857 protein-coding genes, 17 tRNA genes, 1 other RNA gene, 10 pseudogenes, 1 riboswitch and 1 other annotated feature (2 of these 887 cut by a window edge) are annotated in these 909,218 nt (G+C 56.4%); of the genes and pseudogenes, 496 read left to right on the top strand and 389 right to left on the bottom strand.

Translation table 11 applies throughout. The annotated features are described in order from the left end of the window. The 4 genes from proY to DVA43_RS12875 form a co-directional block, all read left to right on the top strand. On the top strand, nt 1-349 hold the final stretch of the coding sequence (proY, locus tag DVA43_RS12890; RefSeq protein ID WP_114315780.1) for a proline-specific permease ProY. It extends 1,025 nt beyond the left edge of the window; the window shows 349 of its 1,374 coding nt (coding positions 1,026-1,374); its start codon lies beyond the left edge, outside the window; its stop codon occupies nt 347-349. 131 nt (nt 350-480) lie between these two features. Next, nucleotides 481-2,298 carry a maltodextrin glucosidase gene (malZ, locus tag DVA43_RS12885; protein ID WP_114315779.1) on the top strand — a complete coding sequence of 606 codons (1,818 nt, stop codon included), beginning with the start codon at nt 481-483 and terminating at the stop codon, nt 2,296-2,298. Nucleotides 2,299-2,389: 91 nt separating this feature from the next. Continuing rightward, the gene (locus DVA43_RS12880; RefSeq protein WP_114315778.1) at nt 2,390-5,011 is read left to right on the top strand and encodes a DUF2339 domain-containing protein; all 2,622 of its coding nucleotides are present in this window, start codon (nt 2,390-2,392) and stop codon (nt 5,009-5,011) included. Further along, a complete protein-coding gene (locus DVA43_RS12875) occupies nt 5,008-6,393 on the top strand; it encodes a DUF3999 domain-containing protein (protein WP_114315777.1) in 1,386 nt (461 codons plus the stop codon). The genes DVA43_RS12880 and DVA43_RS12875 overlap by 4 nt, the downstream gene beginning before the upstream one ends. A gap of 43 nt (nt 6,394-6,436) precedes the next feature. On the opposite strand, the gene DVA43_RS12870 is transcribed toward DVA43_RS12875, so the two are convergent. Both DVA43_RS12870 and acpH read right to left on the bottom strand, forming a co-directional pair. Beyond that, nucleotides 6,437-7,039, bottom strand: coding sequence for a peroxiredoxin (locus tag DVA43_RS12870; protein ID WP_114315776.1), 603 nt, complete (start codon nt 7,037-7,039; stop codon nt 6,437-6,439). 127 nt (nt 7,040-7,166) lie between these two features. Continuing rightward, nucleotides 7,167-7,748 (bottom strand): ACP phosphodiesterase, encoded by a 582-nt coding sequence (acpH, locus tag DVA43_RS12865; RefSeq protein ID WP_114315775.1) that lies wholly within the window; start codon nt 7,746-7,748, stop codon nt 7,167-7,169. Between the two features lie 92 nt (nt 7,749-7,840). Between acpH and queA the strand changes: the two genes are divergently transcribed. From queA to DVA43_RS24540, 6 genes are all read left to right on the top strand, one after another. After that, the gene (gene queA, locus DVA43_RS12860) at nt 7,841-8,911 is read left to right on the top strand and encodes a tRNA preQ1(34) S-adenosylmethionine ribosyltransferase-isomerase QueA (protein WP_103824019.1); all 1,071 of its coding nucleotides are present in this window, start codon (nt 7,841-7,843) and stop codon (nt 8,909-8,911) included. Between the two features lie 53 nt (nt 8,912-8,964). Continuing rightward, nucleotides 8,965-10,092, top strand: a complete 1,128-nt coding sequence (gene tgt, locus DVA43_RS12855; protein ID WP_114315774.1) for a tRNA guanosine(34) transglycosylase Tgt — start codon at nt 8,965-8,967, stop codon at nt 10,090-10,092. A gap of 22 nt (nt 10,093-10,114) precedes the next feature. Then, the gene (yajC, locus tag DVA43_RS12850) at nt 10,115-10,447 is read left to right on the top strand and encodes a preprotein translocase subunit YajC (RefSeq protein ID WP_032616800.1); all 333 of its coding nucleotides are present in this window, start codon (nt 10,115-10,117) and stop codon (nt 10,445-10,447) included. Nucleotides 10,448-10,472: 25 nt separating this feature from the next. Continuing rightward, the gene (gene secD / locus DVA43_RS12845) at nt 10,473-12,320 is read left to right on the top strand and encodes a protein translocase subunit SecD (RefSeq protein ID WP_114315773.1); all 1,848 of its coding nucleotides are present in this window, start codon (nt 10,473-10,475) and stop codon (nt 12,318-12,320) included. 10 nt (nt 12,321-12,330) lie between these two features. Continuing rightward, nucleotides 12,331-13,302 (top strand): protein translocase subunit SecF, encoded by a 972-nt coding sequence (gene secF, locus DVA43_RS12840; RefSeq protein WP_114315772.1) that lies wholly within the window; start codon nt 12,331-12,333, stop codon nt 13,300-13,302. Nucleotides 13,303-13,580: 278 nt separating this feature from the next. Then, nucleotides 13,581-14,792, top strand: a complete 1,212-nt coding sequence (locus DVA43_RS24540; RefSeq protein WP_147271030.1) for a hypothetical protein — start codon at nt 13,581-13,583, stop codon at nt 14,790-14,792. Between the two features lie 163 nt (nt 14,793-14,955). Here DVA43_RS24540 and DVA43_RS12830 read toward each other — a convergent pair whose 3' ends face one another. Further along, on the bottom strand, nt 14,956-15,840 hold the full coding sequence (locus tag DVA43_RS12830) for a nucleoside-specific channel-forming protein Tsx (RefSeq protein WP_103824024.1): 885 nt from the start codon (nt 15,838-15,840) through the stop codon (nt 14,956-14,958). A 261-nt stretch (nt 15,841-16,101) separates the two neighbouring features. After that, on the bottom strand, nt 16,102-16,641 hold the full coding sequence (locus DVA43_RS12825; RefSeq protein WP_114315770.1) for a DUF3251 domain-containing protein: 540 nt from the start codon (nt 16,639-16,641) through the stop codon (nt 16,102-16,104). A 153-nt stretch (nt 16,642-16,794) separates the two neighbouring features. Between DVA43_RS12825 and nrdR the strand changes: the two genes are divergently transcribed. The 5 genes from nrdR (at nt 16,795) to thiL (ending at nt 20,404) form a co-directional block, all read left to right on the top strand. Then, nucleotides 16,795-17,244 (top strand): transcriptional regulator NrdR, encoded by a 450-nt coding sequence (gene nrdR / locus DVA43_RS12815; protein ID WP_103178462.1) that lies wholly within the window; start codon nt 16,795-16,797, stop codon nt 17,242-17,244. A gap of 4 nt (nt 17,245-17,248) precedes the next feature. Then, nucleotides 17,249-18,352, top strand: a complete 1,104-nt coding sequence (gene ribD / locus DVA43_RS12810) for a bifunctional diaminohydroxyphosphoribosylaminopyrimidine deaminase/5-amino-6-(5-phosphoribosylamino)uracil reductase RibD (RefSeq protein ID WP_114315768.1) — start codon at nt 17,249-17,251, stop codon at nt 18,350-18,352. A 90-nt stretch (nt 18,353-18,442) separates the two neighbouring features. After that, on the top strand, nt 18,443-18,913 hold the full coding sequence (ribE, locus tag DVA43_RS12805; protein WP_039032362.1) for a 6,7-dimethyl-8-ribityllumazine synthase: 471 nt from the start codon (nt 18,443-18,445) through the stop codon (nt 18,911-18,913). 21 nt (nt 18,914-18,934) lie between these two features. Continuing rightward, nucleotides 18,935-19,354, top strand: a complete 420-nt coding sequence (nusB, locus tag DVA43_RS12800) for a transcription antitermination factor NusB (RefSeq protein WP_032616814.1) — start codon at nt 18,935-18,937, stop codon at nt 19,352-19,354. A gap of 78 nt (nt 19,355-19,432) precedes the next feature. Next, nucleotides 19,433-20,404, top strand: coding sequence for a thiamine-phosphate kinase (gene thiL / locus DVA43_RS12795; RefSeq protein WP_114315767.1), 972 nt, complete (start codon nt 19,433-19,435; stop codon nt 20,402-20,404). Between the two features lie 62 nt (nt 20,405-20,466). Here thiL and DVA43_RS12790 read toward each other — a convergent pair whose 3' ends face one another. From DVA43_RS12790 to xseB, 4 genes are all read right to left on the bottom strand, one after another. Next, the gene (locus tag DVA43_RS12790; RefSeq protein ID WP_114315766.1) at nt 20,467-21,441 is read right to left on the bottom strand and encodes an aldo/keto reductase; all 975 of its coding nucleotides are present in this window, start codon (nt 21,439-21,441) and stop codon (nt 20,467-20,469) included. Between the two features lie 65 nt (nt 21,442-21,506). Next, nucleotides 21,507-23,369, bottom strand: a complete 1,863-nt coding sequence (dxs, locus tag DVA43_RS12785) for a 1-deoxy-D-xylulose-5-phosphate synthase (RefSeq protein ID WP_114315765.1) — start codon at nt 23,367-23,369, stop codon at nt 21,507-21,509. Nucleotides 23,370-23,393: 24 nt separating this feature from the next. Next, on the bottom strand, nt 23,394-24,293 hold the full coding sequence (ispA, locus tag DVA43_RS12780) for a (2E,6E)-farnesyl diphosphate synthase (RefSeq protein ID WP_114315764.1): 900 nt from the start codon (nt 24,291-24,293) through the stop codon (nt 23,394-23,396). After that, on the bottom strand, nt 24,294-24,536 hold the full coding sequence (gene xseB, locus DVA43_RS12775) for an exodeoxyribonuclease VII small subunit (RefSeq protein ID WP_103824033.1): 243 nt from the start codon (nt 24,534-24,536) through the stop codon (nt 24,294-24,296). Nucleotides 24,537-24,729: 193 nt separating this feature from the next. On the opposite strand from xseB, the gene thiI reads away from it, so the two are divergent. Further along, nucleotides 24,730-26,178, top strand: coding sequence for a tRNA uracil 4-sulfurtransferase ThiI (gene thiI / locus DVA43_RS12770; protein WP_103824034.1), 1,449 nt, complete (start codon nt 24,730-24,732; stop codon nt 26,176-26,178). A gap of 83 nt (nt 26,179-26,261) precedes the next feature. Here the strand turns inward: thiI and yajL are convergent, their stop codons facing one another. Together yajL and panE are read right to left on the bottom strand one after the other, a co-directional pair. Next, a complete protein-coding gene (gene yajL / locus DVA43_RS12765; RefSeq protein ID WP_114315763.1) occupies nt 26,262-26,855 on the bottom strand; it encodes a protein deglycase YajL in 594 nt (197 codons plus the stop codon). Further along, nucleotides 26,818-27,729: a 2-dehydropantoate 2-reductase gene (panE, locus tag DVA43_RS12760; RefSeq protein ID WP_114315762.1), complete on the bottom strand. Its 912-nt coding sequence runs from the start codon at nt 27,727-27,729 to the stop codon at nt 26,818-26,820. The genes yajL and panE overlap by 38 nt, the downstream gene beginning before the upstream one ends. 129 nt (nt 27,730-27,858) lie before the next feature. Here panE and DVA43_RS12755 point away from each other — a divergent pair, with 129 nt between their 5' ends. Further along, on the top strand, nt 27,859-28,350 hold the full coding sequence (locus DVA43_RS12755) for a YajQ family cyclic di-GMP-binding protein (RefSeq protein WP_103178471.1): 492 nt from the start codon (nt 27,859-27,861) through the stop codon (nt 28,348-28,350). Between the two features lie 29 nt (nt 28,351-28,379). Here the strand turns inward: DVA43_RS12755 and DVA43_RS12750 are convergent, their stop codons facing one another. From DVA43_RS12750 to DVA43_RS12710, 9 genes are all read right to left on the bottom strand, one after another. After that, nucleotides 28,380-29,741: an MFS transporter gene (locus tag DVA43_RS12750; protein ID WP_114315761.1), complete on the bottom strand. Its 1,362-nt coding sequence runs from the start codon at nt 29,739-29,741 to the stop codon at nt 28,380-28,382. Nucleotides 29,742-30,011: 270 nt separating this feature from the next. Next, nucleotides 30,012-30,344, bottom strand: a complete 333-nt coding sequence (locus tag DVA43_RS12745; RefSeq protein ID WP_103824038.1) for a hypothetical protein — start codon at nt 30,342-30,344, stop codon at nt 30,012-30,014. A gap of 253 nt (nt 30,345-30,597) precedes the next feature. Beyond that, nucleotides 30,598-31,485: a heme o synthase gene (gene cyoE, locus DVA43_RS12740; RefSeq protein ID WP_114315760.1), complete on the bottom strand. Its 888-nt coding sequence runs from the start codon at nt 31,483-31,485 to the stop codon at nt 30,598-30,600. A gap of 11 nt (nt 31,486-31,496) precedes the next feature. Further along, a complete protein-coding gene (locus DVA43_RS12735) occupies nt 31,497-31,823 on the bottom strand; it encodes a cytochrome o ubiquinol oxidase subunit IV (RefSeq protein WP_103178475.1) in 327 nt (108 codons plus the stop codon). Further along, nucleotides 31,823-32,437, bottom strand: coding sequence for a cytochrome o ubiquinol oxidase subunit III (locus DVA43_RS12730; protein WP_114315759.1), 615 nt, complete (start codon nt 32,435-32,437; stop codon nt 31,823-31,825). Before DVA43_RS12730 ends, DVA43_RS12735 begins: the two co-directional genes overlap by 1 nt. Further along, nucleotides 32,427-34,418: a cytochrome o ubiquinol oxidase subunit I gene (cyoB, locus tag DVA43_RS12725; RefSeq protein ID WP_103824040.1), complete on the bottom strand. Its 1,992-nt coding sequence runs from the start codon at nt 34,416-34,418 to the stop codon at nt 32,427-32,429. Before cyoB ends, DVA43_RS12730 begins: the two co-directional genes overlap by 11 nt. 16 nt (nt 34,419-34,434) lie before the next feature. Further along, the gene (gene cyoA, locus DVA43_RS12720; protein ID WP_103824041.1) at nt 34,435-35,382 is read right to left on the bottom strand and encodes a cytochrome o ubiquinol oxidase subunit II; all 948 of its coding nucleotides are present in this window, start codon (nt 35,380-35,382) and stop codon (nt 34,435-34,437) included. Nucleotides 35,383-35,859: 477 nt separating this feature from the next. Continuing rightward, entirely contained in the window at nt 35,860-37,335 is a 1,476-nt protein-coding gene (ampG, locus tag DVA43_RS12715) for a muropeptide MFS transporter AmpG (protein WP_114315758.1), read from the bottom strand. A gap of 43 nt (nt 37,336-37,378) precedes the next feature. After that, a complete protein-coding gene (locus DVA43_RS12710) occupies nt 37,379-37,957 on the bottom strand; it encodes a lipoprotein (RefSeq protein ID WP_103178480.1) in 579 nt (192 codons plus the stop codon). Nucleotides 37,958-38,261: 304 nt separating this feature from the next. Here DVA43_RS12710 and bolA point away from each other — a divergent pair, with 304 nt between their 5' ends. The 9 genes from bolA (at nt 38,262) to DVA43_RS12665 (ending at nt 48,629) form a co-directional block, all read left to right on the top strand. After that, nucleotides 38,262-38,579 (top strand): transcriptional regulator BolA, encoded by a 318-nt coding sequence (bolA, locus tag DVA43_RS12705; RefSeq protein WP_039032378.1) that lies wholly within the window; start codon nt 38,262-38,264, stop codon nt 38,577-38,579. A gap of 331 nt (nt 38,580-38,910) precedes the next feature. Further along, the gene (gene tig / locus DVA43_RS12700; RefSeq protein ID WP_103824043.1) at nt 38,911-40,209 is read left to right on the top strand and encodes a trigger factor; all 1,299 of its coding nucleotides are present in this window, start codon (nt 38,911-38,913) and stop codon (nt 40,207-40,209) included. A 260-nt stretch (nt 40,210-40,469) separates the two neighbouring features. Further along, nucleotides 40,470-41,093 (top strand): ATP-dependent Clp endopeptidase proteolytic subunit ClpP, encoded by a 624-nt coding sequence (gene clpP, locus DVA43_RS12695; protein WP_032616835.1) that lies wholly within the window; start codon nt 40,470-40,472, stop codon nt 41,091-41,093. 127 nt (nt 41,094-41,220) lie between these two features. Then, nucleotides 41,221-42,495 carry an ATP-dependent protease ATP-binding subunit ClpX gene (clpX, locus tag DVA43_RS12690; RefSeq protein ID WP_103178482.1) on the top strand — a complete coding sequence of 425 codons (1,275 nt, stop codon included), beginning with the start codon at nt 41,221-41,223 and terminating at the stop codon, nt 42,493-42,495. Nucleotides 42,496-42,679: 184 nt separating this feature from the next. Beyond that, a complete protein-coding gene (gene lon, locus DVA43_RS12685; RefSeq protein WP_103824044.1) occupies nt 42,680-45,034 on the top strand; it encodes an endopeptidase La in 2,355 nt (784 codons plus the stop codon). Nucleotides 45,035-45,244: 210 nt separating this feature from the next. Continuing rightward, entirely contained in the window at nt 45,245-45,517 is a 273-nt protein-coding gene (hupB, locus tag DVA43_RS12680) for a nucleoid-associated protein HU-beta (protein ID WP_002444653.1), read from the top strand. Nucleotides 45,518-45,727: 210 nt separating this feature from the next. Then, nucleotides 45,728-47,599 carry a peptidylprolyl isomerase gene (ppiD, locus tag DVA43_RS12675; RefSeq protein ID WP_114315757.1) on the top strand — a complete coding sequence of 624 codons (1,872 nt, stop codon included), beginning with the start codon at nt 45,728-45,730 and terminating at the stop codon, nt 47,597-47,599. Between the two features lie 148 nt (nt 47,600-47,747). After that, on the top strand, nt 47,748-48,134 hold the full coding sequence (locus tag DVA43_RS12670; RefSeq protein ID WP_114315756.1) for a helix-hairpin-helix domain-containing protein: 387 nt from the start codon (nt 47,748-47,750) through the stop codon (nt 48,132-48,134). A gap of 96 nt (nt 48,135-48,230) precedes the next feature. Beyond that, nucleotides 48,231-48,629 (top strand): YbgC/FadM family acyl-CoA thioesterase, encoded by a 399-nt coding sequence (locus tag DVA43_RS12665; RefSeq protein WP_039032384.1) that lies wholly within the window; start codon nt 48,231-48,233, stop codon nt 48,627-48,629. 52 nt (nt 48,630-48,681) lie between these two features. Here the strand turns inward: DVA43_RS12665 and queC are convergent, their stop codons facing one another. After that, nucleotides 48,682-49,377 carry a 7-cyano-7-deazaguanine synthase QueC gene (queC, locus tag DVA43_RS12660; protein WP_103824048.1) on the bottom strand — a complete coding sequence of 232 codons (696 nt, stop codon included), beginning with the start codon at nt 49,375-49,377 and terminating at the stop codon, nt 48,682-48,684. A 66-nt stretch (nt 49,378-49,443) separates the two neighbouring features. After that, nucleotides 49,444-51,144, bottom strand: coding sequence for an SgrR family transcriptional regulator (locus DVA43_RS12655; RefSeq protein ID WP_114315755.1), 1,701 nt, complete (start codon nt 51,142-51,144; stop codon nt 49,444-49,446). Between the two features lie 100 nt (nt 51,145-51,244). Between DVA43_RS12655 and cof the strand changes: the two genes are divergently transcribed. Further along, nucleotides 51,245-52,063, top strand: a complete 819-nt coding sequence (gene cof / locus DVA43_RS12650) for an HMP-PP phosphatase (RefSeq protein WP_114315754.1) — start codon at nt 51,245-51,247, stop codon at nt 52,061-52,063. 41 nt (nt 52,064-52,104) lie between these two features. On the opposite strand, the gene DVA43_RS12645 is transcribed toward cof, so the two are convergent. After that, complete coding sequence (locus DVA43_RS12645; RefSeq protein ID WP_114315753.1) at nt 52,105-53,151, bottom strand: PLP-dependent cysteine synthase family protein; 1,047 nt, start codon at nt 53,149-53,151, stop codon at nt 52,105-52,107. 115 nt (nt 53,152-53,266) lie between these two features. Here DVA43_RS12645 and DVA43_RS12640 point away from each other — a divergent pair, with 115 nt between their 5' ends. The 5 genes from DVA43_RS12640 to amtB all read left to right on the top strand — a co-directional run bounded on the left by DVA43_RS12640 (nt 53,267) and on the right by amtB (nt 59,154). Then, on the top strand, nt 53,267-53,725 hold the full coding sequence (locus DVA43_RS12640; protein WP_168194496.1) for an Lrp/AsnC family transcriptional regulator: 459 nt from the start codon (nt 53,267-53,269) through the stop codon (nt 53,723-53,725). Between the two features lie 30 nt (nt 53,726-53,755). Continuing rightward, on the top strand, nt 53,756-55,528 hold the full coding sequence (locus tag DVA43_RS12635; protein WP_114315751.1) for a SmdA family multidrug ABC transporter permease/ATP-binding protein: 1,773 nt from the start codon (nt 53,756-53,758) through the stop codon (nt 55,526-55,528). Next, nucleotides 55,521-57,299 carry a SmdB family multidrug efflux ABC transporter permease/ATP-binding protein gene (locus tag DVA43_RS12630; RefSeq protein ID WP_114315750.1) on the top strand — a complete coding sequence of 593 codons (1,779 nt, stop codon included), beginning with the start codon at nt 55,521-55,523 and terminating at the stop codon, nt 57,297-57,299. The genes DVA43_RS12635 and DVA43_RS12630 overlap by 8 nt, the downstream gene beginning before the upstream one ends. A 196-nt stretch (nt 57,300-57,495) precedes the next feature. Then, a complete protein-coding gene (gene glnK / locus DVA43_RS12625) occupies nt 57,496-57,834 on the top strand; it encodes a P-II family nitrogen regulator (RefSeq protein ID WP_103178493.1) in 339 nt (112 codons plus the stop codon). Nucleotides 57,835-57,867: 33 nt separating this feature from the next. Continuing rightward, a complete protein-coding gene (amtB, locus tag DVA43_RS12620; protein ID WP_032616850.1) occupies nt 57,868-59,154 on the top strand; it encodes an ammonium transporter AmtB in 1,287 nt (428 codons plus the stop codon). Between the two features lie 96 nt (nt 59,155-59,250). Here amtB and tesB read toward each other — a convergent pair whose 3' ends face one another. Beyond that, complete coding sequence (gene tesB / locus DVA43_RS12615; protein ID WP_114315749.1) at nt 59,251-60,111, bottom strand: acyl-CoA thioesterase II; 861 nt, start codon at nt 60,109-60,111, stop codon at nt 59,251-59,253. Nucleotides 60,112-60,319: 208 nt separating this feature from the next. Here tesB and DVA43_RS12610 point away from each other — a divergent pair, with 208 nt between their 5' ends. Next, complete coding sequence (locus DVA43_RS12610) at nt 60,320-60,889, top strand: YbaY family lipoprotein (protein ID WP_103178495.1); 570 nt, start codon at nt 60,320-60,322, stop codon at nt 60,887-60,889. Nucleotides 60,890-60,922: 33 nt separating this feature from the next. Here the strand turns inward: DVA43_RS12610 and DVA43_RS12605 are convergent, their stop codons facing one another. Further along, nucleotides 60,923-61,258, bottom strand: a complete 336-nt coding sequence (locus DVA43_RS12605; protein WP_168194659.1) for an MGMT family protein — start codon at nt 61,256-61,258, stop codon at nt 60,923-60,925. A 154-nt stretch (nt 61,259-61,412) separates the two neighbouring features. Between DVA43_RS12605 and ffs the strand changes: the two genes are divergently transcribed. From ffs to DVA43_RS12590, 3 genes are all read left to right on the top strand, one after another. Then, an RNA gene (ffs, locus tag DVA43_RS12600) (signal recognition particle sRNA small type) lies at nt 61,413-61,509 on the top strand. A gap of 271 nt (nt 61,510-61,780) precedes the next feature. After that, nucleotides 61,781-62,032: a hypothetical protein gene (locus DVA43_RS12595; protein WP_039032396.1), complete on the top strand. Its 252-nt coding sequence runs from the start codon at nt 61,781-61,783 to the stop codon at nt 62,030-62,032. After that, a complete protein-coding gene (locus DVA43_RS12590; protein WP_032616855.1) occupies nt 62,029-62,247 on the top strand; it encodes a hypothetical protein in 219 nt (72 codons plus the stop codon). Before DVA43_RS12595 ends, DVA43_RS12590 begins: the two co-directional genes overlap by 4 nt. Before the next feature lie 141 nt (nt 62,248-62,388). Here DVA43_RS12590 and DVA43_RS12585 read toward each other — a convergent pair whose 3' ends face one another. After that, nucleotides 62,389-63,810: a PLP-dependent aminotransferase family protein gene (locus tag DVA43_RS12585; protein WP_114317141.1), complete on the bottom strand. Its 1,422-nt coding sequence runs from the start codon at nt 63,808-63,810 to the stop codon at nt 62,389-62,391. Nucleotides 63,811-63,894: 84 nt separating this feature from the next. Between DVA43_RS12585 and DVA43_RS12580 the strand changes: the two genes are divergently transcribed. From DVA43_RS12580 to DVA43_RS12565, 4 genes are all read left to right on the top strand, one after another. Further along, nucleotides 63,895-64,503 carry a YitT family protein gene (locus tag DVA43_RS12580; RefSeq protein WP_103824060.1) on the top strand — a complete coding sequence of 203 codons (609 nt, stop codon included), beginning with the start codon at nt 63,895-63,897 and terminating at the stop codon, nt 64,501-64,503. Nucleotides 64,504-64,579: 76 nt separating this feature from the next. Beyond that, nucleotides 64,580-65,653 (top strand): LacI family DNA-binding transcriptional regulator, encoded by a 1,074-nt coding sequence (locus DVA43_RS12575; protein WP_114315748.1) that lies wholly within the window; start codon nt 64,580-64,582, stop codon nt 65,651-65,653. Between the two features lie 104 nt (nt 65,654-65,757). Beyond that, nucleotides 65,758-68,844, top strand: a complete 3,087-nt coding sequence (locus tag DVA43_RS12570) for a beta-galactosidase (RefSeq protein ID WP_114315747.1) — start codon at nt 65,758-65,760, stop codon at nt 68,842-68,844. A gap of 59 nt (nt 68,845-68,903) precedes the next feature. Then, entirely contained in the window at nt 68,904-69,257 is a 354-nt protein-coding gene (locus DVA43_RS12565) for a DUF1428 domain-containing protein (protein ID WP_103824063.1), read from the top strand. Nucleotides 69,258-69,289: 32 nt separating this feature from the next. On the opposite strand, the gene DVA43_RS12560 is transcribed toward DVA43_RS12565, so the two are convergent. After that, nucleotides 69,290-70,858: an EAL domain-containing protein gene (locus DVA43_RS12560; RefSeq protein WP_114315746.1), complete on the bottom strand. Its 1,569-nt coding sequence runs from the start codon at nt 70,856-70,858 to the stop codon at nt 69,290-69,292. Between the two features lie 257 nt (nt 70,859-71,115). Between DVA43_RS12560 and ykgO the strand changes: the two genes are divergently transcribed. After that, nucleotides 71,116-71,256: a type B 50S ribosomal protein L36 gene (gene ykgO, locus DVA43_RS12555; RefSeq protein ID WP_003859006.1), complete on the top strand. Its 141-nt coding sequence runs from the start codon at nt 71,116-71,118 to the stop codon at nt 71,254-71,256. Nucleotides 71,257-71,306: 50 nt separating this feature from the next. Here the strand turns inward: ykgO and DVA43_RS12550 are convergent, their stop codons facing one another. From DVA43_RS12550 to acrA, 5 genes are all read right to left on the bottom strand, one after another. Further along, entirely contained in the window at nt 71,307-71,771 is a 465-nt protein-coding gene (locus tag DVA43_RS12550; protein WP_114315745.1) for a YlaC family protein, read from the bottom strand. Between the two features lie 265 nt (nt 71,772-72,036). After that, nucleotides 72,037-72,255 carry an HHA domain-containing protein gene (locus DVA43_RS12545; RefSeq protein WP_032616864.1) on the bottom strand — a complete coding sequence of 73 codons (219 nt, stop codon included), beginning with the start codon at nt 72,253-72,255 and terminating at the stop codon, nt 72,037-72,039. 8 nt (nt 72,256-72,263) lie between these two features. Beyond that, the gene (gene tomB, locus DVA43_RS12540) at nt 72,264-72,656 is read right to left on the bottom strand and encodes an Hha toxicity modulator TomB (protein WP_114315744.1); all 393 of its coding nucleotides are present in this window, start codon (nt 72,654-72,656) and stop codon (nt 72,264-72,266) included. Between the two features lie 490 nt (nt 72,657-73,146). After that, complete coding sequence (acrB, locus tag DVA43_RS12535; protein ID WP_103178504.1) at nt 73,147-76,287, bottom strand: multidrug efflux RND transporter permease subunit AcrB; 3,141 nt, start codon at nt 76,285-76,287, stop codon at nt 73,147-73,149. A 22-nt stretch (nt 76,288-76,309) separates the two neighbouring features. Beyond that, entirely contained in the window at nt 76,310-77,503 is a 1,194-nt protein-coding gene (gene acrA / locus DVA43_RS12530) for a multidrug efflux RND transporter periplasmic adaptor subunit AcrA (RefSeq protein WP_103824067.1), read from the bottom strand. A 142-nt stretch (nt 77,504-77,645) separates the two neighbouring features. On the opposite strand from acrA, the pseudogene acrR reads away from it, so the two are divergent. Continuing rightward, a pseudogene (gene acrR / locus DVA43_RS12525) lies at nt 77,646-78,298 on the top strand (multidrug efflux transporter transcriptional repressor AcrR). Between the two features lie 110 nt (nt 78,299-78,408). Further along, nucleotides 78,409-81,756, top strand: a complete 3,348-nt coding sequence (mscK, locus tag DVA43_RS12520) for a mechanosensitive channel MscK (RefSeq protein WP_114315742.1) — start codon at nt 78,409-78,411, stop codon at nt 81,754-81,756. Nucleotides 81,757-81,785: 29 nt separating this feature from the next. On the opposite strand, the gene rsmS is transcribed toward mscK, so the two are convergent. Together rsmS and priC are read right to left on the bottom strand one after the other, a co-directional pair. Next, a complete protein-coding gene (gene rsmS, locus DVA43_RS12515; RefSeq protein WP_103824070.1) occupies nt 81,786-81,944 on the bottom strand; it encodes a pleiotropic regulatory protein RsmS in 159 nt (52 codons plus the stop codon). A 12-nt stretch (nt 81,945-81,956) separates the two neighbouring features. After that, on the bottom strand, nt 81,957-82,484 hold the full coding sequence (gene priC, locus DVA43_RS12510) for a primosomal replication protein N'' (protein ID WP_103824071.1): 528 nt from the start codon (nt 82,482-82,484) through the stop codon (nt 81,957-81,959). Between the two features lie 50 nt (nt 82,485-82,534). Between priC and DVA43_RS12505 the strand changes: the two genes are divergently transcribed. From DVA43_RS12505 to gsk, 9 genes are all read left to right on the top strand, one after another. Next, nucleotides 82,535-82,912 (top strand): DUF454 family protein, encoded by a 378-nt coding sequence (locus DVA43_RS12505; protein WP_103824072.1) that lies wholly within the window; start codon nt 82,535-82,537, stop codon nt 82,910-82,912. Between the two features lie 152 nt (nt 82,913-83,064). Continuing rightward, nucleotides 83,065-83,616 carry an adenine phosphoribosyltransferase gene (apt, locus tag DVA43_RS12500; RefSeq protein ID WP_010428187.1) on the top strand — a complete coding sequence of 184 codons (552 nt, stop codon included), beginning with the start codon at nt 83,065-83,067 and terminating at the stop codon, nt 83,614-83,616. An 89-nt stretch (nt 83,617-83,705) separates the two neighbouring features. Then, entirely contained in the window at nt 83,706-85,634 is a 1,929-nt protein-coding gene (dnaX, locus tag DVA43_RS12495; protein ID WP_114315741.1) for a DNA polymerase III subunit gamma/tau, read from the top strand. After that, nucleotides 84,964-85,028, top strand: a sequence feature (DnaX frameshifting element). It overlaps the preceding gene by 65 nt. Before the next feature lie 53 nt (nt 85,635-85,687). Then, complete coding sequence (locus tag DVA43_RS12490; protein WP_014882811.1) at nt 85,688-86,020, top strand: YbaB/EbfC family nucleoid-associated protein; 333 nt, start codon at nt 85,688-85,690, stop codon at nt 86,018-86,020. Beyond that, nucleotides 86,020-86,625, top strand: coding sequence for a recombination mediator RecR (recR, locus tag DVA43_RS12485; RefSeq protein ID WP_103178512.1), 606 nt, complete (start codon nt 86,020-86,022; stop codon nt 86,623-86,625). Before DVA43_RS12490 ends, recR begins: the two co-directional genes overlap by 1 nt. Before the next feature lie 111 nt (nt 86,626-86,736). Continuing rightward, on the top strand, nt 86,737-88,611 hold the full coding sequence (gene htpG / locus DVA43_RS12480; protein ID WP_114315740.1) for a molecular chaperone HtpG: 1,875 nt from the start codon (nt 86,737-86,739) through the stop codon (nt 88,609-88,611). Nucleotides 88,612-88,790: 179 nt separating this feature from the next. Then, nucleotides 88,791-89,435: an adenylate kinase gene (gene adk / locus DVA43_RS12475; RefSeq protein WP_103824075.1), complete on the top strand. Its 645-nt coding sequence runs from the start codon at nt 88,791-88,793 to the stop codon at nt 89,433-89,435. 245 nt (nt 89,436-89,680) lie between these two features. Further along, the gene (gene hemH / locus DVA43_RS12470) at nt 89,681-90,643 is read left to right on the top strand and encodes a ferrochelatase (protein ID WP_114315739.1); all 963 of its coding nucleotides are present in this window, start codon (nt 89,681-89,683) and stop codon (nt 90,641-90,643) included. A 62-nt stretch (nt 90,644-90,705) separates the two neighbouring features. After that, nucleotides 90,706-92,010 carry an inosine/guanosine kinase gene (gene gsk, locus DVA43_RS12465; protein WP_114315738.1) on the top strand — a complete coding sequence of 435 codons (1,305 nt, stop codon included), beginning with the start codon at nt 90,706-90,708 and terminating at the stop codon, nt 92,008-92,010. Nucleotides 92,011-92,085: 75 nt separating this feature from the next. On the opposite strand, the gene ybaL is transcribed toward gsk, so the two are convergent. Both ybaL and DVA43_RS12455 read right to left on the bottom strand, forming a co-directional pair. Continuing rightward, on the bottom strand, nt 92,086-93,750 hold the full coding sequence (gene ybaL / locus DVA43_RS12460) for a YbaL family putative K(+) efflux transporter (protein ID WP_114317140.1): 1,665 nt from the start codon (nt 93,748-93,750) through the stop codon (nt 92,086-92,088). 233 nt (nt 93,751-93,983) lie between these two features. Then, complete coding sequence (locus DVA43_RS12455; RefSeq protein WP_114315737.1) at nt 93,984-95,189, bottom strand: MFS transporter; 1,206 nt, start codon at nt 95,187-95,189, stop codon at nt 93,984-93,986. A 163-nt stretch (nt 95,190-95,352) separates the two neighbouring features. Between DVA43_RS12455 and ushA the strand changes: the two genes are divergently transcribed. After that, nucleotides 95,353-97,005: a bifunctional UDP-sugar hydrolase/5'-nucleotidase UshA gene (ushA, locus tag DVA43_RS12450; protein ID WP_114315736.1), complete on the top strand. Its 1,653-nt coding sequence runs from the start codon at nt 95,353-95,355 to the stop codon at nt 97,003-97,005. Nucleotides 97,006-97,177: 172 nt separating this feature from the next. On the opposite strand, the gene ybaK is transcribed toward ushA, so the two are convergent. The 3 genes from ybaK to copA form a co-directional block, all read right to left on the bottom strand. After that, complete coding sequence (gene ybaK / locus DVA43_RS12445) at nt 97,178-97,657, bottom strand: Cys-tRNA(Pro)/Cys-tRNA(Cys) deacylase YbaK (RefSeq protein ID WP_103824081.1); 480 nt, start codon at nt 97,655-97,657, stop codon at nt 97,178-97,180. Between the two features lie 199 nt (nt 97,658-97,856). Next, a complete protein-coding gene (locus DVA43_RS12440; RefSeq protein WP_114315735.1) occupies nt 97,857-98,651 on the bottom strand; it encodes a TraB/GumN family protein in 795 nt (264 codons plus the stop codon). A 75-nt stretch (nt 98,652-98,726) separates the two neighbouring features. Next, the gene (gene copA, locus DVA43_RS12435; protein WP_114315734.1) at nt 98,727-101,225 is read right to left on the bottom strand and encodes a copper-exporting P-type ATPase CopA; all 2,499 of its coding nucleotides are present in this window, start codon (nt 101,223-101,225) and stop codon (nt 98,727-98,729) included. 106 nt (nt 101,226-101,331) lie between these two features. Between copA and cueR the strand changes: the two genes are divergently transcribed. Beyond that, the gene (cueR, locus tag DVA43_RS12430) at nt 101,332-101,742 is read left to right on the top strand and encodes a Cu(I)-responsive transcriptional regulator (protein ID WP_114315733.1); all 411 of its coding nucleotides are present in this window, start codon (nt 101,332-101,334) and stop codon (nt 101,740-101,742) included. Here the strand turns inward: cueR and DVA43_RS12425 are convergent. The 8 genes from DVA43_RS12425 to tesA form a co-directional block, all read right to left on the bottom strand. Continuing rightward, a complete protein-coding gene (locus DVA43_RS12425) occupies nt 101,739-102,455 on the bottom strand; it encodes a DUF3142 domain-containing protein (protein ID WP_114315732.1) in 717 nt (238 codons plus the stop codon). The genes cueR and DVA43_RS12425 overlap by 4 nt on opposite strands. After that, on the bottom strand, nt 102,425-104,569 hold the full coding sequence (locus DVA43_RS12420; protein ID WP_114317139.1) for a hypothetical protein: 2,145 nt from the start codon (nt 104,567-104,569) through the stop codon (nt 102,425-102,427). The genes DVA43_RS12425 and DVA43_RS12420 overlap by 31 nt, the downstream gene beginning before the upstream one ends. A gap of 16 nt (nt 104,570-104,585) precedes the next feature. Further along, a complete protein-coding gene (locus tag DVA43_RS12415; protein ID WP_103181037.1) occupies nt 104,586-105,044 on the bottom strand; it encodes an NfeD family protein in 459 nt (152 codons plus the stop codon). Next, on the bottom strand, nt 105,044-105,955 hold the full coding sequence (locus tag DVA43_RS12410) for an SPFH domain-containing protein (protein ID WP_103178526.1): 912 nt from the start codon (nt 105,953-105,955) through the stop codon (nt 105,044-105,046). The genes DVA43_RS12415 and DVA43_RS12410 overlap by 1 nt, the downstream gene beginning before the upstream one ends. Before the next feature lie 177 nt (nt 105,956-106,132). Further along, nucleotides 106,133-106,987, bottom strand: a complete 855-nt coding sequence (locus DVA43_RS12405) for a hypothetical protein (protein ID WP_114315731.1) — start codon at nt 106,985-106,987, stop codon at nt 106,133-106,135. 323 nt (nt 106,988-107,310) lie between these two features. Beyond that, nucleotides 107,311-108,165: a co-chaperone YbbN gene (locus DVA43_RS12400; RefSeq protein ID WP_103824087.1), complete on the bottom strand. Its 855-nt coding sequence runs from the start codon at nt 108,163-108,165 to the stop codon at nt 107,311-107,313. 57 nt (nt 108,166-108,222) lie between these two features. Beyond that, nucleotides 108,223-109,032, bottom strand: coding sequence for an SDR family oxidoreductase (locus DVA43_RS12395; RefSeq protein WP_114315730.1), 810 nt, complete (start codon nt 109,030-109,032; stop codon nt 108,223-108,225). Beyond that, nucleotides 109,022-109,645, bottom strand: coding sequence for a multifunctional acyl-CoA thioesterase I/protease I/lysophospholipase L1 (gene tesA / locus DVA43_RS12390; RefSeq protein WP_103178530.1), 624 nt, complete (start codon nt 109,643-109,645; stop codon nt 109,022-109,024). Before tesA ends, DVA43_RS12395 begins: the two co-directional genes overlap by 11 nt. Between tesA and ybbA the strand changes: the two genes are divergently transcribed. From ybbA to DVA43_RS12375, 3 genes are all read left to right on the top strand, one after another. Next, nucleotides 109,616-110,302, top strand: coding sequence for a putative ABC transporter ATP-binding protein YbbA (gene ybbA, locus DVA43_RS12385; RefSeq protein ID WP_103824089.1), 687 nt, complete (start codon nt 109,616-109,618; stop codon nt 110,300-110,302). The genes tesA and ybbA overlap by 30 nt on opposite strands. After that, the gene (ybbP, locus tag DVA43_RS12380) at nt 110,299-112,713 is read left to right on the top strand and encodes a putative ABC transporter permease subunit YbbP (RefSeq protein WP_114315729.1); all 2,415 of its coding nucleotides are present in this window, start codon (nt 110,299-110,301) and stop codon (nt 112,711-112,713) included. Before ybbA ends, ybbP begins: the two co-directional genes overlap by 4 nt. Before the next feature lie 182 nt (nt 112,714-112,895). Further along, nucleotides 112,896-114,041 (top strand): porin, encoded by a 1,146-nt coding sequence (locus DVA43_RS12375; RefSeq protein ID WP_114315728.1) that lies wholly within the window; start codon nt 112,896-112,898, stop codon nt 114,039-114,041. A 124-nt stretch (nt 114,042-114,165) separates the two neighbouring features. Here the strand turns inward: DVA43_RS12375 and mnmH are convergent, their stop codons facing one another. The 7 genes from mnmH to ppiB all read right to left on the bottom strand — a co-directional run bounded on the left by mnmH (nt 114,166) and on the right by ppiB (nt 118,888). Next, nucleotides 114,166-115,236, bottom strand: a complete 1,071-nt coding sequence (gene mnmH / locus DVA43_RS12370; RefSeq protein WP_114315727.1) for a tRNA 2-selenouridine(34) synthase MnmH — start codon at nt 115,234-115,236, stop codon at nt 114,166-114,168. Between the two features lie 74 nt (nt 115,237-115,310). Next, on the bottom strand, nt 115,311-116,378 hold the full coding sequence (gene purK, locus DVA43_RS12365; protein ID WP_114315726.1) for a 5-(carboxyamino)imidazole ribonucleotide synthase: 1,068 nt from the start codon (nt 116,376-116,378) through the stop codon (nt 115,311-115,313). After that, the gene (gene purE / locus DVA43_RS12360) at nt 116,375-116,884 is read right to left on the bottom strand and encodes a 5-(carboxyamino)imidazole ribonucleotide mutase (RefSeq protein ID WP_103824094.1); all 510 of its coding nucleotides are present in this window, start codon (nt 116,882-116,884) and stop codon (nt 116,375-116,377) included. The genes purK and purE overlap by 4 nt, the downstream gene beginning before the upstream one ends. A 171-nt stretch (nt 116,885-117,055) precedes the next feature. Continuing rightward, entirely contained in the window at nt 117,056-117,244 is a 189-nt protein-coding gene (locus DVA43_RS12350) for a hypothetical protein (RefSeq protein WP_114315725.1), read from the bottom strand. A gap of 70 nt (nt 117,245-117,314) precedes the next feature. Then, the gene (locus DVA43_RS12345) at nt 117,315-117,524 is read right to left on the bottom strand and encodes a YdgH/BhsA/McbA-like domain containing protein (protein WP_103178537.1); all 210 of its coding nucleotides are present in this window, start codon (nt 117,522-117,524) and stop codon (nt 117,315-117,317) included. A gap of 143 nt (nt 117,525-117,667) precedes the next feature. Beyond that, nucleotides 117,668-118,390: a UDP-2,3-diacylglucosamine diphosphatase gene (gene lpxH, locus DVA43_RS12340; RefSeq protein WP_114315724.1), complete on the bottom strand. Its 723-nt coding sequence runs from the start codon at nt 118,388-118,390 to the stop codon at nt 117,668-117,670. A gap of 3 nt (nt 118,391-118,393) precedes the next feature. Further along, nucleotides 118,394-118,888, bottom strand: coding sequence for a peptidylprolyl isomerase B (ppiB, locus tag DVA43_RS12335; RefSeq protein WP_020685026.1), 495 nt, complete (start codon nt 118,886-118,888; stop codon nt 118,394-118,396). A 172-nt stretch (nt 118,889-119,060) separates the two neighbouring features. On the opposite strand from ppiB, the gene cysS reads away from it, so the two are divergent. Then, entirely contained in the window at nt 119,061-120,446 is a 1,386-nt protein-coding gene (cysS, locus tag DVA43_RS12330; protein ID WP_114315723.1) for a cysteine--tRNA ligase, read from the top strand. A gap of 81 nt (nt 120,447-120,527) precedes the next feature. Here cysS and DVA43_RS12325 read toward each other — a convergent pair whose 3' ends face one another. The 5 genes from DVA43_RS12325 to folD form a co-directional block, all read right to left on the bottom strand. Further along, nucleotides 120,528-121,049, bottom strand: a complete 522-nt coding sequence (locus DVA43_RS12325; protein ID WP_103824098.1) for a metal-dependent hydrolase — start codon at nt 121,047-121,049, stop codon at nt 120,528-120,530. A 72-nt stretch (nt 121,050-121,121) separates the two neighbouring features. Further along, nucleotides 121,122-122,138 carry a Mal regulon transcriptional regulator MalI gene (gene malI / locus DVA43_RS12320; RefSeq protein WP_103824099.1) on the bottom strand — a complete coding sequence of 339 codons (1,017 nt, stop codon included), beginning with the start codon at nt 122,136-122,138 and terminating at the stop codon, nt 121,122-121,124. A gap of 74 nt (nt 122,139-122,212) precedes the next feature. After that, the gene (locus DVA43_RS12315) at nt 122,213-123,712 is read right to left on the bottom strand and encodes a PTS transporter subunit EIIC (RefSeq protein WP_103178542.1); all 1,500 of its coding nucleotides are present in this window, start codon (nt 123,710-123,712) and stop codon (nt 122,213-122,215) included. A gap of 270 nt (nt 123,713-123,982) precedes the next feature. Beyond that, nucleotides 123,983-124,195 carry a ribosome-associated protein YbcJ gene (gene ybcJ, locus DVA43_RS12310; RefSeq protein ID WP_114315722.1) on the bottom strand — a complete coding sequence of 71 codons (213 nt, stop codon included), beginning with the start codon at nt 124,193-124,195 and terminating at the stop codon, nt 123,983-123,985. A 1-nt stretch (nt 124,196) separates the two neighbouring features. Further along, the gene (gene folD, locus DVA43_RS12305) at nt 124,197-125,063 is read right to left on the bottom strand and encodes a bifunctional methylenetetrahydrofolate dehydrogenase/methenyltetrahydrofolate cyclohydrolase FolD (protein ID WP_103178543.1); all 867 of its coding nucleotides are present in this window, start codon (nt 125,061-125,063) and stop codon (nt 124,197-124,199) included. A 220-nt stretch (nt 125,064-125,283) separates the two neighbouring features. Here folD and DVA43_RS12300 point away from each other — a divergent pair. From DVA43_RS12300 to DVA43_RS12250, 11 genes are all read left to right on the top strand, one after another. Beyond that, a tRNA-Arg gene (locus tag DVA43_RS12300) sits at nt 125,284-125,360 on the top strand. Between the two features lie 361 nt (nt 125,361-125,721). Then, nucleotides 125,722-126,066 carry an HNH nuclease YajD gene (gene yajD, locus DVA43_RS12295; RefSeq protein WP_103178545.1) on the top strand — a complete coding sequence of 115 codons (345 nt, stop codon included), beginning with the start codon at nt 125,722-125,724 and terminating at the stop codon, nt 126,064-126,066. Nucleotides 126,067-126,144: 78 nt separating this feature from the next. Further along, nucleotides 126,145-126,990 (top strand): hypothetical protein, encoded by an 846-nt coding sequence (locus DVA43_RS12290; protein WP_147271028.1) that lies wholly within the window; start codon nt 126,145-126,147, stop codon nt 126,988-126,990. 267 nt (nt 126,991-127,257) lie between these two features. Next, nucleotides 127,258-128,340, top strand: a complete 1,083-nt coding sequence (locus DVA43_RS12285) for a YncE family protein (RefSeq protein ID WP_114315720.1) — start codon at nt 127,258-127,260, stop codon at nt 128,338-128,340. Between the two features lie 65 nt (nt 128,341-128,405). Then, nucleotides 128,406-130,592 carry a TonB-dependent siderophore receptor gene (locus tag DVA43_RS12280; RefSeq protein ID WP_114315719.1) on the top strand — a complete coding sequence of 729 codons (2,187 nt, stop codon included), beginning with the start codon at nt 128,406-128,408 and terminating at the stop codon, nt 130,590-130,592. A 119-nt stretch (nt 130,593-130,711) separates the two neighbouring features. Continuing rightward, nucleotides 130,712-132,685, top strand: coding sequence for a PhoX family phosphatase (locus DVA43_RS12275; RefSeq protein ID WP_114315718.1), 1,974 nt, complete (start codon nt 130,712-130,714; stop codon nt 132,683-132,685). A 103-nt stretch (nt 132,686-132,788) separates the two neighbouring features. Continuing rightward, nucleotides 132,789-134,177 (top strand): phenylalanine transporter, encoded by a 1,389-nt coding sequence (pheP, locus tag DVA43_RS12270; protein ID WP_114315717.1) that lies wholly within the window; start codon nt 132,789-132,791, stop codon nt 134,175-134,177. 215 nt (nt 134,178-134,392) lie between these two features. Continuing rightward, nucleotides 134,393-135,631, top strand: a complete 1,239-nt coding sequence (locus tag DVA43_RS12265; protein WP_103181038.1) for an MFS transporter — start codon at nt 134,393-134,395, stop codon at nt 135,629-135,631. Nucleotides 135,632-135,645: 14 nt separating this feature from the next. Beyond that, nucleotides 135,646-136,671, top strand: a complete 1,026-nt coding sequence (locus tag DVA43_RS12260; protein ID WP_114315716.1) for a sugar phosphate isomerase/epimerase — start codon at nt 135,646-135,648, stop codon at nt 136,669-136,671. Further along, nucleotides 136,664-137,806 (top strand): Gfo/Idh/MocA family protein, encoded by a 1,143-nt coding sequence (locus tag DVA43_RS12255; protein ID WP_114315715.1) that lies wholly within the window; start codon nt 136,664-136,666, stop codon nt 137,804-137,806. The genes DVA43_RS12260 and DVA43_RS12255 overlap by 8 nt, the downstream gene beginning before the upstream one ends. A 75-nt stretch (nt 137,807-137,881) precedes the next feature. After that, on the top strand, nt 137,882-138,856 hold the full coding sequence (locus DVA43_RS12250; protein WP_103178554.1) for a LacI family DNA-binding transcriptional regulator: 975 nt from the start codon (nt 137,882-137,884) through the stop codon (nt 138,854-138,856). 1 nt (nt 138,857) lies between these two features. On the opposite strand, the gene DVA43_RS12245 is transcribed toward DVA43_RS12250, so the two are convergent. Beyond that, nucleotides 138,858-140,102: a mechanosensitive ion channel family protein gene (locus DVA43_RS12245; protein ID WP_114315714.1), complete on the bottom strand. Its 1,245-nt coding sequence runs from the start codon at nt 140,100-140,102 to the stop codon at nt 138,858-138,860. Between the two features lie 66 nt (nt 140,103-140,168). After that, nucleotides 140,169-141,605, bottom strand: coding sequence for an MFS transporter (locus DVA43_RS12240; protein ID WP_114315713.1), 1,437 nt, complete (start codon nt 141,603-141,605; stop codon nt 140,169-140,171). A gap of 107 nt (nt 141,606-141,712) precedes the next feature. On the opposite strand from DVA43_RS12240, the gene DVA43_RS12235 reads away from it, so the two are divergent. From DVA43_RS12235 to DVA43_RS12225, 3 genes are all read left to right on the top strand, one after another. Beyond that, nucleotides 141,713-142,579 carry a helix-turn-helix transcriptional regulator gene (locus tag DVA43_RS12235; RefSeq protein ID WP_114315712.1) on the top strand — a complete coding sequence of 289 codons (867 nt, stop codon included), beginning with the start codon at nt 141,713-141,715 and terminating at the stop codon, nt 142,577-142,579. 137 nt (nt 142,580-142,716) lie between these two features. Next, nucleotides 142,717-143,046 carry a type II toxin-antitoxin system RelE/ParE family toxin gene (locus DVA43_RS12230; protein WP_114315711.1) on the top strand — a complete coding sequence of 110 codons (330 nt, stop codon included), beginning with the start codon at nt 142,717-142,719 and terminating at the stop codon, nt 143,044-143,046. Further along, nucleotides 143,027-143,314, top strand: a complete 288-nt coding sequence (locus DVA43_RS12225) for a helix-turn-helix transcriptional regulator (RefSeq protein ID WP_103178559.1) — start codon at nt 143,027-143,029, stop codon at nt 143,312-143,314. Before DVA43_RS12230 ends, DVA43_RS12225 begins: the two co-directional genes overlap by 20 nt. Before the next feature lie 36 nt (nt 143,315-143,350). On the opposite strand, the gene nfsB is transcribed toward DVA43_RS12225, so the two are convergent. From nfsB to DVA43_RS12210, 3 genes are all read right to left on the bottom strand, one after another. After that, the gene (nfsB, locus tag DVA43_RS12220) at nt 143,351-144,004 is read right to left on the bottom strand and encodes an oxygen-insensitive NAD(P)H nitroreductase (protein WP_114315710.1); all 654 of its coding nucleotides are present in this window, start codon (nt 144,002-144,004) and stop codon (nt 143,351-143,353) included. A gap of 76 nt (nt 144,005-144,080) precedes the next feature. After that, complete coding sequence (locus DVA43_RS12215; protein ID WP_114315709.1) at nt 144,081-144,452, bottom strand: MmcQ/YjbR family DNA-binding protein; 372 nt, start codon at nt 144,450-144,452, stop codon at nt 144,081-144,083. Next, nucleotides 144,442-145,032, bottom strand: a complete 591-nt coding sequence (locus DVA43_RS12210) for a TetR/AcrR family transcriptional regulator (protein ID WP_114315708.1) — start codon at nt 145,030-145,032, stop codon at nt 144,442-144,444. The genes DVA43_RS12215 and DVA43_RS12210 overlap by 11 nt, the downstream gene beginning before the upstream one ends. Nucleotides 145,033-145,222: 190 nt before the next feature. Between DVA43_RS12210 and DVA43_RS12205 the strand changes: the two genes are divergently transcribed. Both DVA43_RS12205 and DVA43_RS12200 read left to right on the top strand, forming a co-directional pair. Further along, a complete protein-coding gene (locus DVA43_RS12205) occupies nt 145,223-146,326 on the top strand; it encodes an MBL fold metallo-hydrolase (protein ID WP_114315707.1) in 1,104 nt (367 codons plus the stop codon). A gap of 32 nt (nt 146,327-146,358) precedes the next feature. Further along, nucleotides 146,359-146,700, top strand: coding sequence for a RamA family antibiotic efflux transcriptional regulator (locus DVA43_RS12200; protein WP_103178564.1), 342 nt, complete (start codon nt 146,359-146,361; stop codon nt 146,698-146,700). A gap of 8 nt (nt 146,701-146,708) precedes the next feature. Here DVA43_RS12200 and DVA43_RS12195 read toward each other — a convergent pair whose 3' ends face one another. Then, nucleotides 146,709-146,951: a DUF1158 domain-containing protein gene (locus DVA43_RS12195; RefSeq protein ID WP_103824118.1), complete on the bottom strand. Its 243-nt coding sequence runs from the start codon at nt 146,949-146,951 to the stop codon at nt 146,709-146,711. A gap of 492 nt (nt 146,952-147,443) precedes the next feature. Here DVA43_RS12195 and DVA43_RS12190 point away from each other — a divergent pair, with 492 nt between their 5' ends. After that, nucleotides 147,444-150,146, top strand: a complete 2,703-nt coding sequence (locus DVA43_RS12190) for a cation-transporting P-type ATPase (protein ID WP_371414036.1) — start codon at nt 147,444-147,446, stop codon at nt 150,144-150,146. 77 nt (nt 150,147-150,223) lie between these two features. On the opposite strand, the gene DVA43_RS12185 is transcribed toward DVA43_RS12190, so the two are convergent. Continuing rightward, entirely contained in the window at nt 150,224-151,345 is a 1,122-nt protein-coding gene (locus DVA43_RS12185) for a YbdK family carboxylate-amine ligase (RefSeq protein WP_103824120.1), read from the bottom strand. A gap of 147 nt (nt 151,346-151,492) precedes the next feature. Here DVA43_RS12185 and DVA43_RS12180 point away from each other — a divergent pair, with 147 nt between their 5' ends. The 7 genes from DVA43_RS12180 (at nt 151,493) to DVA43_RS12155 (ending at nt 155,916) form a co-directional block, all read left to right on the top strand. Then, nucleotides 151,493-151,987, top strand: a complete 495-nt coding sequence (locus tag DVA43_RS12180; protein ID WP_114315705.1) for a GNAT family N-acetyltransferase — start codon at nt 151,493-151,495, stop codon at nt 151,985-151,987. A gap of 44 nt (nt 151,988-152,031) precedes the next feature. Further along, entirely contained in the window at nt 152,032-152,277 is a 246-nt protein-coding gene (locus DVA43_RS12175) for a YmjA family protein (RefSeq protein WP_103178569.1), read from the top strand. A 95-nt stretch (nt 152,278-152,372) separates the two neighbouring features. Further along, the gene (locus DVA43_RS12170; RefSeq protein WP_103178570.1) at nt 152,373-152,861 is read left to right on the top strand and encodes a cold-shock protein; all 489 of its coding nucleotides are present in this window, start codon (nt 152,373-152,375) and stop codon (nt 152,859-152,861) included. 227 nt (nt 152,862-153,088) lie between these two features. Beyond that, entirely contained in the window at nt 153,089-153,802 is a 714-nt protein-coding gene (locus DVA43_RS12165) for a GNAT family N-acetyltransferase (RefSeq protein WP_114315704.1), read from the top strand. 358 nt (nt 153,803-154,160) lie between these two features. Next, nucleotides 154,161-154,568: a hypothetical protein gene (locus DVA43_RS12160; RefSeq protein ID WP_114315703.1), complete on the top strand. Its 408-nt coding sequence runs from the start codon at nt 154,161-154,163 to the stop codon at nt 154,566-154,568. 702 nt (nt 154,569-155,270) lie between these two features. After that, nucleotides 155,271-155,411 (top strand): hypothetical protein, encoded by a 141-nt coding sequence (locus DVA43_RS24720; RefSeq protein ID WP_197080127.1) that lies wholly within the window; start codon nt 155,271-155,273, stop codon nt 155,409-155,411. 352 nt (nt 155,412-155,763) lie between these two features. Beyond that, on the top strand, nt 155,764-155,916 hold the full coding sequence (locus tag DVA43_RS12155; protein ID WP_103824124.1) for a Hok/Gef family protein: 153 nt from the start codon (nt 155,764-155,766) through the stop codon (nt 155,914-155,916). A 96-nt stretch (nt 155,917-156,012) separates the two neighbouring features. On the opposite strand, the gene DVA43_RS12150 is transcribed toward DVA43_RS12155, so the two are convergent. From DVA43_RS12150 to DVA43_RS12135, 4 genes are read right to left on the bottom strand one after another with little or no spacing between them, the layout of a single operon-like run. Then, nucleotides 156,013-157,539 (bottom strand): FGGY family carbohydrate kinase, encoded by a 1,527-nt coding sequence (locus tag DVA43_RS12150; protein WP_114315702.1) that lies wholly within the window; start codon nt 157,537-157,539, stop codon nt 156,013-156,015. A gap of 14 nt (nt 157,540-157,553) precedes the next feature. Further along, nucleotides 157,554-158,972, bottom strand: coding sequence for an L-fucose/L-arabinose isomerase family protein (locus DVA43_RS12145; RefSeq protein WP_114315701.1), 1,419 nt, complete (start codon nt 158,970-158,972; stop codon nt 157,554-157,556). Nucleotides 158,973-159,006: 34 nt separating this feature from the next. Beyond that, the gene (locus DVA43_RS12140) at nt 159,007-159,957 is read right to left on the bottom strand and encodes a transketolase family protein (RefSeq protein WP_114315700.1); all 951 of its coding nucleotides are present in this window, start codon (nt 159,955-159,957) and stop codon (nt 159,007-159,009) included. After that, nucleotides 159,950-160,780, bottom strand: coding sequence for a transketolase (locus DVA43_RS12135; protein ID WP_114315699.1), 831 nt, complete (start codon nt 160,778-160,780; stop codon nt 159,950-159,952). Before DVA43_RS12135 ends, DVA43_RS12140 begins: the two co-directional genes overlap by 8 nt. 760 nt (nt 160,781-161,540) lie before the next feature. On the opposite strand from DVA43_RS12135, the gene DVA43_RS12130 reads away from it, so the two are divergent. Genes DVA43_RS12130 through DVA43_RS12125 form a run of 3 tightly spaced genes read left to right on the top strand, consistent with a single transcriptional unit; the run spans nt 161,541 to nt 162,936 of the window. Continuing rightward, nucleotides 161,541-162,083, top strand: a complete 543-nt coding sequence (locus tag DVA43_RS12130; RefSeq protein WP_103824129.1) for a type IV secretion protein Rhs — start codon at nt 161,541-161,543, stop codon at nt 162,081-162,083. Beyond that, nucleotides 162,080-162,424, top strand: coding sequence for a putative T6SS immunity periplasmic lipoprotein (locus DVA43_RS24530; RefSeq protein WP_138369655.1), 345 nt, complete (start codon nt 162,080-162,082; stop codon nt 162,422-162,424). The genes DVA43_RS12130 and DVA43_RS24530 overlap by 4 nt, the downstream gene beginning before the upstream one ends. Before the next feature lie 11 nt (nt 162,425-162,435). Then, nucleotides 162,436-162,936, top strand: a complete 501-nt coding sequence (locus tag DVA43_RS12125) for a type VI secretion system tube protein Hcp (protein WP_103824130.1) — start codon at nt 162,436-162,438, stop codon at nt 162,934-162,936. Here the strand turns inward: DVA43_RS12125 and DVA43_RS25350 are convergent. Next, a pseudogene (locus DVA43_RS25350) lies at nt 162,935-163,018 on the bottom strand (transketolase); the annotation flags it as partial. The gene DVA43_RS12125 and the pseudogene DVA43_RS25350 overlap by 2 nt on opposite strands. 73 nt (nt 163,019-163,091) lie before the next feature. Between DVA43_RS25350 and DVA43_RS12120 the strand changes: the two are divergent. Further along, a protein-coding gene (locus DVA43_RS12120; protein WP_087451024.1) for an IS3-like element ISSen4 family transposase occupies nt 163,092-164,212 on the top strand; the annotation gives its coding sequence in 2 pieces (ribosomal slippage) (nt 163,092-163,350 and nt 163,350-164,212; 1,122 coding nt in all). 220 nt (nt 164,213-164,432) lie between these two features. After that, nucleotides 164,433-165,386 carry a sugar-binding transcriptional regulator gene (locus tag DVA43_RS12115; protein WP_114315698.1) on the top strand — a complete coding sequence of 318 codons (954 nt, stop codon included), beginning with the start codon at nt 164,433-164,435 and terminating at the stop codon, nt 165,384-165,386. A 110-nt stretch (nt 165,387-165,496) separates the two neighbouring features. Here the strand turns inward: DVA43_RS12115 and DVA43_RS12110 are convergent, their stop codons facing one another. The 11 genes from DVA43_RS12110 to hypA form a co-directional block, all read right to left on the bottom strand. Beyond that, nucleotides 165,497-166,585, bottom strand: a complete 1,089-nt coding sequence (locus tag DVA43_RS12110) for an ABC transporter permease (protein ID WP_114315697.1) — start codon at nt 166,583-166,585, stop codon at nt 165,497-165,499. 1 nt (nt 166,586) lies between these two features. Further along, on the bottom strand, nt 166,587-168,113 hold the full coding sequence (locus DVA43_RS12105) for a sugar ABC transporter ATP-binding protein (protein ID WP_199182739.1): 1,527 nt from the start codon (nt 168,111-168,113) through the stop codon (nt 166,587-166,589). Then, a complete protein-coding gene (locus tag DVA43_RS12100) occupies nt 168,113-168,721 on the bottom strand; it encodes a DUF2291 family protein (RefSeq protein WP_114315696.1) in 609 nt (202 codons plus the stop codon). The genes DVA43_RS12105 and DVA43_RS12100 overlap by 1 nt, the downstream gene beginning before the upstream one ends. Before the next feature lie 11 nt (nt 168,722-168,732). Then, complete coding sequence (locus tag DVA43_RS12095) at nt 168,733-169,674, bottom strand: D-ribose ABC transporter substrate-binding protein (RefSeq protein ID WP_103824134.1); 942 nt, start codon at nt 169,672-169,674, stop codon at nt 168,733-168,735. 135 nt (nt 169,675-169,809) lie between these two features. After that, nucleotides 169,810-170,454, bottom strand: coding sequence for an enterobactin synthase subunit EntD (gene entD, locus DVA43_RS12090; protein ID WP_114315695.1), 645 nt, complete (start codon nt 170,452-170,454; stop codon nt 169,810-169,812). A 57-nt stretch (nt 170,455-170,511) separates the two neighbouring features. Continuing rightward, nucleotides 170,512-172,596, bottom strand: coding sequence for a formate hydrogenlyase transcriptional activator FlhA (gene flhA, locus DVA43_RS12085; RefSeq protein WP_114315694.1), 2,085 nt, complete (start codon nt 172,594-172,596; stop codon nt 170,512-170,514). Between the two features lie 51 nt (nt 172,597-172,647). Beyond that, nucleotides 172,648-173,658: a hydrogenase expression/formation protein HypE gene (gene hypE / locus DVA43_RS12080; protein WP_114315693.1), complete on the bottom strand. Its 1,011-nt coding sequence runs from the start codon at nt 173,656-173,658 to the stop codon at nt 172,648-172,650. Continuing rightward, nucleotides 173,655-174,776, bottom strand: a complete 1,122-nt coding sequence (gene hypD / locus DVA43_RS12075; RefSeq protein ID WP_114315692.1) for a hydrogenase formation protein HypD — start codon at nt 174,774-174,776, stop codon at nt 173,655-173,657. Before hypD ends, hypE begins: the two co-directional genes overlap by 4 nt. Then, a complete protein-coding gene (locus tag DVA43_RS12070; protein ID WP_114315691.1) occupies nt 174,776-175,054 on the bottom strand; it encodes a HypC/HybG/HupF family hydrogenase formation chaperone in 279 nt (92 codons plus the stop codon). The genes hypD and DVA43_RS12070 overlap by 1 nt, the downstream gene beginning before the upstream one ends. Beyond that, nucleotides 175,045-175,917, bottom strand: a complete 873-nt coding sequence (gene hypB / locus DVA43_RS12065) for a hydrogenase nickel incorporation protein HypB (protein WP_114315690.1) — start codon at nt 175,915-175,917, stop codon at nt 175,045-175,047. Before hypB ends, DVA43_RS12070 begins: the two co-directional genes overlap by 10 nt. 3 nt (nt 175,918-175,920) lie before the next feature. Beyond that, the gene (gene hypA / locus DVA43_RS12060; protein ID WP_114315689.1) at nt 175,921-176,271 is read right to left on the bottom strand and encodes a hydrogenase maturation nickel metallochaperone HypA; all 351 of its coding nucleotides are present in this window, start codon (nt 176,269-176,271) and stop codon (nt 175,921-175,923) included. Between the two features lie 232 nt (nt 176,272-176,503). On the opposite strand from hypA, the gene DVA43_RS12055 reads away from it, so the two are divergent. From DVA43_RS12055 to DVA43_RS11995, 13 genes are all read left to right on the top strand, one after another. After that, nucleotides 176,504-176,962: a transcriptional regulator gene (locus DVA43_RS12055; RefSeq protein WP_168194495.1), complete on the top strand. Its 459-nt coding sequence runs from the start codon at nt 176,504-176,506 to the stop codon at nt 176,960-176,962. A gap of 77 nt (nt 176,963-177,039) precedes the next feature. Then, complete coding sequence (locus DVA43_RS12050; protein WP_114315687.1) at nt 177,040-177,645, top strand: 4Fe-4S dicluster domain-containing protein; 606 nt, start codon at nt 177,040-177,042, stop codon at nt 177,643-177,645. After that, a complete protein-coding gene (gene hycC, locus DVA43_RS12045; protein ID WP_114315686.1) occupies nt 177,645-179,474 on the top strand; it encodes a formate hydrogenlyase subunit 3 in 1,830 nt (609 codons plus the stop codon). The genes DVA43_RS12050 and hycC overlap by 1 nt, the downstream gene beginning before the upstream one ends. 2 nt (nt 179,475-179,476) lie before the next feature. After that, entirely contained in the window at nt 179,477-180,400 is a 924-nt protein-coding gene (locus tag DVA43_RS12040; RefSeq protein ID WP_114315685.1) for a respiratory chain complex I subunit 1 family protein, read from the top strand. A gap of 15 nt (nt 180,401-180,415) precedes the next feature. After that, complete coding sequence (hycE, locus tag DVA43_RS12035) at nt 180,416-182,125, top strand: formate hydrogenlyase subunit HycE (protein ID WP_114315684.1); 1,710 nt, start codon at nt 180,416-180,418, stop codon at nt 182,123-182,125. Nucleotides 182,126-182,134: 9 nt separating this feature from the next. Continuing rightward, nucleotides 182,135-182,680 carry a formate hydrogenlyase complex iron-sulfur subunit gene (locus tag DVA43_RS12030; protein ID WP_114315683.1) on the top strand — a complete coding sequence of 182 codons (546 nt, stop codon included), beginning with the start codon at nt 182,135-182,137 and terminating at the stop codon, nt 182,678-182,680. Then, on the top strand, nt 182,677-183,441 hold the full coding sequence (nuoB, locus tag DVA43_RS12025) for an NADH-quinone oxidoreductase subunit B family protein (protein WP_103178602.1): 765 nt from the start codon (nt 182,677-182,679) through the stop codon (nt 183,439-183,441). Before DVA43_RS12030 ends, nuoB begins: the two co-directional genes overlap by 4 nt. Further along, on the top strand, nt 183,441-183,851 hold the full coding sequence (locus DVA43_RS12020; protein ID WP_114315682.1) for a formate hydrogenlyase maturation HycH family protein: 411 nt from the start codon (nt 183,441-183,443) through the stop codon (nt 183,849-183,851). The genes nuoB and DVA43_RS12020 overlap by 1 nt, the downstream gene beginning before the upstream one ends. Further along, the gene (hycI, locus tag DVA43_RS12015; protein WP_114315681.1) at nt 183,844-184,299 is read left to right on the top strand and encodes a hydrogenase maturation peptidase HycI; all 456 of its coding nucleotides are present in this window, start codon (nt 183,844-183,846) and stop codon (nt 184,297-184,299) included. The genes DVA43_RS12020 and hycI overlap by 8 nt, the downstream gene beginning before the upstream one ends. Nucleotides 184,300-184,487: 188 nt before the next feature. Next, the gene (locus DVA43_RS12010) at nt 184,488-184,970 is read left to right on the top strand and encodes a type VI secretion system tube protein TssD (RefSeq protein ID WP_114315680.1); all 483 of its coding nucleotides are present in this window, start codon (nt 184,488-184,490) and stop codon (nt 184,968-184,970) included. A gap of 12 nt (nt 184,971-184,982) precedes the next feature. After that, entirely contained in the window at nt 184,983-185,432 is a 450-nt protein-coding gene (locus DVA43_RS12005; protein ID WP_103824149.1) for an STM2901 family protein, read from the top strand. 9 nt (nt 185,433-185,441) lie between these two features. After that, nucleotides 185,442-185,774 carry a DUF1493 family protein gene (locus DVA43_RS12000; protein WP_114315679.1) on the top strand — a complete coding sequence of 111 codons (333 nt, stop codon included), beginning with the start codon at nt 185,442-185,444 and terminating at the stop codon, nt 185,772-185,774. 153 nt (nt 185,775-185,927) lie between these two features. Next, nucleotides 185,928-186,320, top strand: coding sequence for a cell envelope integrity TolA C-terminal domain-containing protein (locus DVA43_RS11995; protein ID WP_246842301.1), 393 nt, complete (start codon nt 185,928-185,930; stop codon nt 186,318-186,320). Between the two features lie 84 nt (nt 186,321-186,404). Here the strand turns inward: DVA43_RS11995 and DVA43_RS11990 are convergent, their stop codons facing one another. Beyond that, nucleotides 186,405-187,007 (bottom strand): LysE family translocator, encoded by a 603-nt coding sequence (locus tag DVA43_RS11990; protein WP_114315678.1) that lies wholly within the window; start codon nt 187,005-187,007, stop codon nt 186,405-186,407. Nucleotides 187,008-187,255: 248 nt separating this feature from the next. Between DVA43_RS11990 and DVA43_RS11985 the strand changes: the two genes are divergently transcribed. Beyond that, nucleotides 187,256-188,305 carry an AraC family transcriptional regulator gene (locus tag DVA43_RS11985; RefSeq protein WP_246842300.1) on the top strand — a complete coding sequence of 350 codons (1,050 nt, stop codon included), beginning with the start codon at nt 187,256-187,258 and terminating at the stop codon, nt 188,303-188,305. Here the strand turns inward: DVA43_RS11985 and DVA43_RS11980 are convergent. Then, nucleotides 188,211-189,296: a serine aminopeptidase domain-containing protein gene (locus DVA43_RS11980; RefSeq protein WP_114315677.1), complete on the bottom strand. Its 1,086-nt coding sequence runs from the start codon at nt 189,294-189,296 to the stop codon at nt 188,211-188,213. The two genes, DVA43_RS11985 and DVA43_RS11980, sit on opposite strands and share 95 nt — an antisense overlap. 312 nt (nt 189,297-189,608) lie before the next feature. Between DVA43_RS11980 and DVA43_RS11975 the strand changes: the two genes are divergently transcribed. Continuing rightward, nucleotides 189,609-189,965 (top strand): nuclear transport factor 2 family protein, encoded by a 357-nt coding sequence (locus DVA43_RS11975; protein ID WP_114315676.1) that lies wholly within the window; start codon nt 189,609-189,611, stop codon nt 189,963-189,965. Nucleotides 189,966-190,184: 219 nt separating this feature from the next. Here the strand turns inward: DVA43_RS11975 and DVA43_RS25345 are convergent, their stop codons facing one another. From DVA43_RS25345 to DVA43_RS11960, 3 genes and pseudogenes are all read right to left on the bottom strand, one after another. Beyond that, entirely contained in the window at nt 190,185-190,361 is a 177-nt protein-coding gene (locus tag DVA43_RS25345; RefSeq protein WP_327060710.1) for a hypothetical protein, read from the bottom strand. Between the two features lie 26 nt (nt 190,362-190,387). After that, complete coding sequence (locus DVA43_RS25340; protein WP_371414025.1) at nt 190,388-190,639, bottom strand: hypothetical protein; 252 nt, start codon at nt 190,637-190,639, stop codon at nt 190,388-190,390. A gap of 558 nt (nt 190,640-191,197) precedes the next feature. Further along, nucleotides 191,198-193,109 (bottom strand): annotated as a pseudogene (locus DVA43_RS11960) (tyrosine-protein phosphatase). A 624-nt stretch (nt 193,110-193,733) separates the two neighbouring features. On the opposite strand from DVA43_RS11960, the gene DVA43_RS11955 reads away from it, so the two are divergent. The 8 genes from DVA43_RS11955 to DVA43_RS24715 all read left to right on the top strand — a co-directional run bounded on the left by DVA43_RS11955 (nt 193,734) and on the right by DVA43_RS24715 (nt 204,215). Next, a complete protein-coding gene (locus DVA43_RS11955) occupies nt 193,734-194,423 on the top strand; it encodes a hypothetical protein (protein ID WP_114315674.1) in 690 nt (229 codons plus the stop codon). A gap of 216 nt (nt 194,424-194,639) precedes the next feature. Then, a complete protein-coding gene (locus tag DVA43_RS11950; RefSeq protein WP_114315673.1) occupies nt 194,640-195,119 on the top strand; it encodes a type VI secretion system tube protein TssD in 480 nt (159 codons plus the stop codon). A 158-nt stretch (nt 195,120-195,277) separates the two neighbouring features. Continuing rightward, nucleotides 195,278-195,823 carry an electron transport protein HydN gene (gene hydN / locus DVA43_RS11945; protein WP_114315672.1) on the top strand — a complete coding sequence of 182 codons (546 nt, stop codon included), beginning with the start codon at nt 195,278-195,280 and terminating at the stop codon, nt 195,821-195,823. 37 nt (nt 195,824-195,860) lie between these two features. Next, nucleotides 195,861-198,011 carry a formate dehydrogenase subunit alpha gene (gene fdhF / locus DVA43_RS11940; protein ID WP_114315671.1) on the top strand — a complete coding sequence of 717 codons (2,151 nt, stop codon included), beginning with the start codon at nt 195,861-195,863 and terminating at the stop codon, nt 198,009-198,011. Then, nucleotides 198,012-200,234: a carbamoyltransferase HypF gene (gene hypF / locus DVA43_RS11935; RefSeq protein ID WP_114315670.1), complete on the top strand. Its 2,223-nt coding sequence runs from the start codon at nt 198,012-198,014 to the stop codon at nt 200,232-200,234. A 20-nt stretch (nt 200,235-200,254) separates the two neighbouring features. Beyond that, nucleotides 200,255-201,268, top strand: coding sequence for a HoxN/HupN/NixA family nickel/cobalt transporter (locus DVA43_RS11930; protein WP_371414035.1), 1,014 nt, complete (start codon nt 200,255-200,257; stop codon nt 201,266-201,268). Between the two features lie 150 nt (nt 201,269-201,418). After that, nucleotides 201,419-203,566 carry a formate dehydrogenase subunit alpha gene (gene fdhF / locus DVA43_RS11925; protein ID WP_114315668.1) on the top strand — a complete coding sequence of 716 codons (2,148 nt, stop codon included), beginning with the start codon at nt 201,419-201,421 and terminating at the stop codon, nt 203,564-203,566. Nucleotides 203,567-203,930: 364 nt separating this feature from the next. Next, the gene (locus tag DVA43_RS24715; protein ID WP_114315667.1) at nt 203,931-204,215 is read left to right on the top strand and encodes a hypothetical protein; all 285 of its coding nucleotides are present in this window, start codon (nt 203,931-203,933) and stop codon (nt 204,213-204,215) included. Between the two features lie 299 nt (nt 204,216-204,514). On the opposite strand, the gene DVA43_RS11910 is transcribed toward DVA43_RS24715, so the two are convergent. After that, nucleotides 204,515-206,755, bottom strand: a complete 2,241-nt coding sequence (locus tag DVA43_RS11910) for a TonB-dependent siderophore receptor (protein ID WP_114315666.1) — start codon at nt 206,753-206,755, stop codon at nt 204,515-204,517. A gap of 254 nt (nt 206,756-207,009) precedes the next feature. Here DVA43_RS11910 and fes point away from each other — a divergent pair, with 254 nt between their 5' ends. From fes to entF, 3 genes are read left to right on the top strand one after another with little or no spacing between them, the layout of a single operon-like run. Continuing rightward, the gene (gene fes, locus DVA43_RS11905; RefSeq protein ID WP_114315665.1) at nt 207,010-208,212 is read left to right on the top strand and encodes an enterochelin esterase; all 1,203 of its coding nucleotides are present in this window, start codon (nt 207,010-207,012) and stop codon (nt 208,210-208,212) included. A 14-nt stretch (nt 208,213-208,226) separates the two neighbouring features. Then, nucleotides 208,227-208,439, top strand: coding sequence for an MbtH family NRPS accessory protein (locus tag DVA43_RS11900; RefSeq protein ID WP_114317136.1), 213 nt, complete (start codon nt 208,227-208,229; stop codon nt 208,437-208,439). Then, a complete protein-coding gene (gene entF, locus DVA43_RS11895; protein WP_114315664.1) occupies nt 208,436-212,302 on the top strand; it encodes an enterobactin non-ribosomal peptide synthetase EntF in 3,867 nt (1,288 codons plus the stop codon). Before DVA43_RS11900 ends, entF begins: the two co-directional genes overlap by 4 nt. Nucleotides 212,303-212,398: 96 nt before the next feature. Here entF and fepC read toward each other — a convergent pair whose 3' ends face one another. Genes fepC through fepD form a run of 3 tightly spaced genes read right to left on the bottom strand, consistent with a single transcriptional unit; the run spans nt 212,399 to nt 215,183 of the window. Beyond that, entirely contained in the window at nt 212,399-213,193 is a 795-nt protein-coding gene (gene fepC / locus DVA43_RS11890) for an iron-enterobactin ABC transporter ATP-binding protein (protein WP_114315663.1), read from the bottom strand. Then, nucleotides 213,190-214,182 (bottom strand): iron-enterobactin ABC transporter permease, encoded by a 993-nt coding sequence (fepG, locus tag DVA43_RS11885; protein WP_114315662.1) that lies wholly within the window; start codon nt 214,180-214,182, stop codon nt 213,190-213,192. The genes fepC and fepG overlap by 4 nt, the downstream gene beginning before the upstream one ends. After that, entirely contained in the window at nt 214,179-215,183 is a 1,005-nt protein-coding gene (gene fepD, locus DVA43_RS11880; protein ID WP_114315661.1) for a Fe(3+)-siderophore ABC transporter permease, read from the bottom strand. Before fepD ends, fepG begins: the two co-directional genes overlap by 4 nt. 111 nt (nt 215,184-215,294) lie before the next feature. Here fepD and entS point away from each other — a divergent pair, with 111 nt between their 5' ends. Next, the gene (gene entS / locus DVA43_RS11875) at nt 215,295-216,530 is read left to right on the top strand and encodes an enterobactin transporter EntS (protein ID WP_114315660.1); all 1,236 of its coding nucleotides are present in this window, start codon (nt 215,295-215,297) and stop codon (nt 216,528-216,530) included. Between the two features lie 180 nt (nt 216,531-216,710). Here the strand turns inward: entS and fepB are convergent, their stop codons facing one another. Then, a complete protein-coding gene (fepB, locus tag DVA43_RS11865) occupies nt 216,711-217,670 on the bottom strand; it encodes a Fe2+-enterobactin ABC transporter substrate-binding protein (RefSeq protein WP_114315658.1) in 960 nt (319 codons plus the stop codon). A 187-nt stretch (nt 217,671-217,857) separates the two neighbouring features. On the opposite strand from fepB, the gene entC reads away from it, so the two are divergent. The 9 genes from entC (at nt 217,858) to DVA43_RS11820 (ending at nt 226,276) form a co-directional block, all read left to right on the top strand. Continuing rightward, nucleotides 217,858-219,033 carry an isochorismate synthase EntC gene (gene entC / locus DVA43_RS11860; RefSeq protein ID WP_114315657.1) on the top strand — a complete coding sequence of 392 codons (1,176 nt, stop codon included), beginning with the start codon at nt 217,858-217,860 and terminating at the stop codon, nt 219,031-219,033. A gap of 9 nt (nt 219,034-219,042) precedes the next feature. Then, a complete protein-coding gene (gene entE, locus DVA43_RS11855; protein WP_114315656.1) occupies nt 219,043-220,641 on the top strand; it encodes a (2,3-dihydroxybenzoyl)adenylate synthase EntE in 1,599 nt (532 codons plus the stop codon). A gap of 11 nt (nt 220,642-220,652) precedes the next feature. Next, a complete protein-coding gene (locus DVA43_RS11850; RefSeq protein WP_114315655.1) occupies nt 220,653-221,507 on the top strand; it encodes an isochorismatase in 855 nt (284 codons plus the stop codon). Beyond that, nucleotides 221,504-222,256 (top strand): 2,3-dihydro-2,3-dihydroxybenzoate dehydrogenase EntA, encoded by a 753-nt coding sequence (gene entA, locus DVA43_RS11845; RefSeq protein WP_168194658.1) that lies wholly within the window; start codon nt 221,504-221,506, stop codon nt 222,254-222,256. Before DVA43_RS11850 ends, entA begins: the two co-directional genes overlap by 4 nt. Next, nucleotides 222,257-222,670 carry a proofreading thioesterase EntH gene (entH, locus tag DVA43_RS11840; protein WP_103824173.1) on the top strand — a complete coding sequence of 138 codons (414 nt, stop codon included), beginning with the start codon at nt 222,257-222,259 and terminating at the stop codon, nt 222,668-222,670. It abuts the gene before it with no gap. A 159-nt stretch (nt 222,671-222,829) separates the two neighbouring features. Then, nucleotides 222,830-223,348, top strand: a complete 519-nt coding sequence (locus DVA43_RS11835; RefSeq protein ID WP_246842299.1) for a hypothetical protein — start codon at nt 222,830-222,832, stop codon at nt 223,346-223,348. Continuing rightward, nucleotides 223,326-223,706, top strand: a complete 381-nt coding sequence (bamE, locus tag DVA43_RS11830) for an outer membrane protein assembly factor BamE (protein WP_231604225.1) — start codon at nt 223,326-223,328, stop codon at nt 223,704-223,706. Before DVA43_RS11835 ends, bamE begins: the two co-directional genes overlap by 23 nt. A gap of 207 nt (nt 223,707-223,913) precedes the next feature. Beyond that, nucleotides 223,914-226,019 (top strand): pyruvate/proton symporter CstA, encoded by a 2,106-nt coding sequence (gene cstA, locus DVA43_RS11825; protein WP_114315654.1) that lies wholly within the window; start codon nt 223,914-223,916, stop codon nt 226,017-226,019. 59 nt (nt 226,020-226,078) lie between these two features. Continuing rightward, nucleotides 226,079-226,276, top strand: coding sequence for a YbdD/YjiX family protein (locus DVA43_RS11820; RefSeq protein WP_014169079.1), 198 nt, complete (start codon nt 226,079-226,081; stop codon nt 226,274-226,276). On the opposite strand, the gene DVA43_RS11815 is transcribed toward DVA43_RS11820, so the two are convergent. From DVA43_RS11815 to DVA43_RS11800, 4 genes are all read right to left on the bottom strand, one after another. Continuing rightward, the gene (locus tag DVA43_RS11815) at nt 226,273-226,677 is read right to left on the bottom strand and encodes a helix-turn-helix domain-containing protein (protein ID WP_114315653.1); all 405 of its coding nucleotides are present in this window, start codon (nt 226,675-226,677) and stop codon (nt 226,273-226,275) included. The genes DVA43_RS11820 and DVA43_RS11815 overlap by 4 nt on opposite strands. Further along, on the bottom strand, nt 226,658-226,954 hold the full coding sequence (locus DVA43_RS11810) for a type II toxin-antitoxin system RelE/ParE family toxin (protein ID WP_114315652.1): 297 nt from the start codon (nt 226,952-226,954) through the stop codon (nt 226,658-226,660). The genes DVA43_RS11815 and DVA43_RS11810 overlap by 20 nt, the downstream gene beginning before the upstream one ends. 190 nt (nt 226,955-227,144) lie before the next feature. Then, the gene (locus DVA43_RS11805; protein WP_114315651.1) at nt 227,145-227,888 is read right to left on the bottom strand and encodes an SDR family NAD(P)-dependent oxidoreductase; all 744 of its coding nucleotides are present in this window, start codon (nt 227,886-227,888) and stop codon (nt 227,145-227,147) included. Between the two features lie 61 nt (nt 227,889-227,949). Then, a complete protein-coding gene (locus tag DVA43_RS11800) occupies nt 227,950-229,047 on the bottom strand; it encodes an oxidoreductase (protein ID WP_114315650.1) in 1,098 nt (365 codons plus the stop codon). A gap of 158 nt (nt 229,048-229,205) precedes the next feature. Between DVA43_RS11800 and DVA43_RS11795 the strand changes: the two genes are divergently transcribed. The 4 genes from DVA43_RS11795 to DVA43_RS11780 all read left to right on the top strand — a co-directional run bounded on the left by DVA43_RS11795 (nt 229,206) and on the right by DVA43_RS11780 (nt 234,112). Further along, nucleotides 229,206-230,708 carry a sugar ABC transporter ATP-binding protein gene (locus DVA43_RS11795; RefSeq protein ID WP_114315649.1) on the top strand — a complete coding sequence of 501 codons (1,503 nt, stop codon included), beginning with the start codon at nt 229,206-229,208 and terminating at the stop codon, nt 230,706-230,708. After that, complete coding sequence (locus tag DVA43_RS11790) at nt 230,705-231,700, top strand: ABC transporter permease (RefSeq protein WP_114315648.1); 996 nt, start codon at nt 230,705-230,707, stop codon at nt 231,698-231,700. Before DVA43_RS11795 ends, DVA43_RS11790 begins: the two co-directional genes overlap by 4 nt. 20 nt (nt 231,701-231,720) lie before the next feature. Further along, the gene (locus DVA43_RS11785; protein ID WP_114315647.1) at nt 231,721-232,785 is read left to right on the top strand and encodes a sugar ABC transporter substrate-binding protein; all 1,065 of its coding nucleotides are present in this window, start codon (nt 231,721-231,723) and stop codon (nt 232,783-232,785) included. Nucleotides 232,786-232,870: 85 nt separating this feature from the next. Beyond that, nucleotides 232,871-234,112: an LVIVD repeat-containing protein gene (locus tag DVA43_RS11780; RefSeq protein WP_210406701.1), complete on the top strand. Its 1,242-nt coding sequence runs from the start codon at nt 232,871-232,873 to the stop codon at nt 234,110-234,112. A gap of 57 nt (nt 234,113-234,169) precedes the next feature. Here DVA43_RS11780 and mtnK read toward each other — a convergent pair whose 3' ends face one another. Beyond that, entirely contained in the window at nt 234,170-235,369 is a 1,200-nt protein-coding gene (gene mtnK / locus DVA43_RS11775) for an S-methyl-5-thioribose kinase (protein ID WP_114315646.1), read from the bottom strand. Nucleotides 235,370-235,474: 105 nt separating this feature from the next. Between mtnK and mtnA the strand changes: the two genes are divergently transcribed. Then, nucleotides 235,475-236,503 (top strand): S-methyl-5-thioribose-1-phosphate isomerase, encoded by a 1,029-nt coding sequence (gene mtnA, locus DVA43_RS11770; protein ID WP_114315645.1) that lies wholly within the window; start codon nt 235,475-235,477, stop codon nt 236,501-236,503. A gap of 86 nt (nt 236,504-236,589) precedes the next feature. Here mtnA and DVA43_RS11765 read toward each other — a convergent pair whose 3' ends face one another. The 3 genes from DVA43_RS11765 to DVA43_RS11755 are packed head-to-tail and all read right to left on the bottom strand — an operon-like array spanning nt 236,590 to nt 238,429. After that, complete coding sequence (locus tag DVA43_RS11765) at nt 236,590-237,132, bottom strand: acireductone dioxygenase (protein WP_114315644.1); 543 nt, start codon at nt 237,130-237,132, stop codon at nt 236,590-236,592. Then, on the bottom strand, nt 237,129-237,818 hold the full coding sequence (gene mtnC, locus DVA43_RS11760) for an acireductone synthase (RefSeq protein WP_114315643.1): 690 nt from the start codon (nt 237,816-237,818) through the stop codon (nt 237,129-237,131). Before mtnC ends, DVA43_RS11765 begins: the two co-directional genes overlap by 4 nt. Then, nucleotides 237,815-238,429 carry a methylthioribulose 1-phosphate dehydratase gene (locus DVA43_RS11755; RefSeq protein ID WP_114315642.1) on the bottom strand — a complete coding sequence of 205 codons (615 nt, stop codon included), beginning with the start codon at nt 238,427-238,429 and terminating at the stop codon, nt 237,815-237,817. Before DVA43_RS11755 ends, mtnC begins: the two co-directional genes overlap by 4 nt. A gap of 120 nt (nt 238,430-238,549) precedes the next feature. Here DVA43_RS11755 and DVA43_RS11750 point away from each other — a divergent pair, with 120 nt between their 5' ends. Continuing rightward, nucleotides 238,550-239,710 carry a pyridoxal phosphate-dependent aminotransferase gene (locus DVA43_RS11750; protein ID WP_114315641.1) on the top strand — a complete coding sequence of 387 codons (1,161 nt, stop codon included), beginning with the start codon at nt 238,550-238,552 and terminating at the stop codon, nt 239,708-239,710. A gap of 84 nt (nt 239,711-239,794) precedes the next feature. On the opposite strand, the gene DVA43_RS11745 is transcribed toward DVA43_RS11750, so the two are convergent. Both DVA43_RS11745 and DVA43_RS11740 read right to left on the bottom strand, forming a co-directional pair. Next, nucleotides 239,795-240,709: a LysR family transcriptional regulator gene (locus tag DVA43_RS11745; protein ID WP_114315640.1), complete on the bottom strand. Its 915-nt coding sequence runs from the start codon at nt 240,707-240,709 to the stop codon at nt 239,795-239,797. Then, on the bottom strand, nt 240,702-241,055 hold the full coding sequence (locus DVA43_RS11740) for a hypothetical protein (RefSeq protein WP_114315639.1): 354 nt from the start codon (nt 241,053-241,055) through the stop codon (nt 240,702-240,704). Before DVA43_RS11740 ends, DVA43_RS11745 begins: the two co-directional genes overlap by 8 nt. 556 nt (nt 241,056-241,611) lie before the next feature. Here DVA43_RS11740 and ahpC point away from each other — a divergent pair. After that, nucleotides 241,612-242,175, top strand: a complete 564-nt coding sequence (gene ahpC, locus DVA43_RS11735; RefSeq protein ID WP_103178649.1) for an alkyl hydroperoxide reductase subunit C — start codon at nt 241,612-241,614, stop codon at nt 242,173-242,175. Nucleotides 242,176-242,490: 315 nt separating this feature from the next. After that, on the top strand, nt 242,491-244,056 hold the full coding sequence (gene ahpF, locus DVA43_RS11730; RefSeq protein ID WP_103824191.1) for an alkyl hydroperoxide reductase subunit F: 1,566 nt from the start codon (nt 242,491-242,493) through the stop codon (nt 244,054-244,056). 56 nt (nt 244,057-244,112) lie between these two features. On the opposite strand, the gene uspG is transcribed toward ahpF, so the two are convergent. Further along, the gene (gene uspG, locus DVA43_RS11725) at nt 244,113-244,541 is read right to left on the bottom strand and encodes a universal stress protein UspG (RefSeq protein WP_103824192.1); all 429 of its coding nucleotides are present in this window, start codon (nt 244,539-244,541) and stop codon (nt 244,113-244,115) included. Nucleotides 244,542-244,766: 225 nt separating this feature from the next. On the opposite strand from uspG, the gene DVA43_RS11720 reads away from it, so the two are divergent. Beyond that, complete coding sequence (locus DVA43_RS11720) at nt 244,767-246,005, top strand: zinc-dependent alcohol dehydrogenase (RefSeq protein WP_114315638.1); 1,239 nt, start codon at nt 244,767-244,769, stop codon at nt 246,003-246,005. A gap of 71 nt (nt 246,006-246,076) precedes the next feature. On the opposite strand, the gene rnk is transcribed toward DVA43_RS11720, so the two are convergent. Next, nucleotides 246,077-246,487 (bottom strand): nucleoside diphosphate kinase regulator, encoded by a 411-nt coding sequence (gene rnk, locus DVA43_RS11715; RefSeq protein ID WP_114315637.1) that lies wholly within the window; start codon nt 246,485-246,487, stop codon nt 246,077-246,079. 397 nt (nt 246,488-246,884) lie between these two features. Between rnk and DVA43_RS11710 the strand changes: the two genes are divergently transcribed. Further along, nucleotides 246,885-247,505, top strand: coding sequence for a flavin reductase family protein (locus tag DVA43_RS11710; RefSeq protein ID WP_114315636.1), 621 nt, complete (start codon nt 246,885-246,887; stop codon nt 247,503-247,505). A gap of 4 nt (nt 247,506-247,509) precedes the next feature. Here DVA43_RS11710 and rna read toward each other — a convergent pair whose 3' ends face one another. Together rna and dcuC are read right to left on the bottom strand one after the other, a co-directional pair. Continuing rightward, nucleotides 247,510-248,319, bottom strand: coding sequence for a ribonuclease I (gene rna, locus DVA43_RS11705; RefSeq protein WP_114315635.1), 810 nt, complete (start codon nt 248,317-248,319; stop codon nt 247,510-247,512). 88 nt (nt 248,320-248,407) lie between these two features. After that, the gene (gene dcuC / locus DVA43_RS11700; RefSeq protein WP_114315634.1) at nt 248,408-249,781 is read right to left on the bottom strand and encodes an anaerobic C4-dicarboxylate transporter DcuC; all 1,374 of its coding nucleotides are present in this window, start codon (nt 249,779-249,781) and stop codon (nt 248,408-248,410) included. 811 nt (nt 249,782-250,592) lie between these two features. On the opposite strand from dcuC, the gene pagP reads away from it, so the two are divergent. Continuing rightward, a complete protein-coding gene (gene pagP / locus DVA43_RS11695; protein ID WP_371414034.1) occupies nt 250,593-251,168 on the top strand; it encodes a lipid IV(A) palmitoyltransferase PagP in 576 nt (191 codons plus the stop codon). Between the two features lie 190 nt (nt 251,169-251,358). Next, nucleotides 251,359-251,568 carry a transcription antiterminator/RNA stability regulator CspE gene (gene cspE / locus DVA43_RS11690; protein ID WP_002439184.1) on the top strand — a complete coding sequence of 70 codons (210 nt, stop codon included), beginning with the start codon at nt 251,359-251,361 and terminating at the stop codon, nt 251,566-251,568. Between the two features lie 219 nt (nt 251,569-251,787). On the opposite strand, the gene crcB is transcribed toward cspE, so the two are convergent. Further along, on the bottom strand, nt 251,788-252,171 hold the full coding sequence (gene crcB / locus DVA43_RS11685; RefSeq protein ID WP_114315633.1) for a fluoride efflux transporter CrcB: 384 nt from the start codon (nt 252,169-252,171) through the stop codon (nt 251,788-251,790). Between the two features lie 66 nt (nt 252,172-252,237). Here crcB and DVA43_RS11680 point away from each other — a divergent pair, with 66 nt between their 5' ends. Both DVA43_RS11680 and tatE read left to right on the top strand, forming a co-directional pair. Beyond that, a complete protein-coding gene (locus DVA43_RS11680; protein ID WP_114315632.1) occupies nt 252,238-253,026 on the top strand; it encodes a deaminated glutathione amidase in 789 nt (262 codons plus the stop codon). A 125-nt stretch (nt 253,027-253,151) separates the two neighbouring features. Further along, nucleotides 253,152-253,355: a twin-arginine translocase subunit TatE gene (tatE, locus tag DVA43_RS11675; protein ID WP_103824199.1), complete on the top strand. Its 204-nt coding sequence runs from the start codon at nt 253,152-253,154 to the stop codon at nt 253,353-253,355. An 85-nt stretch (nt 253,356-253,440) separates the two neighbouring features. Here the strand turns inward: tatE and lipA are convergent, their stop codons facing one another. The 14 genes from lipA to leuS form a co-directional block, all read right to left on the bottom strand. Beyond that, a complete protein-coding gene (gene lipA / locus DVA43_RS11670; RefSeq protein WP_103824200.1) occupies nt 253,441-254,406 on the bottom strand; it encodes a lipoyl synthase in 966 nt (321 codons plus the stop codon). A gap of 206 nt (nt 254,407-254,612) precedes the next feature. Next, nucleotides 254,613-255,566: a YbeF family transcriptional regulator gene (locus DVA43_RS11665; protein WP_114315631.1), complete on the bottom strand. Its 954-nt coding sequence runs from the start codon at nt 255,564-255,566 to the stop codon at nt 254,613-254,615. A 305-nt stretch (nt 255,567-255,871) separates the two neighbouring features. Beyond that, nucleotides 255,872-256,513, bottom strand: coding sequence for a lipoyl(octanoyl) transferase LipB (lipB, locus tag DVA43_RS11660; RefSeq protein ID WP_114315630.1), 642 nt, complete (start codon nt 256,511-256,513; stop codon nt 255,872-255,874). A gap of 92 nt (nt 256,514-256,605) precedes the next feature. Continuing rightward, nucleotides 256,606-256,869 carry a DUF493 family protein YbeD gene (ybeD, locus tag DVA43_RS11655; RefSeq protein WP_003022706.1) on the bottom strand — a complete coding sequence of 88 codons (264 nt, stop codon included), beginning with the start codon at nt 256,867-256,869 and terminating at the stop codon, nt 256,606-256,608. 107 nt (nt 256,870-256,976) lie between these two features. Further along, entirely contained in the window at nt 256,977-258,188 is a 1,212-nt protein-coding gene (dacA, locus tag DVA43_RS11650) for a D-alanyl-D-alanine carboxypeptidase DacA (RefSeq protein WP_103823602.1), read from the bottom strand. A gap of 138 nt (nt 258,189-258,326) precedes the next feature. After that, the gene (gene rlpA / locus DVA43_RS11645) at nt 258,327-259,448 is read right to left on the bottom strand and encodes an endolytic peptidoglycan transglycosylase RlpA (protein WP_114315629.1); all 1,122 of its coding nucleotides are present in this window, start codon (nt 259,446-259,448) and stop codon (nt 258,327-258,329) included. A gap of 10 nt (nt 259,449-259,458) precedes the next feature. Then, the gene (gene mrdB, locus DVA43_RS11640) at nt 259,459-260,571 is read right to left on the bottom strand and encodes a peptidoglycan glycosyltransferase MrdB (RefSeq protein WP_114315628.1); all 1,113 of its coding nucleotides are present in this window, start codon (nt 260,569-260,571) and stop codon (nt 259,459-259,461) included. 2 nt (nt 260,572-260,573) lie between these two features. After that, entirely contained in the window at nt 260,574-262,475 is a 1,902-nt protein-coding gene (gene mrdA, locus DVA43_RS11635) for a peptidoglycan DD-transpeptidase MrdA (RefSeq protein ID WP_103823599.1), read from the bottom strand. A 30-nt stretch (nt 262,476-262,505) separates the two neighbouring features. Continuing rightward, nucleotides 262,506-262,973 (bottom strand): 23S rRNA (pseudouridine(1915)-N(3))-methyltransferase RlmH, encoded by a 468-nt coding sequence (rlmH, locus tag DVA43_RS11630; protein ID WP_103823598.1) that lies wholly within the window; start codon nt 262,971-262,973, stop codon nt 262,506-262,508. Between the two features lie 3 nt (nt 262,974-262,976). Then, nucleotides 262,977-263,294: a ribosome silencing factor gene (rsfS, locus tag DVA43_RS11625; RefSeq protein WP_103178668.1), complete on the bottom strand. Its 318-nt coding sequence runs from the start codon at nt 263,292-263,294 to the stop codon at nt 262,977-262,979. A 270-nt stretch (nt 263,295-263,564) separates the two neighbouring features. Next, entirely contained in the window at nt 263,565-264,218 is a 654-nt protein-coding gene (gene nadD, locus DVA43_RS11615; RefSeq protein WP_114315626.1) for a nicotinate-nucleotide adenylyltransferase, read from the bottom strand. Between the two features lie 3 nt (nt 264,219-264,221). Further along, on the bottom strand, nt 264,222-265,253 hold the full coding sequence (gene holA / locus DVA43_RS11610) for a DNA polymerase III subunit delta (RefSeq protein ID WP_114315625.1): 1,032 nt from the start codon (nt 265,251-265,253) through the stop codon (nt 264,222-264,224). Next, on the bottom strand, nt 265,253-265,831 hold the full coding sequence (gene lptE / locus DVA43_RS11605) for an LPS assembly lipoprotein LptE (protein WP_103823594.1): 579 nt from the start codon (nt 265,829-265,831) through the stop codon (nt 265,253-265,255). The genes holA and lptE overlap by 1 nt, the downstream gene beginning before the upstream one ends. Nucleotides 265,832-265,845: 14 nt before the next feature. Continuing rightward, the gene (gene leuS, locus DVA43_RS11600) at nt 265,846-268,428 is read right to left on the bottom strand and encodes a leucine--tRNA ligase (protein WP_147271027.1); all 2,583 of its coding nucleotides are present in this window, start codon (nt 268,426-268,428) and stop codon (nt 265,846-265,848) included. Nucleotides 268,429-268,643: 215 nt separating this feature from the next. Between leuS and DVA43_RS11595 the strand changes: the two genes are divergently transcribed. Beyond that, complete coding sequence (locus tag DVA43_RS11595; protein WP_103823619.1) at nt 268,644-269,126, top strand: zinc ribbon-containing protein; 483 nt, start codon at nt 268,644-268,646, stop codon at nt 269,124-269,126. Nucleotides 269,127-269,190: 64 nt separating this feature from the next. On the opposite strand, the gene rihA is transcribed toward DVA43_RS11595, so the two are convergent. The 10 genes from rihA to miaB form a co-directional block, all read right to left on the bottom strand. Further along, on the bottom strand, nt 269,191-270,126 hold the full coding sequence (gene rihA, locus DVA43_RS11590) for a pyrimidine-specific ribonucleoside hydrolase RihA (RefSeq protein ID WP_114315623.1): 936 nt from the start codon (nt 270,124-270,126) through the stop codon (nt 269,191-269,193). A gap of 122 nt (nt 270,127-270,248) precedes the next feature. Continuing rightward, complete coding sequence (locus DVA43_RS11585) at nt 270,249-270,974, bottom strand: amino acid ABC transporter ATP-binding protein (protein WP_103823591.1); 726 nt, start codon at nt 270,972-270,974, stop codon at nt 270,249-270,251. Further along, nucleotides 270,974-271,648: a glutamate/aspartate ABC transporter permease GltK gene (gene gltK, locus DVA43_RS11580; RefSeq protein ID WP_103823590.1), complete on the bottom strand. Its 675-nt coding sequence runs from the start codon at nt 271,646-271,648 to the stop codon at nt 270,974-270,976. The genes DVA43_RS11585 and gltK overlap by 1 nt, the downstream gene beginning before the upstream one ends. Next, on the bottom strand, nt 271,648-272,388 hold the full coding sequence (gene gltJ, locus DVA43_RS11575) for a glutamate/aspartate ABC transporter permease GltJ (RefSeq protein ID WP_103178679.1): 741 nt from the start codon (nt 272,386-272,388) through the stop codon (nt 271,648-271,650). The genes gltK and gltJ overlap by 1 nt, the downstream gene beginning before the upstream one ends. Before the next feature lie 158 nt (nt 272,389-272,546). Beyond that, nucleotides 272,547-273,455, bottom strand: a complete 909-nt coding sequence (locus DVA43_RS11570; protein WP_168192006.1) for an amino acid ABC transporter substrate-binding protein — start codon at nt 273,453-273,455, stop codon at nt 272,547-272,549. Nucleotides 273,456-273,850: 395 nt separating this feature from the next. Further along, a complete protein-coding gene (gene lnt, locus DVA43_RS11565; protein ID WP_114315622.1) occupies nt 273,851-275,389 on the bottom strand; it encodes an apolipoprotein N-acyltransferase in 1,539 nt (512 codons plus the stop codon). 5 nt (nt 275,390-275,394) lie between these two features. After that, entirely contained in the window at nt 275,395-276,273 is an 879-nt protein-coding gene (gene corC, locus DVA43_RS11560) for a CNNM family magnesium/cobalt transport protein CorC (protein WP_114315621.1), read from the bottom strand. Between the two features lie 104 nt (nt 276,274-276,377). Continuing rightward, nucleotides 276,378-276,845, bottom strand: a complete 468-nt coding sequence (gene ybeY / locus DVA43_RS11555; protein ID WP_103823586.1) for an rRNA maturation RNase YbeY — start codon at nt 276,843-276,845, stop codon at nt 276,378-276,380. After that, nucleotides 276,842-277,888, bottom strand: a complete 1,047-nt coding sequence (locus DVA43_RS11550; protein WP_103178684.1) for a PhoH family protein — start codon at nt 277,886-277,888, stop codon at nt 276,842-276,844. Before DVA43_RS11550 ends, ybeY begins: the two co-directional genes overlap by 4 nt. 151 nt (nt 277,889-278,039) lie before the next feature. Beyond that, the gene (gene miaB / locus DVA43_RS11545; protein ID WP_114317131.1) at nt 278,040-279,470 is read right to left on the bottom strand and encodes a tRNA (N6-isopentenyl adenosine(37)-C2)-methylthiotransferase MiaB; all 1,431 of its coding nucleotides are present in this window, start codon (nt 279,468-279,470) and stop codon (nt 278,040-278,042) included. 136 nt (nt 279,471-279,606) lie between these two features. Between miaB and ubiF the strand changes: the two genes are divergently transcribed. Continuing rightward, nucleotides 279,607-280,782 carry a 3-demethoxyubiquinol 3-hydroxylase gene (gene ubiF, locus DVA43_RS11540; protein WP_114315620.1) on the top strand — a complete coding sequence of 392 codons (1,176 nt, stop codon included), beginning with the start codon at nt 279,607-279,609 and terminating at the stop codon, nt 280,780-280,782. A 97-nt stretch (nt 280,783-280,879) separates the two neighbouring features. Here ubiF and DVA43_RS11535 read toward each other — a convergent pair. From DVA43_RS11535 to nagB, 12 genes are all read right to left on the bottom strand, one after another. Beyond that, nucleotides 280,880-280,954 (bottom strand) — tRNA-Gln (locus DVA43_RS11535). Nucleotides 280,955-280,990: 36 nt separating this feature from the next. Further along, nucleotides 280,991-281,065 (bottom strand) — tRNA-Gln (locus DVA43_RS11530). 43 nt (nt 281,066-281,108) lie between these two features. Continuing rightward, nucleotides 281,109-281,185 (bottom strand) — tRNA-Met (locus DVA43_RS11525). A 16-nt stretch (nt 281,186-281,201) separates the two neighbouring features. Beyond that, nucleotides 281,202-281,276: transfer RNA gene (locus DVA43_RS11520), tRNA-Gln, on the bottom strand. Nucleotides 281,277-281,309: 33 nt separating this feature from the next. Then, nucleotides 281,310-281,384 (bottom strand) — tRNA-Gln (locus tag DVA43_RS11515). A gap of 23 nt (nt 281,385-281,407) precedes the next feature. After that, nucleotides 281,408-281,492: transfer RNA gene (locus tag DVA43_RS11510), tRNA-Leu, on the bottom strand. Between the two features lie 8 nt (nt 281,493-281,500). Then, a tRNA-Met gene (locus DVA43_RS11505) sits at nt 281,501-281,577 on the bottom strand. A gap of 225 nt (nt 281,578-281,802) precedes the next feature. Further along, nucleotides 281,803-283,467, bottom strand: a complete 1,665-nt coding sequence (asnB, locus tag DVA43_RS11500; protein WP_114315619.1) for an asparagine synthase B — start codon at nt 283,465-283,467, stop codon at nt 281,803-281,805. Nucleotides 283,468-283,717: 250 nt separating this feature from the next. After that, nucleotides 283,718-284,470 carry an HAD-IIA family hydrolase gene (locus tag DVA43_RS11495; RefSeq protein WP_103181044.1) on the bottom strand — a complete coding sequence of 251 codons (753 nt, stop codon included), beginning with the start codon at nt 284,468-284,470 and terminating at the stop codon, nt 283,718-283,720. Between the two features lie 45 nt (nt 284,471-284,515). Continuing rightward, nucleotides 284,516-285,736: an N-acetylglucosamine repressor gene (locus DVA43_RS11490; protein ID WP_103823583.1), complete on the bottom strand. Its 1,221-nt coding sequence runs from the start codon at nt 285,734-285,736 to the stop codon at nt 284,516-284,518. Between the two features lie 8 nt (nt 285,737-285,744). After that, nucleotides 285,745-286,893, bottom strand: coding sequence for an N-acetylglucosamine-6-phosphate deacetylase (nagA, locus tag DVA43_RS11485; protein WP_114315618.1), 1,149 nt, complete (start codon nt 286,891-286,893; stop codon nt 285,745-285,747). A 56-nt stretch (nt 286,894-286,949) separates the two neighbouring features. Next, nucleotides 286,950-287,750, bottom strand: a complete 801-nt coding sequence (gene nagB, locus DVA43_RS11480; RefSeq protein ID WP_114315617.1) for a glucosamine-6-phosphate deaminase — start codon at nt 287,748-287,750, stop codon at nt 286,950-286,952. Nucleotides 287,751-288,075: 325 nt separating this feature from the next. On the opposite strand from nagB, the gene nagE reads away from it, so the two are divergent. From nagE to chiQ, 4 genes are all read left to right on the top strand, one after another. Continuing rightward, the gene (gene nagE / locus DVA43_RS11475; protein ID WP_114315616.1) at nt 288,076-290,097 is read left to right on the top strand and encodes an N-acetylglucosamine-specific PTS transporter subunit IIBC; all 2,022 of its coding nucleotides are present in this window, start codon (nt 288,076-288,078) and stop codon (nt 290,095-290,097) included. Between the two features lie 179 nt (nt 290,098-290,276). Further along, nucleotides 290,277-291,944, top strand: a complete 1,668-nt coding sequence (gene glnS / locus DVA43_RS11470; protein ID WP_114315615.1) for a glutamine--tRNA ligase — start codon at nt 290,277-290,279, stop codon at nt 291,942-291,944. Between the two features lie 434 nt (nt 291,945-292,378). Then, complete coding sequence (gene chiP, locus DVA43_RS11465) at nt 292,379-293,785, top strand: chitoporin (RefSeq protein WP_114315614.1); 1,407 nt, start codon at nt 292,379-292,381, stop codon at nt 293,783-293,785. Nucleotides 293,786-293,828: 43 nt separating this feature from the next. Continuing rightward, nucleotides 293,829-294,161: a ChiQ/YbfN family lipoprotein gene (chiQ, locus tag DVA43_RS11460; protein WP_197080134.1), complete on the top strand. Its 333-nt coding sequence runs from the start codon at nt 293,829-293,831 to the stop codon at nt 294,159-294,161. 146 nt (nt 294,162-294,307) lie between these two features. Here the strand turns inward: chiQ and fur are convergent, their stop codons facing one another. The 4 genes from fur to ybfF all read right to left on the bottom strand — a co-directional run bounded on the left by fur (nt 294,308) and on the right by ybfF (nt 296,919). After that, nucleotides 294,308-294,754 carry a ferric iron uptake transcriptional regulator gene (gene fur, locus DVA43_RS11455; protein WP_010428651.1) on the bottom strand — a complete coding sequence of 149 codons (447 nt, stop codon included), beginning with the start codon at nt 294,752-294,754 and terminating at the stop codon, nt 294,308-294,310. A gap of 289 nt (nt 294,755-295,043) precedes the next feature. Further along, nucleotides 295,044-295,574, bottom strand: coding sequence for a flavodoxin FldA (gene fldA / locus DVA43_RS11450; RefSeq protein ID WP_168192007.1), 531 nt, complete (start codon nt 295,572-295,574; stop codon nt 295,044-295,046). 155 nt (nt 295,575-295,729) lie between these two features. Beyond that, a complete protein-coding gene (gene ybfE, locus DVA43_RS11445; RefSeq protein WP_103823578.1) occupies nt 295,730-296,017 on the bottom strand; it encodes a LexA regulated protein in 288 nt (95 codons plus the stop codon). Between the two features lie 128 nt (nt 296,018-296,145). Next, a complete protein-coding gene (gene ybfF / locus DVA43_RS11440; RefSeq protein WP_114315613.1) occupies nt 296,146-296,919 on the bottom strand; it encodes an esterase in 774 nt (257 codons plus the stop codon). A gap of 183 nt (nt 296,920-297,102) precedes the next feature. Here ybfF and seqA point away from each other — a divergent pair, with 183 nt between their 5' ends. Continuing rightward, nucleotides 297,103-297,645, top strand: coding sequence for a replication initiation negative regulator SeqA (gene seqA / locus DVA43_RS11435; protein ID WP_103823576.1), 543 nt, complete (start codon nt 297,103-297,105; stop codon nt 297,643-297,645). Between the two features lie 24 nt (nt 297,646-297,669). Beyond that, nucleotides 297,670-299,310, top strand: a complete 1,641-nt coding sequence (gene pgm / locus DVA43_RS11430) for a phosphoglucomutase (alpha-D-glucose-1,6-bisphosphate-dependent) (RefSeq protein WP_114315612.1) — start codon at nt 297,670-297,672, stop codon at nt 299,308-299,310. 99 nt (nt 299,311-299,409) lie between these two features. Here pgm and kdpE read toward each other — a convergent pair whose 3' ends face one another. From kdpE to kdpF, 6 genes are read right to left on the bottom strand one after another with little or no spacing between them, the layout of a single operon-like run. Beyond that, nucleotides 299,410-300,087 carry a two-component system response regulator KdpE gene (kdpE, locus tag DVA43_RS11425; protein ID WP_114315611.1) on the bottom strand — a complete coding sequence of 226 codons (678 nt, stop codon included), beginning with the start codon at nt 300,085-300,087 and terminating at the stop codon, nt 299,410-299,412. Continuing rightward, the gene (gene kdpD / locus DVA43_RS11420; RefSeq protein ID WP_114315610.1) at nt 300,084-302,759 is read right to left on the bottom strand and encodes a two-component system sensor histidine kinase KdpD; all 2,676 of its coding nucleotides are present in this window, start codon (nt 302,757-302,759) and stop codon (nt 300,084-300,086) included. The genes kdpE and kdpD overlap by 4 nt, the downstream gene beginning before the upstream one ends. Then, complete coding sequence (kdpC, locus tag DVA43_RS11415; RefSeq protein ID WP_114315609.1) at nt 302,760-303,335, bottom strand: potassium-transporting ATPase subunit KdpC; 576 nt, start codon at nt 303,333-303,335, stop codon at nt 302,760-302,762. It abuts the gene before it with no gap. Nucleotides 303,336-303,347: 12 nt separating this feature from the next. Then, nucleotides 303,348-305,396, bottom strand: coding sequence for a potassium-transporting ATPase subunit KdpB (gene kdpB, locus DVA43_RS11410; RefSeq protein ID WP_114315608.1), 2,049 nt, complete (start codon nt 305,394-305,396; stop codon nt 303,348-303,350). 18 nt (nt 305,397-305,414) lie between these two features. After that, nucleotides 305,415-307,094 (bottom strand): potassium-transporting ATPase subunit KdpA, encoded by a 1,680-nt coding sequence (kdpA, locus tag DVA43_RS11405; RefSeq protein ID WP_114315607.1) that lies wholly within the window; start codon nt 307,092-307,094, stop codon nt 305,415-305,417. Next, nucleotides 307,094-307,183 (bottom strand): K(+)-transporting ATPase subunit F, encoded by a 90-nt coding sequence (gene kdpF / locus DVA43_RS11400; RefSeq protein ID WP_103823569.1) that lies wholly within the window; start codon nt 307,181-307,183, stop codon nt 307,094-307,096. Before kdpF ends, kdpA begins: the two co-directional genes overlap by 1 nt. A gap of 308 nt (nt 307,184-307,491) precedes the next feature. Here kdpF and DVA43_RS11395 point away from each other — a divergent pair, with 308 nt between their 5' ends. The 10 genes from DVA43_RS11395 to nei all read left to right on the top strand — a co-directional run bounded on the left by DVA43_RS11395 (nt 307,492) and on the right by nei (nt 315,560). Then, complete coding sequence (locus tag DVA43_RS11395) at nt 307,492-307,698, top strand: YbfA family protein (RefSeq protein ID WP_103181047.1); 207 nt, start codon at nt 307,492-307,494, stop codon at nt 307,696-307,698. Between the two features lie 180 nt (nt 307,699-307,878). Beyond that, the gene (phrB, locus tag DVA43_RS11390) at nt 307,879-309,291 is read left to right on the top strand and encodes a deoxyribodipyrimidine photo-lyase (RefSeq protein WP_114315606.1); all 1,413 of its coding nucleotides are present in this window, start codon (nt 307,879-307,881) and stop codon (nt 309,289-309,291) included. A 9-nt stretch (nt 309,292-309,300) separates the two neighbouring features. Then, the gene (locus tag DVA43_RS11385) at nt 309,301-310,044 is read left to right on the top strand and encodes a type 2 GTP cyclohydrolase I (protein ID WP_103823567.1); all 744 of its coding nucleotides are present in this window, start codon (nt 309,301-309,303) and stop codon (nt 310,042-310,044) included. Nucleotides 310,045-310,058: 14 nt separating this feature from the next. Further along, nucleotides 310,059-310,715: a 5-oxoprolinase subunit PxpB gene (gene pxpB, locus DVA43_RS11380; RefSeq protein ID WP_114315605.1), complete on the top strand. Its 657-nt coding sequence runs from the start codon at nt 310,059-310,061 to the stop codon at nt 310,713-310,715. Then, entirely contained in the window at nt 310,709-311,641 is a 933-nt protein-coding gene (gene pxpC / locus DVA43_RS11375; RefSeq protein WP_103823565.1) for a 5-oxoprolinase subunit PxpC, read from the top strand. The genes pxpB and pxpC overlap by 7 nt, the downstream gene beginning before the upstream one ends. Further along, on the top strand, nt 311,631-312,365 hold the full coding sequence (pxpA, locus tag DVA43_RS11370; RefSeq protein WP_114317129.1) for a 5-oxoprolinase subunit PxpA: 735 nt from the start codon (nt 311,631-311,633) through the stop codon (nt 312,363-312,365). The genes pxpC and pxpA overlap by 11 nt, the downstream gene beginning before the upstream one ends. Nucleotides 312,366-312,399: 34 nt before the next feature. After that, nucleotides 312,400-313,110 carry a DUF969 domain-containing protein gene (locus DVA43_RS11365; protein WP_114315604.1) on the top strand — a complete coding sequence of 237 codons (711 nt, stop codon included), beginning with the start codon at nt 312,400-312,402 and terminating at the stop codon, nt 313,108-313,110. Then, on the top strand, nt 313,107-314,102 hold the full coding sequence (locus DVA43_RS11360) for a DUF979 domain-containing protein (protein ID WP_114315603.1): 996 nt from the start codon (nt 313,107-313,109) through the stop codon (nt 314,100-314,102). Before DVA43_RS11365 ends, DVA43_RS11360 begins: the two co-directional genes overlap by 4 nt. A 9-nt stretch (nt 314,103-314,111) precedes the next feature. Continuing rightward, nucleotides 314,112-314,756, top strand: a complete 645-nt coding sequence (pcp, locus tag DVA43_RS11355; RefSeq protein ID WP_114315602.1) for a pyroglutamyl-peptidase I — start codon at nt 314,112-314,114, stop codon at nt 314,754-314,756. 12 nt (nt 314,757-314,768) lie between these two features. Continuing rightward, nucleotides 314,769-315,560: an endonuclease VIII gene (gene nei / locus DVA43_RS11350; protein ID WP_114315601.1), complete on the top strand. Its 792-nt coding sequence runs from the start codon at nt 314,769-314,771 to the stop codon at nt 315,558-315,560. A 73-nt stretch (nt 315,561-315,633) separates the two neighbouring features. Here the strand turns inward: nei and DVA43_RS11345 are convergent, their stop codons facing one another. After that, complete coding sequence (locus tag DVA43_RS11345; protein ID WP_103823560.1) at nt 315,634-316,920, bottom strand: citrate synthase; 1,287 nt, start codon at nt 316,918-316,920, stop codon at nt 315,634-315,636. A 640-nt stretch (nt 316,921-317,560) separates the two neighbouring features. Here DVA43_RS11345 and sdhC point away from each other — a divergent pair. From sdhC to pnuC, 26 genes are all read left to right on the top strand, one after another. After that, the gene (sdhC, locus tag DVA43_RS11335; protein ID WP_168194524.1) at nt 317,561-317,965 is read left to right on the top strand and encodes a succinate dehydrogenase cytochrome b556 subunit; all 405 of its coding nucleotides are present in this window, start codon (nt 317,561-317,563) and stop codon (nt 317,963-317,965) included. Beyond that, nucleotides 317,959-318,306, top strand: coding sequence for a succinate dehydrogenase membrane anchor subunit (gene sdhD, locus DVA43_RS11330; protein WP_103178717.1), 348 nt, complete (start codon nt 317,959-317,961; stop codon nt 318,304-318,306). Before sdhC ends, sdhD begins: the two co-directional genes overlap by 7 nt. Next, nucleotides 318,306-320,072: a succinate dehydrogenase flavoprotein subunit gene (gene sdhA / locus DVA43_RS11325; RefSeq protein WP_103178718.1), complete on the top strand. Its 1,767-nt coding sequence runs from the start codon at nt 318,306-318,308 to the stop codon at nt 320,070-320,072. The genes sdhD and sdhA overlap by 1 nt, the downstream gene beginning before the upstream one ends. A 15-nt stretch (nt 320,073-320,087) precedes the next feature. After that, nucleotides 320,088-320,804 (top strand): succinate dehydrogenase iron-sulfur subunit SdhB, encoded by a 717-nt coding sequence (sdhB, locus tag DVA43_RS11320; protein WP_103178719.1) that lies wholly within the window; start codon nt 320,088-320,090, stop codon nt 320,802-320,804. Between the two features lie 238 nt (nt 320,805-321,042). After that, nucleotides 321,043-323,850 carry a 2-oxoglutarate dehydrogenase E1 component gene (sucA, locus tag DVA43_RS11315; RefSeq protein ID WP_114315600.1) on the top strand — a complete coding sequence of 936 codons (2,808 nt, stop codon included), beginning with the start codon at nt 321,043-321,045 and terminating at the stop codon, nt 323,848-323,850. A gap of 14 nt (nt 323,851-323,864) precedes the next feature. Continuing rightward, nucleotides 323,865-325,091 (top strand): 2-oxoglutarate dehydrogenase complex dihydrolipoyllysine-residue succinyltransferase, encoded by a 1,227-nt coding sequence (gene odhB, locus DVA43_RS11310; RefSeq protein ID WP_103178721.1) that lies wholly within the window; start codon nt 323,865-323,867, stop codon nt 325,089-325,091. Between the two features lie 87 nt (nt 325,092-325,178). After that, nucleotides 325,179-326,345: an ADP-forming succinate--CoA ligase subunit beta gene (gene sucC, locus DVA43_RS11305; protein ID WP_032617084.1), complete on the top strand. Its 1,167-nt coding sequence runs from the start codon at nt 325,179-325,181 to the stop codon at nt 326,343-326,345. Then, the gene (gene sucD, locus DVA43_RS11300) at nt 326,345-327,214 is read left to right on the top strand and encodes a succinate--CoA ligase subunit alpha (RefSeq protein ID WP_032617085.1); all 870 of its coding nucleotides are present in this window, start codon (nt 326,345-326,347) and stop codon (nt 327,212-327,214) included. Before sucC ends, sucD begins: the two co-directional genes overlap by 1 nt. 811 nt (nt 327,215-328,025) lie before the next feature. Then, nucleotides 328,026-329,627, top strand: a complete 1,602-nt coding sequence (gene cydA, locus DVA43_RS11295) for a cytochrome ubiquinol oxidase subunit I (RefSeq protein ID WP_103823557.1) — start codon at nt 328,026-328,028, stop codon at nt 329,625-329,627. Nucleotides 329,628-329,642: 15 nt separating this feature from the next. Beyond that, a complete protein-coding gene (cydB, locus tag DVA43_RS11290) occupies nt 329,643-330,782 on the top strand; it encodes a cytochrome d ubiquinol oxidase subunit II (RefSeq protein ID WP_114315599.1) in 1,140 nt (379 codons plus the stop codon). A 14-nt stretch (nt 330,783-330,796) separates the two neighbouring features. Continuing rightward, nucleotides 330,797-330,910: a cytochrome bd-I oxidase subunit CydX gene (cydX, locus tag DVA43_RS11285; RefSeq protein ID WP_006177208.1), complete on the top strand. Its 114-nt coding sequence runs from the start codon at nt 330,797-330,799 to the stop codon at nt 330,908-330,910. Beyond that, on the top strand, nt 330,910-331,194 hold the full coding sequence (gene ybgE, locus DVA43_RS11280) for a cyd operon protein YbgE (protein ID WP_103178726.1): 285 nt from the start codon (nt 330,910-330,912) through the stop codon (nt 331,192-331,194). The genes cydX and ybgE overlap by 1 nt, the downstream gene beginning before the upstream one ends. Nucleotides 331,195-331,342: 148 nt before the next feature. Further along, nucleotides 331,343-331,747 carry a tol-pal system-associated acyl-CoA thioesterase gene (ybgC, locus tag DVA43_RS11275; protein ID WP_032617092.1) on the top strand — a complete coding sequence of 135 codons (405 nt, stop codon included), beginning with the start codon at nt 331,343-331,345 and terminating at the stop codon, nt 331,745-331,747. Next, complete coding sequence (gene tolQ, locus DVA43_RS11270) at nt 331,744-332,436, top strand: Tol-Pal system protein TolQ (protein ID WP_072036639.1); 693 nt, start codon at nt 331,744-331,746, stop codon at nt 332,434-332,436. The genes ybgC and tolQ overlap by 4 nt, the downstream gene beginning before the upstream one ends. 3 nt (nt 332,437-332,439) lie before the next feature. Continuing rightward, complete coding sequence (tolR, locus tag DVA43_RS11265; protein ID WP_039029343.1) at nt 332,440-332,868, top strand: colicin uptake protein TolR; 429 nt, start codon at nt 332,440-332,442, stop codon at nt 332,866-332,868. A 37-nt stretch (nt 332,869-332,905) separates the two neighbouring features. After that, complete coding sequence (gene tolA / locus DVA43_RS11260) at nt 332,906-334,255, top strand: cell envelope integrity protein TolA (RefSeq protein WP_114315598.1); 1,350 nt, start codon at nt 332,906-332,908, stop codon at nt 334,253-334,255. A 133-nt stretch (nt 334,256-334,388) separates the two neighbouring features. Continuing rightward, nucleotides 334,389-335,681: a Tol-Pal system beta propeller repeat protein TolB gene (gene tolB / locus DVA43_RS11255; RefSeq protein WP_114317128.1), complete on the top strand. Its 1,293-nt coding sequence runs from the start codon at nt 334,389-334,391 to the stop codon at nt 335,679-335,681. A gap of 34 nt (nt 335,682-335,715) precedes the next feature. After that, nucleotides 335,716-336,237, top strand: a complete 522-nt coding sequence (gene pal / locus DVA43_RS11250) for a peptidoglycan-associated lipoprotein Pal (protein ID WP_032617096.1) — start codon at nt 335,716-335,718, stop codon at nt 336,235-336,237. 9 nt (nt 336,238-336,246) lie between these two features. Next, nucleotides 336,247-337,029 (top strand): cell division protein CpoB, encoded by a 783-nt coding sequence (gene cpoB, locus DVA43_RS11245; protein ID WP_114315597.1) that lies wholly within the window; start codon nt 336,247-336,249, stop codon nt 337,027-337,029. 162 nt (nt 337,030-337,191) lie between these two features. Beyond that, nucleotides 337,192-337,267: transfer RNA gene (locus DVA43_RS11240), tRNA-Lys, on the top strand. Between the two features lie 35 nt (nt 337,268-337,302). Beyond that, nucleotides 337,303-337,378, top strand: a tRNA-Val gene (locus tag DVA43_RS11235). A gap of 3 nt (nt 337,379-337,381) precedes the next feature. Next, nucleotides 337,382-337,457, top strand: a tRNA-Lys gene (locus DVA43_RS11230). Nucleotides 337,458-337,503: 46 nt separating this feature from the next. Continuing rightward, nucleotides 337,504-337,579 (top strand) — tRNA-Lys (locus tag DVA43_RS11225). Between the two features lie 29 nt (nt 337,580-337,608). Further along, nucleotides 337,609-337,684 (top strand) — tRNA-Lys (locus DVA43_RS11220). Between the two features lie 343 nt (nt 337,685-338,027). Further along, a complete protein-coding gene (nadA, locus tag DVA43_RS11215) occupies nt 338,028-339,071 on the top strand; it encodes a quinolinate synthase NadA (RefSeq protein WP_114315596.1) in 1,044 nt (347 codons plus the stop codon). Between the two features lie 30 nt (nt 339,072-339,101). After that, nucleotides 339,102-339,821, top strand: a complete 720-nt coding sequence (pnuC, locus tag DVA43_RS11210; protein ID WP_103178732.1) for a nicotinamide riboside transporter PnuC — start codon at nt 339,102-339,104, stop codon at nt 339,819-339,821. On the opposite strand, the gene zitB is transcribed toward pnuC, so the two are convergent. Both zitB and DVA43_RS25335 read right to left on the bottom strand, forming a co-directional pair. Beyond that, entirely contained in the window at nt 339,818-340,753 is a 936-nt protein-coding gene (gene zitB, locus DVA43_RS11205) for a CDF family zinc transporter ZitB (protein WP_114315595.1), read from the bottom strand. The genes pnuC and zitB overlap by 4 nt on opposite strands. A gap of 108 nt (nt 340,754-340,861) precedes the next feature. Continuing rightward, nucleotides 340,862-341,392, bottom strand: coding sequence for a protein YbgS (locus DVA43_RS25335; protein ID WP_103823550.1), 531 nt, complete (start codon nt 341,390-341,392; stop codon nt 340,862-340,864). A 321-nt stretch (nt 341,393-341,713) separates the two neighbouring features. On the opposite strand from DVA43_RS25335, the gene aroG reads away from it, so the two are divergent. Further along, complete coding sequence (gene aroG, locus DVA43_RS11195) at nt 341,714-342,766, top strand: 3-deoxy-7-phosphoheptulonate synthase AroG (RefSeq protein ID WP_103178735.1); 1,053 nt, start codon at nt 341,714-341,716, stop codon at nt 342,764-342,766. Nucleotides 342,767-342,833: 67 nt separating this feature from the next. Here aroG and gpmA read toward each other — a convergent pair whose 3' ends face one another. The 7 genes from gpmA to modE form a co-directional block, all read right to left on the bottom strand. Beyond that, nucleotides 342,834-343,586, bottom strand: coding sequence for a 2,3-diphosphoglycerate-dependent phosphoglycerate mutase (gene gpmA / locus DVA43_RS11190; RefSeq protein ID WP_103823548.1), 753 nt, complete (start codon nt 343,584-343,586; stop codon nt 342,834-342,836). Nucleotides 343,587-343,797: 211 nt separating this feature from the next. Next, the gene (gene galM, locus DVA43_RS11180; protein ID WP_114315594.1) at nt 343,798-344,838 is read right to left on the bottom strand and encodes a galactose-1-epimerase; all 1,041 of its coding nucleotides are present in this window, start codon (nt 344,836-344,838) and stop codon (nt 343,798-343,800) included. After that, nucleotides 344,832-345,980, bottom strand: coding sequence for a galactokinase (gene galK / locus DVA43_RS11175; RefSeq protein ID WP_114315593.1), 1,149 nt, complete (start codon nt 345,978-345,980; stop codon nt 344,832-344,834). The genes galM and galK overlap by 7 nt, the downstream gene beginning before the upstream one ends. A gap of 2 nt (nt 345,981-345,982) precedes the next feature. Next, nucleotides 345,983-347,029, bottom strand: coding sequence for a galactose-1-phosphate uridylyltransferase (galT, locus tag DVA43_RS11170; RefSeq protein WP_114315592.1), 1,047 nt, complete (start codon nt 347,027-347,029; stop codon nt 345,983-345,985). A gap of 9 nt (nt 347,030-347,038) precedes the next feature. Then, complete coding sequence (gene galE / locus DVA43_RS11165; RefSeq protein WP_103823544.1) at nt 347,039-348,055, bottom strand: UDP-glucose 4-epimerase GalE; 1,017 nt, start codon at nt 348,053-348,055, stop codon at nt 347,039-347,041. 206 nt (nt 348,056-348,261) lie between these two features. Next, a complete protein-coding gene (modF, locus tag DVA43_RS11160; protein ID WP_114315591.1) occupies nt 348,262-349,746 on the bottom strand; it encodes a molybdate ABC transporter ATP-binding protein ModF in 1,485 nt (494 codons plus the stop codon). A gap of 68 nt (nt 349,747-349,814) precedes the next feature. Then, the gene (gene modE, locus DVA43_RS11155) at nt 349,815-350,603 is read right to left on the bottom strand and encodes a molybdenum-dependent transcriptional regulator (protein WP_114315590.1); all 789 of its coding nucleotides are present in this window, start codon (nt 350,601-350,603) and stop codon (nt 349,815-349,817) included. A gap of 128 nt (nt 350,604-350,731) precedes the next feature. Here modE and DVA43_RS11150 point away from each other — a divergent pair, with 128 nt between their 5' ends. From DVA43_RS11150 to modC, 4 genes are all read left to right on the top strand, one after another. Beyond that, nucleotides 350,732-350,881 carry an AcrZ family multidrug efflux pump-associated protein gene (locus tag DVA43_RS11150; protein WP_114315589.1) on the top strand — a complete coding sequence of 50 codons (150 nt, stop codon included), beginning with the start codon at nt 350,732-350,734 and terminating at the stop codon, nt 350,879-350,881. Nucleotides 350,882-351,059: 178 nt separating this feature from the next. Then, nucleotides 351,060-351,836: a molybdate ABC transporter substrate-binding protein gene (gene modA / locus DVA43_RS11145; RefSeq protein WP_114315588.1), complete on the top strand. Its 777-nt coding sequence runs from the start codon at nt 351,060-351,062 to the stop codon at nt 351,834-351,836. After that, nucleotides 351,833-352,522 (top strand): molybdate ABC transporter permease subunit, encoded by a 690-nt coding sequence (gene modB, locus DVA43_RS11140; protein WP_114315587.1) that lies wholly within the window; start codon nt 351,833-351,835, stop codon nt 352,520-352,522. Before modA ends, modB begins: the two co-directional genes overlap by 4 nt. A 2-nt stretch (nt 352,523-352,524) precedes the next feature. Continuing rightward, nucleotides 352,525-353,583 (top strand): molybdenum ABC transporter ATP-binding protein ModC, encoded by a 1,059-nt coding sequence (gene modC / locus DVA43_RS11135; protein ID WP_103823539.1) that lies wholly within the window; start codon nt 352,525-352,527, stop codon nt 353,581-353,583. On the opposite strand, the gene DVA43_RS11130 is transcribed toward modC, so the two are convergent. Next, the gene (locus tag DVA43_RS11130; protein ID WP_114315586.1) at nt 353,584-354,402 is read right to left on the bottom strand and encodes a pyridoxal phosphatase; all 819 of its coding nucleotides are present in this window, start codon (nt 354,400-354,402) and stop codon (nt 353,584-353,586) included. 153 nt (nt 354,403-354,555) lie between these two features. On the opposite strand from DVA43_RS11130, the gene pgl reads away from it, so the two are divergent. After that, nucleotides 354,556-355,551, top strand: coding sequence for a 6-phosphogluconolactonase (gene pgl / locus DVA43_RS11125; protein ID WP_114315585.1), 996 nt, complete (start codon nt 354,556-354,558; stop codon nt 355,549-355,551). Nucleotides 355,552-356,112: 561 nt separating this feature from the next. On the opposite strand, the gene DVA43_RS11115 is transcribed toward pgl, so the two are convergent. Continuing rightward, nucleotides 356,113-357,396 (bottom strand): putative acyl-CoA thioester hydrolase, encoded by a 1,284-nt coding sequence (locus DVA43_RS11115; protein WP_114315583.1) that lies wholly within the window; start codon nt 357,394-357,396, stop codon nt 356,113-356,115. Between the two features lie 223 nt (nt 357,397-357,619). Between DVA43_RS11115 and hutI the strand changes: the two genes are divergently transcribed. The 5 genes from hutI (at nt 357,620) to hutH (ending at nt 363,888) form a co-directional block, all read left to right on the top strand. Continuing rightward, nucleotides 357,620-358,843 carry an imidazolonepropionase gene (gene hutI, locus DVA43_RS11110; protein ID WP_114315582.1) on the top strand — a complete coding sequence of 408 codons (1,224 nt, stop codon included), beginning with the start codon at nt 357,620-357,622 and terminating at the stop codon, nt 358,841-358,843. Next, entirely contained in the window at nt 358,840-359,778 is a 939-nt protein-coding gene (gene hutG, locus DVA43_RS11105) for a formimidoylglutamase (RefSeq protein ID WP_114315581.1), read from the top strand. The genes hutI and hutG overlap by 4 nt, the downstream gene beginning before the upstream one ends. Nucleotides 359,779-359,822: 44 nt before the next feature. Further along, a complete protein-coding gene (locus DVA43_RS11100) occupies nt 359,823-360,557 on the top strand; it encodes a histidine utilization repressor (protein WP_103178753.1) in 735 nt (244 codons plus the stop codon). A 125-nt stretch (nt 360,558-360,682) separates the two neighbouring features. Then, nucleotides 360,683-362,368: a urocanate hydratase gene (gene hutU / locus DVA43_RS11095; RefSeq protein ID WP_114315580.1), complete on the top strand. Its 1,686-nt coding sequence runs from the start codon at nt 360,683-360,685 to the stop codon at nt 362,366-362,368. After that, the gene (hutH, locus tag DVA43_RS11090) at nt 362,368-363,888 is read left to right on the top strand and encodes a histidine ammonia-lyase (protein WP_114315579.1); all 1,521 of its coding nucleotides are present in this window, start codon (nt 362,368-362,370) and stop codon (nt 363,886-363,888) included. The genes hutU and hutH overlap by 1 nt, the downstream gene beginning before the upstream one ends. Before the next feature lie 141 nt (nt 363,889-364,029). Here hutH and DVA43_RS11085 read toward each other — a convergent pair whose 3' ends face one another. Next, on the bottom strand, nt 364,030-364,506 hold the full coding sequence (locus DVA43_RS11085) for a kinase inhibitor (RefSeq protein ID WP_114315578.1): 477 nt from the start codon (nt 364,504-364,506) through the stop codon (nt 364,030-364,032). Between the two features lie 44 nt (nt 364,507-364,550). After that, nucleotides 364,551-365,858: an adenosylmethionine--8-amino-7-oxononanoate transaminase gene (gene bioA, locus DVA43_RS11080; RefSeq protein ID WP_114317127.1), complete on the bottom strand. Its 1,308-nt coding sequence runs from the start codon at nt 365,856-365,858 to the stop codon at nt 364,551-364,553. Nucleotides 365,859-365,927: 69 nt separating this feature from the next. On the opposite strand from bioA, the gene bioB reads away from it, so the two are divergent. The 4 genes from bioB to bioD are packed head-to-tail and all read left to right on the top strand — an operon-like array spanning nt 365,928 to nt 369,558. Then, nucleotides 365,928-366,968, top strand: coding sequence for a biotin synthase BioB (bioB, locus tag DVA43_RS11075; protein ID WP_103823529.1), 1,041 nt, complete (start codon nt 365,928-365,930; stop codon nt 366,966-366,968). Further along, complete coding sequence (gene bioF / locus DVA43_RS11070) at nt 366,965-368,122, top strand: 8-amino-7-oxononanoate synthase (RefSeq protein ID WP_114315577.1); 1,158 nt, start codon at nt 366,965-366,967, stop codon at nt 368,120-368,122. The genes bioB and bioF overlap by 4 nt, the downstream gene beginning before the upstream one ends. After that, on the top strand, nt 368,106-368,861 hold the full coding sequence (bioC, locus tag DVA43_RS11065) for a malonyl-ACP O-methyltransferase BioC (RefSeq protein ID WP_114315576.1): 756 nt from the start codon (nt 368,106-368,108) through the stop codon (nt 368,859-368,861). The genes bioF and bioC overlap by 17 nt, the downstream gene beginning before the upstream one ends. Then, nucleotides 368,854-369,558 carry a dethiobiotin synthase gene (bioD, locus tag DVA43_RS11060; protein WP_168194657.1) on the top strand — a complete coding sequence of 235 codons (705 nt, stop codon included), beginning with the start codon at nt 368,854-368,856 and terminating at the stop codon, nt 369,556-369,558. The genes bioC and bioD overlap by 8 nt, the downstream gene beginning before the upstream one ends. Here the strand turns inward: bioD and DVA43_RS11055 are convergent. Further along, nucleotides 369,518-370,222, bottom strand: a complete 705-nt coding sequence (locus DVA43_RS11055) for an ABC transporter ATP-binding protein (RefSeq protein ID WP_103823525.1) — start codon at nt 370,220-370,222, stop codon at nt 369,518-369,520. The two genes, bioD and DVA43_RS11055, sit on opposite strands and share 41 nt — an antisense overlap. A gap of 747 nt (nt 370,223-370,969) precedes the next feature. Between DVA43_RS11055 and uvrB the strand changes: the two genes are divergently transcribed. Further along, entirely contained in the window at nt 370,970-372,985 is a 2,016-nt protein-coding gene (uvrB, locus tag DVA43_RS11050; RefSeq protein ID WP_103178762.1) for an excinuclease ABC subunit UvrB, read from the top strand. Between the two features lie 92 nt (nt 372,986-373,077). On the opposite strand, the gene yvcK is transcribed toward uvrB, so the two are convergent. Continuing rightward, nucleotides 373,078-373,986 carry a uridine diphosphate-N-acetylglucosamine-binding protein YvcK gene (gene yvcK / locus DVA43_RS11045; RefSeq protein WP_103178763.1) on the bottom strand — a complete coding sequence of 303 codons (909 nt, stop codon included), beginning with the start codon at nt 373,984-373,986 and terminating at the stop codon, nt 373,078-373,080. 225 nt (nt 373,987-374,211) lie between these two features. After that, nucleotides 374,212-374,346: riboswitch (molybdenum cofactor riboswitch) on the top strand. On the opposite strand from yvcK, the gene moaA reads away from it, so the two are divergent. The 6 genes from moaA (at nt 374,334) to DVA43_RS11010 (ending at nt 377,803) form a co-directional block, all read left to right on the top strand. Next, nucleotides 374,334-375,323 carry a GTP 3',8-cyclase MoaA gene (gene moaA, locus DVA43_RS11035; protein WP_114315574.1) on the top strand — a complete coding sequence of 330 codons (990 nt, stop codon included), beginning with the start codon at nt 374,334-374,336 and terminating at the stop codon, nt 375,321-375,323. (Overlaps the previous riboswitch by 13 nt.) A 20-nt stretch (nt 375,324-375,343) precedes the next feature. Beyond that, the gene (gene moaB, locus DVA43_RS11030; protein ID WP_103178765.1) at nt 375,344-375,856 is read left to right on the top strand and encodes a molybdenum cofactor biosynthesis protein B; all 513 of its coding nucleotides are present in this window, start codon (nt 375,344-375,346) and stop codon (nt 375,854-375,856) included. Between the two features lie 3 nt (nt 375,857-375,859). After that, nucleotides 375,860-376,345, top strand: coding sequence for a cyclic pyranopterin monophosphate synthase MoaC (gene moaC / locus DVA43_RS11025; RefSeq protein ID WP_114315573.1), 486 nt, complete (start codon nt 375,860-375,862; stop codon nt 376,343-376,345). Then, nucleotides 376,338-376,583 (top strand): molybdopterin synthase sulfur carrier subunit, encoded by a 246-nt coding sequence (moaD, locus tag DVA43_RS11020; protein ID WP_103178767.1) that lies wholly within the window; start codon nt 376,338-376,340, stop codon nt 376,581-376,583. The genes moaC and moaD overlap by 8 nt, the downstream gene beginning before the upstream one ends. A gap of 1 nt (nt 376,584) precedes the next feature. Then, on the top strand, nt 376,585-377,037 hold the full coding sequence (gene moaE, locus DVA43_RS11015; RefSeq protein WP_103823521.1) for a molybdopterin synthase catalytic subunit MoaE: 453 nt from the start codon (nt 376,585-376,587) through the stop codon (nt 377,035-377,037). Between the two features lie 58 nt (nt 377,038-377,095). Next, nucleotides 377,096-377,803 carry a Bax inhibitor-1/YccA family protein gene (locus tag DVA43_RS11010; RefSeq protein ID WP_103178769.1) on the top strand — a complete coding sequence of 236 codons (708 nt, stop codon included), beginning with the start codon at nt 377,096-377,098 and terminating at the stop codon, nt 377,801-377,803. Nucleotides 377,804-377,887: 84 nt separating this feature from the next. On the opposite strand, the gene DVA43_RS11005 is transcribed toward DVA43_RS11010, so the two are convergent. The 3 genes from DVA43_RS11005 to DVA43_RS10995 are packed head-to-tail and all read right to left on the bottom strand — an operon-like array spanning nt 377,888 to nt 380,849. Then, nucleotides 377,888-378,850 carry a YbhN family protein gene (locus DVA43_RS11005; RefSeq protein WP_103178770.1) on the bottom strand — a complete coding sequence of 321 codons (963 nt, stop codon included), beginning with the start codon at nt 378,848-378,850 and terminating at the stop codon, nt 377,888-377,890. Further along, nucleotides 378,850-380,091: a cardiolipin synthase ClsB gene (clsB, locus tag DVA43_RS11000; protein ID WP_103178771.1), complete on the bottom strand. Its 1,242-nt coding sequence runs from the start codon at nt 380,089-380,091 to the stop codon at nt 378,850-378,852. The genes DVA43_RS11005 and clsB overlap by 1 nt, the downstream gene beginning before the upstream one ends. Then, nucleotides 380,088-380,849 (bottom strand): endonuclease/exonuclease/phosphatase family protein, encoded by a 762-nt coding sequence (locus tag DVA43_RS10995; RefSeq protein WP_103823519.1) that lies wholly within the window; start codon nt 380,847-380,849, stop codon nt 380,088-380,090. Before DVA43_RS10995 ends, clsB begins: the two co-directional genes overlap by 4 nt. A 132-nt stretch (nt 380,850-380,981) precedes the next feature. Here DVA43_RS10995 and DVA43_RS10990 point away from each other — a divergent pair, with 132 nt between their 5' ends. After that, nucleotides 380,982-381,392, top strand: a complete 411-nt coding sequence (locus DVA43_RS10990) for a YbhQ family protein (protein WP_114315572.1) — start codon at nt 380,982-380,984, stop codon at nt 381,390-381,392. Here DVA43_RS10990 and DVA43_RS10985 read toward each other — a convergent pair. From DVA43_RS10985 to cecR, 5 genes are all read right to left on the bottom strand, one after another. Next, nucleotides 381,354-382,460: an ABC transporter permease gene (locus tag DVA43_RS10985; RefSeq protein ID WP_114315571.1), complete on the bottom strand. Its 1,107-nt coding sequence runs from the start codon at nt 382,458-382,460 to the stop codon at nt 381,354-381,356. The genes DVA43_RS10990 and DVA43_RS10985 overlap by 39 nt on opposite strands. Before the next feature lie 88 nt (nt 382,461-382,548). After that, entirely contained in the window at nt 382,549-383,682 is a 1,134-nt protein-coding gene (locus DVA43_RS10980) for an ABC transporter permease (protein WP_114315570.1), read from the bottom strand. After that, entirely contained in the window at nt 383,675-385,411 is a 1,737-nt protein-coding gene (locus DVA43_RS10975; protein WP_114317126.1) for an ATP-binding cassette domain-containing protein, read from the bottom strand. Before DVA43_RS10975 ends, DVA43_RS10980 begins: the two co-directional genes overlap by 8 nt. Further along, nucleotides 385,404-386,399, bottom strand: a complete 996-nt coding sequence (gene hlyD, locus DVA43_RS10970; RefSeq protein ID WP_103823515.1) for a secretion protein HlyD — start codon at nt 386,397-386,399, stop codon at nt 385,404-385,406. Before hlyD ends, DVA43_RS10975 begins: the two co-directional genes overlap by 8 nt. Then, the gene (gene cecR, locus DVA43_RS10965) at nt 386,396-387,073 is read right to left on the bottom strand and encodes a transcriptional regulator CecR (protein WP_114315569.1); all 678 of its coding nucleotides are present in this window, start codon (nt 387,071-387,073) and stop codon (nt 386,396-386,398) included. Before cecR ends, hlyD begins: the two co-directional genes overlap by 4 nt. A 245-nt stretch (nt 387,074-387,318) precedes the next feature. On the opposite strand from cecR, the gene rhlE reads away from it, so the two are divergent. Next, on the top strand, nt 387,319-388,680 hold the full coding sequence (rhlE, locus tag DVA43_RS10960; protein ID WP_114315568.1) for an ATP-dependent RNA helicase RhlE: 1,362 nt from the start codon (nt 387,319-387,321) through the stop codon (nt 388,678-388,680). Between the two features lie 95 nt (nt 388,681-388,775). Further along, nucleotides 388,776-390,953 (top strand): ATP-dependent DNA helicase DinG, encoded by a 2,178-nt coding sequence (gene dinG / locus DVA43_RS10955; protein WP_114315567.1) that lies wholly within the window; start codon nt 388,776-388,778, stop codon nt 390,951-390,953. Here dinG and DVA43_RS10950 read toward each other — a convergent pair. From DVA43_RS10950 to DVA43_RS10930, 5 genes are read right to left on the bottom strand one after another with little or no spacing between them, the layout of a single operon-like run. After that, entirely contained in the window at nt 390,940-391,440 is a 501-nt protein-coding gene (locus DVA43_RS10950; protein WP_114317125.1) for a fimbrial protein, read from the bottom strand. The genes dinG and DVA43_RS10950 overlap by 14 nt on opposite strands. A gap of 7 nt (nt 391,441-391,447) precedes the next feature. Next, nucleotides 391,448-392,437 carry a fimbrial protein gene (locus tag DVA43_RS10945; protein WP_114315566.1) on the bottom strand — a complete coding sequence of 330 codons (990 nt, stop codon included), beginning with the start codon at nt 392,435-392,437 and terminating at the stop codon, nt 391,448-391,450. 16 nt (nt 392,438-392,453) lie between these two features. Further along, nucleotides 392,454-395,000, bottom strand: a complete 2,547-nt coding sequence (locus tag DVA43_RS10940; RefSeq protein ID WP_114315565.1) for a fimbria/pilus outer membrane usher protein — start codon at nt 394,998-395,000, stop codon at nt 392,454-392,456. Nucleotides 395,001-395,013: 13 nt separating this feature from the next. Next, nucleotides 395,014-395,688 (bottom strand): molecular chaperone, encoded by a 675-nt coding sequence (locus DVA43_RS10935; protein WP_114315564.1) that lies wholly within the window; start codon nt 395,686-395,688, stop codon nt 395,014-395,016. A 57-nt stretch (nt 395,689-395,745) separates the two neighbouring features. After that, entirely contained in the window at nt 395,746-396,282 is a 537-nt protein-coding gene (locus DVA43_RS10930; protein ID WP_103823507.1) for a fimbrial protein, read from the bottom strand. 279 nt (nt 396,283-396,561) lie between these two features. Here DVA43_RS10930 and ybiB point away from each other — a divergent pair, with 279 nt between their 5' ends. Continuing rightward, nucleotides 396,562-397,524, top strand: coding sequence for a DNA-binding protein YbiB (ybiB, locus tag DVA43_RS10925; RefSeq protein ID WP_114315563.1), 963 nt, complete (start codon nt 396,562-396,564; stop codon nt 397,522-397,524). Between the two features lie 111 nt (nt 397,525-397,635). Here the strand turns inward: ybiB and ybiJ are convergent, their stop codons facing one another. From ybiJ to mcbA, 5 genes are all read right to left on the bottom strand, one after another. Beyond that, nucleotides 397,636-397,896, bottom strand: a complete 261-nt coding sequence (gene ybiJ, locus DVA43_RS10920; RefSeq protein WP_103178785.1) for a DUF1471 family protein YbiJ — start codon at nt 397,894-397,896, stop codon at nt 397,636-397,638. A gap of 285 nt (nt 397,897-398,181) precedes the next feature. Continuing rightward, nucleotides 398,182-398,448, bottom strand: coding sequence for a DksA/TraR family C4-type zinc finger protein (locus tag DVA43_RS10915; protein ID WP_039029401.1), 267 nt, complete (start codon nt 398,446-398,448; stop codon nt 398,182-398,184). Nucleotides 398,449-398,520: 72 nt separating this feature from the next. Further along, nucleotides 398,521-399,198, bottom strand: coding sequence for a PKHD-type hydroxylase YbiX (gene ybiX, locus DVA43_RS10910; RefSeq protein ID WP_114315562.1), 678 nt, complete (start codon nt 399,196-399,198; stop codon nt 398,521-398,523). An 82-nt stretch (nt 399,199-399,280) separates the two neighbouring features. Further along, nucleotides 399,281-401,566, bottom strand: coding sequence for a catecholate siderophore receptor Fiu (locus DVA43_RS10905; protein WP_114315561.1), 2,286 nt, complete (start codon nt 401,564-401,566; stop codon nt 399,281-399,283). A 276-nt stretch (nt 401,567-401,842) separates the two neighbouring features. Further along, nucleotides 401,843-402,103, bottom strand: coding sequence for a DUF1471 family periplasmic protein McbA (gene mcbA / locus DVA43_RS10900; protein WP_103178789.1), 261 nt, complete (start codon nt 402,101-402,103; stop codon nt 401,843-401,845). A 241-nt stretch (nt 402,104-402,344) separates the two neighbouring features. Between mcbA and rlmF the strand changes: the two genes are divergently transcribed. After that, nucleotides 402,345-403,259, top strand: coding sequence for a 23S rRNA (adenine(1618)-N(6))-methyltransferase RlmF (rlmF, locus tag DVA43_RS10890; protein WP_168194493.1), 915 nt, complete (start codon nt 402,345-402,347; stop codon nt 403,257-403,259). A 34-nt stretch (nt 403,260-403,293) separates the two neighbouring features. Here the strand turns inward: rlmF and ybiO are convergent, their stop codons facing one another. From ybiO to rhtA, 6 genes are all read right to left on the bottom strand, one after another. Continuing rightward, the gene (gene ybiO / locus DVA43_RS10885; RefSeq protein ID WP_114315559.1) at nt 403,294-405,507 is read right to left on the bottom strand and encodes a mechanosensitive channel protein; all 2,214 of its coding nucleotides are present in this window, start codon (nt 405,505-405,507) and stop codon (nt 403,294-403,296) included. A gap of 135 nt (nt 405,508-405,642) precedes the next feature. After that, complete coding sequence (gene glnQ / locus DVA43_RS10880; RefSeq protein WP_114315558.1) at nt 405,643-406,365, bottom strand: glutamine ABC transporter ATP-binding protein GlnQ; 723 nt, start codon at nt 406,363-406,365, stop codon at nt 405,643-405,645. Beyond that, nucleotides 406,362-407,021, bottom strand: coding sequence for a glutamine ABC transporter permease GlnP (gene glnP, locus DVA43_RS10875; protein WP_103823501.1), 660 nt, complete (start codon nt 407,019-407,021; stop codon nt 406,362-406,364). The genes glnQ and glnP overlap by 4 nt, the downstream gene beginning before the upstream one ends. Before the next feature lie 116 nt (nt 407,022-407,137). After that, on the bottom strand, nt 407,138-407,884 hold the full coding sequence (gene glnH / locus DVA43_RS10870) for a glutamine ABC transporter substrate-binding protein GlnH (RefSeq protein WP_103178793.1): 747 nt from the start codon (nt 407,882-407,884) through the stop codon (nt 407,138-407,140). A gap of 360 nt (nt 407,885-408,244) precedes the next feature. Beyond that, nucleotides 408,245-408,748 (bottom strand): DNA starvation/stationary phase protection protein Dps, encoded by a 504-nt coding sequence (gene dps / locus DVA43_RS10865; protein ID WP_103178794.1) that lies wholly within the window; start codon nt 408,746-408,748, stop codon nt 408,245-408,247. A gap of 279 nt (nt 408,749-409,027) precedes the next feature. After that, nucleotides 409,028-409,915: a threonine/homoserine exporter RhtA gene (gene rhtA / locus DVA43_RS10860; protein WP_114315557.1), complete on the bottom strand. Its 888-nt coding sequence runs from the start codon at nt 409,913-409,915 to the stop codon at nt 409,028-409,030. Between the two features lie 354 nt (nt 409,916-410,269). On the opposite strand from rhtA, the gene ompX reads away from it, so the two are divergent. Further along, nucleotides 410,270-410,788, top strand: a complete 519-nt coding sequence (gene ompX, locus DVA43_RS10855; protein ID WP_114315556.1) for an outer membrane protein OmpX — start codon at nt 410,270-410,272, stop codon at nt 410,786-410,788. Between the two features lie 450 nt (nt 410,789-411,238). Here ompX and DVA43_RS10850 read toward each other — a convergent pair whose 3' ends face one another. Together DVA43_RS10850 and mntS are read right to left on the bottom strand one after the other, a co-directional pair. Next, nucleotides 411,239-412,822, bottom strand: coding sequence for a phosphoethanolamine transferase (locus DVA43_RS10850; protein WP_114315555.1), 1,584 nt, complete (start codon nt 412,820-412,822; stop codon nt 411,239-411,241). A gap of 279 nt (nt 412,823-413,101) precedes the next feature. After that, nucleotides 413,102-413,227 carry a manganase accumulation protein MntS gene (gene mntS, locus DVA43_RS10845; protein ID WP_103178798.1) on the bottom strand — a complete coding sequence of 42 codons (126 nt, stop codon included), beginning with the start codon at nt 413,225-413,227 and terminating at the stop codon, nt 413,102-413,104. 183 nt (nt 413,228-413,410) lie between these two features. Between mntS and mntR the strand changes: the two genes are divergently transcribed. The 5 genes from mntR to DVA43_RS10820 all read left to right on the top strand — a co-directional run bounded on the left by mntR (nt 413,411) and on the right by DVA43_RS10820 (nt 419,282). Next, nucleotides 413,411-413,884: a manganese-binding transcriptional regulator MntR gene (gene mntR / locus DVA43_RS10840; protein ID WP_114315554.1), complete on the top strand. Its 474-nt coding sequence runs from the start codon at nt 413,411-413,413 to the stop codon at nt 413,882-413,884. Then, nucleotides 413,881-414,990 carry an anion transporter gene (locus tag DVA43_RS10835; protein ID WP_114315553.1) on the top strand — a complete coding sequence of 370 codons (1,110 nt, stop codon included), beginning with the start codon at nt 413,881-413,883 and terminating at the stop codon, nt 414,988-414,990. The genes mntR and DVA43_RS10835 overlap by 4 nt, the downstream gene beginning before the upstream one ends. 103 nt (nt 414,991-415,093) lie before the next feature. Continuing rightward, nucleotides 415,094-416,194 carry an HlyD family secretion protein gene (locus DVA43_RS10830; RefSeq protein WP_114315552.1) on the top strand — a complete coding sequence of 367 codons (1,101 nt, stop codon included), beginning with the start codon at nt 415,094-415,096 and terminating at the stop codon, nt 416,192-416,194. Next, nucleotides 416,191-417,762 carry a DHA2 family efflux MFS transporter permease subunit gene (locus DVA43_RS10825; RefSeq protein ID WP_114315551.1) on the top strand — a complete coding sequence of 524 codons (1,572 nt, stop codon included), beginning with the start codon at nt 416,191-416,193 and terminating at the stop codon, nt 417,760-417,762. The genes DVA43_RS10830 and DVA43_RS10825 overlap by 4 nt, the downstream gene beginning before the upstream one ends. After that, nucleotides 417,759-419,282, top strand: a complete 1,524-nt coding sequence (locus DVA43_RS10820; protein ID WP_210406708.1) for an efflux transporter outer membrane subunit — start codon at nt 417,759-417,761, stop codon at nt 419,280-419,282. Before DVA43_RS10825 ends, DVA43_RS10820 begins: the two co-directional genes overlap by 4 nt. Nucleotides 419,283-419,944: 662 nt before the next feature. Here DVA43_RS10820 and ldtB read toward each other — a convergent pair. After that, nucleotides 419,945-420,865, bottom strand: coding sequence for a L,D-transpeptidase (ldtB, locus tag DVA43_RS10810; protein ID WP_103823490.1), 921 nt, complete (start codon nt 420,863-420,865; stop codon nt 419,945-419,947). 220 nt (nt 420,866-421,085) lie between these two features. Between ldtB and DVA43_RS10805 the strand changes: the two genes are divergently transcribed. Continuing rightward, nucleotides 421,086-422,681 (top strand): ABC-F family ATPase, encoded by a 1,596-nt coding sequence (locus DVA43_RS10805; RefSeq protein ID WP_103823489.1) that lies wholly within the window; start codon nt 421,086-421,088, stop codon nt 422,679-422,681. A 407-nt stretch (nt 422,682-423,088) separates the two neighbouring features. Here the strand turns inward: DVA43_RS10805 and DVA43_RS10800 are convergent, their stop codons facing one another. From DVA43_RS10800 to DVA43_RS10785, 4 genes are all read right to left on the bottom strand, one after another. Beyond that, entirely contained in the window at nt 423,089-424,351 is a 1,263-nt protein-coding gene (locus DVA43_RS10800) for a DUF1479 domain-containing protein (protein WP_114315548.1), read from the bottom strand. A 150-nt stretch (nt 424,352-424,501) separates the two neighbouring features. Continuing rightward, a complete protein-coding gene (locus DVA43_RS10795; protein ID WP_114315547.1) occupies nt 424,502-425,317 on the bottom strand; it encodes a Cof-type HAD-IIB family hydrolase in 816 nt (271 codons plus the stop codon). Nucleotides 425,318-425,485: 168 nt separating this feature from the next. Continuing rightward, nucleotides 425,486-427,918, bottom strand: a complete 2,433-nt coding sequence (locus tag DVA43_RS10790) for a formate C-acetyltransferase/glycerol dehydratase family glycyl radical enzyme (protein WP_114315546.1) — start codon at nt 427,916-427,918, stop codon at nt 425,486-425,488. A 4-nt stretch (nt 427,919-427,922) separates the two neighbouring features. Continuing rightward, nucleotides 427,923-428,822: a glycyl-radical enzyme activating protein gene (locus DVA43_RS10785; RefSeq protein ID WP_114315545.1), complete on the bottom strand. Its 900-nt coding sequence runs from the start codon at nt 428,820-428,822 to the stop codon at nt 427,923-427,925. A gap of 127 nt (nt 428,823-428,949) precedes the next feature. Between DVA43_RS10785 and fsa the strand changes: the two genes are divergently transcribed. After that, the gene (gene fsa / locus DVA43_RS10780; RefSeq protein ID WP_114315544.1) at nt 428,950-429,612 is read left to right on the top strand and encodes a fructose-6-phosphate aldolase; all 663 of its coding nucleotides are present in this window, start codon (nt 428,950-428,952) and stop codon (nt 429,610-429,612) included. 88 nt (nt 429,613-429,700) lie between these two features. On the opposite strand, the gene moeB is transcribed toward fsa, so the two are convergent. Continuing rightward, the gene (gene moeB / locus DVA43_RS10775) at nt 429,701-430,453 is read right to left on the bottom strand and encodes a molybdopterin-synthase adenylyltransferase MoeB (RefSeq protein WP_114315543.1); all 753 of its coding nucleotides are present in this window, start codon (nt 430,451-430,453) and stop codon (nt 429,701-429,703) included. A 2-nt stretch (nt 430,454-430,455) separates the two neighbouring features. After that, a complete protein-coding gene (moeA, locus tag DVA43_RS10770) occupies nt 430,456-431,688 on the bottom strand; it encodes a molybdopterin molybdotransferase MoeA (RefSeq protein WP_114315542.1) in 1,233 nt (410 codons plus the stop codon). Nucleotides 431,689-431,877: 189 nt separating this feature from the next. Here moeA and iaaA point away from each other — a divergent pair, with 189 nt between their 5' ends. The 5 genes from iaaA to gsiD are packed head-to-tail and all read left to right on the top strand — an operon-like array spanning nt 431,878 to nt 438,151. Further along, entirely contained in the window at nt 431,878-432,816 is a 939-nt protein-coding gene (gene iaaA, locus DVA43_RS10765; protein WP_114315541.1) for a beta-aspartyl-peptidase, read from the top strand. An 11-nt stretch (nt 432,817-432,827) separates the two neighbouring features. Next, a complete protein-coding gene (gsiA, locus tag DVA43_RS10760) occupies nt 432,828-434,699 on the top strand; it encodes a glutathione ABC transporter ATP-binding protein GsiA (protein ID WP_114315540.1) in 1,872 nt (623 codons plus the stop codon). A gap of 32 nt (nt 434,700-434,731) precedes the next feature. Continuing rightward, nucleotides 434,732-436,270 carry a glutathione ABC transporter substrate-binding protein GsiB gene (gsiB, locus tag DVA43_RS10755; RefSeq protein ID WP_114315539.1) on the top strand — a complete coding sequence of 513 codons (1,539 nt, stop codon included), beginning with the start codon at nt 434,732-434,734 and terminating at the stop codon, nt 436,268-436,270. 47 nt (nt 436,271-436,317) lie between these two features. Next, nucleotides 436,318-437,238, top strand: a complete 921-nt coding sequence (gene gsiC / locus DVA43_RS10750; protein WP_114315538.1) for a glutathione ABC transporter permease GsiC — start codon at nt 436,318-436,320, stop codon at nt 437,236-437,238. Between the two features lies 1 nt (nt 437,239). Further along, complete coding sequence (gsiD, locus tag DVA43_RS10745) at nt 437,240-438,151, top strand: glutathione ABC transporter permease GsiD (RefSeq protein WP_103178818.1); 912 nt, start codon at nt 437,240-437,242, stop codon at nt 438,149-438,151. Between the two features lie 95 nt (nt 438,152-438,246). Here the strand turns inward: gsiD and DVA43_RS10740 are convergent, their stop codons facing one another. The 3 genes from DVA43_RS10740 to DVA43_RS10730 form a co-directional block, all read right to left on the bottom strand. Then, nucleotides 438,247-438,987, bottom strand: a complete 741-nt coding sequence (locus DVA43_RS10740; protein WP_114317123.1) for a nitroreductase family protein — start codon at nt 438,985-438,987, stop codon at nt 438,247-438,249. A 112-nt stretch (nt 438,988-439,099) separates the two neighbouring features. Continuing rightward, nucleotides 439,100-439,777 (bottom strand): type 1 glutamine amidotransferase domain-containing protein, encoded by a 678-nt coding sequence (locus DVA43_RS10735; RefSeq protein WP_114315537.1) that lies wholly within the window; start codon nt 439,775-439,777, stop codon nt 439,100-439,102. Between the two features lie 83 nt (nt 439,778-439,860). Then, nucleotides 439,861-442,290, bottom strand: coding sequence for a membrane-bound PQQ-dependent dehydrogenase, glucose/quinate/shikimate family (locus DVA43_RS10730; RefSeq protein WP_114315536.1), 2,430 nt, complete (start codon nt 442,288-442,290; stop codon nt 439,861-439,863). Between the two features lie 188 nt (nt 442,291-442,478). Between DVA43_RS10730 and DVA43_RS10725 the strand changes: the two genes are divergently transcribed. Beyond that, entirely contained in the window at nt 442,479-442,919 is a 441-nt protein-coding gene (locus DVA43_RS10725) for a GNAT family N-acetyltransferase (protein ID WP_114315535.1), read from the top strand. A gap of 33 nt (nt 442,920-442,952) precedes the next feature. Here DVA43_RS10725 and DVA43_RS10720 read toward each other — a convergent pair whose 3' ends face one another. Both DVA43_RS10720 and DVA43_RS10715 read right to left on the bottom strand, forming a co-directional pair. Next, complete coding sequence (locus tag DVA43_RS10720) at nt 442,953-443,882, bottom strand: NAD(P)-dependent oxidoreductase (protein ID WP_114315534.1); 930 nt, start codon at nt 443,880-443,882, stop codon at nt 442,953-442,955. Next, nucleotides 443,882-444,574, bottom strand: a complete 693-nt coding sequence (locus DVA43_RS10715) for an RraA family protein (protein ID WP_114315533.1) — start codon at nt 444,572-444,574, stop codon at nt 443,882-443,884. Before DVA43_RS10715 ends, DVA43_RS10720 begins: the two co-directional genes overlap by 1 nt. 170 nt (nt 444,575-444,744) lie before the next feature. Here DVA43_RS10715 and DVA43_RS10710 point away from each other — a divergent pair, with 170 nt between their 5' ends. Next, nucleotides 444,745-445,473 (top strand): IclR family transcriptional regulator, encoded by a 729-nt coding sequence (locus tag DVA43_RS10710; protein ID WP_114315532.1) that lies wholly within the window; start codon nt 444,745-444,747, stop codon nt 445,471-445,473. Between the two features lie 36 nt (nt 445,474-445,509). Here DVA43_RS10710 and DVA43_RS10705 read toward each other — a convergent pair whose 3' ends face one another. Beyond that, entirely contained in the window at nt 445,510-446,844 is a 1,335-nt protein-coding gene (locus DVA43_RS10705; RefSeq protein WP_114315531.1) for an MFS transporter, read from the bottom strand. A gap of 446 nt (nt 446,845-447,290) precedes the next feature. Here DVA43_RS10705 and DVA43_RS10700 point away from each other — a divergent pair, with 446 nt between their 5' ends. The 7 genes from DVA43_RS10700 to DVA43_RS10670 all read left to right on the top strand — a co-directional run bounded on the left by DVA43_RS10700 (nt 447,291) and on the right by DVA43_RS10670 (nt 454,784). Then, entirely contained in the window at nt 447,291-450,053 is a 2,763-nt protein-coding gene (locus DVA43_RS10700; protein WP_114315530.1) for a sigma 54-interacting transcriptional regulator, read from the top strand. A 105-nt stretch (nt 450,054-450,158) separates the two neighbouring features. Continuing rightward, entirely contained in the window at nt 450,159-450,581 is a 423-nt protein-coding gene (locus DVA43_RS10695) for a PTS sugar transporter subunit IIA (protein ID WP_103823471.1), read from the top strand. 15 nt (nt 450,582-450,596) lie between these two features. Further along, the gene (locus tag DVA43_RS10690) at nt 450,597-451,067 is read left to right on the top strand and encodes a PTS sugar transporter subunit IIB (RefSeq protein ID WP_103823470.1); all 471 of its coding nucleotides are present in this window, start codon (nt 450,597-450,599) and stop codon (nt 451,065-451,067) included. A gap of 16 nt (nt 451,068-451,083) precedes the next feature. Then, nucleotides 451,084-451,860: a PTS mannose/fructose/sorbose/N-acetylgalactosamine transporter subunit IIC gene (locus DVA43_RS10685; RefSeq protein ID WP_114315529.1), complete on the top strand. Its 777-nt coding sequence runs from the start codon at nt 451,084-451,086 to the stop codon at nt 451,858-451,860. Then, complete coding sequence (locus tag DVA43_RS10680; protein WP_114315528.1) at nt 451,841-452,686, top strand: PTS system mannose/fructose/sorbose family transporter subunit IID; 846 nt, start codon at nt 451,841-451,843, stop codon at nt 452,684-452,686. The genes DVA43_RS10685 and DVA43_RS10680 overlap by 20 nt, the downstream gene beginning before the upstream one ends. A gap of 12 nt (nt 452,687-452,698) precedes the next feature. Continuing rightward, nucleotides 452,699-453,760, top strand: a complete 1,062-nt coding sequence (locus tag DVA43_RS10675) for an SIS domain-containing protein (RefSeq protein WP_114315527.1) — start codon at nt 452,699-452,701, stop codon at nt 453,758-453,760. Nucleotides 453,761-453,773: 13 nt separating this feature from the next. Continuing rightward, a complete protein-coding gene (locus DVA43_RS10670; protein ID WP_114315526.1) occupies nt 453,774-454,784 on the top strand; it encodes an SIS domain-containing protein in 1,011 nt (336 codons plus the stop codon). A gap of 51 nt (nt 454,785-454,835) precedes the next feature. Here the strand turns inward: DVA43_RS10670 and rimO are convergent, their stop codons facing one another. Then, nucleotides 454,836-456,161, bottom strand: a complete 1,326-nt coding sequence (rimO, locus tag DVA43_RS10665) for a 30S ribosomal protein S12 methylthiotransferase RimO (RefSeq protein WP_114315525.1) — start codon at nt 456,159-456,161, stop codon at nt 454,836-454,838. A gap of 248 nt (nt 456,162-456,409) precedes the next feature. Between rimO and DVA43_RS10660 the strand changes: the two genes are divergently transcribed. Then, nucleotides 456,410-457,009, top strand: coding sequence for a hypothetical protein (locus tag DVA43_RS10660; RefSeq protein WP_114315524.1), 600 nt, complete (start codon nt 456,410-456,412; stop codon nt 457,007-457,009). A 50-nt stretch (nt 457,010-457,059) separates the two neighbouring features. Here DVA43_RS10660 and DVA43_RS10655 read toward each other — a convergent pair whose 3' ends face one another. From DVA43_RS10655 to DVA43_RS10635, 5 genes are read right to left on the bottom strand one after another with little or no spacing between them, the layout of a single operon-like run. Continuing rightward, entirely contained in the window at nt 457,060-459,168 is a 2,109-nt protein-coding gene (locus tag DVA43_RS10655; protein WP_114315523.1) for a dynamin family protein, read from the bottom strand. Further along, nucleotides 459,165-460,118, bottom strand: a complete 954-nt coding sequence (locus DVA43_RS10650; RefSeq protein WP_147271026.1) for a hypothetical protein — start codon at nt 460,116-460,118, stop codon at nt 459,165-459,167. Before DVA43_RS10650 ends, DVA43_RS10655 begins: the two co-directional genes overlap by 4 nt. A gap of 19 nt (nt 460,119-460,137) precedes the next feature. After that, the gene (locus DVA43_RS10645) at nt 460,138-460,977 is read right to left on the bottom strand and encodes a hypothetical protein (RefSeq protein ID WP_114315521.1); all 840 of its coding nucleotides are present in this window, start codon (nt 460,975-460,977) and stop codon (nt 460,138-460,140) included. Then, nucleotides 460,974-462,491, bottom strand: coding sequence for a dynamin family protein (locus DVA43_RS10640; protein ID WP_114315520.1), 1,518 nt, complete (start codon nt 462,489-462,491; stop codon nt 460,974-460,976). Before DVA43_RS10640 ends, DVA43_RS10645 begins: the two co-directional genes overlap by 4 nt. Continuing rightward, a complete protein-coding gene (locus tag DVA43_RS10635) occupies nt 462,484-464,145 on the bottom strand; it encodes a dynamin family protein (protein ID WP_114315519.1) in 1,662 nt (553 codons plus the stop codon). The genes DVA43_RS10640 and DVA43_RS10635 overlap by 8 nt, the downstream gene beginning before the upstream one ends. A gap of 310 nt (nt 464,146-464,455) precedes the next feature. Between DVA43_RS10635 and bssR the strand changes: the two genes are divergently transcribed. Next, nucleotides 464,456-464,839: a biofilm formation regulator BssR gene (gene bssR / locus DVA43_RS10630; RefSeq protein WP_103823464.1), complete on the top strand. Its 384-nt coding sequence runs from the start codon at nt 464,456-464,458 to the stop codon at nt 464,837-464,839. A gap of 104 nt (nt 464,840-464,943) precedes the next feature. After that, complete coding sequence (locus DVA43_RS10625) at nt 464,944-466,062, top strand: PQQ-dependent sugar dehydrogenase (RefSeq protein ID WP_114315518.1); 1,119 nt, start codon at nt 464,944-464,946, stop codon at nt 466,060-466,062. Nucleotide 466,063: 1 nt separating this feature from the next. Here the strand turns inward: DVA43_RS10625 and DVA43_RS10620 are convergent, their stop codons facing one another. Further along, nucleotides 466,064-466,690, bottom strand: a complete 627-nt coding sequence (locus DVA43_RS10620) for a glutathione S-transferase family protein (protein WP_114315517.1) — start codon at nt 466,688-466,690, stop codon at nt 466,064-466,066. A 257-nt stretch (nt 466,691-466,947) separates the two neighbouring features. On the opposite strand from DVA43_RS10620, the gene dacC reads away from it, so the two are divergent. Beyond that, entirely contained in the window at nt 466,948-468,153 is a 1,206-nt protein-coding gene (gene dacC / locus DVA43_RS10615) for a serine-type D-Ala-D-Ala carboxypeptidase (protein WP_114315516.1), read from the top strand. Nucleotides 468,154-468,260: 107 nt separating this feature from the next. Here dacC and deoR read toward each other — a convergent pair whose 3' ends face one another. The 3 genes from deoR to DVA43_RS10600 form a co-directional block, all read right to left on the bottom strand. Next, the gene (deoR, locus tag DVA43_RS10610) at nt 468,261-469,019 is read right to left on the bottom strand and encodes a DNA-binding transcriptional repressor DeoR (protein ID WP_103823460.1); all 759 of its coding nucleotides are present in this window, start codon (nt 469,017-469,019) and stop codon (nt 468,261-468,263) included. 67 nt (nt 469,020-469,086) lie between these two features. Then, the gene (gene ybjG / locus DVA43_RS10605) at nt 469,087-469,695 is read right to left on the bottom strand and encodes an undecaprenyl-diphosphate phosphatase (RefSeq protein ID WP_103823459.1); all 609 of its coding nucleotides are present in this window, start codon (nt 469,693-469,695) and stop codon (nt 469,087-469,089) included. Nucleotides 469,696-469,702: 7 nt separating this feature from the next. Continuing rightward, complete coding sequence (locus DVA43_RS10600; RefSeq protein WP_114317122.1) at nt 469,703-470,431, bottom strand: phosphatase PAP2 family protein; 729 nt, start codon at nt 470,429-470,431, stop codon at nt 469,703-469,705. A 167-nt stretch (nt 470,432-470,598) separates the two neighbouring features. On the opposite strand from DVA43_RS10600, the gene DVA43_RS10595 reads away from it, so the two are divergent. Beyond that, nucleotides 470,599-471,834 carry an MFS transporter gene (locus DVA43_RS10595; protein WP_114315515.1) on the top strand — a complete coding sequence of 412 codons (1,236 nt, stop codon included), beginning with the start codon at nt 470,599-470,601 and terminating at the stop codon, nt 471,832-471,834. A gap of 97 nt (nt 471,835-471,931) precedes the next feature. Here the strand turns inward: DVA43_RS10595 and DVA43_RS10590 are convergent, their stop codons facing one another. Continuing rightward, nucleotides 471,932-472,744 (bottom strand): Cof-type HAD-IIB family hydrolase, encoded by an 813-nt coding sequence (locus tag DVA43_RS10590; protein ID WP_114315514.1) that lies wholly within the window; start codon nt 472,742-472,744, stop codon nt 471,932-471,934. Continuing rightward, nucleotides 472,744-473,952 (bottom strand): MFS transporter, encoded by a 1,209-nt coding sequence (locus DVA43_RS10585; protein WP_114315513.1) that lies wholly within the window; start codon nt 473,950-473,952, stop codon nt 472,744-472,746. The genes DVA43_RS10590 and DVA43_RS10585 overlap by 1 nt, the downstream gene beginning before the upstream one ends. Nucleotides 473,953-474,021: 69 nt before the next feature. On the opposite strand from DVA43_RS10585, the gene DVA43_RS10580 reads away from it, so the two are divergent. The 7 genes from DVA43_RS10580 (at nt 474,022) to crtB (ending at nt 481,080) form a co-directional block, all read left to right on the top strand. Further along, complete coding sequence (locus DVA43_RS10580; RefSeq protein WP_114315512.1) at nt 474,022-474,570, top strand: TetR/AcrR family transcriptional regulator; 549 nt, start codon at nt 474,022-474,024, stop codon at nt 474,568-474,570. 211 nt (nt 474,571-474,781) lie between these two features. Continuing rightward, nucleotides 474,782-475,354 carry a DUF2239 family protein gene (locus DVA43_RS10575; protein ID WP_114315511.1) on the top strand — a complete coding sequence of 191 codons (573 nt, stop codon included), beginning with the start codon at nt 474,782-474,784 and terminating at the stop codon, nt 475,352-475,354. 211 nt (nt 475,355-475,565) lie between these two features. Next, nucleotides 475,566-476,486, top strand: coding sequence for a polyprenyl synthetase family protein (locus tag DVA43_RS10570; protein WP_114315510.1), 921 nt, complete (start codon nt 475,566-475,568; stop codon nt 476,484-476,486). Then, entirely contained in the window at nt 476,483-477,511 is a 1,029-nt protein-coding gene (gene fni, locus DVA43_RS10565) for a type 2 isopentenyl-diphosphate Delta-isomerase (protein ID WP_114315509.1), read from the top strand. Before DVA43_RS10570 ends, fni begins: the two co-directional genes overlap by 4 nt. Continuing rightward, nucleotides 477,511-478,686 carry a lycopene beta-cyclase CrtY gene (crtY, locus tag DVA43_RS10560; protein WP_114315508.1) on the top strand — a complete coding sequence of 392 codons (1,176 nt, stop codon included), beginning with the start codon at nt 477,511-477,513 and terminating at the stop codon, nt 478,684-478,686. Before fni ends, crtY begins: the two co-directional genes overlap by 1 nt. Continuing rightward, a complete protein-coding gene (locus DVA43_RS10555; RefSeq protein ID WP_114315507.1) occupies nt 478,679-480,157 on the top strand; it encodes a phytoene desaturase in 1,479 nt (492 codons plus the stop codon). Before crtY ends, DVA43_RS10555 begins: the two co-directional genes overlap by 8 nt. Next, the gene (gene crtB / locus DVA43_RS10550; protein ID WP_114315506.1) at nt 480,154-481,080 is read left to right on the top strand and encodes a 15-cis-phytoene synthase CrtB; all 927 of its coding nucleotides are present in this window, start codon (nt 480,154-480,156) and stop codon (nt 481,078-481,080) included. Before DVA43_RS10555 ends, crtB begins: the two co-directional genes overlap by 4 nt. Here the strand turns inward: crtB and DVA43_RS10545 are convergent. Beyond that, a complete protein-coding gene (locus tag DVA43_RS10545) occupies nt 481,019-481,555 on the bottom strand; it encodes a sterol desaturase family protein (protein ID WP_114315505.1) in 537 nt (178 codons plus the stop codon). The genes crtB and DVA43_RS10545 overlap by 62 nt on opposite strands. Nucleotides 481,556-481,789: 234 nt before the next feature. Next, complete coding sequence (locus tag DVA43_RS10540) at nt 481,790-482,407, bottom strand: hypothetical protein (RefSeq protein WP_114315504.1); 618 nt, start codon at nt 482,405-482,407, stop codon at nt 481,790-481,792. Between the two features lie 363 nt (nt 482,408-482,770). Here DVA43_RS10540 and DVA43_RS10535 point away from each other — a divergent pair. The 4 genes and pseudogenes from DVA43_RS10535 to DVA43_RS10515 form a co-directional block, all read left to right on the top strand. Beyond that, nucleotides 482,771-483,868 (top strand): annotated as a pseudogene (locus DVA43_RS10535) (replication endonuclease); the annotation flags it as partial. 641 nt (nt 483,869-484,509) lie between these two features. Beyond that, nucleotides 484,510-485,214 carry an AAA family ATPase gene (locus tag DVA43_RS10525; RefSeq protein ID WP_114315503.1) on the top strand — a complete coding sequence of 235 codons (705 nt, stop codon included), beginning with the start codon at nt 484,510-484,512 and terminating at the stop codon, nt 485,212-485,214. 23 nt (nt 485,215-485,237) lie between these two features. Continuing rightward, on the top strand, nt 485,238-485,708 hold the full coding sequence (locus tag DVA43_RS10520) for an AAA family ATPase (RefSeq protein ID WP_114315502.1): 471 nt from the start codon (nt 485,238-485,240) through the stop codon (nt 485,706-485,708). 1 nt (nt 485,709) lies between these two features. Next, on the top strand, nt 485,710-486,741 hold the full coding sequence (locus tag DVA43_RS10515; RefSeq protein ID WP_114315501.1) for a DUF4435 domain-containing protein: 1,032 nt from the start codon (nt 485,710-485,712) through the stop codon (nt 486,739-486,741). A 39-nt stretch (nt 486,742-486,780) separates the two neighbouring features. On the opposite strand, the gene DVA43_RS10510 is transcribed toward DVA43_RS10515, so the two are convergent. The 3 genes and pseudogenes from DVA43_RS10510 to DVA43_RS10495 all read right to left on the bottom strand — a co-directional run bounded on the left by DVA43_RS10510 (nt 486,781) and on the right by DVA43_RS10495 (nt 490,805). Next, the gene (locus DVA43_RS10510) at nt 486,781-487,665 is read right to left on the bottom strand and encodes a phage portal protein (RefSeq protein ID WP_114315500.1); all 885 of its coding nucleotides are present in this window, start codon (nt 487,663-487,665) and stop codon (nt 486,781-486,783) included. Beyond that, a pseudogene (locus DVA43_RS10505) lies at nt 487,665-488,708 on the bottom strand (terminase large subunit domain-containing protein); the annotation flags it as partial. The gene DVA43_RS10510 and the pseudogene DVA43_RS10505, both read right to left, overlap by 1 nt. Nucleotides 488,709-489,119: 411 nt before the next feature. Next, nucleotides 489,120-490,805: an aspartate:alanine antiporter gene (locus DVA43_RS10495; protein ID WP_114315499.1), complete on the bottom strand. Its 1,686-nt coding sequence runs from the start codon at nt 490,803-490,805 to the stop codon at nt 489,120-489,122. A 273-nt stretch (nt 490,806-491,078) separates the two neighbouring features. Between DVA43_RS10495 and DVA43_RS10490 the strand changes: the two genes are divergently transcribed. After that, complete coding sequence (locus DVA43_RS10490; protein ID WP_114315498.1) at nt 491,079-491,468, top strand: inner membrane protein YbjM; 390 nt, start codon at nt 491,079-491,081, stop codon at nt 491,466-491,468. Nucleotides 491,469-491,481: 13 nt separating this feature from the next. Here the strand turns inward: DVA43_RS10490 and DVA43_RS10485 are convergent, their stop codons facing one another. Next, nucleotides 491,482-491,751, bottom strand: coding sequence for a GrxA family glutaredoxin (locus DVA43_RS10485; protein WP_103823439.1), 270 nt, complete (start codon nt 491,749-491,751; stop codon nt 491,482-491,484). A gap of 181 nt (nt 491,752-491,932) precedes the next feature. Here DVA43_RS10485 and nfsA point away from each other — a divergent pair, with 181 nt between their 5' ends. From nfsA to DVA43_RS10430, 11 genes are all read left to right on the top strand, one after another. Continuing rightward, nucleotides 491,933-492,655: an oxygen-insensitive NADPH nitroreductase gene (gene nfsA, locus DVA43_RS10480; RefSeq protein WP_114315497.1), complete on the top strand. Its 723-nt coding sequence runs from the start codon at nt 491,933-491,935 to the stop codon at nt 492,653-492,655. A gap of 72 nt (nt 492,656-492,727) precedes the next feature. Continuing rightward, nucleotides 492,728-493,630, top strand: coding sequence for a 30S ribosomal protein S6--L-glutamate ligase (gene rimK / locus DVA43_RS10475; RefSeq protein ID WP_103823438.1), 903 nt, complete (start codon nt 492,728-492,730; stop codon nt 493,628-493,630). Nucleotides 493,631-493,691: 61 nt separating this feature from the next. Continuing rightward, nucleotides 493,692-494,168: a YbjN domain-containing protein gene (locus tag DVA43_RS10470; protein ID WP_103823437.1), complete on the top strand. Its 477-nt coding sequence runs from the start codon at nt 493,692-493,694 to the stop codon at nt 494,166-494,168. Nucleotides 494,169-494,517: 349 nt separating this feature from the next. Further along, complete coding sequence (potF, locus tag DVA43_RS10465; protein WP_114315496.1) at nt 494,518-495,630, top strand: spermidine/putrescine ABC transporter substrate-binding protein PotF; 1,113 nt, start codon at nt 494,518-494,520, stop codon at nt 495,628-495,630. A 96-nt stretch (nt 495,631-495,726) separates the two neighbouring features. Then, nucleotides 495,727-496,860 (top strand): putrescine ABC transporter ATP-binding subunit PotG, encoded by a 1,134-nt coding sequence (gene potG / locus DVA43_RS10460; RefSeq protein WP_114315495.1) that lies wholly within the window; start codon nt 495,727-495,729, stop codon nt 496,858-496,860. Between the two features lie 9 nt (nt 496,861-496,869). Beyond that, complete coding sequence (gene potH / locus DVA43_RS10455; RefSeq protein ID WP_114315494.1) at nt 496,870-497,820, top strand: putrescine ABC transporter permease PotH; 951 nt, start codon at nt 496,870-496,872, stop codon at nt 497,818-497,820. Beyond that, the gene (gene potI / locus DVA43_RS10450; protein ID WP_103178862.1) at nt 497,817-498,662 is read left to right on the top strand and encodes a putrescine ABC transporter permease PotI; all 846 of its coding nucleotides are present in this window, start codon (nt 497,817-497,819) and stop codon (nt 498,660-498,662) included. Before potH ends, potI begins: the two co-directional genes overlap by 4 nt. A 59-nt stretch (nt 498,663-498,721) precedes the next feature. Next, complete coding sequence (locus DVA43_RS10445; protein WP_103823434.1) at nt 498,722-499,210, top strand: YbjO family protein; 489 nt, start codon at nt 498,722-498,724, stop codon at nt 499,208-499,210. Between the two features lie 40 nt (nt 499,211-499,250). After that, nucleotides 499,251-500,378, top strand: a complete 1,128-nt coding sequence (gene rlmC / locus DVA43_RS10440) for a 23S rRNA (uracil(747)-C(5))-methyltransferase RlmC (protein WP_114315493.1) — start codon at nt 499,251-499,253, stop codon at nt 500,376-500,378. A 168-nt stretch (nt 500,379-500,546) separates the two neighbouring features. Next, nucleotides 500,547-501,239 carry a response regulator transcription factor gene (locus DVA43_RS10435; RefSeq protein WP_114315492.1) on the top strand — a complete coding sequence of 231 codons (693 nt, stop codon included), beginning with the start codon at nt 500,547-500,549 and terminating at the stop codon, nt 501,237-501,239. Continuing rightward, nucleotides 501,236-502,690, top strand: coding sequence for a sensor histidine kinase KdpD (locus tag DVA43_RS10430; protein ID WP_114315491.1), 1,455 nt, complete (start codon nt 501,236-501,238; stop codon nt 502,688-502,690). Before DVA43_RS10435 ends, DVA43_RS10430 begins: the two co-directional genes overlap by 4 nt. Before the next feature lie 145 nt (nt 502,691-502,835). Here DVA43_RS10430 and artJ read toward each other — a convergent pair whose 3' ends face one another. From artJ to DVA43_RS10400, 6 genes are all read right to left on the bottom strand, one after another. Continuing rightward, nucleotides 502,836-503,567, bottom strand: coding sequence for an arginine ABC transporter substrate-binding protein ArtJ (gene artJ / locus DVA43_RS10425; protein ID WP_103823610.1), 732 nt, complete (start codon nt 503,565-503,567; stop codon nt 502,836-502,838). 173 nt (nt 503,568-503,740) lie between these two features. Next, complete coding sequence (artM, locus tag DVA43_RS10420; protein WP_103823430.1) at nt 503,741-504,409, bottom strand: arginine ABC transporter permease ArtM; 669 nt, start codon at nt 504,407-504,409, stop codon at nt 503,741-503,743. Then, nucleotides 504,409-505,125: an arginine ABC transporter permease ArtQ gene (gene artQ / locus DVA43_RS10415; protein ID WP_103178868.1), complete on the bottom strand. Its 717-nt coding sequence runs from the start codon at nt 505,123-505,125 to the stop codon at nt 504,409-504,411. The genes artM and artQ overlap by 1 nt, the downstream gene beginning before the upstream one ends. Before the next feature lie 6 nt (nt 505,126-505,131). Next, a complete protein-coding gene (gene artI, locus DVA43_RS10410; protein WP_103178869.1) occupies nt 505,132-505,863 on the bottom strand; it encodes an arginine ABC transporter substrate-binding protein ArtI in 732 nt (243 codons plus the stop codon). Between the two features lie 19 nt (nt 505,864-505,882). Continuing rightward, complete coding sequence (gene artP / locus DVA43_RS10405; protein WP_039029538.1) at nt 505,883-506,611, bottom strand: arginine ABC transporter ATP-binding protein ArtP; 729 nt, start codon at nt 506,609-506,611, stop codon at nt 505,883-505,885. A 237-nt stretch (nt 506,612-506,848) separates the two neighbouring features. Further along, nucleotides 506,849-507,367, bottom strand: coding sequence for a lipoprotein (locus DVA43_RS10400; RefSeq protein ID WP_103823427.1), 519 nt, complete (start codon nt 507,365-507,367; stop codon nt 506,849-506,851). Nucleotides 507,368-507,483: 116 nt separating this feature from the next. Here DVA43_RS10400 and DVA43_RS10395 point away from each other — a divergent pair, with 116 nt between their 5' ends. From DVA43_RS10395 to DVA43_RS10385, 3 genes are all read left to right on the top strand, one after another. Continuing rightward, complete coding sequence (locus DVA43_RS10395; RefSeq protein ID WP_103178871.1) at nt 507,484-507,807, top strand: heavy metal-binding domain-containing protein; 324 nt, start codon at nt 507,484-507,486, stop codon at nt 507,805-507,807. Then, a complete protein-coding gene (locus DVA43_RS10390) occupies nt 507,804-508,634 on the top strand; it encodes an N-acetylmuramoyl-L-alanine amidase (RefSeq protein ID WP_114315490.1) in 831 nt (276 codons plus the stop codon). The genes DVA43_RS10395 and DVA43_RS10390 overlap by 4 nt, the downstream gene beginning before the upstream one ends. A 253-nt stretch (nt 508,635-508,887) precedes the next feature. After that, on the top strand, nt 508,888-509,511 hold the full coding sequence (locus DVA43_RS10385; RefSeq protein WP_114315489.1) for a helix-turn-helix domain-containing protein: 624 nt from the start codon (nt 508,888-508,890) through the stop codon (nt 509,509-509,511). Here the strand turns inward: DVA43_RS10385 and DVA43_RS10380 are convergent. Continuing rightward, entirely contained in the window at nt 509,505-510,023 is a 519-nt protein-coding gene (locus DVA43_RS10380; protein ID WP_371414024.1) for a hypothetical protein, read from the bottom strand. The two genes, DVA43_RS10385 and DVA43_RS10380, sit on opposite strands and share 7 nt — an antisense overlap. Nucleotides 510,024-510,154: 131 nt before the next feature. Continuing rightward, nucleotides 510,155-511,732 (bottom strand): ExeA family protein, encoded by a 1,578-nt coding sequence (locus DVA43_RS10375; protein ID WP_114315488.1) that lies wholly within the window; start codon nt 511,730-511,732, stop codon nt 510,155-510,157. Nucleotides 511,733-512,036: 304 nt separating this feature from the next. On the opposite strand from DVA43_RS10375, the gene gspC reads away from it, so the two are divergent. The 15 genes from gspC to DVA43_RS10300 all read left to right on the top strand — a co-directional run bounded on the left by gspC (nt 512,037) and on the right by DVA43_RS10300 (nt 528,270). Further along, nucleotides 512,037-512,768 (top strand): type II secretion system protein GspC, encoded by a 732-nt coding sequence (gene gspC, locus DVA43_RS10370; protein WP_114317120.1) that lies wholly within the window; start codon nt 512,037-512,039, stop codon nt 512,766-512,768. A gap of 13 nt (nt 512,769-512,781) precedes the next feature. Further along, nucleotides 512,782-514,692, top strand: a complete 1,911-nt coding sequence (gspD, locus tag DVA43_RS10365) for a type II secretion system secretin GspD (RefSeq protein ID WP_114315487.1) — start codon at nt 512,782-512,784, stop codon at nt 514,690-514,692. Between the two features lie 11 nt (nt 514,693-514,703). Next, nucleotides 514,704-516,182, top strand: coding sequence for a type II secretion system ATPase GspE (gene gspE, locus DVA43_RS10360; RefSeq protein WP_114315486.1), 1,479 nt, complete (start codon nt 514,704-514,706; stop codon nt 516,180-516,182). After that, on the top strand, nt 516,182-517,390 hold the full coding sequence (gene gspF, locus DVA43_RS10355) for a type II secretion system inner membrane protein GspF (RefSeq protein ID WP_114315485.1): 1,209 nt from the start codon (nt 516,182-516,184) through the stop codon (nt 517,388-517,390). The genes gspE and gspF overlap by 1 nt, the downstream gene beginning before the upstream one ends. 2 nt (nt 517,391-517,392) lie before the next feature. Next, entirely contained in the window at nt 517,393-517,836 is a 444-nt protein-coding gene (gspG, locus tag DVA43_RS10350) for a type II secretion system major pseudopilin GspG (protein WP_103823420.1), read from the top strand. Continuing rightward, nucleotides 517,836-518,321, top strand: coding sequence for a type II secretion system minor pseudopilin GspH (gene gspH / locus DVA43_RS10345; protein WP_114315484.1), 486 nt, complete (start codon nt 517,836-517,838; stop codon nt 518,319-518,321). Before gspG ends, gspH begins: the two co-directional genes overlap by 1 nt. Then, the gene (gspI, locus tag DVA43_RS10340) at nt 518,314-518,694 is read left to right on the top strand and encodes a type II secretion system minor pseudopilin GspI (RefSeq protein ID WP_114315483.1); all 381 of its coding nucleotides are present in this window, start codon (nt 518,314-518,316) and stop codon (nt 518,692-518,694) included. The genes gspH and gspI overlap by 8 nt, the downstream gene beginning before the upstream one ends. Beyond that, nucleotides 518,691-519,350: a type II secretion system minor pseudopilin GspJ gene (gspJ, locus tag DVA43_RS10335; protein ID WP_103823417.1), complete on the top strand. Its 660-nt coding sequence runs from the start codon at nt 518,691-518,693 to the stop codon at nt 519,348-519,350. The genes gspI and gspJ overlap by 4 nt, the downstream gene beginning before the upstream one ends. Further along, entirely contained in the window at nt 519,347-520,360 is a 1,014-nt protein-coding gene (gene gspK / locus DVA43_RS10330; RefSeq protein WP_114315482.1) for a type II secretion system minor pseudopilin GspK, read from the top strand. Before gspJ ends, gspK begins: the two co-directional genes overlap by 4 nt. Before the next feature lie 15 nt (nt 520,361-520,375). Further along, nucleotides 520,376-521,521 (top strand): type II secretion system protein GspL, encoded by a 1,146-nt coding sequence (gspL, locus tag DVA43_RS10325; RefSeq protein ID WP_114315481.1) that lies wholly within the window; start codon nt 520,376-520,378, stop codon nt 521,519-521,521. Beyond that, a complete protein-coding gene (gene gspM, locus DVA43_RS10320; protein WP_114315480.1) occupies nt 521,518-522,003 on the top strand; it encodes a type II secretion system protein GspM in 486 nt (161 codons plus the stop codon). The genes gspL and gspM overlap by 4 nt, the downstream gene beginning before the upstream one ends. Further along, nucleotides 522,000-522,797, top strand: coding sequence for an A24 family peptidase (locus DVA43_RS10315; RefSeq protein WP_114315479.1), 798 nt, complete (start codon nt 522,000-522,002; stop codon nt 522,795-522,797). The genes gspM and DVA43_RS10315 overlap by 4 nt, the downstream gene beginning before the upstream one ends. Nucleotides 522,798-523,043: 246 nt before the next feature. After that, the gene (locus DVA43_RS10310) at nt 523,044-525,752 is read left to right on the top strand and encodes a glycosyl hydrolase family 18 protein (protein WP_114317119.1); all 2,709 of its coding nucleotides are present in this window, start codon (nt 523,044-523,046) and stop codon (nt 525,750-525,752) included. A gap of 96 nt (nt 525,753-525,848) precedes the next feature. Further along, on the top strand, nt 525,849-526,292 hold the full coding sequence (gene iagB / locus DVA43_RS10305; protein WP_103823412.1) for a type III secretion system invasion protein IagB: 444 nt from the start codon (nt 525,849-525,851) through the stop codon (nt 526,290-526,292). Nucleotides 526,293-526,428: 136 nt separating this feature from the next. After that, a complete protein-coding gene (locus tag DVA43_RS10300; protein WP_114315478.1) occupies nt 526,429-528,270 on the top strand; it encodes a glycoside hydrolase family 19 protein in 1,842 nt (613 codons plus the stop codon). A gap of 57 nt (nt 528,271-528,327) precedes the next feature. On the opposite strand, the gene DVA43_RS10295 is transcribed toward DVA43_RS10300, so the two are convergent. From DVA43_RS10295 to poxB, 4 genes are all read right to left on the bottom strand, one after another. After that, entirely contained in the window at nt 528,328-529,341 is a 1,014-nt protein-coding gene (locus DVA43_RS10295; RefSeq protein WP_103178888.1) for an NAD(P)-dependent oxidoreductase, read from the bottom strand. Nucleotides 529,342-529,432: 91 nt separating this feature from the next. Next, nucleotides 529,433-530,869 (bottom strand): SDR family oxidoreductase, encoded by a 1,437-nt coding sequence (locus tag DVA43_RS10290; RefSeq protein WP_114315477.1) that lies wholly within the window; start codon nt 530,867-530,869, stop codon nt 529,433-529,435. 9 nt (nt 530,870-530,878) lie between these two features. Beyond that, nucleotides 530,879-531,880: a low-specificity L-threonine aldolase gene (gene ltaE, locus DVA43_RS10285; RefSeq protein WP_114315476.1), complete on the bottom strand. Its 1,002-nt coding sequence runs from the start codon at nt 531,878-531,880 to the stop codon at nt 530,879-530,881. A gap of 38 nt (nt 531,881-531,918) precedes the next feature. Continuing rightward, nucleotides 531,919-533,637, bottom strand: a complete 1,719-nt coding sequence (gene poxB / locus DVA43_RS10280; RefSeq protein WP_103823407.1) for a ubiquinone-dependent pyruvate dehydrogenase — start codon at nt 533,635-533,637, stop codon at nt 531,919-531,921. Between the two features lie 152 nt (nt 533,638-533,789). Here poxB and DVA43_RS10275 point away from each other — a divergent pair, with 152 nt between their 5' ends. Beyond that, on the top strand, nt 533,790-534,224 hold the full coding sequence (locus tag DVA43_RS10275) for a DoxX family protein (protein ID WP_114315475.1): 435 nt from the start codon (nt 533,790-533,792) through the stop codon (nt 534,222-534,224). Between the two features lie 146 nt (nt 534,225-534,370). Here DVA43_RS10275 and hcr read toward each other — a convergent pair whose 3' ends face one another. The 4 genes from hcr to aqpZ all read right to left on the bottom strand — a co-directional run bounded on the left by hcr (nt 534,371) and on the right by aqpZ (nt 538,908). Continuing rightward, nucleotides 534,371-535,339 (bottom strand): NADH oxidoreductase, encoded by a 969-nt coding sequence (hcr, locus tag DVA43_RS10270; RefSeq protein WP_114315474.1) that lies wholly within the window; start codon nt 535,337-535,339, stop codon nt 534,371-534,373. Nucleotides 535,340-535,350: 11 nt separating this feature from the next. Then, a complete protein-coding gene (gene hcp, locus DVA43_RS10265; protein ID WP_114315473.1) occupies nt 535,351-537,003 on the bottom strand; it encodes a hydroxylamine reductase in 1,653 nt (550 codons plus the stop codon). Nucleotides 537,004-537,146: 143 nt separating this feature from the next. Beyond that, on the bottom strand, nt 537,147-538,046 hold the full coding sequence (locus DVA43_RS10260; protein WP_114315472.1) for a lysine exporter LysO family protein: 900 nt from the start codon (nt 538,044-538,046) through the stop codon (nt 537,147-537,149). 166 nt (nt 538,047-538,212) lie between these two features. Further along, nucleotides 538,213-538,908, bottom strand: a complete 696-nt coding sequence (gene aqpZ / locus DVA43_RS10255; RefSeq protein WP_114315471.1) for an aquaporin Z — start codon at nt 538,906-538,908, stop codon at nt 538,213-538,215. A gap of 371 nt (nt 538,909-539,279) precedes the next feature. On the opposite strand from aqpZ, the gene DVA43_RS10250 reads away from it, so the two are divergent. After that, on the top strand, nt 539,280-540,938 hold the full coding sequence (locus tag DVA43_RS10250; RefSeq protein ID WP_114315470.1) for an ATP-dependent endonuclease: 1,659 nt from the start codon (nt 539,280-539,282) through the stop codon (nt 540,936-540,938). Here DVA43_RS10250 and DVA43_RS10245 read toward each other — a convergent pair. Next, nucleotides 540,935-541,891, bottom strand: a complete 957-nt coding sequence (locus DVA43_RS10245; RefSeq protein ID WP_114315469.1) for a VirK/YbjX family protein — start codon at nt 541,889-541,891, stop codon at nt 540,935-540,937. The genes DVA43_RS10250 and DVA43_RS10245 overlap by 4 nt on opposite strands. A 159-nt stretch (nt 541,892-542,050) precedes the next feature. Between DVA43_RS10245 and macA the strand changes: the two genes are divergently transcribed. Continuing rightward, nucleotides 542,051-543,166, top strand: coding sequence for a macrolide transporter subunit MacA (gene macA, locus DVA43_RS10240; RefSeq protein ID WP_114315468.1), 1,116 nt, complete (start codon nt 542,051-542,053; stop codon nt 543,164-543,166). Continuing rightward, nucleotides 543,163-545,103 carry a macrolide ABC transporter ATP-binding protein/permease MacB gene (macB, locus tag DVA43_RS10235; protein ID WP_114315467.1) on the top strand — a complete coding sequence of 647 codons (1,941 nt, stop codon included), beginning with the start codon at nt 543,163-543,165 and terminating at the stop codon, nt 545,101-545,103. The genes macA and macB overlap by 4 nt, the downstream gene beginning before the upstream one ends. 164 nt (nt 545,104-545,267) lie before the next feature. Here macB and cspD read toward each other — a convergent pair whose 3' ends face one another. Beyond that, the gene (gene cspD / locus DVA43_RS10230) at nt 545,268-545,489 is read right to left on the bottom strand and encodes a cold shock-like protein CspD (protein WP_032617324.1); all 222 of its coding nucleotides are present in this window, start codon (nt 545,487-545,489) and stop codon (nt 545,268-545,270) included. A 322-nt stretch (nt 545,490-545,811) separates the two neighbouring features. Between cspD and clpS the strand changes: the two genes are divergently transcribed. From clpS to DVA43_RS10215, 3 genes are all read left to right on the top strand, one after another. Beyond that, nucleotides 545,812-546,132 (top strand): ATP-dependent Clp protease adapter ClpS, encoded by a 321-nt coding sequence (clpS, locus tag DVA43_RS10225; RefSeq protein WP_114315466.1) that lies wholly within the window; start codon nt 545,812-545,814, stop codon nt 546,130-546,132. Nucleotides 546,133-546,162: 30 nt separating this feature from the next. Beyond that, nucleotides 546,163-548,439: an ATP-dependent Clp protease ATP-binding subunit ClpA gene (gene clpA / locus DVA43_RS10220; protein ID WP_114315465.1), complete on the top strand. Its 2,277-nt coding sequence runs from the start codon at nt 546,163-546,165 to the stop codon at nt 548,437-548,439. A gap of 600 nt (nt 548,440-549,039) precedes the next feature. Then, complete coding sequence (locus tag DVA43_RS10215) at nt 549,040-549,456, top strand: hypothetical protein (RefSeq protein WP_114315464.1); 417 nt, start codon at nt 549,040-549,042, stop codon at nt 549,454-549,456. Between the two features lie 77 nt (nt 549,457-549,533). Here DVA43_RS10215 and infA read toward each other — a convergent pair whose 3' ends face one another. From infA to trxB, 6 genes and pseudogenes are all read right to left on the bottom strand, one after another. Then, complete coding sequence (infA, locus tag DVA43_RS10210; RefSeq protein WP_001040187.1) at nt 549,534-549,752, bottom strand: translation initiation factor IF-1; 219 nt, start codon at nt 549,750-549,752, stop codon at nt 549,534-549,536. Further along, nucleotides 549,680-549,853, bottom strand: a pseudogene (locus DVA43_RS25330) (hypothetical protein); the annotation flags it as partial. The pseudogene DVA43_RS25330 and the gene infA, both read right to left, overlap by 73 nt. Nucleotides 549,854-550,039: 186 nt before the next feature. After that, nucleotides 550,040-550,747: a leucyl/phenylalanyl-tRNA--protein transferase gene (gene aat / locus DVA43_RS10205; protein ID WP_103178902.1), complete on the bottom strand. Its 708-nt coding sequence runs from the start codon at nt 550,745-550,747 to the stop codon at nt 550,040-550,042. A gap of 47 nt (nt 550,748-550,794) precedes the next feature. Next, nucleotides 550,795-552,516 carry a cysteine/glutathione ABC transporter ATP-binding protein/permease CydC gene (gene cydC, locus DVA43_RS10200; RefSeq protein ID WP_114315463.1) on the bottom strand — a complete coding sequence of 574 codons (1,722 nt, stop codon included), beginning with the start codon at nt 552,514-552,516 and terminating at the stop codon, nt 550,795-550,797. Then, nucleotides 552,516-554,282, bottom strand: coding sequence for a cysteine/glutathione ABC transporter permease/ATP-binding protein CydD (gene cydD / locus DVA43_RS10195; protein ID WP_114315462.1), 1,767 nt, complete (start codon nt 554,280-554,282; stop codon nt 552,516-552,518). The genes cydC and cydD overlap by 1 nt, the downstream gene beginning before the upstream one ends. A 113-nt stretch (nt 554,283-554,395) precedes the next feature. Next, nucleotides 554,396-555,364 carry a thioredoxin-disulfide reductase gene (gene trxB / locus DVA43_RS10190; RefSeq protein WP_103178905.1) on the bottom strand — a complete coding sequence of 323 codons (969 nt, stop codon included), beginning with the start codon at nt 555,362-555,364 and terminating at the stop codon, nt 554,396-554,398. Between the two features lie 549 nt (nt 555,365-555,913). Between trxB and lrp the strand changes: the two genes are divergently transcribed. The 10 genes from lrp (at nt 555,914) to DVA43_RS10135 (ending at nt 570,204) form a co-directional block, all read left to right on the top strand. After that, nucleotides 555,914-556,408 carry a leucine-responsive transcriptional regulator Lrp gene (lrp, locus tag DVA43_RS10180; RefSeq protein WP_114315461.1) on the top strand — a complete coding sequence of 165 codons (495 nt, stop codon included), beginning with the start codon at nt 555,914-555,916 and terminating at the stop codon, nt 556,406-556,408. Nucleotides 556,409-556,541: 133 nt separating this feature from the next. After that, nucleotides 556,542-560,513, top strand: a complete 3,972-nt coding sequence (gene ftsK / locus DVA43_RS10175) for a DNA translocase FtsK (RefSeq protein WP_114315460.1) — start codon at nt 556,542-556,544, stop codon at nt 560,511-560,513. 127 nt (nt 560,514-560,640) lie between these two features. Then, nucleotides 560,641-561,255 (top strand): outer membrane lipoprotein chaperone LolA, encoded by a 615-nt coding sequence (gene lolA / locus DVA43_RS10170; RefSeq protein WP_103823389.1) that lies wholly within the window; start codon nt 560,641-560,643, stop codon nt 561,253-561,255. Nucleotides 561,256-561,264: 9 nt separating this feature from the next. Then, nucleotides 561,265-562,608: a replication-associated recombination protein RarA gene (gene rarA / locus DVA43_RS10165; RefSeq protein WP_114315459.1), complete on the top strand. Its 1,344-nt coding sequence runs from the start codon at nt 561,265-561,267 to the stop codon at nt 562,606-562,608. A gap of 92 nt (nt 562,609-562,700) precedes the next feature. Continuing rightward, nucleotides 562,701-563,993, top strand: a complete 1,293-nt coding sequence (gene serS / locus DVA43_RS10160) for a serine--tRNA ligase (RefSeq protein WP_114315458.1) — start codon at nt 562,701-562,703, stop codon at nt 563,991-563,993. A gap of 207 nt (nt 563,994-564,200) precedes the next feature. Beyond that, a complete protein-coding gene (dmsA, locus tag DVA43_RS10155) occupies nt 564,201-566,645 on the top strand; it encodes a dimethylsulfoxide reductase subunit A (protein WP_114315457.1) in 2,445 nt (814 codons plus the stop codon). A 10-nt stretch (nt 566,646-566,655) separates the two neighbouring features. Beyond that, entirely contained in the window at nt 566,656-567,273 is a 618-nt protein-coding gene (locus DVA43_RS10150; protein ID WP_039029496.1) for a DMSO/selenate family reductase complex B subunit, read from the top strand. Nucleotide 567,274: 1 nt separating this feature from the next. Next, complete coding sequence (locus DVA43_RS10145) at nt 567,275-568,138, top strand: dimethyl sulfoxide reductase anchor subunit family protein (protein ID WP_114315456.1); 864 nt, start codon at nt 567,275-567,277, stop codon at nt 568,136-568,138. A gap of 275 nt (nt 568,139-568,413) precedes the next feature. Then, nucleotides 568,414-569,562, top strand: coding sequence for an MFS transporter (locus tag DVA43_RS10140; protein WP_103178912.1), 1,149 nt, complete (start codon nt 568,414-568,416; stop codon nt 569,560-569,562). Between the two features lie 123 nt (nt 569,563-569,685). After that, complete coding sequence (locus DVA43_RS10135) at nt 569,686-570,204, top strand: anti-virulence regulator CigR family protein (RefSeq protein WP_114315455.1); 519 nt, start codon at nt 569,686-569,688, stop codon at nt 570,202-570,204. Nucleotides 570,205-570,238: 34 nt separating this feature from the next. Here the strand turns inward: DVA43_RS10135 and pflA are convergent, their stop codons facing one another. The 4 genes from pflA to ycaO all read right to left on the bottom strand — a co-directional run bounded on the left by pflA (nt 570,239) and on the right by ycaO (nt 576,540). Then, complete coding sequence (pflA, locus tag DVA43_RS10130; RefSeq protein WP_114315454.1) at nt 570,239-570,979, bottom strand: pyruvate formate lyase 1-activating protein; 741 nt, start codon at nt 570,977-570,979, stop codon at nt 570,239-570,241. Between the two features lie 202 nt (nt 570,980-571,181). Then, nucleotides 571,182-573,464, bottom strand: coding sequence for a formate C-acetyltransferase (pflB, locus tag DVA43_RS10125; protein ID WP_114315453.1), 2,283 nt, complete (start codon nt 573,462-573,464; stop codon nt 571,182-571,184). Between the two features lie 51 nt (nt 573,465-573,515). Continuing rightward, entirely contained in the window at nt 573,516-574,373 is an 858-nt protein-coding gene (gene focA, locus DVA43_RS10120; RefSeq protein ID WP_139157106.1) for a formate transporter FocA, read from the bottom strand. Nucleotides 574,374-574,779: 406 nt separating this feature from the next. Then, nucleotides 574,780-576,540 carry a 30S ribosomal protein S12 methylthiotransferase accessory factor YcaO gene (gene ycaO / locus DVA43_RS10115; protein ID WP_114315451.1) on the bottom strand — a complete coding sequence of 587 codons (1,761 nt, stop codon included), beginning with the start codon at nt 576,538-576,540 and terminating at the stop codon, nt 574,780-574,782. 139 nt (nt 576,541-576,679) lie between these two features. Here ycaO and DVA43_RS10110 point away from each other — a divergent pair, with 139 nt between their 5' ends. The 13 genes from DVA43_RS10110 to DVA43_RS10050 all read left to right on the top strand — a co-directional run bounded on the left by DVA43_RS10110 (nt 576,680) and on the right by DVA43_RS10050 (nt 591,551). Further along, nucleotides 576,680-577,372 (top strand): DUF421 domain-containing protein, encoded by a 693-nt coding sequence (locus DVA43_RS10110; protein ID WP_114315450.1) that lies wholly within the window; start codon nt 576,680-576,682, stop codon nt 577,370-577,372. Nucleotides 577,373-577,535: 163 nt separating this feature from the next. Continuing rightward, nucleotides 577,536-578,624, top strand: a complete 1,089-nt coding sequence (gene serC / locus DVA43_RS10105) for a 3-phosphoserine/phosphohydroxythreonine transaminase (RefSeq protein WP_103823378.1) — start codon at nt 577,536-577,538, stop codon at nt 578,622-578,624. A 71-nt stretch (nt 578,625-578,695) separates the two neighbouring features. After that, nucleotides 578,696-579,979, top strand: coding sequence for a 3-phosphoshikimate 1-carboxyvinyltransferase (gene aroA / locus DVA43_RS10100; RefSeq protein WP_114315449.1), 1,284 nt, complete (start codon nt 578,696-578,698; stop codon nt 579,977-579,979). A gap of 183 nt (nt 579,980-580,162) precedes the next feature. Beyond that, entirely contained in the window at nt 580,163-580,846 is a 684-nt protein-coding gene (gene cmk, locus DVA43_RS10095; RefSeq protein WP_103178921.1) for a (d)CMP kinase, read from the top strand. Between the two features lie 111 nt (nt 580,847-580,957). Then, nucleotides 580,958-582,631: a 30S ribosomal protein S1 gene (gene rpsA, locus DVA43_RS10090; protein WP_032617357.1), complete on the top strand. Its 1,674-nt coding sequence runs from the start codon at nt 580,958-580,960 to the stop codon at nt 582,629-582,631. Nucleotides 582,632-582,751: 120 nt separating this feature from the next. After that, entirely contained in the window at nt 582,752-583,039 is a 288-nt protein-coding gene (ihfB, locus tag DVA43_RS10085) for an integration host factor subunit beta (RefSeq protein WP_039029484.1), read from the top strand. A 213-nt stretch (nt 583,040-583,252) separates the two neighbouring features. After that, the gene (locus DVA43_RS10080; RefSeq protein WP_114315448.1) at nt 583,253-585,517 is read left to right on the top strand and encodes a ComEC family protein; all 2,265 of its coding nucleotides are present in this window, start codon (nt 583,253-583,255) and stop codon (nt 585,515-585,517) included. A gap of 36 nt (nt 585,518-585,553) precedes the next feature. Beyond that, the gene (gene msbA / locus DVA43_RS10075; protein WP_103178923.1) at nt 585,554-587,302 is read left to right on the top strand and encodes a lipid A ABC transporter ATP-binding protein/permease MsbA; all 1,749 of its coding nucleotides are present in this window, start codon (nt 585,554-585,556) and stop codon (nt 587,300-587,302) included. Beyond that, nucleotides 587,299-588,303, top strand: coding sequence for a tetraacyldisaccharide 4'-kinase (gene lpxK, locus DVA43_RS10070; protein ID WP_114315447.1), 1,005 nt, complete (start codon nt 587,299-587,301; stop codon nt 588,301-588,303). Before msbA ends, lpxK begins: the two co-directional genes overlap by 4 nt. 15 nt (nt 588,304-588,318) lie before the next feature. Further along, the gene (locus DVA43_RS10065) at nt 588,319-589,548 is read left to right on the top strand and encodes a winged helix-turn-helix domain-containing protein (RefSeq protein WP_114315446.1); all 1,230 of its coding nucleotides are present in this window, start codon (nt 588,319-588,321) and stop codon (nt 589,546-589,548) included. A gap of 45 nt (nt 589,549-589,593) precedes the next feature. Further along, a complete protein-coding gene (gene ycaR, locus DVA43_RS10060; RefSeq protein ID WP_114315445.1) occupies nt 589,594-589,776 on the top strand; it encodes a protein YcaR in 183 nt (60 codons plus the stop codon). Beyond that, nucleotides 589,773-590,519 (top strand): 3-deoxy-manno-octulosonate cytidylyltransferase, encoded by a 747-nt coding sequence (kdsB, locus tag DVA43_RS10055; RefSeq protein ID WP_103823372.1) that lies wholly within the window; start codon nt 589,773-589,775, stop codon nt 590,517-590,519. The genes ycaR and kdsB overlap by 4 nt, the downstream gene beginning before the upstream one ends. Before the next feature lie 138 nt (nt 590,520-590,657). Continuing rightward, the gene (locus DVA43_RS10050) at nt 590,658-591,551 is read left to right on the top strand and encodes a YcbJ family phosphotransferase (RefSeq protein ID WP_114315444.1); all 894 of its coding nucleotides are present in this window, start codon (nt 590,658-590,660) and stop codon (nt 591,549-591,551) included. Here DVA43_RS10050 and elyC read toward each other — a convergent pair. Beyond that, the gene (elyC, locus tag DVA43_RS10045) at nt 591,528-592,307 is read right to left on the bottom strand and encodes an envelope biogenesis factor ElyC (protein ID WP_114315443.1); all 780 of its coding nucleotides are present in this window, start codon (nt 592,305-592,307) and stop codon (nt 591,528-591,530) included. The two genes, DVA43_RS10050 and elyC, sit on opposite strands and share 24 nt — an antisense overlap. A gap of 124 nt (nt 592,308-592,431) precedes the next feature. On the opposite strand from elyC, the gene cmoM reads away from it, so the two are divergent. From cmoM to DVA43_RS10005, 7 genes are all read left to right on the top strand, one after another. After that, entirely contained in the window at nt 592,432-593,217 is a 786-nt protein-coding gene (cmoM, locus tag DVA43_RS10040; protein WP_114315442.1) for a tRNA uridine 5-oxyacetic acid(34) methyltransferase CmoM, read from the top strand. Next, a complete protein-coding gene (gene mukF / locus DVA43_RS10035) occupies nt 593,214-594,536 on the top strand; it encodes a chromosome partition protein MukF (RefSeq protein ID WP_103823368.1) in 1,323 nt (440 codons plus the stop codon). Before cmoM ends, mukF begins: the two co-directional genes overlap by 4 nt. Further along, on the top strand, nt 594,517-595,221 hold the full coding sequence (mukE, locus tag DVA43_RS10030; protein WP_114315441.1) for a chromosome partition protein MukE: 705 nt from the start codon (nt 594,517-594,519) through the stop codon (nt 595,219-595,221). Before mukF ends, mukE begins: the two co-directional genes overlap by 20 nt. Beyond that, the gene (mukB, locus tag DVA43_RS10025) at nt 595,221-599,669 is read left to right on the top strand and encodes a chromosome partition protein MukB (protein WP_114315440.1); all 4,449 of its coding nucleotides are present in this window, start codon (nt 595,221-595,223) and stop codon (nt 599,667-599,669) included. The genes mukE and mukB overlap by 1 nt, the downstream gene beginning before the upstream one ends. A gap of 183 nt (nt 599,670-599,852) precedes the next feature. Further along, a complete protein-coding gene (ldtD, locus tag DVA43_RS10020) occupies nt 599,853-601,676 on the top strand; it encodes a L,D-transpeptidase (RefSeq protein ID WP_114315439.1) in 1,824 nt (607 codons plus the stop codon). 178 nt (nt 601,677-601,854) lie between these two features. Next, nucleotides 601,855-602,403, top strand: a complete 549-nt coding sequence (locus tag DVA43_RS10010) for a YcbK family protein (RefSeq protein WP_103823365.1) — start codon at nt 601,855-601,857, stop codon at nt 602,401-602,403. 18 nt (nt 602,404-602,421) lie between these two features. Then, nucleotides 602,422-603,069 (top strand): MBL fold metallo-hydrolase, encoded by a 648-nt coding sequence (locus DVA43_RS10005; protein ID WP_039029469.1) that lies wholly within the window; start codon nt 602,422-602,424, stop codon nt 603,067-603,069. A 111-nt stretch (nt 603,070-603,180) separates the two neighbouring features. On the opposite strand, the gene DVA43_RS10000 is transcribed toward DVA43_RS10005, so the two are convergent. The 4 genes from DVA43_RS10000 to DVA43_RS09980 all read right to left on the bottom strand — a co-directional run bounded on the left by DVA43_RS10000 (nt 603,181) and on the right by DVA43_RS09980 (nt 608,277). Beyond that, on the bottom strand, nt 603,181-604,371 hold the full coding sequence (locus DVA43_RS10000; RefSeq protein WP_103178937.1) for an amino acid aminotransferase: 1,191 nt from the start codon (nt 604,369-604,371) through the stop codon (nt 603,181-603,183). Between the two features lie 184 nt (nt 604,372-604,555). Then, nucleotides 604,556-605,635, bottom strand: coding sequence for a porin (locus tag DVA43_RS09995; protein WP_114315438.1), 1,080 nt, complete (start codon nt 605,633-605,635; stop codon nt 604,556-604,558). A gap of 604 nt (nt 605,636-606,239) precedes the next feature. Then, on the bottom strand, nt 606,240-607,640 hold the full coding sequence (gene asnS / locus DVA43_RS09985) for an asparagine--tRNA ligase (protein ID WP_103178939.1): 1,401 nt from the start codon (nt 607,638-607,640) through the stop codon (nt 606,240-606,242). A gap of 175 nt (nt 607,641-607,815) precedes the next feature. Further along, on the bottom strand, nt 607,816-608,277 hold the full coding sequence (locus DVA43_RS09980) for an Lrp/AsnC family transcriptional regulator (protein WP_114315437.1): 462 nt from the start codon (nt 608,275-608,277) through the stop codon (nt 607,816-607,818). A gap of 205 nt (nt 608,278-608,482) precedes the next feature. Between DVA43_RS09980 and dpaL the strand changes: the two genes are divergently transcribed. From dpaL to DVA43_RS09960, 4 genes are all read left to right on the top strand, one after another. After that, the gene (dpaL, locus tag DVA43_RS09975; RefSeq protein ID WP_114315436.1) at nt 608,483-609,697 is read left to right on the top strand and encodes a diaminopropionate ammonia-lyase; all 1,215 of its coding nucleotides are present in this window, start codon (nt 608,483-608,485) and stop codon (nt 609,695-609,697) included. A gap of 117 nt (nt 609,698-609,814) precedes the next feature. Beyond that, the gene (locus DVA43_RS09970) at nt 609,815-611,104 is read left to right on the top strand and encodes a septum formation initiator (protein WP_114315435.1); all 1,290 of its coding nucleotides are present in this window, start codon (nt 609,815-609,817) and stop codon (nt 611,102-611,104) included. Between the two features lie 23 nt (nt 611,105-611,127). After that, nucleotides 611,128-612,366 carry a Zn-dependent hydrolase gene (locus DVA43_RS09965; protein ID WP_114315434.1) on the top strand — a complete coding sequence of 413 codons (1,239 nt, stop codon included), beginning with the start codon at nt 611,128-611,130 and terminating at the stop codon, nt 612,364-612,366. Between the two features lie 18 nt (nt 612,367-612,384). Then, nucleotides 612,385-613,548, top strand: coding sequence for a M20 aminoacylase family protein (locus tag DVA43_RS09960; protein ID WP_114315433.1), 1,164 nt, complete (start codon nt 612,385-612,387; stop codon nt 613,546-613,548). A 56-nt stretch (nt 613,549-613,604) separates the two neighbouring features. Here the strand turns inward: DVA43_RS09960 and pncB are convergent, their stop codons facing one another. After that, nucleotides 613,605-614,807 (bottom strand): nicotinate phosphoribosyltransferase, encoded by a 1,203-nt coding sequence (gene pncB, locus DVA43_RS09955; RefSeq protein WP_114315432.1) that lies wholly within the window; start codon nt 614,805-614,807, stop codon nt 613,605-613,607. 264 nt (nt 614,808-615,071) lie between these two features. On the opposite strand from pncB, the gene pepN reads away from it, so the two are divergent. Continuing rightward, on the top strand, nt 615,072-617,684 hold the full coding sequence (gene pepN, locus DVA43_RS09950; protein WP_114315431.1) for an aminopeptidase N: 2,613 nt from the start codon (nt 615,072-615,074) through the stop codon (nt 617,682-617,684). 125 nt (nt 617,685-617,809) lie between these two features. Here the strand turns inward: pepN and ssuB are convergent, their stop codons facing one another. The 5 genes from ssuB to ssuE are packed head-to-tail and all read right to left on the bottom strand — an operon-like array spanning nt 617,810 to nt 622,050. After that, entirely contained in the window at nt 617,810-618,580 is a 771-nt protein-coding gene (gene ssuB, locus DVA43_RS09945) for an aliphatic sulfonates ABC transporter ATP-binding protein (RefSeq protein ID WP_114315430.1), read from the bottom strand. Then, entirely contained in the window at nt 618,577-619,368 is a 792-nt protein-coding gene (gene ssuC, locus DVA43_RS09940) for an aliphatic sulfonate ABC transporter permease SsuC (protein WP_114315429.1), read from the bottom strand. The genes ssuB and ssuC overlap by 4 nt, the downstream gene beginning before the upstream one ends. 9 nt (nt 619,369-619,377) lie before the next feature. Further along, a complete protein-coding gene (gene ssuD / locus DVA43_RS09935; protein ID WP_114315428.1) occupies nt 619,378-620,523 on the bottom strand; it encodes an FMNH2-dependent alkanesulfonate monooxygenase in 1,146 nt (381 codons plus the stop codon). Next, on the bottom strand, nt 620,520-621,482 hold the full coding sequence (locus tag DVA43_RS09930; RefSeq protein ID WP_114315427.1) for a sulfonate ABC transporter substrate-binding protein: 963 nt from the start codon (nt 621,480-621,482) through the stop codon (nt 620,520-620,522). Before DVA43_RS09930 ends, ssuD begins: the two co-directional genes overlap by 4 nt. Beyond that, on the bottom strand, nt 621,475-622,050 hold the full coding sequence (gene ssuE / locus DVA43_RS09925; RefSeq protein WP_103178946.1) for an NADPH-dependent FMN reductase: 576 nt from the start codon (nt 622,048-622,050) through the stop codon (nt 621,475-621,477). Before ssuE ends, DVA43_RS09930 begins: the two co-directional genes overlap by 8 nt. A gap of 248 nt (nt 622,051-622,298) precedes the next feature. Here ssuE and pyrD point away from each other — a divergent pair, with 248 nt between their 5' ends. After that, a complete protein-coding gene (gene pyrD, locus DVA43_RS09920; protein WP_114315426.1) occupies nt 622,299-623,309 on the top strand; it encodes a quinone-dependent dihydroorotate dehydrogenase in 1,011 nt (336 codons plus the stop codon). Nucleotides 623,310-623,476: 167 nt separating this feature from the next. Beyond that, nucleotides 623,477-624,013, top strand: coding sequence for a cell division protein ZapC (gene zapC / locus DVA43_RS09915; protein ID WP_103823355.1), 537 nt, complete (start codon nt 623,477-623,479; stop codon nt 624,011-624,013). On the opposite strand, the gene DVA43_RS09910 is transcribed toward zapC, so the two are convergent. Further along, complete coding sequence (locus tag DVA43_RS09910; RefSeq protein WP_114315425.1) at nt 624,010-625,119, bottom strand: YcbX family protein; 1,110 nt, start codon at nt 625,117-625,119, stop codon at nt 624,010-624,012. The two genes, zapC and DVA43_RS09910, sit on opposite strands and share 4 nt — an antisense overlap. A gap of 97 nt (nt 625,120-625,216) precedes the next feature. Here DVA43_RS09910 and rlmKL point away from each other — a divergent pair, with 97 nt between their 5' ends. The 6 genes from rlmKL to rmf all read left to right on the top strand — a co-directional run bounded on the left by rlmKL (nt 625,217) and on the right by rmf (nt 633,145). After that, a complete protein-coding gene (gene rlmKL, locus DVA43_RS09905; protein WP_103823353.1) occupies nt 625,217-627,325 on the top strand; it encodes a bifunctional 23S rRNA (guanine(2069)-N(7))-methyltransferase RlmK/23S rRNA (guanine(2445)-N(2))-methyltransferase RlmL in 2,109 nt (702 codons plus the stop codon). Between the two features lie 12 nt (nt 627,326-627,337). After that, a complete protein-coding gene (locus tag DVA43_RS09900; RefSeq protein WP_114315424.1) occupies nt 627,338-629,245 on the top strand; it encodes an ABC transporter ATP-binding protein in 1,908 nt (635 codons plus the stop codon). Between the two features lie 18 nt (nt 629,246-629,263). Next, nucleotides 629,264-630,517 (top strand): membrane integrity-associated transporter subunit PqiA, encoded by a 1,254-nt coding sequence (gene pqiA, locus DVA43_RS09895; RefSeq protein WP_114315423.1) that lies wholly within the window; start codon nt 629,264-629,266, stop codon nt 630,515-630,517. A 4-nt stretch (nt 630,518-630,521) separates the two neighbouring features. After that, nucleotides 630,522-632,159, top strand: a complete 1,638-nt coding sequence (pqiB, locus tag DVA43_RS09890) for an intermembrane transport protein PqiB (protein ID WP_114317118.1) — start codon at nt 630,522-630,524, stop codon at nt 632,157-632,159. Further along, complete coding sequence (pqiC, locus tag DVA43_RS09885; RefSeq protein ID WP_114315422.1) at nt 632,159-632,722, top strand: membrane integrity-associated transporter subunit PqiC; 564 nt, start codon at nt 632,159-632,161, stop codon at nt 632,720-632,722. The genes pqiB and pqiC overlap by 1 nt, the downstream gene beginning before the upstream one ends. 255 nt (nt 632,723-632,977) lie before the next feature. Further along, nucleotides 632,978-633,145, top strand: a complete 168-nt coding sequence (rmf, locus tag DVA43_RS09875; protein ID WP_010429337.1) for a ribosome modulation factor — start codon at nt 632,978-632,980, stop codon at nt 633,143-633,145. Between the two features lie 71 nt (nt 633,146-633,216). Here rmf and fabA read toward each other — a convergent pair whose 3' ends face one another. After that, complete coding sequence (fabA, locus tag DVA43_RS09870; protein WP_000227926.1) at nt 633,217-633,735, bottom strand: bifunctional 3-hydroxydecanoyl-ACP dehydratase/trans-2-decenoyl-ACP isomerase; 519 nt, start codon at nt 633,733-633,735, stop codon at nt 633,217-633,219. A gap of 68 nt (nt 633,736-633,803) precedes the next feature. Next, on the bottom strand, nt 633,804-635,564 hold the full coding sequence (locus DVA43_RS09865) for a Lon protease family protein (RefSeq protein ID WP_114315421.1): 1,761 nt from the start codon (nt 635,562-635,564) through the stop codon (nt 633,804-633,806). 186 nt (nt 635,565-635,750) lie between these two features. On the opposite strand from DVA43_RS09865, the gene matP reads away from it, so the two are divergent. Next, nucleotides 635,751-636,206, top strand: coding sequence for a macrodomain Ter protein MatP (gene matP, locus DVA43_RS09860; RefSeq protein WP_103178956.1), 456 nt, complete (start codon nt 635,751-635,753; stop codon nt 636,204-636,206). Between the two features lie 66 nt (nt 636,207-636,272). Here matP and ompA read toward each other — a convergent pair whose 3' ends face one another. Together ompA and sulA are read right to left on the bottom strand one after the other, a co-directional pair. Beyond that, complete coding sequence (gene ompA / locus DVA43_RS09855; protein ID WP_114317116.1) at nt 636,273-637,328, bottom strand: porin OmpA; 1,056 nt, start codon at nt 637,326-637,328, stop codon at nt 636,273-636,275. 355 nt (nt 637,329-637,683) lie between these two features. Then, complete coding sequence (gene sulA / locus DVA43_RS09850; RefSeq protein WP_103178957.1) at nt 637,684-638,193, bottom strand: SOS-induced cell division inhibitor SulA; 510 nt, start codon at nt 638,191-638,193, stop codon at nt 637,684-637,686. A gap of 217 nt (nt 638,194-638,410) precedes the next feature. Between sulA and DVA43_RS09845 the strand changes: the two genes are divergently transcribed. Continuing rightward, complete coding sequence (locus DVA43_RS09845) at nt 638,411-639,040, top strand: TfoX/Sxy family DNA transformation protein (protein ID WP_114315420.1); 630 nt, start codon at nt 638,411-638,413, stop codon at nt 639,038-639,040. Here the strand turns inward: DVA43_RS09845 and yccS are convergent. Continuing rightward, the gene (gene yccS, locus DVA43_RS09840) at nt 639,021-641,156 is read right to left on the bottom strand and encodes a YccS family putative transporter (RefSeq protein WP_114315419.1); all 2,136 of its coding nucleotides are present in this window, start codon (nt 641,154-641,156) and stop codon (nt 639,021-639,023) included. The genes DVA43_RS09845 and yccS overlap by 20 nt on opposite strands. A gap of 18 nt (nt 641,157-641,174) precedes the next feature. Beyond that, nucleotides 641,175-641,621 carry a YccF domain-containing protein gene (locus DVA43_RS09835; protein WP_103178960.1) on the bottom strand — a complete coding sequence of 149 codons (447 nt, stop codon included), beginning with the start codon at nt 641,619-641,621 and terminating at the stop codon, nt 641,175-641,177. A 123-nt stretch (nt 641,622-641,744) separates the two neighbouring features. Here DVA43_RS09835 and helD point away from each other — a divergent pair, with 123 nt between their 5' ends. Beyond that, nucleotides 641,745-643,799 carry a DNA helicase IV gene (gene helD, locus DVA43_RS09830; RefSeq protein ID WP_114315418.1) on the top strand — a complete coding sequence of 685 codons (2,055 nt, stop codon included), beginning with the start codon at nt 641,745-641,747 and terminating at the stop codon, nt 643,797-643,799. A gap of 37 nt (nt 643,800-643,836) precedes the next feature. On the opposite strand, the gene mgsA is transcribed toward helD, so the two are convergent. Together mgsA and DVA43_RS09820 are read right to left on the bottom strand one after the other, a co-directional pair. Continuing rightward, on the bottom strand, nt 643,837-644,295 hold the full coding sequence (gene mgsA / locus DVA43_RS09825; protein ID WP_103178962.1) for a methylglyoxal synthase: 459 nt from the start codon (nt 644,293-644,295) through the stop codon (nt 643,837-643,839). Between the two features lie 79 nt (nt 644,296-644,374). Continuing rightward, nucleotides 644,375-645,037, bottom strand: coding sequence for a DUF2057 family protein (locus DVA43_RS09820; RefSeq protein WP_103178963.1), 663 nt, complete (start codon nt 645,035-645,037; stop codon nt 644,375-644,377). Between the two features lie 170 nt (nt 645,038-645,207). Between DVA43_RS09820 and DVA43_RS09815 the strand changes: the two genes are divergently transcribed. Next, nucleotides 645,208-645,621 (top strand): CoA-binding protein, encoded by a 414-nt coding sequence (locus tag DVA43_RS09815; RefSeq protein WP_103178964.1) that lies wholly within the window; start codon nt 645,208-645,210, stop codon nt 645,619-645,621. Nucleotides 645,622-645,658: 37 nt separating this feature from the next. Here DVA43_RS09815 and hspQ read toward each other — a convergent pair whose 3' ends face one another. Continuing rightward, nucleotides 645,659-645,976, bottom strand: coding sequence for a heat shock protein HspQ (hspQ, locus tag DVA43_RS09810; protein ID WP_103823342.1), 318 nt, complete (start codon nt 645,974-645,976; stop codon nt 645,659-645,661). A gap of 60 nt (nt 645,977-646,036) precedes the next feature. Beyond that, nucleotides 646,037-647,227 carry a 23S rRNA (cytosine(1962)-C(5))-methyltransferase RlmI gene (gene rlmI, locus DVA43_RS09805; RefSeq protein ID WP_114315417.1) on the bottom strand — a complete coding sequence of 397 codons (1,191 nt, stop codon included), beginning with the start codon at nt 647,225-647,227 and terminating at the stop codon, nt 646,037-646,039. A 175-nt stretch (nt 647,228-647,402) separates the two neighbouring features. On the opposite strand from rlmI, the gene DVA43_RS09800 reads away from it, so the two are divergent. From DVA43_RS09800 to yccX, 3 genes are all read left to right on the top strand, one after another. Further along, the gene (locus DVA43_RS09800; RefSeq protein WP_114315416.1) at nt 647,403-647,960 is read left to right on the top strand and encodes a kinase inhibitor; all 558 of its coding nucleotides are present in this window, start codon (nt 647,403-647,405) and stop codon (nt 647,958-647,960) included. A gap of 71 nt (nt 647,961-648,031) precedes the next feature. Beyond that, nucleotides 648,032-648,760 (top strand): helix-turn-helix transcriptional regulator, encoded by a 729-nt coding sequence (locus tag DVA43_RS09795; RefSeq protein ID WP_371413869.1) that lies wholly within the window; start codon nt 648,032-648,034, stop codon nt 648,758-648,760. 61 nt (nt 648,761-648,821) lie between these two features. After that, nucleotides 648,822-649,103 carry an acylphosphatase gene (gene yccX, locus DVA43_RS09790; protein ID WP_103823338.1) on the top strand — a complete coding sequence of 94 codons (282 nt, stop codon included), beginning with the start codon at nt 648,822-648,824 and terminating at the stop codon, nt 649,101-649,103. On the opposite strand, the gene tusE is transcribed toward yccX, so the two are convergent. Both tusE and yccA read right to left on the bottom strand, forming a co-directional pair. Continuing rightward, nucleotides 649,100-649,429: a sulfurtransferase TusE gene (gene tusE / locus DVA43_RS09785; RefSeq protein WP_103823605.1), complete on the bottom strand. Its 330-nt coding sequence runs from the start codon at nt 649,427-649,429 to the stop codon at nt 649,100-649,102. The genes yccX and tusE overlap by 4 nt on opposite strands. 86 nt (nt 649,430-649,515) lie before the next feature. Then, entirely contained in the window at nt 649,516-650,175 is a 660-nt protein-coding gene (yccA, locus tag DVA43_RS09780; protein ID WP_103823337.1) for an FtsH protease modulator YccA, read from the bottom strand. Between the two features lie 267 nt (nt 650,176-650,442). Here yccA and DVA43_RS09775 point away from each other — a divergent pair, with 267 nt between their 5' ends. The 5 genes from DVA43_RS09775 to DVA43_RS09755 all read left to right on the top strand — a co-directional run bounded on the left by DVA43_RS09775 (nt 650,443) and on the right by DVA43_RS09755 (nt 657,238). After that, complete coding sequence (locus tag DVA43_RS09775) at nt 650,443-652,071, top strand: ABC transporter substrate-binding protein (protein ID WP_114315414.1); 1,629 nt, start codon at nt 650,443-650,445, stop codon at nt 652,069-652,071. A 145-nt stretch (nt 652,072-652,216) separates the two neighbouring features. Beyond that, nucleotides 652,217-652,304 (top strand) — tRNA-Ser (locus tag DVA43_RS09770). A 228-nt stretch (nt 652,305-652,532) separates the two neighbouring features. Further along, entirely contained in the window at nt 652,533-654,530 is a 1,998-nt protein-coding gene (locus DVA43_RS09765) for a choline BCCT transporter BetT (protein ID WP_114315413.1), read from the top strand. Nucleotides 654,531-654,763: 233 nt separating this feature from the next. Beyond that, entirely contained in the window at nt 654,764-655,129 is a 366-nt protein-coding gene (locus DVA43_RS09760; protein ID WP_114315412.1) for a hypothetical protein, read from the top strand. A 12-nt stretch (nt 655,130-655,141) separates the two neighbouring features. Next, complete coding sequence (locus DVA43_RS09755) at nt 655,142-657,238, top strand: pyrroloquinoline quinone-dependent dehydrogenase (RefSeq protein ID WP_114315411.1); 2,097 nt, start codon at nt 655,142-655,144, stop codon at nt 657,236-657,238. A 63-nt stretch (nt 657,239-657,301) separates the two neighbouring features. On the opposite strand, the pseudogene DVA43_RS09750 reads toward DVA43_RS09755, so the two are convergent. Continuing rightward, nucleotides 657,302-658,158 (bottom strand): annotated as a pseudogene (locus DVA43_RS09750) (alpha/beta fold hydrolase). A gap of 208 nt (nt 658,159-658,366) precedes the next feature. Between DVA43_RS09750 and DVA43_RS09745 the strand changes: the two are divergent. After that, nucleotides 658,367-658,454 (top strand) — tRNA-Ser (locus DVA43_RS09745). A 219-nt stretch (nt 658,455-658,673) separates the two neighbouring features. Next, on the top strand, nt 658,674-659,678 hold the full coding sequence (locus DVA43_RS09740; RefSeq protein ID WP_114315410.1) for a substrate-binding domain-containing protein: 1,005 nt from the start codon (nt 658,674-658,676) through the stop codon (nt 659,676-659,678). Here the strand turns inward: DVA43_RS09740 and DVA43_RS09735 are convergent. From DVA43_RS09735 to DVA43_RS09720, 4 genes are all read right to left on the bottom strand, one after another. Then, a complete protein-coding gene (locus DVA43_RS09735; protein WP_114315409.1) occupies nt 659,671-660,555 on the bottom strand; it encodes an NAD(P)-dependent oxidoreductase in 885 nt (294 codons plus the stop codon). The genes DVA43_RS09740 and DVA43_RS09735 overlap by 8 nt on opposite strands. Before the next feature lie 50 nt (nt 660,556-660,605). After that, entirely contained in the window at nt 660,606-661,961 is a 1,356-nt protein-coding gene (locus DVA43_RS09730; RefSeq protein ID WP_114315408.1) for an NAD(P)H-dependent oxidoreductase, read from the bottom strand. A gap of 25 nt (nt 661,962-661,986) precedes the next feature. Continuing rightward, nucleotides 661,987-663,345 (bottom strand): MFS transporter, encoded by a 1,359-nt coding sequence (locus tag DVA43_RS09725; protein ID WP_103823328.1) that lies wholly within the window; start codon nt 663,343-663,345, stop codon nt 661,987-661,989. Nucleotides 663,346-663,577: 232 nt separating this feature from the next. Further along, entirely contained in the window at nt 663,578-664,684 is a 1,107-nt protein-coding gene (locus tag DVA43_RS09720) for an NADH:flavin oxidoreductase/NADH oxidase (protein ID WP_114315407.1), read from the bottom strand. Nucleotides 664,685-664,946: 262 nt separating this feature from the next. Between DVA43_RS09720 and DVA43_RS25255 the strand changes: the two genes are divergently transcribed. The 6 genes from DVA43_RS25255 (at nt 664,947) to ampC (ending at nt 671,653) form a co-directional block, all read left to right on the top strand. Then, a complete protein-coding gene (locus DVA43_RS25255; RefSeq protein ID WP_256387106.1) occupies nt 664,947-665,081 on the top strand; it encodes a hypothetical protein in 135 nt (44 codons plus the stop codon). A gap of 465 nt (nt 665,082-665,546) precedes the next feature. Continuing rightward, entirely contained in the window at nt 665,547-666,107 is a 561-nt protein-coding gene (locus DVA43_RS09715) for a fimbrial protein (RefSeq protein WP_114315406.1), read from the top strand. A gap of 61 nt (nt 666,108-666,168) precedes the next feature. After that, a complete protein-coding gene (locus tag DVA43_RS09710; RefSeq protein ID WP_114315405.1) occupies nt 666,169-666,831 on the top strand; it encodes a molecular chaperone in 663 nt (220 codons plus the stop codon). Between the two features lie 78 nt (nt 666,832-666,909). Next, entirely contained in the window at nt 666,910-669,339 is a 2,430-nt protein-coding gene (locus tag DVA43_RS09705) for a fimbria/pilus outer membrane usher protein (RefSeq protein ID WP_114317115.1), read from the top strand. Nucleotides 669,340-669,350: 11 nt separating this feature from the next. After that, nucleotides 669,351-670,415: a fimbrial protein gene (locus tag DVA43_RS09700; protein WP_114315404.1), complete on the top strand. Its 1,065-nt coding sequence runs from the start codon at nt 669,351-669,353 to the stop codon at nt 670,413-670,415. A gap of 95 nt (nt 670,416-670,510) precedes the next feature. After that, nucleotides 670,511-671,653 carry a CMY2/MIR/ACT/EC family class C beta-lactamase gene (ampC, locus tag DVA43_RS09695; protein WP_114315403.1) on the top strand — a complete coding sequence of 381 codons (1,143 nt, stop codon included), beginning with the start codon at nt 670,511-670,513 and terminating at the stop codon, nt 671,651-671,653. A gap of 67 nt (nt 671,654-671,720) precedes the next feature. Here the strand turns inward: ampC and DVA43_RS09690 are convergent, their stop codons facing one another. The 4 genes from DVA43_RS09690 to DVA43_RS09675 all read right to left on the bottom strand — a co-directional run bounded on the left by DVA43_RS09690 (nt 671,721) and on the right by DVA43_RS09675 (nt 674,934). Then, complete coding sequence (locus DVA43_RS09690; protein WP_114315402.1) at nt 671,721-673,091, bottom strand: Xaa-Pro peptidase family protein; 1,371 nt, start codon at nt 673,089-673,091, stop codon at nt 671,721-671,723. 26 nt (nt 673,092-673,117) lie between these two features. Further along, entirely contained in the window at nt 673,118-673,354 is a 237-nt protein-coding gene (locus tag DVA43_RS09685; protein ID WP_114315401.1) for a DUF1272 domain-containing protein, read from the bottom strand. A gap of 94 nt (nt 673,355-673,448) precedes the next feature. Next, a complete protein-coding gene (locus DVA43_RS09680; RefSeq protein ID WP_114315400.1) occupies nt 673,449-674,015 on the bottom strand; it encodes an NTP transferase domain-containing protein in 567 nt (188 codons plus the stop codon). Nucleotides 674,016-674,139: 124 nt separating this feature from the next. Beyond that, entirely contained in the window at nt 674,140-674,934 is a 795-nt protein-coding gene (locus DVA43_RS09675; RefSeq protein WP_114315399.1) for an SDR family oxidoreductase, read from the bottom strand. Nucleotides 674,935-675,148: 214 nt separating this feature from the next. Here DVA43_RS09675 and DVA43_RS09670 point away from each other — a divergent pair, with 214 nt between their 5' ends. The 3 genes from DVA43_RS09670 to DVA43_RS09660 all read left to right on the top strand — a co-directional run bounded on the left by DVA43_RS09670 (nt 675,149) and on the right by DVA43_RS09660 (nt 678,780). Then, a complete protein-coding gene (locus DVA43_RS09670; RefSeq protein ID WP_114315398.1) occupies nt 675,149-676,009 on the top strand; it encodes a DMT family transporter in 861 nt (286 codons plus the stop codon). Nucleotides 676,010-676,336: 327 nt separating this feature from the next. Further along, on the top strand, nt 676,337-676,831 hold the full coding sequence (locus DVA43_RS09665) for a molybdopterin-dependent oxidoreductase (RefSeq protein ID WP_114315397.1): 495 nt from the start codon (nt 676,337-676,339) through the stop codon (nt 676,829-676,831). Between the two features lie 17 nt (nt 676,832-676,848). Next, complete coding sequence (locus tag DVA43_RS09660) at nt 676,849-678,780, top strand: bifunctional diguanylate cyclase/phosphodiesterase (protein WP_114315396.1); 1,932 nt, start codon at nt 676,849-676,851, stop codon at nt 678,778-678,780. Between the two features lie 180 nt (nt 678,781-678,960). On the opposite strand, the gene DVA43_RS09655 is transcribed toward DVA43_RS09660, so the two are convergent. From DVA43_RS09655 to DVA43_RS09615, 10 genes are all read right to left on the bottom strand, one after another. Next, the gene (locus DVA43_RS09655; protein ID WP_103823631.1) at nt 678,961-679,971 is read right to left on the bottom strand and encodes a hypothetical protein; all 1,011 of its coding nucleotides are present in this window, start codon (nt 679,969-679,971) and stop codon (nt 678,961-678,963) included. Nucleotides 679,972-680,258: 287 nt separating this feature from the next. Continuing rightward, nucleotides 680,259-681,143 (bottom strand): SDR family oxidoreductase, encoded by an 885-nt coding sequence (locus tag DVA43_RS09650; RefSeq protein WP_114315395.1) that lies wholly within the window; start codon nt 681,141-681,143, stop codon nt 680,259-680,261. Nucleotides 681,144-681,316: 173 nt separating this feature from the next. Continuing rightward, entirely contained in the window at nt 681,317-681,541 is a 225-nt protein-coding gene (locus tag DVA43_RS24510) for a hypothetical protein (protein ID WP_147271024.1), read from the bottom strand. Nucleotides 681,542-681,616: 75 nt separating this feature from the next. Beyond that, on the bottom strand, nt 681,617-681,835 hold the full coding sequence (locus DVA43_RS09645) for a YgdI/YgdR family lipoprotein (protein WP_103178994.1): 219 nt from the start codon (nt 681,833-681,835) through the stop codon (nt 681,617-681,619). Nucleotides 681,836-682,026: 191 nt separating this feature from the next. Further along, complete coding sequence (locus DVA43_RS09640) at nt 682,027-682,986, bottom strand: glycyl-radical enzyme activating protein (protein WP_114315394.1); 960 nt, start codon at nt 682,984-682,986, stop codon at nt 682,027-682,029. Next, nucleotides 682,949-685,330: a choline trimethylamine-lyase gene (gene cutC, locus DVA43_RS09635; protein ID WP_114315393.1), complete on the bottom strand. Its 2,382-nt coding sequence runs from the start codon at nt 685,328-685,330 to the stop codon at nt 682,949-682,951. The genes DVA43_RS09640 and cutC overlap by 38 nt, the downstream gene beginning before the upstream one ends. Nucleotides 685,331-685,342: 12 nt before the next feature. Next, nucleotides 685,343-685,666, bottom strand: a complete 324-nt coding sequence (locus DVA43_RS09630; protein WP_114315392.1) for a multidrug efflux SMR transporter — start codon at nt 685,664-685,666, stop codon at nt 685,343-685,345. 14 nt (nt 685,667-685,680) lie between these two features. Next, nucleotides 685,681-686,019 (bottom strand): multidrug efflux SMR transporter, encoded by a 339-nt coding sequence (locus DVA43_RS09625; protein ID WP_114315391.1) that lies wholly within the window; start codon nt 686,017-686,019, stop codon nt 685,681-685,683. Between the two features lie 121 nt (nt 686,020-686,140). After that, a complete protein-coding gene (locus tag DVA43_RS09620; protein WP_114315390.1) occupies nt 686,141-686,944 on the bottom strand; it encodes a PhzF family phenazine biosynthesis protein in 804 nt (267 codons plus the stop codon). Next, nucleotides 686,934-687,605, bottom strand: a complete 672-nt coding sequence (locus tag DVA43_RS09615) for a transcriptional regulator (protein ID WP_246842296.1) — start codon at nt 687,603-687,605, stop codon at nt 686,934-686,936. The genes DVA43_RS09620 and DVA43_RS09615 overlap by 11 nt, the downstream gene beginning before the upstream one ends. 214 nt (nt 687,606-687,819) lie before the next feature. Between DVA43_RS09615 and DVA43_RS09610 the strand changes: the two genes are divergently transcribed. The 3 genes from DVA43_RS09610 (at nt 687,820) to DVA43_RS09600 (ending at nt 689,643) form a co-directional block, all read left to right on the top strand. Continuing rightward, nucleotides 687,820-688,176: a hypothetical protein gene (locus tag DVA43_RS09610; protein WP_114315388.1), complete on the top strand. Its 357-nt coding sequence runs from the start codon at nt 687,820-687,822 to the stop codon at nt 688,174-688,176. An 81-nt stretch (nt 688,177-688,257) separates the two neighbouring features. Then, nucleotides 688,258-688,842: a YcxB family protein gene (locus DVA43_RS09605; protein ID WP_246842295.1), complete on the top strand. Its 585-nt coding sequence runs from the start codon at nt 688,258-688,260 to the stop codon at nt 688,840-688,842. Nucleotides 688,843-688,848: 6 nt separating this feature from the next. Further along, complete coding sequence (locus tag DVA43_RS09600; protein ID WP_103823641.1) at nt 688,849-689,643, top strand: helix-turn-helix domain-containing protein; 795 nt, start codon at nt 688,849-688,851, stop codon at nt 689,641-689,643. Here DVA43_RS09600 and leuA read toward each other — a convergent pair. After that, nucleotides 689,595-691,271, bottom strand: coding sequence for a 2-isopropylmalate synthase (gene leuA / locus DVA43_RS09595; protein ID WP_114315387.1), 1,677 nt, complete (start codon nt 691,269-691,271; stop codon nt 689,595-689,597). The genes DVA43_RS09600 and leuA overlap by 49 nt on opposite strands. Nucleotides 691,272-691,365: 94 nt before the next feature. Next, a complete protein-coding gene (locus DVA43_RS09590; RefSeq protein ID WP_114315386.1) occupies nt 691,366-692,247 on the bottom strand; it encodes a LysR substrate-binding domain-containing protein in 882 nt (293 codons plus the stop codon). A 100-nt stretch (nt 692,248-692,347) separates the two neighbouring features. Between DVA43_RS09590 and DVA43_RS09585 the strand changes: the two genes are divergently transcribed. From DVA43_RS09585 to DVA43_RS09565, 5 genes are all read left to right on the top strand, one after another. Beyond that, a complete protein-coding gene (locus DVA43_RS09585) occupies nt 692,348-692,650 on the top strand; it encodes a carboxymuconolactone decarboxylase family protein (protein ID WP_103179005.1) in 303 nt (100 codons plus the stop codon). A gap of 5 nt (nt 692,651-692,655) precedes the next feature. Continuing rightward, nucleotides 692,656-693,045 carry a tautomerase family protein gene (locus DVA43_RS09580; protein WP_103823645.1) on the top strand — a complete coding sequence of 130 codons (390 nt, stop codon included), beginning with the start codon at nt 692,656-692,658 and terminating at the stop codon, nt 693,043-693,045. After that, on the top strand, nt 693,042-693,548 hold the full coding sequence (locus tag DVA43_RS09575; protein ID WP_114315385.1) for a DUF4865 family protein: 507 nt from the start codon (nt 693,042-693,044) through the stop codon (nt 693,546-693,548). The genes DVA43_RS09580 and DVA43_RS09575 overlap by 4 nt, the downstream gene beginning before the upstream one ends. Nucleotides 693,549-693,671: 123 nt before the next feature. Then, the gene (locus tag DVA43_RS09570) at nt 693,672-694,238 is read left to right on the top strand and encodes a TetR/AcrR family transcriptional regulator (RefSeq protein WP_114315384.1); all 567 of its coding nucleotides are present in this window, start codon (nt 693,672-693,674) and stop codon (nt 694,236-694,238) included. Nucleotides 694,239-694,762: 524 nt separating this feature from the next. Further along, nucleotides 694,763-695,239 (top strand): DUF1348 family protein, encoded by a 477-nt coding sequence (locus DVA43_RS09565; protein ID WP_103179012.1) that lies wholly within the window; start codon nt 694,763-694,765, stop codon nt 695,237-695,239. A 65-nt stretch (nt 695,240-695,304) separates the two neighbouring features. Here DVA43_RS09565 and DVA43_RS09560 read toward each other — a convergent pair whose 3' ends face one another. Beyond that, a complete protein-coding gene (locus tag DVA43_RS09560) occupies nt 695,305-695,754 on the bottom strand; it encodes a helix-turn-helix domain-containing protein (RefSeq protein WP_103823651.1) in 450 nt (149 codons plus the stop codon). Between the two features lie 145 nt (nt 695,755-695,899). Between DVA43_RS09560 and agp the strand changes: the two genes are divergently transcribed. Further along, nucleotides 695,900-697,141: a bifunctional glucose-1-phosphatase/inositol phosphatase gene (gene agp / locus DVA43_RS09555; RefSeq protein WP_114315383.1), complete on the top strand. Its 1,242-nt coding sequence runs from the start codon at nt 695,900-695,902 to the stop codon at nt 697,139-697,141. Between the two features lie 144 nt (nt 697,142-697,285). On the opposite strand, the gene DVA43_RS09550 is transcribed toward agp, so the two are convergent. After that, nucleotides 697,286-697,513, bottom strand: coding sequence for a YccJ family protein (locus tag DVA43_RS09550; RefSeq protein ID WP_103179015.1), 228 nt, complete (start codon nt 697,511-697,513; stop codon nt 697,286-697,288). Nucleotides 697,514-697,533: 20 nt separating this feature from the next. Next, nucleotides 697,534-698,130 (bottom strand): NAD(P)H:quinone oxidoreductase, encoded by a 597-nt coding sequence (wrbA, locus tag DVA43_RS09545; protein ID WP_103823653.1) that lies wholly within the window; start codon nt 698,128-698,130, stop codon nt 697,534-697,536. A gap of 394 nt (nt 698,131-698,524) precedes the next feature. On the opposite strand from wrbA, the gene DVA43_RS09540 reads away from it, so the two are divergent. Together DVA43_RS09540 and DVA43_RS09535 are read left to right on the top strand one after the other, a co-directional pair. Next, nucleotides 698,525-698,701, top strand: coding sequence for a general stress protein (locus DVA43_RS09540; protein ID WP_032617468.1), 177 nt, complete (start codon nt 698,525-698,527; stop codon nt 698,699-698,701). A 140-nt stretch (nt 698,702-698,841) separates the two neighbouring features. Further along, complete coding sequence (locus DVA43_RS09535; protein ID WP_114315382.1) at nt 698,842-699,759, top strand: DMT family transporter; 918 nt, start codon at nt 698,842-698,844, stop codon at nt 699,757-699,759. Here the strand turns inward: DVA43_RS09535 and rutG are convergent. The 7 genes from rutG to rutA are packed head-to-tail and all read right to left on the bottom strand — an operon-like array spanning nt 699,750 to nt 705,185. Continuing rightward, a complete protein-coding gene (gene rutG / locus DVA43_RS09530) occupies nt 699,750-701,075 on the bottom strand; it encodes a pyrimidine utilization transport protein G (RefSeq protein ID WP_114315381.1) in 1,326 nt (441 codons plus the stop codon). The two genes, DVA43_RS09535 and rutG, sit on opposite strands and share 10 nt — an antisense overlap. Nucleotides 701,076-701,095: 20 nt before the next feature. Beyond that, nucleotides 701,096-701,587, bottom strand: coding sequence for an NADH-dependent FMN reductase RutF (rutF, locus tag DVA43_RS09525; RefSeq protein WP_103823656.1), 492 nt, complete (start codon nt 701,585-701,587; stop codon nt 701,096-701,098). A gap of 9 nt (nt 701,588-701,596) precedes the next feature. After that, nucleotides 701,597-702,187, bottom strand: a complete 591-nt coding sequence (locus DVA43_RS09520; protein ID WP_103823657.1) for a malonic semialdehyde reductase — start codon at nt 702,185-702,187, stop codon at nt 701,597-701,599. Beyond that, nucleotides 702,184-702,996, bottom strand: coding sequence for a pyrimidine utilization protein D (gene rutD, locus DVA43_RS09515; RefSeq protein ID WP_114315380.1), 813 nt, complete (start codon nt 702,994-702,996; stop codon nt 702,184-702,186). Before rutD ends, DVA43_RS09520 begins: the two co-directional genes overlap by 4 nt. A gap of 7 nt (nt 702,997-703,003) precedes the next feature. Then, nucleotides 703,004-703,390 carry a pyrimidine utilization protein C gene (gene rutC, locus DVA43_RS09510; protein ID WP_103823659.1) on the bottom strand — a complete coding sequence of 129 codons (387 nt, stop codon included), beginning with the start codon at nt 703,388-703,390 and terminating at the stop codon, nt 703,004-703,006. Between the two features lie 11 nt (nt 703,391-703,401). After that, nucleotides 703,402-704,094: a pyrimidine utilization protein B gene (rutB, locus tag DVA43_RS09505; RefSeq protein ID WP_114315379.1), complete on the bottom strand. Its 693-nt coding sequence runs from the start codon at nt 704,092-704,094 to the stop codon at nt 703,402-703,404. Beyond that, the gene (rutA, locus tag DVA43_RS09500; RefSeq protein ID WP_103179024.1) at nt 704,094-705,185 is read right to left on the bottom strand and encodes a pyrimidine utilization protein A; all 1,092 of its coding nucleotides are present in this window, start codon (nt 705,183-705,185) and stop codon (nt 704,094-704,096) included. Before rutA ends, rutB begins: the two co-directional genes overlap by 1 nt. A gap of 290 nt (nt 705,186-705,475) precedes the next feature. Here rutA and rutR point away from each other — a divergent pair, with 290 nt between their 5' ends. Beyond that, on the top strand, nt 705,476-706,114 hold the full coding sequence (gene rutR / locus DVA43_RS09495; RefSeq protein WP_114315378.1) for an HTH-type transcriptional regulator RutR: 639 nt from the start codon (nt 705,476-705,478) through the stop codon (nt 706,112-706,114). Here rutR and DVA43_RS09490 read toward each other — a convergent pair. Together DVA43_RS09490 and putA are read right to left on the bottom strand one after the other, a co-directional pair. Further along, on the bottom strand, nt 706,111-706,506 hold the full coding sequence (locus DVA43_RS09490) for a lysozyme inhibitor LprI family protein (protein ID WP_114315377.1): 396 nt from the start codon (nt 706,504-706,506) through the stop codon (nt 706,111-706,113). The two genes, rutR and DVA43_RS09490, sit on opposite strands and share 4 nt — an antisense overlap. Nucleotides 706,507-706,618: 112 nt before the next feature. After that, nucleotides 706,619-710,581: a trifunctional transcriptional regulator/proline dehydrogenase/L-glutamate gamma-semialdehyde dehydrogenase gene (gene putA / locus DVA43_RS09485; protein ID WP_114315376.1), complete on the bottom strand. Its 3,963-nt coding sequence runs from the start codon at nt 710,579-710,581 to the stop codon at nt 706,619-706,621. Nucleotides 710,582-711,001: 420 nt separating this feature from the next. Between putA and putP the strand changes: the two genes are divergently transcribed. Both putP and DVA43_RS09475 read left to right on the top strand, forming a co-directional pair. Then, a complete protein-coding gene (gene putP / locus DVA43_RS09480; RefSeq protein WP_103179028.1) occupies nt 711,002-712,510 on the top strand; it encodes a sodium/proline symporter PutP in 1,509 nt (502 codons plus the stop codon). Nucleotides 712,511-712,613: 103 nt separating this feature from the next. Next, nucleotides 712,614-713,033: a DUF3574 domain-containing protein gene (locus DVA43_RS09475; protein ID WP_114315375.1), complete on the top strand. Its 420-nt coding sequence runs from the start codon at nt 712,614-712,616 to the stop codon at nt 713,031-713,033. Between the two features lie 97 nt (nt 713,034-713,130). On the opposite strand, the gene DVA43_RS09470 is transcribed toward DVA43_RS09475, so the two are convergent. Further along, nucleotides 713,131-714,315, bottom strand: a complete 1,185-nt coding sequence (locus DVA43_RS09470) for a NupC/NupG family nucleoside CNT transporter (protein ID WP_114315374.1) — start codon at nt 714,313-714,315, stop codon at nt 713,131-713,133. Between the two features lie 250 nt (nt 714,316-714,565). On the opposite strand from DVA43_RS09470, the gene efeU reads away from it, so the two are divergent. The 5 genes from efeU (at nt 714,566) to DVA43_RS09440 (ending at nt 721,100) form a co-directional block, all read left to right on the top strand. Further along, on the top strand, nt 714,566-715,399 hold the full coding sequence (gene efeU, locus DVA43_RS09460) for an iron uptake transporter permease EfeU (RefSeq protein ID WP_103179032.1): 834 nt from the start codon (nt 714,566-714,568) through the stop codon (nt 715,397-715,399). A 48-nt stretch (nt 715,400-715,447) separates the two neighbouring features. Next, a complete protein-coding gene (gene efeO / locus DVA43_RS09455) occupies nt 715,448-716,575 on the top strand; it encodes an iron uptake system protein EfeO (protein ID WP_103823668.1) in 1,128 nt (375 codons plus the stop codon). A 4-nt stretch (nt 716,576-716,579) separates the two neighbouring features. Next, complete coding sequence (efeB, locus tag DVA43_RS09450; protein WP_114315372.1) at nt 716,580-717,863, top strand: iron uptake transporter deferrochelatase/peroxidase subunit; 1,284 nt, start codon at nt 716,580-716,582, stop codon at nt 717,861-717,863. A gap of 500 nt (nt 717,864-718,363) precedes the next feature. Further along, complete coding sequence (phoH, locus tag DVA43_RS09445; RefSeq protein WP_168192048.1) at nt 718,364-719,155, top strand: phosphate starvation-inducible protein PhoH; 792 nt, start codon at nt 718,364-718,366, stop codon at nt 719,153-719,155. A gap of 451 nt (nt 719,156-719,606) precedes the next feature. After that, on the top strand, nt 719,607-721,100 hold the full coding sequence (locus tag DVA43_RS09440) for a sodium:alanine symporter family protein (protein WP_114315371.1): 1,494 nt from the start codon (nt 719,607-719,609) through the stop codon (nt 721,098-721,100). Nucleotides 721,101-721,464: 364 nt separating this feature from the next. Here the strand turns inward: DVA43_RS09440 and DVA43_RS09435 are convergent. The 3 genes from DVA43_RS09435 to DVA43_RS09425 all read right to left on the bottom strand — a co-directional run bounded on the left by DVA43_RS09435 (nt 721,465) and on the right by DVA43_RS09425 (nt 723,256). Further along, nucleotides 721,465-721,551, bottom strand: a tRNA-Ser gene (locus tag DVA43_RS09435). A 146-nt stretch (nt 721,552-721,697) separates the two neighbouring features. After that, complete coding sequence (locus DVA43_RS09430) at nt 721,698-722,375, bottom strand: isochorismatase family protein (protein WP_114315370.1); 678 nt, start codon at nt 722,373-722,375, stop codon at nt 721,698-721,700. A 20-nt stretch (nt 722,376-722,395) separates the two neighbouring features. Further along, complete coding sequence (locus DVA43_RS09425; protein WP_114315369.1) at nt 722,396-723,256, bottom strand: pirin family protein; 861 nt, start codon at nt 723,254-723,256, stop codon at nt 722,396-722,398. A gap of 146 nt (nt 723,257-723,402) precedes the next feature. Here DVA43_RS09425 and DVA43_RS09420 point away from each other — a divergent pair, with 146 nt between their 5' ends. Next, nucleotides 723,403-724,272 carry a LysR family transcriptional regulator gene (locus DVA43_RS09420; protein ID WP_246842294.1) on the top strand — a complete coding sequence of 290 codons (870 nt, stop codon included), beginning with the start codon at nt 723,403-723,405 and terminating at the stop codon, nt 724,270-724,272. A gap of 457 nt (nt 724,273-724,729) precedes the next feature. Here DVA43_RS09420 and DVA43_RS09410 read toward each other — a convergent pair. After that, nucleotides 724,730-724,817 (bottom strand) — tRNA-Ser (locus DVA43_RS09410). Nucleotides 724,818-725,045: 228 nt separating this feature from the next. Here DVA43_RS09410 and ghrA point away from each other — a divergent pair. The 4 genes and pseudogenes from ghrA (at nt 725,046) to DVA43_RS09390 (ending at nt 727,959) form a co-directional block, all read left to right on the top strand. Then, nucleotides 725,046-725,984, top strand: coding sequence for a glyoxylate/hydroxypyruvate reductase GhrA (gene ghrA / locus DVA43_RS09405; RefSeq protein WP_114315368.1), 939 nt, complete (start codon nt 725,046-725,048; stop codon nt 725,982-725,984). A gap of 83 nt (nt 725,985-726,067) precedes the next feature. After that, nucleotides 726,068-726,805: a phosphatase gene (locus DVA43_RS09400; RefSeq protein ID WP_103823676.1), complete on the top strand. Its 738-nt coding sequence runs from the start codon at nt 726,068-726,070 to the stop codon at nt 726,803-726,805. Nucleotides 726,806-726,825: 20 nt separating this feature from the next. Then, nucleotides 726,826-727,380 (top strand): molecular chaperone, encoded by a 555-nt coding sequence (locus DVA43_RS09395; protein ID WP_103179043.1) that lies wholly within the window; start codon nt 726,826-726,828, stop codon nt 727,378-727,380. A 96-nt stretch (nt 727,381-727,476) separates the two neighbouring features. Next, nucleotides 727,477-727,959, top strand: a pseudogene (locus tag DVA43_RS09390) (DUF1097 domain-containing protein). 42 nt (nt 727,960-728,001) lie between these two features. Here DVA43_RS09390 and csgG read toward each other — a convergent pair. From csgG to csgD, 4 genes are read right to left on the bottom strand one after another with little or no spacing between them, the layout of a single operon-like run. After that, a complete protein-coding gene (csgG, locus tag DVA43_RS09385) occupies nt 728,002-728,835 on the bottom strand; it encodes a curli production assembly/transport protein CsgG (RefSeq protein WP_039032323.1) in 834 nt (277 codons plus the stop codon). A 26-nt stretch (nt 728,836-728,861) separates the two neighbouring features. Then, nucleotides 728,862-729,275, bottom strand: a complete 414-nt coding sequence (gene csgF / locus DVA43_RS09380) for a curli production assembly/transport protein CsgF (protein WP_114315367.1) — start codon at nt 729,273-729,275, stop codon at nt 728,862-728,864. Between the two features lie 13 nt (nt 729,276-729,288). Beyond that, nucleotides 729,289-729,678, bottom strand: a complete 390-nt coding sequence (gene csgE / locus DVA43_RS09375) for a curli production assembly/transport protein CsgE (RefSeq protein WP_103823678.1) — start codon at nt 729,676-729,678, stop codon at nt 729,289-729,291. A 4-nt stretch (nt 729,679-729,682) separates the two neighbouring features. Continuing rightward, nucleotides 729,683-730,333, bottom strand: coding sequence for a biofilm master transcriptional regulator CsgD (gene csgD / locus DVA43_RS09370; protein ID WP_103823679.1), 651 nt, complete (start codon nt 730,331-730,333; stop codon nt 729,683-729,685). Between the two features lie 486 nt (nt 730,334-730,819). On the opposite strand from csgD, the gene DVA43_RS09365 reads away from it, so the two are divergent. The 7 genes from DVA43_RS09365 to DVA43_RS09330 all read left to right on the top strand — a co-directional run bounded on the left by DVA43_RS09365 (nt 730,820) and on the right by DVA43_RS09330 (nt 735,690). Beyond that, nucleotides 730,820-731,517, top strand: a protein-coding gene (locus tag DVA43_RS09365; protein WP_225321516.1) for an IS1 family transposase whose coding sequence is annotated in 2 segments (ribosomal slippage) — nt 730,820-731,069 and nt 731,069-731,517 — 699 coding nt in all. Because the reading frame shifts where the segments join, the coding sequence is not laid out codon by codon here. Between the two features lie 339 nt (nt 731,518-731,856). Then, nucleotides 731,857-732,306 carry a curli minor subunit CsgB gene (gene csgB, locus DVA43_RS09355; RefSeq protein ID WP_103823680.1) on the top strand — a complete coding sequence of 150 codons (450 nt, stop codon included), beginning with the start codon at nt 731,857-731,859 and terminating at the stop codon, nt 732,304-732,306. Nucleotides 732,307-732,346: 40 nt separating this feature from the next. Next, the gene (csgA, locus tag DVA43_RS09350) at nt 732,347-732,796 is read left to right on the top strand and encodes a curli major subunit CsgA (protein ID WP_114315365.1); all 450 of its coding nucleotides are present in this window, start codon (nt 732,347-732,349) and stop codon (nt 732,794-732,796) included. A 61-nt stretch (nt 732,797-732,857) separates the two neighbouring features. After that, complete coding sequence (gene csgC / locus DVA43_RS09345; protein WP_103823682.1) at nt 732,858-733,184, top strand: curli assembly chaperone CsgC; 327 nt, start codon at nt 732,858-732,860, stop codon at nt 733,182-733,184. 158 nt (nt 733,185-733,342) lie between these two features. Continuing rightward, the gene (locus tag DVA43_RS09340; RefSeq protein ID WP_246842293.1) at nt 733,343-733,642 is read left to right on the top strand and encodes a type 1 fimbrial protein; all 300 of its coding nucleotides are present in this window, start codon (nt 733,343-733,345) and stop codon (nt 733,640-733,642) included. A gap of 85 nt (nt 733,643-733,727) precedes the next feature. Next, entirely contained in the window at nt 733,728-734,270 is a 543-nt protein-coding gene (ymdB, locus tag DVA43_RS09335) for an O-acetyl-ADP-ribose deacetylase (RefSeq protein ID WP_103823683.1), read from the top strand. Then, nucleotides 734,206-735,690, top strand: a complete 1,485-nt coding sequence (locus DVA43_RS09330; protein WP_168194689.1) for a phospholipase D family protein — start codon at nt 734,206-734,208, stop codon at nt 735,688-735,690. Before ymdB ends, DVA43_RS09330 begins: the two co-directional genes overlap by 65 nt. A 34-nt stretch (nt 735,691-735,724) precedes the next feature. Here DVA43_RS09330 and mdoC read toward each other — a convergent pair whose 3' ends face one another. Next, on the bottom strand, nt 735,725-736,885 hold the full coding sequence (mdoC, locus tag DVA43_RS09325) for a glucans biosynthesis protein MdoC (RefSeq protein WP_114315363.1): 1,161 nt from the start codon (nt 736,883-736,885) through the stop codon (nt 735,725-735,727). 273 nt (nt 736,886-737,158) lie between these two features. Between mdoC and mdoG the strand changes: the two genes are divergently transcribed. The 3 genes from mdoG (at nt 737,159) to DVA43_RS09305 (ending at nt 741,563) form a co-directional block, all read left to right on the top strand. Further along, nucleotides 737,159-738,694 carry a glucans biosynthesis protein MdoG gene (mdoG, locus tag DVA43_RS09315; RefSeq protein ID WP_147271023.1) on the top strand — a complete coding sequence of 512 codons (1,536 nt, stop codon included), beginning with the start codon at nt 737,159-737,161 and terminating at the stop codon, nt 738,692-738,694. Beyond that, on the top strand, nt 738,687-741,215 hold the full coding sequence (gene mdoH / locus DVA43_RS09310) for a glucans biosynthesis glucosyltransferase MdoH (RefSeq protein ID WP_103179055.1): 2,529 nt from the start codon (nt 738,687-738,689) through the stop codon (nt 741,213-741,215). Before mdoG ends, mdoH begins: the two co-directional genes overlap by 8 nt. 120 nt (nt 741,216-741,335) lie before the next feature. Then, nucleotides 741,336-741,563 (top strand): YceK/YidQ family lipoprotein, encoded by a 228-nt coding sequence (locus tag DVA43_RS09305; RefSeq protein WP_103823687.1) that lies wholly within the window; start codon nt 741,336-741,338, stop codon nt 741,561-741,563. Here DVA43_RS09305 and DVA43_RS09300 read toward each other — a convergent pair whose 3' ends face one another. From DVA43_RS09300 to DVA43_RS09290, 3 genes are all read right to left on the bottom strand, one after another. Continuing rightward, nucleotides 741,564-741,938, bottom strand: coding sequence for a MysB family protein (locus tag DVA43_RS09300; RefSeq protein WP_039032335.1), 375 nt, complete (start codon nt 741,936-741,938; stop codon nt 741,564-741,566). A 97-nt stretch (nt 741,939-742,035) separates the two neighbouring features. Beyond that, nucleotides 742,036-743,286, bottom strand: a complete 1,251-nt coding sequence (gene mdtG, locus DVA43_RS09295) for a multidrug efflux MFS transporter MdtG (RefSeq protein ID WP_114315360.1) — start codon at nt 743,284-743,286, stop codon at nt 742,036-742,038. 145 nt (nt 743,287-743,431) lie between these two features. Continuing rightward, nucleotides 743,432-744,358: a Kdo(2)-lipid IV(A) acyltransferase gene (locus DVA43_RS09290; protein WP_103823689.1), complete on the bottom strand. Its 927-nt coding sequence runs from the start codon at nt 744,356-744,358 to the stop codon at nt 743,432-743,434. A gap of 220 nt (nt 744,359-744,578) precedes the next feature. Between DVA43_RS09290 and DVA43_RS09280 the strand changes: the two genes are divergently transcribed. Then, the gene (locus tag DVA43_RS09280; RefSeq protein ID WP_103823690.1) at nt 744,579-745,628 is read left to right on the top strand and encodes a rhodanese-related sulfurtransferase; all 1,050 of its coding nucleotides are present in this window, start codon (nt 744,579-744,581) and stop codon (nt 745,626-745,628) included. 39 nt (nt 745,629-745,667) lie between these two features. Here the strand turns inward: DVA43_RS09280 and DVA43_RS09275 are convergent, their stop codons facing one another. The 9 genes from DVA43_RS09275 to mdtH form a co-directional block, all read right to left on the bottom strand. Next, nucleotides 745,668-746,243, bottom strand: coding sequence for a YceI family protein (locus DVA43_RS09275; protein ID WP_103179061.1), 576 nt, complete (start codon nt 746,241-746,243; stop codon nt 745,668-745,670). 1 nt (nt 746,244) lies between these two features. Beyond that, entirely contained in the window at nt 746,245-746,811 is a 567-nt protein-coding gene (locus tag DVA43_RS09270) for a cytochrome b (RefSeq protein ID WP_114315359.1), read from the bottom strand. A gap of 261 nt (nt 746,812-747,072) precedes the next feature. Further along, complete coding sequence (locus DVA43_RS09265) at nt 747,073-747,186, bottom strand: YceO family protein (protein WP_114317111.1); 114 nt, start codon at nt 747,184-747,186, stop codon at nt 747,073-747,075. A gap of 56 nt (nt 747,187-747,242) precedes the next feature. Then, the gene (gene solA / locus DVA43_RS09260) at nt 747,243-748,361 is read right to left on the bottom strand and encodes an N-methyl-L-tryptophan oxidase (RefSeq protein ID WP_114317110.1); all 1,119 of its coding nucleotides are present in this window, start codon (nt 748,359-748,361) and stop codon (nt 747,243-747,245) included. A gap of 116 nt (nt 748,362-748,477) precedes the next feature. Beyond that, nucleotides 748,478-748,732, bottom strand: coding sequence for a biofilm formation regulator BssS (gene bssS, locus DVA43_RS09255; protein WP_103179063.1), 255 nt, complete (start codon nt 748,730-748,732; stop codon nt 748,478-748,480). A gap of 273 nt (nt 748,733-749,005) precedes the next feature. Beyond that, nucleotides 749,006-749,251: a DNA damage-inducible protein I gene (dinI, locus tag DVA43_RS09250; protein ID WP_103823692.1), complete on the bottom strand. Its 246-nt coding sequence runs from the start codon at nt 749,249-749,251 to the stop codon at nt 749,006-749,008. 74 nt (nt 749,252-749,325) lie between these two features. Further along, nucleotides 749,326-750,372 (bottom strand): dihydroorotase, encoded by a 1,047-nt coding sequence (gene pyrC, locus DVA43_RS09245; RefSeq protein ID WP_114317109.1) that lies wholly within the window; start codon nt 750,370-750,372, stop codon nt 749,326-749,328. A gap of 109 nt (nt 750,373-750,481) precedes the next feature. Next, on the bottom strand, nt 750,482-751,042 hold the full coding sequence (locus DVA43_RS09235) for a lipoprotein (protein WP_114315358.1): 561 nt from the start codon (nt 751,040-751,042) through the stop codon (nt 750,482-750,484). Between the two features lie 119 nt (nt 751,043-751,161). Beyond that, a complete protein-coding gene (gene mdtH, locus DVA43_RS09230; RefSeq protein WP_114315357.1) occupies nt 751,162-752,370 on the bottom strand; it encodes a multidrug efflux MFS transporter MdtH in 1,209 nt (402 codons plus the stop codon). Between the two features lie 358 nt (nt 752,371-752,728). Between mdtH and rimJ the strand changes: the two genes are divergently transcribed. From rimJ to murJ, 4 genes are all read left to right on the top strand, one after another. After that, nucleotides 752,729-753,313 carry a ribosomal protein S5-alanine N-acetyltransferase gene (rimJ, locus tag DVA43_RS09225; RefSeq protein ID WP_103179068.1) on the top strand — a complete coding sequence of 195 codons (585 nt, stop codon included), beginning with the start codon at nt 752,729-752,731 and terminating at the stop codon, nt 753,311-753,313. Between the two features lie 9 nt (nt 753,314-753,322). Continuing rightward, nucleotides 753,323-753,973 (top strand): YceH family protein, encoded by a 651-nt coding sequence (locus DVA43_RS09220; RefSeq protein ID WP_114315356.1) that lies wholly within the window; start codon nt 753,323-753,325, stop codon nt 753,971-753,973. Between the two features lie 2 nt (nt 753,974-753,975). Further along, the gene (locus tag DVA43_RS09215) at nt 753,976-754,899 is read left to right on the top strand and encodes a Gfo/Idh/MocA family protein (protein WP_114315355.1); all 924 of its coding nucleotides are present in this window, start codon (nt 753,976-753,978) and stop codon (nt 754,897-754,899) included. Between the two features lie 150 nt (nt 754,900-755,049). Beyond that, nucleotides 755,050-756,585 (top strand): murein biosynthesis integral membrane protein MurJ, encoded by a 1,536-nt coding sequence (gene murJ / locus DVA43_RS09210; RefSeq protein WP_114315354.1) that lies wholly within the window; start codon nt 755,050-755,052, stop codon nt 756,583-756,585. A gap of 55 nt (nt 756,586-756,640) precedes the next feature. Here murJ and flgN read toward each other — a convergent pair whose 3' ends face one another. The 3 genes from flgN to flgA all read right to left on the bottom strand — a co-directional run bounded on the left by flgN (nt 756,641) and on the right by flgA (nt 758,109). Further along, on the bottom strand, nt 756,641-757,063 hold the full coding sequence (gene flgN, locus DVA43_RS09205) for a flagella biosynthesis chaperone FlgN (RefSeq protein WP_103179072.1): 423 nt from the start codon (nt 757,061-757,063) through the stop codon (nt 756,641-756,643). Nucleotides 757,064-757,070: 7 nt separating this feature from the next. Further along, nucleotides 757,071-757,358 carry a flagellar biosynthesis anti-sigma factor FlgM gene (flgM, locus tag DVA43_RS09200; RefSeq protein WP_103179073.1) on the bottom strand — a complete coding sequence of 96 codons (288 nt, stop codon included), beginning with the start codon at nt 757,356-757,358 and terminating at the stop codon, nt 757,071-757,073. 94 nt (nt 757,359-757,452) lie between these two features. Further along, complete coding sequence (flgA, locus tag DVA43_RS09195) at nt 757,453-758,109, bottom strand: flagellar basal body P-ring formation chaperone FlgA (RefSeq protein WP_114315353.1); 657 nt, start codon at nt 758,107-758,109, stop codon at nt 757,453-757,455. Nucleotides 758,110-758,269: 160 nt separating this feature from the next. Between flgA and flgB the strand changes: the two genes are divergently transcribed. The 11 genes from flgB (at nt 758,270) to flgL (ending at nt 768,177) form a co-directional block, all read left to right on the top strand. Next, the gene (gene flgB / locus DVA43_RS09190; RefSeq protein ID WP_103179075.1) at nt 758,270-758,689 is read left to right on the top strand and encodes a flagellar basal body rod protein FlgB; all 420 of its coding nucleotides are present in this window, start codon (nt 758,270-758,272) and stop codon (nt 758,687-758,689) included. Beyond that, on the top strand, nt 758,689-759,093 hold the full coding sequence (gene flgC, locus DVA43_RS09185) for a flagellar basal body rod protein FlgC (protein WP_103179076.1): 405 nt from the start codon (nt 758,689-758,691) through the stop codon (nt 759,091-759,093). The genes flgB and flgC overlap by 1 nt, the downstream gene beginning before the upstream one ends. Nucleotides 759,094-759,104: 11 nt before the next feature. Continuing rightward, on the top strand, nt 759,105-759,809 hold the full coding sequence (flgD, locus tag DVA43_RS09180) for a flagellar hook assembly protein FlgD (protein ID WP_103179077.1): 705 nt from the start codon (nt 759,105-759,107) through the stop codon (nt 759,807-759,809). A 26-nt stretch (nt 759,810-759,835) separates the two neighbouring features. Next, on the top strand, nt 759,836-761,098 hold the full coding sequence (gene flgE / locus DVA43_RS09175) for a flagellar hook protein FlgE (RefSeq protein ID WP_114315352.1): 1,263 nt from the start codon (nt 759,836-759,838) through the stop codon (nt 761,096-761,098). Nucleotides 761,099-761,118: 20 nt separating this feature from the next. Further along, the gene (locus DVA43_RS09170; protein WP_103179079.1) at nt 761,119-761,874 is read left to right on the top strand and encodes a flagellar basal body rod protein FlgF; all 756 of its coding nucleotides are present in this window, start codon (nt 761,119-761,121) and stop codon (nt 761,872-761,874) included. Nucleotides 761,875-761,885: 11 nt separating this feature from the next. After that, nucleotides 761,886-762,668, top strand: coding sequence for a flagellar basal-body rod protein FlgG (flgG, locus tag DVA43_RS09165; protein WP_032617536.1), 783 nt, complete (start codon nt 761,886-761,888; stop codon nt 762,666-762,668). 57 nt (nt 762,669-762,725) lie between these two features. Then, nucleotides 762,726-763,424, top strand: a complete 699-nt coding sequence (gene flgH / locus DVA43_RS09160) for a flagellar basal body L-ring protein FlgH (protein WP_039028917.1) — start codon at nt 762,726-762,728, stop codon at nt 763,422-763,424. Nucleotides 763,425-763,436: 12 nt separating this feature from the next. Next, nucleotides 763,437-764,534, top strand: a complete 1,098-nt coding sequence (locus tag DVA43_RS09155) for a flagellar basal body P-ring protein FlgI (protein ID WP_103179080.1) — start codon at nt 763,437-763,439, stop codon at nt 764,532-764,534. Then, nucleotides 764,534-765,487 carry a flagellar assembly peptidoglycan hydrolase FlgJ gene (gene flgJ, locus DVA43_RS09150; RefSeq protein ID WP_103823705.1) on the top strand — a complete coding sequence of 318 codons (954 nt, stop codon included), beginning with the start codon at nt 764,534-764,536 and terminating at the stop codon, nt 765,485-765,487. Before DVA43_RS09155 ends, flgJ begins: the two co-directional genes overlap by 1 nt. 75 nt (nt 765,488-765,562) lie before the next feature. Beyond that, nucleotides 765,563-767,209, top strand: a complete 1,647-nt coding sequence (gene flgK / locus DVA43_RS09145; protein ID WP_114315351.1) for a flagellar hook-associated protein FlgK — start codon at nt 765,563-765,565, stop codon at nt 767,207-767,209. 14 nt (nt 767,210-767,223) lie between these two features. Continuing rightward, nucleotides 767,224-768,177, top strand: coding sequence for a flagellar hook-associated protein FlgL (gene flgL / locus DVA43_RS09140; protein WP_103823707.1), 954 nt, complete (start codon nt 767,224-767,226; stop codon nt 768,175-768,177). A 78-nt stretch (nt 768,178-768,255) separates the two neighbouring features. Here the strand turns inward: flgL and DVA43_RS09135 are convergent, their stop codons facing one another. Then, nucleotides 768,256-769,470: an MFS transporter gene (locus DVA43_RS09135; RefSeq protein WP_114315350.1), complete on the bottom strand. Its 1,215-nt coding sequence runs from the start codon at nt 769,468-769,470 to the stop codon at nt 768,256-768,258. A 109-nt stretch (nt 769,471-769,579) separates the two neighbouring features. Between DVA43_RS09135 and DVA43_RS09130 the strand changes: the two genes are divergently transcribed. Continuing rightward, nucleotides 769,580-770,518, top strand: coding sequence for a LysR family transcriptional regulator (locus DVA43_RS09130; protein WP_114315349.1), 939 nt, complete (start codon nt 769,580-769,582; stop codon nt 770,516-770,518). Nucleotides 770,519-770,558: 40 nt separating this feature from the next. On the opposite strand, the gene rne is transcribed toward DVA43_RS09130, so the two are convergent. After that, a complete protein-coding gene (rne, locus tag DVA43_RS09125; protein WP_114315348.1) occupies nt 770,559-773,774 on the bottom strand; it encodes a ribonuclease E in 3,216 nt (1,071 codons plus the stop codon). Nucleotides 773,775-774,345: 571 nt separating this feature from the next. Between rne and rluC the strand changes: the two genes are divergently transcribed. Next, nucleotides 774,346-775,293 (top strand): 23S rRNA pseudouridine(955/2504/2580) synthase RluC, encoded by a 948-nt coding sequence (gene rluC / locus DVA43_RS09115; RefSeq protein ID WP_103823711.1) that lies wholly within the window; start codon nt 774,346-774,348, stop codon nt 775,291-775,293. A gap of 80 nt (nt 775,294-775,373) precedes the next feature. Here the strand turns inward: rluC and DVA43_RS09110 are convergent, their stop codons facing one another. Further along, nucleotides 775,374-775,958 carry a nucleoside triphosphate pyrophosphatase gene (locus DVA43_RS09110; RefSeq protein ID WP_114315347.1) on the bottom strand — a complete coding sequence of 195 codons (585 nt, stop codon included), beginning with the start codon at nt 775,956-775,958 and terminating at the stop codon, nt 775,374-775,376. Nucleotides 775,959-776,099: 141 nt separating this feature from the next. On the opposite strand from DVA43_RS09110, the gene yceD reads away from it, so the two are divergent. The 14 genes from yceD to ptsG all read left to right on the top strand — a co-directional run bounded on the left by yceD (nt 776,100) and on the right by ptsG (nt 788,428). Beyond that, nucleotides 776,100-776,621: a 23S rRNA accumulation protein YceD gene (yceD, locus tag DVA43_RS09105; RefSeq protein WP_103179089.1), complete on the top strand. Its 522-nt coding sequence runs from the start codon at nt 776,100-776,102 to the stop codon at nt 776,619-776,621. A gap of 16 nt (nt 776,622-776,637) precedes the next feature. Then, complete coding sequence (gene rpmF, locus DVA43_RS09100) at nt 776,638-776,811, top strand: 50S ribosomal protein L32 (RefSeq protein ID WP_003857964.1); 174 nt, start codon at nt 776,638-776,640, stop codon at nt 776,809-776,811. Between the two features lie 79 nt (nt 776,812-776,890). Further along, on the top strand, nt 776,891-777,925 hold the full coding sequence (gene plsX / locus DVA43_RS09095) for a phosphate acyltransferase PlsX (RefSeq protein ID WP_210405543.1): 1,035 nt from the start codon (nt 776,891-776,893) through the stop codon (nt 777,923-777,925). Between the two features lie 6 nt (nt 777,926-777,931). Next, nucleotides 777,932-778,885: a beta-ketoacyl-ACP synthase III gene (locus DVA43_RS09090; protein ID WP_103179091.1), complete on the top strand. Its 954-nt coding sequence runs from the start codon at nt 777,932-777,934 to the stop codon at nt 778,883-778,885. A gap of 14 nt (nt 778,886-778,899) precedes the next feature. Next, nucleotides 778,900-779,829, top strand: coding sequence for an ACP S-malonyltransferase (fabD, locus tag DVA43_RS09085; protein WP_103823714.1), 930 nt, complete (start codon nt 778,900-778,902; stop codon nt 779,827-779,829). Nucleotides 779,830-779,842: 13 nt separating this feature from the next. After that, the gene (gene fabG / locus DVA43_RS09080) at nt 779,843-780,577 is read left to right on the top strand and encodes a 3-oxoacyl-ACP reductase FabG (RefSeq protein ID WP_103179093.1); all 735 of its coding nucleotides are present in this window, start codon (nt 779,843-779,845) and stop codon (nt 780,575-780,577) included. Between the two features lie 154 nt (nt 780,578-780,731). Beyond that, nucleotides 780,732-780,968, top strand: a complete 237-nt coding sequence (acpP, locus tag DVA43_RS09075) for an acyl carrier protein (RefSeq protein WP_000103754.1) — start codon at nt 780,732-780,734, stop codon at nt 780,966-780,968. A gap of 92 nt (nt 780,969-781,060) precedes the next feature. Continuing rightward, nucleotides 781,061-782,302, top strand: coding sequence for a beta-ketoacyl-ACP synthase II (gene fabF, locus DVA43_RS09070; protein WP_103179094.1), 1,242 nt, complete (start codon nt 781,061-781,063; stop codon nt 782,300-782,302). 123 nt (nt 782,303-782,425) lie between these two features. Next, nucleotides 782,426-783,235 carry an aminodeoxychorismate lyase gene (pabC, locus tag DVA43_RS09065; protein ID WP_114315346.1) on the top strand — a complete coding sequence of 270 codons (810 nt, stop codon included), beginning with the start codon at nt 782,426-782,428 and terminating at the stop codon, nt 783,233-783,235. 2 nt (nt 783,236-783,237) lie between these two features. After that, nucleotides 783,238-784,260 (top strand): cell division protein YceG, encoded by a 1,023-nt coding sequence (yceG, locus tag DVA43_RS09060; RefSeq protein ID WP_114315345.1) that lies wholly within the window; start codon nt 783,238-783,240, stop codon nt 784,258-784,260. Then, nucleotides 784,250-784,891 (top strand): dTMP kinase, encoded by a 642-nt coding sequence (gene tmk, locus DVA43_RS09055; RefSeq protein WP_103823718.1) that lies wholly within the window; start codon nt 784,250-784,252, stop codon nt 784,889-784,891. Before yceG ends, tmk begins: the two co-directional genes overlap by 11 nt. Beyond that, nucleotides 784,888-785,892, top strand: coding sequence for a DNA polymerase III subunit delta' (holB, locus tag DVA43_RS09050; protein WP_114315344.1), 1,005 nt, complete (start codon nt 784,888-784,890; stop codon nt 785,890-785,892). Before tmk ends, holB begins: the two co-directional genes overlap by 4 nt. Nucleotides 785,893-785,902: 10 nt before the next feature. After that, nucleotides 785,903-786,697 carry a metal-dependent hydrolase gene (locus DVA43_RS09045; RefSeq protein WP_114315343.1) on the top strand — a complete coding sequence of 265 codons (795 nt, stop codon included), beginning with the start codon at nt 785,903-785,905 and terminating at the stop codon, nt 786,695-786,697. Nucleotides 786,698-786,994: 297 nt separating this feature from the next. Next, complete coding sequence (gene ptsG / locus DVA43_RS09040; RefSeq protein ID WP_103823721.1) at nt 786,995-788,428, top strand: PTS glucose transporter subunit IIBC; 1,434 nt, start codon at nt 786,995-786,997, stop codon at nt 788,426-788,428. A gap of 379 nt (nt 788,429-788,807) precedes the next feature. Here the strand turns inward: ptsG and fhuE are convergent, their stop codons facing one another. Next, on the bottom strand, nt 788,808-790,997 hold the full coding sequence (gene fhuE / locus DVA43_RS09035; protein WP_114315342.1) for a ferric-rhodotorulic acid/ferric-coprogen receptor FhuE: 2,190 nt from the start codon (nt 790,995-790,997) through the stop codon (nt 788,808-788,810). Nucleotides 790,998-791,348: 351 nt separating this feature from the next. Here fhuE and hinT point away from each other — a divergent pair, with 351 nt between their 5' ends. The 8 genes from hinT (at nt 791,349) to DVA43_RS08995 (ending at nt 797,432) form a co-directional block, all read left to right on the top strand. Further along, nucleotides 791,349-791,708, top strand: coding sequence for a purine nucleoside phosphoramidase (gene hinT / locus DVA43_RS09030; protein WP_139156331.1), 360 nt, complete (start codon nt 791,349-791,351; stop codon nt 791,706-791,708). Between the two features lies 1 nt (nt 791,709). Continuing rightward, on the top strand, nt 791,710-792,078 hold the full coding sequence (locus DVA43_RS09025) for a YcfL family protein (protein ID WP_103179104.1): 369 nt from the start codon (nt 791,710-791,712) through the stop codon (nt 792,076-792,078). Between the two features lie 10 nt (nt 792,079-792,088). Next, the gene (gene lpoB / locus DVA43_RS09020) at nt 792,089-792,739 is read left to right on the top strand and encodes a penicillin-binding protein activator LpoB (protein ID WP_103179105.1); all 651 of its coding nucleotides are present in this window, start codon (nt 792,089-792,091) and stop codon (nt 792,737-792,739) included. Further along, entirely contained in the window at nt 792,720-793,544 is an 825-nt protein-coding gene (gene thiK / locus DVA43_RS09015) for a thiamine kinase (RefSeq protein ID WP_114315341.1), read from the top strand. Before lpoB ends, thiK begins: the two co-directional genes overlap by 20 nt. An 11-nt stretch (nt 793,545-793,555) precedes the next feature. Further along, nucleotides 793,556-794,581, top strand: coding sequence for a beta-N-acetylhexosaminidase (gene nagZ, locus DVA43_RS09010; protein ID WP_114315340.1), 1,026 nt, complete (start codon nt 793,556-793,558; stop codon nt 794,579-794,581). A 34-nt stretch (nt 794,582-794,615) separates the two neighbouring features. Beyond that, nucleotides 794,616-795,158 carry an alpha/beta hydrolase YcfP gene (gene ycfP / locus DVA43_RS09005; RefSeq protein WP_032617568.1) on the top strand — a complete coding sequence of 181 codons (543 nt, stop codon included), beginning with the start codon at nt 794,616-794,618 and terminating at the stop codon, nt 795,156-795,158. Between the two features lie 233 nt (nt 795,159-795,391). Continuing rightward, nucleotides 795,392-796,696, top strand: a complete 1,305-nt coding sequence (locus DVA43_RS09000; protein WP_114315339.1) for an NAD(P)/FAD-dependent oxidoreductase — start codon at nt 795,392-795,394, stop codon at nt 796,694-796,696. Nucleotides 796,697-796,892: 196 nt separating this feature from the next. Beyond that, the gene (locus DVA43_RS08995; protein WP_103823727.1) at nt 796,893-797,432 is read left to right on the top strand and encodes a glycine zipper 2TM domain-containing protein; all 540 of its coding nucleotides are present in this window, start codon (nt 796,893-796,895) and stop codon (nt 797,430-797,432) included. Between the two features lie 490 nt (nt 797,433-797,922). On the opposite strand, the gene DVA43_RS08990 is transcribed toward DVA43_RS08995, so the two are convergent. Then, complete coding sequence (locus DVA43_RS08990) at nt 797,923-798,558, bottom strand: TetR/AcrR family transcriptional regulator (RefSeq protein ID WP_114315338.1); 636 nt, start codon at nt 798,556-798,558, stop codon at nt 797,923-797,925. A gap of 242 nt (nt 798,559-798,800) precedes the next feature. Here DVA43_RS08990 and bhsA point away from each other — a divergent pair, with 242 nt between their 5' ends. After that, nucleotides 798,801-799,058, top strand: a complete 258-nt coding sequence (bhsA, locus tag DVA43_RS08985; RefSeq protein WP_103179112.1) for a multiple stress resistance protein BhsA — start codon at nt 798,801-798,803, stop codon at nt 799,056-799,058. Between the two features lie 78 nt (nt 799,059-799,136). Here the strand turns inward: bhsA and DVA43_RS08980 are convergent, their stop codons facing one another. The 3 genes from DVA43_RS08980 to DVA43_RS08970 all read right to left on the bottom strand — a co-directional run bounded on the left by DVA43_RS08980 (nt 799,137) and on the right by DVA43_RS08970 (nt 804,885). Further along, on the bottom strand, nt 799,137-800,090 hold the full coding sequence (locus DVA43_RS08980) for a L,D-transpeptidase family protein (RefSeq protein ID WP_114315337.1): 954 nt from the start codon (nt 800,088-800,090) through the stop codon (nt 799,137-799,139). 155 nt (nt 800,091-800,245) lie between these two features. After that, nucleotides 800,246-803,692, bottom strand: a complete 3,447-nt coding sequence (gene mfd, locus DVA43_RS08975; RefSeq protein ID WP_114315336.1) for a transcription-repair coupling factor — start codon at nt 803,690-803,692, stop codon at nt 800,246-800,248. Between the two features lie 119 nt (nt 803,693-803,811). Next, complete coding sequence (locus DVA43_RS08970; protein WP_114315335.1) at nt 803,812-804,885, bottom strand: acyltransferase family protein; 1,074 nt, start codon at nt 804,883-804,885, stop codon at nt 803,812-803,814. 271 nt (nt 804,886-805,156) lie between these two features. On the opposite strand from DVA43_RS08970, the gene lolC reads away from it, so the two are divergent. From lolC to DVA43_RS08940, 6 genes are all read left to right on the top strand, one after another. Further along, entirely contained in the window at nt 805,157-806,356 is a 1,200-nt protein-coding gene (gene lolC / locus DVA43_RS08965) for a lipoprotein-releasing ABC transporter permease subunit LolC (protein ID WP_114315334.1), read from the top strand. Further along, nucleotides 806,349-807,050: a lipoprotein-releasing ABC transporter ATP-binding protein LolD gene (gene lolD, locus DVA43_RS08960; protein ID WP_114315333.1), complete on the top strand. Its 702-nt coding sequence runs from the start codon at nt 806,349-806,351 to the stop codon at nt 807,048-807,050. The genes lolC and lolD overlap by 8 nt, the downstream gene beginning before the upstream one ends. Further along, nucleotides 807,050-808,294: a lipoprotein-releasing ABC transporter permease subunit LolE gene (gene lolE / locus DVA43_RS08955; RefSeq protein WP_114315332.1), complete on the top strand. Its 1,245-nt coding sequence runs from the start codon at nt 807,050-807,052 to the stop codon at nt 808,292-808,294. Before lolD ends, lolE begins: the two co-directional genes overlap by 1 nt. Nucleotides 808,295-808,345: 51 nt before the next feature. Beyond that, nucleotides 808,346-809,257: an N-acetylglucosamine kinase gene (gene nagK / locus DVA43_RS08950; RefSeq protein WP_114315331.1), complete on the top strand. Its 912-nt coding sequence runs from the start codon at nt 808,346-808,348 to the stop codon at nt 809,255-809,257. Nucleotides 809,258-809,272: 15 nt separating this feature from the next. Beyond that, nucleotides 809,273-810,094 (top strand): Sir2 family NAD+-dependent deacetylase, encoded by an 822-nt coding sequence (cobB, locus tag DVA43_RS08945; protein WP_114315330.1) that lies wholly within the window; start codon nt 809,273-809,275, stop codon nt 810,092-810,094. A 65-nt stretch (nt 810,095-810,159) separates the two neighbouring features. Further along, nucleotides 810,160-810,465, top strand: a complete 306-nt coding sequence (locus DVA43_RS08940; protein WP_114317108.1) for a hypothetical protein — start codon at nt 810,160-810,162, stop codon at nt 810,463-810,465. 84 nt (nt 810,466-810,549) lie between these two features. On the opposite strand, the gene DVA43_RS08935 is transcribed toward DVA43_RS08940, so the two are convergent. From DVA43_RS08935 to potA, 5 genes are all read right to left on the bottom strand, one after another. Continuing rightward, on the bottom strand, nt 810,550-811,428 hold the full coding sequence (locus tag DVA43_RS08935; protein ID WP_114315329.1) for a DUF6708 domain-containing protein: 879 nt from the start codon (nt 811,426-811,428) through the stop codon (nt 810,550-810,552). Between the two features lie 198 nt (nt 811,429-811,626). Next, nucleotides 811,627-812,673, bottom strand: a complete 1,047-nt coding sequence (potD, locus tag DVA43_RS08930) for a spermidine/putrescine ABC transporter substrate-binding protein PotD (protein ID WP_114315328.1) — start codon at nt 812,671-812,673, stop codon at nt 811,627-811,629. Continuing rightward, entirely contained in the window at nt 812,673-813,461 is a 789-nt protein-coding gene (gene potC / locus DVA43_RS08925) for a spermidine/putrescine ABC transporter permease PotC (protein WP_103179124.1), read from the bottom strand. Before potC ends, potD begins: the two co-directional genes overlap by 1 nt. Further along, entirely contained in the window at nt 813,458-814,315 is an 858-nt protein-coding gene (gene potB, locus DVA43_RS08920; RefSeq protein WP_103823740.1) for a spermidine/putrescine ABC transporter permease PotB, read from the bottom strand. The genes potC and potB overlap by 4 nt, the downstream gene beginning before the upstream one ends. Further along, the gene (potA, locus tag DVA43_RS08915; protein WP_114315327.1) at nt 814,299-815,435 is read right to left on the bottom strand and encodes a spermidine/putrescine ABC transporter ATP-binding protein PotA; all 1,137 of its coding nucleotides are present in this window, start codon (nt 815,433-815,435) and stop codon (nt 814,299-814,301) included. Before potA ends, potB begins: the two co-directional genes overlap by 17 nt. A 248-nt stretch (nt 815,436-815,683) precedes the next feature. On the opposite strand from potA, the gene pepT reads away from it, so the two are divergent. Next, on the top strand, nt 815,684-816,907 hold the full coding sequence (pepT, locus tag DVA43_RS08910) for a peptidase T (protein ID WP_114315326.1): 1,224 nt from the start codon (nt 815,684-815,686) through the stop codon (nt 816,905-816,907). A gap of 95 nt (nt 816,908-817,002) precedes the next feature. Next, complete coding sequence (locus tag DVA43_RS08905) at nt 817,003-817,494, top strand: transposase (RefSeq protein ID WP_114315325.1); 492 nt, start codon at nt 817,003-817,005, stop codon at nt 817,492-817,494. 139 nt (nt 817,495-817,633) lie between these two features. Here DVA43_RS08905 and DVA43_RS08900 read toward each other — a convergent pair whose 3' ends face one another. The 8 genes from DVA43_RS08900 to rluE all read right to left on the bottom strand — a co-directional run bounded on the left by DVA43_RS08900 (nt 817,634) and on the right by rluE (nt 825,440). Next, on the bottom strand, nt 817,634-818,755 hold the full coding sequence (locus DVA43_RS08900) for a cupin domain-containing protein (RefSeq protein WP_114315324.1): 1,122 nt from the start codon (nt 818,753-818,755) through the stop codon (nt 817,634-817,636). Between the two features lie 89 nt (nt 818,756-818,844). After that, entirely contained in the window at nt 818,845-820,308 is a 1,464-nt protein-coding gene (gene phoQ, locus DVA43_RS08895; protein WP_114315323.1) for a two-component system sensor histidine kinase PhoQ, read from the bottom strand. Next, nucleotides 820,309-820,980: a two-component system response regulator PhoP gene (gene phoP, locus DVA43_RS08890; protein ID WP_039028964.1), complete on the bottom strand. Its 672-nt coding sequence runs from the start codon at nt 820,978-820,980 to the stop codon at nt 820,309-820,311. Between the two features lie 124 nt (nt 820,981-821,104). Beyond that, entirely contained in the window at nt 821,105-822,475 is a 1,371-nt protein-coding gene (purB, locus tag DVA43_RS08885; protein WP_114315322.1) for an adenylosuccinate lyase, read from the bottom strand. A 19-nt stretch (nt 822,476-822,494) separates the two neighbouring features. After that, nucleotides 822,495-823,124, bottom strand: a complete 630-nt coding sequence (gene hflD / locus DVA43_RS08880) for a high frequency lysogenization protein HflD (protein ID WP_103823746.1) — start codon at nt 823,122-823,124, stop codon at nt 822,495-822,497. A 27-nt stretch (nt 823,125-823,151) separates the two neighbouring features. Continuing rightward, nucleotides 823,152-824,261 carry a tRNA 2-thiouridine(34) synthase MnmA gene (gene mnmA, locus DVA43_RS08875; RefSeq protein ID WP_139157103.1) on the bottom strand — a complete coding sequence of 370 codons (1,110 nt, stop codon included), beginning with the start codon at nt 824,259-824,261 and terminating at the stop codon, nt 823,152-823,154. Between the two features lie 41 nt (nt 824,262-824,302). Then, complete coding sequence (locus DVA43_RS08870; RefSeq protein ID WP_114315321.1) at nt 824,303-824,776, bottom strand: NUDIX domain-containing protein; 474 nt, start codon at nt 824,774-824,776, stop codon at nt 824,303-824,305. Then, nucleotides 824,769-825,440: a 23S rRNA pseudouridine(2457) synthase RluE gene (gene rluE / locus DVA43_RS08865; RefSeq protein WP_114315320.1), complete on the bottom strand. Its 672-nt coding sequence runs from the start codon at nt 825,438-825,440 to the stop codon at nt 824,769-824,771. Before rluE ends, DVA43_RS08870 begins: the two co-directional genes overlap by 8 nt. 117 nt (nt 825,441-825,557) lie before the next feature. Here rluE and icd point away from each other — a divergent pair, with 117 nt between their 5' ends. Beyond that, the gene (icd, locus tag DVA43_RS08860; RefSeq protein ID WP_114315319.1) at nt 825,558-826,808 is read left to right on the top strand and encodes an NADP-dependent isocitrate dehydrogenase; all 1,251 of its coding nucleotides are present in this window, start codon (nt 825,558-825,560) and stop codon (nt 826,806-826,808) included. Between the two features lie 117 nt (nt 826,809-826,925). Here icd and DVA43_RS08855 read toward each other — a convergent pair whose 3' ends face one another. The 8 genes from DVA43_RS08855 to DVA43_RS08825 all read right to left on the bottom strand — a co-directional run bounded on the left by DVA43_RS08855 (nt 826,926) and on the right by DVA43_RS08825 (nt 832,943). Further along, entirely contained in the window at nt 826,926-828,053 is a 1,128-nt protein-coding gene (locus DVA43_RS08855; protein WP_114315318.1) for a site-specific integrase, read from the bottom strand. Beyond that, nucleotides 828,034-828,279, bottom strand: a complete 246-nt coding sequence (locus tag DVA43_RS08850) for an excisionase (protein ID WP_114315317.1) — start codon at nt 828,277-828,279, stop codon at nt 828,034-828,036. The genes DVA43_RS08855 and DVA43_RS08850 overlap by 20 nt, the downstream gene beginning before the upstream one ends. A 52-nt stretch (nt 828,280-828,331) precedes the next feature. Continuing rightward, nucleotides 828,332-830,986 (bottom strand): exonuclease, encoded by a 2,655-nt coding sequence (locus DVA43_RS08845; RefSeq protein ID WP_168194655.1) that lies wholly within the window; start codon nt 830,984-830,986, stop codon nt 828,332-828,334. A 137-nt stretch (nt 830,987-831,123) separates the two neighbouring features. Continuing rightward, nucleotides 831,124-831,465: an Rrf2 family transcriptional regulator gene (locus DVA43_RS08840; RefSeq protein ID WP_210406700.1), complete on the bottom strand. Its 342-nt coding sequence runs from the start codon at nt 831,463-831,465 to the stop codon at nt 831,124-831,126. A gap of 3 nt (nt 831,466-831,468) precedes the next feature. Continuing rightward, entirely contained in the window at nt 831,469-831,804 is a 336-nt protein-coding gene (locus DVA43_RS08835; RefSeq protein WP_114315316.1) for a hypothetical protein, read from the bottom strand. A 164-nt stretch (nt 831,805-831,968) separates the two neighbouring features. Next, the gene (locus tag DVA43_RS08830; protein WP_246842313.1) at nt 831,969-832,088 is read right to left on the bottom strand and encodes a DUF1482 family protein; all 120 of its coding nucleotides are present in this window, start codon (nt 832,086-832,088) and stop codon (nt 831,969-831,971) included. Nucleotides 832,089-832,147: 59 nt separating this feature from the next. Next, on the bottom strand, nt 832,148-832,342 hold the full coding sequence (locus DVA43_RS24505; protein ID WP_147271021.1) for a hypothetical protein: 195 nt from the start codon (nt 832,340-832,342) through the stop codon (nt 832,148-832,150). Nucleotides 832,343-832,562: 220 nt separating this feature from the next. After that, on the bottom strand, nt 832,563-832,943 hold the full coding sequence (locus tag DVA43_RS08825) for a helix-turn-helix domain-containing protein (protein WP_114315314.1): 381 nt from the start codon (nt 832,941-832,943) through the stop codon (nt 832,563-832,565). 106 nt (nt 832,944-833,049) lie between these two features. On the opposite strand from DVA43_RS08825, the gene DVA43_RS08820 reads away from it, so the two are divergent. The 16 genes and pseudogenes from DVA43_RS08820 (at nt 833,050) to DVA43_RS08745 (ending at nt 842,721) form a co-directional block, all read left to right on the top strand. Then, nucleotides 833,050-833,292 carry a helix-turn-helix transcriptional regulator gene (locus tag DVA43_RS08820; protein ID WP_114315313.1) on the top strand — a complete coding sequence of 81 codons (243 nt, stop codon included), beginning with the start codon at nt 833,050-833,052 and terminating at the stop codon, nt 833,290-833,292. Next, nucleotides 833,273-833,827, top strand: a complete 555-nt coding sequence (locus DVA43_RS08815) for a toxin YdaT family protein (RefSeq protein ID WP_114315312.1) — start codon at nt 833,273-833,275, stop codon at nt 833,825-833,827. The genes DVA43_RS08820 and DVA43_RS08815 overlap by 20 nt, the downstream gene beginning before the upstream one ends. 48 nt (nt 833,828-833,875) lie before the next feature. Next, nucleotides 833,876-834,982 carry a DnaT-like ssDNA-binding domain-containing protein gene (locus DVA43_RS25110; RefSeq protein ID WP_246842292.1) on the top strand — a complete coding sequence of 369 codons (1,107 nt, stop codon included), beginning with the start codon at nt 833,876-833,878 and terminating at the stop codon, nt 834,980-834,982. After that, nucleotides 834,894-835,439, top strand: a complete 546-nt coding sequence (locus DVA43_RS08810; protein ID WP_230431381.1) for a replication protein P — start codon at nt 834,894-834,896, stop codon at nt 835,437-835,439. The genes DVA43_RS25110 and DVA43_RS08810 overlap by 89 nt, the downstream gene beginning before the upstream one ends. A 15-nt stretch (nt 835,440-835,454) precedes the next feature. Beyond that, nucleotides 835,455-835,874, top strand: coding sequence for a PerC family transcriptional regulator (locus DVA43_RS08805; protein ID WP_114315311.1), 420 nt, complete (start codon nt 835,455-835,457; stop codon nt 835,872-835,874). Between the two features lie 3 nt (nt 835,875-835,877). Continuing rightward, a complete protein-coding gene (locus DVA43_RS08800; RefSeq protein ID WP_114315310.1) occupies nt 835,878-836,189 on the top strand; it encodes a hypothetical protein in 312 nt (103 codons plus the stop codon). Beyond that, the gene (locus DVA43_RS08795; protein WP_114315309.1) at nt 836,186-836,530 is read left to right on the top strand and encodes a hypothetical protein; all 345 of its coding nucleotides are present in this window, start codon (nt 836,186-836,188) and stop codon (nt 836,528-836,530) included. Before DVA43_RS08800 ends, DVA43_RS08795 begins: the two co-directional genes overlap by 4 nt. Further along, on the top strand, nt 836,527-836,883 hold the full coding sequence (locus tag DVA43_RS08790) for a hypothetical protein (protein ID WP_114315308.1): 357 nt from the start codon (nt 836,527-836,529) through the stop codon (nt 836,881-836,883). Before DVA43_RS08795 ends, DVA43_RS08790 begins: the two co-directional genes overlap by 4 nt. Further along, nucleotides 836,876-837,355 (top strand): annotated as a pseudogene (locus tag DVA43_RS25105) (class I SAM-dependent methyltransferase); the annotation flags it as partial. The gene DVA43_RS08790 and the pseudogene DVA43_RS25105, both read left to right, overlap by 8 nt. Nucleotides 837,356-837,618: 263 nt before the next feature. Then, nucleotides 837,619-839,502, top strand: a complete 1,884-nt coding sequence (locus DVA43_RS08780; RefSeq protein ID WP_114315306.1) for a DNA cytosine methyltransferase — start codon at nt 837,619-837,621, stop codon at nt 839,500-839,502. 145 nt (nt 839,503-839,647) lie between these two features. Beyond that, nucleotides 839,648-839,881 carry a DinI-like family protein gene (locus tag DVA43_RS08775; RefSeq protein ID WP_114317105.1) on the top strand — a complete coding sequence of 78 codons (234 nt, stop codon included), beginning with the start codon at nt 839,648-839,650 and terminating at the stop codon, nt 839,879-839,881. Between the two features lie 416 nt (nt 839,882-840,297). Continuing rightward, on the top strand, nt 840,298-840,504 hold the full coding sequence (locus DVA43_RS08765) for a hypothetical protein (protein WP_032617608.1): 207 nt from the start codon (nt 840,298-840,300) through the stop codon (nt 840,502-840,504). Continuing rightward, the gene (locus DVA43_RS24500) at nt 840,501-840,983 is read left to right on the top strand and encodes an AsnC family protein (protein WP_147271019.1); all 483 of its coding nucleotides are present in this window, start codon (nt 840,501-840,503) and stop codon (nt 840,981-840,983) included. The genes DVA43_RS08765 and DVA43_RS24500 overlap by 4 nt, the downstream gene beginning before the upstream one ends. Further along, complete coding sequence (locus tag DVA43_RS08755; RefSeq protein ID WP_114315303.1) at nt 840,974-841,333, top strand: RusA family crossover junction endodeoxyribonuclease; 360 nt, start codon at nt 840,974-840,976, stop codon at nt 841,331-841,333. Before DVA43_RS24500 ends, DVA43_RS08755 begins: the two co-directional genes overlap by 10 nt. Then, nucleotides 841,333-842,364, top strand: coding sequence for a DUF968 domain-containing protein (locus tag DVA43_RS08750; RefSeq protein ID WP_114315302.1), 1,032 nt, complete (start codon nt 841,333-841,335; stop codon nt 842,362-842,364). The genes DVA43_RS08755 and DVA43_RS08750 overlap by 1 nt, the downstream gene beginning before the upstream one ends. A gap of 9 nt (nt 842,365-842,373) precedes the next feature. Next, complete coding sequence (locus tag DVA43_RS08745) at nt 842,374-842,721, top strand: antiterminator Q family protein (protein WP_114315301.1); 348 nt, start codon at nt 842,374-842,376, stop codon at nt 842,719-842,721. 10 nt (nt 842,722-842,731) lie between these two features. Here the strand turns inward: DVA43_RS08745 and DVA43_RS08740 are convergent, their stop codons facing one another. Together DVA43_RS08740 and DVA43_RS08730 are read right to left on the bottom strand one after the other, a co-directional pair. Next, nucleotides 842,732-843,106 carry a hypothetical protein gene (locus DVA43_RS08740; protein ID WP_114315300.1) on the bottom strand — a complete coding sequence of 125 codons (375 nt, stop codon included), beginning with the start codon at nt 843,104-843,106 and terminating at the stop codon, nt 842,732-842,734. 249 nt (nt 843,107-843,355) lie between these two features. Further along, nucleotides 843,356-844,234, bottom strand: coding sequence for a hypothetical protein (locus DVA43_RS08730; protein ID WP_114315298.1), 879 nt, complete (start codon nt 844,232-844,234; stop codon nt 843,356-843,358). 293 nt (nt 844,235-844,527) lie between these two features. On the opposite strand from DVA43_RS08730, the gene DVA43_RS08725 reads away from it, so the two are divergent. From DVA43_RS08725 to DVA43_RS08605, 27 genes are all read left to right on the top strand, one after another. Continuing rightward, nucleotides 844,528-844,752 (top strand): class II holin family protein, encoded by a 225-nt coding sequence (locus DVA43_RS08725; RefSeq protein ID WP_114315297.1) that lies wholly within the window; start codon nt 844,528-844,530, stop codon nt 844,750-844,752. Next, nucleotides 844,730-845,293, top strand: a complete 564-nt coding sequence (locus tag DVA43_RS08720; RefSeq protein ID WP_114315296.1) for a lysozyme — start codon at nt 844,730-844,732, stop codon at nt 845,291-845,293. The genes DVA43_RS08725 and DVA43_RS08720 overlap by 23 nt, the downstream gene beginning before the upstream one ends. Beyond that, the gene (locus DVA43_RS08715) at nt 845,293-845,685 is read left to right on the top strand and encodes a DUF2570 domain-containing protein (RefSeq protein ID WP_114315295.1); all 393 of its coding nucleotides are present in this window, start codon (nt 845,293-845,295) and stop codon (nt 845,683-845,685) included. The genes DVA43_RS08720 and DVA43_RS08715 overlap by 1 nt, the downstream gene beginning before the upstream one ends. Continuing rightward, entirely contained in the window at nt 845,570-845,818 is a 249-nt protein-coding gene (locus DVA43_RS25100; RefSeq protein WP_147271018.1) for a peptidase, read from the top strand. Before DVA43_RS08715 ends, DVA43_RS25100 begins: the two co-directional genes overlap by 116 nt. Nucleotides 845,819-845,926: 108 nt before the next feature. After that, a complete protein-coding gene (locus DVA43_RS08710; protein WP_114315294.1) occupies nt 845,927-846,151 on the top strand; it encodes a hypothetical protein in 225 nt (74 codons plus the stop codon). Between the two features lie 134 nt (nt 846,152-846,285). Next, nucleotides 846,286-846,543, top strand: a complete 258-nt coding sequence (locus DVA43_RS08705) for a hypothetical protein (protein WP_114317103.1) — start codon at nt 846,286-846,288, stop codon at nt 846,541-846,543. A gap of 141 nt (nt 846,544-846,684) precedes the next feature. Then, nucleotides 846,685-847,026, top strand: a complete 342-nt coding sequence (locus DVA43_RS08700; RefSeq protein ID WP_114315293.1) for a DUF2190 family protein — start codon at nt 846,685-846,687, stop codon at nt 847,024-847,026. A 241-nt stretch (nt 847,027-847,267) separates the two neighbouring features. Then, nucleotides 847,268-847,756, top strand: coding sequence for a DUF1441 family protein (locus DVA43_RS08695; RefSeq protein WP_114315292.1), 489 nt, complete (start codon nt 847,268-847,270; stop codon nt 847,754-847,756). Next, nucleotides 847,756-849,858: a phage terminase large subunit family protein gene (locus DVA43_RS08690; RefSeq protein WP_114315291.1), complete on the top strand. Its 2,103-nt coding sequence runs from the start codon at nt 847,756-847,758 to the stop codon at nt 849,856-849,858. The genes DVA43_RS08695 and DVA43_RS08690 overlap by 1 nt, the downstream gene beginning before the upstream one ends. Continuing rightward, a complete protein-coding gene (locus DVA43_RS08685; RefSeq protein ID WP_114315290.1) occupies nt 849,855-850,076 on the top strand; it encodes a hypothetical protein in 222 nt (73 codons plus the stop codon). The genes DVA43_RS08690 and DVA43_RS08685 overlap by 4 nt, the downstream gene beginning before the upstream one ends. Continuing rightward, the gene (locus tag DVA43_RS08680) at nt 850,073-851,575 is read left to right on the top strand and encodes a phage portal protein (RefSeq protein ID WP_147271017.1); all 1,503 of its coding nucleotides are present in this window, start codon (nt 850,073-850,075) and stop codon (nt 851,573-851,575) included. The genes DVA43_RS08685 and DVA43_RS08680 overlap by 4 nt, the downstream gene beginning before the upstream one ends. A gap of 10 nt (nt 851,576-851,585) precedes the next feature. Further along, nucleotides 851,586-853,517 carry a ClpP-like prohead protease/major capsid protein fusion protein gene (locus tag DVA43_RS08675; protein WP_371414033.1) on the top strand — a complete coding sequence of 644 codons (1,932 nt, stop codon included), beginning with the start codon at nt 851,586-851,588 and terminating at the stop codon, nt 853,515-853,517. An 80-nt stretch (nt 853,518-853,597) separates the two neighbouring features. Continuing rightward, complete coding sequence (locus DVA43_RS08670) at nt 853,598-853,921, top strand: DUF2190 family protein (RefSeq protein WP_114315288.1); 324 nt, start codon at nt 853,598-853,600, stop codon at nt 853,919-853,921. Then, on the top strand, nt 853,914-854,189 hold the full coding sequence (locus DVA43_RS08665; protein ID WP_114315287.1) for an ATP-binding protein: 276 nt from the start codon (nt 853,914-853,916) through the stop codon (nt 854,187-854,189). Before DVA43_RS08670 ends, DVA43_RS08665 begins: the two co-directional genes overlap by 8 nt. A gap of 10 nt (nt 854,190-854,199) precedes the next feature. Then, nucleotides 854,200-854,754, top strand: a complete 555-nt coding sequence (locus DVA43_RS08660) for a phage tail protein (protein ID WP_114315286.1) — start codon at nt 854,200-854,202, stop codon at nt 854,752-854,754. Continuing rightward, the gene (gpU, locus tag DVA43_RS08655; protein WP_039028993.1) at nt 854,751-855,149 is read left to right on the top strand and encodes a phage tail terminator protein; all 399 of its coding nucleotides are present in this window, start codon (nt 854,751-854,753) and stop codon (nt 855,147-855,149) included. The genes DVA43_RS08660 and gpU overlap by 4 nt, the downstream gene beginning before the upstream one ends. A 7-nt stretch (nt 855,150-855,156) precedes the next feature. After that, nucleotides 855,157-855,894 (top strand): phage tail protein, encoded by a 738-nt coding sequence (locus DVA43_RS08650; protein ID WP_114315285.1) that lies wholly within the window; start codon nt 855,157-855,159, stop codon nt 855,892-855,894. A 40-nt stretch (nt 855,895-855,934) separates the two neighbouring features. Beyond that, complete coding sequence (gpG, locus tag DVA43_RS08645; protein WP_114315284.1) at nt 855,935-856,351, top strand: phage tail assembly chaperone G; 417 nt, start codon at nt 855,935-855,937, stop codon at nt 856,349-856,351. Between the two features lie 8 nt (nt 856,352-856,359). Beyond that, the gene (locus DVA43_RS08640; protein WP_114315283.1) at nt 856,360-856,668 is read left to right on the top strand and encodes a phage tail assembly protein T; all 309 of its coding nucleotides are present in this window, start codon (nt 856,360-856,362) and stop codon (nt 856,666-856,668) included. Beyond that, nucleotides 856,649-859,342 (top strand): phage tail length tape measure family protein, encoded by a 2,694-nt coding sequence (locus DVA43_RS08635; protein ID WP_114315282.1) that lies wholly within the window; start codon nt 856,649-856,651, stop codon nt 859,340-859,342. Before DVA43_RS08640 ends, DVA43_RS08635 begins: the two co-directional genes overlap by 20 nt. Beyond that, on the top strand, nt 859,342-859,803 hold the full coding sequence (locus tag DVA43_RS08630; RefSeq protein WP_114315281.1) for a hypothetical protein: 462 nt from the start codon (nt 859,342-859,344) through the stop codon (nt 859,801-859,803). Before DVA43_RS08635 ends, DVA43_RS08630 begins: the two co-directional genes overlap by 1 nt. Continuing rightward, nucleotides 859,800-860,288: a DUF1833 family protein gene (locus DVA43_RS08625; RefSeq protein ID WP_114315280.1), complete on the top strand. Its 489-nt coding sequence runs from the start codon at nt 859,800-859,802 to the stop codon at nt 860,286-860,288. Before DVA43_RS08630 ends, DVA43_RS08625 begins: the two co-directional genes overlap by 4 nt. A 55-nt stretch (nt 860,289-860,343) precedes the next feature. Beyond that, nucleotides 860,344-860,898, top strand: coding sequence for a hypothetical protein (locus DVA43_RS08620; protein WP_114315279.1), 555 nt, complete (start codon nt 860,344-860,346; stop codon nt 860,896-860,898). Nucleotides 860,899-860,901: 3 nt separating this feature from the next. Next, nucleotides 860,902-861,072: a hypothetical protein gene (locus tag DVA43_RS24705; RefSeq protein ID WP_158649781.1), complete on the top strand. Its 171-nt coding sequence runs from the start codon at nt 860,902-860,904 to the stop codon at nt 861,070-861,072. A 33-nt stretch (nt 861,073-861,105) separates the two neighbouring features. Then, nucleotides 861,106-861,486, top strand: coding sequence for a nitrite transporter (locus DVA43_RS08615; protein ID WP_114315278.1), 381 nt, complete (start codon nt 861,106-861,108; stop codon nt 861,484-861,486). Next, nucleotides 861,483-864,572, top strand: coding sequence for a host specificity factor TipJ family phage tail protein (locus tag DVA43_RS08610; RefSeq protein WP_114315277.1), 3,090 nt, complete (start codon nt 861,483-861,485; stop codon nt 864,570-864,572). Before DVA43_RS08615 ends, DVA43_RS08610 begins: the two co-directional genes overlap by 4 nt. A gap of 52 nt (nt 864,573-864,624) precedes the next feature. Further along, the gene (locus DVA43_RS08605) at nt 864,625-867,588 is read left to right on the top strand and encodes a tail fiber domain-containing protein (protein WP_114315276.1); all 2,964 of its coding nucleotides are present in this window, start codon (nt 864,625-864,627) and stop codon (nt 867,586-867,588) included. A 169-nt stretch (nt 867,589-867,757) separates the two neighbouring features. Here DVA43_RS08605 and DVA43_RS25095 read toward each other — a convergent pair whose 3' ends face one another. Beyond that, nucleotides 867,758-870,136, bottom strand: coding sequence for a glycosyltransferase family 2 protein (locus DVA43_RS25095; RefSeq protein ID WP_246842291.1), 2,379 nt, complete (start codon nt 870,134-870,136; stop codon nt 867,758-867,760). A 198-nt stretch (nt 870,137-870,334) separates the two neighbouring features. Continuing rightward, nucleotides 870,335-870,961, bottom strand: coding sequence for an NUDIX hydrolase (locus DVA43_RS08595; protein WP_114315275.1), 627 nt, complete (start codon nt 870,959-870,961; stop codon nt 870,335-870,337). A 233-nt stretch (nt 870,962-871,194) separates the two neighbouring features. Between DVA43_RS08595 and DVA43_RS08590 the strand changes: the two genes are divergently transcribed. The 3 genes and pseudogenes from DVA43_RS08590 to DVA43_RS08580 all read left to right on the top strand — a co-directional run bounded on the left by DVA43_RS08590 (nt 871,195) and on the right by DVA43_RS08580 (nt 873,398). Beyond that, a protein-coding gene (locus tag DVA43_RS08590) for an IS3-like element ISSen4 family transposase (protein ID WP_087451024.1) occupies nt 871,195-872,315 on the top strand; the annotation gives its coding sequence in 2 pieces (ribosomal slippage) (nt 871,195-871,453 and nt 871,453-872,315; 1,122 coding nt in all). Between the two features lie 235 nt (nt 872,316-872,550). Next, nucleotides 872,551-872,721: pseudogene (locus DVA43_RS08585) on the top strand (isocitrate/isopropylmalate family dehydrogenase); the annotation flags it as partial. Between the two features lie 227 nt (nt 872,722-872,948). After that, nucleotides 872,949-873,398 (top strand): carboxymuconolactone decarboxylase family protein, encoded by a 450-nt coding sequence (locus tag DVA43_RS08580; protein ID WP_103823797.1) that lies wholly within the window; start codon nt 872,949-872,951, stop codon nt 873,396-873,398. 110 nt (nt 873,399-873,508) lie between these two features. Here the strand turns inward: DVA43_RS08580 and DVA43_RS08575 are convergent, their stop codons facing one another. Further along, nucleotides 873,509-874,360 (bottom strand): nitroreductase family protein, encoded by an 852-nt coding sequence (locus DVA43_RS08575; protein WP_114315273.1) that lies wholly within the window; start codon nt 874,358-874,360, stop codon nt 873,509-873,511. A 129-nt stretch (nt 874,361-874,489) separates the two neighbouring features. Here DVA43_RS08575 and DVA43_RS08570 point away from each other — a divergent pair, with 129 nt between their 5' ends. Continuing rightward, nucleotides 874,490-875,392, top strand: coding sequence for a LysR family transcriptional regulator (locus DVA43_RS08570; RefSeq protein ID WP_114315272.1), 903 nt, complete (start codon nt 874,490-874,492; stop codon nt 875,390-875,392). Nucleotides 875,393-875,425: 33 nt separating this feature from the next. Beyond that, entirely contained in the window at nt 875,426-875,680 is a 255-nt protein-coding gene (locus DVA43_RS08565; protein WP_114315271.1) for a hypothetical protein, read from the top strand. A gap of 36 nt (nt 875,681-875,716) precedes the next feature. On the opposite strand, the gene yncL is transcribed toward DVA43_RS08565, so the two are convergent. Beyond that, nucleotides 875,717-875,809 carry a stress response membrane protein YncL gene (gene yncL, locus DVA43_RS25325; protein WP_071886459.1) on the bottom strand — a complete coding sequence of 31 codons (93 nt, stop codon included), beginning with the start codon at nt 875,807-875,809 and terminating at the stop codon, nt 875,717-875,719. A gap of 361 nt (nt 875,810-876,170) precedes the next feature. Here yncL and DVA43_RS08555 point away from each other — a divergent pair, with 361 nt between their 5' ends. Continuing rightward, the gene (locus DVA43_RS08555) at nt 876,171-876,419 is read left to right on the top strand and encodes a GlsB/YeaQ/YmgE family stress response membrane protein (protein ID WP_032617669.1); all 249 of its coding nucleotides are present in this window, start codon (nt 876,171-876,173) and stop codon (nt 876,417-876,419) included. 51 nt (nt 876,420-876,470) lie between these two features. Here DVA43_RS08555 and DVA43_RS25320 read toward each other — a convergent pair whose 3' ends face one another. From DVA43_RS25320 to DVA43_RS08540, 3 genes are read right to left on the bottom strand one after another with little or no spacing between them, the layout of a single operon-like run. Next, nucleotides 876,471-876,524 (bottom strand): hypothetical protein, encoded by a 54-nt coding sequence (locus tag DVA43_RS25320; RefSeq protein WP_369522040.1) that lies wholly within the window; start codon nt 876,522-876,524, stop codon nt 876,471-876,473. 21 nt (nt 876,525-876,545) lie between these two features. Continuing rightward, nucleotides 876,546-876,644: a YoaK family small membrane protein gene (locus DVA43_RS08545; RefSeq protein WP_103179242.1), complete on the bottom strand. Its 99-nt coding sequence runs from the start codon at nt 876,642-876,644 to the stop codon at nt 876,546-876,548. A 44-nt stretch (nt 876,645-876,688) separates the two neighbouring features. Continuing rightward, nucleotides 876,689-877,717 (bottom strand): sensor domain-containing diguanylate cyclase, encoded by a 1,029-nt coding sequence (locus DVA43_RS08540; protein ID WP_114315270.1) that lies wholly within the window; start codon nt 877,715-877,717, stop codon nt 876,689-876,691. A gap of 349 nt (nt 877,718-878,066) precedes the next feature. Here DVA43_RS08540 and DVA43_RS08535 point away from each other — a divergent pair, with 349 nt between their 5' ends. Continuing rightward, nucleotides 878,067-878,372, top strand: a complete 306-nt coding sequence (locus tag DVA43_RS08535) for a hypothetical protein (RefSeq protein ID WP_103179244.1) — start codon at nt 878,067-878,069, stop codon at nt 878,370-878,372. A gap of 1 nt (nt 878,373) precedes the next feature. On the opposite strand, the gene DVA43_RS08530 is transcribed toward DVA43_RS08535, so the two are convergent. After that, complete coding sequence (locus DVA43_RS08530) at nt 878,374-878,718, bottom strand: DUF488 domain-containing protein (RefSeq protein ID WP_114315269.1); 345 nt, start codon at nt 878,716-878,718, stop codon at nt 878,374-878,376. A gap of 173 nt (nt 878,719-878,891) precedes the next feature. On the opposite strand from DVA43_RS08530, the gene DVA43_RS08525 reads away from it, so the two are divergent. Next, nucleotides 878,892-879,602, top strand: a complete 711-nt coding sequence (locus DVA43_RS08525; RefSeq protein ID WP_114315268.1) for a CTP synthase — start codon at nt 878,892-878,894, stop codon at nt 879,600-879,602. Between the two features lie 10 nt (nt 879,603-879,612). Here the strand turns inward: DVA43_RS08525 and DVA43_RS08520 are convergent, their stop codons facing one another. After that, nucleotides 879,613-880,800 (bottom strand): CynX/NimT family MFS transporter, encoded by a 1,188-nt coding sequence (locus tag DVA43_RS08520; RefSeq protein WP_114315267.1) that lies wholly within the window; start codon nt 880,798-880,800, stop codon nt 879,613-879,615. A gap of 96 nt (nt 880,801-880,896) precedes the next feature. Here DVA43_RS08520 and DVA43_RS08515 point away from each other — a divergent pair, with 96 nt between their 5' ends. Continuing rightward, nucleotides 880,897-881,688 carry a helix-turn-helix transcriptional regulator gene (locus tag DVA43_RS08515; RefSeq protein WP_103179248.1) on the top strand — a complete coding sequence of 264 codons (792 nt, stop codon included), beginning with the start codon at nt 880,897-880,899 and terminating at the stop codon, nt 881,686-881,688. On the opposite strand, the gene DVA43_RS08510 is transcribed toward DVA43_RS08515, so the two are convergent. Next, nucleotides 881,672-882,118: a DUF441 domain-containing protein gene (locus DVA43_RS08510; RefSeq protein ID WP_103179249.1), complete on the bottom strand. Its 447-nt coding sequence runs from the start codon at nt 882,116-882,118 to the stop codon at nt 881,672-881,674. The genes DVA43_RS08515 and DVA43_RS08510 overlap by 17 nt on opposite strands. A gap of 395 nt (nt 882,119-882,513) precedes the next feature. Between DVA43_RS08510 and DVA43_RS08505 the strand changes: the two genes are divergently transcribed. Continuing rightward, nucleotides 882,514-884,553 carry a TonB-dependent copper receptor gene (locus DVA43_RS08505; RefSeq protein WP_114315266.1) on the top strand — a complete coding sequence of 680 codons (2,040 nt, stop codon included), beginning with the start codon at nt 882,514-882,516 and terminating at the stop codon, nt 884,551-884,553. 44 nt (nt 884,554-884,597) lie between these two features. Here the strand turns inward: DVA43_RS08505 and DVA43_RS08500 are convergent, their stop codons facing one another. Both DVA43_RS08500 and yeaG read right to left on the bottom strand, forming a co-directional pair. Next, nucleotides 884,598-885,881, bottom strand: a complete 1,284-nt coding sequence (locus tag DVA43_RS08500; RefSeq protein WP_103823926.1) for a YeaH/YhbH family protein — start codon at nt 885,879-885,881, stop codon at nt 884,598-884,600. A gap of 126 nt (nt 885,882-886,007) precedes the next feature. Beyond that, nucleotides 886,008-887,942 (bottom strand): protein kinase YeaG, encoded by a 1,935-nt coding sequence (gene yeaG, locus DVA43_RS08495; protein WP_103179251.1) that lies wholly within the window; start codon nt 887,940-887,942, stop codon nt 886,008-886,010. Nucleotides 887,943-888,376: 434 nt separating this feature from the next. On the opposite strand from yeaG, the gene DVA43_RS08490 reads away from it, so the two are divergent. Continuing rightward, nucleotides 888,377-889,123, top strand: a complete 747-nt coding sequence (locus DVA43_RS08490) for a MipA/OmpV family protein (RefSeq protein WP_114315265.1) — start codon at nt 888,377-888,379, stop codon at nt 889,121-889,123. A 90-nt stretch (nt 889,124-889,213) separates the two neighbouring features. Beyond that, a complete protein-coding gene (locus DVA43_RS08485) occupies nt 889,214-890,068 on the top strand; it encodes an aldo/keto reductase (RefSeq protein ID WP_114315264.1) in 855 nt (284 codons plus the stop codon). Nucleotides 890,069-890,114: 46 nt separating this feature from the next. Here the strand turns inward: DVA43_RS08485 and DVA43_RS08480 are convergent, their stop codons facing one another. Both DVA43_RS08480 and gapA read right to left on the bottom strand, forming a co-directional pair. Continuing rightward, nucleotides 890,115-890,999: a D-hexose-6-phosphate mutarotase gene (locus DVA43_RS08480; RefSeq protein WP_114315263.1), complete on the bottom strand. Its 885-nt coding sequence runs from the start codon at nt 890,997-890,999 to the stop codon at nt 890,115-890,117. A 74-nt stretch (nt 891,000-891,073) separates the two neighbouring features. After that, nucleotides 891,074-892,069: a glyceraldehyde-3-phosphate dehydrogenase gene (gene gapA, locus DVA43_RS08475; protein ID WP_061495017.1), complete on the bottom strand. Its 996-nt coding sequence runs from the start codon at nt 892,067-892,069 to the stop codon at nt 891,074-891,076. 341 nt (nt 892,070-892,410) lie between these two features. Between gapA and msrB the strand changes: the two genes are divergently transcribed. Together msrB and DVA43_RS08460 are read left to right on the top strand one after the other, a co-directional pair. Next, nucleotides 892,411-892,824: a peptide-methionine (R)-S-oxide reductase MsrB gene (gene msrB / locus DVA43_RS08465; RefSeq protein ID WP_103179256.1), complete on the top strand. Its 414-nt coding sequence runs from the start codon at nt 892,411-892,413 to the stop codon at nt 892,822-892,824. A gap of 42 nt (nt 892,825-892,866) precedes the next feature. Continuing rightward, complete coding sequence (locus DVA43_RS08460; protein ID WP_103179257.1) at nt 892,867-893,145, top strand: YeaC family protein; 279 nt, start codon at nt 892,867-892,869, stop codon at nt 893,143-893,145. A 47-nt stretch (nt 893,146-893,192) separates the two neighbouring features. Here DVA43_RS08460 and DVA43_RS08455 read toward each other — a convergent pair whose 3' ends face one another. The 4 genes from DVA43_RS08455 to sppA all read right to left on the bottom strand — a co-directional run bounded on the left by DVA43_RS08455 (nt 893,193) and on the right by sppA (nt 898,575). Next, complete coding sequence (locus DVA43_RS08455; protein WP_114315262.1) at nt 893,193-894,449, bottom strand: glycoside hydrolase family 18 protein; 1,257 nt, start codon at nt 894,447-894,449, stop codon at nt 893,193-893,195. 542 nt (nt 894,450-894,991) lie between these two features. After that, entirely contained in the window at nt 894,992-895,633 is a 642-nt protein-coding gene (pncA, locus tag DVA43_RS08450; protein ID WP_114315261.1) for a bifunctional nicotinamidase/pyrazinamidase, read from the bottom strand. A gap of 9 nt (nt 895,634-895,642) precedes the next feature. Beyond that, nucleotides 895,643-896,659 (bottom strand): asparaginase, encoded by a 1,017-nt coding sequence (ansA, locus tag DVA43_RS08445; RefSeq protein ID WP_103179260.1) that lies wholly within the window; start codon nt 896,657-896,659, stop codon nt 895,643-895,645. Between the two features lie 59 nt (nt 896,660-896,718). Further along, nucleotides 896,719-898,575, bottom strand: coding sequence for a signal peptide peptidase SppA (sppA, locus tag DVA43_RS08440; protein WP_114315260.1), 1,857 nt, complete (start codon nt 898,573-898,575; stop codon nt 896,719-896,721). A 166-nt stretch (nt 898,576-898,741) separates the two neighbouring features. Between sppA and DVA43_RS08435 the strand changes: the two genes are divergently transcribed. The 3 genes from DVA43_RS08435 (at nt 898,742) to DVA43_RS08425 (ending at nt 902,362) form a co-directional block, all read left to right on the top strand. Then, nucleotides 898,742-899,293: an NAD(P)H nitroreductase gene (locus DVA43_RS08435; RefSeq protein ID WP_114315259.1), complete on the top strand. Its 552-nt coding sequence runs from the start codon at nt 898,742-898,744 to the stop codon at nt 899,291-899,293. Nucleotides 899,294-899,409: 116 nt separating this feature from the next. Beyond that, nucleotides 899,410-900,453, top strand: a complete 1,044-nt coding sequence (selD, locus tag DVA43_RS08430) for a selenide, water dikinase SelD (protein WP_114315258.1) — start codon at nt 899,410-899,412, stop codon at nt 900,451-900,453. A 4-nt stretch (nt 900,454-900,457) separates the two neighbouring features. After that, nucleotides 900,458-902,362 (top strand): DNA topoisomerase III, encoded by a 1,905-nt coding sequence (locus DVA43_RS08425; protein ID WP_114315257.1) that lies wholly within the window; start codon nt 900,458-900,460, stop codon nt 902,360-902,362. A gap of 90 nt (nt 902,363-902,452) precedes the next feature. Here the strand turns inward: DVA43_RS08425 and gdhA are convergent, their stop codons facing one another. Then, nucleotides 902,453-903,796: an NADP-specific glutamate dehydrogenase gene (gene gdhA / locus DVA43_RS08420; protein ID WP_114315256.1), complete on the bottom strand. Its 1,344-nt coding sequence runs from the start codon at nt 903,794-903,796 to the stop codon at nt 902,453-902,455. Between the two features lie 238 nt (nt 903,797-904,034). Between gdhA and DVA43_RS08415 the strand changes: the two genes are divergently transcribed. Next, nucleotides 904,035-904,310, top strand: a complete 276-nt coding sequence (locus DVA43_RS08415) for a YnjH family protein (protein WP_114315255.1) — start codon at nt 904,035-904,037, stop codon at nt 904,308-904,310. On the opposite strand, the gene DVA43_RS08410 is transcribed toward DVA43_RS08415, so the two are convergent. Then, nucleotides 904,270-904,686, bottom strand: a complete 417-nt coding sequence (locus DVA43_RS08410) for a pyrimidine (deoxy)nucleoside triphosphate diphosphatase (RefSeq protein WP_114315254.1) — start codon at nt 904,684-904,686, stop codon at nt 904,270-904,272. The genes DVA43_RS08415 and DVA43_RS08410 overlap by 41 nt on opposite strands. 138 nt (nt 904,687-904,824) lie before the next feature. On the opposite strand from DVA43_RS08410, the gene DVA43_RS08405 reads away from it, so the two are divergent. Continuing rightward, nucleotides 904,825-905,325 carry a carboxymuconolactone decarboxylase family protein gene (locus DVA43_RS08405; RefSeq protein WP_114317100.1) on the top strand — a complete coding sequence of 167 codons (501 nt, stop codon included), beginning with the start codon at nt 904,825-904,827 and terminating at the stop codon, nt 905,323-905,325. Then, nucleotides 905,318-905,950, top strand: coding sequence for a CDP-alcohol phosphatidyltransferase family protein (locus DVA43_RS08400; protein WP_114315253.1), 633 nt, complete (start codon nt 905,318-905,320; stop codon nt 905,948-905,950). The genes DVA43_RS08405 and DVA43_RS08400 overlap by 8 nt, the downstream gene beginning before the upstream one ends. Here DVA43_RS08400 and DVA43_RS08395 read toward each other — a convergent pair. The 3 genes from DVA43_RS08395 to DVA43_RS08385 form a co-directional block, all read right to left on the bottom strand. Then, the gene (locus tag DVA43_RS08395) at nt 905,942-907,249 is read right to left on the bottom strand and encodes a sulfurtransferase (protein ID WP_114315252.1); all 1,308 of its coding nucleotides are present in this window, start codon (nt 907,247-907,249) and stop codon (nt 905,942-905,944) included. The two genes, DVA43_RS08400 and DVA43_RS08395, sit on opposite strands and share 9 nt — an antisense overlap. Before the next feature lie 87 nt (nt 907,250-907,336). Continuing rightward, nucleotides 907,337-907,969 carry an ATP-binding cassette domain-containing protein gene (locus DVA43_RS08390; protein ID WP_114315251.1) on the bottom strand — a complete coding sequence of 211 codons (633 nt, stop codon included), beginning with the start codon at nt 907,967-907,969 and terminating at the stop codon, nt 907,337-907,339. Then, nucleotides 907,969-909,218: the 3' portion of a thiamine ABC transporter permease gene (locus tag DVA43_RS08385; protein ID WP_114315250.1), read on the bottom strand. Its footprint extends 286 nt past the window's final position; the window shows 1,250 of its 1,536 coding nt (coding positions 287-1,536); its start codon lies off the right edge, out of view — the gene reads right to left on this strand; it ends in the stop codon at nt 907,969-907,971. The genes DVA43_RS08390 and DVA43_RS08385 overlap by 1 nt, the downstream gene beginning before the upstream one ends.

Below are 909,218 nucleotides of genomic sequence, written 5' to 3'. Positions count from 1 at the left end.
GCTGCTGTCGGTCTATCTCAACTACATCATGCCGGAGAATGTCTTCCTGGTGATCGCGTCGCTGGCGACCTTTGCCACCGTCTGGGTCTGGATGATGATTCTGATGTCGCAGATTGGCTTCCGTCGCCGTCTGTCGCCTGAAGAGGTAAAAGCGCTGAAGTTTAAAGTGCCGGGCGGCGTGGCAACTACCGTTGTTGGCCTGATCTTCCTGGTCTTTATTATCGGCCTGATTGGTTACCACCCGGAAACCCGCATCTCGTTGTATGTCGGCTTTGCGTGGATTGCGCTATTGCTGGTGGGGTGGGGCTTTAAACGCCGCCGCGAGCGCCAGTTAGCAGAAGCTCAGTAACCGAAATGCCCGGCAAACGCCGGGCATTTTTCTCCTCCCCCTTTCTCCTCCCCCAATAAATCTCTCCATGAGGAGGGAACATCAACTACCCTGTGGCAAGGTGGCCTCATTTCTGGGAAAGGGGATAAAAGATGTTGAATGCATGGCACCTGCCGGTTGCCCCATTTGTTAAACAAAACAACGACAAACTTGTCATCACCCTGTGGCTGACAGGGGAAAACCTGCCTGAGCGGGTGACGCTACGCGCTGAATTCGACAACGAAGAGACCTCGCTGCCGATGCATAAGCAGCGCAGCCAGCCGCAGCCGGGCGTGACGGCCTGGCGGGCAACCATTGACACGACGAAAGGGCAGCCGCGGCACCGCTACAGCTTTAAAATGCTCTGGCATAACCGCCAGCTGTGGTTCACCCCGCAGGGCTTCAGCCGCTTTCCTCCCGCCCGGCTGGAGCAGTTCGCCATTGATTACCCGGATGCCGGGCCGCAGTGGGTGGTCGAGCAGGTCTTTTATCAGATCTTCCCGGACCGCTTTGCCCGCAGCCAGCGGCGCAACCCTGAGCTGGACAAAACGTATTATCACCATGCCGCAGGCCATGAGACGATTTTCCGCGAGTGGGACGAACCGGTCACTGCCCAGGCGGGGGGCTCCACCTTTTACGGTGGGGATCTCGACGGCATCAGTGAAAAGCTGCCCTGGCTGAAAAAACTCGGCGTCACGGCACTCTATCTCAATCCGGTGTTTGTCGCCCCCAGCGTGCATAAATACGACACCGAAGATTACCGCCACGTGGATGAGCGGTTTGGCGGCGATGAGGCCCTGTTACGCCTGCGGGAGAATACCCAACGGGAGGGAATGCGCCTGATCCTGGACGGGGTGTTTAACCACAGCGGGGACTCCCACGCCTGGTTTGATCGCCACAACCGCGGAACCGGCGGCGCCTGCCATAACCCGGACTCGCCCCAGCGGGACTGGTACAGCTTTGATGACGAAGGCCGCGCCCTCGACTGGCTGGGCTACGCCAGCCTGCCGAAGCTGGATTATCAGTCGTCAGGGGTGGTGAACGAGATCTACGGCGGCGAGGAGAGTATTGTTCGTCACTGGCTGAAAGCGCCGTGGAATATGGATGGCTGGCGGCTGGATGTGGTGCATATGCTCGGAGAAGAGGGTGGGGCGCGCCATAATCTTCAGCATGTTACCGGGATCACCCGTTCGGCGAAGCAGGCCAATCCGGAGGCCTTCGTCTTTGGCGAGCACTTTGGCGACGCCCGTCAGTGGCTGCAGGCCGATGCAGAAGATTCAGCGATGAACTACCGCGGCTTCACCTTCCCGCTGTGGGGCTTCCTTGCCAATACCGATATCTCTTACGATCCGCAGCACATCGACGCTGAAACCTGCGTGAAATGGATGGATAACTACCGCGCCAGCCTGTCGCATCAGCAGCAGCTACGCATGTTTAACCAGCTCGACAGCCATGACACCGCCCGCTTTAAGTCGCTGCTCGGTAAGGATGTCGCCCGCCTGCCGCTGGCGGTCACCTGGCTGTTTACCTGGCCTGGCGTGCCCTGTATCTATTACGGGGACGAGGTGGGGCTCGATGGCAACAATGACCCGTTCTGCCGTAAGACCTTCCCGTGGGAGGCTGAAAAGCAGGACCAGACGCTACTGGCGCTCTATCAGCGGCTGATTAAGCTGCGCAAGCAGAGCCAGGCGCTGCGCTACGGCGGCTGTCAGGTGGTCTACGCCCACGACAACGTGGTGGTGTTTGTTCGCGTCTATAATCAGCAGCGCGTGCTGGTGGCGATTAACCGGGGCGAGGCTTGCGAAGTGGTGCTGGAAGATTCACCGCTGCTGGCGGGGAAAACGTGGAAGAGCAAAGAGGGTAAAGCGACGTTCCAGGACGGCGTGCTCACGCTTCAGGCAATCTCCGCTGCGGTCTGGTTCGGTAGTTAATATCGGGCGGAACGGCTACCACCTTTTAAGATGGCGTAAATGCAACGATTTGTGTCAATCTTAACGGATCGTTAACGGTGAAGGTGGAAACATGGACGAGCTTTACATCCTTGGCTGTCTGTTCCTGATTTTTGCGCTGGTGGTTGCGCCCGTGCTTGCGGTTATCGGATTTAATCGAAGCACGGCGGCGAAACAGGAGATCGCCCGGCTTCGCCAGCGCATTGAGGCTCTTGAGCAGCGCGGCGTGGCGGAGAAAGCACCGGAGCCTGAACAGGCCGCTGCGCCGGTGGCCGTGGCTGAGCCGGTGGTTGATGACGCGCCCGCGCCTGTCGACCCCTGGCGCCCGGATATTCCCGCTGCCGCGGCAGAACCCGCAACCGCTCCGGCTCCCGCGCCCGTGGCAAAACAGCCTTCTGCCTTTGGCGGCATACTGACGTCGCTGGTGCGCTGGTTCATGCAGGGCAATCCGCTGGCGAAGCTTGGGATCCTGCTGCTTTTTCTCGGTCTTTCATTCCTCCTGCGCTATACCGTCGAGCACGCCCTTTTCCCGCTTGAGCTTCGCCTGGCCGCGACGGCGCTGTTTGCCATGGTTCTGCTGGCCCTCGGGTGGCGGCTGCGGCACAGACAGCGCGTCTATTCGCTGATCCTCCAGGGTGGGGCGACAGGCATCCTCTATCTGACCGTCTTTGGTGCTTTCCGGCTCTGGCAGATGTTGCCGATGACGCTGGCCTTTGCGCTGCTGGTGGTCATTTGCGTGGCGAGCGTCGGGCTGGCGGTGCTGCAGAGGGCGCTGAGCCTCGCTATGCTGGCGAGTCTCGGCGGGTATCTTGCGCCGCTGCTGTTGTCTACCGGAGGCGGCAGCTTTGTGGCGCTGTTCTCTTTCTACCTCCTGCTTTCCATCGGCATTCTCGCGATCAGTATCTGGCAGCACTGGCGCGAGCTGAATCTGCTCGGGCTGCTGTTTACATTCGGCGTGGGTGGCCTGTGGGGGCTAAGCGACTACCGGCCTGAAGACTATGGGGTCTGCCAGCTGTTCCTGATTGCCAATACGCTGATATTCGGCGTGCTGAGCGTGGCGCTGTCGCTGCGGGCGCAGGAGAAAGGGAAGCAAATTATTGACGGCGTGCTGCTGTTTGCTCCGCCGCTGGTTGGTTTTGGAATGCAGTACGGCATGACTCAGCACTGGACCTACGGCCCGGCGCTCAGCGCGCTGGGGTACGGTGCCTTTTACCTCTCGCTGGCGTTCCTCGCCCTGCGGCGCTATCCCTCCCTCGGTCGGCCGCTGGTCATGGCGGCGCTGGCGATCGGCGGCGGGTTTGCCACGCTCGCCATTCCGCTGGCGCTGTCGGCGCGCTGGACGGCAATGGCCTGGGCGCTGGAGGGGCTGGGTATCCTCTGGCTGGGCGTGCAACAGCAGCAGCGGCGTATGAGCTATAGCGGGACGGCGCTACTGGTGCTGGCGCTGGGTAGCGCGCTGTGGGCGCAAACGAACGGTGTGACATCGCTGAGCCTGCTGCTTATCTTCGCCGTCCTCAGTCTTTGCTGGCTGGCTGCGGCCTGGCTGTGGCGGGAAATCGTTCTGCCCGTCAGTTGGGTACTGCTGGCCGGCGGGCTGCTGTTCTGGATAGTGGCGCTGCTGGGGGCGTCGCAGCTGATGCTGAAGCAGGAATTATCTGTTCTGGCAGGCGTGCTGGCGCTCTCGGCCGTCTCGGTCTGGGGCTGGCGGCAGGTGGCCGCTCGTCTGGCGTGGCGGGAGCTGGATGCCAGCAAATGGCTGCTCTGGCCGCTGATGCTGCTGATGGTGGGGTATCAGCTCTGGCATCAGCAGATCTTTGCCGCTGGCTGGTCAAATCTGGCCTGGTGCGTTGCGCTTCCTGCCGCACTGATGCTGCTGCGGCGCGACGGTAAAAGGCTCCTGCCGCGCATCGCGATGGGGCTGCATCTGTCGCTGTTCTGGATGATTTTACTGGCGCTGGCCGCTGAGCTTTACTGGTTTGCCCGGTCGCTGTCGTGGGGAATGGCGGCCTGGGGCAGTGGACTGGCGATGGCAGCAGGTGGCGGTTTGATTATGGCGCTCTCTGCGGCGGTACGGCGTCGCGGGTGGCCGTTCCGGGAGTGGCCTGCGCTATACGCCTGCCTGGCTCCGATCCCTGTTGTCGTGGCGCTGTTGGTGTTGTTGGTCGTCACCAATTTCCAGGACGGCGTGGTCTACCGACAGACCTGGCTGCCGCTGGTGAACCCGCTTGAGGAAGGTGCCGCGTTCGCGTTGCTGGGGCTGGTGGTCTTTTATCGGGCGGTGGATCGTTACTATCCCGCGCTGCTTTCGCAAGCCCGCCCGTGGCCTGCCGTCGCGCTTATGGCGTTTGGCTTCTGGTGGCTTAACGGGGCGCTAATGCGCGCGCTGGCCTGGTATGGCGACGTGGCCTGGAATATGGAATCGCTATGGGATTCCCGGCTTGTCCAGACCTGTTTTGCCCTGTTCTGGATGCTGAGCGCGCTGGTGGTCATGATCCATGCCACCCGTCGGGCTTCCCGGCAGGAGTGGCTCTGCGGCGCTGCGCTGCTGGGTGTCGTGATGGTTAAATTGATGCTGGTAGACAGCGCGGGCGGAGGCGGGCTGTCGCGCGCGGTGGCGTTTATCGGCGTGGCGATCCTGGTACTGATCGTAGGTTACTTCTCACCGCTGCCGCCCAAAACAGGAGATGAAAAATGAAATGGATGAAAGCGGCAGCGTGTAGCGTGCTGCTGGTGCTTTCCGGCCCGGCGTTTTGCGACGAGGGACAAACGGAATCGCCCCGGGACTATGCCTTTGGACGTTCACTGGATACGTCCGTCCCTTCCCAGTGGTATCGGGTGATGCTGCCGCTTGCCGTCTATGAGCAGAGCACGTCACCCGATCTGCATGATGTCCGCGTCTTTAATCAGTCGGGCGAGCCGGTTCCCTTCAGCCTGGTCACCGCGACGCGTCCGAAGGCGTCAGTGCAATCCACACCACTTCGCCTCTTTCCTCTGAACGCCTCGCCGCTTGCACCTGCGCGCGGGGATGAGGATAGCGATAAAATCCTGCTCCGCTCCCGAAACGGCGTAGAGATTGTGCTTGAGGAGCAAAAAGCCGCCGCAGCCGGGCAACATTATCTGCTGACCTTGCCGGAGCAGGCGACGGGCGAGATGGCCCTGTCACAGTTGCAGCTGCTCTGGAATAGTCCTCAGACGCCGTGGCAGGGATCGGCGTCGGTTTATTACAGCGAGGATCTTAAGCAGTGGTATACCCTGCGCGAGGATATGCCCCTGCTGGACGTGGTCAGCGGCCAGGATCGCCTGAAGCTCGATCGGATCGATACCGATACGGTTTTATCTCCCGATGCGAATCGCTATCTCATGGTGGTGCTGAATACGCAGAGCCAGGAGGTAACCCTGACCGGCGTAAACGCAATTAGCGCACCTGCGCAGGCGGCCCCGGAAGAGATCAGCCTGGAGGGGGAAGGAGAACAGTTATCGACAAGTGAAGTCCAGTGGCACTGGACGCGGCCGCAGCCGCTGAGTGCTGTCAGCATCTCCCTGAATGGCGATGGCGTCCTTCCCGTGGAGATAGCGTGGCGGAGTACCGAAAAAGAGGCATGGCACCCGCTGAAAAAAGTGGTTCTCTACCGTCTGGAGGGGAAAATGTCTCCACCGGTTTCGCTTAACGGGGGCCTGGTGCAGGCGGTGAAAATCACGACGCTGAATGCGCGTTTGCCAGAATACCTGCCGAGCGTCACGGGGCATCGCGACCGCTATGACCTGGTGTTCAACGCGCAGGGTAAAGCGCCGTATGTGCTCGCCTGGGGCAACGGGGCGGCAAAGCCTGCAAAGGTGGAGCCCGACATGCTGATCCCTGCCGATCTGCGCAAATCCTATGATATGGCAAACCTGCCGCAGGCTGACATTCAGGATAATGTCGCGTTAGGCGGCGAGGGGCGTCTGACCGCCACCTCCGCGGCCGAGCGGGAGAGCAAGATGAACACGCTGCTGGTGTGGGGCGTGCTGATTGCGGGCGTGATTTTGCTGGCCGGTATGGCCTGGCGCATCTGGCGGGAGACACAGCGTAAGGCATAACAAAAGGCCCGCATAAGCGGGCCTTTTTCGTAAACCGTGCCAATTACAGGCTGGATACGTTCTCAGACAGGTATTTAGCAACGCCGTCTGGAGACGCGTTCATACCTTCTTTCCCTTTTTCCCACTGAGCCGGGCACACTTCACCGTGCTCTTCGTGGAACTGGAGTGCGTCAACCATACGCAGCATTTCGTCGATGTTACGACCCAGCGGCAGATCGTTCACCACCTGGTGACGCACGATGCCGTTCGCGTCGATCAGGAAGGAGCCACGCAGGGCAACGCCCGCGTCCGGATGCTCGATACCGTAAGCCTGCTGGATTTCGCGTTTGATGTCCGCAACCATCGCGTATTTCACTGGACCGATGCCGCCGTTGTCGACAGGGGTGTTACGCCATGCGTTGTGTACAAACTCAGAGTCGAAGGAGACGCCAACCACTTCTACGCCACGCTTCTGGAACTCTTCGTAACGCTTGTCGAACGCGATCAGCTCAGACGGGCAAACGAAGGTGAAGTCCATCGGCCAGAAGAACAGAACGGTGGCTTTACCGTTGGTGTGCTGTTTGAAGTTGAAGTTCTCAACGATTTCACCATTGCCCAGAACGGCGGCAGCTGTAAAATCCGGAGCCGGACGAGTTACCAGAATCATATGATTCTCCTGTGATTACTAAGGTTATTTAGAACGCAACGCGGGCCAGTATAGAGAGTGTTCACCTGAAAGACAAAGAGGCGTTGACAATCGTTAACCCAGCTTTTACCTATCAATCACATTTATATTAAAGCTGCTTATGTTTCGCCTGTTCCATCATCCGCGGATAAAACTGCCAGAAACGGGTCTCCAGGGCGTCGTAATGGGCATCCAGATCCTGCCAGGAGTCGCGCAGGGCATCGAGACGCGGACGGCGGCTGGCCATGCCGTTAAGCACTCGCTGAATAAAATCCATCTCGCTATAGCGCTCCAGCCAGCGCTCCGACCACAGATAGCTATTCAGATTCACAAAACGCGGCGGTGAATCGGGCAAAATGATCGCCACCTGCGCATGGGCGGAGCGGACAAACTCCGGCAGCGGCATCTCCGGGGAGAGCTGTTCCCAGTGGCGGGAGACAAAGTGATCCCACATCACATCCAGCGTAATGGGCGCCACGCGCCGGGTCTCCGGGCGGAACCACTCTTTTGCCTCTTTGACCTCGGGCAGGTTGTCGGTAAGGACATCAATCCGGCGGTGCATGAAGATGCCTTCCACCACGTCGGCGGGATACGCCTCAGCGGGATTGCCGCGCACGAAGTCGGCCAGCAAGTTGCCGGAAAGGGAGCTGTCAGCGAGATGAGCGAGGTGCAGGTGAGCGAGAAAATTCATGCGATTCGTTATCCGAAGCGAGGCTAGTTGTTGCAGCAAAGAGGTGTGAGCACTAGACTAAGCCGCCTGTTTTTAAGTCACGAGTATATGCCATGCGCGTCGCCGATTTCTCTTTTGATTTACCCGAGTCCCTGATTGCCCACTATCCTATGCCGGAGCGCAGTAGCTGTCGCTTATTGTCGCTGGATGGGCCGACGGGTGCGCTGACGCACGGTACCTTCACCGATCTGCTCGACAAGCTCAACCCGGGCGACCTGCTAGTGTTCAACAACACCCGCGTGATCCCGGCCCGTCTGTTTGGCCGTAAAGCCAGCGGCGGCAAAATTGAAGTGCTGGTCGAAAGAATGCTCGATGATAAACGTATTCTGGCACATATTCGCGCTTCCAAGGCACCGAAGCCGGGCGCGGAGCTGCTGCTGGGGGATGACGAGAGCATCAATGCCACCATGGTGGCGCGCCACGATGCGCTCTTTGAAGTGCAGTTCAACGATGAGCGTCCGGTACTGGATATCCTCAACAGCATCGGCCACATGCCGCTGCCGCCGTACATTGAGCGTCCGGATGAAGAGGCCGACCGCGAGCTGTATCAGACCGTCTATAGCCAGAAGCCTGGCGCGGTAGCAGCGCCGACCGCGGGCCTGCACTTTGATGAACCGCTGCTGGAAAAACTGCGCGCAAAAGGCATTGAGATGGCGTTTGTGACCCTGCACGTCGGCGCGGGTACTTTCCAGCCGGTGCGTGTGGACAGCATTGAAGACCACATCATGCACTCCGAATATGCCGAAGTGCCGCAGGAGGTTGTGGATGCGGTACTGGCAGCGAAAGCGCGCGGTAACCGCGTCATTGCGGTTGGCACCACCTCGGTTCGCTCGCTGGAAAGCGCAGCCCAGGCCGCCAAAAACGATCTGATCGAACCCTTCTTTGGCGACACACAAATCTTCATCTATCCAGGTTATCAATATCAGGTGATCGACGCGCTGGTAACGAATTTCCATCTGCCGGAATCGACCCTGATCATGCTGGTATCGGCATTTGCGGGTTATCAAAACACCATGAATGCTTACAAGGCTGCGGTAGAACAAAAATATCGGTTTTTTAGCTACGGTGACGCGATGTTTATCACGTACAATCCGCAGGCTTTGAATGAACGTGTCGGGGAATAAGTCCGCGGCACTGGTTTAACGCGCCGGACTGTTTTTCTGGTGCAGGAGAAAAAATGAAATTTGAACTCGATACCACCGATGGTCGCGCTCGCCGTGGCCGCCTGGTGTTTGATCGTGGCGTAGTAGAAACGCCAGCTTTTATGCCTGTGGGCACTTACGGCACCGTAAAAGGGATGACGCCGGAAGAAGTTGAAGCCACTGGCGCGCAAATTATCCTCGGCAATACCTTCCACCTGTGGCTGCGTCCTGGTCAGGAGATCATGAAGCTGCACGGGGATCTGCATGACTTTATGCAGTGGAAAGGACCGATCCTGACCGACTCCGGCGGCTTCCAGGTTTTCAGCCTGGGTGATATCCGCAAGATCACCGAAAAGGGTGTGCATTTCCGCAACCCGATTAACGGCGACCCGATTTTCCTCGATCCTGAAAAATCAATGGAGATTCAGTACGATCTCGGCTCCGATATCGTGATGATCTTCGACGAATGTACGCCATACCCGGCGGACTGGGACTACGCCAAGCGCTCGATGGAGATGTCGCTGCGTTGGGCGAAGCGCAGCCGCGACCGTTTTGATAGCCTCGGCAATAAAAATGCGCTGTTTGGCATTATTCAGGGCAGCGTTTACGAAGATTTACGCGATATCTCTGTTAAAGGTCTGGTAGAGATAGGTTTTGATGGCTACGCTGTCGGCGGTCTGGCTGTAGGGGAGCCGAAGGAAGATATGCACCGTATTCTGGAGCATGTTTGCCCGCAAATTCCAACAGATAAACCTCGATACCTGATGGGCGTCGGTAAACCAGAAGATCTGGTTGAAGGCGTACGTCGCGGCATTGATATGTTCGACTGCGTTATGCCGACCCGCAACGCCCGTAATGGTCACCTGTTTGTGACCGATGGCGTGGTAAAAATCCGTAATGCGAAGCATAAAAGCGACACCAGCCCACTCGATGCCGAGTGCGATTGCTATACCTGTCGCAATTATTCTCGTGCCTATTTGCATCATCTTGATCGTTGTAATGAAATACTGGGCGCGCGTCTCAATACGATTCATAACCTTCGCTATTACCAGCGCTTAATGGCTGGTTTACGCAAGGCTATTGAAGAGGGTAAATTAGAGAGCTTCGTGACCGATTTTTACCAACGACAGGGTCGGGATGTTCCACCTTTGAACGTTGATTAATTTATTTAATGAGGGAAATTTAATGAGCTTTTTTATTTCTGATGCGGTAGCGGCAACAGGTGCACCGGCGCAGGGCAGCCCGATGTCTCTGATTCTGATGCTGGTGGTGTTCGGTCTGATCTTCTATTTCATGATCCTGCGTCCACAGCAGAAGCGCACCAAAGAGCACAAAAAGCTGATGGACTCCATCGCGAAAGGCGATGAAGTGCTGACTAACGGTGGTCTGGTAGGTCGTGTAAGCAAAGTCGCTGATAACGGCTATATCGTTATCGCACTGAACGATACCACTGAAGTGGTTATCAAACGTGACTTCGTTGCTGCCGTTCTGCCGAAAGGCACCATGAAGGCGCTGTAATTAACTTTTCCCAAAGGGAACTGCCGTGTTAAACCGTTATCCTTTGTGGAAGTACGTCATGCTGGTCGTCGTCATTGTCGTCGGCCTGCTGTATGCACTTCCCAACCTGTATGGTGAGGATCCGGCTGTTCAAATCACTGGCGCGCGCGGCGTCGCCGCCAGTGAGCAAACGCTGATCCAGGTCCAGAAAACTTTACAAGAAGAAAAAATTACCGCTAAGTCTGTGGCACTGGAAGAGGGCGCAATTCTTGCTCGCTTCGACTCCACCGACACGCAGCTCCGCGCTCGTGAAGCGCTGATGGGCGTGATGGGTGATAAATATGTCGTGGCGTTGAACCTTGCTCCTGCAACTCCGCGTTGGTTAGCTGCTATCAACGCTGAGCCGATGAAACTCGGTCTCGACCTGCGTGGCGGCGTTCACTTCCTGATGGAAGTGGATATGGAAACCGCACTCGGAAAACTTCAGGAACAAAACATTGATAGCCTGCGTAGCGATCTGCGCGATAAAGGCATCCCTTACACCACCGTGCGTAAGGAAGACAAATACGGGATGAGCATCACGTTTCGTGACAGCAATGCCCGCGACCAGGCGATAGATTATCTGACCCAGCGTCACCGCGATCTGGTGCTCTCTTCTCAGGGCAGCAACCAGTTGCGTGCGGTGATGACCGATGAGCGTCTGAAAGAAGCGCGTGAATACGCGGTTCAGCAGAACATCAACATCCTGCGTAACCGTGTAAACCAGCTCGGCGTTGCTGAACCGCTGGTACAGCGTCAGGGTGCTGACCGTATTGTGGTTGAACTGCCAGGTATCCAGGATACCGCGCGTGCCAAAGAGATTCTCGGCGCAACCGCGACCCTAGAATTCCGTCTGGTTAACACCAACGTCGATCAGTCTGCTGTCGCATCTGGCCGCGTTCCGGGCGACTCTGAAGTGAAACAGACCCGTGAAGGCCAGCCGGTTGTGATGTACAAGCGTGTGATCCTGACCGGTGACCACATCACTGACTCCACCTCCAGCCAGGATGAGTACAACCAGCCGCAGGTTAACATCTCGCTTGATAGCGCGGGTGGTAACATCATGTCTAACTTCACCAAGGACAATATCGGTAAACCGATGGCGACCCTGTTCGTGGAGTACAAAGACAGCGGTAAAAAAGATGCCAACGGTCGTGCGGTTCTGGTGAAAGAGGAAGAGGTGATTAACATCGCCAATATCCAGTCTCGCCTGGGTAACAGCTTCCGTATCACCGGTATCAACAACCCGAACGAAGCCCGTCAGCTGTCGCTGCTGCTGCGTGCCGGTGCGCTGATTGCGCCAATTCAGATTGTTGAAGAGCGTACCATCGGTCCAACGCTGGGTATGCAAAACATCACTCAGGGTCTGGAAGCGTGTCTGGCGGGTCTGGCGATCTCCATCATTTTCATGGTCTTCTTCTACAAGAAGTTTGGTCTGATTGCGACCTCTGCGCTGATTGCAAACCTGGTGCTGATTGTCGGCATTATGTCCCTGCTGCCGGGGGCAACGCTGACCATGCCAGGGATTGCGGGTATCGTTCTGACCCTTGCGGTGGCGGTCGACGCCAACGTACTGATAAACGAACGTATTAAAGAGGAACTGAGCAATGGTCGCTCAGTCCAACAGGCGATTGACGAAGGTTACCGTGGCGCTTTCAGCTCCATCTTTGATGCGAACGTAACCACACTGATTAAGGTTATTATCCTGTATGCAGTGGGTACCGGCGCGATCAAGGGCTTTGCTATCACCACCGGTATTGGTGTGGCAACGTCAATGTTTACCGCTATCGTCGGCACCCGTGCCATCGTGAACCTGCTGTACGGCGGCAAGCGCGTTAAAAAGCTGTCTATCTGAGGAGTGCGTTGTGGCACAGGAATATACTGTTGAACAATTGAACTACGGCCGTAAAGTCTGGGACTTTATGCGCTGGGACTACTGGGCCTTTGGCATATCAGGTTTTCTGCTGATTCTGTCCATCGCCATCATCGGCGTGAAGGGCTTTAACTGGGGTCTCGATTTTACCGGTGGTACGGTAATTGAGATCACCCTGGAAAAACCGGTCGATATGGACCAGATGCGCGAGTCGCTGCAAAAGGCGGGCTTTGAAGAGCCGCTGCTGCAGAACTTCGGCAGCAGCCGTGACATCATGGTGCGTATGCCGCCGGTGAAGGATGCCAACGGCAGCCAGGAGCTGGGCAGTAAGGTCGTGACCGTGATTAACGAAACGACCAGCCAGAATGCGACGGTAAAACGTATCGAATTCGTTGGCCCGAGCGTGGGTGCTGATCTGGCCCAGACCGGTGCGATGGCGCTGCTGGTGGCGCTGCTCTGTATCCTGACATATGTCGGTTTCCGCTTCGAGTGGCGTCTGGCTGCCGGGGTAGTTATCGCCCTGGCGCACGACGTGGTGATCACCATGGGCATTCTGTCGCTGTTCCATATCGAGATCGACCTGACCATTGTGGCCTCGTTGATGTCGGTTATCGGCTACTCGCTGAACGACAGTATCGTGGTATCGGACCGTATCCGTGAAAACTTCCGTAAGATCCGTCGCGGTACCCCGTACGAGATCTTTAACGTGTCGTTGACCCAGACGCTGCACCGTACCTTGATCACCTCAGGGACTACGCTGATGGTGATCCTGATGCTGTATCTCTTCGGCGGTCCGATTCTGGAAGGCTTCTCGCTGACCATGCTGATCGGTGTTTCCATCGGTACGGCCTCGTCCATCTACGTGGCGTCTGCATTGGCGCTGAAGCTGGGCATGAAGCGCGAGCATCTGCTCCAGCAGAAGGTCGAGAAAGAAGGGGCGGATCAGCCGTCTATTCTGCCGTAATCCGGCCTCTGCTTAAAAAAACCGTAGCCTCAGTGCTGCGGTTTTTTTTATCATTAATAAAACAGGGCTACGTGCAACGGGGTCTGCTCCAGCGTTTGATACACCTCTGGCTATTACTCCCCAAAATTCTACGCGGCTGGAAAGCGGCTATCGCGACAAAGCGTTAAAACAATTTTCTGTGGGCGATGCTGCGCCGGAGCCTGTTAGTGATGCGATAGCTTCGCCATACGGCTTAAAATCATGGATGCTTTTTGCACGTTTAACATGGATGTTAGTTAATGAAAAATACGCATTATTTCACTTTGCAGTTTCACGGTTTTACTGCGGGCAACAATCCCAAAAGCAGCTATCTGCGCCTGATAACACCTCAGCATACTTTTTATACTGATAAGTCTTTTTTTGATGAAAATGTCAACTTTGACCTGTTAAAGCCGGGCAGCCAGATCTTTATGGGAACCCATCGTTTAAACGATGGAAGTTACTGGATTGACTGGATTACAGACGGCACAGTAACGCTAAATACGGCGGGTGCACGCCCAGCCTTACCTCTTCCTCTTATCCGTCTACTTACCAGCGTCACAGTATTTTTTGTTTCCGCCTCGATGATGTTTACATCAGGTTATTTGATGATGCTGCTGTTTTTCGTTGTCACGATGATGTTGCTCACCTATGGTCTGGAGGATCTCCATGCCGTGTGTTTGAGAACTTCACCACGCGTTAGAGAACTACTGAAGAGGCTGGAACAGGCAAAACGCGGTGATACGGCATTTTGCAAAGATATTGGCTGTTCGTTGTTAACGCTGCCGTTTCCTGATGCGATGCCAAAAGGTTTCTCTGATTTTGGCCCGCAGTTGAGTGAGATAAAACATCAGGTCACTGCGGTCAGAGGGGGGGAGTGGACATCATACATTTCTGATAACTCCGGCATAGCGCTCGTTTATGTTTGTCAGGGAAGGCCGTTATCACTGAACTGGCGAATGGGCGATCCGACATGGCGTAGCCAGATGAATAAAATTTTGCCCTTTTTCTATAAAGTGCATGCGCCTTTTATCGGCGTTGGCGACCACCTGTTAACTATTTTTAACCACCACAGTAATCAAGCAGTCGGTATCTATAACTATACTGACGGCAGCTGTTATATCACTAACGGAAACTGGTATCGCAGCGATCAAAGCGTCGCGGCATTTTATCATTCTGTTCTGTTCATTTTCGCCCCTTGCATGCTGGTGATTGCATTGCTGTTTGGGGCTGGCTTTGCCTTGAGCGCAGGTGAATTCCACTGGAACTGGCATGTTATCGGCAGGGCGATTGAGACGCTGATTTCAGTCATCTTCATGTGCTGTGGCGCACTTCTCGGGGCAAGTGACCTGGCGATTCAACTTACCCGCTTGTGCTCAAAACGCGTGTCTTACTGGCTACGTCTGCGTAAGCAGCTTGAAAAATTACGCAAAGAACGACAGCGTTCCGGTTACGTGCAGGAGATCTGGTAATGTTCTCAACCTTCCCCCGACGCTGTCTGTGTGTGGCGATTTTACTGGCGATTAGCTATTGGCTCAGTCCATTTACTTTTTAGCAGACCGGTATTGTCATAAAAAAGCACCGAACGAGCATTTCGTCCGGTGCTTTGTTTTCAAGCTAGTCTTCTGGAACAGATCAGAAGTTGTAACCCACAACCAGGTAACCACCCCAGCCGGTAGAACGAACACTGAAGTCACCGTCGCCGAAGTTCAGGCTTGCGTCGTCGTTCCACTGACCACCGTTGTGCCAGTAACGGGCAACAACAGAGTAGTGCCAGTGATCGTAGTTCAGCGCCAGAATGTGGCTGGAGGCGATAGAGTCGTTGGTGCGCGCTTTCTTACCGTTCAGGTCACGGAAATCGTTGTCGCCCAGATCTGAACCCCAGTCAAAGTTGGTGAAGCCGATATAGCTCAGGTTACCGCCCCACAGCTGGGTGATTGGCACGAAGTATTTCACTTTGAAACGGTAGCCATCCCACTCGTTTTCATTCGCCGCGCCGTAGTTCTGCCACTGGTATTTCGCATAGACGTTCATGGACAGGCTCATCGGCAGACCGGTGTCGATGTCAGTACCCAGACCCATGTACCAGGTGCTCTGGCGACCGGACTTGTTGCGACCCATGTCGTAGATGTAGTTGTTCGCGAAGTACCACTCTTTGAACGGACCAAACGCCAGGCTGGTGCCGGTCAGCTTGTCGATAGAGAAGCGTGGTTCGATCTCCATGAACAGTGGGGAACCGTGGTTCCAGATACCTTTGGCGTCAGTGTTACCGCCGAAGAAGACTGGCGCATCCATGTAACCATAGAAATCAAACCAGTCTTTCTTGGCAAACGCTTCGTATTCCAGGTAGGTATCGTTGCGGATCTGCGGTCCAAAACGGGTGTGATAGCTGCCGACGACGTTAACGCTCTGGTGCCACCAGTCGGAGACGTACTCTGGTTTATCGTTTTCCGCTGCCTGCACAGAGAACGTAGAAGAGAGCGCCAGGACTGCACCGGCTGCGAGTAATGTTTTTTTCATAATAATGCCACTGATTTGAAATCCCTGACGGGAGTGAAAAAGGCGCGAATTGCGTTTCTAAATATTTCGTGTTTCTGGGAGCCTATTATAGGAATCCTTGCTCACAAAAATATGTGTTGTTTCACAGTTCTCTCACATACGTAATCGATTGCGTTCACGTTTGCGTATTTTTGACGGAGCGGATTGTAATAGCAAACATTTCTGTTGCCAATGTTTGTAACCAAAGAAGGGAGCGGAACGCGAACACGTTCCGCAGGGGGATTATTGCGCGACGGGCTGAATATCGTGGATGCGGATAAAGCCGAGCTGATCGGGCGTCATGCCGTTTAGCTGCAGTGGGATATCAATATCGCTGGGGGCCAGCACACTGGCCGGAGCATTAATGAGCTGGGTCTGAACGTTCAGCTCCTGGAAGCTGTCGGTCGTGCCCTGGATTTGGCCCCACTCTACGGTGGCGCTAAATGCTGGCAGCGGATCGTTGGATTCGCCCTGGATGCGCAGCGTGGCCCGAGTGCCATCAGCATTAGGCGCAACATTCATCAGCGACATACGCAGCGTGCCTATCTGGCTGTTCAGTCGGGCAGGGGTGTTTGACCCTGGCAGCAGATAGACGCCGCTGGTCGATTTAGCGTTCAGCGCATTCTGCTGGGTGATTTTGACGGTTTCCTGGTTGAGCTTGTTCATGGTCGTATTCAGCGAACTGATGCTCTGGTTCATCTGACGAACTTCGCTTTGCTGCGCGCAGGCGCTGAGGCTAAAGAGGCTTCCCACCAGCAGGATCCTCAGGTAACGTCTTGTCATGGCAATTATTTCCCTGAAATATCGGATTCTGCTAAGGGTAGTCAACGACGCAGACGTTCGTATAGATCCTTTATCTCAAAAACGCTCCTTCTTTGTTGTGAGGCCAGTTCGGGGTAAAATAGAGTTCAGTCAACCCGATAGTCAGGACACCGTATGCATTGCCCATTCTGTCTCGCCGTGGATACCAAAGTAATCGACTCCCGACTCGTGGGAGAGGGCTCGTCCGTGCGCCGCCGTCGGCAGTGCCTGGTGTGTAACGAACGTTTCACCACCTTTGAGGTGGCAGAGCTGGTGATGCCGCGTGTGGTGAAAAGTAACGACATCCGCGAACCGTTCAACGAAGAAAAACTGCGCAGCGGGATGCTTAAGGCACTGGAAAAACGGCCAGTGAGCGCAGATGACGTTGAAATGGCGCTTAATCACATCAAAACCCAGCTGCGCGCCACCGGCGAACGCGAAGTGCCGAGTAAAATGATCGGCAACCTGGTGATGGAGCAGCTCAAAAAGCTCGATAAAGTTGCCTATATCCGCTTTGCTTCCGTGTATCGCAGTTTCGAAGATATCAAAGAGTTCGGCGAAGAGATCGCCCGCCTACAGGATTAAGCCCATGCTGGATGAGATTTACATGGCGCGAGCGCTCAAGCTGGCGCAACGCGGGCGTTTTACCACCCATCCCAATCCAAATGTCGGCTGCGTCATTGTGAAGGATGGCGAGATCGTCGGGGAAGGTTTTCACTACCGTGCCGGTGAGCCGCATGCCGAAGTCCATGCCCTGCGCATGGCCGGCGAGAAGGCGCGGGGCGCAACCGCCTACGTCACGCTGGAGCCTTGTAGCCATCATGGCCGAACCCCGCCTTGCTGCGATGCCCTGATTGCCGCTGGCGTTTCACGGGTTGTGGCGGCGATGCAGGATCCTAATCCGCAGGTAGCCGGGCGCGGTCTGTACCGCCTTCAGGAGGCTGGGATCGAGGTCAGCCACGGCCTGATGATGAGTGAAGCCGAACGCCTGAATAAAGGTTTTCTCAAGCGGATGCGGACCGGTTTCCCTTACGTGCAGTTGAAACTTGGCGCGTCGCTGGATGGCCGCACGGCAATGGCCAGCGGTGAAAGCCAGTGGATCACCTCCCCACAGGCAAGGCGCGATGTGCAACGTCTGCGCGCGCAAAGCCATGCTATCCTCACCACGCATGCCACCGTGCTGGCCGACGATCCTGCGCTGACCGTGCGCTGGGATGAGCTAAACGCGGATACTCAGGCACTCTATCCGCAAGAGAATTTACGCCAGCCGCTGCGGATTGTGGTCGACCGACAGAATCTTGTTACCCCTGAGCACCGCATTGCGCAGCAGCCAGGCGAGACCTGGTTTGCCCGCACTCAGGAAGATGCGCGCAGCTGGCCGGAAGGCGTGCGCACCATTCTGGTGCCGGAGCATAAAGGACATCTCGATTTAGTGGTGCTGATGATGCTGCTGGGCAAACAGCAGATCAACAGCATCTGGGTCGAAGCTGGCCCGACGTTCGCCGGGGCGCTGTTGCAGGCGGGGCTGGTGGATGAGCTGATCGTCTATCTTGCGCCTAAACTGTTAGGCAGCGACGCGCGCGGCCTGTGCGCCTTGCCAGGGCTGGAAAAACTGGCGGATGCACCGGCATTTAGCTTCAGCGAAATACGTCCGGTTGGGCCGGATGTCTGTCTTCACCTGAACACCGCGTAAGGCTTGCCTAAATAGGGAAGCAGTGCGCAAAATATTATGATAAAATCCGCCCCCCTGCGGGGCCACCAAATGAACCCGTTAAGGAAGAGTATGAACATTATTGAAGCAGCCGTTGCTACCCCGGACGCTCGCGTCGCCATCACCATTGCGCGTTTCAACAACTTCATCAACGACAGCCTGCTGGATGGCGCGATTGACGCCCTGAAACGTATCGGCCAGGTGAAAGACGAAAACATTACCGTTGTCTGGGTTCCGGGTGCTTACGAACTGCCACTGGCAGCGGGCGCACTGGCGAAAACCGGCAAATACGATGCGGTAATCGCACTGGGTACGGTGATTCGTGGCGGTACCGCGCACTTTGAATATGTTGCGGGTGGAGCAAGCAACGGTCTGGCGCACGTGGCGCAGGATGCAGAAATTCCTGTCGCGTTCGGCGTACTCACCACTGAAAGTATTGAACAAGCCATCGAACGTGCTGGCACCAAAGCCGGTAACAAAGGTGCAGAAGCTGCACTGACCGCGCTTGAAATGATCAATGTATTGAAAGCCATCAAGGCCTGATTTTTTTGTAAGGGGAATTCCGTGAAACCTGCTGCTCGTCGCCGCGCCCGTGAATGTGCCGTTCAGGCACTTTACTCCTGGCAGTTGTCCCAGAACGACATCGCTGATGTTGAATACCAGTTCCTGGCGGAACAAGACGTCAAAGACGTTGACGTCGTGTACTTCCGTGAACTGCTGTCGGGAGTGGCGACTAATAGCGCGTATCTCGACGGTCTGATGAAGCCGTACCTCTCCCGTCTGCTCGAAGAGCTGGGCCAGGTTGAAAAAGCGGTGCTGCGTATCGCACTGTTTGAGTTGTCTAAACGTGACGATGTGCCTTACAAAGTGGCCATCAACGAAGCGATCGAACTGGCGAAAACCTTCGGTGCTGAAGACAGCCACAAATTTGTGAATGGCGTGCTGGATAAAGCTGCACCTGCGATCCGTCCCCGTAAAAAGTGATCCGCAAGCCGGAGTGTCGTACTGCCTTTGGGTGGTGCGGGCTCCGGTTTTTTTATTTTCTTTGCTGAGGCATAACGTATGGCATGTGGCGAATTTTCCCTGATTGCCCGTTATTTTGACCGAGTCAGAAGCTCGCGTCGCGATGTGGAAACCGGCATCGGCGACGACTGTGCACTTCTCAACATCCCCGAAAAACAGACGCTGGCGATTAGCACCGACACCCTGGTGTGCGGTAACCATTTCCTGCCGGATATTGATCCTGCCGATCTGGCGTACAAAGCGCTGGCGGTAAACGCGAGCGATCTGGCGGCAATGGGGGCCGATCCGGCGTGGTTAACCCTGGCGCTGACCCTGCCAGAGGTCGATGAAAGCTGGCTTGAGGCCTTCAGCGACGCGCTGTTTGAACAGCTTAACTACTACGATATGCAGCTGATCGGCGGCGACACGACCGCCGGGCCGCTGTCGATGACCCTGGCGATCCACGGTTACGTACCGGCAGGCCGCGCGCTGAAACGCGCTGGCGCGAAGCCGGGCGACTGGATTTATGTCACCGGTACGCCGGGTGACAGCGCGGCAGGGCTGGCGATTTTGCAGAAGCGCCTGATGGTAGAAAACGCCGATGACGCGGCCTATTTCGTGCAACGCCATCTGCGCCCGACGCCGCGTATTCTGCACGGTCAGGCGCTGCGCGATCGCGCCAGTTCAGCTATCGATCTCTCCGATGGCCTGATCTCCGATCTGGGCCATATCCTGAAAGCCAGCGGCGTGGGCGCGCGGATCGACCTCGATCTCTTCCCGCTCTCTGAGGCGATGCGCAGGCATGTGGAGCCAGAGCAGGCGCTGCGTTGGGCGCTCTCCGGCGGGGAAGATTATGAGCTGTGCTTTACCGTACCCGAGCTGAACCGCGGCACGCTGGATGTGGCGTTAGCCAATCTGGGGGCTGGGTTTACCTGTATCGGCCAGATTATGCCGGAGAGCGAAGGGCTGCAATTTGTGCAGAACGGCGAGCCGGTGACGCTCGACTGGAAAGGTTACGACCACTTCGCGTAACGTTGTGCGGCTTGTATTGCCGGGTGGCGCTGCGCTTACCCGGCCTACAAATGCGTTCACATCTATTTAAAACCCACCACCGGATGCTCCTTGTACGGTGTCTCCAGCTCGGCAATCTGCTCCGGCGTCAGAGTGATGTCCACGGCGTTGATCAGCTCATCCAGCTGCTCTTCCCGCGAGGCACCGATAATCGGTGCGGCTACGCCCCGTTTGCTCAGCACCCATGCCAACGCCACCTGGGCGCGCGTCACGCCAAGATCCTCGGCAACGCCCGTTAAGCGCTCAGCGATTTGCGCGTTGTTGGCCTCGGTTTCGTCATAGAGCGTTTTGCCAAATTCGTCGGACACCGAGCGGGCAGTGGTTTCGCCCCACGGACGGGTTAAACGCCCGCGCGCCAGCGGACTCCACGGGATCACCGCCACGCCATGCTGATAGCAGAGGGGCAGCATCTCACGCTCTTCTTCGCGGTAGATAAGATTGTAGTGATCCTGCATGGTGACGAACGGTGCCCAGCCGTGTTGTTCCTGTAATGCCAGCGCTTCGGCAAACTGCGCGGCATGCATCGACGAGGCACCGATATAGCGCGCCTTACCTGCTCTGACGACGTCATTCAGCGCTTCCAGTGTCTCTTCGATCGGGGTGTTGTAATCCCAGCGGTGGATTTGCAGCAGGTCGACGTAATCCATGTTCAGACGACGCAGGCTGTCATCAATGGAGCGCAGGATCTGCGCCCGGGAGAGGCCTTCCGGCAGATCGCCTACCTGATGGTAAACCTTGGTGGCAACCACCACCTCCTCGCGGCGGGCAAAATCGCGCAGCGCCCGGCCAACGATCTCTTCGCTGCTGCCGTCGGAGTAGCTGTTGGCGGTATCAAAGAAGTTAATGCCGCCTTCGAGGGCGTGTTTGATGATCGGACGGCTGCTCTCTTCCGGCAACGTCCAGGCGTGTTTACCCCGGTCCGGTTCACCAAAGGTCATGCAGCCCAGGCAAAGACGGGAAACCTTAAGATCCGTTTTTCCTAATGTATTGTATTGCATGGTTCCACTCCTGCTGTTTGCTTAAAACGTACCGTTAAGCATAGCAGGAGCGGAAAGGGGAGGGATTATGCCAGCCAGGCGGCGATGCGCGCTTCGATACCTGCGGCATCCAGGCCGATTTCGGCGCGTGCTTCGTCCTGGGTGCCCTGCGGAATAAAGTGATCCGGCAGGCCGAGGTTCAGAACAGGCACTGCTTTACGCTTCGCCATCAGCACTTCGTTCACGCCGCTGCCCGCGCCGCCCATAATCGCATTCTCTTCGAGTGTGATCAGTGCTTCGTGCGCAGATGCCATCTCCAGGATCAGCGCCTCATCGAGCGGTTTCACAAAGCGCATATCCACCAGCGTCGCGTTAAGGGATTCCGCCACTTTTGCCGCTTCTGGCATCAGCGTACCGAAGTTGAGGATCGCCAGCTTTTCACCGCGACGTTTGACGACGCCTTTACCAATCGGCAGTTTTGCCAGCGGCTCGAGAGTAACGCCAACCGCGTTACCGCGCGGATAACGCACGGCCGTTGGGCCATCCTGATAGTGATAGCCGGTGAACAGCATCTGACGACATTCGTTCTCGTCGCTCGGGGTCATCACCACCATATCCGGAATACAGCGCAAGAAGGAGAGATCGAACGCCCCCTGGTGCGTCTGGCCGTCGGCACCGACAATGCCCGCCCGGTCAATGGCGAACAGCACCGGCAGTTTCTGGATCGCGACGTCGTGGATCACCTGATCATAGGCGCGCTGCAGGAAGGTGGAGTAGATCGCCACGACCGGCTTATAACCGCCAATTGCCAGGCCCGCGGCAAAGGTCACCGCATGTTGCTCGGCAATGGCGACATCAAAATACTGGGTCGGGTATTTGCGGGAAAACTCGACCATGCCGGAGCCTTCGCGCATCGCCGGGGTCACAGCCATCAGCTTGCTGTCTTTGGCGGCGGTTTCGCACAGCCAGTCACCGAAGATTTTCGAATAGCTCGGCATGCCGCCGCTGCTTTTTGGCAGGCAGCCGCTGGTATGATCGAACTTAGGTACCGCGTGGAAAGTGATCGGATCTTTTTCCGCCGGTTCATAACCACGACCTTTTTTGGTCATGATATGCAGGAATTGCGGGCCTTTCAGGTCGCGCATGTTTTTCAGCGTGGAGACCAGCCCCAGTACGTCATGCCCGTCTACCGGGCCGATGTAGTTAAAGCCCAGCTCCTCAAACAGCGTGCCGGGAACCACCATCCCTTTGATGTGCTCTTCGGTGCGCTTCAGCAGCTCTTTAATGGGTGGCACGCCGGAGAGCACTTTTTTGCCGCCTTCACGCAGGGTGGAGTAGAGCTTGCCGGAGAGCAGATTCGCCAGGTGGTTGTTCAGCGCCCCGACATTTTCAGAAATCGACATCTCGTTGTCATTGAGGATAACCAGCATGTCTGGTTTGATATCACCCGCGTGGTTCATCGCCTCAAAGGCCATCCCGGCGGTGATCGCGCCATCGCCAATGACGCAGACGGTGCGGCGCTGTTTGCCCTCTTTAGCCGCCGCGACGGCTACCCCGATCCCGGCAGAAATCGAGGTGGAGGAGTGGCCGACGCTCAGCACGTCGTACTCGCTTTCGCCTCGCCAAGGGAACGGATGCAGGCCGCCTTTCTGGCGAATCGTGCCAATTTTATCGCGGCGGCCGGTAAGAATTTTGTGCGGATAAGCCTGATGGCCTACGTCCCAGATCAGCTGATCGAACGGGGTGTTGTAGACATAATGCAGCGCCACGGTGAGCTCCACCGTGCCAAGCCCGGAGGCGAAATGGCCGCTGGAGCGGCTTACGCTGTCGAGCAGATAGCGACGCAGCTCGTCGCACAGCTTCGGCAGGCTCTCTTTCGGCAACAGACGTAACTCCTGGGTGGAGTCAACCAACGCCAGTGTCGGGTATTTGGCAATATCAAAACTCATCAGAGACTCATCGTGGTTTTTTCGTTATTTATCACGCTGGATTATATAGTCCGCTAGCGCTTCCAGTGCCGAGGTATCCAGTGACTGCGCAGCCAGTTGCTCAAGCGACTGACGGGCATCCGCAATCAGGTCCCGGGCTTTTTGTCGGGCTTGCTCAAGGCCCAGAAGGGCGGGATAGGTACTTTTGCCAAGCTGCTGATCGGCACCCTGACGTTTACCCAATGTTGCAGTATCGCCCACGACATCCAGAATGTCATCCTGAACCTGGAATGCTAAACCGATACTTTCTGCGTAGCGATCCAGAATCGGCAAGGCTTCGCGTCCTCGCTCACCCGCGCTCAGCGCCCCCAGACGAACGGCGGCGCGAATCAGTGCCCCGGTCTTGTGACGATGAATGCGCTCCAGCTGTTCCAGATTAACCTGACGGCCTTCCGCCTCCAGATCCAACGCCTGACCGCCGCACATACCGGCAACACCGCTGGCCATCGCCAGCTCCGAAACCATCGCCAGACGGTCGCGATCCGCCACTTCCACCATCGGTGCATCGCTCAGGATCGAAAACGCCAGCGTTTGCAGGGCATCGCCTGCCAGAATGGCATTCGCTTCGCCAAACTTAATATGGCAGGTTGGTTGCCCGCGGCGCAGATCGTCATCGTCCATCGCCGGGAGATCGTCATGGATCAGCGAATAGGCATGAACACACTCTACCGCAGCGGCCGGGGCATCCAGCGTATCCAGACTGATATCGAACATTCTGCCGGTGGCATAGACCAGAAAAGGACGCAGGCGCTTACCGCCTAACAGTGCGCCATAATGCATGGCCTCAACCAGTGGAGTGTTCTGAAAAGGCTGTGGTTCTATAAAACGGCGCAGTGCGTCGTTAGCTCGCTCGACACACGCCTGAAGCTGGTTCGAAAAATCCATCTACTCGGCATCCGGGGTGAAGGGTGTGGTGGCAGCGTTTTCATTGTCGGAGAGCAGGATCTGCACGCGCTGTTCCGCCTGTTGCAGCTTTACCTGGCCCTGGCGCGCCAGCTGCACGCCGCGTTCGAATTCATTAAGCGCCTCTTCTAACGGCAGGTCGCCGCTTTCCAGACGGGTAACGATTTGCTCCAGTTCACTCAGCGCAGTTTCGAAACTGGCGGGTGCATCGTTTTTCTTCGGCATAGTGAATGTCTGACTCTCAGTTTTTTATCCCTGATATGGTATCGGACTCAGGGTAATTATCAAATAACGCGCAATGTGCACAGGAGGCGCCTGATGGTGGTATACTTGCGCGCCTGGAAGCAGCCTTCGGTTAAAGGGGCTGCTGTACTTTTCCATTTCAAGCTTAAATGCTTGCCAAAGAAACATTGCCGCCATGAAGTTTATCATTAAATTGTTCCCGGAAATCACCATCAAAAGCCAATCTGTGCGTTTGCGCTTTATTAAAATTTTAACCGGGAACATTCGTAACGTTCTGAAGCACTACGACGAGACCCTTGCCGTCGTGCGTCACTGGGATCATGTTGAAGTCCGCGCTAAAGATGAAAACAAGCGCCTGGACATTCGTGATGCCTTAACCCGCATCCCGGGGATCCACCATATTCTGGAAGTGGAAGATGTTCCATTCACTTCCCTGCACGACATCTTCGAAAAAGCGCTGGCGCAGTATCGCGATCAGATCGAAGGCAAAACTTTCTGCGTACGCGCCAAGCGTCGCGGTAAACATGAGTTTAGCTCGATTGAAGTAGAACGTTACGTAGGTGGCGGTCTGAATCAGCACGTTGAATCAGCGCGCGTACGTCTGACCAACCCGGAAGTGACCGTTCACCTTGAAATCGAAAACGACCGTCTGCTGCTGATTAAGGGGCGCTATGAAGGGATTGGCGGTTTCCCGATTGGTACTCAGGAAGATGTGCTGTCGCTGATCTCCGGCGGTTTCGACTCCGGCGTTTCCAGCTATATGCTGATGCGTCGCGGCTGCCGCGTACACTACTGCTTCTTTAACCTTGGCGGTGCTGCCCATGAAATTGGCGTGCGTCAGGTTGCGCACTATCTCTGGAACCGTTTCGGCAGCTCCCACCGCGTGCGTTTTGTCGCGATTAACTTTGAACCTGTGGTGGGTGAAATCCTCGAAAAAGTGGACGACGGCCAGATGGGCGTGGTGCTGAAGCGCATGATGGTGCGTGCGGCCTCGAAAGTCGCTGAACGCTATGGCGTACAGGCGCTGGTGACCGGCGAAGCGCTGGGTCAGGTCTCCAGCCAGACCCTGACCAACCTGCGTCTGATCGACAATGTGTCGGATACGCTGATCCTGCGTCCGCTGATCTCTCATGATAAAGAGCACATCATCGACCTGGCGCGTGAGATCGGTACCGAAGACTTTGCCCGCACCATGCCAGAATACTGCGGCGTGATCTCGAAGAGCCCAACCGTAAAAGCGGTGAAGGCGAAGATCGAAGCGGAGGAAGAGAACTTCGATTTCTCCATTCTTGATAAAGTGGTGGAGGAAGCCTCTAACATTGATATCCGCGAAATCGCCCAGCAGACCGAGCAGGAAGTCGTCGAAGTGGAGACCGTTAACGGTTTCGGCCCGGATGACGTGCTGCTGGATATCCGCTCCGTTGATGAACAGGATGCGAAGCCGTTTGAGCCGGAGGGAGTAGAAGTGGCCTCACTGCCGTTCTACAAGCTGAGCACCAAATTTGGCGATCTCGATAAGAGCAAAACCTATCTGCTGTGGTGTGAGCGCGGGGTGATGAGCCGTCTGCAGGCGCTCTATCTGCGCGAGCAGGGCTTTACCAATGTGAAGGTGTATCGCCCGTAGTGGTTGTGCCGGGTGGCGGCTACGCCTTACCCGGCCTACTCGTGCTTTGTAGGCCCGGCAAGCGTAGCGCCGCCGGGCAATTTCTACGCTTCGTAATAATTATAAATTCCCGCCGCCATCACCAGCGATGAGGCCACTTCATACGCTTTTTCACGCCCGACCAGCAGCTCAATAATCTTCAGCGCAAAATCAATCGAGGTACCTGGCCCCTGGCTGGTGAGCAGGTTGACGCGCGGATCCCAGACCATACGTTTGTCCACCCATTGCTCTTCGGGAATGCGATCTTTCAGCGTCGGGAAACCGGTCATATTGCCAAGCGGGAAGATATTGTGCGGAACCAGCACCGTAGCCGCCGCCGCGCAAATGGCCGCGACGATCCGCCCGGAATGGTGGAACTGCCTGACCGTCTCGACCAGCAGCGGGCTGTCGCGGAAACACTCGGCGCCCTTCAGGCCACCCGGCAGGACAATAACGTCGTAATCACCGTCGGCGACTTCCACCAGCGGGGCATCTGCCACAATCTTCACCCCACGAGAGCAGGTAATAACCAGGTTGCCATCGCTGGCGACGCTTGCCGTTGTGACGCTAATCCCGGCGCGAACCAGCAGATCGATGGTGGTGACCGCTTCGGTCTCTTCGCTACCAGGGGCGAGGCATACCAGTGCCGACGCGCTCATACTCACTCTCCTTACGTTTAACCTGTTCATACAGACGGACATTTTCCGGCACGCTGATACCGTGCGCCCGGGCGCGTTTTAACAGGTAACCGGTAATGTAGTCAATTTCAGTATGGCGCAGGGCGCGGATATCCTGCAGCATCGAGGAGATATTCTGTGCGGTACTCTCAATGACCTCTTCGACGTAATAGCGAATGTCCTCTTCCGAGGTGTGAATGCCTTCCCGCTCCACCACCGCGGCCACCTCGGCGCACAGGGTTGCCACTTCCTCAGGGTGATGTTTAAGCTCACCGTTCGGGCAATTCAGCAGGGCAGTCAGCGGATTGATCACGCAGTTTACCGCCAGCTTGCGCCACATCTGTGGGCGAATGTTATCGTGCCAGGCGACATCCGGCAGCACCTGCTGAAAGCGATCCGCCAGATAACTGTAGTCGCCCGCCTGGTCTCGGGCAGGGCCGATATGCGTCATGCCGCTGGCGACATGAACAATCACATTGCCATCCCGGCGGGCAGCATGGGTGGTGATTGCCATCAGCAGCGGCTGGTGAATGTGTCTGAGCTCTTCAATGGTGCCCATGCCGTTGTGTAGCAACATGATCGGGGAAGTGCGGGGGAGGGTGGTTGCCAGCGCCCGGACCGCATCGGAAACCTGCCAGGCTTTCAGGGTGACCAGCAGCAGATCGCTTTGCGCCAGAAAATCAGGATAGTTAGCGATAAGAGATTCGTTAAAGATACTCCCATCTTCTTCAATCACGTTTACACTGCAATAGGGCTGTGGCACGCGCAGCCAGCCCTGTACTTCATGCCCATGTTTGCAAAGTGCGGTGAGCCAAAGTTGTCCCAATGCCCCGCATCCGAGCACGGTAATTTTCATCGTTCCTCCTCACCTGCAACTGCGCCAGGTGTTACAGCATTTAGTATAGCGTCGACAACTAAGCTTCTGTTGAGTTATGCCTCGTAGCGGGTATTATGCAACGCAACAAAAGTGAAGGGAGAAGAAAAGATGCCATCTTTCGATATTGTTTCCGAAGTTGATATCCAGGAAGTACGTAACGGCGTGGACAACGCCAGCCGCGAGGTTGAGTCTCGCTTCGATTTTCGTGGTGTTGAGGCTTCATTTGAGCTGAATGATGCAAATAAGACGATTAAAGTGCTGAGTGAGTCTGATTTCCAGGTGAATCAGCTGCTGGATATCCTGCGTGCCAAGCTGCTGAAGCGCGGCATTGAGGGGACGTCTCTGGATGTACCGGAGGATTTTGTCCACAGCGGTAAAACCTGGTTTGTTGAAGCCAAACTGAAGCAGGGCATTGAAAGCGCGGTTCAGAAGAAGATCGTTAAGCTCATCAAAGACAGCAAGCTGAAGGTACAGGCGCAGATCCAGGGCGAAGAGATTCGTGTAACCGGGAAATCCCGCGACGATCTGCAGAGCGTGATGGCGCTGGTACGCGGCGGCGATCTCGGCCAGCCGTTCCAGTTCAAGAACTTCCGCGATTAAGAAAATGCCCGGCTTAGCCGGGCATTTTTTCAGGCTCTCAGTGCCTGTTCAACTTCGAAGCGGTTTGTCACTTTACTGTCGATTTTGACATACAAACTGCGCTCCTCAGGCACCAGTAATACCTCACTGACACCCTCTTTGGCTTCAAGTCGCTGTTTTAAGGCATCGCTGATATTCACATCAGACGGAATTTCCACCCGCAGGCTGCTGACATACTTCGGTTCTTTCATGGTGCTGGCGACCAGCAGCCAGAGTGTTGCCAGCAGCGCACCTGCAAGGAAAACGGTTTGCGAATCGAACATGCCATCGACCCAGCCCCCCAGAGAGCCGCCGATTGCCACACCGATAAACTGGCTGGTGGAGTAGATCCCCATTGCCGTGCCTTTATAGCCTGCCGGGGATTCTTTACTGATCAGGGACGGCAGCAGGGCTTCCATCAGGTTGAACGCAAGGAAGAACAGCTGCACACCTGCAACCAGCTCCCAGAAGTGCGGGCCTGAGCCCCACAACACAATTTCCGCAATCAACAACAGAGCGACGCAGGTGATAAAGACGCGCTTCATCCGGCGCTTCACTTCGGCATAAATAATAAACGGCACCACGGAGACAAACGAGATGAGCATGGTCACCAGGTAGATTTTCCAGTGCTCGGCTGCGGGGAAACCCGCTGCGGCAAGCTGGCCGGGGAGGGCGACGAAGGTGGACATCAGCAAAATGTGCAGGCACATAATGCCGAAGTTGAGCTTCAGCAGGCGCGGCTCAACCAGCACTTTGCTGAAGCAGCCCTTAACCATTCCCGATTCGCGGTTCAGCACATGGTTTTTGCTGTCCGGCACTACCCATATCGTCAGGGCGATACCCAGCGTCGCCAGGACGGCAATCATCCAGAACAAGGCATGTAGCCCAAGAGCATGAGTGATGATCGGGCCCAGCACCATGGCGATGGCAAAGGTCACGCCGAAGCTGACGCCGATAAAGGCCATCGCTTTGGTGCGGTTCTGTTCACGGGTCAGATCGGACAGGAGCGCCATCACGGCGGCGGCGATGGCACCGGAGCCCTGCAGCGCGCGACTGAGAATAATGCCCCAGATAGAGTGGGAGAGGGCGGCAATCACGCTACCGGCGACAAACACCAGCAGCCCGCCGACGATTAACGGTTTGCGGCCGACGCGATCGGAGAGCAGGCCAAAGGGGATCTGAAATATTGCCTGCGCAAGGCCGTAAATGCCGATGGCAAGGCCAATCAACGCCTCGCTTGCGCCCTGTAACGCCATGCCGTATGTCGTCAGGACTGGCAGAACCATAAACATGCCGAGCATGCGCAGTGAAAAAACCGTCCCCAAACCCCAGGTAGCGCGTAGCTCGCCCGGCGTCATTTTATAGTCGTTCATTACCACCTCTGTCTAAAAAGCGCGTCCAGTGTAGTCTGAGAGCGGGACGGGGTAAACAGAGCGATGATAAACAATTATTTCTGGAGTTAATGATTCCTGCGATTAAACCGGGGGCAGGGTGATTAATTTTTTTCTATCACGTTAATAGAGAGAGGAACGGTAGTTCACGACAAAAAGAGCAGTAATAATTATAAAAAAATAAAAGGGGATTTAATAAATTTAAAAGTCTAGAGTCAGGGGCAAAGCCCCTGACTCTATATTCATAGCGAATTACGCGTTGGCGCCATCCAGGAAGCTGTTCCAGCTAGAGGAAGCATTATCCTTAAATTCGGACCAGTTTTTACCGGCAGTGTCGGTAAATTTATTCCAGCTGTTAGCACCATTGGTAAGGAAACCATTCCAGTTTGAATCACCCTTCAGGAAATCACCAAACGCAGTGGCGCTTTCAGCGACGAAGTCAGCGAATGCTGCACCGGAGTTCAGGGCGAAGGTACCAAAGCTCTGAGACGCATTAGCCAGGAAGCTGTTGAAACCGCTTAACGCGCCGAACAGGTTAAAACCGCCGGATACGAACTGAATTTCTTGAACTGATAATTCTTTCATTTTGTATTTCCTTATGGAATGAAATTAATAGGTGGGCTAATTACCCACGGCGAAGATTACCATTGGTCCATATCGTTGGGTAGTTAATATTATTTGCAGCAGTTTATATGTTCTCTTTTTGGCTTGATCGATATTTTGTTTATATTTATATGCCGTGAATTATTTGTCTTTAATATAAAAATAGCCCGCGACCGTTAAGGTGGCGGGCTATTTTATGCTTACGTCTGGCGGGCAAACGTAAGGTTATTAAAACTTACCAGACGTAAGTCAGCAGGTTATGTGAATCCGGCACCATAAAATCTACAGACATCATGACGCTCAGTGCGGTAATGGCGATGATGGAGAAGCCGAACAGCTTACGCGCCCAGACTTTATCATCTTCCACTTTATAACCGCGCAGCGCCATGCCGAGCCACCAGACGCTTACCGCTGCAGCCACGACCAGATATTTATATCCGGCGTAACCGCCCAGGGAGAGCATCAGCGTAGCCACCGCAAAAGCGATGATATAGAGCGTGATATGGTTCTTGGCGACGGAGATGCCTTTCACCACCGGCAGAACCGGGATGTTCGCAGCCTGATAATCCTTAAAGCGGAAAATCGCAATGGCGTAGGAGTGCGGCATCTGCCACAGGCTAAAGATAGCCAGCAGGATGAGCGCACCGCTGTCGAACTCGTTGGTGACTGCGCAGTAGCCAATCACCGGCGGCGCAGCGCCGGAGAGAGAACCAATCAACGTGCCGTAGACGGAGTGACGCTTCATATACAGGCTATAGACGCCCACATAAACCACGAAACCCATCACCCCCAGCCAACAAGCCAGAGGATTGGCGCCGAACCACAGCAGCATAAAGCCAGCAATACCCAGCAAGGTGGCGTACACCAGCGAGACGGCAGGAGACATCAGGCCTTTTACCAGCACCCGATTTTTCGTCCTTTCCATCTTCCTGTCGATATCCATGTCGATGTAGTTGTTAAATACACAACCGGACGCAACCACCAGTGACACCCCAATCAGCGTGGAGATAAAGAGGGCGTAATCGATGCTGCCTTTAGAAGCCAGCAGGAACCCTCCGATCACCGAGATCAGGTTGCCAAAGATGATGCCTGGTTTTGTTACTTGCAGGTATTGCTTAAACATACTCGCCGCTCTTAGTGAACCATCATGTTGTAGTTGAGGTTCCACATAATCCAGATGGATCCGACTACCAGGATTGCGATGATAATCACGGTAAAGATGAATGCTGTCATATTCCAGCCTTCATCAGACTTGGTGTTCATGTGCAGGAAGCAAACCAGATGCACCAGAATCTGCACTACCGCGGTAACCAGGATAGTGCCCAGAATTGCCGCGTGAGAAGCAGTACCGCTCATCACCATCCAGAACGGAATGACCGTCAGGATGATCGACAGGATAAACCCTGTCATGTAGGTCTTTACGCTGCCGTGGGAAGCGCCATGATCGTTAGAATGACTCATTACATCGCCCCCATCAGATAGACTACAGAGAACACACAGATCCAAACCACATCCAGGAAGTGCCAGAACAGGCTCAGGCACATAATACGGGTGCGGTTAGTGCTGGTCAGGCCGCGACGGGAAATCTGGAACATCAGAACAGCCATCCAGATCAGACCGGAAGTCACGTGCAGACCGTGGGTACCGACCAGCGCGAAGAACGCTGACAGGAAGCCACTGCGATCCGGGCCGAAGCCTTCCATGATCAGGTGATGGAATTCATAGATTTCCATCCCGATGAAGCCAGCACCAAACAACCAGGTCAACGCCAGCCAGGAGACAACCTGGCTCTTGTTGTTTTTGTACATGGCGATAGCCGCCATGCCGTAGGCGATGGAGCTGAACAGCAGCAGGGCAGTTTCAACCAGAACGAACGGCAGCTCAAAAATGTCCTTACCGGTCGGGCCGCCCGCTGTGCCGTTCACCAGAACGGCATAGGTCGCGAACAGACAGCAGAACAGAATGCAGTCGCTCATCAGGTAGATCCAGAAGCCGAAAACTTTCGTCGGCCCTGTATCGTGGTGCGCGTGGTCATGCGCGTGGGCAGTTGAGTGCGTCAAAGTATCAGTTGCCATTTTTCAGCCCCGCTTTAGAAATCTCATCGAAATGCTGGTTTTCCAGTTTTTCGACTTCACGGACTGGTACGTAGTAGTCCACGTCCTCGTCAAAGCTCTTCACAATCCAGCTAATTACGACGCCGGCAAAGCCAACAATCGCCAACCACCAGATGTGCCAGATCATTGCGAAACCAAATACCGTAGTGAAGGCGGCGATGACAATGCCCGCACCGCTGTTTTTCGGCATGTGGATCTCTTCGTAATGCGTAGGTTGCTTGTACGCTTCGCCTTTTTCTTTCATTTCCCAGAATGCGTCACGCTCATGAATGTGCGGCACAACGGCAAAGTTATAGAACGGCGGTGGAGAAGAGGTCGCCCACTCCAGCGTACGGCCACCCCATGGGTCACCTGTCAGGTCGCGGTTCAGGTTACGGTCACGGATAGAGACGTAGTACTGAATCAGCTGACATGCGATACCGCAGGCAATCAGCGCCGCGCCGCCCGCTGCAATCAGCAGCATTGGGTGGAACTGCGGATCGATCTGCTGGCTCAGACGACGGGTCATACCCATGAAGCCCAGCACGTACAGCGGCATAAATGCCACGAAGAAGCCGATAATCCAGAACCAGAACGCGCGTTTACCCCAGGTTTCGTTCAGCGTGAAGCCGAACGCTTTTGGCCACCAGTAGGTTACGCCAGCGAAGCAGCCGAAGACGACGCCGCCGATAATAACGTTGTGGAAGTGCGCGATCAGGAACAGGCTGTTGTGCAGAACGAAGTCAGCACCTGGAACAGCCAGCAGTACACCGGTCATCCCACCGACGGAGAAGGTCACGATGAAGCCGATGGTCCACAGCATTGCTGAGTGGAACTGGATACGGCCCTGGTACATGGTGAACAGCCAGTTGAAGATCTTAACCCCGGTAGGGATTGCGATAATCATGGTTGTAATACCGAAGAAGGCGTTTACGTTGGCGCCCGCACCCATGGTGAAGAAGTGGTGCAGCCAAACGATGAACGACAGAACGGTAATACATACGGTTGCCCACACCAGCGAGGTGTAACCAAACAGACGTTTACGCGAGAAGGTCGCCGCGATTTCGGAGAAGACACCGAACACCGGCAGAACCAGGATGTACACTTCCGGGTGACCCCAGGCCCAAATCAGGTTGATGTACATCATCATGTTGCCACCCATATCGTTGGTAAAGAAATGGGTACCCAGATAGCGATCCAGGGTCAGCAGCGCGATGGTGACGGTCAGAATTGGGAAAGAGGCGATAATCAGGACGTTGGCGCACAGAGATGCCCAGGTAAATACCGGCATCTTGAACATCGTCATGCCTGGGGCACGCATCTTCAGAATGGTCACGAAGAAGTTAATACCGGTCAGGGTAGTACCGATACCGGAGAGCTGCAGCGCCCAAATCCAGTAGTCAACACCTACACCAGGACTGTATTCAATTCCTGATAGCGGCGGATAGGCCAGCCAACCGGTCTGCGCGAACTCACCGACGCCCAGAGAAAGGTTAACCAGAATCACACCGACAACCGTGAACCAGAAGCTCAGGTTGTTCAGGAAGGGGAACGCAACGTCACGCGCACCGATTTGCAGCGGCACGACCACGTTCATCAGACCGATAACCAGCGGCATCGCCACGAAGAAGATCATGATAACGCCGTGGGCGGTAAAGATCTGATCGTAGTGGTGCGGTGGCAGGAAGCCTGCTTCGCCTGCGGAGGCAAGCGCCTGCTGGCTACGCATCATGATCGCATCCGCAAAGCCACGAATTAACATGACGATACCGACGAGGCAGTACATGATGCCGAGTTTTTTGTGGTCGACCGAAGTCAGCCACTCATTCCACAGGTAGCTCCACTTACCGAAGTAAGTGATCAGGCCAACTAAGGCCGCGCCACCAATGATAATTGCAGCAATCGTAACCATGATAATAGGTTCATGGTACGGCACTGCATCCAGTGTCAATTTTCCGAACATTTTCTTCCTCGGCCCCTTAGTGAGCGGTTTCCGCGTGGCTCATGTCCATGCCTTCCATACCTTCGTGCGAGTTGTGCTCGCCTTCAGGCTGGGTCACGTCCATGCTCTTGCCATGTCCCATAAATTTGCCAATGACATCTTTGAACAAATTCGGTTTCACGTTAGAGAAGTACTCCACTTTGTTGTATTCGCTAGGCGTTGCCACTTTTTCGAACGTAGCCATGTCAGACATGGTGTTCGGGGACTGTTTCGCTTTAGCGACCCACTGGTCGAAAGCGGCACGGTCAGGTGTGGCAATGGCTTTGAACTTCATACCAGAGAAGCCCGGACCACTGTAGCTGGCGGAGATACCGTCATAGGTGCCTGCTTCGTTGGCAATCAGGTGCAGGTTAGTCTGCATACCGGCCATCGCATAAATCTGGCTGCCCAGACGCGGAATAAAGAAGGAGTTCATCACGGAGTTAGAGGTCACTTTGAACTCTACCGGAGTGTTCGCCGGGAAGGCGATTTCATTCACGGTAGCAATGCCCTGTTCCGGGTAGATGAAGAACCATTTCCAGTCCATGGAGACCACTTCGATGGTGATAGGTTTCTCATCGTGAACCAGCGGTTTGCTCGGCTCGAGCGAGTGAGTGGTTTTCCATGTCAGCACGGCAAGGAACAGGATGATCAGGATAGGCACCGTCCAGACCACAGCTTCCACTTTATTGGAGTGTGACCAGTTAGGGCTGTACTTCGCATCTTTGTTGCTCGCACGGTACTTCCAGGCGAAACCAATAGCCATCAAAATGGCAGGAATAACGACGATCATCATCAGGCCGAAAGCCGTCAGAATCAGGGAACGTTGTTCCAGTCCAATCTGTCCTTTGGGGTCCAGAAGCGCAGAATCACAGCCACTGAGTAATACAGTGCCTGCAATTAACGACAACCAGCCCAAACCTTTATTGTATTTCCTAAGTGTCATTTAACGACCTCAATTCCACGGGGACCTTGGTGGCGTTTAAAGTGTGGGGGCATTTTACGGGAAGGTTACATTACTGTAAACATCATTAGGACTGTGTCAGTAACGTGTTACCGGGTTCTGCCGGATAAGTCACACATGTTGCAAAGTATAGCCAATCCCGGACAGGAGTCCCGTCATACGCGGCTTATAACGAATCCAGTCCTGTCGGGAGGGGAAAGAGGGTAATTGGTATAACCATTGTGAAAAAGACACAAATAATTAACAAATAATTTGCAATAAAAAGACAATTAAAAAACGGAAAATTAATCTTTCGGTTGCTGAATCGGTTAAAGGAAAATAGGGTTTATTACCGCTTCCAATAATTTCCGGAATTCTAAGACGCACAAAACAACAAATATTATTTTGAACTGGACAGATTTATTTACCGTTATAATTTCACAAGGTGATTACAACGGCAAATAACCGTTTTTTATCATTTTACGTCGTTTGGGTTTTACGCATGGCCAGATAATCGAGAAGCGCACCGGTCACGATCCCGACCATCGTCAGCAGCGCACCCACATCAAGCAGCAGCAGGGTAAACGGCAGATCGAGCGTGGTCGTGGCATTCACAATCGCCACGACAAGCCACAGCGCCAGCATCACACAGCCCGCTAGCAAGATTCTTAAGGCGAAGCGATAGGCGGACGGGTAGAGCGTCCTTTCCATAAAGTGTTCGGTTTGCTGGGTATATTTCAGCGAACGGCGGCATATTAATAACAGGAGCAGCCCAGGAATGGCCGCAAACACAGAGAACAGATAGAACTCCGCCCAGCCGTGCGTTTCAACGAACCAGCCTGCGATAGGGCCAACGTAGACGCGACCTACCGCAGAGAGCGCCGAGAGCAGGGCGAACTGCGTGGCAGAGAACGATTTATTGCACAGAGTCATCAGCAGCGCGACAAACGCCGCTGTCCCCATCCCACCACACAAGTTTTCGAAGAACACCGCCGTTGCCATGCTGAGCATATGCTTATCGGTAATGGAGAGCAGCCAGTACCCGGCGTTCGAAATTCCCTGTAGGATGCCGAAAATTAGCAGGGCACGGAACAGGCTTAAGCGCTGCATCAGCACGCCGCCGTAGAGCGCGCCGATAATCGTGGCAATCAGCCCCAGCGTTTTGTTAACGACCCCCACTTCACCAGCATCGAAGCCCACTCCGCGTATCAGGAAGGTGGTGGTCAGGCTCATCGCAAACGCATCGCCAAGTTTGTACAACACAATCAACAGCAGAATGAGCCAGGCGTTGTTACGGCCAAAAAAGTCACGCAACGGTTCAGCCACAGCCTGCTCAAGGGAGCGGGGGACCGGGATCACATCGCTCGGTTCCGGGGCAAGAATTGTGGCGATCATGCAGGGAATAAGCAGGATGGCCATCAGCCAGTACATCCCCTGCCAGCCGAGGTATCTGTCCGCCAGCCACAGGGCCAGCCCGCCTGAGACCAGCATGCCCAGACGGTAACCCAGCACGCTGATGGCGGCCCCGGCGCCGCGCTCTTCAGCTGAAAGCACGTCCGTTTTCCAGGCATCAAAAACGATATCCTGCGACGCAGAGCAAAACGCGATCACCACCGCCAGCGCAGCCATCCAGCGCAGCTGTGACGCAGGCTCAAGGAAGCCCATGGCGGCAATCGCCAGCAGCAGCATCGCCTGGGTCATCAGCAACCAGCCACGACGCCTGCCGAGGAAAGGCGGCGTGTAGCGGTCCATCATTGGTGACCATAAAAATTTAAAGACATAGGCCTGACCGACCAGCGAGAAGAAGCCGATGGTTTTAAGATCGATATTTTCGACGGTCATCCACGCCTGGAGCGTGCCGGATGTCAGGGCAAGGGGTAAACCGGAGGCAAAACCGAGGATCAGCAAGATAGCTGATTTAGGCTGCTGGAAAATGCGTAAGTAATGACTGGACATGAGGTAAAACTGACCCGACCGGTGGCCGGGTCAGCAGGCAGACTTAACGTGCGTTCTGCTTGATGAATTCGTGAATGCTGGTGTCCTGCGCCATATCGGCGATGGTGTCGGTCAGCACGCTGTTAACCGCGTTAGCAATGTTCTGGTTAGAGGCCTGGAACGCACCTTCAACAGAGTAGCTTGCACGGTAGTTTTTGTTCATCTTGTTGCCGTTCTTCGCGGTAGCGATGATGGCGATATCGGCTTTGGTGGCGATGTTATAGCGCACGTTGCCCTGAGAGACGTCAGCGTACAGGTTGTTGACGATGATCTGCAGATCTACCGCGCCGCTTGGGCCAACCATATAACCGCGAGCGGTCATCTGCTTCTCAAGCACTTCCTGCAGCAGGAAACGCAGATCGCGGGAAGCGGTCAGGGTGACAACCTGGTTGTCGCGGGTGACTTTCGCCAGCGCCTGGTCGCGACGCTGGTCTGCGCCGTTAATGCTTACGGTCACGCCCATCAGGCTTGGATCCTGCTGTGGCAGGGTGATCTTTGGCGAAACATCAATGGTGGTTGGCGGGGTCGCGCAGCCAGCCAGCATAAACAGGGCGACTAAAGGGAAAAAGAGTTTTTTTAACATGTTCAGGCTCTCAACGAATCGTAAGCATATAGAGATAAAAATTGCCGCCATCATAACATCGCCAACGGCAAGGGGAAGTGGTCAACGCATGTAAATTCATCGCCTTGTCTGAAAACTGACCACCTGAAACGCTTTTCCGTTATTCGAACGACAAAACGACGCTTCCCTTATAGGACTTCATACGGTTGAATGAGAAAATCAGACGAAAGCTAAATTTTTGTTGTCTTGTTGTTATGCAAGCGGTAAAAGCGGCTAATATTTAAAGGGATGGGTGACATCTCAGCGTTGTCGGAGGAGTAATTTCATGATGATACGTGAACAGATTGAAGATAAGTTAAGGGCGGCGTTTGAACCTGTGTTCCTTGAAGTCGTCGACGAAAGCTATCGTCATAACGTACCGGCAGGCTCTGAGAGCCACTTTAAGGTGGTGCTGGTCAGTGACCGTTTCGCTGGCGAGCGTTTTCTCAACCGTCACCGTATGATTTACGGAACCTTGACGGAAGAGCTCTCGACCACGGTCCATGCGCTGGCGCTCCACACTTATACAATCAAAGAGTGGAAGGGGTTACAGGATACGATTTTCGCATCGCCACCGTGCCGGGGAGCCGGAACGATCGCGTAATAAATCCTGTTTGCAACAGCAGGAGCTTTTCCAGTATGTTGCATAAAGATTACGTCAAAGCGGCCTGCGGGCCGTTTTGTTTTGTCCGGGTTTTGAGCCGGTGGCGCGATTTTAAGGCTAAAAATAGCCTTAATTTGTGAAAAAAGCCGCAGCAACATACGCCAACCGTTCTCGACTCACTAAAGTGATGCCGCTATAATGCCGCGTCTTAATGAATGTCTTCGGGATGATTCTGGCGACAGGGAATGTGAATCTGCTACAAGAGAGCATCCCGGTATTGCGAGGCAAATTCAGAGTTGACCGAGCACTGTGATTTTTTTGAGGTAACAAGATGCAAGTTTCAGTTGAAACCACTCAAGGCCTTGGCCGCCGTGTAACGATTACAATCGCTGCTGACAGCATCGAAAACGCTGTAAAAAGCGAGCTGGTCAACGTAGCGAAGAAAGTCCGTATTGACGGCTTCCGTAAGGGCAAAGTACCGATGAATGTCGTTGCTCAGCGTTATGGCGCTTCTGTTCGCCAGGACGTGCTGGGTGACCTGATGAGCCGCAACTTTGTTGACGCGATCATCAAAGAAAAAATCAACCCAGCCGGTTCCCCGACCTATGTTCCGGGTGAATACAAACTGGGCGAAGACTTCACCTACGCGGTAGAGTTCGAAGTCTATCCAGAAGTTGAGCTGAAAGGCCTGGAAACGATTGAAGTTGAAAAACCTGTCGTTGAAGTGACTGAAGCTGACGTTGACGGCATGCTGGACACCCTGCGTAAGCAGCAGGCGACCTGGAAAGATAAAGACGGCGCTGCTGACGCAGAAGACCGTGTCACCATCGACTTCACCGGCTCTGTAGACGGCGAAGAGTTCGAAGGCGGTAAAGCATCTGACTTCGTACTGGCGATGGGCCAGGGTCGTATGATCCCAGGCTTCGAAGAAGGTATCAAAGGCCACAGCGCTGGCGAAGAGTTCACCATCGATGTGACCTTCCCGGAAGAGTACCACGCTGAAAACCTGAAAGGTAAAGCGGCTAAATTCGCCATTACCCTGAAGAAAGTTGAAGACCGCGAGCTGCCAGAACTGACTGAAGATTTCATCAAGCGTTTCGGCGTTGAAGATGGTTCTGTTGAAGGTCTGCGTGCAGAAGTGCGTAAAAATATGGAACGCGAGCTGAAAGGCGCCGTGCGTAACCGCGTGAAGTCTCAGGCTATCGAAGGTCTGGTTAAAGCTAACGAGATCGAGATCCCGTCTGCGCTGATCGACAGCGAAATCGACGTTCTGCGCCGTCAGGCTGCACAGCGTTTCGGTGGCAACGAGAAGCAAGCGCTGGAACTGCCACGCGAGCTGTTCGAAGAGCAGGCTAAACGCCGCGTTGTCGTTGGTCTGCTGCTGGGCGAAGTGATTCGTACCCACGAGCTGAAAGCTGACGAAGAGCGCGTTAAAGGTCTGATCGAAGAGATGGCTTCTGCCTATGAAGATCCGTCAGAAGTTGTTGCTTTCTACGGCAGCAACAAAGAGCTGATGGAAAACATGCGCAATGTCGCCCTGGAAGAGCAGGCTGTTGAAGCGGTTCTGGCCAAAGCGAAAGTGTCCGAAAAAGCCACTTCTTTCAACGAACTGATGAACCAGCAGGCGTAATTCTGCCCGCTTTGTTTAAAGTTTGAGCAAAAAACCCGTTGCCTTTCGGCGGCGGGTTTTTTTTATCACAGTTATAAATCACGAAGCGTGATAAAACGCCTTTTCAGTGTTAGCGTTACAACAAAAGATTGTTATGCTTGAAATAGGGCTGAGCCATCCCCATTAGTGGGAAAGTAGTATTAAAGAGACTGGCTGATAATCCGTCCGCAAGGTTACAATCAGTACAGCAGGTATTTTCATTTTTTATCCAGGAGACGGAAATGTCATACAGTGGCGAACGAGATAACTTTGCACCCCATATGGCGCTGGTGCCAATGGTTATTGAACAGACCTCTCGCGGTGAACGTTCTTTTGATATCTACTCCCGTCTGCTTAAAGAACGCGTTATCTTCATGACCGGCCAGGTGGAAGACCACATGGCGAACCTGATCGTGGCGCAAATGCTGTTTCTGGAAGCGGAAAACCCGGAAAAAGACATTTACCTGTACATTAACTCCCCGGGTGGCGTTATCACCGCCGGGATGTCCATTTACGATACCATGCAGTTCATCAAGCCTGATGTGAGCACCATTTGTATGGGCCAGGCGGCATCGATGGGCGCATTCCTGCTGACCGCAGGGGCGAAAGGCAAGCGTTTCTGCCTGCCTAACTCGCGCGTTATGATCCACCAGCCGCTGGGCGGATACCAGGGCCAGGCGACAGACATTGAGATTCACGCCCGTGAAATTCTGAAAGTTAAAGGGCGCATGAATGAACTTATGGCTCACCACACGGGTCAATCACTTGAGCAGATCGAGCGTGATACCGAGCGCGATCGCTTCCTGTCCGCACCAGAGGCAGTTGAGTACGGCTTAGTCGACTCCATTTTGACCCATCGTAATTGATGCCCACGACGCGGGTGTGCCGCTATACTATGGTAGGGCGGCACTTTGCTTACGAGCAGCTTGCGTCTGAGAATGGCATTTGCGTCGTCATGTGCGGCACAAAGAACTTAAAAAGAGGTTTTGACTCATGACAGATAAACGCAAAGATGGATCGGGCAAACTGCTTTACTGCTCTTTTTGCGGCAAAAGCCAGCATGAAGTGCGCAAACTGATTGCCGGGCCATCCGTGTATATCTGCGACGAATGTGTCGACTTATGTAACGACATCATCCGCGAAGAGATTAAAGAAGTCGCACCACACCGTGAGCGCAGCGCGTTACCGACCCCGCATGAGATTCGTCATCATCTTGATGATTATGTCATCGGTCAGGAACAGGCGAAAAAAGTGCTGGCAGTGGCGGTGTACAACCACTACAAACGTCTGCGTAACGGGGATAACAGCAACGGCGTTGAGCTGGGCAAAAGTAACATTTTGCTGATCGGCCCAACCGGTTCCGGTAAAACCCTGCTGGCAGAAACCCTGGCACGTCTGCTGGATGTTCCATTTACTATGGCCGATGCCACCACCCTGACCGAAGCCGGTTATGTGGGTGAAGATGTGGAAAACATCATCCAGAAACTGCTGCAGAAATGTGATTACGATGTGCAGAAGGCACAGCGCGGTATCGTGTATATCGATGAGATCGATAAAATCTCGCGTAAATCCGATAACCCATCGATCACCCGTGACGTGTCCGGTGAAGGTGTGCAGCAGGCATTGCTGAAACTGATCGAAGGGACGGTTGCCGCGGTTCCACCGCAGGGCGGTCGTAAGCATCCTCAGCAGGAGTTCCTGCAGGTTGATACCTCCAAGATCCTGTTTATCTGTGGCGGCGCGTTTGCCGGCCTGGATAAAGTCATCGCTAACCGTGTTGAAACCGGCTCGGGTATTGGCTTTGGCGCCACCGTAAAAGCGAAGTCTGAAAAAGCGAAAGAGGGCGAGCTGCTGATGCAGGTTGAGCCAGAAGATCTGATCAAGTTTGGTCTGATCCCTGAGTTCATCGGCCGTCTGCCGGTTGTCGCCACGCTGACAGAACTGAGCGAAGATGCGCTGATTCAAATTCTGAAAGAGCCGAAAAACGCCCTGACCAAGCAGTATCAGGCGTTGTTCAATCTTGAAGGCGTTGAACTGGAATTCCGCGACGAAGCGCTGGACGCAATTGCCAAGAAAGCGATGGCGCGTAAAACCGGTGCCCGTGGCCTGCGTTCAATTGTTGAAGCAGCCCTGCTCGATACCATGTACGACCTGCCTTCTCTGGAAGAGGTCGAGAAAGTGGTCATCGACGAGTCCGTGATTGCCGGTCAAAGCAAGCCGCTGCTGATTTACGGTACGCCGGAAGCGCAGCAGGCATCTGGCGAATAATTCACCAGAGCATACAAGTAGTTAATCAAAAAGGGGGGATTTAATCCCCCCTTTTATTTTTCCGTAAACATGGCGTTGAATGTGTGGGAAACATCCCCATATACTGGATTACATGTTAATGGTTATGTGAAGCACAGTCTCATGACCAGCTTACCAGGCGGACACTAAACTAAGAGAGAGCTCTATGAATCCTGAGCGTTCTGAACGCATTGAAATCCCCGTATTGCCGTTGCGCGATGTGGTGGTTTATCCGCACATGGTCATACCCTTATTTGTAGGGCGGGAAAAATCTATCCGTTGCCTTGAAGCCGCCATGGATCATGATAAAAAAATCATGCTGGTTGCGCAGAAAGAAGCATCAACGGATGAGCCGGGTGTAAACGATCTTTTCACCGTCGGGACCGTGGCCTCTATTTTACAAATGCTGAAGCTGCCTGATGGCACTGTCAAGGTGCTGGTCGAGGGGCTGCAGCGTGCGCGTATTACCACGCTATCTGATGATGGCGAACACTTCGCAGCAAAAGCCGAATACCTTGACTCACCTCAGCTGGACGAGCGTGAGCAGGAGGTGCTGGTTCGCACCGCGATCAGTCAGTTTGAAGGCTACATCAAGCTGAACAAAAAAATCCCACCAGAAGTGCTGACGTCGCTGAACAGCATCGACGATCCTGCACGTCTGGCTGACACCATCGCTGCGCACATGCCGCTGAAGCTGGCGGACAAACAGTCCGTGCTGGAGATGTCCGACGTCAACGAGCGTCTGGAATATCTGATGGCGATGATGGAGTCTGAAATCGATCTGCTGCAGGTTGAGAAACGCATTCGCAACCGCGTGAAGAAGCAGATGGAGAAATCGCAGCGCGAGTACTATCTGAACGAGCAGATGAAGGCTATTCAGAAAGAGCTCGGCGAGATGGACGACGCGCCGGACGAAAACGAAGCGCTGAAGCGTAAGATCGACGCGGCGAAAATGCCGAAAGAGGCGAAAGAGAAAGCGGAAGCAGAGCTGCAGAAGCTGAAAATGATGTCTCCGATGTCGGCTGAAGCGACCGTTGTACGCGGCTATATCGAGTGGATGGTTCAGGTTCCGTGGAACGCCCGCAGCAAGGTCAAAAAAGACCTGCGTCAGGCCCAGGAGATCCTGGATACCGACCACTACGGTCTTGAGCGTGTCAAAGATCGCATCCTTGAGTATCTTGCGGTTCAGAGCCGTGTGAATAAGCTCAAGGGGCCAATTCTCTGCCTGGTCGGGCCGCCGGGGGTGGGTAAAACCTCTCTGGGGCAGTCCATTGCCAAAGCCACCGGTCGTAAATACATCCGTATGGCGCTGGGCGGCGTGCGTGACGAGGCGGAAATCCGCGGTCACCGCCGGACCTATATCGGCTCAATGCCGGGCAAACTGATCCAGAAGATGGCGAAAGTGGGCGTTAAAAACCCGCTGTTCCTGCTGGATGAGATCGACAAAATGTCGTCCGATATGCGTGGCGATCCGGCTTCTGCCCTGCTTGAAGTGCTGGATCCAGAGCAGAACGTGGCGTTTAGCGATCACTACCTGGAAGTGGACTACGACCTGAGCGATGTGATGTTCGTGGCGACCTCTAACTCCATGAACATCCCGGCGCCGCTGCTGGATCGTATGGAAGTGATCCGTCTTTCTGGCTACACCGAAGACGAAAAGCTGAACATTGCCCGTCGTCACCTGCTGTCGAAGCAGATTGAACGTAACGCCCTGAAAGAGAGCGAACTGACCGTTGATGACAGCGCGATTATCGGCATCATTCGTTACTACACCCGTGAAGCGGGCGTGCGTAGCCTGGAGCGTGAAATCTCCAAGCTGTGTCGTAAAGCGGTTAAACAGCTGCTGCTCGATAAATCGCTGAAGCACATTGAAATCACTGGCGACAACCTGCACGAATACCTCGGTGTTCAGCGCTACGACTATGGCCGTGCGGACAGCGAAAACCGCGTCGGACAGGTAACGGGTCTGGCATGGACGGAAGTTGGCGGCGATCTGCTGACCATTGAAACCGCCTGCGTACCGGGTAAAGGTAAGCTGACCTACACCGGCTCGCTGGGTGAAGTGATGCAGGAGTCCATTCAGGCTGCGCTGACCGTGGTGCGCGCGCGTGCGGAAAAACTGGGTATTAATCCGGACTTCTACGAAAAACGCGATATTCACGTTCACGTGCCGGAAGGGGCAACGCCGAAAGATGGCCCAAGCGCAGGTATCGCTATGTGTACCGCGCTGGTTTCTTGCCTGACCGGTAACCCGGTTCGTGCCGATGTGGCAATGACCGGTGAAATCACCCTGCGTGGTCAGGTCCTGCCGATTGGCGGTTTGAAAGAGAAACTGCTGGCGGCACACCGCGGTGGCATTAAAACGGTCCTCATCCCGTATGAGAATAAGCGCGATCTGGAAGAGATTCCGGATAACGTTATCGCCGATCTGGAGATTCATCCGGTGAAACGTATTGAGGAAGTTCTGACACTTGCGTTGCAGAATGAGCCTTCAGGAATGCAGGTTGTGACCGCAAAATAGTGACCTCGCGCAAAGAGCGTCAATAAAAAAAAGGTTGGTGAGCTATTTCGGGCTTGCCAGCCTTTTTTTGTATAGCTAATTTAGATTGCTGATTGGGCTAGCCATCAACAACGGGTGTTGTAAGGTCATGGCAGGCCTGATATAACTGCTGCGCGGTCGCGTTGTGAAGGATTCAGACGCGATATAAATTATAAAGAGAGGAAGAGAAGAGTGAATAAATCTCAACTGATTGACAAAATTGCTGCGGGTGCTGACATCTCCAAAGCTGCGGCTGGACGTGCGTTAGATGCTTTGATTGCTTCTGTTACCGAATCTCTGCAGGCTGGGGACGACGTAGCGCTGGTAGGTTTTGGTACTTTTGCTGTTAAAGAGCGTGCTGCCCGTACTGGCCGCAACCCTCAGACCGGTAAAGAGATCACCATCGCTGCTGCTAAAGTGCCTGGCTTCCGTGCCGGCAAAGCGCTGAAAGACGCGGTAAACTGATCGCTTTCTTACTTCAGGGAAGTTGAAAAGTACAAGGGCGCATCATTTGATGTGCCTTTTTTGTTTGTCCAGACCTGATTTATGTGAGTTTATGCGAGTTGTGGGCTGACAATAGCCCCGGTTTCTTGTCACAATACGCCTTTACGCGCTGCGGTCAGGATTCCGCCAGCGTCAGGTCACCAGTCACCTACAGCGGAGTGTGGTTACACCATGATGGACAGCTTACGCACGGCTGCTAACAGTCTCGTGCTCAAGATTATTTTCGGTATCATTATCGTGTCGTTCATATTGACCGGCGTGAGCGGATACCTGATTGGCGGTAGTGCAAACTACGCCGCAAAAGTGAACGACCAGGAAATTAGCCGTGGGCAGTTTGAGAATGCATTTGCCGGTGAACGTAACCGCATGCAGCAACAGCTGGGCGATCGGTTCTCAGAACTGGCGGCGAACGAAGGGTACATGAAGAACCTGCGTCAGCAGACGCTGAACCGTCTTATCGATGAAGCGCTGCTGGATCAGTATGCCCGTGAACTGGGTCTGAGCATCAGCGATGACCAGGTGAAGAATGCGATTTTCGCGACCCCTGCTTTCCAGAATAACGGCAAATTCGATAACACCCGTTATACCGCCATCGTTAATCAGATGGGGATGACGCCGGATCAATACGCTCAGGCGCTGCGCAATCAGCTCACCACTCAGCAGCTTATTAACGCTGTTGTGGGCACCGACTTCATGCTTAAGGGCGAAGCGGACGAGCTGGCGACGCTGGTTGCTCAGCAGCGCGTCGTGCGCGAAGCCACTTTCGACGTTAACGCCCTGGCTGCGAAACAGCAGGCGAGCGACGAAGAGGTGAAAAGCTACTACGAGCAGAACAAAAACAACTTCACCGCCCCGGAACAGTTCCGCGTGAGCTACATCAAGCTGGATGCGGCTGCGATGCAGGAAAACGCCACCGATGCGGAGATCCAGTCTTACTACGATCAGCATCAGGATCAGTTCACTCAGCCACAGCGTAACCGTTACAGCGTGATCCAGACCAAAACGGAAGCTGACGCTAAAGCGGCGCTGGATGAGCTGAATAAAGGCACCGACTTTGCAACGGTCGCAAAAGAGAAGTCCACCGATATCATCTCTGCGAAAAACGGCGGTGACATGGGTTGGCTGGAAGAGGCGACCACCCCGGACGAGCTGAAAAATGCCGGCCTGAAAGAGAAAGGTCAACTTTCTGGCGTGATTAAATCTTCCGTCGGTTTCCTGGTGGCACGTCTGGATGATATCACCCCTGCGACAACCAAACCGCTGGCTGACGTCCATGATGAGATCGCGGCGAAAGTGAAGCAGGAGAAAGCGCTGGATGGCTTCTATGCGTTGCAGCAGAAAGTGAGCGATGCGGCCAGCAATGACAACGAATCCCTGGCGGGTGCTGAGCAGGCTGCGGGCGCGAAAGCGGTCACCACCGGTTGGTTTGATCGTGACAACCTGCCGGAAGAGCTGAACTTCAAGCCAGTGGCGGATGCCATCTTCAGTGGCGGTCTGGTGGGCGAAAACGGCACCCCGGGCAGCAACTCCGACATCATCACCGTGGACGGCGACCGCGCCTTTGTTCTGCGTGTGAGTGAGCACAAGCCGGAGGCTGTTAAGCCGCTGGACGAGGTGAAAGATCAGATTACTGCGCTGGTGAAGCATAACAAAGCCGTTCAACAGGCGAAGCTGGATGCTGAAAAGCTGCTGGCTGAGCTGAAAGCCGGTAAAGGTGATGAAGCGCTGAAAGCGGCTGGCCTGAGCTTTGGTGAGGCGAAGACCCTGAGCCGTACCGGTCAGGATCCGATCAGCCAGGCGGCATTTACCCTGAGCCAGCCTGCGAAAGACAAACCGAGCTTTGGTATCGCCAACGATATGCAGGGCAACGTGGTGATTCTGGCGCTGGATGAAGTCAAAGCGGGCACCATGCCGGAAGCGCAGAAGAAAGCGATGGTTCAGGGTATCACCCAGAACAACGCGCAAATCGCTTTCGAAGCGTTGATGAGCAACCTGCGTAAAGAAGCCAAAATTAAGCTGGGCGATATCATCACTCAGCAGTAATTACGGCGCTGCTCGCAAACTTAAGCAACATACTGCAATACCAAAAGGCCGCTTTCGCGGCCTTTTCCATTTCTGCAATCTGCTATTTGTTCCTGAAAAGCGGCCCGAATAAGGTAAGGGGGCTGTCAACAAACAAGGAGAAAACAGCATGAAACATGGAATCAAAGCCCTTTTTGTCACGCTTGCCATCGTAACGGCGGGGCTGAGCCAGAGCGCGCTGGCGGCATCCTCGGTCGCGAAAACGCAGGTCACACAAAGCAAATCTGAGCCGTCGGCCTCCGCCACGTCGTCACCGCAGTCGAAAGCCGTCGCGAGCAGCAATAATGGCGAAGAGGAAGGGGTGCGGGTCAGCATTAATTCTGCATCGGCAGAGGAGCTGGCAAAGGTGATGAATGGCGTAGGGATAAAGAAAGCCCAGGCGATCGTCAGTTACCGCGAAGAGTACGGTCCGTTTAAAACCCTGGACGATCTCCGGCAGGTTCCTGGTATGGGTGGGGCGCTGGTGGAGCGTAATCTTGCGCAGCTGATGCTGTAATAACTTGCACAGTGGCAAAAATTTGCCAGGATAAGGAGGTCATACCAGTTATGACCTCTGAATCTTATAAATAACAACTCTAAAGGCTATTGCGCTATGCAGACCCAAATCAAAGTACGCGGCTACCACCTGGATGTTTACCAACACGTTAATAACGCCCGTTATCTGGAGTTCCTCGAAGAGGCGCGCTGGGATGGACTGGAAAACAGCGACAGTTTTCAATGGATGACCGCACACCGTATCGCTTTTGTGGTGGCGAACATCAATATCAACTATCGCCGTCCCGCAGTGCTCAGCGATCTACTCACCGTGACCAGCCAGCTACAGCAGTTAAACGGGAAAAGTGGGGTACTGAGTCAGGTGATCACCCTAGAGCCGGAAGGACAGGTGGTGGCAGATGCGTTAATTACCTTTGTCTGCATCGATCTGAAAACGCAGAAAGCGCTGCCGCTGGAGGGGGAGTTACGTGAGAAGCTGGAGCTGTTAATCAAATAACCCCGCTTCTGATGCCGGGCGAAGCGTCTTTTCACCCGGCAGACCGCTCCGGTCAGTTAAGACCAGTTTTTTTCTTCAGAGCCGCCATCACCCCGGCTTTATCCGCCAGATAGTGATTCAGACCGTTGGCGCGCAGGTTACAGGCGGCGCACTGGCCGCAACCATCGCCCTGAATGCCGTTGTAGCAGGTGAGCGTTTCGTTACGCACCAGATCCAGCTTGCCCCAGTAGTCGGCCAGCGCCCAGGTTTCGGCTTTATCGAGCCACATTAGCGGCGTTTCGAAGCGGATATCTTTAGCCATGCCGAGGTTCACGGCGTGGTTGAGGGCTTTAACAAACTCGTCGCGGCAGTCCGGGTAGCCGGAAAAATCGGTTTCGCACACGCCGGTAATGATTGCCTCGGCTTTCACCTGGTAAGCATAGATGGCCGTCAGGGTCAGGAAGAGGATATTACGCCCCGGTACGAAGGTATTCGGGATCCCCTCGGCATCCGGTTCGTAGTCCGGCACCGGAATGCTGTCCCGGGTGAGGCTGCTCACCGCCAGTTCATTCAGCAGAGTGACATCCAGCACCTTATGCGCCCGTGCGCCGAGTTTCACCGCCAGTTTCTGCGCGACCTCAATCTCTTCGCTATGGCGCTGACCATAGTCAAAAGTCACACAATGGACTTCATCATATTGCTGCAGAGCCTGAACCAGACAGGTCGTGGAGTCCTGACCTCCACTGAACACGACAACGGCACGTTTCATTAATCTTCCCAACTTTGACGGTTAAAAAACTATGGTAACGTCTGGCCGTGGCGGCGACCAGCTTCTTCACGTTTTCGGCGCAGGCAGCCAGGCCTCGGTAAAGTCAAACCAGCCGCGCGGATTCAGGCGGATGCCATTTACCCCCGGCGGAGCGCTGATTTGATACTGATAGTTGAACAGCGGCGTCAGCACGCCACGCGCCATCAGGCGGGAGTAAACCTCTTTCAGCGCCAGATGGCGGGCAGATGGGTTGGGCTGGGTCTGAACGGCATCCAGGGTCGCCATCAGGTGCGCAAATTCCGGCGCGCTGAGCAGATAAGGCCACAGGGCATCGCAGCGCAACCACTGCTCCAGGGTGTACTCTGGCGCCTCGCCAATTAACCTGTCCCCCATCATGATATCCGCCTCCGCCAGGGCGGTGCAGCCATCCCAGGTTTTAGCGTCATGAAACATCACTCTAAGCTGACATCCTTCCTGCGCCAGATAGCGTTTCAGCTGTTCCGCCATGGTATGCAACTCCACCGGCAGGTGATAAAGCAGGGTGAGCGTATCCGGCAGAACGGCCTCCTGTTCCCGCGTCCACTGCGGGATTGACCAGCCTGGCAGCAACTCCTGGGTCGGCGTGATGAGGTTTTCGTCCAGCGGCAGGGTATGCAGCAGCGACGTGTGATGAATAATGTCGATCAGCCTGCGGGCCTGCGCCTCGCTTAAACGGTCGCTCTGTTTCAGCGTGAGGTAACAAAAACCGAGGCTGATGCTGTTACTGACCGGCCGCAGGCTGGCAAGCTCCTCCGGCTCACCGATGGCAATCTGCGCCGGATGGCGAAAGCTGGTGCCTGAATCCTGGTCAAAAAGCTGAGGCGTGATCCAGTATTCAATCGCTTTCAGTAGAGGATGTCCGAGATGGTACTGCTCGTGGCTTTCCAGCCGGACCAGATCCGCGTCGAAGATCGCCAGCCGAAACGGCCCGCTCCCCGTCAGAGGCTCTTCTGGGTGGGCGAGACGGCTGCAATAGCTTGCCAGCCGGTGCGCCAGCCAGTAGTCGGGTTGGTGTAATACAAAAGTCAGGCACTGAGGATGGGTAACCTCAATTTGCCCCACGCTGTTAAACAGCTTGCGCAGCGCGGGAAGGGTAAGCAGCTTCGCCAGCTGGCTCTGGAGCTGGGTTGCCTCGACTTTATCCCCGTTGTGCCAGTGCAGCGTGGAGCGAATGTAGAAATGCCAGCGCAGCCCGTCGGCCGAGATCTCCCAGTGATGCGCCAGATCGCCCACGGGTTCGCTGCGGGTATCGTCGAACCGGGTCAGTCCGGAAAAGATCTGTCCTACAAGATGCTGTTCAGCGCGGCCCGGCAGAAAACCAGGCTGGAGCGGATCGAGTGGACGGTAATAGGGAATGCGCAGCGTCGGGGTGTCATTCTGCCACTGCCCGCCGAGAAAAGGATGCAGCAGGGCACGCAGCGCCTGGGGTGCCAGTTGGGCCAGCGCCAGGGCATTCTGCTGATGCCCGCTTTTCAGCGCCTCTTCCATCATCGCGTTACGTAACGATTCCGGCGTGACGTAAAAACGTAGTTCGCCGCGCTTTCCGCGGCCGGACTGCGCATGCCAACTGAGCCAGCCCGCCTCTTGCGCCTGGCGCAGCAGGGTGCGGACGTGCCGTTCACTGCAAAAACAGCGGCTCGCCAGCTCTGCCACGCTGACCTGCTGGGGCGCACCGGCAGAGGGCTGCCACAGTCGCTGGTACTGATTAAGTCGATTAAGCTGGCGCATCGTAAACCCGGAACAATAATTTCCATCTATTCAGTATTACTTCCGTATATACCAGGCAATACTGTTGCACAAGTTACCCCTTCACATTTTTGGAGTTCCCATGGCGCGGCTGGCGGCATTTGATATGGACGGCACCTTGTTAATGCCGGATCACCGTTTAGGTGATAAGACGCTGAGCGTGCTTAAGCGGCTGCGTGAGCGCGATATCACGCTCACCTTCGCCACGGGCCGTCATGTGCTGGAGATGCGCCATTTAATGGGGGCGCTCTCCCTCGACGCCTTTTTGATTACCGGCAACGGCACGCGCATTCACTCTCTGGAGGGAGAGGTGCTTTATCGTCAGGATCTCGCCCCGGATGTAGCAGAACAGGTGCTGCACAGCACATGGGATACGCAGGCCAGCATTCACGTTTTTAACGATACCGGCTGGCTGACAGGCAAGGAAATCCCGGCGTTGCTGGAAGCGCATGTCTACAGCGGCTTCCAGTATCAGCTGACCGATCTGCGCCGTATCCCGGCCCATGCGGTGACGAAAATCTGTTTTTGTGGCGATCATGACGATCTGTGTCGCCTGCGCATTCAGCTCAACGAGGCGCTGGGCAGCCGCGCACATCTCACCTTCTCGGCCATCGATTGTCTGGAGGTGCTGCCGGTCGGGTGCAACAAAGGCTCCGCGCTGGCGGTGCTGAGCGAACATCTGGGCCTGAGCCTGGAGGAGTGTATGGCGTTTGGCGATGCGATGAACGATCGCGAGATGCTGGGCAGCGTGGGACGCGGCCTGATTATGGGCAATGCGATGCCACAGCTGATCGCCGAGCTCGCACATTTACCGGTTATTGGACACTGCCGCAACGAGGCCGTGTCCCACTTCTTAACCCATTGGCTGGATACACCTGATCTTCCTTATTCCCCCGAATAGTGAGACCCTTCCAGCAAGCCAGACGAACGTCTGGCTTTTTTTTATTTTACCAGCCGGGCAATCTCCGCCAGCCAGGGCGTTACATCGCCAATATTCGCTTTCACCCATTCGGCATTGTAATAGGTCTCCAGATAGCGCTCACCGCTGTCGCACAGCAGCGTCACGACCGAGCCGGTTTGCCCTGCCTCACGCATCCGCGCGGCCAGCTGTAACGCGCCCCACATATTGGTGCCGGTTGAGGCCCCCACCTTGCGGCCCAGCTGCGTTTCCAGCCAGAGGGCGGTGGCGACGCTGGCGGCATCCGGCACGCGGAGCATCTCGTCCACCACGTCCGGGATAAACGACGGTTCGACGCGCGGGCGGCCAATCCCTTCGATTTTGCTCCCGACCGGGCTGCGCAGGGCAGGATCGCGCTGCTGCCAGTAATCCAGGAATACGGAGTTCTGCGGATCCACGACCATAAGACGGGTATCGTAACCCTGGCAGCGAATATAGCGGCCAATAGTGGCCGAGGTGCCGCCGGTGCCCGCGCTCATCACGATATGGGCCGGTACCGGGTGGGGCTCATTCTGCATCTGGCGGAAGATACTGTCGGCAATGTTGTTATTGCCGCGCCAGTCGGTGGCCCGCTCTGCGAAGGTAAACTGGTCCATATAGTGGCCGTTCAGCTCCCGGGCCAGCATCTCTGAGGCGGCATAAATTTCACAGGCGCTTTCCACAAAGTGACAGCGGCCACCGTAAAATTCGATCTGTTCAATTTTACGTTTTGCCGTACACGACGGCATGACGGCGATAAACGGCAGGCCGAGCAGGCGAGCGAAATAGGCCTCGGAAACGGCGGTGGAACCGGAGGAGGATTCAATGATGGTGGTGCCTTCATTGATCCAGCCGTTACACAGCCCATACAGGAACAGCGAGCGCGCCAGACGGTGCTTCAGGCTGCCGGTGGGGTGGGTACTTTCGTCTTTCAGATAGAGCTGGATACCCGGAAAACCGGGCAGGGCAAGGCGAATAAGGTGAGTGTCCGCCGAGCGCTGATAATCAGCGTTAATTTCACTGATGGCGTTTTTAACCCAGGTGCTATTCATCGAAGTTATCCATTTGTCATTTTGTGCCCAGCATATCGAAAAGCACAGAAAAAATTGTTGCTATCTGGCCTTTAAAATAGAATGTAAGGAGAAAAATTTTCTCTGCGGGGTGGTTATGCTAGATAAAATTGACCGTAAGCTGCTCTCCTTACTACAAAGTGACTGCACCCTCTCTTTGCAGGCGCTGGCGGATGCCGTTAATCTGACCACCACGCCCTGCTGGAAACGCCTGAAACGGCTCGAAGACGAAGGCATATTGCTGGGGCGTGTGGCGCTGCTCGATCCCGAAAAACTGGGGCTTGGCCTGACGGCGTTTGTGCTGATAAAAACGCAGCACCACAGTAGCGACTGGTACTGTGGATTCGTCAGCGTGGTCTCACAGATGCCGGAAGTGCTGGGCTTCTGGCGCATGGCGGGCGAATATGACTACCTGATGCGCGTACAGGTAGCAGACATGAAGCGCTATGATGACTTCTATAAACGGCTGGTCAACAGCGTGCCGGGTCTGTCGGATGTCACCTCCAGCTTTGCGATGGAACAGATAAAATACACCACCGCCTTACCCATTGAATAACCCGGAATACAATCCTCAGGAAAAGACCGCGTGCGATTATTTGCTCAGTTAAGCTGGTACTTTCGCCGGGAGTGGCAACGCTATCTCGGTGCAGTCGCCCTGCTTATTATTATTGCCATTCTGCAGCTCATCCCGCCAAAAGTGGTGGGCTACGTTGTGGATGGCGTTACGGAACAGCATTACACCACCGCACGGGTGATGATGTGGATCGGCACGCTGGTCCTGACGGCGGTGGTGGTCTACCTGCTACGCTATGTCTGGCGCGTGCTGTTATTCGGTGCGTCATACCAGCTTGCCGTCGAGCTGCGGGAAGATTTTTACCGCCAGCTCAGCCGCCAGCATCCGGAGTTTTATCTGCGTCACCGCACCGGCGACCTGATTGCCCGCGCCACCAATGACGTGGATCGCGTGGTCTTTGCCGCCGGGGAAGGGGTATTGACCCTCGTGGACTCGCTGGTGATGGGCTGCGCGGTGCTGATCGTCATGTCGACCCAAATCAGCTGGCAGTTAACCCTGCTGGCGCTGCTGCCGATGCCGCTGATGGCCCTGGCGATCAAACGCTACGGCGACCAGCTTCACCAGCGCTTCAAGCTGGCGCAGGCGGCCTTCTCCTCTCTTAACGACCGTACTCAGGAGAGCCTGACCAGTATCCGGATGATCAAAGCCTTTGGCCTGGAAGATCGTCAGTCGGCGCTGTTTGCCGCCGACGCGGCGGATACCGGGGCTAAAAACCTGCGCGTCGCCCGGATTGACGCCCGTTTTGATCCCACGATTTATATCGCCATCGGCACCGCTAACCTGCTGGCCATTGGTGGCGGAAGCTGGATGGTAATTAACGGCTCGCTGACCCTCGGGCAGCTGACCAGCTTTGCCATGTATCTGGGGCTGATGATCTGGCCGATGCTGGCCCTGGCCTGGATGTTCAACATTGTCGAGCGCGGCAGTGCGGCCTACAGCCGGATCCGCGCCATGCTCGCCGAAGCGCCGGTGGTCAACGACGGTAGCGAGACAGTACCAAACGGACGCGGCGAGCTGAATGTCGCCGTGCGCGCCTTTAGCTATCCGCAGACGGAACAGGTGACGCTCGAAAACGTCCACTTTACGCTGCAACCGGGGCAGATGCTGGGCATCTGCGGCCCAACAGGCGCCGGAAAGAGCACTATTCTGTCGCTGATCCAGCGTCACTTCGATATCCCTCAGGGTGAGATCCGCTTCCACGATATTCCGCTGCCGCAGCTGCGGCTGGATAGCTGGCGCAGCCGCCTTGCGGTGGTGAGCCAGACGCCGTTCCTCTTCTCCGATACCGTCGCGAATAATATTGCGCTGGGTTGTCCGCACGCCACACGCGAGGAGATCGAGCACGTTGCGCGTCTCGCCAGCGTCCATGACGATATCCTGCGCCTGCCGCAGGGCTATGAAACCGAAGTGGGCGAACGCGGCGTAATGCTGTCGGGCGGGCAGAAGCAACGTATTTCCATCGCCCGTGCGCTGCTGCTGAATGCCGAAATCCTGATCCTCGACGATGCCCTTTCCGCCGTCGATGGCCGTACTGAACATCAGATCCTGCATAACCTGCGACAGTGGGGGGAGGGGCGCACGGTAATTATCAGCGCCCATCGTCTCTCGGCCCTGACCGAGGCGAGCGAAATTCTGGTGATGCAGCACGGGCACATTGCCCAGCGCGGGCAGCATGAACAGCTGGCGGAACAGCCGGGCTGGTATCGCGATATGTACCGTTATCAACAACTGGAAGCGGCGCTGGATGAGGTGCCGGAAACGGAAGAGGAGGCCGCCGATGCGTAGTTTTTCCCAGCTGTGGCCCACCCTTAAACGCCTGCTGGCATATGGCTCGCCGTGGCGCAAACCGCTGACGCTGGCGGTGGTGCTACTGTGGATTGCGGCGATAGCCGAAGTGACCGGGCCGCTGCTGATCAGCTATTTCATCGACAACATGGTGGCGAAAAACTATCTGCCGCTCGGTTTAGTCACCGGGCTGGCGGTGGCCTATGTCGGGCTACAGTTGCTGGCGGCGGGGCTGCACTATGCCCAGTCGCTGCTCTTTAACCAGGCTGCTGTCGGGGTGGTGCAGCAGTTGCGCACCGACGTGATGGACGCCGCGCTGCGCCAGCCGCTGAGCGCGTTCGATACCCAGCCTGTCGGGCAGATTATTTCCCGAGTGACTAACGATACGGAAGTGATCCGCGATCTCTATGTCACGGTGGTGGCGACGGTGCTGCGCAGCGCCGCTCTGGTCGGCGCCATGCTGGTGGCGATGTTCAGCCTGGAGTGGCGCATGGCGCTGGTGGCGATGGCGATTTTCCCGGCGGTGATGATTGTGATGATCATTTATCAGCGCTACAGCACACCGATTGTGCGCCGGGTGCGGACCTATCTGGCGGATATCAACGATGGCTTTAACGAGGTCATCAATGGCATGAGCGTGATTCAGCAGTTCCGTCAGCAGGCGCGCTTTGGCGAGCGGATGGGCGAGGCCAGCCGCTCACACTACATGGCCCGCATGCAGACCCTGCGTCTGGACGGTTTCCTGCTGCGCCCGCTGTTAAGCCTCTTTTCGGCGCTGGTGCTGTGTGGGTTGCTGATGCAGTTTGGCTTTGCCGCCCGTGGCACCATCGAAGTGGGGGTACTTTATGCCTTTATCAGCTATCTGGGCCGTCTTAATGAGCCGCTGATTGAACTTACTACCCAGCAGTCGATGTTGCAGCAGGCGGTTGTTGCCGGTGAGCGCGTTTTTGAGCTGATGGATCGCCCGCGCCAGGCCTATGGCGATGACGAGCGCGAACTGCAAAGCGGCGAGATTGAATTTGATCAGGTCTCCTTTGCCTATCGCGACGATCGTCTGGTATTGCAGGATATCAACCTGACGGTACCGTCCCGCAGCTTTGTCGCGCTGGTGGGGCATACCGGCAGCGGTAAAAGTACCCTCGCCAGCCTGCTGATGGGCTACTACCCGCTCACCGAAGGTGAAATTCGTCTGGATGGGCGCCCGCTCTCGACCCTGAGCCACGCCGTGTTGCGTAAAGGGGTGGCTATGGTGCAGCAGGATCCGGTGGTCCTGGCCGACACCTTCTATGCCAACGTGACGCTGGGGCGGCCCTTTAGCGAAGAGCAGGTGTGGGACGTGCTGGAGAAAGTACAGCTGGCGGAGCTGGCCCGCGGCCTGCACGACGGTATCCATACCCGGCTGGGCGAGCAGGGTAACAATCTGTCAGTCGGACAAAAGCAGCTATTAGCGCTGGCCCGGGTGTTGATCGATACACCGCAGGTGCTCATCCTCGATGAAGCCACCGCCAGCATCGATTCCGGCACCGAGCAGGCTATCCAGCAGGCGCTGGCGGCGGTACGCGAGCACACCACTCTGGTGGTGATTGCCCACCGTCTGTCGACCATAGTTGAGGCAGATACCATTCTGGTGCTTCACCGCGGCCAGGCGGTTGAGCGCGGCACCCATAAGCAACTGCTTGAGGCGAAAGGGCGTTACTGGCAAATGTATCAACTGCAGCTCGCTGGCGAAGAGCTGGCCGCCAGCGCGCGGGAGGAGTCCCTCAGCGCCTGATGCACTAAAATTAAGCAACCTGCCAGCCGCTGAATCGGTTGGTGCAAAAATGAAACGCACCCTGCACTGTCATGGTGCGTTTTTTTTCGCCATCTATCGCGATGCCTCGTATTCACGCCCTTTTCAATTTTGGCACACCCCTTGCAATACCTCCTTCGTTAGCTCGCCAAAACCGAATTCTGACTGGAGGGGATATATGAAGCTGGTTACCGTGGTAATCAAACCATTCAAGCTCGAAGACGTGCGTGAAGCACTCTCTTCAATGGGTATTCAAGGGCTGACCGTCACCGAGGTGAAAGGCTTTGGTCGACAGAAGGGGCATGCAGAGCTCTACCGTGGCGCGGAATACAGCGTCAACTTTCTGCCAAAGGTGAAGATTGACGTGGCGATTGCCGACGATCAGCTGGAAGAAGTCATCGACGTGATTAGCAAAGCAGCCTACACCGGCAAAATTGGCGACGGCAAAATTTTCGTTGCTGAGCTGCAACGCGTTATTCGCATTCGTACAGGCGAAGCCGACGAAGCGGCACTGTAAAACAGCAGGCACACAGTGATAGGGATCGAGAAAATGAACACAACAACACTTAAAGCAGGTCTGGGGTCTCTGGCGCTGTTGCCGGGGCTGGCAATGGCTGCACCCGCGGTAGCAGACAAAGCCGATAACGCCTTTATGATGATTTGCACCGCGCTGGTGCTGTTTATGACCATTCCGGGGATCGCGCTCTTCTACGGCGGCCTGATCCGCGGCAAAAACGTCCTCTCCATGCTCACCCAGGTGACGGTGACCTTTGCGCTGGTTTGTGTGCTGTGGGTGGTTTACGGCTACTCGCTGGCCTTCGGGGAGGGCAACGCCTTCTTCGGCAGCTTTAACTGGGCGATGCTGAAAAATATCGAGCTGACCGCGGTCATGGGCAGCTTCTATCAGTACATCCACGTGGCGTTCCAGGGCTCGTTCGCCTGTATCACCGTCGGGCTGATTGTCGGGGCGCTGGCGGAACGTATCCGCTTCTCCGCCGTGCTGATCTTCGTGGTGGTGTGGCTCACGCTCTCCTACGTGCCGGTGGCGCATATGGTCTGGGGTGGCGGCTTGCTGGCTTCTCATGGCGCACTGGACTTTGCGGGCGGTACCGTTGTGCATATCAACGCCGCGGTAGCGGGGCTGGTGGGGGCTTACCTGATTGGCAAACGCGTCGGTTTCGGCAAAGAGGCGTTCAAACCGCACAACCTGCCGATGGTCTTTACTGGCACCGCGATCCTCTACTTCGGCTGGTTTGGCTTTAACGCTGGCTCCGCAAGCGCAGCAAATGAAATCGCGGCGCTGGCCTTCGTGAATACCGTTGTGGCGACAGCGGGCGCTATCCTCTCCTGGATCTTTGGCGAGTGGGCGGTACGCGGCAAGCCTTCGCTGCTGGGTGCCTGTTCCGGTGCCATTGCTGGTCTGGTGGGCATCACCCCGGCCTGTGGCTTCGTCGGTGTCGGTGGCGCGCTGATCATCGGTATCGTGGCGGGTCTGGCCGGTCTGTGGGGCGTGACGGCGCTGAAACGTGTTCTGCGTGTGGACGACCCGTGTGATGTCTTTGGCGTGCATGGCGTGTGCGGCATCATCGGCTGCATCATGACCGGCTTCTTCGCCTCAACATCCCTTGGCGGCGTGGGTTATGCGGAAGGCGTGACCATGGGTCACCAGGTTCTGGTTCAGTTGGAAAGTATCGCCATCACGGTGGTCTGGTCGGGTGTGGTGGCCTTTATCGGCTACAAACTGGCGGACATGACGGTGGGGCTGCGCGTACCGGAAGAGCAGGAGCGCGAAGGTCTGGACGTCAACAGCCACGGCGAGAACGCATACAACGCGTAAAGTTAAAGTATTGCCCGGTGGCGCTTTGCTTACCGGGCCTACGGATTGTGCTTTTGTAAGCCGGGTAAGGCGAAGCCGCCACCCGGCTTTTTCTTATCAGCCGCGGTTGCGCATCACCCCTTCCTGCACCGTAGAAGCGACCAGCACGCCATCCTGGGTATAAAACTCACCACGAACAAACCCGCGGGCGCTCGACGCCGAGGTACTCTCCACGCTGTACAGCAGCCACTCATTCATATTAAACGGACGGTGGAACCACATCGAATGGTCGATGGTGGCAACCTGCATCCCTTTCTCAAGGAAGCCCACACCGTGCGGTTGCAGGGCAACCGGCAGGAAGTTGAAGTCGGAGGCATAACCGAGCAGATATTGATGCACGCGGAAATCTTCCGGCATCGCGCCGTTCGCGCGGATCCAGACCTGACGGGCAGGCTCGGCGATATGACCCTTCATTGGGTTATGGAACTCAACCGGGCGGATCTCCAGTGGTTTATCGCAAAGAAACTTCTCTTTAACCTGCGAGGGCAGGAGGTGCGCCAGCGCGCGGGCAATGTCCGTCTCGGAACGCAACGCGTCAGGCGCGGGGGCAGGGGGCATCGCTTTCTGATGCTCATAGCCCGGCTCCGGCGCCTGGAATGAGGCGGTCATGTAAAAGATTGGCTTGCCGTTTTGCACCGCCGCCACGCGGCGGGCGCTGAAACTGGTGCCGTCGCGCAGGACTTCAACGTCATACACGATCGGTTTCTGGCTGTCGCCAGGGCGCAGAAAATAGCTGTGAAAGGAGTGCACAAAGCGCTCCTGAGGTACGGTCTCTTTTGCAGCGTAGAGGGCTTGTCCCACAACCTGGCCGCCGAAAACCTGGCGTAATCCCAGATCTTCGCTTTGTCCCCGAAAGAGTCCTTCTTCAATTTTTTCCAGGTTTAATAATGTCAGCAGATTGCTTAGTGCCTGACTCATAGTCGTCCTCAATTAATACGCCGTGGCGAAAGATACGCAGAGTATAACGCAGAAATGCAAGTGGTCCGATGGGTGCAATAATCTGAATAACAGGGGGATTCCAGGCATAAATAATTGATCTGTGCCACACTTAGTCTCGTTATCTTTATGTTAACCACTCATCTGGCGGTATCGATCCCGCTGGTGCATTGATGATAAGGAGAACTCAATGAAACTCGTGCACATGTTAAGTGGTTTAGCGGTAGCGGTTGCTCTCTCTGCCTGCGCGGACAAAAGCGCAGACATTCAGACGCCAGCGCCGAACCCTAACACTGCTGGCGTAGCGACGCAGCCGACCATTCAGCAGCCAAATGTCTCAGGTACAATCTGGATCCGCCAGAAGGTGGCTTTACCGCCGGATGCAGTGTTAACCGTTACCCTGTCTGATGCTTCGCTGGCGGATTCGCCATCGAAAGTTCTGGCGCAGCGGGCGACGCGTACCGAGGGTAAACAGGCGCCATTTAAATTTGAACTGCCGTTTAACCCGGCGGATGTTCAGCCTAACGCCCGCATCCTGCTGAGCGCAGCTATCACTATCGACGATAAGGTTGTCCTGATGACTGATATCGTTAAACCGGTGATCAACCAGGGCGGTACCAAAGCCGATCTGGTCCTGGTGCCGGTACAGCAGACCTCGCTGCCGCTGCAGCCTGGCGGCGGTGCGCCGACAACGGTGCCGTCAACGTCACCAACCCAGGTTAGCCCCTCTACGGCTACCCCGGCCCCAACCCAGCTTTAATGTCCTATGCCCCTCTCGTCTGAGAGGGGCAGTTCAGTACCGCCAGCGATAACGCTGCATATCAATTTGCCCACTTCCCGACACCTGCACGCCTTCGCTGAGTAAGGCCTGACGCTGGCGCTGTAAATCTGGCCCGGTTAAGGAGATCGCCCCGTGGCGGTTGACCACCCGATGCCAGGGCAGGGTGCTACCTTCAGGCAGCCTTCTCAGCACGCCGCCTACCTGCCGCGCTGCACGGGGAGAACCCGCCAGCTGCGCCACCTCACCATAGGTGGTGACCGTGCCTTCGGGAATTGAGGCCACTATCTGCCATACCCGCTGGGGAAAAGAGTCGTGCTCGTCCATTTTGTGCTCCTGTGTTAAGGGCATGATAAAGATTTACGGACAAGACAGGAAGAAAGCGCCCACTCTGTAAACGCTTTGCGCAATAAAACATCACCCGGACGCGGTTAACTTGCAATTGCTATCCCGTACAGTGATAATGCGCCAGCGCGTTGGTTAACAACGCTCTCAATGGGGGCTCTGTTGGTTCTCCCGCAACGCTACTCTGTTCACCAGGTCAGGTCCGGAAGGAAGCAGCCAGGGCAGACGACGTGTGTGCCGGGATGTAGCTGGCAGGGCCCCCACCCATTTCTGCTCTCCTCAGCATCGCTTCAAATCCCATCAGCGCCATTATCCCCAATAACAGTACGCATATTATATATTTTTAAACTGACCTGTATATTTCGCAAATTGTCATCATACTGAAACATAGTTGTCATTATTCTGTCATAAATTTTCTGCAGGGTAAGTGTGACATTTTTATGATGTATAAGCAGAGAATATATATCTGGATAATAATGTTAACTTCGTGTATTAATTTAAGAAAAAATAGCCAGGGATGTAAAAACGATGACGACTGCAGTCCTGAACGTAAAAATTGACGAAGCGCTGAAAGAGAAACTTCGTCATTATGCCGAAGTGAATAATGAGAATCTCAGCGTTACCACTGAGAAGCTGCTGCAGATGGCATTTGCTGTAGCAGATGAGGCGGGAGTGACGGAGGAGGATATCGACAATCAGCATACGGAAGAAGAGAGTGTAGCTCCATTTACTCCTAAAGAAATCAAAGCACTAAGAAAAATTCTGAAGAAGAAAAAATGAAACAACATCAACAATCAACCGCCAGCAGCTACTCCGAAGCCTGCACGCTTCTGCGCTCTGGCTATGTCAAACATGTCCGCCTGGGCTGGGACGTTGGCAGTGATGAGTTCTTTCGAATTGCGTCTGACTGGTGTGATACCGGCGCAAAAATAAAGAAAGAAGGCGATAGTTTTGTTATTTCCCTGAAAGGTTTTCCTATTCCTGCTCAGCACTGACCTCCCATGCTGAAAATGTCTGACTGTAATAACTACAGTCAGACATTTTTAAATTGCCCGTTATGCGCGATTATTTGTGCGCCCGCTCACTTTTTCCGGTAATTAATATCAACGTTGCACTCGCCCACGGCGAAAAGGCGATTACACCAGGGTACGTTTTACGTTTTGCCCACCGTTAATCAGCGCCAGCCACAGCGGCTTGATCCGCACCAGGGCGTTTTCCAGCGCCATTGGCTCCAGAGAGAAGGGCATGCGCAGGTAGCGGTCAAACGCCCCGGAAAGCCCGAACCGCGTCCCCGTCCCCAGATGAATACCCGCCGCTTCGGCGCGGGTGGCCAGCTGGGTTGCCAGCATATCCGGCAGCTCCACCCAGTAGGATAAGCCCCCTTCCGGCATCTGGAAGCGCCAGTCGGGAAAATGCTCCCGCAGTAGCGCGGCACAGCCATCTCGTCGCTTACGCAGCATCTGCCGTCGGGCAGGTAAAAAGGTTTCGCCCTGCTCAATCAACCACAGGGTCGCCAGCTGTTCCAGCAGCGGCGAGCCGAGATCGAGCGTATCGCGCGTTTGCGCCAGCGTGGCGATGGTGCGCGCCGGAGCGCGAACCCAGCCCAGACGCAGGCCGCCCCAGAAACTTTTTCCCGCCGAGCCGAGGGTAATGACATTGCCGTTCGGGCAGAAGGCAGCCAGCGGCGGTGGGGGAGGCGCATCGAACCAGAGATCAACCATGGTTTCATCGACAACCAGCAGGGTACGGGCCCGGGCAGCCACCGCGGCGATAGCTTGCCGGCTCGTCGCATCCATGCAGCGGCCCGTGGGATTGTGGAAATCCGGCATCAGATAAGCCAGGCGCGGCGCGGTCTGGGCGAGGGTGGCGGCAAAGCCGTCAATATCCCAGCCGGTCTCCGGCAAAGACACCCCGACAGGGCGGCAGGATGCCCCCTGAATCGCCGCGATAGCCAGCGGGTAAGTGGGGTGATCCACCACTACCCGATCGCCTGGCCCGGTGAACATGCGCAGTACCAGCGCCAGCCCGCTGACGGCGCCGTTAACCACCATCACCTCTTCTGCCCGGGTCGGCAGGCCGCGCGCCGTATAGCGTGCGGCGATGGCTTCGCGCAGGGCGAGCAATCCCAGCTGGTCATAGCCGGTTTGCGTCAGATGCTGCGTCATGGCGGTCAGGGCGTGGGTATAGGCCTGATGGATCTCCGGCCCGGCGCCCAGTGCGGCGGTAGAGAGATCCAGCGCCGCGCTGGCGTTGGCACGGGTAGGAGGCGTGCGGCTGTCGGGCAGGATCACCCGCGATCCGCTACCGTGTCGGCTTTCGAGGTAGCCCTCATCTCGCAGATGGGCAAGGGCGTTGCTGACGGTGGTCCGGCTGACTTCCAGCGTTAAAGCCAGCTCCCGTTCTCCCGGCAGGCGTGTATCCAGCGCCAGCCTGCCGTCCAGAATCAGCAGGCGCAGGGCATCGGCCAGCTGACGCCACAGCGGGGTACGGGAAGGGCTCTCCTGCCAGTGACCCAGCAGACGCACTAATGACTGACTTCCAAATCGACGTGATGACACAGGCAGTCCACTTTTTGAAAACTGGTCATTAATCATAGGGCCATTTCAGGCAATGATAAAAGCAGAAACCACCGGAGAGCGATCATGTTACGTCGATTACTTCAGCTTTACGTCGGATTAAGCCTCTATGGCCTGTCAACGGCGATGTTTGTGCGCGCGGATCTGGGGGCCGATCCGTGGAATGTCTTCCACCTGGGGGTGGCAAAACTGCTGGGAATGGATATTGGCACCGTCATCATTCTGACCGGCGTGTTGGTGCTCCTGCTGTGGATCCCGCTGCGCCAGCGCCCGGGGCTCGGCACTATCAGTAACGTGATTGCCATTGGCCTGGCTGCCGATGTCGCGCTGGCGTTTATTCCTGCTATCGATTCGCTGATGGCCCGCTGCGTATTGCTGGTCAGCGCGGTCATCGTTAATGCGCTGGCGACCGGCATGTACATCGGGGCCGGATTTGGCGCCGGGCCGCGTGATGGCCTGATGACCGGCATTAACGCCCGCACCGGCTGGTCGGTTCGCAGCGTGCGTACGGCGATTGAGATTTCAGTTCTGCTGACTGGCTGTCTGCTGGGGGGCACTTTTGGTGTCGGTACCGTGCTCTATGCGTTAAGCATCGGCCCGCTGATCCAGATCTGTCTGCCGTGGTTTCGTCAGAGACCGCGCCCGCTAGCCCCGCAGCCTGAGCGCGTTGTCTGATTTTGCGAAGCGCTCACATGCTTTACGCCAGGCGTTATGACAGAATAGGTACCTCTGTCACTGCAACGCGAAGCGCATGAAAGCCATAACGCTCTACGATGTTGCCCGCCTCGCGGGCGTCTCTTATCAAACCGTCTCACGGGTCATTAATGATGCGGCCCACGTCTCGGCCCGGACCCGGGAGAAAGTGCTGCAGGCGATGGCCGAGCTGCACTATGTTCCCAATCGCGGCGCCCAGCAGTTGGCCGGTAAACGCACCCGTACCCTGGGGTTGATTACCACCGATCTGGCCCTGCATGCTCCTTCGCAAATTGCCTCGGCGGTGAAAACCCGGGCAGGCGAGCGCGGGGCGAGCGTGCTGATCTCGATGGTGGAAAATCCCCAGCAATGCATGGCGGCGCTGCAGGAGCTGCTGGCTCAGCGCGTGGAAGGGCTGCTGGTCAACGTGCCGCTTGAAGACGCGCAGGCAGAAAGCCTGCAGGCGCAGGCCCTTCCGGTGCCGGTACTGTTTCTGGATGTCTCCTCTGACGCCCGGGTACACAGCCTGGTGTTTGATGCCGGGCAAGGGGCCGCTCTGGGGGCGCAACATCTGCTGGGGCTGGGCCATCAGCGGATCGCCCTGCTTGGCGGGCCGCAAAGTTCCGTCTCTGCCCGGGCGCGTCTTGCTGGCTGGTTGTCTGCCTTAGGCGAGGCGGGGCTGGCACCGTGTGCGGTCGCGGAGGGGGACTGGAGCGCGGCTTCAGGTTATGAAAAAGGCCATCAGCTGCTGGCCGGGGCGACTCTCCCGCAGGGGATCCTGGTGGCGAACGATCAGATGGCCCTTGGCGTGATGCGCGCCTGTGCCGAAAAGGGCATTGCTGTGCCGGGCCAGATCTCGGTGGTCGGTTTTGACGATACCACCGACAGCGCGTGGTTTACCCCGCCGCTGACCACGGTTCGTCAGGCGTTTCGTGAGGCGGGGCTGCGCAGCGTGGAGTGGCTGCTGGCGCAACAGGGCACTACCGATGCGGCCCCGACGCAAACCCGCCTGCCGGTGACGCTTATCGAGCGCCACTCCACCGCCCGGGAAGGGATCCCGCAGGGAAGTGACGATCTGGCCCGTCAGCTTAAATCGCTGGCGCTGCTGGCCGAACAGCTGGCGCGTCGTTAACACTTTTGTGATCGCCATCGCTTCATGACGCTCTCCCGCTTTACCCTGTTACCCTGACAGGGCATTGTAGCCATAAATTGTGAGCGCTTCGCAAAGAGGTAACTATGTCCCATCCAGCTCCGCTGACCCTCAGCACACTTCTTGCCCGTCGTGACTGGGAAAATCCCGGTGTCACCCAATGGAACCGACTTCCTGCCCACGTGCCGCTGAGCGGCTGGCGTGACGAGCAGGCCGCGCGGGATGAGGAGCCAACCCCGGCCATCCGCTCGCTGAATGGTGACTGGCAGTTCAGCTTTTTTTCAGCGCCAGAGCAGGTTCCCGACAGCTGGACGCAGGAGGATTGCGCGGATGCGGTGGTGATGCCCGTTCCCTCCAACTGGCAGATGCAGGGCTTTGATACGCCGATCTACACCAACGTCACTTATCCTATTGCGGTGAATCCGCCCTTTGTCCCGGCCGAGAACCCGACCGGTTGTTACTCGCTCACATTCGATATGGACGCCAGCTGGCTGGAAAGTGGTCAGACGCGGCTGGTCTTTGACGGCGTTAATTCCGCCTTTCACCTCTGGTGCAACGGGCAGTGGGTGGGCTACTCCCAGGACAGCCGTCTGCCTGCGGAGTTTGACGTGTCTGCGTTTCTGCGGGCAGGCAGCAACCGGCTGGCGGTCATGGTGCTGCGCTGGTGCGACGGCAGCTATCTCGAAGATCAGGACATGTGGCGGATGAGCGGTATCTTCCGCGACGTTACCCTGCTGCATAAACCGGATACCCATATCGCCGACTATCACGTTGTGACGGAGCTGAACGCTGATTATGACCGCGCGCAGCTCCAACTGGGGCTGACCCTCGGCGGGAACGACTACGCAGGCTGCGAGGTGAGCGTTAACCTGTGGCGGGACGGAGAGCGTATCGCCAGCGCCATCGCCACACCGGGCTCTGCGGTTGTCGATGAACGCGGAAGTTGGCAGGAGAGAGTAAATGTTTCTCTGAAGGTGGAACATCCGGCGCTGTGGAGTGCGGAAATCCCTGCCCTTTACCGGCTGACCCTCGTGTTGCGTGACGCGCAGGGCCAGATCCTGGACGTTGAAGCCTGCGATGTGGGATTCCGTCGTGTCGAGATCGCAAACGGGCTGTTGAAGCTCAACGGCAAGCCGCTGCTGATCCGTGGCGTAAACCGTCACGAACATCACCCTGAGCGTGGGCAGGTAATGGACGAAGCCACCATGCGCCGCGACATTGAGCTGATGAAGCAGCACAACTTTAATGCCGTGCGCTGCTCGCATTACCCTAACCACCCGCTCTGGTATCGCCTGTGCGATCGCTATGGGCTCTATGTGGTGGATGAGGCCAACATCGAAACCCACGGCATGGTGCCGATGAGCCGCCTGGCTGACGATCCGCGCTGGCTGCCCGCCATGAGCGAACGCGTCACCCGCATGGTGCAGCGCGATCGCAACCACCCGTCGATCATCATCTGGTCTCTGGGCAACGAATCCGGTCATGGCGCCAACCATGACGCCCTTTACCGCTGGGTGAAAACCACCGATCCTGGCCGTCCGGTGCAGTATGAGGGCGGCGGGGCGAATACGGCGGCGACCGATATCGTCTGTCCGATGTATGCCCGCGTCGATCAGGACCAACCCTTCCCGGCGGTACCGAAATGGTCCCTTAAAAAGTGGATCGGTATGCCGGATGAGACGCGTCCGCTGATCCTCTGCGAATACGCGCACGCGATGGGCAATAGCTTTGGCGGGTTCGCTAAATACTGGGAAGCCTTCCGCAAACATCCTCGTCTGCAGGGCGGTTTCGTCTGGGACTGGGTGGATCAGGCGCTGACGAAGTATGACGAACAGGGCAACCCTTTCTGGGCCTATGGTGGCGATTTTGGTGATAAACCGAATGACAGACAGTTCTGTCTGAACGGTCTGGTCTTCCCGGATCGCACGCCGCATCCGGCCCTCTATGAGGCCCAGCGCGCGCAGCAGTTCTTCACCTTTACCCTGCAAAGCCATTCGCCGCTGGTGGTGGAGGTGCAGAGCGATTATCTCTTCCGCACCACGGACAACGAGCAGTTACGCTGGTCGGTGATGCGCGATGGCGACGTGCTGGCCACCGACGTTGTGGCGCTGGACATTCCGCCACAAGGGACGCAACGGCTGGAGATCGCGCTGCCGCAGTGGGCATCTGCGCCGGGCGAACTGTGGCTGAACGTTGAGGTTATTCAGCCTGCCGCCACGCCGTGGTCCGCTGAAAACCACCTTTGTGCCTGGGAGCAATGGCCCTTGCCAGCGCCGTTATGCATCGCGACGCCAAAGGCTGCCGGGCCCATTCCACAGCTTATCCGTGAGGATGACGCGTTGGTCATAACCCATCAGCAGCAGCGCTGGCAGTTTGATCGCACCAGCGGCAACCTGACGCAATGGTGGCGCGACGGCGTGCCGACGTTGCTTTCGCCGCTGACCGATAACTTTACCCGCGCTCCGCTGGATAACGATATCGGCGTCAGCGAAGTGACCCGCATCGATCCGAATGCCTGGGTGGAACGCTGGAAGGCGGCAGGGATGTACAGCCTGACGCCGCGTTTGCTGCAGTGCGAGGGGGAGCAGCTGGCGCAGGGGGTAACGATCGCCACGCTCCAGGCCTGGGAGCACAACAATCAGGTGCTGTTCCTGAGCCGTAAATGCTGGCGCATCGATAGCCAGGGCGTGCTGCACGGCGACGTTGAGGTGCAGGTGGCGAGTGATATACCAGAGCCTGCCCGAATCGGGCTGAGCTGTCAGCTGGCACAGACGCCGCAGACCGTAAGCTGGCAAGGTCTCGGGCCGCATGAGAACTACCCGGATCGCAAGCTCGCTGCCCGTCAGGGACGCTGGGAACTGCCGCTTGCTGAGCTGCACACTCCTTACATTTTTCCGACCGACAACGGCCTGCGCTGCGATACGCGTCAACTGAATGTAGGGCAGCATCAGCTGGAGGGTGATTTTCACTTCTCGGTAAGCCGCTACAGTCAGACGCAGCTGCGCGAGACCTCGCATCACCATCTGTTACGTGAGGAGCCCGGCTGCTGGCTGAACCTTGACGCGTTCCATATGGGCGTTGGGGGCGATGATTCCTGGAGCCCAAGCGTCTCTCCGGAGTTTATCCTGCAGGTGAAAAAGGTGCGTTACGCCTTTAGCTGGCAACAGAACTAAACTTAATCGCTGATGCGGCCACACCGCGTGGCCGCACATTCACTTCGGAGGTTTATCTGATGAAGTATGTCGATGGTTTTGTGGTTGCCGTTCCCGCGAATAATAAGGAGGCTTATCGCGAGCTGGCGGCGAAAGCCGCGCCGCTGTTTAAAGAGTTTGGCGCGCTGCGTATTGTAGAGTGTTGGGCAGATGACGTACCCGACGGCAAATTAACGGACTTTCGCCTGGCGGTGAAGGCGGAAGAAAACGAAGAAGTGGTCTTCAGCTGGATTGAATATCCTTCCAGAGAGGTGCGCGACGAAGCGAACCGGAAGATGATGAACGATCCCCGAATGAAAGAATTTGGCGAATCGATGCCATTCGACGGTAAGCGGATGATTTATGGCGGCTTCTCGCCGCTTCTGGACGAATAGGCGTGACGCCCGGCGGCGCTTCCCGCCGGGTGCTAAGCGTGGCTCTCGGGATCAAGATTCGTTTCCGCCCACTGGATAAACGCTTCTTTCGGCAGCGCCTTGCTGTAAAACCAGCCCTGACCGTACTGCACACCGTGGCGTCGAAGCCATGCCAGCTGGCCTTCGGTTTCAATACCTTCTGCCACCATGTCCAGATCGAGCGATTTGGCCATCTCTATGATGTGCGAGGTGACATTTTTATATTCCAGCGCATCCACAAACGACTTATCAATTTTTAGCGTATCGACATCCAGATCCTGCAGGTAACTGAGGCTGGAGTAACCCGTTCCGAAATCATCAATATAGACAGAGTGCCCGGCACGTCGGAATGCGGCAATGGCCGGGGCGCTGACCGCAGGATCGGCGAACCCGCGCTCGGTGAGCTCCAGCGCAATCTGCGAAGGGTGCAGTTGCCACTGATTCAGCAGGCGGCTCAGCAGCGGGAGCACGGTACCCGAGATCAAATCCTCCGGCGCCAGGTTTATCGAGATATGGTGGCCCGGATGCTGGCGTAACCATTCGCCCATATCCTCAAACACCTTTTCAATGATAAGTGTCGTCAGCTGATTGGTCAGGCCCGTCTGTTCCGCCAGGGAGACAAAAATATCGGGTGACAGATAGCTGCCGTCCGGTTGCGGCCAGCGCGCGAGGGCTTCCGCACCGGTGAGTCTGCCACTGTTCAGATTCACAATCGGCTGGAAATGAACCTGGAATTCCCGGGCATTAATCGCATCCATTAAACGATACCGGGGCGACTGCAGGCGGCGTAACACGCGCAATATAAACCAGGCTGTCAGCAGACTGATCAGGACACCAAAAGGCAGCCAGAAAATAAGCTGGTGGTGCCAGCTCTTTTGCAAAGGGGTCAGAGAGGACCACGCCACAATGGTGAAGCCCAGGTCAGAAACATCGTGCCGGTTGTACATCACGCCGTTATGCTGGAAATTCGTGCTGCCATTGCGCTGCATTTCCTGGAACACCTGCATATCCAGCTTGTTGCTGCTGGCAAAAACGATATTGCGGCGAAGCCCCACCAGGGCGACGTCGATCGGCCATGAGCCAAAGGGGATCACATCGATCAGCGAGGCCGGATCGATCATGACAATGTAGTGCTCTGTGCCAATCGCAGCCATATAGCGGTCGAGGCCCAGATCGTTATGTGAGGTGACCCAGGCCCGGTAGCCATCGGAGGTGATGCGCAATGCTGGCGGAAACGGGGCGGCATGGCTCACTTGTTCCAGCGACGAGCAGCGCGGTTTCAGATCCTCAACGTAAAGGACTTCCTGAATATAGCGCCAGGAAAAGGAGGCGCGGCGCATCGCCATCGCATGTTCGTAGGTACAGGGGGTTCCGTTAAAAGCGTGCATCTCTTTCAGCGCGGATTCCGCCTGGCTAATCACTCTGTCGGTACGTATCTGTACGCGCGAAGAGTAACTATTCAAATCATCGACAAACTTATCTTCTGCATTGCGGTGTGCCAGCCAGATGCTCAGGCAGACAGGAACAAGGACAGCAATGATGAGTACATAGGTAACCACACTGACCAGGTGTCGGGTTGTCATGCTCCTGTTTCCTTTTATAACGCCGGTATAGGGCGCCCAAGCCGATGACATTAAAACGAAAAAGCCGTTGAAGTGTAGTGTCATAGCACGCTGTTGAGAGTGAATTCATTCAGCAATTGAGACACTGAATTAAATACCATTTTAAGTGACTTTTTCACAGAGCGAAAACCCGACGATCGCTACAGGCGCAGGTTGTTTTTGCACCTCTACTCGGATATGCTAATTGTTATGTTATAACAAATCATATTGAGGTAGGTATGCAGGTTCTGAATTCATTGCGCAGCGCTAAACAACGCCATCCTGATTGTCAGATTGTGAAGCGTAAAGGGCGGCTATATGTCATTTGTAAATCTAATCCGCGCTTTAAGGCGGTGCAGGGGCGTAAGAAGAGACGTTAAGCGGGATAAAGATGCCTGCCGCTGATGTCGGCGGCAGGCCAGAGCCAGGGTTAGGCGGCTACGCGGGAGAGGGTGAAGACATCGTAGAAAGAGAGCTCGCCTTTCGTGGCGATCATCTTCTGCAGTTTCTCTTTTTGCTGCGACTCGACGTTAGGGGAATGCAGAATATTTTCGATCAGCTGAGGAGGCACAAAGCGCGTGTTGTACCACTCACCGTTGTAGCAGACCCGGAAATCAAGCACATCAATATCTTCATAGCGATAACGCGGATTAACGTCAAAGAAGAAGAAGGCGTTAAAGACGATGAACAAGACAACCAGCAACCAGACGGAACCAATCAGCGTTTCGGATTGCAGCATCACCACCAGCGTAGCAAACCACGCCGCATACATGGCGACAAACAGACCAGGATGTTTGCGAATAAAGCTGATGCTGAAGCGCGGCTTGTTGTCACGCTTTTCGCGAACATTGAGATCATCAATGGTTTCGGTAAGCAGGCGTTGTATCTCGGTCATCTTCTGCCCTTTCTGAATTCAACTTAATACGAAGGATCCGTATATTTTAAGTGACCACAATGTTTGTGGACAGTAACAGTTATGCTAAGAAATATCATAACAGTTACCAGGAAAGGGCGGGTGGGATGAGATGGCTGGCTGTTCAGTACAACGCAATGCTTCCCCCCCAACGATGGCGCTAGCCCAGCGATGGAGAACGGCCTGTCATGCAAAGGATGAAACATCTGAAAGTAGAGTCTTTATCTCTGACAGTTGTGAGAGACAATCAGCGTACAAACTTCCATACAGCAGTTGGGATTTTATCGTACAGCTTATTCATCGTAAGTTCAGCCAGGCGATGATCGGCTGCTGAATAGAATACCGCAAGCTCATTATCAGAAAGCTCGTATTTATTTTTTTCAATGACGCGTTCGAGGGTGTCAATGGACTGACAGCGTCGCAAACGCATCAAATAATCAGTCTTGGTTAATGGTTTATCAGACATAAATTCACCTAATTGTTTGTAATAATTTTAACCGGAGAAACTAACGGATTAGCTCTACTCGCATTGACAAAACAACGAAAAAGCCGATTGCCAGATTTACGCCATTTTTGTAAATCCTGTGTGTTAATGCCGTAGCTACTGAATAACATAAAAGTGTCATCCAGGTATTCGTCAATCTGCTCAATCAACTTATTATCTTCGTTATACTTAATTTTATAATTAAGCGCGAAGGTAGCAATATGCTCAATCAACTCGTTTAACTGCAAATTAATGGCAGAAGTAGGGTCATTTACCCAGCCATGGTTGCTTTCATCGAGATTGGTCAGGCAGTCATGGTACAGGGATTCACAAAGGAATTTCAACTGTGCAAAATCTTGCCTTTTGGGCGAGTATTCGTCCATAGCGCATCCCCTTTTTGAGTGATTTTTTACTCACCGAACATCGTTGTCGGGAAGGGTACAACTTGACTCAGTGTCAATGACTACTGTTATGCCTCTTGCTTTAACTATAATCTACTCTAATCAGGATTTCACCGCGCTATTACGAAAAATTACAATTACGCAGCATTTTACAGGCTCTGGCGGTCGCTATGTTATATATTGTTTTATCCTGATACAGCTCTTTACTTATCCCCCTGTGTGATTTTCCGGCCACACTTAAAATCATAGGCCCGGGCGTTTAAAATCAAAAAACACTAGGAATACTCTTAATACCTAAGACGTGACGCAAAAATTTGAGAATTTCTGTAATAGAACCAGGTTAAATATGATAAGCCGTTTAAGGGTTACATTAAATATATAAACCCTCAATAAGCTAATTTTATGATTTTTAATTGCTGAAAAAAAGGCCGCATATGCGGCCTTTTTAAGGTTTAAACCCGAATCGGGGTCATCACACCGGATGATTGTGTTCGGTTTCGTCGTTCTTACGGCTGAAACGGCGACGTACGACCACGAAGAACACCGGCACGAAGAAGATGGCCAGGATGGTTGCGGTCACCATCCCGCCCATTACACCGGTACCTACGGCGTTCTGTGCACCGGAGCCTGCACCCGAGCTAATAACCAGCGGCATAACGCCGAGGATAAAGGCCAGCGAGGTCATCAGAATAGGACGCAGACGCATACGTACCGCCTCCAGCGTCGCTTCAATCAGGCCTTTCCCTTCTTTATCCATCAGATCTTTGGCGAATTCGACGATTAATATCGCGTTCTTCGCCGACAAGCCAATGGTTGTCAGCAGGCCCACCTGGAAATAAACGTCGTTATTCAGGCTACGGAACGTGGCGGCCAGCAGGGCGCCGATAACGCCGAGCGGAACAACCAGCATAACGGAGAACGGAATCGACCAGCTCTCATACAGCGCCGCCAGACAGAGGAAGACCACAATCAGGGAGATGGCATACAGGGCAGGGGCCTGGTTGCCGGACAGACGTTCCTGATAGGACATCCCCGTCCAGTCGTAGCCGATGCCTGCTGGCAGTTTACCTGCCAGTTCTTCCATCAGGTTCATGGCCTCACCGGTACTTCTGCCCGGTGCCGCCTGACCCAGGATCTCCATGGATGGCAGACCGTTGTAACGTTCCAGACGTGGCGAGCCGTATTCCCAGCGTGAGGTGGAGAAGGCTGAGAATGGCACCATCTGTCCGTTGCTGCCGCGCACATACCAGTTGTTGATATCGCTCGGCAACATACGGTACTGCGCTTCAGACATCACGTAGACCTTCTTCACGCGACCGCGGTCGATGAAGTCGTTGACGTAGCTACCGCCCCAGGCTGCGCCCAGTGTGGTATTGATGTCACTGATAGAGACGCCCAGCGCCTGGGCTTTTTCCTGATCGATATCCACTTTGAACTGCGGCGTATCTTCCAGGCCGTTCGGACGAACGCCAACCAGCAGGTCAGGGTGCTTCGCAACTTCGCCAAACAGCTGGTTACGCGCCTGAGTTAGTTTCTCATGGCCCAGACCACCCTGGTCGATAAGCTGGAAGTCAAAGCCGGTTGCCGTACCCAGTTCAACAATCGCTGGCAGGTTAAAGGCGAAGACCATCGCATCTTTAATCTGCGAGAAAGTGCCCATCGCACGACCCGTAATGGCCTCAACTTTGTTCTCGTCGCCCGGACGCTCAGCCCAGTCTTTCAGAGAGACGAAGGCGATACCGGTGTTCTGACCACGACCCGCAAAGCCGAAGCCGTTAACCGCAAACACCGATTCAACGTTGGCTTTCTCTTTGTTCAGGTAGTAATCCGTCACCTCATCCAGCACTTTTTGGGTACGTTCCTGGGAAGCACCTGCTGGCAGCTGAGCCATGGTCAGGAATACGCCCTGGTCTTCGTCCGGCAGGAAGGAGCTTGGCAGACGAACAAACAGGTAGGCCATGCCGACCACGATGATGATGTAGAGCAGCAGATAACGACCGGTGCTGCGCAGGATGTTGCCCACGCTGTCGGTGTAGTGGTGCGTGCTCTTATCGAACATGCGGTTAAACCAGCCGAAGAAGCCTTTTTTGTTCTCGCCGTGATCGCCTTTTGCCACCGGTTTCAGCATGGTGGCGCACAGGGCCGGGGTCAGGATCAGTGCCACCAGTACCGACAGGGCCATCGCGGAAACGATAGTGATCGAGAACTGACGATAGATCGCACCGGTAGAACCACCAAAGAAGGCCATCGGGATAAATACCGCCGACAGCACCATGGCGATACCGACCAGTGCGCCCTGGATCTGGCCCATCGATTTACGGGTCGCCTCTTTCGGCGGGAGTCCCTCTTCGGACATCACACGCTCGACGTTTTCGACCACCACGATGGCGTCATCCACGAGCAGACCGATCGCCAGCACCATCCCGAACATCGTAAGGGTGTTTATCGAGAAGCCAAAGGCCGCCAGGATAGCAAAGGTGCCGAGCAGAACCACCGGTACGGCGATGGTTGGAATCAACGTCGCACGGAAGTTTTGCAGGAACAGATACATGACCAGGAAGACCAGAATGATCGCTTCTACCAGCGTTTTCACAACCTCGTGTATGGAGATTTTCACGAATGGCGTTGTGTCATACGGGTAGACGATTTTCAGGCCTGACGGGAAGAACGGTTCCATTTTCTTCAGTTCGGCACGGATCGCCGTCGCGGTATCCAGGGCGTTGGCGCCAGTCGCCAGTTTAATCCCCAGACCGGATGCCGGCTGGCCGTTAAACTTCGCGATCACGTCGTAGTTTTCACCACCCAGTTCCACCTTCGCCACGTCGCGCAGGCGCACCTGAGAACCGTCCGGATTCACCTTCAACAGGATCTTACTGAACTCATCCGCAGAGGTCAGACGGGTCTGGGCGATGATCGAGGCGTTCAGCTGCTGGCCTTTAACCGGCGGCGTACCGCCTAACTGACCGGCTGCAACCTGGGCGTTCTGCGCTTTAATGGCGTTGATCACGTCTACCGGCGTCAGCTGGAAGTTGTTCAGTTTGTTCGGATCCATCCAGATACGCATCGCGTACTGAGAACCGAACAGCTGAACGTCACCGACACCAGAAGTACGGCTGATGGCGTCCTTCATGTTAGCACCCACGTAGTCGGAAATATCCTCCTGCGTCATGGTGCCGTTGGTGTTGATAACGCCGACAACCATCAGGAAGCTACTGGAGGATTTCTCCACGCTCACACCCTGCTGTTGTACTTCCTGCGGCAGCAGTGGCATCGCCAGCTGCAGTTTGTTCTGTACCTGAACCTGGGCAATGTCCGCATCCGTACCTGACTCGAAGGTCAGGGTAATCTGAACAGTACCGGTTGAGTCACTGTTGGAGGACATGTACATCAGGTTATCGATACCGTTCATGTTCTGTTCGATAACCTGCGTGACGGTGTCCTGCACCGTTTTGGCATCAGCCCCTGGGTAGGTTGCGGCGATTGAAATTGCTGGCGGCGCAATGGTTGGATATTGCGCGACAGGCAGCTTCAGGATCGCAAGTCCCCCGGCTAGCATGATGATAATGGCGATCACCCACGCGAAAATGGGGCGATCGATAAAGAAATTAGGCATGTCTTAACGGCTCCTGTTTAAGTTAAGACTTAGGTTGTTCTGACTGACCGCCTGCTGAGGCTTGTTGTTGATTGTCAGACGTGACCTCTTGCGCTTTTACCTTGGCGCCTGGGCGAACTTTTTGTAATCCGGTAATGATGACGCGATCGCCATCTTTCAGACCGTCGGTCACCAGCCATTTATCACCAATCGCCTGGGTTGCCTTGATCTGACGAACTTCGACTTTGTCTTCAGCGCCAATCACCATCGCACTGGCATCGCCGCGCGGGGTGCGGGTCACGCCCTGCTGTGGTACCAGCAGTGCGGTTGGGTTGATCCCTTCTTCCAGGCTGGCGCGAACGAACATACCCGGTAACAGCGTATGGTTCGGGTTCGGGAAGATAGCGCGCAGGGTGATTGAACCGGTAGTCTGATCAACCGTCACGTCAGAGAACTCGAGGCTGCCGGTCTCCGGGAACTTGATGCCGTCGCTGGTGACCAGCTCAACTTTAGCTTTGCCGTTTTCCTGCTTCAGGGTGCCGTTTTCCAGCTCCTGTTTCAGACGCAGGAAATCGTTGCTCGACTGGGTGACATCGACATAGATCGGGTCAAGTTGCTGCACGGTTGCCAGCGCAGTGGTCTGGCCGTTCTGTACCAGCGCACCCTCGGTCACAGCGGATTTACCAATACGGCCGCTGATTGGGGAGGTCACTTTGGTATAGGCCAGGTTGATACGCGCGGTTTCAACGGCAGCTTTCGCAGCGACGACCGCAGCATTAGCCTGCTGGGCATCCGCCTGCGCACTGTCATATTCCTGTTGGCTGATGTACTGCGTACCCAACAGTTTCTGATAACGGTTGACGGTCAGCTGGGCAATTTTTGCAGCAGCCTGCGCTTTGGCCAGATCGCCTTTTGCGCTTTCGTAGTTCGCCTGATAGGTTGCAGGATCAATCTGATACAGAGACTCGCCCGCTTTAACATCGCCGCCTTCAGTAAAATTACGTTTCAGGATGATGCCACTTACCTGTGGACGCACTTCAGCAATACGGTAAGCGCTGGTTCGGCCGGGTAATTCTGTTGTCATCTGGAGAGGTTCGGTTTTGAGCGTCACGACACCAACTTCTGGCACCTGCTGCGCTCCTTGTTGAGCCTGTTTTTCGTCACATCCTGTAAGCGCTAAGCTGCCTGAGAGCATCAGAACGATCGCCAGAGGCGTTAACCCTCTGTTTTTGTTCATATGTAAACCTCGAGTTTCCGATTTCAAATTGATCAATGGATCAAGCGTCCACAAACCCATTGCTGCGTTTATATTATCGTCGTGCTATGGTACATACATTCATAAATGTATGTAAATCTGGCTCCTGTAAATTCACCTGCGCATGGCACGAAAAACCAAACAACAAGCACTTGCAACACGCCAACACATCCTTGATGTCGCTTTACGCTTGTTTTCGCAACAGGGGGTTTCCTCCACCTCTCTGGCACAGATTGCTCAGGCAGCTGGGGTTACCCGGGGAGCGATTTACTGGCATTTCAAAAATAAGTCAGATTTATTCGGCGAAATTTGGGAGCTTTCAGAATCCAGTATTGGGGATCTTGAGACTGAGTATCGGGCAAAATTCCCTGGCGATCCACTCTCAGTTTTAAGAGAGATTCTGGTCTATATCCTTGAGGCGACAGTTATTGAAGAACGACGTCGTCTTATGATGGAGATCATCTTCCATAAATGTGAATTTGTTGGGGAGATGGCGGTGGTACAGCAGGCGCAGCGCAGTCTCTGTCTGGCCAGTTACGACCGGATCGAACAAACCCTGACGCACTGTATTAAAGCCAATATGCTCCCGGCTAATCTTTTGACCCGTCGCGCCGCTATTCTGATGCGCAGCTATATTTCCGGCATTATGGAAAACTGGCTGTTTGCCCCCAGTCTTTTGATCTGCAACGTGAAGCCCGTGATTATGTCGCGATCCTGCTGGAGATGTACCAGCTCTGTCCCACGCTACGGGCGCAGCCTGAGCCGCTTCTGGCCTGACTCCCAGGAATTATCCAGGAGCCAACAGTTCACGCTATTTTGCTTTCGACTGCCGTGATATTCTTCACGCCGGTCATCTCGGTCATTCATCACACAAATTACACATTACTATGTCGCACTACACACGCCAATCGCATCCTGTTTTTGCCTTTATTTTGCTTCTCTTTTTTGCCTTATTGGCCTCCCCGGTTGCGTTTGCACGTGGTGATAACACCAGCGATACGCCAACCCGGGCAGATATTCAGAGCCAGCTTGATGCCCTGAGCAAACAAAAAGAGCTCAATCCGCAGGACAAGCTGGTGCAAAAAGACCTGACGGAAACCCTTGAGACTATTGATAAGCTTGAGCGGATCAAGGCCGAAACCACACAATTACGCCAGAAAGTGGCCCAGGCGCCGGAAGCGATGCGTAAGGCGACCGAAAGCCTGAATGCGCTGAGCGATGTGGACAATGATGACGAAACCCGCAAAACGCTGGCCACGCTCTCATTACGTCAGCTGGAACTGCGCGTATCGCAATTGCTCGACGACTTACAAACCGCCCAGAGCGATCTCTCAACCTACAACAGCCAGCTGGTTTCGCTGCAAACTCAGCCGGAGCGCGTACAGAACGCGATGTATACCGCCTCTCAGGAGTTGCAGCAGATCCGCAATCGGCTGAACGGCACCGCGGTGGGCGAGGCGGCGTTACGCCCCACGCAGCAAACGTTGCTCATGACGCAGCAGCTTCTGCTGAATGCCCAGATCGAACAGCAACGCAAGAGCCTGGAAGGCAATACCGTCCTGCAGGATACCCTGCAAAAACAGCGCGACTACGTCACCGCAAACATCAACCGTCTGGAGCATCAACTGCAACTGCTGCAGGAGGCGGTTAACAGCAAGCGACTGACCCTGACGGAGAAAACCGCTCAGGAGGCCATCAACCCGGACGAAACCGCGCGTATCCAGGAAAACCCGCTGGTGAAGCAAGAGCTGGATGTTAACCACCAGCTCAGCCAGCGCCTGATTAAAGCCACCGAAAACGGTAACTCGCTGGTTCAACAGAACATTAAAGTCAAAAACTGGCTCGATCGCGCCCTGCAGTCAGAACGCAACATCAAGGAACAGATCGCCGTCCTGAAAGGCAGCCTGCTGCTGTCGCGTATCCTTTATCAGCAGCAGCAAACTTTACCTTCCGCCGATGAGCTGGAGGACATGACCAACCGCATTGCGGATCTGCGCCTGGAGCAGTTTGAGGTCAACCAGCAGCGCGACGCCCTGTTCCAGAGCGATGCCTTCGTGGCGAAGCTGGAAGAGGGGCACAAGAGCGAGGTCAATGGAGAGGTCCACGACGCGCTGTTGCAGGTGGTGGATATGCGCCGCGAGCTGCTGGACCAGATGAACAAACAGCTGGGTAATCAGCTGATGATGGCCATTAACCTGCAGATCAACCAGCAGCAGCTGGTGAGCGTATCCAAAAGCCTGCAGGAGATCCTCACCCAGCAAATCTTCTGGGTGAACAGCAACAAACCGATGGACTGGGACTGGATCAAATCCTTCCCGGGCATGCTAAAAGACCAGATTAAGGGGATGAAAATCACCGTTAACTGGGAAAAAGCCGGCCCGGCGGTGGCGTTTGCTTTCCTGGCAGGTCTGCCCCTGTTATTGATTGCCGGACTCATTCGCTGGCGTCTTGGCTGGCTGAAAAAGTACCAGGCGAAGCTGGCCCAGGAAGTGGGGCAGTTGCGTAATGACAGCCAGCTTCATACCCCAAAAGCGATTCTTATCGATCTGATCCGCGCCTTGCCGGTCTGCCTGTTAATTCTGGCGGCGGGGCTGATCCTGCTCACCATGCAGCTCAACGTCAGCGATCTGCTGTGGGCCTTCAGCAAAAAGCTGGCGCTGTTCTGGCTGGTCTTTGGCCTGTGCTGGAAAGTGCTGGAAAAAGACGGCGTGGCGGTGAGCCACTTTAATATGCCTGCCCAACTGACCAGCCACTGGCGCCGCCAGATTGTGCGCATCAGCCTGGCGCTGTTGCCGCTGCACTTCTGGTCGGTGGTGGCGGAGCTCTCTCCGCTCCATCTGATGGATGATGTGCTGGGGCAGTTCGTGATCCTGCTTAACCTGCTGCTGATCAGCGTCCTGATGTGGCCGATATTCCGTGACAGCTGGCGTGACAAAGAGTCGCATACCATTCGTCTGGTGACGGTCACCGTACTCTCTATTATCCCTATCGCGCTGATGGTGCTGACGGCTACCGGCTATTTCTATACCACCCTGCGTCTGTCAGGTCGCTGGATTGAAACCGTCTATCTGGTGATCTTCTGGAACCTGCTCTATCAGACCGTGCTGCGCGGGCTGAGCGTTGCCGCCCGCCGTATTGCCTATCGCCGCGCGCTGGCGCGTCGGCAGAATATGGTGAAAGAGGGGGCCGAAGGCGCTGAACCGCAGGAAGAGCCGACCATCGCCCTGGAGCAGGTCAACCAGCAAACGCTGCGTATCACTATGCTGGTGATGATAGCCCTGTTCGGCGTGATGTTCTGGGCGATCTGGTCTGATTTAATCACCGTCTTTGCCTATCTCGACAGCATTACGCTGTGGCACTACAGCGGCACCGAAGCGGGTGCGGCGGTGATGAAAAATGTCACCATGGGCAGCCTGCTGTTTGCGCTGGTCTCGTCGGTGGTGGCATGGGCCTTGATCCGCAACTTACCTGGCCTGCTGGAGGTGCTGATCCTCTCGCGCCTGAATATGCGCCAGGGGGCCTCCTACGCTATTACCACCATCCTGAACTATGTGATTCTGGTGGTGGGTGCCATGACCGTCTTCGGTTCGCTCGGGGTGTCGTGGGACAAACTGCAGTGGCTGGCGGCGGCGTTGTCGGTGGGCCTTGGTTTCGGTTTGCAGGAGATCTTCGGGAACTTCGTCTCCGGCCTGATTATTCTGTTCGAACGTCCGGTGCGTATCGGCGATACCGTTACCATCGGCACCTTCTCGGGCACCGTCAGCAAGATCCGTATCCGTGCGACCACCATCACTGACTTCGATCGCAAAGAGGTGATCATCCCGAACAAAGCGTTCGTCACCGAGCGGTTGATCAACTGGTCACTGTCGGACACCATCACCCGCGTGGTGATCCGCCTCGGCGTGGCTTACGGTTCCGATCTGGAGACGGTGAAAAACGTCCTGCTGAAAGCGGCGATGGATCATCCAAAAGTGATGCACGATCCGGAGCCAGCCGTCTTCTTTACGACCTTTGGGCCGAGTACGTTAGATCATGAGCTGCGTCTGTACGTGCGTGAACTGCGCGATCGCAGCTACACGGTGGATGAACTGAACCGCACCATCGAACGTATGTGCCGCGAGAACAACATCAATATCGCGTTTAACCAGCTGGAAGTGCATCTGCGCAATGAGAAGGGCGACGAGCACACTGAAGTGAAACGTGACATTAAGGGTGACGATCCGACCCCGGCGTGATGTGCCCCCTCGCTCTCGCCTTCTCCCTTTCAGGGAGAGGGCAGGGGGGAGGGTAATTTTCCTTCAAAATCCCGCTTCACAATCTCCAGCGCTTTCAGCACTGTTTCAGTGGGGATGGCATGGTTCTCCAGCAACATGATCAGGTCGACGGCCAGCTTGACTTCGTCGGGGGCATTTTCCAGTGACACACACTACTCCTGTTAACGGGTCAGACGCGCGATAACGCGTTCAATGTCATCCAGTGCCTTGCGGCAGCGTTCAAGCCGTCCTTCCAGGGCGGTGATTTCGCGCATCAGCATCTGCTGTTCTTCCAGCGTTTCGGCCTGATTCAGCCGCGCCGTGCGTTCATTTTTCATTTCACAGAGCCGACGTTCAAACTCCTGGTGTTCCAGACGCTTGCGCTGCCATTTTGTGGTCCCGGCGGAGGAACTGTCCCAGACGCGTAGCGGCCAGGCGGCAATCTCCCGATGCAGGGCGGCAATCTGTTCCGCCAGATGACCGGCAAGCCAGGCCACCTGCTCAGATTGCCCCTTTTCCACGGCGTGACGCAGCTCATCCAGGTTGTGCTGGGCTTCATCCAGATAGGCATTCATCACCGTGCTGCGGGTGCGGAACAGCTGCCGGTCAAAGCGCGGCTTCAGCGTGGCATGCTGCATCAGCGGGGAGGCCTGCGTACGCAGGGCCGACAGCTGATTTTGCAGTGTCTGTAAAAGCAAGGCTGTTTTCAATCCGCACTCCAGTGGTACAGTAGCCGTTCAGTTTGATACCGATTCGCATTATGCAGCGTACTATTCTAATCATCATTGGCTGGCTTGCGGTAGTGCTCGGCACGCTGGGTGTCGTTTTACCCCTTCTGCCGACTACCCCCTTTATATTGCTTGCGGCGTGGTGCTTTGCCCGCTCCTCGCCACGTTTTCACCACTGGCTGCTGTACCGCTCATGGTTTGGCGGCTACCTGCGCCACTGGCAACAGTACCGTGCGATGCCGCCCGGGGCTAAGCCGCGGGCCATTGCGCTGATCCTGGTGACCTTCGCCATTTCATTATGGCTGGTCAAAATGATGTGGGTACGGATCCTGCTGCTGGCGATCCTCACTTGCCTGCTCATTTTCATGTGGCGGATCCCCGTTGTTGATGAAAAGCAACAAAAGCAATAATCCTCAGACTGGCTGTTGCATTTCTTGTGCGCAGCCAGTAAATTCGACCGTTTTCGAGCACGGGCGGGCCTGGTTAAAGGTTAAACAATTGTTACTTTGACCAACCCTTTATCCGCTCCGTGAGTAACACCGTTTTCATCAGGCATCCATTTATGACCGCAACTGCGCAGCAGCTTGAATTTCTTAAAAACAGCATCAAAAGCATCCAGGATTATCCGAAGCCTGGCATTCTTTTCCGTGATGTCACCAGCTTGCTGGAAGACCCAAAAGCGTACGCGCTCAGCATTGAACTGCTGGTTGAGCGTTATAAGAACGCTGGGATCACCAAAGTTGTAGGCACCGAAGCCCGTGGTTTCCTGTTTGGCGCCCCGGTTGCGCTGGCAATGGGCGTGGGCTTTGTACCGGTGCGTAAACCGCGCAAACTGCCTCGCGAAACCATCGCCGAGAGCTACGAGCTGGAATACGGCACCGACCAGCTTGAGATCCACGTTGATGCGATCAAGCCTGGCGATAAAGTGCTGGTGGTTGACGATCTGCTGGCCACCGGCGGCACCATTGAAGCGACCGTGAAGCTGATCCGTCGCCTGGGTGGTGAAGTAACCGATGCGGCCTTCATCATCAACCTGTTCGATCTGGGCGGTGAACAGCGCCTCGAAAAACAGGGCATCACCAGCTACAGCCTCGTGCCATTCCCGGGACATTAATCCTCCCGCCCGCAACCTCGCCCAACGGGTGAGGTTGTGTTAGCATTACCCCCCTGAATATCCACCTTCCAGCGTTGCAGAGCCTGCCCATGAGTTATCAGGTGTTAGCCCGTAAATGGCGACCCCAAACCTTTGCTGACGTTGTCGGCCAGGAACATGTGCTGACCGCCCTGGCGAACAGCTTATCGCTAGGCCGTATCCATCACGCCTGGCTTTTTTCCGGCACCCGTGGCGTCGGTAAAACCTCTATTGCCCGTTTGCTGGCGAAAGGCCTTAACTGCGAAACCGGGATCACCGCCACGCCGTGCGGCGTGTGCGATAACTGCCGTGAAATTGAGCAGGGGCGCTTTGTCGATCTGATTGAGATCGATGCCGCATCGCGCACCAAAGTCGAAGATACCCGCGATCTGCTGGATAACGTCCAGTACGCCCCGGCGCGTGGCCGCTTCAAGGTCTATCTGATCGATGAAGTTCACATGCTGTCGCGCCACAGCTTTAACGCCCTGCTGAAAACGCTGGAAGAACCGCCTGCACACGTTAAATTCCTGCTGGCGACCACCGATCCGCAAAAGCTGCCGGTCACTATTTTGTCCCGTTGTCTGCAGTTCCACCTGAAGGCGCTGGACGTCACGCAGATCCGCGATCGGCTCGAATACATCCTGAACAAAGAGCAGGTTGCCCATGAGCCGCGGGCGCTGCAGCTGCTGGCGCGTGCCGCCGATGGCAGCCTGCGCGATGCGCTCAGTCTCACCGATCAGGCGATTGCCAGCGGCGACGGCAAGCTGACCACCCAGGCGGTGAGCACCATGCTCGGCACGCTGGATGACGATCAGGCCCTGTCGCTGATTGAAGCGGTTGTCGAGGCCAACGGCGAGCGGGTGATGGAGCTGGTCAACGCCTCAGCCTCACGCGGCGTGGAGTGGGAAGCCCTGCTGGTAGAGATGCTCAGCCTGCTGCACCGTATTGCGATGGTGCAGCTCTCCCCGGCGGCGCTGGGCCCGGATATGGCGGCCATTGAACAGCGGATGCGCGAGCTGGCCCGCACCATCCCGCCAACGGATGTACAGCTTTACTATCAAACCCTGTTAATTGGCCGCAAAGAGCTGCCGTTTGCACCCGACAGACGTATGGGGGTTGAGATGACCCTGCTGCGCGCGCTGGCGTTCCATCCGCGCATGCCGTTGCCGGAACCCGAGGTGCAGCCGCAGTCGTTCGCACCGGCCGCGCCGACGGCGGTTATGTCACCGCAGCAGGTACCAGTACAGCCGGCAGCGCCATCGCCGCAAAATGTGCCGCTGTCGGACGCCACCAGTTCGGTGCTTGCTGCCCGCAGCCAGCTACAGCGCGCGCAGGGAGCACCCAGACCAAAAAAGAGTGAACCGGCAGCGCCTGCAAGAGCGCGGCCGGTAAATAACGCCGCGCTTGAACGTCTGGCTTCGGTCACGGATCGTGTCCAGTCGCGTTCGGCATCGGTCACTTCTGAGCCGAAGGCGCCGGTGAAGCAAGAAGCCTATCGCTGGAAAGCCACCACCGTCACCGAAGAGGTGAAGGTGGAGATTGCCACGCCGAAGGCGCTGAAAAAGGCGCTGGAGCACGAGAAGACGCCGGAGCTCTCCGCGAAGCTGGCGGAAGAGTCGCTTGCGCGCGATGCCTGGGCGGCAGAGGTCAGTAAACTGAAGCTGCCGAAGCTGGTGGAGCAGGTCGCGCTCAACGCCTGGCGTGAGCAGGAGGGCAACCGCATCTGCCTGCATCTGCGTCCGGGCCAGCGTCACCTGAATTCGGCGAGCGCGCAGCAGGTGCTGACTGAGGCGCTCTCCACATTACAGGGTGCGCCGGTTGAATTGACTATCATTGAAGATGATAATCCGGCGGTCCGTACCCCGCTGGAGTGGCGTCAGGCCATTTATGAAGAGAAGCTCGCGCAGGCGCGTGAGGCAATTATCGCGGATAATAACATTCAGACCCTGCAGCGCTACTTCGATGCAGAACTGGATGAAGAGAGTATTCGACCCATTTGATCGTGAGTCTGACTTACGGTTGTTATCTTTAACGTGAAAGAAGAGAGAAGCCTATGTTTGGTGGTAAAGGCGGTCTGGGTGGTCTGATGAAGCAGGCCCAGCAGATGCAGGAAAAAATGCAGAAGATGCAGGAAGAGATCGCGCAGATGGAAGTCACTGGCGAATCGGGCGCAGGTCTGGTCAAAGTGACCATCAACGGCGCACACAACTGCCGTCGCGTGGAGATCGACCCAAGCCTGCTCGAAGACGACAAAGAGATGCTGGAAGATCTGGTTGCCGCTGCGTTTAACGATGCTGCGCGCCGTATCGACGAAACTCAGAAAGAAAAAATGGCCTCTGTATCCTCCGGAATGCAGCTGCCACCGGGCTTTAAGATGCCATTCTGATGCAAACCAGTCCGCTGCTTACGCAGTTAATGGAAGCGCTACGCTGCCTGCCGGGCGTAGGCCCGAAGTCGGCGCAGCGCATGGCGTTTACCCTGCTGCAACGCGATCGTAGCGGCGGCATGCGTCTGGCGCAGGCCCTGACCCGCGCCATGTCAGAAATTGGCCACTGTGCCGACTGCCGCACCTTTACCGAGCAGGAGGTGTGTAACATCTGCGCCAACCCGCGTCGTCAGGAAAATGGTCAGATCTGCGTGGTGGAGAGTCCTGCGGACATCTACGCCATTGAGCAGACCGGGCAGTTTTCCGGCCGCTATTTTGTGCTGATGGGGCACCTGTCGCCGCTGGACGGTATTGGTCCGGATGATATCGGCCTGGACCGCCTTGAACAGCGCCTGAAATCGGAAACGATTAACGAGGTTATCCTCGCCACCAACCCAACGGTGGAAGGGGAGGCGACAGCCAACTATATCGCCGAGCTGTGCGCGGAGTCGGGCGTCGATGCCAGTCGAATCGCCCACGGTGTGCCGGTGGGCGGCGAGCTGGAAATGGTCGATGGCACTACGCTGTCCCACTCTCTGGCAGGACGTCACAAGATTAATTTCTGACCAAACGGAGGCTGCAGTCGTGGCCTCCGCTTGAAAAAAATCCCCCGTATCCCCATCTCTCCCTCAACGCTTTTAAACCCCATTAAATGGCATTGTTGAGGTCGACTTAGTATGAAAGGACAAGAAACCCGTGGTTTCCAGTCAGAGGTAAAACAGCTTCTGCACCTGATGATCCATTCTCTTTATTCCAATAAAGAAATTTTCCTGCGCGAGCTTATCTCTAACGCCTCTGATGCGGCAGACAAGCTGCGTTTTCGTGCGCTCTCGAAGCCAGAGCTGTATGAAGGTGACGGCGAACTGCGCGTGCGTGTCTCATTTGATAAAGAGAACCGCACCCTGACCATCGCCGACAACGGCATCGGTATGACCCGTGATGAAGCCATTGACCATCTCGGCACCATCGCTAAATCCGGCACCAAAGCGTTCCTGCAGTCGATGGGTTCCGATCAGGCCAAAGACAGCCAGCTGATTGGTCAGTTCGGTGTGGGCTTCTACTCCGCCTTCATCGTGGCGGATAAAGTTACCGTACGCACCCGCGCGGCAGGCGAAAGCGCTGAAAGCGGCGTATTCTGGGAATCCCACGGTGAAGGTGAATACACCGTTGCCGACATCACTAAAGCCGATCGCGGCACCGAGATCACCCTGCACCTGCGTGAAGGGGAAGACGATTTCCTCAACGACTGGCGCGTACGCTCCATCATCAGCAAATATTCTGACCATATCGCCCTGCCGGTAGAGATCGAAAAACAGGAAGAGAAAGACGGCGAAACCGTCATCTCCTGGGAGAAGATCAACAAAGCGCAGGCGCTGTGGACGCGTAACAAGTCTGAAATCAAAGACGACGAATACAACGAGTTCTACAAGCACATCGCCCATGACTTTACCGATCCGCTGACCTGGAGCCACAACCGTGTGGAAGGGAAGCAGGAATACACCAGCCTGCTCTACATCCCGGCGCAGGCACCGTGGGATATGTGGAACCGCGATCACAAGCACGGCCTGAAGCTGTACGTGCAGCGCGTGTTCATCATGGACGAAGCCGAACAGTTCATGCCGAACTACCTGCGCTTTGTGCGCGGCCTGATTGATTCCAACGATCTGCCGCTGAACGTCTCCCGTGAGATCCTGCAGGACAGCACCGTAACCCGTAATCTGCGCACCGCGCTGAGCAAACGTGCCCTGCAGATGCTGGATAAGCTGGCGAAAGACGACGCCGAAAAATACCAGACCTTCTGGAAACAGTTCGGCCTGGTGCTGAAAGAGGGCCCGGCAGAAGATCCGTCCAACGTCGAAGCCATTGCCAAACTGCTGCGCTTCGCCTCCACGCACACCGACTCTTCCGAGCAGAATGTGTCGCTGGAAGAGTACATCTCCCGCATGAAAGAAGGGCAGGAGAAGATCTACTACATCACCGCCGACAGCTATGCCGCGGCGAAGAGCAGCCCGCACCTGGAGCTGCTGCGTAAGAAAGGCATCGAAGTGTTGCTGCTTTCCGATCGCATCGATGAGTGGATGATGAACTACCTGACCGAGTTCAGCGGCAAAGCGTTCCAGTCCGTTGCCAAAGCCGATGAGTCCATCGACAAGCTGGCGGATGAAGTGGACGATACCGCGAAAGAGGCGGAAAAAGCGCTGGAGCCGTTTGTTGAGCGCGTGAAAACCCATCTGGGCGATCGCGTGAAAGAGGTGCGTTTTACCCACCGTCTGACCGATACCCCTGCCATCGTCACTACTGATGCTGACGAGATGAGCACCCAGATGGCGAAGCTGTTCGCCGCCGCGGGCCAGGCAGTGCCGGAAGTGAAATACATCTTTGAACTCAACCCGGATCACGCGCTGGTGAAACGTGCAGCCGAGACCCAGGACGAAGCCCGCTTCGCCGAGTGGGTTGAACTGCTGCTGGACCAGTCCCTGCTGGCTGAACGCGGCACGCTGGAAGATCCTAACCAGTTCATCAAACGCGTGAATGCGTTGCTGCTGGCGTAAATCACTTCCCTCTCTTCGCTGAAGAGAGGATAAGGGTGCAGGTTATCTGCCTGCACCCACTAATAAATTCCCCTCATTAACCGTTTCAGCCTGCCCGCCTTTCTTGAGCGATACCCGTTCTGGTGGTATTGTTTAGCGCTTTTTGAAAAATTGAATCGACTTTTGAGGGGATTTTCGCAATGCGTATTATTCTGCTTGGCGCTCCGGGCGCGGGTAAAGGAACTCAGGCTCAGTTCATCATGGAGAAATACGGTATTCCGCAAATCTCTACGGGTGACATGCTGCGTGCCGCTGTTAAATCTGGCTCCGAGCTGGGTAAACAGGCGAAAGACATTATGGACGCCGGCAAACTGGTGACCGACGAGCTGGTTATCGCTCTGGTTAAAGAACGCATTTCTCAGGAAGATTGCCGTAACGGTTTCCTGCTGGACGGCTTCCCACGTACCATTCCGCAGGCGGATGCCATGAAAGAAGCGGGCATCAACGTGGACTACGTGCTGGAGTTCGACGTACCGGACGAGCTGATCGTTGACCGTATCATCGGTCGTCGCGTACACGCCGCTTCCGGCCGCGTTTACCACGTTAAGTTCAATCCGCCGCAGGTGGAAGGCAAAGACGACGTGACCGGCGAAGAACTGACCACCCGTAAAGACGATCAGGAAGAGACCGTGCGTAAGCGCCTGGTGGAATACCATCAGATGACCGCGCCGCTGATCGGCTACTACAGCAAAGAAGCGCAGGCGGGTAACACCAAATACGCAAAAGTTGACGGTACTAAGCCTGTCGCTGACGTTCGTGCAGAGCTGGAAAAGATCCTCGGCTAATCACGCCCCCACTAAATCATTCGGGCTGCATCGCGGCGGCAAGCACGCGAATCCCCAGGAACATAGATTACTATGTGACTGGGGTGAGAGTGCGCAGCCAACAAAGAGGCAGCCTGAAGGATGACGTGGTTCTCACCCGGGACCCCGGGTGAGAAAAATTCTCATTCTACCTTTTACTGCAATTGGTTCCGTTTACGCACTTTTCAGATACACTTATCAGCCTGTTAAAAGGTTATGAGGCGTGAATGAGTCAGGCGAAAACCGGCATCCTGCTTGCCAATCTGGGAACCCCCGAAGCACCTACTCCAGCGGCGGTAAAACGCTACCTGCGACAATTTTTAAGCGATACGCGCGTTGTGGATACCCCACGCCTGCTGTGGTGGCCTTTGCTGCGCGGCGTGATCCTGCCGATCCGTTCGCCGCGCGTGGCAAAGCTCTATCAGTCCGTCTGGATGGAAGAGGGCTCGCCGCTGATGGTCTACAGCCGTCGTCAGGAGAAAGCGCTGGCCGCCCGTCTGCCGGATATGCCGGTGGCGCTGGGCATGAGCTACGGCAAACCTTCCCTGAAAAGCGCCGTCGATGAACTGCTGGCGCAGGGCGTTGATCACATTGTGGTGCTGACGCTCTATCCGCAATACTCCTGCTCCACCGTGGCAGCCGTCTGGGATGAGCTGGCGCGCATTCTGGCAACCCGTCGTCGCATACCTGGCGTGACCTTTATTCGCGACTATGCGGATAACGAGCTCTACATTAACGCCCTTGCCAGCAGCGCCCGCGCGTCGTTTGAGAAACACGGCGAGCCGGATCTGCTGCTGCTCTCCTATCACGGCATCCCGCAGCGATTCGCCAACGAAGGGGACGACTATCCGCAGCGCTGCCGCGATACCACCCGTGAGCTGGTGTCCGCCCTTGGCCTGCCGCCCGAGAAGGTGATGATGACCTTCCAGTCGCGCTTTGGCCGCGAGCCGTGGCTGACCCCTTATACCGATGAAACGCTAAAAATGCTGGGTGAGAAGGGCGTGAAGCATATCCAGGTAATGTCGCCAGGCTTTGCGGCAGACTGTCTGGAAACCCTGGAAGAGATCGCGGTGCAAAACCGGGAGTTCTTCCTCGAAGCGGGCGGGACAAAGTATGAGTATATTCCGGCGCTTAACGACAATCCTGAGCACATCGAGATGATGGCATCACTGGTGACCCGCAGCCGCTGATCGCACTCTGCGCCGGGTTTGTGCTACCATTCCCGGCCCATCCGTCACTCATAGCTCAGAACATGAAATTTCCCGGTAAACGTAAATCCAAACACTACTTTCCCGTTAACGCCCGCGATCCGCTGCTGCAGCAAATTCAGCCGGAAAATGAGTCCAGTGCCGCCTGGGTGGTGGGTATCGACCAGACGCTGGTGGATATTGAAGCTAAAGTGGACGATGCGTTTGTCGAACGTTACGGCCTGAGCGCCGGGCACTCTCTGGTAATTGAAGACGATGTAGCGGAAGCGCTCTATCAGGAGCTGGTGCGGGATAACCTGATCACCCATCAGTTTGCCGGGGGGACCATCGGCAACACCATGCACAACTACTCCGTGCTGGCGGACGACCGCTCCGTGCTGCTGGGCGTGATGTGCAGCAATGTCGAAATCGGCAGTTACGCCTACCGTTATCTCTGCAACACCTCCAGTCGTACCGATCTGAACTACCTCCAGGGGGTGGACGGGGCGATTGGCCGCTGCTTTACGCTAATCGGTGAATCCGGCGAGCGCACCTTCGCCATCAGCCCTGGCCATATGAACCAGCTGCGCGCCGAGAGCATTCCTGAAGAGGTGATCGCCGGGGCATCTGCACTGGTGCTGACCTCCTATCTGGTGCGCTGCAAGCCCGGCGAGCCGATGCCGGAAGCGACCATGAAGGCGGTGGAATACGCGAAGAAATACAACGTGCCGGTGGTCCTTACCCTGGGCACCAAATTTGTCATCGCCGATAACCCGGAGTGGTGGCAGGCGTTCCTGAAGGAGCACGTCTCGATTCTGGCGATGAACGAAGAAGAGGCCGAAGCCCTGACCGGGGAGAGCGATCCGCTGCTGGCATCTGATAAGGCGCTGGACTGGGTCGATCTGGTGCTCTGCACCGCCGGGCCGGTAGGGTTGTATATGGCTGGCTTCACCGAAGAAGAGGCAAAACGCAAAACCCAGCATCCGCTGCTGCCAGGGGCGATTGCCGAGTTCAACCAGTTTGAATTCAGCCGCGCCATGCGCCACAAAGACTGTGTTAATCCGCTGCGTATCTTCTCGCATATCGCCCCGTACATGGGCGGCCCGGAGAAGATCATGAACACCAACGGCGCAGGCGACGGCGCGCTGGCGGCGCTGCTGCACGATATCACTGCCAACGCGTTCCACCGTACTAACGTGCCGAACTCCAGCAAACACAAGTTTAACTGGCTGACCTATTCGTCGCTGGCGCAGGTATGTAAGTACGCAAACCGCGTGAGCTATCAGGTGCTGAACCAGCATTCGCCGCGCTTAACGCGCGGCCTGCCGGAGCGGGAAGACAGTCTGGAAGAGTCCTACTGGGACAGATAAGCCCATCCCCCGGCGGCGCTGCGCTTGCCGGGGCGACGTGTGAGCCTGCTAAGCGAAGCGCCAGCAGGCTTTTTTTTACCCCATCACCGCCTTTTTCTCCAGCAGCGCCAGCATCGTATTGGCAATTTCGCGCTCACCCATCACCACCAGATTCGCGCCACGCTCGGTGATGTAATCCACCTCGTCGTCGTAATGGGCGCGGGCAATGATTTCAATATCCGGACACTTTTCTCGCGCCGAGGCGACAATCTCACCCGCTTCATAGCCGTTGGGAATGGTCAGCAGCAGCCAGCGCGCGCAGTCGAGATGCGCCAGATTCATGATCTCTTCGTTCGCCGCATTCCCCAGCACCGCACGGATCCCGCGCGCGCGCAGCTCATCCACGCGGGTACGGGAGTTTTCAATCACCACCAGTGGAATGCCCTGGGCCATTAGCTTCTCACCCAGCAGACTGCCGACGCGGCCAAAACCCACCAGCAGGGCGTGGTTACAGATATCCACCGGGATCTGCTTCTCATCCTCAATGGCCTCTTCCAGCGTCTGATCGTCCAGGGTTTCGGTTTTATCGAGGTATTTTTCCAGCAGCGCGAACAGTATCGGGTTGAGCATAATTGAGAGGATCGCCCCCGCCAGCACCAGGTTTTGCCCGGCCTGAGGCAGCAGATCCAGCGCCATGCCCAGCCCGGCGAGAATAAAGGCAAATTCACCAATCTGGGCGAGACTGGCGGCAATAGTCAGCGCGGTACGCGGCGAGTGGCCGAACATACGCACCAGGAAGAAAGCGGCGAGTGACTTACCGAAGATAATGATGGCCAGCGTGCCGAGCACCGCCAGCGGCTGTTCAATGAGGATCATCGGGTTGAACAGCATCCCTACCGAGACGAAGAACAGCACCGCAAAGGCGTCGCGCAGGGGCAGGGTATCGTGGGCGGCGCGGTGGCTCAGCTCCGATTCGTTCAGCACCATCCCGGCAAAGAAGGCCCCCAGCGCGAAGGAGACATCGAACAGCTCCACGGCCCCGAACGCAATACCCAGCGCCAGCGCCAGCACCGAGAGGGTGAACAGTTCACGCGAGCCGGTCGACGCGCTGCGGGCAAGGATCCACGGCACCAGGCGGCGGCCCACCAGCATCATAATGGCAATAAACGCCACTACCTTACCGATGGTAATACTCATATCGAGCGCCAGCGAGGCTAAACCGACATTCTCTTTTTCCAGCATGCCGGCGATGGCAGGCAGCAGCACCAGGGTTAAGACCATCACCAGATCTTCAACAATCAGCCAGCCGATGGCGATCTGCCCCCGCTGGCTGTCAATCAGCTGTCTCTCTTCAAGCGCGCGCAGCAGCACCACGGTACTGGCGGTAGAAAGGCAGAGGCCAAACACGATGCCGGTCATTAGCGGCCAGCCCAGCATTGCGGAAAGCGCCATACCCAACAACGTCGCCACGGCTATCTGGGCGATCGCGCCGGGAATGGCAATGGACTTTACCGCCATCAAATCCTTCACGGAGAAATGCAAACCCACACCGAACATCAGCAGGATCACGCCAAGTTCTGCCAGCTCCGGGGCGAGTTTCGTATCAGCAACAAAACCGGGGGTAAAAGGCCCGGCTATCACGCCCGCCAATAAATAGCCCACCAGAGGGGAAATGCGCAGTTTGTTGGCAATCATGCCGAGAATAAAAGCGAGTACAAGTCCACCAACAATGGTGGTGATAAGCGGTGTGGCGTGGTGCATTCCGTCTCCTTTCGTTGCTGTATGACTCCATTTTTGGTCCGCAAACCAAAAACCGTGTAATAGTTTATGACAGAATTAATGATTATGTTTATGAATAATTATTGAATTTTGGCAAAAACAGCAATAAGAGCGAGGCGAAAGACTGTGCGGGGAATTTATCAGAAGTAATGTAAAGAAAGGCCGATGACATAAGGAAAGGGAGCGGCCAAACCAGAAGTTTGACCGCAGATAAATCAGGATTTATGCCGGTTATCAGGCAGGAATATAGTCAACATCCCGAGAAGAGGCAGGAAAGCGCAGATTTTGTAGACCAAAAAGATGCTGGTATGGTCTGCAATCAGGCCTAATACCGCCGCGCCAAGGCCGCCCATGCCGAAAGCAAAACCAAAAAACAGCCCGGAAACCATGCCGATACGTCCCGGAAGCAGCTCCTGGGCATAGACCAGAATGGCAGAAAATGCAGAGGCAAGAATAAACCCAATGATCACGGTTAAAACACCCGTCCACCACAGGGTTGCGTAGGGCAAAATAAGGGTGAAAGGCGCAACGCCAAGGATAGAGCCCCAAATCACATATTTACGCCCAATTTTATCGCCCAATGGCCCACCAATAAAGGTCCCGGCGGCGACGGCAAACAGGAAGGCGAAGAGATGAAACTGGGCGTTTTGTACCGATAATCCGAATTTTTCCATCAGGTAAAAGGTGTAATAGCTGCTGATGCTCGCCATATAGAAATATTTGGAGAAAATCAGCATCAGCAGGATGCCGACCGCCAGAATAACCTTGTTACGCGGAAGGGGATTGATAACTGGCGCTTTTGGTTTGCCCTTATTAACCCGGTGCTGGGCGGCGTACCAGCGGCTGATCTGCGCCAGCACCACAATCGCCAGCAGCGCAGCCAGCACAAACCAGGCCACGTTTCCTTTGCCATAGGGGGCAATAATTACCGCCGCCAGCAGCGGGCCGAGAGAGCTGCCGAAGTTACCGCCCACCTGGAACAGCGACTGCGCCAGTCCGTGACGGCCACCGGAGGCCATACGCGCCACGCGGGACGATTCCGGGTGAAATACCGACGAGCCGGTACCCACCAGCGCGGCTGCCACCAGTACCCCTTCAAAGCTCCCGGCCATCGCCAGCAGGATCAGGCCGCTCAGGGTAAAGCACATACCAATGGGCAGCGACCACGGCATCGGATATTTATCCGTCCAGTAGCCCACCACCGGTTGCAGCAGCGATGAGGCCAGCTGGAAGGTGAGGGTGATCATGCCGATCTGCACGAAGGTAAGAGAAAACTCGGACTGCAATAAGGGGTAGATCGCCAGAATAAGCGACTGGATCATATCGTTCAGCAGATGCGAAAGACTGATTGCACCGAGAATACCAAATGAGGTGCGAGCCTTAGCAGCCGACACCGGTGGAGTAGATTCACTGATTGCCATAAATACCACGTCGATTGTTATAGGAAGTGCAGGATGTAATTATTATCCGCCTAACATACCTTTCCCCGACATTTGAGGAAAGTCGCAATTCTGAAAACATATTTGTCTATTCTGATTACTCATTGTAATTTTTGCGTTTGTCTATGCATCAGGGAGTGAAGAAATGAAGTTAATGAAGCGAGGCGTCGCGCTGGCAATCATTGCGGCGTGTGGGCTGCTCAGCCTGCCGGCCCAGGCCTGGGAAAAAGATAAAACCTATAACATCACCATCCTGCATACCAACGATCACCACGGCCACTTCTGGCGCAGCGAATATGGCGAATATGGTCTTTCAGCACAGAAAACGCTGGTGGATGGGATCCGTAAAGAGGTGGCGGCAAAAGGCGGCAGTGTGCTGCTCCTCTCCGGCGGCGACATTAATACCGGCGTGCCGGAATCAGATTTACAGGACGCTGAACCCGATTTTCGCGGCATGAATTTGATTGGCTACGATGCGATGGCCGTGGGCAACCATGAGTTTGATAATCCCATCGAAGTATTACGCCAGCAGGAGAAGTGGGCCAAATTTCCGTTCCTCTCCGCCAATATTTATCAGAAAAGCACCGGCGAACGCTTATTTAAACCCTGGGCCATTTTCAAACGCCAGGATATTAAAATTGCGGTGGTGGGGCTGACCACCGACGACACGGCGAAAATCGGCAATCCGGAATATTTCACCGATATCGAATTCCGTAAACCGGCTGACGAAGCGAAGCTGGTGATTCAGGAGTTACAGCAGAACGAAAAGCCGGACGTGATTATCGCTACTACCCATATGGGCCATTACGATAACGGCGAGCATGGCTCGAATGCGCCAGGGGATGTCGAGATGGCGCGCAGCCTGCCTGCGGGCTCCCTGGCGATGATCGTGGGTGGTCACTCCCAGGATCCGGTCTGCATGGCCTCGGAAAATAAAAAACAGGTGGACTATGTGCCAGGTACGCCGTGCGCGCCCGATAAGCAGAACGGGATCTGGATTGTGCAGGCGCACGAGTGGGGCAAATATGTGGGCCGGGCCGATTTCGAATTCCGTAACGGCGAGATGAAGCTGGTTCACTATCAGCTGATCCCGGTCAACCTGAAGAAGAAGGTGACCTACGATAACGGCCAGAGCGAGCGCGTTCTCTATACGCCAGAAATTGCGGAAAACCCACAGATGCTCTCCCTGCTGACGCCGTTCCAGAATAAAGGTAAAGCGCAGCTGGATGTGAAGATCGGCACGCTCAATGGCAGACTGGAAGGCGATCGCAGCAAGGTGCGCTTCGTGCAGACCAATATGGGCCATCTGATCCTGGCCGCGCAAATGGCGCGCACCAATGCCGATTTTGCGGTGATGAGCGGCGGCGGCATCCGCGACTCCATTGAGGGCGGCGATATCACCTATAAAGATGTGCTGAAGGTGCAGCCGTTCGGCAACGTGCTGGTCTATGTCGACATGAGCGGTAAAGAGGTCACCGACTATCTCAACGCGGTGGCGCAGATGAAACCGGACTCCGGCGCCTATCCGCAGTTTGCCAACGTGAGCTTTGTGGCGAAGGGTGGGGTGCTCAACGACCTGAAGATCAAGGGTGAACCGGTTGATCCGGCGAAAACCTACCGTATGGCGACCTTGAGCTTCAACGCCACCGGCGGCGATGGTTATCCGCACATTGATGATAAACCAGGCTATGTGAATACCGGCTTTATTGATGCCGAGGTGCTGAAGCAGTACATCCAGCAGAACTCACCGCTGGATGTGAATGCCTATGAACCGCAGGGTGAAGTGAGCTGGCAGTAAGCGCCGTCAGTGCTGGGTGGCGGCTTCGCCTTACCCGGCCTACGGTTCAAACGGTTATGGGGTTTGGAACCGTACGGCCTGATGCCCGGTGGCGCTGCGCTTACCGGGCCTACGGTTCGAACGGTTTTTGGGTTTTGTAGGCCGGGTAAGCGCAGCGCCACCCGGCGTTTTTTTAATCCCGACGCGCGATGTCCGCAAACTGCGCATCCAGCATTTTCGCCAGATCGCTCGCCGCCAGTTCAATATCCATCCCGCGCTTGCCGCCGGAAATATAGATCGTCTCAAACGCCTGTGAAGGCGCATCAATCAGCGTCGGCAGGCGCTTCTTCTGCCCCAATGGGCTGATCCCGCCCACCAGATACCCCGTGGTGCGTTGCGCCACCATCGGGTCGGCCATATCCACTTTTTTGGCGCCCAGCGCTTTGGCCACTTTCTTCAGATCCAGTTGGCTGGCAACCGGCGTCACCGCCACGGCGAGATGTTTCATATCGCCATTGACCGCAACCAGCAATGTTTTATAGACCTGATCCGCATTCAGACCTAGTTTACGCACCACTTCATCACCAAAATTGGTTTCAGCCGGATCGTGGTCATAGCTGTGGATCCGAAACGAAATCTTATTTTTTTCGAGTAATTTAACGGCGGGAGTCATAGCAATCCTTCTTAGCCCGGACAATAAACGCCTTAAGAATACGCCTGAAAAGCGGCTAAAAAATAGCACCATCTTGCGCAATAGTGTTGGCAGTGATGGTCACTTTGAGCGACAATCTGCTGAACCGGAGGTCTCCTCCGGCATAATAACAATGATGAAATTCCTCTTTGACGGGCCAATAGAAATATTGGCCACTTTTTTATCTCAGCAGCGACGGCAAATTCCCCTCGCCGTACAGATGCAACGCCCCTACCGCCACCACGTACCGCCCGGCCGGCAATGCGTGCAGCTTTTCGCACCACGCCTGATTACGCTCATGCATCAGCACATCATACAGCGATTCGCTGAAGGTCGCCGGAAGCGCCAGCTTGTCGACGACAGGGCGGGAATCCAGCCACCAGCTCACCATGGTTTGCAGCAGGCGGGCATTGGTGTGCCAGTGAGTCAGGGTATCTTCCAGCAGCAGCAAACCATCGTCTGGCATCTGGCGCAGCAGGGCGATCTGGCTGGCAGCTCCTTCCAGCTCAATGACCGGTAGGTTCTGCGTACGCGCGGCATTCAGCAATTGGTAATCGATGCCATAATCTCCCCGCAACCCCAACCGCTGCGCCTGGGTAGCCTGCAATACCATGGCGATCTGCCACAGCGGCTGGCTCTCAAGCTGATTAAGCGATAATCCAAGCTCCTCGGCGACCCGTTGCAGTTCCGTAAGCTGGGTCGGGCTGAGACGCTCCGCCAGCGGAGGCGGCATCGCAAGCCCTGCGAAGGGCGACTCATCCCCGGAGATATCCGCTTCGACGATCAGCGCGTCGGCGTGATGCAAGCGGGTAACAAGGCCATCGGGCAGGGGAGACATATCCCGCGTCCCCATATGGATGCTGCCGACCAGATGCAGATGCTGTCCGCCGGGAAGGGTGATATCAAGACCAGGCCAGCGATAGCGGCGGGGGAAGAGGGCGCGAAACGATGCTTTCAGACGTTGAAACAGACCCATACGCGCTCCCTGATGAAAAATTCATGCTAGCGCGTGGGGAGGAGTGGCGCAAGACGTCCTTGTCCTGCAGCAACGTTACGCTTTAGGTTTAAAGCGCAACAGGCGGTTGGCGTTACTGACCACCGTAATCGAGGAGAGGGCCATAGCGGCACCCGCCACCACCGGGTTCAGTAGCGTCCCGGTCAGCGGCCATAAGATCCCGGCGGCGATAGGAATACCGAAGGCGTTGTAGATAAAGGCCCCCAGCAAATTCTGCTTCATGTTGCGCAGGGTCGCTTTCGAGATGGCGAGCGCGTCGGCCACGCCGGTCAGACTGTGGCGCATCAGGGTTATCGCCGCCGTTTCGATAGCGACATCGCTGCCACCGCCCATAGCAATCCCGACATCAGCCTGTGCCAGCGCCGGGGCATCGTTGATGCCGTCGCCTATCATTGCCACCCGGCGGCCCTGGCCCTGCAGTTTGATAATCGCATCCGCTTTGCCATCCGGCAGTACGCCCGCAATCACCTCATCAATACCGGCCTCGCTGGCGATAGCCTGTGCGGTAGTGACGTTATCGCCGGTCAACATCACCAGACGATAACCCTCCCGGTGCAGGCGTTGCAGCGCAGCCACGCTGTCTGCGCGCAGCGGATCGCGGATGGCAAACAGCGCCGTGGCCTCGCCGTTAATCGCCAGCAGTACCGGCGTTGCCCCCTGCGAGGCATACTTTTGCAGATGTTCATTCAGCGCCCCGGTATCAATTCCGTTTTCGGTCAGCAGCGCCTGGTTGCCCAGCAGCAGCGTATGGCCATCGACCTCCCCACTGACACCCAGCCCGCGCAGAGTGCGGAAGTTATTTACCTGCGGCAGGGCGCTATCTGCTTTCTCCAGAATCGCCCGCGCCAGCGGGTGGCTGGAACCCTGTTCGAGCGCGGCGGCCAGATGCAGAGCATCGGCTTCGCTTATCCCGTTCAGGGTATGGATGGCTACCACCTGCGGTTTACCCTCGGTGAGGGTACCGGTTTTATCAAAGACCAGCGTATCCAGAGTGCTGGCGCGTTGCAGGGCGTCGGCGTCGCGCACCAGCACGCCCGACTCCGCGGCACGCCCGACGCCGGAGATAATCGACATCGGCGTCGCCAGCCCCAGGGCGCAAGGGCAGGCGATGATCAGCACCGTGGTGGCGATCACCAGGGTGTAAACAATCTGCGGCGCGGGGCCAAAAAAGTACCAGATAGCGGCGCTGAACAGAGCGATACCCACCACTACCGGCACGAAGATGGCGGAAATTTTATCCGCCAGCTTGCCAATCTCCGGCTTGCTGCTCTGGGCCTGACGCACCATGCGGATGATGCGCGACAGCGTAGTGTGGCTGCCGACAGCGCTTGCGCGGAACAGCACGCTGCCATCCTGCACCACCGTACCGGCGTGGACGCTCTCCCCGTCACTTTTCTGCTGCGGCACAGGCTCGCCGGTAAGCATCGCTTCGTCAAACCAGGCTTCGCCCTGGGTGATCTCCCCGTCCACCGGGACGCGATCGCCGGTGGTCAGGCGCAGGATCATACCCGCCTGAACCTCGGCCAGCGGCAGGTTTTGTTCACCTTGTTCGGTCACTACCCGGGCGGTTGGCGGGGTTAAATCGAGCAATCTCTCCAGCGCTTTTGAGGAGCGCTGGCGGGCCCGCGCCTCCAGCATATGGCCGAGGTTAATCAGGCCGATAATCATCGCGCTGGCTTCATAGTAGAGATGGCGCGCTTCCATCGGGAACCACTGCGGCCAGAGGTTTACGCTCATCGAGTAGAGCCACGCCGCGCCGGTACCCAGCGCCACCAGGGTGTCCATGGTGGCGGTGCGGTTTTTCAGGCTCTTCCAGGCGCTGGTATAAAAGTGGCCACCCGCGAAGATCATCACTCCGAGGGTGAGCACGCCAATCGCCAGCCACAGCGTGCGGTTATCGTCGGTAACCATCATGTTGTCGCCGAGCATACCCCAGCCCATCACCGGGATACCTACCAGCAGGGCAACAATCGCCTGCCAGCGAAAACGTTTCATGGTGGCGATGGCCGTCTCCTGCTGGCGCGCCCGCCGTTCGACGTCATCCTCAATCGCTTCGGCGCCATAGCCCGCTTTTTCAACAGCCTGCACTAAATCAGTGGCGGAAGCACTGCCCATCACCAGCGCAGTGCGTTCCGCCAGATTGACCCGTGCCTGTGCCACACCCGGAACCGCCTGCAGGGCATCCTGCACCCGGGTGACGCAGCTGGCGCAGCTCATGCCGTTGATCAACAGCTGTTGGCTGTCATCACTGTCGTGAGCTGCCGGAAGCTCAGAGGGGTCCGCTGTCAGTGCTTCCGACGGAGTTGTTGACGCTGTCAGCGGATCAGCCTTTGGGTGGCTTAACGCCGCACCGTAACCGGCCTGTTTGATGGTGTCGATCAGGGCATCGGCGCTGGCGCTGCCGGTGACGACCGCGTGCTCGATGGTCACCTCTGCATGCTCAACGTCCGGGCGTTGCTCCAGACTCTCTTTAACGCGTTTGACACAGTGGCCGCAGGAGAGGCCGTCCAGTGTCAGATCGATGGTTTGAGACATAATTAGCTCCTTATAAATCTCCAGCCAGATATTGACCGGAGAGACACTTTCATCTAACTGTTATCAAGGTTAAACCTTCCATCAAGGGGAAGGTCAAGGGGGAAACGTGAATATCAGTGATGTTGCCAAAAAAACTGGCTTAACCAGCAAAGCGATTCGTTTTTACGAAGAGAAAGGGCTGGTGACACCGCCGCTGCGCAGTGAGAACGGCTACCGGAGCTATACGCAAAAGCACCTTGATGAACTGACGCTGCTGCGCCAGGCGCGTCAGGTAGGGTTCAATCTGGATGAGTGCGGCGATCTGGTGACGCTGTTTAACGATCCTGCCCGCCACAGCGCCGATGTAAAAAGCCGGACGCTGGATAAGGTGGCCGAAATTGAGCGGCATATTGTAGAGCTACAGGCGATGCGCGATCGGCGGCTGGCCCTGGCAGAGAGCTGCCCGGGGGATGAGAGCGCCGACTGCCCGATCATCGATAATCTCTCCGGCTGCTGTCACCGCAAAGCGAAGGCTTAACGCCGGGCCGGGTTGAGCATAAACACCACCGTACCGCGATACCAGGGAGATTTTCGCAGTTGCGCTTCGGCCTGCACATCCCGCTGACCGTTTTGTACCAGCCCGAGCTTAAAGGGAATGCGCAGCCGGGCAAGCGCGGGCAGATAGGCCTGATAGTTGGCTACCGTATGGCGGCCCTGATAGCTCTGGATCACCAGTTCATCCACTGCCAGGCTATTCAGCGTGGCAACATCACCGGTTTTCGCCCAGTCCAGTAGCCCGGTCACCCCCAGCGCGAATTCAGGCGGCAGCTGCTGGCGAAGTGTGCGCAAAAAGCGCGCGTAGTCCGCCAGCTGGTGGGTAGCGGCATCAAAATCGACTTGCAAACCTACTACCTGATTTCCGGCGGCCTGCCAGCGCTGCATCAGGCGGACAATTCTCGGCACGATGGTCGGCGGCACCTCAAGGGTGGTAAAGCGCACGGTCAGCCAGATGGAGGGAAAGGTCAGGCGACTGACCGGCAGGCCGAGGCGCTGAAACACCACCTCATTGGGCCGGGTCAGCACTTCGCCCTGATGGAGATAGACCGTTTGCGCCTCTTTCAGTGCGTCGCTGGCCTTCACCCCTGACCAGAGCCAGAAGGCCGGATGCTCGTGGGCGGTAACGATTTCTGCCGCCTGCGCCTCTCCGGCCAGCAGCGCGGCTACCAGTAGTATTTGAGTTTTTGCGCCCACGGACTGCCCGGATACTGCGTTTTTAACTGCGAGAACCAGCCTTTGCGCTGGGCTTTGTCCACATCGGTTCCGCCACATTCGTTATAGCCGGACGGGGCGTAGCACATGATGGCCCGATAGAGCGCATAGCTCTTATCTTCATGTTCCGCCTTCGGTGAGGTAATGACCTGCTGGTAGTAAGCCTGTCTGTCGAACTGCCCGTAAGGTTCTTTGCGATGGATGGCCGCCTCCAGCACACCGTTGCCCGCACTCTCTTTCCACAGATCGACACGGGTATTGGTTGTGCGGAAAAACTCGCCCAGACAGTTCAGGGCATGGGCATCTTCGGCGTTCTGGCTGAGCACCTGCACGGTTTTATCGAGACTACGACACACATAACCGGCTTCGGCGGCATCACCGTTCCAGTCGAATACGCTCAGGTTAACATCGTCAAACGCTTTGCCAATAACTGGCGAGGTTATCGCGCTGACAAGCTTTCTGTCATTTAACCAGTCGCTAAAGCGGTTCTCCGTTAAGTCGCGCACCAGTAGGGTATGCAGCGCAATGGTCCGCTCTTCATTGTTGGGTCCCTGACTGGCCTGCTGACGTAACCGCTCAGGCGAGGCTACCGCTTTCAGCACCCGGGAGCGATAACGCAGGCTGGTGATGGCGCTATCCGCGGCAAATATCGCCTCTGGATTACCGCTATAGACCAGGGTGGCCGCCAGTCTGGACTGCACGTACTGCTGCTGTTCAGCATCCTGGCTGAGTTTCAGCAGCTTAAGCCAGAAATCACGCCCCGCAGGCCACTGCTTTTGCGCCATCAGCGCGTCGCCGTACAGTACCTGCTCGCTGAAGGCGACAATATCGTGCGCCGGGAGTGTTTCAGCCGGTTTAACGGCCTGAAGGATGGCGGCAGGGTTATTCGTCGCCTGCCACAGGTTCAACTGTAAATTGCGCCACAGCGCCAGCTTGCCGCTCTGTTCAAACGCCGGTTTGCTGCTGTTGAGATCCTCCTGCGTCAGGGTCGGTTTCTCGTCGCTGTTCAGGCGAAGGGCGCGCAGCAGCTCGATATAGCTGACCTGCGGCGCGTCGGGGAAGGCCTCCCGCACGGCGCGACCGTAGAACTGCATGCCGTAGACATTATCGTATTCGGTCACCAGGCCGCGCAGCGCCTCAGCATCCTCAGCCTGCTGGAACCGCTGCTCGTACAGCTCTGCCAGCTGCGGCCACGCCTGCAAATACCAGTTGATGCGGCGCAGCATACCGCGCGCCGAATCGGCGTAACGCCCCTCCGGCCAGCGCTGGAGGTAGGTCTGGGCCGCTTTCTGCGCCTGTTCAGCGGCCGGGCGGTCGATGCGGTCGATATCAAAATCGCCATATTCTCCGGTGCTGTTCTGGCTGCTTTTGTTCAGCGCCGTGCGCATCAGCATATAGCCCGCGGTCTCTGCCAGCCACGGACGATCGCTGTCAACGAGCGAGGTAAACGCCCGATCTGCCTCGTCATAATCGCCACCATAAAAACGGGCCGCCCCGGTCAGATAGGTTTTATACAGCAGGGCTGAAGAGTGGGCAGGAAGGGTCGTCAGGGAGGCGGAGATCTGCTCATCGGTTGCGCCAGAGTAGAGCCCCAGACGCGCCTGCCCCAGGGCATGGCGCTGTTCCGCCGTCAGCGCGTCGTCGGCCAGCAGCGCGGCAAAAAACTGGCTGAGGCTGTCGGCACTGTTCGAGACGAAGCGGTTTTCCTGCTCGCCATCCTGCCGGGTGTCAACGGCCTCGAGCTGCAATGCGGCCAGCTGCTGGCTGAGAAGGCTCTCTTCAGCGGGTTTGTCCGCGGCTGGGGTGACCGGATCTTCCAGGTCATCCCACTCCGGGTGGTAAGCAAAATAGAAATCCCGGGAGCGGGTGATATCCGCAGGCATCGACTGCACGGGCAGGGCAAAGGATTTGGCTTCGCTCAGCAGACGCAGCAGGTTGTCGCGGGAGTCGTTGCCGGGCGTCAGCACCGGGTCGCCTTTCAGCAGACAGTGCTCATCGCTCCAGTTGCAGTCTTCCATATCAAATGAGGCAAATGCCGGCGCGGCGCTCGCCAGTAAGGCGCTAACGCTGAGTGCCAGCGTTGTCTTCCTGACCATCATGCTATTCCTGTTCTTATCGGGAAAGGGCCCGGACGCGAAGGGTAATACCCTCTACGGCCACCACCTCAACTTTGGTGCCGACGCTTAAATCCTCGTCGGCCACAACCGGCCATGAACTGTCGCCGACGCGCATATGACCGCGCCCGTTAACCAGGGCGGTGTCCAGGGTAAACTGCATCCCCACCAGCTGTTTTCCTCGCTGGTTGAGCCGGGCATCGGCGGGCTTCTGGGCGCGCACCTGTCTTGAGAGCCAGCGCCACCAGAGCCAGGCGGCAATCAGGGTCAGCAGGGCAAACAGCACCCCCTGCCATGCCCAGTCGAACGGTAAGATCCACACCAGCAGCCCGGTGATAACGGCCGCCACGCCGCTCCACAGCAGATAGCCGTTGCCGCCGAGCATCTCTGCCGCCAGCAGCAGTCCGCCGAGGCTCAGCCAGAAAACGTGCGGATGTGCAGCAATCATCTCGATCATCATTTGCGCTCGTTGCCGCTGTTTTTGATCAGTTCCGCGATACCACCGATCGAGCCCATCAGGCTGCTGGCATCCAGCGGCATCATCACCACCTTGCTGTTATCCGCCGAGCCAATGGCCTGCAGCGCCTCAGTGTATTTCTGCGCCACAAAGTAGTTAACCGCCTGAATATCCCCGGCTGCGATAGCTTCCGAAACCATTTTCGTGGCGCGGGCTTCCGCTTCGGCGGAACGTTCACGGGCTTCAGCCTGTAAGAAGGCCGACTGGCGTTCGCCCTCGGCTTTGAGGATCTGCGACTGTTTTTCCCCTTCAGCCTTCAGGATCTCCGCCTGACGCACCCCTTCGGCCTCCAGAATGTAGGCGCGCTTGGTTCGCTCGGCCTTCATCTGGGCGTTCATGGAGGTGATCAACTCTGCTGGTGGGCGCACGTCGCGGATCTCAATACGCGTGACTTTAATACCCCAGGGATTAGTGGCTTCATCGACGATGTGCAGCAGGCGGGTGTTGATGCTGTCGCGCTGGGAGAGCATTTCATCCAGCTCCATTGAACCCAGCACGGTTCGAATATTCGTCATCGTGAGGTTTATGATGGCTAGCTCAAGGTTACTGACCTCATAGGCCGCTTTCGGCGCGTCAATCACCTGAATAAAGCAGACCGCATCGATGGTGACATTGGCGTTATCCCTGGAGATAACCTCCTGAGACGGGATATCGAGAACCTGCTCCATCATATTGATTTTGCGGCCAATGCGGTCCATAAACGGCACGACCAGGCTTAAGCCCGGCTGCAGCGTCGTGGTATATCGACCAAAACGTTCCACCGTCCACTGGTAGCCCTGCGGAACGATTTTGACACCGGCGGCGACGATCACCAGCGCCACGAAGATCAAAATAGGGATGACGATGAACATGTAAAACCTCCTGTTTTGTATTCCATGTTGCGATTAAAACTGTTCGTTTGTTGCGCATAAGTATACCGGCAAACAAGGGTAAATTCCCGCCAAATCAACGAGCCGGGCTGGATTCAGACATAAAAAAGCCCCGCTAAAAATAGCAGGGCAACGCGTGTTTGCCGTCAACGGAGAAGATCAAGCTTCGGGGGGAGTGTAAGAGAAGTCAGCGATATACTGCTCGCCCGCCTCAACGATCGCCCGCGACAGCCCTGCATAATATTTTTCCAGCCCCATCGCTTCAATCTGCTGCAACTGCTCGCGCACCGGGGCGCAGAAAAGACCGGCGTTACCCGCTTCGACGCGTTTATTATTCGGTGGCAGATCGCCGGAGATCGCTTTAAACCAGGTGCGGATCCCCTGTTTAAGGTTATTTGGCGCTTTCGACAGATCATCGATCCCCGTCAGCACCTGCAGGGTCGGGAATCGATCCTCCGCCACGGCGCGCTTCAGGCGGTCAAAGAACTGGCTGAACAGTTCAAAGGAGCCCAGTTCGATAATTTTCGGTTTTGTGGTTTTACCGTTTTTATTGCCGATTTTGCTCGCCGCAGGCGTACTGGACGGCACGATACCTGTCTTATGCAAGTCTAAACCAAACAGCAGATTGCAGTGGGCACGGCGTTCTTTCAGCGGGTAAGACATCAGCACATCGATAAACGTCGTCGCCATCACATCCGAAAGCTTATGGTTGATCAGCCACTGAGAGCGGGAGAAATCTGCCGGGGAGACAAACCAGTGCGGAACCTCGTTGTAACGCTTAGATTTACCTTTGCCATCAAATTCAATGAAATGCGTGCCGTTGTCGAAAGCAAATTTGCAGTTTTTAAAGCTGACGATGGTGGTGTTGACGATCAGCGCTTTTTTGACGAAATCAACGACTTCCGGGCCAATAACGAAGCTGGTCTCTGCCGATGAGCGGATGACTTGCATTAATGTTTCTACATCAGGAACACCCGGCTTAAGAGAGGTGAACTCATAAAAGATATGTGTCATGCCGCATACTTCCTATAGTTATTAGCGTGGCCTTTTCATAACGAAAAAGTTTAACACCATCCTGCCAGAGGAGGCCAATGGCACCGTGTGCGGGAGTTTTGCGACGATCACAAATGGAAGATAAACGTTACTCCAGGCGGGCTAATCGTCCAGAAACGTGGACATAACAAAGGCTATATTTTACATCGTTAAAGTCTGATTAACATTTGTTTAAAATTAAACATCAGAAAGACTTAATAAACGCTACCGGCAGAGATAAAAAAGCCGCCATAACGGCGGCTGACAGAGTATTTAAGACGGCACTGACCGGCCAGCTGGCAGAATCAGTACAGCAGAGCGTAAAGTTTACGGCGATAGGTCGAAGCCAGTGAATCACCCGTCCCGAGGGCGGCCAGAATTTCCTGGAACATTTTGCGCGCCTGGCCGTCTGCCGCAGCCAGATCCTTTTTAAGATGGCTGAACAGCAGTTCCAGCGCCTCTTCGTTACGACCCACCTGATGCAGCTGCAGCGCAAGCTGGCTCGCCAGTACCGCGTCGTCAGGGTTGTCGGCAACCTGCTGTTGCAGCTGCTGAATTTCCGGCGTATCCGCCGCTTGTTTCAGCAGTTCAATTTGCGCCACCAGCCCCTGATAGCGGGTATCCTGATCCTGCAATGGGATGGTTTTCAGCACCACTTCAGCCTCTTCAGAACGCTTTAAGATAATCAGCGTTTCCGCCAGCAGCAGGCCAATTTCACCATTCTGACCGGAGAGCTGCCACGCCTCTTTCAACAGCGGCAGAGCTTCGTCATGTTTGCCTTCGGCCATCAACGCTGCCGCCTGCTGCGCTTTCAGCTCCTCTTCACGCGGCAGCACTTTATCCAGCAGGGCGCGGATCGCCTCTTCCGGCTGCGGGCCCTGGAAGCCATCCACCGGCTGACCGTTCTGGAACAGATAAACCGTTGGAATGGCGCGCAGGCCAAACTGGGAGGCAATCATCTGCTCGGCATCGCAGTCCAGCTTCGCCAGGATAAACTGACCGTTATACTGGGCTGCCAGCTTCTCGAGCACCGGCGTCAGCTCCAGACAGTGCTGACTGCGTTCAGACCAGAAGTAGAACAGCACCGGTTTGGTCATCGACTGTTCAAGGGTCTGGTGCAGGTTGGCTTCGGTAATGTTGACAATATTCTGTACGGACATGCGGCTATCCCAATTATGAGTTTCTGTTTACATGGGGGCGTGGCGCGTGGCTTCAACTCAACCCTGTAAAAATTTGTCCATCATCCGGCCTGGCAGCAGACGCTTCAGCAGGCCGACGGCGTGGGTCACCAGCGTGACCGGATAACGCAGTTTGGGGTTTTTGCTCTCAAAAGCATGGCGCACTTTGGCGACCACCGCCTCCGGCCCCAGGGTAAAACGGGCGGCGATACCGGGATTTTCCACCGGTTTGTCAGCCTGGGTTTGATTGACGTTGTCGGTAAAGCGGGTGCGGATAGGGCCAGGTTCAATCAGGCTCACCTTGATGCCGCTGTGACGGAGCTCCATGCGCAGGGCATCTGACCAGGCTTCCAGCGCATATTTGCTGGCGGCGTAAGCCCCGCGGCCCGGGGTAGAGATAAGCCCCATCACTGAGGAGGTCATCACAATCCGGCCTTCGCCGTGCGGCAGCATGGCTGGCAGCAGGCGCATGGTCAGCTGATGAACGCCAAAAAAGTTGGCGGAGAATTGCGCTTCAAGCTGCTGGCGGGTGACGCTCTGCAGCGGGCCGTAAACGCCGAAACCGGCATTGTTAAACAGCCCGTACAGACGATTATTGGTGAGAGCGATCACCTCATCGGCGGCGCGCTCAATGCTGTCGGTACAATCCAGATCCAGCTGTACGCCGGTTAAGCCCATGCCGTTCATCCGTTCAACATCTTCCGGTTTACGGCAGGCGGCCAGCACCCAGAACCCCTGACGCTTCAGCTCAAGGGCGCTTTCCAGGCCAATGCCACTGGAACATCCTGTAATTAAGACCGATTTTTGCATAACTTTACCTGTCAGGATCTCCGTTGAATTACGAGTCATGTTTAACTAATGGAGCCAACCGGGTTGCCATCCAGTCGGCGATAAACGGTTGGGCGTCCCGATTGGGGTGAATGCCGTCGTCCTGCATCCACTGCGGTTTCAGGTAAACCTCTTCCATAAAAAAGGGCAGCAGCGGAATATCGAACTCTTTAGCAAGCTTCGGATATATCGCGCTAAAGGCTTCATTATACCGACGACCATAGTTGGCAGGCAGTCGAATTTGCATCAGCAACGGCTGGGCGTTCGCGGCGCGGATATCCTGCAAAATTTTGCGCAGGGTTTGCTCGGTCTGCTGTGGCTGGAAACCGCGCAGGCCGTCATTGCCGCCAAGCTCCACCAGCACCCAGCGCGGCTGGTGCTGTTTCAGCAGGGCAGGCAGACGGGAGAGCCCTTGCTGGGAGGTATCCCCGCTAATGCTGCCGTTAACAACCGACGTTTTGCTCTGCCATTTATCATTCAGCAGCGCAGGCCAGGCGGCACTGGCCGCCATCCGGTAGCCAGCACTCAGACTGTCACCCAGAATTAATAGCGTGTCCGCAGCTGCGGCGCGAAATGAGAACAGCATCAAAAACAGGAAGGGCAAATGCCAGCGGAAAACATTGTTGAAGTTCATCATCTTAAGAAGTCCGTGGGTCAGGGTGAGCACGAGCTTTCCATCCTCACCGGAGTTGAACTCATTGTCAAACGCGGGCAGAGCATCGCCCTGATTGGTGAATCGGGCTCCGGCAAATCCACGCTGCTGGCGATCCTCGCCGGTCTGGATGACGGCAGCAGCGGCGAGGTTAACCTGGTCGGGCAACCCTTGCATAAGCTCGATGAAGAGGCGCGCGCCGCCCTGCGGGCAAAGCACATTGGCTTTGTGTTCCAGTCGTTTATGTTGATCCCAACCCTCAACGCGCTGGAGAACGTCGAGCTGCCGGGGCTGCTGCGCGGTGAGAACACCGCCCAGAGCCGGGAGAGCGCCAGCGCGCTGCTGCAACAGCTGGGGCTGGGAAAACGCCTCGATCACCTTCCTGCACAGCTCTCCGGCGGCGAGCAGCAGCGCGTGGCGCTGGCCAGGGCGTTTAACGGTCGCCCGGATGTGCTATTTGCCGACGAACCCACCGGCAACCTCGATCGCCAGACCGGAGACAAAATTGCCGATCTGCTCTTTTCCCTGAACCGTGAACACGGCACGACGCTGATTCTCGTCACCCACGATCCGCAGCTGGCCGCCCGCTGCGATCGCCGCCTGCGTCTGGTCAATGGCGAACTGCAGGAGGAAGCATGATTGCCCGCTGGTTCTGGCGCGAATGGCGCTCTCCCTCGCTGCTGATTGTCTGGCTGGCGCTAAGCCTGGCGGTGGCCTGCGTACTGGCGCTCGGCAGCGTCAGCGATCGGATGGAAAAGGGGCTCAGCCAGCAAAGCCGTGAGTTTATGGCTGGCGACCGGACGCTGCGCAGCTCCCGCGAGGTGCCGCAGGCGTGGATCGCGGAGGCGAGAAAAGAGGGGCTGAAGGTCAGCGAGCAGATCAGTTTCCAGACCATGACCTTTGCCGCCGAGACGCCGCAGCTGGCGAGCGTGAAGGCGGTCGATGATATCTATCCGCTCTACGGCGAGCTCCAGACCAACCCGCCGGGGCTGAAGCCTGCGCCGGGCACGGTGCTGCTGGCGTCGCGTCTGATGGCGCTGCTGAATTTAAAAACCGGCGACAGTATTGATGTCGGCGATGCCACCCTGAAAATCGCCGGGGAGGTGGTGCAGGAGCCGGACTCCGGTTTTAACCCCTTCCAGATGGCACCGCGTCTGCTGATGAACACCGCCGATGTCGCCAAAACCGCGGCGGTGCAGCCCGGCAGCCGCGTCACCTGGCGCTTTAAGTTTGGCGGCACGCCCGCGCAACTGGAACGTTATGAAAAATGGCTCCTGCCGCAGCTGAAGGCAGAGCACCGCTGGTCCGGGATGGAGCAGGAGGAGGGCGCGCTCGGCAAATCACTGGAGCGTTCTCAGCAGTTCCTGCTGCTCTCGGCGTTGCTGACGCTGCTGCTGGCGGTGGCGGCAGTAGCGGTAGCGATGGGGCACTACTGCCGCAGCCGCTACGATCTGGTGGCGATCCTCAAAACGCTGGGGGCGGGCAGGACGCAGCTGCGCAAACTGATTATCGGTCAGTGGCTGATGGTGCTGACGCTCTCGGCTCTCACCGGCGGGATGATGGGGCTACTGTTTGAAAAGGTGCTGATGGTACTTCTCAAGCCGGTGCTGCCCGTCGCGCTGCCCCCTGCCAGCCTGTGGCCGTGGCTCTGGGCGATCGGGGCGATGACCGTCATTTCGCTGCTGGTGGGGCTGCGTCCTTACCGCCTGCTGCTGGCGACACAGCCCCTGCGTGTTCTGCGTCGCGACGTGGTGGCCAGCGTCTGGCCGCTGAAATATTACATTCCGGCTATCGTGGCGGTGGTGGTGATGCTCCTCGCCTGGCTGATGGGTGGGAGCATGCTGCTATGGGCCGTGCTGGCTGGCGCCGTCGTGCTGGCGCTGCTCTGCGGCGTGCTGGGCTGGATGCTGCTAAGCGTGCTGAAAGGATTGACGGTAAAATCGCTGCCGGTGCGTCTGGCGGTAAATCGCCTGCTGCGCCAGCCGTGGTCGACTCTCAGCCAGCTGTCGGCATTTTCGCTCTCATTTATGCTGCTGGCATTGTTGCTGGTGCTGCGCGGCGATCTGCTGGATCGCTGGCAACAGCAGCTCCCGCCAGAAAGCCCGAACTACTTTTTGATCAACATCGCCCCGGAGCAGGTAACGCCCCTGAAAGCATTTCTCGCTGAACACCAGATTATCCCGGAGTCTTACTATCCCATTGTGAGGGCGCGTCTGACCCAGATTAACGGACAGTCCACCGAGGGCAACAAAGATGAATCCCTCAACCGCGAGCTGAACCTCACCTGGCAGGATAAGCGCCCGGATCACAACCCCATTGTGGCCGGCAACTGGCCGCCAAAAGCGGGCGAAGTCTCCATGGAGGAGGGGCTGGCGAAACGCCTCAACGTCGCCCTGGGGGATACGGTGACCTTTACCGGCGATACGCAGGATTTCCGCGCGAAAGTCACCAGCCTGCGCAAGGTCGACTGGGAGAGCCTGCGGCCTAACTTCTTCTTTATCTTCCCCGCCGGGGCGCTGGACGGGCAGCCCCAGAGCTGGCTCACCAGCTTCCGCTGGGAGAATGGCAACGGCATGCTCACCCAGCTTAACCGCGAGTTCCCGACCATCAGCCTGCTGGATATCGGCGCGATCCTTAAACAGGTCGGGCAGGTGCTGGAGCAGGTGAGCCGGGCGCTGGAGGTGATGGTGGTGCTGGTCACAATTTGCGGCGTGCTGCTGCTGCTGGCCCAGGTGCAGGTCGGGATGCGCCAGCGTCATCAGGAGCTGGTGGTCTACCGTACCCTGGGGGCGGGCAAAAAGCTGCTGCGGACCACACTGTGGAGCGAGTTCGCCCTACTGGGGCTGGTAGCTGGCCTGGTCGCGGCCATTGGGGCAGAAACCGCGCTGGCGGTGCTGCAAACCCGGGTGTTCGACTTCCCGTGGGAGCCAGACTGGCGGCTGTGGGCGATCCTGCCGCTCAGCGGAGCGGTGCTGCTTTCGCTGTGTGGCGGCTGGCTGGGGGCGCGTTTACTGAAAGGCAAAGCCCTGTTCCGTCAGTTCTCTGGTTAATTCCCCTCTGCAATCATTGCGCGCCGGTTAATATACCGGCGCGTTCCACTTAAGTAGCATAAAAAAATAAATCCTTGAATTTTAGTGGCACAAATCATTAAAAACCGGGCAACACGGACAGATAAATCCTGGTTAATATTTACCTGCTAAATAAATGGCAGTGTGTCTATCAAGGAAAAATAATGACCATAACTAAAAAAGCGCTGGCGGTAACGATCGGCGCAGCAGTGGCATTGGCGTCTTTTGCATCCCAGGCTGAAATCACCGTACTGAAACAAGATCCGCAGGCGGGCAACCCGCTGAGCCGTCTGAATTTCACCGTTGGCGGCAGTATTCGTCCTCAGTTCCAGAACATGACCGGCGACGACGGCAAAAACAGCTACAAGCGTAACGGCTTTGACGGCGGCACCCGCTTCCGTTTCGCTGCGGATTACTACCTGTTTGATGACATCAGCTGGGTCAGCTACTACGAGCTGGGGGTGAACATTCCGGCGCAGTTTAACTGGGACAACCACCACGCCGACGGCGCGCACGACACCTCCCGTCGTATGCTCTACACCGGCCTGAAGAGCGACACCTGGGGCACTCTGACCTTCGGTCAGCAGAACAGCGTCTATTACGATGTGGTCGGCGCGAAAACCGATATCTGGGACTACGACATGATCGGCCAGGCCCCGGGTAACGGCATCAACGGCGACTACGACGGTTCTTACCGTTCACGCCAGATGCTGAAATACAAGAAAACCCTCGGCGATGCCGATATCTACGCCTCTTACCTGTTCGAAGACAGCGAATATCTGCCGGGCAACGGCCTGCGTTACAAACGTAAAGGCGGCGGTTCACTGGGTCTGGATTATCGTCTGACCACCGATCTGACCTGGGGCGCGGCCTGGAACTACACCCGCGCCGACATGCGTAACCCGGATAATGGCGACAGCAAAACCTGGGATCAGAACATCCTCGGTACCGCGCTGAGCTGGACGCCGGACAACTGGACCTTCTCCGCAGGCGGCGGCTGGTATCAGAACTTTATGACCAGCAAAAAAGTGTCGGTAAATGACTACTTCGCGGGTGATGCGTGGGGTATTGAGTACTTCGCGGGCTATAAATTCCCGATTGGTCAGTATGCGGTGAAAACGATCCAGCCTTACTTCATGGGTGACCGTATTGAGACCATGAATGGCCGCAACTACCAGCGCATCGACAACGGCGTAGGGATCAGCTTCCAGCTGGACTACGGCTTCCGCGTCGATTACGAGCACGTATTCACCTCCAGCACCGACGATCTGGGCGATATGAACCTGGTGCGTTTGCGTTACGACTTCTGAGTCGTCTTTTCCCCCGGTGGCGCTACGCTTACCGGGGCTACGTATGGTGCGGTTTGTTCCCCGGTGGCGCTTCGCGCACCGGGACGACGTAGGCCGGGTAAGCGCAGCGCCACCCGGCGTTCTGTCAGCGGCTCAGCCACTCCGCCACGTCCCCATACGTCCCGCGATAGACAATCTTCTCCGCCTTCTTCTCCAGCTGATAGCGATACATCGGGTCGTAATAGTCATTGAGCAGCGGCGCCAGCCAGCTGAGATGCGCCTCCGTACTGCCGGTACGCTGCTGTTCAACGAGCGCGGAATCCAGCAGGGCGGTCAATTCGGCATAACGCTGTAACCCAAGGCGGCGGCGAATGGCAAACAGGCCGTGGTGCAGATACTCCGCGTACTCCAGCCAGCCCGCCTCTTCCCCCCGCGCTTCGCGAAAGGCCTGCCACATCTGCTCGAAATACTCTTCGCGCAGGCGCTCAAGGCGCACCTCAAACGGGTCCTCAACCACCACAATGGGCGACTGCGCCATGCGGTCGCGCAGGCTCTCCGGCAGGTGGTTGGAGCCAATCATCCGCCCCTCATCTTCCAGCACCCAGCGCGCGGCATCCTTTTTCAGTAACTCGACGGCGAGATGGTTTTCAAAACTGGCCTGCGACAGCTGCGGAGCCAGCGTGCGGCCAAAGGAGGAGCCGCGGTGGTGCGCCAGCCCTTCGAGATCGACGCCCTCAGGATGCGCCTTCACCAGCAGCGTTTTGCCGCTCCCGGTGCAGCCGCCAATCAGTACGCTGGGTTTTTGCGCCTGCTCAACGGTTGCCTGGATAGCCGCCTGGCGTAGCGCCTTGTAGCCGCCGACGATCAGCGGATAATCCACCCCGGCCTCTTTCAGCCACGCCTGCGCGATATGCGAGCGCTGTCCGCCCCGGGCGCAGCAGAGATAGCCCTGCGGGTGGGCAAGGCAGGCGGCGCGCCAGGCCTCCAGGCGCTCTTCACGCGTCTCACCGCTTACCAGACGGTGGCCGAGCGCCAGTGCCGCCTCCGGACCCTGGCGTTTATAGCAGGTGCCCACGGCGGCGCGTTCGTCGTCGTTCATCAAAGGCAGGTTGTGTGCCGCAGGCATGGCGCCCTGAGCAAATTCCACGGGGGCACGCACGTCAATTAATGGCGTGTCGGTAGCAAGTATGGCGCGGTAGTCCGTCCCATCGTTCATAAGGATCCCTCAAAACAACAATGGGCAGGATTTTACGCCGGGGAAGGGGAAGGTCAACTCCCCGGCGGTGAGGCTTAGCTGAGCGTTGACTGCGCCCAGGCAATCCCGCTGGCGTACTCCGGCGGCAGCAGCGGGACAATCGCTTCAAGCGTTGCGCAAAGGCGAGGGATATCGCTGTCATTCAAGTTGAGATGGCCGACCTTGCGTCCCGGACGCACCTCTTTATCGTACCAGTGGAGATGCACCAGCGGCAGCTTCAGCCAGTCGTAGTTCAGATCGGTGCCGATCAGGTTGATCATCACCGACGGGCTGTTGACCACCGGCTGCGGCAGCGGCAGGCCAGTGATAGCACGCAGATGCAGCTCAAACTGGCTAATGGAGGCGCCGTTTTGCGTCCAGTGGCCGCTATTGTGGACGCGGGGTGCCAGCTCGTTGATCAGCAGGCCTTCCGGGGTGACGAAGCACTCCATCGCCATTACGCCGACGTAGCCCAGCGCCTGCATGATGGCAGAGAGCATGCTTTCTGCCTGCGCTTGTTGCGCTGCGTTGGCCTGCGGGAAAACCACGCTGGTGCGCAGGATCCCGTCCTGATGCAGGTTATGGGTCAGGGGATAAAAGACCGTGCTGCCGTCGTGGGCGCGGGCACCCACCAGCGACACTTCACCGCTGAAATTAATGCCCTGCTCAACGATGCATTCGCCGTAGCACTCGTCCGGCAGCTGGTCGGTTTCCCCGGCGCGCAGACGCCACTGGCCGCGGCCATCGTAGCCACCCACGCGGCGCTTAACGATCGCCAGTTCGCCCAGAGAGTCAAACACACCCGGCCACTGGCTTTTTTCACTCAGCAGCTGCCACGGCGCGGTAGCGAGATGCAGATCGTCGAACAGCTGCTTTTGCGTCAGACGGTCAGCAATAATCGGAAAGACATCGCGGTTAACGAAGGCGTTATGACGAGCCAGCTCGCGGGTTAACGGCGTTTCTGGCCAGCGTTCGATTTCTGCGGTGATGACGCTCTGCTGAAACGGCACGGCTTCGGGTTCATCGTCCAGCCCGACCGGCCAGACGGCGATCCCCAGCGGTTCACCAGCCTGGCGCAGCATACGGCCTAACTGACCGTTACCAAGGACGCAAACCTGCTTCATGCCGCACCTCGCGGGTCCGGGTTTTCCAGTACCTCGTCGGTCTGGGCGGTACGCCACGCGACCAGGCGCTGATGCAGTTCTTTATCATGAGTTGCCAGGATCTGAGCGGCCAGCAGCGCGGCGTTAGCTGCACCCGCTTTGCCAATCGCCAGCGTCCCTACCGGAATGCCGCGCGGCATCTGCACGATGGAGTAGAGGCTGTCGACACCGCTCAGGGCTGCGCTCTGAACCGGGACGCCGAGCACCGGCACCAGGGTTTTGGCGGCAATCATACCAGGCAGATGCGCGGCGCCGCCGGCACCGGCAATAATCACCTCATAACCGTTCTCTTCCGCGCTTTCGGCGAAGCTGAACAGTTTATCGGGGGTGCGGTGCGCGGAGACCACTTCAACGTGGTGAGGAACGTTCAGGATGTCAAAGATTTCGGCGGCGAACTGCATGGTAGCCCAGTCGCTTTTGGACCCCATCACGATGGCGACACGCGCCGGATTATTGCTGGAAGACATGCGTCTTAAAACTCCTGTGGTGCACAACTCTCGGCTTTTGAGGTGACAGAGAATAGCACGATACACAGGCAAGGAAAACGGTTGCGCGGCTAAAACTTCCGGCAAAATCCCGCGCTTTCTGCCACAAAAAAACCGCCGAAAGGCGGTCTTTTCACAGGTTGCTTTGACAATTTACAGGAGATTACCTGCGGTCAGGCTCTCTTTATCAAAAGCATGGCTCACATCAATATGATTTTGATGTACAGCCGTGTCGATATTCGAACCCGCCTCCGGGGTGGAGAAGGTGTTCTCGGCGGCCATCGCGCCAGAAGTCAGGGAAGCGGCCAGCAGCAGGGCGCTGACGATACTGATATTTTTCATTCTCTTTTCCTTGTTCATCGTATTGTCGCTGTCGCTGGTCTTTTATCTGGCGGCACGGCAATGCATTAAGTTATTTAGTCAGTTCAGCGGTCATGTACACACGGTTGTCGAACTGGGCGCTGGTGATTTTGTAGGCTGCACCCTCTTTAGCGGCCTGAGCGGCGATTTTGGCTTCGGCGCGGTCAATGGTAGAGGCGGTGGCGCTCACACTCTGGGCAAAAGAACCGAAAGAGATCAGAGAAAGTGCGGCAACTGCAACGAAAGTTTTGATGGATTTCATGGTCGTATTCCTTAAGCTGATTTGTCTGGAGTAGGGCGTTGTTGCCCTGATGTGAGTAATCATAGGCCGACCAAAGTGTGATTAAAATCAAAACAATTTGCGGGAGGAGTTCAAAAAAATTGAATAATTTTCAGGCGGGGATTTCAGAAAGGGAAAGCGATCAGTTCCACGCCTTCGGGCGTGACCTTAATCATCGATCCTTCGCTATGCCAGGCGCCTAACACCACGCGGTGGGCTTGCTCGCCGTTGGCGGTCAGGTCATGCATGGCCGGGCGATGGGTATGGCCGTGGATCAGCCACTGGACCTGGTGTTTTTCCATCACGCTGACCACCGCCTGCGGGTTCACGTCCATGATGGTCATCGATTTGCTGCTGTTGGCGGCCTTGCTGCCAGCGCGCATCTTCGCGGCGATACGGCTGCGGATAAACAGCGGCAGGGCGAGAAACAGGGTCTGGATCCAGGGGGTATGCACTTTGGCGCGAAACGCCAGATAGCCGGTATCGTCGGTGCAGAGCGTGTCGCCATGCATAATCAGCACCCGGCGGCCATACAGGTCGAGGACGGTCTCTTCCGCCAGCAGGATCATGCCGCTTTCCCGGGCGAAGCGTTTGCCCAGCAGAAAGTCGCGGTTGCCGTGGATAAAGAAGCAGGGGACGCCAGAGTCGACCAGCGCTTTAAGCGCACTCGCTATCTCGCGGTGCAGCGGGTTCGGATCGTCGTCGCCAATCCAGGCTTCGAACAGACCCCCCAGGATGTAAAGCGCATCGGCGTGGCGGGCTTCACCCTGTAAAAAACGCAGAAAACCGGCGGTGATCGCCGGTTCTTCTGTTTGCAGATGCAGATCTGCAATAAAGAGTGTCGCCACGAATTATTCGCTGACGGTCACGCTTGTGATTACAACGTCTTCTTTTGGAACGTCCTGGTGCATGCCGCTGCGGCCGGTAGAAACGGCTTTGATCTTGTCAACCACGTCCATACCTTCTACCACTTCTGCAAACACGCAGTAGCCCCAACCCTGCAGGCTTTCGCCAGAGAAGTTCAGGAAGTCGTTGTCTGCTACGTTAATGAAGAACTGCGCGGTGGCAGAGTGTGGCGCCTGAGTACGTGCCATCGCCAGGGTACCGCGGGTGTTTTTCAGACCGTTATTAGCTTCGTTTTTGATCGCCTCTTTGGTCTCTTTCTGTTTCATGCCAGGTTCAAAACCGCCGCCCTGGATCATAAAGCCGTTAATGACACGGTGGAAAATGGTGTTGTTGTAGAAACCTTCGCGGCAGTAGTCCAGGAAGTTTTTAACTGTTTCAGGCGCTTTGTCATCAAAGGTTTTGATTACGATATCGCCATGATTAGTGTGGAAAGTAACCATTTTTGCATCCTGTTCCGTTATAGTGGTGCTTCGACCCCGCCAGGGGCCACAATAAGCGCTTGTTATAGCATAACCTCACGACGCGATCACCTTGCATTGCGTGCTGCTTCGGGTTTGAATTACCATTAGAATATGCTGTTTTCACCCACACACGTCTCACATGGAATCTTCGATGTTAAAAATCTTCAACACACTGACGCGCCAAAAAGAGGAATTCAAACCTATTCATGCCGGGGAAGTCGGCATGTACGTGTGTGGTATTACCGTTTACGATCTCTGTCATATCGGCCATGGCCGTACTTTTGTCGCCTTCGACGTGGTCTCGCGCTATCTGCGCTTCCTTGGGTACAACCTTAAGTATGTACGCAATATCACCGATATCGACGACAAAATTATCAAACGCGCGAACGAAAATGGGGAAAACTTTGTCGATTTAGTCGATCGTATGATTGGCGAAATGCACAAGGATTTCGACGCGCTGAATATTCTGCGCCCGGACATGGAGCCGCGTGCGACGCACCATATCCCTGAGATCATTGAGATCACCGAACAGCTGATCGCCAAAGGCCACGCCTACGTGGCGGACAATGGCGACGTCATGTTCGACGTGCCGACCGATCCGCATTACGGTCAGCTCTCCCGCCAGGATCTGGATCAGCTCCAGGCCGGGGCGCGTGTGGATGTGGTTGAGGTTAAACGCAACCCGATGGACTTCGTGCTGTGGAAGATGTCCAAAGAGGGTGAACCAAGCTGGCCGTCCCCGTGGGGCGCGGGCCGTCCGGGCTGGCACATTGAGTGTTCGGCCATGAACTGCAAACAGCTGGGTAACCATTTCGATATTCACGGCGGCGGTTCTGACCTGATGTTCCCGCACCATGAAAACGAAATCGCCCAGTCCACCTGCGCCCATGACGGCGAATATGTGAACTACTGGATGCACTCCGGGATGGTGATGATTGACCGCGAGAAGATGTCCAAATCGCTGGGCAACTTCTTCACCGTGCGCGACGTGCTGAAGTATTACGATGCTGAAACCATCCGCTACTTCCTGATGTCCGGCCACTATCGCAGCCAGCTGAACTACAGCGAAGAGAACCTCAAGCAGGCGCGTTCTGCTCTCGAGCGTCTCTACACCGCCCTGCGCGGGACCGACACCTCCGTGGCGGCTGCGGGCGGCGAGGCGTTTGAAGCCCGCTTTATCGAGGCGATGAATGACGACTTCAACACGCCGGAAGCCTACTCTGTGCTGTTCGATATGGCGCGTGAAGTGAACCGTCTGAAAGGGGAAGATGCGCACGCCGCCAACGCGCTGGCCTCTCATATGCGTAAACTGTCTGGCGTACTGGGTCTGCTGGAACAGGCGCCGGAAGCGTTCCTGCAGAGCGGTGCGCAGACGGATGACGGCGAAGTGGCTGAGATTGAAGCGTTAATCAAGGCGCGTCTGGAAGCGCGTCAGGCGAAAGACTGGACCGCGGCCGATGCCGCGCGTAACCGTCTCACCGAGATGGGCATCATCCTGGAAGATGGCCCGCAGGGCACCACCTGGCGCCGTAAGTAAGTCCATCATGTCCGGCGGCGCATCGCTTGCCGGACATGGGTTTTTGTAGGCCGGGTAAGGCGCAGCCGCCACCCGGCTTTTTTAACGCCGCTTCCACCACAACAAACCCATCACGATAACCCCCGGCAGCCACACCCATAGCAGTTCCGAGATAATCACCTGATGCCCGTACGGCGTGGTGTAGCGCGACAGCGCAAAGGGCGCGACCTTGATCACCTGCCACGGCGCAAAAAAGCGTTCATCCGACCATGGCCACAGCCAGCCGACCCCCTTCCCGCCCGTCGTCACCGAATCCAGCAGGCTGTGCGACAGCAGCGACACGGTTAAAAACAGCCAGCAGCGCACCAGCCCCGCCCGGAACCACCGTCGCCCGACCAGCACGCAGAGTAATGGCACCACAAAGGCAAAGAGCAGCGAGTGGGTAAACCCGCGATGACCAAAAATATTGCCGTAGGCGACGCCAAACTTAAACGCGAGTACGTCGGCATCCGGCAGCATGGCGAGAACGATCCCGGCGAACAGCAGGCGAGGGGGGATCACCCGGCTGCCCAGTCCTAAGCCGAGGCAAACCGGCACAGCGGCGTGGGTAATAATGGTTGGCATAAGGATTATCCATGGCAAATCATGGAAATATAGCAGAGCGCGGCTTAACGCAGAGCCGGGCGTAAATCTGAATTATGCCGATTCCCGGGCGACGAGCTGCCCCGAGAGAGTAATGCGCTGGGTTTGCAGCTCAGGCTCTTTTAGCTGGCGGATCATTAACCCCGCCGCCTGACGCCCCGTCTCTTCGCTGGCGGAGGAGACATAGGTAAAGGACGGGGAGGTGAGGTTGACGTGCAGCATATCTTCAAATCCCACCAGCGCCACCTGCTGGGTGAGGAAGACATCTTTCCCCACGGTGCGGCCAACGTGATGGATCCCGGAGATAGAGCCAATCATCGCATCCGGGGAGTGGCAGAGCAGGGCGGTAATGGTGTTGTTTTTTTCCAGCAGCTGACGGGTGGCGAAACTCACCGCCTGGGTATCGTCGCTGCAGACGGGAGCGAATTCGTCGCGGAACACCAGCCCGTTTTGCGTCATCGCGCTGCGAAAACCGAGCAGCCGCTGCTCGCGGATTAAGTCGCCTTCCCGGCCACCGATATAGGCGATATTGCGATGGCCCCGCTCAATCAGATAGCGGGTCGCCAGATGCGCCGCCTGGCGGTTATCGCGCATCACCAGATTGCAGGTTTCGTTGAGCAGCGACTGGGAGACCGCCACCAGCGGCAGCGGGCACTGGCGGATCAGTGCGGGCAGGGTGGCCTGCCGGGCGCTGGAGGAGAGGTAGATCACCCCGGCAACCCCCTGCTGCTTAAAGGAGAGCAGGCAGCGCTCAAGATGCTCACCGTCGTTCAGCGGCTGGCCGAGAAAGACCATATACCCTTGCTTTTCCAGCTCCTGGACGATGCTTGCCATTACCTTAATGGAAAAGCTGTCGCTGAAATCGCGCAGGATCAGGCCGATAAGGTTGGAGGTGTTGGCGCGAAGATTGGCGGCGGCCACGTTATGCACGTAGCCCAGGGCGGTGATGGCGGCGTGGACTTTTTCGATCGTCGCCTCTGAGATCTTTCCTTTCTGACGCAGAACCAGCGAGACGGTAGAGACCGAAACCCCTGCCTCTCTGGCGACATCAATGATGCTGACCTTCTTCACATCTTCTCCCTGAAATGCCTGATAAGACAACGCCTCCCGTAAGAGTACAGGAGACGTGTCGGACAGGCAGCTTATTATTTACCGATTAGGGTGGACATCGTCTGGGCGATAAACTGCGCCCGGGCGCCAAAGATAACCTGAATGCCGGAGTCACCGACGAAGACCACGCCGCGTGCGCCGAGGCCGTTCAGACCGTCTTTGTCCACCACATCGCTCTTCGCCACTTCCAGACGCAGGCGGGTGATGCAGGAGCCGACAGAGTTGATGTTCTGCGCGCCACCGAGCAGGCCGATGATTTCGTTGGCGATTTCGGTATCGGTTTTATCGTCCGCATTGGCTGTCACTTCAGTGCGGCCCGGCGTTTTCACGTCGAAACGACGGATCACGAAGCGGAAGGTGAAGTAGTAAATCAGCGCCATCGGGACACCGATGATAATGGCGTTGAGGAAGTTGGTCTGGTAGCCGTTGAACGACGGCAGGATCCCGAACGACAGGTAGTCGATAAAGCCCGCGGAGAAGGACTTGGCGATATGCGCATGCAGCAGGTACATGGTCATGTAGGCCAGGCCCGCCATGATGGCGTTAAAGACGTAGAGGATCGGCGCCACAAAGATAAAGGTGAACTCCACCGGCTCGGTGATCCCGGTCAGGAAGCAGGTGAGTGCCGCGGAGAAGAGAATACCGGCGGCAATCTTTTTGTTTTTGGTGTGTGCTTCGTGGTACATCGCCAGACAGGCCGCAGGCAGCGCGAACAGCATCAGCGGGAACTCGCCCTGCATGAATTTTCCGGCGTTCTGGTAGGTATCGCTGCTGAAGGATTTCACCCCTTCTTCCAGCATCTTGAACCAGATGGTCTGGTCGCCGTGGATCACCTGGCCCGCCTGGGTAGTGTAATCCCCGAACGAGTACCAGAACGATGGATACCAGATATGGTGCAGACCCAGCGGGATCAGCGCACGCTCCACCAGACCAAAGATAAAGGTCGAGGCCGCCTGGTTATCACCGTTAACGATCACCGACAGCGCGTCGATACCGGCCTGGATATGCTGCCAGACGTACGGCAGCAGCAGCCCCATCACGAATGAGAGGAACGCCGTGGCGATCGCCACAAAACGTTTTCCGGAGAAGAAGCCGAGGAACTCCGGCAGCTGCATGGTGTGGAAGCGGTTATAACACCACGCGGCGAGGATCCCGCACAGCAGGCCGCCAAAGACGCCCATCTGCAGGGTCGGGATGCCCACCACCATGGCGTACTTGCCACCCTGGGAGGCCATCTCCGGCGTAATGCCGAGCACGGTGCCAATGGTGATGTTGGTGACAAACACCGCCACCGCTGCCGACAGCGCGGCGATACCCGATTCTGACGCCAGGCCGACGGCAGAGCCGATGGCAAACAGCATCGGCAGGTTATCAAAAATAACGCCGCCCGCGTTCATCATCAACGGCAGGTGGAATTTATCGCCGAAAGCCAGCAGCAGGCCCGCAGCGGGAAGCAGCGAGATCGGCAGCATTAATGCGCGACCAATCATCGACAATTTTGACAGCGATTTAACAAACCCTGATATCAGACTCATGCTGATTTCCCCCGAGTGCGCTCTGTGAGCGCTGTTATAGTGAGTAGAACGTTTTAGTAGAACGTTCTACTTATCGTGATGAAAGGGTGAAATCCGCGCAACTGAATTCTCACCTTTTAACAGATGAAATAGTGATTATTTGAAGTTGATCGATAATTAACCGTGATGATTATGAGGGATTTGGGGAGGGATTGTCGGGTGGCGCTGCGCTTACCCGATCTACAAAATCCGTAGGCCCGGTAAGCGCAGCGCCACCGGGCATAGAACAGCTTAATCAGTAACGGTGACGCTCTGACCTTCAAAGCTCACGGTCTGTCCGGCTACGATCTTGCAGCGCTTGCGGGTTTCCACCACGCCATCCACTTTGACCAGACCGTCAGCAATGACGATCTTGGCCTGGGCACCGCTCTCGCTCCAGCCTTCGAGCTTCAGCAGATCGCACAGCTCAACATGCGGGTGTTTACCTAATGAAAATGTCGCCATCTTACGCTTCCTCTACGTCGTGATACTCAACGCATGCTTGTAAAGTATTCTGAATCAGTGTTGCAACGGTCATCGGACCTACGCCGCCCGGAACCGGGGTGATATAAGAGGCACGGGCAGCGGCATCGTCAAACACCACGTCGCCGACCACTTTGCCGCTCTCCAGACGGTTAATCCCCACATCCACCACAATGGCGCCTTCCTTGATCCACTCGCCCGGGATAAAGCCCGGCTTACCGACCGCCACGATCAGCAGGTCAGCATTTTCGACGTGCTGGCGCAGATTTTTGGTAAAGCGGTGGGTCACAGTGGTGGTGCAGCCGGCCAGCAGCAGCTCCATGCTCATTGGGCGACCGACGATATTGGATGCGCCAATCACCACGGCGTTCAGGCCGTAGGTGTCGATGTTATAACGCTCCAGCAGGGTCACAATGCCGCGCGGCGTACAGGGACGCAGGCGAGGCGCGCGCTGGCACAGGCGGCCCACGTTGTACGGGTGGAAGCCGTCCACGTCTTTGTCTGGCGCGATACGTTCCAGCACTTTCACATTGTCGATGCCCGCAGGCAGCGGCAGCTGAACCAGAATGCCGTCGATTGCTTTATCGGCGTTCAGGGTATCGATCAGCTCAAGCAGCTCTGCTTCCGTGGTGGTTTCCGGCAGATCGTAAGAGCGGGAGAGAAAGCCGACCTCTTCGCACGCTTTACGTTTGCTGCCGACATAAATTTGTGAAGCCGGGTTGCTGCCGACCAGCACAACCGCCAGCCCAGGGGCGCGTTTTCCCGCGGCCAGACGTGCTGCCACTTTTTCCGCAACCTCAGAGCGCACCTGCTGCGCAATCGTTTTACCGTCAATAATCTTTGCTGCCATCAGAGAGAAGATTCCGTCTGTAAGGAGTGAAAGGGGGGATGAGCATATTTTGTCAGAAGCGCGCGCTGCTGTCAGTCACACTTTGCGGATTTTCCTGTTAAGCGGCGCTGAGGAGGGGCAGGGGTATGAACTGAAAGAGGATTGTACTAAAATCAATTGACTCAACCAGAGTTGACCGTATAATTCCACGCGCTTCACCACTGCGAAGTTTCTTCTCTGTGCGCCCTTAGCTCAGTTGGATAGAGCAACGGCCTTCTAAGCCGTAGGTCAAAGGTTCGAATCCTTTAGGGCGTGCCATTCAAAATCAATAAGTTACAACAAATCCCCACCTCACCAATAAATCACGCCGGGTAAATTGCCGTGTATGTTTCCTGCCCCTAAAACCCCGCCACTAAGCATCACCTTCACGCACAATATTTAACCTATTCACGAATAGCTAATATTCTGTATCCACTCCCCTCTTAAATCTGCTTTCCTAAAAGTGACCCAATCTTTCGGGGGGCTGCTGTACCCATACGCGAGGGGCTGGCTGAAGAAACCGCGGCGAATGATCAGAAAACGGTTTACAAAATCGCGCGAAACCTCGTTTAACCTTCGGTTCCATTCTGCGATATAGTAGCGACATTCTCGTCTCACCTTCTGACAGGTAACACCGGCAATGGCTCTGATCCCCAAAAACTACGCGCGGCTGGAAAGCGGCTACCGTGAGAAAGCCCTCAAAATCTATCCCTGGGTATGCGGACGCTGCTCGCGGGAGTTTGTCTATTCAAACCTGCGTGAACTGACGGTTCACCATATCGATCATGACCACACCAATAACCCGGAGGATGGCAGTAACTGGGAGCTGCTGTGCCTGTTCTGCCACGATCACGAGCATTCGAAGTACACCGAAGCCGACATGTACGGAACCACCGTGGTGGCGGGTGAGGATGCGCAAAAGGATGTGGGAGCAGCCACCTACAATCCGTTTGCCGATCTGAAATCGATGCTCAACAAAAAATAATTCATGTAGTGTCCAGGCCGGGCAAGCGACGCGAACCCGGCAACGCCCGAACAGATAACGGGCGAGTATTCAGAGGAAATGATGTCCGGTATTGCGCATTACTATGTCCAGCAGCAGAGCATGAACACGCAGCACGTGGCGACGCTATCGGCTCAGACCGCATCTTCAGGGGCGTCGCAGACCAGTGTCCCGGCCTCTTTTCAGCAGGTATCCCACGCATCGCAACCGATCGTTTCGCAGCCTGCTATCCCGACGCTCAATTCCGCTGATACCCGCCAGACCGCCGTTGCCGCAACGCCCGCCTCGTTTGGTCAGCTGGATCAGTACGCCCGTATCCAGGGCTGGAGTGAGAAGCAAATTGCGCTGATGAACCGCCTGTCTGAGTACAAAAACAGCCGCTCCGGTCCCGCCAGGAGGGCGCCAGGCGCAGGCGTTCGCGGGATTCGCAATAACAACCCCGGCAATCTGGAAGCCAGCTGGGCATTTAGCTGGCTGGGGCAGAATGGCACTGACGGGCGTTTCGCCACCTTTGCTACTCCCGAACACGGGATACGCGCGCTGGGGGTCAACCTGCTCTCCTACCAGCGACGCGGGCTGGATACCATCAGCAAAATTATCTCCCGCTGGGCGCCACCGCAGGATAATAACGATACCACCGCCTATATCCAGAATGTCAGTCAGGCGCTCGGCGTCTCGCCCACCACCCGGCTGGATGTGACCTCGCCTGACATATTACGCGCCCTCAGCAAGGCGATTATTCGTCAGGAAAATGGCAATGTGCCGTTTTCGGATGAGGTCATCAACAGCGGCGTCTTTTCGGCGCTGGGGATGGCGGAGCTGTCTGGCGCCCAGCCTGCGGTGTTGAAAAGCATGCCGGTTGACGAACAGCACTCCCCCTTTGTGTTGCAGGCCCGCAAAGAGTAACCCGCGCTTATCTCCCTTTTTACTTTGTTGCCCCTGTTTACACTTGATCATATAAAGATAATGAGTATAGTTCTCATTCTCTTTAGTGTTTGCGGGTGCACAGGGACTTTTCCGCAAGAGCAGTGAGCGCAGATCTCACATGGAACACTGAGTGTTAATGGTGACTCTGCACGGGGCGTAAGCTCCGATATCACAACCATAATCGCAACACTTATGCGACGCAGACGTCCACCGCAAATTCGATTTGTACGGTAAAGGATGCTCCTGATGTCAAAGAAATTTTCTACCCTGGCGCTGCTGGTGGCTGTCTCTCTTAGCGGCTGCGCTGCACAGCACACTGCCACGACCCAACCTGCTGCTGATATCCCGAAACCTGCTGCCCCGGCACAGACCAACGTCATCAAGCGCGATCTGGCTGACGGCCTGTATGAAATGGTCCTGAGCCCGAAAGAGGATGCGCTGTATGTTGCCAGCTCGGAAGGTTTCAAGGATGTGCAGGGCGGGGTAGTCTACAAGCTCGATCCGGCGACCCTTAAAACCACCGGTCGCAGCCATACCGATCTGAAAAACTTCGCGCTCGCTATCTCCCAGGACGGCAAAACGGTCTATGCCACCAACTCGCTGGACGGCGGGATCAGCGCCATCAGCACTGAAGACGGCAAAGTGAAAAAACGTCTGCTGTTTACCGAGCGCAATAAAGAGGGCTACCCGTACGGCGCGCGTCAGGTGCTGCTACATAACGACGTACTCTATATCGGCGGAGTGGGCGATCCCGCAGTGGTCTGGGTGGTGGATGCGAAGACCCTGACGCTGAAAAAAACCATCAAAAATGCGGGGCAGTGGGTGACCGGCCTGTTGTGGTCTGAACAAACCGGGCGTCTCTACGTGGCCAACGGCGGCGGCGAAATTCTGATTATTGACCCCCGCAGCAACCGCATCGAAAAACGCTGGAAGCCGCTTGGCGATAAACCGGCGCTGCTGCTCAACCTGGCGGAGGATCCCGCCACCGGTCGCCTGTTTGTCACCGACAACTCCAAAGCTAAAACCACACTGGTGCTGGATATCCGCAGCGGAGAACTCATCAAACAGCTCGACGTGGGCGACTCGCTGGCGGTGAAGTTCAACGCTAAACGCAACGAGCTCTACATCACCCAGCGCGAAAGCGGCAAGCTGTTGAGCCTGGATGCCACCACCTATGCGGTGAAGCAGAGCTGGGATCTGCCGCCAAACCCCAACAGCCTGCTGCTGTCGGCGGATGGTCAGACCCTGTACGTCACCGTTAAACAGCCGTTCAACAAAGATCACTCCACCAACGGGCCGGACAGCGTGGTGCGTATCGCCCTGAAATAGTCTTTTTTTATAACAATCAAGGCCCGGCGACGGGCCATTTTGCGCGCACGTTGAAAGAGTTAATCATGAACCACACCAGAACAATGAATAAAACGCTGCTGGCCCTCGCCATCGGCACCATCGCCCATTCCGCCGTCGCGGCGGAGAACAAAAAAGAAGAGACCCTCGTGGTACAGGCCGCTGCCAGCGATTTTAAACCCGGCGGCGACCAGCTGGTGCCAGCCTTCCTTGACGGGCAGGTGGCAAACGGCGGGCGCATGGGGATGCTTGGTCAGCAAAATGCCATGGACGTGCCGTTTAACATCATCAGTTACACCTCGAAGCTGGTGGAAGATCAGCAGGCGCGCACCATAGCCGACGTGGTGGCTAACGATGCGGGCGTCCAGTCCGTGCAGGGCTACGGCAACAGCGCGGAGAGCTACCGCATTCGCGGCCTGAAGTTCGACGGGGATGATATGACCTTCGGCGGACTCTCCGGGGTGCTGCCGCGTCAGGTGGTGGATGCGCAGATGGTGGAGCGGATTGAGATCTTCAAAGGGGCCAACTCCCTGATGAACGGCGCGGCCAGCTCCGGCGTGGGCGGGATGATCAACCTTGAGCCGAAACATGCAGACGCCACGCCGCAGGCGAAAGTGGGCGTGGACTACACCTCGGATTCCCAGATTGGCACTACCCTGGATGCCGGACGTCGCTTCGGTGACAACGACCAGTTTGGCGCCCGCGTCAACGTGGTTCACCGGGAAGGGGAAGCTCCGGTCGCCAACGACCGCCGTCGCACCACGCTGCTCTCCACCGGCCTCGACTATGCGGACGATAACTTCCGCAGTTCCGTGGATCTGGGTTATCAGAAGAAAACCTTCCACGGCTCAGAAACCGGGGTCAACGTCTCCGCCGTGGATTTTGTACCGGAGCCGCCGAAAAACGATCGCAACTACTCCCAGAAATGGGCCTACAGCAATATCGAAAACGAATTCGGCATGTGGCGCAGCGAGTATGACATCACCGATAACTGGACCGCCTATACCGGCCTGGGGGCACAGCACGCCCATGAAGAGGGGCTCTACAGCGGCGCGAAGCTGGTGGACAAGAGCGGCAAAGCCACCGCCTCCCGTCTGGATACCAACCGCCTCAGCGACAGCGTGAGCGGCATGGCGGGCATTCGCGGTAACTTCGATACCGGCTTTGTCTCGCACAAGGTGAACGTCGGCTATTCGGCGATGACCAAAAACGAAAAAATCGCCTGGAAGATGTCCGCCGCGAAAGATAACCCGGTCACTAACATCTACCACAACACCGGCGTGGATGCGCCGCCGAGTACCAACTTCAACGGCTCAGGCGGCAACTACAGCGATCCGCTGACCAGCGGCCGCACCCGCACTCAGGGCTGGCTGCTGAGCGACACCCTCGGCGTGCTGGACGATAAACTGCTGTTTACCGTCGGCGCCCGTCATCAGAAGGTGGTGATCCGCGGCTATAACAAAATCACCGGGATGGAAAATGCGGCTGACAGCTTCGATGGCGACCGCTGGATGCCTACCTATGGCGTGGTCTACAAGCCGTGGGAGACGGTGTCACTCTATGCTAACCACACCGAGGCGTTGCAGCCGGGTAAAACCGCGCCAAACACCGCCATCAACTACGGTCAGAGTACCGGTATCGTCCACTCGAAACAGAACGAAGTGGGGGTGAAGGCCGATTTCGGTCGCGTGGGCGGCTCGCTGGCGCTGTTTGAGATCAAAATGCCGTCCGCCATTCTCGACAGCCAGACCAAATACTACGGTCTGGATGCCGAACAGCGTAACCGCGGTGTGGAGCTGAACATCTTTGGCGAGCCGATGCTGGGCCTGCGTCTGAACGCCAGCGCCACCTGGCTGCAGGCGGAGCTGACCAAAACCAACAACGGCGTTAACCAGGGCAACGACGCGATTGGCGTGCCGAACTTCTACGGCGTGCTGGGGGCCGAGTATGACATCAAACCCATCGATGGCCTGACCGCCACCGCCCGGGTGAACCATTCTGGCTCACAGTATGCGGATCTCGCCAACAGCAAGAAGCTGGATAGCTACACCACGCTGGATCTGGGTGTGCGTTACCGCTTCGCGGTGAACAATGACCAGAACCAGATGACCGTTCGCGCCGGGATCGAAAACGTCACCGATGAGAACTACTGGGCAAGCGTGGATGACAGCGGCACCTACCTCTTCCAGGGTGAGCCGCGCACCTTTAAGGTCTCTGTCGGCTACGAGTTCTGAGTTCGTTCCTTGTTATCGGGGCAGGGATGCCCCATCGTCCGACTGTTATAAAAATGTAATCAATTGTTCTTATAGTGTTCCCACTTTATCGTTTCTTAGCCAAAAGAAAGGAAGCCATCGTGGGTAAACCTCTTAAGTCCGTATTCAAAAAAGAACATCGTGACGATGTCAGCAATCCCAGCGCTAACCCGGTATTTTCCAGCGTGGCGGAGATGTTCCTCTCCCGCCGTCGCTTCTTGCAGATGGGCGCCGTAGCCGGTGCCGCCGCCTCTTTCCCGTTCCTGCTCAAGCCTGAAAGCGCCCTTGCGGCGGTTTCACAGCCTTCCGCCCTGAGCAAGGCGGTTTCGCTCGGCTTTACCAGCATTCCGGTCTCCACCGACGACACGGTCAGGGTGCCCGAGGGCTATATCGCCCGGCCTTTCTACCGCTGGGGCGATGCCACCGGCATTAAGGGCACCATGCCGGCGTTCAAATTTGACGCCAGCAATACCACCGACGAGCAGGCGGCCCAGGCGGGCATGCACCATGACGGTATGGCGTGGTTCAGCCTACCGCAGGGGGAGGAGAACCCCGGCCACGGCCTGCTGGCGATGAACCATGAGTATATCGACAACGGGATGCTCTTTACCGACGGCACTGCCAACTGGAGCCTGGACAAAGCGCGTAAAGGCCAGAACGCGATGGGGGTGTCGGTTATCGAAGTGAAAAAGAACGGCAGTGACTGGGAAGTGGTGCGACCCTCCAGCTTCGCCCGCCGCATCACGGTCAACACCCCGATGCAGATCACCGGCCCGGCGCGTCAGCAGGATTTAATGAAAACCGCCGCCGATCCGCAGGGCGAGCGGGTGCTCGGCACCATGCAGAACTGCGCCAACGGCCACACCCCGTGGGGAACTTATCTCACTTGCGAAGAGAACTGGTCAGATATTTTTGTTAAGAAAGGCGAGCGGAACGCGCTGGAGAAGCGCTACGGCATCAGCGACAGCGATGAGTCCTACCGCTGGAGCGAAGTGGACGACCGCTTCAACGTGGATAAAACCCCTAACGAGCCGAACCGCTTTGGCTGGGTAGTCGAGATCGACCCCTACAACCCGGACTCGACGCCGCGCAAGCACACCGCGCTGGGGCGCTTCAAACATGAAGGTGCCGCTGTCACCCTGGCCGCCGATAAGCGCGTGGTCACCTACATGGGCGATGACCAGAAGTTTGAGTACATCTACAAATTTGTCTCCGACAATAAATATAACCCGGCGGATCGCGACGCCAACATGCAGCTGCTGACCACCGGCACGCTCTACGTCGCCCGCTTCAACGACGACGGCTCCGGCGAGTGGCTGCCGCTGGTCTTCGGCCAGAACGGGCTTGATAAGAGCAAGGGCTTCGAAAGCCAGGGCGATCTGCTGATCAAAACCCGTCTGGCGGCGGATGCGGTGGGCGCGACCAAAATGGATCGCCCTGAGTGGATCGCGGTCGATCCCCACAGCAGCGGCAGCGTCTACTGCACCCTGACCAACAACAGCGATCGCGGTAAAGAGGGCAAAGCGCCGGTGGATGCGGCCAACCCGCGGGCCAATAACACCTTCGGCCACATCATGCACTGGCTCGAAGAGGGGAACGATCCTGCGGCCCTGCGCTTCAAATGGGATATTCTGGTGCTGGCCGGACGCACGGACACGACGGATGAAAAGGCGAAGGGCAGCATGAAGGGGGCCGAATTCGGCAGCCCGGACGGCCTCTCTTTCGACCATCAGGGCGTGCTCTGGATCCAGACCGATGTCTCCTCCAGCACCATTAACAAAAAAGCCTATGAGGGGATGGGCAATAACCAGATGGTGGCGACCATTCCGGGCACCAACGAGTATCGCCGCTTCCTGACGGGCCCGCGCGGCTGCGAAATCACCGGCATTGCGTTCACCCCGGACAACCGTACGCTGTTTATCAATATTCAGCATCCGGGTGAGGGCGGGGACGACATTACCGACCCGGCAAACCCGCGCGCCGTCTCCAACTGGCCGGACAACAACCCGAACGGACGTCCCCGGGCGTCAACGGTTGTCATCACCAAAGCGGACGGCGGCCTGATCGGTTCGTGATCCCCTCCCGCCGGGCAGCAGCCGTTGCCCGGCGTTTAACTTGCTCCCGTCTGCATGAAGTGTTAAAAGGTGCCCCTTCCTCAAAAAGAGACAGGGCCAGGCCGTGAGAAACGCCTCATCCGCTTCAGACAAAAGTGCTGCTGAAGCCGCGTCGGAACAGACACCGACGCTCCATCGTGGTTTACAAAATCGACATATTCAACTTATCGCTCTCGGTGGCGCTATCGGCACCGGACTGTTCCTCGGCATCGGGCCCGCCATTCAGATGGCCGGCCCCGCCGTGCTGCTGGGCTATGCCATTGCGGGCATGATCGCCTTTCTGATCATGCGCCAGCTTGGCGAGATGGTGGTTGAAGAGCCAGTCTCCGGCTCCTTTGCCCATTTCGCCTACAAATACTGGGGCCCTTTTGCGGGCTTCCTGTCGGGCTGGAACTACTGGGTAATGTTCGTGCTGGTGGGCATGGCGGAGCTGACCGCCGCAGGCATCTATATGCAGTACTGGCTCCCGGATGTACCCACCTGGGTCTGGGCCGCGGCGTTCTTCATCATCATTAACGCCGTCAACCTGGTGAACGTGCGCCTGTACGGTGAGACGGAGTTCTGGTTTGCCCTGATCAAGGTGCTGGCGATTATCGGCATGATCGGCTTTGGCCTGTGGATGCTCTTCTCCGGGCACGGCGGTGAGCGGGCAACCATCGACAACCTGTGGCAGCACAGCGGCTTCCTCGCGACCGGCTGGAAAGGGCTGGTGCTGTCGCTGGCGGTGATCATGTTCTCCTTTGGCGGACTGGAGCTTATCGGCATTACCGCCGCCGAAGCCCGCGATCCGCACAAGAGCATCCCGAAAGCGGTCAACCAGGTGGTCTACCGTATTCTGCTGTTCTATATCGGCTCGCTGGTCGTCCTGCTGGCGCTCTACCCGTGGGTGGAAGTGAAGTCCGACAGCAGCCCGTTCGTGATGATTTTCCACGATCTGAACAGCAACCTGGTGGCATCGGCACTTAACTTCGTGATTCTGGTGGCCTCGCTGTCGGTCTATAACAGCGGCGTTTACTCCAACAGCCGGATGCTCTTTGGTCTCTCTGTGCAGGGTAACGCGCCGAAGTTCCTGACCCGCGTCAGCCGTCGCGGCGTGCCGGTCAATTCGCTGCTGCTCTCCGGGGGCATTACCTCCCGGGTGGTGCTGATCAACTACCTGCTGCCGCACGAAGCCTTTGGCCTGCTGATGGCACTGGTGGTGGCAACGCTGCTGCTGAACTGGATCATGATCTGTCTGGCCCACCTGCGTTTTCGCGCAGCGATGCGTCGCAAAGGGCGCGAGACGCAGTTCAAAGCGCTGCTCTACCCGGCGGGTAACTATCTCTGTATCGCCTTCCTGGCGATGATCCTGGTGCTGATGTGCACCATGGACGGCATGCGCACCTCGGCGATCCTGCTCCCGGTGTGGATTGTCTTCCTGTTTGCGGCGTTTAAACTCTCCCGCAAAAAGTAGTGCGGTTTCTGCCCGGCGGCGCTGCGCTTGCCGGGCCTACGATGCTGTAGGCCGGGTAAGCGCAGCGCCACCCGGCACCCCCGCGCACCCTACTTCACCTTTATCGTGACCCCTCTCGCACTTCTTAACCGATCCCCAGGATCTTTGTTTTGTAATCGATTACTTTTCATTTGATACGATTTGTAATCGATTACTTTTTAAGGGTGGGGCTTATCATGGTGTCGACAACTGAAAGTAGTGGAAAGGTGACAGGGGAGTACCGGCTGCTGGTACCACGCCTCTCCCTGATGATGTTCCTGCAATTTTTTATCTGGGGTAGCTGGTCGGTAACGCTCGGTCTGGTGATGACCCAGCACAACATGTCATTGCTGATTGGCGATGCCTTCTCCGCCGGGCCGATTGCCTCGATTCTGTCGCCGTTTGTCCTCGGTATGCTGGTGGACCGCTTCTTCGCTTCGCAGAAAGTGATGGCGGTGATGCACCTGGCCGGGGCGGCGATCCTGTGGTTCGTGCCGGGGGCGCTGATCGCGGAGAACGGCGCGCTGCTAATCGGCCTGCTGTTTGGCTACACGCTTTGCTACATGCCAACCTTGGCGCTGACCAATAACATCGCTTTCCACAGCCTGGCGAACGTCGACAAGACCTTCCCGGTGGTCCGCGTGTTTGGCACCATCGGCTGGATTGTGGCGGGGATCTTTATCGGCGTTACCGGCGTGGCCGCAAGCATCACCATCTTCCACGTGGCGGCGGCCAGCTCCGTCCTGCTGGCGCTCTACAGCCTGACGCTGCCGCACACGCCTGCCCCAGCCAAAGGGATGCCAGTGAAGGTGCGCGATCTCTTCTGCGCCGACGCTTTCGCCCTGCTGAAAACCCGTCACTTCTTTATCTTCTGCCTGTGCGCGATGCTGATCTCCGTCCCGCTCGGCACCTACTACGCTTATACCGCCTCTTACCTGGCGGATGCCGGGATCGCGGATGTCAGTACCGCCATGTCCTTCGGCCAGATGTCCGAAATCTTCTTTATGCTGGTGATCCCGCTGCTGTTCCGCCGTCTGGGTGTTAAATACATGCTGCTGATCGGCATGCTGGCGTGGTTTGTCCGCTACGCGATGTTTGCCCTGGGGGTAAGTGAAGAGGGGCGCATTCTGCTCTATCTCGGCATCCTGCTGCATGGCGTCTGCTATGACTTCTTCTTTGTGGTGGGCTTTATCTATACCGACCGCGTGGCGGGCGAAAAGGTCAAAGGCCAGGCGCAGAGCATGATCGTGATGTTCACTTACGGTATCGGCATGCTGCTGGGCTCGCAAATTTCCGGCGCGCTCTACAACCGCCTGGTCGCGGGGCAGGCCGTGCCACAGGCGTGGGTAACATTCTGGTGGATCCCGGCGGTAGCTGCTGCCGTGATTGCACTCGTTTTCCTTGTCTCGTTCAAATATGACGATGACAAGGCGTAATTTCTGGAGGTGGTATGAGGACGATTAAAGGCCCGGGTATTTTTCTGTCGCAGTTTATCGGGGCACAACCCCCGTTCAACACCCTCGACGGGCTGGCCGGTTGGGCGGCGGAAAAGGGCTACAAAGCGCTGCAAATGCCCTGCAACCATAAAGCGATTTTTGACGTCGAGCAGGCGGCAGAAAGCCAGACCTACTGCGACGAGATAAGCGGCAGGCTGGCGGAGAAGGGGCTGGTCATCAGCGAGCTCTCCACTCATCTGGAGGGGCAGCTTATCGCGGTCAATCCGGTCTACGACGAGGCGTTCGATAACTTCGCTCCTCCGGCGGTGCGCGGTAACGCCAGCGCCCGCCAGGCCTGGGCGACCGACATTGTAAAAAAGGCGGCGGTGGCCTCGGCACGGCTCGGTTTAACCGCCCACGCCACCTTCTCGGGATCGCTGGCCTGGCCGTTTATCTATCCCTGGCCGCCACATAACGAGACGCGTTTTGCGGAGGCGTTCAGCGAACTGGCCCGCCGCTGGCGACCCATTCTGGATGCGTTCGATGAGCAGGGGGTTAACGTCTGCTATGAAATTCATCCCGGGGAAGATCTGCACGACGGCGTCACCTTCGAGCGTTTTCTGGCGCTGGTAGACAACCATCCGCGCTGCAACATGCTTTACGACCCGAGCCATCTGCTGTTGCAGCAGATCGATTATCTGACCTGGATCGATCACTACCACACCCGCATCAAGGCGTTTCATGTTAAGGATGCTGAATTCCGTCCCAACGGGCGCAGCGGGGTGTATGGCGGCTATCAGAGCTGGATCAACCGCGCCGGACGCTTCCGCTCGCCGGGGGACGGGCAAATCGACTTTAAGGGCATCTTCAGCAAGCTGACCCAGTACGACTACGACGGCTGGGCGGTGCTGGAGTGGGAGTGCTGCCTGAAAGATGGCGAAACCGGAGCGCGGGAAGGGCGCGAGTTTATCTCCCGCCACATTATCCCGGTATCCGATCGGGCATTTGACGATTTCGCCGCAGGAGAACTTCATGATTAACGTCGGCATTATCGGCAGCGGCTTTATCGGCCCGGCGCACATTGAAGCCCTGCGACGTCTCGGCTTCGTGCAGGTCGTCGCCCTGTGTGACGGCTCGCTGGAGCAGGCGCAAGAGAAGGCAAGGGCGCAGAACATTCCTCACGCCTACGGCAGCGTGGAGGCACTGCTGGCGCACCCGGATCTGCACGTGGTGCACAATTGCACCCCTAACCATCTGCATGCGGCGATCAACCGCCAGATCCTGCGTGCCGGTAAACATGTTTTCTCTGAAAAGCCGCTGTGCATGACGCCAGACGAGGCGCGGGAGCTGGTCACGCTGGCGGAACAGGCGGGGGTGATACACGGCGTAAGCTTTGTCTACCGTCAGTTTGCGATGGTGCGCCAGGCGGCGAGTATGGTAGAAGCTGGCTCCCTCGGACGGCTCTTTGCCGCCCACGGCAGCTATCTGCAGGACTGGATGCTGCTGGAAACCGACTACAACTGGCGGGTCGATGCCGCGCTCGGGGGCGCATCGCGGGCGGTGGTCGATATTGGTTCCCACTGGTGCGACACCATTCAGTTTCTGACCGGACGGCGCATCACCGAAGTGATGGCCGATCTCGCTATCGTCTGGCCGACCCGCAAGGCGAACGTCGCCGGTACTCAGACCTTCAGCCAGGCGGGCGACGCGATGTATGAAGACAAACCTGTCACCACCGAAGATTTCGGCTCGGTGCTGTTCCGCTTCGACGATGGCAGTAAGGGCTGCTTTACCGTCTCGCAGGTGAGCGCCGGACGTAAAAACCGCCTCAGCCTGGAGGTGAACGGTAGCGAGGGCTCCGTGGCCTGGGATCAGGAGGTGCCGCAGCAGCTGTGGTTGGGCCATCGGGCGCAGGCCAATCAAGTACTGACGGACGATCCGGGCCTGATGAACCGGGATGTGGCCGACAGCGCCCACTTCCCGGGCGGCCATATCGAAGGCTGGCCGGACGCCTTTAAAAATATGATGGCGCACTTTTATCAGGCGGTACAGGCGGGCAGGATGCCGGAGAAGCCGTTGTTCGCTACCTTCCATGACGGGGCGAGCGTCATGTATATCATTGATGCGATAGTCAAAAGCCATCAGCAGCAGCGCTGGGTCGCGGTCGCGCAGTAACACGTTGCCCGGTGCGCCGGGCAGCCCATTTATGGTAGCCTGCTGCAAACGCAAACTGCAGGATCACTCGTCGCTATGTCAATTCAGAAAATCGCCCAACTGGCGGGCGTCTCGGTGGCGACGGTATCGCGCGTGCTGAATAACAGCGATACCGTCAAAGCCAAAAACCGCGATCGCGTCTTGCAGGCGATTAAAGAGGCGAACTATCAGCCCAATCTTCTGGCCCGCCAGCTGCGCACGGCGCGCAGCTATATGGTGCTGGTGATGGTCTCCAACATTGCCAACCCGTTCTGCGCCGAGGTGGTGAAGGGCATTGAGGAGCAGGCGGAGAAAAACGGCTACCGCATTCTGCTGTGCAACTCCGGCTCCGATATTGAACGCTCCCGCTCGGGGCTCAGCCTGCTCTCCGGCAAAATGGTCGACGGCATTATCACCATGGATGCCTTCACCCGCCTCCCCGAACTGGCGGCACTCATCGGCGATGCCCCTTGGGTGCAGTGCGCCGAATACGCCGATGCGGGGGCGGTCTCTTGTGTGGGGATCAACGATGTCGACGCCTCCCAGCATGTGGTCAGCCGCCTGGCCGACGGCGGACGACAGCGGATTGCGCTTATCAACCACGATCTGAGCTACAAATATGCCCGCCTGCGCGAGCGGGGCTATAAAAGCGTGCTGCATCTGCGCGACCTGGCGTATCAGGCGGTAGAGTATGCGAGCGATCTGAGCGCGGCGGCCGGAATGACGGCGATGAGCAAACTGCTGGCAACAGAGCCGCGCCCGGATGCGGTGTTTGCGGTCTCCGATACTCTGGCCGCGGGAGCGTTACGTGCTATCGAAAAGGCCGGGCTGCGCGTGCCGGAAGATATCGCAGTGGTGGGTTTCGATGGCACCGAGCTGTCGGAGATGGTCTCGCTGACCACCATTGAACAGCCATCGCGGGATATCGGGCGCAAGGCGGTCGATCTGCTGCTGAACAAAATCGACAACCCCGATGCGCCCACGGAGCGGGTGATGATGAACTGGCGCTTTATTTCCCGCGCCAGCACCTGAGTTATTTTGCCAGCACGCCGGCCAGGGAGCGAATATCGTTTCCGGTGGGCGACTGGTGAATGCGCAGGCCAAATTCATCGATCACCGCGAAAATATGGTCGAAAATATCGGCCTGAATCGCCTCATATTCTGCCCAGATGACGGTGTTGGTGAAGGCATAGATTTCAATCGGCAGGCCGTTGGCGTCCGGCGCTAACTGGCGCACCATTAACGTCATATCCTGGCGAATACGCGGATGGTTGCGCAGATATTCATTCAGATAGGCGCGGAAGGTACCAACATTGGTCATCTTACGCAGGTTCAGCACCGATTCGCCTTCCCCGTTTTGCTGATTCCACAGGGTGATTTCCTCATGGCGCGTGGCCATATAGGGCTTGAGCAGCTTCGCCTGAATCAGCCGCTGCTGCTCCTGTTCGTCGAGAAAATGGATGCTGGTGGTATCAATATTCAGGCTGCGCTTAATCCGTCGTCCGCCGGAGGCTGACATCCCGCTCCAGTTGATAAAGGCGTCGGAGACCAGTGCCCAGGTCGGGATGGTCGTAATCGTGTTATCAAAATTGCGCACCTTGACGGTGGTCAGGCCGATATCGGTAACCGTGCCGTTCGCGCCATATTTCGGCATCTCCAGCCAGTCGCCGAGCTTGAGCATATCGTTGGCCGAGAGCTGAATGCCCGCCACCAGCCCGAGAATGGGATCTTTAAACACCAGCATCAGCACCGCCGCCATTGCGCCGAGGCCGCTAATCAGAATGGCCGGGGACTGACCAATCAGCAGGGAGATAATCAGGATCCCCACCAGAATGGCGCTCACCAGCTTGATCCCCTGGAAGATGCCTTTCAGCGGCAGCTGCGAGGCGGTGGCCATTTTTTGCGACAGGTTGAATATCACGTCCAGCAGCGAGAAGAACGCCAGCAGGGCGTAAATCATCACCCACAGCTTCGCGCAGGTGGTTAATATCTCTGCCGCATCGCTGCCTTTTTGCAGCCACAATACCGCCTGCACGTTGACGATGATCCCCTGCAGGGTAAAGGCCAGACGGTGAAATAATTTATTCTCGGTAATGATTTGCAGCCATAAATGGCTGCTGGCCCGGGCGCGTTTCTCGAAGGCCCGCAATACCACTTTGTGCAGAATAAAGTGAATAATCAGTGCAGTAAGAAAAATAATTCCAAAGATAATCACGAGGGAAGTGGTGTGATTAATTTCAATTCCTGACTCTTCGACCAGGGAAATAAACTCCTGCATAACATCTCCTGTATTAAAGCAGCCGCCATAATGGCGGCTGCGGATCGATTATGCAAACCCAGGGGCTTACCGGGACGCGTGGCAGGCTTTCGTGACCGGCAGGCTAAGACGATGGCGCAGCCGCAGGGTCGCCAGCGCCAGCACCACCATCATGCCCGTTTCTACCGCCAGGAAGAGGTTAATCGCCTCCGCGTAATCCCCTTGATGGTTTTGCAGGGCGTGGAGCAAAATCGCGCCAAATATCGCAGGCCCCAGGCCGAGCGCCGCCTGTTGCAGGGTGCTGAGAATGGCGCTGGCGGCCCCCGCGTCGTCGGGCTGAATATCGCGCATGCCGATACGGTAGAAGCTGTTCACAATCAGTGCCTGACCATAGCCCACCAGCCCGGTGGCCGGGGCGAGGGTCAGGGCGGTATTCTCCAGTCCCCAGATGCGGAAGGTGGCGATCAGCGCCAGCAGGCCGGTTATCTGAATTGCCAGGCCGGTAAGCAGAATGGTGCTGGTGCTGTAGCGGGCAATGAGACGTGGGGCAAACCACGCCGAGACGAAATAGGTCACCCCGAGGGCGATAAAGCTGTTGCCGGATTGCCACGGGGCCATCCCCAGCCCGGTTTGCATGGTTAGCGCCATGCAGAACATAAACCCGGACCAGACGCTGAAAAAGAGCAGCGCAATCAGCACGCCAAAGCGAATGCTGCCGAGCTGCATCAGACGCGGTGGGATCAGCGGGTGGGCGCCTTCACGCTCTTTTTTGCGCGCATTCAGCGCCATCAACCAGCCCAGCGGAATAATGGCGAGAAGCATCGCCTTCAGCGGCCAGGACCAGTGCCACTGGGGCCCCAGCGCCATCGGGAACAACAGGCAGCAGAGGATCGCGGCCAGCAGCGCGGTGCCCGGCCAGTCGATGCGCGACGGCGTATCGCGACGGGTTTCCGGCACGTAGTGTCGGCTCAGGGCCAGCACCAGCAGGCAGATCGGCACGTTGATAAAGAAGGCGTTGCGCCAGCCCAGCCCGGCTATATCCGCCGACACCAGCCAGCCGCCGCCCATCTGCCCGACGATAAAGGCGATCCCGCCGATGCCGCCAAACAGGCTGATGGCTTTGGCGTGAGCGGTGCCTTTCAGGGTGACGTGAAGGGTGGCAAGAATTTGCGGCATGATCAGCGCAGCCCCCGCGCCCTGCACGATGCGCGCGGCCAGCAGTTGCTCAATATTGCCTGCCACGCCGCACAGCAGTGAGGCCAGGCCAAAGCTCGCCACGCCCCACATAAACAGACGGCGGCGCCCGAGGTTATCTCCCAGCTTGCTGCCGAGCGCCAGACAGACGGCGAAGGCCACCCCGTAGAGGGCGACAATCAGCTCCAGCTCGGTGGCGGTGGCGTGCAGCGAGTGGGTGATGGAATCCAGCGCCACGTTGGTGATCGAGGTATCGATCAGCGGCAGCATCTGGCCGGTTAACAGCAATATCAGGCCTGCCCGGCCCGGTGAAACAACTGACCTATTCATGGTGACTCCATTGCGTCATTCATCAGATGGTCGTAGCATCAACCATCTGATAAACGGGTACCAGTTCTTGCTTATACTGGTACTGGCACTACTATGCAGGGGGCACTATGGCGCTGATGTCTGAACCGGTCACCGCACTCCAGGATGACACCCGTAAACAGCTGGGCGCCTTTTTACGTGCCCGACGCGAAAGTCTCGACCCGCAGCGTCTTGGCCTGCCGCGCAGCGGTCGCCGCCGCACGCCGGGCCTGCGGCGTGAAGAGGTGGCCATGCTGGCGGATGTGGGCGTCACCTGGTACACCTGGCTCGAGCAGGGCAGGAATGTAAACCCGTCCAGCGCGGTGATGGCGGCGGTGGCGAAAGCGCTGCAATGTACCCCGACCGAAGCCCGCCACCTCTTTCTGCTGGCTGGCCTGCCGCCGGGCGAAGCGCCGCAGGCGGTCTACTGCGAGGGGATCAGCGAAGGCACCCGACGTCTGCTCGATACTCTGATGCCAAAACCCGCCAGCATTCAGAAACCGAATTTCGATATCGTGGCGTGGAATGACAGCTTCGGTCATCTGATGGGCGTCGACTTTAACGCCATTCCGCCGGAAGATCGCAACTGTATCTATCTCTTCCTCACTCACCCCGCGTGGCGCGCCCGGCTGGGCAAGCGTGATGACGTGTTGCCGATTTTTGTCTCCTATTTTCGCGCGGCGATGGCCGAGCACCGGGGCGACCCGCAGTGGGAGGCCAAACTGGCACGCTTCTTTGCGGTATCTGAGGAGTTTGAAACCCTGTGGCACCAGCGCAACGACGTGCGCGGCGTGGAAAACCAGCTCAAGCTCTTTACCCATCCCGACCTGGGCGATTTTCATCTCCAGCAGATGTACTGGTACTCCGCCCCGCGCAACGGCTCGCGGCTGCTGGTCTATCTGCCGGTGGATGAGGCGGGAGAGAGGGCAATGGCGTGGCTGGCTGCAAAGAAATAATTTCTGCGAGGGGCTTTCAGGGAATAGAAGTCACTCCGGTCTGACCTGGATAAAGGGTGTAAGGTAAATCACGAAATGCAAAATTAGCCTTTAATGCAAATTGCCTTACATGCTAATATTTTCAGGGATGAAAAACCGTGTTCAGACTTATCGTTCATCAGGCAGTCAGAGAAGAGATCCTCTCGTTGCCTGCAGGCGTACAGGCGAAGCTGATTCGTCAGCTTGATAAATTGCGTGCTAACCCAACGGCACTCCGGGAGCCCGACAGCAAGCCATTACCCCATGGTTTGTTTGAAATAAGAACCGTCGGTCTGATTCATAGTCGCGGGATCTATGTTTATCAGCGGGAAAAAACAATTTATCTGTTGCGTGTATTTATCAAGAAGACGAAGAAGACGCCTTCTGCTGAAATCCGTCTGGCACTGAAAAGACAACAGGAGATGTTGGATGAGCAAGAAGATCATTGACTGGGATACGTTAAGAGCGGAGCTGTTAAGCGATTCAGATGTGCAGGCTGCCTTTGACGCCGAAGAGCGTAAGGCGCGGCTACAGGAGATGCTGGCACAGTGGCGTAAACAGGCTGGACTGACGCGTGCTCAGGTGGCGGAGCGCATGGGGGTCAGCGCGCCAACAGTCTCCCGAATGGAAGCCAATATTACCCGTGCGAGTCTGGATACCTTAACGCGTTATGCGTTGGTGTGCGGCGTTAAGCATCCGCAGATTACGCTCTATTAAAAACAGGCACGCCGGAACCCAGCGTGCCAGTAGTCATTAGCACTCAGTCACAATCGTGTTCAGCGGCAGACGCGATTTCGGCAGCGTGGCGTTGAAATCTTCCACGCTGTGATGCCCGACCGGCACCACCACCAGGCTGGTGAAGCCTTTCTCTTTCAGGCCAAACTCTTCGTCGAGGATGGCGGCGTCGAAACCTTCAATTGGCACGGCGTCCAGGCCCATTGCGGCCACGCCCAGCAGAAAGTTGCCGACGTTCAGGTATACCTGTTTCGCCATCCACTGGTGGTCATCTTTCAGATCGACACGGTGCATATCGGCGAAGAAGGTGCGGCCTTTGTGGTTGGCAGCTTTCGCTTCCGGGGTGGCGAAGCGGCCATCGGCCTCTTCCTGATCCACCACGCGGTTCAGCCAGGCATCGTCCATCGCGGTTTTGGCGCAGAACACCACCACGTGAGAGGCATCCAGCATTTTGCGTTCGTTGAAGACAAAGCCACCGGCTGCGGATTTCGCCACGCGCGCTTTGCCTTCTTCGGTGCTGGCGACGATAAAGTGCCACGGCTGCGAGTTGGTGCTCGACGGGCTGTACTGCAGCAGAGTTTTAATCTGTTCCGCCTGGTCGGCAGTCAATTTTTTGCTCGGATCAAAGGCCTTTGTTGAGTGACGTTTTAAGGCAACAGAGATGATATCCATAACGACTCCTGGGGTTTAATGCAAAAGGGAAAATGATACAAAGGGAAAGGAACAAAGGTAAGGGCATTCCGAGCGCTTAAGGGCCCGGACGCAGACGTTTTTGCTCTTTTTTCGGCAGTTTATCCACCACCAGATGCCACGAATCATTGACCAGATCGGCGATCAGTTCAGGGGTGATATCCTCCGCCGCATAAATCGAAATCCAGTGTTTTTTATTCAGATGGTAGCCAGGCTCAATGCCCCGGTAGATCTGCTGGTTGAGCAGCGATTTTTGCGGGTCGGACTTTAGGCTCACGTGCAGACGCCCGTGCGCGACGCCAATCAGCATAAAAATCTTGCCGCCAACCTTAAACACATCGTAATCCGGGCCGAACGGCCAGCACTGTTCGGTAAAGGGCAGCTCCAGCGCCACCTGTTTTGCGCAGGCGGCGAGCGTTTTACTGTCCATCGCTATCCTCTTCGGCCAGCGCCCGCCACATCGCTTCAAAACCCAGCGCCTTAAATTCGGCTGCGCGGGCCGGTTCGCGAGTAGCGAAGGACATGGTGGTCTCCGCCAGGGATAAAAAGAGCGCGTCGCCAAACAGCCGGAACTCTTCCGACATAAACACCGGGCGAATATGACGACGGCAGAGCTCGTGCAGCTCCGGGAACATCTCATGCACCGCCTGCTCGGTTTCGGCGTTGATCTTCTCGCTCACCCCAAGCTGGCGGATGGCGCCGTGGGCCACCGGATTGCGGATCCCCCAGTCAACGTAGCTGTTCCAGATATTGCGGGTATGCTCTTTTGGCTGGGTCAGGGCACGATCCATATTCGCCAGCATGGTCTGGCACAGGTCCTGTTTCAGGTGCAGATAGAGGGCGTTAAGCAGGTCGTCTTTGGTAGCGAAATAGCGAAACAGGGTGCCTTCTGCCACGCCCGCGCTGCGGGCGATTAACGCGGTAGAAGCCGCAATGCCGGACTGGGCAAACGCGGTGGTTGCCGCGTCCAGCAACGCCAGTTTTTTATCTTCACTTTTCGGACGAGCCACTGCATTTCCTCCAGGTAATGTGCAAAAACCCCGATTGAATCATGCCCTTTGTGGGGCTGCAACGCGGAATGTCAAAGATCTTAAAACGTCTTGACGACTTTCGCATCACTTCTATAATGAGTGCTTACTCACTCATAATCAAGTTTTGCCCGCGCAGGCCATCGGATGGGGCGCGAATTCGGGTCGGGATATGAAAAAGCGTTTTATTGTTAGCGTGGTGGTAGTGATGATGATTGCATCCGCGGCGAGTTTGCCGTTTGTACTCAATGCCGGGTTCGGCCAGCCGCCACAGGGCGCGCAGCTGAGTGAGTTTGCCGCTTCGCCGCAGTATCGCGACGGCCAGTTCCATAACACCTTGCCGACACCCGGCTTTACCGGCAATAAGAACATGCTGGCGGCGTGGTGGGATTTTCTGGTGACGAAGCGTGAGAACGCACGTCCGGCCCAGCCGCTGCCGCTGGTGAAAACCGATCTGGCCACGCTGCCCTTGGATCAAGAGACGCTGGTCTGGCTCGGCCACTCCTCGTGGTATCTGCAGCTGGCAGGCAAACGCATTCTGATCGATCCGGTATTCAGCAACTATGCCGCACCTTTCTCTTTTCTCAATAAAGCCTTTGCCGGGGAGTACCCATGGCGTGCCGAAGAGATGCCCGATATCGATCTGCTGATTATCTCGCACGATCACTACGATCATCTCGACTACGCCACCATCAAAGCCCTGTTGCCCAAAGTGAAACGCGTGGTCACGCCGCTCGGGGTGGGATCGCACCTGCGCTACTGGGGCATGGAGCCCTCGATCATTGAGGAGCGGGACTGGGAGCAGTCGGTGCGGATCAGCGACGATCTCACCGTACATGTCCTGCCGGCGCGCCACTTCTCCGGGCGCGGGCTCAAGCGCAACCAGACGCTGTGGGGCAGCTTTATGTTTGTCACCCCAGAGACGAAAGTGTTCTACAGCGGTGATTCTGGCTATGGCCCGCACTTTAGCGCCATTGGCGAGCGCTTCGGCGCCGTCGATCTGGCGATCATGGAGAACGGCCAGTATGACCAGGACTGGAAGTACATCCACATGCAGCCTGCCGAAACGGCGCAGGCGGCGGCGGATCTTAATGCCAGCGCGGTAGTACCGGGCCACTCCGGGCGCTTTGTGCTGGCAAAACACACCTGGAACGACCCACTGATCCAGCTTACGCAGGCCAGCAAGGATAAAAAATATCGCCTGCTGACTCCGGAGCTCGGTGAGCCGGTCAGGGTAGATGATGCCACGCAACAATTTCGTGCGTGGTGGGAATAATGTTAAATCGAAGAGCAGAGGGGGAGAGCAGCATGACTATTTCCGCTCAGGTTATCGACACCATTGTCGAGTGGATCGACGACAACCTTCATCAGCCGTTGCGTATCGAGGATATCGCCCGACATGCGGGCTACTCCAAATGGCACTTACAGCGGCTGTTTATGCAGTACAAAGGCGAGAGTCTGGGGCGCTATATTCGCGAACGTAAGCTGCGGCTGGCGGCGCGGGATCTGCGTGAATCGGATGAAAAGGTCTACGATATCTGCCTGCGTTACGGCTTTGACTCCCAGCAGACCTTTACCCGCGTCTTTACCCGCACCTTTAACCAGCCGCCTGGGGCGTATCGCAAAGATAACCACAGTCGTGCGCATTAACAGCAGACTTAACGCGCAAACCAGCGGCGCCAGATGAAACGCAGAATAAAGAATTCAATGGCGCCGAGCAGTAAAAACCACAGGCAAAAGATGATGGTGTAGAGCTGATTCAGATCCATCAGATGGAAGAGGGTCATCAGCTTTTGCGCCACCACCAGCCCCAGCGACGGCGCAGGCAGCAACAGAACGGAGAGAAAGGCCATCAACAAAATGCCGCCTGCCGTTAACAGCGATTCTAACGGGTGTCTCATGATTATGTTAATCGTCAGTTAAAAATAACATTGTCACGGATAGGGCTTCGTAAAGCAATATCAACCGTCAGACGCAGGCGCGATAAATAATTGTCCGCTAATTCGCTGATATTTCCCCGTCAGAAAAATCTCTATTCAATTAACCTGCATTAATGTCAATTATTGTCAGCCTCCGGCGAATAGTTTTACAAAGGTATAGGTGCTCATTCCAATTAACGTCGCAATAACAATGGCAACAAAAATATATAACGCCAGGCGTCGTCCGCGATAAATCCCAAACATGGTTCCCTCTCGTTTAGTTTCGGTTTAGAAATAATTTGTAAAAATCGCTCTGGTGAAATGAAACGTTACCGGTTTAATGCCGCCGACAACAATAATAGTGCGATAAATTAATTTTCCTGACAACCCAATATTGTCGACAGATTTATAAAAGCAGATATGGAATTCAGGCTTTTGCTCACCGCAATCTGAAGGAGCTGAAATATGACCAAAATGCACCACACCCAGACGCCGCCGCCCACTACGCCAGACATGGCCTATCAGCAGACCGTAGAGCAGACGCTTGCCGCGCAGCAGAGCACCGCGGCGGGTCTGAGCCGCACGCAAGCACAGGCGCGCCTGGACAAGCATGGCCGCAACGCGCTGCCGGAGAAGAAAGCCAGACCAGCCTGGCTGCGTTTTCTGGCCCATTTTAACGATGTGCTGATTTATGTATTGCTGGCCGCTGCACTATTAACGGCAATAATGGGCCACTGGATCGATACCCTGGTTATTCTGGGTGTGGCGGTCATTAACGCGTTAATTGGTCATATTCAGGAAAGTAACGCCGAAAAATCACTGAGCAGCATCCGGAATATGCTCGCCAGCGATGCCCGCGTTATTCGTGACGGCGATCATGAAACAATACCCACAACTGAAATAGTTCCCGGGGATATTATTGTTCTGCGTGCCGGGGATCGTATTCCGGCCGATATGCGTTTAATTGAGGCGCATAATTTACGCGTTGAGGAGGCTATTCTCACCGGCGAATCGACGGTGGTGGATAAACACACCCAGCCGCTGAACGGGGAATTACCGCTCGGCGATCGCACCAACCTGGTCTTCTCCGGTACCACGGTGAGCGCAGGCGGCGGCGTTGGGGTAGTCATTGCCACCGGCCAGGAGACCGAGCTGGGCCACATTAATCAGATGATGGCCGGGATTGAGAAGCACCGCACTCCGCTGCTGGTGCAGATGGACAAACTCGGTAAGGCCATCTTTGGGATCATTATGGCGATGATGGCCGCGCTGTTCGTCTTTAGCCTGCTGCTGCGCGACATGCCGCTCGGCGAGCTGCTGCTCTCTTTGATTAGCCTGGCCGTGGCGGCGGTTCCGGAAGGTCTGCCTGCCATTATCTCGATTATCCTGTCGCTGGGCGTGCAGGCGATGGCCCGCAAGCGCGCTATTATCCGTAAACTGCCGACCGTGGAAACCCTGGGGGCGATGACCGTGGTCTGCTCGGATAAAACCGGCACCCTGACCATGAACGAGATGACCGTCAAGGCGATCATCACCGCCGACAGCTGCTACCGCGTTGAGGGCGACAGCTATGCTCCGGAAGGCAACATCTCTCTGGAGGGCAGCGACGAGCCGGTGCAGATCCAGCCGGGTACGGTGCTGGAGCACTATCTGCGCACCATCGACCTGTGTAACGACAGCCAGATGACACAGGACGAGCGCGGCCTGTGGCGTATCACCGGCGGGCCGACCGAAGGTGCGCTGAAGGTACTGGCGGCCAAAGCGCGGCTGGCACCGGTCACCACCACGCTGATTAACAAGATCCCGTTTGACTCCCAGTACAAGTACATGAGCGCTCACTATCGGATAGGTGACGAGGAGCAGATCCTCATCACCGGCGCGCCGGACGTTATTTTCGCTCTCTGCGCGCAACAGCAGACCCGCAATGGCGCCGAAGCCTTCAACCGCAGCTACTGGGAGGCCGAGATGGAGCGTTATGCGCGTCAGGGGTTGCGTATGGTGGCGGCGGCGTACAAACCGGCGAGCGGTGAGCAGACGTTAACCCACGACGACCTCAGCCACGGCCTGATCTTCCTCGGTATCGCCGGGATGATGGACCCGCCGCGTCCTGAAGCGATCGACGCCATTCATGCCTGCCAGCAGGCGGGGATCCGCGTCAAGATGATCACCGGGGATCACCCGCAGACGGCCATGAGCATCGGCCAGATGCTGGGGATCGCCAACAGTGGCCAGGCGGTGACCGGCTCCCGGCTGGAAAAGATGGATGATAGCGAGCTGGCAAAAGCGGCGGTGGAGTACGATATCTTCGCCCGCACCAGCCCGGAGCATAAGCTGCGTCTGGTGAAAGCCTTGCAGGAGAAAGGTGAAATCGTCGGTATGACCGGCGACGGCGTAAACGATGCCCCGGCGCTGCGCCAGGCGGACGTGGGCATCGCGATGGGCATTAAGGGCACGGAAGTGACCAAAGAGGCGGCGGATATGGTCCTGACGGATGATAACTTCGCCACCATCGCCAGCGCGGTGAAAGAGGGGCGTCGCGTCTACGACAACCTGAGGAAGACCATTCTGTTTATCATGCCGACCAACCTGGCGCAGGGGCTGCTGATTGTGATTGCTCTGCTGGCGGGGAACATCATTCCCCTGACGCCGGTGCTGATTTTGTGGATGAACATGGCGACCTCCGCCACGCTCTCCTTCGGGCTGGCGTTTGAGGCCGCCGAGCGCAACATCATGCGTCGCCCGCCGCGTCAGACCGGGCAGCACGTGATGGATGGTTATGCCGTCTGGCGGGTGGCCTTCGTCGGCACCCTGATCGCCGTCGCCGCCTTTGCGCTGGAAGCCTGGCTGGCTCCGCGCGGTCACAGCGCGGAGTTCATTCGCACCGTGCTGCTGCAGATGCTGGTCTGTGCCCAGTGGGTCTACATGATTAACTGCCGCAACACCGAAGGCTTCTCCCTTAACCGCGGCCTGCTGGCGAACAAAGGTATCTGGCTGGTGACGGGCGTGCTGTTGCTGCTGCAGCTGGCGATTATCTACCTGCCGTTTATGCAGATGCTGTTCGGCACCGAAGCGCTGCCGCTGCGCTACTGGGGTGTAACCCTGGCGACCGCGGGCGCGATGTTCTTCATCGTCGAAATCGAGAAGCGACTGACCCGCAGGTTCCGTAAGGCGGTATAACGTTTGCCCCTCTCCCAAAGGGAGAGGGGGAAGCTATCACACCTCAGAAGATCGCTTTGGAGGTTAAAACAGAGCGATTACGGGCTGGTCGCCCAAACCTCGCACTGTTTTTGCACTAACGAGATGAGCGAGCCGCCGTCTGCGATAAAGTCCCGCATGCGCTGGGCCTCGCTCTTCTCCTGTTTCAGGCTTCGGGCGATGTCTTCAATCGCACTCGACGCCCCAAGCTTCTGCGCAGAAGGGGCGACGCGCTCCAGCAGCCAGGCGAGATCTTCTGCAATGGTTTTTTGTTCCCCGGTGTGGACGTCCGTCAGGATCCCCTCCAGCCCGTAGCGGCAGGCCTGAAAACGGTTAAAGCGATAGAGTAAAAAATCCCGCTCCTGATGTTTATAAGGCCGGGTGGTGAGCAGCCAGTGGGAGGTGGCCTGGATCAGCCCGGCGATATTAATGGCATGGGCGAGGGTCAGCGGCGTGTCCATCACCCGCACCTCCACGGTGCCAAAATGGGGGCTCGGGCGAATGTCCCAGTGTAGATCCTTGATGCTGTCAATCATGCTGGTGTGGCTCAGACGCCGGAACAGCCCTTCGAACTCCTGCCAGCTGTTAACCCACGGCATCAGGCCGTTATCCGGGAATCCGGAGAAGATATTGAGGCGCGAAGAGGAGAACTTCGTGTCGGTCCCCTGCATATAGGGCGACGTTGCCGCCAGGGCGATAAAGTGCGGCACAAAGCGCGACAGCCCGTGCAGCAGGTAAATGGCGTCATCCCCGGTTCGGCAGCCCACATGAACATGCTGACCAAACACCGTGGCCTGCAAAATCAGATAGCCAAAACGCTCAAGCGTGGCGTTGTAGCGTTCGTCCTCGCACACCTCCTGACGCTGCCACTTCTGAAACGGATGCGTACCGCCGCCGCAAATCTGAATATGCTGTTCCGCCGCAGCCCGCAAAATGCTCTGCTGCAGGGCGGAAAACTGCGCCGCCGCTTGGTCGATGTTCTGGCAGACGCCGGTGGCGATCTCCAGCATGCTTTCGGTGATATCGTGCTTCACTTCCCCGGCTTTGATGTCGTTTTTCACGGCGGCGATCAGGGCGGATGAGTCCTGGCTCAGATCGTAGCCCGGCGGGTTAACCACCTGCAGTTCCAGTTCGATGCCGAGGGTGTAGGGTTCAGAGGATTTAAAATCGGGTAAAGGCATAGCGCACTCCGTTGTCTGTGATGAGTTGAGTATAGACAACGGGTGAGGTTCTCCCTTTCCCTATGGAACAGGCCCAGTCTACCTTGACGCTCCAGAGTCGTTATCGCTATTAATATTGGCCTGATTATTAACATTAAGGAGCAAGCAATGGTCTCATTTCGACCCCTGACAGAGGATGAGTATCCTGCTTATCTGGACTATTTTATTGATGATTATGCCGAGGAGATCGCCTCAAACTACGGACTCTCTCAACACGATTCTCTTGCCAGAGCGAAGCAGGAAATTGCCGAAATGCTTCCTGAAGGCGTGAATACGCATGGACACGTTTTACTCTCTCTTGTTGCGCCGATAGATCAGACCAACAGGCCTGTCGGTTATCTCTGGTATAAACCCGATACAATGATGCGTTCAGTGTTTATCTACGATTTTCATATTTTCACCTCTTGTCAGGGGCAGGGGCTGGGTAAACAGACTCTTCGCGTTTTTGAAGCGCATCTGCGCGAAAGGGGCTTTAAAGAGATCAGACTGCGAGTGGCAGGGGATAATACCCGTGCCCGGCATCTTTACGAGACCAGCGGTTTTGGCATTACCGGAGTCAACATGAGCAAGTCTATTGTGGCGCCCGCGGAAAAAATATTGTGAGGATGCTAAAATCCTCGCAACAACTGACACCCTGAGGATAACGCATGAGCAACGACGTACCGATTAAATATTATGACATCGTGGATGAGTACACGACGGAAGCCGCCGAGCCGGTCAACGAGTCAGAGCGTGATTCGCTGGCGCTCTATTTCCAGCTGTTGATCACCCGCCTGATGAATAACGAAGAGATCAGCGAAGCGGCGCAGACCGAGATGGCGGTGGAAGCCGGCATCAACACCCAGCGCATTGACGATATCGCTAATTTCCTCAACCAGTGGGGCAATGAGTAGTTCCTGCATGAAAGACATAGTCTGCGCAAGCGTTGTGCTTTACACTGCGCGCGGCAAAAACTGAGTTAGTAACGATTAATTAGGCGGTAACGGCAATGGCGATGAACGGAACAATCACAACCTGGTTTGCAGATAAGGGCTTTGGATTTATCAAAGATGAAAACGGCGATAACCGCTATTTTCATGTGATTAAGGTCGCCAATCCCGATCTGATTAAGAAAGATGCCGCGGTAACGTTTGAACCGACCACCAACAACAAGGGGTTGTCGGCGTATGCGGTGAAGGTGATCCCCGAGAGCAAATATATTTACCTTGATGGCGAGCGCCATAAAATCACCTCCATCAAATCTTACCTGGTCTACAGCGAAGAAGAGCCTGCCGAAACCCGGATTGATAAAGAGAACGGCGTGCTGTCGGTGAAGAGCCTGATGGGCAATATCGCGCCGAAATCAACGGCCAAAGCGGGCGAAATGCGCACGGTAAGAAAACTGGCTATCACCACCTTCCAGGGCAAAACCTTTATCTTCTCCGAAGATGAGATTGACCTGGATGCCACGGTGAAAATGCTCAAGAACCTGAAGTAATCTGCATCCTGCCGGGTAGCGGCTGCGCCTTACCCGGCATGGAAAATCAAGGCGGCGCGAAACACAGGCCCGTGCAAGCGCAGCGCCGTCCTCTCATCGACCTTCTCTCCTGATACATCCCCAGCATAAAGAATTATTTACGCGATTAACGCGCCCGGCAGTACTGTTATGCAGACAATCCTGTATTGTGAAATAACAAACCGTTCACAAAGAAAGGGGGTAGCAGCGTGCCGGAGATGAATATCTGGGGACAGATGGTTAACGATCCTGTTCCCGGCTGGCAGGGGGCCAGTGTACTGGAGCGTGGGGTGCTGGAAGGGCGTTTTTGCCGCCTTGAGCCGCTGAATGCGCACCAGCATGCGAGCGATCTGTTCGAGGCCTACGCGCTGGGCGACGACAGCGACTGGACCTGGCTTGCCAGCAATCAACCTGCCAGCGTGGAAGAGACCGCCAGCTGGGTGCAGGGCAAAGTGCAGGATAAGGCGCTGGTGCCTTTTGCAGTGATCGATCGCCAGAGCGAGCGCGCCGTCGGGCTGGTCTGTTATATGGCCATTGAGCAACAGCTGGGTTCGGTGGAGATAGGGCATGTCACCTGGTCGCGCAAAATGAAAAACAGTCCGCTCGGCACAGAGGCGATCTGGCTGCTGCTGAAATATGGTTTTGAGCGAGGCTATCGCCGTCTGGAGTGGAAGTGCGATTCGATGAACATCCCCTCGCGCCGGGCCGCAGAGCGGCTGGGCTTTACCTGGGAAGGGCGGCTGCGCCAGAAGCTGGTGCGTAAAGGCCGTAACCGCGACAGCGATATGCTCTCCATCATAGACAGCGAATGGCCGGAGCGGGACGCGGCTCTGCGTGGCTGGCTGGCCGCAGATAATTTTGATAACGATGGACGGCAGATCAAACGCCTCGAGGCATTTCACGTTCGCCCCGAAACGGCATAACAGTGAATTTATTGCAGGCGCGCCTCTGAAAAGGGGCCCCTGCGCCGTTTATTTTCTTTTGTTATTAACAATATTATTTATTCAGATTACTCCGCAATTAAAAGTATACATTTATTATCTTTAGCAGCCCGAATTAAAACGCCTTATCATCGCCCCGCTGGTATTAATTGCGCAGATGGTAGCACTCAGCGCAAATAAACCAGCTGTCTGTAAATGTCCGTGGGTCGTAGCCTTTTCGGCTGGCGCAACCTTGTTCTGCGCGGTGTGGGAGGGCGTGGCTTTGTCGAATGTCGTCCTGATTCATGGTGATGTGAATTAATTATTAAATTCTTTGCTTAATTGAAAAGAGAAATTTGAAATGGGCATAATTAAAAAAATCCTTCTGGCTATTGTCATTATTGCTGGCGTGCTGAATATCTCCAGACAGGCTCATGAATATGGCCTCGATATTGGCTTGCAGTTGCTGACAGTATTTATCCTGAGTACCGCTTTCCTATGGCGCTGGGCGTCCGGCTACCTGCCACATATCGGGAAATCAGTCGCGATTACGATCATGATGGTAACCATGCTGATCGCGCGGGTAATTGTTGAGTATGCCATCGCCGATCATCTGCACGTTGACCTGGTGGAGGTCATTCATACCAGCCTCAAATACAGCCCGTGGCTTTGGCTGGCGATGTTCCTGGGTTCGGGTGTGAAGGTCTTTTTCTGGCGCTGGCTGTTTGCGGGCGTGCGCCAGGAGAACAGATCAGAAGTTACCGCCTGAGGACAGGGCAGAAACAGGCGCGGGAATGCGAGCACGATCGTGAGGCGCGCTACAACCATCACCACCACGGATAAACAGGTCCGCCCACCTCTTTGGTGGGCATGATATCGTCCGGTTACCTCTCTTTATGCGCCTTGACTCATTTGACTAAAGTCAAACTTTAGTGACTTATTTAATTGTCTTAATAATGTTATTTGGTGACGATTTTTAAAAAGTTGTTACTAGATAAAATAGTCTTTACCTGGTCTTTTGGGTTGATTGAGTTTGTAGAGGTTATCTAAAGCGTTCAGCTCAAACGCATCGGGTATCGGCGCATCCTCTTTGAATATGATTTTCGTGAGGCGCATAACGCTCTGGTGCACCTGAAGTTTGCACCATCCTTGTAAAGATGACCACTTTATCAATCATGCAAGTCTTATTGAGGAAGTCTAATCGCAAACATAATTTACTGTACCTATCTGTCTATTGTAAGACATATCATTTTCTTTCATTTGAAAATAATCTATCGATAAAGTCTTTCTGATTTAACATGCCTTCAACAAAATGTGTCTCAGATTTAGAATGTTGACATGTTTTAAGCAGACTTTCATATTTCAGGACATGAAATAACTGCATGCTTAAGGCGGAGGGAGTGTGGACAAAATCAGAAGTTATCCATCAAAGCGCAGACCGCGAGGTGAAAGTAAAAATGCCCGGTTAACCATGCTGAGCGCACGCATCGATGAAGAGCTTTGTGAGTACGTGCAGGCTACCGCTTACGAAACGCGTAAAAGCAAACAGGACATCATCGCGGAAGCCCTGATGCTTCATCGCCAGCACCATCAGCCTAACCCCGATAACTGAAGCTCGTCTCAGCGTACAGGTTCGTCAAACGAAAAAGGTAGTACAGAATGACGTTTCTACGCCTCTGGCATGACTGCACTCTGCTCCGGTGATGACGTCGATTTAACGTACTTCACGCCAGCATCTAAACGTTTTCTGAAAAAGTAATTTACCTGGCTAAATAACCAGTGAAAAGGCGGTTTTTTCACCTGAGCGAGCGTAGTATTGCGGCGGGTGCCTGATGCTTTCTGAGCTCAGGCAGGTCTGGAGATGCAGAAAGCAAAAGCCCCGGAGATGTTTCCATCAACCGGGGCTACCTACCCAAACCTAAGCAATTTGGATGGTAGCCTCTTCTTAGCAAGGAGGCAATGACATGCTTAACAAGTACGCCTTTTGGGCGATCCTGGTGCTGGCTTTAACTGTGCTGGGCGTCACGTTTCTGGTTCGCGAAACGTTATGTGAGCTGAGCTTTAAGGAGCGTGATGTAGAAGTGAAAGCTGTTCTCGCTTACGAAACGAAGAAGTAGCGGTATGTGGGGAGCAATCCCCGCTTATCCAATTGTCGGTTTGGTTCGGGTACCCGTTTTTTTGCCCCGTCTGGTGATAAGCCGGACGGGGCATTTTTATTGGCGTACCAGCGCAACGGCCTGCTGCCAGGCCTGCCAGCGGATCTGCAAGCGGACATGACGCGCCATATCCGGCGTAAAGGTGACATGCTCCGGCAGATACTGGCGCAGCTGGGCGGTGGTCAGGTTAAACAGCGCCTTACGGGCCAGCAGTGCCGCCCCCATCGCTGAGAGTTCCGCCACGTCGCTGCGCATCACCGGGCAGCCGAGCAGGTCCGCCTGGTACTGCATCAGCCAGTCATTTTTTGTCGGCCCACCGTCAACCATCAGCGCGTTCAGGGCAAAGCCCGGATGGGCGCGCATCGCCTGCACCACGTCGGCAATTTGATAGGCGATCGACTCCAGCGCCGCGCGGATCAGGTGCGCCCGCTTCACGCCGCGGCTCAGGCCGTGGATCATCCCGCGGGCGTTTTCATTCCACCACGGCGCACCAAGGCCGGTCAGCGCCGGAACAAAGTAGACGCCGAGCGTGGAGTCTACCGAGCGGGGGAGGGTGTTGAGCTCATGGATAAGCTCCGCCTGCGACAGTTCGCTTAGCCCGGTGCTGTCCGCCATCCACGCCACCGCGTCGCCGGTGTGGGGGATATTCCCCTCCAGCCCGTAGACCAGCGTATCGCCATCGTGCCAGGCCACGGTGGTGGCCAGCGTGCTCACCTCGCTGCGGGCAGAGGCCACCGGCGCCATCACCGATGAGCCGGTGCCGTAGGTCGCCTTCACGCAGCCTTCGGCACCCAGACCGTGGGCAAAGAGCGCGGCGTGAGAGTCGCCGATCATCGCCATCACCGGCAGGCCGTCAGGAATGGAGGGGCAGCCGCGGGTATAACCAAACAGACCGCTGGAAGGTTTGATATCAGGCAGCGCCGCGCGGGGGATGCCAAACAGCGTCAGCATCTGCGGGTCCCAGTCGGCGCTGTGCAGGTTCATCAGCTGAGTACGAGCGGCGTTGGCGTAGTCGCAGCTAAACGCCTGCCCCTGGGTCAGGTTCCACAGCAGCCAGCTGTCAACGGTGCCGAGGCAGATCTCACCCCGGGCCGCACGCGCTGCGCCGTCGGGGGTATTCTCCAGCAGCCAGCGCATTTTGGAGGCAGAAAACAGCGGCGCGATGGGCAGGCCCGTGGCCGCTCTAATCTCCGGGCCGTGGCCCTGCTCACGCAGCTGGTGGCAAAAGGCCGCGGTGCGGGAACATTGCCAGCTCAGCGCCGGGGCAATAGGTTTGCCCGTTGCCCGCTCCCAGCCCACCACGGTTTCACGTTGATTGCTGATCGCCAGCGCCGCCACTCTCTCTACTCCGACGGTGGCCAATGCGCGGGCCACCACCTCCAGAGAGGCCTCTACCAGCAGGTTGGCGGATTGTTCAACCCAGCCTTCGTGAGGCGTCTGGATCGCCATCGCCCGGGAGAAGCTCGCCACCACATGCCCGCTGGCATCCAGCGCCACCACATGCCCGCTGGCATCCAGCGCCACCGCTTTGGCATTGGTGGTGCCCTCGTCGAGGGCGATGATAATGTCCTTGTTCACCGACATAGCGGCCTCCAGCCTTAACGATGAAGGTAAGTTGAGACGCCGAGGTAGCGGGTAAAGGCTTCATGCAGGATCTCCGCGCTGGCGGAGTGGTTCATCGCCACGTGATGCTCAAAGCCGTTGCGGCAGATCCAGTTCAGCAGGTTCTCCAGATGCGGCACCTGGATCACTGCCCGGCAGCCCACCGTGTCGAGCGGATCGTCCACCGACTGGCCCTGGCCCACGTAGGCTTTAATTTCCCCGGTCAGATCGTCGGTGCTCAGGCGGAAGTAGGTGAGGGGGCCGCTTTTCAGACGACCATGCACCGCGCCGCAGGTGTTCTCTTTCCCGACCGTGGTGCCGATGATGTCGGCGGTGCCCATGTGCGGGGATTCCAGGCTTTCGGCAGCAAAGTTACCGCAGTGGAACAGCACGCACTTGTCGCGCTCGTCGCCGAAGTTGTTGTTCCAGTCGGCAATGGAGGCCGGATTCATATTGCTGCTGGCCAGGGCGTACATGGAGAGTGCCCCCATCACGTCCACCTCGCAGGCGCTCGGCATCAGCTGGCCGGACATGACGCTCATGATCGAGCAGACGTTAATCCCCAGGTTCTCCTGCAGCGAGGTCCAGCACTGGATGGCCGTGGTGTCGATATCGTTGGCAACCACCCATTCGCTGATCACCACAAACAGCTTCGCCATGGTCACCAGCTTGTCGGCCGGAATGCGGCTGGCGTCGGCGTTGTCGATCAGGATCCGGCGTTTTTCATCCACGCGGATGTCATCGTCGCGCAGGGTTTTGATCCGGGTAAAGACTTCGGACAGGTCGAGCGTCTCCACGGCGATGCCCAGTCTCTCCAGTAATTTTTCGCTGTAGCGTACGGTGTTAAAGCCAGCCGGACGCGCACCGATCGCCCCCACGCGCACGCCGCGCATGCTGCTCACCACGCGGCAGACCTGCTCGAAACGCTTCAGATCCTGCTCAAACACCTCACCGTTGAGGGCGCAGACGTGCTGGGTGGTAAGGGTAAAAGGAATGCCGTACTGACGCAGGTTGTTGCACAGGGAGATTTTGCCGCAGAAGCTGTCGCGGCGGGTTGCCAGCCCCATTTTATCGAGGTTGTCCTCCTCGGCCTGCACCAGCACCGGCACGTTCAGGCCGGAGAGGCGCAGGGTCTCGGCGATGGCTTTTTCATCGCCAAAGTTAGGCAGCAGCACCACCACGCCGTGAATGCTGTCGCGGTGGGCGCGAAACAGCTCGGCGCAGGCTTTCGCATCCTGCCGCGTTTCCACGCCGCCGAGCTCGGTCTGGCTGGGATCGAGCATAATGGTGTTGATACCCAGACGGGCAAAGAGGGCGATCGCCTGCTCGCGCGCTTCCGCCACCAGATAGCTTGGGAAGAACCCCCGGTTGCCGATGACCACGCCCATTGTCAGTTGTTGAGGAATTCGGGACATTGCTTTTCTCTCCAGTAAGATGTTGTTGTTATTTTCAGCAAACCTGTCGCGTCAGCATTTCCCGGGCGTGCTTCACCACCCCAGCGACATCTATCTCGTGGCGTGCCCGCGTTGACGCTCTGTCGGCAGCAATCGCGTATTGTCCATCCGGGATCCCCAGCCGTTTCAGCGGCACGGCGCATCCCGCTTCGGCCAGCACTTCCGCCACCAGGCTACCGACGCCGCCGTTGACGTTATGCTCTTCGACGCTCACCACCGCCTTGCACGGGGCGAGTGCGGCCAGCAGCTGTTGGGTATCACACGGACGAATAGATGGAATGCTGATAACAGTGGCGTCAATACCTTCTTCCGCGAGTTGTGCAGCAGCTTCCACAATTTCATGTACCGTCGAGCCCATTGCCACCAGCGCCACGTCCTGGCCTACGCGCAGGACGTCAATCTTGCCCGGCGCAAAACGGTAGGTGTCGTCATGCAGTTCCGGCAGATTTTTCCCGTCGAGACGGATATAGACCGGGCCCACATGATCGAGGGCGTAATCGATGATCTGGCGGCACTCGTTCGGGCTCGACGGGGCGTAAATTTCGATATTGCCGAAGCCGCGCATGATGGCGATATCGTCGATGCTGTGGTGAGTGCTGGCGAGCGGCCCGTAGCTGGCCCCCGCGTTCAGGCCGAACAGCTTGACGTTGGTGTTGTTGTAGCAAATGTCGACTTTGATCTGCTCGTTAGCCCGCGAGATCAAAAATGGCGCGGCGTTGCAGGTGACGGCGATCTTGCCGCCGATTGCCAGACCGGCAGCGGCGCCCACCAGCGTCTGCTCAGCGATACCGACGTTGATCAGGCGGCCCGGGAAACGCTGCATAAAGGGGGCAATTTTCGCCGTCGAGGTGGAGTCCGCCACCACCGGCACCAGGTCCACGCCGCGTTCAACGGCGTCAATAAAGGCATTCACCATCACCGTGGCGAGGTGTTCGCTATTACTCATCTTTCAGTTCCTCCAGCGCCAGTTCAATTTCTTCCCCTTTCGGCACCCGGTGGTGCCATTCAGGCCGTCCCTGAATAAACGAAATTCCCGCGCCCTTGGTGGTGTGGGCGATCACCACATGGGGTTTGCCGTTGGGCTTCAGCCCTTCCAGGGTGGCGACCACGTCCGCCATGTCGTTGCCGTTGCAGGCGGCCACCTCCAGGCCAAACGCTTTCCATTTCTCATCCAGCGGGTCGGTATTGAGGATCTCTTTGGTGGAGCCCGCCAGCTGGAGGTTGTTTTTGTCGTTGATAATGAACAGGTTATCCAGCTGATAGTGGGCAGCGACCAGCGCGGCCTCCCAGTTGCTGCCTTCCGCCAGCTCCCCGTCACCGGTCACTACAAACACCCGGCGCTTGCTGTTGTTGCGTTTTGCCGCCAGGGCGATCCCGACCGCTACCGGCAGACCATGCCCCAGCGCGCCGGTATTCAGTTCAATACCCGGCGTTTTATGTTTCACCGGATGGCCCGGCAGATGGGAGTCGGCATGCTGATAGGTGGAGAGCCACTCAACGGGGATAAACCCGGCTTCGGCCAGCACGCAGTAATAACCGCCCACCGCATGGCCCTTCGACTGGATATAGATATCGCGTTCATCGCTATCCTGAAGCGCCGGGGAGCAGTTCAGAATGCGGAAGTAGAGGGCGGTGAGCAATTCGACCTGCGACAGATCGGCCCCGGTGTGGCCGCCCGCCGGGCTTTCGGCATTCAGCACGATGATCCGGCGACGAATCGAGCGCGCCCGGGTTTCGAGCTCCGCGATGGAGAGCGAAAACGGATTCATAACATACCTCCTGAATTTATAATCTAGTGTGAATAATTATTCCAGCCGGGTGAGCTATTTCCCTGTTCTCTCTGTCAGAGCAGGGATTTATGACCGCTTTGAATATATATTCAATGCTGATTTATTATTCATGTAATGTAAGATATGCCCAGTCAGGAGGTTTGTCTACGGTTTGAGCGGGCAAATTTCGAAGAAAGGAGAAAAGGATCACATTTGCCCGGAAGAAGACCCGGTCATCGGCATGGAGCTGGCGCACATCCGCGCCTGACCACAGGCGATTGCCCTGCGGGCGGAGCGGAATAACGCATCGTGGTGCGCCATACCGTTGCGTAATACTGTTTTTACGCCAGTTGTTTCAGAATGATCCGCGTCGAGAGGGGAATTAAGGGCGAAGAATCAGAAGGACACATTCATCCTTGCAAGGTCGCCGGTCAACATAAGGGCTGTAAAAAGCTTTAGAGAAAATGATTTGGCAAGACCTAAGGCAATTGTAGTAATTTTTATTTCAAAGGGTTACGAAGGCAGACTAATAAAACATGTTGACCTCAGTCATGCCGGATTAATGGGCTGTTTAAATACCAATATGAATTGTTTAAATATTAGCTATGCTAACGAAAAATAGAAAGGTACTCTGTTTAACGCTTAGCGATATGAAATATGATAAACGAGACCAATGTATTGTCTATTTTTATTCAGCACATAAACAATTGTACAATTTTAAACCGTTGCTATGATAAATCCTTCTTATTGGAGGGATAATATGTCGAATGGAATAAATCGCGGAGGTCTGCGGTTATTGACCCTTGGTGAAATTAATCTGGCTCGCACGCTCTACGCTTTTAGTATTCGTTATAACGAAGTATGGATTCACCGCAGCAGCTATCTTCCTTTCAATATGCAGGCGAACAACGTCGCCATGGCGCCAAACGGCGAAATATATTTTCAGGAAGGGGTGTATGAGCCTGATTTTTCACAGCCACACGTCAAAAACGATCGCATAGGCGGTCAGCACATATTTCTGCATGAAATGATGCATGTCTGGCAACACCAGCGCGGGATGATGGTAAGAACGCGTGGCGCATTCTCATGGGCTGTTGATTACAACTATGAGCTTAATAAACCAAATTTGATGGACTATGGCATAGAAAATCAGGCATGTATCGTGAGTGATTACTGGTTGCTGAAAACATATGGATTCGGTAATCGAAACGACCTGTATCGCCTCAAAAACTATGACCCGTCAGAGCCTACCCTCAAACTCATCGCTCGATATCAGAAAGTGCTTGGGAGTTTCCCGCATTGAAACGCTACTTATCCTTGATTCTGTTATCTGTAACCCTTGTCGGATGTGGTAAAGGCGATCGTGCAGCCCCCTGGCGCTCGATCATCGTTGATAAGGGGCATGTTTGCTTTTCGGTGGATAAAACCGACGTCCTGAGTCGCTATAACATTTCTTCAATGCAGGGTGGAGAATACAAAGAATTTGCTACTAATGAGCACGTTGCTCTCTCCTATCCAGACTCCTGTTTAAACCTGATGCTTAGGCCGGGTTATACCTATGGCGTGTCGTACACGCTTAATGGTTCAAATTATCGCTACGTGTTCTTTATCGACAATGACTGGAACGTCTCAAGTAATCAATAAGGGAAATAACGATGTCATTACCAGCTTATATGTATCTCTATGATGAAAATGGACAGCTGATCAAAGGCAGTTGTATGGCGCTGGACCGTGAGGGTGCAATTGAAATTATGAACAGCAGTTACGGTGTGTACCAGAACACATGCCGCAACACGGGTAAACTTATGGGTTCGCGCGAACACAACGCTTTTACCCTGCACAAAGAGATTGATAAAACCTCGCCATATTTTGCGGTTGCAGTCTGTCAAAGTAAGCGGCTGCAAAAGGCAGTAATACACTATTACGACATCAACGAGGCTGGCATTGAATACGAGATTTACAGAATTACGCTTACAAGCATTGTGATCATGTCAGTTAATGCTTCTCATGCTTATATCCCGGGTTCTCGCACGCCAGGAATGATGGAGAATATCGCAATTTCCTATTCAGGAATTGAGTGGTTTTATATCGAAGGGAATATCAAGTATGACGATGACTGGAGCCGCCCATTGGGTTACAACCAGCAGAAAAAATAGCATGGAACGCGGCTTCCCAGTTACTGCCCTCGGCCAGTTCACCATCCCTAATCACTACAAACACCCGACGTTGGCTATTGCTGCTGACCTGCTCCCCGTTGATTAGTACACCCCGATGTTAGTAATGTCTTCATAAGCCACATGAGGACATCCCCATGAAGAAGCGTTTTTCCGACGAACAGATCATCAGTATTCTCCGCGAAGCCGAAGCTGGGGTACCCGCCCGTGAACTCTGCCGCAAGCATGCCATTTCCGATGCCACGTTTTACACCTGGCGTAAGAAGTATGGCGGTATGGAGGTGCCTGAAGTTAAGCGCCTGAAGTCGCTTGAGGAAGAGAACGCCAGACTCAAGAAGCTGCTTGCCGAAGCCATGCTGGATAAAGAGGCGCTTCAGGTGGCTCTTGGGCGAAAGTACTGACGACAGACCAGAAGCGGGAAGCCGTGATGTTGATGTGTGATGCGACCGGTCTGTCGCAACGTCGTGCCTGCAGGCTTACAGGTTTATCCCTGTCGACCTGCCGCTATGAGGCTCACCGTCCGGCTGCTGATGCGCATTTATCAGGGCGCATCACTGAGCTGGCACTGGAGCGCAGGCGTTTTGGCTACCGTCGTATTTGGCAGTTGCTGCGCCGTGAAGGGCTTCATGTTAATCATAAGCGCGTGTACCGGCTTTATCACCTCAGTGGCCTGGGCGTAAAACGCAGAAGACGTCGTAAAGGGCTGGCAACAGAACGTCTGCCGCTGCTCCGTCCGGCGGCGCCCAATCTGACCTGGTCGATGGATTTCGTCATGGACGCACTTTCCACCGGTCGCAGGATCAAGTGTCTTACCTGCGTCGATGATTTCACAAAGGAATGCCTGACGGTCACTGTTGCCTTTGGGATTTCAGGCGTTCAGGTCACGCGTATTCTGGACAGCATTGCACTGTTTCGAGGCTATCCGGCGACGATAAGAACTGACCAGGGGCCGGAGTTCACTTGCCGTGCACTGGATCAATGGGCCTTTGAGCATGGTGTTGAGTTGCGCTTAATCCAGCCGGGCAAGCCAACGCAGAACGGATTTATTGAGAGCTTTAACGGACGATTTCGCGATGAATGTTTGAATGAGCACTGGTTCAGCGATATCGTTCATGCTAGGAAAATTATTAATGACTGGCGGCAGGATTATAACGAATGCCGCCCGCACTCCACGCTGAATTATCAGACACCGTCTGAATTTGCAGCGGGCTGGAGAAAGGGTCATTCTGAGAATGAAGATTCCGACGTTACTAACTGAGTGTTGTATCTAATCGTGGGGGCAGGTCACTGCCTTGTGCCGTTAGTCGGCCCCTTAGCAGGGAGTGCAGCGCCATAACCGGGGTTTGTCTACGGTTTGAGCGGGCAAATTTCGAAGAAAGGAGAAAAGGATCACATTTGCCTGGCGGATCGGGCAGGCGCTTGCTTGTTAAATATTCAGTGATGAATAAAAATAACGACAGCCGATTAAGGGGAATGTTATGTCGAAACAGGATGAACAGCGATTGCTGGTGAAGATCGCCACACTTTACTACAGCGAGAATAAAAAGCAGTCCGAGATTGCCTCCTTGCTGCACCTCTCGCAATCCTTCGTGTCGCGGGCGCTGACGCGCTGCCAGAAAGAGGGGCTGGTCAAAATTACCGTCGTTCAGCCTACCAATATTTTTGTCTCGCTGGAAAAGGCGCTGGAGGAGCAGTACGGCATTCGACAGGCCATCGTGGTGGACGTGGGCGAGAACCCGTCCAACGCCCAGATCAAGCACGCCATCGGCAGCGCGGCGGCGCACTATGTCGAAACCCGCCTGCGTCCGGAAGACCTGGTGGGGATCTCCTCCTGGAGCAGCACCATCCGCTGCATGGTGGATGAGATGCACCCGCAGAATATCCGCGCCGCGGGGGTGATCCAGCTTCTGGGCGGCGTGGGTCCCAACGGCAACGTGCAGGCGACCATTCTTACCCAGCAGCTGGCGGCGCATCTTGGCTGCCCGGCGTGGCTGTTGCCATCGCAAAGTATTGAGCACTCGGTAGAGGAGCGCGCCAGGCTGGTGAGCAGCCCGGACGTGGCGGCGGTGGTGAGCAAATTTGCCGAAGTGGATGTGGCGATCGTCGGCATCGGCGAGCTGGAGCCGTCGCAGCTGCTGAAAAACTCCGGCAACTACTACAACGAAGAGATGCTCAAACTGCTGGCCGAACGCGGGGCGGTAGGGGATATCTGCCTGCATTACTACGATGCGAAAGGCGAGCCGGTGCTGAGTGCGGAAGAAGATCCGGTGATTGGTATGGAGCTGGCGCAGATCCGCGCCTGCCCGCAGGTGATCGCCCTGGCGGGCGGGGAAGAGAAACGCAACGCCATTCGCGGGGCGCTGGAAGGGAAGTATATCGATGTGCTAATCACCGATTACCCCACGGCGCGGAGTTTATTGAAGGCATCGTAAGCAGTGCATTTTGCCCGGCGGCGGCTTCGCCTTGCACGGGCCTACATGTTGTGCCGTTGTAGGCCGGGTAAGGCGAAGCCGCCACCCGGCATAAACCCCGCACAATGTCGCTACTTCCCTTCCATCACCGCCTTCTGCGCCACCACCGCCGCTTTCTGCTGCATCCGGTTTTGCATCTGGTCGATAATCACCGCCACGATAATCACAATCCCTTTGATCACCATCTGCCAGAACTCGCTCACCCCCATCATCACCAGGCCGTCGGCCAAAAAGCCGATGACGAAGGCGCCGATCAGGGTGCCGAGGATGGTGCCGCGGCCTCCGGCAAGCGAGGTGCCGCCCAGCACCACCGCGGCGATGGCGTTCATCTCAAAGGCGGTGCCGTTGGCCGGATGGCTGGCTGACAGCTGGGCGGAAACCACAATCCCGGCGATGGCGGCGCAGAAGCCGGACAGGGTATAGACCAGCACTTTCACCTGCTTGACCCGCACCCCGGAAAGTTCTGCCGCGCGCTCGTTATCGCCGATGGCGTAGACGTGGCGGCCAAAGGGCAGGCGGCGGGCGATATAGGCGATCACCAGCGCCAGCACGATCATCATCCAGATGGCCCACGGAATGCCGAGGAACGTGCCTGCGCCAATCTCATCAAAGCCGGTATTCCCCAGCTGCGGGTTACCGGAGAGCCCCGGGAAGGTCTGGCCGTCGGAGGTCAGCATCGACGCGCCGCGCAGCACGTACATGGTGCCCAGCGTGCAGATAAAGGGCGCCACGTTATAGCGGGTGATGATCCAACCGTTCACCGCCCCTATCAGCGCGCCAATCAGCAGTACCACGGGCACTATCACCCACACGCTCGGGAAGATGGCGATGCCAAACATCGGCAGCACAATCCCTTTGGTGATCATCCACCCGGCAATCATCCCGCACAGCCCAAGGGTGGCGCCGATGGAGAGGTCGATCCCGGCGGTGATGATCACAAAGGTGATCCCCAGCGCCAGAAATGCGTTGATGGCGATATGCTTAATCATGATCACCAGGCTGCCGGTGGAGAGAAAGCCCGGCACGGTCATGGTGAAGAAGCCGACAATCAAAAACAGCGCAATGAAGGTGCGCATTTTCAGCAACAGCAGCAGAACATTTTCCCGGGAAAGCGCGGCCCCTTTATGCGGCGCCAGCGCGACAGACTGTGTCGTTTTCATCTTAGAACCCCTGAGCACTTGCGGTTACCAGTGCCGACTCTTCGGCCCGATCGCGAACAATATCGGCGGTCAGTTTGCCGCCGGACATCACCAGAATGCGGTCAGATACCGCCATAATCTCTTTCAAATCCGAGGTGGAAAAGACCACCGCGATCCCCTGCTCAGAGAGCTGCACCATCATGCGGAATACGTCCGCTTTGGCCCCCACGTCGATGCCGCGGGTCGGCTCATCAAGGAAGAGCACCTTCGGGTTGGTCAGCAGCGAGCGGCCAATCACCACCTTTTGCTGATTGCCGCCGCTGAGCGCCTGGATCTCTACTTCCGGGGTGGAGACCTTGATCGACAGGTTGCCGATAGTGCTGGCGACGACCTGCTGCTCCGCCTTTTGCGCGATGGCAAAGCCGCGCTGCAACCGACGCCAGAGGCTGGCGATGGTCAGATTGCTGGCCACCGACGAGCCGGGAAAAATGCCGGTGCGCTTGCGGTCTTCCGGCACCAGGCTCATCCCCATGCGGATACGCTCGGCGGTGGTTAAGCGCTGCGGCACCGGTTTACTGTCGAGCCACAGCTTGCCCAGATAGTTGCGCTCGGTGCCGAGCATGCATTCGAACAGCTCCGTGCGTCCGGCCCCCATCAGGCCGTAGATGCCGACGATCTCCCCGGCTTTGACCTGGAAGCTGACGTCGTTGACCACCGTATTGCCGGCAGCGTTGACGCAGGTGATGTGCTCCGCCTCCAGCACCGGCGCGCCGAAGGTGCGGCCCGGCTCAAGGAAGTTACTCACCGGGTCGCTGCCGAGCATCTCGCGCACAATCCACGGCACGTCGATATCCTGCACCTTCGCTTCGGCCTGGAACTTGCCGTCGCGCAGAATGGTGATCACATCGCCTATCGCCATCAGCTCTTCCAGCCGGTGGGAGATATAGATGATGGAGACCCCCTGACGGGTCAGCTCGCGGATCACCCGAAACAGGATCTCCACCTCGGTTTTACTCAGCGCCGAGGTGGGCTCGTCGAGGATCAGGATGTCGGCATCCTCGGCCAGCGCCTTGGCGATCTCGATCAGCTGCTGCTGTCCCACCTTCAGGTTGCCCACCAGCTCCCGCGGGGAGATAGGCTGATCGAGGCGCTTCAGCAGCTCCGCGGTGCGGGCCTCCTGTTCCGCCTCGTTGATCGGCGTTATCCCTTTTTGCAGCTCGCGGCCAAGGAAGACGTTCTCCGCCACGTTGAGGTTTTCAAACAGGTTCAGCTCCTGGTGCACCATGCCAATGCCGTGGGCGGCGGCATCCCGGGTACTGGCGAACGAGACCTGTTTGCCGTTGAGCCACATCTCGCCGAGGCTGGGCTGCTGGACGCCTGCGAGGATCTTCATCAGCGTCGATTTCCCGGCGCCGTTCTCGCCGATAATCACGTTCACTTTGCCGCGCCAGACGCGGTAATCGACCTTATCCAGCGCAACGGTTCCGGGAAAGAGCATCGAGATGCCGCGGGTGCTGAGGATAATGTCGTCTGCCGGGGTATCGCTCATCACGGCGTCTCCTGTTTCAGTTCCAGCGCTGCCGCCTCATTCGCTTTGCCGCCCGTCAGGGTGGTGGCGAACAGCACGGTGGCATTTTTGCCGCTCCAGCTGTCGTCGATTTTCGGCAGATGCTTCGCCGCCTCGCGGTTGAGGGCGCGGGAGAGCTGGGCATACTGAACCTGGTTGGTAAATTCATCGAAGCGGAACCCGGCGGCGTCGCGGATGGCGTTGCCGCGCATCACCGGCCCGCTCTGGATCTCCACCGGCTGGCCGTTCACCGTCATCACCAGCTTCTGCTCACGCGCGTTGCTGGCATCCACGCGCTCCACCTTGCCGGTGAGGCGCACGAAGACGCTCTGCGGTGTGGCTGCGGGCGTGTTCAGCTGGGTGGTGAGGGCGCTGGCGTCCAGGGCATGATTTTTCGCGGCGTCGAGGATCCGCGGCTGCCAGGTTTGTTGCGCGATCTGCTGTGGGGTCTGGTTGTCAAAGCTCGCTTTGGCGTTGGGATCGGCAGGCATAATCGGCTTGCCGTTCTCATCCAGATCCACCACGGTGCAGGCCGTCAGCAACAGGGCGGCTGCGCCTGTCAGCGCGGCGCCCCATTGTGTTAATCGCATACTGCCTCCGCTTATTTGCTGAGGTTAAACAGGTTCAGCTTGCTGGCGTTGGATTCGTCGATGAGCACGCAGTCCATCAGCTGCTTCTCATCTTTTTGCGCTTTGCCGTTTTTCAGGTAGTAGTCGGCCTGCTCAACGGCCATCTGCGCTTGCTGCCAGCCTGGCTGCAGCACCGTGGCTTTAATGTTGCCGTTCTTCAGGATCGAGTCGCGGGTGTAGTCGCTGCCGTCAAAGCCGACCACAATCACGTTGTTCTTCCCGGCGGCCTTCAGGGCGGCTTCGGCGCCCAGCGCCATGGTGTCGTTACCGGAGATCACGCCCACGATATCGGGGTTGGTCTGCAGGATGGCTTCCATACGGGTGAAGGCTTCGGTCTGGCTCCAGTTGGCGGTCTGCTGCGCCACCATCTTCATGTCCGGGTAGTCGTCGATGACGTCGTGATAGCCCTGGGAGCGCACGTGGGCGTTGGTGTCCGACGGACGGCCCAGCAGCTCAACGTATTTCCCTTTGCCGTCCAGCAGCTTGACAAATTTCTCCGCACCGAGCTGCGCCCCCTGATAGTTGTTCGAGACAATCTGCGCCACCGCCACGCCGGTTTTGTTGATTTCACGATCGATCAGGAAAGCAGGGACGCCTGCCGCTTTGGCCTTCTCCAGCGGACCGACGGTGGCATCCGCCCCGGCGTTATCCAGGATGATCGCTTTCGCCTTACGGGCGATGGCGGTTTCAATCAGCTGGTTTTGTTTGTTCACGTCATCGTCGTGCGAGGCGACAAGGGTGGTATAGCCCAGCTCCTTTGCCTTCGCCGCCGCGCCATCGGCTTCAGCCTTGAAGAACGGGTTGTCGTGTGAGGGGGTAATAATCGCAATGAGTCCGTTATCGGCGGCAAACAGGGAACCGGAAGCGGCGATCATTGAGGCCAGTAAAGCGGATTTTACAAAGGTCGTGTTCATTCTTTTTCTCCACATTGAATATTTATTCAATAATGATTTATTATTCAATGTAACGATAAGACTGCCTGATAAAACTGTCTACGGTTCAGGCAGCTAATTTGTTTAAAAGGAGAAAAGGATCACGATCCTGAGCAATTATTCATCACAAATCAGCGTCACGACCGTCGCGTCTTTACGCAGCCAGTGCGCGGTAAATACCTGATTTTGTGTGAAGGGAGGAAGCGGGCGGGTCAGCATTAAGGTCAGCGCGTCGGCGGTCAGGGAGGTGACGCGCGCGCACTCAAACCCCATCCACGCCTGTACCTGAGGGAAGAGCGCTTTGAACAGGCTCTCTTTGGCGCTAAACACCAGGGTGAAGGCGAGCGCGAAGGGAAGGCCGCTGTCGGCCAGCACCTGGGCTTCAGCAGGATCAATCACGCCATCCTGAATCTCACGCGCTTCGTTTTCCGCGATAATTGCTTCGCAATCGATCCCCACCAGGCCATTATCGCGGCAAATCGCTACCGCCTGCGTGCCGCTGTGGGAGAGGCTGCCCCGCACCCCGGCAGGCCACAGCGGTTCGCCGCTGCTGCCGATGCCGGGAATGGCCTGCCGGTTCAGGGCATGAAAGGCAGCGATGCGCCCGGCCAGGTGGTCGGCTTTGCGTTTGCGTCCGGCGTCAGAAAGCTGGGGATGGTGAGGAAGCCAGAGCAGATCGGCCTCGGTGAAGGTGGCGGGATCGAAGGTGACGCGGTGCACGGTCTGTCCGGCGAGAAGAAATGTGGCGTGGGTGGTCTGCATGTTCTTCTCGCGGTGGACAAAAGGAGCGCTATCTTAACCTGTTTGCGGCCAGGTTGCTCAAAGGAGGGCGTTTTTGTCGATCCCCAGGCGCTTCATGCGCGACAGCAGGGTGGTGCGTTTCAGCCCCAGACGCTGGGCTGCGCCTCGCGGTCCGGCGATCACCCCGTTGGTCTCTTTCAGCACCCGCACAATGTGCTGATACTCCTCCTCGCCTTCGCGGATATCGCTCACCGCGGTCTCCGGTACGGCACTGCTGGCGCGATGAAAATCGATATCCGGCATCGAAAGCTGCAGGACGTTGCCGCGGGTGAGCAACACGGCACGCTCAATCACGTTTTCCAGCTCGCGTACGTTGCCTGGCCACTCCATCCTGCTGAGCTGGCGCAGGGTCTCCGCCGGTATGCTGTCGATGTTGCGCCCCAGCCGGTGGGCAATCTTAAAGGTGAAAGATTTCACCAGCAGGGGAATATCTTCCGGGCGTTCGCGCAGCGGCGGCAGGAAGATGGGGAAGACGTTAAGGCGATAGTAGAGATCGCTGCGGAATTCGCGGTCGGCCACCATCTGCGTCAGATCGCGGTTGGTGGCGGCAATCAGCCGCACGTCGGTGTGGATGATGCGGTTGCTGCCGAGGCGTTCAAACTCCTGCTCCTGGAGTACGCGCAGCAGCTTAGGCTGAAGCTCAATGGGCATATCGCCCACTTCATCCAGGAACAGGGTGCTTTTGTCTGCCAGCTCAAAGCGGCCAATGCGCTGGGCGCTGGCGCCGGTAAAGGCTCCGCGTTCGTGACCAAACAGATCGCTCTCCAGCAGCCCGGCAGGCATCGCCGCGCAGTTCATCTTCACCATCCGCCGATCGCGGCGCCCGCTCAGGTTGTGAATGGCGCGGGCAATCAGCTCCTTGCCGGTGCCGGTCTCGCCGAGGATCAGCACGGTGCTGTTACTCTGGGCGACCATCTCCACCTGCTTCATTACCGTCATCATGGCGCTGCTGCGGCCAATGATTTCGCCAAAATCGGTGGCAACGTTGTTGATCTGCTCGGTCAGGGCCAGGTTTTCGTCGATCAACCGCTCCTTGAGATGGCTGATTTCCCGGTAGGAGAGGGCATTATCCACGGCGATGGCGACACGTTCGGCAATCTGGTTCAGCAGCTTCAGATTGGACGGGGTAAACACCTGGGCTTTGCACTGCGCCAGCTTCAGGGTGCCCAGCACCCGGTCGCGGAACATCAGCGGGAACAGGCACAGGGTCTGATCCTGCTCCCCCCACATATCAAACAGCATGCGTTCGTAGGGGGCGTGCTGATCCCGGTGATGCAGGTTAAGCATCAGCATCTGCTTGTTGCGCATCACTTTTTCAGACAGCGTGCCCTTTTCATCCACCTCGCTCTGGTCGTGCAGGGGCGCCTCTTTATCGAGGTAGTGGGTGGAATAGACAAGGAGTTTCCCTTTGCGATCGCTGCGCAGCACCATGCTGATGGAGTCAATGCCGAAGTTGCGCTGGATCTCCTGCGCTACCTCCGACACCAGCTCATCAAGGTCGAGCTTCGACAGCACGGCGTTGGTGATCGCCACCAGCAGGCGAAAATCGTTACGCTCCCGCCAGAGCAGGTCGTAGTTGTCGCTGTTGTGCAGCCGCGCCTGGATCTGCTCCACGGCCAGTCCGGCCGCCTGGGTCAGGGTTTGCAGGCGGGAAAAATCGCTGTCGCTCCAGGGCTTCTCCTGAGCGCGCAAAAACTCGCAGCCGCCGAAGATACGGCCATCGGCGGCGATGGGCGTCAGGCAGTAGTGGGCAAACGAGGGATAACGATCGAGGGCGGCAAGCTGCGGCCAGGTCTCGTTAAAGGTCGCCGCCGTGCAGTGCAGCACGTCGGGGCGGGAAAGCATGCGGCGGAAAGGGCCGCTCGCCAGCAGGGGCTCATCTTCGTAGCGGATATCACAGCCCTGTTCGTCGGTGCTGTAGAGATAAACCCGGCGCGATTCCGACTGCCAGAGCAGAATATGGACGCTATCGGCGAGGTTTATCTGCCGGACATGCTGGGTCAGCGCCTGCGCCAGGGCGCAAAGATCGGTCTGTTGCAGCAAAGTACGGGTAATGTCGAACAATCCGTGATCGACAGGATCGTTGGTGGGTGTATACGACATGCGTTTTATCCAGAGTATCTAGAAAAATGAGAGACGAATGCGCCGCCCGGATCAGCAAATTCGCGGCAGTGGCTCGCTGTGGGGCAAATTCAGCGACCGTTTTACGCCGTAGAGTCCGGTAAGTCGTACCCCTTTGTGCTCAACCACCTCACCAATAATAGCGGCGTTCACGCCCAAAGGGTGTTGCCGCAGCCGGGCCAGCACCCGTTCGGCCGCCTGGCGTTCCACCACGATAGCCAGCTTGCCTTCGTTGGCGAAGTTGAGCGGATCAAGCCCCAGCAGCTCGCACGCGCCGCGCACGGCGGGTTTCACCGGCAGGCAGCCTTCTTCTATTTCAATCCCGCAGCCGCTGCTGGCGGCAAACTCATGGGCCACGGCGTTCACGCCGCCGCGGGTGGCGTCGCGCAGGGCTTTGATGCCGGGCTCGCCACGCAGGGCCTGGATCAGCGGCGTCAGCACCGCGCAATCGCTCTGCAGATCGCCCTCCAGACCTAACCCTTCGCGCAGGTTAAGGATGGTGGCGCCGTGATCGCCGAGCGTGCCGCTCACCAGCAGCACATCCCCGGCCTCAATCTGGCGCATACCCCAGTTTACCCCCTCGGGCACCGAACCGATACCGGCGGTATTGATAAACACTTTGTCCGCCGCGCCGCGCGGTACCACCTTGGTATCGCCGGTGACGATGGTAATGCCCGCCGCCGCCGCGGTGGCGGCCATGCTGGTGACGATGCGCTCAAGGGTCGCCATCTCCAGCCCTTCTTCGAGGATAAAGCCGCAGGAGAGCCAGCGCGGGATCGCCCCGCTTACCGCGACATCGTTGGCGGTGCCGCAGATGGCCAGCTTGCCGATATCACCCCCCGGAAAGAAGAGCGGATCAATCACGTAGCTGTCGGTGGAAAAGGCCAGCCGGTCGCCGTGGGCGGTCAGCTCGTGCAGCGGGATCCGGGCCTGGTCTTCCTGTTCGTCCAGCAGCGGGTTGGCGAAGGCGCGCATAAAAAGCTCGCCGATCAGCTGCTGCATCGCCTGTCCGCCGCTGCCGTGGGCGAGGGTTATCTGTTTCAACTTTCACACTCCTGAGAACGGTACTGATACCAGGCGCTGCACGCCCCTTCTGACGAGACCATCAGCGCGCCAAAGGCGCTTTGTGGCGTACATTTGCCGCCAAACAGCGGACACTGCGCCGGTTTACAGCGCCCGGTGAGCACCTCGCCGCAGCGCGCCTCGGGATCGTCGCAAATCTGTTGCGCCCGGGGGCGGAAGTGACACTCGGCGTCAAACTGACGATACGCTTCGGTGAGATGCACGCCGGAGTGCGAAATCACCCCCAGCCCGCGCCACTCGCTGTCGCCTTCAATGCCGAACACCTCGGCGATGGCCGCCTGGGCCACGGCGTTGCCCCCTTCCGGGACGATACGGCGATACTGATTTTCGACCTGGCTTATGCCGGCAATCTTCTGCTCCACCAGCATCAGCACCCCCTGCAGCAGATCCACCGGTTCAAAACCGGCCACCGCCAGCGGGCGCTGATGTTCGGCGGCGATAAAGTCGTAGGCATGGGTGCCAATCACCATGCTGACGTGCCCCGGCGCCAGGAAGGCGTCGATGCCATTTTCCGGCTGCGCCAGCAGGCTTTTCAGCACCGGGATCAGCGTGATGTGCTGGCAGAAAAAGAAGAAGTTCTGCACGTTAAGCGCTTTTGCCTGGCGCAGGGTCAGGGCGGTGGCGGGCATAGTGGTTTCAAACCCCAGCCCGAAGAAGACCACCTTGCGATCCGGATTCTGCCGGGCCAGCTTCAGCGCATCGGCGGGGGAGTAGATGATCCGCACATCCGCGCCGCGCATGCGGGCGTCCAGCAGCGAGCCATTTTGCCCCGGCACCCGCATCGCATCGCCGAAGGTGCAGAAGATCACCTCCGGATGGCTGGCGATTTCGATACAGGTATCGATCCGCCCCATCGGCAGGACGCAGACCGGACAGCCGGGGCCGTGAATAAACTCGATGTTGTCGGGCAGGAGCTGATCCAGCCCGAACTTAAAGATGGCGTGGGTGTGACCGCCGCACACCTCCATAATGCGCAGCGGACGGGCAGCGGTGTAGGCCAGCAGCCCGGCCCGGGCCTTCAGGGCCTCGATCAGCTGCATCACCTTTTGCGGGTCGCGGTATTCATCAACAAAACGCATCAGCGGGGCTCCTCGCCAAACAGCAGCGGGCCAACGTCCGGTTCCACCTCAAACATGTTCTGCAGGGCGGCGAGGGTATCCAGCGCCTCCTCTTCGTTAATCACGCTCATGGCAAAGCCGACATGTACCAGCACCCACTGGCCGAGACGGCTCTGGCCGTTTTCGTCGCAATCGCCAACAAGGGTGAGATCCACATCGCGCAGTACGCCGCACACCTCCACGCTGGCCTGCATGCCGTCATAGATGGCGCTGATTTTTCCAGGAATGCCTATGCACATCGCTGCGCCTCCAGCCAGTCGAGCCAGGCGTCCATCCCGTCGCCGCGGGTGGCGGAGACCAGCAGAATCGCAATCTCCGGGTTCACTTCCCGGGCGGCGGCGAGGCATTTCTCCACGTCAAAATTCAGATAGGGCAGCAGGTCGACCTTGTTCAGCAGCATCAGCGAGGCGGCGGCGAACATGTGCGGGTACTTCAGCGGTTTATCCTCGCCTTCGGTGACGGAGAGCACCGCCACCTTATGGCGCTCGCCAAGATCGAAGCTCGCCGGGCAGACCAGATTGCCGACATTTTCAATAAACATAATGCCGCCATCCTCCAGCGGCAGGCGCGCCATCGCATCCGCGATCATCTGCGCGTCGAGATGGCAGCCCTTGCCGGTGTTAACCTGGATGGCGGGGGTGCCGGTGGCGCGGATCCGCTCGGCGTCGTTCACCGTTTGCTGATCGCCCTCGATCACCGCGCAGGGTACGCGCTGCTGCAAACGTTTTAAGGTCTCGGTCAGCAGGGTGGTTTTACCGGAGCCGGGGCTGGAGACCAGGTTCAGCGCCAGCTGGTTGCGGGCGCTGAACAGCGCGCGGTTGCGCCGGGCCAGGTCGTTGTTTTTGCCCAGCACGTCCATCTCGATCTCCACCATTTTGCGCTGGCTGAGGCCGGGAGCATGGGTGCCCGCCTCGCCGTGGCCGTAATCCAGCTGGCCTGCCAGGGGCTCTGTCGGGGTAAAAGCCTGAGCGTCCACGCGGGTGATGCGCAGCGCCGGACGGTGAGCCGGCGCAAAGGGGGCGCTGCGAAAAGCGGAGTGAGGATTATGCTCATCGCCTTCAATATAGAGGTTGCCCTGATCGCAACCGCAGGTGGTACACATGGTTTACTCCTGTTCAATTTCCAGACGCGTGATATGCAGCCCGTCGTCGGCGACGATATTCAGGTTCGCCCCGCCGCACTGCGGGCAGCGTCGTACGCGGTGGGTCAACAGCTCGACGTAGGCTTTGCAATCCTGACACCAGCATTCCGCCTGCTGCTCTTCGAGATGCAGGGCGCAGCCTTCGGCGACCGTCTCGCGGCACACCAGCTCAAAGCAAAACTGCAGGGCGCTGCTCTCCACGCAGGAGAAGGCGCCGACGCGCAGCCAGACGCCCGTCACGCGTTTCGCCTGATGCTGGTGAGCCTGTTTTTCGATCAATTCCAGCGCCTGCTGGCAGAGGGTGATTTCGTGCATTGTGCTGTTCCCGGTAAAGTCTGGCCGGATTAAGCAATATTGATGCCATCTTTTAGCAGCAGGGTGGCGAGAGCGGACACGGCGCACGGTCAAAGATGACGAAATGACATGTCATTTTTTGTGATCTCAACGGCTTTAAAATTATTTTGTTTAAAATTCAATAAATTAAAAAATGGCACGAAACGTGCTTAAGGGAGCGAACTCTTTACACATTACGCATCAGGTACGTCATATGACACTTTCCGAATTAAGTGAGAAGGCCACCATCATTGCCGGACAGCAGCGGGTGCTGCGATCCCACTGGAACCACTACGGCAATTCGTTGATTCAGGCCATCACCCTCTCTAAAGCCAGCCTGCACCTTACCGTGGGCTGCCACACCGACAGCGGGCTCGGCTTCTGGCTGTTCGACCACTTCCTTATCCGCGTCACGCCGGAGCAGGCGTTCAACGGGCATATCTTCAATTACACCGTTGAAGAGCGCGATAACCCCGAAAGCGTGCTGATTGGCCGCGCCCGTCTCGGTGACGACGGCATGCTGGATGGCGAGATCAACATCGACCAGCGTGAGGCGGTGCTGAACCATTTCCTGAACAAAATCAGCGGGGTTTACGCCGCGATCTGGCAGGCAACGCAGCGCGGCGAATCCCTGACCCTCGCCGTCCTCGCGCAGCACCACGCTGCGGTCTGAGCCGGGTGTCGACAAGTGTCGAAAATGACACTTCCGCCCGTTTTTCGTCAAAAATGACTATCACCAGAGGAAACCAGGTGAATCGTTTTGTAATTGCTGATCCCTCGCTCTGTATCGGCTGCCACACCTGTGAGGCGGCCTGTTCAGAAAACCATCGCCAGCATGGCCTGCAAAGCCAGCCGCGGCTGAAAGTGATGCGTAACAGTAAAGACTCCGCGCCGCAGCTCTGTCATCACTGCGAAGACGCCCCCTGCGCCCAGGTCTGCCCGGTCAACGCCATTACCCGCGTTGACGGCGCTATCCAGCTCAATGAAAGCCTGTGCGTCAGCTGCAAGCTGTGCGGCATCGCCTGTCCGTTTGGCGCCATTGAGTTTGCCGGCAGCCGCCCGCTGGCGATCCCCGCCAACAGCAACACCCCGAAAGCGCCGATGGCCCCACCAGCCCCGGCCCGCATCAGCCCGTTCCTCGACTGGGTGCCGGGCGTGCGTGCCATCGCGGTGAAGTGCGACCTGTGCCACTTCGATCCGGACGGCCCGGCGTGCGTACGCACCTGTCCGACCAAATCCCTGCGTCTGGTGAATAACCAGGATATCGCCCGCGCCAGCAAGCGCAAACGCGAGCTCACTATCAATACGGATCTGGGCGATCTGTCGTTGTTCCAGTCGCAACAAGGAGAGCGCTGATGACTGTTTTTTCGTTAATTAACCAGGCGCTGGGCTGGTACCTCGTCAGCGCCGTGCTGGCGCTGGTGTTCAGCGCCAACCGCACCCTCAGCGGCGCCATTACCGGCTTTGGCGGGGCGATTGCCAGCGCCCTGGCGGTGACGGCAGGAGGAGTTGCGCTGCTGGCCGCGCCGCACCTTTCACAGACGGGGGAGATCGCCTGGCTTCACGTCAACATCCAGATGAGCGGCATCCGGGCGGTGTGGCTTATCGCCATCGGCCTGCCGGCGCTGCTCATCAGCCTGTTTACCGTCGCCTGGCATCGCCACCCGCAGGCCAAAAGTAACGGCCTGCTGACCAACCTGCTGATGGCCGCCGCCGTCGCCGCCATCATGGTCGATAACCTCGGCTGGCTGGTGGTGATGGCGGAGATCATGGCCCTGTGCGGCGCGTTTCTTACCGGCTGCGCCCAGTCCGGCAAGCTCTGGTTTGTGCTGGGACGTCTGGGGACGCTGCTGCTGGCCTTCGCCTGCTGGCAGGCGTGGCGCTACTACGGCACCCTGGACTTCGCGGCGATGGGGGCGATGGCCTCAGACCAGGCGCCGGGAGCCAGCATCTGGCTCCCGGGTCTGGCGGGCTTTGGCCTGCTGGCGGGGGTGATCCCACTGCACGGCTGGGCACCCCAGGCGCATGCGAACGCCAGCGCGCCTGCTGCGGCGCTCTTCTCCACGGTGGTGATGAAGGTGGGCCTCTACGGGATGCTGACCATCGCGCTTTGCGGGGCGCTGCTGCCGCTGTGGCTCGGGGGGCTGCTGCTGGTGATGGGCATGATCACCGCCTTTGTCGGCGGACTCTATGCCCTGATGGAGCACAACATCCAGCGCCTGCTGGCGTACCACACCCTGGAAAATATCGGCATTATCCTGCTCGGCCTGGGGGCAGGGGTGACCGGCATCGCGCTGCAAAGCCCGCTGCTGGTGGCGCTGGGCTTTACCGGCGGGCTCTATCACCTGGTAAACCACGGCCTGTTTAAAACCACGCTGTTCCTCGGCGCGGGCGCGGTGTGGTATCGCACCGGCCATCGCGATATCGAGAAGCTGGGCGGTATTGGCAAAAAAATGCCGCTCATCTCCCTGGCGATGTTGGTGGGACTGATGGCGATGGCGGCGTTGCCGCCGCTGAACGGGTTTGCCGGGGAGTGGGTGATCTATCAGTCCTTCTTTAACCTCGGCACCCACGATGCCTTTGTTGCCCGCCTGCTGGGGCCATTGCTGGCAACGGGACTGGCGATCACCGGCGCGCTGGCGGTGATGTGTATGGCGAAAGTCTACGGCGTCACCTTCCTCGGCGCACCGCGCACCCCGGAGGCGGAAAACGCCTGCTGCGCCCCGTGGCTGATGACCGCCAGCACCGTGCTGGCGGCGCTCTGCTGCGTGGCGGGCGGCGTGGCTGCGCCGTGGCTTCTGCCGATGATCGGCCACCTGTTCCCGGTGAACGGCGGGGCGGTGAACACCGTCTCCCAGCCGATGATCACCCTCCTGCTGCTGGCGGGGCTGCTGCTGCCCTTTATCGTGCTGGTGCTGTTCAAAGGCAACCGCCTGGCGAACCGCGCCCGCGGCTTTGCCTGGGTCTGCGGCTACGACCACGAGCAGTCGATGGTCATTACCGCCCACGGCTTTGCCATGCCGGTGAAAGAGTCCTTCGCGCCGGTGCTGAAGCTGCGCAAATGGCTCAACCCGGTTCGCTTTATCCCCGGCTGGCAGTGCGACTGCACCGCCGTGTTGTTCCACCGTATCGCCCTGATTGAGCTGGCGGTGCTGGTGGTTGTCGTTATCTCCCGAGGAGCCTGAACATGACTTTGATCTACGCACTGATTCAGGCGCTGGTGCTCTTTGCCGCAGCGCCGCTGCTGGCGGGCATCACCCGTGTGGCCCGCGCCCGTCTGCATACCCGTCGGGGGCCGGATATCTTCCAGGAGTACCGCGATCTCATCAAGCTGCTGGGCCGCCAGAGCGTGGCCCCGGCCGCCTCCGGCTGGGTCTTCCGCCTGATGCCGTTGGTGATGGTGGGCGTGATGTTCGCTATCGCCAGCGCACTGCCGGTGATTACGCTCGCCTCGCCGCTGCCCGCGCTGGGGGATCTCATCACCCTGATCTACCTCTTCGCCATCGCGCGCTTCTTCTTCGCCATCGCCGGGCTCGATACCGGCAGCCCGTTCACCGGGATTGGCGCCAGCCGTGAAGCGATGCTCGGCGTGCTGGTGGAGCCGATCCTGCTGCTGGGTCTGTGGGTTGCCGCTCAGGTGGCAGGCACCACCCACATCAGTGCCGTCACCGCCACCATCTACCACTGGCCGGCGGCGCACACCGTGACGCTATTCCTTGCTCTGTGCGCCTGTGCCTTCGCCACCTTCATCGAGATGGGCAAGCTGCCGTTTGACCTTGCCGAAGCGGAGCAGGAGCTGCAGGAAGGGCCATTGTCGGAGTACAGCGGCGCGGGCTTTGCGCTCCTCAAGTGGGGCATCAGCCTGAAACAGCTGGTGGTGCTGCAGATGTTCGTCGGGGTGTTTATCCCCTGGGGGCAGATGAGCCACTTCTCCGCAGGCGGCCTGCTGCTGGCGGTGGTGGTGGCAGTGGTCAAGCTGGTCGTGGGCGTGCTGGTGATCGCCCTGTTCGAGAACAGCATGGCGCGCCTGCGCTTTAACGCCACCTCACGAATTACCTGGACCGGTTTTGGTCTGGCATTTTTAGCTTTCGTCTCCTTGCTGGCGGCGTGACTGTAGAGAATACCCATGTCTGAAGAAAAAATTGGTCAACACTATCTCGCCGCACTGCACCAGGCCTTCCCAGGCGTGGTGCTGGATGAAGCCTGGCAGACCAAAGATCAAATCACCGTCACGGTGAAAATCAACTACCTGCCGGAAGTGGTCGAGTTCCTCTATTACAAACAGGGCGGCTGGCTGTCGGTGCTCTTTGGCAACGATGAACGCCAGCTCTGCGGCAGCTATGCCGTCTATTACGTGCTGTCGATGGAGCAGGGCACCCGCTGCTGGCTCACCGTGCGCGTGGAAGTGGACGCCGATAAGCCAGAGTTCCCCTCCGTCACCCCGCGCGTACCTGCTGCCGTCTGGGGCGAGCGCGAAGTGCGCGACATGTATGGCCTGATCCCGGTCGGGCTGCCGGACGAGCGTCGCTTGGTGCTGCCGGATGACTGGCCGGACGAACTCTATCCGCTGCGTAAAGACAGCATGGATTACCGCCAGCGTCCGGCGCCGACCACCGACAAAGAGACCTACGAGTTCATTAACGAACTCGGCGACAAGAAAAATAACGTGGTGCCGATTGGTCCGCTGCACGTCACCTCCGACGAGCCGGGCCACTTCCGCCTGTTCGTCGACGGCGAGAACATCATCGACGCCGACTACCGCCTGTTCTACGTCCACCGCGGCATGGAGAAGCTGGCCGAAACGCGGATGGGCTACAACGAAGTGACCTTCCTGTCAGATCGCGTCTGCGGCATCTGCGGCTTTGCTCACAGCACCGCCTACACCACCTCGGTGGAGAACGCGATGGGGATCGTGGTGCCGGAACGCGCCCAGATGATCCGCGCCATTCTGCTGGAGGTGGAGCGCCTGCACTCGCACCTGCTCAACCTCGGCCTGGCCTGCCACTTCGTTGGCTTTGACTCCGGCTTTATGCAGTTCTTCCGCGTGCGTGAGACCTCCATGAAGATGGCGGAGATCCTCACCGGGGCGCGTAAAACCTACGGCCTGAACCTGATCGGCGGCATCCGTCGCGATCTGCTGAAAGAGGACATGATCGCCACCCGCCAGCTGGCCCAGCAGATGCGCCGTGAGGTGCAGGATCTGGTGGATATTCTGCTGAGCACGCCGAACATCGAACAGCGGACCGTCGGCGTGGGCCGTCTCGACCCGCAGATCGCCCGCGATTTTAGCAACGTCGGCCCGATGGTGCGCGCCAGCGGCCACGCCCGCGACACCCGCGCCGATCACCCGTTTGTCGGTTACGGCCTGCTGCCGATGGAAGTGCACAGCGAGCAGGGCTGCGACGTCATCTCCCGCCTGAAGGTGCGCATCAACGAGGTCTTTACCGCCCTGAACATGATCGACTTCGGCCTGGACAACCTGCCGGGCGGCGCGCTGATGGTGGAGGGTTTCACCTACATCCCGAACCGCTTTGCGCTGGGCTTTAGCGAAGCGCCGCGCGGGGACGATATCCACTGGAGCATGACCGGCGACAACCAGAAGCTGTGGCGCTGGCGCTGCCGGGCGGCCACCTACGCCAACTGGCCGACCCTGCGCTACATGCTGCGCGGCAACACCGTCTCCGACGCGCCGCTGATTATCGGCAGCCTCGATCCTTGCTACTCCTGCACCGACCGCATGACGGTGGTGGACGTGCGCAAGAAGAAAAGCCAGGTGGTGCCGTACAAAGAGCTGGAGCGCTACAGCATTGAACGCAAAAATTCGCCGCTGAAATAAGGACTTGCCATGTTTACCTTTATCAAAAAAGTGATCAAAACCGGCACGGTGACGGAGTCCTATCCCCTCCAGCCGATTGCGGTCGACAAAAATATGCGCGGCAAGCCGGAGCACGATCCTCAGCAGTGTATCGGCTGCGCGGCCTGCGTGAACGCCTGTCCGTCCAATGCCCTGACGGTGGAAACCGATTTAAAAAACGGCCAGTTGGCCTGGCAGTTCAACCTGGGGCGCTGCATCTTCTGCGGACGCTGCGAAGAGGTCTGCCCGACCACCGCCATTAAGCTCTCCCAGGAGTATGAGCTGGCGGTGTGGAGCAAAGCGGATTTCCTGCAACAGTCGCGCTTTGACATCTGTCACTGCCGGGTCTGCAAGCGCCCGTATGCGGTGCAGAAAGAGATTGATTACGCGATCGCCCTGCTGCGCCACAACGGCGACCAGCGCGCCGAATCGCATCGCGAGAGTTTTGAAACCTGCCCGGACTGCAAGCGCCTGCAGGGGCTGACCCCGGCGGACAAAATCCAGCTGACCCGGGAAATGGAGGAAGCGACACGATGAGCGAACTGTTAGGGCCACGTAACGAGCAGGGGATCCCGGTCCCCGTCACGGTGGACGAGTCCATCGCCAGCATGAAGGCCTCGCTGCTGAAAAAAATCAAACGCTCCGCCTACGTCTACCGCGTGGACTGCGGCGGCTGCAACGGCTGCGAGATTGAGATCTTCGCCACCCTGTCGCCCATCTTCGACACCGAGCGCTTTGGCATCAAGGTGGTGCCATCCCCGCGTCACGCCGACATTCTGCTGTTCACCGGGGCGGTGACCCGCGCCATGCGCTCCCCGGCGCTGCGGGCGTGGGAGTCTGCCCCCGATCCGAAGATCTGCATCTCCTACGGCGCCTGCGGCAACTCCGGCGGCATCTTCCACGACCTGTACTGCGTCTGGGGCGGCACCGACAAAATCGTGCCGGTGGATGTCTACATTCCCGGCTGTCCGCCGTCGCCTGCCGCCACGCTCTACGGCTTTGCCATGGCGCTGGGGCTGCTGGAGCAAAAAATCCACGCCCGCGAGCCGGGCAGCCAGGACAACCAGCCCGCCGAACTGCTGCATCCGGAGATGGTCCAGCCCCTGCGGGTGCGCATCGACCGCGCCGCGCGCCGTCTGGCGGGTTATCGCTATGGCCGCCAGATCGCCGACGACTTTATGCGCCATCTGATCGAGGGCGACGAAAGCGTGGCCCGCTGGCTGGCAAACGAGAACGATCCGCGCCTGAACGAGATCGTGGGTAACCTCCTCGAGGTGGTCGGGCAGGAGCGTGTGTGATGAGTGAGACGGTGGTATTCAGCCAGCTCAGCCGCAAGTTCATTGACCAGAATGACAACACGCCTGCTGATGCCCAGCAGGTGATCTACTACGGGCTGGCCATCGGCCATCATCTGGGGGTGATCGACTGCCTGGAGGCGGCGCTCACCTGCCCGTGGGAGGCCTATCTGGACTGGATCGCCACCCTCGAAGCGGGGAGCGAGGCGCGGCGCAAGATGGAGGGCGTGCCGCGCTACGGGGAGATTGTCATCGACAGTAATCATATTGTGATGCTGGCCAGCGCCTTTGACGCCGCGATAGCGCGGCAGACGGCGCAGCAGCAGGAATGGAGCGAAGCATTGCTGGGCATGCTCCACGCCATTCACCAGGAAAATGCCATCTACCTGATGGTGAGGAGGCAACGTGACTGATGTTTTACTCTGCGTCGGCAACAGCATGATGGGCGACGACGGCGCCGGTCCGCTGCTGGCCGAGATGTGCCGGGAAGCCCCGCGCGGCGACTGGGTGGTGTTCGACGGCGGCAGCGCGCCGGAAAACGACGTGGTCGCGATCCGCGAGCTGCGCCCGGCGCGGCTGCTGATTGTGGATGCGACGGATATGGGACTCAACCCGGGTGAGATCCGCCGTATTGACCCGGACGATATTGCCGAGATGTTTATGATGACGACGCATAATATGCCGCTGAATTATCTGGTGGATCAGCTGAAGGGGGATGTGGGGGAGGTGGTTTTCCTTGGCATCCAGCCGGATATTGTGGGGTTTTATTATCCGATGACGGAGAAGGTGAAGGGGGCCGTCGAGAGGGTTTATGAAAGTCTGGTAGACCGGGATGGGGTGCTGGTGTTTGGGGAGTTGTGAGGGGGAGATTCTGTACGGATCTAAAAACTGAATAGCTGAGACTTGCCGAAATCCACAGCGGGACTCCAGCAGACCACGTTTAATCCCGAAGCCGCGTAAGCGGCTTTTTTATGCCTGCCGTATAATTCCTGCGCTATTTCTGTATAATCCACACTCAGAATATGGATTTACAACACGGAGATGTGGAAATGGCTATTCCTGGCAACATGTGGCTTTACGACGATGGCGGCGCTTTAATTAAAGGTGGCTGCGATGTTCAACACCGGGACTACAGCATCGAATTCAAGGGTTTTCACCATAACTTATCCATACCAACCGATAATTTTACCGGTAAACCAACAGGCCCGCGCCAGCATTCGGCAATGCTGATCACCAAAGAGTTCGACCCCTCCTCCCCATACCTGTATAAAGCAGTAGCCACGGGCCAGCGCTTAGTTAAATGCGAACTGAAATTCTATAAAATTAATGATGCAGGCCAGGAAGCGGAATACTTCAATATTCTTCTTGAAGGTGTTCGTATTGTTTCAGTTACCCCTACAATGGCTTCTCCAGAAGATCGGAATAACAATCACCTTGAATCGGTGGAGCTTCGCTACGAAACAATCACATGGAAGCATAACGATGGGAATATTATTTTCACCGATGCATGGAACGAACGCCAGACGGCTTAATGAGGTGAGTGGATGGATACCACAGAAGAAAGAAACGGAACATACTTTTATCACGGTCAATCTAACCTGACGGCTGGCGAACTATTTGATGTGATATTCCTCGAGCAATTTTGTGATGAATTCGGGATCGGGGTTTCGTCTGGTGCTGCTATCCTTGCTGGTCAACCATGGCTGGAAACAAGAACGAAGCCAGGAACGGCTATCAAAGGAACGAGTGTTGTCTCTAAGTATGCACGAATGCTGCTTAAGGATACAAAAGTACCCTTTGGCTTGAGAGTTAAAACTCCCGTCGGTATAAGAATGAGAACGACTAATAGTCTCGCCGCTGTCATTGCTCGTTATGTTCCATGGATTGGCTGGGTTGGGCTGGTCAATTCATTGTACCAGGTCTCACGTAAAACTCAGGCAAAATACAACCTGATTGCTCGCCCTAAAGACCGTATTCAGTTCACATCTTTTTGATGCAAAAATATGACAATCGCTAATGAGGTACTTGAATTATTCAACAAAGAGATCTCGAAGGAACTCGACAATGAGGGCAAAGAGGTAATGCTTGTACTGGATTCTGATTTATTTGACGTGCCAGGAGATGATCTACATTACGTTTTGATTAAGTATGAGCAGATATTCAACGTGGATCTGTCAAATGTGAAGTGGCGTTACTATTTCCCCTGGCAGAATATTCCTCGGCTAAAACGATGGTTTGGTAACGTTAAACAGAAAGACGTTGAGGCAACCCGCTTACCACTTACTGTACGTATGTTCGCTGAATCTGCCGAAGCAGGTAAATGGTTATTTGATTAAGTTACGCCAGTAGGGTCTGGATGTTTAGTTGATACCGTTCAGTTCTGCTAGCTGTTCTATATCTGAACAGCATAATCGGCGGCACCGGTCCGCAGTCTGATAATCCGTAATGCCGAAAATAACGCGCCAGTAATTTTAACAGGAGCACGCGAAATGCCAGGGAAGATGTTCATGCTTGCAGTAGTGGTTAGCCTGGCGGCAGGGTGTGCGCCGTTACAACCTTCGGGATGCCACAAAACCTCAGCATTGGGCAGTTGCAGTTCTGGCCGCTGGGACGATCAGGATGAGTGGGGCTCGCAGGCACGGGGAATCAAGGCGGCGATAGAGGATGAAATCGCTGAGCCAGAACGCTGGAAGGGAAAGAAATGCAGGCTGCATATGGAATTTGCGCAGGATAGTAGGGCGTTAAAGGTATCTACCAGCGATGGCGATAAAGAGTATTGTGAAGCGTTGAAAGTGGCAGCCCAAAAAGCGACGTTCCCGGCGTTTAGTAATCCGGAGGTGTATCGGGATTTTCAAAAGGTTGGGTTTGATATGCGGGGGTAGGCGGGTAAATAACGCTGGAATGTCCGCTTTGTGCCAAGAGCAGACGTTGCCTCTCAAGACTATAGCTTGCTGAGTTTTCAGAACTCAGTGTGCAAGATTATGTAGTGAAAAAATGATGAGTAGAGTCCCTCCAGCTGTGTTCACGTATTTTTTTAGCTGCGCTGGATTAACCTTTTTGGCTGAGAAGACCGGGGTATGGCTAATGGCAATAAGCCAAAGACTCATAACTGCTACGTGCACAGAAGCTAATGCCAGGTAATTCTCTACGCCACCATGCTTACCGCTAAACTGAGAAACAACAGTGAGGTAAAAGATAATAGCTTTAGGATTTAAGATATTAGCCAGCCAAGCATCTCTTAGAGTAACTGTGGTCATGCCATTATTCCGGTAATTGAGCTTTGCACTCAAGCCGCTTCTGATGAGCATAAAACCCAACCAAAGAAGATAAAGGGTACCTGCAAGTTTTATGACATCGTAAACTGCGGGAGATGAAACAATAAGGGCAGTTATACCCAGTCCAATCAGAAGAGCATGAGTGTAAATACCCAATGCTGTTCCGGCGAGGGTTCTGACAAGACCATTGCGCCCACCAGACAGTGCACTGCTCATGACAAGTGTGAAACTTGCACCGGGTGATAATGCAACAGGCAGTAATACAGGTAAAAAGCCAATGAGATTAATTTCCATATGCTTTCAATATTATGTAACGTCTCTTCTCTCTGCAAGCTCAGTAGTCATCTCGTTGTTTTAGGAGCCATGGACTGTTCATTATCAAAGAATGCCCGCTCTTCGCTCTTAGAAGACCATATGGCTCTTCAAGCGGTCCGCTACGTGCCAGGAGCGGACGTTGGCACATAGCTTACTGATGTAGTTCACCTGCTTTTTATAAGAGGAGATAGTGTTTGGGAAATGTGCAATGATTACCAGCCAATATCTTGATTGATTTTGCCACCATGCCTTCTGTGCCCTTTCCTGTATTAACGCTGTTGGCCTTAACGCTGTTGCTGGTTCGGGCGCTGTTTCCCGCGCATCAACGTCATCGCGGCACGCTCTATTTTTTGATTACCTGCATTCTTCTTATTGCTGTTACTACGCTGCGCTGGGAATTTAACCTCGCCTCGCTGAGGCATCTTCAGCCGTTCCTGGCAATGCTTTTGCCGCCCGTTGTCTGGCACAGCTTTATCTCCATGGCCCCGGTCAACAGGCGGCGCTATTTAATACAGCTGCTGGCGCCGGCGTCGCTCTCTTTATGCATCAGAATCGTGTGGCCCGCGTCAACAGACTGGCTTCTGATACTGCTGTTTACCGGGTACGGATGCAGCCTGCTCAGCTTTGCCCGACAGGGAGGCCGCCGGTTGACCCTCTGTCGGGGTGAACTTGAGCAAACAAAAAGAATGGCGTCCCTGGCTGGCTGTTTCCTGTGCCTCTCAGCCATCGCCGATCTGCTGATCTTGTTTGATTTCGGGATGACGGGTGGAAAACTCGCGCCGTCCATTATCGCGATTGCTCAGGCAATGCTGTTGCCCTTTATTGGCGCGGCGATCCTGGCTGCCGGAAAACACGTGGCGCAGGCGGAGACCGGGGCAAAGGTTGCCCCGGCGCGTCCAGTTATTGTAGAGGATGAAGCGGCCAACACTTTCAATGCTTTAGAGAAAATGGTGCGGGATAGCCAGATTTACCTCAACCCCGACCTGACGCTTGCGCTGTTGGCCAGGAAAACGGGGATTCCCGCTCGTCAGCTTTCCAGTTCGGTTAACGCGGTCAGCGCGGGAAATCTCTCTCAGTGGATAAACGGATTTCGTATCGAAAGGGCAAAGACGCTGCTGGTCAGCACCGCGTTGCCCGTTACGGAAATCATGCTGGAGTCCGGATTCACTACCAAATCGAATTTTAATCGCGAGTTTCAACGCGTTGTTGGCGCCTCTCCGACGGCTTTCCGTCAGCAGCAGCGGGAAAATTTAACGACGCATTCAGAAATGCGCTGATTTTAACTGCAAGCTTCTGATGCAGCTCGATTCTGTTAAATCCTTTTTGATCGCGACAGATAATGCCATCGCCCGGCGACTCTTTATCCAGCAGTGATTCCGCACCCGCCTTGCACAACTGCATAAAGCTGAAATGCGTTGCCCCGGCGATAACGTCATACTCTCTCCAGTGCGGTTTTATCCAGGTGGCGAGATAACCGGACTCTTGCGCGGCCGGGAGTCTGATTACATTATCCCCCTGAGCGGCAAGGATCAGAACGGGTCTGTCTATCTGGCGCAGGCTCTGCTGAGTAAAACCCGGCGCTAAACCCAAATCGAGCGAAACAATGGCGTGAATTCTTGCGTCCCGGTAATTTGCCGAAAGCTTTTCGCGCGTAAGATCTGAATTAATCCCCAATTTTTCGATTAACACGCAATCATTCCGCTGCGGTCGCGACTGGCAGTCATTAATAAATTGCCTGGCGTTAAATTGCGCGCCAGCAAGCGACAGCACGGTCCAACCGCCAAGCGAATGACCTAAAGCGGCAATACGACTGTTATCGGTTTCGCCAACCAGCCGGGGAGAGCCAGTAATAAAATCGATAACCCGCGTTATATCCAGCGGACGCTGCCACAGCTTTCTCGCTTCATCCGGATTCTGATTAAAGGTGGTGGTGCCGGGATGATCGGGGGCAGCCACAATATAACCCTGCATCGCCATTATCTGCGCAAGCCAGGACATATTTCGCCAGCTGCCATTATAACCGTGCGAGATAACCAAAAGAGGATGTTGCCCCTGCGCAGGCGGCGCATCACGAATAACGGACACACCCTCAAACGCAGCATTCTCGCCTGTTTTTTCAATCTTGCCCAGTGTCACGGAGGGATACCATACTGCCAGCTTCAGCGCCCTCTCCTGCCGATCTGTAAGCTCAAGCTGTCGAAAGCCGGGATAAGCATTGACCTGCATGGCGTAAAGCAAAAGCAAAAGAAACCCTGATTTGATAAACATATGACAGCCCTCTTTAGAAGAATGAGGGAGTATTCATAATAGAAATCCGTAGTGGCCGCGTCCTGGAACAGGATTCAGGTCGTCCTCAAAGGCGTACTCAGTGCGCCTGTCACTTTACTGGCCGCGACGCGATGGCGGTGAACGCTGCAAATGCGGACATATCATGCGATCGGCCAGGCCAGCGGACTTGTCGTTCGCTATAATTGCCGCTGTCCTTTATCAGTCGCGCATTATTATGGACTGCGAGCGGCGTATTGAGTTTGCGCGGCGACAGGCTGTACAGCACTCAGTCAATTTTAACAGGAGGTCATTATGCAAGAGGCTCTGAAGCTGGAAGAACGGCTTATTAAGGCCATGATTCGCTCAGACTGCGAAACCCTTAACGCGCTCATTGCAGATTCGCTTATATTCATTAATCACGTCGGGCAACAGGTCACGAAAACAGAGGATTTGGCAATGCATGCTTCTGGCCAGATTCATATTGAAGCTGTAACGCGTGAATCGTTTGACGCCTGCGAATACAGCGGCTGTCTGGTGGTGAATACCTGTCTGTCAGTTATCGGCAGCTACGCCGGTCAGCGCGCAAATGGCCGTTTTCATTATTTACGCACCTGGGCAATGACGGGAACAGGTTGGCAGGTTGTTGGTGTGAAAAGCTCTGCAGCCTGAAAGTATAAGAGGTAAACGCTGAGATAGTTTACTGATACCCGAGCAGGCTGAATTTATCGCATCTGTATTTTAGATTTGATAAAGACTGACATTTCGATTTGAAGACGGCCATAATGTCCGCTTTTCGCTCTTAACGGACACTCAAACGCAGTAAGGGGCCTGCCACAGCCCCTTTTCACAACCTCAAATCAGATCGCATTAACTAAATTCCACCCGCACTCAATGCACGCTGATATAAGGCTCCTTCACAAACTCATTAAGCAGCCAGACCAGATCATGCAGCAGCCCCGCCAGTTCTTTCTCAACGCTGGCAGGCAGCGTTCCACCCAAAATGGCCTGCACCAAAGCCAGCGCATAATCCACCTGGGGGGCGGTTTCCCGCCAGCAGTCCGGCATACAGGAGGCGAGTGATTCCCCCTGAATTAACTGGGCGAAAAGGTCGGCGGGAGTTCGACATCGCAAAGTTCACGCAACTGGCGCAGGGCGTGCAGCAGACGTTCGCAGAGCGCAGCGCGGGTTGAACTGTCGTCAGTTTCAATCAGTATGCTCACTAGCGCAGTGCAGTTGTCGGCGACCTCAAAGAGATCCGACTTAGCAGTAAGGGGCAGGGGGATGAGGTGATCAATAACGTTTTCGTCAGATTGCGGGTAAGTCAGGGTTGGGATAGTAGTCATAATGACATCCTCTATATGCTATTTAAATTAGCCACCCTATGAGTTCCTACGCTCGGGGAGGCAGCGCTGACGGAGGTAGGAATACCGCGCATATAGAAAACGGCCAGCCTCTCGGCTGCTCCGCCAGCGCCACCGTGATTGTAACGGGATAAACGCTGCCACGACATAGTGAATGTCGATATATGCTCGGGTTCCTACGCCCGGTTGCGGATGTATCGCAACGCAGTCACTTTACGAGTCTGATTATGGGAATAAAAGCCTTAACCCTGAATTACATAGGGTTACTTTGAGGTTTGCGAGGCGCCTTCCAGAAAGGCCATGCCGGGGGCGCTTCGCTTGCCCGGCCTACGATGCTACTGCTCTTGCTTTACATGAACATGATATTTCCCGCGTCTTCAGCAGCTACACTCTGAACGACCTTTTGGTTCAGTTGCGGGAGGAGGTGAGGGGATTTTGCTGACGCTGAGTTAATAACTACCGGCAATGTGCGAGAAGCAGCTTTAAAGTCTTCCGGCTGCGTCTTCATCTTCGCAACCGGAAAGCAGAATACATTAATGATTAAAATGCTATCGCGACGTCTAATTGACCTGTAACACCGTCGCTGTGAGTATCTGCTGAAAGATAATCCACGCGCGTCGCGACCGTGATATTACGGTATTCCCCGTTCAGACGCAGACCCGCTTTGTACAGATTTTTGCTGCCGAATGAAGAGGTTTGATCAATACCTATTCCATACAGCGTTCCGTGACTGTTCACGCTATCGTCATTCAGCAGGCGTTCATAGCCCAGATTGATGCCCGGCGTTAGCGCCCAGCTTCCCACCTGTTGCGGCAACAGGGCTATGCCCAGATCGGCGGTTGCGCTGGTTTGCGTTTCATTCACGCCTGCCATATCCAGCGCCAGTTCGCTGCCTTTCTCCTGAAATCCATCAATCGAAAGGTGAGTGACCTGCACTCCCAGCGCGGGATCGATCGTCAGTGAGGATGCTCTGGTGAGCCAACCCACTGAGGCCCGGCCGCTGTAGTACTGACCGCTGCTGTCCCCATGAGCCGTACCTAAGCCCCCCCCCCAGATGTCGCTCGCTCTCATAGTCGATGTATCCCGCACTCCCCTGTATACCCGCCCATGGACCGCTGTTAAGTGAACGGAAACCATAGCGAGCACCGAGCGTAGCCGAGGTGGTATGGGTTTTTACATCACCTCCTGCCGCAGAAACAGAACCCTGGCTGTAACCGATGGCACCGTTAGCGGTTGCGGAGTCATTAAAGCGGTGCGTGACGCCCACAAGCGCTCCGTTGGTATGCTCATTACTGGAACTTGCGCCGTCGTGGCTGTCTGTTCCAAGGTAACTTGTCAGCCCTTGCAGCCAGACCTGAGACTGCTCCGTCTGAAGGTTACGGCCTGTAATCTGTGGTGCAATGGCGTCGTACTGTCGTGATGGCTGACGCAGCAGATAGCTTTCGGCATCAGCATGAACCTGGCCGCCAATTTGTTTTTCCACGCCGCCTAACGATCTCTGATCGATGGCATTCTGGAGATAATAGTTGAACGCGGTGTAGTGTCCGGAGAGTGCCGAATCCTGCAGAGCATTTAGCGCGCTGGCCCCAGCCCCCGCATTGCCAGACAGGTTTTCCTGACCGGGCAGCGTCAGATAGCGCACCATCTTGCCTCTGAGCATATAAATGGTGGCCTGGTCGAGGCCCAGCCCGTCCTTAAGGTAACTGTCCATTGAACCATAGCTGGCGATGACCTGATCCAGGCCAGCCTGCAACCAGTTTGCACGCACCCCCATCAGTGCGCCGTACGTCTCTTTCATCGAGGCCGGCAGCATGGCGACGGTGGCATTAAGGCGTGCCGCTGTGTAGTCGTTGGTGGCGAGATAGTTCGCCATAATATCGTCCTGACTGACGCCCGCTATTGATTGCAATACCGCACTAATCCACCCCGTGCGATCCTTACCTGCCGTGCAGTGATAGAGCGCAGCATCATCCGCGTTAGCCAGCTCCCGGAAGACTTCGCCGAGTCCCTGACGGGCATAATCGCTGGTGACAAAGCTACGCTCTCCCTCTTCCATCATCGCGTCCACATCGCCGACGGTCATCTTACTGAGATCAATCACGAACGTGCCGTTATCCCCGATGAGGTCGATGTTCACATATCGACTGCCATCAGGCAGCGTATCGGCCTGTGCGGCCACTTCCGACGGGGAGCGGACATCAATCACCGTGGAAATCGCCAGGCTGTTGAGCGTGGCAAGATCGTCGCCCTGGGGCGTCAGGGCATTGGAGCGATAGAAAACGCCGGAGCGCATCTCACCGTTATAGGTGGTGGTGTAGGCCGTATCGATTCCGGCTATATCGCGGAGATTATCGATCCCGGCGAGACGGGGCGTGTTGAGGAGAGTTTCAGCCTGGGCGGTGGTGCAGAACAGGCAAATCAGGACAGCCAGAGGACGTACGGACGATTTCAAAGCAATACTCCTTGTCAATAAATGTAAACAAGGCGCGGAGTATATTGAGGAAATGTTGCATTAATGTTGCAAAATAGATCGTATTATTGATTATGAAGGGTATCGAATGATGCAACCTTACCTTCTCTTTGAATCAATAAAGGGGCTCGCCACTGCCGCCGCGAGCCTGAAGGATAAGCGCTGCTGCGACTTATAAATATCGCTATGTAGAATACGGGTTCCTGCGACCGATTGTGGATTTGCCGCAACGCAGTCACTCTACGAGCCTGATTACAGTTATAAAAGCGTTAACCATGAATTGGATAAGGTTAATTTAGAGGTTGCGAGGCACTTTCCAGAAAGTCTATGCCGGGCGCGCTTCGCTTGCCCGGCCTACGATGTTGATACTATTGCTTATCATGAAAATGATATTTCCTGCCCCTTTAACATCCGCAGCGAAAATATCAAAACTGTCATCGTTACTTATGTCGATGACAGCCCCTATAAATGCCATAACTATTACCCAGAACGTTTAAAAGTTCTCTTATGAACTTATTAGATGCAAAATATAATTTGCTTATTTACTCATTAAATTTTACCTCTTATACTCGCTGGGTTGACTTAAGCTAAATTGCCAGGGCGGCTATGAATTATAACAATGACGTTATTAGCTATTTACAAGCAAACAATATTCTTGCGTTAAAGCTCGATCGTGCGCTAACAGGCGTTAGAGAAGTGGTTTCCACGCAGATAGAAACCATAGGCGCAGGTGCTAAACGAGCCCTTTATTACACATCCTGTTTTACAGATGATTATCAGGATGTTTGTAGAAACCAAAAGAATGAAGATGTTCGTTTTGCAAATGGCGTTGTACAGGTCTTTCAGAACAATGATATTGCCTGTGAAATGCTTCGTATTTATTTCAATGATATATTTCAGTACAAAACGTCTGAGCAGTTAGAGAATATCAAGCGTAAGTTAATGGCGGTTAACGTTCATATTGACGCAAATGCTCTCACCAGCGCAGGATTCGCGCTAGCGGTCGCTTACTGTGTCGCTATTGGTATGAACTTAAGTCTTGAAATGAGTGCGTCGGTTGGCGGTAAGGCCGGAGGAGTTGTTGCCGTTGTGGGTATGTATGGCGTCGTGCAGAAAGCGGCCGACAGTGCGCAACGTCTGAAATATATCTATCCAGCCTATTACGCAGCGTTGTACTCACGGGAGCTTGAAATGATGTATTTCCTGGTAGAACCATTATTTGAACGAGCCGGAGCATTCTCTCATTCAACATCGGATAGCGATATAGCTGATATCATCACTAAGATGATTAGTTAACCATGATTAATATAATATATAGAATATTCAGGCGGATATTTAAGTCTTTACTCTCTTACTATGGTCCGTCCATTTTAACAATATTATTCGCATTGGTGCTGATACATTTTTTTCCAAACGGTCCTTTATGGCCTATACCTGTGTTTTTTTTAGTTGTTCTAATTTTCATTAAGTGGTAAAGCTCAATTTAAATTTTTGAAATAATAAGGACGTTATATGTCTACACCCGCCCATTTATGGCTTGAAGATGAAAATGGCTCTCCAGTTGTAGGTGGCTGCATTATGCCGCTACGATTAGGCTCAATTGAGCTTAAGTCGTTCTCCCACGGTGTCACCATTCCGGTGGATCCGAATCTGGGAAAGCTTACCGGGACGCGTGTCCATCGCCCCGTCACTATAGTAAAAGAGTTCGACCGGACCACGCCGCTTATTTATCGTGCAGTATGTGAAGGAAGAACGATGAAGAAAGCCACAATTAAGATGTACCGAATCATTGATTCAGGTATTGAGGCTGAATATTTTAATATCATTCTGGAGAATGTGAAATTTACAACTGTTGCACCCTATCTGGCTCCGAATGGAATGAGTAGTACTCATCTTGAAACGCTGGAGTTACGTTACGAGGCGATCACCTGGAAATATACAGATGGGAATATTATCTACCGTGACTCATGGAATGAGCGATGCTGTGCATGATCGAGTTCATCATTTCTAAATAAAAGTGCAATCCTGTCATCGTCACTTCTGACGACGACAGTGACACCCCTCAATAAAACCCTTTAAATTCAACGCTATAATTTCTGGCGCGATTTATGCATACCCCCTCCCGCTTATTACCCAGCCGGAGTTAAAGGATGAATCGCTTTATCATTGCCGATGCCAGCAAATGCATCGGCTGTCGTACCTGTGAAGTGGCCTGCGTTGTTTCCCATCACGACACCCAGGACTGCGCGTCGCTGACCCCGCAGAACTTCCTGCCGCGTATTCACGTCATTAAAGGCGTCAACGTCTCCACCGCCACCATGTGCCGCCAGTGCGAAGATGCTCCCTGTGCCACCGTCTGTCCGAACGGGGCGATTACCCGCGATAACGATTTTGTTCACGTCCACCAGGAGCGCTGCATCGGCTGCAAAACCTGCGTGGTGGCCTGCCCGTACGGCGCGATGGAAGTGGTCCTGCGTCCGGTTGTGCGCAGCATCGGTAGCGGGCTGAACGTGATGTCGGAGAAGGCCGAAGCCAACAAGTGCGATCTCTGCTACCACCAGCCGGACGGTCCGGCCTGCGTGCAGGCCTGCCCGACCAACGCCATTGTCTGCATCGACAGGCAAAAACTTGAGCAGCTGAGCCAGGAGAAACGCCGTCGGGCGGCGCTGGACACTGTCTCTTCCATGATGCTGTAAGCATTTTCTCTTTTCACTTTTAGCAGGTCTGTTACTGATGAAAAAAATCACCAGCGTTTGCCCTTACTGCGGTGCGGGCTGCAAATTAAAACTCGTCGTTGAGAACAACAAAATCGTCCGTGCCGAAGCGGCAGAGGGGGTGACCAACCAGAACCAGCTGTGCCTGAAGGGCTACTACGGCTGGGACTTTCTCAACGACACCCGCATCCTGACGCCGCGCCTCACGCAGCCGATGATCCGCTACCAGAAGGGCGGCAAGTTTGTGCCGGTCTCCTGGGAGGAGGCCATACGCTATACCGCGAAGCGGCTGGGAGAGATCAAGGCGAAGTATGGCCCGCGGGCCATCATGACCACCGGCTCGTCCCGCGGAACGGGGAACGAAACCAACTACGTGATGCAGAAGTTTGCCCGCGGGGTGCTCAACACCAACAACGTCGACTGCTGCGCCCGGGTGTGTCACGGCCCGAGCGTGGCCGGGCTACAGGAGACGCTCGGCAATGGGGCGATGAGTAACTCCATCAGCGATATCGAGCACTCAAAATGTCTGCTGATCTTCGGCTACAACTGCGCCGACTCGCACCCCATTGTCGCCCGGCGGGTGATCAAGGCGAAACAGCACGGCGCGAAGGTGATCGTCTGCGATCCGCGTAAAATCGAAACCGCGCGCATCGCCGACCGCCATCTGCAGATCAAAAACGGCTGCAATATGGCGCTGGTGAATGCCTTCATCTACACCCTATTGGAGGAGAACCTCTACAACAGCGACTACGTGGCGCGCTACACCGACGGGCTGGAGAGGCTGCGCGAGACGGTGCGCGAATACGCCCCGGAAAACGTCGAGGGCATTACCGGCGTCAGCGCCCGGCAGATCCGCGATGCGATGCGCATCTACGCCGCCGCGCCATCCGCCACCGTGATGTGGGGGATGGGCGTCACCCAGTTCGGGCAGGCGGTGGACGTGGTGAAAGGGCTCTCAACCCTGGCGCTGCTCACTGGCAACCTCGGGCGCGAACACTGCGGCGTCGGCCCGGTGCGCGGTCAGAACAATGTCCAGGGTGCCTGCGACATGGGGGTCATACCCAACCAGTTCCCCGGCTACCAGGATGTGACCGACCCGCAGGTGCGGGAGAAGTTCGCCCGGGCGTGGGGCGTTGATCCTGCACGGATGGATGACCAGGTGGGCGTGCGCATCACCGAGGTGCCGCACCTCGCCCTGGAGGGTAAGGTCAAAGCGTATTACATCATGGGGGAAGATCCGCTCCAGACCGAGGCGGACCTGGGCCTGGTGCGCAAAGGCTTTGCGGCCCTCGATTTTGTGGTGGTGCAGGACATCTTCATGACCAAAACTGCCGAGGCGGCGGACGTGCTGCTGCCCGCCACCTCCTGGGGCGAGCATGGCGGAGTCTTTACCTGCGCCGACCGCGGCTTCCAGCGCTTTGAAAAAGCCGTTGAGCCAAAAGGCAACGTCAAGCGCGACTGGGAGATCATCAGCCTGATCGCCACAGAGATGGGCTACCCGATGCACTATCGCGACAACCAGCAGATCTGGGACGAGATGCGCGAGCTCTGCCCGCTCTTCTACGGCGTCACCTGGGAAAAAATGGGTGAGATGGGGCACGTCCAGTGGCCTTGCCCGACCCTCGACCATCCCGGCACGCCGTGGCTCTATGCGGATAACCGCTTCGACACCCCGAACGGCAAAGGCCAGCTTTTTGCCGCCCCGTGGCGCAAGCCGGCGGAAGTGCCGGACGATGAATACCCGCTGGTGCTCTGCACCGTGCGCGAAGTGGGGCACTACTCCTGCCGCTCCATGACCGGCAACTGCGCCGCGCTGCAGGCCCTGGCAGACGAGCCGGGCTTTGTGCAGATGAACCCGCAGGATGCTGCAAAACTGGGCGTTCAGGATCGCCAGCTGGTGTGGGTCAGCTCCCGCCGCGGGAAGGTGATCAGCCGGGCGGACGTCAACGAGCGCATCAACCAGGGGGCGGTGTACATGACCTATCAGTGGTGGATCGGCGCCTGTAACGAGCTGACCCAGGACAATCTTGACCCGGTCTCGAAAACACCGGAAACCAAATACTGCGCCGTCAAAATCGACGCCATCGCCGATCAGCCCTGGGCGGAACGCTACGCCCAGACCACCTATCGCGACATGAAAACCCGCCTGCGTGAGGCGGTGGAGAGTTAAATGAGTACAAACGGCACGCGGGTGCGCATTCGCGGCAAAGTCCAGGGGGTGGGGTTCCGCCCCTGGGTCTGGCAGGTGGCCCAGCAACTGGGGCTCAAGGGCGACGTCTGCAACGACGGGGCAGGGGTGGAGGTGCGTCTCGTCGGTGGGGCGCAGGCCTTTATCCGCCAGCTTGCCGTCGGCTGTCCGCCGCTGGCGCGTATCGACAATATCCATGAGCAGCCCTGGCGCTGGGCGCAGCCTCCGGTGGATTTTACCATCCGTGCCAGCGCCCACAGCCAGATGACCACCCAGGTGGTGCCGGATGCCGCCACCTGTCCGGCCTGTCTGGCGGAGATGAACGACCCGCGCGAGCGCCGCTACCGCTACCCGTTTATCAACTGCACCCACTGCGGGCCGCGCTTCACCATTATCCGGGCGATGCCCTACGACCGCCCGGCCACCACCATGGCGGGGTTTGCGCTCTGTCCGGCCTGCGAGGCGGAGTACCGCAACCCGGCGGACCGGCGCTTTCACGCCCAGCCGGTGGCCTGCCCGGAATGTGGGCCGCAGGTCAGTTGGGTGTGCGGCGAGGCGCGTGAGGAGCGGGAAGCCGCCCTGAAGGCCGCCGTATTGATGCTGAAACAGGGCGGGATCGTGGCGGTAAAAGGGCTGGGGGGCTTCCATCTGGCTTGCGATGCGCAAAACGTTGCGGCGGTAAACAGGCTGCGGGAACGTAAACGCCGCCCGACCAAGCCGCTGGCGGTGATGATCCCCGCGCGTCTCGCCGCATGGCTGCCTGACGACGTGCAGGCGCTGCTGCGCTCCCCGGCCGCGCCGGTGGTGCTGGTGGCAAAACACACTCTCTTCTGCGAGGCCATCGCCCCCGGGCTTAATGAGGTGGGGGTGATGCTGGCCGCCAATCCGCTCCAGCACCTGCTGATGCAAGATCTCGATCGCCCCCTGGTGATGACCTCCGGCAACCTGAACGGCTGCCCGCCTGCGCTCACCAACGCGCAGGCGCTGCGCGATCTCGCCGGGATCGCCGACGGCTGGCTGCTGCATAACCGCGATATCGTCCAGCGCATGGACGACTCGGTGATGCGCGCCAGCGGGGAAATGCTGCGCCGCGCCAGAGGCTTTGTGCCGGATGCGCTGCCCCTGCCGCCCGGTTTTGAACAGGCCCCGTCGCTGCTCTGCCTGGGGGCGGATCGCAAAAATACCTTCTGCCTGGTACGCGGCGGCCAGGCGGTGCTGAGCCAGCATCTGGGGGATCTGCATGATGACGATGCCGAACGTCAGTGGCAGCAGGCCCTGACCACCATTCAGGACATCTGGCAGTTTACCCCTGAGCGGGTGGTGACCGATGCCCACCCCGGCTACCGCGCCACGCAGCTCGGCCAGCAGATGCCCTATCCGCAGCATCAGGTGCTGCATCATCACGCCCACGCCGCGGCCTGCATGGCGGAACACGGCTGGCCGCGGGACGGCGGGGATCTCATCGCCCTGGTGCTGGACGGTATCGGTCAGGGGGAAAACGGCGCGCTGTGGGGCGGGGAGTGCCTGCGGGTGAACTACCGCACCTGCGAAAAGCTGGGTGGGCTACCGGCAGTGGCGCTGCCCGGCGGCGATCTGGCGGCGCGCCAGCCCTGGCGCAACCTGCTGGCCCAGTGGCAGGCGTTTGTCCCCGAGTGGCGGACGCTGCCGCAGGCCGTCCTCCTTCTGAACAAACCCTGGCAGCCGCTGGCCCGGGCGATTGAACGCGGGGTGAATGCGCCGCTGGCCTCCTCCGCCGGGCGGCTGTTTGACGCCGTGGCCGCGGCGCTCAACTGCGCCCCGGAACAGATCAGCTACGAAGGGGAGGCCGCCTGTCGGCTGGAAGCCCTGGCCCTGAGCGCCGCGCCGCAAAGCCACCCGGTCACGATGCCGGTACGCAACGGCGAGCTGGATATGGTCACCTTCTGGCGCCAGTGGCTCGGCTGGCAGGCGCCGGACAACGCCCGGGCGTGGGCCTTTCACGACGCGCTGGCCCAAGGGCTGGCGACCCTTGCGGGCGAACATGCCCGGCGGCGGGCGCTCTCCACCGTTGTCTGCAGCGGCGGGGTGCTGCACAACCGCCTGCTGCGCGAGCGTCTGCAGTTCTGGCTACGCGATTTTACCGTGCTGTTTCCCGGGCGGCTTCCCGCCGGTGACGGGGCGGTGGCTTTTGGGCAGGCAGTGATTGCCGCCGCGACTTTTCTTTGAATCTGGATCTGACTATGTACATGAAATATTTCAATAACCATCCCAAAGCCCTGGCGCTGATGCTGGCGTTAATCGCAACCAATATTCTCGCCTGGGGGCTGGCATTTTACCTCTTTCACGCCACGCCATCGCTGCTGGCGGCGAGCCTGCTGGCCTGGTGCTATGGCTTGCGCCACGCGGTGGATGCCGACCACATTGCCGCCATCGATAACGTCACCCGCAAGATGATGCAGCAGGGCAAGCGTCCCTGCGGCGTGGGGGCCTGGTTCTCGCTGGGGCATTCGACGATTGTGGTGCTGGCCTCCATTGCTATCGCCGCTACCGCTACGGCGTTCAGCCGCAATATAGAATGGTTCCACGAAACCGGCGGCACTATCGGCACGGCGGTCTCCGCCTTTTTCCTGCTGGCGATGGCGCTGGTCAACCTGGTTATTCTGCGCGACGTCTGGGGCAGCTTTAACAAAATGAAGCGCGGCGAAAGTGTGCCGGAAACGGTGTCGTTTGCCCGCGGCGGGGTGATGAACTGGCTGTTCCGCTCGGCGTTTCGCCTGGTCACCCGCAGCTGGCACATGTATCTGGTGGGCTTCCTGTTTGGCCTCGGGTTTGATACCGCCACCGAGATCGGGGTGCTGGGGATCTCCGCGGCGGGTGCCTCCAGCGGCATGTCGGTGTGGGCGATCATGGTCTTCCCGCTGCTGTTCACCAGCGGCATGGCGCTGATCGACACCCTCGATAACCTGATTATGGTGGGCGCATACGGCTGGGCCTTCAACAAGCCGCAGCGCAAGCTCTACTACAACATGACCATCACCGGCACCTCGGTGGTGGTGGCGCTGTTTATCGGCGGGCTGGAAGCGCTGGGCCTGCTGGCGGATAAGCTGGGTCTTGAAGGTGGCCTGTGGAACGGCGTCGCGGCGCTGAACGATAATCTCGGCAACGCCGGGTTTATCGTGGTCGGGCTGTTTGTCGCCTGCTGGGTTATCTCGTTAATCAACTACCGCTTTAAAGGCTACGACGCCCTGGTCGTACGCTAACGTCACCGCTGTCCGTTCGTCATGACACTTTTGACGAACGGACCCCTTCCCGTCATTAATCCCTCTTCTTTTCAAACACTTAATTTTAATTTTCAGGCTGGCATAGTTAATGCATACCGCTGGGGACATATTACCAACGGAGTAACACCGATGAAGAAAGTCGTCACGGTTTGCCCCTATTGCGCATCGGGTTGCAAAATCAACCTGGTGGTCAATAACGGCAAAGTCGTCAAGGCTGAAGCAGCACAGGGTAAAACCAACCAGGGCGATCTCTGCCTGAAGGGGTATTACGGCTGGGATTTTATCAACGACACCAAAATTCTCACCCCGCGCCTGAAGACGCCAATGATCCGTCGCGAGCGCGGCGGCAAGCTGGAAGCCGTCTCCTGGGACGAAGCGCTGGACTATGTTGCCAGCAAGCTCAGCGCCATTAAGGCTGAGCACGGCCCGGACGCGATCATGACCACCGGTTCATCCCGCGGTACCGGGAATGAAACCAACTACATTATGCAAAAATTTGCCCGCGCGGCAGTCGGCACCAACAACGTCGACTGCTGCGCGCGCGTCTGACACGGCCCATCGGTTGCAGGTCTGCACCAGTCGGTCGGTAACGGCGCAATGAGCAACTCCATTGTCGGCATTGAAAAAGCGGACATGGTCTTTATTTTTGGCTACAACCCGGCGGATTCGCACCCTATCGTGGCGAACCGCGTCATCAAGGCCAAACGCAACGGGGCGAAGATTATCGTCTGCGATCCGCGCAAAATTGAAACCGCGCGCATCGCCGATATGCACCTGGCCCTGAAAAACGGCTCCAACATCGCACTGCTTAACGCGATGGGGCATGTGATTATTGAAGAAGAACTTTACGACCGCGCCTTTGTGGCGGCGCGTACCGAGGGCTTCGAGGAGTATCGTAAGATCGTCGAAGGCTATACGCCGGAATCCGTTGAAGAGATCACCGGGGTCAGCGCGGCGGAGATCCGCCAGGCGGCGCGGATGTACGCGGCGGCTGAAAACGCGGCGATCCTCTGGGGCATGGGCGTGACCCAGTTCTACCAGGGCGTGGAAACCGTGCGGTCGCTCACCAGCCTGGCGCTGCTGACCGGCAACCTCGGCAAGCCGTACGCAGGGGTGAACCCGGTGCGCGGGCAGAACAACGTGCAGGGCGCGTGTGATATGGGTGCGCTGCCGGATACCTATCCGGGCTATCAGTACATCAATAACCCGGAAAACCGGGCCAAGTTTGCCAAAGCCTGGGGCGTGGATTCACTGCCGGCCCATACCGGGTATCGCATCAGCGAGCTGCCTCACCGGGTGGCCCACGGGGAAGTGCGCGCGGCGTACATCATGGGGGAAGATCCGCTCCAGACCGACGCCGAGCTCTCTGCGGTGCGTAAGGCGTTTGAGGGGCTGGAACTGGTCATTGTGCAGGATATCTTTATGACCAAGACCGCCGCCGCCGCGGATGTGATCCTGCCGTCCACCTCCTGGGGTGAGCACGAAGGGGTCTACACCGCCGCCGACCGCGGTTTCCAGCGCTTCTTTAAAGCGGTTGAGCCGAAGTGGGACCTGAAAACGGACTGGCAGATCATCAGCGAAATTGCTACGCGGATGGGCTACCCGATGCACTACAACAACACCCAGGAGATCTGGGATGAGCTGCGTCATCTGTGTCCGGATTTCTATGGGGCCACCTACGAGAAGATGGGCGAGCTGGGCTATATCCAGTGGCCGTGCCGGGACGAGTCCGAGGCCGATCAGGGGACCGACTACCTGTTCGAGAAGGAATTCTCCACCCCGAACGGGCTGGGGCAGCTCTATACCTGCGACTGGGTTGCGCCGATCGACAAGCTGACGGAGGATTATCCGCTGGTGCTCTCAACCGTGCGTGAAGTGGGGCACTACTCGTGCCGCTCGATGACCGGGAACTGTGCGGCGCTGGCGGCGCTGGCTGATGAACCGGGCTATGCGCAGATCAACACGGCGGACGCCGCGCGTCTGGGTATCGAGGATGAAGCGCTGGTGTGGGTGACGTCGCGTAAAGGCAAAGTCATCACCCGCGCGCAGGTGAGCGATCGTCCGAACAAAGGGGCGGTCTATATGACCTACCAGTGGTGGATCGGGGCTTGTAATGAGCTGGTGACGGAGAACCTGAGCCCGATTACCAAAACGCCGGAGTATAAGTATTGCGCCGTGCGTGTGGAGGCGATTGCTGACCAGCAGGCTGCGGAACAGTATGTGATTGATGAGTATCATAAGCTGAAGAAGCATCTTAGGGAGATGGCAATGGGTTGAGGGGAACATGCGGATGCTGTGGTGGTTCCGTTCACCTTGCGTTCGCTGCTTCTCTGTTAACCACGTCACCTGTGAACGTGCCAGGGGGGCTCGCCGCCTCCCCCCTGGCAACCCCGGCTCCCGGCCAGGAAAATCGCCGCTTCGCGGGTTGTTCGCCCCATCCCTGGGGCTTACCCCTTCGGGGCCAGCGCAAGCGCTGTCCAAAATTGCTCCCGGCAATTTTGTCCTCAGCTTATTCCTTCAGGCTTTCGGGTCGGGCACCAGCCTGCATCCCTGCAGGCTATGCCCTCTCGGCGCATCCCTGCGCCTCGCCCCGGCCTGCGGTCAACGCCTCAGCGATTTTCAGCCGGACACGGGCATCGCTGTGGGTCATTTATTCTTTTTACGATTCTTCAGTGCTGTGATTTTGCTGGTGCAGGTTTTGTGTTTTGTAGGCCCGTGCAAGCGTAGCGCCGCCGGGCGTGGGCGCAGCACGACAACAACGCCGGGTGGCGGCTTCGCCTTACCCGGCCTACAAAACCAAAAAAACAGCGATGAAGAAATAACAAAAAAACAAAGACCTTACAGCGGCTTCCTGGTCCGGCTGAAAATCGCCGAAGCGTTTCCGGAAGGCCGGGGCGAGGCGCAGGGATGCGCCGAGAGGGCATAGCCTGCAGGGATGCAGGCTGGTGCCCGACCCGAAAGCCTGAAGGAATAAGCTGAGGACAAAATTGCCGGGAGCAATTTTGGACAGCGCTTGCGCTGGCCCCGAAGGGGTAAGCCCCAGGGATGGGGCGAACAACCCGCGAAGCGGCGATTTTCTTGCCGGGAGCCCGGGTTGCCAGGGTGGTGGCGATTGAGCCACCCTGGCACGTTCACCGGTTCGGCGGTAACAGAGAAGCACGGCTCCGGAAGTGAACGGAACCTCTACAGCCGCCGCATATACCCCATGCCACCCGACCTAAACCATCAGAACCGCGTATTCACACTCATAAACCACGTCCGTCCCGGTTCATTATAGGTATACGCCCCCGCACCATACATATACGCCCCCGTCGTCGCATTCCCCGTCGTCTGGGCATTCCCCGCACGCCACTGGCGTTTATCGAAGACGTTATCCACGCCGCCGGTCAGGCTCACATATTTGGTCACATCCCAGGTCGCGCTCAGGCCGACGATGCTGTACGGGCTCACTTCGTCTTTCTCAGAGCCACTCACCGGCTGACCTTTGTAGTTGTACTTCTTCGGCTGCTGCTTGCCGTACCAGGTAAATGTCGACTGCAACGACACATCCTGCTGCACCTGCCAGCTCAGGGTAGAGTTCAGCGTATACTCCGGGATGATCGACAGACGGTCGCCGGTCTCCTTGTTCTTGCTTTGCAGCATATAGGTAATGTTGTTGGTCCAGTTGATGGCGTCGCTGACCGGCACATTCAGGGTGCCTTCCAGCCCTTCAACTACCGCCTTCGGCACGTTTTCCCACTGATAAATATCGGTGCGGGTTCTCCCGGCAGAGGTCTGGCCGATCGGCGCATAGCCCGCTTCAATCTTGTCGCGGTAGTCGTTGCGGAACCAGGTCACGCCCGCCAGCCAGCCGTCGCGTTTCCACTCCAGACCAATCTCTTTGTTGATGCTGGTTTCCGCTTTCAGATCTTCGTTACCCAGCATGTAGCAGCCCACGCCGTCGGCGCTGGCATAGCAGCCCTGGCCTTTGCTGTAGAGCAGGTAGTTCGGGTTGGTCTGGTAGAGGCTCGGCGCTTTATAGGCACGGGCGATGCCCATCTTCAGGGTGAAATCATCTCCCAGCCCCTGGGAAAGGTTCAGGGACGGGCTCCAGTTGTTGCCGACGATGGAGTGATGATCGAAGCGCAGCGCCGGGGTCAGCATGGTGGTGTCGGTCAGCTCCATGTTGTTTTCAGCGAACAGGGAGAAGATTTCCGCATCGGAGTAAGGGCTGCGATTATCGCTCATTCCCGCAATGGCGCCGCCCTGCAGGGCCTGGCCGTTGGAGGACATATCCTTCATCCGCTGCTGATCCCACTCGGCGCCCAGGGTCAGGTTCTGGTTGACGATAAAGTCGATCGGCAGGTTGATCTCACTGTGCAGCATCACGTCGGAGAGGTCTGTGTCGGTGAACTTATCGCTGTTGAACAGCCCTTCCAGACCGCCCGCCAGCCCCTCGCCGAGACGGGAGTTGCGGGTGTGCTCGTACTGCGCCCAGTTATTGGTGGTGATGCCGTTATCCCAGCCGCCGGTCCAGGTCAGGGCGAAGTTCTGGCGATAGATCCGGTTGGTCTCTTTGCCGTAATTTTTCTTCACCAGCCCGTTGCTGCTGTTGTCGTTGTTGGTGTTCTGGGTATCACCGGCATAGAGGTTGTTCTGGCGGCTGTAGCCCGCTTCGAACTGCAGGGCCTGCATCGGGGCAAACTCCCAGCGCAGCACGCCGTTCACGTCTTTATTCTCCACGCCTTCACGTCCGGCGGGCAGGGTGTCGGCATAGGCGCCGGTACGTTCAGACTGATGACCCTGGTTGATATCCCAGGCGTCGGCCTGGGTTTTATCCAGGTTGCCATACAGACGGAAGCTGAAAGCGTCGCTCAGCGGGCCGCTCAGGCTGAAGTTGGTGCGTTTGGTGGAGCCTTCTTCGTTGTGCTCAGGGGCATTCAGATAGGTGTTCCAGGAGCCATGCCACTCGTTGCTGACCTTTTTGGTGATGATGTTCACCACGCCGCCCGCCGCACCGTTACCGTAACGCGCCGCCGCCGGGCCTCGGATCACTTCGATACGCTCGATCATCTCTGGCGGCACCCAGCCGGTGTCGCCGCGGGTGTCACGCTCGCCGCGCCAGCCCAGACGGATGGAGTTGCGGCTGGTCACCGGCTTACCGTCAATCAGGATCAGGGTGTTTTCCGGGCCCATGCCGCGGATATCAATCTGGCGATTGTTGCCGCGCTGGCCGCTGGTGGAGTTACCGGTCAGGTTAACGCCCGGCATGGTGCGGATGATCTCCGACACATCGCGCGCCGACGGGTTTTTACGGATCTCATCCGCGGTAATGGTGGAGACGCCCGGCGCCTGCAGGTTCTGCTCGGCGGCGGTGATCACCATGGTATCTTCGTGCCCGGCGGTTTCGGCTGCCATCGCAGGCAGTGCCACACCGTAAATTCCCAGATTGACCAGTAAGGTCAGCGAGTGAAGCTTATTATTCATTGTATGTCCTGCTTTTCGATGCCGCATGCCTCATGGCTCCGTCCCGAATGGGTGAGGCGGCGGAAGGATATCGCCCGCAGTCTGCGAAAACCCCTCGATCCTGAGTCAGTACGCAGCGCAGAGCATGGTTATTAACTGTTCGCGCTTCCCACAGCGCGCCCATACGCTATTGCAAATGCAAATAGTTATCAATAATATTATCGATATTGTTTATCTTTAATCAACAATTCAGAACAAATCATGGGGTTAAATCGGTGACGACGCTGGAAACGGGAAGTGATGCCTGGTGGCAGTCGAAACAGGGACCCGACCGGGTGCGGGAAGGGGATCATTATCGGGTGACGTTCTGCTGGCGCGACCCGCAGGGCACGGAGCAGACCTCGCCGCTAAAAAGGGTCTGGCTCTATATCACCGGCGTGACCGATCATCACCATAACGCCCGCCCCCAGACGCTAGAGCGCATTAATGGCACCGACGTCTGGCAGTGGCAGGGCGAGTTCAGCCCGCACTGGCGCGGCAGCTACTGTTTTATCCCCTCTGAACGCGACGACGACTTTGCGGATGCGGTGTTTGCCAGCGATCCCCCGGACCGCATGGCCCTGCGCGAAGGCTGGCGCAGGCTGCTGCCAAAGGCTATCGCCGATCCGCGCAACCCGGAGCACTGGCGCGGCGGACGCGGCCATCCGGTCTCGGCTCTCGAAATGCCCGAGGCGCCACTACAGCCTGGCTGGGATCGCCCGGATACCCCGTATCAACCGGCGCAGTGCATCACCTGGCAGAGCGCAAGGCTCGGCAACACCCGCCGGGTATGGATCTTCACTACCGGCGAACAGGATCCGCAGGAACGTCCACTGGCGGTGTTGCTCGACGGCCAGTTCTGGGCCGAGAGCATGCCGGTCTGGCCCGCGCTGACGGCGCTCACCCTCGATAGTCAGTTACCGCCTGCGGTCTACGTGCTGATCGACGTCATCGACACCGACCATCGCAGCCGCGAGCTCCCCTGCAATCCCGATTTCTGGCTCGCCGTTCAGGAGGAGCTACTGCCGCAGGTGCAGGCGCTGGAGCCGTTCAGCGACCGCGCCGATCGCACCGTGGTCGCCGGGCAGAGCTTTGGCGGCCTCTCGGCGCTCTATGCCGGGCTGCACTGGCCCCAGCGCTTTGGCTGCGTGCTCAGTCAGTCGGGATCCTTCTGGTGGCCGCATCGCGGCGGCAAGCAGGAGGGCGTGATTATTGAACAATTCAAAAACCAACAACTTTCAGCCCAGGGGCTGCGCATCGTCCTGGAGGCGGGGCGACGTGAGCCGCTGATTTTTCGCGCCTGTCAGGCGCTGTATGCCGAGCTACAGCAGACACAGCAGCCGGTTTTCTGGCGTCCGGTGGATGGCGGACATGATGCACTTTGCTGGCGGGGAGGGCTGACGCAGGGGCTGATGACTCTCTGGCAGCCGCTTATTTAATAATGGAGTCTGGTATGGAATTCAGTAACCCCTTCGACGATCCGCAGGGTCTGTTCGCCATTGTGCAAAATGCCCAACAGCAGTACAGCCTCTGGCCGCAGCAGTGCGCCTTGCCTGACGGCTGGCGCGTGGTGTGTGAGGCGCAGCCGCAGGAAGCCTGTCAGCAGTGGCTGGCAGCCCACTGGCAAACCCTGATCCCGGCCCATTTTGCACAGGTGACTCCATGAGCGTAAAACACCCTCTCGTGGCGGCCCAGCCGGGGATCTGGATGGCGGAACAGCTCTCCGACCTGCCCAATGCCTGGAGCGTGGCCCACTATGTCGAGCTGACCGGCCCGGTGGATGCGCCATTGCTGGCGAAAGCGGTGGTGACGGGCATGATGCAGGCTGATACCCTGCGCATGCGGTTTACCGAAGATAACGGCGAGATCGGGCAGCGGGTGGACGAGAGTGCTACCCTGCCGGAACCGCAGATTATCGACCTGCGCCACCACGCCGATCCGCATGCCGCAGCGTTGGCAACCATGCAGGCCGACCTCAACCAGAACCTGCGCGTCGACAGCGGCCAGCCGCTGGCCTTCCATCTGCTGATCCAGGTGGCGGATAACCGCTGGTACTGGTATCAGCGCTATCACCATTTAGTGGTGGATGGCTTCAGTTTCCCCGCCATTACCCGGCAGATCGCCGCCATTTACCGCGCCTGGACTAAGGGGGAAGCCACGCCGGAATCGCCGTTTACCCCCTTTGCTGAAGTGGTGGAGGAGTATCAGCGCTACCAGCAGAGCGAGGCCTGGGCCCGCGACGGCGCCTTCTGGGCGGAGCAGCGCAAGCAGTTGCCGCCGCCGGTGTCGCTCTCCAGCGCGCCGCTGCCGGGGCGCGCCGCCACAACTGATATTCTGCGCCTGAAGCTGACCGCCGATCGCCAGGCCTTCAGCCAGCTTGCGAATAACAGCCAGAGCCAGCGTACCGATCTCGCCCTGGCGCTGGTGGCTCTGTGGCTCGCCCGCCTGACCGGGCGGATGAGTTATGCCGCCGGGTTTATCTTTATGCGCCGGATGGGCTCCGCGGCGCTGACCGCCACCGGCCCGGTGCTGAACGTGCTGCCCCTGGCGGTGAACATTAACCCGCAGGAGACGCTGCCGGAACTGGCCCAGCGCCTGGCGGGGCAGATGAAAAAGATGCGCCGTCACCAGCGTTACGACGCCGAGCAGATCGTCCGCGACAGCGGGCGTGCCGCCAGTGACGAGGCGCTGTTTGGCCCGGTGTTTAACGTCAAGGTCTTCGACTATCAGCTGGATATCGACGGCGTGCAGGCGGTGACCCATACCCTCGCTACCGGCCCGGTCAACGATCTGGAGATGGCGCTCTTCCCGGACGAGCAGGGCGGGCTGAGCATTGAGATCCTCGCCAATAAACGGCGTTACGACGAGGCCACCCTGGTGCGCCACGTCGAGCGCCTGCACGGGCTGCTGGCGCAGTTTGCCGCTAACAGCGACCTGCGCTGCGGCGAGGCCGAAACGGTCTCTGATGCTGAATATCAGCAGCTGGAAAAGATTAACCAGACCGCGGTTCCGCTGCCGCGCACCACCCTGAGCGGGCTGGTGGCGGAGCAGGCGGCAAAAACCCCGGACGCCCCGGCGCTGGCCGATGCGCAATACGAGCTGACCTACCGCCAGATGCGCGAGCAGGTGGTGGCCCTGGCGCATCTCCTGCGCGAGCGCGGGGTGAAGCCCGGCGACAGCGTGGCGGTGGCGCTCCCGCGCTCGGTATTCCTGACCCTGGCCCTGCATGCCATTGTCGAAGCGGGGGCCGCGTGGCTGCCGCTGGACACCGGCTATCCCGACGATCGCCTGCAGATGATGATCGAGGATGCGCAACCCTCGCTGCTGATCACTACCGACGACCAGCGCCCGCGCTTTGATCATCTGCCGGTGGCGATTTTTAGTTACAACATACTATTGCCTGCGGCGGATGCCACACCTCTGCACCTGAGCAGGCCGGAACAGACCGCCTATATCATCTTTACCTCTGGCTCGACAGGACGACCGAAAGGGGTGATGGTCGGCCAGACCGCCATCGTCAATCGCCTGCTGTGGATGCAAAACCACTACCCGCTCACCGCCGCAGACGTGGTGGCGCAAAAAACGCCGTGCAGCTTTGACGTCTCGGTATGGGAGTTTTGGTGGCCGTTTATCACCGGGGCGAAGCTGGTGATGGCCGAGCCGGAGGCGCATCGCGATCCGCTGGCGATGCAGGAATTCTTCGGGAAATATGGCGTCACCACTACTCACTTTGTCCCCTCAATGCTGGCGGCCTTTGTCGCGTCGATGACCCCGGAAAATGTTGCCTGCTGTGCCAGCCTGAAGCAGGTGTTCTGTAGCGGCGAAGCCCTGCCCACCGCCCTATGCCGGGAGTGGGAGCAACTCACCCAGGTGCCGCTGCATAATCTGTATGGCCCCACCGAAGCGGCGGTGGATGTCAGCTGGTATCCGGCCTTTGGCCCGGAACTGGCACGGGTGACAGGTAATAGCGTGCCGATTGGCTTCCCGGTGTGGAACACCGGCCTGCGCATTCTGGATGGGATGATGCGCCCGGTGCCGTTCGGTGTGGCGGGGGATCTGTACCTCACCGGCATCCAGCTGGCGCAGGGCTATCTGGGTCGTCCGGATCTGACCGCCAGCCGCTTTATCGCTGACCCCTTCGCGCCCGGCGAGCGCATGTACCGCACCGGGGATGTGGCCCGCTGGCTGGATAACGGCGCGGTGGAGTATCTGGGCCGCAGCGACGATCAGCTGAAAATTCGCGGCCAGCGCATCGAGTTGGGTGAAATCGACCGGGCAATGCTGACCCTGCCGGACGTGGCCCAGGCGGTAACCCACGCCTGCGTCATCAATCAGGCGGCAGATACCGGCGGCGATGCCCGTCAGCTGGTGGGCTACGTGGTTTCGGAATCCGGTCTGCCGCTGGATCGCGATGCGCTGTTAAATACCCTTAAAACTCAATTGCCGCCGCACATGGTGCCGGTAGTGTTACTGCAACTCAGTGACCTGCCGCTCAGCGCCAACGGCAAGCTGGATCGTAAGGCGCTGCCGCTGCCGGAACTGACGGTTAAAGCCCAGGGGCGCCCGCCACAAACCGACGCCGAATGGACCATTGCCGCGGCGTTTTCCGCCCTGCTGGGGTGTGAGATCAGTGACATCGAGGCCGATTTCTTCGCCCTCGGCGGCCACTCGCTGCTGGCGATGCGTCTTGCCGCCAGCCTCAGCCGCCACTTTGCCCGCCTGGTGACCCCCGGCCAGGTGATGGTGGCCCCGACGGTGGGCAAGCTGAGCGCCTTACTGGCATCCGACATCAGCGATGAGCAGGCTCAGCGTCTGGGCTACGAGACACTATTGCCTCTGCGCGAAAGCCACGGCCCGACGCTGTTCTGCTTCCATCCGGCCTCCGGGTTTGCCTGGCAGTTCAGCGTCCTGGCCCGCTACCTGAGTCCGCGCTGGTCGATCATTGGCATTCAGTCGCCGCGCCCGGGGCCGATGCAAAACGGCGCTACCCTGGACGAGGTGATCGAGCACCATCTGGCGACGCTCCGCGCCCAACAGCCGCACGGGCCTTATTATCTGTTTGGCTATTCGCTGGGTGGCACTCTGGCCCAGGGGATCGCCGCCCGCCTGCGCGCGCAGGGAAAAGAGGTGGCGTTCCTGGGGCTGCTGGATACCTGGCCGCCGGAGACGCAAAACTGGTCCGAAAAAGAGGCCAACGGCCTGGATCCTGAGGTTTTAGCGGAGATTGAACGTGAGCGACAGGCATTTCTCGCTGCCCAGCAGGGACAGGCATCCGGGGAATTGTTCAGCATGATCGAGGGTAACTACGCCGATGCGGTGCGCCTGTTGACCACGGCGCACAGCTCGACCTTTGACGGCAAAGCGACGCTGTTTGTCGCTGAACGCACACGAACGATGGATCCCCACAAGGCTTGGGCGCCGTGGGTAGGGGAGTTAGAGGTCTACCATCAGGATTGCGCCCACGTGGAGATCATCTCCCCGCAGGCGTTTGAGCACATCGGTCCGGTGTTGAAGGAGATTCTGGGGTAGCAACAACGCCCGGCGGCGCTGCGCTTGCCGGGCCTACGGACCGTGCCATAAGAGTTTTGTAGGCCGGGTAAGGCGTAGCCGCCACCCGGCGTGTTTCTACCGCCGTCCCAGCGGCACCACCAGCGGCGTGCCCGCCACCGGATCGTCAATAATCATGCAGCGCATGCCGTAGATCCGCTCGATCAGATCCGGGGTGACGATCGCTTTCGGTGCCCCCTCTGCCACAATCTTGCCATCGCGCAGGGCTATCAAATGGGTGGCGTAGCGGCAGGCCTGGTTCAGGTCATGCAGCACCGCCGCCAGGGTAAAGCCCTGGGTGCGGTTCAGGTCGCTCAGCAGCTCCAGCAGATCGATCTGATGGCTGATATCCAGCCAGGTGGTCGGCTCATCCAGCAGCATGATCGACGTCTCCTGGGCCAGCACCATCGCAATCCACGCCCGCTGGCGCTGCCCGCCGGAGAGGGTATCCACGCTCTGCGCCGCCAGGTCGGTAATGCCGGTGGCCTGCATCGCTTTGGCTACCGCCACTTCATCCTCTTTACGCCAGCGGGTAAACAGCGGCTGGTGCGGATAGCGCCCGCGCGCCACCAGCTCCTGCACCGTGATATCCCCCGGCGTGGTGGCGTTTTGCGCCAGCAGCCCGACCCGGCGCGCCACCTCTTTGCTGGCATAACGCTGGATCTGCTCGCCATCGAGATAAACACTGCCGTGCAGCGGCGTCATCAGACGGCTCAGGGTACGTAAGAGCGTCGATTTTCCGCAGCCGTTGGGGCCGATAATGGCGGTGAAGTGGCCGTCGGGGATCGCCACCTGCAGATCCTCGGCCACGATTTTCTTACCGTAGCCAAGGGTCAGATTGTCGCCGCGCAAGCGGGTCAGATTGGCACTCATTTCTTGCGGGACTCCTGAACAAGCAAGACGATGAGGTAGATGCCGCCCAGGCTGACGGTCACCACCCCCACCGGAAGTTGATAGGGCATAAACAGTCGCTGGGCGCAGAGATCCGCCGCCAGCAGCAAGAGCGATCCGCACAGCGCCGACTGGGTTAATCCCCAGCGGGCGGTGCCGCTCAGACGGCGGGCAATGTGCGGCGCCACCAGCGCAATAAAGGAGATCGGCCCGGCGATGGCGGTGGCCGCGGCGGTTAATACCACCGCCACCAGCATCAGCATCAGGCGCGAACGCTCGACGCTCACCCCCAGCGCACAGGCGCTGTCATCGCCCATCTCCAGCAGCCGCATGCGCTTCACCAGCAACAGGGCGCAGACAAACATCAGCAGGATCAGCGGGGCGGCGGGCAGGGTTTTGGCCCACGTCAGGCCGTTAAGCGACCCGGCGAACCACAGCCCGGCAGAAAGCGAGGTCTCCAGCGATGCCTGCAGCAGCAGCCAGGTATTAAAGGCCATCAGCATGGCGCGCATGCCGATGCCGATGATGATCAGGCGGAAGGTCTCGATCCCATCGCGCCAGGCAAGCGCCCAGACGATCAGCGAAGTGAGAATACCGCCCGCCATGGCCGCAAGCGTAATGGCCGTCAGGTGCTGACCAAACAGCACCATCGCCACCAGCACACCGCTCCAGGCGCCGGTGTTAAAGCCCATCACGTCCGGGCTGCCCAGCGGGTTGCGCATCAGCGACTGGAATATCGCGCCGCTGATCCCCAGCGCCGCGCCCACCAGCAGGGCCATCGCCACCCTGGGCAGTCGCCATTCCGTCACCACCATGGTGATATTGCGCGGCGCGCTGCCGGTGAGGGCGTTAAAGACCTGATAGAAATCGAGCGTCACCGCGCCGCTTTGCAGGCTGACGATCGCCACGGCGAGACTCATCAGCACCAGCAGCAGGCAGCTGAACACTAAACGACGGGAAGGGGCCATCATACTCCACCTCCACGCTTGCGGCGCACCAGGAAAATCAGCACCGGCGCGCCGATAAAGGCGCTGACCACCGATACCCGGAGTTCACCCGGTACCAGCAGCCGTCCCAGGATATCGGCAAACAGCAGCAGGGCAGGGGTGGCAAGCAGGGTGACCGGCAACGACCAGCGGTGATCGGCTCCCACCAGCCAGCGGGCCATGTGCGGCATCATCAGGCCGATAAAGGCGATGGGGCCCACTACCGCCGTGGCGCTCCCGCACAATACGGTGATGGTCAGTAATCCCAGCAGTTGGGTGCGCGCCACCCGGCTGCCGAGCGCAGTAGCGGTGTCGCTGCCAAGGCTCAGGCTGTTGAGCGCCCGGCTTAACAGCAGCGCCACGGCGGCGGCGATCAGTACCGGCACGCTCACCACCTGTAAGGTTTGCAGGGTGCGGATATCCAGCGAGCCCGCCTGCCAGAAGCGCAGCTGGTCGTAAACGTCCGGGTTGAGCAGGGCGATGCCGTTGGAGAGGCCCTCCAGCACCGCGCCGAGCGCCACGCCCGCGAGCGTCAGGCGCACCGGGCTGAGCTGACCGCCGCCCTGACTGCCGGTAAAGGCCACCAGCAGCGAGGCGGAAAAAGCGCCGCACAGGGCCATCACCAGCTGTTCGCCGGGAGAGGAAAAGCCAAACAGCGCCGCGCCCAGCACGATGGCGAAGCTCGCTCCGGCGTTAACGCCAAGAATACCGGGATCGGCAAGTGGATTGCGGGTCAGGGTTTGCATCAGCGCCCCGGCGAGACCGAGGGCAGCACCGGCCAGCAGGCCGGCCAGGGTGCGCGGCAGGCGGGCATCCCGCACGATGGTGCAGTCGGCGCTTTGACAGGTAGCGGAGAGGGCATCCACCACCACCGAAAAGGGCAGCGGTTTGGCGCCCACCAACAGGCTGAGGGCAATCGCCAGCGTGAGCAGTAACAGTAAGCCGGGCACGGCAACGGCACGTGACGCGGAAAGGGAGTACGACATAGCTACGTCCATGATTTGATAATGATAGTAATTATCGTTATCTATCTTATTTAGCTATGTTAGCATGTGCGGCCATGGAATTGGTACAAAAGAAACCATTAAGGCTTTGTAATGACCCGACAATCCTGGCTGCTCAATCTGAGTTTGCTGAAGACCCATCCGGCGTTTCGTGCTGTTTTTATTGCCCGTTTTATCTCTATTTTATCCCTTGGCCTGCTCGGCGTGGCCGTCCCGGTACAAATCCAGATGATGACCCACTCCAGCTGGCTGGTGGGGCTCTCCGTCACCCTCACCGGCGGGGCGATGTTTATCGGCCTGATGGTGGGCGGGGTGCTGGCGGATCGCTACGAGCGTAAGAAGCTGATTCTGCTGGCACGCGGCACCTGCGGGGTGGGCTTTGTCGGCCTCTGTCTGAACGCGCTGCTGCCGGAGCCGTCATTAATTGCCATCTATGCCCTCGGTCTGTGGGATGGCTTTTTTGCATCATTAGGGGTGACGGCGCTGCTGGCGGCGACGCCTGCGCTGGTGGGGCGCGAAAACCTGATGCAGGCGGGGGCCATCACCATGCTCACCGTGCGTCTGGGATCGGTGATCTCGCCGATGGTCGGCGGCCTGCTGCTCGGCACCGGAAATGTGGCCTGGAACTACGGCCTCGCCGCGGCGGGGACCTTTATCACCACCTTAACCCTGTTGCGTCTGCCGTTGCTGCCGCCTCCGCCCCAGCCGCGCGAGCATCCGCTTAAGTCGCTGCTGGCGGCGATCCGCTTTCTGTTCAGCAACCCGCTGATTGGTGGTATCGCCCTGTTGGGTGGGCTGTTGACGATGGCGAGCGCAGTGCGGGTGCTCTATCCGGCGCTGGCGATTTCGTGGCAAATGAGCGTGTCGCAGATTGGCCTGCTCTATGCCGCCATCCCGCTGGGTGCAGCCTTTGGTGCCCTGACCAGCGGCAACCTGGCGCAGAGTGCCCGTCCGGGGCTGATTATGCTGCTGGCGACCCTGGCTTCGTTTGTTGCCGTCTGCTTCTTCAGCCTGATGCCGGTCTGGGCGCTGGGGGTGATCTGCCTGGCGCTGTTTGGCTGGCTGAGCGCGGTGAGTTCGCTGCTGCAATACACCCTGATCCAGACCCAGACCCCGGAGGCGATGCTCGGACGTATCAACGGCCTGTGGACGGCACAAAACGTTACCGGCGATGCGATTGGTGCCGCTATTCTCGGCGGGTTGGGGGCGATCATGACCCCGGTAGCCGCGGCGAGCAGTAGCGGGTTTGTGCTGGCTATAGTGGGGGCGATATTGGTGGTGGTGCTGGCGGAGCTACGCCGGTTTCGGCAGGAGATTGCCACGGTTTAACGCGGTGGAATGTGCCGGGTGGCGGCTACGCCTTACCCGGCCTACAAAACCTACACCGGCACGAACCGTAGGCCTGGTAAGCGCAGCGCCACCGGGCATAAGGCCGCACGGTACAAAACCCACACCCGCCCGAACCGTAGGTCCGGTAAGCGCAGCGCCACCGGGCATCAACAGGCACGACTATTTAAACAAGGTTTCTAACCGCTCCAGCACCCGGGTGGCGCTGAAATAATCCAGACGGAAGGTTTCAGTCCCCAGCGCCCAGACGCGTTTGTTCTGCACCGCCGGCAGATGGGCTAGCAGCGGGTTAGCATAGATCGCATCCACATCCTTCTGATCCCCGGCAAACAGGAACAGCCCTTCGCCATTCAGTCCGGCCGCCAGGTTTTCACCCCCTAACTGCACAATGTCGTGGCGCTTGCCCTGGCTCTGGGACGGATTCAGCCCGGCGGGCAGAGTGGCAAGAGAGAAGCCGAGCTGTTGCAGCAGCTTGCCCTGCGCCGACTCGGCGGTCCAGAGGTTGGCGCTGTGGGCAGCTGCGGTGTAGACAATGGCATTCACCGGCTGCGGCGGCAGTTTCATCTGCGCTTTCACCCGGGCGAGCTGCTTATCAAACTCCGCAATCCGCGCCGCGGCCTGCTGCTCCTGACCGGTAATCGTGCCGAGCTGGGTCAGCAGCGCCTGCCAGCTTTTATCATCGTAATTGATGATAAGCGTCGGGGCGATGGCGGAGAGCTGATCGTAGAGCGCAACGGCGGAATCGCCCCCGGTGGCGCTGATGAGGATCAGATCCGGCATCTGGGCGGCCACCGCTTCTGCGCTCGGCTCGCCGATGTAAAGCCGGGCCAGCTTACGCTGTTTCGCGATATCACCCCACTGACGCAGGAAACCCTGATCGTCCGCCACCCGGTTGTTCGGGGTGGTGGCGCCGCTGGCGATCACCGGGGCGTCAATGGCCAGCAGGGAGCCGGTGAGGGTCACGCTGGTGGAGACAATCCGCGTCGGTTTGCTCTCAAGGGTGTGCGTTCCGCGGCTGTCCGTCACCTGACGCGGCCAGTCGGCGGCGACGGCTGAGGTTAATCCTGAAAATAAAAGACTGATAAAAAGCAGGGTGTTACGGCAAAAGGCGGGCAGTTTCACTAAGGGGCATCCTGTTTTTGTTGAAGTTAATGCTTCTCATTTTCATGAATGAACCGCAGGGATGCAAGCGATAGTCGCACAAGTTACACGCTGGGCTGTTGACACCATTGCGCTCTGGGATTAGGTTAGCCAGCGAAAATATAAATGATAATAATTCTTACTGCTTTTATCATTTCAGGAGGATGATATGGATACGTCACTGGCTGAGGATGTTCAGCACACCGCGACCCGGCTGCAAAAAGAGAGCTTCTTCTTTATGTCGCCTTACCGCAGTTTCACCACGTCTGGCTGCTTTGCCCGTTTCACGACCCCTGCCGTCAATGGCGACGACCCGGCCAGCGCGTTTCAGCAAAAGCTGACCCAGGCCTTTGCTGACGCGAAAGCCGCCGGAATCGCTAACCCGATGATGGTGGGGGCCATCCCCTTTGATACCCGCCAGCCGTCGTCGCTGTTTATCCCGGAGCAGTGGCAATCTTTTGCCCGCCCGGCGCGCCAGCAATCTGCCCGCTATGCTGCCCGGACCTCACCGCTGACGGTCAAATCCCGCACCGAGATCCCGGCCCAGTTAGCCTTTGAAGAGATGGTGGCCCGCGCCGCCGCGTTGACCGCCACTCCGCGCGTCAACAAGGTGGTGCTGTCGCGCCTGATCGATATCGCAACCGAAGAGAAACTCGACAGCGGCGCGCTGCTGGAAAAACTGATCGCCCAGAACCCGGCCAGCTTTAATTTCCACGTCCCACTGGAGGATGGCGGGGTGCTGCTCGGCGCCAGCCCGGAGCTGCTGCTGCGTAAAGAGGGGGCACACTTCAGCTCCCTGCCGCTGGCAGGCTCGGCCCGTCGTCAGCCGGACGACATGCTCGATCGCGAGGCGGGCAACAAGCTGCTGGCCTCGGCGAAAGATCGTCACGAACATGAGCTGGTCACCCAGGCGATGAAGGCAGTGCTGGCCCCGCGCAGCCATCAGCTGACCATGCCCGCCTCGCCGCAGCTGGTGACCACCCCGACCCTGTGGCACCTCGCCACCCCGGTAGAAGGCGAAGCGCGTGAAGATGAGAACGCCCTGACCCTGGCCTGCCTGCTGCACCCGACCCCGGCCCTGAGCGGCTTCCCGCACCAGGCGGCGAAGGAGCTGATTGCCGAGCTGGAGCCGTTCGACCGCGAGCTGTTCGGCGGCATCGTCGGCTGGTGCGACAGCGAAGGCAACGGCGAGTGGGTGGTGACCATCCGCTGCGCGCGTATTCAGGCCAACAGCGTACGTCTGTTTGCCGGTGCCGGGATTGTTCCGGCCTCTTCCCCGGTGGCCGAATGGCGCGAAACCGGCGTGAAGCTGACCACCATGCTCAACGTTTTTGGTTTACATTAAGGATTAATCATGACCCTTCCCTTTAACCGCTGGCCCGACGAATTTGCCCGCCGCTATCGTGAAAAAGGTTACTGGCAGGATCTGCCCCTGACGGACATTCTCACCCGCCACGCCGACAGCGACGCGCTGGCGATTATCGACGGCGAACGCCGCTTTACCTACGGCCAGTTCCAGCAGTCCGTCAATAACCTGGCAGCTGCGTTGCAGGCGCAGGGCGTTCAGCGGGGTGAAACCGCCCTGGTGCAGCTGGGCAACGTCGCCGAGTTTTACATCACCTTTTTCGCCCTGTTGCAGGTGGGGGTGGCCCCGGTTAATGCGCTCTTCAGCCATCAGCGCAGCGAGCTGAACGCTTATGCCAGCCAGATTGAACCCAAGCTGTTGATTGCCGATCGCGCTCATGGTCTCTTTGCTGGCGACGACTTCCTCAACACCTTTATGGAGCAGCACCGTTCCGTGCGCGTGGTGCTGCTGCGTGGCGACGGGCTGGAGAGCGCGATTGCCCGCCCGGCAGAACATTTTATCGCCACCCCGACCCCGGCGGACGAAGTGGCATTCTTCCAGCTTTCCGGCGGCAGCACCGGCACGCCGAAGCTGATCCCGCGCACCCACAACGACTATTACTACAGCATTCGTCGCAGCAACGAGATCTGCGGCATTACCGCTGATACCCGTTACCTGAACGCGCTCCCGGCGGCGCATAACTTCGCGATGAGTTCCCCCGGCTCGCTGGGGGTCTTTATGGCCGGTGGCTGCGTGGTGCTGGCGAACGATCCAAGCGCCACGCTCTGCTTCCCGCTTATCGAACAACATCAGATCACCGTCACCTCGCTGGTGCCGCCCGCGGTCAGCCTGTGGTTACAGGCCATTGCGGAAGGGGCGGGCAATACTCAACTGGCATCCCTGCAACTGTTGCAGGTGGGCGGGGCGCGACTCTCCGCCACCCTGGCCGCCCGTATTCCGGCTGAGATTGGCTGTCAGCTCCAGCAGGTATTTGGCATGGCCGAAGGGCTGGTGAACTACACCGCGCTGGATGATACGCCGGAGCGCATCATCAATACCCAGGGCCGCCCGATGTGTCCGGATGATGAAGTGTGGGTGGCCGATGAGCACGGTAATCCGCTGCCGCGCGGCGAGGTGGGGCGCCTGATGACCCGTGGGCCGTACACCTTCCGCGGCTACTACAAGAGCCCGGAGCACAACGCCAGCGCCTTTGATGCGAACGGCTTTTACTGCTCCGGAGATCTGATCGCCATTGACGAGAAGGGCTACATCACCGTGCAGGGGCGAGAGAAAGATCAGATTAACCGCGGCGGTGAAAAAATTGCCGCTGAAGAGGTGGAAAACCTGCTCCTGCGCCACGAGGCGGTGATCCACGCCGCGCTGGTCAGCATGGAGGACAGCCTGCTGGGCGAGAAGAGCTGCGCGTATCTGGTGGTGAAACAGCCCCTGCGCGCGGTGGAGGTGCGCCGCTTCCTGCGCGAGCAGGGCGTGGCTGAATTTAAGCTGCCGGATCGCGTCGAGTGCCTGGAGGCACTGCCGCTGACGCCGGTAGGGAAAGTCGATAAAAAACAATTACGCCTGTGGCTGGCCGAACGGGCCCGGGGCTGAGGAGCAAGACGATGGCAATTCCAAAATTAACCGGTTACGCGCTGCCGGGCGCGGCAGATCTGCCGACCAATAAGGTGAGCTGGACGATGGAGCCCGCGCGCGCCGCGCTGCTGATCCACGATATGCAGGAGTATTTCCTCAACTTCTGGGGCGGTAACTGCCCGATGATGGCGCAGGTGGTGGCGAACATCGCCCGTCTGCGCGACTACTGCAAACAGCAGGGGATCCCGGTTTACTACACCGCCCAGCCGAAAGAGCAGAGCGATGAGGACCGCGCCCTGCTGAATGATATGTGGGGGCCGGGCTTGACCCGCTCGCCGGAGCAGCAGCGCATCGTGGCTGAACTGACGCCGGACGAAGCGGACACCGTGCTGGTGAAGTGGCGCTACAGCGCGTTTCACCGCTCGCCGCTGGAGCAGATGCTCAAAGAGAGCGGCCGCGACCAGCTGATCATCACCGGCGTGTACGCCCATATCGGCTGTATGACCACCGCCACCGACGCCTTTATGCGCGACATCCAGCCATTCTTCGTCGCCGATGCGCTGGCGGACTTCACCCGGGACGAGCACCTGATGTCGCTCAACTATGTGGCCGGTCGTTCCGGGCGCGTGGTGACCACCGACGAGCTGCTGCCCTCGCTGCCGGCCAGCAAAGCGGCGCTGCGCGAGCTCATCCTGCCTCTGCTGGATGAGTCCGACGAGCCGATGGATGATGAAAACCTGATCGACTACGGGCTGGATTCGGTGCGGATGATGGCCCTGGCGGCACGCTGGCGCAAAGTGCATGGCGATATCGACTTCGTGATGCTGGCGAAAAACCCGACCCTTGATGCCTGGTGGGCGCTGCTCTCACGCGAGGTGAAATGATGCTGGATTTCACGGGTAAAACCGTCTGGGTGACCGGGGCCGGAAAGGGCATCGGTTACGCCACCGCGCTGGCGTTTGCGGCGGCGGGCGCGGAGGTGACGGGCTTTGATGTCGCCTTCCCGCAGGCGGAATATCCCTTTGCCGCCGAAGTGCTGGATGTGGCGGATGCGCAGCAGGTCAACGCGGTTTGCGGGCGTCTGCTGGCGAGCCTCGAGCGGCTTGATGTGCTGGTGAATGCCGCCGGTATTTTACGCATGGGCGCCACCGACCAGCTCTCACAGGCGGACTGGCAGCAGACCTTTGCGGTCAACGTGGGCGGGGCGTTCAACCTGTTCCAGCAGACGATGGGCCAGTTCCGTCGTCAGCAGGGCGGGGCGATTGTTACCGTGGCTTCCGACGCGGCCCATACGCCGCGCATCGGCATGAGCGCTTACGGCGCCTCGAAAGCGGCGCTGAAAAGCCTGGCGCTTACCGTCGGCCTGGAGCTGGCGGGCAGCGGTGTGCGCTCTAACCTGGTGTCGCCGGGCTCCACCGATACCGACATGCAGCGCACCCTGTGGAAAAGCGACGATGCCGAGCAGCAGCGCATTCGTGGGTTTGGCGAGCAGTTTAAGCTCGGCATTCCGCTGGGGAAAATTGCCCGTCCAGAGGAGATCGCCAGCACCGTGCTGTTCCTCGCCTCCGACCACGCCAGCCACATCACGTTGCAGGATATCGTGGTGGACGGCGGCTCCACGCTGGGGGCCTAGATGATCTGGAAACGTCATTTATCGCTGGAGGCGCTGAACGCCACCAGCCTGAACACGATGGTGGCGCATCTGGGGATCGTCTACACCCGGCTGGGAGACGACACCCTGGAGGCCGAAATGCCGGTAGATACGCGGACTCATCAGCCGTTTGGTTTACTGCACGGCGGCGCCTCGGCGGCGCTGGCGGAGACCCTGGGTTCGATGGCTGGTTTTCTGATGACCCGCGACGGGCAGAGCGTGGTGGGCACGGAGCTGAACGCCACCCATCACCGGGCGGTGGCGCAGGGCAAGGTGCGCGGGGTGTGTCAGCCGCTACACCTCGGGCGCACCAGCCAGAGCTGGGAGATTGTGGTCTATGACGAGCAGGGACGGCGCTGCTGTACCTGCCGGTTAAGTACGATGGTGTTGGGTTAATATCGGGGCGAGATTATTCTCGCCCTGAATCATTTGTATTTACCTTAACGACATTAACAGGACCTTTATCCTAAAAACCTTTTTTTAATTGCGCCAGGATGGTCGCCGTTACGAATTTTCGCTATGCTGCGCGGCGGCATGAATATACAGGAAATGACAATGAAAAAAATGGGATATATTCCAGGGACGCTCGCTGCATCATTATTATTATCAGGATGTGCTACCTACTGGGGAAAAGTACCTTATACGCCGCCGCCGGATTCCGAGCAAAATACGGCAAATGTTCGCATGATTGGTAATCCGCCAGGGTTTACCATCAGTCAGCACGGTAATAAAGATGGTGCGGTTGATTTTACCAGCATTGTCGTATTACGACCCACCCACGATCTGGGCTTCCCGAAAGCCAGCAACGATCCGGATCGCTATAAAGACACCTATTACGACACAAAGGTGTATGCCGGAACGCCGACCCGGGTTGGGTTCAGGTTTCTCTATGGCTGCAGCTTTGTAAGCTATACCTTTGTGCCGCAAAAAGGGGAAACCTATGAGTTCCGCCTTTCCGTTTCGGATAAGAGTGGCTACTGCGTCCTGTACGCGACCCATCTGAAGTATGACAGTGAAAATCAGATCTACCTGGACGAAAAGGTCGAACAATATGAAGGTTACACCAGTAAATAGGATCACCATAAAAACATCAGCCTTTATTCTGGCGGGGGTATTTTTTATGGGGATGCTCAGCGGTTGTATTGGCAATATCGATCGGACGCAACAGGGAAGCGTCAGTAAACTCCAGGAAAGCGAACTGGATAAAAAACTGGTGCCGGGTAAGACGACCAAAAAGGATGTATTACTTCTGCTGGGGCGACCAGATATTCCGCAGGATTACAACCACCAGAATACGTGGTTATATCACTCGAAAGTCAAAGGACGTGCGCTCTATGTTATCGTTCCGGTAAATTATGATGAATCCGTGACGCTGGTGCTGACCTTTAATGAAAATAAAGTACTTACCCACCGTGAATATAAAAAGGTGTAATTAAGCGCCTTTGCTTTCTCTCGCTCCCCGCCTCTGTGCGGGGATTTTTCGTTAGCCCCCAGGGGGCCTGGTCGTGATCGGCTTAACACTGTGGTGTAAATCTCTGGTTTGACCACACATTATTGCGTTTTAAAGTTGTTAAATTTTAAGGGTTGTTCTAGAAACAAAATGTAACATCTCACTGTTTCACGACAACGGACAACGACTATGAACAACTCAGGGAAATACCTTTTATGGGCAGGGCTCTCCGTTGTGGGTGCCTTTGCCCTGGGCTATATCGCCCTTAACCGGGGGGAGCAGATCAATGCGCTGTGGATAGTCGTCGCAGCGGTCTGTATCTATCTGATTGCCTACCGTTTTTACGGCAAGTTTATTGCCCATAACGTCCTCTCGGTCGATTCGACGCGCATGACGCCTGCGGTGCGCCATAACGATGGGCTGGACTATGTGCCAACCGACAAAAAAGTGCTGTTCGGTCACCATTTTGCCGCTATCGCCGGGGCCGGGCCGCTGGTGGGGCCCGTGCTGGCCGCGCAGATGGGCTACCTGCCGGGGATGATCTGGATCCTCGCCGGGGTGGTGCTGGCAGGCGCAGTGCAGGACTTTATGGTGCTGTTTGTCTCTACCCGCCGCGACGGGCGTTCCCTCGGTGAGCTGGTAAAAGAGGAGATGGGGCCGACCGCCGGGGTGATTGCGCTGGTGGCCTGCTTTATGATTATGGTGATCATCCTCGCGGTGCTGGCGATGATCGTGGTGAAAGCCCTGACCCACAGCCCGTGGGGGACATATACCGTCGCCTTTACCATTCCGCTGGCAATCTTTATGGGGATCTACATCCGCTACCTGCGCCCGGGGCGCATCGGCGAAGTGTCGGTGATTGGCCTGGTCTTCCTGGTCTTCGCCATTATCTCCGGTGGCTGGGTGGCAGAGAGCCCAACCTGGGCACCGTACTTTGACTATACCGGCGTGCAGCTGACCTGGATGCTGGTGGGTTATGGCTTTGTGGCGGCGGTGCTGCCGGTGTGGCTGCTGCTGGCCCCGCGCGATTACCTCTCCACCTTCCTGAAAATCGGCACCATTGTCGGCCTGGCGATTGGCATTCTGATCATGCGCCCGACCCTGACCATGCCTGCGGTAACAAAGTTTATTGATGGCACCGGTCCGGTCTGGTCCGGCAATATGTTCCCGTTCCTCTTTATCACCATCGCCTGTGGCGCCGTCTCTGGCTTCCATGCCCTGATCGCCTCCGGCACCACGCCGAAGATGCTGGCGAATGAAAATCAGGCCTGCTTTATCGGCTACGGCGGCATGCTGATGGAGTCCTTCGTTGCCATTATGGCGCTGGTCTCCGCCTGCATTATCGATCCGGGCGTCTACTTTGCGATGAACAGTCCGATTGCGGTGCTGGCGCCTGCCGGTACGGCGGACGTGGTGGCCTCTGCGGCGCAGGTGGTCAGCGGTTGGGGCTTTAGCATTACCCCGGATACCCTCTCTCAGATCGCCAACGAGGTGGGCGAGCAGTCGATTATCTCCCGCGCGGGCGGGGCGCCGACCCTGGCGGTGGGCATGGCCTACATTCTGCACGGCGCGCTGGGCGGTCTGATGGATGTGTCGTTCTGGTATCACTTCGCCATCCTCTTCGAAGCGCTCTTTATCCTGACGGCGGTGGATGCCGGGACACGTGCGGCGCGCTTTATGCTGCAGGATCTGCTGGGAGTCATTTCACCTAACCTGAAACGCACCGAATCGCTGCCTGCCAACCTGCTGGCGACGGCGCTCTGCGTCCTGGCGTGGGGTTACTTCCTGCATCAGGGGGTGGTCGATCCGCTGGGCGGCATCAACACCCTGTGGCCGCTGTTCGGTATCGCTAACCAGATGCTGGCCGGTATGGCGCTGATGCTCTGTGCGGTGGTGCTGTTCAAGATGAAACGCCAGCGTTACGCCTGGGTCGCTCTGGTGCCAACCGCCTGGCTGCTGATCTGTACCCTGACCGCAGGCTGGCAGAAAGCCTTCAGCAGCGATGCTAAAGTGGGCTTCCTGGCCATCGCCAACAAGTTCCAGGCGATGATCGACAGCGGCAAGATCCCGGCGCAGTACACCGAGTCGCAGCTCTCCCAGCTGGTCTTTAACAACCGTCTTGATGCCGGGCTGACCATCTTCTTTATGGTTGTGGTTGTGGTGCTGGCGCTCTATTCTCTGAAGACCGCGCTGGCTGCCCTGAAACAGGACAAACCTACGGCGAAAGAGACGCCGTATGAGCCGATGCCGGCCAACTATGAAGAGATTGTGACCCAGGCGAAAGGGGCGCATTAACCTGTGTGCCGGGTGGCGCTAGCGCTTACCCGGCCTACCTTTTTTGTGAGAGAAGAGCGATGTTCGATACCCTGTCAAAAGCCGGTAAATATTTAGGGCAGGCCGCAAAAATGATGATCGGCGTGCCGGACTACGACAACTACGTCGAGCATATGCGCGTCAACCATCCTGACCAGACGCCGATGACCTACGAAGCGTTTTTCCGCGATCGCCAGGATGCCCGCTACGGCGGTAAAGGCGGTGCGAAGTGCTGTTAACCCTCTTTCGGTAAGTAGAGGCTGATCTGCTCCTGCTTACAGCCATAAATGGCCGCCAGCTTTTCGCGGGTGCGTTTTTGCGGGCGGGAGTCCACGGCCTCAAGCTGTGATACGGCGGACTGGCTGATGCCCAGTTTGTCGGCCACCTCCTGCTGGGACAGACCGCGGTAGATGCGCCAGGCCGCCTGCAGGCTGACGTTTTCGCTATGCATTACGTTACATACCTCTCCCGGCAAGCCAACATTATCGTAGATATCTGATTCGTATGGAATGTCTTCCCATTCGCTTTCATCGTCGTCATCCTGCTCCAGCATGGCTAAGCGCATGCGAAGATAGTCCCTGTACGGAATGACGGCATATTGCGTTTTTCCCTCTTCATCCTTAATCAACTGCACAGTCATATTCCATATCCTCCTCATGAAGATAGGTGGTTGTTGTTCGACGCTTAACGGATACCACATAACAGGTATCACTTTGCTGATTTTCAAGGGTGTAGATGACCCTGTAATCACCCACCCGCAATCGATGGTGGTTTTCGGGTGAGGACAATTTTTTAATATCTGCCACGGGAGCGGCATGGTCATCCAGACTCGCCAGCCTGCGTGCAATGCGCCAGCGATAGCGAGAATCGATTTTCGCTAACTGCTTCTCCGCGGTTTTTGACCAGACAATCTTCATCCGTACCTCCACTGTACGCCCACACAAAATATAAGGAAATAATAAGACTATTAGATAAATTCCGAATTACTTATGGGGTACTGTAGGGCGAGGGAGAGAGCGGAAAAAGCGGCAAAAATGAGTTTGTCGAGGCGGGTCGAAAACGCCTCTGCCGGACGACAGAGGCATACATCAATTCTGCGAGCAAGCGTCAGGCGTTCAGCCCGCCGTCCACATCCAGTCCGGTGCCGGAGATCTGCCCGGCGGCGGGGCTGGCAAGAAAGGTCACCGCGGCGGCGACATCCTCTGCCTGCCCGTAGTGCCCGAGGGCAATAAGCTGACGCTGGGCGGGCGCCTGCTCGCCATCTTCCGGGTTCATATCACTGTGGGTGGGGCCGGGGTGGACCAGGTTGACGGTGATCCCGCGTGGTCCGAGGTCGCGCGCCAGCCCGCGAGTCAGGGAGTTAAGTGCCGATTTGGTCATGGAGTAAACGGCGATGCCCGGCTGGGCGACGCGGTTCGCCAGACAGCTGCCGATGTTGATGATGCGCCCGCCGTCGGACATGTGAACCAGCGCCTCCTGAATGGCGATCACCACCCCGCGAATATTGACGTTGATAAGGGCATCAATGTCCGCCAGGGTCATCGTCTCCAGCGGACCACCGCGCGCAATCCCGGCGTTGTTCACCAGAATATCCAGCCCGCCGAGGCTTCGCGCCGCCTGGGTGACGGCATCCTGAATCGCCTGGGCGCTGGCGCTGTCCGCCTGGATCGCCTCGGCGTGCCGCCCTAGCGCGCGGATCTCATCCGCGACGGCCTGGGCTTTATCGGCGGATTTCTCATAGGTGATAACCACATCGGCGCCAGCACGTGCCAGGGAGAGCGCAATGGCACGGCCTATCCCACGACTGGCGCCGGTAACCAGCGCCTTTTTACCTGTTAAATCGATCTGCATGATGACCTCGTTACGAGAGTGGTGATGATCATCATTAGGTATAGAGGGCCAGTTCCCGGCGTCAATGCGCCGGGTGGCTGAGGTTTTCCACTTTTTCAAACGCGGCGCGCAGAACCTCCGGCGTCAGGGCGATCGGCAGGGCGTGGATCGACTCTACCGGGCGCAGGGTATGGGCGATCACCCGGTCCAGCGCCTCGCGGTTATGGATGTCCACTTCCAGCTCACGCAAGGTGGTGGGCAGGTTAAAACGCTGGTACGCCGCGACCAGCTCGCGCAGCACATCATCCTGGCCGAGCAGGGCGCTCTGCACCAGAATCCCGTACGCCACTTTGGTGCCGTGGAGGAATGGCGCGGTCTGAGGCAGCACCGTTAAGCCGTTATGCACCGCATGCGCTGCCGCCACGCGGGTGTAGCGCTCCCCGAGCCCGCCGACCATGCCGCCACCGGCGATAATGGCATCCACCACATCGTGAAACTCGCGCGTCACCTCGCGCCGCGTCTGGTCGGCTAACGCCTGCTCGCTGTGCGCCAGCAGCACGTCGCGGATCGCCAGCGCCCCGTTAATGCCGAGCCTCACCGTCAACGGCAGCTGTTCGGGCTCTGGGGCCAGTACCACCGCTTCATACCATTTCGCCAGCGTGTCGCCGATCCCCGCCAGCAGATACTCCGCCGGGGCATTGAGGACGATCTCGGGCTCGACGAGCACCAGATAGTTGGCGTCGTCGAAAATCTCAAAGTGCAGCGCCTGCCCGGCATCGTTGTACCACACCGACAGCGGAGTCCAGGCGGCACAGGTGGCGGCGATGGTCGGAATGGCGACGACCGGCAGGCCCAGACGGCGGGCCACCGCTTTGGCGGTATCCAGCAGCGCACCGCCGCCGAGGCCAATCACCACGCTGCGATCCGCACCGGAAGCCTCAGCAAGCTGATTCACATCCTGCTCGCTGCAGTGGCCTTTAAACAGCAGATGTTTGGCTCCCTGGGCATGGAAGCTCTGCGGCAGGAAAGGTTTCGCCCCGGCAAGGGCGCGTTCACCGTAGATCCACACCGCCCGGGAGAGCTGTTCCGGGGTGAAAAAGGCATCCAGGCGGGCAAGGGCCCCACGGTGGGAGTAGTAGTTTGCCGGGCCGGGAACGACGCGGATGTCAGTGTTGCTCATGAGGGTTTCCTTTTTGCGAAGCGCTAACCTGATGTTATGTCTGGACATCCGGATGGCTAATATTATTTTGCTTTATCTTATGCTTTTTCCGTCGTTGCCAGCCAGCCACTGCTGTGAAAAATTCTATAAATCAAAAGATTAATACAGGATTGCAGCGGATGTTAACCAGTCGCCTCGAGATGCGCGGCATCAGTCTGGCTTTTTCTGGCTTTCAGGCGTTGTCGCAGGTGGATTTCACCCTGACGGGCGGATCGGTGCACGCGCTCACGGGCGCGAACGGTGCCGGGAAGTCCACGCTGATGGCGGTGCTGTGCGGGACGCACGCCCACTATGCGGGCGAGATCAGCATTAACAATCAGCCCGTCGTCATTCGTGAGCCGGTGCAGGCCAAACAGCTGGGTATCCACCTGGTGCAGCAGGAGGTGGACGTGGCGCTGATCCCCGGCCTGAGCATCGCGGAAAACATCATGCTCGATCATCTGGCGCAGCCGGGACACCGCTTTCGCTGGGGGCGACTGCATGAGCAGGCCCGGCAGGCGCTGGCGCAGCTTGACGTTACCCTCGACGTGCGACGTTCCATCGACAGCTGCACCCTGGCTGAGAAGCAGCAAATTTTGCTGGCGCGGGCGCTCTCCCATCACTGCCGCTTTCTTATTCTCGACGAACCTACCGCGCCGCTGGATGCCCATGAGAGCGAGCGGCTGTTCGCCGTGGTGCGCCGCCTGCAGCAGCAGGGGATCGGGGTGGTCTTTATCTCCCACCGCATTCATGAACTGAAGGCGATCTGCGACACCTTAACGGTGCTGCGTGACGGCAAACTGATTGAGTCCGGCCCGATGGCGGATCTCAGCGGGGAGGCGATCGTCGAGAAGATGCTCGGCCATGTGCTGAGCGATATCTACCCGCCTGCGCGACCAAAGCACAGCACCGAAACGCTGCTGCGGGTGGAAGGACTGCACGACGAAGGGCTGCTGAAGGATATCTCCCTGCATCTGCGTAAAGGCGAGATCCTGGGCATCGCCGGGCTGGCGGGGGCCGGGAAAACCGAACTCTGCAAGGCGCTCTTTGGGGCGACCAAAAGCCAGGTGGCGAAGGGCGAGCTGAACCATCAGCCATGGACGCCGCGCGACCCGGCAGATTCCGTGCTGCGCGGGCTGGCGCTGGTGCCGGAGGAGCGGCGTAAAGAGGGCATCTTTATCGATGAGCCGGTGAGCATGAACCTGGCTGTGTCAGCGGATAAGACCTTTTCACGCTGGAGCCTGTTTGGTCATCGCCAGGCGTGGCGCTGGGCGGAAGAGGTGATCGCCCGGGTGGGGGTGCGCACCCGCGGGCCAGGGCAGGTCCTGCGCCGCCTTTCCGGCGGCAACCAGCAAAAGGTGGCGATTGGCAAGTGGCTGCGCGGCAACGCCCAAGTGCTGATTTTCGACGAGCCCACCAAAGGGGTGGACGTGAAGGCCAAAACCGATCTGTTCCAGCTTATTGACGGCCTGGCGCGGGAAGGCAAAGGGGTGATTTACGCCTCGGGCGAGTTCGCCGAACTGGTGGGGCTGTGTGACCGCATCTGCGTGCTGTGGGACGGGCGCATTGTGGCGGAAGTGGACGGGGCAAGCGCCCGCGAAGAGACATTACTTTATTATTCAACCGGAGGAACGGCGTCGTGAGCAAGGCCCTTTCAGTCAATGCGGCAGCGTCTGGCCGTCAGCACATTTTCGATTTTCTCTATAAATGGGGCATGTTGCTGACGGTGGTCGCGCTGGTGGCCATTTTCGGCCTGGCGTCGGAGAACTTCCTTGACCCCAATAACATCATCAACATTCTGCGCTCCATCGCCATCGTGACGGTAATCGCCGTCGGGGTCTCCATCTCGCTGACCATCGGCGGGTTTGATCTCTCGGTGGGGTCGACGGCGTCACTGGCGAATGCGCTGGTGATCTCGCTCTTCGTCTGGCACGGCTTCGGCACCACTGAATCTATTCTCATCACCTTGGCGCTCTGCACCCTGGTGGGGCTGTTTAACGCCTTTTTGATCGTCATTCTGCGCATTCCCGACATGCTCGCCACCCTCGCCAGCCTGTTTGTGATCCAGGGGGTGGCGATGACCTACAGCTACGGCGGGTCGATCACCGAGAACATGGTCCTGCCGAGCGGCGACATGGCGGAGGGAACCATTCCGGCAGCCTTTGGCGCGCTGGGGCAGGTGCCGACCATCGTCATCATCATGCTGGCGGTGACGCTGCTGGCGCAGCTGGGGCTGTCGCTCACCACCCACGGTCGCCGGATGTACGCCATTGGCGGTAACCCAGAGGCGGCGCGCTTATCCGGGATCCGCACCACCCGCTACAAGGTGGCGGCCTATGTGATCGCTTCGCTGCTGGCGGGGCTGGGCGGGATTCTGCTCGCCTCGCGCATTGGCTCCTCGCAGGTGAATGCCGGCGGCGGCTATCTGATGGATGCGGTGGCGGCGGCGTGGATCGGTTTTTCGCTGGCGGGCTCCGGTAAACCGAACGCGCTGGGTACCCTGGTGGGGGCGGTGATCCTCGGGGTGCTCTCCAACGGGCTGGTGATGCTCTCGGTACCCTATTACGCCATGGACATTATAAAAGGGCTGGTGCTTGCAGTGGCACTGGCGATGACGTACGTACAAAAACGCTAACAACACAACGGGATAACAGAATGAAAAAAGTTGCACTCTCTTTGCTGACGCTGGGATTACTGAGTTCACTGCCGGGCTATGCGGCGACGCCTGCGCCGGTGCCAGCGGCCATTGCTAACCACGACGGGCAGATCCGCATCGCGGTGATCCGTAACCTCGGCTCTGACGACAACACCACCCAGTTTGTGGCCGGGGCGATTCAGGAAGGGAAAAAGCTCGGCTTTAAGGTCAGCACCTTTCTAAGCAACGGCGACGATGCCAAATTCCAGGACTTCGTTAACCAGGCCATCAGCCAGAAGTATGACGGGATTATTCTCTCTCAGGGGCGTGACCCGTACTCCACCGCGCTGGTGAAAAAGGCGGTCGATGCCGGGATCAAGGTGGCGGTGTTTGATACTGCGGTAAACGGCGAGATCCCGGGCGTGACGGTGACCCAGCAGGATGACGCCTCCCTGACCAACCTCTCGTTCGGCCAGCTGGTGAAGGATTTTAACGGCAAGGCCAACATCATCAAGCTGTGGGTGGCGGGCTTCCCACCGATGGAGCGCCGTCAGACCGCTTACCAGGCGCTGCTGAAGGCGAACCCGGGCATTAAAGAGCTGGAGTCCATCGGGGCGGTATCGTCTGATGTGCAGGGCGACACCGCCAACAAGGTGGGCGCGGTGCTGGCGAAATACCCGAAAGGCAAGATCGACGCTATCTGGGGCACCTGGGATGCCTTCAGCCAGGGCGCTTATAAAGCGCTGAAAGAGAACGGCCGCACCGAGATCAAACTCTACAGCATCGATATCTCCAACCAGGATCTGCAGCTGATGCGTGAAGCGGGCAGCCCGTGGGTAGTGAGCGTGGCGGTCGATCCGAAGCTGATTGGCGCGACGAATGTGCGTCTGATCGCCAACAAAATTGCCGGGGAAGCGACGCCTGCAACCTATGACTTTAAAGCTGCGGCTATTCCACAGGCGCTGCTGTCGGCGCAGCCGGGTGCGGTGAACGTGGCCTCTTTAGGCAAGATCATTCCAGGCTGGGGCCAGGCCGACGACTTTATCGCCCCGTGGTTTGCGACGTTAGAAGCGAAGGCAAAATAAACTTTGCCGGGTGGCGGCTGCGCCTTACCCGGCCTACGGACTGTAGGCCCGGTAAGCGCAGCGCCACCGGGCAACAGGAGGTTGCGTGACCGCATTACCCACCCCCGAATACAGCCGCAATATGCGCTTAATCGGCCACAGCGACCAGGGCGGACGCCCGGACGGCGTACAGCTGATGGTGCATCGCGGCTTCGCCTATATTGGGCATATGGTGTCCCAGGGCTTTTCCATCGTCGACGTGCGCGATCCGAAGAACCCGAAAGCGGCGGGCTATGTGCCTGCGCCGCCGGGCACCTGGAATGTGCATCTGCAGGCCCATGACGACCTGCTGCTGGTGATCAACGCCCGGGATCTGTTTGCCGATGCCCGCTTTGCTGACGAAAAGGTCTACTACACCCGCCAGGTGGGGGAGACGGTCAGCGACGTGCAGGACAAAGGCTGGAACGCCGGGCTGCGCATCTTTGATATTTCGACCCCGGATAAACCGCGGGAAATCAGTTTCCTGTCGCTAAGCGGCATCGGCATTCACCGCATCTGGTACGTGGGCGGACGCTGGGCCTACGTCTCGGCGCTGATCGACGGCTTTACCGATTACATTTTCCTGACCATCGATCTGGCGGATCCCCGTAAGCCCGAAGTGGCGGGACGCTGGTGGCTACCGGGGATGAACCAGGCGGCAGGGGAGACCCCAAACTGGCCGGAAGGCAAACGCTACGCCCTGCATCACGCCATTATCGCCGGGGATACCGCCTACGGCAGCTGGCGCGACGGCGGCCTGACCTTGCTGGATGTAAAGGATCGCAGCCAGCCGAAATTGATCAGCCATCGCAACTGGAGCCCGCCGTTTGGCGGCGGCACCCACACCGCGCTGCCGCTGCCGGACCGGGATCTGCTGGTGGTGCTGGATGAAGCGGTGCTCGACAATCAGGAGGATGGCGAGAAGCTGATTTGGCTGTTTGATATTCGCGAGCCGTCGAACCCGGTCAGCATCGCGACCTTCCCGCAGCCAAAAGAGCGGGATTATGTGGCGAAAGGGGCGCACTTCGGACCGCATAACCTGCATGAGAACCGCCCCGGGAGCTTTGTCAGCTCGACGCTGATTTTTGCCACCTACCAGAACGCCGGCGTGCGGGCGTACGACATTTCGGATCCGTATCGACCGGTTGAGACCGGGGCGCTGGTACCTGCCGCACCGGAGAGGATGATGGACACGCGGCCCAACCGCCCGCAGGTGATCCAGTCCTGCGATCTGTTTGTGGATGCGCAGGGGATTATCTACAGCACGGATTACAACGGTGGGTTGTCGGTGATTGAGTATTTGGGATAGCGCACAGGTTTTGTAGGCCCGGTAAGGCGAAGCCGCCACCGGGCAAACAGACCGCACCTAACTGTACTGACGCACCCGCGCCACCAGTTCATCCACGCTGTCGATACGGTCGGCAATCACGATTAACGCTTTACCGAGGGTGATGGCGTGACGCAGGCATTCGTGGCGCATCTCGTCATCACGGATGGTGTCGATATCCGCCACGTGTGACAGGCCCACGCTGCGGCGGATCAGCTCGGTGCCGCAGAAGCCAATGGCGTCGTGCCAGACCTTTTTCAGAAACGCGCTGGCATAACCCGGCACGCTGAGCGCCGCATCGCGGGACTTCTCCGTTGCCAGTGCCTGGAAACGTTCCGCGAAGGTATTCCACAGCTGCTGGATATCGATCAGGCGCTGTTCCCGCCCGGCCGCCGCATCCCGGATGCCGAGGTGGCCCGGCAGGCCGCAGAAGTTCAGCAGCAGGTTGCCGATGGCGGTACCGATATCAAACCCAATCGGGCCGAAATAACCGAACTCGGCGTCAATGGCTTTCAGGCTGTCCTCGGCGACAAAAATCGAGCCGCTGTGAATGTCGCCATGCAGCAGCGCTTCGGCCTGGGAGAAGAAGCGGTGTTTCAGGGCGGCGACGGCAATTTTCAGCTGGGCGTCTTCGCGCAGGGCGGCGACATCACTTTCCAGCGCCGCCGGGTAGTTATTACGCTCGTGGATCTGGTACGGATCGTTGAAGAAAAGATCTTCGGTGATCTCGCACATTTCCGGGTTGAGGAACTTCGCCACCTGCGCTTTTTTGGTGTGCGGGTGCAGGTAAAAATCGCTGGTGTGGAACAGGGCGTGAGCCAGGTATTCCCCCAGCTGACGCGCCGCCTGGGGATAAAACACATTGTTAATCAGCTCCCCGCGCCAGATCTTATGGCTGGAGAGGTCTTCCATCACCATCACCGCCAGATCCGGGTCGAAGTGGTGGATTTTGACCGTGTGCTGCGGGCTGTGCTGATAGTGCTCCACCAGGGTTTGTGCTTCGAGGCGGGCGCGATCCAGTGTCAGCGGCCAGGATTCCCCCACGCAGCGCACGTAGGGCAGGGCCTGCTTAACGATGATGCGGCTGACGCCTGCGTTATCGAAAATTTTAAACACCAGATTGAGGTTACCGTCGCCTACCTCCTGCGCCTCCACCAGCGAGGTGGGATCGTCGAGGCCGCCAAACTGTTGGGCATACGCTACGGCGTCCTGAGCGGTAAAGGTATGGTATTGCGACATTGCCTGTTCCTCATCTGTTCCGGTAATAAAGACATTTAGACGTCTATACATCTGAATTTTATCCTGACACAATGTGCTACAACAACGCAACAGAGAATTAACGACATGCAGAGATTACAGACGACCAGCCTGCGGGTGACGGAAAATCAGCTATTTATTCTCGACCAACAGGCGCTTCCGCAGGAGAAACGCTGGCTGGATGCGACAACGGTAGAGGCGCTGGTGGGGCATATTCACGCCCTGCGCGTGCGCGGCGCGCCGCTGATTGGCCTGTCTGCCAGCCTGCTGTTGGCGCTGCTGGCGGAAAACGGCCACAGCCGGGATGAACTGGCGGTGGCGCTGGAGACCCTGCGCGCCTCGCGTCCGACCGCGGTCAACCTGATGAACAATCTCGACCGCATGAAACAGGCGCTGTGGCAGGAGGATTTTGTCCCGGCGCTGGGGGCACAGGCGCTGCGCCTGATCGACGAAGATAAGCAGCTCTGCGACGCGATTGCCCATGCGGGCAGCGCGCTGGTGAAGCCCGGCAGCCGCCTGCTCACCCATTGCAATACCGGTGGCCTGGCGACGGCGGGCGTAGGCACGGCGCTGGGGGTGATTGCCCTTGCCCATCAGCAGGGCAAGGTCAGCAACGTCTGGGTGGATGAGACCCGTCCGCTGTTGCAGGGCGGCAGGCTGACGGCCTGGGAGCTGGGTGAACTGGGCGTGCCGTATAGTCTTATCACCGACTCGATGGCGGCCAGTCTGATGGCGAAAGGCCAGGTGGACGCGGTGTGGGTGGGGGCGGATCGCATTGCCGCCAACGGCGATGTGGCGAATAAAATCGGCACATACTCTCTGGCGGTGCTGGCGAAATTCCACGGTATTCCCTTCTATGTGGCCGCCCCGCAAACCACGCTCGATCCGAACTGCCCGAACGGTGAGGCGATCCCTATTGAACAGCGCGATGCCCGGGAAGTGACCGGCGTGGCGGGGAGCTTCGGTGCGGTGCAGTGGGCGCCCACTGACGCACAGGTCTATAACCCGGCGTTCGACGTCACGCCAGCGTCACTGATAAGTGGGTGGGTGCTGGATACGGGCGTGGTGCGGCCGGAAGAGGTGGCGAAGGGATTTTTTGGCAAGGGTGCGGTCTGAATAATGCCGGGTGGCGCTAACGCTTACCCGGCCTACAATCGTTTGTAGGCCCGTGCAAGCGCAGCGCCGCCGGGCAGGGCAATGGGCTACGGCAATCTCGGATAGCTATCTGCTATCGCATCGCCCGTGAACTGCGCTACCCAACCCTCGGGGTTATCGAAAATCCGGATCGCGGTAAAGTTCGGCTCAGAGCCCATATCAAACCAGTGCGGCGTACCGGCGGGAACGGAGATCAGGTCGTTCTTCTCGCATAAAACCTGATACACCTGGTCGTCAATGTGCAGGCAGAACAGCCCGGCACCTTCGACAAAGAAACGCACTTCATCTTCACCGTGGGTGTGTTCATTGAGGAATTTCGCCCGTAGAGCCTCTTTTTGCGGATTATCCGCGCGCAGGCTGATGACATCCCAGCTCTGATAGCCCTTTTCCGCCACCAGCTTATCGATGGCGTGCTGGTAGGCATTAATGACCGTCTCCGGCGACGGATCGCGGCCCAGCTCGCGGTCGGCTTCCCAGCGCTCAAAGCGAACGCCGCGGGCGTTCAGCTGCTGCTGGATCGCCTCAGCGTCGGTGCTGTGCCACTGCGGCTGGCTGGCTTCTTTATCTGAATAAATGGTCAATGCGCTCATGAAGGGATCTGCTCCGGATTGATGTCGTCAAATTGATGCACCTGATGGTGGTGGCTGGCCCCGTCCTCATCGCCGCGAATCAGCTGCAGGGTGTGAAAACCGGCCTGTTCCGCGGCGTCCAGCTCCTGATGAATATCCGACAGGAAGAGGATCTGCGAGGGGGCTGCGCCAATCTGGGCCGCAATGTTCTGATAAGACGCTACCTCGCGCTTGGCACCCACATGGGTATCAAAATAGCCGCTGAACAGATGAGTAATATCACCTTCGTCGCTGTAGCCAAATAACAGTTTCTGTGCCGCCACGGAGCCGGAGGAATAAACATAGAGATCAATGCCCTGCGCTTTCCATTTTTCGAGAGAGGGCAGAACGTCCGGATAGAGATGACCGGTGAAGTCGCCGTTGACGTAACCCTCCCGCCAGATGATCCCCTGCAACGCTTTTAGCGCTGTCGATTTGCGGTCTTCGTCCATAAAGGCGAACAGGGTGTCAATCAGATCCCGGGTGCTGGCCTGCGGCCGGGCAATCTCTTCACGCAGATTGTCCAGAATGGTGTTGACCGGTTCGGCATACTGCTGGGCGTTGATAAAGGCCGCCAGCCGCTCGCGCGCATAAGGGAACAGGATATTGTGGACAAAACGAATATCGCTGGTGGTGCCTTCAATATCCGTCACAATCGCGCGAATCATACTCTCTCCAGTTGTCGTAAACGCATCTCGCACTCGAACAGGAATTCGAGGCCTTCAAGGTGACGCCGGGCTTCGGCCACGTCGCGTCCCCAGCAGGTTAAGCCATGACCGCGCAGAAGAAAACCATAATTCAGCGGACGTTCCTGGGCGTAATGGGCGATTCGCGAGGCCAGGGCGTCGATATCCTGGTCGTTATCAAACACGGCGATGGGCACCGTATCGAGGTGGCTGGTCTGGCCGCGGAGTGATTTCTGCATCTCAAAGCCGCTGAGGCGTAGCTCCGGCGTTTTCACCAGTCGGGAGAGCACCGTGGCGTTGACCGTATGCACATGCAGCACCGCGTTGGCCTCCGGGAAAAGGCGATAAATCAGAGTATGCAGGCCAGTTTCTGCGGAAGGCTTACGCCCGGAGGGGGCGCGGTTGGTGGCGATCTCAACCTGCAGGAAGTCAGCGGGCGTCAGGCTGCCTTTGTCTTTACCGGATTCGCTAAGCCAGCACCAGGTCTCATCCTGCCGTACGGACATATTGCCGCCGGTGGCGGGCGCCCAGCCTTTTGCGCCGATCCAGTGGCAGGCATCTACCAGGGCGTTAAGTTGCAGGTTGTCTGTCATCCTTTTTACCTCTTCGGCAGGAATATCATTATGGTTTAGACGTCTAAGCGTCTTGATTGCCAAATACTAACATCGTGTTATAGTGGCAGCAACATATGTATTACATACAGGCCCGTTGAAATGAGTAATAACGCGTTGATTCCACAGAGTAAACTTCCAGGTCTTGGCACCACCATCTTCACCCAGATGAGCGCCCTGGCGCAGCAGTATAAGGCGATTAACCTGTCGCAAGGCTTTCCCGATTTCGATGGCCCGGACTATCTGCAACAGCGGCTGGCTTACCATGTGGCGAACGGCGCCAACCAGTATGCGCCGATGACGGGGGCGCAACCGCTGCGCGAAGCGATTGCCGATAAAACCGCGGAACTGTATGGCTATCGACCAGATGCCAACAGCGATATCACCGTCACCGCCGGGGCGACCGAAGCCCTTTACGCCGCGATCACCGCCCTGGTGCGTACCGGCGACGAGGTAATCTGCTTTGACCCAAGCTACGACAGCTATGCCCCGGCGATTGAATTATCAGGTGGCGTGGTGAAGCGCGTGGCGCTCCAGCCGCCGCACTTCCGCCCGGACTGGCAGGCCTTCGAGGCGCTGCTCGGTGACAAAACCCGGCTGGTGATTTTGAATACGCCGCACAATCCTTCTGCCACGGTATGGCAGCAGGCGGATTTCACTGCGCTCTGGCAGGCCATTGCGGAACGCGAAATCTATGTGTTGAGCGATGAAGTGTACGAGCATATCTGCTTTGCAGAGGCGGGGCATGCCAGCGTGCTGGCGCATCCACAGCTGCGCGAGCGGGCGATTGCCGTCTCCTCGTTTGGTAAAACGTTCCATATGACCGGCTGGAAGGTGGGGTACTGCGTGGCGCCAGCGGCTATTAGCGCCGAACTGCGTAAGGTGCATCAGTTCCTGACTTTTGCGGTCAACACCCCGGCACAGCTGGCGATTGCGGATATGCTGCGTAACCAGCCGGAACACTACCGTGAGCTGCCGGATTTTTATCGTGCCCGCCGGGATCTGTTTATCGACGCGCTGCGAGACAGCCGGCTGGAGATTTTGCCCTGCGAAGGCACCTATTTCCTGCTGGCGGACTACAGTGCGATTTCCGATCTGGATGACGTCACTTTCTGCAAATGGCTGACGAAAGAGGCGGGCGTCGCAGCCATCCCTCTTTCGGTATTCTGCGCCGACCCGTTCCCGCATAAATTAATTCGTCTCTGTTTTGCTAAACAGGAAAGCACTCTGCTGGCCGCGGCAAAACGCCTTTGCGCATTATAAGTCTGCGAACTAAATAACTGGATTCAATATGCCAGAATTATTAATCTGGCATATATATAATGACGCAGGTGATCATTACCAGCATTAATCATACTTAAAGCCATCTGAGCTGAGTTGCTCGATGAAACTCGAAAAAACCTTACTTGTTATAGCAGTCCGGTTGTACATCATATAAATGTTCAGATCGGGCAGCGAAAAAGGGATATTGACTTTTTGGAGTTTAAGTACGTCGCGGTATTGAATGTAGGCAACTTCAGGTATGTACCCCAGCAAATTGGAGGAGCTGATCATGTTAATAAGCGAGAAGAAGGAGTCACTACGAAAACCAAATTTTCTATCCGGGAAATGTTGATGCGATTCTGCACGTAAGTGGTTTATTCCGGATTCGTCGATCATGTAATAGGTAAACTTCTCTTCGTTTAACTGCTCCAGGGTTGCCGACTCGCCGATGCGGGGGTGCCCCTGTCGACAGACCATCACTACGGGAGTAGTCAGGAAGTGATTGCAGACAATCGAACGATTCGTTATGGATGAAAAGGAAAAGACCAGATCGGCTTTGCGGTAGGCCAGCAGATCGTCAGCGCTATCTTTAGACAGCAACAGATCGTGGTACTCAATCTCATAATTGTGTTCACGAATCAGCAACTTCATCGGCCCGAAAAGGCGGTCCGGCGTCAGCGCCTGTGGCGCGTATACCGTCAGGCTCTTTTTGAGCGAGGAGGAGTGCATGATGTTAATGGTTTGCTCAATCTGATTCAGGTTCTCTTCCAGATGTTTATGCAGGTTGATGCCAACGGTGGTCGGGGTGATGCCTTTTCCCGCCCGGATGAAGAGCGGATCGTTGAGCTGGTTTCTCAACCGCTGCAAGGACTGGCTGACAGCGGAAGGGGTAATAAAAAGCGTCTCCGCAGCCTTACTGATACTAAGGTGTTGATATATACACTCAAAAATCACCAGAAGATTTAAGTCAAATTTTTTGAGGTCATAAAGGTTAGCCATAACTCATCCTGATAAGCTGTTTGCCATAAGTGGCATAGATAATATAACTATAGAGGTTAGCCAGATATTCATCATCCATTAGAATGGCTGACTTAACGACGCTTGAATTTGTACTTAATATATCATGGTTGCAGATTAATTGAATAAACAAGCTGGCCCAGAAGTGAATAATTTTGGTCAAATAAAATGGAGAGGGATATTGATATTCCCCCTGGACTCTTTGTAAGGGGGCAGCCACCGTTAATTTGAGCTGTTCAGCATCTGACAATCCTGCGATTTCTTGTAATTTATTCTCATTATTCATGTAATAGATAGCTGGAGGGGCTGCGGCATCTAAAGCATCCATAATGGCTTCGTGACCTTTCAGGTTTATTAAACGTACAGATGTCGGATCAGGAGAAGCTTTCAGGGGCGTTTCACTGCTGGACTTTGCATAATCGCGCCAGGTTGTGGCAGAGCTTATGGCGGCGATAAAGGGTAACGATGCGAGTTACTCTCTAGTATGGACGAAGAGTGGTGAGAGCGTGAGAGGTACGTTTTAAATCCTTATAAAATAAACAGTAAAGAGATGATTAGATAAAACCTATCACAGCCATAGGTATTACAACGTCTATCCTAATTGCCCTTTGCTGGGGTGGGTGGTGTAATCCTCCTCGCTGTTACGGCCTTGCTAAAGGTCATGTAGAGCGCAACACATCGCCAGCGTGGCTGGCACCGAAGAGCCCTCGGGTTAGTCGGGTATCAGGGCCGCCGTCAAGGCGGCCTTTTTACTTTTTTAGTTCACGCAGTTTCTTGTGCAGGGTTGTTAGGTATCGCTGATTGATTTGATAATGCAAACGCATTGGCTCGGATCGGCAAAGTTAGGTACCTTACACCTCAACGAAAACACGGAGGAAGTACAGATGTCTTTAATTAATACCAAAATCAAACCTTTCAAAAACCAGGCGTTCAAAAACGGTGAATTCATCGAAGTTACCGAGAAAGATACCGAAGGTCGCTGGAGCGTCTTCTTCTTCTATCCAGCTGACTTCACCTTCGTCTGCCCGACTGAACTGGGTGACGTTGCTGACCACTACAGCGAGTTCCAGAAGCTGGGCGTAGATATCTACTCTGTCTCTACTGACACCCACTTCACTCACAAAGCATGGCACAGCAGCTCTGAAACCATCGCGAAAATCAAATATGCGATGATCGGCGACCCAACTGGCGCCCTGACCCGTAACTTTGACAACATGCGTGAAGATCAGGGTCTTGCAGACCGTGGTACCTTCATCGTTGACCCGCAGGGCATCATCCAGGCGGTAGAAGTTACAGCTGAAGGCATCGGCCGTGACGCATCTGACCTGCTGCGTAAAGTGAAAGCGGCTCAGTACGTTGCTTCTCACCCAGGTGAAGTTTGCCCGGCGAAATGGAAAGAAGGCGACGCGACTCTGGCTCCGTCCCTGGACCTGGTTGGCAAAATCTAAATTTCCGTCGTATTTCGCGCCATAGCGGCGTTGGCGTCGCCTGCTCACCCCGGTCACTTACTTATGTAAGCTCCCGGGGACTCACAGGCTAGCCGCCTTGCTCTGACGCGAACCACTTTGGAAATTCGTTTGCAACGCCCGGCGGCGCTGCGCTTGCACAGGCCTACAAAACGTAGGCCGGGTAAACGAAGTGCCACCCGGCATTCAATGGGCGCATCCGCGCCCATTTCATTCCAGCACCATGATGCAAGTTGCACTCAGGCAGCCAGGATTAGGCCGCTTGCATGATGATGTTTTTTAAGCAGGAGATAAAGAATGCTCGACACAAATATGAAAACCCAGCTCAAAGCCTACCTTGAGAAGCTGACCAAACCTGTTGAGCTGATTGCCACGCTGGATGACAGCGCTAAATCGGCAGAAATCAAGGAACTGCTGGCGGAAATTGCCGACCTGTCCGAAAAGGTCACTTTTAAGGAAGATAACGCGCTTGCGGTGCGTAAACCCTCTTTCCTGATCACCAACCCAGGTTCAACCCAGGGGCCGCGCTTTGCCGGTTCTCCGCTGGGACACGAATTTACTTCACTGGTGCTGGCGCTGCTGTGGACCGGCGGTCATCCGTCGAAAGAGGCCCAGGCGCTGCTTGAGCAGATCCGCGACCTCGACGGGGATTTTGAGTTTGAAACTTACTACTCGCTCTCCTGCCATAACTGCCCGGACGTAGTGCAGGCGCTGAACCTGATGGCGGTGCTGAACCCGCGCATCAAACACACCGCCATCGACGGTGGGGTGTTCCAGAACGAAATCACCGATCGTAACGTGATGGGCGTTCCGGCGGTATTTGTGAACGGTAAAGAGTTTGGTCAGGGTCGTATGACGCTGGCTGAAATCGTCGCTAAAGTGGATACCGGCGCTGAAAAACGTGCGGCAGAAGAGCTGAACAAGCGTGATGCCTATGATGTGCTGATCGTCGGTTCCGGCCCTGCGGGTGCGGCGGCTGCGGTTTACTCTGCCCGTAAAGGTATTCGCACCGGTCTGATGGGCGAACGCTTTGGCGGCCAGGTACTGGATACAGTAGATATTGAAAACTACATCTCCGTACCTAAAACCGAAGGTCAGAAACTGGCTGGCGCCCTGAAAGCGCACGTCAGCGAATATGAAGTGGATGTGATCGACAGCCAGAGCGCCAGCAAACTGGTGCCTGCGGCGCAGGAAGGCGGCTTCCATGAGATTGAAACGGCGTCTGGTGCGGTGCTGAAAGCGCGCAGCGTCATCATTGCCACCGGTGCGAAATGGCGCAACATGAACGTGCCTGGCGAAGAGCAGTATCGCACTAAAGGGGTGACCTACTGCCCACACTGCGACGGCCCGCTGTTTAAAGGCAAACGCGTGGCGGTAATTGGTGGCGGTAACTCCGGTGTGGAAGCGGCCATCGACCTCGCCGGTATCGTGGAGCACGTTACGCTGCTGGAGTTCGCGCCGGAGATGAAAGCCGATCAGGTTCTGCAGGATAAAGTGCGCAGCCTGAACAACGTCGACATCATCCTGAACGCCCAGACCACCGAAGTGAAAGGCGATGGCAGCAAAGTGACCGGTCTTGAGTACCGCGACCGCGTGAGCGGCGATGTGCACAGCGTAGCGTTGGCCGGGATCTTCGTTCAGATTGGTCTGCTGCCGAACACTACCTGGCTGGAAGGCGCCATTGAGCGTAACCGCATGGGCGAGATCATCATCGACGCCAAGTGTGAAACCAGCGTGAAGGGCGTATTTGCGGCGGGCGACTGCACCACCGTACCGTACAAGCAGATCATCATCGCCACCGGCGAAGGGGCGAAAGCGTCACTGAGCGCCTTTGATCATCTGATTCGTACCAAAACAGCATAAGAACGTAAGACAATACCTGCAATGTAAAGAGGCTACCCTGAGGTAGCCTCTTTTTTTTATCTCACGACCAGCACCGGCACAAAGGCGTGGCGAATCACGCTGGAGGCGTTCGACCCCAGCAGATGGGTGGAGATTGACGGGTTACGCGACCCGATCACCACGATATCGGCCTTCAGCTCGCTGGCCATCTCATTCACTACGTCACGCACATTACCAAAACAGACATGGGTTCTGAGTCGTGATGAGTCGATGCTGAAATGGCCGATCATGGTCTTTAACCGGGCTTGTGCTTCTTTTTCGATATGCTCTTCAAAGCGGCGCATGTCCGCGGCGAAGCGATGCAATCCGAAGGTGGCAGATCCCGGTAAAACATGCAGTAAGTGAATAATACCATCCTGTTGCGCCAGGAATTCAGCATGGCGAATCGCCTTGTCGCTCAATTCCATCTCAAAAACATCTACCGGCATAATAATCGTCTGGTACATAACCGTTTCTCCCTGTTTATTTACGCTTAATCCATTCAAACACAAAATATAAGCAAATTCTGATAGCTGGCAGGCATTTTTTAATATCGTCCCGCTTGTTGCTGTTCTGCCGTCGCGCTTGCAGGCCAGGAATAATCCCAAAGCCGTGCATTTTCCCGGTATATCCCCGCTGATGGCTACCCTTTTAAGGTAAGCCCGCATTTTTTCTCTGAATCCGGAGGTCGAATGAAAGCATTGACGTATCATGGCCCACATAACGTTAAGGTTGAAACGGTACCCGATCCGGCCATCGAACAAGCTGACGATATTATCCTGCGCATCACCGCCACCGCGATCTGCGGTTCTGATCTGCATCTCTATCATGGGAAGATCCCTAAGGTGGAACATGGTGATATCTTCGGCCATGAGTTTATGGGGGAAGTGGTGGAAACCGGCCGAGAGGTGAAAAACCTCGCTAAGGGCGATCGCGTGGTGATCCCCTTTGTCATTGCCTGCGGCGACTGCTTTTTCTGCCGCATGCAGCATTATGCCGCCTGTGAAAATACCAACAGCGGGCGCGGTGCCTCCCTGAATAAAAAACAGATCCCACCTCCGGCTGCGCTTTTTGGCTATAGCCATCTTTACGGTGGTGTGCCCGGCGGCCAGGCGGAATATGTCCGCGTGCCAAAAGGCAACGTCGGCCCCTTTAAGGTGCCGCCGCTGCTGTCAGATGATAAGGCCCTGTTTATGTCGGACATCCTGCCCACTGCCTGGCAGGCCGCCAAAAATGCCCAGATCACTCAGGGCAGCAGCGTCGCGGTGTTTGGTGCCGGGCCAGTAGGCCTCCTGACCGTTGCCTGCGCACGTTACCTCGGGGCCGAGCAGATATTTATCGTCGATCATCACGACTATCGACTGCGCTTCGCCCAGGATCGTTACGGCGCGATCCCGATTAACTTTGATCGCGACGACGATGCCGCAGAAAAAATCATTGAGCAGACCCGGGGCCAGCGTGGGGTGGATGCTGTTATCGATGCGGTAGGTTTTGAGGCGAAAGGGAGCACCACCGAAACGGTGCTGACCAACCTCAAGCTCGAGGGCAGCAGCGGTAAAGCCCTGCGGCAGTGTATTGCTGCGGTACGGCGCGGTGGGATCGTCAGCGTGCCGGGCGTCTATGCCGGCTTTATTCATGGTTTCCTGTTTGGCGATGCCTTTGACAAAGGGCTCACCTTTAAAATGGGGCAGACTGACGTTCATGCCTGGCTGGGTGAACTGTTGCCGCTGATCGAGCAGGGGCTGCTCACGCCAGAAGAGATCGTCACCCACTATATGCCGTTTGAAGAGGCGGCTCGCGGGTATGAGATCTTTGATAAGCGTCAGGAAGATTGCCGGAAAATTATTCTGGTACCTGGTGCACAAAGCGCGGAAGTGGCAAAAGAGCGGGTCACGGGGCTGGTAAACCCTATGCCTGGCGGCGTGATCTGATCGCGGAAGGCCGGAAAGAGGATGCCCGGGCATCCTCTGGGTTAAGCGCGTAAACGCTTATTCAGATGGGCTTAGCGCAGGTATTCGCCTGCCGCTTCAGGCTGCCAGAGCAGTTCCAGCACCTCCAGATGCGTGGCGGTACCGCCTGGCAGTTCCCAGTGGATAGTGTCGCCGGTACGCAGGCCAATCAACGCGGCCCCCACCGGGGCCAGGACCGACAGTTGCGTGCTGCTGTCGGTCATCTGCGCCGGGTAGACCAGCGTGCGGGTGCGTACTTCTCCGGTGGTCAGATCGCGGAATTTCACCTTGCTGTTCATCGTGACCACGTCAGACGGCATGTCCTGCGGGGCACACATCTGGGCACGATCCAGTTCAGCGTTCAGGGCATCTGCGACGGGCAGCGATGCAAAGGCCGGTTGCTCCAGCAGGCGGTCGATACGTTCAGCATCGAGTTCGTTAATGATAATGGTGGGTCTGGACATTATTTACTCCATGTCGTTAATGCTGCGACAACCGCAGAAGATGCCAAAAGAAAACCCTCGCCATCCGGTAGCGAGGGTTTAACGATAACTGATAATACTGAGTCTGCGCCCGGGTTTGAAGTGATGGCTGTCACATTCATGGCGTGGATTGAGTTCCGGGCTATCATCTGCCTCGATAGTATGAATTTTGTACGAAAAACGTGATCGTTCGTCGATTTGGATTATCCTTTTTATGCGCCCTTACAAAGTGAGCGCCGCTGATAAGCGTCGATAAACGACACATATTCATTCTTCATTTCATACGGATTGCGTTACGCTGATCCTCTTGGGGCAGGGGGATGAGCGAAGCGTAATCCGTGCCTGCCGGTTTACATTCCAAACCTGTTCAGAGAGCGCTATGTACTTTTATCAACCTTCCCAGGGACACGGCCTGCCGCACGATCCACTCAATGCCATTGTTGGCCCACGTCCGATTGGCTGGATTGCCTCGTGCGATCCTGAAGGACGCCCCAATCTGGCGCCCTACAGCTTCTTCAACTGTTTTAATTACCATCCGCCCATCATCGGTTTTGCCAGCACCGGCTGGAAGGACAGCGTGCGCAATATTGTCGAGACCGGGGAGTTTGTCTGGAATCTCACCACCCGTGAGCTGGCCAGCGCCATGAATGAGACCTCTGCCAGCCTTGCGCACGGGGAGGATGAATTTTTACGTGCCGGGCTGACCAAAGCGGAGAGCCAGGTGGTGAAGGTGCCGCGCGTCGCCGAAAGTCCGGTCAATTTTGAGTGCCGCCTGTCCCAGTGTATCCAGCTGACTGCCGCCAACGGCGCTCCGATCGATACCTGGCTGGTGCTGGGGGAAGTGGTGGGAGTCCACATTGACGAAAACCTGCTGCAGGACGGGATCTATCAGACGGCGAAAGCGCAGCCGGTGCTGCGCGCCGGTGGCCCGACGGCGTACTTCGCCATTAGCGAGGATCAACGCTTTGACCTGGTCCGCCCGGACGCGCGTAAAGGGTAAGATCTCAGTAGCCGATTTTGTCGATCACAAACTGTTTGCCACAGTTGCCCGGATGCGGCTGTGGCACAAATGAGGAGGTCGCCAGCGGGGCGTTGATGCTGGCCGCGGTGAGGGAAAGCTGTACTTCCGTGAGATAGGCCGGATTACCGCTGCAGCTGAGCTTGACAGCTTTCACCGTCGTCGGTCCCCAGCTTCTGGCGACGGCGGCGTCAAAGGCGCTGCGGGTGACGGTTTTGCCGTAGTTGGCCGCGAGGAACTGCCCCAACGGGCTGGCTTTGACTTCCTGGTTCATGCGCACCATGGTGCCGAAATAGGTGTCGGGATCGAACCCAAAGCAGACGCCGTGTTTGGCATATTCGTAACGTTCGAGGCAGGAATTGCCGCCTGCGCCGGGCATCACCTCGTTCAGCTTCGCGGCACCGGTCAGCGACAGACCGGTCTCGGCGGCGTCGCATTTACGGCTGGCTTTTGCCTCCGGCATATTGGGAATGGGGCGGGTGGCGCAGCCATAGCGCATCCAGCGGCGATCGTCGACGCCGCGGGCGGCGATAGATTTCGGCAAGCCCGGCCACAGGCCATGAACGGTGAGGATCGTCGTTTTGTCGTCACGCTCTTTTTGCAGGCGGCACTCATCTGGCGCTGCGCGGTTGCGGTCATGCAGGCTCTGGCAAAAACCAGATTGCCATGAGAGCGCCAGCACGTAGCGATCGAAATCCGCGTATTGCGTCGCCTGAAGCGGGGCGGCCTGCGCCGGGAAAGCGCACAGCGCAACTGCGGTGACGCTGACAGGCAAAACGAAATCCTTTCTGAACATGTCAATTCCTGATGGTTGAAGGCAAAATATTGCTGGTGCTTATTAAAGCACAAAAAGCGCCCGCAGGCGCTTTATGCTGTGGCGTGGCTTAGCCTACGGCGGTGCCAGGCACCAGCACTTCCGTGGCAATAATCACAATAATCAGTCCAACCAGCACCGGAACAGAGGTGCGTTTTACCACTTCGAACGGCGAAATTTTCGCCATCCCGGCAACGGCAACCACCACACCGGAAACCGGGGAGATGGTGCGGCCCAGGTTAGAGGCCTGCAGCATCGGGATGGTGAGATAGGCCGGGTTAATACCGGATGAGTGCGCCAGTTTCGGGATCATCTCCACGAAGGCGTAGAACGGCGCATTACCGGAGCCGGTGGTCATCGCCGCCAGCATGGTCAGCACCACCAGCACCAGCATCAGGATAATGCTTGCGGAACCGAACGAGGTGGCGATGGAGATCAGGCTCTGGATAAAGCCGATGGTGCTCAGCCCCTGGGCAAAGACCCCGGCTGCCACCAGCAGCATCACCACGCCGGCGAAGGCATCCGCCATGCCGCGGTACGCCACTTCCAGGCCGCTAAAGACCTTCTGCGTATTGAAGCCGCGAACAAACTCCAGCAGCGCGGCAATCAGCATGCAGAGCACCAGAATGGTGATGATGTGCAGTTCCGGGCCCCATTTGCCGTCGAAAATCAGCACGCCGACGATGGGCGTAAACGGCAGAATGGCATAGAAGGAGGGGGCCGTAGTGGTGATTTCGCTGACGTCGAGGCGTTCGTGCGAGATGTTCTCTTTGTTATCGAGGTAGCGCTGCCAGAAGAAGTGCGCAATTGCCATGCCGATAATGGCGGCAATAGAGATCGGCAGGGTGGTTTTAAAGGCGAAATCGATCAGCGGCATCTCGGCGGCTTTAGCGGCCAGCACCACGTCACCGGAGGTGGGGGAGAGAATAATCGCTGCCGGAGAGGCACAGATGGCCGCCGCCGCACCGCGGCTAATTCCCACGTTAACCATTACCGGGAACAGGGTTGCCATCAACAGTACGCCGAGGCCCGTCGCTGACGATACGGCCAGTGACATCAGGCAGGCGACAAAATAGGCGGCAATCATCAGCAGGTAAGGGGAGTTGATATAGCTCAGCGGTTTTGAGGCCAGCTTAACGACCATATCGTTGGCGCCGATGTGGGTCATATAGGCGGCAAACCCACAGAGCATCATGATCATCATCCCCAGATCGCCACCGCGGCTCATCAGCAGGATTTTGATGTATTCAATGATATCGGTTGCGGTGTAACCGGTGCTGGTGGCGCTGGATGGCAGCACCTGGTGACCCATCAGGGCACTGACAATCAGCAGAGTCAGACCGCCGACAAACAGCACCCCGGTAGCGGAGTAACCTTTAATGATGTAGCGCGCGACGCCGACAATGACAACCACCCCGATCAGGAGCTCGATAAACGTTAGCATGGTTTCCTCTGTTTCCCGACGCCCCCAGAGCGAAGGATAAGTAGCAATGAAAATAAGGTGACAAAATGTGCCGAAATAATGGCCCGGTCTCGCTGACTAAAATCAATAAATCGGCTACTAGAGGGGCAATGTTTCCGATTTTGCTGTGGCCGGGCTCATTCTCTTCGCCGATGGTGCCTGCGCGTGTGCGCAAACGCGATTGCGGTACGAATGTTAAACCGTTATGAGACTTGCGTCTGCGCTTTTTAAAATCGCTTGTGTAAAAGGTTTCACTGCCGGTTGCGCATAAATCGTCTCTGCTGCCGGAGAAAAAGCAGCGGATTCAGACTGTCGTAAAAATACCTTGGTTTAACACGGGTAATAATATGTGTGCTCGTTAGCTGGGTCTTTAAAAATAATTAAATGTAATTGCAGAATTATTGTTTGTTGTGGCTTTTGGGTGTGCCGGGAAATAGAGCGTTCAGGAAAGCAATAGCGGAAAAACGATATCAATGAAGGCCCTGCAGGAAGAGGTTGTTCTGCGTGTGTGCGCTGCTGCAACGACCGCGGCTCCCCTGTTGCGCTGCGGTGCCGGGGCCGTAGCGGCTTACCAGGCTGTATTATCGATTTTGATTATTTCGGCGGTATATAAACTGTCGTCTCAGTATTAGTTTTGCTTAATTGCTGTTTAATTAATATCAGGTGCAAACTATTTTCAGGATTTTTTTATGCGGCGTTAATGATTAATAAAGTAAAAGGGCATACCTCGCGAATATCAATGAGCATATTCTGTGCGCAAACATGCAGTGAATATATAATCGGTAATAATATCGTGAGAGTTGTTAATAAATTTATTTTAATTTTTTCTGTTATTTTGGCTGAGGTCTCTTTTTCTACTGTAGCGACAGCACAAGACGTAACGTCCTCCGACAGTTGGGTGAGCACCTTCACGAATAATGTAAAACAAACCTGGCAAAAGCCGCAGCATTACGATCTCTATGTGCCTGTCATAACCTGGCATGCCCGCTTCGCTTATGACAAAGAGAAGACCGATCGCCACAATGAGCGCCCCTGGGGGGCAGGGTTCGGGCAGTCACGCTGGGATGAAAAAGGTAACTGGCACGGCCTCTACATGATGGCCTTTAAGGATTCCTACAATAAGTGGGAGCCTGTAGCGGGTTACGGCTGTGAAAAAACCTGGCGTCCGCTATCGAATGATAAGGTCCATCTGGGGCTTGGCTATACCACTGGCGTGACGGCCCGCGATAACTGGAATTACATTCCCATTCCGGTGCTCTTGCCGCTGGCTTCTGTGGGATATGGCCCGGCAACCTTCCAGATGACCTACATCCCCGGCACCTATAACAACGGCAACGTTTACTTCGCCTGGATGCGGTTTCAGTTTTAACTGAAAAAACTTCACACACTGGTCATTTAATAGCCAGTTATTGAATAGTAAAGGATAAAAATTGGGGAGGAAAAATTAACGCGACTTTTGTCACTTTTCTTCAAAAAGCCACTGGACAAAACCGCTAACAATTGTTGTACTGATACCCGACACAGCATTTGTGTCCAATTTTCATGTAAAGGTAATTTTGATGTCTAAGATTAAAGGTAACGTTAAGTGGTTTAATGAGTCCAAAGGATTCGGTTTCATTACTCCGGAAGATGGCAGCAAAGACGTGTTCGTACACTTCTCTGCAATCCAGAGCAATGGTTTCAAAACTCTGGCTGAAGGTCAGCGCGTTGAGTTTGAAATCACTAACGGTGCCAAAGGCCCTTCTGCTGCTAACGTAATCGCTCTGTAATTCAGACGAGACAGCAAGAATTCCAAAACCCGCTCATTGAGCGGGTTTTTTTCGTTTCAGCTCAGCTAAACATGTACAGTTTCAGAAAGCTGGCGATAATAAGTACGCTCAGCATTACCGCCCCTGCGCTTGCCATTTTCTCTTTCATTCCCACGCCCTCTCAGTCAACTGCCTCAAGGGTGCCTGAGAAAAATTAAGCCAACATTAAGGGCCGCGTTTTTAATGCGCGTTAATCGCAGAAACTAACCAAAATGCGAGCGCGGTCATCATTAGCGAGCCCAGCAGATTGACCGCAATGTTCAGCAGCGCCCACGCGGCGCGGCCATCCTGCAACAGGAACACCACTTCCGCCGAAAAGGTCGAGAACGTTGTGAGCCCGCCGCAGAAGCCGGTAGTGATCAATAATTTCCAGACCGGATCGATGTGGGTCATCCTGTTGAACCACGCCAGCCCCAGGCCAATGATAAAGGCACCCGTGAGATTCGCTGCCAGCGTGCCGAACGGGATTTGCTGATGCAGGGAGTTAAACCGCATGCTTAACAGCCAGCGCGCCACGCTTCCTGTGCCCCCACCGATAAAAACGGCTAAAAGTAGTTGAAACACGAACAATACCTGCTGTTTGATGTGTAAGGGCTATGAGTGTAACGCCGTTTGATGCAGGGGGAAAATATGTACGTTGCGGTTGGACAATTTGCAGTAACAGCGGACTGGCAAAAAAATGCCGGAACCTGCGTGTCGCTGATGGCGCAGGCGGCAGAACAGGGGGCATCGCTGCTGGTGCTGCCCGAAGCGCTGCTGGCGCGCGATGATAACGATCCCGACCTCTCCGTAAAGTCCGCTCAGCCGCTCGACGGTGGCTTTATGACCCGGCTGCTGGAGGAGAGCGCGCATAATCACCTGACCACAGTACTGACCGTGCATGTTCCTTCAACCGCAGGCAGAGCGATTAACACCCTTGTCGCCCTGCGCGACGGCAGGATCGTTGCCCAGTACGCCAAACTCCATCTTTATGATGCGTTCAGTATTCAGGAATCCCGTCTGGTTGATGCGGGCTCGGTTGTGCCGCCGCTGATTGAGATCGACGGCATCCATCTGGGGCTGATGACCTGCTACGATTTGCGCTTCCCGGAGATGGCATTGAATCTGGCGCTGGCGGGAGCAGAAGTATTAGTTTTACCTGCGGCATGGGTCAGAGGGTCGCTCAAGGAGCACCACTGGTCAACGCTGCTGGCGGCCCGGGCGCTGGACACCACCTGCTATGTGATCGCAGCAGGCGAGTGCGGCAATAAGAACATCGGTCAGAGCCGCATTATTGACCCCCTGGGCGTGACCATTGCGGCCGCGGCTGAAGGCCCGGCACTGTTGCTGGCTGAAATCGACCGTGAGCGCATCACCCATGCGCGCCAGCAGTTGCCTGTCCTGCGCAACCGACGTTTCGCGCCACCGCAATTATTGTGAGTTTTTTAAACAACGCTTGATTCACCTTGTTACAGATTGCTATTGTGTGCGGGCGCTAAATGACCGTTAATAAGGTCGGGTTTTTAAGGCGCGAAATGCAGCCTGTTTACGTCAAGAAGGTATCTATGGGTGAGATTAGTATTACCAAACTGCTGGTGGTAGCCGCACTGGTTGTCCTGCTGTTTGGTACCAAAAAATTACGTACGCTGGGCGGAGACCTGGGTGCTGCCATCAAAGGCTTTAAAAAGGCGATGAACGAAGATGATGCAACGGCGAAAAGAAGTGCCGATGCAGATATCGCTGCTGAGAAGCTCTCTCACAAAGAGTAACGGCAACGCGTTAAAGCGTTTGATAAAAAAAACCGGCCTGTAAGCCGGTTTTTTTATGGGTGAACTGTAAACTTTTGTGACGGGTTTACTTCACTTCTTCGCCTTTCGCCTGCATATCGGCGTGGTAAGAGGAACGAACGAACGGACCGCAAGCTGCATGGGTGAAGCCCATTGCCATCGCTTCGGCTTTCATCTCGTCAAACTCTTCCGGACTCACGTAACGCTGCACCGGCAGGTGGTGACGGCTTGGCTGCAGATACTGGCCCAGCGTCAGCATGGTGACGCCATGACGACGCAGATCGCGCATCACTTCAATGATCTCTTCGTTGGTTTCACCCAGACCGACCATCAGACCCGATTTTGTCGGGATATCCGGATGGGCTTCTTTAAAGCGCTCCAGCAGCTTCAGTGACCAGTTGTAATCTGCACCCGGGCGCACCTGACGATAGAGGCGCGGTACGTTTTCCAGGTTGTGGTTAAAGACATCTGGCGGGTTGGCGTTGAGAATTTCCAGCGCGCGATCCATACGGCCACGGAAGTCCGGAACCAGGGTCTCAATCTTGATGGATGGGCTTTTCTCACGGATGGCAGTGATACAGTCAGCAAAGTGCTGAGCGCCGCCGTCGCGCAGATCGTCACGGTCGACGGAGGTGATGACCACATAGCGCAACGCCATATCAGCGATGGTCTGCGCCAGTTTCTGGGGTTCATTGGCGTCCGGGGCAACAGGACGTCCGTGGGCAACGTCGCAGAATGGGCAACGGCGGGTACAGATAGCGCCGAGGATCATGAAGGTCGCGGTGCCGTGGTTGAAACATTCAGCGAGGTTCGGGCAGGAGGCTTCTTCACAAACGGAGTGAAGGCCGTTTTTGCGCATCGCCGCTTTGATTCCCTGAATACGCGAAGAGTCCGCCGGAAGTTTGATTTTCATCCATGCCGGTTTTCTTAACAGCGCTTCGCGCTCCGTAGCCACGTTTTTAACCGGGATTAGGGCCATTTTATCGGCATCGCGGTATTTAACACCGCGTTCCATCACAATGGGTTTACTCATAGCGTGCGTCTTCCAGTTGCGAATATCGAAGGAAAGCGTTTCAATTCAAGGGAATGTTGTATTTATCAACTATTTTTGAACGAACGACAGGCAGTATATCATTGATACGGACGATAAAGCAGCCTGCCCGGTCGCCAAATTGTAAAATAGTTGTTGTTTTAAGCCTTTTGTGCGGCATAACCCGGTTTTACAGATTAGAGTGAGGCTCAAAAAGCCTGGCGGATGATAGTAATCATATTTTCAAGGACCGGATCCCGCAGGCTCAGCTTGTTGTAATACAGCGAGATTTCAACGGATTCAGCATTGAGCGGGGCAAAGGGGATCTGGTCCACCGGCCAGCAGTGACGAACCTGGTCAAACAGGCGCTTCGGGATGATGCCCAGCAGGTCGCTGCTGCCAATCAGCGCGGCAATGGTAAAAATATTGTAACTGCTAAAATTGACCAGACGTTCCGGGAAAATGTCATTAATGCGCTGGCGCAGCCCGTTGAGATTTTGACCCTCCATCAACAGCAGCGTTTGCTCGTAGCGCTGGAGATTTTCAACCGTGGCAGGCTCGTGCAATGCCGGGTGATTTTTACGACAGACCAAAAGCAGCTTATCCGCAAAAAGCACATTACGGCTTAAGGCCCGGGCGTTCAGGGCGTTGCTGTCCACGATAAGGTCGGTCTGAAACTGGCTGAGCTGTGCCTCGGCGTCACTGACCGGGATATTACGCAGCATCAACTGTGGCGCGTGGGTCTTCACGGCATGGTAGATCATCGGCATCACCAGGGCGCCCACGGAGGGGGTCGTACCGATAGTGATGATGCGTTGCTTATCGTAGCTGCCGGTTAAATCCAGCGCGCCGAGAATGGATTCCAGCCCCTGGCTAATGTACTCATGCAGGTGGGTGGCATAGGCGGTAGGAGTTACGCCCTGGCCTTTACGAATAAACAGGGGATCGGGAAAAATTGTCCGTAATTTTTGAATGGACTGACTAATTGCCGAGGGAGTGAGGTTCAGAATTTTCGCAGCATTAACGATCCCCTTATGAACATATACCGCCTCAAAAATCGTCAATAAGTTGAGATCGATATTACGTAAAGTCCGAAAAATTTGCGGTTTTGCATCACTTCCGGTTTCACTCAAGCGCTTTTCTGGAAGTTTATTATTATCCACGCTATCCCTCCGTATTTATTCACGATATAAATAATAGTTGAATTTAAATAATGTGCTTATTGATATAGGTAAACTGCTTAAAATAATTGGAGTTTTTTAAATTAACTCATTGAATCGTATGATTTTTGTTCGGGCGTAATTGCGCCAGTTTGCTGGCCATGCCGACGCTGAAAAACAGGTGAAACGCGAATGTGCAGACGTGTTGCAGGCTTTTTGAAAATATAGAAATCGGGGATTGTTGTAAAGGATAAATGGTATGAAATAAGAATGGCTCATCAAATAAATGAGCCAGAAGGGGAAGAGAATTAAGCAGTAATATATTTGTGTGGTGGATTGTTTAGCAGTGCTAAAAAAGAGTTTACCAAATGTGGACGCGCAATCTCAGGCGTAATGTCCTCTACCCATTGACTCATTTGTGCCATTTCCATTCCCGCATAACCGCAAGGGTTAATGCGTTGGAAAGGTGAAAGATCCATATTGATGTTTAATGCCAGACCGTGAAAAGAGCACCCCTTACGAATGCGCAGACCGAGTGAACATATTTTCCTTTCACCGACATAGACGCCGGGGGCGTCCGCCCGCGGGTGGGCTTCAATATCAAATTCAGCCAGCGTGTTAACCACTGTCTGTTCCAGCAGCGTTACCAGCTCGCGCACGCCGAGCTTCCTGCGTTTCAGGTTGAGCAGAACATACATCACCTGCTGACCCGGCCCGTGATAGGTAATCTGCCCGCCACGATCGCTCTGGATAACCGGAATATCGCCAGGCATCAACAGATGCTCAGCTTTGCCTGCCTGGCCCTGGGTAAAGACGGGGGGATGCTCTACCAGCCAGATCTCATCCGGCGTGTTCTCGTCACGTTTGTCAGTAAATTCATGCATAGCCTGGGAGACAGGCTCATAGGGCTGCAGCCCAAGCTGGCGAACGAGAAGGGTGTCCTGATACAAAACGATCTCTCCGAACGAAGGAACAAACTGTAGCGGGGAGTATATCACAGAGGGGAAGCAGGTTACCCGGCGATGCGGGTAACCGAAAGGCGTTACAGCACCATACGAACGATATCGATATTGCCGAGCTCTTCGTACAGGGTCTCGACTTGTTCAATATGCGTCGCCGTGATGGTGATCGACACGGAGTGGTAGTTACCTTTGCTGCTTGGTTTCACCGTCGGAGAGTAGTCACCTGGCGCATGGCGCTGTACCACCTCAACCACCTGATCAACCAGCTCAGGCAACGCCTGCCCCATTACTTTGTAAGTAAAAGGAGTAGGGAATTCAAGCAGTTCGTTAAGTTTGGTTTTCATGGGAGCTCCGGCAGTACGTCAAAAAAATAATAACTCCCACATCAGGTGGGAGTTATCAGGTTACATAGTATATGGGGACAGAAATCACACTTTCAAGTGTTCAATTCTTAACCAAACCAGTGATGGAACATCAATTTAATGTAATCAATGATTTTGCCGAAGAAATTGCCTTCAGGGATTTCATCCAGCACCACCAGTGGGCGCTGATCGATGGTTTTACCATCGAGCTGGAAGTTGATGGTGCCGACAACCTGGTTTTTCTTCAGCGGGGCGTGCAGCTCGCTGGCGTTCAGCACATAGCTGGCCTTCAGGTCTTTCATGCGTCCACGAGGGATGGTCAGGTAGAGATCTTTATCGACACCCAGGGAGGCACGATCGTTATCCCCGAACCAGACTGGCTCAGAAGCAAACTCTTTCCCTGCTTTCAACGGATTCACGGTTTCGAAGAAGCGGAAGCCCCAGGTCAGCAGCTTCTTGCTCTCGGCCTCGCGTCCTTTAAAGGTACGACCGCCCATCACGGCAGAGATCAGGCGCATCTGGCCTTCAGTAGCAGAAGCGACCAGGTTGTAACCGGCTTTTTCAGTGTGGCCAGTTTTGATGCCGTCAACGTTCAGGCTGTTGTCCCACAGCAGGCCGTTACGGTTGGTCTGACGAATACCGTTAAAGGTGAACTCTTTCTCTTTGTAGATGGTGTATTCGTTCGGTACGTCACGGATCAGCGCCTGACCAATCAGCGCCATATCGCGCGCAGAGCTGTACTGACCTTCAGCATCCAGGCCGTGAACCGTCTGGAAGTGGCTGTTTTTCAGACCCAGCGCGCTCACGTAGCTGTTCATCAAGCCGACGAAGGCATCCTGGCTGCCAGCGGCAAAGTCTGCCATCGCCACGCAGGCGTCGTTACCGGACTGCAGGTTGATGCCGCGGATCAGCTGAGAGACAGGAACCTGCATACCCGGTTTCAGGAACATCAAAGATGAGCCCTTAAATACCGGGTTGCCGGTGGCCCACGCATCGTTACCGATGGTGACCAGGTCGGTCTCTTTGAATTTGCCTGCTTTCATGGCCTGACCGATGACATAGCTGGTCATCATTTTGGTCAGGCTGGCCGGATCGCGTCGTGCATCAGCGTTCTGTTCAGCCAACACTTTGCCGGAGTTGTAGTCGATCAGGATGTAGGATTCCGCGTCGATCTGCGGAACGCCCGGGATCATGGTCTTGATATTCAGGTCATCGGCGTGAGCAACAGAGAGCGTGGCTGCGCAAAGCGCCGTAGTGAGCGCCATGCGCTGCATAAAACGAGCGGAGAAAGTGGTCTTCATGGTCAGAACAACGACATCCGTGATGGAATTAAAAAAAGTGCCTTACTATAGCAAATGCTATACAGGCAGGCATCCGACTTTCAGCATGAGAATGTGTATCAACATGACAAATACTGACAATTCGGATACCGCCGATTATCATTTTGCAACAGCAATAAACGATTGTAACTGCGCCTCATTCTGCAGGCGCTGCTGCAACGCGGCGGCTTCAGATTTGCTGGCAAACGGGCCTAACTGGATACGCCAGACTGCGCCATTTTGCTCAACGCGACCCGGAACGCCAAACTGCTGGCCGAGACGCTGCTGATACTGCTGCGCACGTGCCTGATCGCTGACTGCGCCAACCTGCACGACATAGCCACCGGCCTGGGCAGGGGCGGAAACGGGGGCCGTAACCGGCGCCTGAGTCGGAGCGGACACTGGCGCAGTAACCGGAGCCGTCTGGTTCACCGGCGCGGTGACGACCGGCTGTGGCGCTGGCGGTTCGCTGCCTTCCAGTACACCTGGCGCAAGCGTGGTGGGTGCGCCGAGGAAACCGCTGCTGCTGACGGGTGCGCCCATGCTGTCTTCGCTTTTCAGCGTATCGTTACTGATGGGGCGCACGTCACCCTGCGGCGCAGGTTCGGAAACGGACGACGCGCTACCCATACCGCCGCTCAGATCGGGACGCGCGGGCAGGGCATAAGTCTGTTTTGCCACGGTAGTACAGGCCATACCCGGGCCGGAGAGCGAGCCGTCCTGGGCGACAATAATCGGGTCGATCCGCACTTTGGTGTTGTTTGACGTGTTCAGGCGGTCGGCCGCGGCGCGCGAAAGCGAGATGACGCGATCGTTGCCGTAAGGGCCCCGGTCATTAATACGCACCACGATCATCCGGCCATTCGCCAGGTTGGTAATACGCGCATAGCTCGGGATCGGCAGGGTCGGATGCGCAGCCGTAAGCTGCATTGGATCAAACACTTCACCGGATGCGGTCAGGTTGCTTCCTGGCTCGGCATCATAAATAGCCGCCAGGCCTGCCTGACTGAAGCGGGAAAGATCCTGGACGATTTTGTAGCTTTTACCGTCTCGCTCGTAATCCTGATTCGCGGTAGCGCTGAGCGGTTCAAAACGCGGATCGGCTCCGCTGATCTCAACCACCGGACCATTACATACTGCCGGCTGCGGCGGTGCGACGGTTGCTTGCTGCTGACCATCGTCACTTGTACAGGCTGCCAGTAAACTCACTGCGATGCAGATCCCAGACCACTGCTTACGCATTGCGTGCCCCTTATACGCTTTTTGACAACATTTTTCTGTGTGTGTGGATCGACATGACGATCCCGAACCCGGCCATCAGAACAATCAGGGCCGAGCCTCCGTAACTCACCAGGGGAAGCGGTACGCCTACCACCGGCAGAATACCGCTCACCATACCAATATTTACGAAAACATAAACGAATAAAATCAACATCAAGCCACCGGCCATCACGCGGCCAAAGGTGGTTTGCGCCCGGGCGGCTATCCACAATCCACGCATGATCAACAGCAGGTAGAGCGCCAGCAGAATCAGAATCCCCACCAGCCCTAACTCTTCAGCCAGCACCGCGAAGATAAAGTCGGTGTGACGTTCAGGCAGGAACTCAAGCTGCGACTGTGTACCGTGCAGCCAGCCCTTACCGCGCAGGCCGCCAGAGCCGATTGCAATCTTCGACTGTATTATATGATAGCCTGCCCCGAGCGGGTCGCTCTCCGGATCCAGCAGCATCATCACGCGCTGGCGCTGATAATCGTGCATCAGGAAGAACCACAGAATCGGGATAAAGGCGGCGACCAGCACCACTGCAATGCCGATAAGCCGCCAGCTCAGGCCGGAAAGGAACAGCACAAACAGGCCAGAGAGGGCGATCAGAATTGAGGTACCGAGGTCTGGCTGCGCCGCAACCAGCAGCGTCGGCAGGAAAATCAGCACCAGCGCAATACCGGTATTTTTCAGCGACGGCGGGCAGACGTCACGGTTAATGAAGCGTGCCACCATCAACGGGACGGCGATTTTCGCAATCTCCGAGGGCTGGAAGCGCACAATACCGAGGTCGAGCCAGCGCTGCGCACCTTTCGAAATCGCCCCGAACGCATCGACCGCTACCAGCAGAATAATACAGAAGATATAGAGATAGGGTGCCCAGCCTTCGTAGACGCGCGGCGGGATCTGCGCCATCACCACCATGATGATCAGACCCATGGTGATCTGGCCGATCTTGCGTTCGGTCATCCCGAGGTCCTGGCCGCTGGCGCTCCAGATGACCAGAGCGCTATAAACCAGCAGCGCCAGCAGGATCAGCAGCATGGCCGGGTCGATGTGGATCTTGTCCCACAGCGATTTTTTATTCGGATTATCCGTCACGATTATTGGTCCTCCGCGCCGGCGGCAGCCGGGCTCTCGCTCGGCAGGTCAGTGTTGTTGTCACCCAGCATAATGTGGTCGAGGATCTGGCGCATAATGGTGCCGACCGCCGGGCCGGCACCGCCGTTTTCCAGAATGATCGACACGGCAACCTGCGGGTTCTCATAAGGGGCAAACGCAATCATCAGCTTATGGTCACGCAGACGTTCAGCAATTTTGTGTGCGTTATAGGTTTCGTTCGCCTTCAGGCCGAAGACCTGCGCGGTACCGGATTTCGCTGCAATTTTGTACGGTGCGCCGGCAAAATACTTATGCGCCGTCCCGTTCGCGCGGTTGGCAACGCCGTACATCCCGTCTTTGGCAATTTCCCAGTAACCGGAGTGAATGTCTCCCACCGGCGGTTCATGGGGCTGCGCCCACGGCACTTTTTTGCCATCTTCGACGGTGCTCATCAGCAGGTGCGGCACTTTCACCACCCCGTCGTTGATAAGGATCATCAGCGCTTTATTCATCTGGATCGGGGTCGCGGTCCAGTAGCCCTGGCCGATGCCTACCGGAATAGTATCACCCTGATACCACGGCTTTTTAAAGCGTTTCAGCTTCCATTCGCGGGTTGGCATGTTACCGGAACGCTCTTCGGCCAGGTCGATACCGGTGTAATGGCCATAGCCAAATTTGCCCATCCATTCCGAGAGACGGTCGATGCCCATATCGTAGGCCACCTGGTAGAAGAAGGTATCTGCCGACTCCTCCAGCGATTTGGTGACGTTCAGATGCCCGTGACCCCACTTCTTCCAGTCACGGTAGCGTTTTTCAGAGCCCGGCAGCTGCCACCAGCCCGGGTCGAAGAGGCCGGTGTTGCGGGTGATTACCCCGGCGCTCAGGGCAGAGACCGCCACGTACGGTTTCACTGTTGACGCAGGCGGATAAACCCCCTGGGTCGCGCGGTTGACCAGCGGCGTATTCGGGTCGTTGAGCAGGCCAGAATAGTCTTTGCTGGAGATGCCATCCACAAACAGGTTCGGGTCATAGCTTGGGGTTGAAACCAGCGACAGAATGCTGCCGGTGCGCGGATCGGTGACAATCACCGCCGCACGGCTGCCGGCCAGCAGGGTTTCGATATACTGCTGGAGTTTAAGATCCAGCGTCAGATAGATGTCATGTCCGGCCTGCGGCGGCACCTCTTTCAGCTGGCGGATCACTCTTCCCCGGTTGTTAACCTCAACCTCTTCGTAACCGGTCTGGCCGTGGAGAACGTCTTCGTAATAACGCTCAATACCCAGCTTGCCGATATCGTGCGTTGCCGCATAGTTGGCGAGCTTGCCATCTTTATCCAGCCTGTCGACATCTTTATCGTTGATTTTAGAGACATAGCCGATAACGTGGGTCAGGGCAGAGCCGTACGGATAGAAGCGACGCTTGTAGCCTTTAACTTCCACGCCGGGGAAGCGGTACTGGTTCACGGCGAAGCGGGCCACCTGCACTTCGGTGAGGTTGGTTTTGACCGGGATCGACGTAAAGCGGTGCGAACGCGAGCGCTCTTTTTTGAAGGCGGCGATATCGTCATCAGTGAGATCAACCACGCTGCGCAGTGCATCAAGCGTCTGCTGCACGTTATCGACCTTCTCCGGCATCATTTCAATCTGGTAGATGGTGCGGTTCAGCGCCAGCGGCGTACCGTTGCGGTCATAGATGATGCCGCGACTGGGGGCGATAGGAACAAGTTTGATGCGGTTTTCGTTGGAGCGGGTCTGGTAATCGGTAAAACGGACAATCTGCAGATTATAGAGGTTGGCGATCAGCACGCCAGTCAGCAGCAAAATCCCCAAAAAGGCGACCAGCGCCCGGCGCACAAACAGCGCGGACTCAGCCGTATAGTCGCGAAAAGAATTCTGTAGTTTCATCCGCTGCTTAATTTATCCAGGACTTAATCATTACTCACGGTGATAAGGGTGGTTGGTTGTGATGCTCCACGCGCGATAGAGGCTTTCAGCAACCAGAACCCGAACCAGCGGGTGGGGGAGCGTCAGCGCGGAGAGAGACCAACTCTGTTCTGCTGCCGCTTTGCAGGCGGGGGATAATCCCTCCGGTCCGCCAATCAACAGGCTGACGTCGCGACCGTCCTGCTTCCAGCGTTCCAGCTCAACCGCCAGTTGCGGCGTATCCCAGGGTTTGCCCGGAATATCGAGAGTGACGATGCGGTTTTTACCGGCAGCAGCCAGCATCTGCTCACCCTCTTTATCGAGAATACGTTTGATATCCGCGTTTTTACCGCGTTTGCCCGCGGGGATCTCCACCAGCTCGAACGGCATGTCTTTTGGAAAACGACGCAGATATTCAGTAAACCCCGTTTGTACCCAGTCGGGCATTTTTGTACCGACGGCTACCAGTTGCAGCTTCACGCATTAACCCCAGAGTTTTTCCAGTTCATACAGGCGACGGCTCTCTTCCTGCATGACGTGGACAATCACATCGCCAAGGTCAACAACGACCCAGTCAGCGGTCGCTTCGCCTTCAACGCCGAGCGGCATCATGCCGGCAGCGCGAGACTCCTGAACCACATGATCGGCGATGGAGGCAACATGGCGCGTAGAAGTGCCGGTGCAGATAATCATGCAATCGGTGATGCTTGATTTGCCCTGAACGTCGATGGCAATGATGTCCTGACCTTTCAGATCATCAATTTTGTCGATAACAAAATCCTGGAGTGCTTTACCCTGCAAGTTTTCCCCCTGGGAGAGTGAGATTGAACAACTATAAATTCGTAGCCAGACAGTATACCTGAACTGGCTGCAGTGTCGGGACAAATGTCACCGGACGGGCATGAGAAGGCGGGTATCATCCCACCCTCAGCCGAAGATTGCATCGCCATTTTTGTAAAACAGTTTTTGTAAAACAGTGCTGGCGGGAAGTCTGGCAGCGGAGGATATCAGCCTTGACGGGGGTGTCAATGGCGAGAGCGCGAATGGCGCGCTTTTTCTCCCGGGCGCCAGTCAGTTGCTGCTTTTCTGATACAACCCCTGCTGTTGAATATAACGCAACACCGGCATCGGTAACATCTCATCGCAGGGGAGACCCTGCTGCAGGCGCTGGCGAATAAGCGTGGCTGAGATATCAAACCAGGGCGTCTCCGCGAGGTAAATTTTGCCGGCAGGCTGGTTGTGCAGATCTTCAGATTGATAAGTGAGATGCTGCTCCAGCCACCGCTGATGCTGCTCCTCTTTCATCGTCAGGGGATAACCTGGCCGACGGCAGACGATTAAATGGCTGTTATCGAGGATTGTTTCGTACTGATACCAGCTCGGGAAATTGAGCAGCGAGTCCTGGCCGATAATAAAGGCCAGCGGCTTCTCCGGCCCCTGTTCGCGACGCCACTCCTCTAGCGTCTGCGCCGTATAGGAAGGGCTATCCCGGCGCAGCTCGCGCTCATCAAGAACAAACAGCGGTTTATCGGCGATCGCCAGCTCCAGCATCTGTTTGCGCTGGGCGGGGGTGGCCTCGGGCTGCGGGCGATGCGGCGGCACATTGTTCGGCATAATAGTGACACGCTGCAGGCCAATCTGGTTGGCCAGGATCTCGACTGGTTTCAGATGCCCGTAATGTACCGGGTCAAAAGTGCCGCCATAGAGTGCCTGTAGAGAATGCATCTCTTACCCTTCTATAAAAATGTCCGCCAGCGCCTTGTGGCACAGCAGCAGCGAGAGACTCTCCAGCTCAGACCAGATCGACTGACCGTAATCCTGCTTCAGGGTCAGCTCGGTGCGCGTCAGAAGCTGAACGGCCTGGCGCAGCTGTTCCGGACTCAGCCGGTTCAGGGCTTCGGTGGTCATGACGCGGCGGTTCTGCCAGACCCGGTGTTTATCAAACAGCGCGCGCAAAGGCGTATGCGCTGACTGACGTTTAAGCGTCACCAGCAGCAGCAGTTCCCGCTGTAAGGTTCGCAGCAGAATCACCGGCTCGCTGCCTTCGAGACGCAACTGCTGCAGGATATGCAGAGCGCGTTTGCTCTTAGCGGACAGCAGGGCATCGACCCAGTGGAAAGGGGTAAAGTGCGCCGCGTCGTTAACTGCCTGCTCAACGCGCGGTAAGGTCAGTTTGCCATCGGGCCAGAGCAGCGCCAGCCGCTCCAGGGCCTGGGCCAGTGCCAGCAGATTGCCTTCGTAACAGTAACAAAGGAGCTGATTGGCCGCGTCATCCAGCTGCAGATTGCGCTGCTTTGCCCGGGCCGCCACCCATTTGGGCAGATGCGCCTGCTCCGGTGTCTGGCAGGTCACCAGCACCGAATGGTTTGCCAGCGCCGTAAACCAGGCGGCATTTTCCTGCGCTTTGGTCAGTTTGTTGCCGCGAACGATCAGCAGCAGATCGCTGTGCAGCAGGCTAACCAGCGTAGCAAGCTGTTCGTTGATCGCCGCGTTAGGGCCGTTTTCCGGGAGCTGGATAAGCAGCGTTTGCCGGGCAGCAAACAGGCTCATGGCCTGGCAAAGGGAGAAAATCTCCTGCCAGTCGGTGCTGTTATCCAGGGTGAAACTGTGGTGCTCCTCAAAGCCCTGAGTGGCCGCAAAGTGACGCACGGCGTCCTGGCTTTCCTGGAGCAGCAGCGGATCGTTTCCGAGAAGCAGATACGCCGCGCGCAGCCCTTCATTGAGCTGCGCGCGGAGTTGTTCAGGGTACAACCTGAGCATTACTGACCCAGCGTCGTGGAGACGCGCGAGGAGGATGCCGTTGGCTGAGCAGCAGGCTGAGCTTTCAGGTCATTCTCTTTTTCAGCAGTCTGGACGCTCGGCAGCTTACGGATCAGCTGTTCCGCCGCCTTGTCGTACATTTCGTTGATGATAATGGTCTGCTCTGCGTCTTTCGCCAGTGCCGTCTGCGGGTTATCGAAGAACGAACGGTAGACCTTGGTGCTGATAGGGTAAATATCGCTACCCGGGATCAGTACCGCAGCGTGCACTTCCATCACCATCTGGTATTCCGCAGTACGACCATCCTGGAAGATGGAGGCGGTATCCTGGCTCAGGGTAGAGCTCAGGATGCGGAACGATGGGATGTCCTGGCGCAGCGTACCTTTTTCGATCAGTTCAACGCCGTTAAGACGCAGCTGGTTACGAATGGCACGGCTAAGCGGACCATTTGGATCGCCCGAATCGAAAATCATCGTTTTCATCTGCTCCGGCACCTGTGTGGTATTACGCAGATGCCAGCCACATCCGGCGGTGACCAGCACCGCCAGCGATAACAGTAATGTTGCCAGTTGTCGCACGCTTCCTCCCGCGCTTAGCCAACGACCAGGTTCAGCAGTTTACCAGGCACGTAGATCACTTTACGTACGGTAACGCCATCAAGATACTTCGCCACCAGAGTTTCCTGGCCAGCACGCTCGCGGACCTGCTCTTCGGTTGCATCAACCGGAACAGTAATCTTACCGCGGACTTTACCGTTGACCTGCACGACGACCAGCGTGGTGTTTTCCACCATTGCGGATTCATCAGCCACTGGCCACGGCGCATTGTCGATATCGCCTTCGCCGTTCAGCTCCTGCCACAGGGTGAAGCTGACGTGCGGGGTGAACGGGTTCAACATACGTACCACAGCCAGCAGCGCTTCACGCATGATGGCGCGATCCTGCTCGCCCTCCTGCGGGGCTTTCGCCAGCTTGTTCATCAATTCCATAATAGCCGCAATTGCGGTATTGAAGGTCTGACGGCGGCCAATATCATCGGTCACTTTGGCAATCGTTTTATGCACATCGCGACGCAGCGCCTGCTGATCTTCCGTCAGCGCCGCGGTATTCAGTGCCGGTGCGTCACCCTGAGCGGTGTGCTCGTAAACCAGTTTCCAGACACGTTTCAGGAAGCGGTTAGCCCCTTCCACGCCGGACTCCTGCCACTCCAGAGTCATATCTGCCGGAGAGGCGAACATCATAAACAGGCGCACGGTATCGGCACCGTAACGCTCTACCATCTCCTGCGGATCGATGCCGTTGTTTTTGGACTTGGACATCTTGCTCATGCCGGTATAGACCAGCTCATGGCCTGCGGCATCCTTCGCCTTCACGATACGGCCTTTCTCGTCGCGCTCAACGATCGCATCTTTAGGCGAAACCCAGTTACGTTCGCCGTTTGCGCCCACGTAGTAGAAGGCATCTGCCAGCACCATGCCCTGACACAGCAGCTGTTTGGCTGGCTCGTCAGAGTTCACCAGGCCCGCGTCGCGCATCAGTTTGTGGAAGAAGCGGAAGTAGAGCAGGTGCATGATGGCGTGTTCGATACCGCCAATGTAGATATCTACCGGCAGCCAGTAGTTTGCGGCTTTGGAATCCAGCATCCCTTCCTGATGCTGCGGGCAGGTGTAACGCGCATAGTACCAGGAGGACTCCATAAAGGTGTCGAAGGTGTCGGTTTCACGCAGCGCAGGCATACCGTTTACGGTAGTCTTTGCCCACTCAGGGTCGGCTTTGATGGGGCTGGTGATGCCGTCCATGACCACATCTTCCGGCAGGATCACCGGGAGCTGATCTTCCGGCGTTGGCATAACGGTGCCATCTTCCAGCGTCACCATCGGGATTGGCGCACCCCAGTAACGCTGACGGGAAACGCCCCAGTCGCGCAGACGGTAGTTAACTTTACGCTCGCCAACGCCCAGCGCGGCCAGTTTGTCAGCAATGGCGTTAAAGCCCTCTTCAAAGCTCAGGCCGCTAAATTCACCGGAGTTAAACAGGGTGCCTTTTTCGGTCAATGCCTGTTCAGACAGGTCAGGCTCGCTGCCATCTGCTGCCAGGATAACCGGCTTGATCGCCAGGTTGTATTTGGTGGCAAACTCATAGTCGCGCTGATCGTGACCCGGAACGGCCATCACCGCGCCGGTACCGTATTCCATCAGTACGAAGTTGGCGACCCAGACCGGGATCGCTTCGCCCGTCAGCGGGTGTTTGGCATAGAAACCGGTGGCAACGCCTTTTTTCTCCATCGTTGCCATGTCAGCTTCGGCGACTTTGGTGTTGCGGCATTCGTCGATAAAGGTCGCCAGTTCCGGGTTGTTCTCTGCCGCTTTCTGCGCCAGCGGGTGACCTGCGGCCACGGCCAGGTAGGTCGCACCCATGAAGGTGTCCGGACGGGTGGTGTAGACGGTCAGCGGCTGATCGTAGTTTTCAACGTTGAAGGTGATCTCTACCCCTTCAGAGCGGCCGATCCAGTTACGCTGCATGGTCTTCACGGTATCTGGCCAGTGGTCCAGATTATCCAGATCGTTCAGCAGTTCGTCGGCGTAAGCGGTGATTTTGATAAACCACTGTGGGATCTCTTTGCGCTCAACTTTGGTGTCGCAGCGCCAGCAGCAGCCGTCGATAACCTGTTCGTTCGCCAGAACGGTCTGATCGTTCGGGCACCAGTTAACGGCGGAGGTTTTTTTGTAGACCAGCCCTTTTTTGTAGAGCTCGGTGAAGAACTTCTGCTCCCAGCGGTAATATTCCGGGGTGCAGGTCGCCAGCTCGCGGCTCCAGTCATAGCCAAAGCCCAGCATCTTGAGCTGGTTTTTCATGTAGGCGATGTTGTCGTAGGTCCATGGTGCTGGCGCAGTGTTGTTTTTCACCGCGGCACCTTCTGCAGGCAGACCAAACGCATCCCAGCCGATTGGCTGCAGGACGTTTTTGCCCAGCATGCGCTGATAACGGGCGATCACATCACCGATGGTGTAGTTACGCACGTGGCCCATGTGTAGTCGGCCAGAAGGATAGGGAAGCATCGACAGGCAGTAATACTTCTCTTTGCTCTCGTCTTCGGTGACTTCAAAAGTGCGCTTCTCGTCCCAGTGTTGCTGGACTTTCGATTCTATCTCTTCCGGGCGGTATTGCTCTTGCATGGCAGCCAGTGGTCCTGTGTTCAATACAGCTACAAACGTAGCCAATGGATGTGGTAATTCAGATCCGCATAGCATAGCCCAAACGCCCGCGTCAAAACAGCCTTTACCACTAAAAGCGCCTTGCAGGAATTTACGTAGAGTGTGGATGACCTGACAAAGCGGGGCGCAAATAAGGTCTATCATTAGAGAGGTTTACTTACCCGGGAGGCAAAATGATGAACAAGGTTGCTCAATTTTACCGTGAACTGGTCGCCACATTGACAGAACGTCTGCGGAATGGTGAGCGTGATATTGATGCGCTCGTCGAGCATGCACGCGTTAAGGTGATGCAGACGGGTGAGTTAACGCGCACCGAAGTGGAAGAGGTGACCCGCGCGGTTCGCCGCGATCTGGAAGAGTTCGCCCGTAGCTATGGCGAAAGCCAGGACGAGGCCACCGACAGTGTATTTATGCGGGTGATTAAAGAGAGCCTCTGGCAGGAGCTGGCGGACATTACCGATAAAACCCAGCTGGAGTGGCGTGAGGTCTTTCAGGATCTGAACCACCACGGGGTGTATCACAGCGGTGAGGTTGTCGGGCTGGGGAATCTGGTGTGCGAGAACTGCCATTTCCACATGGCGATTTATACACCGGAGATGCTGCCGGTCTGTCCTAAATGCGGCCACGATCAGTTCCAGCGTCGGCCATTTGAACCCTAATGTTGTCGTAATATAAGCTGGCACGGTGATGCCAGCTTTTTCAGCACAAAAGTGGTGCGTGGCGTTAAGCGTAAAACGCCAGCCGTTCGGCTAATAAATCGACAAAGGCTTCACGGTTAATGTTTGTCATAACAGTGGTATTTGGCCTGTTACCCGTCAGGAAGTAATAGTCCACCACCGTCATTCCCTGAGTGTATTTCCCCTGCGTTTCCACGCCTACCCAGCGCTCCACGGTAGTAAATATCTCCGGTTTCAGTAGCCAGGCGATGGTACAAGGGTCATGCAAGGGTGCCCCCTGGAAACCCCACTTCTCGGTTTTATGGTACTCCATAAAGAAGTCGAGCAGCTCCGCCACGGTGGTTGCCACCGGGTTGCCGATCCGGCGAAAACGTTCGATATCTTCCACCATAATTTGCGCCTGATGAGTCACATCCAGCCCGGCCATGACCACCGGAATGCCGGACTGAAAGACGATTTCGGCCGCCTCTGGGTCAACAAAGATGTTGAATTCCGCCGCAGGCGTCCAGTTACCTAACCCCATCGCACCGCCCATGATCACAATCCGGGCGATTTTCGCGTGCAGCTCAGGGTGGCTGTTCAGCAGCAGGGCGACGTTGGTTTGCGGACCGGTAGAGACCAGCGTCACCGGCTCGGCGCTTTCGCGCAGTACGTTTGCCATCAGCTCCACTGCCGTGCAATCCTGCGGCGCAAAATCTGGCTCGGGCAGGGCAGGGCCGTCAAGGCCACTTTCTCCGTGTACATTGTCGGCAATGATCAGATCGCGCATCAGGGGCTTAATCGCGCCGCCTGCCACCGGAATATCGCTGCGTTTCAGCAGGGTCAGCATGCGCAGCACATTGCGCAGGGTTTTGTCAGGAGTCTGGTTACCGGCAGAAGAGGTTACAGCCTTGAGGTCAAGCTCAGGTGAGGCGAGGGCAAGGACGAGTGCTATCGCGTCATCATGACCCGGATCGCAATCGAGGATAATGGGCAGTGCCATAGAAATCTCCATTTCTTAGTGTTGTTTGGCGACAAGGCTAACGCTGAAGGCAGAGGCAGACGAGGTAAAGAGATAAAAAGCGTGAAGCGGTGCGCAATCTGAGCGATTGCGCACCGGGGAGATTAATGCAGAATTTTGGCGAGGAAGTCTTTCGCGCGTTCGGACTGCGGGTTATTAAAGAACTCTTCTTTCGCGGAGTCCTCAACGATTTTACCCTCATCCATAAAGATCACGCGGTTTGCGACTTTACGCGCAAAGCCCATTTCGTGCGTGACCACCATCATAGTCATCCCTTCCTGCGCCAGTTGAACCATAACATCCAGCACTTCATTGATCATCTCAGGGTCAAGTGCGGACGTTGGTTCATCAAACAGCATCGCCACCGGGTCCATACAGAGCGCGCGGGCAATCGCCACGCGCTGCTGTTGGCCGCCGGATAGCTGCGCCGGGAATTTATCGGCATGGGCGGAGAGACCCACGCGCTCCAGCAGTTTCAGCCCTTTCTCACGCGCGGCCGCCTTATCGCGCTTGAGGACCTTCACCTGCGCCAGGGTCAGGTTCTCAATGATCGACAGATGCGGGAAGAGTTCAAAGTGCTGGAACACCATCCCGACGTTGGAACGCAGCTTCGCCAGATTGGTCTTCTTGTCATTCACCTTGGTGCCGTTGACGATGATCTCGCCCTGCTGCACCGGCTCAAGACCGTTCACGGTTTTGATCAGCGTGGATTTACCCGAGCCGGACGGCCCGCACACCACTACCACTTCGCCCTTTTTCACTTCCGTGGAGCAGTCGGTCAGCACCTGAAAGTGCCCATACCATTTAGAAACATTTTTCAGGGAAATCATTACACTGTCCTTTTCTTCAGCCAGCTGACCAACAGCGACGCGCTTAAACTAATTGCAAAATAGACCGCACCTGCGAACAGGATCATCTCAACCTGGGTACCATCGCGCTCGCCGATGGTGGAGGCGGTACGGAAGAAGTCTGCCAGGCTCAATACATAGACCAGCGAGGTATCCTGGAACAGCACGATGCCCTGGGTGAGCAACAGCGGAACCATGGCGCGGAACGCCTGCGGCAGAATGATGAGCTTCATCGACTGCCAGTGGGTCATGCCTAAGGCCAGGGCGGCGCTGGACTGCCCGCGGGAGATACTCTGGATCCCGGCACGAATAATTTCTGAATAGTAGGCCGCCTCAAACATGGAGAAAGCCACCATCGCGGAGATCAAACGGATATCGGATTTCGGCGACAGGCCTAAAACGTTCTGCAGGAACCCAGGAACGATCAGATAGAACCACAGCAGCACCATCACCAGCGGGATAGAACGGAAAACGTTCACGTAAGCGGTCGCAAACCAGGCCACTGGCTTAAAGCTCGATAGGCGCATTACTGCCAGCAGGGTGCCCCAGACAATCCCGACAATCACCGCCGTCAGGGTGATCTTCAGTGTGATGATCAGGCCATCGATCAGGTAGGGCAGGGAGGGAACAATAGAGCTCCAGTCAAATTCGTACATTATTTGCCCCCCAGGTTGCCCGGCAGGCGAACTTTACGTTCAACCAGGTTCATCACCAGCATAATCACAGCATTAATCAATACGTAGGCCAGGGTAATGGCGGTGAAGGATTCCCACGCATGGGCGGAATAATCCAGCAGTTTGCCCGCCTGCGCGGCCATATCCACCAGACCGATGGTGGAGGCGATGGCCGAGTTTTTCACCAGGTTCATCATCTCCGAGGTCATCGGCGGCACAATCACGCGATAGGCGTTTGGCAGCAGGACGTAGCGGTAAGCCTGCGGTAGGGTCAGACCCATCGCCAGCGCCGCATTTTTTTGTCCACGTGGCAGAGACTGGATCGCTGCACGCACCTGCTCGCAGACGCGGGCGGCGGTGAACAGACCCAGACAGAGCATCGAGGAGACAAAGAACTGCACGTTTGGATCCAGTTCAGATTTGAACCACATGCCGATATCTTCCGGCAGCAGTTCCGGGATGACCAGATACCAGGTAAAGAACTGCACGATTAACGGAACGTTACGGAACAGTTCGACGTAGCAGGTGCCAATGGAAGAGAGAAAACGGTTAGGCACGGTACGCAAAATACCGAACAACGAGCCGACAAGAAACGCAATAATCCAGGCGGTGATCGACAGCGCGACCGTGACCTGAAAACCGCTCCACAGCCAGCCAAGATAGGTGGTGTTGCCGAACGGGGCTTGCTGCAGGAAAATGCCCCAGTTCCAGTCAATTGACATAGTAAACTCCAGAAAAAAAAGGGTAGCAGCGCTACCCTCGAAGATTGGTGAGAAGCTTTAATATTCGCGCTGAGTGGGGAACGACCACTCAGCGTTTAGTCTGTCCGCGCTTCCCGACAATCGAGAGGGCAGGAGAACCCGCCCCTTAGTGGTTCTAATTAGTTAAGTGCCTTGTCATTCGGTTCTTTAAACAGTGCTTTCATGTCGTCAGACAGCTCAAAGTTCATGTTCAGATTTTTTGGTGGGATTGGGTTTTTAAACCACTTATCGAACCATTTCTCTGCTTCACCGGAGGTCTGAACCTGAGCGATGGTATCGTCGACCAGTTTCTTAAATTCAGCGTCGTCTTTACGCATCATGCAGCCGTAGGCCTCTTTGGATTGCGCGGTGCCGACGATTTCCCAGTTATCCGGTTTCTTCGCTTTAGCACGCTCGCCCGCCAGCAGAGCATCATCCATCATAAACGCGACGGCGCGACCGCTTTCCAGAGTACGGAAAGAGTCACCGTGGTCTTTGGCGCTGATGATACGCATGTCCATTTTCTTCTCTTCATTCAGCTTATGCAGCAGAACTTCAGAGGTCGTCCCGGAGGTCACAACCACCGCTTTGCCTTTCAGATCGGCGAAGTCTTTAATATCGCCGCCTTTTTTGGTCAGCAGACGGGTACCGACGACGAAGATGGTGTCGGAGAAGGCAGCCTGTTTCTGACGCTCAAGGTTGTTGGTGGTGGAGCCACACTCAAAATCAAAGGTGCCGTTTTGCAGCAGTGGAATACGGTTTTGTGAAGTGATTGGGATCAGCTTCACTTCCAGATCCGGTTTGTTGAGCTTTTTCTTCACCGCGTCGACGATCGCATTGGAGTAAGCCTGTGAGTAGCCCACGACTTTTTGCGTGTTGTCGTAGTATGAGAACGGAACAGACGATTCACGGTGGCCGACCACAATCACGCCGTTTTTCGCGATTTTTTCCAGGGTACCGCCTGCTGCCGGAGCAGCATCTTCAGCGTGTACGACGCCTGCGGACAATCCCATCACCAGCATTGCTGTGGCCAGTTTACGTAATTGCATATCCAACTCCTTTATTATCAGCGCCAGAGACGCATTGATATTCGGTGTGATGTTGTTATAGCTCGCGCGATACGAGTGCAGTGTTATACCTGTTTGTTAACATTTAGTTTGGCTTAATGTAAAGATTTTGCTGCGTTAATGTTTATTTTTGCGAAGCGCGCCGCACCATTCAGAGGCATAAATCTTCCGTTGCACCGTTTCGGTGCTACTGATGAGCTACGCTGGTGCGACCGGGTTGCACAGTAAGCCAAATCGCGTTTACGTAAATAGATAAAGCAATAGCCGTGCCAGAATTGTGTCGCAGTGAGAATTGCCGGGTAGCGGCTTCGCCTTACCCGGCCTACAAGATCGTAGGCCCGGCAAGCGTAGCGCCGCCGGGCAAAGAGGGGAGGGAACTACTTGCGGCGCTGGCGCAGACTCATCAGCACGGCGCCAAAACCGAACAGTGCGGTGAGGATCCACAGCGGCCAGTTGCCGGTGCGGGCATAAGGGGTCAGCCCGGTCGTCGGCGTGACTTTTGCGGTCAGCACGTCGCGGGTGAATTGCGGCAGCATAGCCTGAATTTCACCCTGCGGACCAATCACGGCGGTAATGCCGTTGTTGGTGCTGCGCAGCAGAGGGCGCGCCAGCTCCAGGGAGCGCATCCGCGCCATCTGGAAATGTTGCCACGGACCGATCGACTTACCGAACCAGGCATCGTTGGAGATGGTCAGCAGATAGTCGGTGTCCGGACGGAAATTATCCCGCACCTGCTCACCGAGAATAATCTCGTAGCAAATGGCGGCGGTCAGCAGGAAGCCGTGGGCGCTCAGCTGAGGCTGAACGTACGGGCCCCGGCTAAACGAAGACATCGGCAGATCGAAGAACGGCGCCAGCGGGCGCAGTATCGACTCCAGCGGCACAAACTCACCAAACGGCACCAGGTGATTCTTGTTGTAGCGGTTCGCCGACTCATAGCTGTACGGATTGTCTTTTCCCAGCGTGATAATGGTGTTGTAAGTGTCGTAACGGTTCTGCTTGTTCAGCCGCGCGTCAACGATACCGGTGATCAGCGTGGAGTTTCGCGCCCGCAGCAGATCGTCCATCATGGTCAGAAAACGTTGCTGGTTGATCTCCAGATCCGGGATTGCCGACTCGGGCCAGATAATCAGCTGGGATTTGCCCATCTCTTTCTGGGTGGCATCCAGATAAATTTTCAGGGTGTTGATCAACTGACCTTCATCCCATTTCAGCGACTGGGGAATATTACCCTGCACCATCGATACCTGGGTGGCGCGTTCCGGCTCAAGGGTGAACCACTGGATATAACGCAGCGGGAAAGGCAGGGCAAAGAGGACCAGAGCGACTGCCAGCGCTCGCCCGTTGCGCTGCACCAGCGCCAACACCAGCAGGCCGCTGACCACCATCAGCAGGAAGTTGATCGCCTCGACGCCCATCACCGGCGCCAGCCCCTTCAGCGGACCATCTATCTGGCTATAGCCGAACTGCAGCCACGGAAAGCCGGTCAGCACCCAGCCGCGCAGGAACTCGGTAATTTGCCAGACCACCGGGGCGGCAATCGCCACCCGCAACCAGCTGGTTTTAGGCCACAGGCGCGACAAAATACCGGCAAACAGACCGGTATAGAGCGAGAGGTAGGCCGCCAGCAGCACCACGAGGAAAACATTCACCGGGCCTGGCATGCCGCCAAACTGGGCAATACTGACGTAAACCCAGTTAATACCGGAGCCAAACAGGCCCAGCCCCCAGAAATAGCCAATCGCCGCCGCCTGAACAGGGCGTCGGTTAAGGGTCAGCCCCTGGAGTCCCATCAGGGAGACGAGGGCCGCTGGCCAGAAGTCATAAGGGGAAAAAGCCAGCGTACCGCTGGCTCCGAAGATCAGCGCCAGCAGCAGACGCGTGCGCTGGCGTTCAAGCAAGGGGGCAAATGCCATTTAAATCAATCATCCAGTGTGGGTTGCGGAGCATCGTCCGGCATTCTGACATGAACCTGAATAATACGTCGACTGTCGGCCATCGCCACCTTGAACTGATAGCCGTCAATTTCCACGGTTTCGCCACGCGCCGGCAGGTGACCAAAGGCCTGCATCACCAGCCCACCTATGGTATCCACCTCTTCATCGCTGAAATGCGTGCCGAAGGTGTCATTGAAATCTTCGATAGGGGCGAGCGCACGCACGGTCCAGGTGTGGCGGCTCAACTGACGGAAGTCGATATCCTCTTCTTCGTCATATTCATCTTCAATTTCGCCGACAATCAGCTCAAGAATATCTTCGATGGTGACCAGGCCCGAAACACCGCCAAATTCATCGATAACAATCGCCATGTGGTAGCGCTGAGAGCGGAACTCTTTCAGCATGCGGTCTACCCGCTTACTTTCCGGAACAACCACCGCCGGACGTAACACTTTTTCCATGCTGAAGGCTTCGGCATCGCTGCGCATAAACGGCAGCAGATCCTTGGCCATCAAAATTCCTTCGATGTGGTCTTTGTCTTCGCTAATCACCGGGAAACGTGAGTGAGCGGATTCGATAATGACATCGAGGCACTCATCCAGGGTCTGGTTGCGTTTCAGGGTAATCATCTGCGAACGGGGGATCATGATATCGCGAACGCGCTGGTCGGCGATGTCCATTACCCCTTCAAGCATCTCGCGCGTATCTTCATCGATAAGCTCGTTCTGCCCGGAGTCACGGATAAGCTCCAGAAGGTCATCACGGTTTTTAGGTTCACCGTGGAACAGCTGGCTCAGAAGGAGGGAGAAAAATCCTTTTTTGCTGTTTGGTGTGTCGCTACTGTGTGAATTGTCGTCGCTCATGGCGTTTGTTAAGGGTTCTCATGTTGGTCTGTTGACTGCCGTCGCGGACTTTTGTCATACGCAACGGCACATTATGCCAGTAAGGCGCAAACGCGCCCTACAGACTACTCTTTCTCGGCAATGTACGGATCCTCATAGCCCAGAGCAAGCATTATCTCTGTCTCAAGGGATTCCATCTCTTCCGCTTCGTCATCTTCAATGTGGTCGTAGCCCAGCAGATGCAGGCTGCCGTGCACCACCATGTGCGCCCAGTGGGCCTCGAGGGGCTTCTGCTGCTCCTTCGCTTCCTGCTCAACCACCTGGCGGCAGATGATCAGATCGCCAAGCAGCGGCATTTCGATACCCGGCGGCGCTTCAAACGGGAAAGAGAGCACGTTGGTTGGCTTATCTTTCCCGCGATAGGTCAGGTTCAGGTCGTGGCTTTCTGCTTCATCCACCAGGCGAATCGTGACTTCTGACTCTTCCTGAAACTGCGGGATGACGGCATTCAGCCACGCCTGGAACTGGCTCTCTTCCGGCAGGCCGGAATTGTCTTCACAGGCCAGCTGTAAATCGAGGATCACCTGACTCATTTCTGCTCTTGCTCCTGGGCTTCGCGTTTACGTTCCGCGGCCTGTTCTGCTTTACGTTTTTGATCTGCGGCTTCCCACGCTTCATACGCCGTGACGATGCGGGCAACCACCGGGTGGCGCACCACGTCTTCACTGTGGAAGAAGTTGAAGCTGATTTCGTCCACTTCGGACAGGACTTCAATAGCGTGACGCAGACCCGACTTGGTGCTGCGTGGCAGGTCGACCTGGGTGATATCGCCGGTGATCACCGCTTTGGAGTTAAAGCCAATACGGGTCAGGAACATCTTCATCTGTTCGATGGTGGTGTTCTGGCTCTCATCCAGGATGATGAACGCGTCGTTCAGGGTACGGCCACGCATATAGGCCAGCGGAGCCACTTCGATGACGTTACGTTCAATCAGTTTTTCGACCTTCTCAAAGCCGAGCATCTCAAACAGCGCATCGTAAAGCGGGCGCAGGTAAGGATCGACCTTCTGGCTCAGGTCACCAGGCAGGAAGCCCAGCTTCTCGCCCGCTTCAACGGCCGGACGGGTGAGCAGAATGCGGCGGATCTCCTGGCGCTCAAGGGCATCCACGGCAGCAGCCACCGCAAGGTAGGTTTTACCAGTACCTGCCGGGCCGACGCCGAAGGTGATGTCATGATCGAGGATATTGGCGATGTACTGCGCCTGGTTTGGCGTGCGCGGCTTAATGACGCCACGCTTGGTCTGAATGTGGATAGCCTTGCCAAATTCCGGCACGCTTTCCGCGCTCTGCTCCAGCACTCGCGATTCTTTGATAGCCAGATGGATCTGTTCCGGCTCAATATCCTGAGTTTCACCGCGCATCGGCGCGGTATCAACGTACAGACTACGGAGAATATCCGCAGCGGCATTGACGCAAATGGCGCGTCCGGTGAGTTTGAACTGGTTATCGCGACGATTAATCTCGATACCCAGACGTCGCTCCAGATGTTTGATGTTGTCATCAAACGGCCCGCACAGGCTCAGCAGGCGAGCGTTGTCTGCTGGCTCAAGGGTAATTTCACGTGTGTCTATATTCAAACCGTTCCTCTTAATGTCTCGGGTGTCATAGGGCAGTGGGTCTGTCTTATGAAAGTATTCACGCCACGGAATAAAGGCGCAAGCATTGCGAAGGATATGGGGGAGAGCAGGGGGAAATACAAGGCCTGCCAGAAACGACAGGCCCGAAGGATCACGGCTGATAAACGCTGACGCCGAGATCGTTTTCTTTACGGGTACGGGCAATCACCGATTCCGGCGACTGGGCGACGCGCAGGCCCATTTCATCTTCGGTGCGCACCAGTTTGCCACGCAGGGAGTTGGTCAGCACCTCGAGGATCTCAATATCGACGAACTTGCCCACCAGATCCGGCGTACCTTCGAAGTTCACCACGCGGTTGTTCTCCGTACGGCCAGAGAGCTCCATGATGCTCTTACGAGAGGTGCCTTCCACCAGCACGCGCTGTACGGTGCCGAGCATCCGGCGGCTCCAGGCGTTGGCCTGCTGGTTGATGCGATCCTGCAGAATATAGAGACGCTGCTTTTTCACCTCGTCCGGCACGTCGTCAACCATATCGGCGGCAGGCGTCCCCGGACGCGCCGAGAAGATGAAGCTGTAACTTACGTCGAAGTTCACATCACCAATCACCTTCATGGTGCGTTCAAAATCGTCGTCCGTTTCACCCGGGAAGCCGACGATAAAGTCAGAGCTTATTTGAATATCCGGGCGCGCTTCACGCAGCTTGCGGATAATCGATTTATATTCCAGCACGGTGTGGGTGCGGCCCATCAGGTTCAGCACGCGGTCAGAACCACACTGGATCGGCAGATGCAGGAAGCTCACCAGCTCTGGCGTATCGCGGTAAACCTCGATGATGTCATCGGTAAATTCGATCGGGTGGCTGGTGGTAAAGCGGATGCGGTCGATACCGTCAATCGCCGCCACCAGACGCAGCAGTTCAGCAAACGAGCCGGTGCTGCCGTCATAGTTCTCGCCGCGCCAGGCATTAACGTTCTGCCCGAGCAGGTTCACTTCGCGGACACCCTGTGCCGCCAGTTGGGCGATCTCAAACAGGATGTCGTCACAAGGACGGCTGACTTCTTCGCCGCGGGTATAAGGCACCACGCAGTAAGTGCAGTATTTATTGCAGCCTTCCATGATGGAGACGAAGGCGGTCGGGCCATCTGCGCGCGGTTCCGGCAGACGGTCAAATTTTTCGATTTCCGGGAAGCTGACGTCAATAATCGCTTTGCGATTACCGCTTCCGCGTACGGCGTTGATCATCTCCGGCAGACGGTGCAGGGTCTGCGGACCAAAAATAATGTCGACGTAGTGGGCGCGCTGACGAATCAGCTTCCCTTCTTGCGAGGCAACACAGCCGCCAACGCCGATGATGATATCCGGGTTTTTCTGCTTGAGGAGCTTCCAGCGACCTAACTGGTGAAAAACTTTTTCCTGCGCCTTCTCACGGATTGAGCAGGTATTCAGCAGCAGCACATCTGCCTCTTCCGCCACGTCGGTGAGTTGATACCCATGGGTGGCATCCAGCAGATCGGCCATCTTGGATGAATCGTATTCGTTCATCTGACAGCCCCAGGTTTTAATATGGAGTTTTTTTGTCATCGACTTGCTCATGCTCAGGATTGCAGGGCGCGTATTGTAATGCTTTGGTGCGGTTGTGACCAGTATGAAGGTTGTCAGCCTCAAGGCCAAAAAAATCCGGTAAACTTAGGAGATTATCAAATAAGGACAAATGACCATGACTATCCAACAAGCCGGGATCGCCGTCGTCGGCGGCGGTATGGTCGGCGGGGCGCTGGCGCTGGGGCTGGCGCAACACGGGTTCGACGTAACCGTTATCGAACAGGCGCCACCAGCTGCTTTTGACGCGTCACAGCAGCCGGACGTACGCATTTCGGCGATCAGCGCCGCGTCAGTTGATCTGCTTCGCGGGCTGGGAGTATGGGACGCGGTGCTGGCCATGCGCGCGCATCCGTATCGTCGCCTGGAGACCTGGGAGTGGGAAAACGCCCACGTGGTGTTTGACGCCGCAGAGCTGAAACTCCCGCTGCTGGGTTACATGGTTGAAAATAGGGTGCTGCAACAGGCGCTCTGGCAGGCGCTGGAGGCGCATCCGCAGGTGACGCTGCGTGTTCCTGCGTCGGTGAAGGCGCTCCACCGCCATAACGATCAGCATCTGATTGAGCTGGATAACGGCGAGCAGCTGGCGGTAAAACTGCTGGTTGGGGCCGACGGCGCAAATTCCCGGGTGCGCGAGCTGGCCGGGATCGGCATTCACGCCTGGCAATATCAGCAATCCTGCATGCTGATCACCGTCGCCTGTGAGAACGATCCGGGTGACAGCACCTGGCAGCATTTTACCCCGAACGGTCCGCACGCGTTTTTACCGTTGTTTGACCGTTGGGCATCCCTGGTGTGGTATGACACGCCAGCAAGAATCCGCCAGCTGCAGGGGCTCTCTATAGAACAGCTGCAGCGCGAAATCGCCCACCATTTCCCGTCGCGTCTGGGTAAGGTCACGCCGGTCGCCGCAGGGGCATTCCCGCTGACGCGTCGTCATGCGCTGAAGTATGCCCGCGAAGGGCTGGCGCTGGTCGGCGATGCGGCGCATACCATTCATCCGCTGGCGGGGCAGGGGGTTAACCTGGGCTATCGCGACGTAGAGGCGCTGCTGGACGTATTAAGCAACGCCCGCAGTCACGGCGAAGCCTGGGCCAGCCATCAGGTGCTTAAGCGTTATCAGACGCGACGGATGGCAGATAACTTTATTATGCAGTCAGGTATGGATCTCTTTTACGCCGGGTTCAGCAACGATTTGGGACCGCTGCGCATCCTGCGTAATGTGGGATTGATCGCGGCACAGCGAGCCGGTGGATTGAAACGTCAGGCGCTGAAGTACGCTTTAGGGCTCTAGACGTACCGTAGGCCGGGTAAGGCGAAGCCGCCACCCGGCTTGTTCAGTTCGGGAACGCAGAAAAGCAAAAAGCTCGCCGAAGCGAGCTTTTTTTATGTGGCTGGGGTGCAGGGATTCGAACCCCGGAATGCTGGTATCAGAAACCAGAGCCTTACCGCTTGGCGACACCCCAATTGCGTTAAACAAACAGCTTAACGACTTTTTAAATTGGCTGGGGTACGAGGATTCGAACCTCGGAATGCCGGAATCAGAATCCGGTGCCTTACCGCTTGGCGATACCCCAACAATTTTTTTGCTTTACCGACCGGAATCGATACAAGCTGATATGGTGGCTACGACGGGATTCGAACCTGTGACCCCATCATTATGAGTGATGTGCTCTAACCAACTGAGCTACGTAGCCAGACTGCATTCTTCGATGGCTGGGGTACCTGGATTCGAACCAGGGAATGCCGGTATCAAAAACCGGTGCCTTACCGCTTGGCGATACCCCAATAACCGCGGAGAACCGCAAAATCGAAGAAATATGGCTGGGGTACCTGGATTCGAACCAGGGAATGCCGGTATCAAAAACCGGTGCCTTACCGCTTGGCGATACCCCATCCGTGCAACGCTTACCTGGGAATGGTGCGGGAGGCGAGACTTGAACTCGCACACCTTGCGGCGCCAGAACCTAAATCTGGTGCGTCTACCAATTTCGCCACTCCCGCAAAAAAGATGGTGGCTACGACGGGATTCGAACCTGTGACCCCATCATTATGAGTGATGTGCTCTAACCAACTGAGCTACGTAGCCATCTTTTTTTCGCGTTACCTTATCGGCGTTGCGGGGCGCATTATGCGTATAGACCCTTGCAGCGTCAACACCTTTTTCAACGAAAATGTCTGGAATGTGACTGTTTGGTTAGGTTGCGAACAGCGTGGCCGATTATTCGGCAATTATTGGTTATTAATCGATTTTGTCCAGCGAAACGCGAGGCAAAAAAAGAGGCCCCGAAGGGCCTCATGACGATCTGGCTGATTACTTATAGGCGGACTGATGCACACCCACGGCACGACCTGATGGATCGTTCATGGTTTTGAAGGCTTCATCCCACTCAATGGCTTTCGCCGAGGAGCAGGCGACGGAAGGACCGCCCGGAACACACTCTGCTGCGCTTGGCAGCGGGAACAGCTCTTCAAAGATCTCACGGTACAGATAGGCTTCTTTCGAACCCGGCGTGTTGTACGGGAAGCGGAAGCTGGCGGTTTCCAGTTGCTGATCGGAAATCTGCTTCGCTGCCACCTCTTTCAGGGTATCGATCCAGCTGTAACCTACGCCGTCAGAGAACTGCTCTTTCTGACGCCACGCCACGCTTGCAGGCAGGTAAGATTCGAAGCATTCGCGCAGAACGTGTTTCTCCATCTTACCGTTGCCGCACATTTTGTCCTGCGGGTTGATACGCATGGCCACGTCGAGGAATTTTTTATCCAGGAAAGGCACGCGCGCTTCAACACCCCATGCAGACATCGCTTTGTTGGCACGGGCGCAGTCAAACATGTGCAGGGCCTGCAGCTTGCGCACGGTCTCTTCGTGCAGCTCTTTGGCATCCGGCGCTTTATGGAAGTAGAGGTAACCGCCGAACACTTCGTCAGAACCCTCGCCGGAAAGCACCATTTTAATGCCCATCGCTTTGATTTTACGCGACATCAGGTACATCGGCGTGGAGGCGCGGATGGTGGTCACATCATAGGTTTCAATGTGATAGATAACGTCGCGGATCGCATCCAGACCTTCCTGCACCGTAAAGTGGATCTCATGGTGCACGGTGCCGAGGTGATTTGCCACCTCCTGCGCGGCTTTCAGGTCCGGGGATCCTTCCAGGCCGACGGCGAAGGAGTGCAGCTGCGGCCACCAGGCTTCGGAGCGCTCCTGATCTTCCACGCGACGTGCGGCATACTTTTTGGTGATCGCCGAGATAACAGACGAGTCCAGACCGCCTGAGAGCAGTACGCCGTAAGGCACGTCCGACATCAGGTGGCTTTTCACTGAATCTTCCAGCGCCTGACGCAGTTCGTTTTTATCGGTGACGTTGTCTTTAACGGCATCGTAATCGAACCAGTCGCGCTGATAGTACTGGCGAATTTCGCCATTTTGGCTCCACAGATAGCTGCCTGCCGGGAACTCTTTAATGGTGCGGCAAACCGGCACCAGGGCTTTCATTTCAGAGGCAACATAGAAGTTGCCGTGCTCATCATGGCCCATATAGAGCGGGATAATCCCGATATGGTCGCGGCCAATCAGGTACGCATCTTTTTCGCTGTCGTACAGCGCAAAGGCAAACATACCCTGCAGATCGTCGAGGAACTCCGGGCCTTTCTCCTGATAGAGGGCCAGAATCACTTCGCAGTCAGAACCGGTCTGGAAGGTGTAGCGATCGCCGTACTCCGCGCGCAGCGCCTGGTGGTTGTAGATTTCACCGTTGACCGCCAGCGCATGGGTTTTTTTCTCGTTATATAACGGCTGGGCACCGGCATTGACATCCACAATCGACAGACGCTCGTGCGCCAGGATGGCTTTATCGCTGGCGTAGACACCGGACCAGTCCGGGCCGCGATGGCGCATCAGACGGGACAGTTCCAGTGCTTTTTTACGCAGTTCGCCTGCGTCAGTTTTGATATCCAGTACGCCGAAAATTGAACACATAACCTTCTCCATTAACCCTGTTGCAGTGTGATGTTGCTTGCTTATGAAAATGCCGCAAAAGCGGAGGAGCGGCAAGCGATTTGCCGGGTAAAAAGAAAAAAGTGCAATACCTGTTGATGAATGTTGAAAAAAGCGTACGCCTTAAGCTGGATTATTGATGTTTATTCAGAAAAAGGCATTTTTTATTAGATGGGGTTCTGTTTTTGATGAGGCAAAATGAAAAAACCACGTCCGGGGACGTGGTTTTGGGTTACAGGACATCAATTTCCGCGACCGAGGGGTAAATCCAGCTTGGTCGGAACGGCATCGAATCGATATCGTCCAGGGTGGATACCCCTGACAGCACCAGGATGGTTTCCAGCCCGGCCTGGAAGCCCGCCAGAATATCGGTGCGCAGGTTATCGCCCACAATCACCGTATCTTCCGAGTGGGCCTGCATTGTGTTGAGTGCCGCACGAATGATCCACGGGCTGGGCTTACCAACATAAAACGGCATACGGCCAGTCATCTTCTCGATACCGGCACAGAGCGCGCCACAGGCGGGGTAAAAGCCGCGGCCATGGGTATCCGGGTTGGTGGCGATAAAGCGGGCGCCGTTGGCGACAAAGAAGGCCGCCTTGTGCATCATCTCCCAGTTATAGGAGCGCGTTTCGCCAACGATAACAAAGTCGGGATTGACGTCGGTGATGGTAAAGCCCGCTTTGTACAGTTCATGGATCAGTGCGCCTTCACCGACCACGTACGCTTTTTTGCCCTCCTGACGCTTCAGGAAGTCTGCGGTGGCCATTGCCGAGGTATAGAACACGCTGGCGGGCACATCAATACCGGCGGTGGCAAAACGGTTCGCCAGATCCTGCCCGGTCTGCGACGGGAAGTTGGTGAGCAGCACCAGCGGCATGCCCTTTTCCATGATGCCGTTAAGAAACTCTGCAGCGCCCGGCACGGCAACGTTGTCGTGCATCAGCACGCCGTCGATATCACAAATTACATTCTTAATGGTCATGGACTTCCCGACATCAAAAAAAGAAGGCGTCACTATAAAGCGCTGTCAGCTTTCCAGCAAACGCTGCAACAGGATACCGTTAAGCATGGCGCGTTTTACCAGGGCAAAAGCGCCAATCGCGGAACGGTCGTTCAGCGCGGAGCGAACCACCGGCAGGTTCTGGCGAAACGCCTTCAGCGCCTGGGTATTGATGCACCCTTCGATGGCGGGCAACAGCACTTTTTCAGCCTCGGTAATTTCACCGGCGATCACCACTTTTTGTGGGTTAAACAGGTTGATGGCGATGGCAATGGTTTTACCCAGATGACGGCCAACCTGCTCAATCACTTCACTGGCTAACGCGTCGCCTTTATTGGCCGCCCGGCAGATGGCGTTGATTTTACAGTCATCGAGCGTGACGCGGCTTTGATAACCCTGCTCCAGCAGATGACGGACCCGCTGCTCAATGGCGGCGTTGGCAGCGACGGTTTCCAGACAGCCAAAGTTGCCGCAGTGGCAGCGCTCACCCAGCGGGTCAACCTGAATGTGGCCAATCTCGCCCACGTTACCGTTACGGCCAATAAAAATGCGGCCATTAGAGATAATTCCGGCGCCCGTACCGCGGTGAACGCGCACCAGAATTGAGTCTTCACAATCCTGACTTGCACCAAAGTAGTGCTCCGCCAGCGCCAGGCTGCGGATATCGTGACCCACAAAGCAGGTCACGGCGAAACGCTTCTCCAGCGCGTCGATCAGCGCCCAGTTTTCGACCTGAATATGCGGCATATAGCGGATCACACCGCTTTCCGGGTCAACAAGCCCGGGCAGGATCACCGAAATGGCAATCAGCTCGCGGATTTTGCGCTGGCAGGATTCGATAAACTGCTCGATGGCGTTAAGCAGCGCATGTTCGAGGGTCTCCTGAGTGCGTTCCGGCAGGGCATAGTGCTCTTCAGCAATGGCCTTACTGCTCAGATCGTACAGCGTCAGGGTGGCGTCATGACGACCAAGGCGCACGCCGATGGCGTGGAAATGACGGGTTTCGGTAACAATCGAGATAGCGCGACGGCCTCCGGTGGAGGCCTGCTGATCCACTTCTTTAATCAGCCCGCGCTCAATAAGCTGACGGGTAATTTTCGTCACGCTGGCGGGGGCAAGCTGGCTCTGTTCTGCAATCTGAATCCGCGAGATGGGTCCGTGCTGGTCAATCAGTCGATAAACCGCCGCACTGTTCAGCTGCTTTACCAGATCAACGTTGCCAATTTGAGCTTGTCCGCCAGGTGTCATACTTTCGCTTACTCTGTAACGACCTCGTTACCATTAACGATGGTCTTGATGATTTTATAATCGTGTGTGAATGCGGTGAGGTTAGCGACCATCCCCGGTGCAATACTGCCCAGCTGTTTGTCTACGCCAATCGCGCGTGCCGGATAGAGTGTTGCCATACGCAGCACTTCGTCGAGGGCAATGCTGCAATGTTCAACCAGATTGCGCACGCCTTCGATCATGGTCAGAGCCGAACCGCTTAACGTTCCGTTCTCATCCACACAGAGTCCATTCCGGTAGTATATTGTTTTACCAGCAAAAATGAACTGTTCAATATTTGCCCCTGCCGGTGCCGTGGCGTCGGTAACCAGGCAGAGTTTGTCACCTTTCAGGCGTTTAGCGTTACGCACGTTGGCATAATCGACGTGTAAACCGTCGGCAATAATGCCGCAGTAAACGTCCGGTTCGTCAAAGATCGCCCCGGCGAGACCGGGTTCGCGTCCGGTAATATAAGGCATGGCGTTATAAAGATGGGTCGCGAAGGTGATACCGGCGCGGAAGCCCACTTTGGCCTCTTTCAGCGTGGCGTTGGAGTGCCCAGCAGAGACCACAATACCTGCGCCCGCCAGCTTGCGGATCACTTCGGGATCGACCATTTCTGGCGCCAGGGTCACTTTGGTGATCACATCCGCGTTGGCACAGAGGAAATCAACCAGTTCATCGTCAGGTTTACGGACGTAATCAGGATTATGGGTGCCTTTCTTGACGATATTCAGCCACGGTCCCTCAAGGTGCAGACCCAGCGCCTGGTGTGGATATTTCGCCAGATATTCACGCATCACGCGAACGCCTTGCTTCATCAGGTCGTCGCTAGTGGTGATAAGCGTCGGCAGGTAGCTGGTGCAGCCCGATTTTTCATTAGCACGCTGCATAATTTCCAGCGTTTCAACGGTGACAGCGTCGGCGGTATCGTTGAACTGCACGCCGCCACAGCCGTTAAGCTGTACGTCGATAAAACCGGGGGAGATGATTGCTCCATTGAGCGAGCGTTGTTCAATGTCCGCTGGCAGTTCAGCCAGTGGGCAGACACGTTCAATCAGGCCATTGGCGATAACGATCGCATGGTCATCCAGAATTTCATGGCCGGTATAAATCCGACCGTGGGTTAAAGCGTACATAACGACCCCCGGTTTAAAAATAGCATGCCGTCTCTGCAGGCAGAGACGGCGTCACATTACAGATCTTTAATGTTTTCTGCTTCTAATTCGTTGAAATATTTCAACGTCTTCACTTTCAGTTCCATGGTAGACGGTTCATCGCATACCACAACCGCTTTCGGATGCAGCTGCAGGCAGCTGATGGTCCACATGTGGTTGACGTTGCCTTCTACCGCCGCCTGCAGCGCCTGCGCTTTCACGCTGCCCAGCACCAGAATCATCACTTCTTCCGCATCCAGCAGGGTACCCACGCCAACGGTCAGAGCATATTTTGGCACTTGGTTAACGTCGCCATCAAAGAAACGGGAGTTTGCCACACGGGTGTCATGTGTCAGGGTTTTGATACGGGTACGGGAGGCCAGAGAAGAGGCAGGTTCGTTGAAAGCGATATGGCCGTCGTTGCCGACGCCACCCATGAACAGGTGGATTTTACCGTACGAGCGGATTTTTTCTTCGTAATGACGGCACTCTGCATCGATATCCGGTGCATTTCCATCCAGCAGATTAATATTTCCCGGTTTAATATCAATATGATCAAAGAAATTCCGGTGCATGAAGCTATGGTAGCTTTCCGGGTGATCTTTTGGCAGGCCAACGTATTCGTCCATGTTGAAGGTAACAACATGTTCAAAGCTAACCTGGCCCGCTTTATGCATCTCAACCAGTGCTTTATAGGCGGTAAGAGGTGTGCCACCGGTCGGCAGGCCGAGTACAAAAGGACGATCGGCTGTCGGTTTAAACGCATTGATACGTTGTACGATATGGCGAGCAGCCCATTTACCTACTTGTTCTGCGGTTGCCAGGGGGATCAGTCTCATTATTCACCTCTGAAGTTTTAGTAAAAGTTGGCGGATTGCTTGTCGGGGCATGCTATAAGCCTAACCTGGTTCACACCGAGAGGGGGCAATCCGTCTTGATTTTTCGTATCATAAAATAAGTTTTCCCTGTTTGCCAGTGCAGGGGAGGGGGATAAACAATATTTGGTGACAAAACTCACAAAAAGTACGCGTTTAATTTGCGATACGAATTAATTTTCCACACACTCTCAAAGCCAGTGAATCATCAACTGTATTTACAAGTTAGTGACACAATAAAAACACAGCTGAGAACATACCGTTATAGGGGTCTCATAGGGGGAACAAATTGAGCATTTTAGGTTACTTACAAAAGGTTGGCCGCGCCTTAATGGTGCCGGTCGCCACGCTGCCAGCGGCGGCAATACTGATGGGTGTCGGTTACTGGATTGACCCGGTGGGTTGGGGTGGAGACAACGCGTTAGCGGCGTTCTTCATTAAATCCGGTTCTGCCATTATCGATAACATGTCCGTACTGTTCGCCATTGGTGTGGCTTATGGTATGTCCAAAGATAAAGACGGCGCTGCGGCGTTGACCGGCTTCGTGGGCTTCCTTGTGCTGACCACGCTCTGCTCCCCGGCTGCGGTTTCTATGATCCAGAAGATCCCCGCCGACCAGGTGCCGGCTGCGTTCGGTAAGATCAGCAACCAGTTCGTGGGGATCCTGGTGGGTATCATCTCCGCTGAACTCTACAACCGCTTCAGTGGTGTTGAGCTGCCAAAAGCGCTCTCCTTCTTCAGCGGCCGTCGTCTGGTGCCGATCCTGACCTCCTTTGTGATGATCGTTGTGGCCTTCATCCTGATGTACATCTGGCCGGTGATCTTCGACGGTCTGGTGAACTTCGGTGAACAGATCCAGAAACTGGGTTCTGTCGGTGCGGGCGTCTATGCGTTCTTCAACCGTCTGCTGATCCCGGTCGGTCTGCACCACGCGCTGAACTCCGTATTCTGGTTTGACGTTGCCGGTATCAACGATATCCCTAACTTCCTCGGCGGTGCACAGTCCATCGAAGCAGGTAAAGCAGTTATCGGTATCACCGGTCGCTACCAGGCGGGCTTCTTCCCAATTATGATGTTCGGTCTGCCGGGTGCTGCGCTGGCTATCTACCACTGCGCACGTCCTGAGAACAAAGCGAAGGTACTGGGTATTATGATGGCGGGCGCATTCGCGGCCTTCTTCACCGGTATCACCGAGCCGCTGGAATTCTCCTTCATGTTTGTGGCGCCTGTGCTGTATGTGATCCACGCCGTACTGACCGGTATCTCTGTATTCATTGCAGCAAGTATGCAGTGGATCGCGGGCTTCGGCTTCAGTGCTGGTCTGGTGGATATGGTGCTCTCTTCCCGTAACCCACTGGCGGTTCACTGGTACATGCTGATCCCACAAGGTCTGGTGTTCTTCGCTATCTACTACGTGGTGTTCCGCTTCACCATCACCAAATTCAACCTGATGACCCCGGGCCGTGAGCTGGCGGTTGCCGGTAGCGAAGCAGATGGTCAGGATGTGAATGTCAGTGCTGCAACCAATGAAGACGTTTCTGGTCTGGCGCGTCAGTACATCGCGGCAGTTGGCGGCTCCGATAACCTGACCGGTATCGATGCCTGCATCACCCGTCTGCGTCTGAACGTGAAAGACTCTTCTCTGGTCAACGAAGCAATGGCGAAGCGCCTGGGCGCATCTGGCGTCATTCGTCTGAACAAAACTAGCGTGCAGATTATCGTTGGCTTCGTGGCTGAGAAAATCGCCAATTCGATGAAAACTACCGGTCCTGTTGCCGCTGCTGAAGCGACATCTGCGCCAGCTGCCGCACCTGCGGCTGTTAAGCCACAGGCTGTTGCCAACGCGACCACCATCGCAGCACTGGTTTCGCCAGTGACCGGCGACGTAGTGGCCCTGGAGCAGGTGCCTGATGAAGCCTTCGCCAGCAAAGCTGTCGGTGATGGCGTGGCGGTGAAACCAACGGATAAAACCGTGGTCTCTCCGGCTGCCGGTACCATCGTTAAAATCTTCAACACTAACCACGCGTTCTGCCTGGAAACCGAGAAAGGCGCGGAGATCGTTGTCCACATGGGTATCGATACCGTTGCGCTGGGTGGTCAGGGCTTCAAACGCCTGGTCGAAGAGGGTGCGGAAGTGGTTGCGGGTCAGCCGGTTCTGGAGATGGATCTCGACTTCCTGAACGCCAACGCGCGCTCGATGATTAGCCCGGTTGTCTGCAGCAATATCGATGACTTCAGCGGCCTGGTCATTAAGGCGCAGGGTCAGGTCGTTGCTGGCCAGACACCACTGTATGAAATTAAAGGCAAATAAGTGCTCCTGAGTAAGCGTTAGTGCCTGAGCGGCGGGGATATCCCCGCCGCTTTTTTTTGCAGCAATCGCCCTCATAATTCTCTTCAGAGACCGTTTTTTGCGTAACTAAAGGTTGTCACTACGCCCGGCTTATAAGATCATATGCCGTTATACGTCGTTTACGCTTTGAGGAATCCACGATGAGTGAGGCTGAAGCCCGCCCGAGCAACTTTATCCGTCAGATCATTGATGAAGATCTGGCCACTGGTAAGCACACCACAGTTCATACCCGTTTCCCGCCGGAGCCGAACGGCTACCTGCACATTGGTCATGCGAAATCGATCTGCCTGAACTTCGGCATCGCGCAGGACTACCAGGGCCAATGCAACCTGCGTTTCGATGACACCAACCCGGTGAAAGAAGATATCGAATACGTAGAGTCCATTAAGAACGACGTGCAATGGTTGGGCTTCAACTGGTCTGGCGACATCTGCTACTCCTCCGACTATTTTGACCAGCTGTATGCTTACGCCGTAGAGCTGATCAACAAAGGTCTGGCCTACGTTGACGAGCTTTCCGCTGACGAAATCCGCGAATACCGCGGTACGCTGACCGCGCCGGGCAAAAACAGCCCGTACCGCGATCGCAGCGTGGAAGAGAACCTGGCGCTGTTTGAAAAAATGCGTGCCGGTGGCTTCGAAGAGGGTAAAGCCTGTCTGCGCGCTAAAATCGATATGGCCTCGCCGTTTATCGTGATGCGTGACCCGGTGCTGTACCGCATTAAGTTTGCCGATCACCATCAGACCGGCAGCAAATGGTGCATCTACCCGATGTACGACTTCACCCACTGCATCAGCGATGCGCTGGAAGGCATTACTCACTCCTTATGTACGCTGGAGTTCCAGGACAACCGTCGCCTGTATGACTGGGTGCTGGATAACATCTCCATTCCGGTACATCCGCGTCAGTACGAGTTCTCTCGTCTGAATCTGGAATACACCGTGATGTCCAAGCGTAAGCTGAACCTGCTGGTGACCGACAAGCATGTTGAAGGCTGGGATGACCCGCGTATGCCAACCATCTCCGGTCTGCGTCGTCGTGGTTATACCGCAGCATCTATCCGCGAGTTTTGCAAACGCATCGGCGTGACCAAGCAGGACAACACCATCGAGATGGCGTCGCTGGAATCCTGCATTCGCGAAGATCTGAACGACAATGCGCCGCGCGCCATGGCGGTTATCGATCCGGTTAAGCTGGTTATCGAAAACTACCCGCAGGGCGAAAGCGAGCTGGTGACCATGCCTAACCATCCGAGCAAGCCGGAGATGGGCAGCCGTGAGGTGCCGTTTAGCGCAGAGATCTGGATCGATCGTGCCGACTTCCGCGAAGAAGCGAACAAGCAGTACAAACGTCTGGTGCTGGGCAAAGAAGTGCGCCTGCGTAATGCCTACGTGATCAAAGCTGAGCGTGTTGAAAAAGACGCTGAAGGCAACATCACCACCATCTTCTGCACCTACGATGCCGAGACCCTGAGCAAGGATCCTGCCGATGGTCGCAAGGTGAAGGGCGTTATCCACTGGGTCAGCGCGGCTCATGCACTGCCGGTTGAAATCCGTCTGTACGATCGCCTCTTCAGCGTGCCAAACCCGGGTGCTGCTGAGGACTTCCTGGAGGTGATTAACCCGGAGTCGCTGGTGATCAAGCAGGGCTTTGCAGAGCCATCCCTGAAAGAGGCTGTTGCTGGTCATGCGTACCAGTTTGAGCGCGAAGGTTACTTCTGCCTCGACAGCCGCTACGCCACTGCAGACAAACTGGTGTTTAACCGTACCGTCGGTCTGCGTGATACCTGGACGAAAGTCGGTGAGTAACTGATTATTTTTCGATAAACGCCGCGCATAGCGGCGTTTTTTTTGCCCCGCAAGCAAGCCATTAACCGACTATATGTTCGCGTTGCGAATTAATCCCATTTCTTAAAATGATTCGCTTTCTCTTCCCTTTCACAAATTCACGATAATAGCTATCGAACTGGCCGTTAAATAGCTGTCTGTTAAAAATAACCCGCTAATTACGTGCATTATTTTAATTAAAAATTCTTTTCAGTTTTGATTGTTACAAATAGCAATCAAATATGTGCGCTTTGTCATAATCCTGACTTTTGATCGCTGAAAAGCATTGATAATTCGCGTCGCGAAAAATAGTCTACAGACAGGAGATGTAAGCGGGTATTTCTGGTTACCTCCATTTTTTACTTTTTTGTTTTTCGCCGTTTAAGGCGCTTTAAATACGTCAAAGAGGATTAATTATGCGTACGTTCAGTGGCAAACGTAGTGCGCTTGCGCTGGCTATTGCCGGTGTAACAGCAATGTCAGGCTGGATGGTTTCTCCGAAAGCCCAGGCCGAAGGTTTTATTGATGATTCCACGCTCACGGGCGGTATTTATTACTGGCAGCGTGAACGTGACCGCAAAAATGTCGAAGCAGACAAATACGAAACTAACCTGGCTCACTCCACCTGGAACGCCAACCTTGATTTCCAGTCGGGCTATGTGGCCGACATGTTCGGTCTTGATCTCGCTGCGTTCACAGCCATCGAAATGGCGGAAAATGGCGACAGCGGCCACCCGAACGAAATTGCGTTCTCCTCCAGCAACAAAGCCTATAAAGAGGACTGGTCCGGCGATAAGAGCGGGATCAGCCTGTATAAAGCGGCTGCTAAATTTAAATACGGCCCGGTCTGGGCCCGCGGCGGCTGGCTGCAGCCAACCGGTCAAACCCTGCTAGCGCCGCACTGGAGCTTTATGCCGGGTACCTATCAGGGTGCCGAAGCCGGGGCCAACTTTGACTACGGAGACAGCGGTGCGCTGAGTTTCTCGTACATGTGGACCAACGAGTACAAAGCGCCGTGGCACCTCGAGATGGACAAGTTCTATCAGAATGACAGAAAAACCCGCGTCGATTATCTCCACTCCTTTGGCGCGAAGTACGATTTCAAAAATAACCTAATTCTGGAAGCCGCCTTTGGTCAGGCCGAAGGTTACATCGATCAGTATTTTGCCAAAGCCAGCTACAAGTTAGATATCGTGGGCGGCCCGCTCTCGACCAGCTACCAGTTCTACGGCACGCGTGATAAAGCCGACAGCGGCACCGTGAATGATATCTACGACGGCACGGCATGGCTGCAGGCGCTGACCCTGGGTTATAAGGTCGGGCAGGTCGATTTACGTCTGGAAGGGACTTACGTTAAGGCGGAAGGGCAGCAGGGTTACTTCCTGCAGCGTATGACCCCAACCTACGCTTCGTCCAACGGCCGTCTGGACGTGTGGTGGGATAACCGCTCCGACTTCAACGCCAACGGCGAAAAAGCGGTCTTCTTCGGCGCGATGTATGACCTGAGCAACTGGAACCTCGCAGGCTGGAGTGTGGGCGCGTCTTATGTTTACGCCTGGGATGCAAAACCGGCAGACTGGCTGATCAACAGCGCGGGCCAGCGTGAAGATATTGCCTCTAACAAGATTAAAGAGTCGGCCTACAGTCTGGATGCGATCTACACCCTTCAGGATGGTCGCGCGAAAGGAACTATGTTCAAACTGCACTTCACGCAGTATGACAACAATTCCGATATCCCAAGCTACGGCGGCGGTTACGGCAACATCTTCCAGGATGAGCGAGACGTGAAGTTTATGGTTATCGCCCCGTTCACCATCTTCTGATGACACATCCGGCGGGGGATAACCCCGCCGACCGGAGACTGCTATGCTGAAAAAAATCGTACTGGTCGCGCTGGTGGCATCAGGACTGACCGCCTGCGCGCAACCTCAGACCCAGAAAGAAGATACCCGTCTGAAAGAGGCCTACAGCGCCTGTATCAATACCGCTGAAGGGTCGCCAGAGAAGATCGAAGCCTGCCAGAGCGTGCTGGACGTGCTGCGCCAGGAGAAGGCGCACGAGCAATTTGCGACGCAAGAGACCGTTCGGGTTGCGGATTACCAGGCCTGTATCCAGGCGCGTAAAACGGGTAACAATCAGGACGTGACCAAAGACTGCGATAAAATCTGGCAGGAGATCCGCAATAACAACAGCAAGTAATCGGCTGTTTGCCACGCCCGATGGCGCTACGCTGACACGGGCCTACAAATGCGTAGGTCTGTGTCAGTGAGGCGCCACCGGGCTTTTTACATAATGACAGGCAAAAAAAAGCCAACCGTCAGGTTGGCTCAGAGTATGCGGATGAATTATTTCGCGTCGTGCGCGTGGTCATCTTCGCGGCAGTCGCCTTCGGCACAGTGGCCATACAGGTAGAGACTGTGGTTGGTCAGACGAATGCCGTGACGGGCGGCAATTTCACGCTGACGTGATTCGATAGAGTCGTCGCTGAATTCGATCACTTTGCCGCAATCCAGGCAAATCAGGTGATCGTGGTGATGCTGCTGCGTCAGTTCAAATACGGATTTCCCGCCTTCAAAATTGTGACGCGTCACGATGCCTGCATCGTCGAACTGGTTCAGTACACGGTAAACGGTAGCCAGACCAATCTCTTCGCCCATGTCGATCAGACGCTTGTATAAGTCTTCCGCACTGACATGATGGTTATCCGGACCCTGAAGCACTTCCAGGATTTTTAACCGTGGAAGCGTGACTTTCAGTCCGGCCTTCTTTAATGCGGTGTTGTTGTCAGTCATGCGGAATCTGTCCTGTTGCTAAACGATTCACTTCTAAAGAAGAAGTGACAGAAAATGCACCTGGGAAATGCGTCTCATTATAGAACTGCCATGACCTAATGAAAACTGCAAGTCTCAAGTAAAGTATGCTTATAAAAACGTGGTACCGCCAACAAACTTGTTACAGGGTGACCCGTTTGAACCTGGATCATTGTACAGGTATGGCAGGAAAAGTTAAAAATTTGTAGCAATTATTTTGATTGATATTACCTATCAATGCGGCGCAACTTCAACGTTGCGCCGCAGCATTTCAGGCGTTGAGGATATCGTCGAGATGCAGCTCTTCGCGAACCTGCTTAACCCATTTCTCTACGCGCTCAGCGGTCAGTTCAGGCTGACGATCTTCGTCGATGGCGAGGCCCACGAAGTGATTATCATCGGCCAGACCTTTTGAGGCTTCGAAGTGGTATCCAGCAGTTGGCCAGTGACCAACGATCACGGCGCCGCGCGGCTCAATGATGTCGCGAATGGTGCCGAGAGCATCGCAGAAGTACTCGGCATAGTCTTCCTGATCGCCACAGCCGAACAGGGCAACCAGTTTGCCGTTGAAATCGATCTCTTCCAGAGACGGGAAGAAGTCGTCCCAGTCGCACTGCGCTTCACCGTAGTACCAGGTAGGGATGCCCAGCAGCAGAATATCGTAACCTTCGATATCTTCTTTGCTGCTTTTCGCAATGTCATGCACATCGGCAACGTCTTTACCTAGCTGTTTTTGAATGTTTTTTGCGATATTTTCGGTATTACCCGTGTCGCTGCCAAAAAAAATGCCGATGATTGCCATGAGTAAAATAACCTCTTGAAACTTAATGGTATGGTGGCGCAATTTAGCCACGGATAAGGGCAATCATAGCAGAACAGAGAAGCCTGCGGAAACTGCAATCACCCAGGACTGCACTCTGTGCTACATGAAAGCAATAAGAAGGGGAGTTTTCTGACTTACGCTTTGCCGTGCCATTTCTCGAGCTGCGAAATCAGCATCTCTTCAATCAGCTCACTGCGGCTGATATCACGAGCATTCGCCAGCTCGTTCAGCGCATCGACGGCTTCAGCGTTCAGTTTCAGCTCGACGCGTTTAAGCCCGCGGCTTTTATCGCGTTTAAGCTGATTGCGCTTATTGATGCGCAGCTGTTCATCACGCGAAAGCGGATTGGTTTTCGGTCGTCCCGGGCGACGCTCATTCGCGAACAGATCTAATGTCGTGCGGTCCGTGTGTTCTTTGGCCATGATTTTGAGAATTCGGGGGAAACAAGACACCCTGCTAATGCCCGGGCGATAAGCGCGCCATCATACATCACCGAAAACGGCACGCCAACGACTGGAGGCCCGCAGGCGACCAGTCGCTCTCTTTTTAATCAATTTGCCGTGTCAGCGAGGTAACGACGGATAGCGCGCAGCACCGCGTCCGGTTTTTCGGCATGTACCCAGTGTCCGGCCCCGGCAATGACATGCGCACGCGCCTGGGGGAATTGCGCCAGCAGCGCATCACGGTACGCTTCGGTCACGTACGGGGAGTTGCCGCCGGTAATAAACAGCGTCGGATGCGGCCACGCCGGTACCGGCTGCCAGCCGACGATCTGGTCATACTGATCCCAGAGCACCGGCACGTTAAAGCGCCACTCGCCGTCGACGAAGGATTTCAGCAGAAACTGCACCACGCCTTCTTCATCAAGATGTTCGCGCATGACCGCTGCGGCCTGCTGGCGGGTACTGACGCCAGCGTCCGTGACGGCGTTGATAGCGGCGAAGATCTCATCATGGCGGCGCACGTCGTAATCCACTGGCGCCACGTCGATCACCACCAGGCCCGCAATGCGCTCCGGCGCAAGCGCCGTCAGCGCCATCACCGCTTTGCCACCCATGGAGTGACCAATCAGGATCGCTTTTTCAATATTATGCTCATTCAGCGTATCCAGCAGATCCTGGGCCATATCGGCGTAGGTCATCTGCGGCGAGCGCGGCGACAGGCCGTGGTTACGCATATCCACCTGCAGCAGCGCGTGATCCTGCACCAGATCCCGTGCCAGTACGCCAAGATTATCCAGACTACCAAACAGACCATGCACCAGGACGATGGGAGAATTATTGTGCGGCGATTGTGCAGATTGCGCTCGGGTATTCAATTTCATGGCAAAGTTCTTTTTTTACGTATGTCAGGTTAGGGTATCATGTTGACCATTCTGCCGCCCGGCTGCAAGGAAACAGTTAATTCTGACTTTTGCCGCCATTCTGGCTTGACGCTATCCGCTGTTGGGTTTTGAACTTATACTCCCAACGACTTGTATTCAGATAAGATATCGCACTGGATTAAGATGAAAACAATCGAAGTTGATGACGAACTCTATCAGTATATCGCCAGCCAGACGCGGCATATCGGTGAGAGCGCGTCCGACATTTTACGGCGCATGCTCAAAATGGCCGCCGCCTCGCAGTCTGCCGCTCCGGCCCTCAAAGAGACGCGCCAGCCCGTTGCCGTCGCCCAGGAAAAGCCGCTGACGCAGGTAAAAGACAAAGTGCGTGCGATGCGCGAACTGCTGCTTTCTGACGAATACGCTGAGCAGAAGAAAGCAGTTAACCGCTTTATGCTAGTGCTGACTACACTCTATTCACTGGATAACAACGCGTTTGCCGATGCGACGGAGTCACTGCATGGTCGCACCCGCGTCTATTTCGCGGGTGACGAGCAAACGCTGTTACAGAATGGCAATCAAACTAAACCCAAGCACCTCCCTGGTACACCGTACTGGGTGATCACCAATACCAATACCGGACGTAAACGCAGCATGATCGAACACATCATGCAGTCGATGCAGTTCCCGGTGGAATTGATTGATAAGGTTTGCGGTACTATCTAACCCTTGCATCAGAAGGACCAGGCAATGGCAAATCACAATCGTGCGGGTCAACCTGCACAACAGAGCGATTTGATTAACGTCGCCCAGCTTACCGCGCAGTACTACGTGCTGAAGCCGGAAGTGGGCAACGCAGAACACGCAGTTAAGTTTGGTACATCCGGGCACCGCGGCAGTGCGGTACGCCATAGCTTTAACGAGCCGCATATTCTGGCCATTGCTCAGGCCATCGCGGAAGAGCGTGCCAAAAACGGCGTCACCGGTCCGTGTTACGTAGGTAAGGATACACACGCCCTGTCAGAGCCAGCGTTTATCTCCGTACTGGAAGTGCTGGCGGCCAACGGCGTGGATGTCATCATTCAGGAAAACAACGGCTATACGCCGACCCCTGCCGTTTCTAACGCCATCCTGGTGCATAACCAGAAGGGCGGCGCGCAGGCTGACGGCATTGTGATCACGCCGTCCCACAACCCGCCGGAAGATGGCGGCATCAAATACAACCCACCCAACGGCGGCCCGGCTGACACCAACGTCACGAAAGTGGTGGAAGATCGTGCCAACGCACTGCTAGCTGATGGCCTGAAAGGCGTGAAGCGCATCTCTCTGGACGAGGCGATGGCCTCCGGCCACGTGAAAGAGCAGGATCTGGTGCAGCCGTTCGTTGAAGGGCTGGCAGATATCGTCGATATGGCGGCGATCCAGAAAGCCGGTCTGAAGCTGGGTGTTGATCCGCTCGGCGGTTCCGGTATTGAGTACTGGAAACGTATTGCGGAGCACTACAAGCTGGATCTGACCATCGTTAACGATCATGTCGATCAGACTTTCCGCTTTATGCACCTGGATAAAGATGGCGCGATCCGTATGGACTGCTCCTCCGAGTGCGCGATGGCTGGCCTGCTGGCGCTGCGCGACAAGTTCGACCTCGCCTTTGCCAACGACCCGGATTACGACCGTCACGGTATCGTCACCCCTGCGGGCCTGATGAATCCAAACCACTATCTGGCGGTGGCGATCAACTACCTGTTCCAGCATCGTCCACAGTGGGGCGCAGAGGTTGCCGTGGGTAAAACCCTCGTCTCCTCCGCAATGATCGACCGTGTGGTTAACGACCTGGGCCGTAAGCTGGTGGAAGTGCCGGTGGGCTTTAAGTGGTTTGTTGATGGTCTGTTCGACGGCAGCTTCGGCTTTGGCGGCGAAGAGAGCGCGGGCGCTTCCTTCCTGCGCTTCGACGGTACGCCGTGGTCTACTGACAAAGACGGTATCATCATGTGCCTGCTGGCGGCGGAGATCACTGCCGTCACCGGTAAGAACCCGCAGGAGCACTACGATGAGCTGGCCGCCCGTTTCGGTGCGCCGAGTTACAACCGTCTGCAGGCTTCTGCCACCTCCGCACAGAAAACGGCGCTCTCTAAGCTCTCACCTGACATGGTCAGTGCCAGCACCCTGGCAGGCGACCCGATCACCGCCCGTCTGACGGCGGCCCCGGGCAACGGTGCCTCAATTGGCGGCCTGAAGGTGATGACCGAGAACGGCTGGTTCGCGGCGCGTCCATCCGGTACGGAAGATGCGTACAAGATTTACTGCGAAAGCTTCCTTGGGGCGGAACACCGCCAGCAGATTGAGAAAGAAGCGGTAGAGATTGTCAGCGAAGTGCTGAAAAACGCATAACTGCGATTTGTGCGCCGGGCGGCACTGCGTTTGCCCGGCTTACAACTGCTTCGATCTTAAAGGCCCGGTAAGCGCTAGCGCCACCGGGCTTTTTTATGCTCAAAGCATAAAGCGGTAGCCAATCCCTGTTTCGGTTAACAGGTGCTGTGGACGCGCGGGATCCGCTTCGAGTTTCTGGCGAAGGTGCCCCATATAGATGCGCAGGTAGTGACTATGCTCCACTGCATTCGGTCCCCAGACCTGACTTAACAGCTGGCGCTGGGTGAGCACTTTGCCGTGATTGTTGAGCAACACCGCCAGCAGGCGAAACTCGATGGGGGTCAGGTGGATTTCAGCCTCACCGCGTTGAATACGCCGCGAGGCCAGATCGACACGAATATCCGAAAAGGTATACACCGGGTCGACGGGGGCGGTGGTCGCGTGGCGGCGAAGGGCGACGCGCAGACGCGCCTGCAGTTCGCCAATACCAAACGGCTTGCTGAGATAGTCGTCGGCACCGGCATCAAGTGCGGCAATTTTGTCGGTCTCCTCCAGACGCGCCGAGAGAACAATGATGGGCATCTGGCTCCACTGGCGCACCTCCCGGATAAAGTCGAGGCCGTCGCCGTCCGGCAGGCCCAAATCGAGGATCACCAGGTCCGGCTTGCGGGTGGCGGCTTCAATCAGGCCTCGTTGCAGCGTCCCGGCATCGTGAACGCGCAACCCTTCACCTTCCAGCGCGGCACGCAGAAAACGACTGATGGCGAGTTCATCTTCAACAATCAGGACGTTAATCACAAATCCTCTGGAAGTTCATTCAGGTCGGGTGGCGCATCAAGCGGCAGTGTAACACAAAACCCGGCCCCGCCTTCGGGGCGATTATGGGCGGTAATGGTGCCGCCGTGCACCTCAACAATCGCCTGGCAGATAGCCAGCCCCAGCCCGACGCCGGGAATGGCGGACTCCTTATTCCCGCGGGCAAACTTATCAAAGATAGCCTCTTCCTGACCCGCCGGAATGCCCGGGCCGGAGTCCCACACCTCCAGCTGCAACTGTTCGGGGGTGACGCTGGCGTCAATGCCGATTTGCGCTCTGCTGCCCGCATATTTCGCGGCGTTCTCCAGCAGATTAATCAGCACCCGCTCGAACAGCGGGCCGTCAACGTGGATCAACGCCAGGGGATCGGACATCGCGAGCGCGATATGCCGACCACCTAGCCCCGGCTCCAGCGTTTTTAAGGCGCTGCCGATGACCTCTTCCAGCGTCAGCCACTCTTTTTTCAGGTTAAAGCCGCCGGACTGGATCCGCGCCATATCCAGCAGGTTATTCACCAGCCGGGTGGTGTTCAGCACGTGCTGGCGGATCTCGCTGGCCTGGATAGCGTGGCGGGAGCCTTCTGCCGCCAGGTCGAGGGTCAGGATCTCCGACTGGCCGAACAGCACCGTCAGCGGCGTGCGCAGATCGTGGGAGAGGGCGGCCAGCAGCGAATTGCGAATGCTCTCCCGCTCGCTGGCTAACCGAGCCTGTTCTTCGCTGGCGGTGAGCGCCAACCGCTCCAGCGCGCTCGCCACCAGCAGGGTATAGGTCTCCAGCAGCCTCTGCTGCTCGGGGATCATCAGCTGTCGCAGGTTAGCCGGCTCGACAATCACCACCCCCTGACGCTGCAACGGCAGAATCTGATAGGGCACACCCGGGAGCGTGTCGGTGCCCGCTCCCGCAGGCTGGCCTTTATCAAAGCTCCAGCGGACAATAGCCTCATCCCACGGGGTCATCCCCGAGACCGGGGTGAGCGGACACAGTTTGCCTTCGCGATTCGGGAGCAGGATCAGGCTGCGGGCGTTAAAAGTGGAGTGAATAAACTGCTGGCTGGTCTGGACGATATCCTGCGCCGTACGGCCCACCGCCAGCGCCTTCGACATCTCATACAGGTGGCGAGTGCGCTGCTCGCGATAGCGAGCGATCCGCGCCTGATAGCGCACCCCCGCCGTCAGGTTGCCGATAAGCAAACCTACCGCCAGCATCACGGCGAAGGTGAGGACGTACTGCACATCCGACACCGCCAGGGTGCCGCGCGGGGCGATAAAAAAGAGATCGAAGCTGATGACGTTGATCACCGTCGCCAGCACCGAGGGCCAGCGGCCGTAAAACAGGGCCACGAGCACCACTCCCAGCAGGTAGATCATCACCAGGTTGGCGGCATCGAAGCCGGGTAACCATTGGCTGGCGACAAAGGTGATCAGCGCGCAGAGCAGCACCGCCACCAGACAGCCGCGCAGCTGGATCCGCCATTTGTCGCTGAATGCCCGGTTGTCCGGGGTTCTGGCGGGCAAGGCGGCCGGTTTGTCGTCCAGTGCAACGATCAGCAGATCGAGGTCGGGGGCGCGCTGTGCCAGCTTGTCGGCAAAGCTCTCCCGGCTGAACCCGCGGCGACGGGCGCGCCTGCCGATAACAATTTTGCCGAGGTTATGCTCCCGGGCGTAGCGCAGGATGGCTTTCTCTTCCGCCTGCTCGGCCAGGGTGGCGGTTTCGGCGCCCAGCTCCTGCGCCAGACGCAGGGCACCAAGAATGGCGCGGCGCTGGTTCTCCGGCAGACGGTGCAGCTGCGGCGTCTCCACGTAGACCGCATGCCAGACGCTGCCGAACTTTGCGGCCAGACGCGCGGCGGTGCGCACCAGCTTTTCGTTGCCGCTGCCGTGACCGATGCAGAGCAGGATTGCATCGCGGGTATGCCACACTTTCTCCTCGCCCTGACGGTCGCGCCAGGCCCGCATCTGATCGTCCACCCGGTCGGCGGTGCGGCGCAGGGCCAGCTCGCGCAGGGCGATCAAATTACCTTTACGGAAGAAGTGCTCGATGGCCCGCTCAGCCTGCCCGGCGATATAGACTTTGCCCTCATGAAGACGCTGGCGCAGATCGTCCGGGGGAAGATCCACCAGCACCACCTCGTCCGCCTCGTCGAAGAAGGGATCCGGGACGGTCTCCCGCACCTGAATACCGGTGACGCCGCTGACCACGTCGTTGAGGCTCTCCAGATGCTGGACGTTGACGGTGGTAAAGACATCAATCCCGGCGTCCAGCAGCTCCTCGACATCCTGCCAGCGTTTGGGATGGCGCGAGCCCGGGGCATTGGTGTGCGCCAGCTCGTCCATCAGGATCAGCGCCGGACGGCGGGCGAGGGCGGCGTCGAGATCGAATTCCGTTACCAGACGTCCACGATGATGAATGCGGCGTGGCGGCTGGGTTGCCAGCCCCGCCAGCAGCGCGGCGGTCTCCTGGCGACCGTGGGTCTCCACCACACCGATGAGAATATCGAGCCCCTGGGCGCGCAGACGCTGGGCTTCACTGAGCATGGCGAAGGTCTTGCCGACGCCCGCGCAGGCGCCGAAGAAAATTTTCAGCATGCCGCGATGGGGAGTGGCAGCCTGCTCCAGCAGTTTGTCCGGGTCCGGGCGCAGAGGCTCGTCAATCATTTACTCTTTCCTTAGCGCGTCCAGCGCCAGATTCAATTCAACAATATTGACCACTGGATTGCCCATCGCGCTGAATAATGGCTTTTGCGTATGGGCGGCCACCAGCTGGCTGAGCTGTTCGGCGCTGAGCTGACGCGCCAGAGCCACCCGTGGGATCTGCCAGGCGACGGCCTGCGGCGTCAGGCTGTAGTCCAGCCCGCTGCCTGATGCGGTCACCAGTTCAACCGGCACTGCCGGGCTCGCCTGCGGGTTGGCTGCACGCAGAGCCGCCACGCGGGCGCGAACGGCGTTATCCAGCTCAGGGTTGCTGCCCGCCAGATTGCTGCCGCCCGAGGCCATGGGATTATACGGGCTCTCAGCCGTAGCGGAAGGACGCCCGTGAAAGTAACCCGCCGCGGTAAAGTCTTGCCCAATCAGCCGGGAACCGCGGATCTCCCCCTGCTGGTAGATAAGCGATCCGTTCGCCTGGTCGGTAAACCACCACTGACCCAGCGCGGTGGTCACCAGCGGATAGAGCCCGCCGGTTATCAGGGCCAGCAGAATAAACAACAGTATAGCGGGACGTAACATAGCCATTTGATTTTCCTCTTAAACCAGCCCGAACAGGGTGAGCACAACGTCGATGGCTTTAATGCCGATAAACGGCACCACCAGCCCACCCAGACCGTAAATCCACAGGTTGCGGCGCAGCATGGCGGCGGCGGTGAGCGGCTTGTAGCTCACCCCTTTCAGCGCCAGCGGGATGAGAAAGATAATGATCAGCGCGTTGAAGATCACCGCGCTCAGGATGGCCGAGGCGGGGGAGTGCAGATGCATCACATTCAGGGCGTTCAGTTGCGGATAAGTCGCGGCAAACGCCGCCGGAATAATGGCGAAATATTTCGCCACGTCGTTGGCGATACTGAAGGTGGTGAGCGAGCCCCGGGTCATCAGCATCTGTTTGCCGATATGTACCACCTCGATCAGCTTGGTCGGATTAGAGTCGAGGTCAACCATATTGCCCGCCTCTTTCGCCGCCTGGGTACCGGAGTTCATGGCTACCGCCACGTCCGCCTGGGCGAGGGCCGGGGCGTCGTTGGTGCCGTCACCGGTCATGGCTACCAGCCGTCCTTCTCCCTGGTACTGGCGGATCAGCGCCAGTTTGGCCTCCGGCGTCGCTTCGGAGAGAAAATCATCCACCCCCGCTTCGGCGGCAATGGCGGCGGCGGTCAGGCGGTTATCCCCGGTGATCATCACCGTTTTGATGCCCATTTTACGCAGCTGGGCAAAGCGCTCCTTGATACCGCCTTTGACGATATCTTTCAGAGCGATCACCCCGAGAACGCTGGCTCCTTCCGCCACCACCAGCGGCGTGGCCCCCTGACGTGCGACGTTCTCCACCAGCGTATCGACCTGCGGCGGGAAATGGCCGTTATTGGCCGCAATATGGCGGCGAATGGCGTCCACTGAGCCCTTGCGGATCAGGCGGTCCTGAATATTGATGCCGCTCATCCGCGTTTGCGCCGTAAAGGGCACAAAGGTGGCATGCAGGCTCTGCACGTCGCGCTGGCGCAGGTTAAAGCGCTGTTTGGCGAGAATGACGATGCTGCGGCCTTCCGGAGTTTCGTCCGCCAGCGACGCCAGCTGGGCGGCGTCGGCCAGCATTTGCTCATCCACGCCCGGGGCGGGCAGGAACTCAGAAGCCTGACGGTTGCCGAGGGTGATGGTGCCGGTTTTATCCAGTAGCAGCACGTCGACGTCGCCTGCCGCCTCGACGGCTCGCCCGCTGGTGGCGATAACGTTGGCCGCCAGCATCCGGCTCATGCCCGCCACACCGATAGCCGACAGCAGGCCGCCGATGGTGGTCGGGATCAGGCAGACCAGCAGGGCCACCAGCACGGTGACGCTCACTGCCGTCCCGCCATAAGACGAGAAGGGCCACAGGGTAACGGTCGCCAGCAGGAAGACGATGGTCAGCGCCACCAGCAGAATGGTCAGGGCGATTTCGTTTGGGGTTTTGCGCCGCTGGGCGCCTTCTACCATGGCGATCATCCGATCGAGGAAGGTTTCGCCAGGGTTGACGCTGCACTGGATCACCAGCCAGTCGGAAAGAATGCGTGTTCCGCCAGTGACCGAGGCAAAATCGCCCCCGGACTCACGGATCACCGGCGCGGACTCCCCGGTGATGGCGCTCTCATCCACCGAGGCGCCCCCTTCGATCACTTCCCCGTCGCAGGGGATAATATCTCCGGCTTCCACCAGAACGATGTCGCCTTTGCGCAGCGTATCCGCTGGCACCGTTTCGCTGGCCGCACCATATTTCGCTTCGCGCAGCTTGCGGGCGAATGCGGTTTTCTGCACCCCTTTGAGGCTGTTGGCCTGCGCTTTGCTGCGTCCTTCCGCCAGCGCTTCGGCGACGTTGGCAAACAGCACGGTGAACCACAGCCACAGGCTGATCGCCGCGGTAAAGGTGGCGCTGCCTGACAGCCATCCGCCCGCCATGGCAAGAGCCAGCAGGGTGGTCAGCAGGCTCCCCAGCCAGACGATAAACATCACCGGATTGCGCCACTGCACGCGCGGATCTAATTTTTTTATCGCATCCATCAGCGCCTGGCGAACCAGAGCAGGTTCAAGCAGGGCCAGTTGCTTACGACTCATGAAGAATACTCCGTAAAATCAGCGTAAAGAGAGGTGTTCCGCAACCGGGCCTAATGCGAGGGCGGGAATAAAAGTGAGGGCGCCGACCAGCAGGACAGTGCCGATCAGCAGGCCGACAAATAGCGCGCCGTGGGTAGGCAGCGTGCCGCCAGAAACAGGCTGGCGGGTCTTGTTAACCAGCGATCCGGCGATGGCCATGACCGGAATAATCACCCCAAAGCGGCCGACCAACATGCAGAACGACAGCAGGCAGTTCCAGAACGGCGAGTTGGCGCTCAGGCCCGCAAAGGCGCTGCCGTTGTTGTTGGCCGCCGACGACACCGCGTACAGCACCTCGCTGAAGCCGTGGATACCGGGGTTAAAGATGCCGCTGCGCCCGGCGTCGGTCATCAGCGCCAGTGCGGTGCCGAGCAGCACCAGCGCCGGGGTGACGAGGATCGCCAAGGCGGTCAGTTTCATTTCACGCACGTCGATTTTCTTACCCAGATATTCCGGGGTACGGCCAATCATCAGCCCGGCGATAAAGACCGCCAGCAGCACAAACAGCAGCATACCGTACAGGCCCGATCCGACGCCGCCAAACACCACTTCACCAATCTGCATCAGCCACATCGGGATCATGCCGCCCAGGGCGGTGAAGGAGTCATGCATGGCGTTAACCGCTCCGCAGGAGGCGGCAGTAGTGACGACGGCGTACAGGCTGCTGGCGAGAATGCCAAAGCGGCTCTCTTTACCTTCCATATTGCTGTTGCTGTCCGCGCCGAGCAGCATAAAGTGGCTGTTGCCCTGCCACTCCACCCACATCACCAGCGCCGCGCAGACCACAAAGATGGCGGACATGGTCCACAGGATCGTATGCCCCTGGCGCCGATCGCTGACCGACTCGCCAAAGGCAAAGCACAGTGCGGTGGGGATCAGGAAGATTGCCAGCATCTGCACGGCGTTCGTCAGCGCGGTCGGATTCTCAAACGGATGGGTGGAGTTGGCATTAAAGAAACCCCCTCCGTTGGTACCCAGTATTTTGATTGCTTCCTGCGAGGCGACCGGCCCCATCGGCAGCAGCTGTCTGGCCCCCTCCAGCGAGGTGAAGGGCTGATAAGGAAGCAGGTTCTGCAATACGCCCTGCTGCATAAACAGCAGGGCGATAACCAGCGACAGCGGCAGCAACACCCACAGGGTGATGCGGGTCAGATCGACCCAGGCGTTGCCAAGCGTAGTGACATTCTGGCGGGAGAAGGCGCGGGTCAGGGCGAAGATCACCGAAATGCCGCTGGCTGCCGAGAGGAAGTTTTGCACCGTCAGCCCCGCCATCTGGCTGAAATAGCTCAGAGTGGTTTCACCGGCATAGGACTGCCAGTTGGTGTTGCTGACAAAGCTCACCGCGGTGTTCAGCGCCAGATGCCATGACAGCCCCGGAAGCTGCTGCGGATTGAGCGGCAGAGTGCCCTGAAGCATCAGCATGGCGAAAAGTACAACCAGGCCCACGCCATTCAACAGCAGAATAGCAAACAGGTAGTGACGCCAGTCCATCTCATCGGCGCGGATCCCGAGCAGACGCAGTATCCCTGCGTCAATGGCCTGCACCCCGGGCAGCGGCAGGCCGTTAATCATGCGTGCCAGCCACATCCCCAGTGGCCGGGCGAGTATGAACAGCACCAGCAGAAAGCTGGCGATAAGCAGAAATCCCTGAGCGGCCATCAGAATGCCTCCGCGTTAAGCAGGGCATAAATCAGATACCCCAGTAACAGAAACACCAGCGCGATGCCCACAATTACACCTGCACTCACAATTCACCTCCGGGTGAGATTAGTCATGGTGCAAACGGTAAATTTTCTGGCGCAAAGATTTCGCAAAAATCAGACGGGGAGGTGTAAAAAAAGTATAAAAATGGCTAAGACCATAATTTAACTAATGGTTAGTATTAATTTAACTTTTATGTAACTAAATTACGGGATGAAGTGTAAAGATCCTTTTTTGAGGGCAAAAAAGTGGTCGGATGAGTAGTAAAATTACAGCCAAAGCGTTACTATTTTCAGCAGATAATCAGTTTTACTTTTCCGGAGCAGGTTTCCGGCCAGAAAGAGGGGAGAAAATGATGGAATTTTACAAAGCGTATCCGGCACATATCGTTTTTATTCGCCGCACTTTCGCTGTGTTAGCGGGTGTTCTGGCGTTACCAGTTATGCTGTTCTGGAAAGATCGTGCACGTTTTTATAGCTATCTGCATCGCGTATGGGCGAAGACCAGCGATAAGCCGGTGTGGATGGATCAGGCTGAAAAAGCCATTTGTGATTTTTATTAAGAAAGACTACACACAGCAATTGCAGTAACAAAAAAACCGCCACAGCAATGTGGCGGTTTTTTTATCCCCAGGGATTCGCGGTCCGTTGGGCGGCCTTTTTTATTTCAGTATGGCTACACTTGTTAAAGCAAAGTATCCTCGGTGACTTGTAGATGTTACAGACGATAATACTGGAGTGTTATGGCCACCCATCTGGTCTGGTTTCGCGCCGATCTGCGCATCCACGATAACCTTGCGCTTGCCGCCGCCTGCCGCGACAAACATGCCCGCGTGCTGGCGCTTTTCATCGCCACGCCGCAGCAGTGGCGTGAGCACGCCATGGCGCCTCGCCAGGCCGCCTTTCTTCATGCTCATCTTAACGATCTGCAACAGCAGCTGGCCGACAGAAACATTCCGCTGCTCTATGCTCAGGTGGCTGATTTTGCCGCCCAGGGCGAAAAAGTGGCGCAGCTTTGCGCAGAGCATGAGGTCACCCATCTCTTTTATAACTACCAGTACGAACTGAACGAGCAACAACGCGATCGCCAGCTGGAGCGCGCGTTGCAGGAGGTGATCTGTCAGGGTTTTGATGACAGCGTGATCCTGCCGCCGGGTAGCGTCATGACCGGCGATCATAAGATGTACAAGGTCTTTACGCCGTTTAAAAATGCCTGGTTGCGGCGGCTGAAAGAGGGGCTGCCTGAGTGCGCGGCGGCACCTGCCGCCCGCGAGGGCGAAAAGGTGACCCCGTCGGCGCTGGATTTCGATTATCCGCAACAGCCATTCGATACCGACCTCTTTCCGGCGAGCGAGAAAGAGGCGATTACCCGTCTGCGTCAGTTCTGCCAACAGGGGGCAGGGGAGTATGAGGCGCAGCGTGATTTCCCGGCCATCGAAGGGACCAGCCGTCTCTCCGCCTGCCTGGCGCTGGGGGTGCTTTCTCCTCGCCAGTGCCTGCACCGCTTGCTGGCCGAGCAACCCCAGGCGCTGGAGGGCGGGCCGGGGGCGGTATGGCTCAACGAGCTTATCTGGCGGGAGTTTTATCGTCATCTGATGACGTATCACCCTGATTTATGTAAATATCGGCCTTTCATCCGCTGGACTGATAACGTCGAATGGCAGTCTGACGATGTGCAGCTGAAAGCCTGGCAAGAGGGGCAAACCGGCTATCCGATTGTCGATGCAGCCATGCGTCAGCTGAATGAAACCGGCTGGATGCATAACCGCCTGCGGATGATCACCGCCAGCTTTCTGGTGAAGGATCTGCTTATCGACTGGCGTGCCGGGGAACGTTACTTTATTTCACAGCTGATCGATGGCGACCTGGCCGCCAATAACGGCGGCTGGCAGTGGGCGGCATCAACCGGAACCGACGCCGCCCCATATTTTCGTATTTTTAACCCGACAACCCAGGGACAGAAGTTTGATTCCGACGGCGTGTTTATCCGCCGCTGGCTGCCGGAGCTGGCCACCGTGCCGGACAAGGCCATCCACGATCCCTGGATCTGGGCGGACAAGCAGGGCGTCACCCTCGCGTATCCCCGCCCGGTTGTCGATCATAAACAGGCGCGCGTTGCCACGCTGGCCGCGTATGAAGCCGCCCGTAAAGCATAGGGAGTCATAATGAAAAACAGTGAACTGGAACGACTGATTAACGACAAACTGAACAGCGCCAGCTTCAGCGACTACGCACCGAATGGCCTGCAGGTGGAAGGGCGCGAAACTATTCAGAAGATTGTTACCGGCGTGACGGCAAGCCAGGCGCTGCTGGATGAAGCGGTACGCCAGAAGGCGGATGCCGTTATCGTTCACCACGGCTATTTCTGGAAGGGGGAATCCCCGGTTATTCGCGGCATGAAGCGCAACCGCCTGAAGACCTTGCTGGAAAACGACATCAACCTCTATGGCTGGCACCTGCCGCTGGATGCGCACCCGGAGCTGGGGAACAACGCCCAGCTGGCGGCGCTGCTCGGTATTAACATCATGGGCGAAATCGAGCCGCTGGTGCCGTGGGGGGAACTCTCCATGCCGGTGCCGGGGCTGGAGCTGGCCTCGTGGATCGAAGCGCGGCTGGGGCGTCGTCCGCTGTGGAGCGGCGATACCGGGCCGGATGAGGTAAAACGCGTCGCCTGGTGTACCGGCGGCGGGCAGAGCTTTATTGACAGCGCGGCGCGTTTTGGCGTCGATGCGTTTATCACCGGCGAAGTCTCTGAGCAAACCATTCACTCCGCCCGCGAGCAGGGGCTGCATTTTTATGCGGCAGGTCACCATGCCACGGAACGCGGCGGCATTCGCGCGCTCAGCGAATGGCTGACAGAAAACACCGACCTGGATGTCACCTTTGTCGATATCCCTAATCCAGCCTGATGAGAGGTATCTAAGTGCAGCGAGCACGTTGTTATTTGCTAGGCGAAACCGCCGTCGTACTGGAACTGGAGCCGCCGGTGACCCTGGCGACGCAAAAACGGATCTGGCGCTTGACCCAGCGACTGGGTGAAATCCCTGAAGTGGTGGAAGCCATTCCGGGAATGAATAACATCACCGTGGTGCTGCGCAATCCCCACTCGGTGGCGCTGGATGCCATCGAACGTCTGCAGCGCTGGTGGGAAGAGAGCGAGGCGCTGGAACCCGATTCCCGCGCTATCGAGATCCCCGTGGTGTACGGTACCGCCGCAGGCCCCGATCTGGGCGAGGTGGCGCGGCACGCGGGGCTGACCGAGAAACAGGTCGTGGAACTCCATTCCTCCGCGGATTATGTGGTCTGGTTTTTAGGTTTTCAGCCTGGCTTTCCTTACCTGGGCGGGCTGCCTGAGCAACTGGCTACGCCGCGTCGCGCCGAACCCCGGTTGCAGGTGCCGGCAGGCTCGGTGGGGATTGGCGGGTCGCAGACCGGTATTTATCCCTTAGCCACACCCGGAGGCTGGCAGCTGATTGGTCACACCTCTCTGCCGTTGTTCGATCCCGAGCGTGACGAGCCGGTGCTGCTGCGACCGGGCGATACCGTGCGGTTTATCCCGCAGAAGGAGGGGGTATGTTAAAAATTATTCGGGCAGGGCTCTATACCTCGGTGCAGGACGGCGGGCGCATCGGTTTTCGCCAGTCAGGGATCAGCTACTGCGGCGCGCTGGATAAACCGGCCTTGCAGATTGGCAATATACTTGTGGGCAATGACCCGGATGATGCCGCGCTGGAGATCACCCTGGGGCAATGTATCTTCGAATTTGAACAGGATGGCTGGTTTGCCCTGACCGGTGCGGGCTGTGATGCCCGGCTTGACGGGGCCGCGGTCTGGACCGGTTGGCGCCTGCCGGTGAAAGCCGGGCAGCAACTCACCCTTAATCGTCCGCGGCGCGGCATGCGCAGCTATCTGGCCATTGCGGGCGGAATTGATGTGCCGTCGGTAATGAACTCCCTCAGCACCGATCTGAAGGTGGGTCTCGGCGGCCATGAAGGGCGGCTGCTGAAAGATGGCGATCGCCTGCAGGTTCGGGCCGGTGGACGCGAATTCCGTGAAGCCCAGGGCGTGAAACAGCTCCTTTGGAGTAACCGCGTGCGGGCCTTGCCGGGACCGGAATACCATGAGTTCGATCAGGCCTCCCAGGATGCGCTCTGGCGTCTGCCCTGGCAGCTCAGCCCACAGAGTAACCGTATGGGCTATCGCCTGCAGGGGCAAAAACTGGCGCGCACCACCGATCGGGAGATGCTGTCGCACGGGCTACTCCCGGGCGTGATTCAGGTGCCGCACAACGGGCAGCCTATCATTCTGATGAACGATGCCCAGACCACCGGGGGCTATCCGCGGATCGCCTGCATCATCGAGGCCGATATGTACCATCTGGCGCAGGCCCCGCTCGGACAACCTATTCACTTTGTCCCCTGCACGCTGGAAGAGGCGCTGGAGGCGCGGCGCATCCAGAAGCAGTACATCGAACAGCTGGCGTGGAGGTTACATGATCGCGGTTGATTTAAATGCAGATTTAGGTGAAGGGTGCGGCAGCGATGCCGCACTGTTAAAGCTGGTGTCGTCAGCCAACATCGCCTGCGGATTCCATGCCGGCGATGCCGAAACCATGCTGGCCTGCGTGCGCGAGGCGCTAAAAAATGGCGTGGCCATCGGGGCGCATCCCAGCTTCCCGGACCGGGAAAACTTTGGCCGCACGGCCATGACCCTGCCGCCGGAGACAGTCTACGCCCAGATGCTCTACCAGATTGGTGCCTTGGCGGCGATCGTTCGCGCCGAAGGCGGGCAGCTGCGTCACGTGAAACCGCACGGCATGCTCTATAACCAGGCGGCAAAAGATCGCGACCTGGCGGATGCGATCGCCCGCGCCGTTTCGACCGTTGACCCAGATCTGATCCTGGTCGGTCTGGCGGGGAGCGGGTTGATCCGCGCGGGAACGCGCTATGGCCTGATCACCCGGGAAGAGGTGTTTGCCGATCGCGGATATCAGGCCGATGGCAGCCTGGTGCCGCGTACCCAGGCCGGGGCGCTGATTGCCGATGAAGATCAGGCCCTGGCGCAAACCCTGGAGATGATCCAGCACGGGCGGGTGAAGAGTATTACCGGTGAATGGGCAACCGTGCACGCGCAGACGGTGTGTATCCACGGTGACGGAGAACACGCGCTGGCCTTTGCCCGTCGCCTGCGCACAGAGTTTGAAGCAAACAATATAAAAATCAGTGCATAACGCACAACTGCAAACACCATAACAGGAAAACATCATGCCAGAGACGCTATCCCTCTGGCCACTCATCGGTATCGCGGTGATTGTGGTCGGGTTTCTTTTACGCTTTAACCCGGTGCTGGTGGTCATTGTCGCCGGGATCGTCACCGGCCTGGCGGCGCAAATGCCCATCGCCACTATTCTGGAAAAACTGGGCGAAGGGTTCCTCAATACCCGTAACCTGCCTTATATCCTGCTTATCCCGCTGGCGGTTATTGGTCTGCTGGAGCGCCACGGCCTGAAAGAACGGGCCCAGGCGTGGATCGCGAAGATCCACAGCGCTACCGCCGGACGGCTTTTGATCGTCTATCTCTTCGTCCGTGAAACGTCGGCGGCGATGGGGCTGACCAGCCTTGGCGGACATCCGCAGATGGTGCGCCCGCTGCTGGCGCCGATGGCGGAAGGGGCGGCGGAGAAAAAGTATGGCGAGCTGCCGGGGGCGGTGCGCTATCGTCTGCGGGCGATGTCGGCAGCCACCGATAACGTCGGGCTCTTCTTTGGCGAAGATATCTTTGTCGCCTTTGGTGCCATCATCTTTATGCATAACTTTATGCTGGAATCCGGCGGGATACAGACCGAACCGCTGCATATTGCCCTCTGGGGGATCCCGACCGCGCTCTGCGCCTTTGCGATCCACGCGACCCGCCTCTACCGCCTGGATAAGCATCTGGAGCGCGAGCTGGCCAAAGTGCAGGGAGAGGTAAAATGAACTTCCAGCAAAGCTATCTCTACTGGCTGGCAGGCCTGATCCTGCTCATCGTGGCGCTGATGTCGTTTCGCGATAAAGCCAACCCGCGACGTATTACCACCGGTCTGTTCTGGGGCATTTATGGCCTGCTGTTCCTGCTGGGGAACTGGACCTACGATCTGGTGGGCGACAAGCGCATCGTCCATATCGCAGTGGGTGTGGCAGTCGTGCTGCTGGCACTGATCGCCGGTTTCGGCGGGGTGCGGCTGGGGAGTTATCACCAGCGCACGCCAGAAGAGCGTGAGAGCAGCGCGAAACGTCTGGGCAATCGCCTCTTTTTACCGGCGCTGGCCATTCCGGTGGTGACGGTGGTGGGCGTGCTGATGTTCAACCACATCCCGGGCCTGCAGGAGACGCTGTTCGGGCCGGGTAACCACTCGACGCTGGTGACGCTCTTCTCCATGACCGTCGGCTCGCTGATTGGCCTGGCGATGGCGGTTAAAATGACTCATGAGAAAGTGCATCAGCCTTTGCAGGAGGCGCGCCGTCTGCTCGACTCCATCGGCTGGGCCTTTATTCTGCCGCAGATCCTGGCGACCCTTGGCCTGCTGTTTACCGCCGCCGGCGTCGGGGAGGGGATCTCTTACCTCACCCAGACGTACCTGGCAGTCGACAGCCGGTTTATTGCGGTAGCGGTCTACGCCGTGGGCATGGCGTTGCTGACCATGGTAATGGGTAACGCCTTCGCTGCGTTTCCGATTGTTACCGCCGGGATCGGTATTCCCATTCTGGTGCTGCAACACGGCGGCAACCCGGCAGTGATGGCGGCGATTGGCATGTTCTCCGGCTACTGTGGCACCCTGATGACGCCGATGGCGGCCAACTTCAATATTGTGCCCGCCGCGCTGCTGGAGTTACCCGATAAAAACGCGGTCATTAAAGCGCAGGTCCCCACCGGGGTATTGCTGCTGATCGCTAACGTCTTCCTGCTCTACTTCCTGATGTTCCTGTAAGGAGAAATGATGCGAACCGTATTAATCACCGGATTTGAGCCGTTTGGCGGCGAAACCGTTAACCCCTCATGGGAGGTGGTAAAGCAGCTTGATGGCGCAATTATTGACGACTGCCGCGTGGTGGCGCGGCAGTTGCCCTGCGTTTTTGGCGAGTCGTTATCAATGCTGAACGCGGCCATTGACGCGCTACAGCCCTCCGTTGTACTGGCGATAGGGCAGGCCGGGGGCCGGGTGGATGTCACCGTTGAGCGGGTGGCGATCAATGTTGACGATGCCCGTATCGCGGATAACCACGGACAACAGCCGGTGGATGTGGCCATCGTTGAGGGCGGCCCGGCGGCCTGGTTCAGCACCCTGCCCATTAAAGCGATAGTGGCGGCGCTGCGTGAATCAGGTATTCCTGCTTCGGTTTCGCAGACGGCGGGGACATTCGTCTGCAACCACGTGATGTATGGCGTGCTGCACAAGCTGGCCGACAACCCGGAGGTGAAGGGCGGGTTTATCCATATTCCTTACCTGCCCGAGCAGGCGGCGGCGCACCCTGGCGCCCCGAGCATGGCGACGCAAACCGTGAAGCAGGCGCTGGAGATCGCCATTACGGTGGCACTGCGTCAGGAGGCGGATATTAAAGTGGTGGGCGGCGCAACGCACTAACAAGGAGTCATCATGCCAGAAGGACCAGAGATCCGCCGCGCGGCGGATAGCCTGGAGGGGGCGATAAAAGGCAAACCGCTCACCGACGTGTGGTTTGCTTTTCCTCAATTAAAACCGTTTGAATCCCGGCTTATCGGCGAGACGGTCACACATCTGGAGACGCGCGGTAAAGCGCTGCTCACTCACTTTTCTAACCAGCTGACGCTCTACAGCCATAACCAGCTGTATGGCGTCTGGCGGGTGGTTGAGACCGGCCAGGAGCCGCAAACCACGCGGGTCCTGCGCGTTAAGTTACAGGCCGCGGATAAAACCATTCTGCTCTACAGCGCCTCGGATATTGAGATGCTCTTGCCAGAGCAGCTCACCACCCATCCCTTCCTGCAGCGGGTGGGGCCGGATGTGCTCGATTTACGCCTGACGGCAGAGGGGGTGAAAGCGCGGCTGTTGTCGGCAAAATTCCGCAACCGGCAGTTTTCCGGCCTGCTGCTGGATCAGGCGTTTCTCGCTGGTCTGGGCAACTATCTGCGGGTCGAAATTCTGTGGGAGGTGGGGCTGGCGCCGCAGCGTAAAGCGTCACAGCTGACTGAAGAACAGCTCGACGCGCTGGCGCATGCGCTACTGGCGATCCCGCGTCTGTCGTACAACACCCGCGGGGTGGTGAATGACAAGAAGCATCACGGGGCGTTATTCCGCTTTAAGGTGTTTCATCGGGCGGGGAAAAAGTGCGAGCGGTGCGGCGGGGTGATTGAGAAAACGACGCTCTCTTCCAGACCGTTTTACTGGTGTCCTGCGTGCCAGATGTAAAAAAAGCCGGGTGGCGCTAACGCTGACCCGGCCTGCTTAGGCCCGGCAAGCGTAACGCCGCCGGGCATCGCTTTTAGCGGTTTGTCACGTCAGACTCGAAATTACGCTGCTCGTAGCCGGTATAGAGCTGACGAGGACGGGCAATTTTCATGCCTTCGGTGTGCATTTCGTTCCAGTGTGCAATCCAGCCCACGGTACGCGCCATCGCGAAGATAACGGTAAACATGGAAGATGGGATGCCCATCGCTTTCAGGATGATACCGGAGTAGAAATCGACGTTCGGGTAGAGTTTCTTCTCGATGAAGTACGGGTCGTTCAGCGCGATGTGTTCCAGCTCCATCGCCACCTGCAGCAGGTCATCTTTGGTGCCCAGCTCTTTCAGCACTTCATGGCAGGTTTCACGCATCACGGTTGCGCGCGGATCGTAGTTTTTGTAAACACGGTGACCGAAGCCCATCAGACGGAAGGAGTCGTTCTTATCCTTCGCACGACGGACGAATTCAGGAATGTGCTCAACGGAGCTGATCTCTTCCAGCATCTTCAGTGCCGCTTCGTTCGCGCCGCCGTGTGCCGGTCCCCACAGGGAGGCAATACCTGCTGCGATACAGGCGAACGGGTTCGCGCCGGAGGAGCCAGCGGTACGTACGGTAGAGGTGGATGCGTTCTGCTCGTGGTCAGCGTGCAGGATCAGGATACGATCCATTGCGCGTTCCAGAACCGGGTTCACTTCGTACTCTTCGCACGGCGTGGCGAACATCATACGCAGGAAGTTACCGGCGTAAGAGAGGTCGTTGCGCGGATAAACAAACGGCTGTCCGATGGAGTATTTGTAACACATCGCTGCCATGGTTGGCATTTTGGACAGCAGACGGAACGCGGCGATATCGCGGTGACGCTGGTTATTTACATCCAGGGAGTCATGGTAGAACGCGGCCAGCGCACCGGTGATCCCGCACATAACCGCCATTGGGTGTGAATCGCGGCGGAAGGCGTGGAACAGACGGGTAATCTGCTCGTGGATCATTGTGTGACGGGTGACGGTGGTTTTGAACTCATCGTACTGTTCCTGCGTCGGCTTTTCGCCGTTCAGCAGGATGTAGCACACTTCCAGATAGTTGGAGTCAGTCGCTAACTGGTCGATGGGGAAACCGCGGTGCAACAGGATGCCTTCATCACCGTCGATGTAGGTGATTTTGGACTCGCAAGATGCGGTGGAGGTAAAACCAGGGTCAAAGGTAAACATACCTTTAGAACCAAGACTACGGATATCAATAACATCCTGACCGAGCGTGCCTTTTAGCACATCCAGTTCAATAGCAGCGTCACCATTTAGGGTGATTTTTGCCTTAGTATCAGCCATTTACGGTCTCCTTAGCGCCTTATTGCTTAAGACTGCCCATAACCGGATTTGCATTCAGCTGATTTATCATTGTTACCAGTTTGTTATTTGGCTCGCCGCTCAGCTCACGAGGAGAAACCAGGGTACAGAGCAATGGCGCTAGCAGGTAAACAAATGAGAAACCAGAGAAATAACAGCAAATCAGTGTTTGTTCAGTCCGAATTTTTCAAACCTGTATATCACTAATAACTGTCCTGATAACTTCGGTCAATACCATCACACTGTTACATAACTTATTCTCAGGTGAAAGAGAGACCTCATAACTTTTGCGCATTATATGCCTTTTCTGGTGATGTTTGTAACAATAATGTTTAACATTTGTCAAATCAGATGATTAAAAATTAAAAAGATGTTGTTATCGTGACCCTGATCACTGTTCCAGAGAAAACCCGACAAACTGTATGTAGGTTAATTGTAATGATTTTGTGAACGGCCTATACTGCCGCCAGGTCTCCGGAAAACCCTGCAATCCCGAGCCAACCAGCGTTGTAACGTGTCATTTGAGCATCTGGAAGCAATGTTTTGCATGACGCACAGTTATATAAAAGACACGCTGTCTGACCCGCATCGCAGTCCGGAGGAAGGAAACTATAAGAAGAGCATGTGGGCGTTATTCATGATAAGAAATGTGAAAAAACAAAGACCTGTCAATCTGGATCTCAAAACGATCCGATTCCCCGTAACGGCAATAGCGTCCATCCTTCATCGTGTATCCGGTGTGATCACGTTTGTCGCGGTGGGTATCCTGTTATGGTTACTGGGTACCAGCCTCTCGTCTCCGGAAGGATTCCAGCAGGCCGCCAACATCATGAACGGTTTCTTTGTGAAATTTATCATGTGGGGCATCCTCACCGCGCTGGCCTATCACGTTGTTGGCGGCATCCGCCATATGCTGATGGATGTCGGCTATCTGGAAGAGACCTTCGAAACCGGCAAACGTACCGCTAACATCTCCTTTGTTATCACTGTCGTGCTTTCACTTCTCGCAGGAGTTCTCGTATGGTAAGCAACGCCTCCGCATTAGGACGCAACGGCGTACATGACTTCATTCTGGTCCGTGCTACCGCTATCGTTCTCACCCTCTACATCATCTACATGATCGGTTTCTTTGCCACCAGCGGCGATCTGACCTGGGAAATCTGGACTGGCTTCTTCGGGTCTGCCTTTACCAAAGTGTTTACCCTGCTGGCGCTCTTCTCCATTCTGATCCACGCGTGGATTGGCATGTGGCAGGTACTGACCGACTACGTTAAATCAATGGCGATTCGTCTCGCGCTGCAGCTGGCTATTGTCGTTGCACTGGTGGTTTACGTTATTTATGGATTTGTTGTGGTGTGGGGTGTGTGATGAAACTTCCAGTCAGAGAATTTGACGCTGTAGTGATTGGCGCCGGCGGCGCAGGTATGCGCGCGGCGCTGCAAATTTCCCAGAGTGGCCAGACCTGTGCGCTGCTCTCTAAAGTGTTCCCGACCCGTTCCCATACCGTATCTGCGCAGGGTGGCATCACCGTTGCGCTCGGTAATACCCATGATGATAACTGGGAATGGCATATGTACGACACGGTGAAAGGGTCCGACTATATCGGTGACCAGGACGCCATTGAATATATGTGTAAAACCGGCCCGGAAGCGATTCTGGAGCTTGACCACATGGGTCTGCCTTTCTCCCGCCTGGAGAACGGCACCATCTATCAACGTCCGTTTGGCGGCCAGTCGAAGAACTTCGGCGGCGAGCAGGCGGCACGTACAGCGGCAGCAGCGGACCGTACTGGTCACGCCCTGTTGCACACGCTGTACCAGCAGAACCTGAAGAACAAAACCACCATCTTCTCCGAGTGGTATGCGCTGGATCTGGTGAAAAACGAAGATGGCGCTATCGTCGGTTGCACCGCGCTGTGCATCGAAACCGGTGAAGTGGTCTACTTCAAAGCCCGCGCGACCGTGCTGGCGACCGGCGGCGCAGGCCGTATCTATCAGTCCACCACGAACGCCCATATCAACACCGGTGACGGCGTCGGTATGGCTATCCGCGCTGGCGTGCCGGTGCAGGATATGGAGATGTGGCAGTTCCACCCAACCGGTATCGCCGGTGCGGGCGTGCTGGTAACAGAAGGCTGCCGCGGTGAAGGTGGTTATCTGCTGAACAAACATGGCGAGCGCTTCATGGAGCGTTATGCCCCGAATGCGAAAGACCTGGCGGGTCGTGACGTGGTGGCGCGTTCCATCATGATCGAAATCCGTGAAGGTCGCGGCTGTGACGGCCCGTGGGGCCCGCACGCGAAGCTGAAACTTGACCATCTGGGTAAAGAGGTTCTGGAATCCCGTCTGCCGGGCATCCTGGAGCTGTCCCGTACCTTCGCTCACGTCGACCCGGTTAAAGAGCCGATCCCGGTTATCCCAACCTGCCACTACATGATGGGCGGTATTCCGACCAAAGTGACCGGCCAGGCGCTGACCGTGAACGAGCAGGGCGAAGATGTGGTGATCCCGGGTCTGTTCGCGGTAGGCGAAATTGCCTGCGTATCCGTACACGGCGCCAACCGTCTGGGCGGCAACTCTCTGCTCGACCTGGTGGTGTTTGGTCGTGCGGTCGGTCTGCATCTGCAGGAGTCCATTGCCGAGCAGGGGCCACTGCGTGACGCCACCGAAGCAAATATTGAAGCCTCTCTGGAGCGTCTCAACCGCTGGAACGGCAACCGTAACGGCGAAGATCCGGTGGAAATCCGTAAAGCGCTGCAGGAGTGCATGCAGCACAACTTCTCGGTATTCCGTGAAGGTGACGCGATGGCCAAAGGTCTTGAGCAGCTGAAAGCGATCCGCGAGCGTCTGAAAAATGCCCGTCTGGACGATACCTCCAGCGAGTTCAACACCCAGCGCGTTGAGTGCCTGGAGCTGGATAACCTGATGGAAACCGCATACGCAACGGCGGTCTCTGCAAACTTCCGTACCGAGAGCCGTGGCGCCCATAGCCGCTTCGACTTCCCGGATCGTGATGATGAAAACTGGCTGTGCCACTCCCTGTATCTGCCAGAGACGGAATCCATGACGCGACGCAGCGTCAATATGGAACCGAAACTGCGTCCGGCGTTCCCGCCGAAGATTCGTACTTACTAATGCGGAGACAGGACAATGAAACTCGAATTTTCAGTTTATCGTTATAACCCTGATGTTGATGACGCTCCGCGTATGCAGGATTACACCCTGGAAGCGGAAGAAGGCCGTGACATGATGCTGCTGGACGCCTTAATGCAGCTGAAAGAAAAGGATCCGACACTGTCGTTTCGTCGTTCCTGCCGTGAAGGGGTGTGTGGCTCCGACGGTCTGAATATGAATGGCAAAAACGGTCTGGCCTGTATCACGCCTATCTCGGCGCTTAACCGTCCGGGACAGAAGATTGTCATCCGCCCTCTGCCAGGACTGCCGGTCGTGCGCGATTTGGTGGTGGACATGGGGCAATTCTATGCACAATATGAGAAGATTAAGCCTTACTTATTGAATAATGGGCAAAATCCACCCGCTCGCGAGCATTTACAGTCGCCAGAGCAGCGTGAAAAACTCGATGGCCTGTATGAGTGTATCCTCTGTGCATGTTGTTCGACCTCTTGCCCGTCGTTCTGGTGGAACCCGGACAAGTTTATCGGCCCGGCTGGCCTGTTGGCAGCGTACCGCTTCCTGATTGACAGCCGCGATACCGAAACCGACAACCGCCTGGAAGGGCTGAGTGATGCTTTCAGCGTATTCCGCTGCCACAGCATCATGAACTGCGTCAGTGTATGTCCTAAGGGGCTGAACCCGACGCGTGCTATCGGCCACATTAAGTCGATGTTGTTGCAGCGCAGTGCGTAAGTAACAACGCCGGATGGCGCTGCGCTTATCCGGCCTACGATTTTGTAGGCCCGGTCAGCGTAGCGCCACCGGGCAATTTGCAGAAACCTTTAAAAACTGCCCTGAAGTCTAGACAGTTTCTAAAGGTTCCTTCGCGGGCCAAAGTAAAAGAGCTCGCAGGTGAACCCCGGCACGTACACGTGGTGTGCGTGGTAGTTTCTACGGCGAAAGTAAGCATAAAAATGCTTAAGGGATCACGATGCAGAACGGCGCAATGAAAGCCTGGCTGGACTCTTCATTCCTCTCTGGTGCAAACCAAAGCTGGATTGAACAGCTCTATGAAGACTTCTTAACCGACCCTGACTCAGTGGACGCTAACTGGCGTTCCATGTTCCAGGAGTTACCTGGAACGGGTGTCAAACCGGATCAATTTCATTCCAAAACACGTGATTATTTCCGTCGTCTGGCGAAGGATGCCTCACGTTACTCTTCCGCTATCTCCGACCCTGACACCAATGCGAAGCAGGTTAAAGTCCTGCAGCTGATTAACGCCTACCGCTTCCGCGGCCACCAGCACGCAAATCTGGATCCGCTGGGACTGTGGAAGCAGGAGCGCGTGGCTGATTTAGATCCGGCATATCACGATCTGACCGAAGCGGATTTCCAGGAAACCTTCAACGTTGGCTCTTTCGCTATCGGCAAAGACACGATGAAGCTGGGCGATCTGCTGGAAGCACTGAAGCAGACCTACTGCGGCTCCATCGGTGCAGAGTATATGCACATCACCTCTACCGAAGAGAAACGCTGGATCCAGCAGCGTATCGAATCCGTTGCCGGTAAATCCACCTTCAATGCCGACGAGAAAAAGCGTTTCCTGAACGAACTGACCGCAGCCGAAGGGCTGGAGCGTTATCTCGGTGCGAAATTCCCGGGCGCAAAACGCTTCTCGCTGGAAGGCGGCGATGCGCTGGTGCCGATGCTAAAAGAGCTGATCCGCCACGCGGGCAACAGCGGTACCCGCGAAGTGGTGCTGGGCATGGCGCACCGTGGTCGTCTGAACGTGCTGATCAACGTGCTGGGTAAAAAGCCGCAGGATCTGTTCGACGAATTCGCGGGCAAACATAAAGAACACCTCGGTACCGGTGACGTGAAGTACCACATGGGCTTCTCATCGGATATCGAAACCCAGGGCGGCCTGGTTCACATGGCGCTGGCGTTTAACCCGTCGCACCTTGAGATCGTAAGCCCGGTGGTTATCGGCTCCGTACGCGCCCGTCTGGATCGTCTGGACGAGCCAAGCAGCAACAAAGTTCTGCCAATCACCATCCACGGCGATGCGGCAGTCACCGGGCAGGGCGTGGTTCAGGAGACCCTGAACATGTCGAAAGCGCGGGGTTACGAAGTGGGCGGTACCGTTCGCATCGTCATCAACAACCAGGTGGGCTTCACCACCTCTAACCCGCTGGATGCGCGTTCCACCCCATACTGCACCGACATCGGTAAGATGGTTCAGGCGCCAATTTTCCACGTGAACGCCGATGACCCGGAAGCGGTCGCGTTCGTGACCCGTCTGGCGCTGGATTTCCGTAACACCTTTAAGCGCGATGTGTTCATCGACCTGTTCTGCTATCGCCGTCATGGCCATAACGAAGCGGACGAGCCGAGTGCAACCCAGCCGCTGATGTACCAGAAAATCAAAAAACATCCGACCCCGCGTAAAATCTATGCTGACAAGCTGGAAGCGGAGAAGGTTGTCACCCTGGAAGATGCCACCGAGATGGTCAACCTTTACCGCGACGCGCTGGATGCCGGCGAATGCGTGGTGAAAGAGTTGCGTCCGATGAACATGCACTCCTTTACCTGGTCGCCATACCTCAACCACGAGTGGGATGAGAGCTACCCGAACAAGGTAGAGATGAAGCGTCTGCAGGAGCTGGCAAAACGTATCAGCACCGTACCTGAAGCGATCGAGATGCAGTCCCGCGTGCAGAAGATCTACGCTGACCGTCAGGCGATGGCCTCAGGCGAGAAGCTCTTTGACTGGGGCGGAGCAGAGAACCTGGCGTACGCCACTCTGGTTGATGAAGGTATTCCGGTCCGTCTGTCCGGTGAAGATGCGGGCCGCGGCACCTTCTTCCACCGTCATGCGGTGATCCATAGCCAGACCAACGGTTCAACCTACACCCCGCTGCAGCACGTGCACAACGGCCAGGGCCAATTTAAGGTCTGGGACTCCGTGCTCTCTGAAGAAGCAGTGCTGGCATTCGAATACGGTTACGCCACCGCAGAACCGCGTACCCTGACCATCTGGGAAGCGCAGTTCGGCGACTTCGCCAACGGTGCGCAGGTGGTTATCGACCAGTTCATCTCTTCCGGTGAGCAGAAGTGGGGCCGTATGTGTGGCCTGGTGATGCTGCTGCCGCACGGCTACGAAGGGCAGGGCCCGGAGCACTCCTCCGCACGTCTGGAGCGTTATCTGCAGCTCTGCGCCGAGCAGAACATGCAGGTTTGCGTACCGTCTACCCCGGCACAGGTTTATCACATGCTGCGTCGTCAGGCGCTGCGCGGGATGCGCCGTCCGCTGGTGGTGATGTCGCCGAAATCGCTGCTGCGTCACCCGCTGGCGGTCTCCAGCCTGGAAGAGCTGGCAAACGGCACCTTCCTGCCGGCCATCGGTGAAATTGACGAACTGGATCCGCAGGGCGTTAAGCGTGTCGTGATGTGTTCTGGTAAGGTTTATTACGACCTGCTGGAACAGCGCCGTAAGAACGATCAGAAAGATGTCGCCATCGTGCGTATCGAACAGCTTTATCCGTTCCCGCATCAGGCGATGCAGGAAGTGCTGAAACAGTACGCTCACGTACATGATTTTGTCTGGTGCCAGGAAGAGCCGCTCAACCAGGGCGCATGGTACTGCAGCCAGCATCATTTCCGTGAAGTGATTCCATTTGGGTCTGCTCTGCGTTATGCAGGTCGCCCGGCCTCCGCCTCTCCGGCGGTAGGGTATATGTCCGTTCACCAGAAGCAGCAACAAGATCTGGTCAATGACGCGCTGAACGTCGATTAATTAAAGGATACATAATGAGTAGCGTAGATATTCTTGTTCCCGACCTGCCTGAGTCCGTAGCAGATGCAACCGTCGCCACCTGGCACAAAAAACCAGGCGACGCGGTAACCCGCGACGAAGTGCTGGTAGAAATCGAAACTGACAAAGTGGTACTGGAAGTACCGGCTTCAGCGGATGGCATTCTGGATGCAGTCCTGGAAGATGAAGGTACGACGGTAACCTCTCGCCAGATCCTTGGTCGCCTGCGTGAAGGCAACAGCGCGGGCAAAGAGTCCAGCGCTAAGTCTGAAGAGAAAGCCTCTACGCCGGCCCAGCGCCAGCAGGCTTCTCTGGAAGAGCAGAGCAACGACGCGCTGAGCCCGGCGATCCGTCGCCTGCTGGCTGAGCACAGCCTCGACCCGGCGGCCATTAAAGGCACCGGCGTTGGCGGCCGCCTGACCCGCGAAGATATCGACAAACACCTGGCGAAAGCGCCGTCTGAAGCGAAAGCAGAAGCCAAAGCGCCTGAAGCTGCACCAGCAGCACAGCCTGCTCTGGGCGCACGCAGCGAAAAACGCGTACCGATGACCCGCCTGCGTAAGCGCGTGGCCGAGCGTCTGCTGGAAGCGAAAAACTCCACCGCGATGCTGACCACCTTCAACGAAGTGAACATGAAGCCAATCATGGACCTGCGTAAGCAGTACGGTGACGCCTTTGAAAAACGTCACGGTATCCGTCTGGGCTTTATGTCCTTCTACGTGAAAGCGGTTGTTGAAGCGCTGAAACGCTACCCGGAAGTGAACGCATCTATCGATGGCGATGATGTGGTTTATCACAACTACTTCGACGTGAGCATGGCCGTTTCTACCCCGCGCGGCCTGGTGACCCCGGTTCTGCGTGATGTGGATACCCTGGGCATGGCTGACATCGAGAAGAAAATTAAAGAGCTGGCAGTGAAAGGCCGTGACGGCAAGCTGACCGTAGACGACCTGACTGGCGGTAACTTCACCATTACCAACGGCGGCGTATTCGGTTCGCTGATGTCTACCCCGATCATCAACCCACCGCAGAGCGCGATCCTTGGCATGCACGCCATTAAAGACCGCCCGATGGCGGTAGACGGTAAAGTGGAGATCCTGCCAATGATGTATCTGGCGCTCTCCTACGATCACCGTCTGATCGATGGCCGCGAGTCCGTGGGCTTCCTGGTGGCGATTAAAGAGCTGCTGGAAGATCCGACCCGTCTGCTGCTGGACGTCTAGTTTTTCGCGGTACTGCCCGGCGGCACCTGGTCTGCCGGGCCTACAAAAGCATGACCTAACGATTACCCTGAAGGATGGATAGAACACATGAACTTACATGAATATCAGGCAAAACAGCTGTTTGCCCGGTATGGCTTACCGGCTCCGGTGGGTTATGCCTGCAATACCCCTCGTGAAGCAGAAGAAGCCGCCTCTAAAATCGGTGCGGGTCCATGGGTAGTGAAATGTCAGGTTCACGCTGGCGGCCGCGGTAAAGCGGGCGGTGTGAAAGTCGTTAACAGTAAAGAAGAGATCCGCGCTTTTGCGGAGCACTGGCTCGGCAAACGTCTGGTGACCTACCAGACAGACGCAGGCGGCCAGCCGGTTAACCAGATCCTGGTTGAAGCGGCAACCGATATTGCTAAAGAACTCTACCTCGGCGCCGTCGTAGACCGTAGCTCCCGTCGCGTGGTGTTCATGGCCTCTACCGAAGGCGGCGTGGAAATCGAAAAAGTGGCGGAAGAGACGCCGCATCTGATCCACAAAGTCGCTATCGATCCGCTGGCAGGCCCAATGCCTTACCAGGGTCGCGAGCTGGCATTCAAACTGGGTCTGGAAGGTAAACTGGTGCAGCAATTCACCAAGATCTTCATGGGCCTGGCAACCATCTTCCTGGAGCGCGATCTGGCGCTGATCGAAATCAACCCGCTGGTGATCACTAAGCAGGGCGATCTGATCTGCCTCGATGGCAAACTGGGCGCTGACGGCAATGCGCTGTTCCGCCAGGCTGACCTGCGCGAAATGCGCGACCAGTCTCAGGAAGATCCACGTGAAGCGCAGGCTGCACAGTGGGAACTGAACTACGTGGCACTCGATGGCAACATCGGCTGCATGGTTAACGGTGCGGGCCTGGCAATGGGCACCATGGACATCGTTAAGCTGCACGGCGGCGAGCCGGCAAACTTCCTGGATGTGGGCGGCGGCGCAACCAAAGAGCGCGTGACCGAAGCATTCAAAATTATTCTCTCCGATGACAACGTGAAAGCCGTTCTGGTTAACATCTTCGGCGGTATCGTACGTTGCGACCTGATCGCTGACGGTATCATCGGCGCGGTAGAAGAAGTGGGCGTGAACGTCCCGGTTGTCGTTCGTCTGGAAGGTAACAACGCTGAACTCGGCGCGAAAAAACTGGCTGACAGCGGCCTGAATATTATTGCAGCGAAAAGTCTGACGGATGCAGCTCAGCAGGTTGTTGCCGCAGTGGAGGGGAAATAATGTCCGTTTTAATCAATAAAGATACCAAGGTTATCTGCCAGGGCTTCACCGGTAGCCAGGGTTCATTCCACTCTGAGCAGGCGATTGCCTACGGTACGCAGATGGTTGGCGGCGTAACGCCAGGTAAAGGCGGCACCACCCATCTGGGCCTGCCGGTGTTCAACACTGTCCGTGAAGCGGTAGAAGCGACTGGCGCAACTGCCACCGTAATCTACGTTCCGGCGCCGTTCTGCAAAGACTCCATTCTGGAAGCGATCGACGCAGGCATCAAACTGATTATCACCATCACCGAAGGTATCCCAACCCTGGATATGCTGACCGTGAAGGTGAAACTGGACGAAGCGGGCGTACGCATGATCGGGCCAAACTGCCCGGGCGTGATCACCCCAGGCGAATGCAAAATCGGCATCATGCCGGGTCACATTCACAAGCCAGGTAAAGTGGGCATCGTTTCCCGCTCTGGTACCCTGACCTATGAAGCGGTTAAGCAGACCACCGACTACGGTTTCGGCCAGTCCACTTGCGTGGGCATCGGCGGTGACCCGATCCCGGGCTCTAACTTCATCGACATCCTGAAGCTGTTCCAGGAAGACCCGCAGACTGAAGCGATTGTGATGATCGGTGAAATCGGCGGTAGCGCGGAAGAAGAAGCGGCTGCTTACATCAAAGATCACGTGACCAAGCCAGTTGTTGGCTACATCGCGGGTGTGACCGCGCCGAAAGGCAAGCGTATGGGCCACGCAGGCGCCATCATCGCGGGCGGCAAAGGCACTGCGGATGAGAAATTCGCCGCGCTGGAAGCCGCAGGCGTGAAAACCGTGCGCAGCCTGGCTGACATCGGTGAAGCACTGAAATCCATCATTAAGTAAATCCTCTCTGCTCCCCGTGCGGGGAGCTTTGACATAATAAATGTCCGTTTCGACATGGTTGGCCATCGCAAGATGGCCTTTTTTTTGCGCGACAGTGTTTCCGCGTGGATAGAGAGGCGGGCAGGGCGGATGAAAGTTAAGCGAACGGGCGTGAAAATATTTTGCGGTCGTCGAATTGAAACAAATTAGCAACACACGGGTGTTAAATTATAGATTATTAAAAGTAAAATATTTGTGATAATAATTTTTGATAAAACCTATACGGAAAATTACTGTGAACCATCTGACATTAGCAGCACAGGGTTATTAAAAAATTGCTTCGCTGCCTGCGTTAATTTAAATCACCTTTATTTATAATCCCCGTTTTATTTGATAACCATCAAGCGAATATTAAAACATATCATTAACATCATTTTCATTGCATTTACCACGCGGAAACACCCTTAACACGTTCAGGCATTATTGATTTATATCAATATTTAATGCCTGGAAAAGAGCGTCAAAAGGCGCTAAATTGTTCCCGATCAAATTGGTCGGAAAGTGGTAATTTTGCTAAATATTGATCGCTGTCGTAAATCGTAAAAGACTTCCATTAAAAACCTGTTTATTGTAAGGGTTTTGCAGCGTAATATATTTGCGGGATCAATTTCAGTTTTTATTAACGCATCTGTAACCTTTCATCATCGCTTTTTTCCTCCTGCGAGGATTAAGTAACGAAGAAAGGGTGCTGATAATTTTTGGGGCATGTGTGTGGATCCTTCTCTAACGGGATTCACTCTCGGAGTCTTCATGCGATGAGCAAGGAGTCATAATGTTAGACGTAGTCGAACTGTCGCGCTTACAGTTTGCCTTGACCGCGATGTACCACTTCCTGTTTGTGCCGCTGACGCTCGGTATGGCGTTCCTGTTGGCCATCATGGAAACGGTTTACGTCCTCTCCGGCAAACAGATTTATAAAGATATGACCAAGTTCTGGGGCAAGTTGTTTGGTATCAACTTTGCGCTGGGCGTGGCAACCGGCCTGACCATGGAGTTCCAGTTCGGGACTAACTGGTCTTATTATTCCCACTATGTCGGGGATATCTTCGGGGCGCCGCTGGCCATTGAAGGCCTGATGGCTTTCTTCCTCGAATCCACCTTTGTAGGTCTGTTCTTCTTTGGTTGGGATCGTCTGGGTAAAGTCCAGCATATGTGCGTAACCTGGTTGGTGGCCCTGGGCTCTAACCTGTCCGCACTGTGGATCCTGGTCGCCAACGGCTGGATGCAGAACCCTATCGCCTCTGATTTCAACTTCGAAACCATGCGTATGGAGATGGTCAGCTTCTCCGAGCTGGTGCTGAACCCGGTCGCACAGGTGAAATTCGTTCACACTGTGGCCTCCGGCTATGTCTGCGGCGCGATGTTCGTGCTGGGCATCAGCGCCTACTACATGCTGCGTGGTCGTGACTTCGCCTTTGCTAAGCGCTCTTTCGCCATCGCGGCGAGCTTCGGTATGGCGGCTATCCTCTCCGTTATCGTGCTGGGTGATGAATCCGGTTACGAAATGGGCGACGTGCAGAAAACCAAACTGGCAGCGATCGAAGCAGAGTGGGAAACCCAGCCTGCCCCGGCCGCCTTTACCCTGTTTGGTATCCCCGATCAGGATGCGCAGGAAAACCACTTTGCTATTCAGATCCCTTATGCGTTGGGCATCATTGCCACTCGCTCTGTGGATACGCCGGTTATCGGTCTGAAAGATCTGATGGTGCAGCATGAAGAGCGTATCCGTAACGGGATGAAAGCCTATACGCTTCTGGAAGAACTGCGTTCCGGGACCAGCGATCAGTCTGTTCGCGACCAGTTTAACGACGTGAAAAAAGACCTTGGCTATGGCCTGCTGCTGAAACGCTATACCCCGAACGTCTCTGACGCGACGGAAGAGCAGATCCAGATGGCGACCAAAGACTCGATTCCGCGCGTGGCGCCGCTCTACTTCGCCTTCCGTATCATGGTGGGTTGTGGTGTGCTGATGCTGCTGATTATCGCCGCCTCCTTCTGGTCGGTCATTCGTAACCGTATCGGTGAGAAGAAATGGCTGCTGCGCACCGCGTTGTATGCGATTCCGCTGCCGTGGATTGCCATTGAATCGGGCTGGTTTGTTGCGGAGTATGGCCGTCAGCCGTGGGCTATCGGTGAGGTGCTGCCAACTGCGGTGGCGAACTCCTCTCTGACCGCAGGCGATCTGATTTTCTCCATGTTGCTGATTTGCGGCCTCTACACCCTGTTCCTGGTGGCTGAACTGTTCCTGATGTTCAAGTTTGCGCGCCTTGGCCCAAGCAGCCTGAAAACCGGTCGCTACCATTATGAGCAGTCCACCGTTGCTTCTCAGCCTCAATACGAGCAGTCCACCGTGACTACTCAGCCGGCACGGTAAGACAGGAGTCGTCAAATGATCGATTATGAAGTATTGCGTTTTATCTGGTGGCTGCTGGTCGGGATCTTACTGATTGGTTTTGCGGTCACTGACGGTTTCGACATGGGGGTGGGCATGCTCACCCGCTTCCTCGGTCGTAATGATACCGAGCGTCGAATTATGATTAACTCCATCGCCCCGCATTGGGACGGTAACCAGGTGTGGCTCATCACCGCAGGCGGCGCACTGTTTGCTGCCTGGCCGATGGTCTACGCGGCTGCGTTCTCCGGCTTCTATGTGGCGATGATTCTGGTGCTGGCATCCTTGTTCTTCCGTCCGGTCGGTTTTGATTACCGCTCGAAGATCGAAGACACCCGCTGGCGTAACCTGTGGGACTGGGGCATCTTTATCGGTAGCTTCGTGCCGCCGTTGGTGATCGGCGTGGCGTTCGGCAACCTGTTGCAGGGCGTGCCGTTCCACCTCGATGAATATATGCGCCTCTACTACACCGGTAACTTCTTCCAGCTGCTGAATCCGTTTGGTCTGCTGGCAGGGGTCGTCAGCGTGGCGATGATCATTACTCAGGGGGCAACCTACCTGCAGATGCGTACCGTGGGCGAGCTGCACCTGCGCTCTCGCGCCGTCTCGCAGATGGCGGCTCTGGTGACGCTGGTTGGCTTTGCGCTGGCAGGTTTGTGGGTGATGTTTGGTATCGACGGTTATGTTGTGACTACGGCGATTGACCATAGCGCACCGTCGAACCCGCTGACCAAAGAGGTGGCTCGCGAGGCTGGCGCCTGGCTGGTGAACTTCAATAACACACCGATCCTGTGGGCGATTCCGGCTCTGGGCGTCGCGCTGCCGGTGCTGACGATCCTGACCTCCCGCGCGGAGAAAGGGGCACTGGCGTTTGTCTTCTCATCACTGACGCTGGCGTGCATCATCCTGACAGCCGGTATCGCGATGTTCCCGTTCGTGATGCCATCCAGCACGATGATGAATTCAAGCCTGACGATGTGGGATGCAACCTCCAGCCAGATGACCCTTAATCTGATGACGTTTGTGGCTGCCGTGTTCGTACCGATTATTCTGGCTTACACCGCTTGGTGTTACTGGAAAATGTTCGGTCGTATCACGAAAGAACATATCGAAAGCAACACTCACTCTCTGTATTAAGGAAGGAGCTGAATATGTGGTATTTCGCATGGATTTTAGGAACGCTTCTGGCCTGTGCATTTGGTGTGATTACCGCCCTTGCGCTTGAGCACGTTGAAGCGTCCAAAGCCGGTGAAGAAAAACACTGATGATCACGTATCTCTACGCGATTATGGACAAGCGCCCGTTAAGGGCGCTTTCCTTAGTGATGGCCTTACTGCTGGCGGGCTGCATTTTCTGGGACCCGTCGCGCTTCGCGGCGAAGACCAGCGAGCTCGAGATCTGGCACGGTTTTCTTATTATGTGGGCGGTATGTGCAGGCGTAATCCATGGGGTGGGATTTCGTCCGAAAGCTGTACACTGGCAGGGCATTTTTTGCCCACTGATTGCTGATGTGATCCTGCTGTTGGGCCTGTTTTTCTTTTTCAACTGAATAAGAACTATCCGTTAATATTATGGGCTTACCCGGGCCCATAAAAATTTACTCTCTGTTTACTTTCCCCCATTCCAAACCACCATTCCCGCGCGTATAGTAGCGAAGTTTAAAAGCTCTAACCTTTTTTGCATTACCGGGATGTAAAGTGAATACAACGCTATTTCGATGGCCGGTTCGTGTCTACTATGAAGATACGGATGCCGGTGGTGTGGTTTACCACGCCAGCTACGTTGCCTTTTATGAACGAGCACGCACTGAAATGCTGCGCCATCATCACTTTAGCCAGCAGGTTCTGTTGGCGGAGCGAGTTGCCTTCGTGGTACGCAAGATGACGCTGGAGTATTTTGCGCCTGCCAGACTCGACGATATGCTCGAAGTCCAAACAGAAATAACATCAATGCGCGGAACCTCACTGGTTTTCACGCAGCGGATCGTCAATGCAGAGAACACGGTACTGAACGAAGCTGAAGTCCTGATTGTCTGTGTTGATCCACTCATCATGAAGCCTCGTGCGCTTCCTAAGTCTATTGTCGCGGAGTTTAAGCAGTGACTGACATGAATATCCTTGATTTGTTCCTGAAGGCAAGCCTTCTGGTTAAACTTATCATGTTGATTTTGATTGGTTTTTCAATCGCATCCTGGGCCATCATCATTCAGAGAACCCGTATCCTCAATGCGGCAGGCCGCGAAGCGGAAGCCTTTGAAGACAAGTTCTGGTCCGGTATCGAACTTTCCCGTTTGTATCAGGAGAGCCAGGGCCGTCGTGAAAACCTCTCCGGCTCCGAGCAAATCTTTTATAGCGGGTTTAAAGAGTTTGCCCGTTTGCACCGCGCCAATAATCATGCGCCGGAAGCGGTGGTTGAGGGGGCATCTCGTGCGATGCGTATCTCGATGAACCGTGAACTGGAAACGCTGGAAACGCATATTCCTTTCCTGGGTACCGTGGGTTCCATCAGTCCCTATATCGGTCTGTTTGGTACGGTCTGGGGGATCATGCATGCCTTTATCGCCCTGGGTGCGGTAAAACAGGCGACGCTGCAAATGGTTGCACCGGGTATCGCTGAAGCGCTGATCGCGACTGCTATTGGTCTGTTCGCGGCGATTCCAGCGGTTATGGCGTATAACCGTCTGAACCAGCGCGTGAACAAACTGGAACTGAACTACGACAACTTCATGGAAGAGTTCACTGCGATTCTGCACCGCCAGGCGTTTACCAGTACCGAGAGCAACAAGGGGTAAACCATGGCCAGACAGCGTGGACGGGGTCGTCGCGAACTGAAGTCCGAAATCAACATTGTACCGCTGCTGGACGTGCTGCTGGTGCTGCTGCTGATCTTTATGGCGACAGCACCCATCATCACCCAGAGCGTTGAGGTTGATCTGCCGGATGCGACAGAATCTCAGGCTGTAAGTACCAATGACGATCCGCCGGTCATCATTGAGGTATCCGGAGTAGGGCAGTACAGCGTGGTGGTGGAAAAAGATCGTATGGATCAGCTACCGCCGGAGCAGGTCATTGCGGAAGCGCAACGACGTCTGCAGTCCAATCCGAAAACGGTCTTCTTAATCGGTGGTGCGAAAGACGTGCCTTACGATGAAATAATTAAAGCGCTGAACCTGTTGCATAGCGCGGGCGTTAAGTCAGTCGGCTTGATGACGCAGCCTATTTGATTATCTGCGTAAACAACAGAGTTTTTGGGAACCCATAGTGTCAAAGGCAACCGAACAAAACGATAAGCTTAAACGGGCGATAATTATCTCGGCGGTGCTGCATGTCATTCTTTTTGCAGGACTGATCTGGAGTTCGTTCGATGAGCATCTGGATGCCGCTGCCGGAGGTGGTGGAGGTTCATCCATCGATGCCGTCATGGTCGATCCCGGCGCGGTCGTTCAGAACTATAACCGTCAGCAGCAGCAGCAGGCGAGTGCAAAGCGCGCTGAAGAGCAGCGTGAAAAGCAGGCGCAACAGCAGGCGGAGGAGCTGCGTGAAAAGCAGGCCGCCGAGCAGGAGCGCCTGAAGCAGCTTGAGAAAGAGCGTCTACAGGCGCAGGAAGCGGCGAAAGAGCAGGCGGAGCAGCAGAAACAGGCTGAAGCCGCAGCGAAGAAAGCGCAGGAGCAGCAGAAGCAGGCGGAAGAGGCGGCAGCCAAAGCCGCAGCGGATGCCAAAGCGCAGGCAGAGGCTCAGGCGAAACAGGCTGCTGAGGCGGCAAAACAGGCCGCGGATGCCGCTGCATTAGCTGCGAAAAAAGCCGCTGCCGATGCGCAAAAACAGGCTGAAGCCGAAGCCGCTAAAGCCGCCGCTGATGCGAAGAAGAAAGCAGAAGCCGAAGCCGCGAAGAAAGCTGCTGCCGAAGCCCAGAAAAAAGCGGAAGCGGAAGCGGCCAAACAAGCCGCCCAGGAAGCCGAGAAAAAAGCGGCTGCCGAAGCAGCGAAGAAAGCGGCTGCTGCAGAAAAAGCCGCGGCAGCTGAAAAGGCTGCTGCTGAAAAAGCGGCTGCTGAGAAGAAAGCGGCTGCCGCAGAAAAAGCCGCAACCGAGAAGAAAGCCGCAGCAGAAAAAGCGGCTGCAGAAAAGAAAGCGGCTGCCGATAAAGCTGCTGCTGACAAAGCTGCCGCCGCGAAAGCCGCTGCCGCTAAGAAAGCCGCAGCAGAAAAAGCGGCCGCATCGGACGTTGACGACCTGTTCGGTGACTTAAGCTCAGGTAAGAATGCGCCGAAAGGCACCAACAGCGGTAGCGCAGGTGGCACTTCTCCTGCTAAAGGAAGTAAGCCAGGGCAAGGCGGTGCATCTCAGGCTGAGATTGCGTCGTATATTGCACAGGTACAGGCCGCCATTCGTGGGCATCTGTACGACTGGGATAGCTATCGCGGAAAAACCTGTACGCTTCGGGTGAATCTGGCCGCGGACGGAACCATCCTCAACGTGAAAAAAGAGGGGGGTGACGAGGCCTTCTGTCAGCAGATGTTATCTGCAACCAGCAGGATGACGAAGTTCCCGAAACCGCCTTCACAGGCTGTGTATGAAACGTTCAAAAATGCACCGCTGGACTTCAAGCCTTAAGTTTTAATTTCCCTGTGCAAACGGGGAAAAACAGGCCAGGTTTAGTCTTAGCGTTCTGGTAGTTTTGTTTATTTGGGTTTGTTAACATTCTGCTAAATTATGCGGGTAAGGTTACCCGGATATGGGAGATATGATGAAGCAGGCATTACGTGTTGCAATGAGTTTCTTAATGCTGTGGGCAGCGGTGCTGCACGCAGAAGTGCGTATCGAGATCACCCAGGGGGTGGATTCGGCACGTCCGATTGGTGTGGTTCCGTTCCAGTGGACTGGCCCTGGTGCGGCGCCTGAAGACGCAGGCGGCGTCGTGGCTGCTGACCTGCGCAACAGTGGTAAATTCAACCCGTTAGACCGTTCTCGCCTGCCTCAGCAGCCGGGTAACGCGCAGGAAGTTCAGCCTGCGGCGTGGTCTGCACTGGGAATTGATGCCGTGGTTGTAGGTCAGGTTACCCCTAACCCGGACGGCTCTTACACCGTGGCCTATCAGCTGGTAGATACCGGCGGCGCACCGGGGACCGTTCTGTCTCAGAACTCTTACAAGGTCACTAAACAGTACCTGCGCTATGCGGCCCATGCTGCCAGCGATGCGGTATTCGAGAAGCTGACCGGCATCAAAGGCGCATTCCGCACCCGTATCGCTTACGTTGTACAGACCAACGGCGGCCAATTCCCGTATGAGCTGCGCGTCTCTGACTACGATGGCTACAACCAGTTCACCGTTCACCGTTCACCACAGCCGCTGATGTCTCCGGCCTGGTCTCCGGACGGCTCTAAACTGGCCTACGTGACCTTCGAAAGCGGTCGTTCGGCGCTGGTTATCCAGACGCTGTCTAACGGCGCGGTACGCCAGGTTGCCTCCTTCCCACGTCACAACGGTGCTCCGGCTTTCTCACCAGACGGTTCTAAACTGGCGTTTGCCCTGTCTAAAACCGGTAGCCTGAACCTGTACGTGATGGACATTGGCTCCGGCCAGATCCGTCAGGTGACCGACGGTCGCAGCAACAACACTGAACCAACCTGGTTCCCGGACAGCCAGAACCTTGCCTTTACCTCTGACCAGGCGGGTCGTCCACAGGTTTATAAAGTCAATATCAACGGCGGTGCACCGCAGCGTATCACCTGGGAAGGTTCACAGAACCAGGATGCAGACGTGAGCGCTGACGGTAAATTTATGGTAATGGTCAGCTCGGCCGGTGGTCAGCAGCACATTGCTAAACAAGATCTGGGCGGGGGCGGCGTACAAGTTCTGTCGTCGACTTTCCTGGATGAAACGCCAAGTCTGGCACCTAACGGCACTATGGTTATCTACAGCTCTTCTCAGGGGATGGGATCCGTGCTGAATCTGGTTTCTACCGATGGGCGTTTCAAAGCGCGTATTCCGGCAACTGATGGACAGGTAAAATCACCTGCCTGGTCGCCGTACCTGTAATAATAATTAATTGAATAATATAGGAATCATAGAAATGCAACTGAACAAAGTGCTGAAAGGGCTGATGATCGCTCTGCCTGTTATGGCAATCGCAGCGTGTTCTTCTAACAAGAACGCCAGCAACGACCAGAGCGGCGAAGGCATGATGGGTGCCGGCACCGGTATGGACGCAAACGGCAACGGCAATATGTCTTCTGAAGAGCAGGCGCGTCTTCAGATGCAACAGCTGCAGCAGAACAACATTGTTTACTTCGATCTGGACAAGTTCGACATCCGTTCTGACTTCGCTGCGATGCTGGATGCGCACGCTAACTTCCTGCGTAGCAACCCGTCTTACAAAGTCACCGTAGAAGGTCACGCGGACGAACGTGGTACTCCTGAGTACAACATCTCTCTGGGTGAGCGTCGTGCTAACGCCGTTAAAATGTACCTGCAGGGTAAAGGCGTTTCTGCTGACCAGATCTCCATCGTTTCTTACGGTAAAGAAAAACCTGCAGTACTGGGCCACGACGAAGCGGCTTACTCCAAAAACCGTCGTGCCGTACTGGTTTACTAAGAGAATTGCATGAGCAGTAACTTCAGACATCATCTGTTGAGTCTGTCGTTACTGGTTGGTATAGCGGCCCCCTGGGCCGCTTTTGCTCAGGCACCAATCAGTAGTGTCGGCTCAGGCTCGGTAGAAGACCGGGTCACCCAACTCGAGCGTATTTCTAATGCTCACAGCCAGCTTTTAACCCAACTTCAGCAGCAGCTCTCTGACAACCAAACCGATATTGACTCACTGCGCGGACAGATCCAGGAAAGCCAGTATCAGCTCAATCAGGTTGTGGAGCGTCAGAAGCAAATCATGTTGCAGATTGATAACCTGAATAATGGCGGCGCAACAGCGCAACCGGCAGCAGGGGATCAGGGTGCTGCGGCAACGCCTCAGGCTGACACATCAGCCTCGACCGCTGCGCCTGTGCAGAGCGGTGATGCGAATACTGATTACAATGCGGCAATTGCCCTGGTGCAGGATAACTCGCGCCAGGACGAGGCGATGGCGGCGTTTCAGAACTTCGTGAAGAAATACCCGGATTCGACTTATCAGCCAAACGCAAATTACTGGCTGGGACAGTTGAATTACAACAAGGGTAAAAAAGACGATGCGGCATTCTATTTTGCCTCAGTCGTTAAAAATTACCCGAAATCACCGAAAGCACCTGACGCGATGTATAAGGTCGGTGTGATCATGCAGGACAAAGGCGACACCGCAAAAGCGAAAGCCGTTTTCCAGCAGGTCGTCACAAAGTTCCCGGGCACCGAAGGGGCAAAACAAGCGCAAAAACGCCTTGCTGCGATGGGATGATTGCCGCATGACCAGAAATCGCTTTATTTCTGGTCTTGCCGCATAATTCGTAAGCAGTTAAGTGATATTCATCAAAATTTTAGTTGCGCAGAATTCTTAAATCAGTAATATATGCCGCCGTTGCCAAGGGATATCAAACACCCCAGAAGCAGCCGAAATAGTGGGTCGTTAGCTCAGTTGGTAGAGCAGTTGACTTTTAATCAATTGGTCGCAGGTTCGAATCCTGCACGACCCACCACTAACTAAGTAGTAAGTAGTATCCAGCGTAGTATCGGGTGATTAGCTCAGCTGGGAGAGCACCTCCCTTACAAGGAGGGGGTCGGCGGTTCGATCCCGTCATCACCCACCACTCGGGTCGTTAGCTCAGTTGGTAGAGCAGTTGACTTTTAATCAATTGGTCGCAGGTTCGAATCCTGCACGACCCACCAATTTTAAATTGGTACCGAGTAAAATCTTCGAAGTCAGCACCCGAATGGGTCGTTAGCTCAGTTGGTAGAGCAGTTGACTTTTAATCAATTGGTCGCAGGTTCGAATCCTGCACGACCCACCACTTCGAAGAAAAGCAGTACATCCCGCAAGGGGTCGTTAGCTCAGTTGGTAGAGCAGTTGACTTTTAATCAATTGGTCGCAGGTTCGAATCCTGCACGACCCACCAATTTTAATATCTGACTCAGATATTAAACGTGAAGGATAACGTTGCTTTAGCAACGGCCCGAAGGGCGATGCGAAGCCGAGTCATCCTGCACGACCCACCAATGTAAAAAGGCGCCCTAAAGGCGCCTTTTTGCTATCTGTTATTCCAGAATTAAAAATGCGCGGGTTTACGTAGGTCGGGTAAGCGAAGCGCCACCCGACAAATGCTGCCCGCACGCTTTTTGATGTGACTTTCCCTCTCAGATTCGCTATCTTGTTTAGTATACAAAACACAATTGCCGTCACTTTGGTTATCATCGCTAAAGCATGGCAAATTTGTTAAGCCTGTAAAACGAGAAGCCAAAATGAGTGTGATGTTTGATCCAGAAGCCGCTATCTATCCTTTCCCACCAAAGCCTGCCCCGCTGAGCCTGGACGAAAAGCAGTTTTACCGTGAGAAAATTAAGCGTCTGCTCAAAGAGCGTGATGCGGTTATGGTGGCCCATTACTATACCGATCCTGAAATTCAGCAGCTTGCAGAAGAGACGGGCGGTTGTATCTCGGACTCGCTGGAGATGGCGCGCTTTGGTGCTAAGCATCCTGCTTCGACGTTGCTGGTGGCCGGGGTCCGTTTTATGGGCGAAACGGCCAAAATCCTCAGCCCGGAAAAAACGATTCTGATGCCGACCCTGAATGCGGAGTGCTCGCTCGATCTGGGCTGTCCGATCGACGAGTTTACCGCCTTCTGTGATGCCAACCCTGACAGAACGGTCGTCGTCTACGCCAATACCTCTGCGGCGGTTAAAGCACGTGCCGACTGGGTTGTCACCTCCAGTATCGCCGTTGAACTGATCGAGCATCTCGACAGCCTGGGCGAGAAGATTATCTGGGCACCGGACAGACATCTTGGCAATTACGTCCAGAAACAGACCGGAGCGGATATTCTCTGCTGGCAGGGCGCCTGTATCGTCCATGATGAATTCAAAACGCAGGCGCTGGCGCGCATGAAGGGGCTCTACCCGGATGCGGCCATTCTGGTTCACCCGGAATCCCCGCAGGCGATCGTTGATATGGCGGATGCCGTCGGCTCAACCAGCCAGCTGATCGCTGCCGCGAAGACGCTGCCGCATCGCCAGTTGATTGTGGCGACCGATCGCGGCATCTTCTACAAAATGCAGCAGGCGGTGCCAGAGAAAGAGCTGCTGGAAGCACCGACCGCAGGCGAGGGGGCAACCTGTCGCAGCTGCGCGCACTGTCCGTGGATGGCCATGAACGGGCTCAAAGCGATTGCAGACGGTCTGGAGACGGGCGGAGCCGCCCATGAAATCCATATTGATGCCGCGCTGCGAGAGGGGGCGTTGATTCCGCTTAACCGAATGCTGGATTTTGCGGCTACACTACGTCCTTAAACCACGTAAACGTAACGCTCAGGGGAAAAGATGGATTTTTTTAGCACGCAAAACATTCTGGTACATATACCGATTGGCGCTGGCGGCTATGACTTGTCATGGATTGAAGCGGTCGGGACGATTGCAGGTCTGCTCTGTATCTGGCTCGCCAGCCTGGAGAAGATCGTCAACTACGCGTTTGGCCTGGTGAACGTTACGCTGTTCGCCATTATCTTCTTCCAGATCCAGCTGTATGCCAGCCTGCTGCTGCAGCTGTTCTTCTTTGGGGCCAATATCTACGGCTGGTACGCCTGGTCCCGGCAGAACAGCCAGCAGGAGGCGGAACTGCAGATCCGCTGGCTACCGTTACCGAAGGCCATGGGCTGGCTGGCTGCCTGCGTGGTAGCCATTGGCCTGATGACGGTCTATATCGACCCGGTGTTCGCCTTCCTGACCCGCGTAGCGGTCTCGGTGATGAATACCCTGGGGCTGAATGTCACCATGCCAGAGCTACAGCCTGATGCCTTCCCGTTCTGGGATTCATGCATGATGGTTCTGTCGATTGCCGCCATGATCCTGATGACCCGTAAATATGTCGAAAACTGGCTGCTGTGGGTGATTATCAACGTGATAAGCGTGGCGATCTTTGCCCTGCAGGGCGTCTACGCCATGTCGCTGGAGTACATGATCCTCACCTTCATCGCCCTGAACGGCAGCAGGATGTGGATTAACAGCGCGCGTGAACGGGGTTCACACGCGCTGGCACGTTAATGGTGATGATGGGCGTGACCGGACGGGATCTCATTGAGGTGGCAGTCCGGTCCGTTACAGGGGGTGTATTCCATCTGAATGGTGCTGTGCGCAATGGCGTAATGGTGCTCCAGAAAGTGCTGAATACGCCCCAGTAACGCATCATGATCGTGAGGCGGGATAACCTGAACATGCAGCGTCATCAGCGGTTTTTCTCCCACCATCCAGACGTGTACATGATGCACATCGCGCACTTCAGGAATAGAGCGCGTTAAGTTGCGCTTCAGCGCCGGGATATCCAGCGTCGCCGGGGCCCCTTCCAGCAGCTCATTGACGCTCTCCTGCAGAAGCCGCCAGGCACTGCGTAACACCAGGCACGAGACTAGAATCGACAATATCGGGTCGATGGGCGTCCAGCCGGTCCAGAGGATCACCAGCGCCGCAACGATGGCCCCCACCGAGCCCAGCAGATCCCCCAGCACATGCAGCGCCGCTGCCCGCACGTTGAGATTTTTTTCTCCACTGCCGCGATGCAAAATCCAGAACGCCAGGATATTGGCGATAAGCCCGGCCACGGCCACCACCATCATGGTGACGCCCGCGACAGGCTGCGGATGGCGGAAACGCTGGAAGGCTTCCCAGACGATTAAAATCGTGATCAAGACCAGCGCGATGGCGTTGACGAAGGCGGCGAGGGTCGTGAGACGTAGCCAGCCAAAGGTGCGTCCGTGGCTTGGCGGGCGGCGGGCGAATACCACCGCCAGCAGCGCAAACAGCAGCGCAGCGGCGTCCGTTAACATATGACCCGCATCGGCCAGCAGCGCCAGCGAGCCGGAAACCAACCCGCCAATCACCTCGATGACCATAAAGGTGGCGGTGACGCCGAACGCCAGCGTTAAGCGTTTAGCATTTTCATCCTGTGAAGAAGGGGCGTGCGAGTGGGAGTGCGCCATGAATACTTTCCCGGTAAATTATTATTGTAAGTGTAGAGTTTTTAACATTTTGCACAAAAAATAAAGGAGAGCCGTAGCTCTCCTTCATCATAACTGCATTACCCTTAATTACTGAGTAGTGCCGTCAGTTTTTTGTTCTTGCGGGGTTCTTTCAGAATCAACTTTGCCGGATTGATCCGGGCATTTACCGTCTTTACACATTGAATTTTTGTGCTGATCGTCCTTGGACATGCCGTCATTACCCATCTTACTTGGGTCATCATTACCCATGACTGAGTTAGTGCCGCCAGTGGTTGAACTGTTGCCGGTACCATTGGTCACCCCGGTGCTGCCGGAGTTCGTACCATCTGAGTTCAGCATAGAACCCGTGCCAGTTCCTGTACCCGTACCTGTTGTGCCGGTACCGGTTGTGCCGGTGGTGCCGGTTGTACCAGAACCCGTGTTAATCTGGCTGTTGCCGGTGTTGTTTGGAGCAATATTCTGGCGTGCATCAGGCGCAACGGCCCCAGCATCAGCGGCGGCATTCGCCTGGCCATTATTGGTGTTAGAGCCGGTGGCGCTATCAGCAGCCAGGGCCGCACCGCTCGCCATCGTGAGCGAAGCTGTCAGGAAAAGGGTTGCGAGTTTAGTCATTTTCATCATGCTGCTCCTGTTCTGGTCGTTATGTTCTGGATAACTTCTTTCCACAGTGCATATGCGAAATCGATATAGTGCTCAGTGGTTAAAGATGCCATGATCCCTACTTAGGTCAGTATGGAATCGCGATAAAGTTTATAAATGCAGTGCATACAGTTAAAAAGTTTAGGGTGTATCTCGTTTTTCGCTACTTTGTTGCGTTTTTTAAGCGAATTCCAGGATTTATCTGTGCCTAGTGTAAAAGTGAGTTTACACTTCCTGACTGACGAGATAGATTGGAGGGATTGCATTCATTTATAAAAGTATGGCAACGCTGGAACGAACATGAATTATCAGAATGACGATTTACGTATTAAAGAGATCAACGAGTTATTACCTCCTGTAGCGCTCCTTGAGAAGTTTCCCGCCACCGAAAACGCCGCCAACACCGTTTCTCATGCCCGTAAAGCGATCCACAAGATCCTGAAAGGTAATGACGATCGTCTTCTGGTGGTTATCGGTCCGTGCTCCATTCACGATCCTGCGGCGGCAAAAGAGTATGCGGCGCGACTGCTGACCCTGCGCGAAGCGCTGAAGGATGAGCTGGAAATCGTCATGCGCGTCTATTTTGAAAAGCCGCGTACCACCGTAGGCTGGAAAGGGCTGATTAACGATCCGCATATGGATGGCAGCTTCCAGATCAACGACGGCCTGCGCATCGCCCGTAAGCTGCTGCTGGACATCAACGACAGCGGTCTGCCTGCGGCGGGTGAGTTCCTCGATATGATCACCCCGCAATATCTCGCTGACCTAATGAGCTGGGGCGCCATTGGCGCGCGTACCACCGAGTCTCAGGTTCACCGCGAGCTGGCGTCAGGGCTCTCCTGCCCGGTTGGTTTTAAAAATGGCACCGATGGCACCATCAAAGTGGCGATCGACGCCATTAACGCTGCCGGGGCGCCGCACTGTTTCCTCTCCGTCACCAAGTGGGGTCACTCCGCGATTGTGAACACCAGCGGGAACGGCGACTGCCATATCATTCTGCGCGGCGGCAAAGAGCCTAACTACAGCGCGGCGCACGTCGCCGAAGTGAAGGCGGGTCTGGAAAAAGCCGGTCTGGCGGCGCAGGTGATGATCGACTTCAGCCATGCCAACTCCAGCAAGCAGTTCAAAAAACAGATGGATGTAGGTACCGATGTCTGCCAGCAGATTGCCGGCGGTGAAAAGGCGATTATCGGGGTGATGATTGAAAGCCACCTGGTGGAAGGCAATCAGAATCTGGAAGGCAGCGAGCCGCTGGTTTACGGTAAGAGCGTTACCGATGCCTGCATCGGCTGGGACGATACCGAAACGGTGCTGCGCCAGCTGGCGAATGCGGTGAAAGCCCGTCGCGGCTAAAAAAAATGCCGGATAAACATCCGGCATTCAGAACGCAGAGCCCGGTCATCGCGACCGGGCTTTTTTATTACTTGGCTTTACCCTGGTTCGCAACGGCCGCAGCTTTAGCCGCGATTTCGTCAGCGTTACCCAGATAGTAGTGCTTGATTGGTTTGAAGTTTTCGTCGAACTCGTACACCAGCGGCACGCCGGTTGGGATGTTCAGCTCGAGGATCTCGTCTTCACCCATGTTGTCCAGGTATTTTACCAGCGCGCGCAGGGAGTTACCGTGCGCAGCGATGATGACGCGCTCACCGCTTTTCAGGCGTGGCAGAATGGTTTCGTTCCAGTAAGGAACAACGCGATCGATGGTCAGCGCCAGGCTTTCGGTGGTTGGCAGTTCAGCATCGGTCAGTTTCGCGTAACGCGGGTCGTGGCCCGGGTAACGCTCGTCATCTTTGGTCAGCTCTGGTGGGGTGACCGCGAAGCCGCGACGCCACTGTTTAACCTGCTCGTCACCGTATTTCTCTGCGGTTTCGGCTTTGTTCAGACCCTGCAACGCACCGTAGTGACGCTCGTTCAGCTTCCAGGACTTCTCAACCGGCAGCCAGGCCTGATCCAGTTCGTCCAGCACGTTCCACAGGGTATGGATGGCACGTTTCAGCACGGAGGTATAAGCAAAATCGAAGCTGAAGCCTTCGTCTTTCAGCAGTTTGCCCGCTGCTTTCGCTTCGCCAACACCTTTTTCGGACAGGTCAACATCATACCAACCGGTAAAGCGGTTTTCGTTGTTCCACTGGCTTTCGCCATGACGTACCAGAACCAGCTTAGTTACAGCCATATTTTACTCCTCCAGAACAAGCATTATTTGAATGATAACAATTCTCATTATATTGCTGCGGCTGAGCCGCGGGCAACGCTTAACCCTAACCATAGCGAAAATAGTGTCGCAGTGTAAGATGCTTGTGAATGAGGGGTTGTGATTTTGTCCGTAACTGGCGCTATTTTCAGCAAGATGGATAAAAAAAGCCCTCCGGCAGGAGGGCTCGTTTTTATTGCGCAATAAAGTGATATTCGGTGACGCTGATGTACTCTTCGCCCGGGCGCAGTATGCAGTCGGGCTGCGGCCATTCCGCGTGATTCGGGCTGTCGGGTAAGAACTCGCTCTCTAGCGCCAGACCCTGCCAGGCTCGATATTCCCCATCTTCGCGCGCCGGGGTACCCTCGAGGAAGTTACCAGAATAGAATTGCAGGGCAGGGGCGGTGGTATAGACCGTCATCTGTAGCTTTTCATCGGCAGACCAGAGATGCGCCGCGGGCTGGTTCAGATCGCCCCGGGCATCAAGCAGGAAAGCATGATCGTAACCGTTCACCTTGCGCTGGTGGTCATCCGCAAGGAAATCCTGGCTGATGGCTTTGGTGGTGCGGAAATCAAAGCTGGTACCCGCCACCGCTTTTAATCCTTCATGGGGGATCCCCATTTCATCGACCGGCAGATAGCGCTGGGCCAGCAGTTGCAGCCTGTGGTTACGCACGTCGCTGCAGTCGCCGTCGAGGTTGAAGTAAGCGTGGTTGGTCAGATTGACCGGGCAAGGTTTATCCACGGTGGCGCGGTAGGTAATGGCGATCCGGTTGTCCTCCGTTAAGCGATAATGGACGCTCGTCGAACAGTTGCCAGGGTAGCCCTGGTCGCCATCCGGGGAGTCGAGGGCCAACAGCGCTTCGCCATCGTTCTGCTGCACAATGCGCCAGCGGCGCTTGTCAAATCCATCCGGGCCGCCGTGGAGCTGGTTTTCGCCCTGGCTTGGCAGCAGGTCATAGCGCACGCCGTCCAGTTCAAAGCGGCTTTTGGCGATACGGTTGGCATAACGGCCTACCGAGGCGCCCAGGAAGGCCGTTTGCTCCACATACTGCTCAGGCGAGGCACAGCCGAGCAGGGTTTCGCGGACGCTGCCGTCGGTCATCGGGACGCGGGCGGAGAGCAGCGTCGCACCCCAGTCCATCAGCGTGACGACCATCCCTGCTTCGTTGCGCAGGGTGATCAGGCGATACGGCAGGCCGTCAGGGGCGAGAACAGGTGTTTCGTTTAGCACTGGCCAGCTCCTTGTGATGCATTACAAACATAGAAAGTCTGTTTGATACCGGTTTTGGCTTCATACTGTTGTTCCACGGCTTGCTGAACAACCGGCACCAGTTCCTCCGGTACCAGCGCCACCACGCAGCCGCCGAAGCCGCCGCCGGTCATACGCACACCGCCTTGATCGCCAATGGCGGATTTCACAATCTCAACCAGGGTGTCGATCTGTGGCACGGTGATTTCGAAGTCGTCGCGCATAGAGGCATGCGACTCGGCCATCAGCTCACCCATCCGTTGCAGATCGCCTTTCTCCAGCGCAGCTGCTGCTTCTACGGTACGGGCGTTTTCGGTCAGGACGTGACGAACACGTTTTGCTACTACCGGGTCCAGCTCGTGGGCCACTTTATTGAACTCGGTGAGCGAGACATCACGCAGTGCAGACTGCTGGAAGAAGCGTGCGCCAGTTTCACATTGCTCGCGACGAGTGTTGTACTCGCTGCCCACCAGGGTGCGTTTGAAATTACTGTTGATGATGATCACCGCCGCGCCTTTCGGCAGGCTGACCGCTTTGGTGCCCAGCGAGCGGCAGTCGATCAGTAACGCGTGGCCTTTTTTGCCCAGCGCCGAGATCAGCTGATCCATGATGCCGCAGTTACAGCCGACGAACTGGTTCTCTGCTTCCTGGCCGTTAAGGGCAATCTGCGCGCCATCCAGCGGCAGGTGATAAAGCTGCTGGAAGACCGTGCCGACGGCCACTTCCAGTGAGGCGGAGGAGCTCAGGCCCGCACCCTGTGGGACGTTGCCACTGATCACCAGATCCGCGCCGCCGAACTCCTTGTTACGTTTTTGCAGATGTTTCACCACGCCGCGGACGTAGTTAGACCACTGCTGGCTGTCATGGGCAACAATCGGCTCATCCAGCGAAAATTCGTCCATCTGGTTGTCATAATCCGCTGCCATCACGCGCACCTTGCGGTCGTCGCGTTTCGCGCAGCTGATCACCGTCTGGTAATCAATGGCGCAGGGCAGGACAAAACCGTCGTTGTAGTCGGTATGTTCGCCGATCAGGTTAACGCGGCCTGGCGCCTGGATTGCGTGAGTGGCGGGATAACCAAATTTTTCAGCAAACAGGGCGTGGGTTTTATCTTTCAGACTCATTGTTATTCTCCGGATTCGCGAAAATGGACATCACTCACTGCACGCAGACGCTCTGCGGCCTGCTCCGCCGTCAGGTCACGCTGGGTTTCTGCCAGCATCTCGTAGCCGACCATAAACTTACGTACGGTGGCGGAGCGCAGCAGCGGCGGATAGAAGTGGGCGTGCAGCTGCCAGTGTTGATTCTCTTCGCCGTTAAACGGTGCGCCGTGCCAGCCCATGGAATAGGGGAAGGAGCACTGGAACAGATTGTCATAGCGGCTGGTCAGTTTTTTCAGCGCCAGCGCCAGATCGCTGCGCTGGGCGTCGCTCAGATCGGTTAACCGCAGAACGTGGGCTTTCGGCAGCAGCAGGGTCTCGAATGGCCATGCCGCCCAGTATGGCACCACCGCTAACCAGTGTTCGGTTTCCACGACGGTGCGGCTGCCATCAGCCAGCTCGCGCTGAACATAGTCCAGCAGCATGGGCGACTGTTGCTCAGCGTAATAGGCTTTTTGCAACCGATCTTCCCGGTCCACTTCGTTAGGCATAAAGCTATTGGCCCACACCTGGCCGTGGGGATGCGGGTTGGAACAGCCCATCGCCGCGCCTTTGTTCTCGAAGACCTGCACCCAGAGATAGGTCTGTCCCAGTTCGGCGGTCTGCTCCTGCCAGGTTTTCACCACTTCGGTCAGCGCCTCTACGCTCAGCTCCGGCAGGGTTTTGCTGTGATCCGGCGAGAAGCAGATCACCCGGCTGGTGCCGCGCGCACTTTCGCAGCGCAGGAGCGGATCGTCACTCTGCGGGGCGTCCGGCGTGTCGGTCATCAGGGCGGCAAAGTCGTTGGTAAAGACGAAGGTGCCTTTGTAGTCCGGGTTGATATCGCCGGTGACGCGAGTATTTCCCGGACAGAGGAAACAGTCCGGATCGTGCTGGGGCAGCGTCTCGCTGGACGGGGTCTCCTGCGCGCCCTGCCAGGGGCGTTTGGCGCGATGCGGAGAGACCAGGATCCACTGCCCGGTTAATGGATTAAAACGACGATGCGGGTGATCGACGGGGTTAAATTGGGTCATGACAGGTCCTTAGTCCGGATAACCCTGGGGGTGGCGAGACTGCCAGCGCCAGGTATCCTGTGCCATTTCGTCAAGCGTGCGGGAGACACGCCAGTTAAGCTCTTTATCCGCCTTCGATGCATCGGCCCAGTAGGCGGGCAGATCGCCCTCGCGACGAGGGGCAAAGTGGTAGCTCACCGGTTTGCCGCAGGCGGCGCTGAAGGCATTCACCACATCCAGCACGCTGCTGCCGACGCCTGCTCCGAGGTTGTAAATGTGAACGCCCGGTTTATCGGCCAGCTGTTGCATGGCGGCGACGTGGCCGTCGGCGAGATCCATCACGTGAATGTAGTCGCGAACGCCGGTGCCGTCCGGAGTTGGGTAGTCGTTGCCGAAGACCGCCAGCGAGTCACGACGGCCTACCGCAACCTGGGCGATATAAGGCATCAGGTTGTTAGGAATACCCTGCGGATCTTCACCCATGTCGCCGGATGGGTGTGCGCCCACCGGGTTGAAATAACGCAGCAGGGCAATGCTCCACTCCGGCTGTGCTTTTTGCAGGTCGGTCAGGATCTGTTCCACCATCAGCTTGCTCTTGCCGTACGGACTTTGCGGCGTACCGGTCGGGAAGCTTTCAACATAAGGGATTTGCGGCTGGTCGCCGTAGACGGTGGCGGAAGAACTGAAGATCAGGTTTTTGACGCCCGCCGCGCGCATGGCAGAGACCAGACGCAGCGTGCCGTTGACGTTGTTGTCGTAATATTCCAGCGGCTTCGCCACGGACTCACCCACCGCTTTCAGTCCAGCAAAGTGGATCACCGTATCAATGGCGTGATCGTGGAGGATCTCAGTCATCAGCGCTTCGTTACGAATATCGCCTTCGACAAAAGCAGGCTGCTTACCGGCCAGGCGCTCCATAACCGGCAGCACGCTGCGTTTACTGTTGCACAGGTTATCAAGGATGATGACGTCATGGCCATTTTGCAGCAGTTGCACACAGGTATGACTTCCTATGTAACCGCTACCACCTGTTACCAGAACTCGCATATTTCGCTCCATTAGGCTTATGGTATGAGATAATCCTAGCATAACAGAGAGCAGGAAAGTGTGACATGGGATAAAATAGTGGAATCGTTTACACTGCACAAAACGCAGCTGCTCTCCGGCTAAAAAAGGATTGTAGATCAAAGCGCTCGGGGTGGGATGTTGCAGGTTGTCCGAAAAAGAGCGGGGGCGTGGCCCCCGTCAGGATGTCAGATGCGGCCAACCTGGTAGCGGTAGCCGTCGCCGTCGGCGACAAATTCCAGGCGGTGGGTGATGCAGGCGGGGGCATCTTCGGCGTGGTGGGAGACAAACAGCAGCTGCGTTTCACCTTCGCTAATCAGAACATCTACAAAGCGGCGAATGAGCTGGCGGTTCAGGGGATCAAGCCCCTGCAGCGGCTCGTCGAGGATCAGCAGCGTCGGGTGTTTCACCAGCGCACGCACAATCAGCGCCAGTCGCTGCTGTCCCCAGGAGAGGCTGCTGAAGGGCGCATCTGCAACCCGGTTATCCATCCCCAGAATATCCAGCCCCAGAATATCCAGCCACTGCTGCGCCAGCTTGTGCTGCCGGTCAGACACCGCCTGATAAATCCCGATGGAGTCGAAATAACCGGACAGGATGACGTTGCGTACCGTGGTGCTGACGCGGTAATCGAGGTGCAGGCTGCTGCTGACGTAGCCGATATGTTTTTTGATATCCCAGATGGTTTCGCCGCTGCCGCGACGGCGGCCAAAGAGGGTGAGATCGTTGCTGTAACCCTGGGGGTGATCGCCGGTAATCAGGCTAAGCAGGGTCGATTTACCGGCGCCGTTAGGGCCGACAATCTGCCAGTGCTCGCCGGCATTTACCGTCCAGCTTAACTGGTTGAGGATCGGGCGATCGTTATAGGAGACCACGCCGTTATTCAGCACAATCCGCGCCTCGCCCTCCGGCAAACCGTGGCGCGCAGACGGCGCATCCGGTTCGGGCAGGGTGACCCCGTTCAGTTTTTCGCTGTGTGCAAGCTGGGCAATCAGGGCCTGGTTAAGCAGGGTCGCTTTTTCGCCCACCGCCGTCAGGGTGCAGTCGGCCAGCACCCCAGCGTTTTGCACAAAATCGGGGATCTCGTCAAAACGGTTCAGCACCAGCACCAGGGTATAGCCCTGCTGATTAAGCGAGGCCAGCAGATCCGCCAGCTGGCCGCGGGATTGCACGTCGAGGCCGTCAAAAGGTTCATCCAGGATCAGCAGGTCGGGGTCGGCCATCAGAGCCTGGCACAGCAATGTTTTGCGGGTTTCGCCGGTAGAGAGGTATTTAAAACGTCGGTCCAGCAGGTGAGCGATGCCGAACTGTTCCGCCAGCTGGCGGCAGCGGGCCTCATCTTTAATTTCGTCCTGAATGATTTCGGCGGCCGTTCGGCCAGTATCATCTTCATCGGGGCTGAGCATATCGGTGTTGTTACGCTGCCACTCGTCGCTGACCAGTTTCTGCAGTTGCTCGAAGGAGAGGCGGGTCACGCGGGTGAAACTGCTCTGGCGTTCGCCCTTCAGCAGCGTCAGCTCGCCAGCCAGGGCGCGGGCGATGGCAGATTTGCCGCTGCCGTTACTGCCCACGAAAGCCCAGCTTTCACCACCATTCAACGTAAAATCAGCGAGGGTGAGCGTGCGCGTGTCGCTAAGACGAAACGTGCCTTGCGAAATTTGCAATGATGACATGATTTATCCCATTTTCTGCAGCAATAAGCATCAGGGATAACCTACTGTCAGCACACATGTCAATGCGCTTAGCACAACGTGGCGATAATCACCCGGTCAGCATTAAAATATGCGGTCGCCTCAGCACCTTCTTCTAAATCTTGGCTCTGGGCCGCAGGTACGGTGGCGCAGAGCGTCTGACCGTCGGGCAGGGTCATCAGCACTTCACACTGCTCGTCGCCACGGTCGATATGGTTGATAACTCCCTGTAGCTGGTTATCCGCCTGTTTTGCCGCCTCACTCTCTAGCGTGATGTTGACCCAGGGCGCTTTCAGCAGCACCAGCACCTCTTTGCCCTCATCCAGACCCAGCCGCTTGCCGCTCTGGGCCGTAATGGCGACTTTCAGGCGGGTGGTGCCGTCGGCGAGCAAAATATCGACATGCTGCTGCACCTGGTCATCATCGCGGGCGGTGACCGTGCCAAACCACTGGTTACGGGCGCTGGTTTGCAAAGAGAAACGCGAGATGGCGCCGAGCAGGCTGTCCAGCGGCAGGGCGTCGTCATCGCTTAAGACATCGAAGGCCTTTTGCTGAATCTGCGCCAGCAGGTCATAGAGCTGGATCAGCCGCTGCCCGTAGCGCGTCAGGATAGCACCGCCGCCGCCTTTGCCGCCGGTGGCACGATCGACCAGGGTCTGTTCGCTCAGGGTATTCATCTCGTTGATGGCATCCCACGCGCTTTTATAGCTAATTCCGGCGTTTTTTGCCCCCTGGCTGATGGAGCCGGTTTGCTCAATTTGCTTGAGCAGGGCAATGCGGCGGGGATCGGCGAACAGTTTTTGCGAAAGACGTAGGGTGAGGAGAATTTCGGCCTGCATAACAATGTCCTGGCAAAAGGGTTATTGTGACGTAATTCGTTACCGGCGCAAACTGTACCGCACAAAAGGGGATGTAATTCTCGCTTTTCCGGTTAGAATAAGGCAATTCACAATGTCTGGAGAAAGCCATGTTAGAGTTGCTGAAAAGTCTGGTATTCGCCGTGATCATGGTACCAGTGGTGATGGCTATCATCCTCGGTGCCATCTACGGCCTGGGTGAGGTGTTCAACATCTTTTCCAATGTCGGCCACAGAAAACAGCCGAAAAAACAGCCTTAATTTCTGTTAAAACGCCCGGTTCCGCCGGGCGTTTTGCTCTCAAGTTTCCCCCTTCCTCGCCGATATTATTTTCAGTACAAAATTGATCTACTCCCCGATCGGTACGATTTAACGCTGGGCAAACCTGACGGTTATCGTTATATTTTTATTTATATAACGGTCTTTGCAGGAGCTTTAAATGAAACGTACATGGTCAGGATTTGTTACCGGCGTGACGCTGACACTCACGCTGGCCAGCCAGGCGCTGGCAGACGAAGGCAAGATCACCGTCTTTGCCGCTGCATCACTGACGAACGCAATGCAGGATATTGCCGCGGTGTATAAAAAAGAGAAAAACGTCGACGTGGTGTCGTCATTTGCCTCTTCGTCCACCCTGGCGCGACAGATTGAAGCAGGTGCGCCTGCCGATCTCTTTATCTCGGCCGATCAAAAGTGGATGGATTACGCCGTCGATAAAAAAGCGGTTGATGCAGCGAGCCGTGTCACCCTGCTCGGCAACAGCCTGGTTGTGGTGGCGCCTAAAGCCAGCACTCTGGGCGAGGTGGGTATCAACAAGGAGACAAACTGGACCAGCCTGCTGAAAGGGGGGCGTCTGGCGGTGGGCGATCCGGAACACGTTCCAGCAGGCATTTACGTCAAAGAGGCGCTGCAAAAACTGGGTGCCTGGGAGACGCTGGCACCTCAACTGGCACCTGCGGAAGATGTGCGTGGCGCGCTGGCGCTGGTGGCGCGCAATGAAGCGCCGCTTGGGATCGTCTACGGTTCCGATGCGGTTGCTGAAAAAGGGGTGAAAGTGGTGGGTACGTTCCCTGAAGACTCGCATAAGAAAGTGGAATATCCTGTGGCCATCATTGATGGACATAAAAACGCAACCGTCAGCGCCTTTTACGATTATCTGAAGGGGCCGCAGGCGTCTGCCATCTTTAAACGTTACGGATTTACGACGCACGAATGATATTGACCGATCCCGAATGGCAGGCCGTGCTGCTGAGCCTGAAAGTCTCTTCCCTCGCGGTTGCATTGAGTTTGCCCTTTGGGGTCTTTTTCGCCTGGTTACTGGTTCGCTGTCAGTTTCCGGGCAAAGCGCTCCTCGACAGTATTTTGCACCTGCCTCTGGTGCTGCCGCCGGTGGTGGTGGGATATCTGCTGCTGATTGCCATGGGGCGGCGCGGTTTTATCGGCGAACGCCTGTATGAGTGGTTTGGCATCAGCTTTGCCTTCAGCTGGCGCGGCGCCGTGCTGGCGGCGGCGGTGATGTCATTCCCGCTGATGGTGCGGGCGATCCGCCTGGCGCTTGAAGGGGTCGACCTTAAACTTGAACAGGCGGCCCGAACCCTCGGTGCCGGGCGCTGGCGCGTCTTTTTCACCATTACGCTTCCCCTGACGCTGCCGGGCATTATTGTCGGCACGGTGCTGGCGTTTGCCCGCTCGCTGGGGGAGTTTGGCGCCACCATCACTTTTGTTTCCAACATTCCGGGCGAAACACGCACTATCCCGTCGGCCATGTATACCCTGATCCAGACCCCGGGTGGCGAGGGGGCTGCGGCACGGTTGTGCCTGATCTCCATTGTGCTGGCGCTGGTGTCGCTGCTGGTGTCGGAGTGGCTGGCGCGCATCAGCCGTGAACGGATGGGGAAATAATCATGCTGGAACTCAATTTTACCCAGACGCTGGGCGATCACTGCCTGACTCTCAACGAAACCCTGCCTGCCAGCGGCATTACCGCCATTTTTGGCGTCTCCGGCGCGGGCAAAACGTCGCTAATCAACGCGATAAGCGGGCTAACGCGACCTCAGACGGGGCGGATCGTACTCAACGATCGGGTGCTGAACGATGTCGAAAAGCGTATTTTTCTCGCGCCAGAAAAGCGCCGGATTGGTTATGTCTTCCAGGATGCCAGGCTGTTTCCCCATTACAAAGTGCTGGGCAACCTGCGTTACGGCATGGCGAAAAGCATGGCCGGGCAGTTCGATAAGCTGGTGGCTTTGCTGGGCATTGAGCACCTGCTTGACCGGCTCCCGTCGTCGCTGTCGGGCGGGGAAAAGCAACGCGTGGCGATAGGCCGGGCGCTGCTCACCGCCCCGGAACTGCTGCTGCTGGACGAACCCCTGGCCTCCCTCGATATCCCGCGCAAGCGCGAGCTGCTGCCTTATCTGCAGCGCCTGGCCCGCGAAATCAACATCCCGATGCTCTATGTGAGCCATTCGCTGGATGAGATCCTGCATCTGGCCGATAAGGTGCTGGTACTGGAAAATGGCAGCGTGAAAGCGTTCGGTAATCTGGAAGAGGTGTGGGGGAGCAGCGTAATGCATCCCTGGCTGCCGCAGGAGCAGCAGAGCAGCATTCTGAAGGTGAGCGTGCTGGAACACCATCCGCACTATGCGATGACCGCCCTGGCGATTGGCGATCAGCACGTCTGGGTCAACAAGCTGGATAAGCCGCTGCAAACCAACCTGCGCATTCGCATTCAGGCGTCCGATGTCTCGCTGGTACTCCAGCCGCCGCTACAGAGCAGCATCCGTAATATTCTGCGCGCCAAAGTCGCCCAGTGTTACGACGACAACGGCCAGGTGGAGGTGCAGCTGGAGATTGGCAGCCGCACGCTGTGGGCCCGCATCAGCCCGTGGGCCAGAGATGAACTGGGGATCAAACCTGGCCTCTGGCTTTACGCGCAGATCAAGAGCGTCTCCATCACCACCTGATCACAGCAGACGGGTATAGATAAATTCGGCGATGCTGTTGGTGGTGTTATCGCCGATCACCACATTCGCGCGCGCTTTGACGGCGTCGTCCGCATTCCCCATCGCCACTCCGGTGCCAGCCGCTTCCAGCATGCTGATGTCATTGTAATTATCGCCAAAGGCAATGACGTCCTTCATGGAGCCGCCGATGGATTCCACATACTCCGCCAGGCGTTTCCCCTTGCTGTTGCCTTTACGGGCGATGTCCACCTGATCGTGCCATGACCATTCGCACTCCAGCCCCAGCGTCTGCTCGACCTGTGAGGCAAAGTCGTTAAGTTTGCCTGTGTCCTCACCGGTCAGGGCAAATTTCCAGATCGCGTTGACCTCACGTGCGGCCTGGGCGAGGGACGGTACCTGCGTAAACACCGGGCGCTGCGCTTCCGGCAGCGCCTGTGCCCAGTTGCTGGTGCGAATCACGTGGCCGGTAGGACGCTCGTACATCATCGCGTCGTCAACATACATCAGGCCGTGAATGGCATGTTCATCGAGCAGATCGATCAGCTGCAGCGCCTGCGGAACCGGTAAAGGATCGGCTTGCAGAACCTTTTTTGCTTGATAATCATACAAATAGGTTCCATTACAACAAATTGCAGGTGTATCTAACGCCAGTGCCTGATAAAAAGGATGAATAGCAACGTGATGCCGACCCGTAACGATGAGGAGTTGATATCCTACCTCCTGGGCACGCTTCAGTGCTTCAAGCGAAGAGGGGAGCAGGGTTTTTTGCGGCGTTAACAGCGTACCGTCTAAATCCAGTGCAATCACACGCGAGGTCATTTGATATTCCGGGTTAATGTTGAAAGGAGGGGATGCGCAGATGGTACACCGTGCAACTAACGCTGCAAAATTCCTGGTTAAAATTCAGCATTCACCGTTAAAAACGACTATCCTGGTACATTACTTTTACGCGCAGTGAGGAAAGGAGCATTCATGAAACAAACCGTTTATACCGCCAGTCCTGAAAGCCAGCAGATCCATGCCTGGCGTCTGAATCCCGAAGGTTCGCTCACCCTTGTTCAGGTTGTCGATGTTCCCGGCCAGGTTCAGCCGATGGTGATCAGCCCGGATAAACGTTTCCTGTATGTGGGTGTTCGCCCAGAGTTCCGCGTGCTCGCGTACCGTATCTCGCCTGACGATGGCGCTCTGACATACACGGCCGAAGCCGCGCTGCCGGGCAGCCCGACGCATATCTCCACCGATCTGCAGGGACGCTTCATTTTTAGCGGCTCCTACAATGCTGGCTGCGTCAGCGTAACCCGTCTGGATGACGGTATTCCTGGTGAAACCGTTGAGGTGATTGAAGGGCTGGAAGGGTGCCACTCGGCGAACATCTCCCCGGATAACCGCACCCTGTGGGTACCGGCACTGAAGCAGGATCGTATCTGCCTCTTTACGCTGGGCGATGACGGCAAGCTGACCGCGCAGAACCCGGCGGAAGTGACTACCGTTGAAGGGGCCGGTCCGCGTCATATGGCCTTCCATCCGAATCAGCAGTACGCCTATGTGGTGAATGAGCTGAACTGCTCGGTAGACGTCTGGGCCCTGCGCGATCCGCACGGTAAGATTGAGTGTGTGCAAACCCTGGACATGATGCCGGCTGATTTCACCGATACCCGCTGGGGGGCAGATATCCATATCACGCCTGATGGCCGTCACCTCTATACCTGCGACCGTACCTCCAGCCTGATCACCGTGTTTAGTGTTTCGGAAGATGGTAGCGTGTTGGCTATCGAAGGCTTCCAGCCAACCGAAACGCAGCCGCGCGGCTTCAACGTCGATCACAGCGGTAAATTCCTGATTGCGGCGGGGCAAAAATCGCACCATATCGCGCTGTATGAGATTCAGGGCGAGCAGGGGCTGCTGGAAGAGAAGGGACGTTACGCCGTCGGCCAGGGGCCAATGTGGGTGGTGGTGAACGCGCACTAAGACGGATGAAACAAAAAAACCTCGCGAATGCGAGGTTTTTTTATGCCCGGTGGTAGCCGGGTGAGCACATCAACATAAACCAACCGCCTTATATTAGCGTCGTGCTGACCCTTTGCACAACGTCAGTTGCTTAACCCTGAAAGAGTGACTTGTAGTGATATTTATTTAATGATTTGAATAATATGGTTTTTAGTCTCGCTCCTTTATAAATTCCTATTTGATGAAAGACTGTTTAAATATCCAGTCTCGTCTGCTTATAATCAGAACTGTTGGTGTGGATGTGTGGCAGTCCGCAATCTGGGATCACTTTTAAGTCCTGGCTGGCGGGTGGTGCCGTCAGTGCCTTAACTGCGGAGCACATCAACATAAACCAACGCCCACTGGCGACAGGCAGCGGAAAGGTAAGTCAGTGGAAGTGCTCCTGACCCAAGGAGTGGCGTATGAGCATGATGGGATGGATAATTCTGTTCCTGCAACTGCTGGATGCGTATCTTAAAACTGGTGCCTGACGTTTTCAGCCGCAGCATTAAGGGGGAGTTGCTCCCCCTTTTTGCTAAACGTTTACTGCTTCGGCTCTGCGATCACTTTACTTCCCACGCCGCGGTTGTTGTATTCCCACATGCGGTTGAAGTTAGCGTCGTTGAGGTTACGCTGCACGTTGCCTTTCTCATCCACCGCACCGGTATTACCCGCATACGGACGCTGAGAGATGGCGGCGTTGCCCCACGGTTTAGCCATATTAAAGCCTTCGTTGATCACGCTGTCGCGGATCACCACCTGACCGTTAGTGGCGGAATCGACATCCAGGGAGCGGCCAAGCTGCGCCACGCCGTCGCCCATCGCGGTAAAGCGGCTGTTCACTGCCAGGAAGCCGTAGAACAGATTGGACTGCGTCGCAGGGGCGAAGACGTAGCCTTCCTGCTGGGTACGGGTGTTCATGACGCGGAAATCGGTGTTATCAAACACCACGGCACCGCGACCAGAAACCATATCCACATCCCCTTCAATGTAGCTGTTGGTCACCAGCGTACGGGTGATACGGTTGTTTTTCAGGGTATTGTCAACGCCGCTGTTAGTGACGAAGAAGGTGTTCTGGCGACCCAGAATGTTCACCTTGTCGATTTGGACCCGATCGCCATCGCTGCGCAGGGCCACCGCCTGGTGGTTACCGGCATCTACGCTGTCACCCAGATTGTTTTCAATCGTCAGGTTCTGCAGCTGCAGGCCGTTGTTCTGCGACCAGAAGACCGCGGAACACATCAGGCCAACCGTGGCGCTGTGCTTGCTCTGGCAACGGTCGAACATATACCAGGCCGGTTTGCCCGGCATGTATTTACCGCCCGGGTTAACCAGACGACGCCAGGTTGCGGTGTCGATCTCGGAGTCGATCGCCAGACCAATTTTGACATCAATTGGTTTTTCACCCGTACCGTAGAGCGTCACGCTCCCCGGCGCAGCAGGCACATAGACGGTACCTTCGTATTCGCCCGGTAAAATGGCGATGTACTGACGGGAGCTGCTGTGCTTAGCGATGGCAGCATCGACTGCCGCCTGGATGGTGGTGTGCGTCACGCCCTGGGTTCCCGCCGGGCCAACCACAAAGTTCGGCTGCTCAGGCAGGCGGATGGCATAAGGACTCCACGGCGCCGCGTTCGGATCCATGGCCGTAAAGTAGCGAGCCTGCTGGAAGTTTTTCGCTTCGTCAGCGGAGAGGATCGGACGGGAAGCCGTGCCCGGCGCAGCCTGCTCTGATGGCAGTTGATCCGGCGGGGTAGAGCTGCACGCCGATAACGTCACGCCAAATGCGAGTGCCAGCGCCAGACGAGAAATCCTGGAAATGTTCAAGGGAAGCTCCTGCAAAACATATCAATAGGGGGACAACTGAAATAGCCTGCTTTTTTATACTAAGTTGAGCGAAACGGGAAGAATAAAAGGCAAAAAGTTGCTTTTTCTTCCCGCGGTTAGCGGGGAAGTTGTCACAAATAAATAACAATCTCGGTAAAGGCGATTGACAGGGCGACAGGAATGAAAATAAATGTCTATACAACCCATGACAAGTGGAAGCCCGATGCTGCAACTTCATCCTGACGATCTGATCTGGCGTAACCTGCGCCTCGCGACGCTGGATCCCGACCACGACACCCCCTATGGCCTGCTGGAAAACCGGGCATTGATTGTGCGCGGTGAGACCATCCTGGCCATCGTGCCGGAATATGACCTGCCGGAGGATCTGCCCAATACCATTGATTTACAGGGGCGGCTGGTGACGCCGGGCCTGATCGACTGCCACACGCATCTGGTGTTTGGCGGCGATCGTGCCGCCGAATGGGAGCAGCGACTCAACGGGGTCTCTTATCAGACCATCAGCGCCCAGGGCGGCGGCATTAACGCCACGGTCACTGCCACCCGGGAGAGCACGCCTGAGCAGCTCGAACAGCTCGCGCAGCAGCGCTTGCAGCGCTTAATGCGCGAGGGCGTCACCACCCTTGAGATTAAATCAGGTTACGGCCTGGATGACGAATCCGAAGAGAAGATGCTGCGCGTGGCCCGGCGTCTTGCGCAGACCAACCCGGTGGAGATCAGCCCGACGCTGCTGGCGGCGCACGCCGTGCCGAAGGCGTATCGCCACGATCCGGATGCCTACATCGACCATGTTTGCCAGCATATGCTGCCTGCACTGTGGGAAAAAGGGCTCTTCGAAGCTGTTGATGTCTTCTGCGAAAATGTCGGGTTTACGCCTGAACAGAGCGAGCGAGTGTTCAAGGCGGCGCAGACGCTGGGCATCCCCATTAAAGGCCACGTTGAGCAGCTCTCCAGTCTCGGCGGCACTGCACTGGTGAGTCGTTATCATGGGCTCTCCGCCGATCATATTGAATATCTTGACGAGGCTGGTGTCGACGCGATGGCGCAGAGCGGCACCGTGGCGGTCTTACTCCCCGGCGCATTTTACTTTTTACAGGAGCGACAGCGCCCGCCGGTTGCGCTGTTACGCCAGCGGGGGATACCGATGGCGGTCGCCACCGACTACAACCCGGGCACCAGTCCGTTCGCCAGCCTGCATCTGGCGATGAACATGGCCTGCGTCCAGTTTGGCTTAACCCCGGAAGAGGCGTGGGCAGGTGTCACCCGGCATGCCGCGCAGGCGCTGGGTCGTGGTGAGACCCACGGCCAGCTGAAGGCCGGGTTTGTCGCCGATCTGGCCATCTGGGATGCGAAAAACCCGGTGGAGATGGTCTATGAGCCGGGGCGTAACCCGCTTTATCAGCGCGTATTCAGAGGAAAAACAGTATGAGCCTGTGGCAGCCGGTTTCACCGGACGTCTGGCAAGGCCGTGACGACAGCAGCGAGGCCAGCAACGCGCTGCGCCTGTTTCAAACCGTGCAACTTAGCGACACGCCAACGCCGACCGGTGACGGTATCGCCCTGATTGGCTTCGCCTGTGACGAAGGGATCAGACGCAATCAGGGCCGCCCCGGTGCCGCACAGGCGCCGGATGTGTTACGCCGTGCGCTGGCGAACATGGCGAGCCACCAGGGGCACGATCGGCTGATGGATATGGGCAACATTGGTGTAGAGGGCAATGCGCTGGAGGCGGCCCAGCAGGCGCTGAGCGAGACGGTCACCGCCTGCCAGCAGGCGGGCATGCGCACCCTGGTTTTTGGTGGCGGACATGAAACCGCCTGGGCCCATGGTCGCGGTGTGCTGGATGCCTTTCCCGGTGAGCGGGTAGCGATCGTCAACCTCGATGCCCATCTCGATCTGCGAAACGCCAGTCAGGCGACCTCCGGCACGCCGTTCCGCCAGCTGGCCCGGTACTGCGCCGCGCAGCAGCGTGAGTTTCACTATGCCTGTCTGGGTGTCAGCCGGGCGGCCAATACCCAGGCGCTGTGGGATGAGGCTGCGCGCCTGAACGTTACGCTGGTGGAGGATCTCGATTTCCGGCAGCAGGCGCTGGACGCGCTCACAACGCTTCTTGAACAGGCAGACCGTGTCTACCTGACTATCGATCTCGACGTGATGCCTGCCGGGGAGATGCCCGCCGTGTCGGCCCCCGCCGCGCTGGGGGTTCCCGCCCGGGATCTGCTCCCGGTCATCGAGCAGATCTGTCGCAGCGGCAAACTGCAGGCGGCCGATCTGGTTGAGTTCAGTCCCGGCTTCGATCGCGACGGCCAGGGGGCGAAGCTCGCCGCACGGCTGGCGTGGCAAATCGCTCACTGGTGGGCATAAAGCTTGTATATACTCGATTTTTTATGACGGCTTAAGGAATTGCTATGTTCTCTCGCGCCCCGCAGCAGCAGGCCAGTGCGCCAGCCCCTTTCTATGAAAAGGTCAAGCAGGCGATCAGCCATCAGATCGCCACCGGCGTCTGGCGTCCCCACGATCGCATCCCGTCCGAGGCGGAGCTGGTGGCCCAGTTCGGCTTTAGCCGGATGACCATCAACCGCGCGCTGCGTGAGCTGACCGATGAGGGGCTGCTGGTGCGTTTGCAGGGAGTCGGCACCTTTGTCGCCGAGCCAAAAGGGCAGTCGGCGCTGTTTGAGATCCGCAGCATTGCCGATGAGATCGCCTCCCGCAACCATCAGCATCGTTGTGAAGTGCAGTTCCTCGAAGAGACGCAGGCCAGCGCCGCCCAGGCGGTGGCATTGAATGTCAAAGAGGGATCGCGCATCTTTCACTCCCTGATGCTGCACTATGAAAACGACGTCCCGGTGCAGATAGAGGATCGCTGCGTCAATGCCGCGCTGGTGCCGGACTACCTCCAGCAGGACTACACCACCACCACGCCCCATGCTTATCTGTCGCGGGTTGCGCCGCTGACGGAAGGGGAGCATATCGTCGAGGCGGTGCGGGCCACGCCGAAAGAGTGCGAGCTGCTGCGCATCAAAGAGCACGATCCCTGCCTGCTGATCCACCGCCGCACCTGGTCAGCCTCCCACATCGTCTCCCATGCCCGGCTGCTGTTCCCCGGCAACCGCTACCGGCTGCAGGGCCATTTCATGTCATAAGCCAAAAGCGTGATTGCTGATGCAATATAACAAAAATGTATCGTAATTGTTAAAACCGCTCTTGTGTGCACTTGTCTATACAAGTATATCTTACTGTATATTCTGTCCCCAATGAGGAGCACACAATGTCGTCAGGTAAGTTTCGCCAGCAAGAGATCCGCGCCCCACGTGGCACCCTGCTGACTGCCAAAAGCTGGCTCACCGAAGCCCCGCTGCGCATGTTAATGAATAACCTCGATCCCGACGTGGCGGAGAACCCTCACGAGCTGGTGGTCTATGGCGGGATTGGCCGCGCCGCGCGCAACTGGGCGTGTTATGACGCCATTGTCGCCGCGCTTACCGAACTGGAAAGCGACGAAACCCTGCTGGTGCAGTCCGGCAAACCGGTCGGGGTGTTCAAAACCCACAAAAACGCCCCGCGCGTGCTGATCGCCAACTCCAATCTGGTGCCGCACTGGGCCACTTGGGAACACTTCAACGAACTGGATGCGAAAGGGCTGGCGATGTATGGCCAAATGACCGCCGGCAGCTGGATCTACATTGGCAGCCAGGGCATCGTCCAGGGCACTTACGAGACCTTTGTTGAAGCAGGCCGCCAACACTATAACGGCTCCCTGAAAGGCCGCTGGGTGCTCACCGCGGGCTTAGGCGGCATGGGCGGCGCACAGCCGCTGGCGGCAACGCTGGCGGGGGCTTGCTCCCTGAATATTGAGTGCCAGCAGAGCCGCATCGATTTCCGTCTGCGGACCCGCTACGTCGATGAGCAGGCCGAAACGCTTGACGACGCCCTGGCGCGCATCCAGAAATATACCGCCGAGGGACGGGCCGTCTCCATTGCCCTGTGCGGCAACGCCGCCGACATCGTACCGGAACTGGTGGCGCGCGGCGTGCGCCCGGACCTGGTCACCGACCAGACCAGCGCCCACGATCCGCTGCACGGCTACCTGCCAAAAGGCTGGAGCTGGGAAGAGTACCAGCAGAAAGCGCAGCAGGATCCAGAAGGCACCGTACTGGCGGCGAAGCGTTCCATGGCTGACCACGTTAACGCGATGCTGGCCTTCAGCCAGCAGGGCGTACCGACCTTCGACTACGGCAATAACATCCGCCAGATGGCGAAAGAGATGGGCTTGGCCAACGCCTTTGACTTCCCTGGCTTTGTCCCGGCCTATATCCGTCCGCTGTTCTGCCGCGGGATCGGCCCGTTCCGCTGGGTAGCCCTCTCCGGCGACCCGGAAGACATCTACAAAACCGACGCCAAAGTGAAAGAGATTGTCGCCGATGATGAGCACCTCCATCACTGGCTGGACATGGCTCGCGAGCGCATCAACTTCCAGGGACTGCCGGCGCGGATCTGCTGGGTCGGGCTGGAGTGGCGCCAGAAGCTGGGCCTGGCCTTCAACGAAATGGTGCGCAGCGGTGAAGTCTCAGCGCCCATCGTCATTGGTCGCGATCACCTCGACTCCGGCTCGGTAGCCAGCCCGAATCGCGAAACTGAAGCGATGCAGGACGGCTCCGACGCGGTCTCCGACTGGCCGCTGCTTAACGCGCTGCTCAACACCGCCAGCGGCGCCACCTGGGTTTCGCTGCACCACGGCGGCGGGGTGGGCATGGGCTTCTCCCAGCATGCCGGGATGGTGATCGTCTGCGACGGCACCGATGAAGCCGCGGCCCGTATTGCCCGCGTCCTGCACAACGATCCGGCGACAGGTGTTATGCGCCATGCCGATGCCGGGTATGACATTGCCATCGACTGCGCGAAAGAGCAGGGACTCAACCTGCCGATGATCGCGGCCACACAAGGAAAGCACTAATGAACGCCTTAACCCTGACGCCCGGCTCCCTGACCCTGGCCCAGCTGCGCCAGATCTGGCAGCAGCCGCTCCAGCTCACGCTCGATGAGGCGGCTCATAAGGCGATTAACGACAGCGTCGCCTGCGTGGAAGCCATTGTCGCCGAAGGGCGCACCGCCTACGGCATCAACACCGGGTTTGGCCTGCTGGCGCAGACGCGCATCGCCACCCACGATCTGGAAAATCTGCAACGTTCGCTGGTGCTGTCCCACGCGGCGGGCGTGGGCGACCCGCTGGATGATGACATGGTGCGCCTGATGATGGTGCTGAAGATCAACAGCCTGGCGCGCGGTTTCTCCGGCATCCGCCTGAGCGTGATTGAAGCGCTGATTGCCATGGTCAATGCGGGCGTCTACCCGTGGATCCCGGCCAAAGGCTCGGTGGGGGCATCTGGCGATCTGGCGCCGCTGGCGCATATGTCTCTGACCCTGCTCGGCGAAGGCAAAGCCCGCTACCGTGGCGAATGGCTCCCGGCCGCCACCGCCCTGCAAAAAGCGGGGCTGGCCCCGGTGACGCTGGCGGCAAAAGAGGGGCTGGCCCTGCTGAACGGCACCCAGGCCTCCACCGCCTTTGCCCTGCGCGGCCTGTTTGAAGCCGAAGATCTCTTTGCCTCGGCGGTGGTCTGCGGGGCGCTGACCACCGAAGCGGTGCTCGGCTCCCGTCGTCCATTTGATGCCCGTATCCACGGGGTGCGCGGCCAGCGCGGGCAGATCGACGCCGCGGCGCTGTTCCGCCACGTTCTGACCGACACCAGCGCCATTGCCGAGTCGCATCATAACTGTGACAAGGTGCAGGATCCCTACTCCCTGCGCTGTCAGCCGCAGGTGATGGGCGCCTGCCTGACCCAGTTGCGCCAGGCGGCAGAGGTGCTGCTGGTGGAATCCAATGCCGTCTCTGACAACCCGCTGGTCTTCGCGGCGGAAAGTGAGGTGGTCTCCGGCGGCAACTTCCACGCCGAACCGGTGGCGATGGCGGCGGATAATCTGGCCCTGGCGATTGCCGAGATCGGCGCGCTCTCTGAACGCCGAATCGCGCTGATGATGGATAAACATATGTCCCAGCTGCCGCCGTTCCTGGTGCGCAACGGCGGGGTGAACTCCGGCTTTATGATTGCTCAGGTCACCGCCGCGGCGCTGGCGAGCGAGAACAAAGCGCTGTCGCACCCACACAGCGTGGACAGCCTGCCCACCTCTGCCAACCAGGAAGACCATGTCTCAATGGCTCCGGCGGCAGGTCGTCGTTTGTGGGAGATGGCGGGCAATACCCGTGGCGTGCTGGCGGTCGAGTGGCTGGCGGCAGCGCAGGGCTGCGATTTGCGTGATGGCCTCACCTCCAGCCCGCTGCTGGAGCAGGCGCGTCATATCCTGCGGGAGCAGGTGGCGCACTATGATGATGACCGCTTCTTCGCCCCGGATATTGATGCAGCGATGGATCTACTGAAGAAAGGGAGTCTGGCGGGGATGTTACCGGCCTTCCTGTAAAACATGCCCGGTGGCGCTTCGCTTACCGGGCCTACAAATGCCAACGTAGGCCGGGTAAGGCGAAGCCGCCACCCGGCAAATGCCCGGCGGCGCTGCGCTTGCACGGGCCTACGGTTTTGTGCATTTTCCAGGCCTGTTTTTTTACGAATACATCGCCGTAATGGAGGCACTCCCCAGGGTATGAAAATGGACGTTAAAGCCCACCATCGCGCCGCTCGCCTCTTCATCCACCTCAATCCTCTCCACATCCAGGGCATGCACCGTAAAGATATAGCGATGGGTTTCGCCCTTAGGCGGCGCTGCGCCGCCATATCCCGCTTTACCAAAATCGGTGCGGGTCTCTATGGCACCCTCCGGCAGCGCTACCAGCGACGAGCCTGACCCCTGCGGCAGTACGCGGATATCGGCCGGGATATTGGCGACAATCCAGTGCCACCAGCCGGAGCCGGTAGGCGCATCGGGATCGTAGCAGGTGACGACAAAACTTTTGGTGCCCGGCGGCACCTCGTCCCACGCCAGATGCGGAGAGATGTTATCTCCCTCGTAACCCATACCGTTAAACACGTGGCGCAGCGGCAGTTTATCGCCGTCGCGCAGATCCTTACTGATGAGTTTCATACTGTTCCTCCGTAATAAGCTCAGCCAGAAGTGTAACGCATAAACTAGATCGCAAAGTGCGCAGGTTCCTGTACGGCATCCACCACCGCGGCGGTCAGCTTGCTGAGCTGGTCACGGCTGATCGGATACGGCGGCATCAGATAGATTAGCTTGCCGAACGGCCGCACCCAGACGCCGCGCGCCACAAAGAAGCGTTGCAGGGCTGCCATATTCACCGGATGGGTCGTTTCGACGACGCCGATGGCCCCCAGTACCCGCACGTCGGCGACACATTCTGCCTCCCGCGCTGCCGCCAGCTCATCTTTCAGCTGGGCTTCGATGGCGGCCACCTGGGTCTGCCACTCGCCGCTCTCCAGCAGGGCCAGGCTCTCACTGGCGACGGCGCAGGCCAGCGGGTTACCCATAAAGGTCGGGCCGTGCATAAAGCAGCCCGCCTCGCCGTTGCTGATGGTCTCGGCCACCAGGCGGGTGGTGAGGGTGGCGGAGAGGGTCATGGTGCCGCCGGTCAGGGCTTTGCCGAGGCAGAGAATGTCCGGCGTAATCCCCGCATGCTCGCAGGCAAACAGTTTGCCGGTGCGCCCGAAGCCGGTGGCAATCTCGTCGGCAATGAGCAGGATACCTTCCCGGTCGCACATCCTGCGGATGCGCTTCAGCCATTCCGGATGGTAGATGCGCATGCCGCCCGCACCCTGCACGATGGGCTCAAGGATCACCGCGGCAATCTCGTGGCGATGGGCCGCCATCAGGCGGGCAAAGCCGACCATATCCTTCTCGTCCCACTCGCCGTCAAAGCGGCTCTGCGGCGCCGGGGCAAAGAGGTTTTCCGGCAGGTAGCCCTTCCACAGGCTGTGCATCGAGTTGTCGGGATCGCAGGCCGACATCGCCCCGAAGGTGTCGCCATGATAGCCGTTGCGGAAGGTGAGGAACCGCTGGCGGGATTCGCCTTTGGCGTGCCAGTACTGCAGGGCCATTTTCATCGCCACCTCCACCGCCACCGAGCCGGAGTCGGCCAGGAATACGCACTCCAGCGCGTCGGGGGTCATCGCCACCAGCCGACGGCAGAGATCTACCGCGGGAGGATGGGTGATCCCGCCGAACATCACGTGCGACATGCGGTCAATCTGCGCTTTCATCGCGGCGTTCAGCCGGGGGTGATTGTAGCCGTGAATGGCCGCCCACCAGGAGGACATGCCGTCTACCAGCTGCTCGCCGCTGGCCAGCGTCAGCTCGCAGCCGTGGGCTTCCGTCACCGGATACACCGGCAGGGGCTGGGTCATGGAGGTGTAAGGATGCCAGATATGTTGCCGATCGAAGGCGAGATCGTCCGTTGTCATAATCGACTTGTAAACCATTTTGAAAACATTTAGGTTTACAAGCATAAACCGAAACCACACTGAACTAAACCCCTTTGGAGATGCCCCATGGCTCACCAGACTCGCTGGACAATGTCGCAAGTCACTGCATTATTTGAAAAACCCCTTCTTGAACTGCTGTTTGAAGCGCAGCAGATTCACCGTCAGCACTTCGATCCGCAGCAGATTCAGGTCAGTACGTTGCTGTCGATCAAGACCGGCGCCTGCCCGGAGGACTGTAAATACTGCCCGCAAAGTGCGCGCTACAAAACCGGCCTCGAATCCGAGCGGCTGATGGAGGTGGAGCAGGTGCTGGAGTCGGCGCGTCAGGCGAAAAACGCCGGGTCGACCCGCTTCTGCATGGGCGCGGCGTGGAAAAACCCGCACGAGCGCGACATGCCTTACCTCGAACAGATGGTGCAGGGCGTTAAGGCGATGGGGCTGGAGGCCTGCATGACCCTCGGCACGCTGGATGACAGCCAGGCGCAGCGCCTGGCCTCGGCGGGGCTGGATTATTACAACCACAACCTCGACACCTCCCCGGAGTTCTACGGCAACATCATCACCACCCGTACCTACCAGGAGCGTCTGGACACGCTGGATAAAGTGCGTGAGGCGGGCATTAAGGTCTGCTCGGGCGGCATTGTGGGCTTAGGCGAAACGGTCACCGATCGCGCCGGTCTGCTGTTACAGTTGGCGAACCTGCCCACGCCGCCGGAAAGCGTGCCGATCAACATGCTGGTGAAGGTGAAGGGCACCCCGCTGGCCGATAACGACGACGTTGACGCCTTTGATTTCATCCGCACCATTGCGGTGGCGCGGGTGATGATGCCAACCTCCTATGTGCGCCTCTCGGCGGGCCGCGAGCAGATGAACGAGCAGACCCAGGCGATGTGCTTTATGGCCGGGGCCAACTCTATCTTCTACGGCTGCAAACTGCTCACCACCCCGAACCCAGAAGAGGACAAAGATGTCCAGCTGTTCCGCAAGCTGGGGCTGAATCCGCAGCAGACAGCGGTTCTCACCGGCGATAACGAACAGCAGCACCAGCTGGAACAGCAGCTTTTCAACGCCGATACCGACCAGTTCTACAACGCGGCGACGCTATGACCTGGCAGCAACGTATTGATGCCGCCCTCGATGACCGTAGGGCGGCAGACGCCCTGCGCGTGCGCACCCCGGTGGAAAACGGCGCAGGCCGTTTTCTCACCTGCGACCAGCGGCGCTACTCTAATTTTTCCAGCAACGACTATCTCGGCCTGAGCCAGCATCCGGCCCTTATCCGCGCCTGGCAACAGGGGGCGGAGCAATATGGCGTGGGCAGCGGTGGCTCCGGCCACGTCAGCGGCTACACCACGGCGCACCGGGCGCTGGAGGAGCAGCTTGCCGACTGGCTCGGCTACCCGCGGGCGCTGCTGTTTATCTCCGGCTTTGCTGCCAATCAGGCGCTGATTGCAGCCCTGACCGGCAAGGACGATCGCATCGTGGCCGACCGTTTAAGCCACGCCTCCCTGCTGGAAGCGGCCAGTCACAGCCCGGCCCAGCTCAGACGCTTCGCCCATAACGATGCCGCTCAGCTCGCTTCGCTGCTGGATAAACCCTGCGAGGGCCAGCAGCTGGTGGTGACCGAGGGGATCTTCAGCATGGATGGCGACAGCGCCCCGCTGGGCGATATCCATGCGGCGGCCCGGCGTAAGGGCAGCTGGCTGCTGGTGGACGATGCCCACGGCATTGGCGTCACCGGGCCAGAAGGGCGCGGCAGTGCGGCCCATCTGGGCGTCAAACCCGAGCTGCTGGTGGTCACCTTTGGCAAAGGCGTGGGTATCAGCGGCGCGGCGGTACTGTGCAGCGACCCGGTGGCCGACTATCTGTTGCAGTTTGCCCGGCATCTCATCTACAGCACCAGCATGCCGCCTGCCCAGGCGGTGGCGCTACTGGCAGCCTTTAACCTTATTCGCAGCGATGAAGGCGATGCGCGGCGGCAGCGGCTCTCGGCGCTTATCAGCCAGTTCCGCGCAGGCGTGAGCGGCCTTCCGCTTGAGATCACCGCGTCGCAAAGCGCCATTCAGCCGCTGATTGTGGGCGAAAACGCGCGCGCCCTGCATCTGGCACAGACCCTCAGAGAGAAGGGGATCTGGGTGACGGCCATTCGTCCGCCCACCGTACCGGCAGGCACGGCGCGCTTACGCCTGACCCTGACGGCGGCCCATGAAGCGGCAGACATCACCGCGTTACTGGAGGCGCTGCATGTCGCAAGTGAATAAACAGGCCATTGCCGCCGCCTTTGGCCGGGCGGCGCAGAGCTATTCCCGTCACGACGCGCTCCAGCGGCAAAGTGCCGACGGGCTGCGGGCGCTGCTCGCAGAAAACGCCTTCCCCAGCGTGCTGGACGCTGGCTGTGGCCCGGGCAGCAACAGCCTCGCCTGGCGCAGAAGTGGCAGCGTGGTGACGGCAATGGATCTCAGCGCCCTGATGCTGGACGAAGCGCGCCGCAACCGGGCGGCCGACCACTACCTGCAGGCGGATATCGAAGCCATTCCGCTGGCGGATGCGCAGTTCAGCCTGGTCTGGAGCCATCTGGCGGTGCAGTGGTGCGCCAGCCTGCCGCAGGCGCTGGCGGAGCTCTGGCGCGTGGCGAAGCCCGGGGGCAGGGTGGCCTTTACCACGCTGCTCAACGGCTCCCTGCCGGAGCTGAAGCAGGCCTGGCAGGCGGTAGATACGCAGCCGCACACCAACCGCTTTCTGAGCCGGGAAGAGGTAAATAATGCTCTCAGTGGCTGGCGGCACCGCTGTGCGGTCCAGACCATCACGCTGCACTTTGACGATGCGCTTGGCGCCATGCACTCCCTGAAGGGGATCGGCGCTACCCATCTACACGCCGGACGGGCCGCCCGGCTCTTAACCCGGGGACAGCTGCAGAACCTGGCGCAGGCCTGGCCGCAGCGTGATGGCAAATACCCGCTCTCTTATCAACTTTTTCATGGGATTATCGAACGTGACTGAACGCTATTTTGTCACCGGCACCGACACCGAGGTCGGAAAAACCGTCGCCAGCACTGCCCTGCTACAGGCGGCGCGGGCGCTGGGGCGCAACACCGCCGGCTATAAGCCCGTGGCCTCTGGCAGCGAAATGACCGCGGAAGGGCTGCGTAACAGCGATGCGCTGGCGCTACAGCGCAACAGCAGCGTGGCGCTGAGCTACCCGGCGGTAAACCCTTACACCTTCGCCGAACCCACCTCGCCGCATATTGTCAGCGCCGATGAGCAGCGTCCCATCGAGTTTAGCGTGCTTTCCGCCGGGCTACGCGCGCTGGAAAGCCAGGCCGACTGGGTGCTGGTGGAAGGGGCGGGCGGCTGGTTTACGCCGCTCTCCCCGGAGCAGACCTTCGCCGACTGGGCGATCGCCGAGCGCCTGCCGGTGATCCTGGTGGTGGGGGTGAAGCTGGGCTGCATCAACCACGCCATGCTGACCGCCCAGGCGATCCGCCAGGCGGGGCTGCATGTTGCGGGCTGGGTGGCGAACGGGGTGATGGCACCCGGCAAACGTCATGGCGAATACATGGCAACGCTGAAACGCGTACTGCCTGCACCGCTGCTGGGCGAAATCCCCTGGCTTGGCGAGCAGGCCGACACGGCGGATATTGGGCGTTATCTCTCTCTCAGCGCACTGGCGCCGTCGGCCCCATCCAGTGGGCAATAAGTGGGTCATCCAGCTCGCTGACGCGGCCCTGGGCCACGTTTCGCCCGCGGTATAGCAGGCAGAAGCGCTCCGCCACCCGGCGGATCAGCGACAGGTGCTGCTCGGCCAGCAGCACCGTTAGCCCCAGTTCGCGGTTAAACCTCAGCAGCAGCTGCGCCAGCCTGATGCTAAACAGCGGGCTGGCGCCACGGCTGGGCTCGTCGAGGATCAGCAGGCGAGGGCGGGTGACCAGCGCGTTCGCCAGTGCCAGCTGGTACTGCTGGTCGTCGTTCAGCCCTGACGCCCGCTGCTGGCGTAGCGGGTAAAGTTCCGGAAAGAACTCAAAAATTTCGCTACTCACCGACCCGCCCACGCTCCCTTTTGCCATCCGCGCGATATGCAGGTTCTCTTCTACCGTCAACTGGGAAAAAATCCGCCTGTCCTGTGGGACAAACCCAATTTCGGTTCCCGGAAGCCACTCACAAGGCGAGGCTCCGGCGTCATGCCAGACCATCGTACCGCTGGCGATAGGCAGCAGGCCGGCAATGCAGTTTACGAGGGTGGTTTTCCCCATTCCGGGCAGCCCGACCACCCCGGTACAGACGCCGGGCGGCAGATCGAGGTCAACGTTCCACAGGGTGTGGCGATCCCCGTAATACTGATTAACGGCACGCAGGCTCAACATGGTCTTACTCCTTTTCAGACATCAGTGTCCCCTGATACTCTGCAAGACTCTTGCCACTGGCCAAAAAAATAGCGTTTAAACCGCCTTTTTTCAGATTAGGTGCAAAAATAAGCGCTGCGAGGAGAGGGGGATGCACTGCGCCGGTGCCCCGTATGATTCACCTGGTGCAGGTACTATTTTGGTTAAAATGTGATCAATGTCTCACTGGTGGGTGAACGTTTTATTGTCATAAGATCGCCAACATTGGGTCATAAAAATTTTTTACCGTCTCGCTGTGGGTAAAAACCGGGAATTAGCCGAGTCACGCTCCGTATGGGCTGGAGGCAGTTATCCACTATTCCTGTGGATAACCATGTGCATTAGAGTTAGAAAACGCGGGGTAAGCGAGAGAATACGCGGCCTGCGCCTGAATTGCTGCGAAACGCGTCTTTTTGAAAATAATAAATGGAATCAATGCGTTAAATAAAATCAATCTTTGTCATTAAACGGTCACGATAATGCGCTTAAGTTCGGCGTCTCGCCTTGACAAATGTTAAAAAATAAAAAGTTCTGGGGATAACCGTGCGTTGATGGAATTTTATCCCGTCGCAGGCGAAATTTTGTGCAGCTTCGTTTGATTCTTGCCCAGGGTGGCACAAAACGTCGCGGTTGCCACTGTATTTATGTCCAGTATAATTTACTGGCAAAAATAGCCATCAAGAGTAAAATTACTCACCTGCCGTATCAACCATCATCAGGTCGCCGTTCATGAGTAAACCGTTCAAACTGAATTCCGCTTTTCGTCCTTCCGGCGATCAGCCTGAAGCGATTCGCCGTCTGAAAGAGGGGCTGGAGGATGGGCTTGCGCACCAGACGCTGCTGGGGGTGACCGGGTCGGGTAAAACCTTCACCGTCGCTAATGTGATCGCCGATCTCCAGCGCCCCACAATGGTGCTCGCCCCGAACAAAACCCTGGCGGCGCAGCTCTACGGCGAGATGAAAGAGTTCTTCCCCGAGAATGCGGTGGAGTACTTCGTGTCGTACTACGACTACTATCAGCCGGAAGCCTACGTTCCCAGCTCGGACACCTTTATCGAGAAGGATGCCTCGGTGAACGAGCATATTGAGCAGATGCGTCTGTCCGCGACCAAGGCGCTGCTTGAGCGCCGTGACGTGGTGGTGGTGGCCTCGGTATCGGCCATCTACGGCCTCGGCGACCCGGATCTCTACCTGAAGATGATGCTGCACCTGACCGTGGGGATGATTATCGATCAGCGCGCCATTTTGCGTCGCCTGGCCGAGCTGCAGTACACCCGTAACGATCAGGCGTTCCAGCGCGGTACGTTTCGCGTGCGCGGCGAAGTGATCGACATCTTCCCGGCGGAGTCGGACGACTTCGCGCTGCGCGTCGAGCTTTTCGATGAAGAGGTGGAGCGGCTGTCGCTGTTCGACCCGCTGACCGGCCATGTGGAATCGACCATTCAGCGCTTCACGGTCTACCCAAAAACCCACTATGTCACCCCGCGCGAGCGCATCGTGCAGGCGATGGAGGACATCAAGGTTGAACTGGCGGATCGTCGCAGGGTGCTGTTAGAAAATAACAAGCTGCTGGAAGAGCAGCGTATCAGCCAGCGTACCCAGTTCGATCTCGAGATGATGAACGAGCTGGGCTACTGCTCCGGTATCGAAAACTACTCGCGCTATCTCTCTGGCCGTGGGCCGGGCGAAGCGCCGCCAACCCTGTTTGACTACCTGCCGGCGGATGGCCTGCTGGTGGTGGATGAATCCCACGTCACCATTCCGCAGATTGGCGGGATGTATCGTGGCGACCGGGCGCGTAAAGAGACCCTGGTGGAGTACGGCTTCCGCCTGCCGTCGGCGCTGGATAACCGTCCAATGAAGTTTGAAGAGTTCGAGGCGCTGGCGCCGCAAACTATCTACGTCTCCGCAACGCCAGGCAACTACGAGCTGGAGAAATCGGGCGACGAGGTGGTGGATCAGGTGGTGCGTCCGACCGGCCTGCTGGATCCGATTATCGAAGTGCGTCCGGTGGCCACCCAGGTGGATGACTTGCTCTCGGAAATCCGCGCCCGGTCGGCCATTAACGAGCGTGTGCTGGTGACGACCCTGACCAAGCGGATGGCGGAAGACCTGACCGAATACCTCGAAGAGCACGGTGAGAAGGTGCGCTATCTGCACTCGGATATCGACACCGTGGAGCGCATGGAAATTATCCGCGATCTGCGTCTTGGCGAGTTCGACGTGCTGGTGGGGATCAACCTGCTGCGTGAGGGGCTGGATATGCCAGAAGTGTCGCTGGTGGCGATTCTGGACGCCGACAAAGAGGGCTTCCTGCGTTCCGAGCGCTCGCTGATCCAGACCATTGGTCGTGCGGCGCGAAACGTTAACGGTAAAGCGATTCTCTACGGGGATAAGATCACCCCGTCGATGGCGAAAGCGATCGGCGAAACCGAACGCCGTCGCGAGAAGCAGCAGCGCTATAACGAAGAGCACGGGATTGTTCCGCAGGGGCTCAACAAGAAGGTGGTGGATATCCTGCAGCTTGGCCAGAATATCGCGAAAACCAAAACCAAGGGACGCGGCAAGTCGCGCTCACCGGTTGAGGCCGATACCGTGGCCCTGACGCCGAAAGCGCTGCAGCAGAAAATCCACGAGCTGGAAGGGCAGATGATGCAGCACGCACAGAACCTGGAGTTCGAAGAGGCGGCGCAGATCCGCGACCAGCTGCATCAGCTACGGGATTTATTCATCGCCGCGTCGTAGTTTGTACCCGGTGGCGCTTACTGGCTCAACAACGGCACTCTGCCTGTAGGCCCGGTAAGCGAAGCGCCACCGGGCATTACAGGCCGTACAAGCTAACCCAACGCCTGAATCGCTCTCTCCAGCGCCACGCGCAGCAGATGCCGATCGTGGCGGTACTTGATGTCGCTTGCTTCGAGCGGCTCCTGCACCACCACCCGGCCTTCCATACCTGAGATATCCTCTTTCGGCCCGACCACTACCGCATCGACGATCTTTTTACCGACATACTGCTCCATCAGCGCCAGCTTTGCGGCCAGCGAAAGCCCGGCGGCGGCCGGGCTGAGCTCGCGACCCAGATTGCCGATATAGACTACCGGGGCGGGCGTGCGCCGCAGCGCCTGGGCCAGCTCTTTAATCAGCAGGAGCGGCATCAGGCTGGTGTAAAAACTGCCGGGGCCGATGAGGATCAGATCCGCTTCACCAATCGCTTCTACTGCTTCGCGGGTCGCCGGGACAGTGGGGTAGAGCATCAGCTCTTTCGGGGGCAGGGCAAGCTGATCGATATTTACCTCGCCATACACTTCATGGTCGTTGCAGTCGATTGCCATCAAATCAACCGGAAGTTCGGACATGGGGATGAGAAAGGCGTCCACTTTAAGCAGGTTGCGAATTAAATTGATCGCCTCCAGAGGCCGGACGCTGAGGTGATCCAGCGCCTTTAACATCAGATTTCCAAGGTTATGCCCGGAAAGTTCGCCATTACCGGCAAAACGATACTCAAACATGGCCGAAGCCACGCTCGGTTCCGTGATAAGCTGATTTAAGCAGTTGCGCATGTCTCCCCAGGCGATGCCGCCTTCGGAGCGGCGGATGCGCCCGGTTGAGCCGCCATTATCGGTGGTCGTGACGATCCCTGTCAGGCGGGAGCCGAGCGATGACAGGGAGGACATGACCCGGCCCAGTCCGTGGCCTCCGCCGAGAGCGACCACCCGGTCAAGATCCGCAAAAGTGCGATTGCGCATAAAAATTCCTTATTAAGACCAACATGTAAACAGTAACGCAACTACTCCTAAATGACGATGCTGCGACCCGCGCAAAATGACGTATATCAATGCAAAAATGTGATAATGACGTATTCTGAACCGAAATGGCACGATTAGCTCGTTATATACACATTTATATAGCGTAAGTCGACGATAGCGAAACTCGCTTTAACACGCTACTATCGACATAACCACGTTTTCATCATTGAAAACATACACTCTAGCCTTTGCGCCTGTGTCGACAGATATGGCGCTCTGGCCGTGGCGCTTTTGCCACCAGGGTACAGGAAGAAATGACTGTGCCTCCCGTATCAGGAAAGGTGTACATGGCTTCACAACTTACCGATGCATTCGCGCGTAAGTTTTTTTACCTGCGTTTGTCGATTACCGATGTGTGCAACTTCCGTTGCACCTACTGCCTGCCGGATGGCTATAAGCCTGGCAGCGTCACCAATAACGGCTTTCTCTCCGTGGACGAAGTGCGCCGCGTCACGCGCGCGTTTGCCGCCATGGGAACGGAGAAGGTCCGTCTTACCGGCGGCGAACCCTCGCTGCGCCGGGACTTCACCGATATCATCGCGGCGGTACGTGAAAACGACGCCATCCGCCAGATTGCGGTCACCACCAATGGCTATCGTCTGGCGCGCGATGTCGCGCAGTGGCGCGACGCGGGGCTGACCGCCATCAACGTCAGCGTCGACAGCCTGGATGCCCGCCAGTTTCACGCCATCACCGGACAGGATAAATTCCACCAGGTGATGGAAGGCATCGACGCGGCCTTTGCGGCCGGCTTCGACAAGGTGAAGGTCAACACCGTGCTGATGCGCGATGTGAACCATCATCAACTGGATACCTTCCTGGCGTGGATCAAACCCCGCCGCATTCAGCTGCGCTTCATTGAGCTGATGGAAACCGGCGAGGGCAGCGACCTCTTCTCCCGTCATCACATCTCCGGCATGGTATTGCGCGATGAGCTGCTTAAACGCGGCTGGATCCACCAGCTTCGCCAGCGCAGCGACGGCCCGGCGCAGGTCTTTTGTCACCCCGACTACGAAGGGGAGATTTGCCTTATCATGCCGTATGAAAAAGACTTCTGTGCCAGCTGTAACCGCCTGCGCGTCTCGTCGTTGGGCAAGCTGCACCTCTGCCTGTTTGGCGACGGCGGCGTCGACCTGCGCGATCTGCTGGCCGATGATGCGCAGCAGGCGGCGCTGGAAGCACGCATTTCTGAGGCGCTGATGCACAAAAAACAGACCCACTTCCTGCATCAGGGCAACACCGGGATCACCCAGAACCTGTCATACATTGGCGGGTAATCGCTACAAGGAACCAGAAGATGAGTCAGGTAAGCGCTGAATTTATCCCGACGCGTATTGCTATTCTTACCGTTTCTGAACGCCGCGGCGAAGAAGATGACACCTCCGGCCACTGGCTGCGCGATGCAGCCCACGAGGCCGGGCATCAGATCGTCGACAAGGCCATCGTCAAAGAGAACCGCTACGCCATTCGCGCGGAAGTGTCGCGCTGGATCGCCAGCGATAACGTCCAGGTGGTGCTGATCACCGGCGGCACCGGTTTTACCGCAGGCGATCAGGCCCCGGAAGCGCTGCTGCCGCTCTTCGATCGCGAGATAGAAGGCTTCGGCGAGGTGTTCCGCATGCTCTCGTTTGAAGAGATTGGCACCTCCACCCTGCAATCGCGTGCTGTCGCAGGGATCGCCAACAACACGGTGATTTTCGCCATGCCAGGCTCCACCAAAGCGTGCCGCACCGCGTGGGAAAATATCATTGCCCCGCAGCTGGATGCCCGCACGCGTCCGTGTAATTTCCATCCTCACCTGAAGAAATAAGCTATGTCGCAACTGACCCACATTAACGCCGCGGGCGAAGCCCATATGGTGGATGTCTCCGCCAAGGCCGAAACCGTGCGTGAAGCCCGCGCGGAAGCGTTCGTCACCATGCTTCCCGAAACGCTGGCAATGATCCTTGACGGCAGCCACCACAAAGGGGACGTCTTCGCTACGGCGCGGATCGCCGGGATCCAGGCGGCGAAACGCACCTGGGATCTGATCCCGCTGTGCCATCCGCTTATGCTCAGCAAAGTGGAGGTCAACCTGCGGGCCGAGCCGGAGCACAACCGGGTGCGCATCGAATCATTGTGCCGCCTGACCGGGAAAACCGGCGTGGAGATGGAAGCCTTAACTGCCGCCTCCGTGGCGGCGTTAACCATCTATGACATGTGCAAAGCGGTGCAGAAAGACATGGTTATTGGCCCGGTTCGCCTGCTGGCGAAAAGCGGGGGAAAATCGGGTGATTTCAGGGCACCAGAGAATGATTAAAGTACTGTTTTTTGCGCAGGTGCGCGAGCTGGTGAATACCGACAGCCTGACGCTGGATATCGAGGTGGAAAACGTCGAAGCGCTGCGGGCGCATCTGGCGGCGCAAAGCGACCGCTGGGCGCTGGCGCTGGACGCGAGCAAACTGCTGGCGGCGGTGAACCAGACGCTGGTGGAGTTCACGCATCCGGTCAAACCGGGCGATGAGGTGGCTTTCTTCCCACCGGTGACCGGGGGCTGAAATGAGTGACACCAAAATCCTGGTCGAACAGGCGCGTTTTAACGTCGGCACGGAGTATAACTGGCTTGCTGAGCGTGACGAAGATGGCGCGGTGGTCACCTTCACCGGCAAGGTGCGTAACCATAATCTCGGCGACAGCGTAAAAGCGCTGACCCTTGAGCACTATCCTGGCATGACGGAAAAAGCGCTAGCGGAGATCGTTGAGCAGGCGCGTCAGCGCTGGCCGCTCGGCCGCGTGACCGTGATCCACCGCATCGGCGAGATGTGGCCGGGGGAGGAGATCGTCTTCGTTGGCGTCACCAGCGCCCATCGCGGCAGCGCCTTTGCGGCGGGTGAGTTTATTATGGATTATCTCAAAACCCGCGCCCCGTTCTGGAAGCGCGAAGCGACCCCGGAGGGCGATCGCTGGGTCGAGTCCCGCGACAGCGATAAGGAAGCCGCCAACCGCTGGTAGCCGGATTGCCGGGATGTGTTAGGCTTTAACAGTGTGTCCACTTAAAAAGGAGTGTGTTATGGACAGATTTCCCCGTTCCGATTCCATCGTGCAGCAGAGCCGTACCGGGCTGCAAACCTATATGGCCCAGGTCTATGGCTGGATGACCTGCGGCTTGCTGCTCACCGCGTTTGTCGCGTGGTTTTCCGCCAACACCCCTGCGGTGATGATGTTTGTCTTCTCCAGCAAAATCACCTTCTTTGGCCTGATCATCGCCCAGCTGGCGCTGGTGTTTGTCCTCTCCGGGCTGGTGCATAAGCTCAGCGCAGGGATGGCCACCACGCTGTTTATGCTCTATTCGGCGCTGACCGGCCTGACGCTCTCCAGTATTTTCCTCGTCTACACCTACTCCTCGATCGCCAGCACCTTTGTGGTGGCCGGCGGGATGTTTGGTGCGATGAGCCTTTACGGCTACACCACCAAACGCGACTTGAGCGGCTTTGGCAACATGCTGTTTATGGCGCTGATTGGTATCGTGCTGGCATCGCTGGTGAACTTCTGGCTGAAGAGTGAAGCGCTGATGTGGGCGGTGACCTATATCGGGGTGATTGTCTTTGTCGGGCTGACGGCCTATGACACCCAGAAGCTGAAAAACATTGGCGAGCAGATTGACGTGCGCGACAGCTCAAATCTGCGTAAATACTCCATTCTGGGGGCGCTGACGCTCTATCTGGACTTCATCAACCTGTTCCTGATGCTGCTGCGCATCTTCGGCAACCGTCGTTGATTGCCTTGCCCGGCGGCGCTTCGCTTGCCGGGCCCACAACACCGTAGGCCGGGTAAGCGCAGCGCCACCCGGCCAATCCCGCCATTACTTCGCCATCTGTTGTTCGTTTTTGGCCCGCAACTTCTTCGCCCGGCTCTCCAGCACCAGATAACAGACCGTCGCCAGCCCCAGAGGCAGGAAATAATAGAGCATACGATAGGCCAGCAGGGCGGCGATGATGGTGCCGTGAGAGACATGCTCTCCCGCTAACAGGGCGATAAACACCGCTTCCAGCACCCCAATCCCGGCAGGAATATGGACAATCACCCCGGCGATACTGCTCACCAGCAGCACACCCAGCACGAAGAAGTAGTTGATATCTTCACCCATCAGCAGCCAGATAATGGCCCCCATCGCCATCCAGTTGGCGGCGGAAATGCCCATCTGCGCCAGCGCAAAACGCCAGGAGGGAAGTACCAGCTTTTGCTTTTTGATGGTCACATGGCGCCGCTTAGCGAACGCGCAGGCCCACAGATAGAACCCAATCACCAGCAGCAGCACGATGCCAATAATGCGCAGCGTCGACTGATCGATATACCAGTGAGCGGGCAACTGCACCACGCCCGCGGTGAAGATTACGCCGCCCAGCAGGACGTAACCCAGCCAGTTGGTGGTAATACTCAGAGAGAAGATGCGGGTGATGGTGCTGCTGGGTAGCCCCAGGCGGGAGTAAAGGCGGTAACGCATCCCGATGCCGCCCACCCAGGTACTCAGGGTCAGGTTAAAGGCGTAGCAGATAAACGACACCAGCATAACCTGGCGCTTGGCCAGCTTATGCCCGCAGTAGACTCGTCCCAGCAGGTCGTAACAGCCATACAGCAGGAAGCTCAGTATCACCAGCGCCACGGCGCCCATCAGCGATACACGGTCGTAGTCGCGGATGACCTTCCACACCTCGCCCCAGTCGACCTTTTTGGCGTAAATCACCAGCAGCACTGCTACGGCTATAAAAAATACCCAGGTGAGGATCTTTTTTGCCAGACGCCAGCGCGAATGTTTTTTGCTCATCAGGGTTTTACCCCCGTGTTGCTCGCCTCAACGCGATCCTGAGTCTCCATCTCGGGTTGTACCGGCGGGGGGACCTGCGCCAGTTTAGGCGTATGTGCAGGCAACCAGCCGACCAGCGCCGGGAAATGGCGCAGGAAGTGGAACACCACCACGCTTTTGCCCAGATTCCACCAGGTCCGTTTCGGCACCATCGACTCATCCACCCGGACGCAATCCTCGGCGATGATGGCGGTGAGATTGTCACGCAGGGTCTGGTTAAACTCGCGATCGTGAATAATCAGGTTGGCCTCCAGATTCAGCGACAGGCTAAGGGGATCGAGGTTGCTGGAGCCGACAGTTACCCAGTGATCGTCCATCAGCGCGACCTTGCCGTGCAGCGGACGGCGGCGGTATTCGTAAATCTCGACGCCGCCTTTCACCAGATAGTTGTAGAGCAGGCGGGCGCCCACGGTCACAATGGGCATATCCGGCTCGCCCTGCACAATCAGCTTAACCCGCACGCCGCGCCGGGCTGCGTTACGCATGGCGTGCAGCAGGCGATAGCCCGGGAAGAAGTAGGCGTTGGCGATGATCACCTCCCGACGGGCGTTGGTCAGCATCTTCAGATAGTGCCGCTCAATATCGTCCCGGTGCTCTTCGTTATCGCGCCAGACAAACAGCGCCTGCGCTTCGCCCGGTTTGGTATTCTCTTCGGCGCGATGACGCCGCTTCCACCAGCGACGCACTGCGGCTTTGCCGGGCAGGTTTTCCACGACAAACTGCAAAATATCCTGTACCACCGGGCCTTCGACCTGGACGGCATAATCCTGCTTGGCTTCAGGACCGTAGTCCGACATATGTTCCGCGGAGTAGTTAATCCCGCCCACAAAGGCCACCTGATCGTCCACCACCACAATTTTACGGTGCATGCGGCGGAAGACGTTGGTGCGCATACCCAGCAGAGGCGGGCGTGGATCGTAATAGCGGAATACCACGCCTGCTGAGGTGAGTTCCCCCACGAATTCATCGCTGAGGTCGGGGGAGCCGTAGCCGTCCAGCAGCACTTCGATATGTACCCCGCGCTGGGCCGCCCGCAGGATCACCGAATGCAGTTTTCGCCCCACGTTGTCTTCAAACCAGATAAAGGTTTCAAGCAGTACCCGGCTTTGTGCTTTCTCGATAGCGGCAAATACCGCCGGGTAATATTGATCGCCATTTTCCAGCAGCTTTATCCGGTTGCCGCTTTGCCATGAACATTTCATAGATGAATCTCCGCACTTAACGGCGCATGGTCGGAAAGGTGACGCCAGTTGCTCAGGGCCAGCGCGGTAGGGCTGCTGGCGTGAGCGTTTTTGACATAGATCCTGTCCAGACGCAGCAGCGGGAATCTCACCGGGAAGGTACGGGCGGGCCTGCCGTGGGCAAGGGTGAAGATCTCTTCTAACCCGGCCCCCGTTTTCAGCGGATGGTTGGCGCGCTGGCGCCAGTCGTTAAAATCACCGGCGACCACCACCGGTTCCCCTTCTGGCAGGCCGTTGACCCACTCGGTCATCATCTGCAGCTGCGCCTGGCGGTGAGCTTCGCGCAGGCCAAGGTGGACCGAGGCCACATGCAGCGGTCTGGTCAGCTCCGGGATCGCGACACGGCAGTAAAGCAGCCCACGTTTTTCACTCTCGCCCACCGAGACATCGTGATTTTCAAAGTGTTCGATAGGGTAGCGGGAGAGAACGGCATTGCCGTGATGCCCCTCGGGATAGACGGCATTACGCCCGTAAGCGTAGTCGCTCCACATGGTGTCGGCGAGAAATTCGTAGTGGCTGGTATCGGGCCAGTTTTCCACATGCAAAGGATGAACTTCATGCGCGCCCATCACCTCCTGCAGGCAGACGATATCCGCGCTGACGGTTCGTACAGCGTCACGCAGTTCGGGCAGAATGAAACGGCGGTTAAAAGCCGCGAACCCCTTGTGAATATTGATTGTTAACACTTTAAGCGAAAAATGCCGGGTTTGTTGGGCCATACACTCCTTCCCGCGTCACTATCCTGATGAAAATAAAGTGTAGTCGTCGTCACAAAAAGGTGCTGTGTTACGGAATTTTCCGTAAAGTGCGATAGTCTGAACAGGCAGAGTAAAATCCTTCAGGAGAGTGCCATGAAGTGGCAACAACGCATACGCGTCGCAACCGGCCTGAGTTGCTGGCAGATTATGTTGCATTTATTGGTGGTGGCCGTGCTGGTGATGGCCTGGATGAGCGGTACCCTGGTGCGGGTCGGCTTAGGATTATGCGTGCTGTACGGCGTGACTGTCCTGTTGATGCTCTTTTTACAGCGTCATCATGAAGCGCGCTGGCGCGAAGTGGCGGATGTGCTCGAAGAGCTCACCACCACCTGGTATTTTGGCGCGGCATTGATTGTGCTGTGGCTGTTGTCCCGCGTGCTGCAAAACAACTTTTTGCTGGCTGTCGCAGGGCTGGCTATCCTTGCTGGGCCCGCGATCGTTTCACTGTTAACCAAAGACAAAAAGCTACGCGATATTCCGCCTGAACATCGCGTACGCCACTGAACCCGTCACGGCCGCTATCACCAGTAGCGGCCACAAACTCCCCCAGACAATATCCAGACTCGCATCCTTGAGATAGATCTGCTTGGTGATATCGGTGAAGTGCCGGATCGGATTCACCCAGGTTAAGTTCTGCAGCCAGACCGGCATGTTCTCCACCGGCGAGACATAGCCCGAGAGCAAAATGGCGGGCATCATAAAGACGAACACCCCGATAAACGCCTGCTGCTGGGTCGAGCAGAGCGCCGAGATCAGCAGACCAAACCCCACCAACGACAGCCCGTAAATCACCATCGTGAAGTAAAAGAGCAGAAGCGATCCGGCAAACGGGATGTGATAGGCCCAGATGCCAATCGCCAGCACGATGCTGGCCTGGAAGGTGGCGACAATCAGCGCCGGGACCGCCTTACCGACAAAGATTTGCCAGGTCGCCAGCGGGGAGACCACCAGCTGATCGAAGGTGCCCTGTTCGCGCTCCCGGGCCACCGACAGGGAGGTGACGATCATCACCCCGATGGTGGTGATCATGGCGATCAGAGACGGCACCACAAACCATTTGTAGTCGAGGTTCGGGTTATACCAGTTGCGCACCACCAGCTCGCTGTTGTTCGGTTTCGGTTTGCCCGCCATCAACTCCTGCTGGTAATCCTTCACCACCTGTTGCAGATAGTTGGCGGCGATTTGTGCGCTGTTGGAGTTACGCCCGTCGAGGATGAGCTGCATAGGGGCGGTTTGCAGGGTGTCGAGGTTACGGGAAAAATCGGCCGGGAAGCGCACCAGCAGCAGCGCCTTTTGCGTGTCGATGGTGGGCTGGATCTCCTGTGGGCTGTTGAGGATCAGCACGTGGGTAAAGGCTTTGGCGCGGGCGAAGCGCTGGGTCAGCTCCACCGAATGTTTGCCGTTATCTTCGTTATAGACAGCGATAGTGGCGTTGGTCACCTCCAGCGTGGCCGCCCAGGGGAAGAGCAGCACCTGGATCAGCACCGGCAGAATCAATATCGCCCGGGTCTGCGGCTCGCGCAGCAGGGATTGCAGCTCTTTGCGAATCAATGTCCATAAACGGTGAAACATAGTCACTCCTCAAAACGCCGGGTGGCACTGCGTTTGCCCGGCCTACAAGACCCGTAGGCCCGGTAAGCGTAGCGCCACCGGGCGAAACCTAATCTAATCGCCGTTTGGTTTTCATCCACGTCAGGCCGATAAACATTACCGCCGAGGCAATCAAAAACAACAGGTTCACCATCAGCACCACCGGAATATTGCCCGCCAGAAACAGGCTTTGCAGGGTGCTGACGAAATAACGCGCCGGGATGATATAGGTCACCGCGCGGATCACCGCCGGCATACTGTCGATCTGAAAAATAAACCCGGACAGCATAATCGACGGCAAAAACGCGGCATTCAGCGCCACCTGGGCGGCGTTAAACTGGTTGCGGGTGATGGTGGAGATAAGCAACCCCATCCCCAGCGTGCTGAGCAGGAACAGGCTGGTGATGGCGAACAGCACCAGCAGCGAGCCGCGATAGGGCACGCCGAGAATAAATACGGACACCAACATGCAGAGCAGCATCGCCAGCATTCCGAGGAAATAGTAGGGGATCAGCTTGCACAGCAGCAGTTCCGTGCGCGTCACTTCGGTAGAGAGTAGCGCCTCCATGGTGCCGCGCTCCCACTCGCGGGCAATCACCAGCGAGGTCAGAATGGCGCCGATCACCGTCATGATAATGGTCACCGCGCCGGGAATAATAAAGTGCTGGCTGATGGCTGCCGGGTTAAACCAGTAGCGGGTCTGGACGTCAATCAGCGGCTCAAACGTCTCGCCGCGATCGTCCGCCCGCTGCATCTGCCACAGCTGCCAGATCCCTTCTGAGTAGCCCTGCACAAAGTTGGCGGTATTGGGCTCGCTGCCGTCGGTGATCACCTGGATCGGGGCGGTGTCGTTCGGGCGCGCCATGCGGGCAGCAAAATCCACCGGGATCACAATCATCCCGCGAATGCGCCCGGCCTGCATCATCTGGGTGAGCTTATGGCGATCGTCACTGATGGTGGCGTCGATGTAGGGCGAGCCGGTCAGGGTATGGGTGAAGTCCAGCGCCTCTTCGCTGTGCTGCTCCAGCAGGATCCCCACCCGCAGCTTGCTGGAGTCGAGGTTTATGCCGTAGCCGAAGATAAAGAGCAGCAGCAGGGGGATCACCACCGCAATCAGCCAGCTGCTCGGGTCACGCACAATCTGCCGCGTCTCTTTGATGCACAGGGCGCGGACCCGACGCCAGGAGAGGGCTTTGTCAGACATGGCCATGCTCCTTATCCCAGTCGTTAATGAGCGTGATAAACGCCTGTTCCATGGTGGGATCGGGCTGCTGCTCGTCCGCCACCTGGGCTTTCAGATCGTCGGGTGTGCCGTGAGCAATCAGCTTGCCGCGATAGACCAGCCCAATCCGGTCGCAATACTCCGCCTCATCCATAAAGTGAGTGGTCACCATCACCGTGACCCCTTTTTCCACCATGCTGTTGATATGCAGCCAGAACTCACGGCGGGTGAGGGGATCGACCCCGGAGGTCGGTTCATCGAGAAACAGAATGTCCGGCTCGTGCATCAGCGAGCAGGCCAGCGCCAGCCGCTGTTTGAACCCGAGCGGCAGCGCGTCGGTGGCCTGGCTGGCGATGTTGCTTAAACCAAACGCCTCGCTCATGCGGGCGATTTTTTCATTCTGCACCCGCCCGCGCAGGCCGTAGACGCCCGAGAAGAAGCGCAGGTTTTGCTCAACCGTCAGGTTGCCGTAGAGCGAGAACTTTTGCGCCATATAGCCCAGGTGCTGGCGCGCTTTGCCGGAGCTGACTTTCAGATCCATATCCAGCACCAGCGCTTTGCCGGCGGTGGGCACCAGCAGGCCGCACATCATTTTGAAGGTGGTGGATTTGCCTGCGCCGTTGGGGCCCAGCAGGCCGAAAATTTCGCCGCGTTTTACCGTAAAGTTCACATTGTCGGTAGCGGCAAAATCACCAAATTTTTTGGTCAGGGATTTGGCCTCGATCACCGTCTCGCCGGGGGTGCCTTCCACAGTATGCAGGATCGCCCCCAGCGGCGATTCGGCGGTGCCTGCGCCGCCGAGCAGATCGATAAAGGCATCTTCAAACCGCGGGGCAGTCTCATCAATCGCCAGATCCGGCAGATCCGCGTTTTGGCGAAGATCGTCGGCGCTGGCCTCTTTTTTGAGGATCACCCGCACCGATTTCCCCTGGATCATGCCGTCGCTCACTTGGGGCAGCTTCAGCACCCGTTGCAGCAGGCGGCGGTTATTCTCATGAGGAGAGTGCAGCAGCACGCTGCGCCCGGTCATGCTCTGGGTCAGGGCAGTGGGATCGCCCTGATAGAGCAGCTCCCCTTCGTTCATCAGCAGCACGTCGCGGCACTGCTCCGCTTCGTCGAGATAGGAGGTGCTCCAGAGGATTAACATTCCGTCCCCCGCCAGCTCGTGTACCATCTGCCACAGCTCGCGGCGGGAGATGGGGTCGACGCCAACGCCGGGCTCGTCCAGCAGCAGCACCTTCGGCTGCCCCACCAGCGTACAGGCCAGCCCCAGCTTCTGCTTCATGCCGCCGGAGAGCTTGCCCGCCAGCCGGTCGGTGAAGGGGCCGAGCGACGTAAAATCAAGCAGGCGCTGAAAGGTTTTCTCCCGCGTCTCGCCGGTGACGCTGCGCAGGTCGGCATACAAGGTCAGGTTCTCCATCACCGTCAGATCTTCATACAGACCAAACTTCTGCGGCATATAGCCCAGCATCGCATGCAGGGCGCGATCGTCGCGAACCGGGTCCAGCCCCAGCACGCTGGCGCTGCCTTCGTCGGGCTTCAGCAGGCCGGCAAGCATTCGCATCAGGGTGGTTTTGCCCGCGCCGTCCGGGCCGACCAGCCCGGTAACGTAGCCTTTATGCACCGTGCAGTCGAGCGGCGCGACGGCGGGTTTGTCCATCCCGGCAAAGCGTTTGACCAGGCCGGAGAGCTGGATCACCGCATCACTCATGGGCTTGCCCATTGTCGAAGCTGACGGTTACCGGCATCCCCTGGCGCAGGGCATCGTCGGCATCGTTCACGATAATGCGCAGGCGATAGACCAGATCGGTACGCAGGTCCGGGGTTTCGACGGTTTTTGGCGTAAATTCCGCGGTCGGGGAGACAAAGCCGATTTTCCCGTGGTACGGCTTGTCGGGGCGACTGTCGGTATAGAGCAGCACTTCGCGCCCCGGTTTCGCCTCGCCGAGACTGGCTTCATTGACGTAAGCCCGCACCCACACCGGACGCGTCAGGGAGAGGGTCAGCACCGTACTGCCCGCGTTCAACATACTGCCGGGCTCCACGGCGCGGGTCAGCAGGGTGCCGTTGGCCGGGGCCACCAGAGTGGTGTCGTGCAGATCCAGCTGCGCTTGCGCCAGCTGAGCCTGGGCCTGTTCGAGGCTGGCTTTTGCCTGGGCGATATCCTGCTCGCGGTTGCCGGAGCGGTACTGGCGCAACTTATCCTGGGAGGATTTCAGCGTCGCCAGAGCCTGATCCCGCGAGGAGCGGGCGTTCTCCAGATCGTTGGCCGACACGGTGCGGCTTTTCCACAGCCCTTGCTGACGGACAAAGAAGTTCTGCGCGTAGTCATAGGCGGCCTGCGCCTGTTTAACGGCGGCGGCGGCCTGGGCGACCTCTTCGTCACGGTAGCCCGCCTGCATTAAGTCGTATTGCGCCTGTGCCACGGCAACGCCCGCCTGGGCCTGCAACAGCGCGTTCTGGTAGGGGGCCTTGTCCAGCGTGCCCAGCGTCTGACCAGCGGTAATGGCATCGCCTTCATCCACGCTCAGTGAAGCCAGCCGTCCGCCGACGCGAAAGCTCATGTTCACGGTGCGGATATCGACGTTACCGTACAGGGTCAGCGTTTTATCCTGCTGGCTCTGATACCACAGCCAGCCGCCGATACCGGCTGCCAGCACAACCACCACAGCCACAATAATGGCGACAGGTTTTTTCATGACTCCAGGCTCCTTTGCGTTAAGCCCTGCAGGATCAAATCGACATGACAGGTGATGACCTGACTGATTTGCAGCGCTTTATCCTCATCGAATTCGGTCCAGCCGGTGCGTAACAGAATGGTTTCACGCCCCAGGCGAAAGGCGAGCACTTCGCCCAGCAGGGCATGGGTATGCAAAATGGTCTGCGTATCAAGAGGGTCACGCCCGGTATAGGCCGCCACCAGCCGGGTCAGGTGGGAGTGCATCGGGGCGATAACCTGATCGTGGACCAGCTGGTAAGCGGCAGAGGGCGAGAGTTGCTCGCGTGAAATAAACTTACTCAGGTTCAGCGTATCGTCATGGGTCAGCAGCTGAATCATGTTGTTGCAGGCGGTTAAGATCAGGCCACGAATGGCGGCGCGATCCGGCGACGGCTCGGCAAGCAGCGCAGTGGCTTCCTCCACGTGGGGGCGAAACTGGGTGCCAATGAAGTCGGCGATCCATTGGGCGCAGGCGAGGTAGAGATCCTCTTTCGAGCCAAAATAGTAGGTAATGGCGGCGATATTCTGCCCGGCTTGCGCAGCGATATCGCGGGTGGTGGCATGCAGCCCATATTCGCCAAACTGCGCCAGCGCGGCAGCGATTAACTGGCTTTTAGCCTGCTCACCTTTGGTGGTGGTCGGGATCGGATTCATAGCGGCACACAAAATTAATCAATCGATTGATTAAGATTATGACTGTTTTTTGAGCGTGTCCAGTTTTCTTGCCGGTGCCCGGCTTGTTTAATAGCGTAAATGCAGCCCCCGACGGGATATTTATGCGCTGTATCACAAAAGCTGCTACACTCCGCTGCTTCGCGACACCGTGGTTTTTGTCCTTTCATTTGTTATATCTCCCTGAAAACTACACCTGAAAATGGTCGGGGCGGTTCGGAGTTGTTATGTCTTTTGATACCCTTGGCCTGAACCCGGAAATTCTGCGCGCTGTAGCGGAGCAGGGTTACCGCGAACCGACCCCTATTCAGCAGCAGGCCATTCCCGCTGTACTGGCAGGCCGCGATCTGATGGCCAGCGCCCAGACCGGGACCGGTAAAACCGCTGGCTTTACCCTGCCGCTGCTGCAACGCCTGATCTCAAGCGAACCGCACGCCAAAGGCCGTCGCCCGGTGCGCGCCCTGATCCTGACCCCAACCCGTGAACTGGCCGCCCAGGTGGGTGAGAACGTGCGTGAGTACAGCCGCTATCTCAACATCCGCTCGCTGGTGGTGTTTGGCGGGGTGAGCATCAACCCGCAGATGATGAAACTGCGCGGCGGCGTGGACGTGCTGATCGCCACCCCGGGCCGTCTGCTCGACCTGGAACACCAGAACGCCGTTAAGCTCGACAGCGTGGAGATCCTGGTGCTCGACGAAGCTGACCGCATGCTGGACATGGGCTTTATCCACGATATTCGTCGCGTGCTGGCAAAATTGCCGGCCCGCCGTCAGAACCTGCTCTTCTCCGCCACCTTCTCCGACGAGATCAAAGGCCTGGCGGAAAAGCTGCTGCACAATCCGCTGGAAGTGGAAGTGGCGCGTCGCAACACCGCCTCCGAACAGGTGACCCAGCACGTTCACTTTGTTGATAAAAAGCGCAAGCGCGAGCTGCTCTCCCAGATGATTGGCGAAGGCAACTGGCAGCAGGTGCTGGTCTTCACCCGTACCAAGCACGGGGCGAACCACCTGGCGGAACAGCTGAACAAAGACGGCATCCGCAGCGCGGCCATCCACGGCAACAAGAGCCAGGGGGCTCGTACCCGCGCGCTGGCCGATTTCAAATCTGGTGATATCCGCGTACTGGTGGCAACCGACATCGCCGCCCGCGGCCTGGATATTGAAGAGCTGCCGCACGTGGTGAACTACGAGCTGCCGAACGTTCCGGAAGATTATGTCCACCGTATCGGCCGTACCGGTCGCGCGGCGGCAACGGGCGAAGCGCTGTCTCTGGTCTGTGTGGATGAGCACAAGCTGCTGCGCGACATCGAACGCCTGCTGAAAAAAGAGATCCCGCGTATCGCCCTCGAGGGCTATGAGGTAGATCCGTCCATCAAAGCTGAGCCGATCCAGAACGGGCGTCAGGGCGGACGTGGTCAGGGTGGTGGACGCGGGCAGGGCGGCGGTGGCCGTGGTCAGCAGCAGCCGCGCCGTAGCGAAGGCGGCGCGCCGAAAGCGGCAAACAAACCGCCACGTCGCGATGGCGACGCGAAACCGGCAGGTGAAGGCCAGCGCCGACGCCGTCCGCGCAAACCTGCCAGTGCGCAGTAATCTGGAAGCCCGGTCGTAAAGCCGGGCTTTTCTTTTGCGGCCCGCTTAAGAAAGTGCCACAATAGTGGCTGTTTATACAGTATTTCAGGTTCATCATGGCTTTAACCGCCGCGCTGAAAGCGCAAATTGCCGCCTGGTATAAGGCGCTACAACAGCAGATCCCCGACTTCATTCCCCCCGCACCGCAACGGCAGATGATTGCCGATGTGGCAAAAACGCTGGCCGGTGACGAGGGTCGACATCTGGCAATTGAAGCCCCGACCGGCGTCGGTAAAACCCTCTCCTACCTGATCCCCGGCATCGCTATCGCCCGGGAAGAACAAAAGACGCTGGTGGTCAGTACCGCCAACGTCGCCCTGCAGGATCAGATCTACAGCAAAGACCTGCCCCTGCTGCGCAAAATTATTCCCGAGCTGCGCTTCACTGCCGCCTTTGGTCGCGGGCGCTATGTCTGCCCGCGCAACTTAACCGCCCTTGCCAGCACCGAACCCACCCAGCAGGATCTGCTGGCCTTTCTGGATGACGAGCTGACCCCTAACAATAAAGCTGAGCAGGAGCAGTGCGCCCGGCTTAAGGCCGATCTCGATAGCTATAAATGGGATGGCCTACGGGATCACACCGATCAGGCGCTCAGCGACGATCTGTGGCGCAGGCTCAGTACCGATAAGGCCAGCTGTCTGAACCGCAACTGCCACTACTATCGCGAATGCCCGTTCTTTGTCGCCCGCCGTGAAATTCAGGAGGCCGAAGTGGTGGTCGCCAACCACGCGCTGGTAATGGCGGCGATGGAGAGCGAAGCGGTGCTGCCGGATCCGAAAAATCTGCTGCTGGTGCTGGATGAAGGCCATCACCTGCCGGACGTCGCCCGCGACGCGCTGGAGATGAGCGCCGAGATAACTGCCCCCTGGTTCCGCCTGCAGCTCGATCTGTTCTGCAAGCTGGTGGCGACCTGCATGGATCAGTTCCGGCCGAAAACGATCCCGCCGCTGGCGGTTGCGGAGCGCCTCAGCGAGCACTGTGAAACGATCTATAGCCATATCGCCTCCCTGAACAACATCCTCAATCTCTATCTGCCACCCGGCCAGGAGGCAGAGCACCGCTTTGAGATGGGCGAGCTGCCGGAGGAGATCATGGATCTATGCCGCGAGCTGGCGCAGCTTATCGAGAAACTGCGCGGGCTGGCGGAGCTGTTTTTAAACGATCTCAGTGAGAAAACCGGCACCCATGACGTGGTGCGTGTCCACCGGGTGCTGCTGCAGATGAACCGCGCCTTGGGCATGTTCGAGGGGCAGAGCAAGCTGTGGCGGCTGGCGTCGATGGCCCAGGCCTCCGGTGCGCCGGTCACCAAGTGGGCGACGCGGGAAGTCAGGGAGGGGCAGGTGCATCTCTTCTTCCACTGCGCGGGCATTCGCGTCAGCGATCAGCTGGAAAAGCTGCTCTGGCGCAGCGTTCCGCATGTGGTGGTGACCTCCGCCACGCTGCGCTCGCTGAACAGTTTCTCCCGCCTGCAGGAGATGAGCGGTCTGAAGGAGAAGGCGGGCGATCGCTTTGTGGCCCTCGACTCGCCGTTCAACCACTGCGAGCAGGGCAAGCTGGTGATCCCGCGTATGCACTATGAGCCGCTGATCGACAACGAAGAACAGCACCTGGCCGAAATGGCGGCCTACTTCCGCGAACAGCTGGAAAGCAAAAAGTATCCCGGCATGCTGGTGCTGTTCGCCAGCGCCCGGGCAATGAACCTCTTTTTAACCTTTGTTACCGACCTGCGCCTGTTGCTGCTGGTGCAGGGGGATCAGCCCCGTTACCGGCTGGTGGAGCTGCACCGTAAACGTATCGATGCCGGAGAGCGCAGCGTGCTGGTGGGGCTCCAGTCCTTTGCCGAAGGGCTGGATCTGAAGGGCGATTACCTGACCCAGGTGCATATCCATAAGATCGCCTTCCCGCCCATCGACAGCCCGGTGGTACTGACCGAAGGCGAGTGGCTGAAAAGCCTCAACCGCTTCCCGTTTGAGGTGCAGAGTCTGCCGGCGGCCTCATTCAACCTCATCCAGCAGGTCGGGCGTCTGATCCGCAGCCACAGCTGCTGGGGCGAGGTGGTGATCTACGATAAGCGGCTGCTGACCAAAAATTACGGTAAGCGGTTACTGAATGCCCTGCCGGTCTTTCCCATCGAACAACCTGAGGTTCCCGAAGTAAAAAAACGCCCGGCCAAGATTGCCGCCGGGCGCAGGAAAAGCATCCGTGCTAAGGGGCGCGGTCCTACTGGTAAGTGAAGGTAAAGAGCACCGTGCTTGAAAACTCCCCCGCGTGGACCGGAACGTACGAGGCGTAATAGCGTGCCGCCATCGGGAAATCGGCGGTGTGGGTGATTGGGTCAATTACCGCATTGAAGCGCGCTTCCGGCGCCAGAATGATCGAGTCGGTGCGGTCGGCCAGCTCCAGCGCCAGCCCTCTCGCCGTACCGGTGTTGGCGAACTTGAACGGGTGGAGCGTGTCGCGCTTCCCCTCAAGGTTGATGGTTGCCAGAGTCAGGCTTTGCGGACAGTGCGAGAGGGTGATATCAAAATTCTTCCACACGCCGACATCGCCCGGCGCTTTAAAATCACTGGCCACCGCCTGGCCGAGATCGACCACTTTATTCTGGCTGGTGCTGTCCACTTCACAGGCAGTGTCGTAAATATTGCCTTTGATGCTGAGGAGCACGTCGGTGGCTGAGACGGGCAGGCTGGCCAGCAGCACGAGCAGGGCTACATATTTCATCGGGATCTCACTGGTATTCAATGTCGATTGTGGCAATGGTATTGGCTCTTCCGGCGGTCGCCTGAGCGCCAATCTGGTAGTACTGCACCTGGAAGGGCAGGTCGAAAGGCTGGTTGGGAATGGTCTGGTCGCCAAAGGGGATCGGGTAGTCGTAGCGTAACACCACCCCGCCGAGGGTCATTCTTACGCCCACCCCGCTGGCACTGTCGGGACCTGGCGTCAGGTTCAGAACATCATTGCCATCGCTGATCGTCGTCGCGCCATTTGGGCTGGTGATCCGGGCCGTCATGGTGACAGTATCAGAACAGATCGCCGTTAGATTGAACGCTTTCCAACTGCTGAAACTGCCGCGATGGGTAAAGCCGCTCAACGGAAAATCCCCCAGCGTAACGACCAGACTTTTCGGATCCACTGAACAGGTGGTGGCCTTCAGCGCCAGGTTGCCGCCATAGCGCACGGCGTTCAACTGACCCAGCTGTTGATCGGGATAGATGCCCAGTGACCAGATGCCGTTATGCACCGTTGTTGACGCCAGCTCTCCAGTTTTGCTTGCGGTTTTGATCAGCTGCATCGTCAGCGATACGTTGAAGCTGCCGGAGCCATCGCTGCTGACGTACCCCAGGGGCGTACTTCGGCTGTCACAATGGGCGGTGCGGCCCTGCACCGGCTGGCCGGCGCTGTTCAGCAGTTCAATGCCAACCCCCTCGATACCGCTGCGATAGACCCCCGCCATCCCCCGTATTTCATCGCCTTCGCCCAGATGGCAGGCGGTGATTGGCTTACCGCTGTCGGCGGCGTCACAGTGGCCTTTTACCGTATGCGTACGGGCGGAGCCAGGGATGGCATTGCCCACCCCGAGCGTAGCGGGCACCGTCAGCGTACCCGGCGTGGCCGTCCAGGGCAGATCTGCGGTAGAGCAGGCCGCTTTGGCCTGCGGCATAAACAGAAACAGGGTGGCAAACAGGGCCAGTACACAGCCGTAACGGAAGGGTTTCATCTTTTCCTCGATGCTGTCAGGTGCACTGCGCGGTGACGCTAATCACCGGGTCAGCGGATCGAGACGGCAGTTGATAGTGGGCGGAGCAGTGCGCGCCTGGGCCTTTGCCCCAGCTGACGTTGACACTGCCCCGGGCGTGCATCCCGGTCAGGTAGACCTGACCGCCATCACCAACGATAAATTCGCCGCTCTCATGGGCCGGCGCCGCCGTGGCACCAAAGGGCACCGGACGTCCATCGGCGCGGGTGAGGGTCAGCAGCACCCGGCTGCCGACGCGGGTATTAAAGTGGGTACGCACAACCGCCCCACGAGTTGGGGTAATAACTTTGGCTGCCTGGCCGACGTCGGCCCCCGCAGGCAGACTCTCGGTATCCAGCGCCACGGTGTTGTGATGGTACGGCGTGACGTAAGGCACGATGGCATAGCCGCGATAGTCGGTTTTCACCCCGGTCTGGTTTTCGATTCTGGTGCCGCTGGCTCCCGGCGCCTCCACCAACGCCACCGTATCCCCCATCGGCTGGCCGAGGGTCACGCCGTGGGCGTGAACAATCATGCTCCCCTGCACGCCGAGGTTGAGCTGGCGCTGCTGGTCATCCTGGGAATAGCCTGCCGTCATCTCGCCGTAGGTGGCTTTGTAATCGCTGTTCAGGTTGGTGCTGTAGCCGGAATCGTGGCTGTGGCCCTGCTGCACCCCCCAGCTGAGGTTATTGCCCGCCAGCGCAGTGCCGTTCAGTCCGACGCTCTGGCTGGTGTCATGCTTGCTGTTGTTAAAGGTGTAATTGACCCAGGTATTGCTCAGCCAGTGATCCAGCGGAACGGAGACGTTAAAGCCGAAGGTCTGCTCGTTTTCCCGCTGGTCATCGTCATTGTCATCTTCATCCTGGACGTTTTTGCTCAGGCCATAGTTGATACCGTAGCTGATGCCGTGCCAGCTGCCGTTATAGCCGATGCTCAGCGAGGTCATGCTCTGATCGCTGTGCCAGTAATTCTCTTTGACCAGGCTTAACGTCAACGAGCCCAGGGAGCCGCCCAGGGATTGATCGACAGTGGCCTCCTGGCGGTTACGGCGGCGATCCGCCGGGCTCCAGTCGTCGTCGTGGGTGTGGGAGTCAAACACATCCGCCATGGTCTCAAACCCGGCGCTGTTGTAGCGATACCCGGCCACCGTAAAGTGGGTGCCGGTGTTAGCGAAGTCTTTGCTGTAGCGCACCCGCCAGGCGCGGCCACGGGAGGTTTTTTGTCCCGCCATCTGCGATTTTGCCGCGGTCATATCCACAGAAAACGCTCCCCAGTTACCAATGTTTTTCCCGGTGCCAAGCGCCAGGGCATCGTAATATTCACTGGTCTGGATGCCGCCGTAAGCGGTGATATCGTACGGCAGGCCGTAGATCCCGGTGCCCTGCAGAAACGGCGTCTTCTCCACGCTGTGGTCATAGCTGCGGTAGCGCCCGCCGGTCAGGCTGTACTTGAACCGGCCTTCACGCTGCAAAACCGGCACCGAGGCGTAAGGCACCACGAAGTGCTGCTCGCTGCCGTCGGTCTCTTTGACGGTAACGTTCAGATCGCCGCTGCCGCCGGTAGGGTAGAGATCGTTAATTTCGAACGCGCCAGGCGCGACGTAGTTCTGATAGATCACGTAGCCGTTCTGGCGCACCACCACCTGGGCGTTGCTGTGCGCCACGCCGCGAATGCGCGGGGCAAAGCCCTTCAGGCTATCCGGCAGCATGTCATCATCGGAGGCGATCTGCGCCCCGGTGAACGACAGGCTATCAAACACGTCAGAAGGAGTGGAGCTTTCTCCAAGGGTGACGACGCTGCCCAGCGACAGGATATTGCGCTGGGCATAGCTGTAGACCGGGGAGAAGTCGTGCTGCGTGGTGCGATTGTCCCGGGTCCGGCTCCAGGTGGAGTAGTTGCGCAGACGCCAGGCGCCGAGGTTCAGTCCCGGCCGCAGGTTCAGGTATTCATTGCGCTCGTGGCTGCCATCTTCACCCCGGCCGTGGCTATCCCCGGCGGAGTAGCTGTAGTTCAGCAGGAAAGCGTTAATGCCGTTGTCCATCTCTTCCGGCGCCACGTAACCGTGAGGCACCGGTGTGATAGCCGCCTGGGGGATGCTCAGCAGCAGCTGCTGCTGGCCGGGGCGGAAAGTGGCGCTGGCGGCAGGTAACCCAGAGAGATCGACACAGCCGTCATCCTTGGTGACGCTGAATTTATCGCTCTGGATACCCAGGCTCTTGAGGGTGTCTGGCGAGAGGCAGGGTTGCAGGGTGGCCGGGCCGTTGGCCGGCTGTTGCAGGCCAAAGGCAATTTTTCTGTTGGCGACTTTATTATTATTCACATAGACATCCACCTGATAGTTCCCCGGCGCGATGCCCGGGCCCTTCTCATACAGCGAGAGGTCGGTTTTGCCCTGGCCGGGGGTGTCGATATCCAGCAGCGCCGGGTTGAAGTAATCCTCGGCCAGCACCTGCTGCACCCCCACGCTCAGCACCGCGCAGCCCAGGGCAACCAGCAGAGCGCGCAGGGGATTACGGGGGGCTTTGGTGGAGTACTCCCAGGCCATGGCAGCGTCGGGCTTATTGCAGAGGCGCAGACAAGGCGTGGCTCACCGCGCCATAGTCGTTGATGATTTTCCAGGAAACGGTGTTTCCGGTGATGCCGCCGGGCACGGCAAAGTGCGCGTCGCTGTCCGGGGCCACCCAGGTGACGTTGCTGACTTTTTTGCCACCCACGGTGATGGCCTGGAAATTCATGTAAAACGGTGTTGGGTTGCTCACCACCAGGTTATTACCCTGTTTGTGCCAGCGTAATTTATCCGCCACCTCATCCGGCTTGCCGCTCACTCCGCTCGGACGGTAGATCAGTTTGATCCGCGTCTTAATGGCGATTTGCAGCGTGTTGCTGCTCTCGTTGCGGGAGGTGGAGGGAATGGATTTGATATTCAGCCAGTAGAGCGATTCGCGGTCGTCTGGCAGATTGCCCCCGGTGCGCACCACGCGCAGGACGTTGTCCTGTTTGCCATCAAGGCGAAACAGTGGCGGGGTGATGAGGAACGGCGCTTTATCCTGCCCGGCATCGGCGTTCTCTACCCAGGACTGCACCAGGTAGTCGAGGTTATCCGGGTTGGAAATCCCTAACGACGCTTCTTTTTTATCTCCCTGATAAATTAAACGGGTCCCTTCGATAATCACGCCGGCGTGAGCGGCCGTGGTCATAACTAACAGGGAGGCGATGAAAATAGATTTACGCATGGTGGGACTCTGAATAAAGCTGACAACGCCTGGCCGCAGAGGCCAGGCGCCGCAGGATTAGTTGTACATGACGGTAAAGGTGGAGACCGCATTAGCGGAACCGGCGGTGATGGTGCTGCCAGTCTGGATATAGCGTGCGCCGAATACCAGATCGTTGGTGGTGGTGCCAGACTGCAGCGCATAGCTGGTCGAGGCGGTATAGAGGCTCAGCGGATTTTCGGTTTTATCCAGCAGCTGAATACCCACGCCGGTTGCCGCACCAGTACCTGGGGTGACGGCCAGCACGTTGGCGTTGGTGCCGTCAGCGGAGCCACCAAAGGTGATGGCCGCGCTGGTGATGGTTTCCGGGCAGTCTTTCAGCTGAATATCAAAACGGGTTGTCGCAGTGGTGGAGCCGGAACCGGTAAAGGCCGTTTGCGACACTTTGCCGAGGGAAACATCCAGCGGGCTGCTGACACCATTGACCACCTGGCAGGCGGAGTCGATGATCTCACCCGTAAAATTAATTTGCCCCTCGCCGCTGGTTGCAGCCCAGGCAGAGACAGAACAACATAATGCAGTGGCAATAAAGGTGCCGGAGACAATTTTACGCATAATAATTCCTGAGTGAATTCCGGTGTTTATAACATCCGTTGTGATTAATTTTTGGAAAAAAGCGGGGCGACTTTTTATCGGGGGTAATTTACGAAATTAATCGTTGGCAGATAACTATTGACCCGGTCAATAGTGATTTCATTAATGCTTGATTTTTTATTTTTACTGTAATTACAAGGGGATGGTATTAGTGCCGCCCGGCAGCAATAAGAGAAATGTCTGTCCGATGGCCCCTTATCAACGCTATAGTGTTAACAAGATGTCACAAGGGGAAACAACGTGGATTATCGCAAAATTATCAAAGAGGTCGGGCGGGGGAAAAACCACGCCCGCGACCTGGATCAGGAGACCGCCCGGGCGCTCTATACCGCGATGCTGAACGGCGAGGTGCCGGACCTGGAGATGGGCGGCATTTTGATTGCCCTGCGCATTAAGGGTGAAGGCGAAGGCGAAATGCGCGGCTTCTATGAGGCGATGCAGGCACAAACTCTGCGCCTGACGCCGCCGGTGGCGAAGCCGATGCCGATTGTGATCCCGAGCTACAACGGCGCACGCAAGCAGGCCAACCTGACTCCGCTGCTGGCGATCCTGCTGCATAAGCTGGGTTTCCCGGTGGTGGTGCACGGCGTGAGTGAAGATCCGACCCGTGTGCTGACGGAAACCATTTTCACCCTGCTGGGCATTGAGTCGACCCGTCACGGCGGCCAGGCGCAGGCGAAGCTCGACGGCCATCATCCGGTCTATATCCCGGTGAGCACTCTCTGTCCGCCGCTGGAAAAACAGCTGGCGATGCGCTGGCGCATGGGGGTACGTAACAGCGCCCATACCCTTGCCAAGCTGGCGACGCCCTTTGCGGAAGATGCCGCGCTGCGCCTTTCCAGCGTGTCGCACCCGGAATATGTCACCCGCGTAGCGACATTTTTTGCCGATATCGGCGGCAGAGGGCTCCTGATGCACGGGACGGAAGGCGAAGTCTATGCCAACCCGCAGCGCTGTCCGCAGCTAACGCTGATTGATGCGGCGGGCACCCGGGTGGTGCTGGAGCGCGGCGAAGAGAACAGCGACGTTGTACTGCCGCAGGCAAAAGATGCCGAAACCACGGCGCGCTGGATTGAGGGCTGCCTCGCCGGGCGCGAAGCGGTGCCGTACTCCCTGAAGCTACAGATGGCCTGTTGCCTGCTGGCGAGCGGCCAGGTAGAGACGGTGGAGGCCGGTCTGGCGTGGGTTAACCAGAGTTTTTAACTAAAAAAAAGCCCGTCCAGCGATGGACGGGCCAAAAAATAACAACAGGGTCAATGAGGGTTGGAACATCTCGCCAGCGAACTGGCGAGCAGAGCAGAGATAAGGGTCAGGTTATTTGTAGATAACCGCAGTACCGCTCAGCTTGTTGTTGGTGTTAGCGGAGGTAATGGTGTAACCGGTCGCGCCAGCCGCTTCAGCTTTCGCCGCCAGGCGTGCTTCCAGACCATCCAGAGTGGTCGCGCCTTCTGCACTGACCACACCGATTTTATTCATGCTGTTTGCCTGGGCAGCGGTTACAGATTCCGCAGCGAAAGCACCGAAAGAGAGAGTGGTCAGGGCAACAGCAGCAACAGCATATTTGATGGTTTTCATGGTCAGTATCTCGCAGGTTATTCTGTTAAGGGGACGTTGTTCCGTCGATGTGATAAGTATCACGCTTTTTTGCGAGAGATAAAATCGAAGAGAATTGACGTCATCATTCGAAAAATTTGAATGACAAATAAGTTATTGAATATTAATAAATTCAGTGAATGGATTTACGTTTCTTGCCGTTGCGCTTTACAGACGCGGCGGTGAGGGCACATTTTGCCAAACCTGCGGTGAAAAAGCGTGCGCTAAAAGGTAATCGCTTGCGTGGCGATGTCGCCGTCCGGCCAGTCATCGCAACTGGCTGTCTTTCGATCCTCTGCGATTATATCCTGCGTGTGATGCGTTATGTGAATCTTTCTCCTGCTGACAGGCGATGCACAGCCGCACGCCAGGCACCGCTTTACGCCGCGCCTCGGGGATCGGCTCTTCACACTCTTCGCAGAATTTCAGGCTTTCGCCTCGCGGAATTTCGCCCCGCGCCCGCGCCACCGCATCTTCAATGGTACTGTTGATCTGTTCGTTAACGGCGTCATCATTCGCCCAACCGGAAGCCATAGACCCCTCCTGACAGGTTATTGCGCTGTTCAGTAACTATGGGGCCAAAAAACGTACAATCAAGGCGAACGGCTAGATTTCAGACCATTCACGCAGCAGGTTGTGATAGAGATTCAGCAGGGAGAGCACTTCGTCGCTTTCGCCGTGGCGGGCGCGAAGGATCTGGATGTTGCGATCCAGCTCGAACAGCATGCCGCGCTTTTTATCATCGCGGATCATCGACTGGATCCACATAAAGGAGGCTACCCGCACGCCGCGGGTGACCGGCGTGACGCAGTGCAGGCTGCTGGAGGGATAGAGCACCAGATCCCCCGCCGGGAGCTTGAGGCTGTGCTGGCCGTAGGTGTCGTTCACCACCAGCTCGCCGCCCTCGTAGCTGTCGGGGTCGCTTAAAAAGAGGGTGGCGGAGAGATCGGTCCGCATCCAGCCGCTTTGTGGATGGCTGCGCACGGCGCCGTCAACGTGAAAACCGTAGGTTTCCTGCTGCTGGTAGCGGTTAAACAGCGGGCTTGAGATCTGGCGCGGCAGAGCGGCGGCAAAAAAGAGCGGGTGCTGATTCACCGCCTGCAATACCGCGGCCTGTAGCGTGGCATACAGCGGGCTTTGGGTGTCGACCTGCTGGTTGTTTTTAACCTGCGCGCCCTGGTTGCCTACCGTAGCGCGCCCGTCAATCCAGGGGGCCTGGTCCAGTTGGGCGCAAAACTGCGCTACCTCATCGGCGTTCAGCACGCTCGGAATGTGATACATCATAATGGTTCTCCGAAGCATGGAGCTGCAGCCCCACGCGCGAACAGAAGTGCACTGAAAGGTGAGGCCGAAGCCCCACGCGGGATCAGAAGTGCATGTTCGCCGTTAACATAAAGGTGCGTGGCTCGCCCGGATGGTAGCGGTAGCCGCTCTTGTTAATGGACGCGACATAGTCTTCATCAAACAGGTTGTAGACGTTGAGCTGCATGTCGAGGTTGCGGTTGACGCGATAACCCAGTTTGGCATCCGCCACCCAATACCCTTCGGTAAACGATGGCGTACCCACCGCGCCGTCAGCGCCGCGATGCATACTGCCAATATAGCGGGCGCCTGCGCCAACGGAGAGATCGTCCGTGGCCTGGTACTGGCTCCACAGGGTGAAGGCATGTTCCGGGGTATACGGCAGGGAAGAGGTGCCATCCTGCGCCACGTCATTGCCGGTGCGCACGCTGGCGCGCTGCTGGGTATAGCCGCCGATCACCTGCCAGGCCGGGGTGATGTTACCCGCTGCCGACAGCTCATAACCCTCGACGCGTTTTTTACCGTACTGGGAGTAAGTGCCGTCGTCGTTCTGCTCGACTTCGTTTTCAATGTCGGTGCGGAAGATCGCCGCGGTCAGCAGCAGACGCTTATCGAGCACTTGCCATTTGGTGCCCAGCTCGCTGGTTTTGGCCTTCTGCGGCTTAAAGTCGGTGCGGTTGGCGCTGCTGCCGGTTCCGCCCTGGGCCAGCGCGAAGTTATTGCCGCCCGGCGGCTGCTGGGAGATGGCGTAGTTCACATAGACGTTGCCGTATTCGTTCAGGTGATAAAGCGCCCCAGCCTTCCAGTTGACCAGGTTACCGGAGGTGGCGGTATCAACCGTCGTGACCGGGGAACCTTTCGGCGTGCCGGCCGGGCAGGCCACAGCCCCACGCCCCGTGCCGCCGCAGATGCTGGCGCTGTCATATTCGGTATGGTACGTGTCCAGACGAACCCCGCCGTTCAGCTCGAAATCACGGGTGACCTGCAACGTATCGAAGGCGTACAGACCGAAGGTATCGGTCCGGCCATTGGCGTTGGCGCCGCTGTTGTTCAGACCGCCGATATCGATATTGCTGTTCGGATGATAGATATTGACCGGCGGCGGGGTGAGGGCATCCACGCCGTAGTTGGTCTGGGTTTCGCGGGTGAACTCCACCCCGGTGCTGATGTCGTGCCCGACGCTGCCGGTATAAAATTTGGTGGTCAGGTTGGTCTGGTTGGTGAGGATCTTGTTGCTGACATCTTTGGTGTTGGCGTTGCGCGACCAGGTCCAGGTGTCCACGTTGTTGCGATCCGGCTGGGTGATATTGCTGGCCCCGCCCATCACGGCGGTCATCAGATAATCCTGCTTCACCCGCGACCAGCGCGTGGTGTTGCGCACGGTGGTATTGTCGTTAAAGTCGTGCTCAAAGCGCATCGTGGCGGTGTCAGATGTAGAATCGTCGTAATCGGAATCGGTGCCGTAGAAGTTGCTGGTGTTTACCTTGCCGGAGTGATTCAGCGCCGCGGTGCCCGCCGATGGGGCAGAGTAGCCCGGCAACCCGATGGTCGGGATCCCGCCATCCGGGGTGTTGTGCTGGGTGACATGCAGGTAGTTCAGGTAGAGGCGGTTTTCCGTTCCCAGCCCCAGGGCAAGGGAAGGGGCCACGCCGTAGCGCTCGTTTTTAACGTTATCGCGCCCTTCATCGTGAGTTTTTTCCCCCATCAGGTTCAGACGAAATGCCGAGGTATCGCCCATCACCTGGTTAATATCGAGGGTTCCACGGCGCATATAGGCGCTGCCAATGCTGGCAGAGGCATCAATACCGGAATCCAGACGCGGCTGTTTGCTGATCATATTGATCGAGCCGCTCGGGGCGCTGCGTCCGTAATCGCTGCCGGACGGCCCTTTGATCACTTCCACCTGTTCGGTGTTGAAGGTGTCACGGGTGGTGGTGCTGATGTCGCGAATACCGTCAACGTAGATGCTGTTCGAGGTATCCACGCCGCGCATGTAGACTGCGTCGCCGGTGGTGGAGTTGCCGTTTTCACCGGCAAAGAAGGCGCCGACACCCGGGACGTTTTTCAGCGCGTCGGTCAGATTGGTGGTGCCCTGATCCTTCAGCACCTGCTCGGAGATCACCGTCATGGTACGAGTCGTGTCTGCCACCGGGCGGCTGAATTTGGCGTCGGCAGACTTCTGTGGGGCATAGAGCGAAGGCTGGGCGGCCTCTACCACCAGGGTATCGTCAGGTTTGTTATCCGTGCTGTCTGCGGCAAGAGCTGTCGCCACCGGGGAAAGACCGATACACAGACCCGCAAAAAAGGTCAGCGAGTTAAAGCTGTTCGGAACGTTGCGATTTTTATCCATATTGTTTAGCGACTTATAATTTTTAGTATTGAGTTTCCATTACGTTGTCAGGCAGGTCTGCGCCTTATCCTGTGCCACGTGATATCCGTAATGAGCCTACAAATGATAATTATTTTGATAAACATTATCATTTGGCGTGACTTTTTATCACTCTCGTCAACAAAATGAAATACGTAAATTTACATTGCCTGCTAAAAAACTTCACAAAGTGGATTTTGGGCAAAAAATAACTGCACCCCGGGGGATGCAGTTGCAGTTGCAGTGCAGGGCGGGGGATTACTTGTAAATCGTGGCGGTACCGAACATGGTGTTATCGCCGCTGGCAGAATTCACCACATAGCCTTTAGCACCTTGTTCACGCGCTTTTTCAGCCAGTTTGTCCTGCAGATCGTCAAGGTCTCTTGCGCCAGAAGCCTGCACGGTTCCGGCTGGTCTCAGTTGACCGGTATCGCCATTGCTGAGTGATTCGATTGACCATGCAGCAAACGACGCACCTGCCAGTGAAGCGGCAGCGAGCATTACCAGGTATTTTTTCATAATCACTTCCTCTGATTGACAACGGGTGATGCACACTAAGTGTAGAACGAGGCAGAGTGTGATTTAGGGCAAAAAATTGATGATGATCTGCTTATTTTTTGAACGACATTTTTTGACAATTTCATGACAAATCAGCGACATACAGGTGACTGATTTCTGGTATTTTATTCTGCGGCGCAGAGAAATATTTACCGTTGCGCCCGCAACGGGTATCTTACGCCGCTGTTTACAGGAGAACGCCATGACATCCCAGAAGCCGGGGTTGCATCCTCGCAACCGCCACCGTAGCCGTTACGACATGAATGCCTTATGCGAGAGCTGTCCGGCGCTGCGCGAATTTATCACCCAGACGCCTACAGGCGAGCCAACGGTGAACTTCGCCGATCCACAGGCGGTGAAGACGCTGAATAAAGCGCTGCTGATGCATTTCTACGGGGTAACGCAGTGGGATATTCCGGACGGCTATCTCTGCCCACCGGTGCCGGGGCGTGCCGACTATATTCACCATCTCGCCGATCTGCTGGCGGAGGGTAACAATGGCGTCGTTCCCGCAGAGGCAACCCTCCTGGATATTGGCACCGGCTCGAACCTCATTTATCCGCTGATTGGTGTGCATGAATATGGCTGGCGCTTTACCGGCAGCGAAGTGGACCCGCAGGCGTTTGCCAACGCCACGGCCATCATTAACGGTAACCCCGGCATGAGCCGCGCCATCCGTCTGCGGCGTCAGAAAGAGGCCTCGGCGATCTTCACGGGTATCATCCATAAAAACGAACAGTACGACGCCACCCTGTGCAATCCGCCGTTCCATGATTCCGCTGAATCCGCCCGGGCGGGCAGCGAGCGTAAGCGTCGCAACCTCGGCCAGGCGGCCGATGCCGCGCTGAACTTCGGCGGCCAGCAGCAGGAGCTGTGGTGCGAAGGCGGCGAAGTGGCCTTTATCACGAAGATGATCGCCGAAAGCGCCCAGTTTGCCCGTCAGGTGAAGTGGTTTACCACCCTGGTCTCCCGCAGCGAAAACCTGCCGCCCCTCTACCGCGCCCTGACCGACGTCGGTGCGGTGAAAGTGGTGAAAAAAGAGATGGCCCAGGGACAGAAGCAGAGCCGCTTTATCGCCTGGACCTTTATGGACAACGCCAAACGCCGCCAGCGTTAACCGCTTCTCCCCGGTGGCGCTGCGCTTACCGGGGCTACAGGGTGGGCTCCTGCGGTGCCGGTGGTGTCGGGCCCGGCGACGGCAACAGCTGATACATCTGTACCGGCATCCGCACGTTCGCCAGGTCAAAGTGCTTTTTCACCATGCTGTCGAGGGCGAAACGCACCGTCCACTGTTTCAGCGGCTGGGTGGTGAACGACACGCGCAGAGTAAAGGCGGTGCTGGTCAGGCCGACAATCCCGGCAAACGACGGCTCGCCGATAATCAGCCCGCGAATATCATCTCTTTCCAGCAGCTCATCCACTGCCGCTTTCAGCGCATCTTTCGCTTTTTCGGCATCTTCATGCCTGTCCACGTCATAGTTCGCCACCACCGACCCGATGCCGCGGACAAAGTTGGCAAAGGTAGTGATCGATGACCACGGAATGATGTGATACGCCCCGGTATCCTGCCGCACCCCCACCGAACGAATCGACATCCGCTCCACCGTGCCGGTCAGCGGCCCGATGGTCACCAGATCCCCGGTATTCATCCCGTTTTCAAACTGAATAAAGATCCCGGTGATGATGTCCTTCACCAGCGTCTGGGAACCAAAAGAGATCGCCAGCCCCAGCGCCCCGGCCCCTGCCAGCAGCGGAGCGATGTTGACGCCAATTTCCGAGAGCACAATCATGATGGTAATGGTGCTGATGACCACCGCCAGCGCGTTACGAAACAGCGTCAGCAGCGTTCGGGCGCGGGCGCTGGGCAGTGGACGGCCATGAATATCTGACGCCAGCCGGTTTTCGATCAGGCTCGCCAGGATCGTCCAGCCGATGGCGGAGAAGAAGAGGATCAGCGCGATACGGATCAGAATATCGACCGTCTTTTCCCCTGCGCCGTTGTGCAGCCAGTTCCAGAAATCGAACAGCCCCCAGGCGCTGAGCAGCAGCATAATGGCCACGCAGACCGTCAGGAACCGCGCCACCTTCAGCGACACGGAGATCCAGCCGTTGAGCCGTTTTTGCAGCTCCGGGTAGCTGCGCTGCACGTGCGGTGAGAGGGTGATGGTTTTAGCCAGCCAGCGGGAGAGCAGCCCCGACACGAAGGCGGCAATGCCGACGATGGCCAGGCTGCGGAAGGTCGCCCCCATCATAAACTTGAGGCTGTTACCCGGATCGAACAGGGAGAAGAAGCAGAGCACAATAAAATAGGCGCTCGCCAGCCAGTGCCACACGAGGGCAAAAGCGCGAATAAACAGGCTGAAGAAGGCCAGCGAACGGTCGGCAAGGTGGAGCAGCCCCTCGGTAATGGCGCGCTTGTTATGAAAGATCAGGTACAGCGCCCAGACGGTAATACAGAGCATGATCAGCACGTTGGCCAGGGCGCCAATCTGCACGTTGACCTGATTGGAGATAATCGGCACCGCCACCAGCAGGCCATAGCCGATAAGGCCGCTCAGAATACTCAGGCGTAGCGACCAGTACTGCGCGGCGCTGTCGTTAATGGCGAAAGGTCGCAGATCGGGCACCCGCGGGCAAAATATCAACCGCAGGATCGCTTTGAAGAATTCAATCAGCGCGAAGGCATTGAGGAACAGCGCCTGCTGGAAGGCAATGGTCGGGTTGCCGGTGTTGAGGTACTCGCGCAGCATCTGGCCAATAAACAGGGTTAGCGCCAGCAGCAGCAGATCGATAATAAAGGCCGCGGCGATGGTCAGCGGCAGATGAACCCAACTGCTGGTTTCGCGGTTCTTTTTGCGCCCCCAGCTCCCCATTTTGCGGTACAACGGCCAGGCGCAGAGCCTCACCATCCAGTAAAAGGCAAAGACCAGTCCGGCCAGGATCAGAAACTGCTGCGCGGCGGCGGTGAAGGTTTGCGGGTTAAAGGCCTTATGCGGGGAGCCGATCAGGTTGCGGTAGAGCTGGGCGAAACGGGAGGCGAGGGCATCGCCATAGTGACGGCTGATATCAGTGACGTTCTCCAGCACCGTTTTCTCTTCGGTGATCTCCGGCGGGGTTATTTTAGGCACCGGTGTCTCAGGCGGTGTGGCAGCCACGCTGCGCAGCTGATCGATCAGCTCCTTGCGCGAGGCGTCATTTTCCAGCACATCTGCCAGCGCCGAGTAGGCCGCCTTTTTCTGCTCAACGTCCGGCTCCGGTGGCGGGGTGCTCTGCTCGCTGGCGGTAGCGGCGGGAATGCCCGGCAGGCTGACGGCCTGGGCAGGCAGACAAAACAGGCTTATCAGGAGCAGCAAAATCCACGGCACGATGTCCTCCGGTGACAAAATTGTGCAAAGTGATAAGTATAGAAGGCGGGCGGAAGCGGGGGGTTTTTGGGAGAATTCCGGCAATAAAAAAGCCGGGTGGCGGCTACGCCTACCCGGCTTACAAAAGGCAAAAACTTACGAAACGTGCTGCAAAAACTCCTGCAAACGCTGGCTCGGTGGGTTCTTAATCAACGCCTGCGGATTACCATCTTCGGCAATACGACCTTTGTCGATGAAAATCAGGCGTGAGGCCACTTTCTCGGCAAAGCCGATTTCGTGGGTCACGATCACCATGGTCATCCCTTCTTCCGCCAGGTCCTGCATAACCTTCAGCACTTCGTGGCGCAGTTCAGGGTCGAGGGCCGAGGTTGGCTCATCGAACAGCATCATCTTTGGTTTCACCGCCAGCGCACGGGCGATGGCCACGCGCTGCTGCTGACCGCCGGAGAGCTCGGACGGGTAGTGATGCCCGCGCTCCGCCAGACCCACTTTCGCCAGCAGCTCTTTCGCAAGCCGCTCGGCTGCCGCTTTGTCGGCACCGCGCACGCGCAGGGGGCCAAACATCACGTTTTCCAGCGCCGTCAGGTGCGGGAAGAGATAAAACTGCTGGAACACCATGCCCGCTTCCTGGCGGATCAGGCGTTCGTCCACTTTCGGGTCGTTAACCTTAAGGCCATCGACAATCAGATCGCCGCTGGTGATCTCTTCCAGTTTGTTGATGCAGCGCAGCAGGGTCGATTTACCGGAGCCGGACGGCCCGATAATGACCACCACTTCGCCGGTCTGAATAGTCAGGTCGATGTTGTGCAGCACCTGGGTCTGACCAAAGTGCTTGGAAACGTTTTTAAATTCAATCACAGGATTTTCATCCTTTTTTCAAGACGACGCAGCACGAAGCTCAGCGCCAGCGTAATAATCAGATAGACCACGGCCACGGCGCTCCAGATCTCCAGCGCACGGAAGTTACCGGCAATGATCTCCTGGCCCTGACGGGTCAGTTCAGCCACGCCGATAACAATGAACAGCGAAGTGTCTTTAATGCTGATGATCCACTGGTTACCCAGCGGTGGCAGCATACGGCGTAGCGCCAGCGGCAGGATCACGTGGCGGATGGTTTCGCGACGGGAGAGACCCAGCGCCAGACCAGCCTCGCTGAAGCCTTTATGGATCGACAGTACCGCACCGCGGGTGATCTCGGCGATATAGGCACCGGAGTTGATCATGATGGTGACCACCGCCGCGCTGAACGGGTCAATGCGCAGGTCGGTAAAGGCCATCGGCAGGGCGAAGTAGATAAACATCACCTGCACCACAATCGGCGTGCCGCGGATCACTTCGATGAAAACCAGCGCTACGTGGTTGGCTATCCAGCCGCCGTAGGTGCGGGCAAAACCGGCGACAAGGCCGATAATCAACCCGCCAACCAGACCGAGGACCGAAATCCACAGGGTCATTTTGGCGCCTTCAAGCAAAAGAGGAATGGCGGGCCAGATGGCGCTCCAGTCAAACTGCATGATGAGTTCCTGTATACCGTGGTGAAAACAAACAGTCAGCGACAATGTGCGTGACTAAAATTGCAGGCCCGGTGAGCGCGCGCCACCGGGCCTGACAGAGCCTGGATCAGGCTGAATTATTTAGGTTCAGTACCGAACCATTTTTTATAGATTTCGTTGTAAGTGCCGTTCTCGCGCAGGGTTTTCAGTGCGCCGTTCACTTTAGTACGCAGCTCGTCGCTGCCTTTCGGGAAGGCGATACCGTATTCCTGTGCTTCCAGGGAATCACCTACCGCTTTGAACTTGCCATTGCCTGCGGTTTTGATGAAGTAAAGGATGTTTGGCGTGTCGTGCAGCACGGCGTCAGCACGGTTGGTGCCGAGTTCCATGTAGGCGTTGTCGATGTTCGGGAACTGGCGCAGATCTTTCGATTTGATGTTGGCCTTAGCGTAATCAACAGAACCGGTGCCGCTCTTCACCGCAACCACTTTGCCGTCGAGATCTTTCACGCTTTTAACGTCGTTGTTATCCGCTTTCACCATCACCAGCAGGCCGCTTTTGTAGTAGCCGTCAGAGAAGTCGATCGCTTTTTTACGTGCGTCAGTAATGGTGATACCGGCCAGCGCCAGGTCAACGTTTTTGGTTTGCAGTGCCGGCACAATGCCGCTGAAGTCCATAGGCTTCAGGGTGTAGTCAAGCTTCAGTTCTTTCGCGATAGCCGCCCACAGATCCACGTCAAAACCAACGTACTGGTCGCCCTGTTTAAATTCGAACGGTACGAAGGCGGTGTCGGTGGCAACAATCAGTTTCTTATCAGCAGCCTGAGAAGAGACCGCAAAAGCCAGGGTAAGTGCAGCCAGTGAAACTTTTAATACAGACTTCATAGCATTTCCTTTTATATCCACGGGGCGATCCCCTGCGAGAACGAACGTTCTATGAAAAAATCGTGCCAACTTTACAACGTGTTGTTTTTGCAAGGCCAGGACGGATTTCATTGCACAAAAAAGGTCACAATGGCGGTCAGTTGCACCATAACGAAGCACTGTTTTGGTGCAGTGAAACGCCATCACTAACGGTTATGCTATTTAGCGCAAATATTGATGAGAAAACAATCTTTCATTAACGATTGTGTGAGGTGATTATTACAAATGCTTTACGTTTGGCGGGGGAGAGGAGAAATGACTGCACCATGAAAGTGCAAAACCCCCGCCATAAGCGAGGGTGTGATAGCAAAATGCTATGGATTACTCGATGTTAGACTCGATGAACCACAGGAACTGATCCAGGTCGCGGGATGCCGCGGTCAGGATATCTGCCGTGTCTTCGTCTTTCACTTCGCCAATCGCTTTACGCACGTCGTTGGCGACAACAGCATAACGATCCGCCAGCTCTTTCAGGTGGTCCTGAACGCTGTGGATATCCAGCGGGTAGCTCTTCAGCGGGGTTTTGCTGTTGATCACCTGGGTTGTACCCAGCGCCACGCCGCCCAGCTGCACGGCACGTTCAGCCATGGTATCCAGGTGAGTAGTCAGTGCAGTGCGGAAGCCATCCAGCATCTCATGCACAGCAATAAAGTTGGCACCGCGCATATTCCAGTGAGCCTGTTTAGTAATCAGGGACAGGTCAATGAACTGGATCACCTGGCGATTCAGCAGCTCAATCGTCGCTTTCTTATCGCTGTCTGACACATCGTTACGGGTATACAGCAGATTAGGTGCTTTTGTTTTTACCAGTTTAGCGGTAGGCATAATCTCATTTCCTCTTGATGTTGGCGTCCAAAGTTATTTCGGAATTAAGTATAGCACCGGCTATAGATAGCGCGACCGGGTCCTGCCTATCGGTTTAATAGTAAAAGGTTGGTTGTGATATATAAGTGCTTGAAAATAAATGGATACTTATATCGATGGGTAAATTAATCTTATTTTTGAAGGACTTTGAAGGAGGGGCGGGAAATATTTCAAAATAATGACGCTAATGCGAATGGGAATATTTTGCCGGGGAACCGCTCCCCGGCAAAATAACGCCCGCTAGCGAATATCCACCTCTTCGACTTTACTCTCCCGGCGCAGGGTGAGGGTCGAACCCATCGAGGCGGCAATGATCGAGCAGAGCGCCAGCGTCTGGGTGAAGGTCAGGGTTTCGCCGAGGAATATCATTCCGGATATCGCCGCCAGCGCCGGTTCCATACTCATCAGGGTACCGAAAATTCGCGTCGGCAGACGCGTGAGGGCAATCATCTCCAGCGAGTAGGGGAGCGCGGTGGAGAGCACCGCCACCGCCAGCCCCACCGGCAGGATTGACCACTGCCAGATCGATTCTGTGGCCTGGGCCATCCCCAGAGGAACGAAAACTATGGCGGCGATAAGCGATCCCAGCGCCACGGTGGCGGGGCCGTGCTCTTCGCCGGCGCGCTGTCCGGTCAGAATATAGATGGCCCAGCAGGCACCTGCCCCCAGCGCCAGCGCTGCGCCGGTGAGATCAACGTGCGAGACGTCCTGGCCCAGCGGCAGAAGAAACCATAGCCCGAGCACCGCCAGCACCACCCAGATAAAGTCCACCGGACGTCGGGAGGAGAAAAGCGCTACCGCCAGCGGGCCGGTGAACTCCAGCGCCACGGCGATCCCCAGCGGCACCGTCTGAATCGACAGGTAAAAGAGGTAGTTCATCGCCCCCAGCGACAGTCCATAAAAGAGCAGGGGCAGGCGCTGCTCCTTCTGAAAGCGCAACCGCCAGGGTTTAAAAATCACAACCAGGATCAGGGTGCCGAGCGCAATACGCAGCGCCGTCACGCCAGGGGCACCCACTACCGGAAAGAGCGATTTTGCCAGCGAAGCGCCGCTCTGAATGGAGAGCATGGCAATAAGAATGACGATTACGGGCAACCAGACCGGCGCCCTGCGAGACAACCCAGGCATCCTTTCTCCTGTCAGTTTGTGTCAAAGGAAGTAAAGAGGAGGAGTGTAAAGGAAATAACGCCGGGCGGTTGAGACTTTGTTGAAAAAAAGTCGTCACAAATCCGTAAAATGGCCTCATACGGCAGGATGATTTCTGTAACAGATTAGGAATCATCTGGATGAATGTATTGTGACTGACGCGCACTATTAGCGTTATGAAACACAAATGTGGTGTTTTTTGAACAAGATAGCTGCTGGTAGAAATGTTTAGTTACATGAAAACCCGCGTTAGACATCACGAATCACAAAGAGTTCACAAGTTTTTTTGATATATTTAAAACTTACGGATTTACTTGAAGCACATTTGAGGTGGTTATGAAAAAAATTGCATGTCTTTCAGCACTGGCGGCCGTTCTGGCTGTTTCCGCAGGTTCCGCAATGGCAGATACGTCCACCGTTACTGGCGGTTACGCTCAGAGCGATATGCAGGGCGTAATGAACAAAACCAACGGTTTCAACCTGAAATATCGCTACGAGCAGGATAACAACCCACTGGGTGTTATCGGTTCCTTCACCTACACCGAGAAAGACCGTTCTGAAGACGGCGCGTACAACAAAGGTCAGTACTACGGCATCACCGCTGGCCCGGCTTACCGTCTGAACGACTGGGCAAGCATCTACGGTGTTGTGGGTGTTGGCTACGGTAAATTCCAGCAGACTGAAAACCAGGGCTTCAACCGCACTGCAAGCAACAGCGACTACGGTTTCTCCTATGGCGCAGGTATGCAGTTCAACCCAGTTGAAAACGTTGCGCTGGACTTCTCCTATGAGCAGAGCCGCATCCGTAACGTTGACGTTGGCACCTGGATCGCGGGCGTAGGTTACCGCTTCTAATCACTTCGGTGAGCCAATATAAAAACCCGCTTCGGCGGGTTTTTTTGTTTTTCTCCCCATCATGTTGGATAGAGGAGGGGATGAGGAGAATATGCGGCTCGGAGGTTTGTTCCGTTCACTTCATGTTCTGTGCTTCTCTTCCAGCAGCGTCACCTGTGAACGTGTTAAGGGGGCTACCGCCGCCCCCTTAACAATCCCGGCTCCCGGCAAAGAAAATCGCCGCGTTGCGGTACCCTCAGCTTATGCCCTCCGGCTATCGGGTCGGGCGTGATCCTACATCCCTGTAGGTCACGCCCTCTCGGCGCATCCCTGTAGGTCACGCCCTCTCGGCGCATCCCTGCGCCTCGCCCCGGCCTACGGTCAACGCTTCGGCGATTTTCAGCCGGACCAGGGAGCCGCTGTAAGACGTTTATTGTTCTGTAATTATGTTATTGCTGCGACAGAAAAAATTTACCGGCTTTTCGTCTCAAACAGATCCGTCCCCAGATGGTTGTAATCCACTTTCTGTAATTTAAAGTTGGTCACATACACTGGCGGCGCTTTATCGTTCGACAGGAAGCGGTACTTATTCGCGATCTCTTTGGCCCTGATCCCCGTCCACTGCGAGAAGAAACTTAAGAAATCATTCGCTGAGCGGCGCGCTTTGATGATGCGATGGGCTTTGTCATCGCTCGACAGCACCATAAACGGCACCTGGAAGTTCTGCTGATAAGCGTCGTCGTGCGCCAGATACTGCACCTCTTTTCCGCGCTCTTTGAACGCCAGCCCGTGATCGGAAAAATAGACCATTGAGAAGCTCTCGCCGGTGTTTTGCAGCTGAGCATAGAGCTTGCTGAGCAGGTCATCGGTCTGGGTCATGGTGTAGAGATAGCACGAGGTCTCTTTCGACTGCACGAACTCGGCATATTTTCCCTGAGTGCGATCGCAGGCCTGCGGGTGGGAACCCATCAGGTGCAGAACGATCAGCTGCGGCTGGGTGCGATGGCTGCTGAAGACCTGTTCGGTCATCTTCAGTAATGCCTCATCCCGGGTATTTTTATCCGCCTCGAAATCACCGCTTTTCAGGAAATGCACTTCGTCAGCCCGTTTGGCAATGCTGGCGATGGCGGTATCGTATTCACCGATCTGCCCCTGGTTGGAGAACCACCAGCTCTGGAAGCCCGCGCGGTTGGCGAGGGTCACAAAGTTATCCTGATACTGCGGCTTATTGTCCACCACCCGGTTAAGCGTCAGCCCCAGAGACTTCTGGGTAGAACCGCTGGCGGCAATGTAGTCGGTAAAGAGCGTGCCGTTGACCTTGCTGGCGAACGGAGTGTTACTCCAGTGGCCGCCAAAGGCCCCCAGCGCATCGCGGCGGGCGCTTTCACCGATCACCACCATATAGATGTGATACTTCGGTTTTACCCCCAGCACGTTCCAGGTGTCCTTCATCTGCGACAGTTCGGCCATCCGGGCCTGCTCTTCAACCACTTCCTGGTTGTTCACCACTACATCTTTGACGAAGCGAAACACCGGATAGCCGGTATCTTTCAGTTTAAAGACGCCGCCCCAGGCCAGGTTCTGCACCGGGGCGACGAAAAAGGCCACCACGCTGAAGACCAGGCACAGGCTGTCGATTTTGCTCCACGCGTTTCTGGGCTGCGGCTTACGGCGCACGGCAATCACGCCGAGCGCAAAGATAAACAGGGCGACGATATAGCTGTACCACGGGAAGATGGTGAGGATCTCCGTCGACTCTTCCATGTTGGTAGAGTGCATCGCCAGCAGGGTATTAAAGTTTGGCGCGCCGTAGGCCTGACCAAAAGGGAAATACATTGCCGCCACCAGCGAGCAGACGCCGACCACCCCTTTCTGCAATCGCGGCGCGCTGAGCCACAAAAGATGCAGGATACAGGTGAAGGCAACGGCATACAGCAGGCTGAATTCGTAGCCCAGGGCAAAGTTAATCAGCAGCGACTGTAAAAAATAGAATCCCGTCCACGGGCTTAAGGCCCGGCTGCGGGTAATGAGCGTCTCTTTCAGGGTTAAATTCATAGGTCACTATCGCGAAAACGCCATGTGCTCACCCTGGCGCCAAGGGTCAAAACCTGCCTGAGAATGCGTAGAAGGGGGATTGAGGTCCGCATCTGCGAGCCGCAAAAAGTGCAGGGCTGCAAGAAGATAGAGCCAGTAAGGTATAACGTCAACAGATATAAAAGGGGGGTTTTGCGAAGAGGGCTGCATTTCCGTAAAAAAGATCGGGGAATAGCCGTCCGCGAGGGAGTATAGCGATGATAAATGACAAAAAAATGAAGCGGCGTACCGCGACGCCGCTTAGTGGGAAGGTTTGTTCTGCTCTGGCTTGCCGTTGATGATGTCGCAAATCATATTCAGCAGCATTAAGCGTACCTTAAAGGGAGAGTGGCTAAACACGCGCATACACCTCTTGAATTCGTTCATATGACCTCCTGCGGGTTGATCCCTTCGATCCTTGAAGGGTGACTGCATTACATACAGATATAGCACAGGCTATGTTGTATAGCTATGGCTATTACGTTAATTTTTTGTGCTTGTGTAGCGATGGTTTACAATGGCCGCTTATGCATTGATACGCTTGATGTGTCACCGGATTGAGGAAGCACAATGAATCGCCGTGCAGGTAAACCAACAACAAAAAAAATGACGCAACTGGTCAATGTCGAAGAGCATGTCGAAGGCTTTCGCCAGGTTCGCGAAGCGCATCGCCGCGAGCTGATTGATGATTATGTCGAGCTGATCTCGGATCTGATCCGCGAAGTAGGTGAGGCCCGTCAGGTGGATATGGCGGCGCGTCTTGGCGTTTCCCAGCCGACGGTGGCAAAAATGCTCAAGCGTCTGGCCACGGTGGGCCTGATCGAAATGATCCCCTGGCGCGGCGTCTTTCTCACTCCGGAAGGGGAAAAGCTGGCGCAGGCGAGCCGCGAGCGCCATCAGATTGTCGAAAACTTCCTGTTGGTGCTGGGCGTCAGCGCTGAGATTGCCCGCCGGGATGCCGAGGGAATGGAACACCACGTCAGCGAAGAGACGTTGCAGCAGTTCCTGGCCTTTACGCTGAAACACGGATCCGCCGCAGAATGACCCTTCCAGGCCTGCGGGCGCTGGCCCGCGATCGTTTCTTTCATCTGTTGCTGGTGGTGGGGATTGGGCTCAGTTTTCTGGTTCCCTTCGCACCTGAGCGCTGGCCTGCCGCCATCGACTGGCACACCATTATTACCCTCGCCGGGCTGATGATGCTCACCAAAGGGGTCGAGCAGAGCGGCTTTTTTGACGTTCTCGGGCGCAAGATGGTGCGCCGTTTCGCCACCGAGCGGCGCCTGGCGCTGTTTATGGTCTTCTCAGCCGCGCTGCTCTCCACCTTCCTGACCAATGATGTGGCGCTGTTTATCGTGGTGCCGCTGACGCTCACGCTGCGCAAGCTGTGCGAAATCCCGGTCAACCGGATGATCATCTTCGAGGCGCTGGCGGTTAACGCCGGGTCGCTGTTGACCCCGATTGGTAACCCGCAAAACATCCTGCTGTGGGGGCGATCCGGACTGTCGTTCGCCGCTTTTACCTGGCAGATGGCGCCGCTGGCGCTGGTGATGATGTTAACCCTGGCGCTGCTGTGCTGGTTTGCTTTCCCGGCAACGCCGCTGCGCTATCACAGCGGCAGCGCCATCGCTCAGGCGAAACCGCGGCTGGCATGGAGTTGTCTGGCGCTCTATCTGGTCTTTCTGGTGGCTCTCGATCTGAAACAGGAGCTATGGGGCGTGCTGCTGGTGGCGGGGGGCTTTCTGCTGCTGGCGCGTCGGGTGCTGATAAGCGTCGACTGGACGCTGCTGCTGGTGTTTATGGCGATGTTTATCGATGTGCACCTGCTGATTCAGGTGCCAGCGTTGCAGGGCATGCTGCAGAATGTCACCCATCTGTCGCAGCCGGGGCTGTGGCTCACCGCCATCGGGCTGTCGCAGTTTATCAGCAACGTACCCTCGACCATTCTGCTGCTGAACTATGTGCCGCCGACGGCGTTACTGGCCTGGGCGGTGAATGTCGGGGGCTTTGGTTTGCTGCCGGGCTCCCTCGCAAACCTCATCGCCCTGCGGATGGCAAACGATCGCCGTATCTGGTGGCGCTTCCACCTCTGGTCGCTGCCGATGCTGGTCTGGGCCGGGTTCGTCGGTTTCGGATTATTCCTTCTCATATAGTGCCCTATTTGTCAGTTTTTCCTGGCAAATGTATAGCAACGTCCTAACTTTATTGAGCGGTATAAATTGTGATGCCGCTCACTAACAGGACGGACGCTGTTCTATGGCAGAAGAAAACCACACCTCTGAAGATACCGATAATAAAGAAAATAAAGAGACTGAACGTAAACGCCCCGGCAAAAAGCCGCTGATTATTCTGGGTATTGTGGTGATCGTCATGGTCATCGTGGCGCTGGTATGGTGGTTTATGACCCGCAACCAGGAGACCACCGACGATGCCTTCACCGAAGGTGACGCTGTCACAATTGCCCCGAAAACCGCTGGCTACGTCACCGATCTGCGGGTGCGGGATAACCAGCGGGTGAAAAAAGGCGATCTGCTGGTGACGATCGATCCCCGGGATACCCTCGCCCAGCGCGATCAGGCTAAAGCCCAGCTCGGTCTGGCCGAGGCCCAATTGCATCAGGCGCAGGCGCAACTGGCGCTCTCGAAAGTGCAATACCCCGCCCAGCGCGACGAAGCTAACGCCCAGGTGATCAAAGCCCAGGCCGATCTCGCCAATGCCCAGGCGGAGTATCGCCGTCAGCGCGGCGTCGATCCCCGCGCCACCACGCAACAGAGCATCGACGCGGCCAACGCCCAACTGCGCAGCGCCCAGGCCCAGCTTGCCAGCGCCAAAGCGCAGCTTGAGGTGGCTTCCCAGGTGCAGCTGCAAATTCGTCAGCAGGAGACCAACGTCGAAGCCCGGGAGCGCCAGGTGGAGCAGGCGCGCGCCCAGCTGAAGACCGCCGAGTTGAACCTCTCTTACACCGAAGTTCGTGCTCCCTTTGATGGCTACATCACGAAGCGCAACGTCCAGACCGGTACCCTGGTGCAGGCGGGCACCGCGCTCTTCTCCCTGGTCTCGAGCGATATCTGGGTGGTCGCCAACTTTAAAGAGTCCCAGCTGGAGCGGATGCGCCCCGGTAATAAGGTCACGTTGAGCGTGGACGCCTGGCCAGATATGGAGCTGGAAGGGCATGTCGACTCTATCCAGCAGGGCAGCGGTTCGCGCTTTGCCGCCTTCCCGTCGGAAAACGCCACCGGTAACTTCGTGAAGATCGTCCAGCGCGTACCGGTGAAAATTGTCATTGATAAAGGGCTGGATCCCAATAAGCCGCTGCCGCTGGGTCTGTCGGTTGAGCCGAAGGTAACCGTGGAATGACCGACCACAGCCATGAAAACTGGCGGCCCGCCAGCAACCCGTGGGCGGTGGCGATCGTCGTCACCCTCGCGGTGTTTATGGAGATCCTCGATACCACCATCGTCAACGTGGCGCTGCCCCACGTGGCGGGCTCGCTCTCCGCCAGCTATGACGAATCCACCTGGGTGCTCACCAGCTATCTGGTGGCGAACGGCATCGTGCTGCCCATCTCGGCGTTTCTGAGCCGGCTTTTTGGCCGCAAGCAGTTCTTCCTAATCTGCATTGTGATGTTCACCATCTGCTCCTTCCTGTGCGGGATCGCCACCGAGCTGTGGCAGATCATCCTGTTCCGTATTCTGCAGGGCTTCTTCGGCGGCGGGCTGCAGCCGACCCAGCAGTCGGTACTGCTCGACTACTTTAAGCCGGAAGATCGCGGCAAAGCCTTTGGCCTGTCGTCCATCGCCATTATTGTCGCCCCGGTGCTGGGACCCACGCTCGGCGGCTGGATCACCGATAACTACTCCTGGCGCTGGGTGTTCTTTATCAACATTCCGGTGGGGATAGTGACCGTGCTGGCGATCTATCAGTTGCTGGAAGATCCGCCGTGGGAGAGCAAATCGAAGGAGAAACTTTCCGTCGACTGGACGGGCATCGGGCTGATTGCCCTTGGCCTCGGCTGCCTGCAGGTGATGCTCGACCGCGGGGAAGACGAAGACTGGTTTAACTCGAACTTTACGCGCACCTTCGCGGTGCTGACGCTGATTGGCATTATCGGCGCTATCTACTGGCTGCTGTATGCCAAAAAGCCGGTGGTGGATCTGCACTGCATGAAGGATAAAAACTTCGCCGTCTCCAGCCTGCTGATGGCCGGTATGGCGATGATCCTCTACGGCAGCTCGGTGGTGATCCCGCAGCTGGCGCAGCAGGACCTGGGCTATACCGCCACCTGGTCAGGGCTGGTGCTCTCGCCCGGCGCGATCCTCATTGTGCTGACCATCCCGCTGGTGCTGAAGCTGATGCCGATTGTGCAGACGCGCTGGATCATCGCCTTCGGCTTTGCCTGCCTGGCGACGGCCTTCTTCTGGTCGCGGACGCTGACGCCGGATATCGACTTCGAGACCCTGGTGCTGTTCCGCAGCGCCCAGTCGATTGGGCTGGGGTTCCTGTTTGTGCCCCTGACCACCATCGCCTTTATCTCGATCCCCCGGCGGCTGAACGCCGACGCTGCGGCGCTCTTTACCATGTTCCGCAACGTGGCGGGGTCGGTGGGCATTTCGCTCTCGACGGCGGCCATCACCGAGCGCTCCCAGGCCCACAGCGCCCATCTCGCCACGCATACCTCGGCGTTTGACGAGCCGTTCCAGCAGACGATCCGCGAGATGGCCCAGGCGATCCAGAACTTTACCACCCAGGTGGGCGACCCCACCGGCATCGCCACCGGGCGCATGTACCAGGCGATGATCGAACAGTCGCGTTTCCTGGCCTACGTGGATGTCTTCACCATTCTGAGCGTAGTGGCCCTTTTACTGATTCCGTTTTGTTTGTTGCTCTCGCCGGTTAAGAGCGAGGGGAGTGCAGGAGCACACTGATGATTCGACGTTTAAGCCCCCTGATGTTAATGCTGTTGCTGGCAGGCTGTGCCGTGGGGCCCGACTACCAGCAGCCCGCGCCGCAAACCCCGACGCACTGGAACGATCCGGGCGACGGTGGCGTGAAATCGCAAACCGCGTCGACCGCCATCAATCCTCGCTGGTGGAAATCCTTTGGCGATCCGCAGCTGGACAGCCTGATTGAGCGCGCCATTGCTGGCAACCTGTCGCTACAGCAAACCGTGTTGCGCATCGCCGGGGCGAGGGAACAGATCAACCAGGCGGGCGGTGCCTTCTTCCCGGCGGTGAACGGCAACCTGCAGGCCACCCGGCAGCAGCTGGGGCTGGAGGGGGAGCTGAAATCCCACGGCGTATACGACCAGCTTGATGATGTGGATCCTGAACTGCGCGGGGCGCTGGGACCGCTGACCCAGCCGATTAACCTCTATCAGGGCAGCTTTGACGCCCAGTGGGAGCTGGATCTGTGGGGCAAGGTGCGCCGTCAGGTGGAAGCCGCCAACGCTCAGCAGCAGGCGGCTATCGAGCAGCGTAACGATGCGCTGGTGTCGCTGGAGGCGGAAGTTGCCCGCGCCTGGCTCCAGCTGCGCGGTGCCCAGAGCAGCATCGCGACCCTCAATACCCAGATCGAGAGCGCGCAGCAGACTCTGGATCTGACCAGCAGCCGCCAGCGCGGTGGGCTGTCGCCGCAGATGGACGTGGAGAACGCCCGCGCCCAGCTCGGCAATCTGGAGGCGCAGCTTCCGCAATATGAAGCCCAGGCGCGGCAGGCGATGAACGGCCTGGCGATCCTGCTGGGCAAACCGCCGGGAGCCCTGGACGGCGAGTTGCAGGCCAGCAAACCGCTGCCCGCGCTGCCGGAAATTGTCCCCACCGGGATCCCGTCCACCCTGGCGCGACGCCGCCCGGACGTGCGTGAGGCCGAGGCGAATCTGCATGCGGCCACCGCGCAGATCGGCGTGTCGGTGGCGCAGCTGTTCCCCAGCGTCTCCCTCAGCGGCCAGTTTGGGCTGCGTAACAGCGAGGCTAACTGGCTCACCGACTGGAGCAGCCACTTCTACAGCGTCGGGCCGCAGGTCTCTATTCCCATCTTCCAGGGCGGACGGCTGGTCTCCAGCGTGAAGGTCGCCCGCGCGCAGCAGGGCGCCGCCGTGCTGGACTATCGTCAGACGGTGCTTACCGCGCTGGGGGATGTGGAAAATGCGCTGGTCAGCTACCGCACCGACCAGAAGCGGGAGGCGGGATTAAGCAAAACCATTGATGCGCTGCAAAACGCCTTCGATCTGGCGAGCAGTAGCTATCGCCAGGGGATCGCTACCTTTATCGACGTGCTGGATGCCCAGCGCCAGCTAGCCCAGGCGCAGCAGCAGCGGGATCAGGCCCGGGTGCAGAGCGCGCTGGATCTGGTGGCGCTTTATAAAGCGCTTGGTGGGGGATGGGAGCCGTATCAGGAGGTGCAGCTGCCGGATTATGCTGTGTTCGGGGATGCGCCGAGGGGATGATTGCTGGTAGCAGGGGAGGGGCATCTGGGTGAGTTCGGTAGTGTGTTCCGTTCACTTTGAGACCCGTAGATTATAAATTGCCAGCACACGTGAACGGGAAAAGGGGGCCACCGCGGCCCCCTTTTCAATCCCCGCGGCCCCGCAAGAAATCGGTGCTTCGCACTGCGCTCACCTCCCGACCTGCTGCCTGCGGTCGGCTCAACTCGACATCCTGTCTCGATTCGCCTCTGGCCGCCATCCCTGGCGTCCAGCCCTTGTCATCCGGTCTCCGGCTCGCCGATTTCAGCGGGAACTCAACCCCCGTGCCACATGCAAGACTTATAAAAAATCTTTTTAAATCTTCTTTCAAACAGCTGGAATGGTGGAGGGGGCGGGAGTCCGGCTGAAAATCGCCGAAGCGTTTCCTGTAGGCCGGGGCGAGGCGCATGGATGCGCCGAGAGGGCGTGACCTACATGGATGTAGGATCACGCCCGACCCGAAAGCCGGAAGGAATAAGCTGAGGGAACCGCGAAGCGGCGATTTTCTTTGCCGGGAGCCGGGATTGTTAAGGGGGCGGCGATAGCCCCCTTAACACGTTCACCGCAGCGGGATGAACATAATGCAGAAATGCTTTAGTGAACGGAACAATTCCACCGTTACAACAGAATTGTTCCTACTACCATCAGTTCAGACGAACCGGCATACCGGAACGGTTATTGATCGCTTGCTCAACGATGGTCGCATCCACATCCTGCTGGCCGGTCACCGCCTGCACATTGCTGGTCAGGGTAATTGGCACAGTCACGTTATTGTCGATCTGCTCTTCGCTGGTAGAGAGCGGGTTATGCACTTCGAGGTAACGGCTGCCATCCGGCTCGGTGGTCGCTTTTACCGGCTCGTTGATGAACTGCACGCGAGTACCCACCGGTACGTTTTCGAACAGGAATTTGATGTCGTCGTTACGCAGACGCACACAACCGTGGCTCACGCGCAGGCCGATACCGAAGTTGGCATTGGTGCCGTGAATCGCATACAGACGGCCAATGTAGAGCGCGTACAGACCCATCGGGTTATCCGGGCCCGCAGGCACAACGGCTGGCAGCGGCTCGCCCGCGGCGATGTATTCCGCGTGCATCTTCGCGGTTGGGGTCCAGGTTGGGCCCGCTTTCTTACGCTCAACTTTGGTGGTCCAGTTCATCGGGGTATCTTTACCCAACTGGCCGATACCGATTGGCAGCACGATTACGGTGTTGGTGCCTTTCGGGTAGTAGTACAGACGCATTTCGGCGCTGTTGATGATGATACCTTCATGTACGGTATCCGGCAGGATCAGCTGCTGAGGAATGTTCAGCACGGTGCCGCCTTTCGGCAGGTACGGATCGACGCCCGGGTTAGCTTCCATCATGTTGGAGAGGCCCAACTGATATTCTGCTGCGAAATATTCCAGCGGCTGGCTGTTGCCTTCTTCAATGGTCACAACCTGGTTCTGACCCACCAGACGGCTACCGTCGGTTGGCAGTGGATAGGTGACAGCAGAAGCGGTCTTGCAAAACCCTACTACGGCAAACGCCGCCGCAAAAAGCGAAGTTAATTTCATATTCATGTTGTGCGAGGTATCTGTGCCACGTTGGCAGGTTGTTTAAAAGTCAGAACGGTTTAGGGAGCGCATTATATGTGCATTCCCACCCGCATGGAATTCGGATGTGTACTAAATCACACTTTTTTCAATTCTGTTAAAGTGTAGCGCTACGTTGTTAAGCGGGATCTCATTTCGGAATTGTGGCATAATGCCGGGTTTATCACACTTCTCGCAGGAATCTCCCGTGTTAGTTACCAGCAACGTCACTATGCAGTTTGGCAGTAAGCCGCTGTTTGAAAACATTTCCGTCAAGTTTGGCGGCGGCAACCGTTACGGCCTGATTGGTGCCAACGGTAGCGGAAAATCCACCTTCATGAAGATCCTCGGCGGCGATTTAGAGCCGACCCTGGGCAACGTTTCTCTCGATCCGAACGAGCGCATCGGTAAGCTGCGTCAGGATCAGTTCGCCTTTGAAGCGTTCACCGTGCTTGATACGGTGATCATGGGTCACGTTGAGCTGTGGGAAGTGAAGCAGGAGCGCGATCGCATCTACGGCCTTGCCGAAATGAGCGAAGAAGATGGCTATAAAGTGGCCGATCTCGAAACCCAGTACGGCGAAATGGACGGCTACTCCGCCGAAGCCCGCGCCGGTGAGCTGCTGCTCGGCGTCGGTATTCCGGTTGAACAGCATTACGGCCCGATGAGTGAAGTCGCGCCAGGCTGGAAGTTGCGTGTTCTGCTGGCGCAGGCGCTCTTCTCCAACCCAGATATCCTGCTGCTCGACGAACCGACGAACAACCTGGACATCGACACCATTCGCTGGCTGGAGCAGACGCTGAACGAGCGTAACAGCACCATGATCATCATCTCGCACGACCGTCACTTCCTGAACATGGTCTGCACCCACATGGCCGATCTCGACTACGGCGAGCTGCGCGTTTATCCGGGCAACTACGACGAGTACATGACCGCCGCGACCCAGGCGCGTGAGCGTCTGCTGGCCGACAACGCCAAGAAAAAGGCGCAGATTGCCGACCTGCAATCCTTCGTCAGCCGCTTTAGCGCCAACGCCTCTAAATCCCGTCAGGCCACCTCCCGCGCCCGTCAGATTGACAAGATCAAGCTGGAAGAGGTTAAAGCCTCCAGCCGTCAGAACCCGTTCATCCGCTTCGAGCAGGATAAGAAACTGTTCCGTAACGCACTGGAAGTGGAAGCTCTCACCAAGGGCTTTGAAGAGGGACCGCTGTTTAAAAACTTCAACCTGCTGCTGGAAGTGGGGGAGAAGATCGCGATTATCGGTGCCAACGGCGTGGGTAAATCCACCATGCTGAAAACCCTGGTAGGTGAACTGCAGCCGGATAGCGGCACCGTGAAGTGGTCCGAAAACGCCTCTATCGGCTATTACGCGCAGGATCACGAGTATGAGTTTGAAAACGACCTGACCGTATTCGAATGGATGAGCCAGTGGAAATCAGAAGGCGACGACGAGCAGGTGGTGCGCAGCTTCCTGGGCCGTCTGCTCTTCAGCCAGGACGACATCAAAAAACCGGCGAAGGTACTCTCGGGGGGAGAGAAGGGCCGTATGCTGTTCGGCAAGCTGATGATGCAGAAACCGAACATTCTGGTGATGGACGAACCGACCAACCACCTGGATATGGAATCGATTGAATCGCTGAACATGGCGCTGGAGATGTATCAGGGCACCCTGATCTTCGTCTCCCATGACCGTGAGTTCGTCAGCTCGCTGGCGACCCGCGTGATTGAGATTACGCCGGAGCGCGTGGTGGACTTCAGCGGTAACTACGAAGACTACCTGCGCAGCAAAGGTATCGACGGCTAATCATCCGTTTCTGACCCTTCCCGTCCGGGGAGGGTCTGCTTTCCCCCTGTCTGCATACTTTCCCCCGCATTTTTTATAACTTCTTGTTTTTAAATACGATATCAATGCGTTTATATAATTGGTATACCAATTATGGCGCGATTTCACCTGTCATATAGCTATCGGAAAATCGGTATGACAACTTAAAAGAAGGGAGAACCGGCGGCGGGCGGAAATCAGGCAGTTTCGTGCAAAAAGCGGGATAAAAGCGGCACACACTTTGTAACCGTTATCCGGTGATACATCATGACCTGTTGTTTGCGTTAAGAAAAATGATTTTTAACGTAACCGGAGCGCGGTCACAAAATTACCGGGGGGAGATTAAGCGGGGCGGCGACGCCCATACTGGACGCGCCGCTGTAAAGGGGTCAGGCCATGCCGAGTGCGCGCTTGCCGTGAATGTTCAGATCATCAACGGTGAAGCGTGACTGCCATGTCGCTTCATAATCTTCACGCGGGAAATCGCCCGGGGAAGCCCCGGTTTCCAGCGCCGCTTTCACCTTCTTCGCATAGGCGAGGTTTTTCTCGCACATCGGCGCCGCCGGAATGTACATCACGTTGCCCCAGCCCTGCTGGTTCTCGACCGGGGCCACCGAGTGGATCACATCGCAGTGCCACCACACGGAGTCACCTGCTTCCAGAGCCGGAATGCTGGTCAACGCTTCCATTAACAGCGGATGCCACTTCTCGGAGATCGGCAGCACGCGACCTGGCGCCACGCCGCAGAGTTCATCTTCCGGCACATCATCCAGCAGCGGACGCAGCAGAATGTACGCCATCGCTTCCGGGATCGGCACCACGTGCAGCAGCCCCTGATCCGGGATCATGTCTGAGAGCGCCGTCCAGCCCTGGAAGGTGCGGAACACCGAGCATTTGGTGGTGTTGTCCACGGTGTACTCTTCCACTTCGGTGCGGTGGGCGGCATCCCACGGATCGTACTGCTCGATATTGCCATCAAACACCCGGGCGAAGACCTGCTGGTAAGCCGGAAGCAACCAGCGCTCCAGCGCGCCGGAGTCAGTGTGCGCCCCAAGACCCTTTGAGGTGGTTCCCGGCGGACGACGACGAATGCGGTCCGGGTAGATCACGCTCACGTCCGGGTTGAACCACTGCTTGCCGTTGCTCTCAAAAGTCCATAAACGGTTCAGGAACGACTGCACCTGGGCCATCTCTTCGCTCTGACGGGCTTCCATCTGGGCGTGCGACCAGTAGATCGGGTAGATCTCCGGGCGGGAGGCGGTGAGGGTGCCAAAGAAGTTATCCCCCGGACCTTTATAAACATCATCAAAACGGTTGAGATCCAGATAGTCGAGCATCGCGTTATCCCACGCTAGGGCCTGCTCACGCGGGAAATGACCTTTAATCACCGCACAACCCCGGCGTTTCACCGCCTCGCGCTGCGCCGGGCTGATGTTACCGCTCTGCACGTCCGCAAAGGGGATCACCGGCCAGACAGGATCGCCTTTGCTTTTCAGGGCATTAATTTCTGCCACGCGGCTGGCAATTTTATCGCTCAGGCGATCAAACACGCCCTGCACGTCGCCAATCTGCGCCCGCAGCTCGCGTTTCATCTGGCGAATGGCCGCTTTATGGTCAGCGGGCAAAGTTTCACTGGTAAACGTTAAGGTCATAACAGCCTCGCTATCTTTCATTCGAAAGTAAAAGTAATTACAAGTGATACTTTAGGTTAAAAATAAGTTAATGCAAGTTAAATAACTTGATGAAGTGCACAACCCGGAGAGAAAGAGAAAGGTTCGCCGGAGGAGGCTCCGGCGAGAAAATCAGTTGCTGAAAGGCGGGGTGTTATCGAGGACGGCCTGAATCACGTTCAGCGCGCCCTGGTGGTTGTTGTCGTCGGTCTGATAGCGGGTGATGGCTTTGATATTTTCGCCCGCGTTACCCATGGCGAAGGAGTAGCGGGCAAATTTCAGCATTTCGGCGTCATTACCGCTGTCGCCAATGGCCACGCACGCCTGCGGGGAGATGTTCCAGCGTTTCAGCAGGCGGCTGATGCCGTTGGCTTTATGCAGGCCGGGAATGATCAGATCGACAAAGCCAAACCCGCTGGTCACCGGCTTCATGATGCCGTCAAGGGAGACATGCAGGGCATCAATCAGGTTCGGGATATCGCTGTCCGGCAGGTTCAACGAGAACTTGAACAGCACGTCGTCGATGTCGCGATAGTCGCTGATGCGCTGTAAGCGGTGATAATGTTTTGACATCAGGTCGACGAAGGCGTCGGGTGCCTTGTCGCTGACGTAAGCACTCTCCAGACCGCAGGCGACAAAGTTCAGGGCGCTGTCTTTCAGCAGTTCGCCAATGACAATCTGCGACTCATGTTTGGTCAGTTCGCCGTGGAAAATCTGCTCGCCGTGATCGAACACCAGCGCGCCGTTCTCCGCCACGAAGGAGATCTGCGATTTCAGCTCCGGGAAGAAGGAGATGAGCTGGTAATACTGGTTGCCGCTGGCGACAACGAACTCGATATTCCGGGCCTGAAGTTGCTGGAACTGCGCCTGAAAGCGGTCACGATCGTACTGCTTGGCGTCATCAAGAAAAGTTCCGTCCATGTCGGTGACGATAACTTTAACGGTCATACATTGCGCTCCTGGATATAACTGCGACCAGCAACATTCTAATAACAATGTGACCAAAACCACAAATTTAATTTCGAATGAAAGTGAAAAGCCGGGTGGCGCTGACGCTTACCCGGCCTACGGGGGGAATTGTAGGCCCGGTAAGCGTAGCGCCACCGGGCAATGGGGTTACAGCGTATGCTCAGTACGCGCAATAATATCGTCCTGCGCATCCGGCGACAGGGCCGTGAAGAATGCCGAGTAACCCGCCACGCGCACCACCAGATCACGATACTGATCCGGGTGTTTCTTCGCTTCCAGCAGCGTTTCGCGCGACACGATGTTGTACTGGATATGCCAGCCTTTATGTACCTCGAAGAAGGTACGCAGCAGCACCATCAGCTTCTGGCGGTCGCTGTCGTTATCCAGCGTCGCCGGGTTGAGCTTCTGGTTCAGCAGCACGCCGCCCAGAATCGCCTCGGTAGGCAGTTTGCCCACGGAGCCGATAACCGCGGTTGGGCCCAGGTGGTCCGTACCGGAGGCCGGGCTGGCCCCTTCCGCCAGCGGAGTATGCGCTTTACGCCCGTCCGGGGTCGCCATGGTTGCCGCGCCAAACGGTACGTTGGCGGAGATGGACGAGGTGCCGGCGTAATAGTTGCCGCCAATTGGGCCGCGACCGTAGCGCGGGTTATGGTACTGCTTCAGCTCTTCGATGTAGGTCTGGTAGGCACGGGTCAGGAGCAGATCCACGCTGTCATCGTCGTTACCGTACTTCGGCGCGCCGTTGATCAGGCGCTGGCGCAGCTGCTCGTGGGTCAGCCCCTCGTAATCATCCGCAAGGGCCGCCGCCAGCTGCTGCTGACCAATCGCTCCCTGTTCAAAGACCAGCTTCTTCACTGCTGCCAGGCTGTTGCCGAGGTTGGCGATGCCCACCTGCAGGCCGGATACCCAGTCGTACTTCGCGCCGCCCTGCTTGATGCTCTTCGCGCGCTCAATGCAGTCATCCACCAGCGCCGAGCAGAGAATGTCGTGGACGTTCTCTTCCAGCATGGTGTCCACCACGTACTCGATTTCGATGGACTTGCGGGTGTAATAGCGGATCTGGCTATCCCAGGCGGCCATCACTTCGTCGAAGTTGTTGAAGTTGCCCGCCGAGAGCGCTTTCTCCTGCGGCAGGAATACCTTACCGCTGGTGGCGTCGCGGCCGCCTTCCATCGCCGCCAGCATCACGCGGGCGAAGTTAATGAAGCTCATGCCGGTGCAGCGGTAGCCCCACTTGCCACCCACGGCGGTTTCGATACAGCCGATGGCCGCATAGTCGTAGGCGTCCTCTTTCTCTACCCCGAGCTTGATAAATTCCGGGATCACAATCTCATCGTTGTTGAAGGCTGGCATCCCGAAGCCACAGCGGATCACCTGCACACAGGCGTCGAGGAAGTCGTTGCTCATGCCCGCGTGGTAACGCACGCTCAGGTTCGGCTGGGTGGAGCGCAGACGACCGCAGGATTCCAGAATGGCGTAAGAGAGCGGGTTCACCGCATCCATCGCCACACCGTTCACCAGTTTCTGACCGCCGATGGTGACGTTCTGGTACAGCGGGCTACCGGCAGAGGCTTTGGAGTGCGAGCCGGAGCGGATCTTGTTCACCTCCAGCAGCTTCAGCCAGCAGCTGTGCAGCAGTTCGATGGCGTGTTCACGATCCAGAGACTGGTTCAGCTCCACGTCGCGGCGGTAGTACGGGTAGAGATACTGGTCCATACGGGCAAAGGAGACGGAGTGGCCGTTGGACTCAATCTGCAGGATCAGCTGGATGAAGTAGCACAGCTGCAGCGCCTGCCAGAAGGTTTTTGGCGGTTCGTGGGCGATCACATCGCAGTTTTCCGCCATGGCCAGCAGCTCGTCGCGGCGGCTTTCGCGGGTTTCGCTGGCGGCCATCTCACGCGCCAGGTCGGCAAAGCGTTCGATATGCATACTTACCGCTTCCAGCACGATATCGATCGCTTTCAGGAACTGTTCACCGTGCAGATCTTCCAGCACCGTCAGGTTGATGCGGGAGCGGCGCTCGGCCACCTTGTGGCGCAGGCCGTCGAGCCCCTTTTCCAGCAGCAGCGGGAAGTTCACCGCCAGGTGGGCGTCGCCGGAGGTCATGTTGCCTTCGGCTTTAATAATCCCGGTTTCCAGCAGGCCTTTTTGCTCATCGGTGAACATACCGTAGCAGCGATCCTGCACCGTCTGGCCACGCCACCACGGGCAGAGTTCATGCAGAACGCGTTTGTTCTCTTCGCTTACCGCAAAGCCCGCGCCCGGACGGTCGGCGAGATCGTCGATCTCTTTTTCAATCCACGAGACGGTGTATTCCGGGAAGATCGGCGCGGCGCGCACTTCGCTTGCCTGGTTACCAATAATCAGTTCGTCATGTTTGATCCAGATAGTGCGCTGCGCCAGGTGATGCGCCAGGGCCAGCGCGCGGCGGACCGGGATCGGCTTATCCATATGCTGCTGGTACATTTCGGTATAGTGCTGCGCACGTTCGGTACAGACCGGCGGCTTAACAATATGGACCAGGGCAGTTTTATGCGCCTTAATGCGATCGCTCAGGGTAGTAAGATTCAGCTGTGTCATAACATTATCCTCGTAAGGTCGCGGTTAACCCTTTCTGGGCGGCGTACTGCCGGGCAAAGTCCAGTAATGCAGGATTATCGAGCGGTTTATCAGGGGCGGAGTAGGGTTGGCCGAGCAGGGTGTATTTGTTCATGCCCAGCGTGTGATACGGTAAAAAATGGATGTCACGGACGTTCAGTTCATCCGCGGCAAAATTGGTAATGGCGGTAATCGACGCTTCATCGGCGTTAAAGCCCTGGATCAGCGGCACGCGAATGGTGAGCGTTTTCCCGGCGGCAGCGAGGCGTCTGAGGTTATCCAGCACCCGTTTCGCCGAGCCGTCGGTCCACTGCTTAAAGACCGCGCCGTCGACATGTTTCAGGTCGGCGAGAAACAGATCGATGTACGGTAAAGATGGTTCGATATAGTGCCACGGCACATGCAGACAGGTTTCCACGGCGGTATGAATGCCCGCGTCGTGGCTGGCCTGGAAGAGGGCGCGGGCCAGCGTCGGGTTCATAAAGGGTTCGCCTCCGGAGAGGGTGACGCCGCCGCCGCTGCGATCGTAGAACGGCTTATCCCGCAGGACGGTGCTCATGATCTCTTCCACCTGCTTCTCTTCACCGCAGACGGTCAGGGCCTGGGTCGGGCAGCAGTGGGTGAGGGCATCCAGGTGGGTATCGTCGAGTTTTTCGCGGTGGATCACCAGGCCATTCAGCGTGCGGTGGATGACCGCAGGCACCGCCTGCTGGCAGAGGTCACATCCCTCCAGGCACAGGCGAGCGTCGAACAGCAGATCCCGCGAGCGTTCGCGGCTTTCTGGGTTCTGACACCAGCGGCAGCCCAGGGAGCAGCCTTTCATAAAGACCACGGTACGAATACCGGGGCCGTCGTGTGTCGAATAACGCTGAATGTTGAAGATCATAATGTCGCCTCTTGTTGCGTATGAAGATTAAATTACTTTCGAATGAAAGTTATCTTGACGCAAATCAACTCTGAGGCAGGTTTTGCCGTGCTAGGGTTACGGCATAGTCATTTTTGAGGACCCCATCATGGAACTGTATCTCGACACATCCGACGTCATTACTGTTAAAAAACTGGCCCGCGTCTTTCCGCTGGCAGGCGTCACCACCAACCCAAGCATTGTTGCCGCGGGCAAAACGCCGCTGGAAGTCTTGCTACCGCAGCTGCAGGAGGCGATGGGCGGCCAGGGTCGTCTGTTTGCCCAAGTGATGGCAACCACCGCGGAAGGGATGGTGGAAGATGCGCTGAAGCTGCGCGGTATCGTCGCGGATCTGGTGGTCAAAGTGCCGGTCACCGCAGAAGGGCTGGCGGCCATTAAGATGCTGAAAGCGCAGGGTGTGCCGACGCTCGGTACGGCGGTCTACAGCGCGGCGCAGGGGCTGATGGCGGCGCTGGCGGGGGCGGAGTATGTCGCGCCCTATGTCAACCGCGTGGATGCGCAGGGCGGGGATGGCATTCAGACGGTGGCGGAGCTGCAACAGCTGCTGACGCTCCACGCGCCGCACGCCAAAGTGCTGGCCGCGAGCTTTAAAACCCCGCGTCAGGCGCTGGATTGCCTGCTGGCGGGCTGTGAATCCATCACCCTGCCGCTGGACGTGGCCCAGCAATTGATTACCTCTCCGGCGGTGGACGCAGCGATTGCGAAATTCGAGCAGGACTGGCAGAACGCCTTTGGACGGACGTCGATCTGACCATATTGCCGGGGGGCGCTAACGCTTGCCAGGCCTACGGTTCGAGGTTTTTGTAGGCCGGGCAAGCGTAGCGCCACCCGGCATGTTTTTACCCCCCGCACACCTCACACCCCGGATTGCGCATCAGCTTCATCTCGCGGAACTGGCAGGTCATCGCATCGTACATCACGATTTTTCCCGCCGCGGGCGTGCCGTAACGGGTCAGCACCTTAATCGCCTCCATCGCCTGCATCGAACCGATCACCCCCACCAGCGGCGCCATCACTCCCGCCTCAACGCAGGTCAGGGCGTTTTCGCCAAACAGACGGCTCAGGCAGCGGTAGCAGGGCTCGCCCTCCGCGTACGTAAAGACGCTCACCTGGCCCTCCATACGGATCGCTGCCCCGGAGACCAGGGGTGTTTTATGGCTGCAACAGCCGGCGTTAAGCTGGTTACGAATGGTGACGTTGTCGGTGCAGTCGAGCACCAGATCGTGTTGGGCAATCTGGTCAGACAGCGCGGCGTCATCAAGCAGGGCGTTGAGCAGCGTAAACTGCACGTTGGGGTTGATGCGCGAAAGCGATGCCTGGGCCGAGACCACTTTCGGCTCGCCCAGTGTCGCATCGCTGTGCAGGGTCTGGCGTTGCAGGTTGGAGAGCGACACGGTGTCGAAATCGAGCAGCGTCATGCGCCCGACACCGGCCGCCGCCAGATACTGCGCCGCGGCGCAGCCTAATCCGCCGAGGCCGACCACCAGCACATTCGCGGCTTTTAACGCTTCCTGGCCGTCGAAATCAAAGCCGCGCAGCACAATCTGGCGATTGTAGCGCAGCATCTCGTTGTCGCTCAGCTCCACCGTCATGGTTAGCCTCCAAACAGGGCGTTAAACGGCTCGACTTCCACCCACTCACCCGCTTCCACGTTACCGCGTTCGCGCTCAAGCACGATAAAGCAGTTGCCCTGGCTGAAGGAGCTGAAAATATGCGAGCCCTGATGGCCGGTGGTGCGCACCTCCAGCTCGCCGTCGGCGTTACGCGCCAGAATGCCGCGCTGGAAGTCGAGACGGCCCGGCGATTTTTTCAGCCGGGTGGCGGCGCGCACGCGCTGGCGGGCAGGCAGGCTGTGCGCCCGGTTGCCGGAGAGCTTCGCCAGCAATGGCTGCACCAGCTGGTAGAAGGTGAGCGCCGCAGAGACCGGGTTCCCTGGCAGGCCGCAGAACCAGCTATCCGGCAGTTTGCCGAAGGCAAAAGGCTTGCCGGGCTTGATGGCCAGCTTCCAGAAGCCGATCTCACCCAGTTCATCGAGGATCGTTTTGGTATAGTCCGCTTCGCCCACCGAGACGCCGCCGGAGCTCAGGACCACGTCGGCCACGCGATCCGCCTCAATAAAGGCTTCGCGCAGTTTTTGCGGATCGTCAGGAATAATGCCGAGGTTGATCACCTCGCAGCCGAGCTGCTCCAGCATCAGGTGCACCGCCAGCCGGTTGGTGTCGTAGATCTGTCCCTCGGCCAGCGGCTGGCCCGGCAGCTGAAGCTCATCGCCGGTGGAGAAGAGCGCCACGCGCACCTGGCGCACCACGGCGATCTCTGCAATGCCCAGCGAGGCCAGCACCGGCAGTTCGGCGACGGTCAGTTTTGTCCCCGCCGGGAAGACGGTCGCGCCGAGGGCAATATCTTCCCCGCTGCGGCGGATATTTTGTCCCGGCTTAACGCTGGCGGTAAAGCGCACGCCATCGTCGGTCTGTTCGGTCTCCTCCTGCATCACCACCGCATCGCAGCCTGGCGGCACCGGCGCGCCGGTCATAATGCGCACGCAGCTTCCGGCAGGCCATTCACCCTGGAAAGGCTGACCGGCAAAGGCTTTTCCCGCCACCGGCAGCGCGTTACCTGTCGCCAGATCCGCCAGACGCACGGCGTAGCCATCCATCGCTGAGTTATCAAAGCCCGGTACGTTCAGGGGAGAGATGATGTCGGCGGCGGTCACGCGGCCAAAACAGCGCAGCAGCGGTAAGGTTTCCTGCTCTGTAAGCGGAGAAATACGATCGAGCATCTGGGTGAGTGCCGTCTCAAGCGGCATCAGTCCGGCGGTAAAATCCATGGGTCACTCCAGGGAGAGAATAACGAAGGCGGCCATTATGGCAGAAAAGTGCCGTTAACTGTATGACACCATGGGCTTACCCTTTACATCACCGTGACGTCTTTCTATATTCAAAAATTATATGAATTGTCAGCCACGATAATGATATTTATAAAAAAAGCGGCCATAACGTGCCCAAAGGTAAAGTAAATGGGGAAGGCAGTCATTGCAATCCACGGCGGCGCCGGGGCGATCACCCGCGCGCAGCTTAGTCAGGAACAGGAAAGGCGCTACGTTGAGGCGCTCTCATCGATTGTGGAAACCGGCCAGCGAATGCTGGAAGCGGGAGAGAGCGCGCTGGATGTGGTCACCGAAGCGGTAGGCCTGCTGGAGGAGTGCCCGCTGTTTAACGCCGGGATTGGCGCGGTGTTTACGCGCGATGAAACCCACGAGCTGGATGCCTGCGTGATGGACGGCATTACCCTGAAAGCGGGCGCCGTGGCCGGGGTCAGCCATCTGCGCAACCCGGTGCTGGCCGCCCGTCTGGTGATGGAGCAGAGCCCGCACGTGCTGCTGGTCGGGGAGGGCGCCGAGAAATTCGCCTTTGCCCACGGCATGGAGGCGGTGTCGCCGGAGATTTTCTCTACCCCGGAGCGCTATCAGCAGCTGCTGGCGGCGCGCGGGGCGGGGGAAACCCGGCTCGACCACGCCGCCCCGCTGGACGAGGCGAGCAAAATGGGTACCGTGGGCGCCGTCGCGCTGGATAAAGCAGGCAATCTGGCCGCGGCCACCTCCACCGGGGGAATGACCAACAAACTGCCCGGTCGGGTGGGCGACAGCCCGCTGCCCGGTGCAGGCTGCTATGCCAATAACGCCAGCGTGGCGGTCTCCTGTACCGGCACTGGCGAAGTGTTTATCCGCACTCTGGCCGCCTATGATATCGCCGCGCTGATGGATTACGGCGGCTTAAGCCTGGCAGAAGCCTGCGAGCGGGTGGTAATGGAAAAACTCCCGGCGCTGGAGGGCAGCGGCGGGCTGATTGCCATCGATCGCGAGGGCAATGTGGCACTACCGTTTAACAGTGAGGGCATGTACCGTGCCTGGGGATACGCAGGCGATACGCCAAGCACCGGAATTTACCGTGAATAAGGGGGAGAGGCATGCCGCACAGTGATGAACTGGACAGTCAGCAGGTGCTGGCGGTGCACAACCTGAACGTTGCCTTTCCCGACAACCGTCAGTCGATCCCGGCGGTTAAACACCTCTCTTTTTCGCTAAAACGCGGCGAGACGCTGGCAATTGTCGGTGAGTCCGGTTCCGGTAAATCGGTGACCGCGCTGTCGCTGATGCGCCTGATTGAACAGTCCGGCGGGCAGGTGGCGTGCGACAGCCTGCTGCTGCGCCGTCGTAACGGCCAGGTGAGCGATCTCACTACCCTGAACTCCTCCCAGATGCGCAGCGTGCGCGGCGCGGATATCGCCATGATTTTCCAGGAGCCGATGACCTCCCTCAATCCGGTCTTTCCGGTGGGGGAGCAGATCGCCGAATCCATTCGCCTGCATCAGGGTCTGAACCGCGAGGGGGCGCTGGCCGAAGCCCGGCGCATGCTGGAGCAGGTGCGGATCCCGGAGGCCGACGCGGTGCTGTCGCGCTATCCGCACCAGCTTTCCGGCGGCATGCGCCAGCGGGTGATGATCGCCATGGCGCTCTCCTGTCGCCCGGCGGTACTGATTGCCGATGAACCGACCACCGCGCTGGACGTCACCATTCAGGCGCAGATCCTGCAGCTCATCAAGGTGTTGCAGGAGGAGATGGAGATGGGGGTGATCTTTATCACCCACGACATGGGCGTGGTGGCGGATATCGCCGATCGGGTGCTGGTGATGTATCAGGGCGAGGCGGTGGAAACCGGCACCGTGGAGCAGATTTTCCATGCTCCTGAGCACCCCTATACGAAGGCGCTGCTGGCCGCGGTGCCACGTCTGGGGGCGATGAACGGCAGCGATCTGCCCCGGCGTTTTCCGCTGTTCTCCCTTGCCGAACCCGGCTATCAGGAGGCTGAAACTGAGCAGGATACCGTGGTGCCCGGCGAACCCATTTTACAGGTGCGTGACCTGGTGACCCGCTTTCCGCTGCGCGGCGGCCTGTTTAACCGCGTCAAGCGCGAAGTCCACGCGGTAGAGAGCGTCAGTTTCGATTTATGGCCCGGCGAAACGCTGTCGCTGGTGGGCGAATCCGGCAGCGGCAAATCGACCACCGGCCGGGCGCTGCTGCGGCTGGTGGAGGCCCAGGAGGGTACCATCACCTTTAACGGTGAGCGCATCGACACCCTGCCGGCCGGGAAGCTGCAACCCCTGCGGCGGGATATTCAGTTTATTTTCCAGGATCCCTACGCCTCCCTCGATCCCCGCCAGACGGTGGGCTATTCGATTATGGAGCCGCTGCGGGTGCATAACCTGCTGGACGGGGACGCCGCCCAGCGGCGGGTGGCGTGGCTGCTGGAGCGCGTGGGCCTCAAACCGGAACATGCCTGGCGCTATCCCCATGAATTTTCCGGCGGCCAGCGGCAGCGGATCTGTATTGCCCGCGCGCTGGCGCTGAACCCGAAGGTGGTGATTGCCGACGAGTCCGTCTCGGCGCTGGATGTCTCCATCCGGGCGCAGATCATTAACCTGCTGCTCGATTTGCAGCGGGAGATGGGCATCGCGTTTCTGTTTATTTCCCATGATATGGCGGTGGTGGAGCGCATCAGCCACCGGGTGGCGGTGATGTACCTCGGGCAGATTGTCGAGATTGGCCCGCGGCGGGCGGTGTTTGAAAATCCCCAGCACCCTTACACCCGCAAACTGATGGCGGCGGTGCCGGTAGCCGATCCGGCTCACCGGCAGGCCCGACGGGTGCTGTTGCAGGACGAGCTGCCGGGTAACATTCGCCAGCGGGGAGAACCCACCGAGCGCGTGGCGTTGCGGGAGGTCAGCCCCGGCCATTTTGTCGCGCCGCCGCGTCAGGACAATGCTTTTTCGCGTTTATAACTTAAGACAGCAGGGAACAACAGGAGAAGAACATGACAGAATTTGTTGCTCGCAGATGGCTGTTAGCCGCGAGCGTAACGGCGGCCCTCGCGGCCACGCCGGCCTTCGCAGCAAAAGATGTAGTAGTGGCGGTGGCCTCCAATTTCACCACCCTCGATCCCTATGACGCCAACGACACGCTCTCCCAGCAGGTGGCAAAGTCGTTTTATCAGGGGCTGTTCGGTCTCGATAAAGAGATGCAGCTGAAAAACGTGCTGGCCGAGAGCTATACCGTCTCTGACGACGGGCTGGTCTACACCATCAAGCTGCGCAGCGGGGTGAAGTTCCAGGACGGCACCGATTTCAATGCCGAGGCGGTGAAGGTCAACCTCGATCGCGCCAGCAACCCGGACAACAGCCTCAAGCGCTACAACCTCTATAAAAATATCGCCAGCACTGAAGCCGTCGATCCCACCACGGTAAAAATCACTCTCAAGGAACCGTTCTCCGCCTTTATCAACATTCTGGCGCACCCGGCCACGGCGATGATCTCCCCCGAGGCGCTGAAAAAATATGGCAAAGAGATTGGCTTCCATCCGGTGGGTACCGGGCCGTATGAGCTGGTGACCTGGAACCAGACCGACTTTGTGAAGGTGAAGAAGTTTGCCGGTTACTGGCAGCAGGGGCTGCCGAAGCTGGACACCATCACCTGGCGTCCGGTGGTGGATAACAACACCCGGGCGGCGATGCTACAGACCGGCGAAGCGCAGTTTGCCTTCCCGATCCCCTATGAGCAGGCGGCGCTGCTCGGCAAAAACAGCAAGCTGGAGCTGGTCGCCAGCCCGTCCATTATGCAGCGCTACATCAGCATGAACGTGACGCAAAAGCCGTTCGATAACCCGAAAGTGCGCGAGGCGATCAACTACGCCATCAACCGCGAGGCGCTGGTGAAGGTAGCCTTTGCGGGCTATGCCACCCCGGCAACGGGCGTGGTGCCGCCGTCCATTGCATACTCCCAGCAGTACCATCCGTGGGAATACAATCCGACGAAGGCGCGCGCGCTGCTGAAAGAGGCTGGCTTCCCGAACGGCTTCAGCACTACTCTGTGGTCGTCGCACAATCACAGCACCGCCCAGAAGGTGTTGCAGTTTACCCAGCAGCAGCTGGCGCAGGTGGGTATTAAGGTGAAGGTGACGGCGATGGATGCCGGACAGCGTGCCGCCGAAGTGGAAGGCAAAGGGCAGAAAGAGAGCGGGGTGAGGATGTTCTACACCGGCTGGTCGGCCTCCACCGGCGAAGCCGACTGGGCGCTGTCGCCGCTGTTCGCCTCGCAAAACTGGCCGCCAACCCTGTTCAACACCGCGTTTTACAGTAATCCGCAGGTGGATAAAGATCTGACGGATGCCCTGAAAACCACCCAGCCGGAAGAGAAAGCGAAACTGTACAAGGACGCGCAGGACACCATCTGGAAGGAGTCGCCGTGGGTGCCGTTAGTGGTAGAGAAGCTGGTCTCGGCGCACAACAAGGCGCTGACCGGATTCTACATCATGCCGGATACCGGCTTTAGCTTTGACGACGCGGATCTGAAATAGAGCACTCATTCCCGCAGGTATGCGCCTGCGGGATGAGAGGAATGTGCATGCTGAATTATGTGATTAAACGCCTGCTGGGGCTGATCCCGACGCTGCTGATTGTCGCGGTGCTGGTCTTTTTATTCGTCCATATGCTGCCAGGCGATCCGGCGCGGCTGATTGCCGGCCCGGAAGCGGATGCCACGGTCATTGAGCTGGTGCGTAAGCAACTGGGGCTGGATCAGCCGCTCTACCGGCAGTTCTGGCAATATATAACCAACGTCCTGCGGGGCGATTTTGGTATCTCGATGGTCTCCCGTCGGCCCGTTTCCGCGGAAATTGCCAGCCGCTTTATGCCTACCTTCTGGCTGACTCTCGCCAGCATGGCCTGGGCGGTGCTGTTTGGCCTGATGGCCGGGATTGTGGCGGCCGTGTGGCGTAACCGCTGGCCGGACCGGCTGGGTATGGCGCTGGCGGTGACCGGTATCTCCTTCCCGGCCTTTGCGCTGGGGATGCTGCTGATGCAGATCTTCTCTGTGGAGCTGGGCTGGCTGCCCACCGTGGGCGCGGACAGCTGGCGGCACTACATCCTGCCTTCGCTGACGCTGGGCGCGGCGGTGGCGGCAGTGATGGCCCGCTTCACCCGCGCCTCATTCGTGGATGTGCTGAATGAAGACTATATGCGCACCGCCCGGGCGAAGGGGGTGAGCGAGAGGTGGGTGATCCTCAAGCATGGCCTGCGCAATGCGATGATCCCGGTGGTGACCATGATGGGGCTGCAGTTTGGCTTCCTGCTCGGCGGCTCCATCGTGGTGGAAAAGGTCTTTAACTGGCCGGGATTAGGGCGCCTGCTGGTCGATTCCGTCGACATGCGCGACTACCCGGTGATCCAGGCGGAAGTATTGCTCTTTTCGCTGGAGTTTATTCTTATCAACTTAGTGGTGGATGTCCTGTATGCCGCCATTAATCCGGCTATCAGGTACAAGTAAGATGCGACTGTTAAACTGGCGCCGGCAGGCCATGTTAAAGGCGATGCCGGGACTTAAACCGGATCAGATCCGCACTCCGTGGCATGAATTCTGGCGACGCTTTCGCAAGCAGCCGGTGGCGATCGCCGCCGGGCTGTTCGTGCTGATGTTGATCCTGGTGGCGATACTGGCCCCGTGGATCGTCCCCTTCGATGCGGAGAACTATTTCGATTACGACCGTCTGAACGAGGGGCCATCGATGATGCACTGGTTCGGCGTGGACTCCCTGGGGCGTGATATCTTCAGCCGGGTGCTGATGGGGGCGCAGATCTCGCTGGCGGCGGGGGTGTTTGCGGTGCTGATTGGCGCGGCCATCGGCACGGTGCTGGGCCTGCTGGCAGGTTATTATGAAGGCTGGTGGGACCGGATTATCATGCGCATCTGCGACGTGCTCTTTGCCTTTCCCGGCATTCTGCTGGCGATTGCGGTGGTGGCGGTGATGGGCAACGGCATGGCTAACGTGATTATCGCCGTGGCGATCTTCTCCATTCCAGCCTTCGCCCGTCTGGTGCGCGGCAATACCCTTGTGCTGAAACAGCAGACCTTTATCGAGTCGGCGCGCAGTATCGGTGCCAGCGACACCACGATTCTGTTTAACCATATCCTGCCGGGCACCGTCTCCTCCATCGTGGTCTATTTCACCATGCGTATCGGGGTGTCGATTATCTCAGCGGCGAGCCTGTCCTTTCTCGGCTTAGGCGCCCAGCCGCCGACCCCGGAGTGGGGAGCGATGCTTAACGAGGCGCGGGCCGATATGGTGATTGCTCCGCACGTGGCGCTGTTCCCGAGCATGGCGATCTTCCTCACCGTGCTGGCGTTTAATTTGCTGGGAGATGGGCTGCGGGACGCGTTGGACCCGCGCATTAAGGGGTGAGCGGGGGCGTGCATTTTGCCGGGTGGCGCTGCGCTTACCCGGCCTACATAAGCCGTAGGCCCGGCAAGCGAAGCGCCGCCGGGTAAGGGCTGGAATTACTTGTCGACGCCGAAGCCCTGCTTAATCAGGGCTGGCAGCACGTCCGGGAAGTAAATGTGCTGGTAGTACCCGCTCACGCTTTCACTCCAGGTATCCCCGTCGGTACGGTTAATCGCCTGCCAGTGTTCGGTCATCTGCTGGTTGTAGCGGGTGATTTTCGCTTCCAGCCCGTCGGTGACATAGGCTTCGTCGTGGCGGAAGGTCTCAAGCGGCAGACGCGGTTTGTGATGGGATGGCACATCGACATGACCAATCACCACGCCCGCCACCGGGAAGGTGTGTTCCGGCAGCCCAAGCAGTTCAATCAATTCTTGTGGGCGCAGACGGATCCCGCCAATCGGCACAATCCCCAGCCCTTCGGAGCGGGCTGCCGCCATCACCGAGCCCAGGGCAATGCCCACGTCGGTTGCACCAGCCACCAGGCTCTCTATGCTCTGATGCGCTATCTGCTCCTTGCCCGCCAGCTTCATGCCAACCTCGGTTTTGTACATATCCAGCACAAAGGTGATAAACACCGGGGCTTTGGCGATCCACGGCTGGCCGCCGGCGATCTGCGAAATCTGCGCCCGCTTTTCGGCATCGCGCGTGACGATGACCGACACCTGCTGGGAATGGACGGAGGTAGGAGCACGATAAGCGGTGCTGATAATGCGTTCGAGCGTGGCGTCATCAATGGCTTGATCGGTAAAGCTGCGCTCGCTTTTATGGTCGTTAAACAGGTCAATAATGGTGTTCATAGCATCTCCGGTGTGAATCGCAAAATCCTGGCAGTTCATCACCGTTTTGTCTTTAACACTCTATGCGAAAAGCGCGGGAGGGAATAGCCCGGCCAGCGGCCGGGCGGGGGGATTAGCGAAGCGCAGCCACTAACGCTTTTGCTACCGCTTCGGAACTGCCCGGGTTCTGCCCGGTGATCAACTGGCCGTCTTCGACAATAAAGGATCCCCAGTTTGGGCCTTTCTGGTAGTTCGCACCCAGGGCGATCAACTCATCTTCCACCAGGAAAGGCACCACGTCGGTCAGTTCCACGTCGGCCTCTTCACCGTTGGTAAAACCAGTTACCTTGCGGCCCTTGACCAGCGGCTCGCCAGAAGCGGCCTTCACATGGCGCAGCACGCCCGGCGCATGGCAGACGAAGCCGGTGAGTTTACCCGCACGGGTGAAGGCTTCAATCAGGGCGATGGAAGTTTGGGATTCCGCCAGATCCCACAGCGGGCCGTGGCCACCCGGATAGAAGACGGCATCAAAATCGTCCTGACGCACGCTGTCGAGCTTCAGGGTGTTGGCGAGCTCGCGCTGGGCCACCGGATCGGCTTTGAAGCGCTGGGTCAGTTCGGTCTGAAAATCGGCTGAGTCACTTTTGGGATCCAGCGGTGGCTGACCGCCTGCCGGGGAAGCCAGCACCACCTCGGCTCCCGCATCTTTGAAGATGTAATACGGGGCGGCAAACTCTTCCAGCCAGAAGCCCGTTTTCTTACCGGTGTTGCCAAGGTCGCTGTGAGAGGTGAGAACCATTAAGACTTTCATTGTTATCTCCGGTGATGATACGAGATATAAAAGTAGCCTGGTTCGGTTAAGCCATCCCCTGCGGGATGGCTGTTTCAGAACTATTACGGCAGCTTATAAGCAATCACGTAGTCACCCCGATCCGGGGAATTACGCGCGCCGCCCGCGGTGATCAGCAGATACTGCTTCCCGTCCACCGGCGATTTATAGCTGATTGGCGTGCTCTGGCTCCCCACCGGTAGGCGGGCTTTCCACACCTCTTTACCGGTTGAGGTATCGAACGCGCGCAGATAGTAATCCTGCGTCGAGGCGATAAACACCAGGCCGCCCTGGGTGGCCATGGTGCCGCCGATAGTTGGCATACCAATCGGGATCGGCAGTCCCATCTTCACACCAAACGGACCGGTATCCTTCACCGTACCCACCGGCACCTGCCAGGCAATTTTCTGGGTTTTCAGATCCACCGCCGTCAGGGTGCCAAACGGCGGTTTCTGGCAGGGGATCTCTACCGGCGACATAAAGCGCACTTTGGCATTAATGGCGTACGGCGTACCGGCCAGCGGCACCGGACGGCTGATGGCGGCCGCTTCGTTGCCATCATTTTTGGCACCCTGAATCTCCGGTGAAGCCGGGATCAGCTGCACTTCCAGGCCCACGCGCATGTCGTTGATGAACAGGTACTGATTCACCGGGTCAATCGTCAGGCCGCCCCAGTTCATGCCGCCTAACGAGCCCGGCAGGTTCAGCGACGGATCATCCCCCGGCGGGGTGAACAGGCCGTTGTAACGTTTGGATTTGAACTCGATACGGCAGATCAGCTGGTCAAACGGGGTTGCGCCCCACATGTCGGACTCTTTCAACACTTCTGCGCCGATGGTCGGCATGCCTACCGAGAAGGGTTGGGTCGGGGAGTAGATCTCTTTCGGGATCTGGCCCTGCGTCACCTTACGCTCTTCGACTTTGGTCAGCGGCTTACCGGTTGCGCGATCCAGCACAAACAGCTGGCCGGATTTGGTGCCGAAGATCAGCGCCGGGGTGGTTTTGCCATCCGCAGCAGGGAAGTCGCTAAAGGTTGGCTGCATCGGGACGTCAAAGTCCCAGAGGTCGTTGTGAACGGTCTGGTAAACCCATTTCACCTTACCGGTGCTGGCGTCCACCGCCACCATAGAGGCGCCAAACTTGCGATCCAGGGCGTTGTGCTTCACGCCCCACAGGTCCACCGCCGCGCTGCCGGTTGGCATATAGACAGTGTTGGACTGCGGATCGTAAGACATCGGCGCCCAGACGTTCGGGGTGGAACGGGTGTAGATTTCATTCTCGGCTGGCGCGTTCTGGTCGTCCGGTTTGCCCGGATCGAAGGCCCAACGCAGCTGGCCGGTGATCACATCAAAACCGCGCACCACGCCGCCCGGCATATCCGTCGCCACGTTATCCGCCACGCGGCCGCCCACCACGATGGTCGTTCCGGCGAGGGTCGGGGCAGAGGTCGGGTAGTACTGGCCGGTATCCGCGCCTTTACCCATCTGCGCGCTCAGGCTGACGCGGCCGTGGTTGCCGAACTCTTCACAGAACTGACCGGTATCGGCATCGAGGGCAACCAGTTCAGGGGTCACGCTGTTCATGATGATCCGGCGTTTGCACTGGGCATCCGCAGGCAGAGAAACGGTGGCTATCGGCGAAGAGCCCGGCAGGGTTGGCTGCTGCAGCGGGGCGTCGACATCAAAGTAGGCCAGGCCGCGACAGCGCATCCATTTTTTCTGTTTCGCGTTGATTTCGGTTTTCCACAACTCCTTGCCGGTGGTCGCATCGACGGCAATCACGTTGTTATGCGGCGTGCAGAGGAACAGCCTGTTGCCGATCTGCAGTGGGGTCTGCTGATCTTCCGCGCCGCCGCCGTTCGGGCTGACGGGAACATCGCCGGTACGGTAGGTCCAGGCCACCTGCAGGTTTTTGACGTTATCACGGGTGATCTGATCCAGAGCCACAAAGCGCGATGCGCCCGGCGTGTTGCCGTAGTTCGCCCAGTTCTTCTGTTCTTCACCGGGTTTAACCGGGGTGAGGGGTAACTGCGCACCCGAAGCCGTCACCGGATCGTGCGGGACAAACATGCCCCCCACGGTGGCAGCAAAGGCGATCGCCAGCACTGCCGCAATTGCGCCAGCACCTTTCCAGCACGGGGTTCTACCGGCGCGGCGCAGCAGCGATGGCAGGGAGAGCGCCACCAGGATGGCGATGCCCGCGAGGGTTAACAGACGGGAGACCAGTGGCCAGAAGTCCAGGCCGACGTCCCACAGGGCCCAAAGGGCAGTACCTGCCAGCACCACAAAATAGAGGGCTGCGCCACTCAGACGCTGGCGCAGGATCTGCACACCCGAGATGATAAGCAGGCAGCCGCTGATCAGAAAGTAGGGGCTGCCCTGAACGCTGACCAACTTCCCACCGTAGTAAGCGAAGAATATCCCCATCGCCAGAATTAAGACGCCCAGAAGCCCCAGCAGCACCGCTGCGGTTCTGGATAATTTTTGAACGGACATAAATGTTCCCTGATGTTGGCAAAAATTGAGTGAAATCACTCAAAAACGATGATTTATAATCTAAGGCGCGCGAGTGTACAACAACCAGGTAACAATATATTTACCAGAAATAGCTTTCTGAAGCGTCGGGCAGGCAGGGGGCAAATCTTGTTATCATCAGACTCTCTCTGACAGAACAAGGAGTAACAATGATGGTTAAGGTTCGTGAGGCAAAAGCGGACGATTACGACGCATGGCTAAAATTGTGGAAGGGCTATCTCGATTTTTACGGCAACAGGCTGGATGAGGCGGTGACTCTGGCGACCTGGCGGCGGGTACTGTCCCCGGATTCCGCTCTGTTTTGCCGACTGGCAGAAACCGAACAGGGCGTGGTGGGTTTTGCTATCTGCGTGCTGCATGAAGGCACCTGGGTGACCCAGCCGCTCTGCTATCTGGAAGACCTGTTTGTCGATGACGCGGCACGCGGCAAGGGGGCGGGCAGGGCGCTGATTGAAGCAGTTATTAATGAAGCCCGGGAGAAAGGGTGGTCGAAGGTTTACTGGGTCACCCGGGAGGGCAATCCGGCCCGGGCGTTATATGACAAGCTTGCAACGGTGGATGATTATGTTCGGTACAGGATTACGGTTTAATAATCATCCAGGTATAAGCTCAATAGTGAAATCTTAGCGGCTTGTGTTTAAAACCTGCAAAATATTCCCGGCCGCGACGGTGCCCATTTTGATATACGAGGCTTCACTCACGCCGCCAATATGAGGGGAAATAATCACATCTTCTCTCCCTTGCCAGATATGGGGTGCCGCCAGCGGCTCGACCGTAAAGCTGTCCAGCGCGGCGCTTCGCAGGATCCCCTCGTCCAGGGCATGAATCAGGGCGTTATCATCAATCAAACCGCCGCGAGCGGTATTAACCAGAATAGCGCCTCGCTTACAGCGGGCAAGCGTTTCAGCGTTAATCATACCGCGATTGTCCGCGGTTAAGGGGCAGTGCAGGGAGATCACGTCCGCGTGGGACAGTAGGTCATTCAGCGTTTCTGCACGCTCACAGGAGGAGGGCAGGGTTTTAGCAAAGGGATCGTAGGCCAGCACGCGCATGCCGAACGCATTACCCACCGTGGCAACACGGGATCCAATCGCTCCCAGGCCAATCAGGCCCAGGGTGAGGCCCTCCAGCTCCAGAGATTTATGCGTGGATTTATCCCAGTGCCCGTCACGCAGACGTTTATCGAGGGAGACAACAGATTTGGCGCAGGCCAGGATCATGGCCCATGTATGTTCCGCCACGGCGGCGGCGTTGGCACCAGGCGCAGAACAGACGGCGATATTCCGCTCAGCCGCTGCCGCCTGATCGATGACGTCAATACCGCTACCATGCTTGGATATGACCTTTAACCCCGGGGCTGCGTCCATGATACTGGCCGTGATCTTGCCGTAACGCACCAGGATCGCCACAGGATTGTACTGTTCGCAGAGCGCTATCAGCTGCGCTTCCGTGGGCTGGCGACCGGCATACACGATCTCATAGTTACCCAACATCGCGACAGCCTGCTCAGCCAGATCGCTCCCGGTAACCAGAATGACCTTTTTATCGCCCATTACAGCGTCTCCCCGTCGGTTAACATTCCTGCTTTACGCAACGCATCATTCAGCCAGTGCGGGCGCAGATCGCCTTTGCGGATGGCCTCGAGGCGGCGGGTTTCGGTCTCCAGCTTCACTTTGGCCTGGGCAATAACCTGCTGCACTTCATCGCGTGGAATGACCACCACCCCGTCAATATCCGCCACCACCAGATCCCCGGGACACACGGTCGCACCGGCAACGGAGATGGCATGGTTCACCCGGCCCGGGATCGATTTGGTGGGGCCACATGGATTAAGGCCTGCGGAAAACACCGGGTAATTTCCCTTACTCAGGGTTTCAGCATCACGTACGGCACCGTCAATGATGATCCCGGCAATACCGCTGGCCTCGGCCTGAGTCGCCATGATTTCACCCAACAGGGCGCAGCTGATATCGCCCTTGCCATCCACCACCAGCACATCGCCGGGCTGGGCAATTGCCATGGCGGCATGAATGGCCAGGTTGTCACCCGGACGCACTTCCACGGTAATTGCCGGGCCGGCGAGGGCCATATGCGGTGCCAGCGGCTTAATGCGGCCGTGCAGCGTACCGCGACGACCTGCCACATCCGCAAGGATAGCAGCCTGATATTCAGCGGCCTGGAGAACCTCTTCCGGGGATACACGTTCGAACTGGCGATTGATCATGGTTTTTTCTGATGCGGACATGAATGCCTCCATAGTTGTTTTACTGTGTACAATGCAGGTGTACAATGCAAAACAACTATAGCGGGATTGTTTCGCTTTTAGCCAGAGCTGCGTTGGCGTTTGTGATGTAAACACGAAGTGACTCACAAAATTTGAGGTACACTCTTTGCCGACCATAAAAGGAGAAAACGATGGGTAATGAAGGCGTTGTGGCGGTTGAAAAGGCGCTGGCTTTACTGGATTGCTTCCGTCCCGGCGATGAGAGCCTGACGCTGACCGCGCTGGCACAGTTATCGGGATATCATAAAACCACCGTATACCGGTTGATGAATTCTCTGGAACGCATGAACTACGTCGTCAGACATGATGATGGCAACTATGCCCTGGGTCCGCGTCTGCTTTATCTGGGTAAGCTCTACGAACAGTCGTTTCATCTCGCCAGAGTGGTACAGCCTGAGCTGCAGGCGTTGTCGCAGGAGTCGCAGGAAAGTGCAAGCTGGTATGTGCTGGAAGGCGGGCAGCGACTCTGCCTGTTTCGTGCAGAAGCGTCTCATGGGCTGCGCCACAGCAACCTGCCGGGCAGTCAATTTCCGCTCGACGATTCCGCTATCAGCAAGGTACTTCGTCACTGGGGGCTGAATGAAGCGTTGCCTGAGGGAGAACCATCGGTTCCGCTCTACACCTCAGGAGCACGCGACCCCCATACCGCCGCCTTTGCAATGCCGGTGTTTGGCGTGCATGACAAACTTATTGCTGCCCTGGCACTGACCGGGCCGTCGTCAAGGCTGACCGAAGACCGTCGGGATCGGGGAGTAAGCCAGCTGATGAAGGCCACCGCCAGCCGTCTTTCGCTGAAGATGGGGGCCAGCAAGCCATTTTGCATTGAGTTCTACGGTGAAGCAGAGGAGCTGGAGAACTGATGCCTGCACGCGGGACCGCAGTCCCGCGTGGCCATCTTAATGGGTCAACTGGTTTTCCTGACTCACGTGACGGCGAGCCTGACGTCCCATCACCAGCACCGCAATGCCCCCGGCAATACACAGACCTGCCAGTGGAAGCATCGCCAGCGTATGGCTGCCGGTGCGTTCATTAATGATGCCATAGGCGTTCACCATCACCACACCGCCAATCAGGTTAGCAATGGCCCCGATGGCGGCCAGCCCCGCAGCTGCCGAAGTGCTGTTCATCCAGCCCGACGCCAGCGCCCAGAATGGACCTTTCATCGAGTATGCCCCAACCAGCATCACGCTGAGGATCGCAATAGTTACCGGCAGAGAGATGCTAACAAACGCCGCGAACACGCCTGCTGCAATTAAGAACAGAGTCAGCGCGGTATGCCAGCGACGCTCGTTGCTGCGGTCTGAGCTGCGTCCCCACACGATCATCAGCACCGATGCCAGACCGTAAGGGATGGCGTTGAGCAGACCAATGGTCATGTTGTCGAGGTGGAACGATTTCAGAAGTTGCGGGGACCAGACGCTGATGGTGGTACCTGCCGAGGACGCACCGGTGTAGATCAGCGCCATCAGCCAGATGTGACGGTGTTTCAGCAGCTGCCAGGTCGTTTGGTGGCCGATATTTTTTGACTGCTGACGTTCACTTTCCAGAGTGGATTCCAGCCACTGTTTTTGTTCATTGTTCAGCCAACTGGCCTGATGCGGGCGGTCGCGGAGAATAAACCAGGCAACAATCCCCAGCAGCACGGCGGGTAAGCCTTCAATGATGAACAGCAGATGCCAGCCGCGCAGACCCATCCAGCCATCCAGCGTCAGGATCAGGCCGGAGAGGGGAGATCCGATAAAGTTGGCCAGCGGGATCGCCACCATAAATGAGGCGATGATCCGTGCCCGGTAGCGGGATGGGATCCACCAGGTGAGATACAGCACCACGCCCGGGAAAAAGCCTGCCTCTGCCGCGCCGAGTAGAAAACGCACGATATAGAGCGACGTGGTGCTCTCAACCAGCGACATGCACATCGACACCACGCCCCAGCTGATCATAATGCGTGGGATCCACAGTCGCGCGCCGACTTTCTGCATTGCCAGGTTGCTCGGCACTTCAAACAGGAAATAGGCAACAAAGTAGAGACTACTGGCGAAGCCAAACGCGGCTTTGCTGAGGCCGAGATCTTCGTTCATCTGCAGTGAAGCCATGCCAATGTTTCCACGATCGATAATCGAGACCAGGTAGCTGACGATCAGAAACGGGAGGATGCGCCAGATAACCTTGCGCATGGTCTCTCTTTCTATCGCCTCTGTGGCCGTCACGCCGTTATGAATGTGCTCTGTCATTATTTCCTCGCAGGGTTTCATTATGTTTATCAGGAAATTCTCAGCAAAGTAAGCAGCGCTCTCCCTTTGGCCACTAGCTTGTTAAGCCCGGCTGCGGTGCATTCCTTTTGTTTTACTGTGTACAACATGATTTTATAGAACAAAACCACTATAGCGGTGACGCGTTCTTTTTATCCAGTTAATGGAAGGTTTAAATGATGTAAATAAGAGGTGACTCACAGATGAGGCGTAGTAGATATGTAGAGAGGGAGGGGCCAAATAATGCAGGGCAGGGGACATTTACACTCAATGCGGTGCCGTTTTTTCGTAGGCCGGGTCAGGCGTAGCCGCCACCCGGCAATCTGTGCACTCCCCCACAAAAGCGCACATAACCCGCCGTCGCGTTCCCTCCGTCCGCGCGTTTGCGGGCATCATATCCCCATGACACTCCAGTTGTGGGATAAGCCATGCGTAATGAAATCCTGAGCTTTTTGGCCAACCAGACCGATTTTTTTGACCCGCAAAACCTGAGCGAGGTCTTCACCGCCAGCTACCTTGCGGAGCGGTTTGATCTCAAACGCAACACCGCCAGCCACTATCTGAATCAGCTGGTGGCTCAGGGCGAGCTGGTTAAAATCAATACCCGGCCGGTCTACTTCCTGCACAAGAAAGCCTTCAGCCAGCAGTTCTTCCCCCCGTCAGGCAACGAATACGACAGCATCGCGCAGCTGCTGAATGACGGCGACAGCGGGCAGGAACCGCCGGATCACTTTTCGCTGCTGATCGGTCATGACGGCAGCCTGAAAAAGGCCATTGCCCAGCTAAAAACGGCGCTTTTCTATCCGGATGGCGGCCTGCCGCTGCTGATCACCGGGGAGAGCGGCACCGGCAAAAGCTATATGGCGAACCTGATGCATGCCTACGCCATTTCGCAGGGGCTCCTGGCGGATGATGCCCCCTTTGTCAGCTTCAACTGCGCTCAGTACGCCAGCAACCCTGAGCTGCTGGCGGCGAACCTGTTCGGCTATGTGAAAGGGGCCTTTACCGGGGCGCAGACCGATAAACAAGGCGCATTCGAAGCCGCCGATGGGGGAATGCTGTTTCTCGACGAGGTGCATCGCCTGAACGCCGAGGGCCAGGAGAAACTCTTTACCTGGCTCGATCGCAAGGAGATCTACCGGGTGGGGGAAACCGCCCAGGGTCGTCCCATCACCACCCGGCTGGTCTTTGCCACCACCGAGGAGCTGCACAGCACCTTTTTAACCACCTTCCTGCGGCGTATTCCCATCCTGGTCACGCTGCCCGATCTAAAAGCGCGATCCCGCCAGGAAAAAGAGGCGCTGATCCTCCAGTTCTTCTGGCGGGAGGCGAAAAAGCTGGACGTGCGCCTGAACCTGACGCCCCGTCTGCGCCAGGTGCTTCATCATGCGCTTTATCGCGGCAACGTGGGCGAACTGAAAAACGTGGTCAAGTATGCGGTCGCCGCGGCGTGGGCCAGACAGCGGGGGCAGGCGGCGATTGGCGTCACCATTCAGGATCTGCCGGAGAAGGTGCTGGCTGCCATCCCGACGCTGAGCGATGCGCCCGTAGTGGAAGAGCCGCTGACGATAGAGCCGCAGACTAACCTGCTGTGGTTGCTCCGCGCCCACGACCGGACCCAGGGGATGATCCATGACACCCAGTGTCAGGTGCTGGCTCTGTACGAAGAGGTGATCGCCGGTCGGTCAGACTGGGAGGATGTGCACCGGCGGATGGGGGAGGAGATCGAAACCCTGTTCGACCGGCTGGTGTTCCATCATCGCGAGACTACCGCCTCGCCACTGTTGCAGCTCACCACCCAGCAGGTGCGGGAGGCGTTTTACCGCCTGGAGCAGCAGTTTAACGTGCAGTTTAACGGCAATGGGATCTACGCCCTGAGCCACTATCTGGTGCATCGCGCCCACAGTGGCCTCTCTGCCCTGAGCCAGGAGCGTGTCCGTCTGCTGGATGATTTCCTGGCGCAAAAGTACCCCCAGTTGTACCGTTTTTGCCAGGCGATGATCGCCGCTCTGACGCAAAAACTCGATATCGAGGCCCAGCGCATCGATGCCGTGCTGCTGGTGCTGTGGCTGCATAAAGCCGGGGCGGTGAGTCAAGCCCAGGTGACGCGGGCGGTGATCCTGGCCCACGGCTACGCCACCGCCAGCAGTATTGCTAACGTGGCGAACCGCTTACTGAAACAGACCGTTTTTGAATCCTTCGATATGCCTCTCGACGTCACGCCGGAGGCGATTGCCCAGCAGGTCATGCACTACATCGAAAGTAACGCCGTGACGTCCGGGCTGATGATCCTGGTGGATATGGGGTCGCTTAACGCTATCCATAGCCACTTTCAGCGTCGCCTCTCGACCCCGGTGGCGATTGTGAATAACGTCTCCACCAGCATGGCGCTCTATGTCGGAGAAAGGATCCTGCAAGGGCACCACATCGAGGCGATTGCCCAAGAGGTTGGCGCGGATTTACCGGTAGAGCACCAGATCTTCTGGCCGCAGGCCAGTAAACCCCGGGTCATACTTACCACCTGCATCACCGGGATCGGCGCGGCGGCCAATCTCTGTCATCTGCTGAAGGCCAGCATCCCGGAGGCGCTGGGGATAGAGGTGATCGCCTGTGACTACGAGATGCTCAGCGACCCTCAGGAGCGGGCGGTGGCCTTCAACCGCTACGACATACTGGCGATTGTCGGCACCTTCGATCCACAGGTGCCCGACGTCCCCTGGATCTCGCTGGATTCGCTAATTGCCGGGGAGGGAACGCGACCGCTGATGCGCATCTTCGGTGACATTGCCACCCAGGAGCAGGTGGATGAGATCAACAATCTACTGCTGAAGAACTTCTCCCTGCGGCGGGTGATTGAGTCGGTCACCATTCTGGATACCACCAAAGTGATTAACCAGGTGGAGCAGTTTGTCTTTCGCTACGAGCATCTGGCTGGCTACCAGGTACCAAACGAACGCAAGGTGGCGCTCTATGTGCACATCAGCTGTCTGATTGAGCGGCTCATCCGTAACGCGTCACCTTCCACCTATGCCGGACAACAGTGTCCTGAAAGCGAGCTGGCGCTGCTGCGCCAGGCCTTTAGTGTCATTGAGAGCAGTTATAGTGTCAAAATACCCGTCGTCGAGCTCTGCTATATCCACAATATTCTGACCCTGGAAACGGAATTTATTCAGGCAGATCAAGAGTTTTAAACCCTCCCATCCTTCTCTCCTCCCACGCGCCACTTTTTCTGGCACGTGGGTTGCAATCTCTGTTTAGCACATCGCTGCACAGTGGAATGAGCTTTCGAGGACAGGATGAAACGACATTACATTTTTGCCAGTCACGGCACCTTTGCCCGCGGGTTACTCGATTCGGTTGAGCTGATCCTCGGCAAGCAGCAGGACATCCATACGCTCTGCGCCTACGTCGACGAGCACCGCGATTTAACCGAGCAGGTAGAAACCTTACTCGCCAGCCTGCCCGAAGAGGATGAGGTGATTGCGATCACCGATATTTTTGCCGGTAGCGTCAACAACGAATTTATCCGCTTTTTGCACCGACCAAATTTTCATTTGATCGCAGGCCTCAATCTCCCGTTGGTGATCGGCTTACTTATTTCAGCGGATGAGCAGGATAGCGAGAAATTAATTCACGAAGCGTTATTCAGTTCCAGAGAGAGTATTCAGTATTGCAACCAGTCTATTGCCAGTGCGCTGCAGGCGGATAAAGACTTCTGATCGAGAGGAAGAATAATGATTACGTTATTACGCGTTGACCACCGCTTATTACACGGACAGGTCGCCTTTTCCTGGACCCAGTATGTTGGGGCGGATTGCATATTAATTGCCAACGACAGTGTGCCGAATGATGAATTACGTAAAACGACTATCAAGCTGGCAAAACCGCCCGCGGTGAAGCTGGTGATTAAAAATATCAACGACTCCATTGAAGCCATTAAAAGCGGCGTCACCGATAAATATCATCTTTTTATCGTCGTGGAGTCTGTGGATGATGCCTGGCGTTTAGCTTCGGCGGTAGACGGTATTAAAAGCATTAATCTTGGCGGCGTTAAAGCGAAAGAGGGGGCGCGCAATATCTCTAAGGCCATTAATTTGCTGCCGGACGAAATAGAAAAACTTACTCAACTGGTCGGCAACGGTGTTGAAGTCGAAATACGCCAGGTGCCGAATGATCGCAAACAGTTATTAGCGGAATCGCTGTAATTCCTGAGGACTCACTATGGTAGAGGCACTTTTACTCGGACTGGTGGCGTTTATCGCCCAGTCTGAATATGCCCTCGGCACCTCGCTGCTCTCCCGGCCCATTGTCACCGGACTATTAACCGGGCTGGTGTTGGGCGATGTGCAGACGGGGGTGGTGATGGGCGCGACGCTCGAGCTGGCATTTATCGGGTCGTTTTCGGTGGGGGCGTCAATTCCGCCGGACGTGGTCACCGGCGGGGTGCTCGGCGTGGCGTTTGCCATCACCTCCGGGGCAGGAACGGAAACGGCGCTGCTGCTCGGCCTGCCGATCGCCACCCTGACGCTGGTGCTGAAAAACGTCTATCTCGGCATGTTTATCCCCATGCTCAGCCAGAAGGCCGACAGCTATGCCGAACAGGCGGATACCGGCGGCATTGAGCGGATGCACCTTATCGCCGGGTTTGGTCTGTCGCTGATGCTGGCGACGGTGGTGACGGTGTCGTTCCTGGTGGGCAGCAGCGCGGTGAAATCCTTGCTGGATGCCATTCCGGAATTTATTAAGCACGGGTTAAGCGTGGCGACGGGGATCATTCCGGCGCTGGGCTTTGCCATGCTCGCCCGGCTACTGATCAACAAAAAAGTGGCCCCGTTCTTCTTCCTCGGCTTTGCCCTGATGGCGTACCTGAAAATACCCGTCACCGGTATCGCCATCCTCGGTGCCATTGTGGCGGTGGTGATGGTCAATATGACCGCCCCTAACGCTCCCCGTACAACGACCGATCAAGGAGTCGCTGATGACGACGAAGATTTCTGAAGAGACCCTGCCAGAGACGCAGGATGAGAACACGATTAATGCCCGCGATCTGCGCCGGGTGTTCTGGCGGTCGTTCCAGATGGAGTTTTCCTGGAACTATGAGCGGCAGATGAACCTTGCCTTCGTCTATGCCCTGATCCCAGTGCTGAAAAAGCTCTATCCACAAAAGGCCGCGCTGGCGGCGGCACTAAAACGCCACCTGGTGTTCTTCAACACCACGCCGCATATCGTCACGCTGCTGCTGGGCATCACCACGGCGATGGAGGAGAAAAACAGCCAGCAAAACGAGATGGACGGCACGGCAATCGACAACGTGAAGGCGTCGCTGATGGGGCCGCTGGCCGGGCTGGGGGACTCCTTTTTCTGGGGAACGCTGCGCCTGATCGCCACCGGGATCGGCACCAGCCTGGCGCTGCAGGGCAACATCCTGGGGCCAATCCTGTTCCTGCTGGTGTTTAACGTGCCGCACATTCTGGTGCGCTGGCTCTTTACCCGCTGGGGATACGTGCTGGGCACCGGGGTGCTCCATCGGGTGCAGAAGAGCGGGATGATGGAGAGCCTTACCTACGGGGCATCGATTATCGGGCTGATGGTGGTGGGGGCGATGGCCGCCTCGATGATCAACATCACTATCCCTATCTCCTTCGGCGCGGGAGAGGCGAAAACCGAGGTCCAGGGGATCATCGACAACATCATGCCTTGTCTGCTGCCCCTTATCAGCTTCGGCATTGTCTACTGGCTGCTGGGGCGCAAGGTAAAACCGCTCACCATCATTGGCGGCATGGCGCTGGTGGGCATTCTGGGTTCGTGGATCGGTCTGTTTTAAGCGGAGAAAACGATGCAACCAACAATGATGACCTATATCGAGGAGCAGCCTGCGGCGCTGGAGAATATTCTCCAACACTATCCGGCTCATCTCGACTCGCTGGAGGCCTTTGCCCGTCAGCACCCGGTACGCCGTCTGCTGGTGCTGGCGACTGGATCGTCGCTGAATGCGGCGATGTGCGCGCGCTACTTCTTTGAACACCGCTTCGGCCTGCTGGTGGAAATCAAGGAGCCGTACAACTTTGTGCATTATGAAGCCATCGACCCGCACACCGACATGGTGCTGGTGGTCTCCCAGAGCGGAAAAAGCGCCTCGACCCTGGCGGCGATGGAGAAAGTGCAGGCCGCCGGGCTGCCGGTGTTCGCTCTGACGTCAGACCCGGATAGCCCGATAGGTCGCCGCTGCGATCGTGTGCTGGATATCCATACCGGGATCGAGAAAGTGGGGTTTGTGACCCGCGGTTTTAGCGCCACGGTGCTCAATTTGTTGCTGGTTGCGCTCACCCTTGCCCGGGCGCAACAGCAGATTGATGAACGGGAAACGCAGGACTACCTGAAGGCGCTGCACCAGCTTGCGGCGACCATCCCCGACACCATCGCCCGCACGGAGGCGTTTTTCGCGCGACATCAGCACATTCTTCGGGAGGGCACGCGCTTTGTCGCCATCGGCGAAGGGGCCCTGACCGGGGTGGCGAAGGAGTTTGAGACCAAGTTCACCGAAACGGTGCGGGTGCCGTCCGGTGGATTTGAGCTGGAGGCCTACATGCATGGCCCCTATCTGGAGGCCAACGCAGAGCATGTGATGTTCTTTATTGAGGATGCGCCAAACCCGCGCCTGCGGGCGCTCAGGGACTATATGGCTCCGGCGGTTAAACAGACCTTTTTGGTGACGCTGACGGGCGAGGAACAGGAAAATACCCTGGCGCTGAACTGCTCCGTAGATCATCTGCTCTCGCCGCTGCTGTTGATTGTCCCCATGCAAATTCTGGCCTGGCGTACCGCCTGCGCCAAAGGCATCGATCTCTCGGTGCGTATCTTCGATGACTTCGATCGGGTTTTAAAAAGCAAAATATAGCAGGAGAACAACTATGTTAGGTTTTAATCAGGACGAGTACCTGACCAGTGCTCGTGAGATTGTTGCTGCGCGTAAACAGGCGGAACAGGTTGCTGATGAGATTATTCAGCAGGGCTTCAGCACGCTATTTTTCGCCTCGGTAGGGGGATCTCTGGCGCCGATGATGGCCATTAACGCCTTCGCCCGGGAATTAACCGAAATGCCGGTTTACCTTGAACAGGCGGCGGAATTAATTCATGCCGGACATAAACGCTTAAATAAAGATTCAGTGGTGATTACGCTCTCGAAATCGGGGGATACCAAAGAGTCGGTGGCGATTGCCGAATGGTGCAAAGCGCAGGGGATCCGCGTGGTGGCGATCACCAAAAACAGCGACTCACCGCTGGCGAATGCCGCCACCTGGCATATTCCGATGCGGCACAAGAACGGCGTGGAATATGAGTATATGCTGCTCTACTGGGTATTTTTCCGTTTACTGCATCGTAACGGGGAATTTGCGGATTACGACCGCTTCGCCAGCCAGCTTGAGCTGTTACCTGAGAATCTCCTTAACGCCAAAAAGCAATTTGATCCGCAGGCCGATGCCATCGCGCAAAAATACCATACCGCCGATTATATGATGTGGATTGGCGGCGCGGAGATGTGGGGCGAAGTCTATCTCTTCTCGATGTGTATTCTGGAGGAGATGCAGTGGAAGCGCACCAAATCGGTCTCCTCGGCGGAGTTCTTCCACGGTACCCTGGAGCTGTTGGAGAAAGATGTCCCGCTGTTCCTGGTCAAAGGCGAGGGCAAATGCCGGGCGCTAGACGACCGCGTCGAGCGTTTCGCGGCGAAAATTACCGATAACCTGGTGGTGTTTGATCCGCGTGATTACAGGCTGGCGGGCATTGACGATGCGTTCCGCTGGCTGCTGGCGCCGTGCGTCATCTCAACCCTGCTGGTGGACCGTCTTGCCGCCCACTTCGAGCATTACACCGGCCACAGTCTGGATATCCGCCGTTACTACCGGCAGTTCGAGTATTAATCACAATAAAAAAGGGGACGTGACGTCCCCTTAATCTATGTGGCGGTGTGATTAAACCCGGCTGCCCCACAGGTCATATTCGTCGGCGTTTTCAACTTTCACGCGCACGATATCGCCTGGTTTCACCTTAGTTTCGCCATTCAGGTAGACCGCGCCGTCGATTTCCGGGGCATCGGCCATGCTGCGGCCAATCGCGCCTTCTTCATCCACTTCGTCGATGATCACCAGAATTTCGCGGCCCACTTTCTCCTGCAGACGTTCAGCAGAGATCTGCTGTTGCAGCTGCATGAAGCGGTTCCAGCGCTCTTCTTTTACCTCTTCCGGCACCTGATCCGCCAGTTCGTTGGCGGTAGCGCCTTCAACCGGGCTGTACTTGAAGCAGCCCACGCGATCCAGACGCGCTTCTTTCAGGAAGTCGAGCAGCATCTGGAAATCTTCTTCGGTTTCACCCGGGAAGCCAACGATAAAGGTGGAGCGCAGGGTCAGATCCGGGCAGATTTCACGCCACTGCTTGATGCGCGCCAACTGGCGGTCAACGGAGCCAGGACGCTTCATCAGCTTCAGAATGCGTGGGCTGGCGTGCTGCAGCGGGATATCCAGATACGGCAGGATTTTGCCTTCCGCCATCAGCGGGATCACGTCGTCCACGTGCGGGTAAGGGTAGACATAGTGCAGACGCGTCCAGATGCCGAGCTTAGCGAGCTGTTCGCACAGGCCGACCATGCTGGTTTTCACCGGCTCGCCGTTGTGGAAACCGGAGCGGTGTTTAACGTCCACGCCGTAGGCGGAGGTGTCCTGAGAGATCACCAGCAGCTCTTTCACGCCCGCATCCGCCAGACGTTTGGCTTCGGCCAGCACTTCGCCAATCGGACGGCTCACCAGATCGCCACGCATGGACGGGATAATGCAGAAGGTGCAGCGATGATTGCAGCCTTCGGAAATTTTTAAGTACGCGTAGTGACGCGGGGTGAGCTTTACGCCCTGTTCCGGCACCAGGCTCAGGAACGGGTTATGCTTTGGTTTTGGCACATAGTGATGCACATGTTCCAGCACCTGCTCGTAACTGTGCGGACCGGTGATTTCCAGCACCTTAGGGTGGACTTCGCGGATCTGATCGACTTTGGCACCCAGGCAACCGGTGACAATCACCTTGCCGTTTTCGGTGAGTGCTTCACCGATGGCTTCCAGAGACTCCTGTACGGCGCTATCGATAAAGCCACAGGTGTTAACGATCACCATATCGGCGTTGTCGTAGCTTGGTACCACGTCATAGCCTTCGGTGCGAAGCTCGGTCAGGATACGTTCGGAATCCACCAGGTTTTTCGGGCAGCCCAGAGAGACGAAGCCGATTTTCGGCTGGTGTGTCACATTGCTCATAGATTAAAAAGTAGTCAGTTATGGAGTTATCAGGGCAGGGATTGTACAGATTTCCGCGCAGGAATTATAGGGGAGATACAGGAGCATCAGCGAAACATTTGTGGGAGAGATTTCCTGCCGCCCCGGCCGTCATTTTCTGTTCTTTACTTGTATTATAAAAGTGTCGGATTCGGGTTAAAGTTGTTTTTTTATATGCCGATAAATAATGAAATCAATGACATGCTTTGCTCTTTCATTCAGGGATATTTATGGCAGTTAACGGTGATATAAAGGTTCTGGAAGGTGCTTTAACCGCGTTTTTTGCGCACAAAAACACGAAGGAAAAACTCTCCCATATCCTCGATAAAAAAGCGAATGACTGGGAAAAATGGCTGCAGATAGAGTTCGAATTTTTCCTTGAGCATTATTTAGATTTTTCAGCGAAACGGGAATTACGAGCAATTACGGATAAAAGACACCAAAGTGGTCGACAACATGTAATTGTTGATCTCATTTTCAGGAAAAAATACACGCGGCTGGACAGGTTTATTTATGTTGAATTTAAGCTTGCCAGACGAGCAACGGAACTTGTCGAAAGTATCGCGACGGATTTGATTAAAAATTATGAAGTCGTGAACTCCCATTTCGCGAAAGCAAAACAAAAACGTCGGTCAATATGGGGAGTGGGTTTTTACCGGGATTTCTCATCGCTGACCGTTAATCGGGCCGATGAAAGGCTAAGCGGGCTGAAACAAGAGGGGTTTAGCTACCGGCATGACCCGGTATATATCTGTAAGTGCAGGGGCAGTAAGCACAAGGATAGCTGCCATGCGATTGGCATGGTGATTGTGGGTGCCGAGGCAGCATAAGATATACCATCGGCTGGCCGTTTCCCGGCCAGCATGATAATCACATAGCCTTACTCTAACTGGCTCAATAGTGCGCGGTACGCGGCGGTCTCGCTCTCTTTGCGCTCCAGACCTTGCTCGATTTCGCTGAACTCCTGTTGCAGGCTCTGACTGAGCGTCTCCTGCAGGCCGTTCTTCAACGTCTCAAGCTGAGCAAAAATCGACTGCGTACCGGCGTCCAGCTGCTTTGCCAGCGTGTCAAACATCGACCCGAGTGCCCGATCCAGCGCCTGTTGCAATTTTTGCTTATCTTCACTGCTTTTAATTTCGCCCTGGAAGGGGATCATCACCTGGGATTCATCCGCCTCCAGCACCAGCTTCGGCATTGCCAGCCCGTAAATGGCGCTTTCCAGCGCCCCGCGGAACAGCGCAGGGTCGAACTGCTCGCTGTCGGTATTCAGGTGGTGAACCAGCGCCTGACGGAGAGCACTTTTCAGCGCCGCAGGCTCGATCAGCTGGTTAAAGTGCTGGCGGATCTGGCTGGCGCAGGCCCGGCTGTACTGGCGGATCTGCTCGATGGCGTCCTGTGCGTTGAAATACTGATAGGCTACGGAGGTGGTGCCATATTCGGTACGGGTACTACCCCAGCTCCAGGGCTTGTACCAGGTCGAATCACTGACCTCATATGAGTACCGCTCCTGCTGATACCCGGTATGCGACTGTAGCTGGCGGAAGCGGGTAATATCATCGCTCAGCCTGCCACTGACGCGCAGGGTCTCAGTTCGTGCCTTGTGCAGCGTGTCGCCGATGATGGTGCGCAGCTCGGCGGCAATGCCTTCCAGCCGTTTGCGGCACTGGGACTGCTGCTGACGTAAGCTCTGTAGATCCTGGGTTTCGAGGCTGGAAATACGATCGTTAATGCGGGTACGCAGGCGCGTGACAATCTCAGCGAACTGTCCCGCCGATTCACAGGTAAAGCCTTCCCGCTGCTTTGTCAGTAGCGGGAGGCGGTCCTCACGTGCCTGCTGCCACTCCGCCTGCAGAGGGGAGAAGTTTGCAATACGTTCCCAGTCCTGCTGAGTAAAAGGCTCCGGCCAGCAATCTTCGGCCATTTCCTGCAGCCCACCAAAAGTGTGCAGCATGCTCTGGCTCCACTTCTCCTGCGGCCAGTGGGCAAATCCCCAGGCAAAGGTGCTGGCGAATACCGGGCTGGCTAAGCGCTCGAGGATCGCGGCGCGCGCCTCGTTGCCGTTGTCACGCTGAAACGCAACCAGCTGTTGCGCTTTGTTTTGCGCGATACGCAGCAGGCGGGTCTGAATATTCTCTTCCGTTGCCGCCAGCGAATCACGATCGTAGCCATCGTCGAGGATCACCGAGTCATACTGTCCGGCGACGAGCACCAGTCGTTTCACCCCTTTGCCCGGGAGCTGTTCTCCCAGCAGCCGGATATCGGCATCATCCAGAAACTGGCTGCAGCGGGAGAGGAAAAAGACCACGTCGCAGTTGGCCATATAGTCGCGCGTTTTTTGCGAACGGCTTTGTACAGGGTCGTTCATCCCCGGGGTGTCCACCACCTCAAAGCCTTTCAGGGCATCGTCCGGAAGAGTGAGCACCGTGGATTTGACCAGCGCGGTATACTGACCATCGTTGCCGGTAAACTGGTTCAGCAACCCCTGCAGTTCGCTGATATCACTGGCAAGAACCACTTCGGTGTGGTTTTCCAGGCGCGCCACTTTCTGCCAGTGGGCGGCGAAATCAATCTGCTTCTCCGCCGACATACCGAGCAGTTCTGTGGCGACTTTCTGACTGTCGCTGCCGGATGCCTGGCCGGCCTGCTCTTCGATCTGTTGCCACTCCTGCTGGCTGTAATACTCCACCTGCAGGCTATGCTGTTCGCCATAGCCAATCCGCGTCAGGTTGGCGGTTTTCGGCGTGGCGGCTTCGGGCAGGATCGGACGTCCATCAAAAAGCAGGGTGTTGAGAAAGGTGCTTTTTCCGGCTTTGACCTGGCCCATGATGCCAATATTGAGCGTCTGCTCTTTATGCTGCCAGCGGGCGAGTTTCTGCTTATAGTCCTGCGCCAGCGCCTTTAGCGCATCCAGTTCGGTGGTAAAGGTGTGGGGGACGCTGGCGCAGGCGTCGAGGTTTTTTTCAATGCGCTGGAGTAATGGTGCGGTCATTTGGATCCCTTAATGAAGGCGCTTACGTTGATTGAATGTTCGACGTTGTTATTGCGCAAAAACTGGTGAACTTTGTGAGAAATTCCTCCGAGCTGGTTATTTGATAGTTCCAGTTTTCTTAGCTTATTAAGGTAACAAATGGAGTCAGGTAAATGGCTGAGCCTTCCATAACTTCCTATTTTAATTGACATTAACGAAGCTGGGAGGGAGCTAAGAGCAGGGAAAGTGGTAATGTTAAAAGAGTCAAAAACCAAAGTTTGCAGATTTTCCAGAAGCGTAAAACCCGGCGGGAACGGGGTGATATATTGCCAGGTATTGGAATAAAGATTGATCTCCTCAATTTCCAGTAAATCGCTAATGTTTTTAGCCGGAATTACGATGTTGAGTTTATTTTCGTTAATCCATGATTTTAATCCAACGAAAAGCAGCTCATTATAACTCATAAGAAATTCCCGCCAGACGCTCATCTCACGGATACCCAACAGCAACTCTGAGGCCTTTTTCTCACCCACCGGCAGGCCCAGAATCAGACAGGCGATATAGACCACGTTCTCCATCTCCTCCTGGCTGATCCCCAACATTGCCGCCAGTGCTTCAAGCAGGGCGGTCTGGCTGGAGGTCAACGGCCCGTTTACCCGGCAAAACACCAGACAGTCGAGCAGTAAACAGATCTGACCGGCGCTCTCACGCACAGCGTTGAGTGCCTCGTCCAGCCCCTCTTCACCGAACCGGGTCGCCATCTGGCACAGCTCCGCCTGACGGCCTTCCATACCAATCGCTGGCAGCCAGAGCTGGAGCATGCGCTGCTGATATTCGCTGATTGGACTGTGGCTCAGCATTACCATAAAGAGCAGAGCGCAATAATGGCGGCGGCTGTTCTCGTTTTCGTCCGCAAGGGTGTGGGCGCTGTACGGGTTTTCTTTCAGGCGTAGCTTATCCAGCTGCTGCAAAATGGCTAAAGCGTTAATCTCAGACATGGTGATCCCCTGTTAAAAAGCTGTGCCAGGCGTTGTAAGCCGGTGGAAGGGGGATGATTTCGAAGAGGGGTTCTCCTTTTTTGCCGTATGCGCTATCAGCATCCTGGTTGGCGTCCATGACGATACGAATGACGATACCCTTACTGGAGACCAGCGCAAAACGGCACAGCATATAACCCAGAAACGCGTTATATGCTGTGCCCGAGGAATTCTTCGTTTTGAAAACGTAGCTCCCCTTTTTCATAATCTGGTTAACCTGCGGCATGCCGTTGTGGATAATTTTGTCTTTCAACTGCGTATCTGACGGGAACAGCTGTTCAACTCGCGCGGTCTTTACCACTGTCAACGCGCCAGAAAAAGCCTCAACCGAAGTCTTAATCCCGAGCAGTCGCAGGCTCCAGAAGTTAATCAGCATGATCTGCTTGTCTGCCAGCCCACATATTTTTGCCAGCCAGCCCAGACGCTCAACCTGCAGCGGTGCCAGCGGGCCGGTAATGCGTTGCAACACGGCAAAATCAAACATCAGTGCCTGCGCTGCATGCTTAGTCTGTCCAAGGTTGCGAACTATACGGGCCAGTCCTTCGCTATCCAGTTTTGCTGACTGCTGCAGATAATGCGCTAGCGGGAACGCGGGCTGGATGGATGCGATCAGCATCGTGATCAGCCGCTGCTGGGCTTCAGTGAGCGCGCCATTTTCCAGCAGCAGGGCCGCAAGCAGGATCAAATAATCGTCTTTCAACGCCGCGTCGTTCCCAGCGATAAAATGCGCATCCAGCGGCTCCAGCTGTAAGCGTGCGCCACTCATCAGCGCATCAAAATTTCCTGTGGTCATGCGTTCTCTCCATTGCTCAGGGCCTGTAATGAGGCGTAGTGCGTACTGTCGCGCTTGAGCAGTTCATCGAGGCGGGTCAGGGGCTTATTCTCCATTAGCGGCTGCCACAGTTGATCGTTACTGACGCTGTCACGGCGCAACACGTGGTCGAGGTTATCCATGGGCAGATTACGGGTAAGGGGGTGCCACAGCTCGGGATCCACTTCTTGAAGATCCAAACCGCATTCGTCCGCAAGCGCCAGCAGCAGGCTTTGCAGATTCACCGGGGCGTATTGCAGCATCGACAGGCTGTCCGGCTCTTCGAGTGGGATCGCCAGTCGTTCGCCCAGCGTCTTCAGGATGCTGAAGAACTGCTGCTGGATCTCGCTTAATGCCTGGCAAACCTCCTCCAGCTGGTAGAGATTGCCGCGGCTATTACGCTGCAGGCTCTGAATATCGGACTGGGTGCTCGCATCATCGCTCAGGGTCAAAATGCGGTTGAACTTACTGAGCTGGCGTTGCCCCTCCTGGCGCGCCTCATCGAGATAATTTTCATACGCCATAAACTGGCGCTTAAATTGCCGCGTAAAGCCCGGGTCGCGCCAGACCTGATTCCATTGGGTCAGGTAGTCTGTCAGGGGAGTAATGGACCACGGCTGACGCGGGCGGGTGGAGAAGGGCAGCACGTCCAGCACATTGATACCGCGCTGGGCCAGCGTCTCGCGCACCAGGCTAACAATATTCCCTACGGCCTCTTCGGGATGCTTATCGGCGCGGCTGACGACAATAAGTTTGGGGATCTGCTTGCCCAGCGAGGCCAGAAACGCAATGTCATCTTCGGTGATGGTGCCCTTATCGGCTGGCACCAGCCAGATGATGAACTGGGCGCTGTTAAGCTGGCTACGCGCCACGCTGGCGTCGGTGCGAGCGCTGCCTTCCTCGTCGGCTTTGCTGTAGCCGGGGGTATCCAGCAGCGCCAGGTTCTCCCAGTTGAAGCCGTTATGCGCCACCACCACAGATTTCAACATCCGGCTCACCTGGCTGCCGTAGCGTTCAAGTTCCTCATGGGTGAGGGTACGAAACTGGCTGTGGCTCAGGGTAATCAGACGGTTAAACAGATTGATGGCTTTGACGTCCGGCGTCTCCTGTTCTCCCTGTACCAGATAGGTTGGCAGGGAGGTGGTGGGATCCACTTCGGTGACCAGACACTTGCGATCGCCTACCAGCGCGTTAATCAGGGACGATTTCCCGGCGCTGAAGCTCCCGCCAAGCCCGACCACTACTTTGCCGGACAGCGCCGGATATTCACAAAACTCACGGAACCGCACCATTTCGTGACGCAGAGCGCGCAGAATATCGGTGAACATGGGCGGGCTGCCGCGACGTGCCAGGGCGGGAAGATCATGCTCAATCAGATCCTCCAGCGCACGCAGCAGGGCTTCATCTTCCTTTGCCGCACCGCCGGGACGATCTTCACAGGCCTGGCAGAGCAGGGCGTAGCGATCACGCAGGGTGCTTTCGTCCAGATCAACCATGGTTGAACTCCTGTAACCAGGCCAGCATCTGCGTCAGTGCCGCGCTGTCCTGCTGCCGGGCCTGCTGGCGCTGCGCCTCGGCGGCCTGTTCTGTTTTCAGCTCGCGGGCCTTGAGTTCCAGCGTTTGTCGTACTGTTGCCATCTCCTTATCCGCTGCACGGGAAATGGACTGCATTACCTCATCAATGGTGTGGCTGAGCCCACGAGCAATGTCGGGTTCCGCAGTCGAACAGCAGGACGGGATCACGGTGTTAATCACGTGCCGACGAGTCTCTTCCTGCTGCTGACGCTGAATCAGCTCCTGGCTACCGCGCTGAAATAAACCTTCCAGCGTAGAGATGATGATCGGTGCTAACACTTTACCCATCGGGATGCGGGTAATCAGATTGATGGCCGCAGGCAGAATGTAAGAGAGGGTACTTTTAATCAGCTCTGCACTCGATTCACTGGCTTTAAAACGATACGCGTAGGGCGTCTCCTGCATCGGCAACCCGTCCGGTAGCTGCAGGTGCCCCAGCTCTCTTTGAATCACGGGCTTAAGATAGCGTTCAAGTCCCTGGGACCAGGACATGCGCAGGGCATGGCCGATCGTCCCGCTCACGTCTTCACCGTTGAGCAGCGCCCGGGTGAGCGTCTCGAGCTGGCTGTTAAGGCGGCTGGCGAAATCATTAACAATGGCACGCCTGGCGACCTCTTGCTGCTCGTGTAGCCGGGTGGTGACATGCTGAAGGTCCGCCTGCATGCGTTGATACTGCGCTGATAGTAATTCGCGCTCGCTTTCGATCTCGCTCAGCGTCTGGTTATGGCTCTGCGCCAGCTGGTCGATACGCACCAGCAGATCCCGCACGCATTGCTGCACCGGCAGGCCGATGGCCCGGTGCCAGAAACGGTGCTGTAATGGCAGCAGTACCGGCAGCGCCGTGGCCAATTCGTTGGCATTTTTTCGCTGTGTGCGGCATACGGCGAGCAGCGGTTTACCCGTCAGGGCTTCAATTTGCTGACGAACGTGCGCCAACACCGCCTCAACGTCCTCCGGGGTTTTCTTATCGCATTTAGTGATGACCAGCATCATGGGCTTGTCATGAACCGCCAGCTCCTCAACGATCTTCCGCAGGCTCTCTTTCAGTACCCCCTCATCGACGCTGACCACTACCGCATAGGCAGCGCTGCGATCAAGATAGTTATCAATCGCCAGCGAATGCTGTGCAATGCCAGATTCCCAACCGGGCATATCCACCAGCGTCATGCCTTCCAGCGCGGCCAGCGTAGCGTCAGGCAACGTGATATCGACGACATTCTGCGGATCATGTTCGCCAAAGGCCTGCGTTTTTAATGCCTCACGGCTTAGCGGCAACAGGGACCCATCTTTGCGGCGCAGGACAATTGACTCCAGGGGGGCATAACGGAGTTCGGTCGGCAGGCTGGTTTCGGGAACGATGGCGACTGACAGCAAGTTATCCTGCAACAGTGTGTTGATGAGCGACGATTTACCGGCGCTAAAGGCACCAATGAGCGGCAGACGCACGGAGAAAGTACGAATATTTTCTTCAATCGTGTTCAGCTGTTCTGCGGGGAATTCGTATCGCTGCCAGTATGCGCGCAACGCGGGAAGTTGAGTATCAATCAGGGCGTGTTCTGGCTGGGAGAGCATCATATCTTTCCTTTAATAATCAGCGTACATCATGTTATTAACGGCAGTTCCGCAGGAAAATTAAGGTTAATCGCGTATTAAATGTGATATCTATTTCTGCCGTGAATGACACACACTCTACGCGAGGTCACTGACAGAGGATGTCATTGTAATAGCGAAGCGGAAGGTGGAGTGCGCTGCAGCTCACTTCGTCGGTTGTTTTAACATTGTAAATTTAGGTAGTCCGTCGCGGATTATTGACTTGACGCATTAAATTGCACAAAAAATAGACATAATCTGAAGATGTTCTAAAGCTGACAAGGGAGGAAAAAGCATGTCCGTTGACAGACTAAAACGCGATCTTCTTAACAAGATGATCAACGCCCGAATCGATCTCGCGGCCTATCTGCAGTTAAGGAAAGCGAAGGGGTATATGTCAGTCAGCGAAAGCGACCATCTGCGTGACAACTTCTTTGAACTTTGTACTTACATGCGTGAAAAAGCGCCTGAACTGAGGGCGCACTGCAATGCTGAGGAGCAGGCGATGCTCTATCGTGCCGCCGGTTCGCTCACCACCGCAGGCGTCTGTATGATGACCGGCAACCATGATTGCCCGACGTTCATCGCCGTCAACGCAGAGAAGCTGGAAAACTGTCTGAACGATCTCACTCTCTGCATCCAGTATCTGAAATCGCATACGCCGCTGATTCAGAGCTGACTCTGGGGGAGGCAACTCCCCCAACTGCTTAAGCTTTTGTAAAATTAATAATGCCCCTGCGCTGAGTGGCTACCTTTAAGGCATACGTCGAAAAGGAGTACGTCATGCGTCGATCCTCGCTTATTTCCCTGCCATTGTTGCTAATCTCCGCCTCGCTGTTTGCCGCACCAGCCGAAGTGAAGGTTTCGGTGCTGCAAAATAAACTCGATCACCCCTGGGCGCTGGCGTTTTTGCCGCAGGATCAGGGGATGCTCATCACGTTGAAAGGCGGGCAGCTTAAGCGCTGGCAGGCGGGCAAAGGGCTCTCCGATCCCATCGTCGGCGTGCCGAAGGTTTGGGCTAACGGCCAGGGCGGGTTGCTTGACGTGGCGCTGGCTCCCGACTTCGCAACCTCCCGTCGGGTCTGGTTGAGCTATGCCGAAGCGGGTGATGACGGTAAAGCGGGCACCGCGGTAGGGTATGGCCGTCTCAGCGACGATAATACCCGGCTGGAAGGCTTTAAGGTGGTTTTCCGCCAGCAGCCTAAACTCTCTACCGGCAATCATTTTGGTGGCCGGCTGGTGTTCGACGGGAAAGGCTATCTCTATATCGCCTTGGGAGAGAATAATCAGCGGCCCACCGCCCAGGATCTGGACAAGCTGCAGGGCAAAGTGGTGCGCCTTACCGACCAGGGGGCCGTACCGGACGATAATCCGTTCGTAAACCGCCAGGGCGCACGACCCGAGATCTGGTCTTACGGCATCCGTAACCCGCAGGGGTTAGCGATGAACCCGTGGAGCGACACGCTGTGGCTTAATGAGCACGGTCCGCGCGGCGGCGATGAGATCAACATTCCGGAAAAGGGCAAAAACTACGGCTGGCCGCTGGCCACACACGGTATCAATTACAGCGGATTGCCGATACCGGAAGCGAAGGGTGAACAGGTGGAAGGCACCGAGCCGCCGCTGTTTGTCTGGAAACAGTCCCCGGCCATCAGCGGCATGGCCTTCTATAACAGTGATCGTTTCCCGCAGTGGAAGAACAAACTCTTTATCGGCGCGCTGAAAGACAAAGATGTGATTGTGCTGAACGTCAATGGCAATCGCGTCACGGAAGAGGGGCGCATTCTGGGGGATCGCAATCAGCGGGTTCGCGATGTGCGGGTCGGGCCGGATGGCTATTTATACGTACTCACCGATGAGTCGGACGGGCAGCTGTTGAAGGTCAGCCCGTCCGGGACATAGCTTAGCTGACCGGGATCATCACCACGTTGCGGTACGCCGGGCGCTCGCTCAGGTTGGTCAGCCAGCGCGCCAGATTGGGGCGGGGCGCCCACTCAAGATCGACGTTGGTGAGGTTCCAGACAAACGGTGCGACGGCGATATCCCCCACGCCAAACGCATCGCCCGACAGCCACGGTTGTGTCGCGAGAGCCTCATCCAGCATGGCGAACAGGGATTCACAGCTCTCTTTTGCTGCGTTAATCGCCGCATAGTTACGTTCGGCTTCCGGGGTTCTCACCAGCCCCATCAGGATCACCCGGTGGGCAGGGGAGAGCGTCTGGTTGGCCCAGTCCATCCACTTCTCGCCGACGGCACGCTTCGCAGGCGCATCGATCCACAGCCTGTTCTGTCCGTATTGCGCCGCAAGGTAGCGCACAATAGCGTTGGACTCCCACAGTGTCAGGTCGGTTTCGTCATCGCGCAGCAGCGGCACCAGGCCATTGGGGTTCATCGCCAGATACTCCGCCTCTTTATTCACCCCGTACTGCATCCCCGCCATGATCTGGTTGAAGGGTAAATCGAGCTCTTCCAGCGTCCAGAGCACCTTTTTGACGTTCGTTGAATTGTTCCGGCCCCACAAAGTAATCATAATAACCCCTTATAATTAAAGCCGATCTCAGGATGAAATCCGTGTTTATGATCACCCATGGTGAGATAAACCTAACAAATACGCAACAGAGGCGAAAAAAATCGATGGGGTCAAAGCGTATCGGATTGTAATTGCGTAAACTTTAAAAAAGTTTACCAGGTTTTAGTTTTTTTAAAGCCATTAGTACGTTATTAATCAACGTTTCTTGCGACACGGCGGTATGACGTGATTTTTGGAATGGACATTCGGGTGGCAACATGATGCGAAAAACTTCTTCTTTACGTGGTCTGGTAGCAGGTAGTGCGCTGCTGGTCCTTTTTGCACCTTCGCTGTACGCAGCGGAACAGGCGGCCCCAGAGGCACCGCCGGTTGATGCGCGCGCCTGGATACTGATGGACTACGCCAGCGGTAAAGTGCTGGCTGAGGGCAACGCAGACGAGAAACTTGATCCTGCAAGCCTGACCAAAATCATGACCAGCTACGTGGTAGGGCAGGCGCTGAAAGCGGGCAAAATCAAGCTCACCGACATGGTGACCATCGGTAAAGACGCCTGGGCGACCGGTAATCCGGCGCTGCGCGGCTCCTCGGTCATGTTCCTGAAGCCTGGCGATCAGGTGGCGGTTTCTGACCTGAACAAAGGGGTAATCATTCAGTCAGGGAATGATGCCTGTATCGCGCTGGCCGATTATGTGGCCGGCAGCCAGGATTCTTTTATTGGTTTGATGAATGGCTATGCCCAGCGACTGGGCCTCACCAACACCACCTTTAAAACCGTTCATGGTCTGGATGCGCCGGGCCAGTTCAGTACCGCCCGCGATATGGCCCTGCTCGGTAAGGCGCTGATTCATGACGTGCCGGAAGAGTATGCGATCCACAAAGAGAAAGAGTTTACCTTCAACAAAATCCGCCAGCCGAACCGTAACCGCCTGCTCTGGAGCAGCAACCTTAACGTTGACGGGATGAAAACCGGAACCACGGCGGGGGCTGGCTACAACCTCGTGGCGTCGGCGACCCAGGGCGATATGCGTCTGATCTCAGTGGTGCTGGGCACCAAAACCGACCGCATCCGCTTTAATGAGTCGGAAAAACTGCTGACCTGGGGCTTCCGCTTCTTCGAAACTGTTACCCCTATCAAGCCGGATGCGACGTTTGTCAGCCAGCGCGTCTGGTTTGGTGACAAGAGCGAGGTTAAGCTCGGCGCCGGGGAGAGCGGTTCCGTGACCATTCCGCGCGGCCAGCTGAAAAACCTGAAAGCCAGCTACACCCTCACTGACAAACAGCTTACCGCGCCGCTGAAGAAAGGTCAGGTGGTCGGCACCATCGATTTCCAGCTGAACGGTAAATCTATCGAGCAGCGTCCGCTGATTGTGATGGAAGCGGTAGAAGAGGGGGGCTTCTTTGGCCGGATGTGGGATTTCGTCATGATGAAATTCCACGAATGGTTTGGGGGGTGGTTTAAGTAAATAACACAGCGCCGGGTAGCGGCTTCGCCTTACCCGGCCTACGAACGGCCCAAAGGCCTGAATCGTAGGCCCGTGCAAGCGCAGCGCCGCCGGGCATTAAACCCCACTCAGTACATCAGCTTTATCTGCTGCGCCTTAGCATAAGCAACCAATTCCTCATCCGGACGGCAGTCGCTCACGATGGCATCAAAACAGGTCAGCTCGCCCATTCGGGCCGGGCGTACTTTGCCTATCTTGCTGTGATCCACCACCAGCACATGGTACTGAGCCATGCTCATCGCCCACTGTTTTACCGGCAGCTCATCCAGATTAAAGCAGGTCGCGCCCTGACGGACATGCACACCCGCCGCGGAGTAAAAGGCAATATCCGGGCACAGGTTATTGAGCGTGTCCTGCAGATTGAGCGGTTTGAAAATGGCATTGCTGGCGTGGAACTCGCCGCCGCAGAGGATCACCCGGCACCCCGGTTTTTCCTGCAGGGCGAGGAACGTATTCAGGGAGTAACAGACGCCGGTAAAGGGCAGGTCGTTATCAATGGCTTCGATGATCCAGGGGGTGGTGGTACCGCAATCGAAAAAGAGCGTTTGATGGGGTTGCACCAGCGAGGCGGCCAGACGCGCGGCTTTGCGCTTCTCTTCCACCAGACGGGTCTTTTGATCGCTCAGCAGATAGTGGCTGGCGCTGCGGGGTTCGAGGACGATATAGCCGCCAAGCAGCACCACGGGGCCGCTTTCGCTGTTGAGATCCCGTCGAATGGTCATCTCAGAAACACCCAGCAGCGCGGCGGCTTCTTTCAGATGCAATTTGTCGCTGCGCTTAAGCGCATTAATCAGTTGAGCCAGCCGTTCGTCACGTCGTGTTTCCATAGGTCCTCGGAGCCAAAAATGAACCCCCGTTACGCCGGGGGCTCAAGTTTAACCCGCTAAACCCGACTTAGTCACGTATCCAGCCTTTGCGGATAGGCAGGGCAAAGCAGAAGCGATGAAGCTGCGAAAGACGTTGATAGATAACGTCACCGAACAGATTCCAGAGGATCTGCGCGCTCAGGCAGCCCAACAAGCCGACCATCAGCCCGCCCAGCATATCCATCGGCCAGTGCACGCCAAGATAGACTCGGGACCAGGCGATAGCGCAGGCCAGCATCATTAAGACGATGCCTGACCAGACGCGGTGCCAGAACAGGAACGCCAGCGCAAAGGTGAAAATGACAGTGCCGTGATCGCTCGGGAAGGAGTCATCGGCGGCGTGAGGCAGGAAGTTATAGCCGACACGATCGACAAACGGGCGGTCATGAGGGAAGAGATGCCCCAGCAGCCACGACGCCGCCAGGCTAATCACCAGCGCCATAGCAATTTTAATAACCAGCTGACGCTGGGCACCCACCTGTTTGCGCGGTCCCCATAGCCATAGGATCGCAATCAGCGCCGGCACGATGCTGATCAGGTCTTTCGCCACAAAAGTGGCGAGATTAATGCTCCACTCCGCTGAAGCAGGGGTGGCATTGATCAGATGAAACAGTCCGTAGTTCAGATCTTCTAACATATCCTCGTTACTCTTTTGCAAACCAGGCAGACACCAGGCCATAGGCTACCACCTGAGAAAACCACACCCACCAGCCTGCCCACAGGTTATGGGAGAAGAAATGTGCACCGCGCATCACCTGGCCATAGCCCATCCCCAGCCCGAGCACGATACCCGCAGCGACCATTCCCCAGGCCAGGCGCGGACGTTCACGCCAGAAGGCGAAGAACAGCCCCATCACCATAAAGCCGCTTGAGGCGTGCCCGCCCGGAAAACAGCGGCCAGGGCCACTGCCGTCAGGGGCGGCGTCAAACAGGGGATACGACAGCGCTTTGCCGCCATACTCCACCAGGTCCCAGGGGCAGCTGTGATGGCTGGTGGCTTTCAGTATGCCCACCACCGCCGTGCCAAGCCCCATCAGCAACGCCCCGGTCACCCACTGAGCGTTGCGTCGCCAGATACCGTACAGCAGCGTCCCGGCAGCCAGGGCGATGGTCAGATATTTCGCCAGTCGATGATTGAGCAGATCGAGCAGCGCGTTCTGCTGCAGCGGAAAGTGTTGACTCGCCGCATCAAACCAGTAGCCGGTCAGCACCCTGTCGAGGGTTTCATCCCGCGAAAGCCAGGTAAAAACCGCGGCCAGCACCAGCAGCACAATGAACTGGTTAACATAAAAACGTACCGGCAAAGGGTAAAGAGGTTTTGTCTTAGAACTCTTTAACTTAGACAATTCTGAAGCGGAGGAAATCTGTGTCATAATTGAGGTCAATGACTGGAAAAGCCCAAGCATACGGATGCCAACTTAAGGAAACCTTAAACGAGGGCGATTTGTGCCTTATTTCTGAACAGCTGCGTGAATCTGCTATCTCTGGCGCGGCCATTTCATTACACTCTGCGCGATTTTTTATCGGATATTGAGACTCCATGTTAAACCGTTCTTCTTCTGGCACTCGCCTGGGGCGTCAGGCGTTGTTGTTCCCCCTGTGCCTGGTGCTTTACGAATTCTCCACCTATATCGGTAACGATATGATCCAGCCCGGCATGCTGGCCGTGGTGGAGCAGTACAACGCCGGGATTGAGTGGGTACCCACCTCCATGACCGCCTATCTGGCAGGGGGGATGTTTTTACAGTGGCTGCTCGGCCCGCTGTCGGACCGTATTGGCCGTCGTCCGGTTATGCTCACCGGGGTGGCGTGGTTTATCGTCACTTGCCTGGCGACCCTGCTGGCGCAAACTATCGAGCAGTTTATGGTGCTGCGTTTTTTACAGGGGATCAGCCTGTGCTTTATCGGCGCGGTTGGGTACGCCGCCATCCAGGAGTCGTTTGAGGAGGCGGTGTGCATCAAAATCACCGCCCTGATGGCTAACGTGGCGCTCATTGCCCCGCTGCTGGGCCCGCTGGTGGGGGCGGCGTGGGTGCATGTCGCGCCGTGGGGGGGGATGTTTGTGCTGTTTGCGGCGCTGGCCGCCATCTCGTTTTACGGTCTGCACCGGGCGATGCCCGAAACGGCTACCCGCATCGGCGAAAAGCTCTCACTGCAGGAGCTGGGGCGCGACTATAAAGAGGTGCTGAAAAACGGTCGCTTTGTGGCCGGGGCGCTGGCGATTGGCTTTGTCTGCCTGCCGCTGCTGGCGTGGATCGCCCAGTCGCCGGTGATCATCATCAGCGGCGAAAAGCTCAGCAGCTACGAGTATGGCCTGCTGCAGGTGCCGATTTTTGGCGCGCTGATTGTGGGTAACATTGTGCTGGCCCGTTTGACCTCGCGCCGTACCGTACGCTCGCTGATTATTATGGGCGGCTGGCCGATCGTGATTGGGCTGGTAGTGGCCGCGGTGGCGACGGTCGTCTCATCGCACGCTTACCTGTGGATGACCGCCGGGCTCAGCATCTACGCATTTGGCATTGGGCTGGCAAACGCCGGGCTGGTGCGCCTGACGCTGTTTGCCAGCGAGGTGAGCAAAGGAACGGTGTCGGCGGCGATGGGCATGTTACAGATGCTGATCTTTACCGTGGGCATTGAGGTGAGCAAACACGCCTTCAGCAGCGGCGGCAACGGGCTGTTCAGCCTGTTTAATCTGGTAAACGGTCTGCTATGGCTGGCGCTGATGTTTGTCTTCCTGAAAGACAAGCGGGTGGGCAGTTCGTTACAACCGGATTAAGCGGGCATGGTGCCCGCATTTTGCCGGGTGGCGACTTAGCCTTACCCGGCCTACAAAATCGCAGGCCCGTGCAAGCAACGCGCTGCCGGGCATGACCTTAGTTGAACGGCGCCTCGCGATTCAGGACGCGGTCGATAATCTCCAGCACCCCTTCTTCGTTATTGTGCGGCGCTTCATAGCGGGCAACCGCTTTGATGTGATCCCGGGCATTGGCCATGGCAAAACTAAACCCGGCCTGGCTCAGCATCTCCACGTCGTTACCGCTGTCGCCAAAGGCGACCACTTCGCTGTTGTCGATGCCCCATAGCTCCTGAAGCAGACGCAGGCCGTTGGCCTTGTGGATCCCCGGCAGGATCAGGTCGATATTGCCGTAGCCGGTCGTCACCGGCACCATAATATCGCTCAGTTTGTCGTGGATCATCTCCTGGATACGCGGGATCGCCTCATCCGGCAGATTCAGCCCAAATTTAAAGAAGATATCGTTAAAATTGTCGAAGTTATCCACCTTTTCCAGGCGGTGATAATACTTCGCGGCAAGGTCGTGGAACGCTTCGCCATAATGCTTGAGGGTATAGGCGCTGCCTTTCCCGCAGGCGATCACTTCCACTTCCGGGATGGAACAGAGAAACTCCGCGACGGTGGCGAACTGCGCCTGCGTCAGCTCGCCGTTATAAACATCTTCTCCGGCATTTACCACCCAGCCGCCGTTTTCAGCGACGAAGGCGATCTCATCGGCTATCTCCGGGAAAAAGGAGATCAGCTGGTAGTACTGGTTGCCGCTGGCGACCACAAACCGTATGCCCCGTTCCTTCATTTGCGCATACTGGCGCAGAAAGCGCGCGCGATTGTACTCCTTCGCATCGTTCAGGAAGGTGCCATCCATATCAACCGCAATCATCTTAACGCTCATTATCCATTCTCCATGACAGATTCATTCTGCGACGCCGGTTTAGCGACCGCCCGGGCGACCAGAGCGGCAATGATCACTAAGCCCAGTACCACCAGCATGGCGCTGCGTAAGCCATAATGCTCCCCCAGGAAGCCCAGCAGCGGTGGGCCTACCAGGAAGGCGAGATAGCCGGTGGTGGCGACCACGCTGACGCGTCCTGGCGCATCCGGGCCGGTATCGCTGGCTGCCGAGATGGTGAGCGGGAAGCCGAGCGAGGCGCCAAGTCCCCACAGGATCACCGACACGCCAGCAATCCAGTCGACATCAACAAAAATAATCAACGCAATGCCCAGCCCGCCCAGCAGGGCGCTGGCGCGTACCACCGCCACGCGACTGTAGCGGTCGATAAACCAGCCGCCGGTAAAGCGCCCGACGGTCATACCCAGCGTAAACCCGGCGTAAATCAGCGAGCCGGAGGTAGGGCTGAATCCGTGGCCGTCCACCATCAGCAGCGGCAGCCAGTCGTTTGCAGAGCCTTCGGCAAAGGCCATCGCCAGCACTACCACGCCAATCAGCATCAGCTGCATATCGCGATAAAACGGCAGGCCTTTCTCACCCGTTTTGCTCTCACCGGCCTGGTTCTTGCCATTGCCGTCCGGGATGGCGGTGATCCCCAGCAGAACCGGGGCGATACAGACCAGCGCGGCCAGCAAAGTATGGGTCGTGGCAGCGATACCGGAGGCGGTGAGTGCCATGCCGATACCGGCGCCTGCCAGGGTACCGAGGCTGTAAAAGCCGTGCATCATCGGCAGCACGGTTTTGTTCATCTCCTGCTCGATAGTGGCGCCTTCGACGTTGATCGCCACCTCTGCCGCGCCAAAACTGCCGCCAAAGACGGTCAGCCCGAGGGCAAACGCCAGCGGGGAGGCAAACCACAGCGCAGCGCTGAGCATCATCATACCCAGAATCGCGCAGCACATGGTGGTGCGGATCACGGTTCGCGTGCCGAAGCGCTTAACCAGCCAGGCGGAGCAGAGAATGCCGCTCATCGAGCCTATCGACAGGCCAAATAACACGATGCCCATTTCCGCCGTCGAGACCGACAAAATGTCGCGGATAGCGGGGGTACGTGTGGCCCAGGAGGCCATCAACAGGCCGGGGATAAAGAAGAACATAAACAGCGCCCACAGGCGGCGTTGCAGCTTTTTGCGCGATGAGATGTCGGTCATGATTTCTGTACCAGAGGGACAACACTAGCAAGTTTGTGTACATTTGTACATAAATTCGCTGAGGTAAAAATGAACAGACGACCCAACGATCCGCAACGGCGGGAACGGATATTGCAGGCCACCCTGGACACCATTGCCGAACACGGCCTGAACGCCGTCACCCACCGCAAAATCGCCAGCTGCGCCGGGGTGCCGCTGGGGTCGATGACCTACTATTTCGCCGGAATGGACGCACTGCTTGAGGAGGCGTTCACCTGGTTTACGCAGCAAATGTCGGTGCAGTACCGCGAGTTTTTTGCCGGGGTGACGGGGCCGGAAATGGCCTGCGAGTCGATTACCACCCTGATTCACAGCTCCCAGGTCACCACGCCGCACAATATGGAGCTGATGTACCAGCTTTATGCCTTTATGAACCGCAGTCCGTCGTTAAAAAGCGTGATGCAGGACTGGATGAAAACCAGCCAGACGACGCTGGAGCAGTGGTTTGATCCGGTCACCGCCCGCGCGCTGGACGCGTTTATAGAAGGGATGACGCTGCATTTTGTTACCGACCGGCAGCCGCTTTCGCGAGAAGAGCTAAGGGCGATGGTAGGACGGATTGCGGGGGAGGGGAGATAAGATTCAGGCCAGCGGCAGCCTCTGCCGCAAACAATGATAGTGATTTTACTTTTACGCAACATTGTGGCAGAAAGAGTGTTTAAATTTTATGCACAAATCGCAGGCGTCACGTCAGGCTAAACGGGCATAATAAATTTTATCCGGGTAAAATTGGCACCATTTTCATTGCCAGCCTACGCTTATATTTTTACCCGGATAAAAAGGTAAGAGCATGCCCGCCATCACCCTCACTGCCTTCTGGCGGCAGCAGCAGATTGCGCACGGATCCCTGAGCGAACTAATGCAGCAGCTACAATCCGTTAACATCGGTCGTGAAACCGTTTTCATTTTCAACGATCGCAGCGGCAAACGCCTTGATATTCATCTTCATGAAGATATTGCCAGCGCCCTGGCGGTCTACCCGGAACTGGCGGAAAGTACCGCGGTGAAAACCCGTGGACGGCCAAAACTGGGCGTGTCGGCAAAAGAGGTCACCTTGTTGCCACGACACTGGGAATGGCTGGCCACGCAACCCGGCGGCGCTTCCGCCACGCTGCGCAGGCTTATCGATCAGGCGAGGAAAAGCGCTAAACCGGCGGATAACAAGCGCCAGCGCCACGACCGTGCCTACCACTTTATGTACGAAATCGCGGGGGATCTTCCTGGCTACGAGGCCTGCATGCGCGCGCTGTTTGCCGACGATGAAGCGGCATTTACGGCCAGTATCGCAAGCTGGCCGCAGGATATTCGCGAGTACGCGCTACGGTTAGCTTTTGGCAAAGAGGAAGAGAGTCACGACGCCTAAAATCTCTACAAATGTAAATTTTTGTACAATTTGCTGGTTGGTTTTTATTTCAATGTATTGATTTTAAACAGATTAAAATCCACCCCTGCTTTCTCTTTTCCTGTCAGGCAACAAAACGCAGAAGGATACGCTACGCTTTGTAAACCAGCCTGCGGCAAGCGTTTTTTACCTCTTCTGCGGACGTCGCCACCATAACACCGGGGAAGCCACTATGACCCACAGTCATGAAGATGATGTGAAGATGCTGCTGTCTGCGTTTGAGCAACGTCTCGAACAACTTTTGCCCGCGGGGGAGCAGGAAGGGCAAGTCTATGCAGCCATGCGTGATGCCACGCTTGTCGCGGGCAAGCGCATGCGCCCTCTGCTGCTGCTGCTGGCGGCGCGAGATATGGGCTACAAAACAGAGCCGACGGGCATTCTGGATCTGGCCTGCGCCATTGAGATGGTCCATGTCGCCTCCCTGATCCTGGATGACATGCCCTGCATGGACAATGCGACGCTCCGCCGCGGGCGGCCTACGGTTCACTACCAGTATGGCGAACACGTGGCGATCCTGGCGGCGGTGGCGCTGCTCAGCCACGCTTTTTGCGTTATCTCCCGCGCGCCTTCGCTGACCCACGAGGCAAAAGCGCGGGCGATTGCTGAGCTCTCTGCGTCGGTGGGGCATATGGGGCTGGTGCAGGGGCAATTCCGCGATCTCAATGAGGCCCGCCAGAGCCGAAATACCGATGAGATCCTGCTGACCAATGAGCTGAAAACCAGCAGCCTGTTCAACGCCGCTCTGCAACTGGCGGCCATTGCCGCCGACGCGCCGCCTCCGGTCAGCGAACGGCTGCGCTTTTTTGCCCGCGATCTCGGCCAGGCCTTCCAGCTGATTGATGACCTTACCGATGGCTCCAGTGCCAACGGCAAAGATCCGCATCAGGATAAAGACAAATCGACGCTGGTTGCCGTGCTCGGGGCCGAAAGTGTCTTCCTGCGGCTGCGCGAGCACGTGCGCAGCGCCGATCAGCATATCGCTACCGCCTGTCAGCCGGGAAATACCGCCCGCTACTATGTTCACATCTGGTTTGAAAAACAGCTGACGCTTATCAGCCAGAGCCTGTCGTTATCCCTGTCGGAGTGTCAATGAGCAGCCTGTCGCAACGTAAAAGCGATCATCTCGATATCGTACTGAACAGCATGCCCGGCGTAAAAAAATGTACCAGCGGCTTTGAAAAGTGGCGCTTCGGGCATTGCGCACTGCCCGAACTGCATCTTGATGAGATTGACCTCTCGACCCCGCTGTTTGGCCGAACCCTGAATGCGCCGCTGCTGATAAGCTCCATGACCGGCGGCACCCGACGGGCGAGCCAGATTAACCAACACCTTGCCATTGCCGCACAGACACTGGGGCTGGCGATGGGGGTGGGCTCCCAGCGCGTGGCGCTGGAGAGTGACGCCAGATATGGCCTGACGCGCGAACTGCGATCTTTTGCCCCGGACATTGTGCTGATGGCGAACCTTGGCGCGGCGCAAATTGCAGGACCACAGGGGCTGGATTATGCCAAACGGGCCGTCGAGACCCTCGCGGCGGATGCGCTCATCATCCACCTTAACCCGCTGCAAGAGGCGCTGCAGCACGGCGGGGATCGCAACTGGTACGGCGTCATCGACGCCATCCATCGCACCGTCGAGGCGCTGCATGTGCCGGTGGTGGTGAAAGAGGTGGGTAACGGAATTTCAGTTCCGGTAGCCCGCAAGCTGGTGGCGGCGGGTGTGGCGATGCTGGATGTCGCCGGTGCCGGGGGCACCAGCTGGGCGGCGGTGGAGGGCGAACGCGCCGTTAACGCCCACGACCGGGCGGTGGCGATGGCTTTTGCCGACTGGGGGATCCCGACCGCAACAGCGCTCCAGGATCTGCATCAGGCGCTGCCCGATATGCCGCTGGTGGCCTCGGGTGGAATCGCCAACGGTATTGAGGTGGCAAAAGCGATCCGCTTAGGCGCAAGCCTGGTGGGGCAGGCGGCCGGCGTGCTGCAAAGCGCGTTAACCTCCAGCGAGGCGGTTGTCGACCATTTTCAGGTGATCATCGACCAGCTGCGCGTCGCCTGCTTCTGCACCGGCAGTGCAAACCTGGCCCAGCTGCGTCAGGCCACGCTGGTGGCACAAACGTAATGGCGCCAGCATGGGACATCATCTTAGCGGGCGGCGGACTGGCCAACGGGCTGATCGCCTTACGCTTGCGACAGCGACGACCAGAGCTGCGCGTACTGCTTCTTGAGGCCGACAGTAAGCCTGGCGGGAATCACACCTGGTCCTTTCATGAGGGCGACATTACACCGGAACAGCATCGCTGGGTTGCCCCACTGGTGGCCCACCGCTGGCAGGGGTACGACGTCCGCTTTCCTGACCTGAACCGCACCCTTGCCGGGGACTATCTCAGCATCACCTCCGAACGTTTTGCCGAGGTGTTGACCGCGACCTGCGGCGACAATCTGCATACCCGCGCCGCTGTCACCGCGCTCACCCCGACCTCGGTGACGCTTGCTGACGGTACCACGCTCCAGGCCCGGGCGGTCATTGATGGTCGGGGCTACATGGCGGACAGGCATCTTACTACCGGGAGCCAGTCCTTTCTCGGCCAGCAGTGGCGTCTGAGCCAGCCCCATGGCCTGACCCGGCCCATCCTGATGGATGCCACGGTCAATCAGCAGGGCGGGTATCGTTTTGTCTACACGCTGCCGCTTTCTGCGAACGAACTCTTGATCGAAGATACCCACTACGTTGACGCCGCCCGACTGGATGCTGGTGTTGCGCGGCAAAACATCGCCGATTACGCTCGCGAGCAGGGCTGGGGGCTGGCGCATCTTGAGCGCGAAGAGCAGGGCGACCTCCCCATTATGCTGGCGGGCGATTTCCCGTCCTTCTGGCAGGGGCGAGACAAACAGCCGTGCAGCGGACTGCGCGCCGGGCTTTTTCATGCCACCACCGGCTATTCCCTGCCGCACGCGGTGGCGCTGGCCGAGGCCATTGCCGCAAGCGCAGATATCAGCGCAGCCGCGCTTTTTTCCGTTATCCATCGCTACGCCCTGCGCCAGTGGCGCGAGCAGCGCTTTTTCCGCTCCCTCAACCGCATGCTGTTCCTGGCGGGGGATGCCGATAAGCGCTGGCAGGTGATGCAGCGGTTTTACTCTCTTAACGAAGGGCTGATTGCCCGCTTTTACGCCGGGCAGCTGACCCTGGCCGATAAAGCGCGGATCCTGGCAGGCAAGCCCCCGGTACCCGTCGGCGAAGCGATGCTCGCCATACTGAAACTCACTCCCCGGATGCGAGCGTTTCACCATGAATAAAACAGTGATTATTGGCGCCGGTTTTGGCGGATTAGCGCTGGCCATTCGGCTGCAGGCGCAGGGCATCAACACGCTTCTGCTGGAGCAGCGGGATAAGCCCGGCGGACGCGCTTATGTTTATCACGACGAGGGATTCACCTTTGACGCCGGGCCGACGGTGATAACCGATCCCAGCGCCATCGAAGAGCTCTTTACCCTGGCCGGTAAACGCATGGCCGATTATGTCGAGCTGCTGCCGGTGACCCCGTTCTATCGCCTGTGCTGGGAGACGGGAGAGATCTTTGATTACGACAACGTGCAGACCCGGCTGGAAGAGCAGATAAGACGATTTAACCCCCGCGACGTGGAGGGCTACCGCAAGTTTCACGCTTATTCGCGGGAGGTGTTTAACGAGGGCTATCTCAAGCTTGGCACGGTGCCGTTCCTCTCTTTTCGCGATATGCTTCGCGCCGGGCCGCAGCTTACCCGCCTTCAGGCCTGGCGCAGCGTCTACAGCATGGTCTCCCGCTTTATCGAGAATGAACAGCTGCGCCAGGCGTTCTCGTTTCATTCCCTGCTGGTGGGGGGCAATCCCTTCGCCACCTCGTCCATTTACACCCTGATCCACGCCCTTGAGCGGGAGTGGGGCGTCTGGTTTGCCCGCGGCGGCACCGGGGCGCTGGTGCAGGGGTTGGTGAAGCTCTACCAGGATCTGGGCGGCGAGCTGCAGCTGAATGCGGAGGTGACCCGGCTGCAGGCCGACGGCGATCGTATCAGCGCCGTCACGCTAAAAGATGGCCGGACGATCCCGGTCACGGCGGTGGCCTCCAATGCCGACGTGGTGCATACCTACGAAAAGCTGCTGGGACATCATCCCACAGGGGCGGCGCGCGCGGCCTCGCTCAAGCGCAAACGGATGAGTAACTCCCTGTTTGTGCTCTATTTTGGCCTCAATAAGCAGCACGATCTGGCCCACCACACCGTCTGTTTCGGGCCGCGCTATAAAGCGCTTATCGACGAGATATTTAATAAAAACGCCCTGGCGGAGGATTTTTCCCTCTACCTGCATGCCCCCTGTGTCACCGATCCCTCCCTGGCTCCGCCGGGCTGCGGCAGCTACTACGTATTAGCGCCCGTGCCGCATCTGGGAACGGCGGATCTCGACTGGGACGTTGAGGGGCCGCGCCTGCGCGACAGGATTTTTGCCTATCTCGAAGCCCACTACATGCCGGGGCTGCGCAGCCAGCTGGTGACTCACCGCATGTTTACCCCGTTTGATTTTCGCGACCAGCTTGGGGCGCATCTCGGCTCCGCTTTTTCGGTGGAACCGATCCTGCGCCAGAGCGCCTGGTTCCGGCCGCACAATCGCGACAGCCGCATCCCCAACCTCTACCTGGTCGGGGCGGGTACCCACCCAGGCGCCGGTATTCCCGGGGTGATCGGCTCGGCCAAAGCAACGGCAGGACTGATGCTGGAGGCGCTTTCCCGATGAACACAACCCTGATGGATCACGCCACCGACACCATCGCCGTGGGGTCAAAAAGTTTTGCCACCGCCGCGAAGCTGTTTGATCCCGCCACCCGGCGTAGCGTGCTGATGCTTTACGCCTGGTGCCGCTATTGCGACGACGTGATCGACGGGCAGGAGCTGGGATTTAACGTCACTCCCGTGGAGATCGCCCCGGCCGAGCAACGCCTTGAGATGCTCAAACGCCAGACCCTGCGCGCCTGGGAGGGGGGCGAAATGCATGAACCCGCCTTTGCCGCCTTTCAGGAGGTGGCGCTGGGGCACAAAATCCCGCTCCAGCTGGCTTACGATCATCTGGATGGCTTTGCCATGGACGTGCGCGAGACCCATTACGAGACCTTCGATGACACCCTGCAATACTGCTATCGCGTGGCGGGGGTAGTGGGGCTGATGATGGCGAGGGTGATGGGTGTCCGCGATGAAGCGGTGCTCGACCGTGCCTGTGATTTAGGCCTGGCGTTTCAGCTCACCAATATCGCCCGGGATATTGTGGAGGATGCCCGGGTTGGTCGCTGCTATCTGCCGGCCCGGTGGCTGGCGGAGGCGGACATCGACCCGGCGGCAATTACCGCGCCCCAGATGCGCCAACCCCTCGCGGGCATTGCCCAGAGGCTGGTGGCCGAAGCCGAGCCTTACTATGCCTCTGCCCGGCAAGGTCTGGCCGGGCTACCGCTGCGATCCGCGTGGGCAATTGCCTCGGCGCATGGGGTCTACCGTGAAATTGGCGTGAAGGTGAGCGCGGCGGGTGCCCGCGCCTGGGATAATCGGCAGGGCACCAGTTCGGTGGAAAAATCGGGATTACTGCTAAAAGGCGCCTTGCTGGCGCTTACTTCTCGTTTTGCGACGCCGTCGCCGCGTCCGGCTCAGCTCTGGCAGCGCCCTCGCTAGCCGCGCGACGCGCCTTGCGCTGGCGTAACGTTGCCTGCAATTTTTCTACCGGCGGGGCATAGAGAAAACCAAAGGAGACGCAGTCCTCTTTGCCCCGCACCGCATGGTGCAGGCGGTGCGCCAGATACAGGCGCTTGAGATAACCCTTGCGCGGGATATAGCGAAACGGCCAGCGCTGATGCACCAGCCCATCATGCACCATAAAGTAGAGCGCGCCGTAGGCCGTCATCCCGGCACCAATCCACTGCAGCGGCCACAGGCCCCACGTTCCCAGCGCAATCAGCACAATCGCCAGCACCGCGAACACCACGGCGTAAAGGTCGTTCACCTCAAACCAACTGGTGCGCGGCTCGTGGTGCGATTCATGCCATCCCCAACCCCAGCCGTGCATGATGTACTTGTGGGAAAGAGCGGCGACGAGTTCCATGGCGGCAATGGTTAAAAGCACGATCACTGTGTTGTACAACGCGAGCATTGGGGCTCCTTGGGCTCGGGGGATTGTGGTCTCAGGTATTAAGCGTAACAGGTAATTGGAGGAAGGGGGGGGCGAAGTATGCGAACCGGATTTTATGATAATAAAATCGATGACCGCTTGTAACATCCCATGGCAAAAGGATGTGATAAAGACATTTAAGCTAAATAAATAACCTGGAGTCAGCGTTATGCAGTCCTGATGATCCAGGTTGTTGCCATTATTTATAGGCTGTCGCTAAAGAATATTATGATAATTAAGATAACCGTACCATACTGCAATTGCAGCACCATAAATAACAGTGACAATCCATCCTTTGTTTAATTTTGGTGACGTAAAGTGAAAAGTCTTTTCTTTTCTTATCGCAACATAAGTCGTTAAACAATAACCCAGGACGGCTAAAAGTATGAACAGTGAAAGAAATAGTTTGACGATATTGTCTATTGTCAAATCTTGAGGGTTATCATAAAACAATATGCCAAAGTTGATAAAAGTCAAAAGCGTTAAACCGGTCAATGCACCTGCTATCCAGATAAGGACATCGGAAGTGAAACGTCTGAACGTGTGATAGAATTTTTTAACATTCTGACATTTTGGGGAAGAGATGCTCTCACGGTGTTTTGTATATAAAGCAATGAGTACCATAATTGTGCTTACCGGAAAAACAAAATTCAGAGCAGGCATAGTTGATGCATAAGCTTTCATTAAATAATCTGCTGCAGAATAATTATTGCTTCTCCAGTTAATAATTAGCGTTATTAAAGGAAATAGCGTCCAGATAGAAGCCCGATACAAGAGATCGCGGTATATTGTTACTTTAAGAAGTTCGTCGAACCAATTGCTTTCAACTTTCATTCGTATTCCTCAGTTTGCGCATATAGTGAAAGGTGAGATGAGGTTATCGGCAAAAATCAGTAAAATATGAGATTTATTTTACCGCGTAAATTGATGGCTATTAATTGAAACAAAAATGTGCTTAGTAAATTTGCTATTATTTATGTAGAACATTACGCGACCGTCGGGGTGACCAGGTTTGAGAATGTACATTTTCCTTCCCGCACCCCGCGCAGAACTTACATAAGTGTGTAAAGTCTGGTGTCATTGGTCAATGAATAAAGATGGCTCAAAACAGCCTTGAAATCTTCGTCTTATTCTGCTGTGGTATCCAGCCCTAAAAGTACACGGACCACTCCCTAAAAACCTTGCAATTTATTTGGTTATGGCATCCGCGTTGCTGAACCGCATCATGACGGCACCGTGCACTGGCACCTGCTGTGCTTCATGCGCAAAAAAGACCGTAAATCCATCACCGCGCTGCTGCGTAAATTCGCTATTTGTGAGGACCGCGAGGAACTGGGCACCAATACCGGGCCGTGCTTCAAGTCAGAGCTTATCAACCCGCGCAAGGGGACACCGATCAGCTATATCGCCAAATACTTCAGCAAGAATATCGACGGGCGCGGGCTGGCGCAGGAAATCAGTAAAGAAACAGGCAGATCACTGCGCGATAACGTTGAGAACGTAAACGCCTAAGCTTCGCTGCACCGTGTCCAGCAATTCCGCCTCTTTGGTATCCCTGGCCGCCAGGCGTACCGCGAGCTGCGCCAGCTGGCCGGTCAGGCTGCCAGGGCGCAGGGTGACAAGAAGGCAGGCGCACCGGTACTGTAAAATCCGCGTCTGGATGCCGTACTGGCTGCAGCTGATGCTGGCTGTTTTGCCATCTACATCATGAAGCAGGGCGGCGTCCTGGTTCCCCGTAAACATCACCTTGTCAGAACTGCCTATGAGCTGAACGACGAGCCGAGCGCCTACGGTGTTCACGGTGTTCGTATTTATGGCATCTGGTCCCCGATCATTGAGGGCCGGATCTGCACTCATGCAGTGAAGTGGAAAATGGTTCGTAAAGCCGTTGACCTTCAGGAGGCGACAGCCGACCAGGGCGCTTTCGCCCCTTGGACTCGTGGCAATAACTGTCCCCCTGTTGAAAAAACGTACCAAACAGGGGGCGAATCTCCAGGTGGCGAAGAACTTGGAGCGCTGCCGGACTTCGATAACATGAGCAAAAAGGAACTACGAGAGCTGACTGCGAGGCTGAGACAGGTCAAACCGAAACGCCGGAAAGGGTACAAACAGGAAATTGCAGAGCATCAACGGCTGCAGCTTGAGGCGGAGATGAGGTCCAGGGGCTTTGACGCCAGTGAAACGGAAGTGGATCTGCTTCTGCGTGGCGGCAGCCTGCCATCTGGAGCCGGATTGCGACTGTTCTACCGGAACCAGCGACTACAGGAGGATGACAAATGGCGTCAGTGGTACTAAGAAAGCCGGGTTTGAGGCTATCTATTAATCAATGGGGTAGCTGAGTAAAAAACCATTTCAGCTTTAAATATATATGTTGAACTGTATATATAAACAGTATAAAGGGGAGGGAGTTGTGAACGATTTGTTCATGGAGTCACTTGCACTGCAGCGGATAGAACTTATGGCCCGGCTGGTCGCCAGCTCAGAATGTAGCGATGATGACAAGTAGGTTGCGATTTCGTGGTTGTCGGAGCTGACTAGCGATCTGGTTACCAGGCTGAATGAATATGGAGTAGGGCAGGATGAGAGTACGCATTAGTGATTTCGCACCATGGGAAACTCCCTCCCATATGGCATCTTATGGTTCGAGAAAGCAGAGCATGTCTATGGTGCATGGATTCGCATGATCCAAAAAGGATCGCAACGGGTCGGGGCCGACAGAACTGGCGCGCTTTCCGGCTCGTCATGCACCTGCATGAAAACCACTACACAAAGCGGGCAGGCGTGGCGGGGATACGAGCGCGCGTAAGCGCCAAAAAAACAGCTATCTAGCATAAGCTTCAAAAATAAATTACACTCTTTTGATTATTACTTGGAGTGCATAGGCTAGTTCCATTTAAATGCATTTTTGGTATTAATAAAATGGAAAGGAAAGGGAAATGATTAATATAGATGAAATAAGCTTGGCTAATATATGGAAAACAAAAAAAGAGTTTAACATTAAGTTAGACCGGAATTTTACAGTGCTAACTGGATATAATGGCTGTGGTAAAACTACAGTGTTAGATTTAATACATGCATCAATAAGCTTTTTACATGATGTGGAATCAGTTTTAGAAACTAAAGATTGGGCTAGTCAAATAAGATTTGATAATAGTTTAGTTTCAAGGGTATATAATTTTGATTGTAGCTACGATTTAAGTGAGCAAACAAAAAAAGATGTTCAGACTGCAGCCGTTGATAATTTTGATGAATCACTTGATCGAACGATTGATGTTGTACTCGGTATTGTTGATGAGTTCAAATCTAAAACGGCTGAAATCGAATCGGATTCTCCAATAGTTAAAGGTGGAATGTCCAAGAAAGAGGTGGTGTCGCAGACTTTCGGATTGACCAAGAAAGTTGATGGTTTTACCGAACAGAACAAGAAAGATTTACCATTTTCTATATTATTTAAGAATGAAGAGTTTTTTTATAATGAAGAAAATGAAAATTCTGAAGAGCTTGAGAAAAGATCTATTTTTACAAAAGATAATAACATAGATAAAACTCTTTATAGGTTGCTAAATGAATTCGTATTAAAAGAAGCTAGCCAGAAAAAAGAGTTGGATATTTTTGCAAAACAGCACGCTAGAAAAAAATAAGTGCTTTAATTAAAAAAAATATCATGGAAAGAATCAAGAGCGGTAAAAAAATTGATGATCGATTTTTAAAGAGTATTGATAAAATTGTCGAGGAAGTAGAAAAAGACATTGCTGCCAGTCTATGGGGAGAGCCACTATTTGAAGAACTGGATAAATTCTTCTCTTTAACTAAACGGTCAGTTTTTAGAGATAATGATGGATTTATTGGCGTAAAACTAAAAAATAAAAATGATGTAAAATGGTTTAATCTTTCTCGAGGTGAAAAAACACTTGTTAGTATTCTGCTGAACGTATATTTGAACAAAGATAAAAACGTGATTTTCATTTTTGATGAGCCTGATTTATCTTTACATATCGAATGGCAGGAACTGTTGCTACCATCTTTGTCGCGATTAGCGCCAGATAGAAAATTTATATTATCAACTCATTCACCTGCTTTGATAGGTAATGTGCGAGAAAGGTTTTATAATATGACTTCTATTATGGATATTTGATATGGAAGAGGCATCTTTAGGTTTTAATGTTACCAGTAAATATTATGAAAAGACTAAGTTGTTTTCTTCTAAGCCTAAGGTACTTGTTTGGGTTGAATCTGATGATGACAAACGTCTTTGGATAAATGCATTGAAAAAATTCAAAGATAACTATGCATTTTCTTTCTTCTGTGCCTCTGAACATGAATTTGATGATGGTGTTATTAGTGATGGTTGTTGTAGGATTTTTAAATTATTAAGAACCGGTAATATTGTACTTGGTAAGCATTGCATTGCATGCTTAGATAGTGATTTTAGTTTTATAACTAATAACTATAAAGCTAAAGGGAAAGAATTACTTCAAGCTGATCATGTATATGAAACTTTCGTTCACTCTAAAGAAAATCTTTACTTTAACAAAAATGGAATAAATGATTTTATTTCCCAGTTACTTGGTGAAGATATCGAGCAGCACCATGTGAATATAAGTGATATTTATGAAGTAATATCAAAATCCGTATATGGGGTCTTTGCTGATCTCATGATTCTTTACCGCGATGGTCAAATTGCAGGCTTTGAAGAATTAATGTCTGAGTTCGTTTCTGGAATAATGTGTGTTGCAAATGAATCTAGGTTTGAAGACTTTACTAATGGTGTTTTTAATGCCAACTTAGCCAGATTTGTAAATGATTTTACTCAGCAATTGAAACAAAAAATGAGTGGTTATTGTGACGTTGACGCAGCAGGGAATATGTCAGAGTATTTTTCTGAAGTTGGGATTTCAGAAAGTGATGCTTATCTTTTTATAAGGGGTCATAATTTTCATGCTATCATTATTAATATTCTTAAAAAGATCGAGAGATTTACATTTAATCTCAAAAAAAGCCGTTATGATAAAGATGGTATATCTAAAGACATTGCCGCGGAAAAGAAAAAAGAGCTGGCCGGAAAGAGAGTTGATATAAACTCAGCTTTTCTATCTAGAGAAATAGATAAAGACATTCCATTTTTTAAAAAAACTATCGAGCTTATGCAAGCAAGTTATGGAAGGTGATTTCTCTGCGCATTAATAATTTAATGCGCATTTTCATCATTAACCAAGTTTGTAACTACTAAATCTGATTACATCATCTGACACCCATTCATTCACCTCGGGTATTCTTTTTTGTAATGGAAAAAGTTCATTTCGCACAAAAACATTCGCAGCCTTCTCCACATCCCCAAAGCCCCCAACATTATTCGGCATAATCCCCATCATCTGCGGCGGAACGCGGTGTGCCGCCATCATGTCATCGCGGCTAACATTCTTGATGTTCAGAAACTCATCTTTTGCCGCCACTTCTGAAAGCGGGATGTTCTGAATCCCGTCCTTTTTGCCGTTGGGCGAGTACATAAACAGGTTGCGGAAGTTGTCCGGCCCTTTGGCGCTTTTCATGGCCTGGCGGATATTGTTCACGTCCTCCTGGTTCAGGTCCGGCTCCATGAGGTGAAAGATGCTGCCTCTGGTGAACTCATACGGCTGCGTGGTCATGCCGTATTGCACAAACCAGTAAGTATCCAGATCCACGCCCCGGCGGGTGTATTTCGCCAGTGACGGCTCTAGCGACAGAATACCGCCAAGGCGGTTGGTGCGCTTTTCCAGATAGGCATTACCAAATACCAGATAGTCCTGCACAAACTGGCTAAATGCCTGCTGGCTCAGCAGCGGGTGCGGGATAAAGGTGCTGGTCAGAATGTTACACTTCACCGCAATCGGGGAGCTGTGATACACCGCCGCGCGGTAGGTGCGCGCCAGCCCGTCAAAACTCCCCGGCGGCTCATACCAGCGATCCATCTGCACGCACTCCACATAATCAAGCAATTCCCGGCGGTGCAGTACCGGGATCGGGTCGCCAAAGCTGAATGCTTCTGCAGATACGCCGCTGCTCTGTTGAACGCTCTGTTTAGCTGCAGCGCGGTTTTTATACCTTTTGCCCATCAAAAAATCTCCACAATATTGCTGGTATTGGCAGCTTCGCCCTGCAGCGGTTCGTTAAACAGTGCGTGCATCGTTGCCCAGGCCAGGTCTGCATGGCTGGCTTCGTAGGTGGGGCGGTTCCCGCCGGCTGTAGTGGCGCGGCGGATTGCCATGAAAGACTGCGCGATATCGGTATGCCCGGCGTCAAACTCCAGGCGGCGGTGGCTGATAATGTTGTATGCCTTGAGCACCAGGGCGTTTTTGACGTTGGGGTTGTAGACAAACTCCCGGACCGCTGGGAAGAACGCCTTCACGTTCTCATACACGCCGTGGCCGACGCCGGTCGAGTCAATGCCGATATAGGTCACGTTGTACTGCTACGTCAGCTTTTTGATGGCGTCCGCCTGGGCGCGGAAATCCATCCCGCGCCACTGGTGCCGCTCAAGAATGTATAACTTGCCGCCCGGCACTGTGGGCGGTGCCATGACCACGCACCCGGCGCTGTCGCCGTTCTGCGTACCTTTCGCCGGGTCATAGCCGATCCATACTTCGCGCCAGCCAAACGGGCGTAGCGCCAGCGCCTGAAAATCGGACCATACTTCCCAGCTGTCCACCATGCAGGCCTGCAGCTCGCTCAGCGGGAACACTGACGCCAGATCGTCAATAAACTTGCACATCAGCAGGTTCTGGTATTCGTCCGGGCTGTTCTCCATGCGCAGCTGGTCGATATCAAACAGGTTACAGCCACCACGCACCGCATCTTCCAGGGTGACGATCTGGCGGTCCTGGCCGTCCGGGCAGAGCAGGCCCGGGGCCAGATTGCTGTGGGTCAGGTCAATAGCCACCTTGTCCGCTTTGGCGCGGCCCCGGTTGAAGAGTGCGCCGGACCAGAACGGATAGGCGCTGTGGGTCAGGCTGGACGGTGTGGAAAAGTAGGTCTGCCGCTATTTTTTGTGAATGGCCATACCGGAGGCCACCTTGCGCAGTTCCTGGAATTTCGGTATCCAGAAATATTCATCCAGGTACAAGTTGCCGTGGTAGCTCTGCGCTCTGCGGACGTTGGTGGTGGATTGGTTGGCGGCGTTGCTACGAATCTCGCTCCTGCTTCACACGGCCGTATGATGGAGCAATTGGCGCAAGAGATATGCCGTACTCAGCAACACAATATCATGCTGTAGCTTGATTCCGATGGTAGCGGTTAGGAGTTGCGTCGGACCACGACCGGCAACAAGAAAGGCCGTATTTAGCGCCAGATGTTGGCGAAGGAGCCGGAATTCAATAGCTTAAGTGATTTATTTGTAAAATTATAAATTCAAGACAACAAAAAACCCATCAACCTTGAACCAAAACGGCGGGGTTGATGGGCTCCACAAATTGGGGACATCAAAGAAAAGCAGTGGCAATAGTTATGACTGACGTCTGGCAGAAAAGTTCTGCGCATAGCGAAAATTTTTTCGTCATTGCGCAAAAATTTTTTATCCCAGACCCGGCCAGATTATGATGATTAGCGTCCCCGCGAGGGTTAACAACACGTTAGCGATGGCGTAGGTGCCCGCGTAGCCCAGCGCCGGAATGTTGCTGCGCGCGGTATCGCTGATGATTTCCATCGCCGGGGCACAGGTACGCGCCCCCATCATGGCGCCAAACAGCATCGCGCGGTTCATGCGCAGCACGTAGGCACCGAACAGGAAACAGATCACCACCGGCACCAGGCTGACGATCAGCCCGGCCACCAGAATCTGCCAGCCTACCGCGCCCAGGCTGTGGCCAATGCCGCTGCCTGCGCTTAAACCGACGCCCGCCATAAACACCATCAGGCCAAACTCTTTCACCATGTTCAGCGCGCCCTGGGGGATATAGCCGAAGGTGGGGTGGTTGGCGCGCAGGAAGCCGAGCATGATGCCTGCGAACAGCAGGCCGGCGGCGTTGCCGATGCCAAAGCTGAAATTGCTGAACTGGAAGGTGATCATCCCAATCATCAGGCCGACGATAAAGAAGGCGCAGAAGGCGAGCAGGTCGGTCACCTGGCTGTGAATGGAGATAAAGCCGATGCGGTCGGCAACGGTCTTCACGCGGCGCGTGTCGCCGCTCACTTGCAACACGTCGCCCTTGTTCAGCACGATGTTGTCATCGATAGGCATCTCAATCTGGCTGCGGATCACCCGGTTGAGGAAGCAGCCGTGGTCGGTCAGTTTAAGCTGTCCCAGGCGGCGGCCCACGGCGTTGTGGTTTTTCACCACGATCTCTTCGGTGACGATGCGCATGTCCAGCAGGTCGCGGTCGAACACTTCTTTGCCGTTACGGAAGCTGGGGTCGAGACGGGCGTGCGCATCTGGATAACCCACCAGTGCGATATCGTCCCCCATCTGCAGTACCGCGTCGCCGTCCGGGTTCGCCAGAATGCCGTTACGGCGGATGCGTTCGATATAGCAGCCGGTCTGGCGATAGATGCCCAACTCGCGCAGGTTTTTACCGTCCGCCCAGGCCACCAGTTCCGGGCCGACACGGTAGGCGCGGATCACCGGCAGGTAGACTTTGCGTTTGCTGTCCGTATCCAGACCGCGTTCGCGGGCGATTTGCTGGGCGCTGGTTTGCAGATCCTGATGCTGCAACTTCGGCAGATAGCGTGCGCCCACGATCAGGCTCACCAGACCAATCAGATAGGTCAGGGCATAGCCGAGGCTGAGGTGATCCAGCGCCATAGAGAGCTGGGCGTTATCCAGCCCGAGATGGCGCAGCGTATCCCCCGCGCCAACTAGCACCGGCGTGGAGGTCATCGAGCCGGCCAGCATGCCCGCCGTCAGGCCGATATCCCAGCCAAACAGTTTGCCTAAGCCTAACGCAATCAGCAGGGCACTGCCGACCATCACCAGCGCCAGCATCAGATAATTTTTACCGTCGCGGAAGAAAATTGAAAAAAAGTTAGGTCCGGCTTCAACACCTACACAAAAAATAAACAGCATAAAGCCCAGATTAAGGGCATCCGTGTTAATACTGAAATGTTGCTGGCCTAATAATAACGAGACGACTAAAACGCCAATAGAATTACCAAGTTGGATTGATCCGAGGCGTAATTTACCCAGGCACAGACCCAGCGCCAGTACCACAAATAATAGCAGGATGTAATTCCCGTTTAACAATTCTGCGACGTTTATGTTCACGAAGGATAACTTCTTGTTTACCAGTAAGTGGTTGAAGGGACAGGTGATTTAGGCTACTGTTTTCCCGGTGTTGAGGAGCGCTGCGGCTCCCGGCCGCACACTATAATATATATCAAATAATAATACCAAACTATTACTTTATTTATAACAGACAGCAACATCTGCTCGTGATTGCGTAACGACGCGCCGTTCAGGCATGGAATGCCATATAAACCATCTGATTGTGCGTCCAGTGGACGAAAAATGGATTTGCCCACGCTGTAGGGGGACGATTTGAATATTAAACGTAACTGGTTTGGGGTGGCTTGCTGTTTTTTACTTTTTACTGGTGTATGCATCTGCCTGACGTTCAACGTAAGAGGGGCATTTATTGCCGCCGGGCGTCCTGAGCTGGGATTATTGTTTTTCACCCTGCCAGGTGCTGCCGCCAGTTTTGTCTCCCGTGGGGGAGAGGTCATCCGGCCGCTGGTCGGTGCGATGCTCGCTGCGCCCCTCTGTCTGGTGGTGATGCGTCTGGTCTTTATCCCGTCGCGCACCATCGTGCAGGAGATGGCATGGCTGTTAAGTGGGGTCTTCTGGTGTGCGTTAGGGGCGCTGTTCTTTCTGTTCGTGCGCCGGGCGCTGGAGAATCGTCGGGCGAGAGTAAAAACGCCCTCAGAGTGAGGGCGCGAAAGGCTTACTGGGCAGCAAACAGCCCGAGGTTCGCTTTGGCATAGGCTTCAAAATCGGTAAAGCCGCCAATGTGGTTCTGGTCGAGGAAGATCTGCGGTACGGTTTCAACCGGCTTACCGACGGTTTTTTCCAGATCGGCTTTGGTGATGCCTTCGGCATGAATGTCCACGTAGCGGTAGTTAAAATCATCACGCTCAGCGGTCAGTTTTTCTGCCAGATCTTTTGCGCGCACGCAGTAAGGGCAACCCGGACGTCCAAAAATTACTGCAAACATGTTCTCTCTCCTGAAACTAAGCCAGACGGCGAATGACGCTATATTGCCGATAACTATCGGTAATGAAAAGTAGGTTCTGCCTGTTACATTGATATCTCCAGGCTATGTTTCGCCAATTACAGCCTCCTTTTCTTTGCCTATACTGGCGATATTGTTATTAACGCCCGTACAGAGAGACCGCATGACGCCAGTAATTGATCTGCTTCGTTCCCACCGTTCCATTCGTCATTTTACCGATCAACCCATCAGCGATGCCCAGCGTGAGGCTATTATTGCCGGTGCGCAGGGAACCTCCAGCTCCAGCTTCCTGCAGTGCAGCTCCATTATCCGCGTTACCGACCCCGCAATGCGTGAACAGCTGGTGACCCTGACCGGCGGGCAGAAGCACGTGGCCGAGGCGGCGGAGTTCTGGGTCTTCTGCGCTGATTTCAACCGCCATCTGCAAATCTGCCCTGAGGCGCAGCTGGGCCTCGCCGAGCAGCTGCTGCTCGGCGTAGTGGATACCGCGATGCTGGCGCAAAACGCAATGACGGCAGCGGAGTCGCTGGGGCTGGGCGGGGTTTACATTGGCGGTATCCGCAACAGCATTGAGGCGGTAACCGAGCTACTGCAGCTGCCGAAGCACGTCCTGCCGCTGTTTGGCCTCTGCCTCGGCTGGCCAGCGGATAACCCGGACGTCAAGCCGCGCCTGCCTGCGGCGATGGTGATGCATGAAAACCACTACCAGCCGGTCGATAAAGCGGTGCTGGCGCAGTACGACGAAGAGCTGGCCAACTACTACCTCAGCCGCGCCACCAATAACCGCCGCGACACCTGGAGCGACCATATCCGGCGCACCATCATCAAAGAAAACCGTCCGTTTATTCTCGACTATTTGCATAAACAGGGCTGGGCGACGCGATAAGGTCATTCATCCTGCGCCTCCCTGCGTGTATGATACGCAGGCTTTTACCAGATCATGTCTGAGAGGTGCAGGGTGAAAATTGCCATATTGTCCCGGGATGGAACGCTCTGGTCGTGTAAACGCCTGCGTGAAGCGGCGCAGCAGCGCGGCCATCTGGTGGAAATTCTCGATCCGCTGTCCTGCTATATGAATATCAGCCCGGCGGCATCTTCTATTCACTATAAAGGGCGCCAGCTGCCGCATTTTGACGCGGTTATTCCGCGTATTGGCTCAGCGATCACCTTTTATGGCACCGCCGCGCTGCGCCAGTTTGAGCTGCTCGGCAGTTATCCGCTGAATGAATCCGTGGCGATCACCCGGGCGCGTGACAAACTACGCTCCCTGCAACTGCTGGCCCGCCAGGGGATCGACCTGCCGATCACCGGTATTGCCCATTCGCCCGATGACACTCACGATCTGATCGAGATGGTCGGCGGCGCGCCATTGGTGGTTAAACTGGTTGAAGGTACCCAAGGCATTGGCGTGGTGCTGGCCGAAACCCGCCAGGCGGCAGAGAGCGTGGTGGATGCGTTTCGCGGCCTGAACGCGCACATTCTGGTGCAGGAGTACATTAAAGAGGCGAAAGGGCGCGATATTCGCTGCCTGGTGGTGGGCGATGAAGTGGTCGCCGCCATCGAGCGTCAGGCGAAAGAGGGCGATTTTCGCTCGAACCTGCATCGGGGCGGCGTGGCCCGGGTGGTGGAGATCACCCCACGCGAGCGGGAGATGGCCCTGCTGGCCGCCAGAACCCTGGGGCTGGACGTTGCCGGGGTCGATATCTTACGCGCCGACAGAGGGCCGCTGGTGATGGAAGTCAACGCCTCGCCAGGGCTGGAAGGCATTGAGAAAACCACCGGGATTGATATCGCCGGGAAGATGATCGGCTGGATTGAACGCCATGCCACGCCGGAGTTTTGCCTGAAAACGGGCGGATAACTGGCCTGCCGCGCCGTGTGGCCTGGGCCAGGCACTATTTTTTTGAAGGGGTTCCACCGTTATGGATTCACTTGTAGTACCGACACTTGATACGTTACGCCACTGGCTGGACAACATGGGCGTCAGCTTTTTTGAATGCGACACCTGCCAGGCGCTGCACCTGCCGCACATGCAAAACTTTGACGGCGTGTTTGATGCCAAGCTCGATCTGATCAATGACGTCATTCTTTTCTCCGCGCTGGCAGAGGTCAAACCCTCGGCGCTGCTGGCCTTAGCATCGGATTTGTCCGCCATCAATGCCAGTTCTTTGACGGTGAAAGCATTTCTCGATATACAGGATGATAATCTGCCAAAGCTGGTGGTTTGCCAGTCTTTATCCGCGTCCGTTGGGCTGACCTTCCCGCAGTTCGCGGCGTTTATCCAGCAGAGCGAAGAGCAGATCTCTATGGTAATGCTGGAAGCCAGCGCCCATCATCTGCTCTATAACGCTGAAGAGGGCGCTGAGCAGCCTGAATCTGCGAGCAATTTTCTGCACTAAACCTGTCTGACATTTAGGCAGTCGCTGTTGTGGCGGCTGCATAACACCCGCTTTTCTGCTGACTTTAACCTTTCTTTAAAGAATTATTCACCGCCATCCCGCCAATTCGGCTTATCACATAGATACTTCTTGCATAAAAAATTGTTAAAAGGCGTTTTTTAATCTGAGCTATAGCTACGGAGACAAGCTACAGTTTATTCTTGCGATGCTGTTAAACGCGAGCAGATACAGCCACCTGAGTAACATCTTCTGCTACAGGCAGAGTGATAAATTATGCACGTTTCTTGCATAGGCTAAGAGTGTTCATTTTTAGTGCGTTTGTTAACGCGCTTTCAGAAGGATTAACGCTATGATCGCTTTAAATAAAAAATGGTTATCGGGTCTGGTTGCGGGCGCGCTGATGGCGGTCTCTGCAGGCTCGCTGGCGGCAGAGCAAAAAACGCTGCATATCTACAACTGGTCTGATTATATTGCCCCGGATACGGTGGCCAATTTTGAAAAAGAGACCGGGATTAAAGTCGTCTATGACGTCTTCGATTCTAACGAAGTGCTGGAAGGCAAACTGATGGCGGGCAGCACCGGCTTTGACCTGGTCGTACCGTCAGCCAGCTTCCTGGAACGTCAGCTCTCTGCGGGCGTGTTCCAGCCGCTGGATAAAAGCAAACTGCCGGACTGGAAAAACCTCGACCCTGAGCTGCTGAAGCTTATCGCTAAACACGATCCGGACAACAAATACGCCATGCCGTACATGTGGGCCACCACCGGCATTGGCTATAACGTCGAGAAAGTGAAACAGGTGCTGGGCGCCGATGCGCCGGTAAACAGCTGGGATCTGGTGCTGAAGCCAGAGAACCTCGAGAAGCTGAAAAGCTGCGGCGTGTCGTTCCTCGATGCGCCTGAAGAGATTTTTGCCACCGTCCTGAACTACCTCGGCAAAGATCCCAACAGCACCAAAGCGGATGACTACACCGGCCCGGCCACCGATCTGCTGCTGAAGCTGCGTCCCAATATCCGTTACTTCCACTCCTCCCAGTACATCAACGATCTGGCAAACGGCGATATCTGCGTAGCCATCGGCTGGGCAGGGGACGTGTGGCAGGCGGCGAACCGCGCGAAAGAGGCGAAAAACGGCGTGAATATCGCCTATTCGATCCCGAAAGAGGGGGCAATGGCCTTCTTTGATGTCTTCGCGATGCCAGCCGATGCGAAAAACAAAGAGGAAGCCTATCAGTTCCTGAACTATCTGCTGCGCCCGGAAGTGATCGCCCACATCTCTGACCACGTCTTCTATGCCAACGGCAACAAAGAGGCCACGAAGCTTGTCAGCGCTGAAGTGCGTGATAACCCGGGCATCTACCCGCCGGCAGACGTGCGCGCCAAGATGTTTACCCTGAGCGTGCAGGAGCCGAAAATTGACCGCGTCCGTACCCGTGCGTGGACGAAAGTGAAAAGCGGTAAATAACCGTTCGTCGTAGGCCGGGCAAGCGTAGCGCCCCCGGCAACAGGCGCACCGTTCTGGTGCGCCTGCACCATTTTGATTGATGCCGGAGAGCACCCCGTGAACGACGCGATCCCCCGCCCGCAGGCGAAAACCCGTAAAGCGCTGACCCCGCTGCTGGAAATCCGTAACCTGACCAAATCCTTTGATGGTCAGAATGCCGTGGATGATGTCAGCCTGACTATCTACAAAGGTGAAATTTTTGCTCTGCTTGGCGCATCAGGCTGCGGGAAATCGACCTTGCTGCGCATGCTCGCCGGGTTTGAACAGCCCAGCGCCGGGCAGATTATGCTGGATGGCGTCGACCTCTCCCGGGTGCCGCCCTATCAGCGCCCGATCAATATGATGTTCCAGTCTTATGCCCTGTTCCCGCACATGACCGTGGAGCAGAACATCGCTTTTGGCCTGAAGCAGGACAAACTGCCAAAAGCGGAAATCACCGCCCGCGTGGCTGAAATGCTGAGCCTGGTGCATATGCAGGAGTTTGCGAAGCGCAAGCCGCACCAGCTCTCCGGCGGCCAGCGTCAGCGCGTGGCCCTGGCCCGTAGCCTGGCGAAGCGGCCAAAACTGCTGCTGCTCGATGAGCCGATGGGGGCGCTGGATAAAAAACTGCGCGACCGTATGCAGCTGGAGGTGGTGGATATCCTTGAGCGCGTGGGGGTGACCTGCGTGATGGTCACCCACGACCAGGAAGAGGCGATGACCATGGCCGGGCGTATCGCCATCATGAACCGCGGCAAGTTCGTGCAGATTGGCGAGCCGGAAGAGATTTACGAGCATCCGACCACCCGCTACAGCGCCGAATTTATCGGCTCCATGAACGTATTTGAAGGGTTGCTGAAAACCCGCGAAGAGGACGGGCTGGTGATTGACTCGCCGGGGCTGATCCACCCGCTGAAAGTGGCGGCGGACAACTCGGTAGTGGATAACGTGCCGGTCTACGTGGCCCTGCGCCCGGAAAAAATCACCCTCTGCGAAGAGGCGCCCGCGGATGGCTACAACTTTGCCGTGGGGGAAGTGGTGCATATCGCCTACCTCGGCGATCTCTCCATCTACCATGTCCGCCTGAAGAGCGGGCAGATGATCAGTGCGCAATTGCAGAACACCTTCCGCTACCGCAAGGGGTTACCGACCTGGGGTGACGAAGTGCGTCTGTGCTGGGAAGCCGATAGCTGCGTTGTGCTGACGGTATAAGGAAGGGCGATGAACAAACCTGAACCTGCGACCCGCGTAGCGGCGGGCATTGATACCAGCTGGCTGACCCGTATGCAGATGGCTCACGGGCGTAAGCTGGTGATCGCGCTGCCCTATCTGTGGCTGATCCTGCTCTTCCTGCTGCCGTTCCTGATTGTGTTTAAAATCAGCCTGGCGGAGATGGCGCGGGCGATCCCGCCCTACAGCGATCTGCTGGAGTGGGGGGACAGTCAGCTGTCGATCATGCTCAACCTGGGCAATTTCCTGCAGCTGACCGAGGATCCGCTCTATTTTGAGGCCTATCTGCAGTCGCTACAGGTCGCGGCTATTTCAACCCTCTGCTGTCTGCTGCTGGCTTACCCGCTGGCCTGGGCGGTGGCGCACAGCAAGCCCTCGACGCGTAACATTCTGCTGCTGCTGGTGATTTTACCCTCGTGGACCTCATTCCTGATCCGCGTCTATGCCTGGATGGGGATCCTGAAAAACAACGGCGTGCTGAATAACGTTCTGCTCTGGCTTGGGGTTATCGATCAGCCGTTGACCATTCTGCACACCAATCTGGCGGTCTATATCGGCATTGTCTACGCCTATCTACCGTTTATGGTGCTGCCTATCTACACCGCCCTGACGCGCATCGACTACTCGCTGGTGGAGGCGGCGCTGGATCTCGGTGCCCGTCCGATGAAAACCTTCTTCAGCGTGATAGTGCCGCTGACCAAAGGCGGGATTATCGCCGGGTCGATGCTGGTGTTTATCCCGGCGGTGGGGGAGTTTGTGATCCCGGAACTGCTCGGCGGCCCGGACAGCATCATGATTGGCCGCGTGCTCTGGCAGGAATTCTTTAATAACCGCGACTGGCCGGTGGCCTCGGCGGTGGCGATCGTGATGTTGCTGCTGCTGATCGTGCCGATCATGTGGTTCCACAAGTACCAGCAGAAACAGATGGGAGATCACGGATGAACAATTTACCGGTAGTGCGCTCTCCGTGGCGGATCCTGATCCTGGTCCTCGGCTTTACCTTCCTGTACGCGCCGATGCTAATGCTGGTGATCTACTCCTTTAACAGCTCCAAGCTGGTGACGGTGTGGGCAGGCTGGTCAACGCGCTGGTACGGCGAGCTGTTCCGCGACGAGGCGATGATGAGCGCCGTGGGCCTAAGCCTGACCATTGCCGCCTGCGCGGCGACGATGGCGGCCATCCTGGGCACGATTGCCGCGGTGGTGATGGTGCGCTTTGGGCGTTTTCGCGGGGCCAACGGCTTCGCCTTTATGATCACTGCCCCGCTGGTGATGCCCGATGTCATCACCGGCCTGTCGCTGCTACTGCTGTTTGTCGCCATGGGGCACGCCATTGGCTGGCCGTCCGATCGCGGCATGCTCACCATCTGGCTGGCCCACGTCACCTTCTGTACCGCCTATGTGGCGGTGGTCATCTCCTCGCGCCTGCGCGAGCTGGACCACTCCATTGAAGAGGCGGCGATGGATCTCGGGGCGACGCCGCTGAAGGTCTTCTTCATCATCACCCTGCCGATGATCATGCCGGCGGTGATCTCCGGCTGGCTGCTGGCCTTTACCCTGTCGCTGGACGACCTGGTGATCGCCAGCTTTGTCTCCGGCCCGGGGGCCACCACGCTGCCGATGCTGGTCTTCTCCAGCGTGCGCATGGGGGTCAACCCGGAGATCAACGCCCTGGCGACGCTGATTCTCGGCGTGGTCGGCATCATCGGGCTGATTGCCTGGTATCTGATGGCGCGGTCTGAAAAACAGCGTCAGCGCGATATCCAACGTGCAAGACGCGGCTGAAGCTCCTAAAATCTGCAAAGAAGCGAAATTAAGATGCCGCGTTATCGCGGCATCGTTTCATGGAAGACATCACGTTGGGATTTTTCACGAAAACAAGCCGTTCGCATGCCCGTCTGAACGTTCCTGCCCTGGTGCAGGTGGCGGCGCTCGCCATTATCATGATCCGCTGCCTTGATGTGTTTATGATTTTCAACACGCTGGGGATGCGCGGGCTGAGCGAGTTTGTTCACCGCAGCGTACAGACCTGGAGCCTGACGCTGGTCTTTTTCGCCAGCCTGATGCTGGTCTTTATCGAAATTTACTGCGCCTTTTCGCTGGTGAAAGGGCGTAACTGGGCGCGGATTATCTACCTGCTGACCCAGATCACCGCCACCGGCTATCTGTGGGCCGCATCGCTGGGCTACGGCTATCCTGAGCTGTTCAGCATTCCCGGCGAGTCAAAGCGCGAGATTTTCCACACCCTGGTGATGCAAAAACTGCCCGACATCCTTGTGCTCGGCCTGCTGTTTGTCCCTGCGGCCAGCCGACGGTTTTTCCGTCTGCAATAACGTGTATAATCGCTGCCCCCAGACGTATTAAGGTTTCGTTATGCAGTGCGCACTCTATGATGCCGGTCGCTGTCGCTCCTGTCAGTGGATAGCGCAGCCGGTCTCTTCACAACTTTCCGCCAAAATGACCGATTTGCAGACGCTGCTCTCTGGCCTGCCGGTGGCGGAGTGGTGCGCGCCGGTCAGCGGGCCGGAACAGGCGTTTCGCAATAAAGCCAAAATGGTGGTCAGCGGCAGCGTCGAAAAACCGCTGCTCGGCATGCTGCACCGCGACGGCACCCCTGTCGATCTGACCGACTGCCCGCTCTATCCGGCCTCGTTCGCGCCGGTCTTTGCCGCCCTGAAACCCTTTATTGCCCGCGCGGGCCTGACGCCCTACAACGTGGAACGCAAGCGCGGCGAGTTAAAGTACATTCTGCTCACCGAAAGCCAGCTTGATGGCGGGATGATGCTGCGCTTTGTGCTGCGCTCAGAGGCCAAGCTGCCCCAGCTGCGCGCGGCGCTGCCGTGGCTACAGGAACAGCTGCCGCAGCTGAAGGTGATTACCGCCAATATTCAGCCGGTGCATATGGCGATCATGGAAGGGGAAGAGGAGATCTTTCTCACCGACGCTCAGGCGCTGGCAGAGCGTTTTAACGACGTGCCGCTGTGGATCCGCCCTAAGAGCTTCTTCCAGACCAACCCGACCGTGGCAAGCGAGCTGTACGCCACCGCACGCGACTGGGTGCGTGGTCTGCCGGTTAACCATATGTGGGATCTCTTCTGCGGCGTCGGCGGCTTTGGCCTGCACTGCGCCACCGCGCAGATGCAGCTGACCGGGATTGAGATCTCCGCCGAGGCGATCGCCTGCGCCACCCAGTCCGCCGCGGAACTGGGGCTGACGAATCTGCACTTCCAGGCGCTCGACTCGACGCAGTTCGCCACCGGCCAGGGCAACGTGCCGGAGCTGGTGCTGGTAAACCCGCCGCGCCGCGGTATCGGTAAGGCGCTGTGCGACTACCTGAGCCAGGTGGCGCCAGAGTTTATTATCTACTCCAGTTGCAATGCCCAGACGATGGCAAAAGACATTCGCGACCTGCCCGGTTACCAGATTGCGCGGGTGCAGCTGTTCGATATGTTCCCGCATACTGCGCATTATGAAGTGCTGACGCTATTAGTTAAATCCTGAGGAACCGCCCGGCGGCGCTGCGCTTGCACGGGCCTACGGTTTCGTAGGCCGGGTAAGGCGCAGCCGCCACCCGGCAATCCCACCCGCACAATGTTAAACAAAATGTGAACGTTTCCCGCCCCGGAAATCGGGTAAGCTTTAGCTGTTAAGATTCAATAAGGCTGACCGATGAAGCACATCCTGCTGGTGGAGGACGACGGCGATATCGCTGCGTTACTGCGCCTCAATTTAGAAGACGAAGGTTACGTGATTACCCATGAAGCGGACGGGGGCAGGGCGCTGCAGCTGCTCGGGCAACCTCACTGGGACGCAGTGATCCTCGATCTGATGCTGCCCAACGTTGACGGGCTGACCCTCTGCCGGGCGATCCGCGCCCGGGACCATTACCTGCCGGTGATTATCATCAGCGCCCGCAGCAGCGAAACCGAGCGTATTCTGGGCCTCGAAACCGGGGCCGATGACTATCTGGCTAAACCCTTCTCGGTGCAGGAACTGGTGGCGCGCATCCGGGCGCTGTTCCGCCGTCAGCAGGCGATGGGGCAGCAAACGTCCGGGCTGATTAACGCCCATGGCCTGACCATCGACCCGCTGGCCCGCAGCGTGCTGCTGCGTGGCGAGATGGTTGACCTGACGCCACGCGAGTTCGACTTACTCTACTTTTTCGCCCGCCATCCCGGCGAGGTCTTCTCCCGGCTCGCCCTGCTTGAACAGGTGTGGGGATACCAGCACGAAGGGTACGAGCATACCGTCAACACCCATATCAATCGTCTGCGGGTAAAAATTGAGAAAGACGCCGCCGAGCCGGAGATCATCCGCACCGTCTGGGGTAAAGGCTATCTGTTTGCGGAACGCCCGCTATGATCCGCCGTCTCACCCTGATCTTCATCCTCCTGCTGACGGTCTGCGCGGCGGTGGCCTGCGCGGTGCAGCTCTGGACCAGCATGCAGTATGGCAACGCCATGGTGCAGCGTCTCTCCGGCGGGCTGGCGCAGCACATTGCCCAGCGCGAAACCCTGCTGGATGCGCACGGGCAGGTCGATCGCTCCCGCCTCAAGCCGCTGTTCGACAGGCTGATGACTTACAACCCCAGCGTGGAGCTCTACATCCTCTCCCCGGACGGGCAGATCCTTGCCGATGCCGCGCCGCCGGGGCATATCAAACGCCAGCACCTCGCCGTTGCGCCGGTTCAGCAGTTTCTGAGCGGCGGGATGATGCCGGTCTATGGCGACGATCCGCGCAGCCTGACGGGAGAGAAGGTTTTCAGCGCCGTGCCGCTGCATCAGGACGGCGTGTTGCGCGGCTATCTCTACATCATTTTGCAGGGTGAAGAGCTGAACGCCCTGGCGGAGCAGGCATGGCAGAAAACGCTCTGGAGCACGGTGCTCTGGTCCTTGCTGCTGGTGGCGCTTTTCGGCGCGCTGGCGGGCGGCCTGGTCTGGTACTGGGTGACCCGGCCCGTCAAGCAGTTAACTGACGAGGTGAGCGGCCTGGATCGCGAAAGTATGCACGTCATCAAGCAGCTTGCCACCCAGCCTATACAGACCGCGCCCTCTGATGAAGTGGCCCTGCTGCGTAACACCTTCATCGAACTGGCGCAGCAGATTGCCAGCCAGTGGGATCAGCTGGCCGACAGCGACCGGCAGCGCCGGGAGTTTATTGCCAATATCTCCCACGATCTGCGTACCCCGCTGACCGCACTGCTGGGCTATCTGGAAACCCTGTCGCTGAAATCCGGCACGCTCTCCCCGCAGGAGACGCAGCACTATCTCTCCATTGCCCTGCGTCAGGGGCATAAAGTGCGCCATCTGTCGCAGCAGCTGTTTGAGCTGGCGCGCCTTGAGCACGGTAGCATTAAGCCCCAGCGGGAGCGCTTTGCCATCGGGGAGCTCATCTCCGACGTGGCGCAAAAGTTTGATCTGGCGGTTGAGACGCGCAAGCTGCGGCTGCATATCGACGTGCCGCGCCAGCTGCCGATGATCAACGCCGATCTGTCGATGATCGAGCGGGTGGTCACCAATCTGCTGGATAACGCCATCCGGCATACGCCGCCGGGCGGCGAGATCGGGTTGAAGGTGTGGCTGGAGGGCGAGCAGTTGCAGGTGGAAGTCAACGACAGCGGGCCGGGGGTAGATGAACACCTGCGCGACGATCTCTTTATGCGGCCTTCTGCGCTGAGCCAGCAGGCGTCGCGGGATAATCGCGGCGGGCTGGGATTGTTAATCGTCAAAAGGATGCTGGAACTGCACGGCGGGGGGATCAGGCTGATGGAGGCGGCGAAAGGGGCGCGTTTTCGCTTCTATGTGCCGTTATAAAAACGCCGGGTTGCGATAACGCTTACCCGGCCTACGGATGGTGCGGTCTGATGCCCGGTGGCAGCTTCGCCTTACCGGGCCTACGGATGGTGCGGTTTGTGGTTTTGTAGGCCGGGTAAACGCAGCGCCACCCGGCAAAACAGGCTTACTGCGGGAACCACTGGTCGCTGATTTTCTGATACGTGCCGTCAGCTTTAATCGCTTTCAGGGCGCCGTTCAGTTTCTCGACCAGGGCTTTGTTATCCGGACGAACCGCGATGCCCAGACCGGTGCCGAAGTACTGCGGGTCGGTCACTTTATCGGTAGCGGTACCCAGCTGCGGGTTGGTCTTCAGCCACTCGTTCACCACCGCCGTATCGCCAAACACGCCATCGATACGGCCATTTTTCAGGTCGATAATCGCATTCTGGTAGCTGTCATAAGCGACAGTTTTCACTTCCGGGTGCTTATCCTGGAGGTATTTCTGGTGCGTGGTGCCGTTTTCCATGCCGATGCGCTTGCCTTTCAGCTGCTCAAAGGAGGTGTACTGGCCTTTTTTGGCAATCACCACCGCGGAGTTGGCGTAGTACGGCTCGGTGAAGGCGACCTGCTTGCTACGCTCCGGAGTGATATCCATGCCGGAGATCACCGCGTCATATTTTTTAAATTTCAGGGACGGGATCAGGCTATCAAAAGCGTGGTTAGTAAAGGTGCACTCGGCCTGCATCTGCTTGCACAGCGCTTTCGCCAGGTCGATATCAAACCCGACGATCTGGTTGCTGGCATCCAGTGATTCGAACGGTGGATAGGTCGCAGAAACACCGAAGTTGATCTTATCGGCAGCAGAGGCGCCTGCAGCGAAGGTAGCGAGTAAAGCGGCCAGAACTAACTTTTTCATGATGAAGCTCCCGTCTGTCAATCTTGTCATTATGTGCCGTGTCTGCGGCTGAGAGTTACAATGCCACTTAATGAATTTGTATGCAATAAAAATGATTAAATATTATTTTGATAATAAAAAAGACGGGAAGCTGTCAGGCTTTCCCGTCTTTCTTAAATCAAACTTATGCAGTTTTAATTGCGGCGTTCGAAGGCCAGGGCTTTACGTTCAACCAGACGCATCAGCAGCGTCAGCAGGCCATTGACGATGAGGTAGATAATACCTGCGGCGCCAAACACCATCACATCGTAGGTGCGGCCGTACAGCAGCTGTCCGTGGCCCATCACCTCCATCAGCGTGATGGTGTAGGCCAGCGACGTACTCTTGAACACCAGCACCACTTCGTTGGAATATGACGAGAGGGCGCGTTTGAAGGCGTAGGGCAGCAGGATCGCCAGCGTATCTTTCTTGCTCATTCCCAGCGCGCCGCAGGACTGCCACTGACCGTCCGGAATGGCGCGGATCGCACCGTAGAAGAGCTGCGTGGTATAGGCGGCACTGTTCAGCGACAGGGCGAGCAGGGCGCAGAGCCACGGCTCGGAGAGCAGATGCCACAGCACCGGATATTCCTGCAGCGTCGGAAACTGCCCCGGGCCGTAATAAATCAGGAAGATCTGCACCAGCAGCGGCGTGCCGGTAAACAGGGTGATGTAGCCACGCACGATCCACACCAGCACCGGCGTTTTGAGCGTCAGGATGATGGTAAAAATCAGCGCCAGAATCAGCGCCACGATAATCGAGGCGACGGTCAGCGTCAGGCTGGTGTGCAGCCCTTTCATCAGTTCGGGTAAGTAATCCAGCATCAGCCTGGTCTCCGTTCAAAACGCGTCGCACGCAGGTCAATACGCTTGAGAATGTACTGACTGAGCAACGTGATCACCAGGTAGATGGCCGCCGCCACGATGTACCAGGTAAAAGGCTCCTGAGTACGGGTGGCGATGCTTTTGGTTTGCAGCATCAGGTCGTTCACGCTGATTAAGCTCACCAGCGCGGTATCTTTCAGCAGCACCAGCCACTGGTTGCCGAGCCCCGGCAGGGCATGACGCCACATCTGCGGCATCACCAGACGGAAGAAAATGGCGGTTTTCGACAGCCCCAGCGCCTGACCGGACTCCCACTGTCCCACCGGCACCGCTTTCAGCGCGCCGCGCAGGGTTTGCGAGGCATAGGCGGAGTAGAGCAGGGAGAGGGCGATCACGCCGCACAGGAACGGGCTGACGTCGAAGTTTTCAATCTGCATCTGAATCGGGATCTGCACCACGCCCAGATTGAGCGTAAAGCCGTCCGACAGCGTCAGCAGCAGCTGCGAGGAGCCAAAGTAAATAAACAGCACCACCAGAATTTCCGGCAGGCCGCGCAGCAGGGTCACCAGTGCTGAGCCAGCCCAGGCGACAGGTCGCCACTTAGCCGACTCCCACACGGCAAAGATCATCGCCAGCACCAGGCCGATGATCAGCGCACAAACGGCAAGGCCGACGGTCATCCCGGCGGCGCTTGCTAATGGAAAAATTTCGTTCATCAGATCTTACTTCTGGAACCATTTGTTGTAGATGGAATCGTAGGTACCATCTTTCTTCACTTTTTCCAGCGCAGTATTGAATTTCTGCTGCAGCTCGGTGTTGCCCTGACGAACAGCGATGCCCAGACCGGTGCCGAAGTAGTCTTTATCCGTCACTTTATCGCCCACCGCGGCCAGCTTATCGTTCGCTTTCAGCCATTCGGTGACCACCGCGTTATCACCAAAGACGGCGTCGATACGGCCATTCTGCAGATCCAGACGGGCGTTCTGATAGCTGTCGTAAGGCACGGTGGTGATTTCCGGGTGCTTATCCATGATGAATTTCTGGTGGGTGGTGCCGTTCTGCACGCCCACTTTCTTGCCTTTCAGCGCGTCGATAGAGGCGTATTTACCCTTCTGACCGATGAACAGGGCGGAGTTCTCATAGTACGGGGTGCTGAACAGAACCTGCTTCTCACGTTCCGGGGTGATGTCCATACCGGCCATCACCGCGTCGATACGACGGAATTTCAGGCTTGGGATCAGGCTGTCGAAAGACTGGTTGGAGAAGGTACAGGTGGCGTCGATCTCTTTACACAGGGCGTTCGCCAGATCCACGTCAAAGCCCACAATCTTGTTATTCGCATCCATAGACTCAAACGGAGGGTAGGAGGCTTCCGTGGCAAAACGGATGGTCTGAGCTGCGGTGGCAGAGAGGCTAACGCTGGCAAGCAGCGCGGCAATCACTATTTTTTTCATTGTCGTTCTCTCGGTTCGATTAGTGAGACAGATAATTTCTGAATGCATCGGTCTGCGGCTCGGCAAAGCAGCGCGCATCCCCTTGCTCCACAATATGACCGTTTTCCATATAGACCACACGGCTGGCGGTTTTACGCGCCACTTCCACCTCGTGGGTCACGATCACCTGGGTAATGTTGGTCTCCGCCAGTTCGCGAATGATGCTGACGATCTGGGCGGTGATTTCCGGGTCCAGCGCGGCGGTGGGTTCATCAAACAGAAGAACCTGCGGCTCCATCATCAGGGCGCGGGCAATGGCCACACGCTGCTGCTGACCCCCGGAGAGGTGCAGCGGATAACGGTCGCTGTAGGGCTTCAGGCGCAGACGTTCCAGCAGCTTCTCGGCACGCGCCAGCGCCTGCTCTTTTGACAGGCCCAGCACGCGACACGGCGCTTCAATCAGGTTCTGCTGCACGGTGAGGTGCGGCCAGAGATTATATTGCTGAAAGACCATGCCGACATTCTGGCGCAGATCGCGGATCGCTTTCTCAGACGGGGCTTTCGCAAAATTGAAGTGGTTACCCGCAATATCCAGCGTACCGGAGCGGGGCATTTCAAGCAGATTAAGGACGCGAAGCAGCGAGCTTTTACCCGCGCCGCTGGGACCAAGCAGAACCAGCGTTTCGCCCTCAGGGCAATTCAGTGTGATGTCGAACAGCGCCTGGTGTGCGCCGTAGAAGCAGTTAATGCCGTTTAGTTGAATACTCATCGGGGCAGTCTTTACTCATCCAGGCAATCTATAGCAATTGAGGCCGCAAATAGTACCGTTGACAGAATAGTTATGCAATATAACTGCGTTAAAAGTTAAATATAAACCGAATCTATACCTAAACATAGCACAAAATAGCGGAAGCTAAGGTCGGCGAGAATAAATGTCGGCATTCCTCACGAAATGCCAGACATTTTACGGGGTTTTCCCCTGCTTAACGGTCTGAAACGCGCGTATTTAGCGGTTTTCAATCGACTGGCGCAGGGTGCCAGCCGGGGCGTGAACGCTGCCGCCCAGGTAGCGCACGTCATCGATAGCCCAGCACTGGCCTTCGCGGATCATCAATACTTCATCCTGCCAGGTCTGGCTGCCCTGCGTCAGCTTGACGCGCAGCGGGATATTTCGTGCATCGGTATTCGGGATGGTCGATGCGCTGGAGACTTCTGCTTTTTCAGGCGCGGTGGTGCGGCTGGAGAAAGGATCGTCTTTCAGCAGGTTACGGTGCTGCGGATCGCGGCTGGCATCGCTAAGCAGCTGGGCCAGGCCGTCGCTCAGGTAAGGGCGCAGGGCGGTGAAGTCATTGCTGCGGTGCGTGATGCGGTAGTCATAGAACTGTTGAGCCACGGCATCCGGCCCGCCGGTAATGCAGCTGCCGCTGCGGGTACCGATGTCCTTGAAGGCCGGGGTGACTGGCGTTGTGCAGGCGCTGAGCAGCAGCGCGCAAGGCACTAAAAGCGTCAAAGCAGAATAGCGCATGATGATTTCCTTATTAGGCTGCAATAATTAACTAACCTTTAAATCATAGCGTAACGAGCAGATAATGATTTTGTTCTTAACCGCTTAGGCTCTTAACTCGCGCAAAGGAGACCAGGATGCAATTTTCAACTACCCCCACTCTGGAAGGACAACCCATCAGCGAATACTGCGGCGTGGTAACCGGTGAAGCCATACTCGGCGCCAACGTCTTCCGTGACTTTTTTGCCGGCATCCGCGATATCGTCGGCGGTCGCTCCGGCGCTTATGAGAAAGAGCTGCGCAAGGCGCGTGAAATTGCCTTCAGGGAGATGGGCGAGCAGGCGAAGGCGATGGGGGCTGACGCGGTAGTGGGGATCGATATCGACTACGAAACCGTCGGCAAAGACGCCAGTATGCTGATGGTTAGCGTCAGCGGTACGGCGGTGAAAACGCGCCGATGAAGCAGGCATTTGTGCCCCTCCTGCTGGCGTTGCTGCTGGCAGGCTGTGCGGCAGAAAAAGGGGTCATTGAGAAAGGGGCGTATGAGCTGGACACCCGGCGTCAGGCGCAGGCGGCCTATCCGCGCGTTAAGGTGCTGGTTATCCATTACACCGCCGACGATTTTGACAGCTCGCTGGCCACCCTGACCGATAAAAACGTCAGCTCCCACTATTTGATCCCGGCGATCCCGCCCCTGCATAAAGGAAAACCGCGGATCTGGCAGCTGGTGCCGGAGCGGGATCTGGCCTGGCATGCTGGCGTCAGCTTCTGGCGTGGCGCCACGCGCATTAATGACACCTCTATTGGCATTGAGCTGGAAAACCGCGGCTGGCAAAAAATTAACGGCCAGAAACGCTTTGCTCCCTTCGAACCGGCGCAGATCGCTGCCCTGATCCCGCTGGCGAAGGATATTATCCAGCGTTACGACATCAAACCCCAGAACGTGGTCGCCCACGCGGATATCGCCCCGCAGCGCAAGGACGATCCCGGTCCGTTGTTCCCCTGGCAGGCGCTGGCGCAGCAGGGGATTGGCGCCTGGCCGGATCCTGCACGTGTGGCGTTTTATCTGAACGGGCAACCGCCTTATCAACCCGCAGACAGTGCCACACTTCTCAGTTTATTATCTCGCTACGGATATGATGTTCCAGATAATATTCCACCCTCACAACAAAAGCGCATTATTATGGCTTTTCAAATGCATTTCAGACCGCAATTATGGAATGGTGTTTCTGATAGAGAAACAATTGCTATCGCGGAAGCGTTACTTGAAAAATATGGTCAGGGATAAGCTGCAAGCCGCGCCGTTCAAGGGCTTTACTCTGTACCCGACTTAAGATTAATCTTAGGTTCAATCGCGATTCATTTTTAGTTAATTGACTTAAATTTACCCGAATATAAGATGTACATATAGCTTGCTAACTATTATTACAAAGTAAATATTATTTGAGACTTACTCTCAGCAACGTTATTTCGAATTATCCTTTGCGCCTTTTTAGACGCAGTGGGCTGCTTTATCCATAAAAATTTCAACAGGCATAATAATGTTAAACGTATACTCTAAAAATAGTCGACCGAAAAAGGCGATTGACGCCATTATTGCCGCTACGGCGGATTATCCTGAAAAAACGTTAAAGAAATGGCAGAAGATTATTACCGCCGATTCCCAATATGTTCATGTAATGGTCAGTGGTGAAGTCGAAATTCGTCGGAGCTCCGATGAGTTAAGTATGTTTACCATGCGTCAGGCCGGATTTTTAGGGGTCTCTGCCGTCTATAACAGAGCCTCTCACATGTACGGCCTGGTTCGCGATACCACCGTCATTCGCACCATCAAACGTGATGAGTTCGAACGTATCATTAGCGAGAAAAACCTGTGGCCAGAGTTCAGCCAGCTCTTGATCTGGTATATCGACGTACTGAGCAAGCGCGATGATATCCTGGTTGCCCGCAGCGCTTATTCTGTCGTCCGTGAATTCCTCCTCGAAATTAATGAACTGATTGTTCATCAGAATCGTGATATTAACGTTTATGATTACATTCAGGAATACACAAGCCTGGCGCGCAGCACCATCATTAAAATTCTCTCAGACCTGAAAAAAGGTCAGTATATTGTAGTTGAAAAAGGTAAATTAATAAATATCACCAGCCTGCCAGAACGCTACTGATAACCATTCCGCAAATCTCCATGGGTTAACGCCTGTGGAGATTTTTTTAGCATTGATGTGTCTATTTTTTCCGTTTTTAACGCTACCGTCTGGTTTATCACCCGATTATTCGTCTCAGAATCTTGTGTCTCATCAACCGGTGCATCCGGTATTTTTCCCTGCGAATAGTCCTGCTGCTGCTCTTTTAATGCCTGCATAAACCGCTCTTTTAACGAATCGGAATCGGTTGCTTGCTGGGCGATGTGCGTATCGGGCAACGGTTCGCTGGAAATATCATTGTCCGGAGCCTGCTGCCAGTCTAAAGATTTATCCATCATCAACGGATCGTCTGACGGTAGCGGCGGTGCGGTATACTCCGCGACTTTTGGTTTCGGTTCCGGGAACGGTTTCGAGATATAGACATAATGCATATCCGAAAGCTGCGTATCCGGTTGCGCCACGCTCACTGGTTTGGGTGCTGGCGCCGGATGCTGAAGATTCCAGTAAATATGGGCGTACAGCCCGGCGATCAAAACGGCCCCCAGGCAGCATAAGCAGGCCAGGGTTCTGAAGACGATTTTATGCAACGCGGGAAGGCGGTATGAGAACCAGACCGCCTCGCCGGTATTAAAGCTGCGCTGAGCAGCGAGGCATATAGTAGACATTAATGCGTTTTTCCTTGCGCCAGAACTTGCGGGGCGGTGTCAGCGACCTGGGTGATGACCGTCGGGATGGTGTTATTGGCTCGCATTAACTGCATCAGCGTCTCTTCCCCAGGCATGCCGTCTACGTTCAGCCCAGCCTGGGCCTGAAATTCCCGGGTGCGCTGCACCAGCGTCTGCGTCCAGGACTGAGCATGGGTTTCAGATTCATGCAGCGCCTGACTGAGTTGCGTGTCGATCCAGGCCAGATCCTGGCGGCTGCTGGCGGCGCCGACCAAATCTTGTCCTGCCGGGGTCAGACGGTGCAACAACGTGTAATTCCCGGTGGCGTGGGCGTTAAACCAGCTGCGCTTCACCTGCCAGGTGCGATTATTCAGCAGTAAATCCAGCGAGTTCTGCCCGACGCGGGCCACCACCGCATAGTTCAGGTGATCGCCGGTTTTCAGTTCACTCACCCACGGATAGCCCTCTTTTTCCAGCTCCTGCAGCGAGGCGTGGCCCTGTTTACAGGTGAGATTCACCCGGGCGGCATTCTGGCAAAGCGCCTCTTCCGTGGAAGGATCGTACCCCCACATGGTGTAGAGCTGATGCATGGCATCCGGCGAATTCACCACCTCTTTATCAAGGGTCGGCAGAACCGGGGCCTGCGGCGTATGGACTGTCTGTTTCCAGCTCGCTGGAACAGGCAGCGGCACAGGGAGTTTCTCTGTGATGGCGCCTGAGAAATACCATCCGCAGGCGGCAAACAGTACGCTGGCGAACAGGCCGACCGTCGCCAGGGTTTTGCGGTGGGTTTTGCGCGGCAGCACTTCACCCGCCGCCAGACGTAAATGGCGTGGCCCCACGCCGGGGGCGCGTTCGGTCCAGGCCGCCAGTAGCGACAGGTGCGCCAGCGCATTCAGCTGGCTTACCGATCCTTTGCTCAGGGCGTGCATCCGGCGTATGCGGGCAGGGGTAAAGGGTGAGGTTTCCGCCCCATGCTCCTGGGTCTGCGCCTGAACATAGCTCATCACTTCGCGGCAGGTGAGCGGGCGCAGGGTATGGCGGGTATGTACCCGGGACGCCAGCCCAGAGTGGTTCATCAGGCGCGCTTCCTGGTCAGGGGTGCCGGTCAGGACTAGCGTCAGCGACAGGTTGCACTCCTGCGCCCGGGAGAGCAGCATGCCCAGCGCCTCCCAGCAGTTATCGCGCATCGCCTGAACGGCGGAGACGGTCATTACCATACCGCTCTTTTTACAGGCAGGGTATTTCTCGTGCCACTGGCGCAGTACCGCGTCAATGGCGTGAATTTTGTTGCTGGCATCTTTTGCCTGGGCGCTGAGTTTATACAGTAGCCCTTTCGCGTTCAGCTTCGGAAAAGCGTTAACGGCAACGCCGGCGGAGGTTTTCGCCAGCAGATGCCCGGTGAAGGTGTTGAGCAGTGCCTCGTCATCGCCAAACAGCGCCACAATCCCTGGCATGGTTGATTTCTCTGCCAGCATGCCGAAGACATCCTGATGATAAGCCGCAAAGAAACTGCCGCAGGGGCGGGCTGCGCTCCTGAAGGGGGGGCGGGCAAATTTAAAATGACTGAGGAACATAACGCTTCACCGTTGTATTTCATTGACCAAATGTCAACCTGGAAAGTAAGGGAAGCGCGGTAAAGGGTCAATTTCGCTGGAGGAGAAAAATAACCTGCGTCGGCTGGTTAACATCGGATATTTGTCTGGTCAATATTTTTCTTTATTAAAGTTAACGGCAAACCCGATGGAGCGGGGGGCGCATCATTATTACTATTTCTGGGTATTCAGGTGCAGCGCCAGGCTGCTAACTCCTGCATTGACTAAAAGGTCAGTTTTAAAAATGAAAATGCAGTTCTATTCCCGGTATATTGCGCCATGCGTAATGTTTGTCCTGCTGATATTTAGCGGTCAGCAGGGATATGTCGTATTTAAAGAGTATAAAAAGGCGGCCAATTCCAGTCCGGATAAGGCGCCCGCGCTTTCCCGTGCGCAGCAGTCAGAGCAGGCCTTTGCCCTTTTCCAGCCAGCCGCTTACCAACCCGTGGCGCAGCAGGCGACAAAAAAGCGTATTTCTGCCGAGGTGGACGGCATCATCAACAGCGATGAAGCGTGGCTCTCCTTTGCCGTCATCAAAACGCCTGTCGGGCAGAAGAGTCTGCGTGAAGGCGATCCGCTGCCCGGTTACAACGATGCCTATATCGATGAGATCAACCCCGACAATGTGGTGGTGAGTTACGAGGGCGAGCGGCAGGTGCTGGCGTTAAAACGTCCTGACTATTTTAAAGGCGATATGAATTCCTCGCCCGCGCAGAAGCCTAAAGGCGATCCCGGAGCAGATAATATCCATCTCGACGATTATTTAGTGCTGAAACCCTATATCGAAAAGGGTCAGCTCGAAGGCTATCAAATTAAGCCAAAAAATGCCTCTTCCTTTTTTAGCAATAGCGGGCTGGAAAAGGGAGATGTGGTAGTGAAAGTGAATTCCGTCGATATGACGCGAGCGGAGCAGGCGAAAAGTATTATTGCCGGCTGGTCGAAAATGAGAGAAGCGGAAGTCGTAGTCAGACGCCACGCTCATCTTGAAAATATTCGGGTTAATGTTTTAACCAATTAACAAGTGTAATGAGATGAAGAAATTTCCCTGGGCATGTATAGCGTTGACTGCCGCCTCTTTTATTTCCAGTTCGGTAATGGCGGCGAACTTCAGCGCCAGTTTCAAGAACACCGATATTCGTGAATTTATCGATACGGTAGGGCGCAACCTTAATAAAACCATCCTGGTCGATCCGTCCGTTCAGGGCAACGTATCGGTTAAGACCTATAACGTGCTGACGGAAGAGGAATACTATCAGTTCTTCCTGAGCGTGCTGGATCTGTACGGTCTGTCGGTGATCCCGATGGATAACGGCATGGTGAAAGTGGTGCGCTCCACGGTGGCGCGTACGTCAGGCGTGCCGCTGGCAGACAATCAGCATCCTGGCAAGGGCGATGAGATTATCACCCGCGTGGTGCGGATGGAGAACGTGCCGGTGCGTGAGCTGGCACCGCTGCTGCGCCAGCTGAACGATGCCTCCGGTATTGGTAACGTGGTCCATTTTGAACCTTCCAACGTGCTGCTGCTGACCGGTAAAGCCTCGGTGGTGAACCGGCTGGTGGATCTGGTGCAGCGGGTCGATCGCTCCGGCATGCAGCGTCGCGAGATCGTGCCGTTACGCTACGCCTCGGCCAAAGAGCTCTCTGACATGTTGAATAATCTCAACAACGAAGAGCAAAAAGGGCAGAACGCGCCGCAGCTGGCAACCAAAGTCGTTGCCGATGACGAGACGAATAGCCTGGTGATCAGCGGCTCGGAAGATGCCCGCGCGCGCACCCGGTCGCTGGTCAGTCAGCTCGATCGTGAGCAGAACAACGAGGGCAACACCCGCGTCTTCTACCTGAAGTATGCCAGCGCCAGCAAAGTGGTGCCGGTGCTCACCGGCATCGGCGAACAGCTGAAAGACAAAGCGCCGGCCTCAAAAAGCAAAACAGCCTCCACCAGCAGCGATCTGAATATCACCGCCGACGAAGCCACCAACTCACTGGTGATCACCGCCCAGCCTAACGTGATGAACTCGCTGGAAAAAGTGATCGACAAACTCGATATCCGCCGTCCGCAGGTGCTGGTAGAAGCGATCATTGCCGAAGTGCAGGACGGCAACGGTCTCGACCTTGGCGTGCAGTGGACCAGCAAACATGGCGGTGTGCAGTTTGGTGCAACCGGCATGCCGATAAGCCAGGTGAAGAGCGGTGCCATCAAAGGAACCAGCTTTACCGGCATGGCGACCGGTTTCTTTAACGGTGACTTTGGCGCGCTGATGACTGCCCTCTCCACCGACGGTAAAAACGACATTCTTTCAACCCCAAGCGTTGTCACCCTGGATAACAAAGAAGCGTCGTTTAACGTAGGTCAGGATGTGCCGGTGCTGTCCGGCTCGCAGACCACCAGCGGCGATAACGTCTTTAACTCGGTGGAGCGTAAGACAGTTGGTACCAAGCTGAAAATTGTGCCGCAGATCAACGATGGTGACATCATTCACCTGAAGATTGAGCAGGAAGTTTCCAGCGTGGATGCCAGCGCGACGGAAGATGCCAGCCTCGGTCCAACCTTCAATACCCGTACCATCAATAACGAAGTGATGGTGCACAGCGGGCAGACGGTAGTCCTCGGCGGGTTAATGGAGAACGTCACCAAGCAGAACGTCTCGAAAGTGCCGCTGCTGGGAGATCTTCCGCTGGTGGGGCAGCTCTTCCGCTACACCTCCCAGGATACCTCGAAACGTAACCTGATGGTCTTTATCCACACCACCGTCCTGCGTGACGACGACAGCTACAGTGCGTCGTCGAAGGAAAAATATGACCAGATCCGCGCGCGCCAACAGCAGCGCATGGAAGAGAAAAAGCTGGGCATCGTCTCCAATGATGACACAGCGGTACTGCCGGCCTATCCGTCTCAGGGCACTCCCGCCCCTGCGGCCCCGCGCAATCCGTTTAAAGGGTAAGGGGGCGGGAGATGGATGAACTCACCAACGCCTTATGCACCAGCAGCTTTGCCAAGGATAACGGCGTCCTCTTTTATCAGGATCAGGTCTTTGTCCGCGATGACGCCCCGGCCTTTGCTCTGCTGGAGATGCGCCGGGTGCTGGCCCGTTCGTTTACGCCGGTTGTCCTGACGCCGGAGGCGTTTGACGAGATGCTGGCCAAAATCTGGCAGCAGAACAGCGGCGTCTCCCAGCAGCTGGTGGATGACATGGACGCCGATATCGACCTGATGGCGCTCACCGAGGAGATCCCGGACAACGAGGATCTGCTGGATAACGACGAAAACTCGCCGGTGATCCGCCTGATCAACGCCATTCTGGGCGAGGCCGTGAAAGACGGCGCCTCGGATATTCATATCGAAACGTTCGAGCGTACCCTGAGCATCCGCTTTCGCGTCGACGGCGTGCTGCGCCCGGTGCTGCAACCGGCGCGCAAGCTGGCGCCACTGCTGGTATCCCGTATCAAGGTTATGTCGAAGCTCGATATCGCCGAAAAACGCCTGCCGCAGGATGGGCGTATCTCCCTGCGTATCGGGCGTAAAGCCATCGACGTGCGTGTTTCCACCATCCCCTCGCAGTACGGCGAGCGGGTGGTGATGCGTCTGCTCGATAAAAGCAATCTCAAGCCGGACATTAACAAGCTGGGTCTAATCGACGAAGAGTTACAGCAGCTGAAGGGATTAATTGGCCGTCCGCATGGCATCATTCTGGTAACCGGTCCGACCGGTTCCGGGAAAAGTACCACCCTGTACGCCATTCTGTCGGCGCTGAACGGTCATGAACGCAACATTCTCACCGTTGAAGATCCCATCGAGTATGAGCTGGAAGGGGTGGGACAAACCCAGGTTAACCCGCGCGTCGACATGACCTTTGCCCGCGGGCTGCGCGCCATTCTGCGTCAGGACCCGGACGTGGTGATGATCGGTGAAATCCGTGACGGCGAAACCGCGCAGATTGCGGTGCAGGCGTCGCTCACCGGTCACCTGGTGATGTCCACGCTGCACACCAACAGCGCGGCAGGGGCCATCACCCGCCTGCGCGATATGGGTCTGGAGTCATTTTTAATCGGTTCATCCCTGTTAGGGGTCATTGCCCAGCGTCTGGTGCGTCGGCTGTGTGTACACTGCCGGACCACCAGTCCGCTGGACGCCAATGAAAAAGCGCTGTTCAGCTTTATGGATGCGCCGCCGAAAGCGATCTACCGCGCCGTGGGCTGCGAACATTGCCGCCAGAGCGGGTATCAGGGGCGAGCCGGGATCCATGAATTCCTGGTGGTAGACAGCGCAATGCGCCGGGCCATTCACGAAGATAAAGATGAAATGTCCATCGAGACCGAACTCTTCAAACAGGCCTACAGTCTGCGTGAAAACGGCCTGCTGAAGGTGATTTCCGGCGTCACCTCCCTGGAAGAGGTCATGCGTGTCACCGCCGAGCGCGGGGGAGATGAATAATGGCGTGGTATGCGTGGACAGCCACCAGTGCGGCGGGGAAAACCCAGCGCGGCACCATGCAGGCCGAGGGGCCGAAGCAGGTTCGCCAGACATTGCGCGAGCAAAAGCTGATGCCGGTGAGCATTACGCCGACCCGCGAACCCGCGACCGCCGGGAGCACGCAGAAGGGGATCAAACTCTCCACCCCGGTGCTGTCGATGTTTACCCGTCAGCTGTCAACCCTGGTGAACGCCGCGCTGCCGCTGGAGAGCGCCCTGAAGGCGATTGCAAAGCAGTCGGAAGATAAAAAGCTGGCGGCGATGGTGACCGAGATCCGCGACAAAGTGGTGGAAGGGCACACGTTGTTCGACGCGTTCAGCCAGTTTCCGCGCACCTTCGACAAACTCTACTGCACTCTGGTGATGGCCGGGGAAAAAACCGGCCATCTCGGGGACGTGCTGGAAAAACTGGCGGAGTACAACGAACAGCGCCAGAAGATGAAAAGTAAGCTCACCCAGGCGATGGTTTACCCCATCACCCTGACGGTGGTGGCGGTGGCGGTGATCTGCATCCTGCTGGTGGCGGTGGTGCCGCAGGTGATTGAGCAGTTTACCCATATGAAACAGCAACTGCCGATCACCACCCGCACGCTGATCGCGGTGAGTGATTTCCTGCAGGCCTATGGCCTCTATATCGGCGGCGGGCTGGTCACGGCGTTTATCGGCTTTAAAAGCTGGCTTAAAAACGCCCGGAATCGCTTTGTCTGGCACCGCTGGCTGGTTAACGCCTCGCCAATCAAAAAACTGGTGTGCGCCATCAACAGCGCACGCTACATCCGCACCCTGAGTATTTTGCAGGCCAGTAGCGTGCCGCTGCTTGAGGGGATGTATATCGCCATGGACGGGATTGAGAATCTGCACGCCCGCCAGGTGCTGGAACAGGCAGCGGACACCGTGCGCCAGGGGGCCTCGTTATATGCCGCTCTGGAGCAGGCGAGATTATTCCCGCCCACCATGCTGTATATGATTGCCTCCGGCGAAGAGAGCGGCGAACTGGGTAACCTGATGGATCGCGCGGCCGAAAACCAGGAATCAGCATTACAGCATCGAATTACTTTAACGCTGTCGGTATTTGAACCGGCGCTGGTGGTCTCTATGGCGACCATTGTTCTGTTTATTGTGATGTCAATATTACAACCGCTTCTGCAACTTAATAATATGGTAGGTTAATTATGGCGATGAAACGAAAAAACCTGGCACGCCAGGCGGGCTTTACTTTGCTCGAATTAATGGTGGTCATTGTTATTCTCGGCGTGCTGGCCAGTATGGTGGTGCCGAATTTAATGGGCAATAAAGAAAAGGCGGATACCCAGAAAGCCACCAGCGATATTGTGGCGCTGGAAGGCTCGCTGGATATGTACAAGCTGGATAACCACCGTTATCCCACCACCGAACAGGGCCTGCAGGCGCTGGTCACCAAACCGGAAATCGCGCCAATCCCGAACGGCTATCGCGCCGACGGCTATATTCGCCGCCTGCCGCAGGATCCGTGGGGCAGTGATTACATTCTGGTGAGCCCGGGCGAACATGGTGCTATTGACGTATTCTCCGCAGGTCCGGACGGCGAAGCCAATACCGCAGACGATATTACCAACTGGTCGCTCGATAAAAAATAATGAACAGGCAACGCGGCTTTACTCTGCTGGAAATTATTCTCGCGCTGGTGATATTCGCCAGCTGCGCCATGATGGTGGTTTCCACAATACCGTCGCGCAGCGGCGCGGATATATTTGGCCAGCAATTAAAAGCCGTTGTTGAATATGGCTCCGACCGTGCGGTGATGGACGGAAATATTGTGGGCCTGGTAGTGACGCCGGATAAATATCAGCTGATGACGCTCAATGAAAAAAATGGCGAACGCCGCTGGGTGCCGTTAGCGCAACGCCGTATCACCACCGGGGGCGACTTCCCTGAAGGGATGCACGTCTCGCTCACCCCGCAGCGTCTGGCCGCTACGCCTGACGCCGAGCCGCAGATCGTCTTTTTACCGGACGGCGAGATGAGCCGTTTCACCCTGACGTTACAGAGTGATGATAAACAACACCATTTCCGCGTGGTGTCGCAGGGCGCGGCACCGGTTACGGTAGAGAACGATGGCTAAACGAAATGCCTCGCAGCGCGGGATGACGCTGCTGGAGGTGATGGTCGCCCTGGTGATCTTCTCCACCGCCGCGCTGGCGTTAATGAACTCTGTCTCCCTGAACGTGCGCTTTACCCACGGTCTTGCGGATACCCTCCAGGCCAGCTGGGTCGCAGAGAATCTGCTCGCCGAAGCGCAACTGACCAAAAGCGACTTCCCGGATGCAGAGCAGAAGGGGACGGAACTGATGGGCGGGCGCAACTGGAACTGGCGGATGCAGCGGGTAAAGGTTGCCGATAAGCGCTGGGCGGATGAGATCCTGGTCTATGCCGAAGGGGATGAGAGCCAGCCGGTAGTGGCGATGCGGGTTCTGCCACCGGGAGAAAAAAAATGAAAAAACGGCAAAGCCAGCGCGGCTTTACGCTGCTGGAGATCATGATTGCGCTGACCATCTTTGCGGTGATCAGCACCCTCGCCTGGCAGATCCTCGACGGCGCGATGCGCACCAGCAATGCCACCGATCGCAACGCGTCCAGGCTCAATCAGATCCAGCGCGCCTGGAGCCTGCTGGAGCGTGATTTTTTTCAGCAGCAGGCCCGCGCGCCGCGCAATGAACCCGACGTTTTTCGCCAGGATGATAACGCCATCGAACTGACCACCCTCAACGGGGTGAGTGGACATGTTCAGCTTGAGCGGGTGCGCTGGCGGTTTGAGGATCACCGGCTATGGCGCGATGTCTGGCCGACCATCGACAGCCCGGCAGACGTTAAACCCGAAGAGGTGCCGATTGTCTCTGAGGTCAAATCCGTCCAGTGGCGGTTTTTCAGCGATTCATGGCAGAAGCACTGGCGTGAGAGCGGGCATCAGCCGAACGGGGTCGAGTTAACCCTGACCATGGAGAGCGGCGACACCTGGCGCTGGGTCTTTACCACCCCAGGCGACATGCCGCAACCGCAGATTGCCGTGAAAGCGGCTGAAAAGCCCGAAGAGGCGAAGCCTTCGCCCGCTCCGGAGCAGGCGGTAGCACCGGTACCGGAAAGTCAGCCATGAACAAAATGAATCAAAGCCAGCAGCGGGGCGTTGCGCTGCTGGTGGTGCTTATCCTGCTGGTGATGATGTCGGCCCTGGCGGCCAGAATCAGCCAGCAGTTCAGCCGCAATTTACAGAAAACCCACTACCAGGTGAGCCAGCAGCAGCTGCGCTGGGCGATACAGCGCCAGGAGCAGGCGGTGAAGCAGCTGTTGCAAACCGCCGCCAGCGGTGAAAACCCACTGGAGCCGGACGGCGAGTGGCATCAACTTCTTGAGACGCAGGGGGAGTTTTACACGGTGGTGAGCCAGGTTGAGGACGCGCAGGACTGCTTTAACGTCAATAACCTGCTCGCCGTGGAGCAGGCGGCGAAGGATCAGACCACATCAGCCATACCGGAAAAATCCCGTAAGCAGCAGACGGTTGAACAGCTGCTTACCGATGCGGGGCTGGATCAGATCACCGCTGAACAGGTCTATCAACAGCTGGTGGATTACCTGGACGGCGACAGTACCACGGCGAAAGAGGCTCAGGAGACCGATGCGTGGGCAGGCGTACAGCCCGCGCGGCTTCCGGCCAACCAGATGATGCGCAACATCAGTGAAATCAGGCTGCTGCCCGCGTTTCCACCGGCGGCGTACGCTAAAGCCAGCGCGCTGCTGTGTGCCCTGCCGGATGCCGGCAGCAAGATCAACGTCAACACCCTTAAGCCTGAGCAGGCAAAACTGCTGGCGGCGCTGTTTGCCGGAAAACTGACGGAAGATGACGCCGCCCGGCTGCTCGCGTCGCGCCCGGAAGCGGGATGGGAAAACGTGGAGGCTTTCAGCAAGGCGCTGGAGCAAAACTTCCCCCAGCTGAAAGACGAGTTAACTCAGGTGGCCGAACAGGTGGCCGTCAACAGTCGCTACTTCCGGGTGAACTACACCGGCAACACCGATGATTTAACGCTGCGCGTGGTCAGTCAGCTTCAGGTTAACAGTGAAGCGGGCGAGATCGTAACCTGGCAGCGTCGTTACCGAATGATTGAATAACAAAAGCCGATACCGATGAAAAAGATACTGTTTGTTCGTCCCGATAGCCGCGAGGACGGGACTATTGCATGGTGCGAATCCGGGAGCCAGCAGGTCAATACGCTCCACGGCATGGCGGCCCTGTCGACGCTTGCGGATCATCCGCTGGCGTCGCGCGTCTGTCTGCTGCTGCCCGCGGGTGAGATGATCTTCCGTCACTTCTCCCTGCCAAAGAAAGGGCTCAGTGCTCAGGCGACGCCGTTCTCGTGGATGGCGGAGGAGACGCTGATCGGTGACGTCGACGACCTGCACTGGACGGTGTTGAATAAAAAAGGGCAGGAAGTGGATGCCGTCGCCATTGATGCCCGGCGCTTGCGCGACTGGCTCGCCTGTTTTGAGCAGGCCGGGCTGAAGGTGGTACAGGCCCTGCCTGACGCCTGGCTGCTGCCGGTCGCGGAAGGGGGAAGCACGCTGGTTGCGCTGGATAAGAGTTACTGGCTGCGCTTTTCACCGGCCAGCGCCTGTGAAGCGGATGCCTCGCTGCTGCCGCTGCTGATGGCGAAATCTCAGGCCGGGATGGTGCGCTGTTATGGTGAGGCGCCTGCCGGGATTGCGGTAGATGAATCCTTACCCTGGCAGCACCCGTTAGTGCTGATCCAGCCGCAGTGGCAAAACTGCCGGGCCAACGTGCTGCACGGTGAGTTTCATCCCCGCGGCGCCCGGGGCGGCACGCCCAAAGGGATGAAAGGGGCGATGGTTGCGCTGGCGCTGCTCAGCGTCGGACTGCTGCTGGGGCCGAGACTGGCGATGGCCCTGATGCTGGTGCAACAGGAAAACCAGCTGCAACAGGAGATCGCCACGGTCTACCAGTATCATTTCCCCAGCCTTCGCCAGCAAAGCAATATTAAGTATCACTTTGGTCAGAACCTGAAGAAAGTCACTAAAGGCGTCTTTCTGCAAATGGAGGATCTGAACAAAGCGAAGCAGGCGGTGCCGGATATAGAAATTAATCTGCTGGATTACGACAGTACGCAAAACCTCTGGACGCTCAGCGCCAGCAGCCAGAACAGCGCATCGCTGCAGACGTTCATCAACCAGAGCAGTGCGGATTTCAACTTTTCTCTGCAGCCGGTATCAACGGTCGCGCCCTTTACCGCCATGATCACGGGGAAACATAAATGAAAGAGCGTGTCGCACAGCTTAAAGCGCGGTATCAGAATTACTCTACCCGCGAAAAGCTACTGATGAAATTCTGCGCCGCGGCGCTGTGCTGTGCCGTCGTCTATTACGGCGGCATGGTTCCGCTGGATAATATGATTAAAAATAGCCAGTTAACGCTGAAGCGCCAGAGAGATACCCTTAACTGGATGCGCAGCGAAATTGATAAAAACCATCTCCAGGTGCAGCAATTAAAAACCGATAATCCGCGCAGCGTGGTGGAAAACAGCGCACACGAGATCAAGTTGCCATTGAATGATGTGCGCCAGGAGGGGCAGACGTTATCGTTTACTGTACCCCGGGTGGAGATCAATGAGCTGAAGAACTGGCTGCGCGAAATTAACGCCGCCTCAGGGATCAAGCTGGAGAAAATGAAGCTGACCTCTGTCGACCACCAGCGTGACGTCAGGGCAGAGATCCAGCTTAGCTGGAAAAAAACGGCATGACGGCCTTCGCCCTGTTCAGAGAGAGCAGCCCGGCCCTGTTCAGCCTGATGAGCGCCATTTTCGGCGCGATTATTGGCAGCTTTCTCGGCGTGGTGGCGGAGCGGATCCCGCCGATGCTGCTGGAAGATGAGGCGCGGATTAACTTACTTTTTCCGGCCTCGCACTGCCCGGCGTGCCAGCATGATTTGGCCTGGTGGGAAAATATCCCACTGGTAAGCTGGCTGGCGCTGCGCGGGCGCTGCCACCACTGCGGCAGCGCTATCCCGCTGCGCTTATGGTTACTGGAAGCCTTTACCTTCCTCTTTTTTGGCGCCACGGCCTGGTGTATGCCAGACATCCCGGCGCTCTTTTCCCTCTGGCTGCTGAGCGCTTTCTTGCTGCCGCTGGCCATCATCGACGGGCGGCATCTGCTGCTGCCGGACTGCCTGACGCAACCGCTGCTGTGGGCCGGGCTGCTGGTTCACCTTATCAGCCCGACGCTGCCCCTGCGCGATGCCATTATCGGCGCCGTGGCGGGCTACCTCTCTCTCTGGCTTATATACTGGGCGTTTCGTCTGATGACCGGTCGCGAAGGTCTGGGTTACGGTGATTTCAAGCTGCTGGCCGCGCTGGGCGCATGGTGCGGCTGGCAGGCACTGCCTGATGTACTGTTACTGGCGTCGTTAACCGGCATTGCCGGGCATCTCCTTTTTATTAAATCAGATAAAAAAGCTGCGCACATTCCTTTTGGCCCCGCTCTGGCGGTCGGAGGCGTTATTACCTTTATTTTGCAAAATTATTCGCTCATTCCCTAATTAAATCTGTCAATTATATTTTGAGATTTTTTCGACAAGGGAAACAGGTGAGCAATAATTCTTTTGCTAATACTATCTTCGTTGTAAACCGCATGTGACGTTAATTCGATAATTAAGATTAACTGAAAATATTAAAAACATTTTAAGTCATTATGTATTTAATTTTTTTAAATCCATGCTGGTTTTATTTCATGTTTAAGGAAGACATGTTTTTTAAAGTTCACGTAGAGTTATTGGGATATGAAAATGAATTTCTTTAAGCCTAAATACCTGGCGCTTTTTGTAGCAGCGGCAACCAGCCCTGTATTTGCAGCCGTTCCAGGGGTGCCATCACTGACCAGCGGCAACGACAAGTTTGCGATTGTTGAAGTTGACCAGGCCGCGCAGGACTATAACTCCCTGGTAAAAGTTCATGATGGTGCCGATGTTAAGGTTGAGTGGAACGTCTGGAGCGGCGATGCTCCGACGTCTGCAAAAGTGCTGCTGGACGGTAAAGAAGTCTGGTCTGGCGCAAGCGGCGCGACAGGCTCTGCGACCTTTAAGGTTAAGAAAGGCGGCCGTTACCAGGAGCAGGTTCAGGTATGTAACGACAGTGGCTGCAGCACCAGCGCCAGCAAACTGATCATTGTAGCGGATACCGATGGTAGCCACCTGCTGCCATTAAACACCACGCTTCATGAGAATAACAAAGCGTTCGCCAAACATACCGATAAAGTGGTTGCGGCCTATTTCCCTGAGTGGGGCGTATACGACCGTAACTTCACCGTGGATAAAATCCCGGTTGCCAACCTGAACCACATCCTTTACGGCTTCATTCCAATTTGTGGTGGTGATGGCATCAACGACAGCGCGAAATCTTCTGGTGCGCTGGAATCCCTGAAACGCGCCTGTGCTGGCCGTCAGGACTACACCGTCGCTATTCATGACCCGTGGGCTGCTCTGCAAAAACCACAGCAGGGTGTGACCGGCTGGGACGAGCCGTACAAAGGCAACTACGGCCAGCTGATGGCGATGAAAAAAGCCAACCCGAACCTGAAGATCCTGCCTTCCGTAGGCGGCTGGACTCTGTCCGATCCCTTCTTCCAGATGGACAACAAAGTGCTGCGCGACCGTTTCGTCGGCTCAGTTAAAGAGTTCCTGAAAACCTGGAAAGTGTTTGATGGCGTGGATATCGACTGGGAATTCCCGGGCGGCGGCGGCGAGAACGCCAAACTTGGCAACCCGCAGACCGACAAAGCTACCTATACCGCACTGATGCACGATCTGCGCGCGATGCTGAACGAGCTGTCAGCCGAGACAGGCCGTACTTACGAGCTGACCACCGCTATCGGCGCGGGTAGAGATAAGATCGAAGATGTCGACTACACCACTGCACAGCAGTATATCGACCATATCTTCCTGATGAGCTACGACTACTACGGCGCATGGAGTAACACCGATCTGGGTCACCAGGCGGCGCTGTACGGTGCTTCCTGGAAACCAGATACCAACTACACCACCGATAACGCCGTGAAAGCGATGCTGGACCAGAAAGTACAGCCGGGCAAAATCGTAGTGGGTGCAGCGATGTACGGTCGCGGCTGGACTGGCGTACACGGTTACACCGGCGACAACCCATTCACCGGCACCGCGACTGGCGCAATTCCGGGTACCTGGGAACCGGGTATCATTGACTACCGCGTGATTGCCAACCAGATGAAAGGCAAGTCAGGCTGGGAGTACAAATATGACAGCGCGGCAGAAGCGCCTTACCTGTTCAACAAATCCACCGGCGAGCTGGTGAGCTATGACGACGCCCGCTCGGTTGCGGCGAAAGGTAAGTACGTGCTGGACAAAAACCTCGGCGGTCTGTTCGCATGGTCTATTGAATCCGATAACGGCGATATCCTGAACGCCATGAACGAAAGCCTGTTGGGCAACGGTTCCTCTTCTGACGAGCCAGTTAACACCAACCATGCACCTGTGGCGACCGCTGCTGACCAGACCGTGACCGGTCCGGTTACTGTAACGCTGGATGGTTCTGCCTCTTCTGACCAGGATGGCGATGCGCTGACCTACAAGTGGACCCAGATTTCCGGAACCACGGTGAATATCGCGAACAGCACCTCTGCGAAAGCCACCTTTAACGTACCGGCAGTCACCCAGGACCAGACGCTCTCCTTCCGCCTGACCGTAACCGATGCTAAAGGGCTCTCCAGCACCGTGAACGTCCAGGTTGTGAACAAAGCGCCAAAAGCGAACCAGGCACCGGTCGTTAACCCAATGCAAGCCGTTACTCTGGAAGCGGGCCAGACTCAGTCCCTGCATGTTCAGGCATCCGATCCAGATGGCGATGCGCTGACCTACAGCTGGAGCGTACCGGCAGAGATGAACGCTACCGGTATCAATACCTCTAGCGTACGTATCACTGCGCCGGACGTGGCTTCTGAGACCAGCTATTCCCTGAGCGTAGTGGTAGGCGATGGCAAAGACAGCGTGCACTCCACCGTGCAGGTTATCGTCACGCCGAAAGCCGCTGAGCCTGCGGATGACGTAACGCCGCCAGCTGATGACGTTACCCCGCCTGCGGATGACGTTACGCCTCCGGCTGACGAAGACGCCGCGCCGTCCGACGAAGGTGCATCCGGTAGCTGCGATAACCCTGTCGATGCCAACGCCAGCAAATATGCCGCGTGGAGCAGCAGCAAGGTCTACAACGGTGGCGACATCGTCAGCTTCGACAACCTGGTATGGAAAGCGAAGTACTGGACTCAGGGCAACCAGCCTGGCTTCGGTGTGGATGCATGGGAGCTGGTCAGCAAGGTGAAATTCGGCTGGAAAGCTGACGTGGTTTACAACGGTGGCGATACCACAACCTATCAGGGTTCTGAGTACCGTGCGAAGTGGTGGACCCGTGGTGATAACCCAGCTAACAGCGATGTATGGGTGAAAGTAGGCGCAGCAGACTGCGAATAATCATCCTTCTCTGAGATGGCGGGCGCGATACTTGCCCGCCATCACTGACCGCGCGGTGAAGCGCGGTCAGTCCATCAGCGTCGGCCAGGTGAAGAGATGAAACGCTTTATTTTTCTGTTGTTGTTAATTAGCCAGAGCGCATTAGCCAATTGCTGGAATTCCGCAGGACAATATTACCATGTGGATCCCTGGTTATTATTTGCTATTGCGGACGTGGAGTCCGGTCTCAATCCAAACGCGGTTGGTTATAACCACGACGGTTCACGGGATGTCGGGCTGATGCAAATAAATAGTTCGCATTTTGCCGAGCTGAAAAAAAAGGGCATTGATGAATACCGGTTAATGAATGAGCCCTGTACCTCAATTATGGTCGGTGCTTCTATTCTCTCCGGGATGATTAAAGTTTACGGCTATAACTGGGAAGCGGTCGGTGCCTATAACGCGGGGCTGAAACCGGAGAACTTTCCCCAGCGCAGGATTTACGCCAGAAAAGTCTGGGCGAAATATCAAAGAATAAAACGGATGTCGCAATACCGATAATCAGGCTTTTTTTTGAAGAATATCTTGCGAGTGTTCTTCAGAAAGAAAAGGTGCTGTCCCGGGTTTATTTATTAAAGGATTAATACATAAATCGAGATCGCATTGGTTATTATCGTTTTTAACAGGAATAATGTAGATGAATAAAAGGACATTGCTAAGCATTCTGGTTGCGGGGGCGTGTGTTGCGCCAGTGATGGCACAGGCAAACATGCTCAAGGCGGAAAGCAGCGAACCCTACACGATGAAAGCCAGCGATCTGGCGAAAAAGGAGAAGGAGTTAACGGATTTTCCGCTGATGAAGTCAGTTAAAGCGACAATTCGCACCCTGGATAACGCCCAGGTGGAACTGATTGAGCCGGGTAAGGCTACCAACCCGGATAACGTGAAGCGTGTTGAAAGTATTCTGAAGGAGAGCGACTGGGAGTATCTGTTCCCGCTGCGTGCCAAAGAGTACAGCTACAGCAACTTCCTGAAAGCGGTAGGTAAATTCCCGGCGCTGTGCGACACCTACACCGATGGCCGCGACAGCCTGGCCATTTGCCGTAAAGAGCTGGCGACCATGTTTGCGCACTTCGCGCAGGAGACCGGCGGGCATGAATCCTGGCGTCCGGAAGCCGAATGGCGTCAGGCGCTGGTATACGTTCGCGAAATGGGCTGGAGCGAAGGCCAGAAGGGCGGCTATAACGGCGAATGTAACCCGGATGTCTGGCAGGGGCAGACCTGGCCGTGCGGCAAAGACAAAGACGGCGATTTCCTGAGCTACTTTGGCCGCGGCGCCAAACAGCTCTCCTACAACTATAACTACGGTCCGTTCTCGGAAGCGATGTTCGGCGACGTCCGCACGCTGCTGGACAAACCGGAGCTGGTAGCCGACACCTGGCTGAACCTGGCGAGCGCCATCTTCTTCTTCGCCTACCCGCAACCGCCGAAGCCGAGCATGCTGCAGGTTATCGACGGCACCTGGCAGCCAAACGATCATGACAAAGCTAACGGCCTGGTTCCGGGCTTCGGCGTGACCACCCAGATCATTAACGGCGGCGTGGAATGCGGCGGCCCAACTGAGATTGCCCAGTCGGAAAACCGTATCAAATACTACAAAGAGTTCGCCAACTACCTGAAAGTGCCGGTTCCGGAAAACGAAGTACTCGGCTGTGCCAACATGAAGCAGTTTGATGAAGGCGGCGCCGGTGCTCTGAAAATTTACTGGGAACAGGACTGGGGATGGAGCGCGGATACGCCAGACGGCAAGACCTACGCCTGTCAGCTGGTGGGTTATCAGACGCCATTCAGCGCATTTAAAGAGGGCGACTACACCAAGTGCGTGCAGAAGTTCTTTAACGTGAATATCATCAATGACGACGGCTCTGCGGTTAACCCAAGCGATAACACGCCTGCGGACAATACCCCGGCAGATAATACGCCAGCGGATAACACCCCGGCTGACAACACGCCTGCGGATAATACGCCAGCAGATGAGACGCCAGCTGTGACCAACCATGCGCCGGTTGCGGTCATTTCCGGCCCGGTTGGTGCGGTTGACGCGGGTGCGCAGGTCTCCCTGAGCGCTGAAGGCTCCACTGACGAAGATGGCAACAAACTGACCTACACCTGGCGCTCCCAGGACGGCCAGACCGTCTCCGGTGAAGACAAAGCGGTAGTGACCTTTACTGCGCCTGAAGCAGCAACGGCTCAGCAGATTGAAGTGAGCCTGACCGTCAGCGATGGCGAACTGAGCGACACCACGACTTACCTGCTGAACGTGAAAGCGAAAGCGCAGACCCCGTCAGGTGATGAAGGCTCAGACACTTACGCGGCGTGGAGCGCTAACAGCAAGTACAACGCAGGGGATATCGTGAACAACCACGGTAAACTCTTCCAGTGCAAGCCATTCCCGTACAGCGGCTGGTGTAACAGCGCCTCGGCTTACTATGAACCAGGCGTAGGCCTGGCATGGGCAGACGCCTGGACCGCACTTTAATAGCAAAACGGCAACCTCAGGGTTGCCGTTTTTTTTTGCTCTGCCGCGCGCCGGGCTTTAGCGATGTAACTTCCCGTGATCCCGCAGCCAGGCTGCGGTGCGCACAATCCCCTCATCCAGCGTCACCAGCGGCTTATAGCCCAGCTCACTCTCAGCGCGTTGCGTATCGAGGGTAAAATCAAAGTTCAGTTTCGACACCCCGTAGTGCGTCAGCATCGGCTCTTTGGCGGCCTTATTCCCCAGCCGCTCCATGCTGCGGGCAATAATATCCAGCATCGGGTAGGGCACGGAGCGGATCCGGCAGTGAATGTTCAGCTCGTCGATCAGCTTTTGCACAATGCTGCGCAGCGAGCGCGGCTCACCGTTGGTGATGTTGTATGCCCGGCCGGATGGCAGCCCGTCGCACTCACGCTGGCTGGCCAGCCACATGGCATGAATGGCGTTGTCGTAATAGGTCATGTCCACCAGCGCATCCCCGCCGCGCGGCAGCAGCACGCTGCCGTAGTGGTGCATCATCTGCGCCAGGCGCGGGATAAACACTTTGTCGTGCGGGCCAAACAGGCTCTGCGGACGCAGAATGGTAAAACGGGTGTGCGGGTTAGACTGCGCCAGCAGATCGATCACCTCTTCGCTTGCGGCTTTACTGCGGGCAAATTCGCAGGCGAAGCGCGCCGGACGGAAATCTTCCTGGATGTCGCGATGGTGGTGATAGTCGAAATAGAGCGACGGCGAGGAGATATGCACGAAGTTACGCACGCCCCAGGCCACGGCCCACTCCCCCAGACGGCGGGTGGCGCGCACGTTTGCCAGGTCGAACGCTTCCTGAGTTCCCCATGGTGAGGTAAAGCTGGAGCAGTGCCACAGCGTATCGATTCCGGCCAGCATCACTTTTGCCTGGGAAGAGACCAGTTCCGTCAGGTCGGCATGGACAAACTCTGCGCCCATTTTTTGCAGCAATTTACCCATCGCTTCATTACGACCGGTGGCCCGGACGCTGACGCCTTTATTGCGCAAAAACTCCACCGCGTTGCGGCCTAAGCCGCTGGTGGCGCCGGTAACCAGTACCTTCATATCGATCCACTGTATTGAAAGAATTTCGTGCGCATTCTTCCGTGAATTACGCCTGTATGCAATGGGAAACGTGAAAGATTCAGAGTTTTAATTAGTCTTTTTCTTTGTTTTGTTCTGCCAGAAAAACAATACGCCGGGCCATTCCCCGGAAGATAAACAGGTGCGCCGGGATCATCAGCAGCCAGTAGAACAGGCCAGGCATGCCGTGCGGATGCCACCAGGCGCGCACGTCCAGCTCCCGGTGGTCGCCTTTGTCCTTCAGGGTAAAGCACAATCGCCCGAGACCGGGGGCTTTCATGCCAAACAGCAGCGCCAGCTGCTTTTCAGGTTCAACGATAATCACCTTCCAGCTGTCAACGGTATCGCCGGTTTGCAAATATGGCGCGGCCGGACGGCCTTTCGCCAGCCTGTGCCCGACGAGCCGATCCATCATCGCCCGGGTTTGCCACAGCGCGTTGCCAAAGAAGTAGCGCTCTTTACCGCCGATCTGGTTCACCACTTTCCAGAGCGCGCTGAGGCTGGCGGCGGTTTTCACCGTGCATCCGGCCTGTTTCGGGTAGTAACCATATTCCGGACGCCAGCGGGCGAAAGCCTGGGCGTCGTAGCCCCAGTCGCTGGAGTTCACCAGCTTCTCTTCTTCTTTTAGCGTATTGCGCACCGCGTCATCGAAGCGAATGAGTTCCTGCGGGATCAGCGCCCGCAGCGCGCGGTCGTCCGCCAGCAGATCGTGTTTTAGCCCCTGGATTAGGGCTTTGGCGGTGGTCGGTGGCACGGAGGTGATGACATTCAAAAACCACACCGAAATCCAGCGGGTCGGGAAGGGGATGGGGATCAGCGGGCGACGACGGCCACTCACCGCCATAAAATGTTCGAACTGCTGCTGATAGCTCAGCACCTCGGGCCCGGCAGCCTCCAGCACCCGGTGCTCTGTGGCCGGGTGACTGAGCAGTTCCACCAGATAGTGCAACAGGTTCTCCAGCGCAATCGGCGTGGTGCGCGAGCGCACCCAGCGCGGCGGGGTTAGCACAGGCAGGTTATAGACCATGTCGCGCATCACCTCGAAGGCGGCAGAACCGGCGCCAACGATGATCCCGGCCCGCAGTTCGGTAAGCGGGATCCCGGCGCTGCGCAGGGTGTCGGCGGTAAGCTGCCGGGCACGCAGATGGTCGGACTGCTCATGCTCGGGTGCCTGTAACGAACTAAGGAAGATAATCTGCTTAACCGGGTGTTCCAGCAGCAGATCCCGCACGTTCATCGCCACCTGGCGCTCGTGGGCGATAAAGTCGCCCCCTTCGCCCATGCTGTGTACCAGATAGTAAAGGGTATCCACCCCCTTCAGCAGCGCCGCCAGCGTCTGCGGCCAGTTGAGGTCGATAGCATGGCAGGTGACGTTGGGCAGGGCCTGCTTTTGCAGGCGCTCGATGCTGCGTGCCGCAGCCCGTACCTGATGCCCGTGTGCGCTCAGGGCGGCCACCAGATGTTGACCGATATACCCGCTGGCACCGAGCACCAGAATACGTTGCGGCAAGAGGACTCCTTAGCGCTGCAAAAATGCCTGCCAGTGGGCAACCACTTCTGCCAGCTGCTCGCGGTTGACGTCGAGATGCATCACCAGACGTACTACCGGCGCGGCGTTAATCAGTACGCCACGCGCCTTCATAAACTCGCCCAGCGCCGCGGCGTGTTCCTCTCCGACACGGACAAACAGCATGTTGGTGTCGTGACGCATGACATCAGCGCCGATCTCGCGCAGCTGCACGGCCATCCACGCAGCGTTGTCGTGATCGTCCTTCAGACGGGCAACATTATTTTTCAGGGCGTACAGACCCGCCGCGGCAAGGATCCCGGCCTGGCGCATGCCGCCGCCGGTCATTTTGCGCCAGCGGTTGGCGCGCTTGATGTAGTCGGCGTTGCCCACCAGCAGGGAGCCCACCGGCGTGCCCAGCCCTTTGGAGAGACAAATGGTGAACGAGTCGCAATATTGCGTAATCTCTTTCAGCTCGCAGCCATACTCCACCACGGCGTTGAAGATGCGCGCGCCGTCGACGTGCAGCCCCAGTTTCCGCTCGCGGGTAAATTCCCACGCCGCTTTCAGGTAGTCGCGCGGCAGCACTTTGCCGTTATGGGTGTTTTCGAGGCTGAGCAATTTAGTGCGGGCGAAGTGAATGTCGTCGGCTTTGATTTTAGCCGCCACCTTGTCCAGCGGCAGGGAGCCGTCGGGGGCGGCATCGATAGGCTGCGGCTGAATGCTGCCGAGCACCGCCGCGCCGCCCGCTTCGTACAGATAGTTATGCGCCCCCTGGCCGACGATATACTCTTCGCCGCGCTCGCAGTGGCTGAGCAGCGCCACCAGGTTCGCCTGGGTGCCGGTGGGCAGGAACAGGGCGGCCTCGTGGCCGCTCAGTTCGGCGGCATAGCGCTGAAGTTCGTTAACGGTGGGGTCATCGCCATAGACGTCGTCCCCGACCGGCGCGGCCAGCATCTCCTTGAGCATGGCCTGCGTCGGGCGGGTTACGGTATCGCTACGTAAATCAATCATTTCACATCCCTATAGTTTAAAAGGTGATGTGAAATGTTTTACCTGAGCCAGTTGGTTTTTGCCAGCTCCAAAACTTCGTCACCGCGACCACTAATAATGGCGCGCAGCATGTACAGACTAAAGCCCTTCGCCTGTTCCAGTTTGATCTGCGGCGGAATAGCCAGCTCCTCTTTGGCCACCACCACATCCACCAGTACCGGGCCGTCGGTGGCAAAGGCACGCTGCAAGGCCTCATCCACCTCTGAGGCTTTCTCCACGCGGATACCGGTAATGCCGCAGGCTTCGGCGATGGCGGCGAAGTTGGTGTCGTGCAGATCCGTACCGTCGGTCAGATAGCCTCCGGCTTTCATCTCCATCGCCACAAAGCCCAGCACGCTGTTGTTAAAGACGATGATTTTGATCGGCAGTTTCATCTGCGCCACTGAAAGGAAGTCGCCCATCAGCATGCTGAAGCCGCCGTCGCCGCACATCGCCACCACCTGACGGTCCGGCGCGGTGGCTTTCGCCCCCAGCGCCTGCGGCATGGCGTTAGCCATTGAGCCGTGGTTAAACGACCCCAGCAGGCGGCGCTTGCCGTTCATTTTCAGGTAACGCGCCGCCCAGACGGTGGGGGTACCCACGTCACAGGTAAAGATGGCGTCTTCGTCGGCGTAACGGCTGATCTGCTGGGCCAGATACTGCGGGTGCAGCGCCTTATCGCTGGGTTTCGCCTTGTCATCCAGCCCTTTGCGGGCATCGCGATAATCGCTCAGGGCCTTGTCCAGGAAGGTGCGATCGGTCTTCTCCTCCAGCAGCGGCATAAGTGCGCTCAGGGTCGCCTTGATGTCGCCCACCAGCGCCATGTCCACTTTGCTGTGCGCCCCGATGCTGGCGGGGTTAATGTCGATCTGGATAATTTTGGCGTCAGTCGGGTAGAAGGCGCGATAGGGGAACTGGGTCCCGAGCAGCACCAGGGTGTCGGCATTCATCATGGTGTGGAACCCGGAGGAGAAGCCAATTAGTCCGGTCATCCCCACGTCGTACGGATTATCGTACTCCACGTGCTCTTTCCCGCGCAGGGCGTGAACAATCGGCGCCTTCAGGGTGCCGGCAAATTCCAGCAGCTCTTCATGGGCCCCGGCGCAGCCGCTGCCGCACATCAGGGCGATATTGCTGGAATAGCGCAGCAGCTGGGCCAGTTTTTTCAGCTCAGCGAGGGCGGGGGTCACCACCGGCTGGGGCGCGGGATACCAGTGGGTGCTGGCACTTTCCGGCGCCGCCTGCAGCGCCACGTCGCCTGGCAGCACAATCACCGAGACGCCGCGCTTCAGAATGGCGTTGCGCATCGCCAGGGCCAGCACCTGGGGGATCTGCTCAGGGGAGGAGACCAGTTCACAGTAGTGGCTGCATTCACGGAACAGCTCCTGCGGATGCGTCTCCTGAAAATAGCCGCTGCCAATCTCGCTCGACGGAATATGTGCGGCGATAGCCAGCACCGGGACATGGTTACGGTGACAATCAAACAGACCGTTGATCAGGTGCAGGTTGCCAGGCCCGCACGAGCCCGCACAGACCGCCAGCTCTCCGGTAAGTTGGGCTTCTGCCCCGGCGGCGAACGCGGCGACCTCCTCATGGCGGGTCGGCATCCATTCGATGGTGCCCATTCGGTTCAGGCTGTCGCTCAGACCGTTGAGGGAATCCCCGGTAACACCCCAGATCCGTTTTACCCCGGCCTGTTCCAGCATTTTCGCAATATAGTTCGCCACGGTTTGTTTCATGGTAGTCCATCTCCTGAATGTGATAACGCTTTCAAGCTTAGATGAAACTCACCGCTATGCCTGTTTATTCCCCCTGATTAATAGTTGCTTTCAAAGTGCAATATTTCGTCATATCCTGCGGCGGTAAATATTAAAAACCGGAGTAAATTCAGATGGTTAAATCATTGTTAATAGCTGTTAATAAAACGCTAATGCATGACGATTTTGGCAGGCTGTTGCTGCGTCTGGCAGTGGGGGGGCTGATGCTCTTTCATGGACTGCATAAGGCTATTGACGGGGTTGGGGGAATTGCAGGCATGCTGGTGGCGAAAGGACTGCCGGGCTTTATTGCCTATGGGGTGCTGATTGGCGAAGTGGTGGCACCGATCCTGATTATCCTCGGTATTCTTACCCGTCCGGCGGCGCTGGTATTAGCTTTCACCATGGTGGTGGCGTGGCTGATGGTGGGCACAGGCAAAACCTTCGCGCTGGATGCAGTAGGGGCATGGGCGATTGAGAGTCTGATCTACTTCTTCGTTGGCGCGCTGGCCGTGGCATTTTTAGGGGCAGGGCGGTTTGCAGTGGTGAGCGATCCGGCGTGGAAGTAACTCCTCTGCGACGGTAATGCCGGGCGGCACTGCGTTTGCCCGGCCTACGGTTCGCGGTCTTTTGTCGGCCCGGTAAGCGTAGCGCCACCGGGCGTTCGGAGTACGGTTTTGTAGGCCCGGTAAGCGTAGCGCCACCGGGCTTTTTATCAGGCCAGCACCAGATCCCCCTGCGGATGGCAGGAGCAGGCCAGCACATAGCCTTCCGCCACTTCGGCATCCGTCAGCGTCATGGTGCTGGTAACGGTATAGTTCCCGTCCACCACTTTTGTTTTACAGCAGCCGCACACGCCTGCACGACAGGCAGCCACCACCGGCACGTTATTGCTCTCCAGCGCCTCCAGCAGCGTGCTGCCCACGCGGCCAAAGAAGGTTTTCGCAGGCTGCAATTTAGTGAATTTCAGCCCGCTGGTGGCGGCTTCCGCGACCGGAGTAAAGAACTGCTCTTTAAAGAAGCGGGTCACGCCCAGGGCCTTCACCTCTTCTTCCACGATCTCCATATACGGCGCCGGGCCACAGGTCATCACCGTGCGGGAGGCGATGTCCGGTACGCTTTGCAGCAGTTCGCGGCTCAGGCGACCGGCGACAAACCCCTCTGTGGCGTTGTTTTCCGCCACCAGGGTAACCGGGTAGTGACGCCATTCGTCTGCAAAAATGACATCCTGCGGCGAGCGCACGCTGAAGATCACCGCCACGTCAGCCTGCGGGCGATTCTTCGCCAGCCAGCGACGCATCGACATCACCGGCGTGACGCCGCAGCCGGCGGCCAGCAGCAGGAATTTGTCGTCCGGCTTATCGTCGCAGGTAAAATCTCCCTGCGCGTCAGAGAGCCAGATGTAATCCCCACGCTTCACCTCACCTGTCAGCCACTGTGAGCCTGCCCCCTCATCAATGCGACGAACTGTCAGCGTTATGTACTCGCTGATGCCCGGCGTTGAGGAGATCGTGTACGCCCGCAGCGTCTCTGCGGAGTGACGCACGCTGACCAGCGCATACTGCCCGGCACGGTAAGGATAATAGTCGTGACACAGCAGCGAAATCGTCCAGACATCGGGCGTTTCCTGATGGATGTGGTGAACCTGCATCCGCCATGGGCACTGTTGGGTTGGCATCGTCATACTTTTACTCCTTACGCGCTCAGCAGTTGCTTCATATCGTCTTCAACGGTGGTCACGGAACGCAGACCGAACTTCTCGTTGAGGACCGCCAGCAGATCCGGGGTAAAGAAGCCAGGCGCCGTCGGGCCGGTGACGATGTTTTTCACGCCCAGCGAGAGCAGGGTCAGCAGGATCACAATCGCTTTCTGTTCGAACCAGGAGAGCACCAGCGACAGCGGCAGATCGTTTACGCCGCAGCCCAGTTTTTCCGCCAGGGTGACCGCGAGGATGATGGCTGAGTAGGCATCGTTACACTGACCGGCGTCGATCAGGCGCGGCAGTCCTTCGATATCGCCGAACTCCAGCTTGTTGAAGCGGTACTTACCGCAGGCCAGGGTCAGGATCAGGCAGTCGTCCGGTACGCTGGTGGCGAAGTCGGTGAAGTAATTACGTTCCCCGCGCGCGCCGTCGCAGCCGCCCACCAGGAAGATGTGACGCAGTTTTTCGCGGCTCACCAGGTCAATCAGGGAATCCGCCGCACCCAGCAGGGTCTGGCGACCGAAACCGACGGTGATCAGGTGTGGGATTTCACTGTAGGGGAAGCCCGCCATCTGCTGGGCCTGAGCAATCACCGGCCCAAAATCGTCACCTTCGAGGTGGCTCACGCCCGGCCAGCCGACGATGCTGCGGGTCCAGATACGGTCATCGTAAGCGCCAACGGTAGGGTCGATGATGCAGTTCGAGGTCATCACGATCGGGCCCGGGAAGCGGGCGAATTCCACCTGCTGATTCTGCCAACCGCTGCCGTAGTTCCCGATCAGATGTTTGAATTTACGCAGTTCCGGGTAGCCGTGGGCGGGCAGCATCTCGCCGTGGGTGTATACGTTAACGCCGGTGCCATCGGTCTGCTCCAGCAGGTTGTAGAGATCTTTCAGGTCGTGACCGGAGATCAGGATGCACTTGCCTTCGGTCGCTTTGACGTTGACCTGCGTCGGGGTCGGGTGGCCGTATTTGGTGGTTTCACCGGCGTCCAGGATGCTCATCACTTTGAAGTTCATCTGGCCGATCTCCATGGAACACTCCAGCAGGGCGTTCATGTCGGAAGGCCAGGTGCCGAGCCACGCCATAATTTTGTGGTACTGGGCGTAGATGTCGTTGTCGTACTGATCCAGGACGTGGGCGTGTTCCATATAGGCCGCGGCCCCTTTCAGGCCGTACAGGCAGAGCAGACGCAGACCGAGAATGTTCTCGCCAATCGACGCTTTGTCTTTGTTCGGGGTAAATTCAGCCGCCTGGCGCTGCAGATCGCCCAGATCGTCGCTGACCAGCTGCAGGTCGGCCATCGGGTTGTCGACACGGGCGCTGGCATCCACATTCAGGCACTGCGCTTTCAGGGCTTCACGCAGGGCGATGGCTTCGCGGGCGTAGCCCACAATGCGCGGGGAGTCGAAGTTCACGTTAGTCAGGGTAGAGAAAAACGCGCGCGGGGCGAAGTGATCAACGTAGTGGTCGATGATGCCATATTCCCGGGCTTTAACTGCCCAGGCGGATAAACCCTGCAGGGAGGCAATCAATAAATCCTGCAGATCGGAGGTTTCTGCGGTTTTACCGCACATGCCCTGTGCGTAAGAGCAGCCGTTGCCAGCTGGGGTACGGATGGTTTGTTCACATTGCACACAAAACATAATCACACCTGTTAAAGTTATATTTTAGATACATCTTTAAGGTTATGCCTGCGGCGATACGGTGAAAAGGGCTTTCTGCTACAAAATAGAGGGTTATTGATTTAGCGCAATTTTGGCGGCAGCAGGCTACCGCCAAAGAAGTATCAGGCTGAGAAGAACGCCATCATGACGGGCACCAGCAGGCTTAAAATAAAGCCGTGAACGATGGCGGCAGGTACCATCTCCAGCCCGCCCGAGCGTTGCAGCACCGGCAGGGTGAAGTCCATTGAGGTGGCACCGCACAGCCCCAGCGCCGTGGAGCGACTGTGGCGCACCAGACCCGGGATCAGCATGATGGCGATCAGCTCGCGCCCCAGATCGTTAAAGAAGGCGGCGCTGCCAATGACCGGACCGAAAGACTCGGTTAACAGAATGCCGGAAAGCGAATACCAGCCAAAACCGGAGGCCATCGCCAGGGCGGTATTCAGCGGCAGGTCAAGAATAAAGGCGTTAATCACCCCGCCAATCAGCGAACTGCCCACCACGATCACCGCCACTATCATGCCGCGACGGTTGAGAACGATCTGTTTTAAGGTCATGCCATTATTTCGCAGCTGAATACCAATAAGGAACAGCAGGAAGATCAGCGTATATTCACTGGCCTCGGTGGCGTGCTGCAAAAAAGAGAATCCCGTCAGCCCCAGCAGAAAACCGAGCACTACCACGCCGCATAATTTTAATGACTCCAGCGCCATGGCAATACGTGAAGGCAATTTTTCCTGATGGTGATGGTTTTTCCACGGAATAGCGCGCTCCAGCCAGAACAGGGCCGCGATATTGCAGAGCAAAATAACGGTCATCGTAATAATGGAATAGTGCAGGATAGAGAGCAGATTGGTGGCAAGATTATCGAGGAAGGCGAGGCTGATCCCCATAAAAAAGAGAATGACGTAGACAATCCCGCTCAAAAGACGATTGATCAGTTTTAACGCTGACAGCTGATGAAGAGGAATGAGATAACCCACGATCAGTGGGAGCAGAATGATTAAGAGTCCTGAAAACATGAACAACCGGTCCTGTATTTGAGTGGCGCTGAGACACTACCCAATTCAGACGGTTCAGTAAAGGTGAAAACAGTGCCGGGCGACGCTTCGCTTGCCCGGCCTACGAAATGCTGTCCCGTAGGCCGGGTAAGGCGAAGCTGCCACCCGGCACCACACGCGCGCACGCTTAATCGCGTTTTTCCAGCAGGGTGCGGTACAGCACGCCACCAATAATACCGCCGATAATCGGCATCACCCAGAACAGCCACAGCTGCTCCAGCGCCCAGCCGCCCTGGAAGATGGCTACCGCTGTGCTGCGCGCCGGGTTAACAGAGGTGTTGGTCACCGGAATGCTGATCAGGTGGATCAGGGTCAGCGCCAGGCCAATCGCAATCGGCGCGAAACCGGCCGGGGCGTGTTTGTCCGTTGCGCCGTGGATCACCAGCAGGAAGCCCGCAGTCAGTACAATTTCAATCACGATGGCAGAGAGCATGGAGAAACCGCCAGGGGAGTGTTCGCCAAAGCCGTTTGAGGCAAAGCCGCTGGTCGCAGCATCAAAGCCCGCTTTACCGCTGGCAATGACATACAGAATAGCGGCAGCAATAATTCCGCCAATGACCTGGGCAATAATATAGCCAAGAACCTCTTTTGCCGGAAAACGACCGCCGGCCCACAATCCTAATGTTACCGCCGGGTTAAAATGACCACCGGAAATATGCCCCACGGCATATGCCATCGTTAAAACCGTTAAGCCGAAGGCCAGCGAAACACCAACGAAACCAATTCCCAGTTCCGGGAATCCTGCTGCCAGTACGGCACTACCGCAGCCACCAAATACCAACCAGAATGTACCAAAACATTCCGCTGCTAATTTTCTGAACATAACCACCTCAAAGAAAAAATGAGCGCAATCCTGCGCCCTTGTTATTTATCGCCAAAACAAGCGACGAGTTTTAAAACGCCACTATTCTAAAAATGAATATTCCCCCTCACCAGTTAAATAAATACGGTAAGTTTGATGTAGGGCAATGTGTTGCGCTTCCTTGCTAAATTAAGGCGAGTAAAACAGAGTTGCATTTTCGGCAGCAAGAGTATGCGGCGGAAATCGTTATTACAAATGAAACTGTCTGGTTAAATTCTTAATTTTCGCTTCTGGCTGGCATTATTCCGCCGACGATGGAGTGTCCGTCCGGGCCCGCTGGCGTTATACTCCTGATAACTTAAAGGAAAAAGTTCATCTCTCCCGGAGGGTACATGTTGCTAGAGCGTGTGGAAATCGTGGGGTTTCGCGGCATTAACCGTCTGTCGCTGATGCTTGAGCACAACAACGTGCTGATCGGAGAAAACGCCTGGGGTAAATCGAGCCTGCTGGACGCCCTGACGCTGCTGCTATCGCCGGAATCCAGTTTGTACCATTTTGTCCGGGAAGATTTCTGGTTCCCCCCCGGGGATATGCTGGGGCGTGAACACCATCTGCATATTATCCTTACCTTTCGTGAAAGCGAGCCGGGGCGCCATCGCGTTCGCCGCTATCGTCCTCTTGCCGATTGCTGGGTGCCCTGTGATGATGGCTATCGGCGCATTTTTTATCGTCTGGAGGGTGAGCTTGCCAGCGATGACAGTGTGCTGACCCTGCGCGGTTTTCTCGATACTGACGGCCAGGCCCTGCCGCTGGAGGATATCGACGAGCGGGCGCGCCATCTGGTCCGTCTGATGCCGGTGCTGCGCCTGCGTGATGCACGTTTTATGCGCCGCATCCGCAACGGTACCGTCCCCGACATGCCTGATGTGGAGGTCACCGCCCGGGAGCTGGACTATCTGGCCCGGGAACTGGTCGCCCGTCCGCAAAACCTGACCGACGGCCAGATCCGCCAGGGGCTGTCGGCAATGGTACAGCTGCTGGAGCACTACTTCTCCGAACAGGGCACCTCCCCGGTGCGCAACCGGCTGATGCGACGGCGCTCCCATGACGAGCAGCGCAGCTGGCGCTACCTCGACATCATCAACCGGATGATCGACCGTCCCGGCGGCCGCTCGCACCGGGTGATCCTGCTGGGGCTCTTCTCCACGTTGTTGCAGGCCAAAGGCACCGTCCGGCTGGACCGGGATGCCCGTCCGCTGCTGCTGGTGGAAGATCCCGAGACGCGCCTGCACCCGATCATGCTCTCGGTGGCCTGGCACCTGTTGAATCTGCTGCCGCTGCAGCGCATCACCACCACCAACTCCGGCGAACTGCTGTCGCTAACCCCGGTCGAGCACGTCTGCCGTCTGGTGCGTGAGTCGTCGCGCGTCTCGGCTTACCGCCTGGGGCCGGGGGGCATGAATGCAGAAGACAGCCGCCGTATCGCCTTCCATATTCGCTTCAACCGCGCCTCCTCGCTGTTTGCCCGCTGCTGGCTGCTGGTGGAAGGGGAGACCGAAACCTGGGTGATTAACGAGCTGGCCCGTCAGTGTGGGCACCACTTTGATGCCGAGGGCATCAAAGTGATTGAGTTTGCCCAGTCGGGGCTGAAACCGCTGATTAAATTTGCCCGGCGGATGGGCATCGAATGGCATGTGCTGGTGGACGGTGACGAGGCGGGTAAGAAATATGCCGCGACCGTGCGCGGGCTAATCAATAACGACCGGGAAGAGGAGCGCGAGCACCTGACGGCGCTGCCCGCCATGGACATGGAGCACTTCATGTACCGGCAGGGTTTTTCCGATGTCTTTCACCGGGTGGCGATGATCCCGGAGGATATCCCGATGAACATGCGGCGGGTGATCATGAAGGCCATTCACCGTTCGTCGAAACCCGATCTGGCGATTGAGGTGGCGATGGAGGCCGGTCGTCGCGGCGTGGAGGCGGTGCCCACGCTGTTACGGAAGATGTTCTCCCGCGTGCTGTGGCTGGCACGCGGGAGGGCGGACTAGCGGCGGGTCGCCTGGTTGACCTGATCGATCAGGCTGTCCAGCAGGGTAAACCGGCGGCGATACTCAGCGCGTTTTTTGCTGGCGATCTCCTCCATCGGTTTGCGCGGCATGGCGAGCGGCAGCCTGAAGTTGCCCTCGCTGTCGCGCTCCCCGCCCAGCGACAGCCAGAAACTGTCGTAGTCGGCCAGCAGTTTCCCCTCTTTTTTCTTGCGATAGCGCCAGCTGCGATAAATATGGGTGCTGTTGCTGACGGCGATAATCTGCTCCACGGCCAGGGCGCTACCGAGCGTCATGGCGGCTTCCACCAGCAGGCGTTTCGGGAACAGGCCGTGACAGGCTTTAGTGGCGCTCTGGATCGCCTCGTGCGGCACAAAGGCTTTTGCCCCCTGCATCCCGCCGATAAACAGCGTCGGGGTGCCTTTAACCTGACACAGCGTAAAGGTCATCTCCGCCAGTACCGTCTGCTGTTCGTCGCAAAATGCCAGCGTCGCCTCGCCCTCTTTATCGAGAAAAGCATCGGCGCACAGACGCAGGGTAAAGGCGCGATCGTCTTTCCCGGTCAGGGTCAGTAACGTTACTCCCTCCCGGGAGAGATAGCCGTTCATCAGCGCGGCCGGGAGCTGGCGCTGCAGGGTCTGATAGTGCCAGTTCAGCGCCTGGAGCGTTTGCTGGCGATTCATCGCCACCGAGAGCCACGGGCGATGCAGGCGGCAGGGCAGCCCCGGCTGGACCTGTAACAGTTGCAGGAGTTGCGGCTGTTTTGTCAGGCTTGCCAGCAGACGTGCGGTGCTGAACGGCGTCATCAGCGAGCGCAGCATAAACTTGCGGCGATAGGCCGGATTACGCCAGGCAAGGCCGGGAGTTAATGTTCCGGATGCCAGATGCTGAAATAGCTGCCAGGCTGATTTAGGTTGCGGCTGCTGTGAATAAGATGACTCTGCGATGGAGGACATACTAGATCCCGGTCTTGTTGCCAGGCCTTTATTTCAGCAGGGGTTTTATCAACCTCTCCTCAACAACATTTACGCGCCACGAAAAGCAGGGGTTTCGTTGAGGCGCGGTTTAGTTAGAATCAACAGTTATGTAAGCCGGAATAGCTATTTGGAATATTTATGAACTTAAAGGGAAAGCGCAGGAAGCTGTTTCTGCTGCTGGTGCTGATTGTACTGGTGGGTGGATTCTGGCTGTGGCGGGTGCTAAACGCACCGGTGCCGCAATATCAGACATTGATTGTTCGTCCGGGCGAGCTGCAGCAGAGCGTGCTGGCGACCGGCAAACTGGACGCGCTACGCAAGGTTGACGTGGGTGCCCAGGTCAGCGGACAGCTGAAGACGCTGTCGGTGGAGATTGGCGACAAGGTGAAAAAAGGGCAACTGCTGGGGGTTATCGACCCGGAGCAGGCCGAAAACCAGATCAAAGAGGTGGAGGCGACGCTGATGGAGCTGCGCGCCCAGCGCAGCCAGGCGGAAGCGGAGCGTAAGCTCGCCCAGGTGACCCTGAACCGTCAGCGGCAGCTGGCGACCACCCAGGCGATCTCGCAGCAGGATCTGGATACCTCGACCACCGAGCTGGCGGTAAAGCAGGCGCAGATTGGCACCATCGACGCGCAGATCAAACGCAACCAGGCCTCGCTGGACAGTGCCAAAACTAACCTTGAGTACACCCGCATCGTTGCGCCAATGGCCGGGGAAGTGACGCAGATTACGACCCTGCAGGGACAGACGGTTATCGCTGCCCAGCAGGCGCCGAACATCCTGACCCTCGCGGATATGGGTACCATGCTGGTGAAAGCCCAGGTCTCGGAAGCGGATGTGATCCACTTAAAACCGGGGCAAAAAGCCTGGTTTACCGTGCTGGGGGACCCGCAAACCCGCTATGAAGGGGTGCTGAAGGATATTCTCCCGACGCCGGAGAAGGTCAACGACGCCATTTTCTATCACGCCCGGTTTGAAGTCCCCAACCCGCAGGGAGTGCTGCGCCTGGACATGACCGCCCAGGTGCATATTCAGCTCTCCGGGGTGAAAAACGTGCTGACCATCCCGCTGGCGACGCTGGGCCAACCGGTAGGAGATAACCGCTATAACGTGAAGGTGCTGCGCAACGGTGAAATTCGCGAGCGTGAGGTGAGCCTCGGCTCGCGCAACGACACCGATGTGGTGGTGGTGAAAGGGCTGGAAGAGGGTGAAGAGGTGGTCATCAGCGAGAGCCAGCCGGGGGCGGCGAAATGACCGCCCTGCTGGAGCTGAATGATATCCGCCGCAGCTACCCCTCCGGCGACGGGCCGGTGGAGGTGCTGAAGGGCATCACCCTGCGGGTAGAGGCGGGGGAGATGGTGGCGATTGTCGGGGCATCAGGCTCCGGTAAATCGACGCTGATGAACATTCTCGGCTGCCTGGATAAACCCACCAGCGGTACCTATCGTGTGGCGGGCACCGACGTCGCCACGCTGGACAGCGACGCGCTGGCTAAACTGCGCCGGGAACATTTCGGCTTTATCTTCCAGCGTTACCATCTGCTCTCGCATCTGAGCGCGGCGCAAAACGTCGAGGTGCCCGCGGTCTATGCTGGCGTGGAGCGCAAAAAACGCCTTGAGCGGGCGCAGGCGCTGCTTACCCGGCTGGGGCTGGGGGAGCGGGTCGATTATCAGCCGTCGCAGCTTTCCGGCGGCCAGCAGCAGCGGGTGAGTATCGCCCGGGCGCTGATGAACGGCGGGCAGGTGATCCTGGCGGATGAACCGACCGGGGCGCTGGATAGCCACTCCGGGGAAGAGGTGATGGCGATCCTGCACCAGCTGAGGGATCAGGGGCACACGGTGATTATTGTCACCCACGACCCGGAGGTGGCCTCCCAGGCAGGACGCATTGTCGAGATCCGCGACGGCGAGCTGGTCAGCAATCCGCCGCCTGGCCTCAATGCCACCCGGCGGCAGGAGGTATCCTTACCGCCGCCTTCGGGCTGGCGGCAGTTTGCCAGCAGCTTTCGTGAAGCGCTGACCATGGCCTGGCTGGCGATGGCCGCCAATAAGATGCGCACCCTGTTGACCATGCTTGGGATCATCATCGGCATCGCCTCGGTGGTGTCGATTGTGGTGGTGGGCGACGCGGCCAAACAGCTGGTGCTGTCGGATATCCGCTCCATCGGCACCAATACCATTGACGTCTATCCCGGCAAAGATTTTGGCGATGACGAGCCGCAGTACCAGCAGGCGCTGAAGTATGACGATCTCACGGCCATTCAGAAGCAGCCGTGGGTTAACTCCGCCACCCCGGCGGTGTCCCAGAGCCTGCGCCTGCGCTATGCCAATATCGATGTGGCGGCCAGCGCCAACGGCGTCAGCGGCGACTACTTTAACGTCTACGGCATGACCTTCAGCGAAGGGGGCACCTTCAATGCAGAGCAGCTGGCAGGGCGGGCGCAGGTGGTGGTGCTCGACAGCAACGCCCGGCGACAGCTGTTTCCCAATAAAGCGAAGGTGGTGGGCGAGATCGTGCTGGTGGGGAACATGCCCGCGACGGTGATTGGCGTGGCGGAGGAGAAGCAGTCGATGTTTGGCAGCAGCAAGATTTTACGCGTCTGGCTGCCTTACACCACTATCTCGGGGCGCATTATGGGGCAGTCGTGGCTCAACTCCATCACCGTCCGGGTGAAAGATGGCTACGACAGCGCTCAGGCAGAGCAACAGCTTGAACGCCTGTTAACCCTGCGCCACGGGAAGAAAGATTTCTTCACCTGGAACATGGACGGGCTCTTGAAAACGGCGGAAAAGACCACACGTACTCTTCAGCTCTTCCTCACGCTGGTGGCGATCATCTCCCTGCTGGTCGGGGGGATTGGGGTGATGAATATCATGCTGGTGTCGGTGACGGAGCGGACGCGTGAAATTGGCATCAGGATGGCGGTCGGCGCCCGGGCCAGCGATGTGCTGCAGCAGTTTTTGATTGAAGCGGTGCTGGTCTGTCTGGTGGGCGGTGCGCTGGGGATTACGCTCTCGCTGCTCATCGCCTTTACGCTGCAGCTGTTTTTACCCGGCTGGGAAATTGGTTTTTCACCGATGGCGCTGCTAACTGCCTTCCTGTGTTCTACCTTTACCGGGGTGCTGTTTGGCTGGTTGCCGGCACGCAACGCCGCGCGATTAGATCCGGTGGATGCGTTAGCCCGGGAGTGAACCTGTTGCCGGGTGGCGGCTACGCCTTACCCGGCCTACAAAATCCGTAGGCCTGCGCAATCGCAGCGCCGTCGGGCATCAGGCCGCATCACCGCACACAAATAAAAATGCCAGCGCATCGGGCTGGCATTTTGAGTGCGGGGTGTACACAATGAAACAGAGGGCTATGCCACCACTTCTGCTTCGATGGGCACAATAACGCTGGCATGATTGCCTTTTGGCCCAAGGTGTACATCGAACCGGACGGCCTGCCCGGCTTTCAGCGTTCTGTATCCATCCATCTGAATGGTGGAGTAATGTGCGAAAATGTCTTCGCCGCCGCCTTCAGGGCAGATAAAACCAAACCCTTTGGCGTTGTTGAACCACTTAACTGTACCCGTTTCCATGCTTCGACATCCTTCGTAAATCTTATTGAGTTAGATGTAATGAACCGGTGGTGGAGTGGGAGCTGTTCAAAACCTCGCCAACTCACGCTTGTACAATTTAGATAAACCAAAAGGATCGTCAAGCATTTGCCGGGCAAGGACGGGTAAAAATGAGTCAAAATTTGAAGCAGTTAACGCTATTGAACGGTATTGTGACAGACATCGCGGATGGCAATAATAGATGTAGGTTATCTGACATCTAAGGTAGATTCAGGTTATGTATAGCCTCCCGTCAGCATCAGAACACGCGACCGGAGACCGTAAACGAAGATGACGACTGACAATGGGTAAGACGAACGACTGGCTCGATTTCGACAAGCTGGCGGAAGATCAAGTGCGCGACGCGCTAAAACCGCCATCTATGTATAAAGTTATGTTAATGAACGATGATTACACGCCGATGGAATTTGTTATTGACGTGCTACAAAAGTTCTTTTCTTATGATGTTGAACGTGCAACGCAACTGATGCTTACGGTTCACTATCATGGCAAAGCCATCTGCGGGGTGTTTACCGCAGAAGTCGCCGAAACCAAGGTGGCAATGGTGAACCAGTATGCAAGGGAGAATGAGCATCCGTTGCTGTGTACGCTGGAAAAAGCCTGAATAAGGCAATGAAAATTGGGGGAGGTGCCTATGCTCAATCAAGAACTGGAACTCAGTTTAAACATGGCTTTCGCCAGAGCGCGTGAGCACCGACATGAGTTTATGACGGTCGAGCACCTGCTGCTTGCACTGCTCAGTAACCCATCCGCCCGCGAAGCGCTTGAAGCCTGCTCCGTGGATCTGGTGGCGCTGCGTCAGGAACTTGAAGCCTTCATCGAACAGACCACACCTGTACTGCCCGTCAGTGAAGAGGAGCGCGACACGCAACCGACGCTCAGCTTCCAGCGTGTACTCCAGCGTGCGGTATTTCACGTCCAGTCCTCCGGACGTAGCGAAGTCACCGGTGCCAACGTGCTGGTTGCCATCTTCAGCGAGCAGGAGTCGCAAGCCGCCTACCTGCTGCGCAAACACGAAGTCAGCCGCCTCGATGTGGTGAACTTTATCTCTCACGGAACGCGAAAAGACGAATCGAATCCGTCTTCGGATTCCAGCCATCAGGTCAACAGCGAAGAGCAAGCAGGCGGGGAGGAACGTATGGAAAACTTCACCACCAATCTTAACCAGCTTGCCCGTGTTGGCGGTATTGACCCGCTGATAGGCCGCGATAAAGAGCTGGAACGGGCGATTCAGGTGCTGTGCCGCCGCCGCAAGAACAACCCGCTGCTGGTGGGGGAATCTGGCGTCGGTAAAACCGCCATTGCCGAAGGGCTGGCCTGGCGTATCGTGCAGGGCGATGTCCCGGAAGTGATCGCCGACTGCACCATCTATTCGCTGGATATCGGTTCCCTGGTGGCCGGAACCAAATACCGCGGTGATTTTGAAAAACGTTTCAAAGCGCTGCTGAAACAGCTGGAGCAGGATACTAACAGCATCCTGTTTATCGACGAGATCCATACCATCATCGGCGCCGGTGCGGCATCCGGTGGTCAGGTGGATGCCGCCAACCTGATTAAACCGCTGCTCTCCAGCGGCAAGATCCGGGTGATCGGCTCAACCACCTATCAGGAGTTCAGCAATATTTTCGAAAAAGACCGTGCCCTGGCGCGTCGCTTCCAGAAAATCGATATTACTGAACCGTCGGTTGAAGAAACGGTGCAGATCATCAATGGCCTGAAGCCGAAGTACGAAGCGCACCATGACGTGCGTTATACCGCGAAAGCGGTGCGTGCGGCGGTGGAGCTGGCGGTGAAATACATCAACGATCGCCACCTGCCGGATAAAGCGATTGATGTGATCGACGAAGCGGGCGCGCGTGCGCGTCTGATGCCGGTCAGCAAGCGCAAGAAAACGGTCAACGTGGCGGATATCGAATCCGTGGTGGCCCGCATCGCGCGTATCCCTGAGAAGAGCGTTTCTCAGAGCGACCGCGATACGCTGAAAAACCTCGGCGATCGCCTGAAAATGCTGGTCTTTGGACAGGATAAAGCCATTGAGGCCTTAACCGAGGCCATTAAGATGGCCCGTGCCGGGCTGGGGCATGAGCACAAACCTGTCGGTTCTTTCCTGTTCGCCGGCCCGACCGGGGTGGGGAAAACCGAGGTGACGGTTCAGCTCTCCAAAGCGCTGGGCATTGAGCTGCTGCGCTTTGATATGTCCGAGTATATGGAGCGCCACACCGTCAGCCGACTGATTGGTGCGCCTCCGGGCTATGTGGGCTTTGACCAGGGCGGCCTGCTCACCGACGCGGTGATCAAGCATCCGCACGCGGTACTGCTGCTCGATGAAATCGAGAAAGCGCACCCGGACGTGTTCAACATCCTGCTGCAGGTGATGGATAACGGGACGCTGACCGATAACAACGGGCGCAAGGCGGACTTCCGCAACGTGGTGCTGGTGATGACCACCAACGCCGGGGTACGTGAAACCGAGCGTAAATCCATCGGCCTGATCCACCAGGATAACAGCACCGATGCGATGGAAGAGATCAAGAAGATCTTCACGCCGGAGTTCCGTAACCGTCTGGACAACATTATCTGGTTCGAGCATCTCTCTACCGAGGTGATTCATCAGGTGGTGGATAAGTTCATCGTCGAGCTGCAGGTTCAGCTGGATCAGAAAGGTGTGTCGCTGGAAGTGAGTCAGGAGGCCCGCAACTGGCTGGCTGAGAAAGGCTACGATCGTGCGATGGGTGCCCGTCCGATGGCGCGTGTGATTCAGGATAACCTGAAGAAACCGTTGGCTAACGAGCTGCTGTTTGGTTCGCTTGTCGATGGGGGCCAGGTGACGGTGGCGCTGGATCAGGCGAAGAACGAGCTGACGTATGATTTCCAGAGTGCGGCGAAGCATAAGCCGGAGGCGGCTCACTAACGCTGTTGCGTGATGGTAAAAACCGGGCGAAAGCCCGGTTTTTTTTATGGTTTTTTTAGTGTGCCGTTTGTAGGCCCGCGCAAGCACAGCGCCGCCGGGCAATGCACGGTGGGAACATGTGGCGGTTGAGGAGGTTCCGTTCACTTTACGTTCCGTGCTTCTCTGTAAACCACGTCACCGGTGAACGTGTCAGGGGGGCTCGCCGCCGCCCCCCTGACCACCCCGGCTCCCGGCAAAGAAAATCGCCGCTTCGCGGTCCCCTCGGCTTATTCCCTTCGGCTTTCGGGTCGGGGGCGATCCTACATCCATGTAGGTCGCCCCCTCTCGGCGCGTCCATGCGCCTCGCCCCGGCCTACGGTCAACGCCTCAGCGATTTTCAGCCGGACCAGGGTGCCGCTGTGAGTGGCGAATTTGCCTCTGGCTTTTGTGTTGCTGTAAGGAAGAATTAAAATTTTGCGAGGCGTTATCCAGAATTTAAACGAGAAAATTGCTGGATAAAATCACAGTATTAGAATGGCGATGCACCTGCAAAATCAGGTGCCAGGATAGGCATCCTGAAAGCGCGCACAATGATAATTTGCCGTGAATAAAGGACTCTTTATGACTAATGAAAATCCTATTCCCCAGCTTTATAGCGAACTTGAAGTCTGTGCCCACGATCTCTCCACGCTCGCTGCGCGCTGCAACCTGCTTACCGAAATCCTTGTCGATTGCGACTCGCTGCCGCAAACGCAGCCTGTCTGCCGCTGCCTGGCGGCCTATCTCAATGCATTCAGCGCTGAGCTGGCAAAATCCATGACCGATTTTCGCGTGCTGGATGAAAATGAAATCCCGCCCTCGCATAAACAGGAGTGGCTGCTGGACAGCACCGAAGCCCAGTGCAATTACTGCCGGGCCTTAAATCATGTGCTGTTGGTGTCGCATTTCGACCGCGAGATGCTCCCGCACCTTACCGGGTTGCTGCATGATATTGCGCATACCATGCTGGCGGATATGACCGTGGTGCGTATCCACTGATACGGGCGGGGCATAAAAAAAGGCCGGGATAACCCGGCCTTTATTATTCTTTATACGCCATTGCAGGCGAAATACTCTTAGCGACTACGGAAGACAATGCGGCCTTTGCTCAGGTCGTACGGGGTCAGCTCAACAGTCACTTTGTCGCCCGTCAGAATACGGATATAGTTCTTACGCATTTTACCGGAGATATGCGCGGTAACGACGTGACCGTTTTCCAGTTCTACGCGAAACATGGTGTTAGGCAACGTTTCCAGAACGGTACCCTGCATTTCAATATTGTCTTCTTTGGCCATCTAATCCTCTGGGGTATCACTACCAAGTTTTGAACCGGCAAGATAATGCCGAAATTCATCAATTAAGTAAAGATTTGCGCGTTTAAAACGCAACAAAGCAGTTTTCAGCGTATTGCCCGGACGTCACGGTTCAACCGTACGAAAAGCGCATACGTAAAGGGGAGGTGGCAGGATAAACGATAGGGCGTTATCGGATGCGAACTATTCCCAAACGGCGGCGGGGCAACAGGCAGAACCTACTCTGCGGCAGAATTATAGCACCTTGAGGAAAAATATGCGGAAAACATTTATCCCTGAGGCGTAAATAACGTCGTTGGCACCCAGAAATTTTGCGGTAATTTTTGCATGCGCAGGGTCGCCAGCTGCGCCAGATATTCATGGCGCGAGATCTCCACCACACCCAACGAGGCGGTATGTTCGTTCAGCACCTGGCAGTCAACTAACTTGCCGCCGCTGCGTGCGAAGCGTTCGCAGAAGACCAGCAGCGCGGTTTTGGAGGCGTTAACCGCGCGGCTGAACATCGACTCGCCGCAAAACAGCGTGCCCTGCGCCACGCCGTACATGCCGCCCACCAGTTCATCCTTATCATCCCATACCTCAATCGAATGGGCGTAGCCCAGCTCGTGCAGGCGATGGTAGGCGACGATCACCTCGGGTGTGATCCAGGTTCCTTCAAAGCGATCGCTGGCGCAGCCCTCGATCACCTGACCAAACGCATGGTTGAGGGTGACGCGATAAGGGGAGCGGGCGTGAAAACGCTTCATGCTGCGGCTGATATGAAACTCCGCGGGCCACAGAACGGCGCGGGGATCGGGCGACCACCATAAGATGGGATCGCCGGGAGAGAACCACGGAAAAATCCCCCGCTGGTAAGCCATCAATAAACGCGACGGACTCAGATCGCCGCCCAGGGCCAGCAAACCATTAGGTTCACGCAGCGCCCCTTCCGGAGAAGGGAACGCAAGAGAATGACGAGAAAGCTGGACCAGGCGCATGACAACAAAACTCCAGTACGCAAAGTGGGGATCGGTTCAAATATAGACTACAGACGTTGTTTAAAGTGGTAGTAGCGGCCCTGTTTTGCCAACAGTTCAGCGTGATTACCTTGCTCAATAATTTGTCCGTTGTCCATCACAATAATTTGATCGAAATCCGCCAGACCGCGCAGACGGTGCGTCACCATCAGCACGGTTTTGTCCTGCATCTCTTTTTTCAGTAAATCAAGGATTTGCCGCTCGGTAGTGGCGTCCAGCCCCTCGGTTGGCTCATCCAGCAGCATCAGCGGCGCATTGTGAAGCAGCGCGCGCGCAATGGCCAGGCGGCGCAGCTCGCCGCCGGATAGCTGACGGCCGCCTTCGCCAAGCCAGCTGTTGAGCCCTTCATCTTCCAGCAGCTTCTGCAGACCCACTTTTTCCAGCATCCCGCGTAACACCTCATCGGCAGCACCGGGCGCAGCTAACAGCAGGTTATCGCGCAGGGTGGCGCTGAAAAGATGAACCCGCTGGGGCACCACGCTTACCGTTTTGCGCAGCGCAGTCTCGCTCATCTGCACCAGAGGCGTGTCATTAAACAGGATCTGACCCTGCGTCGGGTCCCATGCTCTGGTCAGCAACTGCAGCAGTGTCGATTTACCGCAGCCTGTGCGACCCAGCACCGCCACATGGGCGCCCGCGGGGATCGTCAGGTTAATGTGGTCCAGGGCCGGTTGCGCCTGGCCGTCATAGGCAAAGGTGACATCCGCCAGGCGGAGCGCAAGCTGTTCAGGCACCTCTGATACGGCGGTGCTGAACTGCACTTCCGGCTGCTGGCCGGTAATCTGGGTGATCCGCAGCGCGGAGGCCACCACCTGGCCCAGGTGCTGAAAGGCACCGGTCACCGGCGCCAGGGCTTCAAACGCCGCCAGCGCACAGAAGACTAACAGGGCGATTAATGGGCCTGGCTGCGCGTTATCACCCACGCCGCCGGAAGCCATCCACAGCATCGCCATGACTGCGCCTCCGCCAATTAGCAGCATCAGCGCCTGGGAGAGGGCCGTGAGTTCTGACTGCTTGCGCTGGGCTTCGTGCCAGTTCAGCTCGGTATTTTCCATCTGCGCGCGGTAGCGGCGGCTGGCACCAAAGATGGTCAGCTCCGCCTGACCCTGTAGCCAGCCCGTCAGTTGCTGACGATACTCGCCCCGCAGACGCGTCAGTTTTTCACCGGTCGGTTTGCCGGCGCGGTAAAACAGCGGCGGTAAGATAAAGAGCGTTGCGAGCATGATCCCGCCGAGCAGCAGCGCAATGTGAACGTCGAGCAGGCACAGCCCAAGGGTGACCACCACAATGACCACCAGGGCGCCCACCAGCGGAGAGATAACGCGCAAATAGAGGTGATCGAGGGTATCCACGTCGGCGACGACGCGGTTAAGCAGTTCTCCCTGGCGATAGCGTGCCAGTCCGGCAGGGGAGAGGGGCAGCAGCTTGCTGAAGGTGGTAACGCGCAGGTGCTGCAGCACGCGGAAGGTCGCGTCATGGCTGACCAGACGTTCAAAGTAGCGCCCGGCGGTGCGGGTGATGGCCGTGCCGCGCACCCCGGCGGCGGGCAGCATATAGTTGAAGCTGTAGAGCCCGGCAAAACCGGCGACCGCCGAGGCAGAGAGGAACCAGCCGGAGAGCGTCAACAGGCCGATACTCGCCAGCAGGGTGACGATCGCCAGCACCACGCCCAGCGTCAGCATCCATTTGTGGCGCATATAAAGCGCAAGATAAGGCAATAAAGCGCGCATCAAATCTCCTCCTGACGGTTTGCCAGCAGGGCCGCAAACGGCCCCTGTGCCGCCGCGAGCGTGGCGTAATCGCCCTGCTCAACAAGCTGACCATTGTCCATGACCCAGATCTGATCCCACCGGGAGATGCCCTCCAGCTGGTGGGTTACCATCAGCGTGGTTTGCTGCTGCGAGGCGGCATCCAGCGCCATCATCACGCGCTGTTCACTGTGCGCATCCAGGCTGGCGGCGGGTTCATCCAGCAATAAAAGCTGGCAGGGGTTAAGCAGGGCGCGGGCTACGGCAATACGCTGCGCCTGGCCGACGGAAAGCCCCGCCGACTGATCGCCCACTACCGTATCCACGCCGTTCGGCAGCAGGGGCAGAAACTCGCTGACCCAGGCGCGGTCGAGGACTGACTGTAACTCTTCTTCGCTGGCATCCGGACGCGCCAGCAGCACGTTTTCCCGCAGCGTGGCCGCCGGAAGCTGCGGGTTCTGTCCTACCCAGCTTAAATGGGTGCGCCACTCATCAGGATCGAGCGCTGAGAGCTCGGCCTGGTTGATGCGCAGCGAGCCGCTGTAGGCCATAAAACCGGATAACGCATTCAGCAGGGAGCTTTTACCGGAGCCGCTGGTGCCAACCAGCACCACGCGCTGACCTGCCGCGAGGGTAAAGTTCAGAGGGCCGGCAAGGACTTTACCTTCCGGCGACAGTACGCAGAAGTTCTCTGCTTCAATGCTGACCGGTCTGGCGGTGTTCAGGGTCACGTCGCCACGCTGCGGATGAGCCAGCGGCGTTTCAAGGAAGGTTTTCAGGCTGTCGGCGGCACCCACGGCTTGCGCTTTCGCATGATAGAAAGTGCCCAGATCGCGCAGCGGCTGGAAAAATTCCGGCGCCAGAATTAACGCCAGAAAGCCTGCAAAAAGGGTCACGGCGGTACCGTAATGACCGAAATCAAGGGCACCCAGATAGGAGAAACCGAAATAGACGGCAACCAGCGCAATTGACAGGGAGGTGAAGAACTCCAGCACCCCGGAGGATAAAAATGCCAGGCGTAACACTTCCATGGTGCGCTGACGGAAATCCTGGGAGGCGTGGCGGATATTGTCGGTTTCGGCTTCACCGCGACCAAAAATACGCAGCGTTTCCATGCCGCGCAGACGGTCAAGGAAGTGGCCGCTGAGACGTCCGAGCGCCAGGAAGTTGCGGCGGTTGGCGTCGGCAGCACCCATGCCGACCATCGCCATAAAAAGCGGGATCAGCGGGGCGGTGCCCAGCAGGATCAGCGCGGCGACCCAGTTGTAAGGAAAAATCGCGAGCACGATCAGCAGGGGAACGAAAGCAGCCAGCGCCATCTGGGGCAGATAGCGGGCGTAGTAGTCATGCATATCATCGATCTGTTCGAGGATAAGCGTCGCCCAGCTTCCGGCGGGCTTGCCCTGGATCCAGGCAGGCCCGGCCTCCTGTAGCCTGTCCAGCACCTGGCGGCGAATTTCATAGCGAATGTTCTGCCCGGCGTGGAAGCCCACGCGCTCACGCAACCAGACCACCCAGGCACGCAGAACAAAGACCAGAATCAACACAATGAAAGGCAGTAACAGCGCCTCGCGCGGGATATTTTCCATAATCATATGGTTAAGAATGCGGGCCAGAAGCCATGCCTGGCCGACAATCAACAGTCCGCTGATAAACCCCAAAAGACGGGAAATATTCAGCCAGCGGCGGGAAATAACGCTTTGCTTTTTAAGCCAGCGAGTTAACTCTTGTTGACGGGTTTTTTCCATTGCGTGCTTTGCAGGTGATGTTATTAGGTATTGGGCACGGCAATGTTACAACGCAGAGACGATAAAGGCGACTTATCGCCGCCTTATTTACGTTTGTTGCTGATTTGTAAAAATTATTTACTCTGATCGGCCAGTCCGTCGAGATATCGTTCTGCATCCAGCGCCGCCATACAACCGGTGCCCGCAGAGGTGATCGCCTGACGATAAATGTGGTCCATCACGTCGCCCGCAGCGAACACACCCGGGATGCTGGTCTGGGTAGCATTGCCGTGAATACCCGACTGCACCTTGATATAGCCGTTCTCCAGCTCAAGCTGGCCGTCGAAGATAGCGGTGTTCGGGCTGTGCCCGATGGCAACAAACAGACCTGCTACTTCCAGCGTTTCAACGTTGTCGGTGTTCTGGGTATCACGGATGCGCAGGCCCGCCACGCCCATCTGATCGCCGGTTACTTCTTCCAGCGTGCGGTGGGTGTGCAGCACGATATTGCCGCTGGCCACTTTGTCCATCAGACGTTTAATCAGGATCTTTTCCGCGCGGAAAGTATCACGGCGGTGAATGAGGTGCACTTCAGAGGCGATATTCGCCAGATAGAGTGCCTCTTCAACCGCGGTATTGCCGCCGCCGATGACCGCGACCTTCTGGTTGCGATAGAAGAAACCGTCGCAGGTTGCGCAGGCAGAGACGCCGCGACCTTTAAATTCCTCTTCAGAAGGCAGACCCAGATAGCGGGCAGAGGCGCCGGTGGCGATGATCAGCGCGTCGCAGGTGTACTCCGCGTTGTCACCGGTCAGGCGGAACGGACGGTTTTGCAGATCGACCTTGTTGATGTGGTCAAAAATGATTTCGGTATCAAATTTGGCGGCATGCTCGTGCATGCGCTCCATCAGCAGCGGCCCGGTCAGGCCTTCAGGATCGCCTGGCCAGTTTTCAACTTCGGTGGTGGTGGTCAGCTGACCGCCTTTTTCCATGCCCGTAATCAGTACCGGTTGCAGGTTAGCGCGTGCAGCGTAGACCGCTGCGGTATATCCCGCAGGTCCAGAACCAAGAATTAGCAGCTTACTGTGTTTGGCCGTGCCCATGAGATCCTCATTGTTGTTGGCAGACATTTTCCCGGATTGTAGGGAATTTGTTGGCGTAAAAAAAGGGCGCAGCGATTTTGTTAACGATGTGTGTGATAGAAAGGGCCAATCAACGAGAGGAAAGAAAAGGTGATTTTATAACAATAATCATGGGTAATCGGTCGAAACGACGGCGATAAAATGAGGATTAATCGCCGGACGTAATGAATATCCGACATGTTGTACTAAAAATCGATGTTTTGCTTTGACAATCCCCTGCGCTTTTGCGAAAACATTCAAGGAAGAAAAAAAATGGTCTTTGTGTAACGCATAGTCATGCACAAAATCACCATTTTTACCGGGTCAGCGAAATCTACGCATGGTGTGGACAGATGCCATACGTGATGTTGATGGCCGCCTCTGGGCAACGGTCTTCATACCACATAACCCCAATCGGATCGCGCAAACTATAAAACAGGCGATGCGATTAACCGCGGGGAAAGACTCTGAACAGTGAAGTGCACAGGGTCCTGGCAGGAGTTAGGGAAGGAATACAGAGAGACAATAATAATGGTAGATAGCAAGAAGCGCCCTGGCAAAGATCTCGACCGCATCGATCGTAACATTCTTAATGAATTGCAAAAGGATGGGCGTATTTCCAACGTCGAGCTTTCAAAACGTGTGGGACTTTCCCCGACGCCATGCCTTGAGCGTGTGCGCCGACTGGAAAGACAGGGTTTTATTCAGGGCTATACAACGCTGCTGAACCCGCATTATCTGGATGCCTCACTTCTGGTATTTGTTGAGATTACTCTGAATCGTGGTGCGCCGGATGTGTTTGAGCAGTTCAATGCCGCCGTACAAAAACTTGAAGAAATTCAGGAGTGTCATCTGGTTTCCGGTGATTTCGACTATCTGTTGAAAACCCGCGTGCCTGATATGTCCGCCTACCGTAAGCTGCTGGGCGAAACCCTGCTGCGACTGCCTGGTGTGAACGACACCCGTACCTACGTGGTAATGGAAGAAGTCAAACAGAGCAATCGTCTGGTTATTAAGACGCGCTAACACGGAACAGGTGCATTATCAGCGTACTTTGATTACACTCCTGGTAATCCATACAGCAACAGTGTCGGGCTTCCCGGCACTGTTGTCCGTTTAGCACGCAGGCAGGAATTGCCTGATACCTGGAGAGCCTGTTTTGAGCCAGGAATATACCGAAGACAAAGAAGTCAATTTAACCAAGCTCAGCAGTGGACGCCGACTCCTTGAGGCGTTACTGATCCTTGTTGCTCTTTTTGCCGTCTGGTTAATGGCAGCCTTACTCAGTTTCAATCCCTCCGATCCCAGCTGGTCACAAACCGCATGGCATGAGCCTATCCATAATTTAGGCGGCGTACCGGGGGCCTGGCTGGCGGATACGCTGTTCTTTATCTTTGGCATAATGGCGTACACCCTTCCCGTCATTATTATTGGCGGCTGCTGGTTTGCCTGGCGCCATCGCCAGAACGATGACTACATCGACTATTTTGCTGTCTCGCTGCGCCTGATTGGTGCGCTTGCCCTGATCCTCACCTCCTGCGGCCTGGCGGCGATTAACGCCGACGACATCTGGTATTTTGCCTCCGGCGGCGTGATTGGCAGCCTGCTGAGCACCGCGCTACAGCCGATGCTGCACAGCAGCGGTGGTACTCTGGCGCTGCTCTGCGTCTGGGGGGCGGGGCTGACGCTGTTTACCGGCTGGTCCTGGGTCACCATCGCCGAGAAAATTGGCAGCGTGATCCTCAATATCCTGACCTTTGCCAGCAACCGCACCCGTCGCGACGATACCTGGGTTAACGACGAAGAGTACGAAGATGACTACGAAGAGGCGGAGCCGAGCGCTGAGCGTCGTGAATCTCGCCGTGCCCGCATTATGCGCGGGGCGCTGGCGCGCCGTAAGCGTGTGGCAGAGAAATTCGCCAATCCATTAGGCCGCAAAACCGATGCGGCGTTGTTCTCCGGCAAACGGATGGATGACGAAGAAGAGGTGGCTTATAGTGCCCGTGGTGTTGCCGCCGATCCGGATGATGTATTGTTCTCCGGTAATCGTGCACTGCCGTCCGATTATGATGAGTTCGATCCGCTGCTCAACGGTCACTCAGTAGCTGAGCCCCTTGCTGCCGCCGCCGCCGCAACCACGGCAACCCAGGCCTTTGCTGCGCCGGTTGAACCGATCACCCCGACGCCTTCTGTGCCAGAGATGCCGCTGCAGCAACATGCGGTTGAATGGCAAGCGGAACCTGCTGCGCCTGCATCGCCGATCCCTGCGCCGGAGCCGGAACCGTATGTCGCCGCCGCGCAGCAGGAGTGGCAACCGCCTTATCAGCCTGAACCTGTCTACGCGCAGCCGCAGTATGAGCCGCAGCAGCAGCCTGTTTATCAGCCTGAACCTGTTTATCAGTCTGAACCCGTTTATCAGCCAGAGCCGGTCTATCAGCCTGAGCCTGTTATCACCCCGCCGGTTGTCGAAGAGACGCCGGTTGAAGAGGTGAAACCGTCCCGTCCGCCGCTTTACTATTTCGAAGAGGTGGAAGAAAAACGTGCCCGTGAGCGCGAACAGCTTGCGGCATGGTATCAGCCGGTGCCCGAGGAGGCACAAGAACCAGCCCCGGTTAAAGCCGCTGAAACCCCGAAAATTCCGGTTCCCGCTGTGGAACCCGCTTCCGCCGTCGCTCCTGTTGCCGCAAGCGTACAGCAGGCAACAAGCGAAGGCGCCGCTGCGGCCAGCGCCGCCGCGCCGTTATTCAGCCTGGCAACCGGCGGCGCACCGCGTCCGCAGGTAAAAGAGGGGATTGGTCCGCAGTTGCCGCGTCCTAACCGCGTACGTGTTCCGACCCGCCGTGAACTGGCCTCGTATGGTATCAAGCTGCCTTCCCAACGAATGGCCGAAGAGAAAGCGCGTGAAGCCGGACGTCAGCAGTATGATGAACACTACGACGACGATGCTGATGCCGATGAAATGCAGCAGCAGGAGGAGCTGGCCCGCCAGTTCGCTCAGCAGCAACAGCAGCGGTACGGTGGTGATGAGTATCAGGCCCAGCCACAGTCCTTTGAAACGCAGGATGACGAAGATAGTGCCGCCGAAGCTGAGCTGGCTCGCCAGTTCGCCGCCACGCAGCAGCAGCGTTATTCCGGTGAGCAACCGACAGGAGCTAACCCTTTCTCGCTGGCGGACTTTGAATTCTCGCCAATGAAAGATCTGGTGGATGATACGCCGAGTGAGCCGCTGTTCACGCCGGGCGTGATGCCGGAAGCCGAGCCACCACGTCAGCCGGTGACGCCGCCCCAGCCGCAGCAGTCCGTGCAGCCACAACATATTGCACAACCGCAGCAGCCCGTGCAGCCGCAGCAGTATGCGCAGCCGCAACAGCCTGTTCAGCCGCAGCAGTATGCGCAACCGCAGCAGCCGGTGCAGCCGCAGCAGTATGCACAGCCTCAGCAGCCTATTCAGCCGCAGCAGTATGCACAGCCTCAGCAGTCCGTGCAGCCGCAGCAGCCCGCGCAGCCACAGCAGTATGCGCAGCCGCAGCAACCAGTGCAGCCACAGCAGCCAGCTGCTCAGCCTCAGCCTCAGCCTCAGCCTCAGCAGAGCCTGATCCATCCGCTGTTGATGCGCAATGGCGACAGCCGCCCACTGCAAAAGCCAACCACGCCGCTGCCGTCGCTGGATCTGTTAACGCCGCCGCCAACGGAAGTGGAGCCGGTCGATACCTTTGCCCTGGAGCAGATGGCTCGTCTGGTTGAAGCGCGTCTGGCCGACTTCCGTATTAAAGCAGATGTGGTGAACTATTCTCCGGGGCCGGTCATCACCCGCTTCGAGCTGAACCTGGCGCCGGGTGTTAAAGCCGCGCGTATTTCCAATCTCTCCCGTGACCTGGCGCGTTCGCTGTCGACCGTGGCTGTGCGCGTGGTTGAGGTGATCCCAGGCAAACCCTATGTGGGTCTGGAGCTGCCGAACAAAAAACGCCAGACTGTTTACCTGCGTGAAGTGCTTGATAACGCCAAGTTCCGCGATAACCCGTCGCCACTGAGCGTGGTGCTGGGTAAAGACATCGCGGGTGAGCCGGTGGTGGCCGATCTGGCTAAAATGCCGCACCTGCTGGTGGCGGGTACCACCGGTTCCGGTAAATCTGTCGGCGTGAACGCCATGATCCTCAGCATGCTCTATAAAGCGCAGCCGGAAGATGTGCGTTTCATCATGATCGACCCGAAAATGCTGGAGCTGTCAGTCTATGAAGGGATCCCGCATCTGCTGACCGAAGTCGTGACCGACATGAAAGACGCTGCCAACGCCCTGCGCTGGAGCGTCAACGAGATGGAGCGTCGCTACAAGCTGATGTCTGCGCTGGGCGTGCGTAACCTCGCCGGGTATAACGACATCATTGCCGAAGCGGCGAAGATGGGACGCCCAATTCCGGATCCGTACTGGAAACCGGGCGACAGCATGGATGCCGAACATCCGGTACTGGAAAAGCTGCCGTATATCGTGGTGCTGGTGGATGAATTTGCCGACCTGATGATGACCGTCGGTAAGAAAGTGGAAGAGCTGATCGCCCGCCTGGCGCAAAAAGCCCGTGCGGCAGGGATCCATCTGGTGCTGGCGACCCAGCGTCCATCGGTGGATGTGATCACCGGCCTGATTAAAGCCAACATCCCGACCCGCATCGCCTTTACCGTGTCGAGCAAAATCGACTCCCGTACCATTCTTGACCAGGGGGGCGCGGAATCGCTGCTCGGCATGGGGGATATGCTCTATTCGGGGCCGAACTCGACTTCCCCGGTACGTGTCCACGGCGCGTTTGTTCGTGACCAGGAAGTGCATGCCGTGGTGCAGGACTGGAAAGCGCGCGGTCGTCCGCAATATGTCGAAGGCATCACCTCTGACAGCGAAAGCGAAGGCGGTGGTGGCGGCGGCTTTGACGGCGGTGAAGAGCTGGATCCATTGTTCGATCAGGCGGTTAACTTCGTTACCGAGAAACGTAAAGCTTCCATCTCCGGCGTACAGCGCCAGTTCCGCATCGGCTATAACCGCGCGGCGCGCATTATCGAGCAGATGGAAGCGCAGGGCATTGTTAGCGAGCAGGGACATAACGGCAACCGTGAAGTGCTGGCCCCGCCACCGTTTGAGTAACGGCCTCGATTGCAAAGATGGGTAAAGCAGCAAAAATTAAGCATTTTCTTCTGTCGCCTGCCTGCGGGCAGGTCCAGAATAGTGACAGAAACCCCCATTTCGGGAAGACGCTTTGTAAGGATGAACAATGAAAAAAATCGCAATCACCTGTGCATTACTCACTGGCTTTGTGGCAAGCAGCGTCTGGGCTGATGCCGCCAGCGACCTGAAGAGCCGCCTGGATAAAGTGAGCAGCTTCCATGCCAGCTTCACGCAGAAAGTGACCGACGGCAGCGGCAACGCGGTGCAGGAAGGCCAGGGTGACTTGTGGGTTAAACGTCCGAATCTGTTCAACTGGCATATGACCCAGCCGGACGAAAGTATCCTTGTCTCCGACGGCAAAACCCTGTGGTTCTTTAACCCGTTTGTTGAGCAGGCCACCGCCACCTGGCTGAAAGACGCGACCAGCAACACGCCGTTTATGCTGATTGCCCGTAACCAGTCCAGCGACTGGCAGCAGTACAACATCAAACAGACCGGCGATGAGTTCGTGCTGACGCCGAAAGGCAGCACGGGCAACCTGAAGCAGTTCACCATCAACGTGAGCAGCAACGGTACCATTAATCAATTCAGCGCCGTGGAGCAGGACGATCAGCGCAGCAGCTATCAGCTGAAATCCCAGCAGAACGGTGCGGTCGATGCATCGAAATTCACCTTTACCCCGCCGAAGGGCGTAACGGTGGACGATCAACGTAATAAGTAAGAGGCGTGAGTGAGCAACCTGTCGCTCGATTTTTCAGATAATGCGTTTCAACCTCTGGCCGCCCGTATGCGGCCAGAAAATTTAGCGCAGTATATCGGCCAGCAGCATCTGCTGGCCGCGGGCAAGCCCTTGCCGCGCGCCATTGAAGCCGGGCATCTGCACTCGATGATCCTCTGGGGGCCACCGGGCACCGGTAAAACGACCCTGGCGGAAGTGATCGCCCGCTATGCTGATGCAGATGTCGAGCGCATCTCCGCCGTTACCTCCGGCGTGAAAGAGATCCGTGAAGCCATCGAGCGTGCCCGGCAGAACCGTAACGCCGGTCGCCGCACAATCCTGTTTGTCGATGAGGTCCACCGCTTCAATAAAAGCCAACAGGATGCCTTCCTGCCGCACATCGAAGACGGCACCATCACCTTTATCGGCGCCACCACGGAAAATCCCTCGTTTGAACTCAACTCCGCACTGTTGTCCCGCGCCCGCGTCTATCTGCTGAAATCGTTAACCACCGAAGATATTGAGCAGGTGCTGACCCAGGCGATGACTGACAAGGCCCGGGGCTACGGCGGCCAGGATATCGTCCTACCTGACGAGACCCGTCGCGCCATTGCCGAGCTGGTTAATGGCGATGCGCGCCGGGCGCTGAATACCCTGGAGATGATGGCCGATATGGCCGAAGCCGACGACAGCGGCAAACGGGTCTTACTCCCGGCGCTGCTGACCGAAATCGCCGGTGAACGTAGCGCGCGTTTCGATAATAAAGGCGATCGTTTTTACGACCTGATCTCGGCGCTGCACAAATCGGTGCGCGGCAGTGCGCCCGATGCCGCGCTTTACTGGTATGCGCGCATTATCACTGCCGGGGGCGACCCGCTGTACGTTGCCCGCCGCTGTCTGGCGATTGCCTCCGAAGATGTCGGTAACGCCGACCCGCGCGCCATGCAGGTGGCACTCTCCGCCTGGGACTGCTTCACCCGGGTCGGGCCTGCTGAAGGCGAGCGCGCCATTGCCCAGGCCATTGTCTATCTGGCCTGCGCACCCAAAAGTAATGCCGTCTATACCGCCTTCAAAGCGGCGATGTCCGATGCCCGCGAACGTCCTGATTACGATGTTCCAGTCCACCTGCGCAACGCGCCGACCAAACTGATGAAAGAGATGGGCTACGGTCAGGAGTATCGTTATGCCCACGACGAGCCCAACGCCTACGCTGCCGGGGAGGAGTATTTCCCGCAGGAAATGGCACAAACACGCTACTATCACCCGACAAACAGAGGCCTTGAGGGTAAGATTGGCGAAAAGCTCGCCTGGCTTGCCGGACAGGATCAAAATAGCCCTATAAAACGCTACCGTTAGGGCTATCGTTGCGGTAATGTTTGCAATTGTATCTTCGTGACCGCAGGCTGTGGTCACATTTCCTATTTTAATTCGATAAGCACAGGATAAGCATGCTCGATCCCAATCTGCTGCGTAACGAGCCAGACGCAGTCGCTGAAAAACTGGCACGCCGGGGCTTTAAACTGGATGTAGATAAGCTGCGCGCTCTTGAAGAGCGTCGTAAAGTTCTGCAGGTACAAACCGAAAACTTGCAGGCAGAGCGTAACTCTCGATCGAAATCCATCGGCCAGGCGAAAGCGCGCGGGGAAGACATTGAGCCATTACGCCTGGAAGTGAACAAGCTGGGTGAAGAACTGGATCAGGCGAAAGCTGAGCTGGATGTTCTTCAGGCCGAAATTCGTGATATCGCCCTAGCGATCCCGAATATCCCTGACGACAGCGTACCTGTCGGCAAAGACGAAAACGACAACGTCGAAGTGAAACGCTGGGGTACGCCTCCCGAGTTCGACTTCGAAGTTCGCGATCACGTTACGCTGGGCGAAATGCATGCAGGGCTCGATTTTGCCGCTGCCGTTAAGCTGACCGGTTCCCGCTTTGTGGTAATGAAAGGGCAGATCGCCCATCTGCACCGCGCGCTGGCGCAGTTCATGCTGGATCTGCACACCGAGCAGCACGGCTACAGCGAAACCTACGTACCGTATCTGGTTAACCACGATACGCTGTACGGCACCGGCCAGCTGCCGAAATTTGCCGGCGATCTGTTCCATACTCGTCCGCTGGATGAAGAAGCAGACAGCAGCAACTACGCGCTGATCCCAACGGCAGAAGTGCCGCTGACCAACCTCGTGCGTGACGAAATCCTCGACGAAGATGACCTGCCGATCAAACTGACGGCACACTCTCCGTGCTTCCGTTCTGAAGCGGGCTCTTATGGCCGTGATACCCGCGGTCTGATCCGTATGCACCAGTTCGACAAAGTTGAGATGGTACAGATCGTGCGTCCGGAAGAGTCCATGGCGGCGCTGGAAGAGATGACCGGTCACGCGGAAAAAGTGCTGGAGCTGCTGGGTCTGCCGTACCGCCGCGTGGCGCTGTGTACGGGTGACATGGGCTTTGGCGCCTGCAAAACCTTCGACCTCGAAGTGTGGGTACCGGCGCAGGGCACCTACCGTGAGATCTCCTCCTGCTCTAACGTAGGTGATTTCCAGGCGCGCCGCATGCAGGCTCGCTGCCGCAGTAAATCTGACAAGAAAACCCGCCTGGTGCACACCCTGAACGGCTCCGGCCTGGCAGTGGGGCGTACGCTGGTCGCGGTACTGGAAAACTACCAGCAGGCCGATGGCCGTATCGAAATCCCTGAAGTGCTGCGTCCGTACATGAAAGGCCAGCAATACATCGGTTGATTTGTTTTTAAGTAAAAAGCGCCTGCGGGCGCTTTTTTTATGCCCCGCTTTTGATGTCAGGCAATAACCCCTCCCTCTAAAGTAGTAATACTTGCCAAACAGTTGGTTAGCGTAAACGTCTGCTAACGCACGCCATCCTTACATAAAAAACTATATAGCGGTGACTGCCGCACCTTTGAACTTTGTGAGCAACCAAAGTGAGAATCTATGAAAATAAAAACGCCTGAAGCTCTGCTGGCTGCTGAGGTGAGTCGACGTGGATTGATGAAAACCACGGCGATTGGCGGCCTGGCTGTTGCCAGTAGCGCATTCACATTGCCTTTTTCACGTCTGGCATCGGCTGCACAAGCCACTGAGACCGTTAAACCTGATGAGAAAGTGGTCTGGAGCGCCTGCACGGTGAACTGCGGCAGCCGCTGTCCGCTGCGCATGCATGTCGTTGACGGTGAAATTAAATACGTTGAAACCGACAATACCGGGGATGATAACTACGAAGGATTACATCAGGTTCGCGCCTGCCTGCGTGGCCGCTCGATGCGCCGCCGCGTCTACAATCCGGATCGCCTGAAGCAGCCGATGAAGCGCGTGGGTAAACGCGGAGAAGGCAAATTCGAACCCATCAGCTGGGAAGAGGCCTTTGATACCATCGCCGGTACGATGCAGCGTCTGATTAAGGATTACGGTAACGAATCCATCTATCTGAACTACGGCACCGGCACCCTCGGCGGCACCATGACCCGCTCCTGGCCGCCGGGAAAAACCCTGATCGCCCGTCTGATGAACTGCTGCGGGGGGTATCTTAATCATTACGGTGACTACTCAACCGCACAGATTGCCGCTGGCCTGAACTACACCTACGGCGGCTGGGCAGATGGCAACAGCCCGTCGGATATCGAAAACAGCAAGCTGGTAGTGCTGTTCGGCAATAACCCTGGCGAAACGCGCATGAGCGGCGGCGGGGTGACGTACTACGTTGAACAGGCCCGGGAAAAGTCGCAAGCCCGGATGATCGTCATTGACCCGCGCTATACCGACACCGGGGCAGGGCGCGAAGATGAGTGGATCCCCATCCGTCCCGGCACCGATGCAGCGCTGATCTCTGCCCTGGCGTGGGTCATGATCACTGAAAACCTCGTCGACCAGCCTTTCCTCGATAAATATTGCGTCGGCTACGACGAAAAAACGCTTCCTGAAGGGGCACCGGCGAACGGCCACTATAAAGCCTATATTCTCGGCCAGGGCAATGACGGCATCGCCAAAACTCCGGCCTGGGCTGCGGCCATCACCGGTATTCCTGAGGCGCGAATCATCAAACTGGCACGTGAAATCGCCGGGGCGAAGCCCGCGTTTATCTCTCAGGGTTGGGGGCCGCAGCGTCATGCGAATGGTGAACTGGTCTCCCGCGCTATCGCCATGCTGGCAATTTTAACCGGCAACGTGGGGATTAACGGTGGCAACAGCGGCGCGCGTGAAGGCTCATATTCACTGCCGTTTGTACGCATGCCGACCCTGGAAAACCCGGTTAAGACCAGCATCTCAATGTTTATGTGGACCGATGCCATCGAGCGCGGCCCGGAAATGACCGCCACCCGTGATGGGGTACGCGGCAAAGATAAACTCGACGTGCCAATTAAGATGGTCTGGAACTACGCCGGGAACTGCCTGATCAACCAGCATTCGCAGATCAACCGTACCCATGAGATCCTGCAGGATGACAAAAAATGCGAGTTGATTGTGGTGGTGGACTGCCATATGACCTCTTCGGCGAAGTATGCCGATATCCTGCTGCCAGACTGTACCGCCTCGGAACAGATGGACTTCGCCCTTGATGCCTCCTGCGGCAATATGTCGTACGTGATTTTTGCGGACCAGGCGATCAAACCGCGCTTCGGCTGCAAAACCATCTATGAGATGACCACAGAGCTGGCGAAACGTATGGGCGTTGAGCAACAGTTCACCGAGGGGCGCACCCAGGAAGGGTGGATGCGCCACCTGTACGAGCAGTCCCGCGAAGCCATTCCGGAATTGCCTTCATTTGATGAATTCCGCCAGCAAGGCATGTTCAAAAAGCGTGACCCGGAAGGGCATCACGTGGCGTATAAAGCCTTCCGTGCCGATCCTGTTGCCAATCCGCTGACCACCCCGTCAGGCAAAATTGAGATCTACTCCGCTGAACTGGCGCAGATCGCCGCGACGTGGGAGCTCGAGAAAGACGATGTGATCGATCCACTCCCGGTTTACAGCCCGGGTTTCGAAAACTACGACGATCCGCAGGTCAAAACCTTCCCGCTGCAGTTGACCGGCTTCCACTACAAAGCACGTACGCACTCTACCTATGGCAACGTTGATGTCCTTAAGGCGGCCTGTCGTCAGGAGATGTGGATCAATCCGCTGGATGCTAATGCCCGCGGGATCGCCAACGGTGACCGGGTACGGATCTTTAACAGCCGTGGCGAAGTACACATTGAAGCCAAAGTGACGCCGCGTATTCTGCCGGGCGTCGTCGCGCTAGGTGAGGGCGCCTGGTACAACCCGGACGCCAACCGCGTCGATCAGGCTGGCTGCATTAACGTGCTCACCACGCAACGCCCGTCGCCGCTGGCGAAAGGCAATCCGTCTCACAGTAACCTTGTTCAGGTTGAAAAGGCGTAAGGAGTAGCCGATGACCACTCAGTATGGATTTTTTATTGATTCCAGCCGCTGCACCGGGTGTAAAACCTGCGAGCTGGCCTGTAAAGACTATAAGGATCTGACGCCAGATGTCAGCTTCCGCCGTATCTACGAGTACGCGGGCGGCGACTGGCAGGAGGATAACGGCGTCTGGCATCAGAACGTCTTTGCTTACTATCTCTCCATTGCCTGCAACCACTGCGAAGATCCCGCTTGTACCAAGGTGTGCCCGAGCGGCGCGATGCACAAGCGCGACGACGGTTTTGTCGTGGTGAATGAAGATGTCTGCATCGGCTGTCGTTATTGCCATATGGCCTGCCCGTACGGCGCGCCGCAGTACAACGCCGCCAAAGGTCATATGACCAAGTGCGACGGCTGCCATGATCGTGTGGCTGAAGGCCATAAGCCGATTTGCGTTGAATCCTGCCCGCTACGGGCGCTGGATTTCGGTCCGATTGCTGAGCTGCGCCAGAAGTACGGCAAGCTGGCTGCGGTCGCGCCGCTGCCGTCGGCACACTTTACGAAGCCGAGTATCGTCATTAAACCCAATGCCAACAGCCGACCAACGGGTGATACCACCGGCTATCTGGCCAATCCAAAGGAGGTGTGAGATGGGAAGCGGATGGCATGAATGGCCGTTAATGATTTTTACCGTCTTCGGACAATGTGTGGCGGGTGGTTTTATTGTGCTCGCGCTGGCGCTGTTAAAAGGTGATCTGAATTCTGAACAACAGCAACGTCTGGTGCTGAGCATGTTTGGCCTGTGGGTGCTGATGGGGATCGGCTTTATCGCCTCTACGCTGCATCTGGGCTCACCGATGCGCGCGTTCAACTCCCTCAACCGCGTGGGTGCTTCGTCACTCAGTAATGAGATCGCCAGCGGGGCGATCTTCTTTGCTGTTGGTGGTCTGGGCTGGCTGCTCGCCGCAATGAAGAAACTGCCTGCCGGGCTGCGTAGCCTGTGGCTGATTGTCACGATGGTGCTGGGTGTGGTGTTCGTCTGGATGATGGTTCGGGTCTATAACACAATCGACACCGTGCCTACCTGGTACAGCGTCTGGACCCCAATGAGCTTCTTCCTGACGATGTTTATCGGCGGGCCGCTGCTCGGTTTCCTGCTGCTGCGCGTGGCGGGTGTGGATGGCTGGGCCATGCGTTTATTGCCCGCCGTCTCCCTGCTGGCGCTGGTGGTGAGCGCCCTCGTTGCCCTGATGCAGGGGGCGGAGCTGGCAACCATCAGCAGCTCCATTCAGCAGGCGTCAGCTCTGGTGCCGGATTACGGCTCGCTGATGGCCTGGCGCGTGGTGCTGTTAGCGGCCGCGCTGGCCTGCTGGATTGTGCCGCAGCTTAAAGGCTATCAGCCTGCGTTACCGTTGTTGTCGCTGGCATTTGTGCTGGTGCTGGCGGGAGAATTACTGGGTCGCGGCGTATTCTACGGTCTGCATATGACTGTTGGAATGGCTGTCGCCAGTTAACGCTAATCTTTGTTATAGAAAGCCGGGACTTAGTGCCCGGTTTTTTTTATTTTCGATCATGAAATTTTTCTACTGTCGTTTGGCTTCAATTTTGTCTGTATATAAACAAAAACAAACACATAAATATTATTGATAGCCGCCATTCCATTAGCAGGATGAGTTTTTTCAATCGACGAGGATCATATCGTGCTTGCGGCTCGAGAGGGTGGATTGACTTTGTTTTTGCCAGTGGCATGATGCGCACGAAATCTGAACTTCCTCACGGTTTTTAATCCATGTCGACCTATACCCGGCCAGTGCTCCTGTTGCTCTGTGGCCTGCTTTTGCTGACCCTCGCGATCGCGGTGTTAAATACGCTCGTCCCGCTGTGGCTCGCCCATGAAAATTTACCGACCTGGCAGGTTGGCATGGTCAGCTCGTCCTTTTTTACCGGCAACCTGCTGGGAACATTAATGACGGGAAGCCTGATCAAACGCTTTGGCTTTAACCGCAGCTATTATCTGGCGTCGCTTATTTTTGCTGCCGGCTGTGCCGGGCTGGGGCTGATGGTGGGCTTCTGGAGCTGGATGGTCTGGCGCTTTATTGCCGGCGTAGGCTGCGCCATGATCTGGGTGGTTGTGGAAAGCGCCCTGATGTGCAGCGGTACCTCCCGCAACCGTGGTCGTCTGCTGGCGGCCTATATGATGGTCTATTACGTCGGGACAGTCCTGGGTCAGCTGATGGTCAGCAAGCTGCCAACCGACCTGATGAGCGTCCTGCCGTGGGTCACCGGTATGGTGCTGGCCGCTATTCTGCCGCTGCTCTTTACGCGCATTGTGAATCAGAGCAGCGAGCACCAGGAAGCGACCCACGTCTGGCCGATGCTGAGACTGCGCCAGGCGCGTCTGGGCGTTAATGGCTGCATCATCTCCGGGATTGTACTGGGCTCGCTGTATGGCCTGATGCCGCTCTATCTCAACCATCAGGGGGTGAGTGATTCCGGTATCGGTTTCTGGATGGCGGTGATGGTTAGCGCCGGGATTGTTGGACAGTGGCCGGTGGGGCGTCTTGCCGACCGCTTTGGGCGCCTGCTGGTGCTGCGCGTTCAGGTCTTCGTGGTGATCATGGGGTGCTTTGCCATGCTCAGTAATGCCGCCATGGCGCCTGCACTGTTTATTCTGGGCGCGGCGGGCTTTACCCTCTATCCGGTGGCGATGGCCTGGGCCTGTGAGAAAGTGGAGCATCATCAGCTGGTGGCGATGAACCAGGCGCTGCTGCTGAGTTACACCATCGGCAGTTTGCTGGGGCCGACCTTTACCGCCATGCTGATGCAGAATTATTCTGACAATCTGCTGTTTATTATGATCGCCAGTGTGTCGTTTATTTATCTCTTAATGTTGCTGCGCAAAGCGGGCGAACACCCGACGCCAGTGGCGCATGCCTGAACAAATAAAAGCCTGTCGATGACAGGCTTTTTTGTCTCTGTCACATCTAAGAGTTTTACGCATTGTTTGTTTATCATGCCAGGCGATAATTCAGATGCGTTCTACCACTAAAAGGCAGCGATCATGTCTACTCGTCGTTTTACCACTACCGCGCTGGCAGTAGTGTTGTCTTTATCATTTGCAACTGCACCTGTTATGGCTAATCCAGGCAATGGGAATGGAAATGGCCACGGCAATGGCGGTGGGCAAGGTAATAGCGGTAATCATGGGAACGGAAATTCCGGGAAGGGGAATTCCGATAATCATGGTAATAAACAAAATAACGGTAACCACACTTCCGGCAAATCAAATAAAAGCGTAAGAGAGGATGTGGATGCACGTGTCAGTTACGATCATGCCCGTCATCTGGCGTTAAACTATGGTTTAACAGGTTATGACTCACTGCCGCCGGGGATTGCGAAAAACCTCGCCCGCGGTAAACCGCTGCCGCCGGGAATTGCGAAAAAGACCGTACCGGCTTCAATGTTAGGTCAATTGCCTTCTTACCCTGGTTATGAATGGCGGGTAGTCGGCAAGGATCTGGTCTTAATTGCGCTGAGTACGGCAATTGTGACGACCATTATTAATGGTGTCTTTGACTAATAAATAGAACGCCCGGTAAAGACCGGGCGTTTTGTTAATACATGACCTTGTGACCGTACTGCTCCAGAATGCCTTTCACGCGTTCCATGGTCTCTTTCTTCGGCGGCTTCACGCCATCAAGTTTGTATTCTTCGCCCATCGCCACCCATTTATGTTTGCCCAGCTCGTGATACGGCAGCAATTCAATTTTCTCGACATTACCCATATCGCGCGTGAACTCACCCAGGCGGTGGGCAGAGTCATCATCATCTGACCAGCCTGGAACGACGACATAACGGATCCAGGTTTTGATGCCTTTGGCGGAGATGTATTTTGCGAACTCCAGAGTGCGGTGGTTGGAGACCCCCACCAGGTTCTGGTGGATTTCATCATTCATCTGCTTAAGGTCGAGCATCACTAGATCGGTGACTTCCAGCAGTTCATCGATCACCGGATCGTAGCGACGAACAAAGCCGTTGGTATCCAGACAGGTATGAATACCCTCTTTACGGCAGGCGCGGAACCAGTCGCGCACAAACTCGGCCTGCAGGATCGCTTCCCCGCCGGATGCGGTTACGCCGCCGCCAGAGGCGTTCATAAAGTGGCGATAGGTCACCACTTCTTTCATTAATTCTTCAACGGTGACCTCTTTGCCGCCGTGGGTATCCCATGTATCGCGGTTATGGCAATACATGCAGCGCATCAGGCAGCCCTGGAAGAAGGTAATAAAACGGATGCCCGGGCCATCGACGGTGCCACAGGACTCAAAGGAGTGGATGCGACCAATAGTTGACATTGCGGTGATATCTCCAGGTTCGGCCCTTCCGGGGCCTGTTTATGTGCACAACTCGGAGGCTGTGTCGAGTCTGTTTTGGCTGTTATCCATTCATTATAGATAGCGGGCAAAAGAGACTACGGAGCGGGAGGTGTTAAAAAGGCCCCACTTGCGTGGAGCCTTTATTGTACGCCTTTTACTGCGCGATTTCAGTCAAATCCACTTACATGGACTGAGTGAAAGTACGGGTAATAACGTCTTTCTGCTGCTCTTTAGTCAGCGAGTTAAAACGTACTGCGTAGCCAGATACACGGATGGTCAGCTGAGGATATTTCTCAGGGTGTTCCATCGCGTCGAGCAGCATTTCACGGTTCATGACGTTCACGTTCAGGTGCTGACCACCTTCGATGGTCGCTTCATGATGGAAGTAACCGTCCATCAGACCCGCGAGGTTGGTTTTACGCACTTCGTCATCTTTACCCAGCGCATTTGGAACGATAGAGAAGGTGTAAGAGATACCATCTTTAGCGTAAGCAAACGGCAGTTTTGCTACGGAGGTCAGAGAGGCAACAGCACCTTTCTGGTCACGGCCGTGCATTGGGTTAGCACCTGGTCCGAATGGCGCGCCAGCACGACGTCCGTCTGGGGTGTTACCGGTTTTCTTACCATACACAACGTTAGAGGTGATGGTCAGAACAGACTGAGTCGGGATAGCGTTACGGTAGGTAGTGAGTTTCTGAATTTTCTTCATGAAACGTTCTACCAGGTCAACCGCCATGTCATCAACGCGAGCGTCGTTGTTACCAAACTGCGGGTATTCGCCTTCGATTTCGAAGTCGATAGCCAGACCATCTTCGTCACGAATTGGTTTAACTTTCGCATATTTGATAGCAGACAGGGAGTCAGCCGCAACGGACAGACCTGCGATACCACATGCCATGGTGCGCACTACGTCACGGTCGTGCAGCGCCATCAGAGAGGCTTCGTAGCTGTACTTGTCGTGCATATAGTGAATAACGTTCAGAGCGGTGACGTACTGTTTAGCCAGCCAGTCCATGAAGTGATCCATGCGATCCATGACTTCGTCATAGTTCAGCACGTCGCCTTTGATCGGCTCAGACTTAGGACCAACCTGCATTTTCAGTTTTTCATCAACGCCGCCGTTGATTGCGTACAGCATGGTTTTCGCCAGGTTTGCACGCGCACCGAAGAACTGCATTTGTTTACCAACAATCATTGGGCTTACGCAGCAAGCGATAGCGTAGTCATCGTTGTTGAAGTCAGGACGCATCAGGTCATCGTTCTCATACTGCAGAGAAGAGGTGTCGATGGAGACTTTAGCGGCAAATTTCTTGAAGTTCAGTGGCAGTTTTTCAGACCACAGAACGGTGATGTTCGGCTCCGGAGAAGGACCCATGGTGTACAGGGTGTTCAGGAAGCGGAAGCTGTTTTTGGTTACCAGAGTACGGCCATCTACGCCCATACCACCGATGGATTCCGTTGCCCAGATTGGGTCACCAGAGAACAGCTCATCATATTCTGGGGTACGCAGGAAGCGAACCATACGCAGTTTCATGACCAGGTGGTCAATCATTTCCTGAGCGTCTTGTTCAGTGATTTTGCCTGCTTTCAGGTCACGTTCGATGTACGCATCCAGGAAGGTGGATACACGACCGAAGGACATTGCTGCACCGTTCTGAGACTTAACAGCAGCCAGGTAACCGAAGTAGGTCCACTGGATCGCTTCCTGAGCGTTGGTTGCAGGGCCGGAGATATCGCAACCGTATTTCGCTGCCATCTCTTTGATCTGACCCAGCGCACGGTGCTGTTCAGCGATTTCTTCACGCAGACGGATAGTGGCTTCCAGGTTTACGCCATTCTCCAGGTCAGACTGCAGAGACTGGAACTGGGCGTATTTGTCTTTCATCAGGAAGTCGATACCGTACAGCGCAACGCGACGGTAGTCACCGATGATACGGCCACGGCCATACGCATCTGGCAGGCCGGTCAGGACGCCAGATTTACGGCAGTTCAGGATGTCTTTGGTGTATACGTCAAACACGCCCTGGTTGTGGGTTTTGCGGTATTCGGTGAAGATTTTTTTCAGCATTGGGTCCAGCTCGCGATTGTACGCTTTGCAGGAACCTTCAACCATTTTGATACCACCGAACGGGATAATCGCACGTTTCAGTGGCGCTTCAGTTTGCAGACCAACAATCTTCTCGAGGGACTTGTTGATATAACCCGCGTCGTGAGAAGTGATGGTGGACGCGATGGAGGTGTCGAAATCAACAGGCGCGTGAGTGCGGTTTTCCTGCTTAACGCCTTCCATAACGCTATCCCACAGGGCAGTGGTTGCGTCGGTGGCACCGGCCAGGAAGGATTCGTCACCTTCATATGGGGTGTAGTTTTTCTGGATGAAGTCACGAACGTTGACTTCATTCTGCCAATCACCTTTGGCAAAACCTTCCCATGCTGTGGCTAACTTTTCATTAAGTTCGGACATGTAACACCTACCTTCTTAAGTGGATTTTTTATTTACTGCCTGAGACAACCGTTAATGATGGTTATCGCCACGCAGGTAAATGACCCAGTATGTCAACCCAACCAGCAGACCACCGCCGATAATGTTCCCGATTGTGACTGGGATCAGGTTATCAGTAATGAAGTTCATAACGGTCAGGTGAGAGAAATTCTCCGGGCTTGAACCAACAGCGGTCCAGAACTCCGGGCTGGCAAAGTCACGGATTACGATACCGAAAGGAATCATAAACATGTTTGCAATGCTGTGTTCAAAGCCGCTGGCGACGAACATGGCGACGGGCAGTACCATAATCATGGCTTTGTCCATCAGGCTGCGGCCGGAGTAACTCATCCAGACGGCCAGGCAGACCATGAGGTTCGCCAGGATGCCAAGGGCAACGGCTTCAATAAATGTGTGGTGCATTTTGTGGTCGGCGGTTTGCAGGACATTCAGACCCCAGCCCCCGTTGGCTGTCATATATTCACCGGACAACCACATCAACAGGACAAACAGTAAACATCCAATCAGGTTACCGATATAAACGTTAATCCAGTTTTTGGCCAGTTGACCCCAGGTGATTCTGCCGCTGGCTTTCGCTACGACGATGAGTACCGTCGAGGTAAAAAGATCGGCGCCGCAGATGACGCAGAGAATCAGACCCAGCGAGAAACAGATGCCACCAATCAGCTTGGCAATACCGAAAGGCATTGCGGCGGTACCGGTAGTGGCAGTGATATAGAAAACAAAAGCGATGGAGATGAACACGCCAGCGGTAATCGCCAGGAAGAACGTCGTCATCGGTTGTTTTGTTGCTTTATAGACACCCGCTTCTTCGGCAACTTTTGCCATCGCAGCTGGGAGTAAAAGATCAAAAGGGTTGTCAGCTTTCACACTAACTCTCTCTTTATTAAGTCGGCGACGAGATACTAACAAAGCATTATAGAAGAGAAATTGATGTAGATCATATCTCGCCTGGCTTATAGGCCCGCAAACTGCGTGGTTTTACAGCAAATGCGGAGTAAGTTTTTGATTATCCTGATAAAAATAAATTTTAAAAGTTACAAAATGAGTTGATTTTTTTCTCCTGACCCTCTCCCGGACAGTTAATTAAAATGGAGTATTTCATATAAATAGTAACAATACTCGGCAAGCTGGAATTATTATAGCTACCAATATTTAACTTTATTATTACAACTAAAATTTATTACCGCGCAAATAAAAAAACGGGGCAATAAAATTGCCCCGTAATATAACGTAGGCGATTGTATTCGCCTACTGTTTGTAATGGTATGTAACGTTATTTAGCCCAGTACGCGCTTTTGGCTTTCTGCAGTTTCTCATAGGCCTTCAGCAAGGACTGGTGAGAAGGGAAGGCTTTCAGATCGCTGTCCACGGCCTGTAGGCCATAGAACGGCGCTTCGCCGCTCAGGGCCGCGCTGGCGTTCTCTACCGCTTCGGCACCGTACATGCGGGTGAAGGCGTTGAGATACTGCAGCGGCTGACGATCTTCTTCCTGCGCCAGCAACAGCAGCGTCTGCAGGCAACGGTAGTAGTTCGCACGCTCCGCGCTGAATACCGAGGCGTTGAACTCGATGGTCCATTCGGTCCAGATCAGCGCCTGTTCCAGATCGCCGCCTGCCAGCGCCAGCATCGCCTTCAGCTCGCCAATACGCAGGGTGTACCAGCCATTGTCTTTACCCGTCGCCAGCCCCAGCAGCTCGCGTACGCGGGTAAAGTCATCGTGGCCTTCGTCATCCAGTTGGGTGATGAGGTTCAGGTAGTCCTCTTTCTCCCATGCGCTCTCCGGCAGCGCCAGCAGGGTTTCGCGCAGGTGGCTACCCATGCTGTTATTGGCCAGCCACAGATCTTCCACCGGATAGATGTCGGACATACCCGGCACCAGAATACGGCAGGCGTAGACGCCCAGGTGTTCATAATCGGCGATGTACACTTCCTGCCCTTCGGCAGTGAAGATAGCCATCAGGGTGGCGAACTCTTCTTCCGTGGTGCCGGAGAAGCTCCAGTCAACAAACGGATAATCCGCGTCCTGCTTGAACAGATCCCAGGAGATAGAGCCGCTGGAGTCGATGAAGTGCGTCTCCAGGTTGGCATGTTCCGCCACTTCTTCGTCATCAAACGTCGGCGGAGTGAAGACATCGAGATCTTTCAGGCTACGGCCCTGCAGCAGCTCGGTAACGGTACGTTCCAGCGCTACGCCGAAGTCCGGGTGCGCCCCGAAGGAGGCGAAGCAGGTGCCGTTCGCCGGGTTGAAGAGCACCACGCAGATAACCGGGTACTTCCCGCCCAGCGAGCCGTCATAGGCGAAGATTGGGAAGCCTTCTGCTTCCAGTTTGGCAATGGACTCCACCACGCCCGGGTAGCGGGCCAGCACCTCAGCCGGGATCTCCGGCAGGCTGATAGATTCCGCGATAATGCGGTTTTTAATATGGCGCTCAAAGACTTCGGACAGACCCTGAACACGCGCTTCGTTGCGGGTGTTACCGGCTGACATGCCGTTGGAGACATACAGGTTGCCGACGATGTTCATCGGAATATAGACGGTCTGCTCGTCAGACTGGCGGGTAAACGGCAGGGCGCAGATACCGCGTTCTTCATTACCTGACTGCAAATCAACCAGCATGCTGGCGGTCAGTTGATTCTCCAGATCGTAAAACGCACGCAGACGATCGTCGAGGATCCCTTCCGGCAGTTCGTCATCTTCGGTCAGCGGGAACCATTTTTCATTCGGATAATGAACAAACGGGCCATTCGCCACGGTCTCGCCCAGCCAGAAATCGGCAAAGAAATAGTTAGTGGACAGACGTTCAAAATACTCACCCAGCGCAGAGGCCAGCGCCGCTTTTTTGGTCGCACCTTTGCCATTGGTAAAGCACAGCGCGCACTCTTTATCGCGAATATGCACAGACCAGACGTGGGGAACCGGGTTGAGCCAGGAGGCCTCTTCGATGTTAAAGCCCAGGTCGGTCAGTTTTTGCTGGAAGCGAGCGATGGAATCTTCCAGGGCGGCGTCTTTGCCGGGGATAAACGTTTGAGTCATGGGGATCACTTATATCGTACGGAAAGCGCGCAATGATACGGGTTTTGCATGACAGGCGCTATCTCCCCGGCGGTTTCGGCGAAAATAAAAGGCTGGGCTATGCTTATATTCAGTAACCTACTGTAAAGGAATATAAAAAATGAAAGCATTCGATCTTCAACGAATGGCCTTTGATAAAGTACCCGTTGAGTTTTTAGGCGAGGTAGCGCTGCGAAGTCTCTATACCTTTGTACTGGTTTTCCTGTTCCTCAAACTTACCGGACGACGCGGCGTGCGTCAGATGTCGCTCTTCGAAGTGTTAATCATTTTGACCCTGGGGTCGGCGGCGGGGGACGTGGCGTTTTATGACGATGTGCCGATGATTCCCGTCTTTGTTGTTTTCATCACCCTGGCGTTGCTCTACCGGCTAGTGATGTGGCTGATGTCGAAAAGTGAAAAGCTGGAAGACCTGCTTGAGGGCAAACCGGTCGCCATTGTCGAAGAGGGCAAACTGGCCTGGGAAAAAGTAAAGCGTGCCAACATGACCGAGTTTGAGTTCTTTATGGAACTACGGGTGAGCGGCGTCGAGCAGCTTGGGCAGGTTAAGCTTGCCATTATGGAGACCAACGGGCAGATAAGCGTTTACTTTTATGACGACGATCAGGTCAGGCCCGGGCTGTGCATATTGCCGGATGAATTTGTAAAACGTTTTATGACGATACCGGAAGTCGGCGAATATGCCTGTCGGCGTTGCGGTCATGTTCAGACTCTACAGGCCGGGGCGCATCAATTATGTCCACGTTGTACGAATCCGGAATGGACGAAGGTTAGCCTGGCCAAACGCATCACCTGACAGCAATTTTGTCGGTTTTGTGACAGCCCGCTGGCAGAATGTATTGTGTGATGGCTGGCACATTTTCCGGGGCATGAGTTTTAGACATTGCGGCGCGTGTCACTGAATGATAAAACCGATATCCACAGTTATTACTTATGGCTTTATAGCGTGGTGAGGGGAAATGGCTCAGGTCTTTAATTTTAGTTCAGGTCCGGCAATGTTACCGGCGGATGTGCTCAAACAGGCTCAACAGGAGCTGTGCGACTGGAATGGTCTTGGCACGTCGGTAATGGAAGTCAGCCACCGTGGTAAAGAGTTTATTCAGGTGGCGGAAGAAGCAGAAGCAGATTTTCGTTTCCTGCTGAATATCCCCTCAAATTACAAAGTATTATTCTGTCACGGCGGCGGACGCGGTCAGTTTGCGGGTATTCCGCTGAACCTGCTGGGCGACAAAACCACCGCCGACTATGTTGATGCCGGTTACTGGGCTGCCAGCGCGGTAAAAGAAGCGCACAAATACTGCTCCCCGAACGTGATTGATGCCAAAGTCACCGTTGACGGCTTACGCGCGGTAAAACCGATGAGCGAATGGCAGCTCTCCCGCGATGCGGCCTATCTGCACTACTGCCCAAATGAAACCATCGACGGCATCGCCATCCACGAAGAGCCAAACTTTGGCGAGGATGTGGTCGTCACGGCGGACTTCTCCTCCACCATTCTTTCTGCGCCGCTGGATGTCAGCCGCTACGGCGTGATCTACGCTGGCGCGCAGAAAAACATCGGCCCGGCCGGTCTGACTCTGGTGATCGTGCGCGAAGATCTGCTGGGTAAAGCCCACAAATCCTGCCCGTCGATTCTGGATTACAGCGTGCTGAACGATAACGACTCCATGTTCAACACCCCGCCGACCTTTGCCTGGTATCTCTCTGGCCTGGTCTTTAAATGGCTGAGAAACAACGGCGGCGTGGCGCAGATGGATAAGATCAACCAGCAGAAATCTGAGCTGCTCTACAGCGTAATCGACGGCAGCGACTTCTATCGCAACGACGTCGCCAAAGCGAACCGCTCCCGCATGAACGTGCCGTTCCAGCTGGCAGACAGCAACCTCGATAAGCTCTTCCTCGAAGAGTCCTTCGCTGCTGGCCTGCATGCGCTGAAAGGCCACCGCGTGGTTGGCGGAATGCGTGCGTCCATCTATAACGCTATGCCGATCGAAGGCGTTAAGGCGTTGACCGACTTCATGACTGACTTCGAACGTCGCCACGGTTAATTGCGCCCGTGTTTATTCCCCCGTAGCCTGGCTGCGGGGTTTTTATTATGTTGAGTTGAGACTTAAATTTCATGGAATCCCTGACGTTACACCCTATCGCGCGGGTAGATGGCACCATCAATCTGCCTGGTTCAAAAAGTGTCTCGAACCGCGCCTTGCTGCTGGCTGCGCTGGCAAATGGCACCACTGTTCTCACTAACCTGCTGGACAGCCATGACGTTCGCCATATGCTTAATGCGCTGAAAGCGTTGGGAGTCCACTACACCCTGTCTGCGGATCGTACCCGTTGTGAAGTGACGGGCAATGCGGGTGCGCTGCACTCCGCCGACGCGCTGGAGCTCTTCCTCGGCAATGCCGGCACGGCTATGCGCCCGCTGGCGGCAGCCCTCTGCCTGGGCAGCAATGACATCGTGCTGACGGGCGAGCCGCGCATGAAAGAGCGTCCGATTGGCCATCTGGTTGATGCGCTGCGTCAGGGTGGCGCGCAGATTGACTATCTGGAGCAGGAAAACTATCCGCCACTGCGTCTGCGCGGTGGCTTTACCGGCGGTGAAGTGGCGGTGGACGGCAGCGTATCCAGCCAGTTCCTGACCGCGTTGTTGATGACCGCACCGCTGGCACCACAAAACACCACTATCACCATTAAAGGCGAGCTGGTTTCCAAACCCTATATCGATATCACGCTGCACCTGATGAAGACCTTTGGCGTTGAGGTGGAAAACCACAGCTACCAGCGTTTCGTGGTGCGCGGCGGTCAGCAGTACCAGACACCGGGCAACTACCTGGTAGAAGGCGATGCCTCGTCGGCCTCTTACTTCCTGGCGGCGGGTGCCATTAAAGGCGGTACCGTTAAAGTGACCGGTATTGGTCGCAACAGCGTGCAGGGCGATATTCGCTTTGCTGATGTGCTGGAGAAGATGGGCGCCGTGGTGACCTGGGGCGATGACTACATCTCCTGCACCCGCGGGGAGCTGAACGCCATTGATATGGACATGAACCACATTCCCGACGCGGCGATGACCATTGCCACGGCGGCGCTGTTTGCCAAAGGCACCACCACGCTGCGCAACATTTATAACTGGCGTGTGAAAGAGACCGATCGTCTGTTTGCCATGGCGACCGAGCTGCGTAAAGTCGGTGCCGAAGTGGAAGAGGGCGAGGACTATATCCGCGTAACGCCACCGGCCAGGCTGCAGGTTGCGGAAATTGGCACCTACAACGACCACCGTATGGCGATGTGCTTCTCGCTGGTGGCGCTCTCCGATACGCCGGTCACCATCCTTGACCCGAAATGTACCGCGAAAACCTTCCCCGACTACTTCGAGCAGCTGGCGCGTATTAGCACTCCTGCATGATATTGCTGCGCCGCATCACCTGATGCGGCGTTTCCTTACGCTTCCTGACGTCATCATCGTCCATTTCTTCTACACTCAGCTTCAATCATTCCGTAATTTGCACGCAAAGGTAACAGTTGTGCACATTGGCGCGTATAATGCGCGGCGTTTACACAACGGTATGCCTAAATTAAGGAGAAAAAGATGACGGCAATTGCCCCGGTAATCACCATTGACGGGCCGAGTGGCGCAGGTAAAGGCACGCTATGCAAAGCCATGGCGGAAGCACTGCAATGGCATCTTTTAGATTCGGGCGCAATCTATCGTGTGCTGGCGCTGGCTGCATTGCATCATCATGTCGATGTCGCCTCTGAAGAGGCACTGGTGCCGCTGGCCGCCCATCTGGATGTACGTTTCATCTCCACCAACGGCAACCTGGAAGTGATCCTCGAAGGGGAAGATGTCAGCGCTGAGATCCGCACTCAGGAAGTGGCGAACGCCGCCTCTCAGGTCGCGGCGTTTCCGCGCGTTCGCGAGGCGCTTTTACGTCGCCAGCGCGCGTTCCGTGACGCCCCGGGCCTGATCGCCGACGGACGCGACATGGGAACCGTGGTCTTCCCTGATGCGCCGGTGAAAATTTTCCTTGACGCTTCCTCGGAGGAGCGCGCGCAGCGCCGTATGCTGCAGTTGCAGGAAAAGGGCTTTAGTGTTAACTTTGAACGTCTTTTGTCTGAGATAAAAGAGCGTGACGATCGCGACCGTAATCGCGCCGTTGCACCGCTTGTTCCCGCAGATGATGCATTAGTTCTGGATTCTACCAGTTTAACTATTGAGCAAGTGATTGAAAAAGCGCTACAATATGCGCGCCAGAAATTGGCTCTCGCGTAATCGCGACCGATTTAGCAGTACCCCCGCTGCAATGGATTGACGGCGGGTATGTGAAACAACCCCATCCGGCACGGAGCCAGGTGGACGTTAATATTAACCTGAAGATTAAACATGACTGAATCTTTTGCTCAACTGTTTGAAGAATCCTTAAAAGAAATCGAAACCCGTCCGGGTTCCATCGTTCGTGGCGTTGTTGTTGCTATCGACAAAGATATCGTACTGGTTGACGCCGGTCTGAAATCTGAGTCTGCCATTCCGGCAGAGCAGTTCAAAAACGCTCAGGGCGAGCTGGAAATCCAGGTTGGTGACGAAGTTGACGTTGCTCTGGACGCAGTAGAAGACGGCTTCGGCGAAACCCTGCTGTCTCGTGAAAAAGCGAAACGTCACGAAGCATGGATCACGCTGGAGAAAGCTTACGAAGAAGCTGAAACTGTGGTCGGTGTTATCAACGGCAAAGTTAAAGGTGGCTTCACTGTTGAGCTGAATGGTATTCGTGCGTTCCTGCCAGGTTCACTGGTAGACGTTCGTCCAGTTCGTGACACCCTGCACCTGGAAGGCAAAGAGCTTGAGTTCAAAGTAATCAAGCTGGACCAGAAGCGTAACAACGTTGTTGTTTCCCGTCGTGCCGTTATCGAATCCGAAAACAGCGCAGAACGCGATCAGCTGCTGGAAAACCTGCAGGAAGGCATGGAAGTCAAAGGTATCGTTAAGAACCTCACTGACTACGGCGCATTCGTTGACCTGGGCGGCGTTGATGGCCTGCTGCACATCACCGACATGGCGTGGAAACGCGTTAAGCACCCAAGCGAAATCGTGAACGTGGGCGACGAAATCACTGTTAAAGTGCTGAAGTTCGACCGCGAGCGTACTCGTGTATCCCTCGGCCTGAAACAGCTGGGCGAAGATCCATGGGTAGCTATCGCTAAACGTTACCCAGAAGGTACTAAACTGACTGGTCGCGTTACCAACCTGACCGACTACGGCTGCTTCGTTGAAATCGAAGAAGGCGTTGAAGGCCTGGTGCACGTTTCCGAAATGGACTGGACCAACAAAAACATCCACCCATCCAAAGTTGTTAACGTTGGTGATGTAGTGGAAGTTATGGTTCTGGATATCGACGAAGAACGTCGTCGTATCTCCCTGGGCCTGAAGCAGTGCAAAAACAACCCATGGCAGCAGTTCGCGGAAACCCACAACAAGGGCGACCGTGTTGAAGGTAAAATCAAGTCTATCACTGACTTCGGTATCTTCATCGGCCTGGACGGCGGCATCGACGGCCTGGTTCACCTGTCTGACATCTCCTGGAACGTTGCAGGCGAAGAAGCAGTACGTGAATACAAAAAAGGCGACGAAATCGCAGCAGTTGTTCTGCAGGTTGACGCAGAGCGTGAGCGTATCTCCCTGGGCGTTAAACAGCTCGCAGAAGATCCGTTCAACAACTGGGTTGCACTGAACAAGAAAGGCGCAATCGTAAACGGTAAAGTGACTGCAGTTGACGCGAAAGGCGCAACCGTAGAACTGGCTGACGGCGTTGAAGGTTACCTGCGCGCTTCTGAAGCTTCACGTGACCGCGTTGAAGATGCAACTCTGGTTCTGAGCGTAGGCGACGACGTTGAAGCTAAATTCACCGGCGTTGATCGTAAGAACCGTGCAATCAGCCTGTCTGTTCGTGCTAAAGACGAAGCTGATGAGAAAGATGCAATCGCAACTGTTAACAAACAGGAAGATGCAAACTTCTCTAACAACGCAATGGCTGAAGCTTTCAAAGCAGCTAAAGGCGAATAAGTTACTCGTAGAGTGACTTGACAGATTGCAGGATTCGTCCTGTAATCAATAACAAAGGGCGGCTACGGCCGCCCTTGTTTAAGCTGTTTAGCTAATTGGTTTGAAGGAACCGGAGGAATCATGACCAAGTCAGAATTGATTGAAAGACTTGCCAGCCAGCAATCGCATATACCTGCGAAAGCAGTGGAAGACGCCGTAAAAGAGATGCTGGAGCATATGGCTACCACTCTTGCACAGGGCGAGCGCATTGAAATCCGCGGTTTCGGTAGTTTTTCTCTGCACTATCGTGCTCCACGTACCGGGCGTAACCCGAAGACTGGCGACAAAGTAGAGCTGGAAGGTAAATACGTTCCGCACTTTAAGCCGGGTAAAGAGCTGCGCGATCGCGCCAATATTTACGGCAACTGAGTTTAGCCTGCGGGCAAAACTGAGTGACCACAAGAAAAGCACCTGCGGGTGCTTTTTTTGTTTTTCTCCTTTTTATCCGGAAGCTGCGCCGCAAATTTCCCGGCCCTTTGCTGCACGCCGTTGATTTATGCCAGCCTGCGTCGCAACCGCACAATTTCGCACCTGACAGACTGAATGTCTGAACGCACACTGCCCTGACACAGGGAGGTGTAAATGCGTTTAACGTCGTTAGCGACATGTCTGATTCTGGCTATCCTGCCACTTCTTTGGCTGCCCGCTCTGCCAGCGCTGCCGGTTATCCAGGCCATAGCGTGTGCCGGATTTCTGCTCGCCTTAATTCGTCATAACGTGGCCCGCTACAGTGGTTTCTGGCTGCTCTTCTTTGCCTGGGGAGCGCTGGCCGCGCAAAGTGCGGTCTGGCCAATGCAGAATCTGACCCGGGGTCCGCAGAAAGCGGAGATAGAGATCGTAGCGGTTGAAAACGAGGCGGCCTATCGGGCCCGCATTATCCAGCTCAACGGCAAAGCGATGGTGCCAGCAGTAGGCGTCACGCTGTATGGCAACACGCTGCCGCAACCGGGCTGCGCCGGGCAGCGTTGGGCGATGACCTTGTCATTACGTGCCGTTCACGGGCAACTCAACGATGGCGGGTTCGATTCCCAGCGCTATGCCCTGGCACAGCATCAGCCCCTGACCGGGCGTTTTACCCATGCCGATGTAATAGATGATCGCTGTAGCTTACGCGCCCGCTATCTCACCTCGCTGACGGCCACACTTTCTACCTATACCTGGGGGCCGGTTCTGCTGGGGCTGGGCATGGGTGAGCGGCTGGCGGTAACGTCAGAGATAAAAAATCTGATGCGGGAAACCGGCACCGGGCATCTGATGGCGATCTCAGGTTTGCACATAGCCCTGGCGGCATCGGTTGTCTGGCTGCTGGTGCGGGGCATACAGTTTTTCATCCCGGGGCGTTGGGTAAGCTGGCGAGCCCCGCTGGTGGCAGGTTTCTGCTTTGCAGCCTTTTACGCCTGGCTTACCGGAATGCAACCTCCTGCGTTGCGCACCGTCGTCTCACTGGGCGCTTGTCTGGCGTTGCAATTGAGCGGTCGTCTCTGGTCGCCCTGGCAGGTATGGCGAGTCTGCATTGCTGCCATTTTGCTGGCCGATCCGCTGGCCGTACTGTCGCACAGTCTTTTACTGTCCGCTTTTGCCGTGGCGGTGCTGATTTTCTGGTATCAGTGGGTGCCAGCTCCGCGCTTTTCCGGCCCGTGGGTCGTCAGGGCTGTGGTTAGCTTGCTGCACCTGCAGCTTGGCATGCTGTTGCTGTTGCTGCCGGTACAGATTGTCGTCTTCCATGGTTTCAGCCTCTCTTCACTGGTCGCGAATCTGGTGGCGGTGCCGCTGGTGACCTTTATTTCGGTGCCTTTGATCTTGCTGGGAATGGGGCTGCACCTCTGCATGTGGCCGGCGGCGGAAAATATGGTCTGGACTATGGCGGATGGCTCACTGTCGCTGCTGTTCAGATTTTTAACCGCGCTCCCTTACGGTTGGATCCCGGTCGATAAACGCTGGCTGTGGCTGACCCTGCTGCCCTGGGCCGCCATCGTCGCCTGGCGGCTGCGCGGGGCGCGTACCTGTCCGGTTGTCTGTGTCTCGGCACTGGTGCTGGCAAGTAGTCCACTATGGCGAGCTGATAAAACCGAGGGCTGGGCGGTGCATATGTTGGATGTCGGGCAGGGGCTGGCAATGGTGATCGAGCGGCAGGGGAGAGCGATTCTTTATGACACCGGCCCTGCCTGGCCGGGCGGGGACAGTGCGCAACAGCTGATCATTCCCTGGTTACGGTGGCACCATTTACGCCCGGAGGGGGTGATTATCAGCCACGAACACCTCGACCATATCGGCGGGCTGGTATCGCTACGTAAGGCGTGGCCGACTATGTGGATAAGAAGCCCGCTGCGCTGGGCCGGGCATGGCCCTTGTGTGCGCGGGGAGCGCTGGCAGTGGCGAGGGCTGACCTTCAGCGCACACTGGCCCCTCGCCAACAAACCGCAGCGCGGCAACAACGGTTCCTGCGTGGTTAAAGTTGAGGACGGTACCCATAGCGTGTTGTTAACCGGCGATATTGAAGCGAAGGGAGAAAAAGCGATGCTCAGTCGTCACTGGCAATACCTTGCGTCTACACTTATCCAGGTGCCGCACCATGGCAGTAATACCTCCTCGTCACTCCCTCTGGTGCAGCGCGTGGGTGGGCAGATCGCTCTGGTGTCTGCCTCCCGCTATAACGCGTGGCGACTGCCTTCGATCAAAGTGGCTCGCCGCTACCAAAAGGAGGGGTATCGCTGGCTAACAACACCCCGACTGGGACAACTTACCGTTTCTTTTTCGCAACATGGCTGGCAAATCCATAGCTTACGGGATCAAATTTTGCCCCGTTGGTATCATCAGTGGTTTGGCGCGCCCGGAGATAACGGGTAGAATATGCGGCTATTTCAACAAATGCTGGTTTTTTGAATGCATAACGACAAAGATCTCTCCACGTGGCAGACCTTCCGCCGACTCTGGCCGGTGATTGCACCCTTCAGAACGGGCCTAATCGTGGCGGGCGTAGCGTTAATCCTCAACGCAGCCAGCGATACCTTCATGTTATCGCTCCTCAAACCGTTACTGGACGACGGTTTTGGTAAAACGGATCGCTCAGTGTTGCTATGGATGCCGCTGGTGGTTATCGGCCTGATGATTTTACGCGGCATCACCAGCTATATCTCCAGCTACTGCCTCTCCTGGGTTTCGGGCAAAGTGGTAATGACCATGCGCCGCCGCCTGTTCAGCCATATGATGGGCATGCCGGTCGCGTTTTTTGACAAGCAGTCGACCGGCACCCTGCTGTCGCGCATTACTTACGACTCCGAGCAGGTGGCTTCCTCCTCCTCCAGCGCGCTGATTACCGTTGTGCGTGAAGGGGCGTCGATTATTGGTCTGTTCGCCCTGATGTTCTGGTACAGCTGGCAGCTGTCGCTGATCCTGATTGTGCTGGCGCCGATTGTGTCGATTGCGATCCGCGTCGTCTCGAAGCGTTTCCGCAGCATCAGTAAGAACATGCAGAACACGATGGGGCAGGTGACTACCAGCGCCGAGCAGATGCTGAAAGGCCACAAAGAGGTGCTGATTTTTGGCGGCCAGGAACTCGAAACCAAGCGCTTCGATAAGGTCAGCAATAAGATGCGTCTGCAGGGGATGAAGATGGTGTCTGCTTCTTCTATCTCCGATCCGATCATTCAGCTCATCGCCTCCCTGGCGCTGGCGTTTGTGCTCTATGCCGCCAGCTTCCCGAGCGTGATGGAAACCCTCACCGCCGGTACCATCACCGTGGTCTTCTCGTCGATGATTGCCCTGATGCGCCCGCTGAAATCGTTAACCAACGTTAACGCCCAGTTCCAGCGCGGGATGGCAGCCTGCCAGACGCTGTTTGCGATCCTTGATTCCGAACAGGAAAAAGACGAAGGCAAACGCGTGATTGAGCGCTCAACCGGCGACGTGGAGTTCCGCAATGTGACCTTTACCTATCCGGGTCGTGATACGCCTGCTCTGCGCAATATCAATCTGAAGATCCCTGCAGGCAAGACCGTAGCCCTGGTGGGCCGCTCTGGCTCGGGTAAATCGACCATCGCCAGCCTGATCACCCGCTTCTACGATATTGATGAGGGTGAGATCCTGATTGATGGCCACGATCTGCGTGAGTACACCCTGCGGTCGCTGCGTAATCAGGTCGCACTGGTCTCCCAGAATGTGCACCTGTTCAACGACACTGTGGCTAATAACATCGCCTATGCCCGTAATGAAGAGTACAGCCGCGAGCAGATCGAAGCGGCGGCGCGGATGGCCTACGCCATGGACTTCATCAATAAGATGGATAACGGCCTGGATACCATTATCGGTGAAAACGGTGTCCTGCTCTCCGGCGGTCAGCGCCAGCGTATTGCTATTGCGCGCGCGCTGCTGCGTGACAGCCCAATCCTGATCCTCGATGAAGCTACCTCGGCGCTGGATACCGAGTCCGAACGCGCTATCCAGTCTGCGCTGGATGAGCTGCAGAAGAACCGTACCTCACTGGTGATTGCCCACCGCCTGTCGACGATTGAAAAAGCCGACGAAATCGTGGTGGTGGAAGATGGCTACATCGTCGAGCGGGGCAGCCATGCTGACCTGCTGGCGCACCAGGGCGTGTATGCCCAGCTTCATAAAATGCAGTTTGGCGAATGATCGCGCGCATCTGGTCCGGTGAGTCTCCGCTCTGGCTGTTGCTGTTGCCGCTCTCCTGGCTGTATGGCCTGGTCAGCGGCCTGATCCGCCTGAGTTATAAAGTGGGGCTCAAACGGGCCTGGCGCGCGCCGGTGCCGGTGGTGGTGGTGGGCAACCTTACCGCTGGCGGTAACGGTAAAACGCCGGTGGTGATCTGGCTGGTGGAACAGCTGACAAAACGCGGGATTCGCGTGGGGGTTGTCTCCCGGGGATATGGCGGCAAGGCGGAGCGCTATCCGCTGCTGCTGACCGCGCAAACCACCACGGCGCAAGCGGGTGATGAGCCGGTGCTGATCTTTCAGCGTACCGGTGCGCCGGTAGCGGTTTCGCCGGTGCGCAGCGAGGCGGTGCAGGCTCTGCTGAACCAGACGGATGTCCAGATTGTGATCACTGACGACGGCCTGCAGCACTACGCGCTGGCCCGGGATAAAGAAATTGTGGTGATTGATGGCGTTCGCCGCTTTGGTAACGGCTGGTGGTTACCTGCCGGACCGATGCGCGAGCGCGCGTCGCGTTTGCGGTCCGTGGATGCGGTTATCGTCAACGGCGGTACGGCGCAGGCGGGGGAGATCCCGATGCAGCTGCACCCAGGACTTGCCGTGAATCTGCTGACCGGTGAGCGGCGCGACGTTGCCGCGCTTAACAATCTGGTGGCGATGGCCGGTATCGGTCATCCCCCGCGCTTTTTCTCCACCCTGGAAGCCTGCGGCGCGCAGCTTCAGCACAGAGTGCCGCTGGCCGACCACCAGGCGCTGAGCCTGGAGCAGGTTGCGGCGTTTACTGCGCCTGGTCAGACGTTGATCATGACCGAAAAAGATGCGGTGAAATGCCGCGCCTTTGCCCGGGATAACTGGTGGTATTTACCGGTTGATGCCCAACTGCAGGGTGAACAGCCTGAACAACTGCTCCAGGCGCTTATCGCCCTTGCAGGGCAGGTAAAAGAGGTTTCGCCCGCGCACTAACTGACAGGACAAGGCATGGCTTTACCGCAACTCACGCTTTCAGCCGCACGTCATCTTCATCTCGCCGCTCAGGGGCTTTTGAAAAAGCCCCGTCGTCGTGCCCAACCCGCCGATATTCTTACCACCATCAAGCGCATGTCGCTGCTCCAGATCGACACCATCAATATCGTTGCCCGCAGCCCTTACCTGGTGCTGTTCAGCCGTCTCGGCCCCTATTCGCCCGACTGGCTGGATAACGCCCTGCGTCAGGGAGAGCTGATGGAGTACTGGGCGCACGAGGCGTGTTTCCTGCCGCGCAGCGACTTTGCGCTGGTGCGTCACAGAATGCTCGCGCCCGATAAAATGGGCTGGAAATACCGTCAGGCCTGGATGCAGGAACATGCGGATGAAATAGAGGAGCTTATCGCCCATATTCAGGAGAAAGGCCCTGTCCGTTCCGCCGATTTTGAACATCCCCACAAAGGAACGAGCGGGTGGTGGGAGTGGAAGCCGCATAAACGCCATCTTGAGGGATTATTCACCGCTGGCAAGGTGATGGTGGTGGAACGGCGTAACTTTCAGCGCGTTTACGATCTCACACATCGGGTGATGCCGGAGTGGGATGACAGCCGGGATATGCTGACCCAGGCGGCGGCAGAGGCCGTGATGCTGGAAAACAGCGCCCGCAGCTTAGGCATTTTCCGCCCCCAGTGGTTGGCCGACTATTACCGCCTGCGTCAGCCCGCGCTGACCCCCTTGCTTGAGCGCTGGCAGGCGCAGCAGCAGGTGGTCCGCGTCGAGGTGGAGACGCTGGGGGAGATGTGGCTGCATGCCGATCTGCTGCCGTTGCTTAACGAAGCGCAGGAAGGGAAGCTCACCGCGACCCATAGCGCCGTTCTTTCACCGTTCGATCCGGTAGTCTGGGATCGTAAGCGTGCGGAGCAGCTCTTTAACTTCAGCTACCGGCTGGAGTGTTACACGCCGGCGCCGAAACGCCAGTATGGTTATTTCGTCTTGCCGCTGCTGCATAGAGGACAGCTGGTAGGGCGGATGGATGCCAAGATGCACCGCAAAACCGGCGAGTTACAGGTTATCGCCCTTTATCTGGAAGAGGATGTTCGGATAAGCGTTGCGCTGGAGAAGGGGCTTGCCACGGCAATCAGTGATTTTGCGGGCTGGCAGGGGGCGACACGCATCGCGCTGGGCCATCTTCCTGACGGACTTTTTCACGCCTGTCGAACTGGCTGGGAAATAGACGCGGTCTGAAAAAGGAATATGGTAAACTTTACCGATTATTGATACGGAGGAACTATGGAACACCGTTTACTGGAAATTATTGCCTGCCCGGTGTGCAACGGCAAACTCTACTACAGCCAGGATAAGCAGGAGCTGATTTGCAAAGTGGATAGCCTTGCCTTCCCTCTGCGCGACGGCATTCCCGTCCTGCTGGAAACCGAAGCCCGCGCCCTGGCGCCTGAAGAGAGCAAACCATGAGTTTTGTTGTCATTATTCCGGCGCGCTTTGCCTCCACGCGTCTGCCGGGTAAACCGCTGGTGGATATCAACGGCAAGCCGATGATCGTGCATGTGCTTGAACGTGCCCGTGAGTCCGGCGCGGAGCGGATCATTGTCGCCACCGATCATGAAGAGGTGGCGCGTGCAGTTGAAGCGGCGGGCGGCGAAGTCTGCATGACCCGCGCCGATCACCAATCCGGCACTGAGCGCCTGGCCGAAGTGGTGGAAAAATGCGGTTTCAGCGACGACACGGTGATTGTTAACGTGCAGGGCGATGAGCCGATGATCCCGGCGGTCATTATTCGTCAGGTGGCAGAAAACCTCGCTCAGCGTCAGGTGGGTATGGCGACGCTGGCCGTGCCGGTTCATAGCGCAGAAGAGGCATTCAACCCGAATGCGGTGAAGGTGGTACTGGACGCTGAAGGCTATGCGCTCTATTTCTCCCGCGCCACTATCCCCTGGGATCGCGATCGCTTTGCCGAATCCCGGGATAACATTGGTGACAGCATCCTGCGTCATCTGGGTATTTATGGCTATCGTGCAGGCTTTATCCGCCGTTACGTCAACTGGCAGCCGAGCCCGCTGGAGAACATCGAAATGCTCGAGCAGCTGCGTGTGCTCTGGTACGGCGAAAAGATCCACGTCGCCGTCGCGCACGAGGTCCCGGGCACAGGCGTTGATACGCCAGAAGATCTGGCCCGCGTTCGCGCTGAACTTCGCTAATCCCCGCCATCCCCTCTTTTGAGGGGATTTTTTTGTCTCAATTTTCTGAATTTCTGCTACAGAATCTTCTCATAAGAGTGACATCCGCCCGCCAGACGCTCATTATAAAAGCAGTAGTCTTAATGGGGGTAATCTCAAATGGAACAGCTGCGAGCCGAACTCAGCCATCTGCTGGGTGAAAAACTGAGCCGTGTGGAATGCGTGCATGAAAAGGCGGATACCACGCTATGGTCGCTGTACGACAGCCAGGGAAACCCCATGCCGTTACTGGCGCGAAGCTTCTCTTCACCGGATGTGGCCCGACAGCTGGCGTGGAAAATCTCCATGCTGGCCCGCAGCGGCACGGTAAGAATGCCGACCGTTTATGGCGTGATGACCCACGAAGAACATCCGGGCCTGGATGTTCTGCTGATTGAGCGTCTGCGTGGTGTCCCGGTGGAAGCGCCAGCCCGCACGCCTGAACGCTGGGAGCAGCTAAAAGATCAGATAGTTGAAGCGCTGCTGGCCTGGCACCGGCTGGACAGCGGAGGGCTGGTCGGCTCGGTGGACAGCACCCAGGAAAATCTCTGGCCACTCTGGTACCGCCAGCGGGTCGAGGTGCTGTGGGGGACGCTAAACCAGTATCACAACACCGGCCTGACCATGCAGGATAAACGGATTCTGTTTCGTACCCGCGAGTGCCTGCCCACCCTGTTTGAAGGATTCAATGACAACAGCGTGCTGATCCACGGCAATTTTACGCTGCGCAGTATGCTCAAGGATCCCCGCAGCGATCAGCTGCTGGCGATGGTCGGGCCCGGCGTGATGTTGTGGGCCCCCCGGGAGTATGAACTGTTTCGCCTGAGCGAGAGCGGGCAGGCGGAGGATTTACTCTGGCACTACCTGCGGCGCGCGCCGGTCTCAGAGTCGTTCCTCTGGCGGCGCTGGCTCTATACGCTGTGGGACGAAGTGGCGCAGTTGGTGAATACCGGGCATTTTAGCCGCGCCAACTTCGATCTGGCCTCGAAATCACTGCTCCCCTGGCTCGCCTGACAGGCCCTTCAGCCACTGCCAGACGCGCCCAAGCGTTTCATAGCCCACGCGATCGCTGTGCATCAGCCATACCGGGGACGGAATGATCCGTTCCCAGGGGTTAAGCGGGGCGCTAATCGCCAGCTGGTTCGCGGGCGCGGGTAGAGGATGCAGACCCTGGCGTTCAAAGAAGATCATCGCCCGCGGCAGATGGGAGGCTGAGGTCACCAGCAGGAAGGGCGCATCGCCTATCGCCTGCTTCACCGCGGCGGCTTCCTCTTCGGTATCCTTTGGACTGTCGAGAGTGATGATCGCCTCGCGCGGCACGCCCAAAGACTGCGCCACGCGCGCGCCCGCTTCGGCGGTACTCACCGGATTACTTTGTGCTGCCGCCCCGGTGAAGATCATCTTCGACCCGGGATTCGCCAGCCACAGCCGCATGCCTTCATTGAGGCGCGGCAGGCTGTTGTTGATCAGATTGGAGCTGGGAGCCCATTGTGGATCCCAGGTGTAGCCCCCGCCGAGCACCACGATGTACTTAACCTTCTCATTTCCCTGCCAGGTGGGGTATTTGTCTTCGACCGGACGTAACAGCCCATCCGCAACCGGCTGCAGGCTCAGCAGCGTCAGCGCCAGCCAGCCTGCCGTAACCAAAATTTTGCCGCTTTTCTGATGGCGGCTGAACCACAGCAACCCCAGGCCCAGCGCGATACACAGCAGAAGAAGAGGGAGGGGAAGCATCATGCCGCCAATATATTTTTTTAGAGTAAAAAGCATCCTTTCTGGCTCCTTTTTTGACCATATAGCTGATGATTGTCAGCGATATTACACCAGAGAGGTTCATTCTCCGCCCGGCTGTGACAAAATAGCGGTTTTGTTGTGAGTGGGTGGAGCTCTCCCAATGCGGGATCGCAATTTTGATGACATCGCGGAAAAGTTTGCCCGCAATATTTACGGCACGACCAAAGGCCGTCTACGGCAGACGATCCTCTGGCAGGATCTGGACATCCTGTTGGCCGGATTTGGCGACAAGAAACTGCGTGTCCTCGACGCTGGCGGCGGTGAAGGCCAGACGGCGATAAAAATGGCTGAGCGTGGGCACCACGTTATCCTTTGCGATCTCTCTGCTGAAATGATCGCCCGCGCTGAAAGTGCCGCGGTGGAGAAAGATGTGAGCGATAACATGCAATTTATACATTGTGCCGCTCAGGAGATCGCTCAACATTTGGAAAGCCCGGTTGATCTGATATTGTCTCATGCGGTGCTGGAATGGGTAGCCGAACCCCAGGCGCTGCTGAAGACGCTCTGGTCGATACTGCGCCCCGGCGGCGCGCTGTCGCTGATGTTTTACAACGCTAACGGCCTGTTAATGCGTAACGTGCTGGTGGGGAATTTCGGTTATGTACAGCAGGGCATGTACAAGAAGAAACGCCGTACGCTGTCACCGGACTTTCCGCGCGACCCGCAGCAGGTTTATGGCTGGCTGGAAACCTCCGGTTGGCAGATTACCGGGAAAACCGGCATCAGGGTGTTTCATGATTATCTGCGCGATAAACAGAAGCAGCATGAGTGCTTTGACGCCCTGACAGAATTAGAGACGCGGTACTGCCGCCAAGAGCCTTATATTAGCCTTGGTCGCTACATTCACGTCACCGCGCGCAAGCCGCAGAGCAAGGATAACTTATGAGTGAATTTTCCCAGACAGTCCCCGAGCTGGTTGCCTGGGCCCGAAAAAACGATTTCTCCCTCTCGCTGCCGGTAGACAGACTCTCTTTTCTGCTGGCGGTCGCCACGCTGAACAGCGAACGGCTGGATGGAGAAATGAGCGAGGGCGAACTGGTGGATGCGTTCCGCCATGTCAGTGATGCGTTTGAGCAAACCAGCGAAACCATTAATGTGCGTGCCAATAACGCGATTAACGATATGGTGCGTCAACGTCTGCTGAACCGCTTTACCAGCGAGCTGGCAGAAGGGAATGCCATCTATCGTCTGACGCCACTGGGCATCGGCATTACCGACTACTACATTCGCCAGCGCGAATTCTCGACCCTGCGCCTCTCGATGCAGCTCTCCATTGTGGCGGGTGAACTGAAGCGTGCAGCCGATGCCGCAGATGAGGGCGGTGACGAGTTCCACTGGCACCGTAACGTCTACGCGCCGCTGAAATATTCAGTAGCCGAGATTTTCGACAGCATCGATTTGACGCAGCGCATCATGGATGAGCAGCAGCAGCTGGTGAAAGAGGACATCGCCCAGCTTCTGAACAAAGACTGGCGGGCGGCAATCTCCAGCTGTGAAATGCTGCTGTCAGAAACCTCCGGCACCCTGCGTGAACTGCAGGATACGCTGGAGGCTGCGGGGGACAAGCTGCAGGCTAACCTGCTGCGCATTCAGGATGCCACCCTGGCCCAGGACAACCTGCATTTTGTCGATCGCCTGGTCTTCGACCTGCAGAGCAAGCTGGACCGCATTATCAGCTGGGGCCAGCAGGCGATTGACCTGTGGATCGGCTATGACCGCCACGTGCATAAATTTATCCGTACCGCTATCGACATGGATAAAAACCGCGTGTTTGCCCAACGCCTGCGCCAGTCGGTACAGACCTATTTCGATGCGCCGTGGGCGCTGACCTACGCCAGCGCTGACCGCCTGCTCGATATGCGTGACGAAGAGATGAGCCTGCGCGACGAAGAGGTCACCGGCGAGCTGCCAGCCGATCTGGAATATGAAGAGTTTAACGAAATACGGGAACAGCTTGCGGCGATGATCGAGGAGCAGCTGGCGATCTTCAAAACCAAAAACAAACCACTCGATCTCGGTCTGGTGGTGCGCGACTACCTCGCACAATACCCGCGTGCCCGCCATTTCGATATCGCCCGCATCGTGGTCGATCAGGCGGTACGCCTGGGCGTCGCGCAAGCAGATTTCACCGGCCTGCCGCCGAAGTGGCAGCCGATCAACGATTACGGAGCCAAGGTACAGGCGCATGTCATTGACAAATATTGAACACGTGATGCCAGTTAAGCTGGCCCAGGCGCTGGCAAATCCGATCTTTCCGGCGCTGGACAGCCAGCTGCGTGCCGGTCGTCACATTGGTCTCGACGAGCTGGATAATCACGTTTTTTTAATGGATTTTCAGGAGTACCTGGAAGAGTTTTACGCCCGCTATAACGTGGAGCTGATCCGTGCGCCGGAGGGGTTCTTCTATCTGCGTCCGCGCTCCACCACGCTCATCCCGCGCTCGGTGCTCTCCGAGCTGGACATGCTGGTCGGCAAGATTCTCTGCTATCTCTACCTCAGCCCGGAGCGTCTGGCGAACGAAGGCATCTTCACCCAGCAGGAGCTCTATGACGAGCTGATGACCCTGGCGGACGAAGGCAAGCTGCTGAAGCTGGTCAACAACCGCTCCACCGGCTCGGACGTAGACCGTCAGAAGTTACAGGAAAAAGTGCGCTCCTCCCTGAACCGTCTGCGCCGTCTGGGGATGGTGTGGTTTATGGGCCATGACAGCAGCAAATTCCGCATCACTGAATCTGTGTTCCGCTTCGGTGCCGACGTGCGCGTGGGTGATGACGCCCGCGAAGCGCAGCTGCGCATGATCCGTGATGGCGAAGCGATGCCGGTGGAAAACCATCTGCAGCTCAATGACGAGCATGAAGACAATCAGCCGGATAGCGGGGAGGAAGAGTAATGATTGAACGCGGTAAATTTCGCTCACTGACGCTGGTTAACTGGAACGGTTTCTTTGCCCGCACCTTTGATCTCGATGAGTTGGTGACCACGCTCTCGGGCGGTAACGGGGCAGGGAAATCCACCACCATGGCGGCCTTCGTCACGGCGCTGATCCCGGACTTAACCCTGCTGCACTTCCGTAACACCACCGAAGCCGGCGCGACCAGCGGTTCCCGTGATAAGGGTCTGCACGGTAAGCTGAAGGCAGGTGTCTGTTACTCTGTGCTGGACGTGATCAACTCCCGCCATCAGCGCGTGGTGGTTGGCGTCCGCTTACAGCAGGTCGCCGGTCGCGACCGTAAAGTGGATATCAAACCGTTCGCCATTCAGGGGCTGCCAACCTCCGTTCAGCCCACCGCGCTATTGACGGAAACCCTCAACGAACGCCAGGCGCGCGTGCTGACGCTGCAGGAGCTGAAAGACAAACTGGAAGCTATCGAAGGCGTGCAGTTTAAGCAGTTTAACTCCATCACCGAATACCACTCGCTGATGTTCGATCTGGGCATCGTCGCCCGTCGTCTGCGCTCCGCCTCGGACCGCAGTAAATATTATCGTCTGATCGAAGCCTCGCTCTACGGCGGGATCTCCAGCGCCATTACCCGCTCTCTGCGTGATTACCTGTTACCGGAAAACAGCGGTGTGCGTAAGGCGTTCCAGGACATGGAAGCGGCGCTGCGTGAAAACCGTATGACGCTGGAAGCCATTCGCGTCACGCAGTCTGACCGCGACCTGTTCAAGCACCTGATCAGCGAAGCCACCAACTATGTGGCGGCGGACTACATGCGCCACGCCAACGAGCGCCGCATTCATCTCGATCAGGCTCTCGAGTATCGCCGTGAGCTCTTCACCTCCCGCCAGCAGCTGGCCTCTGAACAGTACAAGCACGTCGAGATGGCCCGCGAGCTGTCCGAGCATAACGGAGCAGAAGGGGATCTGGAGGCAGACTATCAGGCCGCCAGCGATCACCTGAACCTGGTACAAACCGCGCTGCGTCAGCAGGAAAAAATCGAGCGCTACGAAGCGGATCTCGATGAACTGCAAATTCGTCTGGAAGAGCAGAACGAAGTGGTGGCGGAAGCTGCCGATAAGCAGGAAGAGAACGAAGCCCGGGCCGAAGCCGCCGAGCTGGAAGTGGATGAGCTGAAAAGCCAGCTTGCCGACTATCAGCAGGCGCTCGACGTCCAGCAAACCCGCGCCATTCAGTACAATCAGGCGTTGCAGGCGCTGGAACGTGCAAAAGCGCTTTGCCATCTGCCGGACCTGACGCCAGAGAGCGCGGATCAGTGGCTGGAGACCTTCCAGGCCAAAGAGCAGGAAGCCACAGAAAAACTGCTGAATCTTGAGCAGAAAATGAGCGTGGCGCAAACTGCGCACAGTCAGTTTGAACAGGCATATCAGCTGGTGGCCGCGATTAACGGCCCGCTGGCGCGCGCCGAAGCGTGGGAAGTGGCCCGCGAGCTGCTGCGTGATGGCGTTAACCAGCGCCACCTGGCGGAACAGGTCCAGCCGCTGCGTATGCGCCTGAACGAGCTGGAGCAGCGCCTGCGTGAACAGCAGGAGGCGGAACGCCTGCTGGCTGAGTTCTGCAAGCGTCAGGGTAAACGGGTCGATATTGACGATCTGGAAAGCCTGCATCAGGAGCTGGAAGCCCGTATCGCGTCGCTGTCCGACAGCGTATCCAGTGCCAGCGAACAGCGCATGGCGCTGCGTCAGGAGATGGAGCAGCTACAGTCGCGTATTCAGACGCTGATGCAGCGCGCCCCGATCTGGCTGGCAGCCCAGAGCAGCCTCAGCCAGCTCAGCGAGCAGTGTGGCGAAACCTTCGAATCCAGCCAGGAGGTCACGGAGTATCTGCAGCAGCTGCTGGAGCGTGAACGCGAAGCAATTGTTGAACGTGACGAAGTGGGGGGGCGTAAGCGCGCTGTCGATGACGAGATCGAACGTTTAAGCCAGCCGGGCGGGGCAGAAGACGCCCGTCTGAACACCCTTGCAGAGCGTTTTGGCGGCGTGCTGCTGTCAGAAATTTATGACGACGTCAGCCTGGAAGACGCGCCGTACTACTCGGCGCTGTATGGTCCATCCCGCCACGCGATTGTGGTGCCGGATCTGTCGCTGATCGCGGACCAGCTCGAAGGGCTGGAAGATTGCCCGGAAGATCTCTATCTGATCGAAGGGGATCCGCAGTCGTTCGATGACAGCGTCTTTGGCGTCGACGAGCTGGAAAAAGCGGTGGTGGTGAAAATCGCCGATCGCCAGTGGCGCTATTCGCGCTTCCCGGCGTTGCCGCTGTTTGGCCGCGCGGCCCGTGAAAGTCGTATTGAGAGCCTGCATACCGAGCGCGAAGCGCTGTCGGAACGTTTTGCGACGCTCTCGTTCGACGTGCAAAAAACCCAGCGTCTGCACCAGGCGTTCAGCCGCTTTATCGGCAGCCATCTGGCCGTGGCCTTTGAGGCCGATCCGGAAGCTGAGATCCGTAAGTTCACCACCCGTCGTACCGAGCTTGAACGCGCGATTTCAGCCCACGAAAATGATAACCAGCAGAGCCGCGTCCAGTTCGAGCAGGCTAAAGAGGGCGTCGCTGCCCTTAACCGCATTCTGCCGCGCCTGAACCTTCTGGCGGACGACACCCTCGCCGATCGCGTGGATGAGATCCAGGAGCGTCTCGACGAAGCGCAGGAAGCCGCGCGCTTTGTGCAACAGTACGGCAACCAGCTGGCGAAGCTGGAGCCGATGGTCTCTGTGCTGCAGAGCGACCCGGAACAGTTCGAACAGCTGAAAGAAGATTATGCCTGGTCGCAGCAGGTCCAGCGCGAAGCGCGCCAGCAGGCGTTTGCCCTGACCGAAGTTTCCCAGCGCCGGGCGCACTTCAGCTACTCCGACTCGGCGGAGATGCTGAACGGCAACAGCGATCTGAACGAAAAACTGCGCCAGCGTCTGGAGCAGGCGGAAACGGAACGTACCCGTGCCCGTGAGGCGATGCGTAGCCATGCCGCGCAGCTGAGCCAGTACAATCAGGTGCTGGCGTCGCTGAAAAGTTCGTTTGATACCAAGAAAGAGCTGCTGACCGACCTGCATAAAGAGCTGCAGGATATCGGCGTGCGGGCCGACAGCGGGGCAGAGGAGCGGGCGCGCATTCGTCGCGACGAACTCCATGCCCAGCTCAGCAATAACCGCGCCCGCCGTAACCAGCTGGAAAAAGCGCTCACCTTCTGTGAAGCGGAGATGGATAACCTGACCCGCCGTCTGCGCAAGCTGGAACGTGACTACCATGAGAAGCGCGAGCAGGTGGTGACCGCCAAAGCGGGCTGGTGCGCCGTGATGCGGATGGTGAAAGACAATGGTGTTGAACGCCGTCTGCACCGCCGCGAGCTGGCCTATCTCTCCGGCGATGAGCTGCGTTCAATGTCGGATAAAGCGCTGGGTGCGCTGCGTCTGGCGGTGGCGGATAACGAACACCTGCGCGATGTGCTGCGCATGTCGGAAGATCCGAAGCGCCCTGAGCGCAAAATTCAGTTCTTCGTGGCGGTCTATCAGCATCTGCGCGAGCGTATTCGCCAGGATATCATTCGCACCGATGACCCGGTTGAAGCCATTGAACAGATGGAGATTGAACTGGGGCGTCTGACGGAAGAGCTGACCTCACGTGAGCAGAAGCTGGCGATCAGCTCCCGCAGCGTGGCCAATATCATCCGTAAGACGATCCAGCGTGAGCAGAACCGTATTCGTCAGCTGAACCAGGGCCTGCAGAGCGTCTCCTTCGGCCAGGTTAACAGTGTGCGACTGAACGTCAACGTGCGTGAAGCCCACGCCACGCTGCTTGACGTGCTGGCCGAGCAGCACGAGCAGCATCAGGATCTGTTCAACAGCAACCGCCTCACCTTCTCCGAAGCGCTGGCGAAGCTGTATCAGCGTCTTAACCCGCAGATCGACATGGGCCAGCGTACGCCGCAGACCATCGGTGAGGAGCTGCTGGACTACCGCAACTATCTCGAGATGGAAGTGGAAGTTAACCGTGGCTCTGACGGCTGGCTGCGCGCGGAATCGGGTGCGCTGTCAACGGGGGAAGCGATCGGTACCGGGATGTCGATTCTGGTGATGGTGGTCCAGAGCTGGGAAGATGAATCCCGCCGTCTGCGCGGTAAGGATATCTCCCCATGTCGTCTGCTGTTCCTTGATGAGGCGGCGCGTCTGGATGCCCGTTCGATCGCCACGCTGTTTGAGCTCTGCGACCGTCTGGATATGCAGCTGATTATCGCGGCGCCGGAAAATATCAGTCCGGAGAAAGGCACCACCTATAAACTGGTGCGTAAGGTCTATCAGAACAGCGAGCACGTTCATGTTGTGGGTCTGCGCGGCTTTGCCCCGCAGCCGCCAGAGTCCTTGCCCGGAACGGCTGACGCCTCCTGAGGAATCTGAAAATTAGCGATGGCGGCCCCCGGGCCGCCTTTTTTTATTCCTTGAGCTTGTACTGGCGGCTGCGTTAACTTTAAACTTCTTTACATAAGGTAAGGCTGGTGCCGGTCTGCCTTTCTATAATGAAGTGAAGCCCCGGTGATGAGGGCGTGACGTATAGCAAACAGGGGGCAAGGGATGTTGCTGAATAATATGTATGGTCGTCAGCTGTCGGCACTCAGTTTGTGTCTGACGGTAATAGTTGCTCCGCTGTTTAGTGCGCGGGCGGATGAGCCCGAGCTGGTTCCTGTCGATAGCTCCGCCACGGTGGGCGCGCAACCGACTGCGCTGTCCCAGCCGCTTGAGCAATCGCCTGCCACCGCCATAATGGCCGGTATCCGGCCGCTGCCTGCGGATGTCAATGCAGAGCAACGCCGTCAGGAATTGCTTGCGGCGCTGCCTGCCGGCTACACCCCGGCCTATCTCAATCAACTTACGCTGCTGTATGCCGCGCGTGACATGAAGCCGATGTGGGACGATCGTGAAGCTGTGCGCGCGTTCCAGCAGCAGCTGGCTGAAGTCGCCATCGCCGGTTTTCAGCCGCAATTTACTGCCTGGGTCGAGTTGCTGACCCAGCCTGCCGTCACCGGGATGGCGCGCGACGTCGTGCTGTCCGATGCGATGATGGGCTACCTGCAGTTTGTGGCGGGGATCCCGGTCAACGGCAACCGCTGGCTCTACAGCAACAAGCCTTACAAGCTGGCGACACCGCCGCTGTCGGTGATTAACCAGTGGCAGCTGGCGCTGGATAACGGCACGGTGCCGCACTTCATTGCCGGGCTGGCTCCGACGCATCCGCAATATGCTGTGATGCACCAGTCTCTGCTGCAGCTGGTGGCTGACACGCAGCCCTGGCCACAGATTCAGGGCACCGCTAAGCTGAGCCCGGGGCAGTGGAGCAGCGATGTTCCGGCCCTGCGTGAAATCCTGAAGCGCTCAGGCGTGATTGACGGCGGGCCAAAAATTGCCCTGCCGGGTGACGATCCGCAAAGCGTGGTCGTCAGCCCGTCGGCGCCCTCCGTCGAAAAGAAGACGAAGTCCGTCTCCAGCAAGCCGGCCTCCTATGACCGTAGCCTGGTTGAAGCGGTAAAAGCGTTCCAGGCCAGCCAGGGGTTGGGCGCGGATGGCGTTATCGGCCAGGCGACGCGTGAGGCGCTAAACATGACCCCCGCACAGCGTGCCGGGGTGCTGGCGTTGAATATCCAGCGTCTGCGTTTGCTGCCGGGAACACTCTCGACGGGCATCATGGTGAATATCCCGGCCTTTTCGTTGGTCTATTATCAGAACGGCAGTGAAGTGCTGGCCTCCCGCGTGATTGTGGGCCGCCCGGATCGTAAAACGCCGATGATGAGCAGCGCGCTGAACAACGTGGTGGTTAACCCGCCGTGGAACGTGCCGCCGACGCTGGCGCGCAAAGATATTCTGCCGAAGGTGTGGAATGACCCGGGCTATCTTGAACGCCATAACTATACCGTCCTGCGCGGCTGGAACAGTAAAGAGGCGATAGATCCGTGGCAAGTCGACTGGGCGACCATCACGCCGGCGAATTTACCTTTCCGTTTCCAGCAGGCACCTGGTGCACACAACTCGCTGGGTCGGTATAAATTCAATATGCCAAGCTCGGATGCCATCTATCTGCATGATACGCCGAACCACAACCTGTTCCAGAAAGATGCCCGTGCGCTCAGTTCTGGGTGCGTGCGTGTCAATAAGGCGTCAGAACTGGCAAATATGTTGTTACAGGATGCTGGCTGGAACGACACACGTATCTCGGATGCGCTGAAGCAGGGTGACACGCGATATGTAAATATCCGCCAGAATATTCCGGTTAATCTGTACTATCTCACCGCCTTCGTCGGCAAGGATGGCCGGACGCAGTATCGTACAGATATTTACAATTATGATGAGACCGCCCGGTCCAACATACAAATTCTGCCCAAGGCAGAGCAATTGATCAGATAAATGAAGAAGTTCGGAAAATTCCGGTAGTCTAAATGGAAAAATAAACGGGGTCTTGCGGTTGCAAGCCCCGTCTTTCCTGGGTTGTGGTGCCTTGACGATGACAGGTTTGCCCGGTAATGTGCCCTTCGTGCGCTGTAAAGCATCTATACGATAACATTGACCTGTAGACCTGATTACCATGGACAAATTCGACGCTAATCGCCGTAAGTTGTTGGCGTTAGGTGGCATTGCGCTGGGCGCGGCCATCTTACCTACGCCATCATTTGCCACGCTCTCTACCCCTCGACCACGTATTTTGACGCTTAATAACCTGCACACAGGTGAGTCGATCAAAGCTGAGTTTTTTGATGGTCGGGGCTATATTCAGGATGAATTAGCCAAGCTGAATCACTTTTTCCGTGATTTCCGCGCCAATAAAGTAAAGGCCATCGATCCGGGATTATTTGACCAGCTTTACCGCCTGCAGGGTTTGCTTGGCACCCGCAAACCGGTCCAGCTCATTTCCGGCTACCGCTCTCTTGATACCAATAATGAATTGCGCGCCCACAGCCGCGGTGTAGCTAAAAAGAGCTATCACACCAAAGGGCAGGCGATGGATTTTCATATTGAAGGCGTTTCGTTAGCCAATGTTCGCAAAGCTGCGTTATCTATGCGCGCAGGTGGTGTAGGATATTACCCACGTAGCAACTTTGTGCATATTGATACCGGGCCATTGCGGCACTGGTAATAACAAATCAGGAGCAGTATGAACTATCGTATTATTCCGGTCACCGCCTTCTCCCAGAACTGCTCGCTTATCTGGTGTGAACAAACCAAACTGGCAGCCCTGGTCGATCCCGGTGGCGATGCAGAGAAGATCAAACAGGAAGTCGCTGCCGCTGGCGTGACCTTAATGCAGATCCTGCTGACCCACGGTCATCTCGATCACGTGGGGGCGGCGGCTGAACTGGCACAGCATTATGGCGTGCCGGTGATTGGCCCGGAAAAAGAAGATGAGTTCTGGCTGCAGGGATTACCGGCGCAGAGCCGCATGTTTGGTCTTGATGAATGTCTTCCCCTGACGCCAGATCGCTGGCTGAATGAGGGCGAGAGCGTCAACGTGGGCAATGTGACATTACAGGTCTTGCATTGTCCAGGGCATACTCCAGGCCATATTGTTTTCTTTGATGACCAGTCGCGTCTGCTGATTTCTGGCGATGTGATCTTTAAAGGCGGCGTAGGGCGCAGTGATTTCCCCCGGGGCGATCACGGCCAGCTGATTCGCTCGATCAAAGAGAAGTTATTACCGCTGGGCGACGATGTGACCTTTATTTCAGGTCATGGCCCGATGTCTACCCTGGGATACGAACGGCTGCACAATCCGTTCCTGCAGGATGAAATGCCGGTCTGGTAACGAACATTAAAAAAGCCTGCTTTAAGCAGGCTTTTTTAATTGCCCGGTGGCGCTACGCTTACCGGGCCTACACGTAGGCCGGGCAAACGCAGTGCCGCCCGGCTTAAAGCATTACAGCACCGCGACAATCGCTTCGCACAGCGGCGCCATGTTATCCGGCGTCATCCCCGCCACGTTAACACGACCCGATGCCACCGCATACACACCAAACTCTTCGCGCAGACGCAGAACCTGCTCTTTGGTCAGGCCGCTGAATGAGAACATGCCATTCTGTTTGATGATAAAGCTGAAGTCGCGATCCGCCCCTTTTTCCGCCAGGGTGTTCACAAACAGCTGACGCATGCGCTGAATACGCTGACGCATGTCGTTCAGTTCCTGCTCCCAGATAGCGCGCAGGGCGTCATTGCTGAGAATAGTCGCCACTACAGACGCACCGTGAGCCGGCGGGTTAGAGTAGTTAGCGCGAATAACAGATTTCATCTGGCTGAATGCACGGTCAACGGTCTGCTCATCAGACGCCACCAGCGTACAGGCACCTACGCGCTCGTTGTAGAGGCCGAAGTTCTTGGAATAGGAGCTGGCAACAATCAGCTCTTTATGGACTGCTGCGAAGGCGCGCAGGCCTTCGGCGTCTTCTTCCAGGCCACGAGCAAAGCCCTGATACGCGAAGTCGAACAGCGGCAGCCAGCCTTTTTCTACGGAGAGTTTCGCCAGCTGTTCCCACTGCTCAAGCGTTGGATCAATCCCGGTTGGGTTATGGCAGCAGCCGTGGAACAGCACCACATCGCCCGCCTGCGCTTCGCTCAGGCTTGCCAGCAGGCCGTCGAAGTCCAGAGAGTGGTTGGCCGCGTCGTAGTAAGCATATTCACGCACTTCCAGACCTGCAGAGTTAAAGACACTCTTGTGGTTCGGCCAGCTCGGATTGCTCACCCAGACGGTTTTTACGCTGGTGTTTTTGGCGAGGAAATCCGCTGCCACGCGCAGTGCGCCAGTACCGCCAGGGGTCTGCGCTGTGCGGGCACGTTTATCGCTGACAATCGCGCTGCCTTTGCCGAACAGCAGTTCCTGGGTGCAACGACCAAATTCCGGAATACCGTCGATGCCGAGGTAGTTTTTGGTATTTTCATTTTCCAGCAGATACTGCTCAGCTTTTTTAACGCTGGTCAGTACCGGGGTCTTGCCGGTCTCATCTTTATAGACACCAATACCCAGGTTAATTTTCCCAGGGCGGTCATCGGCACGAAACAGATCGGCCAGGCCCAGAATAGGGTCGGCAGGGGCGGCGGTAATGTTCTCAAACATGACGAAGTTCCATTGTGGTTACGGAAGTGAAATCCGCTATCAGGTTAACGATAGTTCTACAAAATGCCAACCGTTTGCTACAAAAAGCGTGCGGCTTTTCAAAAGTCGCCATTTTTTGCTTTCAGGCATAAAAAAACAGGGCCGAAGCCCTGTTTTTTAGACATATAACAAAGTGGTGTACTGATTAGAACTGGTAAACGATACCTACACCCGCCTGGTCGTCGGTAGACAGGCCAGTTGCTTCGGTGTAGTTGTTGTCATCCAGCAGGTTGAAGCGGTACGCAGCGTACACGTTCATGTTTTTGTTGAAGTAGTACCATGTACCCACTTCTACGTATTTCACCAGGTCAGCATCGCCGCCGGAGAAACCGTTACGACCGGTCAGATCTTTACCTTTGGACTGAACGTAACCCACGGATGGACGCAGACCGAAGTCGAACTGGTACTGAACCACAGCTTCAACGTTCTGAGTCTTGTTCGCGAACTCGCCGTCGTTTTCACGGGTCATGTTCTGAGATTCGCCGTACATTACCGCTGCGTACAGGTTGTTTGCGTCATATTTCAGGGAGGTTGCCCAGCCTTCAGCACGTTCGCCTTTACCGTCAACACTCTGCGCAGTAGAGCGGTCAGAGTTAGAGTAAGCTGCAGTTACGTTGAAGCCTTCAGCGAAGTCATAACCCAGAGAGTAGCTGCCGCCGTCGCCGTTCTGACGGCCGGTGGTGTGGCCAGATTCGTTTTTGCCCTGGTACTGCAGACCCACTGCCAGGCCGTCAACCAGACCGAAGAAGTCAGAGTTACGGTAGGTAGCCAGACCGGTGCTACGTCCGGTCATGAAGTTGTCGGTTGCCGCCAGGGAGTCGCCGCCCCAGATGACGAACATATCGGTAGAAGCCAGCGCATCGTAGAACACGCCGTAGTTACGACCGTAGTCGAATGAACCGTAATCACCAGCTTTCAGGCCTGCGAATGCCAGACGGGTCTTGGTACCCTGAGCGCCTTCCTGGGAAGAAGCGTCCATGTTGTATTCCCACTGACCGTAACCGGCCAGCTGGTCATTAATCTGAGTTTCACCTTTGAAGCCGATACGCGCATAGGTGGTATCACCGTTGTTGGTGTCACCGTTGGTGGTCCAGATGTGCTCACCTACAGCTTTACCGTAGAAGTCCAGCTTGTTAGCGTTTTTGTTATAAATTTCTGCTGCGTTAGCTGCACCGGCTGCCAGCAGGGCAGGGATAACCACTGCCAGGATATTGCGCTTCATCATTATTTATTACCCTCATTGGTTTTTTATGACACTCGCCACTGCCGTCAATAAATTCTGTCAATAAATATTTCCGGAACTATTGATGAGAGTTTGGTGTCTTTATGTGTCTGACAGGCATCTTTCCATTCAAATAGCGGTTTCGCTAGCCTGAAAGTGCTACAAACATAAAGAATCGGTTACAATAAGAAAATATGTGTAACTAAATGTGAATTTTAAGGAACTTTGTGAGGCACCTCAAAGTTCAGAGTTGAATGGCTAAATTTAAAGCTTCACATATTCTATCTATATGAATTGCTTATCTTAATTTTAGATAATGACTTTTTTTATGATCCGAAGCATTAGCGAACAATTTTTCTTATTTCTGAAGATGGACGTCTGGATAGCCGGGAGTTTGTGCGAAAAATGTGCTAATGCTTAAGAAAGAGATTAGGCGCAATAAGAATAGGGTTTATTTTTTGTTCAAAGATGTTTCGTGGAAATAAAGCGTAACACTGAAGAGGATATTGCGGGGTTGCGCTTTAAAGATGCTGACTTTCAACTGACACAAGTTGACACGGCAGGATAAAATAATGGCCAGCATAGCTGGCCATTGAGTATTACGGGATTAGAACGTTGCGCTGCGCGGAGTACGCGGGAAAGGAATGACATCACGCACGTTCTGAACGCCGGTGACATAGGCAATCAGACGCTCAAAACCGAGCCCGAAACCGGAGTGCGGCACGGTGCCATAGCGACGTAAATCGCGATACCACCAGTAGTCCTCTTTGTTGAGGCCCATTTCAGCCATACGCGCATCCAGCACATCCAGACGCTCTTCACGCTGAGAACCACCGATGATTTCACCGATGCCCGGCGCCAGCACGTCCATCGCGGCAACGGTTTTGCCATCTTCGTTAAGGCGCATATAGAACGCCTTAATGTCTTTCGGATAGTTTTTAACAACCACTGGCGCCTTGAAGTGTTTCTCGGCAAGGTAACGTTCATGCTCGGAAGCCAGATCAACGCCCCAGTAAACCGGGTTCTCGAACTTCTCACCGCATTTCTCAAGGATCGCGACGGCATCGGTGTAATCCACCTGCGCAAAGTCAGCAGAGACGAAACGCTCCAGACGGGCAATCGCATCGCTGTCGACGCGCTCGGCGAAGAATTTCATGTCGTCTGCGCGCTCGGTGAGCACGGCCTTGAAGACATACTTCAGCATCGCTTCTGCCAGGCCCGCAACATCATTAAGATCGGCGAAGGCCACTTCTGGCTCCAGCATCCAGAATTCTGCCAGGTGGCGGCTGGTGTTGGAGTTTTCAGCACGGAAGGTCGGGCCGAAAGTGTAGATCTTAGACAGCGCACAGGCGTAGGTTTCGCCGTTCAGCTGGCCAGACACGGTCAGGAAGGCCTCTTTACCAAAGAAATCTTTGTCGTAGTCCACTTTGCCTTCTGGCGTGCGCGGCAGGTTTTCCATATCCAGCGTGGAGACGCGGAACATCTCGCCTGCGCCTTCGGTATCAGAAGCGGTGATAAGCGGCGTGGAGACCCAGAAGAAACCCTGCTCGTCGAAGAAGCGGTGCAGCGCCTGTGCAAGCGTATGACGGACACGGGCCACGGCACCAATCATGTTGGTACGCGGGCGCAGGTGAGCCACTTCGCGCAGATACTCGATGCTGTGGCGTTTTGCCGCCATCGGATAGGTATCTGGATCTTCAACCCAGCCGGTCACTTCAATGGAGGTGGCCTGCAGTTCGTAGCTCTGACCCTGGCCCTGAGAGGCCACGATTTTACCGGTGACGACAACGGAGCAACCCGTGGTCAGACGCAGCACTTCCTGATTGTAATTGGGCAGAGAATTATTAATTACGGCCTGTACAGGATCAAAGCAGGAACCGTCATAGACGGCGAGGAATGAAAAGCCAGCTTTTGAATCTCGGCGGGTACGCACCCATCCGCGCACGGTGACTTCGCTGTCAACGGCTACGCGGCCCTGGAGTACGTCGGCTACAGGCACAACGCTCATAATAGTCTCTCTATGTAGTCCAAAAATAAAATCTGTATCCCCTTCAATGGGGGGATATCTATGTTACCTGTCATCTTCCATCAGACAAGTAGAATTCGCATATGAAAGGGCGGATTTCGGAAATAATAATGGTGCAGGCAGATTCCTTGCCTGCCACCATCACCTTTCGCGCAAGCTACTCAATCACTACCGTCATTTCCTGCTTGGCATTTTGCATCGATACGATGGTGCGGAACGATTTAATATTTCCCGAAGCGAAGAACAGCTCGCGGGTCAGCGCCTCGTATTCCGCCATATCCCGCACGTTTATCACCAGCAGGAAATCGAAATCGCCCGTGACGTAATAGACCTGCTGTACCTGCGGACAATTCACGAATCGTTGCTTATCTTCCTCAAGCAGGTCGAGACGTTCGTTCTCAATGGTGACCTGAACCATGATGGTGATTGGGCGACCCACCTTACTGGCATTGACCACGCTGACGCTGCCCTTGATGATGCCGGCCTCCTCCAGTGCGGCGATCCGCCTGTTGACCGCTGAAGCGGACAGGCTGACGCGATCGGCAATTTCCCGCTGCGACAGACGATTCGTCTGCTGTAAAAGCGTGAGAATTTTTTTATCCCATGTATCCAGTTTCATCGTGTTAGCAACCTCAAAACAGTGTGATCGACCTCACTAACGCAATTTTGTTGCATTACAGCGGTAAAGGAGGGTGAAAGTTGCGCGGTAGTGGGCAATTTTGCGCCATTTTACCATCGGGCGAAGTGTACCATCACTTTACCCGTAAAGCGTTAAATCGCTTCGAAGAGTCAGCCCACGCTGTTTCACATTTTAAGGTGCACTTATGACGGACAGGATTAATTTTCATTTTAACGCGCGACGCAAAGCCTATGGCCAGGGGGGGAGCCTCAGCCTGCTCAGTGAGCAGGTTGGCGACGAAGTGCTGGCTTTCCATCAAAAATTTCCCGCTTACCAGGTAACGCCGCTGCGCCGGCTGGACCACCTAAGCCAGCGTCTGGGGCTGGGATCGATACATATTAAAGATGAGGCCCAAAGATTTGGCCTGAACGCCTTTAAAGGGCTCGGGGGATCTTATGCCATGGGGAAATATCTCGCCGGCCTGCTGGGACGCGACATTAATACCCTGAGTTTCGCCGACCTTAATTCAGCGGAAATAAAAGCCCGGATTAAAGATATTGTCTTTGTTACCGCCACCGATGGTAATCACGGACGCGGTGTTGCCTGGGCGGCGGAGCAGCTCGGCCTGCGGGCAGTGGTTTATATGCCAAAAGGCTCTTCGCCGGTGCGGGCGCAAAATATTCGCCAACACGGTGCCGAGTGCACCATCACCGAGCTCAACTACGACGATACCGTGCGTCTGGCCGATAAAGCGGCCAGAGAGCAGGGCTGGGTGTTGCTGCAGGATACGGCATGGCAGGGCTATGAGCAGATCCCCACCTGGATTATGCAGGGCTATATGACCCTTGCCGTTGAAGCCTGGGAACAGCTGCGGCAAAGCGGCACGCCGTTACCGACACATCTCTTTTTACAGGCCGGGGTGGGGTCTTTCGCGGGCAGCATCATGGGCTATTTTGTCGAGAAAATGCAGTACCTTGCGCCGACGATCGTCATTGTGGAACCGCATCAGGCGAACTGCCTGTACCGCTCTGCAGTTATCAATGACGGGCAACCCCACAGCGTGGGGGGCGATATGGCCACCCTGATGGCCGGACTGGCCTGTGGCGAACCGAATATTATTAGCTGGCCGATGCTGCGTGACCACGCAACCTGTTTTATCTCCGCCGATGATCACCTTGCCGCCAACGGCATGCGCCTCCTTGCCGCGCCGCGTCCCGGTACCGATGAGCCCTTTGTTTCTGGTGAGTCTGGCGCTATCGGCGCCGGGGTGCTGCATGCCCTGATGACCCAACCGGAGCATCGCGAAATCGCTGAATCACTGCGCCTCAATGCCGACGCCCATGTCCTGTTAATCAGCACAGAAGGGGACACCTCCCCGGATATCTATGAAGAGATCGTCTGGTTTGGCCGTAACGGTTAATCGCCCACGGCATTAGCAAGAGGGCCATTTTACCTACCCTACAGGCCCTCGGTATGGCACGCGTTCTGACAATAAAACATACGCGTTATCGCGTAATGCACAGAGAGAACATGACCAATGAATAGTGAAATTGCTGTTACAGAAAGAGGATATTGCAATCCCGCAAAATGGCATAGCGAAGATACCGTCTGGGTGCTTGGCCTGTTCGGGACAGCGATTGGCGCCGGAGTACTGTTTCTACCGATAAACGCCGGGATTGGAGGCATATGGCCGTTACTTATCGTTTTCGTCCTCGCGTTTCCCATTACCTATCTGGCGCACCGTGGGCTGGCGCGATTTATTTACTCGTCTAATACCCCGGAAAGCACCATTACCGATGCGATTGGTGAACATTTCGGCATGCTGGCGGGTAAAGTGTTTACCGTTATCTATTTCTTTGCCGTCTATACCATTCTGATTATGTACGCGGTAGCAATAACCAATACCGCACAGAGTTTTATCACCCATCAACTGGGGATGGCCGAGCCGCCGCGGGCGCTGGTGGCGATTGTGCTAATCCTCGGGCTGATGTTTATCGTCCGACTGGGGCAACGGTTGATTATGCGGGTGATGAGCGCGCTGGTTTACCCCTTTATCCTCTCGCTTATTTTTATGGCGCTGTTTCTAATTCCACACTGGAACGGGGCGATCCTGCATACCTTAAATGTCAGTACGACAGGTGGCGGACACGGCATGTTATTGACGCTGTGGATGACATTTCCGGTACTGGTGATGTCCTTTAACCATTACCCAATTATCTCCCCAATGGTGGTGCGCCAGAAGCAGCGTTACGGCCAGGCACTGGCCGAGCGTAAATGCGGACAGATCCAGCGCTACGGGATCCTGTTGATGACCTTGGTAGTGCTGTTTTTTGTACTTAGCTGCGTCTTAAGCCTGTCGCCGCAGCAGTTGGCGGAGGCGAAGGAGCAGAATCTCTCCATCCTCTCATATCTTGCCAACCAGTTTGGTACGCCGGTTATCGCCTGGCTGTCACCGATTATCGCTTTTGTTGCTATTACCAAATCCTTTCTGGGTCACTATATCGGTGCCTATGAATCGCTGCGCGATCTGATCGTTGAAGCCGCCGCCGCGCGCGGGAAAAAACCGGCTATCCGCTCGGTCGACATCGTGATCTTGGTTTTTATGGTTTTGACCTGCTGGTTCGCCGCCTACAAAAATCCCAGCATCCTCGGAATTATTGAATATATCAGCGGCCCCACCGGGGCGGTGATCCTGCTGCTGTTACCCATGTACGCCATCCATAAATTACCTGCGCTGGCACCGTACCGCGGCAAAACCAGCAACGTTTTTGTCACCCTGATTGGGTTGATTACCGTCTCCGCCATTTTTTACGGCATGTTCAAATAACCACGATCACTAGCGAGATTGTTATGCGTCACTATTTACAGATTAACGGCCAGCGTCTTATCGATTCTTTGTTCGCGCTCGGCGAGTACGGTGCACTAGAGAGTGGGGGTGTCTGCCGCCTCGCGGCCACCGCAGAGGATAAAGCTGGCAGGGATTTTGTTGTCGCCAGAATGAAGGCTCTGGGGCTGGATGTCAGTATTGATGCTATCGGTAACGTCACCGGCGTGTATGCCGGCGAAGAGGCTCTGCCTATGGTCATGATGGGATCGCATATTGATACCGTCGGCACCGGCGGTCTGTATGACGGCAACTACGGCGTCATGGCCGGGCTTGAGGTGATTGCCACGCTGCAGGAGGCAGGGATCCGTGCCCGGCGTCCGCTGGCGGTTACCTTCTTTACCAACGAAGAGGGGGTGCGCTTCCAGCCCGATATGATGGGCAGCGTAGTGTTTGCCGGAGAATATCCCCTGGAGGCGGCGCTGGCGGCAAAAGATCGCGAGGGCATTACTCTTGACGAGGCGCTGCAGGCGATTGGTTACAAAGGCGAAGGCAGGCCTGGCGATATGTTGGTGGATAGCTACGTCGAACTGCACATTGAACAAGGGCCAATTCTCGACAAAGAGGGAACCGATATCGGTGTGGTTACCGGAGTGCAGGGGATCTCATGGCAGGAGCTGACCCTGACCGGCGTCTCTAACCATGCTGGCACTACACCGATGTCGATGCGTCACGACGCCGGTCTGGCGGCAGCAAAAATCGCCGTCTTTGCCCGTGAACTGGCGCTGGATCTTGGCGGCGATCAGGTCGCCACGGTGGGGCACATCAGCGTCAAACCCAATCTGATTAACGTCATACCCAACCAGGTCGTGATGTCGGTAGATCTACGCAATACCGATAACGCAATTTTAAAACTGGCCGAACAGCGGCTGGCGGATTTTATCGCCACAACGGCACAGGACGAAGGGGTGAAAATATCCAGCCGTTCGCTGGTACGTTTTAATCCAGTCATTTTTGCCGATGATATTGTCAACGTCGTGGAGGATGAGGCCAGACGTCAGGGCCTGAGCACACGACGACTACCGAGTGGCGCAGGTCACGATGCGCAGTTTATGGCCTCGGTGTGTCCGGCCGGGATGATCTTTGTCCCCTGCCTCGACGGCATCAGCCATAACGTCAACGAACATAGCGACCCTGAAGACCTGATTGCCGGCGCCAACGTGCTGCTACAGGTGGTTTTACAGCGTGCCCAGCGTCCGGCTTAACCTTAACTGGAGATTATGATGAATCAGGAACAGCTCAAACAGCAGCTTATCGCATGGCGTCACCATCTGCACGCCAACCCGGAAAGCGCCTTTGAAGAGGTAAAAACCGCGCAGTTTATTGCCGAAAAACTCCTGAGTATGGGGATTGAGGTGCATCGGGACATTGGCAAAACCGGGCTGGTGGGGGTGCTGAAATGCGGGGAGGGTAAAGGTGTCATCGCGATCCGCGCCGATATCGACGCGATTCAACTGACCGAAAAGAGCGAAATCTCTTATCGCTCGGACACGCCAGAACGCATGCATGGCTGCGGTCACGACGGTCATACTTGTATTGCGCTGGGGGCAGCGCAGCTGTTGTTACAGCGCCAGAACTTCAATGGCACTGTCTGCTTTGTCTTCCAGCCAGCCGAGGAACCGGGTTACGGTGCGAAAGCAATGATGGCGGACGGGTTAATCGGGCGCTTTGGCATTGAAGAGATATATGGCCTGCATAATATGCCGGGCATGAGGGCGGGGACGATAGCCACCCGGGTTGGTGGCATTATGGCCAGCGAAGATAACTTTATTATTCGCATTACCGGCCAGGGGGCGCATGCCGCGCGTCCGCATATGGCCAAAGACCCGCTGGTGATTGCGGCGGAAATTATTCTTGCACTGCAAACCATCGTATCGCGCAACGTCGATCCTAACGTGCCGGCAGTGATCTCCTGTACGGAACTGCACACCGACGGCATCCGCAATGCCATTCCGACCCATGTCGAAATCAAAGGCGACACCCGTAGCGATTCTCCGCAGGTGCAGGCTCTGCTGGAGGAGCGGATGCGCACCATCAGCGAAGCGATTTGTGCTATGCACGGGGCGCAGTGCGAATTCATTTACACCCATGAGTTCGCGCCGACGGTGAACTGGCAGGAATGTGTAAATGTGGCCGTGAACGCGGCGATCAATGTGGTGGGTGCGCAGAACGTTGAAGGTAACGTCGCTCCGATGATGATCTCTGAAGATTTCGGCGCTTTCCTGCAGCAAGTGCCTGGCTGCTTTGTCTTTTTAGGTAATGGTGATGCGTCGGACCCGCAGGGTAATACGCCGCTACACAATGCCTGCTATGACTTTAACGATGAGATTTTACTGACAGGCGCGGAGTATTTTGCTGAGATCGTCAGAACCCGTCTGCCGCTGTAGAGTGAGCAAAAGCAAAAGGGTCCCTGCATCGCAGCAGGGATCCTTTTTACGGGAAATCAACTGGCTATTTTAACCTGTGGCAGGTCGAACGCTTTACGTAGCGCCCGCACGAAGGCTTTGTCATGACAGATGGTTTTGCCCGGGCTGTCGGAGAGCTTCGCCACCGGCTTGCCGTTACATTCCACCAGTTTAATCACGATATTCAGCGGTTTTACCTGCGGAATATCGCAGGTCAGACGGGTGCCGATCCCAAAGGCCAGATTTACGCGCGAGGAGAAGTGTCGGTACAGGCCTACCGCTTTTGACAGGTCAAGATTATCGGAGAAGACCAGCACTTTGCTCATCGGGTCGATGCCCAGCTTTTGATAATGGGCGATCGCTTTCTCACCCCACTCCAGCGGATCCCCGGAGTCATGGCGCAGCCCCTGATAGGCGGTGGCGAACTCCGGCCCGAAATCGCGCAGGAAGGCGTCCATGGTAATACAGTCGGTTAAGGCGATGCCGAGCTGGTTCGGGTACTCATCAAGCCAGGCGGCCAGCGCCGCACGCTGGCTGGTCGCCAGCTCCGGACTGATCTGCTGATGCGCCTGGAACCACTCGTGCGCCTGGGTGCCCATTGGGGTCAGGTTCAGACGGCGGGCCAGATCGTAATTGCTGGTGCCGACAAACCACGGCTCCTGCTGCAGCCGCTCGACGATGGCCTGCTGCACTTCGCGGGAGAAACGGCGACGGGTGCCAAAATCCATCAGACGGAAACGCGACATATCCAGCGAGTCGGTCAGTTGGGCAAAATCAACCAGCTTCTGTTCCAGCGTCGTCAGCGCCAGTTCAACGCTCGCCTCCGGGGAACGGAAGCGGTGCACCAGCTCGCTGATCACCGCCAGCAGCGGCACTTCCCACATGATCACTTCCCGCCACGGGCCCTCAAGGCGGATGTGCAGCTTGCCGTTATCATTGCTGATTTTTACCTGGGACGGGTCATAGCGGAAATTGCGCAGCCACTGAAGGTAATCTTCTTTAAAGAAGGGCAGGCTGGAGAGCCACTGGAATTCATCATCCTGCAGACGAAGATGCTGCATTGCGTCGACTTGCTCACGGATGGCGTCAGCATAGATCCCCAGCAAGTCGTCACCACGGCAGCGGAATTCAGCCGCGACCTGTACGTCGTGGTATTGGTGGAAAACGGCTTGCTGCATATGCAGTTTGTACGCGTCGGTATCCAGCAGCGTATGCAGAACAGGTGAAGCGAATTGAGTCATAGGTGCGCAGTAGCATCCTCTCACGGGAGCGTTTAGTACAATAAACGACTAATGAAACCGCTGGAGTATACCTTGTTTAGCGATTTATTGAACCCCGATCACACCATAAGCCTGGTCCAGGGTCGAGAGCATTTCGTGCCGCGTGTTATAAAAATGTAGCAAATAGAGTGTTTGTGACTGAAAAGATGAACATTCTGCATAGCGCGATTTAGACAACAGGAATAGACTGGTTCGTTATTCGACAAACGATGCAAAAGGTTTTCTATGACACAACAGCCTCAAGCCAAATACCGCCACGACTACCGTGCGCCGGATTACCTGATTAGCGATATCGATCTGACTTTTGACCTGGATGCCACAAAAACCGTTGTGACGGCGGTAAGCCAGGTGACGCGCCATAACGCCACGGCGGTGCCGCTGCGTCTTGACGGCGAAGACCTGACTTTAGTGTCGGTGCAGGTCAACGACACCGCCTGGACCGACTATAAAGAAGAAAATAACCAGCTGGTGCTGGATAACCTGCCGGAACGTTTTACGTTACGCATCGTTAACGAGATTAGCCCGGCGTCTAACACCGCACTGGAGGGGTTATACCAGTCGGGCGTGGCGCTCTGCACCCAGTGTGAAGCCGAAGGTTTCCGTCACATCACCTGGTATCTCGACCGCCCGGATGTACTGGCCCGCTTTACCACCAAAATCATCGCCGATAAAGCCACCTATCCGTTCCTGCTCTCCAACGGTAACCGCGTGGGCGAGGGCGAACTGGAAAATGGCCGTCACTGGGTACAGTGGCAGGATCCGTTCCCGAAACCGTGCTACCTGTTTGCGCTGGTGGCGGGTGATTTTGACGTTCTGCGCGACACCTTCACCACCCGTTCAGGCCGTGAAGTGGCGCTGGAGCTGTTTGTCGATCGCGGCAACCTCGACCGCGCCCCGTGGGCCATGACCTCGCTTATCAATTCCATGAAGTGGGATGAAGAGCGTTTCGGTCTCGAGTATGACCTCGACATCTATATGATCGTCGCCGTCGACTTCTTCAATATGGGCGCGATGGAAAATAAAGGCCTCAACGTCTTTAACTCCAAATATGTGCTGGCGCGTACCGATACCGCCACCGATAAAGACTACCTCGATATCGAGCGCGTCATCGGCCACGAGTATTTTCATAACTGGACCGGCAACCGCGTCACCTGCCGTGACTGGTTCCAGCTGAGCCTGAAAGAGGGCTTAACCGTCTTCCGCGATCAGGAGTTCAGCTCCGACCTCGGCTCGCGGGCGGTTAACCGCATCAATAACGTGCGCACCATGCGTGGCCTGCAGTTTGCCGAAGACGCCAGCCCAATGGCGCACCCGATCCGTCCGGACAAAGTGATTGAGATGAACAACTTCTACACCCTGACGGTGTATGAAAAAGGTTCTGAAATCATTCGCATGATCCACACCCTGCTGGGCGAAGAGAACTTCCAGAAAGGGATGCAGCTCTATTTCGAACGCCATGACGGCAGCGCCGCTACCTGCGACGATTTCGTGCAGGCGATGGAAGATGCCTCTAACATCGATCTCTCCCATTTCCGCCGCTGGTACAGCCAGGCCGGTACGCCAGTGGTCACCGTTAAAGACGACTACAACCCGGAAACCGAGCAGTACACCCTGACCATCAGCCAGCGCACGCCGCCGACCGCCGAGCAGGAAGAGAAGTTCCCCCTGCATATTCCGTTCGCCATTGAGCTGTACGATAACGAAGGCAAGGTGATCCCGCTGCAAAAAAGCGGCCATCCGGTGCACAACGTGTTGAACGTGACCCAGGCCGAGCAGACCTTCATCTTTGATAATGTCTACTTCCAGCCGGTACCTGCGCTGCTGTGCGAATTCTCCGCGCCGGTTAAGCTGGAGTACAAGTGGAGCGATCAGCAGCTGACCTTCCTGATGCGTCATGCGCGCAACGACTTCTCCCGCTGGGATGCGGCGCAGAGCCTGCTGGCGACCTATATCAAGCTGAACGTCAATCGTCATCAGCAGGGACAGCCGCTGTCGGTACCGGCACATGTGGCCGATGCCTTCCGCGCAATCCTGTTAGATGAGAAGATCGATCCGGCGCTGGCGGCTGAAATCCTTACCCTGCCGTCGGTAAATGAAATCGCCGAGCTGTTTGAGATTATCGATCCGATCGCTATCGCGACGGTGCGTGAGGCGCTGACCCGTACCCTGGCAACCGAGCTGGCGGATGAGTTCCTGGCGGTCTACAACCACCACAAACTGGACGCCTATCGGGTTGAGCATGCCGATATTGGCAAGCGCTCACTGCGTAACACCTGTCTGCGCTACCTGGCGTTTGGGGAGACGGCGCTCGCCGACGAACTGGTCAGCAAGCAGTATCACACGGCCGACAACATGACCGATGCGCTGGCTGCGCTGGCTGCCAGCGTTGCCGCAGAGCTGCCGTGCCGTGATGCCCTGATGCAGGAGTATGACGACAAATGGCACCAGGATGGTCTGGTGATGGATAAGTGGTTCATCCTGCAATCCACCAGCCCGGCGGCGGATGTGGTGAACAAGGTGCGCAGCCTGCTCAATCACCGTTCGTTCACTCTGAGCAACCCGAACCGCGTCCGCTCTCTGATTGGCGCCTTTGCCAGCAGCAACCCGGCCGCCTTCCATGCTGAAGATGGCAGCGGCTACCAGTTTATGGTGGAGATGCTGACCGAGCTCAACAGCCGTAACCCGCAGGTGGCGTCGCGTCTGATTGAGCCGCTGATCCGTCTGAAACGCTACGATGAGAAGCGTCAGGCGAAGATGCGTGCCGCGCTGGAGCAGCTGAAAGGGCTGGAGAACCTCTCCGGCGATCTGTATGAGAAGATCAGCAAGGCGCTGGCCTGATAGAAAGCCGGGTAAGGCGAAACCGCCACCCGGCAATGCTGTGGGCCTGATGCCCGGTGGCGCTACGCTTACCGGGCCTACGTTTACCCTCCCTCTCCCTGTGGGAGAGGGTCAGGGTGAGGGCATCAGGCATTAGCCGTAATCAACTGCCGCTCCGTTACCCCACGCTTCATCACCCGATCCAGGACCTCCGCTTCCAGCTCCGCCAGCCGCGCCGATCCCACCCGGCGAGGGCGAGGAAGGTCAATTGTCAGATCCAGCCCAATCTTGCCCTCCTCAATGAGCAGTACGCGGTCCGCCATGGCAACGGCTTCGCTCACATCGTGGGTCACCAGCAGCACCGTAAAGCCGTGCTCCTGCCATAACGAGACAATCAGATCCTGCATCTCAATCCGCGTCAGGGCGTCCAGCGCCCCCAGTGGCTCATCCAGCAGCAACAGCCCCGGGCGATGGATCAGCGCCCTGGCCAGCGCTACGCGCTGTTTCTGACCCCCTGACAGGGCGGCAGGCCACTCCCCGGCGCGATTGTCCAGCCCGACGGCGGCCAGCGCCTGTAATGCCTGCGCTTTCCAGTTCCCTTTCAGCCCCAGGCCAACGTTATCGATTACCGATTTCCACGGCAGCAGTCGCGCATCCTGGAACATCATCCGGGTATCGTCCTGAATTTCCGCCAGCGGCGTATTCCCGGCCAGCAGTTCGCCGCTGTTCGGCGCCTCCAGCCCGGCCAGCAGGCGCAGCAGGGTGCTTTTACCGCCACCGCTGCGGCCCACCACCGCCACGAATTGCCCGGCGGGAATATGCAACTCCAGTTCGTTCAGAATGGTGTTTTCGCCGTAGCGTTTGGTGACGCCGTTAAGCAACAGCGGCGTTCCCTGGTTTAAGCGAGCCGTATTCATGCGTGTGCCTCCTTTATCGCGTAGGCCGGATTCCAGCGCAGCCAGCGGCGTTCCAGCCACTGGGCGCTAACATCCGCCAGTTTACCGAGCAGGGCATAGAGAACGATAGCCACCACGACCACGTCGGTCTGCAGAAATTCGCGGGCGTTCATCGCCAGGTAGCCGATACCTGAGTTGGCCGAGATGGTTTCCGCCACAATTAACGTCAGCCACATCAGACCGAGGGCGAAGCGCACGCCTACCATAATGGAGGGGAGGGCGCCCGGCAGGATAACGTGGATAAACAGGGCGAAGCCGGACAAACCGTAGCTGCGCGCCATCTCCACCAGCCCGCGATCGATATTACGAATGCCGTGCCAGGTGTTGATATAGACCGGGAAGAGCGTGCCGAGGGCGACGAGAAAAATCTTCGCCGTCTCATCGATGCCAAACCAGAGGATCACCAGCGGGATCAGCGCCAGATGCGGCACGTTGCGCAGCATCTGGATCGAGGTATCGAGCAGACGCTCGCCCCAGCGGGAGAGGCCGCTGATCAGGCCCAGCGTCAGGCCAATCGACCCGCCGATGGAAAAACCAATCACCGCGCGCCAGGCGCTGATCGCCAGATGCTGCCACAGCTCACCGCTGGCGCTCAGGGACCAGAATGCCTCCACAACCCCCTCCGGCGACGGCAGGATGCGGCTGGAGAGCCAGCCCACGGAGGAGGCCAACTGCCAGATAAGCACAATGCCTGCGGGAAGCAGCCAGGGGGCAATGCGCAGTAGCCATTTTCGCGAAGAATGATCCATGCGCTCTCCTTAGCTCTGGGCGGCTTTACGCGGGATAAATTCGTTGGCGACCGCTTCGCCCTGCTGCAACAGCGGCTGCGGCTGCGGGATTTCTGGAATGGCGACATCCAGATGCGGGAACAGCAGTTCGCCCACCTTGTACGCCTCCTCCAGATGCGGATAACCGGAGAGAATAAAGCTGTCGATACCGAGGTCAGCGTACTCATTAATGCGCGCCGCCACGGTCGGGCCATCACCCACTAAGGCGGTACCCGCACCGCCGCGCACCAGGCCGACGCCCGCCCACAGGTTCGGGCTGATCTCCAGATTTTCTCTTTTACCGTTGTGCAGGGAGGCCATTCGGTGTTGCCCCACGGAATCGGTGCGGGCAAACGCGGCCTGCGCTTTGGCAATGATGTCATCGTCCAGATGGGCGATCAGGCGGTCGGCCGCCTGCCACGCCTCTTCATTGGTTTCGCGCACAATCACGTGCAGACGAATGCCGAAGCGGACTTTACGACCGTGGGCCGCCGCTTTGGCGCGTACCTGCTCAATCTTCTCTTTCACCAGTTCCGGCGGCTCGCCCCAGGTGAGGTAGAGATCGACCTGTTCGGCGGCCAGATCCTGGGCAACGTCCGATGAACCGCCAAAATAGAGCGGTGGACGCGGCTGCTGGATCGGTGGGAAGTAGAGTTTCGCGTCACGCACATGGATATGCTTGCCCTCGAAGGTGACGCTCTCACCCTCCAGCAGGCGACGCCAGACCTGGGTGAACTCCGCGGAGGCTTCGTAACGCTCGGTGTGATCGAGGAAGACGCCGTCTCCCGCCAGCTCCTGCGGATCGCTGCCGGTCACCAGGTTAAAGAGCGCGCGGCCATTCGACAGACGGTCGAGGGTCGCGGCCTGGCGTGCGGCCACCGTCGGGGAGGTCACGCTGGGACGCAGGGCCACCAGAAACTTCAGGCGTTGGGTCACCGGGATCATCGACGCCGCCACCAGCCACGCATCCTCGCAGGAACGACCTGTCGGGATCAGCACCCCGGTAAAACCAATCCGGTCGGCGGCCTGGGCGATCTGCTGAAGATAAGCATGATCCACCGGGCGTGCGCCCTCGTCGGTGCCCAGATAATGACCGTCGCCGTGGGTAGGTAAAAACCAGAACATATTCAGACTCATGATTTATCTCCTTTCGAGGCAGTGGGCTGCCAGATGCGGTCGCGAATAACGATTTTTTTCGGTACCAGATGGTTGTCGTAAAACAGGTCGGCGGTTTGCTGCTGTAACACGGCGATTTTCGCATCCACCGGTTTGATGACGGTTGGCGGGCGATGGTCAAGGTAGGTAGCAATGACCGGCTCCGGCAGACCCATGCTTTTTGCCAGCAGGGCGATACTGGCCTGACGCTGGCTCTGGGTGAGGGCGTCCGCTTCGCTAAAGGTATCCAGCACGCCCTGAATAAAGGCACCGTTCTTCTCGGCATAGGGGCGTGCGGCAAGGTAGAAAGAGCCGGTCTGTTTCAGGGTTTCGCCATCTTTCAGTACTCTCACACCCCCCTGCAGCAGCACCGCAGAGTAGTAAGGGTCCCAGATAGCCCAGGCATCGACATTATGTTGCTGGAAAGCGGCGCGGGCATCCGACGGGGAGAGATAGACCGGCTGAATATCCTGAAAGGTCAGGCCCGCCTGCTGGAGCGCGCGCAGTAAAAGGTTGTGCGAGCTGGAGCCTTTCTGGAAAGCCACTTTGTGGCCTTTCAGATCCACCACGCTCTTAATCGGGCTGTTTTCAGGCACCAGAATCACTTCGGCTTTCGGTTTTGGCGGCTCAACGCCGACGTAAACCAGATCCGCGCCGGCGGCCTGGGCGAAGATCGGCGGGATATCGCCGGTACTGCCAAGATCGATACTGCCTACGTTCAGCGCCTCCAGCATCTGCGGGCCGGCCGGGAACTCAACCCAGGAGAATTTGGTGTTCGGGTAGCGTTTTTCCAGCAGCTGATGACTTTTTGCCAGCACCATACTGACGCTGCCTTTCTGATAACCAATACGCAGATTGTCGGGCGCGGGCTCTGCGCCATACGCCAGTGCGGAGAGAGCCACCAGACCTGCCAGGCTCAGGCGTGCAAGGGATTTAAACATGGGCGACTCCTTTCTGAAGACCAAAGGCTGGAACCTGAACGTCGCGGCGATGCAGCGCCTGCCAGAAGGTCTCCAGCGCGCTATCGAGGCGGGTTTGCAGGTTCGGGGTAAAGTGCGGCTTGTGCTGGTAGTCGATGACCTGAGAATCATCGGCAAACACGCCGTGCAGGATCTCCTGGGCTTTCAGGGCGTTGAGCACCGGTTTCAGGGCGTAATCCACCGCCAGCAGATGGGCCACGGTGCCGCCCGTCGCCAGTGGCAGGACGACTTTGCCCTCCAGCGCGCGCTCCGGCAGCAGATCGAGCAGGGTTTTCAGGGCGCCGGAAAACGAGGCTTTATAGATCGGCGTGGCGACGATCAGCCCATCGGCCTCTTTTAACTGTTCATTCAACGCCTTCAGCGCAGGACTGTCGAAGCGGGCATAGAGCAGATCTTCCGGGGCAAAATTTTGCAGATTCCAGTGGAACACCTCCACATCCAGAGAGGTAAGCTGCTCCCGGGCATACTCCAGCAGTGCGCTGGAGCGGGAAGGGAATCGCGGACTGCCAGCCAACGTAATGACGCGCATAGATGCTCCTTATAACCAATTATTTGCTTTTATCTAACATTGATAACATTTGTTGGCAGTGTGGCACCGCTGGCTTATTCCGCTAAATGATTTATCCGCAAGATAAATGCCGAAAATTGAATAAAGGAGGGGTGAAAAGTAAACGATTGCGCAGCACGGGGCTTTTTTTGCCTCAGGTCAATTCCCTTTCCCGCTGCGATCGCAGATAATACGCCCCCGGTTTGCACACCGGGAATCCAGGAGAGTTCATGTACTACCCCTTCGTTCGTAAAGCCCTTTTCCAGCTCGATCCTGAGCGCGCTCATGAATTAACATTCCAGCAGTTACGCCGTATTACGGGAACCCCGCTCGAAGCGCTGGTGCGCCAGAAAGTGATGGATAAGCCGGTCACCTGTATGGGGTTAACCTTTAAAAACCCACTGGGTCTGGCGGCAGGGCTGGATAAAAATGGCGAGTGCATTGATGCACTGGGTGCGATGGGCTTCGGCTCCATCGAAATTGGTACCGTCACACCGCGTCCGCAGCCGGGTAACGACAAGCCACGCCTGTTCCGCCTGGTAGAAGCCGAAGGGCTGATTAACCGCATGGGGTTTAATAATCTCGGTGTCGATCACCTCGTTGAGAATGTGAAAAAGGCCCATTTCGACGGCGTATTAGGCATTAATATCGGCAAAAATAAAGACACGCCGGTCGAGCAGGGCAAAGATGACTACCTGATCTGCATGGAGAAAGTCTACGCTTATGCTGGATATATTGCGGTGAATATCTCCTCGCCTAACACGCCAGGTCTGCGTACCCTGCAATACGGCGAAGCGCTGGATGACTTATTAACCGCCATCAAAAATAAGCAAAATGAACTCCAGGCGACGCACCATAAATACGTGCCAGTCGCCGTTAAAATTGCGCCGGATCTGACTGAAGAAGAGCTGATTCAGGTGGCCGACAGTTTAGTTCGTCATAATATTGATGGTGTTATCGCTACCAATACCACGCTTGACCGCGCTTTAGTTCAGGGGATGAAGCACTGCGATGAAATGGGTGGCTTGAGCGGACGCCCGGTGCAGTTAAAAAGCACCGAAATAATTCGTCGTCTGTCGCAGGAATTAAATGGCCGCTTACCGATTATTGGGGTTGGCGGGATTGATTCAGTCATCGCCGCCCGTGAAAAAATGGCTGCTGGCGCTTCGCTTGTTCAGATATATTCCGGCTTTATTTTTAAAGGTCCGCCGCTGATTAAAGAAATCGTTAATCACCTCTAACCTTTTAGCATGACTGACAACCAGGGCTTTATTTCCAGCTCTGGTTGTTTTATATTCCCGGACTGTTGCTTTATTAGACATAGTAGTCTTTGATTACTGAGGTTAAAAAAACGAAGCGGCAATAAGGACTTTCTTACGACAGGACGTTTCGGGAACGGGAGAGACAGATGCGAATTAAACCTGACGATAACTGGCGCTGGTATTTCTGCGAAGAGCACGATCGTATGATGCTCGATCTGGCCAATGGTATGTTGTTTCGTTCGCGTTTTGCCCGCCGGATGTTAACCCCGGACGCCTTTGCCGATACCGGTTTTTGCGTCGATGATGCCGCACTCTATTTCTCTTTTGAAGAGAAGTGCCGTGACCTGGAACTGTCGAAAGAGCAACGCGCTGAACTGGTGCTCAATGCGCTGGTGGCGATCCGATTCCTCAAACCCCAGATGCCAAAAAGCTGGCACTTTCTTGCCCACGGTGAACGCTGGACACCGACAATCGGCGACGCCGCCTGTGTCAGCCTGAGCGAAAATGGTGAGCAGGTGAATTTGCTGGTGGTGGAGCCGGGCGACAACGCTGCGCTCTGTTTACTGGCGCAGCCCGCGGTGACCATTGCCGGGCGCACCATGCAGTTGGGCGACCCGATTAAAGTGATGAATGACAGGCTGAAACCGCAACCGGTCAGCTTCAGCCTGGAACAGGCTGTTTAAGCCTCGAGCTGTAACGACGTTTTCGGCACACAGCTGCAGCACAGGATTGTGCCGTCGCTGCCAATGGCCGATTTCTTCAGCGCGCTCACTTCCCCCTCAACCAGCGTGATGCGACAGCATCCGCAAATCCCCGCACGGCAGGAGTAGGGCACGCGAATACCGGCCTGTTCAAGCTGCTCCAGTAACACCTGCTGATTGTTACCGCGAATAGTCTGTCCCTGCCACTGGATGGTCACCGCCGTTGCAGGCTGCACTTCCACATCGCTGGCCTCTTCTTCGGCGCATGCGCCGTAGAGGCGGCCCGGGGCGGTCGAGAGGATCTCCACCTCGTCGCCCACGCGGATCACTCCGCTGGAGCGCGGGATCAGGTTCTGACCGAAATCGACATCACCATTATCCTGCGCGGTGCGGAAAGATTGCAGGGTTTTTAGCGGTTCGCCAGCCGGGTGTTTCTGCCCTTTTTCCGGGCTGACGGTGGTAAAGATGCAGCGGCTGCAGGGTTTCACCACATCAAAAATGACCTCGCCGATGCGGATCACTTTCCAGGTGTCCTCTTCCCAGGCGGCAGCGCCGGTCACCACCAGGTTCGGGCGGAACTGCTCCATCTGCACGCTGGCCGGGCAGCGCTGTTGCAGGTCGCGCAGCGAGGCTTCGTTAGTGAGCAGATACGGGAACCCGTCGGCAAAAGAGAGCGGCACCGCGGCAAACTTAGCCACGCGTCGCGTCAGCTCCGGCCCAACCCAGCGCAGCTGAACTGGGCGGGAAAAGAATTCGCTCAGCCAGCGGTTGATCGCATCCGGGGCGATACGGGCGGTAAAGTGGTTGCCCCAGACTTCGGTGGGCGCATCCGCTGGCGCAAAATCGCTGAAACGGACGATACTACTGGAACCATCCGGCGCAGTCAGATGGAGACCATCCTGAACCGGCGCCGGGGTAAAGCGAACCATTTGCGGGAACTGGCGTGCGGTAATAAATGTGCCATCCAGCTCTGTGACCATAAAAATGCGATCAAAGGCAAAACCGCTGACATCGGCAAGGGCATGCGTGAGCCCAATACCGCGCATGGATTTAACCGGATGAATGAAAAGCCTGGATAACGTCGCCACGGCGCAGCCCTCAAATGAAAATAAGCCCTCAACTTTATGACATAGAGCCCAGATTGGCTATAATGCGCAGCAATTTTCTTAGAGTAAAAGTGACGATATGAATTCTCTGTTTGCCAGTACGGCCCGTGGGCTGGAAGAGCTGTTAAAAACTGAACTGGAAAACCTGGGCGCGCAAGAGTGCCAGGTGGTTCAGGGTGGTGTCCATTTTCAGGGCGACACGCGGCTTATTTACCAGAGCCTGATGTGGAGCCGCCTGGCCTCACGCATCATGTTGCCGATGAGAGAGTGCAAGGTTTATAGCGATCTCGATCTTTATATTGGCGTGCAGACTATCGACTGGACAGAGATTTTTGCCCCAGGCGCCACTTTTGCCGTGCACTTCAGCGGCCTGAACGATGAGATCCGTAACAGCCAGTACGGGGCGCTGAAGGTCAAAGATGCCATCGTCGACTGTTTCACGCGCAAAAATCTGGAGCGTCCGAACGTCGATCGTGAAAATCCGGATCTGCGCATCAACGTTCGCCTGAATAAAGAAGTTGCCAGCATTGCGCTGGATCTGTGTGGCGAAGGCCTTCACCAGCGCGGCTACCGCGATCGTGCCGGTATTGCGCCGATCAAAGAGAACCTTGCGGCCGCCATCGTGATGCGTTCCGGCTGGCTGCCGGGTACGCCGTTGCTCGATCCGATGTGTGGTTCCGGTACCCTGCTTATCGAAGCGGCGATGCTGGCAACCGACCGCGCGCCTGGCCTGCATCGCGGCGCGTGGGGCTTTAAGGGCTGGGCTCAGCATGACGAGGCCATCTGGCAGGAGGTCAAAGCCGAAGCCCAGACGCGTGCACGTGCCGGGCTGGCAGCTTATGAATCCCGTTTCTATGGTTCTGACAGCGACGCCCGCGTCATTGAACGCGCGCGCAGCAACGCCCGCCGCGCCGGAATCGGCGAGCTGATCGCCTTTGAGGTTAAAGATGTTTCCCAGCTCACCAATCCGCTGCCAAAAGGTCCGTACGGCACGGTGATCAGCAACCCGCCTTACGGCGAACGTCTGGACAGCGAGCCTGCGCTGATTGCCCTGCATAGCCTGCTGGGGCGCACCATGAAGGATCTGTTTGGCGGCTGGAACCTCTCTTTGTTCAGTGCCTCTCCTGAGCTGCTGAGCTGCCTGCAACTTCGCGCCGAGCGCCAGTTCAAGGCCAAAAACGGCCCGCTGGACTGCGTGCAGAAAAATTACCATCTGGCCGAGAAAGAGGCGGACAGCAAACCTGCCACCATCGCGGAAGATTACGCCAACCGCCTGCGCAAGAACCTGAAGAAATTTGAAAAATGGGCGAAGCAGGAAGGCATTGAATGCTATCGCCTGTATGACGCCGATCTGCCGGAGTACAACGTGGCGGTCGATCGCTACGCCGACTGGGTGGTCGTGCAGGAGTATGCTCCGCCTAAAACCGTCGATCCGCAGAAAGCCCGTCAGCGTATGCTCGATATTATTGCTGCGACCATCAGCGTGCTGAATATCGCCCCGAACAAGCTGATCCTCAAAACCCGTGAGCGTCAGAAGGGTAAAAACCAGTACGAGAAGATGAACAGCAAGGGCGAGTTTATCGAAGTGGGCGAATATAACGCGCGCCTGTGGGTGAACCTCACCGATTACCTCGATACCGGCCTGTTCCTCGACCACCGCATTGCCCGCCGCATGCTGGGCCAGATGAGTAAAGGTAAAGACTTCCTGAACCTCTTCTCCTATACCGGCAGCGCCAGCGTACATGCCGGCCTGGGCGGTGCGCGCACCACTACCACCGTGGATATGTCCCGCACCTATCTGGAGTGGGCGGAGCGCAACCTGCGCCTTAACGGCCTGACCGGCCGCGCGCACCGCCTGTTGCAGGCTGACGTGCTGGGCTGGCTGCGTGAAACCGAAGAGCAGTTCGATCTGATCTTTATCGATCCGCCGACCTTCTCGAACTCCAAGCGCATGGAAGAGTCTTTCGATGTCCAGCGCGACCATATTACGCTGATGAAAGATCTAAAACGTATGCTGCGTAAAGGCGGCACGATCATGTTCTCGAACAACAAACGCGGTTTCCGCATGGATCATGAAGGGCTGGAAAAACTGGGGCTGAAAGCACAAGAGATCAGTCAAAAAACCCTGTCCCAGGATTTTGCCCGTAACCGTCAGATCCATAACTGCTGGCTGATTACCGCGGTCTGAAAGGAAAAGTAAATGTCATTAATTAGTATGCATGGGGCGTGGCTGTCGTTCAGCGACGCGCCGCTTCTCGATAATGCTGAGCTGCATATCGAAGATAACGAACGTGTCTGTCTGGTGGGGCGTAATGGCGCCGGAAAATCGACGCTGATGAAGATCCTCAACCGCGAGCAGGGACTGGATGACGGGCGCATTATTTACGAACAGGATCTGGTTGTGGCACGTCTGCAACAGGACCCGCCGCGCAACGTTCAGGGCAGCGTCTACGATTTTGTTGCCGAAGGCATCGAAGAGCAGGCCGAATACCTGAAGCGCTACCACGAGATCTCGCATCTGGTGATGACCGACCCCAGCACCAAAAACCTGAATGAGATGGCGCGCCTGCAGGAGCTGCTGGATCATCATGGCCTGTGGCAGCTGGAAAACCGTATCAACGAAGTGCTGGCGCAGTTAGGTCTGGAAGCGGACATGCCGCTGGCCTCGCTTTCTGGCGGCTGGCTGCGTAAGGCGGCGCTGGGCCGGGCGCTGGTCAGCGGGCCGAAAGTGCTGCTGCTTGATGAGCCGACCAACCACCTGGATATCGAAACCATTGATTGGCTGGAAGGGTTCCTGAAAACCTTCAACGGCACCATTATCTTTATCTCTCATGACCGTTCGTTCATTCGCAATATGGCGACCCGTATTGTCGATCTCGATCGCGGCAAGCTGGTGACCTATCCTGGCGATTACGATACCTATCTGCTGGAAAAAGAGGAAAACCTGCGGGTAGAGGAGCTGCAAAACGCAGAGTTCGACCGCAAGCTGGCGCAGGAAGAGGTGTGGATCCGTCAGGGCATTAAAGCGCGTCGTACCCGTAACGAAGGCCGCGTCCGTGCCCTGAAAGCGATGCGCCGCGAGCGCAGCGAACGCCGCGAGGTGATGGGCAGCGCGAAGATGCAGGTCGAAGAGGCGAGCCGTTCAGGCAAAATCGTCTTTGAGATGGAAAACGTCAACTACCAGGTCGACGGCAAGGTGCTGGTGAAGGACTTCTCCGCCCAGGTACAGCGCGGCGACAAAATCGCCCTTATCGGCCCGAACGGCTGCGGTAAGACCACGCTGCTGAAGCTGATGCTGGATCAACTTAAGGCCGACAGCGGCCGCATCCACTGCGGTACCAAGCTCGAAGTGGCGTACTTCGACCAGCACCGCGCGGAGCTGGATCCGGATAAAACGGTGATGGACAACCTCGCCGAAGGCAAGCAGGAAGTGATGGTAAACGGTAAGCCGCGCCACGTGCTGGGCTATCTGCAGGACTTCCTGTTCCATCCAAAACGGGCGATGACCCCGGTGCGTGCACTCTCTGGTGGGGAGCGTAACCGCCTGTTACTGGCGCGTCTGTTCCTGAAACCCAGCAACCTGCTTATTCTTGACGAACCGACCAACGATCTTGACGTTGAAACGCTGGAACTTCTGGAAGAACTGATTGATAGTTATCAGGGAACTGTGATGCTGGTCAGCCACGATCGTCAGTTCGTGGATAACACCGTTACCGAATGCTGGATCTTCGAAGGCCAGGGCCGAATTGGCCAGTATGTGGGCGGTTATCACGATGCCCGTGGGCAGCAGGCGCAATCGCAGGCGACAAAACAGTCAAAAGTGAAGGTGGAAGCGGAAGTTGCTGTTCCAAAAGCAGAAAATAGCAAACGCACCACGGCCAAATTAAGCTATAACCTTCAGCGCGAACTGGAAGGCTTGCCGCAGCGTCTGGAAGAGCTCGAAGCCAGTCTGGAAAGTTTGCAGGCTCAGGTGGCAGACGCGTCATTCTTCAGCCAGCCGCATGACTATACTCAAAAAGTTCTGGCCGATATGGCCCAGGCTGAACAGGCGCTGGAAGAGGCATTTGAACGCTGGGAATATCTTGAGGCTCTGAAAAACGGCGCATAAGTTAAACATGGAGCCAGTATGTGTGAACATCACCATGCCGACCGGCATATTTTATGCTCACAGTGCGATATGCTCGTGGCGCTTCCCGTGCTCGAGCATGGCCACAAAGCGGCATGCCCGCGCTGCGGGACAACGCTGACAACAGAGTGGGACGCGCCGCGGCAGCGTCCTACTGCTTATGCCATTGCTGCGTTGTTTATGCTCTTTCTCTCCAATCTTTTCCCCTTTATTAATATGAAGGTGGGGGGCATCACCAGCGAAGTCCATTTGCTGGAGATACCCCGCGTGATGTTCTCAGAGAATTACGCCAGTCTGGGAACATTCTTTTTACTTTTCGTCCAGATCGTACCGGCGTTTTGCCTGGTGGTTATCTTACTGCTCGTGAACCGGGCGCATATGCCCGGGGCACTGAAGATCAGGCTGGCGCGGATCCTGTTCCAGTTGAAAAGCTGGGGGATGGCGGAGATTTTCTTAGCCGGTATTCTGGTGAGCTTTGTTAAGCTGATGGCCTACGGCGATATCGGCATTGGCAGCAGCTTTATTCCCTGGTGCCTGTTCTGTATCCTGCAACTACGCGCGTTTCAGTGCGTGGATCGCCGTTGGGCATGGGACGATATCGCCCCTGCGCCCGCGTTGCCGCAAACGCTGCAACCCGGCGTGCCGGGAATCAATCAAAATTTGCGCTTATGCGCCTGCTGCACAGCGATCCTCCCTGCCGACCAGTATGTCTGCCCGCGTTGCGCAACAAAAGGGCATGTGCGGCGTAAAAACAGTCTTCAGTGGACCATGGCGCTGCTTATTACGTCCATGATCCTCTATCTCCCGGCCAATATTCTGCCGATTATGATTACCGACCTGCTGGGCGATAGAATGCCATCGACCATCATGGCCGGGGTTGTACTGCTATGGAGTGAAGGCTCTTATCCGGTTGCGCTGGTGATCTTTATCGCCAGTATTATGGTTCCCACGCTCAAAATGATTGCGATTGCCTGGCTCTGCTGGGATGCCAAAGGACACGGCAAGCGTGACAGCGAGCGGATGCATCTGATCTATGAAGTCGTGGAGTTTGTCGGGCGCTGGTCAATGATTGACGTCTTTGTTATTGCCGTCCTCTCTGCGCTGGTGCGTATAGGCGGATTAATGAGTATCTATCCCGCCATCGGAGCGGTGATGTTTGCATTGGTCGTGATTATGACCATGTTTGCGGCCATGACTTTCGACCCACGGTTATCCTGGGATCGTGAGTCATCGTCGAGCCATGAGGATGAATAAAAGCATGGAAAAGAGAAGCGGAGAGGCGAAAGTGCAGAAGGTCAGAAACTGGTCGCCGGTGTGGATTTTCCCCATCGTGACTGCCCTGATCGGTGCCTGGATCCTGTTTTATCATTACAGCCATCAGGGTCCGGAAGTGACGTTAATCACCACCAACGCCGAGGGGATTGAGGGTGGTAAAACCACCATCAAAAGCCGCAGCGTGGATGTGGGGGTCGTTGAAAGCGCCACCCTGACTGACGATCTGACACACGTAGAGATCAAAGCCCGCCTTAATGCTGGCATGGAGAAGCTGCTACACGGCGACTCGGTGTTCTGGGTGGTGAAACCGCAGGTAGGCCGTGAAGGCATCAGCGGTCTCGGCACGTTGTTATCCGGGGCATATATTGAACTGCAACCGGGCAAAAAGGGCGTCCAGCCAGCGGAATATCAACTGCTGGACTCACCGCCGCTGGCGCCACCCGATGCGAAGGGGATCCGCGTTATCCTCGACAGTAAAAAAGCGGGCCAGCTGAGTCCGGGCGATCCGGTATTGTTCCGCGGTTATCGCGTGGGTTCCGTTGAAACCAGCACGTTTGACACCCAAAAACGCACCATCAGTTACCAGCTGTTTATCAATGCGCCTAACGATCGCCTGGTGACCGGCAACGTTCGCTTCTGGAAAGACAGCGGTATCGCCGTGGACTTAACCTCAGCCGGTATGCGCGTCGAAATGGGCTCACTCTCTACGCTCTTCGGCGGCGGGGTAAGCTTTGACGTGCCGGAAGGGCTGGATCAGGGCCAGCCGGTGGCGCAGCACACGGCGTTCAAACTCTATGACGACCAGAGAAGCATTCAGGATTCGCTCTATACCGACCATATCGACTACCTGATGTTCTTCAAAGATTCTGTCCGCGGCCTGCAGCCGGGCGCGCCGGTTGAATTCCGTGGCATCCGTCTCGGAACCGTCGGTAAGGTGCCGTTCTTTGCGCCGGGTATGCGCCAGGTGCTGGATGATGACTACCGTATTCCGGTGCTGATCCGCATCGAGCCGGAGCGTCTGATCAATCAGGTTGGCGATACGCCGGACATTGCTCAGCATATCGACGGGCTAATGAAGCGCGGCCTGCGCGGCTCGCTCAAAACCGGTAATCTGGTGACCGGGGCGCTGTATGTGGATATGGACTTCTTCCCGAAAGAGCCGCCGTTAAAAGAGATCCGCGAGTTTGGCGGATATAAAATTATCCCGACCGTCAGCGGTGGCCTGGCGCAGATCCAACAGCGTCTGATGGAAACGCTGGATAAGATCAATAACCTGCCGCTCAATCCAATGATTCAGCAGGCTACCAACACGCTTAGTGAAAGCCAGGCGACGATGCGCCGACTGCAGGCCACGCTGGATAATCTGAACAAGCTGACCGCCAGCCAGTCGATGCAGCAGCTGCCGCAGGACATGCAGAAGACGCTGCGTGAACTGAACCGCAGTATGCAGGGCTTCCAGCCGGGCTCCGCTGCATATAACAAGATGGTGGCGGATATGCAGCGCCTCGATCAGGTTCTGCGTGAGCTCCAGCCGGTACTGAAAACGCTGAATACGAAGAGCAATGCGCTGGTATTCGAAGCAAAAGACAAAAAGGACCCTGAGCCGAAGGGGGCTAAATAATGAAAAAATGGCTAATCATCACCGCAGTGGCGCTCCTGACCGCCTGTAGCTCATCAGAGAACAAGAGCTATTATCAGCTGCCGCTGGCAGCGCAGGTGGGCGGGCAAACGACGGCCAGCCAGGGGAACCGCCTGCTGTGGGTAGAGCAGGTGGCAGTGCCGGATTACCTCGCCGGAAATGGCGTGGTTTATCAGACCAGCGATGTGCAGTATGTCATCGCTAACAACAACCTGTGGGCCAGCCCGCTGGATCAGCAGCTGCGCAACACGCTGGTCGCTAACCTTGGCAGCCAACTGCCGGGATGGGTGGTTGCCTCGCAGCCGCTGGGTAGCGACCAGGATACGCTCAACGTCAACGTGACCAACTTCCACGGGCGCTATGATGGCAGGGTGATCGTCAGCGGGGAGTGGCTGCTGAACCATCAGGGTCAGCTGATCAAACGACCTTTCCATCTGGAGCTGATCCAGCGAAAAGATGGTTACGATGAGATGGTAAAAGTGCTGGCCCAGGGCTGGGCGCAGGAGTCTGCCAGCATTGCGAGAGAGATCTCCCGACTGCCATAAGTAAAATTCATCGCACGGGGCCGCACTTAGCTTGATGCTAATTGCGGCTTTTTTTTCGTTTGTCCCTCAGGCGGTTACTTGTGCCGTGTCACAATTTTTGTACAAATGAACTTTTGTGTAGCTCACATTTATGACACTGGCGTGAATTTTGCGCATTGACGCTCGGCGGTAATCAGGGTATTCGTTATCTGTGATTGCACATTTTGTAATCACTGTTTTCTTTTCCACCAGATCAAATAATGAGGGAAACGAGGCATGAAGAGACAGAAACGAGATCGCCTTGAAAGGGCTCATCAACGTGGTTATCAGGCTGGCATCGCCGGACGTTCAAAAGAAATGTGTCCCTATCAGACCTTGAATCAGAGGTCACAATGGTTAGGGGGCTGGCGAGAAGCCATCGGAGACAGGGCAGTACTTGCTTGATAACGTCTCTTTAAAAAGAAACCTCCGCACTGCGGAGGTTTCGCCTTTATATGCTCTGGTAAAAGCAACAATCAGAATGCGGAGGTGTCCTGGAACAGACCCACTTTCAGGTCGTTCGCGGTATAGATCAGACGACCGTCGACCAGCACTTCGCCATCCGCCAGGCCCATAATCAGGCGACGGTTAACAATGCGTTTGAAGTGAATACGGTAGGTAACTTTTTTCGCGGTCGGCAGAACCTGACCAGTGAATTTCACTTCACCCACGCCCAGCGCGCGGCCTTTACCTTCGCCACCCAGCCAGCCGAGGTAGAAGCCAACCAGCTGCCACATCGCGTCCAGACCCAGGCAGCCTGGCATCACCGGATCGCCAATAAAGTGGCAACCAAAGAACCACAGGTCCGGATTGATATCGAGCTCTGCTTCTACGTAACCCTTATCGAAGTTGCCGCCGGTTTCCGTCATCTTCACGACACGGTCCATCATCAGCATGTTCGGGGCCGGTAACTGCGGGCCTTTCGCGCCAAACAGTTCACCGCGACCAGAGGCAAGAAGATCTTCTTTTGTATAGGATTCGCGTTTATCTACCATGTTCTCAGTATGCCTTATTTTAGTGAAGGACGCAGGATAGCTAACACGTGTACGCTGAACAAGTCCGATCAGTTTGGTGTGAACCAGTTCAACCAGCGTAACGGCCAGGGATAACGGTGGCGCGCTTCCTGTTGCGTTGCCTGCGCAATACGTTCCTGGATAGTCTGCATCAACGTGGTTTGCCCCTCGGCGTCCCACTCCAGGTTTGTCAGTAAGGGTAGCGCATCTGTAATGTCTTCGATGGCCCAGAGGCTGAATTGTTCCTCTTCTACCGCCTTCAGCAGTTCCTGACTGAGGCTGAGATGACGCACGTTCGGCAGAGGAATGATCACACCCTGTTTACCGCTCAGCCCACGCTGCTGGCAGACGGTAAAGAAGCCTTCGATCTTCTCATTCAGACCGCCGACCGGCTGCGCGCGACCAAACTGGTCCACGGAACCGGTAATGGCAATGCTCTGATTCACCGGCACATCGGCCAGGGCGCTGATGAGCGCGCACAGCTCTGCCATTGAGGCGCTGTCGCCATCCACTTCGCTGTAGGACTGTTCGAAAGTCAGCGAGGCGGTGAAGGGGATCTGCTGCTCGAGTTGCAGTTCCGACATCAGGAAGGCCTGCATGATCATCATGCCCTTGGCGTGAATATTCCCGCCCAGCTCGGCTTTGCGTTCGACATCGATAAACTCACCGTCGCCGATATGCACGACGCAGCTGATACGCGACGGCTCGCCAAAGGCGCGCGGGTGGCCAGGGAATTCAATTACCGACAGAGCGTTGATCTGCCCGACGCGTTCGCCTTCGGTTTCAACCAGGATCTGCTCAAGCAGGATCTCATCCTGCATGCGATCGGCAAGATAGCCTTCACGCCATTCGCGCTGCACCAGCATCTGGGAGAGCTGTTCGCCGGTGACCGTATCCTCTTCGGTCATGGCTGCGGCTTCACGCAGCTGTTTGCCAAGCCAGAGAGGACAAAGCGGCAGTGTCTCCTGATCGCCGGTATAGCGGACCGCTTCGCGGATCAGCACCGGCCAGGCATCGGCTGCTGGCGTTGGCAGCTGCGCACGCTGGCAGACGGCGTAAACCCACTGCAGCCATTGCTGCATATCTTCGGCATCGGCAATCTGGGTGCTCTCTTCAAATTCGCTGTAGACCACCTGGTCGGCCAGTTCGGGTTCCATCTCCTGGAAATCCGCCAGCGCTTCGCGATCGCCGATGAGCACCACTTTCAGGGTGAGCGGCATAGAGGGCACAGCGACAGGAAGAGGGCGCGACTCGTCGTAGGCCACCCAGTCGAAGTGCTGCTGGCTAACGCTGTTTTTCAGGCGCATCCACAGAAGTGGCTGAGCAAGCAGCGTGCGCAGGGAGATAAGCAACACGCCGCCGTTTGCCTGATGGACCAGACCGGGATGCAGGGTAAGTTCACCGTTAAACTGGCGCAGACAGCCAAACAGCTGTTCTGCTTCTGTCCAGCCCGCCTGGACGATGTTGCCGGTGACTGCAAAACGACCATCGGGTACGGTGGCGGGTTCAAAGGTAACGGTATGCCCATCGATGCGGTACTCACCACCAAAGACCGTTCCGGCTTCTGGCTGCAGCTGCCGCATGGCATCTGCCAGAAGATTCAGATACTCCGCTTCGTCTGGCGCTTTCAACAACATGAATGGCGAGGTGGCCCATGGGCTTAACACCTGCTCCAGCGCGTAATGCAAACGGGGCTGAGTGTCGCTGAGGATGTATTCGTCTTCTTTCGCGAGATCTGGCTGTGCAAACAGTTCCTGATAACTGTCGGTATCCGGAACAAGGTCACGCCATGCAAGTTTCGTAATGGTCAAAGTTGATGTTTTTTAGTCAGAAGTAAAACGATGGAGTATACCGTAAGGCGCAGGCTCTGCACATGAGGGAATGGGGGTTTCCGGGCAGGAATGCGTCACCGCGTGTCACAGGATATGATTTCTTTTCAGCAGATTGCTAAAAAACTGATATTCTGAACACAGTTACACGGTCACACTGAGATCGCAATGAAATATCAACAACTGGAAAATCTCGAAAGCGGCTGGAAATGGAAGTATCTGGTCAAAAAACACCGTGAAGGGGAGTTGATCACCTGCTACCTCGAAGCCAGTGCCGCAAAAGAAGCTGTAGATTTATTGCTGACCCTCGAAAATGAACCCATTCTGGTCAATGGCTGGATTGAAAAGCATATTAATCCCGCCTTACTGAACCGAATGAAGCAGACTATCCGTGCGCGGCGCAAACGGCACTTTAATGCTGAGCACCAGCACACCCGTAAAAAGTCGATCGATCTGGAGTTTATGGTCTGGCAGCGTCTGGCCGGGCTTGCCCAGAGACGTGGGAAAACCTTGTCAGAAACCATCGTGCAGCTGATTGAAGATGCGGAACATAAAGAGAAGTACGCCAGTCAGATGTCGACCCTGAAAACCGATCTTCAGGCGCTGCTGGCCGGTAAAAAGTAGCGTTTTACTTTACTTCAGGTAATAAAAAACCCCGCACCATGGCGGGGTTTTTTGTAAGACGATAACTTATGCCGCTGGCTGAGTTACAACGTCTTTGATGCCTTTAACTTCGATCTCTACGCGACGATCTGGAGCCAGGCAGTCGATCAGTGCAGCGCGAGCTTTCACGTTGTCACAGGTAGAACCGGTAACTGGGTTAGATTCGCCCATACCACGTGGGGAGATCTTGTTAGCCGGGATACCTTTAGAGATCAGGTAATCAACAACGGACTGAGCACGTTTCTCAGACAGACCCTGGTTGTAAGCGTCAGAACCGATACGGTCGGTGAAGCCCAGAACCACTACGGAACCATCTTTAGGATCCAGGTTGCTCAGCTGGGTGTACAGCTGATCCAGTGCCTGCTGACCTTCTGGTTTCAGGGTTGCTTTGTTGAAGTTGAACAGAACGTCAGACTTCAGAGTAAAGTGCTTGGTCTGTACTTCTGGAGCTGGAGCTGGAGCTGGAGCAACGATTGGCGCTGCTTCTTCCTGCTGGCCGAAACGGTAGGAAACACCCACGCTCAGCATGCCGTTGTCTGGACGAACACCAACGGTGTTGCCGTCGCCGATGTTGTTAACCCACTGGTATTCCAGACGGGTAGCAACGTCACGGGTCATAGCCCACTCAACGCCACCAGCGAATACTGGGGATACGCCGGTGTCATGGTCGTCGCCAGCGCGGCTGTTGCTGGAGTCTGCACGCCATACCATACCGCCCAGACGGGTGTAGATGTCTACAGCGTCATTTACTGGGTAGCCCAGTTTAGCAGTCAGCTGAACGCCCTGAGCTTTGAATGCGCCGTTAATATCGTCGCCTTTGTAAGGCATACGGCCCAGCCAGTCGTAACCCATTTCGAAGCCAACGTACGGGTTAACCTGATAACCACCGAACGCGCCTGCGCCCAGCTGGCTTTCATGAGTTGGGCCATTATTGTTGTTTGCACTGTCATACCAACCAGTGTCATGGAACTGAGACCAGCCCAGTTTAGCACCAGCGTACCAGGTATTATCTTTCGGAGCGGCCTGCGCTACGGTAGCGAAACCAGCCAGTGCCACTGCAATCGCGATAGCTGTCTTTTTCATTTTTTGCGCCTCGTTATCATCCAAAAATCGCCATGAGAATCTCAATGAGAGTCACGGTTAAATCCTTCACCGGGGGGCGGGGACAAAGAGTAAACCTACCGATATCTTCGGCTTAGGCCGAGCACCCCTGGCGATGTAAAGTCTACAACGTACCTGAAAACTTACAAGTGTGAACTCTGTCAGGCATATGAAAAAAAAAGTTTTGTATACACAATATTTAACATTTATTGCGCAATTTAAGGCGTGCTAAAATGAAGAAAGCCGCGGCAGACAAGACTTTTCGCGGCTTTATATATAGAGAACCAACGGTGTACAGAGGGCGCAAAAAAAATTCCAGGAATACTCTTATTTTTACTTAATGATACAAATTGGAGTGAATTTTTAGCCCAGAAAGGTGTCCGTTGCCCAGAGCATTCATTCGAATGGGACGCATTATGAAGCCGAGCGCATTACCTTCTTCGGCGGCTTCAGCCAGACGATGTTGTTCCGTTTCCGTCAACTCGTGCGTAAACCAGCCGATCACGACGCTGTAATTCCCGGTACGCAACGCCCTCACCATTGAATCTACAGTATGGCATGGATCCATCTGACTTATCTGCATCACTTTTGTGAGCGGCAAGCCGGCGGACTGCACCCACTCCCGGCTCAATTTCTGCTGCGGCGTAAGCCACAGCTGCCAGCGAGACTGCTGACCAAGCTGCTGTAACAGGGGCAGCAATAACAGCTGCGTCATCATGGGCTGGTCTTCACGGTAGAGCACTTCACTAATCAGCCCGGTGGAAACAGGCGCAGTGGAATTCAGCGCGCTTTTACCTGCGGTTGAAGAGAAAGTAGTTGAACGGTTTGCATAGCCTGAAGAGTACATAATCAATCCAGCCCTGTAGTTACTGTATGGATATACAGTAACCCCTGTACGACTAAAGATCAACCTCATTTTCGGAAAGCTCCTCGCAAATTTGGTTTGTAATTCAGTCGTATTGAAAAATCATCTTGCCGTTCGATTATAAGTTACCTATTTTTTGGCTAACGGATCCGTTAACAAACGAAATCACCATTACTCCATGATTTAAAAGGGAAATATCATGAAAAAGTTATCGTATGAACGGATCTATCAATCAGCAGAATACCTGTCTCCTCTCGGCGAGGTGCACTATCGCGCCCTGTTTGGCGGTTACACTCTGGCGGTAGATGACACGGTATTTGCCATGGTGTCGGAAGGGGAGTTATACCTGCGGGCCTGTGAGGAGAGCGCACCTTACTGTGTAAAACATGCCTCGACTTTCCTGTCGCTGGTAAAGCGGGGGCGGCCTGTGTTGTTGAACTATTATCGCGTTGATGAAGGTCTCTGGCAGGATCGCGAAAAACTTCTGCAGCTCTCCTCGTTTGCGCTGGAAGCGGCGCGGCGGGAGCGCAGCGCACGCTATAAGCGCGAAAGGCTGAAAGATTTACCCAATCTCACCTTTCAACTGGAGATCCTGCTTTATGAAGCGGGCATCACCACCGAAGAGGCATTACGCGCGCTGGGGGCGGAACAGTCCTGGCTGAAGATCAAAGCGCTGAACAAGCACCTCAGTTATAAGGTGCTGTTTGCACTGGAAGGGGCAATCACCGGGCTGCACGTCGCTGCACTCCCGGAAGGCAGACGCCAGGAGCTTGTGGAGTGGTACAAAAAGCTGCCGGTAGAGACTCCCCTTACTCCGGCAGCTGATTAACGTGCTGCTGTAGGCGACAAATTTCTGGCAGCAACGCGATGAGCAGACCAATTTGCTGCAGAACCAGAGGCGCTTTGCTCTCGGCTCCCGGCTCAATATGTGAAATGCGTTGCGCCAGTTCGCTTAATGCCTGCTGAACACGAGGCTCATCCGCCGGACGTTGATGAAGTGCATCATCAACGTAGCAGACCGCATCGTCGAGCAATCCCAGGATTGCGGGGCTGGTGAGCCGCTCGCGGTGCGCGCCCAACGCGGCGATATAGCTGGTAAAAGTATGGTTCAGGCACAGCAAACGGAATGCGACTTCACGGGTTTCTGCGGTTGCCCGCGGCTCCGTGGACATATTCGACACCACAGACGCCAGCTCCGCGTCGCGGTTATAGGCGTCACGCCGGGCGATACGGTACGCCAGACGGTTATCGCGCCCCTGATGATACTGCTCAAGAATGGCATCCAGATAACGGCAGTTGGCATTCATCGCCTGATCCAGCACCCGAGGCAGATTACGGAACCGCCAGTCTGGCCAGATGAAACTCACCGCAGCCCAGGCAATGGCGCAGCCAATTAACGTATCAATGACGCGCGGCAGGGCCACCTCAAAGCCTTCCCCGAGCAGGTTGAAGCAGAGCAGCACCAGCAGAGTGATAAACATGGTGGCGTGGGCATATTGCACATTACGAAACGCAAAAAACAGCACGCCGGTGATCACAATTAAGATCAGCTGACCTTCCAGCGAAGGAACAAAGTAAAGGATGGGTAACCCGACAGCGACCCCAACCAGGGTGCCGAGAATACGCAGCGCCAGTCGATGACGGGTGGCGTTGTAGTTGGGCTGACAGACAAAGAGGCTGGTGAGCAAAATCCAGTAGCCGTGATTAAGCCCGGTTATCTGTATAAAAGCATAACCAATACAGAGCACCAGCGACATCCTCACCGCATGGCGAAACAGCGCCGATTCCGGGGAAAAATGACGACTTAAACGCAGCCAGATATCGCTAAACCCATGCAGGCTGTCATCCGCAAGCTGGTTATTCACATCATTACCGGGTGTTGCCAGCGCCTGTTCAGATTCGATAGTGGCGAGCTGGGCATCAATGGCGCGTAAGTTATTTAACAGAAACCCCAGCGCTTTCATCTGCTCAGCAGAGGTGCCGCTGGCCTGAACACGGTCGAGCGCCGCATCCAGGTGGGTAAATGCGCGTTCAAATCGCGGATCGTGTTGATAAGGGGTGCGCAGCAGAATGGAGCGCGACAGCTGCTGGCAGGCTTGCGACTGCATGGACAACAGGCGCTGGAAGCGGAACATCACGTCGCTGTAGCGAAACTTTTCGCGCAGTTCGGCGTACTGAATGTGCGATGAGCTGGCGCGCTCGTGGATATCCTGCGCCACAAAGTAATAGTGTAGGGTTCGGCGGGTGCCGCGCTGACCACGATCGCCGCGTAAACGGGTGAGTAACGATGCTTTGGTCTGGTTTAGCGTGGTCACCAGTTGCCCGTTCGCCAGGGCGAGATCGTACAGCGGTGCCTGGCCGTCATCTTCGATATCTGGATCGAAGAGCCGGGACTTTAATTCCAGATAGTGGGCCAGCTGCTCATAGCTGCGGGCAAGATTATCCTGTAACGGGCGAATGGGGAAAATAAGATGCCCGGCGAGCGTCAGCAGGTTATACCAGACCGCGCCCAGCAACAGCAGCACCGGCTGTTGATACCACTGGTCATACAGCGACACCCCCAGCATGGTATAGATGGCAATAAGCAGCGCGCCAAAGGCGATGGTGGCGTAGCGCTGGCCCAACCCACCCAACAGGATAAAAACGCTGGTGGAGAGCGTCAGTCCAATCGCGAAAAACCACGGCCACGGGAAGAGCAGCTCAACCGATGCAGAGGCGATAAAAAAGCAGATCAGGGTGATAACCAGATTGCGCAGCCGACCGGTAAGACGATCGTCCAGGTCGGCCAGCGCGCCGGCAACCACCCCCAGCGTCAGCGGGATGGTCAGCTTTACTTCGCCCAGCCACCAGGGCAGAGCGGTACTGCCACACAGGGCAATAAAGATCCGGGCATTGTAGAGCCAGGCGCTGTTCAGAGTGTAGCGGCGAAGCAGGGGGCTTAGCATGTGCGCGCGAGGTCCTTGTTACGGAAAACGGCGGCGGGCGTTGGCTTCCCGCGCGGCGCGGGCCACTTCCACCGGCACAACCCGGCGTCCGACCGGCCATAAAGCGATGGCGGCAATTTTGAAATTGGCGATCCCGACGGGGATGCCAATCAGGGTCAGGCACTGGGCGATCCCCGCCGCAATATGCATTACACACAGCCACCAGCCGAAAAAGATCAGCCACAGAATATTGAGCAGCGTTCCGCCGGTGTTCATCAGCGTACTTTTACTGTCAGGCTCCAGTTCATCCACGTGAACCGCTTCGTTACCGTAAGGCACCAGCGAGAGTTTGGTGATTTCCCAGCAGGAGCGCGTCAGCGGCAGGGTGAAGATCAGCACCACGCTGACCAGCGTCGCCAGCAGCCAGGAGAGGGTAGTGACAAAACCACCCAGCACAAAATTCAAAATATTCAGAACGGTACGCATAAAACCTCAATTCTTACCGGAATGGTGAAGCCCTGATGATTGTAACGTTTTTTTGCGCTGGAGCACCTGAAAACTGGCAGTTAAACTGTTATGCAATTATTCACGTCGTGGATCAGGCTGGACATGGAACTGAAAGCAACCTCGTTAGGCAAGCGCCTGGCACAACATCCGTACGACAAAGTCGTTCTGCTCAACGCCGGGGTCAAGGTCTCAGGCGAACGTCATGAATATCTCATCCCTTTCAATCAGCTATTGGCCATTCACTGCAAGCGCGGCCTGGTCTGGGGGGAGCTGGAATTTGTTCTGCCCGATGAAAAAGTGGTCCGCCTGCATGGCACCGAGTGGGCGGAAACCCAGCGTTTTCACCGTCATCTGAACACGCTCTGGCAGCAGTGGAGTGCTGAAATGAGTGAGGTGGCGGCGCAGGTCCTGCAAAACGCGCTGAATGACATTGCCGCAACAAATGAGCAAAACAGCTGGCTGACGCGGGAAAAAACGCTCGGTCTGCAGCAAAAAATTCGCCAGGCGTTACAGGCCTTGCCTTTGTCCGTCTCAAGGCTCGACGAGTTTGATAACTGCCGGGAAGCCTGGCGTCAGTGTCAGGCCTGGCTGAAGGACATTGACCAGAGCAGGCTGGCGCACAATCAGGCGTGGACCGACGCCATGCTCAGCCAGTATGCCGACTTTTTTGCCGGTATTGAGTCTTCCCCCCTCAATCCGGCCCAGGCCCGGGCGGTGGTCAATGGCGAGTCGTCGCTGCTGGTGCTGGCCGGTGCCGGTAGCGGCAAAACCTCGGTGCTGGTGGCCCGGGCAGGCTGGCTACTGACCCGCAATGAAGCCTCTGCCGATCAGATTTTACTCCTGGCCTTTGGCCGTAAGGCGGCCCAGGAGATGGATGAGCGGATCGAGGCGCGGCTGCATACCCGCGACATTACCGCCCGGACCTTCCACGCCCTGGCCCTGCACATCATTCAGCAGGGGAGTAAAAAAGTGCCCGTGGTCAGCGAGCTTGAAAACGACACCGCGGCGCGACAGAAGCTATTTATCGATGCCTGGCAGCAGCAGTGCAGCGAGAAAAAAGCGCAGGCCAAAGGCTGGCGCCAGTGGCTGGAAGAGGAGCTGAACTGGGATGTGCCGGAGGGCAGTTTCTGGCAAAACGAGAAGCTGGCGCGCCGACTGGCACCCCGGCTCGATCGCTGGGTGAGCCTGATGCGCATGCACGGCGGCGCTCAGGCAGAGATGATTGCCGGTGCCCCTGAAGAGGTGCGGGCGCTGTTTTCAAAGCGGGTGAAGTTAATGGCTCCCCTGCTTAAGGCGTGGAAAGCTGCCCTGAAGGCAGAAAACGCCGTCGATTTTTCCGGCCTGATTCATCAGGCGATCGTTATTCTGGAGAAAGGCCGTTTTATCAGCCCCTGGAAACACATTCTGGTGGATGAGTTTCAGGACATCTCCCCTCAGCGTGCGGCACTGCTGGCGGCGCTACGGGCACAGAACAAGCACACCACCCTGTTCGCTGTGGGGGATGACTGGCAGGCGATCTATCGCTTCAGTGGCGCGCAGCTGTCGCTGACAACCGCGTTTCACCATTACTTTGGCGAAGGCGATCGCTGCGATCTGGATACCACCTACCGCTTCAATAACCGGATCGGTGAGATCGCCAACCGCTTTATCCAGCAGAACCCGCATCAGCTGGCAAAACCGCTGAACAGCCTCTCGGCTGGGGACAAAAAAGCGGTCACGCTGCTGGCAGACGATCAGCTCGATGCCCTGCTGGATAAGCTGAGCGGTTACGCCAGACCGGAGGAGCGCATTCTGGTGCTGGCGCGCTATCAGCATCTCAAGCCTGCCAGCCTGGAGAAAGCCGCGACCCGCTGGCCAAAGTTGCAGCTGGATTTTATGACCATCCACGCCAGCAAGGGGCAGCAGGCGGACTATGTCATCGTCGTGGGGTTACAGGAGGGGAGCGACGGTTTCCCGGCGCTTGCGCGTGAATCGGTCATGGAGCAGGCTCTGCTGCCTGTGACTGAAGACTTTCCCGATGCCGAAGAGCGGCGATTGTTATATGTGGCGATGACCCGCGCCCGCCATCGGGTCTGGCTGCTGTTTAATAAAGAGCAGCCGTCACGTTTTGTTGAGATATTGAAAAATATAGACGTGCCGGTAGTGCGTAAACCGTAGGCCGGGTAAGGCGAAGCCGCCACCCGGCAGGACACATTTACTTCAGACGTTCAGCCAGATAGCGCTGATAATCCGGGATCAGAATCTCCACCGGCGAGTTGAACTGCGGGGATTCGATAATAAAGTCCGCCGTCGACAGGTTAGTGGCGACCGGAATATTCCATACTGTTGCCAGACGCAGCAGGGCTTTTACATCCGGATCGTGCGGTACCGCATTGAGCGGGTCCCAGAAGAAGATCAGTACATCAATCTTTCCTTCCGAAATCTGGGCGCCCACCTGCTGATCGCCCCCCATAGGGCCGCTCAGCATGGCATTTACCTGCAGCCCGGTCTCCCGATGGATCAGGTTGCCGGTTGTTCCGGTGGCCGAAAGCTGATGTTGTCCCAGCAGGGATTTATGACGCTGGACCCAGTTGAGCAGCATCTGTTTGCAGTGATCGTGCGCGACAAGGGCAATATGTTTGCGTTCCGGCAGTGTGCGGGTTGTGAGTTCCATAGTCTCTATCCGTTAGTTAACTGGCTACAGATTACTGGAAGCACCTGACGCTGCAAGAGAAAGGGATAAAAAATGCGGCTCAGGACGAGGGTTGTTGCTTCGCCCATTGCAGGAAACGGCTTCGGGTCTCGGGATCGGCCTGGGCAAACCAGTATTTCAGGCGCTGCTCCGTCATGCTCTGGGATTGCGGTGGCGGCATATCCAGTTCAGACACGCCGGATAAGAGCGTGCTGTCATCGGCCATGGTGGTAGAAAACTGCGGTATCGAGGCGCTCTGCCCGGCTTTGTTATAGCGCTCGGTGTCGTACTCGTAATTGACGCCGTTCGGCGTATTGGTGATCGCCAGAATATCCAGCTTGACCGGAATCGGGGTCGCGTCGCCATCCAGCAACTCAATTTGCGGTGATTTATCAAAAAGTTGTGACTCTTTTTCTGTTTCCAGCCGCGGAAGGCTAAAATTAACCTGACTGATCCGCTGGGTGTTAAAGCTGGCGACCAGAGGAGGGGAGATATAGATGCGCTCCTCGTGATTGCCAAGGCGAATGGTTTTTTCTACCCGAAAGACAATCTGATGCGGACCGTTGTCGAGCTCTATGCTATCGGCGCCACGCAGCAGGGAACTGGAGACTTTTTTGCCATCAAGTACCAGCAGGTCGATGTCTGTAGAGAGCCGCAGCGTTGTGGCGAAAACGCAAACCGGCATGAGCAGCGCAAACAGACTCCAGGCAATGCCGGTTTTCATAGAGAGCCCTCTTAAAAGACATGCGTCTTGAATAATGTATCAAAATTTTTCGTTAATCATATTTACTAACATATAGACAGGGCCCGGCAATTTGCCCTCATACAGACGTATGGGATGAGAAGTTGCTTAACGGCGTTGATACCCGGTTTGAACGAGCCAGGAGGAGATAAATGAAAGAGAACAACATAGCTGACATCCTTACCACCACCCGAACCATTGCGTTGGTGGGGGCGAGTGATAAGCCCGATCGCCCGAGTTATCGGGTGATGAAATACCTGCTCGACCAGGGCTACCACGTGATCCCGGTATCACCAAAAGTGGCAGGTAAAACATTGCTGGGCCAGCAGGGGTACGGCACCCTGGCGGAAGTACCGGAAAAAATCGACATGGTGGATGTGTTCCGCAACTCTGAGGCGGCCTGGGGGGTGGCGCAGGAAGCCATTGCAGTCGGGGCGAAAACGTTGTGGTTACAGCTCGGGGTGATTAACGAACAGGCAGCGGTGCTGGCACGGGACGCAGGCCTGAATGTGGTGATGGATCGCTGTCCGGCGATTGAGATCCCACGCCTCGGGATGGCGAAGTAATAAAAAACCCGGTCAGCCTTAGGCTACCGGGTTTTCATTAGTTACGCAGGCGCGGCGCCTGCAACTGTTTACGGATCGTTTGCGCCAGTTCATCCATCGATGGCTGTTCAGGATGTTCATCCTGCTGTTCGCTACTTAACTGGGCTTCGGCAAGATAGGTATGCACGGCCTGGCCATCATCATCTTCCATAACCACGTGGTACCAGGGCGCGGCGCGGAGTTCTGCATTCACCGCCAGCTCATCCGCTGACGGCTCGTCGAGAGAATATTCCGGGTCGATATCCACGACCACACCCAGATAACCTAACAGGGAATGGCGGACCTGCTGGCCGATACCGAATTTGCTGGCATTCATAGTCACCTCCCGGGAAACGTTACTTACACTATAGGTGTGGGCAACATTCCACTTTTCAAGTTACATGATGCGACAGGCAAATCCTTTCAGATACAGCCCTTCCGGATAGGTAGCGATCACCGGATGATCGGCCGCCTGACGGAACTGCTCTATAAATTGTATATCACGACCAGCATCTACAGCGGCATCCGCGATAATTTTCTGGAATAATTCGGTGGTCATCAGGCCGGAACAGGAGAAGGTCAGCAGCACGCCGCCTGGATTAAGCAGCTGGATGGCGAGCATATTAATGTCTTTATACCCACGGCAGGCACCCATCAGCTGGTTTTTATTTTCGACGAACTTCGGCGGATCCATGACGATCACGTCAAACTTCTCGCCCTGGTCGCGGTATTTGCGCAGCAGCTTAAAGACATCATCGCGAACAAATTCGGCTTTACTCAGATCCAGCTTGTTCAGCTCAACGTTCTGCTTCGCCACGTCCAGCGCTTCCTGGGACGTATCGACGCTCACCACCTGACGACATCCGCCCATCAGCGCCGACACCGCAAAACCGCCGGTGTAGGAGAAGCAGTTCAGCACGCGCTTGTCGGCAACGTACTGGCGTGTTGCCAGACGGCTGTCGCGCTGATCGAGGTAGTAACCGGTTTTGTGGCCGCCCTGAATATCCACCAGCAGTTTCATGCCGTGCTCTTCGATAGGCAGCAGGGCAGGGGGCAGTTCGCCCGTTACCGGACCCTGGGTCAGTTCCATGCCCTCTTTTTTACGCACCGCGACGTCGCTGCGATCGTAAATGGCACACTCTGGGAACAGCGTCTGCAGCGCGCTGATTAACGCCGCACGCTGATACTCTGCCCCCGCGCTTAGCAGCTGCAGCACCAGGAAATTGCCAAAACGGTCGATGGTCACGCCTGGCAGACCGTCGGATTCACCGGCGATCAGGCGGTAGCTGTCCAGCCCGTCGCGTTTTGCCAGCCAGTCGCGCCACTGCTGTGCCTGCTGCAGACGACGGACAAAGAAGTCGATATCGATGGATTCATCTTTATCAAACGTCCAGACGCGCGCCCGGATCTGAGACGCAGGCGAGTATGCGCCGCGCGCTAACCATTTACCCTGGTGGTCAACAATATCGATGGTTTCACCGAGGCTGGCTTTGCCTTCCATACGGGCAACTGCACCGGAGAAGACCCAGGGATGGCGGCGCAGCAATGATTTCTCGCGCCCTTTGGCTAACACTAAACGTACACTCATAATTTTCTGTTCTGTCGATTCCAGGGAAATGGCGCGTAGAGTAGCACAGATGGCCAGTGGCAATCATCTGCGGACACTATTGAGCGTTTCGGCACATTTTAAAATCGCTCAGGCACATTATGAATTCGTTGTGAGCTTTAGAGTGAGGTTTCCGGTTCAGCAAAAGGAAACCACAATGAAAAAGCACATTACCATCGCCGCCATGACGCTGGCGACAATCAATTTTACTGCGTCTGCGGCATTGCCGTTTAGTCTCAGCAGTCAGGATATCGCCGACGGCCACCCCTTAACGCAACAGCAGGTTTTTACTGGCTTTGGCTGCAAGGGAGGGAATGCCTCGCCACAACTGGCCTGGCAGCATCCCCCGGCGGGCACAAAAAGTTTTGCCATCACGGCCTACGATCCTGCCGCCCCCACCGGCAGCGGCTGGTGGCACTGGACCCTGGTCAATCTTCCTGCGCAAACGCTGAGCCTGCCCGCTGGCGCCGGAAAAACGAACAGCGATAAATTACCCGCAGGGGCGGTGCAGGGGCGGAATGATTTCGGGTATGCTGGCTTCGGTGGGGCGTGTCCGCCGGAAGGGGATAAACCGCACCCCTATCAGTTCACCGTCTGGGCGCTCAATGTGGATAAACTGCCCATCGACAGTAATGCCAGCGGCGCGCTGGTCGGCTTCATGCTCAACAGCCACGTACTGGCGAAAGCGCAATTAACCGCAACATACGCACGATAAAAGGTGGTCCGGTGCAGGATTTTCATTTTCAACATAATCATCTGACAGCGGCTGAGGTCAATGCCAGCAAGATGCATCGCCTGCACCACGTAAAGCTTTTTTACCCGGCCATTTGCCATATTACACACGGCAGCAAGGTGATTATTCAGGAGGAGCGGCGCTTGGTGGCGACGCCGGATGAGCTAATCATTATTCCGGCGAACACCCCCATGGAGATCATTAACCAGCCCGCGCAGGAGCTGTTTCATTCCGATCTGCTGCTGTTATCCCCCGACATTATCGCCGAGTTTAAAACGCGCTACCTGCAATCCTGGCCGCGCGCCAGAACGGACTCGCTGTGTGCTCCGCTCAGCGAAGGGCTGGCCTTTATGTGGGGCAATCTGCTGCATGCGGTGCGGCACGGTTTTCCGGAAGAGTTGCAAAAGCATCAGGCCTTCGGGCTCCTGCTGGCGCTGCTGCATGATGGGGTGGCCGGGCCGCTGCTTATCGAGAGAAATATCAATCTTACCGAGCAGGTGCGACATTTCATCATGGTGTCGCCCGGTAAGGCATGGACCGCGCAGGAGATCGCCAGCCGTCTGGCCGTAAGCGTACCCACCTTGCGCCGACGCTTGCGGGAAGAGTCGCAAAGTTTTCGCCAGATTGTGGAGGAGGTGCGTATGGCGGTGGCACTTTCGCAGCTACAGTCGACCCGCCTGCCCATCGGCGAGATCGCCATGCAGTGCGGGTACCTGTCCAGCTCGCGTTTTACGGCCCGTTTCCGCCAGCATTACGGCTGTTTACCCAAAACGCTACGCTAAACCTGTAGCCATAATTTGCTATTCTTTGGGTTCAGGTCAGGCATGGATAAGGGGAGGGAGTATGGCAAATGTCTGCATCATCGCGTGGGTTCACGGCACGGTTCAGGGTGTGGGCTTTCGTTACAGCACGCAGCGAGAAGCCACGGAGCTGGGGCTGACCGGTTACGCGCGTAATATGGATGACGGCAGCGTCGAAGTGGTGGCCTGCGGCGAGGCGGAACAGGTCGATAAACTGCTCGCCTGGCTTAAGGCGGGCGGGCCGCGCATTGCTCGGGTTGAAAAGGTTCTGTCAGAACCGCATCAACCCGGCCGGGAATACGTGAACTTCGGTATTCGCTATTAAATGCACTTCACGGGCTTAGGCAGACCGGCGATTTTGGTCGCCTGTTTTGCCGGGCCTTTCGGGAACAGACGATAGAGGTAGCGGCTGTTGCCTTTCTCCTCGCCATACTTATTGGCCATCGCTTTCACCAGCATGCGGATGGCGGGCGAGGTGTTAAATTCCAGATAGAAGTCGCGCACAAAGCGCACCACTTCCCAGTGCTCTGGCGTCAGGGCAATAGACTCTTTTTCGGCGATAATCGCCGCCAGCCCTTCGCTCCACTGGCTGGTCTCTTTCAGATAGCCTTCGCTATCGGTCTCAATCTCTTTACCTTCAAAGTTCAGCATAATCATCACGGAATTATCGAAAACCGCGACAGTTTACCAAAAAAGAAAGCCCCGCATAAGCGGGGCTTGTTACAGAGCACTGTCGGTTAATCGCGGCTGGCGAAGCCCAGGATGCTCAACAGGCTGACGAAGATGTTGTACAGCGACACATACAGGCTCACGGTAGCGCGGATGTAGTTCGTCTCACCGCCATGAATGATGTTGCTGGTTTCCATCAGGATCGCCCCAGAGGAGATCAGGATGAACACCGCGCTGATAGCCAGGTGCAGGGCTGGCAGCTGCAGGAAGATATTCGCCACCATACCGATCAGCACCACCACGATGCCCGCCATCAGCATACCGCCGAGGAAGGACATGTCTTTGCGGGTGGTCAGCACGTAGGCAGAGCAGCAGAAGAAGACCAGCGCGGTACCGCCCAGCGCCAGGCCGATCAGATCGCCCATACCGGCAGACAGGTAGGTGTTAAGCATTGGCCCCAGGATGTAGCCCAGGAAACCGGTGAAGGCGAACGCCGACAAAATACCTACCGGCTTGTTAGCCGTTTTGTAGGTCAGGAACATCAGACCATACATACCGACCAGGGTCAGGATCAGCCCCGGCGATGGCAGCATCAGCACGGTGCTGGCGGTGGCCGTCAGCGCGGAGAAGGCCAGCGTCAGGCTGAGCATAAAGTAGGTGTTGCGCAGCACCTTGTGGGTGCTGAGTAGCGATGTGCGGTCGCGTGAAGAACTAATAATACGATCCATGAGTCACTCTCTTATGACAGATGTAATTGACGGCAAGAATAGAAAACGACGCGCCGGTTATAAAATGGTTTTACCCATCTTTACTCAGCATCTTAGGTATTGAGGCAGCATGAAATGTTCCATAACCTGTGCAATGCAGCACGAACCCCGGTTTGTCAGGATTAATCAGATCAAGCTCTTATAGGTCACTGAAATATATTGCCTTATTCCTGACTCAACGCTAAGAGTTATTTTGCGTCGACAAAACGAAACAATAAGGCGAAGGACATGAAACCCTCATCACAAGCAACATTTACGCTCTCTTTACTGACGGCAGGCATCCTGTGCGCAAGCACAACGGCGTTCGCCGCCAGTGTACCGGCAGGAACAGAGCTGGCAGAGAAGCAGGAACTGGTCAGGAATAATGGCAATGAGCCGGCATCGCTCGATCCGCATAAAGTTGAAAGCGATGTCGAATTCAATATTATCAGCGATATATTCGACGGGCTGGTGAGCGTCTCGCCGCAAGGTGAGATCCAGCCGCGGCTGGCCGAGAAATGGGAGAACAAAGACAACACCGTCTGGACCTTCCATCTCCGCCCGGGCATTACCTGGAGCGACGGTACAGCGATTACAGCCCAGGACGTAGTCTGGAGCTGGCAGCGGCTGGTGGACCCCAAAACCGTCTCGCCGTATGCCAGCTTCCCCGGCAATATGCATATGGTCAACGCCGCTGATATCGCCGAGGGGAAAAAAGCCCCTGATACCCTGGGGGTGAAGGCGCTGAACGACACCACCCTGGAAGTGACGCTGGATCAGCCCAACGCGGCATTTCTTGCCATGCTGGCGCACCCGTCGCTGGTGCCGGTGGATAAGGTCCTGATTGGTCGCTACGGCGATAAATGGTCCAGGCCGGAACACTTTGTTGGCAGCGGGGCCTATACCCTCAAGCAGTGGGTGGTCAACGAGCGGATTGTCGCCGAGCGCAACCCGCGCTACTGGGACAATGCCCATACGGTGATCAACAAGGTGACTTATCTGCCCATCACCTCCGAAGCCGCCGACGTGAACCGCTACAGGGCGGGTGAAATCGATATCGCTTATACACTGCCTATCAACCAGTTCGCGCAGCTGCAAAAAACGCTGGGCAAAGAGGTGGATGTTTCCCCGCAGCTGGCAACCTACTACTACCAGTTCAATACCTCCCGTCTGCCGTTTAACGATCCGCGCGTGCGCAAGGCGCTGAACCTGGCGCTGGATAAAGAGATTATTGCCGGGAAGGTACTGGGGCAGGGGCAGCGTCCGGCCTGGGTGATTAGCCAGCAGGATATCGGCGGGGTGAAACTGAAAAATCCGGATTACGCCAGCTGGCCGATGGATAAACGCATCGCCGAAGCGAAAAAACTGCTGAACGAAGCAGGCTTTAACGACGGTCACCCGCTCAGCTTTAACCTCCTGTATAACACCTCGGAATCCCACCAGCGGATTGCCATTGCCGTCAGCTCGATGTGGAAGAAAAACCTCGGCGTAGAGGCGAAGCTGCAAAACCAGGAGTGGAAAACGATGCTGGACACCATGCATACCCACAATTTTGACGCGGTGCGCTACGCCTGGATCGCCGATTTCGACGATGCGGCGACATTCCTGAATAACTTCCGTACCGGTGACAGTCAGAACACCAGCCAGTACAGTAATGCCGCCTATGACGAGGCGCTGGCAAATGCCGCGAAAGCGAAAACCACTGCCGAGCGCGGTACGTACTACCAGCAGGCAGAAGATCTGCTGGCGCGGGATGTCCCAGCGATCCCGGTCTATCACTACGTGCGTACCCATCTGGTGAAGCCGTGGGTGGGCGGATTTACGCCGGATAAGCTGGGGTACTACTTCACCAAGGATATGTATATCAAAAAACATTGAGCGGTCAGCGCGTGATTTTGTGCTGATAAAATGGTCAGGATGTTGGCTATTCAACCGATTAAACGCATTTTGACTATTTTTCAGGCGAACGATCGCGGGCACGCTTTACAGGGCGCAAGGAGGTGTTTATAGTTCGCCTCATTCTGGAAGTGTGGCCGAGCGGTTGAAGGCACCGGTCTTGAAAACCGGCGACCCGAAAGGGTTCCAGAGTTCGAATCTCTGCGCTTCCGCCAGATTAGATAAGCCCTGCGATAGCAATATCGCGGGGCTTTTTCTTTTGTCGTTTTACCTGTCCGATGACATTATGTCAGTCAACTAAAAACCCGATCTCAATAAATTAAACCCAGTAAACACAAGGAGATAACCCGATGACAATGCCATCAGCACCTGCATAAGCAGCGTAAATTTGCTAACCTCAAAGAGGTGATTCCTCACATCCGGATTAATGGAATAGATAAAATATGAGTGAAAACAACACCACCCCCCAGAAGTCTGAAAGCAAGATTAACAAAGCGGTATTCTATACATCTGCTTTGTTAATTTTCCTTCTCGTTGCTTTTGCAGCAATTTTTCCTGACGTAGCCGACAAAAATTTTAAACTGCTGCAGCAGCAGATATTCACCAATGCCAGCTGGTTCTACATCCTGGCGGTCGCGCTGATCTTACTCAGCGTGACGTTCCTGGGGTTGTCGCGCTACGGCGATATCAAACTTGGCCCCGATCATGCCCAGCCCGATTTCAGCTATCACTCCTGGTTTGCCATGCTCTTTTCAGCGGGTATGGGGATCGGCCTGATGTTCTTCGGCGTGGCCGAGCCGGTTATGCACTACCTTTCTCCACCGGTAGGCACGCCCGAGACCATCACCGCCGCGAAAGAGGCGATGCGGCTGACCTTCTTCCACTGGGGGCTTCATGCATGGGCTATCTACGCCATTGTTGCGCTGATCCTGGCCTTTTTCAGCTACCGGCACGGCCTGCCTCTGACGTTGCGCTCGGCGCTTTATCCCATTATTGGCGACAAAATTCATGGTCCGATAGGCCATGCCGTTGATATTTTTGCCGTTATCGGTACCGTTTTTGGGGTGGCGACCTCGCTGGGTTATGGCGTGCTCCAGGTTAACGCCGGGCTCAATCATCTCTTTGGGGTGCCCATCAACGAAACGGTGCAGGTTATCCTAATCGTGGTCATCACCGGGTTGGCGACAATTTCCGTGGTCTCCGGGCTCGATAAAGGCATTCGTATCCTGTCCGAGCTTAACCTGGGGCTGGCGTTACTGCTGCTGGCGCTGGTACTGTGCCTGGGGCCAACCGTGCTGCTGCTGAAATCCTTCGTGGAAAACACCGGCGGCTATCTCTCCGAGCTGGTGAGTAAGACGTTCAATCTTTACGCCTACGAGCCGAAATCAAGCAACTGGCTGGGTGGCTGGACGCTGCTCTACTGGGGCTGGTGGCTCTCCTGGTCACCGTTTGTCGGGATGTTTATCGCCCGCGTCTCCCGCGGCAGAACCATCCGTGAATTCGTCACCGGGGTGCTCTTTGTTCCGGCGGGCTTTACGCTGATGTGGATGACCGTCTTCGGCAACAGCGCGATCAATCTTATTATGCGCGAGGGGGCAACCGATCTGGCGAATACGGTGCAGCAGGACGTTGCGCTGGCGCTCTTCAACTTCCTTGAGCACTTCCCGTTCTCGTCTGTGCTGTCGTTTATCGCCATGGCGATGGTCATCGTCTTCTTTGTCACCTCGGCTGATTCCGGGGCGATGGTGGTGGATACGCTGGCATCCGGCGGCGAGGCCAATACCCCCGTCTGGCAGCGTATTTTCTGGGCTGCGCTGATGGGCGTGGTGGCGATTGCGCTGCTGCTCGCGGGTGGGTTAAGCGCGCTGCAAACAGTCACCATCGCCAGCGCGTTACCGTTTTCCATCATCCTGCTGATTTCCATCTACGGGCTGCTCAAAGCGCTGCGTCGGGATTTAACCAAACGCGAGAGCCTGAGCATGGCGACCATTGCGCCCACCGCGGCCCGCAATCCTATTCCGTGGCAGCGTCGTTTACGCAATATTGCCTATCTGCCAAAACGATCGCTGGTGAAACGCTTTATGGATGAGGTCATCAAACCGGCGATGATCCTCGTGCAGGAGGAGTTGAGCAAGCAGGGCACGGTGAGCCGAATCAGCGATGCCTCCGACGATCGTATTCGTCTTGAGGTGGACTTAGGCAACGAGCTGAACTTCCTCTATGAGGTGAGGCTGCGGGGCTATAACTCTCCGACCTTTGCTCTGTCGGCGATAGACAACGACGAACAGCAGGCAGAGCAACACCGATACTATCGTGCGGAAGTCTACCTCAAAGAAGGGGGACAGAATTACGACGTGATGAGCTGGAACCAGGAGCAGCTGATCAACGATATTCTCGACCAGTACGAAAAGCATCTCCACTTCCTGCATCTGGTTCGTTAACATCACTATGCCGCCTCCTCAGGCGGCATTTTTTATGCCCAACTACGCGCCTATGCCGTGTTTGCACGCCCCCTTTAAAATCCTTCTTCTATACTCAGTTACGTTTAGTGATCTATGCCGCTGTTTTTCTTACTGCCTGAGTTTTTCGCTATTGCCCATGCAAGTCGCAGCCGCATAAATCCACGAGCCTGATTTATTGGTTAATTTTTGTTTTGATAGGGGGAGTTCCTGGTATGTTACATTCTCAATCCTCCCGCGCTGGCACGATATTGCTGTTGCTGGCTGCGGTCATTGGCGTCGCGGTGGCGTTATACGCCTGGCTGACGCCCCTTACCGGCGTTACCGATACCATCGGTGCGCTGGGCGTCGCCATTGCCAGCGCGGTACTGGCGGTACTGACCTTGATGTTACGTGCCGCATCTGGCCGTGGGGCGCGTATCTTTCTGATTATCGTCACCCTCGTGGTACTCATTGGTATTGGGTTCGCCGCCGCGCTGCTGCACCAGTACATCATTACTGCAGCGATGGTGGTCGGCCTGATCGGTCTGATTATGCTGAGCAGCAAGCCCGTCCACTACAATACCCGCGTCAGAGCCTGAGGAGTCCCACCCGTGTATAACGATAAACATCACCCCTTCATGAAAGTCAGCATGACGGCGCTGGCGCTGCTGATCGCGCCACTCTCTGTGCAGGCGCAGGATAAAGCCACTGAGGCCTCTCAGGGAACGCAAGAACAGCTCAACGTAGATGCAGCGGATCAACAGGCGCCGGGAACCACCAAAACCACCGATGAAGCCTCTACCGGGCAGAGCGAGGGACAAAAAGTGGCTTCGGCTGAGCAACCAGCGACCCCGCTGGTGCCCTCTGCCGCCACCTGGGATAGCTTCCACGGACAGCTTAACGCGCAGAAATACAGCCCGTTGACCCAGATCACGGCGGAGAACGTCGGTAAATTGACCAAAATCTGGGAGTTCCATACCGGCGATGTGTCGGATGGTAAAGGCGACACCCCTGCAACCGTCTGGTCAGCAACGCCCATTTTTGCTAACGAGACGCTCTATATCGGTACCCCTTTCGATCGCCTGATTGCGCTGGATCCGGGCACCGGGAAAGAGAAGTGGCACTACGACACGAAGTCTTCGCGTAAAGCGCTAACCCAGCCAGTGCTGAAAAACCGCGGCGTCTCCTACTGGCAGGCCAAAGAGCCAGTCGCCGGTGAAGCCTGCCAGAAGATCGTCTATATGGGCACCGTGGACGGCAAGCTCTTTGCGCTGGATGCCGATTCAGGCAAACCCTGCACCGGTTTTGCGGACAACGGCGTGCTGGATGTGAATCAGTGGAACACCGTTAACGCCAAATTCCCGCTCTCCATCCTGCAACCACCAACGGTGGTAGGTAACCACCTGCTGGTGGGCTGGGCCGGTAAAGACTGGGCTTATGCAGAAGCCCCTCCGGGCACCGTATTTTCTATCAATGCCCAGACCGGCGAGCGAGAATGGTCCTTCGAGGCGATCCCGGAAGAGATTCGCCAGCGCACCGGGACGGCCAACGTCTGGACGCACATGTCTGCCGACGAGGCCAACGGCCTGGTTTATCTGCCGGTCTCCTCTCCGTCGCCTAACTACTGGGGCGGTAACCGTGTAGATGCGATCCCGCTTGGCACCTCGACAACCGCGCTGGATATCAATACCGGTAAAGTGGTCTGGTCCCGCCAGTGGGTGCATCACGACGTGTGGGATTACGATATCAACTCCGCGCCAACGCTGATGGATATCACTGTAGACGGCAAGCAGATCCCGGCCCTGGTACAGGCGACCAAGCAGGGCTTCCTGTTTGTGGTTAACCGCCTGACGGGGGAGGACGTCTGGCCTATCGAAGAGCGTCCGGTGCCGCAGGGCGACGGTTCGGTGCAAGGGGAAAAACTTTCGCCAACCCAGCCGTTCCCGACCAAGCCTGCGCCGCTGCTCGATCAGTCGAAAAAGCCGGAGATCTGGAAGCTGGCCGATATGGTGGGTGCCGGTCAATGCTCCCGCCTGTGGGATAACCTGACCTATGAAGGGATGTACACACCGCCTACCGCCAAAGGCGAGGGGGCGCTCACCTATCCGGACAGCGCCGGTGGCGTGCAGTGGGGCGGGGTGGCGTTCGATCCGAATAAGCAGATCGCTATCGTCAACACCTCGCATATCGTGCAGTACGTGAAGCTCTACAGCCGCGAAGATTACGATAAAGCCGATAAAACCGCCGGTAACGAGAGCGGCTTTGCACCGCAGGAAGGCGCGCCTTACGGCATGCGTCTGCTGGTCGCCAATAACTGGCTGGGCATGCCGTGCTGGAAACCGCCGTTTGGTGAGATCGTCGCGCTGGATATGCATACGGGCGACGTGAAGTGGCGTCGTCCGGTTGGCGCCTCGCAGCAGTACGGCTTCTTTATGCCGGAAAGCTGGGGCTCCCCAACCATCGGCGGCCCGGCTATCACCGCGGGTGGCGTGATCTTCATCGGTGCCTCTATGGATGCCAAAGTACGCGCTTATTCCGTGGAAAGCGGTGAAGAGCTATGGTCCGATCAGGTTGAAGCCCCGGCTGTGGCAAACCCGTCGGTCTATGAGTACAAAGGCCGTCAGTATGTGGCGTTTGTCGCGGGCGGAAACACTATCCTGAAGGATCAGGTAGGCGACCAGGTTGTGGTTTACGCGTTGCCTGAATAATTCCTCCACGCGCAATGTCATCATAGTGGGGCCTGCGGGCCCCTTTTTATATTCACTGCTCGCTCAATCCGGGCACTGACTCATCAACCATTGCCCGACAATGGGCCATAATGTTTCCGCACAGCGCGTGCGGAAAAAACCCATATGCCCCACGCTGGGCAGGCCAAAATCCGCATGACGGATCTCCCGGCGGTCAATTTTTGCGTTTTTGACCGGCTCTATCAGGCGCGTAATGGCCTCAGGATTAGCCCACGGATCGTCATCAAACCCCATAACCATCAGAGGGAGCCTGACCTCAGCCGCTCTTCGACGCGCATCCCAGTCAGGATCGTCGTAGAAGTAACCCGGCATGGCACTCCAGCGTCCCCACTGCAGCATGCAGGCGCCGGTAAGTCTTCTCCCAACCCGAGGCGTTTTGCCGGCATATAACCAAATATACGGCAGAGGAATGGACCGAGAACGCGCAGCAAGCACCAGACGCGCACTTTTTCCGCCGTCTGTTTTATAGAACGGGTGACCCCGGCGTGGGATGCCACAATGGCCGCAGCCTGAAGATGCCGGGTAGCCGTCGACAGCAGAACGGCGTGCCCACCCACGCTGTGCCCAACCGCCAGCAGGCTAAGATCGGGGAAACGTGACCTGGCCCAGGCCGTGATGCAACCCACATCCTGCTCCATCCAGTCTGACATGGAGACGCTACAGCTGCGGAGCATGACTGATTTAGAGCGACCTACCCCCCGATAGTCATACGTCATGACACTGAATCCATACTCGTAAAGATACTCAGCGAAACGCTGATAAAATTCCTGTACAACCGCTGTCGCGGGATGAAGGATCACCAGCGCGCGGGCATCTTCTCTCTCCCAAAGCGTGGCAGCGAGAGAGTCGCCTTCATTTGTCGGTATTATTATCGAATACATAGGTAAACCTTGGTTGAGTGGTCATACCAGTTCTGAATAAAAGACAATAGCTGCTTCTGATGAGTCTGGCGATTTTTTCTTGTCTGGAATTTGACGGTCGTCAGCAGAAGATGATGCGCGCGGGGTTGTACAAAAGGCGAACACATTCAATTTCCTGAATTTTTTGCTTTACATAACCTCCAGAGATGTTTATAGTGCGCCTCACTCTGGAAGCGTGGCCGAGCGGTTGAAGGCACCGGTCTTGAAAACCGGCGACCCGAAAGGGTTCTAGAGTTCGAATCTCTACGCTTCCGCCAAATTTAAAAACCCTGCGATAGCAATATCGCAGGGTTTTTTGCGTTTGTGCTTTTTCAGCAAATGTTGACGTCTTTTGCGCAACTTATTTCCCTGGTTGAAGGTAAGCGCTGTCATAAATTTTATCGATACGTGATTTTGCCGCTAACATCATTTTCATCGAAACATGATTGATCTAACATAAAATTATCTACTCTGCGGACCTGAGGCTAAGTGCTACATTGAATGATAAAAAGAAAAGCACCATCAAAGATGTCGCTGCTTTAGCCGAAGTATCAATCGGTGTTGTCTCCCGTGTATTGAATCCCGGAACCGGTTCAGTTTCCGAACGTACCCGGCAGCGGATTATCGCTGCCATGCAAACCCTAAGTTACACCCCGCAGAGCGCCGCGCGTGAACTCAAGACAAACCTGAACAATACCCTCGGCTTGGTTGTGGCCGACATCAGTAATGACTTTTTCTCTGAAATTTCGGATCTCATTGTACGGCGCGCTCGCGAAATGGCGATGAACGTCATCCTGGTCACGACGCAGGAAGATCCCTTGCTTGAGCGGGAAAGCCTGGAAATGTTGATGCAAAAGCGGGTCAAAGCCATCATCGCAACGCCGACAAGCGCTAACAAGGATATGTGGCAATCGATCAGCAATATGGGAATAGCGATCGTGTTTATCGATCGCTATCTGGAGGATTTTACAGGCGCCAGTGTTATTGGTTTTAACAATGAAACCTCTGCTCGCCAGGCGACCTCTTATCTGGTCGAGCAAGGCCATCGGCGTATTGGGTGGATAAGTGGGCCCCTCAATACATCCACTTCTTTGCAAAGACTGGAAGGTTACAAGAAAGGCCTGCAGGCGCAGGGAATTGAATGTAACAAACAGCTTATCGCAGTAAAGAATTTTCGCGATCCGCTCGCCAGCCAGTCGCTTGATGAATTGCTGTCGCTAGCAGAACCACCGACAGCAATCATTATTGGCAATACGTCAATCGCACCGGTCATCATGTCGCGGATCCGCGAGCTAAAATTGGCTGTGCCCGATGACCTTTCCGTCATCGTTTATCATGACAGTCACTGGAGTCGCCTGCTGAGCCCGTCCATTAGCGTTATTAAACATCCTCTTGAAGAACTGGCCAGTAAAGCACTGTTGAGTTTATCCGGTGAACAGCAAAAACCCTGCGAACTGGATAGCATATTAGTTAAAAGAGAAAGTGTTTCCAGGATTAAATAGCCACCTTATTTAAACGCTGGATTTGCTTAATAATGGCGCAATGATCCAGGTCACCCTCTCCGGCATCAATCATCTGGCTGAAGAGTTGATTCACTGTTTCTGTTAACGGTAGGGTCAAATTAAGCTGCTTCGCCAGTGACACCGCACTGCGCGTATCTTTAAGCTGCCACTTTGCAGCGCCCCGAGCTTTAAAGTCCCCTTTAACCATGCGTTCGCCCTGGTGTTGCAACAATGTGGAATCTGCAAACCCGCCGAGTAGGGCTTCGCGCACTTTTTCTGGATCGGCGCCGCCGCGTTGCGCGAGAGTAAAAGCTTCCGACAATAAACTTAAGGTTCCGGCGACAATAATCTGGTTTGCAAGTTTGGTGAGCTGACCGGCTCCAACTTCTCCGACATGCGTGACTTTCCCCAGGTGTGATAGCAAAGGACGAAGGCTATCAATGAGCTGCCTGTCTCCTCCCGCCATTAAGGATAATGAACCTTTCTCTGCGCCTGTTGTTCCGCCGGAAACAGGGATATCGACATAGTGGGCCTGAACACTATGGGCCTTACGTGCTTGCTCAACCACAATATCCGGCGACAGGGTACTCATCATGAGGATGATTGTATCTGGACCAATGTACTGAAGTGCGTCGTGATTGAATATCACCTCATCGCACGCCGTTGCATCGCTTAACAAACAGATGATGAGCTCACTGTCAGCCAGTAACTGCGAAGCAGATTGTTCAATCTTTACGCCAGCGCTTGCCAGTTGTAGCGCTTTTTCTTGCGACCTGTTCCATACCGTGACCGGATATCCGGCTGCGACAAGTCGACGCGCCACAGGTTGTCCCATCAACCCCGTACCCAACAAGCCAATACGCATTTCGCTTTTCATTTGTCCTCCTGATATACCCGCAACAGTAGCCGTTGCGGGTATCACCCTGTTTATAATCCCGCAAGATTGACCATTTGCTTGCGTAATTCGACGATGTCCAGATTGTTGTCAAAATGAACATCGGAGAAACGAATCGCCTTATCTTTTGCGACATCCTTCACCAGTCGGACATGATGGGCCAGCCCCATTGGCAAGAAATCTTGTGCCACACTGATGCTGGCTGGCAAGGCGTTGGCCCAGACAGTAAACCCACCTTCACCATCCAGCATCTCACCCGCTTTGAGATCGCGTTTTGCCGTTGCAACCGCATCGCCCCGGAAACTTAATGCTGTCCCGGTAGCTTCTCCTCGTAATACCGCGGAGAGAATACTGATGCTGGTTTCCAGACCAATCAGATGGAAAGGGCGCCACATCGACGCGTACCAGCCGCTTGGGTCGGTCAGTAATCCGTACTGTTTGAAACAGGCCCGGCTGTATTCATCCCGGGCTTTAAATGTCACGAAAACGCCATAGCGGATATTGTTAAGCACCTCACGTCCGTCAGGCTCCTGACTGGCTGCGATATCCACAAGCCCACTGCGGCCCAGGCGCCCGCCATCAGATGCCGGAGAGAAGACCCGCGCCAGGTCATGCACCCCGGCAGGGGGAAATTCCAGTCCGTTATCGGGACAGTCTAATCCGGTTGCGTTGGCGACAGCCGCCATCTCAATGGCCGCTTTGGTACCATCGGTAAACGAGTTGTACATTTTTGGGTTAAAGTCCCCGGCAGCAACTTCTTCGTCAGACCAGCCAAAGAATCCCCAGACGGTATCCGGTGTGGAGTAGCGGTATCGCGGTTCGTAATTCATCCCTTTACCTGCGGCAACGATTTCAAAGCCACAGGCTTTAGCCCAGTCAACCAGTTCACAAATGATCGCCGGTTGATCACCATAAGCCATGCTGTAAATCACCCCGTTCTGGCGCGCACGTTCCGCTATCAAAGGCCCGCACAACACGTCGGCTTCCACATTTACCATCACCACGTGTTTTCCATTTTCGACCGCATGGAGAGCGTGACGCGTGCCGGCCAGAGGATGTCCCGTCGCTTCAACTATGCAGTGGATTTGCTCACACCGGATCAGCTGTTCTGCATCCTCAACGACGCAGGTTGTGCCTTCGCGTAAAGCTGCTTCGATGTTATGCGCCTGATACTGCGATTCTGGCCATCCCACACGCGCCAGGGCAGCACGGGCTTTCTGGACATCCAGGTCTGCAACGGCCACCACATGCAGCCCTTCCAGGTGCCGCAGTTGGGCAAGTACCATCGAACCAAATTTGCCGGCGCCGATAATGCCCACACGAACAGGCTGTGCTGAACCCGATTTTGCGGCACAGGCACGCTCAGCTAACAATGCTGCTAAGTTCATTTTCTACTCCTTTAAGGGGGATGGATTAACGCCAGCCAGCAATCTGACGGCGATTTCTGCTCATGAGATAAATCAGCAACGGCGAGAACAAAACCAGGACAGCTAACAGATAGAGACCGCTCTGTGATTTACCGGAAATCGAGATAACGAGGCCAACCAGGAAGGGCCCGAAGAACCCACCAATATTGCCAATTGAGTTAATCAGTGCCATGCCACCGGCACAGCCTCGGCTGGTAAGAAAGGATGCTGGAAGGGTATAAAACGTCGGCACGCATGACAGCATACCCACCGTCGAAAGCGTTAACCCCACCATGGATATCACGGGTGAGTCGCTGATAGCGGCGACCACAAATCCGACAGAAAAGAGCAGCGATGGAAGAATAAAATGCCAGGTTCGCTCATTGGTTTTATCAGAGTGATTCGACCACCAACACATCACCACCGCGCCTGCGATATAGGGAATCGTGCCCAGCATGCCGACAACAGTATCAGAGTAATCGAAGCGCTTGATGAACTGCGGCATCCAGAAACCGAGGCCTGTGAGACCAATGACGGTAAAGAAATAGGCCATCCCCAGCAGCCAGACCCGTCGGTCTTTGATCATTTCCCTGAAACCGGAGTGTCCGGCGGACAAGGTCGCCTCCTGGTCTTTTTCCATCAGATCCTGATAAGCCTGACGCTCTTCGGGTTTAAGCCAGGACGCTTTAGACGGTTTATCGGTAAGATAAAGAAAAACCACAACGGATAAGATGACAGGCGGGCAGCCTTCAATTAAAAATAGCCACTGCCAACTCTCCAGCCCCCCAACATTATGAAAATTATCGAGAATATAACCCGAGATCGGATTGGCGATAATAGCAGCCAGCGGAACCCCTAAATAGTAAATGGAGAAGACCTTAGCCAGCTCCTTTTTGGGAAACCAGGTTGTGAGATAGAAAACAATACCTGGCGCCAGCCCCGCCTCGGCCACGCCCAGTAAAAAGCGCAGGATACTAAGCGTCACCACGCCTTGTGCAAACGCCATCGCCATGGAAATAATGCCCCATGTGATCATGATTCGGGCTAACCAGAAGCGTGCACCGTATCGTTCCAGCAGCACATTGCTGGGAATTTCAAACAGGATATAACCGAAGGAAAATATCCCCACAGCAAACCCAAAATGTTCAGGCGTTAACCCCAGGGATTGATTCATGGTTAACGCGGCCATGCCGATATTTGAGCGATCTATAAACGCAAGCAGATACATCAGCAGTATCAGGGGCATCAGCCGAAATTTGGCTTTTTTTATCGCCCCCCTTGCCAGCGATGAAATTTCTGTTTGGCCTGGCTCAGGCGTAACACCTACACCGGCCAGCGTACTATCGAACTCTTCTACGTGTTTCATGATGTATCCCAGTAGCGTTTAACCCACTGAAAATCACGGAAAAAGCATGAATACCGCGACAGTTTTATGAAAAAGTAAAACGTTTTACTTTTTCAAGAGTTTTACGATTGATACAGAAACAGTCAAGAGAAGCGCGGGGAAAGTTAAGAAATTGTGACTAGGTTAGCGAGTTGTAAATGATCCTGCTTCTAGGCGGGGAAGGATACCCGTGATGCCACGGGTATCCGAAACATCAGGACTTAAACAGATTCTTCAGGGTGTGCGGCTGGCAACGCAGATACTGTTCCGGCGCATGGACCTGGGCGCCCAGCGCCGCTGCCGCATGCCATGGCCAGCGCGGGTTATAGAGCGCGCCGCGGGCGATGGCAATAAAATCTGCATCCCCGCTGGCTACGATAGATTCCGCATGCTCGGGCTCGGTGATTAATCCCACCGCCACCACCGGAATATTTACCGCAGCTTTCACCGCCCTTGCCAGCGGCACCTGATAGCCAGGATAGACCTCAATCTTCTGATCCGGATGCAGACCGCCGCTGGAGACGTGGATCACGTCAACGCCACGCGCTTCCAGCATTCTGGAGAACTCAACCGCTTCTTCAAGGTTGAATCCGCCTTCCACCCAGTCCGTCCCGGAGATACGCACGCTGATGGCTCTCTCCGCCGGGAAGGCTTCCCGCACCGCGTCGACAATTTCCACTGGGAACCGGGCTCTGTTTTCCAGTGAACCGCCGTAATTATCCGTGCGCTGATTAGAGAGTGGCGATAAAAACTGATGGAGCAGATAGCCGTGAGCGGCGTGGATCTGGATCAGATCGATATTCAGTCTGGCAGCACGTTTTGCGGCCTCAGCGAACTGGTTGCGGATTTCGGCTAAGCCCTCGCTGTCGAGAGCGGTTGGCGGGACATAGCCCTCGTTGTAAGGCACTGCAGAAGGGGCCAACGTCTGCCAGCCCCCTTGCTGGTCGGGTGGAATTTGCTGTCCCCGATGATCCCACGGCTTGTGTGTTGACGCTTTTCTGCCCGCGTGGGCCAGCTGGATGCCAACAGGAATATCGGACCACTTACGCAGGGTGTCCAGCACCCGGCCCATCGCTTCCTCGGTTTTGTCATCGTAGAGCCCGACGTCAGCGTAGGTAATGCGGCCTTCCGGGGAGACGGCTGCCGCCTCAATGGTGAGCAGACCCGCGCCGGAAAAGGCCAGTTGCCCCAGGTGAAGGGTATGCCAGTCATTCATGCAGCCCTCTTCGGCAGAATACTGACACATGGGGGCGATCACGATGCGATTGTCGAGTTCAAGATTGCGGATACGTAACGGTGTAAACAGCTTGGGTTGAGACATACATGTCACTCCAGATTGCAGCGTTAGAAACAGGGGAGGGCGATTTTTACCCTTATATATTCATCAACATAACGCAGAGATAACGATAACTGAACCTGCCGTTTATGCAAAAGTCCGTTGCGTCAGACGCAACGCTTTAATGATTACGCTATTCACTTTGCGACGTTGCTGAAAGATGCGCCATCAGAAAATCGACAAACACTTTCACTTTTTTGCTGTTCCGGCGAGTGGGGGGCCGTGAGTATCTGACGGGGGTGTCACGATGCGCACCGTGACATGGGCGGCTTTATCGTTGCGCCAGATAATAACAGTAAAACATGGTGCAGGTTTTATTTTAAACCCTGGTCAGGGGATTTTAAATAAAACTCCAGTTGTCTGCATTGGTATTTTAATGTAAACATTGGTATTCGGTTTTTTTATTTATTGGCTCGTTATAAGATTTATCTTAATATTAATTTCACTGCTATTTTTCCTCTTGGGTATAATTGCAAAGATAGTCATTTTATAGGGCTGAATGTTATTTTTATGTAGCCATTTCTCACCATTGCAGTGCAAGAAAATACAAAAATATTAAGATTAATCAATGATGTCAATGTTGACATGTCAACATTGCCGGGGCGGCTATTTTGCGCAGCAGATACCCGGTTGTTTTTTAGTGATACGGGAAATATCATTTTTATGCGCGTAGGTGGATTAAACGCAGTTTATTTTTAAATAAAGGGCGATTAATCAGGGGAATAATGCCCTCTGGTTAGCCGGGAGAGGCATTTTAATTTAAAGGGAAACGCAGAAGGGATGAGTTTTAGGACCGGAGGGCATCGGTCAACGTCATCATGAATAACAAGTCAAGTTGAGCGTAATAATGAAGAATCAATTTCGCGTAGCTGCAATTCTGGCGGGCACGCTGGCCTCTGGTGCCGCATTTTCCAATAATATGACCACGAATCCGGGTGCTGCCGCGGGTACGCAAAACACCGGCGGGATTGTGGAGTTCAGCGGTGAAATCGTCGACGCCTCCTGCAATATCACCACCAAAAGCAAAGACGTGCAGGTGGACCTGGGGAAATGGGGCGCAAGCTATTTCACCGCAGCGGGCACCGAAACGACCAAAACCCCTTTCAAAATTGAGGTAGATAACTGTCCGGCGTCGGTGACGACGGTTGCCGTGCTGTTCGATGGTCAAAAAGATGCCCTTGATGCCACCCTGCTGGCGGTGGCCGGTGGGGCGAAAGGTGTGGGTATCAAATTGTATAACAACGGCGTATCCAGCTCTCAGGTTGCCCTGGGGACGGTTTCAGCAAGTGTTCCGGTTGCTTCCGGTAAAGCCACGGTGCCCTTTTCCGCCGACTACGTCTCTACAGAGAAGACCGTTACCCCGGGTGCGGCTAATGGCGTTGCAAACTTCCTGATGGTTTACAACTGATCCCCGCATGAGCAGGCCCTGCGCCTGTTCATTCTCTTTTTTGTCCAATGGTACCTGCACGATGAAACAGCTTCTTGCCGCTGTGATGACCGCTTTTCTTCTGGTCTGCGCCACCGCGCAGGCCGGGGTAGTGATGGGCGGAACTCGCGTGATCTATGAGGAAGGAAAACGCGAAGCCACCATTACGGTGACGAACATGGATACCCGCGTTCCCTACCTGGTGCAGTCGTGGGTGGAAAACCAGGCCGCAGACGATAAACGCCCGGTACCTTTTGTGGTTACGCCGCCGCTCTTTCGCCTCGATCCTGAGCAGGAGAACGTCCTGCGGATAAGCTTTACCGGCGGCGCATTACCCACAGACCGGGAGTCAGTGTACTGGCTGTGCGTGAAAAACATCGCCCCAACGCAAAAAGCGGCGTCCAACAAGCTCCAGATCAACGTGAAATCGAAGTTCAAGCTCTTCTGGCGGCCAAAAGGGCTGGGCGAGGCTAAAGATGCCTGGCAGAAACTGACCTTTACCCGGCAGGGTAACCGGCTGGTGGCGCATAACCCGACGCCGTTTTATGTCTCCCTCTACAGCCTGACGGTTGGCGGCAAAGCGATCCCCGAACCGGGCATGATCGCGCCTCAGAGCAGCCAGACGTGGACGGGTGTCGGCACCGGGCAGGTGACGTGGCGCGCCATTAACGACTCTGGCGGTATCACTGACGCCGCGCAGCAGTAACCGGGGGCGAGGGTGAAAACGAACACTTCACGCCGCGACGGTGCGTTACTGCTGGCAACGCTCCCCACTGCGCTGTTGATGCTCTCGAGGCCCGGGATGGTGCGGGCAGAAGATTACTTCGATCCGGCGGCGCTGGAGCTGAGCTCACCGCAGCAAAAAACTGCCGATCTGCACTATTTTGCCACCGCGGGCGGGCAGCAGCCCGGCACCTGGCCGGTCACCATCTGGGTCAATGACCAGCAGGTCAGTGAAGGCAACATTACCTTCGTGGAGGAGAATGGTACCCTTGCGCCGGTGCTGACGGCGGCCCAGCTGGCGGAATATGGCGTCAATGTCAGCGCGTTCTCCTCATTTGAACGTCTGCACGACGGGGAGACCTTCACCCGTATCGACCAGTACATCCCCGACGCCAGCAGCCGGTTCGACTTCCCGACCCAGCGGCTGAACCTGAGTATTCCCCAGGCGGCAATGAATGTTCAGCGCGAGGGGGATATTGATCCCGCACGCTGGGATGAGGGGATACCGGCGGCGTTTGTCGACTACACGCTCTCCGGCGCGCAAACCGGGCAATCCACCCATAACGGTCGCTCCACCTTTCTCAACCTGCGCAGCGGGGTGAACCTCGGGCCGTGGCGGTTGCGCAATACCTCATCCATGCAGTATGACTCCACCCGGCGCTGGCAGTCGCTCAGTACATACCTGCAACGGGACGTCGCCCCGCTGAAAAGCCAGCTGCGGATTGGGGATACCTACACCAGCGGGGAGGTGTTTGACAGCGTGCAGTTTCGCGGCGTCCAGCTGATGTCAAATGAAGAGATGCTCCCGGACAGCCAGCGCGGTTTTGCCCCGGTGATCCGCGGCGTGGCCCACAGTAACGCCAAAGTGACCATCTCCCAGCATGGCTATGTGATATACGAAACCTACGTCTCCCCGGGAGCGTTTGCCATTAAGGATCTCTACCCGACCGCGCAGAGCGGCGACCTGGAGGTCAACGTGAAGGAGAGCGACGGTTCGGAGCGCACCTTTACCCAGCCGTTCTCGTCGGTGCCGTTTATGCTGCGGGAGGAGCGGATAAAATACAGCCTCAGCGCCGGGCGCTTTCACGCAGGCAAGGATCAGAGCCGCACCCCGGCGTTTATCCAGAGCACGCTGTTTTACGGTTTACCGGCAGCCTTTACCCTTTTTGGTGGCACGCAACTGGCCGACGATTATCACGCGCTGGCCCTCGGGGTGGGGCATAGCTTAGGGGAGCTGGGCTCGCTTGGCACCGACGTGACGCTGGCGGGCACCACAACCCCTTCCGGCAAGCGCTACCGCGGCCACACCCTGCGGGCGCAGTATCAGAAAAGTTTTGCCCGGGTGGGCACCTCGTTCAGCCTCGCCAGCTACCGCTACTCCTCCAGCGGGTTTTACGACTTCAGTGAGGCGATGAGGCTGGAGCAACGTTACGGGCTGGTGGATAACAAACGCACCCGGGAAGAGATTGCCATCAGCCAGACCCTCGGCGAGATGGGTAACCTGTCGTTGTCCGCTTACGTTCAGGATTACTGGCACAACCAGAGCAGCGACAAAACGCTCCATGCCGGTTTTTACAGCGCCTGGAAAGGGATCTCCTGGGGGCTGGGCTACTACTACACCCAGTCCAGCGGACACAATAATCCCGATCGCTCCTGGTCCTTCAATATCACCATTCCGCTGGGGGGTTCGCTTGCCAGCAGTTCGGTGAGCTACACCACCTCGTCGGATAATCGCGGCTATACCTCGCACCAGGTGTCGATGTATGGCTCGGTGCCGAAGAGCCCGAATCTCTACTACGCCGTGCAACAGGGCTACGCCAGCCAGGGGCAGGGGAGTAACAGCGGCGCATCCCTCGACTACCACGGCGGCTATGGTCAGGCCCAGCTGGGTTATCGGCACGATCGCGACAGCAGCCAGCTCACCTGGGGGGCGTCGGGCTCCATCGTCGCGCATCCGCATGGCATCACATTGGGGCAGAGTCTGGGCGACAGCTTTGCCATCGTGCGTGCGCCGGGAGCGGTCAACGTGGCTGTTCAGAACGGCAGCAACGTTCATACCGACTGGCGGGGTTACGCGGTGGTGCCTGCGCTGACGGCCTGGCGCAAAAACGTCATTACCCTTGATACCGAATCGATGACCAGCGACACCGACGTCGAACAGTCCGGCGCGACGGTGATCCCCGGCGGTGGGGCGGTGGTCGAGGCAAACTTCCGGACCCATATCGGCCATCGCGTGCTGTTTATCCTGCATGACCGTTCGGGGCCAGTGCCGTTTGGCGCCAGCGCCCAGCTGGCTGGCGATCGCAACGCCGCCACCGGCATGGTGGCCGACGGCGGAACGGTCTACCTGAGCGGTATTCCGGATACCGGTACCCTGGAGGTGAACTGGAATGACAAAGGGGAGGCCCACCGCTGCACGCTGCCTTTCCACATCGCCGCCGACCAGCCGGATGCGGTGAAGCGTATTCAGGCAGCCTGTTTATCACAATGAGGATATTAACCATGCGGTTAGTCTGTTTACTTCTGACGGTCGCAGGGCTGTTCAGCCCTGGCGTATGGGCGGCGGCCTGCAATGGCGATACCGGTCAGATGACGATTAACGTTCAGAACATCAAATACCTGCCTTCGCTGCGTAACAACACCCAGATGACCAGCATCATGGCCGACAGCGGCAGCGGGTTTCGTTTCAGCTGCGATCAGGAGGCCCGGCAGGCCGGGGCGATAGCGGTGAAATATGAACAGGAGCGCACCGGGAATGAGACCTTCATCAATGGCCGAATGGTGTTTGAGTCGGCCATTCCGGGTATCGGCTATGCCCTGGGCTTTCAGTGTAACGGCGGGCCGATCCACTACCTGGATGGCTCCGGTATGCATGAGACGGAGGTCTGTAACAGCAGCGAGAACCCCGCGCTGCTGCACCAGGAACATATCGTGGTGAAGGCGTTTATCACCTTCTTTAAAACCGGCAACGTCAGCCTGGTCAGCGGCAACCACACCAACGCCTCGCCGTTGGGGGCGGTCGGTAAACTCTATGTCGACCTTCCCGGCTCAGGCACAACCGGCACGCCCATCAGCGCCGACCTGACGGCGATGAACGTGGATATCGGTGCGGTGGGCAGTTGTAATGTCACGACTCCGACCATTTTTGTCGATTTAGGCAAGGTTAACCGCGCCGATTTTAAAGGAGTGGGGCAGACGGCGGGGACGGCGAAGACATTGACCATTCCAGTCTATTGTTCGCAGCCAGCGCAGATCAAAATTGGCTTTTTCGGCACCCCAGCCGCCACCGGCGTAACCGATACGCTGGCCATTACCCCGTCGCCGTCGAGCGCCAGCGGCGTGGGAGTCAGGCTGAGCTACGGCAATAATGGTGCCAGTGCGCCGGTCGCTGGCACCGCCCTGCACATCAACGAGGCCGGAAACCTGCCGGGTCTGGGACAGGTGACCGCGACAAATGCGGCCAGCGCCCAGCCTTTCCACTTTGTTGCCCAGCTGGTACAGACCGACCCGACCGTGACAGCGGGGTGGGCAAACACCACTGCCACCTTTGCGCTGGAGTATAACTAGCCCTGCGAACGGGCGTCGGTTCACGGGGGCCCGTTTTACATCTTCCCGTCAGGCCTGCAAAATAGCGCTCTCACTTTTCGCTAAAGATCATAACGATGAAAAAATCCCTGCTCTGTACGCTCCTCGTTTGCCTGTCCGGTTCTGCTCTGGCCACTTCCCCGGAGGAGGCGCAGGTCGCGGAGGCGGTGAAACCCACCCTTACCGCGCTGATGAACGACCAGACGATCCCGGGCATGGCCGTTGCGGTCATCTACAAGGGCCAGACCTATTTCTTCACCCAAGGTCTGGCGGATGTCGCCGGGAAAAAGCCCGTCACCAGGCAAACCCTGTTTGAGCTTGGCTCGGTGAGCAAAACCTTTACCGGGGTGCTCGGCGGCGATGCGGTGGCGCGCGGGGAGATTGCCCTCAACGATCCGGCCAGCAAGTACTGGCCCGCGCTGTCAGGCAAGCAGTGGCAGGGCATCAGCCTCCTGCATCTGGCGACCTACACCGCAGGGGGACTCCCGCTCCAGGTGCCGGAGAACGTGACCGATGCCGCAGCGCTGCAAACGTACTATCAGACCTGGCAGCCAGCGTGGACGCCGGGTACTAAACGCCTCTACGCCAACGCCAGTATTGGCCTGTTTGGCGCCCTGGCGGTCAAGCCCTCAAAGATGAGTTTCGAGCAGGCACTCACCCGCCGGGTGCTGGAGCCGTTGAAGCTGAGCCACACCTGGGTGACCGTACCGGCAAGCGAAAAAGCGAACTATGCCTGGGGCTACCGGGACGGTAAGGCGGTGCACGTCTCGCCAGGGATGCTCGATGCCGAAGCCTACGGGGTAAAAACCTCCATCGTGGATATGGCAGGCTGGCTACAGGCCAACCTGCAACCGGACAGCATTAAAGACGCATCGCTGAAAAAAGGGGTGGAGATTGCCCAGTCACGCTACTGGCAGGTAGGGGATATGTATCAGGGGCTGGGCTGGGAGATGCTCAACTGGCCGGTCTCCTCCCGGACGCTGGAGCAGGGGGCCGATAATAAATATGCCCTGGCCGCCCGCGAGGCCACCGCTATCGCGCCTCCACAGCCGCCGGTGCAAGCCTCATGGGTACACAAAACCGGCTCGACCGGCGGATTCGGCAGCTACATCGCCTTTATACCTGAGAAGAACCTCGGCATTGTGATGCTGGCGAATAAAAGTTACCCCAACAGCGAGCGGGTCAAGGCAGCGTACCGCATTCTTGCAGCATTGCAGTAAGGTTTGTCGCCCTGAAAGGCCCGGCTGCGCTACGCTTGCCGGGCCTATAAAGTGGCACTAACAAACTTTAACAGGTAAACGCCATCTCCTTCGCCAGCAGGAATGGACGAAGATAACCCACCGTATTCGAGAGCGGGATCACCTCATCCGCAAGATTGATGTTTAACACCTCGCGAATGTACGCCCGGCGGCTGGTAATCCGCGCCCACAGCGCCGGGTACGCCGTCTGAATTTTCTCCTGCAAGGCCTGGTCCGCCAGGGCGACGCTCTCCTCGGCGCTCACGCCGGTATAGCCGGGAACAGAGGGGATGATATCGAGTTGCAGGATCATGCCGCTTTTTAACGTCTCGGCAGAGCCCGGGTAGATGGGGGAGGACATCCACTCCTCGTCGGCGCTAAGGTGCCCGGGATTAAGATGCCAGCCATATTGCGCTTTATTGAGCACCTGTTCGATATGGGCATACAGCTCGCCGCCCGGCATGCCGATTTTAATCTGCTCAAGCCAGCTGGCGACGGCGGCAAAATAGGGTTTCGCCACCCGATCCAGATAATCTTTCTGGCTGTCCGGCAGCTCGCTCTCGTCAGCAATCACAAACCCGGTCCGGCTGGACAGCCCACCCTTAAAGCCGGTGGTCATCGACAGCGGCTGCCCGCGCTCCAGCTTTTTATAGGTGGGGTAGAAGTTTGCCTTCTCAAAACGCTGTCCGGCGGCGGCAATGGTCACCACCGTCTGATACTGGCCCTCTGCCGCCAGCAGCGCCCCCAGCTCAGTTTCGCGCATCCCCGGCTCCACCGCGTCCATGGCGTTCAGGATGCAGGTCGAGGCCAGGTTCGCGCCATATTCATAATGCGCGATTTCATTCTCGTTGTTGGTGATGCGGGCGCCGTTTTCGCCGCCGATAAACAGGTGCGCGGCGTTCTCAAGGGTCGCATCGGTGCTGTTTTTCAGCGCCTCGACGATTAAATAAGGCAGATCGAAAAGCTGCCTGTTATCCGCCCCGGCTGCGGTAAACATCTTCCAGCCCACCACTCCGATTCGGTCATGCGCATGCAGACCCGCTTCGCGAAACAGCGACTCCAGCGAGATTTCATTATCCATCGGCTGATTGGGCAGCGAGAAGAACGGGCAGTGTCTGAGGGTAACCGGAATGCGGGAATGGCGGGCCATCTTCAGATTTTCATTGCCGAGGATCGCCGTCGCCGCGCCGCTCTTTTCCAGAACCAGCAGACCCTCCTCAAAACGCGGCACAAACCCGGTCAGGTACTCAAAGTTGCTGCCGTGTTCTTTGTCGGCATAGATCACCAGGGCGTCATAGCCCGCCTCGTTGATGCGGGCCAGCACTTTATTTTTGCGCTCAAGCAGGGTGGCATCGGTAAGCGACACCGGAGCCACATCGGTGAAGGTACGTGGCGCAGGAATGGTCTGCAGCTGGATCATGATTTCCCTCGTCGTCAGAAGGCGGTTCAGACGCTTTTTTGCGCATGAACCCGCACGGTGGAGGCCGGCGCGTTTACCAGCTTATTTGCCGGACGCACCGGGCGGCGCACCAGCTCCCCCTGGCAGTTAGGGCAGCGATGGTTAAGGTGGGTGTCGGCACAGGTCGCGCAGAAGGTGCACTCAAAGGAGCAGATCCGCGCGTCCAGATCATCAGGAGGCAGGTCACGATCGCACCATTCGCAGTTCGGGCGGAGTTCAAGCATGGTTCTTATCCTGTTGGGTTAGGGGCCTTCTTTTCACTATGCCAGAGAGTAAAAAAAGCCGCGACAGCATAATAATAACGTGACGCGGGGAGCGTTAACTCCCCTGTTGCACGCTTCTGAAATCGTCAGGGGTATCGATATCAACAATAATCTCCGGGCGATCGAGGGCCACGCGCTGGTGTTTACCCTGCATCAGGGCCTGGCGCATGCTGCGGATAGCCGGACGGGAGATCGCCTGTTGCAGGCTGGCGCGATCAATCAAAACTGGGTGGCCGGGCGTACCGTGATAGTGCGGCAGGATCGCCCCCCCGGTGCGTAATGCCCACAGTTCGCGGTAAATCTCCCCGTCCAGGCAGGGCAGATCGCCGGGGGTAATAAAACAGTAATCCGTGCTCACCGCCCGGGCACCGGTTATCACCGAACTGACCAGTCCGTTTTCATAATCGGGATTATGAACCAGGGTGACATTTTCCCGGTGCTGATATCGCGCCTGTAGCTCCTGGGCGCGAAAACCGGTGACGAGAATAATGCGGGAGCAAAACTGCAGGGCGTTGTTGATACTGGCATCCAGAAGGGTCCCCTCGCGCCAGGGTAACATCATTTTCCACGTCCCCATGCGGGAGGAGAGTCCTGCGGCAGTAATAATACAGTCGACCGGCATTGTCTTATCCCTTTATCAACGTGAAAGAAGGTAAAGGGAAAATATACCGCAAATTTCGGGATTTAACGCGCTGACCGTCGCCTGTTAAAAAGCCCCCTGAAGCAGGGGGCAATCCGCGCAAATTTCAGCGTGCAAGGTAGCGGGGGGCGGGTTCGCCGGTGCGGGCGCTGGCAAACAGCGCCAGGCGCGCCTCTTCGTAGCGCGTCCACAGGGCTTCATCGTGCATCGGCGGGATGGTGATCAGCTCGCCCTGATCGAGCCCCGCCAGCGCCGCATCCACCATATTGTCGGTGGTCATCACCGACCCGGCGGGCAGAGCGTCGGCGCTGATGCCGGACAGCTCCCAGATCTCCGTGGCTGTAGCTGCGGGCAATACCGCCTGGATACGTACCTGGCTGTCGGCAAACTCCTCCTGTAATCCGCGCGTAAAATTCAGCACCCAGGCTTTGGTGGCGCTGTACAGCGCGCTGCCCGCCCGGGCATGGATCGACAGTACCGAGGCGATATTAATCAAAGTACCGCGGTTGTTTTGCGCCAGACGCGGCAGCAGGGCATAAGTGAGACGCATCAGCGCGGTGGTGTTGAGCATGTTGATCGCCTGATGCTGCGCCACGTCCCCCGCGAGGAACGGCGCCATTTGCGCAGTACCAGCATTGTTGATCAGCGTGTCGATAGCGGCGTTGTTGCGCAACATCTCTTCCACGGCGCGAATCCCGCTTTCATCGGTAAGATCCGCCGTCAGGGTGGTGACCTTCACGCCATAGCGCTGCCTGAGCTGTTCCGCCAGCGTCAGCAGACGCGCCTCCCGGCGCGCCACCAGCACCAGATCGTAACCGCGAGCGGCGAGACGATCGGCGTAGACCGCGCCAATCCCGGAAGATGCACCTGTAATCAAAGCCGTTGAACGTTGCGTAGTCATTGTCGTACCTCTTGAAGGGGGAGAGTGGTTTTAATATGAAACTAAATAAACTGTGCGCCATTTGGTTTTATTATGCAATCATATCGCCGGGATTTTTTAATATCTGCGTTGGGCGATGGAGATGACCGTCCGCAAAAGCGCGGTTTTACAGTAAAGTGAATAGACAAACTCACGATCCCACCGTCGGTCCGGAACGGTCTCTCTCAGGAAGGGTATGAAAAAGCTGTTGCTGGTTCTCTTTGTCTTAACTGCATTTGCAGCGAACTCCATTCTCTGCCGCATTGCCCTGAAGAACGGCCATGCCGATCCTGAAACCTTCAGCATGCTGAGATTGCTGGGGGGAGCGGCAGTGCTGTTTGTCTGGCATCTGGCGCGGGGAAGGCTGAAAGAGATACGCTGGAAAATCATCGACGCCCTTCTGCTGTGCGCCTATGTCCTCTTTTTCTCGCTGGCGTACGTCCAGCTCAATACGGCGACAGGCGCATTGCTGCTGTTTGGCGCAGTTCAGGTCTGTATGATCGGCTGGAGCGTGGTAAAAGGCGAGAAACTGAGCGGCAATAAGGCCTGCGGGATCGTCATTGCCGTAGGGGGCATTATTACCTTACTGCTTCCTGGCGCGACGGCGCCTCCGCTAGCGGCGGCCATTACGATGGTGGCCTCTGGCCTCGCGTGGGGAGCCTATTCGCTGCGCGGCAAAAATATCCAGGCTGCGGCGGGAACGACGAGCGGAAATTTCATCCTGAGCCTGCCGGTTATTCTCGTAGTGAGCCTGATACGACAGGCGCCAGTTCATATTGACGCCAGCGGCATCTTCCTGGCCCTGCTTTCCGGCGGGCTGGCATCTGGCGTTGCCTACGTGCTCTGGTATGCCCTGGTCGCCACGCTCTCTTCAGCAACCGCCAGCACGCTGCAGCTGAGCGTTCCGTGTATTGCGGCGGCAGGGGGCGTGTTATTTCTTGGCGAGGTACCGGATCTGCGGATGTTGCTTTGCACGCTGGCGGTGCTGGCCGGAATAGCAATGGTTATCGCCGCCGATAACAAGAAGCGGCAACAGCCGGAAAAAAACGGTTTATGAACGGGCAGGAGGTAATGATTCTCCCGCCCTCATCTGGCTTTCACTGAGTAGTGATAAAATTTAAACCTTTATATTTCTGTGTGTTTAATTGCATTATATAAGTGGGTAGATTATTTTTTGTACAGATCCAATAAAATTTGCCCTAACTGAAATAAATGTACAGACTTTACTTAATCATTTTTAAAAGAAGTAAAAATTTAACTTATTGATTTTAATGATTTATTGTATAAATGATTTTGTTGCTGCAATAATAGGCAGGGAGCATATATTAATAGCACGTTAACTAAATTATAATTCTTTCATATCCGGCAGATAGGTGAGGTTAGTATGCGGTTTATTGTCATGTTGTTAAGCTTTGTGGTTGCCACCCATGCCTGGGCGGGTGAACTACCCAAACCTGCCGGTAAAGCCCTTTTAACCCTGTCCGGTAATATTCAAAATACAAACGAAGAGGGTAAAGCCGTTTTCGATGTCGCCAGCCTTGAGAAACTCGGGATGGTCAGTTTTCAGACCACTTCGCCCTGGTATAATGGACGTACAACCTTTACGGGTGTGCCGCTGCAAAAGATCATGGATTACGTTGGAGCAAAAGGCACCGTTGCTAAGGTCATTGCGCTCAATGACTACACCACCGTTATCCCGCTCAGTGATTTCAAAAAATACAACGTTATCCTTGCCTTGAAAGTCAACGGTGAATACATGCGTATCCGTGACAAAGGCCCGCTATTCATTGTGTATCCCTATGACAGCCTGCACGAGCTGAATAATCAAATTTATTATTCACGATCGGCATGGCAGGTCAGCAAAATGAATATTGAGTAGGAGTTCAGAAGCGCAACATGAACAGGATACTGGCGGGCATCATTTTTTTCCTATTTATCTCTACGGGATATATCTCTTTTCTTGTGCACGAGAGGCAACAAGAGCTACAAAAACTGACGCACTATACGGACTCATGGTCTGCAGCTCAGCTGGTATCAGAATTTTATCGATTCGAATCAACGCTTGGTCTTTACGCCAACGGTATTGACGCATTGACGATAGACGACGTACGCCTGCGTCTTGACATTATGCTCAGCCAGAGCGGTTTAATGAAAGAGGGTGATCTGGGGCGCTATATCGCCAGCAATAAAGCCCATCATGAACTGGCGGTAAATATAGAAAATATTCTCAAAGAACTGGACGCTAATCTTGAGAAAATGGATCGTTCAGCGCTCCAGACATACCTGATTCAAATGCACCTGCTTGATGCCCCTTTAAGCCGCCTGTCATCCAGTGCATTAGATAATGATATTAACTCGATCAATAAAGCTAATCTTAAAATACAGACGTTATATTATATTTATTCAGCGGCTTCTTTACTGCTCATCATTTTGAGCGGCATTCTTGGTGTACTCATATTCTTCCAGAACAGAAATATTCTGACGGCGCATCTTCAGGTCAAAAGCCTTGCTGAAGAGCTGCAAAAATCTAAGGAAAAGCTGCAAATCCAGAATACGCAACTGGAATATGATGTTTACCATGACTCGCTGACAGGAATGAATAACCGTCAGTTTTTCTGGGAAAATATAAAGAAAATCATTCAGGTGGCAGAAAAAAATAATGATTCTGTAACGGTAATGCTGTTCGATTTAGATCGTTTCAAGGAGATCAATGATACTTATGGTCATGATGTTGGCGATATGTTGCTGCGCCAGATCTCCGAACGCCTGATTGCCATGGGCTTGACATCCGATACGCTTTATCGCTTAGGCGGGGATGAGTTTGCCTTTCTCTCAAGCGGTTTGACAGAGAGCAGCGCCGTTTCGCGCGCGCGGAAAATATGTGCTTCCATCAACCAACCGTACACCATTTATAACACCATCATTAATATCGCCACCTGTGTCGGGATTGTTATCTCAGACACGGAACGCCGCTCCGACTTTCTCTATAAATTTGCCGATCTGGCCCTGTATGAAGCCAAAAAAGAGGGCCCTGGCCAGATAAAAGTCTTCCGGCCGATCATGTTACAAAAGCTGCAGGAGAGCAGAACCCTTGAGCACGATCTGGCGATGGCCTTAGCGAATAAAGAATTCGTGGTTTATTATCAGCCCATTGTCGATTCGTTCAGCCGGGAAATTTACAGCTATGAAGCCCTGGTTCGCTGGGTGCATCCATTAAAGGGCCTTCTGTCGCCCGATAGCTTTATTCCCGTTGCTGAAAAAACAGGCATGATTAACGAACTGGGAAGGTCGGTGCTTGAAATTGCCTGCCGGGAAGCGGCGACCTGGGCGGTTCCGGCAAAAATCTCCGTGAATGTTTCGCCTATCCAGCTCAGCAGCAAAGCCTTTGCCGGCATCGTGCTCTCCATTCTGGAAGAGACAGGGCTTTCGGCCAATCGTCTGGAGCTGGAGGTGACGGAATCCTCTCTCTTTACCGATAATGATACTCCGCTCAATACCCTTAACATGCTCAGAGCCCGCGGCGTGCAAATCTCCATTGATGATTTTGGTACAGGATATTCTTCCCTTTCGCGGCTGAGTAAGCTCGCCTTCGATAAAATTAAAATCGATAAATCCTTTGTGCATTCGATCTCTGACCAGGACGACGCCCTGACCATCATCAAACTGATCACCGGTATGGCGAAGTCTCTTAATATGAAGGCGGTTGCAGAAGGGGTCGAAACGCAGGAACAACTGGAAAGTCTCCAGGCGCTGGGTTGCGATCTCGCTCAGGGTTATCTGTTTGGTAAACCGCAGCCGGGAATCGATGGCAGGATCCGCAACGGATAAGTCGCGCGGCTGAATGAAGGCGTGGTAAAAAAAGAAAAAAACATAAATGCCCGTCAGGGCATTTATGTTTTAAAAAGCGATTAATGGAAGAACAGTGCAATCAGGATAATGATTGGAATAGGTACGCCTAAAAAGAAGAGTAATAGTGAGCGCATTTTAAACCTCCTGCTTAATTAAGAATTATAAATCACGTTGACGACCACCGAAGGTCGCACACAGGCTGGCAACGAAAGCACCGGCCAGCAGCGCAATAAATGTCCAGAGCATCAGATAGCTCGTGGTTTTACGTGCGGCATCAGCAGCTTGCTGCGCTTTCTCCTTCGTTTCTTTTAATTTAGCCTGGGCTTTGTCATAGGTGGTTTGTACACGCTGTTCAGCTTCTTGCTGACTGATACCCGTCTTTTGTGCAATCAGCTGGGCGACATACTGACGATCTTCCTGCGGTAAGGTACCGGTGGTGATGCTGTTGGCAAAAATACCGGTCACTTCACTTACCTGCGCAGGCGTTAACGGCTCAGCAGGTGCCGCTGGCGTGGCGGGAGCAGGCGCAGGTGCAGCGGTTGGGTCAGCAGGATCGGTGGCACCGTTTGCTGGTGCGGCCGGTGCCGGTGTGGCAGGGTTACTCGCCCTGAACATCGAATTCACAAAATAGTCCATGGATGAACCCGGTGCCTCAGACGAACTGTTCGCCATACCCGCCGCGCCAGCTGCCGTGGCCGTCGCAGCCCCGCCAGCAACGGTACCCACGACTTTAGCGCCGCCGCCAATCAGGGCGCCCACGGTGCTTGTAAACAGCGCCGCAGAAACCAGTGCAGCGACAGCCCAGGTTAAAAAACCGTGGGCAGTATCGCGGAAGTACACTTCATCGGTACGGGTATCGACCCATTTGGTACGCAGGCGCCCGGCTAAATAGCCGCCCATGCCTGACGCCACAATTTGTGTGAACGTCAGCCAGGCGATGGCTGCGATACCCACCGTACCGGCGTCGAGCCCGCGGTTTTCCCAGGGCGAAATCGTTGTCAGGCCCAGCCCGGTGCCCAGCATAAGCAAAATCAACGACAGGGAGGCCGCTGCCGCCGCGCCGGCAAAAATGGCACCCCATGATACGGCGCTGCTGTTCGTCGCAGGCAGGGGCAGCCGCGAATCGGGATACGTAGTGTTAACCGTGGCGTGTTCATGAATGTGAGTCATAGCTGTTGTCCTTTAATTAATCTTTGCGTTCGGAACCAGGAACTGATTGAAAAACAGGAAACATTATCAACTTGAACGTTTAAGCCCTTAAGGGACCGGATGATGTCATTTAAACGGGGAAGGCTGTAAAACTGACCGAAATAAAAAACAAAAATCAACGATCTAAGAATAGTTGATAATTTTGCGCCGGACGGCTTTTCAGCTTTAAAAATCCGTTACCGCTTCGGATAACGGATTTTATAATAAGCCTTGTTGTCGTCAGGCGCGTCAAAATAAAGGCAACAGAATTAGACTACGCCGGTACCGCCGTCTGAGCACCAGACCTGACCGGAGGCATACGAACACTCTTCAGATGCCAGCAGAACATACAGCGGCGCAATCTCCACAGGCTGACCCGGTCTGCCCAGTGGGGTATCTCCCCCGAACTGCTGCACCTTCTCCTGCGGCTGTCCGCCGCTTGACTGCAATGGCGTCCAGTAAGGGCCCGGCGCCACGGCATTCACGCGGATGCCTTTCGGCCCAAGCTGTTTTGCCAGGGATTTGGTAAATGCCACGTTACAGGCTTTGGTCTGGGCGTAATCCAGCAGGATTTCGCTGGGCTTAAAGGCCTGAACCGAAGAGGTATTAATAATCACCGCGCCTTCCGACAGGTGACGCAGGGCGGCACGGGTGATCCAGAAGGGGGCATAAACGTTGGTTTTGAAGGTCGCGTCGAAAGCGGCGGTGGTCAGATCTTCAATGGATTCGCAGAACTGCTGTCTGCCCGCATTGTTGACTAAAATATCGAGCCCGCCCAGCTCCGTCACCGCGCGCTCAACCAGCGTCTCACAGAACGACTCCACCCGAATATCACCCGGGATCGCAACGGCCTTGCGTCCTTCCGCCTGAATCAGGGCAATAACGGCTGCAGCATCGGACTCCTCTTCCGGCAGATAGCCAATGGCCACGTCCGCACCTTCACGGGCGTAGGCAATCGCCACCGCGCGTCCAATCCCGGAATCGCCGCCGGTAATCAGCGCTTTTTTGCCAGAAAGTCTGCCCGAGCCGGTATAACTCGTCTCGCCATGATCGGGGATTGGCTTCATCTCTGACGCCAGTCCGGGCGTTTGCTGCGGCTGCTCCACAAACGGGGGTTGTGGGTAGTTTTTTGAAGTGGTGTTTCCTGATGTCATCCCGACCTCCTTTATCAATGAATTTAAAGCGTAGCCACTGTGACGGAACGCACCTTTCTGGAAGGGATAATTCAGATTATTCTTCTTCTGGATATATTTTTGATTTTATCTTCACTTTGTAAGGTCATTAAACACGCGCCCCCTTTTGGGCCGCAAGCATGAGGGGGATGAGGTTATTTGTGCGGTTGTTTACGGGTAATACCGGAAATGAAGCGTCTGAGATGTTTTTTGGGTGAGCGTCTACGTGTGGCGTTGATTTTTGCCGGCTCGACTACGACCTTATTCGCTTCCGGGAGGATCGGCTTTTGGCTGCCCGAGCGAAGTTGCCAGAGTGCGCCTGAATCGCCATGAATAATCAACGCGCCTGAAAGGAGGAGGGGAAATAAGATCTTCTTCATCCTCTTTAGCCTCTCTCTTGAACGAGCATGCAAGCAGGGCAGAGTTTCCGCCGACCCTCTGCCCGCTGTGCTACCTTATTTCTCTATCATCTGGATAATCTGATCCCGATTGATCGCATGTTCATTTCCCGCGATATCTTCATAAGTAATGAGACCATTATCATCATCAACTTCGGGTTTTCCGTGAGTAATAATCATCTCACCATTTTTCTTCTGTAAAACATAATCGCTTGAACATCCGGCGACGGTGAGGCTCAATAGCACCAGGCTTATTACAGCCACAACTTTCTTCATTACAACTCCTTATTTACTCAAGCCTGTCACAGGCACAATGATGCCGCACGCTAGTTAAATTGCGTCAGAAGCAGCGCAGCATAAATTACGAACATGAAAAAGAGCGTACCAATAACGACGCGTCGTTCGAGAGCCGAACTATTTTTGTCAGCACGCTTCTCTGGTTTATTTAACATGATTACCTCTTTTCGTTAGCCCACCATTACCCCTGAAACCCTTACCGGCAGGTTATATTTGTGGGTATGTTGTAAGAAGTTTTCTACTTTTGCAGCAGAGTCGTTCCATTCGTAGGCCTTATTAAGTAAGGCGTATTTCCCGGTGCCAAAACGGTGGTAGGGCAGTAATTCGATAAATTTGAACGCGGGGCGATGCCAGGTCAGGGAATTTATCAGCATTAACAATTTTTCAGCCTGTTCGGGACTATCGTTAAAGTCTGGAATAACGGGGATACGGATAATAATCTGTCGATCTCCCTGCAATAATCTTTCAAGGTTACGCAGGATGATGTTATTACTCACCCCGGTATAGCGTATATGCTGCTCGTCATCGGCGCTTTTCAGGTCATAGAGAATTAGATCGCAAACCGATGCGATCTGTTTAACGGCGCGCCACGGGGCGTACCCGGCGGTTTCAATTGCCGTGTGAATATCCTCTGCGCTAATTCGTTGGATGAGTTGTCTGGCAAAATCGGGCTGGGTACAGACTTCGCCCCCGCTGAGGGTGATGCCGCCCCCGGATTGACGAAACCAGGTTTCATCCGCCATGACGTGGTGAAAAACGGCCTCTGAAGTCAGTTTTTCCCCTGTCACATTGAGAACACCAGCCGGGCAGCTCTCCTCGCATCGCCTGCAACCCTGGCACTGACGCGAGCGATCAAGCGTGTGCACACCGTCCACCCAACGATGTACGCCGGCCGGGCAGTGCAGGGCACATTTTCCGCAGTGAAGGCAGCGCTCAGCATGCCAGAAGATCTCGCTGCCAGGGTTGAGTCCTTCCGGGTTGGCGCACCAGCGGCAGCGCATCTGGCAGCCTTTCAGAAACACAACGCTGCGGATCCCCGGTCCGTCATGCAGCGAAAACCGCTGAATATGTGTTATCCAGCCGGATGCCGGCTCAGAAGCGACGTTGAGTGGTTCGGCTGATGATCTCATCCTGCACCTCTTTACTTAATTCAACGAAAAAGGCGCTGTATCCTGCGACACGGATCATCAGGTTGCGGTACTCCGCCGGATTTTGCTGCGCCTTCAGCAGCGTTTCATCATCCAGGTAGCTGAACTGCAACTGGGCATTTCCCAGGATACTGGCTGTCCGCAGCAGATGGATAAGGCTGTTTTGCCCTTCCGGCGTGTCCAGCATGCCGTACATAAGCTTGATGTTATGGACCATGCCGATATCCATCTCTTCGACATTGATTCGGCTGACCGAGTTGATGATCGCGGTGGGGCCCAGATAATCCGTCTGCTGGGCCGGGCTTATTCCATCCGCCAGCGGCTTGCCCGCAAGGCGACCGGATGGAAGGGCGCCGGTTATTAGCCCGAACGGCGTATTGTTCGAGATGGAGAGCGTGCCGAATGCAAAAGGTGCGTATAGCATCCGGTACTGACGATGCTCCTTTTCCAGAAAGTGCACGCTTTCGCGGGCAATCTCATCCACGGCAGCAATGTCGTTACCGTATTTCGGCACCCGCAGACATGCAGTAAGGAGCGCCTCATAACCGACAAAATTATGGTCGAGCGCGTCAACAATCTGTTGCAGCGTGAAGCGGGAGGTTTCAAATACCAGCGTCCTGATGACCATCAGAGAGTTCACGAAGTCGGCAAGCCCCGTCCAGATAAGACCCGGCCCCGCATTCAGAAACGCGCCGCCCTGGGTGACATCCTTCGCGGTGGCCATACAGCCCTCGATGAGGCTCGACATCAGCGGTTTTCTGGCATGATCCGCATGCAGTTTTTGTACGATGAGCGTGACCTGCGCGGCCTTTCTGACCATAGCGGATAACTGGGCCATAACCGCACGTTTGACATCTTCATAGCAGTGGAACTGCGACACCTCGCCGGTGCGGGGACCTGTCTGCTTCCCGGCGCGCGAGCGGCCGTTATGCAGGGCCATCTCGATCGCTGCGGTGAAGGTGGTATAACCCACCGAGGTCCACTGATACATTTTGCCCGCTTTCTGTGGCTCGACGCAGCCCATCAGACAGTAGTCGCGGGCATCTTCATAGCTGAACCCTTTATGCAGCATCATGCGAATATGCGCATCATCGAAATGGCATGCCGGGAACCCCATTCCGCTGCGCACCACATCCACCACCTTGCGCATAAACGACTGCGGCGACTGATTGTGAATTCGCACGGCCAGGCCCGGCTGATAAATTTTTAATCGCGCGGAGCAGTCCATAATGAGCAGCGTGAGCGGATTGGTGGCATCGCCGCCTTCACGCTTCTGTCCGCCGACCACGAGGTTGATAAAGGGCTGATACCCGGCGAAATACATCGCCGTCGATTCGCTGCAAATCCACAGGGTTTCCGCCATCTTAATCAGCCAGCAGCAAAGCAGCTCTTCAGCCTGGGCATGCGTTAAGGTTCCGTCACTGAGATCGCGCTCCAGCAACGGCCAGAGATATTGATCGACGCGGCCAAGGGAGATCCCGGTCTGATTCTCTTCCAGCATAAACAGCGAATGCACAAACCAGATAGCCTGCAGGGCATCGTAAAAATGCTGCGGAGGATGTTCAGGGACACGCTCGCAAATCGTGGCAATATGCAGCAGTTCTTTCCGGCGAAGGGGGCGGGGCTCGGCGCCGGCCAGCTGGCGCAGATAACGCGCATAGCGCCGGGTGTAAGCCATCACGCCGTCACAGGTATGCTGCACGGCGGTATAAAAATTAAACGCCTCGATGCCGTCGGAGGTGGCGGGATCGAGGGCGGCCAGGTGCGCGGCTGCCTCATCCCGTATTCCCTTTATCCCTTTGGTCAGCAGAATATTGTCGTAGCCCGGGCAAGCGTCACCGCCGCCGTTTTGTGTTTTAATCGTGACGTCGCATATCGCATCGTCATGACACCACTCCCACAGCCCGACGGTTTTTAGCTGCGTCTCCGCCATCTCATCCAGAGAGCGGCCTTGCCAGTAAGGAAATACCTCTTCCCGCAGGATACGTTTCGTCTCGTCGTCAATCTGGTAGGGATCCTGGGCCCGGAAAGGGAGGTTATCCAGCTCGTCGGCCACCCAGCGCCAGCTTATTTCCGGCGAAACTTCACCCCCGCGCGCGCCGCCCGCAGGGTGGCTGACGATAAGCTCGTTTTCGGCGACATATAAAGGCGCGTTCTCGCAGGCATGACGAAACGCTAACGCCCTGAGCAGAATATTATCCATTCCCGGATTGGCCTGATAAACCCGGGTGACGCTAAGGGCACGATGGGCAGAAATAAAGGGCTTCGCCTGTAAAAAGGCGTCGCGCAGCCGTTCCACACGCGATGGAAGGGGTTTGCTATTCATACTGTCGATCCTTTAAAACGCAATCACGATGAGTCCGGCGACGATGCAGCCGATCCCCACCTTTTCCAGGGCGCTGCTGCGCAGTTGATAAAAAATGCTGCTCAGGAGTGAAATCATCACAATGCCGGTTCCTGACCAGGCGGCATAGGCGACAACCGGTGAAATCCAGCCCATCAGCATCGACAGGGCAAAAAAGGATGTCGCGTAACAAATCAGGCAGAGAACCGTTATCAGCGTATTTTTGAATGTATTCGTTTGCGGCAGCATTAAGGTGGCAATCACTTCCATTGAGACGGAAATAAAAAGCCAGAAAAAGCCAAATAAAATATTCACCATTTAAAACCACACTGTTATCTTTTTTGTTTGATAGCAAGATTGAGAATTAATGTGCCAATAATAACCATACCCACACCTATCCACGAATCCTGTGTCAGGGTGAAATCAAAGTAACGGGTTTGTATAAAGGTAATACTTATGATCCCGACCGCAGACCAAATAGCATAGGCCACACCTATATGAATCCTCCGCAGGGCGAGAGATAAAAAATAGTAGCTTACGCCATAACAGATAATGGCCAGTACACCAACGGAGATAATTTTAAAACTGTCAGAAAGCGATAATAATGTTGTCGCGACGATTTCAATGGATACGGCAGCAATAAGCGCAGTAACGCATCTGGTTAAAGTCATTGGATTATCCTTGGTTATAAGTCACCAATAGTGTTTGGTTCAGGTAACAGGATGCCGGGCAGAATTTAATCCGCTTATTCTATTCTCGTTGAATTAAATGAATACTGTAAAAAAGGTCTGTTTAAATAATAAATACCCCCTCAATGACCAGACAGGCCTCGCCCGTCAGCGCCACGCGGCCCGTATCGTTAATATGGCAGATCAACTCTCCTTTACGGCTGCCGCCCTGTTGCGCATGGAGCGTTTTTTTCGCCAGCTTGTCGCTCCACAGCGGTGCCAGAAAGGTATGCGCAGAGCCGGTAACGGGATCTTCATTGACGCCCACCTGAGGCCCAAACCAGCGGGAGCGGAAATCAAACTGACGAGAAGGCGCCGTCACGACCACGCCGCGGGTGTTGAATTTCGCCAGGGCGGTGAAATCTGGCGTTAAGCCATCAAGTTGCGCTTCGTCATCCATGACCACGATCAGATCGGAGGCCTGCCAGATTTCAGTCGCCCCGGCAACGATGCCAAGCGCTGACAAAAGCCCTTCCGGAGCCGCAATCCTGCGGGGGGTGACGAGGGGAAAATCCATCGTGAATTTTCCGTTAGCAGAGGTAACGGTCAGCTCACCGCTGCGGGTGAAAAAACGCACCGTCTTGCCCGTCTCTTCGCGACGCAGAAGCACACTGGCTGCGGCAAGCGTCGCATGACCGCAAAGGTCGACTTCAACGGCAGGGGTAAACCAGCGAAGGGCGTAATCGTGCCCCTGCTTAACGACAAACGCCGTTTCGGAGAGATTATTCTCGCTGGCTATACGCTGTAACAGCGCATCCTCTGGCCACGCTTCCAGCAGACAAACCGCTGCGGGATTACCCGTAAACGGGCCCTGAGAGAAAGCATCCACCTGGTAAAAAGGAATGCGTTGCGAATAGCTATTTTTCATTCATCACCTCAAGATCGTTATAAACCGTATAGCGTGTCACACCCAGCGCCTGGGCCGCATGTTGCACGCCCCCCCTCATTTTAAAAATGCCTTTATCGCGCATCTCCGCAACGATTTTAAGACGTTGCGTTTTCTGAATTTTCTTACCGGTAACGGTATGTTTTTCAATGATTTCCTGAATTGATTGCTCAACAAGGCCACCCAGGTTGAGATCGGCTGCATCCGTTTCGGCAGGCGCGGTGGCCATGATGATGTCGAGACTTTTGCGAATGTGTTCATACGGCGAGGTGTCGACATTCATGCAGAAAGCCATCAGCGGATGGCCGTCATCGCTGTAGTAAATGGTGGAGGCGCTGTTGAGGATCTTCTCCGAGGCGGTCAAGGTTTTATAATCTTTAACCGTCAACGACTTACGGCCCTCGTTTTTACTGAGCAACAGGGCAAATCCCTTATCTTTCTCGGGGCCAGATAACAGGTGGTCGCCTTTACGTCTGCCGCTGACGTGCCCGTTAATGATTTTGACAATCGAGCATTCAGGCGTGGTGAGATTGTGTAAAACGGCTTCCTGATTGGCGGAGAGCGTACCCGCCAGCGCATCCATGGCAGCTTCCAGTGGCCCGGAAATCAGCTCAATTTGTTCTGCATATTCTGACTTCATCATTTTTCCTTTGTCTGGATCATTGTCAGGGCCACGAGTTTACCATCTGCCACGCGAACCTTCGCCTCTGCAGGGGAGGGATGGGCTGGCAGTCTTAAATTATACTCATAATGTATAATTATCAACAAAAAGTTGATTTGTGGTTTTTGCAGGGGTAAATTTACTGCCACTGATGGCGGGCTTCCCAACCGGGAGCCCCTGAAAAGTGAGAACAAGTATGAAAATCATTGGACTTATAGCGTTAGCGGGTATCCTGACGGCGTGCAGTGTCATCCATCCCTTTGGTGATGCCACGGTGTATCAGGTCTATTCGGTCTCTTCTCACCCGGGGCTGGTGGGGCGCTATCACTGTATGCGCGATGCCTTGTCGGCAGAGGGCTATGGCGTTGAGGTGATTTATCCTGAGGCGGATACCCCTAACTTTTTTGATATCAGCAAAGCGCAGCAGCGGATCGCTCAGGTAGATATGTACCATGTGCGTGGGTCAAAAGAGATCAGTATCACGCTCATTGCCGGGGCAAAAATAGATCTCCGCACTCTGGATGGCATCATGCAACCCTGTGTAAGGCGGTAATAGGCTGAGGGGAAACGCCATCCTGATGGGGCAATATGTTAGGATAAAAAAACAATCAGGCGCTAAATAAGAGGGAGAGGCATGATAAAAAAAAACAGAATCGTTGTGGATTATTCATTATCAGCACTGGAGCGTACTAAAGCGGGTAAGCTCATCAACGATCATAAAAAAGAACACCTCAAACCTTACGGTTCTCTTTTTCTCATTCATAAGGCTGCGGTCTCTGTTTTAGCGGTGGCGGCCTTATTTAATTTTATCACCCTGTTGCAGTTAAGCCTGCAAACCGCCCCCGACGGTGATTTTCTCGCCAGAGCAAAAATGTTCAGTATCGCGCTGCTCGTGCTGTTTGGCGTCGCGTTGGCGCTGTTCAAACTCTATGATGTGGTCATGAATAGGGTCATGCAAAAGCAGCAGCAGGCTGAGCAGGAAGACGAAGAGACTTTACAGAAAGTGAAGCTCAACCGTTTCTTTATTGAAAATATCACTAACACCGCCAGCGTTAAAATCTATTGGGAAAAAGTGAAGGAAAGCTACAGGAAAGGGGGTTTTATTTTTATCCATATGCGCAGTGATAATTGTGTGGTGATACCCGAGAGAGTATTTGCCTCAGCAAACGAAGCCGCAGAGGTGTTTGACTTTATCAACGCGCAGTTAGCGCAAAATTGATAATCGATGACAACCCAACAGCAGTTCAGCTTTGCCACCCGCCCGCTGGTGCCTTTTGCCCATGATTACACCCATGGCGAAACGGAGCCCTGGCACAGCCATACCTGCGCCCAGCTTCTGCATACCCTCAGCGGGGTGGTGCGGGTAGAGACCGGGCAGGGGATCTGGATTGTACCGCCGGGGCGGGGCGTCTGGCTGCCTGCCGGGACGCAGCACCGGCTGCTGATCACCGGTGACGTGGCGGCCCGGACGCTGTTTATCGATCCCTTCGCCCGGGCGGATTTACCCTCGGTCTGCCAGGTTGTGCAAATCTCCACCCTGCTGCGCGAGCTGATCGTCGCCTCGCTGCAACTACCGGAAAGCTACGCCGCGGGCAGCCGGGCGGAGCGCATTTACGAGCTGATCCTTGATGAAATCAGGGGGATCGGTGTGCTGCCGTTTAACCTGCCGGAACCCCAGGCCCCCGCGCTGCTGGCCCTGTGCCGCCAGATCCAGGCCGAGCCGGGAACAAAATGGACGACGGCGCTGGCAGCAAAAACGCTCAATATCAGTGAACGCACCCTGCTGCGGCACTTTCGCCAGCAGACCGGGCTGGCATTCAGTGAATGGTTGCGCCGGGCGCGGCTGATGGAGGCGCTGAACCGCCTCGCGCAGGGGCAATCGGTGCTGCGGGTGGCGCTGGACCTCGGTTATGAGAGTCACAGCGCCTTTAGCGCCATGTTCCGCCGCACGCTCGGCGTGGCGCCTAGCGACTACTTCCCGCCCGAGGCGCTCTCCGGCAACGCATTCAGCAAAGCCTGAAGCGACGCCCGGGAAACATCGTTGTCGATGCCCGTTCCCCAGCGGCTGGCACCCTGCTTAAAGCTGCAGCGGATATAGGCCGCCGAGCGGCTTTCGCTGCACCTCCCGAGGGTATGCTCGTGATAATCCTCAATGGCGAAGGCCAGATGAAAACAGGTTTTTATCGCGCTGGCGGCGGCAGAGAGCAGGCCGTTGCCGTTCCCCTTCAGGATCACAATCCCGTCGGCGGTCTGGACGCGGGCCCACAGCAGCAGCCCGCCGTCGGCCTGGCTTTCGGTGCGGTAATCCAGCAGCTGCCGTGGGGCGTGCTGATGTGGCCCATACAGCTCGCGATAAAGCTGCCACAACGCACTCAGCGTCATCTCGGTACCTTCCCGATCGGTGTGCGCCTGAACGTGGCGGCTAAAGTCCTGTTGCAGGGCCCGGGGCAGCGCCAGGCCATGATTTTGCTCCAGCATCCACGCCGCGCCGCTTTTCCCGGACTGGCTGTTCACGCGGATCACCGCCTCATAGCTACAGCCGATATCTTCCGGGTCCACCGGAAGATAGGGCATCTCCCAGCGCGGAGAGGCGGATTGTCCCCGGGCGTGAAACCCCTTTTTGATGGCGTCCTGATGCGAGCCAGAGAAGGCAGTAAAGGCCAGCTTACCGGCGTAAGGATGGCGGGGATGCACCGGCAGCTGATTGCACTGCTCCACAAGTTCCACCACCTGCTTCATATCGCTGAAATCGAGCTCCGGCGAGATCCCCTGACTGTAGAGGTTCATCGCCAGGGTCACCAGGCAGACGTTCCCGGTGCGTTCCCCGTTACCGAACAGGCAACCTTCCACCCGGTCGGCACCCGCCAGCAGGGCGAGCTCGGCGCTGGCAACGCCGCTGCCGCGATCGTTATGAGGATGGACGCTGATGCAGACCTCGCTCCGGCGGGAGAAGTGACGGCAGAAATACTCGATCTGATCGGCATAGACGTTGGGGGTGTTGACCTCCACCGTGGCAGGCAGGTTGACGATCATCGGCCGTTCGGCAGAGGGTTCCCAGACATCCGCCACCGCCTCGCAGATGTGCAGGGCAAACTCCGGTTCGGTAAAGCAGAAGGTTTCCGGCGAATACTCATAGGTCCAGCGCGTCTGCGGGTTGGCCTCGCACAGCGCGCGTATCTGCCGCGTGGCGCTGACCGCCAGCTGCACAATCTCCTCCTGGCTCTGACGAAAGACCAGTTGGCGGAACAGCGGCGCGGTGGCGTTATAGAGATGCACCGTGGCGCGTTTTGCCCCATCGAGGGAAGCAAAGGTGCGCTCAATCAGATCGCTGCGGGCCTGGGTAAGCACCTGAATGGTGACATCATCCGGGATGCGCTGCTCCTCAATCAGCTGGCGGACAAACTGAAAGTCCGTTTCGGATGCGGAGGGGAACGCCACCTCAATCTCCTTGAAGCCGCATTTGAGCAGCTGCTCCCAGAAGCGCAGCTTGCGGGGGATATCCATCGGTTCGGCCAGCGCCTGGTTGCCGTCGCGCAGGTCGGTTGAAAGCCAGCGCGGGGCGTGGGTCAGGATCTTATCCGGCCACTGGCGGTCGGGTAACGAAATGGGGGCATAGGCCACGTACTTTTGCGAAGGGTTGCGCAACATAGGGGTTCTCCAGGTGATGTTCTGTTTTTATCCTGGCGAAGAACGGGGCAGGGCACTGGCGCATAACTGACAACCTGTGGCGAGGAACCGCCATTTATTTCACCCCGAGCAGAGCCTGCTCCATCAGTTGCGCCAGCAGGACCTGCGCGCGTGGCTCTGCCTCGCTGCTGTGCTGTTCGAGGGTGATCCCCAGCCTGCCCGGCGTGGGCAGGACGCTTCCCGCCACCCGCAGGCTGGCAGGCATCCCGATCCGGGTCCGCAGCGTTACGCCGAGCCCGGCCTGCACCGCCGCCCAGATCCCGCTCAGGCTGTGGCTGACAAAGACCACCCGCCAGGGGATGCCTGCCCGGTTCAGGCAGTCGATGGCGTGGGCGCGCATCAGGCAGGGGGTGTCGAACATCACCAGCGGCAGGGGCTCGCCCCGGGCCAGCAGGGAACGGATCTCCATCTCCGGGGGCTGGATCCACACCATCTGGCTCTGGCCGATCGACCGTCCTTTGCGTGGCTCACTCTCGTTCTGCCACAGCAGCACCATATCCAGGGCGTGATCATCGAAGGCATTGAGCAGCGCCCGGTTGCGATCCACTCTGGCAACGATCCGCACTCCCGGATGGTGGCGTCTGAATTCGCCCAGAATGCCCGGCATCAGCGACTCTCCAAAATCCTCCTGCATGCCGATGCGGATCTCCGCCTGCAATAGCTCGCCTTTTAGCGCGAACTGCACCTCGTCATTCAGCGCCAGCATGCGGCGGGCGTAGCTCATGACGATCTCTCCGTTGCGGGTCAGCGTCAGGCCTCGGCCCTTTTTCATGACCAGCTCTGCACCGCACTGCTGCTCCAGCTTTTTGAGCTGGGCGCTCACCGCCGAGGTGGAGCGGCAGAGATGGGTGGCGGCCAGGGCAAAGCTGCCGCATTCAATGCCGGTGACAAAACTGCGCAGCGCATCAAGGTCGAGCGTCGGAGAGAGCTTGTTCATAAATGTCCTGAAATACGGGATGGTGGTGCAAATATAATTTGATTTTCAGGATGAAAATATGGGGCCAGAATCGCCTTACTGTCAATGCGGAGAGAACATCATGGCCACATCCCTTACTTCTGAAACCCTGAGCCGCGTCGCGCCGAAACTGGCCGAGCTGAGCAAGGAGGTGCTGTTCAATGACATCTGGAAACGCGACGCGCTCTCCCCGCGCGATCGCAGCCTCATCACCCTGGGCGCGCTGACGGCGCTGGGACGGGTGCAGCAACTGCCCTGGCATATCGACTTCGCCCAGCAAAATGGCCTGACCCGGGAGGAGATTACCGAAGTGTTCACCCATCTGGCGTTCTACGCCGGCTGGCCTGCGGCGGTCTCCGCTCTCGGCTGCCTGGAAGAGGAGTAACCCCGATGCCCTTTACACGTATCTCCCTGCGGCCGGGGTACAGCGACGCGCAGATAGCACGGATCTCCGACCTCCTCCAGCAGAGCCTGGAGGCGGAATTCGCGGTTCCGCCGGGGGACCGCTTCCAGATTTTTGAGGAGATCCCGGCCAGGCGGCATCTATTCGATCGCCACTATAAAAGCGGCGGGCGCAGCGACAAGTTTATTCAGTTTCACATCCTGGCGGGCAAGCCCCGCACCGCTGCGCAAAAGCGAAATCTCTGCCGCCGGCTCTGTGAAGAGCTGCACAGGACGCTGGCTATTCACCCGGATGACGTGATGGTGATGATCCAGTTCAATACCGCCGAAGAGTGGAGCTTTAGTCGGGGACAGATGCTGTCTGAGGAGGGGTTATGATCGTTATGCAATATCGCTTCACGCTGCCAGCCGACTACGATATGACCATTATTGAACGGCGCATCGCGGAGCATGGCGCGAAGCTGAACGGCTTTCCCGGCCTGCTGTTTAAGGCATTCCTTGTTGCCAGACGCGATGCCGCTTTTAGCGAGGAAAACCGCTATGCACCGCTCTACGTCTGGGAGAGTGCCGCCGCGATGACGCAGTTTTTACAGAGCCCCGGCTTTCGCAGGCTGACGCAGGATTTTGGCTGGCCGCAGATCGACACCTGGCTGGCGCTGCGCCTGCCGGCTGTGACAGAGGTGAAAAGTGCCGCCTGGCTGTCGATTGCCCGTGAGACGATCCCCGCGCACAGCGACCTGTCAGCACTGCAACTGCATGCCCCGCTCTGCGGGTGGGATGTCAGCCGCTGGCAACTCTTGCAGGTGGATTTTGTCGGGGCGCCGCAGGAGGGTAAGGAGAATTATCGGGTTGCGTATGTGGCGAGTGAGGACATGGGTTAAGTCCCCACCGTTGATCAGGCTTAACTCTTTGAAGGTAGCGGTATTCCGGAACAGGAAAAATTCGTAGCGATTCTGGACGAAAAGAGAATTGACTGAGGAGAACGATCGTTCTACCATTAACTTATGAACAGAAATACGACTGACACACGAGAAAAAATCCTCGCGTCCGCTGAAGAGCTCATTTACCAGAACGGCATCCATGCCACCGGTATGGACCTTCTGGTGAAGACCTCAGGTGTGGCCCGGAAAAGCATCTATCGCTATTTCGCGAACAAAGACGAAGTGGCGGCTGCTGCGCTGAACGCGCGGGATGTCCGCTGGATGGAATGGTTCAGAAGCGAGTGCGACAAAGGGGACACGCCGCAGGAACGCATCCTGAATATGTTCACCGTGCTTAAAGGCTGGTTTGAGTCGGAAGGGTACCGCGGATGTGCATTCATTAATACCGCCGGGGAAGTGGGGGACAGTGCCGATCCCATTCGCCAGATTGCCAGACTGCATAAACAGAAAATACTGGATTATGCCCTGGAGTTGACCGGGCAACTGAATATTGAGCACGCTTCAGCCCTGGCAAGGCAATTGCTGTTATTGGTTGAAGGCGCTATAACCGTATCACGCGTCATGGGCGAATACAGCGCTGCCGATGATGCAAAAGATATTGCTCAATTGTTACTGAAACAGGTCTCGTAAAATAGACCTGAACTCAGAGGTACAGACACTGAAACAGAAATAATTCATCCTCATACCTTTCATACTTATATTCTGTTTTATGTACAGAATATGAAAGTTCATAAATTATTTACTCTCTTATCGGATATTTATTCGCGACGCTATTCCCTGCCGCCTTTTTTCTATTCTGACCGGGTGCGATTTTCGTATCGCATGGCCATAAAATTAAGATGCTATAATCATATGCTGTTGTATATAAGAGGATTTTGCCGGCTTTCTTGTAAGGGGGCGGTAAAATAAAAATAGCGATAATGACATTTTTATTTTTTTAATTCTTTTACAGACACACCCTTGAAGAGGTAGAACGATCGTTCTACCATGAATGCATGGACAACAAGAACTCTCTGGTAAATGGATATTGGCGTGACTGCATATTGCAAAATCGCCACGAATGAAAAGGACGTTAAATAACAGGGGAAATAGTTTATGTGTCTATATCGAAAAGGCGTTTTAACCCTCTCTGCCAATTTACAGGAGTCTTAACCATGTCTGATGCACAAATTCGTCCGCCACTGCCTCCGTTTACGCTTGAATCAGCAATTGAAAAAGTCAGGCTTGCTGAAGATGGCTGGAATAGCCGCGACGCTGAAAAAGTTGCGCTGGCCTATTCTCTGGATACCAAATGGCGTAATCGCGCAGAATTTGCGAATAATCGCGAAGAAGCCAAAGGCTTCCTGGAACGTAAATGGAAAAAAGAACTTGAGTATCGCCTGATTAAAGAATTATGGGCATTTGGCGGCAACCGCATTGCCGTCCGTTACGCTTATGAATGGCGCGATGATTCCGGTAACTGGTTCCGCTCTTACGGAAATGAGAACTGGGAATTTGGCGAAGATGGCCTGATGCAACGCCGTTTCGCCTGCATCAACGACATGCCTATCAAGGAAAGCGAACGTAAATTCCACTGGCCGCTGGGGCGTCGTCCTGACGATCATCCTGGGTTATCGGAACTGGGTCTTTAACGTCCCGTTTTATTCCGCAACGCCCGGCGACTGTCCTGGTCGGGCGTTTGTGTTATTTCACTCAGTTATTTCGCCTGCGGATACTTCGCCACCACCTCACCTGGCCCCAGCTCCCGCCCATCACTCGCCACCATTGTGAGCTTGCGTAACGGCTGGCGATCCCGCGCGTCCACCAGCACCGTACCGGTATCCCCCTCGGCGAACAGGTGTTCATTTCCCCACTGGGAGAGCGCCAGCAGCACGGTTTGCAGTTCGCGGCCTTTTGTGGTCAGCACATACTCCTGCCAGGCGCTGCCGTCGGAGGCGGGTTGCAGCGTCAGGATGCCTTCGTCCACCAGCAGCTTCAGCCGGGTCGCCAGCATGTTTTTGGCGATGCCGAGGCTTTTCTGAAACTCACCAAAACGCGTAATGCCGCTCAGGGCATCACGCACAATCAGCAGGGACCACCAGTCGCCGATAATATCCAGCGAGCGGGCGACAGGACAGGGACTCTCTTCGAGGCGGGTACGTTTCACGGTCTCTCCTTATCAGCAGTAAGTTTAATTATAAAACCAATTACCCCCGCGTACAAAGCAAGCCGTCACTTTGCGGGCAGGCTCCAGGTAATTCGTCACAGATCTGTCACACTGTTAACGACAATAAACAGGTGAGGAATTAGGGATGAGAAAAGCACTAATCGCTGTCGCCGTGGCGGGCAGCATCGGGCTCTCTGGCGGCGTTCAGGCGCAAACCGCGCCGGAAGGGTATCAGCTGGAACAGGTTCTGATCATGAGCCGTCATAACCTGCGTGCGCCGCTGGCCAATAACGGCAGCGTGCTGGAGCAGTCGACCCCGGAAAAATGGCCTGAGTGGGATGTGCCTGGCGGGCAGCTCACCACCAAAGGTGGGGTGCTGGAAGTCTACATGGGGCACTACATGCGTGAATGGCTGGCAGAGCAGGGACTGGTGACCGCCGGGGAGTGTCCGGCAGCGAACAGCGTCTATGCCTATGCCAACAGCCTGCAACGCACGGTGGCGACCGCGCAGTTCTTCATTACCGGCGCGTTCCCGGGGTGCAATGTGCCGGTGCACCATCAGGAACAGATGGGCACCATGGACCCGACCTTCAATCCGGTGATCACCGACAACTCCCCGGAATTCCGCGAAAAAGCGCTACAGGCGATGAACAAAGAACGTCAGGGGATGCAGCTTGACGAGAGCTACAAACTGCTGGAGCAGATGACCGACTACAAACAGTCTCCGTCCTGCAAGGAGAAACAGGTCTGCTCCCTGACGGACGCGAAAGATACCTACAGCGCCGAGTACCAGAATGAGCCTGGGGTATCGGGTCCGCTGAAGGTAGGTAACTCGCTGGTGGACGCCTTCACGTTGCAATATTACGAAGGTTTCCCGCTGGATCAGGTGGCGTGGGGCGAGATCAAAACCGACCAGCAATGGCGGGTGCTCTCTCAGCTAAAAAATGGCTATCAGGATTCGCTTTTTACCTCGGCAGAGGTGGCGCGTAACGTGGCGAAACCGCTGGTGAAATATATCGATAACGCACTGGTCACCGATCGGGCGAAAGCGCCAAAAATCACCGTGCTGGTGGGGCATGACTCCAACATCGCCTCCCTGCTGAAGGCGCTGGATTTTAAACCCTATCAGCTGCACGGCCAGTACGAGCGCACGCCGATTGGCGGCAAGATCGTCTTCCAGCGCTGGCACGACAAAACCGGCAATCGCGATCTGATGAAAATTGAGTATGTCTATCAGAGTTCCGAGCAGCTGCGTAATGCCCAGGTGCTGACGTTAGAAGCCCCGGCCCAGCGCGTTACCCTGGAACTGAATGGCTGTCCGGTGGATGCAGACGGATTCTGCCCGGTGGAGAGCTTTAATAAGGTATTGAATACCGCGGCGCAATAAGTTCAGCCCCTCTCCCTGAAGGGGAGAGGGGCTGAAATGTCGGGAGGCGCTTCGCTTACCCGACCTACAAAATCCAACTCTGGTTACGAATCCCGTAGACCTGATAAGCGTAGCGCCATCAGGCGTTTTTTGTCTGCACGGTTATCAGACGTTTTTACGCTCAATGGTCTGCTCGCCCCAGAACAGCGAGTCTTTGTCGGTTTTTTGGAAGGCTAACATCAGAACTTCATCATTACCTTCTTCCCAGATTTTCTCTGCCAGTTTTTCGTCATATTTTGCGACTTCAAAAATCGCCTCAGCGATCTCCGGTGACGTATTACGTAAACGCGCAAATTCCCCGACGCGATGTGCTTTAGCTTCTTGAGTTGGCATAGTAATCCTCCTGTTGAGAGTTAACCTTTCAGTTTAGCAGCCAGGCCGGCGACATATTCACCCTGATAGCGGGCAATGTTCAGTTCTGCTTCCGAAGGCTGACGTGAACCGTCGCCCCCGGCAATCGTTGTTGCGCCATACGGCGTACCGCCACGGAGCTGGGAAAGATCAAACAGTTCCGGGGTGCCGTAGCCGATGGGCACAATCACCATCCCGTGGTGCGCAAGGGTGGTCCAGGTTGAGGTGATGGTCTGCTCCTGGCCGCCACCGGTGCCGGTGGAGCTGAACACGCTGGCGACTTTACCGAGTAACGCATTTTTGGCCCACAATCCTCCGGTCTGGTCGAGGAAGGTGCGCATCTGGCCGGCCATATTGCCGAAGCGCGTTGGGGTACCAAAGATGATTGCGTCATAATCGCCCAGTTCCTGCGGGGAGGCCACCGGCGCGTCCTGCGCTTTACCGCCCGCTTTGGCAAAAGCTTCTGCCTGCATGGTTTCCGGTACGCGTTTGATCACCACCTCAACCCCCTCGATTTTCCTGGCGCCTTCCGCAACTGCATGAGCCATGGTTTCGATGTGTCCGTACATGGAATAGTAGAGCACCAGAATTTTCGTCATTTCGCTTCACTCCTCGCATGATTTTTACGGTCAGCGGCATGCTGCCCTCTTTTAAAGATATGACGTGACAGCGAGACTGCAAATCTGGACGCCATTTATTTGATTTTAAACAATAAAGAATGACAGACTTTCGTCGTAGCAAAATGAAACATTTTCACTAGGGTAAATTTTCGGAATGATAAGAAAGGCTTATGGTTCCGTTTCGGCAGGCTTCATACAAAAGGCTGATATCGTATTGCAGGATATTACGATTCGCTGGCCGAATGCGCCTGCTCCACTAAGCTTAATTTCACGCGGCGCAGTTAAAGACTCTTTTTTAGCGTCGTCAGGTGGAAGAGTTCGCTTTCACTGAATGCAGAATTAAATCTTATGTTTTTAACTCTGGAGGTCCGACATGGCAAACCATCGTGGTGGGTCAGGTAATTTTGCAGAAGACCGTGAAAGAGCATCAGAAGCAGGACGTAAAGGTGGCCAGCAAAGTGGGGGTAACTTTAAAAACGACCCTCAACGTGCATCCGAAGCTGGCAAAAAAGGGGGCAAAAATAGCCATGGCGGCAACAAGAGCAGTTAAGTTGCAGCCGTCTGAAGTAGGGGTCTTTTGACCTCTGGCACCCCCGCCGCCGGGATCCCCGGCGGTTTTTTTATGCCTGTTATTGAAGTGTTATCAAATTCCTTACACACTAGCGGATTGACTCTTTGTGCTGGAGCCCCATGTCTCTCTCCCGTTATGCCTTTTCGATCAAACCGCAGGAAGCGATCCTGATCCTTATCACCATGTTCTGGGGTGGGACCTTTCTTGCCGTACAGTACGCCGTCACGCAGAGCGGCCCTTTCTTCTTTGTCGGCCTGCGTTTTGCCACGGCTGCGCTGGCGGTGGCGCTCATTTCGCTCAAAACCCTGCGCGGCCTGACCCTGACCGAACTGAAAGCGGGGCTGGCGATCGGGGTGGCAATCGCGATGGGCTACAGCCTGCAGACCTGGGGATTACAGACTATTCCCAGCAGTAAATCGGCGTTTATTACCGCCATGTATGTCCCGCTGGTGCCGCTGCTGCAGTGGCTCTGCCTGCGCCGCATGCCGGGAATGATGTCCTGCATCGGCATTGTGCTGGCCTTTATCGGGCTGATCCTGCTGGCAGGGCCGGAAGATAACCTGCTGGCGCTCGGGCCTGGAGAGATGATCACCCTGGTGGGCGCGGTGGCGATTGCCGCCGAGATCATCCTCATCAGCGCCTGGGCCGGAAAGGTGGACGTCAAGCGCGTCACCGTTGTGCAGCTGGCGACCGCCTCGCTGGTGGCGTTTCTGACCATGATCCCGGCCGGGGAGTCGGTTCCGCCGATGTCGGCAGGGCTGTGGATGGTGGCCCTTGGGCTGGGGATTTTCAGCGCCATTATTCAGGTGACCATGAACTGGGCCCAGCGCAGCGTCTCGCCAACCCGGGCGACCGTTATCTATACCGGCGAACCGGTCTGGGCGGGGATCTTTGGCCGTCTGGCCGGGGAGCGCCTGCCGCTGCTCGCCTTGCTGGGGGGCGCCTTTATCATCGCGGGCGTGCTGGTGAGTGAGCTGAAGCTGAAAAGAAAAAAGAAGGCGCTGCCGGACGACAGCGCCACGCTGGATCAATCCTGAGCCGCCACTGTGCCCTGCGTCACCCCCGCCATCCGGCGGCTGAGCAGGGCGTTAAGGGCAATCGCGCCAAAGGTGGCGGTGCCGATCCCGCCCAGGGTGAAGCCGCCGAGCGAAAGGGCAAAATCCCCTGCGCCCAGCACCAGCGTTACGGCGACCATAATCAGGTTGCCGTTCTGGCTGAGATCAACATGGTTCTGCACCCAGATCCGCGCCCCGGCTACCGCAATCAGGCCAAACACCACAATCGACGCACCCCCAATCACTGGCCCTGGAATGGTGTGGATCAAGGCACCGAATTTAGGTGAAAAGCCGAGCAGCACGGCAATCACCGCTGCCGCCACGAAGACCAGCGTCGAGTAGACCTTGGTGACCGCCATCACCCCGATGTTCTCGGCATAGGTAGTGACGCCGCTGCCGCCCACCGAACCCGACAGCATGGTTGCCAGCCCGTCTCCCACAAATGCCCGCCCCATATAGGGGTCCATATTGCGTCCGGTCATGCCGGCCACCGCTTTCAAATGGCCGAGGTTTTCCGCCACCAGGATCACCGCCACCGGGGCAATCAGCATGATCGCCTGGCCGTTAAAGGTGGGCGAGGTGAGCTGCGGAAGGCCAAACCACGCCGCCTGTTGCACGAGAGCAAAATCGACCGGTTTACCGAACCCGAAGACGCTGGTCAGCAGACCGTAGATCAGGCAGGCGAAGATCAGCCCCACCAGGATCAGCAGCCTCTGGATCATCCCCCGGGTAAACACCGCCACCAGACCAATGCAGAGCACCGTCAACACCGCCATCCAGCTGTCAAAGGCCGAGCCGGAGACCCCTTTGACGGCGATGGGCGCCAGGTTAAGACCGATTGCCATCACCACTGCCCCGGTAACCACCGGCGGCATTAGGCGTTCGATCCAGCGGGTGCCCAGCTTCATCACCACCAGACCCACCGCGGTGTAGATTGCCCCGCAGGCGATGATCCCGCCCAGCGCCACGCTCAGCTGCGGGTTTACCCCCTGGCCGGAAAAACCGGTGGCGGCAATCACCACCCCGACAAAGGCGGCGCTGGAGCCGAGATAGCTCGGTACCCGTCCGCCGGTGATGAAAAAGAAGAGCAGGGTGCCAATGCCCGACATCAGAATCGACAGGTTAGGATCCAGCCCCATCAGAATAGGCATCAGCACCGTGGCGCCAAACATCGCCACCGCATGCTGCACCCCCATCACCGCGGTTTGCGCCAGCGGGAGACGTTCATCCGGCGCGACCACGCCGCTATCAGAGGAGGTCGATTTCAACTGCCAGTGAGGAAAACCGAATAGTGCCATCAGCTGCTCCTTAAGGAGGATTAACAGGCGGGTCGCATCAGCGCGTGGTAGCCGCGGTCAAACCACACCAGGCCCTGGGGCACCGGGTGGCGGGTTATTGCAACAATCTCGCAAAACAGAATGTCGTGGGTGCCGACGCTCACCACCTGGCTAATGCGGCAGTCGAACGAGGCCAGCGCCTCGTCGAGGCGTGGACAGCCGGTGGCACCCGTCTGCCAGCCTGCTGCGGCAAAGCGGTCGGCCATCGGGGTTTTGCCGCCAAACAGATTCGAGAGCGACTCCTGCCCGGCGCTCAGGGTGTTGACGCACAGGGTGCGGTTGTCGTTAAACACCGGCCACACCGAGGCGCTACGATTCAGGCACACCAGCAGGGTTGGCGGTGAGTCGGTCACGCTGCATACCGCGCTGGCGGTAAAGCCCGCCTGGCCGGCCGGGCCGTCGGTGGTGATGATATTGACCGCCGCGCCCAGACAGGCCATGGCATCACGAAACGTTTGTTTATCGATATTCATGGTGGCTCCTTATGCCAGCCCGCAGGCGTCTTCAAAACTCAGGCGGGGCAGTCGCCCGTAGAGTTTGCTGGTATCGCCGTAGCCGATATTGATCAGCAGATTGCTTTTCAGGTTGCTGCCGGTGAAGAAGGCCGCGTCCACCTTCTCCCGGTCAAAACCGGACATCGGCCCGGTATCCAGCCCCAGCGCCCGGCAGGCAACGATCAGATAGGCCGCCTGCATCGTGCTGTTGCGAAAAGCGGTCTCCTCGGCGAGCTGTGGGCTGGCAGTAAACCAGCTCCGGGCATCGCCGTGGGGGAACAGCTCCGGCAGACGGTCGTAAAACTGGCTGTCCCAGGCAACGATAACCGTCACCGGGGCGGTGAGGGTCTTTTGCAGGTTGCCGCTGGAGAGGGCCGGGCGCAGCTTCTCTTTGCCTTCCGGGGTGCGGATAAAGACCATCCGCGCCGGAGAGCAGTTGGCGGAGGTGGGCCCCCACTTCATCAGGTCATAGATTTCGCGCAGCGTCTCGTCGCTGACCGGACGATCCAGCCAGCCGTTGTGGGTTCGCGCTTCGGTAAACAGCGCATGCTGCGCCGTCGGGGTGATGGCTTCACTCATGGCAACTCCTTCAGTAAACGTTCGTGGCGGTGCAGCAGGCTGGCGAGCCCGTTTTGCAGCAGGGCGTTAAACGCCTCCGGCTCGGTCACGTTGCAGGCGTGGCCGCCCCGGGGCATCACGGTAAGCAGGCTGCCGGGCAGGGCGGCATGCAGCTCTGCTGAACAGACCGAGGGCACCAGCAGATCGTCGGCGGCGCAAAGTATCTGCACCGGGCAGTGAATGCGCGCCGTCTGGCGGCTGAAATCGGCCCGCTTCAGGGCATTCAGCCTGCGCAGGAGCGTGGTTTTGCCCTGGAAGTGGGCCAGGGCCAGCGCCTCTTCGGCCTCCATGCGCGGCTGGCGGGCCGCCATCCAGTCGGCGGGATAGAGAAACAGCGGCTGGGCTTCCACCCACGCCTGCGCCCCTCCGGCATGCAGCAGCCGCTCGCGGATCTGGAAGCAGCGGCGGGTATGGGGATGCAGCGTCAGCCAGCCGTTAACGCACACCAGCGCGCTGAGTGCCTCCGGGTGATCCATTGCCAGCTGCAGGCCGATAAGCGCCCCCAGGGCATGGCCCACCACGCTGAACCGCGCGATCCCCGCGAGAGAGAGCGCCTGCCACAGCTCGTCGGCCATCGCTGCCAGGGTGTAATCTTCCGGCAGCTCGCCGGGGTTATTGCCGGTGCCGCGCTGGTCATAGCAGACCACCTGATACCCTTGCTCCAGGTCGGCGAGCTGAGGCAGCCAGTAGCTGCCGCAGCCCCCCAGTCCGGCGATCAGCACCACAACCGGCGCGTCCGCAAAGGGCGGCGGTGAAATGGATAGATTCATGGCAACCTCAGCGGCCAATGTGGGCGATAGTGGCGATCTCCACCAGCGCCTCGGGTTTCACCAGCCCGCACTGAATGCAGAAGCGCGCCGGTTTATCGCCGGGGAAAAATTCGGCGTAGATCTCGTTAATCGCGGCGTAGTTTTTCCAGTCGGTAATAAAGATGCTGTTGAAGGTCACATCCGCCATAGTCCCGCCCGCCGTTTCGATAACGCGCTGGATGGTCTGCAGCACGTGGCGGGTTTGCGCCTTTGGGTCATCGGGAAACACCACATTATTGTCCGCGTCGAACGGCAGGGTGCCCGAGACGTAAACCACCCCGTCCGCCAGGGTGCCGGGGACGAAAGGGGCAATCGGCGTGCTGGTCCCCTGGGGGATAATCACAGATTTCGGCATAGGGTAGCTCCTCAGGCGATACGGGCGTAAGCGGCAGGGGAAAGGGCGTCGCAGAAGGTGGCGACGTCAGTAACCCAGCCAAAAAAGGTTTCGATGTTGAACAGCGCAGCCTGCTGGGCGAATGCCGGCCCCGCCTGGTGGGTGGCGTCTTCCAGCACCACGCCGAAGTACTCCAGGAAGAAGCCGTCGCGCAGAGTGGACTCCACGCAGACGTTGGTGGCGATGCCGGTAAAGATCAGATGGCGAATCCCGCGGCTGCGCAAAATGCTGTCCAGTGGGGTGTTGAAAAAGCCGCTGTAGCGCGGTTTCGGCAGCACGATGTCTCCCGGCTCCGGCACCAGCTCATTCACCAGCTGATAATCCCAACCGCCTTTCGCCAGCAGCTTGCCGTGCAGCTCCGGGCGCTGGCGCATGGTTTTCAGCGCGTTCGATTTGTGGAAGTTGGGCGAGCCAGGGCCGCCCGCCTCCACATACTCTTCATCCCAGCCGTTCTGGAACCAGATAATCAGCATCCCGGCCTTGCGGGCGGCGGCCACCGCGGTGCGGATATTCTCGATCACCGGCCGGGTGGCGGAGACGTCAAACCCGGCGAGGTCGAGATAGCCGCCAGGGCTGGCGTAGGCGTTCTGCATATCCACCACGATCAGCGCGCTCTGCTGGGCGTCAAAGGTGATGGCTTCCGGGCGTGCGGGCAGAGTGGTCATCACGCGACCTCCTTTGTCATAACCGGAATATGGGCGCGGCACTGCATCAGCGGCTGGATGCGCTCGCCAAAGGTCTCAATCCCGGCAATAAAATCATCAAAGGTCAGAAGCACCCCTTCAGCGCCCGGCACGCTGGCGACCTCATCGAGCATCCGCGCCACGCTGGCATAGGAGCCCACCAGGGTGCCCATGTTGATATTCACCGCTGAGGTCGGGTCGGCCATCTGCCGCACGTTGGTGTCGGCCCCGGAGCGGGTATCCTTCTGGCTCTGTTCGCTGAGCCAGCTCAGAGCTTCGTCGTCGGCCCCGGCTTTGTAGTGCTCCCACTTCGCCCGCGCCGCCTCGTCGGTCTCGTCGGCAATGACCATAAACAGCACGTAGGAGCCGACATCGCGCCCGGTTTTTTCAGCGGCCTGTTTCATGCGCGCAGCGGTAGGGGCAAAGGCCGTTGGGGTGTTGACCCCTTTGCCGAAGCAGAAGTTGAAGTCGGCATATTTCGCCGAGAAGTCCATCCCGGCATCGCTCTGCCCGGCGCAGATCACCTTCATCGGCACCGACGGCTGGGGGCTGACGCGGCAGTCGTTCATGGTGAAGAACTCGCCCTTAAAGTCGCTCTTGCCGGTGCCCCACAGATCGCGCAGGACCTGCACATACTCGGTGAGATAGTCATAGCGCTTCGAAAAATAGTCATCTCCCGGCCAGAGCCCCATCTGCTCATACTCCGGCTTCTGCCAGCCGGTGACGAGGTTAACGCCAAAGCGTCCGCCGGAGATGGTGTCGATGGTGGAGGCCATCCGCGCCACGATGGCCGGAGGCAGGGTCAGGGTGGCGGCGGTGGCGTAGATCTGGATGCGGGAGGTGACCGCCGCCAGCCCCGCCATCAGGGTGAAGGACTCCAGGTTGTGATCCCAGAATTCGGTTTTCCCGCCGAAGCCGCGGAGCTTGATCATCGACAGGGCAAAATCGAAGTGATAGTGCTCTGCCTTCTGCACGATGGCTTTGTTCAGCTCAAAGGTCGGCATGTACTGCGGCGCGTGGGTAGAGATCAACCAGCCGTTATTGCCAATGGGAACGAATACGCCAATTTTCATCACGAACCTCTCTTCATCTCAGCATGGGGTGAAAGTCAGACGTGGCGCTGCATCCTGCATTTCCTGTTCAGCCGCGTAGTCTCGGTTTTGCAAAGGGGATGCCAGTTTTGAAATCTGTAATGTTATTAGCGTGTTAAGAAATGGTTGATGAATTGCTGGTGATAAAAGTGGACTGTCTGGTCAAAATAGTTGCACACAAAGCAGGCAGTCGTGCGCGGTAGCGGTGCAGATTGTCGTGGTAAGGCAGGGGTTTTTGCTATGCTGGGAGCTGATCAACACGGAGTGAGCAAATGGCACAAGGCGCAGTGAAGACAGGCGGTAAACGTTCGCAGGCGGTGAGCGCGAAAAAACAGGCAATCCTCTCGGCGGCGCTGGAGACCTTCTCGCAGTTTGGCATTCACGGCACGCGGCTGGAGCAGGTGGCCGAGCTGGCGGGGGTGTCAAAAACCAATCTGCTCTACTACTTCCCCTCGAAAGAGGCGTTGTACGTCTCCGTTCTGCAACAGATCCTCGATATCTGGCTGGCCCCGCTGAAGGCGTTTCGCGAAGAGCTGACCCCGCTGGTGGCGATCCAGCAGTATATCCGCCTGAAGCTGGAGGTCTCCCGGGACTATCCCCAAGCCTCGCGATTGTTCTGTCTGGAGATGCTGCAGGGGGCACCGCTGCTGAAAACGGTGCTGAGCGGGGATATGAAATCGCTGGTGGATGAGAAGTCAGCGATTATTGCCGGGTGGGTCGCCACCGGCAAACTGGCCCCGGTGGATCCGCACCATCTGATCTTTATGATTTGGGCCGCCACCCAGCACTACGCCGACTTCTCCGCCCAGGTGGAGGCGGTGACGGGCAAGACGCTCAAGGATGACGACTTTTTCCACAGCACGGTGGAAAACGTTGAGCGGATGATTATCGAAGGGATCCGGGTGCGTTAATTCCCCGGAGGTAGCGGGCAGCTTAAATCGCCCTCTTCGCACTGCATCAGCGTGGCCAGATAGGCTTCCCGTTCGTTGGTTTTATCCGCAAGGCACTGGTTCACAATCATCGGCTGAATGGAGCCGCCTTCGGTGCCGGAGCCGATAAAGGCGCAGTCGGCATCGCGCAGGGCGATCCACGCCTGTTGCGCCTTTTTCAGCAGCTCACGCTGGGGGGCGTCGGCGCGCTTGATGGCTGCCTGATACGTCTGGTTCAGGGTTTTATCCGCGGCCTGATACTGCTGCGCGGTGCAGCTGTTCATCTCCGCCTGGGTACTGGCGTTGGCGCACTCATCCGCCAGCGCGCTGGTGCTCAGCAGTAACGCGGCACCGGCGATAAAAGCTCGTTTCATCTTTCCCTCCCTATAAAAAAGCCGGATGCGCTGCGCTTATCCGGCCTACTAAAACAGAATGTCATCTCTGTAGCCCCGGTAAGCGTAGCGCCACCGGGGAGAGATTGCACGCTTAACCGATGGTCATCAGGCTGGCGTTACCCCCTGCTGCGGCGGTGTTCACGCTGAGCGAACGCTCCACGTACAGACGCTCCAGCTGCAGGTTGGTTTCACCCCGGGCGAAGCCTTGCACGGAGACAATCGCCCCGCTGCGGGCCGCAACCTGCTCGCACAGCTCGCGCAGCTGGTCGGAGTCACCGTGATAGATCACCGCGTCAAACGGCTGGCTGGTCAGCACATCGGCTTTGGCGAAACGAATACGTTCCGTCACCGCCTTCGGCAGCTGCTTCGCCAGGTCACGGTGCAGGCTATCTTCCGGCCACAGCACTTCACACCCGGTCGCCATCGCTGCCGCCAGCTGGATCAGCGCATCCTGCTCGTTATCCGCCACGCACAGCACACGCTCGCGCGGCATCAGTGTCCAGGTGTTGCGCTCGCCCGTTGGCCCTGGCAGTACGCGCTGGGTACCGGCCTGCGACAGCTCGCCATACTCCTGACACAGCTCGCGCAGTTCAGGGCGTTTTTCTGCCCAGGCTTTTAATGCTTCCAGCGGCTGGGTCAGCACCGTTTTCACCTGGGTGTCTACCGCGTACTGCGCATCCTGACGCGCCAGGGTAACGCCCAGCGCATTGGCCGGACGGTTAGCCAGCAGGCGGTACAGGTACATTGGACCACCGGCTTTCGGACCAGTGCCCGACAGCCCTTCGCCGCCGAACGGCTGCACGCCGACCACGGCACCGACCATGTTGCGGTTCACGTAGAGGTTGCCGACGTTGGCGCTGCCGGTCACCTGGGCGATGGTTTCGTCGATACGGGTATGCACCCCCAGGGTCAGACCGTAGCCGGAGGCGTTAATCTGCGCGATCAACTGGTCGAGGTTGTTACGGTTGTAGCGCACCACGTGCAGCACCGGGCCAAACACCTCTTTCTTCAGCTCATCGAAGCTCGCCAGTTCAATCAGGGTTGGCGCCACAAAGGTGCCGCTGGTCCACTCGCGGGCATCTTCGCTGTTCTCACGCACCGCCTGGTAGACCGGACGGCCTTTGGCACGCATCGCCTGGATGTGGTTTTCGATGTTGGCTTTCGCTTCGACGTCGATCACCGGGCCAATGTCGGTGGTCAGACGGCCAGGGTTGCCCATCCGGCACTCCGCCATCGCGCCACGCAGCATTTTCAGGGTGTGATCGGCCACTTCATCCTGCACGCAGAGCACGCGCAGGGCAGAGCAGCGCTGTCCGGCGCTGTCGAAAGCCGAGGCCACCACGTCCACCACTACCTGCTCGGTAAGGGCAGAGGAGTCGACGATCATCGCGTTCATACCGCCGGTTTCCGCAATCAGCGGCGTTGGACGACCCTGGGCATCCAGACGGGTGGCGATGTTGCGCTGCAACAGGGAGGCCACTTCGGTGGAGCCGGTGAACATCACGCCGCGCACGCGGTTGTCGGCGGTCAGCTTCGCGCCCACGGTTTCGCCGCGGCCTGGCAGCAGCTGCACGACGCCCGCCGGAACACCCGCTTCCAGCAGGATATTGATCCCCTGAGCGGCAATCAGCGGGGTCTGTTCCGCCGGTTTGGCCAGCACGCTGTTACCGGCGGCAAGGGCGGCAGCAATCTGGCCGGTGAAGATCGCCAGCGGGAAGTTCCACGGGCTGATACAGACCACCGGGCCCAGCGGGCGGTGGGTTTCGTTGTCGAAATCGTCACGCACCTGACCGGCATAGTAGTGCAGGAAGTCAACGGCCTCGCGCACTTCGGCGATGGCGTTGCTGAAGGTTTTACCCGCTTCACGCACCAGAATGCCAATCAGCTGCTGCATCTGATCTTCCATCAGCACCGCAGCGCGCTCCAGAATGGCTGCACGCTCCTGCGGCGGGGTGGCGAACCAGATCGGCGCGTTGTTCACCGCGCTGTCGAGGGCCAGATCCACTTCCTCTTCGGTCGCTTCGCGGACAAAGCCGACAATGTCTTTCGGTTCGGCCGGGTTGATCACCGGCTGCATTTCGCCATTGCTGACCGGCTGCTCAAGAATCGGTTTCGCCTGCCATTTTTGCAGGGCGCTGTTGAGCAGTGATGAGGAGAGCGACGCCAGACGGTGTTCGTTCGCCAGATCGAGGCCCGCGGAGTTGATGCGGCCATTGCCGTACAGCTCGCGCGGCAGGGCAATCTTCGGATGGGGCAGACCAATCTGACCCTCCTGGGCGGCCAGCTTCTCCACCGCCTGTACCGGGTCGGCCACCAGCTCATCCAGCGGCAGGGTGGCATCGGCGATGCGGTTAACGAAGGAGGTGTTGGCCCCGTTCTCCAGCAGACGACGCACCAGGTACGCCAGCAGGGTTTCGTGAGTACCGACCGGGGCGTAGATACGGCACGGACGATTCAGTTTACCCTCGGACACTTTACCGGTGACCTGCTCGTATAGCGGTTCACCCATGCCGTGTAGGCACTGGAACTCGTACTGGCCCGGATAGTAGTTCTGACCGGCCAACTGATAGATGGCCGCCAGGGTGTGGGCGTTGTGGGTGGCGAACTGCGGATAGATCAGGTTCGGCACGCCGAGCAGCTTTTTGGCGCAGGCGAGGTAGGAGACGTCGGTGTAGACCTTGCGGGTATAGACCGGATAACCCTCCAGACCTTCCATCTGCGCGCGTTTGATCTCGCTGTCCCAGTAGGCGCCCTTCACCAGACGGATCATCAGGCGGCGACGGCTGCGGGTGGCGAGATCAATCAGGTAATCAATGACGAACGGGCAGCGTTTCTGGTAGGCCTGAATGACAAAGCCAATCCCGTTCCAGCCCGCCAGCTCCGGCTCGAAGCAGAGTTTTTCCAGCAGATCGAGGGAGATCTCCAGGCGGTCGGCCTCTTCGGCGTCGATGTTGATGCCGATGTCATACTGGCGCGCCAGCAGGGTCAGGGACTTCAGGCGCGGATAGAGCTCTTCCATCACCCGGTCGTACTGGGCGCGGCTGTAGCGCGGGTGCAGGGCGGAGAGCTTGATGGAGATCCCCGGGCCTTCATAAATGCCGCGACCGTTGGAGGCTTTACCGATGGCGTGGATCGCCTGCTGGTACGAGACCAGATAGGCCTGCGCGTCGGCGGCGGTCAGCGCCGCTTCGCCCAGCATGTCATAGGAGTAGCGGAAGCCTTTATCTTCCAGCTTGCGGGCGTTAGCCAGCGCTTCGGCGATGGTTTCGCCGGTGACGAACTGCTCACCCATCAGGCGCATCGCCATGTCCACGCCTTTCCGGATCAGCGGTTCACCGCTCTTGCCGATAATGCGGTTCAGGGAGCGGGAGAGGCTCGCTTCGTTGTGGGTGGAGACCAGACGGCCAGTGAACAGCAGGCCCCAGGTGGCGGCGTTAACGAACAGCGACGGGCTGCGGCCAATGTGCGAATGCCAGTTACCGTTGCTGATCTTGTCGCGGATCAGCGCGTCGCGGGTCGCTTTGTCCGGGATACGCAGCAGCGCTTCCGCCAGACACATTAACGCCACGCCCTCCTGAGAGGAGAGGGAGAACTCCTGCAGCAGGCTCTGCACCATGCCGGCGCGGCCGGAGGCTGTTTTCTGGTTACGCAGTTTTTCGGCAAGCTGATACGCCAGGCTGTGCGCCTGGGAGGCGACTGGCTCCGGCAGACGCGCCTGTTCCAGCAGCATCGGCACGGCATCGGTCTCGGCGCGACGGTAGGCGGCGGTAATGGCCGCACGGCTCACCGACTGGGGCAGGATCTGCTCGGCAAACTCAAGGAACGGCTGGTGGACCTCTTCGACCGCCTCGGCCTGTTCGTCGCTCTCGTTGGCGGCACCGGCCAGCAGGGCAGGCAGTTCTGGCAGATCGTCATTGCTCTCCAGTTTTTCCAGATAGTTAAAGATCGCCTGCTTGATTAACCAGTGTGGCGTGCGGTCAATTCGGGTCGCAGCCGATTTAATCCGTTCGCGGGTCGCATCATCCAGCTTAACCCCCATGGTGGTCATGCCCATGCCAAAAACTCCTGTGATTCAGTAGCGCTAGTGTAGTTAACGTGAAATATCCACTATGTTGCAACTTTGTGCAACCACGTTAAATGTGACCCGGTTTGCAAGCTGGAAAATGAATGGAATGTTACGTGATGGTTAACCGTAAAAAAATTGTGGAATTTAGCGATCAACCCTGTTTTCATGCGGCGCTTAACACTTTTTGTAGGTGCAACCTCAAAAAACGTGAGCGAGTGCAACCTCCAGGAAACTGGTGTGAAACCGGGGATGAAATTCATGTAAATGCAGTGTTAAATCGTTTGTGTCATGGAGGCGCATACGGCAGGATACGCGCGGCCAACAGAAACACACATCATCACCCTCTCGTTCCGGGGGTGTAATAAAGACGGTCAAAAAGGCTGTCGAACATCTTTGCGGAGTATTTAAATGGCAATTAGCACACCGATGCTGGTGACATTTCTTATCTATATTTTTGGCATGATCCTGATAGGGTTCCTTGCATGGCGTTCTACCAAGAACTTTGACGACTACATCCTCGGCGGGCGAAGCCTTGGGCCGTTCGTGACGGCGCTCTCTGCGGGCGCGTCAGATATGAGCGGCTGGCTGCTGATGGGCCTGCCGGGCGCCATCTTTATCTCCGGTATTTCAGAAAGCTGGATCGCCATCGGTCTGACGCTGGGGGCATGGATTAACTGGAAGCTGGTGGCCGGGCGTCTGCGTGTGCACACCGAAGCTAACAACAACGCCCTCACCCTGCCGGACTACTTCACCGGCCGTTTCGAAGATAACAGCCGCATCCTGCGTATTATCTCCGCGTTGGTTATTCTGCTGTTCTTCACCATCTACTGTGCCTCCGGCATCGTGGCAGGCGCGCGTCTGTTCGAAAGCACCTTCGGCATGAGCTATGAAACCGCACTGTGGGCGGGCGCGGCGGCGACCATCCTCTACACCTTCGTGGGCGGGTTCCTGGCGGTCAGCTGGACCGACACCGTGCAGGCCAGCCTGATGATTTTTGCCCTGATCCTGACCCCGGTAATTGTGATCCTGTCGGTGGGCGGCCTGGGTGATTCCCTGGCGGTGATCCAGCAGAAGAGCATCGAAAACGTCGATATGCTGAAAGGGCTGAACTTTGTTGCCATCGTGTCGCTGATGGGCTGGGGGCTGGGTTACTTCGGCCAGCCGCACATCCTGGCGCGCTTTATGGCGGCGGATTCGCACCACACCATCGTCCATGCCCGTCGTATCAGTATGGCGTGGATGATCCTCTGCCTGGGCGGTGCCTGTGCGGTGGGCTTCTTCGGTATCGCCTACTTCAACAACAACCCGTCGCTGGCAGGTGCAGTAAACCAGAACGCCGAGCGCGTGTTTATCGAGCTGGCGCAGGTGCTGTTTAACCCGTGGATCGCCGGGATTCTGCTCTCCGCTATTCTGGCGGCGGTGATGTCCACCCTGAGCTGCCAGCTGCTGGTCTGCTCCAGTGCCATCACGGAAGATCTCTACAAAGCCTTCCTGCGTAAGGGCGCAAGCCAGAAAGAGCTGGTGTGGGTCGGCCGCTTTATGGTGCTGGTGGTGGCGCTGGTCGCCATCGCGCTGGCGTCAAACCCGGAAAACCGCGTGCTGGGTCTGGTGAGCTACGCCTGGGCGGGCTTTGGTGCCGCCTTTGGTCCGGTGGTGCTGTTCTCCGTGATGTGGTCCCGCATGACCCGTAATGGCGCCCTGGCGGGGATGATCATCGGTGCGGTTACCGTTATCGTCTGGAAGCAGTTCGCCTGGCTGGGCCTGTATGAAATCATTCCGGGCTTTATCTTCGGCAGCATCGGGATCGTGGTCTTCAGCCTGATGGGTAAAGCGCCATCTACCTCAATGCAGAAACGCTTTGCGGAAGCCGACGCGCAGTACCACACCACCGCGCCGACGAAGTTGCAGGCGCAGTAAGTGACAGACACGCTATAAGCCGGGCTTGCCCGGCTTTTTTTATTGCTAATTTCCGTGATTTACGCTGATATCGCTGGGCAAATTACAATGAGGATAGCGAAGAATGAGACTTAAAAACGGACTTATGGCGGGCGCGCTTTTACTGCTGGCAGGCTGTAATGCCCCCTCGCACAGCACCGCGGACAACACCTGTAAAGCCGATAACCAGATGCAGCAAACCACCCTCTATTTCGGCCTGAACCGTCCGGCAGGGGAGGCGATCACCGGCCAGGAGTGGCAGCAGTTTGTGGATCAGGACGTGACGCCACGTTTTCGTGATGGCTTAACGGTATTTGATGCCCGCGGGCAGTGGCTGGGTAACGACGGAAAAGTGGCGCGTGAGTCAAGCAAGGCGTTGATGCTGATCCACGGCAAAGATGCGCAAAGCGAGAGCAATATCGAGGCGCTGCGCGGGATCTATAAAACGCGCTTCGCCCAGGAGTCGGTGATGCGCGTTGACCAGCCGGTGTGCGTGCAGTTCTGATAAGACCGGGTGCGGCCTGTTTGCCGGGTGGCGCTGGCGCTTACCCGGCCTACTTATCCTGTAGGTCCATGCAAACGCAGCGCCGCCGGGCAACAAACTACAACACTAATCCCGCAAAGCTCGCCGACAACAGGCTCACCAGCGTCGCGCCGTACACCAGGCGCAGACCGAAGCGTGACACCACGTTGCCCTGCTTCTCATTCAGCCCCTTAATCGCCCCGGCAACAATGCCAATAGAGGCAAAGTTAGCGAAGGAGACCAGGAACACCGACAGAATGCCCAGCCCGCGCGGGGTCATCTGCGCGGCAATCTTTTGCAGCTCGATCATCGCCACGAACTCGTTCGCTACCAGCTTGGTCGCCATAATGCCGCCCGCATGCAGGGCATCGCTCAGCGGGATCCCCACCAGCCAGGCCAGGGGATAGAAGACATAGCCCAGAATCTGCTGGAAGCTCAAACCAAACAGACTGGAGAAGAGGGCGTTGACGGCGCTGATCAGGGCAATAAAGCCAATCAGCATCGCCAGAATAATCATCGCGACTTTGAAGCCAGCCAGAATATATTCCCCCAGCATCTCAAAGAAACTCTGGGACTCATGCATCTTCTCCAGCTTAATTTCCGGCTCCGCTTCCGGGCGGGTCGGGTTAATCACCGTGAGGATGATAAAGGTGCTGAACATATTCAGGATCAGCGCCGCGACCACATATTTCGCCTCCAGCATCGTCATATAGGCGCCGACGATGGAGAGCGACACGGTGGACATCGCGGTAGCCGCCATGGTGAACAGACGACGCGAGGAGAGATCTCCCAGCACCCCTTTGTAAGCAATGAAGTTTTCCGACTGGCCGAGCGTCAGAGAGCTGATGGCGTTAAACGACTCCAGCTTGCCCATGCCGTTCACTTTCGACAGCAGGGTGCCGACAACGCGAATAATTACCGGCAGAATGCGCCAGTGCTGCAGAATGCCGATCAGTGCGGAAATAAAGATAATCGGACACAACACCCCAAGGAAAATAAACGCCAGCCCTTTTTCTCCCATCCCGCCAAAGACAAAGTTGGTCCCTTCGGCGGCATATTTCAGTAACGATTCAAAGAAGCCCGAGACGTACTGAATAACGAACAGACCGCTTTCGGCATGGAGGAAAAAGAACGCCAGCGCAATCTCAATGACAATGAGTTGAATGACGTAGCGAATACGGACGTTGCGGCGGTCGAAGCTCACCAGCCAGGCCAGCGCAAGGATAACCACCAGCGCCAGCAAGAAGTGCAGGAATTGATACATAGTTGATTTTCAGCAGATTAATGAGGCGCATATTTAGCCACAGCCTGCTGTGAGCGTAAATGGGCATTTACGTTATAACTTATTCATCTTTTAGTCACTTATGTGATTATTTTCCCGGTACGGGTTTACATCCTGTCATCAAAATGCAGCATATTTCGCTTGTATTTCTTATTGCCGTAATGATAATCACTATCACAAGAATTTACCTTTCTTTGCATGAGTTGACGGCGAAAAACATTTAAGGTGTCGCATGTTTGTTCCATTCCTCATTATGTTACGTGAAGGGCTCGAAGCAGCCTTAATTGTCAGTCTTATCGCCAGCTATCTGAAACGCACCCAGCGGGGCCGCTGGATCGGCGTGATGTGGATTGGTGTCTTCCTTGCTGCCGCCCTCTGCCTGGGGCTGGGCATTGCCATCAACGAAACCACCGGTGAATTCCCGCAAAAAGAGCAGGAGCTGTTTGAAGGGATCGTGGCCCTGATTGCGGTGGTGATCCTCACCTGGATGGTCTTCTGGATGCGTAAGGTATCCCGTAACGTCAAAGTCCAGCTGGAGCAGGCGGTGGACAGTGCCCTGGCGAAGGGCAAGAGCCATGGCTGGGCACTGATCATGATGGTCTTTTTCGCCGTGGCGCGTGAAGGGCTGGAGTCGGTCTTCTTCCTGCTGGCCGCCTTCCAGCAGGATGTCGGGATCTGGCCGCCGCTGGGCGCGGTGCTGGGCCTGGCGACTGCGGTGGTGCTCGGCTTCCTGCTCTACTGGGGCGGCATTCGTCTCAATCTGGGCGCCTTCTTCAAATGGACCAGCCTGTTTATTCTGCTGGTGGCCGCCGGGCTGGCGGCGGGGGCGATCCGCGCCTTCCATGAGGCGGGCCTGTGGAACCACTTCCAGGAGGTGGCGTTCGATCTCAGTAACGTCCTCTCTACCCATTCGCTGACCGGCACCCTGCTGGAAGGGATCTTTGGCTATCAGGAGACGCCGAGCGTCAGCGAAGTGGCGGTGTACTTTATCTATCTTATTCCGGCGCTGGCGCTGTTCTTTATGCCATCGCGCCCCAGCGCTCAGCCGTCGCGTACTGCGCCCTGAAGTGCTCATTGTAGTTACAACATACTCTAAAAGGTTAAGGGAAAAGTCATGGCAATCCACTTTCGTCGCAGTGCATTACAGGCTGGCGTGGCAGCGCTGATCGCTTCTGCATTCGCCGCACAGGCCGCGGATGTTCCACAGGTAAAAGTCACCGTCAACGATAAACAGTGTGAGCCGATGACCATCACGGTCAACAGCGGTAAAACCCAGTTCATCATCCAGAACCACAGCCAGAAAGCGCTGGAGTGGGAGATTCTTAAAGGGGTGATGGTGGTGGAAGAGCGGGAAAATATCGCGCCGGGCTTTAGCCAGAAGATGACCGCCAACCTTGAGCCGGGCGAATACGACATGACCTGCGGCCTGCTGACCAACCCGAAAGGCAAGCTGATCGTGAAAGGTGCCGCCACCGCCGATGCCGCCAAAGGCGACGCGCTGTTGAGCCTCGGCGATGCCATTACCGCCTATAAAGCATACGTCACTAAAGAGACTGCGGATCTGGTCGCGGGCACCAAAGCCTTTACCGACGCGGTGAAAGCGGGCGATATCGAAAAAGCGAAATCCCTCTATGCGCCGACCCGTCAGCACTACGAGCGTATCGAGCCGATTGCCGAGCTCTTCTCGGATCTCGATGGCAGCATCGATGCCCGTGAAGACGATTACGAGCAGAAAGCCGCCGATCCGAAATTCACCGGCTTCCACCGCCTGGAGAAAGCGCTGTTTGGCGACAATTCCACCAAAGGGATGGAGCAGTACGCGGAGCAGCTGAACAGCGACGTGCTGGAGCTGCAAAAACGCATCAGCGAGCTGGCCTTCCCGCCGTCAAAAGTGGTGGGTGGCGCGGCAGGGCTGATTGAAGAAGTGGCCGCCAGCAAGATCAGCGGGGAAGAAGATCGCTACAGCCATACCGACCTGTGGGACTTCCAGGCCAACGTCGAAGGCGCGCAGAAGATCGTTGACCTGCTGCGTCCTCAGCTGCAAAAAGATAACAGCGCCCTGCTGGAAAAAGTGGATGCCAACTTTAAGAAAGTGAATACCATTCTGGCGAAGTACCGCACCAAAGAGGGCTTTGAGACTTACGACAAGCTGACCGATGCCGACCGTAACGCCCTGAAAGGGCCGATTACCACCCTGGCGGAAGATCTGGCGCAGCTGCGTGGCGTACTGGGTCTGGACTAAGTTGATGAACAAGCATGACGAGTACGACGTGGCTGAACCTTCACGACGTCGGTTGTTAAAAGGGGTAGGGGCGCTTGGCGGCGCCCTGGCCCTGGCAGGCGGTTGCCCGGCGCGCTCTGCGGCAAAACCGCAGAGCGCGCCGGGCACGCTCTCCCCGGATGCGCGGATGGAGACCCAGCCGTTTCATGGCCTGCATCAGGCCGGGATCTTAACCCCGCAGCAGGCATCAATGATGCTGGTGGCCTTTGACGTGCTCGCCAGCGATAAAAGCGAGCTGGAGCGTCTGTTCCGTCTGCTGACCCAGCGCATTACCTTTCTGACTACCGGCGGCCCGGCGCCTGAGACACCGAACCCGCGTCTGCCGCCGATGGATTCCGGTATTCTGGGGAGCTATATCGCCCCGGATAACCTCACCATGACGGTGTCGCTGGGGGCATCGCTTTTTGATGACCGCTTTGGTCTGGCGGCGCAGAAACCGAAATCGTTGCAGAAGATGGTGCGCTTCCCGAATGACTCCCTGGATGCGGCATTGTGCCATGGCGATCTGCTGATCCAGATCTGCGCCAATACTCAGGACACGGTGATCCACGCCCTGCGGGATCTCATCAAGCACACCCCGGATCTGTTAAGCGTACGCTGGAAGCGGGAAGGGTTTATCTCTGACCACGCCGCGCGCAGCAAAGGCAAAGAGACCCCGGTGAACCTGCTCGGCTTTAAGGATGGCACCGCCAACCCCAACAGCCAGGATGGGCCGTTAATGGATCGGGTGGTGTGGGTGACCGCCGATCAGGGCGAACCGGCCTGGGCGGTGGGCGGCAGCTATCAGGCTGTACGCATTATCCAGTTCCGCGTGGAGTTCTGGGACCGGACGCCGCTGAAAGAACAGCAGACCATTTTTGGCCGCGACAAGCAGAGCGGTGCGCCGCTGGGCATGAAGAACGAGCACGACGTGCCGGATTACGCCAGCGACCCGGAGGGCAATGTTATCGCCCTCGACAGCCATATCCGCCTCGCTAACCCGCGCACGCAGGAGACTGAACAAAACCTGATGATGCGCCGGGGCTACAGCTACTCGCTGGGGGTGACCAATTCCGGTCAGCTGGATATGGGGCTGCTGTTTGTCTGCTTCCAGCACGATCTGGAGAAGGGCTTTTTGACCGTGCAGAAGCGCCTGAACGGCGAGGCGCTGGAGGAGTACGTCAAACCCATCGGCGGAGGCTACTTCTTTGCGCTGCCTGGCGTACAGGATAAAAACGGCTGGCTTGCCCAGGGGCTGCTCGAAGCCTGAATACCGTCCCGTTTACCCCTTAAGCGGGACCATTTTTTCACGTCCCGCTATCCCTTTGTTATAATTCTGTAATATCCCCATAGCAGACTAAGTATCGATGTCAGGCGAATCTTAAAAGTTGCACTCAGGTAAAAATAATGTTGCATTCATGCTAAATCCTGATGTACTTAGATTAAGAAAGCGGTAAACCTTACAGTGAACATGAATCACTCTGGAGATCGCGAATGGTTGGGTCCTCAACTGGACATGGTAAACGCAACAACCGCAGCACACGGCGCGGAGGCCCACACTCCGGCAGCGATCTCTTCACCGAAAAATTCTCCCCCTCCACAGCAAATCCTGATTTTTCCGACCTGACGAATGGTGAGCATAGCGATTCGGCCGGGTCATTTAACCAAGCAAGCTATGGCTTAGAAGGAAGCCAACCCTCAGATGTTTGTTCGCCTAATCGCACCGACTCTGGTGCGAGTGATGAATACCAACAACTCAAGGTGCTATCCATGGGAAGACAAAAAGCAGTGATCAAAGCTCGTCGTGAAGCAAAACGTGTGCTGAGACGGGATTCACGTAGCCATAAACAGCGTGAAGAAGAGTCGGTCACCTCGCTTGTGCAGATGAGTGGTGTTGAAGCAATTGGCATGGCGCGGGACTGCCGTGATACGACCCCGATTGCGGCACGCAACGACGCTCAGGCGCAGTACCTGAATGCTATTGAGAATAAGTCGCTCATTTTCGCCACCGGGGAAGCCGGGTGCGGGAAAACGTGGATAAGTGCAGCCAAAGCGGCGGAGGCGCTGATTCATAAGGACGTCGATAAAATCATTGTCACCCGTCCGGTACTGCAAGCTGATGAAGATCTCGGCTTCTTGCCAGGCGATATTTCGGAGAAATTTGCCCCTTACTTCCGGCCCGTTTATGACGTGCTGGTGAAGCGTCTGGGGGCCTCTTTTATGCAGTACTGCCTGCGTCCCGAAATCGGTAAGGTTGAAATTGCGCCGTTCGCCTATATGCGCGGACGTACATTTGAAAATGCAGTTGTGATTCTCGACGAGGCTCAGAACGTAACTGCTGCGCAAATGAAGATGTTCTTAACGCGCCTCGGGGAGAACGTGACGGTTATCGTCAATGGCGATATCACCCAGTGCGACCTGCCGGCGGGGGTTCCGTCCGGGCTGAGCGACGCGCTGGCACGTTTTGAGGAAGATGAGATGGTGGGCATTGTGCGTTTCAATAAAGACGACTGCGTGCGCTCGGCGTTGTGCCAGCGGACGCTGCAGGTCTATTCCCGGTAATGGCATAACTTTCTCGTTTTACTTTCTTCTGTAATCCCTTCCCGGCGCAATGCCGGGAAGCTGCGTCTGTCGAAACACTTCTGTTGGGTTGTCTATTTAAAGATCACATTATGATGATGTCATACTTATTTCGTATAGAAAATGCCGGGTATTATGCAACGTTTTGCTGTATCTATAAGTCTGAACGTTAATTCAAATGGGCTTTTTAATAAAAAATGCAGAAGTGTGATATTAAATCATAATACCCACAAAATATGTATGAAAATCATGATCAGGCTAATTATAAATAATCGATTAAACGTGAATGTTGTCACAATTCATTACTGCCATGCGAATATTAAGTTGGTCTCTTTCCGGCTATTATCTATGTTTCGTAGTTATCCAAACACAATTCTATAAAGAAACTTCCAGGGAATCCGTTTTCTCTGGACCATCACGCTGAGGGCCATACATGAACGAACTGGTTGGTGCAATTAATGGTGTTATCTGGAGCCCGGCGTTAATATTTTTATGCCTGGGTGTCGGCCTCTATTTCTCACTGCGTAGTCGCTTCCTGCAATTACGCCATGTTAAACATATGGTCGCGCTGATGTTTCAGGGGCGCGCCACCGATGCAGGGGTGTCGTCGTTTCAGGCACTGACGATGACGCTGGCAGGACGTGTGGGGACCGGGAATATCGCCGGCGTAGCGACCGCCATTACCTTTGGTGGTCCTGGCGCGATGTTCTGGATGTGGATGGTAGCCTTTTTGGGGGCCAGCTCTGCTTTTGTTGAATCCACGCTGGGTCAGGTTTATAAAGAGAAAATTAACGGTGAATATCGTGGCGGTCCTGCCTTTTATATTGAAAAAGGGCTGGGCGTAAAATGGTACGCATGGTTATTTGCTGTAGTGACTATTTTCTCCTGCGGCTTATTGCTTCCAGGCGTACAGGCAAACTCTATTGGTGCCAGCCTGGATATTGCCTTCGGACTTAATCCGAATGTTACCGCCGCATTATTGGCCATACTGTTAAGCTTCATTATTTTCGGTGGTGTAAAAAGGATCGCCAGCTTTAGCAGCATGGTCGTTCCTTTTATGGCGCTCGGTTATATTATTGTGGCCTGCGTTATTATCGCTATTAATATTGAACAGCTGCCTTCCGTAATTCTGCTGATCTGGAAAAGTGCATTTGGCCTTGAAGCGGGCTTTGGTGCCGTTCTGGGGCAGGCGATCATGTGGGGCGTTAAGCGCGGGGTTTATTCCAACGAGGCTGCGCAGGGTACAGGGCCACATGCTTCATCAGCAGCCGAAGTCAGTCATCCGGCAAAACAGGGGCTGGTTCAGGCTTTCTCAGTCTATATCGACACGCTGTTCGTCTGCTCCGCTACCGGGTTTATGCTGTTGATCACCGGCTTGTATAATGTTCAGGGCGTCGACGGCGCGGCAATCTACACCGGCATCGCAGGCGTGGCGGCAGGTCCTGGCTATGTGCAGACCGCGATGGAAAGTATGATGCCTGGTTTTGGTAACTACTTTGTTGCCATTGCGCTGTTCTTCTTTGCCTTCACCACTATTATTGCCTACTACTATATTGCTGAAACAAATATTGCCTTTATCAACCGCAAAATTAACCGCCCATGGCTGACGTTCTTGCTGAAAATATTCCTGTTAACCTCCACGGTATATGGCACCGTGCGTACTGCGGATCTGGCATGGGGGCTGGGCGATATTGGGGTCGGATTGATGGCGTGGCTTAACATTATTGCAATTGTTCTTTTACATAAAAAAGCATTTGCCAGCCTTAAAGATTATGAAGCGCAGAAAGCGCAAGGTATCGATCCACAATTTGACCCGATCCGGCTTGGGATTAAAAATGCCGATCACTGGGTTAAGGAACGTAAAGATGAAACGGGTGTGAACTCGGATCAGACATCTTCTCTGCCGGGAGGCCGGACGGTAAGTTGATGATGCGAAAAAAGCCCGTACGCAAGTACGGGCTTTTTTAATGGCGTTGTGAGGGGGCTGCGCTCTCAGTCTGTCCAACTGGCTACGCCAGTTGTCGAACCCCGGTCGGGGTTTCTCATCCCCCCACAGACGTGCAACATGCGAAAAAAAAGCCCGCATTTTCATGCGAGCTCTTCTTTAAATATGGCGGTGAGGGGGGGATTGACTCGCTGCGCTCGCCCTGCGGGCAGCCTGTTCGCTGCGCTCTCAGTCTGTCCAACTGGCTGTCTCCAGTTGTCGAACCCCGGTCGGGGTTCTCATCCCCCACAGACGTGCAACATACGAAAAAAAAGCCCGCATTTTCATGCGAGCTCTTCTTAAAATATGGCGGTGAGGGGGGATTCGAACCCCCGATACGTTGCCGTATACACACTTTCCAGGCGTGCTCCTTCAGCCACTCGGACACCTCACCATATTGTTTTGCTGCCTTTCCTCTCGGGGGCAACGGGGCGCTACTATAGGGAGTCAGGCTAAAACGGTCAAGCAGATTTTCTGCTTTACTGCGCGTTCGGTTAAGCAATAAGCAGCTCCACGGTTTTCAGGCCGTGGAGCTGGCGATTAGCGCTGTGAATCGAGTGCTTCCCCGTTCTTCACCACCTCTTGCGCTTTACCGTAGCTTTCAATCAGCAGCTGATAAGCCGGGAAGATATGGGTATAGACTTCTGCCCACTGCGATGCATCTTCACGATTCCAGGTGCGCTGGATCTCCGAGGCGACGGCGGCAGTATCCATCGGCACGACGCCAGCCTGCACGATACGCGCCAGGGTGATCTCCTGCGCCATTTTACTGTAGGTGCCCGAAGCATCGATCACCGCAAACACTTTATAGCCGTCAGCCACCGCGCTGATCGACGGGAAGGCCATGCAGACGCTGGTAATGGTACCGGCGATAATCAGCGTCTTGCGCCCGGTCGCCTTCACAGCAGCGACGAAGTCCGGATTATCCCAGGCGTTGATCTCACCCTTACGCGCCACGTACTGCGCATGTGGCGCATTGGCGTGGATCTCCGGGATCAACGGCCCGTTTGGCCCTTGCGGTACGGAGGCAGTGGTGATCACCGGGATATTCGCAAGAGTAGCGATTTTTGCCAGCGCCGCGGCGCGGGCACGCAGCTCCGGCATCGGCATATCACCCACGGTCTGGAACAGGCCGCTCTGGTGATCGATAAGCAACATCACCGCATCATTCACATCAATAGTCGGACGGGCGCCATTAAAGTTAGCAGGGGTAGACATGATTCTCTCCTTTATTACATTCAGATCTGGCCGAAGCGGCCGGAGTTGAAATCGCGGACTGCTTCGGCGATTTCGGTTTTACTGTTCATCACAAATGGACCATAGCCCACAATCGGCTCATTCAGCGGCTCACCGGCCATCAGCAGCACTTTGGCGTCGCTGCTGGCTTCCAGATGCAGCTTCTCCCCTTGCTGGCTCAGCACCACCAGTTGGGCTTCACCCGCCTGCTCGGTGCCGTTTACCGTCACGCTGCCTTCAAGCACTACCAGCGCGGTACTCCAGCCCTCGGGTTGGCTGAGCGTAAGGTGGCTGCCCTGATGCAGGGCGATGTCCCAGACGTTCAGCGGCGAGTAGGTGTGCGCCAGACCGGTAGTCTCCTCGTAGCGTCCGGCGATCACCCGTAGCGAGCCGGCGTTGTCAGGCAGCGTCACCACCGGGATCTGACGTTTTGTGATGCTCTGATAGCCCGGTGCCGCCATCTTGTCCTTCGCAGGCAGGTTGACCCACAGCTGCAACATTTTTAGCTCCCCTCCGTTTTGCGCAAAGGCGCTGGAGTGGAACTCCTCATGCAGGATGCCGGCGCCTGCGGTCATCCACTGCACGTCGCCCGGGCCAATCACGCCGCCTTTACCGGTTGAGTCGCGGTGCTCAACTTCGCCGGAATAGACGATGGTCACCGTTTCAAAACCGCGGTGGGGATGCTGCCCCACGCCGCGTTTCGCACCATCCGCCGGGAAGGAATAAGGCCCGGCGTAATCCAGCAGTAAAAACGGGCTCAGTGGCTCCCCGTGGGTCTGGTATGAAAACATTGAACGCACCGGGAAACCGTCGCCAACCCAGTGCGGCCGGGGTGCGGTATAAATGCCTGTTACGTTTTTCATCGTTTTCTCCTGATGTTCTGTTGATGTAATTAGCTTATATTCAGGGTTAATATCCCGGTAGATAGTGAAAATGACATGCACTGTTCCATTTATGGAACGATGAGGACGTTATGCAGGATCTCAATGATTTCGCGTAGTTTGTCAAAGTGGTGGAGCACGGCGGTTTCGCGGCGGCCGGACGGGCGCTCGACCTGCCAAAATCCCGACTCAGCCGACGGATTGCCCAGCTGGAGGCACGGCTTGGGGTACGTCTGATCCAGCGGACAACGCGGCAGTTTACGGTTACTGAAGTGGGGCAGACCTTCTATCAGCACTGCAAGGCGATGCTGATAGAAGCCGAGGCAGCGGAGGAGGCGGTTGCGGCCTTGCAGGCGGAACCGCGCGGCCTGGTGCGGATTACCTGCCCGGTCACGCTGCTGCACGTCCACGTCGGGCCGATGCTGGCTAAGTTTATGGCGCATTACCCCGGAATTAACCTCCAGCTTGAGGCGACCAACCGGCGGGTGGATCTGGTGGCGGAGGGCGTTGATATCGCCATCCGTGTGCGTCCTCGCCCGTTTGATGACAGCGATCTGGTGTTGCGGGTGCTTGCAGACAGAGGACACTGCCTGGTGGCGAGTCCGCAGTTGATCCAGCGTCTGGGTGTGCCGACCATGCCATCGGAGCTCAGCGCCTGGCCCGGCCTGAGTCTGGGGGAGGGGAGACAGGTTCATAAGTGGGCGTTAAGCGGGCCGGAGGGGGCAAAAGCGGAGATCCATTTTCAGCCGCGCCTGATGACCACCGATATGCTGGCGCTACGGGAAGCGGCGATAGCGGGCGTGGGGCTGGTGCAGTTACCCATTTTGATGGTCAAAGAGCAGCTGGCGTCCGGGACATTGATAAAGGTGCTTGAAGAGTGGGAGCCACGGCGGGAAGTGATCCATGCGGTGTATCCCTCCCGGCGCGGGCTGTTGCCGTCAGTCAGAACGCTGGTGGATTTTTTGACCGAGGAGTATGCGCGGATGGTGGAGGAGTGAAGCCGGGTTTGGGTTTCGTAGGTCGGGTAAGCGTAGCGCCACCCGACGCTTCCAGAGCGCGCGCTGTTGCATTAAGGCAAAACGCCTGATGACGCTGCGCTTATCAGGCCTACGGGATCGAGGCTGGCTTTAGGTTTCGTAGGTCGGATAAGCGTAGCGCCACCCGACATGTACTGGCTGCGCCAGTTGTCGAACCCCCGTCGGGGGTTTTCATCCCCCCCAGCGGAGAATATAAAAGAAAAAAGCCCGTACTTTCGTACGAGCTCTCATCTCGAATATGGCGGTGAGGGGGGGATTGACTCGCTGCGCTCGCCCTGCGGGCAGCCTGTTCGCTGCGCTCTCAGTCTGTCCAACTGGCTGCGCCAGTTGTCGAACCCCGGTCGGGGTTCTCATCCCCCACAGGCGTGCAACATGCGAAAAAAAAGCCCGCATTTTCATGCGAGCTCTTCTTTAAATATGGCGGTGAGGGGGGGATTCGAACCCCCGATACGTTGCCGTATACACACTTTCCAGGCGTGCTCCTTCAGCCACTCGGACACCTCACCATATTGTCATCCCATTGTTGCTGGGACGGGCGCTAATGTAAGGAAAAGCCTGACTTACGTCAATCAACTTTTTCAGTAAATTAGCGCGTTCAGACAAACTTCAGCCAACATGATTTTTAATTGCGCTGAAAGTGCCTTTTTTATCAGCAAAGACCCCACACCCAAAATTTGTTATGCTGCAATCCAGTTGATAATGAACATAAAACAGCGCAACAGAAGGCAATCGCAATGGACATTATTTTTTATCACCCGACATTTGATAACGCTTACTGGATAAAAACACTTTCAGCGGCGCTGCCGGGCGCGCGGGTTAGGGAGTGGAAGCGCGGCGATAACGAACCCGCAGATTATGCCCTGGTGTGGCACCCTCCGGTTGAGATGCTGCAGGGGCGAAACCTGAAAGCGGTGTTTGCCCTTGGGGCAGGGGTGGACTCGATACTCAGCAAGCTCAAGGCGCATCCGGAAATGCTGGCGGAGTCGATCCCGCTGTTTCGCCTGGAAGATACCGGCATGGGCCAGCAGATGCAGGAGTATGCGGTCAGCCAGGTGCTGCACTGGTTCCGCCGCTTTGACGATTACCAGGCGCTGAAACAGAAGGCCCGCTGGGAGCCGCTGGCCGACTATCAGCGCGAAGATTTTACTATCGGGATCCTCGGGGCCGGGGTGCTGGGATCGAAAGTGGCCGAAGCGCTGGCACCGTGGGGCTTCCCGCTGCGCTGCTGGAGCCGCACCCGTAAAGATTACCCTGGCGTCACCAGCTTTGCCGGGAAGGAAGAGTTACCGCAGTTTTTAGACGGCACGCGAGTGCTGATTAACCTGCTACCGAATACGGCTGAGACGGTTGGGATCATTAATAAGGCGCTCATCAACCAGCTGGCGGACAACAGCTACCTGATGAACCTGGCGCGTGGCGTACACGTGGTGGAAGCCGATCTGCTGGCGGCGCTGGAGAGCGGCAAGCTGAAAGGCGCGATGCTGGATGTCTACAGCAAAGAGCCGTTACCGGCGGACAATCCCCTGTGGGCGCATCCGCGCGTAGCCATGACACCGCACATTGCGGCGGTGACGCGTCCGGCAGAAGCCATCGACTATATCGCCCGCACCATCTCGCAGCTGGAGAAGGGCGAGCCGGTTACCGGCCAGGTCGACAGACAGCGCGGTTACTGAGTCATACCCGGCGATTGCCGGGTTTTTGCTGATAAACGCCCGTGATAACTGCTATCCTTTGGGAAACACGAGAGGAGAGAACGATGTACCCCGTTGACCTGCATATGCACACCGTCGCCAGTACCCACGCCTACAGCAACCTTCATGACTACATCGCCCAGGCAAAACAGAAGAACATTAAGCTCTTTGCGATCACCGATCATGGCCCGGATATGGCAGATGCGCCGCACTACTGGCACTTTGTGAACATGCGCATCTGGCCGCGGGTAGTGGATGGCGTCGGGATCCTGCGCGGCATTGAGGCCAACATCAAAAATACCCAGGGTGACATTGACTGTACCGGCCCGATGCTCACCTCTCTGGATCTGATCCTCGCCGGTTTCCATGAGCCGGTTTTCGCACCTCAGGATCAAGCCACCCATACCGAGGCGATGATCGCCACTATCGCCAGCGGTAACGTACATATCATCAGCCATCCGGGGAACCCGAAATACCCGATTGATATCCAGGCGGTCGCGCAGGCTGCGGCGGAGCATCGCGTGGCGCTGGAGATCAACAACTCCTCCTTTATTCACTCCCGTAAAGGTAGCGAAGCAAACTGCCGGGCAGTGGCGGCTGCGGTGAAGGAGGCGGGAGGCTATGTGGCGCTGGGCTCCGATTCCCATACCGCCTTCACGCTGGGCGATTTTAGCGAATGCCGCAAAATCCTCGACGCGGTGGACTTCCCGGAAGATCGCATCCTGAACGTCTCCCCGCGTCGGCTACTCGATTTCCTGGAGTCGCGTGGCATGGCGCCAATCAATGAATTTGCTGATTTTTAACTGTGTAATGGACTAAATAAATGAATGAGTTTTCCATCCTCTGTCGCGTACTGGGTTCTCTCTATTATCGCCAGCCGCAGGATCCGCTGCTGGTACCGCTGTTTACCTTGATCCGCGAAGGCAAGCTGGCCCAGAACTGGCCGCTTGAGCAGGATGAGTTGTTGCTGCGTCTGCAAAACAGCTGCGACATGCAGCAGGTCGCCGCCGACTACAATGCGCTGTTTGTTGGCGAGGAGTGCCGCGTGTCGCCGTATCGCTCTGCCTGGGAAGAGGGCGCGACCGAAGCCGAAGTGCGCGCATTCCTCTCTGAACGCGGAATGCCGCTGACCGATACCCCAGCCGACCACCTTGGCACGCTGCTGCTGGCGGCCTCGTGGATTGAAGATCATGCGGCGGAAGATGAAAACGAGGCGCTGGAAACCCTCTTCGGGGAGTACATCCTGCCCTGGTGCGGGACGTTCCTCGGGAAGGTTGAAGCGCACGCCACTTCATCTTTCTGGCGCACCATGGCGCCACTGACCCGCGATGCCATTGCCGCAATGTGGGATGAGCTACAGGAAGAGAACGAAGAGTGATTTAGATCACTATATGAATGTAACGGCAAATCTCAATTTGCATATTATGTGTTCCTGATCTCATTTCATGGCCGCGTATCTGTTAAGATGCGCGCCATGAACATTCTACTTTCTATCGCAATCACGACAGGCATCCTCTCCGGTTTATGGGGCTGGGTTGCTGTTTCTCTCGGACTCCTCAGTTGGGCAGGCTTCCTTGGCTGCACGGCCTATTTCGCCTGCCCGCAGGGTGGCGTGAAGGGGCTGTTTATCTCCGCCTGTACGCTGATGAGCGGCGTGGCGTGGGCGATGATTATCATCCACGGCAGCGCGCTGGCACCCCATCTGGAAATCGTTGGCTACGTTATGACTGGCGTGGTGGCGTTTTTGATGTGTATCTAGGCAAAACATCTGCTGCTCTCGTTTGTGCCCGGCACCTTTATGGGGGCCTGCGCTACTTTTGCAGGGCAGGGGGAGTGGCGGCTGGTGGTGCCTTCGCTGGCGCTGGGGCTGGTGTTTGGCTACGCCATGAAAAACAGCGGCCTGTGGCTGGCTGCGCGCAGGGAGAAAACGCGAAACGTCACGGCGTTGAGCGAATAAAAAAGGCGAGACCAGGGTCTCGCCTTTTTAATGCGCTTTCTGTCAGGATTCTGGCGGCGTCGACATCTCGCGGTATTTCACCAGAATATCGTTTTTCACTTCATTTTTGTTTTGCAGGTCCCACAATCCGCGATCGATACCGTCGTTAATCAGGAAGATCACCCCGGTTTCGATAGCAGACATCAGGCAGAGCATGACCGGCTCGTTAGAGGTATAACCGATTTCGCCCTCCAGCAGACGCTGGTAGTCGATGAAACGGAACACCCCGGCCTGCACTTCATACGAGAGAATGGTTTTGCTGGTGGTCACGGATGACAAAATCTCGCCGGTACTGACGTTGACCACACGCAGGTTCACCGCAATCTGGTCAAGCTGGTACTGCGTATCGCCGCCAATACCGAAATACCGGGCCCCCACACCGCCCGATTTCACGTTACTTTCGTAGCCGATAATCGAACCTTCTACCATCACGTTCGCTGCTGTAAGCGAATGCAACGGAATACGGTTGTTCATCGCCACGGTACCGTTATCCTGCGCAGCACGAATGATCTTACGTTCGTTGAGCAGGTTTTGCAGCCCCTGACGTTCCAGAGGAATAAACCAGCGAGAATCTTTTAACGCAGTAACCAGCATGGCGGTGGCGCTCTGCGGTACAGCCGTTGAGAAGTTACTTGCCGGATACGGTTTAAATTGCCCGGTTTCATCCTGAATATTATAAACCGACACGTAGATCTTACCCGTTGGCAATGGCAATTTGGTTAAATCACGATAGCTCTGGGCGCGAGGCATTAATGTCGGTTTCGCTGCTTCTTTTGGAGGAGCAGTTAAACAGCCGCTCAATAAGCACACTGCAACAAGGAGGAGAAAGCGCTGCATGATTATTATCCTTATCTCGACATTATTTAAAAGTCGGTAGAACCGCTTTGCAAGCCAGCAACCTGAATGGTGGACGTTTTCCCCGTTTTGCGGTCTGTCACGTTCAGCTGCATTTGTCCGTCCGCATTGGCAATGTCGACAATAAAGTCGCTGGTCACCATACGGCCGGGTTTGCCGGTATTAATATTGGTCAGCAGCCCGCCCAGAACCTGGGCCTGGATTGCCTGGGTAAAGTTATCCAGCGCGCTCGGGGTTTCAATCCCGAAGTCGTCAAAGCTTGGATCCGTATAAGAGTTTTGTGCCTGGGCCGAGTTTAAAAGAAAAGAACCGTTATTAGGGTTTCCACCAAAGTTCGGGTTGCGGAACTGGAAGGTCATATTTCCGGCCCAGCTCAGAGATGGAATAAGCATTAAAGCTACTACTGCATGGACAACACGCATGGATGCCTCCGAATTAAAATTCGTCTGGTGCTAAATCGCCCGTACCCAGCAGAGCTTTATCGATCTGCAGGCGATTTAATGCCTCTTCGGTTTGAGCCAGAGCAAAGACCACATTTTTATCCAGGTCAGTTTTCGTGGGGAATAAAAAGGTCTGGAATATAACGTCCTGATTAACCGTTATGGTGATCCAGCTTCCCCAACGTGCGCTGGGCCGTTCATTGATAGTTAAGTTACCGGGATAATCACTTTCCCATTTGTCGCTGAAGCCGCGATAAAAAGCATGGCCGACTGCGGAGACGGTGTGGTCAGTTAACAATCCCGGGATCTCTACTTCAACCGCATGAAGATTCCCGGCAGCAAGCCATAAGCCTGCTGCGGCAATCCAACTCACTGTGCGTTTCATACTGTTAACGCCTGAGGTTATCATTCGCCCATGAAACCGCCTGAGTCCGGTTTTTGACAGCTATCTTCTTGAAAAGATTGTAAAGATGAGTCTTAACCGTATTTTCGCTGATAAATAACGAACGGGCGATTTCAATATTTGAAGCACCGATACGTAATTTATTCAGAATCTCTTTTTCGCGATGGGTCAGCAAAGCGGACTCTGAACTGTTATAGCGATAATTTCCGGAGTGCGTTATGAGGTAGCTGGCAAGTTTCTGCGAAAAGTAACATTCACCACGCAGAACCCCCTGCAGGCCTTCAACCACGCGCGTTTCGTCCTCATTGACATAAAAGACGCCATTGATATGTGGCCAACTTTCAATATCCCTGAAGGGGTATTCTTCCGGGGTATTTAACAACAACACACGGATATTGTTGTTTTTTCTGCTTAAAATATCTTGCCAGTATTGGATAAGTTTTTTATCCGCTTCCATCATATCGAAAAGAATAATGCTACCAGGCGCAATGTCATCGAAAGAGCGTTGAATGCTATGCAATTTTCCGCTCAACGATAAACTATGCTTTAAATGCTGTAGTAAAGCTGTCGCTTGTAAAGAAGGTTTGGTCACTAACAATAAAGTCTGACCATGCAAGCTTTGGACTTCATTAAACATGATGAAACCCCTTTTTATGAAACACCTGGCAGCTGCCCCCAATATATTATTGGGGGCACCAGAAGTACTGACAGATGTTGCACTGCTGTGTGTAGAAAAAAGACCATATCCCTTAGAGAGAAGGGAGAATTAATTCGCAATGCCGAACTTCTGTTTTCAATCTAGCTTTAACGTTTTTTAAAGCAAGTGTTAAACGTGTAACAGGATGTAAAAATCAATATTACTTTGTAAAAAATGAGTTCATGAATTGATTAAGAATCATCAAAAAGTTGTACATTACGATATTGATGCACACATTTTAAAAATCATACAAATTCAATCAAGTGATTGATTGTATTGATTAATGTAAATTGAAGGCTATTAGCGATAAGGTATGAGACAGGGCAAAACGCTAAGCCTATTTTTACAATATGTAAACGTCTTAAGAAATCGGTAATGCTGCCAACTTACTGATTTAGTGTATGATGGTGATTTTAAGGTGCTTGCGTGGCTTCCATTTCCATCAGATGTCCCTCCTGCTCCGCTACTGAAGGCGTGGTGCGTAACGGCAAAAGCACTGCCGGACATCAGCGCTATCTCTGCTCTCATTGCCGTAAAACATGGCAACTACAGTTCACTTACACCGCCTCTCAGCCCGGTACGCACCAGAAAATCATTGATATGGCCATGAATGGCGTCGGATGTCGCGCCAGTGCACGCATTATGGGCATTGGCCTCAACACGGTTTTACGTCACTTAAAAAACTCAGGCCGCAGTCGGTAACCTCGCGCATACAACCGGGCAGTGATGTGATTGTCTGCGCTGAAATGGACGAACAGTGGGGCTACGTCGGTGCTAAATCACGTCAGCGCTGGCTGTTTTACGCGTATGACAGGATACGGAGGACGGTTGTGGCGCACGTCTTCGGTGAACGCACTCTGGCCACACTGGAGCGTCTTCTGAGCCTGCTGTCGGCCTTTGAGGTCGTGGTATGGATGACGGATGGCTGGCCGCTGTACGAATCACGCCTGAAGGGAAAGCTGCACGTTATCAGCAAGCGTTACACTCAGCGCATTGAGCGACATAACCTGAATCTGAGACAACATCTGGCAAGGCTGGGACGGAAGTCACTGTCGTTCTCAAAATCGGTGGAGCTGCATGACAAGGTCATCGGGCATTATCTGAACATAAAACACTATCAGTAAGTTGGAGTCATTACCAAGAAATCACGGACTTTGTCACGCAATCATGGATATATTCCGTTTCCTCTCCTCGGGACCAGACGAAACGGCAAATCCACGCATTTGAGGTTTTCCATTTTTGCAAAGGGAAAATGGCCCTTGCTAACCCCCTGTAAAATCGTTGTATCGCCACGGTATTTAATTTTAATTAATACTTTGGGGTGAACGGAAGAATAAAAATACAACTGGCGGGTGAGATATTAAAATTGTTTCGGCAGACATACTCTTCATCGTAACGCCGGGTTAACAAAATATTTGCTCTTGTTAACGCAGTTATTATACCACCAGGTCCAGGGTGATAACATGAAGAACAAGTTGTTATTGATGTTGACATTACTGGGTGCACCTGGATTTGTTTTCGCAGCGACTGATTTAGCTTCGGCAGAATACAATTTCGCGGTTAATGAGCTGAGTAAATCCTCATATAACCAGGCTGCAATCATTGGACAAGTTGGCGTAAATAATAACGCTAACGTTCAACAAAACGGCCAGAAACTGTTGTCTGTCGTTTCTCAGGAGGGCGGAAATAATCGGGCGAACATTGATCAATCAGGGAGTTATAACCTTGCTTATATTGATCAAAAAGGGAACTCGAACAATGCGAGTATTAATCAAGGTGCATATGGTAATACCGCAGTGATTATTCAGAAAGGTTCTGGTAATAAAGCGAATATTACGCAGTACGGTACGCAAAAAACGGCAGTTGTAGTACAGAGACAGTCGCAAATGGCAATTCGCGTCATCCAACGCTAGCTATTGAGCGATAATTAATCAATCCGATGGGGGCTTTACAATGAAACTTTTAAAAGTGGCAGTAATTGCAGCAATCGTGGTTTCTGGCAGTGCTATGGCTGGTTCTGTTCCACAGTGGGGTAATAACCATGGTGGTAACGGAAATAACAACGTCAGCCCAGAATCGCTGACCGTTTATCAATATGGTGACCGTAACAATGTGGACGCTTTGCAAAGCGATGCACGTGGCTCTGAAATCACCGTTCGTCAGAATGGCTTCGGTAACGATGCCGATCTGTCTCAGGGTGCTGACAGCAGCGAAATCAGCCTGACCCAGCGTGGCCAGGGTAACGAAGCAACCATCAGCCAGTGGAGCGGTCGTGACCTCTCTGCGACTGTAAGCCAGTCTGGTGGTCGTAACGAAGTCGATCTTCGTCAAACTATGAACGGCGCTTCTGCTAACATCACTCAGGTTGGCTTCGGCAACACCGTGACTGCTGGTCAGTACTAATACTGCCGCTGTACGTCGAAAAAACAGGGCTGAGGCCCTGTTTTTTTTTTGGGAGATGATAATGAATACACTTTTACTACTTGCCGCGCTGACCAGTCAGATTACCTTTCAGACCTCCACCGAAGGTGAGAACGTGACCATTATTCCTCAGGTAACCGTCACAGAACCGTGTTTATGCCAGGTACAAATCCTCACCTCACGCAGTGGCCCGGGCGGGCAGAGCACCTCGCGTCAGCAAAACACCGTCTCGTTACCGGCAAATAAAACGGTCAATCTTTCCCGTATGACTCTTAATTCCGGACCCAATGACAAGATAAACGTTATTGTGACGGTCTCGGATGGTAAGTCGTTGCATCTGTCGCAACAGTGGCCACCGTCGAAAGCCTGATGTTTAAAACATTCACAAAATCAATATATTGATTAAAGTGGCGCGGGTGTTATTCCATTGTTATTCTCATGTTACTGGCGTCGTCGATGCCAGTCGACAGCCCTCCATGAAGGGCGTTGTTTAAGCGTCAGGGACGATTATCATTGAGGATTACACTGATGGTTTCGTCCCGTATCACCCTGGCCGCAGCCTTTGTTGCTGCGGTTACGCTTACCCCAGTCTGCACGGCCAATGTCATCCATTTTATCGGACGGATTGTCGAAGATCCCTGTAATGTCACGCCTGATGGGCGCGCCTTAACCGTCTCCTGTCCGCAGAACAATAAAATGTCTGTTCAACAGGTCAGCTATAAAGATGCGCTCGAGGGCAGGGTGAATGCCGCAGATCTTGCCACTGTCAGCATGAGGTACATCAACCCGGAAAAATCGCTCGCCATTGTGCAGGTTGACTACCGCTGAGGCAGGGCCGTTTTCTGTCAACCGGACTTCCACAACCCAACCTCTGCGATACACTTAAGAAAAAAACGGTATGCAGAGGTTGATTATGTACTCCCGAATTGAAGTCTTTCATGGTGATATCACCACGCTGCATGTGGATGTGGTGGTTAACGCAGCCAATCCTTCTTTAATGGGCGGTGGTGGCGTGGACGGCGCCATTCATCGGGCGGCAGGCCCCGCCCTGCTGGAGGCGTGTAAGCTGGTGCGCCAGCAGCAGGGCGAGTGCGCCCCGGGGCAGGCGGTGATTACGCTTGCCGGAAACCTGCCCGCCAAAGCGGTGATCCACACCGTTGGCCCCGTCTGGCACGGGGGGGAGCATCACGAAGCGCGGATTCTGGAAGAGGCCTACCGCAACAGCCTGAACCTGGCGGCGGCCAACGGTTATCAGACTCTCGCCTTCCCGGCAATCAGCACTGGCGTTTATGGCTATCCCCGCGCGGCGGCGGCTGAAATCGCCGTTAACACGGTTTCGGATTATCTCACCCTCAAGCCTCTGCCGGAGCGGGTATACTTTGTCTGCTATGATGAAGAAAATGCCCGACTATACAAGCGACTGCTTACCCAGCGAGGACAGGAAACTGACGCATAACACGCGACTTGGACGCGCGATTGCACCGGTCAGCTCTGCACATCCCGGCCTTTGTGGGCTTCTCCCTCTTGATAACAGTCTCGACGCCTTTGCCTGCCGTTACCGGCTGGTAGAGATGGCGGAAAAGACGCTGGATGTGCAGTACTACATCTGGGAAGACGACATGTCAGGACGTCTGTTGTTTTCCGTCTTATTGTCCGCCGCCATGCGCGGTGTCCGCGTGCGTTTGTTGCTGGACGACAACAATACCCAGGGGCTGGACAGCATCCTGCGCCTGCTGGACGCGCATCCCAACTTTGATGTCCGGCTGTTTAATCCCTTTTCGTTCCGCTCCCTGCGCGCGCTGGGCTATCTCACCGATTTCGCCCGTCTCAATCGCCGGATGCACAACAAGAGTTTCACCGTGGACGGCGAGGTCACCATTATTGGCGGGCGAAACATCGGTGATGCCTATTTTGGTGCAGGCGAAGAGCCGCTCTTTTCCGATCTGGACGTGATGGCCACAGGCCCGGTGGTGCAGGATGTGGCCAATGATTTTGAGCGCTACTGGAACTGCGCGTCGGTCTCCACGCTCCAGCAGGTGCTGGAACTTTCCGAGGCGGAAATTGAAGATAAAATTCATCCCCCTGAGGAGTGGTATCGCGACGACATCACCCGTCGTTATCTGGATAAATTACAGTCCAGCGACTTTATTACCAACCTTGAGGCGGGCAAACTGCCGCTGATTTGGGCTAAAACCCGGCTACTTAGCGACGATCCGCGCAAAGGGCAGGGCCGGGCAAAACGGCACTCTCTGCTGCCCCAGCGCCTTATGGGGGTGATGGGCTCGCCGTTGCAGCAAATCGATATCATCTCCGCTTATTTTGTTCCTACCCGGGCGGGGGTGGCGCTGCTGCTACAGATGGTGCGCAAAGGGGTGAAAGTCGCCATCCTCACCAATTCGCTGGCAGCGAACGACGTCTCCGTTGTGCATGCCGGTTACGCCCGCTGGCGAAAAAAGCTGTTGCGCCACGGCATCGAGCTATATGAACTAAAGCCCATTCAGGATGGCGTACCGCCGGCGCACGATCGCGGCATCACTGGGAACTCCGGCTCCAGCCTGCATGCCAAGACGTTCAGCGTCGACGGCGAGAAAGTGTTTATCGGTTCACTTAATTTTGATCCCCGTTCAACCATGCTCAATACCGAGATGGGCTTTGTCATTGAAAGCGAAAAGCTGGCAAGGATGATCCACACCCGGTTCGTGCGCAGCCAGCGCCATGAAGCCTGGCAACTCCGGTTAGATAAAATGGGACGTCTGAACTGGATTGAGCGTAAGGAGGGGCAGGAGATAGTGCATAAAAAGGAGCCCAAAACCCGTTTCTGGCAGCGGATGCTGGTGCGTCTGGCCTACTGGCTGCCGGTCGAGTGGCTGCTGTAATGACGCGCCGGTTCAGCGACCGGCGCGCAACGGCTTAGCTGGTGACCTGCGGCGTTTTTTCCGTTTTGCTGGCTGGTTTGCCGGAAAAGAGAAAGCGCAGCAGCGGAATACGCAGATGAATTTCATACAGCACAATCGCAATGCCCACCACAAACACCAGCCCACAGATAAAGCCCAGCAGATTTGAGCTGATATGCGGCGTAATGTAGGCGCCAAAGAACAGCGTTAACGGATGGTGCACCAGATAAATGAACAGCGAGGCGTTGACGAAATAGGTGACGCGCGCCGATTTAAAGTTCAGCAGGCGGTGACCCAGGGCAAAGACCACGTTCACCATCCACAGCCCCAGCAGCATGGTGATCACGCTTTCGGTTTCATACATCCAGGCATCGCCGCTGCCATAACGCTGGTTGAGCAGATAAGCGATAAACGCCAGTAGCGCGCCGAGCGTACAGCCGCGTGACGGAGTAGTAAACAGCGCTTTCAGCTTCGGATGCACAAACGCCAGGGCGCCAATCAGAAAGAAGGGCAGGTAGAAGAGCGTCTGCATCACCACAAAGTTAAACATGCCGTCGCTGAGGATCGGTGACCAGACGATTAAAAGCGTGCGGCGCAGCGCGGCATAGAGAATACCCAGGATTAAAAACAGTACCGACAGCTTGCCCCAGGTAATATCGGCAAAAAACGCCTCCGATCGGGCGCTGAGATGATGGCGTATGCGGCTGAAGAGCCACAGACTGACCGTGGTCATCACCACCAGCACCAGCAGGAACCACAGGTGAGAAACCAGTTCCCAGGCGAGGGTGTTGTATTTATCGTACAGCGACAGGGTGTGCCAGCTCTCCGCTTTGCCTTTGACATGTTGCAGCATAATGAATTGCGGCAGCGTCAGCAGGGGAATGGCGGTAAGCATCGGAATACCGACGCGTTCCACGCGCACTTTCCACCAGCGCTTAAGCGGATAGCGCAAAAAAAGCATGTAAGAGAAGTAGCCCGAAATAACGAAAAAGACCTGCATCCGGAAGGAGTGGATAAAATCGTTAAACAGCGTCAGCCACCATGACGACTCCGCACTATTGACGTGCCAGACGTGGCTCGAATAAATCAAGGAAATATGAAACGGGATCCCTAGCAGCATGAGCCATGCCCGGATGGAATCAAGGAAATATTCGCGTTGTGCGGGTACGGTACTCATATGACGTTGCGCATTCTCAGACTTTTCGTCTTATCCCTAAGACCAATAGTGTTTACATTCGGTGCCAACCCTACACGAAGTCTGACACACTGTCTCCAGGATGAGCACGCAAAGTGAAAACGGGTTACTTTCACTTGCTTAAACCATGAGCCAGCACGCTGAACAAAGCGGTGATTATGTTGTCGGAATGCCTGATTTTCCATTAAAATGGATCGGATCGATATAAGCACACAAAGGGGGAAGTGCTTACTTATTATGAAACATAAACCACAAATGATGAAAATGCGTTGGTTAGGAGCGGCAGTCCTGTTGTCTCTGTATACCTCATCGGCCCTGGCCTTTACCATCGACGACGTCGCAAAACAGGCAAAATCGATGGCCAGTAAAGGGTACGAAGCGCCAAAAAGTAACTTACCCTCCGTTTTCCGCGACATGAAATATGCGGACTATCAGCAGATCCAGTTTAATCACGATAAAGCCTACTGGAATAAAATAAAAACCCCGTTCAAGCTCGAGTTTTATCATCAGGGGATGTACTTCGACACGCCTGTCACCATTAATGAAGTGACCTCTAACGCGGTACGCAAAATCAAGTACAGCCCGGACTACTTTAATTTCGGCAATGTGCAACACGACAAAGACACCGTGAAAGATTTGGGCTTCGCGGGCTTTAAAGTGCTTTATCCCATCAACAGTAAAGATAAAAACGACGAAATTGTCAGCATGTTGGGGGCAAGCTATTTCCGTGTGATTGGCGGCGGCCAGGTTTATGGCCTCTCTGCGCGTGGTCTGGCGATCGATACCGCTCTGCCGTCCGGGGAAGAGTTCCCACGCTTTCGCGAGTTCTGGATCGAGCGTCCAAAACCAACCGACAAGCGCCTGACCATCTATGCACTGCTGGATTCCCCGCGCGCAACGGGCGCCTATCGCTTTGTCATTATTCCTGGCCGCGATACGGTGGTCGACGTGCAGTCTAAAGTCTATCTGCGCGATAAAGTCGGTAAACTGGGCGTTGCCCCGCTGACCAGCATGTTCCTGTTCGGGCCAAACCAGCCTTCTCCTGCCACCAACTTCCGCCCGGAACTGCACGACTCTAATGGTCTGTCGATTCTTGCTGGCAACGGTGAGTGGATCTGGCGTCCGCTGAACAACCCGAAACACCTGGCGGTAAGCAGCTTCAGCATGGAGAACCCGCAGGGGTTTGGTCTGCTGCAGCGTGGCCGTCAGTTCTCCCGCTTTGAAGATCTGGACGATCGTTACGATCTGCGCCCAAGCGCCTGGATCACCCCGAAAGGCGAGTGGGGCAAAGGCAAAGTTGAGCTGGTAGAGATCCCAACCAACGACGAAACCAACGACAACATCGTCGCGTACTGGACGCCGGACCAGCTGCCGGAAGCCGGTAAAGAGATGAACTTCAACTACAGCATCACCATGAGCCGCGATGAAGACAAGCTGCATGCGCCGGAAAGCGCGTATGTTCTGCAGACCCGCCGCTCAACAGGGGATGTGAAACAGTCCAATCTGATCCGCCAGCCTGATGGCACCATCGCGTTTGTTGTCGATTTCACCGGCCAGGATATGAAGAACCTGGCGCCGGAAACCCCGGTCACGGCTCAGGCGAGCATTGGTGACAATGGTGAGATCGTTGAGAACAGCGTGCGTTATAACCCGGTCACCAAAGGCTGGCGTTTAACTCTGCGCATTAAAGTGAAAGACGCGAAACAGCCGACTGAGATGCGTGCCGCCCTGGTCAACGCCGATCAGCCGTTGAGTGAAACCTGGAGCTATCAGCTACCTGCCAATGAATAAGATAACTGAGTATATCGATGCCATGCCGCTGACCGATATCGAGAAGGCGGCACTGCCGAAGGGTGACATCAGCGCGGTTCACACCGCGCTGGATGCCGATCATCATCCGTTTACGCGTGAAGATGATACCCCGCTGGGCTCGGTTAAAAGCCGTCTCGAACAGGCCTGGCCCGATTCACTGGCCGAAGGCCAGCTGATCCGCGATGACGAAGGGCGCACCCAGCTTGAGGCGATGCCGAAAGCGACGCGCTCTTCCATGTTCCCGGATCCCTGGCGCACCAACCCGGTGGGCCGTTTCTGGGATCGCCTGCGTGGCCGCGACACCAATCCGCGCTACCTCTCTCGCCTCTCTAAAGAGCAGCAGGCCAGTGAGGAAAAATGGCGTACCGTCGGCAGTATTCGCCGCTACATCCTGCTGCTGTTAACCATTGCACAGACCGTCGTCGCTACCTGGTATATGAAGACGATCCTTCCGTACCAGGGCTGGGCGCTGATCAATCCGGCCGATATGTTCGACCAGGATCTGCTGGTCTCGTTTATGCAGCTGCTGCCTTATATTCTGCAAAGCGGCATCCTGCTGCTGTTCGCCATTCTCTTCTGCTGGGTATCGGCCGGTTTCTGGACTGCGCTGATGGGCTTCCTGCAGCTGCTGATAGGCCGGGATAAGTACAGCATTTCGCACTCTACGGTGGGGGATGAACCCCTCAATCCTGAACACCGTACCGCGCTTATCATGCCTATCTGTAACGAAGATGTGGATCGCGTTTTTGCCGGCCTGCGCGCCACCTGGGAGTCGGTGAAAGCCACCGGTAACGCCGAGCACTTCGACGTTTACATCCTGAGTGACAGCTACAATCCGGACATCTGCGTGGCTGAACAGAAAGCGTGGATGGAGCTTATCGCCGAAGTGCAGGGCGAAGGGCAGATCTTCTACCGTCGTCGTCGTCGCCGTGTGAAGCGTAAAAGCGGTAACATCGATGACTTCTGCCGTCGCTGGGGCAGTCAGTACAGCTATATGGTGGTGCTGGATGCCGACTCGGTGATGACCGGTGAGTGTCTGACGGGCCTTGTGCGCCTGATGGAAGCGAACCCGAATGCCGGGATCATTCAGTCTTCCCCGAAAGCGTCGGGCATGGACACGCTCTATGCGCGTTGCCAGCAGTTTGCGACCCGCGTCTACGGGCCGCTGTTTACTGCCGGTCTGCACTTCTGGCAGCTGGGTGAGTCGCACTACTGGGGGCATAACGCCATTATCCGCGTGAAGCCGTTCATTGAGCACTGTGCGCTGGCGCCGCTGCCGGGCGAGGGCTCGTTTGCGGGTTCTATCCTGTCGCACGACTTCGTGGAAGCGGCGCTGATGCGTCGTGCCGGTTGGGGGGTGTGGATCGCCTATGACCTGCCGGGCTCTTATGAAGAGCTGCCGCCGAACCTGCTGGATGAGCTGAAGCGTGACCGCCGCTGGTGTCACGGGAACCTGATGAACTTCCGTCTGTTCCTCGTGAAAGGGATGCACCCGGTACACCGCGCCGTGTTCCTGACTGGCGTAATGTCCTATCTCTCTGCGCCGCTGTGGTTTATGTTCCTGGCCCTGTCGACCGCCCTGCAGGTGGTACACGCCCTGACCGAGCCGCAGTACTTCCTGCAGCCTCGCCAGCTGTTCCCGGTCTGGCCGCAGTGGCGTCCTGAGCTGGCGATAGCGCTCTTTGCCTCGACGATGGTGCTGCTGTTCCTGCCGAAGCTGCTGAGTATTGTGCTCATCTGGTGTAAGGGCTCGAAGGAGTATGGCGGATTCTTCCGCGTGACGCTCTCCCTGCTGCTGGAGGTATTATTCTCCGTGCTGCTGGCGCCGGTGCGTATGCTGTTCCACACCGTCTTCGTGGTCAGCGCCTTCCTCGGCTGGGAAGTGGTCTGGAACTCGCCGCAGCGTGACGATGACTCTACGCCGTGGAGTGAAGCCTTTATGCGTCACGGCTCGCAGATGCTGCTCGGTCTGGTCTGGGCTGTCGGGATGGCGTGGCTGGATCTGCGCTTCCTGTTCTGGCTGGCGCCGATTGTCTTCTCGCTGATCCTCTCCCCGTTTGTGTCGGTGATCTCAAGCCGTTCAACGGTGGGGCTGCGCACCAAACGCTGGAAGCTGTTCCTGATCCCGGAAGAGTACTCTCCGCCGCAGGTGCTGGTGGATACAGACAAGTATCTGGAGCTCAACCGCAGCCGTTCGCTGGAAGATGGGTTTATGCACGCGGTGTTTAACCCGTCATTCAACGCCCTGGCCATCGCTATGGCGACTGCCCGTCACCGTGCCAGCCGCGTGCTGGAGATCGCCCGCGATCGTCACGTTGAGCAGGCGCTGAACGAGACGCCGGAGAAGCTGAACCGCGACCGTCGTCTGGTGCTGCTAAGCGATCCTGTCACCATGGCGCGGATGCATCATCGTGTCTGGGCCGCCCCGGAGAAATACTCTTCGTGGGTGAACTATTACCAGACGCTGAAGCTGAATCCGCAGGCGTTGAAAGCGAAGTGATGCGTCGGGTGGCGCTACGCTTACCCGGCCTACAAAATCTGTAGGCCCGTGCAAGCGCAGTGCCGACGGGCAAATAAATACCGGCTCTTGAGCCGGTATTTTTATCTTTCGAGGTACTGGATGAGATTTTTCACCGTCATCACAATGGCGCTATTACTGAGCGGCTGCGGCAGTATTATCAGCCGGACGATCCCAGGGCAGGGACACGGCAATCAATACTACCCGGGCGTGCAGTGGGACGTTCGCGACTCCGCATGGCGCTACCTGACGGTGCTGGATCTGCCATTCTCGCTGGTCTTTGACACGCTACTGCTGCCCATCGACGCTCAACACGGGCCCTATGAGTAATTAACGCTCATCCCATTCATCCGCTGCGGTTTGTCCTTCTTCGGTATCCAGCGGCGGCTCGAGCTGAAACTCACCCTCATCCCATTCATGCAGGGTGTTCTCTTCCAGCCACTCCTGACGCAGTTCAATCTCGTCATAATCGCCATCAAACACAGCTTGGGCCGCTTCACCGCTCAGTACGGGCAGGCATTCGCCGTCTTCGCCGTCATCGGCAAAAAATTCGGCCTGCCACATAATGTCCCCATCCTGCATGACATATTTTTGGATATTGAGTTGCTCAATATTCGCGTCATCTTCTTCAATGCCGGGATTATCAGCGAGGAACTCCTCGCGCGCGGCATCAATCGCTTCCTCTAGAGTGGCAAACATAGTCATCGGCGTCTCCCTGTGATTTGACATGGTGTTCAGGGAAAGGATAGCTGATTCTCCATAATTGCAAGTATGAAAGCCGTAAAACCTTCACGAAGTTGTCTTAATCGGGCGCAGAGACCTTATCCTGCCCGGGAACCCCCCGCGGCTGGCGAAAGGCGCGCGACAGACTCACCCATGAGTAAAAGGCGTTAAACATCACCACGCAGGCGGTCACAATAAACACAGCCCGGAAACCGTAGCTGGCGGCAATACCGGCCCCGAGGAGCGGGCCGGTGACGTTGCCGATATCGCGGAACGACTGGTTATAGCTGAAGATGCGTCCGGCTATCTGATTGGTGGAGTTATAGACCAGCAGGGTCTGCACCGCAGGCAGCAGGGCGCCATCGGCCGCCCCGAGTAAAAAGCGCAGAACGCCCAACTGCCACGGGGATTGCACAAATGACATCGGGATGAGGAGTAGCACGGAGATCACCAGCGCGACGATCAGGATCCTTTCCGGACCAATCCGATCGCCCAGTTTTCCCAGCCGCGGAGCGCTGATCAGGGCAGCCACGCCGGGCACCGAGGCAATCATGCCGCTGATAAAGGCGATATTGCCCACGTGCCCGGCCAGGTCGCGCACGTAGAGCGTCAGGATCGGCGCAATGGAGCCCGTAGCGACCTGAATGATCATGGTAGTGACAAACAGGCTGATGACCAGGCGAGGATTTTTAAGCGAGGCAAAGACCTCGCGGGCATGCAGCATCTCTTTTTTCGGCACCGGGGTAAAATTTTCCCGGATACAGAATAAGGTCACCAGGAAACAGGCAAACAGAACGCCCGCGGTGATAAAAAATACTGGCCGCAAACCGTAGCTATCCGCCAGTAATCCCCCGGCCAGCGGGCCAAGCAGGACACCACTCACCGCACCAGTGGAGAGGGTTCCCAGCGCCCAGCCGCTTTTATGGCGGGGAATTTGCGTGGCGATGAGTGCGTTGGCATTGGGTACAAAGCCGCCCAGCAGCCCCAGCAGCGCGCGTAACACCAGAAACTGCCAGATGTTTTGCGCCAGCCCCATCAGCAGCATGATGATGGCCATCCCCAGCGCCGAACGCAGCAGCATAATTTTGCGCCCTTTGCGGTCGGCCAGACCGCCCCAGAACGGTGAGGCGATGGCGGAGAAGAGAAACGTGATGCTGAACACCAGCCCGGACCACATATTGAGCGCGCTGTGGCCGCTGACGCCGAGCTGTTCTACGTAGAGCGGCAGAAAAGGCATCACCAGGCTAAATGCGGCACCCGTGAGAAAGCAGCCCAGCCAGGCAACCATGAGGTTCCGCTTCCAGTTTATTGGCGTTTCTGAGGGAGACATAGCTATCCGCGTTATGATGCGCAGCGGCATCATTATAAAAGAAAGTAATAAGCCTGCTAATTATGCGCCTGGGTGATGGGTGCTGCAATGACGGTGAGCATTATAAGCTTAAAGGGAAGTGCGGCCCGTAGGCCGCAGAGGAGGATTAATAGCGGGAAGGGACGCCTTCCGGACGGGTTTTAAAGCGGCGATGCAGCCACATATACTGTTCCGGTGCCAGCAGGATGCATTTCTCAACCACGCGATTCATCCACGCGGCGGTGGTTGTCGCATCGTCCAGCGGCGGAGAACATTCCGGTTCCAGCATCATCAGTTCATAGCCCTTGCCGTCAGGTTTGCGACGCGGCACAAAAGGGACAATCGCCGCGTTCGACAGACGGGCCAGGGTCCATGTCCCAGTGGTGGTGGCCGCCTCGTCGACCGCAAAGAAGGGCACAAAGACGCTGGCGGTCGGGCCGTAGTCATGATCTGGCGCGTACCAGATCACCTCACCGGATTTCAGGGCGCGGATCATGCCCTTGAGATCTTTACGGTCGATCATGCTCTTGTTGGAGCGCATCCGGCCCCAGGTTTGCAGCCAGTCGATCACCGGGTTGTCGTTCGGGCGATAGACGCCAATACCGGGCGCCTGCATACCAAACATCCGCGCGCCGATCTCCAGGGTCAGAAAATGGACGCCGATCAGCAGCACGCCGGTTTTATTGGCCTGCAGATTGTGCACCGGATCCATGCCGGTACCGGTCACTTCCGTCCAGCGCGCCATGCGCTTATTAGACCAGAACCAGGCCATGCCGGTTTCCATCAGCCCCATGCCGACGGATTCAAAATTTTTCACCACCATGGTGTCACGCTCATGCTCGCTCATCTCCGGGAAACAGAGTTCCAGATTACGGCGGGCAATGCGGGCGCGGCGGGACATAAAGCGCATCGCCAGTCGACCCAGACCGCAGCCAAGACGGTAGATCAGCGGGTAGGGCAGTTGCACCAGTAACCATAATAAACCGATGCCAGCCCAGGTCAGCCAGTAACGAGGATGTAGAAGCGCAATGGAAAATTTAGGTAGTTGAGTCATGTCGTTCCTGTTTGTGATACGTCCTGTTGGCGTAGTGTCGCATTTTTCCATTGATAACCAAAATGCATCGCTATGGAATGGTCATGAATAGAGCAAATGTTATACCCTCGGCATTTTAACGTGAGAAATGTAGCGCAAAATGAAGGGATGTAAATTCCCAATGTTTGCTATATGATGCCGACCGATTTTCATTCTTATACGATTGCAGGAACCGTACACCATGCCAGTGTTACACAACCTCATTTCGAACGAAGAGCTGAAAGCGCGCATGTTGGCTGAAACCGAGCCGCGCACGACGATCTCGTTCTATAAATATTTCACCATCGTTAACCCACAGGCTACCCGCGACGCGCTGTACAAGGCGTTAACCGCGCTGAACGTCTTTGGTCGTATCTATCTGGCCCATGAGGGCATCAATGCTCAGATCAGCGTGCCTGAGAGCAAGGTCGATGAGCTGCGCAGCTTCCTCTATGGCTTCGATCCGGCTCTGGACGGCCTGCGCCTGAACATTGCCCTGGACGATGATGGGAAATCCTTCTGGGTGCTGCGCATGAAGGTGCGTGAGCGCATTGTGGCGGACGGCATTGATGACCCGACCTTTGATGCCAGCGACGTGGGCGATTACCTGAAAGCGTCAGAAGTGAATGCCATGCTGGACGATCCTGACGCCGTATTTATCGATATGCGTAACCACTACGAATATGAAGTGGGCCATTTCGAAAACGCCCTTGAGATCCCGGCAGATACTTTCCGTGAGCAGCTGCCAAAAGCCGTTGAGATGATGCAGGAGCATAAGGACAAAAAAATTGTCATGTACTGCACCGGCGGGATCCGCTGCGAAAAAGCCAGCGCCTGGATGAAGCACAACGGCTTTAACAAAGTCTGGCATATTGAAGGCGGGATCATCGAGTATGCCCGTCGCGCCCGCGAGCAGGGGCTGCCAGTGCGTTTTATCGGCAAGAACTTCGTCTTTGACGAGCGGATGGGGGAGCGTATCTCGGACGATGTGATTGCCCACTGCCATCAGTGCGGCACCGCCTGCGACACCCATACCAACTGCAAAAATGACGGTTGTCATCTGCTGTTTATTCAGTGTCCGGCCTGCGCTGAGAAGTTTAACGGCTGCTGCAGCGAGCTGTGCAGCGAAGAGAGCATGTTGCCTGAAGAGGAGCAGCGCCGCCGCCGTGCCGGTCGCGAAAATGGCAATAAGATCTTTAATAAGTCGCGGGGGCGTCTGAATACCCGCCTGGGCATTCCTGACCCGGAGTGACCCTGAAACCTTGCCCGGTCGCGTGACCGGGCGAGGGCATTATTTCTGCTGAACCCCTTCTACCGAAATGATCAGCTCTACGTCCTGCGACGCCGGGCCCAGATCGGTCGTGATGTTGAAGTCTTTCAGGTGAATTTTACCTGATGCCTCAAACCCGGCGCGTTTCCCGCCCCACGGATCGTCACCCTGACCAATTAGTTTTGCATCCAGCTTAACCGGTTTCGTTACGCCGTTCAGCGTCAGGTTGCCGGTAATATCCAGCCCGTCACCATCCTTTTTCACCTCGGTAGAGGTGAAGGTCGCCTGCGGGTATTTCGCCACGTTGAGGAAGTCTGCGCTGCGCAGATGCTTATCGCGCTCAGCGTGGTTGGTATCCAGGCTGTTGGTGTTCAGGGTGACATTGACCTTATCATTCGCTGGATTGCTCTCATCAAAGGTGAAGGAGCCATCGAAATCCTTGAATGTGCCGTACAGCCAGCTGTACCCCAGATGCTGAATACGGAAGTTCACAAAGGCGTGCTGGCCTTGTTTATCAATTTTGTAATCCGCTGCCACGGCGGCGCCGGTGGTGAACAGCAGAGACGCTAAGGTTAATCCCAGCAGGCTTTTCTTCATTTTATGCTCCAGAGTCAGGGGACGCTTTGCCCAACATACGTGTCAGGGTGGCGTCTTTGTCGATAAAGTGATGTTTTATGGCGGCAAGGCCATGTAATACGGAGAGAATGACTACGCCCCAGGCCAGCCATAAATGCACGGTTCCGGCCAGATCGGCCTGTGGGCCGGCATCGGCCAGCAGGGCGGGCACGTCAAACAGGCCGAAGACACTGATAGGTTTTCCGTCGGCGGTGGAGATCAAATAGCCGCTGATCAGGATGGCGAAAAGCAAGGCGTAGAGGGCGATATGCGCGACGGCAGCGCTCATACGCGTAAAGCGAGTCTGGCTTTTCAACGCTGGCGGAACAGGGGAGACATGGCGCCACAGCAGCCGAACCACCAGCGCCAGCATCAGCATAAAGCCGATGCTTTTATGCAGCTCTGGTGCCTGGTGATACCAGCCATCGTAATAGCTCAGGGTCACCATCCAGAGGCCAAGACCAAACATGCCGTAAACCGCAATTGCCATCAGCCAGTGCAGACTCATGGAAATAACGCCATAGCGTGTGGGGGAATTTCGCACCTGCATTTTGAGCACCATTATTAATTCGCAAGCGCTAAAAATGGCGTGGGGAAAACATTAATGCAAATGATATTTACACATATTCAATATTAATTTTATTCGTTCAGTTATTTTGAATTAAAAATGGAAGTTATAGTCAATTACGCTGTAAAGGATTTTCGGGATTGGCTGAATTTTGGCGGCTTAAGACGCTTTTATGATGTTCAAATAATTTATTGCGAAATTATAGTTATTTTAAGAAATGTCAATTTTTGTCAATGAATCTCATCAGAAAAATACAATATAAAGGATATCGAGGATTGCCAATAGCGACCAAAGTACAATATAGAGCATCAGGTGCTCGCGAATATTATTGACCAGATAGCTAACGATACGACGCATGAAAATACCGGTAAAAGGATGAAAGAAAGGCTTCGGAAACCCGAAGCCTGACACCATTATCGGCTAAAGCGAGACAGGGAGAAAGGCGTGAGATCAAACGGCGGGGCGATCTGCTGAGAAAATTGTGCGGCAATCTCACCCAGCACGCTGGCGAATTTGAATCCGTGCCCGCTCAGGCCGGTGATCAGCAGCGTATTATCATGGCCCGGCAGAGTATCAATGATGAAATCTTCGTCCGGCGTGTTGTCATAGGTACAGGCTGCTCCGTGTAACAGGCCGCCGATACCCGGCAGGACATTGCGCAGGAATTTGAATGCTTCAGAGCCATCTCCAGGATACGCGCCAAACGGCTTACGCTCTTCCGGCGAGTTAATCACCTGCCCGCCGTTATGTTTGCCGATCTTCAGGGCATCTTTCTCGGACGGGAAGCCGTAAAACTGGTCGCCGTCAGGCAGCTCGCCGGTAAAGGCAGGGAAGTGATTCTGATGGCTGTAGCGCCCGTCAGCCTGGAACCAGGAGAAAACTTTGCGTACCGGCTGCACCGGCAGGCCGGGCACCAGACGTGAAACCCAGGTGCCGGCGCTCACCAGCAGGCGGCTTGCGCTGTAGGGGCCTTCCGGGGTGTCAACGGTGACGCCGTTCTCATGATGGGTAATGGCGCTCACCGGGCAGTTAAACAATTGGGCGCAACCCGCCTCTTTTGCCAGCGCAATCCAGGTTTTAATGGCCAGCTCGCTGCGCAGTACCCCGGATTCGGCCTCAAACAGACCGATATAACCTTCGGGCACCTGGATTTCAGGCCAGCGCTTCATTACCGCCGCCGCGTCCAGCCGCTCAAGATTGAGATTGAACTGGCGGGCGCTCTGCTCAACGTTCGCCAGGAATGACGAATCGGACGGCCCAAGATTGACCACGCCCGTACGTTCAAAGACCGGCTCACCGCTGATTTGCGCCAGTTCATCCCACAGCGCCTGCGCCCGTAACACCAGCGGCACATAGCGTTCACCTTCGCCATAAGCGTGGCGCATCAGACGGGTATCGCCGTGGTGGCTCCCTTCGGTGTGGGGCGGCATATGGGCATCGATCATCAGTACGTTCTGACCGGCTCGCGTTGCGTAATAGCCTGCCGCCGCGCCGACAGATCCGCTGCCAATAATAATAAGATCGTATTTCATGAGGCTCTCTTTACGCGTTTCGTTGATTAGCAGGGTAATTAAGAAGGCAGGGTTATACAAGGGAGAAATAAACGAGGCACCGTGAGGTGCCTGTTGGGTGAAAAAGTGTCGTGACGCTAGTGTCGCCGGTACTCATTTTCCTGGTAGTCACTGGATTCTATTTTTGCAATACCGGCTTCTAGAATAGAAATAAACTGGCGTGCGACATCTGTGGTTAACCACAACGTCTGCCCAACTTCCGCTTCTTCGGTGTCAGGGTGATTTGGGGTCTGGTAATGCAAACGCAGCATCAGTGCGTCGTAGCTATCTACAGTGCTGATATCCCAGCCTACAAGCGGATGGGTCTGGATGACTTCATTATTCTTTTCCATCATAACCCCCTGAATACGTGTTAAAAAGATAACGACTGTGAGGTTCAATGCGTGTTTTTCTGAAGCAATTTCAGTATATCAATAAATAAGGCTTCTGAAGGGAAAAAGAAACAGGCAGTCCAAAATATTTATGCGTTTTAGGATTGTTTGAACATTAAAACATCACCTTGCCGATGATTTTTGACAGAGTCAGTCAGAATATTCGTGCTTTTGACGTGAAAAGAGGAAAAAAAGCCGGGGCGACCCGGCAAAAAAACACAATGAAGGAGAAACTTAATCGGTAATAAACCAGTCGTCAGCGCTCTCCCAGGTTTCCTGTAAAATTTCGCTGATGCGCTCTTTATCATCTTTTGCGCCACCGATGACCGAGAGATTGTTTGACCCCGCATAACGCACGGTGACGGCACCTTCGCGTTCGGGAAAGGAGTTGTTTATACGGCGGGATAATTCACCCGCCAGAGCGTCCAGCGCACCAGCAGGCAAAGGCGTTGTTCTGGCAATGGTCACTTCAATACGCATAATTGCCCCCTGTGTTATATACTGTGTATTTATACAGTTATATTGTTGAACTTACAACAGGGGGCAAATAATTTTTAACGCTTCACCGTCCACTGAACGGTTTCACCTGCGAGGAAGGGGATCAGGGTGTCGTCGGTCAGGGGGATAGACTCCGCGACGCTGCTCTCTTCGCGCACCAGCTCAACAAAGCTCTCATTCACTGGCAGACCATAGAAACGCGGCCCGTTCAGGGAGCAGAACGCCTCGAAATGTTGCAGGGCATTCATCTCGTCAAACACCTGCGCGTAGCTGGCAAGGGCGGTCGGGGCATTAAAGCAGCCTGCACAGCCGCAGCTGGCCTCTTTCCGATGACGGGCATGGGGGGCGGAGTCGGTGCCGAGGAAGGCGCGCGCAAAGCCGCTGGCAACCAGTTCGCGCAGCGCCTGCTGGTGGACATTGCGTTTGAGGATCGGCAGGCAGTAGAGGTGCGGACGCACGCCGCCCACCAGCATATGGTTGCGGTTGAACATCAGGTGCTGCGGGGTGATGGTGGCCGCCAGAAGCTCATTGCCATCACGCACGTACTCCGCGGCATCTTTGGTGGTGATATGTTCAAACACCACTTTCAGACCCGGCAGGCGCTGGCGCAGCGGCTCCATCACGGTTTCGATGAAGCGGGCTTCACGGTCGAAAATGTCGATGTCGGCGTGAGTCACTTCGCCGTGTACCAGCAGCGGCATCCCCAGTTTTTCCATACGCTCCAGCACCGGCATAATCGCGTCAATGCTGGTGACACCGTGGCTGGAGTTGGTGGTGGCGTTGGCCGGATAGAGTTTGGCGGCGGTAAAGACCCCTTCGCTAAAGCCGCGCTCAATCTCATTCGGATCGAGCGTGTCGGTCAGATAACAGGTCATCAGCGGGGTAAAGTCGTGGCCGGCAGGCACGGCATCAAGAATGCGCTGGCGATAGGCGATCGCCGCATCGACCGTGGTGACCGGCGGCACCAGGTTTGGCATGACAATCGCGCGGCCATAAATTTCACTGGTATACGGCACGACGGTTTTCAGCATATCGCCATCGCGAAGATGGATATGCCAGTCGTCTGGGCGGCGGATTTTCAAAACCTGGGATTGTGCAGTCATGGATAGGCTCCGGCTGAGTGAGATGATTTTTGCCGGACACAAAGAATAGGGGGAAACGTTTTCGTTTGCACTCTTTTCTGTAAAAAAAGGCGCCGAAGCGCCTCACAGGTTAATCGACGAAGGGAATGACAATCTCACCCGGCTTCACTTCGATACCTTTTGCATACTTTTTCGCCAGCGCTTCGCCCTGGCTGTTGTCTTCGCTCAGGATATAAGCCGGCTGGTGATTAAAGTAGTTTTGCAGGGACTGGTTCAGATACGGCATCAGCGTCTGCAGAACCGGTTTCATCTTCTCCGGCGAGACCACAGCGTCGGTGATCTCCATCTGTTGCAGGTAGATGGCGCCCTGATCCTTATTGAAGACCGGCAACGCTTTTAACTTCAGCTTGATATTGGCTTTCTGGCTGCCGAACAGCGAATTCATATCCAGACTGGCATCGCCGGAGAGCATCACTTTGTTTGGCTCTTCGCGGCCAATCTGGCTGGCAAGATTGCTCAGGACGATATGCGCATCGGCGACGCCGGGCACACCGATATCTTTCGCAAAGTTATTGCGCTTCTGCAGGGCCTGGTTGATCTCCTGTTCACTGACAGTGTACTGGGTGAGCTGATTACAACCAACCAGCAGACCGCTGATGATCAACGCAGTGGCAATAACAATCTTTTTCATGGTTTTCCTCGACATACTGGCGCTTCAATCCTGACGCGCCAGTATGTCAGGGGAGTGTCCCTCAGACCAGCAGAATAAACTGATAACGGCGAAGAACAGGAATAGTGCCTGAGTCCCGGTCAGGCTCCGGGCTCCAGCACGCCGGGTGCAGCGCGCTTGTGGCTGAACTGCCAGCCCAGCGCGAAGAAGGTGGTTACCCCAATCAACGTCAGCATCACCCACGGCAGTTCAGGCTGGTTAAAGGCTTTCCCGGCATCGAATAACCAGCCGCCCCCGGCATAGCCCAGCGCGCCACCAATCGCCAGACCGAGACGGCTGAAGCCCATATAGCTGCCCCGCGCGCGCGGATCGGCCAGCTCGGCGCTCAGCGTTTCGCGAGCGGGTTCGGCGATGATGGAGCCGATATAGAAAGTGCAAATCAGTATAAACAGCTGTTGCAGGGAGCTCACCATCCCAATGGGCAGCATGCTCAGAGACATCAGCAGCAGGCCCGCCATCAGGCGATGCTCCAGGCGGAAGCGTTTTTCGCTCCAGCGGGCAATAGGGTAGAGGAGGGTGAGGGAGAGGCAGGCCTCAATGGCGTACATCCACTTCACCGCCGCTGGCGAGCCGGCAATATCGTTAACCATGATCGGCAGCATCAGCATCACCTGTACGCCGAGCATGTAATAGCCCGCCAGGGTCAGCACATAGGTGATAAAACGTTTGTCGCGCCAGACGCGATCGAGCCCCTCCCGTACCGGCGCTTTGACGGTAGAGAGCTTCCAGGCGGGCAGCAGCCAGGCGTTAAAGGCCGCACACAGAATAAACAGCACTGCACCCGTGGCGCAGACCAGCCGAAAATCGTACTGCAACAGCCAGCTTCCCAGCAGCGCACCCACCACCGCGCCCGCGCTGTCCTGCATCATCAGCAGCGAGAAAAAACGCCCGCGATGCCGGGGACGGATCAGCTTCACAACAAGCGCCGTGCGCGGCGGATCGAACAGCGTGCCGCCAAGCCCGGAGACAATACAGGAGACCCATAGCAGCCAGGGCTCATGGGCAATCGCCATGGTGGCAAAACCCGCCGCCCGCAGCAGCATGCCGGTGACAATCATCGGTTTGGCACCAAAGCGGTCGGCAATCGCACCGCCAAACACCCCCAGCCCCTGCTGGACAAACTGGCGCAGCCCCAGCGCAATGCCGACCATTAACGCTGCCCAGCCCATCTGATCGACAAAGCGAATGGAGATGAGCGGAAAAACGACAAAAAAGCCGAGTACAACCAGCATGTTATCAACAAGCAGGAAATATTTACCCAGGCTCCGGGCCTGTGAGATATAGGACATTTCCCCTCCAGGGAAATATACCCGTCATACTTCAAGTTGCCGGTGCGTTGGCCTCCTCGCTCACCCCTGTCACTTACCGGAGTAAGCTCAAGGGGATTCGCTGCGTCGCCGCCTTCCTGCAACTCGAATTATTTAGGGTATCAAGATGATAAGCGCGCTAATATTTTGCGGTTTCGCCGGGTTTTTTCCCACTGCGCAGGCGACAATATTTTTTTATCAAAAAGGCACTTTGATTGAGGGTGTTCATCGAAAAATGTGAAAAGTCTTCAAAATGGTATGTCGCTGTTTTCCCAGACGGCAGCGGCGCAGGTATAGTAAAGCTAACGGGTCAAGGTTGTAACATGAAGGAGTTGTATCCATGTTTGGCTATCGCAGTAATGTGCCGAAAGTGCGTCTGACGACCGACCGGCTGGTGGTTCGCCTCGTGCATGAGCGTGATGCCTGGCGTCTGGCGGACTACTACGCTGAGAATCGTCAGTTTTTAAAACCCTGGGAACCCGTGCGGGATGAGAGCCACTGCTATCCTTCCGGCTGGCAGGCCCGGCTGAGCATGATTGCCGAGTTTCACAAGCAGGGCTCGGCGTTCTACTTTGCTCTGCTGGATCCCGATGAAAAAGAGATCATCGGCATCGCCAACTTCTCTAACGTAGTGCGGGGCTCGTTTCATGCCTGCTATCTGGGGTACTCCATCGGGCAAAAATGGCAGGGGCAGGGGCTGATGTTTGAGGCGCTGACCTCGGCAATCCGCTATATGCAGCGGACCCAGCATATGCACCGCATTATGGCCAACTATATGCCGCACAATCAGCGCAGCGGCGGTCTGCTGGCGCGCCTCGGATTTGAAAAGGAGGGCTACGCCAAAGATTACCTGCTGATTGACGGCGAATGGCGCGATCATGTCCTGACGGCGCTGACAACCAAAGAGTGGAGCGCGGGGCGCTAAGGAACAGAGATGAAATATCAGTTAAGCGCCACTGAAGCGCGCGTCATTGGCTGCCTGCTGGAGAAGCAGGTCACGACGCCGGAGCAGTATCCGCTCTCGGTAAATGCGGTCACCCTGGCCTGTAACCAAAAAACCAACCGTGAACCGGTGATGAACCTTGCCGAACATGAGGTACAGGATCTGCTGGATGCACTGGTGAAACGCCACTACCTGCGCAACGTCAGTGGTTTTGGCAATCGCGTCACCAAATATGAGCAGCGTTTTTGCAACTCCGAGTTTGGCGCCCTGAAGCTAAACTCCGCCGAAGTGGCGCTGATCGCCACCCTGCTGCTGCGCGGAGCGCAGACCCCTGGCGAGCTGCGCACCCGGGCGGCGCGCATGCATGAATTCGCCGATATGCAGGAGGTGGAGCAGACCCTCGAAGGCCTGGCGGCAAGAGAAGATGGCCCGTTTGTCCTGCGTCTGGCGCGCGAACCCGGCAAGCGTGAAAGCCGCTATATGCATCTCTTCAGCGGAGAGGTTGAAACCGTCGCCGCCGTCGTTGAGGCAGCGGCTCCCGCCACGGACGAAACCTTACTGGCCCGCGTTGAAGCGCTGGAAAACGAAGTCGAAGAACTGAAGCAGCGCCTCGATTCGCTGCTGGCACATCTGGGAGATTAACGGTGACAAAATTACGTGTGGGCGTGGTAGGGCTGGGTGGGATCGCCCAGAAAGCCTGGCTGCCGGTGCTGAGCGCCGCATCAGACTGGACATTGCAGGGGGCATGGTCGCCCTCGCGGGATAAGGCGATCAGGATCTGTGAATCGCTGCGTATGCCTTACTATGAGTCGTTGCAGGATCTGGCCCGCGCCTGTGATGCGGTCTTTGTCCATACTTCCACCGCCACCCATTACCAGGTGGTTAGCGAGCTACTGCATGCCGGGGTGCATGTCTGTGTTGATAAACCGCTGGCGGACAATCTGGCTGACGCCGAGCGCCTGGTCGATCTCGCCGCGCAGAAGAAGCTCACCCTGATGGTCGGCTTTAACCGTCGCTTTGCGCCGCTCTATCAGCAGATGAAAACCCAGCTGCACGGTGCGGCATCGCTGCGCATGGATAAGCATCGCGCCGACAGCGTCGGCCCCAACGATCTGCGTTTTACCCTGCTGGATGATTATCTGCACGTGGTGGACACCGCGCTGTGGCTGGCGGGACATAATGCGCGTCTTACCGGCGGCACGCTGCAAACCAACGAGCAGGGGGCGATGATCTATGCCGAGCACCATTTCAGCGCGGACAATATGCAGATCACCACTTCCATGCACCGCCGGGCAGGCAGCCAGCGGGAGTGGGTCCAGGCGGTAACGGACGGCGCGCTGCTGGACGTGACCGATATGCGCGAGTGGCGCGAAGAGCGGGGCGCTGGAGTGGTTATGCCAGCTATTCCTGGCTGGCAGAGCACCCTGGAGCAGCGTGGTTTTGCGGGCTGCGCGCGCCACTTTATTGAATGCGTGCAAAATCAGACGGTTCCTGAAACCTCGGGTGAACAGGCGATCCGTGCCCAGCGCATCGTGGAGAAGCTCTGGCGCGATGCCATGAGCGAATAACCCTCTGTAACATCTGCCCATAGCAATTCCTGTTTTTACGAGTAGACTAGGCGCGTTTTGCGTTTTCCAGGCCGGGTACGCATAGCGTCACCCGGCGAAATTACGCCTGCTTTGCAGGCGTTTTGTTTCAGGTAGTGGAAGCTCACGTTAATGAACCTATTAAAATCGCTGGCCGCCGTCAGCTCGATGACCATGTTTTCGCGCGTGCTGGGTTTTGCGCGCGACGCCATTGTGGCGCGGGTCTTTGGCGCAGGGATGGCCACTGACGCCTTTTTTGTCGCGTTCAAACTGCCCAACCTGCTGCGTCGAATTTTTGCCGAAGGCGCCTTTTCCCAGGCGTTTGTGCCTATCCTCGCGGAATATAAAAGCAAGCAGGGTGAAGACGCCACCAGGGTCTTTGTCGCGTATGTGTCGGGGCTGTTGACCCTCGCACTGGCCATCGTCACCGTGATTGGGATGCTGGCGGCGCCCTGGGTGATCATGGTGACCGCGCCAGGCTTTGCCGATACCGCCGACAAGTTTGCCCTGACCACGCAGCTGCTGCGCATCACCTTTCCTTATATTCTGCTGATCTCCCTGGCGTCGCTGGTCGGGGCCATCCTCAACACCTGGAACCGCTTCTCGGTACCGGCCTTTGCGCCGACCTTCCTTAACGTCAGCATGATCGGCTTTGCGCTGTTTGCCGCGCCGCACTTCCATCCGCCAGTACTGGCGTTGGCCTGGGCGGTGACGGTGGGGGGCGTGCTCCAGCTGGCGTATCAGCTGCCGCACCTGAAGAAAATCGGCATGCTGGTCTTGCCGCGCATTAACCTGCGCGATGCCGGCGCGATGCGGGTGGTGAAGCAGATGGGGCCGGCGATCCTTGGCGTGTCAGTGAGCCAGATTTCACTCATCATCAACACCATCTTCGCCTCCTTCCTCGTCTCCGGGTCGGTTTCCTGGATGTACTACGCCGATCGCCTGATGGAGTTTCCCTCCGGGGTACTGGGGGTGGCGCTGGGCACCATTTTACTGCCCTCACTCTCCCGCAGTTTCGCCAGCGGCAATCATGACGAATATTGCCGCCTGATGGACTGGGGGTTACGCCTCTGCTTCCTGCTGGCGCTGCCAAGCGCCGTAGCGCTGGGGATCCTGGCGAAACCGCTCACCGTCTCCCTGTTCCAGTACGGTAAATTTACCGCCTTTGATGCTGCCATGACCCAGCGGGCGCTGATCGCCTATTCCGTGGGACTGATGGGGCTTATCGTGGTGAAAGTGCTGGCCCCGGGCTTCTATTCGCGCCAGGACATCAAAACCCCGGTGAAGATCGCCATTGTGACGCTGATTATGACCCAGGTGATGAACCTCGCGTTTATCGGCCCGTTGAAGCATGCCGGTCTGTCGTTATCCATCGGTCTGGCGGCCTGTCTCAACGCCGGGCTGCTCTACTGGCAGCTGCGTAAACAGCAGATCTTTACCCCGCAGCCGGGCTGGTCGCGCTTCCTGCTGCGCCTGGTGATTGCGGTGCTGGTGATGGCGGCCGCGCTGGTGGGGATGCTCTACGTAATGCCGGACTGGTCGCTGGGCACCATGCCGTATCGTCTGCTGCGCCTGATGGCGGTTGTGCTGGTGGGGGTAGTGGCCTACTTCGCCACCCTCGCGGTGCTGGGCTTTAAGGTGAAAGAGTTTACCCGCCGCACGGCGTAACGCAAAAAAAGGGGAGCGCCTGTCGGTGCTCCCCATTCCTGTGGCTATCGCCTGATTAAATCGAAATTTTCTTTCCGCCGCTGCGTGAGCTGGCTGTCTGGCCATCGGCGCCATACAGTCCTGTCTCCTGATGCGGCTTAAGCACGGCAAGCGCCTGCTGGTTACGAAGGATTTGCCCTTCCAGTAACCACCCGTTGTGCTGATTCAGATCGCGCAGATGCTGCGTTTTTTCAGTAATAGTTTGCCAGCGTTCGACGACATCATCATTTGCACTATGGCGCGCGGATTGCTCGCTGCGTCGCTGCTGTTCAAGGTAGTCCAGCGTGGCCAGCAGTGAGCTTTTATCTTCTGTAATGCGCTGCAGCGCGCTGCCATGAACATTTCCGGCAGAGAGCTGCTGCTGTTCGGCGTCCATGACCGTTTTCAGGTCGTTCAACACGACCGTCATTTGATCCATTATTTCCGTCAGACGACTCATACAGTGGTTACTCTAAGAAACTTTGCGCATCCTGGATCAGCGCATCAGCGATTTTACTGGTATCCATTTTCAGCTCGCCATTGCGGATGGCGGTTTTCAGCGCTTCAACACGCTCCATGTTGATATCGTTGCTACCAGGCTGCATCAGTTTCGCCTGGGCATCGCTCAGCGTGACGCTGGTGCTGTTGGCGGTCGCCGATTTTTGCGGGCGAGTCTTTGCAGTGGCAGTGTCATTCATTTCGCGCGGTTGAACTGGGCTAACCGGCTTCAGGGGCGATGTACGATCAATGCTCATTATGTTGTCCTCATCGAGGGTTCGCGGCGTTGGCGCCTGACATCATCATTAAGTTACTTCTATATCGGCAGCCGCCGCATAATCTTTAAAAAGACTATAGGTTAATCAGAATATTCCCATCAGAATCCACCGTTCCACTCACCACCTGGCCCGAAGACATTCTCACCCGGGCGTTTTGCGCAACCGCCGCATTGTTTAGCGCCTGACCTTCACCGTTGACGCTAAAGCCGTCGCCGCTGGCGATAACCATCACCCGCTGCCCGGCTTTGATCCGCCATGATTGACGTAGCATCGATAGCTGCAAAGGCTGCCCTGGCACCAGATCGCGCAGGCTGACGGCATTCTGCACCTGGTGAATATCCAGGATGGCCCGGGGTGGAAGCTGATCCAGCCTGCCGCGCTTCAGCGTCACGCTGTCCGGCTGCAGGGCGGCACCCGGGGGGATACTCCGGGACGCGACAACATAATCGCCCGTTGCCTGAACTGCAACCTGTATAAATCGTTTTTCATTGCCACATCGTGCGGTAACGCTGACGTTGCCCCACAGCTTCGTGTTGCCGAGAACACTGAATGCAGGCGTCTCGCACGAAGGACGCATGTTGGCTGGCGTGCGAACCTGCACCGAAACCTCATCGCTGAACCCCGCCAGCCGCTGGGCAAAAAATTCCGTCAGCTGGGCGTCAAGATCCTGCGCCTGCGTGAGGGCGCTCCAGAGGAGCAGGGTTGCGGTGAAACCACGTTTGAGTGCCATATCGCCCGTTACCGTCGGTTTAATGATGAGCAGAATTCTACCTGTAGCGGTTTGCCATCAACGCAATAAATAGCGACGCATTTTGTGCTTATTCCGTCGATGAAGTAGACGGGGTGAGATTTAAGCTATCCACTGAAATTTTGCCATCAGCGGAGGAGACATGCTCGATAAACTCGACGCCGCGCTACGTTTTCAGCAGGAAGCGCTCAATTTACGCGCCCAGCGTCAGGAGATTCTGGCCGCCAATATCGCTAACGCCGACACCCCCGGGTTTCAGGCGCGCGATATCGATTTTTCCAGTGAATTAAAGAAAGTGATGGAGCGCGGTCGGGCCGAAAATAGCGGTGTCGCCCTTGCGCTGACGTCTGCACGCCACATTCCCGCACAGACCGTGACCACCCCGAGTATCGATTTACTTTATCGCATTCCCGATCAGCCATCCCTGGACGGTAACACCGTCGATATGGACCGGGAGCGTACGCAGTTCGCCGATAACAGCCTGCAGTACCAGATGGGGCTGACCGTTCTTGGCGGGCAGATTAAAGGCATGATGAATGTTCTGCAGGGAGGCAATGGTTAATGGCCTTACTCAATATCTTTGATATCGCGGGTTCAGCCCTGACCGCGCAATCGCAACGACTGAACGTCGCCGCCAGTAACCTGGCGAACGCCGACAGCGTGGCGGGTCCGGACGGGCAACCTTATCGCGCCAAACAGGTGGTGTTCCAGGTCGATGCCGCACCGGGCGCCGCAACCGGCGGGGTAAAAGTCGCCAGCGTAATTGAGAGCCAGGCACCGGACAAGCTGGTCTACGAGCCGGGCAACCCGCTGGCCGACGCCAACGGCTACGTCAAAATGCCGAACGTGGATGTGGTAGGCGAGATGGTGAACACCATGTCAGCGTCCCGCAGCTACCAAGCCAACGTTGAAGTACTGAACACCGTGAAGAGCATGATGCTTAAAACGCTCACTCTGGGCCAGTAAAGGAGAGATCAATGTCCATTGCAGTCAATGTAAATGACAGGTCGAGTGCCACAGGCGTCAGCGGCACTACCGGCAACAGTTCGCTTACCGGCAGCAACGCGTCCGATCTGCAAAGCAGCTTCCTGACGCTGTTGGTCGCACAGCTGAAAAACCAGGATCCAACCAACCCGATGCAGAACAACGAACTGACCACGCAGCTTGCGCAGATCAGTACGGTGAGCGGCATCGAGAAACTGAATACCACGCTGGGTTCTATTTCCGGCCAGCTCGACAGCAGCCAGTCGATGCAGGCCAGCACGCTGATTGGTCATGGCGTGATGATCCCGGGCTCCACCATTCTGGCAGGCAGCAGCAGCACCGACGGCACCAGCACTACCTCCACCACGCCGTTTGGTGTTGAGCTGCAGCAGAGCGCCGATAAAGTGACCGCCACCATCACCGACAGAAACGGTGCGGTTGTTCGCACGATTGATATCGGCGAACTGAAAGCCGGTGTTCATACCTTTACCTGGGACGGCACGATGACCGACGGCAGCAGTGCGCCAAATGGTTCGTATAACGTTGCTATCTCCGCCAGCAGCGGCAGTACGCAACTGGTGGCCCAGCCACTGCAGTTCGCGATGGTGCAGGGTGTGATCCGCAGCAGCAACGGTAACACGCTGGATCTGGGGACTTACGGTACAACTACGCTCGACGAAGTTCGGCAGATTATATAAGCCTTAACCTTTATCAGGAGTAACAAATGGCCTTTTCACAAGCGGTCAGCGGCCTGAATGCTGCAGCCACTAACCTCGACGTCATTGGTAACAACATTGCCAACTCCGCGACCTATGGCTTTAAGTCTGGTAGCGCGTCGTTCGCAGATATGTTCGCCGGTTCAAAAGTCGGTCTGGGCGTAAAAGTCGCCGGGATCACCCAGGACTTCAGCGACGGTACCACCACCAACACCGGTCGTGGTCTGGATGTGGCGATCAGCCAGAACGGTTTCTTCCGTATGCTCGACAGCAACGGTTCCGTCTATTACAGCCGTAACGGCCAGTTCAGCCTGGACGAAAACCGCAACCTGGTAAACATGCAGGGTCTGCAGGTGACCGGCTATCCGGCAGCGGGCAGCCCGCCAACGGTACAGACCGGCGCGAACCCGCAGCCGATCACCATTCCTAACAATCTGATGTCGGCAAAAGCGACCACCACAGCAGCGCAGCAGATCAACCTGAACTCCACGGACAGCGTGCCAACCATTGCGTTTGACGCCACAACCGCCAACCCGGATTCGGACAGCTATAACAAGAAAGGCACCATCACCGTTTATGACGAACAGGGTAATGCCCACAACATGTATGTCTACTACGTGAAAACGGCGGACAACAAGTGGGATCTCTACACCCAGGACGGTAGCGCCGCGAACGGCCAGATCACCAAATCTGCCCAGATGAGCTTCGACCCCAACGGTAATCTGGAAGGGATCTATAACTACAGCCCAGCCGGTGTTTTGAGTGCTACACCAAACGCCAACCCGGCCATTAACGTAACCACCGATCCGCTGAGCGGCGCGCTGCCGGTGACCTTCTCCCTGAGTTTCCTGAACTCCATGCAACAGAACACCGGGGCGAACAACATCGTGGCGACCAACCAGAACGGCTACAAGCCGGGCGACCTGGTGAGCTATCAGATCAACGACGACGGCACCGTGGTAGGTAACTACTCCAACGAACAGAACCAGGTGCTGGGTCAGATCGTACTGGCAAACTTCGCCAACAACGAAGGTCTGCAGTCAGAAGGGAACAACGTCTGGTCTGCCACGCAGTCTTCAGGCGTGGCGCTGCTGGGCACCGCAGGTTCCGGTAACTTCGGTACCCTGACCAACGGCGCGCTGGAAGCCTCCAACGTCGACCTGAGTAAAGAGCTGGTCAATATGATCGTCGCACAGCGTAACTATCAGTCGAACGCGCAGACCATCAAAACCCAGGATCAGATCCTCAACACGCTGGTTAACCTCCGCTAAGTGGCTGACGGGATAGCTTAATGGATCACGCAATATATACCGCGATGGGCGCCGCCAGTCAGACGCTCAATCAGCAGGCCGTCACCGCCAGCAACCTGGCGAACGCCTCGACGCCGGGCTTTCGCGCACAGCTCAATGCGATGCGCGCCGTCCCGGTGGAAGGGCTCTCCCTGCCGACGCGTACGCTGGTGACCGCCTCCACCCCGGGAGCCGATATGACGCCCGGGCAGATGGACTACACCTCGCGCCCGCTCGATGTGGCGCTGCAGCAGGACGGCTGGCTGGCGGTTCAGACCGCAGACGGCGGCGAAGGCTACACCCGTAACGGGAACATCCAGGTGGACGCGGTCGGGCAACTGACCATCCAGGGACGTCCGGTTATTGGTGAAGGTGGCCCGATCACCGTGCCGGAAGGCTCGGAGATCACCATCGCGGCCGACGGCACCATCTCCGCCCTGAACCCGGGCGATCCGCCAAACACCGTCGCGCCGGTTGGCCGCCTGAAGCTGGTAAAAGCCGAAGGTTTTGAAGTGCAGCGTGGCGACGACGGCATGTTCCGTCTGACCCAGGCGGCGCAGGCTACCCGTGGCGCGACGTTACAGGCTGACCCAACCATTCGCGTCATGTCTGGCGTGCTGGAAGGCAGTAACGTTAAGCCGGTGACCGCGATGACCGACATGATCGCCAGCGCCCGCCGTTTTGAAATGCAGATGAAGGTGATTTCCAGCGTTGATGAAAACGCCAGTCGCGCCAACCAACTGCTGTCAATGAGTTAACAGGACTACTTATGATCAGTTCTTTATGGATCGCGAAAACGGGCCTCGATGCGCAGCAAACCAATATGGATGTCATCGCCAACAACCTGGCGAACGTCAGCACCAATGGGTTTAAGCGTCAGCGTGCGGTTTTCGAAGATTTGCTTTATCAAACCATTCGCCAGCCAGGAGCGCAGTCGTCTGAACAGACTACGCTGCCTTCCGGTCTGCAGATTGGTACCGGTGTTCGCCCGGTGGCGACTGAACGTCTGCACAGCCAGGGCAACCTCTCCCAGACCAACAACAGCAAAGACGTGGCGATCAAGGGCCAGGGCTTCTTCCAGGTGCAGCTGCCTGACGGGACCTCTGCCTATACCCGTGACGGTTCGTTCCAGGTGGATCAGAACGGCCAGCTGGTGACCGCGGGCGGTTTCCAGGTACAGCCGGCGATCACCATTCCGGCGAACGCCCTGAGCATTACCATCGGGCGTGACGGGATCGTGAGCGTGACCCAGCAGGGCCAGGCTGCGCCGGTGCAGGTTGGCCAGCTCAACCTGACCACCTTCATGAACGACACCGGTCTGGAAAGCATCGGTGAGAACCTGTACATCGAAACCCAGTCCTCCGGCGCGCCGAACGAGAGCACACCGGGTCTGAACGGTTCAGGTCTGCTGTATCAGGGGTATGTGGAAACCTCAAACGTCAACGTCGCGGAAGAGCTGGTGAATATGATCCAGGTTCAACGCGCGTACGAAATTAACAGTAAAGCAGTGTCGACGACCGACCAGATGCTGCAGAAACTGACGCAACTCTAAGGTGTAGCCCGGTGCGGTTCACGCCGCACCGGCTCCCTGTTTTCGAAGATGAAGGCAATGCAAAAACACGCGGCGATTCGTTATCCGATAGTGACTCTCCTGGCCGTTACCCTCAGCGGTTGCGCCTGGGTTCCGTCTCAACCTTTGGTGCAGGGTGCGACTTCCGCCCAACCCATTCCTGGCCCGACGCCGGTAGTGAATGGCTCAATTTTCCAGACCGCGCAGCCGATCAACTACGGTTATCAGCCGCTGTTTGAAGACCGTCGCCCACGTAATATCGGCGATACGCTGACCATCCAGCTGCAGGAAAACGTCAGCGCCAGTAAGAGCTCGTCGGCGAATGCCAGCCGCGACGGGAAAACCAATTTTGGCTTCGACACTGTGCCACGCTATCTCGAAGGACTCTTCGGTAACGCGCGCGCCGATGCCGAGGCGTCTGGCGGCAACTCCTTTAACGGTAAAGGCGGCGCCAATGCCAGCAACACCTTTAGCGGCACGTTGACGGTGACCGTCGACCAGGTGCTGGCGAACGGCAATTTACATGTAGTGGGTGAAAAACAGATCGCCATCAATCAGGGCACGGAATTCATTCGCTTCTCCGGTGTGGTTAACCCTCGCACCATCAGCGGCTCCAACACCGTACCGTCCACTCAGGTGGCCGATGCGCGCATTGAGTATGTCGGCAACGGCTACATCAATGAGGCGCAGAATATGGGCTGGTTGCAGCGTTTCTTCCTTAACTTATCACCGATGTAATCGAGGTGACCTATGTTTAAATCCCTCTTCGGGTTCCTGCTGGTGCTGGTGGCGACATGTGCCCAGGCCGACCGTATTCGCGATCTCACAAGCGTACAGGGTGTGCGGGAAAACTCACTGATCGGTTACGGTCTGGTCGTGGGGCTTGACGGAACGGGTGACCAGACCACCCAGACGCCGTTCACGACCCAGAGTCTGAACAACATGCTCTCCCAGCTCGGCATCACGGTGCCCGCCGGGACCAACATGCAGCTGAAAAACGTGGCGGCGGTAATGGTCACCGCCTCTTTCCCGGCCTTTGCGCGCCAGGGGCAAACCATCGACGTGGTGGTTTCCTCTATGGGGAATGCGAAAAGCCTGCGGGGCGGGACTCTGCTGATGACCCCCCTGAAAGGGGTGGATAGCCAGGTGTATGCCCTGGCGCAGGGTAACATCCTTGTCGGCGGGGCGGGTGCCTCCGCAGGCGGCAGCAGCGTACAGGTCAACCAGCTTAACGGCGGCCGTATTACCAACGGGGCGGTTATTGAGCGTGAACTGCCGACCCAGTTCGGCAGCGGCAACACCATTAACCTGCAGCTGAATAATGACGACTTCACCATGGCGCAGCAGATTGCGGACACCATCAACCGCAACCGCGGCTATGGCAGCGCCACCGCGCTGGATGCCCGCACCGTGCAGATCCGCGTCTCCAGCGGCGGCAGTAATCAGGTGCGTCTGCTGGCGGATATCCAGAATATGGAAGTGAACGTCACGCCGCAGGATGCCAAAGTGATCATCAACTCCCGCACCGGCTCGGTGGTGATGAACCGTGAGGTGACGCTGGATAGCTGCGCCGTGGCGCAGGGCAACCTGTCGGTGACCGTCAACCGCTCGGCTAACGTCAGCCAGCCGGATACGCCGTTTGGCGGCGGTGAAACGGTGGTGACGCCGCAGACCCAGATCGATTTGCGTCAGAGCGGCGGCTCGCTGCAGAGCGTGCGCTCCAGCGCCAACCTGAACAACGTGGTACGTGCCCTGAACGCGCTGGGCGCCACCCCGATGGATCTGATGTCGATTCTGCAATCCATGCAGAGCGCGGGCTGCCTGCGCGCCAAACTGGAAATTATCTGATGCTGACCGATAGCAAACTGCTGAGCAGCGCAGCCTGGGATACCCAGTCGCTCAACGAACTGAAGTCTAAAGCGGGCAAAGATCCGGCGGGCAATATCCGCCCGGTTGCCCGCCAGGTGGAGGGGATGTTTGTCCAGATGATGCTGAAAAGCATGCGTGAAGCCCTGCCAAAAGATGGCATCTTCAGCAGCGATTCCACGCGTCTGTACACCAGCATGTATGACCAGCAGATTGCGCAGCAGATGACTGCCGGTAAAGGGTTAGGACTTGCCGATGTGATAGTTAAGCAGATGGCGGCTGCGCAGGGTGTGCCGCCAGAAGAGGCACCGCAGCAGGTGCCGATGAAGTTCGATCTGGAAAGGGTCACCAGCTATCAAAACCAGGCCCTGACGCAGATGGTGCGTAAAGCGGTGCCGAAGGTGCCTGAGAGCAATGATGAACCCCTCACCGGCGACAGCAAAGACTTCCTGGCGCAGCTCTCCCTGCCGGCGCGTCTCGCCAGCCAGCAGAGTGGGGTGCCGCATCACCTGATCCTCGCCCAGGCGGCGCTGGAGTCGGGCTGGGGACAACGGCAGATCCGCCGTGAGAACGGTGAGCCGAGCTTTAACATCTTTGGGGTGAAGGCCTCGGGGAGCTGGAAAGGGCCGACTACCGAGATCACCACCACCGAGTATGAAAACGGCGAAGCGAAGAAGATCAAAGCCAAATTCCGCGTCTACAGCTCCTATCTCGAGGCACTTTCAGACTATGTCGGCCTGTTGAGTCGTAACCCGCGCTATGCGGCCGTGACCCAGGCTGCGACGGCAGAGCAGGGTGCGCAGGCGTTGCAGAACGCGGGCTACGCCACCGATCCACAGTATGCCCGCAAGCTGACCAGCATGATTCAGCAGCTGAAAGCGATGGGTGAGAAGGTCAGCAAAGCCTACAGCAACGATATCGAAAATCTGTTCTGAAAGTTCTCAAGTCCTGCTGGGGCCTGCCGATAATCTCCAGCAGGACTCATGTCTGAAAGTATAAAAGGAACCCCCATGTCCAGTTTGATCAACAGCGCCATGAGTGGCCTCAGTGCAGCCCAGGCTGCACTGAATACCGCCAGTAATAACATTTCAAGTTACAACGTGACGGGCTACACCCGTCAGACGACGGTGCTGAGCGCCTCAAACAGCACCCTGACAGGCGGCGGTTGGGTTGGCAACGGCGTGTATGTCTCCGGGGTACAGCGCGAATATGATGCATTCATTACCAACCAATTGCGCACCGCGCAGAACCAGAGCAGTGCCCTGACGACCCGCTACCAGCAGATGTCCAAAATTGACGACATTCTCTCTGGCAGCACCAACAGCCTGGCGACCACCCTGCAGGGCTTCTTTACCAGTCTGCAGACCCTGGTGAGCAACGCCGAAGATCCGGCGGCGCGTCAGACCGTACTGGGCAAGGCTGATGGCCTGGTGAACCAGTTCAAGGTGAACGATCAGTATCTGCGCGATCAGGATAAGCAGATCAATACCGCCATCGGTACCAGCGTTGATCAGATCAACAACTACGCTAAACAGATTGCCAACCTGAACGATCAGATTTCCCGTCTGACCGGCGTGGGCGCGGGTGCGTCCCCGAACAATCTGCTCGACCAGCGCGATCAACTGGTGAGCGAGCTGAACCAGATCGTGGGTGTTGAAGTCTCCGTTCAGGATAGCGGCACCTATAACGTCTCCTTTGGCAATGGCTACAACCTGGTTCAGGGCAGCACCGCTAATCAGCTGGCGGCCGTGAAGTCCAGCGCCGATCCATCCCGTACCACGGTGGCGTTTGTTGATGGCACCTCCGGCCCCGTTGAGATCCCGGAAAAACTGCTGACCAGCGGCTCTCTGGGCGGCATGTTGACCTTCCGTACCGAAGAGCTCGACGCGGCACGTAACACCCTTAACCAGCTGGCGCTCTCTTTCGCTAATGAGATGAACAGCCAACACGCAAAGGGCTTTGATCCAGAAGGTAACGCTGGCGGTGAGTTATTTAAAATTGGTGCTCCCGCGGTACTGGGAAACACCAAAAATACCGGCTCGGCCTCGGTCACTGCCGCCATTAACGTGGCAGACAGCGCTAAAGTACAGGCTACCGACTACAAGATGGAGTTTGACGGCGGCAGCTGGAAGATCACCCGCCTCTCGGATAAAACCACGGTTAAGCCAGTTGATGACGGCAAAGGTAACTTGTCCTTTGATGGCCTGACGGTGAACGTATCGGGCACGGCGAATAACAAAGACAGCTTTATCGTTAAGCCTGTCGTCAATGCCATCGTCAATATGGATGTGGCGATCAGCGATGAGTCTAAACTGGCGCTGGCGTCTGACGCCACCGGCGGTGAAAGCGATAACCGCAACGGCCAGGCGCTGCTGGATCTGCAAAGCAGCAAAGTGGTCGGCGGCAATAAAACCTTTAACGACGCCTATGCCTCGCTGGTCAGTACCGTCGGCAGCAAAACCGCGACGCTGAAAACCAGCAGCACCACCCAGGCAAACGTGACGACGCAACTGAGCAACCAGCAGCAGTCGATCTCCGGGGTTAACCTCGATGAAGAGTATGGCAATCTCCAGCGCTACCAGCAGTACTACCTGGCCAATGCCCAGGTGCTGCAAACCGCCAGCACGCTCTTTGACGCGTTAATCAATATTCGCTAAGGCCGAGGTGAACGATGCGTATTAGCACCCAGATGATGTATGAGCAGAACATGCGAGGGGTCACCGAATCCCAGAGTAAGTGGCTGAGCTACGGTGAGCAGATGTCCACCGGTAAACGTGTTAACCGTCCTTCTGACGATCCAATTGCCGCCTCGCAGGCGGTTGTTATTTCTCAGTCACAGGCACAAAACAGCCAGTATACACTCGCCCGTTCTTTTGCCACGCAGAAGGTATCTCTGGAAGAGAACGTGCTGGGCCAGGTGACCACGGCGCTGCAATCGGCACAGGAAAAGATTGTCTATGCAGGCAACGGTACTCTGAGTGATAACGACCGCAACTCGCTCGCCACCGATTTGCAGGGTATTCGCGATCAGCTGTTGAACCTGGCGAACAGCACCGATGGCAACGGTCGCTACATTTTTGCTGGCTATAAAACCGATGCTCCGGCATTTGATCAAGCTACTGGCGAGTATGCTGGCGGCGATACGCCAATCAGTCAGCAGGTCGATTCTGCACGTACCATGCAGATTAGCCATATCGGTAGCGACGTGTTTGAATCCTTTACCAGTAATGCCGCACCAGAGCCGGGTGACGCTACGCCAGAAAAAAATATGTTTAAAATTCTGGATAACGTGATTGCTGCGCTGAAAACCCCGGTTGAAGGCGATCAGGATAAAGCCGATCAGATGACGTTGGATATTGATAAGGCAAACCGCGGATTGCGTAATTCACTGGACAATGTGCTGACTGTGCGCGCCGATCTCGGAACTAAACTGACCGAGCTGAGTTCGCTCGATTCCCTGGGCAGCGACCGGGCGTTAGGACTAACCCAGCAAATGAGCGACCTGGTGGACGTTGACTGGAACTCAGCTATCTCCTCTTATGTGATGCAGCAGGCGGCGCTTCAGGCATCTTATAAAGCATTCAGCGATATGCAGGGTATGTCCCTGTTCCAGCTGAATAAATAACTGACTTGACCTTTAGAACATGGCTTGAAACTGGTTATGTTCTGTATGCCCAATCCGTTTTGCGGATTGGGCTTTTTTTTAGGAATTTTGCAGGGCCGATGAGCGGGTGCGGACGTTTTCAGTCATACGGATAACCAGCGCCACGCCTGCTGTAATGGTCGCCAGCGCAATCACGCCCGGCCAACCGGCCATGGTATAGAGCTGACTGCCCAATGCGGAACCTAACGCCATCCCGATAAACACACCGGTAAAGAGCAGAGCGTTCAGACGGCCACGGGCTTGGGGCTCAAGGCTATAAACCAGGTTCTGGTGAGCCACCAGGCTCGACTGCAGACCGAGATCAAAACCTACCGCGGCAACGGCAATCAGGATCAGCTGGCCCTGTACACCTAATGCCGGCATGAAAAACATCAGGGCGAAGGAGACGGTTACCAGCGCGGCACCCAGCTGAGTAACTTTACCGGCGCCCAGTTTATCCGCCAGACCGCCAGCGAGTGGCGCGGCCAGAGCGCCTGCGGCACCGGCAATGCCATACCCACCGGCAACGGCGCTGCCAAGCCCGTAGTGTCCCATCAGCATCACCGCCAGAGTAGACCAGAAGGCGCTAAAGGCGATGGAGAGAAAACCCTGTGCCAGCGCGGCGCGGCGCAGAGCGGGGTAGCGACGCCACAGATGTGCCATAGAACGCATCAGCTGCGGATAACGCAGGTTCGACGGCACCGCGAAGCGGGGCAGAATAAACCACATCACGGCGGCGAGGATCGCAATACTGCCCGCCGCCAGCTGGTACATCACGCGCCAGCCAAAAGCTTCACCTACCACGCCGCTCACCGTACGGGAGAGCAGGATCCCCAGTAACAGGCCGGTCATCACCGTACCGACGGTTTTCCCCTGTTTGCCCTCCGGGGCGAGGATAGCCGCAGCCGGAACAATGTCCTGCGCCATGGTGGCGGTCATCCCAATCAGCAGGCTGACCAGCAGCAGGGAGTGGATCTGAGCCGTCAGGCTACAGGCCAAAAGCAGTAATGCCAGCGCGATGCTTTTCACCACAATCAGGGTGCGGCGATCATAGCGATCGCCAAGCGGCAGCAAGAAGAGGATCCCCAGCGCATAGCCCGCCTGCGTCAGAGTGGGCACCATCCCCATCCCTTCAATACTGAGATGCAAATCTGCGCCCATCAGCGGCAGTAGCGGCTGAGCATAATAGATGGCGGCGACGCTAAAGCCCGCGCCGATGGCAAGGATGAATATTACCCAACGGCTGACGGCTGGGCTCAGGGTACTGGAGTTCATATGCAGTTCCTCATTTCGGGTGTGTCGCTATTCTTTATCACCACGCCTTGCGGTGGTAGCGGGCCCGGTGATAAAACACTTATACGTGTAACGTATAACCGGATTAAAAATGAAACGTTCGGAACGTATAGACCGGGTAGAGCTGATGCGTACTTTTGTGCGTATCGTGGAAACGGGCTCTCTTTCAGCTGCCGCGGTGCAGATGGCGACCAGCCAGGCCACCGTCAGCCGTCGTCTTCAATCGCTGGAGACGCTGCTGGGCGTGCGCCTGATCCTGCGAACGACACACGGCATGAAGCTGACGGATGATGGCGAACGCTGCTATCAGCATGCCCGGCGGGTCATTGACAGCTGGTACGCGCTGGAGGATGAAGTCGGGCAAACAGAAGATGAGCCGGTCGGGGTGCTTCGCGTGCGTGCGCCGCATGCCTTTGGACAGGAGCAGTTGCTGGAGCCATTGACGGCGTTCCTGCTGCGCTATCCACGACTCAATGTGGAGTGGATGCTCAATGACCGCTCGGCTGATTTTTTAAGTGACAATATCGACTGCGCTATCCGGGTAGGGGCGGAGATCGACCCGGCCACGGTGTCGGTATTGCTGGCCGAGGTACCGCGCAGCATTGTGGCGTCACCCGAGCTGCTGGCACGGTTTGCGCCTGTAGAAAAACCGGAAGATCTCTCCGCGCTGCCCTGGGTGGCGCTCAATACTTTCTATCGTCAGCATGTTGAACTGTTCAGCGCGGAAGCCGCACAACCGCTGCGGGTGGCTATCTCCCCGCGCTTAAGTACCGACAGCCTCTACGTGGCGCGTAAAAGCGCGCTCACCGGGCTGGGCGTTGCCGTGGTCTCAAGCTGGACTGTCGAAGCGGATATCCGCGAGGGCAGGCTGATCCATCTGGTGCCTGACTGGCAGCCCGCCGCGTTGCCGGTTCATCTTGTCTACCCGTGGTCTCGCTACTATCCGGCGCGATTGCGCCGTTTTCTGGAGATGATGAGAGAGGTGATGCCTGAAATCGCAGGGATGCGCAGGCCAGAGCAGAAGCAATAAAAAAGCCGACCCGAAGGTCGGCTTTTGCGCTTAAGCAGGCTTATTCAGCCGGCTGTGGACGCGTGGCTGGCGCCGTGGCGTGATGGGTGGCACTGTGACCACCTGCAGAGCCTTTACCGTCAAATTCAAATGCCGGACGTACCCAGTCACTCTGGCGCGGCGCTTCCGGAACATATTCCGGTGCCGGCGCACGGGTCATTGGGGCTGTCGCGTGATGGGCTTCAGCATGAACCTGAGCGGCTGGCGCTGGCTTCACTGCAGGAACCGGCTTCACTTCTGGCTCGTCGACGTGAGCGACGTCAGTGACTTCAGGTTCCACTTCAGCGGCCTCAACCGGTTCAACATCGATTTCAATCTCAGGTTGAACTTCCGTTTCTACTTCAACTTCCACAACCGGCTGCGGCTCGACGGCTGCTTCGGTGGTTTCAGCCGATTCAACGGCAGCGGCTTCTTCGACAGCAGGTTCAGCTACGGCAGCATCTTCTGCAATCTGCTTCGCGACGACCGCATCGTCAGGCGTGACGATCTGTGGTTGTTCTGTCACAGGCGCAGCAATCACTTCCGGATGTGAAGTTTCGATTTCAACAACCTGCGGCTCTGGGATCACAACGGCAGCAGCGTCAGCGATCGCTTCAACCGCGACTGGCGTAACAGGGGTTGAAGTTTCCTGAGCGACGTTCTGCTCTTCAAACTGTGGCTCCTGAGGGCGAGCTACCGGATAACGGATCCAGGCTTTACCTGATGCCATTTCTGGTGAGGCACAGGCAATAGCCAGCGGCATTGGCGACTGCAACGGATAACGCTCGTCACGATAACGACGGCGACGCTGACCACTTACGCGCAGGTGACGCGGAGAGCGACGTGAACGGCGCGGCATACCGGCGTTTTCACGGCCTTCAGCATTTTCTTCCTGCTCTGGTGCGTTTTCAATCACCGCAGGCAGATCAACTTTAGCCAGCTCGGTGCGCTGTGCCGGTTCGGCCTGTGGTGCGATCGCTTCAACCGCAGCTTCTTCAGCCTGAGAGTGGAAACGCACTTTCTGGCTCATCTGACGCTGCTTACGGCGCGGCATCACCTGAACGCGTTCTTCCTGTTCAGTATCCTGAGCGATCTCTTCGTCGCGATTCAGGGCTTTAACTTCCTGCTGAGCCTGACGCTTGTCATCGTTACGACGACGGTTACGTTCGCGGCGCGGCTGCTGCTCATCACGCTGTCTGCCTTTGTCAGACTCTTCGCTGACCGGCTGGCGAATTTCACGCTCTTCCGCGTTCTGCTGCGGCTTCTCGCGGCGGTTGCGACGGTTTTCGTCACGTCCTTCACGGCGCTCGCGACCTTCGCGGTTGTCACGATTGTCACGGCTTTCGCTGCCCTCACGGCCTTCGTTGCTCTCTGAACGGTTATCGCGGCGCTCATTGCGGTCACGACGGTTGTTCTGGCGTTTACGACGATCCGGTGAACGCTCCTGTTTCTCTTCTTTCTTCTCAACCGGTGCCGGGGCAGGCTGCGGCTCTTCACCCGCAAACATCTTCTTCAGCGCATTGAGGAAGCGGCTCAGCAGACCAGGCTGTGCAGCCGGTTGGCTCACTTCTGCCGCCGGTTTGGTTGCAGGTTTAGCCGCCACGGTCTCCTGCGCTGGCGCAGGCGGTGCTTCCGGCATCACAAACGCTGCCAGTGCAGGCTGTTCAGGCAGTTTACGCTCCGAGTACTCTTCCTCGGACGGCAGCGCCATCGCCTCTTCATGCAGCTTAGGCAGCATGTAGCTCAGGGTAGAGGTCTCTTCGCCTTTGCGCACGCGCAGCACGGAGTAGTGCGGAGTCTGCATCTGATCGTTAGGCACGATCACGCAGCGTACGCCACCCAGACGGGCTTCGATCGCACTTACCGCGGCACGTTTTTCGTTCAGCAGGTAGGAGGCAATCGGCACAGGCACAATGGCGTGAACTTCTTTAGTGTTCTCTTTCAGCGCTTCTTCTTCGATAAGACGCAGGATAGAGAGGGACAGCGATTCGTTGTCACGCACGGTGCCGGTACCGCTACAGCGTGGGCAGACGTGGTGGCTGGATTCACCCAGTGACGGGCTCAGACGCTGGCGGGACATCTCCAGCAGGCCAAAGCGGGAGATATGGCTGATCTGGATACGCGCACGATCCTGACGCACCGCTTCACGCAGACGGTTTTCCACCGCACGCTGGTGACGTACTGGCGTCATGTCGATGAAGTCGATAACGATCAGGCCGCCCAGGTCACGCAGACGCAGCTGGCGGGCAATCTCATCGGCCGCTTCCAGGTTGGTGTTGAATGCCGTCTCTTCGATATCGCCACCGCGGGTTGCACGGGCGGAGTTGATGTCGATGGCGGTCAGCGCCTCGGTGCTGTCGATAACGATAGAACCACCGGATGGCAGACGGACTTCACGCTGGAAGGCGGATTCAATCTGCGATTCAATCTGGTAGTGGCTGAACAGCGGGATCTCACCGGTGTACAGTTTGATTTTGCTGGAGAAATCGGGACGACCCAGCGCGGCAATGTGCTGGCGAGCCAGCTCAAGCACTTTCGGGTTATCAATCAGAATTTCGCCAATGTCCTGACGCAGATAGTCGCGGAAGGCACGCACGATAACGTTGCTTTCCTGGTGGATCAGGAACGGAGCAGGGCGGCTTTCAGCGGCTTTCTGAATCGCTTCCCAGTGCTTCAGACGGAAGCCCAGGTCCCACTGCAGCGCTTCGGCAGATTTGCCCACGCCTGCGGTACGAACAATCAGACCCATACCGTCTGGCAGCTCCAGGCTTGCCAGCGCTTCTTTCAGCTCGGTACGGTCATCCCCTTCGATACGGCGGGAGATACCCCCCGCGCGCGGGTTGTTTGGCATCAGCACGAGGTAGCTGCCTGCCAGGCTGATAAAGGTAGTCAGTGCAGCGCCTTTGTTGCCACGCTCTTCTTTATCAATCTGGACAATAACTTCCTGACCTTCACGCAGAACATCTTTGATGTTAGGACGGCCATGGGCATTATAGTTGGAAGGGAAGTACTCGCGAGCGATCTCTTTCAGCGGGAGGAAACCATGACGCTCGGCACCGTAATCGACAAATGCGGCCTCAAGGCTGGGTTCAATGCGGGTGATTTTGCCTTTGTAAATGTTCGCTTTTTTCTGTTCGTGTCCAGGACTTTCGATATCCAGATCGTACAGACGCTGCCCATCCACAAGGGCGACACGCAACTCTTCTTGCTGAGTTGCGTTGATTAACATTCTTTTCATCGTAACTTACTCATTATTCTTACATTGACGACTAAGCTGCGGGCAAGGTGACGCTTTCCGGGGTATGAACCGATGGCCTCGTGTCTATTCACGTCGCCAACCTCACGGTTGTCGCTCGCTTAAGAGGCGCAAAGTGTCGGTTGCCTGTATTTCATACGGAAATACAGCGCGATTATCAGGGGAATAGCCTGGGTAAAACTCTCCAGAGAAGATTCCATTTACCGGTAAGTACTGCAACCCGCAGCCCGCTAACTGTCTGAAAGATCAATACGTCTTACGCCATTGCTGCGTGGATGATCGGTCAGACAAAATTGGTCATTCCGTCGATATCCTTGCTTACCCAGGATTTAACACGGAAAACTGCAGCATTATTCCATTGCTAACCGGGTTATAGCAAGATGACTTTTGCCAATTATCACCCGGTTACTCACAGTTTTTTCACTTCTCTCATAGGATTGGTTTAATAACCACCAAATCGATTGCGTGAACGAAACAGTAACCGGGTAAAACTAAATATAAGCATAGAAAAATGAGTGGCGCTAATGGCTGCCGATAATTAGAATCGCCCCCCATGAAAACAGAGACTCCAGCCGTAAAAATGGTTGCCATTACCGATGATGAAGCGGGGCAACGCATCGACAACTTTTTGCGCACCCAACTGAAGGGTGTGCCAAAGAGCATGATTTATCGCATCTTGCGTAAGGGTGAGGTGCGTGTGAATAAGAAGCGCATTAAACCTGAATACAAACTGGAAGCGGGTGATGAAGTGCGCATCCCGCCCGTACGTGTCGCCGAGCGGGAAGAGGAGGCGGTATCGCCGCATCTGAATAAAGTCGCCGCGCTGACGGATGTGATCTTATATGAAGACGATCATATCCTGGTACTCAACAAACCTTCCGGCACAGCCGTTCACGGCGGCAGCGGGTTGAGCTTCGGCGTGATCGAAGGTCTGCGCGCGCTGCGCCCGGAAGCACGCTTCCTGGAGCTGGTTCATCGTCTTGACCGCGACACCTCTGGCGTACTGCTGGTGGCGAAAAAGCGTTCGGCGCTGCGTTCGCTGCATGAACAGCTGCGTGAGAAGGGGATGCAGAAGGATTACCTCGCGCTGGTGCGTGGCCAGTGGCAGTCCCATGTCAAAGTGGTCCAGGCGCCGCTGCTGAAAAACATTCTGCAAAGCGGTGAGCGTATTGTTCGCGTGAGTCAGGAGGGTAAGCCGTCTGAAACGCGCTTCAAAGTCGAAGAGCGTTATGAATTCGCTACCCTGGTGCGCTGCAGCCCGGTGACCGGTCGTACTCACCAGATCCGTGTGCACACTCTGCATGCAGGTCACCCCATCGCCTTCGACGATCGCTATGGCGACCGTGAGTTTGATAAGCAGCTGGCAGGTACGGGCTTGTCTCGTCTGTTCCTGCATGCCGCCGCGCTGAAGTTTACCCATCCGGGTACCGGCGAGGTGATGCGTATCGAAGCGCCTATGGATGAACAGCTGAAACGCTGTCTTAAGGTTCTGCGCGGTTAATTGCCGGGTGGTGCTACGCTTACCCGGCCTGGGAAACCGCAGGCCCGTGCAAGCGTAGCGCCGCCGGGCGAAGCAGCGGGCTACGCCATTAACGGGTTGTAATGCTCCCGGCGCAGCATCTGGCACAGCGCAATCAGCGGTAATCCCACCAGGGTGTTCGGGTCGCGCCCGTCCAGCCTGTCAAACAACGCAATCCCCAGCCCTTCGCTCTTAAAGCTGCCCGCGCAGTTTAACGGCCGCTCTTTTCGCACATAGTCTTCAATCTCTTGTTCACTGAGATGGCGGAAGTGAACATCGAAAGGCTCGCATTCGGTCTGTAAATGGCCCGTAGACGAATTATACAGAGCCAGCCCGGTATAGAACGTGACGATATTGCCGCGGGCTTTTAACAACTGCTGACGCGCATTCTCTTCGGTATGCGGTTTACCCGTGATAGCACCATCCAGGACGCAAACCTGATCGGAACCTATAATAAGATGGTCAGGAAATTGCGCTGCCAGGCTTTTTGCTTTTTCCTGCGCCAGACGTACCACCAGATGCCGTGGCGATTCACCGGGTTGTGGGCTTTCATCCACGTTCGGTGCGGCGCATTCAAAGGGTACGCCAAGCTTTTCCAGCAACACGCGGCGGTAGGGTGAAGTCGAGGCGAGAATAAGATTTGGCATATTTTTTTCACCAGATATAGCGTATCGATGCCAGCCATTTTAAACTACAGGCCGCAATGTGTGCGAATAATTGGCAAAAGGCAGCCTGAGGTTGCCTTTTTCTTTGACTCTATGACGTTACAAAGTTAATATGCGCGCCCTATGCAAAAGGTAAAATTACCCCTGACTCTTGATCCGGTTCGTACGGCTCAAAAACGCCTCGATTACGAAGGTATTTATACCCGTGACCAGGCTGAACGTATTGCCGAATCCGTAGTCAGTGTGGACAGTGATGTGGAATGCTCCATGTCGTTCGCTATCGATAACCAGCGCCTCGCCGTATTAACCGGTGATGCAAAGGTTTCGGTTACGCTCGAGTGTCAGCGTTGCGGGAAACCGTTCCCACTTCATGTTCACACAACATATTGTTTCAGTCCGGTTCGTTCAGACGAACAGGCTGAAGCACTCCCGGAAGCGTATGAGCCGATTGAGGTTAACGAATTCGGTGAAATCGATCTGCTGGCGTTAGTTGAAGATGAAATCATCCTCGCTCTGCCAGTGGTTCCGGTGCATGATTCTGAACACTGTGAAGTGTCCGAGGCGGACATGGTCTTTGGGGAACTGCCTGATGAAGCGCAAAAACCAAACCCATTTGCCGTATTAGCCAGCTTAAAGCGTAAGTAATTAAGGAGTAAGGTCCATGGCCGTACAACAGAATAAACCAACCCGTTCCAAACGTGGCATGCGTCGTTCCCATGACGCACTGACTGCAGTTACCAGCCTGTCTGTAGACAAGACTTCTGGTGAAAAACACCTGCGTCACCACATCACTGCTGACGGTTTCTACCGCGGCCGCAAGGTTATCACTAAGTAATCACGCGTTTGCGTGATTAGGCTTAGTGAGGGTTTCCCCGTGCAAACGGGGATATACCGAACCAGGCTGCGACGATACCTTGACACGTCTAACCCTGGCGTTAGATGTCATGGGGGGCGATTTTGGCCCTTCCGTGACAGTGCCTGCAGCATTGCAGGCACTGAACTCTAATTCGCAACTCGCTCTCCTTTTAGTCGGTAATCCCGACGCTATCACGCCATTACTCGCAAAAGCTGACTTCGAACAACGTTCACGTCTGCAGATTATTCCTGCCCAGTCAGTTATTGCCAGTGATGTCCGGGCCTCACAGGCGATCCGCAGCAGCCGAGGAAGTTCAATGCGCATCGCGCTTGAGCTGGTTAAAGAGGGCCGCGCACAAGCCTGTGTCAGCGCCGGCAATACCGGCGCGCTGATGGGGCTGGCAAAATTACTGCTCAAACCGCTTGAAGGTATTGAGCGCCCGGCGTTGGTAACGGTACTGCCGCACCAGCAAAAGGGCAAAACGGTGGTGCTGGATTTAGGTGCCAACGTCGATTGCGACAGTGTGATGTTGGCGCAGTTTGCCGTTATGGGCTCGGTGCTGGCAGAGGAAGTAGTAGGGATTTCTCATCCCCGCGTTGCTTTGCTGAATATTGGCGAGGAGGAGACCAAAGGCCTCGACAGCATTCGTGAAGCGTCCGAGCGGCTAAAAAATGAGCCATCCATCAACTATATTGGATATCTTGAAGCCAACGAATTATTGACCGGAAAAACGGATGTACTGGTGTGTGACGGGTTTACAGGAAACGTTACATTAAAAACCATGGAAGGGGTGGTGAGAATGTTTCTTTCTCTGCTTAAATCGCAGGGAGAGGGGAAAAAACGGTCATGGTGGCTGATTTTATTAAAGCGTTGGTTACAAAAGAGCCTGGCGCGGCGATTCAGTCACCTCAACCCCGACCAGTATAATGGCGCCTGTCTGTTAGGATTGCGCGGCATTGTGATCAAGAGTCACGGTGCGGCCAATCAGCGAGCGTTTGCCGTCGCGATTGAACAGGCAGTGCAGGCGGTGCAGCGACAAGTCCCACAGCGGATTGCCGCTCGCCTGGGATCTGTATTAGCAAAAAGTGACTGAGCGTACATGTATACGAAGATTTTAGGTACCGGCAGCTATCTGCCAAAGCAAGTGCGAACCAATGCCGATCTGGAAAAAATGGTAGACACGTCTGACGAGTGGATCGTCACACGTACAGGTATCCGCGAACGTCGTATTGCCGCGCCAGATGAAACAGTTTCCACCATGGGCTATGAAGCCGCCCAGCGCGCGCTGGAAATGGCGGGTGTCGATAAAGATGACATCGGTCTGATTATTGTTGCGACCACTTCCGCCACGCATGCCTTCCCAAGCGCTGCGTGCCAGGTGCAAAACATGCTGGGCATCAAAGGCTGCCCGGCGTTTGACGTTGCCGCTGCCTGCGCAGGCTTTACCTATGCGCTGAGCATTGCCGATCAATATGTGAAATCCGGCGCAGTGAAATATGCGCTGGTCATCGGCGCGGACGTTCTGGCTCGCACCTGCGATCCAAACGATCGCGGGACGATCATTATTTTTGGTGATGGCGCGGGTGCTGTCCTGTTAGGACAATCTGAAGAGCCGGGCATCATCTCAACGCATCTGCATGCTGACGGTCGCTACGGCGAACTGTTAACGCTGCCAAACGCGGATCGTGTCAACCCGGACAGCGCCATCTACCTGACTATGGCGGGTAACGAAGTCTTCAAAGTGGCAGTGACCGAGCTGGCACATATCGTTGACGAGACGCTGGAAGCCAATAATCTGGAGCGTTCCGCTCTTGACTGGCTGGTGCCGCATCAGGCTAACCTGCGCATTATTAGCGCCACAGCGAAGAAACTCGGCATGTCTATGGATAACGTTGTGGTGACGCTGGATCGTCATGGCAACACGTCTGCAGCATCAGTACCGTGCGCGTTTGACGAAGCGGTGCGCGATGGACGAATTCAACGGGGCCAACTGGTCTTGCTCGAGGCCTTCGGTGGCGGTTTCACCTGGGGTTCTGCGCTGGTTCGTTTCTAGAAAGGATAAAAAAAATGACGCAATTTGCTTTTGTATTCCCCGGCCAGGGTTCTCAGGCCGTTGGAATGTTATCTGGATTGGCGGAGCAGTTTCCGGTAATCGAAGAGACTTTTCGTGAAGCTTCTGATGCGCTGGGCTACGATCTTTGGGCGCTGACCCAGCAAGGGCCAGCCGAAGAGCTGAATAAAACCTGGCAGACGCAGCCTGCGTTGCTGACCGCATCGGTCGCACTGTGGCGCGTATGGCAGCAGCAGGGCGGCAAAACGCCAGCGCTGTTAGCTGGTCACAGCCTGGGTGAGTATTCTGCACTGGTTTGTGCGGGTGTGATTGCGTTTGCGGATGCTGTGCGTCTGGTTGAGATGCGCGGCAAATTCATGCAGGAAGCGGTGCCGGAAGGCACGGGCGGCATGTCAGCCATTATTGGTCTGGATGATGCTTCTATCGCTAAAGCGTGTGAAGAGTCCGCAGAAGGCCAGGTCGTTTCACCGGTGAACTTCAACTCCCCGGGCCAGGTGGTTATCGCCGGCCATAAAGAGGCAGTTGAGCGTGCAGGCGCAGCCTGTAAAGCCGCGGGCGCCAAACGTGCGCTGCCGCTGCCAGTGAGCGTACCGTCCCACTGCGCGCTGATGAAGCCTGCTGCAGACAAGCTGGCCGTTGAGCTGGAAAAAATCACCTTCAGCGCACCGACCATTCCGGTGGTCAATAACGTTGATGTGCAATGTGAAACCGCGCCAGAGGCCATCCGCCACGCGCTGGTTCGCCAGCTCTATAGCCCGGTTCAGTGGACAAAAACCGTTGAATTTATGGCAGCGCAGGGCGTAGAGCATCTGTATGAAGTGGGCCCGGGTAAGGTCCTCACCGGTCTGACTAAACGTATTGTTGATACCCTGACTGCATCGGCGATTAACGAGCCTGAAGCACTGTCAGCGGCACTTGCGCAGTAAGAAGAGGAATACCATGAGTTTTGAAGGAAAAATCGCACTGGTCACCGGCGCAAGCCGTGGTATTGGTCGTGCTATCGCTGAAACTCTCGTCGCGCGTGGCGCGACAGTGATCGGCACCGCTACCAGCGAAAATGGCGCGCAGGCTATTAGTGACTATCTGGGTGCGAACGGTAAAGGTCTGATGTTGAATGTGACCGATCCGGCATCTATCGAATCTGTTCTGGGAAATATTCGCGCAGAATTTGGCGAAGTGGATATTCTGGTCAATAATGCCGGAATCACTCGCGACAACTTACTGATGCGAATGAAAGATGATGAGTGGAACGATATTATCGAAACCAACCTGTCATCTGTGTTCCGTCTGTCAAAAGCGGTAATGCGAGCTATGATGAAGAAGCGTCATGGGCGTATTATCACTGTCGGTTCTGTGGTTGGTACCATGGGAAATGCTGGTCAGGCAAACTACGCTGCGGCGAAAGCAGGCCTGATCGGTTTCAGTAAGTCGCTGGCGCGCGAAGTTGCGTCCCGCGGAATTACTGTAAACGTTGTTGCTCCGGGCTTTATTGAAACGGACATGACGCGTGCGCTGACCGATGAGCAGCGTGCGGGTACGCTGGCGGCAGTTCCAGCGGGTCGTTTAGGCGACCCTAAAGAAATCGCCAGCGCGGTTGCATTTTTAGCTTCTGACGAAGCGAGTTACATCACTGGTGAGACTCTCCACGTCAACGGCGGAATGTACATGGTTTAACCACGATAGAAAATATTTGCGTTATGAGGGGGAATGGCCTCAAAATAACGTAAAATCGTGGTAAGACCTGCCGGGATTTAGTTGCAAATTTTTCAACATTTTATACACTACGAAAACCATCGCGAAAGCGAGTTTTGATAGGAAATTTAAGAGTATGAGCACTATCGAAGAACGCGTTAAGAAAATTATCGGCGAACAGCTGGGCGTTAAGCAGGAAGAAGTGACCAACAATGCTTCTTTCGTTGAAGACCTGGGCGCAGATTCTCTTGACACCGTTGAGCTGGTAATGGCTCTGGAAGAAGAGTTTGATACTGAGATTCCGGACGAAGAAGCTGAGAAAATCACCACCGTTCAGGCTGCCATTGATTACATCAACGGTCACCAGGCGTAAGTGAACATCTCCAGGCGGTCATTCGACCGCCTGAGTTTTTTCTTTTGTAGTCCCTCGTTTTTCTTTTTTTTATCCCTCCCTGGAGGACAAGCGTGTCTAAGCGTCGTGTAGTTGTGACCGGACTTGGCATGTTATCTCCTGTCGGCAATACCGTAGAGTCCACCTGGAAAGCTCTCCTTGCCGGTCAGAGTGGCATTAGCCTAATCGACCATTTCGATACTAGCGCCTATGCAACGAAATTTGCTGGCTTAGTAAAGGATTTTAACTGTGAAGAGATCATCTCGCGCAAAGAACAGCGCAAGATGGATGCCTTCATTCAATATGGAATTGTCGCTGGCGTTCAGGCCATGCAGGATTCTGGCCTTGAAATTACGGAAGAGAACGCAACCCGTATTGGCGCCGCTATTGGCTCCGGGATTGGCGGCCTTGGCTTAATCGAGGAAAACCATAGCTCTTTAGTTAATGGTGGCCCACGTAAGATTAGCCCGTTCTTCGTTCCGTCAACGATTGTTAACATGGTGGCAGGTCACCTGACCATCATGTATGGCCTGCGCGGTCCAAGCATTTCGATTGCTACTGCCTGTACATCTGGTGTGCACAACATCGGCCAGGCGGCGCGTATGATTGCTTATGGCGATGCTGACGCGATGGTCGCTGGTGGGGCAGAAAAAGCCAGCACCCCATTGGGTGTGGGCGGTTTCGGTGCAGCCCGCGCGCTGTCTACCCGCAACGATAATCCTCAGGCGGCGAGCCGTCCGTGGGATAAAGACCGTGATGGTTTTGTGCTGGGTGACGGTGCCGGTATGGTCGTGCTGGAAGAGTACGAGCATGCGAAGAAACGCGGCGCGAAAATTTATGCAGAAGTCGTCGGCTTCGGCATGAGCAGCGATGCCTATCACATGACTTCTCCGCCAGAGAATGGCGCAGGTGCTGCGCTGGCCATGGTTAACGCTATCCGTGATGCGGGTATCGAGCCGGGTCAGATTGGCTATGTGAATGCGCACGGTACCTCTACGCCTGCGGGCGATATCGCTGAAGCGCAGGCCGTTAAGTCTGTGTTTGGCGATGCAGCCCGCCGCGTCATGGTCAGCTCCACCAAATCCATGACCGGTCACCTGCTGGGTGCGGCGGGTGCAGTAGAGTCTATCTACTCCATCCTTGCGCTGCGCGATCAGGCTGTTCCGCCAACCATCAACCTGGATAATCCGGATGAAGGTTGCGATCTGGACTTCGTTCCGCACGAAGCGCGCCAGGTCAGCGGTATGGAGTACACCCTGTGTAACTCCTTCGGCTTTGGCGGCACCAACGGCTCTCTGATCTTTAAAAAGGTCTGATGCTAACCTGTCGTTAGTGCAGTAAAAAAAGGTCCGCTTGTCGGGCCTTTTTTATTCGGTTTTCTTCCCTTGTCCAGAGCCATCCTTCCTGCCAGACTATTCGACCATCTTAAAGGAGCCACCATGTTCTTGATAAATGGTATAAAGCAGGCACAGCTTTCGGCGAGTGACCGGGCGATTCAGTTTGGTGACGGATGCTTCACAACGGCCCGCATTGTCGAAGGCAAGGTCTGTTTACTTGAGGCGCATCTGCAACGATTGCGAACGGCCTGTGAAAAACTGTTCATTCCCTTTGCCCAGTGGACGGCGTTAGAAGATGAAATGACAGACCAGGCGCACGGCGTCGAACGGGGCGTATTAAAAGTGATTATTACCCGGGGAAGCGGCGGAAGAGGATACAGCGCGGCTGGCTGTCAGGATCCGGTTCGCATTCTGTCGGTATCTGCCTGGCCTGCCCATTACGATCGCTGGCGCCAGGAAGGCATTACCCTGGCATTAAGCCCGGTGAGGCTGGGACGTAATCCGCAACTTGCGGGGATAAAACACCTCAATCGGCTTGAGCAAGTGCTGATTCGTTCCCATCTTGAACAGACCGACGCCGATGAAGCGCTGGTTCTTGACAGCGAAGGGTTCATTACGGAATGCTGTGCGGCGAATTTATTCTGGCGGCAGGGTAAGGATGTGTTTACCCCCTGTCTGGATCAGGCTGGCGTTAACGGCCTGATGCGGCAATTTTGTCTGCGGAAACTGGCGCATTCCGGATTTCGCGTGGTCGAAGTGCAGGCGCGCGAGGCTGCGCTGGTCGATGCTGACGAGATCGTCGTATGCAATGCGCTGATGCCTGTTGTGCCGGTGCGCCAGTATGGTTCTCACCATTTTACATCGCGTGAGTTGTACTCGTTTTTAGCCCCTCTGTGTGAGCAAACCAGATAGTCATGAAGAAAATGTTGCGCTTTATTCTCCTCGTCGTTGTCGTGCTGGGCATTGCCGCTGGCGTGGGGATGTGGAAAGTTCGCCAGCTGGCGGAGAGCAAAATCCTGATCGCCGACGAGACGGTATTTACCCTGAAACCCGGCACCGGACGGCTGGCGCTGGGTGAACAGCTGTACGGCGACAAGATCATTAACCGCCCGCGGGTATTCCAGTGGCTATTACGCGTGCAGCCGGAGCTGTCGCATTTTAAAGCCGGTACCTACCGCTTTACCCCAGGAATGACCGTGAAGGAGATGCTGGAGCTGCTTGAAAGCGGTAAAGAGGCGCAGTTCCCGCTGCGTTTTGTCGAAGGGATGCGTCTGAGCGACTACCTGAAGCAGCTGCGCGATGCGCCCTACATCAAGCACACGTTGCCGGACAACAGCTATGCTGCCGTCGCCGAGGCCCTGAAATTTGAGCAGCCCGACAGGATAGAAGGCTGGTTCTGGCCCGATACCTGGATGTACACCGCGGGCACCACCGATGTGGCACTGTTGCAGCGTGCACATAAAAAGATGGTTGCAGCAGTGGATAAAGCCTGGGAAGGGCGGATGGAAAACCTGCCGTATAAAGATCAGAACCAGTTCGTGACCATGGCCTCTATCGTCGAGAAAGAGACGGCAGTCGCCAGCGAACGCGATCAGGTGGCCTCCGTGTTTATCAATCGTCTGCGTATCGGTATGCGTCTGCAGACTGACCCTACGGTGATTTACGGGATGGGTGAGAACTACAAGGGCAACATTTCGCGTAAAGATCTCGAAACCCCAACGGATTATAATACCTATGTTATTAGCGGATTACCCCCGGGGCCGATTGCCACGCCGGGTCAGGCATCGCTGAATGCCGCCGCGCATCCGGCCAAAACGCCGTATCTCTATTTCGTCGCGGACGGAAAGGGTGGACATACTTTTAACACCAATCTTGCCAGTCATAATCGTTCGGTCCAGGACTATCTGAAGGCACTTAAGGAAAAAAATGCGCAGTAATTACATCGTCATTGAGGGGCTGGAAGGCGCCGGGAAAACCACCGCACGCGATACGGTAGTCGAGACGCTGAAACAGTATGGCATCGAAGAGATGATCTTTACCCGCGAACCGGGCGGCACACAGCTGGCGGAAAAACTGCGTAGTCTGGTGCTGGACATTAAATCGGTCGGCGATGAAGTGATTACGGATAAAGCCGAAGTCATGATGTTCTACGCCGCGCGTGTCCAGCTGGTGGAAACCGTCATCAAACCTGCGCTGGCACGTGGGTGCTGGGTCATTGGCGATCGCCACGATCTCTCCACCCAGGCTTACCAGGGCGGTGGCCGCGGCATTGACCAGACGATGCTCGCCACGCTGCGCGATGCGGTGCTGGGGGATTTCCGCCCGAACCTGACGCTCTATCTTGACGTGACGCCAGAAGTGGGCCTGAAGCGCGCCCGCGCCCGTGGCGAACTGGATCGTATTGAGCAGGAGTCGCTGGACTTCTTCAACCGTACCCGCGCCCGCTATCTTGAGCTGGCCGCACAGGACAGCACCATTCGCACCATCGACGCCACCCAACCACTGGAAGCGGTGATGGACGCCATTCGTAAAACGGTCACCGACTGGCTGAAGGAACAACAGGCATGAAATGGTATCCATGGTTGCGCCCGCACTTAGAACAGCTGGTGAACAGCTACCAGTCCGGTCGGGGGCATCATGCGTTACTGATCCAGTCGCTGCCGGGCATGGGCGATGATGCGCTGATCTACGCCATCAGCCGTTTTCTGATGTGCCAGCAGCCCCAGGGGCATAAGAGCTGTGGCCAGTGCCGCGGCTGCCAGCTAATGCAAGCGCAGACGCACCCGGATTATTACGCGCTTGAGCCAGAGAAGGGCAAAACGACGCTGGGTATTGATGCGGTTCGCGCGGTCAGCGAGAAGCTGTACGAGCGCGCGCGGCTTGGTGGGGCGAAAGTGGTCTGGGTCAAGGATGCCGCCCAGCTGACCGAAGCGGCGGCCAACGCGCTGTTAAAAACCCTGGAAGAGCCGCCGGAAAATACCTGGTTCCTGATGGCCTGCCGTGAGCCCGGACGGTTGCTGGCGACTCTCCGAAGCCGCTGTCGCTTGCATCATCTCAACGTGCCGCAGGAGGCGTGGGCTATAAGCTGGCTTGCGCGGGAAGTGACAACGTCACAAGAAGCGGCGCTCAGCGCGCTACGTCTGTGCGGCGGCGCGCCTGCAGCCGCGCTGGCGCTGTTGCAGCCCAACGTCTGGGGACAACGCGAACAGCTTTGCCAGGCGCTTGGGGCTGTACCTGACAGTGGTGACTGGATGAGCCTGCTGCCGGTACTCAATCATGAACAGGCGCCCGATCGTCTGCACTGGCTGGCAGCCCTGCTGCTGGATGCTCTTAAAATTCAGCAAGGAGCGACCCTGATCAGCAATCCCGATGCCTGGCTGCTCGTGAATAGCCTGGCGCAACGCCTGCCGGGTGTGGCATTGAGAGCTATCCTTCATGACGTATGTCAGTGTCGCGAACAATTACTCAGCGTAACGGGGCTGAATCGGGAGCTTGTCCTGACCGACCTGTTACTCACTATCGAGCATTACCTGCAACCGGGCACAACGCTGCCTGTATCCCATCTCTGAGAGAGACATTATGTTTTTAGTCGACTCACACTGCCATCTTGATGGCCTGGATTATCAATCCCTGCATAAAAACGTCGATGACGTGCTGGAAAAAGCCGCAGCCCGCGATGTGAAATTTTGTCTGGCGGTCGCCACGACGTTACCAGGCTACCGCACCATGCGTGAGCTGGTGGGCGTGCGCGACAACGTCGTTTTCTCCTGCGGCGTGCATCCGCTGAATCAGGATGAGGCCTATGACGTCGAGGATTTACGCCGTCTGGCGGCGGAAGAGGGCGTCGTCGCGATGGGCGAAACCGGGCTGGACTATTTTTACACCCCAGAAACGAAAGCCCGTCAGCAGGAATCATTCCGCGATCATATCCGTATTGGCCGGGAGCTGAACAAGCCAGTGATTGTCCACACCCGCGATGCCCGTGCCGATACGCTGGCGATCCTCTCAGAAGAAAAGGTGACGGATTGTGGTGGCGTACTACACTGTTTCACTGAAGACAGAGAAACAGCGGGCAAACTGCTGGATTTGGGTTTTTATATCTCGTTTTCCGGGATCGTGACGTTCCGTAACGCAGAGCAGCTTCGCGACGCTGCGCGATACGTTCCGCTCGATCGCCTGCTGGTCGAGACAGATTCCCCTTATCTGGCACCGGTACCGCACCGCGGTAAAGAGAACCAACCCGCGATGGTACGGGATGTGGCCGAGTATATGGCCGTTTTGAAAGGCGTCGATGTTGAAGAACTGGCACGCATTACCACTGATAACTTCGCCAGTCTGTTTCACATCGATCCCTCCCGCCTGCAATCAGCATGAATCGTCAGTTTTTTTTGGGCTCGTAATTAATAGCTAAAGCGAGTAAAGTTCACCGCCCGAACAGGGGCGGTGAATGCGTTTCTGGTAACATTTAGACACCTATTTTGTAAAAAACTGAAAGTTTTTCAGGTAACGAACGCTGAAACGTGATAGCCGTCAAACAAAGATCCGCAGATTTATTTTACTCTGCGTAATAAATAAAGGGCGCTTAGATGTCCTGTCCACGGCACGGTTCTCCCCCCGGGCCAATGCGTGAAAACGTAAAAAAAGCACAAATACTCAGGAGCACTCTCAATTATGTTTAAGAATGCATTTGCTAACCTGCAGAAGGTCGGTAAATCGCTGATGCTGCCGGTATCCGTACTGCCTATCGCAGGTATCCTGCTGGGCGTCGGTTCTGCAAACTTCAGCTGGCTGCCAGCCGTAGTTTCTCATGTGATGGCGGAAGCAGGCGGTTCTGTTTTTGCCAATATGCCACTGATCTTCGCTATCGGCGTTGCGCTTGGCTTCACCAATAACGACGGCGTATCTGCGCTGGCTGCTGTAGTTGCCTACGGCATCATGGTTAAAACCATGGCTGTGGTTGCACCTCTGGTGCTGCACCTGCCACCGGAAGAGATCGCTGCTAAACACCTGGCTGACACCGGGGTTCTGGGCGGTATCATCTCGGGTGCAATTGCGGCGTATATGTTTAACCGCTTCTATCGCATCAAGCTCCCTGAGTACCTGGGCTTCTTTGCAGGTAAGCGTTTTGTTCCAATCATCTCTGGTCTGGCGGCGATCTTCACGGGTGTGATCCTCTCCTTCATCTGGCCACCGATTGGTTCCGCTATCCAGACCTTCTCTCAGTGGGCGGCTTACCAGAACCCGGTTGTGGCGTTCGGTATCTACGGCTTCATCGAGCGTTGCCTGGTGCCGTTCGGTCTGCACCACATCTGGAACGTTCCTTTCCAGATGCAGATCGGCGAATACACCAACGCTGCGGGCCAGGTCTTCCACGGCGATATCCCACGTTACATGGCAGGCGACCCAACTGCAGGCAAACTGTCTGGCGGCTTCCTGTTCAAAATGTACGGCCTGCCGGCTGCTGCGATTGCAATCTGGCACTCTGCTAAACCAGAGAACCGTGCAAAAGTGGGCGGTATCATGATCTCCGCAGCGCTGACCTCGTTCCTGACCGGTATCACCGAGCCGATCGAGTTCTCCTTCATGTTCGTTGCGCCGATCCTGTACATTATCCACGCGATTCTGGCTGGTCTGGCATTCCCAATCTGTATCCTGCTGGGTATGCGTGACGGGACTTCTTTCTCGCACGGTCTGATCGACTTTATCGTCCTGTCCGGTAACAGCAGCAAACTGTGGCTGTTCCCAATAGTTGGTGCATGCTACGCGGTTGTGTACTACACCATCTTCCGTGTGCTGATCAAAGCGCTGGACCTGAAAACGCCAGGTCGTGAAGATGCAACAGAAGACAGCAAAGCGGGTGCGACCAGCGAAATGGCTCCTGCACTGGTTGCAGCCTTCGGCGGTAAAGAGAACATCACTAACCTGGACGCATGTATCACTCGTCTGCGTGTAAGCGTTGCTGATGTTGCGAAAGTTGACCAGCCGGGTCTGAAAAAACTGGGCGCAGCTGGTGTAGTTGTTGCAGGTTCCGGTGTACAGGCTATCTTCGGTACTAAATCCGATAACCTGAAAACCGAAATGGATGAGTACATCCGCAGCAACTAAGTTGTGACCTGGGGAGACTAAGGCAGCCGAATGGCTGCCTTTTTTATATCTGTAGTTTGTGGCATGCCGGGTGGCGCTACGCTTACCCGGCCTACAAAGGCAATAACCGGACGAATCGTAGGCCGGGTAAGGCGTAGCCACCACCCGGCCTACAAAGGCAACAACCGCACGAACCGTAGGCCGGGTTAGGCGTAGCCGCCACCCGGCAAACAAAGGCAACAACCGCACCAACCGTAGGCCGGGTAAGGCGTAGCCACCACCCGGCAAACAAAGGCAATAACCGCACCAACCGTAGGCCGGATAAGGCGCAGCCGCCACCCGGCAAACAGCGCGCACAAAAAAGGGAGCCATTGGGCTCCCTTAGACGCTGCATGATTTATCAGAACTGATAGCTTGCGGTCAGGCTCACGTTACGCGGTTCGCCATAGACAATTTCGCCCTCAATGTTAGTGTCGTAAGTCTTATCAAAGAGGTTATTCACATTACCCTGCAGGGAGAAGTTCTTCGTCACCTGATAACGCGTGAAGAGATCCACCAGCGCGTAGCTGCCCTGCGAGGCACGCCAGGTGCCGTAAGGGGTGTCCTGATAGGTGTAGACGCTGTTTTGCCAGTTAACGCCGCCACCAACGGTCAGCTCAGGCATTGCCGGCAGGCGGTAGCTGGTAAAGAGTTTCACCGTGGTCCGCGGCAGCTGCGGATTCACCGCCTTGCCATCATTATCTTCCGCCACGTAACGCGTTGCGCCAAAGGTCATCTGCCAGTTATCGGTCAGCGCACCGTTGATTTCAAACTCCACGCCTTTACTCACGGTACCGTCTACGCTCTCGTAGGCCGTATCCGTGGAGCCCTGAATCGTCCGGCCGGTGCTTTGGCCCAGATTGTCCTGCTCAATGCGGAAGACAGAGAGCGTGGTGGTCAGACGGCTGTTCATCCAGTCAGATTTCAGGCCCGCTTCGTAGTTATTCCCGGTGATCGGATCAAGATACCTGCCCGAGCTGTCACGGTAGTTCTGCGGCTGGAAGATAGAGGTATAGCTGGCGTAGGCTGACCAGTTGTCATTGATGTCGTAGACCAGACCGGCATAAGGGGTGGTGTGGTTCTTCTCCATGCCGTAGGTCAGGGTTTCAATGCTCCAGTTGGTATAACGGGCGCCAAGAATTAAATGCAGAGGATCGGCCAGGGAAATGCGCGTCGCGGCGTAGAGCGATTTCATATTCGTGGTGTCATCCTGGGCCAGCGACTGGGATCCCCAGTTGGTTTCCGGGAAGTAACCGTTGTAGTCGTAGAAACTGCCGAACTCATCCGGATAGACGTTGGCCCACGAGTTGGTGTAGCGGTTCGTCTGACGGCTGAAGCTGCCGCCAATCATCATGGTGTGCTGGCGGCCCAACAGCTCGTAGCCGCCGTCAGCGAACAGATCCACTGCGTCTACTTTACGCTTGCCGCTGTTCCAGCCGGTGCCGCCAATATAATCATAGCCCGGGCCATAGTTCGCATAAGGGCCTTCCAGCATGCCGGTGCTCTTGTTCACATAGGCATCAAGGTACATCGCTTTACTGTCGAATTTCGCCTCGGTATGAGTCCCATTCAACGTGGCCTGCCAGTTGTCGGCAAAGCGCTGCTTCAGGGTGAAGAAGACCTTATTGAACTCTTTGTCGTTGTAAGCCCAGTCAGGTGAGGTGCTGTGCGCGCGATCGTAATGTCTGACGCTGCCATCGGTGTTCCAGCGCGGCAAACCACCCCACGTCTGGTTATTGATGTCGATACGCTGGTATTCGTAGCCTGCCGACAGTGAAGTGCTGGTGCCCAGGTCAGCGTCCAGAATACCGGAGAAGAAGGTGCGCTTCTGATTGTAGTTGTCGAGCCAGGAGTCGCTGTCCTGATAACCCGCCACAATGCGCGCCCGTAGGTTGCCATCTTCCGTCAGTGGACTTTGCATGTCCATCACGTAACGTTGCTTGTTCCAGCTGCCGTACTCTGCAGACAGGTTGCCTTTAAATTCACGGCTGGTGGCATGCTTGCGCACCATATTGATGGCCGCCGACGGGTTACCCGTTCCGGTCATCAGGCCGGTGGCGCCGCGCACAACTTCGACGCGCTCAAACAGTGCCATATCTGACTGGGAATCACCCAGATTCCAGCGCGACTCAAAATAGGTTGGGATGCCATCGACCATGTAGTTGTCGATTTCGAAACCACGGGAGTAATAGTTGCTGCGATCGGAGTCAGTGGTACTTTTGCTGATCCCCATCGTGCTGTCCATCACTTCGCCCAGGGTCTGAAGCTGCTGGTCTTCCATACGTTGTTCGCTGACGATGGTGACCGACTGCGGGATGTCACGTTGGATCATCTGCATTTTGGTGCCCACGGACGTGCTTTTTACGCTGTAGTCCTGGCTGTCATCAGCGGAGGTGTCCGACTGAGAAGAACCATCAACAATGACGGTATCTTCGGTGGGGGCTGCGAAAGCGGTGGCTGGCATCAATGCCATAGCAATGCAGGCTGCCAGCAACGAAGGTGTTGCGACAGACCGGGATTGCCCTTCCCTGGATTGAATGGTGAAAGACATCATTAAACCCTTATGTACGGTGAATGGTGTGCATCAGTCCCGTATCGACGGACTGAAATCATTTTTCTAGGTATAAATTGCGCATGAAAATGCAAATGCGAAATATACGCATTCGACTTATCACTGTAAACAGATGTTGCGGCGGCAAGTGAAATAATGTTTCAGAGTGGGTAGAGGGGAGGTGGTTACTCTGCGAGCAGATCGGGCCGCATACGCAAAGAATTCGTGGGATAAGGTTGAAAGGACAGGAGAAAGTCGCTCATACTCTTTAGTCTTGCCACAAAATATTGCGCCTGCACCGGGCGGGTTGTTTCCGGGCTCGTCGCCAGATTAATGAATAAGGAAAACCTCATGGCTGAAGAAACCATTTTCAGTAAAATTGTCCGCCGCGAGATCCCGGCAGATATCATCTATCAGGATGAACTGGTTACCGCTTTTCGCGACATCTCCCCCCAGGCGCCTACGCACATCCTCATTATTCCCAATATTCTGATTCCGACGGTAAATGACGTGAAAACTGAGCATGAACTGGCATTAGGCCGTATGCTGACAGTAGCAGCGAAAATCGCTGAGCAGGAAGGCATTGCCGAGGACGGTTACCGTTTGATCATGAACTGCAACCGCCACGGTGGTCAGGAAGTTTATCACATTCATATGCATCTGCTGGGCGGTCGTCCGCTGGGCCCGATGCTGGCGCATAAAGGTCTTTAAGATGCAAAGAGGATGGATGGCGGCGCTGGTGATAGCGTTGGCAGGATGCAGTTCGCAACCGTCGATACCCGTCAATGACGATCAAACGCTGGTTATGGAGTCATCGGTGCTGGCGGCAGGGATTACCGCCGATCAGCCTTCGCTTTCGGTCAGCGAAATTCAACCGTCCGCCTCCTCTGTGCTGTTCAACGAAAGAGATGCGCCAGTTACCGTGCACTACCGTTTTTTCTGGTATGACGCCCGCGGCCTGGAAATGCATCCACTTGAGGCGCCGCGCAGCGTAACCATTCCGGCAAAATCGTCGGTTAAGCTATATGGCAGCGCAAATTATCTGGGTGCGCATAAGGTCAGACTTTATTTATATCTCTGAGGGGTGAATTTTGATTAAACAGATCGGTCGTTACGCGCTTGTCACGGCTTTTGCACTGTTCCTGTCGGGCTGTATTAGCCGCACTGAGCAACCACCTGCACCGGTGGAAGAGGTCAAACCGGGCGTCGAGCAGCCGGTTCAGCCAACCCAGCCGGTTCCTGTTGTTCCTACCGTGCCGAGCGTTCCCGCGCAGCCTGGTCCGATAGAGCATCAGGAAGAGCCCGCCCAGCCTGCACCGCGTGAACGTCACTACGACTGGAACGGCGCAATGCAGCCTATGGTCGGTAAGATGCTGCAGGCGCAGGGCGTTAACGCAGGCAGCGTACTGCTGGTGGACAGCGTCAACAACCGCACTAACGGCAGCCTGAATGCTGGTGAGGCGACCGAAACGCTGCGTAATGCGCTGGCCAATAACGGCAAATTTACGCTGGTGTCCGCGCAGCAGCTCGCTGTCGCCAAGCAGCAGTTGGGCCTCTCCCCGCAGGACAGCCTGGGCTCACGCAGTAAAGCCATCGGCATTGCCCGTAACGTGGGCGCGCAGTATGTGCTTTACTCCAGCGCAACCGGCAACGTCAATTCCCCGGCGCTGCAAATGCAGCTGATGCTGGTTCAGACAGGTGAAATTATCTGGTCGGGTAAAGGTGCAGTTCAGCAACAGTAACCTGCCGCGCGACACGCTGCTGTCGCGCTATTTTCCGCAGTTTCGCATCGTCGCGCCGCCATCCCATGCCGGGTTGAGCGGCGCGAGCTGCATTATTGAGCATGCTGAGCGTCGTCTGGTGCTACGCCAGCGTCATGACGCCCTGGCAACGCCTGCTCATTTTCGCCGTCAGTACCACGCCCTGCGCCATCTTCCCGCCGACATTGCTCCTCAGCCGCACTTTTACAGTCCGGGCTGGATAGCGGTGGACTATCTGGCGGGGGAGGTCAAAACCATGTTGCCCGCCGCACCCGCGCTGGCCGGGATGCTGTATCATCTCCATCAACAGCCCGTGTTTGGCTGGCGTATTATCCTGATGCCGCTGCTGGAGCAGTACTGGCTCCAGGCCTCGCCCTCCCGACGCACGCCGTTATGGCTGCGATGGCACAAACGCCTGCAAAAACGGGGGGAGCCACGCCCGCTGCGACTGGCGCCGCTGCACATGGATGTTCATGCCGGTAATATCGTGCATACGGACGCCGGCATCCGGCTGCTGGACTGGGAGTACGCAGGTGACGGAGATGTGGCGCTGGAGCTGGCGAGCGTCTGGACGGAGAGTGACGCAGAGCGTCAGCAGCTGCTCGCCGCTTACGCCCATGCTGCTCAGCTTGACCTGACGGCCTTGCAACGTCAGGTGAAGCGCTGGCGCCCCTGGGTACTGATGCTGATGGCAGGCTGGTTTGAGCTACGCTGGCAGCAATCACAAGATAAACAATTTATGACGCTGGCCGATGAGATCTGGCGCCAGTTAGAAACAACAGAATAAGAGAGGTTCGTGTGGGTCCGGTCATGTTGGATGTGGAAGGTTATGAGCTGGATGCGGAGGAGCGCGAAATTCTGGCGCACCCGCTGGTAGGTGGCTTGATCCTGTTTACGCGTAATTATCACGATCCGGCGCAGCTGCGCGAGCTGGTTCGCCAGATCCGGGAGGCCTCCCGTCACCGGCTGGTGGTGGCGGTGGATCAGGAGGGGGGCCGCGTGCAGCGATTCCGCGACGGTTTTACCCGTCTGCCCGCTGCCCAGTCGTTTGCCGCGCTGCTCGGGCTGGAAGAGGGCGGCAAGCTGGCCCAGGAGGCGGGCTGGCTGATGGCAAGCGAGATGATCGCCATGGATATTGATATCAGCTTTGCCCCGGTGCTGGATGTCGGCCATATCAGCGCCGCCATCGGTGAGCGTGCATACCATGACGAACCGCAGAAGGCGCTGCAGATGGCGACACGCTTTATCGACGGCATGCACGAGGCCGGGATGAAAACCACGGGGAAACACTTCCCGGGTCATGGCGCCGTGACGGCGGATTCCCACAAAGAGACCCCGCGTGACCCACGGCCACAGGCGGAGATCCGCGCCAGAGATATGTCGATTTTCAAATCGCTTATCAGCGACAACAAGCTTGATGCCATCATGCCCGCGCACGTGATCTATGCCGACGTCGATCCGCGTCCGGCCAGCGGCTCGCCGCACTGGCTAAAAACCGTCCTGCGTCAGGAACTCGGTTTTAGCGGCGTGATTTTTTCCGACGATCTGTCGATGGAAGGGGCGGCGATCATGGGCAGCTACGCGGAACGCGGTCAGGCATCGCTGGATGCAGGTTGCGATATGATCCTGGTCTGCAATAATCGTAAAGGCGCAGTGAGCGTGTTAGATAACCTGTCGCCGATCAAGGCTGAACGTGTTACACAATTGTATTATAAAGGTTCTTTTAGCCGTCAGGAACTGCGGGATTCAGCACGCTGGAAAACCGTCAATGCGCAACTTGAAGCGCTTCATGAGCGCTGGGAAGCGCATAAAGCGGGGCAATGATCCCTCCTGACAAGCGTAGTGTGACGAGGATACGATGATCATCTATTTGCACGGTTTTGATTCGAACAGTCCCGGGAATCACGAGAAGGTCCTGCAACTGCAGTTTATCGATCCGGATGTGCGGCTGATTAGCTACAGTACGCGCCATCCGAAACATGATATGCAGCATCTGCTGAAAGAGGTGGACAAAATGCTGCAACTGAACGTTGATGACCGTCCGTTGATTTGTGGCGTTGGCCTTGGGGGTTACTGGGCGGAGCGCATTGGGTTCTTATGTGATATTCGCCAGGTGGTGTTCAATCCTAACCTGTTCCCGAACGAGAACATGGAAGGCAAAATCGACAGGCCGGAAGAGTATGTTGATATCGCCACCAAGTGCGTGAGCAATTTCCGCGAGAAAAATCGCGATCGCTGCCTGGTGATCCTCTCCCGCAACGATGAGGCGCTCAACAGCCCACGGGCAGCGGAGCTGCTGCATCACTACTACGAAATTGTCTGGGATGAAGAGCAGACCCACAAGTTCAAAAACATTGCCCCTCATCTGCAGCGGATCAAAGCGTTCAAGACCTTAGGATAAGGCTCATTTTTTCAACCAGGCCCGGCCACCTACGTGAGCCGGGCTTTCTTTTTGCTAAGCTTGGGTGAATTTTAAGCGGCAAAACTTGATGCACATCAATTTTGGTATGACCAATGCACCGAACATGTTATTCTCATGGTCGTGGGATGGTTTCAGTGCTGTAACCTGTTGTTAATTAAAGGTTATTTTCATAACTTTTAGTTAACAATTGGTTAATAATTTAGGGGGTCACGTTGACTACACCATTGAAAAAGATAGTGATTGTGGGCGGCGGCGCAGGCGGGCTGGAGCTGGCTACGCAGCTGGGCAAGAAGCTCGGAGGCGGCAAAAAAGCCAAAGTGACGCTGGTCGATCGCAACCACAGCCACCTGTGGAAACCGCTGCTGCACGAAGTTGCCACCGGTTCTCTGGATGAGGGCGTTGACGCGCTGAGCTATCTGGCGCATGCGCGCAACCATGGGTTCCAGTTCCAGTTGGGTTCAGTGGTCGATATCAACCGTGAAAGCAAAACCATTACCCTGGCGGAGCTGCGTGACGAGAAGGGCGAACTGCTGGTACCGGAGCGTAAGCTGGCGTACGACACCCTGGTGATGGCACTGGGCAGCACCTCCAACGACTTCAACACGCCGGGCGTGAAAGAGCACTGCATCTTCCTGGATAACCCGCATCAGGCGCGTCGTTTCCATCAGGAGATGCTGAACCTGTTCCTGAAGTATTCCAATAACCTCGGCGCAAGCGGCAAGGTGAATATCGCTATCGTCGGCGGTGGCGCGACGGGCGTTGAGCTCTCTGCGGAGCTGCACAACGCGGTGAAACAGCTGCACAGCTATGGCTACAAAGGCTTAACCAACGACGCGCTGAACGTGACGCTGGTGGAAGCGGGCGAACGTATTCTGCCTGCACTGCCGCCGCGTATCTCCGGCGCGGCGCACAACGAGCTGACCAAACTGGGCGTGCGTGTTCTGACCCAGACGATGGTCACCAGTGCCGATGAACAGGGCCTGAACACCAAAGATGGCGAACACATTAAAGCCGATCTGATGGTCTGGGCGGCAGGCATCAAGGCGCCTGATTTCATGAAAGAGATCGGCGGGCTGGAGACCAACCGCATTAACCAGCTGGTGGTTGAGCCGACGCTGCAAACCACCCGCGACCCGGATATCTTTGCTATCGGCGACTGCGCCTCCTGCGCCCGTCCGGAAGGTGGGTTCGTGCCACCGCGCGCCCAGGCCGCACACCAGATGGCCAGCCTGGCGCTGCACAATATCCTGGCGCAGGCGAAGGGCAAGCCGCTGAAGAACTATGTCTATAAAGATCACGGTTCTCTGGTGTCGCTCTCGAACTTCTCCACCGTCGGTAGCCTGATGGGTAACCTGATGCGCGGTTCGATGATGGTAGAAGGCCGTATTGCCCGCTTCGTCTACATCTCGCTGTACCGTATGCACCAGATTGCGCTGCACGGCTATTTCAAAACCGGGCTGATGATGCTGGTAGGCAGCATCAACCGCGTGATCCGTCCACGACTGAAGCTGCACTAACGCCTTTGCCCCTTCGCTCCCGCGAAGGGGCTTTTTCAGCATATCGTTCTGCAAATCGCCCTCACAAAGTCTAAGAGTCCTCCTAAACCGGCTCATTTTGCGCTTGTTCCCACATTTTTAATCCTTTCTCTGATTTGCCTGCACACACCTTTAGTTGCAGAATTGTTACTAATAGCAATACAAAGGAGAACGTCACATGAATAAATCCATGGTGGCAGGTATAGGGATTGGCGTGGTCGCCGCATTAGGTGTGGCGGCAGTTGCCAGTCTTAATGTTTTTGATCGTGGCCCGCAGTATGCGCAGGTGGTTTCGGCTACGCCTATTAAAGAGACGGTGAAAACACCGCGTCAGGAGTGCCGGAATGTGACCGTAACGCATCGCCGTCCTGTACAGGATGAAAACCGTATTGCCGGTTCTGTACTGGGTGCGGTGGCCGGGGGGGTGATTGGTCATCAGTTTGGCGGCGGACGCGGTAAAGATGTCGCGACGGTCGTAGGCGCCCTGGGTGGCGGTTACGCGGGGAATCAGGCGCAGGGTGCCCTGCAGGCGCGTGATACTTACACCACCACCGAGCAGCGCTGTAAGACGGTCTACGACAAGTCAGAAAAAATGCTCGGTTACGATGTGACCTACAAAATTGGCGATCAGCAGGGCAAGATCCGTATGGATAAAGATCCCGGCACGCAGATCCCCCTTAATGGCGACGGCCAGCTGATACTGAATAACAAAGCATAAAAAAATCTGTTCTCTGCATTTAGCTCCCCATTCGCTCAGGCTGGGGAGCTTTTTTTGCGCATAAAAAAGACCTTAACAGCGGCGCGATGTGCGCCAGAAGTAAGGTCTTTCCTGGAGATGCTGCTGGGTGACAGGGGTTAAAGGTCGAATTCATTATACTGGCGCAGTAACATAAATCCCGTTATCAGTACGGAAAGAAAAGCAAATAAAACTGACCCACCACATAAAACCCAGAGACCGAATAACAATGTAATGACTATTAGCACCTTAAAAAAAGGTAATAGCAAAATCATTATATTCTCCTTCTGAATGTGAATAGCCAGAACGTCTTCGTCATAACTAATGCACCTAATCATTAGCACATCAATAATCACAGGTTAAGCATAGCAAGCGGTGAAGCCGTGGTGATAGCTTGTAACTATCTTTCTATGAAGTATAGCGGAAGATGCGGTGAGAAAAGGAGGAGCAGGGCGGCAGACCGCCCTGAAAATCAGACTTTCAGCAGTTCAGGCCATAACCGCAGGGTTATCTGGGTGACAGTCAGCAGTTTTTCCAGGCTGGCCCCTTCGCGGGCACTGATGGACATACCCTGCAAAATGCAGCTCAGATATTGGGCAAGTTTCTTCGGATCGCACTGCGCCGGGATCTCACCGCGCTGCTGACGCTGCTGTAAAAACTGGCACAGCGTCTCTTCCTGCATGGCATGGCGAGATTTAACCGTATGGGCAATCTCTTCAGAAGAGGCTGCAAGCGTGGCCGACGTGTTAATCATAAAACAGCCCGCAGGGGTATCTTTGCTGGTAAAGCAGGTCGCCACCGCGGTGAAATAGTCTTCCAGCGCCCGTTCAACGGGCTTCTCCTCGCAAAACAGCTGCGCTTCATGGCGGGCGGCAAAACGGCTGATATAGCGATCCAGCACCGCCCGGAACAGCCCCTCTTTATTGGTAAATTCTGCATACAGCGTAGGCGCTTTCGCCCCCGTTGCGGCAACCAGGTCAGCCAGTGATGTGGCTTCATACCCATGCTGCCAGAACAGCGTCATGGCCTTGTCCAGCGCCGCTTCCCTGTCGAACACTTTTGGTCGGCCACGGCTTTTCTTTTCGCAACGCGTGTCATCGGTTGTCATGAGCCGTTGTACCTCTGTTGGATTGTTGAACGACCATTATAAAAATAATCCCTTTCCGCAGCCAGCGCCGCATGAATAAAAATTTATTCATCATATCAATATGAATTTAAACGCTTTTAAAATTATTTTAATGATCGTTATAAAAATAAATTGACGTGTGATGTAGATCACATCTATCATTTTGTTATCGATCGTTAAGTTAATGCTTACGACATCCTGTTCACTTGCAAAAGGTCCTAATCATGAAAAACGTAAAAACAATCATCGCCGCTGCAGTACTCAGCTCACTCTCATTTGCCAGCTTCGCTGCGGTTGAAGTTCAGTCTACCCCTGCCGATCAACAAAAGGTAGGCACCATCTCTGCGAACGCCGGGACTAACCTGAGCTCTCTTGAAAGCCAGTTAGCGCAAAAAGCGGATGAAATGGGGGCGAAATCTTTCCGTATCACTTCCGTAACCGGCCCGAATACCCTGCACGGTACCGCAGTGATCTACAAATAAGCATGGCTTAACCCTCATTAATGCCACTGCGAAAAAAAACGCTCTGCCTGTGCAGAGCGTTTTTTTTATCTGTTAAGGCTACAGCGCCTGGGTAGTGGGGTGAGGAGTCACATCTACCGGCATACCCGAACGCGCTTCCATGGCGCGCTCCATAACGACCTCGTCAGCGCTGGCTTTAAAGCCCTGCTGCGCAGCATTCAGGACAATCGGCAGGGTCTGGGGATCGTCATTCAGCGCTTTTGACAGCGGCTGATGAACCTCCACCAGGCGCACACCGCCAGGCTCTTCTGACACTTTAATCGGCGTGTTCATGATATTCACTTTGGTACCGGGCTGGACCACGCGGAACAACGTCTCGATGTCATTATCCCGCAGGCGAATACAGCCGGAGCTGACGCGCATGCCGATACCAAAATCGGCGTTGGTGCCGTGCAGCAGATAGACCCCACCGTAGGCCGCCAGGCGAATGGCGTGATGACCCATCGGGTTATCCGGTCCGGCGGGGACCACCGCTGGCAGATCGATACCCTGGGCTTTATAGCGGGCGCGGATGTTGGCGGTTGGGGTCCAGGTTGGATTGGCGCGTTTGTCCGACACCGTGGTGACCATGGTTGGCGTCAGGGTATCGCCCCCCAGCTGACCAATACCGATGGGGTAAACCGTGACCTCGTTTTTACCCGGCGGATAATAGTAGAGCCGCAGTTCAGCCAGGTTGATCACAATCCCTTCCCGCGGGGCATCGGGGAGGAGGGTCTGAAGCGGGATGGTCAGGACACTGCCTGCACGGGGGACGTAGGGATCGACGCCCGGGTTAGCCTGCAGCAGCGCCAGAAAACCGACGTTATAATTTTTGGCAATGGCCTCCAGCGAACCACCATCGTTTTCCACCACATGAAAACGATTTTCGCCCACCAGCCGACTACCCGCCGGGGGCCGGGGCCAGGTATTCGCCCGGGCGGGCAGGGCAAGCGCTACGGTCGCGAGGAGCGCAACCACCGATATCCAACGGGTAAAACGCGACGTTTTTATCATCACCAGAATCCATAGCAATAAAGATTATTATTATCTGAACGTTAATTGATAATTATGGCGAATGAGTGTGTCGGGAAGTCCATGGGGATTGCAAAGAGTTGTAAATTGCGCAGGGAAAATCATGCCGGGCGACCCGATGGCAGCCCGGCACAGGGTCAGGCTACGGCATTCTCTTCAAGCTGACGCATAAAGTTACGTACCCAGTCCATGCGGGTTTTGCGCTCCGCCAGATCCTGGGTGAATTTCAGGCGCGTCGGTCCATCGAGCCGGAAGTGCTGGGGCTGTTTTTGCAGCAGGCCGATCAGCCACATCGGATCGACGTGGTTCTTCTCGGCAAACTCAATCATGCCGCCTTTTTCATTCCCCTCCAGCTTGCGGATCCCCAGCTTCTGCGCCTGCTGGCGTAAACGGGCAATATCCAGCAGGTTACGCGCTGCATCCGGCAGCAGGCCAAAGCGGTCAATCAGCTCCACTTTTATCTCTTCCAGACTCGCTTCGTCTTTGGCGCTGGCAATGCGTTTGTAGAAGGACAGGCGGGTGTTAACGTCCGGGATAAAATCATCCGGCAGCAGGGACGGCATCCGCAGTTCCACTTCCGTTTGCTGGCTGGTGAGATCTTCCAGCGACGGCTCACGCCCCGCCTTCAGGGCATCGACGGCGTTCTCCAGCAGCTCCATGTAGAGCGAGAAACCGATGGTTTCCATCGAGCCGCTCTGATCTTCCCCAAGCAGTTCGCCCGCGCCGCGGATCTCCAGGTCGTGAGTGGCCAGCGCAAAACCGGCGCCCAGATCTTCCAGCGAGGCGATGGCTTCGAGACGCTTCTGCGCATCGGGGGTCATCGCTTTCGGGTGTGGAGTCATCAGCCAGGCATAGGCCTGATGGTGTGAACGTCCGACACGGCCACGCAGCTGGTGGAGCTGGGCCAGGCCAAAGTGATCCGCTCGCTCAATAATGATGGTATTGGCGGTAGGGATATCGATACCGGTTTCGATGATCGTGGTGCAGACCAGCACGTTAAAGCGCTGGTGATGGAAATCGTTCATCACCCGTTCCAGCTCGCGCTCGCGCATCTGCCCGTGGCCGATGGCAATACGCGCTTCCGGCACCAGCTCCGCCAGACGGTCCGCCGCTTTCTGGATATTCTCGACATCGTTGTAGAGATAATAAACCTGGCCGCCGCGCAGCACTTCACGCAGGATCGCCTCGCGCACCACCAGGTTATCGTACTCACGGACAAAGGTCTTCACCGCCAGACGGCGGGCAGGCGGCGTGGCGATAATCGACAGATCGCGCATGCCGCTCATCGCCATATTTAACGTGCGCGGGATCGGCGTGGCGGTGAGGGTCAGGATATCGACATCGGCGCGCATCGCTTTGATGCGCTCCTTGTGGCGCACGCCGAAGCGATGCTCTTCGTCGACAATCAGCAGCCCCAGATCTTTCCACTTCACGTCGCTCTGCAGCAGTTTATGGGTACCGATCAGAATGTCGATCTTGCCCTCGCTTGCCTGCTCCAGGATCTGCGCCTGCTCTTTGGCGCTGCGGAAACGCGACATCATCTCAATGCGCACCGGCCAGTTGGCAAAGCGGTCACGGAAGTTATCGTAGTGCTGCTGCGCCAGCAGGGTGGTGGGCACCAGCACCGCCACCTGCTTGTTATTCTCCACCGCCAGGAAGGTGGCGCGCATCGCCACTTCGGTTTTACCGAAGCCCACATCGCCGCAGACCAGACGATCCATCGCCAGCGGCTGACACATGTCGCTCAGCACGGCGTTAATTGCCTGGGCCTGATCCGGGGTGGTTTCAAACGGGAAGCTGTCGCAGAAGAGTTGATACTGCTCTTTATCATGTTTGAAGGCGTAGCCCGCCTTCGCCGCGCGCTGGGCATAGATATCCAGCAGCTCCGCCGCCACATCGCGCACTTTCTCCGCCGCTTTCTGCCGCGCCCGCGCCCAGGCATCGCCGCCGAGCTTGTGCAGCGGGGCATTCTCTTCCGCACCGCCCGCGTAGCGACTGATCAGGTGCAGGGACGACACCGGCACATAGAGTTTGGCATCGTTGGCGTACAGCAGCATCAGATATTCACCCTTGATGCCGCCCGCTTCCAGGGTGGTCATCCCCGCGTAACGGCCTACGCCATGCTCAAGATGGACAATCGGCTGGCCGGGATGCAGCTCCGCCAGGTTGCGGATCAGCGTGTCCGGGTTGATGGTGCGGCGGTTGTCCTGACGGCGGCGCGCCACGCGCTCACCCAGCAGATCGCTTTCGCAGATTAGCGCCAGATTATTGAGCGTATCAATAAACCCATGCTCGGCGGCGCCAATCATCAGATAGCGCCCGGTGCCGCTGGCCTCGTCCAGGCGCAGGATCCGCTTCGGTGCGACCTTAATGCGGCCAAGCAGCTCGCCCAGCGCCTCACGGCGCCCTTCGCTTTCCACAGAGAAGATCACCGGGCCGGTAAAGGATTCGAGGAACTTACGCAGGTTATCCAGCGGCGATTTGTTCTGCGCCTGCACCGCGAGGTCTGGCAGCGGCTGATAGGCCAGGTTGGTATTGGCAGCTTTCTCCGGCAGGCTGTCGGTTTTAAGCTGCATGCGCGGCCAGCGTTTCAGCTCGCTGAACAGCTCATCGGTGCGCAGCCACAGCAGCTCGGGCTCCAGCAGCGGGCGCATCGGATCAACCCCCCGGTTTTCAAAGCGGGCGCGAGTTTCACTCTCGAAACGGCTGGCGCTGGTCTCCAGATCGCCGGTGTTGAGCACCAGCGTGTTAGCCGGGAAATAGCTGAACAGGGCAGGCAGCGGCTCGCTGAAGAACAGCGGCTGCCAGTATTCGATCCCTGACGGCAGGGTGCCTTTGCTCACCTGCTGGTAGATATGCTCGGCGTCGCGCTTGACGTCAAACTTATCGCGCCACTGGCTGCGGAAGAGCTCAATAGCGGTTTTGTCGGTCGGGAATTCGTGGGCCGGCAGCAGGTTGATGGCCTCCACTTCCTCCAGCGTGCGCTGGGTATCGGCATCAAACAGGCGCAGGCTGTCGATTTCGTCGTCGAAAAAGTCCAGACGATAAGGTTGTTCACTGCCCATAGGGTAGAGGTCGAGCAGCGCGCCGCGGGTGGCGTACTCCCCGTGCTCCATGACCTGATCGACATGGCGATAGCCCGCGCTGTCGAGCTGCACGCGCAGGCCATCCCTTGAGAGGCGCTGGCCTTTTTTCATCACCAGCGCGTGACCGTGCAGATAGCTGTGCGGGCAGACGCGCTGCATCAGGGTATTGACCGGCACAATCAGCACGCCGCGCTGCATGGAGGGCAGCTGATACAGTGTGGAGAGGCGCGAGGAGATGATCTCCTGGTGCGGGGAGAAGCTGTCGTAAGGCAGCGTCTCCCAGTCGGCAAGGCTGGTGACCAGCTGATCGGTGAACTGACGGATCTCATCATGCAGACGCAGGGCGTTTTGCATGTCCGGCGCGACCAGTACCACCGGGCCCTGATGACGCTCTGCAATTTCCGCCACCAGCGTGGCGCAGGCTGCCCCGGTCAGTTCACCTAACTGGCGTTGGTCGCCCGCTTTGACGGGCAGGGAAAAACGATTTTGTTCAGGCATGGCTTTGTCAGGATCTCGTATGGGCATATCACTGATACACAATGTCTTTATTATCCTTGATCGTTTTACATTAGCAAACCGTAACCGCACACAGCGCAAAGCCGCCTCTCACAGGGACGCTAGCGTGTCGCCTGAACCAGCGTCAGCCGGGCAGGTGGGGTAAAGAAAATATCTCCGGCCAGCGCGCGGGAGAGGTTACGCGCCCCCAGCCCCACCAGGGTGCAGATAAGCAGGCTGGCAAACGGGTAGAAGAGCACCAGCGTCAGCTCTGCCCATACCGGCCAGGTGCCGCCATTCAGCTGGTGAATCATAAACAGGCTGACTCCTTCAATAAGAATGCGGTGGGTGGTGTAAATCGCAATGGTATTGGAGCCAACCACGTTCAGCATATTGTCAGGACCCACGGCGAAACGCTGCTCCAGGCGGTAGAACAGGGCCATAATCAGCAGGATCGACAGCAGCGACAGCGGCAGGGGAACCCCGACGAACCACAGCACGACAGAGACCGCCCCAAACGCCGCTACCGCCAGCGCGTCACGGCGCCACACCCGGCTCTGCATCCACGCCATCAGCTGCACGCCGTACCAGGCCCCGAGGCTGTAATAGATCATATTGCGCACCACGCTGTTCATCCCCCACCACGGCAGCGGCACAAAGTTTATGGCGATGCTGGCGAGCGCCAGCAGCCCGATAAGCGGCAGCTTCCAGCGGCTCAGCAGCTTGCAGAGCGTAAAATAGACCACCAGGGCGTAGAGATACCACAGGCTGGTGCTGGCAGTGAGCATCCCGGTGATAAAGCCGGTCAGCGAGTCGGCATAGGCGGCGTTCGAGGCGGTATTAAGCTCCCGCTCCGGTGCCAGCCACGCATTAAGATGGGTCAACGCCTGCCACTGTAATACTCCCCACAGCGCCAGCACCCAGATAATGCTCCAGAGCCGTTTGTCCAGGCAGGTTTTCCAGCCGACCTCGTCAATGTAGCGCCGAACCAGATACCCTGAAATAAAGAAGAACACCGGCATGCGGAAGGGGGCAAGATAGAGATTGAACGTTACCCAACATTTGGCGAGCAGCACCGAAAGGGGAGCATGCAGCGCCTCAAGATGGGGATAAAAGGTGATCACCGAGTGGTAAATCACCACCAGGCAGATGCAGAGTCCTTTTATCTGGTTAATCCATAGAGCTTTTTGTTTCATCGCGTTCCGGGTCCTGTTATTACCTTAATCGAGCGGGTAAGTGTGTTGCGCGGCGGGCGGGATGTAATGGGTAAGAGTCTGTATCCGGATGCTTTTCAGAAAAGCTGCAAACACCTGCGCGGGATAGGGCGTCTTACGAAAGGGGGATATTGCGCTGATTTACCGTGCTTTTTCAGACAAATGATAAGCAAAGCTTACGGTTTCAGTCATTTACCCTTAGCGGATTCGCTTATATACTCGTGGGTCTGCTATCAGCAAACAGACGGATTTCATGTACCAACCTGTCGCACTATTCATAGGCTTACGTTATATGCGTGGGCGCGCCGCGGACCGCTTCGGTCGCTTCGTCTCCTGGCTTTCAACCATTGGCATTACGCTTGGCGTGATGGCGCTGGTGACGGTTCTCTCCGTCATGAACGGCTTTGAGCGCGAGCTGCAAAATAACATTCTGGGGCTGATGCCGCAGGCGATCCTCTCATCCAGCAGCGGGTCGGTGAATCCGCAGCAGCTGCCAGAAAGCGCCGTCAAGCTGCAGGGCGTAAGCCGCGTGGCGCCGATCACCTCCGGTGACGTGGTGCTCCAGAGCGCGCGCAGCGTGGCGGTCGGGGTAATGCTCGGTATCGACCCGGCGCAAAAGGATCCCCTGACGCCGTTTCTGGTTAACGTCAAACAGAGCGATCTGGCTCCCGGCCAGTACAACGTCATTCTCGGCGAACAGCTTGCCGGCCAGCTCGGCGTCAACCGCGGCGATCAGTTGCGGGTGATGGTTCCGTCTGCCAGCCAGTTTACCCCGATGGGGCGGCTCCCGAGCCAGCGCCTGTTTAATGTGATCGGCACATTTGCCGCCAACAGCGAAGTGGACGGCTACCAGATGCTGGTCAATATCCAGGACGCGTCGCGCCTGATGCGTTACCCGCTCGGCAACATCACCGGCTGGCGTCTGTGGCTCAACGAGCCGCTGAAGGTCGATGTGTTAAGCCAGCAAACCCTGCCGGAAGGCACCAAATGGCAGGACTGGCGCGAACGTAAGGGCGAGCTGTTCCAGGCCGTGCGGATGGAAAAAAACATGATGGGCCTGCTCCTGAGCCTGATTGTGGCGGTTGCCGCCTTTAATATCATTACCTCGCTGGGCCTGATGGTGATGGAGAAGCAGGGCGAAGTGGCGATCCTGCAAACCCAGGGGCTGACGCCGCGGCAGATCATGGCGGTCTTTATGGTGCAGGGCGCCAGCGCCGGGATTGTCGGCGCGCTGCTCGGCGCCGTGCTCGGTACGCTGCTGGCCAGCCAGCTCAATAATTTAATGCCGATTATCGGCGCGTTGCTTGACGGCGCGGCACTGCCGGTGGCCATTGAGCCGCTGCAGGTAGTGGGCATTGCGCTGGCTGCGATGGCCGTTGCCTTACTCTCTACGCTTTATCCTTCATGGCGCGCTGCCGCCACCCAACCCGCTGAGGCTTTACGTTATGAATAAGATCCTGTTGCAATGCGATAACCTGTGCAAACGCTATCAGGAAGGCACGGTGCAGACGGATGTCCTGCACAATGTCAGCTTCAGCGTCGGGGAAGGGGAGATGATGGCAATTGTCGGCACCTCCGGCTCCGGGAAAAGTACCCTGCTGCACCTGCTCGGCGGGCTGGATACGCCGACCTCCGGCGATGTGGTCTTCTCCGGCACGCCGCTGAGTACCATGTCATCGAGCGCAAAGGCCGATCTGCGTAACCGCGAGCTGGGCTTTATCTATCAGTTCCACCACCTTCTGCCGGATTTTACGGCGCTGGAAAACGTGGCGATGCCGCTGCTGATCGGCAAAAAGAAACCGGCTGAAATTAACGCCCGCGCCAGCGATATGCTGAAAGCGGTCGGGCTGGGCCACCGCGGCAATCATCGGCCTTCCGAGCTCTCCGGCGGCGAGCGCCAGCGTGTGGCGATTGCCCGTGCGCTGGTAAATAATCCGCGCCTGGTGCTGGCGGATGAACCGACCGGTAACCTGGATGCCCGCAACGCCGACAGCATCTTCCAGCTTCTCGGCGAACTCAACGCTTCTCAGGGCACCGCCTTCCTGGTGGTGACTCACGATCTGCAGCTGGCAAAACGCATGTCCCGCCAGCTGGAGATGCGTGACGGTCGCCTGAATACCGAACTGACCCTGATGGGGGCAGATTGATGGCTTCACCGTTATCGTTACTCATCGGCCTGCGTTTTAGTCGGGGACGCCGCCGCAGCGGCATGGTGTCGCTGATCTCGGTCATCTCCACCGTCGGTATCGCGCTGGGCGTGGCGGTACTGATCGTTGGCCTCAGCGCCATGAACGGCTTCGAGCGCGAGCTAAACAACCGCATTCTGGCGGTGGTGCCGCACGGCGAAATTGAGCCGGTTAACCAGCCGTGGAATAACTGGAACGACGCCCTGAATAAAGTGGAAAAGGTGCCGGGTATTGCTGCCGCTGCGCCGTATATTAATTTCACCGGGCTGGTGGAGAGCGGCGCAAACCTGCGCGCTATCCAGGTGAAAGGGGTGAACCCGCGCCAGGAAGAGAAGCTCAGCGCGCTGCCGCAGTTTATCCAGAAAGAGGCCTGGGCCAACTTTAAGGCTGGCGAACAGCAGATCATCCTCGGTAAGGGGGTGGCCGACGCGCTGAAAGTGAAGCAGGGCGACTGGGTCTCGATTATGATCCCGAACGCCAGCGCCGATCATAAACTGCAGCAGCCGAAGCGCGTGCGTCTGCACGTGACCGGTATTTTGCAGCTAAGCGGCCAGCTCGATCACAGCTTTGCCATGGTCCCGCTGGAAGATGCGCGCCAGTATCTCGATATGGGCAGCAGCGTTACCGGGATCGCCATCAAGGTTAACGACGTTTTTAACGCCAACAAACTGGTGCGCGACGCCGGGGAAGTGACCGACAGCTATGTTTACATCAAGAGCTGGATCGGTACTTACGGGTATATGTATCGTGATATCCAGATGATCCGCGCCATCATGTACCTGGCGATGGTGCTGGTGATCGGCGTGGCCTGTTTTAACATCGTTTCTACCCTGGTGATGGCGGTGAAAGACAAGAGCGGCGACATCGCGGTGCTGCGTACCCTCGGGGCAAAAGATGGTCTTATTCGTGCCATCTTCGTCTGGTATGGTCTGCTGGCGGGGCTGCTGGGCAGCCTGTGCGGTGTGGTCATCGGCGTGGTGGTTTCATTACAGCTGACGCCGATCATCAACGGTCTTGAGGCCCTGATTGGGCATCAGTTCCTGTCGGGCGATATCTATTTTATTGACTTCCTGCCATCTGAATTGCACTGGCTGGACGTTTTTTATGTGCTGGTTACAGCACTTTTACTGAGTCTGCTGGCAAGCTGGTATCCGGCGCGTCGCGCAAGCCGAATTGATCCGGCGAGGGTATTAAGTGGCCAGTAATTACGTCATGATCCGGTGAGCGTTGCCGCCGGGTCAAAAGAGGAATGCACTATGTATTATGGATTTGATATTGGCGGCACCAAAATTGCGCTGGGCGTATTTGATACCAACCTGAAATTGCAGTGGGAAACCCGGGTTCCCACTCCCCACGAAAGCTACGATGAATTTTTAACCGCCATTGCCGCGCTGGTGGCCCAGGCCGATGAACGCTTCGGCGTGAAGGGCACGGTGGGCATTGGCATTCCGGGAATGCCGGAAACCGACGACGGTACGTTGTACGCTGCCAACGTCCCTGCTGCCAGCGGTAAGCCGCTGCGCGCCGATCTGACCCGCCTCCTTGAGCGCGACGTGCGCCTCGACAACGACGCCAACTGCTTTGCCCTCTCCGAAGCCTGGGACGATGAGTTCCAGCAATATCCACTGGTGATGGGGCTGATCCTCGGCACCGGCGTCGGCGGCGGGATTGTGGTGAACGGTAAACCGATAACCGGACGCAGCTATATCACCGGCGAGTTTGGTCATATTCGCCTGCCGGTGGATGCGCTGGAGGTGGTAAGGCGTGATTTCCCGCTCATCCGCTGCGGTTGCGGCCAGCACGGCTGCATTGAGAACTACCTCTCCGGCCGCGGATTTGCATGGCTTTATGAACACTTCTATCATCAAAAACGTCAGGCTCCGGAAATCATTGCCCTCTGGGAGCAGGGGGATGAACAGGCGGTAGAGCACGTTGAGCGCTATCTCGATCTGCTGGCGGTCTGTCTGGGGAATATCCTGACCATTGTCGATCCTGACCTGCTGGTGATCGGCGGAGGATTATCGAACTTTACGGCCATCGCCGAACGGTTGTCCGGTCGCTTGCCGCGTCATTTGTTGCCGGTTGCCCGCGTCCCGCGCATTGAGCGCGCACGACATGGCGATGCCGGAGGAATGCGCGGCGCCGCATTCCTCCATCTCACCCGTTAGCCATACGAGGTTTTTATGCTGTCGCGACGGTCACTTCGACTCAGCCGTTTTCGCAAAAACAAACGCCGCTTGCGTGAGCGCTTACGCCAGCGAATTTTCTTCCAGGATGTGGCAATGCCGGAATTGATGGAAAAACCAAGAGTACTGGTCCTGACCGGGGCGGGGATCTCCGCAGAGTCGGGCATTCGAACGTTTCGCGCGACCGACGGGTTGTGGGAAGAACATCGGGTTGAAGATGTGGCGACGCCGGAAGGTTTTGCCCGTAACCCGCAGCTGGTGCAGGAATTCTACAACGCCCGCCGCCGTCAGTTACAGTCACCGGAGATCGCCCCTAACGCGGCGCATCTGGCGCTGGCTAAACTCGAAGAGGCGCTGGGGGATCGTTTCCTGCTGGTAACGCAGAACATCGATAACCTGCATGAGCGCGCGGGCAACCGCAACGTGCTTCATATGCACGGTGAATTGCTGAAGGTGCGTTGCTCCAGCAGCGGCCAGGTCTTTAACTGGACCGGCGATGTGACCTCCGATGACAAATGCCACTGCTGTCAGTTCCCGTCGCCGCTGCGCCCGCACGTGGTGTGGTTCGGCGAAATGCCGCTGGGAATGGACGAGATCTACAGCGCCCTGGCGATGGCGGATCTGTTTATCGCCATTGGCACCTCCGGGCATGTCTATCCGGCGGCGGGATTTGTCCACGAAGCGAAGCTGCACGGCGCGCACACGGTGGAGCTCAACCTTGAGCCGAGCCAGGTGGGCAGCGAGTTTGAAGAGAAAACCTACGGGCTTGCCAGCGAGGTGGTGCCGGAGTTTGTGGATAAGCTTCTTAAGGGATTGTAAGCGCTTCAATGCGCGAAGAGCAGACGCTTTTCGCGCAAATTTTCAAGGAACGACAGGAACAGGTTATGGATAACCCGCTAATTATATCGGCCATTATTTTTATTGTGGCGATAGGGCTAGGGCTGTGGAGCCAGTATTGCCTGCCTCGCCTTTCTGACAGCAGAAATATTCTGTTCATTCTCTTTTTGTTCCTCGGCATTGTCTCCGCCGGCTCGTGTATATTTAACCTGGTATACCTGCTGTTTACCGGGCAACTTGCGCATGGCGATGTGCAACTGTTTGGCACGATTATTACGCTGGTGGTGCTGTGGAAGCCGCTGATGTATGTGATTGGCAAAATTGATGACGCGTTGCAAAAAATATCGGAGTAAATAGTTGAGCGGTGCGAATCAACGCCAGATTATCCGCAAAGTCCTGACAACAACGCAGGACCTTACGCAGTTAAAATAAATAATCTATTGTTTATCTGTTGTTGATTCGACCAGCGCCTCATCAGACCACGGCGTCTCCGGGAGCCTGCGCATAATTCGCCTCATTGCCAGAGCGTCCAGTAAAATGGTTGGCACCATAATAAAAGAGATGAGCCAGAAAAAAGGATTCCTGACGGGGAAAATGGTTGTCCATTTATCCTGTTCATTGACACGCGACAACGTCCGGCTACTCAATCTCGTCACGCAATATTTGAAGGAGTAGTTATTTTCTATCGATATCAAATTAACGGGTGTCATCAGACCATTCATATAGTTTCTGCACCACGCCCAGGATTCCGCATAACTCAAAAGAGTATCGGCAATATCGGTAGAGAAGCGAGAGACCTGATAAAATAAAGGCGCGTTATCATCGCTGATGATCACCCAGTTTTTTCTTCCATCGGTCGAGGGGGCTTGCCACTTATACCATGTCCGGGAACCCGCAGTTCCGGAACCGTTACTAAAATGGGCTTCAATGTCCTTCCAGTCATAAATCAGCGTTTCGACAGGCCATTTCGCAAAGATATTACGCGTGGGGCGATACGTTTGAACATACACCCGTTGGCGTTTGCGATTCAGCCTGACGAGTAACGTTTTGGGGTGGGTCATGACGACACGCAATGCGTGGATGCTGCTATAGAACATCAGGATGAGTATAATCTCAACCAGAATAAATATGGGAGAATACCCAATAATTGGGCCAATAAAACAAATAGATAACAGAAGTGGGATTAATGTCAGAAGTGGCATCGTTACGCCAAGCCATTCGCTTCTGGGGACGTTTCTTATGATATCACAATAAATATCATTGACGGCGACTACACCGAATAGGGGGGGCGCTTTTTTCTGCGTTTTTTTTGACATAATGAGTCCTTTTATGATGTTGCCTGTAATCCTTTAAATCAGGAAACTCAATGCTCATGTCTTGTTAACGGTAGTAAAAATAATGTCGATGCAGAAAAAAGAGAATAAAGAGAATAAAGAATATTACTGTTCAGCTTCATATGTACTTATCCTTGTACCATTGAGTTATGCCGGGTCGAAACCCGGCATATTATTGCATTAACGACCCGCCTTCAACTTCTGGTAATACTCTTCATACAGGCGGCTGGCGTCGCCCACATCGTTCTGCCACTCGCCTTTACTGATGGTCTGCGCATCCGGGTAGAGCGACTTGTCATTCGCCACTTCCGGGCTCAGCAGCTTGCGGGCGGCGAGGTTTGGCGTCGGGTAGCCGATGGTCTCTGCCACCTGTTTTGCCACATCCGGGCGCAGCAGGAAGTTAATCAGCTTCAGGGCACCGTCCACGTTTTTGGCATTAGATGGAATAGCCAGGCTGTCCATCCAGAAGATCCCGCCCTCTGCAGGCCACACTACTTCCAGCGGCGTACCGGCCTGACGCGCGACGTAGGCCGACCCATTCCACACCATCCCCACGTTGACTTCCCCTTCCATATACGGGTTCGCCGGGTTGTCGGAGTTGAAGGCGGCCACGTTAGGCATCAGTTTTTGCAGCTCGTGGTAAGCCGCTTCAATCTCTTTCGGATCGGTGGTATTGCCAGAGTAGCCCAGCTTACGCAGCGCAATCTGGAACACTTCGCGGGCGTCGTCGGTCAGCAGCAATTCGCCTTTATAGTCTGGTTTCCACAGGTCGGCCCAGCTCGTCACCGATTTAGGATCCATCGCTTCGCTGTTGATCCCAATTGCCGTTGCGCCCCAGATGTACGGAATAGAGTAATCGTTATTCGGGTCAAACGGCTTGTTGAGCATCTCCGGATCGAGGTTTGAAAAATTGGTTAGCTTCGATTTGTCGATCTTCTGGATCATGCCCTCTTTGCGCATCTTGTCGACGAAATAGGTCGACGGGACCACCAGGTCGTAGGCGCCATCTTTATAGGTTTTGAGCTTGGCATACATGGTTTCATTCGACTCGTAGGTCGAGTAGATCACCTTGATGCCAGTCTCTTTAGTGAACTGCTCCAGCAGGCCTGGCGGCACATACTCGGTCCAGTTATAGAAATAGAGCGTTTTACTGTCGTCCGCGTGTGCAGCGCTAATACCCATTGCGAGAGCGCCTGCCGCGAGCAGGTGGCGTGACCATTTTTTCATTAATACGTCCCCTGAGATTTTGTTTTATCACGAGCAATAAGCTGGCTGGCGATCACCAGAACCAGCGATAACATCAACAGTATGGTCGCCAGCGCGTTCACCTCCGGTGAGACACCGACTTTCACCATTGAATAGATCTTCAACGGCAGAATTTCATAGCTCGGCCCGGTGACGAATGACGAAACCACCACGTCATCCATCGACAGGGTAAAGCTGAGCAGCCATCCCGCGGCCACGGCGGGCATCGCCAGCGGCAGGATAATTTTGCGCAGGATGGTCATCTCGCTGGCACCCAGATCTTTCGCTGCCTCCAGCATCCGCACGTCAAAGCCTTTCAGACGGGAGTAAACCGTCACCACCACAAACGGCAGGCAGAAGGTGATGTGCGAGAAGAGCAGGGACCAGAAGCCCAGTTGCACCCCCAGCAGCATAAAGAGTACCAGCAGCGAGATAGCCATCACGATGTCCGGAGACATCATCACCACAAACAGCATGCCGCTGACGAAAGGCTTACCGCGAAAACGGTAGCGATAGAGCGCCACCGCCGTCAGGGAGCCAATCAGGGTGGCGAGGGTGGCCGAGAAGATCGCCATCGTCAGGGAGTGCTGCGCCGCCTGCAGCAGGCTGTCGTTATTTACCAGCAGGCTGTACCACTGGGTGGTAAAACCTTGCCAGTTAATGCCAAAGCGCGAGCTGTTAAAGGAGTTCACGATCAGGATAATGATCGGAATGTAGAGGTACGCATAAATCGCGGTCATAAAACCGCCGCGGAGCAGTCGACCGATCATTCAAGTTCCCCTTTACTGTTAAGCAGCCGCGACGCGCGCCAGTAGACCAGTAGCATCAGGCCCATCACCAGGGTCAGGGTGATACTGGTGGCCGAACCGAACGGCCAGTCGCGGATATTGAGGAACTGGCTCTTGATGACGTTACCGATCAGCAGGTTTTTAGCCCCGCCCATTAGGTCAGAGACGTAGAACAGCCCCATCGCCGGCAGCATCACCAGCAGGCAGCCGGCAATGATCCCCGGCATGGTCAGGGGGATGATAATGCGGATAAAGGTCTGGATTTTGCTGGCGCCCAGATCCCTTGCCGCCTCCAGCAGGGGCTTATCCAGCTTCTCAATGCTGGAGTAGAGCGGCATCACCATAAACGGCAGCAGGATGTAGACCAGCCCCACAATCACCGCGCCGGGAGTGAACATGATGCGGATCGGGGTATCAATGATGCCCAGCCACAGCAGAAACTCGTTCAGGTAGCCTTTGGTGCTGAGAAAGATCTTCAGGCCGTAGATGCGGATCAGCGAGTTGGTCCAGAACGGCACAATCAGCAGGAACAGCAGCAGCGGGCGCACTTTCGTCGGCAGCTTCGCCAGGAACCAGGCAAAGGGATACCCCAGCACCAGGCAGGCGACGGTGGCTATCAGCGCCATATTGAGCGAATGGAGCAGGACCTGGAAATAGAGCGGGTCCAGCAGGCGCGCGTAATTTTCCAGCGTAAAGACCAGCGAGACAAAATGGGCGTCGTCACGGGTCAGGAAGCTGGTGGCGATAATCATCAGGTTGGGTAAAAAGACAAATAACACAAGCCAACCGACGATAGTGGCAATCACCACATTCTGGAATTTACTTGTGTTCTTCATCAGCCAGCACAACCTCCCAGCTTTCTACCCAGTTAATGACCATTTTTTGATTGAGCGAGTGGTCGAAATCAGGATCGTCTTCGTTAAAGAATTCGCTGACCATCACCATCTTGCCGTTTTCCAGCTCAACGACCGACTCAAGCGTCATGCCTTTGTAGTTGCGCTCGCGGATATAGCCGATTAGCCCTTCGACTTCGGTTTCGTCGTGGATCTCATCAACGCGCAGATCTTCCGGACGCAGCAGAACGTTCAGCTGCTGTCCCGGCTCAACGGCAAAATTGACGAAGATGTTGCAGGCGCGGCCCTCGACGTTAGCCAGCACCCGCTGGTCGTCGAGTCGTTCAATAACGGTAGCACTGAAGATGTTGATTTCGCCAATAAAGCTGGCGACAAACAGGTTTTTCGGCTCTTCGTAGATCTCGCGCGGCGTACCGTCCTGCTCGATTTTGCCGTCGCGCATCACCACGATGCGATCGGACATGGTCAATGCCTCTTCCTGATCGTGGGTGACAAAGACAAAGGTGATCCCGAGCTTACGCTGCAGCGCCTTTAATTCGTTCTGCATCTGCTTGCGCAGCTTGTAGTCCAGCGCGGAAAGGGACTCATCCAGCAGCAGCAGGCGCGGTTTATTAACCACGGCGCGGGCGATGGCGACACGCTGTTGCTGTCCACCCGAAAGCTGGTGCGGTTTACGCTGAGCGAAGGCTTCAAGCTGGACCATGCGCAGAGCCTCGGTGACGCGCGGGGTGATTTCGCTGGCGGGCGTTTTTTGCATCCGCAGGCCAAAGGCGACGTTTTCAAAAACCGTCATATGCGGGAAAAGCGCGTAACTTTGAAAGACGGTATTGACGTGGCGGTGTTCAGCAGGCACCTGGGTAATGTCCTGACTATCCAGATGGATGTGACCGCGATCGACGTTTTCCAGCCCGGCGATAAGGCGAAGCACTGTCGTTTTACCACAGCCTGAAGGGCCAAGTAGTGTAAGAAATTCGCCGTTGTTGATCGTTAAATCCAGGTCGGAAATGACGGTTTTTCCGTCAAAGCTTTTACGAATTCCGGCCAGTTGCACCAACGGTGACAGTGAAGCTGGTTGTGTATTCAATTTTTGATTCAGTCCCATATCGACGCTGCAAATGCTTATCGCAGCGGGGTTTGTGGTTAACCACCTTGGTGAAACGTAATGAGGGCGGACATTCTACGGGAAAGCGCTGCAATCGCCAATCCTTGTTACCCATTGATAAGCTACATTTATTAGCAAACGACGAGAGAAACGGAAATATTCTCGTTTACGGGATAAAAGTGACCTGACGCAATATTTGGGTTTTGCTGCTTACTGATAATGTTGTCACGAAAAGTGAGGGTGACTGCATGGATAAATTACTTGAGCGTTTTTTACAGTACGTATCGCTGGATACCCAATCTAAGCCGGGTGTCCGCCAGGTGCCAAGCACCGAAGGGCAGTGGAAGCTGTTGCAGCTGTTAAAAAACCAGCTGGAGGAGTTGGGGCTCGTTAACGTGACCTTAAGTGAAAAAGGGACGGTAATGGGCACGCTACCTGCGAATGTGAGCGGTGATATTCCTGCCATTGGCTTTATTTCCCATGTCGATACCTCACCGGATTTTAGCGGTAAAAACGTCAATCCGCAGATTGTTGAGAATTATCGGGGCGGTGATATCGCCCTTGGCGTCGGTGACGAAGTGCTGTCGCCGGTGATGTTCCCGGTATTACACCAGCTGCTCGGCCAGACCCTGATCACCACCGACGGCAAAACGCTGCTGGGGGCTGATGACAAAGCGGGCGTTGCCGAGATCATGACCGCGCTGGCGGTGCTGAAGAACAACAACGTGCCGCACGGCGATATCCGCGTGGCCTTTACCCCCGATGAAGAGGTGGGCAAAGGGGCGAAGCATTTTGACGTTGAGGCGTTCGATGCCCGCTGGGCCTACACCGTCGATGGCGGCGGCGTGGGTGAGCTGGAGTTCGAGAACTTCAATGCGGCGTCGGTGAATATCCGTATCGTCGGCAACAACGTCCACCCAGGCACCGCGAAAGGAGTGATGGTGAACGCGCTATCGCTGGCGGCGCGCATTCATGCCGAAGTTCCGGAAGATGAAAGCCCGGAAAAAACCGAAGGCTATGAGGGCTTCTATCACCTCACCAGCATTAAAGGGACGGTGGATCGCGCGGATATGCACTACATCATCCGCGATTTTAACCGAGACGGGTTTGAAGCGCGCAAACGCAAGATGATGGATATCGCGAAAAAGGTGGGCAAAGGACTCCACCCGGACTGCTACATTGAGCTGGTCATCGAAGACAGCTATTACAATATGCATGAAAAGGTGATCGAGCATCCCTACATCCTTGAGGTGGCACAGCAGGCGATGCGCGACTGCGACGTTGAGCCGCAGCTCAAGCCGATCCGCGGCGGCACAGATGGCGCGCAGCTCTCCTTTATGGGGCTGCCGTGCCCGAATCTCTTCACCGGAGGCTATAACTACCACGGCAAGCATGAGTTCGTGACCCTCGAGGGGATGGAAAAAGCGGTGCAGGTGATTGTGCGGATTGCGGAGCTCACCGCAAAACAATAATCGCCGTTTGACGCCTTACCCGGCCTACGGTATACGCGTAGGCCGGGCAAACAACGTGCCGCCCGGCATTTCCACACATGAGGAGGGAACCTCATATGTCAAACTACCGTCGACATTATGTGCCAGGCGGAACCTGGTTTTTCACCGTTAACCTGCAAAACCGGCGCAGCGATCTGCTGACGCGTCATATCGATACGCTTCGTGCGGCAACGCAATGTGTTAAACGTCGCAAACCTTTTCTGATTAATGCCTGGGTGATCCTGCCGGAACATATGCACTGTATCTGGACGTTACCCGAAAATGACACGGATTACTCCGGCCGCTGGCGAGACATCAAAAAGACCTTCACCCGCGTGCTGGGGAAGCCAGGCATCTGGCAGCCACGCTTCTGGGAACATACCATCCGGGACGAAAACGACCTGCGGCGACATACGGATTACATCCATATCAACCCGCTGAAACATGGCTATGTGACGCGCGTGAAAGCGTGGCCATATTCCACTTTTCATCGTGATGTACGGGAAGGGATATACCCGGAGGATTGGGCTGGGGAGATAGAGGATTTTGACACCGGAGAGCGGCGATAAAAAAGTCGGGTGGCGGCTACGCCTTACCCGGCCTACGATTGGGTTTTGTAGGCCCGGTAAGCGAAGCGCCACCGGGCGTTGTCACAGACGACGTTGTAGGCCGGGCAAACGCAGTGCCGCCCGGCAACCCACAAACGACTCAGTCCTCGAAGAACCAGTACCCGCTGTTCACCAGCGCGGCCATCATCGCGAGGAACGACGGATCGTCCAGCGCATCGCCGAAATGATCGGCAGTCAGCACCATATGGCTGGCAAGGGCCTCCAGCGCCGGACGGTGCGGGGAATCCAGCTGCTCGCCATTGACGTACACCGCTTCGCCAATGCGTAACACCCGCAATCCACCCAGACGCGCCAGCTTGTCGCCCTGCTGAAGTGCATCATAGATTTCATCCGGCTGATACGGCGGTTCCGGCAGGGAGACGTCCAGCTCGTGACGGGACTGGCTGATAAACTCCCCGAACCACTGGTTGAAATGTTCCGGCTGGTTGATCATCTCAAGCATCATTCCGCGCAGCTGATCCAGCTCCTGCGGCAGAATATCGGCCGGATGTTCGCGGGAAGGGACCGCCGGATCGCTGAAGCGCTGGCTGCCCAGTTCGCGCTGCAGAACATAGTCGGCAAACCCGCTGATCATCTCGCGACCGCTTGGGGCACGGAAACCGACCGAATAGTTCATCGAGTTCTCTAGGGAGTAACCCTCATGCGGGAAACCCGGTGGAATATAGAGAATATCGCCCGGCTCCAGCTCTTCGTCGATGATGCCGACAAACGGATCGACCTGCAGCAGGTCGGGGTGCGGACAGTGCTGTTTCATCGGCACCTTTTCGCCCACGCGCCAGCGGCGGCGGCCGGTACCCTGGATGATAAACACATCGTACTGATCCAGATGCGGGCCAACGCCGCCCCCGGGTACGGAGAAGGAGATCATCAGATCGTCCATCCGCCAGTCGGGCAGGGCGCGGAATGGCAGCATCAGGGCTGCGGCGGGCTGGTGCCAGTGGTTAACTGCCTGCACCAGTAACGACCAGTTGCTCTCGCCCAGATGGTCGTAACTTTCAAACGGGCCGTGGCTCACCTGCCATTTACCGTCCTGATGGCTGACGAGACGACTGTCGACCTCGCTCTCCATGGCCAGGCCAGCCAGCTCATCGGGAGAGATCGGATCGACGAAATTGGCGATGCCGCGTTTCAGGACAACCGGACGTTTTTGCCAGTAACGTTCGATAAAGTCGGGCCAGTTAAGGGCTAATTGATAATCCATATTTATATTCCGCAGGCTTTTAATGACTCGGATTATAACGGAAGCTCGGCAGCCTGCGTGTGAGAATCACGCTTTTTTCACCCTGGGGTTTAACTATCGTCGCTTGTCAGATGCTGACGACCAAAAATTGCCTCCATTCGGGCACCCCCCAGCAGGCTGTCGCTGGTTTCGATTCTGCCACCATACTGCTCCACAATGTCCCGGGCGACCGAAAGACCGACCCCCTGGCCCGGGCGCAATGTGTCGGCGCGCTGGCCGCGATCGAAGACCTGGTCACGTTTGCCCTGAGGGATCCCGGGGCCATCATCCTCAACGATAATGTGCAGCTGGTCCTCTCCCTGACGGGCGGAGACTTCAACAAACTCCAGGCAATATTTACAGGCGTTATCCAGCAGGTTGCCCATCACTTCCATAAAGTCATTTTTTTCGCCGACGAAGCTGATTTCCGGGGAGATATCGAGGGTAATGTTCACCCCCTTGCGCTGGTAAACTTTGTTCAGCGCCGAAGTCAGACTGTCGAGCAGCGGGGCGACGGGGTGCAGCTCCCGGCTCAGCAGGGTGCTGCCGGTGCGCATGCTGGCCCGGTGCAGGTAGTAACCAATCTGCTGGGAGATACGGCTGATCTGCTCCAGCATCACGGGTTCTGCTTCCTCGGCGCTCAGCTTCGCGCTGCGCAGGGATCGCATCGTGCTCTGCATGGCCGCCAGCGGGGTTTTCAGGCTGTGGGTGAGATCGGTGAGGGTGGTGCGGTACTTATCGTAACGTTCGCGCTCGCTTTTCAGCAGCCGGTTAAGATTGCGCACCAGGCTGGTGAGTTCCCGGGTAGTGTTCGGGTCGAGTTTTTCACGGTGATGTTCTTCCAGCTCGCGCACCTCTTTGGCCAGCGACTCGATGGGGCGCAGGCTCCACCAGGCGGCAAGCCACAGCAGGGGAATCACCAGCAGCAGGTTGGCGGCGAGCACGTAGACGAACCAGTTCCACACCATATAAGAGCGTTTCAGCTCTACCGGAATAGTATCGATGACCACAATCGTCAGTTGGGGCATCTGGAGGGTCGCGGGATAGATATTTACCGCCACCGAGTGGGTCAGCTCGCTGTCGTCGTCATCCTCGCGGATCTCGGCCAGCTCCCGCTGCATGTTCCGGTCGTTACCGATCAGCACGCTGGTGGCATCAACATTGGCTTCCAGCTCATGAAAGCCGTTGGCTCTTAACCACTCCGGGCGGATGCTTTTAATCAGCCACGGCACGTCGCGCTGGGCCCAAAGCAGCTTGCCTTTTTCATCATAAATCAGCGACATGGTCGGGCTCTGGCGATCCAGATGCTCCGGCATATCGATGCTGATTTTATTGTCTTCCCATCTGGCGAGGGTATAGAAGAGATTGCTTTCGCCACGCAGCAGGCGGAAGGTGGTTTTGTCGAAACTGACGCTGTAGCCCACCAGCGCGACCATGCCGTAGGCCAGGGAGAGCACCAGCACCACTACTGCTGTCGCCAGCAGGAATCGAAACCGCAGCGACAGCGGCAGAAAGTGACGCAGGAGATTTTTCATTTAGCGTAATTCGAAAAGATAGCCCTGCCCGCGCACGGTGGTGATGACATCCTCCGGGTACTGCGCCTGAATTTTCTTACGCAGACGCCCCATCAGAACATCGATGGTGTGGCTTTCGCGCAGCTCCGCGTCAGGGTAGAGCTGGAGCATCAGGGAATCTTTGCTCACCACCTTGCCGCTGTTACGGATCAGCGTCTCCATAATGGTGTACTCAAAAGCCGTCAGCTTAATCACCTCGTCATTTATCGCCAGTTCGCGACGGGAGAGATCGACCTGAAACGGCGGAATGGAGATCACCTGCGAGGCCAGACCGCTGTTGCGGCGCATCAACGCCTGCATGCGGGCGGCAACTTCTTCAATATGGAAAGGTTTGGTGACGTAGTCATCGGCACCGGCGCTGAGCACTTCAACCTTATCCTGCCAGCCTTCGCGGGCGGTTAAAACCAGTACCGGCAAAGAGACATCGTGGCTGCGCCAGCGGCGGATCAGCGACAGACCATCTTCATCAGGCAGACCCAGGTCAACGATGGCGATATCGGGCAGATGTTCATTGAGATAGTAATCGGCTTCTTTGGCATCTTCAGCATCATCCACCTGATGCCCCATCTCCTGAAGCTGAACTTTCAGGTGATGACGTAGCAACGCATTATCCTCAACAACCAGTACGCGCATCATCGCTTCTCCCTAATATGAATGGTCAGAGTAGTTTAACGCTGATTATGTTGCGGCGGGGATAAACATTTCGTAAACCGGGGGAAAGGAACCCTCTTTCCGGGCGGAAAGAGGGTAAAAAGCGTTATTTCAGCTCATCAACCATCGCAATGGCGCGACCGATGTAGTTTGCCGGAGTCATCGCTTTCAGACGGGTTTTCTCCTCTTCTGGCAGGGCCAGACCGTCGATAAACTGCTTCATGCCTTCGGCATCCACGCGCTTGCCGCGGGTCAGCTCTTTCAGTTTTTCGTACGGCTTCTCGATACCATAGCGACGCATTACGGTCTGGATTGGCTCCGCCAGCACTTCCCAGTTGTGATCCAGTTCGTCGAGCAGACGCTCGCGGTTCACTTCCAGCTTGCTCACACCCTTCAGGGTAGACTGATACGCAATCAGCGCGTAGCCGATGCCCACGCCCAGGTTACGCAGCACGGTGGAGTCGGTCAGGTCGCGCTGCCAGCGGGAAACCGGCAGTTTGCTGGCCATATGCTGCAGCAGCGCGTTTGCCAGACCCAGGTTACCTTCGGAGTTTTCGAAGTCGATTGGGTTGACCTTGTGCGGCATGGTGGATGAGCCGATTTCACCGGCGATGGTCTTCTGCTTGAAGTGGTTCAGGGCGATGTAACCCCAGATGTCGCGGTCGAAGTCGATCAGAATGGTGTTGAAGCGCGCGATGCAGTCAAACAGCTCGGCAATGTAGTCGTGCGGCTCAATCTGGGTGGTGTACGGGTTCCACTGGATCCCCAGAGAGGTGACAAACTCTTCGCTGAACTGGTGCCAGTCCACTTCCGGGTAGGCTGCGATGTGGGCGTTATAGTTACCCACGGCGCCGTTGATTTTACCGAGGATCTCCACCTGCGCCAGCTGGCGGTACTGACGTTCCATACGGTAGGCGACGTTCGCCATCTCTTTGCCGATGGTGGACGGGGTTGCAGGCTGGCCGTGAGTACGGGAGAGCAGCGGGATATCGCGATACTCCACCGCCAGGGCTTTCACCGCATCGATGATTTTGCGCCAGTATGGTAAGACGACTTCTTCACGCGCGGTAGAGAGCATCAGCGCGTGGGAGAGGTTGTTGATATCTTCTGAGGTGCAGGCGAAGTGAATAAATTCTGATACCGCGTGCAGGGCTGGGACGCTTGCCACTTTCTCTTTCAGGAAATACTCAACCGCTTTCACGTCGTGGTTGGTGGTGCGCTCAATGGTCTTAATGCGCGCGGCATCTTCTTCATTGAATTCTGCGACGATTTTATCGAGGTAATCGTTTGCCTGGCTGTCAAAAGCAGGAACTTCCTTGATTGCTGCCTGCGCGGCCAGCTTTTGTAGCCAGCGTACTTCAACCTGTACACGGAATTTCAGCAGACCATATTCGCTGAAGATCCCGCGCAGCGCGCTGACTTTATCGCCGTAGCGTCCATCGACAGGGGAAACGGCGGTCAGTGAGGATAATTCCATAATTCGCAACTCCGGGAGGTTAACAATGAGCAAGAATTTGTTTTGCCTGAGTGGTCAGGCGATTACGAGAAAACATTAGCTGCAGGCGGCCACCGCCGACCTGTTGCCACAGTACCGCGGCACGAATACCGGCGAGCAGGGAGGCACGTACTTTGGCCTGCACCTGTGGGCTTTGCAATACGGCAGGGGAGCCGGTCACCTGGATGCGCGGCCCCAGTGGACTGATGACATCCACATAAATGCCCGCCATGGCGCTGAGTAAGGTGTCGGACTGCAGCTCGAAATGTTCCAGCTGGCGCTGCAGGCCGGTAATGCGCTCACCGAGGGTATCCATCGCCCCTTTGGCGGCATTCAGCTTACGCTCCAGCACCATCATGCTGAGGGTATAACGCGTCAGTTCGGCGTTGAGCCCCTGACGGTTGCTGGCATTTAACACGCCGAGCAAGGTTTCCAGACCGAGACGAAGATTCGCTTCGCTACCACCAAACACGCCGAGGGTTGAACTGGGGTTCAGATCCACGACGCTGTTGAGCGAAACGTGCAGCGCGTCAGCATCGCAGTGACCCTGATGCGCCAGCTGTTGCACCAGACGGGCAGACTGGCAAATTCCCGCCAGCGCCAGGGTGATGTCATAATAATTCTTCGCCACACTTGCTCCTTTCTGTGTGTTATCGCATTAAACCGCGGTCAGCGGCAGGCGTTGTTCGATGATACCGCCGCCAAGGCAGATTTCACCGCTGTAGAAGACAGCAGACTGACCCGGCGTCACGGCGGCGACCGGCTCGTCGAAACGCACTTCAATGCGTTCGTCATCAAGCGCAGTCACGGTGCAGGGGATATCGGTCTGACGGTAGCGGGTTTTCACCGTGCAGCGCAGCGTGCCTTTCAACGGCTCGCGATCGACCCAGTGCAGCTGTTGGGCAATCAGCCCGACGGACATCAGACGCGGATGGTCATGACCCTGGGCCACAATCAGAATATTGTTTTCGACATCTTTATCGACAACGTACCACGGATCTTCGCTACCCTCTTTGATACCGCCGATACCGAGGCCCTTACGCTGGCCCAGGGTGTGATACATCAGACCCTGGTGCTCGCCGATGGTATCGCCATCTACACTCACGATCTTACCCGGCTGGGCAGGGAGATAGCGGCCAAGGAACTCACGGAATTTGCGCTCGCCAATAAAGCAGATACCGGTTGAGTCTTTTTTCTTCGCGGTAATCAGATCCAGCTCTTCGGCGATTTTACGCACTTCTGGTTTTTCCAGCTCACCCACCGGGAACAGGCTCTGGGCAATCTGTTCGTGGCCGAGGGTATAGAGGAAGTAGCTCTGATCTTTGTTGCCGTCGAGCCCGCGCAGCAGCTGGCTTTTGCCGTCGACATCCGCGCGGCGCACGTAGTGTCCGGTGGCGATGTAGTCAGCACCCAGATCTTCAGCGGCGAACTCAAGGAAGGCTTTAAATTTGATCTCTTTGTTGCAAAGAATATCCGGGTTCGGCGTGCGGCCGGCTTTGTATTCAGCCAGGAAATGTTCGAACACGTTATCCCAGTATTCTGCGGCAAAATTGACGGTGTGCAGTTCAATGCCGAGCTTGTCGCATACCGCCTGGGCATCAGCCAGATCCGCGGCGGCCGTGCAGTATTCCTCGCCATCGTCCTCTTCCCAGTTCTTCATGAACAGGCCTTCAACCTTATAGCCCTGTTGCAGCAACAGCCAGGCAGAGACGGAAGAATCGACGCCGCCGGACATGCCGACGATCACTTTTTTTTGGCTTTCAGACATTGGAATACTCACGACATTGAACTTCAAGGCGGCGTATTCTATCACGCGCCCCCGGCATTGACACCCTCTGTAAACGGCCAGTTAAATTCGCCGATGGTCTCCAGCGGCAGACGCTGGCCGGTCAGGTAGCTGCGAATGCTCTCCGCAACCAGCGGGGAGCGCAGATTTGTTGCGTTAAGGATGGTGGCGGCATCCACCCACAGGCAACGATCGATGTCGCTGTCGTGCGGCTCAGTGGCGCACGTTTCGTTAAGCTCAATGGCGAACAAAAAACGGATAAACGGCGTTTTGTCCGGCGCGATCCATTGATGGAGGCGGATGAAATGTTGCGGCCTGGCATGAATGCCGGTCTCTTCCCACAGCTCACGCTGCGCCGCCTGGACCAGCGTCTCGTCGGCTTCAAGGTGGCCCGCAGGCTGATTCCAGAGCGCTTTGCCGTTGATGGTCTCTTCCACCACCAAAAATTTGCCCTGGGCGTGGACAATTGTGGCCACTGTGACATGCGGTTTAAACATGAGGCTCTCCTTGTTCGGTAACATCCCGCCACTCACCGTTGGCGAGGTTATCCAGCGTGTAACTGCCCATGGCGTAGCGGATCAGGCGCAACGTCGGATGGCCGACATGCGCCGTCATGCGCCGTACTTGGCGGTTACGGCCTTCATAAAGGGTGACTTTGATCCACGAAACGGGAATCGATTTGCGCTCGCGAATCGGCGGATTTCGCGGCCAGAGCCACTCTGGCTCATTCACTAGCTCAATGCCTGCGGGCAGGGTAGGGCCATCGTTCAGCGTAACGCCGTTACGTAAAGCATCCAGCGCCGCGTCGTCCGGGACACCTTCGACCTGCACATAGTAGATTTTGCCGGTGCGTTTGCCGGGCTGGGTGAGCCTGGCCTGGAGCTCGCCGTCGTTGGTGAGCACCATCAGCCCTTCGCTGTCGCGATCGAGTCGGCCTGCGGCATAGACCCCCTGAACGGGGATGTAATCCTTCAACGTGCTGCGTCCGGCTTCGTCGGTAAACTGCGGCAGGACATCGTAAGGTTTATTGAACAAAACGACGCGTGTTGGCGCGCGTTGCTTGCGTGGTCTGGACGCTTGTCGGGTGCTGAATCGTTCAACCCGGTGATTTCTAAAAGAAGTTTTCTGCATGGTATTTTCAGACGTTATCAATTGCCGCATTATAGCCTAATAACGAATGCCTTTCATGGCGCCAGACATTCAGGTACTATCGGTGGGCTCATTACAAATTATTAACATAAGATCAGTAACAACCAGAAGCGCTCGAAGGAGAGGTTAATGGAAAGCAAAGTAGTTGTTCCGGCGGAAGGTAAAAAGATCACCCTGCAAGACGGTAAGCTGAACGTTCCAAACAATCCGATTATCCCGTTCATCGAAGGTGACGGTATCGGTGTTGATGTAACCCCAGCGATGCTGAAAGTGGTGGATGCCGCTGTTGAGAAAGCCTATAAAGGCGAGCGTAAAATTTCCTGGATGGAAATTTACACCGGTGAAAAATCTACCCACGTTTACGGCCAGGATGTCTGGCTGCCAGCTGAAACACTGGACCTGATTCGTGACTACCGCGTTGCCATCAAAGGCCCGCTGACTACCCCAGTCGGTGGCGGTATTCGCTCCCTGAACGTTGCTCTGCGTCAGGAACTCGACCTGTACGTCTGCCTGCGCCCGGTACGTTACTACCAGGGTACCCCAAGCCCGGTTAAACACCCAGAACTGACCGACATGGTTATCTTCCGTGAGAACTCCGAAGATATCTATGCGGGCATCGAGTGGAAAGCGGACTCCGCAGAAGCCGAGAAAGTGATCAAGTTCCTGCGCGAAGAGATGGGCGTGAAGAAAATTCGCTTCCCTGAACATTGCGGTATCGGCATCAAGCCGTGCTCCGAAGAAGGCACCAAGCGCCTGGTTCGTGCAGCGATTGAGTACGCGATCACCAACGACCGTGACTCTGTGACCATCGTTCACAAAGGCAACATCATGAAGTTCACCGAAGGTTCGTTCAAAGACTGGGGTTACCAGCTGGCGGCGGAAGAGTTCGGTGGCGAGCTGATCGACGGCGGCCCATGGCAGAAGATCAAGAACCCGAACACCGGCAAAGAGATCATCATTAAAGATGTCATCGCCGATGCGTTCCTGCAGCAGATCCTGCTGCGTCCGGCTGAATACGACGTTATCGCCTGTATGAACCTGAACGGTGACTACATCTCCGACGCCCTGGCGGCGCAGGTTGGCGGTATCGGTATCGCACCTGGCGCGAACATCGGTGACGAGTGCGCCCTGTTCGAAGCGACCCACGGTACCGCACCGAAGTATGCTGGTCAGGATAAAGTGAACCCAGGTTCTATCATCCTCTCCGCAGAAATGATGCTGCGTCATATGGAATGGTTCGAAGCCGCAGACCTGATCGTTAAAGGTATGGAAGGCGCGATCAACAACAAGACCGTGACCTATGACTTCGAACGTCTGATGGAAGGCGCTAAACTGCTGAAATGTTCAGAGTTTGGTGACGCGATCATCGAAAACATGTAATCCAGAATCTGGGTTGTATGCGAACGGGAGCCTGTTGGTTCCCGTTTTTTATTATTAGCTTTCGAACGGTTATCAAAATTTTATCAAAACAAGTTATCAAAACCCCACCCCAAAATCCTATATCGCGATTGTCGTCCAGTCCTTCCCGCGGTCGTCGTTGTAGCGATCGGTCTGCTGCTGTGACTTGTGGCCGAGCAACTTTTTAGTGTCAATTCCCTGTTCCTTATAAAGACGTTCCGATAGCGATCGCTGCTCATGGAATGTCGCCGGCGTTCCTTCCCTCCAGTCGATCCCTGCCTTATCCCGGGCCTTACTAAAATTCATTGTGAGCGTGTTCGCTTTAACCTGGGCACCACGTTCTGCTTGCGACGTGGCCCTGAAAAAATGGACGAGGTAAGGGCTAACCGCGTAATCCCGACAGCGCGATATAACATCCCGCAAACTCCAGTTAATAGCGTTCAGGCGAAGCGATAACGGGATCGCGATTTTGCTTCCTGTTTTCTCCTGAACAATGTGCAACTGGTCATCCCAGACATCGCTAAATTTCATCCTCGAAATATCACCCAGGCGTTGGCCGGTTACCAAAGCCAGCAACATAGCGTTACCCATATATTGATGGTTGGCGTCTGCAATCTCGAAAATCCGCTGCCATTCCTCAAGGCTAAGTCGCTGCCGGGTGATTCTACGTCTGGGCTTTTTAGTGGCTGACGCAGGATCGTAACCCGGGGGAACTTCACCTGCATGTTGCGCCTCTTTAAATATATCGACCAAAACGGTTCGAATAACCTGAGCCATTCTTGCCTGACCCGCCGCAATATATTCATCAAGAATTTGGGCGATATCGCGTACATCAACGGATGGCAACAATTTCATACCAACGCGTTCACGCAGTAGAGCCGCTGGCTTATTTTTTTGTTTGAATGTGTTTAATTTAATATCACCTGAAGCCAGGCGCTCTTCCTGAATTTTCCAGTATCGGTCGAGCCATGTTGAAACCGTGATCGCTTTTCCTTTGCTTGTGGCGATCCTGTCACTGATCGCCAAAATCTGCCGGGTTCTCTGTTCTGCCAGACGCGCGTTTGCCTCAGTAGCAATCGCAATGGCCTCCACTTCGTCAGTGCCCAGCGCATGGAACTTGCCGGTGATTGGATGCTTATAGCGCCAGTAAACCTTGTTCACCTTCCTGCTGTAGAGAGGGTAAAGGTTCGGGACAGAGACATTGTTTTTACGTGGTCTGGCAGCCATCGTTCAAAATCCTTTGCAGCAATATGGAGTCGTTCTTCTTAACTACCGGCGCGGCCAGTTCCCCTACCAACTCAGCATCCTCACGAACGCGCCATAAGCGGCCCTGCTTCATTGCTGGTGGAGAGAACTGGTTATGTTTCGCATAACGTCGAAGTGTCGACACGCTTGGAGGGTTGCTTCTGTATTTTTCAGCGGCCCACTCTTCGAGAGTTAACATCTGGATCATATGCTTTACCTCATAATGGCCCAGTAACGGGCCATTGGCTGAAATATTCTAATCAGATTGCTGTCAGGCGCTGCCAGATAGCCGAAACGTATTTGACCTGGTGACGGGCGTCCGCCAGTGCGTTGTGCTGATCACCCTCAAAAGGGATTTCATAGCGAGAGTTCAGCCCAACAGCTTTGCCCAGTTCGACGACGGTACGCACGTCCCGGTAGTTCCAGTGCGGGATCGGGAATGGTGTGTCGGCCAGCTCGAATGCTGCCTCCAGAAGAGAACAATCAAACGAACTACCATTCCCCCAGAGCTGAACAGTCTTCGAACCGTTAACCGCGTTTTCAGCGACGAAGTCGAGAAACTGCTCAAGCGCTTCTACCAGACCGACCGTATCATCCACCACGATTGCAGATCGGGCTTCCGGTGATTGCTTCAGCCACCAGAGGATGGTGCTGGCGTCCGGCCTGGCCCCGAAAGACATCGACGACTCGAGGTTAATCACCTGGTAAAACTCTGCCCCAGCCTTACCGGTTGCCGGGTCGAAGAATACGGCACCAACTGAAACGATCGGTGCGCCTGGCTTTTTACCCATGGTTTCGAGATCCACCATCAGGTGCGTGAACATGGTTTGCGGATTTGAGGTGTCAGCCCCCAGCGTCTCCAGTTCCTCTTTCAGATCCCCTTCCATCGCCGCATAGGTTACATTGCCAACTGCGGCGCCACATTCAGGGCAACCGCCACAGCCGGTGCAAACTGTCTCAGCTACAGCATCTGTTTGCGGATCAGTTGCATCAACGCTTTCGCCTGGCGGAACCGCGTCACCAGTTTCTCCTTCCGCCGGGTCAGTCTCTTCCATCTGCACATCGCTGGTGGTCTCCTCTGTAACCGATGAACGGTCATCATTTTCTGGTTGTTTTTCGTTCATCTGGCCTTCGATGGAGAACATGCCGTCACCGAGGTTTGCGACCTGTGGCTGGCTGGTAGCGGCGTTCGCCCACTTCGGCAGGGTTTGCGTTTCAGCTTCACTCTCATCAGCGAGTTTCTGCTCACCCGCCTCTGCCCATTTCGGCAGTGGATGTTCTTCAGCAGTTTGGGTTTCCTCAGGTTGTGCGGCCGGGAGAGGCAGCAGCTCAGTTGCAGCGTTGAATTCAGCTGTCATTGTCCGGTTCACGAACTCCAGATGCGCAGCAGGCGTCAGGTGGATATTCTCCGGCGCAATGCGCACCAGGTTGAAGATGGCCGCTCGGTTCACTGCCAGAATGCCGGGCTGATTACGCAGGATCTTGCTCCATGACTTCCAGTCTTCCTCTTTATTCGACACTATCTCTTTCGCGCGACGGAGAATGCCGCCCGGGATCTCCTGATGGTTGAAGTCCATCGGAAGCAGGGCGCAGGCGATCTCCAGATCGAGGGTATCCAGGGTATGGTGCGCATCAGAGCTGCGGTCAGTTACATACCCGCCGTCGGCATTGGTCCCGGCGTCAGTACGCTGCACGAGGTTAATGCGGTTGCCGGCGACCCATTCACGTGTCAGGATCCCGCGGTCGATATATGGGGTGGCTACCCATGCCTTTGTGAACTGCAAAAGCAGGCCCAGCTCATGGCGCTTTTCCATGCTGAACACTTTGCGGATGGCGTTCGTGTAGCGCCAAAGATCTTTGGTGTCGAAAGCCTTAACTTCTGCAAAATTTTCAGCAGCGAGCAGCAGGTCCTGGACATAACCATTGTCGGTATCCATTTCCAGTGCGTGCAGCTCTGCATTCTCGCTGCGGGTGATGTGGTGGCGCAGTTCGTCCACCGTCAGCTGAGCAAGCAGCTGTTTGCGGAAAGGCATTTTGCAGACGGGGTAGTGGGCACCACCATCATCATGCTCGCTGATCTTCAGGCCATGCTCATACAGAGATTTTGGGGCTTCATCCTTGGCTGGAAGCTTGCCGCTCTTCCAGTCCTCAACCAGCTGGTTACGATCCTCGGCGTTGATCCAGCCCGACATGAAGGCGGCCAGAAGCCCGGATTCGTGTTCTTTGTCCTGCGGGAAAACGTCTTTGACGGCCTGCACCAGTTTCCACTCCGCATGCAGGCTGAGATCGCCAATATCAGCAACGTCATTTTTGGCCTGCAGCAGGTTCTGGAAATAAGCATTTCCCTCATCGATCGCCAGTTCGTTGGCAACGATTTGCTGCTCTTGGCTGATCTCCGAAACATATTTATCACCCAACAGATGGACGGCGAAGCGGACAGCCGAGGTGCGGTTTTCAAGCATGGAAGTGCTGCCGGCATTTGCAGTATCAGCGGAGATTACCGGCGCGGCAGGGATATCAGCATCGCTGTGGACTGCTGGCAGAGTGTGGCGCGGGGTCACAAATTTGGCACGTAACTGGTCTAAGGCATCAGCCCCATGCTCTTCTTCGGCAGCCGCTGTATCAGAGGTTTTACTATCAGGGATCACGTTCCATGTGCGCTGGTCGTCGGCCAGGGCGTAGCGCTTACAGAACTCAAAGCAGACGGAGCCTTCTTCTGGCAGATCGTTAATGACTGGCATGTCGGTGCGGACAGGCTTGGCGTAGTCCTTACCGCGGCCAGTTTCGATGCCAGCATCTTCCAGTACAACATCGAGCGTCAGGGCCGCGCGCGCTTCGCTTTTAGCCGAGAACCAAATCACTGCATCTTGCTTACCTGATTTCTGGGTTGCCTTAATCTGATAAAAAAATTCCATGGTGGAGCCTCTTTTGGGTGTAAGATACCCAACAGCTAATGAGCGCTGCTTAGGTAGTGGTCATTGGTCAAAACTCGATTCCGGAAAGCTTTGGTCGGCTGACCGGGTACTTAACCCGCCTTGCGCGGGTTTTGTGCTTATTTGGCGCCGGGCTTGTTCGCCAACTGAGAGATAAGCACTCCATCAAGTGCATCAAGCACCGGGTCGAACGTGGTATTCGACGGGATCTTGCTGACTGCGCGGATGACTGCTGAAACTGAGATATCACCGTCACGAAGGCTATATCCGCCGCCTGGGCCTCTGTGCGAGGTTACCAGCTTGCCGCTGCGCAGCCGCTTAAAAATTTGCTCCAGGTAGGAAACCGAGAGCTTCGATTCTTTACTCAGTGTGGCGAGGGGTACTGGCTTGCCGCAGTAGATTCGTTCCAGAACAGCAACTGCCTGGACGGACGCCATCACTCGTTTCATTCCAAATTCCATGGCCTATCCCTTCACCGGATCCCGGCCGTAGCCAGGGTTATCTTCAATGGCATCCTGCAGCACCTGGATTGCTTCGTCGTATGGAAGGGTCAGTGCCAGCTTTATCGCCGTTCCGAACGACTCTGCAGCCAGTTCAAACTTCTGCGCCAGACGGTTTGCCTCGTCGGTCTGCTCTTGAACAGCCTCGATTTCAAACTGATGCTCCTGCCATACATCGTCCAATACTTCTTCTTCGACTTCTTCGCGCAACGCCTCTTTAACTTCAAGCACAGGCAGGATGCCGATTAGCTCTTCAGCTGGCGCGCTGCTGTATCGCAATGCCAGTTCGTCTGCTGACATAAATCCTCCGGAAAAAGGCCCGCCACGGGTGACGGGCAAAGACAACTTTTCCAATTTAACCAGAACAGGTCATCGACTCCTGTTAGGTTGCGATGGTGGGATTACCATCACGATGCCATGTGCACCTGGCATCAGGCTGGTAACAGCCATTGGTCAAAACTCGATTAAAAATGTAATGCTGGCTGTTGGTCTTCAGCCGATTTGTACGGGTAACACTGTCCTTTCACATGCTGCTCTGCGGCAGCTGCTTCACAAACCGCCTCGGTGTTATAAACGCCGAGCATGATGTCTGAGCATTCCCCGGTGAGGGCGCAGACGGTAACGATTAAGGCGAAGAGAGGCGTCATGCGTTGAGCTCTGGATTACCTTTCTGCGCCATGAGGTAGCAGAACTTGCGGATCAAAACTTCAAAGATGTTGAGGCGAATAGCCTGCTGCCCAACGGGATTACGTGCGTAGTCGATCATGGTCATCTCCTTATTGCCATTTACGTCTGGCCGACGGAACGGTAAAGCCTGCTGCGCGTTAGTTTTTGTCATCTCATCCGGTGTTTCATATGCCGCCGGCAGCTACTGCGTGGGCGTCCTGCCTGGATGACTTACTTGCTGCTTGGTGTGGATATAGTAAAACCCATTTGGTGTTTTGTTGTCAACACGTGTCGTGTTTGTTTGAGGCGAAAAAATGCGAATTACGAACTATGGGCAATAAAAAAACCAGCGCTATGGCTGGTTTGGTGATTAAGAGGGGGAGAGAAAAAAATTAGTTATCGGATGTTTTAAAGCGTCCGCGGAGATACTTCTGTACGTAATCATCAATCTCTTTGAGCCGTACCTCGAACAAGTCAATCATTCGATCCTGCTCACTTTCTGGCAACTGATCAAAGAGCTCGATAAGATGGCGGTGGCGAGCTGTTATCCATGACTCTGTCGAATCAGCACCGAAAACCAGGTCTGCTGGCGCTATCTTTAGAGCCTTAGCGAGGGTAATGGCGTCGTCAATACCGATTGTTCTGCTGCCTGATTCGTAATTTCCAACACGTGACTGCGCCCACCCGCATAACTCCGCAAGCGCCTTCTGCGAAATACCTTTATGCTCTCTGGCCCGTTTTAACCGGGCGGCAATCTGATCATTCATGTTCATAAAGACGTTTTACCACGTTGCGTGTTATCACTCAAAAAACAAACGGTGTTGACAATCAAACACGCAGCGTGTTTAATTCTCTCATCGCATTCATAACGAGGTAGCAATGAACAACATCGCAAAGACGAGGCAATCTCTCGGGCTCACTCAAGATCAACTGGCTTCAATGTTTGGTTGGCGCCAGTCGCGTATTTCGAATTATGAAAATGGAACGAGAAAGCCAACTCTCAACGATTGCAGGCTTATTGTTGAGAAATTCAATCAACTGGGCGCCGAATGCACACTTGATAGTGTTTTCCCGCCAAAAAGTGATGAACAAGGTGACGAGCATGCAAACAGTAACGTTTGAACATCTTAACCAACAAAAAACCGCTTCGCTGAAAACGAAAAATCATTATGAACCGCGTCGCAGAGACAACTTACGGCGCCAGGCGATCCTGACAGCCGTTCGTGAATGGGAGCTTACTCTGCCCGGACAGGCGCAGGACGTTGTTACGCAGCTGGTGGCCGAGCAGTGGGCAAAAGAGGGCGGACGTGGGATCACTGTGAACAAACAGAACCTTTACCGCTACCTGAAAAACGAAACCAATTCCACCAAGTACACGGCTTATGTCATGCAACTCGCGAACGCGATCAGCGTGGCAATGCCGATTGAGATCGCCAGAAAACATGGTCTCCGCCAGGGTAAAACCGACATCGAGCTGGTGGCCGAAGCAATAAGAGAGACCGGGGAGCACCACCAGGCGAAGTTGCTGGGCCTGCCGAGCAAGAAGCAAGCGAAGGAGGGTTTTGAAAATCTTCTTGCCAACGCAGCCCTGCTACCGGGAGAACTGGCCGGAGTTGTGATCGCGCACCTGCAGGCGCTGGCACCACTTTTTACGTAATCGAGTTTTGACCAATGAGTTCTACGACCATTAACCGCGAGGTGAGATATGTCTAATCCTTTGCCTAAGGCGAAGCCTAAGAGTAAGGCTACAAATGAGCCTTACCGCAAGGTGAAGATCACCATGTGGGATGATCCAAAGTTTCGCGCGTTGTCCCCTTTGCCGCCCAGTGGGCAAAGCCTGTTTATTTATCTGCTGACCAGCCCGTTCACCGGGATTATCCCGGGGCTGTTCAAAGGCGGTCGAGCGGCGCTGGCTGAAGAGCTGGGGTGGGAATTGGAAGCCTTCGACTCTGCCTTGAGCGAAGGCTTAGTTCTGGGCATGGTTAAAGCCGACCTGAAAGCCAGAGTTTTTTGGCTTCCTAAGGCAGCGGCACATAACCCACCAGCTTCGGTGAATGTGATCAAATCATGGGCGCGAGCCTTCGAATTATTGCCCGAGTGTGAGCTGAAATGGGAGGCATGGGCGGCGCTACAGGCCGCGTGTTATGGGGTGTCTGAGTCTATGGGGAAGGCATACGACAAGGTTATGCCTTTGCCTAAGGATAAGGCTTGCCCTTTGCCATCAGGTATCCAGAAAGCAGTAAGCAGTAAACAGATCTTAAACCCCTCTCTCAACGCGGGCGCGAATGAAAAATCGGGTGTTGCAGGTTTGCCAGATGCCCCCGTTGCTCCGCGATACGTGGACGGCCTGGATGAGCCGATCGGTAAGTTCACCATGACCAGCGCATGGCTGCCATCCAGAGATTTTCGCCAGCGGGCAGCCATGTGGGGGATCGCATTGCCTGAACCTGTTTATCTCCCGACAGAGCTCGCAGAGTTCACGTCGTACTGGGAGTCAGAAGGGAAGGTGTTCACCCAGGTTCAGTGGGAGCAAAAACTCGCCCGGCACGTTGTGCTGGTGAGATCCAAAAAACAACCGGAAACCGGAGGTAAGGACAATGCAGGAGTTCGGGGAGAGCCTACAGCATCCAGGGCTGTTCAGCAGATTCAGTCAGCCCACGCAGAGTGGAGACGTCGCAATGGACTTGATGGCAACGGAAACGGCGTGGCGCCTGTGGCAGGTCATGGGGGAGATATTCTCGAACCGGTGGACGCAGAAGAATGGGGCGGAGCCGTCGGCGCTCTGGATCGCCCAGATAGGTTCGATGACTGAAAAGCAAATCAAGCTGGTCTGCCAGCAGTGCATGGAGCGCTGCGCAGCAGGAAACACATGGCCGCCAGATCTCGCTGAGTTTGTATCGCTCGTTTCAGAGAGCGGCGCTAACCACTTCAACCTGACTTCGGATTGTGTGATGTCGGAATACCGCCGCTGGCGTAACGAGTCCTACCGGTACTCAGGCAGCGATAAATACCCATGGTCGCAACCAGTCCTGTATCACATCTGCGTTGAGATGCGCAGAACGGGCGTGGAGCGACAGATGACAGAGGGGGAACTCAAAAAACTGGCAGAGAAGCTGTTAACAAAATGGAGCAAGCACGTCAGTAACGGCCTTTCGGTACCGCCGATTCGCCGCCAGCTTGCAGCACCGCAGCACCCGGCAGGGCCAACTCCGGCGCAGCTGCTGATGGATGAATACAAACGCCGCAAAGCGGCAGGTTTAACCAACTAAATCGAGTGATGACCAATGACCAAACCATTAACCCTGAAAGACCAGGTGGCGATTTTTGTGCGCTATCAGCCGAACTGCGCCGTCGGCGATGTTTCCGAAGCGCTGGATATGTCAGGCGCAACAGCAGGCAAGCTGCTGCGCGAGCTGAGTGACGATGGGGTGATTACCCGATCCCGCAACAGCGTTCAGTACACCTACACGGCGGTGCCGCATGCCGATATTCCGGATGTGATCCTTCCGTGCATGGAGGAGAAAAGCGACCCGGTCAAGATGCAGGCTGCCGAGCAGAAGGCGAAGGCGCTGGAAGAAAAGGGGCTGTGGCGCCGCGCCGCAGCGGTGTATTCGGACATGTTTGGCATTGCCTGCAGCTCTGTCGAGGTTTCGCGGATAGCGAAGCGCCGCAATGAGTGTCTGCGCATGGCTGAGAGGGCATAGCCGATGGCCAGTAACAACCTCTGGACAATCATCCGCGCTATCCAGCGCAGCGGGGAGATCACCCCGCGTCAGGTTCGCCGGCTGCTTGGCTGCGACAGCAAAAAGGCCTGCCGCCTGCTGGAGCATCTCGTTTCTGCTGGTGCTGTGAAGAATATCGGCCAGCGCCGCCACCCGGTCTACATCATGGAGCCGGGCGGGGACACTCGTATTAAACCGATGCCGCCGGCGCGCCAAAAAACCAGCATTGCAGACGTTTGCCGCCAGAACTGGCAGGGCTATCAAATCCATAAAATTATCGGGAGCGTGCGAGCATGAGTGATTCACTGAGCAACAAAGAGCTGGTGGCCGTTGGTCATCAGTTTGCGAAGGCGATGAGCACCGACACGCCGATCATCGATATGGCGAAGATTGTGTCGCGCCTGGCCGAACGGCTGGACTGCACCGCCGCGGCGCTACGCGAAATGACGAAGCAGCGCGATGCGCTGGCGACCGTGCAGCTGCAAGGTATCAGGAAAGCGCTGGATGAATGCTCCGAATATCTCGACAGGGACTGCATCATGGAGACGAACGGCATCAGCTACGAAGATGCAGCTCAACGAGAAGTCGGAGCAATGGCTCTTCATGATGCGTTACTTCGCCAGGGAGCAGACCAATGAGCAAGTCACTTAAAGCACGCTGCATCCGCCGCTGGAAAGTTGAGTTCAAAGGCCGCTGCGATTCGAAAGTGAGTCCGTGGTGGCGCAAGCACCATCTGCGCGGATACATCCGCGAGTGCGGTCTGACAATTGCTGACTGCATGGTGGAAAATCTGGCCTACAACAACGCAATGCATGATTTTTTTGCTGAAAATGGCGATGACTGCGGCTGGCCTCCCCAGTTTTCTGGATGGTACGACAATAGCCGTCGAGAGAAATACCGGAAAGAAGCGCAGAATTACCTCAATGAGGATGCCACCAACGACGAAGTCGACGAAGAGATTCAGAACGAGCTGGAGGCTTGGAATGTCTGATCACGCAGTCCTAGACATGTGCTGTGGCTCTCGCATGTTCTGGTTCGATAAGCAGGATGAGCGCGCGGTATTCAGCGATATCCGCGTTGAGAATCACACCCTCTGTGACGGACGCCGTCTGGTCATCAGTCCGGATATTATCGCCGACTTCCGCGCGCTGCCGTTTGCAGACAACTCTTTCCCTGTAGTGGTGTTCGACCCGCCTCACCTTGAACGCGTTGGTGACGATGCCTGGATGGGAAAGAAATACGGGAGGCTGAACAAAGACACCTGGCGCGACGACCTGCGCGCTGGGTTTGCTGAGGCGTTCCGGGTCTTGCGGCCACATGGCGTTCTCATCTTCAAATGGAACGAAACGCAGATCCCGGTTAGCCAGGTGTTGGCGCTGACAGACGTTAAGCCAATCATCGGCCAGCGCACCGGAAAGAATGACAAAACCCACTGGATTTCTTTCGTCAAAGACGGGGATCAGCAGCAAAAATCTGACCCGCAACTGCGCTACGCAACAAAACGGATCGTCGAGCTGGAAAGCCTGCTGCTGGTGGACGTGACAGAAACCGTATGGCCTGCCGAAGTTGGCATGGTCTACGGCCAGATTGAAAACGCCGGGGATCTCCCGGCGCATCACCAGCGCCGCCTTAAGCATCACATCAACCGCATGTGGCTGGAGAAAATGCCGGTACCGGCCATCGTCACAGCGGCCCGGTCGCTGGCCGCTGCCATGGAGGAATACGCGTGAGAGAAATCATCGTTGATAACTTTGCCGGCGGCGGCGGGGCGAGTACAGGCATTGAGCTGGCGATCGGCCGGAGCGTGGATATTGCCATCAATCACGATCCGAACGCTGTGGCGATGCACACCACGAACCACCCGGACACGCTGCACTACTGCGAATCCGTTTTTGATGTAAACCCCCTGGTGGCGACTGCTGGCCGCCCGGTGGGGCTGGCGTGGTTCTCGCCGGACTGCCGCCACTTCTCGAAGGCCAAAGGCTCGAAGCCGGTGGAGAAAGAGATTCGAGGTCTGGCGTGGATCGTCATTCGTTGGGCGCTGTCGGTGCGCCCGCGCGTGATGATGCTGGAGAACGTCGAGGAGTTCAAAACGTGGGGGCCGCTCATCGTAGCTGCTGATGGCGGGCAGCGCCCGGATCCGGCCCGCGCAGGAGAAACCTTTGAGGCATTTTGCGGCATGCTGTCCGGTGGTATCCCCGCCGGGCATCCGGCGCTGGTGGAGTGCTGCGAGTTCCTGGGCATTGCCGCCGACGGAGAGCTGGCGCAGCAGCTGGTGACCGGGCTGGGTTATGCCGTTGACTACCGAGAACTGCGCGCCTGCGACTTTGGTGCGCCGACCATCCGGAAGCGGTTCTTCATGGTAATGCGCTGCGACGGCGTGCCGGTGACCTGGCCGGTGCCGACCCACGGAGATCCGAAAACGCCAGCAGTGCAGGGTGGCAAACCGGCGCCATGGCGCACAGCTGCCGAGTGCATCGACTGGTCAATCCCCGCACAGTCCATCTTCGACCGCAAAAAGCCGCTGGCGGAGAACACGCTCAAGCGCATCGCCCGCGGCATACAGCGCTTCGTGATTGATAGCGCCTCGCCGTTCATCGTGAAGTGCAACCACACCACGACGAAAGGGAAATACGACTATTTCCGCGGGCAGGCGCTGGCGGAACCGCTGCAGACCATCACCAAAACGCACGGCTATGCGATCGCGGTACCGCACCTGACAAAGTTCCGCACCGGAGCGACCGGGCAGCCGGTTACCGAACCGGTACCGACGGTAACTGCCGGCACGTCAGCTCGTCCTGGCGGAAATGGACATGCCCTGGGCGTCGTTGAGGCGGAACTGGCCCCGCTGATCGCCCGGCAGTTCGGCGGCAGCATCGGGCACCGGGCCGACGAACCGAGCGCGACGATCACTGCTGGTGGTGGCGGTAAATCGCAGCTGGTGACCACGACCCTGATTCAAATGGGGTACGGCGAGCGCCCGGGGCAGGAACCGCGCGTACCGGGCCTGCATAAGCCGCTGGGTACCGTTGTCGCCGGTGGCGGCAAGTTCGGGCTGGTGGCGGCGAATCTGGTTAAGCACTTCGGCGGGAACTACCAGGGCGCTGGCGTGGCTCTGGACGAACCGGCCCACACGGTCACCACCACGGATCACCATGGCCTAGTCACATCGCACCTGGTGATGCTGCGCGGCACTTGCCGGGATGGCCGCGTGGTTGATGCGCCAGCGCCGGGGTTAACCGCGGGCGGCCTGCATGTCGGGAACGTTGAAACCAGCCTTGCGACTGAAGGTTATGACGAGCAACGCGCAGCGCAGGTGCTGGCGTTCCTGCGGGAATATTGCGGGGCGGATTCTGATGGTCTGGTTACGGTTGATGGCGTGGTGTACCGCATTGTCGATATCGGCATGCGCATGCTACAGCCAGCGGAACTGTACCGCGCTCAGGGTTTCCCGGAGTGGTACATCATCGACCAGGACTACCGCGGCGTGAAGTACGCGAAGGATAAACAGGTAGCCCGCTGCGGCAATGCCGTCCCGCCGCCGTTCGCTGAAGCGCTGGTGCGGGCAAACCTGCCGGAGATGTGCATTCAGCAGGGACAGGCTGCTTAATTAAACCCGTTACGGTGCCGCATGGATGCGGGTTGATCGGTCATTTTTATATAACTCGCATTGGCATTTTGTGCGCCTAAGGCATTGATCAAACCGACCTATGGGTATACTGTATGAATATACAGTTAATGCATCGGAGGCTATTATGAAAGTTGAGTTAACCATTGATCGTACTAAAGAACTTCCTAAGGGCGCGGTACCAGCATTGGAAGAAGAGTTGCTCACACGGCTGCAGGAACAGGTAGGGGATTGCACATTGACAGTGCGCCTCGCAGGAGCAGACGGGTTAAGTGTTCGGGGCGGCGAAAAGGAAGCCAAGAAGAAGGTGGAAGAAATCCTCCAGCAGACCTGGGAAAGCGCTGACGACTGGTTTTATTAATTCAGCAAGTAATTCGTTTCCTGGGTGTAGGGGAGGTTTGGTGAAACAAGAAGAAGAATTTCCAAAAAAGGGTTATGCAGTCATCAGATGTCACGATGGGGTTATCGTTGCACGACTGCACTCATTTCCTGAATGTGACCGTGCGCTGATGTACAGGCGAGGTGATGTGGTTTCGTTTACGCCACTTATGGATGATGAGATTGTAGGGTCGCCAACTCTCTTTACGCAGATGCTGGAGCGGGCAGGTTACCGCGTTTCGCTTAATTCTGTTAAACTCCCGTCATAGGCCTGAACAACCTATACCTGCTGCGCCACTGGAGAGATGCCATGGCGCAAAAACCTACCAAAAAAACACCTGAACTGGTTCCTTTCGGAGTCAGCGATTTCTTTTTGCCTGCGCACTGCCAGGTGACGGCATGAAGAAAACCAGCTTCATTCACACGCAACTCACCACGAAAGAAGTGGACGAGCTCGAGGCCCGCTATCGCGCCAATGACGTGCGCACCGTGCGAAGCCTTGATTTCGATCTCATCCACTGGACGCTCACTGCTTATCTGCCGGAGGCAAACAGAGCCCCACGTCAGGATAAAACCTTCCAGCAAAAGCTCTGGAGGGAATCGTGAAAATCGACAAGCGAGGACGCACTCTATCGGATCTTGCCCTATCAAACATGGGCGTTGGGGGACGTTTTATTCCCAAGCATGGGATGAAAAACACTCCGGAATATCGTGCATGGATCGATATGAAAAATAGATGCCGCAACCCAAATGTTAGCTCCTATCCAAATTATGGCGGTCGAGGGATTTCTGTCTGCCAGGAATGGCTCGATAGTTTTGTAGCTTTCTTTGAACATGTTGGTAGCCGGCCTGAAGGCTTTAGTCTCGACAGGATTGACTGTGAAGGTGATTACGAGCCAGGAAACGTAAGATGGGTTTCCAATATCAAGCAGCAAAACAACAAACGGAATAATGTGTTTGTCCTGTATAGAGGGGAAAAGATAACCGCAACCGAATATGCAAGAGCTGTGGGGATTAAGCCTGATACGGTTCATGCTCGTATTCGTCGAGGTGCAAAATTAGAAGGAGCTGTCGTATGCAAATGATTTACGACATTACTCCTGTTGCGAAGCCACGACAAACGCGCGCCGATAAGTGGAAGAAACGCCCGGAGGTCCTCCGGTACCGCGCGTTCTGCGATCACGTTCGGCTGCTGGGCGTCGAACTGCCGGAAGCAGGCGCGCACATTACGTTCATCCTCCCTATGCCGCCGAGCTGGAGCAAGAAGAAGCGGCAGGAAATGGCGGGGAAGCCCCACCAGCAGAAACCCGACAAAGACAACCTGGAAAAAGCCCTGATGGATGCCATCTATGCCGATGACGCACACATCTGGGATTCTCGCGTAACGAAGCGCTGGGGTGAAGTAGGGCAAATCATCATCGGGGAGATCGCCTGATGCGTGCCTTACTGAAACCAGTTATCGCCAAGGAGCTGGGCGTTGTGCTGTTGAAGCCAGGCAGCGAGCTGATGCCTATGTTCATTTCAGGGCGCGTGCTGGTTGAGAGCCAGCCTGCCAGCATGTCCAGCTTTGAGACAGGGCGGGTGCCTGATTTGCGTCAGCCGCTGGCGGTTGACCCGGTGCTGCGCCCGTTCTTCCTTCACGAAAAGGTGATCAAAGCTGCTGGTGGGCTGGCTGGTCTTGAATCCTGGCTCCTGCGCCATGGGGGCGGGGCTTGCCAGTACCAGCTCAGCGATTACCACTATCACGAACTGACCACCATGCGGCACGAGCCTGGCGCGATCCTTCTTTGCGGCCACTGCGACAACCGGCTGCGCGAGCAGTACACCGAACGGCTGGCGGAACTGGCGAGACAGAACGTCATCGACTGGGTGCTGGACATTGCCCGGGTGGCGCTGGCGCTCGACAAAGCCCGTGAACTATCTCTGGCTGAATTGTGTTGGTGGGCTGTACGTGTCGGCGTTACTGATGCCTTGCCAGAATCGGTTGCCCGCGAAGCGTTACGCCTGCCAGTAGCAAAAGAGACCTACCGCGAAAGCGAGATAGTGCCGTCGGTACCGGCCACCAGCATCATCGCGGAAAAGGCCCGCGCGCTTCCATCAGGACCTGCAGCCACACTACCAGCCATTAAGCCAATCGTGGGCGTTCTGGTGGATCCCGAATCCCCGCAGACCTTCATGAAGCGGCCAAAGCGTACCCGCTGGGAGAACGCAAAGTATCTGGCCTGGGTTAAAACGCAGCCGTGCGAGTGCTGCGGCAAGCCGTCAGATGATCCACATCACCTCATTGGCTGGGGCCAGGGAGGGATGGCAACAAAGGCACATGACATATTTGCGATCCCCCTGTGCCGCCAGCACCATACCGAACTACATAACGACCCGGTGAAATTCGAGCGTAAGCACGGAAGTCAGCCGGCAATGATAATCAGAGTGCTGGACCGGGCCTACGCGCTCGGCGTTCTGGCTTAAGGAGAACTAATGCGTGACATGTATGAAGTTATGGATTTATGGGGTGCTTGGGCATCGTCTGACAATAGTGGTGTTGACTGGCAACCAATCGCTGCAGGGTTCAAAGGGTTACTGCCACATGGAAAAAGGTCACGTCTTCAGTGCAATGATGATGAGGGAATTATGATTGATGGTTGCGTGGCACGCCTGAAAAAAAATAGACCCGAAGAATATGAACTGATTATTGCTCACTTCGTTATTGGTATCTCATTGCGCGCAATTGCAAAGCGGAGAAAATGCTCGGACGGTACAATAAGAAAGGATCTGCAAACTGCATTAGGATTTGTTGATGGTTGTATGTGTTTAATTATGGCTTAAATTACAGTATCTATTCTTTTGCTTCGACTTCGGTTAATGCATCAATGCGAATATTTATATTTTTCAAGAGTTTATTGTCAAGATCAACTATGCATTGATTATAATGCGCAATTTGCTCAGGAGTTAAGTTAGGGTTGGCCAGACAACTTGTGATGAGCTCTCTGGCCGTTTTTATTTCTCTTTTCATTCTTACATCATTTAGAGATGGCAGTCCTATGTAAGCAATGGCAAGAATGACTAAATGAGATAGACCGACTGCAGCTCCGGGCGCTAGTGATTTGAAAAATGCCAGCTGAGGGAGCCAATCAAAAAGATAATTCAACCCTGCGGTGATAAGGGTTGTAAACCATGCTTGCATTGCCAGATAAGATTTAGCGTTGGCCATTCACCTGCCTGCACTTGCTTCATTACGCGTTTTTAGTTCGCGTAGAAGTAACGCTAACTGTTCGGCGTCATCTTGAGTTCTAACGTTGACCTTACGCTTAGCACTCCTGCCTTGGGGATCAGTATACGTTAACTCGATGTATGCATTTGGTTTTACCCAAACCAAAAACCTAAGCACAGCATATCTGACCGTCAGAGCGACGGCCATGAATACAGTGATGTAAAGCATAATGCTTAGGATGGACATGATTTAAAGTATTTTCCTGTCTGCGGCAGCTCTGTGGCGAATGACTTTGGTGATACTATAACGTGGTTTAGACATCTCGCCATTCGTTTCTTTTGTCGTTTCAGTAAGCTCAACAACAAAAAGGTCGTCTTTACAAAATGCAGCTTGGTTATGCTCGATCCGCTCAAGAAAAGCATCGTCCTTCATCGAAGCGCTAACTTCTTCACCGCCTGGCAAAATGATGTCCCAGCTTTTGCCTTGTTTAAACCGTACATTAGCAAAATGTACGTTAGCTTCGCGTGTCGTTACGTGCGTTTTCTCGACGAAAGTGGATTTGGCAACTTTAAAGCTTGTAGCTTCAACTTGCGTCACTTTGACCACTTTGTGGTCATGTTGTGAAACTGAGAATGTAGATGGTTTATCAGTCTGAAGAGGTTTAAAAATTAGTTTATCTAGCTCTTTTCGAATGATTGGGCTTGTGATTAATTTTTGAATATCGTTACTGCATTCAACCTTCTCTCCATCTACTTCGATTTCTGCAATATCTTTTTGCTCATCGACAACAATGGAGCTAATTTTACGCCCCTTTAGCCATTCGATTATCCCAAGCACACCGCCCGAGGCAACTCCAGCACCTGCAACGAGACCGAGTGCATTAATGGTTTTGATGCTCCCCATTACTGCAACCAGTAAAGTAAATGAGCCTTCTTTTGTTGCTTTGATGTTAACTTTTGGCTCAGCTGTTTCACCATTAATTATTTTTTCAGCGTGTTCAATCAGGGTGCTGAGAGATGTCAATGCTTCGCCTAATGTTTTTGCATCGATCTGATTATTTGCATAAGCCTCGCCACCATAAGCAATTTCGATTTCGGTAACTGGCAGGTCTTCTGGCTGCTGTGTCATCTAAAGGCATCCTTTGCGAAAGAGAAATAGCCACAGGATACAGATAATCATAGGAAAATCACTAACGCGTACGCAAAAACTATCTTAACCTGTTAAGAGTGGTTTCTTCGCCACGGACTTAAAACGAATCCCTGATCTCGCTTCGGCGGGATTTCCCTTTTCTGAGGTCACCGTTTGGTGGCCTTTTCTATTTCAGGCTCCCGGAACCCCCATCACTCGTCTTGTCGTTAATTCATCCGGAGAGCCTGATCCTTTCACACCGCACAGCACCCCGAAACCATCGGAGGTGAGAGATGTTACGAATGGATAAATTAACCACCGGTGCCGCTTACGGCGCCTCTGCGGGGAGCGTGTTGAACGGCATTCTTAACGCATACAGCCCTGAGCAGTGGAACGCCATCGGCGTGCTGGTGGGCATAGTAGTTGCTGTTCTTACGTACCTGACAAATTTGTACTTCAAAATCCGCGAAGATAATCGCCGCGACAGGAGCCGGAATGAACCAGACGTTAAGAAATAAGCTGGTGGCCGCGATCGCTGGCGGCTCGGGAGCCATCACGATTGCAGCGGTGATGTTGGGTAATGCTGACGGGCTGGAAGGGCGACGGTATTACGCATACCAGGATGTCGTTGGCGTCTGGACCGTATGCGATGGGCACACTGGAGCTGACGTTCGGCGCGGTCACCGCTATACCGACCGGGACTGCGATGCCCTGCTGCAATCAGACCTGCGCAAGGTGGCAACGGCCATCGATCCGCTGATTAAGATTCGTATCCCTGAGGCCACCAGGGCGGCGCTTTACTCGTTCACCTATAACGTGGGCGCTGGCGCTTTCGGCAAATCCACTCTGCTAAAAAAGCTGAACTCCGGTGATGTAGCTGGTGCCTGCAAAGAGCTGCAGCGCTGGACATATGCTGGTGGGCAGCAGTGGAAAGGCTTGATCACCCGACGCGAGATAGAGCGCTCAGTCTGCGAGTGGCAGCAAAAGCCGCAACTATTCAACGATGGATTAGGTCCTCTTAACGCTGGAACTCCACCATCAGCGCCGGGAGTGTTCTGATGAAACTCCACTATCTAATTGCGATCGTCGTCTTCATTCTCTGCCTGTTCGGAGGCGTTTGCTGGTCAGCCTGGTATTACAGCGACAAGGCCATCCGGGAAAAGACGCGGGCGGATAGCGCAGAGCAGCAGGCCGAATCGGCAAACATCGTCACCGCCAACGTGATTCAGGCCGTGAACATAATCAACGCTATTTCAGAGGCCAACCAGGATGCAAAGAACCAGATCGCACTGGAGTCACAGAGAGCCCAGGCAGATATCAAAGTGGCTGTTGCGAATGATGATTGCGCTCGTCAGCCTGTGCCTCCTGCAGCTGCTGACCGGCTGCGGCAATTCGCGGACAGTCTACGTACCAGTTCCGGTAGTGCCGCTTCCGGCAAACCTGACAGCTGAGACGGAACAGCCAGCCATTCCCGATCCGCTGACTTTCGGGGCCAGCCTGGATCTGAATGTGAGCCTGCTGTCGGCGCTGGGCCAGTGCAACATCGACAAGGCCAGTATCAGAAAGATTGAGTCGTCTCGTTAATAGAACCTCATCCCTGAGGCTCTGACACAGTCTCTCCTCTGGACTTTAAGCATAGAAAACTCTAACAGCCTCGCATCCGCGGGGCTTTTTACTAACTGAGGAAACCACATGTCCGTTCGCGCTAAATTCCGCTGCCACTTTATTCAGAAAGCAGATGATGATTCACACCGTACAGTCCACATGAGCCCTGTAACCGCAGATACCCCTGAGAACAAGGCGTGGTCAAAGTACACGCCTGGTGGACTATTGCAGATGCATATCTCTAACCCGGCAGCATTCGAACAGTTCGAGCAGGGAAAAGAGTATTTCATTGATATTCAACCGGCGCAGTAGCCATTACAAAGCTCATCTGCTGGTGGGCTTGATAATGGTTTGTTTACAGCAGGAGCAAACAGGGGTGATGCATGCTGCTGGGTTCACATTCTATAGCGGGTAAATTCCCCTACCCACCAAAGAGAAACCAACCAATGAGTGAAGCAAAGCCGCAGGATGGCAGCACCGTTAAAGGCTACCGAGAACTGTCTTTTGGCGAAATTGGCAAGATGAACCAGTTTAAGGATCTCAGCCGCCAGTTTATTAATTTACTGCGTGAGCATGTAAATGACGTACAACGCACACCTCACGACTGGGAAGCTGTTGAGTGGATTAAGCAGGCAGAATTCGATATGAAGCGAGCCTGTATGGCTGCCTGTCGTGCAGTAGCGAGGCCTGACGACGATTGCTAAGTCATTGCAAAGCCCATCAGCTGGTGGGTTTGATAATGATTTATCCCGTGCAGCGGTTAAATGTTAATTACCCTCTATAGAGGATAAAAACAAGCCTCGCCGTGTCGGGGCTTTTTTATGCACTCTTACAGGTAAATCAAAATGGCAAAGAACTACTATCAGGATGGCAATACGATGGACTGGCACAACGGGACAGCAAAGGCTGTGTTGTCAGGTCAGCCTGTCATTGTCGGTGCGATTATCGGCATAGCCCAGCATGATGTCGCGGTGGACTCTGATGGCGAGCTGATGATGACCGGTGTGTTTGTATTGCCGAAGGTTGCAGGTGAGACGTGGCAGCGTGGCGCTCGCCTGTGGCTGACGAAGGATGGCAAGCTAACAAGCAGCCAGAAGGACGGTACAGATGATAACGCCCTGGCTGGTACTGCATGGATCACCACTAACCCCAACGATGTTGAAGGCCGCGTCAGGCTTGGATTCTGACGGGGTCAGGCGGACGGCCGCCCGGCCCCGGATGGTCAGCCCATCCCTCCATATATGCAACTGATATTCATTCTCATTGCGACGGGTCCTCCCGGAGGGGCGACCTGCCACGAGGCGGCGGGCACGCGGAAAACGGCTAGTTTTCGAGATCCAGGGTCATCATCATCATGTGCATAACTGTATGATTTTTATCAGTGCCGTCTTGCAATGATGTCGAATAGTTCAAAAAGTGTTCACCATCATGGACCAGGAGCTCTCCACCCTGAAGCTGAACATCAATCAGCTGGCAGGGATCACCGGCGTTCATCGCCAGACCGTTGCCGCCAGGCTTAAGCAAGTCGAGCCTGCACCGGGCAGCAACAATAAACTCAAACTCTATCTCATCACCGATGTGCTGACCGAGCTGATGGCACCCGTCGTAGCGTCCAGCGCCGAAGATATGACGCCCTCGGACAGGCTCGCCCACTGGAAAGCGGAAAACGAGCGGCTCAAATTCGAGCAGGACACCGGCCAGTTAATCCCGGCTGATGAGGTGGCCCGTGAATTTTCTGTCATGGCAAAAGCTGTGGTGCAGGTGCTGGAAACGTTGCCGGACATTCTGGAGCGTGACTGCGCCATGAGCCCCTCGGCTATCAGTCGCGTGCAGAGTGTTATTGATGACCTTCGCGACCAGATTGCGCAGCGCGTTCTGGACGCAGAACCGGAGGAGGACGAGCCAGAGGAGGACTGATGGCGAAGCGGGCATCTGCCCGGGGGATCCGAAAGGATATCCCTGGAATACTTCGTGCCCCACGCCGCATGCTGGTGGCCGATGCAGTCAGTAAATTTATGCGCGTGCCAATGGGCGCCGGTAACTCCGTTCCATGGGATCCGAATCTGGCTCCGTATGTACTCGAGCCAATGAACTGCCTGGCGTCGCGCGAGTATGACGCAGTGGTGTTTGTCGGCCCGGCGCGAACGGGGAAGACGATTGGCCTGATTGACGGGTGGGTGGTTTATAACGTGGTCTGCGACCCGTCTGACATGCTGATCATTCAGATGACAGAGGAAAAGGCCCGCGAGCACTCGAAGAAACGACTGGATCGCACGTTCCGTTGCAGTCCGGAAGTGGCAACCCGCCTGAGCCCCCGCAGGAACGATAACAACGTTTACGACAGGACTTTCAGAGCAGGTAACTATCTCAAGATAGGCTGGCCGTCGGTCAATATCATGTCCTCGTCGGATTACAAGTGCGTCGCCCTGACAGATTACGATCGCTTCCCGGAGGATATCGACGGGGAAGGTGATGCATTTTCTCTGGCCTCCAAGCGTACAACCACGTTTATGTCGTCCGGCATGACGCTGGTGGAGAGCTCACCAGGCCGGGACATCCGCGATACAAAGTGGCGCCGGAGTTCAGCGCATGAAGCCCCGCCGACAACCGGTATTCTTTCTCTGTACAACCGCGGCGACCGACGCCGCTGGTACTGGCCCTGTCCGCATTGTGGTGAGTATTTCCAGCCTGAGATGACGGCGATGACCGGTTACCGGGAAATCAGCGATCCGGTAAAAGCCAGCGAAGCGGCCTGTATCCATTGCCCTTCCTGCTCCGGGGTGATCACCGCCGGTCAGAAACGCGCCCTGAATATGAAAGGTGTCTGGCTGCGAGAGGATCAGCAGATCGACAGTAGCGGAACAATAACTGGAGCCGGGCGGCGGTCGCGTATCGCGTCGTTCTGGATGGAAGGCCCGGCAGCTGCATATCAGACATGGGCCCAACTGGTTTACAAACTGCTGACCGCCGAACAGGAATACGAGGCGACCGGCAGCGAAGAAACGCTGAAGACGGTTATCAACACCGACTGGGGGCTGCCGTATCTCCCGCGCTCCAGCATTGAGCAACGCAAAGGTGACGAACTGCTGCAGCGCGCAGAACCGGTTGAGCGTCGGCGTGTGCCAGCTGGCGTCAACTTCCTGGTGGCGACCGTCGATGTTCAGGGTGGTAAAAACCGGCGATTTGTGGTGCAGGTCGTTGGCTATGGCGCCCACGGCGAGCGATGGGTGGTTGACCGGTACAACATCATGCAGTCGATGCGCACCACACCTGACGGCGAAAGCTACCACATCGATCCTGCCAGCTACCCGGAAGACTGGGATCTTCTGCGTACCGATGTGCTGGAGAAAACCTGGGCGCTGGATGGCGAGCCGGGCAAGCGAATGAGTTTGCTGGCAATGGCCGTCGACTCCGGCGGTGAGGATGGTGTTACCGACAACGCCTATGAGTTCTGGCGGCGCTGTCGCCGTGACGGTCTGCAGCGCAAAGTCTGGCTGTTCAAGGGTGACAGCCAGACCCGGGCGAAGCTGATTACCAAAACTTACCCGGATAATACCGGGCGTTCCACCCGGCGCGCGAAGGCGGCCGGTGATGTCCCTCTCTACCTTCTCCAGACCAACGCACTGAAAGACCGGATCAACAACGCGCTGTGGCGCGATGTGCCGGGGCCAAACTACGTGCATTTCCCTGACTGGCTGGGAGGGTGGTTTTACGACGAACTGACCTATGAGGAGCGATCAGCTGATGGGAAATGGACGAAGCCTGGTAAGGGGGCTAACGAAGCGTTTGACCTTATGGTTTACGCACATGCCCTGGTCATTCTTCATGGTTACGAAAAGATTAAGTGGCCTGATGCCCCTGAGTGGGCGCGCCGGGAGAGTTATCTGGTGGTTGAGCCATCGCCAGACGCGCCTGCAGTGGCACCGGTGCCGGTTGCAAAACCGTCAGTATCAGAACCTAAGGCTACGAAACCAGCCCGTGAATCGGCATGGTCATCATCATCAGGAGGCTGGGTGTGAATCTCAATAATATTCAGGACATGGTCAGACGCTATACCGAAGCGGAAATGGCGATCCTGCAGGGCAAGTCCATAACGTTTAACGGTCAGCAGATGACCATGGAGAACCTGAGCGAGATACGTAAAGGCCGTCAGGAGTGGGAGCGAAAAGAGGCTGCTGCTGTGGCTGCCGCAACGGGCAGGGGTGGCTCCTTTAAACTGGCGAGGTTCCCGCGATGAGCGCCCTGGATAATCTGATAGGCGTCTTTTCTCCGGGCTGGAAAGCAGAGCGCCTTAAGTCTCGCCTGATGATCCAGGCATACGAGGCTGTTATTCCTACCCGGACGCACCGGGCAAAACGTGAGAACCGCTCAGCGAATCAGCTGACGCAATTTGGCGGGCGCTCATTGCGCGAGCAGGCCCGGTGGCTCGACTGTAACCACGATCTGGTGATCGGCATCCTTGATAAGCTCGAAGAGCGCATCGTGGGGGCGAAGGGCATCATCGTTGAACCTCAACCCCTGATGAAAAATGGCGCGATCGCCGCTGACCTTGCCAAGCAGATCCGTGCCAAATGGGCGGAGTGGTCCGTTTCTCCGGATGTTACCGGCCAGTTTACCCGGCCAGTGCTTGAGCGCCTGATGTGCCGGACCTGGTTACGTGACGGCGAAGTGTTCGCGCAGCTGGTCAGTGGCACTGGTAATGGTCTGTCGCCTGTGGCGGAAATTCCTTTCTGGATTGAGGCACTGGAACCCGACTTTGTGCCTATGGAGCGTACACAGGCGGGGCAGAAGTTGTGCCAAGGAATTTACCTCAACGCCTGGGGCCGTCCGATGAAATACATAGTCTACAAAAACCTGCCGGCGGAAGGCATGCAGAGTGACACAAAGGATATTCAGGCGGAGAACATGCTTCACCTGAAATTCATGCGACGCCTGCATCAAATCCGGGGTAACTCGTTGCTTGCCGGGGTGCTGATGCGCCTTTCAGCACTCAAAGAGTACGAGGACGCCGAACTGACCGCTGCCCGCATCGCTGCGGCGCTGGGCATGTTCATTAAGAAAGGCGATGGTCAGTCGTATCCGGAAGACAGCGCGCAGGGCTCCCGGGAACTGAACATTGAACCCGGCATGCTGTTTGACGATCTCCGTCCCGGTGAAGATATCGGGATGATCAAATCAGACCGACCAAATCCCAACCTCGAAACTTTCCGCAACGGGCAACTCCGTGCTGTGGCCGCCGGTTCGCGCGGCAGCTTCTCAAGCATTGCGCGTAACTACGACGGGACATACAGCGCGCAGCGCCAGGAGCTGGTGGAGTCAACCGAAGGCTATTTCATCCTGCAGGACGCATTCATCGCGGCTATCACCCGGCCGATGTACCGGGCCTGGCTCAAGATGGCGATTGCTTCAGGCGAGATCACGGCCCCGCAAAATGTGGATAAAGCCACGCTTTACAGCGCCGTGTTCTCCGGCCCCGTTATGCCATGGATTGACCCGGTCAAAGAGGCGAATGCATGGAAAATTCTGCTCCGTGGTGGTGCTGCAACCGAAAGTGAATGGGTGCGCGCCCGCGGTGCAAATCCGGATGATGTGAAACGCCGCCGTAAGGCGGAGATCGATGAAAACCGTAAACAGGGGCTGGTGTTCGATACAGACCCGGCAAACGACAAAGGAGACACCAGTGTCGAGGAAACAAAACCGGGTAAAGAATCGCCCAAAAGCCCAGGCAAAAAATAGCTGGTTCCGTATGCAGGCCAGTTCGGAAAACGAAGCCGAAATCTATATCTACGACGAGATCGGCTACTGGGGGGTAACGGCGAAGCAGTTCGTCGCAAACCTTAAGGCGCTGGGCGACGTCACCCATATCAAATTACATATCAACTCCCCTGGTGGCGATGTCTTTGACGGTATCGCCATTTTTAATGCCCTGAAATTCCACGGCGCGGCGATCACCGTTTATATCGACGGTCTGGCTGCATCAATGGCATCAGTAATCGCCATGGTAGGAAATCCGGTCATCATGCCGGAAAACACCATGATGATGATCCACAAGCCCTGGGGTTTTGCTGGTGGTGACGCTGATGACATGCGCGACTATGCCGACCTGCTCGACAAAGTGGAGTCGGTGCTGATCCCGGCCTACGCACAAAAGACGGGCAAAAGCCCCGAAGAAATTGCGGCAATGCTGGAGGATGAAACCTGGATGAACGGCAACGAGTGTGTCGAGCTGGGTTTTGCTGACCAGGTGACACCTTCACTGCAGGCAATGGCCTGTATCCATTCGAAACGTATTGAGGAATTTGAAAAGATGCCAAACAGCATTCGTAACATGATCACCCCGCCGCGCAACTCCACCCAGCGCGAACCAGTGAACCAACAGCCGCCAGCTGCTCCTGCAATTAATGAGAACGAAATTCGCGCTCAGGTTCTGGCAGAGCAAAAAGCCCGTGTGAATGGCATCGGTGATCTCTTTGCCATGTTCGGCAACAAGCACATGGAACTGCAAAACAAGTGCGTTGCTGATCCGGATTGTTCGGTAGCACAGGCAAAAGACCTGCTGCTGGCTGAGCTGGGTAAAGCCGCTACGCCTTCCAACAAAACCAACCACCCGCATGTTCACGCCGGGAACGGTAACTTTGTCGGAGACGGGATCCGCCAGGCGCTAATGGCGCGTGCCGGCTATGAAAATGTTGATCGTGACAACGTCTATAACGGTATGACGCTGCGCGAATACGCCCGCATGTCCCTGACTGAGCGCGGCATCGGGGTGTCCAGTTACAACCCGATGCAGATGGTCGGTTTTGCGCTGACGCACAGCACCTCTGATTTCGGCAATATCCTGCTCGATGTCGCCAACAAGGCACTGTTGCAGGGCTGGGATGAAGCGGCAGAGACCTTTGAGCTCTGGACCAAAAAAGGCCAGCTGTCCGACTTCAAAACGGCGCATCGCGTTGGCATGGGCGGCTTCCCGTCCCTGCGTCAGGTGCGTGAGGGGGCGGAGTATAAGTACATCACCACGCAGGATAAGGGCGAAACCATCGCGCTGGCCACTTACGGTGAGATCTTCTCCATCACCCGCCAGGCCATCATCAACGATGACCTGAACCAGCTGACTGACGTTCCGATGAAGATGGGTCGCGCTGCAAAAGCCACTATCGGTGACCTGGTCTATGCGGTGCTGACCGGTAACGGGAAACTGTCAGATGGTAAGGCGCTCTTCCATGCTGACCATGCCAACCTTTCTTCTGGCGCCATCAGCGTAGACAGCCTTGATAAAGCCCGCCAGAACATGCGCAAGCAGAAAGAGGGTGAGCGTGCCCTGAACATTCGCCCGGCCTACATGCTGGTGCCGGTGGGTCTGGAAACATTAGCCAGCCAGACCATTAAGTCAGCAAGCATGAAAGGCGCTGATATCAATGCCGGCGTTGTGAACCCGCTGCAGAACTTTGCCGAAGTGATCGCAGAAGCGCGTCTCGATGATGCCGACCCGGCGGCCTGGTATCTGGCTGCCGCACAGGGCACCGATACCATCGAAGTGGCGTACCTCAATGGCATTGATGCCCCGTACATCGACCAGCAGGAAGGTTTCACCACTGACGGTGTTGCGACGAAAGTTCGCATCGATGCTGGTGTGGCGCCGCTGGATTATCGCGGTCTGGCGAAATCATCCGGTAAGTAATCACCCCGACATTGAACCGGCCCGTAAGGGCTTTTTTTATATCTGCAACATGGCCCCGGCAGGGGCCATACGGAGAGCTCATGAAGAATTTCGTACAGGATGGTCACACTATCGATTTGACCAACTCGGGTTCGGCGGTGATTACCAGCGGCACGCCAGTTGCAGTGGGTGATGTCCTGGCGATCGCTATCGCTGATATTGCCGTCGGCGAAGCCGGTACAGGCCTCACCAGTGGCGTCGTCCAGTTGCCGAAGCTGGCGACGGATGATATCGCCCAGGGTAAAACCGTGTACTTCAAAAGCGGGAAAGTACAGCTGGATGCAACCGGGGCGACACCCGCAGGGAAAGCCTGGCAGGCTGCAGCTGCGAACGCCACCACCGTACTGGTTAAGCTGAATGGCTAACCCCTTCGACGCGATGGTGGCCCGTATGGACGCGGCCACCGTCAATCTGATGGCGGATAAAGTCACGATCAACGGAGCCATTTTTGATGCTGTAGAAAGCCAGTTTGTCGCAGAAATGGGGCCGCTGGTGGGAGATGGCCTGTCACTGGTGGTGTTCTCCCTGGCAGTGTCGCCGCGCAAAGGTGATGCCATTCACTGGAAGGGCCAGGACTACATCGTTACCCGCAAACAGCTGTTCAACGGTAAGCCACAGATCTGGATTGAGTAATGGAGGTTCTGTGTCCATTAAAGGTCTCGAACAGGCGATCGCTAACCTGGAAAGCATCAGCAAAACCGCCGTGCCGCGGGCATCCTCTCAGGCGGTGAACCGTGTGGCCACACGGGCTATCTCCCACAGCACCCGCCAGGTTGCGAAGGACACCCGGGTGCAGCGAAAACTCGTCAATCAGCGTGCGCGCCTGAAGAAAGCCACGGTACGCAAACCGCAGGCCACCATTCGGGTAAACCGCGGCAACCTCCCGGCGATCAAGCTGGGTGTGGCCAGCGTGCGCCTTTCCCGGCGAAAACGTGACAAAGCGGGTGTCCGAAGCGTTCTGGTCATCGGGCGATTTCGCTTCCCGGGCGGATTCATCCAGCAACTCAAAAACGGGCGCTGGCATGTCCTGCGGAGAACCACCAAAAGCCGCTACCCGCTTGAGGTGGTGAGCATTCCTCTGGCGGTCCCGCTGACTGAGGCATTTAAGCAGGAAAGCACCCGCCTGACGGCCACCGATCTTCCCAAAGAGCTCTCTGCGGCCTTACGCAATCAACTGAGGATAATCCTGACCAAATGAAACATCCCCTGATCCGCCTGGCGGTTCTGGATGCGCTGAAAGCTGGCATTACTGACCCTGTAACATGGTCTGATGGCCGTCCAGCTGTACTCGAATCCGAAGATCTCCCGGCTGTTGCCGTCTATATCACAGACGCGCAGTCCACGGAGGAATCCATCGACGAGGATATCTGGCGCGCCACGCTTCATATCGAGGTGTTCCTGAAAGCGAGCGAAACGGATACCGCGCTCGATACCTGGATGGAAAGCAAAATCTATCCCCAGCTCAATGCTCTCCCCGGCCTTACCCCCTTAATCGAAACCATGTCTGCTCAGGGCTATGACTATCAGCGCGATGACGAAATGGCGACGTGGGGATCGGCTGATCTCAAATACTCAATTTCATACGTAATGTGAGGTAATCATGCCAACACCGAATCCGCTTGAACCCGTAAAAGGGGCTGGCACAACGTTCTGGATCTATGACGGCTCAGGCGATGCGTATGCCAATCCGACCAGTGACACTGACTGGACTCGCATGGCAAAAATCAAAGACCTGACTCCGGGGGAACTGACCGCGGAGTCCTATGACGACACCTACCTTGACGATCCAAACGCGGACTGGGCAAACACAGCGCAGGGCGAGAAGTCAGCTGGTGAGGCCAGTTTCAATCTGGCCTGGAAACCTGGTGAATCAGGGCAGCAGTCTCTGGTGGACTGGTTCTACAGCGGCGATGTGCGCGCCTACAAAATTAAATACCCCAACGGGACGATCGACGTATTTAAGGGATGGGTCAGCGGCCTCGGTAAAGCTATCCCGGCGAAGGAAGTCATCACCCGTAGCGTGAAGATCAGTAACAACGGCAAGCCATCGCTGGCGGAGGAGACGCGCGCTCCTGTCGTGCCGGTTACCGGGGTTTCGCTCGATAAAGCAACCCTGACTGTTGCCGCCGGGGCGTCTGACACCGTTAACGTCACTGTCAACCCGACTGGCGCTACAGACAAATCTTTCCGTGTTGCCTCCTCCGATCCGGCGAAAGCGACAGTTACCGCCAGCGGCGATGTCCTGACCATTACCGGCGTAGCCACAGGCTCTGCTGAAATTATCGTGATGTCCAACGACGGTCTTAAAGTCGCAATCTGCAAAGTTACCGTTTCCTGACCGGCGGGGCGCTGGCCCCGTCATTTTCCTGGAGTATTCCATGAGCTTTCTGAAATCTGAGCCGTTCACCTACAACGGCAGCACCATCCAGTTGTTTGAGCTGTCAGGCCTGCAACGTATTGAGCATCTGCAGTACCTGGCGAAAGAAGATAAATCGCTACCGAAAGATGAAGGTGATGAGGATTATCTTACTGCCCGGGTAAGCAGCAATCTCCGGGTAGGGGCGCGACTGATCGCAATGTCGCTCTGGCAGGGGGATACCTCAAAAGATGTTGATTCACTGCATCATGAGGTGCTGTCCGGCTGGCCGCCGGGAATGATTGGCGCTGGCGAGCTCTTTGTAAAAACGCTGTCTGACATGATCCCTGTACCGGAACCGGAGAACGAGGTGGAAAACGCAGACACAGTGGCGGAAGAAGAGCCTATCAGCGCGGAAAAGCCCTTGCCGGTGAGCTGAGCTTTGTGATGAAGCTGGCGCGGGAGTTCCGGCGTCCGGACTGGCGCGTCATGCTTGCCGGCATGTCATCAAGTGAGCTGGCGGAATGGGGGCGCTACTATCAAAAGCAGTATTTTGAAGGTGATCTTCTGGATACCCATTTCTCCCGCTTTAGCCATCTTATTGTCTCAATGCTGTGTACAGAAACCGAATTAACGCCACGTGACTTCAGCCTGCTTAACCCACCAGAGCAGGAAGATTTGCCGATGGATGATGATGTAATGATGTCTGTGGCGGAAAGCCTGGGAGGAGTGCGCTATGGCCCAGTCAGTGGGTGATCTGATCGTTAATCTTGACGTTGATTCGGCTAAATTTACTGAGCAGGTTACCTATGTAAATAAGCAGCTGAAAGGAACAGGCAAAGCGGCAAATGATGCAGCCTTGCAGGTTCAGCAAGCATTTTCGAAGCAGGAACTGGCTGCAAAGCGAGCCGGAATTTCTGTCGGTCAGTATTCTTCCGCGATGCGTACCCTGCCGGCGCAGTTCACTGATATCGCGACGCAGCTGGCCGGCGGGCAGAGCCCCTGGCTGATCATGCTCCAGCAGGGCGGGCAAATTAAAGACCAGTTTGGTGGTCTGCGGCCTATGTTCAGCGCTTTGTTGGGAACGATCTCCCCTGTAATGCTCGGAGTAGGCGCGTTATCTGCTGGCACCGCGGCGCTGATGTACTCGTATTATCAGGGATCCAGCACACTCTCTGAATTTAATAAAACGCTGACATTGACCGGCAATACAGCTGGCCTGACAGCAGTTCGCATGCAGATCATTTCGGCTGCGGGGGAGAAGGCGGGGCTTACGTTTAACCAGACCAGCCAGGCACTGACGGCGCTGGTTACTGCAGGCGTTCGCGCGGGTGCTAACTTTGAAGGGCTTGCGATCTCGGTTGCGAAATTCACCGATGCATCCGGTCTGCCGGTCGATAAGGTGGCTGAAGCCTTTGGCCGTATGGTTAACGATCCGGCATCAGGGCTGCTGGCGATGGCGCAGCAGTTTCACAATGTCACCGCTGAGCAGATTGAATATGTCGCCGCTCTACAGCGCTCAGGAAACGAGGCGGGCGCACTCCAGGCGGCAAACGAGGCCGCGACCGCCGGGTTCAACAGGCAGACTGCCAGCATTCGCGACAACATGGGCACGATCGAATCCGCTGCCGATTCCCTGAAAAATGCGTTTAAATCCATGTGGGATGCGGCGCTGGATATCGGCAGACCGGATACCTCTCAGGAAATGCTGAGTAAGGCAGAAGCGGCCTTCAAGCGGGCCGATGACATCTGGAATTTGCGAAAGAGTGATCGCTATGTCAACGATGACGCGCGCGCCCGCTTCTGGAACGACCGTGAGACCGCCCGCCAGGCGCTGGATATGGCTCAGCAACAGGCCCGCAATTCTCAACTCGCCCAGGAAAACGCCAGTCGTGAGGCAGGACTGGAAGCCGATCGCCTCAAGTACGCGCAACAGGCCCAGGCGAATTACAGTAAATCGCAGACGGCTCTGGAGAAGTACACCGATCGCCAGAACGAACTGAACAAGGCGCTGAAAGAGGGGCGGATCCTCCAGGCTGATTACAACATCAACCTGGCGGCTGCGAAAAAGGAATACGATGATTCGCTGAAGAAGCCGGCGAAAATCACGACGCCGGGCGGCGCAAAACTTACCGACAGTACCAGTGCCCAGACTCTGGAATTGCAAGCTCAGCTGGAGGTATTGCGGCAGCATTCCGGACTCAACGACAAGATCAGTCAGCAGCGCAAGCAGTTATGGAAAGAGCAGGCCAAATTCACTGTACTCGAGCAAGCAGCGAAAACGCGGACGCTGACTGATGATGAAAAATCTGTACTCGCCAGTAAAGATAAGGTTCTCGCGCAGGCAGAAATTAATGCAAAACTTGGCGATCAGATCGTCATACAGGAGCGCCTTAACCGCCTTCAGGACACATCGCAGAAATATGTGACCCAAATGGGTGAGAAAACGCGGGCGTTGGCTGACAGTGCTGGCATGAGTAGCCGTCAGGCGCAGCGCCGCCTTGACGAGGCTCAACTTTTGCAGGGATGGAAAAATGCAGGGGGAAATGAGAGCGACAAGGGGTACCAGAATGAGTTGACCGCGCTCAGGAATTACTACAGTCAGCAGGATGCGATCAGGCAGAACTGGCAGGCTGGTGCCTTAACATCTATGGCGAATTTCGCTGATGAAGCTTCTAACTATAACCTGACGGCCGCTAACGCAGCATCTTCGTTGCTTAATCAAACAACCAACTCAATGGCTAATGCTTTTACCGGAATTATCACCCAGGCGAAATCTGTCGGTGATGCTTTCAGCAACATGTTTGCTGGCATGGGTGAGACGGTAATCCAGACGCTGGCGCAAATGGCTGCACAGTGGTTGGTTTACCAGGGCGTTCAGTTGGTAGTGGGTAAAACTGCTCAGGCTTCTGCTACTGGCGCCATGATTAATAACGCTACAGCAAGTTCATTAATGGCACAGTTAAATGCCTACGCATCCACCGCCGCAATTCCGGTATTTGGTCCCGCAGCGGCCCCTGGTGCAGCAGCCGCCGCCGCTGCAGCCACAGCACCTTTAGTTTCCGCTATATCGGCGCTTTCTCTTGCTGGCATGGCACACGACGGTCTCGATAAGGTGCCAGAAACAGGTACATGGTTACTTCAGAAAGGTGAGCGAGTCGTTAAATCGAATACCTCAGCAAAACTTGACGCGACTCTCTCCGATATTCAAAAGCAACGCGAAAATAGCTCATTACAGGGTCAATTCAATTATTCACCAACCATTCAGGTTAATGGTGATCCTGATGAGCGGACAATTGCGATGATGGAAGCGGCTGTGAAGCGCGGGGCGACCCAGGGCTTTAACATGGTCGTAAATAGTTTGTCCAAAGGGCAGGGGAAAGTTCATGACGCGGTTAATGTCATGTACGCAAAAAGGAAGGCACGATAATGGCTGATATTTTCTACCCTAAGGAATTACCCATTCCATTAAAAGATGGGTTTGGATTTGAGCCAGTGAGTCCGGTCCGTCGCACTCCACTAACTTCGGGGCGTTCCCGCCAGCGCCGTCTTTATACATCCGTTCCAACACAAGCGAGTGTGAAGTGGTCATTTAAAAAAGATAACGAAGCTCAGTTGTTTGAGGCATGGTTTCGTGATGCCCTAACAGATGGTGTTGCCTGGTTTTACATGCGTCTGAAAACCCCATTGGGGATACAGCCGTATAAATGCCGTTTCGTCGATATTTATCAGGGGCCAATTCTGGCGAGCGGTAAATTCTGGCAATTTACCGCAACGCTGGAATTGTGGGAGAGACCGCTGCTTCCACCGGGCTGGGGGCTTTTCCCTGAGCTGGTGGCGGGGTCGGATATTATCGATCTGGCTTTGAATAAGGAGTGGCCCGAAGCATGACCAGCGCAGTTCTCAACCGACTTTACGCATCCGGCGGTGATGAGGTGATTCTGGACACGCTGCAGATCACTGTCGGCGGACAGAGCTACTGGCTGACCCGCGGATGGGACGATATTAATGTTACGCTTGAAACAGGCGTTGAGGCGACATTTACCGGATCGGCAATCGACGTGGCATTGCCGGCGCGTAATTCCGACGGCACGCAGGATCTAAAATTCGCCATCAGCAATATCGATGGCGTGGTTTCAACTGCCATTCGCAATGCACTTGATAACCTTTCCAGTGCTTCATTAACGTTCCGTCGGTACGTTTCCACGGATCTGTCTGCACCCGCAGCGCCGCCGTTCACCCTAGCGATAAAAGAGGGGTCCTGGACCGCAACAGAGGTGCAGATCACCGCTGGCTACATGAACATTCTCGATACCTCGTGGCCGCGCTACCGATACACACTGACGGACTTCCCGGGCCTTCGTTATTTAACTTGATGCTGGCCCTTCCCAAGGCTCAATATTCCTTCTCACCTTACTTGAAGGAGGATTTATGCTCGGGTCTCTAAGGGATGTTGTTTTTGACGTTGCAAAACATGAGGTTGGACACTGGCTTGCATGGCATTGCTATGGTGGCTCTTCATCTGGTATCGAAGTTAAAATATTATCGATTAAGGGCAGGCATACGGGCGCATTTATCCCAGACATGGAGTGGGAAGTATCCACATTGGATGATGCCTGTAATTATGTAAAAGCCAGATTGCTGTGCCTCCATGCCGGCATTTATGCGCAATCTTTTCTCGGTGATATTTATGACGCAGAACGTATAGGCCGTGAGTTTAACCACCTTGGCGCAGCAGCATCTGATTTTCACCGCAGCGTTGAGCTTGCCTGGGCTTACTGCAACTTGGCAGGCCGCTCAGAGCAATACAGTGCCGTTTGCAGCGAAATAGATCAGGAGGCGGCCAGTTTGGTTGCGGAAAATTTTGGATTTATTAAACATGCAGCGAAAGCGATATCAGACATGGCTGCTTACGAAGGTCAGCTTATTAAGCTTCCTGATTATGAACTGCAATCCATGTATGAAAAATTTAAACATCAGAGGTGATGAATGGAAAAATTAACGCTATCCGTAAAATTTGATACCACATCATTAGATGAAGCTATCGAAAAGGTCAGAACCTTAAAAAAAGAATTAAGGGAGCTTGGACTGCCTTATTTTACCGGTAATCCTTTGGCTGGATATCAGTTACAACAAGAAGAAAAAGCCACCAACCAGTAAGCCGCCTCGAGCGGCTTTTTTTATGAGGCGACCATGTTCAACCCTGATAAATACCGTTCAGTTACCTGGCTGAAAGGCGGTCGCGCTTTCCCCGCGCTCGACTGCTTTGGCATCGTTAACGAAATTCGGCGTGATATGGGCCTGATCCCCTGGCCTGAATTCTCCGGGGTCACGAAAGACGACAACGGCCTCGATAGAGAGGCACGCGGGCTGATGGCTGACCTGAAGAGTTGCGGGCCTGTTCCGGGCGCGGGCATTGCCTGCTATTCCGGCTCCGTGGTGACCCATGTCGCGATCGTCGTGGAGATTGACGGCGTGCTGCATGCCGCCGAATGCAATCCCCGCACTAACGTGACCTTTCTGCCGCTGGCGCGGTTCGCGCGCCGCTTTGTCCGTGTGGAGTATTATCAGTGACGATACGAATCTACCCGTCCCGGCTGCCCAGCGAACCTCTGGAAACCCACCATCATGAAACCCTGACACTCAGCGCCTGGTTTGCACAGAACGTTGAGGGATGGACTCCGGAGCAGCAGCACCCCGTTGCGGTTGAAATGGACGGCGTTCCGGTGCCGCCGGCAGACTGGGCACTGTGTGTCATTCGCCCTGACAGCGATGTCCGGATGTACCCGATTCCCTACGGTACCGGTGCGGAAATCGCGCTGTGGATCGCCGTGAGCGTGGCGGTAGCCTCTGCCGCATACTCCATCTACATGATGAGCACCATGCAGACTGGCGGTGCTAGCCAGCCGAGTAATGGTGACCAACTGGAGCTGAATCCGGCAAAAGCCAACATGGCCAGGCTGGGCGATCCCATTCGCGAGGTGTTTGGCCGCTACAAGGTGTGGCCGGATTACATCGTCCAGCCTGTCAGCCGCTTCGATTCCGCTGACCCCAAAAAATACTCGACCAGCATGTTTTTATGCGTGGGCGTGGGTGACATGGCGCTCCCTGCATCGGCGTTAAAGATCGGCTCCACCCCCACATCAGCGTTCGGCAGTGATGTCAGTGCCACCATCTATCCTCCGGGGGCGAGCGTCTTAGCTGACAGCCGTTCCGAGAACTGGTTTAACAGCGGCGAGGTGGGTAATACAACGTCGGGAACGGCTGGTCTCGATCTCGGTTCAACGGGGCCTCAGACGGTGAGCATTATCTCTGACGCCATTCTGGTCAGCGGAAACACCATTACCCTGATCGCGGCCAGCGCCAGCGACGGGGAGACGGAGATCCCGGCGGCCTGGGTGGTCGGTACCGTGGTCAGTGTCGTGGCACCAAATTCATACCGGGTCATCAACTCCGGCGGCTACAGCGTGATTTATGGAGATGTCGAAGAACTGGCCCCGGTTGTCGGGATGCCTGTGTCAGTGGCGTTTAACGAGTCAGCTTACGATCTGTTTATCGCCAGTTACGCTGCTGGCGTGCCGGCGGTACCGGGCGTGGGAGGGGCAACCGCGAGCATAACCGCCAGCGCTGCGCCCACCACTTACGATTTCACGGCAACACCGGTCACGTTCACGATCGGCTGGAAAGGCACGACGTATGCGATCTCGCTAATTACCAGCTACGTCACCATGTCCGGGCTGGTGAACACCATCTCAAATCAGTTAACCGGTTCAGGCCTGGTGGCACGAGATAACGGTGGTCGCCTGCAGATTGCTGAGGAGAGCAGCCCTTTCGCCGGCGGCGCAATCAGCCACAGCGCACTGCCCGTTTCTGTTTTCGGCAGCACCCCGGTTGATGTTGTGGGTGTTGCGTCGACTGGCGGTACCGCAGCTATTGAAGCGCATATCACGCTCGCGTACAACGGTGCGACAGGTAAGCCGTTCACCGGCATCCCTGATGGTGTTCAGCGGATCGGTATCGGCTATGCCGACGGCCAGTTCCGCATTACTGATATCGATGATCAGACCATTACGGTTGAGCGGGTGATCGTCACCCAGGACGCTGGTGGTAATGATGTTGTCACCATCGACGCTACCTGGCCGGGATTCACGGAGCGCACGCTGCTTGATTCTCAGGTCACCGGCGTTAACGATGATTACGCCTGGCTGGGCCCGTTCCTTGCCTGTCCGGACGGAGAGACGACGACGGCCATCGAAAACAATTTCATTTTCCCTAACGGCCACATCCAGTACAAAAAGAACGGGGATCCGCAGTCACACACCGTGCGGGTGCTGGTGCAGTACCGCAATGCGGCCACCGCAGGGGCATGGTCGCTGGTGGTTTATAACTTCACAAACAAAACCGCAGATGGCCACGGTTATACCCGGCGCATCAGCGGACTGGCGGCGGCGCAGTATGAGGTACGCGTGCGGCGCACAACGAAAATTGGCGGCTCCAGAACGGTGAACAACCTTTACTGGCAGGCGCTGCGCTCGCGGTTGAGCAAACGTCCGGGAAGTTATGCAGGCGTGACCACCCTGGCGCTGACTGTGCGCACCGGCAACCGCCTGGCGGCTCAGTCCGATCGCCGCGTCAACGCTATCCCGACCCGGCTTTATAACGGGCATCCTTCACGCAGCATCAGCGGTGCGTTGTACCACGTCCTGGAATCTCTGGGTTTCCGCCCTGAACAGATTGACCGCGCCGCGATTGACGCACTCGAACAGACCTGGTGGACGCCCCGCGGGGAGACGTTCGACTGGGCGACAGGGGACAGCAAGTCGGCGCTCGAAGTGTTGAAAATCATCACCGGGGCAGGGATGGGGTATTTCCTGCTGTCAGATGGTCTGGTGTCCGCCGGCCGGGAAGGGGTGAAAAACTGGACCGGGATGATCACCCCCCAGGAGACCACCGAAGAACTGCAGACCGCATTCAAGGCACCGAGCCAGGATGATTATGACGGCGTGGATGTCACGTATATCAACGGCACGACCTGGGCTGAAGAAACCGTTCAGTGCCGGCAGTCCGGAAATCCGACACCAGTGAAGGTGGAGGATTACAAACTGGAGGGAGTGGTGGATCAGGACCGGGCATACCGGATTGGCATGCGCCGGCTGCTGGGCTACCAACTGCAGCGCCTGCAGCACACAACCAGTACGGAGATGGATGCGCTCTGCTACCAGTTTATGGATCGCATCATCCTGGCCGACGACATTCCCGGCAGCCAGACGCTGAGCTGCCTGATCACCCGAATGAGCTGGGACAGCACCTTAATCACCCTGACACTCAGCGAAGCGCCTGACTGGAGCTTTACCAGTCCGCGCGTCGTGATCCGCCATCAGGACGGAAGGGCTTCGGCGCTGCAGGTTCCCACAAGGATCGATGATTACACCCTGAGCATACCCTACAGCGCTGCGCTGGCACCGGATGAATGGGAGATGGACAGCCCGTATATCGAGCCGCCGCGCCTGCTGTTCTGCTCGTCGTCCCGGGTGGGGTATGACGCACTTATCGGGGAGATATCCCCCGGCAGTGACGGCACCAGTAGCGTCACTGCCATTCAGTACCACCCTGGTAAATATCAGTTTGACGACGCCAGCTATCCCGGCGATGTCGCATAACCCTCAATAATTATTAACCCGCTTCGGCGGGTTTTTTATGCCCGGAGCGAGCATGACCAAATACGCAACGATGAATCCGCTGGGCTCTACAAGTCCGTATGATTTGTTCGATAACGCACAGAACTTCGACATTGCTTTAAACAGCATTACCGCTGCGATCTGGCAGGACCGTCTGGGACGCAACCGAACGACCTTCCGTGGCATGGAGTTGCGCTTCAACCTGTTTATCCAGAACTCTGGTTACAAGGTTATTGGCGATTATGAAGATGGCCCACTGACCATCACCGAATACAACCAGCTGATACGTTACGATGGCGAACTCTGGAAGCTGACGGCAATCACGAACATTCCCTTTACGACAAGCGGAACAGATTCTGCGTCATGGGTGACTGATTCGTCTCATTTCGTCAGTGTGGGTGATGCAGCCCTGCGCCAGGAACTGTTCAGTAACGAGATGGTGAATCTCTCCCCGCTCTATTACGGGGCTACGGGAGACGGGGCCACAGACGACACCGCAGCGTTTGGGAGTCTGGAAAATGAAACAGCAGGGCGAGTTATCGATCTGGGCGGTCGCGCATATGCAGTAACCAGGCCGTTCTATAAAAATGAGTATATCAATGGCTCGTTCATCATTGACGGGTCGAAACATCCGGTTGAATTTTCCACTGCCAGCCTGAAACTGAAAAAACACTGCGGTAGCTTCTTCACTGGCGATCCAAATATCTCCGGTCAAACTGCGATTTTCCCGGGAGCGGAGGGGACGTTTCAGGGCATTTGCGCCGTGACCACCCCGGCAGGCGTGAAACTATACGTTACACAGCGATCAGCGGTTGCCGACCCGAGCGAACCGTCATACGGGAACTTCCTGAAGGGGGAAACCTATCGCATTGTCGAGTATTCGCTCAAGGAAGACGGCTCTGAAATGCTGGCGACAGCGTTTTCTCAACCACTGAACACCATGGGCCATGCGTCCATGCTCAGTGCCAGAATGGAGGGCACGCAGCTTTATTTCTACTCCGGCGCGCCAAACCAGTCTGCAACGGACACTACACTGGGCGGTAAGGGCTTTACCCGCATTCGCTGGAATGGATCTGCAACTGCAAATAGCGACGTGACGTACTACGAGCTGTTTGATCAGCCGTCTGTGGCCGATGGTATTTATAAAAATCTGAGTAAGGGGAGTGTGGTTCTGTCGGCTGATGGTTCGACCCTGGCAATTGTCGCCGATGATGATTTGCAGGGCGGATACACCGCTCTGCTTTACAGTCTGGATGCGGTTCTTGCAGCGGGCACACCAAAAAATGTCACGCCGCTGTCTGAATTTAATTTCCCAATGTACCGGGGATACACCCTTCAAGGCGTTACGCTGACCGCTGACTCTCTGATTATCTATTATGCCGCTCCAGACAATAGCGCTGCGCTGCGTGAGTTTGACTTCAACGGAAACCAGCGAGCAATGGTTGATAATATTCAGCTGATAAAATCGCTATACACTGAGGCTCAGTATAAATCCGAGGTTGCGCTTGTCCTGGAGCCTGAAGGCTCGTTCACAATAGCTGGCGATCTGTATGTCGGTATTCGTGAGATCTGGAATGCAGTGGGCACCGTCGTTTCTTACAACGGGAAATTCTACTCACCGCGCGCTGCGACAACCGGAAATTCACCAGCCAGTTCGGCCTACTGGTGGGAGGTCAATGACAACGGGGCGTCCACGCCTTATTCCGCTACGACTGCGTATACAGTAACCGGCGTTCGCACAAAGAATAAAAAGCACATCTTCAAGCTCGGATCTCTCGTTGAGGCTGGTACAACCCCGTTGCAGGGGACGCCACAACTCAGGTCTGGCCCAAAACTGAGTAACCCTAACCTCGACTATGCTCCAGACGGCAATTTTGGCTGGCGGCGCTGGGTAGATAATCTTAAATCATGGCTTTATACCCTGCATGTCAGCGATACCGGGAACTTTCGTTTCTATGATACATCGACTGATTCGCTGGGTGGCGCGGCGATGATGATCGGCCTCTTTGACCGTAATGTGGGCGGGGTGCGTAGCCATTTCGCCCGTATACGCGGTGGGGAGAGTACCGGTGGCAACCTGTTCCTGTATGCTGCTGATGACGCCACTAAGCCTGGCGCGATTGTCGAATACGTTGGGCCAAATAACACAACGTCACGTGAAACCAACCAGTACGGCGAGACGGTAATCCGCTCGAACACGGATGCTACCAAGATTCCTTTACGGGTCGACGCGCAGGGGACGGGCGACTTCATCCGTGGCAGTCGATATGACACTGTGTATTTCGGTATCAGGGCATCAACGGTAGGGACAACACTGACCTCCCGAAACGGCAACACTCTGATATTCGGGGCGACACAGGATGAGGTGGGCGGGGGGAATATTGCCCTTGCTGTTTTGAGTCTTGCGGATATGGCCCTCAGACCATACGCCGACAACAATCTCGACAACGGTAAAGTCAACTACCGCTGGAAACAGGTTTTCGCAACAAACAGTTCCATTGGCACTTCCGATGCCACCCACAAAACTGAACCGCGCAACATTGCCCAGGCCGAAGTCATTGCGTTTGCTGCCATCGCCCGTCTGCCGAGCGTGTGGCGGTGGCTGAGTAAATATCAGGTTGAAGGTGATGATGCGCGGCTCCACGCAGGGCCAACTGTCCAGGCGGCTATCGCGATTATGGAAGCGAACGGGCTTGACTGGAGTCGTTACAGCGCATTCTGCTACGACGAGTGGGAAAACCAGTATGAGCCGGTGCTGGCCCTGCGGAAGGTTGAAAAGGAGGTAATGGTCGAGCGTGAGGGGTTCGAATACCCTGAATGGGTGGAAGTGGACGAAGAGTATGACACTGGCGAAAAAGTTCTGGTCAAGCCTGCCGGGTCGGTCTACTCCTTCCGCAAGGAGGAGTTGCTCTGGTGGTGCCTGCGGGCAATGACGCAGCAGTTTGACAGTCTGGTGGAGCGAGTCGCCAGGCTCGAGTCTCAGTTACATAAAATATGAGTAAGGGATGCCGCTTAATCTGCTATCACAACAAGGGAGGAATCATACAAAAAATATAATGGAATTTAGGGGGAGGTAGCATGCATTAGGAATGAGAAGATAAAGAGTCCCACCCGATGTATTGGAATGAAAAAAAAAGCCCGGCGCGAGCCGGGCGAAATTATCAAAATCAATTTATGTGAGAACAAAAGGTTTTGAAATCACCATCTAATAAAGAAGTTAGGAATTTTTGCTGATTGCCATAAATTTTGTTAATGTCAACGAAGTGACTATGAGACGAAAAAGAAATATGGATAGCATTGAAAAATGCCATCTTTTCATTGATGCTTAAATTCTTTTTATTTATTATTATTACTAATATTTCGATACAGATTATAAGCCAAGCATTGTACATTTTTGTTTTTTCTCCATCGTCTTTTTTACAAAGAAGAATATGAAGAAAACATGTTTGAAGTACGAATAATCGGTCCATTGCGGAAAATGCTTTTTTTGATAAGTGTTCTTCGTCGTGGCTATTGAGTATGTAATAATCTTTATCCGAAAGAACTGAGATATTTTCAGCAACTGTTAAAGCATGGCATGAAAAAATCATGTCTTCATAAACAGAAATGGATGGTGTAAAAAGAATGTTGTTGGCTATCAGCATCTCCCTTCGGAACATCTTGAAGATTTTTAAAGATCTAAATAAATGATTTTTTGTAATATCTGCTTTGTTGGCATTTTTTTTAAATGGTCTCACAGGTATTCCACGACCTGTAGAAGAGGCCTGCTTGAAATATACGATGTCACTGTTGTTATTTTTAGCAATCTCTATGCCATCCGAAAGTAAATCTGGATGAATAGTGTCATCAGAATCTAAGAAAAAAACATAACGTCCGCTGGCAGATTTTATTCCTTCATTTCGTGGGGCCGAAGCGTTCCCAGAACTTACACTGCGTTTTATTATTTTGTAATTTATATTTTTGTCAATATGATATTCAATTGCAGCAATGCTTTTATCTTTTGAATTATCATCGACAAATATAACTTCAAATCTTTTTCTATCAAAGGTTTGGGAGTTAATTGAATCAATACAATCGAGTATAAGTTTTTCACGGTTATAAACTGGAACTATAATAGAAACATCAATGTTAGATAAGGAATCTATTTCTTTTATTAATCTTTGTACTCTTGTTAATGATATAGCAAGACATTCAAACACATCCAAATCAGAAGCCAGTCTTTCCTTTTTACCGTCGAAGGAAGTGGTAAATTTACTTTTGTCACTTCTTTTTATTAAATCTACAGATATCTTACCTTCCTGTTGAGGTATAAAATCTAGAGCGAATTTAATATCCTTGTAACTAAAATCCACGACAAAACAGATGTTTTTATATGTCCACGTCTTAATTACATACTCATGTGTATCAGAGTGTTTAAAGAACTGTAAAATATCAAATGAGATGTTGTTTAATTTCATTTCATTAATTTTAATGTTACTCACAATATTCTGAGACCTTAGTTCAGTAATTAAGCTGAGGGCAAGAAAATCGCTTTGATCAGCCGTTTTGTTTTTTATGTCATAAGATGCAAATGAATCATCCCAATATATGATGTTTGAAAGATGAAGTTCATTTAATATTTCTATATCATTTTTTGTCATTACTGGGTGAAATGTATTACATCCATCCAATGTATTTGCGATGTTCAACTTTGTAATTCTTGGAGCGCCTTGGAATGGTATAAATACTTTTAAGAATTTTCCGTGTTCTCTGTTTTGCTTGTATGTTAACCTCAGCGTTGATTCCGTGCCATCTATTTCAGAGTATTTTAAATTGCAGTGTGTATTATAAGAGTTAACATAAAAACCTAAACATGCGTGTCTCGGGTCAATCTCCAATTTAAAATCTGAAGTAACACTAGTGACACCCATTTCAAGAAGACTGTTTGAAAAGGTCTTTTTGTTTTCACCTTTCCGCCAAATCTCTTGAATTATGAAGTTTTCTTTAAAATTAACGCACTCTACTTTTCTATCATGGTTGAAGTTTAATAACTCACAACCAATAATGTTCCCTATTTCATGCGCTATTTCTCTTTTTGGGTGAGCAGGGTGTGGCTCATAAACGCTTTCGACACTTTTCCCATCAAGAAAAATGGTCAGTATCTTTCTTATATCTATGAACTGTGCGCCAACTTGGCGAGCTAACTCTTTCCTTGATGCATAGACTGTAGATTCTTCATGAAAGCACCAACTGTTTGTGAAACCCAACACGATCAGACTTGTTTGAGAGGCTATGGTAGAGAAAATCTCATACATCACGCGTTCGTTTCGCTCAGTGCTGCGATAGCCTTTTGCCTTAAAAGCATACTCTTCGTCATTAGGGATTGAGTCGAAAAAAACATGGTCGTATTGTGTAAAATCTATCGACATTTTTTCGGCGAACTGAATTCCGGGTGACGCACCCACAGACATGTTTACAACCTCATGTCCCTTTAGAGCGTCGGTCAATCCGTATGACCACCCATTTTTGAGAATGGAGTTTGACGTGCCTAAGATCAATACTTTCATTTATTAAACAAATCCTGAAGAAATTCATTAACGTTATCTGAATCAGATAATGGGTTTAGAAGTTTATCGGCAATTATCATGGATTTCTTTACCTCTTTGTATTTTTTACATTTTTTGTAGGGTGTTCAAAAAAAAATCAACCACTAATGAAATGAAAATGCTAATATTATATAAAATCAATCAGTTAAGTGTTCTTTTTCAGTCGAACCAGGCCTGTTTGTCGCCGAGTGCTATATCAATGCTGGCTGCAATCTCCTCTTTCACGATGCGCATTACCGAAAGCTCGGGCAGATTGTTTACATCAAAGAAAGCAACCTCAAGTGATTCATAACTTGTTGTGAGCTCACCGCCCAACTCTTCGCACAGGAAAATAGTCTTATACACATGCCAGGGGTACGGAGGGTGGTTGTATTTATTGCGATCCCAGATGCCTAACAGTTTAGTGGCCTTTACCAGTAGTCCCGTTTCCTCACGAACTTCACGGCAGACAGCTTCTGAAGGCGAGTCGCCTACATCAACCCATCCACCAGGCAAGCACCAGAGGCCATCGTCAGCTTCCCGAACCATAAGTAGCTTACCTTCTCGAAGCACGATGGCCCGCACATCTGTTTTAGGTGTGGCGTATCCATCATCAGGGATATGCATTTTAGCAACGGTGTCAACACTGAGGTCAAAACGGGATGAGAGCATTTCAAAAGCGATCTCCCGCAGGGTCTGGTAACGCTCCTTATCAAACACTCCTGATGAATACGTCAGACCGGTCTGGGCTATTGCCTGAATTCGTTGTGCGATGATTTCGATATCGTTCTGGGTCAATTCGGCCACTGTCAAACTCCTCTAAAAAAACAAGCCCGTCACAGTAACCCCGAAGCAATCTGTAAGTCCATATTCATTTCAGTGATAGGCGTAATTGGTTTGTGGGGTTTATGGGGAAGGGCAGTTATCCGAAGACGAAGGAATCAAAAGAGAGATGCTGCAGTATGGGTATGACCTGCTCCCCGTTGATTAGTACACCCCGATGTTAGTAATGTCTTCATAAGCCACATGAGGACATCCCCATGAAGAAGCGTTTTTCCGACGAACAGATCATCAGTATTCTCCGCGAAGCCGAAGCTGGGGTACCCGCCCGTGAACTCTGCCGCAAGCATGCCATTTCCGATGCCACGTTTTACACCTGGCGTAAGAAGTATGGCGGTATGGAGGTGCCTGAAGTTAAGCGCCTGAAGTCGCTTGAGGAAGAGAACGCCAGACTCAAGAAGCTGCTTGCCGAAGCCATGCTGGATAAAGAGGCGCTTCAGGTGGCTCTTGGGCGAAAGTACTGACGACAGACCAGAAGCGGGAAGCCGTGATGTTGATGTGTGATGCGACCGGTCTGTCGCAACGTCGTGCCTGCAGGCTTACAGGTTTATCCCTGTCGACCTGCCGCTATGAGGCTCACCGTCCGGCTGCTGATGCGCATTTATCAGGGCGCATCACTGAGCTGGCACTGGAGCGCAGGCGTTTTGGCTACCGTCGTATTTGGCAGTTGCTGCGCCGTGAAGGGCTTCATGTTAATCATAAGCGCGTGTACCGGCTTTATCACCTCAGTGGCCTGGGCGTAAAACGCAGAAGACGTCGTAAAGGGCTGGCAACAGAACGTCTGCCGCTGCTCCGTCCGGCGGCGCCCAATCTGACCTGGTCGATGGATTTCGTCATGGACGCACTTTCCACCGGTCGCAGGATCAAGTGTCTTACCTGCGTCGATGATTTCACAAAGGAATGCCTGACGGTCACTGTTGCCTTTGGGATTTCAGGCGTTCAGGTCACGCGTATTCTGGACAGCATTGCACTGTTTCGAGGCTATCCGGCGACGATAAGAACTGACCAGGGGCCGGAGTTCACTTGCCGTGCACTGGATCAATGGGCCTTTGAGCATGGTGTTGAGTTGCGCTTAATCCAGCCGGGCAAGCCAACGCAGAACGGATTTATTGAGAGCTTTAACGGACGATTTCGCGATGAATGTTTGAATGAGCACTGGTTCAGCGATATCGTTCATGCTAGGAAAATTATTAATGACTGGCGGCAGGATTATAACGAATGCCGCCCGCACTCCACGCTGAATTATCAGACACCGTCTGAATTTGCAGCGGGCTGGAGAAAGGGTCATTCTGAGAATGAAGATTCCGACGTTACTAACTGAGTGTTGTATCTAATCGGGGGGGCAGGTCAGGTAGAAGTGATGGGCGGGTGTGATTTCCGGAAGGAGCTACGCAAAGTTTTAAGCATAGCGCCGGCGCCTTGCGCCTAAAAGTGGTTATCAAAACTCTAAACTACTGTCGCAAAAACAAGGGGTTATAAAGCAGATCAAATAATCCCTTAAAGCTGATTTTGCCTTATAATTTTATTATAAAGTAATAGCTTACAAAGATTGCTTGGAACTACTGCTGCGTCATATGGAATGGTTCGAAGCCGCAGACCTGATCGTTAAAGGTATGGAAGGCGCGATCAACAACAAGACCGTGACTTATGACTTCGAACGTCTGATGGAAGGCGCTAAGCTGCTGAAATGTTCAGAGTTTGGTGACGCGATCATCGAAAACATGTAATCCTTATTCTGGGTTGTATGCGAACGGGAGCCTGATGGCTCCCGTTTTTTATTAGCATTCTTGCGCTGCTGCGGATGCCCTACCTTCTTACTCCCTCTTTGTCTCTTTTATTGATGCCATGAATGGCTAATATCGCAACGTCCGGACAGACGTGCTGATGCACATCCGTCGTCGCGTTTGAATAACAAACACAGGCTTACCCGAACATCGCAAAAAAGGAGATATGCATGAAGCGTCCAAACTGGTTTCAGGTTTCTGCTGAGGGTGGAAAGGCTATGGGAGCACTTCATCATTACGCTACTACCGGGACAGATTTGCCTGCCGATCTGATTCATCTGGTTTTTTTACGTGTTTCACAGATTAACGGTTGTGCGCACTGCATTGATATACATACGCGCGACCTTATCAAGAGCGGCATGTCCGTCGAAAAATTGGTCCTAGTGCCGGTGTGGCGAGAAGCGACCTACCTTTTCTCGGATGTGGAGCAAGCTGCGCTTGCATGGGCAGAAGAAGTTACCCTTATCAGTGAAACACACGCTTCTGATGAAGCCTATTCCGCAGCGCTTGCTCTATTTGGTGAAAAAAATCTGGTTGAACTGACCATTGTGATTGCCACCATGAATGCCATCAATCGGATGGGCATCAGTTTCCGCATGAAGCCGCTCGCTAAAGCCTGAAATCATACCCGTTGGTTTAGTTTCACTTTGTGCGTACAGCAGATCTTAGCCAGACCGCAGAGGGCTCAAATAAATGAGCCCTGAATTTAGCTGGAGATTGATAAATCCCGTTATTTTAATTTGAAACCGCGCTGCATGACCGTTTCGCGTAAATTGATTCGCCCGCCGAGGTAATCCATGCTGGTCGCGGAATCAACGACGGAGCCGGCCCAGGTTTTGTCGCGCATACTCTGGCGACGACGAAATGCCTGATATGCATTTTCATAGCCTTCAAGGTACGAGCGATAGCGATCCTGTTGGTATTGATTGTAATGGAGCAACATTGGCTGAGCCGGTCGCGGGCGAATGCTGCTGGTTCTGGCTCTGTCGGGCCACCCGGTTGCCATGCCAAACGTGACAAAGCTGTACTCAGGCAGGTTGATGATTTCCGCCACCTCTTTAGCGATATTACGCATCACCCCGAGATAGACTATTCCTAAGCCTATGGATTCCGCTGCAACGGCAGCGTTCTGGGCGGCAAGCGCGGCATCAATCGATGCCATCAGAAAAGAGTCGAGGTAGTCGAGCACAACAGGTTCTTTACCGGCATCTTTTGTTATTCCTGCCCCTCTCGACAGATCTGCTACCCAGAGGAGCAGCACGGGTGCTTCTTCTATCCACGGGATACGATCCACGGGCACTGAACGTGCAACGGTATCTGAAATACGCTGTTTAAGCGCCGGGTCCGTAACGGCTACCAGGCTCCACTGATTCAGGGCAGAGGAGTTTGAGGCTGATTGCGCCGCAGCGACCATGGTCTCAATTGCCCCATCCGGGAGAGGTTCAGGCAAAAATGCCCTGACAGATTTATGGCCCAGCAGGGCTTCAACTTGTGGCGTCCAGATAATGTTGTCTGGTTTGGGTTGCTCAACACCGTATCGGGCTTCCAGCAACGCCTGTTGTTTTGCAGTAACGTCAGTCATGGTTTTACTCTCCTTCGGCAAATTTCATGACCGCAGGATAGCTGGAGTTGCCACACGGATAAGCCCCCCATTTACGACTTCAGTTTCCATGTGTGTGCACAATCAGTTGGCATACTTTAAAATAGAGTCATGGATCATCTGTTAGCTATACGCATATTCCAGCGCATCGTAGAGACGCGCTCTTTCACAAAGGCCGCAGCACACCTGGATTTGCCGCGCTCCACTGTCAGTAAGAATCTTCAATTATTAGAGGAACATATAGGCACTAAGCTGATACAGCGCACGACACGTACTGTCACCTTAACGACTGAGGGTGCCGAGTATTACAGAAGGATCAGTAAGCTCGTCACTAAACTTGATGAAACCGAAGGTGCCATTCGGGATATGGGCGCCGCCGCGAAAGGAAGGCTGCGCATCGATCTTCACTCCTCGCTGGCGAATTTTGTCCTGATGCCGGTACTCGAAGAGTTTCGTGAACGCTATCCCCATATACAGCTGGCGCTTGGGGTGGGCGATCGCCCGGTGAATCTCATCGAGGAAGGTGTTGACTGCGCCATTCGCGCAGGTGAGCTGACGGATTCTTCTCTGATTGCGCGAACGCTGTATAAAGATCGCTTAATCACCTGTGCAAGCCCCGGCTACCTGAAACAGTATGGCGTACCCAAGAAACTGACGGACCTTGAAAATGGACATAAAATCGTCGGCTATTTCAGTGCTGCAACCGGTGAGGCCTGGCCGCTGCGTTTCATGAGCAGGGGAGGCGAAAAACAGTTGGCAGCATTTGATATCGCCGCGAATGACAGTGCCGCGCTGATAACTATGCTTGTTCACGGTATGGGCATCGGGCAAACACATGCTTCCGTAAGCCGTCGCTTTATAGCATCGGGTGAACTTGTTCCTGTTCTTGAAGACATTACGCACAGACAATTTCCTGTCTCAATTATTTACCCGCCAACAAAGCCGTTAAATGGCCGATTGAGAATATTCATCGACTGGATGATTGAGAGATTTTCTGGAAATAGTGCCTGGTAGGAAGTCGTTTTTTATGGTTACGCAGGAGGAATAATGCTTGATGATACAGCGCTTCGCCGCATTGCCGCAGGTGAACTCTCCGCGGTTACGCCAGCAGAGCTTGCCGCCGAACTTCTGACTATCCGCCAGGAGAACGCCCGCCTGAAGCAGCTTCTCGCAAGAGAAGTGAAGCTCCCTTATGTCAGCGCCAGCCCGGTGTGCGATATCGAGGCCGGATACGCGGCAGGCGTCACCGACAGCAAGGAGGCGATACGTCGGGCAGGGTTTTTAATCGAAGGGGATGATTAAAAGATGAAACCCGGCGAGATGCCGGGTCTGCTCACGTTAAAACCAGTTAAATTTGTCCGAAAGTATAAGCAACAAGGAACTGGCACAAACAAGGTTAATACAAATCACGAATCTGCTGGAAACATTCATGTTATCAATACCATTATGGCTGTACTGGGATTGTACTAATAAGCGTAATCGCAAATTCCAGAACGTCAAATCGCAGGATAACAGGCAAAAAAAGCCCACGAAACGTGGGCAAGTAATACTGGAAGCAATGTGAGCAATGTCGTACTGAATACCTGAGTGATTTGCTCAACTATTCAGTGTTGAGAAAGATAATGTTTCTCATTAACGATTGCAACCCTATCTTTTGTGAGGGACGCCCTTTGTGGACTTAATCTTAAAATCTTCACGTGATGGCTATCACAAACTTGCATTTCTGAATCCTGTGCTAAGCTTTCTGTGTACTTGATTTGACGACAAAAACCATACAGAGAGGAAAGCAGTTATGGGAATCATATCCTGGATTATCTTTGGGCTTATTGCAGGTATTCTGGCGAAGTGGATCATGCCGGGCAAAGATGGCGGTGGGTTCATCGTTACGGTCATTCTGGGCATCATCGGTGCCGTAGTGGGTGGCTGGATCAGTACCCTGTTCGGATTCGGCAGAGTCGATGGCTTTAACTTCGGCAGCTTTATGGTTGCAGTAATTGGTGCGCTGGTGGTGCTGTTTATTTACCGTAAGGTAAGAAGCTAACCCGACACACTTCAGAAAAAAGACCGCCGATGGGCGGTCTTTTTTCGCGATTTACCACCAGCCTAACTGGCTTCCGGCCACGGCCACAATGGCGACAATCAGCATGATAATCGTCGTTTTTCTCATTTATCCCCCAGGCGCAGCGTAGCCGCCGATAAAAAACCACGTTAAAAACACCACCGCCGTGATAAAAATCACGATCGGGAACAGAATACCAAGCCGCATGCTATCACCTGTCCTGAAATACAAAACCCGTCGAGTGTACGGGGTTAATCGATATTGAGAAAGGGCGTTTTCCGTTTCCCTTTTTTATCGCTGTACATGACGGCGTCGGCTGTCCGCAGCGCGCTATCGGCATCCAGTTTGGCAGGATCCACCTCAATCACCCCCAGGCTGGCACCCGGGTAGACCAGATGCACATCCCCCAGCCAGTACTCCCCGGCTATCTGCGCGCTTAGTTGTCTCTTCAGCACCGTCAGCGACGTCTGCTCGCCGCTTTCGCTATCATTACTCAGGCAGGCCACCAGGAACTCGTCGCCACCCAGCCTGCCGACGATATCATCCTCGTCGCGTCCTTCATTCAACCGTCTACCCACTTCCACCAGGAACCGATCGCCAGCCTCATGACCAAAGCGATCGTTAATGAGCTTAAAATTATCCAGGTCGATATAGGCGATAATGGCGTTGCGGTTCAGATGGCGCGCGAGCGAGAAGAGGGTTGTGAGGTTCTCGAAGATGGCGCGACGGTTCGGCAGGCCAGTAAGGGCATCGGTATAGGAGTAAGCAATCAGAGCGGCGTTGGCTTCGCGTAACTGCCGGAGCAGCGACTCTTTTTCAATGTACTGGGCGATAAGCCCGGCGAAGAGCTGTAAAACCTGCTCGCCGCGTTCGCTCAGCGGCTGTTTAAGGGTGCTGGTGGAGCACAGTGTGCCGTAGAGCGAACCATCCGTCAGATGGACCGGGATACTCACGTAAGTGGTGATACCCAGCGCTTTTGCCGCGTCGCAGTCCGCAAAGCGTTCAGGTACGTTATCGCTATAGAAGCAGTCGGAGTCGATCGCCCGTTTACACAGCGTATCCCCCCAGGGAACGCTGAGCCCTTCCGGGATTTGCATCTGTTTGCTGTTTCTGGCGTAGAGGATATGCTGCAGCCGGGCGTTGATATCAATTTTGGTAAGGTAGGTGGACTCCATGTCAGTCACTATCTCAAGCATTTCGAGCAGCTGACGCACCAGGCCCTCAAGTGATTGCTCAGTGCTGAGCGTTTCTGAAACACGGGCAAGAATAATATCCGACATGACGCTGCTCAACTCCCCTTACAGATGATCTCTGTACCTGTCTGATTTGCTCAAAGATTGACGGCGGATAGTAAAACATGAATTAACAACATTTCATATATTCAGGCGAGGAACGGCACATTATGGCAGGAAAAAGCCCCGGCGCAGAGCCGGGGAAAATAACAGCTTGATTACGGAATGATGTTCTCTGGTCTTTGCGAGAACGACATCACTATAGCGAGGAAAGATGTCGCCAGAATGAAGAAATCATGGAGAAAGATTAACCGCTCCCCCTGGTGACAGGGCAGACCGGCTGAGATAAACTTTGCTAAGATAATTCTTAAACTCTCAGTATCCAGCACGAGGAAGTATGTTCCAGTTAAATCCGGGCAGCCTGGCGATGGTTATCGGCGCCCGCACGCCAGCAGGTCGTCGCAATATTGGTAAATCTGTGGAGCTGTTTAGCCTCTGTCAGCCGGGGCAGCGTTTTTTAAACCCGGTTAACGGCGTGGTGACCGAGCTGCCGCGAGGGGCAGAACGTCCCCTGTGGCTGGTGACCGGTGATGTCTGGTCGGTGGATAACCAGCACGGCTTTGCGTTTGTTCGCCCGGAACACCTGATGCCGCTCACTCCTGAAGAGGCGCCTGAAACTCTCGACGCGCTGATGCTGGACTGAATTACAGCTCACGCAGCCAGTCGGCTAACACCAGCGCGTGATTTTGCTCCCGGTCTTTCGCGCCGTAGAGCAGCGTCACGGTCTGGTTGTCTGCCAGACGGGCAATGCGCCGCCCCTCATCCTCCTGCAACGCCAGCTCCTGACGATAAAGTTTGCTGAAGCTGGCGAAATCGATCGCCTCACTGTGAAAGTCCTTGCGCAGTGCATTGGAAGGCGCCAGCGTTTTACACCACTCATCGCACGCTAACGCCGCCTTTTTCATGCCCCGCGGCCAGAGCCGATCCACCAGGATACGGTAGCCATCTTTCTGGTTTGCTTCGTCATACAGTCGTTTGCACTGAATCATTCTCTTGCTCCTTAATCCGGGGGATGCGGTGCTGGCGGTCACGATCGTAACGCTATCACAGGTTGGCTTTCCGCTTTCGCCCACTTATTTTAAGGTGTTGTGATATCAACGAAAGATCGGTAGTCTGACGCGCCTTATGTTATCTGATATTTATCTGGCATAAGGATCACTCTATGGAACTCTCGGCCCTAAAAGATACCCTCCGAATTGCGCTGGTCGGCGACTACAATCATGACGTGCCGGCTCACCAGGCGATCCCTCTCGCCATTGATGATGCCGCCGCGGTGCTGGACATTACCGCCGACTACGACTGGCTGGCCACCACCGAATTAACCAGCCCGGAAGACCTGGTCGGCTACGACGCGATCTGGCTGGTTCCTGCAAGTCCTTATAAAAATGCTGACGCTGCGTTCATTGCGGCGCGGTATGCCCGTGAGAACAGCGTGCCGTTTCTGGGCACCTGCGGCGGATTCCAGCATGCGCTCATTGAATATGCGCGTAACGTTCTGGGCTGGCAGGATGCCGCCCACGCAGAAACCGATACCGTAGGGCGAATGGTCATTGCCCCACTGACCTGTTCGCTGGTGGAGGTCGCCGATACCATTGAACTACGCGCCAACACCCTGATCGCTAAAGCCTATGGTCAGGAGGAGATCGAGGAAGAATATCGCTGCAATTATGGCGTTTCGCCTGAATTTGCGCAGGAGCTGGAGAAGGGCGATATGCGCGTCACCGGCTGGGACGCGCAGGGGGAGATCCGCGCCATTGAGCTGGTCACCCATCCATTCTTCGTGGCGACGCTGTTTCAGCACGAGCGCGCTGCCCTTGCAGGGCGTCCTGCGCCGCTGGTGCAGGCTCTGCTTCGCGCGGCACAGAGTTACTGAATAAAAGGGCTTAGCCGGCTGTGATCTCCCGGTCACGCCCGGCAAGGATCCCGCACACGGCCATGATGACTGACACCAGCGCACAGGCCAGCAGCGGGATCCGCCAGTCGCCGTTGGCATCATGGATTTTACCCATCAGCGGCGGGCCACAGGCGGCAAGCAGATAGCCGACCGATTGCGCCATCCCGGAAAGGGCTGCCGCCTGATGGGCCGAACTGGCGCGCAGGCCAATAAACGTCAGGCCGAGGATCATCGTGGCACCGGAGCCAAAGCCAAAAATCAGCGTCCACATCACCGCCATCGTCGGCACAAACCACAGCCCGGCAGCGCTTACCGCACACATCATCGCCGCCAGTCCGGCGATACCGCGCTGATCTTTCAGGCGAAGCAGGATCAGCGGCACGACAATTCCCGGTGCCGCGGTCGCCAGCTGTAACAGCCCGTGCAGGGAACCCGCCTCGGTTTCGCTGTATCCGTGACTCTGTAGGATCGCCGGAAGCCAGCCAATAATTACATAGTAAATCAGCGAGTTAATCCCCAGAAACAGCGTCACCTGCCAGGCCAGTGCGGAACGCCAGATGCCCCGGCTGTGCAGGGCGCGGGCGCCGCTCAGGGAACCGGCAGGGCGCTGACGCCATTGCGGGAGCCACAGCAGCAGGGCCAGCAGAGGAAATGCCATCAGCATTAACAGCGCGCCGTGCCACCCCGCGCCGCTCAGGGCAACCGGCACCACCAGCGCTGAGCCCAGCGCGGCGGCAGCTCCCATGGTCAGGGAGTACGCCCCGGTAAGTTTCGCCACCTGGCCGGGGAAATCGCGTTTGATCAGCCCCGGCAGCAGGACGTTGCCCAGCGCAATACCGCAGCCAATGATGGCGGTGCCGCCAAACAGCAATGCTGAAGAGGGAAGCGAACGCAGGGCAATCCCGGCGATGATCAGCAGCAGGGCGATAAAGAGGCTCCGCTCCATCCCGATGCGCCGGGCGAGGCCAGCCGCCAGCGGCGAAATCAGCGCAAAGGCCAGCAGGGGCAGGGTGGTAAGCAGCCCGGTCTGGGCGGTGGTCAGGGCATAATCTGTACGAATAGCATCCAGCAGCGGCGCTGCACCGGTAAAGGTCACCCGCAGTGAGGTGGCAATCATCAGGATCCCGGCAATCAACAGCGCGCGCTGTTTGCCGGTAGCAGAAAGGGCAAGGGTCATGGGAATCTCTTACGTCGAAATGAGGCTACAGGATACGCATTTTCACCGTGGTTGAAATCAAGCTAAAATGACAGATTATCGCTAATATCGGACAAAATGATGCCTGGACTCGGCCTTGCGGGATACGATCCCGACAGCCAGCACGATCCTGCGGTGGCGTTTCATGTGCGCGTAGTGGAAGACGAGCAGCGCATTCCGTTCCACCAGCACCGCAAAGGTCAGCTGATCCTCGCCCTGCACGGGGCCATTACCTGCGAGGTGGAAAATGCCATGTGGATGGTGCCCCCGCAGTTCGCCGTCTGGATCCCCGGCCTGCTGCCGCACAGCAATAAGGCCACGCCCAGCGCCCGCCTCTGCTTTTTGTTTATTGAACCCGGCGCGGTATCGATGCCGGACCGCTGCTGCACCCTGAAAATTTCACCTCTGGTGCGGGAGTTGATCCTGACCCTGGCGGAGCGCAGCCCCGCTGAGCAGGAGCCTGCCACCCGGCGGCTGGTGCAGGTGCTGTTTGATGAGCTGCCCCGACAGCCACAGGAGCAGTTGCAGCTCCCGGTATCCACGCACCCCAAAATCCGCCTGATGAGTGACACCATGGCCGAATCACCTGCCGCCTGGCAGACGCTGCACCAGTGGGCGCGCCATTTTGCGATGAGTGAGCGCAATCTCGCCCGGCTGGTGGTCAGCGAAACCGGGCTCAGCTTTCGCCGTTGGCGGCATCAGCTCCAGCTGATTGTCGCCCTGCAAGGGCTCATTAGCGGGCAGTCGGTGCAGCAGGTGGCGCAAAACCTGGGTTATGACTCCACCACGGCGTTTATCACGATGTTCAAAAAGGGATTGGGCCAGACCCCGGCCCGGTATGTCGCCAGCCTCGCTACGACTTCCCGATAAACAACGACACCAGCCCGGCGGCGATCAGCGGGCCGACCGGCACACCGCGGAACAATGCCACGCCCAGCACCGTACCCACCAGCAGGCCCGCGACCAGCGTGGGCTGGGAGCTCATTAGCGTAACGCCGCGACCGCCAAGCCAGGAGACAAATACCCCCACGGCAATAGCGATCAACGATTTCCAGTTCATAAAAGCATGGATAAGCGTTGAGGCCGGTAAAGTGCCGCTGGCGATGGGGGCCATCACCCCGATGGTCAGGATGATGATCCCCACGGTCAGCCCCTGTTTTTCAATCCACGGGAAAAAACCGCTAAGCGGCGTCACGCGGACGATGATCAGCACCAGAATTGATATTGCGACCGTGGTGTTATGGCTGATAAAGCCCAGCGCGGCCAGGCCCAGAAGAATGAGCAGGGTAGGGTCAAACATGTGGTATTCCTTGCCAAAATAGAAAAGTAAGCCTGCTTACTTTACGTGCTCGCGCGCCGGTAAAAAGGGTTTTGTGCAAAAAAGAGTGTGATTTGGGCGATTGCCTGAAGTAGAGATGCGGGGCGGACTAACGCCAATGAACAGGCGTGTCAGAGGCGGGAAAATGGCGTACTTTTCGAACAATCACCGCTGACGTTAAGTATCAGCAAAACCAACAACATGACAATTTTCAACTTTTTTCTACAGCTCTTATTCTCTTCAAGCAGCGTTGTTCCGGTGTACACACTTCTGCAAAATTTACGTCAGTTTATGTGCCTGCTCGTTAAGCACTTTCGTTAACGAAAGGATTCGGTTTGGCAGCGGTACACCACGCCACTCTTCGCTCAGGCACAGCAATGAAAAAATTAACGTTTAAACCCCATCCCCTGGCTCTGGCGCTGATGACCCTCTTTTCCGGCGCAGCGCTTGCCACGGACACTATCAGCACAGCGCCGGTTAACGATCAGGATGTGATCACCGTGACGGCCCCGGTCCTTTCTCCGCTTGAAGTGGTCACGTCGCCTAAAACTCCGCGCCAGCCGGTGCCAGCCAGTGACGGCTCGGATTACCTGAAAACCATCCCCGGCTTTAGCCAGATCCGTAACGGCGGCAGCAATGGCGATCCGGTATTTCGCGGCATGTATGGCTCGCGTCTGCGCCTGCTGACCAACGACAGCGAAATGCTGGGCGCCTGTCCGGCGCGAATGGATGCGCCAAGCTCGTACATCTCGCCGGAAAGCTACGATCTGCTGACGGTCACCAAAGGGCCGGAAACCGTGCTCTGGGGGCCGGGAAACTCCGCCGGAACGGTGCGCTTCGAACGTGAACCGCCCCGTTTTGACAGCGCCGGCATCAAGGGCGACGGCAGCTTCCTCGCCGCTTCGAATGACCGCTTTGATGAAAATGCCGATGTCAGCTTTGGTAACGAGACGGGTTATGTACGTCTCAACGGCAATAAATCGAAATCGGGCGACTACAAAGACGGTAACGGCGATCGCGTGGCCTCGAAATGGGACAAGTGGAACACCGATCTGGCCATCGGCTGGACCCCGGATGCGGATACGTTACTGGAACTCACCGCCGGTCAGGGGGATGGCGACGCAAGCTATGCCGGGCGCGGCATGGACGGATCCCAGTTCAAGCGCGAAAGCCTGGGCCTGCGCTTTAAGAAAGAGAATATCGGCGACGTTTTCGATTCCCTGGAGATGAGCGCCTATTACAACTACGCCAACCACATCATGGACAACTACTCCATGCGCTCCCCCGGCACCCCGGATTCCGGCTCCATGAACGGCATGCCGATGGGATCGATGGATATGTCGATGCCGATGGAAAAACAGGTCGATCGTCGCACCGTCGGCGGCAGGATGTTGGGAACCTGGCTATGGTCAGATTTCCAGCTGCAAAGCGGGCTGGATATGCAGACCAACACCCATCGCAGCAATGAAGATGATGAGGACAAAGGCTGGCAGGAGGATGCACGTTTTCACGATTACGGCGCGTTCAGCGAGCTGACGTGGAATGCGACCGATCTGAGTAAAGTGATTGGCGGCGCACGTCTGGATAAGGTCGAAGTGGATAACTATACCGGCATCGGCAGCGACAGCCGCGAGGATACCCTACCGGCGGGCTTCCTGCGCGTGGAGCATAATCTGGGCACGGCACCGGCGATGGTCTACGCCGGGCTCGGTTATACCGAACGTTTCCCCGATTACTGGGAGCTGTTTTCGCCCACCTATGGCCCGGACGGCACCTCGGATGTCTTTGATAATCTCAAACCAGAGCAAACCACCCAGCTTGACGTCGGCGCCCAGTACAAAGGCGAACGTACCACCGGGTGGATCTCCGCCTATGTCGGGCGCATTAACGACTTTATCCTGTTCAGCTACGATCCAAACGATTCCCACGTCAGCCAGGCCGACAACGTGGATGCCACCATTATGGGCGGGGAGATGGGCGCCTCGTATCAGCTGAGCGATCAGTGGAAAACCGATGCCACTCTTAACTACTCCTGGGGGGAGAACACGGACGATCATCAGCCGCTGCCGCAAATGCCGCCGCTGGAGGCACGTCTTGGCCTCACGTGGGAGCAGGGCGACTGGAGTTCAACCGGCCTGCTGCGCATGGTGAGCCCGCAGCATCGGGTGGCGATGAACGAAGGTAACGTGGTCGGGAAAGATTTCGATCAGAGCGCTGGCTTTGCCATTCTCTCCGCCAACGCAGCATGGAAGGTGAATAACTACCTGAAGCTGAGCAGCGGGGTCGATAACCTGCTGGACAAGAACTACAGCGAACACCTGAACCTGGCGGGGAACAGCAGCTTTGGCTACTCCTCCGACACGCCGGTCAATGAACCGGGTCGGACCGTGTGGGCAAAAATGAACGTTACGTTCTGACAGAGAGCTAACGTAAAACCGCCGGTCGATGACCGGCGGTGGCGTTAACTGTTGCTGGTGGCAGATTGCTTATGGAAAAGCTCTCTGAATACCGGATAGATATCGTCCTGGTCGCGAATGTGCTGCATCGCGAAGTTATCAAATGTACTTTGCAGATGTTCATACTCACGCCACAGCGTCTGGTGGGCGCGGCGGGTGATCTCGATATAACTGTAGTAACGCACCACAGGCAGCAATTTTTTCGCCAGAATTTCATGGCACAGCGGCGAATCGTCTGCCCAGTTATCACCGTCCGACGCCTGAGCAGCATAGATGTTCCACTGCGCCGGGTCGTAACGCTCTTTCACCACCTCATCCATCAGCTTCAAGGCACTGGAAACGATAGTCCCCCCCGTCTCCTGTGAGTAGAAGAACTCATGCTCATCCACCTCCTTGGCCTGGGTATGATGGCGAATATAGACCACTTCCACGTTCTTATAGGTTCGGCTCAGGAAGAGATAGAGCAGAATATAAAAGCGCTTCGCCATATCTTTGGTGGCCTGATCCATCGAACCGGAAACGTCCATCAGGCAGAACATCACCGCCTGGCTTGAAGGTTCGGGACGCTTTTCATAGTTCTTGTAACGCAGGTCAAAGGTGTCGATAAACGGCACACGCTCGATTTTGGCGCGCAGTTCAGCGATCTCTTTGCGTAAACGCTCCTCTTCCAGCAGCTGCGCTGGCTCGCTTTTCGCCACGATATCCAGGCTTGCTTCCAGCTCGCGCAGTTCACGCCGTTTGCCCGCGGTCATGGCGGTACGGCGCGCCAGTGAGTTCTGCAGCGAACGTACCACGCTGATATTTGCCGGCACGCCGTTGGCGGTAAAACCGGCCCGATGGGTTTTGTATTCGTTTAACTGACGATGCTGGTTCTTCTTCAGATTCGGCAGGGCCAAATCCTCAAACAGCAGATCCAGATACTCATCTTTGGAGATCTGAAACACAAATTCGTCCTGACCTTCACCGTCCTGGCTGGCCTGCCCCTGACCACTGCCGCCGCCACCACCGCCCCCTTGTGGACGTTCAATACGGTCATTTTGCACAAAATGGTCATTACCGGGATGAACGCGATGGCGCAAACCACCGCGTCCCTGATGGAACATCGGTTCGCTAATATCATCCGTCGGGATAGAGACGGACTCCCCGCTGTCTACGTCGGTCACCGAACGCTTGTTAATGGCCTCGGAGATCGACTGTTTGATTTGCGCTTTATAACGACGCAAGAAGCGCTGGCGATTCACCGTGCTCTTGTTTTTGCCGTTAAGACGCCGGTCAATAAACCAGGTCATATGCCCCCCGTACTGCATTTGCCAACTTTCAGTGCCCGTAAGTGCCGGATAGCGCTGACGCTTATCCGGCCTACGGAACATTGTTGTAGGCCCGGCAAGCTACGTGCCGCCGGGCTTTTTGGGCTGTTAAGACGACTTACGCACGCGCAGGTACCATTCGCAGAGCAGGCGAACCTGTTTGCGGGTGTAACCTTTCTCCATCATGCGGTCGACAAAATCGTCGTGCTTTTTCTGCTCGTCAGTTGAGGTTTTGGCATTGAACGAAATGACCGGCAACAGCTCTTCGGTATTGGAGAACATTTTCTTCTCAATAACGGTGCGCAGTTTTTCGTAGCTGGTCCAGTTTGGATTCCGTCCGCTGAAGTTCGCTCTGGCGCGTAGCACGAAGTTGACGATCTCATTACGGAAGTCTTTCGGGTTACTGATCCCGGCAGGCTTCTCGATTTTCTCCAGTTCCGCATTCAGTGACTCGCGGTCAAACAGCTGGCCGGTATCCGGGTCGCGGTACTCCTGATCCTGGATCCAGAAATCGGCATAGGTGACATAGCGGTCAAAAATGTTCTGCCCGTATTCGGAGTAAGATTCCAGATAGGCGGTCTGGATCTCTTTGCCAATAAACTCGGCATATTTCGGGATCAGATAGCCTTTCAGGAACTCCAGATAACGTTCAGCCTGCTCCTGCGGGAACTGTTCACGCTCAATCTGCTGCTCCAGTACATAGAAGAGGTGTACCGGGTTAGCGGCCACTTCGGTGTGGTCAAAGTTGAACACACGGGAGAGAATTTTGAACGCGAAACGCGTGGAGAGACCGTTCATCCCTTCATCGACACCGGCGTAGTCACGATACTCCTGATAGGATTTCGCTTTCGGGTCCGTATCTTTCAGGCTTTCACCGTCGTAAACACGCATTTTCGAGTAAATGCTGGAGTTTTCTGGCTCTTTCAGGCGCGACAGGATTGAGAAGCGCGACAGCGTCTCCAGGGTCCCCGGGGCACAAGGGGCATGAACCAGCTCACTGTGGTTAAGCAGTTTTTCGTAAATCTTGATCTCTTCGGAGATCCGCAGGCAGTAAGGCACTTTGACGATGTAAACACGGTCAAGGAACGCCTCGTTGTTTTTATTGTTTCTGAACTGAACCCATTCAGATTCGTTGGAGTGCGCCAGGATAATGCCGTTAAACGGCAGGGCGGAAATACCTTCCGTCCCGTTGTAGTTACCTTCCTGGGTTGCCGTCAACAGCGGATGCAGCACCTTAATCGGCGCTTTAAACATCTCGACGAACTCCATAATCCCCTGGTTGGCGCGGCACAGCGCACCGGAATAGCCGTATGCGTCAGGATCGTTTTGCGCGTGGTTTTCCAGTTTACGGATATCCACTTTACCTACCAGCGCAGAGATATCCTGGTTGTTCTCATCACCTGGTTCAGTTTTGGCAATCGCAATCTGCTCCAGAATGGATGGCCATACTTTCACCACGCGGAATTTAGTGATATCACCGCCAAATTCATGCAGGCGTTTCGCTGCCCACGGCGACATGATCGTCCCGAGATAGCGGCGAGGAATGCCATACTCTTTATCCAGTATCTGCGCATCTTCCTGCGGGTTAAACAGGCACAGCGGATGGTCGTTAACCGGGCTGCGTTCACCGTTGGCGCTCAGCACGTAAATCGGCACGCGCTGCATCAACGATTTCAGCCGCTCGGCCAGCGAGGATTTACCGCCGCCAACGGGACCCAACAGATACAAAATCTGTTTCTTCTCTTCCAGACCCTGAGCAGCATGTTTCAGATAAGAGACAATCTGCTCGATGGCATCTTCCATGCCATAAAATTCTTCAAACGCAGGATATCGGGCGACGACCCGATTCGAAAACAGACGGGAAAGCCGTGGCTCCTGGGCGGTATCAACCATATTTGGCTCACCGATAGCCATCAATAGTCGTTCTGCCGCATTGGCATAAGCACTGCGATCTTGCCGGCAGATGGTAAGAAACTCCTGCAGTGTGAACTCTTCGTCCTTGGCAGCTTCATAACGCTGGCGATAGTGATCGAATATATTCATGGCATGCCGTCCTTTCGTTTTTTAGCACAGGAAAAGAGCCGTTCATATGAATAGTAGAGGCTCCCGGAAGCGGGATCCGTTGCACCTCACTGCCAGAGCAGCAACCCGTGTGCCAGGTCGGGCGGCTGAAACTGCGGGGTGATCAGGTATTCAGCTTCTTAAAATTAAGCGTAGATGGCATTTGCAAAACTTGCATGTATGCAAAAACTAATTTCAATGACATATCAATAACTCATCCAAAAAAATAGCCAAATCTTAAACGTCAAACACACTTCTTTCACTGAACGGTAATGCGCGTGACAGCGTTTCGTCATCTGTCGCAAACAAAATAGTCGGTTAATCAAAATGATTAGGAGACAAAAAATTTTGAGCAATGGGGGGGATGACGGTTACACTTCACACGCTGATTATTTGACTACAGGAAAGAATGGATTGTGACCAAACTCAAACTTCTGGCACTGGGGATTATCGTTGCCACCTCAGTGAGTACAGCATACGCGGAGAATCAGTGGTCAATTGGTGCTGGTGTCGGCGTAATCAATAGCCCTTATAAACAGTACGATCGTGATTTCTACCCGGTTCCGGTTATTACCTATGAAGGCGATAACTTCTGGTTCCGTGGGCTGGGCGGTGGCTACTATCTGTGGAACGACCAGACCGACAAACTCTCCATCATGGCTTATTACGACCCGACGCACTTCAAGCCAGGCGATAGTGATAACTATCGGCTTCGCCAGCTCGACAAACGTAAGAGCACCATGATGGCGGGCGTTTCCTGGGTCCATAACACCGAATATGGTTTCCTGCGTACCGCCCTGGCTGGCGACACGCTCGACAACAGCAACGGTTATATCTGGGATCTGGCGTGGTTGTACCGTTACACCAACGGCGGGCTGACGCTCACCCCGGGTATTGGTCTGGAGTACAGCAGCGACAACTACAACGACTACTATTATGGCGTGTCCCATAAAGAATCACGCCGCAGCGGCCTGCATAGCTATGACGCAGACGATGGCTGGAGCCCGTACCTGGAGCTGACCGCAAGCTATAAGTTTGCCTCTGACTGGAACGTCTACGCGACGGGCCGTTATAACCGCCTGAGTGACGAGGTGAAGGATAGCCCGATGGTCGATAAGTCCTGGACCGGTCTGATGTCGATGGGTGTGACTTACAGTTTCTGATTGTGCATTTGTACTGCGCAATTTGTGCATCATAACGGGGCCCTCGGGCCCCGTTTGTTTTAGGGTGGTGCAGACAAACAGGAGCGTATTATGAGCGAAAAAACCGTCAACTTTGGCGACAATAGGGTGCTTCCGGCCATCGGTCAGGGCACCTGGTATATGGGGGAAAAGGCAAGCCAGCGCCGCCAGGAGAGCGATGCCTTACGGGCAGGCATTGAGCGGGGGCTGACCTTAATTGATACCGCCGAGATGTATGCCGAGGGCGGCGCGGAAGAGGTGGTTGGCGAGGCGATTAAAGGCCAGCGCGATAAGGTCTTTCTGGTCTCCAAAGTCTACCCGTGGAATGCCGGTGGCAAAAAAGGGATTGCCGCCTGCGAAGCCAGCCTGCGCCGTCTGGGCACCGATCATATTGACCTCTATCTGCTGCACTGGCGGGGAAATTACGCTCTGGCAGAGACTGTCGAACTGATGGAGACGCTGCAACAGCAGGGCAAAATTGGCCGCTGGGGCGTCTCGAACCTTGATTATGCGGATATGCAGGAGCTGGGACAGGTGCCGGGCGGGCAGGCCTGTGCCACCGATCAGGTGCTCTACCATCTGGCCTCACGCGGTATCGAATATGATCTGTTGCCCTGGTGCCAGCAGCAGTCGATGCCGGTGATGGCCTATTGCCCGCTGGCGCAGGCCGGGCGACTGCGCGCCGGGCTGATGAATCACCCGGTGGTCAATGCGATTGCCAAAGAGTACAACGCCACGGCGGCCCAGGTGCTGCTGGCGTGGGTGATCAGTCACCCTGGGGCGATGGCGATCCCGAAGGCGTCATCAATCATGCATGTGAAAGAGAACGCGGGCGCGCTGGGTATTACCCTCTCAGCAGAGGCGTTACAGAAGCTGGATGCCGCCTTCCCGGCGCCGAAAAACAAAACGGCATTAGACGTGGTGTAAAGTGGACGTCATGCCCTCTCAGCATGGAGAGGGCAAGGGCAGGGCATTAACGCTTCACAATGTGAATGGTCTGTCCCAGACGGGTCGGTTTCTCTTCCGTCGCTTTTTGCGGTTCGCTGACGCAGGCGGTCTCTACGCAGACAAAGGTTTTATAACCGTCATCCGGCATATCACCCATGCTGACTGACAGCGCCGGGCCAGGGTTCCAGCCAACCACGTTGCTGTGGTGGTGATGAATTACTTCAATGGCGCGGTTCAGGGAGGTATCTTCGATAACGCTGCACGCTTCCGGGTTCAGATAGACGCGGTCGGTACGATCCGGGAAGGTCTGTGCGCCGTCGGTCAGTCGGCCTTCTTTCGCATTATCCACTTTGTCGATAAAGGTATCGCCAAGGCCATTCACCGTGACGGCAGCGATATCGCCGACGTTGAAAAAGGTGTGCAGGGCGGAAGTGGTTTCAAATTCACCGTGCGCTTCCAGTTCGATCTCGCAGGTTTTACCCAGCTTAAAGCGGGCATAGAGAGTGAAGTCGTGCGGCCAGAGTTTGCGCGTTTCACCATCGCTTTGCAGTTCAAAGGTTAACACCACGCCGGACTCATCTTCGTTGTGGGCTTTCAGCGTCCACGGCAGGTTGCGGGCAAAACCGTGCGACGGCAGACCCTCCTGCGTCGCCGGGCCAAACCACGGCCAGCAGATTGGTACGCCGCCACGAATAGCGGCCCCTTTTTTAAAGGAGGTGATATCGCTTAGCCACAGCGCTTCCATCTCACCTTCCGGCTGCCAGGAGAGCAGGTGCGCGCCGTGCAGGGCAACAGAAGCCTGAACCTGCGGATGGTCAACTACGATCACTTCAACATCGTCAATCTGACGGCGGGAAAGCACAGGGGTAAGCTGTTCGACTACCGGAAGTGCAAAAATTGTTTTAATCATTACGCAATCCTCTGTCTTTAAAGCAAAAAAAAGGCGACCAGGGGTCGCCTTTTTGGATCAATTTCTCATCTCACTTATTTGGAGATGTGAGCGATCAGGTCCAGAACTTTGTTAGAGTAGCCGGTTTCGTTGTCGTACCAGGAAACCAGTTTCACGAAGTTGTCGTTCAGTGCGATACCTGCTTTAGCATCGAACACGGAAGTGCAAACTTCGCCGTTGAAATCGGTAGAAACAACGTCGTCTTCGGTGTAACCCAGAACGCCTTTCATTGGGCCTTCAGAAGCCGCTTTGATTGCTTTCTTGATTTCTTCGTAGCTTGCTGCTTTTTCCAGACGAACGGTCAGGTCAACAACAGATACGTTTGGAGTTGGAACGCGGAACGCCATACCAGTCAGTTTGCCGTTCAGTTCTGGCAGAACTTTACCTACAGCTTTAGCTGCGCCGGTAGAAGATGGGATGATGTTCTGAGCTGCGCCGCGGCCGCCGCGCCAGTCTTTGTGAGACGGGCCGTCAACGGTTTTCTGAGTCGCGGTGGTTGCGTGAACAGTAGTCATCAGACCTTCGATGATGCCGAAGTTGTCGTTGATAACTTTTGCCAGCGGTGCCAGGCAGTTGGTGGTGCAGGATGCGTTAGAAACGATGTCCTGGCCAGCGTAAGTTTCGAAGTTAGCACCACGAACGAACATTGGGGTGTTGTCTTTGGAAGGACCAGTCAGAACAACTTTTTTCGCGCCAGCGGTGATGTGCTTACGCGCAGTTTCGTCGGTCAGGAAGATACCGGTTGCTTCAGCAACAACGTCAACACCGATTTCGTTCCATTTCAGGTTAGCTGGGTCTTTTTCAGCAGTAACACGGATGGTTTTGCCATTAACAACCAGGTGGCCGTCTTTCACTTCAACGGTGCCGTTGAAACGACCGTGAGTTGAGTCGTACTTCAGCATGTATGCCATGTACTCAGCGTCTAACAGATCGTTGATGCCAACGATTTCGATGTCAGAACGTTCCTGCGCAGCACGGAAAACAATACGGCCGATACGGCCAAAACCGTTGATACCTACTTTGATAGTCATATATTCCACCAGCTATTTGTTAGTGAATAAAAGGTTGCGTGTAAAATTACAAAAACCTTACGCAGCGTCAAGCGGAATCGTGTCAATCATTGCGACAAATCAATCCTTAGCATTAGCTTTGCTCGATTGACCTACCTCACATTCCCTTGGAGCTTGCACCCATATGGGGCCTGCGCACGGAATTTTAAAGGGCTGCCCACATAAAAACGTGGAGTAGATCACATTTGTCTGACCGCCTCTGCGCAACGAGTAAGTTTAGATCAAAAGTTCATACTTCAGTGTTAATGTTTTGTTAGAATCGACAGTAAAAGTTGTCTGTTTCAACTGCGAGATGTAAGCCTATGTCGAATCAACATAACTCCGATGAACTGAAAAAAAACCTCACCGAAATGCAGTTCTACGTGACGCAAAATCACGGGACGGAACCGCCGTTTACCGGGCGTCTGCTGCATAACAAAAGGGACGGTGTTTACCACTGCCTGGTCTGTGACGCTGCGCTGTTTAACTCCCAGAGCAAATACGATTCTGGCTGTGGCTGGCCAAGCTTCTATGAACCGGTCAGTGAAGAGGCCATTCACTATCTGAAGGACCTCAGCCACGGTATGGAGCGCATCGAGATCCGCTGCGGAAACTGTGACGCCCATCTCGGTCACGTCTTCCCGGATGGCCCACAGCCCACAGGCGAGCGTTTTTGCGTCAATTCCGCCTCCTTAAGCTTCACCGACGACGAGAATGGCGACCAGACGAAAGGCTGAAAAATCGATTCAGCAAATTATTCCTTCGGAGCCCGATTTAACATGAATATTGAAGAGATGATCAACGGCATGACGCCGGAAGTGTATCAGCGTCTGGTCACGGCGGTAGAGCTTGGCAAATGGGCCGATGGCGTGGCCCTGACCCCGGAGCAGAAAGAGAATTGCCTGCAACTGGTGATGCTCTGGCAGGCGCGCAATAACACCGAAGCGCAGCATATGACCATCGACACCCAGGGCCAGATGGTGATGAAAAGCAAACAGCAGCTGAAGGAAGATTTTGGTATTGCACCGAAGCCGATTGCGACGCTGAAGGTCCAGTAAGCAGAACCATTGCAGCCCGGTGAATGGCTCACCGGGCCTGTTTAACGTTACGGGTGTTTTATCCCCAGCGACTCGGCCAGCTGCTTCGCCAGCTGGTTATTGTCATCCGCCCCGTACTCCCAGAACATGGCCCCGGCCAGACCTTTCTCTTTGATATACTCGGCTTTGATCGCCACCGAGCGCGGATTTTCATACGACAGGGCAAACAGCGGATTGCCATTATCGGACTTCACCGACAGCCACGGCACTTTCGCCTCATCGTCCCACTGCTCGGTAAACCGTTTCTGCGGATCGTTTAAAAACGTCTTCACAATGTCGTTGTATTTCACGTAGGTATCTTTGGTCAGATCGTAGCCCAGTGATTTGAACAGGGCGATCTGCTGTGCGCTGAAGTAGGGCTGGGTCGCGGGATTTTTCTGCGCGTCCGGTTTGCTCCAGTCGATACCCGGCTCGACGGCGCGTTTCGGCACGCGACCATAGAAGCCGATACCCAGGTTCATCTGCTGCGGCTTCAGCCCGGCGGCCAGATAGTTGTTCACCACAAAGTCGACGCTATATTTATCCGCGGCGGCCACGGTCGGCCAGGCGCTGGAGTCATACAGGTTGGCGTTAAAATACTGGGTGCCATACGCCATGTCGTAGGTCATCAGGTTGATGTAATCGAGCAGAGGCGCCACTGCTTTCACGTCCACCCAGCTTTTCGGGCTCTCGGCGTTGGCGCCCACCGCGATGGTCACCAGTTTTTTATGTCCGAACGCGGCACGCAGTTCTTTCAGCAGGGCGGTAAAGTTAGCCCGGTCTTCTGGCTTACTGGCGACCAGCCCCCATGCGCCGTTAACCGGAAACTCCCAGTCGAGATCGATCCCGTCGAGGCCATATTTCTCTACGATCGCCTGGGCGGAGCGGATAAACACTGCGCGGGTTTCCGGGCTGGATGCCGCGCCCGAGAAGCCACGGGCCCCCCAGCCGCCGACAGAGAGCAGAACCTTGAGAGCGGGGTTCTGTTTACGCAGGACAGGGAGCAAAGCCAGATCGGCTTCAACCTTAGGGGATAGCCAGATTTGATGCAGTTTAGCGGGGTCTTTTAACGCCGGATTGGTTTCGTCTTTTTCGTCGTTATAGATCAGGCCAAAGGAGTAATTCAGATGGGTGATCTGGCGCACGTCCAGTTTATTGATATCCCCGCCCGGCCCGGCGGTGACGTCGCCGCCGCCGTTAAAATAGCCGACGGACATCAGCGAACTGGCGGAAGCAATGGATGCGCAAAGCAGGGGTAAAGCTGCCAGCAAGGGCAAACGTTTCATAGCAATTCCTCTTCAATTTTGACGGTAAAAAAAGCACGCCACGTAAGGGCGTGGCGAAAAAAATGCCAAAAAAGAATAACATCGCCGTCTCGCTGAGAGTGCGAGGCAGTTCACTTTATGAGACTTAATGAGAATTATGCCCGGCGGCGCTGGCGCTTGCACGGGCCTACGGGTGACAGGGTTTTGCCCGGCGGCGCTGCGCTTGCACGGGCCTACGGGTGGCGGGGTTTTGCACGGCGGCGCTGGCGCTTGCACGGGCCTACGGGTGACGGGTTTTTGCCCGGCGGCGCTGGCGCTTGCACGGGCCTACGGGTGGCGGGGTTTTGCCCGGCGGCGCTGCGCTTGCACGGGCCTACGGGTGACGGGGTTTTGTCCGGCGGCGCTGCGCTTGCACGGGCCTACGGGTGGCGGGGTTTTGCCCGGCGGCGCTGGCGCTTGCACGGGCCTACAGGTGGCGGGTTTTGCCCGGCGGCGCTGCGCTTGCACGGGCCTACGGGGTTTGTAGGCCGGGTAAGGCGTAGCCGCTACCCGGCACAAGGCTATCAGGCCTGCGTCTCTTGCCAGTCCGCCAGCGTATACAGAGTGGCACCTTCCGCCGCCATATCCATAAACGCCTGAGCGCTGTCCTGGCGCTGAATATTCACCCCGCGACAACCGTCGGTAATAACGTTCACCCGGTAACCCAGCTGCAACGCATCCAGCACGGTAAATTTCACGCAGTAGTCCGTCGCCAGCCCCATCACAATCAGCTCCACGATTTCGTGATGGCGCAACCACTGATCCAGTCCCGTTTTTTGCCGGTGCCCATTGTCGAAAAAGGCGCTGTAGCTGTCGATGTCAGGGTTTTCACCCTTCTGGAACACCGCGTCAATGGCTTTGCTGTTAAGCAGGGGATGCAGCTCGGCGCCTTCGGTATGCTGCACGCAGTGATCGGGCCAGAAGGTCTGCGGCAGGCCGTCCAGTTCGCCCTCGGTAAAGGGCTCAACGTCATGCTGGCTGGCAAAGCTACCGTGATCCGCCGGGTGCCAGTCCTGGCTGGCAACCACCGCTTCACCGCGCGCCTTACACCAAGCAATCAGTTCGTTGGCGATGTCGACCGTGCTGTCGCCTTCGGCCACCGCCAGCGCGCCGCCTGCACAAAAATCATTCTGTAAATCGACCAGTAACAGGGCTCGTTGCTTCATAGGAACTCCTTATTCGTCTGGCGTCAGTTCGCCACGCAGGTTTTGCATCATCGCGGTGCGGATCGCCTGCACATCCAGATCCTGACTGAGTAAGTAGTGAAGTTTAGTCAGCGTGGCCTCGACCGTCATATCGAATCCGCTCACGACCCCCGCTTGCGCCAGGGCGTTACCGGTGGCGTAGCCGCCCATGTTCACTTTACCGGACATACACTGGGTCAGGTTCACCACCACGATCCCACGGCTGCTCGCCTCCTGAAGCTCTTTCAGGAACTCGCCGTTCTGCGGGGCGTTACCCACGCCGTAGGAGCGCAGGATCAGCGCTTTCACCGGCTGACGCAGGAAGTTACGTACCACCTCGGCGGAGATGCCCGGGTAGATCGTCACCACGCCAATCGGCTGCGGGGTGATCGGATGGACCACCAGCTCGCCGGAGGTGTGCGGCGCCGGAGGCGTACCGAGGCGGCGAATATGAATACCCGCTTCCAGCAGTGGCGTGAGGTTCGGTGAGGCAAAAGCATCAAAGCCGTCCGCGTGGGCCTTGGTGGTGCGGTTTCCGCGGTAGAGCCGGTTATTGAAGAACAGGCTGACTTCGTTAATCGGGAAATTGGCCGCCACGTACAGGGAGTTAAGCAGGTTGATCTGCCCGTCGGAACGCAGCTCCGCCAGCGGGATCTGCGATCCGGTGACGATCACCGGCTTACTGAGGTTTTCCAGCATAAAAGAGAGCGCCGAGGCGGTAAACGCCATGGTGTCGGTGCCGTGCAGGATCACAAAGCCATCGTAGTCGTCGTAATGCGCTTTAATGTCGTCGGCGATGTGCTGCCAGTCTTCCGGGGTCATGTCGGAAGAGTCCATCAGCGGATCATATTCGTGAATAGTGAAGTCCGGCATCTCCGGGCGGTGGAATTCAGGCATTAATGCCAGCTGGCGCTGCAGATGGCCAGATACCGGGATGTAGCCATTTTCTGAACGCTGCATACCGATGGTACCGCCGGTATAGGCCACATAAATTGATTTCTTTTGCATGATGTAATGTTCTTGGGCTTCAAAGAAAAATCCCCTCTTTGCGGAAGAGGGGATAAGATTTAACGTACGTTAGCGCAGGTAAGGCAGAACGCGTAGCGGTTTTGCGGATCGTTAAAGGCGGCCAGCTTGTCGCCCTCGGCTTTGACCGCTTTCGCCGCCGTAGCGATCGGAGCGGGCAGGTAAGCCTGCAGCGCGTCTGGCAGCATGGCTTTTACCGAGCCGGAGACGCTGTCCATTACGAGATCCATGAAGGTTGGCTCATCCTGATAGAAATCGACGTGCCACTGCTTCAGCTTCGCCAGTTCAGCAGCTTTGGCGACGGCATCATCGAAGTCGCCCAGGTTATCCACCAGACCGTTGCTCTTCGCATCCTGACCCGTCCAGACATGACCCTGAGCAATCTGGTCGATCTGTTCCGGGGTTCGCTTACGGGAGTCGGCCACCAGGGTGATGAAGCGCTTATAGCCATTCTCAATGCTGAGCTGCATCATCTGCGACACTTCCGGCGGTAACGCTTTGGTCACGGCGATGTCGGCCAGCGGCGACGTGGCGACGCCATCGGTATGCACCCCCAGATAGTCGAGGCTGTTTTCAACGGTGTTAATCACCCCGAAGATGCCGATGGAGCCGGTAAGGGTGCTCGGGTTCGCCACGATGTAGTTCGCCGGGGTGGAGATCCAGTAGCCACCGGATGCTGCCATACCGCCCATGGAGACCACTACCGGTTTCCCGGCGGCGCGCGCGGCTGCCAGCTCAGCGCGGATCACTTCCGATGCGCTGACGCTGCCGCCCGGGCTGTTAACCCGCAGCACAATCGCTTTCACTTTCGGGTCGAGGCGCGCGTCGCGGATCTGCGCGGCAGTGGTATCGCCACCGACGTTGCCCGGCGTCTCTTCGCCATCCATGATCGCCCCGTTCGCGAAGACCACGGCGATGCTGTCCCCGGTATCGGCACGTTTTTTCGCCTGATAATCATAGAAACTGATGGCGCTGTAGTTCTTCTCCTCTTTGCTCCAGCCGAACTGTTTGGTCAGGGACTTTTCAATTTCGGCGCTTGAGCCTAGGGCATCCACCAGCTTGTTATCCAGCGCATATTTCGCGGTATCGCCATCAACCTTACGCAGCCCATCCAGCACGCCCTGCGCGCCCGGGAAGACCTGCTCGGTGGTGATCTGGCGGTTAGCGGCCACGGTGCTGAGGTAGTTCTGCCACAGTTCGCCAATCCAGCGGCTGTCCGCTTCACGGGCGGCAGGGGACATATCGTCGCGGATAAATGGCTCAACGGCAGATTTATAGGTCCCGACGCGGAAGACGTGGGTGGTGACCTTCAGCTTATCGAGCAGCGATTTGTAATAGAGGCCGTTAGTGGCAAAACCGTGCAGATCGACGGCGCCCTGCGGCGAGAGCCACACTTTATTGGCAAAGCTCGCCAGATAGTACTGCCCCTGGCTGTAGTTATCGCCCACCGCAATCACCGGTTTGCCGCTGTCGCGGAATTCCCGCAGCGCTTTACCGATATACTGCATCGAAGGCTGATCTGCCCCGGCAAAATTTTTCAGATCCAGCACGATGCCGGTGATGTTGCGATCGTCCTTCGCCTGACGAATGGCGTCGACGATATCGAACAGCGAGTTTTCCTGCAGGCGGTCGCCGCTGGCGCCAAACAGCTGGCGGCCCAGCACGCCAAGGCGATTGCTGGTGGAAGGTTTATCCACCACCACGCCGGCGATATCCAGCAGCAGCGCGCCACGCCCGGCGCTCTGACTCTGGCTGGAGGCGCTGAGGTGCATCCAGACACCGACGCAAACTATCACAAACAGGATGAAAAAGAGGTTCATCACCAGGTTGCGGACGAAATTCAGCAGTCGCCACGTCCATTTAAAAAAGCCGGCAAACAGTCGCCAGAGGGTTCGCATGTATTCTCCCTGTCCAGATAATTACCTATTCCGTCGCTACTGGACGGCGTTGTCGGGCTATCGTAATGACCCGACCGTCACTTGTCAGCAGGAATCGCCTGCTACGCTGTAACAAAATCTGCCGTCGTGTTAATTTTGAGTAAATTTCAAGACAGGAGTTAACCCAATGGATGCACTCGAACTGCTTGTTAACCGTCGTAGCGCAGCGCGTCTGGCGGAGCCCGCGCCAGCAGGCGAACAGCTGGAGAATATTCTTCGCGCCGGAATGCGTGCCCCTGATCATGGCACCTTACAGCCCTGGCATTTCTTTATCATAGAGGGTGAAGGGCGCGAACGCTTCAGCGCCCTGCTGGAGAAAGGCGCTATCGCCGCCGGGCAGGATGAAAAAGCGATTGAAAAAGCCCGCAACGCCCCGTTCCGCGCACCGATGATTATCGCTGTGGTCGCGAAATGCCAGCCGCAGCACAAGGTGCCGGTGTGGGAACAGGAGATGTCCGCGGGCTGCGCGGTCATGGCGATGCAGATGGCGGCGGTCGCCCAGGGCTATAACGGTATCTGGCGCAGCGGCGCACTGACCGACAGCCCGGTGGTCCGCGAAGGTCTGGACTGTGGCGCAGACGATAAAATCGTCGGTTTCCTCTATCTGGGCACCCCGCAGCTTAAAGCCTCGACCAACGTCTCCGTGCCCGACACCACGCCTTTTGTCACCCGTTTCTGATTAATGGCATAAAACTGTCTGGATCCTGAGCAAGTGCAGCAGAATTCAGACAGTCATACTTATCACTTAATGGAATGAGCGCTAACATAGTGCAATTGTAATGAAAGGAGATTGTCATGAGCGAGCAAGCCATTCGTTTAACGCAATACAGCCATGGAGCCGGTTGCGGTTGTAAAATTTCCCCCAAAGTGCTGGAAACCATTCTGCACAGCGAGCAGGCGAAGTTTATCGACCCGAACCTGCTTGTTGGCAATGAAACCCGCGATGATGCTGCCGTCTACGATCTGGGTAACGGCACCAGCATTATCAGCACCACCGATTTCTTTATGCCGATCGTCGACAATCCCTACGACTTCGGGCGCATCGCGGCCACTAACGCCATCAGCGACATTTTTGCGATGGGCGGTAAGCCGATCATGGCGATTGCGATCCTTGGCTGGCCGATTAACACCCTGGCCCCGGAGATCGCCCGCGACGTGATCGAGGGCGGGCGTTTCGCCTGCCAGCAGGCGGGGATCGCCCTGGCGGGTGGCCACTCCATTGATGCCCCCGAGCCGATTTTTGGCCTGGCGGTGACCGGCGTGGTGCCCACGGAGCGCGTTAAGCGCAACAGCACCGCGGAAGCGGGCTGCAAGCTGTTCCTCACCAAGCCGCTGGGCATTGGCGTGCTCACCACCGCCGAGAAAAAATCGCTGCTGCTGCCTGAGCACAAAGGGCTGGCGACCGAGGTGATGTGCCAGATGAACCTTGCTGGTGCTGCCTTTGCCAACATCGAGGGCGTGAAGGCGATGACCGACGTCACCGGTTTTGGCCTGCTGGGCCACCTGAGCGAAGTGTGCCAGGGCGCAGGCGTGCAGGCGCAGGTCTGGTATCAGGACGTGCCGAAGCTACCTGGCGTGGAAGCCTATATTGCGCAAGGCGCGGTCCCGGGCGGCACACAGCGTAACTTCGCCAGCTACGGCCATCTGATGGGCGAGATGCCTGCCGAATGGCGCGATCTGCTGTGCGATCCGCAGACCTCCGGCGGCCTGCTGCTGGCCGTGACGCCAGACGCCGAAGAGGCGGTGCGCGCGACCGCCGCCGAGTACGGTATCACCCTGACCGCCATTGGCGAGCTGGTGACCGCCCGCGGTGGCCGTCCGATGATTGAGATCCGTTAATTCAATGCGGTTATTTATTGCCGAAAAACCCAGCCTCGCCCGGGCGATTGCGGACGTATTACCCAAGCCGCATCGCAAGGGTGACGGCTATATTGAGTGCGGAAACGGGCAGGTGGTCACCTGGTGTATCGGCCACCTGCTGGAGCAGGCCCAGCCGGACGCCTACGACAGCCGCTATGCGCGCTGGAATCTTAACGATCTGCCCATCGTGCCGGAGAAGTGGCAGCTGCAGCCGCGCCCGTCGGTCACCAAACAGCTCAACGTCATTAAGCGGTTACTGAACGAGGCATCCGAGGTGATCCACGCCGGTGACCCGGACAGGGAAGGGCAACTGCTGGTGGATGAAGTGTTGGATTACCTGAGTCTGGCGCCGGAAAAACGCCAGCAGGTGCAGCGCTGTCTGATTAACGACCTCAACCCGCAGGCGGTAGAGCGGGCCATCACCCGTCTGCGCGCCAACAGCGAGTTTGTCCCGCTGTGCGTGTCGGCGCTGGCCCGCGCCCGCGCTGACTGGCTCTACGGCATCAACATGACCCGCGCCTATACCATTCTCGGGCGCAACGCGGGTTATCAGGGGGTGCTCTCGGTGGGCCGGGTGCAGACGCCGGTGCTGGGGCTGGTGGTGCGCCGTGATGAAGAGATCGAGAACTTTGTCGCCAAAGACTTCTTCGAAGTAAAAGCCCATATTGTCACCCCGAAGGACGAACGCTTTACTGCAGTCTGGCAGCCGAGCGAGGCCTGCGAACCCTATCAGGATGAAGAGGGACGCCTGCTGCATCGTCCGCTGGCCGATCATGTGGTGACCCGCATCCAGGGTCAGCCCGCCGTCGTCACCAGCTATAACGATAAACGGGAATCAGAACCCGCGCCGCTGCCGTTCTCCCTTTCTGCTTTGCAGATCGAGGCGGCAAAACGTTACGGCCTGAGCGCGCAAAACGTGCTCGATATCTGCCAGAAGCTGTATGAAACGCACAAACTCATTACCTACCCGCGTTCCGACAGCCGCTATCTGCCGGAAGAGCATTTCGCCGGGCGCCACGCGGTGCTGAACGCCATTGCCGTACACGCCCCCGATCTCGTGCCACAGCCGGCGGTCAACCCGGATACCCGCAACCGCTGCTGGGACGATAAAAAGGTGGATGCCCACCACGCCATCATCCCGACGGCCCGCAGCAGCAATGTCAGTCTGACGGATAACGAATCGAAGGTGTATAACCTCGTTGCCCGTCAGTATCTGATGCAGTTCTGCCCGGATGCGGTGTTCCGCAAGTGCGTCATTGAGCTGGAGATCGCCAAAGGCAAGTTTATTGCCAAGGCGCGTTTCCTCGCCGAAGCGGGCTGGCGCGCGCTGCTGGGCAATAAAGAGCGGGACGAGGAGAACGACGGCACGCCGCTGCCGGTGGTGAAAAAAGAGGATGAATTGCTGTGCGAAAAGGGCGAAGTGGTGGAGCGACAGACCCAGCCGCCGCGGCACTTTACCGACGCCACGCTGCTCTCCGCGATGACCGGTATCGCCCGTTTTGTGCAGGATAAAGATCTGAAGAAGATCCTCCGCGCCACTGACGGCCTGGGAACGGAAGCGACCCGTGCCGGGATCATTGAGCTGCTGTTCAAACGCGGTTTTCTGCATAAGAAAGGACGTTATATCCACTCAACGGATGCCGGAAGGGCGCTGATCCACTCCCTGCCGGAGATGGCCGCCAGGCCAGACATGACCGCCCACTGGGAGTCGGTGCTGACCCAGATTAGCGAAAAGCAGTGTCGCTATCAGGACTTTATGCAGCCGCTGGTGGGTACGCTGTTCGATCTGATCAACCAGGCGCGAAACACGTCAGTAAGGGATTTTCGCGGTATGGTGGCGCCGGGCGGCGACAAGAAGAAAAAGTTTAAGAAGAAGAGTGCGGCGTAAAGAATTGCCGGGTGGCGCTGCGCTTACCCGGCCTACGGTTCGTACTTTTGTAGGCCGGGTAAGGCGTAGTCGCCACCCGGCGCAACAGAATCAGATCACACCCTGACCCATCATCGCATCGGCGACTTTCACGAACCCGGCGATGTTCGCCCCGCGAACGTAGTTGGTCTGCTTCTCTTCCCCGCCGTATTCGACGCAGGCGTGGTGAATATCCAGCATGATGTGGTGCAGACGCGCATCCACTTTCTCCGCCTTCCAGCCCATGCGTGCGGCATTTTGCGCCATTTCGAGGCCAGAGGTCGCCACGCCGCCCGCGTTAGCCGCTTTACCCGGGGCGAACAGTACGCCCGCTTCCAGGAACAGGTCGGTGGCTTCAATGGTGGTGGGCATGTTGGCCCCTTCAGCTACCGCTTTCACGCCGTTGGCGATCAGCTGGCGCGCCGCCTCGACGTCCAGCTCGTTCTGGGTGGCGCACGGCAGGGCGATATCCACCGGCACCGACCACGGCTGTTTGCCTTCAAGGTAGGTCAGACCGAATTCACGGGCATAGTCGGCCACGCGACCGTCGCGGCTGGCTTTGATTTCGCACAGGCGCGCCAGTTTTTCGGTTGTGAAGCCCGCTTCATCCACCACGGTGCCGCTGGAGTCAGAGGCGGTGATGACGCGTGCGCCGAACTGCATCGCTTTTTCGATAGCGTACTGTGCCACGTTGCCAGAGCCGGATACGGCGACACGCATGCCCTCAAAGCTCATCCCATGACGCTTCAGCATCGCTTCAGTGAAATAGACCAGACCGTAACCGGTGGCTTCCGGGCGGATCAGGCTGCCGCCGAAGGAGAGGCCTTTCCCGGTAAAGACGCAGGCGCTGTTGTTGGAGAGTTTTTTCATCATCCCGGCCATAAAGCCCACTTCGCGTCCGCCAACCCCGATATCGCCAGCCGGGACGTCGGTATCGGCGCCCAGGTGACGATAGAGTTCCGTCATCAGCGCCTGGCAGAAACGCATCACTTCGCCTTCGCTTTTGCCTTTTGGATCAAAATCGCTGCCGCCTTTGCCGCCGCCCATCGGCAGAGTGGTGAGGGCATTTTTAAAGGTCTGTTCAAAGCCGAGGAACTTCAGGATCGACAGGTTTACCGACGGATGGAAACGCATGCCCCCCCTGAACGGGCCGATCGCCGAGTTGAACTGTACGCGCCAGGCACGATTCACCTGCACCTGGTTACGGTCATCAACCCAGACCACACGGAACTGAATCACGCGCTCGGGTTCTACCAGGCGCTCAAGCAGGGACATCTGACGGTAGCGGGGGTTTTGTTCCAGGAATGGCCAGAGAGTGGTCATCACTTCACGGACTGCCTGAGCAAATTCGCTCTGATGCGGGTCACGCTGCTGAACACGATTCAGAAAGGAGTCAAGGGAGCAAGCCTGGTCCATAACTATAAGTTCCTCTAATATATTGGGATTATTTAATTTGTAACAAATATCTTCGTGATGTTGTGTTTTTCGACTATACCACCCGACAGGCTTTGTGACGCAAGCTAAATTTCGTCCTCAAGTTAAATTCATTAAACGCGCCGGGTCATAATAAAAAACGATGACCGAGGGGGGATTAAAGCTCCGCGCTGTTTTTACCGTTATAGTGAATATCAGAACATAACAGGAAGAAGCGTCGATGAAGCGTATTGTGATGGCTGTTTTGCTTGGGGTTTTCGCGGCTGGCAGTCAGGCCGACCAGCGGTTTGGAACCGGGGTGGATGTGAATATCCCGCCGGAGATCTTTAGCTCCAGCGGTCAGCGTCCACCGCCGTGTAACCAGTGCTGCATCTATCAGGATCAGAACTATTCAGAAGGGGCGGTGGTAAAAGCGGAGGGAGTGCTGTTGCAGTGCCAGCGCGATCAGCACGCCATCAGCACCAATCCTCTGGTCTGGCGTCGCGTAAGAGAATAAAGGCTTCCAGCAGGGGAATGTCCGCCGGGGCGAGATCGTAGCCCAGCGCCTCGCGCGGAGAGCACCACACCAGCTGGCTGTGGTAGTGCGTTTCGGGCGTGCCGGTAAACGCCGGGACGTGCCAGGCGTGCAGGTTAATCAGCCGCCGGGACACTTCACGCTGGTGGCTGGCGATATAATTTGCGGGGCAGGCCTCAATGCCCAGCTCTTCGCGCAGCTCACGCACCAGGGCATCGGGCTGGGTTTCCCCCGCCTCCACTTTCCCCCCGGCAAACTCCCACAGACCGGGCTGATCCGCATGTAGCGGGCGTTGCGCCAGTAAAATTTTGCCATCCCGTTCGAGAATAGCGCAGACAACATCGAGTGTTTTTAGCATGGTCGTCAATAATGAATAAAAGAAAAAGAGTTAGGATCTGCGCACTTAACACGCCAGGAGCATCCTGTGAACGAGAGACCACCCGTCTGGGTTAAACCCATCGAATCCATTCCCACCATTCTAACGCCTGTCGCGGCAATGCAGAAAAAACATTATGGCGCAGTGCTTAATCCGCTGCGCTGGTGGGGAAGAATGCCCCGGCTGTTCTGGCTGGTGGCGCTGTTTGTAGGCTTTCTGGAACGCAAAAAATCGCCCCTTGAGCCGGTGCTGCGTTCGCTGCTGATGACCCGCGTCTCGCAAATTTGCCACTGCGCCTTCTGCATCGATGCCAACGCCCTGCGCCTGGCGGAACGCAGCGGCGGGCTGGATAAGGTGCAGGCCGTCGCGACATGGCGCGACAGCAGCCTGTTCAGCGAAGAAGAGCGCGCCGCGCTGGCCTATGCGGAAGCCGTTACCGCCACGCCGCCGGTGGTGGATGAGGACACCAAAGTGGCGCTGCGCAAGTACTTCAATGACGAGGCGATTACCGAGATGACGGCGCTGATTGGTTTTCAAAATTTATCCGCCCGCTTTAACGCGGCGCTGGATATCCCCTCCCAGGGGTTATGCGCGATGAGAGGAGAAAAAACCGATGCTTGACCGTCACCTTCATCCACGCATCAAGCCGCTACTCAACCGGCTGGTCGCAACCCTGGATAAACCGGGTATCACCCCGGATGGTATTACGCTGATCGGCTTTGCCATCGGGGTACTGGCGCTGCCGTTTCTGGCGCTGGGCTGGTACCTGGCGGCGCTGGTGGCTATTCTGCTGAACCGCTTGCTCGATGGGCTGGACGGCGCGCTGGCCCGGCGGCGCGGGCTGAGCGATGCCGGAGGCTTTCTCGATATCTCCCTCGACTTCCTCTTCTATGCCCTGGTGCCCTTTGGCTTTGCCCTGGCGGATCCGGTTAACAATGCGTTGCCAGCCGCCTGGCTGCTGTTTGCCTTTATCGGCACCGGGAGCAGTTTTCTGGCGTTTGCCGCTCTGGCCGCGAAGCACGAGATAGACAATCCAGGCTATGCCCACAAGTCGTTTTACTATCTGGGTGGCCTGACGGAGGGGACGGAAACGCTGCTGCTGTTCGTGCTCTTTTGCCTGTTCCCGGCGCATTTCGGGTGGCTGGCGTGGGTGTTTGGCGCGTTGTGCTGGCTTACCACCACAACGCGTATCTGGAGCGGGTATCTGACGCTGAAGGAGGTTCAGCGCCAGCCGGGATCAGAGTGAACTGTCTGGCCCGCGTTCACCGCTCACCACCGGGTTCTGCGGGTTGCTGCTCCACTCATACCAGCCGCCGTCATAGACACCGACATGTTTCCAGCCCATCGCCCGGGCATACATAAAGGTTTCTGATGCCCGCCAGCCGGTGCCGCAGTAAAAGGCCACCTGCTGATCCGGCAGAATGTTCCACTGCTTCCACATCCCGGCGATATCATCCGCGCTGCGCATGGTGCCGTCCGGGTTATGGAAATCCTCCATATGGGTCGAGTCGCTTCCGGCGTGGCCCCAGCGGGCGCCCTGGATTTCACCTTTGGGTTTAATGTAGCTGTAGCCGCTGGTGACACCGGTAAACTCCGGCCACGAGCGAACGCTCACCAGCGAAGCGTCCTGACGATGCAGCAGGCCGCGGGCCTGTTCGGTGCTCAGCATCAGCTGCGGCTGACCGGGGATCGGCGCGCCAAAATCGGCAGCCGGTTTGACCTTGTCGGGCGTTCCGCGCTCGACCGGCAGCTTCGCGTCATCCCACGCTTTCCAGCCGCCGTCCAGCAGGCGTACATCTTTCACGCCGGCATACAGCATGATCTGCGCCACGCGCGCGGCGGCGTAGACATCGCGTCCGTAGAGGATCACCGTGGTGTCATGGCGGATGCCGTGTTTCGCCAGCATCGCCTTCAGATCGGCGTCAGAGACCTTGTTCCACAGCGGCTCGCTTTCCACTTCGTTGGTATCGATATAGTCCGCACCGGGAATGTGGCTCAGAAGGTAAAGTTTCGGCGCACCCCAGGCGGCCTCAATCACTTTCCACTCGCCAGCAGGGGCGGCAGGGACCGGTTTTCCCTGCTGGAGCTGATGCAGCCACTGGGGATAGACCAGCTGTTCGAAATGGGCGAGACGCTGCAGGCGAGACGGGGTTTGCAGTGCATCACCGAGAAGGGTGATGTTGCTGAAGCCCGCTTCAGTCAGCCGCGCCTTCACGGCCTGGTTATCGCTGTCGCTGCCATATAACGCGATGGGGGTGGCCAGCGTCAGTTGATGCCGCATGGCCCAGGCTTTCAGCTGCGCCTCGGTCATGGCACCCAGCCAGCTGGCAGAGAGGTTAAGGGCCGAAGGTTCATGGCCGGATGGGCCGTTCAGCGTCTGGGGCCAGCCGTTGTAAAAGGCGCTGATGCGGGTATCGATCACCGCGCCTTTCTGCTGCTGAAGCTCTGCAAGTGTGAGGGAGGGCGCCATATCAGCGGCAAAAGAAAAGAAAGAGGCGAGACCTAACGCGGCGGTCAGCGCGGTCAGTTGAGAAACACGTTTCATCGAAATGCCCGTCGTAAGAAAAAAGAGCGGTGATTGTGGCAATCCTCCCGACAAAAAACGTTGCGTTTGCGCAGGTTGCCATGGGATTCATCGCCAGTTTTCCATCGCCAGCACCCGACCCTCTGCGGGAATATCCTCTTCATCGTGGGTCACCTGAACGACGGGAATTCGCCGGGCGCGCACTTCGGCAAAGACCCAGCGGCGAAACTGGTCGCGCAGCGTTTTATCCAGTCGGCTAAAGGGTTCATCAAGCAGCAGCGCCTGGGGCCGGGCCAGCAGCGCGCGCAGCAGGCTGACCCGGGCGCGCTGCCCGCCGGACAGCGTGGCGGGATCGCGCTGAAAGAAACCGGGCAAATCGACGGCATCCAGCGCCGCGATTACCTGCTGTTTACGCTGCTCCCCTTTGATGGACGCCGGAAGCGCCAGCAGCAAATTCTGTCCGACGCTGAAATGATCAAAAAGCAGTGCATCCTGAAACAGCAGACCCAGCCCGCACTGTTCGGTGGGCAGTGTGTCGCAGCGCCGGGCGTTGATCCACAGCTCCCCTTCGGCGCGAAAATCTGCGGGCAGGGCGCCCACCATCCAGGCAAACAGCGACGATTTGCCGCTGCCGGAAGGGCCCATCAGGGTGAGAATTTCGCCGGGCACCACCGAAAAACTGACGTTGTGCAGCAGCGCCGTCTGGCGCAGAGAGAGCGAAACATCCTTGACCACAAGCATTAACGTAACCCTTGTCGAAAACGGCCAACCAGCCGGGAAAGCAAAATGCAGGCGGCGAAAACCAGCATCGGCAGCAGCAGTTGCCAGAGCGCCTGGGCTGCCAACACCGCGCTACTGCCGCCGCTGCTGAGCGCCACCGCGTCGGTGGTGAGGGTGGCAAACCGTCCGCTCCCCAGCCACAGGGTGGGCAGATACTGCGCCACGCTGACGGAAAAGCCGACGGCAAACGCCGTCAGTGCCGGGCGGATCATCTGCGGGCATTTGATCAGCCAGAAAATTTTAAGCGATCCCCAGCCGAGGGTGCGGGCTGTCAGGATCATACGCGGATCGAGCCTGCGCCAGGCCGGTTGCATCACCAGCAGCATCCACGGCAGCACCCACAACAAATGTCCCCACAGCACGGCGACAAACTGCCCGTCCAGCTGCAACAGCAGCGCCAGCCTGTACTGCCCGGCCACCAGCGGCAGGGCGGGAAGGGCCAGCGGCAGCCAGACCCAGAAGCCTCCGCGCTGTGGTCCCCACTCCAGCCAGAGGAGGATCATCCCCAGCGCTATCCCCGCTGAGAGCAGCCCCAGCGTCAGGCTCATCCCGGCCGTCTCCCGCGAAACACTGGCATTGCCCGCGACCAGAACCAGCACCGCGATGCTGGCGATCCCGGCAAGGGGGAGCAGCAGGCCGCAGGCTCGCCCCAGAAGCAGCGGACGCGGCATCGGGCGCTCCCCGGAGATGGCCGGAATAGTGGTGCGCCAGCGCCGCCAGCTGATAAATATCGCGATGGCAATCAGCTCCAGCAGCAGAAGCAGGATCACGCATACCAGCATCCCCTTCGCCTGCTGGACGCTGTCCCCCTGCGTCAGCCACTGCCACGCCAGCACTGCCAGGGTGGGGGGATTACCCGGCCCGAGGATCAGGGCCACATCCACCACCGACAGCGACCAGGCGATCACCGCCAGCATCACCGCCCCCAGCGCAGGCGCAATGGCGGGCAGGATCAGCCAGCGCAGCGCCTGCCAGCGTCCGTAACCCAGCGATCGCAGGATCGTCACCTTTTGCGCCAGCTCTTTTTCCGGCAGCGAGGCGTAAATCGCCCAGACCACAAAGGCGCTCTCCTTGACGGCAAGGGTCAGCCCCAGGCCGATCCCGTAGCGATCCACTATCGGTGAACAGAGAGAACAGAGGCGATAGAGTTCTCCCCCTTCGGCAAATATCAGCAGCACGCTGACGGCAAACGCCACGTGCGGGATCGCCA

Origin of the sequence: Leclercia sp. W6 (assembly GCF_003336345.1) — a bacterium.
Lineage (GTDB): Bacteria > Pseudomonadota > Gammaproteobacteria > Enterobacterales > Enterobacteriaceae > Enterobacter.
Note: the sequence above shows the minus strand (reverse complement) of the source record. Positions and strands in the feature narration are given on the sequence as shown.

What these genes read in the sequence shown, in the direction of transcription:
- malZ (WP_114315779.1), top strand. Translation starts at nt 481, where the DNA reads ATGTTGAATGCATGGCACCTGCCGGTTGCCCCATTTGTTAAACAAAAC.
- DVA43_RS12880 (WP_114315778.1), top strand. Translation starts at nt 2,390, where the DNA reads ATGGACGAGCTTTACATCCTTGGCTGTCTGTTCCTGATTTTTGCGCTG.
- DVA43_RS12875 (WP_114315777.1), top strand. Translation starts at nt 5,008, where the DNA reads ATGAAATGGATGAAAGCGGCAGCGTGTAGCGTGCTGCTGGTGCTTTCC.
- DVA43_RS12870 (WP_114315776.1), bottom strand. Translation starts at nt 7,039, where the DNA reads ATGATTCTGGTAACTCGTCCGGCTCCGGATTTTACAGCTGCCGCCGTT.
- acpH (WP_114315775.1), bottom strand. Translation starts at nt 7,748, where the DNA reads ATGAATTTTCTCGCTCACCTGCACCTCGCTCATCTCGCTGACAGCTCC.
- queA (WP_103824019.1), top strand. Translation starts at nt 7,841, where the DNA reads ATGCGCGTCGCCGATTTCTCTTTTGATTTACCCGAGTCCCTGATTGCC.
- tgt (WP_114315774.1), top strand. Translation starts at nt 8,965, where the DNA reads ATGAAATTTGAACTCGATACCACCGATGGTCGCGCTCGCCGTGGCCGC.
- yajC (WP_032616800.1), top strand. Translation starts at nt 10,115, where the DNA reads ATGAGCTTTTTTATTTCTGATGCGGTAGCGGCAACAGGTGCACCGGCG.
- DVA43_RS24540 (WP_147271030.1), top strand. Translation starts at nt 13,581, where the DNA reads ATGAAAAATACGCATTATTTCACTTTGCAGTTTCACGGTTTTACTGCG.
- DVA43_RS12830 (WP_103824024.1), bottom strand. Translation starts at nt 15,840, where the DNA reads ATGAAAAAAACATTACTCGCAGCCGGTGCAGTCCTGGCGCTCTCTTCT.
- DVA43_RS12825 (WP_114315770.1), bottom strand. Translation starts at nt 16,641, where the DNA reads ATGACAAGACGTTACCTGAGGATCCTGCTGGTGGGAAGCCTCTTTAGC.
- nrdR (WP_103178462.1), top strand. Translation starts at nt 16,795, where the DNA reads ATGCATTGCCCATTCTGTCTCGCCGTGGATACCAAAGTAATCGACTCC.
- ribD (WP_114315768.1), top strand. Translation starts at nt 17,249, where the DNA reads ATGCTGGATGAGATTTACATGGCGCGAGCGCTCAAGCTGGCGCAACGC.
- ribE (WP_039032362.1), top strand. Translation starts at nt 18,443, where the DNA reads ATGAACATTATTGAAGCAGCCGTTGCTACCCCGGACGCTCGCGTCGCC.
- thiL (WP_114315767.1), top strand. Translation starts at nt 19,433, where the DNA reads ATGGCATGTGGCGAATTTTCCCTGATTGCCCGTTATTTTGACCGAGTC.
- DVA43_RS12790 (WP_114315766.1), bottom strand. Translation starts at nt 21,441, where the DNA reads ATGCAATACAATACATTAGGAAAAACGGATCTTAAGGTTTCCCGTCTT.
- dxs (WP_114315765.1), bottom strand. Translation starts at nt 23,369, where the DNA reads ATGAGTTTTGATATTGCCAAATACCCGACACTGGCGTTGGTTGACTCC.
- ispA (WP_114315764.1), bottom strand. Translation starts at nt 24,293, where the DNA reads ATGGATTTTTCGAACCAGCTTCAGGCGTGTGTCGAGCGAGCTAACGAC.
- xseB (WP_103824033.1), bottom strand. Translation starts at nt 24,536, where the DNA reads ATGCCGAAGAAAAACGATGCACCCGCCAGTTTCGAAACTGCGCTGAGT.
- thiI (WP_103824034.1), top strand. Translation starts at nt 24,730, where the DNA reads ATGAAGTTTATCATTAAATTGTTCCCGGAAATCACCATCAAAAGCCAA.
- yajL (WP_114315763.1), bottom strand. Translation starts at nt 26,855, where the DNA reads ATGAGCGCGTCGGCACTGGTATGCCTCGCCCCTGGTAGCGAAGAGACC.
- panE (WP_114315762.1), bottom strand. Translation starts at nt 27,729, where the DNA reads ATGAAAATTACCGTGCTCGGATGCGGGGCATTGGGACAACTTTGGCTC.
- DVA43_RS12755 (WP_103178471.1), top strand. Translation starts at nt 27,859, where the DNA reads ATGCCATCTTTCGATATTGTTTCCGAAGTTGATATCCAGGAAGTACGT.
- DVA43_RS12750 (WP_114315761.1), bottom strand. Translation starts at nt 29,741, where the DNA reads ATGAACGACTATAAAATGACGCCGGGCGAGCTACGCGCTACCTGGGGT.
- DVA43_RS12745 (WP_103824038.1), bottom strand. Translation starts at nt 30,344, where the DNA reads ATGAAAGAATTATCAGTTCAAGAAATTCAGTTCGTATCCGGCGGTTTT.
- cyoE (WP_114315760.1), bottom strand. Translation starts at nt 31,485, where the DNA reads ATGTTTAAGCAATACCTGCAAGTAACAAAACCAGGCATCATCTTTGGC.
- DVA43_RS12735 (WP_103178475.1), bottom strand. Translation starts at nt 31,823, where the DNA reads ATGAGTCATTCTAACGATCATGGCGCTTCCCACGGCAGCGTAAAGACC.
- DVA43_RS12730 (WP_114315759.1), bottom strand. Translation starts at nt 32,437, where the DNA reads ATGGCAACTGATACTTTGACGCACTCAACTGCCCACGCGCATGACCAC.
- cyoB (WP_103824040.1), bottom strand. Translation starts at nt 34,418, where the DNA reads ATGTTCGGAAAATTGACACTGGATGCAGTGCCGTACCATGAACCTATT.
- cyoA (WP_103824041.1), bottom strand. Translation starts at nt 35,382, where the DNA reads ATGACACTTAGGAAATACAATAAAGGTTTGGGCTGGTTGTCGTTAATT.
- ampG (WP_114315758.1), bottom strand. Translation starts at nt 37,335, where the DNA reads ATGTCCAGTCATTACTTACGCATTTTCCAGCAGCCTAAATCAGCTATC.
- DVA43_RS12710 (WP_103178480.1), bottom strand. Translation starts at nt 37,957, where the DNA reads ATGTTAAAAAAACTCTTTTTCCCTTTAGTCGCCCTGTTTATGCTGGCT.
- bolA (WP_039032378.1), top strand. Translation starts at nt 38,262, where the DNA reads ATGATGATACGTGAACAGATTGAAGATAAGTTAAGGGCGGCGTTTGAA.
- tig (WP_103824043.1), top strand. Translation starts at nt 38,911, where the DNA reads ATGCAAGTTTCAGTTGAAACCACTCAAGGCCTTGGCCGCCGTGTAACG.
- clpP (WP_032616835.1), top strand. Translation starts at nt 40,470, where the DNA reads ATGTCATACAGTGGCGAACGAGATAACTTTGCACCCCATATGGCGCTG.
- clpX (WP_103178482.1), top strand. Translation starts at nt 41,221, where the DNA reads ATGACAGATAAACGCAAAGATGGATCGGGCAAACTGCTTTACTGCTCT.
- lon (WP_103824044.1), top strand. Translation starts at nt 42,680, where the DNA reads ATGAATCCTGAGCGTTCTGAACGCATTGAAATCCCCGTATTGCCGTTG.
- ppiD (WP_114315757.1), top strand. Translation starts at nt 45,728, where the DNA reads ATGATGGACAGCTTACGCACGGCTGCTAACAGTCTCGTGCTCAAGATT.
- DVA43_RS12670 (WP_114315756.1), top strand. Translation starts at nt 47,748, where the DNA reads ATGAAACATGGAATCAAAGCCCTTTTTGTCACGCTTGCCATCGTAACG.
- DVA43_RS12665 (WP_039032384.1), top strand. Translation starts at nt 48,231, where the DNA reads ATGCAGACCCAAATCAAAGTACGCGGCTACCACCTGGATGTTTACCAA.
- queC (WP_103824048.1), bottom strand. Translation starts at nt 49,377, where the DNA reads ATGAAACGTGCCGTTGTCGTGTTCAGTGGAGGTCAGGACTCCACGACC.
- DVA43_RS12655 (WP_114315755.1), bottom strand. Translation starts at nt 51,144, where the DNA reads ATGCGCCAGCTTAATCGACTTAATCAGTACCAGCGACTGTGGCAGCCC.
- cof (WP_114315754.1), top strand. Translation starts at nt 51,245, where the DNA reads ATGGCGCGGCTGGCGGCATTTGATATGGACGGCACCTTGTTAATGCCG.
- DVA43_RS12645 (WP_114315753.1), bottom strand. Translation starts at nt 53,151, where the DNA reads ATGAATAGCACCTGGGTTAAAAACGCCATCAGTGAAATTAACGCTGAT.
- DVA43_RS12640 (WP_168194496.1), top strand. Translation starts at nt 53,267, where the DNA reads ATGCTAGATAAAATTGACCGTAAGCTGCTCTCCTTACTACAAAGTGAC.
- DVA43_RS12630 (WP_114315750.1), top strand. Translation starts at nt 55,521, where the DNA reads ATGCGTAGTTTTTCCCAGCTGTGGCCCACCCTTAAACGCCTGCTGGCA.
- glnK (WP_103178493.1), top strand. Translation starts at nt 57,496, where the DNA reads ATGAAGCTGGTTACCGTGGTAATCAAACCATTCAAGCTCGAAGACGTG.
- amtB (WP_032616850.1), top strand. Translation starts at nt 57,868, where the DNA reads ATGAACACAACAACACTTAAAGCAGGTCTGGGGTCTCTGGCGCTGTTG.
- tesB (WP_114315749.1), bottom strand. Translation starts at nt 60,111, where the DNA reads ATGAGTCAGGCACTAAGCAATCTGCTGACATTATTAAACCTGGAAAAA.
- DVA43_RS12610 (WP_103178495.1), top strand. Translation starts at nt 60,320, where the DNA reads ATGAAACTCGTGCACATGTTAAGTGGTTTAGCGGTAGCGGTTGCTCTC.
- DVA43_RS12605 (WP_168194659.1), bottom strand. Translation starts at nt 61,258, where the DNA reads ATGCCCTTAACACAGGAGCACAAAATGGACGAGCACGACTCTTTTCCC.
- DVA43_RS12595 (WP_039032396.1), top strand. Translation starts at nt 61,781, where the DNA reads ATGACGACTGCAGTCCTGAACGTAAAAATTGACGAAGCGCTGAAAGAG.
- DVA43_RS12590 (WP_032616855.1), top strand. Translation starts at nt 62,029, where the DNA reads ATGAAACAACATCAACAATCAACCGCCAGCAGCTACTCCGAAGCCTGC.
- DVA43_RS12580 (WP_103824060.1), top strand. Translation starts at nt 63,895, where the DNA reads ATGTTACGTCGATTACTTCAGCTTTACGTCGGATTAAGCCTCTATGGC.
- DVA43_RS12575 (WP_114315748.1), top strand. Translation starts at nt 64,580, where the DNA reads ATGAAAGCCATAACGCTCTACGATGTTGCCCGCCTCGCGGGCGTCTCT.
- DVA43_RS12570 (WP_114315747.1), top strand. Translation starts at nt 65,758, where the DNA reads ATGTCCCATCCAGCTCCGCTGACCCTCAGCACACTTCTTGCCCGTCGT.
- DVA43_RS12565 (WP_103824063.1), top strand. Translation starts at nt 68,904, where the DNA reads ATGAAGTATGTCGATGGTTTTGTGGTTGCCGTTCCCGCGAATAATAAG.
- DVA43_RS12560 (WP_114315746.1), bottom strand. Translation starts at nt 70,858, where the DNA reads ATGACAACCCGACACCTGGTCAGTGTGGTTACCTATGTACTCATCATT.
- ykgO (WP_003859006.1), top strand. Translation starts at nt 71,116, where the DNA reads ATGCAGGTTCTGAATTCATTGCGCAGCGCTAAACAACGCCATCCTGAT.
- DVA43_RS12550 (WP_114315745.1), bottom strand. Translation starts at nt 71,771, where the DNA reads ATGACCGAGATACAACGCCTGCTTACCGAAACCATTGATGATCTCAAT.
- DVA43_RS12545 (WP_032616864.1), bottom strand. Translation starts at nt 72,255, where the DNA reads ATGTCTGATAAACCATTAACCAAGACTGATTATTTGATGCGTTTGCGA.
- tomB (WP_114315744.1), bottom strand. Translation starts at nt 72,656, where the DNA reads ATGGACGAATACTCGCCCAAAAGGCAAGATTTTGCACAGTTGAAATTC.
- acrB (WP_103178504.1), bottom strand. Translation starts at nt 76,287, where the DNA reads ATGCCTAATTTCTTTATCGATCGCCCCATTTTCGCGTGGGTGATCGCC.
- acrA (WP_103824067.1), bottom strand. Translation starts at nt 77,503, where the DNA reads ATGAACAAAAACAGAGGGTTAACGCCTCTGGCGATCGTTCTGATGCTC.
- mscK (WP_114315742.1), top strand. Translation starts at nt 78,409, where the DNA reads ATGTCGCACTACACACGCCAATCGCATCCTGTTTTTGCCTTTATTTTG.
- DVA43_RS12505 (WP_103824072.1), top strand. Translation starts at nt 82,535, where the DNA reads ATGCAGCGTACTATTCTAATCATCATTGGCTGGCTTGCGGTAGTGCTC.
- apt (WP_010428187.1), top strand. Translation starts at nt 83,065, where the DNA reads ATGACCGCAACTGCGCAGCAGCTTGAATTTCTTAAAAACAGCATCAAA.
- dnaX (WP_114315741.1), top strand. Translation starts at nt 83,706, where the DNA reads ATGAGTTATCAGGTGTTAGCCCGTAAATGGCGACCCCAAACCTTTGCT.
- DVA43_RS12490 (WP_014882811.1), top strand. Translation starts at nt 85,688, where the DNA reads ATGTTTGGTGGTAAAGGCGGTCTGGGTGGTCTGATGAAGCAGGCCCAG.
- recR (WP_103178512.1), top strand. Translation starts at nt 86,020, where the DNA reads ATGCAAACCAGTCCGCTGCTTACGCAGTTAATGGAAGCGCTACGCTGC.
- htpG (WP_114315740.1), top strand. Translation starts at nt 86,737, where the DNA reads ATGAAAGGACAAGAAACCCGTGGTTTCCAGTCAGAGGTAAAACAGCTT.
- adk (WP_103824075.1), top strand. Translation starts at nt 88,791, where the DNA reads ATGCGTATTATTCTGCTTGGCGCTCCGGGCGCGGGTAAAGGAACTCAG.
- hemH (WP_114315739.1), top strand. Translation starts at nt 89,681, where the DNA reads ATGAGTCAGGCGAAAACCGGCATCCTGCTTGCCAATCTGGGAACCCCC.
- gsk (WP_114315738.1), top strand. Translation starts at nt 90,706, where the DNA reads ATGAAATTTCCCGGTAAACGTAAATCCAAACACTACTTTCCCGTTAAC.
- ybaL (WP_114317140.1), bottom strand. Translation starts at nt 93,750, where the DNA reads ATGCACCACGCCACACCGCTTATCACCACCATTGTTGGTGGACTTGTA.
- DVA43_RS12455 (WP_114315737.1), bottom strand. Translation starts at nt 95,189, where the DNA reads ATGGCAATCAGTGAATCTACTCCACCGGTGTCGGCTGCTAAGGCTCGC.
- ushA (WP_114315736.1), top strand. Translation starts at nt 95,353, where the DNA reads ATGAAGTTAATGAAGCGAGGCGTCGCGCTGGCAATCATTGCGGCGTGT.
- ybaK (WP_103824081.1), bottom strand. Translation starts at nt 97,657, where the DNA reads ATGACTCCCGCCGTTAAATTACTCGAAAAAAATAAGATTTCGTTTCGG.
- DVA43_RS12440 (WP_114315735.1), bottom strand. Translation starts at nt 98,651, where the DNA reads ATGGGTCTGTTTCAACGTCTGAAAGCATCGTTTCGCGCCCTCTTCCCC.
- copA (WP_114315734.1), bottom strand. Translation starts at nt 101,225, where the DNA reads ATGTCTCAAACCATCGATCTGACACTGGACGGCCTCTCCTGCGGCCAC.
- DVA43_RS12420 (WP_114317139.1), bottom strand. Translation starts at nt 104,569, where the DNA reads ATGGTCAGGAAGACAACGCTGGCACTCAGCGTTAGCGCCTTACTGGCG.
- DVA43_RS12415 (WP_103181037.1), bottom strand. Translation starts at nt 105,044, where the DNA reads ATGATCGAGATGATTGCTGCACATCCGCACGTTTTCTGGCTGAGCCTC.
- DVA43_RS12410 (WP_103178526.1), bottom strand. Translation starts at nt 105,955, where the DNA reads ATGTTCATCGTCATCCCTATTTTGATCTTCGTGGCGCTGGTGATCGTC.
- DVA43_RS12405 (WP_114315731.1), bottom strand. Translation starts at nt 106,987, where the DNA reads ATGACACATATCTTTTATGAGTTCACCTCTCTTAAGCCGGGTGTTCCT.
- DVA43_RS12400 (WP_103824087.1), bottom strand. Translation starts at nt 108,165, where the DNA reads ATGTCCGTACAGAATATTGTCAACATTACCGAAGCCAACCTGCACCAG.
- DVA43_RS12395 (WP_114315730.1), bottom strand. Translation starts at nt 109,032, where the DNA reads ATGACTCGTAATTCAACGGAGATCCTGACAGGTAAAGTTATGCAAAAA.
- ybbA (WP_103824089.1), top strand. Translation starts at nt 109,616, where the DNA reads ATGCCAGCGGAAAACATTGTTGAAGTTCATCATCTTAAGAAGTCCGTG.
- tesA (WP_103178530.1), bottom strand. Translation starts at nt 109,645, where the DNA reads ATGAACTTCAACAATGTTTTCCGCTGGCATTTGCCCTTCCTGTTTTTG.
- ybbP (WP_114315729.1), top strand. Translation starts at nt 110,299, where the DNA reads ATGATTGCCCGCTGGTTCTGGCGCGAATGGCGCTCTCCCTCGCTGCTG.
- DVA43_RS12375 (WP_114315728.1), top strand. Translation starts at nt 112,896, where the DNA reads ATGACCATAACTAAAAAAGCGCTGGCGGTAACGATCGGCGCAGCAGTG.
- mnmH (WP_114315727.1), bottom strand. Translation starts at nt 115,236, where the DNA reads ATGAACGATGGGACGGACTACCGCGCCATACTTGCTACCGACACGCCA.
- purK (WP_114315726.1), bottom strand. Translation starts at nt 116,378, where the DNA reads ATGAAGCAGGTTTGCGTCCTTGGTAACGGTCAGTTAGGCCGTATGCTG.
- purE (WP_103824094.1), bottom strand. Translation starts at nt 116,884, where the DNA reads ATGTCTTCCAGCAATAATCCGGCGCGTGTCGCCATCGTGATGGGGTCC.
- DVA43_RS12350 (WP_114315725.1), bottom strand. Translation starts at nt 117,244, where the DNA reads ATGAAAAATATCAGTATCGTCAGCGCCCTGCTGCTGGCCGCTTCCCTG.
- DVA43_RS12345 (WP_103178537.1), bottom strand. Translation starts at nt 117,524, where the DNA reads ATGAAATCCATCAAAACTTTCGTTGCAGTTGCCGCACTTTCTCTGATC.
- ppiB (WP_020685026.1), bottom strand. Translation starts at nt 118,888, where the DNA reads ATGGTTACTTTCCACACTAATCATGGCGATATCGTAATCAAAACCTTT.
- cysS (WP_114315723.1), top strand. Translation starts at nt 119,061, where the DNA reads ATGTTAAAAATCTTCAACACACTGACGCGCCAAAAAGAGGAATTCAAA.
- DVA43_RS12325 (WP_103824098.1), bottom strand. Translation starts at nt 121,049, where the DNA reads ATGCCAACCATTATTACCCACGCCGCTGTGCCGGTTTGCCTCGGCTTA.
- DVA43_RS12315 (WP_103178542.1), bottom strand. Translation starts at nt 123,712, where the DNA reads ATGAGTCTGATATCAGGGTTTGTTAAATCGCTGTCAAAATTGTCGATG.
- ybcJ (WP_114315722.1), bottom strand. Translation starts at nt 124,195, where the DNA reads ATGGCGACATTTTCATTAGGTAAACACCCGCATGTTGAGCTGTGCGAT.
- folD (WP_103178543.1), bottom strand. Translation starts at nt 125,063, where the DNA reads ATGGCAGCAAAGATTATTGACGGTAAAACGATTGCGCAGCAGGTGCGC.
- yajD (WP_103178545.1), top strand. Translation starts at nt 125,722, where the DNA reads ATGGCTCTGATCCCCAAAAACTACGCGCGGCTGGAAAGCGGCTACCGT.
- DVA43_RS12290 (WP_147271028.1), top strand. Translation starts at nt 126,145, where the DNA reads ATGATGTCCGGTATTGCGCATTACTATGTCCAGCAGCAGAGCATGAAC.
- DVA43_RS12285 (WP_114315720.1), top strand. Translation starts at nt 127,258, where the DNA reads ATGTCAAAGAAATTTTCTACCCTGGCGCTGCTGGTGGCTGTCTCTCTT.
- DVA43_RS12280 (WP_114315719.1), top strand. Translation starts at nt 128,406, where the DNA reads ATGAACCACACCAGAACAATGAATAAAACGCTGCTGGCCCTCGCCATC.
- DVA43_RS12265 (WP_103181038.1), top strand. Translation starts at nt 134,393, where the DNA reads ATGGTGTCGACAACTGAAAGTAGTGGAAAGGTGACAGGGGAGTACCGG.
- DVA43_RS12260 (WP_114315716.1), top strand. Translation starts at nt 135,646, where the DNA reads ATGAGGACGATTAAAGGCCCGGGTATTTTTCTGTCGCAGTTTATCGGG.
- DVA43_RS12255 (WP_114315715.1), top strand. Translation starts at nt 136,664, where the DNA reads ATGATTAACGTCGGCATTATCGGCAGCGGCTTTATCGGCCCGGCGCAC.
- DVA43_RS12250 (WP_103178554.1), top strand. Translation starts at nt 137,882, where the DNA reads ATGTCAATTCAGAAAATCGCCCAACTGGCGGGCGTCTCGGTGGCGACG.
- DVA43_RS12245 (WP_114315714.1), bottom strand. Translation starts at nt 140,102, where the DNA reads ATGCAGGAGTTTATTTCCCTGGTCGAAGAGTCAGGAATTGAAATTAAT.
- DVA43_RS12240 (WP_114315713.1), bottom strand. Translation starts at nt 141,605, where the DNA reads ATGAATAGGTCAGTTGTTTCACCGGGCCGGGCAGGCCTGATATTGCTG.
- DVA43_RS12235 (WP_114315712.1), top strand. Translation starts at nt 141,713, where the DNA reads ATGGCGCTGATGTCTGAACCGGTCACCGCACTCCAGGATGACACCCGT.
- DVA43_RS12225 (WP_103178559.1), top strand. Translation starts at nt 143,027, where the DNA reads ATGAGCAAGAAGATCATTGACTGGGATACGTTAAGAGCGGAGCTGTTA.
- nfsB (WP_114315710.1), bottom strand. Translation starts at nt 144,004, where the DNA reads ATGGATATCATCTCTGTTGCCTTAAAACGTCACTCAACAAAGGCCTTT.
- DVA43_RS12215 (WP_114315709.1), bottom strand. Translation starts at nt 144,452, where the DNA reads ATGGACAGTAAAACGCTCGCCGCCTGCGCAAAACAGGTGGCGCTGGAG.
- DVA43_RS12205 (WP_114315707.1), top strand. Translation starts at nt 145,223, where the DNA reads ATGAAAAAGCGTTTTATTGTTAGCGTGGTGGTAGTGATGATGATTGCA.
- DVA43_RS12200 (WP_103178564.1), top strand. Translation starts at nt 146,359, where the DNA reads ATGACTATTTCCGCTCAGGTTATCGACACCATTGTCGAGTGGATCGAC.
- DVA43_RS12195 (WP_103824118.1), bottom strand. Translation starts at nt 146,951, where the DNA reads ATGAGACACCCGTTAGAATCGCTGTTAACGGCAGGCGGCATTTTGTTG.
- DVA43_RS12190 (WP_371414036.1), top strand. Translation starts at nt 147,444, where the DNA reads ATGCACCACACCCAGACGCCGCCGCCCACTACGCCAGACATGGCCTAT.
- DVA43_RS12185 (WP_103824120.1), bottom strand. Translation starts at nt 151,345, where the DNA reads ATGCCTTTACCCGATTTTAAATCCTCTGAACCCTACACCCTCGGCATC.
- DVA43_RS12180 (WP_114315705.1), top strand. Translation starts at nt 151,493, where the DNA reads ATGGTCTCATTTCGACCCCTGACAGAGGATGAGTATCCTGCTTATCTG.
- DVA43_RS12175 (WP_103178569.1), top strand. Translation starts at nt 152,032, where the DNA reads ATGAGCAACGACGTACCGATTAAATATTATGACATCGTGGATGAGTAC.
- DVA43_RS12170 (WP_103178570.1), top strand. Translation starts at nt 152,373, where the DNA reads ATGGCGATGAACGGAACAATCACAACCTGGTTTGCAGATAAGGGCTTT.
- DVA43_RS12160 (WP_114315703.1), top strand. Translation starts at nt 154,161, where the DNA reads ATGGGCATAATTAAAAAAATCCTTCTGGCTATTGTCATTATTGCTGGC.
- DVA43_RS24720 (WP_197080127.1), top strand. Translation starts at nt 155,271, where the DNA reads ATGCTGAGCGCACGCATCGATGAAGAGCTTTGTGAGTACGTGCAGGCT.
- DVA43_RS12155 (WP_103824124.1), top strand. Translation starts at nt 155,764, where the DNA reads ATGCTTAACAAGTACGCCTTTTGGGCGATCCTGGTGCTGGCTTTAACT.
- DVA43_RS12150 (WP_114315702.1), bottom strand. Translation starts at nt 157,539, where the DNA reads ATGTCGGTGAACAAGGACATTATCATCGCCCTCGACGAGGGCACCACC.
- DVA43_RS12145 (WP_114315701.1), bottom strand. Translation starts at nt 158,972, where the DNA reads ATGTCCCGAATTCCTCAACAACTGACAATGGGCGTGGTCATCGGCAAC.
- DVA43_RS12140 (WP_114315700.1), bottom strand. Translation starts at nt 159,957, where the DNA reads ATGAGTAATAGCGAACACCTCGCCACGGTGATGGTGAATGCCTTTATT.
- DVA43_RS12135 (WP_114315699.1), bottom strand. Translation starts at nt 160,780, where the DNA reads ATGAATCCGTTTTCGCTCTCCATCGCGGAGCTCGAAACCCGGGCGCGC.
- DVA43_RS12130 (WP_103824129.1), top strand. Translation starts at nt 161,541, where the DNA reads ATGTCGAATGGAATAAATCGCGGAGGTCTGCGGTTATTGACCCTTGGT.
- DVA43_RS12125 (WP_103824130.1), top strand. Translation starts at nt 162,436, where the DNA reads ATGTCATTACCAGCTTATATGTATCTCTATGATGAAAATGGACAGCTG.
- DVA43_RS12115 (WP_114315698.1), top strand. Translation starts at nt 164,433, where the DNA reads ATGTCGAAACAGGATGAACAGCGATTGCTGGTGAAGATCGCCACACTT.
- DVA43_RS12110 (WP_114315697.1), bottom strand. Translation starts at nt 166,585, where the DNA reads ATGAAAACGACACAGTCTGTCGCGCTGGCGCCGCATAAAGGGGCCGCG.
- DVA43_RS12105 (WP_199182739.1), bottom strand. Translation starts at nt 168,113, where the DNA reads ATGAGCGATACCCCGGCAGACGACATTATCCTCAGCACCCGCGGCATC.
- DVA43_RS12100 (WP_114315696.1), bottom strand. Translation starts at nt 168,721, where the DNA reads ATGCGATTAACACAATGGGGCGCCGCGCTGACAGGCGCAGCCGCCCTG.
- DVA43_RS12095 (WP_103824134.1), bottom strand. Translation starts at nt 169,674, where the DNA reads ATGAACACGACCTTTGTAAAATCCGCTTTACTGGCCTCAATGATCGCC.
- entD (WP_114315695.1), bottom strand. Translation starts at nt 170,454, where the DNA reads ATGCAGACCACCCACGCCACATTTCTTCTCGCCGGACAGACCGTGCAC.
- flhA (WP_114315694.1), bottom strand. Translation starts at nt 172,596, where the DNA reads ATGTCGTATACACCCACCAACGATCCTGTCGATCACGGATTGTTCGAC.
- hypD (WP_114315692.1), bottom strand. Translation starts at nt 174,776, where the DNA reads ATGCGTTTTGTTGATGAATACCGCGACCCGCAAAAGGTGATGCAGCTG.
- DVA43_RS12070 (WP_114315691.1), bottom strand. Translation starts at nt 175,054, where the DNA reads ATGTGCATAGGCATTCCTGGAAAAATCAGCGCCATCTATGACGGCATG.
- hypB (WP_114315690.1), bottom strand. Translation starts at nt 175,917, where the DNA reads ATGTGTACCACCTGCGGTTGCGATCAGGGCAACCTCTATATTGAAGGC.
- hypA (WP_114315689.1), bottom strand. Translation starts at nt 176,271, where the DNA reads ATGCACGAAATCACCCTCTGCCAGCAGGCGCTGGAATTGATCGAAAAA.
- DVA43_RS12055 (WP_168194495.1), top strand. Translation starts at nt 176,504, where the DNA reads ATGACACTTTCCGAATTAAGTGAGAAGGCCACCATCATTGCCGGACAG.
- hycC (WP_114315686.1), top strand. Translation starts at nt 177,645, where the DNA reads ATGACTGTTTTTTCGTTAATTAACCAGGCGCTGGGCTGGTACCTCGTC.
- DVA43_RS12040 (WP_114315685.1), top strand. Translation starts at nt 179,477, where the DNA reads ATGACTTTGATCTACGCACTGATTCAGGCGCTGGTGCTCTTTGCCGCA.
- hycE (WP_114315684.1), top strand. Translation starts at nt 180,416, where the DNA reads ATGTCTGAAGAAAAAATTGGTCAACACTATCTCGCCGCACTGCACCAG.
- DVA43_RS12030 (WP_114315683.1), top strand. Translation starts at nt 182,135, where the DNA reads ATGTTTACCTTTATCAAAAAAGTGATCAAAACCGGCACGGTGACGGAG.
- nuoB (WP_103178602.1), top strand. Translation starts at nt 182,677, where the DNA reads ATGAGCGAACTGTTAGGGCCACGTAACGAGCAGGGGATCCCGGTCCCC.
- DVA43_RS12020 (WP_114315682.1), top strand. Translation starts at nt 183,441, where the DNA reads ATGAGTGAGACGGTGGTATTCAGCCAGCTCAGCCGCAAGTTCATTGAC.
- DVA43_RS12010 (WP_114315680.1), top strand. Translation starts at nt 184,488, where the DNA reads ATGGCTATTCCTGGCAACATGTGGCTTTACGACGATGGCGGCGCTTTA.
- DVA43_RS12005 (WP_103824149.1), top strand. Translation starts at nt 184,983, where the DNA reads ATGGATACCACAGAAGAAAGAAACGGAACATACTTTTATCACGGTCAA.
- DVA43_RS12000 (WP_114315679.1), top strand. Translation starts at nt 185,442, where the DNA reads ATGACAATCGCTAATGAGGTACTTGAATTATTCAACAAAGAGATCTCG.
- DVA43_RS11995 (WP_246842301.1), top strand. Translation starts at nt 185,928, where the DNA reads ATGCCAGGGAAGATGTTCATGCTTGCAGTAGTGGTTAGCCTGGCGGCA.
- DVA43_RS11990 (WP_114315678.1), bottom strand. Translation starts at nt 187,007, where the DNA reads ATGGAAATTAATCTCATTGGCTTTTTACCTGTATTACTGCCTGTTGCA.
- DVA43_RS11980 (WP_114315677.1), bottom strand. Translation starts at nt 189,296, where the DNA reads ATGTTTATCAAATCAGGGTTTCTTTTGCTTTTGCTTTACGCCATGCAG.
- DVA43_RS11975 (WP_114315676.1), top strand. Translation starts at nt 189,609, where the DNA reads ATGCAAGAGGCTCTGAAGCTGGAAGAACGGCTTATTAAGGCCATGATT.
- DVA43_RS25345 (WP_327060710.1), bottom strand. Translation starts at nt 190,361, where the DNA reads ATGCCGGACTGCTGGCGGGAAACCGCCCCCCAGGTGGATTATGCGCTG.
- DVA43_RS25340 (WP_371414025.1), bottom strand. Translation starts at nt 190,639, where the DNA reads ATGACTACTATCCCAACCCTGACTTACCCGCAATCTGACGAAAACGTT.
- DVA43_RS11955 (WP_114315674.1), top strand. Translation starts at nt 193,734, where the DNA reads ATGAATTATAACAATGACGTTATTAGCTATTTACAAGCAAACAATATT.
- DVA43_RS11950 (WP_114315673.1), top strand. Translation starts at nt 194,640, where the DNA reads ATGTCTACACCCGCCCATTTATGGCTTGAAGATGAAAATGGCTCTCCA.
- hydN (WP_114315672.1), top strand. Translation starts at nt 195,278, where the DNA reads ATGAATCGCTTTATCATTGCCGATGCCAGCAAATGCATCGGCTGTCGT.
- fdhF (WP_114315671.1), top strand. Translation starts at nt 195,861, where the DNA reads ATGAAAAAAATCACCAGCGTTTGCCCTTACTGCGGTGCGGGCTGCAAA.
- hypF (WP_114315670.1), top strand. Translation starts at nt 198,012, where the DNA reads ATGAGTACAAACGGCACGCGGGTGCGCATTCGCGGCAAAGTCCAGGGG.
- DVA43_RS11930 (WP_371414035.1), top strand. Translation starts at nt 200,255, where the DNA reads ATGAAATATTTCAATAACCATCCCAAAGCCCTGGCGCTGATGCTGGCG.
- DVA43_RS11910 (WP_114315666.1), bottom strand. Translation starts at nt 206,755, where the DNA reads ATGAATAATAAGCTTCACTCGCTGACCTTACTGGTCAATCTGGGAATT.
- DVA43_RS11900 (WP_114317136.1), top strand. Translation starts at nt 208,227, where the DNA reads ATGGAATTCAGTAACCCCTTCGACGATCCGCAGGGTCTGTTCGCCATT.
- entF (WP_114315664.1), top strand. Translation starts at nt 208,436, where the DNA reads ATGAGCGTAAAACACCCTCTCGTGGCGGCCCAGCCGGGGATCTGGATG.
- fepC (WP_114315663.1), bottom strand. Translation starts at nt 213,193, where the DNA reads ATGAGTGCCAATCTGACCCGCTTGCGCGGCGACAATCTGACCCTTGGC.
- fepG (WP_114315662.1), bottom strand. Translation starts at nt 214,182, where the DNA reads ATGATGGCCCCTTCCCGTCGTTTAGTGTTCAGCTGCCTGCTGCTGGTG.
- fepD (WP_114315661.1), bottom strand. Translation starts at nt 215,183, where the DNA reads ATGTCGTACTCCCTTTCCGCGTCACGTGCCGTTGCCGTGCCCGGCTTA.
- entS (WP_114315660.1), top strand. Translation starts at nt 215,295, where the DNA reads ATGACCCGACAATCCTGGCTGCTCAATCTGAGTTTGCTGAAGACCCAT.
- entC (WP_114315657.1), top strand. Translation starts at nt 217,858, where the DNA reads ATGGATACGTCACTGGCTGAGGATGTTCAGCACACCGCGACCCGGCTG.
- entE (WP_114315656.1), top strand. Translation starts at nt 219,043, where the DNA reads ATGACCCTTCCCTTTAACCGCTGGCCCGACGAATTTGCCCGCCGCTAT.
- DVA43_RS11850 (WP_114315655.1), top strand. Translation starts at nt 220,653, where the DNA reads ATGGCAATTCCAAAATTAACCGGTTACGCGCTGCCGGGCGCGGCAGAT.
- entA (WP_168194658.1), top strand. Translation starts at nt 221,504, where the DNA reads ATGATGCTGGATTTCACGGGTAAAACCGTCTGGGTGACCGGGGCCGGA.
- entH (WP_103824173.1), top strand. Translation starts at nt 222,257, where the DNA reads ATGATCTGGAAACGTCATTTATCGCTGGAGGCGCTGAACGCCACCAGC.
- DVA43_RS11835 (WP_246842299.1), top strand. Translation starts at nt 222,830, where the DNA reads ATGAAAAAAATGGGATATATTCCAGGGACGCTCGCTGCATCATTATTA.
- bamE (WP_231604225.1), top strand. Translation starts at nt 223,326, where the DNA reads ATGAAGGTTACACCAGTAAATAGGATCACCATAAAAACATCAGCCTTT.
- cstA (WP_114315654.1), top strand. Translation starts at nt 223,914, where the DNA reads ATGAACAACTCAGGGAAATACCTTTTATGGGCAGGGCTCTCCGTTGTG.
- DVA43_RS11820 (WP_014169079.1), top strand. Translation starts at nt 226,079, where the DNA reads ATGTTCGATACCCTGTCAAAAGCCGGTAAATATTTAGGGCAGGCCGCA.
- DVA43_RS11815 (WP_114315653.1), bottom strand. Translation starts at nt 226,677, where the DNA reads ATGACTGTGCAGTTGATTAAGGATGAAGAGGGAAAAACGCAATATGCC.
- DVA43_RS11810 (WP_114315652.1), bottom strand. Translation starts at nt 226,954, where the DNA reads ATGAAGATTGTCTGGTCAAAAACCGCGGAGAAGCAGTTAGCGAAAATC.
- DVA43_RS11805 (WP_114315651.1), bottom strand. Translation starts at nt 227,888, where the DNA reads ATGCAGATCGATTTAACAGGTAAAAAGGCGCTGGTTACCGGCGCCAGT.
- DVA43_RS11800 (WP_114315650.1), bottom strand. Translation starts at nt 229,047, where the DNA reads ATGAGCAACACTGACATCCGCGTCGTTCCCGGCCCGGCAAACTACTAC.
- DVA43_RS11795 (WP_114315649.1), top strand. Translation starts at nt 229,206, where the DNA reads ATGTTAACCAGTCGCCTCGAGATGCGCGGCATCAGTCTGGCTTTTTCT.
- DVA43_RS11785 (WP_114315647.1), top strand. Translation starts at nt 231,721, where the DNA reads ATGAAAAAAGTTGCACTCTCTTTGCTGACGCTGGGATTACTGAGTTCA.
- mtnK (WP_114315646.1), bottom strand. Translation starts at nt 235,369, where the DNA reads ATGTCGCAATACCATACCTTTACCGCTCAGGACGCCGTAGCGTATGCC.
- mtnA (WP_114315645.1), top strand. Translation starts at nt 235,475, where the DNA reads ATGCAGAGATTACAGACGACCAGCCTGCGGGTGACGGAAAATCAGCTA.
- DVA43_RS11765 (WP_114315644.1), bottom strand. Translation starts at nt 237,132, where the DNA reads ATGAGCGCATTGACCATTTATTCAGATAAAGAAGCCAGCCAGCCGCAG.
- mtnC (WP_114315643.1), bottom strand. Translation starts at nt 237,818, where the DNA reads ATGATTCGCGCGATTGTGACGGATATTGAAGGCACCACCAGCGATATT.
- DVA43_RS11755 (WP_114315642.1), bottom strand. Translation starts at nt 238,429, where the DNA reads ATGACAGACAACCTGCAACTTAACGCCCTGGTAGATGCCTGCCACTGG.
- DVA43_RS11750 (WP_114315641.1), top strand. Translation starts at nt 238,550, where the DNA reads ATGAGTAATAACGCGTTGATTCCACAGAGTAAACTTCCAGGTCTTGGC.
- DVA43_RS11745 (WP_114315640.1), bottom strand. Translation starts at nt 240,709, where the DNA reads ATGGCTAACCTTTATGACCTCAAAAAATTTGACTTAAATCTTCTGGTG.
- DVA43_RS11740 (WP_114315639.1), bottom strand. Translation starts at nt 241,055, where the DNA reads ATGGATGCTTTAGATGCCGCAGCCCCTCCAGCTATCTATTACATGAAT.
- ahpC (WP_103178649.1), top strand. Translation starts at nt 241,612, where the DNA reads ATGTCTTTAATTAATACCAAAATCAAACCTTTCAAAAACCAGGCGTTC.
- ahpF (WP_103824191.1), top strand. Translation starts at nt 242,491, where the DNA reads ATGCTCGACACAAATATGAAAACCCAGCTCAAAGCCTACCTTGAGAAG.
- uspG (WP_103824192.1), bottom strand. Translation starts at nt 244,541, where the DNA reads ATGTACCAGACGATTATTATGCCGGTAGATGTTTTTGAGATGGAATTG.
- DVA43_RS11720 (WP_114315638.1), top strand. Translation starts at nt 244,767, where the DNA reads ATGAAAGCATTGACGTATCATGGCCCACATAACGTTAAGGTTGAAACG.
- rnk (WP_114315637.1), bottom strand. Translation starts at nt 246,487, where the DNA reads ATGTCCAGACCCACCATTATCATTAACGAACTCGATGCTGAACGTATC.
- DVA43_RS11710 (WP_114315636.1), top strand. Translation starts at nt 246,885, where the DNA reads ATGTACTTTTATCAACCTTCCCAGGGACACGGCCTGCCGCACGATCCA.
- rna (WP_114315635.1), bottom strand. Translation starts at nt 248,319, where the DNA reads ATGTTCAGAAAGGATTTCGTTTTGCCTGTCAGCGTCACCGCAGTTGCG.
- dcuC (WP_114315634.1), bottom strand. Translation starts at nt 249,781, where the DNA reads ATGCTAACGTTTATCGAGCTCCTGATCGGGGTGGTTGTCATTGTCGGC.
- cspE (WP_002439184.1), top strand. Translation starts at nt 251,359, where the DNA reads ATGTCTAAGATTAAAGGTAACGTTAAGTGGTTTAATGAGTCCAAAGGA.
- DVA43_RS11680 (WP_114315632.1), top strand. Translation starts at nt 252,238, where the DNA reads ATGTACGTTGCGGTTGGACAATTTGCAGTAACAGCGGACTGGCAAAAA.
- tatE (WP_103824199.1), top strand. Translation starts at nt 253,152, where the DNA reads ATGGGTGAGATTAGTATTACCAAACTGCTGGTGGTAGCCGCACTGGTT.
- lipA (WP_103824200.1), bottom strand. Translation starts at nt 254,406, where the DNA reads ATGAGTAAACCCATTGTGATGGAACGCGGTGTTAAATACCGCGATGCC.
- ybeD (WP_003022706.1), bottom strand. Translation starts at nt 256,869, where the DNA reads ATGAAAACCAAACTTAACGAACTGCTTGAATTCCCTACTCCTTTTACT.
- dacA (WP_103823602.1), bottom strand. Translation starts at nt 258,188, where the DNA reads ATGAAGACCACTTTCTCCGCTCGTTTTATGCAGCGCATGGCGCTCACT.
- rlpA (WP_114315629.1), bottom strand. Translation starts at nt 259,448, where the DNA reads ATGCGTAAGCAGTGGTCTGGGATCTGCATCGCAGTGAGTTTACTGGCA.
- mrdA (WP_103823599.1), bottom strand. Translation starts at nt 262,475, where the DNA reads ATGAAACTACAGAATTCTTTTCGCGACTATACGGCTGAGTCCGCGCTG.
- nadD (WP_114315626.1), bottom strand. Translation starts at nt 264,218, where the DNA reads ATGCATTCTCTACAGGCACTCTATGGCGGCACTTTTGACCCGGTACAT.
- holA (WP_114315625.1), bottom strand. Translation starts at nt 265,253, where the DNA reads ATGCTCAGGTTGTACCCTGAACAACTCCGCGCGCAGCTCAATGAAGGG.
- leuS (WP_147271027.1), bottom strand. Translation starts at nt 268,428, where the DNA reads ATGCAAGAGCAATACCGCCCGGAAGAGATAGAATCGAAAGTCCAGCAA.
- DVA43_RS11595 (WP_103823619.1), top strand. Translation starts at nt 268,644, where the DNA reads ATGAACAAGGTTGCTCAATTTTACCGTGAACTGGTCGCCACATTGACA.
- rihA (WP_114315623.1), bottom strand. Translation starts at nt 270,126, where the DNA reads ATGGCACTGCCCATTATCCTCGATTGCGATCCGGGTCATGATGACGCG.
- DVA43_RS11585 (WP_103823591.1), bottom strand. Translation starts at nt 270,974, where the DNA reads ATGATTTCCCTGAAAAATGTTTCTAAATGGTATGGGCACTTTCAGGTG.
- gltK (WP_103823590.1), bottom strand. Translation starts at nt 271,648, where the DNA reads ATGTACGAATTTGACTGGAGCTCTATTGTTCCCTCCCTGCCCTACCTG.
- gltJ (WP_103178679.1), bottom strand. Translation starts at nt 272,388, where the DNA reads ATGTCAATTGACTGGAACTGGGGCATTTTCCTGCAGCAAGCCCCGTTC.
- DVA43_RS11570 (WP_168192006.1), bottom strand. Translation starts at nt 273,455, where the DNA reads ATGCAATTACGTAAACTGGCCACAGCAATGCTGGTGATGGGATTGTCC.
- lnt (WP_114315622.1), bottom strand. Translation starts at nt 275,389, where the DNA reads ATGGCATTTGCCCCCTTGCTTGAACGCCAGCGCACGCGTCTGCTGCTG.
- corC (WP_114315621.1), bottom strand. Translation starts at nt 276,273, where the DNA reads ATGAGCGACGACAATTCACACAGTAGCGACACACCAAACAGCAAAAAA.
- ybeY (WP_103823586.1), bottom strand. Translation starts at nt 276,845, where the DNA reads ATGAGTCAGGTGATCCTCGATTTACAGCTGGCCTGTGAAGACAATTCC.
- miaB (WP_114317131.1), bottom strand. Translation starts at nt 279,470, where the DNA reads ATGACAAAAAAACTCCATATTAAAACCTGGGGCTGTCAGATGAACGAA.
- ubiF (WP_114315620.1), top strand. Translation starts at nt 279,607, where the DNA reads ATGACTATCCAACAAGCCGGGATCGCCGTCGTCGGCGGCGGTATGGTC.
- asnB (WP_114315619.1), bottom strand. Translation starts at nt 283,467, where the DNA reads ATGTGTTCAATTTTCGGCGTACTGGATATCAAAACTGACGCAGGCGAA.
- DVA43_RS11495 (WP_103181044.1), bottom strand. Translation starts at nt 284,470, where the DNA reads ATGACCATTAAGAATGTAATTTGTGATATCGACGGCGTGCTGATGCAC.
- DVA43_RS11490 (WP_103823583.1), bottom strand. Translation starts at nt 285,736, where the DNA reads ATGACACCTGGCGGACAAGCTCAAATTGGCAACGTTGATCTGGTAAAG.
- nagA (WP_114315618.1), bottom strand. Translation starts at nt 286,893, where the DNA reads ATGTACGCTTTAACCCACGGTCGGATTTATACCGGCCATGAAATTCTG.
- nagB (WP_114315617.1), bottom strand. Translation starts at nt 287,750, where the DNA reads ATGAGACTGATCCCCCTGGCAACCGCAGAACAAGTAGGTAAATGGGCT.
- glnS (WP_114315615.1), top strand. Translation starts at nt 290,277, where the DNA reads ATGAGTGAGGCTGAAGCCCGCCCGAGCAACTTTATCCGTCAGATCATT.
- chiP (WP_114315614.1), top strand. Translation starts at nt 292,379, where the DNA reads ATGCGTACGTTCAGTGGCAAACGTAGTGCGCTTGCGCTGGCTATTGCC.
- chiQ (WP_197080134.1), top strand. Translation starts at nt 293,829, where the DNA reads ATGCTGAAAAAAATCGTACTGGTCGCGCTGGTGGCATCAGGACTGACC.
- fur (WP_010428651.1), bottom strand. Translation starts at nt 294,754, where the DNA reads ATGACTGACAACAACACCGCATTAAAGAAGGCCGGACTGAAAGTCACG.
- fldA (WP_168192007.1), bottom strand. Translation starts at nt 295,574, where the DNA reads ATGGCAATCATCGGCATTTTTTTTGGCAGCGACACGGGTAATACCGAA.
- ybfE (WP_103823578.1), bottom strand. Translation starts at nt 296,017, where the DNA reads ATGGCCAAAGAACACACGGACCGCACGACATTAGATCTGTTCGCGAAT.
- ybfF (WP_114315613.1), bottom strand. Translation starts at nt 296,919, where the DNA reads ATGAAATTGAATACCCGAGCGCAATCTGCACAATCGCCGCACAATAAT.
- seqA (WP_103823576.1), top strand. Translation starts at nt 297,103, where the DNA reads ATGAAAACAATCGAAGTTGATGACGAACTCTATCAGTATATCGCCAGC.
- pgm (WP_114315612.1), top strand. Translation starts at nt 297,670, where the DNA reads ATGGCAAATCACAATCGTGCGGGTCAACCTGCACAACAGAGCGATTTG.
- kdpD (WP_114315610.1), bottom strand. Translation starts at nt 302,759, where the DNA reads ATGATTGACGAGCCTCTGCGCCCGGACCCGGACAAACTGCTGGAGCAG.
- kdpC (WP_114315609.1), bottom strand. Translation starts at nt 303,335, where the DNA reads ATGGCTATGTTACGTCCCGCTATACTGTTGTTTATTCTGCTGGCCCTG.
- kdpB (WP_114315608.1), bottom strand. Translation starts at nt 305,396, where the DNA reads ATGAGTCGTAAGCAACTGGCCCTGCTTGAACCTGCTCTGGTTCGCCAG.
- kdpA (WP_114315607.1), bottom strand. Translation starts at nt 307,094, where the DNA reads ATGGCCGCTCAGGGATTTCTGCTTATCGCCAGCTTTCTGCTGGTGCTG.
- DVA43_RS11395 (WP_103181047.1), top strand. Translation starts at nt 307,492, where the DNA reads ATGGAATTTTACAAAGCGTATCCGGCACATATCGTTTTTATTCGCCGC.
- phrB (WP_114315606.1), top strand. Translation starts at nt 307,879, where the DNA reads ATGGCCACCCATCTGGTCTGGTTTCGCGCCGATCTGCGCATCCACGAT.
- DVA43_RS11385 (WP_103823567.1), top strand. Translation starts at nt 309,301, where the DNA reads ATGAAAAACAGTGAACTGGAACGACTGATTAACGACAAACTGAACAGC.
- pxpC (WP_103823565.1), top strand. Translation starts at nt 310,709, where the DNA reads ATGTTAAAAATTATTCGGGCAGGGCTCTATACCTCGGTGCAGGACGGC.
- DVA43_RS11365 (WP_114315604.1), top strand. Translation starts at nt 312,400, where the DNA reads ATGCCAGAGACGCTATCCCTCTGGCCACTCATCGGTATCGCGGTGATT.
- DVA43_RS11360 (WP_114315603.1), top strand. Translation starts at nt 313,107, where the DNA reads ATGAACTTCCAGCAAAGCTATCTCTACTGGCTGGCAGGCCTGATCCTG.
- pcp (WP_114315602.1), top strand. Translation starts at nt 314,112, where the DNA reads ATGCGAACCGTATTAATCACCGGATTTGAGCCGTTTGGCGGCGAAACC.
- nei (WP_114315601.1), top strand. Translation starts at nt 314,769, where the DNA reads ATGCCAGAAGGACCAGAGATCCGCCGCGCGGCGGATAGCCTGGAGGGG.
- DVA43_RS11345 (WP_103823560.1), bottom strand. Translation starts at nt 316,920, where the DNA reads ATGGCTGATACTAAGGCAAAAATCACCCTAAATGGTGACGCTGCTATT.
- sdhC (WP_168194524.1), top strand. Translation starts at nt 317,561, where the DNA reads ATGTGGGCGTTATTCATGATAAGAAATGTGAAAAAACAAAGACCTGTC.
- sdhD (WP_103178717.1), top strand. Translation starts at nt 317,959, where the DNA reads ATGGTAAGCAACGCCTCCGCATTAGGACGCAACGGCGTACATGACTTC.
- sdhA (WP_103178718.1), top strand. Translation starts at nt 318,306, where the DNA reads ATGAAACTTCCAGTCAGAGAATTTGACGCTGTAGTGATTGGCGCCGGC.
- sdhB (WP_103178719.1), top strand. Translation starts at nt 320,088, where the DNA reads ATGAAACTCGAATTTTCAGTTTATCGTTATAACCCTGATGTTGATGAC.
- sucA (WP_114315600.1), top strand. Translation starts at nt 321,043, where the DNA reads ATGCAGAACGGCGCAATGAAAGCCTGGCTGGACTCTTCATTCCTCTCT.
- odhB (WP_103178721.1), top strand. Translation starts at nt 323,865, where the DNA reads ATGAGTAGCGTAGATATTCTTGTTCCCGACCTGCCTGAGTCCGTAGCA.
- sucC (WP_032617084.1), top strand. Translation starts at nt 325,179, where the DNA reads ATGAACTTACATGAATATCAGGCAAAACAGCTGTTTGCCCGGTATGGC.
- sucD (WP_032617085.1), top strand. Translation starts at nt 326,345, where the DNA reads ATGTCCGTTTTAATCAATAAAGATACCAAGGTTATCTGCCAGGGCTTC.
- cydA (WP_103823557.1), top strand. Translation starts at nt 328,026, where the DNA reads ATGTTAGACGTAGTCGAACTGTCGCGCTTACAGTTTGCCTTGACCGCG.
- cydB (WP_114315599.1), top strand. Translation starts at nt 329,643, where the DNA reads ATGATCGATTATGAAGTATTGCGTTTTATCTGGTGGCTGCTGGTCGGG.
- cydX (WP_006177208.1), top strand. Translation starts at nt 330,797, where the DNA reads ATGTGGTATTTCGCATGGATTTTAGGAACGCTTCTGGCCTGTGCATTT.
- ybgE (WP_103178726.1), top strand. Translation starts at nt 330,910, where the DNA reads ATGATCACGTATCTCTACGCGATTATGGACAAGCGCCCGTTAAGGGCG.
- tolR (WP_039029343.1), top strand. Translation starts at nt 332,440, where the DNA reads ATGGCCAGACAGCGTGGACGGGGTCGTCGCGAACTGAAGTCCGAAATC.
- tolB (WP_114317128.1), top strand. Translation starts at nt 334,389, where the DNA reads ATGAAGCAGGCATTACGTGTTGCAATGAGTTTCTTAATGCTGTGGGCA.
- pal (WP_032617096.1), top strand. Translation starts at nt 335,716, where the DNA reads ATGCAACTGAACAAAGTGCTGAAAGGGCTGATGATCGCTCTGCCTGTT.
- cpoB (WP_114315597.1), top strand. Translation starts at nt 336,247, where the DNA reads ATGAGCAGTAACTTCAGACATCATCTGTTGAGTCTGTCGTTACTGGTT.
- nadA (WP_114315596.1), top strand. Translation starts at nt 338,028, where the DNA reads ATGAGTGTGATGTTTGATCCAGAAGCCGCTATCTATCCTTTCCCACCA.
- pnuC (WP_103178732.1), top strand. Translation starts at nt 339,102, where the DNA reads ATGGATTTTTTTAGCACGCAAAACATTCTGGTACATATACCGATTGGC.
- zitB (WP_114315595.1), bottom strand. Translation starts at nt 340,753, where the DNA reads ATGGCGCACTCCCACTCGCACGCCCCTTCTTCACAGGATGAAAATGCT.
- DVA43_RS25335 (WP_103823550.1), bottom strand. Translation starts at nt 341,392, where the DNA reads ATGAAAATGACTAAACTCGCAACCCTTTTCCTGACAGCTTCGCTCACG.
- aroG (WP_103178735.1), top strand. Translation starts at nt 341,714, where the DNA reads ATGAATTATCAGAATGACGATTTACGTATTAAAGAGATCAACGAGTTA.
- gpmA (WP_103823548.1), bottom strand. Translation starts at nt 343,586, where the DNA reads ATGGCTGTAACTAAGCTGGTTCTGGTACGTCATGGCGAAAGCCAGTGG.
- galK (WP_114315593.1), bottom strand. Translation starts at nt 345,980, where the DNA reads ATGAGTCTGAAAGATAAAACCCACGCCCTGTTTGCTGAAAAATTTGGT.
- galT (WP_114315592.1), bottom strand. Translation starts at nt 347,029, where the DNA reads ATGACCCAATTTAACCCCGTCGATCACCCGCATCGTCGTTTTAATCCA.
- galE (WP_103823544.1), bottom strand. Translation starts at nt 348,055, where the DNA reads ATGCGAGTTCTGGTAACAGGTGGTAGCGGTTACATAGGAAGTCATACC.
- modF (WP_114315591.1), bottom strand. Translation starts at nt 349,746, where the DNA reads ATGTCATCATTGCAAATTTCGCAAGGCACGTTTCGTCTTAGCGACACG.
- modE (WP_114315590.1), bottom strand. Translation starts at nt 350,603, where the DNA reads ATGCAGGCCGAAATTCTCCTCACCCTACGTCTTTCGCAAAAACTGTTC.
- DVA43_RS11150 (WP_114315589.1), top strand. Translation starts at nt 350,732, where the DNA reads ATGTTAGAGTTGCTGAAAAGTCTGGTATTCGCCGTGATCATGGTACCA.
- modA (WP_114315588.1), top strand. Translation starts at nt 351,060, where the DNA reads ATGAAACGTACATGGTCAGGATTTGTTACCGGCGTGACGCTGACACTC.
- modB (WP_114315587.1), top strand. Translation starts at nt 351,833, where the DNA reads ATGATATTGACCGATCCCGAATGGCAGGCCGTGCTGCTGAGCCTGAAA.
- modC (WP_103823539.1), top strand. Translation starts at nt 352,525, where the DNA reads ATGCTGGAACTCAATTTTACCCAGACGCTGGGCGATCACTGCCTGACT.
- DVA43_RS11130 (WP_114315586.1), bottom strand. Translation starts at nt 354,402, where the DNA reads ATGACCTCGCGTGTGATTGCACTGGATTTAGACGGTACGCTGTTAACG.
- pgl (WP_114315585.1), top strand. Translation starts at nt 354,556, where the DNA reads ATGAAACAAACCGTTTATACCGCCAGTCCTGAAAGCCAGCAGATCCAT.
- hutI (WP_114315582.1), top strand. Translation starts at nt 357,620, where the DNA reads ATGCTGCAACTTCATCCTGACGATCTGATCTGGCGTAACCTGCGCCTC.
- hutG (WP_114315581.1), top strand. Translation starts at nt 358,840, where the DNA reads ATGAGCCTGTGGCAGCCGGTTTCACCGGACGTCTGGCAAGGCCGTGAC.
- DVA43_RS11100 (WP_103178753.1), top strand. Translation starts at nt 359,823, where the DNA reads ATGTTCTCTCGCGCCCCGCAGCAGCAGGCCAGTGCGCCAGCCCCTTTC.
- hutU (WP_114315580.1), top strand. Translation starts at nt 360,683, where the DNA reads ATGTCGTCAGGTAAGTTTCGCCAGCAAGAGATCCGCGCCCCACGTGGC.
- hutH (WP_114315579.1), top strand. Translation starts at nt 362,368, where the DNA reads ATGAACGCCTTAACCCTGACGCCCGGCTCCCTGACCCTGGCCCAGCTG.
- DVA43_RS11085 (WP_114315578.1), bottom strand. Translation starts at nt 364,506, where the DNA reads ATGAAACTCATCAGTAAGGATCTGCGCGACGGCGATAAACTGCCGCTG.
- bioA (WP_114317127.1), bottom strand. Translation starts at nt 365,858, where the DNA reads ATGGTTTACAAGTCGATTATGACAACGGACGATCTCGCCTTCGATCGG.
- bioB (WP_103823529.1), top strand. Translation starts at nt 365,928, where the DNA reads ATGGCTCACCAGACTCGCTGGACAATGTCGCAAGTCACTGCATTATTT.
- bioF (WP_114315577.1), top strand. Translation starts at nt 366,965, where the DNA reads ATGACCTGGCAGCAACGTATTGATGCCGCCCTCGATGACCGTAGGGCG.
- bioC (WP_114315576.1), top strand. Translation starts at nt 368,106, where the DNA reads ATGTCGCAAGTGAATAAACAGGCCATTGCCGCCGCCTTTGGCCGGGCG.
- DVA43_RS11055 (WP_103823525.1), bottom strand. Translation starts at nt 370,222, where the DNA reads ATGTTGAGCCTGCGTGCCGTTAATCAGTATTACGGGGATCGCCACACC.
- uvrB (WP_103178762.1), top strand. Translation starts at nt 370,970, where the DNA reads ATGAGTAAACCGTTCAAACTGAATTCCGCTTTTCGTCCTTCCGGCGAT.
- yvcK (WP_103178763.1), bottom strand. Translation starts at nt 373,986, where the DNA reads ATGCGCAATCGCACTTTTGCGGATCTTGACCGGGTGGTCGCTCTCGGC.
- moaA (WP_114315574.1), top strand. Translation starts at nt 374,334, where the DNA reads ATGGCTTCACAACTTACCGATGCATTCGCGCGTAAGTTTTTTTACCTG.
- moaB (WP_103178765.1), top strand. Translation starts at nt 375,344, where the DNA reads ATGAGTCAGGTAAGCGCTGAATTTATCCCGACGCGTATTGCTATTCTT.
- moaC (WP_114315573.1), top strand. Translation starts at nt 375,860, where the DNA reads ATGTCGCAACTGACCCACATTAACGCCGCGGGCGAAGCCCATATGGTG.
- moaD (WP_103178767.1), top strand. Translation starts at nt 376,338, where the DNA reads ATGATTAAAGTACTGTTTTTTGCGCAGGTGCGCGAGCTGGTGAATACC.
- moaE (WP_103823521.1), top strand. Translation starts at nt 376,585, where the DNA reads ATGAGTGACACCAAAATCCTGGTCGAACAGGCGCGTTTTAACGTCGGC.
- DVA43_RS11010 (WP_103178769.1), top strand. Translation starts at nt 377,096, where the DNA reads ATGGACAGATTTCCCCGTTCCGATTCCATCGTGCAGCAGAGCCGTACC.
- DVA43_RS11005 (WP_103178770.1), bottom strand. Translation starts at nt 378,850, where the DNA reads ATGAGCAAAAAACATTCGCGCTGGCGTCTGGCAAAAAAGATCCTCACC.
- clsB (WP_103178771.1), bottom strand. Translation starts at nt 380,091, where the DNA reads ATGAAATGTTCATGGCAAAGCGGCAACCGGATAAAGCTGCTGGAAAAT.
- DVA43_RS10995 (WP_103823519.1), bottom strand. Translation starts at nt 380,849, where the DNA reads ATGGCCCAACAAACCCGGCATTTTTCGCTTAAAGTGTTAACAATCAAT.
- DVA43_RS10990 (WP_114315572.1), top strand. Translation starts at nt 380,982, where the DNA reads ATGAAGTGGCAACAACGCATACGCGTCGCAACCGGCCTGAGTTGCTGG.
- DVA43_RS10985 (WP_114315571.1), bottom strand. Translation starts at nt 382,460, where the DNA reads ATGTTTCACCGTTTATGGACATTGATTCGCAAAGAGCTGCAATCCCTG.
- DVA43_RS10980 (WP_114315570.1), bottom strand. Translation starts at nt 383,682, where the DNA reads ATGTCTGACAAAGCCCTCTCCTGGCGTCGGGTCCGCGCCCTGTGCATC.
- DVA43_RS10975 (WP_114317126.1), bottom strand. Translation starts at nt 385,411, where the DNA reads ATGAGTGATGCGGTGATCCAGCTCTCCGGCCTGGTCAAACGCTTTGCC.
- hlyD (WP_103823515.1), bottom strand. Translation starts at nt 386,399, where the DNA reads ATGAAAAAACCTGTCGCCATTATTGTGGCTGTGGTGGTTGTGCTGGCA.
- cecR (WP_114315569.1), bottom strand. Translation starts at nt 387,073, where the DNA reads ATGAATCCGATCCCGACCACCACCAAAGGTGAGCAGGCTAAAAGCCAG.
- rhlE (WP_114315568.1), top strand. Translation starts at nt 387,319, where the DNA reads ATGTCTTTTGATACCCTTGGCCTGAACCCGGAAATTCTGCGCGCTGTA.
- dinG (WP_114315567.1), top strand. Translation starts at nt 388,776, where the DNA reads ATGGCTTTAACCGCCGCGCTGAAAGCGCAAATTGCCGCCTGGTATAAG.
- DVA43_RS10950 (WP_114317125.1), bottom strand. Translation starts at nt 391,440, where the DNA reads ATGAAATATGTAGCCCTGCTCGTGCTGCTGGCCAGCCTGCCCGTCTCA.
- DVA43_RS10945 (WP_114315566.1), bottom strand. Translation starts at nt 392,437, where the DNA reads ATGAAACCCTTCCGTTACGGCTGTGTACTGGCCCTGTTTGCCACCCTG.
- DVA43_RS10940 (WP_114315565.1), bottom strand. Translation starts at nt 395,000, where the DNA reads ATGGCCTGGGAGTACTCCACCAAAGCCCCCCGTAATCCCCTGCGCGCT.
- DVA43_RS10935 (WP_114315564.1), bottom strand. Translation starts at nt 395,688, where the DNA reads ATGCGTAAATCTATTTTCATCGCCTCCCTGTTAGTTATGACCACGGCC.
- DVA43_RS10930 (WP_103823507.1), bottom strand. Translation starts at nt 396,282, where the DNA reads ATGCGTAAAATTGTCTCCGGCACCTTTATTGCCACTGCATTATGTTGT.
- ybiJ (WP_103178785.1), bottom strand. Translation starts at nt 397,896, where the DNA reads ATGAAAACCATCAAATATGCTGTTGCTGCTGTTGCCCTGACCACTCTC.
- DVA43_RS10915 (WP_039029401.1), bottom strand. Translation starts at nt 398,448, where the DNA reads ATGGCTTCCGGTTGGGCGAATGATGACGCCGTTAACGAACAGATCAAC.
- ybiX (WP_114315562.1), bottom strand. Translation starts at nt 399,198, where the DNA reads ATGATGTATCACATTCCGAGCGTGCTGAACGCCGATGAGGTAGCGCAG.
- DVA43_RS10905 (WP_114315561.1), bottom strand. Translation starts at nt 401,566, where the DNA reads ATGGATAAAAATCGCAACGTTCCGAACAGCTTTAACTCGCTGACCTTT.
- mcbA (WP_103178789.1), bottom strand. Translation starts at nt 402,103, where the DNA reads ATGAAAAAATACCTGGTAATGCTCGCTGCCGCTTCACTGGCAGGTGCG.
- rlmF (WP_168194493.1), top strand. Translation starts at nt 402,345, where the DNA reads ATGACATCCCAGAAGCCGGGGTTGCATCCTCGCAACCGCCACCGTAGC.
- glnP (WP_103823501.1), bottom strand. Translation starts at nt 407,021, where the DNA reads ATGCAGTTTGACTGGAGCGCCATCTGGCCCGCCATTCCTCTTTTGCTT.
- glnH (WP_103178793.1), bottom strand. Translation starts at nt 407,884, where the DNA reads ATGAAGTCTGTATTAAAAGTTTCACTGGCTGCACTTACCCTGGCTTTT.
- dps (WP_103178794.1), bottom strand. Translation starts at nt 408,748, where the DNA reads ATGCCTACCGCTAAACTGGTAAAAACAAAAGCACCTAATCTGCTGTAT.
- rhtA (WP_114315557.1), bottom strand. Translation starts at nt 409,915, where the DNA reads ATGCCTGGGTTGTCTCGCAGGGCGCCGGTCTGGTTGCCCGTAATCGTC.
- ompX (WP_114315556.1), top strand. Translation starts at nt 410,270, where the DNA reads ATGAAAAAAATTGCATGTCTTTCAGCACTGGCGGCCGTTCTGGCTGTT.
- DVA43_RS10850 (WP_114315555.1), bottom strand. Translation starts at nt 412,822, where the DNA reads ATGAATTTAACCCTGAAAGAGACGCTCATTACCCGCAGCCGGGCCTTA.
- mntS (WP_103178798.1), bottom strand. Translation starts at nt 413,227, where the DNA reads ATGAACGAATTCAAGAGGTGTATGCGCGTGTTTAGCCACTCTCCCTTT.
- mntR (WP_114315554.1), top strand. Translation starts at nt 413,411, where the DNA reads ATGAATCGCCGTGCAGGTAAACCAACAACAAAAAAAATGACGCAACTG.
- DVA43_RS10835 (WP_114315553.1), top strand. Translation starts at nt 413,881, where the DNA reads ATGACCCTTCCAGGCCTGCGGGCGCTGGCCCGCGATCGTTTCTTTCAT.
- DVA43_RS10830 (WP_114315552.1), top strand. Translation starts at nt 415,094, where the DNA reads ATGGCAGAAGAAAACCACACCTCTGAAGATACCGATAATAAAGAAAAT.
- DVA43_RS10825 (WP_114315551.1), top strand. Translation starts at nt 416,191, where the DNA reads ATGACCGACCACAGCCATGAAAACTGGCGGCCCGCCAGCAACCCGTGG.
- ldtB (WP_103823490.1), bottom strand. Translation starts at nt 420,865, where the DNA reads ATGAATATGAAATTAACTTCGCTTTTTGCGGCGGCGTTTGCCGTAGTA.
- DVA43_RS10800 (WP_114315548.1), bottom strand. Translation starts at nt 424,351, where the DNA reads ATGACCTTAACGTTTACCAGTGAAACTTTGCCCGCTGACCATAAAGCG.
- DVA43_RS10795 (WP_114315547.1), bottom strand. Translation starts at nt 425,317, where the DNA reads ATGACCGTTAAAGTTATCGTCACCGACATGGACGGAACTTTTCTTGAT.
- DVA43_RS10790 (WP_114315546.1), bottom strand. Translation starts at nt 427,918, where the DNA reads ATGACACAGCTGAATCTTACTACCCTGAGCGATCGCATTAAGGCGCAT.
- DVA43_RS10785 (WP_114315545.1), bottom strand. Translation starts at nt 428,822, where the DNA reads ATGATCTTCAACATTCAGCGTTATTCGACACACGACGGCCCCGGTATT.
- fsa (WP_114315544.1), top strand. Translation starts at nt 428,950, where the DNA reads ATGGAACTGTATCTCGACACATCCGACGTCATTACTGTTAAAAAACTG.
- moeB (WP_114315543.1), bottom strand. Translation starts at nt 430,453, where the DNA reads ATGACGGTGGAGCTGAGCGACAACGAGATGCTGCGCTACAATCGCCAG.
- moeA (WP_114315542.1), bottom strand. Translation starts at nt 431,688, where the DNA reads ATGGATTTTACCGCCGGACTGATGCCGCTTGAGACGGCACTCACCCAG.
- iaaA (WP_114315541.1), top strand. Translation starts at nt 431,878, where the DNA reads ATGGGGAAGGCAGTCATTGCAATCCACGGCGGCGCCGGGGCGATCACC.
- gsiA (WP_114315540.1), top strand. Translation starts at nt 432,828, where the DNA reads ATGCCGCACAGTGATGAACTGGACAGTCAGCAGGTGCTGGCGGTGCAC.
- gsiB (WP_114315539.1), top strand. Translation starts at nt 434,732, where the DNA reads ATGACAGAATTTGTTGCTCGCAGATGGCTGTTAGCCGCGAGCGTAACG.
- gsiC (WP_114315538.1), top strand. Translation starts at nt 436,318, where the DNA reads ATGCTGAATTATGTGATTAAACGCCTGCTGGGGCTGATCCCGACGCTG.
- gsiD (WP_103178818.1), top strand. Translation starts at nt 437,240, where the DNA reads ATGCGACTGTTAAACTGGCGCCGGCAGGCCATGTTAAAGGCGATGCCG.
- DVA43_RS10740 (WP_114317123.1), bottom strand. Translation starts at nt 438,987, where the DNA reads ATGAACACCATTATTGACCTGTTTAACGACCATAAAAGCGAGCGCAGC.
- DVA43_RS10735 (WP_114315537.1), bottom strand. Translation starts at nt 439,777, where the DNA reads ATGAAAGTCTTAATGGTTCTCACCTCTCACAGCGACCTTGGCAACACC.
- DVA43_RS10730 (WP_114315536.1), bottom strand. Translation starts at nt 442,290, where the DNA reads ATGTCCGTTCAAAAATTATCCAGAACCGCAGCGGTGCTGCTGGGGCTT.
- DVA43_RS10725 (WP_114315535.1), top strand. Translation starts at nt 442,479, where the DNA reads ATGATGGTTAAGGTTCGTGAGGCAAAAGCGGACGATTACGACGCATGG.
- DVA43_RS10720 (WP_114315534.1), bottom strand. Translation starts at nt 443,882, where the DNA reads ATGGGCGATAAAAAGGTCATTCTGGTTACCGGGAGCGATCTGGCTGAG.
- DVA43_RS10715 (WP_114315533.1), bottom strand. Translation starts at nt 444,574, where the DNA reads ATGTCCGCATCAGAAAAAACCATGATCAATCGCCAGTTCGAACGTGTA.
- DVA43_RS10710 (WP_114315532.1), top strand. Translation starts at nt 444,745, where the DNA reads ATGGGTAATGAAGGCGTTGTGGCGGTTGAAAAGGCGCTGGCTTTACTG.
- DVA43_RS10705 (WP_114315531.1), bottom strand. Translation starts at nt 446,844, where the DNA reads ATGACAGAGCACATTCATAACGGCGTGACGGCCACAGAGGCGATAGAA.
- DVA43_RS10700 (WP_114315530.1), top strand. Translation starts at nt 447,291, where the DNA reads ATGCGTAATGAAATCCTGAGCTTTTTGGCCAACCAGACCGATTTTTTT.
- DVA43_RS10695 (WP_103823471.1), top strand. Translation starts at nt 450,159, where the DNA reads ATGAAACGACATTACATTTTTGCCAGTCACGGCACCTTTGCCCGCGGG.
- DVA43_RS10690 (WP_103823470.1), top strand. Translation starts at nt 450,597, where the DNA reads ATGATTACGTTATTACGCGTTGACCACCGCTTATTACACGGACAGGTC.
- DVA43_RS10685 (WP_114315529.1), top strand. Translation starts at nt 451,084, where the DNA reads ATGGTAGAGGCACTTTTACTCGGACTGGTGGCGTTTATCGCCCAGTCT.
- DVA43_RS10680 (WP_114315528.1), top strand. Translation starts at nt 451,841, where the DNA reads ATGACGACGAAGATTTCTGAAGAGACCCTGCCAGAGACGCAGGATGAG.
- DVA43_RS10675 (WP_114315527.1), top strand. Translation starts at nt 452,699, where the DNA reads ATGCAACCAACAATGATGACCTATATCGAGGAGCAGCCTGCGGCGCTG.
- DVA43_RS10670 (WP_114315526.1), top strand. Translation starts at nt 453,774, where the DNA reads ATGTTAGGTTTTAATCAGGACGAGTACCTGACCAGTGCTCGTGAGATT.
- rimO (WP_114315525.1), bottom strand. Translation starts at nt 456,161, where the DNA reads ATGAGCAATGTGACACACCAGCCGAAAATCGGCTTCGTCTCTCTGGGC.
- DVA43_RS10660 (WP_114315524.1), top strand. Translation starts at nt 456,410, where the DNA reads ATGGCAGTTAACGGTGATATAAAGGTTCTGGAAGGTGCTTTAACCGCG.
- DVA43_RS10655 (WP_114315523.1), bottom strand. Translation starts at nt 459,168, where the DNA reads ATGACCGCACCATTACTCCAGCGCATTGAAAAAAACCTCGACGCCTGC.
- DVA43_RS10645 (WP_114315521.1), bottom strand. Translation starts at nt 460,977, where the DNA reads ATGACCACAGGAAATTTTGATGCGCTGATGAGTGGCGCACGCTTACAG.
- DVA43_RS10640 (WP_114315520.1), bottom strand. Translation starts at nt 462,491, where the DNA reads ATGGTTGATCTGGACGAAAGCACCCTGCGTGATCGCTACGCCCTGCTC.
- DVA43_RS10635 (WP_114315519.1), bottom strand. Translation starts at nt 464,145, where the DNA reads ATGATGCTCTCCCAGCCAGAACACGCCCTGATTGATACTCAACTTCCC.
- bssR (WP_103823464.1), top strand. Translation starts at nt 464,456, where the DNA reads ATGTCCGTTGACAGACTAAAACGCGATCTTCTTAACAAGATGATCAAC.
- DVA43_RS10625 (WP_114315518.1), top strand. Translation starts at nt 464,944, where the DNA reads ATGCGTCGATCCTCGCTTATTTCCCTGCCATTGTTGCTAATCTCCGCC.
- DVA43_RS10620 (WP_114315517.1), bottom strand. Translation starts at nt 466,690, where the DNA reads ATGATTACTTTGTGGGGCCGGAACAATTCAACGAACGTCAAAAAGGTG.
- dacC (WP_114315516.1), top strand. Translation starts at nt 466,948, where the DNA reads ATGATGCGAAAAACTTCTTCTTTACGTGGTCTGGTAGCAGGTAGTGCG.
- deoR (WP_103823460.1), bottom strand. Translation starts at nt 469,019, where the DNA reads ATGGAAACACGACGTGACGAACGGCTGGCTCAACTGATTAATGCGCTT.
- ybjG (WP_103823459.1), bottom strand. Translation starts at nt 469,695, where the DNA reads ATGTTAGAAGATCTGAACTACGGACTGTTTCATCTGATCAATGCCACC.
- DVA43_RS10600 (WP_114317122.1), bottom strand. Translation starts at nt 470,431, where the DNA reads ATGACACAGATTTCCTCCGCTTCAGAATTGTCTAAGTTAAAGAGTTCT.
- DVA43_RS10595 (WP_114315515.1), top strand. Translation starts at nt 470,599, where the DNA reads ATGTTAAACCGTTCTTCTTCTGGCACTCGCCTGGGGCGTCAGGCGTTG.
- DVA43_RS10590 (WP_114315514.1), bottom strand. Translation starts at nt 472,744, where the DNA reads ATGAGCGTTAAGATGATTGCGGTTGATATGGATGGCACCTTCCTGAAC.
- DVA43_RS10585 (WP_114315513.1), bottom strand. Translation starts at nt 473,952, where the DNA reads ATGACCGACATCTCATCGCGCAAAAAGCTGCAACGCCGCCTGTGGGCG.
- DVA43_RS10580 (WP_114315512.1), top strand. Translation starts at nt 474,022, where the DNA reads ATGAACAGACGACCCAACGATCCGCAACGGCGGGAACGGATATTGCAG.
- DVA43_RS10575 (WP_114315511.1), top strand. Translation starts at nt 474,782, where the DNA reads ATGCCCGCCATCACCCTCACTGCCTTCTGGCGGCAGCAGCAGATTGCG.
- DVA43_RS10570 (WP_114315510.1), top strand. Translation starts at nt 475,566, where the DNA reads ATGACCCACAGTCATGAAGATGATGTGAAGATGCTGCTGTCTGCGTTT.
- fni (WP_114315509.1), top strand. Translation starts at nt 476,483, where the DNA reads ATGAGCAGCCTGTCGCAACGTAAAAGCGATCATCTCGATATCGTACTG.
- crtY (WP_114315508.1), top strand. Translation starts at nt 477,511, where the DNA reads ATGGCGCCAGCATGGGACATCATCTTAGCGGGCGGCGGACTGGCCAAC.
- DVA43_RS10555 (WP_114315507.1), top strand. Translation starts at nt 478,679, where the DNA reads ATGAATAAAACAGTGATTATTGGCGCCGGTTTTGGCGGATTAGCGCTG.
- crtB (WP_114315506.1), top strand. Translation starts at nt 480,154, where the DNA reads ATGAACACAACCCTGATGGATCACGCCACCGACACCATCGCCGTGGGG.
- DVA43_RS10545 (WP_114315505.1), bottom strand. Translation starts at nt 481,555, where the DNA reads ATGCTCGCGTTGTACAACACAGTGATCGTGCTTTTAACCATTGCCGCC.
- DVA43_RS10540 (WP_114315504.1), bottom strand. Translation starts at nt 482,407, where the DNA reads ATGAAAGTTGAAAGCAATTGGTTCGACGAACTTCTTAAAGTAACAATA.
- DVA43_RS10525 (WP_114315503.1), top strand. Translation starts at nt 484,510, where the DNA reads ATGATTAATATAGATGAAATAAGCTTGGCTAATATATGGAAAACAAAA.
- DVA43_RS10520 (WP_114315502.1), top strand. Translation starts at nt 485,238, where the DNA reads ATGGAAAGAATCAAGAGCGGTAAAAAAATTGATGATCGATTTTTAAAG.
- DVA43_RS10515 (WP_114315501.1), top strand. Translation starts at nt 485,710, where the DNA reads ATGGAAGAGGCATCTTTAGGTTTTAATGTTACCAGTAAATATTATGAA.
- DVA43_RS10510 (WP_114315500.1), bottom strand. Translation starts at nt 487,665, where the DNA reads ATGGGCAAAAGGTATAAAAACCGCGCTGCAGCTAAACAGAGCGTTCAA.
- DVA43_RS10485 (WP_103823439.1), bottom strand. Translation starts at nt 491,751, where the DNA reads ATGTTTGCAGTAATTTTTGGACGTCCGGGTTGCCCTTACTGCGTGCGC.
- nfsA (WP_114315497.1), top strand. Translation starts at nt 491,933, where the DNA reads ATGACGCCAGTAATTGATCTGCTTCGTTCCCACCGTTCCATTCGTCAT.
- DVA43_RS10470 (WP_103823437.1), top strand. Translation starts at nt 493,692, where the DNA reads ATGGATTCACTTGTAGTACCGACACTTGATACGTTACGCCACTGGCTG.
- potF (WP_114315496.1), top strand. Translation starts at nt 494,518, where the DNA reads ATGATCGCTTTAAATAAAAAATGGTTATCGGGTCTGGTTGCGGGCGCG.
- potH (WP_114315494.1), top strand. Translation starts at nt 496,870, where the DNA reads ATGAACAAACCTGAACCTGCGACCCGCGTAGCGGCGGGCATTGATACC.
- potI (WP_103178862.1), top strand. Translation starts at nt 497,817, where the DNA reads ATGAACAATTTACCGGTAGTGCGCTCTCCGTGGCGGATCCTGATCCTG.
- DVA43_RS10445 (WP_103823434.1), top strand. Translation starts at nt 498,722, where the DNA reads ATGGAAGACATCACGTTGGGATTTTTCACGAAAACAAGCCGTTCGCAT.
- rlmC (WP_114315493.1), top strand. Translation starts at nt 499,251, where the DNA reads ATGCAGTGCGCACTCTATGATGCCGGTCGCTGTCGCTCCTGTCAGTGG.
- DVA43_RS10435 (WP_114315492.1), top strand. Translation starts at nt 500,547, where the DNA reads ATGAAGCACATCCTGCTGGTGGAGGACGACGGCGATATCGCTGCGTTA.
- DVA43_RS10430 (WP_114315491.1), top strand. Translation starts at nt 501,236, where the DNA reads ATGATCCGCCGTCTCACCCTGATCTTCATCCTCCTGCTGACGGTCTGC.
- artJ (WP_103823610.1), bottom strand. Translation starts at nt 503,567, where the DNA reads ATGAAAAAGTTAGTTCTGGCCGCTTTACTCGCTACCTTCGCTGCAGGC.
- artM (WP_103823430.1), bottom strand. Translation starts at nt 504,409, where the DNA reads ATGCTGGATTACTTACCCGAACTGATGAAAGGGCTGCACACCAGCCTG.
- artQ (WP_103178868.1), bottom strand. Translation starts at nt 505,125, where the DNA reads ATGAACGAAATTTTTCCATTAGCAAGCGCCGCCGGGATGACCGTCGGC.
- artI (WP_103178869.1), bottom strand. Translation starts at nt 505,863, where the DNA reads ATGAAAAAAATAGTGATTGCCGCGCTGCTTGCCAGCGTTAGCCTCTCT.
- artP (WP_039029538.1), bottom strand. Translation starts at nt 506,611, where the DNA reads ATGAGTATTCAACTAAACGGCATTAACTGCTTCTACGGCGCACACCAG.
- DVA43_RS10400 (WP_103823427.1), bottom strand. Translation starts at nt 507,367, where the DNA reads ATGCGCTATTCTGCTTTGACGCTTTTAGTGCCTTGCGCGCTGCTGCTC.
- DVA43_RS10395 (WP_103178871.1), top strand. Translation starts at nt 507,484, where the DNA reads ATGCAATTTTCAACTACCCCCACTCTGGAAGGACAACCCATCAGCGAA.
- DVA43_RS10390 (WP_114315490.1), top strand. Translation starts at nt 507,804, where the DNA reads ATGAAGCAGGCATTTGTGCCCCTCCTGCTGGCGTTGCTGCTGGCAGGC.
- DVA43_RS10385 (WP_114315489.1), top strand. Translation starts at nt 508,888, where the DNA reads ATGTTAAACGTATACTCTAAAAATAGTCGACCGAAAAAGGCGATTGAC.
- DVA43_RS10375 (WP_114315488.1), bottom strand. Translation starts at nt 511,732, where the DNA reads ATGTTCCTCAGTCATTTTAAATTTGCCCGCCCCCCCTTCAGGAGCGCA.
- gspC (WP_114317120.1), top strand. Translation starts at nt 512,037, where the DNA reads ATGTTTGTCCTGCTGATATTTAGCGGTCAGCAGGGATATGTCGTATTT.
- gspD (WP_114315487.1), top strand. Translation starts at nt 512,782, where the DNA reads ATGAAGAAATTTCCCTGGGCATGTATAGCGTTGACTGCCGCCTCTTTT.
- gspE (WP_114315486.1), top strand. Translation starts at nt 514,704, where the DNA reads ATGGATGAACTCACCAACGCCTTATGCACCAGCAGCTTTGCCAAGGAT.
- gspF (WP_114315485.1), top strand. Translation starts at nt 516,182, where the DNA reads ATGGCGTGGTATGCGTGGACAGCCACCAGTGCGGCGGGGAAAACCCAG.
- gspG (WP_103823420.1), top strand. Translation starts at nt 517,393, where the DNA reads ATGGCGATGAAACGAAAAAACCTGGCACGCCAGGCGGGCTTTACTTTG.
- gspH (WP_114315484.1), top strand. Translation starts at nt 517,836, where the DNA reads ATGAACAGGCAACGCGGCTTTACTCTGCTGGAAATTATTCTCGCGCTG.
- gspI (WP_114315483.1), top strand. Translation starts at nt 518,314, where the DNA reads ATGGCTAAACGAAATGCCTCGCAGCGCGGGATGACGCTGCTGGAGGTG.
- gspJ (WP_103823417.1), top strand. Translation starts at nt 518,691, where the DNA reads ATGAAAAAACGGCAAAGCCAGCGCGGCTTTACGCTGCTGGAGATCATG.
- gspK (WP_114315482.1), top strand. Translation starts at nt 519,347, where the DNA reads ATGAACAAAATGAATCAAAGCCAGCAGCGGGGCGTTGCGCTGCTGGTG.
- gspL (WP_114315481.1), top strand. Translation starts at nt 520,376, where the DNA reads ATGAAAAAGATACTGTTTGTTCGTCCCGATAGCCGCGAGGACGGGACT.
- gspM (WP_114315480.1), top strand. Translation starts at nt 521,518, where the DNA reads ATGAAAGAGCGTGTCGCACAGCTTAAAGCGCGGTATCAGAATTACTCT.
- DVA43_RS10315 (WP_114315479.1), top strand. Translation starts at nt 522,000, where the DNA reads ATGACGGCCTTCGCCCTGTTCAGAGAGAGCAGCCCGGCCCTGTTCAGC.
- DVA43_RS10310 (WP_114317119.1), top strand. Translation starts at nt 523,044, where the DNA reads ATGAATTTCTTTAAGCCTAAATACCTGGCGCTTTTTGTAGCAGCGGCA.
- iagB (WP_103823412.1), top strand. Translation starts at nt 525,849, where the DNA reads ATGAAACGCTTTATTTTTCTGTTGTTGTTAATTAGCCAGAGCGCATTA.
- DVA43_RS10300 (WP_114315478.1), top strand. Translation starts at nt 526,429, where the DNA reads ATGAATAAAAGGACATTGCTAAGCATTCTGGTTGCGGGGGCGTGTGTT.
- DVA43_RS10295 (WP_103178888.1), bottom strand. Translation starts at nt 529,341, where the DNA reads ATGAAGGTACTGGTTACCGGCGCCACCAGCGGCTTAGGCCGCAACGCG.
- ltaE (WP_114315476.1), bottom strand. Translation starts at nt 531,880, where the DNA reads ATGATTGATTTACGTAGCGATACCGTAACCCGCCCGACGCAGGCCATG.
- poxB (WP_103823407.1), bottom strand. Translation starts at nt 533,637, where the DNA reads ATGAAACAAACCGTGGCGAACTATATTGCGAAAATGCTGGAACAGGCC.
- DVA43_RS10275 (WP_114315475.1), top strand. Translation starts at nt 533,790, where the DNA reads ATGGTTAAATCATTGTTAATAGCTGTTAATAAAACGCTAATGCATGAC.
- hcr (WP_114315474.1), bottom strand. Translation starts at nt 535,339, where the DNA reads ATGACGATGCCAACCCAACAGTGCCCATGGCGGATGCAGGTTCACCAC.
- hcp (WP_114315473.1), bottom strand. Translation starts at nt 537,003, where the DNA reads ATGTTTTGTGTGCAATGTGAACAAACCATCCGTACCCCAGCTGGCAAC.
- DVA43_RS10260 (WP_114315472.1), bottom strand. Translation starts at nt 538,046, where the DNA reads ATGTTTTCAGGACTCTTAATCATTCTGCTCCCACTGATCGTGGGTTAT.
- aqpZ (WP_114315471.1), bottom strand. Translation starts at nt 538,908, where the DNA reads ATGTTCAGAAAATTAGCAGCGGAATGTTTTGGTACATTCTGGTTGGTA.
- DVA43_RS10250 (WP_114315470.1), top strand. Translation starts at nt 539,280, where the DNA reads ATGTTGCTAGAGCGTGTGGAAATCGTGGGGTTTCGCGGCATTAACCGT.
- DVA43_RS10245 (WP_114315469.1), bottom strand. Translation starts at nt 541,891, where the DNA reads ATGTCCTCCATCGCAGAGTCATCTTATTCACAGCAGCCGCAACCTAAA.
- macA (WP_114315468.1), top strand. Translation starts at nt 542,051, where the DNA reads ATGAACTTAAAGGGAAAGCGCAGGAAGCTGTTTCTGCTGCTGGTGCTG.
- macB (WP_114315467.1), top strand. Translation starts at nt 543,163, where the DNA reads ATGACCGCCCTGCTGGAGCTGAATGATATCCGCCGCAGCTACCCCTCC.
- cspD (WP_032617324.1), bottom strand. Translation starts at nt 545,489, where the DNA reads ATGGAAACGGGTACAGTTAAGTGGTTCAACAACGCCAAAGGGTTTGGT.
- clpS (WP_114315466.1), top strand. Translation starts at nt 545,812, where the DNA reads ATGGGTAAGACGAACGACTGGCTCGATTTCGACAAGCTGGCGGAAGAT.
- clpA (WP_114315465.1), top strand. Translation starts at nt 546,163, where the DNA reads ATGCTCAATCAAGAACTGGAACTCAGTTTAAACATGGCTTTCGCCAGA.
- DVA43_RS10215 (WP_114315464.1), top strand. Translation starts at nt 549,040, where the DNA reads ATGACTAATGAAAATCCTATTCCCCAGCTTTATAGCGAACTTGAAGTC.
- infA (WP_001040187.1), bottom strand. Translation starts at nt 549,752, where the DNA reads ATGGCCAAAGAAGACAATATTGAAATGCAGGGTACCGTTCTGGAAACG.
- aat (WP_103178902.1), bottom strand. Translation starts at nt 550,747, where the DNA reads ATGCGCCTGGTCCAGCTTTCTCGTCATTCTCTTGCGTTCCCTTCTCCG.
- cydC (WP_114315463.1), bottom strand. Translation starts at nt 552,516, where the DNA reads ATGCGCGCTTTATTGCCTTATCTTGCGCTTTATATGCGCCACAAATGG.
- cydD (WP_114315462.1), bottom strand. Translation starts at nt 554,282, where the DNA reads ATGGAAAAAACCCGTCAACAAGAGTTAACTCGCTGGCTTAAAAAGCAA.
- trxB (WP_103178905.1), bottom strand. Translation starts at nt 555,364, where the DNA reads ATGGGCACGGCCAAACACAGTAAGCTGCTAATTCTTGGTTCTGGACCT.
- lrp (WP_114315461.1), top strand. Translation starts at nt 555,914, where the DNA reads ATGGTAGATAGCAAGAAGCGCCCTGGCAAAGATCTCGACCGCATCGAT.
- lolA (WP_103823389.1), top strand. Translation starts at nt 560,641, where the DNA reads ATGAAAAAAATCGCAATCACCTGTGCATTACTCACTGGCTTTGTGGCA.
- serS (WP_114315458.1), top strand. Translation starts at nt 562,701, where the DNA reads ATGCTCGATCCCAATCTGCTGCGTAACGAGCCAGACGCAGTCGCTGAA.
- dmsA (WP_114315457.1), top strand. Translation starts at nt 564,201, where the DNA reads ATGAAAATAAAAACGCCTGAAGCTCTGCTGGCTGCTGAGGTGAGTCGA.
- DVA43_RS10150 (WP_039029496.1), top strand. Translation starts at nt 566,656, where the DNA reads ATGACCACTCAGTATGGATTTTTTATTGATTCCAGCCGCTGCACCGGG.
- DVA43_RS10145 (WP_114315456.1), top strand. Translation starts at nt 567,275, where the DNA reads ATGGGAAGCGGATGGCATGAATGGCCGTTAATGATTTTTACCGTCTTC.
- DVA43_RS10140 (WP_103178912.1), top strand. Translation starts at nt 568,414, where the DNA reads ATGTCGACCTATACCCGGCCAGTGCTCCTGTTGCTCTGTGGCCTGCTT.
- DVA43_RS10135 (WP_114315455.1), top strand. Translation starts at nt 569,686, where the DNA reads ATGTCTACTCGTCGTTTTACCACTACCGCGCTGGCAGTAGTGTTGTCT.
- pflA (WP_114315454.1), bottom strand. Translation starts at nt 570,979, where the DNA reads ATGTCAACTATTGGTCGCATCCACTCCTTTGAGTCCTGTGGCACCGTC.
- pflB (WP_114315453.1), bottom strand. Translation starts at nt 573,464, where the DNA reads ATGTCCGAACTTAATGAAAAGTTAGCCACAGCATGGGAAGGTTTTGCC.
- ycaO (WP_114315451.1), bottom strand. Translation starts at nt 576,540, where the DNA reads ATGACTCAAACGTTTATCCCCGGCAAAGACGCCGCCCTGGAAGATTCC.
- DVA43_RS10110 (WP_114315450.1), top strand. Translation starts at nt 576,680, where the DNA reads ATGAAAGCATTCGATCTTCAACGAATGGCCTTTGATAAAGTACCCGTT.
- serC (WP_103823378.1), top strand. Translation starts at nt 577,536, where the DNA reads ATGGCTCAGGTCTTTAATTTTAGTTCAGGTCCGGCAATGTTACCGGCG.
- aroA (WP_114315449.1), top strand. Translation starts at nt 578,696, where the DNA reads ATGGAATCCCTGACGTTACACCCTATCGCGCGGGTAGATGGCACCATC.
- cmk (WP_103178921.1), top strand. Translation starts at nt 580,163, where the DNA reads ATGACGGCAATTGCCCCGGTAATCACCATTGACGGGCCGAGTGGCGCA.
- rpsA (WP_032617357.1), top strand. Translation starts at nt 580,958, where the DNA reads ATGACTGAATCTTTTGCTCAACTGTTTGAAGAATCCTTAAAAGAAATC.
- ihfB (WP_039029484.1), top strand. Translation starts at nt 582,752, where the DNA reads ATGACCAAGTCAGAATTGATTGAAAGACTTGCCAGCCAGCAATCGCAT.
- DVA43_RS10080 (WP_114315448.1), top strand. Translation starts at nt 583,253, where the DNA reads ATGCGTTTAACGTCGTTAGCGACATGTCTGATTCTGGCTATCCTGCCA.
- msbA (WP_103178923.1), top strand. Translation starts at nt 585,554, where the DNA reads ATGCATAACGACAAAGATCTCTCCACGTGGCAGACCTTCCGCCGACTC.
- lpxK (WP_114315447.1), top strand. Translation starts at nt 587,299, where the DNA reads ATGATCGCGCGCATCTGGTCCGGTGAGTCTCCGCTCTGGCTGTTGCTG.
- DVA43_RS10065 (WP_114315446.1), top strand. Translation starts at nt 588,319, where the DNA reads ATGGCTTTACCGCAACTCACGCTTTCAGCCGCACGTCATCTTCATCTC.
- ycaR (WP_114315445.1), top strand. Translation starts at nt 589,594, where the DNA reads ATGGAACACCGTTTACTGGAAATTATTGCCTGCCCGGTGTGCAACGGC.
- kdsB (WP_103823372.1), top strand. Translation starts at nt 589,773, where the DNA reads ATGAGTTTTGTTGTCATTATTCCGGCGCGCTTTGCCTCCACGCGTCTG.
- DVA43_RS10050 (WP_114315444.1), top strand. Translation starts at nt 590,658, where the DNA reads ATGGAACAGCTGCGAGCCGAACTCAGCCATCTGCTGGGTGAAAAACTG.
- elyC (WP_114315443.1), bottom strand. Translation starts at nt 592,307, where the DNA reads ATGCTTTTTACTCTAAAAAAATATATTGGCGGCATGATGCTTCCCCTC.
- cmoM (WP_114315442.1), top strand. Translation starts at nt 592,432, where the DNA reads ATGCGGGATCGCAATTTTGATGACATCGCGGAAAAGTTTGCCCGCAAT.
- mukF (WP_103823368.1), top strand. Translation starts at nt 593,214, where the DNA reads ATGAGTGAATTTTCCCAGACAGTCCCCGAGCTGGTTGCCTGGGCCCGA.
- mukE (WP_114315441.1), top strand. Translation starts at nt 594,517, where the DNA reads ATGTCATTGACAAATATTGAACACGTGATGCCAGTTAAGCTGGCCCAG.
- mukB (WP_114315440.1), top strand. Translation starts at nt 595,221, where the DNA reads ATGATTGAACGCGGTAAATTTCGCTCACTGACGCTGGTTAACTGGAAC.
- ldtD (WP_114315439.1), top strand. Translation starts at nt 599,853, where the DNA reads ATGTTGCTGAATAATATGTATGGTCGTCAGCTGTCGGCACTCAGTTTG.
- DVA43_RS10010 (WP_103823365.1), top strand. Translation starts at nt 601,855, where the DNA reads ATGGACAAATTCGACGCTAATCGCCGTAAGTTGTTGGCGTTAGGTGGC.
- DVA43_RS10005 (WP_039029469.1), top strand. Translation starts at nt 602,422, where the DNA reads ATGAACTATCGTATTATTCCGGTCACCGCCTTCTCCCAGAACTGCTCG.
- DVA43_RS10000 (WP_103178937.1), bottom strand. Translation starts at nt 604,371, where the DNA reads ATGTTTGAGAACATTACCGCCGCCCCTGCCGACCCTATTCTGGGCCTG.
- DVA43_RS09995 (WP_114315438.1), bottom strand. Translation starts at nt 605,635, where the DNA reads ATGATGAAGCGCAATATCCTGGCAGTGGTTATCCCTGCCCTGCTGGCA.
- asnS (WP_103178939.1), bottom strand. Translation starts at nt 607,640, where the DNA reads ATGAGCGTTGTGCCTGTAGCCGACGTACTCCAGGGCCGCGTAGCCGTT.
- DVA43_RS09980 (WP_114315437.1), bottom strand. Translation starts at nt 608,277, where the DNA reads ATGAAACTGGATACATGGGATAAAAAAATTCTCACGCTTTTACAGCAG.
- dpaL (WP_114315436.1), top strand. Translation starts at nt 608,483, where the DNA reads ATGACGGACAGGATTAATTTTCATTTTAACGCGCGACGCAAAGCCTAT.
- DVA43_RS09970 (WP_114315435.1), top strand. Translation starts at nt 609,815, where the DNA reads ATGAATAGTGAAATTGCTGTTACAGAAAGAGGATATTGCAATCCCGCA.
- DVA43_RS09965 (WP_114315434.1), top strand. Translation starts at nt 611,128, where the DNA reads ATGCGTCACTATTTACAGATTAACGGCCAGCGTCTTATCGATTCTTTG.
- DVA43_RS09960 (WP_114315433.1), top strand. Translation starts at nt 612,385, where the DNA reads ATGAATCAGGAACAGCTCAAACAGCAGCTTATCGCATGGCGTCACCAT.
- pncB (WP_114315432.1), bottom strand. Translation starts at nt 614,807, where the DNA reads ATGACTCAATTCGCTTCACCTGTTCTGCATACGCTGCTGGATACCGAC.
- pepN (WP_114315431.1), top strand. Translation starts at nt 615,072, where the DNA reads ATGACACAACAGCCTCAAGCCAAATACCGCCACGACTACCGTGCGCCG.
- ssuB (WP_114315430.1), bottom strand. Translation starts at nt 618,580, where the DNA reads ATGAATACGGCTCGCTTAAACCAGGGAACGCCGCTGTTGCTTAACGGC.
- ssuC (WP_114315429.1), bottom strand. Translation starts at nt 619,368, where the DNA reads ATGGATCATTCTTCGCGAAAATGGCTACTGCGCATTGCCCCCTGGCTG.
- ssuD (WP_114315428.1), bottom strand. Translation starts at nt 620,523, where the DNA reads ATGAGTCTGAATATGTTCTGGTTTTTACCTACCCACGGCGACGGTCAT.
- DVA43_RS09930 (WP_114315427.1), bottom strand. Translation starts at nt 621,482, where the DNA reads ATGTTTAAATCCCTTGCACGCCTGAGCCTGGCAGGTCTGGTGGCTCTC.
- ssuE (WP_103178946.1), bottom strand. Translation starts at nt 622,050, where the DNA reads ATGCGCGTCATTACGTTGGCTGGCAGTCCGCGATTCCCTTCCCGCTCC.
- pyrD (WP_114315426.1), top strand. Translation starts at nt 622,299, where the DNA reads ATGTACTACCCCTTCGTTCGTAAAGCCCTTTTCCAGCTCGATCCTGAG.
- zapC (WP_103823355.1), top strand. Translation starts at nt 623,477, where the DNA reads ATGCGAATTAAACCTGACGATAACTGGCGCTGGTATTTCTGCGAAGAG.
- rlmKL (WP_103823353.1), top strand. Translation starts at nt 625,217, where the DNA reads ATGAATTCTCTGTTTGCCAGTACGGCCCGTGGGCTGGAAGAGCTGTTA.
- DVA43_RS09900 (WP_114315424.1), top strand. Translation starts at nt 627,338, where the DNA reads ATGTCATTAATTAGTATGCATGGGGCGTGGCTGTCGTTCAGCGACGCG.
- pqiA (WP_114315423.1), top strand. Translation starts at nt 629,264, where the DNA reads ATGTGTGAACATCACCATGCCGACCGGCATATTTTATGCTCACAGTGC.
- pqiB (WP_114317118.1), top strand. Translation starts at nt 630,522, where the DNA reads ATGGAAAAGAGAAGCGGAGAGGCGAAAGTGCAGAAGGTCAGAAACTGG.
- pqiC (WP_114315422.1), top strand. Translation starts at nt 632,159, where the DNA reads ATGAAAAAATGGCTAATCATCACCGCAGTGGCGCTCCTGACCGCCTGT.
- rmf (WP_010429337.1), top strand. Translation starts at nt 632,978, where the DNA reads ATGAAGAGACAGAAACGAGATCGCCTTGAAAGGGCTCATCAACGTGGT.
- fabA (WP_000227926.1), bottom strand. Translation starts at nt 633,735, where the DNA reads ATGGTAGATAAACGCGAATCCTATACAAAAGAAGATCTTCTTGCCTCT.
- matP (WP_103178956.1), top strand. Translation starts at nt 635,751, where the DNA reads ATGAAATATCAACAACTGGAAAATCTCGAAAGCGGCTGGAAATGGAAG.
- ompA (WP_114317116.1), bottom strand. Translation starts at nt 637,328, where the DNA reads ATGAAAAAGACAGCTATCGCGATTGCAGTGGCACTGGCTGGTTTCGCT.
- sulA (WP_103178957.1), bottom strand. Translation starts at nt 638,193, where the DNA reads ATGTACTCTTCAGGCTATGCAAACCGTTCAACTACTTTCTCTTCAACC.
- DVA43_RS09845 (WP_114315420.1), top strand. Translation starts at nt 638,411, where the DNA reads ATGAAAAAGTTATCGTATGAACGGATCTATCAATCAGCAGAATACCTG.
- yccS (WP_114315419.1), bottom strand. Translation starts at nt 641,156, where the DNA reads ATGCTAAGCCCCCTGCTTCGCCGCTACACTCTGAACAGCGCCTGGCTC.
- DVA43_RS09835 (WP_103178960.1), bottom strand. Translation starts at nt 641,621, where the DNA reads ATGCGTACCGTTCTGAATATTTTGAATTTTGTGCTGGGTGGTTTTGTC.
- helD (WP_114315418.1), top strand. Translation starts at nt 641,745, where the DNA reads ATGGAACTGAAAGCAACCTCGTTAGGCAAGCGCCTGGCACAACATCCG.
- mgsA (WP_103178962.1), bottom strand. Translation starts at nt 644,295, where the DNA reads ATGGAACTCACAACCCGCACACTGCCGGAACGCAAACATATTGCCCTT.
- DVA43_RS09820 (WP_103178963.1), bottom strand. Translation starts at nt 645,037, where the DNA reads ATGAAAACCGGCATTGCCTGGAGTCTGTTTGCGCTGCTCATGCCGGTT.
- DVA43_RS09815 (WP_103178964.1), top strand. Translation starts at nt 645,208, where the DNA reads ATGAAAGAGAACAACATAGCTGACATCCTTACCACCACCCGAACCATT.
- hspQ (WP_103823342.1), bottom strand. Translation starts at nt 645,976, where the DNA reads ATGAATGCCAGCAAATTCGGTATCGGCCAGCAGGTCCGCCATTCCCTG.
- rlmI (WP_114315417.1), bottom strand. Translation starts at nt 647,227, where the DNA reads ATGAGTGTACGTTTAGTGTTAGCCAAAGGGCGCGAGAAATCATTGCTG.
- DVA43_RS09800 (WP_114315416.1), top strand. Translation starts at nt 647,403, where the DNA reads ATGAAAAAGCACATTACCATCGCCGCCATGACGCTGGCGACAATCAAT.
- DVA43_RS09795 (WP_371413869.1), top strand. Translation starts at nt 648,032, where the DNA reads ATGCATCGCCTGCACCACGTAAAGCTTTTTTACCCGGCCATTTGCCAT.
- yccX (WP_103823338.1), top strand. Translation starts at nt 648,822, where the DNA reads ATGGCAAATGTCTGCATCATCGCGTGGGTTCACGGCACGGTTCAGGGT.
- tusE (WP_103823605.1), bottom strand. Translation starts at nt 649,429, where the DNA reads ATGCTGAACTTTGAAGGTAAAGAGATTGAGACCGATAGCGAAGGCTAT.
- yccA (WP_103823337.1), bottom strand. Translation starts at nt 650,175, where the DNA reads ATGGATCGTATTATTAGTTCTTCACGCGACCGCACATCGCTACTCAGC.
- DVA43_RS09775 (WP_114315414.1), top strand. Translation starts at nt 650,443, where the DNA reads ATGAAACCCTCATCACAAGCAACATTTACGCTCTCTTTACTGACGGCA.
- DVA43_RS09765 (WP_114315413.1), top strand. Translation starts at nt 652,533, where the DNA reads ATGAGTGAAAACAACACCACCCCCCAGAAGTCTGAAAGCAAGATTAAC.
- DVA43_RS09760 (WP_114315412.1), top strand. Translation starts at nt 654,764, where the DNA reads ATGTTACATTCTCAATCCTCCCGCGCTGGCACGATATTGCTGTTGCTG.
- DVA43_RS09735 (WP_114315409.1), bottom strand. Translation starts at nt 660,555, where the DNA reads ATGAAAAGCGAAATGCGTATTGGCTTGTTGGGTACGGGGTTGATGGGA.
- DVA43_RS09730 (WP_114315408.1), bottom strand. Translation starts at nt 661,961, where the DNA reads ATGAACTTAGCAGCATTGTTAGCTGAGCGTGCCTGTGCCGCAAAATCG.
- DVA43_RS09725 (WP_103823328.1), bottom strand. Translation starts at nt 663,345, where the DNA reads ATGAAACACGTAGAAGAGTTCGATAGTACGCTGGCCGGTGTAGGTGTT.
- DVA43_RS09720 (WP_114315407.1), bottom strand. Translation starts at nt 664,684, where the DNA reads ATGTCTCAACCCAAGCTGTTTACACCGTTACGTATCCGCAATCTTGAA.
- DVA43_RS25255 (WP_256387106.1), top strand. Translation starts at nt 664,947, where the DNA reads ATGCGCACCGTGACATGGGCGGCTTTATCGTTGCGCCAGATAATAACA.
- DVA43_RS09715 (WP_114315406.1), top strand. Translation starts at nt 665,547, where the DNA reads ATGAAGAATCAATTTCGCGTAGCTGCAATTCTGGCGGGCACGCTGGCC.
- DVA43_RS09710 (WP_114315405.1), top strand. Translation starts at nt 666,169, where the DNA reads ATGAAACAGCTTCTTGCCGCTGTGATGACCGCTTTTCTTCTGGTCTGC.
- DVA43_RS09705 (WP_114317115.1), top strand. Translation starts at nt 666,910, where the DNA reads ATGCTCTCGAGGCCCGGGATGGTGCGGGCAGAAGATTACTTCGATCCG.
- DVA43_RS09700 (WP_114315404.1), top strand. Translation starts at nt 669,351, where the DNA reads ATGCGGTTAGTCTGTTTACTTCTGACGGTCGCAGGGCTGTTCAGCCCT.
- ampC (WP_114315403.1), top strand. Translation starts at nt 670,511, where the DNA reads ATGAAAAAATCCCTGCTCTGTACGCTCCTCGTTTGCCTGTCCGGTTCT.
- DVA43_RS09690 (WP_114315402.1), bottom strand. Translation starts at nt 673,091, where the DNA reads ATGATCCAGCTGCAGACCATTCCTGCGCCACGTACCTTCACCGATGTG.
- DVA43_RS09685 (WP_114315401.1), bottom strand. Translation starts at nt 673,354, where the DNA reads ATGCTTGAACTCCGCCCGAACTGCGAATGGTGCGATCGTGACCTGCCT.
- DVA43_RS09680 (WP_114315400.1), bottom strand. Translation starts at nt 674,015, where the DNA reads ATGCCGGTCGACTGTATTATTACTGCCGCAGGACTCTCCTCCCGCATG.
- DVA43_RS09675 (WP_114315399.1), bottom strand. Translation starts at nt 674,934, where the DNA reads ATGACTACGCAACGTTCAACGGCTTTGATTACAGGTGCATCTTCCGGG.
- DVA43_RS09670 (WP_114315398.1), top strand. Translation starts at nt 675,149, where the DNA reads ATGAAAAAGCTGTTGCTGGTTCTCTTTGTCTTAACTGCATTTGCAGCG.
- DVA43_RS09665 (WP_114315397.1), top strand. Translation starts at nt 676,337, where the DNA reads ATGCGGTTTATTGTCATGTTGTTAAGCTTTGTGGTTGCCACCCATGCC.
- DVA43_RS09660 (WP_114315396.1), top strand. Translation starts at nt 676,849, where the DNA reads ATGAACAGGATACTGGCGGGCATCATTTTTTTCCTATTTATCTCTACG.
- DVA43_RS09655 (WP_103823631.1), bottom strand. Translation starts at nt 679,971, where the DNA reads ATGACTCACATTCATGAACACGCCACGGTTAACACTACGTATCCCGAT.
- DVA43_RS09650 (WP_114315395.1), bottom strand. Translation starts at nt 681,143, where the DNA reads ATGACATCAGGAAACACCACTTCAAAAAACTACCCACAACCCCCGTTT.
- DVA43_RS24510 (WP_147271024.1), bottom strand. Translation starts at nt 681,541, where the DNA reads ATGAAGAAGATCTTATTTCCCCTCCTCCTTTCAGGCGCGTTGATTATT.
- DVA43_RS09645 (WP_103178994.1), bottom strand. Translation starts at nt 681,835, where the DNA reads ATGAAGAAAGTTGTGGCTGTAATAAGCCTGGTGCTATTGAGCCTCACC.
- DVA43_RS09640 (WP_114315394.1), bottom strand. Translation starts at nt 682,986, where the DNA reads ATGAGATCATCAGCCGAACCACTCAACGTCGCTTCTGAGCCGGCATCC.
- cutC (WP_114315393.1), bottom strand. Translation starts at nt 685,330, where the DNA reads ATGAATAGCAAACCCCTTCCATCGCGTGTGGAACGGCTGCGCGACGCC.
- DVA43_RS09630 (WP_114315392.1), bottom strand. Translation starts at nt 685,666, where the DNA reads ATGGTGAATATTTTATTTGGCTTTTTCTGGCTTTTTATTTCCGTCTCA.
- DVA43_RS09625 (WP_114315391.1), bottom strand. Translation starts at nt 686,019, where the DNA reads ATGACTTTAACCAGATGCGTTACTGCGCTTATTGCTGCCGTATCCATT.
- DVA43_RS09620 (WP_114315390.1), bottom strand. Translation starts at nt 686,944, where the DNA reads ATGAAAAATAGCTATTCGCAACGCATTCCTTTTTACCAGGTGGATGCT.
- DVA43_RS09615 (WP_246842296.1), bottom strand. Translation starts at nt 687,605, where the DNA reads ATGATGAAGTCAGAATATGCAGAACAAATTGAGCTGATTTCCGGGCCA.
- DVA43_RS09610 (WP_114315388.1), top strand. Translation starts at nt 687,820, where the DNA reads ATGAAAATCATTGGACTTATAGCGTTAGCGGGTATCCTGACGGCGTGC.
- DVA43_RS09605 (WP_246842295.1), top strand. Translation starts at nt 688,258, where the DNA reads ATGATAAAAAAAAACAGAATCGTTGTGGATTATTCATTATCAGCACTG.
- DVA43_RS09600 (WP_103823641.1), top strand. Translation starts at nt 688,849, where the DNA reads ATGACAACCCAACAGCAGTTCAGCTTTGCCACCCGCCCGCTGGTGCCT.
- leuA (WP_114315387.1), bottom strand. Translation starts at nt 691,271, where the DNA reads ATGTTGCGCAACCCTTCGCAAAAGTACGTGGCCTATGCCCCCATTTCG.
- DVA43_RS09590 (WP_114315386.1), bottom strand. Translation starts at nt 692,247, where the DNA reads ATGAACAAGCTCTCTCCGACGCTCGACCTTGATGCGCTGCGCAGTTTT.
- DVA43_RS09585 (WP_103179005.1), top strand. Translation starts at nt 692,348, where the DNA reads ATGGCCACATCCCTTACTTCTGAAACCCTGAGCCGCGTCGCGCCGAAA.
- DVA43_RS09580 (WP_103823645.1), top strand. Translation starts at nt 692,656, where the DNA reads ATGCCCTTTACACGTATCTCCCTGCGGCCGGGGTACAGCGACGCGCAG.
- DVA43_RS09575 (WP_114315385.1), top strand. Translation starts at nt 693,042, where the DNA reads ATGATCGTTATGCAATATCGCTTCACGCTGCCAGCCGACTACGATATG.
- DVA43_RS09570 (WP_114315384.1), top strand. Translation starts at nt 693,672, where the DNA reads ATGAACAGAAATACGACTGACACACGAGAAAAAATCCTCGCGTCCGCT.
- DVA43_RS09565 (WP_103179012.1), top strand. Translation starts at nt 694,763, where the DNA reads ATGTCTGATGCACAAATTCGTCCGCCACTGCCTCCGTTTACGCTTGAA.
- agp (WP_114315383.1), top strand. Translation starts at nt 695,900, where the DNA reads ATGAGAAAAGCACTAATCGCTGTCGCCGTGGCGGGCAGCATCGGGCTC.
- DVA43_RS09550 (WP_103179015.1), bottom strand. Translation starts at nt 697,513, where the DNA reads ATGCCAACTCAAGAAGCTAAAGCACATCGCGTCGGGGAATTTGCGCGT.
- wrbA (WP_103823653.1), bottom strand. Translation starts at nt 698,130, where the DNA reads ATGACGAAAATTCTGGTGCTCTACTATTCCATGTACGGACACATCGAA.
- DVA43_RS09540 (WP_032617468.1), top strand. Translation starts at nt 698,525, where the DNA reads ATGGCAAACCATCGTGGTGGGTCAGGTAATTTTGCAGAAGACCGTGAA.
- DVA43_RS09535 (WP_114315382.1), top strand. Translation starts at nt 698,842, where the DNA reads ATGTCTCTCTCCCGTTATGCCTTTTCGATCAAACCGCAGGAAGCGATC.
- rutG (WP_114315381.1), bottom strand. Translation starts at nt 701,075, where the DNA reads ATGGCACTATTCGGTTTTCCTCACTGGCAGTTGAAATCGACCTCCTCT.
- rutF (WP_103823656.1), bottom strand. Translation starts at nt 701,587, where the DNA reads ATGAATATCGATAAACAAACGTTTCGTGATGCCATGGCCTGTCTGGGC.
- DVA43_RS09520 (WP_103823657.1), bottom strand. Translation starts at nt 702,187, where the DNA reads ATGAGTGAAGCCATCACCCCGACGGCGCAGCATGCGCTGTTTACCGAA.
- rutD (WP_114315380.1), bottom strand. Translation starts at nt 702,996, where the DNA reads ATGAATCTATCCATTTCACCGCCGCCCTTTGCGGACGCGCCGGTTGTG.
- rutC (WP_103823659.1), bottom strand. Translation starts at nt 703,390, where the DNA reads ATGCCGAAATCTGTGATTATCCCCCAGGGGACCAGCACGCCGATTGCC.
- rutB (WP_114315379.1), bottom strand. Translation starts at nt 704,094, where the DNA reads ATGACCACTCTGCCCGCACGCCCGGAAGCCATCACCTTTGACGCCCAG.
- rutA (WP_103179024.1), bottom strand. Translation starts at nt 705,185, where the DNA reads ATGAAAATTGGCGTATTCGTTCCCATTGGCAATAACGGCTGGTTGATC.
- rutR (WP_114315378.1), top strand. Translation starts at nt 705,476, where the DNA reads ATGGCACAAGGCGCAGTGAAGACAGGCGGTAAACGTTCGCAGGCGGTG.
- DVA43_RS09490 (WP_114315377.1), bottom strand. Translation starts at nt 706,506, where the DNA reads ATGAAACGAGCTTTTATCGCCGGTGCCGCGTTACTGCTGAGCACCAGC.
- putA (WP_114315376.1), bottom strand. Translation starts at nt 710,581, where the DNA reads ATGGGCATGACCACCATGGGGGTTAAGCTGGATGATGCGACCCGCGAA.
- putP (WP_103179028.1), top strand. Translation starts at nt 711,002, where the DNA reads ATGGCAATTAGCACACCGATGCTGGTGACATTTCTTATCTATATTTTT.
- DVA43_RS09475 (WP_114315375.1), top strand. Translation starts at nt 712,614, where the DNA reads ATGAGACTTAAAAACGGACTTATGGCGGGCGCGCTTTTACTGCTGGCA.
- DVA43_RS09470 (WP_114315374.1), bottom strand. Translation starts at nt 714,315, where the DNA reads ATGTATCAATTCCTGCACTTCTTGCTGGCGCTGGTGGTTATCCTTGCG.
- efeU (WP_103179032.1), top strand. Translation starts at nt 714,566, where the DNA reads ATGTTTGTTCCATTCCTCATTATGTTACGTGAAGGGCTCGAAGCAGCC.
- efeO (WP_103823668.1), top strand. Translation starts at nt 715,448, where the DNA reads ATGGCAATCCACTTTCGTCGCAGTGCATTACAGGCTGGCGTGGCAGCG.
- efeB (WP_114315372.1), top strand. Translation starts at nt 716,580, where the DNA reads ATGAACAAGCATGACGAGTACGACGTGGCTGAACCTTCACGACGTCGG.
- phoH (WP_168192048.1), top strand. Translation starts at nt 718,364, where the DNA reads ATGGGAAGACAAAAAGCAGTGATCAAAGCTCGTCGTGAAGCAAAACGT.
- DVA43_RS09440 (WP_114315371.1), top strand. Translation starts at nt 719,607, where the DNA reads ATGAACGAACTGGTTGGTGCAATTAATGGTGTTATCTGGAGCCCGGCG.
- DVA43_RS09430 (WP_114315370.1), bottom strand. Translation starts at nt 722,375, where the DNA reads ATGTCTACCCCTGCTAACTTTAATGGCGCCCGTCCGACTATTGATGTG.
- DVA43_RS09425 (WP_114315369.1), bottom strand. Translation starts at nt 723,256, where the DNA reads ATGAAAAACGTAACAGGCATTTATACCGCACCCCGGCCGCACTGGGTT.
- ghrA (WP_114315368.1), top strand. Translation starts at nt 725,046, where the DNA reads ATGGACATTATTTTTTATCACCCGACATTTGATAACGCTTACTGGATA.
- DVA43_RS09400 (WP_103823676.1), top strand. Translation starts at nt 726,068, where the DNA reads ATGTACCCCGTTGACCTGCATATGCACACCGTCGCCAGTACCCACGCC.
- DVA43_RS09395 (WP_103179043.1), top strand. Translation starts at nt 726,826, where the DNA reads ATGAATGAGTTTTCCATCCTCTGTCGCGTACTGGGTTCTCTCTATTAT.
- csgG (WP_039032323.1), bottom strand. Translation starts at nt 728,835, where the DNA reads ATGCAGCGCTTTCTCCTCCTTGTTGCAGTGTGCTTATTGAGCGGCTGT.
- csgF (WP_114315367.1), bottom strand. Translation starts at nt 729,275, where the DNA reads ATGCGTGTTGTCCATGCAGTAGTAGCTTTAATGCTTATTCCATCTCTG.
- csgE (WP_103823678.1), bottom strand. Translation starts at nt 729,678, where the DNA reads ATGAAACGCACAGTGAGTTGGATTGCCGCAGCAGGCTTATGGCTTGCT.
- csgD (WP_103823679.1), bottom strand. Translation starts at nt 730,333, where the DNA reads ATGTTTAATGAAGTCCAAAGCTTGCATGGTCAGACTTTATTGTTAGTG.
- csgB (WP_103823680.1), top strand. Translation starts at nt 731,857, where the DNA reads ATGAAGAACAAGTTGTTATTGATGTTGACATTACTGGGTGCACCTGGA.
- csgA (WP_114315365.1), top strand. Translation starts at nt 732,347, where the DNA reads ATGAAACTTTTAAAAGTGGCAGTAATTGCAGCAATCGTGGTTTCTGGC.
- csgC (WP_103823682.1), top strand. Translation starts at nt 732,858, where the DNA reads ATGAATACACTTTTACTACTTGCCGCGCTGACCAGTCAGATTACCTTT.
- DVA43_RS09340 (WP_246842293.1), top strand. Translation starts at nt 733,343, where the DNA reads ATGGTTTCGTCCCGTATCACCCTGGCCGCAGCCTTTGTTGCTGCGGTT.
- ymdB (WP_103823683.1), top strand. Translation starts at nt 733,728, where the DNA reads ATGTACTCCCGAATTGAAGTCTTTCATGGTGATATCACCACGCTGCAT.
- DVA43_RS09330 (WP_168194689.1), top strand. Translation starts at nt 734,206, where the DNA reads ATGAAGAAAATGCCCGACTATACAAGCGACTGCTTACCCAGCGAGGAC.
- mdoC (WP_114315363.1), bottom strand. Translation starts at nt 736,885, where the DNA reads ATGAGTACCGTACCCGCACAACGCGAATATTTCCTTGATTCCATCCGG.
- mdoG (WP_147271023.1), top strand. Translation starts at nt 737,159, where the DNA reads ATGATGAAAATGCGTTGGTTAGGAGCGGCAGTCCTGTTGTCTCTGTAT.
- mdoH (WP_103179055.1), top strand. Translation starts at nt 738,687, where the DNA reads ATGAATAAGATAACTGAGTATATCGATGCCATGCCGCTGACCGATATC.
- DVA43_RS09305 (WP_103823687.1), top strand. Translation starts at nt 741,336, where the DNA reads ATGAGATTTTTCACCGTCATCACAATGGCGCTATTACTGAGCGGCTGC.
- DVA43_RS09300 (WP_039032335.1), bottom strand. Translation starts at nt 741,938, where the DNA reads ATGACTATGTTTGCCACTCTAGAGGAAGCGATTGATGCCGCGCGCGAG.
- mdtG (WP_114315360.1), bottom strand. Translation starts at nt 743,286, where the DNA reads ATGTCTCCCTCAGAAACGCCAATAAACTGGAAGCGGAACCTCATGGTT.
- DVA43_RS09290 (WP_103823689.1), bottom strand. Translation starts at nt 744,358, where the DNA reads ATGACTCAACTACCTAAATTTTCCATTGCGCTTCTACATCCTCGTTAC.
- DVA43_RS09280 (WP_103823690.1), top strand. Translation starts at nt 744,579, where the DNA reads ATGCCAGTGTTACACAACCTCATTTCGAACGAAGAGCTGAAAGCGCGC.
- DVA43_RS09275 (WP_103179061.1), bottom strand. Translation starts at nt 746,243, where the DNA reads ATGAAGAAAAGCCTGCTGGGATTAACCTTAGCGTCTCTGCTGTTCACC.
- DVA43_RS09270 (WP_114315359.1), bottom strand. Translation starts at nt 746,811, where the DNA reads ATGCAGGTGCGAAATTCCCCCACACGCTATGGCGTTATTTCCATGAGT.
- DVA43_RS09265 (WP_114317111.1), bottom strand. Translation starts at nt 747,186, where the DNA reads ATGCGTCGTATCGTTAGCTATCTGGTCAATAATATTCGCGAGCACCTG.
- solA (WP_114317110.1), bottom strand. Translation starts at nt 748,361, where the DNA reads ATGAAATACGATCTTATTATTATTGGCAGCGGATCTGTCGGCGCGGCG.
- bssS (WP_103179063.1), bottom strand. Translation starts at nt 748,732, where the DNA reads ATGGAAAAGAATAATGAAGTCATCCAGACCCATCCGCTTGTAGGCTGG.
- dinI (WP_103823692.1), bottom strand. Translation starts at nt 749,251, where the DNA reads ATGCGTATTGAAGTGACCATTGCCAGAACAACGCCTTTGCCTGCTGGT.
- pyrC (WP_114317109.1), bottom strand. Translation starts at nt 750,372, where the DNA reads ATGACTGCACAATCCCAGGTTTTGAAAATCCGCCGCCCAGACGACTGG.
- DVA43_RS09235 (WP_114315358.1), bottom strand. Translation starts at nt 751,042, where the DNA reads ATGAAAAAGATTGTTATTGCCACTGCGTTGATCATCAGCGGTCTGCTG.
- mdtH (WP_114315357.1), bottom strand. Translation starts at nt 752,370, where the DNA reads ATGTCCTATATCTCACAGGCCCGGAGCCTGGGTAAATATTTCCTGCTT.
- rimJ (WP_103179068.1), top strand. Translation starts at nt 752,729, where the DNA reads ATGTTTGGCTATCGCAGTAATGTGCCGAAAGTGCGTCTGACGACCGAC.
- DVA43_RS09220 (WP_114315356.1), top strand. Translation starts at nt 753,323, where the DNA reads ATGAAATATCAGTTAAGCGCCACTGAAGCGCGCGTCATTGGCTGCCTG.
- murJ (WP_114315354.1), top strand. Translation starts at nt 755,050, where the DNA reads ATGAACCTATTAAAATCGCTGGCCGCCGTCAGCTCGATGACCATGTTT.
- flgN (WP_103179072.1), bottom strand. Translation starts at nt 757,063, where the DNA reads ATGAGTCGTCTGACGGAAATAATGGATCAAATGACGGTCGTGTTGAAC.
- flgM (WP_103179073.1), bottom strand. Translation starts at nt 757,358, where the DNA reads ATGAGCATTGATCGTACATCGCCCCTGAAGCCGGTTAGCCCAGTTCAA.
- flgA (WP_114315353.1), bottom strand. Translation starts at nt 758,109, where the DNA reads ATGGCACTCAAACGTGGTTTCACCGCAACCCTGCTCCTCTGGAGCGCC.
- flgB (WP_103179075.1), top strand. Translation starts at nt 758,270, where the DNA reads ATGCTCGATAAACTCGACGCCGCGCTACGTTTTCAGCAGGAAGCGCTC.
- flgC (WP_103179076.1), top strand. Translation starts at nt 758,689, where the DNA reads ATGGCCTTACTCAATATCTTTGATATCGCGGGTTCAGCCCTGACCGCG.
- flgD (WP_103179077.1), top strand. Translation starts at nt 759,105, where the DNA reads ATGTCCATTGCAGTCAATGTAAATGACAGGTCGAGTGCCACAGGCGTC.
- flgE (WP_114315352.1), top strand. Translation starts at nt 759,836, where the DNA reads ATGGCCTTTTCACAAGCGGTCAGCGGCCTGAATGCTGCAGCCACTAAC.
- DVA43_RS09170 (WP_103179079.1), top strand. Translation starts at nt 761,119, where the DNA reads ATGGATCACGCAATATATACCGCGATGGGCGCCGCCAGTCAGACGCTC.
- flgG (WP_032617536.1), top strand. Translation starts at nt 761,886, where the DNA reads ATGATCAGTTCTTTATGGATCGCGAAAACGGGCCTCGATGCGCAGCAA.
- flgH (WP_039028917.1), top strand. Translation starts at nt 762,726, where the DNA reads ATGCAAAAACACGCGGCGATTCGTTATCCGATAGTGACTCTCCTGGCC.
- DVA43_RS09155 (WP_103179080.1), top strand. Translation starts at nt 763,437, where the DNA reads ATGTTTAAATCCCTCTTCGGGTTCCTGCTGGTGCTGGTGGCGACATGT.
- flgJ (WP_103823705.1), top strand. Translation starts at nt 764,534, where the DNA reads ATGCTGACCGATAGCAAACTGCTGAGCAGCGCAGCCTGGGATACCCAG.
- flgK (WP_114315351.1), top strand. Translation starts at nt 765,563, where the DNA reads ATGTCCAGTTTGATCAACAGCGCCATGAGTGGCCTCAGTGCAGCCCAG.
- flgL (WP_103823707.1), top strand. Translation starts at nt 767,224, where the DNA reads ATGCGTATTAGCACCCAGATGATGTATGAGCAGAACATGCGAGGGGTC.
- DVA43_RS09135 (WP_114315350.1), bottom strand. Translation starts at nt 769,470, where the DNA reads ATGAACTCCAGTACCCTGAGCCCAGCCGTCAGCCGTTGGGTAATATTC.
- DVA43_RS09130 (WP_114315349.1), top strand. Translation starts at nt 769,580, where the DNA reads ATGAAACGTTCGGAACGTATAGACCGGGTAGAGCTGATGCGTACTTTT.
- rne (WP_114315348.1), bottom strand. Translation starts at nt 773,774, where the DNA reads ATGAAAAGAATGTTAATCAACGCAACTCAGCAAGAAGAGTTGCGTGTC.
- rluC (WP_103823711.1), top strand. Translation starts at nt 774,346, where the DNA reads ATGAAAACAGAGACTCCAGCCGTAAAAATGGTTGCCATTACCGATGAT.
- DVA43_RS09110 (WP_114315347.1), bottom strand. Translation starts at nt 775,958, where the DNA reads ATGCCAAATCTTATTCTCGCCTCGACTTCACCCTACCGCCGCGTGTTG.
- yceD (WP_103179089.1), top strand. Translation starts at nt 776,100, where the DNA reads ATGCAAAAGGTAAAATTACCCCTGACTCTTGATCCGGTTCGTACGGCT.
- rpmF (WP_003857964.1), top strand. Translation starts at nt 776,638, where the DNA reads ATGGCCGTACAACAGAATAAACCAACCCGTTCCAAACGTGGCATGCGT.
- DVA43_RS09090 (WP_103179091.1), top strand. Translation starts at nt 777,932, where the DNA reads ATGTATACGAAGATTTTAGGTACCGGCAGCTATCTGCCAAAGCAAGTG.
- fabD (WP_103823714.1), top strand. Translation starts at nt 778,900, where the DNA reads ATGACGCAATTTGCTTTTGTATTCCCCGGCCAGGGTTCTCAGGCCGTT.
- fabG (WP_103179093.1), top strand. Translation starts at nt 779,843, where the DNA reads ATGAGTTTTGAAGGAAAAATCGCACTGGTCACCGGCGCAAGCCGTGGT.
- acpP (WP_000103754.1), top strand. Translation starts at nt 780,732, where the DNA reads ATGAGCACTATCGAAGAACGCGTTAAGAAAATTATCGGCGAACAGCTG.
- pabC (WP_114315346.1), top strand. Translation starts at nt 782,426, where the DNA reads ATGTTCTTGATAAATGGTATAAAGCAGGCACAGCTTTCGGCGAGTGAC.
- yceG (WP_114315345.1), top strand. Translation starts at nt 783,238, where the DNA reads ATGAAGAAAATGTTGCGCTTTATTCTCCTCGTCGTTGTCGTGCTGGGC.
- tmk (WP_103823718.1), top strand. Translation starts at nt 784,250, where the DNA reads ATGCGCAGTAATTACATCGTCATTGAGGGGCTGGAAGGCGCCGGGAAA.
- holB (WP_114315344.1), top strand. Translation starts at nt 784,888, where the DNA reads ATGAAATGGTATCCATGGTTGCGCCCGCACTTAGAACAGCTGGTGAAC.
- DVA43_RS09045 (WP_114315343.1), top strand. Translation starts at nt 785,903, where the DNA reads ATGTTTTTAGTCGACTCACACTGCCATCTTGATGGCCTGGATTATCAA.
- ptsG (WP_103823721.1), top strand. Translation starts at nt 786,995, where the DNA reads ATGTTTAAGAATGCATTTGCTAACCTGCAGAAGGTCGGTAAATCGCTG.
- fhuE (WP_114315342.1), bottom strand. Translation starts at nt 790,997, where the DNA reads ATGTCTTTCACCATTCAATCCAGGGAAGGGCAATCCCGGTCTGTCGCA.
- hinT (WP_139156331.1), top strand. Translation starts at nt 791,349, where the DNA reads ATGGCTGAAGAAACCATTTTCAGTAAAATTGTCCGCCGCGAGATCCCG.
- DVA43_RS09025 (WP_103179104.1), top strand. Translation starts at nt 791,710, where the DNA reads ATGCAAAGAGGATGGATGGCGGCGCTGGTGATAGCGTTGGCAGGATGC.
- ycfP (WP_032617568.1), top strand. Translation starts at nt 794,616, where the DNA reads ATGATCATCTATTTGCACGGTTTTGATTCGAACAGTCCCGGGAATCAC.
- DVA43_RS08995 (WP_103823727.1), top strand. Translation starts at nt 796,893, where the DNA reads ATGAATAAATCCATGGTGGCAGGTATAGGGATTGGCGTGGTCGCCGCA.
- DVA43_RS08990 (WP_114315338.1), bottom strand. Translation starts at nt 798,558, where the DNA reads ATGACAACCGATGACACGCGTTGCGAAAAGAAAAGCCGTGGCCGACCA.
- bhsA (WP_103179112.1), top strand. Translation starts at nt 798,801, where the DNA reads ATGAAAAACGTAAAAACAATCATCGCCGCTGCAGTACTCAGCTCACTC.
- DVA43_RS08980 (WP_114315337.1), bottom strand. Translation starts at nt 800,090, where the DNA reads ATGATAAAAACGTCGCGTTTTACCCGTTGGATATCGGTGGTTGCGCTC.
- mfd (WP_114315336.1), bottom strand. Translation starts at nt 803,692, where the DNA reads ATGCCTGAACAAAATCGTTTTTCCCTGCCCGTCAAAGCGGGCGACCAA.
- DVA43_RS08970 (WP_114315335.1), bottom strand. Translation starts at nt 804,885, where the DNA reads ATGAAACAAAAAGCTCTATGGATTAACCAGATAAAAGGACTCTGCATC.
- lolC (WP_114315334.1), top strand. Translation starts at nt 805,157, where the DNA reads ATGTACCAACCTGTCGCACTATTCATAGGCTTACGTTATATGCGTGGG.
- lolD (WP_114315333.1), top strand. Translation starts at nt 806,349, where the DNA reads ATGAATAAGATCCTGTTGCAATGCGATAACCTGTGCAAACGCTATCAG.
- lolE (WP_114315332.1), top strand. Translation starts at nt 807,050, where the DNA reads ATGGCTTCACCGTTATCGTTACTCATCGGCCTGCGTTTTAGTCGGGGA.
- nagK (WP_114315331.1), top strand. Translation starts at nt 808,346, where the DNA reads ATGTATTATGGATTTGATATTGGCGGCACCAAAATTGCGCTGGGCGTA.
- cobB (WP_114315330.1), top strand. Translation starts at nt 809,273, where the DNA reads ATGCTGTCGCGACGGTCACTTCGACTCAGCCGTTTTCGCAAAAACAAA.
- DVA43_RS08940 (WP_114317108.1), top strand. Translation starts at nt 810,160, where the DNA reads ATGGATAACCCGCTAATTATATCGGCCATTATTTTTATTGTGGCGATA.
- DVA43_RS08935 (WP_114315329.1), bottom strand. Translation starts at nt 811,428, where the DNA reads ATGTCAAAAAAAACGCAGAAAAAAGCGCCCCCCCTATTCGGTGTAGTC.
- potD (WP_114315328.1), bottom strand. Translation starts at nt 812,673, where the DNA reads ATGAAAAAATGGTCACGCCACCTGCTCGCGGCAGGCGCTCTCGCAATG.
- potC (WP_103179124.1), bottom strand. Translation starts at nt 813,461, where the DNA reads ATGATCGGTCGACTGCTCCGCGGCGGTTTTATGACCGCGATTTATGCG.
- potB (WP_103823740.1), bottom strand. Translation starts at nt 814,315, where the DNA reads ATGAAGAACACAAGTAAATTCCAGAATGTGGTGATTGCCACTATCGTC.
- potA (WP_114315327.1), bottom strand. Translation starts at nt 815,435, where the DNA reads ATGGGACTGAATCAAAAATTGAATACACAACCAGCTTCACTGTCACCG.
- pepT (WP_114315326.1), top strand. Translation starts at nt 815,684, where the DNA reads ATGGATAAATTACTTGAGCGTTTTTTACAGTACGTATCGCTGGATACC.
- DVA43_RS08905 (WP_114315325.1), top strand. Translation starts at nt 817,003, where the DNA reads ATGTCAAACTACCGTCGACATTATGTGCCAGGCGGAACCTGGTTTTTC.
- DVA43_RS08900 (WP_114315324.1), bottom strand. Translation starts at nt 818,755, where the DNA reads ATGGATTATCAATTAGCCCTTAACTGGCCCGACTTTATCGAACGTTAC.
- phoQ (WP_114315323.1), bottom strand. Translation starts at nt 820,308, where the DNA reads ATGAAAAATCTCCTGCGTCACTTTCTGCCGCTGTCGCTGCGGTTTCGA.
- phoP (WP_039028964.1), bottom strand. Translation starts at nt 820,980, where the DNA reads ATGCGCGTACTGGTTGTTGAGGATAATGCGTTGCTACGTCATCACCTG.
- purB (WP_114315322.1), bottom strand. Translation starts at nt 822,475, where the DNA reads ATGGAATTATCCTCACTGACCGCCGTTTCCCCTGTCGATGGACGCTAC.
- mnmA (WP_139157103.1), bottom strand. Translation starts at nt 824,261, where the DNA reads ATGTCTGAAAGCCAAAAAAAAGTGATCGTCGGCATGTCCGGCGGCGTC.
- DVA43_RS08870 (WP_114315321.1), bottom strand. Translation starts at nt 824,776, where the DNA reads ATGTTTAAACCGCATGTCACAGTGGCCACAATTGTCCACGCCCAGGGC.
- rluE (WP_114315320.1), bottom strand. Translation starts at nt 825,440, where the DNA reads ATGCGGCAATTGATAACGTCTGAAAATACCATGCAGAAAACTTCTTTT.
- icd (WP_114315319.1), top strand. Translation starts at nt 825,558, where the DNA reads ATGGAAAGCAAAGTAGTTGTTCCGGCGGAAGGTAAAAAGATCACCCTG.
- DVA43_RS08855 (WP_114315318.1), bottom strand. Translation starts at nt 828,053, where the DNA reads ATGGCTGCCAGACCACGTAAAAACAATGTCTCTGTCCCGAACCTTTAC.
- DVA43_RS08850 (WP_114315317.1), bottom strand. Translation starts at nt 828,279, where the DNA reads ATGATCCAGATGTTAACTCTCGAAGAGTGGGCCGCTGAAAAATACAGA.
- DVA43_RS08845 (WP_168194655.1), bottom strand. Translation starts at nt 830,986, where the DNA reads ATGGAATTTTTTTATCAGATTAAGGCAACCCAGAAATCAGGTAAGCAA.
- DVA43_RS08840 (WP_210406700.1), bottom strand. Translation starts at nt 831,465, where the DNA reads ATGGAATTTGGAATGAAACGAGTGATGGCGTCCGTCCAGGCAGTTGCT.
- DVA43_RS08835 (WP_114315316.1), bottom strand. Translation starts at nt 831,804, where the DNA reads ATGTCAGCAGACGAACTGGCATTGCGATACAGCAGCGCGCCAGCTGAA.
- DVA43_RS08830 (WP_246842313.1), bottom strand. Translation starts at nt 832,088, where the DNA reads ATGCTCGGCGTTTATAACACCGAGGCGGTTTGTGAAGCAGCTGCCGCA.
- DVA43_RS24505 (WP_147271021.1), bottom strand. Translation starts at nt 832,342, where the DNA reads ATGACAAAAACTAACGCGCAGCAGGCTTTACCGTTCCGTCGGCCAGAC.
- DVA43_RS08825 (WP_114315314.1), bottom strand. Translation starts at nt 832,943, where the DNA reads ATGAACATGAATGATCAGATTGCCGCCCGGTTAAAACGGGCCAGAGAG.
- DVA43_RS08820 (WP_114315313.1), top strand. Translation starts at nt 833,050, where the DNA reads ATGAACAACATCGCAAAGACGAGGCAATCTCTCGGGCTCACTCAAGAT.
- DVA43_RS08815 (WP_114315312.1), top strand. Translation starts at nt 833,273, where the DNA reads ATGCAAACAGTAACGTTTGAACATCTTAACCAACAAAAAACCGCTTCG.
- DVA43_RS25110 (WP_246842292.1), top strand. Translation starts at nt 833,876, where the DNA reads ATGTCTAATCCTTTGCCTAAGGCGAAGCCTAAGAGTAAGGCTACAAAT.
- DVA43_RS08810 (WP_230431381.1), top strand. Translation starts at nt 834,894, where the DNA reads ATGGGGGAGATATTCTCGAACCGGTGGACGCAGAAGAATGGGGCGGAG.
- DVA43_RS08805 (WP_114315311.1), top strand. Translation starts at nt 835,455, where the DNA reads ATGACCAAACCATTAACCCTGAAAGACCAGGTGGCGATTTTTGTGCGC.
- DVA43_RS08800 (WP_114315310.1), top strand. Translation starts at nt 835,878, where the DNA reads ATGGCCAGTAACAACCTCTGGACAATCATCCGCGCTATCCAGCGCAGC.
- DVA43_RS08795 (WP_114315309.1), top strand. Translation starts at nt 836,186, where the DNA reads ATGAGTGATTCACTGAGCAACAAAGAGCTGGTGGCCGTTGGTCATCAG.
- DVA43_RS08790 (WP_114315308.1), top strand. Translation starts at nt 836,527, where the DNA reads ATGAGCAAGTCACTTAAAGCACGCTGCATCCGCCGCTGGAAAGTTGAG.
- DVA43_RS08775 (WP_114317105.1), top strand. Translation starts at nt 839,648, where the DNA reads ATGAAAGTTGAGTTAACCATTGATCGTACTAAAGAACTTCCTAAGGGC.
- DVA43_RS08765 (WP_032617608.1), top strand. Translation starts at nt 840,298, where the DNA reads ATGAAGAAAACCAGCTTCATTCACACGCAACTCACCACGAAAGAAGTG.
- DVA43_RS08755 (WP_114315303.1), top strand. Translation starts at nt 840,974, where the DNA reads ATGCAAATGATTTACGACATTACTCCTGTTGCGAAGCCACGACAAACG.
- DVA43_RS08750 (WP_114315302.1), top strand. Translation starts at nt 841,333, where the DNA reads ATGCGTGCCTTACTGAAACCAGTTATCGCCAAGGAGCTGGGCGTTGTG.
- DVA43_RS08745 (WP_114315301.1), top strand. Translation starts at nt 842,374, where the DNA reads ATGCGTGACATGTATGAAGTTATGGATTTATGGGGTGCTTGGGCATCG.
- DVA43_RS08740 (WP_114315300.1), bottom strand. Translation starts at nt 843,106, where the DNA reads ATGGCCAACGCTAAATCTTATCTGGCAATGCAAGCATGGTTTACAACC.
- DVA43_RS08730 (WP_114315298.1), bottom strand. Translation starts at nt 844,234, where the DNA reads ATGACACAGCAGCCAGAAGACCTGCCAGTTACCGAAATCGAAATTGCT.
- DVA43_RS08725 (WP_114315297.1), top strand. Translation starts at nt 844,528, where the DNA reads ATGTTACGAATGGATAAATTAACCACCGGTGCCGCTTACGGCGCCTCT.
- DVA43_RS08720 (WP_114315296.1), top strand. Translation starts at nt 844,730, where the DNA reads ATGAACCAGACGTTAAGAAATAAGCTGGTGGCCGCGATCGCTGGCGGC.
- DVA43_RS08715 (WP_114315295.1), top strand. Translation starts at nt 845,293, where the DNA reads ATGAAACTCCACTATCTAATTGCGATCGTCGTCTTCATTCTCTGCCTG.
- DVA43_RS25100 (WP_147271018.1), top strand. Translation starts at nt 845,570, where the DNA reads ATGATGATTGCGCTCGTCAGCCTGTGCCTCCTGCAGCTGCTGACCGGC.
- DVA43_RS08710 (WP_114315294.1), top strand. Translation starts at nt 845,927, where the DNA reads ATGTCCGTTCGCGCTAAATTCCGCTGCCACTTTATTCAGAAAGCAGAT.
- DVA43_RS08705 (WP_114317103.1), top strand. Translation starts at nt 846,286, where the DNA reads ATGAGTGAAGCAAAGCCGCAGGATGGCAGCACCGTTAAAGGCTACCGA.
- DVA43_RS08700 (WP_114315293.1), top strand. Translation starts at nt 846,685, where the DNA reads ATGGCAAAGAACTACTATCAGGATGGCAATACGATGGACTGGCACAAC.
- DVA43_RS08695 (WP_114315292.1), top strand. Translation starts at nt 847,268, where the DNA reads ATGGACCAGGAGCTCTCCACCCTGAAGCTGAACATCAATCAGCTGGCA.
- DVA43_RS08690 (WP_114315291.1), top strand. Translation starts at nt 847,756, where the DNA reads ATGGCGAAGCGGGCATCTGCCCGGGGGATCCGAAAGGATATCCCTGGA.
- DVA43_RS08680 (WP_147271017.1), top strand. Translation starts at nt 850,073, where the DNA reads ATGAGCGCCCTGGATAATCTGATAGGCGTCTTTTCTCCGGGCTGGAAA.
- DVA43_RS08675 (WP_371414033.1), top strand. Translation starts at nt 851,586, where the DNA reads ATGCAGGCCAGTTCGGAAAACGAAGCCGAAATCTATATCTACGACGAG.
- DVA43_RS08670 (WP_114315288.1), top strand. Translation starts at nt 853,598, where the DNA reads ATGAAGAATTTCGTACAGGATGGTCACACTATCGATTTGACCAACTCG.
- DVA43_RS08665 (WP_114315287.1), top strand. Translation starts at nt 853,914, where the DNA reads ATGGCTAACCCCTTCGACGCGATGGTGGCCCGTATGGACGCGGCCACC.
- gpU (WP_039028993.1), top strand. Translation starts at nt 854,751, where the DNA reads ATGAAACATCCCCTGATCCGCCTGGCGGTTCTGGATGCGCTGAAAGCT.
- DVA43_RS08650 (WP_114315285.1), top strand. Translation starts at nt 855,157, where the DNA reads ATGCCAACACCGAATCCGCTTGAACCCGTAAAAGGGGCTGGCACAACG.
- gpG (WP_114315284.1), top strand. Translation starts at nt 855,935, where the DNA reads ATGAGCTTTCTGAAATCTGAGCCGTTCACCTACAACGGCAGCACCATC.
- DVA43_RS08640 (WP_114315283.1), top strand. Translation starts at nt 856,360, where the DNA reads ATGAAGCTGGCGCGGGAGTTCCGGCGTCCGGACTGGCGCGTCATGCTT.
- DVA43_RS08635 (WP_114315282.1), top strand. Translation starts at nt 856,649, where the DNA reads ATGGCCCAGTCAGTGGGTGATCTGATCGTTAATCTTGACGTTGATTCG.
- DVA43_RS08630 (WP_114315281.1), top strand. Translation starts at nt 859,342, where the DNA reads ATGGCTGATATTTTCTACCCTAAGGAATTACCCATTCCATTAAAAGAT.
- DVA43_RS08625 (WP_114315280.1), top strand. Translation starts at nt 859,800, where the DNA reads ATGACCAGCGCAGTTCTCAACCGACTTTACGCATCCGGCGGTGATGAG.
- DVA43_RS08620 (WP_114315279.1), top strand. Translation starts at nt 860,344, where the DNA reads ATGCTCGGGTCTCTAAGGGATGTTGTTTTTGACGTTGCAAAACATGAG.
- DVA43_RS24705 (WP_158649781.1), top strand. Translation starts at nt 860,902, where the DNA reads ATGGAAAAATTAACGCTATCCGTAAAATTTGATACCACATCATTAGAT.
- DVA43_RS08615 (WP_114315278.1), top strand. Translation starts at nt 861,106, where the DNA reads ATGTTCAACCCTGATAAATACCGTTCAGTTACCTGGCTGAAAGGCGGT.
- DVA43_RS08605 (WP_114315276.1), top strand. Translation starts at nt 864,625, where the DNA reads ATGACCAAATACGCAACGATGAATCCGCTGGGCTCTACAAGTCCGTAT.
- DVA43_RS25095 (WP_246842291.1), bottom strand. Translation starts at nt 870,136, where the DNA reads ATGAAAGTATTGATCTTAGGCACGTCAAACTCCATTCTCAAAAATGGG.
- DVA43_RS08580 (WP_103823797.1), top strand. Translation starts at nt 872,949, where the DNA reads ATGAAGCGTCCAAACTGGTTTCAGGTTTCTGCTGAGGGTGGAAAGGCT.
- DVA43_RS08575 (WP_114315273.1), bottom strand. Translation starts at nt 874,360, where the DNA reads ATGACTGACGTTACTGCAAAACAACAGGCGTTGCTGGAAGCCCGATAC.
- DVA43_RS08570 (WP_114315272.1), top strand. Translation starts at nt 874,490, where the DNA reads ATGGATCATCTGTTAGCTATACGCATATTCCAGCGCATCGTAGAGACG.
- DVA43_RS08565 (WP_114315271.1), top strand. Translation starts at nt 875,426, where the DNA reads ATGCTTGATGATACAGCGCTTCGCCGCATTGCCGCAGGTGAACTCTCC.
- yncL (WP_071886459.1), bottom strand. Translation starts at nt 875,809, where the DNA reads ATGAATGTTTCCAGCAGATTCGTGATTTGTATTAACCTTGTTTGTGCC.
- DVA43_RS08555 (WP_032617669.1), top strand. Translation starts at nt 876,171, where the DNA reads ATGGGAATCATATCCTGGATTATCTTTGGGCTTATTGCAGGTATTCTG.
- DVA43_RS08545 (WP_103179242.1), bottom strand. Translation starts at nt 876,644, where the DNA reads ATGCGGCTTGGTATTCTGTTCCCGATCGTGATTTTTATCACGGCGGTG.
- DVA43_RS08540 (WP_114315270.1), bottom strand. Translation starts at nt 877,717, where the DNA reads ATGTCGGATATTATTCTTGCCCGTGTTTCAGAAACGCTCAGCACTGAG.
- DVA43_RS08535 (WP_103179244.1), top strand. Translation starts at nt 878,067, where the DNA reads ATGTTCCAGTTAAATCCGGGCAGCCTGGCGATGGTTATCGGCGCCCGC.
- DVA43_RS08530 (WP_114315269.1), bottom strand. Translation starts at nt 878,718, where the DNA reads ATGATTCAGTGCAAACGACTGTATGACGAAGCAAACCAGAAAGATGGC.
- DVA43_RS08525 (WP_114315268.1), top strand. Translation starts at nt 878,892, where the DNA reads ATGGAACTCTCGGCCCTAAAAGATACCCTCCGAATTGCGCTGGTCGGC.
- DVA43_RS08520 (WP_114315267.1), bottom strand. Translation starts at nt 880,800, where the DNA reads ATGACCCTTGCCCTTTCTGCTACCGGCAAACAGCGCGCGCTGTTGATT.
- DVA43_RS08515 (WP_103179248.1), top strand. Translation starts at nt 880,897, where the DNA reads ATGATGCCTGGACTCGGCCTTGCGGGATACGATCCCGACAGCCAGCAC.
- DVA43_RS08510 (WP_103179249.1), bottom strand. Translation starts at nt 882,118, where the DNA reads ATGTTTGACCCTACCCTGCTCATTCTTCTGGGCCTGGCCGCGCTGGGC.
- DVA43_RS08505 (WP_114315266.1), top strand. Translation starts at nt 882,514, where the DNA reads ATGAAAAAATTAACGTTTAAACCCCATCCCCTGGCTCTGGCGCTGATG.
- DVA43_RS08500 (WP_103823926.1), bottom strand. Translation starts at nt 885,881, where the DNA reads ATGACCTGGTTTATTGACCGGCGTCTTAACGGCAAAAACAAGAGCACG.
- yeaG (WP_103179251.1), bottom strand. Translation starts at nt 887,942, where the DNA reads ATGAATATATTCGATCACTATCGCCAGCGTTATGAAGCTGCCAAGGAC.
- DVA43_RS08485 (WP_114315264.1), top strand. Translation starts at nt 889,214, where the DNA reads ATGAGCGAAAAAACCGTCAACTTTGGCGACAATAGGGTGCTTCCGGCC.
- DVA43_RS08480 (WP_114315263.1), bottom strand. Translation starts at nt 890,999, where the DNA reads ATGATTAAAACAATTTTTGCACTTCCGGTAGTCGAACAGCTTACCCCT.
- gapA (WP_061495017.1), bottom strand. Translation starts at nt 892,069, where the DNA reads ATGACTATCAAAGTAGGTATCAACGGTTTTGGCCGTATCGGCCGTATT.
- msrB (WP_103179256.1), top strand. Translation starts at nt 892,411, where the DNA reads ATGTCGAATCAACATAACTCCGATGAACTGAAAAAAAACCTCACCGAA.
- DVA43_RS08460 (WP_103179257.1), top strand. Translation starts at nt 892,867, where the DNA reads ATGAATATTGAAGAGATGATCAACGGCATGACGCCGGAAGTGTATCAG.
- DVA43_RS08455 (WP_114315262.1), bottom strand. Translation starts at nt 894,449, where the DNA reads ATGAAACGTTTGCCCTTGCTGGCAGCTTTACCCCTGCTTTGCGCATCC.
- pncA (WP_114315261.1), bottom strand. Translation starts at nt 895,633, where the DNA reads ATGAAGCAACGAGCCCTGTTACTGGTCGATTTACAGAATGATTTTTGT.
- ansA (WP_103179260.1), bottom strand. Translation starts at nt 896,659, where the DNA reads ATGCAAAAGAAATCAATTTATGTGGCCTATACCGGCGGTACCATCGGT.
- sppA (WP_114315260.1), bottom strand. Translation starts at nt 898,575, where the DNA reads ATGCGAACCCTCTGGCGACTGTTTGCCGGCTTTTTTAAATGGACGTGG.
- DVA43_RS08435 (WP_114315259.1), top strand. Translation starts at nt 898,742, where the DNA reads ATGGATGCACTCGAACTGCTTGTTAACCGTCGTAGCGCAGCGCGTCTG.
- selD (WP_114315258.1), top strand. Translation starts at nt 899,410, where the DNA reads ATGAGCGAGCAAGCCATTCGTTTAACGCAATACAGCCATGGAGCCGGT.
- DVA43_RS08425 (WP_114315257.1), top strand. Translation starts at nt 900,458, where the DNA reads ATGCGGTTATTTATTGCCGAAAAACCCAGCCTCGCCCGGGCGATTGCG.
- gdhA (WP_114315256.1), bottom strand. Translation starts at nt 903,796, where the DNA reads ATGGACCAGGCTTGCTCCCTTGACTCCTTTCTGAATCGTGTTCAGCAG.
- DVA43_RS08415 (WP_114315255.1), top strand. Translation starts at nt 904,035, where the DNA reads ATGAAGCGTATTGTGATGGCTGTTTTGCTTGGGGTTTTCGCGGCTGGC.
- DVA43_RS08410 (WP_114315254.1), bottom strand. Translation starts at nt 904,686, where the DNA reads ATGCTAAAAACACTCGATGTTGTCTGCGCTATTCTCGAACGGGATGGC.
- DVA43_RS08405 (WP_114317100.1), top strand. Translation starts at nt 904,825, where the DNA reads ATGCAGAAAAAACATTATGGCGCAGTGCTTAATCCGCTGCGCTGGTGG.
- DVA43_RS08400 (WP_114315253.1), top strand. Translation starts at nt 905,318, where the DNA reads ATGCTTGACCGTCACCTTCATCCACGCATCAAGCCGCTACTCAACCGG.
- DVA43_RS08395 (WP_114315252.1), bottom strand. Translation starts at nt 907,249, where the DNA reads ATGAAACGTGTTTCTCAACTGACCGCGCTGACCGCCGCGTTAGGTCTC.
- DVA43_RS08390 (WP_114315251.1), bottom strand. Translation starts at nt 907,969, where the DNA reads ATGCTTGTGGTCAAGGATGTTTCGCTCTCTCTGCGCCAGACGGCGCTG.